The sequence below is a fragment of the Amycolatopsis deserti genome (assembly GCF_014653945.1).
In the GTDB taxonomy this organism is placed as follows: domain Bacteria; phylum Actinomycetota; class Actinomycetes; order Mycobacteriales; family Pseudonocardiaceae; genus Amycolatopsis_E; species Amycolatopsis_E deserti.
Map to the genome: position 1 here is coordinate 733928 of NZ_BNAU01000001.1, position 908646 is coordinate 1642573.

896 protein-coding genes, 7 tRNA genes, 15 pseudogenes and 2 riboswitches (2 of these 920 only partly in view) are annotated in these 908646 nt (G+C 71.7%); of the genes and pseudogenes, 383 read left to right on the forward strand and 535 right to left on the reverse strand.

Annotated features, from left to right (window positions below):
- The 4 genes in view from accD to IE290_RS03505 are tightly spaced (at most 40 nt apart) and all read left to right on the forward strand, a layout consistent with a single transcriptional unit that may run on beyond the window.
- Positions 1-88 carry the end of an acetyl-CoA carboxylase, carboxyltransferase subunit beta gene (gene accD, locus IE290_RS03490; RefSeq protein ID WP_373300412.1) on the forward strand. The gene continues 1607 nt to the left of window position 1, outside the view, so only the last 88 of its 1695 coding nucleotides appear in the window; its start codon lies beyond the left edge, outside the window; its stop codon occupies positions 86-88.
- Positions 85-558 carry an acetyl-CoA carboxylase biotin carboxyl carrier protein gene (locus IE290_RS03495; protein ID WP_191243023.1) on the forward strand — a complete coding sequence of 158 codons (474 nt, stop codon included), beginning with the start codon at positions 85-87 and terminating at the stop codon, positions 556-558. The genes accD and IE290_RS03495 overlap by 4 nt, the downstream gene beginning before the upstream one ends.
- On the forward strand, positions 555-1919 hold the full coding sequence (locus IE290_RS03500) for an acetyl-CoA carboxylase biotin carboxylase subunit (RefSeq protein ID WP_191243024.1): 1365 nt from the start codon (positions 555-557) through the stop codon (positions 1917-1919). Before IE290_RS03495 ends, IE290_RS03500 begins: the two co-directional genes overlap by 4 nt.
- A gap of 40 nt (positions 1920-1959) precedes the next feature.
- Positions 1960-3516, forward strand: coding sequence for a phosphodiester glycosidase family protein (locus IE290_RS03505; protein WP_191243025.1), 1557 nt, complete (start codon positions 1960-1962; stop codon positions 3514-3516).
- Between the two features lie 54 nt (positions 3517-3570).
- On the opposite strand, the gene IE290_RS03510 is transcribed toward IE290_RS03505, so the two are convergent.
- The 4 genes from IE290_RS03510 to IE290_RS03525 are packed head-to-tail and all read right to left on the reverse strand — an operon-like array spanning position 3571 to position 7826.
- Positions 3571-4380 carry a carbohydrate ABC transporter permease gene (locus tag IE290_RS03510; protein ID WP_191243026.1) on the reverse strand — a complete coding sequence of 270 codons (810 nt, stop codon included), beginning with the start codon at positions 4378-4380 and terminating at the stop codon, positions 3571-3573.
- A 10-nt stretch (positions 4381-4390) separates the two neighbouring features.
- On the reverse strand, positions 4391-5329 hold the full coding sequence (locus IE290_RS03515) for a carbohydrate ABC transporter permease (RefSeq protein WP_191243027.1): 939 nt from the start codon (positions 5327-5329) through the stop codon (positions 4391-4393).
- 8 nt (positions 5330-5337) lie between these two features.
- Positions 5338-6705 carry an ABC transporter substrate-binding protein gene (locus IE290_RS03520; protein WP_191243028.1) on the reverse strand — a complete coding sequence of 456 codons (1368 nt, stop codon included), beginning with the start codon at positions 6703-6705 and terminating at the stop codon, positions 5338-5340.
- Positions 6706-6722: 17 nt separating this feature from the next.
- Positions 6723-7826 carry an ABC transporter ATP-binding protein gene (locus IE290_RS03525; RefSeq protein WP_229874100.1) on the reverse strand — a complete coding sequence of 368 codons (1104 nt, stop codon included), beginning with the start codon at positions 7824-7826 and terminating at the stop codon, positions 6723-6725.
- A 255-nt stretch (positions 7827-8081) separates the two neighbouring features.
- Between IE290_RS03525 and IE290_RS03530 the strand changes: the two genes are divergently transcribed.
- Complete coding sequence (locus IE290_RS03530) at positions 8082-9437, forward strand: MFS transporter (protein WP_191243030.1); 1356 nt, start codon at positions 8082-8084, stop codon at positions 9435-9437.
- A gap of 437 nt (positions 9438-9874) precedes the next feature.
- Here the strand turns inward: IE290_RS03530 and IE290_RS03535 are convergent, their stop codons facing one another.
- From IE290_RS03535 to IE290_RS03540, 3 genes are read right to left on the reverse strand one after another with little or no spacing between them, the layout of a single operon-like run.
- Positions 9875-10759: an alpha/beta hydrolase family protein gene (locus IE290_RS03535; protein WP_229874102.1), complete on the reverse strand. Its 885-nt coding sequence runs from the start codon at positions 10757-10759 to the stop codon at positions 9875-9877.
- On the reverse strand, positions 10746-11273 hold the full coding sequence (locus IE290_RS37640; protein ID WP_229874104.1) for a PaaI family thioesterase: 528 nt from the start codon (positions 11271-11273) through the stop codon (positions 10746-10748). The genes IE290_RS03535 and IE290_RS37640 overlap by 14 nt, the downstream gene beginning before the upstream one ends.
- Before the next feature lie 14 nt (positions 11274-11287).
- Positions 11288-12454, reverse strand: a complete 1167-nt coding sequence (locus IE290_RS03540; RefSeq protein ID WP_191243032.1) for an acyl-CoA dehydrogenase family protein — start codon at positions 12452-12454, stop codon at positions 11288-11290.
- Between the two features lie 118 nt (positions 12455-12572).
- On the opposite strand from IE290_RS03540, the gene IE290_RS03545 reads away from it, so the two are divergent.
- Positions 12573-13478: a PDR/VanB family oxidoreductase gene (locus IE290_RS03545; RefSeq protein WP_191243033.1), complete on the forward strand. Its 906-nt coding sequence runs from the start codon at positions 12573-12575 to the stop codon at positions 13476-13478.
- 151 nt (positions 13479-13629) lie between these two features.
- Positions 13630-14424: an MBL fold metallo-hydrolase gene (locus IE290_RS03550; RefSeq protein WP_191243034.1), complete on the forward strand. Its 795-nt coding sequence runs from the start codon at positions 13630-13632 to the stop codon at positions 14422-14424.
- Positions 14425-14475: 51 nt separating this feature from the next.
- Here the strand turns inward: IE290_RS03550 and IE290_RS03555 are convergent.
- Positions 14476-14627 (reverse strand): annotated as a pseudogene (locus IE290_RS03555) (DUF1330 domain-containing protein); the annotation flags it as partial.
- A 155-nt stretch (positions 14628-14782) separates the two neighbouring features.
- Here IE290_RS03555 and IE290_RS03560 point away from each other — a divergent pair.
- Positions 14783-15409, forward strand: coding sequence for an FMN-binding negative transcriptional regulator (locus IE290_RS03560; protein ID WP_191243035.1), 627 nt, complete (start codon positions 14783-14785; stop codon positions 15407-15409).
- A 112-nt stretch (positions 15410-15521) separates the two neighbouring features.
- On the opposite strand, the gene IE290_RS03565 is transcribed toward IE290_RS03560, so the two are convergent.
- Together IE290_RS03565 and IE290_RS03570 are read right to left on the reverse strand one after the other, a co-directional pair.
- Complete coding sequence (locus tag IE290_RS03565) at positions 15522-16442, reverse strand: alpha/beta hydrolase (RefSeq protein WP_191243036.1); 921 nt, start codon at positions 16440-16442, stop codon at positions 15522-15524.
- Between the two features lie 13 nt (positions 16443-16455).
- The gene (locus tag IE290_RS03570; protein WP_229874106.1) at positions 16456-18090 is read right to left on the reverse strand and encodes a flavin-containing monooxygenase; all 1635 of its coding nucleotides are present in this window, start codon (positions 18088-18090) and stop codon (positions 16456-16458) included.
- A gap of 179 nt (positions 18091-18269) precedes the next feature.
- On the opposite strand from IE290_RS03570, the gene IE290_RS03575 reads away from it, so the two are divergent.
- A complete protein-coding gene (locus IE290_RS03575; protein WP_229874109.1) occupies positions 18270-20741 on the forward strand; it encodes an ATP-binding protein in 2472 nt (823 codons plus the stop codon).
- On the opposite strand, the gene IE290_RS03580 is transcribed toward IE290_RS03575, so the two are convergent.
- The 3 genes from IE290_RS03580 to IE290_RS03590 all read right to left on the reverse strand — a co-directional run bounded on the left by IE290_RS03580 (position 20627) and on the right by IE290_RS03590 (position 23623).
- A complete protein-coding gene (locus IE290_RS03580; protein ID WP_191243038.1) occupies positions 20627-21373 on the reverse strand; it encodes a cytidyltransferase in 747 nt (248 codons plus the stop codon). The two genes, IE290_RS03575 and IE290_RS03580, sit on opposite strands and share 115 nt — an antisense overlap.
- Before the next feature lie 118 nt (positions 21374-21491).
- Positions 21492-22979 (reverse strand): 4-hydroxyphenylacetate 3-hydroxylase family protein, encoded by a 1488-nt coding sequence (locus IE290_RS03585; RefSeq protein WP_229874321.1) that lies wholly within the window; start codon positions 22977-22979, stop codon positions 21492-21494.
- A gap of 101 nt (positions 22980-23080) precedes the next feature.
- Positions 23081-23623, reverse strand: a complete 543-nt coding sequence (locus IE290_RS03590; protein ID WP_191243040.1) for a flavin reductase family protein — start codon at positions 23621-23623, stop codon at positions 23081-23083.
- 112 nt (positions 23624-23735) lie between these two features.
- Between IE290_RS03590 and IE290_RS03595 the strand changes: the two genes are divergently transcribed.
- A complete protein-coding gene (locus tag IE290_RS03595; RefSeq protein ID WP_373300383.1) occupies positions 23736-24557 on the forward strand; it encodes an IclR family transcriptional regulator domain-containing protein in 822 nt (273 codons plus the stop codon).
- 87 nt (positions 24558-24644) lie between these two features.
- Here IE290_RS03595 and IE290_RS03600 read toward each other — a convergent pair whose 3' ends face one another.
- The 3 genes from IE290_RS03600 to IE290_RS03610 are packed head-to-tail and all read right to left on the reverse strand — an operon-like array spanning position 24645 to position 27414.
- Positions 24645-25565, reverse strand: a complete 921-nt coding sequence (locus tag IE290_RS03600) for an alpha/beta hydrolase (RefSeq protein ID WP_191243042.1) — start codon at positions 25563-25565, stop codon at positions 24645-24647.
- A 33-nt stretch (positions 25566-25598) separates the two neighbouring features.
- Complete coding sequence (locus IE290_RS03605; protein ID WP_191243043.1) at positions 25599-26573, reverse strand: helix-turn-helix domain-containing protein; 975 nt, start codon at positions 26571-26573, stop codon at positions 25599-25601.
- Positions 26566-27414, reverse strand: coding sequence for a mycofactocin-coupled SDR family oxidoreductase (locus IE290_RS03610; RefSeq protein WP_191243044.1), 849 nt, complete (start codon positions 27412-27414; stop codon positions 26566-26568). Before IE290_RS03610 ends, IE290_RS03605 begins: the two co-directional genes overlap by 8 nt.
- Positions 27415-27530: 116 nt before the next feature.
- On the opposite strand from IE290_RS03610, the gene IE290_RS03615 reads away from it, so the two are divergent.
- Positions 27531-28733, forward strand: a complete 1203-nt coding sequence (locus IE290_RS03615) for a PucR family transcriptional regulator (protein ID WP_191243045.1) — start codon at positions 27531-27533, stop codon at positions 28731-28733.
- Here IE290_RS03615 and IE290_RS03620 read toward each other — a convergent pair.
- Complete coding sequence (locus IE290_RS03620) at positions 28726-29682, reverse strand: aldo/keto reductase (RefSeq protein WP_191243046.1); 957 nt, start codon at positions 29680-29682, stop codon at positions 28726-28728. The genes IE290_RS03615 and IE290_RS03620 overlap by 8 nt on opposite strands.
- Before the next feature lie 95 nt (positions 29683-29777).
- On the opposite strand from IE290_RS03620, the gene IE290_RS03625 reads away from it, so the two are divergent.
- Entirely contained in the window at positions 29778-30341 is a 564-nt protein-coding gene (locus IE290_RS03625) for a TetR/AcrR family transcriptional regulator (protein ID WP_191243047.1), read from the forward strand.
- Between the two features lie 21 nt (positions 30342-30362).
- Here the strand turns inward: IE290_RS03625 and IE290_RS03630 are convergent, their stop codons facing one another.
- Positions 30363-31079: an SDR family NAD(P)-dependent oxidoreductase gene (locus tag IE290_RS03630; RefSeq protein WP_191243048.1), complete on the reverse strand. Its 717-nt coding sequence runs from the start codon at positions 31077-31079 to the stop codon at positions 30363-30365.
- 108 nt (positions 31080-31187) lie between these two features.
- On the opposite strand from IE290_RS03630, the gene IE290_RS03635 reads away from it, so the two are divergent.
- The 3 genes from IE290_RS03635 to IE290_RS03645 are packed head-to-tail and all read left to right on the forward strand — an operon-like array spanning position 31188 to position 34148.
- Complete coding sequence (locus tag IE290_RS03635) at positions 31188-31982, forward strand: alpha/beta fold hydrolase (RefSeq protein ID WP_191243049.1); 795 nt, start codon at positions 31188-31190, stop codon at positions 31980-31982.
- Between the two features lie 28 nt (positions 31983-32010).
- Positions 32011-33363 carry an MFS transporter gene (locus tag IE290_RS03640; protein ID WP_191243050.1) on the forward strand — a complete coding sequence of 451 codons (1353 nt, stop codon included), beginning with the start codon at positions 32011-32013 and terminating at the stop codon, positions 33361-33363.
- A complete protein-coding gene (locus IE290_RS03645; protein WP_191243051.1) occupies positions 33360-34148 on the forward strand; it encodes a class II aldolase/adducin family protein in 789 nt (262 codons plus the stop codon). The genes IE290_RS03640 and IE290_RS03645 overlap by 4 nt, the downstream gene beginning before the upstream one ends.
- 45 nt (positions 34149-34193) lie before the next feature.
- Here the strand turns inward: IE290_RS03645 and IE290_RS03650 are convergent, their stop codons facing one another.
- Both IE290_RS03650 and IE290_RS03655 read right to left on the reverse strand, forming a co-directional pair.
- Positions 34194-35264, reverse strand: a complete 1071-nt coding sequence (locus IE290_RS03650; protein WP_191243052.1) for an iron-containing alcohol dehydrogenase family protein — start codon at positions 35262-35264, stop codon at positions 34194-34196.
- Positions 35265-35268: 4 nt separating this feature from the next.
- Positions 35269-35766: a MarR family winged helix-turn-helix transcriptional regulator gene (locus IE290_RS03655; protein ID WP_191243053.1), complete on the reverse strand. Its 498-nt coding sequence runs from the start codon at positions 35764-35766 to the stop codon at positions 35269-35271.
- A gap of 225 nt (positions 35767-35991) precedes the next feature.
- Between IE290_RS03655 and IE290_RS03660 the strand changes: the two genes are divergently transcribed.
- The 16 genes from IE290_RS03660 (at position 35992) to IE290_RS03735 (ending at position 51609) form a co-directional block, all read left to right on the forward strand.
- Complete coding sequence (locus tag IE290_RS03660; RefSeq protein WP_191243054.1) at positions 35992-37530, forward strand: class I adenylate-forming enzyme family protein; 1539 nt, start codon at positions 35992-35994, stop codon at positions 37528-37530.
- 2 nt (positions 37531-37532) lie between these two features.
- On the forward strand, positions 37533-38315 hold the full coding sequence (locus IE290_RS03665) for an enoyl-CoA hydratase/isomerase family protein (protein ID WP_229874110.1): 783 nt from the start codon (positions 37533-37535) through the stop codon (positions 38313-38315).
- On the forward strand, positions 38312-39046 hold the full coding sequence (locus IE290_RS03670) for an SDR family NAD(P)-dependent oxidoreductase (protein WP_191243055.1): 735 nt from the start codon (positions 38312-38314) through the stop codon (positions 39044-39046). Before IE290_RS03665 ends, IE290_RS03670 begins: the two co-directional genes overlap by 4 nt.
- A 17-nt stretch (positions 39047-39063) precedes the next feature.
- On the forward strand, positions 39064-40236 hold the full coding sequence (locus tag IE290_RS03675; RefSeq protein WP_191243056.1) for an acyl-CoA dehydrogenase family protein: 1173 nt from the start codon (positions 39064-39066) through the stop codon (positions 40234-40236).
- A gap of 8 nt (positions 40237-40244) precedes the next feature.
- Entirely contained in the window at positions 40245-41033 is a 789-nt protein-coding gene (locus tag IE290_RS03680; protein ID WP_191243057.1) for an SDR family NAD(P)-dependent oxidoreductase, read from the forward strand.
- Positions 41030-41359 (forward strand): OB-fold domain-containing protein, encoded by a 330-nt coding sequence (locus IE290_RS03685; protein ID WP_191243058.1) that lies wholly within the window; start codon positions 41030-41032, stop codon positions 41357-41359. The genes IE290_RS03680 and IE290_RS03685 overlap by 4 nt, the downstream gene beginning before the upstream one ends.
- Positions 41356-42498 (forward strand): thiolase family protein, encoded by a 1143-nt coding sequence (locus tag IE290_RS03690; protein WP_191243059.1) that lies wholly within the window; start codon positions 41356-41358, stop codon positions 42496-42498. Before IE290_RS03685 ends, IE290_RS03690 begins: the two co-directional genes overlap by 4 nt.
- Before the next feature lie 13 nt (positions 42499-42511).
- Positions 42512-44038 (forward strand): class I adenylate-forming enzyme family protein, encoded by a 1527-nt coding sequence (locus tag IE290_RS03695; RefSeq protein ID WP_191243060.1) that lies wholly within the window; start codon positions 42512-42514, stop codon positions 44036-44038.
- Positions 44035-45135 carry a CaiB/BaiF CoA transferase family protein gene (locus IE290_RS03700; RefSeq protein ID WP_191243061.1) on the forward strand — a complete coding sequence of 367 codons (1101 nt, stop codon included), beginning with the start codon at positions 44035-44037 and terminating at the stop codon, positions 45133-45135. The genes IE290_RS03695 and IE290_RS03700 overlap by 4 nt, the downstream gene beginning before the upstream one ends.
- Positions 45132-45998 (forward strand): 2-dehydropantoate 2-reductase, encoded by an 867-nt coding sequence (locus IE290_RS03705; RefSeq protein WP_191243062.1) that lies wholly within the window; start codon positions 45132-45134, stop codon positions 45996-45998. The genes IE290_RS03700 and IE290_RS03705 overlap by 4 nt, the downstream gene beginning before the upstream one ends.
- The gene (locus IE290_RS03710; protein WP_191243063.1) at positions 45998-46963 is read left to right on the forward strand and encodes an NADPH:quinone oxidoreductase family protein; all 966 of its coding nucleotides are present in this window, start codon (positions 45998-46000) and stop codon (positions 46961-46963) included. The genes IE290_RS03705 and IE290_RS03710 overlap by 1 nt, the downstream gene beginning before the upstream one ends.
- 256 nt (positions 46964-47219) lie before the next feature.
- A complete protein-coding gene (locus tag IE290_RS03715; RefSeq protein WP_229874113.1) occupies positions 47220-48146 on the forward strand; it encodes an NADP-dependent oxidoreductase in 927 nt (308 codons plus the stop codon).
- A 20-nt stretch (positions 48147-48166) separates the two neighbouring features.
- A complete protein-coding gene (locus tag IE290_RS03720; RefSeq protein ID WP_191243064.1) occupies positions 48167-49564 on the forward strand; it encodes a fatty acid desaturase in 1398 nt (465 codons plus the stop codon).
- Positions 49564-49755 carry a ferredoxin gene (locus IE290_RS03725; protein WP_191243933.1) on the forward strand — a complete coding sequence of 64 codons (192 nt, stop codon included), beginning with the start codon at positions 49564-49566 and terminating at the stop codon, positions 49753-49755. Before IE290_RS03720 ends, IE290_RS03725 begins: the two co-directional genes overlap by 1 nt.
- A gap of 2 nt (positions 49756-49757) precedes the next feature.
- Positions 49758-50972 carry an NAD(P)/FAD-dependent oxidoreductase gene (locus IE290_RS03730; RefSeq protein WP_191243065.1) on the forward strand — a complete coding sequence of 405 codons (1215 nt, stop codon included), beginning with the start codon at positions 49758-49760 and terminating at the stop codon, positions 50970-50972.
- A 1-nt stretch (position 50973) separates the two neighbouring features.
- On the forward strand, positions 50974-51609 hold the full coding sequence (locus tag IE290_RS03735) for a TetR/AcrR family transcriptional regulator (protein WP_191243066.1): 636 nt from the start codon (positions 50974-50976) through the stop codon (positions 51607-51609).
- A 286-nt stretch (positions 51610-51895) separates the two neighbouring features.
- Here the strand turns inward: IE290_RS03735 and IE290_RS03740 are convergent, their stop codons facing one another.
- A complete protein-coding gene (locus tag IE290_RS03740; RefSeq protein ID WP_191243067.1) occupies positions 51896-52258 on the reverse strand; it encodes an AbrB/MazE/SpoVT family DNA-binding domain-containing protein in 363 nt (120 codons plus the stop codon).
- A gap of 683 nt (positions 52259-52941) precedes the next feature.
- Between IE290_RS03740 and IE290_RS03745 the strand changes: the two genes are divergently transcribed.
- The 5 genes from IE290_RS03745 (at position 52942) to IE290_RS03765 (ending at position 59272) form a co-directional block, all read left to right on the forward strand.
- Positions 52942-53862 carry a hypothetical protein gene (locus IE290_RS03745; protein WP_191243068.1) on the forward strand — a complete coding sequence of 307 codons (921 nt, stop codon included), beginning with the start codon at positions 52942-52944 and terminating at the stop codon, positions 53860-53862.
- 508 nt (positions 53863-54370) lie between these two features.
- Positions 54371-55441: an ATP-binding protein gene (locus IE290_RS03750; RefSeq protein WP_191243069.1), complete on the forward strand. Its 1071-nt coding sequence runs from the start codon at positions 54371-54373 to the stop codon at positions 55439-55441.
- A 104-nt stretch (positions 55442-55545) separates the two neighbouring features.
- On the forward strand, positions 55546-56739 hold the full coding sequence (locus IE290_RS03755; protein WP_191243070.1) for a DUF5677 domain-containing protein: 1194 nt from the start codon (positions 55546-55548) through the stop codon (positions 56737-56739).
- Positions 56740-57094: 355 nt separating this feature from the next.
- Positions 57095-57487 (forward strand): winged helix-turn-helix domain-containing protein, encoded by a 393-nt coding sequence (locus tag IE290_RS38375; protein ID WP_191243934.1) that lies wholly within the window; start codon positions 57095-57097, stop codon positions 57485-57487.
- Positions 57488-57712: 225 nt separating this feature from the next.
- Complete coding sequence (locus IE290_RS03765) at positions 57713-59272, forward strand: transcriptional regulator (RefSeq protein WP_191243071.1); 1560 nt, start codon at positions 57713-57715, stop codon at positions 59270-59272.
- On the opposite strand, the gene IE290_RS03770 is transcribed toward IE290_RS03765, so the two are convergent.
- The 3 genes from IE290_RS03770 to IE290_RS03780 form a co-directional block, all read right to left on the reverse strand.
- Entirely contained in the window at positions 59261-59611 is a 351-nt protein-coding gene (locus tag IE290_RS03770) for a signal peptidase I (RefSeq protein WP_191243072.1), read from the reverse strand. The genes IE290_RS03765 and IE290_RS03770 overlap by 12 nt on opposite strands.
- On the reverse strand, positions 59611-61161 hold the full coding sequence (locus IE290_RS03775; RefSeq protein WP_191243073.1) for a transcriptional regulator: 1551 nt from the start codon (positions 61159-61161) through the stop codon (positions 59611-59613). Before IE290_RS03775 ends, IE290_RS03770 begins: the two co-directional genes overlap by 1 nt.
- Positions 61162-61305: 144 nt before the next feature.
- On the reverse strand, positions 61306-61689 hold the full coding sequence (locus IE290_RS03780) for an XRE family transcriptional regulator (RefSeq protein WP_191243074.1): 384 nt from the start codon (positions 61687-61689) through the stop codon (positions 61306-61308).
- Positions 61690-61853: 164 nt separating this feature from the next.
- Between IE290_RS03780 and IE290_RS37650 the strand changes: the two genes are divergently transcribed.
- From IE290_RS37650 to IE290_RS03810, 9 genes and pseudogenes are all read left to right on the forward strand, one after another.
- Complete coding sequence (locus IE290_RS37650; RefSeq protein ID WP_268246305.1) at positions 61854-62057, forward strand: helix-turn-helix domain-containing protein; 204 nt, start codon at positions 61854-61856, stop codon at positions 62055-62057.
- Positions 62054-62401, forward strand: coding sequence for a WhiB family transcriptional regulator (locus IE290_RS03785; protein WP_191243075.1), 348 nt, complete (start codon positions 62054-62056; stop codon positions 62399-62401). The genes IE290_RS37650 and IE290_RS03785 overlap by 4 nt, the downstream gene beginning before the upstream one ends.
- On the forward strand, positions 62401-62733 hold the full coding sequence (locus tag IE290_RS03790) for a hypothetical protein (protein WP_191243076.1): 333 nt from the start codon (positions 62401-62403) through the stop codon (positions 62731-62733). Before IE290_RS03785 ends, IE290_RS03790 begins: the two co-directional genes overlap by 1 nt.
- Positions 62730-63344, forward strand: coding sequence for a hypothetical protein (locus tag IE290_RS03795; RefSeq protein ID WP_229874115.1), 615 nt, complete (start codon positions 62730-62732; stop codon positions 63342-63344). The genes IE290_RS03790 and IE290_RS03795 overlap by 4 nt, the downstream gene beginning before the upstream one ends.
- The gene (locus IE290_RS03800; protein ID WP_191243936.1) at positions 63337-65418 is read left to right on the forward strand and encodes an FtsK/SpoIIIE domain-containing protein; all 2082 of its coding nucleotides are present in this window, start codon (positions 63337-63339) and stop codon (positions 65416-65418) included. The genes IE290_RS03795 and IE290_RS03800 overlap by 8 nt, the downstream gene beginning before the upstream one ends.
- Before the next feature lie 146 nt (positions 65419-65564).
- Entirely contained in the window at positions 65565-66431 is an 867-nt protein-coding gene (locus IE290_RS37655; RefSeq protein WP_229874117.1) for a recombinase family protein, read from the forward strand.
- A 135-nt stretch (positions 66432-66566) separates the two neighbouring features.
- Positions 66567-66842 (forward strand): annotated as a pseudogene (locus tag IE290_RS38165) (recombinase zinc ribbon domain-containing protein); the annotation flags it as partial.
- Entirely contained in the window at positions 66843-67325 is a 483-nt protein-coding gene (locus IE290_RS37665) for a hypothetical protein (RefSeq protein WP_229874338.1), read from the forward strand.
- Positions 67326-67684: 359 nt separating this feature from the next.
- On the forward strand, positions 67685-68857 hold the full coding sequence (locus IE290_RS03810) for a hypothetical protein (protein WP_229874119.1): 1173 nt from the start codon (positions 67685-67687) through the stop codon (positions 68855-68857).
- 164 nt (positions 68858-69021) lie between these two features.
- Here the strand turns inward: IE290_RS03810 and IE290_RS03815 are convergent, their stop codons facing one another.
- The 8 genes from IE290_RS03815 to IE290_RS03840 form a co-directional block, all read right to left on the reverse strand.
- Positions 69022-69288, reverse strand: coding sequence for a hypothetical protein (locus IE290_RS03815; protein WP_229874121.1), 267 nt, complete (start codon positions 69286-69288; stop codon positions 69022-69024).
- A gap of 154 nt (positions 69289-69442) precedes the next feature.
- A complete protein-coding gene (locus IE290_RS03820; RefSeq protein WP_308431321.1) occupies positions 69443-70672 on the reverse strand; it encodes a thiolase family protein in 1230 nt (409 codons plus the stop codon).
- A gap of 161 nt (positions 70673-70833) precedes the next feature.
- Positions 70834-71451, reverse strand: a complete 618-nt coding sequence (locus IE290_RS37670; protein ID WP_229874123.1) for a nuclear transport factor 2 family protein — start codon at positions 71449-71451, stop codon at positions 70834-70836.
- A gap of 25 nt (positions 71452-71476) precedes the next feature.
- On the reverse strand, positions 71477-72427 hold the full coding sequence (locus tag IE290_RS03825) for a fumarylacetoacetate hydrolase family protein (RefSeq protein WP_191243078.1): 951 nt from the start codon (positions 72425-72427) through the stop codon (positions 71477-71479).
- 36 nt (positions 72428-72463) lie between these two features.
- Positions 72464-73996 (reverse strand): carboxylesterase/lipase family protein, encoded by a 1533-nt coding sequence (locus IE290_RS03830; RefSeq protein WP_191243079.1) that lies wholly within the window; start codon positions 73994-73996, stop codon positions 72464-72466.
- Positions 73993-75522: a class I adenylate-forming enzyme family protein gene (locus tag IE290_RS03835; protein WP_191243080.1), complete on the reverse strand. Its 1530-nt coding sequence runs from the start codon at positions 75520-75522 to the stop codon at positions 73993-73995. Before IE290_RS03835 ends, IE290_RS03830 begins: the two co-directional genes overlap by 4 nt.
- Before the next feature lie 9 nt (positions 75523-75531).
- Complete coding sequence (locus IE290_RS38170) at positions 75532-75654, reverse strand: hypothetical protein (protein WP_268246307.1); 123 nt, start codon at positions 75652-75654, stop codon at positions 75532-75534.
- 37 nt (positions 75655-75691) lie between these two features.
- The gene (locus IE290_RS03840) at positions 75692-76954 is read right to left on the reverse strand and encodes an MFS transporter (protein WP_191243081.1); all 1263 of its coding nucleotides are present in this window, start codon (positions 76952-76954) and stop codon (positions 75692-75694) included.
- Positions 76955-77314: 360 nt separating this feature from the next.
- On the opposite strand from IE290_RS03840, the gene IE290_RS03845 reads away from it, so the two are divergent.
- The 3 genes from IE290_RS03845 (at position 77315) to IE290_RS03855 (ending at position 79143) form a co-directional block, all read left to right on the forward strand.
- Positions 77315-78490 carry a PucR family transcriptional regulator gene (locus tag IE290_RS03845; RefSeq protein ID WP_191243082.1) on the forward strand — a complete coding sequence of 392 codons (1176 nt, stop codon included), beginning with the start codon at positions 77315-77317 and terminating at the stop codon, positions 78488-78490.
- A gap of 218 nt (positions 78491-78708) precedes the next feature.
- The gene (locus IE290_RS38380) at positions 78709-78894 is read left to right on the forward strand and encodes a hypothetical protein (RefSeq protein WP_308431322.1); all 186 of its coding nucleotides are present in this window, start codon (positions 78709-78711) and stop codon (positions 78892-78894) included.
- A gap of 54 nt (positions 78895-78948) precedes the next feature.
- Positions 78949-79143: a hypothetical protein gene (locus IE290_RS03855; RefSeq protein WP_191243084.1), complete on the forward strand. Its 195-nt coding sequence runs from the start codon at positions 78949-78951 to the stop codon at positions 79141-79143.
- Positions 79144-79297: 154 nt separating this feature from the next.
- Here the strand turns inward: IE290_RS03855 and IE290_RS03860 are convergent, their stop codons facing one another.
- The 4 genes from IE290_RS03860 to IE290_RS03875 all read right to left on the reverse strand — a co-directional run bounded on the left by IE290_RS03860 (position 79298) and on the right by IE290_RS03875 (position 83067).
- Entirely contained in the window at positions 79298-80038 is a 741-nt protein-coding gene (locus tag IE290_RS03860; protein ID WP_191243085.1) for an SDR family NAD(P)-dependent oxidoreductase, read from the reverse strand.
- Positions 80039-80242: 204 nt separating this feature from the next.
- Complete coding sequence (ligM, locus tag IE290_RS03865) at positions 80243-81646, reverse strand: vanillate/3-O-methylgallate O-demethylase (RefSeq protein ID WP_191243086.1); 1404 nt, start codon at positions 81644-81646, stop codon at positions 80243-80245.
- A 15-nt stretch (positions 81647-81661) separates the two neighbouring features.
- Entirely contained in the window at positions 81662-82348 is a 687-nt protein-coding gene (locus IE290_RS03870) for a 4-carboxy-4-hydroxy-2-oxoadipate aldolase/oxaloacetate decarboxylase (RefSeq protein ID WP_191243087.1), read from the reverse strand.
- A complete protein-coding gene (locus IE290_RS03875) occupies positions 82345-83067 on the reverse strand; it encodes a PIG-L deacetylase family protein (RefSeq protein ID WP_191243088.1) in 723 nt (240 codons plus the stop codon). Before IE290_RS03875 ends, IE290_RS03870 begins: the two co-directional genes overlap by 4 nt.
- Positions 83068-83253: 186 nt before the next feature.
- Here IE290_RS03875 and IE290_RS03880 point away from each other — a divergent pair, with 186 nt between their 5' ends.
- The 11 genes from IE290_RS03880 (at position 83254) to IE290_RS03930 (ending at position 93447) form a co-directional block, all read left to right on the forward strand.
- Complete coding sequence (locus IE290_RS03880; RefSeq protein WP_191243089.1) at positions 83254-84549, forward strand: bifunctional folylpolyglutamate synthase/dihydrofolate synthase; 1296 nt, start codon at positions 83254-83256, stop codon at positions 84547-84549.
- 5 nt (positions 84550-84554) lie between these two features.
- Positions 84555-85778, forward strand: a complete 1224-nt coding sequence (gene pabB / locus IE290_RS03885) for an aminodeoxychorismate synthase component I (protein WP_229874130.1) — start codon at positions 84555-84557, stop codon at positions 85776-85778.
- Between the two features lie 102 nt (positions 85779-85880).
- The gene (locus IE290_RS03890; protein ID WP_191243090.1) at positions 85881-87236 is read left to right on the forward strand and encodes an aminomethyl transferase family protein; all 1356 of its coding nucleotides are present in this window, start codon (positions 85881-85883) and stop codon (positions 87234-87236) included.
- 36 nt (positions 87237-87272) lie between these two features.
- Entirely contained in the window at positions 87273-88154 is an 882-nt protein-coding gene (locus IE290_RS03895; RefSeq protein ID WP_373300413.1) for a methylenetetrahydrofolate reductase, read from the forward strand.
- Entirely contained in the window at positions 88151-89023 is an 873-nt protein-coding gene (purU, locus tag IE290_RS03900) for a formyltetrahydrofolate deformylase (RefSeq protein WP_191243091.1), read from the forward strand. The genes IE290_RS03895 and purU (IE290_RS03900) overlap by 4 nt, the downstream gene beginning before the upstream one ends.
- Positions 89024-89033: 10 nt before the next feature.
- A complete protein-coding gene (locus tag IE290_RS03905) occupies positions 89034-89882 on the forward strand; it encodes a bifunctional 5,10-methylenetetrahydrofolate dehydrogenase/5,10-methenyltetrahydrofolate cyclohydrolase (protein WP_191243092.1) in 849 nt (282 codons plus the stop codon).
- Positions 89879-90223, forward strand: coding sequence for a protocatechuate 3,4-dioxygenase (locus IE290_RS03910; protein ID WP_191243093.1), 345 nt, complete (start codon positions 89879-89881; stop codon positions 90221-90223). Before IE290_RS03905 ends, IE290_RS03910 begins: the two co-directional genes overlap by 4 nt.
- A 1-nt stretch (position 90224) precedes the next feature.
- Entirely contained in the window at positions 90225-91064 is an 840-nt protein-coding gene (locus IE290_RS03915; RefSeq protein WP_505606742.1) for a class III extradiol dioxygenase subunit beta, read from the forward strand.
- Entirely contained in the window at positions 91061-91765 is a 705-nt protein-coding gene (locus IE290_RS03920; protein ID WP_191243095.1) for an alpha/beta fold hydrolase, read from the forward strand. The genes IE290_RS03915 and IE290_RS03920 overlap by 4 nt, the downstream gene beginning before the upstream one ends.
- 10 nt (positions 91766-91775) lie before the next feature.
- Positions 91776-92054, forward strand: coding sequence for a muconolactone Delta-isomerase family protein (locus IE290_RS03925; protein WP_191243096.1), 279 nt, complete (start codon positions 91776-91778; stop codon positions 92052-92054).
- Between the two features lie 37 nt (positions 92055-92091).
- Entirely contained in the window at positions 92092-93447 is a 1356-nt protein-coding gene (locus IE290_RS03930) for an MFS transporter (RefSeq protein WP_191243097.1), read from the forward strand.
- Between the two features lie 65 nt (positions 93448-93512).
- Here the strand turns inward: IE290_RS03930 and IE290_RS03935 are convergent, their stop codons facing one another.
- From IE290_RS03935 to IE290_RS03945, 3 genes are all read right to left on the reverse strand, one after another.
- On the reverse strand, positions 93513-94220 hold the full coding sequence (locus IE290_RS03935) for a response regulator (RefSeq protein WP_191243098.1): 708 nt from the start codon (positions 94218-94220) through the stop codon (positions 93513-93515).
- The gene (locus IE290_RS03940) at positions 94181-95791 is read right to left on the reverse strand and encodes a sensor histidine kinase (protein WP_191243099.1); all 1611 of its coding nucleotides are present in this window, start codon (positions 95789-95791) and stop codon (positions 94181-94183) included. The genes IE290_RS03935 and IE290_RS03940 overlap by 40 nt, the downstream gene beginning before the upstream one ends.
- Before the next feature lie 182 nt (positions 95792-95973).
- A complete protein-coding gene (locus IE290_RS03945; RefSeq protein WP_191243100.1) occupies positions 95974-98292 on the reverse strand; it encodes a LuxR C-terminal-related transcriptional regulator in 2319 nt (772 codons plus the stop codon).
- Between the two features lie 232 nt (positions 98293-98524).
- On the opposite strand from IE290_RS03945, the gene IE290_RS03950 reads away from it, so the two are divergent.
- From IE290_RS03950 to IE290_RS03985, 8 genes are all read left to right on the forward strand, one after another.
- Positions 98525-99493 carry a PDR/VanB family oxidoreductase gene (locus IE290_RS03950; protein ID WP_191243101.1) on the forward strand — a complete coding sequence of 323 codons (969 nt, stop codon included), beginning with the start codon at positions 98525-98527 and terminating at the stop codon, positions 99491-99493.
- Between the two features lie 173 nt (positions 99494-99666).
- Positions 99667-101106: an aldehyde dehydrogenase family protein gene (locus tag IE290_RS03955; RefSeq protein ID WP_229874134.1), complete on the forward strand. Its 1440-nt coding sequence runs from the start codon at positions 99667-99669 to the stop codon at positions 101104-101106.
- Positions 101107-101117: 11 nt separating this feature from the next.
- Complete coding sequence (locus IE290_RS03960; RefSeq protein ID WP_191243103.1) at positions 101118-101306, forward strand: ferredoxin; 189 nt, start codon at positions 101118-101120, stop codon at positions 101304-101306.
- 33 nt (positions 101307-101339) lie between these two features.
- Positions 101340-102527 (forward strand): cytochrome P450, encoded by a 1188-nt coding sequence (locus IE290_RS03965; protein ID WP_229874135.1) that lies wholly within the window; start codon positions 101340-101342, stop codon positions 102525-102527.
- Between the two features lie 91 nt (positions 102528-102618).
- The gene (locus IE290_RS03970) at positions 102619-103737 is read left to right on the forward strand and encodes an NAD(P)-dependent alcohol dehydrogenase (RefSeq protein ID WP_191243105.1); all 1119 of its coding nucleotides are present in this window, start codon (positions 102619-102621) and stop codon (positions 103735-103737) included.
- 11 nt (positions 103738-103748) lie between these two features.
- Positions 103749-105923 carry a linalool dehydratase/isomerase domain-containing protein gene (locus IE290_RS03975; RefSeq protein WP_191243106.1) on the forward strand — a complete coding sequence of 725 codons (2175 nt, stop codon included), beginning with the start codon at positions 103749-103751 and terminating at the stop codon, positions 105921-105923.
- Positions 105916-106101 carry a hypothetical protein gene (locus tag IE290_RS03980; protein WP_191243107.1) on the forward strand — a complete coding sequence of 62 codons (186 nt, stop codon included), beginning with the start codon at positions 105916-105918 and terminating at the stop codon, positions 106099-106101. The genes IE290_RS03975 and IE290_RS03980 overlap by 8 nt, the downstream gene beginning before the upstream one ends.
- Positions 106101-106922 (forward strand): cytochrome c oxidase assembly protein, encoded by an 822-nt coding sequence (locus IE290_RS03985; RefSeq protein WP_191243108.1) that lies wholly within the window; start codon positions 106101-106103, stop codon positions 106920-106922. Before IE290_RS03980 ends, IE290_RS03985 begins: the two co-directional genes overlap by 1 nt.
- Before the next feature lie 120 nt (positions 106923-107042).
- Here IE290_RS03985 and IE290_RS03990 read toward each other — a convergent pair whose 3' ends face one another.
- From IE290_RS03990 to IE290_RS04000, 3 genes are all read right to left on the reverse strand, one after another.
- Positions 107043-107504: a MaoC family dehydratase gene (locus IE290_RS03990; protein ID WP_191243109.1), complete on the reverse strand. Its 462-nt coding sequence runs from the start codon at positions 107502-107504 to the stop codon at positions 107043-107045.
- A gap of 1 nt (position 107505) precedes the next feature.
- Positions 107506-108408, reverse strand: a complete 903-nt coding sequence (locus IE290_RS03995; protein WP_191243110.1) for an SDR family NAD(P)-dependent oxidoreductase — start codon at positions 108406-108408, stop codon at positions 107506-107508.
- A gap of 171 nt (positions 108409-108579) precedes the next feature.
- Positions 108580-108996: a response regulator gene (locus IE290_RS04000; RefSeq protein WP_191243111.1), complete on the reverse strand. Its 417-nt coding sequence runs from the start codon at positions 108994-108996 to the stop codon at positions 108580-108582.
- A gap of 237 nt (positions 108997-109233) precedes the next feature.
- Between IE290_RS04000 and IE290_RS04005 the strand changes: the two genes are divergently transcribed.
- The 5 genes from IE290_RS04005 to IE290_RS04025 all read left to right on the forward strand — a co-directional run bounded on the left by IE290_RS04005 (position 109234) and on the right by IE290_RS04025 (position 116497).
- A complete protein-coding gene (locus tag IE290_RS04005; protein WP_191243112.1) occupies positions 109234-110115 on the forward strand; it encodes an amidohydrolase family protein in 882 nt (293 codons plus the stop codon).
- Positions 110116-110119: 4 nt separating this feature from the next.
- Positions 110120-111754, forward strand: a complete 1635-nt coding sequence (locus IE290_RS04010; protein ID WP_191243113.1) for an AMP-binding protein — start codon at positions 110120-110122, stop codon at positions 111752-111754.
- A complete protein-coding gene (locus tag IE290_RS04015) occupies positions 111751-114048 on the forward strand; it encodes an FdhF/YdeP family oxidoreductase (RefSeq protein ID WP_191243114.1) in 2298 nt (765 codons plus the stop codon). The genes IE290_RS04010 and IE290_RS04015 overlap by 4 nt, the downstream gene beginning before the upstream one ends.
- Positions 114045-114893, forward strand: a complete 849-nt coding sequence (gene folP, locus IE290_RS04020) for a dihydropteroate synthase (protein WP_229874137.1) — start codon at positions 114045-114047, stop codon at positions 114891-114893. The genes IE290_RS04015 and folP (IE290_RS04020) overlap by 4 nt, the downstream gene beginning before the upstream one ends.
- Before the next feature lie 131 nt (positions 114894-115024).
- Positions 115025-116497: an FAD-dependent oxidoreductase gene (locus tag IE290_RS04025; RefSeq protein ID WP_191243115.1), complete on the forward strand. Its 1473-nt coding sequence runs from the start codon at positions 115025-115027 to the stop codon at positions 116495-116497.
- A gap of 67 nt (positions 116498-116564) precedes the next feature.
- Here IE290_RS04025 and IE290_RS04030 read toward each other — a convergent pair whose 3' ends face one another.
- The 4 genes from IE290_RS04030 to IE290_RS04045 form a co-directional block, all read right to left on the reverse strand.
- Entirely contained in the window at positions 116565-117239 is a 675-nt protein-coding gene (locus IE290_RS04030; protein ID WP_191243116.1) for a Crp/Fnr family transcriptional regulator, read from the reverse strand.
- A 31-nt stretch (positions 117240-117270) separates the two neighbouring features.
- Positions 117271-118614 (reverse strand): MFS transporter, encoded by a 1344-nt coding sequence (locus IE290_RS04035; protein WP_191243117.1) that lies wholly within the window; start codon positions 118612-118614, stop codon positions 117271-117273.
- Entirely contained in the window at positions 118601-119068 is a 468-nt protein-coding gene (locus IE290_RS04040) for a VOC family protein (RefSeq protein ID WP_191243118.1), read from the reverse strand. Before IE290_RS04040 ends, IE290_RS04035 begins: the two co-directional genes overlap by 14 nt.
- A gap of 90 nt (positions 119069-119158) precedes the next feature.
- On the reverse strand, positions 119159-119938 hold the full coding sequence (locus IE290_RS04045) for an SDR family NAD(P)-dependent oxidoreductase (protein ID WP_191243119.1): 780 nt from the start codon (positions 119936-119938) through the stop codon (positions 119159-119161).
- A gap of 212 nt (positions 119939-120150) precedes the next feature.
- Between IE290_RS04045 and IE290_RS04050 the strand changes: the two genes are divergently transcribed.
- The 5 genes and pseudogenes from IE290_RS04050 (at position 120151) to IE290_RS04070 (ending at position 124752) form a co-directional block, all read left to right on the forward strand.
- On the forward strand, positions 120151-121344 hold the full coding sequence (locus IE290_RS04050; protein WP_191243120.1) for a CapA family protein: 1194 nt from the start codon (positions 120151-120153) through the stop codon (positions 121342-121344).
- A gap of 53 nt (positions 121345-121397) precedes the next feature.
- Positions 121398-122510 (forward strand): FAD-dependent monooxygenase, encoded by a 1113-nt coding sequence (locus IE290_RS04055; RefSeq protein ID WP_191243121.1) that lies wholly within the window; start codon positions 121398-121400, stop codon positions 122508-122510.
- An 11-nt stretch (positions 122511-122521) separates the two neighbouring features.
- Complete coding sequence (locus IE290_RS04060) at positions 122522-122902, forward strand: nuclear transport factor 2 family protein (protein WP_191243122.1); 381 nt, start codon at positions 122522-122524, stop codon at positions 122900-122902.
- Positions 122899-123444: a nuclear transport factor 2 family protein gene (locus IE290_RS04065; RefSeq protein ID WP_191243123.1), complete on the forward strand. Its 546-nt coding sequence runs from the start codon at positions 122899-122901 to the stop codon at positions 123442-123444. The genes IE290_RS04060 and IE290_RS04065 overlap by 4 nt, the downstream gene beginning before the upstream one ends.
- Positions 123445-123479: 35 nt before the next feature.
- Positions 123480-124752: pseudogene (locus tag IE290_RS04070) on the forward strand (NtaA/DmoA family FMN-dependent monooxygenase).
- Positions 124753-124801: 49 nt separating this feature from the next.
- Here IE290_RS04070 and IE290_RS04075 read toward each other — a convergent pair.
- The 4 genes from IE290_RS04075 to IE290_RS04090 form a co-directional block, all read right to left on the reverse strand.
- On the reverse strand, positions 124802-126055 hold the full coding sequence (locus IE290_RS04075) for an ATP-grasp domain-containing protein (RefSeq protein ID WP_191243124.1): 1254 nt from the start codon (positions 126053-126055) through the stop codon (positions 124802-124804).
- Positions 126056-126091: 36 nt separating this feature from the next.
- Positions 126092-127441 carry an MFS transporter gene (locus tag IE290_RS04080; protein WP_191243125.1) on the reverse strand — a complete coding sequence of 450 codons (1350 nt, stop codon included), beginning with the start codon at positions 127439-127441 and terminating at the stop codon, positions 126092-126094.
- Positions 127442-127535: 94 nt separating this feature from the next.
- On the reverse strand, positions 127536-128825 hold the full coding sequence (locus tag IE290_RS04085) for a hypothetical protein (protein WP_229874138.1): 1290 nt from the start codon (positions 128823-128825) through the stop codon (positions 127536-127538).
- Positions 128826-128837: 12 nt separating this feature from the next.
- Positions 128838-130313: a M29 family metallopeptidase gene (locus tag IE290_RS04090; RefSeq protein WP_191243126.1), complete on the reverse strand. Its 1476-nt coding sequence runs from the start codon at positions 130311-130313 to the stop codon at positions 128838-128840.
- Between the two features lie 207 nt (positions 130314-130520).
- Here IE290_RS04090 and IE290_RS04095 point away from each other — a divergent pair, with 207 nt between their 5' ends.
- From IE290_RS04095 to IE290_RS04130, 8 genes are all read left to right on the forward strand, one after another.
- Positions 130521-131216 carry a dioxygenase family protein gene (locus IE290_RS04095; RefSeq protein WP_191243127.1) on the forward strand — a complete coding sequence of 232 codons (696 nt, stop codon included), beginning with the start codon at positions 130521-130523 and terminating at the stop codon, positions 131214-131216.
- A 2-nt stretch (positions 131217-131218) separates the two neighbouring features.
- On the forward strand, positions 131219-131824 hold the full coding sequence (locus IE290_RS04100; protein ID WP_191243128.1) for a peptidase associated/transthyretin-like domain-containing protein: 606 nt from the start codon (positions 131219-131221) through the stop codon (positions 131822-131824).
- A 203-nt stretch (positions 131825-132027) separates the two neighbouring features.
- A complete protein-coding gene (locus IE290_RS04105; RefSeq protein WP_191243129.1) occupies positions 132028-132603 on the forward strand; it encodes an FAD-dependent oxidoreductase in 576 nt (191 codons plus the stop codon).
- Positions 132604-133020: 417 nt separating this feature from the next.
- On the forward strand, positions 133021-134655 hold the full coding sequence (locus IE290_RS04110) for an AMP-binding protein (protein WP_191243130.1): 1635 nt from the start codon (positions 133021-133023) through the stop codon (positions 134653-134655).
- A gap of 24 nt (positions 134656-134679) precedes the next feature.
- A complete protein-coding gene (locus IE290_RS04115) occupies positions 134680-135927 on the forward strand; it encodes a thiolase C-terminal domain-containing protein (protein WP_191243131.1) in 1248 nt (415 codons plus the stop codon).
- A gap of 1 nt (position 135928) precedes the next feature.
- The gene (locus IE290_RS04120; RefSeq protein ID WP_191243132.1) at positions 135929-136402 is read left to right on the forward strand and encodes a Zn-ribbon domain-containing OB-fold protein; all 474 of its coding nucleotides are present in this window, start codon (positions 135929-135931) and stop codon (positions 136400-136402) included.
- Positions 136403-136412: 10 nt separating this feature from the next.
- Complete coding sequence (locus IE290_RS04125; protein ID WP_191243133.1) at positions 136413-136619, forward strand: VOC family protein; 207 nt, start codon at positions 136413-136415, stop codon at positions 136617-136619.
- Positions 136604-136819: a VOC family protein gene (locus tag IE290_RS04130; RefSeq protein WP_191243134.1), complete on the forward strand. Its 216-nt coding sequence runs from the start codon at positions 136604-136606 to the stop codon at positions 136817-136819. Before IE290_RS04125 ends, IE290_RS04130 begins: the two co-directional genes overlap by 16 nt.
- 1 nt (position 136820) lies before the next feature.
- Here the strand turns inward: IE290_RS04130 and IE290_RS04135 are convergent, their stop codons facing one another.
- Positions 136821-137537, reverse strand: coding sequence for a Crp/Fnr family transcriptional regulator (locus IE290_RS04135; protein ID WP_191243135.1), 717 nt, complete (start codon positions 137535-137537; stop codon positions 136821-136823).
- Positions 137538-137897: 360 nt separating this feature from the next.
- Here IE290_RS04135 and IE290_RS04140 point away from each other — a divergent pair, with 360 nt between their 5' ends.
- Positions 137898-138887, forward strand: a complete 990-nt coding sequence (locus IE290_RS04140) for a phosphotriesterase family protein (protein ID WP_191243136.1) — start codon at positions 137898-137900, stop codon at positions 138885-138887.
- 99 nt (positions 138888-138986) lie between these two features.
- On the opposite strand, the gene IE290_RS04145 is transcribed toward IE290_RS04140, so the two are convergent.
- Complete coding sequence (locus IE290_RS04145) at positions 138987-139967, reverse strand: PDR/VanB family oxidoreductase (RefSeq protein ID WP_229874141.1); 981 nt, start codon at positions 139965-139967, stop codon at positions 138987-138989.
- 18 nt (positions 139968-139985) lie between these two features.
- Complete coding sequence (locus IE290_RS04150; RefSeq protein ID WP_191243137.1) at positions 139986-140753, reverse strand: SDR family NAD(P)-dependent oxidoreductase; 768 nt, start codon at positions 140751-140753, stop codon at positions 139986-139988.
- A gap of 185 nt (positions 140754-140938) precedes the next feature.
- Here IE290_RS04150 and IE290_RS04155 point away from each other — a divergent pair, with 185 nt between their 5' ends.
- Both IE290_RS04155 and IE290_RS04160 read left to right on the forward strand, forming a co-directional pair.
- Positions 140939-142231 carry a cytochrome P450 gene (locus IE290_RS04155; RefSeq protein WP_191243138.1) on the forward strand — a complete coding sequence of 431 codons (1293 nt, stop codon included), beginning with the start codon at positions 140939-140941 and terminating at the stop codon, positions 142229-142231.
- 127 nt (positions 142232-142358) lie between these two features.
- The gene (locus tag IE290_RS04160; protein WP_191243139.1) at positions 142359-143192 is read left to right on the forward strand and encodes an N-acyl homoserine lactonase family protein; all 834 of its coding nucleotides are present in this window, start codon (positions 142359-142361) and stop codon (positions 143190-143192) included.
- 8 nt (positions 143193-143200) lie between these two features.
- Here the strand turns inward: IE290_RS04160 and IE290_RS04165 are convergent, their stop codons facing one another.
- The 7 genes from IE290_RS04165 to IE290_RS04195 are packed head-to-tail and all read right to left on the reverse strand — an operon-like array spanning position 143201 to position 150705.
- Entirely contained in the window at positions 143201-144241 is a 1041-nt protein-coding gene (locus tag IE290_RS04165) for a maleylacetate reductase (RefSeq protein ID WP_191243140.1), read from the reverse strand.
- Positions 144238-145119: a dioxygenase family protein gene (locus tag IE290_RS04170; protein ID WP_191243141.1), complete on the reverse strand. Its 882-nt coding sequence runs from the start codon at positions 145117-145119 to the stop codon at positions 144238-144240. Before IE290_RS04170 ends, IE290_RS04165 begins: the two co-directional genes overlap by 4 nt.
- Positions 145116-145985: a bifunctional 5,10-methylenetetrahydrofolate dehydrogenase/5,10-methenyltetrahydrofolate cyclohydrolase gene (locus IE290_RS04175; protein WP_191243142.1), complete on the reverse strand. Its 870-nt coding sequence runs from the start codon at positions 145983-145985 to the stop codon at positions 145116-145118. The genes IE290_RS04170 and IE290_RS04175 overlap by 4 nt, the downstream gene beginning before the upstream one ends.
- On the reverse strand, positions 145982-146998 hold the full coding sequence (locus IE290_RS04180; protein WP_229874143.1) for an alpha/beta fold hydrolase: 1017 nt from the start codon (positions 146996-146998) through the stop codon (positions 145982-145984). Before IE290_RS04180 ends, IE290_RS04175 begins: the two co-directional genes overlap by 4 nt.
- Positions 146995-148197: an FAD-dependent oxidoreductase gene (locus IE290_RS04185; RefSeq protein ID WP_191243143.1), complete on the reverse strand. Its 1203-nt coding sequence runs from the start codon at positions 148195-148197 to the stop codon at positions 146995-146997. Before IE290_RS04185 ends, IE290_RS04180 begins: the two co-directional genes overlap by 4 nt.
- Positions 148198-148210: 13 nt before the next feature.
- Complete coding sequence (gene purU / locus IE290_RS04190; protein WP_191243144.1) at positions 148211-149143, reverse strand: formyltetrahydrofolate deformylase; 933 nt, start codon at positions 149141-149143, stop codon at positions 148211-148213.
- Positions 149144-149166: 23 nt separating this feature from the next.
- On the reverse strand, positions 149167-150705 hold the full coding sequence (locus IE290_RS04195) for an FAD-binding oxidoreductase (RefSeq protein ID WP_229874145.1): 1539 nt from the start codon (positions 150703-150705) through the stop codon (positions 149167-149169).
- Positions 150706-150952: 247 nt separating this feature from the next.
- Between IE290_RS04195 and IE290_RS38385 the strand changes: the two genes are divergently transcribed.
- The 3 genes from IE290_RS38385 (at position 150953) to IE290_RS04210 (ending at position 155612) form a co-directional block, all read left to right on the forward strand.
- Entirely contained in the window at positions 150953-153220 is a 2268-nt protein-coding gene (locus tag IE290_RS38385; protein WP_191243145.1) for an ATP-binding protein, read from the forward strand.
- A 120-nt stretch (positions 153221-153340) separates the two neighbouring features.
- The gene (locus tag IE290_RS04205; protein ID WP_191243146.1) at positions 153341-154177 is read left to right on the forward strand and encodes an SDR family NAD(P)-dependent oxidoreductase; all 837 of its coding nucleotides are present in this window, start codon (positions 153341-153343) and stop codon (positions 154175-154177) included.
- Positions 154178-154220: 43 nt separating this feature from the next.
- The gene (locus tag IE290_RS04210; protein ID WP_229874147.1) at positions 154221-155612 is read left to right on the forward strand and encodes an aminomethyltransferase family protein; all 1392 of its coding nucleotides are present in this window, start codon (positions 154221-154223) and stop codon (positions 155610-155612) included.
- Between the two features lie 58 nt (positions 155613-155670).
- Here IE290_RS04210 and IE290_RS04215 read toward each other — a convergent pair whose 3' ends face one another.
- The 9 genes from IE290_RS04215 to IE290_RS04255 form a co-directional block, all read right to left on the reverse strand.
- On the reverse strand, positions 155671-156681 hold the full coding sequence (locus IE290_RS04215; protein ID WP_191243148.1) for an MDR family NADP-dependent oxidoreductase: 1011 nt from the start codon (positions 156679-156681) through the stop codon (positions 155671-155673).
- A gap of 38 nt (positions 156682-156719) precedes the next feature.
- Complete coding sequence (locus tag IE290_RS04220; protein ID WP_229874149.1) at positions 156720-157517, reverse strand: SDR family NAD(P)-dependent oxidoreductase; 798 nt, start codon at positions 157515-157517, stop codon at positions 156720-156722.
- Positions 157518-157545: 28 nt separating this feature from the next.
- Positions 157546-158292 carry an SDR family NAD(P)-dependent oxidoreductase gene (locus IE290_RS04225; RefSeq protein ID WP_191243149.1) on the reverse strand — a complete coding sequence of 249 codons (747 nt, stop codon included), beginning with the start codon at positions 158290-158292 and terminating at the stop codon, positions 157546-157548.
- 14 nt (positions 158293-158306) lie between these two features.
- Positions 158307-159488 (reverse strand): cytochrome P450, encoded by a 1182-nt coding sequence (locus IE290_RS04230; RefSeq protein WP_191243150.1) that lies wholly within the window; start codon positions 159486-159488, stop codon positions 158307-158309.
- Positions 159489-159500: 12 nt separating this feature from the next.
- Positions 159501-160652, reverse strand: a complete 1152-nt coding sequence (locus IE290_RS04235; RefSeq protein WP_191243151.1) for a serine hydrolase domain-containing protein — start codon at positions 160650-160652, stop codon at positions 159501-159503.
- Positions 160653-160670: 18 nt separating this feature from the next.
- Positions 160671-161636: a PDR/VanB family oxidoreductase gene (locus IE290_RS04240; protein WP_191243152.1), complete on the reverse strand. Its 966-nt coding sequence runs from the start codon at positions 161634-161636 to the stop codon at positions 160671-160673.
- A 101-nt stretch (positions 161637-161737) separates the two neighbouring features.
- Positions 161738-163090 carry an MFS transporter gene (locus tag IE290_RS04245; protein WP_191243153.1) on the reverse strand — a complete coding sequence of 451 codons (1353 nt, stop codon included), beginning with the start codon at positions 163088-163090 and terminating at the stop codon, positions 161738-161740.
- Between the two features lie 218 nt (positions 163091-163308).
- The gene (locus tag IE290_RS04250; protein ID WP_191243154.1) at positions 163309-163983 is read right to left on the reverse strand and encodes a GntR family transcriptional regulator; all 675 of its coding nucleotides are present in this window, start codon (positions 163981-163983) and stop codon (positions 163309-163311) included.
- 54 nt (positions 163984-164037) lie between these two features.
- Complete coding sequence (locus tag IE290_RS04255; protein ID WP_268246323.1) at positions 164038-165351, reverse strand: hypothetical protein; 1314 nt, start codon at positions 165349-165351, stop codon at positions 164038-164040.
- A gap of 108 nt (positions 165352-165459) precedes the next feature.
- Here IE290_RS04255 and IE290_RS04260 point away from each other — a divergent pair, with 108 nt between their 5' ends.
- Both IE290_RS04260 and IE290_RS04265 read left to right on the forward strand, forming a co-directional pair.
- Entirely contained in the window at positions 165460-165894 is a 435-nt protein-coding gene (locus IE290_RS04260) for a carboxymuconolactone decarboxylase family protein (protein ID WP_229874155.1), read from the forward strand.
- Complete coding sequence (locus IE290_RS04265) at positions 165887-166807, forward strand: NAD(P)-dependent oxidoreductase (RefSeq protein ID WP_191243156.1); 921 nt, start codon at positions 165887-165889, stop codon at positions 166805-166807. Before IE290_RS04260 ends, IE290_RS04265 begins: the two co-directional genes overlap by 8 nt.
- A 1326-nt stretch (positions 166808-168133) precedes the next feature.
- Here the strand turns inward: IE290_RS04265 and IE290_RS04270 are convergent.
- The 3 genes from IE290_RS04270 to IE290_RS04280 form a co-directional block, all read right to left on the reverse strand.
- Positions 168134-170290, reverse strand: a complete 2157-nt coding sequence (locus tag IE290_RS04270) for a hypothetical protein (RefSeq protein ID WP_191243157.1) — start codon at positions 170288-170290, stop codon at positions 168134-168136.
- Between the two features lie 496 nt (positions 170291-170786).
- Entirely contained in the window at positions 170787-171803 is a 1017-nt protein-coding gene (locus tag IE290_RS04275; protein WP_229874156.1) for a TRM11 family SAM-dependent methyltransferase, read from the reverse strand.
- A gap of 51 nt (positions 171804-171854) precedes the next feature.
- Entirely contained in the window at positions 171855-172667 is an 813-nt protein-coding gene (locus IE290_RS04280; RefSeq protein WP_229874157.1) for a hypothetical protein, read from the reverse strand.
- Positions 172668-173331: 664 nt separating this feature from the next.
- On the opposite strand from IE290_RS04280, the gene IE290_RS04285 reads away from it, so the two are divergent.
- The 8 genes from IE290_RS04285 (at position 173332) to IE290_RS04320 (ending at position 184459) form a co-directional block, all read left to right on the forward strand.
- A complete protein-coding gene (locus tag IE290_RS04285; RefSeq protein WP_229874158.1) occupies positions 173332-174342 on the forward strand; it encodes a disks large-associated family protein in 1011 nt (336 codons plus the stop codon).
- Positions 174333-174695: a pilin gene (locus IE290_RS04290; protein WP_229874160.1), complete on the forward strand. Its 363-nt coding sequence runs from the start codon at positions 174333-174335 to the stop codon at positions 174693-174695. The genes IE290_RS04285 and IE290_RS04290 overlap by 10 nt, the downstream gene beginning before the upstream one ends.
- Before the next feature lie 97 nt (positions 174696-174792).
- A complete protein-coding gene (locus tag IE290_RS04295; protein WP_229874167.1) occupies positions 174793-176823 on the forward strand; it encodes a TrbL/VirB6 family protein in 2031 nt (676 codons plus the stop codon).
- Positions 176820-177986: a PrgI family protein gene (locus IE290_RS04300; RefSeq protein ID WP_191243159.1), complete on the forward strand. Its 1167-nt coding sequence runs from the start codon at positions 176820-176822 to the stop codon at positions 177984-177986. The genes IE290_RS04295 and IE290_RS04300 overlap by 4 nt, the downstream gene beginning before the upstream one ends.
- Positions 177986-179848 carry a VirB4 family type IV secretion system protein gene (locus IE290_RS04305; RefSeq protein ID WP_191243160.1) on the forward strand — a complete coding sequence of 621 codons (1863 nt, stop codon included), beginning with the start codon at positions 177986-177988 and terminating at the stop codon, positions 179846-179848. Before IE290_RS04300 ends, IE290_RS04305 begins: the two co-directional genes overlap by 1 nt.
- 19 nt (positions 179849-179867) lie before the next feature.
- The gene (locus IE290_RS04310; RefSeq protein ID WP_191243161.1) at positions 179868-182378 is read left to right on the forward strand and encodes a type IV secretory system conjugative DNA transfer family protein; all 2511 of its coding nucleotides are present in this window, start codon (positions 179868-179870) and stop codon (positions 182376-182378) included.
- Between the two features lie 48 nt (positions 182379-182426).
- Positions 182427-183467: a replication-relaxation family protein gene (locus IE290_RS04315; protein ID WP_191243162.1), complete on the forward strand. Its 1041-nt coding sequence runs from the start codon at positions 182427-182429 to the stop codon at positions 183465-183467.
- Positions 183464-184459, forward strand: a complete 996-nt coding sequence (locus IE290_RS04320; protein ID WP_191243163.1) for a VldE C-terminal domain-containing protein — start codon at positions 183464-183466, stop codon at positions 184457-184459. Before IE290_RS04315 ends, IE290_RS04320 begins: the two co-directional genes overlap by 4 nt.
- A gap of 49 nt (positions 184460-184508) precedes the next feature.
- On the opposite strand, the gene IE290_RS04325 is transcribed toward IE290_RS04320, so the two are convergent.
- The 6 genes from IE290_RS04325 to IE290_RS04350 form a co-directional block, all read right to left on the reverse strand.
- The gene (locus IE290_RS04325) at positions 184509-185207 is read right to left on the reverse strand and encodes a MarR family transcriptional regulator (protein ID WP_191243164.1); all 699 of its coding nucleotides are present in this window, start codon (positions 185205-185207) and stop codon (positions 184509-184511) included.
- A 183-nt stretch (positions 185208-185390) separates the two neighbouring features.
- The gene (locus tag IE290_RS04330) at positions 185391-186188 is read right to left on the reverse strand and encodes a hypothetical protein (protein ID WP_191243165.1); all 798 of its coding nucleotides are present in this window, start codon (positions 186186-186188) and stop codon (positions 185391-185393) included.
- Positions 186185-186742: a hypothetical protein gene (locus IE290_RS37680; RefSeq protein ID WP_229874168.1), complete on the reverse strand. Its 558-nt coding sequence runs from the start codon at positions 186740-186742 to the stop codon at positions 186185-186187. The genes IE290_RS04330 and IE290_RS37680 overlap by 4 nt, the downstream gene beginning before the upstream one ends.
- A 20-nt stretch (positions 186743-186762) precedes the next feature.
- The gene (locus tag IE290_RS04340; protein WP_191243166.1) at positions 186763-188511 is read right to left on the reverse strand and encodes a vWA domain-containing protein; all 1749 of its coding nucleotides are present in this window, start codon (positions 188509-188511) and stop codon (positions 186763-186765) included.
- Positions 188512-188541: 30 nt separating this feature from the next.
- The gene (locus tag IE290_RS04345; protein WP_191243167.1) at positions 188542-189777 is read right to left on the reverse strand and encodes an AAA family ATPase; all 1236 of its coding nucleotides are present in this window, start codon (positions 189775-189777) and stop codon (positions 188542-188544) included.
- 32 nt (positions 189778-189809) lie between these two features.
- Entirely contained in the window at positions 189810-189962 is a 153-nt protein-coding gene (locus tag IE290_RS04350) for a hypothetical protein (RefSeq protein ID WP_177229011.1), read from the reverse strand.
- Positions 189963-190720: 758 nt separating this feature from the next.
- Between IE290_RS04350 and IE290_RS04355 the strand changes: the two genes are divergently transcribed.
- A complete protein-coding gene (locus IE290_RS04355; RefSeq protein ID WP_191243168.1) occupies positions 190721-191176 on the forward strand; it encodes a winged helix-turn-helix transcriptional regulator in 456 nt (151 codons plus the stop codon).
- Positions 191177-191208: 32 nt separating this feature from the next.
- Here the strand turns inward: IE290_RS04355 and IE290_RS04360 are convergent, their stop codons facing one another.
- The 13 genes from IE290_RS04360 to IE290_RS04420 all read right to left on the reverse strand — a co-directional run bounded on the left by IE290_RS04360 (position 191209) and on the right by IE290_RS04420 (position 202274).
- On the reverse strand, positions 191209-193875 hold the full coding sequence (locus IE290_RS04360) for a BTAD domain-containing putative transcriptional regulator (protein ID WP_229874173.1): 2667 nt from the start codon (positions 193873-193875) through the stop codon (positions 191209-191211).
- Positions 193876-193882: 7 nt separating this feature from the next.
- Positions 193883-194278: a hypothetical protein gene (locus tag IE290_RS04365; protein WP_191243169.1), complete on the reverse strand. Its 396-nt coding sequence runs from the start codon at positions 194276-194278 to the stop codon at positions 193883-193885.
- A 17-nt stretch (positions 194279-194295) separates the two neighbouring features.
- Positions 194296-194778: a hypothetical protein gene (locus IE290_RS04370; RefSeq protein ID WP_308431323.1), complete on the reverse strand. Its 483-nt coding sequence runs from the start codon at positions 194776-194778 to the stop codon at positions 194296-194298.
- Positions 194742-195227, reverse strand: a complete 486-nt coding sequence (locus IE290_RS04375; RefSeq protein WP_191243170.1) for a TadE/TadG family type IV pilus assembly protein — start codon at positions 195225-195227, stop codon at positions 194742-194744. The genes IE290_RS04370 and IE290_RS04375 overlap by 37 nt, the downstream gene beginning before the upstream one ends.
- Before the next feature lie 5 nt (positions 195228-195232).
- Positions 195233-195676 (reverse strand): TadE/TadG family type IV pilus assembly protein, encoded by a 444-nt coding sequence (locus tag IE290_RS04380; RefSeq protein WP_191243171.1) that lies wholly within the window; start codon positions 195674-195676, stop codon positions 195233-195235.
- A 4-nt stretch (positions 195677-195680) separates the two neighbouring features.
- Positions 195681-195869, reverse strand: a complete 189-nt coding sequence (locus IE290_RS04385; protein ID WP_167096519.1) for a hypothetical protein — start codon at positions 195867-195869, stop codon at positions 195681-195683.
- 24 nt (positions 195870-195893) lie between these two features.
- Positions 195894-196787: a type II secretion system F family protein gene (locus IE290_RS04390; RefSeq protein ID WP_229874325.1), complete on the reverse strand. Its 894-nt coding sequence runs from the start codon at positions 196785-196787 to the stop codon at positions 195894-195896.
- Between the two features lie 5 nt (positions 196788-196792).
- On the reverse strand, positions 196793-197683 hold the full coding sequence (locus IE290_RS04395) for a type II secretion system F family protein (RefSeq protein WP_191243173.1): 891 nt from the start codon (positions 197681-197683) through the stop codon (positions 196793-196795).
- Complete coding sequence (locus tag IE290_RS04400; protein WP_191243953.1) at positions 197680-199008, reverse strand: TadA family conjugal transfer-associated ATPase; 1329 nt, start codon at positions 199006-199008, stop codon at positions 197680-197682. Before IE290_RS04400 ends, IE290_RS04395 begins: the two co-directional genes overlap by 4 nt.
- A 92-nt stretch (positions 199009-199100) precedes the next feature.
- Positions 199101-199955 (reverse strand): CpaE/TadZ family protein, encoded by an 855-nt coding sequence (locus tag IE290_RS04405; RefSeq protein WP_191243174.1) that lies wholly within the window; start codon positions 199953-199955, stop codon positions 199101-199103.
- The gene (locus tag IE290_RS04410) at positions 199955-200641 is read right to left on the reverse strand and encodes an SAF domain-containing protein (protein ID WP_191243175.1); all 687 of its coding nucleotides are present in this window, start codon (positions 200639-200641) and stop codon (positions 199955-199957) included. Before IE290_RS04410 ends, IE290_RS04405 begins: the two co-directional genes overlap by 1 nt.
- Before the next feature lie 83 nt (positions 200642-200724).
- Positions 200725-201180 carry a hypothetical protein gene (locus tag IE290_RS37685; RefSeq protein WP_229874175.1) on the reverse strand — a complete coding sequence of 152 codons (456 nt, stop codon included), beginning with the start codon at positions 201178-201180 and terminating at the stop codon, positions 200725-200727.
- Positions 201181-201734: 554 nt separating this feature from the next.
- Positions 201735-202274 carry a hypothetical protein gene (locus IE290_RS04420; protein ID WP_229874177.1) on the reverse strand — a complete coding sequence of 180 codons (540 nt, stop codon included), beginning with the start codon at positions 202272-202274 and terminating at the stop codon, positions 201735-201737.
- Between the two features lie 263 nt (positions 202275-202537).
- Here IE290_RS04420 and IE290_RS04425 point away from each other — a divergent pair, with 263 nt between their 5' ends.
- Entirely contained in the window at positions 202538-203191 is a 654-nt protein-coding gene (locus IE290_RS04425; RefSeq protein ID WP_229874179.1) for a prepilin peptidase, read from the forward strand.
- Positions 203192-203291: 100 nt separating this feature from the next.
- On the opposite strand, the gene IE290_RS04430 is transcribed toward IE290_RS04425, so the two are convergent.
- Both IE290_RS04430 and IE290_RS04435 read right to left on the reverse strand, forming a co-directional pair.
- Complete coding sequence (locus IE290_RS04430) at positions 203292-203831, reverse strand: HD domain-containing protein (RefSeq protein ID WP_191243956.1); 540 nt, start codon at positions 203829-203831, stop codon at positions 203292-203294.
- 29 nt (positions 203832-203860) lie between these two features.
- Positions 203861-204052 (reverse strand): hypothetical protein, encoded by a 192-nt coding sequence (locus tag IE290_RS04435; protein ID WP_191243177.1) that lies wholly within the window; start codon positions 204050-204052, stop codon positions 203861-203863.
- 484 nt (positions 204053-204536) lie between these two features.
- On the opposite strand from IE290_RS04435, the gene IE290_RS04440 reads away from it, so the two are divergent.
- Positions 204537-204848 (forward strand): hypothetical protein, encoded by a 312-nt coding sequence (locus tag IE290_RS04440; protein ID WP_191243178.1) that lies wholly within the window; start codon positions 204537-204539, stop codon positions 204846-204848.
- A gap of 12 nt (positions 204849-204860) precedes the next feature.
- On the opposite strand, the gene IE290_RS04445 is transcribed toward IE290_RS04440, so the two are convergent.
- A complete protein-coding gene (locus tag IE290_RS04445) occupies positions 204861-205574 on the reverse strand; it encodes a DUF5753 domain-containing protein (RefSeq protein WP_191243179.1) in 714 nt (237 codons plus the stop codon).
- A 407-nt stretch (positions 205575-205981) separates the two neighbouring features.
- Here IE290_RS04445 and IE290_RS04450 point away from each other — a divergent pair, with 407 nt between their 5' ends.
- Positions 205982-206251: a winged helix-turn-helix domain-containing protein gene (locus IE290_RS04450; protein ID WP_191243180.1), complete on the forward strand. Its 270-nt coding sequence runs from the start codon at positions 205982-205984 to the stop codon at positions 206249-206251.
- Positions 206252-206743: 492 nt separating this feature from the next.
- On the opposite strand, the gene IE290_RS04455 is transcribed toward IE290_RS04450, so the two are convergent.
- The 6 genes from IE290_RS04455 to IE290_RS04480 are packed head-to-tail and all read right to left on the reverse strand — an operon-like array spanning position 206744 to position 210709.
- Positions 206744-207211, reverse strand: a complete 468-nt coding sequence (locus IE290_RS04455) for an NUDIX hydrolase (protein ID WP_191243181.1) — start codon at positions 207209-207211, stop codon at positions 206744-206746.
- Between the two features lie 9 nt (positions 207212-207220).
- On the reverse strand, positions 207221-207859 hold the full coding sequence (tmk, locus tag IE290_RS04460; RefSeq protein ID WP_191243182.1) for a dTMP kinase: 639 nt from the start codon (positions 207857-207859) through the stop codon (positions 207221-207223).
- Entirely contained in the window at positions 207856-209322 is a 1467-nt protein-coding gene (locus IE290_RS04465) for a B12-binding domain-containing radical SAM protein (protein WP_191243183.1), read from the reverse strand. Before IE290_RS04465 ends, tmk begins: the two co-directional genes overlap by 4 nt.
- Entirely contained in the window at positions 209291-210109 is an 819-nt protein-coding gene (locus tag IE290_RS04470) for a DNA glycosylase family protein (RefSeq protein ID WP_229874181.1), read from the reverse strand. Before IE290_RS04470 ends, IE290_RS04465 begins: the two co-directional genes overlap by 32 nt.
- Positions 210110-210155: 46 nt before the next feature.
- Positions 210156-210377, reverse strand: a complete 222-nt coding sequence (locus IE290_RS04475; protein ID WP_191243184.1) for a hypothetical protein — start codon at positions 210375-210377, stop codon at positions 210156-210158.
- Positions 210377-210709 (reverse strand): hypothetical protein, encoded by a 333-nt coding sequence (locus IE290_RS04480; RefSeq protein WP_191243185.1) that lies wholly within the window; start codon positions 210707-210709, stop codon positions 210377-210379. The genes IE290_RS04475 and IE290_RS04480 overlap by 1 nt, the downstream gene beginning before the upstream one ends.
- 184 nt (positions 210710-210893) lie before the next feature.
- Here IE290_RS04480 and IE290_RS04485 point away from each other — a divergent pair, with 184 nt between their 5' ends.
- Positions 210894-212129 (forward strand): NsdA family TPR-like regulatory protein, encoded by a 1236-nt coding sequence (locus tag IE290_RS04485; RefSeq protein WP_191243186.1) that lies wholly within the window; start codon positions 210894-210896, stop codon positions 212127-212129.
- Positions 212130-212133: 4 nt separating this feature from the next.
- Positions 212134-213030: an aminoglycoside phosphotransferase family protein gene (locus tag IE290_RS04490; protein ID WP_373300387.1), complete on the forward strand. Its 897-nt coding sequence runs from the start codon at positions 212134-212136 to the stop codon at positions 213028-213030.
- A gap of 165 nt (positions 213031-213195) precedes the next feature.
- Here IE290_RS04490 and IE290_RS04495 read toward each other — a convergent pair.
- A pseudogene (locus tag IE290_RS04495) lies at positions 213196-213649 on the reverse strand (MFS transporter); the annotation flags it as partial.
- A 31-nt stretch (positions 213650-213680) separates the two neighbouring features.
- Positions 213681-215021 carry an NAD(P)-binding domain-containing protein gene (locus IE290_RS04500; protein ID WP_191243187.1) on the reverse strand — a complete coding sequence of 447 codons (1341 nt, stop codon included), beginning with the start codon at positions 215019-215021 and terminating at the stop codon, positions 213681-213683.
- A gap of 106 nt (positions 215022-215127) precedes the next feature.
- Between IE290_RS04500 and IE290_RS04505 the strand changes: the two genes are divergently transcribed.
- From IE290_RS04505 to IE290_RS38470, 3 genes are all read left to right on the forward strand, one after another.
- Positions 215128-215970, forward strand: coding sequence for a helix-turn-helix domain-containing GNAT family N-acetyltransferase (locus IE290_RS04505; protein ID WP_191243188.1), 843 nt, complete (start codon positions 215128-215130; stop codon positions 215968-215970).
- 121 nt (positions 215971-216091) lie between these two features.
- Positions 216092-216898 (forward strand): hypothetical protein, encoded by an 807-nt coding sequence (locus IE290_RS04510; protein WP_191243189.1) that lies wholly within the window; start codon positions 216092-216094, stop codon positions 216896-216898.
- A 739-nt stretch (positions 216899-217637) separates the two neighbouring features.
- Positions 217638-219293 carry a recombinase family protein gene (locus IE290_RS38470; protein ID WP_373300414.1) on the forward strand — a complete coding sequence of 552 codons (1656 nt, stop codon included), beginning with the start codon at positions 217638-217640 and terminating at the stop codon, positions 219291-219293.
- On the opposite strand, the gene IE290_RS04520 is transcribed toward IE290_RS38470, so the two are convergent.
- Positions 219249-219332, reverse strand: a tRNA-Leu gene (locus IE290_RS04520). The two genes, IE290_RS38470 and IE290_RS04520, sit on opposite strands and share 45 nt — an antisense overlap.
- A 156-nt stretch (positions 219333-219488) precedes the next feature.
- On the opposite strand from IE290_RS04520, the gene IE290_RS04525 reads away from it, so the two are divergent.
- From IE290_RS04525 to IE290_RS04540, 4 genes are read left to right on the forward strand one after another with little or no spacing between them, the layout of a single operon-like run.
- Positions 219489-219914 (forward strand): YkvA family protein, encoded by a 426-nt coding sequence (locus IE290_RS04525; RefSeq protein WP_191243190.1) that lies wholly within the window; start codon positions 219489-219491, stop codon positions 219912-219914.
- A 22-nt stretch (positions 219915-219936) separates the two neighbouring features.
- Complete coding sequence (locus IE290_RS04530; RefSeq protein ID WP_191243960.1) at positions 219937-220815, forward strand: DMT family transporter; 879 nt, start codon at positions 219937-219939, stop codon at positions 220813-220815.
- A gap of 40 nt (positions 220816-220855) precedes the next feature.
- Positions 220856-221299 carry a hypothetical protein gene (locus IE290_RS04535; RefSeq protein WP_191243191.1) on the forward strand — a complete coding sequence of 148 codons (444 nt, stop codon included), beginning with the start codon at positions 220856-220858 and terminating at the stop codon, positions 221297-221299.
- Between the two features lies 1 nt (position 221300).
- The gene (locus IE290_RS04540) at positions 221301-221783 is read left to right on the forward strand and encodes an MSMEG_6728 family protein (protein WP_191243192.1); all 483 of its coding nucleotides are present in this window, start codon (positions 221301-221303) and stop codon (positions 221781-221783) included.
- On the opposite strand, the gene IE290_RS04545 is transcribed toward IE290_RS04540, so the two are convergent.
- From IE290_RS04545 to crtI, 7 genes are read right to left on the reverse strand one after another with little or no spacing between them, the layout of a single operon-like run.
- Positions 221735-222760, reverse strand: coding sequence for a Rieske (2Fe-2S) protein (locus tag IE290_RS04545; protein ID WP_191243193.1), 1026 nt, complete (start codon positions 222758-222760; stop codon positions 221735-221737). The genes IE290_RS04540 and IE290_RS04545 overlap by 49 nt on opposite strands.
- Positions 222761-222762: 2 nt before the next feature.
- Positions 222763-224256, reverse strand: a complete 1494-nt coding sequence (locus IE290_RS04550; RefSeq protein ID WP_191243194.1) for an FAD-dependent oxidoreductase — start codon at positions 224254-224256, stop codon at positions 222763-222765.
- Positions 224253-224987 carry a class I SAM-dependent methyltransferase gene (locus IE290_RS04555; RefSeq protein WP_191243195.1) on the reverse strand — a complete coding sequence of 245 codons (735 nt, stop codon included), beginning with the start codon at positions 224985-224987 and terminating at the stop codon, positions 224253-224255. The genes IE290_RS04550 and IE290_RS04555 overlap by 4 nt, the downstream gene beginning before the upstream one ends.
- Positions 224984-225304 carry a lycopene cyclase domain-containing protein gene (locus IE290_RS04560; protein ID WP_191243196.1) on the reverse strand — a complete coding sequence of 107 codons (321 nt, stop codon included), beginning with the start codon at positions 225302-225304 and terminating at the stop codon, positions 224984-224986. Before IE290_RS04560 ends, IE290_RS04555 begins: the two co-directional genes overlap by 4 nt.
- On the reverse strand, positions 225301-225636 hold the full coding sequence (locus IE290_RS04565; RefSeq protein ID WP_191243197.1) for a lycopene cyclase domain-containing protein: 336 nt from the start codon (positions 225634-225636) through the stop codon (positions 225301-225303). The genes IE290_RS04560 and IE290_RS04565 overlap by 4 nt, the downstream gene beginning before the upstream one ends.
- Positions 225637-226599 (reverse strand): phytoene/squalene synthase family protein, encoded by a 963-nt coding sequence (locus IE290_RS04570; protein WP_191243198.1) that lies wholly within the window; start codon positions 226597-226599, stop codon positions 225637-225639. It abuts the gene before it with no gap.
- Positions 226596-228095 carry a phytoene desaturase family protein gene (gene crtI, locus IE290_RS04575; protein WP_191243199.1) on the reverse strand — a complete coding sequence of 500 codons (1500 nt, stop codon included), beginning with the start codon at positions 228093-228095 and terminating at the stop codon, positions 226596-226598. The genes IE290_RS04570 and crtI overlap by 4 nt, the downstream gene beginning before the upstream one ends.
- A gap of 136 nt (positions 228096-228231) precedes the next feature.
- Here crtI and IE290_RS04580 point away from each other — a divergent pair, with 136 nt between their 5' ends.
- Positions 228232-229134 (forward strand): isocitrate lyase/PEP mutase family protein, encoded by a 903-nt coding sequence (locus tag IE290_RS04580; RefSeq protein ID WP_191243200.1) that lies wholly within the window; start codon positions 228232-228234, stop codon positions 229132-229134.
- Here IE290_RS04580 and IE290_RS04585 read toward each other — a convergent pair.
- Positions 229131-230051, reverse strand: coding sequence for a glycoside hydrolase family 43 protein (locus tag IE290_RS04585; protein ID WP_229874187.1), 921 nt, complete (start codon positions 230049-230051; stop codon positions 229131-229133). The two genes, IE290_RS04580 and IE290_RS04585, sit on opposite strands and share 4 nt — an antisense overlap.
- A gap of 157 nt (positions 230052-230208) precedes the next feature.
- Here IE290_RS04585 and IE290_RS04590 point away from each other — a divergent pair, with 157 nt between their 5' ends.
- Positions 230209-231120, forward strand: coding sequence for an NAD(+)/NADH kinase (locus IE290_RS04590; protein ID WP_191243961.1), 912 nt, complete (start codon positions 230209-230211; stop codon positions 231118-231120).
- A 203-nt stretch (positions 231121-231323) separates the two neighbouring features.
- The gene (locus IE290_RS04595) at positions 231324-231920 is read left to right on the forward strand and encodes an HdeD family acid-resistance protein (RefSeq protein WP_191243202.1); all 597 of its coding nucleotides are present in this window, start codon (positions 231324-231326) and stop codon (positions 231918-231920) included.
- A gap of 1 nt (position 231921) precedes the next feature.
- On the opposite strand, the gene IE290_RS04600 is transcribed toward IE290_RS04595, so the two are convergent.
- A complete protein-coding gene (locus IE290_RS04600; RefSeq protein WP_191243203.1) occupies positions 231922-232317 on the reverse strand; it encodes a DUF5313 family protein in 396 nt (131 codons plus the stop codon).
- A 61-nt stretch (positions 232318-232378) separates the two neighbouring features.
- On the opposite strand from IE290_RS04600, the gene IE290_RS04605 reads away from it, so the two are divergent.
- Positions 232379-232831, forward strand: coding sequence for a MarR family winged helix-turn-helix transcriptional regulator (locus IE290_RS04605; RefSeq protein WP_191243204.1), 453 nt, complete (start codon positions 232379-232381; stop codon positions 232829-232831).
- A gap of 27 nt (positions 232832-232858) precedes the next feature.
- Here IE290_RS04605 and IE290_RS04610 read toward each other — a convergent pair whose 3' ends face one another.
- The 4 genes from IE290_RS04610 to IE290_RS04625 are packed head-to-tail and all read right to left on the reverse strand — an operon-like array spanning position 232859 to position 238641.
- Positions 232859-234562 carry an L-lactate permease gene (locus IE290_RS04610; protein WP_191243205.1) on the reverse strand — a complete coding sequence of 568 codons (1704 nt, stop codon included), beginning with the start codon at positions 234560-234562 and terminating at the stop codon, positions 232859-232861.
- 8 nt (positions 234563-234570) lie between these two features.
- Positions 234571-235896: a (Fe-S)-binding protein gene (locus IE290_RS04615; protein WP_191243206.1), complete on the reverse strand. Its 1326-nt coding sequence runs from the start codon at positions 235894-235896 to the stop codon at positions 234571-234573.
- 1 nt (position 235897) lies between these two features.
- On the reverse strand, positions 235898-237154 hold the full coding sequence (locus IE290_RS04620) for an FAD-binding oxidoreductase (RefSeq protein WP_191243207.1): 1257 nt from the start codon (positions 237152-237154) through the stop codon (positions 235898-235900).
- A complete protein-coding gene (locus IE290_RS04625) occupies positions 237154-238641 on the reverse strand; it encodes an FAD-linked oxidase C-terminal domain-containing protein (RefSeq protein ID WP_191243208.1) in 1488 nt (495 codons plus the stop codon). Before IE290_RS04625 ends, IE290_RS04620 begins: the two co-directional genes overlap by 1 nt.
- 180 nt (positions 238642-238821) lie before the next feature.
- Between IE290_RS04625 and IE290_RS04630 the strand changes: the two genes are divergently transcribed.
- Positions 238822-240306 (forward strand): N,N-dimethylformamidase beta subunit family domain-containing protein, encoded by a 1485-nt coding sequence (locus IE290_RS04630; protein ID WP_191243209.1) that lies wholly within the window; start codon positions 238822-238824, stop codon positions 240304-240306.
- A 59-nt stretch (positions 240307-240365) separates the two neighbouring features.
- On the opposite strand, the pseudogene IE290_RS38640 reads toward IE290_RS04630, so the two are convergent.
- The 3 genes and pseudogenes from IE290_RS38640 to IE290_RS04645 form a co-directional block, all read right to left on the reverse strand.
- A pseudogene (locus tag IE290_RS38640) lies at positions 240366-241034 on the reverse strand (transposase).
- A 47-nt stretch (positions 241035-241081) separates the two neighbouring features.
- Positions 241082-241552: a Dps family protein gene (locus IE290_RS04640; protein WP_191243210.1), complete on the reverse strand. Its 471-nt coding sequence runs from the start codon at positions 241550-241552 to the stop codon at positions 241082-241084.
- Positions 241553-241568: 16 nt separating this feature from the next.
- Complete coding sequence (locus IE290_RS04645) at positions 241569-242531, reverse strand: alpha/beta hydrolase (protein WP_191243211.1); 963 nt, start codon at positions 242529-242531, stop codon at positions 241569-241571.
- Between the two features lie 161 nt (positions 242532-242692).
- Here IE290_RS04645 and IE290_RS04650 point away from each other — a divergent pair, with 161 nt between their 5' ends.
- Together IE290_RS04650 and IE290_RS04655 are read left to right on the forward strand one after the other, a co-directional pair.
- Positions 242693-243151 carry a MarR family winged helix-turn-helix transcriptional regulator gene (locus IE290_RS04650; RefSeq protein ID WP_191243212.1) on the forward strand — a complete coding sequence of 153 codons (459 nt, stop codon included), beginning with the start codon at positions 242693-242695 and terminating at the stop codon, positions 243149-243151.
- A 90-nt stretch (positions 243152-243241) separates the two neighbouring features.
- Positions 243242-244894: an amidohydrolase gene (locus tag IE290_RS04655; protein ID WP_191243213.1), complete on the forward strand. Its 1653-nt coding sequence runs from the start codon at positions 243242-243244 to the stop codon at positions 244892-244894.
- Position 244895: 1 nt separating this feature from the next.
- Here IE290_RS04655 and IE290_RS04660 read toward each other — a convergent pair whose 3' ends face one another.
- The 3 genes from IE290_RS04660 to IE290_RS04670 form a co-directional block, all read right to left on the reverse strand.
- A complete protein-coding gene (locus IE290_RS04660) occupies positions 244896-246008 on the reverse strand; it encodes a DUF1015 family protein (RefSeq protein WP_191243214.1) in 1113 nt (370 codons plus the stop codon).
- Between the two features lie 22 nt (positions 246009-246030).
- On the reverse strand, positions 246031-246831 hold the full coding sequence (locus IE290_RS04665; RefSeq protein ID WP_191243215.1) for an alpha/beta fold hydrolase: 801 nt from the start codon (positions 246829-246831) through the stop codon (positions 246031-246033).
- A gap of 97 nt (positions 246832-246928) precedes the next feature.
- Entirely contained in the window at positions 246929-247969 is a 1041-nt protein-coding gene (locus IE290_RS04670; protein WP_191243216.1) for an AraC family transcriptional regulator, read from the reverse strand.
- 140 nt (positions 247970-248109) lie between these two features.
- Between IE290_RS04670 and IE290_RS04675 the strand changes: the two genes are divergently transcribed.
- The 5 genes from IE290_RS04675 to IE290_RS04700 all read left to right on the forward strand — a co-directional run bounded on the left by IE290_RS04675 (position 248110) and on the right by IE290_RS04700 (position 253995).
- Positions 248110-249597, forward strand: a complete 1488-nt coding sequence (locus tag IE290_RS04675; RefSeq protein WP_191243217.1) for a flavin-containing monooxygenase — start codon at positions 248110-248112, stop codon at positions 249595-249597.
- The gene (locus IE290_RS04680) at positions 249594-251291 is read left to right on the forward strand and encodes an FAD-dependent oxidoreductase (RefSeq protein ID WP_191243218.1); all 1698 of its coding nucleotides are present in this window, start codon (positions 249594-249596) and stop codon (positions 251289-251291) included. Before IE290_RS04675 ends, IE290_RS04680 begins: the two co-directional genes overlap by 4 nt.
- Before the next feature lie 139 nt (positions 251292-251430).
- Positions 251431-252438, forward strand: coding sequence for an acetoacetate decarboxylase family protein (locus IE290_RS38175; protein WP_268246309.1), 1008 nt, complete (start codon positions 251431-251433; stop codon positions 252436-252438).
- 342 nt (positions 252439-252780) lie between these two features.
- Positions 252781-253086, forward strand: a complete 306-nt coding sequence (locus tag IE290_RS04695) for a hypothetical protein (RefSeq protein ID WP_191243219.1) — start codon at positions 252781-252783, stop codon at positions 253084-253086.
- Between the two features lie 600 nt (positions 253087-253686).
- Entirely contained in the window at positions 253687-253995 is a 309-nt protein-coding gene (locus IE290_RS04700; RefSeq protein ID WP_191243962.1) for a hypothetical protein, read from the forward strand.
- 246 nt (positions 253996-254241) lie between these two features.
- Here IE290_RS04700 and IE290_RS04705 read toward each other — a convergent pair whose 3' ends face one another.
- Together IE290_RS04705 and IE290_RS04710 are read right to left on the reverse strand one after the other, a co-directional pair.
- A complete protein-coding gene (locus tag IE290_RS04705; protein ID WP_191243220.1) occupies positions 254242-257025 on the reverse strand; it encodes a hypothetical protein in 2784 nt (927 codons plus the stop codon).
- A gap of 120 nt (positions 257026-257145) precedes the next feature.
- The gene (locus tag IE290_RS04710) at positions 257146-257721 is read right to left on the reverse strand and encodes a TlpA family protein disulfide reductase (protein WP_191243221.1); all 576 of its coding nucleotides are present in this window, start codon (positions 257719-257721) and stop codon (positions 257146-257148) included.
- A 116-nt stretch (positions 257722-257837) separates the two neighbouring features.
- Between IE290_RS04710 and IE290_RS04715 the strand changes: the two genes are divergently transcribed.
- Entirely contained in the window at positions 257838-260981 is a 3144-nt protein-coding gene (locus IE290_RS04715; protein ID WP_191243222.1) for an ATP-binding protein, read from the forward strand.
- A 6-nt stretch (positions 260982-260987) separates the two neighbouring features.
- Here the strand turns inward: IE290_RS04715 and IE290_RS04720 are convergent, their stop codons facing one another.
- From IE290_RS04720 to IE290_RS04735, 4 genes are read right to left on the reverse strand one after another with little or no spacing between them, the layout of a single operon-like run.
- Entirely contained in the window at positions 260988-261833 is an 846-nt protein-coding gene (locus IE290_RS04720; RefSeq protein WP_191243223.1) for an ABC transporter permease, read from the reverse strand.
- Positions 261830-262807, reverse strand: coding sequence for an ATP-binding cassette domain-containing protein (locus tag IE290_RS04725; RefSeq protein ID WP_191243224.1), 978 nt, complete (start codon positions 262805-262807; stop codon positions 261830-261832). Before IE290_RS04725 ends, IE290_RS04720 begins: the two co-directional genes overlap by 4 nt.
- Positions 262808-262824: 17 nt before the next feature.
- Entirely contained in the window at positions 262825-263385 is a 561-nt protein-coding gene (locus tag IE290_RS04730) for an NADPH-dependent FMN reductase (protein ID WP_191243225.1), read from the reverse strand.
- Positions 263386-263440: 55 nt separating this feature from the next.
- Positions 263441-263965 (reverse strand): 2'-5' RNA ligase family protein, encoded by a 525-nt coding sequence (locus IE290_RS04735; RefSeq protein WP_191243226.1) that lies wholly within the window; start codon positions 263963-263965, stop codon positions 263441-263443.
- 65 nt (positions 263966-264030) lie between these two features.
- On the opposite strand from IE290_RS04735, the gene IE290_RS04740 reads away from it, so the two are divergent.
- Positions 264031-265584, forward strand: a complete 1554-nt coding sequence (locus IE290_RS04740) for an AMP-binding protein (RefSeq protein WP_191243227.1) — start codon at positions 264031-264033, stop codon at positions 265582-265584.
- Between the two features lie 207 nt (positions 265585-265791).
- Positions 265792-266439, forward strand: coding sequence for a response regulator (locus tag IE290_RS04745; RefSeq protein WP_191243228.1), 648 nt, complete (start codon positions 265792-265794; stop codon positions 266437-266439).
- Between the two features lie 19 nt (positions 266440-266458).
- Here IE290_RS04745 and IE290_RS04750 read toward each other — a convergent pair whose 3' ends face one another.
- A complete protein-coding gene (locus IE290_RS04750) occupies positions 266459-267292 on the reverse strand; it encodes an aldo/keto reductase (protein WP_191243229.1) in 834 nt (277 codons plus the stop codon).
- Positions 267293-267312: 20 nt separating this feature from the next.
- Positions 267313-268497, reverse strand: a complete 1185-nt coding sequence (locus tag IE290_RS04755; RefSeq protein WP_191243230.1) for an MFS transporter — start codon at positions 268495-268497, stop codon at positions 267313-267315.
- 158 nt (positions 268498-268655) lie between these two features.
- Between IE290_RS04755 and IE290_RS04760 the strand changes: the two genes are divergently transcribed.
- Positions 268656-269120 carry a MarR family winged helix-turn-helix transcriptional regulator gene (locus tag IE290_RS04760; protein ID WP_191243231.1) on the forward strand — a complete coding sequence of 155 codons (465 nt, stop codon included), beginning with the start codon at positions 268656-268658 and terminating at the stop codon, positions 269118-269120.
- A gap of 22 nt (positions 269121-269142) precedes the next feature.
- On the opposite strand, the gene IE290_RS04765 is transcribed toward IE290_RS04760, so the two are convergent.
- Positions 269143-269712, reverse strand: coding sequence for a TetR/AcrR family transcriptional regulator (locus IE290_RS04765; protein WP_191243232.1), 570 nt, complete (start codon positions 269710-269712; stop codon positions 269143-269145).
- Positions 269713-269807: 95 nt separating this feature from the next.
- Here IE290_RS04765 and IE290_RS04770 point away from each other — a divergent pair, with 95 nt between their 5' ends.
- From IE290_RS04770 to IE290_RS04780, 3 genes and pseudogenes are all read left to right on the forward strand, one after another.
- Entirely contained in the window at positions 269808-270821 is a 1014-nt protein-coding gene (locus IE290_RS04770) for an aldo/keto reductase (RefSeq protein WP_191243233.1), read from the forward strand.
- Between the two features lies 1 nt (position 270822).
- Positions 270823-271683, forward strand: a pseudogene (locus IE290_RS04775) (LLM class flavin-dependent oxidoreductase).
- Positions 271684-271756: 73 nt separating this feature from the next.
- Positions 271757-272164, forward strand: coding sequence for a VOC family protein (locus IE290_RS04780; protein WP_191243234.1), 408 nt, complete (start codon positions 271757-271759; stop codon positions 272162-272164).
- A gap of 47 nt (positions 272165-272211) precedes the next feature.
- Here IE290_RS04780 and IE290_RS04785 read toward each other — a convergent pair whose 3' ends face one another.
- Positions 272212-272793, reverse strand: coding sequence for a helix-turn-helix domain-containing protein (locus IE290_RS04785; RefSeq protein ID WP_191243235.1), 582 nt, complete (start codon positions 272791-272793; stop codon positions 272212-272214).
- A 125-nt stretch (positions 272794-272918) separates the two neighbouring features.
- Here IE290_RS04785 and glmS point away from each other — a divergent pair, with 125 nt between their 5' ends.
- The 5 genes from glmS to IE290_RS04810 all read left to right on the forward strand — a co-directional run bounded on the left by glmS (position 272919) and on the right by IE290_RS04810 (position 278419).
- On the forward strand, positions 272919-274727 hold the full coding sequence (gene glmS, locus IE290_RS04790) for a glutamine--fructose-6-phosphate transaminase (isomerizing) (protein ID WP_191243236.1): 1809 nt from the start codon (positions 272919-272921) through the stop codon (positions 274725-274727).
- A 24-nt stretch (positions 274728-274751) separates the two neighbouring features.
- Complete coding sequence (locus IE290_RS04795) at positions 274752-275294, forward strand: PadR family transcriptional regulator (protein WP_229874192.1); 543 nt, start codon at positions 274752-274754, stop codon at positions 275292-275294.
- A gap of 2 nt (positions 275295-275296) precedes the next feature.
- Entirely contained in the window at positions 275297-275914 is a 618-nt protein-coding gene (locus tag IE290_RS04800) for a GyrI-like domain-containing protein (protein WP_191243237.1), read from the forward strand.
- A 113-nt stretch (positions 275915-276027) separates the two neighbouring features.
- Positions 276028-276915 carry a universal stress protein gene (locus IE290_RS04805; RefSeq protein WP_191243238.1) on the forward strand — a complete coding sequence of 296 codons (888 nt, stop codon included), beginning with the start codon at positions 276028-276030 and terminating at the stop codon, positions 276913-276915.
- 79 nt (positions 276916-276994) lie between these two features.
- Complete coding sequence (locus IE290_RS04810; RefSeq protein WP_191243239.1) at positions 276995-278419, forward strand: aldehyde dehydrogenase family protein; 1425 nt, start codon at positions 276995-276997, stop codon at positions 278417-278419.
- Positions 278420-278475: 56 nt separating this feature from the next.
- Here the strand turns inward: IE290_RS04810 and IE290_RS04815 are convergent, their stop codons facing one another.
- On the reverse strand, positions 278476-280131 hold the full coding sequence (locus IE290_RS04815) for a DUF885 domain-containing protein (protein ID WP_191243240.1): 1656 nt from the start codon (positions 280129-280131) through the stop codon (positions 278476-278478).
- A 59-nt stretch (positions 280132-280190) separates the two neighbouring features.
- Between IE290_RS04815 and IE290_RS04820 the strand changes: the two genes are divergently transcribed.
- Positions 280191-282254: an NAD(+) synthase gene (locus tag IE290_RS04820; RefSeq protein WP_191243241.1), complete on the forward strand. Its 2064-nt coding sequence runs from the start codon at positions 280191-280193 to the stop codon at positions 282252-282254.
- Here IE290_RS04820 and IE290_RS04825 read toward each other — a convergent pair.
- Together IE290_RS04825 and IE290_RS04830 are read right to left on the reverse strand one after the other, a co-directional pair.
- A complete protein-coding gene (locus tag IE290_RS04825) occupies positions 282251-282520 on the reverse strand; it encodes a dsRBD fold-containing protein (protein ID WP_191243242.1) in 270 nt (89 codons plus the stop codon). The two genes, IE290_RS04820 and IE290_RS04825, sit on opposite strands and share 4 nt — an antisense overlap.
- Before the next feature lie 68 nt (positions 282521-282588).
- Positions 282589-283305, reverse strand: a complete 717-nt coding sequence (locus IE290_RS04830) for a CPBP family intramembrane glutamic endopeptidase (protein WP_191243243.1) — start codon at positions 283303-283305, stop codon at positions 282589-282591.
- Positions 283306-283788: 483 nt separating this feature from the next.
- Between IE290_RS04830 and IE290_RS04835 the strand changes: the two genes are divergently transcribed.
- Both IE290_RS04835 and IE290_RS04840 read left to right on the forward strand, forming a co-directional pair.
- The gene (locus tag IE290_RS04835) at positions 283789-284376 is read left to right on the forward strand and encodes an Rv1733c family protein (protein ID WP_229874195.1); all 588 of its coding nucleotides are present in this window, start codon (positions 283789-283791) and stop codon (positions 284374-284376) included.
- Positions 284373-284549 carry a hypothetical protein gene (locus tag IE290_RS04840; RefSeq protein ID WP_191243245.1) on the forward strand — a complete coding sequence of 59 codons (177 nt, stop codon included), beginning with the start codon at positions 284373-284375 and terminating at the stop codon, positions 284547-284549. The genes IE290_RS04835 and IE290_RS04840 overlap by 4 nt, the downstream gene beginning before the upstream one ends.
- Before the next feature lie 88 nt (positions 284550-284637).
- Here IE290_RS04840 and IE290_RS04845 read toward each other — a convergent pair whose 3' ends face one another.
- Positions 284638-285636, reverse strand: a complete 999-nt coding sequence (locus IE290_RS04845; protein ID WP_191243246.1) for a zinc-binding alcohol dehydrogenase family protein — start codon at positions 285634-285636, stop codon at positions 284638-284640.
- A gap of 72 nt (positions 285637-285708) precedes the next feature.
- A complete protein-coding gene (locus IE290_RS04850) occupies positions 285709-287433 on the reverse strand; it encodes a GAF domain-containing sensor histidine kinase (RefSeq protein ID WP_191243247.1) in 1725 nt (574 codons plus the stop codon).
- 177 nt (positions 287434-287610) lie between these two features.
- On the opposite strand from IE290_RS04850, the gene IE290_RS38180 reads away from it, so the two are divergent.
- Genes IE290_RS38180 through nrfD form a run of 5 tightly spaced genes read left to right on the forward strand, consistent with a single transcriptional unit; the run spans position 287611 to position 294114 of the window.
- Positions 287611-288525, forward strand: coding sequence for a nitroreductase family protein (locus IE290_RS38180; protein ID WP_191244010.1), 915 nt, complete (start codon positions 287611-287613; stop codon positions 288523-288525).
- Positions 288526-288554: 29 nt separating this feature from the next.
- Positions 288555-288983 carry a DUF6098 family protein gene (locus IE290_RS04860; RefSeq protein WP_191243248.1) on the forward strand — a complete coding sequence of 143 codons (429 nt, stop codon included), beginning with the start codon at positions 288555-288557 and terminating at the stop codon, positions 288981-288983.
- 33 nt (positions 288984-289016) lie between these two features.
- The gene (fdh, locus tag IE290_RS04870) at positions 289017-292271 is read left to right on the forward strand and encodes a formate dehydrogenase (protein ID WP_229874198.1); all 3255 of its coding nucleotides are present in this window, start codon (positions 289017-289019) and stop codon (positions 292269-292271) included.
- Positions 292271-293161 (forward strand): 4Fe-4S dicluster domain-containing protein, encoded by an 891-nt coding sequence (locus IE290_RS04875; protein WP_229874199.1) that lies wholly within the window; start codon positions 292271-292273, stop codon positions 293159-293161. The genes fdh and IE290_RS04875 overlap by 1 nt, the downstream gene beginning before the upstream one ends.
- Positions 293162-293172: 11 nt before the next feature.
- Positions 293173-294114, forward strand: coding sequence for an NrfD/PsrC family molybdoenzyme membrane anchor subunit (gene nrfD / locus IE290_RS04880; RefSeq protein ID WP_229874202.1), 942 nt, complete (start codon positions 293173-293175; stop codon positions 294112-294114).
- Here the strand turns inward: nrfD and IE290_RS04885 are convergent.
- Positions 294092-294913, reverse strand: coding sequence for an MBL fold metallo-hydrolase (locus IE290_RS04885; RefSeq protein WP_191243252.1), 822 nt, complete (start codon positions 294911-294913; stop codon positions 294092-294094). The two genes, nrfD and IE290_RS04885, sit on opposite strands and share 23 nt — an antisense overlap.
- Positions 294914-294997: 84 nt before the next feature.
- Here IE290_RS04885 and IE290_RS04890 point away from each other — a divergent pair, with 84 nt between their 5' ends.
- Positions 294998-295609: a hypothetical protein gene (locus IE290_RS04890; RefSeq protein ID WP_191243253.1), complete on the forward strand. Its 612-nt coding sequence runs from the start codon at positions 294998-295000 to the stop codon at positions 295607-295609.
- A 178-nt stretch (positions 295610-295787) separates the two neighbouring features.
- Complete coding sequence (locus IE290_RS04895; protein ID WP_191243254.1) at positions 295788-296318, forward strand: hypothetical protein; 531 nt, start codon at positions 295788-295790, stop codon at positions 296316-296318.
- On the opposite strand, the gene IE290_RS04900 is transcribed toward IE290_RS04895, so the two are convergent.
- Positions 296309-297409, reverse strand: coding sequence for a CaiB/BaiF CoA transferase family protein (locus IE290_RS04900; protein WP_191243255.1), 1101 nt, complete (start codon positions 297407-297409; stop codon positions 296309-296311). The two genes, IE290_RS04895 and IE290_RS04900, sit on opposite strands and share 10 nt — an antisense overlap.
- Before the next feature lie 164 nt (positions 297410-297573).
- Between IE290_RS04900 and IE290_RS04905 the strand changes: the two genes are divergently transcribed.
- Positions 297574-298251, forward strand: a complete 678-nt coding sequence (locus IE290_RS04905) for a hypothetical protein (protein WP_191243256.1) — start codon at positions 297574-297576, stop codon at positions 298249-298251.
- Between the two features lie 31 nt (positions 298252-298282).
- Here IE290_RS04905 and IE290_RS04910 read toward each other — a convergent pair whose 3' ends face one another.
- From IE290_RS04910 to IE290_RS04920, 3 genes are read right to left on the reverse strand one after another with little or no spacing between them, the layout of a single operon-like run.
- A complete protein-coding gene (locus IE290_RS04910; RefSeq protein WP_191243257.1) occupies positions 298283-299209 on the reverse strand; it encodes a fumarylacetoacetate hydrolase family protein in 927 nt (308 codons plus the stop codon).
- The gene (locus IE290_RS04915; protein ID WP_191243258.1) at positions 299206-299988 is read right to left on the reverse strand and encodes a cyclase family protein; all 783 of its coding nucleotides are present in this window, start codon (positions 299986-299988) and stop codon (positions 299206-299208) included. The genes IE290_RS04910 and IE290_RS04915 overlap by 4 nt, the downstream gene beginning before the upstream one ends.
- A 30-nt stretch (positions 299989-300018) precedes the next feature.
- On the reverse strand, positions 300019-301530 hold the full coding sequence (locus IE290_RS04920) for a CocE/NonD family hydrolase (RefSeq protein WP_191243259.1): 1512 nt from the start codon (positions 301528-301530) through the stop codon (positions 300019-300021).
- A gap of 124 nt (positions 301531-301654) precedes the next feature.
- Between IE290_RS04920 and IE290_RS04925 the strand changes: the two genes are divergently transcribed.
- Positions 301655-302275, forward strand: a complete 621-nt coding sequence (locus IE290_RS04925; RefSeq protein ID WP_191243260.1) for a TetR/AcrR family transcriptional regulator — start codon at positions 301655-301657, stop codon at positions 302273-302275.
- Between the two features lie 61 nt (positions 302276-302336).
- On the opposite strand, the gene IE290_RS04930 is transcribed toward IE290_RS04925, so the two are convergent.
- From IE290_RS04930 to IE290_RS04940, 3 genes are read right to left on the reverse strand one after another with little or no spacing between them, the layout of a single operon-like run.
- Entirely contained in the window at positions 302337-302735 is a 399-nt protein-coding gene (locus tag IE290_RS04930) for a ChaB family protein (protein ID WP_191243261.1), read from the reverse strand.
- Positions 302736-302792: 57 nt separating this feature from the next.
- Positions 302793-303065 (reverse strand): hypothetical protein, encoded by a 273-nt coding sequence (locus IE290_RS04935; RefSeq protein ID WP_191243262.1) that lies wholly within the window; start codon positions 303063-303065, stop codon positions 302793-302795.
- A 9-nt stretch (positions 303066-303074) separates the two neighbouring features.
- The gene (locus IE290_RS04940; protein ID WP_191243263.1) at positions 303075-303920 is read right to left on the reverse strand and encodes an SDR family oxidoreductase; all 846 of its coding nucleotides are present in this window, start codon (positions 303918-303920) and stop codon (positions 303075-303077) included.
- 97 nt (positions 303921-304017) lie between these two features.
- On the opposite strand from IE290_RS04940, the gene IE290_RS04945 reads away from it, so the two are divergent.
- The 3 genes from IE290_RS04945 to IE290_RS04955 are packed head-to-tail and all read left to right on the forward strand — an operon-like array spanning position 304018 to position 306954.
- The gene (locus IE290_RS04945) at positions 304018-305088 is read left to right on the forward strand and encodes an NAD-dependent epimerase/dehydratase family protein (protein WP_191243264.1); all 1071 of its coding nucleotides are present in this window, start codon (positions 304018-304020) and stop codon (positions 305086-305088) included.
- Positions 305089-305140: 52 nt separating this feature from the next.
- On the forward strand, positions 305141-306451 hold the full coding sequence (locus IE290_RS04950) for a M20/M25/M40 family metallo-hydrolase (RefSeq protein WP_191243265.1): 1311 nt from the start codon (positions 305141-305143) through the stop codon (positions 306449-306451).
- Entirely contained in the window at positions 306448-306954 is a 507-nt protein-coding gene (locus tag IE290_RS04955; protein WP_191243266.1) for a helix-hairpin-helix domain-containing protein, read from the forward strand. The genes IE290_RS04950 and IE290_RS04955 overlap by 4 nt, the downstream gene beginning before the upstream one ends.
- Here the strand turns inward: IE290_RS04955 and IE290_RS04960 are convergent.
- From IE290_RS04960 to IE290_RS04975, 4 genes are all read right to left on the reverse strand, one after another.
- Positions 306940-307248 carry a superinfection immunity protein gene (locus IE290_RS04960; RefSeq protein ID WP_191243267.1) on the reverse strand — a complete coding sequence of 103 codons (309 nt, stop codon included), beginning with the start codon at positions 307246-307248 and terminating at the stop codon, positions 306940-306942. The two genes, IE290_RS04955 and IE290_RS04960, sit on opposite strands and share 15 nt — an antisense overlap.
- A gap of 72 nt (positions 307249-307320) precedes the next feature.
- Positions 307321-307542 carry a DUF5703 family protein gene (locus tag IE290_RS04965; protein ID WP_017982338.1) on the reverse strand — a complete coding sequence of 74 codons (222 nt, stop codon included), beginning with the start codon at positions 307540-307542 and terminating at the stop codon, positions 307321-307323.
- Positions 307539-308549, reverse strand: coding sequence for a YncE family protein (locus IE290_RS04970; protein WP_191243268.1), 1011 nt, complete (start codon positions 308547-308549; stop codon positions 307539-307541). Before IE290_RS04970 ends, IE290_RS04965 begins: the two co-directional genes overlap by 4 nt.
- A gap of 80 nt (positions 308550-308629) precedes the next feature.
- Entirely contained in the window at positions 308630-309592 is a 963-nt protein-coding gene (locus IE290_RS04975; protein WP_191243269.1) for an aldo/keto reductase, read from the reverse strand.
- A 122-nt stretch (positions 309593-309714) separates the two neighbouring features.
- Between IE290_RS04975 and IE290_RS04980 the strand changes: the two genes are divergently transcribed.
- The 4 genes from IE290_RS04980 to IE290_RS04995 all read left to right on the forward strand — a co-directional run bounded on the left by IE290_RS04980 (position 309715) and on the right by IE290_RS04995 (position 314040).
- Positions 309715-310551, forward strand: a complete 837-nt coding sequence (locus IE290_RS04980) for an undecaprenyl-diphosphate phosphatase (protein ID WP_191243965.1) — start codon at positions 309715-309717, stop codon at positions 310549-310551.
- A gap of 9 nt (positions 310552-310560) precedes the next feature.
- Positions 310561-311277: a histidine phosphatase family protein gene (locus IE290_RS04985; protein WP_191243270.1), complete on the forward strand. Its 717-nt coding sequence runs from the start codon at positions 310561-310563 to the stop codon at positions 311275-311277.
- Positions 311274-313319 (forward strand): M3 family metallopeptidase, encoded by a 2046-nt coding sequence (locus tag IE290_RS04990; protein WP_191243271.1) that lies wholly within the window; start codon positions 311274-311276, stop codon positions 313317-313319. The genes IE290_RS04985 and IE290_RS04990 overlap by 4 nt, the downstream gene beginning before the upstream one ends.
- A 202-nt stretch (positions 313320-313521) precedes the next feature.
- Positions 313522-314040, forward strand: coding sequence for a GNAT family N-acetyltransferase (locus IE290_RS04995; RefSeq protein ID WP_229874204.1), 519 nt, complete (start codon positions 313522-313524; stop codon positions 314038-314040).
- A gap of 72 nt (positions 314041-314112) precedes the next feature.
- Here the strand turns inward: IE290_RS04995 and IE290_RS05000 are convergent, their stop codons facing one another.
- On the reverse strand, positions 314113-314478 hold the full coding sequence (locus IE290_RS05000) for a winged helix-turn-helix transcriptional regulator (RefSeq protein ID WP_191243273.1): 366 nt from the start codon (positions 314476-314478) through the stop codon (positions 314113-314115).
- Positions 314479-314570: 92 nt separating this feature from the next.
- On the opposite strand from IE290_RS05000, the gene IE290_RS05005 reads away from it, so the two are divergent.
- Positions 314571-315236 carry an NADPH-dependent F420 reductase gene (locus tag IE290_RS05005; RefSeq protein WP_191243274.1) on the forward strand — a complete coding sequence of 222 codons (666 nt, stop codon included), beginning with the start codon at positions 314571-314573 and terminating at the stop codon, positions 315234-315236.
- Between the two features lie 50 nt (positions 315237-315286).
- On the opposite strand, the gene IE290_RS05010 is transcribed toward IE290_RS05005, so the two are convergent.
- Positions 315287-316240, reverse strand: coding sequence for an alcohol dehydrogenase catalytic domain-containing protein (locus IE290_RS05010; protein WP_191243275.1), 954 nt, complete (start codon positions 316238-316240; stop codon positions 315287-315289).
- A 144-nt stretch (positions 316241-316384) separates the two neighbouring features.
- Here IE290_RS05010 and IE290_RS05015 point away from each other — a divergent pair, with 144 nt between their 5' ends.
- A complete protein-coding gene (locus IE290_RS05015) occupies positions 316385-316825 on the forward strand; it encodes a YybH family protein (RefSeq protein WP_191243276.1) in 441 nt (146 codons plus the stop codon).
- Here the strand turns inward: IE290_RS05015 and IE290_RS05020 are convergent, their stop codons facing one another.
- Both IE290_RS05020 and IE290_RS05025 read right to left on the reverse strand, forming a co-directional pair.
- Positions 316826-317941, reverse strand: coding sequence for a YbfB/YjiJ family MFS transporter (locus IE290_RS05020; protein ID WP_191243277.1), 1116 nt, complete (start codon positions 317939-317941; stop codon positions 316826-316828).
- A gap of 410 nt (positions 317942-318351) precedes the next feature.
- Positions 318352-318678: a YciI family protein gene (locus tag IE290_RS05025; protein ID WP_191243278.1), complete on the reverse strand. Its 327-nt coding sequence runs from the start codon at positions 318676-318678 to the stop codon at positions 318352-318354.
- Between the two features lie 103 nt (positions 318679-318781).
- Here IE290_RS05025 and IE290_RS05030 point away from each other — a divergent pair, with 103 nt between their 5' ends.
- The 3 genes from IE290_RS05030 to IE290_RS05040 are packed head-to-tail and all read left to right on the forward strand — an operon-like array spanning position 318782 to position 321198.
- Positions 318782-319252 carry a MarR family winged helix-turn-helix transcriptional regulator gene (locus IE290_RS05030; RefSeq protein ID WP_191243279.1) on the forward strand — a complete coding sequence of 157 codons (471 nt, stop codon included), beginning with the start codon at positions 318782-318784 and terminating at the stop codon, positions 319250-319252.
- 39 nt (positions 319253-319291) lie between these two features.
- The gene (locus tag IE290_RS05035; protein ID WP_191243280.1) at positions 319292-320266 is read left to right on the forward strand and encodes a zinc-binding dehydrogenase; all 975 of its coding nucleotides are present in this window, start codon (positions 319292-319294) and stop codon (positions 320264-320266) included.
- Between the two features lie 32 nt (positions 320267-320298).
- Positions 320299-321198 (forward strand): NmrA family NAD(P)-binding protein, encoded by a 900-nt coding sequence (locus IE290_RS05040; RefSeq protein ID WP_191243281.1) that lies wholly within the window; start codon positions 320299-320301, stop codon positions 321196-321198.
- A 6-nt stretch (positions 321199-321204) separates the two neighbouring features.
- Here IE290_RS05040 and IE290_RS05045 read toward each other — a convergent pair whose 3' ends face one another.
- Entirely contained in the window at positions 321205-321789 is a 585-nt protein-coding gene (locus IE290_RS05045; protein ID WP_191243282.1) for a TetR/AcrR family transcriptional regulator, read from the reverse strand.
- A 99-nt stretch (positions 321790-321888) separates the two neighbouring features.
- On the opposite strand from IE290_RS05045, the gene IE290_RS05050 reads away from it, so the two are divergent.
- Positions 321889-323067 carry an MFS transporter gene (locus IE290_RS05050; protein WP_191243283.1) on the forward strand — a complete coding sequence of 393 codons (1179 nt, stop codon included), beginning with the start codon at positions 321889-321891 and terminating at the stop codon, positions 323065-323067.
- 61 nt (positions 323068-323128) lie between these two features.
- On the opposite strand, the gene IE290_RS05055 is transcribed toward IE290_RS05050, so the two are convergent.
- The 6 genes from IE290_RS05055 to IE290_RS05080 all read right to left on the reverse strand — a co-directional run bounded on the left by IE290_RS05055 (position 323129) and on the right by IE290_RS05080 (position 335936).
- On the reverse strand, positions 323129-324118 hold the full coding sequence (locus IE290_RS05055) for a malate dehydrogenase (RefSeq protein WP_094003029.1): 990 nt from the start codon (positions 324116-324118) through the stop codon (positions 323129-323131).
- On the reverse strand, positions 324115-326277 hold the full coding sequence (locus IE290_RS05060) for an FUSC family protein (RefSeq protein WP_191243284.1): 2163 nt from the start codon (positions 326275-326277) through the stop codon (positions 324115-324117). Before IE290_RS05060 ends, IE290_RS05055 begins: the two co-directional genes overlap by 4 nt.
- Positions 326274-329369 carry a GH92 family glycosyl hydrolase gene (locus IE290_RS05065; RefSeq protein WP_191243285.1) on the reverse strand — a complete coding sequence of 1032 codons (3096 nt, stop codon included), beginning with the start codon at positions 329367-329369 and terminating at the stop codon, positions 326274-326276. The genes IE290_RS05060 and IE290_RS05065 overlap by 4 nt, the downstream gene beginning before the upstream one ends.
- Positions 329370-329827: 458 nt before the next feature.
- A complete protein-coding gene (locus tag IE290_RS05070; RefSeq protein WP_191243286.1) occupies positions 329828-333643 on the reverse strand; it encodes a GH92 family glycosyl hydrolase in 3816 nt (1271 codons plus the stop codon).
- Between the two features lie 183 nt (positions 333644-333826).
- The gene (locus IE290_RS05075; protein WP_191243287.1) at positions 333827-335116 is read right to left on the reverse strand and encodes a M20/M25/M40 family metallo-hydrolase; all 1290 of its coding nucleotides are present in this window, start codon (positions 335114-335116) and stop codon (positions 333827-333829) included.
- Positions 335109-335936: a M55 family metallopeptidase gene (locus tag IE290_RS05080; protein ID WP_191243288.1), complete on the reverse strand. Its 828-nt coding sequence runs from the start codon at positions 335934-335936 to the stop codon at positions 335109-335111. The genes IE290_RS05075 and IE290_RS05080 overlap by 8 nt, the downstream gene beginning before the upstream one ends.
- A 140-nt stretch (positions 335937-336076) precedes the next feature.
- Between IE290_RS05080 and IE290_RS05085 the strand changes: the two genes are divergently transcribed.
- The 5 genes from IE290_RS05085 to mptB all read left to right on the forward strand — a co-directional run bounded on the left by IE290_RS05085 (position 336077) and on the right by mptB (position 343014).
- Positions 336077-337858: an ABC transporter substrate-binding protein gene (locus IE290_RS05085; protein ID WP_191243289.1), complete on the forward strand. Its 1782-nt coding sequence runs from the start codon at positions 336077-336079 to the stop codon at positions 337856-337858.
- Between the two features lie 2 nt (positions 337859-337860).
- Positions 337861-338877: an ABC transporter permease gene (locus IE290_RS05090; protein ID WP_191243290.1), complete on the forward strand. Its 1017-nt coding sequence runs from the start codon at positions 337861-337863 to the stop codon at positions 338875-338877.
- Entirely contained in the window at positions 338874-339770 is an 897-nt protein-coding gene (locus tag IE290_RS05095) for an ABC transporter permease (RefSeq protein WP_191243291.1), read from the forward strand. The genes IE290_RS05090 and IE290_RS05095 overlap by 4 nt, the downstream gene beginning before the upstream one ends.
- A complete protein-coding gene (locus IE290_RS05100) occupies positions 339767-341386 on the forward strand; it encodes a dipeptide ABC transporter ATP-binding protein (protein ID WP_191243292.1) in 1620 nt (539 codons plus the stop codon). The genes IE290_RS05095 and IE290_RS05100 overlap by 4 nt, the downstream gene beginning before the upstream one ends.
- Positions 341387-341460: 74 nt before the next feature.
- On the forward strand, positions 341461-343014 hold the full coding sequence (mptB, locus tag IE290_RS05105; RefSeq protein WP_191243293.1) for a polyprenol phosphomannose-dependent alpha 1,6 mannosyltransferase MptB: 1554 nt from the start codon (positions 341461-341463) through the stop codon (positions 343012-343014).
- 15 nt (positions 343015-343029) lie between these two features.
- Here the strand turns inward: mptB and IE290_RS05110 are convergent, their stop codons facing one another.
- The 3 genes from IE290_RS05110 to IE290_RS05120 are packed head-to-tail and all read right to left on the reverse strand — an operon-like array spanning position 343030 to position 346206.
- Complete coding sequence (locus tag IE290_RS05110; protein WP_191243294.1) at positions 343030-343440, reverse strand: TIGR03668 family PPOX class F420-dependent oxidoreductase; 411 nt, start codon at positions 343438-343440, stop codon at positions 343030-343032.
- Entirely contained in the window at positions 343430-344287 is an 858-nt protein-coding gene (locus IE290_RS05115; RefSeq protein ID WP_191243295.1) for a S66 peptidase family protein, read from the reverse strand. Before IE290_RS05115 ends, IE290_RS05110 begins: the two co-directional genes overlap by 11 nt.
- Positions 344284-346206, reverse strand: coding sequence for a S9 family peptidase (locus IE290_RS05120; RefSeq protein ID WP_191243296.1), 1923 nt, complete (start codon positions 346204-346206; stop codon positions 344284-344286). The genes IE290_RS05115 and IE290_RS05120 overlap by 4 nt, the downstream gene beginning before the upstream one ends.
- A 76-nt stretch (positions 346207-346282) precedes the next feature.
- Between IE290_RS05120 and IE290_RS05125 the strand changes: the two genes are divergently transcribed.
- The 11 genes from IE290_RS05125 (at position 346283) to IE290_RS05175 (ending at position 351732) form a co-directional block, all read left to right on the forward strand.
- Positions 346283-346861 carry a DUF3090 domain-containing protein gene (locus IE290_RS05125; protein WP_191243297.1) on the forward strand — a complete coding sequence of 193 codons (579 nt, stop codon included), beginning with the start codon at positions 346283-346285 and terminating at the stop codon, positions 346859-346861.
- 2 nt (positions 346862-346863) lie between these two features.
- On the forward strand, positions 346864-347667 hold the full coding sequence (locus tag IE290_RS05130) for an SCO1664 family protein (RefSeq protein WP_373300389.1): 804 nt from the start codon (positions 346864-346866) through the stop codon (positions 347665-347667).
- Between the two features lie 135 nt (positions 347668-347802).
- The gene (locus IE290_RS05135) at positions 347803-348366 is read left to right on the forward strand and encodes an RNA polymerase sigma factor (RefSeq protein WP_191243967.1); all 564 of its coding nucleotides are present in this window, start codon (positions 347803-347805) and stop codon (positions 348364-348366) included.
- Positions 348357-348911, forward strand: a complete 555-nt coding sequence (locus tag IE290_RS05140) for an Asp23/Gls24 family envelope stress response protein (protein WP_191243298.1) — start codon at positions 348357-348359, stop codon at positions 348909-348911. Before IE290_RS05135 ends, IE290_RS05140 begins: the two co-directional genes overlap by 10 nt.
- Before the next feature lie 12 nt (positions 348912-348923).
- Positions 348924-349277 carry an Asp23/Gls24 family envelope stress response protein gene (locus IE290_RS05145; protein ID WP_191243299.1) on the forward strand — a complete coding sequence of 118 codons (354 nt, stop codon included), beginning with the start codon at positions 348924-348926 and terminating at the stop codon, positions 349275-349277.
- The gene (locus IE290_RS05150) at positions 349274-349570 is read left to right on the forward strand and encodes a hypothetical protein (protein ID WP_191243300.1); all 297 of its coding nucleotides are present in this window, start codon (positions 349274-349276) and stop codon (positions 349568-349570) included. The genes IE290_RS05145 and IE290_RS05150 overlap by 4 nt, the downstream gene beginning before the upstream one ends.
- A gap of 59 nt (positions 349571-349629) precedes the next feature.
- On the forward strand, positions 349630-350082 hold the full coding sequence (locus IE290_RS05155; protein ID WP_191243301.1) for an Asp23/Gls24 family envelope stress response protein: 453 nt from the start codon (positions 349630-349632) through the stop codon (positions 350080-350082).
- A 1-nt stretch (position 350083) separates the two neighbouring features.
- On the forward strand, positions 350084-350260 hold the full coding sequence (locus IE290_RS05160) for a hypothetical protein (protein ID WP_191243302.1): 177 nt from the start codon (positions 350084-350086) through the stop codon (positions 350258-350260).
- Positions 350261-350264: 4 nt separating this feature from the next.
- Positions 350265-350636 carry an Asp23/Gls24 family envelope stress response protein gene (locus tag IE290_RS05165; protein WP_191243303.1) on the forward strand — a complete coding sequence of 124 codons (372 nt, stop codon included), beginning with the start codon at positions 350265-350267 and terminating at the stop codon, positions 350634-350636.
- Positions 350633-351163, forward strand: coding sequence for a DUF6286 domain-containing protein (locus IE290_RS05170; protein ID WP_191243304.1), 531 nt, complete (start codon positions 350633-350635; stop codon positions 351161-351163). Before IE290_RS05165 ends, IE290_RS05170 begins: the two co-directional genes overlap by 4 nt.
- Complete coding sequence (locus IE290_RS05175) at positions 351160-351732, forward strand: alkaline shock response membrane anchor protein AmaP (RefSeq protein ID WP_191243305.1); 573 nt, start codon at positions 351160-351162, stop codon at positions 351730-351732. Before IE290_RS05170 ends, IE290_RS05175 begins: the two co-directional genes overlap by 4 nt.
- Here the strand turns inward: IE290_RS05175 and IE290_RS05180 are convergent.
- Positions 351729-352109, reverse strand: a complete 381-nt coding sequence (locus IE290_RS05180; protein ID WP_191243306.1) for a winged helix-turn-helix transcriptional regulator — start codon at positions 352107-352109, stop codon at positions 351729-351731. The genes IE290_RS05175 and IE290_RS05180 overlap by 4 nt on opposite strands.
- A gap of 199 nt (positions 352110-352308) precedes the next feature.
- Here IE290_RS05180 and IE290_RS05185 point away from each other — a divergent pair, with 199 nt between their 5' ends.
- From IE290_RS05185 to IE290_RS05200, 4 genes are all read left to right on the forward strand, one after another.
- Positions 352309-353772: a DHA2 family efflux MFS transporter permease subunit gene (locus tag IE290_RS05185; protein WP_191243307.1), complete on the forward strand. Its 1464-nt coding sequence runs from the start codon at positions 352309-352311 to the stop codon at positions 353770-353772.
- Complete coding sequence (locus IE290_RS05190; protein ID WP_191243308.1) at positions 353753-354562, forward strand: DUF3097 domain-containing protein; 810 nt, start codon at positions 353753-353755, stop codon at positions 354560-354562. Before IE290_RS05185 ends, IE290_RS05190 begins: the two co-directional genes overlap by 20 nt.
- A gap of 75 nt (positions 354563-354637) precedes the next feature.
- The gene (locus IE290_RS05195) at positions 354638-355069 is read left to right on the forward strand and encodes an NfeD family protein (protein WP_191243309.1); all 432 of its coding nucleotides are present in this window, start codon (positions 354638-354640) and stop codon (positions 355067-355069) included.
- 28 nt (positions 355070-355097) lie between these two features.
- Entirely contained in the window at positions 355098-356480 is a 1383-nt protein-coding gene (locus tag IE290_RS05200; RefSeq protein ID WP_191243310.1) for an SPFH domain-containing protein, read from the forward strand.
- 171 nt (positions 356481-356651) lie between these two features.
- Here the strand turns inward: IE290_RS05200 and IE290_RS05205 are convergent, their stop codons facing one another.
- Positions 356652-357203, reverse strand: coding sequence for an NAD(P)-dependent oxidoreductase (locus tag IE290_RS05205; protein WP_229874206.1), 552 nt, complete (start codon positions 357201-357203; stop codon positions 356652-356654).
- Between the two features lie 27 nt (positions 357204-357230).
- Here IE290_RS05205 and IE290_RS05210 point away from each other — a divergent pair, with 27 nt between their 5' ends.
- Together IE290_RS05210 and IE290_RS05215 are read left to right on the forward strand one after the other, a co-directional pair.
- Entirely contained in the window at positions 357231-357713 is a 483-nt protein-coding gene (locus IE290_RS05210) for a TetR-like C-terminal domain-containing protein (RefSeq protein WP_229874210.1), read from the forward strand.
- A 50-nt stretch (positions 357714-357763) separates the two neighbouring features.
- On the forward strand, positions 357764-357976 hold the full coding sequence (locus IE290_RS05215; RefSeq protein ID WP_191243313.1) for a hypothetical protein: 213 nt from the start codon (positions 357764-357766) through the stop codon (positions 357974-357976).
- On the opposite strand, the gene IE290_RS05220 is transcribed toward IE290_RS05215, so the two are convergent.
- The 6 genes from IE290_RS05220 to IE290_RS05245 form a co-directional block, all read right to left on the reverse strand.
- The gene (locus IE290_RS05220) at positions 357948-359291 is read right to left on the reverse strand and encodes an MFS transporter (protein ID WP_191243314.1); all 1344 of its coding nucleotides are present in this window, start codon (positions 359289-359291) and stop codon (positions 357948-357950) included. The genes IE290_RS05215 and IE290_RS05220 overlap by 29 nt on opposite strands.
- A 124-nt stretch (positions 359292-359415) precedes the next feature.
- Complete coding sequence (locus IE290_RS05225; RefSeq protein ID WP_191243315.1) at positions 359416-360174, reverse strand: SGNH/GDSL hydrolase family protein; 759 nt, start codon at positions 360172-360174, stop codon at positions 359416-359418.
- 10 nt (positions 360175-360184) lie between these two features.
- Entirely contained in the window at positions 360185-361081 is an 897-nt protein-coding gene (locus tag IE290_RS05230; protein WP_191243316.1) for an RNA polymerase sigma-70 factor, read from the reverse strand.
- Complete coding sequence (locus tag IE290_RS05235; protein ID WP_191243317.1) at positions 361078-362244, reverse strand: NAD(P)/FAD-dependent oxidoreductase; 1167 nt, start codon at positions 362242-362244, stop codon at positions 361078-361080. Before IE290_RS05235 ends, IE290_RS05230 begins: the two co-directional genes overlap by 4 nt.
- A 97-nt stretch (positions 362245-362341) precedes the next feature.
- The gene (locus tag IE290_RS05240; RefSeq protein WP_191243318.1) at positions 362342-363793 is read right to left on the reverse strand and encodes an amidase; all 1452 of its coding nucleotides are present in this window, start codon (positions 363791-363793) and stop codon (positions 362342-362344) included.
- A gap of 59 nt (positions 363794-363852) precedes the next feature.
- Positions 363853-364368 carry a CGNR zinc finger domain-containing protein gene (locus tag IE290_RS05245; RefSeq protein WP_191243319.1) on the reverse strand — a complete coding sequence of 172 codons (516 nt, stop codon included), beginning with the start codon at positions 364366-364368 and terminating at the stop codon, positions 363853-363855.
- A gap of 25 nt (positions 364369-364393) precedes the next feature.
- Here IE290_RS05245 and IE290_RS05250 point away from each other — a divergent pair, with 25 nt between their 5' ends.
- Positions 364394-364573, forward strand: a complete 180-nt coding sequence (locus IE290_RS05250) for a hypothetical protein (RefSeq protein WP_191243320.1) — start codon at positions 364394-364396, stop codon at positions 364571-364573.
- Complete coding sequence (locus tag IE290_RS05255) at positions 364570-365418, forward strand: patatin-like phospholipase family protein (RefSeq protein ID WP_191243321.1); 849 nt, start codon at positions 364570-364572, stop codon at positions 365416-365418. Before IE290_RS05250 ends, IE290_RS05255 begins: the two co-directional genes overlap by 4 nt.
- A gap of 197 nt (positions 365419-365615) precedes the next feature.
- Here the strand turns inward: IE290_RS05255 and IE290_RS05260 are convergent, their stop codons facing one another.
- Complete coding sequence (locus tag IE290_RS05260; protein WP_191243322.1) at positions 365616-366500, reverse strand: SMP-30/gluconolactonase/LRE family protein; 885 nt, start codon at positions 366498-366500, stop codon at positions 365616-365618.
- A 79-nt stretch (positions 366501-366579) separates the two neighbouring features.
- Between IE290_RS05260 and IE290_RS05265 the strand changes: the two genes are divergently transcribed.
- Complete coding sequence (locus IE290_RS05265) at positions 366580-367764, forward strand: MFS transporter (RefSeq protein WP_191243323.1); 1185 nt, start codon at positions 366580-366582, stop codon at positions 367762-367764.
- Here the strand turns inward: IE290_RS05265 and IE290_RS05270 are convergent.
- Both IE290_RS05270 and IE290_RS05275 read right to left on the reverse strand, forming a co-directional pair.
- Positions 367741-368847, reverse strand: coding sequence for a tyrosine-type recombinase/integrase (locus IE290_RS05270; RefSeq protein WP_191243324.1), 1107 nt, complete (start codon positions 368845-368847; stop codon positions 367741-367743). The two genes, IE290_RS05265 and IE290_RS05270, sit on opposite strands and share 24 nt — an antisense overlap.
- A 14-nt stretch (positions 368848-368861) precedes the next feature.
- Positions 368862-370271 carry an FAD-binding oxidoreductase gene (locus IE290_RS05275; RefSeq protein WP_191243325.1) on the reverse strand — a complete coding sequence of 470 codons (1410 nt, stop codon included), beginning with the start codon at positions 370269-370271 and terminating at the stop codon, positions 368862-368864.
- A 330-nt stretch (positions 370272-370601) separates the two neighbouring features.
- Here IE290_RS05275 and IE290_RS05280 point away from each other — a divergent pair, with 330 nt between their 5' ends.
- Positions 370602-371702 (forward strand): coiled-coil domain-containing protein, encoded by a 1101-nt coding sequence (locus tag IE290_RS05280; RefSeq protein WP_191243326.1) that lies wholly within the window; start codon positions 370602-370604, stop codon positions 371700-371702.
- Positions 371703-371776: 74 nt separating this feature from the next.
- On the opposite strand, the gene IE290_RS05285 is transcribed toward IE290_RS05280, so the two are convergent.
- The 4 genes from IE290_RS05285 to IE290_RS05300 all read right to left on the reverse strand — a co-directional run bounded on the left by IE290_RS05285 (position 371777) and on the right by IE290_RS05300 (position 375558).
- Positions 371777-372688: an MBL fold metallo-hydrolase gene (locus IE290_RS05285; protein WP_191243327.1), complete on the reverse strand. Its 912-nt coding sequence runs from the start codon at positions 372686-372688 to the stop codon at positions 371777-371779.
- A 247-nt stretch (positions 372689-372935) separates the two neighbouring features.
- Entirely contained in the window at positions 372936-373763 is an 828-nt protein-coding gene (locus tag IE290_RS05290; protein ID WP_191243328.1) for an NAD(P)H-binding protein, read from the reverse strand.
- 101 nt (positions 373764-373864) lie between these two features.
- Positions 373865-374674: a crotonase/enoyl-CoA hydratase family protein gene (locus tag IE290_RS05295; protein WP_191243329.1), complete on the reverse strand. Its 810-nt coding sequence runs from the start codon at positions 374672-374674 to the stop codon at positions 373865-373867.
- Between the two features lie 35 nt (positions 374675-374709).
- Positions 374710-375558, reverse strand: a complete 849-nt coding sequence (locus tag IE290_RS05300; protein ID WP_191243330.1) for an MBL fold metallo-hydrolase — start codon at positions 375556-375558, stop codon at positions 374710-374712.
- Between the two features lie 76 nt (positions 375559-375634).
- Here IE290_RS05300 and IE290_RS05305 point away from each other — a divergent pair, with 76 nt between their 5' ends.
- Positions 375635-375985, forward strand: a complete 351-nt coding sequence (locus IE290_RS05305; RefSeq protein WP_191243331.1) for a winged helix-turn-helix transcriptional regulator — start codon at positions 375635-375637, stop codon at positions 375983-375985.
- A gap of 226 nt (positions 375986-376211) precedes the next feature.
- On the opposite strand, the gene IE290_RS37705 is transcribed toward IE290_RS05305, so the two are convergent.
- The 3 genes and pseudogenes from IE290_RS37705 to IE290_RS37715 all read right to left on the reverse strand — a co-directional run bounded on the left by IE290_RS37705 (position 376212) and on the right by IE290_RS37715 (position 377684).
- Entirely contained in the window at positions 376212-376655 is a 444-nt protein-coding gene (locus IE290_RS37705; protein WP_268246324.1) for a phosphotriesterase family protein, read from the reverse strand.
- A gap of 43 nt (positions 376656-376698) precedes the next feature.
- Positions 376699-377217, reverse strand: a pseudogene (locus IE290_RS38475) (phosphotriesterase family protein); the annotation flags it as partial.
- A complete protein-coding gene (locus IE290_RS37715) occupies positions 377157-377684 on the reverse strand; it encodes a helix-turn-helix domain-containing protein (protein ID WP_229874221.1) in 528 nt (175 codons plus the stop codon). The gene IE290_RS37715 and the pseudogene IE290_RS38475, both read right to left, overlap by 61 nt.
- A 52-nt stretch (positions 377685-377736) precedes the next feature.
- Between IE290_RS37715 and IE290_RS05320 the strand changes: the two genes are divergently transcribed.
- From IE290_RS05320 to IE290_RS05335, 4 genes are all read left to right on the forward strand, one after another.
- A complete protein-coding gene (locus IE290_RS05320; protein ID WP_191243332.1) occupies positions 377737-378447 on the forward strand; it encodes an NUDIX hydrolase in 711 nt (236 codons plus the stop codon).
- Complete coding sequence (locus tag IE290_RS05325) at positions 378444-379442, forward strand: ADP-ribosylglycohydrolase family protein (RefSeq protein WP_191243333.1); 999 nt, start codon at positions 378444-378446, stop codon at positions 379440-379442. Before IE290_RS05320 ends, IE290_RS05325 begins: the two co-directional genes overlap by 4 nt.
- Before the next feature lie 62 nt (positions 379443-379504).
- The gene (locus IE290_RS05330) at positions 379505-379735 is read left to right on the forward strand and encodes a hypothetical protein (RefSeq protein ID WP_094002980.1); all 231 of its coding nucleotides are present in this window, start codon (positions 379505-379507) and stop codon (positions 379733-379735) included.
- A 32-nt stretch (positions 379736-379767) separates the two neighbouring features.
- Positions 379768-380484 carry a trimeric intracellular cation channel family protein gene (locus IE290_RS05335; protein WP_191243334.1) on the forward strand — a complete coding sequence of 239 codons (717 nt, stop codon included), beginning with the start codon at positions 379768-379770 and terminating at the stop codon, positions 380482-380484.
- A 333-nt stretch (positions 380485-380817) separates the two neighbouring features.
- Here IE290_RS05335 and IE290_RS05340 read toward each other — a convergent pair whose 3' ends face one another.
- Positions 380818-381696, reverse strand: a complete 879-nt coding sequence (locus tag IE290_RS05340) for a LysR family transcriptional regulator (protein WP_191243335.1) — start codon at positions 381694-381696, stop codon at positions 380818-380820.
- A gap of 89 nt (positions 381697-381785) precedes the next feature.
- On the opposite strand from IE290_RS05340, the gene IE290_RS05345 reads away from it, so the two are divergent.
- Positions 381786-382142 carry a YybH family protein gene (locus IE290_RS05345; protein WP_191243336.1) on the forward strand — a complete coding sequence of 119 codons (357 nt, stop codon included), beginning with the start codon at positions 381786-381788 and terminating at the stop codon, positions 382140-382142.
- On the opposite strand, the gene IE290_RS05350 is transcribed toward IE290_RS05345, so the two are convergent.
- Positions 382108-382560 carry a MarR family winged helix-turn-helix transcriptional regulator gene (locus IE290_RS05350; protein WP_191243337.1) on the reverse strand — a complete coding sequence of 151 codons (453 nt, stop codon included), beginning with the start codon at positions 382558-382560 and terminating at the stop codon, positions 382108-382110. The two genes, IE290_RS05345 and IE290_RS05350, sit on opposite strands and share 35 nt — an antisense overlap.
- A 49-nt stretch (positions 382561-382609) precedes the next feature.
- Here IE290_RS05350 and IE290_RS05355 point away from each other — a divergent pair, with 49 nt between their 5' ends.
- From IE290_RS05355 to IE290_RS05370, 4 genes are all read left to right on the forward strand, one after another.
- Positions 382610-382936, forward strand: coding sequence for an antibiotic biosynthesis monooxygenase family protein (locus IE290_RS05355; protein WP_191243338.1), 327 nt, complete (start codon positions 382610-382612; stop codon positions 382934-382936).
- A gap of 128 nt (positions 382937-383064) precedes the next feature.
- Positions 383065-383832: a putative protein N(5)-glutamine methyltransferase gene (locus tag IE290_RS05360; RefSeq protein WP_191243339.1), complete on the forward strand. Its 768-nt coding sequence runs from the start codon at positions 383065-383067 to the stop codon at positions 383830-383832.
- A complete protein-coding gene (locus IE290_RS05365) occupies positions 383825-384610 on the forward strand; it encodes an AraC family transcriptional regulator (protein WP_191243340.1) in 786 nt (261 codons plus the stop codon). Before IE290_RS05360 ends, IE290_RS05365 begins: the two co-directional genes overlap by 8 nt.
- An 11-nt stretch (positions 384611-384621) precedes the next feature.
- Positions 384622-385227 (forward strand): cysteine hydrolase family protein, encoded by a 606-nt coding sequence (locus IE290_RS05370; protein WP_191243341.1) that lies wholly within the window; start codon positions 384622-384624, stop codon positions 385225-385227.
- On the opposite strand, the gene IE290_RS05375 is transcribed toward IE290_RS05370, so the two are convergent.
- Entirely contained in the window at positions 385213-385893 is a 681-nt protein-coding gene (locus tag IE290_RS05375; RefSeq protein WP_191243342.1) for a FadR/GntR family transcriptional regulator, read from the reverse strand. The genes IE290_RS05370 and IE290_RS05375 overlap by 15 nt on opposite strands.
- A gap of 33 nt (positions 385894-385926) precedes the next feature.
- Positions 385927-386436, reverse strand: coding sequence for a DUF1990 domain-containing protein (locus tag IE290_RS05380; RefSeq protein ID WP_191243343.1), 510 nt, complete (start codon positions 386434-386436; stop codon positions 385927-385929).
- A 91-nt stretch (positions 386437-386527) separates the two neighbouring features.
- Between IE290_RS05380 and IE290_RS05385 the strand changes: the two are divergent.
- A pseudogene (locus tag IE290_RS05385) lies at positions 386528-386827 on the forward strand (BTAD domain-containing putative transcriptional regulator); the annotation flags it as partial.
- 27 nt (positions 386828-386854) lie between these two features.
- Here the strand turns inward: IE290_RS05385 and IE290_RS38480 are convergent.
- Positions 386855-387115, reverse strand: a pseudogene (locus IE290_RS38480) (DUF1963 domain-containing protein); the annotation flags it as partial.
- A gap of 80 nt (positions 387116-387195) precedes the next feature.
- Positions 387196-387528 carry a hypothetical protein gene (locus IE290_RS05395; protein WP_191243344.1) on the reverse strand — a complete coding sequence of 111 codons (333 nt, stop codon included), beginning with the start codon at positions 387526-387528 and terminating at the stop codon, positions 387196-387198.
- A 182-nt stretch (positions 387529-387710) separates the two neighbouring features.
- On the opposite strand from IE290_RS05395, the gene IE290_RS05400 reads away from it, so the two are divergent.
- Positions 387711-388097 carry a VOC family protein gene (locus IE290_RS05400; protein ID WP_191243345.1) on the forward strand — a complete coding sequence of 129 codons (387 nt, stop codon included), beginning with the start codon at positions 387711-387713 and terminating at the stop codon, positions 388095-388097.
- On the opposite strand, the gene IE290_RS05405 is transcribed toward IE290_RS05400, so the two are convergent.
- Positions 388066-388635: an AAA family ATPase gene (locus IE290_RS05405; protein ID WP_229874223.1), complete on the reverse strand. Its 570-nt coding sequence runs from the start codon at positions 388633-388635 to the stop codon at positions 388066-388068. The genes IE290_RS05400 and IE290_RS05405 overlap by 32 nt on opposite strands.
- A 17-nt stretch (positions 388636-388652) precedes the next feature.
- Entirely contained in the window at positions 388653-389165 is a 513-nt protein-coding gene (locus IE290_RS05410; RefSeq protein WP_191243346.1) for a CGNR zinc finger domain-containing protein, read from the reverse strand.
- A 64-nt stretch (positions 389166-389229) separates the two neighbouring features.
- Here IE290_RS05410 and IE290_RS05415 point away from each other — a divergent pair, with 64 nt between their 5' ends.
- Positions 389230-390000 carry a DUF6196 family protein gene (locus IE290_RS05415; protein WP_191243347.1) on the forward strand — a complete coding sequence of 257 codons (771 nt, stop codon included), beginning with the start codon at positions 389230-389232 and terminating at the stop codon, positions 389998-390000.
- On the opposite strand, the gene IE290_RS05420 is transcribed toward IE290_RS05415, so the two are convergent.
- The 3 genes from IE290_RS05420 to IE290_RS05430 form a co-directional block, all read right to left on the reverse strand.
- Positions 390001-390345 carry a transcriptional regulator gene (locus IE290_RS05420; RefSeq protein WP_229874226.1) on the reverse strand — a complete coding sequence of 115 codons (345 nt, stop codon included), beginning with the start codon at positions 390343-390345 and terminating at the stop codon, positions 390001-390003.
- A complete protein-coding gene (locus IE290_RS05425; RefSeq protein ID WP_191243349.1) occupies positions 390342-391175 on the reverse strand; it encodes a hypothetical protein in 834 nt (277 codons plus the stop codon). Before IE290_RS05425 ends, IE290_RS05420 begins: the two co-directional genes overlap by 4 nt.
- A gap of 219 nt (positions 391176-391394) precedes the next feature.
- The gene (locus IE290_RS05430) at positions 391395-391970 is read right to left on the reverse strand and encodes a CGNR zinc finger domain-containing protein (RefSeq protein WP_191243350.1); all 576 of its coding nucleotides are present in this window, start codon (positions 391968-391970) and stop codon (positions 391395-391397) included.
- Positions 391971-392051: 81 nt separating this feature from the next.
- Here IE290_RS05430 and IE290_RS05435 point away from each other — a divergent pair, with 81 nt between their 5' ends.
- Together IE290_RS05435 and IE290_RS05440 are read left to right on the forward strand one after the other, a co-directional pair.
- Positions 392052-393200 (forward strand): epoxide hydrolase family protein, encoded by a 1149-nt coding sequence (locus IE290_RS05435; protein ID WP_229874228.1) that lies wholly within the window; start codon positions 392052-392054, stop codon positions 393198-393200.
- Between the two features lie 110 nt (positions 393201-393310).
- A complete protein-coding gene (locus IE290_RS05440) occupies positions 393311-393589 on the forward strand; it encodes a hypothetical protein (protein ID WP_191243352.1) in 279 nt (92 codons plus the stop codon).
- A gap of 7 nt (positions 393590-393596) precedes the next feature.
- Here the strand turns inward: IE290_RS05440 and IE290_RS05445 are convergent, their stop codons facing one another.
- A complete protein-coding gene (locus IE290_RS05445) occupies positions 393597-394097 on the reverse strand; it encodes a MarR family winged helix-turn-helix transcriptional regulator (RefSeq protein WP_229874230.1) in 501 nt (166 codons plus the stop codon).
- Between IE290_RS05445 and IE290_RS05450 the strand changes: the two genes are divergently transcribed.
- Complete coding sequence (locus tag IE290_RS05450; RefSeq protein WP_191243353.1) at positions 394084-394833, forward strand: SDR family oxidoreductase; 750 nt, start codon at positions 394084-394086, stop codon at positions 394831-394833. The two genes, IE290_RS05445 and IE290_RS05450, sit on opposite strands and share 14 nt — an antisense overlap.
- Positions 394834-394845: 12 nt before the next feature.
- Here IE290_RS05450 and IE290_RS05455 read toward each other — a convergent pair whose 3' ends face one another.
- The 4 genes from IE290_RS05455 to IE290_RS05470 all read right to left on the reverse strand — a co-directional run bounded on the left by IE290_RS05455 (position 394846) and on the right by IE290_RS05470 (position 398577).
- A complete protein-coding gene (locus tag IE290_RS05455; protein WP_191243354.1) occupies positions 394846-397236 on the reverse strand; it encodes an ATP-binding cassette domain-containing protein in 2391 nt (796 codons plus the stop codon).
- 57 nt (positions 397237-397293) lie between these two features.
- Positions 397294-397701: a VOC family protein gene (locus IE290_RS05460; protein WP_191243355.1), complete on the reverse strand. Its 408-nt coding sequence runs from the start codon at positions 397699-397701 to the stop codon at positions 397294-397296.
- Positions 397702-397711: 10 nt separating this feature from the next.
- Positions 397712-398110, reverse strand: coding sequence for a helix-turn-helix transcriptional regulator (locus tag IE290_RS05465; protein WP_191243970.1), 399 nt, complete (start codon positions 398108-398110; stop codon positions 397712-397714).
- Positions 398111-398205: 95 nt separating this feature from the next.
- Positions 398206-398577 carry a hypothetical protein gene (locus IE290_RS05470; protein ID WP_373300392.1) on the reverse strand — a complete coding sequence of 124 codons (372 nt, stop codon included), beginning with the start codon at positions 398575-398577 and terminating at the stop codon, positions 398206-398208.
- 48 nt (positions 398578-398625) lie between these two features.
- Between IE290_RS05470 and IE290_RS05475 the strand changes: the two genes are divergently transcribed.
- Together IE290_RS05475 and IE290_RS38485 are read left to right on the forward strand one after the other, a co-directional pair.
- Positions 398626-399429 carry a glycerophosphodiester phosphodiesterase family protein gene (locus IE290_RS05475; RefSeq protein WP_373300393.1) on the forward strand — a complete coding sequence of 268 codons (804 nt, stop codon included), beginning with the start codon at positions 398626-398628 and terminating at the stop codon, positions 399427-399429.
- Between the two features lie 113 nt (positions 399430-399542).
- Positions 399543-399746 carry a helix-turn-helix domain-containing protein gene (locus IE290_RS38485; protein WP_373300415.1) on the forward strand — a complete coding sequence of 68 codons (204 nt, stop codon included), beginning with the start codon at positions 399543-399545 and terminating at the stop codon, positions 399744-399746.
- A gap of 106 nt (positions 399747-399852) precedes the next feature.
- Here the strand turns inward: IE290_RS38485 and IE290_RS05485 are convergent, their stop codons facing one another.
- Positions 399853-400524 (reverse strand): transglycosylase family protein, encoded by a 672-nt coding sequence (locus IE290_RS05485; RefSeq protein WP_191243358.1) that lies wholly within the window; start codon positions 400522-400524, stop codon positions 399853-399855.
- Between the two features lie 239 nt (positions 400525-400763).
- Here IE290_RS05485 and IE290_RS05490 point away from each other — a divergent pair, with 239 nt between their 5' ends.
- Positions 400764-401519, forward strand: a complete 756-nt coding sequence (locus IE290_RS05490) for a thymidine kinase (protein WP_191243359.1) — start codon at positions 400764-400766, stop codon at positions 401517-401519.
- Positions 401520-401747: 228 nt separating this feature from the next.
- A complete protein-coding gene (locus tag IE290_RS05495) occupies positions 401748-402095 on the forward strand; it encodes an RNA polymerase-binding protein RbpA (protein WP_017982421.1) in 348 nt (115 codons plus the stop codon).
- Positions 402096-402173: 78 nt separating this feature from the next.
- Here the strand turns inward: IE290_RS05495 and IE290_RS05500 are convergent, their stop codons facing one another.
- The 4 genes from IE290_RS05500 to IE290_RS05515 all read right to left on the reverse strand — a co-directional run bounded on the left by IE290_RS05500 (position 402174) and on the right by IE290_RS05515 (position 407256).
- Positions 402174-402938 carry a DUF2382 domain-containing protein gene (locus tag IE290_RS05500; protein WP_191243360.1) on the reverse strand — a complete coding sequence of 255 codons (765 nt, stop codon included), beginning with the start codon at positions 402936-402938 and terminating at the stop codon, positions 402174-402176.
- A gap of 315 nt (positions 402939-403253) precedes the next feature.
- Positions 403254-404021, reverse strand: a complete 768-nt coding sequence (locus tag IE290_RS05505) for a polyprenol monophosphomannose synthase (protein ID WP_191243361.1) — start codon at positions 404019-404021, stop codon at positions 403254-403256.
- A gap of 27 nt (positions 404022-404048) precedes the next feature.
- A complete protein-coding gene (gene lnt / locus IE290_RS05510; RefSeq protein ID WP_191243972.1) occupies positions 404049-405623 on the reverse strand; it encodes an apolipoprotein N-acyltransferase in 1575 nt (524 codons plus the stop codon).
- A gap of 22 nt (positions 405624-405645) precedes the next feature.
- A complete protein-coding gene (locus tag IE290_RS05515) occupies positions 405646-407256 on the reverse strand; it encodes an amidohydrolase (RefSeq protein WP_191243362.1) in 1611 nt (536 codons plus the stop codon).
- Between the two features lie 98 nt (positions 407257-407354).
- Here IE290_RS05515 and IE290_RS05520 point away from each other — a divergent pair, with 98 nt between their 5' ends.
- On the forward strand, positions 407355-408734 hold the full coding sequence (locus tag IE290_RS05520) for a KamA family radical SAM protein (RefSeq protein ID WP_191243363.1): 1380 nt from the start codon (positions 407355-407357) through the stop codon (positions 408732-408734).
- Positions 408735-409090: 356 nt separating this feature from the next.
- On the opposite strand, the gene IE290_RS05525 is transcribed toward IE290_RS05520, so the two are convergent.
- Together IE290_RS05525 and IE290_RS05530 are read right to left on the reverse strand one after the other, a co-directional pair.
- Complete coding sequence (locus IE290_RS05525) at positions 409091-409423, reverse strand: hypothetical protein (protein WP_191243364.1); 333 nt, start codon at positions 409421-409423, stop codon at positions 409091-409093.
- 35 nt (positions 409424-409458) lie between these two features.
- A complete protein-coding gene (locus IE290_RS05530) occupies positions 409459-409692 on the reverse strand; it encodes a biotin/lipoyl-containing protein (protein ID WP_191243365.1) in 234 nt (77 codons plus the stop codon).
- A 216-nt stretch (positions 409693-409908) separates the two neighbouring features.
- Here IE290_RS05530 and IE290_RS05535 point away from each other — a divergent pair, with 216 nt between their 5' ends.
- Positions 409909-410985 (forward strand): GDSL-type esterase/lipase family protein, encoded by a 1077-nt coding sequence (locus IE290_RS05535; RefSeq protein ID WP_191243366.1) that lies wholly within the window; start codon positions 409909-409911, stop codon positions 410983-410985.
- Between the two features lies 1 nt (position 410986).
- Here IE290_RS05535 and IE290_RS05540 read toward each other — a convergent pair whose 3' ends face one another.
- From IE290_RS05540 to IE290_RS05555, 4 genes are read right to left on the reverse strand one after another with little or no spacing between them, the layout of a single operon-like run.
- Positions 410987-411286, reverse strand: a complete 300-nt coding sequence (locus IE290_RS05540; protein WP_191243367.1) for a hypothetical protein — start codon at positions 411284-411286, stop codon at positions 410987-410989.
- On the reverse strand, positions 411279-411503 hold the full coding sequence (locus IE290_RS05545) for a hypothetical protein (RefSeq protein WP_027929834.1): 225 nt from the start codon (positions 411501-411503) through the stop codon (positions 411279-411281). The genes IE290_RS05540 and IE290_RS05545 overlap by 8 nt, the downstream gene beginning before the upstream one ends.
- 31 nt (positions 411504-411534) lie before the next feature.
- Positions 411535-411987: an Lrp/AsnC family transcriptional regulator gene (locus IE290_RS05550; RefSeq protein ID WP_017982434.1), complete on the reverse strand. Its 453-nt coding sequence runs from the start codon at positions 411985-411987 to the stop codon at positions 411535-411537.
- A complete protein-coding gene (locus tag IE290_RS05555) occupies positions 411984-413126 on the reverse strand; it encodes a M24 family metallopeptidase (protein ID WP_191243368.1) in 1143 nt (380 codons plus the stop codon). The genes IE290_RS05550 and IE290_RS05555 overlap by 4 nt, the downstream gene beginning before the upstream one ends.
- Here IE290_RS05555 and IE290_RS05560 point away from each other — a divergent pair.
- The gene (locus tag IE290_RS05560; protein WP_191243369.1) at positions 413125-414114 is read left to right on the forward strand and encodes a 5'-3' exonuclease; all 990 of its coding nucleotides are present in this window, start codon (positions 413125-413127) and stop codon (positions 414112-414114) included. The genes IE290_RS05555 and IE290_RS05560 overlap by 2 nt on opposite strands.
- A gap of 34 nt (positions 414115-414148) precedes the next feature.
- Here the strand turns inward: IE290_RS05560 and IE290_RS05565 are convergent, their stop codons facing one another.
- From IE290_RS05565 to IE290_RS05575, 3 genes are read right to left on the reverse strand one after another with little or no spacing between them, the layout of a single operon-like run.
- Positions 414149-414784, reverse strand: coding sequence for a GOLPH3/VPS74 family protein (locus IE290_RS05565; RefSeq protein WP_191243370.1), 636 nt, complete (start codon positions 414782-414784; stop codon positions 414149-414151).
- The gene (locus tag IE290_RS05570; RefSeq protein ID WP_020417847.1) at positions 414771-414986 is read right to left on the reverse strand and encodes a type II toxin-antitoxin system antitoxin; all 216 of its coding nucleotides are present in this window, start codon (positions 414984-414986) and stop codon (positions 414771-414773) included. The genes IE290_RS05565 and IE290_RS05570 overlap by 14 nt, the downstream gene beginning before the upstream one ends.
- Positions 414987-415880: an SPFH domain-containing protein gene (locus tag IE290_RS05575; protein ID WP_191243371.1), complete on the reverse strand. Its 894-nt coding sequence runs from the start codon at positions 415878-415880 to the stop codon at positions 414987-414989.
- 86 nt (positions 415881-415966) lie between these two features.
- Here IE290_RS05575 and IE290_RS05580 point away from each other — a divergent pair, with 86 nt between their 5' ends.
- From IE290_RS05580 to IE290_RS05590, 3 genes and pseudogenes are all read left to right on the forward strand, one after another.
- Positions 415967-416881 (forward strand): ABC transporter ATP-binding protein, encoded by a 915-nt coding sequence (locus IE290_RS05580; RefSeq protein ID WP_191243372.1) that lies wholly within the window; start codon positions 415967-415969, stop codon positions 416879-416881.
- A complete protein-coding gene (locus tag IE290_RS05585; protein ID WP_191243373.1) occupies positions 416878-418071 on the forward strand; it encodes an ABC transporter permease in 1194 nt (397 codons plus the stop codon). The genes IE290_RS05580 and IE290_RS05585 overlap by 4 nt, the downstream gene beginning before the upstream one ends.
- Before the next feature lie 102 nt (positions 418072-418173).
- Positions 418174-418713: pseudogene (locus tag IE290_RS05590) on the forward strand (DUF899 family protein).
- Here the strand turns inward: IE290_RS05590 and IE290_RS05595 are convergent.
- Together IE290_RS05595 and IE290_RS05600 are read right to left on the reverse strand one after the other, a co-directional pair.
- Positions 418710-419495, reverse strand: a complete 786-nt coding sequence (locus tag IE290_RS05595; protein WP_191243374.1) for an ABC transporter permease — start codon at positions 419493-419495, stop codon at positions 418710-418712. The pseudogene IE290_RS05590 and the gene IE290_RS05595 sit on opposite strands and share 4 nt — an antisense overlap.
- On the reverse strand, positions 419492-420442 hold the full coding sequence (locus IE290_RS05600) for an ATP-binding cassette domain-containing protein (protein ID WP_191243375.1): 951 nt from the start codon (positions 420440-420442) through the stop codon (positions 419492-419494). Before IE290_RS05600 ends, IE290_RS05595 begins: the two co-directional genes overlap by 4 nt.
- An 82-nt stretch (positions 420443-420524) precedes the next feature.
- Here IE290_RS05600 and IE290_RS05605 point away from each other — a divergent pair, with 82 nt between their 5' ends.
- A complete protein-coding gene (locus IE290_RS05605; RefSeq protein WP_191243376.1) occupies positions 420525-421280 on the forward strand; it encodes a TetR/AcrR family transcriptional regulator C-terminal domain-containing protein in 756 nt (251 codons plus the stop codon).
- A gap of 3 nt (positions 421281-421283) precedes the next feature.
- Here IE290_RS05605 and IE290_RS05610 read toward each other — a convergent pair whose 3' ends face one another.
- The 11 genes from IE290_RS05610 to IE290_RS05660 all read right to left on the reverse strand — a co-directional run bounded on the left by IE290_RS05610 (position 421284) and on the right by IE290_RS05660 (position 432479).
- Positions 421284-422510 (reverse strand): GNAT family N-acetyltransferase, encoded by a 1227-nt coding sequence (locus tag IE290_RS05610; protein ID WP_191243377.1) that lies wholly within the window; start codon positions 422508-422510, stop codon positions 421284-421286.
- 8 nt (positions 422511-422518) lie between these two features.
- Positions 422519-423718 (reverse strand): GNAT family N-acetyltransferase, encoded by a 1200-nt coding sequence (locus IE290_RS05615; RefSeq protein WP_191243378.1) that lies wholly within the window; start codon positions 423716-423718, stop codon positions 422519-422521.
- A 40-nt stretch (positions 423719-423758) separates the two neighbouring features.
- A complete protein-coding gene (locus IE290_RS05620) occupies positions 423759-424346 on the reverse strand; it encodes a DUF4333 domain-containing protein (RefSeq protein ID WP_191243379.1) in 588 nt (195 codons plus the stop codon).
- A gap of 65 nt (positions 424347-424411) precedes the next feature.
- Positions 424412-427162, reverse strand: a complete 2751-nt coding sequence (locus IE290_RS05625; protein WP_191243380.1) for a DEAD/DEAH box helicase — start codon at positions 427160-427162, stop codon at positions 424412-424414.
- 46 nt (positions 427163-427208) lie between these two features.
- Positions 427209-428066: a diacylglycerol/lipid kinase family protein gene (locus IE290_RS05630; RefSeq protein ID WP_191243381.1), complete on the reverse strand. Its 858-nt coding sequence runs from the start codon at positions 428064-428066 to the stop codon at positions 427209-427211.
- A gap of 15 nt (positions 428067-428081) precedes the next feature.
- The gene (gene tatC / locus IE290_RS05635; RefSeq protein ID WP_191243382.1) at positions 428082-429026 is read right to left on the reverse strand and encodes a twin-arginine translocase subunit TatC; all 945 of its coding nucleotides are present in this window, start codon (positions 429024-429026) and stop codon (positions 428082-428084) included.
- Between the two features lie 19 nt (positions 429027-429045).
- Complete coding sequence (tatA, locus tag IE290_RS05640) at positions 429046-429366, reverse strand: Sec-independent protein translocase subunit TatA (protein ID WP_191243383.1); 321 nt, start codon at positions 429364-429366, stop codon at positions 429046-429048.
- Entirely contained in the window at positions 429366-429611 is a 246-nt protein-coding gene (locus IE290_RS05645) for a bacteriophage holin (RefSeq protein ID WP_191243384.1), read from the reverse strand. Before IE290_RS05645 ends, tatA begins: the two co-directional genes overlap by 1 nt.
- Positions 429612-429620: 9 nt before the next feature.
- Entirely contained in the window at positions 429621-430601 is a 981-nt protein-coding gene (locus IE290_RS05650; RefSeq protein ID WP_191243385.1) for a helix-turn-helix transcriptional regulator, read from the reverse strand.
- Entirely contained in the window at positions 430598-431614 is a 1017-nt protein-coding gene (locus tag IE290_RS05655) for a helix-turn-helix transcriptional regulator (RefSeq protein WP_191243386.1), read from the reverse strand. Before IE290_RS05655 ends, IE290_RS05650 begins: the two co-directional genes overlap by 4 nt.
- A 184-nt stretch (positions 431615-431798) precedes the next feature.
- The gene (locus IE290_RS05660; protein ID WP_191243387.1) at positions 431799-432479 is read right to left on the reverse strand and encodes a TetR/AcrR family transcriptional regulator; all 681 of its coding nucleotides are present in this window, start codon (positions 432477-432479) and stop codon (positions 431799-431801) included.
- A gap of 81 nt (positions 432480-432560) precedes the next feature.
- On the opposite strand from IE290_RS05660, the gene IE290_RS05665 reads away from it, so the two are divergent.
- The gene (locus IE290_RS05665) at positions 432561-434735 is read left to right on the forward strand and encodes an MMPL family transporter (RefSeq protein WP_191243388.1); all 2175 of its coding nucleotides are present in this window, start codon (positions 432561-432563) and stop codon (positions 434733-434735) included.
- On the opposite strand, the gene IE290_RS05670 is transcribed toward IE290_RS05665, so the two are convergent.
- Together IE290_RS05670 and pafA are read right to left on the reverse strand one after the other, a co-directional pair.
- Positions 434732-435502, reverse strand: coding sequence for a DUF1684 domain-containing protein (locus IE290_RS05670; protein WP_191243389.1), 771 nt, complete (start codon positions 435500-435502; stop codon positions 434732-434734). The genes IE290_RS05665 and IE290_RS05670 overlap by 4 nt on opposite strands.
- Positions 435499-436857 (reverse strand): Pup--protein ligase, encoded by a 1359-nt coding sequence (pafA, locus tag IE290_RS05675; RefSeq protein ID WP_094002928.1) that lies wholly within the window; start codon positions 436855-436857, stop codon positions 435499-435501. The genes IE290_RS05670 and pafA overlap by 4 nt, the downstream gene beginning before the upstream one ends.
- A gap of 181 nt (positions 436858-437038) precedes the next feature.
- Here pafA and IE290_RS05680 point away from each other — a divergent pair, with 181 nt between their 5' ends.
- Positions 437039-437833: a pentapeptide repeat-containing protein gene (locus IE290_RS05680; protein WP_191243390.1), complete on the forward strand. Its 795-nt coding sequence runs from the start codon at positions 437039-437041 to the stop codon at positions 437831-437833.
- Between the two features lie 391 nt (positions 437834-438224).
- Here IE290_RS05680 and prcA read toward each other — a convergent pair whose 3' ends face one another.
- From prcA to dop, 4 genes are all read right to left on the reverse strand, one after another.
- Entirely contained in the window at positions 438225-438977 is a 753-nt protein-coding gene (gene prcA / locus IE290_RS05685; RefSeq protein ID WP_191243391.1) for a proteasome subunit alpha, read from the reverse strand.
- A 54-nt stretch (positions 438978-439031) separates the two neighbouring features.
- Positions 439032-439886 (reverse strand): proteasome subunit beta, encoded by an 855-nt coding sequence (gene prcB, locus IE290_RS05690; RefSeq protein ID WP_191243392.1) that lies wholly within the window; start codon positions 439884-439886, stop codon positions 439032-439034.
- A 121-nt stretch (positions 439887-440007) separates the two neighbouring features.
- Positions 440008-440202 carry a ubiquitin-like protein Pup gene (locus IE290_RS05695; protein ID WP_017982463.1) on the reverse strand — a complete coding sequence of 65 codons (195 nt, stop codon included), beginning with the start codon at positions 440200-440202 and terminating at the stop codon, positions 440008-440010.
- Between the two features lie 70 nt (positions 440203-440272).
- Positions 440273-441775: a depupylase/deamidase Dop gene (dop, locus tag IE290_RS05700; protein ID WP_191243393.1), complete on the reverse strand. Its 1503-nt coding sequence runs from the start codon at positions 441773-441775 to the stop codon at positions 440273-440275.
- A 90-nt stretch (positions 441776-441865) separates the two neighbouring features.
- Between dop and IE290_RS05705 the strand changes: the two genes are divergently transcribed.
- Positions 441866-442381 carry an NUDIX hydrolase gene (locus IE290_RS05705; protein WP_373300394.1) on the forward strand — a complete coding sequence of 172 codons (516 nt, stop codon included), beginning with the start codon at positions 441866-441868 and terminating at the stop codon, positions 442379-442381.
- A gap of 18 nt (positions 442382-442399) precedes the next feature.
- On the opposite strand, the gene IE290_RS05710 is transcribed toward IE290_RS05705, so the two are convergent.
- The 3 genes from IE290_RS05710 to IE290_RS05720 form a co-directional block, all read right to left on the reverse strand.
- Positions 442400-442999 (reverse strand): hypothetical protein, encoded by a 600-nt coding sequence (locus IE290_RS05710; RefSeq protein WP_191243394.1) that lies wholly within the window; start codon positions 442997-442999, stop codon positions 442400-442402.
- 66 nt (positions 443000-443065) lie between these two features.
- Positions 443066-444025, reverse strand: a complete 960-nt coding sequence (locus tag IE290_RS05715; protein WP_191243974.1) for an aldo/keto reductase — start codon at positions 444023-444025, stop codon at positions 443066-443068.
- 57 nt (positions 444026-444082) lie between these two features.
- Complete coding sequence (locus IE290_RS05720) at positions 444083-444424, reverse strand: hypothetical protein (RefSeq protein ID WP_191243395.1); 342 nt, start codon at positions 444422-444424, stop codon at positions 444083-444085.
- A gap of 81 nt (positions 444425-444505) precedes the next feature.
- Between IE290_RS05720 and IE290_RS05725 the strand changes: the two genes are divergently transcribed.
- Entirely contained in the window at positions 444506-444808 is a 303-nt protein-coding gene (locus IE290_RS05725) for a hypothetical protein (protein WP_191243396.1), read from the forward strand.
- Positions 444809-444864: 56 nt separating this feature from the next.
- Here the strand turns inward: IE290_RS05725 and arc are convergent, their stop codons facing one another.
- On the reverse strand, positions 444865-446670 hold the full coding sequence (arc, locus tag IE290_RS05730) for a proteasome ATPase (RefSeq protein ID WP_191243397.1): 1806 nt from the start codon (positions 446668-446670) through the stop codon (positions 444865-444867).
- Positions 446671-447146: 476 nt separating this feature from the next.
- Here arc and IE290_RS05735 point away from each other — a divergent pair, with 476 nt between their 5' ends.
- Both IE290_RS05735 and IE290_RS05740 read left to right on the forward strand, forming a co-directional pair.
- Entirely contained in the window at positions 447147-447905 is a 759-nt protein-coding gene (locus IE290_RS05735) for a hypothetical protein (RefSeq protein WP_191243398.1), read from the forward strand.
- Positions 447906-447936: 31 nt separating this feature from the next.
- Positions 447937-448722, forward strand: coding sequence for a hypothetical protein (locus IE290_RS05740; protein WP_191243399.1), 786 nt, complete (start codon positions 447937-447939; stop codon positions 448720-448722).
- A 10-nt stretch (positions 448723-448732) separates the two neighbouring features.
- On the opposite strand, the gene IE290_RS05745 is transcribed toward IE290_RS05740, so the two are convergent.
- Both IE290_RS05745 and IE290_RS05750 read right to left on the reverse strand, forming a co-directional pair.
- Entirely contained in the window at positions 448733-449557 is an 825-nt protein-coding gene (locus IE290_RS05745) for a tRNA (adenine-N1)-methyltransferase (RefSeq protein ID WP_191243400.1), read from the reverse strand.
- A 55-nt stretch (positions 449558-449612) separates the two neighbouring features.
- Positions 449613-450770: a site-2 protease family protein gene (locus IE290_RS05750; protein ID WP_191243401.1), complete on the reverse strand. Its 1158-nt coding sequence runs from the start codon at positions 450768-450770 to the stop codon at positions 449613-449615.
- A gap of 96 nt (positions 450771-450866) precedes the next feature.
- Between IE290_RS05750 and IE290_RS05755 the strand changes: the two genes are divergently transcribed.
- From IE290_RS05755 to IE290_RS05770, 4 genes are all read left to right on the forward strand, one after another.
- Complete coding sequence (locus IE290_RS05755; RefSeq protein WP_191243402.1) at positions 450867-451733, forward strand: RecB family exonuclease; 867 nt, start codon at positions 450867-450869, stop codon at positions 451731-451733.
- 18 nt (positions 451734-451751) lie between these two features.
- A complete protein-coding gene (locus tag IE290_RS05760; RefSeq protein ID WP_191243403.1) occupies positions 451752-452531 on the forward strand; it encodes a thioesterase family protein in 780 nt (259 codons plus the stop codon).
- Between the two features lie 77 nt (positions 452532-452608).
- Entirely contained in the window at positions 452609-453538 is a 930-nt protein-coding gene (locus tag IE290_RS05765) for a ParA family protein (RefSeq protein WP_191243404.1), read from the forward strand.
- Between the two features lie 147 nt (positions 453539-453685).
- Entirely contained in the window at positions 453686-454456 is a 771-nt protein-coding gene (locus IE290_RS05770; protein ID WP_191243405.1) for an MFS transporter, read from the forward strand.
- Positions 454457-454460: 4 nt separating this feature from the next.
- Here the strand turns inward: IE290_RS05770 and IE290_RS05775 are convergent, their stop codons facing one another.
- Positions 454461-455672 carry an RNA polymerase sigma factor gene (locus IE290_RS05775; protein WP_191243406.1) on the reverse strand — a complete coding sequence of 404 codons (1212 nt, stop codon included), beginning with the start codon at positions 455670-455672 and terminating at the stop codon, positions 454461-454463.
- Positions 455669-456040, reverse strand: a complete 372-nt coding sequence (locus IE290_RS05780) for a YciI family protein (RefSeq protein WP_191243407.1) — start codon at positions 456038-456040, stop codon at positions 455669-455671. Before IE290_RS05780 ends, IE290_RS05775 begins: the two co-directional genes overlap by 4 nt.
- A gap of 95 nt (positions 456041-456135) precedes the next feature.
- Here IE290_RS05780 and IE290_RS05785 point away from each other — a divergent pair, with 95 nt between their 5' ends.
- Positions 456136-456570: a YybH family protein gene (locus IE290_RS05785; protein ID WP_191243408.1), complete on the forward strand. Its 435-nt coding sequence runs from the start codon at positions 456136-456138 to the stop codon at positions 456568-456570.
- A 13-nt stretch (positions 456571-456583) separates the two neighbouring features.
- Here IE290_RS05785 and IE290_RS05790 read toward each other — a convergent pair whose 3' ends face one another.
- The 5 genes from IE290_RS05790 to metH (IE290_RS05810) all read right to left on the reverse strand — a co-directional run bounded on the left by IE290_RS05790 (position 456584) and on the right by metH (IE290_RS05810) (position 462947).
- Positions 456584-457522 (reverse strand): AEC family transporter, encoded by a 939-nt coding sequence (locus tag IE290_RS05790; protein WP_191243409.1) that lies wholly within the window; start codon positions 457520-457522, stop codon positions 456584-456586.
- Positions 457519-458364 carry an ATP phosphoribosyltransferase gene (hisG, locus tag IE290_RS05795; RefSeq protein WP_191243410.1) on the reverse strand — a complete coding sequence of 282 codons (846 nt, stop codon included), beginning with the start codon at positions 458362-458364 and terminating at the stop codon, positions 457519-457521. Before hisG ends, IE290_RS05790 begins: the two co-directional genes overlap by 4 nt.
- Positions 458365-458395: 31 nt before the next feature.
- Complete coding sequence (locus tag IE290_RS05800) at positions 458396-458659, reverse strand: phosphoribosyl-ATP diphosphatase (protein WP_017982484.1); 264 nt, start codon at positions 458657-458659, stop codon at positions 458396-458398.
- Between the two features lie 66 nt (positions 458660-458725).
- Positions 458726-459388, reverse strand: coding sequence for an HAD family hydrolase (locus IE290_RS05805; protein ID WP_268246312.1), 663 nt, complete (start codon positions 459386-459388; stop codon positions 458726-458728).
- Positions 459389-459404: 16 nt separating this feature from the next.
- Entirely contained in the window at positions 459405-462947 is a 3543-nt protein-coding gene (gene metH, locus IE290_RS05810; protein ID WP_191243411.1) for a methionine synthase, read from the reverse strand.
- A 50-nt stretch (positions 462948-462997) separates the two neighbouring features.
- On the opposite strand from metH (IE290_RS05810), the gene IE290_RS05815 reads away from it, so the two are divergent.
- Positions 462998-463912, forward strand: a complete 915-nt coding sequence (locus tag IE290_RS05815; RefSeq protein WP_191243412.1) for a PAC2 family protein — start codon at positions 462998-463000, stop codon at positions 463910-463912.
- Positions 463909-465036, forward strand: a complete 1128-nt coding sequence (locus IE290_RS05820; protein WP_191243413.1) for an MFS transporter — start codon at positions 463909-463911, stop codon at positions 465034-465036. The genes IE290_RS05815 and IE290_RS05820 overlap by 4 nt, the downstream gene beginning before the upstream one ends.
- Here IE290_RS05820 and IE290_RS05825 read toward each other — a convergent pair.
- The 3 genes from IE290_RS05825 to IE290_RS05835 all read right to left on the reverse strand — a co-directional run bounded on the left by IE290_RS05825 (position 465019) and on the right by IE290_RS05835 (position 467798).
- Positions 465019-465843, reverse strand: a complete 825-nt coding sequence (locus IE290_RS05825) for a metallophosphoesterase family protein (protein WP_191243414.1) — start codon at positions 465841-465843, stop codon at positions 465019-465021. The two genes, IE290_RS05820 and IE290_RS05825, sit on opposite strands and share 18 nt — an antisense overlap.
- Positions 465783-467036, reverse strand: coding sequence for an MFS transporter (locus IE290_RS05830; protein WP_191243415.1), 1254 nt, complete (start codon positions 467034-467036; stop codon positions 465783-465785). The genes IE290_RS05825 and IE290_RS05830 overlap by 61 nt, the downstream gene beginning before the upstream one ends.
- Positions 467037-467210: 174 nt before the next feature.
- Entirely contained in the window at positions 467211-467798 is a 588-nt protein-coding gene (locus IE290_RS05835) for an ArsR/SmtB family transcription factor (protein WP_191243416.1), read from the reverse strand.
- Between the two features lie 179 nt (positions 467799-467977).
- Here IE290_RS05835 and IE290_RS05840 point away from each other — a divergent pair, with 179 nt between their 5' ends.
- Positions 467978-469564, forward strand: a complete 1587-nt coding sequence (locus IE290_RS05840) for an ABC-F family ATP-binding cassette domain-containing protein (RefSeq protein WP_191243417.1) — start codon at positions 467978-467980, stop codon at positions 469562-469564.
- Positions 469565-469579: 15 nt separating this feature from the next.
- On the opposite strand, the gene mshC is transcribed toward IE290_RS05840, so the two are convergent.
- The 3 genes from mshC to IE290_RS05855 are packed head-to-tail and all read right to left on the reverse strand — an operon-like array spanning position 469580 to position 472237.
- Positions 469580-470818 carry a cysteine--1-D-myo-inosityl 2-amino-2-deoxy-alpha-D-glucopyranoside ligase gene (gene mshC / locus IE290_RS05845; RefSeq protein ID WP_191243418.1) on the reverse strand — a complete coding sequence of 413 codons (1239 nt, stop codon included), beginning with the start codon at positions 470816-470818 and terminating at the stop codon, positions 469580-469582.
- Positions 470819-470875: 57 nt separating this feature from the next.
- Complete coding sequence (locus tag IE290_RS05850; protein WP_229874232.1) at positions 470876-471589, reverse strand: GH25 family lysozyme; 714 nt, start codon at positions 471587-471589, stop codon at positions 470876-470878.
- A gap of 60 nt (positions 471590-471649) precedes the next feature.
- Complete coding sequence (locus tag IE290_RS05855; RefSeq protein WP_191243419.1) at positions 471650-472237, reverse strand: TetR/AcrR family transcriptional regulator; 588 nt, start codon at positions 472235-472237, stop codon at positions 471650-471652.
- Positions 472238-472311: 74 nt separating this feature from the next.
- Between IE290_RS05855 and IE290_RS05860 the strand changes: the two genes are divergently transcribed.
- Positions 472312-473634, forward strand: a complete 1323-nt coding sequence (locus IE290_RS05860; protein ID WP_191243420.1) for a cytochrome P450 — start codon at positions 472312-472314, stop codon at positions 473632-473634.
- 51 nt (positions 473635-473685) lie between these two features.
- Entirely contained in the window at positions 473686-474045 is a 360-nt protein-coding gene (locus IE290_RS05865) for a hypothetical protein (protein WP_191243421.1), read from the forward strand.
- 497 nt (positions 474046-474542) lie between these two features.
- On the opposite strand, the gene IE290_RS05870 is transcribed toward IE290_RS05865, so the two are convergent.
- Together IE290_RS05870 and IE290_RS05875 are read right to left on the reverse strand one after the other, a co-directional pair.
- The gene (locus tag IE290_RS05870) at positions 474543-476501 is read right to left on the reverse strand and encodes a VWA domain-containing protein (RefSeq protein ID WP_191243422.1); all 1959 of its coding nucleotides are present in this window, start codon (positions 476499-476501) and stop codon (positions 474543-474545) included.
- Positions 476498-477895 (reverse strand): ATP-binding protein, encoded by a 1398-nt coding sequence (locus IE290_RS05875; protein ID WP_191243423.1) that lies wholly within the window; start codon positions 477893-477895, stop codon positions 476498-476500. Before IE290_RS05875 ends, IE290_RS05870 begins: the two co-directional genes overlap by 4 nt.
- 79 nt (positions 477896-477974) lie before the next feature.
- Here IE290_RS05875 and IE290_RS05880 point away from each other — a divergent pair, with 79 nt between their 5' ends.
- The 3 genes from IE290_RS05880 (at position 477975) to IE290_RS05890 (ending at position 479783) form a co-directional block, all read left to right on the forward strand.
- Positions 477975-478772, forward strand: coding sequence for an Rv1486c family protein (locus IE290_RS05880; RefSeq protein WP_191243424.1), 798 nt, complete (start codon positions 477975-477977; stop codon positions 478770-478772).
- A gap of 244 nt (positions 478773-479016) precedes the next feature.
- Positions 479017-479442 carry a hypothetical protein gene (locus IE290_RS05885; protein WP_229874234.1) on the forward strand — a complete coding sequence of 142 codons (426 nt, stop codon included), beginning with the start codon at positions 479017-479019 and terminating at the stop codon, positions 479440-479442.
- 17 nt (positions 479443-479459) lie between these two features.
- Complete coding sequence (locus IE290_RS05890) at positions 479460-479783, forward strand: hypothetical protein (protein ID WP_191243425.1); 324 nt, start codon at positions 479460-479462, stop codon at positions 479781-479783.
- A gap of 3 nt (positions 479784-479786) precedes the next feature.
- Here IE290_RS05890 and IE290_RS05895 read toward each other — a convergent pair whose 3' ends face one another.
- From IE290_RS05895 to fabG, 3 genes are read right to left on the reverse strand one after another with little or no spacing between them, the layout of a single operon-like run.
- The gene (locus tag IE290_RS05895; protein ID WP_191243426.1) at positions 479787-480818 is read right to left on the reverse strand and encodes a ferrochelatase; all 1032 of its coding nucleotides are present in this window, start codon (positions 480816-480818) and stop codon (positions 479787-479789) included.
- A gap of 45 nt (positions 480819-480863) precedes the next feature.
- Positions 480864-481631 carry an enoyl-ACP reductase FabI gene (gene fabI / locus IE290_RS05900; protein WP_020418437.1) on the reverse strand — a complete coding sequence of 256 codons (768 nt, stop codon included), beginning with the start codon at positions 481629-481631 and terminating at the stop codon, positions 480864-480866.
- Between the two features lie 33 nt (positions 481632-481664).
- Complete coding sequence (gene fabG, locus IE290_RS05905) at positions 481665-482369, reverse strand: beta-ketoacyl-ACP reductase (RefSeq protein ID WP_191243427.1); 705 nt, start codon at positions 482367-482369, stop codon at positions 481665-481667.
- 219 nt (positions 482370-482588) lie between these two features.
- Between fabG and IE290_RS05910 the strand changes: the two genes are divergently transcribed.
- From IE290_RS05910 to IE290_RS05935, 6 genes are all read left to right on the forward strand, one after another.
- On the forward strand, positions 482589-483899 hold the full coding sequence (locus IE290_RS05910; RefSeq protein WP_191243428.1) for an MFS transporter: 1311 nt from the start codon (positions 482589-482591) through the stop codon (positions 483897-483899).
- Between the two features lie 10 nt (positions 483900-483909).
- Positions 483910-484566: a response regulator transcription factor gene (locus IE290_RS05915; RefSeq protein WP_094003123.1), complete on the forward strand. Its 657-nt coding sequence runs from the start codon at positions 483910-483912 to the stop codon at positions 484564-484566.
- Positions 484567-485955: a sensor histidine kinase gene (locus IE290_RS05920; protein ID WP_191243429.1), complete on the forward strand. Its 1389-nt coding sequence runs from the start codon at positions 484567-484569 to the stop codon at positions 485953-485955. It begins immediately after the preceding gene.
- 652 nt (positions 485956-486607) lie between these two features.
- The gene (locus IE290_RS05925; RefSeq protein ID WP_191243430.1) at positions 486608-487552 is read left to right on the forward strand and encodes a TAXI family TRAP transporter solute-binding subunit; all 945 of its coding nucleotides are present in this window, start codon (positions 486608-486610) and stop codon (positions 487550-487552) included.
- 18 nt (positions 487553-487570) lie between these two features.
- A complete protein-coding gene (locus tag IE290_RS05930) occupies positions 487571-487987 on the forward strand; it encodes an acyl-CoA thioesterase (RefSeq protein WP_191243431.1) in 417 nt (138 codons plus the stop codon).
- Positions 487984-488637: a class I SAM-dependent DNA methyltransferase gene (locus IE290_RS05935; RefSeq protein ID WP_191243432.1), complete on the forward strand. Its 654-nt coding sequence runs from the start codon at positions 487984-487986 to the stop codon at positions 488635-488637. The genes IE290_RS05930 and IE290_RS05935 overlap by 4 nt, the downstream gene beginning before the upstream one ends.
- Here the strand turns inward: IE290_RS05935 and IE290_RS05940 are convergent.
- Complete coding sequence (locus tag IE290_RS05940; RefSeq protein ID WP_191243977.1) at positions 488625-490220, reverse strand: alkaline phosphatase D family protein; 1596 nt, start codon at positions 490218-490220, stop codon at positions 488625-488627. The two genes, IE290_RS05935 and IE290_RS05940, sit on opposite strands and share 13 nt — an antisense overlap.
- A gap of 109 nt (positions 490221-490329) precedes the next feature.
- Here IE290_RS05940 and IE290_RS05945 point away from each other — a divergent pair, with 109 nt between their 5' ends.
- The gene (locus tag IE290_RS05945; protein ID WP_191243433.1) at positions 490330-490794 is read left to right on the forward strand and encodes a tRNA (cytidine(34)-2'-O)-methyltransferase; all 465 of its coding nucleotides are present in this window, start codon (positions 490330-490332) and stop codon (positions 490792-490794) included.
- On the opposite strand, the gene IE290_RS05950 is transcribed toward IE290_RS05945, so the two are convergent.
- The 7 genes from IE290_RS05950 to mobA all read right to left on the reverse strand — a co-directional run bounded on the left by IE290_RS05950 (position 490791) and on the right by mobA (position 497748).
- Positions 490791-491192, reverse strand: a complete 402-nt coding sequence (locus IE290_RS05950; RefSeq protein ID WP_191243434.1) for a DUF2267 domain-containing protein — start codon at positions 491190-491192, stop codon at positions 490791-490793. The genes IE290_RS05945 and IE290_RS05950 overlap by 4 nt on opposite strands.
- 46 nt (positions 491193-491238) lie before the next feature.
- Complete coding sequence (locus IE290_RS37725) at positions 491239-492414, reverse strand: hypothetical protein (protein ID WP_229874235.1); 1176 nt, start codon at positions 492412-492414, stop codon at positions 491239-491241.
- Entirely contained in the window at positions 492306-494003 is a 1698-nt protein-coding gene (locus IE290_RS37730) for a hypothetical protein (RefSeq protein ID WP_229874236.1), read from the reverse strand. The genes IE290_RS37725 and IE290_RS37730 overlap by 109 nt, the downstream gene beginning before the upstream one ends.
- A 51-nt stretch (positions 494004-494054) precedes the next feature.
- On the reverse strand, positions 494055-495035 hold the full coding sequence (locus tag IE290_RS05960) for a VWA domain-containing protein (RefSeq protein ID WP_191243435.1): 981 nt from the start codon (positions 495033-495035) through the stop codon (positions 494055-494057).
- Positions 495032-495985 carry a DUF58 domain-containing protein gene (locus IE290_RS05965; RefSeq protein ID WP_191243436.1) on the reverse strand — a complete coding sequence of 318 codons (954 nt, stop codon included), beginning with the start codon at positions 495983-495985 and terminating at the stop codon, positions 495032-495034. Before IE290_RS05965 ends, IE290_RS05960 begins: the two co-directional genes overlap by 4 nt.
- On the reverse strand, positions 495985-497055 hold the full coding sequence (locus IE290_RS05970; RefSeq protein ID WP_191243437.1) for an AAA family ATPase: 1071 nt from the start codon (positions 497053-497055) through the stop codon (positions 495985-495987). Before IE290_RS05970 ends, IE290_RS05965 begins: the two co-directional genes overlap by 1 nt.
- Before the next feature lie 144 nt (positions 497056-497199).
- Positions 497200-497748, reverse strand: coding sequence for a molybdenum cofactor guanylyltransferase (mobA, locus tag IE290_RS05975; protein ID WP_191243438.1), 549 nt, complete (start codon positions 497746-497748; stop codon positions 497200-497202).
- Positions 497749-497984: 236 nt separating this feature from the next.
- Between mobA and IE290_RS05980 the strand changes: the two genes are divergently transcribed.
- Entirely contained in the window at positions 497985-498854 is an 870-nt protein-coding gene (locus tag IE290_RS05980; protein WP_191243439.1) for an alpha/beta fold hydrolase, read from the forward strand.
- Here the strand turns inward: IE290_RS05980 and IE290_RS05985 are convergent.
- The gene (locus tag IE290_RS05985; protein ID WP_191243978.1) at positions 498823-500148 is read right to left on the reverse strand and encodes an NlpC/P60 family protein; all 1326 of its coding nucleotides are present in this window, start codon (positions 500146-500148) and stop codon (positions 498823-498825) included. The genes IE290_RS05980 and IE290_RS05985 overlap by 32 nt on opposite strands.
- Positions 500149-500330: 182 nt before the next feature.
- Here IE290_RS05985 and IE290_RS05990 point away from each other — a divergent pair, with 182 nt between their 5' ends.
- The 3 genes from IE290_RS05990 to IE290_RS06000 all read left to right on the forward strand — a co-directional run bounded on the left by IE290_RS05990 (position 500331) and on the right by IE290_RS06000 (position 505148).
- Positions 500331-500771 (forward strand): hypothetical protein, encoded by a 441-nt coding sequence (locus IE290_RS05990; protein ID WP_191243440.1) that lies wholly within the window; start codon positions 500331-500333, stop codon positions 500769-500771.
- Between the two features lie 2 nt (positions 500772-500773).
- Positions 500774-502150, forward strand: a complete 1377-nt coding sequence (locus tag IE290_RS05995) for a flagellar basal body protein FliL (protein WP_229874329.1) — start codon at positions 500774-500776, stop codon at positions 502148-502150.
- A gap of 184 nt (positions 502151-502334) precedes the next feature.
- A complete protein-coding gene (locus tag IE290_RS06000) occupies positions 502335-505148 on the forward strand; it encodes an aconitate hydratase (RefSeq protein ID WP_191243442.1) in 2814 nt (937 codons plus the stop codon).
- A gap of 102 nt (positions 505149-505250) precedes the next feature.
- Here IE290_RS06000 and IE290_RS06005 read toward each other — a convergent pair whose 3' ends face one another.
- From IE290_RS06005 to IE290_RS06025, 5 genes are all read right to left on the reverse strand, one after another.
- Positions 505251-505721, reverse strand: a complete 471-nt coding sequence (locus IE290_RS06005) for a nitroreductase family deazaflavin-dependent oxidoreductase (RefSeq protein ID WP_191243443.1) — start codon at positions 505719-505721, stop codon at positions 505251-505253.
- A gap of 143 nt (positions 505722-505864) precedes the next feature.
- On the reverse strand, positions 505865-506839 hold the full coding sequence (gene egtD, locus IE290_RS06010) for an L-histidine N(alpha)-methyltransferase (protein ID WP_191243444.1): 975 nt from the start codon (positions 506837-506839) through the stop codon (positions 505865-505867).
- The gene (gene egtC / locus IE290_RS06015) at positions 506839-507597 is read right to left on the reverse strand and encodes an ergothioneine biosynthesis protein EgtC (RefSeq protein ID WP_191243445.1); all 759 of its coding nucleotides are present in this window, start codon (positions 507595-507597) and stop codon (positions 506839-506841) included. Before egtC ends, egtD begins: the two co-directional genes overlap by 1 nt.
- Position 507598: 1 nt before the next feature.
- The gene (egtB, locus tag IE290_RS06020; RefSeq protein WP_191243446.1) at positions 507599-508960 is read right to left on the reverse strand and encodes an ergothioneine biosynthesis protein EgtB; all 1362 of its coding nucleotides are present in this window, start codon (positions 508958-508960) and stop codon (positions 507599-507601) included.
- A gap of 1 nt (position 508961) precedes the next feature.
- Positions 508962-510209 (reverse strand): glutamate-cysteine ligase family protein, encoded by a 1248-nt coding sequence (locus tag IE290_RS06025; protein ID WP_191243447.1) that lies wholly within the window; start codon positions 510207-510209, stop codon positions 508962-508964.
- A 166-nt stretch (positions 510210-510375) separates the two neighbouring features.
- Between IE290_RS06025 and IE290_RS06030 the strand changes: the two genes are divergently transcribed.
- The 5 genes from IE290_RS06030 (at position 510376) to IE290_RS06050 (ending at position 515885) form a co-directional block, all read left to right on the forward strand.
- Positions 510376-510969: a TetR/AcrR family transcriptional regulator gene (locus IE290_RS06030; protein WP_191243448.1), complete on the forward strand. Its 594-nt coding sequence runs from the start codon at positions 510376-510378 to the stop codon at positions 510967-510969.
- 202 nt (positions 510970-511171) lie between these two features.
- Entirely contained in the window at positions 511172-512506 is a 1335-nt protein-coding gene (locus IE290_RS06035) for a hemolysin family protein (protein WP_191243449.1), read from the forward strand.
- Entirely contained in the window at positions 512503-513546 is a 1044-nt protein-coding gene (locus tag IE290_RS06040) for a hemolysin family protein (protein WP_191243450.1), read from the forward strand. Before IE290_RS06035 ends, IE290_RS06040 begins: the two co-directional genes overlap by 4 nt.
- Positions 513546-514406 carry a 3-methyladenine DNA glycosylase gene (locus IE290_RS06045; RefSeq protein ID WP_191243979.1) on the forward strand — a complete coding sequence of 287 codons (861 nt, stop codon included), beginning with the start codon at positions 513546-513548 and terminating at the stop codon, positions 514404-514406. The genes IE290_RS06040 and IE290_RS06045 overlap by 1 nt, the downstream gene beginning before the upstream one ends.
- A 738-nt stretch (positions 514407-515144) precedes the next feature.
- Positions 515145-515885: a substrate-binding domain-containing protein gene (locus tag IE290_RS06050; RefSeq protein ID WP_229874237.1), complete on the forward strand. Its 741-nt coding sequence runs from the start codon at positions 515145-515147 to the stop codon at positions 515883-515885.
- 168 nt (positions 515886-516053) lie between these two features.
- On the opposite strand, the gene IE290_RS06055 is transcribed toward IE290_RS06050, so the two are convergent.
- Positions 516054-516818, reverse strand: coding sequence for a helix-turn-helix transcriptional regulator (locus IE290_RS06055; protein ID WP_191243981.1), 765 nt, complete (start codon positions 516816-516818; stop codon positions 516054-516056).
- 124 nt (positions 516819-516942) lie between these two features.
- Here IE290_RS06055 and IE290_RS06060 point away from each other — a divergent pair, with 124 nt between their 5' ends.
- Entirely contained in the window at positions 516943-517305 is a 363-nt protein-coding gene (locus IE290_RS06060) for a nuclear transport factor 2 family protein (RefSeq protein ID WP_191243451.1), read from the forward strand.
- Positions 517306-517465: 160 nt separating this feature from the next.
- A riboswitch (glycine riboswitch) is annotated at positions 517466-517566 on the reverse strand.
- Between the two features lie 42 nt (positions 517567-517608).
- Here IE290_RS06060 and IE290_RS06065 read toward each other — a convergent pair.
- From IE290_RS06065 to IE290_RS06095, 7 genes are all read right to left on the reverse strand, one after another.
- The gene (locus tag IE290_RS06065; RefSeq protein ID WP_191243452.1) at positions 517609-518175 is read right to left on the reverse strand and encodes a MerR family transcriptional regulator; all 567 of its coding nucleotides are present in this window, start codon (positions 518173-518175) and stop codon (positions 517609-517611) included.
- 366 nt (positions 518176-518541) lie between these two features.
- Positions 518542-519015, reverse strand: a complete 474-nt coding sequence (locus tag IE290_RS06070; protein ID WP_179776442.1) for a bifunctional nuclease family protein — start codon at positions 519013-519015, stop codon at positions 518542-518544.
- A 247-nt stretch (positions 519016-519262) separates the two neighbouring features.
- Positions 519263-520012, reverse strand: a complete 750-nt coding sequence (gene ftsR / locus IE290_RS06075; RefSeq protein ID WP_191243453.1) for a transcriptional regulator FtsR — start codon at positions 520010-520012, stop codon at positions 519263-519265.
- Positions 520009-520473: a glycogen accumulation regulator GarA gene (garA, locus tag IE290_RS06080; RefSeq protein ID WP_017988089.1), complete on the reverse strand. Its 465-nt coding sequence runs from the start codon at positions 520471-520473 to the stop codon at positions 520009-520011. The genes ftsR and garA overlap by 4 nt, the downstream gene beginning before the upstream one ends.
- Before the next feature lie 104 nt (positions 520474-520577).
- Positions 520578-520961 carry a glycine cleavage system protein GcvH gene (gene gcvH, locus IE290_RS06085; RefSeq protein WP_191243454.1) on the reverse strand — a complete coding sequence of 128 codons (384 nt, stop codon included), beginning with the start codon at positions 520959-520961 and terminating at the stop codon, positions 520578-520580.
- A gap of 57 nt (positions 520962-521018) precedes the next feature.
- Positions 521019-521630, reverse strand: a complete 612-nt coding sequence (gene clsA, locus IE290_RS06090) for a cardiolipin synthase ClsA (protein ID WP_191243455.1) — start codon at positions 521628-521630, stop codon at positions 521019-521021.
- A gap of 370 nt (positions 521631-522000) precedes the next feature.
- Positions 522001-522204, reverse strand: coding sequence for a hypothetical protein (locus IE290_RS06095; protein WP_191243456.1), 204 nt, complete (start codon positions 522202-522204; stop codon positions 522001-522003).
- 156 nt (positions 522205-522360) lie between these two features.
- Here IE290_RS06095 and IE290_RS37735 point away from each other — a divergent pair, with 156 nt between their 5' ends.
- Positions 522361-522798, forward strand: coding sequence for a hypothetical protein (locus IE290_RS37735; RefSeq protein WP_229874238.1), 438 nt, complete (start codon positions 522361-522363; stop codon positions 522796-522798).
- A gap of 32 nt (positions 522799-522830) precedes the next feature.
- Here the strand turns inward: IE290_RS37735 and IE290_RS06105 are convergent, their stop codons facing one another.
- Both IE290_RS06105 and IE290_RS06110 read right to left on the reverse strand, forming a co-directional pair.
- Positions 522831-524534, reverse strand: a complete 1704-nt coding sequence (locus tag IE290_RS06105) for an AMP-binding protein (RefSeq protein ID WP_191243457.1) — start codon at positions 524532-524534, stop codon at positions 522831-522833.
- 11 nt (positions 524535-524545) lie between these two features.
- Positions 524546-525388, reverse strand: a complete 843-nt coding sequence (locus tag IE290_RS06110; RefSeq protein WP_191243458.1) for a crotonase/enoyl-CoA hydratase family protein — start codon at positions 525386-525388, stop codon at positions 524546-524548.
- Positions 525389-525446: 58 nt separating this feature from the next.
- Here IE290_RS06110 and IE290_RS06115 point away from each other — a divergent pair, with 58 nt between their 5' ends.
- Positions 525447-526295 (forward strand): alpha/beta fold hydrolase, encoded by an 849-nt coding sequence (locus tag IE290_RS06115; protein WP_191243459.1) that lies wholly within the window; start codon positions 525447-525449, stop codon positions 526293-526295.
- Here the strand turns inward: IE290_RS06115 and cobA are convergent.
- The 5 genes from cobA to rpmB form a co-directional block, all read right to left on the reverse strand.
- Complete coding sequence (gene cobA, locus IE290_RS06120; RefSeq protein WP_191243460.1) at positions 526283-527512, reverse strand: uroporphyrinogen-III C-methyltransferase; 1230 nt, start codon at positions 527510-527512, stop codon at positions 526283-526285. The genes IE290_RS06115 and cobA overlap by 13 nt on opposite strands.
- Before the next feature lie 376 nt (positions 527513-527888).
- Positions 527889-528137 carry a 30S ribosomal protein S18 gene (gene rpsR, locus IE290_RS06125; RefSeq protein WP_191243461.1) on the reverse strand — a complete coding sequence of 83 codons (249 nt, stop codon included), beginning with the start codon at positions 528135-528137 and terminating at the stop codon, positions 527889-527891.
- A complete protein-coding gene (gene rpsN / locus IE290_RS06130; protein WP_191243462.1) occupies positions 528134-528439 on the reverse strand; it encodes a 30S ribosomal protein S14 in 306 nt (101 codons plus the stop codon). Before rpsN ends, rpsR begins: the two co-directional genes overlap by 4 nt.
- Positions 528439-528603: a 50S ribosomal protein L33 gene (rpmG, locus tag IE290_RS06135; protein ID WP_017988077.1), complete on the reverse strand. Its 165-nt coding sequence runs from the start codon at positions 528601-528603 to the stop codon at positions 528439-528441. Before rpmG ends, rpsN begins: the two co-directional genes overlap by 1 nt.
- The gene (gene rpmB / locus IE290_RS06140) at positions 528603-528839 is read right to left on the reverse strand and encodes a 50S ribosomal protein L28 (protein WP_191243463.1); all 237 of its coding nucleotides are present in this window, start codon (positions 528837-528839) and stop codon (positions 528603-528605) included. The genes rpmG and rpmB overlap by 1 nt, the downstream gene beginning before the upstream one ends.
- A 50-nt stretch (positions 528840-528889) precedes the next feature.
- Here rpmB and mrf point away from each other — a divergent pair, with 50 nt between their 5' ends.
- From mrf to IE290_RS06160, 4 genes are read left to right on the forward strand one after another with little or no spacing between them, the layout of a single operon-like run.
- Complete coding sequence (mrf, locus tag IE290_RS06145) at positions 528890-530116, forward strand: ribosome hibernation factor-recruiting GTPase MRF (protein WP_191243464.1); 1227 nt, start codon at positions 528890-528892, stop codon at positions 530114-530116.
- Positions 530113-530361: a type B 50S ribosomal protein L31 gene (locus IE290_RS06150; RefSeq protein ID WP_191243465.1), complete on the forward strand. Its 249-nt coding sequence runs from the start codon at positions 530113-530115 to the stop codon at positions 530359-530361. The genes mrf and IE290_RS06150 overlap by 4 nt, the downstream gene beginning before the upstream one ends.
- On the forward strand, positions 530361-530519 hold the full coding sequence (gene rpmF / locus IE290_RS06155; protein WP_191243466.1) for a 50S ribosomal protein L32: 159 nt from the start codon (positions 530361-530363) through the stop codon (positions 530517-530519). Before IE290_RS06150 ends, rpmF begins: the two co-directional genes overlap by 1 nt.
- On the forward strand, positions 530516-531565 hold the full coding sequence (locus IE290_RS06160) for a GTP-binding protein (RefSeq protein ID WP_191243467.1): 1050 nt from the start codon (positions 530516-530518) through the stop codon (positions 531563-531565). Before rpmF ends, IE290_RS06160 begins: the two co-directional genes overlap by 4 nt.
- Here IE290_RS06160 and IE290_RS06165 read toward each other — a convergent pair.
- The 5 genes from IE290_RS06165 to IE290_RS06185 form a co-directional block, all read right to left on the reverse strand.
- Positions 531562-532983, reverse strand: coding sequence for a pyridoxal phosphate-dependent decarboxylase family protein (locus tag IE290_RS06165; RefSeq protein WP_191243468.1), 1422 nt, complete (start codon positions 532981-532983; stop codon positions 531562-531564). The two genes, IE290_RS06160 and IE290_RS06165, sit on opposite strands and share 4 nt — an antisense overlap.
- The gene (locus tag IE290_RS06170) at positions 532980-534281 is read right to left on the reverse strand and encodes an MFS transporter (protein ID WP_191243469.1); all 1302 of its coding nucleotides are present in this window, start codon (positions 534279-534281) and stop codon (positions 532980-532982) included. The genes IE290_RS06165 and IE290_RS06170 overlap by 4 nt, the downstream gene beginning before the upstream one ends.
- Before the next feature lie 79 nt (positions 534282-534360).
- Positions 534361-536373, reverse strand: coding sequence for a neutral/alkaline ceramidase (locus IE290_RS06175; RefSeq protein WP_191243470.1), 2013 nt, complete (start codon positions 536371-536373; stop codon positions 534361-534363).
- Positions 536374-536472: 99 nt separating this feature from the next.
- Positions 536473-537498 carry an LLM class F420-dependent oxidoreductase gene (locus IE290_RS06180; protein ID WP_191243471.1) on the reverse strand — a complete coding sequence of 342 codons (1026 nt, stop codon included), beginning with the start codon at positions 537496-537498 and terminating at the stop codon, positions 536473-536475.
- Complete coding sequence (locus tag IE290_RS06185) at positions 537495-538418, reverse strand: oxygenase MpaB family protein (RefSeq protein WP_191243472.1); 924 nt, start codon at positions 538416-538418, stop codon at positions 537495-537497. Before IE290_RS06185 ends, IE290_RS06180 begins: the two co-directional genes overlap by 4 nt.
- 48 nt (positions 538419-538466) lie before the next feature.
- Between IE290_RS06185 and IE290_RS06190 the strand changes: the two genes are divergently transcribed.
- Positions 538467-539057: a TetR/AcrR family transcriptional regulator gene (locus tag IE290_RS06190; protein WP_191243473.1), complete on the forward strand. Its 591-nt coding sequence runs from the start codon at positions 538467-538469 to the stop codon at positions 539055-539057.
- On the opposite strand, the gene dmpG is transcribed toward IE290_RS06190, so the two are convergent.
- The gene (dmpG, locus tag IE290_RS06195; RefSeq protein WP_191243474.1) at positions 539054-540076 is read right to left on the reverse strand and encodes a 4-hydroxy-2-oxovalerate aldolase; all 1023 of its coding nucleotides are present in this window, start codon (positions 540074-540076) and stop codon (positions 539054-539056) included. The two genes, IE290_RS06190 and dmpG, sit on opposite strands and share 4 nt — an antisense overlap.
- Complete coding sequence (locus IE290_RS06200) at positions 540073-540984, reverse strand: acetaldehyde dehydrogenase (acetylating) (protein ID WP_191243475.1); 912 nt, start codon at positions 540982-540984, stop codon at positions 540073-540075. Before IE290_RS06200 ends, dmpG begins: the two co-directional genes overlap by 4 nt.
- Positions 540985-541042: 58 nt before the next feature.
- Between IE290_RS06200 and IE290_RS06205 the strand changes: the two genes are divergently transcribed.
- Both IE290_RS06205 and IE290_RS06210 read left to right on the forward strand, forming a co-directional pair.
- On the forward strand, positions 541043-541789 hold the full coding sequence (locus IE290_RS06205; RefSeq protein ID WP_229874239.1) for an IclR family transcriptional regulator: 747 nt from the start codon (positions 541043-541045) through the stop codon (positions 541787-541789).
- A gap of 81 nt (positions 541790-541870) precedes the next feature.
- Complete coding sequence (locus IE290_RS06210; protein WP_191243476.1) at positions 541871-542374, forward strand: hypothetical protein; 504 nt, start codon at positions 541871-541873, stop codon at positions 542372-542374.
- Between the two features lie 62 nt (positions 542375-542436).
- Here the strand turns inward: IE290_RS06210 and folP (IE290_RS06215) are convergent, their stop codons facing one another.
- Positions 542437-543249, reverse strand: a complete 813-nt coding sequence (folP, locus tag IE290_RS06215; protein WP_191243984.1) for a dihydropteroate synthase — start codon at positions 543247-543249, stop codon at positions 542437-542439.
- Between the two features lie 142 nt (positions 543250-543391).
- Between folP (IE290_RS06215) and IE290_RS06220 the strand changes: the two genes are divergently transcribed.
- Positions 543392-544027, forward strand: coding sequence for a TetR/AcrR family transcriptional regulator (locus tag IE290_RS06220; RefSeq protein WP_191243477.1), 636 nt, complete (start codon positions 543392-543394; stop codon positions 544025-544027).
- 166 nt (positions 544028-544193) lie between these two features.
- Here the strand turns inward: IE290_RS06220 and rpsA are convergent, their stop codons facing one another.
- The gene (rpsA, locus tag IE290_RS06225; protein WP_191243478.1) at positions 544194-545690 is read right to left on the reverse strand and encodes a 30S ribosomal protein S1; all 1497 of its coding nucleotides are present in this window, start codon (positions 545688-545690) and stop codon (positions 544194-544196) included.
- A 318-nt stretch (positions 545691-546008) separates the two neighbouring features.
- Here rpsA and IE290_RS06230 point away from each other — a divergent pair, with 318 nt between their 5' ends.
- The 5 genes from IE290_RS06230 (at position 546009) to IE290_RS06250 (ending at position 550965) form a co-directional block, all read left to right on the forward strand.
- Positions 546009-546860, forward strand: coding sequence for a class I SAM-dependent methyltransferase (locus IE290_RS06230; RefSeq protein WP_191243985.1), 852 nt, complete (start codon positions 546009-546011; stop codon positions 546858-546860).
- Positions 546857-547774: a GNAT family N-acetyltransferase gene (locus tag IE290_RS06235; RefSeq protein WP_191243479.1), complete on the forward strand. Its 918-nt coding sequence runs from the start codon at positions 546857-546859 to the stop codon at positions 547772-547774. Before IE290_RS06230 ends, IE290_RS06235 begins: the two co-directional genes overlap by 4 nt.
- 73 nt (positions 547775-547847) lie before the next feature.
- Positions 547848-548501: an ATP-binding cassette domain-containing protein gene (locus IE290_RS06240; protein WP_191243480.1), complete on the forward strand. Its 654-nt coding sequence runs from the start codon at positions 547848-547850 to the stop codon at positions 548499-548501.
- The gene (locus IE290_RS06245; protein ID WP_191243481.1) at positions 548498-550378 is read left to right on the forward strand and encodes a YhgE/Pip family protein; all 1881 of its coding nucleotides are present in this window, start codon (positions 548498-548500) and stop codon (positions 550376-550378) included. The genes IE290_RS06240 and IE290_RS06245 overlap by 4 nt, the downstream gene beginning before the upstream one ends.
- Positions 550375-550965, forward strand: coding sequence for a TetR/AcrR family transcriptional regulator (locus tag IE290_RS06250; protein WP_191243482.1), 591 nt, complete (start codon positions 550375-550377; stop codon positions 550963-550965). The genes IE290_RS06245 and IE290_RS06250 overlap by 4 nt, the downstream gene beginning before the upstream one ends.
- A gap of 2 nt (positions 550966-550967) precedes the next feature.
- Here IE290_RS06250 and IE290_RS06255 read toward each other — a convergent pair whose 3' ends face one another.
- On the reverse strand, positions 550968-551834 hold the full coding sequence (locus IE290_RS06255) for a helix-turn-helix transcriptional regulator (protein ID WP_191243483.1): 867 nt from the start codon (positions 551832-551834) through the stop codon (positions 550968-550970).
- Between the two features lie 170 nt (positions 551835-552004).
- Here IE290_RS06255 and IE290_RS06260 point away from each other — a divergent pair, with 170 nt between their 5' ends.
- Positions 552005-552772, forward strand: coding sequence for an SDR family oxidoreductase (locus IE290_RS06260; protein WP_191243484.1), 768 nt, complete (start codon positions 552005-552007; stop codon positions 552770-552772).
- 95 nt (positions 552773-552867) lie between these two features.
- Here IE290_RS06260 and IE290_RS06265 read toward each other — a convergent pair whose 3' ends face one another.
- The 4 genes from IE290_RS06265 to polA form a co-directional block, all read right to left on the reverse strand.
- Entirely contained in the window at positions 552868-553485 is a 618-nt protein-coding gene (locus IE290_RS06265; protein ID WP_229874241.1) for a Rossmann-fold NAD(P)-binding domain-containing protein, read from the reverse strand.
- A 367-nt stretch (positions 553486-553852) separates the two neighbouring features.
- Positions 553853-554284, reverse strand: a complete 432-nt coding sequence (locus IE290_RS06270; RefSeq protein ID WP_191243485.1) for a VOC family protein — start codon at positions 554282-554284, stop codon at positions 553853-553855.
- Positions 554285-554315: 31 nt separating this feature from the next.
- Positions 554316-554756 carry a helix-turn-helix domain-containing protein gene (locus IE290_RS06275; RefSeq protein ID WP_191243486.1) on the reverse strand — a complete coding sequence of 147 codons (441 nt, stop codon included), beginning with the start codon at positions 554754-554756 and terminating at the stop codon, positions 554316-554318.
- A gap of 4 nt (positions 554757-554760) precedes the next feature.
- Positions 554761-557496 carry a DNA polymerase I gene (gene polA, locus IE290_RS06280; protein WP_229874243.1) on the reverse strand — a complete coding sequence of 912 codons (2736 nt, stop codon included), beginning with the start codon at positions 557494-557496 and terminating at the stop codon, positions 554761-554763.
- A gap of 85 nt (positions 557497-557581) precedes the next feature.
- Between polA and IE290_RS06285 the strand changes: the two genes are divergently transcribed.
- The gene (locus tag IE290_RS06285; protein ID WP_191243488.1) at positions 557582-558025 is read left to right on the forward strand and encodes a hotdog fold thioesterase; all 444 of its coding nucleotides are present in this window, start codon (positions 557582-557584) and stop codon (positions 558023-558025) included.
- A gap of 61 nt (positions 558026-558086) precedes the next feature.
- On the opposite strand, the gene IE290_RS06290 is transcribed toward IE290_RS06285, so the two are convergent.
- The 6 genes from IE290_RS06290 to IE290_RS06315 form a co-directional block, all read right to left on the reverse strand.
- On the reverse strand, positions 558087-558800 hold the full coding sequence (locus tag IE290_RS06290; protein ID WP_191243489.1) for an ABC transporter ATP-binding protein: 714 nt from the start codon (positions 558798-558800) through the stop codon (positions 558087-558089).
- The gene (locus tag IE290_RS06295; protein WP_191243490.1) at positions 558787-559704 is read right to left on the reverse strand and encodes an ABC transporter ATP-binding protein; all 918 of its coding nucleotides are present in this window, start codon (positions 559702-559704) and stop codon (positions 558787-558789) included. Before IE290_RS06295 ends, IE290_RS06290 begins: the two co-directional genes overlap by 14 nt.
- Complete coding sequence (locus tag IE290_RS06300) at positions 559701-560813, reverse strand: branched-chain amino acid ABC transporter permease (RefSeq protein ID WP_191243491.1); 1113 nt, start codon at positions 560811-560813, stop codon at positions 559701-559703. Before IE290_RS06300 ends, IE290_RS06295 begins: the two co-directional genes overlap by 4 nt.
- Complete coding sequence (locus tag IE290_RS06305; protein ID WP_191243987.1) at positions 560810-561805, reverse strand: branched-chain amino acid ABC transporter permease; 996 nt, start codon at positions 561803-561805, stop codon at positions 560810-560812. The genes IE290_RS06300 and IE290_RS06305 overlap by 4 nt, the downstream gene beginning before the upstream one ends.
- 88 nt (positions 561806-561893) lie before the next feature.
- Positions 561894-563066 (reverse strand): branched-chain amino acid ABC transporter substrate-binding protein, encoded by a 1173-nt coding sequence (locus IE290_RS06310; RefSeq protein WP_191243988.1) that lies wholly within the window; start codon positions 563064-563066, stop codon positions 561894-561896.
- A 316-nt stretch (positions 563067-563382) separates the two neighbouring features.
- Positions 563383-564000: an ANTAR domain-containing response regulator gene (locus tag IE290_RS06315; RefSeq protein ID WP_017988040.1), complete on the reverse strand. Its 618-nt coding sequence runs from the start codon at positions 563998-564000 to the stop codon at positions 563383-563385.
- Positions 564001-564226: 226 nt separating this feature from the next.
- Between IE290_RS06315 and IE290_RS06320 the strand changes: the two genes are divergently transcribed.
- Positions 564227-564300 (forward strand) — tRNA-Leu (locus tag IE290_RS06320).
- 130 nt (positions 564301-564430) lie between these two features.
- On the opposite strand, the gene IE290_RS06325 is transcribed toward IE290_RS06320, so the two are convergent.
- From IE290_RS06325 to IE290_RS06395, 17 genes and pseudogenes are all read right to left on the reverse strand, one after another.
- A complete protein-coding gene (locus IE290_RS06325; RefSeq protein WP_191243492.1) occupies positions 564431-565840 on the reverse strand; it encodes a tyrosine-type recombinase/integrase in 1410 nt (469 codons plus the stop codon).
- Positions 565840-566028, reverse strand: a complete 189-nt coding sequence (locus tag IE290_RS06330) for a helix-turn-helix transcriptional regulator (protein ID WP_191243493.1) — start codon at positions 566026-566028, stop codon at positions 565840-565842. The genes IE290_RS06325 and IE290_RS06330 overlap by 1 nt, the downstream gene beginning before the upstream one ends.
- 147 nt (positions 566029-566175) lie before the next feature.
- Positions 566176-567419: pseudogene (locus tag IE290_RS06335) on the reverse strand (DUF3631 domain-containing protein); the annotation flags it as partial.
- A 15-nt stretch (positions 567420-567434) separates the two neighbouring features.
- A complete protein-coding gene (locus IE290_RS06340; protein ID WP_191243495.1) occupies positions 567435-567902 on the reverse strand; it encodes a WhiB family transcriptional regulator in 468 nt (155 codons plus the stop codon).
- Between the two features lie 103 nt (positions 567903-568005).
- Positions 568006-568692 carry a DNA cytosine methyltransferase gene (locus IE290_RS06345; protein ID WP_229874245.1) on the reverse strand — a complete coding sequence of 229 codons (687 nt, stop codon included), beginning with the start codon at positions 568690-568692 and terminating at the stop codon, positions 568006-568008.
- The gene (locus IE290_RS06350; protein WP_191243496.1) at positions 568692-569198 is read right to left on the reverse strand and encodes a hypothetical protein; all 507 of its coding nucleotides are present in this window, start codon (positions 569196-569198) and stop codon (positions 568692-568694) included. Before IE290_RS06350 ends, IE290_RS06345 begins: the two co-directional genes overlap by 1 nt.
- Before the next feature lie 23 nt (positions 569199-569221).
- The gene (locus IE290_RS06355; RefSeq protein WP_191243497.1) at positions 569222-569854 is read right to left on the reverse strand and encodes an HNH endonuclease family protein; all 633 of its coding nucleotides are present in this window, start codon (positions 569852-569854) and stop codon (positions 569222-569224) included.
- A 231-nt stretch (positions 569855-570085) separates the two neighbouring features.
- Complete coding sequence (locus tag IE290_RS06360; protein ID WP_191243498.1) at positions 570086-572383, reverse strand: FtsK/SpoIIIE domain-containing protein; 2298 nt, start codon at positions 572381-572383, stop codon at positions 570086-570088.
- Positions 572383-573252 (reverse strand): hypothetical protein, encoded by an 870-nt coding sequence (locus IE290_RS06365; protein WP_191243499.1) that lies wholly within the window; start codon positions 573250-573252, stop codon positions 572383-572385. Before IE290_RS06365 ends, IE290_RS06360 begins: the two co-directional genes overlap by 1 nt.
- Positions 573249-573563, reverse strand: a complete 315-nt coding sequence (locus tag IE290_RS06370; protein WP_191243500.1) for a hypothetical protein — start codon at positions 573561-573563, stop codon at positions 573249-573251. Before IE290_RS06370 ends, IE290_RS06365 begins: the two co-directional genes overlap by 4 nt.
- Positions 573563-573793 carry a hypothetical protein gene (locus tag IE290_RS06375; RefSeq protein ID WP_191243501.1) on the reverse strand — a complete coding sequence of 77 codons (231 nt, stop codon included), beginning with the start codon at positions 573791-573793 and terminating at the stop codon, positions 573563-573565. Before IE290_RS06375 ends, IE290_RS06370 begins: the two co-directional genes overlap by 1 nt.
- Positions 573790-574173 (reverse strand): SsgA family sporulation/cell division regulator, encoded by a 384-nt coding sequence (locus tag IE290_RS06380; protein WP_191243502.1) that lies wholly within the window; start codon positions 574171-574173, stop codon positions 573790-573792. The genes IE290_RS06375 and IE290_RS06380 overlap by 4 nt, the downstream gene beginning before the upstream one ends.
- A 1-nt stretch (position 574174) precedes the next feature.
- On the reverse strand, positions 574175-575245 hold the full coding sequence (locus IE290_RS37740; RefSeq protein WP_229874246.1) for an XRE family transcriptional regulator: 1071 nt from the start codon (positions 575243-575245) through the stop codon (positions 574175-574177).
- Positions 575246-575289: 44 nt separating this feature from the next.
- Positions 575290-575601 (reverse strand): annotated as a pseudogene (locus IE290_RS38490) (hypothetical protein); the annotation flags it as partial.
- Positions 575519-575707, reverse strand: a complete 189-nt coding sequence (locus IE290_RS06390; protein WP_191243504.1) for a hypothetical protein — start codon at positions 575705-575707, stop codon at positions 575519-575521. The pseudogene IE290_RS38490 and the gene IE290_RS06390, both read right to left, overlap by 83 nt.
- Complete coding sequence (locus IE290_RS38495) at positions 575704-576453, reverse strand: DUF6338 family protein (protein WP_373300397.1); 750 nt, start codon at positions 576451-576453, stop codon at positions 575704-575706. The genes IE290_RS06390 and IE290_RS38495 overlap by 4 nt, the downstream gene beginning before the upstream one ends.
- A complete protein-coding gene (locus IE290_RS06395; RefSeq protein ID WP_191243505.1) occupies positions 576450-577919 on the reverse strand; it encodes a HEPN domain-containing protein in 1470 nt (489 codons plus the stop codon). Before IE290_RS06395 ends, IE290_RS38495 begins: the two co-directional genes overlap by 4 nt.
- Positions 577920-578071: 152 nt before the next feature.
- On the opposite strand from IE290_RS06395, the gene IE290_RS06400 reads away from it, so the two are divergent.
- Positions 578072-578147: transfer RNA gene (locus IE290_RS06400), tRNA-Leu, on the forward strand.
- Between the two features lie 113 nt (positions 578148-578260).
- On the opposite strand, the gene IE290_RS06405 is transcribed toward IE290_RS06400, so the two are convergent.
- From IE290_RS06405 to IE290_RS06415, 3 genes are all read right to left on the reverse strand, one after another.
- On the reverse strand, positions 578261-579670 hold the full coding sequence (locus tag IE290_RS06405) for a tyrosine-type recombinase/integrase (protein WP_191243506.1): 1410 nt from the start codon (positions 579668-579670) through the stop codon (positions 578261-578263).
- Positions 579670-579867 (reverse strand): helix-turn-helix transcriptional regulator, encoded by a 198-nt coding sequence (locus IE290_RS06410; RefSeq protein WP_020418520.1) that lies wholly within the window; start codon positions 579865-579867, stop codon positions 579670-579672. The genes IE290_RS06405 and IE290_RS06410 overlap by 1 nt, the downstream gene beginning before the upstream one ends.
- Positions 579868-580280: 413 nt before the next feature.
- Positions 580281-580667 carry a hypothetical protein gene (locus tag IE290_RS06415; protein ID WP_191243507.1) on the reverse strand — a complete coding sequence of 129 codons (387 nt, stop codon included), beginning with the start codon at positions 580665-580667 and terminating at the stop codon, positions 580281-580283.
- A 461-nt stretch (positions 580668-581128) separates the two neighbouring features.
- Here IE290_RS06415 and IE290_RS06420 point away from each other — a divergent pair, with 461 nt between their 5' ends.
- Positions 581129-581542, forward strand: a complete 414-nt coding sequence (locus IE290_RS06420; protein ID WP_191243508.1) for a GNAT family N-acetyltransferase — start codon at positions 581129-581131, stop codon at positions 581540-581542.
- Positions 581539-582378 carry a phosphotransferase gene (locus IE290_RS06425; RefSeq protein WP_191243509.1) on the forward strand — a complete coding sequence of 280 codons (840 nt, stop codon included), beginning with the start codon at positions 581539-581541 and terminating at the stop codon, positions 582376-582378. Before IE290_RS06420 ends, IE290_RS06425 begins: the two co-directional genes overlap by 4 nt.
- Positions 582379-582484: 106 nt before the next feature.
- On the opposite strand, the gene IE290_RS06430 is transcribed toward IE290_RS06425, so the two are convergent.
- A complete protein-coding gene (locus IE290_RS06430; protein WP_191243510.1) occupies positions 582485-582715 on the reverse strand; it encodes a DUF2188 domain-containing protein in 231 nt (76 codons plus the stop codon).
- 260 nt (positions 582716-582975) lie between these two features.
- A complete protein-coding gene (locus IE290_RS06435) occupies positions 582976-585795 on the reverse strand; it encodes an NACHT domain-containing protein (protein WP_191243511.1) in 2820 nt (939 codons plus the stop codon).
- Between the two features lie 287 nt (positions 585796-586082).
- Between IE290_RS06435 and IE290_RS06440 the strand changes: the two genes are divergently transcribed.
- The 3 genes from IE290_RS06440 (at position 586083) to IE290_RS06450 (ending at position 589147) form a co-directional block, all read left to right on the forward strand.
- The gene (locus IE290_RS06440; RefSeq protein ID WP_191243512.1) at positions 586083-586739 is read left to right on the forward strand and encodes a hypothetical protein; all 657 of its coding nucleotides are present in this window, start codon (positions 586083-586085) and stop codon (positions 586737-586739) included.
- A gap of 19 nt (positions 586740-586758) precedes the next feature.
- Positions 586759-587790 carry an XRE family transcriptional regulator gene (locus tag IE290_RS06445; protein WP_191243513.1) on the forward strand — a complete coding sequence of 344 codons (1032 nt, stop codon included), beginning with the start codon at positions 586759-586761 and terminating at the stop codon, positions 587788-587790.
- 808 nt (positions 587791-588598) lie between these two features.
- Positions 588599-589147: a hypothetical protein gene (locus tag IE290_RS06450; RefSeq protein ID WP_191243514.1), complete on the forward strand. Its 549-nt coding sequence runs from the start codon at positions 588599-588601 to the stop codon at positions 589145-589147.
- Between the two features lie 394 nt (positions 589148-589541).
- Here the strand turns inward: IE290_RS06450 and IE290_RS06455 are convergent, their stop codons facing one another.
- The gene (locus tag IE290_RS06455) at positions 589542-589907 is read right to left on the reverse strand and encodes a hypothetical protein (protein ID WP_191243515.1); all 366 of its coding nucleotides are present in this window, start codon (positions 589905-589907) and stop codon (positions 589542-589544) included.
- Between the two features lie 33 nt (positions 589908-589940).
- On the opposite strand from IE290_RS06455, the gene IE290_RS06460 reads away from it, so the two are divergent.
- Complete coding sequence (locus tag IE290_RS06460) at positions 589941-590480, forward strand: manganese efflux pump MntP (protein ID WP_191243516.1); 540 nt, start codon at positions 589941-589943, stop codon at positions 590478-590480.
- A 12-nt stretch (positions 590481-590492) separates the two neighbouring features.
- Here the strand turns inward: IE290_RS06460 and pqqE are convergent, their stop codons facing one another.
- The 11 genes from pqqE to IE290_RS37750 all read right to left on the reverse strand — a co-directional run bounded on the left by pqqE (position 590493) and on the right by IE290_RS37750 (position 601641).
- Positions 590493-591590, reverse strand: coding sequence for a pyrroloquinoline quinone biosynthesis protein PqqE (pqqE, locus tag IE290_RS06465; protein WP_191243517.1), 1098 nt, complete (start codon positions 591588-591590; stop codon positions 590493-590495).
- On the reverse strand, positions 591583-591876 hold the full coding sequence (gene pqqD, locus IE290_RS06470) for a pyrroloquinoline quinone biosynthesis peptide chaperone PqqD (RefSeq protein ID WP_191243518.1): 294 nt from the start codon (positions 591874-591876) through the stop codon (positions 591583-591585). The genes pqqE and pqqD overlap by 8 nt, the downstream gene beginning before the upstream one ends.
- Positions 591877-591881: 5 nt before the next feature.
- A complete protein-coding gene (pqqC, locus tag IE290_RS06475) occupies positions 591882-592586 on the reverse strand; it encodes a pyrroloquinoline-quinone synthase PqqC (RefSeq protein ID WP_191243519.1) in 705 nt (234 codons plus the stop codon).
- A 3-nt stretch (positions 592587-592589) separates the two neighbouring features.
- The gene (gene pqqB, locus IE290_RS06480) at positions 592590-593549 is read right to left on the reverse strand and encodes a pyrroloquinoline quinone biosynthesis protein PqqB (protein ID WP_229874247.1); all 960 of its coding nucleotides are present in this window, start codon (positions 593547-593549) and stop codon (positions 592590-592592) included.
- A 6-nt stretch (positions 593550-593555) separates the two neighbouring features.
- The gene (gene pqqA / locus IE290_RS06485) at positions 593556-593651 is read right to left on the reverse strand and encodes a pyrroloquinoline quinone precursor peptide PqqA (RefSeq protein WP_027935205.1); all 96 of its coding nucleotides are present in this window, start codon (positions 593649-593651) and stop codon (positions 593556-593558) included.
- Positions 593652-593697: 46 nt separating this feature from the next.
- Complete coding sequence (locus IE290_RS06490; RefSeq protein ID WP_027935204.1) at positions 593698-595398, reverse strand: PQQ-dependent dehydrogenase, methanol/ethanol family; 1701 nt, start codon at positions 595396-595398, stop codon at positions 593698-593700.
- 15 nt (positions 595399-595413) lie between these two features.
- A complete protein-coding gene (locus IE290_RS06495) occupies positions 595414-595875 on the reverse strand; it encodes an MSMEG_3727 family PQQ-associated protein (RefSeq protein WP_191243520.1) in 462 nt (153 codons plus the stop codon).
- 215 nt (positions 595876-596090) lie between these two features.
- On the reverse strand, positions 596091-598322 hold the full coding sequence (katG, locus tag IE290_RS06500; protein WP_191243521.1) for a catalase/peroxidase HPI: 2232 nt from the start codon (positions 598320-598322) through the stop codon (positions 596091-596093).
- Positions 598323-598346: 24 nt separating this feature from the next.
- Positions 598347-599741, reverse strand: coding sequence for a DNA-binding protein (locus IE290_RS06505; RefSeq protein ID WP_191243522.1), 1395 nt, complete (start codon positions 599739-599741; stop codon positions 598347-598349).
- 530 nt (positions 599742-600271) lie between these two features.
- A complete protein-coding gene (locus tag IE290_RS37745) occupies positions 600272-600838 on the reverse strand; it encodes an MFS transporter (protein ID WP_229874248.1) in 567 nt (188 codons plus the stop codon).
- Positions 600835-601641, reverse strand: a complete 807-nt coding sequence (locus IE290_RS37750; RefSeq protein WP_373300398.1) for a sigma-70 family RNA polymerase sigma factor — start codon at positions 601639-601641, stop codon at positions 600835-600837. The genes IE290_RS37745 and IE290_RS37750 overlap by 4 nt, the downstream gene beginning before the upstream one ends.
- A 150-nt stretch (positions 601642-601791) precedes the next feature.
- Between IE290_RS37750 and IE290_RS06525 the strand changes: the two genes are divergently transcribed.
- On the forward strand, positions 601792-603192 hold the full coding sequence (locus tag IE290_RS06525) for a selenium-binding protein SBP56-related protein (RefSeq protein ID WP_191243523.1): 1401 nt from the start codon (positions 601792-601794) through the stop codon (positions 603190-603192).
- A gap of 12 nt (positions 603193-603204) precedes the next feature.
- Here the strand turns inward: IE290_RS06525 and IE290_RS06530 are convergent, their stop codons facing one another.
- The 3 genes from IE290_RS06530 to IE290_RS06540 all read right to left on the reverse strand — a co-directional run bounded on the left by IE290_RS06530 (position 603205) and on the right by IE290_RS06540 (position 605661).
- Positions 603205-603570: a DsrE family protein gene (locus IE290_RS06530; RefSeq protein WP_191243524.1), complete on the reverse strand. Its 366-nt coding sequence runs from the start codon at positions 603568-603570 to the stop codon at positions 603205-603207.
- Positions 603571-603638: 68 nt separating this feature from the next.
- Complete coding sequence (locus IE290_RS06535; RefSeq protein ID WP_191243525.1) at positions 603639-605207, reverse strand: HD domain-containing phosphohydrolase; 1569 nt, start codon at positions 605205-605207, stop codon at positions 603639-603641.
- Between the two features lie 157 nt (positions 605208-605364).
- Complete coding sequence (locus IE290_RS06540; protein WP_191243526.1) at positions 605365-605661, reverse strand: hypothetical protein; 297 nt, start codon at positions 605659-605661, stop codon at positions 605365-605367.
- Positions 605662-605781: 120 nt separating this feature from the next.
- On the opposite strand from IE290_RS06540, the gene IE290_RS06545 reads away from it, so the two are divergent.
- The gene (locus IE290_RS06545) at positions 605782-606054 is read left to right on the forward strand and encodes a hypothetical protein (protein ID WP_191243527.1); all 273 of its coding nucleotides are present in this window, start codon (positions 605782-605784) and stop codon (positions 606052-606054) included.
- A gap of 433 nt (positions 606055-606487) precedes the next feature.
- On the opposite strand, the gene IE290_RS06550 is transcribed toward IE290_RS06545, so the two are convergent.
- Entirely contained in the window at positions 606488-607087 is a 600-nt protein-coding gene (locus IE290_RS06550) for a hypothetical protein (protein WP_191243528.1), read from the reverse strand.
- 223 nt (positions 607088-607310) lie between these two features.
- Between IE290_RS06550 and IE290_RS06555 the strand changes: the two genes are divergently transcribed.
- Positions 607311-607583, forward strand: a complete 273-nt coding sequence (locus IE290_RS06555) for a hypothetical protein (protein ID WP_191243529.1) — start codon at positions 607311-607313, stop codon at positions 607581-607583.
- 1986 nt (positions 607584-609569) lie between these two features.
- Here IE290_RS06555 and IE290_RS06560 read toward each other — a convergent pair.
- The 12 genes from IE290_RS06560 to IE290_RS06610 form a co-directional block, all read right to left on the reverse strand.
- Positions 609570-610994: an aldehyde dehydrogenase gene (locus IE290_RS06560; RefSeq protein WP_191243530.1), complete on the reverse strand. Its 1425-nt coding sequence runs from the start codon at positions 610992-610994 to the stop codon at positions 609570-609572.
- Position 610995: 1 nt separating this feature from the next.
- A complete protein-coding gene (locus tag IE290_RS06565; protein ID WP_191243531.1) occupies positions 610996-611172 on the reverse strand; it encodes a hypothetical protein in 177 nt (58 codons plus the stop codon).
- Between the two features lie 25 nt (positions 611173-611197).
- Positions 611198-612316, reverse strand: coding sequence for an NDMA-dependent alcohol dehydrogenase (locus tag IE290_RS06570; RefSeq protein ID WP_191243532.1), 1119 nt, complete (start codon positions 612314-612316; stop codon positions 611198-611200).
- 141 nt (positions 612317-612457) lie between these two features.
- Complete coding sequence (locus IE290_RS06575; RefSeq protein WP_191243533.1) at positions 612458-613384, reverse strand: LysR family transcriptional regulator; 927 nt, start codon at positions 613382-613384, stop codon at positions 612458-612460.
- Between the two features lie 49 nt (positions 613385-613433).
- On the reverse strand, positions 613434-613568 hold the full coding sequence (locus IE290_RS38185; RefSeq protein WP_268246316.1) for a hypothetical protein: 135 nt from the start codon (positions 613566-613568) through the stop codon (positions 613434-613436).
- A 20-nt stretch (positions 613569-613588) separates the two neighbouring features.
- On the reverse strand, positions 613589-614737 hold the full coding sequence (locus tag IE290_RS06580) for a CaiB/BaiF CoA transferase family protein (RefSeq protein ID WP_191243534.1): 1149 nt from the start codon (positions 614735-614737) through the stop codon (positions 613589-613591).
- Positions 614727-615935 (reverse strand): CaiB/BaiF CoA transferase family protein, encoded by a 1209-nt coding sequence (locus IE290_RS06585; RefSeq protein ID WP_191243535.1) that lies wholly within the window; start codon positions 615933-615935, stop codon positions 614727-614729. Before IE290_RS06585 ends, IE290_RS06580 begins: the two co-directional genes overlap by 11 nt.
- A gap of 1 nt (position 615936) precedes the next feature.
- Positions 615937-616344 (reverse strand): Zn-ribbon domain-containing OB-fold protein, encoded by a 408-nt coding sequence (locus tag IE290_RS06590; protein ID WP_191243536.1) that lies wholly within the window; start codon positions 616342-616344, stop codon positions 615937-615939.
- Positions 616344-617561, reverse strand: a complete 1218-nt coding sequence (locus tag IE290_RS06595) for a thiolase family protein (RefSeq protein ID WP_191243537.1) — start codon at positions 617559-617561, stop codon at positions 616344-616346. The genes IE290_RS06590 and IE290_RS06595 overlap by 1 nt, the downstream gene beginning before the upstream one ends.
- Positions 617558-618052, reverse strand: a complete 495-nt coding sequence (locus IE290_RS06600) for a MaoC family dehydratase (RefSeq protein WP_191243538.1) — start codon at positions 618050-618052, stop codon at positions 617558-617560. Before IE290_RS06600 ends, IE290_RS06595 begins: the two co-directional genes overlap by 4 nt.
- A gap of 30 nt (positions 618053-618082) precedes the next feature.
- Positions 618083-619234 carry an acyl-CoA dehydrogenase family protein gene (locus IE290_RS06605; RefSeq protein WP_191243539.1) on the reverse strand — a complete coding sequence of 384 codons (1152 nt, stop codon included), beginning with the start codon at positions 619232-619234 and terminating at the stop codon, positions 618083-618085.
- Between the two features lie 31 nt (positions 619235-619265).
- Positions 619266-620513: a CaiB/BaiF CoA transferase family protein gene (locus IE290_RS06610; protein WP_191243540.1), complete on the reverse strand. Its 1248-nt coding sequence runs from the start codon at positions 620511-620513 to the stop codon at positions 619266-619268.
- A 218-nt stretch (positions 620514-620731) separates the two neighbouring features.
- Between IE290_RS06610 and IE290_RS06615 the strand changes: the two genes are divergently transcribed.
- The gene (locus tag IE290_RS06615) at positions 620732-621646 is read left to right on the forward strand and encodes an alpha/beta hydrolase (protein ID WP_191243541.1); all 915 of its coding nucleotides are present in this window, start codon (positions 620732-620734) and stop codon (positions 621644-621646) included.
- A gap of 49 nt (positions 621647-621695) precedes the next feature.
- Here IE290_RS06615 and IE290_RS06620 read toward each other — a convergent pair whose 3' ends face one another.
- The 8 genes from IE290_RS06620 to IE290_RS06655 are packed head-to-tail and all read right to left on the reverse strand — an operon-like array spanning position 621696 to position 632324.
- Positions 621696-623624 carry a hydantoinase B/oxoprolinase family protein gene (locus IE290_RS06620; RefSeq protein ID WP_191243542.1) on the reverse strand — a complete coding sequence of 643 codons (1929 nt, stop codon included), beginning with the start codon at positions 623622-623624 and terminating at the stop codon, positions 621696-621698.
- Positions 623621-625681 (reverse strand): hydantoinase/oxoprolinase family protein, encoded by a 2061-nt coding sequence (locus tag IE290_RS06625; protein WP_229874251.1) that lies wholly within the window; start codon positions 625679-625681, stop codon positions 623621-623623. Before IE290_RS06625 ends, IE290_RS06620 begins: the two co-directional genes overlap by 4 nt.
- Positions 625674-625916 carry a hypothetical protein gene (locus tag IE290_RS06630; RefSeq protein ID WP_191243543.1) on the reverse strand — a complete coding sequence of 81 codons (243 nt, stop codon included), beginning with the start codon at positions 625914-625916 and terminating at the stop codon, positions 625674-625676. The genes IE290_RS06625 and IE290_RS06630 overlap by 8 nt, the downstream gene beginning before the upstream one ends.
- A gap of 30 nt (positions 625917-625946) precedes the next feature.
- On the reverse strand, positions 625947-627695 hold the full coding sequence (locus IE290_RS06635; RefSeq protein ID WP_191243544.1) for an AMP-binding protein: 1749 nt from the start codon (positions 627693-627695) through the stop codon (positions 625947-625949).
- On the reverse strand, positions 627692-628558 hold the full coding sequence (locus IE290_RS06640; RefSeq protein ID WP_191243545.1) for an SDR family NAD(P)-dependent oxidoreductase: 867 nt from the start codon (positions 628556-628558) through the stop codon (positions 627692-627694). The genes IE290_RS06635 and IE290_RS06640 overlap by 4 nt, the downstream gene beginning before the upstream one ends.
- Positions 628559-628579: 21 nt before the next feature.
- On the reverse strand, positions 628580-630061 hold the full coding sequence (locus IE290_RS06645) for an aldehyde dehydrogenase family protein (protein WP_191243546.1): 1482 nt from the start codon (positions 630059-630061) through the stop codon (positions 628580-628582).
- Positions 630058-631239 carry a CaiB/BaiF CoA transferase family protein gene (locus IE290_RS06650; protein WP_191243547.1) on the reverse strand — a complete coding sequence of 394 codons (1182 nt, stop codon included), beginning with the start codon at positions 631237-631239 and terminating at the stop codon, positions 630058-630060. Before IE290_RS06650 ends, IE290_RS06645 begins: the two co-directional genes overlap by 4 nt.
- Complete coding sequence (locus tag IE290_RS06655) at positions 631239-632324, reverse strand: NAD(P)H-dependent flavin oxidoreductase (RefSeq protein WP_229874253.1); 1086 nt, start codon at positions 632322-632324, stop codon at positions 631239-631241. The genes IE290_RS06650 and IE290_RS06655 overlap by 1 nt, the downstream gene beginning before the upstream one ends.
- A 197-nt stretch (positions 632325-632521) precedes the next feature.
- On the opposite strand from IE290_RS06655, the gene IE290_RS06660 reads away from it, so the two are divergent.
- Positions 632522-633205, forward strand: a complete 684-nt coding sequence (locus IE290_RS06660) for a TetR/AcrR family transcriptional regulator (protein WP_191243548.1) — start codon at positions 632522-632524, stop codon at positions 633203-633205.
- A 31-nt stretch (positions 633206-633236) separates the two neighbouring features.
- On the opposite strand, the gene IE290_RS06665 is transcribed toward IE290_RS06660, so the two are convergent.
- A complete protein-coding gene (locus tag IE290_RS06665) occupies positions 633237-634277 on the reverse strand; it encodes an epoxide hydrolase family protein (RefSeq protein ID WP_229874255.1) in 1041 nt (346 codons plus the stop codon).
- Between the two features lie 41 nt (positions 634278-634318).
- Between IE290_RS06665 and IE290_RS06670 the strand changes: the two genes are divergently transcribed.
- Positions 634319-634858 carry a TetR/AcrR family transcriptional regulator gene (locus IE290_RS06670; protein WP_268246325.1) on the forward strand — a complete coding sequence of 180 codons (540 nt, stop codon included), beginning with the start codon at positions 634319-634321 and terminating at the stop codon, positions 634856-634858.
- Positions 634859-634930: 72 nt separating this feature from the next.
- On the opposite strand, the gene IE290_RS06675 is transcribed toward IE290_RS06670, so the two are convergent.
- The 3 genes from IE290_RS06675 to IE290_RS06685 form a co-directional block, all read right to left on the reverse strand.
- Positions 634931-635512 (reverse strand): aldehyde dehydrogenase family protein, encoded by a 582-nt coding sequence (locus IE290_RS06675; protein ID WP_229874259.1) that lies wholly within the window; start codon positions 635510-635512, stop codon positions 634931-634933.
- A 21-nt stretch (positions 635513-635533) separates the two neighbouring features.
- The gene (locus IE290_RS06680; protein ID WP_229874260.1) at positions 635534-636115 is read right to left on the reverse strand and encodes an alpha/beta hydrolase; all 582 of its coding nucleotides are present in this window, start codon (positions 636113-636115) and stop codon (positions 635534-635536) included.
- 153 nt (positions 636116-636268) lie between these two features.
- Positions 636269-636430 (reverse strand): type 1 glutamine amidotransferase family protein, encoded by a 162-nt coding sequence (locus IE290_RS06685; protein WP_191243549.1) that lies wholly within the window; start codon positions 636428-636430, stop codon positions 636269-636271.
- Positions 636431-636455: 25 nt separating this feature from the next.
- Here IE290_RS06685 and IE290_RS06690 point away from each other — a divergent pair, with 25 nt between their 5' ends.
- From IE290_RS06690 to IE290_RS06710, 5 genes are all read left to right on the forward strand, one after another.
- Complete coding sequence (locus IE290_RS06690) at positions 636456-636668, forward strand: hypothetical protein (RefSeq protein WP_229874261.1); 213 nt, start codon at positions 636456-636458, stop codon at positions 636666-636668.
- 444 nt (positions 636669-637112) lie between these two features.
- Positions 637113-637529, forward strand: coding sequence for a hypothetical protein (locus tag IE290_RS06695; protein ID WP_191243550.1), 417 nt, complete (start codon positions 637113-637115; stop codon positions 637527-637529).
- 47 nt (positions 637530-637576) lie between these two features.
- Positions 637577-638653: a sensor histidine kinase gene (locus IE290_RS06700; RefSeq protein WP_191243551.1), complete on the forward strand. Its 1077-nt coding sequence runs from the start codon at positions 637577-637579 to the stop codon at positions 638651-638653.
- On the forward strand, positions 638650-639258 hold the full coding sequence (locus IE290_RS06705) for a response regulator transcription factor (protein WP_191243552.1): 609 nt from the start codon (positions 638650-638652) through the stop codon (positions 639256-639258). Before IE290_RS06700 ends, IE290_RS06705 begins: the two co-directional genes overlap by 4 nt.
- 146 nt (positions 639259-639404) lie before the next feature.
- The gene (locus IE290_RS06710; protein WP_191243553.1) at positions 639405-639611 is read left to right on the forward strand and encodes an RNA-binding S4 domain-containing protein; all 207 of its coding nucleotides are present in this window, start codon (positions 639405-639407) and stop codon (positions 639609-639611) included.
- Between the two features lie 265 nt (positions 639612-639876).
- On the opposite strand, the gene IE290_RS06715 is transcribed toward IE290_RS06710, so the two are convergent.
- The 3 genes from IE290_RS06715 to IE290_RS06725 all read right to left on the reverse strand — a co-directional run bounded on the left by IE290_RS06715 (position 639877) and on the right by IE290_RS06725 (position 642015).
- Positions 639877-640119, reverse strand: coding sequence for a hypothetical protein (locus IE290_RS06715; protein ID WP_229874262.1), 243 nt, complete (start codon positions 640117-640119; stop codon positions 639877-639879).
- A 163-nt stretch (positions 640120-640282) separates the two neighbouring features.
- The gene (locus IE290_RS06720; protein WP_191243554.1) at positions 640283-641206 is read right to left on the reverse strand and encodes an NADP-dependent oxidoreductase; all 924 of its coding nucleotides are present in this window, start codon (positions 641204-641206) and stop codon (positions 640283-640285) included.
- The gene (locus IE290_RS06725) at positions 641203-642015 is read right to left on the reverse strand and encodes an SDR family NAD(P)-dependent oxidoreductase (protein WP_191243555.1); all 813 of its coding nucleotides are present in this window, start codon (positions 642013-642015) and stop codon (positions 641203-641205) included. Before IE290_RS06725 ends, IE290_RS06720 begins: the two co-directional genes overlap by 4 nt.
- Positions 642016-642127: 112 nt before the next feature.
- Here IE290_RS06725 and IE290_RS06730 point away from each other — a divergent pair, with 112 nt between their 5' ends.
- Positions 642128-642736, forward strand: coding sequence for a TetR/AcrR family transcriptional regulator (locus IE290_RS06730; RefSeq protein ID WP_191243556.1), 609 nt, complete (start codon positions 642128-642130; stop codon positions 642734-642736).
- Positions 642737-642846: 110 nt separating this feature from the next.
- Here the strand turns inward: IE290_RS06730 and IE290_RS06735 are convergent.
- A pseudogene (locus IE290_RS06735) lies at positions 642847-643221 on the reverse strand (leucine zipper domain-containing protein); the annotation flags it as partial.
- 105 nt (positions 643222-643326) lie between these two features.
- A complete protein-coding gene (locus IE290_RS06740; protein ID WP_191243558.1) occupies positions 643327-644178 on the reverse strand; it encodes a LysR family transcriptional regulator in 852 nt (283 codons plus the stop codon).
- An 89-nt stretch (positions 644179-644267) separates the two neighbouring features.
- Between IE290_RS06740 and IE290_RS06745 the strand changes: the two genes are divergently transcribed.
- Positions 644268-645107, forward strand: a complete 840-nt coding sequence (locus tag IE290_RS06745) for a TIGR03620 family F420-dependent LLM class oxidoreductase (protein ID WP_191243559.1) — start codon at positions 644268-644270, stop codon at positions 645105-645107.
- Positions 645108-645184: 77 nt separating this feature from the next.
- Here the strand turns inward: IE290_RS06745 and IE290_RS06750 are convergent, their stop codons facing one another.
- Positions 645185-645646 (reverse strand): aromatic-ring hydroxylase C-terminal domain-containing protein, encoded by a 462-nt coding sequence (locus IE290_RS06750; RefSeq protein ID WP_191243560.1) that lies wholly within the window; start codon positions 645644-645646, stop codon positions 645185-645187.
- Positions 645647-645768: 122 nt separating this feature from the next.
- Here IE290_RS06750 and IE290_RS06755 point away from each other — a divergent pair, with 122 nt between their 5' ends.
- The 7 genes from IE290_RS06755 (at position 645769) to IE290_RS06785 (ending at position 653349) form a co-directional block, all read left to right on the forward strand.
- The gene (locus IE290_RS06755) at positions 645769-646083 is read left to right on the forward strand and encodes a TetR/AcrR family transcriptional regulator C-terminal domain-containing protein (RefSeq protein ID WP_191243561.1); all 315 of its coding nucleotides are present in this window, start codon (positions 645769-645771) and stop codon (positions 646081-646083) included.
- Positions 646084-646450: 367 nt separating this feature from the next.
- Positions 646451-646999 carry a Chromate resistance protein ChrB gene (locus IE290_RS06760; RefSeq protein ID WP_191243562.1) on the forward strand — a complete coding sequence of 183 codons (549 nt, stop codon included), beginning with the start codon at positions 646451-646453 and terminating at the stop codon, positions 646997-646999.
- A 10-nt stretch (positions 647000-647009) separates the two neighbouring features.
- The gene (locus IE290_RS06765) at positions 647010-647588 is read left to right on the forward strand and encodes a phosphatase PAP2 family protein (RefSeq protein ID WP_191243563.1); all 579 of its coding nucleotides are present in this window, start codon (positions 647010-647012) and stop codon (positions 647586-647588) included.
- Entirely contained in the window at positions 647585-648772 is a 1188-nt protein-coding gene (locus tag IE290_RS06770; RefSeq protein ID WP_191243564.1) for an MFS transporter, read from the forward strand. Before IE290_RS06765 ends, IE290_RS06770 begins: the two co-directional genes overlap by 4 nt.
- A gap of 99 nt (positions 648773-648871) precedes the next feature.
- Entirely contained in the window at positions 648872-649381 is a 510-nt protein-coding gene (locus tag IE290_RS38705; protein WP_505606741.1) for a hypothetical protein, read from the forward strand.
- Positions 649382-651748 carry a lysylphosphatidylglycerol synthase domain-containing protein gene (locus IE290_RS06780; RefSeq protein WP_191243566.1) on the forward strand — a complete coding sequence of 789 codons (2367 nt, stop codon included), beginning with the start codon at positions 649382-649384 and terminating at the stop codon, positions 651746-651748.
- A gap of 110 nt (positions 651749-651858) precedes the next feature.
- Complete coding sequence (locus IE290_RS06785) at positions 651859-653349, forward strand: DHA2 family efflux MFS transporter permease subunit (protein WP_191243567.1); 1491 nt, start codon at positions 651859-651861, stop codon at positions 653347-653349.
- 100 nt (positions 653350-653449) lie between these two features.
- On the opposite strand, the gene IE290_RS06790 is transcribed toward IE290_RS06785, so the two are convergent.
- Positions 653450-654568 (reverse strand): NAD(P)/FAD-dependent oxidoreductase, encoded by a 1119-nt coding sequence (locus tag IE290_RS06790; RefSeq protein ID WP_191243568.1) that lies wholly within the window; start codon positions 654566-654568, stop codon positions 653450-653452.
- A gap of 338 nt (positions 654569-654906) precedes the next feature.
- Here IE290_RS06790 and IE290_RS06795 point away from each other — a divergent pair, with 338 nt between their 5' ends.
- The 3 genes and pseudogenes from IE290_RS06795 to IE290_RS06800 all read left to right on the forward strand — a co-directional run bounded on the left by IE290_RS06795 (position 654907) and on the right by IE290_RS06800 (position 658075).
- A complete protein-coding gene (locus IE290_RS06795; RefSeq protein WP_191243569.1) occupies positions 654907-657264 on the forward strand; it encodes a poly(ethylene terephthalate) hydrolase family protein in 2358 nt (785 codons plus the stop codon).
- Positions 657265-657358: 94 nt separating this feature from the next.
- Positions 657359-657538, forward strand: a pseudogene (locus tag IE290_RS38500) (hypothetical protein); the annotation flags it as partial.
- Positions 657539-657676: 138 nt separating this feature from the next.
- Positions 657677-658075, forward strand: a complete 399-nt coding sequence (locus IE290_RS06800; RefSeq protein ID WP_191243570.1) for a nitroreductase family deazaflavin-dependent oxidoreductase — start codon at positions 657677-657679, stop codon at positions 658073-658075.
- A 108-nt stretch (positions 658076-658183) separates the two neighbouring features.
- Here IE290_RS06800 and IE290_RS06805 read toward each other — a convergent pair whose 3' ends face one another.
- The gene (locus tag IE290_RS06805; protein ID WP_191243571.1) at positions 658184-658726 is read right to left on the reverse strand and encodes a copper resistance CopC family protein; all 543 of its coding nucleotides are present in this window, start codon (positions 658724-658726) and stop codon (positions 658184-658186) included.
- Between the two features lie 413 nt (positions 658727-659139).
- Here IE290_RS06805 and IE290_RS06810 point away from each other — a divergent pair, with 413 nt between their 5' ends.
- The 5 genes from IE290_RS06810 (at position 659140) to IE290_RS06830 (ending at position 662926) form a co-directional block, all read left to right on the forward strand.
- On the forward strand, positions 659140-659784 hold the full coding sequence (locus IE290_RS06810) for a hypothetical protein (RefSeq protein WP_191243572.1): 645 nt from the start codon (positions 659140-659142) through the stop codon (positions 659782-659784).
- Between the two features lies 1 nt (position 659785).
- Complete coding sequence (locus IE290_RS06815) at positions 659786-660694, forward strand: CopD family protein (RefSeq protein WP_229874267.1); 909 nt, start codon at positions 659786-659788, stop codon at positions 660692-660694.
- A 62-nt stretch (positions 660695-660756) separates the two neighbouring features.
- Entirely contained in the window at positions 660757-661695 is a 939-nt protein-coding gene (locus IE290_RS06820; RefSeq protein ID WP_191243573.1) for a cupredoxin domain-containing protein, read from the forward strand.
- 86 nt (positions 661696-661781) lie between these two features.
- Positions 661782-662303 carry a YceI family protein gene (locus tag IE290_RS06825; protein ID WP_191243574.1) on the forward strand — a complete coding sequence of 174 codons (522 nt, stop codon included), beginning with the start codon at positions 661782-661784 and terminating at the stop codon, positions 662301-662303.
- Positions 662300-662926, forward strand: coding sequence for a cupredoxin domain-containing protein (locus IE290_RS06830; protein ID WP_191243575.1), 627 nt, complete (start codon positions 662300-662302; stop codon positions 662924-662926). The genes IE290_RS06825 and IE290_RS06830 overlap by 4 nt, the downstream gene beginning before the upstream one ends.
- Positions 662927-662957: 31 nt before the next feature.
- On the opposite strand, the gene IE290_RS06835 is transcribed toward IE290_RS06830, so the two are convergent.
- A complete protein-coding gene (locus tag IE290_RS06835; RefSeq protein ID WP_191243576.1) occupies positions 662958-663563 on the reverse strand; it encodes a 3,4-dihydroxy-2-butanone-4-phosphate synthase in 606 nt (201 codons plus the stop codon).
- Entirely contained in the window at positions 663560-664075 is a 516-nt protein-coding gene (locus IE290_RS06840; RefSeq protein ID WP_191243577.1) for a flavin reductase family protein, read from the reverse strand. Before IE290_RS06840 ends, IE290_RS06835 begins: the two co-directional genes overlap by 4 nt.
- Before the next feature lie 189 nt (positions 664076-664264).
- Here IE290_RS06840 and IE290_RS06845 point away from each other — a divergent pair, with 189 nt between their 5' ends.
- From IE290_RS06845 to IE290_RS06870, 6 genes are read left to right on the forward strand one after another with little or no spacing between them, the layout of a single operon-like run.
- Positions 664265-665188 (forward strand): alpha/beta fold hydrolase, encoded by a 924-nt coding sequence (locus IE290_RS06845; protein WP_191243578.1) that lies wholly within the window; start codon positions 664265-664267, stop codon positions 665186-665188.
- Positions 665185-665901, forward strand: a complete 717-nt coding sequence (locus IE290_RS06850) for a Crp/Fnr family transcriptional regulator (RefSeq protein WP_191243579.1) — start codon at positions 665185-665187, stop codon at positions 665899-665901. The genes IE290_RS06845 and IE290_RS06850 overlap by 4 nt, the downstream gene beginning before the upstream one ends.
- Positions 665898-666863, forward strand: coding sequence for an alpha/beta hydrolase (locus IE290_RS06855; protein WP_229874269.1), 966 nt, complete (start codon positions 665898-665900; stop codon positions 666861-666863). The genes IE290_RS06850 and IE290_RS06855 overlap by 4 nt, the downstream gene beginning before the upstream one ends.
- A complete protein-coding gene (locus tag IE290_RS06860; protein WP_191243580.1) occupies positions 666856-668103 on the forward strand; it encodes a CaiB/BaiF CoA transferase family protein in 1248 nt (415 codons plus the stop codon). The genes IE290_RS06855 and IE290_RS06860 overlap by 8 nt, the downstream gene beginning before the upstream one ends.
- A gap of 14 nt (positions 668104-668117) precedes the next feature.
- Positions 668118-668759 (forward strand): enoyl-CoA hydratase/isomerase family protein, encoded by a 642-nt coding sequence (locus tag IE290_RS06865; protein WP_191243581.1) that lies wholly within the window; start codon positions 668118-668120, stop codon positions 668757-668759.
- A gap of 11 nt (positions 668760-668770) precedes the next feature.
- Positions 668771-669574, forward strand: coding sequence for an SDR family NAD(P)-dependent oxidoreductase (locus IE290_RS06870; protein WP_191243582.1), 804 nt, complete (start codon positions 668771-668773; stop codon positions 669572-669574).
- Between the two features lie 40 nt (positions 669575-669614).
- On the opposite strand, the gene IE290_RS06875 is transcribed toward IE290_RS06870, so the two are convergent.
- From IE290_RS06875 to IE290_RS06940, 14 genes are all read right to left on the reverse strand, one after another.
- Entirely contained in the window at positions 669615-670409 is a 795-nt protein-coding gene (locus IE290_RS06875; protein WP_191243583.1) for an MBL fold metallo-hydrolase, read from the reverse strand.
- Between the two features lie 22 nt (positions 670410-670431).
- The gene (locus IE290_RS06880) at positions 670432-672048 is read right to left on the reverse strand and encodes a long-chain-fatty-acid--CoA ligase (protein ID WP_191243584.1); all 1617 of its coding nucleotides are present in this window, start codon (positions 672046-672048) and stop codon (positions 670432-670434) included.
- Between the two features lie 14 nt (positions 672049-672062).
- Positions 672063-673040 carry an NADPH:quinone reductase gene (locus IE290_RS06885; protein ID WP_191243585.1) on the reverse strand — a complete coding sequence of 326 codons (978 nt, stop codon included), beginning with the start codon at positions 673038-673040 and terminating at the stop codon, positions 672063-672065.
- A gap of 19 nt (positions 673041-673059) precedes the next feature.
- Positions 673060-674022, reverse strand: a complete 963-nt coding sequence (locus IE290_RS06890; RefSeq protein ID WP_191243586.1) for an NAD-dependent epimerase/dehydratase family protein — start codon at positions 674020-674022, stop codon at positions 673060-673062.
- 10 nt (positions 674023-674032) lie between these two features.
- Entirely contained in the window at positions 674033-674845 is an 813-nt protein-coding gene (locus tag IE290_RS06895) for an SDR family NAD(P)-dependent oxidoreductase (RefSeq protein ID WP_191243587.1), read from the reverse strand.
- 3 nt (positions 674846-674848) lie between these two features.
- Entirely contained in the window at positions 674849-676177 is a 1329-nt protein-coding gene (locus IE290_RS06900) for an MFS transporter (protein WP_229874271.1), read from the reverse strand.
- Between the two features lie 35 nt (positions 676178-676212).
- The gene (locus IE290_RS06905; RefSeq protein ID WP_191243588.1) at positions 676213-677394 is read right to left on the reverse strand and encodes an LLM class flavin-dependent oxidoreductase; all 1182 of its coding nucleotides are present in this window, start codon (positions 677392-677394) and stop codon (positions 676213-676215) included.
- Positions 677395-677423: 29 nt separating this feature from the next.
- Positions 677424-678218 (reverse strand): alpha/beta fold hydrolase, encoded by a 795-nt coding sequence (locus IE290_RS06910; RefSeq protein WP_191243589.1) that lies wholly within the window; start codon positions 678216-678218, stop codon positions 677424-677426.
- A gap of 98 nt (positions 678219-678316) precedes the next feature.
- The gene (locus IE290_RS06915; protein ID WP_191243590.1) at positions 678317-679549 is read right to left on the reverse strand and encodes an acyl-CoA dehydrogenase family protein; all 1233 of its coding nucleotides are present in this window, start codon (positions 679547-679549) and stop codon (positions 678317-678319) included.
- On the reverse strand, positions 679549-680553 hold the full coding sequence (locus tag IE290_RS06920; RefSeq protein ID WP_191243591.1) for a phosphotransferase family protein: 1005 nt from the start codon (positions 680551-680553) through the stop codon (positions 679549-679551). The genes IE290_RS06915 and IE290_RS06920 overlap by 1 nt, the downstream gene beginning before the upstream one ends.
- Positions 680550-681323, reverse strand: coding sequence for an SDR family NAD(P)-dependent oxidoreductase (locus IE290_RS06925; protein ID WP_191243592.1), 774 nt, complete (start codon positions 681321-681323; stop codon positions 680550-680552). Before IE290_RS06925 ends, IE290_RS06920 begins: the two co-directional genes overlap by 4 nt.
- On the reverse strand, positions 681320-682084 hold the full coding sequence (locus IE290_RS06930; protein ID WP_373300401.1) for an SDR family oxidoreductase: 765 nt from the start codon (positions 682082-682084) through the stop codon (positions 681320-681322). The genes IE290_RS06925 and IE290_RS06930 overlap by 4 nt, the downstream gene beginning before the upstream one ends.
- The gene (locus IE290_RS06935; RefSeq protein ID WP_191243593.1) at positions 682081-682398 is read right to left on the reverse strand and encodes a hypothetical protein; all 318 of its coding nucleotides are present in this window, start codon (positions 682396-682398) and stop codon (positions 682081-682083) included. Before IE290_RS06935 ends, IE290_RS06930 begins: the two co-directional genes overlap by 4 nt.
- A 208-nt stretch (positions 682399-682606) precedes the next feature.
- Entirely contained in the window at positions 682607-683800 is a 1194-nt protein-coding gene (locus IE290_RS06940) for a fumarylacetoacetate hydrolase family protein (RefSeq protein WP_191243594.1), read from the reverse strand.
- 81 nt (positions 683801-683881) lie between these two features.
- Between IE290_RS06940 and IE290_RS06945 the strand changes: the two genes are divergently transcribed.
- Positions 683882-684601, forward strand: a complete 720-nt coding sequence (locus IE290_RS06945; protein ID WP_191243595.1) for a FadR/GntR family transcriptional regulator — start codon at positions 683882-683884, stop codon at positions 684599-684601.
- 128 nt (positions 684602-684729) lie between these two features.
- Here the strand turns inward: IE290_RS06945 and IE290_RS06950 are convergent, their stop codons facing one another.
- From IE290_RS06950 to IE290_RS07000, 11 genes are all read right to left on the reverse strand, one after another.
- On the reverse strand, positions 684730-685737 hold the full coding sequence (locus IE290_RS06950) for an LLM class flavin-dependent oxidoreductase (protein ID WP_191243596.1): 1008 nt from the start codon (positions 685735-685737) through the stop codon (positions 684730-684732).
- Complete coding sequence (locus IE290_RS06955) at positions 685734-687050, reverse strand: MFS transporter (protein WP_191243597.1); 1317 nt, start codon at positions 687048-687050, stop codon at positions 685734-685736. Before IE290_RS06955 ends, IE290_RS06950 begins: the two co-directional genes overlap by 4 nt.
- Before the next feature lie 55 nt (positions 687051-687105).
- Positions 687106-688383, reverse strand: coding sequence for a metal-dependent hydrolase family protein (locus tag IE290_RS06960; protein WP_191243598.1), 1278 nt, complete (start codon positions 688381-688383; stop codon positions 687106-687108).
- Positions 688380-689639 (reverse strand): amidohydrolase, encoded by a 1260-nt coding sequence (locus IE290_RS06965; RefSeq protein ID WP_191243599.1) that lies wholly within the window; start codon positions 689637-689639, stop codon positions 688380-688382. Before IE290_RS06965 ends, IE290_RS06960 begins: the two co-directional genes overlap by 4 nt.
- Before the next feature lie 125 nt (positions 689640-689764).
- Entirely contained in the window at positions 689765-690778 is a 1014-nt protein-coding gene (locus IE290_RS06970; protein ID WP_191243600.1) for an Lrp/AsnC family transcriptional regulator, read from the reverse strand.
- 3 nt (positions 690779-690781) lie between these two features.
- Entirely contained in the window at positions 690782-691630 is an 849-nt protein-coding gene (locus IE290_RS06975) for an ABC transporter ATP-binding protein (RefSeq protein ID WP_191243601.1), read from the reverse strand.
- Positions 691614-693287 (reverse strand): dipeptide/oligopeptide/nickel ABC transporter permease/ATP-binding protein, encoded by a 1674-nt coding sequence (locus IE290_RS06980; protein WP_191243602.1) that lies wholly within the window; start codon positions 693285-693287, stop codon positions 691614-691616. The genes IE290_RS06975 and IE290_RS06980 overlap by 17 nt, the downstream gene beginning before the upstream one ends.
- Positions 693274-694293: an ABC transporter permease gene (locus IE290_RS06985; protein WP_191243603.1), complete on the reverse strand. Its 1020-nt coding sequence runs from the start codon at positions 694291-694293 to the stop codon at positions 693274-693276. The genes IE290_RS06980 and IE290_RS06985 overlap by 14 nt, the downstream gene beginning before the upstream one ends.
- 18 nt (positions 694294-694311) lie before the next feature.
- Positions 694312-695847: an ABC transporter substrate-binding protein gene (locus IE290_RS06990; RefSeq protein WP_191243604.1), complete on the reverse strand. Its 1536-nt coding sequence runs from the start codon at positions 695845-695847 to the stop codon at positions 694312-694314.
- Positions 695848-696703: 856 nt separating this feature from the next.
- The gene (locus IE290_RS06995; RefSeq protein ID WP_191243605.1) at positions 696704-697513 is read right to left on the reverse strand and encodes an alpha/beta fold hydrolase; all 810 of its coding nucleotides are present in this window, start codon (positions 697511-697513) and stop codon (positions 696704-696706) included.
- Positions 697510-698838 carry an MFS transporter gene (locus IE290_RS07000; RefSeq protein ID WP_191243606.1) on the reverse strand — a complete coding sequence of 443 codons (1329 nt, stop codon included), beginning with the start codon at positions 698836-698838 and terminating at the stop codon, positions 697510-697512. Before IE290_RS07000 ends, IE290_RS06995 begins: the two co-directional genes overlap by 4 nt.
- Before the next feature lie 224 nt (positions 698839-699062).
- On the opposite strand from IE290_RS07000, the gene IE290_RS07005 reads away from it, so the two are divergent.
- The 4 genes from IE290_RS07005 to IE290_RS07020 all read left to right on the forward strand — a co-directional run bounded on the left by IE290_RS07005 (position 699063) and on the right by IE290_RS07020 (position 704558).
- Positions 699063-699896 carry an IclR family transcriptional regulator gene (locus IE290_RS07005; RefSeq protein ID WP_191243607.1) on the forward strand — a complete coding sequence of 278 codons (834 nt, stop codon included), beginning with the start codon at positions 699063-699065 and terminating at the stop codon, positions 699894-699896.
- 60 nt (positions 699897-699956) lie between these two features.
- The gene (locus tag IE290_RS07010) at positions 699957-701489 is read left to right on the forward strand and encodes an AMP-binding protein (protein ID WP_191243608.1); all 1533 of its coding nucleotides are present in this window, start codon (positions 699957-699959) and stop codon (positions 701487-701489) included.
- Positions 701490-701565: 76 nt separating this feature from the next.
- On the forward strand, positions 701566-703779 hold the full coding sequence (locus IE290_RS07015) for a CaiB/BaiF CoA-transferase family protein (RefSeq protein ID WP_229874273.1): 2214 nt from the start codon (positions 701566-701568) through the stop codon (positions 703777-703779).
- Between the two features lie 11 nt (positions 703780-703790).
- Positions 703791-704558 (forward strand): enoyl-CoA hydratase/isomerase family protein, encoded by a 768-nt coding sequence (locus tag IE290_RS07020; protein WP_229874275.1) that lies wholly within the window; start codon positions 703791-703793, stop codon positions 704556-704558.
- A 45-nt stretch (positions 704559-704603) separates the two neighbouring features.
- On the opposite strand, the gene IE290_RS07025 is transcribed toward IE290_RS07020, so the two are convergent.
- Together IE290_RS07025 and IE290_RS07030 are read right to left on the reverse strand one after the other, a co-directional pair.
- Complete coding sequence (locus IE290_RS07025) at positions 704604-704939, reverse strand: ferredoxin family protein (RefSeq protein ID WP_191243611.1); 336 nt, start codon at positions 704937-704939, stop codon at positions 704604-704606.
- 18 nt (positions 704940-704957) lie between these two features.
- The gene (locus IE290_RS07030) at positions 704958-705941 is read right to left on the reverse strand and encodes an NAD(P)/FAD-dependent oxidoreductase (RefSeq protein ID WP_191243612.1); all 984 of its coding nucleotides are present in this window, start codon (positions 705939-705941) and stop codon (positions 704958-704960) included.
- Between the two features lie 203 nt (positions 705942-706144).
- Between IE290_RS07030 and IE290_RS07035 the strand changes: the two genes are divergently transcribed.
- The 8 genes from IE290_RS07035 (at position 706145) to IE290_RS07070 (ending at position 714876) form a co-directional block, all read left to right on the forward strand.
- The gene (locus tag IE290_RS07035; RefSeq protein ID WP_191243613.1) at positions 706145-707371 is read left to right on the forward strand and encodes an aromatic ring-hydroxylating oxygenase subunit alpha; all 1227 of its coding nucleotides are present in this window, start codon (positions 706145-706147) and stop codon (positions 707369-707371) included.
- Positions 707371-708303, forward strand: coding sequence for a DODA-type extradiol aromatic ring-opening family dioxygenase (locus tag IE290_RS07040; RefSeq protein ID WP_191243614.1), 933 nt, complete (start codon positions 707371-707373; stop codon positions 708301-708303). Before IE290_RS07035 ends, IE290_RS07040 begins: the two co-directional genes overlap by 1 nt.
- The gene (locus IE290_RS07045) at positions 708300-709571 is read left to right on the forward strand and encodes a M20 family metallopeptidase (RefSeq protein ID WP_229874277.1); all 1272 of its coding nucleotides are present in this window, start codon (positions 708300-708302) and stop codon (positions 709569-709571) included. Before IE290_RS07040 ends, IE290_RS07045 begins: the two co-directional genes overlap by 4 nt.
- A complete protein-coding gene (locus IE290_RS07050; protein WP_191243616.1) occupies positions 709568-710434 on the forward strand; it encodes an alpha/beta fold hydrolase in 867 nt (288 codons plus the stop codon). Before IE290_RS07045 ends, IE290_RS07050 begins: the two co-directional genes overlap by 4 nt.
- Before the next feature lie 106 nt (positions 710435-710540).
- Positions 710541-711395 (forward strand): alpha/beta fold hydrolase, encoded by an 855-nt coding sequence (locus tag IE290_RS07055; protein WP_191243617.1) that lies wholly within the window; start codon positions 710541-710543, stop codon positions 711393-711395.
- Positions 711392-712342: a quinone oxidoreductase family protein gene (locus tag IE290_RS07060; RefSeq protein ID WP_191243618.1), complete on the forward strand. Its 951-nt coding sequence runs from the start codon at positions 711392-711394 to the stop codon at positions 712340-712342. The genes IE290_RS07055 and IE290_RS07060 overlap by 4 nt, the downstream gene beginning before the upstream one ends.
- A 77-nt stretch (positions 712343-712419) precedes the next feature.
- Positions 712420-713172, forward strand: a complete 753-nt coding sequence (locus tag IE290_RS07065; RefSeq protein ID WP_229874279.1) for an IclR family transcriptional regulator — start codon at positions 712420-712422, stop codon at positions 713170-713172.
- 72 nt (positions 713173-713244) lie between these two features.
- Positions 713245-714876, forward strand: a complete 1632-nt coding sequence (locus tag IE290_RS07070) for a carboxylesterase/lipase family protein (RefSeq protein WP_191243620.1) — start codon at positions 713245-713247, stop codon at positions 714874-714876.
- A 109-nt stretch (positions 714877-714985) separates the two neighbouring features.
- Here the strand turns inward: IE290_RS07070 and IE290_RS38645 are convergent.
- Positions 714986-715090, reverse strand: a pseudogene (locus tag IE290_RS38645) (IS982 family transposase); the annotation flags it as partial.
- Between the two features lie 84 nt (positions 715091-715174).
- Positions 715175-716134, reverse strand: a complete 960-nt coding sequence (locus IE290_RS07075) for an SDR family oxidoreductase (RefSeq protein WP_191243621.1) — start codon at positions 716132-716134, stop codon at positions 715175-715177.
- Between the two features lie 107 nt (positions 716135-716241).
- Here IE290_RS07075 and IE290_RS07080 point away from each other — a divergent pair, with 107 nt between their 5' ends.
- Positions 716242-716811, forward strand: coding sequence for a TetR family transcriptional regulator (locus IE290_RS07080; protein ID WP_191243622.1), 570 nt, complete (start codon positions 716242-716244; stop codon positions 716809-716811).
- 53 nt (positions 716812-716864) lie between these two features.
- Here the strand turns inward: IE290_RS07080 and IE290_RS07085 are convergent, their stop codons facing one another.
- Entirely contained in the window at positions 716865-717914 is a 1050-nt protein-coding gene (locus IE290_RS07085) for an NAD(P)-dependent alcohol dehydrogenase (protein WP_191243623.1), read from the reverse strand.
- A gap of 105 nt (positions 717915-718019) precedes the next feature.
- Between IE290_RS07085 and IE290_RS07090 the strand changes: the two genes are divergently transcribed.
- On the forward strand, positions 718020-718637 hold the full coding sequence (locus tag IE290_RS07090) for a TetR/AcrR family transcriptional regulator (protein WP_229874281.1): 618 nt from the start codon (positions 718020-718022) through the stop codon (positions 718635-718637).
- Between the two features lie 134 nt (positions 718638-718771).
- The gene (locus tag IE290_RS07095) at positions 718772-720379 is read left to right on the forward strand and encodes a cation:proton antiporter (RefSeq protein WP_191243625.1); all 1608 of its coding nucleotides are present in this window, start codon (positions 718772-718774) and stop codon (positions 720377-720379) included.
- On the opposite strand, the gene IE290_RS07100 is transcribed toward IE290_RS07095, so the two are convergent.
- Both IE290_RS07100 and IE290_RS07105 read right to left on the reverse strand, forming a co-directional pair.
- Positions 720376-720606 (reverse strand): hypothetical protein, encoded by a 231-nt coding sequence (locus IE290_RS07100; RefSeq protein ID WP_191243997.1) that lies wholly within the window; start codon positions 720604-720606, stop codon positions 720376-720378. The two genes, IE290_RS07095 and IE290_RS07100, sit on opposite strands and share 4 nt — an antisense overlap.
- Before the next feature lie 25 nt (positions 720607-720631).
- Positions 720632-721063, reverse strand: a complete 432-nt coding sequence (locus tag IE290_RS07105) for a winged helix-turn-helix transcriptional regulator (protein WP_191243998.1) — start codon at positions 721061-721063, stop codon at positions 720632-720634.
- Positions 721064-721135: 72 nt separating this feature from the next.
- Here IE290_RS07105 and IE290_RS07110 point away from each other — a divergent pair, with 72 nt between their 5' ends.
- Positions 721136-722320 (forward strand): MFS transporter, encoded by a 1185-nt coding sequence (locus IE290_RS07110; RefSeq protein ID WP_191243626.1) that lies wholly within the window; start codon positions 721136-721138, stop codon positions 722318-722320.
- On the opposite strand, the gene IE290_RS07115 is transcribed toward IE290_RS07110, so the two are convergent.
- Positions 722277-722852 carry a helix-turn-helix domain-containing protein gene (locus tag IE290_RS07115; RefSeq protein ID WP_191243627.1) on the reverse strand — a complete coding sequence of 192 codons (576 nt, stop codon included), beginning with the start codon at positions 722850-722852 and terminating at the stop codon, positions 722277-722279. The two genes, IE290_RS07110 and IE290_RS07115, sit on opposite strands and share 44 nt — an antisense overlap.
- Before the next feature lie 66 nt (positions 722853-722918).
- Between IE290_RS07115 and IE290_RS07120 the strand changes: the two genes are divergently transcribed.
- Positions 722919-723479, forward strand: a complete 561-nt coding sequence (locus IE290_RS07120; protein WP_191243628.1) for a class I SAM-dependent methyltransferase — start codon at positions 722919-722921, stop codon at positions 723477-723479.
- A gap of 13 nt (positions 723480-723492) precedes the next feature.
- Here IE290_RS07120 and IE290_RS07125 read toward each other — a convergent pair whose 3' ends face one another.
- A complete protein-coding gene (locus IE290_RS07125; protein WP_191243629.1) occupies positions 723493-723864 on the reverse strand; it encodes a VOC family protein in 372 nt (123 codons plus the stop codon).
- Between the two features lie 11 nt (positions 723865-723875).
- Positions 723876-724565: a metalloregulator ArsR/SmtB family transcription factor gene (locus IE290_RS07130; protein ID WP_191243630.1), complete on the reverse strand. Its 690-nt coding sequence runs from the start codon at positions 724563-724565 to the stop codon at positions 723876-723878.
- A gap of 218 nt (positions 724566-724783) precedes the next feature.
- Between IE290_RS07130 and IE290_RS07135 the strand changes: the two genes are divergently transcribed.
- Together IE290_RS07135 and IE290_RS07140 are read left to right on the forward strand one after the other, a co-directional pair.
- A complete protein-coding gene (locus IE290_RS07135; RefSeq protein ID WP_191243631.1) occupies positions 724784-725167 on the forward strand; it encodes an ArsR/SmtB family transcription factor in 384 nt (127 codons plus the stop codon).
- Positions 725127-725750: an SRPBCC family protein gene (locus IE290_RS07140; protein WP_191243632.1), complete on the forward strand. Its 624-nt coding sequence runs from the start codon at positions 725127-725129 to the stop codon at positions 725748-725750. Before IE290_RS07135 ends, IE290_RS07140 begins: the two co-directional genes overlap by 41 nt.
- 92 nt (positions 725751-725842) lie before the next feature.
- Here IE290_RS07140 and IE290_RS07145 read toward each other — a convergent pair whose 3' ends face one another.
- Positions 725843-726484: a gamma carbonic anhydrase family protein gene (locus tag IE290_RS07145; RefSeq protein ID WP_191243633.1), complete on the reverse strand. Its 642-nt coding sequence runs from the start codon at positions 726482-726484 to the stop codon at positions 725843-725845.
- A 175-nt stretch (positions 726485-726659) separates the two neighbouring features.
- Between IE290_RS07145 and IE290_RS07150 the strand changes: the two genes are divergently transcribed.
- Both IE290_RS07150 and IE290_RS07155 read left to right on the forward strand, forming a co-directional pair.
- Positions 726660-727208, forward strand: coding sequence for a L,D-transpeptidase (locus IE290_RS07150; RefSeq protein WP_191243634.1), 549 nt, complete (start codon positions 726660-726662; stop codon positions 727206-727208).
- Between the two features lie 51 nt (positions 727209-727259).
- Positions 727260-727625 carry an STAS domain-containing protein gene (locus IE290_RS07155; protein WP_229874283.1) on the forward strand — a complete coding sequence of 122 codons (366 nt, stop codon included), beginning with the start codon at positions 727260-727262 and terminating at the stop codon, positions 727623-727625.
- Between the two features lie 4 nt (positions 727626-727629).
- Here the strand turns inward: IE290_RS07155 and corA are convergent, their stop codons facing one another.
- A complete protein-coding gene (gene corA / locus IE290_RS07160; RefSeq protein WP_191243636.1) occupies positions 727630-728601 on the reverse strand; it encodes a magnesium/cobalt transporter CorA in 972 nt (323 codons plus the stop codon).
- A 60-nt stretch (positions 728602-728661) separates the two neighbouring features.
- On the opposite strand from corA, the gene IE290_RS07165 reads away from it, so the two are divergent.
- The 3 genes from IE290_RS07165 (at position 728662) to IE290_RS07175 (ending at position 731271) form a co-directional block, all read left to right on the forward strand.
- Positions 728662-729663: a Gfo/Idh/MocA family protein gene (locus tag IE290_RS07165; RefSeq protein WP_191243637.1), complete on the forward strand. Its 1002-nt coding sequence runs from the start codon at positions 728662-728664 to the stop codon at positions 729661-729663.
- Between the two features lie 16 nt (positions 729664-729679).
- Complete coding sequence (locus IE290_RS07170) at positions 729680-730357, forward strand: GNAT family N-acetyltransferase (protein WP_191243638.1); 678 nt, start codon at positions 729680-729682, stop codon at positions 730355-730357.
- Positions 730358-730857: 500 nt separating this feature from the next.
- On the forward strand, positions 730858-731271 hold the full coding sequence (locus tag IE290_RS07175) for an STAS domain-containing protein (RefSeq protein ID WP_191243639.1): 414 nt from the start codon (positions 730858-730860) through the stop codon (positions 731269-731271).
- Here IE290_RS07175 and IE290_RS07180 read toward each other — a convergent pair.
- Complete coding sequence (locus IE290_RS07180) at positions 731258-731626, reverse strand: hypothetical protein (protein ID WP_229874288.1); 369 nt, start codon at positions 731624-731626, stop codon at positions 731258-731260. The two genes, IE290_RS07175 and IE290_RS07180, sit on opposite strands and share 14 nt — an antisense overlap.
- Before the next feature lie 166 nt (positions 731627-731792).
- Positions 731793-733796, reverse strand: a complete 2004-nt coding sequence (locus IE290_RS07185) for an acyltransferase family protein (RefSeq protein WP_191243641.1) — start codon at positions 733794-733796, stop codon at positions 731793-731795.
- A gap of 80 nt (positions 733797-733876) precedes the next feature.
- Here IE290_RS07185 and IE290_RS07190 point away from each other — a divergent pair, with 80 nt between their 5' ends.
- Positions 733877-734452 (forward strand): NUDIX hydrolase, encoded by a 576-nt coding sequence (locus IE290_RS07190; protein ID WP_191243642.1) that lies wholly within the window; start codon positions 733877-733879, stop codon positions 734450-734452.
- A gap of 309 nt (positions 734453-734761) precedes the next feature.
- Here the strand turns inward: IE290_RS07190 and IE290_RS07195 are convergent, their stop codons facing one another.
- Positions 734762-734935 carry a hypothetical protein gene (locus IE290_RS07195; protein WP_191243643.1) on the reverse strand — a complete coding sequence of 58 codons (174 nt, stop codon included), beginning with the start codon at positions 734933-734935 and terminating at the stop codon, positions 734762-734764.
- Positions 734936-735082: 147 nt separating this feature from the next.
- Positions 735083-736075, reverse strand: a complete 993-nt coding sequence (locus IE290_RS07200) for an acyl-CoA dehydrogenase family protein (protein ID WP_191243644.1) — start codon at positions 736073-736075, stop codon at positions 735083-735085.
- Between the two features lie 104 nt (positions 736076-736179).
- On the opposite strand from IE290_RS07200, the gene IE290_RS07205 reads away from it, so the two are divergent.
- Positions 736180-737172 carry an SDR family oxidoreductase gene (locus IE290_RS07205; RefSeq protein WP_191243645.1) on the forward strand — a complete coding sequence of 331 codons (993 nt, stop codon included), beginning with the start codon at positions 736180-736182 and terminating at the stop codon, positions 737170-737172.
- Between the two features lie 520 nt (positions 737173-737692).
- Here IE290_RS07205 and IE290_RS07210 read toward each other — a convergent pair.
- The 5 genes from IE290_RS07210 to IE290_RS07230 all read right to left on the reverse strand — a co-directional run bounded on the left by IE290_RS07210 (position 737693) and on the right by IE290_RS07230 (position 743462).
- The gene (locus tag IE290_RS07210) at positions 737693-738985 is read right to left on the reverse strand and encodes a phosphoribosyltransferase family protein (RefSeq protein WP_191243646.1); all 1293 of its coding nucleotides are present in this window, start codon (positions 738983-738985) and stop codon (positions 737693-737695) included.
- A 120-nt stretch (positions 738986-739105) separates the two neighbouring features.
- Positions 739106-740428, reverse strand: coding sequence for a homogentisate 1,2-dioxygenase (hmgA, locus tag IE290_RS07215; protein ID WP_191243647.1), 1323 nt, complete (start codon positions 740426-740428; stop codon positions 739106-739108).
- Between the two features lie 93 nt (positions 740429-740521).
- On the reverse strand, positions 740522-741853 hold the full coding sequence (locus tag IE290_RS07220) for a carboxylesterase/lipase family protein (RefSeq protein ID WP_191243648.1): 1332 nt from the start codon (positions 741851-741853) through the stop codon (positions 740522-740524).
- Between the two features lie 61 nt (positions 741854-741914).
- Entirely contained in the window at positions 741915-742517 is a 603-nt protein-coding gene (locus tag IE290_RS07225; RefSeq protein WP_191243649.1) for an HNH endonuclease, read from the reverse strand.
- A gap of 36 nt (positions 742518-742553) precedes the next feature.
- Entirely contained in the window at positions 742554-743462 is a 909-nt protein-coding gene (locus IE290_RS07230) for a proteasome assembly chaperone family protein (protein ID WP_191243650.1), read from the reverse strand.
- 214 nt (positions 743463-743676) lie between these two features.
- Here IE290_RS07230 and IE290_RS07235 point away from each other — a divergent pair, with 214 nt between their 5' ends.
- From IE290_RS07235 to IE290_RS07245, 3 genes are read left to right on the forward strand one after another with little or no spacing between them, the layout of a single operon-like run.
- A complete protein-coding gene (locus IE290_RS07235; RefSeq protein ID WP_191243651.1) occupies positions 743677-745209 on the forward strand; it encodes a prenyltransferase/squalene oxidase repeat-containing protein in 1533 nt (510 codons plus the stop codon).
- Positions 745210-746442, forward strand: a complete 1233-nt coding sequence (locus IE290_RS07240) for a cytochrome P450 (RefSeq protein ID WP_191243652.1) — start codon at positions 745210-745212, stop codon at positions 746440-746442.
- Positions 746430-747317 carry a UbiA family prenyltransferase gene (locus tag IE290_RS07245; RefSeq protein WP_191243653.1) on the forward strand — a complete coding sequence of 296 codons (888 nt, stop codon included), beginning with the start codon at positions 746430-746432 and terminating at the stop codon, positions 747315-747317. The genes IE290_RS07240 and IE290_RS07245 overlap by 13 nt, the downstream gene beginning before the upstream one ends.
- Here IE290_RS07245 and mmuM read toward each other — a convergent pair.
- Entirely contained in the window at positions 747286-748164 is an 879-nt protein-coding gene (mmuM, locus tag IE290_RS07250) for a homocysteine S-methyltransferase (RefSeq protein WP_191243654.1), read from the reverse strand. The genes IE290_RS07245 and mmuM overlap by 32 nt on opposite strands.
- Positions 748161-748784: a TetR/AcrR family transcriptional regulator gene (locus IE290_RS07255; RefSeq protein WP_191243655.1), complete on the reverse strand. Its 624-nt coding sequence runs from the start codon at positions 748782-748784 to the stop codon at positions 748161-748163. The genes mmuM and IE290_RS07255 overlap by 4 nt, the downstream gene beginning before the upstream one ends.
- 246 nt (positions 748785-749030) lie before the next feature.
- Here IE290_RS07255 and IE290_RS07260 point away from each other — a divergent pair, with 246 nt between their 5' ends.
- From IE290_RS07260 to IE290_RS07290, 7 genes are all read left to right on the forward strand, one after another.
- A complete protein-coding gene (locus IE290_RS07260; protein WP_191243656.1) occupies positions 749031-750122 on the forward strand; it encodes a helix-turn-helix domain-containing protein in 1092 nt (363 codons plus the stop codon).
- Positions 750123-750129: 7 nt separating this feature from the next.
- Positions 750130-750783: a YdcF family protein gene (locus IE290_RS07265; RefSeq protein ID WP_191243657.1), complete on the forward strand. Its 654-nt coding sequence runs from the start codon at positions 750130-750132 to the stop codon at positions 750781-750783.
- Between the two features lie 13 nt (positions 750784-750796).
- Positions 750797-751513: a WbqC family protein gene (locus IE290_RS07270; RefSeq protein ID WP_191243658.1), complete on the forward strand. Its 717-nt coding sequence runs from the start codon at positions 750797-750799 to the stop codon at positions 751511-751513.
- A gap of 80 nt (positions 751514-751593) precedes the next feature.
- Positions 751594-753699, forward strand: a complete 2106-nt coding sequence (locus IE290_RS07275) for a transglycosylase domain-containing protein (RefSeq protein WP_191243659.1) — start codon at positions 751594-751596, stop codon at positions 753697-753699.
- 247 nt (positions 753700-753946) lie between these two features.
- On the forward strand, positions 753947-755773 hold the full coding sequence (locus tag IE290_RS07280; RefSeq protein WP_191243660.1) for a serine/threonine protein kinase: 1827 nt from the start codon (positions 753947-753949) through the stop codon (positions 755771-755773).
- 5 nt (positions 755774-755778) lie between these two features.
- A complete protein-coding gene (locus IE290_RS07285; RefSeq protein ID WP_191243661.1) occupies positions 755779-756876 on the forward strand; it encodes a GlnX family signal transduction membrane protein in 1098 nt (365 codons plus the stop codon).
- A complete protein-coding gene (locus tag IE290_RS07290; RefSeq protein ID WP_191243662.1) occupies positions 756873-758132 on the forward strand; it encodes an ABC transporter substrate-binding protein in 1260 nt (419 codons plus the stop codon). The genes IE290_RS07285 and IE290_RS07290 overlap by 4 nt, the downstream gene beginning before the upstream one ends.
- 163 nt (positions 758133-758295) lie before the next feature.
- On the opposite strand, the gene IE290_RS07295 is transcribed toward IE290_RS07290, so the two are convergent.
- Genes IE290_RS07295 through IE290_RS07305 form a run of 3 tightly spaced genes read right to left on the reverse strand, consistent with a single transcriptional unit; the run spans position 758296 to position 761278 of the window.
- The gene (locus IE290_RS07295; RefSeq protein ID WP_229874289.1) at positions 758296-759060 is read right to left on the reverse strand and encodes an SDR family NAD(P)-dependent oxidoreductase; all 765 of its coding nucleotides are present in this window, start codon (positions 759058-759060) and stop codon (positions 758296-758298) included.
- Between the two features lie 2 nt (positions 759061-759062).
- Entirely contained in the window at positions 759063-760091 is a 1029-nt protein-coding gene (locus IE290_RS07300) for a phosphotransferase family protein (protein WP_191243664.1), read from the reverse strand.
- Positions 760088-761278: an acyl-CoA dehydrogenase family protein gene (locus IE290_RS07305; RefSeq protein ID WP_191243665.1), complete on the reverse strand. Its 1191-nt coding sequence runs from the start codon at positions 761276-761278 to the stop codon at positions 760088-760090. Before IE290_RS07305 ends, IE290_RS07300 begins: the two co-directional genes overlap by 4 nt.
- Positions 761279-761387: 109 nt before the next feature.
- Here IE290_RS07305 and IE290_RS07310 point away from each other — a divergent pair, with 109 nt between their 5' ends.
- A complete protein-coding gene (locus IE290_RS07310) occupies positions 761388-761963 on the forward strand; it encodes a TetR/AcrR family transcriptional regulator (RefSeq protein WP_191243666.1) in 576 nt (191 codons plus the stop codon).
- Between the two features lie 30 nt (positions 761964-761993).
- Here the strand turns inward: IE290_RS07310 and IE290_RS07315 are convergent, their stop codons facing one another.
- The 8 genes from IE290_RS07315 to IE290_RS07350 all read right to left on the reverse strand — a co-directional run bounded on the left by IE290_RS07315 (position 761994) and on the right by IE290_RS07350 (position 768733).
- The gene (locus tag IE290_RS07315) at positions 761994-762332 is read right to left on the reverse strand and encodes a DUF4286 family protein (RefSeq protein WP_191243667.1); all 339 of its coding nucleotides are present in this window, start codon (positions 762330-762332) and stop codon (positions 761994-761996) included.
- Between the two features lie 26 nt (positions 762333-762358).
- Positions 762359-763417 (reverse strand): zinc-dependent alcohol dehydrogenase, encoded by a 1059-nt coding sequence (locus IE290_RS07320; protein ID WP_191243668.1) that lies wholly within the window; start codon positions 763415-763417, stop codon positions 762359-762361.
- A 23-nt stretch (positions 763418-763440) separates the two neighbouring features.
- Positions 763441-764220, reverse strand: coding sequence for an SDR family NAD(P)-dependent oxidoreductase (locus tag IE290_RS07325; protein WP_191243669.1), 780 nt, complete (start codon positions 764218-764220; stop codon positions 763441-763443).
- Between the two features lie 51 nt (positions 764221-764271).
- Positions 764272-765258, reverse strand: a complete 987-nt coding sequence (locus IE290_RS07330; RefSeq protein WP_191243670.1) for an alpha-ketoacid dehydrogenase subunit beta — start codon at positions 765256-765258, stop codon at positions 764272-764274.
- 29 nt (positions 765259-765287) lie between these two features.
- Entirely contained in the window at positions 765288-766247 is a 960-nt protein-coding gene (locus tag IE290_RS07335; protein ID WP_191243671.1) for a thiamine pyrophosphate-dependent dehydrogenase E1 component subunit alpha, read from the reverse strand.
- Positions 766248-766308: 61 nt separating this feature from the next.
- Positions 766309-767583 carry a dihydrolipoamide acetyltransferase family protein gene (locus IE290_RS07340; protein ID WP_191243672.1) on the reverse strand — a complete coding sequence of 425 codons (1275 nt, stop codon included), beginning with the start codon at positions 767581-767583 and terminating at the stop codon, positions 766309-766311.
- Positions 767544-768374 carry an alpha/beta fold hydrolase gene (locus IE290_RS07345; protein ID WP_191243673.1) on the reverse strand — a complete coding sequence of 277 codons (831 nt, stop codon included), beginning with the start codon at positions 768372-768374 and terminating at the stop codon, positions 767544-767546. The genes IE290_RS07340 and IE290_RS07345 overlap by 40 nt, the downstream gene beginning before the upstream one ends.
- Positions 768375-768379: 5 nt before the next feature.
- The gene (locus tag IE290_RS07350) at positions 768380-768733 is read right to left on the reverse strand and encodes a carboxymuconolactone decarboxylase family protein (protein WP_191243674.1); all 354 of its coding nucleotides are present in this window, start codon (positions 768731-768733) and stop codon (positions 768380-768382) included.
- A 304-nt stretch (positions 768734-769037) separates the two neighbouring features.
- Between IE290_RS07350 and IE290_RS07355 the strand changes: the two genes are divergently transcribed.
- The gene (locus tag IE290_RS07355; protein ID WP_191243675.1) at positions 769038-769832 is read left to right on the forward strand and encodes a helix-turn-helix transcriptional regulator; all 795 of its coding nucleotides are present in this window, start codon (positions 769038-769040) and stop codon (positions 769830-769832) included.
- 219 nt (positions 769833-770051) lie between these two features.
- Here IE290_RS07355 and IE290_RS07360 read toward each other — a convergent pair whose 3' ends face one another.
- The 9 genes from IE290_RS07360 to IE290_RS07400 form a co-directional block, all read right to left on the reverse strand.
- Positions 770052-770396: a hypothetical protein gene (locus IE290_RS07360; protein WP_191243676.1), complete on the reverse strand. Its 345-nt coding sequence runs from the start codon at positions 770394-770396 to the stop codon at positions 770052-770054.
- Entirely contained in the window at positions 770393-771694 is a 1302-nt protein-coding gene (locus IE290_RS07365) for an MFS transporter (protein WP_191243677.1), read from the reverse strand. Before IE290_RS07365 ends, IE290_RS07360 begins: the two co-directional genes overlap by 4 nt.
- A gap of 143 nt (positions 771695-771837) precedes the next feature.
- Positions 771838-773085 (reverse strand): alpha/beta hydrolase, encoded by a 1248-nt coding sequence (locus IE290_RS07370; RefSeq protein WP_191243678.1) that lies wholly within the window; start codon positions 773083-773085, stop codon positions 771838-771840.
- On the reverse strand, positions 773082-773330 hold the full coding sequence (locus IE290_RS07375; RefSeq protein ID WP_191243679.1) for a hypothetical protein: 249 nt from the start codon (positions 773328-773330) through the stop codon (positions 773082-773084). The genes IE290_RS07370 and IE290_RS07375 overlap by 4 nt, the downstream gene beginning before the upstream one ends.
- Complete coding sequence (locus IE290_RS07380; protein ID WP_191243680.1) at positions 773327-773968, reverse strand: VOC family protein; 642 nt, start codon at positions 773966-773968, stop codon at positions 773327-773329. Before IE290_RS07380 ends, IE290_RS07375 begins: the two co-directional genes overlap by 4 nt.
- 218 nt (positions 773969-774186) lie before the next feature.
- On the reverse strand, positions 774187-774963 hold the full coding sequence (locus tag IE290_RS07385; protein ID WP_308431329.1) for a TetR/AcrR family transcriptional regulator: 777 nt from the start codon (positions 774961-774963) through the stop codon (positions 774187-774189).
- Positions 774964-775000: 37 nt separating this feature from the next.
- On the reverse strand, positions 775001-775753 hold the full coding sequence (locus IE290_RS07390) for a maleate cis-trans isomerase family protein (protein WP_191243682.1): 753 nt from the start codon (positions 775751-775753) through the stop codon (positions 775001-775003).
- Positions 775750-777468, reverse strand: coding sequence for a (2,3-dihydroxybenzoyl)adenylate synthase (locus tag IE290_RS07395; protein WP_191243683.1), 1719 nt, complete (start codon positions 777466-777468; stop codon positions 775750-775752). Before IE290_RS07395 ends, IE290_RS07390 begins: the two co-directional genes overlap by 4 nt.
- On the reverse strand, positions 777465-779003 hold the full coding sequence (locus tag IE290_RS07400) for an FAD-dependent monooxygenase (protein ID WP_191243684.1): 1539 nt from the start codon (positions 779001-779003) through the stop codon (positions 777465-777467). Before IE290_RS07400 ends, IE290_RS07395 begins: the two co-directional genes overlap by 4 nt.
- Positions 779004-779209: 206 nt before the next feature.
- On the opposite strand from IE290_RS07400, the gene IE290_RS07405 reads away from it, so the two are divergent.
- The gene (locus IE290_RS07405) at positions 779210-781330 is read left to right on the forward strand and encodes a hydantoinase/oxoprolinase family protein (RefSeq protein ID WP_191243685.1); all 2121 of its coding nucleotides are present in this window, start codon (positions 779210-779212) and stop codon (positions 781328-781330) included.
- A complete protein-coding gene (locus IE290_RS07410; protein WP_191243686.1) occupies positions 781327-783651 on the forward strand; it encodes a hydantoinase B/oxoprolinase family protein in 2325 nt (774 codons plus the stop codon). The genes IE290_RS07405 and IE290_RS07410 overlap by 4 nt, the downstream gene beginning before the upstream one ends.
- 315 nt (positions 783652-783966) lie before the next feature.
- Here IE290_RS07410 and IE290_RS07415 read toward each other — a convergent pair whose 3' ends face one another.
- On the reverse strand, positions 783967-784371 hold the full coding sequence (locus IE290_RS07415; RefSeq protein ID WP_191243687.1) for an SsgA family sporulation/cell division regulator: 405 nt from the start codon (positions 784369-784371) through the stop codon (positions 783967-783969).
- Between the two features lie 129 nt (positions 784372-784500).
- On the opposite strand from IE290_RS07415, the gene IE290_RS07420 reads away from it, so the two are divergent.
- Together IE290_RS07420 and IE290_RS07425 are read left to right on the forward strand one after the other, a co-directional pair.
- Positions 784501-786330: a YibE/F family protein gene (locus IE290_RS07420; RefSeq protein WP_229874290.1), complete on the forward strand. Its 1830-nt coding sequence runs from the start codon at positions 784501-784503 to the stop codon at positions 786328-786330.
- A gap of 87 nt (positions 786331-786417) precedes the next feature.
- Entirely contained in the window at positions 786418-786678 is a 261-nt protein-coding gene (locus IE290_RS07425) for a hypothetical protein (protein WP_191243688.1), read from the forward strand.
- On the opposite strand, the gene IE290_RS07430 is transcribed toward IE290_RS07425, so the two are convergent.
- The gene (locus tag IE290_RS07430) at positions 786635-787288 is read right to left on the reverse strand and encodes a hypothetical protein (RefSeq protein ID WP_191243689.1); all 654 of its coding nucleotides are present in this window, start codon (positions 787286-787288) and stop codon (positions 786635-786637) included. The two genes, IE290_RS07425 and IE290_RS07430, sit on opposite strands and share 44 nt — an antisense overlap.
- A gap of 11 nt (positions 787289-787299) precedes the next feature.
- Positions 787300-787908: an MBL fold metallo-hydrolase gene (locus IE290_RS07435; protein WP_191243690.1), complete on the reverse strand. Its 609-nt coding sequence runs from the start codon at positions 787906-787908 to the stop codon at positions 787300-787302.
- Between the two features lie 145 nt (positions 787909-788053).
- Here IE290_RS07435 and IE290_RS07440 point away from each other — a divergent pair, with 145 nt between their 5' ends.
- Positions 788054-788902 carry a peptidylprolyl isomerase gene (locus tag IE290_RS07440; RefSeq protein ID WP_191243691.1) on the forward strand — a complete coding sequence of 283 codons (849 nt, stop codon included), beginning with the start codon at positions 788054-788056 and terminating at the stop codon, positions 788900-788902.
- A gap of 57 nt (positions 788903-788959) precedes the next feature.
- Here the strand turns inward: IE290_RS07440 and IE290_RS07445 are convergent, their stop codons facing one another.
- Positions 788960-789733, reverse strand: a complete 774-nt coding sequence (locus IE290_RS07445; RefSeq protein WP_191243692.1) for an enoyl-CoA hydratase/isomerase family protein — start codon at positions 789731-789733, stop codon at positions 788960-788962.
- A 236-nt stretch (positions 789734-789969) separates the two neighbouring features.
- On the opposite strand from IE290_RS07445, the gene IE290_RS07450 reads away from it, so the two are divergent.
- Complete coding sequence (locus IE290_RS07450; protein ID WP_191243693.1) at positions 789970-790392, forward strand: hypothetical protein; 423 nt, start codon at positions 789970-789972, stop codon at positions 790390-790392.
- Here the strand turns inward: IE290_RS07450 and IE290_RS07455 are convergent, their stop codons facing one another.
- From IE290_RS07455 to pdxS, 12 genes are all read right to left on the reverse strand, one after another.
- Complete coding sequence (locus IE290_RS07455) at positions 790393-792723, reverse strand: RelA/SpoT family protein (protein WP_191243694.1); 2331 nt, start codon at positions 792721-792723, stop codon at positions 790393-790395. It lies immediately after the preceding gene.
- A gap of 106 nt (positions 792724-792829) precedes the next feature.
- Complete coding sequence (locus IE290_RS07460) at positions 792830-793348, reverse strand: adenine phosphoribosyltransferase (RefSeq protein ID WP_191243695.1); 519 nt, start codon at positions 793346-793348, stop codon at positions 792830-792832.
- Position 793349: 1 nt separating this feature from the next.
- Positions 793350-794579 carry a protein translocase subunit SecF gene (gene secF, locus IE290_RS07465; RefSeq protein ID WP_191243696.1) on the reverse strand — a complete coding sequence of 410 codons (1230 nt, stop codon included), beginning with the start codon at positions 794577-794579 and terminating at the stop codon, positions 793350-793352.
- 1 nt (position 794580) lies between these two features.
- Positions 794581-796155, reverse strand: a complete 1575-nt coding sequence (gene secD / locus IE290_RS07470) for a protein translocase subunit SecD (protein WP_191243697.1) — start codon at positions 796153-796155, stop codon at positions 794581-794583.
- 142 nt (positions 796156-796297) lie between these two features.
- Entirely contained in the window at positions 796298-796708 is a 411-nt protein-coding gene (yajC, locus tag IE290_RS07475) for a preprotein translocase subunit YajC (RefSeq protein ID WP_191243698.1), read from the reverse strand.
- Between the two features lie 99 nt (positions 796709-796807).
- A complete protein-coding gene (ruvB, locus tag IE290_RS07480) occupies positions 796808-797791 on the reverse strand; it encodes a Holliday junction branch migration DNA helicase RuvB (protein ID WP_229874333.1) in 984 nt (327 codons plus the stop codon).
- A gap of 87 nt (positions 797792-797878) precedes the next feature.
- Positions 797879-798472 (reverse strand): Holliday junction branch migration protein RuvA, encoded by a 594-nt coding sequence (gene ruvA / locus IE290_RS07485; protein ID WP_191243699.1) that lies wholly within the window; start codon positions 798470-798472, stop codon positions 797879-797881.
- Positions 798469-799098 (reverse strand): crossover junction endodeoxyribonuclease RuvC, encoded by a 630-nt coding sequence (gene ruvC, locus IE290_RS07490; RefSeq protein ID WP_191243700.1) that lies wholly within the window; start codon positions 799096-799098, stop codon positions 798469-798471. Before ruvC ends, ruvA begins: the two co-directional genes overlap by 4 nt.
- Positions 799099-799194: 96 nt before the next feature.
- Positions 799195-799713, reverse strand: coding sequence for a DUF4262 domain-containing protein (locus IE290_RS07495; protein WP_191243701.1), 519 nt, complete (start codon positions 799711-799713; stop codon positions 799195-799197).
- 109 nt (positions 799714-799822) lie between these two features.
- Complete coding sequence (locus tag IE290_RS07500; protein ID WP_094008396.1) at positions 799823-800575, reverse strand: YebC/PmpR family DNA-binding transcriptional regulator; 753 nt, start codon at positions 800573-800575, stop codon at positions 799823-799825.
- Entirely contained in the window at positions 800572-801207 is a 636-nt protein-coding gene (gene pdxT / locus IE290_RS07505) for a pyridoxal 5'-phosphate synthase glutaminase subunit PdxT (protein WP_191243702.1), read from the reverse strand. Before pdxT ends, IE290_RS07500 begins: the two co-directional genes overlap by 4 nt.
- A gap of 283 nt (positions 801208-801490) precedes the next feature.
- Positions 801491-802405 (reverse strand): pyridoxal 5'-phosphate synthase lyase subunit PdxS, encoded by a 915-nt coding sequence (gene pdxS, locus IE290_RS07510; RefSeq protein ID WP_191243703.1) that lies wholly within the window; start codon positions 802403-802405, stop codon positions 801491-801493.
- A gap of 208 nt (positions 802406-802613) precedes the next feature.
- On the opposite strand from pdxS, the gene IE290_RS07515 reads away from it, so the two are divergent.
- Entirely contained in the window at positions 802614-804737 is a 2124-nt protein-coding gene (locus tag IE290_RS07515) for an elongation factor G-like protein EF-G2 (protein ID WP_191243704.1), read from the forward strand.
- A 43-nt stretch (positions 804738-804780) separates the two neighbouring features.
- Positions 804781-805095: a hypothetical protein gene (locus IE290_RS07520; RefSeq protein WP_191243705.1), complete on the forward strand. Its 315-nt coding sequence runs from the start codon at positions 804781-804783 to the stop codon at positions 805093-805095.
- Between the two features lie 116 nt (positions 805096-805211).
- Here IE290_RS07520 and IE290_RS07525 read toward each other — a convergent pair whose 3' ends face one another.
- From IE290_RS07525 to IE290_RS07550, 6 genes are all read right to left on the reverse strand, one after another.
- Positions 805212-805712: an XdhC family protein gene (locus tag IE290_RS07525; protein ID WP_191243706.1), complete on the reverse strand. Its 501-nt coding sequence runs from the start codon at positions 805710-805712 to the stop codon at positions 805212-805214.
- 9 nt (positions 805713-805721) lie between these two features.
- Positions 805722-806216: an NUDIX hydrolase gene (locus tag IE290_RS07530; RefSeq protein ID WP_191243707.1), complete on the reverse strand. Its 495-nt coding sequence runs from the start codon at positions 806214-806216 to the stop codon at positions 805722-805724.
- Positions 806213-807352, reverse strand: a complete 1140-nt coding sequence (locus IE290_RS07535) for a glycosyltransferase family 4 protein (RefSeq protein WP_191243708.1) — start codon at positions 807350-807352, stop codon at positions 806213-806215. The genes IE290_RS07530 and IE290_RS07535 overlap by 4 nt, the downstream gene beginning before the upstream one ends.
- On the reverse strand, positions 807349-808266 hold the full coding sequence (locus IE290_RS07540; RefSeq protein WP_191243709.1) for a phosphatidylinositol mannoside acyltransferase: 918 nt from the start codon (positions 808264-808266) through the stop codon (positions 807349-807351). The genes IE290_RS07535 and IE290_RS07540 overlap by 4 nt, the downstream gene beginning before the upstream one ends.
- A complete protein-coding gene (pgsA, locus tag IE290_RS07545) occupies positions 808266-808874 on the reverse strand; it encodes a phosphatidylinositol phosphate synthase (RefSeq protein ID WP_191243710.1) in 609 nt (202 codons plus the stop codon). Before pgsA ends, IE290_RS07540 begins: the two co-directional genes overlap by 1 nt.
- Positions 808875-809018: 144 nt before the next feature.
- A complete protein-coding gene (locus tag IE290_RS07550) occupies positions 809019-809525 on the reverse strand; it encodes a MarR family winged helix-turn-helix transcriptional regulator (protein ID WP_191243711.1) in 507 nt (168 codons plus the stop codon).
- A gap of 94 nt (positions 809526-809619) precedes the next feature.
- On the opposite strand from IE290_RS07550, the gene IE290_RS07555 reads away from it, so the two are divergent.
- Entirely contained in the window at positions 809620-810168 is a 549-nt protein-coding gene (locus IE290_RS07555; protein ID WP_191243712.1) for a YceI family protein, read from the forward strand.
- Between the two features lie 53 nt (positions 810169-810221).
- Here the strand turns inward: IE290_RS07555 and IE290_RS07560 are convergent, their stop codons facing one another.
- The 5 genes from IE290_RS07560 to IE290_RS07580 form a co-directional block, all read right to left on the reverse strand.
- Positions 810222-810773: an HIT family protein gene (locus tag IE290_RS07560; protein ID WP_191243713.1), complete on the reverse strand. Its 552-nt coding sequence runs from the start codon at positions 810771-810773 to the stop codon at positions 810222-810224.
- Positions 810770-812797, reverse strand: coding sequence for a threonine--tRNA ligase (gene thrS / locus IE290_RS07565; RefSeq protein ID WP_191243714.1), 2028 nt, complete (start codon positions 812795-812797; stop codon positions 810770-810772). Before thrS ends, IE290_RS07560 begins: the two co-directional genes overlap by 4 nt.
- A gap of 74 nt (positions 812798-812871) precedes the next feature.
- The gene (locus IE290_RS07570; RefSeq protein ID WP_191243715.1) at positions 812872-813486 is read right to left on the reverse strand and encodes a malonic semialdehyde reductase; all 615 of its coding nucleotides are present in this window, start codon (positions 813484-813486) and stop codon (positions 812872-812874) included.
- An 81-nt stretch (positions 813487-813567) separates the two neighbouring features.
- On the reverse strand, positions 813568-814374 hold the full coding sequence (locus tag IE290_RS07575) for a glycoside hydrolase family 16 protein (RefSeq protein WP_191243716.1): 807 nt from the start codon (positions 814372-814374) through the stop codon (positions 813568-813570).
- A gap of 36 nt (positions 814375-814410) precedes the next feature.
- Entirely contained in the window at positions 814411-815247 is an 837-nt protein-coding gene (locus IE290_RS07580) for a glycosyltransferase family 2 protein (protein WP_191243717.1), read from the reverse strand.
- A 68-nt stretch (positions 815248-815315) separates the two neighbouring features.
- On the opposite strand from IE290_RS07580, the gene IE290_RS07585 reads away from it, so the two are divergent.
- The gene (locus IE290_RS07585; RefSeq protein ID WP_229874291.1) at positions 815316-816647 is read left to right on the forward strand and encodes a glycoside hydrolase family protein; all 1332 of its coding nucleotides are present in this window, start codon (positions 815316-815318) and stop codon (positions 816645-816647) included.
- A 5-nt stretch (positions 816648-816652) separates the two neighbouring features.
- Here IE290_RS07585 and IE290_RS07590 read toward each other — a convergent pair whose 3' ends face one another.
- From IE290_RS07590 to IE290_RS07660, 15 genes are all read right to left on the reverse strand, one after another.
- Positions 816653-816883: a hypothetical protein gene (locus tag IE290_RS07590; protein WP_191243719.1), complete on the reverse strand. Its 231-nt coding sequence runs from the start codon at positions 816881-816883 to the stop codon at positions 816653-816655.
- Positions 816880-817443 carry an acyltransferase gene (locus IE290_RS07595; RefSeq protein WP_191243720.1) on the reverse strand — a complete coding sequence of 188 codons (564 nt, stop codon included), beginning with the start codon at positions 817441-817443 and terminating at the stop codon, positions 816880-816882. Before IE290_RS07595 ends, IE290_RS07590 begins: the two co-directional genes overlap by 4 nt.
- Positions 817440-819446: a DUF2339 domain-containing protein gene (locus IE290_RS07600; RefSeq protein WP_191243721.1), complete on the reverse strand. Its 2007-nt coding sequence runs from the start codon at positions 819444-819446 to the stop codon at positions 817440-817442. Before IE290_RS07600 ends, IE290_RS07595 begins: the two co-directional genes overlap by 4 nt.
- A complete protein-coding gene (locus IE290_RS07605) occupies positions 819443-820684 on the reverse strand; it encodes a lipopolysaccharide biosynthesis protein (RefSeq protein ID WP_191243722.1) in 1242 nt (413 codons plus the stop codon). Before IE290_RS07605 ends, IE290_RS07600 begins: the two co-directional genes overlap by 4 nt.
- Positions 820681-821058 carry a hypothetical protein gene (locus IE290_RS07610; protein ID WP_191243723.1) on the reverse strand — a complete coding sequence of 126 codons (378 nt, stop codon included), beginning with the start codon at positions 821056-821058 and terminating at the stop codon, positions 820681-820683. The genes IE290_RS07605 and IE290_RS07610 overlap by 4 nt, the downstream gene beginning before the upstream one ends.
- Positions 821059-821089: 31 nt before the next feature.
- The gene (locus IE290_RS07615) at positions 821090-823246 is read right to left on the reverse strand and encodes a glycosyltransferase family 2 protein (protein ID WP_191243724.1); all 2157 of its coding nucleotides are present in this window, start codon (positions 823244-823246) and stop codon (positions 821090-821092) included.
- Positions 823243-824169, reverse strand: a complete 927-nt coding sequence (locus IE290_RS07620; RefSeq protein WP_191243725.1) for a glycosyltransferase family 2 protein — start codon at positions 824167-824169, stop codon at positions 823243-823245. Before IE290_RS07620 ends, IE290_RS07615 begins: the two co-directional genes overlap by 4 nt.
- A 70-nt stretch (positions 824170-824239) precedes the next feature.
- Positions 824240-825265 (reverse strand): NAD-dependent epimerase/dehydratase family protein, encoded by a 1026-nt coding sequence (locus tag IE290_RS07625; protein WP_191243726.1) that lies wholly within the window; start codon positions 825263-825265, stop codon positions 824240-824242.
- Positions 825265-826068, reverse strand: coding sequence for a glycosyltransferase family protein (locus IE290_RS07630; RefSeq protein WP_191243727.1), 804 nt, complete (start codon positions 826066-826068; stop codon positions 825265-825267). Before IE290_RS07630 ends, IE290_RS07625 begins: the two co-directional genes overlap by 1 nt.
- Positions 826069-827343 (reverse strand): class I SAM-dependent methyltransferase, encoded by a 1275-nt coding sequence (locus IE290_RS07635; RefSeq protein ID WP_191243728.1) that lies wholly within the window; start codon positions 827341-827343, stop codon positions 826069-826071. It abuts the gene before it with no gap.
- Positions 827344-827558: 215 nt separating this feature from the next.
- A complete protein-coding gene (locus tag IE290_RS07640) occupies positions 827559-828632 on the reverse strand; it encodes a class I SAM-dependent methyltransferase (protein WP_191243729.1) in 1074 nt (357 codons plus the stop codon).
- Positions 828629-829285 carry a PIG-L deacetylase family protein gene (locus IE290_RS07645; RefSeq protein ID WP_191243730.1) on the reverse strand — a complete coding sequence of 219 codons (657 nt, stop codon included), beginning with the start codon at positions 829283-829285 and terminating at the stop codon, positions 828629-828631. Before IE290_RS07645 ends, IE290_RS07640 begins: the two co-directional genes overlap by 4 nt.
- Positions 829286-829311: 26 nt before the next feature.
- Entirely contained in the window at positions 829312-830835 is a 1524-nt protein-coding gene (locus IE290_RS07650) for a sugar transferase (protein ID WP_191243731.1), read from the reverse strand.
- Positions 830836-831407: 572 nt separating this feature from the next.
- Positions 831408-832214 (reverse strand): IclR family transcriptional regulator, encoded by an 807-nt coding sequence (locus IE290_RS07655; protein ID WP_191243732.1) that lies wholly within the window; start codon positions 832212-832214, stop codon positions 831408-831410.
- Positions 832215-832414: 200 nt separating this feature from the next.
- Positions 832415-832489, reverse strand: a tRNA-Val gene (locus tag IE290_RS07660).
- A 382-nt stretch (positions 832490-832871) separates the two neighbouring features.
- Here IE290_RS07660 and IE290_RS07665 point away from each other — a divergent pair.
- From IE290_RS07665 to IE290_RS07685, 5 genes are all read left to right on the forward strand, one after another.
- Positions 832872-833297 carry an SsgA family sporulation/cell division regulator gene (locus IE290_RS07665; protein ID WP_094007105.1) on the forward strand — a complete coding sequence of 142 codons (426 nt, stop codon included), beginning with the start codon at positions 832872-832874 and terminating at the stop codon, positions 833295-833297.
- A gap of 117 nt (positions 833298-833414) precedes the next feature.
- Positions 833415-833487 (forward strand) — tRNA-Gly (locus IE290_RS07670).
- A gap of 24 nt (positions 833488-833511) precedes the next feature.
- Positions 833512-833582, forward strand: a tRNA-Cys gene (locus IE290_RS07675).
- Between the two features lies 1 nt (position 833583).
- Positions 833584-833655 (forward strand) — tRNA-Val (locus IE290_RS07680).
- A gap of 448 nt (positions 833656-834103) precedes the next feature.
- On the forward strand, positions 834104-834622 hold the full coding sequence (locus IE290_RS07685; RefSeq protein WP_191243733.1) for a hypothetical protein: 519 nt from the start codon (positions 834104-834106) through the stop codon (positions 834620-834622).
- Between the two features lie 215 nt (positions 834623-834837).
- On the opposite strand, the gene IE290_RS07690 is transcribed toward IE290_RS07685, so the two are convergent.
- Positions 834838-835713 (reverse strand): LysR family transcriptional regulator, encoded by an 876-nt coding sequence (locus tag IE290_RS07690; RefSeq protein WP_229874293.1) that lies wholly within the window; start codon positions 835711-835713, stop codon positions 834838-834840.
- Between the two features lie 70 nt (positions 835714-835783).
- Here IE290_RS07690 and gabT point away from each other — a divergent pair, with 70 nt between their 5' ends.
- Positions 835784-837124 (forward strand): 4-aminobutyrate--2-oxoglutarate transaminase, encoded by a 1341-nt coding sequence (gene gabT, locus IE290_RS07695; RefSeq protein WP_191243734.1) that lies wholly within the window; start codon positions 835784-835786, stop codon positions 837122-837124.
- Between the two features lie 10 nt (positions 837125-837134).
- On the opposite strand, the gene IE290_RS07700 is transcribed toward gabT, so the two are convergent.
- Both IE290_RS07700 and IE290_RS07705 read right to left on the reverse strand, forming a co-directional pair.
- Entirely contained in the window at positions 837135-838751 is a 1617-nt protein-coding gene (locus IE290_RS07700) for an SLC13 family permease (RefSeq protein ID WP_191243735.1), read from the reverse strand.
- Between the two features lie 69 nt (positions 838752-838820).
- A complete protein-coding gene (locus tag IE290_RS07705; RefSeq protein ID WP_191243736.1) occupies positions 838821-839411 on the reverse strand; it encodes a TetR/AcrR family transcriptional regulator in 591 nt (196 codons plus the stop codon).
- 75 nt (positions 839412-839486) lie between these two features.
- Here IE290_RS07705 and IE290_RS07710 point away from each other — a divergent pair, with 75 nt between their 5' ends.
- The gene (locus tag IE290_RS07710) at positions 839487-840818 is read left to right on the forward strand and encodes a cytochrome P450 (RefSeq protein ID WP_191243737.1); all 1332 of its coding nucleotides are present in this window, start codon (positions 839487-839489) and stop codon (positions 840816-840818) included.
- A gap of 1 nt (position 840819) precedes the next feature.
- Here the strand turns inward: IE290_RS07710 and IE290_RS07715 are convergent, their stop codons facing one another.
- Both IE290_RS07715 and IE290_RS07720 read right to left on the reverse strand, forming a co-directional pair.
- Positions 840820-841437 carry a class I SAM-dependent methyltransferase gene (locus IE290_RS07715; RefSeq protein WP_191243738.1) on the reverse strand — a complete coding sequence of 206 codons (618 nt, stop codon included), beginning with the start codon at positions 841435-841437 and terminating at the stop codon, positions 840820-840822.
- A gap of 81 nt (positions 841438-841518) precedes the next feature.
- Positions 841519-841842 (reverse strand): sigma-70 family RNA polymerase sigma factor family protein, encoded by a 324-nt coding sequence (locus tag IE290_RS07720; protein WP_191243739.1) that lies wholly within the window; start codon positions 841840-841842, stop codon positions 841519-841521.
- A gap of 195 nt (positions 841843-842037) precedes the next feature.
- Here IE290_RS07720 and IE290_RS07725 point away from each other — a divergent pair, with 195 nt between their 5' ends.
- Entirely contained in the window at positions 842038-842406 is a 369-nt protein-coding gene (locus tag IE290_RS07725) for a nitroreductase family protein (RefSeq protein WP_373300405.1), read from the forward strand.
- 1 nt (position 842407) lies between these two features.
- Here the strand turns inward: IE290_RS07725 and IE290_RS07730 are convergent, their stop codons facing one another.
- From IE290_RS07730 to IE290_RS07745, 4 genes are all read right to left on the reverse strand, one after another.
- Positions 842408-843559: a hypothetical protein gene (locus IE290_RS07730; RefSeq protein WP_191243740.1), complete on the reverse strand. Its 1152-nt coding sequence runs from the start codon at positions 843557-843559 to the stop codon at positions 842408-842410.
- Entirely contained in the window at positions 843556-844137 is a 582-nt protein-coding gene (locus IE290_RS07735; protein ID WP_229874296.1) for an RNA polymerase sigma factor, read from the reverse strand. Before IE290_RS07735 ends, IE290_RS07730 begins: the two co-directional genes overlap by 4 nt.
- A gap of 99 nt (positions 844138-844236) precedes the next feature.
- Complete coding sequence (locus tag IE290_RS07740) at positions 844237-844503, reverse strand: DUF1876 domain-containing protein (RefSeq protein ID WP_191243741.1); 267 nt, start codon at positions 844501-844503, stop codon at positions 844237-844239.
- A 77-nt stretch (positions 844504-844580) separates the two neighbouring features.
- The gene (locus IE290_RS07745) at positions 844581-845312 is read right to left on the reverse strand and encodes a Type 1 glutamine amidotransferase-like domain-containing protein (RefSeq protein ID WP_191243742.1); all 732 of its coding nucleotides are present in this window, start codon (positions 845310-845312) and stop codon (positions 844581-844583) included.
- A gap of 53 nt (positions 845313-845365) precedes the next feature.
- Between IE290_RS07745 and IE290_RS07750 the strand changes: the two genes are divergently transcribed.
- Positions 845366-846001: a GntR family transcriptional regulator gene (locus IE290_RS07750; RefSeq protein ID WP_191243743.1), complete on the forward strand. Its 636-nt coding sequence runs from the start codon at positions 845366-845368 to the stop codon at positions 845999-846001.
- Positions 845998-846459 carry an OsmC family protein gene (locus IE290_RS07755; RefSeq protein WP_191243744.1) on the forward strand — a complete coding sequence of 154 codons (462 nt, stop codon included), beginning with the start codon at positions 845998-846000 and terminating at the stop codon, positions 846457-846459. The genes IE290_RS07750 and IE290_RS07755 overlap by 4 nt, the downstream gene beginning before the upstream one ends.
- Here IE290_RS07755 and IE290_RS07760 read toward each other — a convergent pair whose 3' ends face one another.
- From IE290_RS07760 to manD, 7 genes are read right to left on the reverse strand one after another with little or no spacing between them, the layout of a single operon-like run.
- Positions 846460-847158, reverse strand: a complete 699-nt coding sequence (locus IE290_RS07760; RefSeq protein ID WP_191243745.1) for an alpha/beta fold hydrolase — start codon at positions 847156-847158, stop codon at positions 846460-846462.
- A gap of 54 nt (positions 847159-847212) precedes the next feature.
- Entirely contained in the window at positions 847213-847818 is a 606-nt protein-coding gene (locus tag IE290_RS07765) for a bifunctional 4-hydroxy-2-oxoglutarate aldolase/2-dehydro-3-deoxy-phosphogluconate aldolase (RefSeq protein WP_191243746.1), read from the reverse strand.
- Positions 847815-848774, reverse strand: a complete 960-nt coding sequence (locus IE290_RS07770) for a sugar kinase (RefSeq protein ID WP_191243747.1) — start codon at positions 848772-848774, stop codon at positions 847815-847817. Before IE290_RS07770 ends, IE290_RS07765 begins: the two co-directional genes overlap by 4 nt.
- Positions 848771-849796: an L-idonate 5-dehydrogenase gene (locus IE290_RS07775; RefSeq protein ID WP_191243748.1), complete on the reverse strand. Its 1026-nt coding sequence runs from the start codon at positions 849794-849796 to the stop codon at positions 848771-848773. Before IE290_RS07775 ends, IE290_RS07770 begins: the two co-directional genes overlap by 4 nt.
- On the reverse strand, positions 849793-851163 hold the full coding sequence (locus IE290_RS07780) for an MFS transporter (RefSeq protein WP_191243749.1): 1371 nt from the start codon (positions 851161-851163) through the stop codon (positions 849793-849795). Before IE290_RS07780 ends, IE290_RS07775 begins: the two co-directional genes overlap by 4 nt.
- Positions 851164-851197: 34 nt before the next feature.
- The gene (locus IE290_RS07785; RefSeq protein WP_191243750.1) at positions 851198-852598 is read right to left on the reverse strand and encodes a mannitol dehydrogenase family protein; all 1401 of its coding nucleotides are present in this window, start codon (positions 852596-852598) and stop codon (positions 851198-851200) included.
- Positions 852595-853803, reverse strand: coding sequence for a D-mannonate dehydratase ManD (gene manD / locus IE290_RS07790; RefSeq protein ID WP_191243751.1), 1209 nt, complete (start codon positions 853801-853803; stop codon positions 852595-852597). The genes IE290_RS07785 and manD overlap by 4 nt, the downstream gene beginning before the upstream one ends.
- Positions 853804-853896: 93 nt before the next feature.
- Here manD and IE290_RS07795 point away from each other — a divergent pair, with 93 nt between their 5' ends.
- Positions 853897-854604, forward strand: coding sequence for a GntR family transcriptional regulator (locus IE290_RS07795; protein ID WP_229874298.1), 708 nt, complete (start codon positions 853897-853899; stop codon positions 854602-854604).
- A 286-nt stretch (positions 854605-854890) separates the two neighbouring features.
- Here IE290_RS07795 and IE290_RS07800 read toward each other — a convergent pair whose 3' ends face one another.
- The gene (locus IE290_RS07800; protein WP_191243753.1) at positions 854891-856033 is read right to left on the reverse strand and encodes an ROK family transcriptional regulator; all 1143 of its coding nucleotides are present in this window, start codon (positions 856031-856033) and stop codon (positions 854891-854893) included.
- A gap of 106 nt (positions 856034-856139) precedes the next feature.
- Here IE290_RS07800 and IE290_RS07805 point away from each other — a divergent pair, with 106 nt between their 5' ends.
- From IE290_RS07805 to IE290_RS07815, 3 genes are all read left to right on the forward strand, one after another.
- Positions 856140-857246 (forward strand): ABC transporter ATP-binding protein, encoded by a 1107-nt coding sequence (locus IE290_RS07805; protein WP_191243754.1) that lies wholly within the window; start codon positions 856140-856142, stop codon positions 857244-857246.
- 107 nt (positions 857247-857353) lie between these two features.
- On the forward strand, positions 857354-858532 hold the full coding sequence (gene xylA / locus IE290_RS07810) for a xylose isomerase (RefSeq protein WP_191243755.1): 1179 nt from the start codon (positions 857354-857356) through the stop codon (positions 858530-858532).
- Positions 858533-858581: 49 nt separating this feature from the next.
- Positions 858582-859781: an ROK family protein gene (locus tag IE290_RS07815; protein WP_191243756.1), complete on the forward strand. Its 1200-nt coding sequence runs from the start codon at positions 858582-858584 to the stop codon at positions 859779-859781.
- A 307-nt stretch (positions 859782-860088) separates the two neighbouring features.
- Here IE290_RS07815 and IE290_RS07820 read toward each other — a convergent pair whose 3' ends face one another.
- The 5 genes from IE290_RS07820 to metH (IE290_RS07840) form a co-directional block, all read right to left on the reverse strand.
- Entirely contained in the window at positions 860089-861306 is a 1218-nt protein-coding gene (locus tag IE290_RS07820; protein WP_191243757.1) for a sigma-70 family RNA polymerase sigma factor, read from the reverse strand.
- Between the two features lie 106 nt (positions 861307-861412).
- Entirely contained in the window at positions 861413-862591 is a 1179-nt protein-coding gene (locus IE290_RS07825) for a 4-hydroxybenzoate 3-monooxygenase (RefSeq protein ID WP_191243758.1), read from the reverse strand.
- A 260-nt stretch (positions 862592-862851) separates the two neighbouring features.
- Positions 862852-863319: a DUF6292 family protein gene (locus IE290_RS07830; protein ID WP_191243759.1), complete on the reverse strand. Its 468-nt coding sequence runs from the start codon at positions 863317-863319 to the stop codon at positions 862852-862854.
- 68 nt (positions 863320-863387) lie between these two features.
- Positions 863388-864242 carry a hypothetical protein gene (locus IE290_RS07835; protein WP_191243760.1) on the reverse strand — a complete coding sequence of 285 codons (855 nt, stop codon included), beginning with the start codon at positions 864240-864242 and terminating at the stop codon, positions 863388-863390.
- On the reverse strand, positions 864239-867847 hold the full coding sequence (gene metH / locus IE290_RS07840; RefSeq protein ID WP_191243761.1) for a methionine synthase: 3609 nt from the start codon (positions 867845-867847) through the stop codon (positions 864239-864241). The genes IE290_RS07835 and metH (IE290_RS07840) overlap by 4 nt, the downstream gene beginning before the upstream one ends.
- Before the next feature lie 15 nt (positions 867848-867862).
- Positions 867863-867940: riboswitch (S-adenosyl-L-homocysteine riboswitch) on the reverse strand.
- Positions 867941-868282: 342 nt separating this feature from the next.
- On the opposite strand from metH (IE290_RS07840), the gene IE290_RS07845 reads away from it, so the two are divergent.
- The gene (locus IE290_RS07845) at positions 868283-869290 is read left to right on the forward strand and encodes a zinc-dependent alcohol dehydrogenase (protein ID WP_191243762.1); all 1008 of its coding nucleotides are present in this window, start codon (positions 868283-868285) and stop codon (positions 869288-869290) included.
- Position 869291: 1 nt separating this feature from the next.
- On the opposite strand, the gene IE290_RS07850 is transcribed toward IE290_RS07845, so the two are convergent.
- The 7 genes from IE290_RS07850 to IE290_RS38190 all read right to left on the reverse strand — a co-directional run bounded on the left by IE290_RS07850 (position 869292) and on the right by IE290_RS38190 (position 874072).
- Positions 869292-870425, reverse strand: a complete 1134-nt coding sequence (locus tag IE290_RS07850) for a winged helix DNA-binding domain-containing protein (protein WP_191243763.1) — start codon at positions 870423-870425, stop codon at positions 869292-869294.
- 26 nt (positions 870426-870451) lie between these two features.
- Entirely contained in the window at positions 870452-871486 is a 1035-nt protein-coding gene (locus IE290_RS07855) for an enoyl-CoA hydratase/isomerase family protein (protein WP_191243764.1), read from the reverse strand.
- Positions 871483-872133 (reverse strand): TetR/AcrR family transcriptional regulator, encoded by a 651-nt coding sequence (locus IE290_RS07860; RefSeq protein WP_191243765.1) that lies wholly within the window; start codon positions 872131-872133, stop codon positions 871483-871485. The genes IE290_RS07855 and IE290_RS07860 overlap by 4 nt, the downstream gene beginning before the upstream one ends.
- Positions 872134-872213: 80 nt before the next feature.
- Positions 872214-872975: a 3-hydroxyacyl-CoA dehydrogenase gene (locus IE290_RS07865; protein ID WP_191243766.1), complete on the reverse strand. Its 762-nt coding sequence runs from the start codon at positions 872973-872975 to the stop codon at positions 872214-872216.
- A gap of 109 nt (positions 872976-873084) precedes the next feature.
- Positions 873085-873603 carry an NUDIX domain-containing protein gene (locus IE290_RS07870; protein ID WP_191243767.1) on the reverse strand — a complete coding sequence of 173 codons (519 nt, stop codon included), beginning with the start codon at positions 873601-873603 and terminating at the stop codon, positions 873085-873087.
- A gap of 59 nt (positions 873604-873662) precedes the next feature.
- Complete coding sequence (locus IE290_RS07875) at positions 873663-873872, reverse strand: hypothetical protein (protein ID WP_094007025.1); 210 nt, start codon at positions 873870-873872, stop codon at positions 873663-873665.
- A gap of 74 nt (positions 873873-873946) precedes the next feature.
- Positions 873947-874072 carry a hypothetical protein gene (locus IE290_RS38190; RefSeq protein ID WP_268246320.1) on the reverse strand — a complete coding sequence of 42 codons (126 nt, stop codon included), beginning with the start codon at positions 874070-874072 and terminating at the stop codon, positions 873947-873949.
- Between the two features lie 215 nt (positions 874073-874287).
- Between IE290_RS38190 and IE290_RS07880 the strand changes: the two genes are divergently transcribed.
- Positions 874288-875730 (forward strand): aminotransferase class I/II-fold pyridoxal phosphate-dependent enzyme, encoded by a 1443-nt coding sequence (locus IE290_RS07880; RefSeq protein ID WP_229874300.1) that lies wholly within the window; start codon positions 874288-874290, stop codon positions 875728-875730.
- Between the two features lie 367 nt (positions 875731-876097).
- Here the strand turns inward: IE290_RS07880 and IE290_RS07885 are convergent, their stop codons facing one another.
- The 7 genes from IE290_RS07885 to IE290_RS07915 all read right to left on the reverse strand — a co-directional run bounded on the left by IE290_RS07885 (position 876098) and on the right by IE290_RS07915 (position 882531).
- Positions 876098-876874, reverse strand: coding sequence for an adenylate/guanylate cyclase domain-containing protein (locus tag IE290_RS07885; protein WP_191243769.1), 777 nt, complete (start codon positions 876872-876874; stop codon positions 876098-876100).
- Positions 876875-876914: 40 nt separating this feature from the next.
- Positions 876915-877514, reverse strand: a complete 600-nt coding sequence (locus tag IE290_RS07890) for an energy-coupling factor transporter transmembrane component T family protein (protein WP_191243770.1) — start codon at positions 877512-877514, stop codon at positions 876915-876917.
- 223 nt (positions 877515-877737) lie between these two features.
- Positions 877738-878412, reverse strand: coding sequence for an energy-coupling factor ABC transporter ATP-binding protein (locus IE290_RS07895; protein WP_191243771.1), 675 nt, complete (start codon positions 878410-878412; stop codon positions 877738-877740).
- Entirely contained in the window at positions 878409-879515 is a 1107-nt protein-coding gene (locus IE290_RS07900) for a thiolase family protein (protein WP_191243772.1), read from the reverse strand. Before IE290_RS07900 ends, IE290_RS07895 begins: the two co-directional genes overlap by 4 nt.
- Positions 879512-880741 carry an AMP-binding protein gene (locus IE290_RS07905; RefSeq protein WP_191243773.1) on the reverse strand — a complete coding sequence of 410 codons (1230 nt, stop codon included), beginning with the start codon at positions 880739-880741 and terminating at the stop codon, positions 879512-879514. The genes IE290_RS07900 and IE290_RS07905 overlap by 4 nt, the downstream gene beginning before the upstream one ends.
- Positions 880741-881310: a biotin transporter BioY gene (locus IE290_RS07910; protein WP_191243774.1), complete on the reverse strand. Its 570-nt coding sequence runs from the start codon at positions 881308-881310 to the stop codon at positions 880741-880743. The genes IE290_RS07905 and IE290_RS07910 overlap by 1 nt, the downstream gene beginning before the upstream one ends.
- Positions 881311-881361: 51 nt before the next feature.
- Positions 881362-882531, reverse strand: coding sequence for an AI-2E family transporter (locus IE290_RS07915; RefSeq protein ID WP_191243775.1), 1170 nt, complete (start codon positions 882529-882531; stop codon positions 881362-881364).
- Positions 882532-882616: 85 nt separating this feature from the next.
- On the opposite strand from IE290_RS07915, the gene IE290_RS07920 reads away from it, so the two are divergent.
- Positions 882617-883240 (forward strand): GntR family transcriptional regulator, encoded by a 624-nt coding sequence (locus tag IE290_RS07920; RefSeq protein WP_229874337.1) that lies wholly within the window; start codon positions 882617-882619, stop codon positions 883238-883240.
- A 339-nt stretch (positions 883241-883579) separates the two neighbouring features.
- A complete protein-coding gene (locus IE290_RS07925; protein ID WP_191243777.1) occupies positions 883580-884584 on the forward strand; it encodes a 1-aminocyclopropane-1-carboxylate deaminase in 1005 nt (334 codons plus the stop codon).
- 39 nt (positions 884585-884623) lie between these two features.
- On the opposite strand, the gene IE290_RS07930 is transcribed toward IE290_RS07925, so the two are convergent.
- The 13 genes from IE290_RS07930 to IE290_RS07990 form a co-directional block, all read right to left on the reverse strand.
- Positions 884624-885628 (reverse strand): sugar phosphate isomerase/epimerase family protein, encoded by a 1005-nt coding sequence (locus IE290_RS07930; protein WP_191243778.1) that lies wholly within the window; start codon positions 885626-885628, stop codon positions 884624-884626.
- Entirely contained in the window at positions 885625-887019 is a 1395-nt protein-coding gene (locus tag IE290_RS07935; RefSeq protein ID WP_191243779.1) for an alkaline phosphatase family protein, read from the reverse strand. The genes IE290_RS07930 and IE290_RS07935 overlap by 4 nt, the downstream gene beginning before the upstream one ends.
- Positions 887016-888101: a metabolite traffic protein EboE gene (eboE, locus tag IE290_RS07940; RefSeq protein WP_191243780.1), complete on the reverse strand. Its 1086-nt coding sequence runs from the start codon at positions 888099-888101 to the stop codon at positions 887016-887018. The genes IE290_RS07935 and eboE overlap by 4 nt, the downstream gene beginning before the upstream one ends.
- Positions 888098-888973, reverse strand: coding sequence for a TatD family hydrolase (locus tag IE290_RS07945; RefSeq protein WP_191243781.1), 876 nt, complete (start codon positions 888971-888973; stop codon positions 888098-888100). The genes eboE and IE290_RS07945 overlap by 4 nt, the downstream gene beginning before the upstream one ends.
- On the reverse strand, positions 888973-890385 hold the full coding sequence (locus IE290_RS07950) for an EboA domain-containing protein (protein ID WP_191243782.1): 1413 nt from the start codon (positions 890383-890385) through the stop codon (positions 888973-888975). The genes IE290_RS07945 and IE290_RS07950 overlap by 1 nt, the downstream gene beginning before the upstream one ends.
- The gene (locus tag IE290_RS07955; protein WP_191244002.1) at positions 890382-891236 is read right to left on the reverse strand and encodes an SCO3242 family prenyltransferase; all 855 of its coding nucleotides are present in this window, start codon (positions 891234-891236) and stop codon (positions 890382-890384) included. The genes IE290_RS07950 and IE290_RS07955 overlap by 4 nt, the downstream gene beginning before the upstream one ends.
- Positions 891237-891256: 20 nt before the next feature.
- Positions 891257-892408 (reverse strand): inositol-3-phosphate synthase, encoded by a 1152-nt coding sequence (locus tag IE290_RS07960; RefSeq protein ID WP_191243783.1) that lies wholly within the window; start codon positions 892406-892408, stop codon positions 891257-891259.
- Positions 892401-893549, reverse strand: coding sequence for a Gfo/Idh/MocA family protein (locus IE290_RS07965; RefSeq protein WP_373300417.1), 1149 nt, complete (start codon positions 893547-893549; stop codon positions 892401-892403). Before IE290_RS07965 ends, IE290_RS07960 begins: the two co-directional genes overlap by 8 nt.
- A 37-nt stretch (positions 893550-893586) precedes the next feature.
- Positions 893587-894642, reverse strand: a complete 1056-nt coding sequence (locus tag IE290_RS07970) for a substrate-binding domain-containing protein (protein WP_191243785.1) — start codon at positions 894640-894642, stop codon at positions 893587-893589.
- 42 nt (positions 894643-894684) lie between these two features.
- Positions 894685-895716 carry an ABC transporter permease gene (locus tag IE290_RS07975; protein ID WP_191243786.1) on the reverse strand — a complete coding sequence of 344 codons (1032 nt, stop codon included), beginning with the start codon at positions 895714-895716 and terminating at the stop codon, positions 894685-894687.
- A complete protein-coding gene (locus IE290_RS07980) occupies positions 895713-897221 on the reverse strand; it encodes a sugar ABC transporter ATP-binding protein (RefSeq protein ID WP_191243787.1) in 1509 nt (502 codons plus the stop codon). Before IE290_RS07980 ends, IE290_RS07975 begins: the two co-directional genes overlap by 4 nt.
- Positions 897221-898444 (reverse strand): ROK family protein, encoded by a 1224-nt coding sequence (locus IE290_RS07985; protein ID WP_191243788.1) that lies wholly within the window; start codon positions 898442-898444, stop codon positions 897221-897223. The genes IE290_RS07980 and IE290_RS07985 overlap by 1 nt, the downstream gene beginning before the upstream one ends.
- Positions 898445-898718: 274 nt before the next feature.
- Positions 898719-899915 (reverse strand): ROK family transcriptional regulator, encoded by a 1197-nt coding sequence (locus tag IE290_RS07990; RefSeq protein ID WP_191243789.1) that lies wholly within the window; start codon positions 899913-899915, stop codon positions 898719-898721.
- 187 nt (positions 899916-900102) lie between these two features.
- Here IE290_RS07990 and IE290_RS07995 point away from each other — a divergent pair, with 187 nt between their 5' ends.
- The 3 genes from IE290_RS07995 (at position 900103) to IE290_RS08005 (ending at position 905566) form a co-directional block, all read left to right on the forward strand.
- Complete coding sequence (locus IE290_RS07995) at positions 900103-901062, forward strand: sugar phosphate isomerase/epimerase family protein (RefSeq protein ID WP_191243790.1); 960 nt, start codon at positions 900103-900105, stop codon at positions 901060-901062.
- Between the two features lie 42 nt (positions 901063-901104).
- On the forward strand, positions 901105-904383 hold the full coding sequence (locus tag IE290_RS08000; protein WP_229874302.1) for a PQQ-dependent sugar dehydrogenase: 3279 nt from the start codon (positions 901105-901107) through the stop codon (positions 904381-904383).
- 70 nt (positions 904384-904453) lie between these two features.
- Positions 904454-905566 (forward strand): CapA family protein, encoded by a 1113-nt coding sequence (locus tag IE290_RS08005; RefSeq protein WP_191243791.1) that lies wholly within the window; start codon positions 904454-904456, stop codon positions 905564-905566.
- Positions 905567-905606: 40 nt separating this feature from the next.
- On the opposite strand, the gene IE290_RS08010 is transcribed toward IE290_RS08005, so the two are convergent.
- Positions 905607-906671 (reverse strand): T6SS phospholipase effector Tle1-like catalytic domain-containing protein, encoded by a 1065-nt coding sequence (locus IE290_RS08010; protein ID WP_191243792.1) that lies wholly within the window; start codon positions 906669-906671, stop codon positions 905607-905609.
- 157 nt (positions 906672-906828) lie between these two features.
- Here IE290_RS08010 and IE290_RS08015 point away from each other — a divergent pair, with 157 nt between their 5' ends.
- Both IE290_RS08015 and IE290_RS08020 read left to right on the forward strand, forming a co-directional pair.
- Positions 906829-907983, forward strand: a complete 1155-nt coding sequence (locus IE290_RS08015; RefSeq protein WP_191243793.1) for a helix-turn-helix domain-containing protein — start codon at positions 906829-906831, stop codon at positions 907981-907983.
- Positions 907984-908189: 206 nt separating this feature from the next.
- On the forward strand, positions 908190-908646 hold the 5' end (the start) of the coding sequence (locus IE290_RS08020) for a PucR family transcriptional regulator (RefSeq protein WP_229874304.1). It continues 803 nt past the right edge of the window; 457 of the gene's 1260 nt are visible here — the first part of the coding sequence; its start codon is at positions 908190-908192; its stop codon lies off the right edge, out of view.

Below are 908646 nucleotides of genomic sequence, written 5' to 3' on the forward strand. Positions count from 1 at the left end.
CCTCGTCACCGCCCGGCGGGCCCGGTTCCGCCGGTTCGGCACCGAATCCGCGGTGCTGCTCGACGCAGAGAAGGAGAACGCCCGATGAGCGCCAACGGGTCCCACGACGTCGACCGCGTGGTCACGGTGCTGCGGGAACAGGTCCTCGCGCTGTGCGCGCAGGCCTCCCGCGCGCCGGTGTCGGTGCGGGTGAGCGCCCACGACGTCGCCGTCGAGGTGGCGTGGGCCGAGAACGGCACGCCCGTCGCGGCGCCCGCGCCCGCTGAGCCCGCCGTGGCGCCCGTCGCGGTCGTCGAGCCCGCCCCGGCGGGGAACACCTTCACCCTCGACGCCGGGACCGTCGGCGTGTTCTACCGCGCGCCCGAACCCGGCGCGAAGCCGTTCACCGACATCGGCGAGACCGTCAAACCGGGCCAGCAGGTCGCGATCCTCGAGGCGATGAAGCTGATGATCCCGGTCGAGGCCGCGCGCGGCGGGCGGGTCGTCGAGGTGCTGGTCGAGGACGGCACCCCGGTCGAGCACGGCCAGCCGCTGTTCGTCCTGGAGCCGGACGCGTGATCGGCACGGTGCTGGTCGCCAACCGGGGCGAGATCGCGGTGCGGGTCGTGCGGACCTGCTGGGAGCTGGGCATCCGGTCGGTTGTGGCCCACTCCAGTGCGGACCGGGAGTCGGCCGCGGTGCGGCTGGCCGACGAGGCGATCCAGATCGGACCCGGTCCGGCGAAGGAGAGCTACCTCAACATCCCCGCGGTGATCGAGGCCGCCCGCGCCAAGGGGGCCGACGCCATCCACCCCGGCTACGGCTTCCTGTCGGAGAACCCGGACTTCGCCGAGGTGTGCGAGGCCGAGGGCATCACGTTCATCGGCCCGCCCGCCGGGGTCATGGCGCGGCTGGGGGACAAGTCCACCGCCCGCGCGATGATGGCCGAGGCCGGCCTGCCGTTGCTGCCGGGCAGCCGCGAACCCCTTTCCGGGGTGGCGGAGGCGGCCGCGCTCGCGGACGAGATCGGGTACCCGGTGATCATCAAGGCGGTCGCCGGCGGCGGTGGGCGCGGCATGGCGGTGGTCCGCTCGGCCGGCGAGTTCGCCGAGGCGTGGGCGCGCACCCGCGCGAGCGCCCAGGCGGTGTTCGGCGACGGGCGGCTCTACGTGGAGCGCTACCTCGACAGCGCGCGGCACGTGGAAATCCAGGTGCTCGCCGACACCCACGGCGGCGTGGTGCACCTGGGTGCGCGGGACTGCTCGCTGCAGCGACGGCACCAGAAGCTCGTCGAGGAGTCCCCGGCGCCGCGGCTGTCCCCGGACGTCGTGGTGGCGATGGGCGAGGCGGCGGTGCAGGGCGCCCGGGCCGCCGGGTACGTCGGCGCGGGCACCTTCGAGTTCCTGGTCGACACCGACGAGCGGTTCTACTTCATGGAGGTCAACTGCCGCCTGCAGGTCGAGCACCCCGTGACGGAGCTGGTCACCGGCCTGGACCTGGTGCGCGAGCAGATCCGGGTCGCCGCGGGCGAACCGCTCGGCTACACCCGGGTCGAGCAGCGTGGCGCGGCGATCGAATGCCGGATCAACGCCGAGGACCCGTCGCGGGACTTCGCGCCCGCACCGGGGCTGCTGGCCGAATGCGAGCTGCCCGCCGGGCCGTTCACCCGCGTCGACACGCACGCCTTCCGCGGCTACCGGGTCCCGCCGCTGTACGACTCGCTGCTGGCGAAGCTCATCGTGTGGGCCCCCGACCGGGACGCCGCGATCGCCCGCATGCGCCGCGCGCTGGCCGAGGTGCGGCTGTCCGGGCCCGGCGTGGCGACGACGACGGAATTCCTCTCCGGCGTGCTCGACCACCCCCGGTTCCGGTCGGCCACCCACGACACGCGGTTCATTGAATCGGTCGTTCCGGAGACGTTCACCCGCGCTACGGCCTGAGGACCGCTGCCCGTCGCGTGGCGCGGCTGGACTGCCTGGCGTGCTCGCGTTGAAGATCAAGGCCGTCGCCGGCCTGGCGCTCGTCGCCGCGACCCTGCCCGCCCCGGCTTCGGCCGCTTCCGAACCCGGCTGGGGCGGTGACGGTCTGCGGTGGACGACCACCGTGGTCGCGCCCGGCGTGGAGGTGCGGTCGGGTGTCCTCGAGCGGCCGACCGCGCCGTACTGGACCGTGACCGTCGCCGCGCCCGCGACCAACGTGCTCACCGGCGCGGCCACGGTCGCCGACCTCGGCACCGCCGAGTGGGCGGCGTCGACCGCGGAGCGGCTCGCGGCGGCGGGATACCCGGCGCGGCAGGAGGTCGTGCGCTGGCCGTCCTATGCGGACACGCCCGGCGGGGTCGAGGGTGTCCGGGTGCGGACGGGTCGTTACGGGACGCAGGCCGAGGCGGCGGCTGTGGTGTCGGCGTTGCGGGCCGCCGGTTTCCCGACCGCGACGGCCGCGTGGACCGGTTACGACGTGGACCAGGCGCCGGACGCCGAGCGCGTGCACGTCGCCGTCATCGACCCGCGCGCGTTCCGCGGCACGGTCGAGGCTTCACACGGCGAGACGATCGCGGCACGAGAGAAGACCTCGGCACTGGCGTCGAAACTGGGTGCGCTGGTGGCGGTCAACGGCGGGTTCTTCATCACCTCCGACAACGACGGCTACCAGGGCGCACCGGCCGGGCTGGCGGCCTACGACGGGCGGCTGGAGTCGCTGTCGGCCGGGAGCCGGGCGGCGCTGGTGCTGGGCCCGGGGCCGGCGCACATCGCGAACCTGACCTCGACGGTGACGGTTCGCGCCGGGTCCGCGGCGCACGCGGTGGAGGGGATCAACCGCAAGCCCGGGGTGCTGCGCAACTGCGGTCGTCCGAACGCCGTGCCGACCACCGCGCCGCGCCAGGACTTCACCTGCACCAGCAGTGACGAGCTGGTGCTGTTCACCGACGCGTTCGGCGCCGCGCTGCCCACGGGGCCGGGCACCCAGGTCGTGCTGGACGCCAACGGCGCGGTGGTGTCGGCGGGCCCGCGCGGTGGGGTGCTGCAGCCCGGCCAGACGGCGGTGCAGGGAATCGGGGCGGCGGCTTCCTGGCTCGCGGCACACGCCGGTTCGCGGCTCGTGGTGGATTCGCGGGTGCGGGAGGCGTCGGGCTCCCCGACGGTGACCCCGCGCTCGGTGGTGAGCGCAGCACCGTTGTTGCTGCGCGACGGCCGGCTGGCGGTCGACGCGGCGACCGAGGGTGTGGTGGACCCGCGGGACCTGTCGTTCGGTTACGCGTGGTCCCAGCAGCGCCAGCCGAGGACCATGGCGGGGATCGACGCGCGCGGCCGACTGCTGCTGGTCACGGTCGACGGCCGGCAGCCCGGCGTGAGCGAGGGCCTGACACTCGTGGAAGGCGCCCGCCTGATGCGCGCACTCGGCGCGGTCGAGGCGATGAACCTCGACGGAGGCGGCTCCAGCGCGATGGTCGTCTCCGGCGCGGTGGTGAACAAGCCCTCGGACGCAACGGGGGAACGCGCCGTGGGCGACGTGGTGGCGGTACTGCCCCGGCGGTGAGCCGGTCCAGCGGAACCCGGCCGTTCGATGCGGGCCGCACCGTTCCGACGGCACCTACTTCAACCCGCTGCGGACGAAGGCGTTCACGATGTGCCGCTGCAGTACCAGGTAGATCGCGAACACCGGCAGGCACGCCAGCCCCGCGACGGCCATCAGCGGGCCCCAGTCGTTGCCCTCCGTGCCCATGAAACTGCGCAACCCCAGCTGCACCATCGCGTTGTTGCGCTGCAGCACCATCGCCGGCCAGAAGTACTCGTTCCAGGCGTTGACGAACAGCAGGATCGTCAGCGCGGCCAGCGCGGGCCGCAGGTTCGGCACCACCACCGTCCACAGTGTCGTCCACGACGAGCGGCCGTCCATGCGCGCCGCCTCGAGCAGTTCCTTCGGGAAGCCGTCCAGGTGCTGCCGCAGCATCAGCACGCCCAGCGCCGAGCACAGGTTCGGCACCACCACCCCGGCCAGGGTGTTGAGCAGCCCGAGCTGGAACAGCAGCACGTAGTTGGGCAGCATCGTCACCTGGAACGGCACCAGCCACGTCCCGACGAACGCCAGGTACAGCAGCCGCTGGAACCGGAACCGCCACGCGGCGAACGCGTACGCGGCCAGCAGCCCGGTCAGCAGCTGCCCCAGTGCGGTCAGCAGCGCCACCACCGTGGTGTTCGCCAGCAGCCGCACGACGTCGACCTTGCTCGCCGCGTCCGCGTAGTTCTCCAGCGACAACGGCCACGGCAGCAGCGACAACGACAGCACGTCGTCGGGCTGCCGCAGCGACGTCGCGTACAGCCAGTAGATCGGGAACACGCACAGCACGCCGAGGACCACCAGGACGGCGTGCCCCCGGATCGTGCGCCAGCGGGAGTCCACAGTGCACTCCTCAGTCGTCGTGGAAGGTCAGGCGTTCGGACAGCCACACGAGCCCGGCCGCCACCAGGCCGAACCCGATGAACAACAACATCCCGGCCGCCGCGCCCAGCCCCGCGTCGTAGCTGTGGAAGCTGTAGTCCCACAGCAGGTAGTAGACGTTCGTGGTGGCGTCCGCCGGGCCGCCCTGGGTGAGCGTGTCGATCAGCGGGAACGTCCACTGCGCCGACAGCAGCACCGTCATCAGCGTCAGGAACACCAGCGTCGGCGACAGCAGCGGCAGCGTGATCCACCGCGTCACCTGCCCGCGGGTCGCGCCGTCCAGCTGGGCGGCGTCGGAGTAGTCGGAGTTGATCCCGGCCAGGCCGGCGGTCACCACGAGCACCGCGAACCCGAGCAGGTGCCACCCGGTGATCCCGATGACCGCCAGCTGCGCCGACCCGCTCTCGTGCAGCCAGTTGAGGTCCGTGCCCAGCACCCGGTTCACCGCCCCGGCGCCCGGGTCGAGCATCCACTGCCACACCGCGGCGCTGGCCACCGGCGCGACCAGCATCGGCGCGAACACCAGCGCCTGGTACACCACCCGGGCGCGGCCCCGCACCCGCCGGGTCAGCAGCGCCGCCACCACCGGGACCACCACGGTGAACGGCAGCAGCCCGGCGATCACCACCAGCGTGCGCAGCACCGCCTGGCCCAGCTCAGGCAGGTCGATCAGCCGTTCGTAGTTGGCCAGGCCCACCGGCACCATCGGCTGGGTCGGCAGCAGGTTCCACGAGAAGAACGACAGCTGCGCGGTCTGCACCAGCGGCCGGTAGGTCCAGATCACCAGCAGGGCCAGCGCCGGCGCGAGGTAGAGGTACGGCGGGGCCGCGCGCAGCACCCGCCGTACCAGCGCCGGCCGCTCGGCTACCGGCACCGCGATCGGCGCCGGAAGGGCGACTTCGACGAACATCGCGCGGACTACCGGCCCGCCGGCATCAGCGGCTTGGCCGCGTCCCGCGCCGCGGTCAGCGCGGCCTGCGGGTCGGCGCCCTGGTAGACGGCCTTCTCGACGGCGTCCATCATGCCGTCGCGGATCTGCAGGTAGGAATTGCCCGGGAAGGACACCCACGGCTCCAGGTGCGCGAGCTGCTCCACGTTCGGCTTGATCAGCGGGTTCTTCGCCGCCCACGCCTGCAGGCCGTCCGGGTCCTCCAGCAGGCCGGTGCGCAGCGGCAGGTAGCCGATCTTGGACGCGATCGTGGTGTAGGCCTCCTCGCTGGTGAGGAAGCGGATCAGCTCCCACGCCGCGCGCTGCTTGGCCGGGTCCTGGGAGAACACGAACAGCGACGCGCCGGAGTTGGTCGCCACCGTGGGCTTGCCACCGAACGACGGCATCGTGGTGGCCCGCAGGTCCCACTTGTCCTTGGCGCCCTTGATGAACGTGGCCTGGATCGCGCTGGTCTCCAGGATCATCCCGATGTCGCCGCGGGCGAAGGCCTCGTAGCCCTGCTGCTGCGTCAGCTTCGGCGTGCTGCCGGTGTTCACCATGTTCTGCGCCATCTTCACGACCTCGACCGCGGGCGCGTCGGCGAAGGCCAGCGACGAGCGGTCCTCGGAGATGACCCGGCCGCCGTTGCTGCGCACCAGCGACTGGAAGCACCAGTCCTTCGCGGTCTTGGTGAGGCAGTCGATGTAGGTGCCGTCCTTGCCGGTGCGCTGCTTGATCGCCTGCGACGCCTGCTGCACCTCGTCCCAGGTCTTCGGCGGGTTCGCCGGGTCGAGACCGGCCTGGCCGAAGAGGGTGGCGTTGTAGTAGAGCACCGGGGTGGAGAAGACGAACGGCACGCCGTAGGTCTTGCCGTCCCAGTCGGCCAGGGTGCGGGCGGTCGGGGCGAACGGGTACTTGGCGCCGTCGAAGTTGGCCTGCACCTCCTCCTTGCCGACCAGGTCGTCCAGGGGCTTGGCGCCGAGACCGTGGATGGTGAAGTCCAGGTCGGAGAAGCCCAGCTGGGCCACGTCCGGCGGGCTGCCCGCGGCCATCTGCGCCTGGATGCTCGGCACCGTGTCGGTGGCCGGGTTGGGGCTGTTGCCCTGCGGCTTCTGCGCGGTGACCTTGATGTTCGGGTGGGCCTGCTGGAACTTGCCGATCAGCTCGTTGAACGTGTCCGTCCACGCGCCGGCCTGACCGAAGTTGTAGCTTTCGAACACGATCGAGACCTGCTGGTCCGGCCGCAGCTCGGGGGCGCGCGCCACCGTGGTGGGTTCCTGGGAGGCGGTGCTGCCCAGGCCGCAGGCCGAGGTGCCCAGCACCACGGTCAGCGCGAGGGTGATCGGGGTTTTCCTCATCGGTAGTGCTCCTTGTTTCACTGGGGGAGAGCGGAGAGTTCGTCGAGGGCGGGCACGGGTTCCCACCGCAGCCGCCGCCCGGTGCCGCGGTCGAACAGGTGCAGCCGCCCGGGCGCGGCGGTCAGCTCGACCGCGTCACCGGCCGCCAGCCCGAGCGGGCGGGGACCGCGCACGCACACCCGGGCTTCGCCGACGGTGCAGTGCGCGACCTCCTCGCTGCCGAGGTTCTCCACGAGCCGCACCACGGCCCGCAGGCCCGGTCCGCGCGTGAGGTGCTCGGGCCGGATGCCCAGCACCACCTCGGCCGGAGGCAGGTCGGAGGTGATGCCCAGCGGCAGGCCGAAGTCCTCGCCGACGACGTGCAGGGCGCCGCCGCGGCTGACGACCGTGGCGGGCAGCAGGTTCATCGGCGGGGCGCCGAGGAACCCGGCCACGAACACCGACGCCGGCTCGTCGTACACCTCGGTCGGAGTGCCGACCTGCTCGAGCCCGCCCTGGTTCAGCAGCGCGATGCGGGTGGCCATGGTCATCGCCTCCACCTGGTCGTGGGTGACGTAGACGAACGTGGAGCCGAGCCGCCGGTGCAGTTCGGTCAGTTCGGACCGGGTCGCGGTCCGCAGCTTGGCGTCCAGGTTGGACAGTGGCTCGTCCATCAGGAACGCGCCGGGGTCCCGCACCAGGGCCCGGCCCAGGGCGACCCGCTGCCGCTGCCCGCCGGAGAGTTCCTTGGGGCGGCGGTCGAGGAGGCCGTCGAGGTCGAGCACCTGAGCCACCTCGGTCACCCGCTGCCGGATCTCGGTCCGGGGGCGGCGGCGCGCCCGCAGCGGGAAGCCGATGTTGCGCTCGACGGTCAGGTGCGGGTAGAGCGCGTAGCTCTGGAACACCATCGCCAGGTTGCGGTCACGCGGCGGGGTGTGCGTGATGTCGCGGTCGCCGAGGAGGATGCGGCCCGCCGACAGCGGCGCCAGCCCGGCGATCGCGCGCAGCAGCGTGGACTTGCCGCAGCCGCTGGGGCCGAGCAGGACGAGGAACTCGCCGTCGCCGACGTCCAGCGTGACCTCGTCGACCGCGGTGACCGCGCCGAACCGTTTGGTCGCCGCTTGGATCTGGATCCGGCTCACCAGTTTTTCCTCCCGGTCCTCGGGGAATCGCGGAATGCGTGTTTCGCGGCGCATCACAGCAGCCGCCGGTGTAGCGCAGGTGAACGGGTGGACACGGTTGCGGCGCGCGAAAGCCCAGTTCAGGGGCTTGTGCTGGGAGGATCGGAAGGAGTGGCGGATCGATCGGCGGGACGAATCGATAGGTTGTTCCGATCGGGCGAAAGGAATGCCCACGCCGCGCTTTTCCGGGTGCCGGGAACGGTTAGCGTGAGGCGGGTGTCCGCTCGCCCCCGGCTCGTGCTCGCGCTGATCTGCGTCGCCTCGTTCCTGGTCTACCTCGACACCAGCATCACCCCGGTCGCGGTGCCCGCCATCCGGGCCGATTTCGGCGCCGGCGCCAGTGTCGCCCAGTGGCTGCTCGACGCCTACACGCTCGCGTTCGCCTGCCTGCTGCTCACCGCCGGCTCGCTCGGTGACCGCCTGGGCCGCAAGTCCGTGCTGCTCGCCGGGATCGCGGGGTTCACGCTCGCGTCGGTGGCGTGCGCGGCGGCGCCGGGCAGCGGGGCGCTGATCGCGGCGCGAGCCGCGCAGGGCGTGTTCGCGGCCGCGGTGGTGCCGGTGTCGCTGGCCGCGACCGCCGGGTTGTTCACCGGCGCGCGGGCGCGGGCGAGGGCGATCGGCGTGTGGGGCGGGACCAGCGGGGTCGCCCTCGCGCTCGGGCCACTGCTCGGCGGGGCGCTGGTCGAAGGCGCCGGGTGGCGCAGCATGTTCTGGATCAACCTGCCGATCGGTCTGGTCGCGTTCTTCGGTCTGCTGTGGACGATGCCGCGCGTGGCGCCCGCGGGCGGCCGCCGGATCGACGTGGCCGGCCAGGCGCTGTTCGTGGCCGGCGCGGCGGCGGTGACCTACGTGCTCATCGAGGGCCACGTGCTGGGCTGGGACTCGCCGGTGGTGCTCGGCGTCCTGGCCGGCGGGCTGGCCGCGCTCGGGGCGTTCGTGGCCTGGCAGCTGCGCGCCGGTGAGCCGATGCTGCCGCCGCGCCTACTGCGGATCCGCGAGGTGGCGCTGGCGTGCGCGGTGAACTTCCTGGGCCTGTTCGGGCTGTACGCGGTGCTGTACCTGGTGACCGTGCACCTGCAGGAGGTACTCGGCCTGTCCCCGATAGCGACTGGGATGCGGTTCCTGGCGTTGTTCGGATGCCTCGGCGTCGCGGCGGTGCTGGCGTCCGCGGTGGCGTCGCGGCTGGGCACGCGGGTCACGATGGCGCTCGGGCTGGGCTGTATCACCGCAGGCCTGCTCGGCCTGACGCTGCTCGAGACCGGCGCCGGGTACTGGGCGTACGGATGGGCGCTGGTGCTGCTCGGGGTGGGGGTCCCGCTGTCCAGCGGGGTGGTCGCGATCCAGGCCATGATGGGTGCCGTGCCACCCGCGCTGAGCGGGACGGCATCGGGGAGCATGAACACGTTCCGCCAGTTCGGAGCCGTGTTCGGGGTCGCGCTGGCCGGTCTGCTGTCCCCGGGCCCGGGGACGCTGTGGGTGACGTTCGTGGTCGCCGCGGCAGGGGCATTCCTGGCCGGGGTGCTGGTGCTGGCCCAGCGTCCGGCGCCGGTGCGGGTGCCGGAGCCGGTCTAGCTGGCGGGTTGTACAGTGTTCTGCCGTGGACTGATCGCGGAGCGGCGCTCGGAAGCTGCCCGGGAAGCCGGCGAATGACCGCGGGGGAGATCCTTCTCGACACGTCAGCGGTGCTCGCGAGGCTGCGGAAGGAGCCGGGCGCCGAGGTCGTCGACCCGGTGTCGGCTGGTTCGGCGATGTCCGCGGTCGACCGGGCCGAGCCGGCGACGAAACTGGCGCATTACGGGCTGCCGGCGAACGCACGCTCACTCGCCCGCAGGCGCTCTCGCCACCGCCTCGATCCGGGAGCACCCGGTGACCGTGTTCACCGCCGACAGCGCCTGGGCGGACCTCGACGGGGTGGACGTCCCGGTCAAGCTGATCCGTTGACCATCCGGGAATGACAACGGCCCGCCCGGCGGCCTCGAAGGCGCACCGAGCGGGCCGGGAGCCCATCCTCAGCCGGGCAGCTGCCCCTGCGTCACCCAGGCCGCGATCGCCGGGCCGAGCACCGCGCTGTCCTTGATCCACGCGAAGTGGTCCAGGTGTTCCACACCCGCGCCGCGCTCGATGTGCCACCGCTGCGACGGCACGCGCGTGGCGAGGAAGTCGACGTTCGACTTCGGGCCCAGGGTGTCCTCGGCGAGCGAGATCAGCAGCACCGGCGCCCGCACCTCGCGCAGCAGCCGGTCGTAGTCGTGGCTTCCGCCGCGCGGGCGGTAGCGGCTGGTGCGCGAGTGCCGCGCCCAGTCGGTCATGACGCCGCCCGCCATCGCGCCCGGGATCAGCACCCCGCCGGGCCACCACCCGCGCACCTTCGCGACCAGCCCGATCCACTGGATCTTCCACAGCGCCTCGGCCCACCGCCGTGGCCCGAAGGCGCGCCAGAACACCGTCCCGGTGCCGATCGTGACCACCCCGGCCACCTCGTCCGGATGCGCCGCCGTGAACAGCAGCGCGATCTGCCCGCCCAGGCTGTGCCCGAACAGGTGCAGCGGCGCGCCGGGGAACCGCGACCGCAGCGCCGCGGTCACCGCGGGCAGGTCGGCCTCGATCAGCTCCCGGTACCCGAAGTCCGGGCCCTCCCGCAGCGCCGGCTTCGCCTCGCCCTGGCCGCGCAGGTCCACCGTCGCCACCGACAGGCCCGCCGCGTGCAGCGCCTTCGCCAGCGGCAGGTAGAACTTCGCCTTCATCGCCATCGCCGGCAGCACCAGCACCACCGGCGCCGCCGGGTCGGCCGCGGGCAGCAGCCGCACGGTGAACGTCGCGCCCTCGGACGCCACGGTCAGCGACTCCAGCGACGAGAACTCCGACGGGCGCCGGCCCGCCTCACTCACCGACACGGCCGGACTCCTTGAGGTTGCCCACGTACTCGAACGTGAACTTGGCGACCAGCACCTCGTCGTCGTTGTAGCACAGCGCCTTGCCGTCCAGGTCGAACCGGGTCGCGGCCGGGTCGCCCAGCACGCGGCGGATCTCGCGCTCGTCGACCGTGGCGATGGCGCGGATCCGGCCCGTGGCGGGCTTGCGGAACGAGCACCGCGCGTCGCGCAGCACCAGGAACTCCACATCGGACAGGCGGGGCGCGATGGCGCCGACGAACGCCGAAGCCCCGGCGATGTCCGCGGCGAGGAACAGCGCCCCGGCGTGCACGGTGCCGAGGTGGTTGAGCTGGTGGTCCGCGCCCGCCACTTCGGCGACCGCGCGGTCCGGGCCGACCTCGGTGATCGCGACGCCGGCGTGGTTGCCGAACGGCACCAAGGCGTCGGCGACCTCACGGATCTTGGCGTAGTCGGGCGTGCCGCCGCCGGCGCCGGCGAAGGCGTCGGCGAACCCGCCCAGTTCTGCGGTGACCATTCCAGTTCTCCTTGTCAGCGGTAGGGGCGCAGGACGCGGCGGGCGATCGACCACCGCAGCACTTCGGACGGTCCCTCGTAGATGCGGAAGGCGCGGGCCTCGACCAGGAACCGGGCGACGAGGTGGTCCTCGCACACGCCCAGCCCGCCGTGCAGCTGCACGGCCCGGTCCAGCACCCGCCACACCGCTTCGGACACGAACGTCTTGGTCACCGACGCGTGGTGCCGGGCCGCGCTGCTCGCCGGGCCTTCGGCGTCGATCACCTCCGCGCAGCGGGCGATCAGCGCGCGGGAGGCTTCGATGTCGATTTCGTTGTCGGCCAGGTGCCCCTGCGCCAGCCCGTGTTCGGCGATCCGCGCGCCGAACGCCTCGCGCCGCGAGATGTGCCGCGCCGCCAGCTCCTGGGCACGCGTGGCCAGGCCGAGCCAGCTCATGCAGAACGACAGCCGCGACGGCGCCAGCCGCACTTGCGCGTACTCCATGCCCAGCCCGACCTCCCCGAGCACCGCCGTGTCCGGCACGAAACAGCCGCTGAACTCGACCTCGCAGTGCCCGCCGGGCGCGCTGGTGTGGTCCAGGGTCGGCATCCGGCGCAGCACGCGCATGCCCGGGTTGTCGGCGTCGACCAGGAACATCGTCGGGCCGTCGTCGGTCCGGGCCACGCAGATGACGAACGCGGCACCGTCCGCGCCGGTGGTCAGGTGCTTGGCGCCGTTGATCACCCACCCGCCCGGCGCTTCTTCGGCGGTGGTGCGCAGCATGCCCGGATCGGCCCCGGCGCCCGGCGCCGGCTCGGTCATCGCGATCGCCGACCGCACCTCACCGGAGGCCAGCGGCGCCAGGTAGCGCTGCGCCTGTTCGGGGTTCGCGGCGTGGGCGAGCAGGTGGATGTTGCCGTCGTCGGGCGCCCAGCAGTTGAGCGCGAGCGGGCCGATCAGGCTGGTGCCCGCGGCCTCCAGGACGACGGCCTGGTCACGGGTGTCCAGGCCGAGCCCGCCGTGCTCGACGGGGGACAGCGGGCCGAACACGCCCGCCTCCTTGGCCGCTTTCTGCAGCTCCAGCCGCAGCGCGTCGTCCATCGGGCGGCCGTCGACGACGATCTCCCGCTCGACGGGCAGGACCTGTTCGGAAATGAAGCGACGGGTTCGCGCGGCGAGTTCCAGCGCGCTCGTGCTGACCATGCGGCCAGTCTGCGGCGGGCGCGGGACCGCTCCGGCGGGCATTGCCAGATCCAATCGCCCGAATCGAATCCGGTCCGCACCCGTGGCCTGGGACTGACGGGTCGTGACGCTGGAGTTCATGCGCACGCTGCACGTGGAGTCCAAGACCACCGAGGCCGACGGGGTCGTGTCGTTCGTCCTGGCCGGGGACGACCTGCCCGGCTGGGAGCCCGGCGCGCACGTCGACGTCGAGATCCGGCCCGGCCTGCTGCGCCAGTACTCGCTGTGCGGGGACCCTGCCGACCGCACCCGCTGGCGCATCGCCGTGCTGCGGGAGGAGGCGGGCCGCGGTGGCTCGGCCTACCTGCACGACGCGGTGCCGCAGGGCGCGACGTTGCGGGTCGGCGACCCGCGCAACAACTTCCCGCTCGTGCCCGCCCCGTGCTACCGGTTCGTGGCCGGCGGCATCGGGATCACCCCGCTGCTGCCGATGCTGCGCGCGGCCGAGAACGCCGGCGCCGAGTGGGAGCTGTACTACGGCGGCCGCCGCCGCTCCCGGATGGCGTTCACCGGCGAGTTGAGCGAGTACGGCTCCCGCGTGCGGATCCTGCCCGAGGACGAGCACGGGCTGCTGCCGCTGGCCGACATCGTGTCCGGCGACGCCCTGGTGTACTGCTGCGGGCCGGGGCCGCTGCTGGACGCCGTGGAACGGCTGTGCCCGGCCGACCGGCTGCGCGTGGAGCGCTTCCAGCCCCGCGAGATCGCCGACACGCCGGCGCGGGGTTTCGAGGTGGTCGCGTCCGCCTCCGGACGCACCGTGCGGGTCGCGCCCGGCCAGTCGGTGCTGGACGCGCTCAGCCGGTCCGGTGTCGCGATGCCGTCGTCGTGCCGGGAGGGGACCTGCGGCAGCTGCGAGACGACCGTGCTGGTCGGCGAGGTCGAGCACCGCGACTCGGTGCTGTCCGAGCAGGAACGCGCCGCGGGCAAGACGATGATGGTGTGCGTGTCGCGCGCGGTGTCGGACCGGCTCGTGCTCGACGTGTGAGCCGGCGATAGGCGTCCCCGATCGGCCGTTCGGGTTTGCTCGCGCGCGCGTGCGGGAGTGGTCTGGTCCAGGTCATGCTGGCGGGGCCAGCGCGGGCACCGGTCTGGAGCGCGTGCCTGGCGTATCACGCTCTCGGCAGATCGGATGAACCATGCAGCTCACTGTTCTCGGCTGCCGGTCGGGGATGCCCGCCGGCGGATCGCCCAGCTCCGGATACCTCGTGGACACCGGGCGGACCCGCCTGCTGCTCGACTGCGGACCCGGGATCGCCACCGCGCTGTCCGCGGTGGACGGCCCGCTGGACGGTGTGGTGATCACCCATCTGCACATCGACCACTGCTACGACCTGCTGCCCCTGGGCAAGGCGCTGCTCAAGCCGATGCTGCGCTTCCCCGGGGCGCCCGAGTTCGGCGGCGAATGCGCTCCGGTGCCGCTGCTCGTGCCGGCGGGAGCCAAGGAGCTGTTCGCGCGGTGGTCGCAGCTGTTCCCGATCGCGTCGATGCCGGTGCTCAACCGCGCGTTCGAGGTGGCCTACGACGTGCGCGAGTACGCGCCGGGTGAGCTGTTCGAGTTCGGTGACTGCGCGGTGGAGCTGCACGAGCTGGTGCACTCCGCCCCCAACTGCGGGATCCGCGTGACCGATGGCGAGCGGACCCTGGCCTACACCGGCGACACCGGCATGACCGACGCCCTGGTCAAGCTCGCCGCCCACGCCGACGTGTTCCTGTGCGAGGCGACGCTGCGCGCCACCGACACCACCGGCCACGGCCACCTCAGCGCCGCCGAGGCGGGCCGGGTCGCGGCGGAGGCGGCGGTGGGGGAGCTGGTGCTGACCCACTTCGCCTCCACCGAGCCCGACTGGCTGCACGGCCTGCTCACCGACGCCGGATCGGAGTTCGACGGCCCGATCCGGCTGGCCGAGGCGGGCAAGACGCTGACGTGCTGATCACCCCCGGCCCTTCTGAGGTCAGCCGATCCAAGTAGCGGGATCGCCCGGTCAGTCGATGCCTTCGACGATGCGGAAGTCGCGCTCGACGCCGTCGGAGAGGGCGGCCAGCGCCTCCTGGTAGGCCGCACTCTCGCGCGCCGCGACGGCCTGCTCGAAGCTGTCGAACTCGACGAGCTGCGCGTGCGGTCCTGGACGCCCGCCTGGTACTCCCGGAGGTCAGGACTACGAGCGGTTCCGGCACCCAGAGTGGCCTTCCAAACATGATCGGAATTGGACCTGTCCAAAGGCCACTTGCGTGTGGAAACCTCGACGCTGGTTGTTCGAAAGCAAGGTCGAACCTGGTGAGGTCTACCCGATGTACGTTCCCGCCCACTTCGCCCCCGACGAGGACGCGGTCCACTCGCTACTGGAGCATCACGGCGCCGCCGACCTGGTCACGTCCACTCCGGACGGCCTGGTGGCCACGACGCTGCCGTTCGTCTACGACCGTGCGCGGGGAAGGCTTCTGGGGCATCTCGCCCGCAACAACGACCACTGGCGCCGGACCGCGCTCGGTGACTCGCTGGTCATCGTGCGCGGTCCGGACTCCTACGTCACGCCCTCCTGGTATGCCTCGAAGGCCGAGCACGGGCGCGTCGTGCCCACCTGGAACTACGTCACCGCCCACGTGTACGGCACCCTGTCCGTCCACGACGATCCCGACTGGGTCGCCGACGTGGTACGCCGGCTCACCGATCACCACGAGGCCGGCCGGGCTGAGCCCTGGTCGGTCGACGACGCGCCCGAAAAGTTCATCCACGGCCAGCTGCGAGCCATCGTCGGGGTGGAGGTGACCATCACCCGCATCGAGGCGAAGTTCAAACTCAGCCAGAACCGCCCGCCCGCCGACATCGAGGGCGTGATCGAGGGTCTTCGCGCAGAGGGAGACGAGGCCGGCGCGGCCGCGGTCGCCGCCCACCGGCCCCGCAAGGGCGGTTCGTGACACACCAGAGCCGGAACGGCCACCCGGGACCGCCGAATCGCACCACTCGCGCTGCGTTGTCCCGCCGGCCGGCGGAGGCCCCGGTCCGGAGGACCTCCGCCAGCCGCGCCGGCTACAGCACCGACCGCAGGTGCTCCACCGCCGCCTGGTGGATTTCCGCGCTGCGCGGGATCGCCGCGGTGGCCCAGTAGGTGGCGTGCGCCAGGCCCGCCATGCGTTCGGCTCGAGCGTCCACCCCGGCCGACCGCAACGCGGCCGCGAAGGCCTCGCCCTCGTCGCGGAGCGTGTCGTACTCCGTGGTGATCACCAGGGTCGGCGGGAGGCCGCTCAGCTCGTTGCGGTCCAGCGCCAGCCGCGGGTCCACGGCGTCCTCCGGGCCACCGCAGTACTGCGCGCCGAACCACCGCAACGCGTCCAGGTGCAGCAGGTACCCCTCGGCGTACTCGCGCCGCGACGCGGTGTCGGCCAACGGGTCCACCAGCGGGTAGACCAGCACCTGCCCTCGCACGGCCGGCTCGCCCTCGTCCCGGGCCCGGATGACCGCCGACGCGGCCAGGTTCCCGCCCGCGCTGTCACCCATGACCGCGATCCGCCCGGGATCGCCGCCGTGCGCGGAGATCTCCTTGGCCGTCCACCGCAGCGCGGCGAACACGTCGTCGTGGGCGGCGGGGAACTTCGCCTCGGGGGCGAGCCGGTAGGTGACCGACACGACGATCGCTTCGGCGTCGAGCGCGAGGGCCCGCACGGGCTCGTCGACGACGTCGAGACCGCCCGCGACGAACCCTCCACCGTGGACGTACAGCACGACCGGGAACGGCCCGTCGCCCGGCGGCACGTAGATCCGCGCGCGGTGGGCCGGGTCCGGCCCGTAGGACACCTCGCTGGTCCGGGAGAAGCCGCGCTTGGGCTTCTGCAACCCGGTGAACGACGCGATCGTCTCGCGGGTCGCCTCGAGGCCGATCTTCTCGAACGACTGGAAACCCTGCTGCGCCAGGCCGTCGAGCAGAGCGGCGACGGCGGGATCGAGTGGCATGACGGTTCCTCTTTCAGGCGAAGACGCGGGAGGCGGACGACAGGGTGAAGCCCGCGTAGCCGGCGGCGACGACCTCGTCGCACTTGGCGCGGTAGGCCGGGGCGCCGCCGAGGTAGACCAGGACGCGGCGCGGTTTGCCGGGGATGTTGTTGCCCATGTACCAGGACGTGGGGGAGTCGGGCAGCAGCGTCGCCTCGGCCAGCTCGTTGGTGTGCGCGACCCACGCCCGCTCCGCTTCCGGCTCCGGCTCGATGACGTCCAGTCCGTTCTCGCGCAGGTGGTCCAGTGCGGCGACGGTGAAGTCGACGTGGTCCTCGATGGCCAGCGGCATGTTGTACAGCACCGACGGGCTCTGCGGGCCGGTGATCATGAACAGGTTGGGGAACCCGGCGGCCATCAGCCCGAGGTAGGTCTGGGGCCCGTCGGCCCAGTGGTCGGCGAGCCGGAGGCCGCCGCGGCCGGTGATGTTCATCGCCAGCAGCGGGCCGGTGCACGCGTCGAAGCCGGTGGCGAGGATCAGCATGTCGAAGTCGTGCTCGGTGCCGTCGGCGAGGCGTACCCCGGTGGGGGTCACCGCGGCGATCGGGTTGTCCTTGACGTCGACGAGGTCGACGTTGGGCCGGTTGTAGGCCTCGTAGTAGTCGGTCTCCAGCGGCGGCCGCTTGGTGCCGTACGGGTAGCCCTCCGGCGCGAGCAGCTCGGCCTTGGCCGGGTCGTGCACCCGTTCCCGGATCCGGTCCCGGATGTAGGCGGCGATCGTGTCGTTGGCGGCCTTGTCGAACAGGATGTCGCCGAAGGAGTCGATGAACAGCCGGAACCCGCCGCGGTTCCAGCGGTCGTCGAACACCTGCCGCCGCTCCTCCGGCGACACGGCCAGCGCCGAGGGCTGCACGTCGGAGTAGGGCACGCCGAGGAAGTGGTTGCGCGAGGCGTCCCGGATGGCGCGGTAGTCCGCCTTCTCGGCGGCCTCCTCCTTGGGCCGGGTCGGGTAGTTGCCGATCGGGGTGGCGTAGTTGGGGGTGCGCTGCAGGACCGTGAGGTGCCCGGCGGTCTTGGCGATCTCGCTGATCGCCTGGAGCCCCGACGAGCCGACGCCGATGATGCCGACCCGCTTGCCCGCGAACGACACCTCGTGGTGCGGCCAGTTGCCGGTCATCAGGACCTCGCCGGCGAAGTCCTCGACGCCGGGGAACTCCGGCTTCTTCGGCACCGAGAGGGTGCCGGCGCCGGAGATGACGAACCGCGCGCGGTGCGTCTGGCCGGTGCTCGTGGTGGCCGTCCACAGCGACTCGGCGTCGTCCCAGGTCAGGGATGTGATCCGGGTGTTGAAGCGGAAGCTGCGGCGCAGGTCGTAGCGGTCGGCGACGTGTTCGAGGTAGGACAGGATCTCCGCCTGCGCGGGGAACCGTTCGGTCCAGTGCCACTCCTGCTGCAGCTCGTCGTCGAACGAGTAGGAGTAGTGCACGCTCTCGATGTCGACGCGGGCGCCCGGGTAGCGGTTCCAGTACCAGGTCCCGCCGACGTCCCCGGCCGCGTCGAAGCCGATGACCCGCAGGTTCCGCTGGTTGCGCAGGACGTGCACAGCGTACAGCCCGGCGAAACCGGCGCCGATGACGATGGCGTCCTGGGTGGGCGGTTCGGGTGACACCACTGATCCAGCCTCCTCGATGGTTCGGGTGTGATCGCCGCTACAGCCTGCGGTGGCGCGCGGCGGGCCGGACAGGGTGAGATCACCCCATCGGCCACCCCATCGCGGTCCGGGACACCCCCGCGTGTCCTACGGTGGGAGCCGCGGTGTCCAGCGGCGGGCGCGTGATGGGAGGCGTCATGGGTGACGGTGCCGGAGGGGGGCTGCGGCATCCCGCCGTGGCGCTGACCAGCTTTGTCGGCCGTCGTCAGACCTTGGCGCAGCTGGACGCCGAGCTGCGCGCCCACCGGCTGGTGACCGTCACCGGTCCGGGCGGGGTGGGCAAGACTCGCACCGCGATCACCGCCGCCGACCGGACCAGCCTGCCCGGCGGGGTGCGGGTGGTGGAGCTGGCCAGCGTCACGCACGACAGCCAGGTCGCGCCCACCGTCGCGACCGCGATCGGCGTCTCCGACCAGTCCAACCGGGACGCCGTCGACCGGGTCGTGGACCACCTCTCCGGCACCAGCACGCTGCTGGTCCTGGACAACTGCGAGCACGTGCTGGACGCCAGCGCGCGGCTGGTGCTGCGGCTGCTGGAGGCGCTGCCCGGCCTGCGTGTCCTGGCCACCAGCCGGGAGCCGTTGGGCATCGGCGGGGAACGCGTGCACCTGCTCGCGCCGCTGGCCGTGCCGGAGGAGAGCGACGCGGCGGGCACCGGCGCCCTCGACCACGTCCCGGCGGTCCAGCTGCTGGTCGACCGTGCGCGCGCGGTGCTGCCGGACTTCACGGTGACCCCGGAGAACCGGGCGGCGGTGGTGGCGCTGTGCCGCCGCCTCGACGGGCTGCCGCTGGCGATCGAGCTGGCCGCGGTGCGGTTGCGGTCGTTGTCGGTGTCGGAGGTGGTGCGGCGCCTGGACCGGCGGTTCCACCTGCTCGCCGGGACGGACCCGGCGGCGGATGCGCGGCAACGGTCGCTGCGGGCCCTGATCGACTGGAGCCACGACCTGTGCACCCCGGACGAACGCCTGCTGTGGGCGCGGATGGCGGTCTTTCCCGCCTCGGTCGACCTGGAGACGCTGGAGCGGGTGTGCGGGTTCGGCGACCTGGCCGGGGACCGGCTGTTCGACGCGCTCGACGGACTGGTCGGCAAGTCCGTCGTGGTCGCCGACCGCAACGGCGAGCAGGTCCGCTACCGCCAGTTCGTGACGCTGCGCGAGTACGGCGCGGAACTGCTGGCAGCCTCCGGTGAAGCGGATTCACTGCGGCGACGGCACCGCGACCACTTCATCGACCGCGCGGCGGAGTGTGTCGGCCGGTGGTGTGGCCCGCACCAGGCCGGCGACCTGGCGCGGTTGCGGGAGGACCACCCGAACCTGCTGGCCGCGCTGGCTTGGTCGGCCGAAACCCCGGGCGAGGCCCCGGCCGGGGCGCGGCTGGCGTCGCTGCTGCGCTACCACTGGATCGCCGGCGGGTTCCTCAGCAACGGGCGCCGGTGGCTGGAACGCTTGCTCCCTCAACTCGAGCCCGGCAGCCCGGAACGTGGCGAGGCGCTGTGGGCGGCGGCGTGGGTCGCGCTGATCCAGGGCGACCGCATGGTGGCGAGGGGGTATCTGAAGGAGTGCGCGGTGATCGCCGACGCGCTCGGGGATCCGGGGCTGCGCGGGCACGTGCGGTTGTGGCGGGCGCTGCTGAACCTGTTCGAGGGCGATCTGCAGGCCGCGATCGGACTGTACCGCCAGGCGATCGCGATCCACCGGGCCGGCGGCGACACCGGGCTGGCGCTGACCGCGTCCTTCCAGCTGGCGATGGCGCAGGCCTACGCGGGCCGTCCACGGGAGGCGCTGGAGACGTGCTCGGCGGTGATCGAGGAGGCCTCAGCCGTCGGGGAACGGTGGAACCGGGCCTACGCGCACTGGGCGGCGGCCATCAGCCACCTGCACCTGGGGGAGGTGGCCGCGGCGCGGACGGCGATCGCCGCGGCGATGCGGATCGAGCAGGACTTCCGCGACGGCGTGTGCACCGCGCTGTGCACCGAGGTGTGCTCGTGGGTGGCCGCCTCGTCGGGCCACGCGGCCGATGCCGCGGCGCTGGAGGGCATGGCGGCCTCGGTGTGGCACCGGATCGGCACGTCGCTGCAGGCCTTCGGACCCCATGCAGCCCGGGAGGGACGACGGCACTCCACGGCAGTGGACGAACAACTCGGAGCGGCCACCGCCCGCGCCATCCGCAAGGACCACGCCGACGTCACGCTGCCGGACGCCGTGCGGCTCGGGCTCGATCTCGTGGTGCGCCAGAGCGGACGTGGCCGCCCGATGCCGCCGCGCGAACCCCGCGTGCCGGAGTCGCCGTTGACCGGGCGGGAGCGGGAGATCGCCGTGCTGATCGCGCGGGGCCTGAGCAACAAGGCGATCGCGGAGCGGCTGACGACTCACCGCGCACTGTGGACGGTCACGTGGAACGGATGCTGCGCAAGCTGGACTTCACCTCCCGCACGCAGATCGCCTCGTGGGTGGCGGCGAGCAGCGCGGCTCGCTGACGCACATGACCGGCGGCGTCAGCCGCTGAGGAAGTCCACGCCGGCCGGCCCGCTGCGCGAGGTGCGTACCGCCACGCCGTTCGCGTCCACCTCGACCACGACCTCCTCGCCGCACGTCAGCCGTCCCCGGTAGACGCCGGGCGCGGGCAGCGCGGTCCCCGGTTCCACGCGCAGCCGGCCGTTGGTGAGCACGCCTTCGACGCGGTGCGGCCGTCCCAGCGCCCGCGCGGCTCCGGCCACGTCACCGGCCCGCAGGCACGACCGGACGTGCGTGGACGACACTAGCGGCAACAGGTCCACCGGGTGGGTGGTGAAGCCGTAGTTGCGTCCGAGCCGCCGCAGCGTGTCCGGAGTGCCCTCGCCGCGGTGGCCGAACGTGAAGTTGCTGCCCACCACCACGGCCGCGGCCCGCAGGCGCCCGGCCAGGATCCGGGCGACGAAGTCCAGGGGTGACATCCCCGCCAGCTCCCGGGTGAAGGACAGGACGCACACCGCGTCGACACCGAGTTCCCCGGCCAGCTCCGCGCGCCGCTGGACAGTGCTGAGCGCGTCGGTGCACCGCGGCGGCCCGACGACCCGCGCCGGGTGCGGGTCGAAGGTGACGAGCACCGTCGGCAGGCCGCGGGCCCGGCCGATGCCGACGGCCTCGCCGATGAGCCGCGCGTGCCCTCGGTGCACCCCGTCGAACACGCCGAGGGTCACCACGCACGGCCCGAGATCGGCGGGCCCGGTGTCGCGCCACACCGGGCACAGCGTCGCGGTCATCGCGGCTCCTCGCTGGTGTCGCCGGGTGCGGCGCCCCGGGGGAGGAGGCGCCGCACCCGGCGGTGGTGGCCCGGCGACGTCGTTGTCCACCCGGGCCCCGCCGTGCGGTCGGCCGCCGTCAGCGGCGGCGTTCCGGGTTGAACAGGTCCGGCACGGTCCAGCCGTCGAGGTCGTACTCGGCCATGCACTGCTCGGCGAAGCCCTTCATGCCGTCGGCCTGACCCGACTGCTGCGCGGCGAACAGCAGTTCGGCGCGCACGCCCTCGTGGTTGCCCGAGTAGTTGCGCTCGTACAGCTCGTGCCTGCCGCCGAACTCGCTGCCGATCGAGTCCCAGATCAGCTTCATCAGCTTGACGCGCTCGATCGCGTCGATGCCGTTGGAGCCGCGCACGTACTGGTCGAGGTAGGGGCGGATCTCCGGCGAGGCGAAGTCGTCGGCGTGCGAGGGCAGGTAGATCAGCCCGGATCCGAGGTCCTGCATGATGATCTCGCGCACGCGGGGGTAGCCGACGGTCATGAACCAGCGGTAGGCCAGGCCGTAGTCCAGGTGCGGCAGGACCGCGCCGTCGATCCACTCGTCGGGCCGCGCGGCCATCGCGTCGGACAGCGCCCAGAACAGGTTGCGCCACCCGACGACCTCGCCGACGCGGGTCTGGATGCCGCGGAAGTCCTTGGTGCCGGTGACTTCCACGCCCTTCATCAGCAGGCCGGCGATGAAGTCGAGCTTGACCGCCAGCCGGGTGACGCCGTGGAAGGTGAAGCGGTGCAGGAAGCCGGAACCGGGGAAGAACGTGCTGGCCTTCTCGGCGTCGCCGTAGATGAAGACGTTCTCCCACGGGATCTTCACCTTGTCCAGGATGAAGATCGTGTCGTTCTCGTCGAACCGGGACGACAGCGGGTAGTCGAACGCGCTGGTCGCGCTCTGGGCGTAGGACTGGCGGCAGATCAGCTTCATGCCCGGCGCGCCCATCGGCACGGTGCACACCAGCGCGAACTCCCGCTTCTTGATGGGCAGGCCGTAGTGGGCGATGAAGTTGTAGTTCGTGATCGCCGAACCGGTCGCGACCACCTTGGCGCCGGAGACGATCAGGCCGTCGTCCTTCTCCTCCTCGACGTGGATGAAGATGTCCTTCACCTCGTCGGGGTTGCGGTCCCGGTCGACCGGCGGGTTGATGATCGCGTGGTTCCAGTAGAGGACCTTCTCCTGCGACTCGGTGTACCAGCGGCGGGCGTTGTCGGCGAAGGGGGTGTAGAAGTCGGAGTTCGCGCCCAGGGTGCCGAGGAAGGCGGCCTTGTAGTCGGGGCTGCGGCCCATCCAGCCGTAGGTCATGCGGGCCCATTCCGCGATCGCGTCCCGGTCGGCGAAGAGGTCTTCCCGGCTGCGCGGGGTGCGGAAGAACGGGTGCGTGAAGCCGCCGCTGCCGGTGTCCGTCGGCGCGGTGAGCACGCCCTGCTTGTCCGGGTCGTGCAGGGCGTCGTAGAGGCGCGCGGTCATGCGCGCCGAGTTGCGGAACGCCGGGTGGGTGGTGACGTCGTCGACCTTTTCGCCGTAGATGAAGATCTCGCGACCGTCCCGGATGCTTTCCAGGTACTCCTCGCCGGTCATCGGGCGGGTGGTCCGGGTGGGGGTCACGGCTTCGTCGGGCTGGTGGATCGCCACGGGATTGGTCCCTTCGTCGTTGAACGGGATCGTTGTGGTGGGGGGAATCAGACGGCCGCGGGAGCGGCCGGGAACCAGCCGATCTCGGGGCAGTCGAGGGAGACGGCCCAGTGCGAGCCGTCGTCGGCGGGGCCGAGTTCGCGGAAGCGGCCCGAGTGGAACAGCAGCGGCTCGGCGTCGGTGATCTCGAGGTCGACGACCTCGCCGAGCACGATGAGGTGGTCGCCGCCGTCGTAGGTGCGCCACGGCAGGCACGAGATCGTCGCGGCGTTGCCGAGCAGCACCGGCGCCGTCGGGCCGGTGCCCCAGCGGGGCCCCGGGTGCTGCGGGCGGCCGGCGAAGTGCATCGCCGTGTCCAGCTGGTTCGCGGCGAGGATGTTCACCGCGAAGGGGGACCCGGCCAGGTATCCGCACGCCTTGGAGGTGCGCGTCAGCGTGACCTGGCAGAGCGCGGGCTCGAGCGAGACCGCGGTGAACGCGTTCACGGTCGCGCCGTGGGGTTCCCCGGCGCTGTTCCGGCAGGTCACCACCGTGACACCGGTGGCGAACCGGCCGAAGCCGGCGCGCAGCTGCCGCTGATCGAGCGTCATCGTCGACACCTCCTGTACGCTATGCGTACTAGCTGTCCGCTTTGCGTACACGAGAAGGGTGCCCGCTGGTGGGTGAGCGAGTCAATACCTCGCATGCGGGAAGATGGCGGCCATGACCACCGAGGGGAATCCGCGCGACCTCATCCAGAGCCTCGAGCGGGGCTTCGCGGTGCTGCTCGCGTTCGACGCGGAACGGCCCAACCCCACGCTCGCCGAACTGGCGGCCGCGACGAACCTGTCACGCCCGGCGGTGCGGCGGATCCTGCTGACCCTGCAGCACCTCGGCTACGTGCACGGCGAGGGCGGGCGCTGGACGCTGACGCCGCGGGTGCTGAGCATCGGGCAGCACTACTCCGCTTCGCACGGGATGATCGAGATCGCGCAGCCGCACCTGCTCCGGCTCGCCGAGCAGACCGGCGAGTCGGCGTCGCTGGCCGCGCTCGACGGCACCGAGGTCGTCTACGTCGCCCGCGTGCCGGTGCGGCGGATCATGAGCATCAACATCTCGATCGGGACGCGCGTGCCCGCGCACTCGACGTCGATGGGCCGCGTGCTGCTCGCGTGGGCGCCGGACGAGGTGGTCGACCACGTCATCGCCGCGGGACTGGAGGCCCACACCGAGCACACGGTCACCGACCCGGACGAGTTCCGGCGCCGGCTGCGCGACGTCCGGTCGCTGGGCTACTCGGTGGTCGCGGAGGAGCTGGAGAAGGGCCTGCTCTCGGCCGCCGCACCGGTGCGGGACTCCTCGGGGGCCGTGGTGGCCGCCCTGGCCTCCTCGACGTCCAGCGGACGCTCCACTGTGGAGCAGCTGCGCGCCGACGTGGTGCCGCTCCTGGTCAAGACGGCGGAACGCATCAGCGCCGACTTCGGCCACCGGCAGGGCGTGACGTCCGGACCGCTCGTCCGGAAAGGACACGAAGGCTTCTTCTGACGGTCGCCGGCATCCCGAGCGGCCGGAGCCGGCGGACCGGGTGGATCGCGCGCTCCGGACCCGGCGGGCGCGCGATCCCCGGTCGTCTCACACGCGCTTCGCCAGCAGGTGTTCGACGAACCAGTCCCGGGCCGGCGGCGCCGAGCACTCGAACCCGGGCCCGTGGTAGGCGTCGAAGTGGCCGCCCGGGATCAGGACGAGCTTCTTCGGGTGCAGGGCCTCCTCGTAGACCTGCGTGGCCAGCTGCCCGTCGGCCAGCCGGTCGAGCGGGGCGACGATCATGAGCAGCGGCGTCGGCGCGATGAGCCGCGCCCAGCGGCCCGGCTCGTACCCGCGCAGGAACTCCATCGACAGCAGCGTGACCTCGTTGCGCCACGCCGGCGCCCGCTGCTCGGCGGTGGTCGTGCACCACTCGTAGGCGTCCGGCGTCGGCAGCGCGGCCGCACCGGCCGGATCGGTCGTCACCACCGGCAGCATCGACGGCTCCGCGCCGGCCAGCCGGGCCCGGCGCTCGGCCGCGAACACCGCGTCCAGCTCGGCCCAGCGATCGATCCGGATCAGCTCCTTGAACGCCATCGACCCCGACACCGGCGGCACCTGGCTCACCACCGCCTTCACCCGGCGGTCGATGCCGGCCACGACGAGGGCGTGCCCGCCGGCGTAGCTGGAACCCCACAGGCCGATCCGCTCGGCGTCCACCTCCGGCCGCGACTGCGCGTAGGTGATGGCGTGCTGCACGAACCGGACCTGCTGCCACGGGTCGATCTCCAGCCGCGGGCACCCCGGCACGGCGTCACTGGCGCCGAACCCGGGGTGGTCGTACACCAGGCACGCCAGCCCGGCCGCCTGGAACAGCTCCGCGTAGCTGTCCAGGTACATCTCCTTGACGCCGGAGAACCCGTGCTGCAGCACCACACACGGGGCCTCGCCGGTCGCTCCCTCCGCCGGGTAGAACCAGCCGCGCAGCGTCGTGCCCTGCGCGGTGAACTCGATGTCCTCACGTGCCACGAAATCCTCCTCGATCCACAGCGGCTTCGCCGGTCAGCCTGACTCGGGCGCGGCGCCGACCGCCTGCACTTGCCTGCCAGCGACTGGTCCGGCCGTGCCAGCACCGGCCCGGTGGTCGCGCGGGGTGCACCCGTAGCGCGCGCGGAAGGCACGCGTGAAGTGGCTGGCGTCGGCGAAACCCCAGCGCAGGGCGATGTCGGCGATCGGGTCGTCGCCGGTGGCGAGGTCACGGCGCGCGCGGGCGAGGCGGCGGTCGCGGACGAACGCCGCCACTGTCGTCCCGGCCCCGGCGAACACGCGGTACACGCTGCGCACCGACATGCCGTGCGCGGCGGCGATGGCCGCCGGGGTGACCTCGCCCGAGGCCAGGTGCCGTTCGATCCACGTCTCCATCAACGCCAGCGGCGCCGGTGCGGTGTCGTGCCGGGCCGCCGCCGCGAACAGGTCGAGCGCCGCGGACCGCGCGGTGGCCACTTCCGCCGGGCCCAGGCGGTCGAGCGTGCGGGACAAGATGTCGAGGTAGCCGGTGAACAGCCGGACCGCGGGCGCGGACCCGTCGAGCACGACTGTCCGGAACAGACGGTGCCCGCCGGGCACGTCGGCGAGCGCGGCGACCGGGACGATGAGCGTCTGCTTCCGCTGCGGCGCGTGCACCTCGAACCGGGCCGGGCGGTCGCTGCGCCACACCACCACGTCGCCCGGCCGCAGCTCAGCGGTGGCCTCGCCGAGCGCCACCGTTTCCCGCCCCCGCCGGACGACCATCACCCCCAGGTACGGGCGTCCGGTGCGGGCGGCGCGACGCGGCCCCCGGCGGCCGCTGCACGGGTCGCACGCGGTGTCCACGAGGACGACGTCGTCGATGCGCCGCCGCCGGATCGAGGCCCGGAACGACTCGGCCGGCCTGCCGAGCCGCACCGCCATGTCCACGTGCGTCTCGGCGACCAGTTCCTCGAGCCGGGCCTCGCGCTGGGCGGCGGGCACCGCGGTCAGATCGTGGAAGTCAGCCATGCGGGATCTTGAACGGCTGGGTGGCGCCGGCGTCGAGCACCATGGTCGTGCCGGTGACGTGGCGGGACTCGTCGGAGGCCAGGTACAGGACGGCGTTGCTGATGTCGTCCACATCGAGCCACGGGATCGGCAGCGCGTTGAGCGTCTTCATCCCGACGGCGGCCTGCTCCCGGGTCGCGCCCTCGATTCCGCCGAGGAACAGCTTCCAGGAGGCTTCGTTGGCCACCATGGGGGTGTCCACAGTGGCCGGGTGGATGGAGTTGACGCGGATGTGGTGCGGCGCCAGCTCGATCGCGAGCACCCGCATCAGCCCGGTGACGCCGTGCTTGGCCGCGGTGTAGTGAGCCAGGTGGGGGAAGCCGATCAGGCCGGCGATCGAGCTGGTCAGGATGATCGAGCCGCCGCGGCCGCGCTCCACCATGGACGGCGCCGCGGCCCGGACCGTCTTCCACACGCCGGTGAGGTTGATGTCGAGGACGTCGTGCCACATCCGCTCGGTGAGCTCCAAGGCGGACCCGAAGCTCGCGATGCCGGCGTTGGCGCAGACGACGTCGATGCCGCCGAAGCGGGCCAGGCCCTCTTCGACGACCCGTTCCAGGGCGGCGAGATCCCGGACGTCGGCCTGCCGCGCCAGCACCCGCCCGCCGAGTTCCTCGACGCGCTTGGCGGTTTCGGCCAGGTCGGCGTCGGTCGCCCCGTCGTAGGGCGTGGTGCCGACGCTCTGGCACAGGTCGACGGCGATGATGTCCGCGCCCTCGGCGGCCAGGCGCAGCGCGTGCGCGCGTCCCTGGCCGCGGGCGGCTCCGGTGATGAAGGCGACTTTGCCTTCGGCTCGCTTCATGGGTGTCCTCCACGGATCGGGTGAGCGTCAGCGTGCCCGCGGCGCCGCGAGCTGTCTTCGGTCAACCGGTCAACCGCGGGGCGCCCGGTTGACCATCTGGCGGATACGCTGACGCCATGTCCACGGCGCCCGATGACGCGATCCGCGCGGCCACCAGGCACGTGGCGGCGGCGATGCTGCCCGAGCTGACCGCGATCGCCGACGGCACGGTCGCTCACATCGCGGCGGGCATGCCCGAGCTGGCCGAGCGCGACGCACTGGATCTGGCTCGCGCGACCGCCTTCGCCAACAGCGAGGCGCTGCTGCACGCCCTCGTCCGCGGCGACCAGCCGAAGGACGTGACCACCTCGCCCGAGGTGATGCGCTCCACGCGCTCGATGGTGCAGCACGGGCTCAGCCACGACGGGGTGATGCGCGGCTACCGGCTCGGCATCACCTACTGGTGCACGCGGTGGGGGCGGGCGGTCGAGGAGCACTGTCCCGACGCGGCGCTGGCGGTGCCGGTGGTCAACCACGGCACGACGTTCCTGTTGTCCTGGCTGGAACTGGTCAGCGACCGGCTCAGCGCCGAGTACCGCGACGAGGCCGAGCGGCTGGCCCGGGAGGGTTCGCTGGAACGCGCCGAGTTCGTGCGCCGCGTGCTGGCCGGGGAGACCGACGTCGCGGAGGTCCGGCTACGGCTGGGGTACGACCTCACCGGCAGCCACGTCGCGCTGGTCTTGAAGAACCCGCGGGAGGGCCAGCGGCAGCCGCTGGAATCGACGGCGCGGGCGCTGGCGGCCTCCCTGACCGCCGCTGCGCCGCTGGTGGTGCGGGTGGATGTGGACACCACGTGGTGCTGGGTCCCGACGCGCGACGCCGCCCGGTTGTCGTCGGCGGGCGCGCCGGTGCTGGCCGGGCAGGGGGCGCCCGCGGCCGGGCCGGAGGGGTTCCGGCGCAGCCACCGGCAGGCCCGGGAAGCGCTGCGAGTCGCGCAGCTCGCGAGCCGTCCGGCGGGAACCGTCACCCACTTCGCGGACATCGACGTGACGGCGCTGTGCAGCACCGATCCCGGCGCCTGCCGCACGTTCGTGGCCGAGACGCTGGGGCCGCTGGCCGCCGGCACCGAGGACGCCCGCCGCCTGCGCACCACACTCGCGGCGTTCTTCGACGCGGGCGGCAACTTCCGGGCCGCGGCAGCCCGGCTCGGCGTGCACCACAACACCGTCCGGTACCGGGTCGACCAGGCGGGCGCCCTGCTCGGTCATCCGCCGGGGGAGCACCGCCTCCGCCTCGAACTGGCGCTGCACCTGGCCGACCGCCTCGGGCTGGTCACGTGAGGGCGGCCGCGAACGAGTCGGAGGCCGTGGTGAGCCGCTCGTCCTGCGCCGGGGTCAGTTCGAGCGACGCCGAGGCCAGGAGCGCGTCGAGCTGGTCAACGGCGCTGACGCTGGCGATCGGTGCGACGACGGTCGGACGGCTGCGCAACCAGGCCAGCGCGACGGTGGCCGGCTCGGCCTCCAGTTCGGACGCGACCGCCTCGAGTTCCCGGACCACGGCGAACCCGGCGCCGGTGAGGTAGTCGCCGAGCAGTGCGCCGCGCGCGGTCCCCGCGGCATCGGCCGCCGAGCGGTACTTGCCGGTGAGGAAACCGGAGGCCAGCCCGGAGTAGGGGAGCACGCCCAGGTCGTTGCGCTCGGCCACCGGACGCAGGTCGCGCTCGAAACCGGTGCGAGCGAGCAGGTTGTAGTGCGGTTGCAGGGAAACCGGCGGTGCCGCGCCCAGGTCGTGCGCGACGTCCACCCACTCCTGGACGCGGTCGGCGGTGTAGTTCGACAGCGCCACGTGACGCACGAGTCCACGCTGGACGAGGCGGTCGAACGCGGCGACCGTCTCCTCCAGCGGTGTCGCCGGGTCGTCGACGTGGGCGTAGTAGACGTCCAGGTGGTCGGTGCGCAGCCGCTTCAGCGACCGTTCGGCGCCCGCCGTGATGTTGTCGGCGGTCAGTCCGGGAAAGGCGGGGTGGCCGGACACCTTCGTCGCGATGATCACCCGTTCGCGGTTGCCGCGTGACGCCAGCCACTCGCCGATCACGCTCTCCGACTCCCCGCCGCTGTTCCCGGGCGCCCAGACCGAGTACACGTCCGCCGTGTCGAGGAAGTTTCCGCCGCGCTCGACGAACGCGTCCAGGATGCGGTGCGACTCCGCGGTGCTCGCGGTCCACCGGAAGGTGTTCGTCCCCAGTGCGAGTGGGAAGACGTCGAGGCCGGATGATCCCAGAACGGGCATGGTGTGCTCCTTGTAGGATGAGCGAAACGGGGAACTCCCCGTTTCTCCGACAGTAAGCGGGGAGTTCCCCGTTTCGCAACCGGTGAGGGGTGAAGGTGGCCGCGAACACACCGAAGCGGCGTGCCGACGCACGCGAGAACCGCGACGCCATCCTGGCGGTCGCGCGGCGGGCCCTCGCCGAATCGCCTGAGATTTCCTTGAACGCGATAGCCAAGCTCGCCGGTGTGGGCAACGCGACCTTGTACCGGCACTTCCCGACGCGGGAGTCCCTGGTGCTGGCGGTGTACGGCCGGGATGTCGAGGAAATCCGCGAGGTGGCCGGCCGTCTGCTCGCCGAGCGCTCACCGTCGGAGGCGCTGCGGGAGTGGATGCGCGAGTTCGCCCGGTGCGTGCTGACCCGGCGCGGTCTGGCCGGCGCCCTGCGACTGGCGACGGGTGCGGACCGGGCGCAGTTCGCGGGCACCTACCAGGCGATGGCCGACGCTCTGGGGGAGTTGCTCGCGGCCAACGAGAGGGCCGGGACGGTGCGCCCGGGCCTGGATCCGGAGATCGTCCTGCTGGCCCTGGGCAGCCTCTGGCAGCTCGATCCGGACGGGGACTGGCGGAAGCAGGCCGACGGGATCATCGACCTGCTGATGGCCGGGCTCGCCGGGCGATGACCGGCGCCCTGATCTTCCGCCTCATGCGCAGCGGCCACCGTCGATCAGGTAGGTCTGGCCGGTGATGTAGGAGGCCGCGGCGGACAGCAGGAACGTCACCAGTGACGCCACCTCGCCGGGTGTGCCGAGCCGGCCCAGCGGGGTCCGTGCCGCCGTCTCGGCCCGCATCTCGGGGGTCAGGTCCCCGGCGAGCGGGGTGTCGATCAGGCCGGGCGCCACCGCGTTGACGCGAATCCCGTCCCCGGCGTACTCCAGCGCGGCCTGGCGGGTCAGCATGGCCACCGCCGCCTTGGACGCGGTGTAGGCGGCGAAACCCGGACGTGCCCGCACCGCTCCGACCGAGGCTGTGTTGACCACCGCGCCGCCGCCGGCGAGCATCAGCGGCAGTGCGGCCCGCAGCACCAGGAAGGCGCCCCGCAGGTTGACGGCCTGCACCCGGTCCCACTCCGCCGGCTCGTACTCGTGCAGCCGGCGGCCCGGTGCGCCACTGATTCCAGCGTTGTTGAACAGCAGGTCGACCCGGCCGAACCGCTCGCGACACACCTCGAACAGTCCTCGCACATCGCTTTCGTCGCTGACATCGCACACCACCGGGACGAGCCCGGGTGCGGTGATTTCCCTCCGGTCGGCCGCCACCACCGTGGCGCCCCCCTCGTGGAGTTTCCGCGCGACCGCCTCACCCAAGCCGCTCGCCGCCCCCGTGACCACCGCGACCCTGCCGTCGAACCTCTCGTCCATGCCGCTCCTTCATCATAGATCAAATGATGTGATCCTTGACAATCTCAGGTCACACTTCCTACCGTTCAGCAGGTCGCTGGTCAACGTCGACCTGGCTGGAGGTCAGAGATGACGCGCTTCGCCCCCGTCGCCACGGGACCCCGGATTGCCTACCGGGACACCGGGCAGGGGATCCCGCTCGTGCTCGGGCACGGGTTCATGCTGGATTCCGACCTGTTCGACGAGGTGGCCGCCCTGCTGTCCGGCCGGTGCCGCGTCATCACCTGGGACGCCCGCGGCCACGGACGCACCTCCTACGACGGCGAACCCTTCACCCTGTGGGACAGCGCCCGCGATCTGATCGCCCTCCTCGACGCGCTCGGCATCGGCAGGGCCGTCGTCGGCGGGCACAGCCAGGGCGGTTTCGTCGCGCTCTCGGCCGCCCTGCTGGCCCCCGAGCGCGTCGCCGGCCTCGTGCTCATCGACACGACGCCCGCCGGCCAGGACGGCAGCGCCCTGGGCGAGCTGACCGCGTTCGCCGAGGACTGGCAGGCCGGCGGACCCACCCCGGAGTTGTGCCAGGTCCTGGGCGCGATGGTCTTCGGCGACGGCGACGTCGAACCCTGGATCGAGAAGTGGATGAAGCAGCACCCCGCGGAGTTCGCCACCCCGTTCCGCGCGGTGATGGAGCGAGACGACCTGTCGCCCCGCCTGCCCGAGATCACCGCACCGGCACTGGTGGTGCACGGCGGTGCGGACTCGGCCATCACGGTGGCCGAGGCGCGGCAGTGGGCCTCGCTCCTGCCGCACGCGGATCCGGTCGTCGAGATCGACGGCGCGCCGCACGCCGCCCCGGCCACCCATCCCCGTGAAGTGGCGGCCGCCGTCGGCCGGTTCCTGTCCGAGCGCGCGCCCGCGTTCTGACCCCTGCTCCCGCGAACGGAAGACAACCATGACCGAGATCGGCTCGGCGCCCGACCGCACGAAACTGTGGCGCAAGGTCGCCCTCCGCACGTTCCCCCTGCTCGGCGCGGCCTACGTGCTGGGCTACATCGACCGGGTCAACATCGGCTTCGTCGCCGCGCCGATGTCCCGCGACCTGGGCCTGACCAACGTCCAGATCGGACTGACCTCGACGCTGTTCTTCATCGGCTACATCATCGCGACCGTCCCGAGCAATCTGGCGCTGCGGCGCTTCGGCGCACCGACTTGGATCGGTTGCACACTGCTCGCCTGGGGCACGGTCACCGCGGTGATGGCGGCCGTCGACTCGGCCGGGGCGCTGTACGTCCTGCGCGTCCTGCTCGGACTCGCCGAAGCCGGCCTGGCTCCCGGCGTGCTGCTCTACATCACCTACTGGTTCCCGGCGAAACAGCGCGCCTGGGCCTACCCGGTGTTCGTGTCGGTGATCGCCGTGTCCGGCATCGTGGGCGCGCCGCTGTCCGCCGGGCTGCTCGAGTGGGGGCAGCACCTGACGGGGATGGCCGGCTGGCGCTCGGTCTTCCTCGTCGAGGGCGTGATCACGGTCGTCGTCGGGATCCTGCTGATGGCCCGCCTGGCGAAGAGCCCGGCCACCGCGAAATGGCTGTCCACTTCGGAGCGCCAGTACATCCAGGACCAGCTGGACGCCGAGGCGGCGCTCAAACGGAACAGCGCGGTGCCGGCCCGCATCACCGACGCGCTCAAGAGCGGTCGCGTGTGGGCGCTGGCGTTCGCGTTCTTCGCGCTCACCTTCGGCATCTACGCGTTCAGCTATTTCCTGCCGCAGATGCTGCAGCTGCTCACCAACAAGCGCGGCGCGTCCCCGACCGACGTCACCAGCGTGCTGCTGTCGGCCATCCCATCGGCCTTCGCGTTGCTGGTCATGCTGGTGTGGCCGAAGGTGTTCGCCCGGCGCAGCGCCGTCTTCTCCACCGTGCTCCCGCTCTCGGTGGGGACGGCCGGTGTGGTGCTGGCGGCGTTGACGAGCAACCCCGTCGCGTTCCTCGTCGGCACCTGCCTGAGCTTCGCCGGCATCTACACGTCGTTGTCGCAGTTCTGGCGCATCCCGGTGCTCGGCCTGACCGGCGCCGCCGCGGCGGCCGGGATCGCCGTGATCAACTCGTCCGGCAACCTCACCGGCATCGTCAGCCCGCTGCTGACCGGCAGCATCCAGCAGGCCACCGGCAGCTTCCGCTACGCCCTGCTGCTCATCGCGTTCGTCATGGTCCTGGGTGTGGTGACCGTGCTGGTCGTCGGGCCCCGGATCGAGCGGATGGACACCGGTTCCCCAGCGCAGTCGCAGGAGAGAAAGGAAACAGTATGAGCACGGCCCTGCCGACGTTCGACGACCCCGCCTACCGGGTCCCGGCGCCGCCCGTGGCGGACTCGCCCGAGGAGGAACGCCTGCGCCGCAAGCGCGAGCTGGCCGCGACCTTCCGGCTGTTCGGGAAGTTCGGTTTCGGCGAGGGGGTGGGCGGGCACGTCACCGCCCGCGACCCGATCCACCCGACCTGCTTCTGGGTGAACCCGTTCGGTGTGCCGTTCGAGCACATCCGCGTCTCCGACCTCCTGCTGGTCGACGAGAACGGGCGGCTGGTGCAGGGCGAGGGGCTGGTCAACCTGGCCGGCTTCTACATCCACTCGCGCGTGCACGCCGCCCGGCCGGACGTGCAGGCCGTCGCGCACGCGCATTCCCTGCACGGCAAGACGTTCTCGGCCTTCGGACGGCCGCTCGACCCGATCACCCAGGACTCGCTCGCGTTCTACGACGACCACAGCGTCTACGACGGGTTCGGCGGCCTGGTGTTCGACCCGGAGGAGGGCAACCGCATCGCCAAGGCCCTCGGCGACCACAAGGCCGTGATCCTGCAGAACCACGGTCTGCTGACGGTCGGGCGGACGGTGGCCGAGACCGCGTGGTGGTTCATCTCGATGGAGCGGTCGTGCCAGTCGCAGCTGCTCGCGATGGCCGCCGGTGACCCGATCCTGATCGACGAGGCGGAGGCGCGTCAGGTGTCGAGCGTGACCGGCACGCCGGGGTTCGGGTGGTTCAACTTCCAGCCGCTGCAGCAGAAGATCCTCCGGCTGGAGCCGGATCTCCTGGACTGACGGGGGTGGCGGGCCGGGTGCGTGCGCGCGCCCGGCCCGCTCGCGTCACCACGTCCGCGGTAGCTCGCCGCTCCAGGCGTGGTCGAGGATGCGCATCAGCTCGTCCCGGCCGCCGATCGACCGGGGGTTGCCGGGCAGACCGGACTCCACGAGCGCGTCCGCGACCAGGGGCAGCTGTTCGCGGCCCGCCCCGGCGGAGCGCAGGCCGCGCGGCACGCCGAGGCGGTCCAGCAGCGCTGTCACGCCGTCGAGGGCGGCCGGAGCGTGCAGCGCGTCGGCGATCAGGGCGTGCCGGTCCGGCACCGCCGGGGCGGTGTAGCTCATCACGGTGCGGCACAGCACCCCGTGCGCCACGGCGTGCGCAACCCCGAGGACCGGGGCGAGCACGTGCACGATGGCGTGCGCCGCCGCCATCCGCACGCGGGGGAGGGCGGCGAGCACCGAGGCGTTCTGGAACGCGCTGAGCGCCTCGTGCGGATCGTCCAGCCGGTCCACCCCGTCGCGGATCAGCGCCAGGGAGCGCAGGTAGAACGCGTCGGTCAGCGGCGAGCGGCCGGTGCCGGCCAGACCCTCGACGCAGTGCGCCAGCGCGTTGGCGACGGAGACGTGCGCGAGCCGGGACGGCAGCGCCGCGGGCACCCGCGGGTCGAGCACGACGACGTCCGGCACGATCCGTTCGTCGCTGAGGCCGACCTTGTGGCCCTCGTCGGTCACCCCGGCGCGCGGGGTGACCTCCGCGCCGCCGAACATCGCGGGGATCGCGACCGACCGGCGGCGCGTGGTGCCGAGATCCAGCCACACGGCCGCCTTCACGGTGTCGATCACGCTGGACCCGCCGACGGCCACGTAACCGTCCGCTCCGGTCGCGACGGCGAGATCGCGCAGCTTCCGCACGTCCATCATCGGTGAATGGGGTGTGACCGTGGCGTGCACGACGTGGTCCCCGGCCCGCTCGCGCGCCGTCGCGAACACCGGGCTGCGGGACATGGACGGGCTGGTCACCAGCACGACCCGGGTCAGGTCCAGTTCGGACAGCAGGCCGGGCAGCGAGTCCAGCGCGGACGGACCCGAGACGATCCGCCCGGGCGCGGGCGGCGACCAGTCGTAGGCGTCCACGGCGCTATCCGGCGTGGTGCTCGACGACGCGGCGCAGGAGGTCGGCCAGCGTGCGGCGCTCGGCAGGCGACAGCCCGCTCGTCCACTCCCGTTCGCGGTCGTGGTGGCCGCCGAAGGTCTCCAGCACGGTTTCCAGGCCGCGCTTGGTCAGCTCCACGGTCACGATGCGGCGGTCGGTGGAGTCCCGCCGCCGTTCGACGAGCCCGGCGTCCTCCAGGGTGTTGAGCACGCTGGACACGCTCGACCTGGTGACCGCGGCGAGCTGGGCGAGCTGCCGCGGCTCGCTCTCGCCCACGACCCACAACGCGAACAGCACGCGGAAGCCCGCGTAGCTCACGCCGCGTGCCCGGTAGACGTTCTGCTCCAGGTCGGCGACGAGCTTGTTCGCCGCGCGCACGAGGTTGAACGTCACGGCGAGCACGTCGAGGTCGACCTCGACGCCGGAGCGCTCGGCCCGCTCGACCATGAGCTCCTCGTACTCCTTGGCGTGGATGTGGTTCACGGACACCCCTGTCGTCGCTTCGGCGCACCGGTCGAGATCTGACCATCAGCGCCCACTTCATCCGAGTCCTCGCCATCGTACGGGATCAGCCAAAACGAGATCATCAGAATTGAGATGATTTGATCCTTGACGACTTTGGGGTCGATGGGGGACCGTAGAGGAGTCCGGGCCGCGGCCCGGGCACCGACCACGTGCAACGGTGCCGGGAAGGAAGTGAATGCTGGCGTGCGCACACTGACCGATGTCACGCGCCGGGGAGCGAGGCGGTTCGCGGACCGGACGGCGGTGTCGACGGGCGGGGCCGCCCTGACCTACGCCGAACTCGACCGCGACGCCGACCGGCTCTCGGCGGCGTTCCGGGGGCTGGGCGTCCGGCGCGGTGACCGCGTCGCGATCCTGGCGGAGAACTGCGTCGAGCTCGTCGTGGTGGCGTTCGCCGCGATGAAGGCGGGCGCCTGGTTCGTCCCGCTCAACTTCCGGTACGGGCCGGAGGAGCTGTCCTACGTCCTGGCCGACACCACGCCCCGCGTGGTGGTCGCCGGCCAGGGGTACGCCGGCGCCCTGGAGGCCGCGCTGCCGGACGAGCGTCCGGCGCTCGTGGTGATCGACGACCGGGAGACCGCTTCCGGGCGGCTGTCCTACCGCGACCTCCTGGCCGCGCACACCGGCGCCGCGCCGGAGGACCTCAGCGAGCCGCAGGACATCGCCACCGTGCTCTACACCAGCGGCACCACGGGATTCCCCAAGGGCGTGCTCGCCACGCACGACGCGACCGTGCGGCTGCTGCCGGTCTACGCGATCGAAGGCGACCTGCGCGCCGGTGACGTCATGCTGATCTCGATGCCGCTGTTCCACGGCGGCGGGCTGGTGATCCAGCTCCTGCCGGCGCTCGCGCTCGGCGCGACGGTCGTGCTCACCGGCCGCGGGTTCTCCGCCGACGGCGTGCTCGAACTCGTCGAGCGCGAACGGGTGACCGTGACGTTGTGGTCGCCGACGATGCTCGCGATGATCCTGCGCGACGCCGACCTGACCGCCCACGACACCGGATCGCTCACCAAGATCTGGTACGGCTCCTCGTCGATCGCCACGACCACCCTGGAGCGGGCGCGCGAAGCCTTCCCGCAGGCCGGGTTCTACCAGTGGTACGGCACCACCGAGGCCACCACGATCGCGGTCCTGCGGCCCGAGGACCACCGCGACCGCGCCGACCAGACCGGCCGCGAGGTCTACGGGGTCGACGCCCGCATCGTCGATCCGTCGGGGGCCGAAGTGGCGGTGGGACAGACCGGTGAGGTGGTCGTCAGCGCCGCCGGCACGTGCATGGTCGGCTACCACCACAAGCCCGAGGCGACCGCCGAGGCGATCCGCGACGGCTGGCTGCACACCGGCGACCTCGCCGTGCGCGGCACGGACGGGTACTTCACCATCGTCGACCGCATCAACGACGTCATCATCTCCGGCGGGGAGAACATCTACCCGCGCGAGGTGGAGGAGGCGCTGCACAGCCACCCCGCGATCGCCGAGGCGTCGGTGTTCGGCGTGCCCGACGAGGTGTACGGCGAGTCCGTGGCCGCGGCCGTCGTCCTGGTCCCGGGAGCGGAGGCGACCGCCGAGGAGCTCGGCGCGCACGTCGCACAACGGATCGCCCGCTACAAGCGGCCGACGCGGTGGCACCTGGTGGACCAATTGCCACGCAACGCCTCCGGCAAGGTGCTCAAACGCGCGCTCCGCGATCAGGTGGCCGCGCGGGCCGAGGCGGTGTGACCGTGCCCGACTTGCAAACCCTCCTCGTCACCGACCGCGACCAGGTCCGCTGGATCACGCTGAACCGGCCGGAGCGGCGCAACGCGATCTCCCCGCTGATGCTCGACGAACTGGAAGCCGTCCTCGAGGACACGGCCGAAGACGGCGGAGTCCGGGCGCTGGTGGTCACCGGGGCCGGGAGCGCCTTCTGCGCCGGCGCCGACCTCACCGTCGACCCGGACGACCCGGACGCGCTGCCCGACGTCGACCTCGCCCGCAGCGACGCGGTGTTCGACGTGCTGGAACGCCAGCCGCAGCCGGTGATCGCCGCGGTCAACGGCACGGCCGCGGCGGGCGGACTCGAACTCCTGCTCTGCTGCGACATCGTGCTCGCCGCCGCGGGCACACGCATCGGCGACCTGCACGCCAACGCCGGGCTCCTGCCCGGCGCCGGCGGGACCTACCGGCTGCCCCGGCGAGTCGGCGTGAACCCCGCGTTGTGGCTGCTGTTCACCGGTGACACCGCACCGGTCGAGGACTTCCAGCGCTGGGGCCTGGTCCACCGCGTGGTGCCGGGGGAGGAGCTGCTCGCCGAGGCCGGGCGGCTGGCGGCCGGACTGACCCGGAAGAGCCCGCTCGGCCTGCGCCGGATGAAGGAACTGGTCCGCGACGGGCTCGAGCAGGACCGGCGGACCGGCCTGGCCCACGCGCTGGAGGTCGCCCAGGCGCACCAGAAGTCGGCCGACTACGCCGAAGGGGTGCGGGCCTTCGCCGCCCGCCGCGCACCGAGGTTCACCGGGCGATGACGAACCTGGACGGCAAGGTCGCCCTGGTCACCGGCGCCTCCTCCGGACTGGGCGCGCACACCGCCCGCATCCTCGCCGAGCACGGCGCCACCGTGATCGGCGCCGCGCGGCGGCCGGAGCGCGTCCCCCGGCACGACCGGATCGTGCCACTGGAACTGGACATCACCGACCGCGCGGCCGTTCGGGAGGCGGTCCCGCGGATCGCCGGGACGACCGGCTGGCCGGACATCGTGGTGAACAACGCCGGTGGTGGCGCCGTCAAACCCGCCCTGGACCACACCGACGCCGACTGGGACCACGCGCTGGCGGTCAACCTGACCGGGGCCTGGACGGTGTCCACAGTGGTCGCCGAGGGGCTGCGCCGACTCGGGCGGCCCGGCTCGATCGTCAACGTCGCCTCCGCGGCCGGGCTGAACCCGGTGGCGGACACCGCGGCCTACGGCACGAGCAAGGCGGCGTTGATCCACCTGACCCGGCAGCTCGCCCTGGAATGGGCGCCGCTGGGGATCCGGGTCAACGCGATCTGCCCGGGCCACTTCCCGACCGAGCTCAACGCGGAGTTCCTCGCCGACGAGCGCTTCCGGGAGCGGATCACGCGGCGGATCCCGCTCGGCAGGCTGGGCCGGCTCGACGACCTCACCGGGCTGGTGCTGCTGCTGGCCTCCGACGCCTCGGCCTACCTCACCGGGGGCGTCATCCCGCTCGACGGCGGACAGAGTTTGCGTTCCTGACAACGACAAGGACGGACATGGACGACACCGACCACCAGAAACTACGGCAGGCCATCGCGCGGGCGATGACCGATCTGATCCCGCCGATGGAGGACCGGATCGAGGACACCGACTGGATCCCGAAGGACGTCCTCGTGCCCGCGCTGCGCGAGGTCAACGCGTTCGGGCTGCTGTTGCCCGAGCGGTACGGCGGATCCGGCCTCACCGTCTCGCAGTACCTGCCGATCCTCGCCGACCTCTCCCGCATCCACGGTGGCCTGCGCGGGTTCGTGCACGCGCACAACTCCTCCGCGCACGTCTTCGAGATGCTCGCCAGTGACGAGCAGAAGGACGCCCTGCTGCCGCTCGTGGCCACCGGGCACGCGTCCTTCGGCATGGGCATCACCGAACCCGACCACGGCACCGGTGCCGACATCGGCACGCAGTGCTTGCGCGACGGGGACAACTACCGGATCACCGGGCAGAAGTGGCTGACCACCAACTCCGACTGGGTGAGCCACTTCATCGTCTTCGCCAAGACCGACCCCGCCGCCGGGGCCCGCGGGGTGAGCGCCGTCCTCGTCGAGCGGGACCGGCCGGGCCTGACGATCGCGCCGTTGCCCGGCACCCTGGGCACCCGCGGGCTGCAGCACGGCCACCTCACCTTCGACGACGTGGTCGTGCCGGTGACCAACCGGCTCGGCGAGGAGGGGCAGGGACTCGGCCTGATCGAGCACGGCATGGAGGTCAGCCGCGTCTTCGTCGCCGCGTCCTCCCTGGGCACCGCCGAAGAGGCACTCGCGCTGAGTGTCGCCCGCGCGAACGAGCGGGTCACCTTCGGCAAGCCCATCGGCACCCGGCAGGCCGTCCAGCGCTACCTCGCCGAGATGGCCACCGACGTCTACGCCCTGCGCACCATGCTGGAGGACGCCGCCGCCAAGCTCGACGCCGGGCTGCGCATCCCCATCGAGGCCTCGGCCTGCAAGCTGTTCGGCTCCGAAGCCGTCTGCCGCGTCACTGACCGGGCCCTGCTCGTGTTCGGCGGGATCGGGTTCACCCGCAAGTTCCCGATCGAGCGCATGCTGCGCGACGCGCGCGCGAACGTCGTCGAGGAGGGCCCGCCCACCATCCAGCAGTTCGTGATCGCCCGCAACCTCCTGGACGGCGCCACCCTGCGCGGTCCGTCCATCTTCGAACCCACGCACCTGTGAGGCACCTGATGAACCAGAACGTGTTGTCCATGCACGGCCGGGTCGGCCTGGTGACCGGGGCCGGCCAAGGCGTCGGCCGGGCGGTCGCCCTGCACTTCGCCACGCACGGCGCCCGCGCCGTGGTGGTCAACGACTTCTACTCCGATCGCGCCGAGAAGGTCGCCGAGGAGGTCCGCGGCCAGGGCGTGGAAGCCCTCCCGCTGGCGTTCGACGTCACCGACTACGCCCAGGTCGCCGACGCGTTCTCCCGCGTGCAGAAGGAATACGGCGAGCTGCACGCGCTGGTGAACAACGCGGGCAACGCCGGGCCCGGCGGCCGCGCCGGGTTCTCCGACTTCTGGTCCGAGGAGCCGTCGGACTGGGACCGCTGGCTGGGCACCAACCTCTACGGCGTGCTCAACTGCGTCCGGCACGGGGTGCCGCTGATGCGCGAGCACGGGACCGGCCGGGTGGTCACCGTGATCTCGGACGCGGGCCGCCAGGGCGAACCGGGCCTGGAGGTGTACTCGGCCGCCAAGGCGGGCGCGGCCGGGTTCACCCGGGCCGTCGCGCGCAGCACGGGCCGGTTCGGCATCACCGCGAACGCCGTGTCGATCGGCGCCACCCGCACACCCTTCGTCGAGGACATCCTCAACGACGAGGCGGCGGCCAAGGCGCAGCTCAAGCGCTACATCATCCGCCGCTTCGGCGAACCCGAGGACATCGCGAACATGATCCTGTTCCTCAGCTCCAACGCGAGCTCGTGGGTGACCGGGCAGACGATCCCGGTCAACGGCGGCTACTCGGTGACGCTGTGAGCGCGCCCGGTTTGCCCGCCCGCCGCTGTGCGCGTTGCGAAGCGGCATTCCCGTCGGTCGAAAGCCCCGAGCGCTGCCCCTACTGCGGCAACACCTGGCTGTCCGACACCACGCTGTCGTCCACCGGGACGGTCGTGACCAGCACCGTGGTCCGCGTCGCGCCACCCGGCACCGAGGTGCCGTACACGCTGGCCTACGCCGACTTCGCGCCCGGCGCGCGGTTGTTCGGGCGGGTGCGCGGCAGCGCGCCGATCGGCGCGACCGTCCGGCTGGTGCCCGCGCCGGAACCCGACCACTACGTCTTCGAGCCGGAGGAGAAGCCATGACGAACAGGCGCGTCGCCGTGATCGGCACCGGTCTGGTGCCCTTCGGCAAGCACGAAGACACCGCACTGGAGGACCTCGGTATCGCCGCGGCCGAGGGCGCGCTCGCCGAGGCCGGGGTCGAACCCGGCCGGATCGGCGCGGTCTTCTCGTCGAACGTCCTCGGCGGCGGGGGCGCCGGCCAGCGGATCCTGGCCGGTGTGGGCGTGTTCGACGTGCCCGTGGTCAACGTCGAGAACGCCTGCGCGAGCGGGACGACCGCCGTGCACCTGGCCCGCCTGGCGATCGAAGCCGGGCAGCACGACGTGGTCCTCGTGGTCGGCGCGGAGAAGATGACCGGGAAGTTCCAGGGCGGCATCACCCTGGACCGGACCGACCGCCCCACCCTGCTGGGCCTGACCATGCCCGCCATCTACGCGCTCAACGCCCAGCGCTACGCCCACGACACCGGCGCCGGCCTGGACGACTTCGCAGAGGTCAGTGTGAAGAACCGCGCCGCGGGGGCGCGCAACCCGCACGCGATGTTCCGGCAACCGGTGACTCGGGAGGAGGTGCTGGGCTCCCGTCCCGTCGCCGATCCGCTGACCCTGCTGCAGTGCTGCGCCAACGCCGACGGCGCGGCGGCGCTGGTCCTGGCCGCCGAGCACGTGGTGGAGTCCCGGCACGATCCGGTGTGGCTGCTCGGTTCCGGGCTGGCCTCGGGCACCACGACGGGCCCGAAGACGGAGTTCGGCACCTCGCGTCCCTCGGCGCTCGCGGCCCGGCAGGCGTACGCGGCGGCGGGACTGACCCCCGCCGACATCGATTTCGCGGAGGTGCACGACGCCTTCACGATCGGCGAGATCACCTCGGTCGAGGCGCTCGGGCTCGCGAGCCCGGGCAAGGCGCTGGCCGCGGTGGCCGGCGGCGAGCTCAGCCTCGGCGGCCGCGTGCCGGTCAACGCCAGCGGTGGCCTGCTCGCCAAGGGGCATCCGGTCGGCGCGACCGGCGTCGGGCAGGTCGTCGAGCTGACCACCCAGCTGCGCGGGGGCGCGGGGGAGCGGCAGGTGGCCGGCGCCCGGATCGGCCTGTCCCACACGGTCGGCGGCGGGGTTGCGACGCTCGACGCGATCGCCAGCGGCGTCGTCATCGCCGGCGCGTGAAGCGGGGCCCGCGATGACTGTCACGCCGACCCTCGCCGGCCTGCTCAGCAGCGCTCACGATCGGTACGCCGACCTGGTCGCCCTGCGCGAGGGAACCACCGCCCTGACCTACGGTGAGCTGGGCTCGTTGGTGCGCCGCGCCATCGCCGGACTGACCGAGCGGGGACTGCGGCCGGGTGACCGGGTGGTCACGATCGCCGCGAACTCCCTCGCGTACGCCGTCCTCGACCAGGCCTGCTTCCTCGGCGGGTTCGTGCGGGTCGGCATCAACCGCCGCCTGAACCCGCACGAACTCCCGTCGATCCTGGCCACCGCCAAACCCGCGCTGCTCTGCGCCGACGCGGACTGGGCCGCCCGGCTCGACGCCGATCCGTCCGTGCGGGGCGGGGTGCCGCTGCTCGACCTGGAGTCGGATTTCCCCGCGCTGACCGGCCGGGCGGACCCCGGGCCCGCTCCGCTGCCCTCACCCGACGCCCCGGCGGCCCTGCTGTTCACCTCCGGTACCACCGGAGAGCCGAAAGCCGTGGTCGCGACGCAGCGGGCCATGGCGTCGATGGTCCGCAACGTGCTGGTCGCCTTCCCGGTTCAGCCCGGCGACCGGGTGCTGCAGGCGATCCCCCTGAGCCACGCCGCGGGACACCTCGTGCCTGCCTTCGCCTGCCACGGCGCGGACCAGGAGGTGCTGCCCGCCTTCGTGGTGGACGACGTGCTGCGGCGCATCGTCGCCGACCGGGTCGCCGTCGTCTCCGCGGTGCCCACCGTCGTCGGGCCGCTCGCCAGGGCGGCGCTGGCGAGCGGGCACGACGTGTCCGCGCTGTCGGCGATCGTCTACGGCGGCTCGCCCATCGGCGCGGACGACCTCGCGACCGCGGTCGAGGCGTTCCCGCACGCCCTGTACCAGGTTTACGCGCAGAGCGAGAGCCTGCTGCCGGTCACCGTGCTCACGCCCGCCGACCACCGTGCTGCGGCCGGACCCAGACCGGAACTGGCCGGTTCGGCAGGGCGGGCGGTGCCGTTCCTGGACCTGCGCATCGCCGACGCCACCGGGAAACCCTGCCCCGTAGGCGAACCGGGCGAGGTGCAGTTGCGAGGTGACACCGTGATGACCGGGTACTTCGAGAACCCGGAGGCGACGGCGAAAGCGCTGGAGCCCGACGGCTGGCTGCACACCGGCGACGTCGGCTACCTGGACGCCTCCGGCTACCTCCACCTGGTCGACCGCCTCAGCGACGTGATCATCACCGGTGGGTTCAACGTCATGCCGTCCGAAGTGGAGCGGGTGCTGGCCGAGATGCCCGGCGTGCGGGGCGCCGCGGTGTTCGGCGTGCCGGATCCGCGGTGGGGCGAGACGATCTGCGCGGCGCTCGCGGTGGACGGCCCCGCCCCGGCGCTGGAGGAGGTGCAGGAGTTCTGCCGGGCTCGGCTGGCCCGGTTCAAGGTCCCGCGGCGGCTGTTCGTGCTCGACGAGCTGCCCTACAACGCGACGGGCAAACTCGACCGGCGCGGCCTGCGGGCCCGGTTCCGGACGGTGCCGGCGTGACCGCGGGCCCGCTCGACGGGGTGCGGGTGGTCAACCTCAGCGAAACCGTGCCCGGCCCGCTCGCCGCGCTGCTGCTGGCCGACCTGGGCGCCGACGTGATCACCGTCGAGCGGCCGCCGCCCGGGGACCCGGCCCGGCGGTTCCCCGCGGTGTTCGCCGCGCTGTCGCGCAACCAGCGTTCGGTCTCGCTGGACATCGCGCACCCTCGTGGACGGGAGTTGTTCTACCGCCTCGCCGGCGCCGCCGACCTCGTCATCGCCGGCCAGCGCCCGGGGACGGCGCGCAAGCTCGGCGTCCACCCGGATCAGCTGCGCGCCCGTTTCCCGGGCACTTCCGTGGTGAGCGTGTCCTCGTTCGGGCTGACCGGTCCCGGCGCGTCCCGGCCCGGCCACGACCTGGTCTTCCAGGCCATCGCCGGGCTGCTCGACGGGCCGCCGGGGGCGGTGCCGGTGGTCGACATGGTGTCCGGGTTCCTCACCGCGCTCGGCGCCCTCGCCGCCATCGCCGGCCGTGTCCGGGACGGGCGGGCACGCACGATCGAGACCGCGATGTTCGACGGCGCGCTGGCCCTGAACACCTTCGCCCTGACCCGCGAGCTCGCCGGCTTGCCCGCGGACGCCACCCCGGTCCCGCCCGCGGGGTACGGGGTCTACGGGCTCGGCGACGGGGCGCGGGTGTGCCTGGCCGTCTCCTACGAAGCGCACCACTGGCGCTCGCTGTGTGAGGCCGTCTCGTTGCCGGAGCTGGCTTTCCTGTCGTTCGACGAACGCGTGACGCGCCGCGACGAGGTCGACGGGAGGCTCGCCGAGCGGTTGCGGGAGCTGCCCGCCGAGGAGGTCCGGAAACAGCTGGCCGCCGCTGGCGTGCCCGCGGAACCGGTCCTCGGCCCCGCGGAGGTCGTGCGCACGGCCGAGTTCGCGGAGCGGATCGTCGGTGGGCGCCACCTCGCCGCGCCGTTCCGGATCGACGGGCAGCGCGCGGGCGTGGCGCGGGGCGTGCCGAGGATCGGCCGGGACACCGCGACGGTGTTCGGCGAGCTGGGACTCGGCCCGGCTAACCTCGCCCGGCTCGCGGACGAGGGAGTGATCACCCGATGACGTCCGTGGCCGTCGTCGGGGCCGGCGGCATCGGCACCGTCCTGGCCGCGGCGCTCGCCGACGCCGGGCACGACGTCGTCGTCTGCGCGCGTTCCGCGGTGGGGCCGCTGATCCTGGAACGCGGCGGGACCTCGGCGAAGCTCGACGTGCGGCTGCTCACCGAACCGGATGAACTGTCGCGTGTGGACTGGGTGCTGTTGTGCACGAAGGCCCACGACACGCGAGCCGCGGCTTCGTGGCTGGCGCGCTCGTGCGGTCCGGGCACGACGGTGGTGGTGTGCCAGAACGGGATCGGCCACGCCGACCGGGTCGCCGGGCTGACCGGGCCCGCGCAGGTGCTGCCCGCCCTGGTCTACATCGCGGCCGAACGGGTGGCGCCCGGACGGGTGCGCCACCACCGCGGCGCGCGGCTCGTGGTGCCGGCGGGGGAGGCCGCCGCCCGGCTGGCCGGGCTGGCCCCGGGCCTCGACATCACCGCCGAACCCGACTTCCGGACCGCGTCCTGGCGCAAGCTGCTGACCAACGTGGCCGCGAACGCGGTGACGGCGCTGACGTCGCGGCGGATGGACGTGCTCGGCGAGCCGGAGATCCGGGAGCTGGTCACGGCCCTGCTCACCGAGGCCGTCGCGGTGGGGCGCGCGGTGGGCGCGGACCTCGGCCCGGCGGACGTGACCGGAACGCTCGGCTTCTACGACCAGCTGGGCCCGGAGGACGGGACCTCGATGCTCTACGACCGCCTCGCCGGGCGGCCCACCGAATACGAGCTGTTCAACGGCGCCGTGACCCACCTCGGCCGCCGGCACGGTGTCCCGACACCGGCCAACCAGGCGGTCTACGCCCTGCTGCGGGCGAGCGAACCGTGATGCGTGCCGTGCAGGCGACCGCGCTGACCGGCCCGGACGGGCTTCGGCTCGTCGAGGCGCCGGAACCGGACGGCCGGGACCGCGTCCTCGTGGACGTGCTGTATGCCGGCGTTTCGTTCCCCGACCTGCTGCGCACCCGCGGCCGGTACCAGGTGCGGCAGCAGCTGCCCTTCGTGCCCGGCGCCGAGGCCGCGGGCATCGTCCGGTCTGCCCCGCAGGCGAGCGGCTTCCAGCCCGGCGAGCGGGTGGCGGTGATCGCGGAGGGCACGTGGCAGGAGGTCGTGGCCGTGGACCCGGCGCTGGTGTTCCCTGTGCCCGGTCCGGTACCGCTGTCCACCGCGGCGGGCATCCCGCTCAACTACTTCACCGCCCACTGCGCGCTCGTCCGGCGAGCCCGGGCCGAGCCAGGCGAGACGGTGCTCGTCCACGGCGCCGCGGGCGGAGTGGGCAGCGCCGTCCTGGGCCTGTGCCGTGCCCTGGGCTTGCGCGCGATCGCCGTGGTCAGCAACGGCGCGAAGGGCGAGTTCGCCCACGCGGCTGGCGCATCCGATGTGGTCCACGGCGAGGACTGGGCCGACGAGGTGCGCGCGCTCACCGCGGGCCGGGGAGTGGACGTGGTCGTGGACCCGGTCGGCGGCGACCGGTTCACCGACTGCCTGCGTGTCCTCGCACCGGAGGGCCGCGTCGTCGTGCTCGGCTTCGCCGCGGGCCGAATCCCGGCGGTCCAGGTGAACCGCCTGCTGCTGCGCAACGCAACTGTCATGGGCGCCGGCTGGGGCGAGATCGTCCCTCGCGAACCCGCTTACCCGGGTGCACAGTGGACCGAGCTGTCCGCACTACTGGCCGACGGTCGCCTCGTCGTGCCGAAGCCGGAGGTCCTGCCACTGCCCGAAGCACCCGAAGCACTCCATCGGCTCGAAACCCGCACCGCGATGGGGAAGACCGTGCTGGACGCGACGCGTTAGGCACGATCTGATGTGAAGCTTGACGATTTCAGTCAGACATTTTTGCTGTGCCTCACACCGGCGATTTCCGGCGGAGGCCAACCAGCCCGCCGACCGCACCGATCCCACTGGTTGGTGTCCGAGGGGGAATCGGACACGCTTCCGTGCATCCATGGACAGAATGCGGTTCATGTGACAGAACAAAGCTCGGCAACGCACAGCCGGGATCACCCTCGCTCAGCGGCCCGAGCCGACAGCCGCGATCAACGACGTGGTCGTGGAAGTCCACGCGTCGGGCTTCGTGCCCGCGGAGTGGGAGTGGCCTTCGACCTGGGGCGATCGCTCGCGTCACGATCGGACGCCCGCGATCATCGGCCACGAGTTCGCCAGAGTGGTCACCGCCCTCGGCTATGGCACGACGGGACTCTCGCTGGGGCAGCGGGTTTTCGGCATCACGGACTGGCACCGCGATGGAACCCTGGCCGAGTACGCGGCCGTGGAGGCGCGCAACCTCGCGCCGTTGCCGGGGGACGTCGACTTCACGGTGGGTGCGAGCCTGCCGATTTCCGGGTTGACGGCGTGGCAGGGTCTGTTCCAGCACGGTCGTCTCCGGGCGGGGCAGAGCGTCCTCGCGCACGGCGCGGCCGGTGCAGTCGGTGCGATGGTGACGCAGCTGGCACGGGAGTTCGGTGGCTATGTCATCGGTACCGGGCGGGCGGCGGACCGCCAGGCGGCGCTCGTGTTCGGCGCGAACGACTTCCTCGACCTCGAGCACGACGATCTCGGCGACGTCGGCGGGGTCGACCTGGTCTTCGACGTCATCGGCGGCGACGTTCAGCGGCGCTCGGCGAGCCTCCTCCGTCCGGGCGGGACCCTGGTGTCGGTGGTCGGGCCCGTCGAGGCTCGCCCGGTCGACCGCCTCACGATCGACTTCGTCGTCGAGTCCGTTCCCGGCCGGCTGATGGAGATCGTCGGCCGGGTGCGGGACGGACGCCTCCGCACGCACATCGGCACGGTCGTGTCCCCTCGACGACGCCCTCCCTGCGCTCACCCCGACCGAGCGGCGCAGGGCAAGACCGTCATCCGCGTGCGACCCCGAAATGTCGGGGCGGCTTCACTCCAAGCCCGATCCGGCGACGCGCGCCGAGATTTACAAACACCGAGCACTTGTACACCTAGTGCTACATCCTCTAAGGTTTTGTAAACCTCGCAGAGGAGGATGCGATGAGCGACGAAAAGGCAACGGTGCCCGACGGCTCGACCGAGCAGTGGACCGATCGCAAGCGCTACCTGTGGCTGATCGGTCTGGTCGTGCCGTCGTTGGTGTTCCTGGCGATCGGGTTGCACGCGGCGACTGGCTGGGGTGTGTGGTTCTGGATCGGGCCGATCGTGATCCTGGTCGTGGTGCCCCTGATCGATCTGGTCGCCGGGCTGGACCGCAGCAACCCGCCGGACGACGTCATCGAACGCCTCGAGAACGACCGGTACTACCGGTGGATCACCTACGCGTTCCTGCCCATCCAGTACGCCGGGTTCGCGGTCGCGCTGTGGCTGATCGCCCGCGGCGAACTGTCCATCGTGGACAAGGTGGGCCTGGCGATCACCGTCGGGTGCGTCGGCGGGATCGGCATCAACACCGCGCACGAGCTGGGGCACAAGAAGGAGAGCCACGAGCGGTGGCTGTCGAAGATCGCGCTCGCCCAGAGCTTCTACGGTCACTTCTACATCGAGCACAACCGCGGGCATCACGTGCGGGTCGCGACCCCGGAGGATCCGGCCAGCAGCCGGGTCGGGGAGAGCTTCTACCGGTTCTGGCCGCGGACCGTCATCGGCTCGCTGCGCTCGGCCTGGCGCCTGGAACGCAACCGCTACGCCCGGCGGAACCAGCACCCGTTCCGCATCGGCAACGACGTGCTCAACGCGTGGCTGATGTCGGCCGTGCTGTGGGCGGCGGTGATCGCCTGGCTGGGCGCGGGTGTCCTGCCCTACCTGCTGATCCAGGCCGTGGTCGGGTTCTCGCTCCTGGAGATCGTCAACTACATGGAGCACTACGGCATGCGGCGGCGGCAGGTGGGCACGCCCGAGCGGCGCCGGTACGAGCGCGTCGATCCCAGCCACAGCTGGAACTCCAACAACATCGCCACCAACGTCCTGCTCTATCACCTGCAGCGGCACAGCGATCACCACGCCAACCCGACCCGCCGGTACCAGACGCTGCGCGACTTCGCGGAATCGCCGGTCCTGCCCACCGGGTACGCCGGGATGATCGTGCTCGCCCTGATCCCGCCGCTGTGGCGCCGCGTGATGGACCCGCGCGTGCTCGCCCACTTCGACGGCGACATGAGCCGCGCCAACATCCATCCCGGCAAGCGGGCGAAGGTGCTCGCGCGGTATGGGCGCACCGAGTCCCCGGAACCCGTCGCCGCCGACACCCGTGGTGATGCGACGGACGGCGGGATGTGTCCCGGCTGCGGCTACGTCTACGACGAGAAGATCGGCGACCCCAGGGAGGGCTTCCCGGCCGGCACCCCGTGGTCGGCGATCCCGGATTCCTGGTGCTGCCCCGACTGCGGGGTCCGGGAGAAGGTCGACTTCGTCGCCCCGGGGAGGGTGAGCGCGTGATGCGGATCGAGGCGGACCGGGCCAAGTGCGACGGCCTGGGGATGTGCGAGGCGATGGCGCCGGACTTCTTCGAGGTCGGCGCGGACGGGACGGTGGCGGTGCTCGACGAGCACTCCGGTGAGGAACACCGCCAGGACGTCACCGCGGCGGTCGACGCCTGCCCCGTCCTGGCGCTGAAGGTGAGGGACTGACCGTGACACTGGTGGTCGCCGGCGCGTCATTGGCCGGCCTGCGCGCGGTGGAATCGGCGCGGCGCCACGGGTACCGGGGCCGGATCGTGCTGATCGGCGCCGAGGAGCACCCGCCCTACGACCGGCCACCGCTGTCCAAGTCCTTCCTCGCCCCGCACACCCCGGCGCGGGTGGTGCCGTTCCGGTCCGCGGCGGAGCTGCGGGAGGACCTGGGGGTCGACCTGCTCTTGGGCACCCCGGCGACCGGCCTGGACACCGGGGCCCGCACCGTTCGGGTGGGGGAGCGGACGATCCGCTACGACGCGCTCGTGATCGCCACCGGGGCCACGCCACGTCGGCTCCGCGGCGCCGACCGGCTCGCCGGGGTGCACACCCTGCGCACCGCCGAGGACGCGCTGGCCGTCCGCGCCGCGCTGGACCGCGGCGCGCGCACGGTCGTCATCGGCGCTGGGTTCATCGGCTCGGAGGTCGCCTCGGCAGCCCGCGCCCGCGGGCTGCCGGTGACCATCGTGGAAGCGCTCGACCTGCCCCTCACCCGCTCGATCGGCCCGCAGGCCGGCACCGTCTGCGCGGATCTGCACCGCGCGGCCGGCACCGGCCTGCGGTTGTCCACGGCCGTCGAGGGGCTGGAGTCGGCAGGCGGAGCCGTGACCGGCGTCCGGCTCGCCACGGGCGAGGTCCTGCCCGCCGATCTGGTGGTCGCCGGGATCGGGGTCACCCCGGCCACGGGCTGGCTGGAAGGCAGCGGCGTCACCCTGCACGAACGCGACCGCGGCGTGGTCTGCGACGCCACGCTCGCCACCGGTGCGCCCGGCGTGTACGCGGCGGGCGACGTCGCTCACGTGGCGAACCCGCTGTTCGGCGGGGAGCTGATGCGCCTGGAGCACTGGACCGGCGCAGCCGAACAGGGCGCGGCCGCCGCCCGCCACGCGCTCGACCCGGCGGCGGCGCGCCCGCTGGCCCCGGTGCCCTACTTCTGGTCGGACTGGTACGGCCACCGCATCCAGTTCGTCGGCACACCGCACGCGGACGAGGTGCTGGTCGCGGTGCCCGCCGAGGCCGGGTTCACCGCGCTCTACCGGCGCGGTGACCGGATCACCGGCGCGCTCACCGTCGACCGCCCGCGGGAGATCATGAAGTACCGGCGGCTGATCGCCGCCGCGGCGCCCTGGCCGGACGCCGTCGCCTTCGCCGCCACCACCAGGGCCGCCGCCTAGAATGGCGATCATGGGCGACACTCTCCCGGCCAGGTCGGGCGCCGGGGGCCAGCACCGGCAGCCGATCATCGTCGCGGCGATCGAGATGACCGCACGGGAGGGCTGGTCGGCGGTCACCATGGCCCGGCTGGCCGAGACCACCGGGGTCAGCCGCCAGACCGTGTACAACGAGGTCGGCTCGAAGGCCGCGCTGGCCGAAGCCATGGTCGTCCACGAGCTCGACCGGTTCCTCGCCCTCGTCCGCGACGCGTTCGACCGCCACCCCGACGACCTCGTGGAGGCCATCTACGACGCCGTCCGCAACGTCCTCGAACTCGCCACCGACAACGTCCTGCTGCGCGCCGTCGTCACGGCCACCCACGGCGCGGACACCGAACTGCTGCCCCTGCTGACCACCCGGGCGGACACCCTGATCACCGAGGCCAAGGCGATCCTCCTGCGGCGGGTGGAGTCCTACCGGCCCGAGCTGACCGCCGACCAGATCGACGTGGTGGTCGACGTGCTCGTCCGCGCCGTCCTCAGCCACGTCATGCAGCCCTCGGACACACCGGCCCGCACCGCCGACGGACTGGCCTGGCTGGCGGCCCGCGTGCTCGACGACCGCGCGCGGACGCCCCTGCGCTACATCGGGCGCTGACCGGGGTCGGACCCGCTGCGCGCCACCGATCCCGCTCCCACCTCGGCCACCGGCAGCCCGGGGAACTCCGCGGGCGGGCCGGTGGGTGACGATCACCGCCGGGCGGCAGCCCACCAGGCGCGGCGAGGTCGGCGGCCGTCGCGCCGTCCGGGTGCGCCATCGGCTCGTCGACGGCAGCACGGGGGCGCGCGCCACGCCGAGCGGCTGACGCTCCCCGCCGGACCGCGTCGTGCCGTGCGCGCCCAGCGGGGTGTCCAGCGCGCGGCGTCCAGGTCCGCTGAGGACGTCATGTGGGATCACCGTCCAGCACTTGGGTGTGGCGCTGGACGAGCGAGTCGTCGAGCGCTGCGGGCGGGTGGACGATGAGCAGGTCCCGCTGCGGGTGAGTGGCTAGGAGGACGCGGTCGCCGGGGAGCAGGCAGCAGCGGTGCCGGACGGTGGCGGGTAGGCGGAGGTGGCCCTTCTTGGTCACGCTGAACACGCCGTGGTCGTCGTGGCGGATGAGGAGGAGTCCGTGCGCTTCGCGGATATCCAGCCGGGTGTCCGGCGTCCAAGAGAGCGCGGTCAGCACCGCCCGGTCGGCCACGCGGCCCCGGCAGTCGACGGCCGCCATCCCGTACACGACGCTGCTCGTACGAGGCGCCGGCATGGTGGGAAGTGGCAGCGTTCGGCGGGTGGCGGTGTGACCATCGCGCCGCGGAGGAGCCGCTGGGAAAGTGATCGGCTTGATCACGGCACCGGTCACGAGGACCACGCCAGGAGGAACACAGACGCGGCCTACAAGCCGCAGTCAGGTGTTGATGTGCACTCAAGCGCTGGTACGCCAGATGTGGCAGACCTGCCACGAAACTGTGTCCGAGGGGGGAGTTGCACACTACCCACACGGCTCTTGCTGCCTAACGGGTTGTACAGGCGGGAGCTCGAAGATGGGTCGCTCACCAAGTAGTGTTGACTAATTCCGTCAAAGGAGCCTGCACCTTCCGGAGGGTCGCCGGCCTCCGAGTGGGACCACCGCTGCGCGGTTGCCTGCAACACTCGTGTCCGTTCCACGGGGCAAGATTGCGTGACAATACGATCACAGAACGTCCGTCGATGTGGCCGTAGAGTAACAGTAGATGTTGGCGACGCGACAAGGCAGTTGCTCACTGACATGAGGAAGGCGGTTATGTCTGCAACCACTACCGTTGGTGTCTGTGCTCTTTCATTCTTGCGGCAGGACAGGCCAAGTCGTGGACTTCCTAAGCAAATTGCCCGACATGAATGAGTGACACAGGTTTACGTCGATAGCAAGCCAACACTGGCTTGCCCCAACAAGGGGGTGATGCGGCACTGATGAGCAAGCGAATATCTACAGCGGCCTATCAAGCCTTGCGAAACGCTCTGCCGGTCATTGTATGGTACAAAAGAAGCTTCAAGCAGTACCTTCACACGGCGCTACGTGATCACCTGGAACTGCTCCACGGTATCAACTTCGACGCGAGTAAGCGCGAAGTATCCGATGAACTCGTCGAGCGTTTGATTCGTAACGAGAATGCATACCAGGATGTCACTTTGCGACTCATGCTTGAGATCGCTAACCTGAACAAGTTTCCTGAGCTCGAGCGCCATGAAGACAGCGATCAATTGATTCAGAAAGCCCGCGCCGCAGTGGACGAACTGCGAGAACAGACGGCTGGGCATGAGCAGCTCATCGTCGAGCGCGAACGTATTGCGGCGGAGCGCGCCGCATACACGCAGCAAGCCGAACTGCAACGTCGGTTTGCCGACGAGCTCGATGAGTTGAAGCGAGACTTCTATCGGTTGACTGCCATGAACGACCAGCGGCAGCAACGTGGCCGGGAATTTGAGGAGTTCCTCCATCGGTTGTTCAATATTTTCGATCTAGAGCCGCGCCTGTCCTACGTTGTCCGTTGGGAGCAGATTGACGGTGCTTTCAGCTTCGACACTGACGATTATATTTTGGAGGCAAAATGGACAAGCTCGCCGATCGAGGTCAAGGAGGCTACACACTTCGCTGATAAGGTTCGAGAGAAGGGTAAAAATGCACTCGGATTGCTTATCAGTATGGGTGGCTTCTCGGCGGGCACCATCGAAAAGTATAGTCGGAGAACCCCGTTTATGACGATCGACGCGGCCGACATTATATGTGTACTAGATCAGCGAGCTCGCCTCGATGACCTGCTTCGAAGAAAGAAGCGCCATGCTAACGAGACTGGAGAATGCTACTTTCCAGCCGGTAAACTTTTTGAGTGATATCTCACCGTCCGGACCGCGAAGGCGGAACTTCGTCAGTTCTGCAGGACCTTGTTCGGGCTCCACCGGAGGCCGTCGCCCTGGGATTGCTGTCTGACTTCTGCGAACGTTAGCTGACGCCAACCGCTGGCAGGTCGGCGGGACGGGTTGGCCCCGTCCTGCCCGTCCCATGAGTAGCACGAGGTGCGGCCAAGGGGGACCGGCGAGACGCAAGGTCGCGTCCCGTCCCGCGCTCGGGCGTGGCTGGCGATGCAGCAGCAGCTTGCGCTTTGGCTTCGCGAATACCTCTAGGCGACGCGTGCAACGCTCGTAATATAAACTGCATAGAACGACAGCCAGGCACTTATTTGGGGGACTTGTGACGCAAGATCGAAAGCCGGAAGACATTTTCACACCTAGAACGATTGTATCGCGTGAAATGTTTGCGCGTCGTAATGAACCGGACTTGCACGGAAATCCTGGGCTCCAGGACAACCTCTGCGATGCTCTACGCGATCGAGGTGGTCAAGTGTTGGTTTATGGCGACACCGGCGTTGGCAAGTCATCGCTTGTCAAGTATGCTGCGGAGGACGAATCGCTCGCGTCTTTGACCATTGAGTGTCTCTCATCGAAATCTTATTCTGAATTGATCGAAGATGGAATGGTAGAAGTTCGCGAGATAAAGAAGACGACAAGTCTGTCGGCCGGCGCTGAAGTTGAAGCATCGGGTAAGGTCCCTTTCTTGCTGACACTGAAGGGGAAGCTTCAAGGTAAAGTCGGCCGGGAAAGCGAATTTGAAGTTATCAACAAGCCTCCTCTAGACGTGCTACTTGAGGCGATGCAAATAGCTAATAAGAAGCTTATAATATTCGACAACTTTCAGAACATCACTAGCGAGTCGGATCGCTTGCTGATTGCGCAGACGCTAGAATTCCTGGCTGACCGGTCGGCATCGACAGGTGACATTAAGGCTGTTGTGATTGGTATAGCCGAAGATGCGAGTTCGTTACTGGGCGGCTCGGGATCGTTTCAGCGCAGAACGACAGAGGTCGGCGTTCCGCGTATGCCTGACGACGAGATCGCAGAAATCTTGAACAGGGGCTTCAGTAAGTTGGGGATCGGTGTTTCCCCTGCGATTATCAATAAGCTTGTTTTCTATAGTGATGGTTTTCCTTATTTTGGCCATCTCCTCGGCCTGCAAGTCGCGAGAGCGGTTAGGCGAGAAGGTTCTATCTTCGCGGCGGAGACCATGGTTGAGACTGCATTGGCGAGAGCTGTTCGGGATGTGGATAAATCGTATAACGATCGGACTAGGAGAGCGTTTGAAGCTGGCGGTGAGGTTCAGCCTAGGAGGCGCATACTCGAGATCTTGTCGATGTCTGATAAACGCGAATGGCGAAGCGCTGATGTTATATCTGCCTATGAAGACCGCTTTGAAAAGCGTGCCGATTATGCGTTTCTTCATACGTCATTAGCTCAGCTCACCGATGTTAAGCACGGTGCAGTTCTAAGTCGCTCAGGAACGCGGAATTCATACATTTACAGGTTCAGTGATCCTCAGATGCGCCCTTACCTACGGTTGACGGCTTTCGGAAAGTAGGCCAAGTGCTTTCAGTAGGTAGTTCGAATTGATTTCGGTGTCGGGGATAGAGGCTGGTGATTGATCTGAAATTCGATGCCTCGTCGTAAATGGGGAAAGTTAGAATGAACGAATATCTCGAAAGTTGGCGTGAGCACGGAGATACCTCGGAGGCGTCCTATGTGCGATTTGGTGGCCTCGAGGAGATTCTAGGAACGGCTCTTTCTAACACGATTCATCCGAAGTTCGATGCTGTTCAGAAGGAACTTCTTCCGGTCATTAGATGGTTCTTCGGCAGTAACCTTCGTCCGGAGGGGTACGCGATAGGTAACCACGCCTTTAATGATTTCGCGGAGTTGCTCACCCTACTATCGACGGGGCTTGGTCGAAGTGCTGCGCGGGCAGCCAGGGCACTATTTGAGCACGGAGTCCATTTCTGCGAAGTTTACAGTGATCTCGAAGCCGGCATGCGATATGAGCGACACGTGAGCGTGTCTGCGCAGCGTCAGGCCAAGATCAGGACAGGTCTCGATATTCTCTCCGGCAGGGACCATCAGGTTGAAGCTCGACGGTTGTCTAATCTAGGTCGGGACAGCCTGAAGGACTATCGAGATGCGTTAGCCGATTATGGCCACTCGTTCGAAAAGGGGTGGTCGGCAACCAGTCTGTATGACATGAGCGAACGACATGGTAAGAGTCACTTGTATGAGGTGTATCGATTTCTGTCTGAAGTGACCCACGGTAGCGCTGGCGGAGTCCTTGGTACCTACAGAAAGATGCAAGGATCAGGTGTTCATCGGACTGGCTTGTCTTTAGAGCTGTCCGTCCTTGCGTACTACCATGGAGTGTTCTTTTTTCGGGAGTTTATCCGTGACGTGATGCGTATCGTCGAAGGCGTTGAATGTGGACGGCTCCTTGGTCGCTTAGACGATTTGCTGGCGTGTTGGCCAGACTACAGGAAGATCCTTCTCGCAGTGGATCAAAGTTTGTGGCCAAGCCAGCCTCCGGCGTCCGCGATTGCGTTAGTGAAGGCCTATGAAACAGGTGTTTGCAGATGGTACCTCTACGAGCCAGATCTTGAGTTTGCGTTCGCGGCCGACGCCCCGATGGATGCCGGTGACCTCGAGGCTGAAGCAATTATGAAAGCTCGGAGTACCGCTGGCCCGGCATCGCCTTCGGAAGGTAGCCATTTCGTCGTCGCTACGGTCCCAAACATCACGGTCACTCTAAAGTCGGGAGCGAGACCGGTGCCGATCCGGGCGCTGCTGGGAATTCCGGATGGAGCAGAGCTGCCGGCGAGTGTGGTTGACCAGATCTAAGAGTTGTGCGTTGACGATGATGTTGTGAGCTTTCATCAGTTTCAGTCCCTCAGTTCGGTAAGGCGCAGCCGCTGAAGGTTCGTGTCGTCCAGCGTTGGCATCGCTGGACGACACCGGTATGTGTCCCCGCTGTGGCCCCGGAGAGGCCTCGTGGTCGTGCCGCAACGCGATCAAGCTCTCCTGTATGCGCTACGAAGAATACGACGGCGTGACGGAGTCAAGGCCTACAGTTCTTTCGCGCCCCGGAACCCGTCGCGAACGGGTAGGCGGTAACGAGGCGCTGGCGCGACCTGATCATTCACCGGTCGGAGCATTCGATCCAGGTGCTGGAGGTGCGCCATACCTGTACGAGGCGATGGCTGATCACTTGGCTGCACGTGTCGCCGCCGGGGAGTTGGCGGACGGGACGCGGCTGCCGTCGGAGGTGCGGCTTGCTCGCGAGTACGGCGTGTCTCTCGGGACGGCGCGTCACGCGACCGAGATCCTGCGCGAGCGTGGGCTCGCGCGGACTGTGCGGGCCAAGGGGACCTTCATCGTTCGGCGAGAGCGGGTGGTCGGGGGTGGCGAGGAGGGATATCTCGTCCTGGAGGGGACGGCGGGAGCTGGCAGTCCTGTCCCGATCCTGGTTGGGCGGGCGGAACCCGTGATCCAGGTCGGAGTCAGCGGTCCGAGAGCGAGGTTGTCGAGCGAAGCGGCGGCTGCCCTTCGCGAGGCGATCAGTGGTGCGTGGGCCGGTGAGGGCTCGTGATCGTTCTCGCGCGGCCGGTGCGTGGCACGGTTGCGGAATCTCAATGCGTCGCTCACCTGGTCTGGGTGCCTCGGGCAGGCCGGCCGGAGGTGCTCGCTGCGTTCTGTGGTGCGGAATTTGGGCCGGGTGAGCTCGAGCTGCTGACTGGTATCGCGGGTGCGCCGTGTGAGGGCTGCTTGCTTCGGATTGCGTGTATTCGGCGGACGGTTCAGCGTGCTCAGGCCGATGATCGTCGCCAGGTTGGCGCGCGCGTGTCAGACTGAAATCATGGTTGAATCGGCTCTGCGTCAGCTCCGTGTGCCTCGCTACCGGACTGTGCTTGAGCAGAAGATCCGTGAACGGCGGATGACCCTCGAGGAGTTCGCTGAGTACGCCGAGACGTTCGCGCGGGAGCGGGGCGAGCCGGGGACGCTCAGCGTTCGTCACTTGAAGCGGTTGATGGCGGGAAAGGGGCCGAACGGCCGACCGCTCGGTCCGCTGCGGCCGGCGACCGCGCGGCTGCTGGAGCGGATCTTCGAGGTCAGCGCGGACGAGTTGCTCGGTAAGCCCGGCGATCAACCGGCTGGAGGCGACCGAGGGCGAGGGGACGCCGACGACGTCGAGCGGTCGTGTGCTGAGTACAGCTTCGGCGTGACCGGCATAGCGGATCGGCAGGTGCGCCGAAGCCGCGTGGGGCGTTCGCGTATTGCGGATGCGCTCGCCGAGTACTACCGGGCCGACGACGAGCTCTATGAGGTTCGGAGCGCAGGGAGCGTTGTACGGACCAGTATCTGCACGCGAGCGGATTGGCTCGAACTGTTGTGCCCCATCCCGGCGGGTGTGCAGCTCCAGCTCGCACACGATGCGGGCGAGCTGGAGCCGTCAGACGCGGAGGCTGCTGCCGAACGGCTGGCCGAAGCCAAGGCTCTTTACGTTCGGCTCGTGGACGCGCCGCTGTACCGGCTGCTCGACGTCGAGGTGAACCGCGGCTCGGTGTCAGGTGTGGTCGGTCTGACGTCGTTCATGAACTATGCCCTGTCTGCCGACTTACTCGAGGCCGAGCTTGCCGATCTTGTGGCGGGTGACGGACCTATCAAGCGGGGCTCGCTGCCGCTGCGGGACCGGCACCTGCCGGACCTCAGGGCTGTTCATGAACTCAGCACGCGTTTGTGCGCGGGAGGTGTGCTCGCCCTGTGTGCCATCGCGCGGCCGGCTGACCCGTACCGGGGTCCGGCCGACTACGCCCTGCTTGTCCAGGAACGATCCGACCAAGTTGTGAACGCCGCGCGTCGGCTCTCGGTCATTCCGAAGGGCTTCCACCAGCCGCTGGTCGACGCCAGCGGCGAGACCTCGATCGGTGCGACGTTGCTTCGCGAGATGGAGGAGGAGCTGTTCGGGCGGGGCGATGTCGATGGCACCGCCGGCCCGCATCGAGCCGCAGCACCAATGCACCTGTCGCGGTTGTCTGGGCCGATGCGCTGGCTGACCGAGAGGCCGGATCGGTTGCGGATGGAGTGCACGGGCTTCGGCTTCAACCTTGTGAGCGGCAACTACGAGTTCGCCAGCCTGATCGTGATCGAGGACGAGGAGTTCTGGACTCGCTACGGCGGCCAGGTCGAGGCCAACTGGGAGACCGGCGGTATGCGGATCTACTCGAGCCGGGACCAGGAGCTGATCACGCAGTTGATCAGCGACGAGTCGTGGTGCAACGAGGGTCTGTTCGCGTTCCTGCAGGGCGTGCGGCGGTTGCGCGAGATCGGCGGAAAGCGCGTCGACCTGCCCGCGGTCGAGGTCCTAGGTGGCTGAGGGCCAGCGGACGGTGACCACCACGGCGTCACTAAGGGCTTCCCAGGAGTGATCGATGCCCGGACCCCAGACGACGTAGTCGCCCTGGCGCTGCATGGTCGTGCTGCCCTCGGTGAGGTCGATCCGGAATGTGCCCTGCACCAACAGGAGCAGCGTGGTCCGCTGATCGTCCTTGGTCCACTCGGCGCGCTTGTCGCCGGCGGGGTGGACACCCCATTTGACCTCGACGTCCTTGCTCGAGCGGACGTCGTCAGCGGGTTCGATGAAGTGGCCGAGCAGCCAGCCGCGGTTGGCGTCGCCGTCGTCATTGGCGTTGCCTCGGTACCAGTTGCTGCCCACTAGACCTCCCACTCGATCTCCGGCAGGTTCACCCGCTCCCCGCCGATCTGCGCGAGCCGACGCAGGCCCTGGAGCAGGGCGAACAGCCCTTCGTTGCTCCACGCTACATCGCTGATCAGGTCGGTCAGCAGCCGACGGTCGAGGCTCGAGTACTGCCGCAGCGCGGAGGACTCCCAGTTGGCTTCGACCTGCCCGCCGAAGCGCCTCCAGAACTCCTCGTCCTCGATCACGATCAGGCCGGCGAACTCGAAGTTTCCGCTGATCAAGTTGAGGCCGAAGCCCGTGCACTCCATCCGGAGCCGGTCCGGCTTCTCCGTCAGCCAGCGCATCGGCTTTGACAAGCGGCTCGGGTGCATCGGGTCGGCGGCGCGTTGCTGGCCGAGCGTGTTGTCGATGTCGTCGCGGCCGAACAGCTCCTCTTCCATCTCGCGCCGCAGCGTCGCGCCGATTCGGGTGTCCGCCCGGTAGTCCGTCATCGGCTGGTGGAAGCCCTTGGGAATCACGGCCAGCTGACGTGCGGCGTTGACGACTCGGCCGGAGCGCTCCTGCACGAGCAGCAGGTAGTCAGCCGGACCGCGGAACGGGTCGGCTGGGCGTGCGACGGCGGTGAGCGCGAGGGTTCCGCCCGCACAGAGCCGGTTGGAGAGGTCGAGAACGGACCCGGCGTCAGGCAGGTAGCGGTGCCGGAGGGGAGACGTCTGCGGGGTGACCTCCGTGCCCGCGGCGAGCGTGTCGATGAGTTCGCCTTCGAGCAGGTCCATCGTCAGCGCGTAGCGGACGAACTCGGTGATGGCTGCTGAGCCCCCGAGGGTGCCTTTCCGGACGTCGGCCGAGATGAGCCGGTAGAGCGGCATGTCCACGAGGCGGATGCCGAGCGCGAGCGTCTCGGCGAGTCGCTGTGCGGCGTGGCCGGCGGCTTCCTCGTCGAGACTCTCATCCTGTGCGCCGGTGTCGGCGAGCTGAACCTGATCATTGTGCGGGGTGAGGGCGCAGTCGAGGTCCAGCCAGGCCGCGGACGTGAGGACGGTCGTCGCCGAATCGCCCCCGTCGTGACGTGCGGAGTAGCAGCCGTAGCCCTGCGGGAGATCGCGGTAGTAGTTGGCAAGGGCGCGAGCGACGTCGCGTTGACGCACCCTGCCCCGGCGGTTCCCGCGGTCTTCGAGTTCGTGGACGTCCACGCTGGCGAGCCGGTCAGCCACGTCGCGGCGACTCGTGCCCGGCGCTCGTCGGGCGTGGCGGTCCAGCCAGTCGAGCGCGGCACCGATGTGCGGATCGGCGCCCAAGCGCTGCTCAGCCTCGGATGTCGGCCGTGAAGATCCGGAGTTGGTCAAGGCCGCGAAACGCTCCTGCGCGGGCTGCGACGCTTGCTCCAGCGCAGTGTCAAGGAGCTGCTGCATTTCCGATTTCGGGCGCAGCGTCGGCTTTTGGTGCCAGGAAGCAACGGTGCGTACACCGATCCCGAGGTGTTCGGCGAATGCCTCGTTGCTGAGTCGCAGCGCCGATTGAAGCGCGCACGCCGTGGCGCCGGTCCAGCCGTCGAGCAGGCTCATCGTGCTCCTGAACTCGTCTTGTGCAGTGAACCTGCACTGGTCGTGCACTCGGGTGGCACTGGATGTGCATGGGGTGCGAGGTCGATTTCCAGTGCAATTACAGGCATGGAAAACAACGGCTTCCGGAAACGGAAAACCATCGGGCTACCGCTTCGGGCGGACGTGCTTGAGCACGGTCGCGACGTCGGTCTGCAAGGCGTCGAGACGGTCGACGATCTCGCTCATCTGACGTTCGAGTTGCTCCAGGCGCGTCCACAGCGTGTCGCCGCGATCCGTGACCGGCTCATGGAGTTCGGGCGGTCGGCGTCCGTGCAGCACTGCGTCCAGGTGCTGGGGGTGCCAGCCAAGAGCGACCGAGAGGGACTCCAAGGTTCGAGGGCTCCTGCGTCGCTCCACGACGTGATGTTGGATCTCCCGCACGACCGCTTGCGACACGTTCGAGCGCTTGGCGAGTTCGCGCTGAAGCCACCCGAGTTCGTTGACCCGGTCGTTGATGGCCTTGGCGACTGCCGCCCAGTCCTCCGACACCGATTCCTCTTCCTTCGCGCTCCGCCTCGGCGACGAGGCTAGCGGTTCCGCTCCATACCGCGGTGTAACGCGGCGCTTGTTCGGCGGCGCGCGGGAAAAGTGCGCCCACTGTCTATTGAAATCAGCTGTCTATTGCTGAAATCAACGACTCGAAGGACTTCTCAATGCGTATCGCTACTCGCGCCGGCCGTCCGGCGTACTACACGATTTCTCAGACCGCTTCGATGCTGGGAGTCAGTGAGCCGCGTATTCACCGCGCGATCCGGCTCGGCACGTTGCGCGCGGAGAGGCGCAATGGCCGCCTCGTGATCCCCGCCCCGGCGTTGATCAAGCTCCTCGGCCACCCGACGGTCGGAGGCGCCGGATGACTGATCTCCTCTTGATCGAGTTGGCGTGGCAGCTGGACCGGCTGCGTTGGGTCCTCACGCCCACGCTCGACCGCATCGTGAGGCGTGACGGGCTCTGCTTCTGGCGCTCCGGGGAGGCCGAGCCGCCAGAACCGTCCGGAAAGGAGCTGCCTGACCGCGAGCTGGCATCGGCTTTCTGCGCCGGGTGCCCCGTACTCGATGAGTGCTTGGAACTCGAGCTGCGCTGCGGCGGGGAGCAGACGCTGGGCATCTGGGGCGGGATGTGCGAGGACGACCGCCGGGAGTTGCACCGGTTCTGGTTGCAGCGTGGTGACCGCGCCGGCCGGCGGGGAGGCGAGGCTTGATGGGGAACGTCAGCCTGACGCCTGTTCAGATCTTGGCCGGCGTGGGAGTTCTCTGCGTGCTGCTGTTCGTGTGGCGGTCGGCGGCGCGGCGAGCGCGAGCGGCGGCGGACGCGGCCCGAACTGGCGCACGGTTCGCGTCGTTGGCTGGCCGGGTCTTGTTCAACGCGGCCCTGATCGTCGCGGTGCAGTGGGTGGCGATCACCTACGGACGCGGAATCGGGCTCCTGCTCGTGGTGCTCGGCGTGCCCGCCCTGTTCGCGTCGTACGCGATCACTCGCGCGCTCACGGTCACGATGGAGGACACTCCGCGGCGGCGGGGAGGTCGCCGGTGACGGAGCCGCTCGAGCGAGTCGCCCAGCAGGTCGACCGTTTGTGCTGGGCCGGAATCCTGCTGGGGCTCGCGTTCACGATGACCAACGTTCAGCAATTCGCGGCGGCCGGTGCGCCCGCATGGTCGCTTCGGTGGTGCGGTGCGTGGCTGCTCGACCCGATGGTCTCCCTGGTGTTACTGGCCGTGCTGCGCGCGGAGCAGGTGACGGCCCGACATGGCATCCGGACCGGTGGCTGGGCACGTGGCGCCAAGTGGTTCACGCTCGGCGCGACCTATGTCATGAACACCTGGGAGGCGTTCGTGAACCGGTCGCCGGCGCAGGTCGTGCTGCACTCGGTGCCTCCGTTGGTGGTGTTCGTGGCGGCCGAGGCCGTCACGGATCTGCGGGACAAGCTGGGGGCCGCGATGTCTTCGGAGTCCTCGGTTGCCGAGGAGGCGGCTCGCCCGCGCGGCGTGTGGACGTCGTCCGCGGAGTACCTCGCGATGGCGCGGGCTGCCAGGACGCCGGAGACGGTGGTGACACCGGCTTGGGTCCGCGAGGTGACCGGGTGTTCGCGCGGTCTGTCTTCTCGCCTTGCGGCCGAGTTGCGGGCGGAGGGTGCGCATGGCTGAGGAGCAAAACGCCGGGCACGAGGTCGAGCGGGCCGCGCCGGTGTTCGACGCGGAGTTGGTCGATGAGGAATCACCGGTCAGCGTTGGTGCCGGCTCCCGCTGGCGTCGCCCGGCTTGGCTGACCTCTCGACAGGAGTTCAAGCGCGCGGTCCGTGCCGTGATCGCGCTGCTGATCCGGCTGCCCTTCCGGTTCGCTTCCGCGGTTGGTCGGGGTGCTGTGTTGATGTTCCGGGTGTGGCGGAAGTGGGTCCGTGTCCACGACTACCGGGAGGCGGCTGAGCAGTCCGAGAAGCTGGCGGACAAGTTCGTGGAGATCCGGGCGCTCACGCTCTTCCGGTGGAAGGTGAGTGGAGCGGTGGCGGCCGCTGTCGGCTCGGGGTTGCTCGTCGCCTACCTGCTCTACGGTTCGGTGGCCTTGTGGGGCGCGGGCACGGTGGCAGCTGTGATGCTGGCGGTAGCCGGGCGCCGGAAGGAGGGAGCACCCGGGCGTAAGAACGTCCTGCCCGGCCCGCGGGCGCTGGCGTGGACGATGGATCCGCAGGTGCTGGTCGACGCCTTCCGGGACGCCAAGCTGATCGGCAAGGACGAGACGCTCCGGCTGGTCGAGCGGGCGCGGCGTGTCGGCGACGGCTGGGCGATCACGGTTGACCTTCCGGCGACGCGGAAGGCCGCGGACGTGATCAAGCACCGGGATGCGCTCGCGTCCGCGCTGGCTGTCGACGAGGTCCAGTTGATCGTCGAGCGGGTCCGCGGCCGGGGTGGTCACGCTGGGCGAGTGTTCCTCTGGGTTGCTGATGAGGACCCGTATTCCGGCCCGCCGAGGAGGACTCCGCTGGTCGAGGCCGAGTGGTGGGATGCGTGGCAGCCGATTCCGTTCGGTGTGGACGCGCGCCGGCGTCGGATCGACCTGCCGCTGGTCTGGACGTCGCTCCTGGTCGGGGCGATTCCGCGACAGGGCAAGACGATGGCTGCGCGCCTGGCTGCGGCGGGCCTGATTCTCGACCCGCACACCCGGATCTACGTGTTCGACGGGAAAGGCGGTAAGGACTGGAAGGCGGCTGAGCAGGTGGCGCACCGGTTCGTGTGCGGGGACGGCCTGCCGGATGTCCAGGCTGTGCGGGACCACCTGCTTGAGCTGGTGGTCGAGGTGCAGGCGCGATACCAGCGAATGGCCGCCCTGGACGATGAGGTATGCCCGGAGTCCAAGATCACTCCTGGAATCTCCCGTGATCCCGGCTTGAACATGCCGATCACCGCGGTGATCATCGACGAGGTCCAGGTGTTCCTCGAGAACCCCGCCAAGATCGAGGTCGGGGCGAAGAAGATCGCGATCGGCGAGCACATCGCCGATCTGCTGGCCTACCTCGCGCGGAAGGGGCCGGCGGCCGGAATCGTCGTCGTGCTCGCGACGCAACGGCCGGATTCGCAGACGATTCCCTCACGGCTGCGGTCGGTGCTCGGCTCGCGGTTCGCCCTGCGAGTGATGGACTGGCGGGACTCGAACATCGTGCTGGGCGAGCAGATGAACACCCGCGGGTACGACGCGTCGGCGCTCCTGCCGAGCCACAAGGGGGTGGGCATTCTTCGGCCGGACGGCGACATGGATGCCGGGAGCGAGTCGCTCGCGATGACGGTGTGGACGTACTACATGGGCAACCAGGACTGGCAGTCGATCTGTGCCCGTGGTCGAGCTCTGCGGGAGGCGGCCGGCACCCTGACGGGGCACGCGGCGGGGGATGACTCTCGCCGGTCGATCGACTCGACGGCGGTTGTGATGGCGCTCGGCGCGGGTGCGGGTCGATCCGAGCTGCCCGAACCGCTCGCGTCCGTCGTCGAGTACCTCGGTGACGAGCTTGAGGAACGGGAGTTCGTGCCGACCGCGGAGCTCGTGGAGGCGCTGGAGGTCGAAGCGACAGGCTTCGGACGGCAAATGGGCGAGCTGGGGTGCAGGCCGACCAGGCATTACGTGCCCTCGGAGGACGGTGAGCCGCGGCGAGTCCGCGGGTACCGCACTGCGGATCTGCGGGCCGCAGTTGATGAAATCAAGAGCAGCGCCGAACCGGACGTGAGTTGAGATGGCCGCGCCCGATGACCACGTGATCGTCCGCGTTCCCGACCAACTCCCTAGCCTGAACAGGAAAGCTAGCGCCATACTTCTTGCCATACTGATCGAGCTGGCTGAGGTCGAGGCCCTGGACGGGCCCGGCGAGAGGGGGATCGATGACTGCTGAAATCAACCACGACCCGTGGGCGACGCTCGATGACCTGCTGGGAGTCGAGGTCGCCGAGCCGGTGGACGAGAGCATCGGCCCGGTGGCCTTCTACGGCCGGTGCTCGACGGAGGACAACCAGGACCCGGAGACCTCGCACGGCTGGCAGTTGAGCAACGCGCGGAAGTTCGTCGAGCCGCTCGGCGGGAGCGTGGTGGCGGAGTTCTTCGATGTCGGGCAGTCGCGGTCGGTGCCGTGGGAGCGGCGGGAGGCGGCGAGCCGGCTGCTGAAGGCGCTGAAGGACCCCGGCCGACGATGGCAAGCGGTTGTAGTGGGGGAGGGGACGCGGTGCTGGTTCGGGAACCAGTTCTCCTTGGTAGCCCCGAAGTTCGCGGCCTACGGGGTCGATCTGTGGGTGCCGGAGCTGGGCGGGAAGTTCGATGCGCGGAACCCGTCACACAAGATGCTGATGAGCGTGCTCGGCGGGATGAGCGAGTCCGAGCGGCAGCATGTTCAGGCGCGGGTCCGGGCGGCGATGGATGCGCAGGTGATCAACGAGGGGCGGCACCAGGGCGGTCGGGCGCCGTATGGCTACAAGGTGGTGGACGGTGGGCCGCACCCGAACCCGCGGAAGGCGGCGGAGGGGTACCGGCTGCGGGTGCTCGCCATTGATGAGGCGTCGGCCGAAGCCGTGCGACGGATTTTCGCGGAGTACATCAGCGGCAAGGGTGATCGTGCGATCGCCAACGGCCTCAATCGTGATCGGATCCCGTGTCCGTCTGCTCGCCGACCGGATCAGAACCGGCACCGGCTGGCGGACGGGTGGCAGGGAAGTACGGTGCGGTCAATCCTGGAGAACCCGCGGTACACGGGCTAAGCGTTCTTCGGGCGCTGGACGAAGCACGAGACGTTGCTGGACCCGGACGACGTGGCCGCTGGGCACGTCACGCGGTTTCGGAGGTCGGCACCCGATCGCGTCGTTCGGTCCCGGCTTCCGGCGCACCCGGCGATCGTGTCGGTCGAGGACTTCACCCAAGCCCAGTTGCTGAGGAGGTCGAAGGGGTCAGGCGGGTTGCGGACTGCTCGCAAGGCTGAGCGGAGTGACCGACCCACGCGGAGGGCGTATCTGTTCCGTGGTCGAATCCGGTGCGCGTACTGCCAGCGGAAGATGGAAGCGAGCCCGCGCAAGCACGGCATGTACTACCGGTGTCCAGCACGGACTCTCGCGCCCGGCTCGCCGGCGCTGGCGGAACACCCGCCTTCGGTCTATCTGCGGGAGGAGCCGCTGATGGACGCCGTCAACACGTGGCTGGGCGGCCTGTTCGCCCGCGACAACGTTGACCGAACCGTCGCGGCGTTGGTCGCATCCCAGAGTGGCGAGGGAGCGACGTCCGGACGCGAGGTCGCCCGGCAGCGGCTCGCCAGTGCGGAGGCGAGGCTGGAGCGGTTCCGGGCGGCCATCGGTGCAGGTGTGGATCCCGCGGCCTTGGTCGACGCGATCAACGAGGCGCAGGCGCAACGAGCAGCGGCTAGGGCTGAACTCGAGGACGCGCCTGCACCCGACCTGGTGACCGACGCCGAGGTCTACGCGATGATCGACTCACTCGGAGACGTCGGGAGGAAGCTCGCGAAAGCAAGAACGGACAGCTTGGCGGGCCTCTACGAGGCGCTCAACCTAGCTGTCCGCTACGAACACGACTCTCAGGCCGCTCAGGTCACCATCCAACCCGTGATGCGGGTGAATAGTGTGCGTGTCCGAGGGGGGAACTGACCCAAGTCCCCAGCCTGGTGTATGCGACTGACCTGCAGCTTCCTTGACGGTGTGCGTTCGAGTCCCCGGGCGGCTCCACCCAGATGCACACCGGTTTCTACCCTGCTGACGTGCGTGGCACCGTCGGATCGCGGTCCGCGGCGCGGGGGAGCGGCCGCTCGTCCTCGAGGCGCGGGTGCCGCTGGTGATGGAGCGTCGGAAGCGTCCGCAGGAGGCGGCAAGGTCAGAGTAGTGACTTCGGCCCTTGTTCTGATCGGACCCGCGTTCGAGCGGTCCTCCCCGGGCGAGACCTCGTGCTCAGTGCTGACCCTGGCGAGTCGAAACGGGGTTACCGGCCTGCGCCTTTATCCTCTGTGACCATGACCGTCTACCCGAGTCGAAACCGTCGTGATTCGTCGCCCAAACGGGCGGCGGAGTCGCAGGCTGAGTTTTTCGATCGGGTGGCCGGGGCGTACTGGGATCAGGTTCGCGACGTGATCAACGAGTGGTGGTCTCACCTTCCGGATCAGGCGCGGTCTGGTGTCCGTAGTCGGTTGGTGGATCGGAACTCCGACTCGAACGTGTCTTCCGCGTTGTGGGAGTTGTATCTGCACGAGATGCTGCTCGGTTCTGGCTGCACCGTGGAGGTCGAGCAGGCGGTTGGCACCCGGGGCAAGTACCCGGACTTCCTGGTGACTCGCGATGGTGAGCAGTTCGTCCTCGAGGCGATCTGGACATCACAGCGTATTGGGGACCCTACGCAGGACGCGATGTCGGGCCGACTGCTCGATGCCATCAACGGTGTGCCGAGCCCCAACTTCTTCCTGTCGGTCTCGATCATCCGAGTCGGGTCTGTAGAGCCGCCGCAGAGGCGGCTGAAGGCGGAGCTGGTGCAGTGGCTGGGCGGTCTAGACCCCGATCGGGTCCAGGCCGACTACGAGCAGCGCCAGGTCCCGTTGCCGACCCACATCTGGCAGGAGGCCGGATGGTCGCTCTCGTTCACGGCGATGCCACGTAGTCCCGGCGTACGCGGGCGATTCTCCAGGGGGATCGGGATCTATCCGATGATCTGGATGCGCGACAGGTCGGACCACGTGCTTGGCGCGGTCAAAAAGAAGGGCGGGAAGTACGGCGACCTCGCGCTGCCGTTCATCGTCGCGGTGGGTCAGGCGGCACTGTTCCCCGAGGAAGAGGACATCGCGACCTCGCTTTACGGGAGTTCGGTCGAGTACGCCCACACCGGAATTGCGTCCACATTCGGTCGGCTTTCAGATGGCTATTGGTCCCCTTCTCGCGACAACGGTCACCGCCGGGTGAGCGGGGTGCTCGTCGTCGACAACCCGGCGCCCTGGACCTGGGCGAAGAACACTCCCGTCCTGTGGCGCAGCTCCGACCCGAGGTCGATCCCGGCTCCGATTCTTCCGACGTGGGCGAGCGCGCGGCTCGCCGGGGACGAGGTCGAACGAAAGCCGGCTGCCGCCCCTGCGTACAGCGCTGTCGGCCTTGACCAGGACTGGCCGGCCGGGGAAGCATTCCCACGACACGCAGCCTGAAGTCGGGTGTGGCGAAGTCGGAGCGCATCGGGCTTGCGCGCTGCTCAACTCCGCATCTTGCGCAACGGAGTCAATGCCGGAACCGCGGTGGCACCGGCCTCGACAAAGGCGGCGACTCCCAACCTGTCGTCCCGCCTAACTTGCGGGGAAGGACGGCTCGGCGCCTACCTTGGCCAAGGCGTGTCATTCCGGGTTTCGTGTAGTTCGATCCGGCCCCCTGTGTGGCGGGTGATGTTCGTGGCGTGCTGATGCGCCCGCGCGATGCTGGAGTAGACCGAGACCGACCAGTCGATCAGCCCCGCCGCGTCCGCGAAGGCCTGGAGCCGCTGCAGCACCACATCCCAGGTGCCTTCCCGGGCCAGCTGACGGTGCCAGCTCCAGATCGTCTGCCACGGCCCGAACACCGCCGGCACATCCCGCCACGCGCTCATCCGAGAGCAACTCAAACCGCCACACGACCAGCAGCATCCCAGCCACCAACCGCGACCTTGTCAGATACGCCAGGGGGAATCACATGTCGTTGACCGCGCTGCCCGTGCAGCACACCATGCGGGTGCCGATCCCGACCGGCCGGTCATCTCGCTATCACCTTCCCAGGATGACGATCGATGTCACCGCTTCCTCACCGCGGTGGAATCCACCACCGTTCTCCGCCAAAGCCAATCGCGCTCCGTCGACCTGTCGGGCACCGGATTCGCCGCGAAGTTGCTCGGTGAGTTCGAACACCTGGGCCAGCCCGGTGGCGCCGATCGGATGCCCCTTCGACTCCAGCCCTCCCGAGGGATTGACCGGGATCCGTCCTCCCAGGGTGGTGTCTCCCCGTTCCGCTGCCACGCCACCTTCCCCTGGAGGTACGAGGCCCAACATCTCGGTCTGCAGGACCTCGGCGAACGCTGTCGCGTCGTGGACCTCGGCAACGTCGATCTCACTTGGTGAGACCCCGGCTCGCTCATAGGCTTCGGCCGAGACCAGTTGGCTGATGTGCCCGTCGAATCGGGTGATGTCGCGGTCGGTGCCTGTGCCGACGACCGAGGCCAGAACCTCGACGGGCCGTTCGCTGCGCAACCTGCGAAGGCCTTCGGCGCTGCACAGGACCACGGCGGCAGCACCGTCGGTGACCGGCGCGCACATTGGCACCGTCAGGGGGTGTGACAGCCTTCGCGCCGCGAGCACGTCCTCGACCGACATCGGTTTGCGGTAGTGTGCGCGCTCATTGTCGACCGCGTGCAGGTGGTTCTTCGACGCCACTGCCGCGATCTGCGCCGCTGTCGTTCCGTACAGCCGCATGTGCTGACGCGCCATTGCCGCGTAGATGTCCATGAAGATGGATCGAGTTCCGACATCGGCGTTCTCGACTTCTCCGCCGAGCTGGCGGAGCGTCTCGTCGAGAAGCTGAGGGTTCGATTTGTCGTAACCGGAGTCGAACAAAGCCATCGTCCGCGGAGAGTCGTCGATGTGCATCTTCTCGGTGCCCACCGCGAGTGCCACGTCGGCGTCGCCAGCCCGGATGAACGTCGCGGCCATATTCAACGCCGATGCTCCTGTTGCACAGGCATTTTCGACGTTGTGTATGGGCACTCGCTGGATGCCGATCTCGCGCAGCGCGATCTCCCCGGAGATCATGCCCTGATCGTGCAGGATGCCGTTCGTGGTCGAGGCGAAGAACGCCACGTCGATGACCTGGGCGCCGGCGCCTGGGCCTGCATCGGCCAGTGCATCGCTGACAGCCCACCGGGCCAGGTCGTAATTGGTTTTGTCACGGTGGATGCCGAACGGTGTCATGCCCACGCCCGCAACCCATACACGTTGTGCCACGCAATAGCCTTTCCATTTGTTGCGACGACGAGCTCGATAGGCGCGGGCCACACACGCAAGTCCGCAATACTGCCGGGCGCTGATCGCGCACCCCGTGTGTGCCCGCACCACAGCGACATCGGCGATCGGTCGCCTCGACCAGAGACCGTGCCCGTCCTCGCTCAGTCGGACGATCCGGCAAGCCAGGGCTCGAAGAAGTTGATTCTCACGTCGTCGGGCCGCCGGGAGAGGAGGTCGAAACCGGTGTAGACGGGGTCGCTCTTGTCGCGTCGGCCGCTGGCCTCGGGCACGCTGATCGGGTCGTCGGCGGGCACCCGGAAGTTCTGCAGGTTGTCTCGGACGACGTGCCGGTAGAAGATTTTCCATTCGCCGTCGCGCTTCTCGAACAGATCGAGATAGCGGCACTCGGTGAGCTGGTGGATGACCTCCTTCTCAGGCTCGACGCCGGGCTCGACGATCTCGTGGAGCACGTGCACGTGGCTCTCGACGAAGGCTCGCGAGCCCTTCAGCTCGATGATCGGGTTCGAGATGGAGTGCACGGTGGTGCGGGCATGCGGCAGGACTTCGGTGATGACCCAGTCGCTGAAGGGGTGGGCCGGGCCGTTGGCGAACCAGTGGGTGTCGTAGGCGTCCTCGTGGTAGCAGGATTTCATGATCTCGGTGTCGAGTCGGTCCACGCCCCGGCAGTAGCGGTGCAGTACGTCTCGAATCGACTCGCGGTCGCGGAGCTCGGTGACCTCTGCCTCGAGTGTGGCGAGGCGTCCCTCGATGTCGGTCATGTGCTGTGTCTCCTTTCGGTGTGGGTCAGGCTCGGGGGCGCGGGGCGAGTGGCCAGGGATCGGCGCCTGCGACGACCCGCTGTCTGGTGGTCCCGATCCCCTCGGCGGTCAGTTCGACGACGTCACCGGGGGCGAGCCAGCCAGGAAACGTGGGCGCGTCGGGTTCGAGCGCGTTGAAGTGTTCGAGCAAGGTGCAGGTCGGGATCGTGCCGGTCGCGATCACGTCGCCCGGCTCGAGGGGGATGCCGCGGGAGGCGTAGGACAGCACCTCGCCGTAGGTCCAGTCCATCTTTCCGGTGGTGCCGCTGCCGACCAGTACGCCGTTGACCGAGGCCTTCACCTCGATGTCGAAAGGCGAATCGAAGGCGTGGTCGGGCAGCTCGTCCGGGGTCACCAGAAAGGGGCCGAGGGTGGTGCCCGCGTCCTTGCCCTTGGCCTGTCCGATGCCGAGCCCGCGGTCGAGTGCCTGCAGGTCACGGGCGCTCCAGTCGCAGTAGAGCGTGTACCCGGCGATCAGCTCCTGGGCCTGGTGGGGTGCGAGGTCGCGGCCGGTGCCGCCGATCACGGCGGCGATCTCCAGCTCGAAGTCGAACCAGGTGCTCCCCGGGGCGATGGTCACGTCGTCGTAGGGGCCGACGACGCTGGCGGGTCCGGCGAAGTAGAAGGCGGGGATGTCGTACCAGATGTCGGGTAGGTCCTCGGTGACGCCGCGTGCCGCCATGGCGTTGCGCATGTGCTGCAGGTAGCACAGGGAGTCCCGCATCGACGGAGGGCGAGGGATCGGGGCGAGGAGCCGCACGTCATTCAGCGCGACGGTGTCGGTGCTTCGGCCTGCGGCCTCGTCCAGAGTGGCGGGCAGTGTCCCCTTTCGCAGATGGTCGAGCAGGGTCTCGCCGGGCGGCAGGGCGTGGATTGTGCCGCCGTCGACGGCGCCGACTCGTTCTCCGGTCTCTGTCGCGAATGTGGCCCAGCGCATGTGTACCTCCGGTCGTGGGAATCGGGTGCGGCCCGGTCAGGCCGCGCCGAGCCAGAGCCCGGCGAGTGGCTCCGGCGGTTCGGTCACAGGTGAGAAGCCGCTGGTGGATATGGCCAGCGTCTGGGGCTGTCGGGCACTGTGGCGCGGCCACTCGCCCTGGGGTGGCCGGGGGCGTCCGTTCGTGGCGAATGCGGCCCATGCCGCCCGCATCTGCTCGGCGAGGGCGACGTCGACCTCGCCGGCCAGGTGCTGGCCCGCCTCTGTGTCGCCGGTGTCGAACAGGTACGGCAGCTCGGCTCCGTGCACCGCGCCGATCGGCTGGCCGTCGCGGATCGTGGGCTGGTCGAAGCGGTAGCAGAAGACGGGGGAATGGTCCGCGGCCGCGCGGGCAAGCGCGAAGGCCGGGTAGCGCAGCGCGGCATCGCCCAGGACGGCGGCGGCGAGTCGTTCGTTCGGCGCCTGCGGGTAAAGCCGACGGTAGGTCGACTCGATGGCGGGGCCGAGCGGCCCGAAGCGCTCCAGAACGCCAGCGAGCAACCCTTGGGCCAGGGCGGGATCGTGTGCAGCCGCTGCGATGGCCGTCTCGAGGTGCAGAACGGCTTCGTCGCGTGTGTTGCCCACGAGCAGCGGTATGTCCGCGGCGGCGCCCCGGGCGAGCGCGCTGAGCGGATCTTCCGGGAGGACGTCGCCGTCGACGACCGGGTTGAAAGCCATGGACGCTCCGTCGAAGAACTCTCGCATGGAGCCCGCGAAGGCCTCGTCGCTGAGCTGGGTCTGCGCGTCCAGCAGGCTGCTCAGGGGGGCGGCGCGAAGCGCCTCGAGCGAGTCGCGGGGAATCCCGAGCCCGTCGGCCATCCGACGGGTCACCTCCACCGCGGAGTCCCACGACACCGCGTAGGGCGCACCCGGGGAGCCGATGACCGCCCTGTGCACCAGGCCGCGCGCATGCGGCGAGGCGAGCAGGCACGCCACGATCATCGCTCCCGCCGAGTGACCGGCCAGGGTGACGTTGTCGGGGTCTCCGCCGAAGGCGGTGATCTCCTCACGCACCCAACGCAGGGATGCGATGATATCGAGCAGAGCGGCGTTGGCCGAGCCTGCTGCGGAGGGCTCGGCCACTGCGGCGAATCCGAGCGCCCCGAGCCGGTAGTTGACGTTGACCTCGACCAGGCCGTGCCGGCTCAGCCCGCCACCGCGGTAGAGGGGGTCGCCGCCGGACCCGAGGGCGAACCCGCCACCGTGGATCCACACGAACACCGGCAGCCCGGACCGGCCGGGGGAGGGGGTCCGCACGGACAGGGTGAGACAGTCCTCGCTTTGCGGCAGCCTGGAGCGGTAGACCTCGCCGACGACCGCGAACGTCTGCCGCTGGGGCGCCGCCGGCCCCGGTCCTGAGACCGGCCGGACGCCGGACCAGGGCAGTGGGGGCGCGGGCGGCGCGAACCTCAGCTTGCCGACCGGTGGGGCGGCGTACGGTATCGCGTCGAACAGATGGCTTCCGTCCGGTTCGAGGAGTCCCGTCAGCTTCCCGGAACCGGTCGTGAGGACGCTCGCGCCGAGGGCCGTCATGGTTGCGGCTCCGTCAGGACATTGGCGCGGAGCAGGCCCTTGCGGACCTTCCCGACCGACGTGCGGGGCAGCGCGTCGACGAACTCCACGACCGAGGGCACCTTGAACGACGCGAGATGTGTTCGGCAGTGCTCGAGCAGCTCGGCCTCGGTGACCGCGTGTCCCGGTCGTAAGGCTACGACCACCTTGAACGCTTCGTCGAGCATGTCGTCCGGAATGCCGACGGCCGCGGACTCGGCGACGGCGGGATGTGTCTCGACCACCCGTTCCACCTCGGCGGCGGCGACGACCTCCCCGCCACGCTTGATCACGTCTCGCGCGCGGTCGTGGAACCGGAGGAACCCGTCCTGTTCCACACGCACGATGTCGCCGGTGTGCAGCCAGCCGTCGCGGATCATCGCGTTCGTGGCCTCGGGGTTGTCGTGGTAGCCCGCCATCAGCGTGATTCCCGGCTCGCCGCCGACGAGCAACTCGCCCACCTCGCCCACAGCGGCGTCGACACCGTCTTCGGTCACCACGCGCAGGCGGCTCCCGCTCAGCGGCGTGCCTATCGTCGCGTTGTCCCTGCGCCGGTCGAGCGGATTCATTGTCGGGGGCGCGATGGTCTCGGTCATCCCGTACATCTGCAGCAGCCCGGTCGCGTAGCGCTCCTCGAACTCCTTGAGCTCGTCGGGAGTGAGGTTCTGCGCGAAACACACCTCGCGCAGATCGTTGTCCGCGTCGGCCGGGTCCCGGGGCTGAGAGAGGATCATGCGCATGGGTGCGGCGAAGAGGCTGCCCAGGGTCGCTTTGTGGCGGCGCGCCTGCGCCGCCCAGCGAGACGCCGAGAACCTTTCCATCACCGCGGCTGAGGCTCCGGTGACCAGGCTCGACATCACCGAGTAGTACTGGGCGTTGGCGTGGAAGACGGGCAGCACCACGAGCCATCGGTCCGCGGGCCGCATCCGCAGGTTTTCGGCGATCACCGTGCCGGCGTGCAGGTAGTTGGCGTGAGTGACGACCACTCCCTTCGGGCGGCTGGTGCTCCCGGACGTGTACATGATGGACAGTGGGTTCCGCGGGTCGACAGGCTCAGCGGTGACCTCGTCGCCGGAGCGTCCGTCGAAGTCGGCTCCGGTGCGGATGATCGGGACACCCGCGAGAGTCGCGGTCTCCGCGAGATCGTCGGCGTCCTGTTCCAGGACGACCATCCGGCAGTCCGCATGTCCGACGACGAAGTCCAGCTCGTCGGCGGTGCTACCCGGATTCACCGGAACGATGACCGAACCGCTCAACGCAGCCCCGAACCAGCAGGCGAAGAACTCGGGGCGGTTGCGGGTGGCGATCGCGAAGCGTTCGCCACTCCGGACGCCGGCCCCGGCGAGCACGGACTGCCCCCGGCGGGCGAGCGCGACCGTCTCGGCGTAGGTGTAGGTCGTTGTGGAGCCGTCGCTCTCGAACAGCAGGAAAGGGGCGTCGGGAGTTCGTTCGGCCTGGTCGAGCAGGATGGCGCCGAGCCCGCGGTCGCCGAAGGGCAGTATCGTCACGGCGCGCTCCTACCGGTTCCGGTTGCGCTCGCGGGCAGCGACCCGGCCGGCGAACTCGTGCGCGTTGCCGTTGGAGGACCAGTGGCAGTCAGTCGCGTCGGGGTGGCAGCAGGTGGAATCAGTGGTGGTCATCGAGGGCCTCCTTCTGGATCAGGGGGATTCGCGTGGGTCAGGCGTCGGCGAGAGGCTTGCGATAGGTCTCTCGCAGCGCCAGGGCCGACAGCAGGGAGATGACGCCCGCGCCCACGATGAAGTAACCCGGCACGATCGGGTTGCGGGTGGCGGCGGTCAGCCACGTCATCAACAACGGGGTGCCGCCGCCGAAGACCATGTTGGCGAAGGTGTAGATGATCGAGACGCCGCCGTAGCGCACGACGGTCGGAAACATTTCGGAGGAGAACACGGCCAGCTGGGAGTTCAGCGGTGCCGCGGCCACGGCGAACAGCACGAACGCGGTCAGTGCCAGCCCGAAGCTGTGCTGGTTGAGCAACCAGAAGCATGGGTAGCCGACGACGATCTGGGCGGCCGCACCGCCGATGAGCATCGGCCTGCGTCCGACGGAGTCGGACAGCCTGCCCATGATCGGCAGCAACGCCACATAGACCAGCAGGCTGATCACGGTGAGCGTCAGAGCCTCGCGCAGTGTGGTGGTCTTGGTGACCGCGAGGTAGGACGGCACGTAGACGTAGAAGATGTAGGTGGGCAGGGACGACGCGACCAGGACGCCGAGCCCGACGACGATCTCCCTCGGATACGTGCGGATCACGAACAGGATCGGGGTCCGCACGTCCTTCCGCTCGGACTTCACCGCCTCGAAGTGGGGCGTCTCCTCCAGCCGGAGGCGCAGGTAGAGCCCGATGAAACCGAGGGGCAGCGCCACCAGGAATGGGATCCGCCAGCCCCAGCTCGACATCTGCTCCGGGCTCAAGATCGACGAGACCGTGGCCCCGACGATCGCTCCGAAGGCCAGGCCGGCGCCGAAGCCCACGGTGATCCAGGATCCGTAGAGGCCACGCCGGTTCGGTGGCGCGTACTCGACGACGAATGAGGCGGCCCCACCGAATTCACCGCCGGCGGAGAAGCCCTGGATGAGGCGAAGCGCGACCAGCAGGACCGCGGCGAGGGGTCCGGCAGCGGCGTAGGTCGGCAGCAGTCCGATCAGGAACGAGGCCCCCGACATCACCAGGATCACCGCGGACAGCGTGGTCCGGCGGCCGATGCGGTCGCCGAGGTTGCCGAACACCAGCGCGCCGATCGGCCGGGCGACGAACGCGGCGCCGTAGACGGCGAAGGCCGTGAGCAGCGAGGTCGTAGGATCCGCGGCGGGGAAGAAGAGCGGTCCGATCACCGCGGCGAGTGAGCCGTAGACGAAGAAGTCGTACCACTCGACGAAGTTGCCGACGACTGCACCGACGGTCGCCCGTCGCTGCACCGCCCGGTTGTGAGTCGCCGTGCTGACAACGGCTGGCGGGGTCGATGGCGAAGAAGCGTCCACGACGATGCCTCCTGTCCACCACGATGTGGGCGGTTCGACTGGTGTGCCGCCGGCTCCCGGACTGCTCCGGGGTACGGCGCGATGACCGTCACTCTGCTCTCGGCAGGGGGGCGACGACAACGTCCCGTCGGCCAAACAGTCAGCCCGCCGAATTGTCCGCGCGTACAAACATCGAACGATGAACCGCGCTGTTGAGTGCTAGAATTCGTTCTCGATTGGGCGTCGCGACCAAGTCGTATCCACAGTCGCCCCCTGAGGCTGCCCTCGGCACACGACCGACAGGAGAGGCGCATCGAAGTGCAGGACCCAGACAACAAGGCCTTGCTGAACCCCGTCTTGGAGCGGGTGCTGCAGACGATGTCCGACCACGCCGCGGCTATCGCGGCGGAAACAGCGGACGCTGTCCATCGCAGGATCGCGGACTACCGGCTGGTCCCCCACGAGTCACTCGTGCAGTCGGCTCTGCGCAACCACGCGCGCGTCGCCAGGGCTCTGCGTGAGGGCAGGGGACCGGGCGAGGACGACATGATCGAGGAGGCCTGGATCGTCCGCGAGCGTGTCCGCTCGGGAGTGCCGATCGAGAACGCGCTGCACGCCTACCGACTGTCCATCAGCATCTTGCGCACCTACTTCACCCGGTGGGCCGTGGAGTTCGGGTTGGACAGCGCCGAGACTCTGCGTGGTGTGAATGCACTGTGGGAAGTGACGGATGTCGTGACGTTGCGGCTGGCCGCGGAGCATCGCGACGAGGAACTCAACCTCGCCCGCCATGATGAGCGGCAGCGGTTCAACTTCCTCCACGCCCTGCTCACCGGTGCCACCGGGCCGAATCACCACGCCCTGTGCGCTACATACGGACTTCCGGTCGGCATCTCCTACGTCACCTTGCGCGCCAGGGCCACCGCGGAGCAGGGGCTGCGCACCATGACCGAACTCGTGGCCAGGACGACTCGCCGTGCGCCCTCCTTGATCGGCATCTTCGAGGGGGACGTCGCCGGTGTCGTCGCGACTCCGCCCGTGATTCCCGAGCGGCTGGCGGTGGCTGTCGGTCCGGCCGTCGAACTGGCCGACCTCCCGATCTCCTTCCGGCGCGCCAGCCAGGTCCTCGACGTGGGGCTGGCGTTCGGCATGTCGGGCTTGCTGACAGCGGAGAGGCTGTCTCTACGGCTGGCCGTGGCATCAGCCGACGACGTCGGTGCGTTGCTGGTGGAGCGCTACATAGCGCCCACGGAGTCCGAAACAGACGGAGGCAAGCAGCTGCGGGAATCGGTCACGGCCTATCTCGCGGCGAACCGCAACGTGCGCGACGCCGCGACGCGACTCTGCGTCCACCCGAACACGCTGCGCTACCGGCTTCACAAGTTCGAGACGATGACTGGGCGCGACCTCAGCCTCGACGCGGTCGCGTTCGAAGCGTGGTGGGCTCTGCAACGGTCGTCGTGGGAAGCCGGGTCGAAAGATCCTCGAGGGTGACGCGTCCTGGACCTTCGATCGCGACTTCGGCGACGCCGTCCCCGGCGAATCTCCCGAACTGCGTCAGATCGCCAAGGCCAACCGGGTGTTCCTGCACCGCATGGTCCGGTATCGCATCGGGAAGGGCATCGCCCCAGTTCATCGACATCGGATCGGGCTATGCCAACGATGCGGCACGCACACGAGGTCGCCGACGAAGTCAAGCCTGGGGTGCCCGGTTGGTCTACGCCGAGTACGACCCGATCGCGGTCGTGCACTCCGACGACTTGCTCGAAGAACACGGAGACACCCGCCGCCACGCGGCGATCGACCTGCAGGCCGTCGCCGATCAGTGCTGGGCCGGAGTCGTTGACCAAGCACGCACCAGAGCAGTCAAGTTGCCCGCCGAGACAAGCGCCGAGTAGGCGGATGGCGGCCCGCCATATCCTCCCTACGCCGACCCCCCGGGATCAAAGAGCGTGGCCGACACCCTCGCAGCCCAGCGCACCCAGGAGCAGCGCTGGGCTGCGATTTACCACGACGTCAAGAGCATGTCGAGCGCCGCCCACCACGACGACAGCACCACCGAGGGCTTCTCCTGGAGTCGTGCCGACGCAGAGCCATCTTGGCAGTTACGGCCCGGTTTGCTGGGTAGATACACCGGTGGGAAGTGAACGTTCACGTGGCCGACTGTGGGTTACTGCAACACCATCCAGGCGGCAGAGGCGTCAGGTGCGCGCTTGGTCGCGTCTGTGTCAGGGGTGGACTTGAGTTCATGGACAGGTCGAGAGGCGTCGCGTGGGTCGGTCTCTCGTCGTGTGGGGTGGGTCAGTGCAGGAGGCCGCCGCCGTCGTGGACGAGGCATTGGCCGGTCATCAGGGCGGCGTCGGGGGAGGCGAGGAACGCGACGAGGCCGGCGAAGTCGTCGGGCGTGACGTATTCCTGAATGGCTTGCTGCGCCATGGTGCGCGCGAAGACCGCGTCATCGGAGTGAGCACGTGTACCAGGGGTCGCGACCTGCGCCGGCATGACCGCGTTGACGGTGATGCGGTGTTCGCCGAGCTCGCGCGCCATCACGCGGGTCATGCCGATCAACGCGCCCTTGCTGGCGACGTAGGCGAGCTGGCCGGGGCCGCCGGTGAAAAAGGTGCGCGAGGCGACGTTGATGATCCGTCCGCGGTGGTCGCTGTCGCGGAGGTGGGGGAAGCAGGCCTGCACCATGAGCAGGGTGCCGACGGCGTTGACGTCGAAGTAGCGGTGGAGTTCGTCCGGCGTCGCTTGGAGCAAGCTCGTTCGGCCGGAGAGCAACCCGGCGTTGTTGACGAGGATGTCGATCCCGCCCGTGCGCGCCGCGACCTCGGCTGCGGTGTCGGCGACGGCGGTCGGATCGGTGACGTCGCAGATCCACGGCGTGACCCGTGGCGGGAGCAAGTCGTCCGCCCGTTCCAGATCGAGAGCGGCTACCGCGGCCCCTTCGGACGCCAGCCGGTGGGCGATGGCCCTGCCCAGTCCGCCTGCCGCGCCGGTGACGATCGCGGTCCTGCCCGCCAGCCGGAGCTCAGCCGTCATTGATCCTCCTACCGTGATGTGCGGGCCGTTGTCGCGGAGTGGGCGCCGCCGAAGAGTTCATACCCAGGCCGAGGGGACGCCGTGGGTTCGATACCGAGGCCGACGGCGCGGAAGGGTGCCGGCCGGGTGACGATGAGGGCGCTTGCGGATGTCACCCGGCCGGCAGGGCCGCCGCCACCACGCGGCGGCCCGCGGTCTGAACTGTCAGACCGTGACCGCGGTGCGCCATCCGGCCTGGTAGGTCTCGCGAGCCATGACCGAGTACGGGGCCGGGCTCACGATCGCCCGGACGGCGAACTGCTCGTGCGGCTGGACGGTGGTCTTGCGGCTGCCACCGTCCGGCTCGCCCCAGACGACGCGAACCTCGGCGCCCAGTGGGACGTCCGGGTTGATGGTGGCCAGCGACAGGGCGGTGCGTTCGTTGGCGCTGTAGCCGGTGAACAGCGACAGCCCGACCACGTTTCCGTCCGCGTCGATGATCGAGTCGAAGTTGGAGGACCCGTAGTTGGCGTTGGGCAGGTCGAAGAACTGGTAGACCGGGCCGTCCTTGTCGACCGGGTTGGCCAGCAGCTTCCCGATGTCCTCGACGTTCCAGGCGAGGGTGACCTTGCGGCGCTGGGTGTCCGGGTCGATGGCGGCGAGGGCGTCGCGGCCGATGAAGTCGTGGTCGAACTTCACGAACGACCCGTAGCCGAGCTCCCAGGGGTTGAGGTAGTAGTCGCGGATGTCGTCGGAGACGAAGCTGCCGGCGAGCGCGTTGGTGGCTTCGTAGCTGTCGGCGGGCAGCCACTCGCGGTACGGCCGCAGCTCCTCACTCGTGTACACGGCCGGCAGCGGCGACGGAATCCAGCCGGACTCCAAGGTGTTGCACGAGTACGCGCGGGCACCGGCGGGTTCCAGGCCGAACTCGCGGCCGGCTTCCAGGATCGCGTCGCGAATGCGGTCGTAGGACTCGTAGGGTCCCCAGATCTCCAGCCCGGGAGCGCCGGCCATGCCGTGGCGCAGGGTACGGACCTGCTCGCCGGCGATGTTCATGTAGCCCATGCGGAAGAACTTGACCTGCTCGACCGGGCCGCCGTTGACCTTCTCGATGACCTCCCACGCGTGCGGGCCCTGGATCTGGAACCGCCACAGGTCCCGGGTCACCTGCTTGCCGTACGGACGGGACGGGGAGCGCTGGTCCAGGCGCAAGTCCACGTTGTAGCCGCGGGTGGCCTGGTAGGTGAGCCAGTTGGCGACCGGCGCGCGGCCGACGAAGGTGAACTCCTCCTCGGCCTCACGGAACAGGATGCCGTCGCCGATCACGCCGCCTTCGGGGGAGACGGGCACGAACTGCTTGGCGGTGTTGACCTCGAACTTGGCGACGCTGTTGATGCCGGTGTCGGAGATGAGCTTGAGCGCGTCCGGGCCGGAGATGAACAGGTTGACCATGTGGTGGCTCTGGTCGAACAGCACCGCGGTCTCGCGCCAGGCGGTGACCTCACGGCGGAAGTTGGTGAACTCGCTCGGCACGACGGGGTAGATGTAGGCGCCCAGCTGGGAGTTGCGCAGCAGGTCGACGGTGCTCGGCGCGGCGTCGAGGACTTCCTGCAGGTTTTTGGGGGACATGAGATTTCCGTTCTGCTAGTGATCGGCGGCGACGTAGGTGACGCCGAGTTCCTTCAGCTTTTCGCGGAGGCCGTAGCGGTCCAGGCCAAGTTCGCCTTCGCGAAACGCGCGACGGGCCGCCTCTTCCTTCTCAGTACGGGCCTGTGACTTGACCCGCGCCTCGTCGATGTCCTCGCGGGGGACGACCATGGCGCCGTCGTCGTCGGCGAGGATCGCGTCGCCGGGGTGGATCAGCTGTCCGCCGACGACGACGGGCACGTTGACCGCACCCGCGGTGGCCTTGACGGTGCCCTGCGCGGACACGGCGGCAGACCACACCGGGAAGTCCATGGCGCGCAGGTCGGCCACGTCGCGGACGCCGGTGGTGGTGACCAGCCCGCGCACGCCCCGGTAGGCCAGCGCGGTGGCGAACAGCTCGCCGAACAGGCCGTCGTGGCACGTAGAGGTCGTGGTGACGACGAGGAGGTCGCCGGGCCGGCACTGTTCGACAGCGGCGTGGATCATCAGGTTGTCGCCTGGCCAGCACAACACCGTGACGGCGGTGCCGCCGACCCGGGCGCCGTCCTGGATCGGCCGCAGCTCCGGGCCGAGCAAACCGGTGCGCCCCAGCGCTTCATGCACGGTGGCAACGCCGTACTCGGCGAGTTTGTCGACCTGTTCAGTTGAGGCGCGGGGTGGGTCGGTGACGATGACCGTCCTCATGCGAGTTCCCCGGTGACCTGCGGGTAGAGGCGCATGTAGGCCTCGCCCATGGTGTTGTGCGGCAGGCCGAGGTTCGGCCCGGCGTTGCGCTTGAGCTGCACGCCGCGGCGTTTGGCGAGATCGGTGTAGTAGTCCCACATGTGCTGCTGGGCGGGAAGGCACTCCATCGCCTTGCGCTTGGTGTCGAACACCTCGGTGATGTCCAGCAGCACGTTCGGTTTGAAGTCGCACTGCTCGGGCTGGTGCGGCTCGAAGAAGAACACCGGCGGCGCGCCCAGCGGCTCACCGGGGGCGTCGTAGCCGATGGCCTGCGCCAGCACCCGCGCCTGCAACGCCATCCGGGCGGCCGCGGGGTGGTCGCCGTTGTAGGGGTCGGCCAGCGGATGGGTCAGCACCACCGACGGGTTGACCTCCCGGTAGACGCGCACCATGCGGTCGACCAGCTCGGGGGTTTCCTGCAGCGGGTAGTCGCCGGCGTCGAGGAACTCGATCTCCGCGCCCAGCACACCGGCGGCGTTTTCGGCTTCTCCACGGCGGATCTTCTTGATCTCGTCCAGCGTTTTGCCTTCGCGCCAGGCCTTCGCGGACTCGCCGCGCTCGCCGAAGCTCAGGCACAGCACCTTGGCCCGCTGACCCCGGCTGGTGGCCAGGGCGATCGCACCCGCCGCGCGCCAGACGAAATCTCCCGCGTGCGCACTGACCACCAGTAACGAACTCATTGCGGTATCTCCTCGGATCGTCATTGACTCTCACCGTGGACACTAGGAGGCGTGTGCGGGTCGTCGTGAGGTCCCGTAGGCCGGTCTGTCCTACGTCATTTGACTCGCCGCTCCTGGCGGATTGACGTCGCGACGGCCGACATCGGTCCGTTTTGGCTGTTCGAAGCGGGTTCTAGCGTGATTCGGATGAGAACCGCGACGGTCGACGAGGTGGAACAGTACCTTCTGTCGGAACTTCCTCCCGTGGCCAGGAACGCGATGACCGCGGGAACCGGGAGGCTGAGGGCGGCACGTCTGCTCGCCCGGCTGGGCAACCCTCAGGACACTCTTCGCGTCGTGCACATCGCTGGCACCGCAGGCAAGGGGTCGGTCGCCGCATTCGTCTCGGCGATCCTGCACGCGCACGGGTTCCGCGTGGGAACCTTCCTGTCGCCGCACGTCCATTCGGTACTCGAGCGTTTCCAGCTCGACGGCCGCCCGGCTGACGCCGCGGCGGTCACTCCAGCGGTGCGCGCGGTTCGCGAGTACGAACGTGACGTCAGCGGAGAGCCAACGGGGCAGGTCACGATGTTCGAGGCCGCTACCGCCGTCGCGTTCCAGCTCTTCCGGCAGCAGAACGTGGACTACGCGGTCGTGGAAACCGGGATCGGTGGTCTGCACGACGCCACGAACACGGTGACGCGCAGGGACAAGCTGGCGGTGCTCACGGCCGTGGGTCTCGATCACACCGCCGTTCTGGGTGAAACCGTGCCGGAGATCGCCGCTCAGAAGGCAGGGATCATGGCGCAGGGCGGGATGGCGGTGGCTGTACGCGGTGCTGCCGCAGATGCCGTTTTCGCCGGCGAAGCAGCGCGTCGCCGTTGCTCGTTGAACCTCGTGTCGGAACAGGACGCCCTCGCCGAGCTTCCGGCCGGTGTCGTCCCCGGACTCGGCGGTCCACATCAGAGGGTCAATGCCGGTTTGGCTGTGCGGGCTGTCCAGCACCTGGCTCGGCGCGATGGCTGGGCGTTGGACCCCGGCCACGTGGCTGATGGACTGCGGCGCGTGCGGCTGCCGGGGCGTTTCGAGCGGCGCTGCTGGAGCGGCCGCCCCGTTGTTCTCGACGGCGCGCACAATCCCGTGAAGCTGGCAGCCTTGGTGGCGGCGCTGCGAAGCGAATGGCCGGGGCGGAAACCGGTGTGGGTTCTGACTGCGAAGCCCGATAAGGACATCGCGGAAGCGCTGAGGGTGATCGCACCCTGCGCGTCCGCTGTGGTGGCGACCCAGTTCGACACCGTGGGTGTGAACTCCGCACGAGGACCTGTCGTCACCGCCTCGGAAATCGCTGCCGCCGCGCGCCAGTGCGGCATCGAATCCGTCCACGTAAAGCCGCGAATGCGCGCCGCCGTGCGGTGCGCGGTCGGCCTGTCCGCACCGGACACCCCCGTGGTCGTCACCGGATCGTTCTTCGCCGTCGCCGACGCAGGGGAGCTGATGTCATGAGGACGTTGTCCGCCTGGGCGCGGTTCGACGATCTCCGCACTGGCGTGTCCTGCCGGTTTCCCGAGATCGCCTACGACCTCGTGGCCACCCGCCCCGCCGAGGTGACGGAAGTGCTCGCCGAGGTCGAACACGCCACGCGGAAAGGACTGTGGGCCTTCGGCTTCGTCGCATACGAAGCAGCTGCGGGTCTGGATCCCTCGTTGCCCGTGCACGAACCCGCGGATGGGTTGCCCCTGGCGTGGTTCGGAGTCGCCGCCGCACCGGAGGGAGTCCCTCCCGTTCATCCGCCGCTGCACCGCGCGTACCGGGTGGGGGAGTGGCGCTACGAATGGGATGCGAGCCGGCACCGGGAGAAGGTCGAGGCGGTGCGGGCGCAGATCGCGGCAGGCGAGACCTACCAGTGCAACCTCACCACCCGCCTGAGGGCCGAAGTGGGCGGAGACCTGCCGCACCTGTACTCGGACCTCGCGCTCGCGCAGGGAGGCGCGTACAACGCGTACCTGGACACCGGCCGGTTCGTGATCGCGAGTGCCAGTCCCGAGCTCTTTTTCGAGATCCGTGGTGACCAGCTCCTGATGCGGCCGATGAAGGGAACGGCCAAGCGCGGGCGGACGGACGCCGAGGACCGCGAGATCGTCGCGCGCCTTCGAGCGAGCGAAAAGGAACGCGCGGAGAACGTCATGATCGTCGATCTTGTCCGCAACGACGTCGCGCAGCTCGCGGTCACCGGCGGAGTTTCGGTCACCGCGTTGTGCCGCCCCGAGATGTACGAAACGGTGCACCAGCTGACCTCCGACGTGACCGCGCGGCTGAGGCCCGACGTCAGCCTCACCAACGTGTTCCGCGCGCTGTTCCCGTGTGGGTCGGTGACCGGCGCGCCCAAACCGCGGACCATGCGGATCATCAAGGATCTCGAACCCTCGCCCCGGGGTGTCTACTGTGGCGCGATCGGTGTGGTCGCACCGCGCGACGTTCCGGTCCGGAGTCGGTTCAACGTCGCGATCCGGACACTGGTCGCCGATCGTGACCGGGGGATCGCCACGTACGGCACGGGAGGTGGCATCACCTGGGATTCCCGGCCCGATGCCGAATACGAGGAGCTGCGGGCTAAGGCCGCGGTGCTGACGGCGCACCGGGAGTTCGAGCAGTTCCGGCAGGTACGGCAAGCCGCCCGTCAGGCTCGGTCATTTGTCGCGGTCAAGTCTGCCTCGATGCCGGACGAAACGTGATGGTCGCTCGGCTTGACTGGACAGCAGGCAGGGTCGCCGACGCCCGCCACTTCGAGCATCGAGGCTTGGACCACGGGTCCGGCCGCAGGAGGTAACCACGTCATGGGTGTTGAAAGTCTTGAGGCCGCGATCCAGCGCGTCGGGTCCCCGGTCGAGCTGCTGCGCAACTCGCACGTCCGTCCCATCACGTTCCCCGTTGCGCCCGAGTTCACGAACTGGCGCTCGGAGCAGCAGGCATGGCGCACCTCGTGCGCGCTGCTGGACCAGTCGCACCACATGACCGACCTCTACCTCAGCGGCACCGACGCGCTGCGTCTGCTCAGTGACTTCGGTGTCAACACCTTCAAGAACTTCACCCCGGGCAAGGCGAAGCAGTACGTCGCAGTCAACGCCGACGGCTACTTCATCGGCGACGCGATCCTGTTCCACCTGGAGGAGGAGCTGTTCGACGTCGTGGGGCACCCGACGGTCATCAACTGGCTGCAGTACAACGCCGAGACCGGTGACTACGACGTCACGATCGAGCGCGACGAGAACTCCTACGACCGTCCCGCCGGCCCGCCGAAGATCTACCGCTACGAGCTGCAGGGCCCGACGGCGAAACCGTTGATGGAGAAGCTGACCGGCGAGCCGCTGCCGGACGTGAAGTTCTTCAACATGGCCGACTTCACAATCGCCGGCCACCGCGTCCGCGCGCTCCGCCACGGCATGGCCGGACAGCCCGGCTTCGAACTCTTCGGACCGTGGTCGGAGGGCGAGGACGTCCTGGCGGCCATCCTCGAAGCGGGCAAGGAATTCGACCTGGTGCGGGCCGGTGCGAAGGCCTACTCGACGGCGAACCTGGAGTCCGGCTGGATCCCGACCGCGGTCCCCGCGATCTTCGGCCCGGAGATGCGCGGCTACCGGGAGTGGCTCGGCGCCACCTCGCTCGGCTCCCTTGGCGGCAGCATGGACTCCGCCGACATCACCGACTACTACGTCACCCCCTACGACATCGGCTACGGCCGCACGGTCAAGTTCGACCACGACTTCCACGGCCGGGAGGCGCTGGAGCGCATCGCGGGCAACCCGGCGCGGACGAAGGTCACCCTGGTGTGGAACCCCGAGGACGTCGCCGCGGCGGTGCGGTCGCTGTACGAGCCCGGCGTCCCGGCCAAATACCTCGAAATGCCGAAGGCCCGCTACGCGTTCTTCCAGGTGGACAAGGTCCTGCACGATGGCAAGCCGATCGGGCTGTCGCTGGACCTCGGCTACATCGTCAACGAGCAGGACTTCGTGTCCCTGGCCACCGTGGACAGCGAGTTCGCCACGCCCGGCACCGAGGTGACCGTGCTGTGGGGCGAGGAGCCCAACTCCGCCAAGCCCGCCGTCGAGCGGCACCGCCAGGTGGAGATCCGCGCCACAGTCGCGCCCGCGCCCTACGTCCAGGAAGTCCGCGACTCCTACCGCAAGTCCTGACCCCGCCTGTCCCGCACTCCGGATCGAGGAACCATGGTGAACATCCGCCCGGAGACCGCCGGCCGACGCCGGCGCTCCCATGCCGCCGACCTCGTGCGCAACATGAGCTACGAGGTGATGCCGTTCAAGAACACCGAGCGCGACGTCGTTGAGCACGTCCCGGTTACGATTCCGCTCACGGTCACCGTGACCGAGGCCAAGGGCATCGACCACACCCTGAACCTGACGGAGAAGCTCCTCGGACACGGGTACCGGGTCTCACCGCACCTGCCGGCCCGTCAGTTCACCGACGACCAGCACGTCGCCGACGTCGTCGCGCGGCTCAGTGACGCGGGGGTCAAGTCGGTGTTCGTGGTCGGCGGAGACGCACCGGAGCCGGCTGGAAAGTTCGTCGACGCGTTCTCATTGCTGCGCTCGATGGAAGCGGCAGGACACCCCTTCCAGCAGGTGGGCATCGGTGGGTATCCGGAGGGCCACGGGTCGATCCCGCAGGACGCGATCGATCTCGCGCTCAAGCAGAAGGCGCCGATGGCGACCCGGATCCTCACCCAGATCTGCTTCGACGCAGGCACCACGAGCCGCTGGGCGGCCGCCGTGGCGGCTTCGGGGATCGACCTGCCGATCTTCGTCGGCATGCCGGGCCCGGTGAACCGGCAGAAGCTGATGCGGATTTCCGCCGGAATCGGCCTGGGGCAGTCGGCTCGCTTCCTCCAGAAGCAGCAGAGCCTGTTCTGGCGGTTCCTGCTGCCCGGCGGGTACAACCCGACCAAGCTGGTGAAGCGGCTCGGCGCCGAGGCGCCCCGGACAGCGAACAACATCGGCGGCCTGCACATCTTCACGTTCAACGAACTCCGCAAGACCGAGATCTGGCGGCAGGAACTGCTGAACTCGTTCGCCGAAGAGGAGGCACGGTCATGACCGGGAGCATCTTCGCCGAGGACTACGGGCGTCTCATCGTTCAGGGCGCCGACCAGCCCGGCATCGTGTCGCGCGTGTCTTCCGTGCTCGCCGAGCACGGCGCGAACGTCGTCGCACTCGACCAGTCCACCAGCGACCCCGCCGGCGGTCGCTTCTTCCAGCGCACCGTGTTCCACCTGCCCGACCTGTCGGGCAAGCTCGACGAGCTGAACCAGGCGCTCGAGGCGAAGCTGGTCGACGACCTCGGGCTGACCTACCGGCTGGTCGAGGCCAAGCGCCGCAAACGAGTCGCCATCATGGTGTCCAAGACCGACCACTGCATGCTCGACCTGCTGTGGCGGCAGCGCCGCGGCGAGCTGCACATGACCATCCCGATGGTGATCTCCAACCACCCGGACCTGGGCGACGACGTGCGCCAGTTCGGCATCCCCTTCTTCCACGTCCCGGTCGAGAAGGACGACAAGGCTGCCGCCGAGAAGGAACACCTCAACCTGCTCAAGGGCAACGTCGACCTCGTCGTGCTCGCCCGGTACATGCAGATCATCTCCGGCGAGTTCCTCGACGAGGTCGGCGTGCCGGTGATCAACATCCACCACTCGTTCCTGCCCGCGTTCATGGGGGCCGGCCCGTACCAGCGGGCCAAGGAACGGGGGGTGAAGCTCGTCGGCGCGACCGCGCACTACGTGACCGAGGACCTCGACGAGGGGCCGATCATCGAGCAGGACGTCATCCGCGTGTCCCACCGGGAGTCGACGCGGGACCTGCAGCGCAAGGGTGCCGACGTGGAGCGGCTCGTGCTGTCCCGTGCGGTGTCGTGGCACTGCGACGACCGGGTCATCCGCGACGGCAACACCACCGTCGTCTTCTAGGGGAGTGCCAGTGACCGCGAAGATTCTCGACGGGCGCGCCATCTCGGCGACGATCCTGGACCGCGTAACCAAGGAGGTCGACGAGTTCGTCCGCGAGCACGGCCGGGTTCCGGTGCTCGCGACCGTGCTCGTCGGGGACGACCCCGCCTCGCACACCTACGTCCGCATGAAGGCCAATCGGTGCGCCAAGGTCGGCATGCAGTCACGGCGCATCGAACTCGACGCGACCATCAGCACCGAGACGCTGGTCGCCCAGATCCGGCAGCTTTCCGCCGATCCCGAGGTCGACGGCATCCTGTTGCAGCACCCGGTGCCGGAGCACATCGACGAACGCGCGGCGTTCGAGGCCATCGCGCCGTCCAAGGACGTCGACGGCGTGACCCGGACCTCGTTCGCCACGATGGCGTTCGACGAAGGGGGCTTCCACTCGGCCACCCCCGGCGGCATCATGGCGCTGCTCGACGCCTACGACATCCCGCTGGCCGGCAAGCACGCGGTGGTCGTCGGTCGCAGCCCGATCCTGGGTAAGCCGGTCGGGATGCTGCTGCTGGCGCGCGACGCCACGGTGACCTACTGCCACTCCCGCACCGTCGCGCTGGCCGACCACATCGCCCAGGCCGATGTCGTCGTCGCCGCCGTCGGCAGGCCGGAGCTGATCCGCGGTGACTGGATCAAGCCGGGCGCCGTGGTCGTCGACGCGGGGTACGCCGACAACAGCGGCGACGTCGAGTACGACGCCGCGGCGGAACGCGCGTCCTGGATCACCCCGGTTCCGGGCGGTGTGGGACCGATGACGATCGCGACCTTGATCGCGCAGACCATCCGGGCCGCATACGAGCACGAACGGGAGAAGGCATGACCAAGGCGCAGGACGATTACGTCCTCGATCTGCCCGCAAGCCGCCGGGGTTACGCTCTGAACCGAATGTGCGGGTCGTTCAAGCACGCCGAGAACCGGGCACGGTTCAGCGCGGACGAAGCCGCCTACTGCGACGAGTACGGGCTGACCCCGGAGCAGAAGAAGGCGATCCTCGAGCGCGACTGGATCGCGATGCTCGACTTGGGAGCGTCCATTTTCTACACGTTCAAGCTCGCGATGATGGATCAGAAGTCGATGCAGTACCTCGGTGGCGTGTTCACCGGAATGACCGCGGAGGAGTTCGCGGCGGAGCTGCGTTCGGGAGGGCGGAAGTTTGGCTGAGGTGATCTGGGGTCTGGCGACCTCGCACGTGCCCTCGATCGGGGCGGCCATGGACAACGGCAAGACCGGCGACGAGTACTGGAAGCCGTTGTTCGACGGCTACGCCCCGGCCCGGGAGTGGATGGCCGAGCACACGCCGGACGTGGCGATCGTGGTGTACAACGACCACGCCAACGCGGTCGACCTGGACCTGGTGCCCACCTTCGGCATCGGCACCGCCGAGTCCTACCAGGTGGCCGACGAGGGCTGGGGCCCGCGCCCGGTGCCCGTGGTCCAGGGCGCACCGGCGCTGAGCGAGCACCTGGTCCGCGAACTGGTGGACGACTCGTTCGACATCGCCACCTTCCACCAGCTCGACGTGGACCACGGGCTGACCGTGCCGCTGTCGGTGTACTGCCCCGAGCCCGGTGACGCCTGGCCATGTGCCGTGGTGCCGGTGCTGGTGAACGTGATCCAGTACCCGCAGCCCACCGCCGCGCGGTGCTACGCCCTCGGGCAGGCCCTCGGACGCGCGATCCGCTCGTTCCCGCACGAGGCGAAGGTGGCCGTGTTCGGCACCGGCGGGATGTCCCACCAGCTCGCCGGTGCGCGGGCGGGATTGATCAACGAAGAGTTCGACCGCATGTTCCTGCAGGCCATCGAGACCGAGCCGGAGAAGCTGGCCGCGCTGACCCGGGAGGACTACATCCGCGAGGCCGGCACCGAGGGCATCGAGCTGATCATGTGGCTGGTGATGCGCGGCGCGCTGAGCGACAACATTCGGCGAGTGCACGACACCTACCACGTGCCGGCGTCCAACACCGCCGCCGCGCTGGCCCTGTTCGAGGAGTTGGGCGCATGAGCACCTTTGTCCTCCTGCACGGGGCCTGGCACGGCGGGTGGGTGTGGCAGCGCGTGGCACCGCTGCTGCGCGACGCGGGGCACGAGGTGCACGCGCCGACGCTCACCGGCCTGTCCGACCGGGCCCACACCCTGCACCCCGCTGTCGGGCTGAGCACCCACATCCAGGACGTCGCGGCCCTGATCGAGGCGCACGACGCCCGCGACGTCGTGCTGGTCGGGCACAGCTACGCCGGCCAGGTCGTCACCGGCGTCGCCGACCGCGTCCCCGAGCAGATCGCGCGACGGATCTACCTGGACGCCTTCGTCGGCGACGACGGCGACGCCGCCATCGACCTCCAGCCCGAGAAAATCGCCGGGCACTACCGGGAGTCGGTGGCCGGACCGGGCTTCGGCTGGCTGATCCCGGTGCGCTCACTGCAGGTCCTCGGCGTCACCGAGCAGTCCGACGTGGACTGGCTGAGCGCCCGGCTCACCCCGCACCCCTGGCTCACCTATACCGAACCGCTCCGGCTGACCGGAGCCGTCGACGAGGTGCCGGCCGCGTTCATCGAGTGCACGGACTGGATGCGGGTGTTCCGGACCCACGCCGAACGCGCCGCCGCCCGCGGCTGGCCAGTGCACACCATCCCCACCGGGCACGAGGCCATGGTCACCGCACCAAAGGAACTGGCCGAGTTGTTGCTGGCCGTCGCCGGCTGAGGAGGACGCCGTGGAATTCCTGGTGCGCACCGAAAACCTGCTGCCGAACGACACGCCGGACGACGTGCGTGAGCAGTTGCGCAAGGGGGAGCGGGAACGCGCGATGCAGCTGCGCGAGGCGGGCATCCTCAAGCGGCTGTGGCGGGTCCCCGGCCGCAACGCCACCGTCGGGCTCTACGAGGCCGACGACCCCGCCGCGCTGCACGACGCCCTGACCTCGCTGCCCATGTGGAAGTGGATGGACGTCACCGTCGAACCGCTCGCCACACACCCGCAGGAACGTTCCTGATCCCATCCGGTTCACCGCTCAACGAGGAGCTCGAAGCATGTCCCTCCCCGGTACCCCACCCGCGCACAAGGCCAGGACGGTCGCGCTCGCCAGCTACATCGGCACCACCATCGAGTGGTACGACTTCTTCATCTACGGCGTCGCGGCGACCTTGGTGTTCCGCACGCAGTTCTTCCCCGCTTTCTCCGAACTCGGCGGAACGCTGGCCGCGCTCGGCACGTTCGCCGTCGGGTTCATCGCCCGCCCCATCGGTGGTGTGGTGATGGGTCACTTCGGTGATCGCGTGGGGCGCAAGTCCATGCTTGTGGTCTCGCTGCTCACCATGGGCATCGCCACGACACTGATCGGGCTGATCCCGACCTACGAGACGATCGGGATCTGGGCGCCGATCCTGCTCGTCGTCCTGCGGCTCGCCCAGGGCGCCGGTGTCGGCGGTGAGTGGGCCGGCGCCGTGTTGATGGCGGTCGAGAACGCGCCACCGAAGCGGAAGTCACTCTACGGCTGCTTCCCGCAGCTCGGCCTGCCGTCCGGGATCCTGCTGTCACAGCTTGTGTTCCTGGTGCTCACCGGAATCCTGCCCACCGGCGCGTTCGCGGCGTGGGGCTGGCGGATCGCCTTCCTCGTCAGCGCCGCGCTGATCATCGTGGGCCTGATCATCCGGCTCCGGATCGAGGAGAGCGCCGACTTCGAGCGGATCCGCGAGGCCGGTCAGGTCGAAAAGCTCCCGATCGTCGAGGTGTTCCGGCGCTCACCGCTGCAGCTGCTGATCGGCAGCCTCGCCTCGATCGCCGCACCGGCACTCGGCTACCTCGTGTCGGTCTACATGGTCTCCTACGGCACCACCACGTTGAAGCTGCCGACCGCCACGATGCTGTGGATCATCGTCGCGGTGAGTGCCCTGTGGATCGTGATGATGCTCGGCGCCGGGATGGCCGGGGACCGGGTGGGCCGCAAGGCGACGTTCGTCGCGGGGGCCGTCCTCGCGGTGCTGTGGGCGTTCCCGATGTTCCTCCTGGTCGACACCGGTGTGGTAGCCCTGATCGTCGTCGCGCTGGTGGTCATCACCGCGGCCAACGCCATCATGGCGGGTCCGCAGCCCGCGCTGATCACCGAGATGTTCCCGATCCGGCTGCGCTACAGCGGCGCGTCGTTGTGCTACACCGTCGGCTCGATCCTCGGCGGCGGCATCACACCACTCCTGGCCACTGCGTTGTTCGCCGAGTTCGGCAGCAGCCTCGCGGTGTCCGGTCTGATCGTGGTGGCCTCACTGATCAGCCTCCTGGCCATCCTCCCCGCGGGACGCCGCATTCTCCGGCCCGGTGAACCGGTGCCACCCCGCTCCGGCGAGCTCCCGCCGGTGGATCAGGCCGCGGCGCAACCCCTTTCCGACTAGCGCCGCGTCCTCATCCGGAGCCGGCCGTCCTCGTGGCGGCCGGCTCCTCCGCTTTCAGCTCCCGTTCAGGTCTGGGGAGGAACCAGGCCTTCGCGCACGGCGACCAGGGCCGCCTGGGTCCGGGAGGTCAGCTGGAGCTTGCGCAACACGTTGCTGACGTGTGTGCGGGCGGTCCGCTCGCTGATCACCAGCTCGTCGGCGATCGCCTTGTTCGACTTGCCCGTCGCGACGAGCGCGAGCACCGCTCGCTCCCGTTCGGTCAGAGCGCTCAGCCCGGTGGGCGGGGAGACCATCTCTTGCGTCAGCCGGCGCGCCACCGCCGGGTCGAGGAACACGTCGTCGCGTGCCGCGGCCTGGATGGCGGCCGCCACCTCGGCCGGTCCCGCGCTCTTGAGCAGGTACCCGGACGCGCCGTTGGCCAGCGCGGCGTGCACGCGCTCCATCTCACCGAAACTGGTGAGCACCACGACCCGGACACCGGGGTAGGTCTTCGTGATCTTCGCGGTGGCCGCGGAACCGTCCACCTTCGGCATGAGCAGGTCGAGCAGGACGACGTCGGGCAATTCCCGGTGCGCCGCCATCGTCTCCAGCTTGTCCAGGGCGTCCTGCCCGTCGCCGGCCTCCGCGACGACCTCCATGTCGTCCAGCACCTCGAGGTAGGCGCGGATGCCCCGGCGAACGACGGCGTGGTCGTCGACGATCAGCACCCGTACCCGCCTGGTCTTGTGCTCGGTCACGATGCCCGGCCCTGCTTCCCGGCCGGGTGCGTCCATTCCGGAGTGATCTCCACCGGTGCTCCACGGCCGGCCAACGGGACGCCCACCGCGAGCGGCACCACGAGCCGGACGATGGTGCCGGAGTTCCTGCGTGGCTTCACCGTGACTGTTCCACCCCATCGTTGTGCCCTTTCCTGCATCGTTTTGAGTCCGTACCCGGAGTCCGGCCCGGGGGAGTCCTCCCGGGCCTTCGTCACGCCCCGGCCGTCGTCGGCGACGCTGCCGCGCAACTCGTCGTCGCGGACGGCCAGCCGGATGACGACCTTGCCCGCCTCCGCGTGTTTGACCACGTTGTGGATCGCTTCGGCCACAATCCGGTAGACGTCCTCGGCGAGGTCGCCGTGGAGCGCGTCGAGGCCCTGTCCGAGGACGAGGCTGAAGCGCAGGCCCGTCCGGTTCGTGGTGCTGTCCACCAGCGCGCGGACCGCCTCCTCCAGGCCACCGAGTTCGGTGGTCGAGGCGGGCCGCAGCTCGTGCACCATCGCCCTCAGGTCGGTCAGGACGGTCTGCGACAGCAGCCCGACCTCGTCGGCGATGCGCCGCACGGATTCGGGGGGCAGCGGTTTCCCGCGTTGCGCCAGCACCTCCATGGACTTGGCCTGCATGGAGATGGAGAAAACCTGCTGCACGATCGAGTCGTGCAGATCGCGGGCCAGCCGTTGCCGTTCCTGCCGGCGTACGACGTCCCGCTCGCGTTGCATGAGCGCGGCGTAGTCCACCGCGATCGAAGCCTGCTCGGCCATCGCCGCCAGGAATTCCAGCGTCCGTTCTCCGATGACCTGCCCGGGCGCGAAGAACGCGTTGAGCACTCCCGCCGCGCGTCCGCGGATGATCAGGGGCACGCTCGCGAAGGAGTCCCAGCGCAGCTCGCTCAGGTATTCGTGCAGTGGTTCCCACGCCGGATCGGACCGGATCGTGTCCCAGCGGTGGGCGACCACCACCGGTTCGCTCTCCTGCAGTGCATCGAGCATCTTGAGCGCCGCGCCGCGCTCCCGGCATTCGATCAGCCGGTCGAAGAAGTCGGGCCAGTGCCGGAATCCGGCCGACCCCATGATCCGCAGGCCGCGTCCGCTGTCGTCGACGGTGAGGATTTGCACGCCCGCCAGTGCGTCCGTTTGGAGCACCTCACGGGCGAGCGCGTCCAGCGTGGCCGGCAGCGAGCCCTGCGACGCGAGGTTGGCGGCGGTCCGGGCGACGGCGGCGACCCGGCGCTGGCGGTGCCGCTCCTCGGTGACGTCCCGGAAGGCCACCACAGTCCAGGCGGGATCGCTGGTCGTGCGCTGGACCCGGTAGGCGAACTCGCGGCGCGTGCCGGAGGGCTGCGTCCAGGTGGTCACCTGCTCCCGGGAGACGTCGTCGAACAGGCCGGCCGGCTCGGCGGCCACGGTCTGGGCCAGCGGGAACGGTGCGGTGGTCCCGGCGAGGTCCTCCCCGGGCTCGCCGCACAGGCGAGAGCCGGCCTTGTTGACGCTGACGAAGCGACCCGCGCTGTCGACCACGGCGAGGCCGTCCGGCGCGTCGAGGGCCATTGCGGCCCAAAACTCGCCGGTGTCGAAGTCGCCGGACATGGCAGACCTCCTCAGCGTCGGCTGTGATGTGAGCATCGAACAGCGCTCGGAACGGTGTGACCTCAGGATGCACGTCCGGTGGTCCGAAAGCACGCTCGGTGTGCGACATCCGCCGGGATCGGACCGGATCTACGTCATCTGACGTAGACCGGCATCGGCCGGACCGTCGGGGCTCCGTGCCCTCATGACTCGGGGTCATGCTGGGCCATCCACACCGCGACCTGTGCGCGCGTGGTCACGCCTATTTTGTCGAACACACGCTCGACATGCCCTTCCACGGTGCGTGGCGACAGCACGAGTTCGGTGGCGATGGCTTTGTTCGTCAGGCCCTTGGTGATCAGGCGTGCGACCTGGCGCTCCCGGCGCGTCAGCTTCGGTGTGTCCGTTCCAGCGCCGCCGGCCGCCACGGCGACCTCCGTGCGCAGGCCGAGCGCGTCACGCGGGTCGCGCTTGCCCTCCTCGAACATGCTGCGGAAGCGCGCATCACCCAGGTGGGCGATGGCCTCTTCGCGGGCCCTGGAGGAGTAGCGCGAGAAGATCGGGCCGAATGCGTCGATCGTGCTCCCGAGGGACTGCCACACGCCCGATGCGGCACCCAGCAGACGAGCTGCGGTGTCGTGGTTCGACCGGGAACCGGCTATCCACGCGAGCAGCTCGATGCCCAGGACCGTGCTCACGTAGTTCGCGTTCGGGGTCAGCGTGAGCGCCTCGCGGACCAGGTCAGGGGCTGCACCGCCCTTGTCACCCGCGACCCACTGGTCGAACCCACAGGCCCACATCGCCTCTGAACGCGCCCACGTCTCGCCCCGCTCCTCGGCCAGGCGGATCGCCTCGGCGCAAGCGGCCTGCGCGCGGGCGCTGTCCTCGCAATGCGAGACAGCCACGCTGTACTGGAACAGACCCCACAGCAGTGCCGGCGTATCCCCCTGCTGCCGCATCAGGTCGAGGCCGGGCTCGAAGTGGCGGGCCGCCTCCCCGGGATCGCCGGCGAACAGCGCAGCCGTTCCCGACAGGATCAGGACGTAGGCGCGCAAGTGGTCGTCGTCATGACGTTCCGCGATCTGCGAACACTCGTCCAGCCACTTCACGGCCGCGTCGCGGTCGCCCTGGAGCAGCGCGATCCAGGCGGCGACCCACAGGGCGTGCCCGCGTACCGGGGCCGGCTCGCGTGAGGCCGCCAGGACCTGGTCGAAAAGCCGCCTCCCGGTCGCAAGGAACCCCCCGAGCGTCCAGTGGTAGCGCAGCGCCGACATCAGCGCCAGCGCGGCGGTCGGTTCCCCTGGCTCGGCCAGGGACCAGTCGAGTGCCGCCAGGAGGTTGTCCCGCTCGACGCGGAGGAGGGTGAGGGTCTCGGCCTGCCCAGGGCCGCACCACGTGTCGCAGCTGTGCTGGGCGAGGCGGAGGTAGTAGTCGCGGTGCCGTCGCCGGAGGGCGGGCTCCTGCCCGTCGCGTGCCAGCAGCTCCCGCCCGTACTGCCGGATCGTCTCCAGCAGCCGGTAGCGGGCTCGGGGACTGTCGGGCCGGGCCGCGACGACGGACTTGGCGACGAGGTCGTCGAGCAGGTCGAGAACGGCGGGCGCATCGATCCCCGACCCCGAGCAGATGCCCTCCACGGCGGCGAGATCGAACTCGCCGGGGAACACCGAGAGCCGGGCCCACAAGGTGCGCTCCGGTTCGGTGCACAAGTCGTAGCTCCAGTCCATCAGCGCACGCAGGGTCTGCTGACGGGACAGGGCAGCCGGGTTACCGCGGGCCAGCAGATGGAACCGGTCGTCCAGCCGGTCGGCGACCTGCTCCACCGACAACGACCGCAGCCGGGTCGCGGCGAGCTCGATCGCAAGCGGAAGCCCGTCGAGGCGGGCACACAGGCGAGCGACCGCGCCGCTGTTCGCCTCGGTCAGCTCGAACTCCGGCCGTACCGCGGATGCCCGGTCGACCAGCAGGGCCACCGCCTCGTACCGGGCCAGCAGATCGGTGGGCGGCAGCGTGCCGGGGGCGGGCACCGGCAGGGGATCGACCACCAGGATCTGCTCGCCCGGGATGCCCAGTGGTTGCCGGCTGGTCGCCAGAACCCGGAGCCCGGGAGCGCGGCGCAGCAGGCAGTCGACGAGTCCGGCGCACGCGACGACCAGGTGCTCGCAGTTGTCGAGGATCATCAGCAGGTGCCGGTCGGCGAGGTGGCCGGCGAGCTGCTCCTTGGCAAGCCGGGTGGACTGCTCCTTGACGCCCAGCGCGGCGGCGACGGCGTCCGCGAGCCGCGCCGGGTCCTCAAGCGCGGCCAGGTCGACCAGCCACACCCCGTCGGGAAACGCACGCCGGGCGAGTATTCCGGCCTGGACGGACAGGCGGGTCTTGCCCACGCCGCCGGGCCCGGTCAGCGTGAGCAGGCGGGAAGCCTCCATCCGCCGCTTGACCTCGGCCAGTTCCCGCTGCCTGCCCACGAAGCTGCTCGCCAGGCTGGGCAGGTTGCCGGTGGGCCGCGATGCCCTCTGCTCGTCCATGAGAGTGCTAGCTTGACATCCTGCGGCGCGATGTTCGAGTCCCGCAGCCCGGTGGCGGGTGCTTCGCCGCCCATTCGGGACGAATGACGTATCCCCTTCTACGGCCTCCTGCCGGGCACGTCCGGTCATTGCGCGCTTATCCCGGGCCACCCGCGCTCCTTACCGTCGACAGAGGGTCGCCACCGTCGCGCCATCTGGTCCCGGTGGCGCTGGCACAGACAGTGGCGAGGAGATGATCGAAGTGACGCGGCCAGAAGCGCCTTTCGACGGGCAGGTCGTCGTACTGACCCGGCGGGTGGAGTCCGAGGGAGTCGTGTCCCTCGAGCTGGGGTTGCCCACCGGTGAGGAACTGCCGGCCTGGGAGCCGGGAGCGCACATCGACCTCGTGCTGCCGAACGGGCTCACCCGCCAGTACTCGCTGTGCGGGCAGGTCGAGAATCGCAAGAGTTGGCGTGTCGGCATCCTTCGTGAGCCGGAGAGCCGCGGCGGCTCGCGGTACATCCACGACGAACTGGCGGAGGGCAGTGAACTCCGTGTTCGCGGACCACGCAACAACTTCCCCCTGCTCGACGCGCCGCGGTATGTGTTCATCGGCGGCGGGATCGGCATCACCCCGCTGATCCCGATGATCACGCGGGTGCAGGCCGCTGGTGCCGACTGGACCCTGCACTACGGCGGGCGCACCCGGGCGACCATGGCATTCCTGGACGAGCTCGAGGCGCACGGGGACCGGGTGCGGGTGTACCCGCAGGACGAACGGGGCCTGCCCGACCTGGACGCGATCCTCGGGTCTCCGGCCGAGTCCACACTGGTCTACTGCTGTGGCCCGACCGGGCTGATCGACGCGGTGGAGGCCCGCTGCCAGGCATGGCCCGCGGGCTCGCTGCAGGTCGAGCGGTTCGCCGCCGTCGCTCCGTCCGGTGACGTGGACGACCAGCCGATCGAGGTCGAGTTGCGCGCCTCCGGGATGACCATCACCGTGCCCCCCGAACTGTCCGTGCTCGAAGCCGTCGAGAACGTGGGCATCTCCGTCATCAAGTCCTGCGAGGAAGGCATCTGCGGATCGTGCGAGACGGCCGTCCTCGACGGCGAGGTCGACCACCGCGACTCCCTGCTCACCGAGGACGAGCGCGCCGCCATGGACACCATGATGATCTGCGTGTCCCGGGCCAAGCGCGGCCGGCTGGTGCTGGATCTGTAACCCGTCCGGGGGTGAACCGGGTAGTGCACCCGGGTAGTTCACCCCTACACCCGGGGGTGTCCCGCTGGGAGGGTCCGCAGTGACGCGTACCACGACCAAGAGGGACAACGATGACCTCAACAGCCAACCCCCCGATCACCAGCCCGGCAGGTGGGAGCCGGTCCGGAGTCACCGTGACCCCCGGCCGGTTGTTCCTCGGCGGCGAGTGGGTCGACGGCGGCGACCGGCGCCGCCCCGTGATCGACCCGGCCACCGGCGCGGAGGTCACTACGGTGGCCGAGGCCGGCGCCGAGGACGTGGACCGTGCCGTCGCGGCCGCCCGGCGGGCGTTCGACTCCGGAGTCTGGTCCCGGCTGCCGGCCCGCGAGCGGGGCCGGGTCCTCATCCGCGCGGCGAACCTGCTGCGCGAGCGCAGCGAGGAGTTCGCCCGGCTGGAATCCCTGGACACCGGGAAGCCGCTGGTGTTCAGCCGGGTGATCGACGTCAGCACCGCGGCCGAGATGCTCGAGTACTACGGGTCGCTCGCCGGTTCGGTCGAGGGCTCGGTGCGCTCCACCGGCGCACCGATGATGGCCTACACGCGGCGCGAGCCGCTCGGCGTCGTCGCCGCGATCACGCCGTTCAACTTCCCCCTCGTGCTCTCGGTGTCCAAGATCGCCCCGGCGCTGGCCGCGGGTAACGCCCTGGTGCACAAGCCGTCCGAGGAGACTCCACTGACCGCGCTGCGGATGGCGGACGTGCTGGCCGAGGCCGGTGTCCCGGCCGGGATCTTCAGCGTTCTGACCGGCGGCAGCGAGGCCGGTCAGGCGCTCGCCGCCGGCCGCCGGGTCGACAAGATCGCCTTCACCGGCTCGACCGCGGTGGGACGCAAGATCGCGGCGGCGGCCGGGGAGAACCTGCAGCACGCCACGGTTGAGCTCGGCGGCAAGAGCGCGAACCTGATCTTCGCCGACGCCGACATCGAAGCGGCCGTCGGCACCGCGATCAACGGGTTCGTCTACAACACCGGCCAGTTCTGCATGGCCGGCAGCCGGGTGCTCGTCGAACGACCCGTCTACGACCAGGTCGTCGAAGCGATCGCCGCCGCCTCCGCGCACGTACCCGTCGGCGACCCGTTCGACGAAGGCACCGTGATCGGCCCGATGACCGGGCCCCGGCACCTGGAGAAGGTGCGTTCGTTCCTGCGGCGCGCGCAGGAAGGCGGGGCGCGGGTGCTCGGCGCCGGCGCGGCCGAACCGGAAGCCGTCACGGCCGGCGGGTACTTCACCCGTCCGACTGTTTTGGCTGACGTCGCGCAGGACTCGCCGTTCGTCCAGGAGGAGATCTTCGGGCCGGTGCTGACTGTGCAGCCGTTCGACAGCGAGGACGAAGCCATCCGCCTCGCCAACGACACCCCCTACGGGCTCGCGGCGGGACTGCAGACCCGCGACGTCACGCGGGCCCACCGGGTCGCCGCGGCACTGCAGGCCGGCTTGGTGTGGGTCAACGGCTGGGGCGTCCTGGACGTGGCGATGCCCATCGGTGGCTACAAGGCCTCCGGCTACGGCCGGGAATGCGGGCCCGAGGGACTCGACGAGTACCTGCAGACCAAGTCCGTCCTGATCAGCCTGTGAGGAACTCCGCCATGCACATCGACATCGACCGCGAACTGTGCGAGGGCTACGGCGTGTGCGTGCAGTCCGCGCCCGAGGTCTTCGCGCTCGACGACGAGGGCGACTCCGTCGTCCTGAGGCCCGAAGTGGACGGCGATCTCGAACAGGGCGTCGTCCTGGCCGAGAAGTCCTGCCCCATGCAAGCAGTCCGGCTCAGCTGAGCACCCGACCCACCTCCGTTGAAAGGATCAATGGTGACCACCACGGAATCGACCGCGTACGAGACCGATCTCGACCTGTTCTCCGACGAGGTCCTTCTCGAGCCGTTCGAGCACTACCGGGAGCTCCGGGACATGGGCCCGGTCGTCTACCTGAAGAAGTACGACCTGTACGGGCTGTTCCGCTACGACCAGGTGCGCAACGCGCTCAACAACTGGGAGGTCTTCAGCTCGGCGCAGGGGGTCGCGCTGAACCCCATCGCGAACGAGGCCTGGAAGAACTCGATCCTGTGCATGGACCCGCCGGAGCACCGCAAGATCCGCAAGGTCTTCGACGACGCGCTGCGGCCGAAGTTCATCCGCAAGGTCGCGGGTGACATCGAGCAGCAGGCCGAGACGCTGGTGGACGAACTGGTGCAGCGCGGCGAGTTCGACGGCGTCACCGACTTCGCACACAAGCTGCCGGTGAGCATCGTGATGGACCTCGTGGGCTTCCCCCGCGACGAGGGCCGGGACAAGATCCTGGGCTGGGCCGTCAACAGTTTCAACTTCGCCGGCCCGCCCGGGGAACGCCAGACGGCCTCGCTGCCGCTGGCCCAGGCGCAGCTGGAGTACCTGATCAACAACGCCAAGCCGGAGAACCTGCTTCCGGACAGCTTCGGCAAGGTCGTTTACGCCGCGGCCGACCGCGGTGAGATCACGCACGAGGAAGCCGTCACGATGATGCTCGGCTACGCGAACGCGGGGCTGGACACCACCATCAATGCGGTGGGCAGCACGCTGTGGCTGCTGGCCCGTAAACCGGACCAGTGGGACGCGATCCGCCAGGATCCGAAGCTGGTGCCGAGCGCTTTCCTGGAGGGGATCCGGCTGGAGTCCCCGGCGCAGTTCTTCTCACGGGTCACCACCGAAGACGCCGATGTGGACGGCGTGACCATCCCGCGCGGCTCGCGCGTGCTGCACTCCTACGCCTCGGCCAACCGCGACGAGCGCCACTACCCGAACCCGGACACCTTCGACGCGCGCCGCAACCCGGTCGACATCCTGGCCTTCGACTCGGGCATCCACACCTGCCCGGGCCGGACCCTGGCCTCGATGGAAGGGCACGCGCTGTTCACCGCTCTGGCCAAGCGCGTCTCGAAGATCGAGCTGACCGGCGAGCCGACGCGCACCCCCAACAGCATCACCCGCGGGCTGGACACCCTGCCCATCCGCGTCTCCTGACGCGAGCCCCCGAAAGGAGTGGCTCTGCCGGGCAGACGGGGCCCGGCAGAGCCACTCCGATCCCCACCACCCCCACGTGACAAGGACAACGATGCCCATCACGACCACCGCCGCCGTCGTCGACGCACCCGGCGAGCCCTTCACCCTCCAGCAGGTCGAGCTGGACGATCTCCGGCCGGACGAGGTGCTCGTCCGGATGGTCGCCGCCGGCCTGTGCCACACCGACCTCAGCGTGCACGCCGGCTACATCCCCTTCGCCCTGCCCGGGGTTCTCGGCCACGAGGGCGCGGGTGTCGTCGAGGCCGTCGGCAGCGGGGTCACCCGTGTCGCCCCCGGCGATTCGGTGGCCCTGTCGTTCACCTCGTGCGGGCAGTGCCGGCACTGCCGCAGCGGCCATCCCGCCTACTGCGCCACCTGGGTTCCGGCGAACATGTTCAACGGCGGCGTCCGCGCCGACGGCAGCGCCACGATCCGGCGTGGCGAGGAGAACCTGGGCGGGCGGTTCTTCGGGCAGTCGTCCTTCAGCGCCAAGGCCGTGGTCGACGAGCGCAGCGTGGTGAAGGTCGACGCCGACCTGCCCCTCGAACTGGTCGCGCCCCTGGGCTGCGGGATCCAGACCGGGGCGGGCACCGTCCTCAACATCCTCCGGCCGGGAGCGGGCAGCACGCTGGCCGTGTTCGGCACCGGCGCGGTCGGGCTCGCGGCGATCGCCGCCGCCGCGCTGAACCCGCTGGCCGCGGTAGTCGCCGTCGACCGGGTCGAGGCCCGCCTCGACCTCGCCCTGGAACTGGGCGCGACCCACCGCGTCAACGCCGAGACCGAGGACGTCGCGAAGGTGCTCGGCGACATCACCAACGGTGCCGGCCTGGACTATGTCATCGACACCACGGCCAACATGGGCGTGCTGCGGACCGCGGTCGAGGCGCTGGGCACCTTCGGCTCGGCCGCCGCGATCGGCGCCGCCCCCATCGGCACCGAGATTTCCCTCGACTACACGGGCCTGCTCGTGGGGAGGTCGATCGTCGGCGTGACCGAGGGCGACTCCGACCCGGAGACGTTCATTCCGGTGCTCGCCGACCTGCACCGCCAGGGCCGCCTGCCGCTGGACAAGATCGTGAAGACCTACCCGTTCGCCGAGATCAACCAGGCCGCGGCCGACGCACGGGACGGCTCCACCATCAAGCCCGTCCTGCTGTTCGACGCGGCGTAAGGACGACGAACATGACGAAACCAGCGACCACCCGCCGCCGTCGTCGCGGTGACCCCCTCGTCGACCTCGCCCACGCCGCGGCCGACGCCGTCCGTGAGCACGGCTGGGACACCATCACCCGTGCCGTGTCCGCCGAGCTGAAGACCCCCGCGGCCCGTCCCCCGGCCGAACTGCGCGGGGTCTACGCGGTGGTCACCCGGCTCACCCAGAGCGCGTGCACACCGATCGTGGTGCCGCTGCTCACCGCGCTGGCGACCAGCGTCAAGCACCCGGAAGTGGACAAACGCGGATGGGCCACCGGCATGCTGGACCGGTCGCTCGAGGTGCCGATCGCGTCGCACCCGACGGGACCCATGACCCGGGCCAGGCAGCGCCGCCTGCTGGCCGTGCTGGGAAGTACCCAGGTCGTGGGTCTGGCGACCGCTCTCAGCAAGGCACCGGCCGCGAAGCAGGCGCTCGCCGCAGGCATGATGGCCCCGGGCGGCGGCTTCCTCTATACCCGTGACCCGGCTCGTTTCGCCGCGTCCATGGTGGCGTTCGCGTTCAGCCTGCTGTTGTGGTTCGGCGCGGGAAGCATGATCGCCCCGCCACTGGTGTGGGCGGCTGCCGCGGCCCTCGCGGCAAGGCGAGCCGGGCGCGGGGGCCGGACCTGGCGCGGCGCCGGGTTCGCGATCGCCGCGGCGCTCGCCGTCACCGCCGCCGAACAGTACCGCCTGCGGCGCAAGACCTTCGCCGCGCAGCTCGAGCAGGCCACCGCCGCCAACCGGCTGCTCGCCCAGGCGAGCCCGCCCCTGCGGGGCGACGCCCGGCCGGCGGTCCACGCCGGTGACGAGCTGGGCGACGAGGAGCTGGCGCTGACCCGGCGGTTCGTCGACATGGCGCTGCAGGATCCCGCCGACTGGTCGAACTGGACGGTCATCGACCAGTTCCAGCCGGCCGCGCTGCGGTACCAGGTTGACGCGATGATCAACGCGCTCGCCCTGCAGCGATACGCCCGCAACCCGGCGGCCACCACCTACCTGGACGAGGCGCAGCGCCGGCTCATCGAGCGCTATCAGCAGAAGAAGGTGTGGGGATACTGGGCGCTGGAGAACCTATGGGGCAACCTCGAATGGGATCCCGATCCGGGTAAGAAGCAGAACATCATGATGACGGGGTACTTCGCCCTGTCGATCGGCCTCTACCAGACGGTCAGCGGCGATTTCTCCCACAGCGAGCCGGGCGCGATCACGTTCGCGTGGAACCGCCGTCGCAAGTTCCGCTACAGCCTGGGCGAGTTGTGCTCCGCCCTCACCGCGGACTACGTCCGCTCGCCGTGGGGGCTCGTGGTGTGTGAGCCGAACTGGATCTTCTCCCTGTGCAACCTCCGGGGTGGCACGGCGCTGCGGGTGCACGATCGGCTCCACGGCACGAACTTCTGGGAGCAGGTCAAGGACGGCTACGTCCGGGGGTTCGAGCAGGAGATCGTGCGTCCCGACGGCATGGTCAACGCCTACCGCTCCAGCCGCGCCGGCATCGGGCAGCTCGGGGTGGTTTCGGCCACCGATCTGCGGCCGCTGCTGCCCCACGTCGCTGACCGCGGGTACACGCTGCTGCAGGCGGCGTGCAAGCAGCCGGACGGTGCCGTGCGAACCCCGTTCCTCGGGGACGACAAGCTGCTCGACCCCGGGAACTACTCGTTCCACCCGCTGACCGCGTACGCCGCGGTCATGGAGGAAGGGCGCGAGGCGGGCGACATGGACCTCTACCGCGGGGCGTACGCCGAGCTGAGGGACCGTGTGGCACCCAGGATCGACGAGCGGGGTTGGTTGACCGTCGATGGTGCGTCGACATTGGCCTACACCCTGCTCGGCCGGGCCCTGTTCGGCCGCACCGGTGGCTGGCTCGACCTGGTGGAGCGGGGCATGCCGGAACACTGGCTCAACGGGCCGGTGGTCGACGAGGTGCCCTACCCCGATGTGCTGGTCGCTCGTGCGGTCAGCGACGGCGACGGCCTTGACGCCGTACTGCGGGCCACCAACGGCGGCGGCCGGTTCGAGATCGGACTCGCGCGTCTGCGGCCGCGGCGGAAGTACGCAGTGGAGGGAGCGACCGATAAGACGGTGGTCGCCGACGACGAAGGACGCGCGCGAGTGACCGTCGACGTCCACGGCCGACAGGAGGTACGGGTGATTCCCCATGCCTGACAACGCCGTCGCCCACGTCCGGAGCTTCCTGGCCGCCCGGCGGGACGCGGTGGCCGCGCGGGTCGCCGCCCAGCCGGGGGAGTGGATGAGCATCCCCGCCTGGTCACGGTGGTTCCGGGTCGCCTACCGGTTGCTTCGCCGTGACCTCACCGAACCGGCGCCGCCACGGGAACGCTGATGGCCGAGCACTCGCTCGGCAGCGGGCACGACGCGGTCGGGCTGCTCCCGACTGCGGGCGTCGCACTCGCCGTGATCGCGGGTGTGCTCTACCTGTGGGCCGTCGGCCGCCCGTCGTCGAACGGGCGCCGGCGGCCCGGAGGGCGCACCGCCGCCTACCTGGGCGGGGTCGCATTGCTGGTGCTGGCCCTCTTCACCAGTGCCGGGGACAACGATGACGAACTATCCGTCCACATTGGACGGCACATGGTGCTGATGATGGCGGTGGCGCCGTTGCTCGTGGCCGGTGAGCCGTTGCGGCTGCTGTTGGGAGCATTGCAGCGTGAACGCCATCTGGCGCTGGTGGAGGTGATGTGCGATCCGGTGGTGCGTGCGTTGACCGCCGGGCGCTGGACCGGTGTCCTGCTGGCGGCCGACTACTACGGCTCGATGGCGGTCTACCTGCACACCCCGCTGCTGCGCTGGTCGTCGGAGCACATGTGGATCCACGTGGTCAGCAACATCTACTTCCTGCTGTGCGGGTGGTTGTTCTGGTCGGCGCTGCTCGGCCGGGACCCGGCGGGCTGGCAGCCGTCGCGGCGCGCGAAGCTCGTGATGGCCGCGGTCGGAGTGCCGTTCAACGCACTGCTCGGGTGGAGCCTTTCCTGGCGGATGCCGGACCTGGGTGGCCACGGCGCCGCAGAGGTCGGCACCGCGGCCTGGGTGACCGGCATCGTCGGCGGACTGCTGAGCCTGGCCGGTGTGCTCGTCGTCGCCAGGCGGCCGTTCCGCGGCCGCCGCAAGCCTGTTCACCGGGAGGAACGATGGCCTGTTGTGTCCTGATCGCCATGGCGATCGCGTCGTTGCGCCGCAAGCTGGCCCGGCGGACGAAGAAGTGAAATGGGAAACGGCGCCGGTACCTGGCTCAGGTCGAGGTACCGGCGCCGTCGGTCTGGTGCCCGCTCAAACGAGCTGGCGGACCAGGATCGTGGCGACGCAAGCCGGCTTGGGCGCGTCCTCCACGGCGATGGTCATCGTGATGGCGAGCTGGACGCCGCCCTTGACGTCGGTCACCTCGTCCAGCGTGGCGGTGGCGCGCAACTTGCTCCCGACCGGAACCGGAGACGGGAAGCGAACCTTTTCACACCCGTAGTTGACCGTGAGGCCGAAACCAGTGAACTCGATGATCTCCGGCAGCAGCCGCGGCACGAGCGACAGCGTGAGGTACCCGTGCGCAATCGGGCCGCCGAAGGGGCCGTTCTTGGCGCGTTCGACGTCGACGTGGATCCACTGGTGGTCCCCGGTCGCCTCGGCGAACTGGTTGACGGCTTCCTGGGTGACTTCGAACAGCTCGCTCTGTCCGAGCGGCTCGCCGACCGGCAGCGCGCGGACCCCCTCGATGCCGTTCACGATCCTGGCGGGCATGTCAGGCCTCCTCGATGACGAGCGGAGCGGGCTTGAAGTCCTGCAGTTGACCGGCGTAGTCGCCGGCGAACAGGTCGGCGACGCCCTTGGCGGTCCAACCGTCGGCGTGGAACTTCTCGGCCACCTCATCCGGATGTGTCCACAACGCGATCCGATCCCCGCCGGCCGCGATCGCCTGCCCGGTGACGCCGTCGGACTCCTTCGACGCGAGGTAGACGATCACCGGCGCCACGTCGTCCGGGCTGCCCAGGCCCTTGCGGCGCGCGGCCTCGGGAATCGGCTCGCCCGCTTCCGCCTTGGCGACCAGCTCGCCAAGACCGGGGATGGTCGCGACCATCCGAGTGAGCGCGGTGGGCACGATCGCGTTGACCGTCACGCCCATCTTCGCGTGCTCGACGGCCCAGGTGCGCATCATCGCGACGATCGCGCCCTTCGACGCCGAGTAGGCGGTCTGACCGAAGCTCGCCCGCTGTCCGGCGGGGGACCCGACCAGGATCAGGCGGCCGCCTTCACCCTGCTCCCGGAACTGCCTGACTGCGGCGCGACCGCAGGTGAAGGTTCCGCGCAGGTGGCTGTTGACCACCAGGTCGAAGTCCTCGTCGGTGGTGTTGCGGAGAGTCTTGTCGCGCAACGCGCCGGCGTTGGTCACCATCACGTCGAGGCGGCCGAACTCCTCGACCGCGCGCCGAACGAGGCGATCGGCCATCTCGCTGCCGCCGACGGCGCCCACTTCGGCGACCGCGCGGCCGCCGGAGCCAGTGATCGTCTTGACCGTGTCCTCGGCGACGTCGGCGTCCAGGTCGTTGACCACGACCGCGGCGCCGGCCGCGGCGAGTGCACGGGCGTAGGACCGGCCCAGGCCGCGGGCCGATCCGGTGACCACGGCAACCCTGCCGTCGAGCATGTGTCCTCCTTGAGACGACGCGGTGTGCGCCGGTTCGCGTTCTGTGCGATCAGTCTTGACGGTAGGAGCTGGGCGCGCCCGGCGGATGCCGCCGATGACTGCTTCCACGCCAGCTTCTGTCCTGCCGCGTCTACGTCGCATGTCGTAGGGACCGCGACTCCGAAGAGGCCGTCATGGTCGGTTGTGGACGGTTTGCTGCGTCCGGTGCAGAGCCGCGACGAGTTCGGCCGGTTCGACGTCCTTGTGCAGGAAACCCGCGGCACCGCGGGACAGCGCGGCGTCGATCCGTTCCTGGCTGCCGAAACTGGTGAGGATGAACACCCGGACGTCCGGGTACCGGCGCCGGATTCGGCCCGTCGCGGTCACGCCGTCCATGTTGGGCATGACCAGGTCGAGCAAAACGACATCGGGCAGGTCATTCCGTGCGGCCATGAGGTCCAACTGGTTCAGGGCCTGCCTGCCGTCGGCGGCCTCGCCCGCGACCGTGATGCCCAGGACTTCGAGGTAGGCCCTGATGGCACGCCGGACTCCCGCGTGGTCGTCGACGACGAGAACGCGAAGCGATGCCGGCCTTGCGTCACGGGTCATGGTCGAACCTCCGGTGGGTGGCGCGAGCTGCGTGCCTCCACCAGCATGCACAACCACCGACCCGGCGTCACCAGGAAACCACGCAGTTCGGGCCCGCCGGGCCGAATCTACGTCATTTGTCACGGTAGCGCTGGGGTTCACAGCCGGGTCGGCTCGGTCAATGAACAGTGTCTCCGGGCCACCGTGCCTCCCTACGATCGAACACGGATTCAGAACGACTCGACGAGGAGCGCCGAAATGGATACCAGCCGGTTGACCGCGATCGACGTGCACACTCACGTCCTCGCCTCGGTCACGGAAAAGGAGCGCACCGGAACGGCGTCCGACTCGCTGGCCAAGGTGTTCGGATCGATTCCCGAGCTGACCGTCCCGGAACTGGCGGAGTACTACCGGGAACGGAACATGGCGGCCGTGGTGTTCACCGTCGACTCGATCACGCGGACCGGCAACGAGTCCCGGGTGTCTAATGAGGAGATCGCGGAGCAGTCGGCCGAGTACCCGGACACCCTGATCCCCTTCGCCAGCGTCGATCCGGGACGTGGCGCGGCCGCCGTCCGGATCGCCCGGCGCCTGATCGAGGACCACGGGGTGCGGGGATTCAAGTTTCATCCCAGCGATCAGGGTTTCTTCCCGAACGACCCGGCGGCGTACCCGCTCTACGAGGTCATCGCGGAAGCCGGGCTGCCCGCGCTGTTCCACAGCGGACAGACCGGTGTCGGCGCGGGTCAGCGTGGCGGTGGTGGCATCCGGTTGAAGTACTCGAACCCGATGCACCTCGACGACGTCGCGGTCGACTTCCCGGACATGCCGATCATCATCGCGCACCCGTCCGTTCCGTGGCAGGACGAGGCGCTGGCGGTGGCGGGACACAAGCCGCAGGTCTACATCGACCTGTCCGGGTGGTCCCCGAAGTACTTCCCGCCGCAGCTGGTTGCTCAGGCGAACTCGCTGCTGAAGACCAAGGTCCTGTTCGGATCCGACTTCCCGGCGCTCACGCCCGACAGGTGGCTCTCCGACTTCGCGAAGCTGGACCTCAAGGACGAGGTCCGCCCGTTGATCCTCAAGGAGAACGCCCTCCGGCTGTTCGGTCTGGTTGAGCCGAAGACCGAGGAGAGCTGATCCGATGGACGTCTCCTTCGGCACGATCTGGGAGGCCGTGGCCCGCGGCCTGCCTGAGGCCGTCGCCATTTCCGAACCGGGTCGCGATTACACCTACGCCGAGTTCGACGACCGGTCCGCGCGACTGGCCGCCGCGCTGGAGGCCGCCGGAGTGGGCGCGGACGACAAAGTGGCTTGCTACCTGTACAACGGCGCTGCCTACCTCGAGACCGTCTTCGCGGCGCTCAAGATCGGCGCCGTGCCCATCAACGCGAACTACCGGTACACCGAGGGCGAACTGTCCTCGCTGCTCACCGACGCCGACGCCGCCGCGATCGTCTTCAGCGGTGAGCTGGCGGGCAACGTCACGCATGCGTCGCGCAACGTGGCGACCCTGCGTCTGCTGGTGCGGGTCGGGCCCGCACCCGAGGACCGGCCGGGGCCGGACGTGGCCGAACTCGAGGAGCTGCTTGCGGCGAGCGAGCCCCGGCCTGCCGAGCACCGGTTCGGGTCGGACCAGATCTTCATGTACACCGGTGGTACCACGGGCAAACCGAAGGGCGTGATCTGGCGGCAGTCCGACCTGCTGCATTCGCTCGCCATCCCGGTCTTCCGCCCGCTGGGCGTCTCGACCCTGCCGGCGACCTTGTCCGAAGCGGTCGACATCGCGATCGAGGCGCACGCCGAGGGCCGCGCTCCGGCGACGATGCCCGTCGTCCCCCTCATGCACGCTACCGGGCTGTTCAACTCGATGGGCGCGCTCCTCGTCGGCGGACGGGTCATCACCGCCCGTCGAGGAGGGCTGGATCCCCGGCACGTGTGGGAGACGGTCGCCGCTCAGCGCGTGGGAACCGTCATCGTCGCGGGCAACGCCGTCTGCCAGCCGCTGGTCGACGAACTGGTGGCGGCGGAGCAGGCGGGTACGCCGTACGACCTGAGCTCGCTGAGGTCTGTGCTCAGCTCGGGCACCAAACTGAGTGACCGCCTCAAGCGCGCCCTGCACGAACGAGCAGACGTGACGATCACCGACGCCATCGCCTCCAGCGAGGGCGGCCCGTTCGCCTTCGCGATCACCTCGTCCGTCGACGACCTGCCTGCGCGGTTCTTCCCGGTCCCCGCGACGAAGGTCATCGGCAAGGAGGACCGGGAGGTCGTGCCGGGCAGCGGCGAGACCGGTGTGCTCGCCTACAGCGGACCGATGCCGCTGGGCTACTACAAGGACAGCGCCAAGACGTCCACGACGTTCCGGACGATCGACGGGGTCCGCTACGCGATCCCCGGCGACCTGGCCGAACTGGAAGCCGACGGCGCCATCCGCTTCCTCGGCCGGGGCTCGGGGGTCATCAACACCGGCGGCGAGAAGGTGCACCCGCAGGAGGTCGAGGACGCTCTGCTGTCCCACCCCGACGTCACCGACAGCGTGGTCGTTGGAGTTCCTGACGACACCTGGGGCGAGCGGGTGGCCGCCGTGGTGGCCACCTCGAACGAGACGCTCACTGAACAGGATCTTCAGGCGTGGGTTCGCCGGACGCTCGCCGGCTACAAGGTGCCCCGGAGCGTGGTTCTGCTGCCGAAGCTGCCCCGCACGCCGACCGGGAAGCTGGAGGTGCCGTGGGCCAAGGACACCATCCAGAACGCGGCGGGATCGGACGCGCGATGAGGGGGCCCGACGGGGAAATCGACGAGGCCGAACTCCGGGTCGGTGAAGTTCACGACCACGCGGCGGGAATGACCGCGGTCGGGGTGTCGCTCAAGCGCGCTTACGAGCAGATGGGCGTGGCCCGGACCGTGATGACGTTGCCGTTGCTGAACCAGCGGCACGGGTTCGACTGCCCGGGGTGCGCGTGGCCGGAGTCGCAGGGACGGCGTAAGCCGGCGGAGTTCTGCGAGAACGGCGCCAAAGCCGTGGCGGAGGAGGCCACCACCCGCCGGGTGACGCGGGAGTTCTTCGCCGCGCACCCGATCGCGGAGCTGGCGACGAAGACGGACTACTGGCTGGGGCAGCAGGGGCGGCTGACCGAGCCGATGGTCCTCCGGCCGGGTGGCACGCACTACGAGCCGATCTCGTGGGAAGCGGCCTTCGCGCTGATGGCCGGTGAGCTCAACGCGATGACATCGCCGGACGAAGCCCTGTTCTACACCTCGGGCCGCACGAGCAACGAGGCCGCGTTCCTGTATCAGTTGTTCGGGCGCAGCCTGGGCACGAACAACCTGCCGGACTGCTCGAACATGTGCCACGAGTCCTCCGGGGCCGCGCTCACCGAGACCATCGGTATCGGCAAGGGCTCGGTGAGCCTGGCCGACCTGCACGGGGCGGACCTGATCCTGGTCGTGGGCCAGAACCCGGGCACGAACCACCCGCGGATGCTGTCGGCACTGGAAGAGGCCAAACGGGGTGGTGCGTCGATCATCTCGGTGAACCCGCTGCCCGAGGCCGGCCTGATGCGGTTCAAGGACCCGCAGGGCGTCCGCGGTGTGCTCGGCGGGGGGACGGCGCTGACGGACGTGTTCTGCCAGATCCGCCTGGGCGGCGACCTCGCGTTCTTCAAGGCGATCGCGGCCCGGTTGTTCGCGCTGGAGGAGCAGGCACCGGGCACGGTGCTGGACCGGGAGTTCCTGGACCGGCACACGCACGGGTTCGACCCTTATCGCGTCCAGGCTCGCGACGTCGACGAGAAGGAGTTGCTGGCGGCCACCGGGCTGACTTCGGAGTTGCTGGACGAGGTCGCCGTGCGATTCGCGCGGGCCGAGCGGATCGTGTTGTGCTGGGCGATGGGCCTGACGCAGCACAAGCACTCGGTGCCCACGATCCGCAAGGCCGTGAACCTGCTGTTGCTGCGCGGCATGATCGGCAAACCCGGCGCCGGGGTGTGCCCGGTGCGCGGCCACTCCAACGTCCAGGGCGACCGCACCATGGGCATCTGCGAGAAGATGCCGGAGTCCTTCCTCGCCGCGCTGGACGCCGAGTTCGGCATCACCTCGCCGCGCAAACACGGCTACGACACCGTCGACGGCATCCGCGCCATGGCGCGAGGCGAGATCCGGGTCTTCATGGGCATGGGCGGCAACTTCGCCCGCGCGACGCCCGACACCCAGGTCACCGAGGCCGCGCTGCGCCGGTGCCTGCTCACCGTCCAGGTGTCCACCAAGCTGAACCGCTCGCACCTCGCCACCGGGGACACCGCGCTGATCCTGCCCACCCTCGGCCGCACCGAACGGGACCCGTCCGGGTTCGTCACCGTCGAGGACTCGATGTCGGTGGTGCACCGCTCCCGTGGCCGCCTGCGCCCGGCGAGCGGGCACCTGCTGTCCGAGCCCGTCATCGTGTGCCGGCTGGCCCGCGCCACTCTCGGCGCCGGTCATCCGGGGCCCTGGGAGGAGTTCGAAACCGGCTACGACCGCGTTCGCGAAGCGATCGCGCGCGTCGTGCCCGGGTGCGAGGACTACAACACCCGTGTCCGTGGACGAAACGGCTTCGTGCTGCCACACCCGCCCCGGGACTCCCGGGAATTCCCCACCACCACCGGCAAGGCGCACCTGACGGTCAACGAGCTGACCTACCCCCGGGTACCCGAAGGGCGGCTGCTCCTGCAGACCCTGCGCAGCCACGACCAGTACAACACCACCATCTACGGGTTGTCCGACCGCTACCGGGGCATCGAGAACGCCCGGCGCGTGGTCATGGTCCACCCCGGCGACCTCGGACAGCTCGGCCTGCGCGACGGGCAGACGGTGGACCTCGTCAGCGAATGGACAGACGGCACCGAACGCCGGGTCACGGCCTTCCGTGTGGTCGCCTATCCCACGGCACGAGGCTGCGCGGCCGCCTACTACCCCGAAACCAACCCCCTCGTCCCACTGGACTCCGTCGCCGACACCTCCAACACCCCGGCCTCCAAGTCGGTGGTCGTGCGTCTGGAACCAGCGGCCGGACCGTTCCGGGAGAACCCATGACCCTCCACTCGTCGCTGCCGCGGCTGCTGACCGACGGCAGCCGGCCGACTCCGGTGCGGTCCGATCCCCGCCCGCTGAAGGTCATGGGCATCCTCAACGCCACGCCCGACTCCTTCTGGCAGGGCAGTCGTTACCCGGCGGTCGGACGGGCGATCGAGGCGGGGGAGGAGATGTTCGCTCTCGGTGCCTGGGCGGTCGACATCGGCGGCGAGTCGACCCGCCCCGGTGCGGCGCCGGTGTCCCCGGCCGAGGAGCTGGAGCGGATCGCGCCGATCGTGGCGGCGCTGGCCGGCCGTGGCCGGGTCTCCGTGGACACGCGGCACGCCGAGGTCGCCGAGGAGGCCGTCCGGCTGGGCGCCTCGATCATCAACGACGTGTCGGGCTCCCTGTGCCCGGTGGCGGCGCGGACGGGCGCCGGATACGTTGGCATGCACTCCCACACCGTTCCGGTGTCAGTCGACGGGAACCCGGTCTACGACGACGTCCACGCGGAGGTCGCCGCCCACCTCTCGGCGATCGCCGCCGAGGCACGGCAGGAGGGCGTCGGGGACTTGTGGATCGATCCCGGCATCGGGTTCGGCAAGTCCGTCGAGGACAACCTGGAACTACTGCGCCGGCTTCGCGAATTGTCGTCCCTCGGTGTCCCGGTGCTGGTCGGTGTCAGCCGGAAGTCCTTCATCGGCAGGATCACCGGCCGCGACGTCGGCGACCGCCTCGCGGGTTCACTCGCCCTGATCGCGCCGGCCTGGACGGCCGGCGTCGACGTCATCCGCGTCCACGACGTCGAGGCGACGCTGGACACGATCGCGATGCTGGACGCCGTCTGGGGGCGCCCGCGGACCTGAATCCGCCGGTCGTCCGGGCCTGGGACGAAAGTTCCTCCCGCCGGAGCGGATCCGGGAGGACCATTTTCGACCGGGCCACCCGACGGGGCCGCCATCCGGATCGCTGACACACAAGACAAAGGGATACAACGATGTATCAAAACGGGAACTGCCCGCAGGACCGGTTCGACGTCGTCGTCGTGGGAGGTGGCGCCGCGGGTCTGCTCGCGGCCCTGGCGGTAGCCGACAGTGGTGCGACGGTTGTGCTGCTGGAGAAGAACTCCGAGGTCGGTGGGAAGACCGTGTGGTCGGCAGGGCTGGTGACCGCGGGCGGGACGGTGGTCCAGGCCGAGCGCCGTGTCGAGGACTCCGTCGACGCGCACCGCCGGGAGATCCTCGCCCACGCCGAACGGACCGGGGTCCTGGGCATTCCCGGCGTGTCCGAAAAGCTCGGTCTGCTGATCGACAACGTCGCCGACGCGGTCGACCGGCTGGCGGCGTGCGGCGTCCGGTTCGGCGGCCCTCACCCGGAGGAAATGCACAGCGTCGCGCGCGGTCACCAGTTCGTTCCGGGAGCCCGGGCCGCGATCGCCGCGCTCGCCCAGAAAACCGCGGAAGCCGGAGTGCGCATCCGCCGGGACACCCCGGTCGACGAACTGATCACCGGTCCCACCGGATCGATCCTCGGAGTGCGGGCGGGCGGGCGCGAGATCCGCGCGAACGCGGTCATCCTGAGCGCGGGCGACTTCTCCGCGGCAGGTCCTGGGCGTCCGGCGCCCCAATTCGCCGAACACGCCTACAAGTCCTGGGCGACGGGCGACGGCCAGCACCTGGCGGCGGAAGCCGGGGGTGACCTCGTCGGTGTGGACTCGATGGTGTTCGCCGCGCTGATCACGGTCGACGAGCCGCTCTTCTTCGCCCACCCGCACGTCCTGGCGGCCGGTGCCATCGTGGTCGACGGCACCGGGAGGCGGATCGCCAACGAAACGGTGACCTTCGGGCACGGCTACGCCGAGCGGACTCCGCACGATCTGTACCTGGTCGTCGGCGGGGACCAGCTCGCGGGCGTCGCCACGTCCGCCGACGACGGGCCGGTCGGGCGCGACGGGTGGCTGCGCACGGGCAAGAGCCATCTCGGCAACTTCGGCGGCGTGGGGTACGCCTACGTCGACGATCTCCTCGATGCGGGTCACGCGGTCCGCGGGGAATCGCTCGACCACCTCGCGGCGACGCTCGGCATGGACGCGGCCACCCTTCGCCGTGAGGCCGCCGAGATCGCGAAGGCCGTGGGCGCCGAAGACCGGCTGGGCAGGTCCTGGAGCACGGACCCGTTCGCGAACGGCCCGTTCCTCGCCGTGGGGCCGATGCGCGGCGCCGTCGCCCTGGGGGCCGGCGGGATCCGGTGCGACGAGCGGATGCGTGCGCTCGACAGCTCCGGAGAGCCGATCGACGGCCTTTACGTCGCGGGGGACTGCGCCGACTCCGCAGGGGCCGGGTTCATCACCGGGGGCCATGGTTACGGCCTGGGCTGGGCCTTCGCCAGCGGGCTGATCGCGGGCCGGGACGCGGCTGCGTCCACGGGCGCCTCCGCCGGCCGGCCGGCGGAGGCGGCGAACGCGGGCTGAGGTGCCCGCCCGGGTCGGCCGTCCGGAGGAGGGCGGCCGACCCGGCGCCCGGGGAGCCGGATTGGGGTCAGCTGGTGCCGGCACCTCGCGCGACGCGGTGGAGGCGCGCGAGGTCGTGGAGCACCAGCATCCCGCCGGACCGGCCGATGAGTCCCTCTGCCCGCAGGTCCTTGAGCAGCCGGGTGACCACCTCGCGGACGGTGCCGATGGCGTGGGCGAGATCCTGTACCGACGACCGCACCACGATGGCGTCGCCCTGGCGGACGGCGAGATCGAGCAGGTGGTGCGCGAGCCGTTGCCGCAGCGGCGCCAGGACGTTCTCCGCCAGCAACGACACGCTCGCGTAGTGCGCCTCGCGAAGCCCGTTGATGACGGCCCGGGACATCGTGGGGTCCGTCTCCAGCAGCGCGCCGACCTCGTCCCGGCGAAAGACCAGGACGCGGGAGTCGAGGACGGCCTGCGCTCCGGCCGCGACGCTCGTCGCGCCGTCCTGCGGCCCCAGGTGCGGAACACCGAACGCCGCGCCGGATTCCGCGTACCGCACGGTCACCTGCCGGTGCCCGGAGGTCACGTAGACCCGCAGCATGCCGTCGATCACCAGTCCGGCCTGGCTCTCGCCCGGCGAGGCCGGCAGAGGGCGCCCGGCGAGGAGAGTCACCTCCTCCGCGGTGCGGAGCAACCGAGCGCGCCCGTCGGTGGACAGGCAGGCGAAGTCGCTGCCTGTCCACACCTGTTCGATCACGCCCGGTCCTCCTCCCGCGGTGCCGGCGCCATCAGCGGGAAGTCCCGGTTGGGGTGGCCTGGCTCGCGGGCTCGGCCACCACGGGATCGTCCACCCGGCGCACCAGCCTGCCGGCCAGGAGGAAGGCGAGCAGGCTGATCAGCGGCACGGCGACGAACAGCAGCGAGACCGACACCGTCGTGCCGGTCCCGGTGAGCAACGCGGTCGACAGCAGGGGCGTCAGGCCTCCGCCCAGGATCGAGCCCAGGGTGTAGCACAACGACGAGCCGCTGTAACGGACGCTCGTCGGGAACATCTCCGTCAACAGGGACGGCAGGGTCCCGCCCATCAGCGAATTCGCCAGCACCGGCACGGCCAGCGCGAGCAGGATCAAGGGGATCGCGCGCGAGTCCATCAGCAGGAACATCGGGAAGGCCCAGGCGATCGCCAGGACCGCGCCCGCGGCGAACGTCCTGCGCCTGCCGACGACGTCTCCGCCCAGCCCGCCCAGCAGGGTCGTGCCGATCCAGAGGACGCTCACACCGGACAGGCACCACAGCATCGTGGTGGTGCTCAACCCCAGGGTGGTGACCCCGTACTGCACCAGGAACAGGGAGACGAGGTAGCCCAGGGCGCCTACCGCGATCGACCCGAAACCGCCGACGAGCACCTGCCGCCACGAGGTGCGGAACACCTCGAGGACCGGCAGCTTCTTCACCTCGTCCGCTGCCTTGACCCGCGCGAACTGCGGGCTCTCCGCGAACCGCAGCCGGATGACCAGCCCCACCACGATGAGGACCGCGCTCGTGAGGAACGCGATGCGCCAGCCCCAGGACACGAACGCCTGCCGGGACATCGACGAACTGAGGACCAGGAACACCAGTTGCGAGAGCAGGATCCCGGTGGGGAGGCCGATCTGGGGGAACGAGGCGTACAGCGCGCGGCGGCGTGGCGGGGCGTTCTCCAGGGCCATCAGGACCGCACCGGACCACTCGCCCCCGACGCCGACCCCCTGCACGAGCCGGAGAACGACCAGCAGGATCGGCGCCCAGATCCCGATCTGCGAGTAGGTGGGCAGCACGCCGATCAGGGTCGTCGCGATGCCCATGGTGAGAAGCGCGAACACGAGCATGGACTTGCGGCCCACCCGGTCGCCGAAGTGCCCCATGACGATTCCGCCCACGGGGCGTGCGATGAAACCGACGGCGAACGTGCCCAGCGCGGCGAGCGTTCCGCTGGCCTCCGAGAACTGCGGGAAGAATTCGGTCCGGAAGACGAGGGTCGCGGCGAGGCCGTAGATGAAGAAGTCGTAGTACTCGATGGTGGTGCCGATGTAGCTGGCGAGGGCGATTCGACCCGCACTGGGCGGGGCGACCGGTTCGTCATGCCCGGGCATCGTTGATCTCCTTCCGCGGCGCGCTGGGGGCCGGCTGCCGGAACTGGTACCTGACGCCGTCACAGCTCTCGGGCGTCGTGAAGAAGGTCGTGCAGTCCGGGCGGACCTTGACCGGCCCGTCCAGCCGGACACCGTGGGCCTCGAGCTTCCCCCTGGTCCGCTCGGCGTCGTCGACGTCGAAGGCGATGTGCTCGATGCGTGCGGCATCGGATCCGAGCCGGGATTCCCGTCGCACCGGGTCGGAGTAGTCGATGAGTTCGAGATGGACCGGGCCGCAGTCGACCATCGCGACCCTCCCGGCCCCCGGACCGAGGTCCACGATTTCGCGGACCCGCAGGTCCAGAACGTCGCGCATGAACCGAGCGGCCTCGTCGATGTCGTCCACCACGATCCCGACGTGGTGAACGCGGAGATCACCACCGCGGTCCGCCGTGGTGTCTGCGGGGGTACTCATGGATTTCGACTCCATTCGTGCGTCGTGCCTGACGGAGCGATGATCGGCACGCGGCGGGACCGCGGACAGAGACTTTCGTTCCGGCCCGGCCTAACGCGCGGTGTAGCCGCCGTCGATGACGATGTTCGTACCGGTGATGAACGAGGCGGCATCGGAGACGAGGTAGAGGGCGGCCTCGACGATGTCCTCGGGGCGGCCGAGGCGCTTGACGATCTGCGGCTCGAGCAGCTGCCTGCGGATCGCCGGGTCGGCGAAGAAGGCGGCCGTCGACTCCGACTCGACGGATCCCGGACTGATGCAGACCGCCCGGATGCCGTGCGGTCCGCCTTCGTCGGCCAGGTCCCGCGTCATCCCGATGACGGCGGCCTTGGCGGCGCTGTGCGCGATCCCGCTGCCACCGTTCAGACTGATCAGGCCGGCCGTCGAGCCGACGTTGAGCACGACTCCGCCGCCGCGGGCGACGAGGTGTGGCCATGCCGCATGGGTCACCGTGAAGACCTGGTTGAGTTCACGGTCGATGCTCCAGCGCCACTGCCCGGGGGTCAGGGTGGCGATGCCGCCCAGCGCGAAGGCGCCCGCGTTGTTGTAGACGATGTCGATGCCGCCGTGCCGGTCGGCGGCATCGTCCACCCAGGTCCGGACGGCGGCATCGTCGGTCAGGTCGAGCGAACCGTTGCCGGTCATGGTCCCGCCGGCGACCTCGACCTGCCGCTGCGTCGCCGCGAAGCCCTCGGTCTTGATGTCCGCGCCGACTACGACCGCGCCCTCCTCGGCGAACCGCCGTGCCGCCACCCGCCCCTGCCCGCCGCCGACGCCGGTGATCAGCGCTACCCGCCCGGCCAGCCTGCCCTGGTTCTGTGTCGACGTCATGTTCCAGTCCTTCGTCATCACATGGGGTGCCGGACGGAGCAGCCGATCTGCCCGCGGTGGCCCCGGGCGCGCACCCTATGCGGGCCGCGGCACCTGAGTGGACGGACATTTGTTCCTTGTTCGCACGGCCCGCTTCCTCGGACGATGTCCCCATCCGCCGCCCCGGAACTCCTCGGGTAACCGGCGTTGTCCGTCGACGCAAGAGGTGATCCGTGAGCCAGCCCGGCCCCGCCGTCGTTCTCGCCACCGGGGATGTCTTTCCCGATCTGGAGGACAATGAGGCGGCGTTCCAGCCCCTGGTACCGCTCTTCGAGGAGGGCATCGTCTTCGGCAACTGCGAGGGGGTCTACACCGATCGGCCTGAGCTGGCGCCGTCGCGCGTGGCGTACGGCGGCACGGCCCGCGCACGTGGCGAGATGTTCGGCCGGGTCGGCTTCGACGTGATGACGCTGGCCAACAACCACATGATCGACGGCGGCTACACCGGCCTGACCGACACCATGGAGCTCCTGCACGGTCAGGGCGTGCTCACCACCGGCGCCGGCCGCGATCTGGCCGAGGCGACGACCGCGGCGATCGTGGAGCGCGACGGCCGGAAGGTCGCGTTCCTGGGCTTCTGCGCGGAGTTCCCGATGGGATACGAGGCCCGCGAGGCCCGTCCCGGGATCGCTCCACTGCGCATCGAGACGGTCTACCGCAATCCGCTGCCGGGATTCTGGCAGCCGGGACTGGATCCAGAGGTGCTGACGATCCCGCTGGAGTCGGACGTCGAGCGGATCCACGCCGCCGTCGACCGGGCGCGCGAGCAGGCCGACCACGTGGTCGTCGCGTTTCACTGGGGCTCGAACACCGAGGCCCGCGAGGTGTTCGTCCCGGAGTCCAGGACGCACACCAAGGTCTACCGCGACGCCGTCCAGTCCTACGAGCTGGACATCGCCCGGGCGACCGTCGACCGCGGCGCCGACGCCGTGGTCTGCCACCACCAGGCCAGCCTGCGGGGCATGGAGGTGCACCGGGGCAAGCCGATCTTCTACGGGCTCGGTGTGCTCATGCACCACTTCCACCGCACCGGCGGGCAGACCCGCAGCGACCACAAGATCATCACTTCCTGGGACGAGGAGACCTACCCCTACTGGCCGTTCCGCAAGCCGGAGGCGCTGCTGTCCGGGGTCGCCGTCCTGCGTTTCTCCGCCGACGGAGTCACCACAGGCTTCGTTCCCGCGCTGATCAGACCGGATGGCAGCACAACGCCACTGGCCGCCGACGATCCCCGCGCCGAAGACGTCGCCCGCCACCTCGATCGGCTGAACGAGTTCGAAGGCTTCGACACCGTGTTGTCGCGGGACCGGTGGCGCGACTGGCGCCTGCTGACGGTCAAGACGTCCGCCGCCGGCCCGGGCGCCTGACACCGCGACGGTCGGCATCATCCTTCCCGCTCGGCTCGACAGGAGAGGTCACCATGGGCGTTGGTTCGGTTCTCATCGTGGGTGGTGGTATCGCGGGGCTCACCGCCGCCGCGGCGCTCGGCAGGACAGGCGTCCGCTGTGAGGTCGTCGACCTGACCGGAGGCGCGGAGGGCAGCGGCCTCGGCGTCCAGAACCGGGGCATCGATGCGCTCCATGCGATCGGCGCGCTCGACGAGGTGGTGGCGATCGGCGCGGCCTACGATCAGGCCCCGCTGCGGTTCTTCGATGCCGCGGGTGATCTCGTCTCGGCCCCGCCGGTCCCGCCGCGCCCGGACGGCAAGCCCTCGTACCTGATCGTCTACCGCCCCCGGCTGGCGGAGATCCTCCGCCGGTGCGCGGAGCGGGCCGGCGCGACCGTCCGGATCGGGGTGAGCATCGACCGTCTCGACCAGCACGCAGACCGTGTCGACGTCGGGTTCACCGACGGCACCCGGGGAAGCTACGACCTCGTGGTGGGTGCGGACGGGCTGCGGTCCACCGTGCGGCGAATGGTCTTCGGCGACGAGGTCCGGCCGCTGTCGACGGGCACGGTCAGCCTCCGCTGGCTGCCGGTGGGCGCGCCACGCGGCGAGGCCGGTTTCTACTACGGCCAGGACACCGAGATGGTCGTGGTGCCGATGCACGACGACATGACCTACGTGAGTGTCCAGCACCCCGACGACAGCCTGCTCAGCGATGCCGAGGGGCGCGCGCTGCTGCGCAAGAAGTTCGAGCAGTTCAGCTCCCCCTACCTCACCGCGCTGGCCCGGGGGCTCACCGACGACCAGTCCGTGCTCGTGCGGAGGTACGAGTGGCTGATGGTGGACGGGCCGTGGCACCGGGGCCGCGTCGTCCTCATCGGCGACGCCGCACACGCGACGACCGCCCACCTCGGTTCGGGTGGGGTGATGGCCTTGGAGGACGCCGTGGTCCTGGCGGAGGAGATCGCCTCCGGCGAGCCCTTGGAGGTCCTGCTCGACAGGTTCCATTCCCGGCGTTTTCCCCGGTGCCACACCGTGGTGGAGACGAGCGTCCGGCTGTCCGGGATGCAGCGCGACGGCGCGTCCGCCGACGAAATGGGCGCCGTGCGCTGGCCGGCGTTGCAGCTGCTCAGCCGGCCCTACTGAGAGGAGACGCCATGCAGACGTCCACCGAGGTGGCCGTGGAGTACCTGCGGCGGTTCGCGTCGCGGGACTTCGCCGGTGCGCTCGCGCTCACCGCCGACGACGCGACCTACCGGTCGGCCGACGGAGCCGAGCATGGCAAGGAAGCGACGGCCCAGCTCTACGGCATGCTCGCGACCCTGTTCACCGACCTGCGGGTCGACGTGCTCGGCACGACGGCCGAAGGCGCTCGGGTCGCCGTCGAGGCCGTGGTCGAGGGCTCGCTGACGAACGGCGGTCACTACCGCAACAGCGTCCACTACTTGTTCGTCGTCGACGGCGGGCGCATCACCAGCACCCGCGAGTACTGCGACACCAAGCCCGCCGAGGCGTTCTTCCAGGCGGCGCAGGGATGACCGTCGACACCGCCGCGCTGGAGCGCCTCCTCGCCGAGGCGGAGATCCGGGCGGTGTCGAACCGGTTCGCGCGCGGATGCGACCGGCTGGACTTCGATCTCGTCCGGTCGTGCTTCTTCGCGGACGCGCTCGACGACCACGGCGTGTACGTGGGCGATGTCGACGGCCTGATCGAGATGCTCCGCCAGGTGCTTCCGCCGGAGATCGCCACCACCCACTTCCTCGGCCAGCAGGAGTACGAGTTCGTCTCCCCGGACGTCGCCTACGTGGAGACACTCGTGCTCGCCCGCCACCGGCAGCCGCCCCGGCACGGGCACGGTCTCCGCGACGCGGTGGCCTTCGGTCAGTACAGCGACCGGTTCGAACGGCGGAACGGCGAGTGGCGGATCGCGCACCGGGTGACGATGTTCCTGCCCAGCCGGATCGACACGGTCGTCGAGGACTTCCCAGCTCCGCCGGACGCCGCGGCTCCGCCCCGCGGCACGAGTGACGCCGGCCGGCTCGTCCGGCCGGAGTCCGTCAACCGGGTGCGGGTGCCGTGATGGGCGAGCACGACACGATCCTGATGCTGTGCCACATGAGTCTCGGCGGCGGCCACCTCGCGGCCTGGCGGGATCCCGCCGCGCCGGAGGACCCGGGTCTCAACCTGCCCGCGCTCGTCCGCTCGGCGCGCAAGGCCGAGGAAGCCGCGCTGCACGGCGTGTTCATCGCGGATTCCCTGGCGCTGTGGGGTCGATCCGCGGAGGCCCACGCCCGGTCAGCCACCAACTCGCATTTCGAGCCGATGACGCTCTGCGCGGCGCTGTCCCAGGCCACCGAGCGGATCGGGTTCGTGATCACCGGCAACACCACCTACAACACGCCCTACAGCCTGGCCCGCGCGTTCGCCTCGCTCGATCACCTGTCGGGTGGGCGCGTGGGGTGGAACGTGGTGACCTCGGGCAACCCCGCCGAGGCCGGGAACTTCGGTGGGTCCCCCGTCGGTCCGCCGGACCGGTACGAGCGTGCGGCGGAATTCGTCGACGTCGCACGGGGGCTGTGGGACAGCTGGGAGGACGACGCGTTCGTCCGGGACCGGCAGGAAGGGGTGTTCCACCGGCCCGGGGCGCTGCACCCGCTCGAGCACGAGGGCAAGCACTTCTCGGTGCGCGGGCCGCTGTCGATCGCGTCCTCCGCAGGGGCACCCGGTGCTCGCCCAGGCGGGCTCGTCGCCGACGGGTCGGGCGTTCGCCGCGACGTACGGCGATCTCGTCCTGTCCATGCAGCCGACCGTCGCGGCCGCACGCCGGTTCTCCGGAGAGAGCAAGGACCTGGCGGCGGACAACGGGCGCCGGCCGGCGCCCGTCAAGATTCTGTCGAACACCGCGCTGGTCCTCGGCCGGAGCCAGGACGAGGCGGACGAGCGGCTGGCGCTGCTGGACAGTCTCGTCGACCCGGTCCCCGGGCTGGAGAGCCTGTCGGTGCTGCTGTTCCACGACGTCACCGGCTATCCGCTCGACGAGCCGCTGCCCGGCATCCCGGTGACCGAGTCCGGGAGCACGGGGGTCCAGCAGCACTTCCTGGCGCTCGTCCGCGAGCAGGGGCTGACGTTGCGCCAGGCGATGCAGGTGTCGGCCCGCGCGGGGGCGAGGGCCTTCTCGGCGCGGGCCTTCGCCGACCACGTCGAGAAGTACGTGACGACGGGCGCGGCCGACGGCTTCAACCTGGTCTTCGCCGATCTCGGTCCGTCGCTCGACGTGCTGGCCGCCGAGGTCGTCCCCGAACTGCGCCGGCGTGGCCTGTTCCGATCCGGCTACCGGGGCGCGACCCTGCGCGAGAACCTCGGACTCCCGCGGCCGAGCAGCCCCTGAGACCCGGTGGTCGTGCGGCCGGCCGGCGCGCCGGCTTCGGTACCCGCCCCTACAGCCCGACGGCGGCGAGCTGGTCCTTGACCTTGTCCAGCGTGGACCGGAGCTCGGCCGGTCCGGCGACGTCCATCCAGACCGCGAGCGGGGCGGTCGTGACCGACGTCCCGGTGTCGCCGGCGAGCCCGTCGGTGTGCAGCACCCGGACGTCGAACACGGCGGGCAACGTCTCCAGCTCCACGACGGTGTCCAGGACCGCCCGGATGTCCACCGGGGCGGCCGGAGCGGGAGGCAGGTACTGGCAGACGACACGGCTGCCGTAGTCGAAGGACGGGACTGCGGGGCGGTGCCCGAGGACGACGTCGAACCAGGTCCGGATCGGGTTCGTGCCGTACAGGCGCACGCACGCGTCGTGGATCGTGGACGTCATGCGGCCGTTGACCTCGAGGACCTGCGGACCCGAGTCGCCGAGTTTGAGCTCGGTGTGGCACCAGCCGTTCCGGACGCCGAGCGCGGCCACCGCGGCCAGCGCGACCTGTTCGCATTCCCGCCGCAGTTCCGCCGGGAGGATGGAGGGGACCACGTCTCCGGTCGGCTTGAACGGCGGCGCCGTCGGCGGTTTGTCCATGACTCCCAGCAGGTGCGTCACGCCGTCGACCGACATGGTCTGGACGGACAAGCAGTCCGACAGCCAGTCGCCCAGTGGGTGGCCGCCGCCGGTGATCTCCGCCTCCAGCAGCCAGGTGCCGCTGCCCGGCCGGACCACGGCGCGGGCCTGGTCGAGGCCGGTCACCCGAACCACTCCGCTGCTTCCCCAGCCGCGGCTCGGCTTCGCGACCATCGGACGGGCGCTCAGGGCCGAGGGCACCTTGAGCCACCAGTCGCGGTCGCCGGAGTCGACCTCGATCCAGCCGGGCTGGGGGACACCGTGGTCGGCGAACGCGCGACGCTGCCGGACCTTCTCGCTGATCGTGTCCGCGACCGCCGTCGAGTGGTAATGCGGCAGCCCGAGGGCCTCGGCGATCCGCGCTGTCTCGCGCAGCGTGGTGTCACCGACGCTGGTGATGCCCGCACAATGCGCGAGCCTCGACGGATCCCGCATGACGTCGTCGAGCGAGTCGACGGCGTACCCGCGCGCGCGGAGATCCCGTGCGGTCCGCGCATCCCACCGGGTGCGCATGCTGAAGACGAAGTGGTACTCGAAGTCGCCGTGGGCCAGGCCGGTGAGCATCTCGATCGGGCCCATGAAGGGAATGTAGTCGACGAGCACGAGAACCGGCCGGTCAGTGGTGGCTGAGTGCGGGGACATCGCACGACCTCCGGTCAGTGGGGTGGCGGAGCCGGGTCAGGGGAGGGTGAAACCAGCCGGTGCGGCCCGTGGTCCCGCTGCGTCCCGCAGGAACACCAGGGCGAGCAGCCCGATCGCGGACGCCGCGGCGATGTAGACGCCGAGTCCCCAGGACGATCCTCCGCCCACGACGGCGAGCGACCCCGCGATCGAGGGCGCCAGCCCGCCACCGAGGATCACCGCGGTCTGGTAGCCGAGCGAGAACCCGCTGACCCGCACCTGCGGCGGGAACAGTTCGGCGAAGTGGGTCACCATCGGCCCGCCGACCAGCCCGGCACCCGCCGCCAGCAGCGTGACGGCCACGAGGATGAGGGCAACGGTCCTGGTGTCGAGCAGCAGGAAGAACGGGAACGCCACGGCGATGCACAGCGCGAACCCGGCGGCCATCGTGCGACGGCGGCCGAAGGAATCCGCGAGCCGGCCACCGACGACGTAGGACACGAAGAGCGCCACGTTGACGATGACCGAGATCCCGAGGCTGAACGCCTGTGACATCTTGAGGAACGTCGCCAGATACCCGAGTGTGAAGGTGAACAGCAGGGACGCGACGCCGGACTGCGCGGCCGTCACGGCGATGACCAGCAGCACGGTCACCCGGTGCTTGCGCAGCACCGCGAGCACCGGCGTCTTCTCCACCGCTTTCTCGTGGACCATCTTGGTGTACGCGGGTGACTCCTGCATCCGTGCGCGGATGTAGAGGCCCACCACGAGCACGATCACGCTCAGCAGGAACGGCATCCGCCAGCCCCACGCGAGGAACGTCTCGCGGGTGAAGACGAGCGACGTGGTGAGGAACGCCGCGGACGCCAGCACCGCGCCGAGCACTCCGCCGCCGACGAGCAGCGCACCACGGGTGGCCCGCCGGTCCTCCGGAGTGTGTTCCAGGACGATCGCGACGGCGCCCCCGAGCTCACCTCCGGCCGCGACGCCCTGCACCAGCCGCAACAGCACGAGCAGCACGGGTGCGGCGATGCCGATCTGCGCGTAGCCCGGCACGAGTCCGATGAGGACGGTCCCGCCACCCATCATCAGCACGGTCGTCTGGAGGACCCGCTTGCGGCCGAACTTGTCGCCGACGTGGGCGAACACGACCCCGCCCAGCGGGCGGGCGATGAACCCGGCCGAGAAGGTCGCGAAGGCCGCCAAGGTCCCCGCCACGGGGGAGACCGTCGGGAAGAACACCGTTCCGAAGACGACGGCCGCCGCCGTTCCGTACAACACCCAGTCGAAGAGTTCCAGGCCGGTTCCGAGCATCCCGGCGATGAGCGCTCGCCGCTGCACCCCTGGTTCAGGAGTCACCGCCGGTGGTGACGAGATGTTCCGGACCTGCTCGCTGCGTTCGCTCATTGCCTCTCCTCCAGTTCGGCGACCTCACGGACGGGCGGCTCGCACCGAGGCCGAGAGCCTGGACCAGGGCTGCTGATCTCCGTGCTGTCCACCGCTATCGCGCGACGGCGCGCAGGTCGGCGGCGTTCTTGTTCGGCTTGTACGGCGCGGCGGCGACGGTGGCCCGGATGCGTTTCTCGGGATCGCCGGGGTTGCCCCAGACCACGGTGACGTCGGTGCCCAGGCCGGCGTGCGCGACGTCGATCGGGCACAGCGAGAGCATCTGCCGGAACCAGTACGAGTAGCCGCGCGAGGTGCTGACCCCGACGAGCTTCCCGTCGGCCTCCACGCGGTCGGCCCACATGAAGCCCTTCTGATCCCGTGGCATGTCCATGAAGGTGTGGTTTCGCTCGCCTGGCCGCAGCAGCGAGGCGTACACGTCGGTGACGTCGTCGGCGTTCCACACCAGGGTGCGCAGGACCCGGGACGGGTCGGCCTTCTCGGCCAGCAGGGCTTCGGCGCCGAGGAAGCCGGAACCGAGGACGACCTTCGACCACCCCAGCTCGACCGGGCTGCGGTAGTACTCGCTGATCTCCTTGCCCGGGTAGCTGCCGGCGATGTAGGCCGGCTTGGCGTTCGGCGGCATGCTGCTCAGGAAGAAGTCCAGGTACTCGGCCGTGTCCGGCTCGAAGATCGCGGGGATGTAGTCCGTCGCGATCGTGGGGTAGCTGGCCTGGAGGTGGTTGATGAGCGAGATGCGGCCACCCATGCGCCGGATGCCGAACTCCTGCCCGGCCTCGAACACCGCGTCGTAGATCTTCTGCCTGATCTCCGCCGGCCCCTGCAACTCGAACCCGACCTCCCCGGACATGCCCTGACGCAGGGCGTGTACCTGGTGGCCGGCGATCGTGATCGGCGCGACCCACATGTACTTGGTGTCGAGGTACCCCTCGGAGGGGTCGAGCTTCTGCAGCACCTTGATCGCGTTCGGGCCGGAGACCTGGAGGATGAACCAGTCGTCCTGCTCGACGCTGACCAGCAGCCCGGCGCGCTCGGCCTGGAACCTCATCCAGAACCCGCCGCGGCCGTGCAGCATGAACTCCTCGTCGCCGAAGCGCGTGAGGATGCCTTCGTGGATGACCTTGCCGTCGGCGTTGGTGTGGATGACGTGTTTGGACTGGCCGATCGCGAAGCGCGAGTAGTCGTTGACCGAAAAGCGGGAGAACAACTCCAGCACGTCCGGGCCACGGAACCAGTGCTGCCACAGGAAGGACCAGTCGCCGATCGAACAGGTCTCCTGCCACGACAGGTTCTCGTCGAGGAACGTCGTGTACTCCTGCTGGCCGAACCTGCTCCAGGCGTAGACCTCCGGAGGCGTCCGCATCTCGTCGACGGAGAACTTCATCGCTGTCTCCTCTCAGTGCCCGCAGGCGTGGCCCTCGCCGCCGCCCGCGCTCGGGCGTGGTTTCCCGTGCTCGGCGCCGACCATGCGCATGAACATCGGGTGCTGCGTCCGGCAGATCTGGAGTTCGGCTTTCGTCCACGCGGTCGGGTCCGCGGCGTACTCCTCGTAGCTGCCCTCGCAGTTCAGCCCGGGAACCGCCGGGATCCAGGCCTCGTCGAGCCAGTAGTCGGCGTCCTCGCCGCTGATCTCCTGTGCGATCGCGCGGACACCGGGGTCGTCCAGAGCCTTGAGCCTGCCCTGGTCGATGAGCACGATTTCCTCGCCCTCGCGGGTCCGCACGGTGACCGTGGGGAAGTTCAGATGGGTGTGCCAGTGACCGACCGGGTAACCCAGATTCGCGGCCTCGACCTCGCGTGCCGACGTGACGACGGTGCCGTAGCCGAGGTGGATGATGCCGCTGCGCGTGCGCTCGATGATGCCGCACACCCAGCCCGAGAGGTAGCCGTCGCGCGGGCGGTGAACCTTCGGGTTGGTGCCGATCGAGACTTCGAACAGCCAGAGCAGGCCCGGGCCGGGGAAGCCGGGGTACTGGATGTCCTTGGTGCGCTCTTCCAGCTCACGCAGCTTGTCGCCGAACTTCCCGCCGCCCTCGATCGCGGTGATCCGGCCGTCAACCACGGTCATCCGCAGGTGCGGGTACGGTCCGATGTGGTTCATCGTGCCGGCGATGACCCCGTTGATGCCGTCGACACCCGGTTGCGGGGACATCCACAATGGACGAGCCGTGATGTGGCCCGGCATGTACCCGGCGATCAGATCCGGGCTTTGCGGCCACCAGTCAAGCGCCGTGTCCATGTTCCAGGTCGACCGGTCCGGCGAGAAGTAGTGGTCCGGGAGCTGGTAGGTGAGGTCGGTGCCTTCGGGATCCGTGACGCGGACCGAGACACCGCGCTTGATCGTCTTGTCGGTCCACTCGTCGACGGCGGCGATGATCTCGCCGGGAACGAGGTTGCCCGGGTTGGCGACGAGTTCGCGGGAGACGAACGGCATCCGCGCGATCTTCATGTTCGCCTCGCCGAGCACGGGTCCGCCGAATCCCCACAGGACCTTGTCGTAGGTGGCGTTGCGGTCCATTTCCGCCCACCGCTCCATGTCGGCGGTCACCTCGGCGGTCAGGTTCAGCATGATGTCGATTTCGTCATGGCCGTCGAGATCGGGTCGCGGCCCGCGGTCCAGCGTCTCGATCTCGTAGTCGCAGCCGTACTCCTCGAGCACCTGCGCGCAGGCCTCGACGACGAGCGGATCGTGCCAGTTGTCCGTCCGCAGCAGGATTTTCTCGCCCTTCCGCAGGTCCCAGGTGGCGTGGAGCGCACCGGCGTGGTACGGCCGGTCCGCCACCGACCGGAGGTAGGGCAGCAGGTCGTCCACCGAATTGATCTGGACGTACTCCGGGCACCTCGGGCGCCGGGAAACTGGGAGTTCGGACATCGTGTGCTCTCTCCTCGTCGTCGAGAAACGCCCCGCGTTCGGGTCGTCCTCGGCGAGGGTATCCACGGGGCGAGGACCTGTCGTGGTACTTGAGTTCCACCCCGGCCGCCCCGCGGTGTGCTCGTGCCGGGACATTGGTTTCTTGCCCGGATCGATCGCGCGCCGGGAACATGTGGCTCTCATCGTGAAGGAATCGAGGATCCCGAGATGACCGAAACGGACTCCAGGGTGGAGATGATCTCTCCGCTGATGCACCCGGCCTTCGGGCCGCGAATCCCCACCAAGGAGCTCTACGAGCTCCCGCCGGACTGGTTCCACGTCGGGAGCGGTCCGGTGTACGGACGGGTGGACGTCGACCCCGACGACAACAACCTGCTGAACAAGGGCGACGGTCCGCCCCTGGGGGTGCGGATCAAGCTGCACGGCAGGGTGATCGACAGCGACGGCGAGCCAGTGCCCGGCACGCTCATCGAGATCTGGCAGGCCAACGCGGGTGGTCTGTACCTCGACGAGTACTGCGACCGGCCCTGGCTGCCCACCGATCCCAACTTCTTCGGCACCGGGCGGACGCTGACCGACGAGAACGGCGACTACGTCTTCCACACGATCAAGCCGTCCGGTTACGCCGGGCCGGCGGGGAGCGGCATGTGGCGGGCACCGCACGTGCACTTCTCGTTCTTCGGGCCGAACCTGTCGAACCGTCTCATCACCGCCTGCTACTTCGAGAACGACCCGCTCAACGAGACGGACTTCGTCTACGCGCAGCAGAAGTACGAGCACGACCGGGACAAGATGATCGCCCGCGTGGAGGACGTCGGCCTCGACGGCACCTACCTGCAGCTCGTGTACCGCTGGGACGTCGTGCTGCGCGGCCCCGGCGCGACGCCGATGGATGTGGAGTGATTATGAGCCAGGACACCGACCCGACCACGGACCCCCGGTACCGGGTGCTCACCCCGTCGCAGGGGCCCGGACCGTACGCCAGCATGACCCTGATGTACGACGGCGCGGAGAACGGCGTGGCCCCGGGCACGCCGGGAGCCGTCCGGGTCACCGGCCGGGTCGTCGACGGAGCGGAACGGCCGATCACCGCGCCCGACGTGCTGATCGAGGTGCTGCAGGGGGATCAGTTCGTCCGGACGCTGACCGATGACGCCGGCGAGTTCGCGTTCACGGTGCGCAAGCCCGAACCGACCCGCTTGGCGGACGGCCGGCTCCAGGCGCCGTTCTTCCACGTGATCCTGCACGTCTTTCCGCTGCCCGAGCTGCACCGCACCCGCCTCTACTTCGCGGACGAGACCGAGGCCAACAGTGCCGACCCGCTGCTGTCCTACCTCGACGACGAGGACGGCCGGACCCTCCTGGCGGCCCCCGACGACGGGGGTTACCGCTGGGAGATCCGGCTTTCCGGCGAGCGGCAGACCGCCTTCCTCGTCTCGCTGGGTGAGCCGTCGTTGCTCGATGGCGGCGAGACACCGTCCCGTCCCTTCCGGGAGCAGTTGAGCGTCTGATTCGCAACAGGGAACCGACGACAGAGGAACGACTCGACGATGGCACGAACCTGTCCCAACGGACACGACACGATCCGGAACGTGATCATCCCGCTCGGCGAAGGCCGGTTCCGGTGCCCGACGTGCGGGTGGTCCGACGCGCAGGTGGATCGCGCACCCGCTTCGGACGAGCAGGCACCCGCGCCGCGGTCGCCGGACGACCGATGACGGACACCGGCGTTTCTGACGGAAGGGAAGTCCCGCGGGGCGCGAGACAGCCACCGGTGCGTTCCGCGCTCGTGGTCGGGTGCGGCCTGGCCGCCGCTGCCGGGCTGAGCCGGCTCGGGGTGCGCACCGACGCCGTCGACCTCAGAGCGGGGGTGGAGGGCGCCGGGATCGGCCTGCAGAACCAGGCGATCGACGCGCTCGCAGCGCTCGGTGCTCGGGACGGCGTGATCGACGCGGGCGCCAGCTACCGGAGGCCGCCGCTGCGCCAGTTCGACTCCGCGGGGAACGTCGTGGCCGCGCCGGGCGTGCCCGGACCGCCGGGCGGCAAGCCCGCCTACCTCATCGTCCACCGCCGACACCTGGCCACCGTGCTGCGGACCACGGCGGAGACGGCCGGCGCGACTCCGTGTCGGAGTCACCGTGAAAGCCCTCGTCCAGCATCCGGGCGACTCCGTGTCGGAGTCACCGTGAAAGCCCTCGTCCAGCATCCGGACCGGGTCGACATCGTCTTCGACGGCGGAATCCGGCCGGCGTCGAGACCGGACGTACGTCAGCGTGCAGCAGGCCGATGACAAGCTCCTCGGTGAGGCGGCTACTGCGCGGAAAGCTCGGCCAGTTCACCGCGCCCTTCCTCGGGAAGATCCGCGACCGGTTGACCGGCGACGAGTTCGTGCTGGCACGACGCTACGAGTGGCTCCTCGTCGACGGACCCGTGGCACCGGGGCCGCGTCGTGTTGATCTGCGACGCCGCGCACGCCGCCACGGCACACCTCGCCGCCTGGCGGTGTGATGGCGATCGAGGACGCGGTCGCCCTCGTGGAGGAGATCGGCCTCGGCGGCGTCCGGCTGTCCGAGATGCAGAAGAACGGTGCGGGGAACTGAGCGCCGTCCGGTGGCCCGCGTTGCAGTCCTCGCCCGGCCGTACTGAGCCGGGCGCACCCGATCCCGGCAAGTCCCGGGACCCGAAGACCGCAAGGAGACGGATAGCGATGACCTTGGACATCGACGGCACTGTCTATGAGTTGTACACCGGCACGATCACCGCCCGCCTGGACGCCGCTGCCGCGAGATGGGGCGACCGGACCGGCTGGGTCTTCGCCGACCGCGAGGTGACCTTCGCCGAAGCGAAGGAGTACGCGGACAAGGTGGCCGCCGGGCTCCTCGATCTCGGGGTCCGGCGCGGGGACAAGGTGGCCCTGTGGACGCCGAACCTGTTCGAGTGGTGGGCCACCGCGCTGGGGGCGATGCGGATCGGGGCCCTGGTCGTCCCCATGAACACGCGATTCAAGGAGTTCGAGGCCGCGCACGTGCTGGGGCACAGCGACGCGTCGGTGCTGATCTACCAGCCCGGCTTCCTGGACATCGACTTCGACGGGCTCCTCCAGCAGGTCGCCCCGGGCATCGAGATCGCCGACGGTGGGCACGTCTCGAGCGAGGTGCTCCCGCGGCTGCGCCGTGTCATCACGATCGGCGAGAGCCGGCACCCGACGCTTGACTGGGCGGCCCTGCTCGACGCGCCGGCCGTGGATGTCGAGGCCCTCGAGCAGCAGCTGGACCCGTCGGACCCCGTCTACATCCAGTTCACCTCGGGCACGACCTCGGCGCCGAAAGGCGCGCTGCTGACGCACGTGCACGTGGCGAACTTCGCCGTCGAGCTGTACCTCCGGCTCGGTGTCCGGCCGGGGGAGGCGATCTTCAACACGCAGCCCTTCTACCACTCCGGAGGGGCTGCGACCCTGCCCGTGCCGCTCGCCATCGGCTGCAACCTGGTCGTGCCGCACTACTACACCCCGGAGAGCACGATGCGGGCGATCGAGAAGCACCGGTGCGTCACCCGCGGCGGGATCCTCACCATGTTCGTGATGGAGATGGAGCACCCGGACTTCCACAAGTACGACCGCTCTTCGCTGCGCTGCGCCTGGACCGGCGGAGCACCGGACCTCATGGACCGGGTCCGCGAGGTGTTCGGGATCGAACTCATCCAGCTCTACGGCGCCACCGAGGGCAACGGCTGTCTCGGCGACCTGGACATGCCCTGGGAGATCCGCCGGCTCCCGTGCGCGGGCAGGCCGATGACGGGTGCCGAAGTGAAGATCGTGCACCCCGAGACCCACGAGGAGCTGCCGGTGGGGGAGATCGGTGATGTCTGGATGCGTGGCCCGATGACGATGCTCGGGTACTACAAGGACCCGGAGCGCACCGCCGAGGCGATGGTCGACGGCTGGGTCCGGGTCGGTGACCTCGGGAGCTTCGACGAGAACGGCTACTTCACGTTCGCGGGACGGCTGAAGGACATGATCCGCGTCGGCGGCGAGAACACCTCGGCCGAGGAGGTCGAGCTCGTGGTCATGCAGCACCCCGCCGTCCAGCAGGCCCAGGTCATCGGCGTGCCCGATCGCAGGCTGGGCGAGGTTCCACTCGCCTTCGTCGAGCTGCGCCCGGGTGCCGAGGCGAGCGCGGAGGACATCATCGCGCACTGCAAGGCGCGGGCCGCGAACTTCCGCGTGCCGCGTCACGTGCGGTTCGTGACCGAGTGGCCCTACACCGGCAGCGGCAAGCTGGCCAAGGGTGAGCTGCGGGAGAGCGTCGCCGAAGAGTTCGGGCTGCTCGGTGCGGTGAGCTGATGGGGCCGCGTGTGGCGAGGAGGGGTGTTCGATGAGGAATGCGCGGGGGAGCAGGCGATGAGCGGGTTCCGGGACAAGCTGGCGATCGTCGGGGTGGGCATCTCGCCCACCACCCGCACCGGCGGTGGCGGTCTCAGCGCCCACATGATGGAGGCCCAGGCTCTCAAACTCGCGATCGAAGACGCGGGACTCGAGCCGGCGGACATCCACGGTTCGATCTACGCGGGTGCCCAGCAGGGAGCCGACTCGGGAGCGCGGATGGCCGGCCTCGCTCCGCACTTCTGGTTGCCGTTCGGGCGTATGGCCAACGCCCACAACAGCCTGCTGTACGCGGCGGGTGCGATCGACTCGGGCAACTGCGACTACGTCTCGGTCTCACTGGGAATCTCATGGCTGACCGATGCGCAGAACACGGCCAGGGCAGCGGCGGAGGGCCGGACGTTCGTGGTCGACAAGAAGTTCTCCATCGCGCGGGACGGCGGTGGTGTGGTGCAGCAGGGCTGGACCGCCACCCCGGGCGCCGCGGCGGTCCACGCCTTCTACGCATCGCGGCACATGCACGAGTTCGGCACCACGGAGGAGCAGTTCGGTGCGGTGGCCATCGCCCACCGGAAGTGGGCGAACCTCAACCCGGAGGCGCGCTTCCACGACCGCGAGCTGACGATGGAGGACTACCTCGCCTCACGATGGGTCGTGCACCCGTACCGTCTTTACGACAACTGTGTCGTGTCGGATGTGGCCTGTGCCTTCATCGTCACCTCGGCCGAGCGAGCCAAGGACCTGCGTCAGAAGCCGGTATTCGTCAAGGGCGTGGGCCTGGGCGACGGCGGCCGCGAGGCGTGGTGGGACAAAACCAACTTCTCCCGCACCGACGCCGCGTTCGCGCGGGACAAGGCGTTCGCCACCGCCGGGATCGGGATCGACGACATCGACCTCGCCGAGATCTACGACTGCTTCACCGGCGACGTCATCATGACCGTCGAGGACTACGGGTTCTGTGAGAAGGGCGAGGGCGGCCCGTTCATGGAGTCCGGAGCTACCGCGCCGGGCGGGTCGATCCCGATGAACACCCACGGCGGCCTGCTGTCCGCCTTCCACTGTGGAGACATGGGGAACATGATCGAGGCGGTCCGGCAACTGCGCGGGAACTGCGGTGAGCGGCAGGTGCCGGGCGCCGAGATCGCCCTGGTCGACGGGCACGGCGCGGAGCTCGTCCTGCCTTACATGTGCCCGATCACCGGGTGCACGATCCTGGGCAACGAGGAGGGCTGAGATGGGAGACGGGCTGAGCGTGCAGGCCGAGTACGGGCTGGGCGACTGGATCCACGAGCCCCTCGAGGACCTCGATCCCGACCAGATCGTGTTCTGGGACGGCCTCAAGGACCATGTTTTCAAGCTCTGCCGGTGCACCGCGTGCGGCACCTGGTACTGGCCGCTCACGCTCTGCCGCAACCACGGCGGCGTTCCCGAGCCCGGCCAGATGGAGTGGGCGCCGAGCAGCGGCCGGGGGACGATCTTCGCGCGGGTGATCGTCCACCAGGTCACGGATCCGCAGTTCGCGGGCGAGGTGCCCTACGGTCTCATCGTCGTCGAGCTCGAAGAGGGGCCGCTCTTCGTCTGCCGGATGATCACCAAGGGTGACCCTTACGACGCGCGGATCGGCGACGAGGTCGAGGTCGTGTACTGCGATTCGGACCAGGCGGGCCACACCCTGCCGCTGTTCGCCCCGGTTCGAGAGTGGAACTAGGGAACCGCCCGTGGACCGGCAGGACACCGTCACGAACACGACCGCCTTCCCGTCACCCGGGGAGTTGCGAATGCACCACGTCGGCATCGTCGTCGACGACCTCGACGAGGCCATCGCCTTCGTCGGCGGCGTGCTCGGGCTGACCGTCGGCGATGTCGTGGACCTGGCCCCGCGACGGGCCGCGGGGCCACCGTTGGAGCGGTGCAGATCGAGCTGATCGAATACGCGAACCCCGTCCGGCCGGAGTCGCGGCTGGGCGGTGAGCGGGCACGGATCGAGCACGTCGCTTTCGACGTCGAGGACGCCCAGCGCGCCCACGCGGCGCTCACGGCCAGGGGCGCCGAAGCGGACGGTGGGCTCCGCGTGCGGGCGGACTGCACGACGTTCTTCACCACCCCGGCACGTGCGATGGAGTGATCTACTTGGAGACGTTGTCCTCGTCGCCCCGGGCGATCCGGTGCAGCCGGCGGAGGTCGTGCAGCACCAGGGCGCTGCCCCGCCTGCTGACCAGCCCGTCCGTCCGGAGGTCCTTCAGCAGGCGGGTCACAACCTCACGCACCGTACCCGTGGCGTTGGCCAGGTCCTGCACCGTCGCGTGCACCATGACGGCGCCGTTCTCCCGGAGCGCGAGGTCCAGTAGGTGGCGGGCCACCCGCCGGCGCAACGGCGAAAGCACGTTTTCGGCCAGCAGGGACACGCTCGACACGTGTGCCACCAGCAGCCCGTCGATCACCGCGCGGGAGACGGTCGGATCCGTGCGCAGCAAGACGGCCAGCTCGTCACGGTTCAGCATGAGCAAATGCGAGTCGACAACCGCCTGACCTCCCGCCGAGAGTCCTGCTCCGCTGCTCGATGGCCGGAGGTCCGGAACGCCGAACGCGTCGCCCTCGGCCGCGTACTGGAGCGTGACCTGGCGTACCCCGGAGCCCGCGTAGACCCGGAACAAGCCATCGATCACCAGGCCGGCCTGACTCGACCGGGGTGTGACCGGCAGGTGCCGGCCCGCCGCCAGGTGGACCTCCTCGGCCGAGGCCAGCAGACGTTGACGGGCGTTGTCCGACAGACAGCGGTAGTGGCTCCTCGACCAGGCGGTCGCGATCGCGCACGAAAACTCCGTCGCTATGGCCATTGACATCCGGCGCCCCCTCGACGTTGAGGTCGCGTACCCGCGGGCCGGACTGGCTCCGGTCCCCGGGCGACACGAATGATGGGACCTGTGTTCAAGTGACAGTAATCCGTGCGGCGGCGCTGACAAAGCGTCCGACCGCCGCTCCTCGCTCCGTCGCATCGCCGACCGGACCTACGTCATTCGACTCGGCCCAGTCAGCGCGCCTGGCACAAATGTTCCTGGGGGCTCGGCGAAGCGAGCTGTACCGTGGGCGAACCTGATACAGCGTCGCGAGAGGGCGTCCGAGGGCACGCAGTCCTCGCCTCTCGCCCGCCTACGTGCGAGCACACCGCCCCGGGTGGGCGGGTGGAAGTCAAAGGTGCGCCCATGGGATCCATCAGCGTCGACATCCCCACCGCCCGCGGCGATGTCGTCTCCTCCGACCGGCTGGGGCCGACGCTCATGCACGAGCACGTGTTCCTCTGCGACCACGAGGTGAACATCAGCTGGCCCGACACCTTCGGCAACGTCGACCACCACGTGGCGAACGCGGTGGAGCAGTTGAACGCCCTTGCCGCCGCCGGGATCCGCACGATCACCGACGTGACGGCCATCGGGCACGGGCGGGACGTCGCTCGCGTGGCCCGCGTCGCCCGGGAAACCGAGGTGAACATCCTCGTGGCGACCGGCATCTACGTGCTCGCCGAGTTGCCTTCCTACTTCCGCCTGTTCGGGCCGGGATCGTTCATCGAAGCCCCGGAGACCATGACCGACTACTTCGTCAGGGACATCGAGGAGGGCATCGGCGAGACTGGGGTGCGCGCGTCGATCCTCAAGGTGGCGACCGGCCACGCGGGACTGACCAACGACGTGCTCCGTTGCCTGCGCTCGGTCGCCGCCGCTCACCGGCGCACCGGAGTGCCGATCACCACGCACACGAGCGTCAAGCAGAACGGCCGTGATCAGCAGCGGATCTTCGAGGAGGAGGGGGTCGACCTCAGCCGGGTCGTGATCGGGCACGTCGACAGCACAGCCGACGGCGATCTCGGTTACGTCGAGGAACTGCTGGACAAGGGTTCCTTCGTCGGCTTCGACTCGTTCGCGCTGCCGCTCGCCGACCTGGACACCAAAGTGGAGCTGATGGCGAAGCTGATCGCGCGTGGCCACGGGAATCGCATCGTCGTGTCCCACGATCACGCCTGTTTCGTCGACTTCATGCCCAAGGAGTATCAGGGCGACTTCTACCGCAAGACGTATTTCACCGACGTGGTCGAGCCCCGGCTCCTGGCGGCCGGGGTGTCCGAGGCCCAGGTCCGCGCCCTCACGGTGGACAATCCCCGCGCGGTGTTCGAGACGACGGCGCGCGGAGCGTACTGAGGAAGCCGTGGAACCCGCCCGGATCGACGCCGGTCGGGTTCCACCTTCGCTGTTCTGGTCACGGAAGACGCGGTGCGCCACGCCCGGGGTGGCGGGGGATCAGAGGTCGAGGACGATGCGCTCGCCGCGAGCCCGCGACACGCAAATCATCATCGTGTCGTGGGCCGCCTGCTCCTCTTCGGTGAGGATCGAGTCCTTGTGGTCGACCTCGCCATCGAGCACGGCTGTCTCGCAGGTCCCGCAAACGCCCTCGCCGCACGACGACAGCAACCGCAGGCCCGCGGCTCGCAGCGCGTCGAGGACGGAGGTGCCCGCCGGTACGGTGACCGTGACCCCCGATGCCCGGCACTCGACGTCGAACGAGCCGTCCTGCCCAGGCACGGCGCCGGCCGCCGTGAACCGTTCGACGTGCAGGGCCCGGCCGTCCTGCTGGGCGCACCGGGCCTCGACCGCTTCGATCAGGCCGGCCGGACCGCAGCAGTACACCGGGGTGTCCGCCGTCGACGCGGGCAGCGCGGATTCCAGGTCCATCAGCCCGACCTCGTCCTGCGGCCACAGGGTGACCCGGTCACCGTGGTCCGCCAGGGAGCCCAGGAACGCCATGGTGGAGCGGGAGCGGCCGCCGTAGTGCAGGTGCCAGTCGGCGCCGGCCGCCTGCGCGGCGGCGATCATCGGCAGGATCGGGGTGATCCCGATCCCGCCCGCCAGGAAGACGTAACGGGGCAAGGGCAGCAGCGGAAAGTGGTTGCGCGGCCCGCGTACCCGGACGCGCTCGCCCTCGCGCAGGTGGTCGTGGATCCACGACGACCCCCCGCGGCCCGCGGGCTCGCGCAGCACGGCGATCCGCCATTCGTCCGAGTTCCCGGGCGAACCGCACAGCGAGTATTGACGCACCCTGTCGCCGGGGAGGATAAGGTCGACGTGAGCGCCGGGCGTCCACGGATCGAGCGGCGCGGAATCGCCGGGGCGCAGGCGCAATTCCACCACACCCGCGCTGACCGGCCTGCGCGCGGCCACGATGAGGGTGCGGGTCCTGTCGGTCATGCTGGCTGAACCGCCTTCCAGCGCTGCGATGGTCATGGCGACTCCTTTCGGGCGTCAGCCGGTGAAGGTGTCGCCGCCACCGATGTACAGGACCTGCCCGGTGTAGAAACCCGCACCGGGGCTGCACGCGTACGCGACGCCCTCGGCGATGTCCTCGGGCAGGCCAGGGCGGGGCACGCACTGCAGGCTCGTCAGCGGGGCCATCGCTTCTTCGACGGTCTGCCCCGCCGGAATGATGTTCTTGATCTGGGGGGTGGCGATCGGTCCCGGCATGATCGTGTTGACCGTGATGCCGTCGGGCCCGCCTTCGCGAGCCAGGAAGCGGGTTAGCCCGACGACACCCGCCTTCGCCGAGATGTACGCGGCGGAGGAGAACATGCCGGTCTTGACTACGCCCGACGACGCGTTCCCGATGCGCCCGTAGCCGTTCCGGCGCATCCGGGGAAGCACGTCGTGGCAGGTCACGAAGACCGCGTCGAGGTTCACGGCGGTGATCGACCGCCAGGACTCGAGTGTCATGTCCGCGAACGGGACGGACGGGAAGATGCCGGCCATGTTGACCAGCACCTCGATGCTGCCGTGGTCGGATTCGAACGCGTCGAAAACGGCGGACACCTGCGCCGGGTCGGTGACGTCGGCGGGACAGGCGCGCACGTCCAGCCCCTTGTCGCTGAGGCGGCGGGCGGCATCACCGGCGGCCTCGGCGTTGATGTCGACGATCCCGACCGAGGCGCCCTCTTCGGCGAGCCTCGTCGCGCAGGCGAACCCTATGCCGTTGGCTCCACCGGTGACGAGCGCGTGCTGACCCTCGAAACGTCGCATGGAACAACCCTTTGTCCGAAGTGGATGCCTGCCTGATCCCGTGCTGACTATGGCATCCCACGCCGGTACGAGGCTCGGGACAATTGTTCCTTGGTGATCCGGCTCGGGTGTCCCGATGGTGGGGACGGCCGCCGCGGGCGGTCCCACTACGTGCCTTGGCGCACGCCTCGGAAGGAGCACGAACCGTGACCTCGACACCCCCTTCACTGACGCAGCCGGAGGTCGAGAGTTTCAACATCCTCTCACCCGGCTACCTCGCGGACCCCCTCGCCTACCTCGGGGCGGTGCGGGAGCGCGCCCCGATCGTCCATCTGCCCGAGCTGGGAGTCTGGGTTCCGACGCGCTATCGCGACATCGACCGGATCCTGCACGACCACGAGACCTTCTCGTCCGCGGTGCTGCAGATCCCCCCGCTCACCCCTGCCCTGAGGGAGCTCGTGCCCACTGAGGACGAGGAGATCGTCCGGACGCTGTTCGCGAACCAGCTGGTCTTCACCGACCCGCCGGCGCACGACGTTCAGCGCCGGTCGGCGCAGCGCACCTTCACCAAGCGCCAGGTCGACCGGACGACGGGGCGGATCGAGGAGATCTGCGACGAGCTGATCGACTCCTTCGCGGGGCTCGGCGAGGCCGACCTGATGGACCGGTTCGCCCGGCGGTTCTCGTTGCGCGTCGTCGGCACGATGATCGGTCTGGACGTCGATGACCTGGAGCGGTTCCACGGAATGGTCACCGACTTCTCGATGCTCCTCGGCCCGTCGTCGGCGGACGCGGGTTTCCTCGGTTTCACCGACGAGCAGGTGGCGGCGCGGTTCGCCGGGGTCGTGGAGGGTTACCGGTACTTCGCCGGCCTGGTCGAGGAGCGGCGGGCGGAGCCGCGCCAAGATCTCGTGACCGCCATGCTCACGCTCGCCGATGACGAGGGCAGGCCGGTGATGACCACTGAGGAGATCCTCGCGCACCTGGTCGGGATCGTCGCGGCCGGCACGGACACGACGTCGAACCTGGTCTGTTCGCTGGTCCTGCGGCTGACCCGGGAGCCAGCCGTGCGCGACGCCGCGATCGCGGACCCGGGCCTGTGGCCCGCCGTGGTCGAGGAGGGCCTGCGCCGCGAGAGCCCGGGCGACAAGGCCGTCCGGGTGGTCACGCGGGACACCGAGCTGGCCGGGCGGACACTGCGCGCCGGCGACAAGATCATGGTGCTCTTCGCGGCCGCCAACGGCGACCCCGACCGGTTCGCCGATCCGCTGGCCTTCGACATCGAACGGCCGGGCATTTCCGGCAGCAGGCATTTCGGCACTGGACGGCACTTCTGCCTCGGCGCGCCGCTCGTCCGCCCGGAAGCCCGGATCGCGATGGAAAAGCTGTACTCGCGGCTGCCTGGCCTCGAGGCGCGGCTGGACGTGGCCCCGGACTTCGCCCCCACCCTCATGCGGCTGCGGAACACCCTTCCCGTCCGCTGGACGGTGCGTGGGTGACCCGTGATCATCGGTGCCGCGTGACTGGCCCTGCCCGGCACGTAGTGCGGTAGGTGAAATCACGCCTGGTCTGCCCGTCCGGTTCGTGGCACGGTGCTGAAGTCGCTGTCGCCTGTCGAGGAGTGTCATGCATTCAGGACAGCAGTCGCCGGACGTGGCGGATGACCGTTACGAGATCCTTGTGGTCCGCCACGGCGAGCTAAACACCCGGCGCAGCCACGTGTTCCTCAACTATGAGGACTACGGCGAACCGGACGGGCCGTTCACGCTCGGGTACTACTTCTGGGTTGTCCGCAACCAGTCCCGGACGGTGGTGTTCGACACCGGGTTCTCCCGCGAAGCGGCCATCCGCCGGGGCCGGACCGTCCTGCTGGAACCGCCGGAGGCGCTGCGGCAACTGGGTGTGGAGCCGGCCGCCGACGTGACGGTGGTGCTGTCCCACGGGCACTACGACCACGCCGGGAACCTGGACTACTTCGAGAACGCGCCGGTGTTGATGGCGCGGGCGGAGTTCGAGTTCTGGCGCGGGCCGGGCGCTCGCCACCACCACTTCGCCTCCTTGGCGGAGCCCGCCGAACTCGGGCACCTCGATGTGCTCGAGAAGTCGGGGCGGCTGCGGCTCACCGACGGCGAGGTGGTGGTGGCGCCGGGCATCACGCTCGCTGAGCTGCCCGGGCACACGCCGGGACAGGTGGTGCTCTTGGTCGACACTCCCGCGGGGCGGGTTCTGCTGGCCTCGGATGCCGTGCACTTCGACGAGGAGCTCGACCGGGACATGCCCTTCCGGCACATGTGCGACCTCGTGGACGCCTACGGCAGCCTGGACCGTCTGCGCGACCTGCGTGACTCGGGAGAGGTGTGCGCGGTGATCGCCGGGCACGAGACGAGAGTGATGGAGCGGTACCCACCGCTCCCCGGCACCCTCGGCGAGCACGTCGTGGTCATCGGGGCCGGGGAGTGAGCGGGGGGTCAGGCCGGCGGCTCCCCGCGAAGGGCCCGCTCCAGGAGCGCACGGACCCCGTACTCGGTCACGGGCACCGGATTCGCGTAGGGGGCGGCGAGGACGTGCCGCACGACGATGTCGACATCGGATGCCGTCATACCGAGTTGGCTCAACGCGGTGGGCGCACCGGTGCTGTACGCCAGCGCGGACATGGTTGCTGCTGGAGCCCGCCCGCCAGGAAGAGCGGTCCGCAGGATCCGGACGGCGTCCGGGATGGCTGCGGCGTTGTAGGCCAGGGCGTGCGGCAGCACGACTGTGTGCGTCTCCGCGTGGGGGAGTCCGAGCGTCCCGCCCAGGACGTGACACAGCTTGTGGTGCAAGCCCATCGTCGTGCTGTCCAGACACACTCCGGCCAGCCACGCGCCGCGTAGGGCGGTGTCCGCACCGGAACCGGTGGACAGCCCGGGCAGGGCTTCGGCGATCAGCCGCACTGCTTCGGCGGCGAGGAGATCGGTGACCGGGGTGCGGTCCGGCGCGTAGAGGGCTTCGACGGCGTGCGCGACGGCGTTGAACGCGCTCGGCACTGCCAGCTTCGGTGGCAGGGTGGCGACCAGGTCCGGATCGTAGACCACCGACCGGGGCGCGACGACCGGGTCGCGGCCCGTCCGTTTGACGCCGTTCTCGGTGATTCCCCAGACGCGGGTCATTTCGGAGCCGGCGTAGGTGGTCGGCACAGCGAGCACGGGCACGTGGGTCTGGAGGGCGAGCGCCTTCGCCAGGCCGATGGCCGACCCGCCGCCCACGGCGACAGCGGCGTCGGCCCCCGCGGCCCTCGCCTGTTCCCGGACTGACTCGGCGTCGGCCCTCGGCACGTGCATCGGCGGGTCGGTGATGGTGGCGACGACCCGGTTACCGAGCAGCGAGCGGGCGCGATCGTGGTAGCGGCTGCTGGTGATGAGCACGACCCGGTGCGCGCCGGTCCGGTCAGCCTCCTCGGCGAGGCGCTCGATCGCGCCGCTGCCGAAGACTACGCGCGCCGCGCGTTGCTGGTGGACGAAGGCGGTCATCCCGCCGCCCGCAGCCGGAGTTCCACGTGGGCGTGGTGGAAGGGCACCGGGAGCCCATGGGCCGCGGCGAGTTCTTCGTCGTCGGTGAGCGGGAAGTCGATCACCAGGCTGTCCTTGACCCCGAACACCGCGTCCGACTCCAGGTAGGGGGAACCCGCCACGAAGACGTGGGTGGTCAGTGGCGCGTGGCCCTCGGCGCCGGCGATGAAGTGGATGTGCGCGGGCCGGTACGGGTGGCGGCCCGTGGCGGCCAGCAGAGCACCGACCGGCCCGTCGTGGGGGATCGGGTAGGGCGCGGGCAGGATCGTGCGAAAGGCGAACCGGCCGTGCTGGTCACAGGTGAACAGGCCGCGCAGGTTGCGCTCCGGCACCTCACCGGGAACCTGGACGTCGTAGAAGCCCTTCTCGTCGGCCTGCCAGACGTCGACGAGCGCGCCCCCGAGTGTCGCGCCGTCGGCGGACAGGACCTGCCCCGTCACCAGCGTCGGTTCGCCACCGGGAGCCAGCGAGATCGTGTCGCCGAGCTGCCGAGGCGGTGAATCGACCATGTGGAACGGGCCGAGCACGGTGGATTCGGTCGCCCCGGCCGGGGCCCGGTTGGCGATCGAGTCCACCAGCATCGACAGGCCGAGCACGTCGGAGAGCAGGATGAACTCCTGCCGGACCTCGTCGCACTTCTGCCCGGTGCGGGTGAGGAACTCGATGCCGGCGTCCAGCTCGGCCAGGGTCAGTTCGACCTCCTTGGCGAAGGCGTGCAGGTGCCGGACCAAGGCGGTCACGATCTGCCGCAGGCGTGGGTCGGGGGTGCCGGCGAAGGCGGCCTCGACCACCTCCGCGGACCGTGCTTCGGAGAACAGTTCGGTCTTGTTCGCTGTCATGGGAGTAGTCCTGCCTGGATGCGGGCCGCCCGCAGGGTGTTGGCGAGCAGCATGGCGATGGTCATCGGGCCGACGCCGCCCGGAACCGGGGTGATCCGGCCGGCGACCCCGGCCACCCGGTCGTAGTCGACGTCGCCGCGCAGCCCGTGCTCGGTGCGGTGGATCCCGACGTCCACCACGGTGGCTCCGGGACGGACCGCGTCCGGGCCGATCAGGCCCGGGACCCCGGCGGCGACCACGAGGACCTCGGCTCGCCGGCAGACCTGGTCCAGGTCCCTGGTGCGGGAATGGCAGAGGGTCACGGTCGCGTCCTGCTCGGTCAGCAGCTGCACCATCGGCCTACCCACGAGGACGGACCGCCCGACCACGGTCACCTCGGTGCCCGCGAGGGCTACCTGGTGGTCCTGGAGGAGCCGGATCACCCCGGCCGGGGTGCAGGGCCGCAGGCCCGGTCGTCCCTGGGCCAGGGCGCCGGCGCTCGCCGGGGTGAGGCCGTCGACGTCCTTCGCGGCCGGGATGCGCGCGAGCAGCGCCTCGGCGTCGAGGTGCGCGGGGACGGGAAGCTGGAGCAGGATCCCCGACACGTCGGGATTCGCGGCCAGTTCGTCGAGGACGGCCGCCACCTCGTCCTGGCCGATGTCGCCGGGCAGGTGGCGGTGCAGGTCGCGCATGCCGGCCGCGCTGCAGGCGCGCCGCTTGTTCCGGACGTAGACCTCCGAGGCCGGGTCGTCGCCGATGAGCACCGTGGCCAGCCCCGGCGCGGGATGTCCGTCTTGTGTCATGGTCGCCACCGCTGTGGCGACCTCGGAGCGCACCCGCCGGGCGGACACCGTGCCGTCCATGATCCGTGCCGTCTGTGCCGTCATCGCTGGTCGTCACCTGCCAGTGCGGTGTCCAGCCAGCCGGTCACGACATCGAGGACCTCGCGGTTGTTCAGCTCCACCATCATGCCGTGACCGTTGCCGTGGACGCCGTGCTCGGCGAGCCGCAGGTGCTGCGCGGCGACCCCGGCCCCGTTAAGGTGCTCCGCAACCGGTCGGCACGCCGCGGCCAGCGGCGACGCGTCGGCCTCGACGACCGCGACCGGCAAGTTCGCGAGCCGCGGCAGCGCCCTCGGGCGCCGCGGGTCGAGGTCGCCGGCCGACGTGGCAGGGGGATCGTAGGTGAGTGGTGCGGCCGTCAAGCCCCAGTCCAGCGAGAGCCCGGCTTCGGGGATGCGGACGAACGGCGGTCCCACGGGTTCGATCGCGACGATGGCTTTCACCAGGTCGGGCCGGGCATCGGCGGCGAGCCACCCGGCCGGCGCGCCCGCGGAGTGCGTGATCAGCACGGCCGGCCCGGTCTGGGCCAGCAACTCGGCGAGCCGGGCGCCTTCGAGCGCCTGCGCCGCGGCCAGGTCACGCGGCAGCCCGGTGAAACCGGCGGCCAGCTGCGCCACCGCGGGATCCCCGGCACCCCCAGGGCCGGGCCACTGCGTGTGGACCTCGTCGGTTCCCGGAGCGAAGATCGCCGCGGCACCTTCGAGCGGCGGCACGGGAGCCGTCGCCGCGTCGGGACGGGGTGACCGCCCGTGTCCCGGGCGGTCGACCACGAACACGGTCCAGCGGTCCTGCACCAGATAGCCGGCCCAGCCGGGGCGGCCGTCCGGTGTCGCGAGCCAGTCGGTGCCCTGGCCCCCGCCGCCGTGCACCAGCACGACCGGGACCGGCCGGGCGTTGACCGGTGATTCCCACTCGACATACATCGGCGAGTCCAGCCGGGAACCGTCGGGACCGGCGACGCGGTCGCCGGTGACCCAGAAGAACCCGCGCCGCGAGGTGACCGGCGCCTGCGTGAACGTCCAGGGCGCGTGCATCGCGCTCTCGCCGGTCCTGGTCATGGTGTCACCGGGACGAGCTGGGGCGTGCGGAGCCGCGCGAGCGCCAGCTGCGACTCGCGGCGTTTGGCGGCGTCCGCGGCCACCGCGCGGAGGCCGGCCAGGTCGCTCTCCAGCCGGTCCGGGTCGGTCGAGTGGTAGACCAGGCGCTTGAGCTCGGAAGCCTGCGGCGAGGCGATCTCGAGGAACGCTCGGCGTCGGTCGTCGCTGTACCGGTCGAGCACCGGCTCGGGCGCCTCGCCCCGGATCACCGCCGCCAGCGCGGGGTAGAGCACGTCGGCATCGAGCAGGCCGCTGGTCAGGCCGAGCCCGCCGGTGGGGTTCGTCGCGTGCGCGGCGTCTCCGGCGAGCAGGACGCGGCCGGCCCGGAACGTCTCGGCGGCACGCTGGTGCATGCGGTACGGCGAGTGGTGCACCAGTTCGTACTCCTGGGAACCGGGCAGGGTTTTCGCGAAGTAGGCCGGCATGCGGTCCAGTACGGACTCGACCGGCAGGTCCAGGTCCTCGGCGTAGGTGACGCGCCAGAGCCCGGTGTCGTCGATCTTCGCCACGACGGCGCCGAGCGCCGGGTCGATGACGAGGTTGGTCAGCGCGTAACCGTAGGCCTCGAAGTCGTAGCGGACGTTGGTGGCGACGAAGCGTTCCGGCCAGGTCGTGCCCGCGTAGCCGAGCCCGAGCGCCTGGCGGATCGCACTGCTCGCGCCGTCGGCTCCGACCACCCAGCGCGAGCGGTACTCGTGTGGCCCGTCCGGGCCCTCCGCGGTGAGCCGCACCTCGTCGTCGTCCTGGGTGAGGCCGGTGACCCGGGTGTTCCAGTGCACCGAGGCGCCGGGCCGCGCCAGCAGGTGTTCGAGGACGATGGCGCCGAACCGGTCCTGACCGAGCTCGATCACGTAGGGCCGGGGCGTGAGGTCCTCGAGCACGTCGAAGCTCAGCGTGATCTGTTCGCCGGTCCGCAGCACCCGCAGTGTCATCCCCGTGGTGCTGCGCAGTCCGGCGTTGTCGACGTCGGACATGATCCCGAGCCGGTCGAGGAGGTCGAAGACGAACCACAGGTAGCTGATCGCCCTCGGCGAGTCGTTCAGCGCGGGTTCGGCCTCCACCACGGTCACGTCCAGCCCGGCCTGGCTCAGCCCCAGAGCGGTCAGCAGTCCCACCGGCCCGGCGCCGACGACGATCACGTCGGCGGGTTCCTTCGTCACGTTCGTTGCCCTTCTAGAAGACGATGGTTTCGTTGCCGTGCCGCACCACGCGGTCTTCGCAGTGCCACCGCACCGCGCGTGACAGGACGGCCCGTTCGACATCGGCGCCGAGCCGGACCAAGTCGTCGACGCTGTGCCCGTGGTGCACGCGCACCACGTCCTGCTCGATGATGGGGCCCTCGTCGAGGTCCTCGGTCACGTAGTGCGCGGTCGCGCCGACCAGCTTCACGCCCCGTTCCCGCGCTCGCTTGTACGGCGCCGCGCCGATGAACGCAGGCAGGAACGAGTGGTGGATGTTGATCAGCGGGCAGCCCACCTCGGCGAGGAAGTGCGGCGTGATGATCTGCATGTAGCGGGCCAGTACCACGAGATCGACGTTGCCGCGCAACAGTTCGAGCTGGCGCTGTTCGGCCTCGGCCCGGCTGTCGCGGGTGGCGGGGATGTGGATGAACGGCACGCCGAAGGACCGCACGTCGTCGGCGAGGTCCGGGTGGTTGGCGATCACCATGACCACGGACATGTCCAGCTCACCGCGCCGGTTGCGCCACAGCAGGTCCAGCAGGCAATGGTCGGTTTTGGAGGCCATGATCGCCACCCGCTTGGGTTTGGCCGCCTCGGTGAGCCGGAACTCGATGTCGAACTCGCCGGCGACGGTTCGCGCGAACTCGCGTTCCACCGCTTCCCGTTCGGCCGCGAGCCCCGGCAGGTGGAAGATGGTCCGCTGCATGAACGTGCCGTTCTCCGGCGCCGTCGTGTGCTGGTCGAGCGAGATGATGTTCGCGCCCGCCCTGGTGAGGAACGTGCTGACCGCCGACACCAGCCCGGGACGGTCCGGGCAGTGCAGCAGCAGGCGGCCGAGGTCCTGGTCGCGGACACCGGCGGGTAGCCGCCGCGGAGCGGTGGCGGCGGCCGGGGTGGTGTCCCGGGTGGCTGCGGGAGCCGGCATCGTGGTACTCCTTCGCTGGGCTGTCACTGCTCGGAATCCCGGTCCCGACCGGGCCGCAGAGTAGCCGGCCAGATGCCCGATTTGCCGGGAGCGAGGATGCCGCGGGGGTCGAGTGCGTCCTTGAGTTTCTCGGCGAACCGCAGCTGGGCGTGGTCGCCGAAGCCGAACTGGTCGGCGACCAGGTCCATGTGGGCGAGATTGGTGCGGTACGGGGCGTAGCCGGTCTTCGCCAGCTCGTGGACCAGTTCGCTGTAGTTCGCGTAGACCGCCTCGGTCTCCTGCTCGTCACGCGGGTCGAAGAACGTGGTGCTGATGTGCAGGGCGCTGCGCGGGGTGAGGAAGATTCCGTTGACGTAGGCGCGTCCTTGGCGGGCGTAGATCGACCGCACCAGCTGCTCGGTGCGGACGACGGCGTCGCCGGTGGCTGGGCCGACCGGCGAGAAGTCCAGGTGGCCGGTGTCCGCGCCGTACGGCAGCATCTGCGGGTCCAGCAGGTCCATGTCGGGGATTCCGCGCTGGACCCGCTCGTCGTGGTTGGCCGGGCCGGTCAGGTCGGTGCCGCTGAAGACCCGCTTCGCGAGTTCGACCCCGGGGAGCCGGCCGAGCGTCGCCTCGATCGTGCGGTACTGGGCGTCCACGACCGGTTGGCGCCCGTAGAGAGCGAACCGCACGACCCAGCCGTCGCCGTCCGGGTTCAGGTGACCGACACCGTTCTCGTCGACCTCGTAGCCGCGCGTGAACATCGGGTGGTTCTCGATGGTGCGGTCGAGCAGCAGCCCGCGCAGGCCGTCGACCACCGCGCCCAGCGCCTCGTAGCCGTGGAACCGCGCCCAGCCGGCCAGATAGGTCTCGGGACGGCGCATCAACCACCAGCCCGTGCTGGTCACGATCCCGAGGTTCGACTGCTGGAACAGCCCGGCGACCGACGGGCCGTAGCTGTGCGGGTAGGTGTGCCGGGCCGGGTTGCCGTCCATCGCGCCCATCCCGGTGCGGAGCAGCGAACCGTCCGGGAGTACGACCTCGAGGCCGCAGATGTTGCGCGCGTGGTCGCCGTAGGGCGTGTAGCCGATCCCGTACTCCAGGGAATTGCCGATCACGCTGCCCCAGCCGAGATCCGGAATCGAGGCCCACAGTTCGCCGCCCTCGCGTTCGAGCGCCTCGTGCAGGTCGAACCAGCGCACCCCCGGCTCGACGACGGCGTAGGCCAGATCGGTGTCGATCTCGAGAATCCGGTTCATCTTCCGCAGGTTCACCAGAACCGACCCGCGCAGCCGCGGTGCGGGGCCGCCGTAGGTGTTGTTGCGTCCCTGGCTGAAGGTCCACAGCGGAACGCCGTACTCCCCGGCGATGCGCGTGATGGCCTGGACCTGCTCGGTGGTGGTGGGCAGCACCATCGCCGAGGCGTCGAACTCGTCCGACTCCCGGTAGGCGTAGGGATCGCGGAACTCGAGCAGGTCCTCCCGCGCGGTGACGACCGACTCGGCGCCGAGTTCGGCGGTGAGCTTCTCGATCGCCTTGTCCACGGCGACCGGACTGATCCCATCAGGAACGACGCTGGTCATCTGGGGCTTCCTTCGTTGGTGGGTCCTTGATCCGATGATCTGGTCCGTCACGGGGAGGGCCAAGCGCGGAACTACGTGTTCGGCTACGTGACCGGCCGCGTACCGCCACGGGCCCCGCTGCGTCCGTCGGACCCTCCCATGTGGACTTCGCTTTCGCTCACCGCTGGCGACCGTTGTCGACAGCGCCGGGCACGCCACCTAGGCTGCGGGTGTGACAAGGGTGCGAAGGGGCAACCTGCCGGTAGAGGTGACCAGCTTCGTAGGGCGCCGCGCGGAGGCCGCGCAGCTGAGGCGTGCGCTGGAAAGTCACCGCGCGGTGACGCTGACCGGAACGGGCGGGGTCGGCAAGACCAGGCTCGCGCTCCGGGTCGCGGCCGAAACGCGCCGAGCCTTCGACGACGGGGTGTGGTTCGTCGAGCTGGACGACGTTTCCGACGGTGCTCTGCTGGCGTCGACGGTTCTGGGCGGGCTGGGCCTGCGTGACGACGGCGGTCGCACGGCGCAGGCGCAGCTGCTCGATCACTTCCGCGGCTCACGTGCCCTGCTCCTGCTCGACGGATGCGACCGGGTGGTGGACGCGTGCGCAGGGCTGGTGGCGACTCTGCTGCAGGCCGCTCCGGACCTGCGCGTGCTCGGCACCAGCCGTCGTCCACTGCACATCGCCGGCGAAGCAGTGCTGCCCGTCGGTCCGCTTCCGGTGCCCGCCGAGTCCGACTCGACCGCGTCGGCGCTCGCGCGGTGCGACGCCGTCGCGCTCTTCGCGGACCGGGTGGCGGCGATCCGGCCCGGCTTCGCGCTGACCGACGCCAACGCACCGGCCGTGGCCCGTATCTGCAGGCAGCTGGACGGCCTGCCGATGGCGATCGAATTCGCGGCCGACCGGCTGGACGTCCTGGCCCTGGACCACCTCGCCGAGCGGCTCGACGACGCGTACCGGCTGCTGGTCACGGGCAAACGCACCGCCCCGGAACGGCAGCGCACGCTGCGCGCGCTGGTCGAGTCGAGCTACACCCTGTGCACCGCGGACGAGCAGGTGCTGTGGAGCAGGCTCGCGGCGTTCACCGGGCGCTTCGAGCTCGACGCGATCGAGGAGGTCTGTGTCGGCGGTGCGATCACCGAGGAGTCCGTGCTGGGCCTGGTCACCGGACTGGTCGACAAGTCGGTGCTCAACCGGGACGAGCACCGGTCCGGATCCTGGTACCGGCTGCCCCGGCTGCTGCGTGAGTACGCCCGCGGCGAGCTCCTCGCGGAGCCGGACTGGACCGAGCTGCGCGAGCGGCACGCGCACTGGTGCCTGCGGCTCGCCGAGCGCTCGGCCGACGGCCTGCTCAGTCCGAAGGCCGACTACTGGGTGGGGCGCGTCCGCGGCAACCACGCCAACATCCGCGCCGCGCTGGAGTTCTGCCTCGAGGACGCCTCGCGTCAGACCTGTGCGCTGCGCCTGGCTTCGGCCCTGTGGCACTACTGGATCATGGCGGGCCGGGTGGAGGAGGGCCGCGCCTGGCTGGAACGTGCGCTCCGGACGGGCGGCCACGAAACCGTGGAGCGGGCGATGGCGCTCGCCGCGGCGGCGTACCTGGCGGTCATCGACGGCGATGACCGGGCCGGCGCGTTGCTCGAGGAGGGGCTGGCTATCGAGCGGCGGCTCGCCGACCCGGCGCTCAGCGGCAACCTGTACTTCGTGGCCGGCTTGGCCGAGGTGCAGCGCGACGATCTCGCCGCCGCCCGCGCTCACCTCGAGGACGCCCTGGCGCAGTGGCGCCGGACCGACGACGTGATGGGCGTGTCACGGACACTGGCGCTGCTCGCTCTGGTGTGCGTGCTCGGCGAGGACACCGCGAAAGCCGTCGCCTACGCCGAGGAGTTCGTGCGGGACGCGGACGGCCCCGGGGACAACTGGGGACTGGCCTACATCCACGGGATCTTCGCCCTCGCCGCGCTCGGCGACGGCGACCTCGCGCGGGCGCTCGACGAGCAGCGCCGGGCAGCCGCGCTCGCCCAGCGTTACGAGGACGAGTTCGGCATGGTGTGGTGTGTGCAGAGCGGTGCGCTCATCCTGGCCGCCGCAGGCAGGCCCGAGGAGGCCGCCCAGCTGCTCGGCACAGCGGAGGACCACCGCGGCTTCACCGTCGTGCCCATGAGTGAGCTGCGCCGGGCGTGTGCGAAAGCCGTGCGTTCCGAGATCGGCGACCGCCGGTTCGCCGAACTGGAACGGCAGGGCCGGGGGATGACCCTCGCGCAGGCGGTGAACCTCGTCCTGGACCGTCCCGCCCAGGAGACTGGCGACCGGGAAACCCCCGACGACACCGGCCTGTCCAAACGCGAGTGGGAGGTAGCCGCGCTGATCGCCGAGGGGCGCAGCAACAAGGAGATAGCCGCGGCGCTGGTCATCTCCACGCGCACCGCCGAGGGGCACGTCCGCGGCATCCTCGCCAAGCTGGGACTGGTGTCCCGCGCGCAGGTCGCGGCCTGGATGACGGAGCGGCGCGCCCTCGCCCGCCCGGACTCGCGCTGACCCCGCCCACGACCACGTAGCCGAACACGTAGTTCCGCGCTGGGAACGCCTCCTCCGCTCCCCGCATCATCGACCGGTCGCCTGAACGACCAGGTGAGCGACTCGAAGACGAGGAGCGCGATGAAGGATCTGCGGAACAAGGTTGCCGTCGTGACCGGCGCCGCGAGCGGGGTCGGGCTTGGGCTCGCTCTCCGGTTCGCGCGGGAGGGCATGAAGGTGGTGCTCGCTGACGTCGAGGACGGGGCACTGCGGAATGCCGTGGAGAGTGTGCGGGCCGAGGGAGCGGAAGCGATCGGGGTGCGGACCGATGTCCGGTCCGCCGAGGCGGTTCAGAACCTCGCGGACGTGACCGTGGAGACGTTCGGCGGCGTGCACGTGTTGTGCAACAACGCCGGAGTGGAGACCGGGGGCCTGTTCACCGACATCCCGCCGGAAAGCTGGAAATGGGTCCTGGACGTCAACCTGTACGGGGTCCTGCACGGGTGCCGCACCTTCGTGCCGCTGATGCGGAAGCAGGGCGAGGGGCACATCGTCAACACCGGGTCCGGAGCGTCGTTTTTCGCGGGCTTGCCGACCTTCGCGCCCTACATCACGTCCAAGTTCGCGGTCCTGGGACTCACTGAGAGCCTCGACATGGAGCTGCGTGCCGCCGGTGACAACGTGCGGATGTCCTTCCTCGCCCCCATTGCACGGACCAGGATGCCCGACGCCGAGCGCAACCGGCCCGAGGACGTTCCCGAGGTCGCCGCCGATCCCACGCGACAGCGGGTCATGGACGCCATCCGCGCGAACAACGAGCTGGGTCTGGATCCCTCGGAAATCGCGGAACTGGTCGTGCGGGCCATCCACGACGAGCGCTTCTTCGTGATCGTGCAGCCGGAGACGACGATCCAGGCGCTGGAACAGCGCATCGCCTGGATCCGAGATGGCAAGCCCGTGGAGCAGCTCGAACTCTGACCCCCGCGGGGCGCAGCGCCGCGCAGAAACGAAAGGTAATCCCGTGGTCGAAGACACCAGCTCTCCGAAGCAGTTCCCCCATTCCCCGTTCGTCCCGTACGATCCCGCGGTCCAGCTCTACGAGGTGCCTGCCTGGTCCCTCGGGGGATACGCCGATGCGTGGGAGTACACCGGATGGCGGGACGAGACGATGTCCTGGAAGACCACCGCGTCCATCCACGGTCATCTCAACCCCTCGCCGACGGTGCGGCTGTCCGGGCCCGACGCGCTGCGGTTCCTGTCCAGCGTGTGCGTCAACGGGTTCCGGAAGTTCCCGGTCGGCACGTCCCGGCACGCGATCATGACCGATGACTCCGGGAACGTCGCGACGCACGGCATGCTGTTGCGGCTCGGTGAAGAGGAGTTCATCACCTACTGGCTGGCGCCGTACCTGAACTACCGGCTGGCGCAGCAGCCGGATCTCGACGTCGTCGCCGAGGACCTCACCGGCCAGGTCTTCCTGTTCCAGATCGCGGGTCCGCGGTCCCTGGAGATCCTCGAAGCGGCCGCGGAGGAGAACCTCCACGACATCAGGTTCCTTGGGCACCGCAAGACCACGGTGGCCGGCGCCGAGCTGACCATCGCGCGCGTGGGCATGGCCGGCTCGCTGGCCTACGAGCTGCACGGCCCGGTCGAGCACGCGGTCCGGGTGTACGACGCGATTCTGGCGGCGGGCAAGGAGTACGGCATCCGGCAGCTCGGGATCAAGGCCTACATGTGCAACCACACCGAGGGCGGGTTCCCTCAGGGGTACTACCACTTCCCGTACCCCTGGGGAGAGGACGAGCAACTCCAGGAGTTCCTCGCGTCCATCGGGTTCCCGCCCATCGGCCGCGACCTGGTTCTCCGGGGCAGTGTCGGGCCCGATCTCAAGCGCCGGTACCGGACTCCGTTCCAGCTGGGCTGGGGCCACGTGGTCCGGTTCGACCACGAGTTCCCCGGCCGCGCGGCGCTGGAGCGCGAGGCGGCCGCGGACGAGAGCCGGATGGTGACGCTGGTGTGGAACCCGGAGGACATCGCCGAGGTCTTCCTGTCGCAGTTCCGGCCCGGTGAGGAGCACCCCGACATGGAGCTGCCGAACCACTTCATGTACGGGACAGGGGACCCGCAGCACCGGCAGGTGCTCTGGGCCGACCGCGTCCTCGCGAACGGCAGGGACATCGGGACGTCTTCGGGCAGGTGCTACACCTACTACTCCCGGGAGATGCTGTCCCTGGCCACCGTGGAGACCGCGTTCGCCGAGGAAGGCACCGAGGTCGTCGTGCTCTGGGGTGACCCGGGCACGAACCAGAAGGAGATCCGCGCGACCGTGGCGCGGTTCCCGTACCTGACCGACCCGGTGCGCAACGAGAAGGCGGACGTCAGCACCATCCCGAGCCGCTACCCGGCGAGGTGATCACAAGACCTCGCGGCAACGCCTCCCGGGCCGACCGGCCCGGGAGGCGTTGCCCGCATCAGGCGGATGTCCTCACCATCAACTTGCCGGAGTTGCTTCCGTCGAACAACATCGACACGGCGTCGGCGGCGTTCTCGATGCCCTCGACGACGTGGGAGCGCTGACGGAGCCGCCCGGTGGCGAACAGATCGTGCAGCACCGCGTCGAACTCCGGGATGCGGTCGGCGAACCTCGGGACCACGAACCCTTCGATCCGCGCGTTCTTGAACAGCAGGAGCGGCAGGTTCCGAACTCCGTACGCGTCGGCCGCGCCGGCCAGGTCGTACTGGGAGATGGCGCCGCAGGCGACGATCCGGCATCCGTTCGCCATGTTCTCCAGCACCGCGTCCAGAACGGCGCCGCCGACGTTGTCGAAGAAGAGGTCGACCCCGTCCGGGCACAGGGCGGCCAGCCGTTTGCCGAGATCCTCGGATTTGTAGTCGATGACCGCGTCGGCTCCGATCTCGGTGACGTAAGCGCACTTCTCGGGACCGCCGGCGATGCCGATCACGCGGCAGCCCCGCGCCTTCGCGATCTGCACGGCAATGCCACCGGTCGCGCCGGCGGCGCCGGAGACCACGACGAGGTCGGACGGCGCCAGCGCGCCGACTTCCAGGATCCCGATCGCGGCGGCACGACCGATGTGTGAGAACACGGAGACGTACGCTTCCTCGGGAACACCATCCCGCGGCGTCTGCTTTTCCAGCAGCGCCGGGTCAGCGACCGCGTACTCCTGCCAGGTCCACAAACCGCTCACCAGGTCGCCGGTCCTGAACCGCTCGGTATCGGATTCCACCACTTCCCCCACACCGACCCCGACCATGGGGTCGCCGACCGCGAGGGGCAGGAAGGTCATGTCCGGGTCCAGCTTGAGCCAGTTCCGCGTCGTCGGATCAACGGACAGGAGACGGGTCTTGACGAGGACACGGCCGGGCTCGAGTGCCGGTATGTCCCGGTCCTCCAGCCGGAGGCATTTCGGGTCGTACCTGCCACGGGACGGGGCTCGGATGATCCAGGTGCGGTTTCGCATGTCTGCTCCATTGCAGGGAACGGGTTGTCCGTGGGGATTCAGAACAGATCGTCGAAGTAGGTCGTGGTGCCGCCCAGCGAGGTGCCGCCGTCGACCGGCAGTGCGTGCCCCTGCATGTAGGAGGCGGCGTCGGAGCAGAGCCAGAGCACCGCTTGCGCCATCTCGTCCGGCTGCGCCATCCGGCGCATCGGAATGCCGTTGATGAGGCGGTCGACCGCCGGGGCGGGGAGGTTGGCGAGGAAGGGCGTGTCGACGAGACCCGGGCACAGCGCGTTGATGCGGATGCCCTGGTCCGCGTAGTCCATCGACGCGGCGCGGGTCAGGCCGACCACACCGTGCTTGGTCGCGGTGTAGCAGGCGAGGGTGTAGCCGCCGATCAGTCCCGAGATCGACGCCGTGTTGACTATCGCGCCCCCGCCCTGCGCGAGCATCGCGGGGATCTCGGCCTTGAGGCAGTAGAACACCGACGAGAGGTTGATGTCGACGACCCTGCGCCACTCCTGTGAGTCCAGGTCGGCGAGGCGGACCGTCGTGGCTTCCACGCCGGCGTTGTTGTGGGCGACGTCGAGCCGTCCGTGGTCGGCGACGATGCCCTCGATGAGGGACCGCACACTGTCCTCGTCGGCCACGTCGCCGTGGCGGAACTCGGCGATGCCGCCCGCTTGCGTGATCGAGTCCACCGCTGCTTTTCCGCCGTCCTCGGAGATGTCGGCGACGATCACGGTGGCGCCGGCGCGGCCGAACGCGGTCGCGCTCGCCCGCCCGATTCCCGAGCCGCTCCCCGTAACCAGGACGACCGCTCCCGTGTAGTCCGCTTTCATAGTGTTTCTCGGCATTTCGGCCATCCCTTTCGTGTTATCCGAGTCAGGTGACCAGGAATCCGCCGTCGACGGCCAGCACGTGCCCGTTGACGAACCCGGCGTCCGGGGAAACCAAGAAGGACACCGCGGCGGCGATGTCCTCCGGTGTGCCGAGCCGGCCCACCGGGGTGCGTGCCTTGCGAAGTTCGTACCCGGCGTCGTCGACGACCGAGCGCGCTCCGGGTGTCGGCACCGCACCGGGCAGCACGGCGTTGACCCGGATGCCCTCACCGCCCAGCTCGCCCGCCGCCTGCAGCGTGAGGCTGGTGACCGCGCCCTTCACCGCCGAGTACAGCGCCCCACCGGGCACGCTGCGGACGGCAGCGGGGGAGGAGAGGTTCACTATCGCGCCGCCGCTGCCGGCGCGCATGATCGGGACCGCTGCCTGCATGGTCCAGATCGCCGCTTTCACACCGACCCCGAACATGCCCTCCACGGTGTCCTCGTCGAAGCCCGTGATCGGCGCGTAGCGGATCCACATCGCGTTGTTGACCACGGCGTCGAGGCGGCCGTGCCGCTGCCGGATCCCGGCGAACGCCGCGAGTACCGCCGCCCGGTCCGACACGTCGAGAGCGAGGCTTTCGGCCTGACCGCCGGAATCGCGGACGGTGGCGGCCGACTCGTCGGCCGAGCTGCCGTCACGATCGGCGGTGATGACGAAAAAGCCGTCCTTGGCGAGCCGGGAGGCCACGGCGCGGCCGATACCGCGCCCTGCCCCGGTGACCACCGCGACCTTGCTGGGGGTGACCATTTCTCTGTTCGTCCTCACTGTGCTAGGGCTACGGGCAGGGTCTCGACTTCGGTCACCGCGTTGCTCTCCCGCGTGGGCCAGGGGCCGGTGAGCCGCGTCCGCGGGAATCGTTGCGCCACCGCGAGAACCGCCTCGTTGATCTCCAGGCGGGCGAGGTGCTGGCCGAGGCAGTTGTAGGGCCCCGCGCCGAACATCATCGGGCGGACGGCCGGCCGGTCGACCCGCCAGGTGCCCGCGTCCTCGAACACCGCGGGGTCCCGCTGGGACGCGCGGACGGAGACGTACACCCACGAGCCCTTCTCGATCGGGTACCCGTCGAGCTCGGTGTCCTCGGCCGCGAGGCGGAAGATCGTGTTGAACCGCGGGCGCAGCCTGATGGCCTCCTCGGTGGCCGCCGGGATCTTCGCCGGGTCGGCGACCACGGCCTGCCAGCGCGCGGGCTCCTCGAGCAGCATCCCGAACACGATGGCGGTCTGGTGCACGGTGTTGTCGATGCTCGCCTGCAGGATGGACAGCGCCTCGGCGTGCAGTTCCTCCTCGGTCAGGGCCCCGGCCATCTCCTGTCGGATCATCATCGACGTGAAGTCGTCGCCCAGGTTCTGCCTGCGGGCGTCGATGTGCTCACGCACGAACTCGAGCCCCTCCCAGAACGCGTCGATGAACTCCTGCTTGCGGTTCTGGTCGTTGTTGAGCAGCGGGCCGAGCACGCTGTCCGACAGGCGCGCCACGGTGGGGGCGAATTCCAGCGGCGCGGAGACCAGGTGGCAGTACATGCGTGGCGGGAGCTTCCACGCCAGGTCGCGCAGGATGTCGACGCTGCCGGGGTCCTCGATCTCGTCGAGGATGCCGTGCACGATCTGCCGCACGGTTCCGGCGAGTTTCCCGATCTGGACCGGGCGAAGCAGTTTCGCGAGCGGTACCCGCATCCGCGTGCGTTGCTCGCCCTCGGTGACCGTCACAACCTGGTCCCAGCGTCGCCGGATCTCACCGTCGACGATGCCGAAGTCGTCCAGTCGTTTGTGGAACGACGGGCCCTTGAGCAGCGCCGGGTGCTCCAGCGCGTGCAGGCCGGCCTGGTAGCCCAGAACCTCGTAACCCCGGCTGCTTCGCGCGATCCAGCTCCTGTCCCTGGCCTCCTCGAGTTCACGCAGGTCCGTGGTGCCGGCGGTGATCCACGGCAGATCCATTGTCGTCATCGCTACTCCTGATCACAGAGCCGCGCCGACGACGATGTCGGCGAGACGTTCGAACCGTTCGATGTTCCGCGCCTGGCTGAGCAGGCCCGCGGTCATGCCGACGAACGTGATGTCCAGTTCCGGGTCGACCCAGAAGACCATGCTCCCCGCGCCGTAGTTCCCGAACGCTTCCGCGGTGGTCAGCGTGCCGAACTGGTGGTTCACGATCCGCGGCCCGCGCACGCTGAAGCCGAGGCCGATGTAGGCGGGTGGTGGCGCATACCCGGCGCGCAGTGCGACTGCCTGGTAGAGCTCGTTGGGCATGTCGCCGGTCCACACCTGGCGGGCGATCCGGACGGTGCGGGGGGACAGGATGCGCACGTCGCCAAGACGTCCCTCGCCCCGCAGCATCTCGGCGAAGCGGAACAGGTCCGCGGACGTGGACGACGCACCGGCCCAGGTGCACTCGTTGTACTCGGCGGTGAAAAGCCCGTAGTCGTCGTCGTTGTCGCGGGAGCGCACCTTGATCGGCACCGTGCCGCGCATATCCGGCACGACGTGACGGTGCCTCGTTTCGGGCCGGATGCCGAGGTGGGTGTCCCGCATGCCGAGGGGGTCGAACAGGTCCTGGCGGAGGATCTCGTGGATGGACCGGCCCGCCGGGTCCGTGCGGCGCAGCGCCTCGGCGAGCAGGGCGTGGTTGGCCATGGGCGAGTAGTCGCAGCGCGTGCCGGGCTCACTCGTGCCGTGGATGTTCGCGCACACCGCGGCCACCGCCTCGTCGAGGCGGTCCTGCAGGGCGCCCGGCGCCGCTTCCCAGACACCGGGCATTCCGGTGGTGTGGGTGAGGAAGTGCATGATCGTCGCGCGGTCGCGCGGGGCGCCCGCGAATTCCGGAACGAGGTCGGCCATCTTCGTGGTGAGCCCGAAGATGCCGAGTTCCACGGCCCGCAGCACCAGAACGTTGATGAAAGCCTTGGTCACGGAGAAGATCGAGAAGATCGAGTCTGTCCGCACCGGGATCGTGCGATCGGAGTCACCGTAGCCGATCGCCACGTCGAGAGCGGTCTCGCCGCCACGGGCGATGCGGAAGGCTCCGCCGTAGTAGAGGCCGGAGGCGACATCGCGCTCGACCACCTCCTGGAACCGGTCCAGGCGGTCTTTCGCGAATCCCGTCGAGCTCATGGAGTTCCTGCTTCCTGTCTAGAGGTCGATGACGAGTTCCGGGGTCAGCGAACGCGACACGCAGATCATCATCGTTTCCCCGGCGTCCTGTTCCTCGGGTGAGAGCACCGAGTCCCGGTGGTCGGCCCGGCCGCGGACGATCGCGACCTCACATGTGCCACAGGTCCCCTCGCGACACGAGTAGTCGGGCTGCAAGCCGTGCTGTTCGGCGACGTCCAGAATGGATTCGCCAGGTTTGACGTCGGCGGTGATCCCGGATTGCTCGAAGGTCACGGTGAACGACGGTCCCTGCTCGCCGAGCAGGCCGGGATCCTTGGGCGCGAAGCGTTCAACGTGCAGAGTCACGGCCGGAAGGCTTTCCGCGACACGCTCCACCTCGCGGAGCAGGCCCTCCGGTCCGCAGGCGTAGATCAGTGTTTCGCGGTCCGGAGTGCCCACGAGGCCGCCGATGTCGGCGATGCCCGATTCGTCGTCGCAGTGGATCCGCACCCGGTCGCCGAAGGGCCGCAGTTCGTCCAGGAAAGCCATGGTGTCCCTGGACCGGCCGAGGTACACCAGCCGCCACTCCGCCTGCCGGGACTCGCACTCACGCAGCATGGGCAGGATCGGCGTGACACCGACTCCGCCGGCCAGGAAGAGGTAACGGGGGCCCTCGGTCAGGCGGAAGTGGTTGCGCGGGCCGGTGACCGGCAGCGGGTCGCCCTCTCGCAGGGAGTCGTGGATCCATGCCGAGCCGCCACGGCCGGCCGGCTCGCGCAGCACGCCGATCCGGTAGCTGGAGCGGTCGGCCGGGTCGCCGCACAACGAGTACTGGCGAGTTCGCTCACCGGGCAGGTGGACGTCGATGTGCGCTCCCGGCTCCCAAGGCGGCAGATCGGCGCCCTCGGGGTGCTCGAGTTCGAACGCGGCTACCGAGGCCGAGGCCTCGGATCGTGTCCGCACGCGGAGCGTCATCGCCTTCGCCGGCCCGCCGTTGGTGCTCATGTGTTCTTTTCCGATCATCGTTGTCCGGGGTCCTCGCTCAGCCTTTCCTGCGGTCCGCGTTTCCGGCGAGCGTGAAATCACCTGTTGGATACGTGTCGAGGTCAGGTCGCCGCGATGTTGGGCTCCGACGCTGCCTCGACGGGCTGCGAAGTGCGCCGCAGGCCGAGCCACAACGCCCCGGCCGCGGCGATGGCGGCGGGTACTGCCATCAGCGAAATGATCGTCACCGCGCTGAGGCCGAGGGAGAGGAACAACCCGCCGAGCGTGGGCCCGAGGATGGAGCCGACCCGCCCGACCCCGAACGCCCACCCCACGCCGGTAGCGCGCACCGTTGTCGGGTACACCGCGCTGGCGAGCGCGCTGAGCGAGGACTGCGCACCCACCACGCAGAAGCCGGCGGCGCAGATGGCGAGAAACATGCCCGTCACGGACGAGTTGAGCAACGGGACGGCGGCGATGACGAGGACCGCGCCGCAGTACGTCGCGGCGAGGAGGACGTACGGCCGGCGGACACGATCCGCGGACAGGCCCACCAGCACGCCGCCGACGACTCCGCCGAGGTTGTAGATCGACGTCCCGATCAGGGCCGTCGACGCACCGAACCCGGCCTGGCCGAGCAGGGTGGGCAGCCAGCTGAGCATGAAGTAGAGCATCAGCAGGTTCATGGCGAAGATGACCCAGAGCAGCAGCGTCGGGGTGGCGCGGTGGTTCTGGAAGAGCGCGGTCACCGACGCCCGCGAGGTGTTCTCCTCGGCCAGGGTGAGGTGGCTGCCGGCGCTGATCGACGCGTCGAGCCGGCTGAGGAGCGCCCGTGCGGCCTGCTCGCGGCCGGAGAGGGTCAGGAAGCGGATCGACTCGGGGACACCGAAGAAGGCGACGACACCGGCCAGCAGGCCGACCACGCCGCCGGCGATGAACAGCCCGTGCCAGTTGAACAGGGGGACCAGCCAGGCGGCGCAGATCCCGCCGAGGACACCGCCCACGCCGATCCCGGTGACGACGACGGTCACGCACAGCAGGCGCCGCCGGCGCGGGGTGTACTCGGACACCAGTGCGATGAGGTTGGGGAGCAGTCCGCCGATCCCGAGCGAGGTGACGAAGCGCAGCACCACGAGCGGGCCCATCGAGGACAAAGCGGCGGTGGCGAGAGTGCCCAAGGAGAAGATCGCGATGCTGGCGAGCATCACGCGGCGCCGTCCGAGCCGGTCACCCGCGGCGCCGGCGATGATGCTCCCGACGATGGTCCCGACGAGCCCGAGCGTGGCTGCCAGCGTGAAGGATGCCGGCGCGAGACCCCAGTCCTTCGCGAGCGCGGGGACGGCGAAGCCCAGGGTCTGGGTGTCGAAGCCGTCGATGACCGCGATTGCGGTGCAGATGGCGATGATCCGGAACTGGAACCGGGACAGGGGCGATCGGTCGACAACCTCAGTGACGTCTACCTGGTTGGTGGGCACGCGGGTTCCTTTCGACAGCACTGGGAAAGGCCTCAAAGCCCCGGCGCGGCCACCGGTTCGAAATCTCGACCCCGGAGGCGGAAGGGGCGGACGAATCGTAGCTGCTTTCAGCCAACTAGGGAACTGCTAGCAGCTGTCAGACAGGTTGAGCGAAAGAGAGTCGCCTGGCGGGCGCGCTTGGCTCGCCCTGGAGGGAGGCCTCGGGCGATGCCCCTTGCTCAGTCCTGGGATGGGGTCTCGGCGATGCTGAGCATGGCCTCGGCGGCGCGCTCGACGTGAGTGGCCGCGGCGAGCTCCGCGGCCTGGCCGTCGCGGGCGTCGACAGCCTTCGCGATGGCCCGGACCTCCTCGGCGCTCTTGGCGGCGCGCCCCTGCTGTCCCAGTGTCAGGGCGCGCAGGCGGGTGACCCGGTGCTGCAGGGTGGCGACGGTCTGGTGCAGGACCGGGTTGCCGCATCCGCGGAAGAGCACCTCGTACGCCCTCGACTTCGCCTTCAGCAGGGTGGCGGCGTCGGCGCCGTTGTCGGTCTCCCGGCTCAGTTCTTCGACGGCTTCGCGGAAGGCTGCGCGGTCCTCCTCGGTCGCGTTCTCGGCGAACAGCCGGGCCGCGAGTCCTTCCAGGGAAGCGCGTACCTGGTAGACCTGGCTGGCTACCTCGGTCGAGATGGCCGTGACGAAAGTGCCCTTGCCGTTCTGTGACTCGATCAGGCCCTCGGCTTGCAGTTGGCGGAGTGCTTCCCGCACCGAGGGGCGGCTGGCTCCGGTCATCGCGCACAGCTCGCGCTCGACGAGGAGCTGACCAGGCGTCAGCCGCTGCTCCACGATCGCATCTCGCAGGATGTTGGCGACCTGCTCGCGGATGGGTGCGTGCCGCTGAACCTGCATGCCGGTCATGAGGCCAGCATAGCGGCACCTCTCGGCTAGCTGACAGGTTCACGCGGTGGCAGCTCATGCGGAGTGCAGATCGATGCGACTGCGGTCCGGTTTGTAGGGGGCGGGCGCGACGGTGGCGCGGATTTCCTTCGTCGGGCCGTCCGGGTTGCCCCAGTGCACCGTCACGGAGTTGCCGACCTCGGCGTCGGCCACGTCGATGGTGGCGAGTGACAGCATCTTGCGGAAGTAGTAGCTGTACCCGCGAGACGTGGCGACTCCCACGAGCCGGCCATCGCGGGTGACCTTGTCCGCCCACATGAACCCGCGCTGGTCGCGCGGCATGTCCATGAAGGGGTAGTTCTCGCCAGGGCGGAAGAGTGAAGCGTAGACGTCCTGGACGTCCTCGGAGTTCCATTCCAGGGTGCGGATCGTGCGCCTGGGGTTGGTCTTCTCTTCTTCGAGGGCTGCTCGGCCGGGGAACTCGTGATCGAACTTGATGTTGCGGGCCCAGCCGAGCTCGACGGGGCTGCGGTAGTACTCGGAGATCAGTTTGCCGTCGTAGCTGCCGGCGATGTAGGCGGGCTGGGCGTAGGCCGGCATGGACGAGCGGAAGATGTCCAGGTATTCGGCCATGTCCTCGTCGAAGATCGCCGGGATGTAGTCGGTGGCGATCGTGGGGAAGCACGCCTCCAGGTGATTGATCATCGTCACACGCGCGCCGAGGCGGCGGATGCCGAACTCCTGGCCGGCGTCCATGACCGCGGCGTGGACTGCTTCGCCGTGTTCGCGGGGCCCCTGTAGTTCGAAGCCGATCTCGCCGGCCATGCCCTGCCGCAGTGCCCAGATGTCGTGCCCGGCTATCCGCAGCGGGGTGACGTGCATGTACTTGGTGTCTCGAAGCTGGTTGTCGCCGGCGAGCTTGTCCAGCGCGCGGACGGCGTTGGGGCCGGACACCTGGAAGATGAACCAGTCGTCCTGGACGATCTTCGCGTCGTAGGAGCCGCGGGTGAGCTGGTAGTTCACCCAGAACCCCCCGCGTCCGTGCATGACGTAGTCGTCGTTCCCGAACTTGGTGACGATTCCTTCGTGGATGACCTTGCCGTCGCGGTTGGTGTGAATGGCGTGCTTGGACTGGCCCTGCCGGAAGTTCTCGAAGCTGTTCACGGAGGTGTCGGACAGCAACTTGATCGCGTCCGGCCCGCTGATGCGGTGCTGCCACAGGAACGACCAGTCGCCGATGTAGCACGTGTTCTTCCAGGACATCGACTCGTCGAGCCAATCCGTGTACTCAGGAGCACCGAACCGGCTCCAGGCGTAGGTCGCCGGTGGAGTTCGCATTCCCGCGACGGTGAAGTGCATGGTGTCCGCCCTTCGATGAGCATCCGAGATCGATCGGGGAGGATCCTATCCTGTCAGATAGCTCATAGCTGCTCTCAGTCCGCAAGTTAGGTATGGTGCTGAGGACCACCAACTCCCCAGCAGGAAGAAGGACTCGACGTGAGTGGCCCCAGCAAACTGTCGGACGAGCTCGCCGCGCGGGCGCCGTCCCGCGGTCAGGCCGACCAGCTCGCCGCCGGCGACGCGATGCGCCGCCAGGTGCTCGGCGATGAGCACGTCGACCGCTCCCGGGCGAACGCCACCTCGTTCAGCCGTCCGTTGCAGGACCTGGTCACGGAGTACTGCTGGGGCGCCATCTGGACCCGTCCCGGTCTCGAGCCCGCGGTGCGCAGCCTGCTCAACCTCGGGATGCTGACCGCACTCGGGAAGACCGCCGAACTCAAGTTGCACGTCCGGGGCGCTCTCAACAACGGCTGCACGGTCGAGCAGATCCAGGAGGTCCTACTGCAGGCCGCGGTGTACTGCGGTGTGCCGGCGGCGCTCGAAGCCTCCCGTGCGGCGCAAGAGGTCGTGGCGGAGGTCGCCGGTGAGTGACGTGGACGGGCACAGGCGCGTGGGATTCATCGGGCTCGGCCAGATGGGCAGGCCGATGGCCCGGCGGCTGGTTGCTGCCGGGTTCGACGTCCACGGCTTCGACGCGATCGAACAGGTGCGAACGGCGGCGGCAGACGACGGCGTGCGCGTCGCGGGCACCGTCGAACAGGTCGCGCGCACGTGCCCGGTGACCATCCTCATGCTGCCCAACAGCGACGTCGTCGACGCGGTGGCCGGCCGGATCGCCGCCGTCGATCGCCCCGCGGATGGTTGTCGCACGTTGATCGACATGAGTTCGTCGGAGCCGGCGCGTACCCGGCTGCTCTCGGATCGCCTGGAACCATCGGGGATCAAGTTGATCGATGCCCCTGTTTCCGGTGGCGTGTCGGCAGCCCAGGCCGGGACGCTGACCGTCATGGTCGGCGGCAGCGCGGAGCAGTTCCGTGCCGTCGCCGCCTGGCTCGCTCCGATCGGGAAGTCCGTGGTCCAGGTCGGGCCGGTGGGCGCCGGACATGCGCTGAAGGCGCTGAACAACCTCATGTCGGCGTGCAGCATGCTCATCACTGCCGAGGCCATGACGATCGCGACGAAGTTCGGGATCGAACCGTCGACCGCGCTGGAGGTGGTCAACTCCGCGAGCGGACGGAGCGGATCGACGGAGGCCAAGTTCCCCAGGTTCGTCCTGCCGGGCACGTTCGACTCGGGGTTCACCGCGGCGCTCATGGACAAGGACGTGGCGATCGCGACGGGTCTGGGCCGGGCGCTATCCGTCGACACCCCGCTCGCGGAGGCGGTCGCGGCCCGATGGCACGAACTGACCGGTCAGCTGCGGCCCGGCGCCGACCACACCGAGGTGGTGCGCCCGTTGGAAGCCAAGCACGGGCTCGAAATCCGATCGCACGCGAATGGCTGACGGACACCGCCCGGGCGTGGCGGCAAACCGGTGCTACGTTCGCGGGTTCTTCGACACCCGAGCGGTGATCGCGTCCAGCGCCAGGTTCACCGCGAACTCGTACTCTTCCCGTCCATCGAACCCGGGCGAGGTGACGCGCGGCTTCGGCGACGGCGGGAAAGCCTGACCGTTCCAGGTCAGCGTGTCGTTCGGCGATGTGGGCCGGGTCGGTGCTGCCGAAGGTCGGACCGGCGTTGCTGTTCCATGAGAGCTGTGGACGGCGCATGCAGGGCAACTGGATCCGCGAGCGGGCCCATTACCGCTGGGCGGCGAATTCGGTGGGAGTCGCCATCACTGTGCGCCAACCGTGGCGAGGTCGCCGACATAGTGATTCGGTGGTAGCACGCCCATCAGCAGGACGCGACCCGGTCGCATCTCGTCGGAGCCGCCCCGGGCGTTCACGCAGGATGCACGAGCGCACGGCGATGACCGCGCCAGCCCTACGGTAGCTCAAGTTGTTTCCGCTGGTAGAGCCCGCGGTGGCCCCGCCGTTGTGACCCTGGAACCGCGCAACCATCAAGGCCGCACCCCGCCCTGCCGGAAGCACTGATCGACGCCGGCGTCGCGCGCTGCGTGATCGCGGTCATCGCCCCTGCCGCGAAGAAGGCGGTGCAGCGCGGATGCGCGCCGGCCTGGCATCGCCGTCGAAGTCGGCATCCTCGCGGATGAAGCCACGCTCGTGCTTGGCCCTTGGTTGCACGCGCTCCAACACCAACGCCCGTTTGTGACCTGGGCTTCGGTCTCGCACCCCGACGGCCGCCGCACAGCACTACCCGAGCACCTTCTCACCGACCATCGAGCGGCGGCCGACGCCGTGCTGACGCCGGAGATGAAGATCGAAGAAGGGGTGCCCAACGGCCACGGACCCGGAATGGTCCCGCTCCACGATGTCCACGGCGCCCAGGCACCGGAGACGCTGCCTGGCCGCGCTGCACCAGGCCGGCGCCCGAACGGTGCTGCTCAGCCACGGACGTAGCAGGCTGTCCCGTCTCTCGAGCATGACCTCGTCGACCAGGTGGTCGTCTACCTCGCAACACACTCGGCGGGCGAAGGCCGCTCACCAAGGCGGACGGGTTCGTCGTGTTCAAGGCGACCCGCATCTGAGCAACGGAGCCGAGATCCTGCGCTGCGCGGGTTGCCGCTGGAAGAGCCGCCCCGGCGCAACTTGGTCAAGTATTCCAAGTGAGCGCGGGAATCTGGCCAGGAACGTGCATGGCATGTGGCGACGACGTGGGCAGCAGCGTTGCCACAACTCCCGGACTGCAAGCAGCGCTGCCTCTCCGCTCCTCACGTACCGTCTTGCGGGTGCCGAAGGCGGTGTGGAGGCGATATGGGGATAGCCAGGACGTCAGGACGGGGCTCTTGGAGAGCGCGAGCATTGTTGTCGTCGACAAGGCAGACGGTGAGGTTGTCTGTTACGCCAAGGCCCGTCGATGCCCGCCGGACGCGCTTGCGTCCCTTTCGCGACTGTCTCGCTGCTCGTGCGGTCTCGAGCGCCTTCACCAACGGCGACCAACGAGCCGGCGGCACGGACAAAGCCTCGACAGTGAGAGAGTGCCAATCACCTGGACGTTGTTCCATCACGTTGGCGAGCGCCTTCAGTACTTCGGTCGGAACACCACTGGTCGGCCTTGACGAAGGTTGCTCAGGATCATCGCGGTCGCGGGTGTAGTAGTCGTTCATGAGCTGAGAGGTGACGGCCAGAGTCATCACCTCGCCCTCCCCGGGGCGGACAGCTGGGATGCGTTTTTCGCACCAGAGTCCGAGCGCTTCTGTTTCGACGAGGATCGTCGGGCCACCCAGCTTGTTGATCCGGGCGCGCAGTTCCGCGTACGCGTAGAACTCGGCGGGGTGTCGCAGAATGTCGGCAACCATCAAGAGGTCGGCAAGGTTCACCAACCACGTGCCGTCGGCAGGGATGTGTCCCCGCTTGCCCCCGTCTGGCAGGTGAGTGGCGAAGGGGTCCACACGGTCCAGCATGACGATCACCGAGGTGATGTGCGGCGCGTTCGGGATAGTCAGCGGACGCTTGTCTTTGTCGCGGAGGTCTTCCGCACCCTGCTGGAAGTGGCGAATTGTGCGCGCGTTCTGGTCGAGGGCCTTGTCTATGAATTCTCGCGACTTCTTCCTGACCCGCTCGGGAGCGCCCCGACGGGCTGGATCGGTGAAACGCCCGGCTTTTGCCTCGACGACGATAGAGCAACCAGGAGTGGCCACCAAGACGTCGACGTCCGGCCGTTGCCCGTTAGCGGGGTAGGTTGCACTGCGATGGACGTGTTCCGCGCCGAATACCTCGAGAAGTGCTTGATATGCGAGCTCTTCGCATGCATCCTGCCGCCGTTTGTCGAAGGCACGGAGCAGCGCGGGATTCTGGCTGCAGACGTCGGCCGCCCAGTCGAGTGCGAGGTGCATGAAGTCTCCAGGTGAGGCCCAGAGTTTCCGCCCGTCCGGTAGTCCGATGATCGGTCGGCGGCGCAGGATGTTGGTCTCGAACAGGTTGGCGAAAGTTGGTTGGCTACCCAGCTGCGTGGTCATCGCGTCGAGTAGTCGGGAGAGTTGGTCACGAGGGATGCCCGTGCGTTGGGTCAGTAGCTCGACGAGGTCCTCGACCGGTGCTGACGCGAAGGTTGCGATGCCGGCCATGTGACGGCCGAGGTGCTCTACAAGTTCATCTCGTGGCGTCTTCCGCGGAATCTGGTTGAGCAGCGGCTGAAGGCGTTCCGCGACACTGTGCTCACGCTCGACGAGGACTTCGCCGTAGGCGTCGGCGACGATGAGCGCGTCTTTCAACGCAAAGCCGAGTGCGCTTTGTGACCGATCGGAGAGGCGGTCGGTGATGGAGGTGTAGATCACTCGGAGCTGGGCCGGGTATCCCAGCATCCGGTCGAACTGGTTCTCAAACTCGAGCAGATGCCGGGCACGATCAAGCTGGTCGCTAGCCCCCTCCTGCACGAGCTTCCGTTCGCCGATTCGCATCTGGGCGATGGCGTACTCGCGAAGCAGGGCGTCGAGCGTCCAGAGCGACTGGAGATCGGGCTCTGCGCCAAGCCGTGCGAGAACCTGCTCTACAGGCATCGCCGTTACCAACCCACCGAAAAACTCCGCCATCGCATCGGCCCCGAAGCCAATATGGCCGGGCGCGGTGCGTCGCATCCGCTGGAGGAGCGTCACACTGCTGTACAGGCGTAGAGCGTCTCCGGCATGCGCGACGGCGCGTATCTTGTCCACCAGGCGGGGGAGTCGCCGCTCTGCCTCAGCGGCCTGTCTGAGCGCGGCTTGCTGGAACCTGGCGAGCGCTTCACCGCGTGGCCGCCGCGCGGTGCGCACCCCACGGGCGTCAACGCGGCTGAAGTCGATGGCTGTCGAACCCAGGTACGGTTCCGGATCTAGGACCCCGGTTTGAGGCCTCTTTCGCGTTGAAGGTCGCTTCTTCGTCGAGCCCACGTAGGTCCTTCTTGGTTTCGTCTCCCCGTGGAAAGGATAGATCACCAAAGCGAGGGGCAGCGCCAGTGGCCATGCGCCCGCCGCGCCGTGACTCCGACTTCTCCGCGACCCTCCACGTGCGCGGCCGCCAAGTGTTCTCCAAAGGGGATCGCCGACGCAATAGGTAAGCGCGGACTGATGCAGGGACACGGGGTGGAGATCAACCAGTGCTTGCCCTCGGCGCTCGCCAGCGGCTGCGCTGGCACATGAAGGTTCGACGGGTGGCTGATGACCAAGTTCGATCGGGTGGTCGGAGACCACGCCGACGTGGCTCCAGGGTCGCCCGACCGCCCGGTCGTAGCCAGCACGGTCGGAGTTCCGGGTCAGGCGTTGGCGACGTCGAACCGGGGGATGGCGCCTTTGCAGCCGACCAAGAGCACGGTCGTGCTCGGGACCCCTGTGCCGAGGGACGGCGGTTGTAAGGCTTGTGGCGGGGCGGCGAGAGCTGGACGGCTGGTCATGCCGCCCGCCCCATGTTGCGGGACCGACCACGGAGCGAATGTAGCTCGGCCACGGTTGCCGAGAACGGTGTGACCTTGCTGTGGAGCGCGGTGCGAAAGACGACGACGTCTTCGTGGGCGATGAGGTGCAGGGGGAGTCCGGCTTCGCGTTGCTTGCTGATGAAGTCGCGTTGGAAGAAGCTGCCGCGGGCGACCAGGTCGGTCTCGGCGGCCCGGGCGAGCAGCGCGACGTTGCGTTCGGCGGGGATGAGCCCGGCGGCGCGGCCGCAGGCGAGGATCTGTGCGGGCAGGTCGATGAGCTCGGAGTGCTCACGCCAGGGGCGGATGGTGACGACGATGTGCCCGCCGGGCCGGAGGAAGGTGCGGAGGCCGGCGAGGATCCGGGTGAACCCAGCCAGCAGCCGGTGGTGACCGATGTTGGCGAGGTTGCCGCGGTCGAGGGCGCTGCCGTAGCGGTGCCAGTACTTCTGGATGCCTTCGCTGGGCGCGACGGCCACACGTCCGTGGGTCGATGGCCCGTAGGGCGGGGAGGTCACGACCAGCGCGGCCTGGCCCACGTACTCCTGCGGCAGCAGCGTGACGAGCTGGCGTGCGTCGCCCTGGATGACATGCGCGTCGTGGTCGATGTCCTGTTCGCGGGCCAGCTCGAGATTCGATCGGGCGACCGCCACCCAGTGGGGTTCGTATTCGACGCCGACGGCGCGCCGAGCGAGGTGGACGGCTTCGACGAGCGTGGTGCCGATGCCGCACATCGGGTCGAGCACCAGCTCGCCCGGCTTGGTGTAGTGCTCGATGGCGTGGCGGGCGACGTCGGGCAGCATCTTGGCCGGGTGCGCGGTCGACTCGGGCGTGTACTTGCCTCGGCGCTGGGTTGCGGGGGAGACCTGCGCGGTGGTCCACACCGAAAGTCCGGCCTGGTCTTCGTCGGCGTCGTCGAGCGTGTCGATGAGCGCGCGGGGGATGGGTTGCGTCGGCTCGTCGGCGGAGGCAGGTGTGCGGCGTTTGTCTGTCACGGGGCATGCCTTCCTGGTGTTGAGGATCGAGGGCGGGTTCCGGCGTGCACGTCAGGTGTGGTCGGTCGGCGGCTGCTGGTCGTGGGGCTGGGTGAAGACGAGGACGTCGGAGTGGATGCGTCGATGCGGGAGCGGCAGTCCGCGCACCCTCGCCCGGTGCCGGCCGCGAGCGCTGTCGCCGGCGGTGTCCGAGTGCTCGTCGGGGAGGTGGAATCGACCGTCACGGATGGGCGTGTGGACCGCGACGATGTGCTGGAGGTAGAGCAGGTCGGCGTTCTGTCCGGCCGCGACGACGACACCGGTCGGGTCGGTGAGCTGGCCGGACGTCCAGTCACAGTGCGTGAGCACCACAAGGACACCGCCGACGCGGAGCCGGCGGGCCGCGAACAGTGCGACAAGGTCGGCGGAGTGGTCGCCGGAGAGTTCGGGACGCAGGCTGGAGATGATCAGATCTTCGCCGCCGCTGCGCTTCGTCTCCTCGCCCGTCACGGCGTCGTTCACAGCGACTACAGAGGTCGTCGGTGCCGGGCCGGTGCCTTCGATCAGGTCCGCCCAGAAGGGTGCTGAGGCAGGGGTGTCGCTCGCTGTCCGGTGCGGAACTCGGGCGATTCGGACGGTGCGGCCAAGGCGTTCGACGGCGTGCAGGGCGTTGGTGAGTTCGGGGTCCGGATCTGTGTCGGGAGCGCGATCGACGACGCCGTCCGGACCGATGGGCGTGAGCGTCCGACGCGGGCCCGGTGGTGACGGCCAGGGGAGTAGCACGACCCGCGCGCCGGGTGCGCTGAACGCGGTGACGACCCGGTCGATGAGGGCCGCCGGCCAGGCCGCGTGGAGGTCGATCGGGGATGCGCCGGCAGGCCACACGGTGGACGGTGTCGGTGCCGAGGTGAGGCCGTTCGACCGCGATCGACGGGCGGTGCTGGCGGGCTTGCCGGGGCTGGGCCGGGTGGTGGTCGGTGCGGTCGGCCACGGCCTGCGGTCACCGCTGCGGCGCCCGCGTGTGCGGGGTGAGGGCGGGCGAGTTGAGCCGGGTCGCTTACGAGGTGTGCGGCGTCCGGGACGGTCGGGCGTGGTCACGAGTATCCCCTCTGAGAAGGCGAGCGCGTCCGCCTGTGCGTGGCGCTGATGACACCCCTGAACTCCGACGTACACGCGCTTCGGGGACACGTGCCCTGCGCCTTTTCGGTGACCGGATGCATCCTTCGCGAAGTCTTTCGCCTCGGGGTTCTCCGTCCGCATTTGGAGGTCGTTGAACCAACGGTCGAGCGGCGCCTCAGCGGGGTCTGACCGAACTGGTACCGACCTGGTACCGCAGCGACAAAGGTGCAGCTAGACCGGTATTACCAGGTCGGTGCCGTCGATCTTGAGAATGCTCCGCGCGACCGCGGAAGTCGATCTTGAATTGGTCGGCGTGCGATCGTCGGTTTGGCTTCGGTACTAGTTCGGTGCCGGTTAGGTCAGTGGTTGGTAATGCCTGGTGTGGCGTCCTGGGGGAGTCATTGTTCCGACTCGTTTCGGGAGTCATCTCATGAATTCGCGTGATGCCGTTCCGCGCTCGGGTTTCGGGCGCGCCGCGATGCCGTTGGATGCCGCCCGGGCGTCCTTCGAGTGGCTGGTCGCCGGGGAGCATCCGGTGACGGTTGATGGCCGGTTGTTCGCCGGTTTGCCGCGGCGGCGAGTGCCGCTGAACGAGCTGCGTGACCGGCTGCTCCGGCGCCGGTGTCCGCAGACTTTGCGGGATGCGGTGTGGGCGCATCTGGTGTTGCTGGCTCGGACCGAAGGTGGCACGTGGACGGTTGCCGCGGTCGGCGTCGCGCTGCCCGCACTGACCTCGATCGCCGCCACCCTGTCCGCGAAGTTTGCGGGCGATCCGAGCGACATTCACGCGGCGGTGCTCGCCGGTTTCGTCGCCGAGCTGGGGACGATCGACCTGCGCAAGCCGCGCATCATGCTCCGGCTTCGATGGGCGGCCTACCGGGCCGGCCACGCGTGCGTCCGGGAGGCGCTGGACGCTCCCGTGCCGTCCGGTCATGGCTTCCGTTCGACGCTGCCACCGCCGCCGTGGGGACACCCCGACTTCGTTCTCGCCCGCGCTGTCGCGGACGGTGCGATCACCGCAACCGAGGCCGAGCTGATCGGCGCCACCCGCCTGGAGGGTGTGCCGTTGGCGGACGCCGCAGCCGAGCGCGACGTGTCGTATCAAGCCGCGAAGAAGGCCCGGCAGCGGGCTGAGCGACGTCTCGTTGCATACCTCCTCGAGGACATGCGCCGTGACGCCGACGCCGGTCAGAGCGCGTCCGATGTGGCGACTCAGGTGGCCGACACGATTGCCATCGTCCAGCCCAGATCATCACGGAGCGTAACCGATCTGAGTAGTCGTGCGGGCAAGAATTCGAGCGCCCGTGTGTCCCCGAAGGCGGCGTCTTCCGGAGTTCAGGGGTGCGGGACGAAACCAGCCTCCCGCGCGTACACCACCCCTTCGCCCGAGCAGCCGCACCGGCGGCCGGGCTCGACTCCGGGAGAGCCGCGATGCGCCTGACCCGAACTCCTCGCCCGCGCTATCGCCGTCGGCGGACGCTACTGCTGGCCGAACTCGTCGTGCTCACCCTCCTGACGTCCAGGGTGAACGCGCACGCCGACACGGTGGTGCTCGCGCTCGCGGCCAGCGTCGAGGAAGTCCTCAACAACATCCGCAACTGGCTGATGGGAATCCTCGCCGGGCTGGCGACGGTGTTCCTCACCATCGGCGGTGTCCGGCGCGTGTTCGGCGGCGGCGACCCGGGGGAACAGGAGAAGGCGAAGGAGGCGTTCAAGGCCGCCGGCATCGGCTACGTTCTGGCCGCGCTCGCTCCGCTGGTTGTCGAGGTGCTCAAAGGCATCGTGGGGGCGTGAGGCGATGCGCACCTCGAGCACAACCGGTGCCCCACCATCACGCCGGAAGGCGCGGTTACCCAAGCTGACTCGTGGCCGCGCGCTGGTGGGGCTGGCGGTGAGCCTCGTCGTACTGTTCGGCGGCACGGTCGCCGTCGCAGCGCTCAACCCCGGTTCGTCGATGGCGCCGCCGGCCGCCGCGCAACCACTGCCGCTCCCGACCGTCGAGCCATGCGAACCCGGCTCTCCGCTGTGCTCCCTACCCGCGCCGCCCACTGCACCGTCGTTGCCCGAGGTACCGCTGCCACTGCCGACAGAGGCGCCGACCTCGGTCACCTGCTTGCCGGGTTCGCTGCAAGACGGGTGCGTTCCGTCCTCGTCGACCTCGCCCGCTCCGCCGTGCACCGGCGAGGGCTGCATCCCGCAACCCGGCACGACCACACCGCCCACCGCGCCAAGCGGTGAGCAGCCCGACCCGAGCGAGGAGACCGGTGACGACTGCGGCCTCACCAACATAGGCGCCTGCATCACCGAGGTCATCGACGGGTTCTTCCGCGGAATCGTCGAGAGTGCGCTCAACCCGCTGCTGGAGCTGCTGTCCAAGACCCTGCTGACCACTCCGACGCCGGACTCGCTGCCGCGCGTGGGCGAGCTGTGGGACAACTCCTGGCAGATCCTGCTCGTCTCCTACGGCCTGCTGGTTCTCATCGCGGGCATGATCGTGATGAGCTACCAGACCATCCAGACCCGGCACTCGGCGTTGGAGATCGCGCCCCGCCTCGCAGTGGGATTCCTGGCCGGCGCCCTGAGCCTGTGGGTCGCCACCAAGGGCATCCAGATCGCCAACGCCCTCGTCGCCGCCATCATGGGCGGCGGGCTCGACGCGAGTGCCGCCGGCGCGGCCCTGCGCGACCTCGTCATGGGTTCGATCAAGGGCGGCATGTGGATCGTCTTCATCGGACTCGTCCTGGCCGGTTTGCTCGTCGCGCTGCTGGTGACCTATGTCGTGCGGGTCGCCTTGACGATCATCCTCATCGTCGCCGCGCCGCTGGCGCTGATGTTCCACGCCCTGCCCCAGACCGAGGGCATCGCCTACTGGTGGTGGAAGGCCTACGGCGGCTGCCTCGCGATCCAGCTCGGACAGAGCCTGACGCTGATCACCGCGCTGAAGGTGTTCTTCACCCCCGGCGGATTCACGCTGTTCGGGCCGACCGCCTCCGGGCTGATCAACCTGCTGGTCGCCCTCGCGCTGATGTACATCCTGCTCAAAATCCCGTTCTGGATCCTGGGCTCGATCCGCGGCGGAGGTGGCCGCAGCCTCATCGGCTCGCTCGTCCGGGGCTTCCTCGCCTACAAGACGTTCGGGCTTCTCGGCGGTGGCGGCGGAAAGCCCCGGACGCCCCGAGCTACCGGTGGCAGCAGCCGTGGCGGCTCATCCACGCGCTCAGCCGAGCCGCGTTCCACCGCGGGCGGGCAGTACGTGCTGCCGCTGCCCGGCCTCCGGCGGACCCGCCCCAAGCCGAAGCCGGGGCCCGCACCCGAGCCGAAATCGTCGCGCAAATCGGGTCGTCAACTGGCGCTGCCGCTGGGCGATGACTGGCCCGAGAACAAGCCGGTGCTCGGACCAGGCGGGCAGCACCGTCTGCCCTTCGACGTTCCGCGCGCGGCGCCACCTGCCGCCTCAACGGGCGCCGCGGGAACGAGCGGTCGACGGACGCCTCGCGCGCCCACCGGGAAACAACTCGAGCTGCCGTTCGATCCCTACCAGGGCAACCGGCCGCTCCGGTCTGGCCAGTACCCGCTGCCGCTGGAGGGCCTGCGCAAGGTGGCTCGGCCGGCGAACCCACCACCGCCTCCGGCTCGTCGCGGAACCGGCCGACGCGTGGTCCAACCGCCGCTGCCCTTCGACCCCTACCAGGGCACCCGACCGACCCGCTCCGGTCAGTACCCGCTGCCCCTCGACGGGCTGAACCGCGTGCCGCCCAAGCCCGCACCGCCACCACCGCCGAACCCACGTGCCCCGCAGCCCGGACGGCAGCTGCGACTCCCGCTGGACCTGCCCAAGCCCGCCAAGACGCCGCGCCCGCGCGTGACCCCGCCACCGCCCACTGCCACGCGACGTCGCAAGCCAGGAGGTAGCACGTCATGACCGAACCCGTCCGCATCCCCGCCGACGTCGATATGCACGACCGCGTGCTCGGCCCGCTCACCGCGCGCCAGCTGGGCATCCTCGCCGCGGCAGGAGCGGCGCTGTACCTGGTGTGGCTCGTGACGCGCGCGTTCCTGCCGATCCCGGTTTTCGCCGCCTTTGCGGTTCCGGTCGGCGCGGCGTCGGTGATGCTCGCCTTGGGCAAGCGCGACGGTGTCCCGCTGGACAAGCTGCTGATCGCGGCGATCCGCCAGCGACTCGCTCCGCGTCACCGCGTCGCCGCGCCGGAAGGGGTACGTCCGGCGCCCGCGTGGCTCACCGCGAACGCGGACCAGGGAGCCGGCCGCCGCAGGCCGACATCCGAGGCCGAACCGGTCTCCCCGTCCGCGCTGCGCCTGCCTGCTGAGGCCGTCACGGAGACCGGCGTGGTGGACCTTGGCGCGGATGGGCTGGCGGTCGTGGCGGTCGCGAGCACGGTGAATTTCGCGCTCCGGACACCGGCCGAGCAGGAGACGCTGGTCGCCTCGTTCGGGCGGTACCTGCATTCGCTGACCGCTCCGGTGCAGGTCCTGGTGCGCACCGAGCGCCTGGACCTCTCGGCGCAGGTCGCCGAGCTGCGCGAGCGCGCGGGCGGGCTGCCGCACCCAGCGCTGGAAGCTGCAGCGGTCGAGCACGCCGACTACCTGGTCCAGCTCGGGCAGGAGACCGATTTGCTGCGGCGGCAGGTGCTGCTCGTGCTGCGCGAACCGCTCGCGGTAGCCGGTCCGCCGGACGGGCTTGGCGGACCCGGTCCGCTGGCTGCGCTGCGTACGCGCCGCGACCGAACCACCGGACAGGTGGATGCCGCCACACGGCGAGCGGCCGAGTCACGGCTGGTGCGCCGCCTCACCGAAGCGGTGGAGCTGCTGTCCCCGGCCGGGATCACGGTGACCCCGCTCGACGCGGGACAGGCCACCGCGGTGCTGGCCTCGGCGTGCAACCCCGACAGCCTGCTGCCCCCCTCAGCTGGACTGGCCGGCGCGGACGAGGTCATCACCACCGCCTCCGAGGTGGCCGATGACGACCCCGGCCGGTGGCGTGCGGATGCACGTGCAGAGGACGAGCCCGCGTGGGATGAGGACGACGACTGGGACTACGAAGACGAGCGAGGGGAACGGTTCTGATGAGCCATCGCAACCACCACCGGCCCCGCCAGCCGGCCTCTCCGGCAGCTGCCGCCTTCACACCGGACGCGCTGTCGGTCGGCGCACGGCACCTGGAGGTCGGCGGCGAATGGGTCGCCAGCTTCGCCGTCATCGGCTACCCACGCGAGGTGCACCCCGGTTGGCTGGCCCCGCTGCTGACCTACCCCGGCCGCGTAGACGTCTCCCTGCACGTCGAGCCGATCGACCCGGCCACCGCCGCCGCCCGGCTGAAGAAGCAGCTCGCCAAACTCGAGGCCGGCCGGCGCCACACGGCCGAGCACGGCCGGCTGTTCGACCCGCATGTCGAGGTCGCCACCGAGGACGCCTACGACCTGTCCTCCCGGGTCGCCCGTGGCGAGGGCAAGCTGTTCCGCGTCGGGCTGTACCTGACCATTCACGCCACCTCCCAGAGCGCTCTCGCCGAGGAAGTCGCGGCACTGCGGTCGCTGTGCGCCAGCCTGCTGCTGGACGCCAAGCACACCACCTACCGCAGCCTCCAGGGGTGGGTGTCGACCTTGCCGCTGGGGCTGGACCTGATCGGCATGCGCCGCACCTTCGACACCGCGGCGTTGTCGGCGGCGTTCCCGTTCACCAGCCCGGACTTGCCCGCGCCTGATCCGACCTCGGTCGCGGCACCGGCGGGGGTGCTCTACGGCTACAACATCGGCTCCCAGGGGCTGGTGCACTGGGACCGCTTCGGCGAGGGCATGCACAACCACAACTCGGTCATCCTCGGCCGCTCCGGCGCCGGCAAGTCCTATCTGGTCAAGCTGGAGCTGCTGCGCTCGCTGTACCGGGGCATCGAGGTCGCCGTCGTCGATCCAGAGGACGAGTACGCCCGGCTCGCCGCGGCCGTCGGCGGCGCCCACCTCCACCTCGGCACACCAGGAGTGCGGCTCAACCCGTTCGACCTGCCCATCCACACACGTCCCGACGGACGACGCAGCGCCCCCAACGACGCGCTCGTCCGGCGAAGCCTGTTCCTGCACACCGTGATCGAGGTTCTCCTCGGCGGCGAACCGTCGGCCGCCGAGCGCGCCGCGCTGGACCGCGCGATCGCGGCCACCTACCAGAGCGTGGGCATCACCGCCGACCCCCGAACCTGGACCCGCCCGTCGCCCGAGCTGCGCACTTTGCGAGATCAGCTCGCGAGCTCGGGGGACGGGGCCGGCCGCGAGCTCGCGGCGAGATTGCATCCATTCGTCGAGGGCGCGTTCAAGCAGCTCTTCGACGGGCCCAGTACCGTTCAACCCGAGGGACACCTTGTGGTGTTCAGCCTCCGTGATCTTCCCGACGAGCTGAAAGCGATCGGCACGCTGCTCACGCTCGACGTCATCTGGCGGCGAGTGTCGAACCCAGCGATCCGCCGACCGCGCATGGTCGCGGTGGACGAGGCATGGCTGCTGCTGCAGGATAAGGCAGGCGCCGAGTTCCTGTTCCGTTCGGCGAAAGCCTTCCGCAAGTACTGGGCCGGTTTGACGGTGGCGACCCAGGACGTCGACGACGTCCTCGGCACCGATCTCGGCAAAGCCGTCGTGGCCAACGCGGCCACCCAGATCCTGCTCCGGCAAGCCCCGCAGGCCATCGACGAGATCGCCCGCACCTTCACCCTTTCCGCCGGAGAACGCCAGTTCCTGCTCGCAGCCGACCGCGGCCAGGGACTGCTGTCCACCGGAACCCAGCGCGTCGCCTTTCAAAGCGTGGCCTCGCCAACCGAGCACTACCTCATCACCAGCAACCCGGCCGAACTCGCCGAGCAGGACGACGACCAGGCTGCGGCGTTCGTCGACCTGGGCCCTCAGCCCGTCGAAGGCGACGAGATCAGCCTCGACGCCGCTTGACTCTCCGAGGACCAGTCCCATGTGGATACCGGCTACGCACCTCGCCGCTACAGATTGGCCTGAGAACTACCTGCGCGACCCTGGCGGCGCGCTGGTCGCACTGCTGGACCAGCTTCGCGACTTCGCCGCGAATGAAGGCCCAATCGCCCTGCCGGTGCTTGCCGTCCTAACCACGGTAGTGCTGGCCGGGCGGCGGTGGTGGGTGCGACGGTGCCATGAGCGCCTCGTCGACAACGCGCGTCAGGTCACCGTCCTCGCGCCACCCAGTGTGGACCCCGCCGGCGGCGCCGCCCTGTGGTCCAACCTTGTGGGTCTGCTGCGGCCCGGCTGGCGACGAGCGCTCACCGGACAGCCGCACGTCGCCTGCGAGTACGTGTTCTCAGAGGCTGGCGTCGCTATCCGCCTGTGGGTGCCCGGCGTCATCCCACCCGGCCTCGTCGAGCGCGCCATCGAGGCCGCCTGGCCCGGCGCCCACACCCGGGTACGGCCTGCTGAGCCGCCGTTACCCGCTCCACGCGAGGGCGAGCGTAGGCTCGTGGTCGGCGGCGAGTTACGGCTCGCCCGGCCGGAGGCGCTGCCCATCCGCACGGCCTTCGAGGCCGACCCGATCCGCGCGTTGATCGGTGCGCCGGTCGGGCTCGGTCGCAACGAGCACGCCTGCGTGCAGATCATGGCCCGGCCGGTCACCGGGCGCCGGGTTCAATGTGCCCGCCGCGCCGCCCGGCAGGTCCACACCGGCGGCTCGGCGCGCCTGGTCGGCCGCCTGCTGGACACGATCACGCCAGGCGCCCCACGGACCCGGCGATCAGCCGCGACGCGGACGAAAACTCTGCACAGCGATCCGCAGACCTCGCTGGAGTACGGGGCGCAGAACCGGGCGATCGTCGCCAAGCAGCGCGGCAGCCAGTTCGAGACCGTCGTCCGCTACGCCGTCGCCACACTTCTCCCCGCCGATGTCGCCGCTGACGAGGTCCGCTCGGCTCGAGAGGTAGCTCGCGGCCGGGCCCACGCCCTCGCAGCCTCCTTCGCCTCCTACACCGAGCACAACTACTACACTCGGCGCCGGCTCCGCCATCCCGGGCACGTGATCGACTCCAGGCTCCTGACACGGGGCGACCTGCTCTCGGTGCCCGAGCTGGCCGCAATCGCCCACCTCCCAACCGACGAGGCTATCCCCGGGCTACAGCGCGCCGGAGCCCGTGCTATCGCGCCCCCGCCCGGCATCGCTGTCCCAGGTCCCGAAGCGAAACCCATCGGCGTCACCGACACCGGCCACGAGCGACCCGTCGCGTTGCGGGTCCCGGACGCCCGGCATCACCTGCACGTTCTGGGCGCGACCGGCTCCGGGAAGTCGACCTTGCTGGCCACCATGGTCCTGGCCGACGCCGAGGCCGGCCGCGGAACCGTCCTGATCGATCCCAAGGGCGATCTCGTCACCGACGTCCTGTCTCGGCTGCCTCGCTCTGCGGCCGACCGGGTCGTGCTCTTCGACGCCGACAGCAAGGCGCGCCCACCTTGCCTGAACCCGCTGGACGGCGGCGAAACGGACCTGATGGTGGACAACCTGGTGTCCGTCTTCCGCCGGGTCTACTCGGCGTTCTGGGGCCCGCGCACGGACGATGTGATGCGCGCGGCCTGCCTGACGCTCCGGATCCAGGAAGGCGTCGCCACCCTCGCGGACCTGCCCAAGCTCCTGGCTGATGAGGCCTTTCGCAGCCGTGTCACCGCTGGGATCGCTGATCCCGTCCTGCGCGGCTTCTGGTCCTGGTACGAGGAGCTGACCGACTCGGCCCGCTCGCAGGTCATCAGCCCGTTGATGAACAAGCTCCGGGCCTTCCTGCTGCGTCCCTTCGTCCGGGCTGCCATCGCGGGAGGACGCTCCACAGTAGACCTAAGGGAGGTGCTCGACGGCGGGATCTGCCTGGTGCGCATCCCGAAGGGCTCATTGGGGGAGGAGACGACCCGGTTGGTCGGGTCGCTGGTCGTCGCGCGCACCTGGCAAGCCATCACCGGGCGCGCCCGCATTCCACAGCGCCGTCGCCGGGACGCGAGCCTCGTAATCGATGAATGCCACAACTTCCTCAACCTGCCGTATCCGATCGAGGACATGCTCGCCGAGGCCCGCGGCTTCCGAACCTCGATGACGCTGGCACACCAGCACCTCGGTCAGCTTCCCCGCGAACTCCGCGAAGGAATCTCGACCAACGCGCGCAGCAAGATCTTCTTCAACGCCTCACCGGAAGACGCGCGCGAGCTGGCCCGCCACACCGCGCCACGACTGTCCGACCACGATCTTGCTCACCTCGGCGCCTACCACGCCGCCGCCCGGCTCGTCCTGAACGGCGAGGAGGCCCAGCCGTTCACCCTTCGGACACAACCACTCCCGCCGGCGGTTCCCGGCCGCGCCCGAGAGGTCCGCGCGGCGGCGCGCCGCAAGGCGAGCGCGCGAGCAATCGATCCAGCACCGACCGTCTCTCGCCATGACCGGGCGGCGGGTCCTCGGAGCGTGGACCCGCGCCGGAGTGAATGAGAACGCGGATTCACCGTCTTCCTTGATCAATCTGGAGGTTCTGCAGCCGTGATCACCAATGCCACCAGGCAGCGTTCCCTGCGCGGCCACAAGGCAAGCCGCCCGAGCCCGCGCGCGGCCAATACCGCCGAACACCAGGCCATGCTCGCGTGGCGGCTAACTCCTCGCGACAAGTGGATCATCCGGATGCTTTGGGAGCATCGGGTGCTCACGTCGCACCAGGTCACCGCGCTCGCGTTTCCCAGCTTTCGGTCCGGTCGAATGCGGCTGCGCGAGTTGTGGACCTGGGGCGTGGTCGACCGGTTCCAGCCCTTCGTCACCGTCGGCACGGCCCCCATGCACTACGTCCTCGCACCCGCTGGTGCTACCGTCCTCGCCGCCGAGGACGGCCGGGACGTCAAGGAGATGGGATACCGGCACGACCGGGCCTTCGCCGTTGCCCACAGCCTCCGGCTCGCCCACACCGTCGGAGTCAACGAGTGGTTCACCGCCCTGGTCGAGCGGGCCAGGTACCGGGAGCCCAGCGAGGACGTGGCGCTGACAGCGTGGTGGTCGGAGACCCGCTGCGCCCGTCACTTCGGGGACCTCGTCCGACCCGATGGCTATGGCCGCTGGCAGCACGGCGACCGGCAGATCGAATGGTTCCTCGAGTACGACTTCGGCACCGAAGCCCTGGCGAAGCTAGCCGGCAAACTCTCCGGCTACGCTGCGCTCGCCCAGGCGACCGGCATCACCACCCCCCTGCTGGTCTGGCTGCCCACCTCGAAACGCGAGGCCGCGGCCCGCCGCGTGCTCGCCCGGGCGTGGCGCGAGCTGGACGAGCCGCACCGTGTGCCGGTCGCGACGGCCGCGGCCGAGCTGCTGAATCCGGAGGCCCCGCACCCCAGCCCCGCCGACGAGGTCTGGCTACCCCTGGACCATGCCGCCGACGACGCTCGACGGCGAAAACTGTCCACCTTGCTGGACACCTGGCCCCATGTCGCACCGCCCAGCGACAACGGCGGGACGTCGAACGGGCCTACGTCACCGGTCTCGATGCCGCCGCCCTGCCCGATGCCGCCTGGCACGTCGAAGCCTTCCCGGAGATGACCTCGGCAGCGAAGGTTGCCGTCCTCGCTGCGGCGACCGTCCTGCTCGTTCCTGTCCTCGTCGCCGCTGCGGGGGCCGGCGTCGTGGCCGCCCTCATCGGCAGCGGCGGCACCGCTGACTGTGCTCCCGCTGGTTCTGGCCCCACGGTCGGCGTTGCCGGATACGGGCCCGAGCAGATGGCCAACGCGGCCACGATCGTCGCCGTTGGCAAACAAAAGCAGGTGCCCGAGTACGGGTGGGTCATCGCGGTCGCCGCGGCGATGCAGGAGTCCGGACTGAACAACCTGAATTACGGCGACCGCGACAGCCTCGGCCTGTTCCAGCAACGACCGTCCCAAGGCTGGGGTTTGCCGGAGCAGATTCTCAACCCCACCTACGCCGCCACCCAGTTCTACAACCACCTGCTCAAAGTGCCGAACTGGCAGCAGATGAACCTCGCCGCCGCCGCGCAAGCCGTCCAGCGTTCCGCCTACCCGGATGCCTATGCCAAACACGAGCGCGGCGCGCGCCAAATCGTCGGGGCGCTGCTCGGGGTGACCTGCACGCCTCCCAGCGGCGGCACGGGCGGGCCGCTGCGCACGGAATGGCCACCCGAACAGGCCACCGAGCCCGACCCCACCAGCAACGGCCGGATCACACCCCGCACCCTGGCACTCGTCCGAGCTCTCCAAGCGGGCGGCATGACCGGCGAAGGTCTCGGTTGCCACGAGGCACGACCCGCGAACCCCGACTCCGACCACCCGCAAGGGCGCGCCTGCGACGTCCTGTTCAACCCTGGTGACGCGCGATCGGTGGGCGACGGGTGGCGGGTGGTGAACTGGCTGATCACCAACCAGGCGGCCCTCGGCGTGCGATACCTGATCTGGCAGGGCCAGTACTGGTCAGCGGACAACCCGGCGTGGGAACCGTACCGCTCCAGCGCCTACGGCTGCCCGAACCCGGCGAACGTCACCGGCTGCCATTACGACCATATCCACGTCTCGATGTACTGAAAAGTGGTGCCCCAACGGAAAACCGTTGGGGCACCACGCTGTGAGCAGATCACTTCTTCGATACGTGGCCTTGCTCGGCCGGTGCGAGGGCGAATCGCCGCGGCTTGTCCTTCGTCCGGACGGCGGTGCCGTCGGCGACCAGCTTGTCGAGTGCGTTGCTCACCGCGCCGGAGGACTTTCCGCCCAGCGCCTTGGCGATCGCGGTCGGTCCGAACTCGTCGCCGGGGTGGTCGCGCAGGTAGTCCTCCACCATCCCGCGCAGCGCGCCGGGCGCCAGACGTTCGGCCTGCTTGCTGCCGTCACCATCACCCGCGCCTGCCGTCCCGGTTTCTGGTTCTTCCGGCGAGACAGGGTCGGTGGGCCTACCTTCGGCAAGTGGCGAAATCGCAACGCTGGCCTCGTCGCCGGCCTCGCGGCCCTGGACGTCCGGCTCGGTGGGCGCGCTGCCTGTCGTTGGGGTGTCAGCCGTGACGGGCGCGTCCGTGATCGCCCACGAGTCGGGGACGCGCCGGCCGCGTTCGCCGATGCCGGGGGTGCGGGTGACGCTGCCATCGGCCGCCCAACGGGCGAGGATCTTGCCCGCAGTGGACTTCCCGATCTTCGCCGCGGCGGCCAAGTCGGTGGCGGTGCTGTGGGGGTTCGCGTGCAGGGCGGCCCACAGCTTGTCCTCAGCGTCGGTGCGGCCCGCCGGTGGGTCGGGTTGCGTGATGGTGTCGCGGGTTGTGCGGTTGCGGGTCCTGCTGGACATGACTTCCCTCGATTCACTCGTGTGTGTGAGCAGTGCGGTGGGTCATGCCCCGGCCGGGGCGGTGTAGCCCCCGGTGCGCGGCCGGTGTGTCTGGGCTACACGACTATGGACGCTTCCTTCACCGGATGAAGTCAAGCGTGGTGTGGAAACTTCATGAAAGTCTCGTGTGGACGATCGCGGTGCTCAGCTGACCAGCGAGTCGTCCTCGGTCGGCGGCGGCGCATAGATGGGGCCGCCGAGGGCTGCGGTGATGCGGCAGCCTAGGGAATCGGGGCCGTGCACGTCCCAGAAGCCTCGGCAGATGGCTTGTGTACCGATGGGTTTCCCGGTTGCGGGCAAGGTCTCGTGGCAGACGATCCAGCTTCCCCGCGCCAGCGCCTCGCGGACCATCCCTTCGCGTTGACCGGGATCGAGGTGCATTGGGTTGCCCGGGCGGAAAATGCACGTGCTGCACCGGCTCGACAGCACGCGCGGCAGTCCCGTGCGGGCATCGCGGACGTCACCGGGCGAATCCTCGACGCGGACCTGCTGTGACTTGAGTAGCAGGTAGGTTCCGGTCACCGGGTGCACAGGCTCGCCGGGCCGGTCGCTCTGCCAGATCAGTGGGCAGGGAAGGTCCCGGTGCTGTGGCGCGTGCGGCTGCTCGAGGTTGTAGAACTGACGTGCCGTCCAGTCGATGTTGATCTCTTGCTGACTGGGGAGCACGATGCGTACCCACCAGTGGTCGCCGCCCGCGCTGTACCGGGTGGACTCGTCGCCGTAGATCAGGAACACCTCGCCGGCGACCTCGTTCTCCAGCAAGGTTATGGCGAAGGTTTGCGCTACGGACTCGGGGTCCCAGCCGGCCTCGAACGTCATCCTCAGCTCGCCCTGCGACACGCGTGGGTAGCCTCGCCAGATCCCGATCATTGGCAGCGCTTCGAACTTTTCGATGGCTGCGCGGATGCTGCGGGGTAGCCGCTGCCGCTCAACGGGTGTCATCGTGTCGTCCCTTCCGATCCGGCCGTGGTGAGCACGTACACGGCCTCCCCTTCGGAGCCGAGGCAAATCTGCTGATTGCCGGGAACCACGATGCGCCAGTCACGCTGCCAGACGCGGTCAGCGCAGTAGTAGCTGCCGACCAGCAGCCCGTCGCGCGTGACGGTGCCGTACAGGGTCTGTTGTGCGTCGGCGGGGTCGGCGATGACGGCGGTGATGATGCAGCCGTTCTCAGTGAAGGTGCGGACAACGATCTCGGTGTCGGGTGTCTGGGTCATGGCATTGATCTCCTCTCCTACGGTGAGCCGGTAGCTGGGGCAGCCGTCGCCCTGGGGGCGGCTCGGGGTGACGGTGGTGACGTGGCGGCCGGTGAAGCGTTCGACGGCGGTGGTCACGGCCCGGGGGTGGGTCATGTCGTCGGTGGCCGGGAAGGTGCATTCCGCCCAGTGGCCTGGTGCGGTGGCGATCGAGACCCGGTAGCGGTCGCCGACGATCTCGCTGAGCGCGCACCACGTCGCACGTTCAGGATCGGGGAACGGATCGGGTGCGGTCTCCATGGGGGCACCTCCTTGTGGTGTCAGTGGGCGACGCGCAGGGCGGCGGTGGCGGCGCGTCCGATGGCCTGGGCGGTCGTGGCGGGGTCGGTGAGCAGGTGCACGCGTGCCCCGTCGAGCGGCGTATCGCTCTTGCTGGTGGTCAGCCACAGCACCGCACACCCGGCGGCGCGTAGCCGGTTGAGCCGCTTCTGGCCTTCGGCCCGGGGCTGGTCCCGGAATTGGCCGTCGGACACGATGACCAGCAGCCGGGCCGCGCCGGGGCTGGACAGGCCGAGCGCGCCGTCGAGGGCGGCAATGGCGGTGGGGATGTCTTCCCAGTTGTCGTCGGACTTGAACTCGGTCACCACCGCCGGGGTTCGGCCTGGGTAAGTCAGGGGCCGCACGTGGTTGCCGAAGATCACGGTGGCGGTGTCGGCGGGCACGCGGGTGTGGCGGGCGGCGGTGGCGAGGATCCAGGCGGCGGAGGCGACGTGGTCGCGGGCCCAGCGCATGGTGCCGGACACGTCACACGCGATGCCGAGCCGCAGTGGCGGGGTGGGGGTGGCGGTGCGGGTGATGCGGGTGAACGGTTCGGCGGTCGGCAGTGCCCCGGCCGCGCGCTGGGCGTCGGCGGCCAGCGCGCCCCGCATCCGCAACCGCCCGGGTGGGACCACGGAGCTCGTCTTGACCGCGCTCCGCTCGCGCGCCCCGGCGGTGTCCAGCGCGCGGGCGAGCACGCGGGCGGCGGTGCGTTCGTCATGCGTCGGTGGGCGGGTACCGGCCAGGGCGGTGCGGCCGTCCCGGGGGCCGCCGGGACGGAACGTCTTCCGGGCGGCCCGTTCCGCCTCCTTTCGAGCCGCCTTCTCGCGCGCCTGCGCGGCGGCGGCACGCGCGGCCGGGTCTTCCGGCGGCGGCTGCCGGGCAACGTTCGCGGCCACGTTGTCCAGCACGGTGGCGATCGCCTCCGCCATCGGCGACGGCGTGCCCGGGGCGAGTGATCCGGTGCCGTTCGGCGTTCCCGACGTGCCGGGCGGGGTGGGCTGGTTGGGATCGGTGGCGAGAATCTCGCACCATTGGCGTCCGAGGTCGAGCATGGTCTCGCCGTCGTCATCGGCGGTGTGCAGCGCTGCCCGCCATACCGCCCGCAGCTTGTCCACGGTGTCCGGACCGAGCACGTCTTCGATGACCCGGGCGAGCGGGGCGACTTCGGACTCGGTCAGCACACCGCCGTCGGCGCGCCCGAGGAGCAGGGCGGCGGAGCGCGCGGCGTCGGCAGGGGTCATCTGCGGCGCGGTGGCCGGGTCTGCGAACAGGTGCAGGTCATCGGCGACGAGCTCCTTGACGCACGCGCGCAGCCAGTGACGGTCGTCGGGGCGGCGGCGGATGTGCGCGGCCTCCATGCGCGCCTCTTCCAGCAGCATCGCGGCATCCACCACCCCGGGCGGGGCGTCCTCGGGTGGATCCCACGCGGTGTGTTTGGCATGGCCGCACTCGTGGGTGAGCGCGCCCCAGGTCGCGGCGTAGCGGGTGCGGTCGCCGATGTTGGCCGCGTCGACGGTGGCGGGGTCGACCTTGAGGTGGTTGCCGTCGACCTCGATCAGCGCGGGTCCGGGGTAGAAGCAGGCGGCCGCGCCACCGCCCGCGCCGGGCGCGATGGTGACCAGCAGGTCGTCACGGTCTGCGATCACCGGGACCTCGTCGGCCAGGGCGGCGGACAGGGTGAGCCATTCCGGGCGGGTCGGGAACACGGCGGTACCGGTGGCGGCGGGGTCGGCGAGGTGATTGCTCATGACAGTCCCTTTCGGACAGGAGGGCATGGGTCAGATGCGCGTGCCGAGGGCGAGCGGGGCGAGGTCTTTGCCGAACACTTGGCGCACCACGGCGGCGACGGTGGCGCGGTCCTCTTCCGGGGCGGTACCGACCAGGTTCCCGGCGGCGGCCTCGGCGCCGAGTACGTCGGCGATCTTTTGGAAGGCCAGCAGTTCGCGGAGCTGGGGCGCCCAGCCGGTTTCACCGTTGGCCTGCCGGGTGGCGAGATTCCGCGCGATCTTCACTGCCCGCTTGTCGATCTTGAGTTGGGTGGCGAGGTCGTAGTCGGTCGACACGTGGATCTGGGCGGCGAATCGGGATGACAGGGCGTCGGTGAGCACTGCGCCATGCACGCCGGGGTTGTGCCCGGCCACCACGTAGAACCCGGGCGCGGCGTCGATGATCTCGCCCCCGTTGGCTTTGATGATGATCTGGCGGCGGCCATCCATCGCGGGGTAGACCACGGCGAGCACGGTCGGGGGGATCAGCGTGGCGTCGTCGATGAACAAGGTCCGGCCCTCACGCATCGCGCGGACCAGCGGGCCGTGGATGAACGTGTAGCGAACGGTCCCGTTCCCGTCCACGGTCTGGGCATATTCCCCGACCAGGTCGGCGACCGTGGTGTCCCCATCACCCTGCACGGTCAGCAGGTCCGGGAACGCGGCCTCGACCGCCGACGTCTTCCCGGTACCGGGCGGCCCGTACATCAGGGCGGGAATTCCAGCGTCCCGCAGTTTCCGCAACGCGACCACGTCCGGCATCCCCGACAACAACCGGGGGTGGTACGGGGTCCCGTTCGGACGCGTCACGGGGCCGGTGACCGGTGCAGGGGGCGGGGCGGGTGGGGTGGCTGCCGGGGCGGTTGCGGGGGCCGGTGCCGCGCTGGTCCTGTTCGGACGGGCCGCCCAGGTGGTCCCGGGCGGCCGTGGCGGCGTGGGGGTGATCGTGGCTGCGGCGACGGAGTCCGTGGTCGCGGTCGCGCCATAGGTCAGGGGTGCGGCGGACGCGGTGAACGCGTGCCCCTGGTCGGCCAGGGCTTTCAGCGCATTGCCGACCGCGCCCGATGACCGGCCGCCGAGTTTCGCCGCGATCGCGCGCGGCGTCAACGGCGTGCCGTGGTTGTCGGCCAGCACCCGCGCGACCATCGCGCGCAATTCGCCGTTGCGCAGCCTGGCCGCCGCGCCCGTGGTTGGGGCGGCCGCGCCAGCGGTTGCCGGTGCTGGTGTGGGTGCGGGCGGCGTGGTCATCGCGGGTCAGTCCTTTCGTTGATCAGGGCCGGTCAGGCAGCGGCGTAGTCGTCGGCGTCGTCGTTCTGGTGGTATTCGGCGGCGGCGTCGGCCGATTCCTGGGTGTCGTGGACGGCCGACCAGCCGCAGTAGCAAAACGCGGTCACGGTGCCGTTGTCGTTGGTCGTGGTGTCGGCGTAGTGCATGATGGGCCCCCATTCTGGGAATATGGCTCACGCCGGGCATCGTATTGGTTGTGATTTCCGGTTCCCCGGCGACAAATCAATTATGACTCGACATGCGCCCGATGTGCAATAGGTTTGACCGCGTATTTTCAAGACTCTTTTCCTGGTTTTGTCGGGTTGGTGATTCCTGGGGCTCATTCCCGTGTTTGCCCAGGTCAAAGACCTGTGAGGTGTGCCCGATGGATGAATTGAGTAATGCCGAGAAGAAGAGGAAAACAATCGAATTGCATTTAATCCATGAATATCCGGAACGAGAAGCTGAAGGGTGAAGGCTGGCTGTGTTGGCGACCGAGTGGCCTGTCGTCACGTCGCCGCCGGCCCGCCGCCCCGATGTGTTCACCGCCTTGGGGCGGGTCGAGTCTGGGATAGCACCGGATCCCTCTGCGGGTGCCCTGGCCAGGCGGTTCCGTGCCGCGGTACGGTGGCGCTCTAATCGGCGCCCCGATATGAACCCCATGTTGATCCCCCAGGTGATCCCCGTTTGGTCCGCCCCGTCGGCCCGCGTGGATCAGCTTGGCTATCGGATGCGGGCGTGCGGGTGAGACGCGGGTTGAGTAGTTCTACGGTTGGGCGCGTTGCTCCGTTTGGCGTAATGTGGGCTTGTCGAGGTGTCCTCGTCGATGGGCGCGGGTGAGGGCTAGTCCACGCTTGCGAACAGGTATAACGCCCTTGAGGAGGGTCATCTCGGCGGTCCGGGTCGGCACACGTGGGGAGGCGTGGTGACGGAGCGAGACGACAGGCTTCTGAGGGGCCTGTACGACCTGAGAAACCTGTTCGGGGACAAGTGGGTGCCGGCGATCGTGGTGGCACTCCGGGCTGGCCCGTTGCGGCGGATAGAGATTCTTTCCACGGTCAACTCTTATTTCATCGACGAGAACTGGACGGATAAACAACGCGTCCTGCACGATAGCATTCTGGCGCGTTCGTTGAAAAAGATGCGTATGCAGGGGTTGGTCTTCCGGGAGCGCAGTACGAAGTCTTTTCCGCCGGAAGTCGAATACGCGTTGAATCCGGCGGTCGCCGACGCGCTGGAGGCTGCGGAGCCGCTCATCGCCTGGACTCGGGCACACCCTGACTTGCTTGCGCAGGCTCAGGAATACAGCCGCAAGCATGGCCCGCATGGCGGGTCGTCGGCGGACGAGGGTGATGACGATTTTCCGCCGCGGCCGGCCTGAACCGCGACGACCGTGTCGTGCTCCAAGGACGGTCACCCGGCTTTGCTGTAACCATGGCCGGCAGCGTCTGTCTGTAGGTCGTGACGGCGTTGCAGCCGCTCGGCCAGGCTGACGGTTTGCGGGCTCGGTTGGTCGTCGACCTCGGCGAGCCGTGTGGTGAGCAGGGTGAGGGTTCGTGGGATGGCGTCGAGCTGCCCGAGGCGTTCCTGCAGGCGCATGATGTCGCGGTAGATCAGTTCGTTGTGCGGATCGAAGGCGCGGGCGATCTCAAGGAGATCGAGGGTCTGCTGCGGGTCCTCGTCGACCAGTGCTCGCGCGAGCGCGGCGACGGCGTCGATGGCATCGCGGCGGATGGATTCCCGGGCGGTTTCAATCCATTCCGTACTCATGCCGTCGGCCAGGGGACCGGCGTAGCTCTCGACCGCGCGGCGGTTGGCGTCGATCCGGTCCTGCTGGTTCGTAGCCGCGCGCCGCGCTGCTACGGCAGCGGCGAAGCGGTGGTAATCGACCTCGACCAAGCCCGGATCGAGGCGGTAGCGACCCTCGCCGGTCACCACCACGTCGGAGAGCGCACCGTCGGTTGCGGCACCGATTGCGCGGCGGAGACGGCTGAGGCTGGTGTTCAGCGCGTTGGTCGTCTTCTCGGGAGGGCCCGCCGGCCACAGGGCCGCGATGAGCGCCTCGCGGCTGACGCCGTCCGGATGCAGGCTCAAGAACACCAGCAGTTCGCGCACCCGGGGTTGGAATGCCGACGTGACCTCGTTCTCGACACTCTCAGCCGCCTGAGCAGGCCGGGGCCGCCACCACACGCGCACCGGGCCCAGGACCGTGGCCCGCAGCGGCGCGAGCGCGTCCTGCTGGTTCCCGGTTGGGCTCGGCCGCTGCTGAGATGGAATCGGGACGAGCGGATCAGCGAGGTCGGCAGTGCCCCTGAGAATCTCCAGCCCGGCGTCGGACTGATCGCGGGCGCTCTGTCCGGCCCGGAGTTCGAGGCCGGGTTCCAGCTCGTCGGGGGTGTTGTGCCGGTCGCTCTCGTCCGGCGTTTCGGTCTGGCGTAGCAGGGCGAGCAGATCGGCGAGGTGGTCGTCACCGAGGCGGAACATCCGCATGCCGCGCAGGCGTTCGCCCGGGCCGGGATTGGTCGCGGACACGGTGCCCTCGGCTCGGACGTAGGCGGTGACGCCGGCGGGCCACTGGCCCAGCAGCAGCCCGGTGACACCGAAGCACGACCCGTTGTCCAGGACAGCCTGCAGCCGCTGCCGATGCCGTTCCGGTGCGCGCGCCACCAGCAGGACGGGAGGCCACGGCTCGGCTTGCGCGTTCGGCGTCTGTCGTGCGCGTGCCAGCGTCTCGGCTTCGAGCGCGTCCAGTGCCCCCTCGACGTTGGCGACCAGTTGCACACCTGCCGGTAGCTTCGATTGGTCCGTCCTGTGCCCCAGCAGCGCGTCCGCGTCTTCGACGGGACATATCACCCCTGCCCCGGAGTGCGTGGCCGCGGCGGCGACCAGTAGTGCTCGTGCCGCGGCTGGCGCACCCTCGCCGATGAGGCCGAGTCCATGGACTGAGGCGAGGTCCAACGCAACCTCCCGGCCGTCGCGCACACCGACGGGCAGTGTGCTGTCCTGCGCGAGCGGCGGTTCGGAGGCCGTTGGTGGCTCGCCGTAGGTGGTGTTGGGCTCGTCCTCGGTGGCTCGCAGGTGGGCCAGTCGTAGCTGGTACACCACTGGCGCGACGGGCAGGTCTGTGCGGTCGCCGCTGCCAGGACGGTAGCGACGACGGTGCCGGCGCCGCGCGATGAGCAAGGCCGCGCTGACCGCGGAGGCGAGTCCGAGCCCAACGAACAGCTCCTCGCCCCAGCGAAACCCAGCCTCTCCGGAAGCGCCAGGACGCGGCGGTGACGTGTCCTCGGCCGGCGGTGGTTCGGGTGTGGGGGGCGTCGGCTGTTCGGCGGGAGCCGCCGTGGTCGGCGGTGTGATCTCCGGGGGTGCGGTTGCGTCTGCCGGCAACCTGAACTCCTCGCCGGGGAAGATCAAGCTGGGCCGGTCGAACACGCCTCCGTTGGGCTGCCGTTTGCCCCTGTTGAGGTCGAAGATTTCCGGCCACCGATTGCCGTCGCCGAGCGTGCGCTGGGCGATGCGCCACAGCGAGTCGTGCACGCCGGTTACCGGGTCCGGCGCCATCGCCACCACCGACCTCGCCGCGACGATCCCGTCGGCGCTGCCGTGCTCGTGGTCTACGAGCCTCACAACGGACGTGGTGACGACTTCGGTGCTCGAGCTCGTCCCGGCGGTGAGGCCGTGGCCGACGCGGTGACCCACGATCGCGATCAGGATCGCGCCGATGAGAGCCCCCGTGACGTGGCGGAGAGGGCCGGCGGCTATCACGCCGGGGACGCGCATGTCGCGCGCAACCTCGATGGCGCAGCGGGCCACGTCGACCGTGAACAGCGCCCAGACCACCCAGCTGAGGCAGGCGAGGAAGTCCAGCAGGAAGTTTGTGGTCATCGGGCCGAGCAGCACGCCCTCGATATCCGCCAAGGTCGGCAGGTGGTCGGGCAGGGGCCACCCGATGAACCGGATGAGCGCCCAGGGCAGGCCGCCGAGCAGCGCAACAAGGATCACCGCGGCGAGCAACCCGCGAAGCAGCCTGGCCGCGACGACGACACCATGGCCGGCCCTACGCATCGAACGTCCAGTCATCGGACGCTCACGTGAGCTGAGCGACCTGGAGATCACGTGCGGGCGGCGCGGGCGCAGGATCACCCGATCGGCCGTTCGTCTGGGACGAACTGCGGGAACGAGTACCGAGCTTGCTCCCGGCCGGCTTCTTCCGCTTGGTTCGCGTGGTCTTGCGGCCGCTGACCCACTGCGTGAGGTCCGAGGCCTTCAGGTCGGTGAACCGCGCGAGTTCCTCGATGCTGATGACGTCCTCGGCATCGGCGACGATCTCGCCGAGTTGCCCCTCGACGTCCTCCAGCTGCGCGACGATCGCGGCACGGCGCTGGGCCAGCTGATTCACCCGCTGGGCGGCGGCTTTGCGCCTCGCCGTACGCGGGGCGTCAACGTCTTCGATGCGGTGTTCGACCTCTTCGTCGGTGGGCATGATCTCTTCTCCTTTCGTCATGGCTCGACGGTCGTGATTCCGCGTTGCGGGTGCGCACTTCCCTGTCCGTGTACGGACAGCGAGCTGATTCCGATCAGCCCGAGTAGCTGGGTGGGCTGGGAGCCCGTGACGGTCACCGTGACGGTGTCACCGGAAATCACGACCGCGCCCACGGCGCCCTCAGCGGTCAGATGGGCTTGGGCCCTGGCGATGGCTTGCGCGGGCACCAAGCGAAGGGTCCCGCTGTTGCGGTACGCGGCCAGGTCGATGGCTTGTGCGCCGGCGCGAGCGGCGGCTTCGGCTTGCCCGTTCGCCCGGACCTTGGCGGCCAGAGCGAGGCCGCCGTCGAGCGTCAGGCCGGCCAGGGCCAGGATGGCGGTGACCAGCACGACGACGAAGGCGGACACGCGGCCCTCGTCGGCCCGCCACCAGACGATCGCGCGCTCGATGGTGCTCCGGTGCTTCACGACGATGTCCCGGTGTTCGCCGTCGATCGCCACACGTCGACCGGCTCGGCAGCCGTGGCTGTCAACCGTTTCCCACCGGGCACGCCGAGGATGAGGGCGTCGCCGAAGTCGACATCGCAGGCGATGGTGACCGTCACGGTGCCGCCGGGGCGCAGGCCTCCGGTCGAGGTGGTCGCGGATAACGACCGGCAGGCCACACCCGCGTCGGCCAGGGCTGCGGCGGCCGTGGACTGGGCGGCACTGATCGCGGCAGTAGCGGTGCGCTCCATGCTCGCGGCGCGGGCGGCTTGATGGGCGGCGTCGTCGATGCGGATCCGAGCTTCCACCCCGCGGTGGATCACGACGCCGACGAACACCAGGAGCATGATCAGCAACGGGGCGACGAGCGTGATCTCGGAGGCGACCGACCCCTCGTCGGCACGCCACCAGACGATCCGCGCCTCCTGGCCGCGGAGTCCGCACCGGGGTGAGGTTCTGGTCATCGAGGTCATCCACTCGTCTCCGGAACGAAGCGTTCGACAGGACCGGCGGCCTCGGCATGTACGGGCAGCGTCAGGAACGGAACCACTGACGTGGCCGTCCCGGAGATCCGGACTGCGGCTGCAGCTGGGCCCCGGTCGGTCGACACGGCGGCGCCGCGCAGCGGACCACCTGCGAGCTGGCCGAGGAGTTGTTGCGCGCTGGCCGTGCCCGCCGCGGCGGTCCCGTTCTGCGAACGCGCGGCCACCAGGCCCTGCGAGGCGGCGGCCTGGGCGATGTGCGTGGCGTGCGACCACAGCGCGAACTGCACGATGGCCAGCAGCACCAGCAACAGCAGGGGAGTGGCGATCACCAGCTCCGCGCTCACCGAGCCGTGGTCGCCCATCAACGACTTGCGGAGCCGGACTCGCCACGAGGCGGGTCTCGCGCAGAGGATCTGCCTGCGGTTCATAGCTTCACATGTCGATGCTGTTGGCCTTGGACGTGACCTTGGCGACGATGATCGCGAGCACCGCGATGGCCGCGACGACCAGCAGCGCTGTCACGAGCACCGTTTCGGTCGAGTACCCGGCCTCGGGTTCACGCCGTAGCATGTCCACCCGAGCTCGGATGATGGTCCACAACGTGTCCCATTGTGAGGGCATCAGATTCTCCTCTCGTACGCCGGTTCAGAGTCCATTGAGGACCTGGACTAGAGCGGGGTAGGCGATGAAGGCGAGGAATCCGAGGAACAACGCCATCACCGGTAGCGACATCCGTTCGGTTGCCGCTTGGGTATCGCCCTCGGCTTCGGTCATCTGGTGGGTGCGCAGGGCCTGTGCCTTAGCGGCGAGGGATGTGCGGACCTTGGCGCCCTCGGTGCCGGCGAGGCTGACCGAGGCGGCGAGCTCGGCGAGTTCGGTCACGTCGAGTTCTTCGCCGAGCCGGCGCAGTGTCGCCCATGGGGTCGTGCGGGTCAGGCGGGCGGTGTCCAGCGCGCGGCGGATCTGTGCAAAGGCCCATCCGCGGCCGATGGCGACGGAGTCGCCGAGCGCACTGTCGACCCCGGCACCACCGGCCAGCGTGATCCATACCAGGTCCAGGTAGGCCGACAGCGCGTGCCGGAACCCGGAGCGGAGTTTCGCTGCTTCGGTGCGGACCTGCAGGTCTGGGAGGACGAACCCCGCCGCGGCGAGCACCAGACCGGCGATGATCGGAAACTCGACACCAAGGCCGAATCCGGCGATCGTGAGGAGAGCGCTCAACAGTGCCGGCAGGACGAGGCCGGCGACGGCGAGGGTGGCCTTTTCCGCCAGGTGGGTCGAGCTCGAGCGGCCGATCACCGCGAGGTCGCGCGCCAGACGGGGGCCGGGCAGGCCGAGGGCGCGCAGAGGCGCGACGGCCGGCCGACCGAGTCGTGCGGCCCAGCCGGCGTCCCCAGTGGTCAGGATCGGCTCGGGACTGGGTGGCGCGGTGGCGCGGGTCAGGACGACGCCCAGTGCGGGACGCGGCGGGAACAGGTAGACCGCCAGCGCCCACAGCCCGATGCCGACGCCCGTGCCGAGTGTGAGGGAGATGATCAGGGGGCTCATTCCTGCCTCCCAATGGCTAGTCGTGCGTCGCCGGCTGTGGCGAGGAACCGATCGGGCAGCGGGATACGGGCAATGCGGCTCAGCCAGGCGAACCCGGCCGCGAACAGACCGCCGATCCCCAGCAGCACGATCTGGCCGGCGGCGCTGTCATAAGCGCCCATGTAGCTGCGGTTGAGCAGCACCACGGCCACCGCGAAGGCCAGGGTGGTGCCCACGATGACCCGGACCGACGTGCGGGTGCGGGCTCGCCCGGCCTCAACACGCATCCGCATTGACGCCTGGCCGCGGGCCGCCTCGGCCAGCGACCCGAGGAGGTCGGCCAGCTGCCGGGTCTGGTGCTCGGCGGCCAGCAGCAAGGCGGCGATCACCAGGTCTCCGACCGGATCGTCCAACCGCTCGCCAAGTCGTCGCAACGCCGGAGCCAGACGCTCGCCGTTTTCGATTCCGGCCGCCAGGTCACCCACCTTGGCCCGGATGGCCGGTGGGGCCAGGGGCGCGGTGGCGAGGACGGCTTGTTCGAGCCCTGCGGCGGCCGACAGCGTGTCGCGCAGCATCTCCGTCCAGGTCGCGATCGCTTCGATGCGGGCGATTCGACGGGTGTGCTCCGGGTCCCCGCCCAGGACGCGGGGCAACCCCCAGCAGGCGAGCCCGGTGAGGACGCCGCCAACCAGCCAGCCAGTCAGCAGACCGGCTGCCAGCCCGGCAGCGATCGCGATACCAAGCCGGAGCGAGCGACGCGGGTCGGCTGGATACTCGGGACGGCGGATGCGGCGGGGGAGGTGAGTGCCGGTTCCCCGAAAGCCGAGGACGACCAGCAACAACCCGAGCCCGGCGCCGGCGCCGAGCAGCGCGGCGATGCCAGTGGTCGCGGTGAGAGCGACGGTCATGGCGCCCACCAGCCCTCGGGGTTTTCGAGCACACCGGGGTCGAATCCGGCGTCGACCAGGTCGTCGAGCGTGTCACCGCGCAGGGCGCCGGCAACGGGGCACGCGCGGCGATCCGGACCGGGCCGGTAGACCTCGTTGGAGATGATCTGCGGTCCGTCGGCGCCGACTACTTCGCGGATCGAGGACACCACGCGGGTTCGTCGGTCGTCGGCGCGCGCCAAGTGCACGACGAAGTGCACCGCCGAGGCCACGAGCAGGTTCGTTGCCTCCAGCGGTAGCCGTTCCGCGCCCTGAGCGGCATAGGAGGCGAGTCGGGTGAAAGCGATCCGCGAGCTGGACGCGTGCAGGGTCGCCATCGACCCGTCGTTGCCCTGCGACATCGCGTTGCACATCGGGATGACCTCCGGCCCGCGGATCTCCCCGACGATGACCCGATCCGGGCTCATCCGCAGACCCCAGCGGACGAGTTCGGCCTGGGAGATGGCTCCCTCGCCTTCGACGTTGGGCTCGCGCGCTTGGAAGGCGGTCACGTCGGCGTGGATGTCGGGGTCGTGGTCCAGGCCGAGTTCGAAGGCGTCCTCGATGGTGACGATCCGTTCCATCGGATCCATTTCGGAGGCCAGCGCCCGCAGCAGCGTGGTCTTGCCCGCACCTGTGCCGCCAGTGATCAGGATGTTCTTGCGTGCCTTGACCAGCGCGCGCAGGAACTGCTCAAGGCCGGGATCGAGACTGCCGCGCAGCCGGAGGTCCCGCAGGGTGACGGTGAGGTAGCCGTGGCGTCTGATCGACAGAGCGGTCACGCCGCCGGCAGTCAGCCCCATCACCGCGAACAACCGCTCCCCGCCCGGCAGCTGGAGGTTGACTGCTGGGGAGCCCTGGTCGAACCGTCGTTCCTGACTGCTCGCCCGCGCGGCTAGCAGCCGCACGAGATCGGTCAGCTCCTCATTGGACGACGCGATCGGGCCCACCCGGGCGCGACGGCCGTCGTTGTACTGCACGAAAACCCGGTCGTAGCGGTTGGCGTTGATGGTCTCCACCGCCGGGTCGTCCAGCAGCGGCTGCAACCCCGCCATGCCGAACAGCTCGTTGACGACCTCGGTCACCACCCGCTGCTCGACCTCGCGCGGAAGCAACTGCCGGCCCGCGGCCAGTTCGTCCTCCGTATGCCTGCGCAGGGCGTCGTCGATGATTCCGCGGGCCAGCTCACGGCGCGCCTCGCGCGTGGCGGTCGTCCCGGTGCGGTCCTGCTGGTCGGCGACTCGCTGAGGCAAATCGGCGTTCAGCCGCTCACGGAGATACTGACGTAACCGGCTCACTGCGTCCAACGGCTCGGCCGGGCGGCCATCGGTAGGCCAACTTGTCGGCGACCTCCTTGGGGCTGCGCCATTGACCGGCTGTTGGTTCGCGGTTGACGGCGTCACGATGACTGCCCTCCGACGGAGGGTGCTGGGCGGACACCGGTGGGCGAGACAGCGGCGGGCGGGACACCGGGGACCGCGTGCAAAGCCGGGACGGGCGTGTGCATTGGGGGCGGTTCGGGTGTGGCCGGGTGTCCACGGCTGGCGAGTTCGCCGGCAACCTTCTCTGCGAAACGCCCGAGCGCCGAACGGGAAGGTCCCCATCGCGATGTTGCCGGCCGGCCGCAGAGCACGGCGGCACCACGTGGATCGTGAGGTACCCGCCCCAGCGGCGGCACCCCGAGTTCGCGGGCGACCTCTGCTTCGGAATAGCCCGGGCCGACCAGCAACAAGACGGGGTTCGGGCTCCATCGGGCCACGGTGGGCAGTCGTCGTGGAAGGTGCGCGAGGTCGTCGGCGTGAGCACGTGACAGGAGAACGATCGCGTTGGAGGAGCGCGCGATCGGCAGGCCGGGCGAGCCAGGATCCACGCGGCCGCAGTCTGCGATCACCACGACGTCGGGCTGGGCGGCGACCTGGCGCAGCAGATCGAGACCGCTGGTTTGATGCTGTGCCAACGCGGACAGTGCCGCACGGGCCTGCTCGGCGTCCGGGGGAGCGGCGATCACGCGCAGCCCACCAGGGAGGCCTTGGGTGTGCTGCCACACCAGGTCGGCATCGCCACCGCGGCGTGCTGCGGCTGCCAAGCTGACGAGACCGGGCGTCGACGCCAGAGAGAACCGCAGGGCGAGATCACCCCCCGAGGGGTCGGCCTCCACCACCAAGGCTCGGGCAGAGGGCCAGCGGGCGGCCAGGGCCACGGCGAACGTCGTCGCGCCCGGAGAACCTTTCAACGACAGGACCGAAACCAGCATCAGCGTCCTCCCGCAGCGAGCATCACGACTGACAGCTGCCCGGCCGGAATCGCGGCGACCTGACGCGCGGCGGTTTCGGGCAGCTGCACCGAGACCACCGTCGTCTGGTCGTTCGGCGTGCCGGCCACATTGGTGACCACCGCGGGCCAGACCATTCCGCCGTCAACGGGTGGACTGGCCGCGGTCCCGGCTGGTGCAGACACGAACACCACGGCGACACGGGCGCCGGCGGTGACCTCCGGCGGGAACTGGCCGGGCTTGAGCGCAAGAGCGGCGATCGCCTGACCGGCGCCCGGGACCGCGGCATCGCCGACCGAGCGCGGGGTCAGCAACGCCCCGGCCGTCAAGCTCGTCGCCATCGGCCTGCCGACCACCGTGGCTGCTTGATCCACTCCGACCACGGCCACCGCGGGGTCGAGTGCGAGGTTGACCTGCCGCAGGTCCTGCGGGGTCAGGACGTGGCCCACCGGTACATCGCGGGCGAGCGCGAGCACTGCCCGCCGGTCGCCCGAATCGAGGGAGAACAGCACGAAGCCGCCCGCGCACGCCAGTACCAGGAGGAGGCCCAGGAGCAGGTGCGGGAGACTCCGGCGTCGGCCGGTCCCGCGGAAGCGCCGGGCGTTCTTGCGGTCGCTGACCCACGGGCCCGGCGCTGTATCCGGGCGGGTCGTGGTGTTGGTGCTCACGCCGATACCTCCCAGAGGCAAGGGGGTAGTGCGCCGCGTCGCCGAAGGGAATCAGCGAGCGGATCGGGTCGGGTATTGGGCGGTCAGCCGCCTCCGTTGTTCAACGCCTGTGACTCCGCGACGCGGAAGCTCGCGGTGCTTGTCGTGGTCATGTCCGGGAACGTTCCGCCTTGACCGCCGCCGGACCAGGTGACCGTCCAATGCACGGTCGCGGTCACCCCGAAAGCGTGTCCCGGCTGTCCTGCCGAGGAGCGGTGGTAGACGTAGCCGCAGTCCGGCGAGGGTGCCGCCGGGTCGACACCTGCCGTATACGGGGTGCCGGCGCCGTTGCAGGCGACGGTCGAGCCGTCGCCCATCGACCAGGTGACGGAGCCGGGCGTCGCTGTCGCCGTCACCGAAACACCGGGCACGGCGGCGGTCGCCGACACCGGACCCCAGCCACTCGACAGCCACATCCAGGTGGGCAGGTTCACCAGCTGGTCGCCCACCGGGTTCGCGGAGATCGTCGGCGAGGGCAGCCGCAGCTGGCGGCGCGCCATCTGCGCCAGCTCTGCGGGTGATGGCAGCTGCGCTGCTCCGGGCTGTTCCCCGTCCGGGATCCACACGGGAGGCCGGTACAACGTGTCGGCCGAGCCTTCTCCCGAGCACTTCCACACGTACCAGGCGCCCGGTCCCTGTGCGGGTTGCCCGGCTTGGGCGGGAGCAGGGCGCGGCAATGCCACCGGCACGACGCCTCCACTGCTTGGTCGAGGCTTGTGCGTCACGGGGAACGCGCCGCCGCTGGGCGGCTGGTAGTCGCTCTTCACATACGAGCAGCTCGCCATGTCGGCATCGCCGCCCGTGATCGTGTCGCCGGGATTCGTGGGTTTTCCGTTGCCTGGCTTGGTTCCGCCGCCAGGACGCCCGGAGTTGGGGGCCCCGGCTCCTGGAGCCTTCCCCGGGGTGCCGTTGGTGCCCGCGCCGAGTTCACACGCGGGCGTGGGCGTTTGGCTGCAGGTCGTGCTTCCCCAGCCGCCGCCGGCGACGGCAGGAGCCGCGAGGCCGAGCACGGCCACGGCGAAGACTCCGGCGACGACGGCGGTCCGGCGCATGGTCAGCACGTCCCCGCGTCGTGAACGCCGTAGTCGGTGACCTTCCACGAGCCATCGGCCTGCTTCTCGACGATCGCGTTGATCGCATGCCGGCCCCCAGGCTCGTCGTCCGCGAGCTGACCGTTGTCAGCCCGGTACTTGAGCCAGTTCGTGGAGTCGCCGCAGTCGGACACGATGATCTTCACGGGGTCGCCTGCCGGTTCGACCGAGGACACCGTCGGGTTCAGGATCGGCTGTCCCTTGGTCACCAGGCCGTTGTAGTGGTCTGCGTAGAGACCGCGGGACAAGTTGGTCAGCGCGAGGCCGGTCGCATGATCCCCAAGCTTCGGAGACTGCCAGTCCGATGTGATCCCGGCCTGGACGAAGTCCGCCCACATCGCCCGGTATGCCGCCAGCGCCTCCTGCTTCGCCTTGTCCTCGCCCGTCGGGGAAGGACTGGTGCTCACGGCAGCTGAGGGAGCCGGGGCGGCGGTCGACGGTCCGGACGCGAGGTCCGTCGGATCGTCGGGAGTGCATGCCGCGAACAAGACGAGACTGGTCACCCCCGTGACCGCCCATCCGCTCAAGGAGTGACGTGGTCTCCCCTGCACCGTGGTACCCCCCACCACTACCGCTTGATCACTGTTCACCAGATCAAACTTTCTACACCACGGTCCCCCTGTGGCCGCAATGGTCACGTCGCACTGACTTTGAAGTCGGCATGGCTTCAACTAAGAAAGGTTCACCCTTTCGGACGCGTGGTGTGAACGTTCGAGGCTTGCGTCCGGTATTCATGGCGGCTAGGAATCGCGACAGTTTCGCGCGCATGATCACCGGGGTTTCGATGAATCCGCTTGCCTTGACCGGCTGGGTTGCCGTCGGTACCTGCGTTGGTGCGGCGATCGCGATGTGCTCGCGAGCGTTGGTGCGGACGAGGGTGCTGAGCGTGGGGGAGCGCGCGGTGTCAGCCGGCGCGACGGCCGTGGCGTTCGCAGCCGCGGCCTGGCGTTTCGGCTGGGGGATCGACCTGGTGGCCTACAGCTCGTTCGCGGCGGTGTCAGTGGTCTTGGCGTTGATCGACATCATCGAGCAACGCCTGCCCGGTGTGCTGATCCTCGTGGGCGTCCTCGCGGTGGGGGCGAGTTTCGTCCTTGGGTCGGTGCTTGTGGCGGGTTACGCCGACTTGTTCCGGGCGGTGGCCGGGATGTGTGTTCTGGGCGCTTGCTATCTCGTGCTCGCTCTCGCCCTCGGGGGACTTGGTGCCGGGGACGTCAAGCTCGCCGGGCTCCTTGGGCTCGCGCTGGGTTGGCAGAGCTGGGGCGTCGTCCTGGCCGGCACCGTACTGGGGTGGCTGCTCGCTGGAATTGCACGCGCGGTCTTACGTGCCACGGGGCAGGTACCTCGTGGCGCCCCAATGCCTATGGGGCCCTATCTTGTGCTGGGTGCGTGGTTGGCAATCCTGTGCGACCTCGCGCCCTAGACAATTTGGAATAATCTGCTAACGGCTTTTTTGGAGAACCTGCGGAACTATTCCAACAAGCTCGCCAGTGTCGATTCGCGATTAACGCGGTTGGCCGGGCTCAGCGGTCGCGCCAGGCGAGGGGTGACAGGGAGACGGCTGCTTCGGCGACGCGTTGGGCGGTTTGGGCGGTGAGGCCCTTGAGGGCGCTGTCGATCCAGCCCTGGACACGCTGGACGCCAATCTCGCGGTACTCGACGGCTTGGAGGAGCATCTCCAGCTTGTCCGCGTCGCGGGCGCAGCGGGCTTCCGCGCTCTCGGCTGTCTCGTACTCGTCGACGGCGTCCCGGACGGAGGCGCCCGCGGCCTCGGGCAGCCCGGCGGTCTGGTCGGCGGTGATGTGCCTGGGGTCCGGTTTGGTGAGGTAGGGCTTGACGGTGTGGGGGAGGTCGCCGGTGCGGGTTTCCTGGGTGTCGTGCCAGAGGGCGAGGTAAGCGGCGCGGGCGGGGTCATCGCCTTCCTCAGCGGCCAGCAGTCCGGCGAGCTGGGCGACACGCAGAGAGTGCTCGGCCACGGATTCGGGGTCGCGGACGCCGGCGTGCCACCAGCCCGAGCGTCGGATCCGCTTGAGGATGCCGAGCTCGTAGCCGAAGCTGGCCATGGCGGTGGCGTCTGACACGCGCGGTTCTCCTAACGGTCGGCGATGCGGCGGGCGTAGTGCAGGCCTGCGAACTGGTCCCGCTCGGTGCGGGTGAGTTCGTCGGTGGACAGGCCCACCTCGACGGCCTCCTCGAGCGGCGGGCGCAGGTGAGGCCAGTCGGTCAGCAGTGACGGGCGTGAGGCTATCAACGTGTACAGGGTGTGCTGGCTCAGCACGTGCACGCCGCCCCAGGATCGGGGTCGGTCGAGCTCTGTGATCAGGCCGCGCAGCAATGACGCGACCTGGGATTCGTCCCGCCAGCCCGCGCCTGGTCGGCACACCATCTCGAAGCGGGAGCGTCATCGAACACAAGTTCGATGACGTGTTAGCCTCGGGGTATGAGCGTGGAAGGCCCCGGCGGTGACCAGTACGACGGCCTCGCCTACTACCGCGTCGATGCAAACGGTGAGCGGCTCATCGTCCTGCCGGCGACGTGCAGGGCAGGCCGGCACTCTCTCGCTGCGTCGGGGTATCGGGCTGTTGTCGGCAGTGCCGAGATCGCTGTCGAGTGCCAGGCGTGCCGGGCCGAAGGCGCTTCTCCGGCTGCATGGCGTCTCGGCACTTCTGGGTCGGTGGCCGCGCGGGCCGAGCTCGATGACCAGCCGTACCTAGGCCGCCGGAGGTGGTCGGAAGCGGCGCCGACGGGGCGGAAGTAGGAGGCTGCAGATGCTGCACACCCCCTACACGCGCTTCACCGGCGACGCCGACCACGGGCGGATCCCGGTCATCACCCCGGTCTGGGTTCGGCTGGACGCCATCTATGCGCGCGTCCCAGGAGCGCCCGCGCACACCGTCGTCACCGGACTGGACATGACCAGCGAGGTACCCGGTCGCCTCACGGGCTGGTTCTCCACCGCGAAGGGGGACTGGCTCGGTGTCGTCGACTTCGACATCCCCTATGCCGACCCGCGGCGGAACAAGCTCGAGGTCGTCGACCAACTCGTCCCGGCCTACGCACTACGCCGCCGCGGCGACTGACCGCGGTCGGCCTCACGCGGTGCTCAACTCCCGCAGAAGAGCATCGAGGCGCTGGCGAGTCTCCTCGGCTGTCAGTGCCAATTGCTCCAGCTCGGCCTGAACCCGTCGATAGCGCCTGACCAGCTCGCGATCGGTGAGGACGGTTGCGGCTCCGAGATGCTGGATGAGGACCGCGCCATCGTCATCCTCACGGTCATAAAGCACAAACCCGCCGAGACGGCCGTCATGCCAGTCGGAACCGTCGGGCACGAGGCGCACCACGGCTGATTGGCGGTCGAGGGTGTCGATTAGCCGCTCGACCTGTTGCGTCATAACGTTCGCTCCGCCTACCCGCCAGGTAAGAGCTGGTAGACCGAGGAAAACTTCATACTTCTTCCGCGTGTCCTCGAACAAGGCTTTCTGGCGTTCGGCTTTGGAGGTCACGCCGCTCGTCTCATCTGTGACGCGGCGAGCGTAAGCATCGGTTTGCAACAGATCGGGGATGCGGAGTGGTGACCATTCCACAATCGCGGTCGCTCGGTGCTCGACCTTGAGTGCGTCGGCGGCCCGATCAGAGATGCCGAAAAGACCGCGAGTTCCACGGTTCGGGTTCACCCACTCGGCGACCTGAAGCAGATCCGCGCGTGCTTGGCCCGTGATGCCCAGGGAGTCAGCGAGCGCTTTGGTCTGATCGACGGTGGGGAGGAGCGTCCCGTCGAGCCAGCGACTGACAGTCGCGTGGGACACGCCGACCTCATGGCCGATCTTTCGAGTGGTGGGACGTGGCGCGCGAGACAACCAGTGCGAGCGCAGGAGACTCGCGAGCGGTTGGTCGTGGAGCGACGTCGCCGCTCTGGGGCGTCTCGGCATGAAGTCAAGAGTACCGAGAGAGAGCTCGGGGTCATAACGACCCGTATGGGCTATTGCCCCTTCTCGTTCAGGCAATGCACCGTCGTTTGGTACGTAACAACGCGACAAACTTGAGTTGTGAAGGGAAGAATCATGTGGCGGCGGTTTTTGCGTATTCGCAACGCGTTGACTCATCACGGCAGAGGCTCTCGGTCGCAGCATTGTCGCCGCCACGCGAAGCCCAAGCGTGTCAAGGTTGCACTCAACGAGGAGAACGGTTGGGGACGCGTTCGCGGGAGTTGGCGATGACGGAGCGGCAGCGATCCCCGGAATACCTCTACCGGGTCGCTTTCGAGAAGCTCAAGGCTTGCATAGAATCCGGCGAGCTCCCGCCGAACACACCCCTTCCGGCTGAAAAGCGTCTGGCGGCGGAGTTGGGCTTCTCGCTGGGGACGGTGCGCCGTGCGACTCAGCTCCTCCGAGACGAGGGCCTTGTTGTCACGGTGCCATCGAAGGGGACGTTCGTCTGCGAGTCTCGAGCGCGGCCGTGCGAGGAGCCGGACTCGCGAGAGTGAGTCTGCCTGGGGTGGCTTCGGACGTGTCTCAGTCCTGTGTGGATTCCGTCCGCCCAGTGATCCAGAGTGCCCCTGCCGCCCTGATCACCCCTCGCGGCGCGGGCCTTCAGCCGAGAGCGGTCCACCGCCATGTAGGCGAGCTCCTGCGCCACGAAATACCCCGTCGCCCGCGGTGAGTAGGAGGGTACCCAGCACCCCGAACACGATATTCACCACCGTCACCACGGCCGGCCCCACCACCCCGCCGCTGGGTCGTGCTCAGGCCGTATCAGCGGGTCTGCGTCATCCAGGGCGGCGTCGCCCGTATTTCGAGACGGGTCCATGATCCTCTCGCAAGAGTTGCTATCGCACTCGTGGTGGTCGTGCTGCTCGCCGCCTTCGCCTGGGGTCTGGACAACCTGTAGCGCCGCTCGGACGTTGCGGGCGGGCTCGCAGGTGATGCCTGTTCGCGGCTCGGCGTGTTCCGGCGACGGCAAGTGGCTATGGGTGATGTCAGCCGAGCACGGTGGCAGGAGTTCTGCTCGTGGGCCAGCCGTGGATGGCGAAGGGTTGGCCGGTGAGGTAGGCATGGATGCCGGCGGCGGGGTAGTCGATCAGGTTGGTGGGGAGGTTGTCGAGGGGGAACCAGTCGATGGCGGAGCACTTGTCGGGTTCGCGATTGACTGGCGTTCCGGTCCAGTGGGTGGCGAGGAAGAACAGGCCGAGGCGGGGCTCGACGCCGGATCCGTTGACGTGGAGGGTGTGGACGTGGTGCAGGTCGTCGGGGTTGATGAGGACGCCGACTTCTTCTTGGGCTTCTCGTGCTGCGGCGTGGAGGACGGATTCGCCAGCGTCGAGTTTGCCGGAGGGTAGGTGCCATCGCCCGTTGAAGGTGGCGTTGGGGTCGCGGCGGCGGGCGAGCAGGAGGTTGCCGTCGTCGACGAGGAGTACGTGTACGTCGATGAGATGTCGGTCGGCCACGCGGTGAGGCTACGCGGTGGCTTGTTCCGGTCGGGGGAGGCGGGCCAGTGGGGTCAGCTTTCGGGTGATGATCTGGACGAGTTGGTCGGTCGACGTGTGGGTGGTGTCGAGCGCGAGCAGGGCTTGGCCCTGCGTCTTCAGGTAGGTGGCGGCGTCGCGGTACAGGGCGGCTTCGGTGCGGCTTGAGATGATGTCGGTGTGGAAGCGGCTGTGCGCGCCGCGGCGGCGGACGCGCGCGGCGGCGACGGCGGGATCGGCGGCCAGGATGATCGTGAGGTCGGGTGGATCGGCCGCGTCGTTGAGGTGGTGGATGAAGGCGGGTGGCACGTCGTCCATGGATTGCAGCACGTAGGAGGAGGCGACGTAGCGGTCGCAGAGCACGATGCGTCCGGCGGCGCGGTGGGGCTGGATCTCGGTGCGGAGCTGGTGGTAGCGGTCGGCGGCGACGAGGCAGGCGAGCTCGTAGCCGCGGTAGGTGTCGGTTCCGTGCCGGGCGATTTCCCCGAGCTGGGCGCGGGAGGGTTGGGTGGTGGAGTGCACGGCGTAGCCATCACAGGTGAGGCGCTCGGCGAGGGCGCGGGTGACGGTGGTTTTGCCGGTTCCGGCAGGTCCGTCGACGGCGACGAACAGGCCCCGGTGGCGGGTCATGCGGCTTTCCGAGCGTGTTGTTCGCGGGCGAGCGTGACGAGGTGGGCGCGGATGTAGTCGATGGGGGCCTCGGCCAGGGGCAGGTTGACGGAGAAGTTGAACTCGTCGCGGTCGCGGAGGGTGTCGTCCAGGCCCGCGTCGGTGAGGTCGACGTGGCTGTAGTTGAGCAGCTGGCCGGGGGTGTAGCGGCCGGTGGCGAGCAGGTGGTGCCAGTCCGGGGTGCCGGGATACGGGCGGTATTCGAAGGTGGAGGCGCGGAAGGTGCCGGGCAGGGTGTCGGTGAGGTCCCACAGGTCGTGGACGAGGCGGACGGTGGTGTCGATCTCGTCGCGGGTCTCGGTGGGCAAGCCGAGGATGAAATAGCCCTTGACGTTGATGCCGCGTTCGGTGAGCCGGCGGCACACGGTGCGGGCCATGGTGGGGTCGATGCGCTTGTCGATGCGGTCGAGCATCCGCTGACTGCCCGATTCGATGCCCAGGGCGACTTCGCGTAAGCCGTTGCGCGCCAATAGGTCGAGGGTGGTGTCGCTGGCTCGGTGCAGGACGTTGATCCGGCCGGTGGCGTCCCAGACGGCCCAGTCCCCGACCCGGTCGGCGCGGAAGGCGGTCATCATCTGGTCGATGACGCGGCGGGCGCCGAGGAAGAGGTCGTCGACGAACCGGAACGCGCTCACACCATCGCCGCGGAGGTGCTGCATTTCGGCGAGGATGTTGTGCGGGTCGCGGGTGCGGATGGTGACGTCGGGGTTGGCGGAGACGGCGGCGCCGCAGAAGGAGCAGTTGTAAGGACAGCCGCGCGCGCCGACCATGTTCGCCTCCCGGCGTCCGTGGTCGTGGTGGGGGTCTTGGGTGAGGTAGCGGCGGTCGACGAAAGGCAGGGCGTCGATGTCCGGCGCCAGATGATGACTGCTGTCCTGGCCGGTACCTCGAGCGACGGTGCCGGTGGTCGGGTCGAGCCAGAGGACGCCGGGAAGGTGAGCGCGGCGCTGGTGGTCGTCGAGGAGTTCGGCGACGCGGGTTTCGGCTTCGCCGAGGACCAGCGCGGTGCAGCGGGCCATGCGCGGGTCGGTGAGGATCTCGGTGGGCATGGCTTTGGCGTGGTGGCCGCCGAGCAGGATCTTGATGCCGGGGTGCAGGCCGGCGGCGATGCGGGCGCTGAGCTGGTAGGTCGGGGCGAGCAGGTTGAACCCGACCCAGCGGGGCGCGAGGTCGTTGACGAGCCGGGTGGTGGTGTCGATGCCGAGGCCGTGGGCTTCGGCATCGAGCAGGCCGACGTTGAAGCCGCGGGAGGCGGCGTAGGTGGCGAGGTAGCCCATGCCCAGCACGGGCAGGGTGAAATCGTTGACCCGGGGGCGTTCCGTGTAGTCGCGCAGGGGCGCGTTGACAAACACCGCGTCCAGGGTGCGGGTGAGGTCGGCGCCGGCGATCAGGTCAGAAAGCGGCGGCTCCGGCGGTGTTGGCATGGCGAACTCCCCAGGCAAGTGTGAGTAGCGTCCAGCTGGACAGCTGGACGCCCGCCAGCTCCCGCCACACAGCTGCGAACTCCGGTTCGGAGTCGGGCCAGGCCCGTTCGGGGGCGAGCCGGCGGGCCCAGGTGCGGACGGCGAGGTCGGCGAAGGGATAGAGGGCGTAGTCGTTGGTCAGGTCGGCGACCGTGGCGCCGGCCGTCCACGGCCCGATCCGCGGCACGGTCTGAACCTCATCCCGCAGCAGCAGGGGGTCGAGGCGGGCCAATTTGTCGCCGTGCTCGAGGTAGGCCGCGGCCGCGGCTTGCAGGGGGCGGCGTTTGAACGCCATCCCCAGCCGGGCGAACTCGGCCTCCGGCAGCTCCAGCACGGTCTCGGCGGTCGGGAACAGCCACAGCGGGCCGTGTTCGGTGTGGACGAGCTGGCCGTGGGTCTGGCTGAACAGGCGGTAGAGCTTGCGTGCCTGCCCAGCCCGGATCACCTGCCGCACGATCGAGGTGGCCAGCGCGTCCCACAGATCCGGGTTGCGCCAGCGCCCAACGCGGCCCGCTTCGCGCAGGGGCAAGACAAGCTCGTCGGGCCCGGCCAGCGCGCTCGGATCGACGACCTCGAGGACGGGACGTTCTCCGGACCCGGTCAGCGGCTGCGCGTCGGTGGCGTACCCGCTCGGGTTCCGCCGGCAGGTCAGCAGCCACACGACGTCGCCCTGTCGCACCACGCGCAGGAAACCCTCCGCGGCTGGCATCCAGGCGGGGTGATCGGTCATGACCGCATCGACGAGCACGGCGGCGTCCCTTCTGCTACGCGGTTTCGGGCGAGCGTCGGTTGGTTTACAGCCGGCGGAGCCCGTGGAGGACCCGGCTGGCCGTGCACGCGCGGCACCACGGACGGATCGAGGCGACGGGCACCGGGACGCAGGCGACACCACACTCGGCGAGCCCGAACGAGCGCCCGCGCACGGTGAGCCTGGTGGTGTTGCCCGCCAGCACGACGTGACGGTAGCGGTTCCACACCCCCAGCCACGCCACCGCCTCGCCGCCCGGGCTGCTCATCACCGGTCGGTGTCATCGTCGCTCCAGTCGATGACCCGGCGCAGCAGCCGGTCGGCGCTGCCGATATCGGAGCGCCACGCCGTGCCGCCGTCCGAGCCCGGCGGAGGTGCGAAGTCGGCGCGGAAGCGGGCCGCGCACGACCACGGCACCTGGCCAGGACCGAGGTGGACGTAATCGACGAACCTGCCGACGCGGCGTCGCGCCAGCAGCATCCCCGTCGCGTGACTCGCCGAGAACCGGAACCCCGCCGCCTCAGCGGCCGCACGCACCGCGGGGGACAGGTACTCATCAATCTCGGGACGCTCGGCGGCTACGGTCTGTGTTCGGGACATGTCACCAGCGTGGCGCCCGGGTGCTGCCGTGATAAGGGCATTCTGCGGGGCATCCCGGGGCAAACAGGGACATCCGCGCTGGTCTGCGAGCTACAGTGGGATGGGATCGGGAGGGGATCATGGACGAGCCGAACGACAAGCTGCGCGCCGCGCAACCCCCTCCCGGCGCGCGCCGGGTGAACCCATGAGTCCGGGCGAGCTGGCTGACGAGGTGAACCGCTACCTCTGGGACACCACCGGGCAGCGCTACCAGCTCGACGGGCACGCCATCGCCCGCTACGAACGCGGGAAGGTCCGCTGGCCCAGCGCCCCCTACCGAGCCGGACTCCGCGCGGTCCTCGGCGCCGGCAGCGACGCCGACCTCGGCTTCCGCCCAACCAGACGCGGCACCACCGCCGATACGCCGCCCACTCCCTCGCACGCAGGTGAGCTCGGCGCCGTCACCCTCGGGCATTCCCCTGCTGAGTTCCTGGCGGCCACGACGGTGGAAACGCCGGTCCCGTCCAGCGTCGGCCGGACCGACGTCGAGCAGGTCCGCACCACCACGCGGGCGGTCGCGCTCGCCGAGAACCTCTTCGGCGGCGGCCTGTCCGCCGAAGCCGCCCTTGGCCAGCTGCGCTGGGCGGGCAACCTCCTCGACGCCCGCGCCAAGACCGACGTGCGACGCGACCTGCACGAAGCCGTCGGCAACCTGGCCGGCGTCGTCGCATTCGCCGCCTTCGACATCGCCGACTACCGCGCCGCCGACCGCTGCTTCGCCTTCGCGCTCTGGGCGGCCGAGCAGGCCGGATCCTGGGCACTCCGCGCGAACACGCTGGCCGACATGTCCCGCAAAGCCGCCTACCTCAACGACCTCGACGACGCGCTCTCCCTGATCGAGTTCGCCCAGGTCCGCGCCGACCGGCTCACTCCCACCGCCCGCTCCATGCTGTGGACCCTGCACGCCCGCGTCCTCGCCCTCACCGGACGGCACCGCGAAGCCGAAGACGACATCCACCGCGCCGACGAACACTTCGCCCACCGTGATCCAGATGCCGACCCACCCTGGCTGGTCTACTACGACGACGCCGAACACCAAGGCAGCACCGGCAAAGCCCTCATCCCCCTCGCCCGCCACCGCAAGCAGCCCGAACTCGCCGCCGGTCGACTGCAAGCCGCCATCGACCGGCAAGGCGACTCCTACCCCCGCTCCCGCGCGTTCTCCCGCACCCGGCTGGCCGCCCTGATGATGGCCGTCGGCGACATCGACGAAGCCGTCACCATCGGCCGCCAGGCCGTCGACGCCGCGGTCACCTTGCGATCACGGCGGGTCGCCGACGAACTCCGTGGCCTGGCACTGGCCTCCCGGAAACACGCGCAGGTCAGCGATGTTCGAGAACTGCAGCGCGGGATCGCGGCCGTGACCAACACCTTCGCCTGAGACCATGCACGGCGTGACGACCGACTCGAAACCCGCGTGGGACGTACTCGGAGCCGCGGCTGCCGAAGCCGGAATCGAGATCGAGGGTGCGCAACTCATCCGCGACGGCTCCAACGTGATGTACCGGCTTTCTGGGGGCATCGTCGCCAGGATCGGCCGCCCCGGCACCGCCGACACGGCCCGCCGAGAAGTCGAGACAGCCACCTGGCTGGCCAGCCACGGCATCCCCGCAGTCAAGGTCGTCGAGGACCTTCCGCAGCTCGTGGTCGCCGCCGAGCGACCCGTCACCTGGTGGCACCTGCTCCCGCCCCACCGCCCGGCCACCCCAGGCGAACTCGCCACGGTGCTCAAGGCCGTCCACAGCTTGAATGTCCCAACCCGCCCAGAACTCCCGCTGCACAACCCGTTTACCGACATCGCACCTCGCATCCGCGCAGCGACCAGCATCAACGCCGACGACCGCGACTGGCTCCTGCAACGGCTCGACCAGCTCCAAGCCGACTACCGCCAACTCGAAACGACCCAAGACCGGTACGTCCTCCACGGAGACGCTTGGCAAGGCAACGTCGCCGTCCCCGACGACGGCCGACCGATCCTGCTCGACCTCGAAGCGTTTGCGATCGGCCCCAAACAATGGGACCTCGTGCAAATCGCCGTCGACTACACCGACTTCGCCCGCCTCACCGACGCCGACTACAAGGCCTTCCTGACGGCCTACGGCGACAACGACATCACCGAAACCCCCGAGTTCCGCACCTTCGCCGACATCCAAGAACTCCGCTGGGTCGCCTTCGCAGCAAGCAAGGCCGCCAGCAACCCCGACGCCGCCCGCGAGGCTCAGCATCGAATCGCGTGCCTACAAGGGGAAGAGTCACGACCCTGGACATGGTCGGCACTCTGACAGGACGAGCGGTCTAACGCCCGAACTTATCAGTCGTGCGCTTGGACTCCCACCGGTCGAGTTGATGCAAGTCGACATTGTCGTAGCCAAGCGCAGCCATTGCCTTCCTGATGAGCTCCAGGCCAAGGCCGGCCTCGTGGAATGGCACCTCAGGTGGAGGTCGGTCAGCGGGGCGAACACCGTCGACGCCAGGCCCGCCACCAGGGTCACTACGGTCAACGCGCCTACCCGGCGGGGCCCCGTACCAGCGGGTCAGCGCGGCGAACGCCGGCGGGTACAGCGTCGCGCTCATCGCCATCCCGCCCAGCAGCCAGGCCGCGACGAACCAGGCGAGGTTCTGCGCGGCCGCGATTGCCACCACCGGGGGCACCGCGAGGATCGAACCGCCGGTCATCAGCTACCGCGGACCGTGCCGGTCTAGCCACCGGCCCACCGGAATGCCGGTGAGCGCGGCGACCAGCTGCCCGGCTGAGGAGCCCGCGGTGATCCAGGTCGGCGACCACCCGGTCGCCTTGGCGATGTCGGTGGCCAGCACGGGAAAGGCGTAGTAGAGCACGCCCCAGCTGGTGATCTCGGTGACGGTCAAGGTCGCCAGGACCCGGCGCAGCCGGCCTTCGATAGGGAACCGGGCTGCGCGGCGGCATCGACCGTCACCGGTCCGTCGAGGGGGCGGACAGCGAAATGAGCTCCGGCTCGGCCGGGGCGCCGCAGCATCCGCCGGCCGGGGTGTCAGCTGCGGGCTCGTCGAACAGACCCGCCCCGCCGCACACCCCGGTTTCGGCCAGCACCAGCTCCACCCGCCCGGCCGCCTCGTGGTCACCAGCCAGTGCCGCCGCGATCGAGCGGACCTGCTCGTAGCCGGTCATCGCGAGAAATGTCGGGGCGCGGCCGTAGCTCTTCATCCCGGCCAGGTACACGTTCGGTTCGGGATGCGCGAGTTCCTTCGCGCCGTGGGGGTAGACGGTGCCGCAGGAGTGCACGTTGGGGTCGATCAGCGGCGCGAGCGCGACCGGCGCCTGCAGGGTGGTGTCCAGCTCCAGCCGCAGCTCCGACAGCCACGACAGGTCCGGCCGGAACCCGGTCACCACCACGACCTCGTCAACCGGATCGATCGTGCGCCCGTCCGGCGCGCGCAACACCAGCAGCCCCTGCTCGTCACGCTCCACCGCCTCGGTGCGGAACCCCGCAACCACCTGAACCAGCCCGGCGTCCACGGCCTCCTTCGCGCGAAGACCCAGCGCACCGCGGGCGGGCAGCTGGTCGGCCTCACCGCCACCGAACGTGTTGCCCACCGAGCCGCGGCGCAGGATCCAGCTGATCCGCGTGCCCTCGTCGCGGGCCAGGTCGGTCAGGGCAACCAGCGCCGTGAGGGCGGAGTGCCCGCTGCCTGCGACCGCCACGTGCTTGCCCGCGAACCGCTCCCGGAGCACCGGGTCGTGCAAGTTAGGCACCTGGTAGGTGATGCGGTCGGCGGCGGCCCGCTCGCCGAGCGCCGGAAGTCCGTCGCCGCCTAGCGGGTTCGGGTTGGTCCACGTTCCCGAGGCGTCCACCACCGCCCGCGCGGTGATCAGCTCCTCCCGGCCGTCGCGGTGGCGGACGTGCACCGTGAGCGGCTCGGTGTCGCGACCGTGGTCGACCATGCGGTCCCGGCCACGTCGGGCCACCCCCACCACCTCGGCACCGAACCGCACCCGCTCGCCCAGCGCGGCGGCCAACGGGGCCAGGTAGCGCGCGACCCACTCCTGCCCCGTCGGGTAGCCCCCGGCGGCGGGGCGCTCCCATCCGGTCGCCTCCAACAGGCGGCCGGCCGCCGGGGCCACCAGCTCCGACCACTGCGAGAACAAGCGCACATGGTTCCACTGCGCCACCGACGCGCCGGCCTGCGATCCGCGTTCGAGCACCAGCGGCTCCAGACCGCGCTCCAGCACCTCGGCAGCAGCCGCCAGCCCGATCGGCCCGGCCCCCACCACCACGACGGGCAGCTCGCTCATCCCGACCCCTTTCATCGATCCAGCTCGATTGAGCACCGTTCCGCCAGACTCTATCGACCGGTGTCGATTGAAGCAACCATCGATTCGGGTCGATACACTCGTGGGCATGACCACGACTGTCGCGCCCCAGGCCCAGGTCCTGCCGGACGGGGAAGCCGCCACCTACGCCGACTGGTTCGCCTGCCTGGCCGAACCCACCCGGGTGCGACTCCTGCACGCCGTCGCCACCGCGCCCCGCGGCATCACCGTCGGCGCCCTGACCGACCTGCTCGGGATCAGCCAGTCCACCTGCTCCCACCACGTGCGCAAACTCGCCGACGTCGGGTTCGTGCAGGTGCGCAAGGAGGGCACCGCCACCATCGTCACCGTCAACGCGGCCTGCTGCGCCGGCCTTCCGCACGCCGCCGACGCGGTCATGGGGCTGCTCGCGCCGCGCCCGTGCTGCCCGGAAGACGTCCCCGCCGACGTCACCGTCCGGGCCCTGCGCGACGACGACTGGCCCGCGGTCCGCCGCATCTACGGCGAAGGCGTGGACACCGGCGTCGCCACGTTCGAGACCACCGTCCCCAGCCGCGCCACCCTCGACGCGAAGTGGATCGACGGACAGCGGTGGGTCGCCGAGATCGACGGCACCGTGGTCGGGTGGGCCGCCGCCACCCCGGTCTCAACCCGCGAGTGCTACTCCGGCGTCGCCGAAACCTCGATCTACGTCGCGGACGGCCACCGCGGCCGGGGTATCGGCAAGGCCCTCATCCGCCGGCAAGTCATCGCCCTCGACGAGGCCGGCTACTGGACCCTGCAAACCTCCATCTTCACCGAAAACCGCGCCAGCCTCGCCCTGCACCACTCAGCCGGCTACCGCACCATCGGCATCCGCGAACGCATCGCCCAACGCGACGGCACCTGGCACGACACCGTCCTCCTCGAACGCCGCAACAACATCAGCTAACAGCCGGCCGCCGGGGACGAGCAACGCGTTCGACTACGCGACAGCGCGCGGCACGATGCGGGTGCTGCAGTTGGCGCACGACCGGTGGCGGGAGATCGGGCATGATCAGCCACAATGAGTCATGCCCCAGAAGGAGCGGCCGAACGAGCGCATGGCTCGGGAGATCGTCGCTGACACGTTGCGCGTCCCCGTGACCTGTCACGACGACAACACGCAAGGCTCGATGGTGGACGCGCTGATCCACTACCCGGACGGCAGCCTGGGTGCGATGGAGATCGTCGCCGATCATGACGACCGCTTCAACAAGATGTGGGACGCTTTGGAGAAGGCGGGCCACTCGCTTCCGGTCGGCGGTCTGCGCAGGAGCTGGAACGTAGTGCTCGGCCACGCCGCCGATCTTCGCCGTGTGAGGGCTGAACTGCCGGACCTCCTCCGCGGCATGGAGGATCTCGAGCATTCCGACCTCCGCCGGGTGGGCCGGAAGCGGAACCCCGAGGTGACCGATCGAGCGGCTGCGCTCGGAGTGCGGATGGCCTACGTCGTCGACCACACGCCTCCAGGAACAGTGCATCTTCGCGCCGAAGGGTGGTCAGGGTTCATCGAAACGGTCTCGCTCGCCAACTGGGTGCGCGATGTCCTGGCAAGGCACCCGGGCAAGCAGAACAAGCTCCTTGCGCATGACGGGGCCCGCGAACGGCACATCTTCATCTGGGCGACCATGGGCAGCAACTTTTCGATCCAGGACCTGCTGATGCGGCGCGAGCAGGCAGCGATCGCAGAGCAGGCGGCTCCGAACCTTCCTGAGGGAATCAGCCACGTGTGGGTCGCCGGTTCGATGTCCTCTCAGGGGGTCGCGGGCTGGTCGGCTGATCGTGGGTGGTGGTGGACGCCCTGGCGGTTCCCTCGGCGCGTTGACGACGCTGAGTGACGCCGCGTCCTTCACTGCCTGATGATCATCGTTGTTGGAGGTGCTGCCGGGCACCCTCGGGGAGCAGGTCGGGAGCAGCACGGTGAGTTGGGACGGCCCCAACCGTCGAGCAGGGGCGCGAAGGTGGGGCCGCGGATATTCCGCTTGGGCCGCTGCGCCGAGCATGCACGTTCTGCGAGTGTCATGATTGGCCATTGGTGTGAGTTGGCCGGGTGAAGTTCCGGGCTAGATGTCCCCTCAGCGCCTTGAATCCGGAGTTCCAGGGTGTCGCGATTCTGTCTACACTCCGGAGGTCTTCGGATGTCTTCGTCTCTTCCTGGTTCGCTGTACCACCGCTTGACTATTGCGCATTTTGGAGCGTGGATACATGCGTGCGGAATGTGGTCAGATGTTCAGTCGTGTTCTGGATCGGGCCGGCCGGTGGCGGGATTCGAGCGCCGTCGTCTGGTATCCACGGTTGGCCTTTCCGGCTGTGGAAAAGTTGGCAGCTTCGGCCGGCAGTCGCGGGTTTCGCATTGAGTGGCCACGAGCGGGAGCGCCTGCACGTCGATGTGGATGTGCGTTTGCCATCCGATTGTCCAGAGCTGACGCACGGCGCTGCGCGGGGGATGTTGCGTCTGCTGTGCAAGGCTGCTGACGTCAGTACGGACGACCAATCGGATGGCGCAGAGTCCGGGCGAGGAGAAATTGGGCAGTTCGGGAGGGCGGCGTAGTGGTCAGGTTTGCCTTCTACGGGCGGGTGTCGACTGAGGATCAGCAGGATCCGGAGGCTTCTCGGAACTGGCAGCGGGCTCGTGCACAGGCGTTGATCGACCGGCACGGAAAGCTGGTGGCGGAGTTCTTCGATATCGGGCAGTCGCGGTCGATTCCGTGGAAGCGTCGCCCGGAGGCGGCGCGCCTGCTGGAGGCTATGCGTGATCCGGACCGGGGTTTCGATGCTGTGGTGATCGGCGAGCCGCAGCGTGCGTTCTATGGCAACCAGTACGGACTGACGTTCCCGGTGTTCGTTCACTACGGGGTCGAGCTCTGGGTGCCGGAGGTTGGCGGGGCGGTCGATCCCGAGTCCGAGGCGCATGATCTTGTGATGTCGGTGTTCGGTGGGATGAGCAAGGGGGAGCGCAATCGCATCAAGATCCGGGTGCGGTCGGCGATGGCGGCGCAGGCGAGCGTGGAGGGCCGTTTCCTGGGGGGACGCCCGCCGTACGGGTACCGGTTGGCGGATGCCGGTCCGCACCCTAATCCGGCGAAGGCCGCTGAGGGTAAGCGGCTGCGCCGGTTGGAGCCGGATCCGGTTACGGCTCCGGTGGTGCAGCGGATCTATCGCGAGTACCTGGGTGGGCGGGGGATGTTTGCGATCGCGGAGGGCTTGACGCGTGACGATGTGCCTTCGCCGTCAGCCCACGATCGAGCACGCAATCGGCATCGGTCGGGCATCGCGTGGTCGAAGGGTGCGGTGCGGGTGATCCTGTCGAACCCGCGCTATACCGGTCGTCAGGTGTGGAACAAGCAGCGCAAGGACGAGGTCCTGATCGACGTCGAGGACGTCGCGTTGGGTCACGAGACGCGGATGCGGTGGAACGCGAGGGACAAATGGATCTTGTCGGATGACCTTGTGCATGAGGCGCTGATCGATGCGGAGACGTTCGAGCGGGCGCAGCAGGTTCTTGGGGCCAGGGGAGCGGGCCGCACGACGCGGGAGCGGCAGCGCACGCGCCACCGGTACGTCCTGCGCGGGTTGGTGCGGTGCGGATTGTGCGGTCGGCGCATGCAGGGGCAGCAGAGCCGGGAAGTGTTGTTCTACCGGTGCCGGTTTCCCGCTGAGTACGGTTTGGCGAACAAGGTGGAGCATCCGCGCAACGTCTATCTCGCCGAGCGTGACCTGCTCGGACCGCTCGATGCGTGGCTCGCGAAGTCCTTCGCGCCGCATCGGCTCAAAGACACGGTCGACACGCTGTATGAAGCCCAGGCCGCGGACGATGACGAACACGCAGCTTTGGCGGCTATGCGGGTCGTCGAGGAGTGCGACCAGGCGCTCCGGCGTCACCGAGCCGCGCTGGAAGCGGGGGCCGACCCCCAACTGGTCACTCGGTGGATGGCCGAGACTCAAGCACGCCGCGCCGAAACACTCGCCAAGGCGCGGCCGGCTGCTCGGCCGCAGCGGCTGAGCAAGGACGAGATCCAGGGCCTGATCGACAGTCTGGGCGACCTCCGGCGCACCCTGATCCACGCCGCGCCCGAAGACAAGGCAGCCGTCTACCAGCAGCTCGGCCTGCAGATGATCTACCACCCCGGTAAACGAACTGTGCGGGTCGAGACGAATCTCGACCCGCACAGTTGGGGTTATGGAACGTGTCCGAGGGGGGACTTGAACCCCCACGCCCTTTACGGGCACTAGCACCTCAAGCTAGCGCGTCTGCCATTCCGCCACTCGGACTTGCTCTTCTCTTGTGCGCACAAGAGTAGCCCATCCACGGAGGCTCGGTGACGGGGGGTGGGTCACCGCGGGTGATCAACAGTGCGCTATAAGCCCGGGCGGTCACACAGGGTGAGCCAGTAGGCTGCCCGGTGGGACTCGAGAAGGAGCAGGTCGGTGCCGGGGTGGCTCACGGGTGTGCTCATCGCCGCCGGGGTGGTTCTCGCCTCCTGGGTGCTTCTCATCCTGCTCGCCCGGCTGCTGCCGCCGGGGCTGGCCCGCGATCTCGCCCGCTTCCTGCCGGACTGTGTGATCACCGTCAAACGGCTCCGCACGGATCCCCGCGTGCCGCGCGGCGCCAAGCTCGCCGTCGTCTTCGCGGGGTTGTGGGTGCTCTCGCCGGTCGACCTGATCCCCGAGTTCCTGCCGGTCATCGGGCCGCTCGACGACGTCGTGGTCGTGGCGCTGGCCCTGCGGTACGCCGCGCGGCGGGTGCCGCCCGACGTGCTCCACGACGCCTGGCCCGGCAACCCCGGCCTGCTGGACCGGCTCATCGGGCGTCGTGGCGAAAAATCGCCGGACACCGATACGTCGGGCGCATAACGTCCGGGGCGTGGATCTCAGCATGGACCGCCGCGCGATGGTCGCGGCCCTGACCACCGTCGTCCTCTGGGCGTCGGCTTTCGTGGCCATCCGGGCGGCGGGGGAGTACTTCGCGCCGGGCGCGCTCGCCCTGGGCAGGCTCGCCGCCGGCACCCTCACCCTCCTCGTCTTCCTGCTCATCCGCCGCGAGGGCCTGCCCAAGCGCGAGGCGTGGCCGGGCATCGCCGGCGCGGGGGTGCTCTGGTTCGGCGCCTACATGGTCGTCCTGAACTGGGGTGAACAGCTCGTCGACGCGGGCACGGCGGCGATGCTGGTCAACGTCGGCCCGATCCTGATCGCCCTGCTCGGCGGCTGGCTGCTGCGCGAGGGCTTCCCCGGCCGGCTGCTCGCGGGCCTGGCCGTGTCGTTCGCCGGCGCCGTCGTCGTGGGGCTGTCGATGTCCGGCCGCGGGCACGCCCCGGTGCTCGGCGTGGTGCTGTGCCTGCTCGCCGCCATCACCTACGCGGGTGGCGTGGTGAGCCAGAAGCCGGCCCTCAAGCACGCCTCGGCGCTGCAGGTGACCACGTTCGGCTGCCTCATCGGCACCGTCGCCTGCCTGCCGTTCACCGGGCAGCTCCTCGACGGCCTCGCGACCGCCCCCGCCGGGGCCACCCTGAGCATGCTCTACCTCGGCGTCTTCCCGACCGCTCTGGCGTTCACCACCTGGGCGTACGCGCTGGCCCGCACCACCGCCGGGAAGATGGGGTCGACCACCTACGCCGTCCCCGCGGTCGTGGTGCTGATGGCCTGGGCCGTGCTCGGCGAGGTGCCGGGCTGGCTGTCGCTGGCGGGTGGCGTGCTGTGCCTGGCCGGGGTGGCGGTGTCGCGCACGCGCCGGAAACGCGAACCAGTGCTCACTTAGCAACGGTTGTGAAACGGTTTGTTCTGGGTATCCGTGCCCCATGACCGACGCCCGTCTCGACGACGACCACCCCGAGGCCGACCGGTACGACCGCGCGACCGTCGAGGCGGTCGGCAAGCTCACCGAGGCCCTGGAGACCCTGGAGGTCGCCCGCGGGCACCTCTACCAGTTCCACCGCATGACCGGCACCACCGACTTCGCCGTCGGCGAGGCCGTGGAGCTGCTGCGCAAGGCCGGCCACGACGAGCTGGCCGACCGCATCGCCCGCGAGCTGGTGGGCCGCAACGTGCTGCCGGGGCGGTGGACGTTCCAGGTGGTCGAGGACTTCGACGACACCTACTACCAGCCGTTCCGCGCGTTCGAGCGGCAGGCGCGGGAGCTGACCGGCGGTCGGCGGCACCTGTTCGAGGCCGAGCTGAAGCGGGAACGGCGCACGCGCGGGGTGGCCGGGCACGAAGCGACCCCGGACGAGCGGGTGGGGTGACGTGCAGACGTTCCTGCCCTTCCCCGGGTTCGCCGACACCGCGCGGGTGCTCGACGCGCGCCGCCTGGGCAAGCAGCGCGTCGAGACGCTGCAGGTGCTGCGGGCGCTGACGGTGCCGAACTACGGGTGGCGGCACCACCCGGCGGCGAAGATGTGGACCGGCTACGAGGAGGTGCTCACCCGCTACGGCCTGGAGGTGTGCCGGGTGTGGTGCGCGGCCGGGCGCACCGACACGTGCGCGACCAAACTGACCGACGACCTGGCCCGCGCGATCGGCGTCACCGAGCCCCGCGACGAGCAGGCGCTGCGGGAGGCGGGGGAGATGCCGCCCTGGCTCGGCGACCCGGAGTTCCACCGCAGCCACCAGTCGGCGCTGCTGCACAAGGATCCGGAGCACTACCGGCGGTTCTTCGACGGCGTCCCGGACGATCTGCCCTACGTGTGGCCGGCCTCGGACCGGCCCTCGCGGCTGGTCCACTCCTGACCGCGGAGCCGGTAGCGGCGCTCGGCGTAGGCGAGGTCGTCCTTCCACAACCGGGCGGCCGCGCGGCGCATCAGGGGCCGCAGCGCGGGGGCGGCGGCCCGCGCGACCCGGAAGCCCGGGCGCTCCGAGGCGGCCACCACGGCTTCGATGACCGCGGTCCGCGGACGGCCGTCACGACCGGGACCCAGTGGCGTGGCGTGGGTTTCCACCACGCTGCCGACGCCCTCCCCGTCGGTGATGCGCATGACGATCGTCCGCGGCCCGGGGCAGGTGAACTCCGCCTCGACCGGCACCCCCAGCGTCGGCGTGACGCGGAAGGTCACCGACACCACGAACCGGTCGTCGGACTCGGCCACGTCGACCTCGGCCGGCGCCGACAGGACCTTCAGGCGCGTGAACGAGTAGGGGTGGAACCACGAGCCGTGCCACGGGTCGAGCCGGTTGGCGATGATGTCCCGCGGCTCGCACACCCCCTCCAGGCGCGCCACCGAGTCCACGCCCCCGGCCGGCCGGGCCGGGACGATGGGTGACGGCAACGGCTCCTCGCCGCCGACGTGGTCCAGCCGCACCCACGCCAGCACCCCGTCGTCGAAGGCGGGGCGGCACGAACGCTCGTCCAGACGCAGGCCGTGCCACCGGCAGCGCAGGCCGCCGTCGTCGACCCGGCCGAGCGCCATCGGGGCGCCCAGGTGCGGGCACGCCCCGGGCCCGACCAGCAGTTTCCCGGCCCGGTCCCGCCACGCGACCAGCTCGATCTCGGCCACCGAGAACCCGTACGGCCGGTCCCCGCGCACATCCCGGCTGGCGGCGAACACGTACCAGTTCCCCGACGGCCGCGCCTCGGCCCGTTTGAGCGCGGCCTCGATCAGCGACGGCTTCGCCTCCCGGTAGGTGGGCTCCTGACGCGCCCACGGCGTGCGCGGGATCGGTTGCAGCGGCCACTCCCGGGGCCACTTCCGGGACCAACGCGGTGCCATCCTCACCCTCCCAGCGCGGCCAGGGCCCGCAGCGGCGCGAACCGCCCGCGGACCGGCACGGTGGTCAGTTCGTGCCCGGCCAGCCCCCACCGCGCGAGCAGGCAGTTCGCGGCGTGCCAGCCGGTCGCGGCCGCGCGCTCCATCAGCGCGACCGGAAGATCGATGCGGATCCCGTCGCCGGCCAGCACGACCCCGTCGAACGGGGTGCGCACACGGGGGCGGCGGGCGAAGTCGCCGACGCCGAACAGCGGGCAGTCGCGCCGCCACTGGACCAGCTCGCCGACGACCCGCGCGCCCGCGGTCTCCGGGTAGAGCTGGTGCAGCCGGTCCACCAGCTGGTTGCGCAGCACCGTGACCTCGTCGGCACAGGCGTAGGCGTGCAGTTCGACGACGGAACCGCCGTGCCGCGCCGCCCACGACGCGGCCTCGCGTTCGTAGCGGTTCAGGACGCTGATGTTGTCCAGCGGATCGAGCCCGCCGGTGGCGAGGAACGCGGGCCGGTCCGGGGCGACCGGGCGGTCCAGCCACAGCCGGTGCACCAGGAACGGCGGCGCGATCCGCAGCCTGAGCACCCGCGAGCGCCACTCGTCGTCGGCCAGATCGGGCGAGGCCGACACGATCGACTGCAGCCCGGCGACGTCGGCGGCGAGCACGACCCCGTCGGCCGCGACACCGTCGACCGCCCACCGCGAACCGTCCCGCTCCAGGCCGCCCACCTCGGTGCCGGTGCGGAACCGCACGCCCAGCCCCGCCAGGTACGCCCGCAGCGGCTCCCACAGCGCCGTGTCGTAGGCCGAGTCCGGCACGTCGAACACCAGGCCCTCGGACGATCCGAGGAAGTACAGGTGGAACATCGTCGCCAGCTCGGCGGCCGACATCCGCGACGGCGGCGCGAAGAAGCTCCGGGAGAACACCTCGAACGCCAGGTGCCGGGCGGCCGGCGGGAAGTTGATGTGCTCCAGGAACGTCGCCGCGTCCACGTCGTCGAGCCGCTCGTAGGTGCCGGGCACCGACACCGCGGCCAGCGGCGCCGCGGCGCGCGCGTTGAGCCGGAACAGATCCGCGAGCCGAAAGGTGGGGCTGCGCAGCGCGAAGGCGAGCGCGTTCCACGGCGGTGTGCGGGGCAGGCCGCGGAAGGTGTCCCGGCGGCCCTCGGCGTCGACGAGCGGGTAGTCGTCGACCGGCCGCAGCCGCGCCAGGTCCGGGTCGGTGCGCCGCAGCAGGGCCCGCAGGTTGTAGTACTGCCGGAAGAACGCGTGAAAACCCCGGCTCATCGACACGGTGCTGCCGTCGGCGAGCCGGTCGGTCCAGGCGGACACGCGTCCACCCAGCTCGTTCTCCCGCTCGACGACGGTGACCGCGACGCCGCGCTCGGCCAGCCCGGTGGCCGCGGTGAGCCCGGCGATCCCGCCGCCCACCACGACGACCGAACGGGGAACCCCGGGGGACAGCGCGCCGGCGGGGGCGCGGTGCCGGACGGCGCGGCGGTCGGTCACGCGGTCTCCTCGGGGTTGGTGGCCAGGAAGGTGTGCACGACGCCGCGCTGCCAGCCGGTCATCGTCTCGCTGTGCACCGCGGTGAACCCGGCCTCGGCCAGCCGCTGCCGGAACCGCGCGGCACCGTCGAAGGACAGGACACTGCGCCACAGGTGCCGGTAGAGCGTCGCGTCGCCGGTCGCCAGCCGTCCGGCGGGGATGATGATGCTCCAGCACACCGCGTGCCACACGGCGCGCGCCACCGGCGAATCCCGCACGGAGTACTCGTGGGCGGCGAAGGTGCCGCCCGGCTTCAGCAACGCCCGCAACGCACGCAGCTGCCCGTCCGGGTCGGCGAGGTTGCGGATCAGGTACGCCGCGAAGATCGCGTCGAACGGCCCGGCGATCCCGGAGGAGGCCAGGTCTTCGACGTGGCTGTGGACGAAGTGGACGGTCGGGGGCCAGGACTTCCGCCGCGCCTGGGCGAGCATCTCCGCGGAGGCGTCGAAGGCGACGATCTCGGCGCGCGGCGCGGCGGCCAGCAGCGCGGCGGTGGAGGCGCCGGTGCCGCAGCCCGCGTCGAGCAGCCTCAGGCCGCGGCCCCCGCCGGGCAGGCGCATCCGGCGCGCCGACAGCCGCAGGTGCTCGTGGTACCCGGGGTTCGCGCCGACCAGCCGGTCGTAGGCGGCGGCGCCGGTGTCGAACGCGCCGGGCACCTCGTGCCGGGCCAGGCCGGTGCGGTCCGGGCTCATGCGTCCTCCTGCCTGGCCGTGCGCCGTTCCCACAGCAGCAGCACGGCGGTGACCAGCGCGAACCCGAACAGGAAGTCCTCGACCGGGATGTCCCACGGGAAGCGCAGGCCGCTGGTGTGCTCGGGCGCGTAGAGCACGATCGGCGCGCTCAGCTTGGTGAGCCAGCCGTCGACCGGGATCTGGAACCCGACCACGATCGCCATCGAGATCCAGTACGCGGGCTTGCCGAACAACCCGGTGCGCAGGTATGCCAGCTCCCACCCGCACACGGCGAGCACCGCGAGCACGGCGGGCAGCGTGTACCCCAGCCCGGTCACCGGCGCACCTTCCGCAGCGTGCGCAGCCGGCCGAGCATCGCCTGCACACATCCGTAGGTCAGCACCCCGCACACCGGGATGACCAGGAAGAACATCAGCTCCTCGAGCGGGATCGCGAACGGCAGCCGCACCCCGGTGACGTAGGCGGGGTTGTACCACCACACGCCGCCGGCGATCGCGATCGCGTCCCAGACCAGGAACACCAGCGCCACCGGCAGCACCGCGCGCGCCAGGGCCACCGGGCGCCGGTAGACGCGGGCGCCCAGGAACTCCAGGGGCAGGGTGATCGCCAGGCACCCGGCCAGGACGAGCAGGTACTGGTAACGGTCCATTCACGCCCACCTTTCCGTCGCGGCCCCGGTCAGATCCGCCGCACGCCGGCCCCGCCGCGCCCACATCGCCCGCGCCAGCCCGGTGACCGCCAGCCGCGCCCGGCGGCCGCGGCCGACCCGGGCCCGGTGGGCGAACACCGCGAACCCGGCCGCCTCGATCCGGTCCAGGATCTCCGAGTACAGCACCAGCGCGGTCGCGATGCACGGCCGGGACACCGGGTGCAGCCGGTCGATCCCGGCGCGGGCGTAGGCGTAGATCTCCCGGGTGGCGGCGTGCTGGGCGGCCAGCGCCGCGCGCACCTTCGGGTCGGTGCGCCCGTGGCGGCGGCACCACAGCAGCAGGTCGCGGTCGACGCCGAACGCGGCGAGCTCGTCGGCGGGCAGGTAAACCCGGCCGCGGTCGAGGTCCTCGGCGACGTCGCGCAGGAAGTTGGTCAGCTGGAACGCCTTGCCCAGCGCCGCCGCGTACGGCGCGGCTTCCCCGGGTTCGCCGACGGTGCCCAGCACGGGCAGCATCTGCAGCCCGATCACCTCGGCGGATCCGTACACGTACCGGTCCAGGGCGGCGCGGTCGGCGTAACCGGTGACGGTGAGGTCCATCCGCATCGAGTCGAGGAACGCGGCGAACAGATCGCGCCGGATGCCGTAGCGCGCGGCGGTGTCCACCACCGCGGCCAGGATCGGGTCGTCGCTGTGGCCGCGTTCCAGTCCGGCGAACAGGTCGGCGGAAAGCGCTTCCAGCCGCGTGGCCGGGTCGGTGCCCGGGGCGGCGGTGTCGACGATGTCGTCGGCGAAGCGGGCGAACCCGTAGAGCGCGTGCACGGCCGGGCGCTGCGCCTTGGTGAGCAGGCGGGTGGCCAGGTAGTAGGTGCGGCCGTGTTCGGCGTTGAGGCGGCGGCAGCGGACGTAGGCCGCGCGCAGGCGCGGTTCGGTGATCCCGGCGGCGTCCAGGGCCCCGGTCATGGCGCCGCCACCAGCGGACGGGTCACGCGGGCGCCGGTGATCCGGTCGGCGGCCAGCCGCCCGGACACCAGCGCGGTCGGCACCCCCACCCCGGGCGCGGTGCTGCCGCCGGCCAGCACCACGTTCTCGGTGCCGCGCACCAGGTTGCGCGGGCGGAACGGGCCGGTCTGCGCGACGGTGTGCGCCAGCGCGAACGGGGTGCCGGCCAGCATGCCCTGCCGGGCCCAGTCGGCCGGGGTGACGACGTGCCGGGCCTCGATGCTGCCGTCCAGTCCGGGCAGCAGCCGCTCGGCGACGTGCCCGAGGATCTCGTCGGCGTAGGCGTCGCCGACGCGGTCCCAGTCCACCGGCCCGCGCCGCAGGTTGGGCGCGGGCGCGAGCACGTAGAGCAGGTCGCGCCCGTCCGGGGCGAGCGCGGGGTCGGTGGCCGTCGGCCGGGTCACCAGCAGGGAGGGGTCGCTCATCAGCCGTCCTTGCGAGATCAGCTCGTGGAACGTCCGCCGCCACGCCGCGCCGAACAGGATGGTGTGGTGCGCGGTGTCGCACCGCTGCCGCGTGCCGACGTGCACGACGACCGCGGACGGGGCCGGCCGCAGCGGCACCGGCCGGCGCGGGGTCCGGCCGAGCAGCGCGTAGGCGGCCGGCAGTTCGGTGGTGAGCACGACGGCGTCGGCGGGCAGGCTGCCGCCGGTGGTCTCGACCGCGGTCACCCGCGCGCCGGACCGCGCCAGCGCGGTGACCTCGGTGCCGTAGCGGAACTCCACCCCGGCGTCCGCGGCGGCCGCGGCCAGGGCGTCGGGCAGGGCACGCAGCCCGCCGCGCGGGAAGAACACCCCGGCGACGGTGTCCATGTAGGCGATCACCGCGTACACGGCCAGCGCGTGCTGGGGCGACTGCCCGGCGTAGAGCGACTGGAAGGAGAACACCCGGCGCAGCCGCTCGTCGCGCAGGAACCGGCCGATCTTGCGGTCCAGCGGGCCGAACGCGCCCATCGCGACCAGGCGGGCCAGGTGCGGCGTGACCAGCGCCAGCGGCGAGTCGAAGTTGGCGGCGATGAACCGGTCGAACTCGGTGCGGTACAGGCGGGTGAGCCATTCGCGCAGGCGCCGGTAGCCGTCCGCTTCGGACGGTCCGGCGAAGGAGCGCACCGCCTCGGCCATCGCCTCGGGGTCGCTGTGCACGTCGAGGCTGCTGCCGTCGGCGAAGCGGGCGCGGTAGGCGGGTGTGACCGGGACGAGGTCCAGGCGGTCGGCCAGGCTGTCGCCGACAGCGGCGAGCGTCTCGTCGACGAGATCGGGCATGGTCAGCACCGTGGGGCCGGTGTCGATCCGGTAGCCGTCCAGGTCCAGGCGCCCGGTCCGGCCGCCGGGCACCGGCTCGCGCTCCACGACGGTGACCTGCCGTCCGCGCCCGGCCAGGTGCAGCGCGGCCGCCAGCCCGGACAGCCCCGCCCCCACCACGACGATCCGCTCCGCCGGGCCCGTCACGGTCCGCATCCGCCCACCCCTCACTCGGCCACTCGCGGGCCAACCGTTGCACGAACGTTGCGCTGTTGTCCACTCGGTGAGCCCGCCACGCTGCGGACTAGCGTAGGTGACGCACGGGGAGACGACCGGATGCGAGGAGGACGCGGTGGGAGACCTGCTGGGCCACGGGTCGGCACCGAGGAAGCGGCTGCGGGAGCTGCTGGCCGCGCCCGGACCGCTGGTGGCGCCCGGCGCCTACGACGCGCTGACCGCCCGCCTGATCGAGCAGGCCGGGTTCGACGTGGTCTACATGACCGGGTTCGGCACCACCGCGTCGCTGATCGGACGGCCCGACGTCGGCCTGCTGACCGGCACGGAGATGGTGGACAACGCCCGGCGGATCGTCGCCGCGGTGGACGTGCCGGTGATCGCCGACGCCGATACCGGCTACGGCAACGCCCTCAACGTGGTGCGCACCGTGCAGGCCTACGAGCAGGCCGGGGTCGCGGGCATCCACCTGGAGGACCAGGTCAGCCCCAAGAAGTGCGGGCACCTGTCCGGCAAGGCCGTCATCCCGCGCGAGGAGATGGTGGGCAAGCTGCGGGCGGCGGTGGCGGCCCGGCGGGACCCGGACTTCGTGCTGATCGCCCGCACCGACGCCGCGGCCGTGCACGGGCTCGCCGACGCGATCGACCGGGCCCGCGCCTACGCCGAGGCCGGGGCGGACCTGCTGTTCGTGGAGGCGCCGACCAGCGAGGCCGACCTCGCCACCGTCGCGCGGGAGCTGTCCGGGGTGGCCCCGCTGGTCTTCAACTGGGCCGAGGGCGGCCGCACCCCGCCGCTGTCCCTGCAGCGGATCCGCGAGCTGGGCTTCTCGCTCGTGCTCTACCCGATCGGCACGCTGCTGGCCGCGACCGCGGGCGTGCGCGCGCTGCTGGACACCGTGCGCCGCGACGGGACGCCCGCGGCCGCGCTGCCCGGGCTGCCCTTGTTCGGCGAGTTCACCGACCTCATCGGGCTGCCCGAGGTGTCCGATCTGGAGGCGCGGTTCGCCGGGGAGTCCGGTTAGGACACCTGCGGCACGCCCTTGACGAACTCCAGGTTCATGCCGAACAGGCCGCGCGCGACGCGCTGGCCGCCCAGCCAGCCGTGGAAGTAGATCCGCCCACCGACGATGTCCGCCCCGCCCGGTCCTTCGGCGGCGTGGCCGATCGAGTCCGTGGTCAGCAGCGGCTGGTCGGCCTTGGTGTAGGGGCCGGTCAGCGCGGGCGCCGTGGCGTAGCGGGTCTGGTAGCCGGCGTTGCGGAAGTCGTCGGCGGAGTAGAACAGCACGTACTGGCCGCCGCGCTGGGTGATCACCGGCGCCTCGACGATGCCCTTCTCCTCCGGACGGTCCGCGCGCAGGATCTCGGTGCGCGGGCCGGCGGGCGCGGTGCCGTCCTGGGTCATCTTCTGCACGAAGATCGCCGAGGCGCCGCCGCCCGGGTGCTCGCCCTTGTAGAGCAGGTAGCGGGTGCCGTCGCGGGTCTGGAAGGTCTGCGGATCGATGTCGCCCCGGTCGCCGGGGTCGCAGATCAGCGGCGCGTCGCCGGTGGGCTGGTAGGGGCCGGCCACCGAGTTTCCCACGGCGGCGCCGATGCAGCGGTGCCCGTCCGCTTTGGACACCGCCGAGTAGTACATCAGGAACGTGCCGTCGGCGCGGCGGGTGACGTCCGGCGCCCAGTAGCCGCCCTTCGGGTCCACCCAGGACGGATCCGCGGCGAGCGCGTCGCCGGTGACCTGCCACGGCCCGTCGGCGTCCTTGGCGACGGCGACGGGGATCCGGCCGGACGGGCCGGTGGTGGCGAAGGCGTGGTAGTCGGTGCCGATCTTGAGCACGTCGGGGTCCGGGAAGTCCTGGTCGAGCAGCACGCGCGGGGCGGGCGCGGCTTGCGCCACGGCGCCCGGCAGCAGTGCCGAGGAGAGCAGGATTCCCAGGCAAGTCAACGCTCTCAGGGTCTTCGGGCGCCGTCGCGGGCGGGGCGGGTCGTCGGGTTCGCGGGCTCGGGTGATCTTGCCTGCCGTAGTCACGGCGCAGGAGTTACCCGTGGCGCGGCGGGACTAATCTCCTCCCTTCGGGCCGCGTATCGTGCCCGGTGTGGTGATGACGGGGGAGTCGCGGACACTGGGCCTGGTGATCCACCCGACCAGGTCGGTGGAGTCGTCGGTGCGGACGGTCACCGAGCACGCGTGGACGCGCGGCGTCGAGGTGATCGTGCGCGAGGCGGACGCCGCGCGCGTGCCCGGCGTGGCGGCGGTGTCCGAAGCGGACTTCGTGGCGCGGGTGGGCGCGGTGCTCAGCCTCGGTGGCGACGGGACGATGCTCGGCGCGATGCGGCTGGTGATGGCGCGGCCGGTGCCGGTGCTCGGCGTCAACCACGGGCACCTGGGTTTTCTGGTGGAGATCGCGCCGGAGCAGCTGCCGGACGCGCTGGACCGGCTGGTGCGCGGCGAGTACACGATCGAACCGCACAGCTGCCTGGTGGCGTCGGCAGGCGAGGCGGTGCTGGCCGGGTTCAACGACGTGGTGCTGGCACGGGCCGGGCGGGCCGGCGCGGTGTCGGTGGATCTGGTGGTCAACGGCCGCCAGTACGGCTACTACAAGTGCGACGCGCTGATCCTGGCCACCCCGACCGGGTCGACGGCCTACAACTACGCGGCGGGCGGGCCGGTGCTGTCGCCCTCGGCCGAGGCGATCGCCGTGACCCCGGTGGCGCCGATGGCCGGCATCAGCCGCCCGATCGTGCTCGGCCCGCAGGACGAGATCCGGCTGCACGTCGCGCCGGACAGCGCCCCGGTGGCGGTGGAGGTCGACGGCACCGCGGCGGGAGCGCTGGGGCCGGACGCGGTGCTGACGACGGTCCTGCGCCCGGAGGCCGCGCAGGTGGTCCGCCTGGCGGCCGGCGAGCACGCGAGCCGCAGCCGGGTGAAGCTGAGCCTGCTCGACCTGCCGCTGCGGCCGGACCAGCTGCTGGAGCTGATCCCGGAACACCTGCGCCGCCGCCTGGACCCCTGACCCCGCGCCCCACACTCCCGCGCGCGTTCCACGCTGGGGGCGGTGAGTTCCGCGTTCGCGGCTGCGGCCGGGCGGCGGGCTGTCCGGTGGACGGCGTGCGAACGCAGGACTCGCGGGTGTCGGTGTGGGGGTCGCGCTGGGGTGGCGGTGGGCGGCGGACCCGCCTACCGTGGCTTGCCGGGGCCGCGGAAAGGGGAACCGGTATGGCCGTGCACCAGCCCTCGGGGGCGTTCCGGGTCAGTTTCGGCGAGGGCATGGCCCGCGAGCTGCGGCGGGTGACCGGCCGGTGGTGGATGGTCGCGCTTCTCGGCGTCGCCACCCTGGTGCTCGGGGTGCTCCTGCTGGCCAACCTCGCGACCGCGGTCGGCACGCTCGCCGTCCTCGTCGCGCTTGCGCTGCTGTTCGAGGGGTTCGACGAGATCCTCACCGCCGAGCGGCACCGCACCCGCTGGCCGTCCTACCTGCTGGGGCTCGTGTGGATCGCCGTCGGGGTGATCGCCCTGGCCTGGCCCGGCATCACGCTGCTGACGCTGGCCGTGGTGGTCGGGGCGGGGTTCGTCCTCGCCGGGGTCGGCCAGATCGCGGCGTCGGTGGCGTGGCGGGCTCGGCTGCCGATGTGGGGGCTGTGGCTCGGCCTGGGTGTCGTGACCCTGCTGATCGGGCTGGTCGCCCTCGTGTGGCCGGACCTGACGATCCTCACGCTGGCCATCTGGCTCGGCCTCGCCCTGGTGATGCGCGGCCTGGGCGCCCTGTGGTTCGGGCTGCAGCTGCGCCGCGCGCACCGCGCGGTCGAAGCCTGACTCACTCCACCTGGCGGTACCGCGCGATGTAGCGCTCCCGCACGTCCTGCTCGGCCTTGTCCTTCGCCGCGCGCCGCATCGCGCGGCCGGTGCCGTACGGGTAGCCGTGCTTGCGGAGGCGGTTCTCGCAGCTCTCCTCGGAGTAGACCAGCGAGTAGAAGAACCCGACGAGCCCGGCCATCAGCACCAGGCTCAGCCGCAGCGTCAGCGGGCCGGGCAGCAGCAGCCACACCAGCATCAGGGGCAGCAGCAGCACCGCGGCGCGGGCCGCGTGCCGCCAGATCCAGGTCTTCGCGGTCACGTCGTGCAGGACCCACTCCCGGTGCTCCTCCGGCAGGCGGCCGCCGAGGGCGTACCAGAGCCACTGGATCGGGTTGGGGCGTCGGCGCTCGGTCACCGGTCCACAGTACCCTAATGATTAGTGCGTTAAATATCAGCGCGAGGAGTAGTCTCACCCCATGACCGCGATCGACCTCGGCGAGGACCCGCTGGCCCTGGACCGGCAGGTGTGCTTCGCCCTGTCCGTGGCCTCCCGCAGCGTCATCGGGATCTACCGCCCGCTGCTCAAGCCCTACGGGCTCACCCACCCGCAGTACCTCGTGCTGCTCGCGCTGTGGGACCGCGCGCCCCGGTCGGTGAAGGACCTCTCCGAGACGTTGCGCGCGGAGCCCGCCACGCTGTCGCCGCTGCTCAAGCGGCTGGAGGCGCTCGGGTACCTGACCCGCGAGCGCAACCGGTCGGACGAGCGGGCGCTGATGGTCGACCTCACCGAGTCCGGCCGCGCCCTGCGCGCCGAGGCCGAGAAGATCCCGTACCGGGTCGTGGAGACACTCGGTATGGAGGTCGCCGAGCTCGAACAGCTGCACGCCGCGCTCGCGCGCGTGATCGCGGCGACCGACCGGCTCGGCTGAACCGGCGCACCTCGGCCGCGAGTCGTCTCAGGGCACCATCCAGCCGAGCACCGCCGTGGACTGCAGGTACACGAGCAAACACATCACCGCGACGAACACCAGGCTCCAGACCAGCACCCGGCGGAACAGGTCGCCCTCGCGGCCGGCCATCCCGACCGCCGCGGCCGCGATCGCGAGGTTCTGCGGGCTGATCATCTTGCCGAGCACCCCGCCGGAGGAGTTCGCGGCGGCCAGCAGCGTGGCCGACAGCCCGGCCTTGTTGGCCGCGACCACCTGCAACGCTCCGAACAGCGAGTTCGACGAGGTGTCCGAACCGGTCACGGCGACACCCAGCCAGCCGAGGACCGGCGAGATCAGCGCGAAGACCCCGCCCGCGCCGGCCATCCAGGTGCCCAGGGTCGCGGTCTGGCCGCTCGCGTTCATCACGTAGGCCAGGGCGAGCACGGCCATCACGGTGACGATCGCCGTCGCCAGCTGCCGGTAGGTGGACAGGTACGCGCGCAGTGCGCGGGCCGGCCGGATGCCGATCACCGGGATGGTGAGCAACCCGGCGATGATCAGCAGCGTGCCGGCGGCGTCCAGCCAGTCGAACTTGAACTGCGACAGCGTCGAGGTCTTCCCACTGGAGGACTGGATGTGCAGGCCGGGCCAGTTGAACGTCTTCGTCACGCTCGTCAGGGCGTCCTTGATCGCCGGGATCTGCGCGAGCGCGAACACCGCGATGATGATCAGGTACGGCGCGTAGGCGCGGAAGACCTCGACCCCGCGGTCCCGCTCACCGCCGTTCCCGGCTCCGCCGGCGGGCGGCCGCGGTGGGCGCTCCATGGTGGTGGTGGACCCGCCGGCCCGCTCGGTGCCCGCCGCCGCGGCCGCGCCGGCGGTGGTCGTCCGGACCCCGCTGCCTTCCACATAGGACTCGGCCGGGTGCCACACGCGCAGGAACGCCACCACCGCGCCGGCGGACAGCAGCGAGGCGACGATGTCGGTCAGCGGTGCGCTGACGTAGTTGGAGGTGGCGAACTGGGCGAGTGCGAACACCACGCCGCACACCAGCGCGGCCGGCCAGGTCTGGCGCAGGCCGCGCCTGCCGTCGATGATGAACACCAGCGCGAGCGGCACGAACACGCCGAGCAGCGGGGTCTGGCGCCCGACCATCGAGGACAGGTCGTGCAGCGGCAGGCCGGTCACGGTCGCCAGCGTGGTGATCGGCACGGCCAGCGCCCCGAAGGCCACCGGCGCGGTGTTGGCGACCAGGGCGACGGCGGCGGCCTTGATCGGCCGGAAACCCAGCGCGATCAGCATGACGCTGGTGATCGCCACCGGGGTGCCGAACCCGGCGAGCGCCTCCAGCAGCGCGCCGAAGGAGAACGCGATGATGACACCCTGGATCCGCTGGTCGTCGCTGACGCGGGCGAACGAGCGCCGCAGCACGTCGAAGTGCCCGGTCGCCACCGTCATGTTGTAGATCCAGATCGCGTTGATCACGATCCACAGGATCGGGAAGAACCCGAACGCCGCGCCCTCGGACGCGGCGAGGAACGCGGGCCCGGCGGGCATCGGGTAGACCACGATCGCGACCACCACGGCGACCGCCAGCGAGATCAGCGCGGCCAGCCACGCGGTCATGCGCAGGATGCCGAGCAGCACGAACAGCGTGAGCAGCGGGATCGCCGCGACGAGCGACGACCACGCGAGCGACCCGGCGACCGGGTCGAGAACCTGCCGGTACATCGATCACCTCACGGATGTGGAGCGTGCCGGCGCGAACGCGCCCACCCGACCCCGTCGGCCGGGAGTCCCCGGATCGAGGCGTCGAGCACCTCGATCGTGTGGGCGAGCCGCACGGGCTCGCCGAGAGCGTCGAGCGCGGCGGCCACCTGCATCAGGCACCCCGGGTTGGCGGTGACCAGCAGCGGCGCGCCGGTGGCGAGCACGTTGCGCGCCTTGCGTTCGCCGAGTTCACCCCCGGCTCCCGGGTTGAGGACGTTGTAGATCCCCGCGGAGCCGCAGCAGATCTCGGGTTCGGGGATCTCGCGCAACGTCAGGCCGGGGATGTCGCGCAGCAACCGGCGTGGCTGCGCGCGGATCCCCTGGGCGTGCGCGAGGTGGCAGGCGTCGTGGTAGGCGATGGTGACCGGGAGGGGGTGCCGCCGCGCCACCGGTCCCTGCTCGGCGAGCAGTTCGGACACGTCCCGGACGCGGGCGGTGAACTCACGCGCTCGCTGCGCGTAGGCGGGGTCGTCGGCGAGCAGGTCGCCGTACTCCTTCATCGCCGAACCGCACCCGGCGGCGTTGACCGCGATCCAGTCGGCGCCGGAGCCGTCGAAGGCGTCGATCAGCTTGCGGGCGAAGGACTGCGCCTCGTCCTCGCGTCCGTTGTGGACACTGAGCGCGCCGCAGCACCCCTGGACGGCAGGCGCGACGACGTCGAAACCCTCGGCGGCGAGCACGCGCGCGGTGGCCGCGTTGACGCCGGGGAAGAACTCGCGCTGCACGCACCCGAGCACCATGCCCACGGTGCCCCGCCGCGTGCCGCGGGCGGGGATCCGTTCCGGGACGCGCTGGAACGGCCCCAGCGGAGGGGCGAGCGATTCCAGCGCGGCCAGTCGGGGCAGGGCGCGGCCCAGCACGCGGCGGACCGGGCCGCCGAGGCCGCTGGCCTGGTAGGCCCGCAACGGCCCGCGCAGGGCGTGCAGCCGCCGCGGGTAGGGGAAGACGCTGAAGATCGCGCGGCGCAGCAGGCGGTCGCGCCGCGAGCGCGGGTGACGGCGCTCGACCTGGGCGCGGGTCGCTTCGATCAGCTTGTCGTACTGGACGCCGGAGGGGCAGGCGGTCACGCACGCCATGCAGCCGAGGCAGGCGTCGAAGTGCTGCACCATCTCCGGTGTCATCGGCTCGCCCTCGACGCCGAGGCCCATCAGGTAGATCCGGCCGCGCGGCGAGTCCATCTCCTCGCCCCACAGCTGGTAGGTCGGGCAGGTGGGCAGGCAGAACCCGCAGTGCACGCAGTCGTCCAAGAGGTCCGCCGAGGGCGGGTGGTGGTCGTCGAACGCGGGCCCGGTCATCTCAGATCCCTCCTGCGAACCGTCCGGGTGCCATCCGGTGAGCCGGGTCGAACTGGTCCTTGACGCGGCGCATCAGCGTGAGCCCGCGGACCGGTCCCCACACGTCGAGCGTGGCCTTGACCCGCGGTGGCGCGTCCAGCACGACGACGTCCCCGCTCCACGACGGCGAAAGCTCGCGCAGCCGGGTGACGAACGCGGGAACCGCATCGGGGGCCCCGGTGACCCCGGCGTGCAGGACCCCGACACCGGCCGAGCCGCGCACGGCCGCACTCAGGCCGCACCGCCGTGCCGTGTCGTCGACGGCGTCGAGCAGCCGCGGCAGCCCGGCGATCTCGTGGGTGAGCCGCAGGGCCACGCCGTCCACCGCCCACGGTGCGCGGCACCACCACGCGGGTGGCTCGCCGGCGACCTCGGCATCCCCGCCGAGCAGGTCGAGCAGGGTGTGCACGCGGCCGTCGACGCCCTCGGGGATGCCTTCGACGAGCACCGCCAGCGCGGCGGGCTCGACGGTGGGGCGGTCGAGTTCGACCGCGCTCGCCACCACCTGCGAGTGCACCACGCGCTGGACCTTGTCGTGCGCGTCAGCCGCGGACGCGACGGGGACGACGACCCACCGCGCCGCCTGCGGCAGCGGGTGCAGGCGGAACACGGCCTCGGTCACCAGCCCGAGCGTTCCCCACGAGCCGGTGAGCAGCTTGCCGAGGTCGTAACCGGCGACGTTCTTGACGACCTTCCCGCCCGCCTTGGCGACCGTCCCGTCGGCGCGCACGAGCGTGATGCCGATGAGCAGGTCGCGCACCGCGCCGTGGGACAGCCGCAGCGGGCCGGTCGCGGCGGTCGCGATCACCCCGCCCGCGGTGCCCGGCCCGGCGCCCGGCGGCAGTACCGGCGAGATGCCCAGCCGCTGACCCGCCGGGGCGAGGCGCTCCTGCACGACGTCGAGCCGCACCCCGGCCTGGACGTGCACGACGAGGTCGCCCGCGCGGTGCTCGACGATCCGGTCCATCCGGCTGGTGTCGAGGACGAGGTCGGCGCGTTCGGGTGGGTGGCCCCAGCTCAGCTTCGTCCCGGAGCCGCGCGGCACGATCGCGAGCCCGTGCTCGGCGGCGATCCGCATCACGGTCGCGGCCTCGTCCGTCGTGGACGGTGCGGCGACCAGGCGCGCGGGCACCCCGTCGACGTGGTCGGCCTCCCCGGCGCGCCACGCGGCGGCCGTCGTGGACAGTTCACCGAGCACCAGGTCCCCGGCCGCGCGCATCAGAACACCTCGGCGATTCCCGCGTCCTGCAACGGGTGCGCGCCCTTGTGCCGTCCGGGTACCTCACCGCACAGCCGTGGGGTGGGGAAGATCTTGCCGGGATTGGCCAGTCCCTCCGGGTCGAACGCGCACCGCAGCAGCTGCATCGTGTCGAGGTCGGCCTCGGTGAACATGCGGGGCATGAACTTCGCCTTGTCCGAGCCGACGCCGTGCTCGCCGGTGATCGAGCCGCCGTGCTCGATGCACAGGTCCAGGATCGCGCCGGAGACCTCCTCGGCGCGCTCGGCCTCGCCGGGCACCGCGTCGTCGAAGAGCACCAGCGGGTGCAGGTTGCCGTCGCCGGCGTGGAAGACGTTGGCGACCCGGATGCCGGCGTCCCGGGACAGTTTCGCGATGCGGTGCAGGACCTCGGCCAGCACGGTCCGCGGGATGACGCCGTCCTGGACGATGTAGTCCGGGCTGATCCGCCCGACCGCCGCGAACGCCGACTTGCGGCCCCGCCAGAAGCTCGCGCGCTCGGCGTCGTCGGCGGCGATGCGGATCTCGAACGCGCCGTGCGTGCGGCAGTGCCGTTCGACCTCGGCGAACTGCGCGTCCACCTCCGCCGCGGGCCCGTCCAGCTCCACGATCAGGACCGCGCCCGCCCCGGCCGGATACCCGCAGCGCACCGCGGCCTCGGCGGCCTCGATCGCGAGCGCGTCCATCATCTCCATCGCGGCGGGCACCACCCCGGCCCCGATGATGGCCGAGGTCGCGGCGCCGGCGTCGTCGGTGCCCGGGAAGCCGGCCAGCAGCGTCCGCACGGCCTCGGGCAGCCGGACCAGCCGCACGGTCACCTCGGTGACCACGCCGAGCGTCCCCTCCGAGCCGACGATAGCGCCGAGCAGGTCGTACCCCGTCGCGTCGGGCGCCTTGCCCCCGAGCCGCACGACCTCGCCGTCCGGGGCGACGAACTCCGCGCCGGTCACGTGGTTGGTGGTGAACCCGTACTTCAGGCAGTGCGCGCCACCGGAGTTCTCGGCGAGGTTGCCGCCGATGGAACAGATCTGCTGGCTGGAGGGATCGGGCGCGTAGTAGTAGCCGTCGGCCGCGGCCGCCTTGGTGATGTCGAGGTTGATGACTCCCGGTTCGGCGACGGCGCGCTGGTTGGCCGGATCGATCTCGAGGATGCGCCGCAGGCGGGAGGTGACGATCAGGACGCCGTCGGCGTGCGGGAGGGCGCCGCCGGACAGCCCGGTGCCCGACCCGCGCGCGACGAACGGGACGCCGGCTTCGGCGCAGGCCCGCACGGTCGTCGCGACACCGGCGGCGTCGGCGGGCAGGACCACGAGGGCGGGGGTGACCTTGTAGTGGGCGAGCCCGTCGCATTCGTAGGTGCGGAGACGCTGGTGATCGTCGATCACCGCGTCCGGGCCGAGGGCCGTGCGCAACCGCCTGGCCAGCCCGGTGATCGCGGACCGGCGGGCCGGTGCCTCGTCGATTGTCATGCGCGCCCTCCGTGCCTGCCTGCTACGGCTGTGGACGGGCCGATCGACTCGCGGGGACGTCGATGTCCTGGTGAAACCGTAGGATCCGGTTCCGGCCGCGTCAAACTGTCCGTGACAACGGTTTACCTCACCACCGGTAACTCATGCGGTGGTCGCCCCGGCCCCGGCAGAATCACCGTCATGAGGCACAACGCCCTCGCCACCGCGGTCGCCGCGTTCGGGCTGCTGGTGGCCGCCTGTACCACGCAGCCGGTCGCGCCCCCGCCTGCTCCGCCGGCTCCGGCCCCGCGGGTGGAGCAGGGCACGCCGGGCTGGGAGATCACCCATCCCGGTCCGGAGCACGCGATCGAGGGCTACGCGGATCGCACGAGCGCGCTGCCGGGGGAGACCGTGCGGTTGTTCGTGAGCACCACGGCCGCGCGGTTCACGGTGACCGCGTTCCGCATGGGTGCCTACGCCGGCTCAGCCGCGCTCCGCACGTGGCAGTCCGCGCCGGTGCCGGGCCGTGTGCAGGCTCCGGCGGTGGTGCAGGCGCCGACGAGCACGGTCGTGGCGCCGTGGCAGCCCTCGCTGGAGGTGCCGACGCAGGGCTGGGCCCCGGGGGACTACCTGCTGCGCCTGGACGGTGACAACCAGGCGCAGCAGTACGTGCCGCTCACCGTGCGCACTCCGTCCAACGCCGGCCGGATCGTCCTGGTCAACGCCGTCACGACCTGGCAGGCCTACAACCGCTGGGGCGGCTACAGCCTCTACGACTCCCCGAGCGGGAAGAAGGCGCAGCGGTCCCGCGCCGTCTCGTTCGACCGCCCCTACCAGGCGCGGGACATGCGGGGTGCGGGCGATTTCCTGTTCTTCGAGCTGCCGATGGTGCGGTTCGCCGAGAGCCTGGGGCTGCCGCTCGGCTTCGCGACCGACGTCGACCTGCACGCCGATCCGCACCTGCTCGACGGCGCCCGCGCCGTGGTCACCCTCGGCCACGACGAGTACTGGTCGAGCGCGATGCGCGCGAACGTCACCGCGGCCCGCGACCGCGGCGTGAACCTGGCGTTCCTGGGCGGCAACGAGATCTACCGGCACATCCGGTTCGCACCGTCGGCCACCGGCCCGGACCGGGTAGAGATCGGCTACAAGTCGTTCGGCGAGGATCCGGCCCGCCTGACCGATCCGCTGGAGGCCACTCCCGAGTGGCGCTCGCCGCCGTACCCGAGGCCGGAAAGCGTGCTGCTCGGCAACTTCTACCAGTGCAACCCGGTGCACGCCGACCTGGTGGCCGCCGGCGAGCGGAACTGGCTCCTGACCGGGATCGTCCACAACGGACAGCACCTGCGCGGTCTGGTGGGCGACGAGTACGAGCGGGTGGACCTCGCCGTGCCGACGCCGCGCCCGATCGAGGTCCTGTTCCATTCCCCCGTGACGTGCGGCGGAAAACCGGACTTCGCGGACGCGACGTACTACACGACCCCCTCCGGCGCGGCGGTGTTCTCCGCGGGCACCCAGTACTGGATCTGCGGCCTCGACCCGGGCTGCCCGCACTCCGGCGGCGACCCGGTCGCGGGCGCGGCCATCACCGCGATCACCGAACGGCTGCTGCGGGCCTATGCCGCCGGTCCCGCGGGAGCCGCGCACCCGGCGGCCGACAACCTGGCCGCCCTCGGCATCCACTAGCGACTGTTCCGCTGGTCCCGCACCGGCGCGCGCATCTGGACGAGTGGTGCGTAAGTCGGTCAGTGGTCGTAGGCGGTCAGGGATCGCGTGATGGGGTGGCCCGTGGCGCGGTGGTGCCAGATGGCGGTGGTGGGGCCAGGAGGCGTTGGGCGATGCGGACGTCGACGCCTTCGATGGTGCGTCCGCGGTGTTGTTCGAGGTTCGGTTGGCCGTTGAGGGTGTCGTTGACTGACTCGATGAGGTGGCGGTTGGACTTGAGCAGCGGTTCGCCGGAGTGGGGCCGGTGGTTTCGGTGGGACGGCCGGATCAGCCGGACCCCGCGCTCGGTCAGGACGTGGTCGAGTTCGCGGGAGACGTAGCCTTTGTCGGCGATGATCAGCAGGCCGGGTCGTTCGGTGCGCAGGCGGGGTTCGTGGTCGCAGATGGCCATGAGCACCTGCCGCTCGCCAGCCAGCGCATCACGTGCTTGACCAGGGGCAACGCGGCACGCAGACGACGGTTGTAGCCGGATCGGCCGGGGAGCTAGCCGAAAGCGCCGCGCATCCGGGCGGGCAGGAACCGCAGCCAGCGGGCCTCGGAGGTGAACCCCGGCGGTGCCTGGGCCACGGCCAGGGTGACCAACTCGGCGTCGGTCAGCCTCGGCGGTCTGCCCGTTCGGCGCCGGCGCGCGAGGTGGTCGTCGATCTTGACCTAGAGTGCGGCGAGAAGGTGTTCAGGTCGGTCGTCACACACTGATCTTGAACACCCTTCGCCTCACTCCGGGCATCACCCCAACTCAGGCACTACTCGTCTGGCGCGTCTGGGCTGCGAACATCCAGTGCTGCTTCTCCAGGTCGGCGGTGATGCCGATCAGGAGGTCCTGGCTCACCGGGTCCGGCCCGCCGGTGGCGTCGATCCCGGCGCGCAGCCCGCTGATCGTGGCGGCGAGCAGGCCGGTGACCGCCTCGACGGCGGCCGTGTCGGCCAGCGGTCCGGCGGGCAGTCCGGGCAGCGTGGACTCGGTGGCGATGGTGCTCGCGCGGCCGTCGGGGGAGACGCCGAGCGCGGCGAGGCGCTCGGCGACGCTGTCGCCGTGCTCGCGGGTGGCGCCGGCCAGTTCGTCCAGGTGCAGGTGGACGGTGCGGAAGTGCGGACCGGTCACGTTCCAGTGCGCCTGCTTGGCGAGCAGGCCCAGATCGATCAGGTCGGTGAGCGCCCGCTGGAGTGCGGTGGCGACGGTCTTGGTGGCCACCTCGTCGAGAATCATGCGGATTCCTCTCAGTTCAGTCCTGCAGGGCCTTCTTCAGCACCGCGACCGCCTGGTTGATCGCGGCTTCCGCGGCGTTGGTCTCGCGCAGCGCGTTGAGCATCACGAAGTCGTGGATGACTCCCTGGTAGCGCACGGCGGTGAGCGGGACGCCGGCCCGGCGCAGCTTGTTCGCGTACGCCTCGCCCTCGTCGCGGAGCACGTCGGCCTCCGCGGTGATCACCAGCGCCGGCGGCAGGCCGGCCAGCTCGTCCAGGCTCGCCCGCAGCGGCGACGCGGTGATCTCCGCGCGCTGCGCCGGGTCGGCGGTGTACTGGTCCCAGAACCACTTCATGCCCTCGAGGGCCAGGAAGTAGCCGGTGGCGAACTCCCGGTACGAGCCGGTGTCGAAACCGGCGTCGGTGACCGGGTAGAACAGCACCTGCTGCCGGAAGGTCACATCGCCGCGCTGCTTGGCGAGGATCGTCACCGCCGCGGTCATGTTCCCGCCGACCGAGTCACCGGCGATCGCCAGCCGGCTCGCGTCCAGGTCGTGCTCCGCGCCGTGCGCCACGATCCACTGCGCCGCGGCGTAGTTCTGCTCGAGCGCGACCGGGTAGCGCGCCTCGGGGGAGCGGTCGTAGTCCGGGAAGACGACGGCCGCGCCGGTGCCGGCGGCGATCTCGCGGATCAGCCGGTCGTGGGTGTGGGCGTTGCCGAACACCCAGCCCGCGCCGTGGATGTAGAGCACGACGGGCAGCGCGCCGGTGGCCCCGGCCGGGCGGACGATGCGCAGCCGCACCTGACCGGTCGGCCCGCCCTCGATGGTCAGGTCCTCGATGTCGGCGTCCGGCTTCGCGATCTCGGACGACTGCACCTCGTCGACGGCCTTGCGGCCCTCCTCGGGCGGCAGCTGGTACAGGTACGGCGGGTTGTCCGTGGCCTCGGCGAAGGCCTGCGCGGCGGGTTCCAGGGCCAGGTTGTGCGGGTTCGCGGTCATCGCGCTCTCCTGGGGCTTCGGGGCGACCGGGCGGTTCCCGGTCGATCTGTTGGATCAAACCATATTGCGCACAACTTAATTGCCTACTATGGGATGTGTCACCCCTGGATGGCGCGCCACTGGCCGATGGGGGAAGATCGAGTGTTGACCAAGGAGGAGTCATGGCCGAACCGGCCGCACCGCGGCTCGACGATCAGGTCTGCTTCGCGCTCTACGCCGCCTCGCGCGCGGTGACGTCGCTGTACCGCCCACTGCTCGACGAGCTGGGGCTGACCTATCCGCAGTACCTGGTGATGCTGGCGCTGTGGGAGCACGGCGAGCTGTCGGTCAAGGACCTCGGGCAGGCGCTGTCGCTGGACTCGGGCACGCTGTCGCCGCTGCTGAAGCGGTTGGAGAAGCTGGAGTTCGTGCGCCGCGAGCGCCGCGCCGACGACGAGCGCTCGGTGTGCATCCGGCTCACGGACAAGGGCGACGGGCTGCGGTCGAAGGCCGTTCCGCTGCCCGGGGTGATCGGCGACGCGATGGGCCTGCCGCCGGCGGATCTCGAGGAGTTGCGGGCGACGCTGCGCGAGCTGACCCGCTCCGTCAACGCCTACCGCGAGGCCCGAACCGGCGTATAACGACCTATACGGCGCGGCGTTGACGCGTGCGGTCCGGCGGCCCGGACCCCTAGTCTGCGGGAAAGGGCCGCCGAACCGAGAGGATTACCCGTGCTCGACCTGCTGGTGCGCAACGTCCGTGCGCTGACCGTGTCCGACGAGCGTCCCCGCGCGCATACCGTGGGTGTGCTGCACGGGCGGATCGTGGGGGTCGACGAGCAGGTGGACGGGCTGCCGGCGCGCACCGTGGTCGACGGTGACGGCGCGGTGCTCACGCCGGGGTTCGCCGACGCGCACAACCACATGGTCTGGTACGGCCTGTCGCTGGCCGAGATCGACCTGTCCGTGTGCCGGACGCTGGACGAGCTGTACGACACGGTGGCCGCGCGGGCCGCCGAGCTGCCCGCCGACGCGTGGGTGATCGGCTCGAAGTACGACGACTTCGTGCTCGGCGGCCACCCGGGCCGCTCCGCGCTGGACCGTGCCGGCGGCGGGCGGCCGGTGTGGCTCAAGCACCGGTCGGCGCACATGTGCACGGTGAGTTCGGCGATTCTGGCCCAGGCCGGGGTGCTGGACGGGTCGGCGCGCGTGCCCGAGGGCGGCGTGGTGGCCCGAGACGAGCACGGCGCACCCACCGGGCTGCTCGCCGAGCAGGCCCAGCAGCTGGTGGACGCCCTGGTCAAGCCGTATCCGGTGGAGGAGCTGGCGGCGGCGATCGAGCGCGCCGCGAAGGTGTACGTCAGCGAGGGCCTGACCGCGGTGACCGAGGCGGGGATCGGTGGCGGCTGGATCGGGCACAGCCCGGCCGAGGCGTCGGCCTACCACCTGGCGCGGGAGCGTCGGGCGCTGCCGCTGCGGGTCGAGCTGATGCCGGCCAGCGAGGTGCTGCACCCGCTCGGCGGCAACCCCGCCGACACCGGCTCGGTCGGCGTGGACCTGGGGTTGCGCAGCGGGTTCGGCGACGAGTTCCTCCGCCTGGGGCCGATGAAGATCTTCACCGACGGCGCGCTGAGCAGCCGGACCGCGGCCCTGACCGAGCCGTTCTGCTCGCACGGCGGCCTCGGGGTGCTGCAGGACGATCCGAAGGTGCTGCGGGACACCATCGTCGCCGCGCACCGCAGCGGCTGGCGGGTGGCCGCGCACGCGATCGGCGACCGGGCGATCGACCTGACGCTGGACGCGTTCGAGGAGGCGCAGCGGGTACTGCCGCGCCCGGATGTGCGGCACCGCATCGAGCACGCCGCGATGGTGCGCCCCGACCAGCTGCCGCGGCTGGTCGCGCTCGGCGTGGTCCCGGTGCCGCAGGCGCGGTTCCTGTACGAGATCGGGGACACGATGGCCGAGGCGCTCGGGCAGGCGCGGGTGCCCTGGCTGTACCGGCAAAAGTCCTTTGTGGACGCCGGGTTGCGCGTGCCGGGCAGCTCCGACCGGCCGTGCGTCGGGGTGGGTGCGCCGCTGGCCGGCCTGCGGTCGATGGTCGAGCGGACCACCAGCGCCGGGGTCGTGCTCAGCCCGGACGAGCGGGTGGACGCGGAGGAGGCGCTGCGTTCCTACACCGCGCACCCGGCGTGGGCGTCGCACCAGGAACACGAACGCGGCCGGCTCGCCGCGGGGCTGCGGGCGGACATGGTGCTGCTCGACGACGACCCGACGACGGTGCCCAGCGCAGGGATCAGCGAGATCGGCGTGCTGGCGACCTTCGTGGGTGGCCGGTGCGTCCACGGCGCCGACTCGCTGCGCGCGGACGGTCCGGTGCCGGCCTGACTCACCCCTCCAGCGAGGCCAGCAGCAAACCGCTGCGGGGTTTCGGGGTGAAATACGTGCTCTTGCGCGGCATCCGGCGGCCCTCGGCGTGCGCGGCCAGCACTTCGGACAGCGGGACGGGCGCCAGGCGCAGCACGGCGTCCGTCCCCGGCCCGGGAGCGTGCCCGTCGGGCAGCGCGTGCACGTGCGGGCCCTCCGGGTCGAGGCCGAGTGCCTGTCCCAGCAGCAGGTTCTCCACCACGGCGTGGTCGGAACCGCCGGGCAGCTGCACCACCAGCGCGCCATCCCGAGCAGTGACCGCCACCGTGCCCGGGGCGGGAGCATCCACTTCGGACACTTCCCGGACCGCCAAGCCCGCGTGCCGCCAGGCGGCGGCCAGCTCGTGCACAGCCAGGCCGGTGCCGCTGATGGTGCGGTGGATCGCGCCGATGCGCAGGTCCGGCCCCGCGGTCACCAGCGCCAGCAGTGGCGTGCCCGCCTCGGCCGCCGCGGCGACCCGGTGGTTGCCGTCGGCCACCAGCAGGGGAGCGGAGCGCACCGCGGCGAGCAACCGGTCCTGCTCGGCGCCGGGACCCGTCAGCCACAACCGGTGCGAGCGGCCGCCCCCGTCGGTCAGGTCCACCGCCGGCGCACCGGCCATCGCGTCGGCCACCAGGGTCGTGAGGCCCTCGCCGGAGACCGGCACCAGCATGGCTGCGCTGGTCGCGCAGCCCAGTGCCCGCAGGGCGGTGGCGCGCTCGGCGACCACACCGGCGTAGACCTCTTCGCTGTGCCGGATCCGCGCCCCGACGGCCGACGGATCGACCAGGCACAGCACGCCGGCCGCGGTGCCGTCGCGCCCGGCGATCCGGTAGGGCGCCACCACGTCGTGCACCCGCCGGTAGTCCCGCTCCCGCAACCGGTCCAGCATCGCCCGCGCCCCGGGCAGCGCTTCCCGCAGCGAGCCGCCGCCCGGCCTGCGGTGCGGGTGCTGCACCGCGAGCAGCGAATCACCCGGCGCCGCCGCCAGTGCCGCCGCGATCTCGCCGGGGTCGGCGAACTCGTCCACCTCCGGACCCGTCACCGGCCCGTCCAGGACCCACCCGGTTCCGATCGCGCGCGCCCATTCCGTCATGCCCCGATCCTGCCGGACCGGTTCAGCTCGCCTGCGACAGCTCCCCGCTCGTTTCGCGGGTCCGCGCCCAGCGCGCCAGCCGCGGCGCGGCGGCGACGTAGAAGTCCGGGTCCAGGCCCATGCCGGTGTGCGTACTGCGGACCTCGACGCACTCGGCGTAGGGGTCCTGGCACAGCTGCCACGGCGCGATCGTGTCCGCGCGCGAGTACACCGCCAGCGCGGGCACCTCCGGCGGCAGGGGAGCGGCCAGCGACTTGATGTTCTCGTCGTAGCACGGCCCGGTGAAGCAGTCCGGGTCCATCAGGCCGGGAACGCCCAAAGTGGACAGCCGGGCGAGGAGGCGGGCCACGCGAACCACCTTGGGGTGCGCGCCGAGCGGGTCGAGCACCGGGCTGCCCAGCATCACCAGCCCGCACACCAGGTCCGGCCGGCGGATCGCGGCCAGCCGCGCCAGCCAGCCGCCGCGGCTCTGCCCGATGAGGACGACGCGGCCGCCGGTGTCCTCGGCGTGCCGCTCCAGCCGCGCCTCGATGCGGTCGACCAGTTCGGTGGTGCACCCGACGTTGAGGCCGATCCGTGACCCGGAAGGCCGGTAGCCGCGCGCTTTCAGCCACGCGCTGGCCAGGGTCAGGCTCCGGTCGCCGAAACCGAAACCGGGCACCAGCACCACACCCAGCCCGGCGCCCTCCTCCGGGTCCTCCGGCCGCCAGATCGGATGCCGCAGTAGTCGCGGGATGTCCAGCAGCGCCAGCAACAGGTGCTCGCGGGTCGCCGTGCGGATCGTTTCGCCCGCTTCGCGCGCGGGCTGGAGCAGCGTCAACATGTGCGGCCTCCTCGCAGCTGAAGAGACCCTTGATCTACCCCGAAATCACGCGGTTGACACCTGGAGCCGTTCCCCACCGTCGAAACCGGACGCGAAGTCAGTCCCGTTTCCCGGCCCGCAGGTACCGAGCCGGGGTGGTGCCGGTCCAGCGGCGGAACGCGTAGATGAAACTCGACGCCTCGGCGTATCCCAGCCGCAGCGCCACATCCTCCACCGACAGCGCCCCGGTCGCGAGCATCTCCTCGGCCAGCGCCTGCCGCACCTCGTCGAGCAGGCCGCGGAAACTGGTGCCCGCGTCCTCCAGCCGCCGCCGCAGCGTCCGGGTGCTGACGTTCAGCTCCCGTGCCACGTCCTCCATCGCGAGCGTGCCACCGACGCGGATCAGCTTGTCCCGCACCTGCTGCGCGATACCGGAGCGGGCCCGGCGGCGGCTGACCAGCTCACGGCACTGCGCCTCGCACAGCGCGACGGTGTGCTCACTGGCCTGCGGCAGCGGTCGTTCCAGCGACGCGGCGTCGATGGCGACGTGGTGCGCGGGCGCGCCGAACGCCGGCCGGAACCCGAACACCTCCTCGTACCGGGCCGGATTCGGCGGTTCCGGGAAGCGGAACCGCAGGCGCCGGACGTTCAGACCACCGGGCAACAGGTCGTGCAGCACCGTGTGGATGGCGCTGATGTCGCGCTCCAGCAGGAACCGGCGCACGTCGTGCGGCAGGCCGTCGTCCCGCAGCTCGAACCGCAGCTCGTCGTCGGCCAGTTCGACCACCGGGAGGCAGAAGATGAAGCTGAGGTCGAGGTAGCGCAGGGCGAAGGTGATCGCGTCGCGCAGGGTCGGGCTGCTGATGCAGGCGAACCCGAACACGCCGAACGTGGCGACCCGGTAGCGCACCCCCGCGTCCAGGCCGAGGCCCGGCGGGTCGCCGAGCTCCCGGACGAGGTTGCGCGCGACCGCCAGCTCCTGGTGCGCGTCGACCTGCGCCGCCGGGTCGTCCAGGCGCGACGGCGGCAGCCCGGTGCCGCGCAGCAGGGCGTCCCGGGGCACCCCGCGCTCGGCCCCGAACCGCACGAGCAGCGCGACACTGGCGACGCCGCGCGGGAAGTCCCAGTCACGGACGGCGACCGGCAGGAGCTGAGCCATGGCCGGAAGTATGGATTCTGCCGGTCGGCGGCGCGCGGGCGGGGTGGCCGAAAATCTCGGTTTCCTGGCCGGTGGTCTCTGTGGGGAAGTGACCCGGAGCACCTACTGTGGAGTAGCCCCACTCACCGCCGAGGAGCAGCATGGCACGCAGCACCGCCCCCCGACCGCCGTCCGTCGTGATCATCGGCGCCGGTTTCGGTGGCCTGGCCATCGCGACCGAACTGGTCCGCGCCGGTTTCGCGAACTTCACGATCCTGGAGAGAGCGGACGAGATCGGCGGGGTGTGGCGGGAGAACACCTACCCCGGCGCCGGTTGCGACATCCCGTCGCCGCTGTACTCGTTCTCCCACCGGCCCAACCCCGACTGGCCGATGCGGTTCTCCCTGCAGGCCGACATCAAGACCTACCTCGAGGAGGTCGCCCGCGAGTACGGGGTGACCGGCCGGATCCGCTTCGGCACCGGTGCGGCCTCCGCCGAGTTCGACGAGCGCAGCGGCCGGTGGCGCGTGCGCACCGAGGCCGGCGAGGTGATCGAGGCCGACGTCCTGGTGCCCGCGGTGGGGCAGCTGTCCCAGCCGGCGCTGCCGGACATCGCCGGCCGCGAGTCCTTTCGCGGACCCGCTTTCCACTCCGCGGCGTGGGACCACGACGCCGATCTGGCCGGCAAGCGGATCGCGGTGATCGGCACCGGCGCCAGCGCCATCCAGTTCGTGCCCAAGCTGCAGCGGATCGCCGGGCACGTCACGGTGTTCCAGCGCTCGGCGCCGTGGATCGTGCCGAAGAACGACGTGGCTTACAAACGGTGGCACCGCGCGCTGTTCCGCCGCCTGCCGGTCACCCAGAAGATCGAGCGGTTCCGCATCTGGCTGATCTGCGAGTTCCTCTCGCTCGGGCTCGTCGACCTCCCGCCCGTGCGCCGGTACCTGGAACGGCTGGCGAGCAGGCACCTGGAGAGCCAGGTGCCGGATCCGGAGCTGCGCGCCAAGCTCACCCCGGACTACGAGCCCGGGTGCAAGCGCGCGTTGTTCTCCAACGACTACTACCCGGCCCTGACCCAGCCGAACGTCTCGGTGGAGACCGAGAAGATCGTGGAGATCGTGCCCGAGGGCGTGCGCACCGCCGACGGCGTGCTGCACGAGGCGGACGTCCTGGTCTACGGCACCGGGTTCCGCGCCACCGACTTCCTGGTGCCGATGACGGTGCGCGGCCGCGGCGGAGCCGAGCTGGCGGAGACCTGGCGCGACGGCGCGTGGGCCTACCTCGGCATGACGGTGCCGGGGTTTCCGAACCTGTTCCTGGTCTACGGCCCGAACACCAACTTGGGCGGCAACTCGATCGTGTACATGCTCGAATCGCAGGCCCGCTACATCGTGCAGGCGGTGCGCGCGCTGGCGGGCAGGCCGGGGGTGGCGCTCGACGTCAAGCCCGAGGTCGCCGCGCGCTTCGACACCGTGCTGCAGCGCAAGCTCGGCCGCTCGGTGTGGACCCGCTGTTCCAGCTGGTACCGGAACGAGGCGGGCCGCATCGTGAACAACTGGCCCGGCACGGTCACCCAGTACCGGCTGAAGACCCGGGCCCTGGATCTGCACGACTACCGCGCGGTCACGGCGGGAGGGGACGGCGCATGAGCGGCGAGCTGGACTACGACGTGGTGGTCATCGGCTCGGGTTTCGGGGGCAGTGTGAGCGCGCTGCGCCTGACGGAGAAGGGCTACCGGGTGGGGGTGCTCGAGGCGGGCCGCCGGTTCGCCGACGACGAGTTCGCCAAGACCTCGTGGCGCCTGCGGAAGTACCTGTGGGCGCCGATGCTGGGCTGCTTCGGCATCCAGCGGCTGACGTTGCTGCGTGACACGTTCGTCCTGAGCGGCAGCGGGGTCGGCGGCGGGTCGCTGGTCTACGCCAACACGCTGTACGAGCCGCCGCGGGCGTTCTACGAGGACAAGCAGTGGGCGCACATCACCGACTGGCGTGCCGAACTGGCGCCCTACTACGACCAGGCCAAACGGATGCTCGGGGTCACCGAGTACCCGGGCACCACGCGTGCCGACCGGGTGCTGCGTGAGGTGGCCGAGGACATGGGCATCGCGCACACGGTCCGGCCGACGCCGGTCGGGGTGCTGTTCGCGACCGGCGACCAGAGGCCGGGGCAGGAGGTGCCGGACCCGTTCTTCGGCGGCGCCGGCCCGGCGCGCCGCACCTGCACGCACTGCGGGTCGTGCATGACCGGGTGCCGGCATGGCGCGAAGAACACGCTGGTCAAGAACTACCTGCACCTGGCGGAGCGGGCGGGTGCGCGGGTGCACCCGCTGACGACGGTGGTGGACGTGCGCCCGCGGCCCGGTGGCGGGTACGTGGTGGCGACGGTCCGTACCGGTTCGCGCGGGCGGCGCCGGACGTTCACCTGCGAGCAGGTCGTGTTCGCCGCGTCGGCGCTGGGCACGCAGCGGCTGCTGCACCGGCTGCGCGACCGTGGTTCGCTGCCGAAGGTGTCGCGGCGGCTGGGGTACCTGTCGCGCACGAACTCGGAGGCGATCCTGGCGGTGCGCTCGCGGGACAGGAGGGCCGACTACACCGACGGGGTGGCGATCACGTCGTCGATGCACCCGGACGAGGTCACGCACGTCGAGCCGGTCCGGTATGGCAAGGGCAGCAACCTGATGAGCCTGCTGGCGACTGTGCTGGTGGACGGCGGGGACGGGCACCGGCGGTGGGTGCTGGGGTTGCGGGAGCTCGTCCGGCACTGGCGGGAGCTGCCGCGCCTGCTGAACCCGCGGCGGTGGTCGGAGCAGATGGTCGGGCTGCTGGTGATGCAGGGCCTGGACAATTCGGTCACCACCTACACGCGGCGGGGCGTGTTCGGCCGCCGGATGACGACGCGCCAGGGCGACGGCGCGCCGAACCCGACGTGGATCCCGGCCGGGCACGAGGTCGCGCGCCGGGTGGCGGCCAAGATCGACGGCGTGCCACAGGGCGCCTGGACCGACTTCGCGAACATCCCGCTGACCGGGCACTTCATCGGCGGCTGCGCGATCGGCGACTCCCCTGAGACCGGGGTGGTGGACGCCTACCAGCGGCTGTACGGCCATCCCGGCCTGCACGTGGTGGACGGTTCGGCGATCTCGGCGAACCTGGGGGTGAACCCGTCGCTGACGATCACCGCCCAGGCCGAACGGGCGCTCGCGCTGTGGCCGAACAAGGGCGAGCCCGACCAGCGGCCGCCGCTGGGCGCGCCGTACGCCCGGGTGGCTCCGGTGGCGCCGAAGAACCCGGTGGTGCCCGAGGCCGCGCCGGGCGCGCTGCGGCTGCCGGTGACGCCGGTGTGAGCCGCGGCGGCCGGGGTGGCTCGGATCCTGCGGGTCACGCGGCTCTGGGCCTTGGTGCCGGCTGGCTCCTAGAGAACCGTGCCCTGCCGCCCGTCTCTGAGCTGTACTTGTTGTGTCATCCCGATTCGAGGTCCGCCTGATGTCCGATTACCCGCCCGAGCCGTGGCACCTGCGCGGCGACATGCACGTCTCCGCCTGGGTTGTCCCCGTCGGGGAGCTGCCCGAGCTGCCGCCCGGCGTGCGGCCGCTGACGGTGGCCGGGCGGGCGTTGGTGCTCGCCGCGTGGGTCGACTACCAGCCGCCCGGGGTGCTGTCCTACCGCGAGCTGATGGTGACGGTGGTGGTCCGGGGCGGGCTCACCGTGACGATCCCGCACATCTGGGTGGACAGCCCGGCCTCGCTCGCCGGAGGCCGCGCGCTGTGGCACATCCCGAAGGACCTGGCCGAGTTCACGCTCACCGAGGGGCGGGACAGCAGTGCGGAAGACCGCGCCGGAGGGGAGCGGGTGCCGGGCGGGGCGGCTCGCGCCGGTGGAGACTCGCCGGCTGGGCTGGAGTCCAGCCGGCAGGCCGGTGCTGGTGGCGACCAGCTGGCTGGGCGGGAGCCCGGCGAGAAGGCCCGCGCTGGTGGAGACCCGGTGATCGGGCCGGGCGGAGGCCAGGAGACCTGGCCGGGGTTCATCGCGGGAGCTGGTGCTGGTTGGGACTACCTGGCAGGGCGCGAGCCCGGCGGGAAGGCCCTCAGCGGTGGAAACCCGCTGGATCGGCCGAATCTCGGCGCGGAGGCGGGTGCCGGTGTGGAGTCGGTCGCCGGGACGGAGCCCGGCGGGGAGGCCCGAGCCGGTGTGGAACCGATAGCCGGGGCGGTGTTCAGCGCCGAGGCCCGCGCCGGTGGGGAACTGCTCGCCCGGGCGGAGTTTCGGCGGCGGCACGTGCTGCCCCTGCGGGTGCCGCTGGCCTTCTCCGTCCTGCAGCGGGGGCCCAAGCGCAGCCCGGTGCGGGTGGCGGCTCGGCTCGGGGTGGCTCGATCGGCGTGGCGGGTCGGCGCGGGTGGGCCGCTCGCGTTCCTGGCGGGGCGCCGTCCGCTGCTCAGCCTGGTCGCCCGGGACTTCCGGATGCGCTTCGGCGGTGGCCCGGACAGCGAATGACACGCCTGTAAGTCACCCTGGTGGTCTAATCTGCCACGCGAATCTGATCACCGACCGTCGCCACGACTCCACCGCATCGGGGGGTTTAACGGCGGCGCGGCCGATTCTCGCCCGACCTGATCACGTCCGGTGACGGCTTTTCGCTCGCGTTGTCGCAGCGCATGAACTTGCGGCTACTTCACGGCACTTCGGCACCGTCTCAAACGTCGTTCGTCCGGGTGAGCCCGGCGCGGGCCGCGCAATTGCCCTCCACCAGCACAAGCGGCTGCTAGCGTCTGCCGTGCTCGCGACCGGGGTCACCCGCAGCGAGCGGAACTGTACCCGAGCGATCGGATTGAAAGAGTGCTGAAGAAGACCGCAATTGTTGCCGCCGCCGCGGCTGGTTTCCTGATGATCGGCTCCCCGGCCTTCGCCACGCAGGGCTCGTGGGAGGAGGGCGGCGACACCGGCCAGCTGGGCCTGCTCAACGTCGACGACGTCGCCAACGACAACAACGTCGGTGTCTGCGACAACCAGGTCAACGTCCTGGGCGTCCAGGTGGCCGACGCGCTGAACGGCGTCGGCGCGACCGTGCCGATCCTGTCCGGTGTTTCGGGCGCCCACTCCGGCGAAGCCCCGGACACCTGCGTCGCCGAGGCCGACAACTGAGGTTGCCGCCGCGGGCACAATCCTGAACCGGCGCGGCCGGTCCGGGTACCACCCACGGGTGCGGACGGGAATCACTGGTACTGATTCCCGTCCGCACCCGCTTTTGTCCGGGTAGCGGAAAACACGAACACCCGCATTCGCATTCGAGTGCGGGTGTTTTTTCATGCCCCGGAACGGTGCCGGCGCACCGTGGCGGGCCCAGCCCGGCACCCAGTCGGGGCCCTCTCAGAGCGCTCCAGTAGCCGAATGACATGCCGGTAAGTCACACGGCCGGGCTAATTGCCCGATCTCTTCACCTCACGCAGAGTGCTCACGTTTCTACCTGATCGAGGGGTTTAGACGCTGTGCAACCTGGGGCACGCGGGCTTGATCACGCGCCGTGAATACTTTTGCGAGTGAAACAAGCGGATAATCGCAGCGCATCGCGCATGGGGGTGCGGAACACCGGTTCGGGGGGAGCGAAACGTCGTTCGTCCGGGTGATGGCGGCGCGCTCGTGCATTTGCTTTCGAGGTGCCGTGCCGACTGATAATGTCTGCCGTGCTCGCGACGGAAGTCTCGTCGCGGCGGAACTGTAGTCGAGTTGATGGGGAATAAAAAGGTGCTCAAGAAGTCCGCAATTGTTGCCGCTGCTGCGGCCGGTTTCATGATGATCGGTTCCCCGGCCTTCGCCACCCAGGGCGGAGGATGGGACGACGGCGGCGACACGGGTCAGCTGGGTCTGATCAACGTCGACGACGTTCTCAACGACAACAACGTCGGTGTCTGCGACAACAACGTCAACGTGCTCGGCGTCCAGGTCGCCGACGCCCTGAACGGCGTGGGCCTGACCGTGCCGATCCTGACCGGCGCCTCCGAGGCCGAGTCGGGTTCCGCTCCGGACACCTGCATCGCCGAGGCCGACAACTGACACCGGACCCCGACGGGGCCCCGGGTCGACCGACCCTGATCCGGCCGAGAAGTCCCGGTGCGGTCTGACTGCACTCCGGATGGCCCGGGACGGTTTTCTGGGTGAGAGCCGGCCGGTCACGGAAAAAACGGGTGCGGACGGGAATTACTGGTACTAATTCCCGTCCGCACCCGGTGTTCTTCGGGTAGAACAACGACGAGCACCCGTATTCGAGGCGAATGCGGGTGTTTCGTCGTGCCCGCGATTCTAGCTTCCGGCCGGTTGTGGCGCGACTCCGTCGGGCACGCCGGTACCCTCCGTTACCTCCGGCAGGTCCGCCGCCGCGGGCAGCTCGCGGGTGACCACGTACTTGCCGAGCTGACGGCCCAGTTCGATGTAGGCGCCGAACTTGCTGTCGTCGAAGAACTGGTCGCTCGTGCCGTCGCGGGGGAACTCCGGGTGGTGCGCGGCGTAGGACAGCAGCTCGTACGGCAGGTCCCGCCACAGCAGCGCCTTCGCCACGATCAGCAGGCCCACGCCGGCCTGCCCGCTCTCCGCTGGGTAGTGGATCGTCCCGGTGATCACCGGGCTCTCCGACAACCTGCTGTTCAGAGCGCTCAGCGGGTGCTCCGGTTCGAGCGGTTCGCCGCCGCCGGGCTCGGCCCGCCACGGGTCGTCCAGCGTCACCCGCACGCCGAGCTCCTGCGTGGCCAGGGCGAGCGCGGAGGCCAGCCCGCTCGCCGACGGCGGGGAGTCCGCCCCGGCGTCGATGCAGTAGATCGTCGTGCAGCGGCGGCGGAACAGCTCGACCAGCCCGAGGTTGTCGTAGTGCCCGCCGTCGGTCACGTGCAGCAGCCGGTCGGCGTGCGAGTGGATGCCCAGCACCTCGCGCAGCAGGTAAGGCAGCCGACGGGCGTGCGGCAGCGGCGGATAGGCCCAGGCGGCGCGGTCGGTGCGCGGCGGGCAGCGCAGCAGCACGTCCGGATTGGGCAGCCAGGTGCCCAGCCGCGCCCCGGAGAGCGCGAGCAGGATCTGGTACCAGCGCGAGGCGCGGCCCATCGACGACGCGAACGCCGCGCCGCTGATCGCGACCGCGCCCTGCACGGTGAGGTCCCGCTGGAACCGGCCCGGCACCGATTCCTGCAGGCGCGCGGTCTCGATCCACCCGACGTCCGGGCCGCCGACCCAGCCGCTGCTCATCGTGTAGGAGACGGCGTCGAGACCGGGGGAGGTGCGGCCCTCGCCGGTCAGGTTCGCCGCGGCCGCGAACACCACGCGTGGGAAACCCGCGGCGTGGCCGTAGGTGGCGAGCGAACTGCGTTCGGTGCTGGGGTAGGGCGCGGCGACGACCTGCCCGTCCGGACGGCGGATCCGGCGCACGGCGAAGGTGCAGGCCAGCCGTTCCCGGTAGAACGGGTGCAGGCTCAGCGACGTCTCGTCGATCAGCCCGCCGAGCACGACCAGCACGACGACCAGGCCCAGCGCGGCCCAGAGCAGGTCCGGCTCGCCGAGCGGCGTGATCACCGACGCGAACAGCAGCAGCCAGGCCAGGGCCAGGACCGTGATCGTGACGATCACCAGCAGCCGCTGGGTGAGGCTGGTCGGCAGCGCCGCGGTGACCGCGTCGAGCGAGTCGCGGGCCTTGGTCACGACCTTGCGGTTGCGCCACCCGATGGCCGCCAGGGTGGACACGTAGGTCAGCAGCAGCGCGGCGAACGGGCTGCCCAGGGCGACCGTGGGCGGGGTCAGGGTGAGCAGGCGGTCGGCCAGCCACGCCAGCGCGGGCAGGCCGAGCGTGAGCAGCGCGATGAGGGCCGCCAGCAACGCCAGCCGGCTGGACAGGCGCCGCGCGACCTGGCGCAGCAGCAGCCTGGCCGGCGGGATCCAGCGGGCCACCAGGGAGACCACCGCGGCGACCACCAGGGTCAGGCCGAGCGAAAGCAGCGCGCCGGGCCGGGGCGCCGGGTAGCCGCCGTCGGCGGGGAAGACGGTGAGCGGCACCTGCCGGTACAGCCAGCCGGTGACCACGCCCAGCACCACCGCCGGCGCGAACACGAGGAACAGCGACAGCAGCAGACCGCGGGCCAGCACGCCGAGGGCGGTGAGCAGCTCGGCCGGGGTGTTGGCCAGGTAGCTGACGTGCCGCCGGACGTGGTCCTCCTCGACGCTGCCCGGGCCGAACGCGGTCTCCGGGGTGGCGACCGGTTCGCCGGGCGGGGCCTGCTTCGGGTCGGCGGCCGTGGTGAGGGCCTGGACGAGGGCGCCCGCGGTGTAGCCGCCGCCGGACACCGACACCAGGTACTGGGCGCCGAGCAGCCGTTGCCGCAGCGGTTGCAGCGCGCCGAGCGCGACGCTGGCCGAGCGGATCCCACCGCCGGACAGGCAGAACCCGGTACCGCCGGTGGGTTCGCCCGGGGGCAGGCGGTAGCCGTTGCGCCAGCGGGTGCTCGCGGTGGCCTCGCCTTCGTCGCAGGCGCCGTCGGGGTCGTCGGGTTTCAGCGCGGCCGAGCACACGCCGGCGGGCACGTCGCGCTTCGCCGGCCGGACGCACCGGATCAGGGTGAGCGCGATGCCGTAGAGGGCGAGCAGGAGTGCCGGGAGCAGGCCGGCGAACTTGGTGACCGCGGCCGCGGTGGCGAACTCCAGCAGGACCGGGTCCGGGTTGCGGGTGGCGACCAGCAGGAGCACGTTCTCCAGCACGTCGGAGATGACGGCGACCAGCCCGGCGATGCGGGCGAAGCGGGCGACTTCGTGCGTTCTGGTGTGCGGCTGGGTGACCCACAGCGCGGCGGTGGTGCCGAGCAGGATGGCGAGCCCGTAACCGGCGATCAGGGCGAAGTCCCACCACAGGGTGGCCGCGGTGCCGGGCGGGAACGGCAGCGGCTGCGCTCGCCCGCCGAGCTCGCGCCCCACGATGCCGGCGTCCTCGGCGAAGGCCAGGTAGACCCCGGCCCCGGCAGCGGCGAGCACCAGGGCGGCGACGGCGGTCAGTCCCGCTCCGCCCCGCCCCGGGACCTCGCCCGCCCTGGGCAGCAGCTCACGCCAGCGCATCCTCGCCTCCCCAGCGGATCCGCAAGTACTGCGTGGAGTGTGGTGGCGGTGGCCCCCGGGTGTAAAGGCGGCGCGGATGAACAGCCCGGAACCGTTATCCGCGGACCGGCGGGCGCCGGGTCAGTGTTCGGCCAGGACTTCCCGCAGGGCGGGGTGGAGGTCGGTGTCGAGCACCGCCCCGAGGAAGACCGAAGCCACCCGCTGGCGCTTGTCCACGACGAGAGTCACGGGCACCGCCGACAGCGGGATACCGCGGAGGTTCAGCAGAATCCGCCCGGATTCGTCGAACAGCGACGGGTAGTTCACGTCGAAGGCACGCATGAAGTCGGCGGCCGCGTCCCGGTCGTCGCGCACGTTCACCCCCAGGACCGCGACGTCGGGATACGTCTCGGACAGCCGCTTCAGGGCGGGGGTTTCCGTCCGGCACGGCGGGCACCACGACCCCCACACGTTGAGCACCACCACTCGGCCGGAGTAGCTGTCGAGGGACAGTGCCGACTCCGGCTCAGTGACGCTCGGGCCGGTCAGGTTGGCGATGCGCTGCCGCTCGTCCGGTTGGTAGAAGATCCGGGTCTGCCCGCCGGGGGAGACGAAGTGGAACGTGCCGGCATTCGTCTCCGCGGAGCAACCGGACACAGCGATGGCCAACGATGCGGCCAGCAGCGCTCCCGCCGCCCGGAGCCGTCCCCAGTTCATGCCGTGAGGCTATTCGGACCCCGCGAGCCTGAAAACCGCTACCCGCCGGGGACACGGCTCGCGGGAACCGTTAACCGGCGGACAATACGGACATCGGCGCGCTAGCGTCAGGGGCGATGGACACCCACCTCGAACCCGCGCTGATCGGCCGCGCTCATCCGGTGAGCCTGCTGCGCGCCGAGCTCGGGCGGGCCGTGGACAGCCACGGCGGGCTGGTGCTCGTCACCGGCGAGCCCGGGATCGGCAAGACCACCCTGGTCACCGGTGCGGCGGACGAGGCGCGCCGCCTCGGGGCGCTCGTCCTCGGCGGCGCCTGCTGGGACTCCGGCAGCGCGCCCGGCTACTGGCCGTGGGTCCAGGTGCTGCGCGGGCTGCGCCGCGCCGCGACCGCCGACGAGTGGGCCGCCATCGAGCGGGACGCCGGCGGCGGGCTGGCCGTGCTGCTCGGCGAGGCGGACCCGCGGGAGACGCCGGACGGGTTCCGCCTCTACGACGCCGTCACCAGCGCCCTGGTCACCGCCTCGCACAGCCGCCCGGTCGTGGTCGCCCTCGACGATCTGCACTGGGCCGACACCGCGTCCCTCAAGCTGCTCGAGTTCGCCGCCGGCCACACCTGGTTCGAGCGGCTGCTGCTGCTCGGCACCTACCGCGACGCCGAGGTCGAGGTCGCCGACCACCCGCTGCGCCCGCTGCTGTCCTCCCTGGTCGCCAAGGCCCGCACGATCACGCTCACCGGCCTGGAACCGGACGAGGTCGGCCGGCTGATCGCGCGGACCGTGGGCGAGACCCCGGGCGAGGACGTCGTCGCCGAGGTCCACCGCCGCACCGGCGGCAACCCGTTCTTCGTCGAGCAGGCCGCGCGCCTGTGGCACAGCGGCGGATCGGTCACCGCGATCGCGCCGGGCGTGCGGGACGCGGTGCGCCGCCGCCTGTCGCTGCTGCCGGACCCCGTCGTCGGCCTGCTGACCACCGCCGCGGTGCTCGGCCAGCAGTTCCACCGCCAGGTGCTGGCCGCGGTGGCCGCGATCCCCGCCGCGCCCGCCGACCGGCTTCTCGACCAGGCCGTCGCCGCGCGGCTGGTCACCGTGCGCGGCGGCGGCCGGTTCGCCTTCGCCCACGACCTGGTGCGCGAGACGCTCTACGACGCGCTCGGCGAGGACGAGGCCCGCGAACGCCACGCCGCGGTGGTCACCGCGCTGGCGGGCAACCCGGCGCTGGAAGAGCGGATCCTCCCGGCCGAGGCCGCCCGGCACGCCTACCTCGCCGTCCCGCTGGTGCCGCCGTCGCGGGCGGTCGGCCTGCTCGTCGCCGCCGGGCGGGCCGCCTCCGGCCGGATGGCGTTCGAGGAGGCCATCGGGCACTTCCGCCGCGCGGCCGAGATCGCCGACGAGCCGCGGCGGCGCGTGCTCGTGCTGCTGGAGCTGGGCGGCGAGCTGCACCACTCCGACGAGACCGCCGAGGGCTGGGCGGTGTTCGAGGAGGCGACCGCCCAGGCCAGGGCGCTGGGTGAGGCGGAGCTGCTGGCCCGCGTCGCCCTGACCGCCTACCGCTGGGGCGACGACGCCGAGCGCGCCGACCTGAAAGCCGGGCTGATCGCCGAGGCGCACCACGCGCTGATCGGGCCGGGCGAGGCCGAGCGCCCGCTGGAGGACCGGGCGCGCGAGGTGATCGTCCAGCTGGGCATGCTGGCCCGCGAGGACGGCGACGACGAGGCGCTCGGCTTCAGCCTGTCCACCCTGCACGACTCGATCTGGGGCCTGGGCACCGCCGCGGAGCGCGAGGCGCTGATGGCGGAGCTGGCCGAGGTCGCCCACCGCAGTGGGGACACCGAGACCGAGCAGTACGCCACCTCGCTGCGCTGGGTCGCGCTGCTGGAGATGGGCGACCCGCGCTACTTCGACCAGATGCGGGCCTTCGTCGCGCTCGCCGAGCAGGGCGACTCGCGCCGGATGCAGTTCGGCGCGCAGATCGACCAGAGCATCCTGGCCGGGTTCCAGGGCCGGTTCGCCGACGCCGAGGCCCTGTTCGACGGCGTCGTGACGACGCAGGAACAGGTGCACCACAGCCACTTCCTGCCGATGCTCCGGCAGCACCGCTGGTCCTTGCTGCTGCAGCAGGGCCGGTTCGACGAGCTGGCGGAGTTCCACGCCGCGCTCGGCCCCGGCGACCACCCGTACCCGGGCCTGCTGGAGGCCACCACCGCGGCGCAGCGCGGGGACGCGGCCGCCGCGGCCGAGTACCTGGCCGGCCTGGGGGAGCGGCCGCCGTTCCCGCGCTCGTACCTGCCGATGTTCCTGCGGCTGCAGGCGCAGACCGCGGCCGCGACCGGAGACTCCCGGATGGCGCAGCGGGCCCGGGAGGCGTTGCTGCCCTACGACGGGCAGTGGCTGGTGTCGGTGTTCGGGTTCGAGATCAGCGGGCCGGTCACGCTGTGGCTGGGCAGGCTGGCCGCTGCCGAACAGCGGTGGGACGAGGCGCTGGAGCGCTACCACGCGGCCGAGCGGTCCGCCGAGGCGATGCGGGCCCGGCCGTGGGTGGTCGAAGCCCGTCTCGCGCGGGCCGCCGCGTTGCTGGACCGAGCCGCGCCGGGCGACGACGCCGAGGCCGCCGCCCTGCTGGACGCGATCGCCGCGGAGGCAGCCGAGCTGGGCCTACGGCACGTGCCCGAACGGGTGCGCCGCCTGCGCGCCCGCGGCGACCGGCCCGCCGCGACCGGCGAGTTCCGCTTCACCGACACGACGTGGACCCTCGCGCTGGCGGGTCGCACGCTGCACCTGCCGGACGCGAAAGGACTGCGGGACCTGCACTTCCTGCTCAGCCACCCGGGCACCGACGTGCCGGCGGTGCGGCTGCTCGACCCGGCCGGCGGCGAGGTGGTGGTGGCCGCGCGCCGACTGGGCGGGGACGAGGTCCTCGACGACACCGCCAAGGCGGCCTACCGGCGGCGTCTGGCCGTCCTGGACGACGAGATCGACGCGGCGGCCGCCCGCGGCGACGACGACGAGGCCGCCCGGCTCGACACCGAGCGGGCGGCTCTGCTGGCGGAACTGCGGGCCGCCGCCGGTCTCGGCGGGCGCACCCGGCGCCTTGGGGACGAGGCCGAGCGCGCCCGCAAGACCGTGACCGCCCGGATCCGCGACACGCTGCGCCGGCTGGACGGTCGCCACCCCCAGCTCGCCGAGCATCTGCGGGCGACCGTCTCCACCGGCGCGAGCTGCCGCTACGACCCGGGCGAGCCCGGCATCACCTGGCGGCTGTAGACCGGCTCACTTGCGGTTGTAGCGCCGCATCGTGAGCGTGCCGAACACCGCGAGCAGCGCGCCGCTGACGATGAACGTCCAGGTGATGGCGCTGCCGTCCGGGGCGCCCGCCATCAGGCTGCGGACCGCGTCGGACAGGATCGTCACCGGGTTGACGTCGACGAACGCCTGCAGCCAGCCGGGCATGGTGGCCGGGTCGACGAACACGCTGGACAGGAACGTCAGCGGGAACAGCACCATCATGCTCACGCTCATCACCGACTTCTCGGTGCGCAGCATCAGCCCGAACATCGTCCAGATCCAGGAGAACGCGAACGAGAACACGATCAGCAGCCCCACCCCGGCGAGCACGCCGCCGACGCCGCCGGCCGGGCGGAACCCCAGGACCAGCCCGACGGCGAGGATGACCGCCGAGGCCATGCTGTAGCGGGCCATGTCCCCGAGCAGCGCGCCCACCAGCGCCGCGGGCCGCCAGATCGGCAGCGTCCGGAACCGGTCGAACACGCCCTTCTCGATGTCGATGTTCACGCCCAGCCCGGTGTACATCGTGATCATCACGACGCTCATCACCAGGATCCCGGGCAGCAGGAACTGCAGGTACTGGGTGGTCGACCCGGCCAGCGCGCCACCGAACAGGTAGGTGAACATCAGCGTCATCATGATCGGGAAGGCGGTGACGTCGAACAGCTGCTCGGGCACGTGCTTGATCTTGAGCATCGCCCGCCAGCCGAACGTCAGCGACGCCGACAACGCGCTGGGCCGTTGCGGTTGCTCGCCCGCGTCGAGCACGGCGTGCAGGCTCTCGGCGGCCGGGGTGTAGGCCGGGGTCGTGTCGGTCGTGGTGGCGGTCATGCCGCTGCCTCCTGTTCCGCGGGGTGGTCGGTCAGCGCCAGGAACACCTCGTCGAGGCTGGGCTGGCCGAGGGAGAAGTCGTCGACGGTGATGCCGGCCTGCGTCAGATCGGACAGCGCGCGGGCGGCGTGCTCGGCCGCGCCCAGATCCGACTCGCCGCCGCCGATCCGCGCGGTCAGCGACACCGGGTCGCCGCCCAGTTCCACAGTGGACCCCAGCGCGCGGGCCATGACCCGCTGGGCCTCGGCGCGCTGGGCGCCGTCGCGCAGGCGGACGTGGATCGAGCCCGCGCCCACGGAGGCCTTCAGCTCGCCGGGGGTGCCCTCGGCGATGACCTTGCCGTGGTCGATGACCGCGATGCGGTTGGCGAGGTGGTCGGCCTCGTCGAGGTACTGGGTGGTGAGCAGGACGGTGGTGCCCTGCGCGACGATGATCCGCACGATGTCCCACACCTGGTTGCGGCTGCGCGGGTCCAGGCCGGTGGTCGGCTCGTCCAGGAACAGCACGTCCGGGGTGCGCAGGATGCTCGCGGCGATGTCGATGCGCCGCCGCATGCCGCCGGAGTAGTTCTTCACCTGCTTGCCGCCGGCGTCGGTCAGCCCGAACGCCTCCAGCAGCTGGTCGGCGCGGCGGCGCGCGGCCGGTTTGCGGTGGCCGAGCAGGCGGCCCAGCAGCACCAGGTTCTCCACGCCGGTCAGGTCCTCGTCGATGGAGGCGTACTGGCCGGTGAGGCTCACCCGCTGCCGCACCGCGTCGGCTTCGCGCAGCACGTCGTGGCCGAACACGCGGGCCTGCCCGCCGTCCGGCCGCAGCAGGGTGGCCAGCATCCGCACCGCGGTGGTCTTGCCCGCGCCGTTGGGCCCGAGCACGCCGTACACGGTGCCGGCGGGCACGGCCAGATCGACGCCGTCCACGGCGCGGGTCTTGCCGAACACCTTGACCAGCCCGGACGTTTCGATCGCCAGGTCGCTCATGGTCCCTTCCTTCCTTGTCACGCCACGTAGGGGCGGGCCCGGCGGGCGGCGCGCAGCGCGTGGCCCCACCAGACGAGCTGGTCGAGCATCGGGCCGACCGCGTGGCGGACGGCCTCGTCACGCGGGCCGCCGTCGGGCCCGGTGTCGAAGAGGTTGAAGCTGACGGTGTTGCGCAGGGTCACGGTGTGCAGCTCGGTGAAGACCACGCGCAGCTGCTCGACCGCGTACAGCCCGGCGCAGCGGCACCCGTAGGACACGAACGCCACCGGTTTGGCGTGCCACTCGTCGTAGGCGTAGTCGATCGCCTGCTTCAGCGAGGCCGGGAAGCTGCGGTTGTACTCCGGGGTGATGACGACGAACGCGTCGGCGCGGTCGATCTCGGTGGTGAACGCCGTCATCGCCGGGGTCGCGCGGGCCGGGTAACGGGCGGGGAAGTCGAACTCCGCCAGGTCCACCACCGCCAGGTCGAGGTCGCCGCGCTCGCCGGCCTGGCGGGCGAACCACCGCCCGATCCGCTGACCGGCGCGGCCCTCCCGGGTGCTCCCGATCAGGGCCAGGACCCTCAGGACGTCCTCCATGGCGGCCTCCTCCCGTTCTCGACCGGGAGGCGCGAGATCGCCCGCTGGATCCGATCTAGCGGGCGGGGTCGCGGAACCGGAACCGGCCTCGCGGCTGCCAGGTCCCGTCGAAGACGGCGAGCCACGCCTCGGTGAGCCGGGCGGCCATCGGCAGCGCGGCGTCGACCGACCGCACCAGCGCGGCGGCCTCTCGCGGGCTCACGCCGATCGCGATGGTCAGGTGCGGGCCGACGTCGTCACCGAACCGGCCGTCGTAGGGCGGGACGCCGGGCCACTGCCGGCGCAGGGCCGCGATCAGCGCGATGAGCGGCTGCGGCGGCTCGGGCCGCAGGTACACGAACCCGCCGTGGTGGTGGCAGCGATCGAACCGGACCTGGAGTTCGGGTTGCGGCTCGAGCAGCCCGGTCAGCGTGGCGACGGCGGTCTCGTCCAGCTCGGCGGCCGGCAGGAACGGGTACAGCAGCGAGATGTGCGCGGGCAGGCCCCGGCGCGCGCCCGGCGACTGCTCGGCCGCGCGAGCCAGCAGCGGGTCGGCGGCCGGCACCGGGATCGCCAGCACGCTGCGTCCCCGCTCGGTCATGGACCGGTTCTACCGCGGATTGCGAAGGCAGCGGAAACGATCTCGCGGGGGATACGCTCGATCGCGTGACGGAGCTGTCCTTCGAGCCACTGTCGCCGGTGTCCTTCCTGGACCGGGCGGAGGCGGCGCACGGTGACCGGGTCGGGGTGGTCGACGGGGAGCGGCGCTTCACCTACGCCGAGCTGGCCGACCGGTGCCGGCGGCTGGCCGGGGTCCTCGCGCCGCTCGCCCAGGGACGGCCGGTCGCCGTGCTCGCCCCGAACACGCACGTGCTGCTGGAGGCCAACTTCGGCGTGCCGTGGGCCGGGGTGCCGCTGGTCGCGCTCAACACGCGCCTGTCCGCCGGGGAGATCGCCTGGATCCTCGAGCACTGCGAGGCCGCGGTGCTGGTGCACGACCCGGTGTTCGACCAGCTCGCCGCCGACGTGCTCGCCCGCCTGGCCCACCCCGTCGAGGTCGTCCGCGCGGGGGAGGACTACGAGCGGCGGCTCGCCGGCGCCACCCCGCGGGCCGAGGCGCCGCGCGACGAACGCGGCCTGTTGTCGATCAACTACACATCGGGCACGACCGGTCGCCCGAAAGGCGTGATGTACCACCACCGCGGCGCCTACCTGCAGGCCCTGGCGATGGTCGGGCACACCGGGCTCACGCCCTCGGCGGTGCACCTGTGGACGCTGCCGATGTTCCACTGCAACGGCTGGTGCTTCCCGTGGGCGGTGACCGCGGCCGCGGCGACGCACGTGTGCCTGCCGAAGGTCGAGCCCGCGCGGGTGTGGCGGCTGATCCGCGACGAGGGCGTCACGCACCTCAACGGCGCCCCGACCGTGCTGTCCATGCTCGCCTACGCGCCGGAGGCGGCGCCGGTCGCGCACCCCGTCCGCGTCGCCACCGGGGGTGCCCCGCCGAGCCCGGCGATCCTGCGCCGCATGGGCGAACTCGGCTTCGACGTCACGCACCTCTACGGCCTGACCGAGACCTTCGGGCCGATCATGATCTGCGACTGGCGCCCGGAGTGGAACACGCTCGACACGGCGGCGCAGGCCCGGCTCAAGGCGCGTCAGGGCGTGGGCAACCTGGTGTCCTGCCGGGCCCGGGTCGTCGCCGAGGACGGTTCGGACGTGCCCGCCGACGGCGTCACCACCGGCGAAATCGCGGTGCGGGGCAACAACGTCATGCTCGGCTACTTCCGCGATCCGGAGGCGACCCGGCAGGCCGCGCCGGACGGCTGGTTCCGCACCGGCGACCTGGGCGTGATGCACCCGGATGGCTACGTCGAGCTCCGGGACCGCGGCAAGGACGTGATCATCTCCGGCGGCGAGAACATCGCCAGCGTCGAGGTCGAGCAGGTGATCGCCGACCACCCGGCCGTGCTGGAGGTCGCCGTGATCGCCGCGCCGGACGAGCACTGGGGCGAGGTGCCGGTGGCCTACGTCACGCTGCAGGACGGCGCGGAGGCGACCGCGGAGGAGATCGTCGAGTTCGTGCGCGGGAGGATCGCCCGGTTCAAGGCACCGAGGCGGGTGGTGTTCGGCCCGCTGCCCAAGACCTCCACCGGCAAGATCCGCAAGTACGTGCTGCGTGAGCAGGTGTGGGCGGGTCACGAACGACATATCCGATGAGTAACGGCCCGGGTTAGCGGTCCACCCGCCGGGGTAGCCGATGGGCAACGAACACTAGGCAGGGGTGGGGCACGAATGTTGTGGCTGATGTTGCTGATACCGATCGTGATGCTGGTCTTCACCGTGAGCCTGCAGAAGTTCGAGGCCGTGATGCTGGAGACCGATCCGCTGCGGGACCGCCGCCGCTACCGATGAGGACGTGAGGCGATGACCACGGTCTTCCTGGTGGACGACCACGAGGTGGTGCGGCGCGGTGTCGCCGACCTCGTGGACGCCGACCCGGACCTGACCGTGGTGGGCGAGGCCTCGACGGTGGCCGAGGCGCTCGCCCGGATCCCGGCGGTACGGCCGGACGTGGCGGTGCTCGATCTGCGGCTGCCCGACGGCAGCGGCATCGAGCTGTGCCGGGAGCTGCGGTCCCGGATGCCCGGGCTGCACTGCCTGATCCTCACGTCCTACACCGACGAGCAGGCCATGCTGGACGCGATCCTCGCCGGTGCCGGCGGGTACGTCGTGAAGGACGTGCGGGGCATGGAACTGGTGTCCGCGGTGCGGCAGGTCGGGGCCGGGAAGTCGTTGCTGGACAACCGGGCCGCCTCGGCGCTGATGTCCCGCATCCGGGACGAGGCCGCTCCGGCGGGCGCGGTGGCCCGGCTGTCCGAGCAGGAACGCAAGCTGCTCGACCTGATCGGCGAGGGCCTGACCAACCGCGAGATCGCCGAGCGGATGTTCCTGGCGGAGAAGACCGTGAAGAACTACGTGTCGCGGCTGCTGCACAAGCTCGGGATGCAGCGCCGCACCCAGGCGGCCGTGCTGGCCACGAGCCTGCGCCGGGACCTGCCGGGCCGCCGGTAGCGGCGGCCCGGCACGCGCGTCAGCGCACGTTGAAGGTGTCCGGGTCCGGCCCGGTGCGCAGGCCCTTGTCCAGCTTCGCCAGCTCCGCGAGGTCGCTGTCGTCCAGCTCGAAGCCGAACACGTCGAGGTTCTCCGTGATCCGCGACGGCGTCACCGACTTCGGGATCACCACGTTGCCCAGCTGCAGGTGCCAGCGCAGCACGATCTGCGCCGGGGTGCGGCCGTGCTTGCCGGCCAGCGCGGTCACCGCCGGCTCGGCCAGCAGCTCGCCGCCCTTGGCCAGCGGGCTCCACGCCTCGGTCACGATGCCGTGCCGGGCGTGGTAGTCGCGCAGCTCCGCCTGCTGCAGGTAGGGGTGCAGCTCGATCTGGTTGACCGCGGGCACGATCTGGCTCTCCTGCGCCAGCCGGTCCAGGTGGTGCGGCTGGAAGTTGGACACGCCGATCGCGCGGATGCGGCTGTCGGAGTAGAGCGCCTCGAACGCGCGCCAGGTGTCGGCGTAGCGGTCGGCTTCGGGGACCGGCCAGTGGATCAGGTACAGGTCCAGGTACTCCAGGCCCAGCTCGGCCATGCTCTTGTCGAACGCGCGCAGCGTCTCGTCGTAGCCCTGGTCGGCGTTCCACAGCTTGGTGGTGACGAACAGCTCGTCGCGGGCGATGCCGGACTGGGCCAGCGCCTTGCCGACCGCGGCCTCGTTGGCGTAGGCGGTGGCGGTGTCGATGCTGCGGTAGCCGGCCTCCAGCGCCGCGGTGACCGCCTGGGTGGTCTCGTCCGCGGGGACCTGGAAGACCCCGTAGCCCACCCGCGGCATGTGGACGCCGTTGTTGAGTTCGACGGTGGGAATGGCGGTCATGTGTTTCCTTTCGCGGTCGTTCAACGGTGGACGGCCGGGATCTCCGGCTGCGTCCGGGGTGCCGGGCGCCGGTCGAGCGCGCCGGAGACCAGCGCGACGCCGAGCCCGGCGGCGGCCAGCGCCGCGCCGATCCAGTTCGGCGCGGTGTAGCCGAGGCCGTGGCCGATCGCGAGCCCGCCGAGCCAGGCGCCGCCCGCGTTGCCGAGGTTGAAGGCCGCGATGTTCGCGGCCGACGCCAGCGCCGGGGCGTCCCCGGCCTTGGCCATCACGCGGGCCTGCAGCGGCGGCACGGTCGCGAACCCGGCGGCGCCGAACAGCGCGATCGTGACGGCGGCCGGCAGCTGTTCGTGCGCGGTGAAGACGAACACGACGAGCACCACGGCCAGCGCGGCCAGGATGACGTACAGGCTCGGCATCAGCGCGCGGTCGGCGGCCTTGCCCCCGACCAGGTTGCCCACCACCAGGCCCCCGCCAAACAGCACGAGCAGCCAGGTCACCGCGCCGGGGGAGAAGCCGGCCACGTCGGTCATCATCGGGGCGACGTAGGTGAAGGAGGCGAACACCCCGCCGAAGCCGAGCGCGGTCATCGCCAGCGCGAGCCACACCTGGGGGCGGCGGAACACGGCCAGCTCGCTGCGCAGGCTCTGGTCCTCGGCGACGGGCTGGCGGGGGACCAGCGCGACGACGCCGAGCAGGGCGATCACGCCGAGGCCGGCCACCGCCCAGAACGTCGAGCGCCAGCCGAACTGCTGGCCCAGCGCGGTGCCGCCGGGCACGCCGAGCACGTTGGCGACGGTCAGCCCGGTGAACATGATCGCGATCGCGCTCGCCTGGCGCGCGGTGGGCACCAGCGAGGCGGCGACGACCGAGCCGACGCCGAAGAACGCGCCGTGCGAGAGGGCGGCGACCACGCGGCCGGTCATGAGCAGACCGTATCCGGGCGCGATGGCCGACACGACGTTGCCCGCGATGAACAACACCATCAGGCCGGTCAGGACGGTCTTGCGCGGCACTTTCGAGCCCAGCGCGGTGAGCAGGGGCGCGCCGACCACGACGCCGAGGGCGTATCCGGAGATCAGGAGCCCGGCCGTGGGTACCGAGACGCCGAGGTCGGTGGCGACCTCGGGCAGCAGGCCCATGATCACGAACTCCGTCGTGCCGATGCCGAAGGCGGCGATGGCCAGCGCGATGAGGGCGACAGGCATGTGATTCCTCGAGTCTTGGAGAGCTTTCGTCAACTACCCGCGCTGTGTTGTTACCGGCCTTGGCAATAGTTGCACACGCGGGTTATTGCCAACGGGGGCTACACTAGCAGGCAAGGACTCAGCGGGTAGGCTGAGAGGCCTGGCGGAAGAGGTGAAACGTGTCACTGCCCGACGACGCGGTCGAAGCCCGCGCACACGGCTGGCGGACCCTGGCCGCGCTGCACGCGCGGATCGAGGACCGGCTGGAGCGCGCGCTGCAGCGGGAGCACGAGCTGTCCGTGAGCGAGTACACGGTGCTGGAGGTGCTGTCCCGGCAGGACGGCTTCCACCTGCGCATGAACCAGCTCTCCAGTGCGGTGGTGCTGAGCCAGTCCGCGACGACGCGGCTGGTGAGCCGGCTGGAGGACCGCGGGCTGCTGCAGCGGTACCTGTGCCCGACTGACCGGCGCGGGATCTACACCGAGGTGACCGCCGCGGGCCGGGAGCTGCTGGACGCCGCGCGGCCCACACACGACCGCGCGCTGACGGAGGCACTCGCGGCGGCGGAGGAGCTGCCGGAGCTGGCGCCGCTGGTGACCGCGTTGCAGGGGCTGGAGGTTCCCGCGCCCGCGGGGCGTGCCTGACGGCGCGTGCGGCGGGGACCGGTCAGGTGCGGCGCAGGCCGGCGATCAGCAGGTCCACCAGGCGGCGCGCGTCGTAGCGGGGGTCGGATTCCGCGCCGATGCACAGGTTTCCCACGCCGCGCATCAGGGCGTACGCCTCGATTCCCGGGCGGATCTCGCTCGCGGCCGCGTCGAGCAGCTGGGTGCACACCGGGACGAGCCGGTCGAGGAAGTACGCGTGCAGCGACTGGAAGCCGGCCTCGTCGGACTGCAGCATCCCCGCCAGGCCGTGCTTGGTGACCAGGAAGTCCACGAACAACTCGATCCACTTCCGCAGAGCCTGGTACGGGCTCGCGCTGTTCGCGAGCAGTCCCGGGCCGGCCACGGCGCACGCTTCGACCTGGTGCCGGTACACGGCGATGATCAGATCCGCCCGGGTGGGGAAGTGGCGGTAGATCGTGCCCACGCCGACCCCGGCCTCGGCGGCGATGTCCCGCACCGGCGCGTCCACGCCCGCCCGCACGAACACCGCGGCCGCCGCGTCGAGCAGCGCCTTCTCGTTCCGCCGGGCGTCGGCCCGCTTGGTCCGGGTGGATTTCTCCTCGTCGGCCACGCACGTCTCCTCTGCACCTTGCTAAGCGGAACGAGGTTCCGTATGGTCGGTAGCGGAGCAACGTTCCGGTTGCCCATCCTAGAGGAGACACCGCCATGCAGTACCGCACATTGGGCCGGACGGGCGTACGGGTCAGCGCCCTCGCGCTCGGCGCGATGAACTTCGGCGCGATCGGCCGCACCACCCAGGACGAGGCGAACGCCATCGTCGACGCCGCACTCGAGGCCGGCGTCACCCTGATCGACACCGCCGACTTCTACCCCGGCTCGGAGGAGATCGTCGGCCGCGCCATCGCGGGCCGCCGCGACGACGTCGTGCTCGCCACCAAGGCGGGCCTGCCGGTCGACGACGATCCCGGTCACCGCGGCGCCTCGCGCCGCTGGCTGGTCGCCGAGCTGGACCACAGCCTGCGCCGTCTCGGGACCGACCACGTCGACCTCTACCAGATCCACCGCTGGGACCCGGCCACCAGCGACGAGGAGACCCTGTCGGCCCTGACCGACCTGCAGCGCGCCGGCAAGATCCGCTACTTCGGGTCCTCGACCTACCCCGCCTACCGCATCGTGCAGGCCCAGTGGGCCGCCCGTGAGCACCGCCTGGGCCGGTACGTCACCGAGCAGCCCGGCTACTCGATCCTGCAGCGCGCCGTCGAGGCCGACGTCCTGCCGGTCACCGAGCAGTACGGGCTGGGCGTGCTGGTGTGGAGTCCGCTCGCGTCGGGCTGGCTCTCCGGCGCCATCCGGGCGGACCGCGAGTTCCGCACCAACCGCTCGGCGAAGATGCCGGAGCGCTTCGACACCACCCTGCCGGTCAACCGGGCCAAGCTCGAAGCCGTCGAGCAGCTGGCGAAGGTCGCCGAGGAGGCCGGCCTGACCCTGATCCAGCTCGCGCTCGGTTTCGTGCTCGCGCATCCGGCCGTGACCAGCGCCCTGATCGGCCCGCGCACGCTGGAGCACCTGCACTCGCAGCTCGCCGCCGCCGACACCGTGCTGTCCGCGGACGTGCTCGACGCCATCGACTCGATCGTCGCGCCCGGGGTCGACCTCGCCCCCGAGGAGAAGGTCGACACCCGCCCGGCGCTGGCCGACCCGTCGCTGCGCCGCCGCTGAGATGCCCAGTTTCGGCATCATGACCGCGCCCGTGCACGCCGGCTACGACGACATCCGGCGTGTGTGGCGGGAGGCGGACGCCATCCCGGAGATCGAGCACGCCTGGCTGTTCGACCACCTGCTGCCGATCGCGGGCGATCCGGGCGGGCCGGTCTTCGAAGGGTGAACCCTGCTCTCGGCGCTGGCCGCCCAGACGGCCCGTCTGCGGCTGGGGCTCCTGGTCACCAGCAACCGGTTCCGGCCGCCCGCCGTGCTGGCCAAGATCGCCACCACCGTCGACATCGTCTCGAACGGGCGGCTCGACTTCGGCATCGGCGTCGGCTCGCGGCCCAGCCACCCGCTGGCCCGCCGCGAGTACGACGCGCACGGCCTGCCCTTCCACGGCTCCGAGCACGCGGTGGCGGGTCTCGCCGAAGCGTGCGTGGTGATCCGCCGGCTGTGGACGGAGGAGGAGCCGTTCGACTTCGACGGCGCCGCCGTCCGGCTCCGCGGCGCGTCCGGCAACCCCAAACCGGTCCAGCGCCCGCACCCGCCGATCGTGATCGGCGGCCGCGCGAAGGCGACGTTGCGCGTGGTGGCCGAGCACGCCGACGTGTGGAACATCCCGGGCGGCGACCTCGACGATGCCGTGGCACGCAGCGCGCTGCTGGACCGCTACTGCACCGAGATCGGCCGCGACCCGGCGACGATCACCCGGTCGATCCACCTGCCCGTCTCCTACGACGAGCCGGGCATGACCCGGAAGGCGATCGCGGAAGCCACCGGCGCCGGTTTCACCCACGTGGTTCTCGGGCTGGCGTCGCCGTATCCCACAGGCGTCGCGCGATGGGTCGCCGAGGAGCTGATCCGCGGCACGGCCTGAGCGTGCGGGGGAGCGGGAGATGAGCGCAAGATCGGAGAAGCGTGCCGCGGTGATCCGGTCATAGGGTGCGGTCATGACGAAACAGATGATCTTCGTGAACCTGCCTGTCGCCGACCTGGACCGCGCCAAGAAGTTCTGGGCCGGCCTGGGCTACGAGTTCAACCCGCGGTTCACCGACGAGAACGCGGCCTGCCTGGTGTTCAGCGACACGATCTTCGCGATGCTGCTGAGAAACGAGTTCTTCAGCACCTTCACCGACAAGGAGATCACCGACAGCGCCAAGTCCACCGAGGTGCTGCTCGCCCTGTCGGCGGAGAGCCGGGAGGCCGTCGATGCGCTGGTGGACAAGGCGGTCGCGTCCGGGGGCCGGGAGGTCCGCGACCCGACGGATCTCGGGCAGATGTACCAGCGCGTCTTCGAGGACCTGGACGGGCACACCTGGGAGATCGCGTGGATGGACCCGGCGGTCGTGCAGAGCTGACACCGAGGTGTATAACGACCTATACGGCGCGGCTTTAACAGGCGAGCTCAGGACTCGCCCTTCGTCCTGGCCCGGACGTGCACCCGCTCGCCCTGGGGGCCGAACAGGCTGAGGATCTCGGCCGGTTCCGGGCCGGGGTTGCCGAACCAGTGCGGCGTCCGCGTGTCGAACTCCGCGGCCTCCCCGGGTGTCAGGATCACGTCGTGCGTGCCGAGCACCAGCCGCAGCCGGCCGGAGAGCACGTACAGCCACTCGTAGCCCTCGTGCACCTTCTGGTCCGGTTCGCGCGAGGGCTTGCCGGGCGGGTAGATCATCTTGAACGCCTGCAGCCCGCCCGGCCGCCGGGTCAGCGGCAGGATCGTCACCCCGAACCGCACCACCGGCTTGGCGTGCACCCGCGGATCCCCGGTCTCCGGCGCGCCCACCAGCTCGTCGAGGGTCACCTGGTGCACCCGCGCCAGCGGCAGCAGCAGCTCCAGCGTCGGCCGCCGCCCCCCGGACTCCAGCCGGGACAGCGTGCTCACCGAGATCCCGGTCGCCTCCGCCAGCTGGGCCAGCGTGACCCGTCGCTGCCTGCGCAGCGCCCGCAGCCGCGGCCCGACCGCGTCGAAGACCTCCCCGTCGTTCATCCCGCCATCCTGCCGCAGCGGAAAACGGACCCGGTCACGACGCGCCAGCGCCGGGAACCCCGGTAACGGTGGTCGCCGCACCGGCGACTTCGACAGCATCGCCGCCGCGGAAGGGAAGGCGTGCCATGTGTGGAATCGTGGGGTACCTGGGCCGGCGGCCCGCGTTGCCGATCCTGCTGGAAGGTCTGCGGCGGCTGGAATACCGCGGCTACGACTCGGCCGGCGTGGCGCTCGCCCGCGACGGCCGGCTGCTGGTGCGCAAGGCCGCGGTGCGTGTGGCGGAACTGACCCGGCTCACCGCCAACCTGGCCGGCAGCACGACCGGCATCGCCCACACCCGGTGGGCCACCCACGGCCCGGCGACGGCCACCAACGCCCACCCGCACACCGACACCGGACGCCGGATCGCCGTGGTGCACAACGGGATCATCGAGAACGCCACCGAACTGCGCGCCACGCTGAGCGCGTCCGGGGTGCGGCTGGTGTCCGACACCGACAGCGAGGTCCTCGCCCACCTGATCGCCGCCGCGGCCGCGCGCGGCGGCACGCTCACCGAGGCCGTGCGCACCGCGCTGGCCGACGTCGAGGGCACCTACGGCCTGCTGGTGCTCGACGCCGAACGGCCCGACGTCCTGGTCGCCGCGCGCCACGGCAGCCCGCTCGTGCTCGGCCTGGGCGACCGCGAGATGTTCGTCGCCTCCGACCTGGCGGCGCTCGTCCGGCACACCCAGCAGGTCATCTACCTCGAGGACGGCGAGCTGGCCACCATCCGCGCCGACGGCTACGAGACCCGCGGCGCCGACCGGCCGCCCACGGTGGTGGAGGACGTGCCCGGGGACTACGAGCTGGGCGGGCACCCGGACTTCATGGCCAAGGAGATCGCCGAACAGCCCGAGGCCGCCCAGCGGGTGCTGCGCGGGCGGCTCGACGAGCGGCTGGGCACCGCGCGCCTGGACGGGCTGCGGCTCACCGCGCGGGAGCTGCGCGGCATCCGCCGGGTCAAGTTCCTCGGCTGCGGATCGGCCTACTACGCCGGGCAGGTCGGCGCCGGGCTCGTCGAGGAACTGGCCCGCGTGCCCGCCGACGCCGAACCGGCCGCCGAGTTCCGCTACCGCAACCCGGTGGTCGACCCGGACTGCCTCTACATCGCGGTCAGCCAGTCCGGCGAGACCGCCGACACGCTCGCAACGGTGGAGGAGCTGCAGCGCAAGGGCGGGCGCGTGGCCGGCGCGGTCAACGTCGTCGGGTCGGCGATCGCGCGCGAGTGCGACAGCGGGGTGTTCCTGCACGCCGGGCCGGAGATCTCGGTGGCCTCGACGAAGGCGTTCACGAACATGACGCTGGCGTTCGCGTTGCTCGCGCTGACGCTGGGCCGGGTCCGGGACCTGTCGTTGGGCGAGGGCAGGCGGATCGCGCGCGCCCTGGCGGAGCTGCCGGAGCGGATCGGGCAGGTGCTCGCGGAGGAGGACCGGATCGCCTCGCTGGCCGGCCGGTTCGCCGACGCCCAGCACGTGTTCTACCTCGGCCGGGTGCGCGGCTGGCCGGTCGCCCGCGAGGGCGCCCAGAAACTCAAGGAGATCTCCTACGTGCACGCCGAGGCCTACCAGTCCTCGGAGCTCAAGCACGGCCCGCTCGCGCTGGTCGATGCCGCGATGCCCAGCGTCGTGCTGATCCCGGACGACGAGCTGGCCGTCAAGAACCTCGGCACGATCGAGCAGATCCGGGCGCGCGGTGGCCCGGTCGTCGCGGTCACCACCACCGGCCTGGCGGTGCCCGGCGCCGAGGAGGTGGTCCGGGTCCCCACCGCCGGCCCGGAGCTCGACCCCGTCCTGCTCACGATCCCGCTGCAGCTGCTGGCCTACCACACCGCGCGCAAGCTCGGCCGCGACATCGACAAGCCCCGCAACCTCGCCAAGAGTGTCACGGTCGAGTAATTGATCTAGTGCTAGAATAGCCGGGTGACTCCCGCCCTGACCCCGGCCGAGCTGACCCTGCTCGGCCTCCTCGTGGAGAAACCCCGGCACGGCTACGAGCTGGACGAGGTCATCACCGCCCGCGGCATGCGCGAGTGGACCGAGATCGGGTTCAGCTCGATCTACTACCTGCTGGGCCGGCTCCGCGACCGCGGGCTGATCACCGAGGTCGCGACCGGCGGGACCGGGCGAGCCAAGGCGCGCAAGGTGTTCGCGGCGACCGAGCAGGGGCGGCGGGTGTGCGCGGCGGAAGCGGAAGCGGCCATCGCGCAGCCGCGGCCGGTGTTCCCGCCGGTCCTGGTCGGCCTGGCCAGCCAGCCCGTCATCCCGCCGGACCGCCTGCGCGAAGCCCTGGCCGCCCGCGCGGCCGCGCTCGACGAACGCGTCGAAGCCGTCCGTCGCGCCGCCGACGCCCAGCCGGACGCACCCGCGTTCGTGCGGGCGATCTTCGACTTCTCGCTGCACCAGCTCACCGCCGAACAGCGGTGGCTGAGCGGCTACCGCGCCACCCTGGAAGGGAACCGCTGACCATGCCCGGCTACGACCCCAAACGCGCGCTGAAAGCGCTCTACGCGCCGAAGAACACCGACTGGGCCCTCGTCGACGTGCCCGCGCAGCGGTTCCTCGCCATCGACGGCAGCGGCGACCCCAACACCTCCGCGGAGTACGCCCAGGCCGTCCAGGCGCTCTACGCGGTCGCCTACACGATCAAGTTCGCCGTCCGCCGCGCCGGTGGCGAGGACTTCGTCGTCGGGCCCTTGGAAGGACTGTGGTGGGCCGACGACTACGGCGTCTTCACCCGGCGCGAGAAGGAGTCCTGGCACTGGACGATGCTGATCAGCCAGCCGCCGTGGGTGGACGAGCAGCTGGTCGAGCAGGCGCGGCAGGCCGCGCTGGAGAAGAAGAAGCTGCCCGCGATCGCCGGGGTCCGCCACCACACGCTGCACGAGGGACGCTGCGCCCAGGTGCTGCACGTCGGCTCCTACGACGACGAAGGCCCGGTCCTGGCGCGGCTGCCCGGCTACCTGGCCGCGCACGGGCTGCGGCATTCCGGTCTGCACCACGAGATCTACCTCGGCGACCCGCGCCGGGCCGCCCCGGACAAGCTCCGCACGGTCCTGCGACAGCCCGTCGCGCCCCTCGGCTGAGGGAACGGGGCCTTCGGCCTCGCCGACCGGGGACCAAGTGCTCTTCGCCCCGCGGCGCCCGGCCGCGAAGCTGGATGCACGGCGTTCAGGCTGTCGGCCGCGAGGAGCACACCATGGACTGCGCAGGCACCGGCACCAGCGTCGTGGTGGGCGTCGACGGCTCACCCGGTTCGCAGGGGGCCGTCGGGTGGGGCGCGCGGGAGGCGTCCCGGATGGGCCTGCAGCTGGTCCTGGTGCACGGGTTCGGCATCCCGGACGCCTTCGCCGGTGAGCCGGTGCCGCGCGGGAACTGGCTGTCGGCGCACGAGATGCACGCGGAACGGATGCTGGCCGACGCGCGGCGGCTGGCCTGGCGGATCGACCCCGGCCTGCTCGTGAGCGTCGAGTCGAGCCTGGACGAGCCGATCCCGGTGCTGGTCAAGAAGTCCGTCACCGCGCGGATGCTGGTGCTCGGGCCGGCCGGGGGCAGCCCCTTGCGCGACCTGCTGGTCGGGCCGACCGCGCTGGCGCTGGCCGTGCACGGGCACTCGCCGATCACCGTGGTCCGCGGCCGCGAGCCGGGTGAGGACGCGCCGGTGGTGGTCGGCGTCGACGGGTACGCGCCCGCCGAGCCGGCGATCGGACTGGCCTTCGAGGAGGCCGCCGCGCGGGAGGTGGAGCTGGTGGCGGTGCACGTGTGGCACGACTTCGACCTGGCCGAGGCGTTCGGACCCGGGCGCGACCCGTTCGGCACCGCGTCCCGCGAGGACGCCGAGCACGCGGTGCTGGAGCGGTCCTTGGCGGCCTGGCGGGCCGTCTACCCCGAGGTGCGCGTGCGGGCGGTGACCGAGCGCGACCAGCCCCGCGCGCGGCTGCTCGGCTGGAGCGCCCGGGCGCAGCTGATCGTGGCCGGCATCCGGGGCCGCGGCGGATTCCGCGGCACGCTGCTCGGCTCCACGACGCAAGCCCTGATCCACCACGCCGAATGCCCCGTGCTGATCGCCCGTTCGCCACTCGATTGAGGACTTTCGCCCCCTTTACCCGGCGTCGGCCACCGCGTTCTCTGAGTGGGACCGTCGTGCACGGTGAGGAGTTTCGGAAATGAGATATTCGCCTCCCGGGACGCCGGGTAGTTCGGTTTCCGTACTGCCGCGTTATGACAATTTCATCGGGGGCGAATGGCTGGCGCCGACGGAGGGCCGGTACCGGGCGGTGGTGGCCCCGGCGACCGCGGGCACGATCTGCGAGACCGCCGACTCCTCCGCCGCGGACCTGGAGCTGGCGCTGGACGCCGCGCACGTCGCGCTCGACGTCTGGCGGGAGTGCTCGCGGGCCCGGCGGGCGGAGGTGCTGACCGCCGTGGCCGACGCGATCGAGGACAACGCCGAACTGCTGGCGGTATCCGAAAGCTGGGAGACCGGGCGGCCGATCCGGGAGGCGCTCGGCGTCGACATCCCGCTCGCGGCCGACCATTTCCGCAATTTCGCCGCGGTCGTGCGCGGTGCGGAGTGGACCGTCTCGGGAATCGACGAGGATGTGCTCTCCTGTCAGTTCCGGGAACCGCTGGGTGTCGTCGCGCAGTTTCTTCCCGTGCATTTTCCCGTGCTCGTCGCGGCGTGGAACCTGGCGCCCGCGCTGGCCGTGGGCAACTGCTCGGTGGTGAAGCCCGCGTCGGACGCGTCGTGGTCGGTGCTGAAGCTGGCCGAGGTGATCGGCGAGGTGCTCCCGCCGGGCGTGGTCAACATCGTCACCGGGCGCGGGGACGGCGTCGGCCGCGACCTGGACGTCGGGGCCCGTTCGCCGAGCGTGTTCTTCGCCGATGTGCTGGCCGAGGAGGACGGGTTCCTGGACCGCGCGGTGGAGGCGATGGTGCTGTCGGCCGCCGGCGAGGGGCTGGTGTGCACGTGCCCGTCGCGGGCGCTGGTGCACGAGCCGGCGTACGACGAGTTCGTCGGGCGGGCGCTGGAGCGGATCGCGGAGCTGGTGGTCGACGATCCGCTGGACACCGCCACCCGCGTGGGCCCGCGGGGCGGCGCGGAGCAGCTGGCGCGGCTGGAGTCCGGTGTGGACAGCGCCCGGGACGGGGGGGCGAGGGTGCTGATCGGCGGGCACCGGGTGGACGTGGGTGACGAGTTCAGCGACGGCTATTTCTACGCGCCGACGGTGCTGCGCGGCCACCACCGGATGCGGGTGTTCCGGGAGGAGGTGTCCGGGCCGGTGCTGGCGGTGACGACGTTCGCCGACGAGGAAGACGCGATCGCGATCGCCAACGACTCGCGCGACGGGCCCGGCGCGGGCGTGTGGACCCGCGACGGCGAGCGCGCCTACCGGGTCGGGCGCGCGGTGAAGGCCGGCCGCGTCTGGACGGACTGCTACCACCAGTACGCGGCGTCGGCGAGGTACGCGTGCACCCCGGCGACCGGCGCGGGCCGCGAGGGGCACCGGCTGGTGCTGGACCAGTACAGCCGGCTGAAGAGCCTGGTGGTGAGCCACGGGCGCCGGCACTCCGGCCCCCTGGCGAGCTGAGCCGGCCGCTGCGGGGGACGCCGGTCAGGGGAGGAGGGGCCGCCGGGCGGCGCCGGTCAGAGCGCCGCCAGCTCCGGCTCCAGATCATCCAGCCCGAGGGTGCCCACCGAGAGTGCCGCCATGTGCCAGGTCTTCAGCTCGAACGCCGGGTTGCGGGCCCGGGCCGCCGCGCGGCCGGCCAGCCACGCGCGCTCCCCGAGCTTGTAGCTGATCGCCTGGCCCGGGACGCCCAGGTAGCGCACGATCTCGCTGTCCAGGAACGCCGACTCGCGCGTGGTGTGGGCTCCGAAGAACGCCCGGCCGGTCTCGGCGGTCCACCGCAGGCCGGCGCCGAGCCCGGCCTCCTCCGGCACCGGCAGGCCGAGGTGCATGCCGATATCCACGATCACCCGGATCACCCGCATCATCTGCGAATCCAGGTAACCCAGCCGGGCGGCCGGGTCGTCGAGGTAGCCCAGCTCGTCCATCAGCCGTTCCGCGTAGAGCGCCCAGCCCTCGGTGGTCGCGCTCACCGAACCGGCGCTGGTCTGGAACAGCGACAGCCGCCCGGACAGCGTGGTCCAGTGCCCGAACTGCAGGTGGTGGCCCGGCACGGACTCGTGGTACCAGGTGCTGATCAGCGTCCACAATGGAAACCGCGTCTGCCCGAGCGTCGGCAGCCAGGTGCGGCCGGGCCGGGAGAAGTCCCGCGCGGGACGCGTGTAGTAGGGCGCCGCCGCGCTCCCGGGCGGCGCCAGGCGCGTCTCGAGCACGCGCACCGGCGGCGCCAGGTCGAAGTGCGTGCCGTCGAGATCGTCCATCGCCCGCTCGGTCAGCTCCGCCAGCCAGCCACGGACCTCCTCCGCGCCCTCCACGACCGGGCCCTCGCGGTCCAGGAACGCCATGGCCTCCAGCACTGGGGCGCCGGGCAGCACCCGGGCGGCCTCCTCGCGCACCTGCTGGGCCAGCGCGCGGTACTCCGCCCACGCCCACTCGGTGGTCTCGGCGAGGTCGAGGTGCGCGCCGGTCCACTGGCGCGCGTGCAGCAGGTAACGGTCCTCGCCGACCCCGTCCGGTGTCCCGGCGGCGCGCGGCAGGTACTCGCCGGCGAGGAAGCTGCGCAGCCCGGTCAGCGCCTCCTGCGCGGTGGCGCTCGCCCGGTCGAGGTCGGCCCGCAGCGCGGACGGCACGTCGGCCGCGGCGGTGAAGACGGCGAACCAGCCGTCCCACGCGTCGAGCTGGGCGATCGCGGTTTCGACCTGGCGGGGCGCGGCGAACAGGCCCCGCCGCACGCCCTCGCGCAGCGACGAGACGTACCCGGCCAGGGCCCAGGGCACCCGTGACAGGCGGCGGGCGATCACCGCCCAGTCCTCGGCGGTGCCCGTGGGCATCATCAGGAACGTGTTCCGCAGGCTCTGCAGGGGCCCGAGGATGTTGCGGACCATCCGCAGGTGCTCACCGGCGGCGCTGAGTGCCAGCCCGGTCTCCAGCCGCTCGCGCAGCAGCCGCGCGCACCGGCGCTCGTCGTCGCCCGCCGGCTCCAGGTCCCGCAGGCGGACCAGCGTCGCGGCCGCCAGCTCGTCCCGCTCCCGCTGGCCGTCGGGGGAGAGGTCGGTGAGCCGGTCCTCCCCGGGCGCGACGCCGAGCATCGTGCCCAGCTGGGGGTCGGCGGCACACCACCGGTCGACGTGGGAGTCCGCGAGATCACGTACAGCGGTGGTGGGGTCGGGCATCGTCGGAGTCTAGATCTAGGCTCGAAGGTGCACGGCACGCACGCGGAAACGGGGACAGTGTGACATCAGCGCAGGCCCACGACTTCACCTCGCTCTACCGGCACGGGTTCGTGCGGGTGGCCTCCGCGGTCCCGGAGGTCCGGGTCGCGGATCCGGAGTTCAACTGCGACGCCACGCTGGCGCTCGCCCGCCGGGCGGCCGCGGACGGCGTCGCCCTCACGGTGTTCCCCGAGCTGGGCTTTTCCGCCTACACGGCGGACGACCTGTTCCACCAGAACGCCCTGCAGGGCGCGGTGGACGACGCCGTGGCGCGGTTCGTGCAGGAGTCGGCGGACCTGCCGGGCGTGTTCGCGATCGGCGCGCCGCAGCGGTTCGACGGGCGGCTGTTCAACTGCGGCATAGTGGTGCACCGCGGCCGGGTGCTGGGCGTGGTGCCCAAGAGCTACCTGCCGAGCTACCGCGAGTTCTACGAGAAGCGCCAGTTCGTGGCGGGCCGGGACGCGGTGTCGGAGCGGGTGCGGGTGGCCGGCCAGGACGCGCCGTTCGGCAGCGACCTGCTGTTCGCCGCGCCGAACGTGCCGGGCCTGGTGTTCCACGTCGAGGTGTGCGAGGACGGCTGGGTGCCGGTGACGCCGAGCGGGTTCGCCGCGCTGGCCGGGGCCACCGTGCTGCTGAACCTGTCGGCGAGCAACATCGTGATCGGCAAGGCCGGCTACCGGCGCAACCTGTGCACCAACCACTCGGCCCGCTACATCGCCGCGTACCTGTACTCGGCGGCCGGGCCGGGGGAGTCCACCACGGACCTGGCGTGGGACGGGCAGGCGGTGATCGCGGAGAACGGGTCGCTGCTGGCCGAGGGCGAGCGGTTCGAGTCGGACCAGCTGGTGACCGCCGACGTCGACCTGGAGCGGCTGGCCGCCGACCGGCTGCGGATGACCAGCTTCACCGACAACGCCCACGACCACCGGGAGCGGCTCAAGTCCTTCCGCCGGGTGGACTTCGAGCTGGAGCTGCCGCCCGGGCCGGTGCGGCTGCGGCGGGAGATCCAGCGGTTCCCCTACGTCCCGGCGAACACCGCGGACCGCAACGAGCGCTGCCGCGAGGTGCACCACATCCAGGTGCAGGGGCTGACGCAGCGGCTCGCGGCGACCGGCATCGAGAAGGTCGTCATCGGCGTGTCCGGCGGGCTCGACTCGACCCAGGCGCTGATCATCGCCGCGCAGAGCATGGACAAGCTCGGGCTGCCGCGGGAGAACGTGCTGGCCTACACGATGCCTGGGTTCGCCACCAGCGATCACACGCTGACCAACGCGCACAAGCTGATGAAGGCGCTGGGCACCTCCGCGCACGAGATCGACATCCGGCCCTCGGCGAAGCAGATGCTGGCCGACATCGGGCACCCGGCCGCCGACGGCTCGCCGGTGTACGACGTGACGTTCGAGAACGTGCAGGCGGGGGAGCGGACCTCGCACCTGTTCCGGCTGGCCAACCACCACAACGCGCTGGTGGTCGGCACGGGTGACCTGAGCGAGCAGGCGCTGGGCTGGGCGACCTACGGCGTGGGCGACCAGATGTCGCACTACAACGTCAACGCCTCGGTGCCCAAGACGCTGATCCGGTACTTGATCGCGTGGGAGGTGGAGACGGAGCGGCTGGGCGAGGGCGCCGACGAGGTGCTGCGGTCGATCCTGGCGACGGAGATCTCGCCCGAGCTGGTGCCGGGGGAGGGCCCGGACGCCGGCCCGGCGCAGAGCTCGGAGGCGAAGGTCGGGCCGTACGAGCTGCAGGACTTCCACCTGTACTACCTGCTGCGGTTCGGCTACCGGCCCAGCCGCATCGCCTACCTGGCGCAGCACGCGTGGGGTGACGTGCACGCCGGGCGGTGGCCGGACCTGGTGCCGGAGTCCGAGCGCAACAGCTACGACCTGCCGACGATCAAGAAGTGGCTGCGCGAGTTCCTGTGGCGGTTCATCCAGACCAGCCAGTTCAAGCGCTCGGCGATGCCCAACGCGCCGAAGGTCGGGTCGGGCGGTTCGCTGTCCCCGCGCGGCGACTGGCGCGCCCCGAGCGACGCGAGCGCGCGGGCGTGGCTGGACGAGCTGGAGGCGAACGTTCCCGGCTAGTGGACCCGTGGGCCCGGGAAGGTGAACTGGGTGTCGATGTCGGAGGCGGCCGCTTCGAGCAGTTCCTCGGTGAGGTCGCTCAGGGCGCGGGCGAGGGCCAGTTCGGCCGCGATGTCGGGCCGGTACACGCCGCGGGGGCCGGTCTCAACCAGGCCGATGCCGGTGAAGCGGGTGCCGTCGGTGCCCCCGAGGCGGACTTCGGCGCGCGTCACACCCCCGATCTCGTCCAGCCCGATGTCCATCTTCCACTGGCAGGGTTGCCGCATGAACGCTCCTCGTCCGACTGGCCTCACTGTCCCCGTTTCCGCGGCCACGGTCCAAGAGTCGGAAGTCCCTAACCGGCGCGCCCTGCGAACCACGCCAGCACGAGCCCGCCGGAGTTGAGCGCCAGGTGCACCAGGGCCGGGGCCAGCACGCCACGGCCGGTGTAGCGGAGCGCGCAGAGGGCGACGCCGGCGACCGCGGCGCCGAGCATCGCCAGCGCGGACAGCAGCGGCAGGGGCAGCGCGCCCACGGCCGCGTCGACGCCGGCGTTGCGCCGCAGGGCCAGTGACGGCAGCAGGTGCCACAGCCCGAACAACGCGGACGCGCCCAGGATGGGCCGCCAGCGCCAGCGTTCGCCGCCGCCGAGCAGCGCGGGTAGCACGCCGCGGAAGGCGACCTCTTCGACGAGGACGGTGCCCAGCGGGATGCGCACCAGCGCGAGCCACACCAGCTGGGCGGGCGGGTGCTGGCCGACGCGGCCGTCCTGGAACAGCGGCCGCAGGGCGGGCACGGCGAGCGAGAGGCCGAACCCCGCCGCGACGACCAGGCAACCGAGACCCCCGGCGATCGCCGGGCGGCGCCAGTGCCGCAGGCCCATCTCGGCGAAGGTGCGGCCGGTCAGGCGCGCGAGTCCGATGAGGACACCCGCCGTCACCGCCCCGCACAGCGGGTAGGCCCAGCCGGGCAGCACGCGGTTCGCCAGCGTGGTGGCCGCGGCGAGGACCGCGACGGCGCCGAGAACGGCGGCCCGGTCGGACAGTCGGGGGGCGGTGCCGATCTCGCGCATCCACCCCAGTGTGCTGGAGTGCCGGGCCCGCGGCCAGTGGGTGCGTGTGCCGGTGTCAGGCGGCCGCTGGGTGCCCGGTGGCGCCGCCCGGCCAAGTATGAGGGCGGCACGCCACCGGCGCGGACGGCGGTGGTGGGCACGGCGGGCGTGGCCGGGGTGGGCTGGGGAGCGTGCCTGGAGCGGAACTGCGCTTCAGGGCGGCCACGCGCCGAGTGGCCGCGCACGGCGGCGGCTGGTCCGAGCGGCCCGGGTAGCCCGCCGGGCCTCGCCGCCCGTGTGCCGAGCCCGGACCGTTCAGGGTCCGCTGTTCCGCAGCCGTGCCGCTCCGCGCCCGCCGCCCGGCGTATCCGGCCCCGCGCCGAGGACCAATGCCCCCTTTACCTGCGGCCGTTCGGCGGTCACCCTTGACCTGGGTGGTGGAAGGACTCGGGTGATGTGTGGCTCAGCCGGGGTGGTGTGGTCAGGCCGGGAGGCGGGCCGGTGATGTCCGCTCCCGAGTCGTGGCCCGTCCGGTTCTGGCGTCTGCTCCACCCGGGCGGCCCGCTGGTGCGCCCGTGGGACCGCTGGGAGGCCCGCCTCACCGTCGTGGCGATCCTGCTCGCGGTGGTCGCCGTGCCGGTGGCCGGGGTGCTCGTGTCCGGCGTCTACGCCCGCCAGGCCGATCTCGCCCGGGCGCAGCAGGCCGACCGGACCCAGGTGACCGCGCTGGTGCTGGAGGACGCCGGCTCGTTCGTCGCCGGCGGGCCCGCCGTGCAGGTCGTGCAGGTCCCGGCCCTGTGGCGGCTGCCGGACGGCACCGACCGCACCGGCCCGGTCACCGTCCCGGCCGGCACCGACCAGGGGGCCCGGGTGCCGATCTGGGTGGACGGGGCGGGGGAGCCGGTGCCGCCGCCGCTGTCGACGTTCAACGCGATGAGCATCGCGCTCAGCATCGGCCTGCTGGTGTGGCTCGGCGTGGTGCTGGTGCTGACGCTCGTCGTGCTCGCGGTGCATTTCGCGCTCGACCGGGTCCGCGCGGCCGCGTGGGAGCGAGAATGGGAAGCGCTCGGCCAGGGAAGGAGTGGACGATGAACGACCTGGAGAGCCGTCGGGCCGCCCGGGAGGCGCGGGTGACGGCGGCGTCCCGCACGGGCCGGCACACGACCGAGGAGATGGCGGAGGCGGCGATGCGGCGCTACTTCGCCGAGAAGGCCTTCCAGGAGCGCGTCGAGCGGGAACGACGGCAGCACCAGAAGACTGTATAACGACCTATACGGCGCGGCATTTGGCGAAACGATTCGCCGCAACTCACCCACCTAGCCTCCCGCAGTTCCACAGCACGGACGACAGAGGTCACGGAACCAGAACCGCGGCGCCGGTGACGCGGCCGGCCGCCAGGTCGGCGAGCGCCTGGTCGGCCTGGTCGAGGGCGTAGGCGGTGGTGACGATCCGGAGGTGGTGCTCGCCGGCGAAGTCCAGGAACTCCCGCGCGTCGCGGCGCGTGTTGGCGGTGACGCTGCGCAGGGTGCGTTCCTGGAACAGGTGGTCCTGGTAGGTCAGCGGCGGGATCCCGGTCAGGTGGATGCCGGCGACGGCGAGGGTGCCGCCGCGGTCCAGCGCCGCCAGCGCGGCCGGGACGAGTTCGCCGGCGGGGGCGAACAGGATGGCCGCGTCGAGGGGTTCCGGCGGCGGCTCGTCGGCGGCGCCGGCCGAAGTCGCGCCGAGGTCGAGGGCCAGCTGCCGGGCCTGGGCGCTGCGGGTCATGACGTGCACGGTGGCCCCTTCGGCGAGGGCGACCTGGGTGGCGAGGTGGGCGCTGGCGCCGAACCCGTAGACGCCGAGGCGGCCGCCGCGGGGCAGGTCGGCGCGGCGCAGGGCGCGGTAGCCGATGATGCCGGCGCACAGCAGCGGGGCGAGTTCGGTGACCGAATAGCCGCCGGGGAGCCGGTGAGCGTAGGCGGCGGGGACGGTGGTGAAACGGGCGTAGCCGCCGTCGGCGTCCCAGCCGGTGTAGCGGGAATGCGGGCAAAGGTTCTCGGCGCCGCGGCGGCAGTAGGCGCACTCGCCGCAGGTGCCGCGCAGCCAGGCGGCGCCGACGCGGTCGCCGGCCGCGAAGCCGGTGACGTGCGTGCCGAGGGCCGCGACCTCGCCGACGACCTCGTGCCCGGGCACCACCCCGGCGCGGTGCACCGGCAGATCCCCCTCGACGACGTGCAGGTCGGTGCGGCACACCCCGCACGCGAGCACGCGCAGCAACAGTTCGCCGTCGCCGACGTCGGGGATCGCCTCGTTGTGGAGCTGGAACTCGCGGGTGCCCGGAGGGCCGGGGCGGAACACTCGCCAGGCGTGCATGATCCCAGCCTCGCCGAGCCCACGACGGCCGGTAAGGGCCGAAGGGCCCTGCGGCTCTCGCCGTCCGCGCTCCTACGTGACCGGGGCCGACCAGGTCAGCCGGGTGCCGCCGCCGTCCAGGGCGGTCACCAGGCATCTCCCGCCGGCCTGGGTGGCGCGTTCGGCGAGGTTGTGCAGCCCGCTGCGGGCCACCTTGCCCGGGATGCCGGTGCCGTTGTCGACGACGTCGATGACGAGGTCGTCGTCGACCGAGACGGTGATCGTCAGCGTGGTCGCGCGGGCGTGGCGCACCGCGTTGGACAGGGCCTCCCGCAGCGCCGCCTCGGCGTGTTCGGCCAGTTCGCTGCCGACCACCCCGATCGGGCCGGACATGCGGACCGTGGTGCGCAGGCCGGTGTCGCCGGTGACCTCGGCGATGATTTCGTTGAGCCGCTTGCGCAGCTGGGTGGTGCCGTGCAGCCCGCCGTGCAGGTCGAAGATCGCCGTGCGGATCTCGGCGACGATGTTCTGCACGTCGTCGATCATGTCGGCCAGCCGGCGCTGGATCTCCGGGTTGCGTGAGCGCATGTGGGTGCTCTGCAGCGCCAGCCCGTGGGCGAACAGCCGCTGGATGACGTGGTCGTGCAGGTCGCGGGCGATGCGGTCGCGGTCGGAGACGACCTTGAGCTCGTTGAGCGAGCGCTGGTCCTCGGCCAGCTGGAGGGCGAGCGCGGCCTGGTCGGCGAACGCGGCGGCCAGCGGCAGCTGGGTGCTGTCGAACGGGTCCTGCCCGGCCTTGCGCAGGGTGACGAGCACGCCGGAGACGTAGTCGCGGGAGGCGCGCAGCGGCAGGACCAGCGCGGGCCCGAATTCGTGGCTCAGGTCGTAGACGAGGTTCTCCACGCGGCGGGGCTGGGCGTCGGTGTAGGCGGCGCCGCAGCTGGAACCGTGGATGGGGATCTCGCGGCCGATCAGGGAATCGGAATCCAGCCCCGCCGACACGGTGACCGTCAGGTGGGTGACGTCGGCGGGTGGCAGGTCGGGGTCGTCGGGCTGGGCGATGAACGCGAAGTCCGCGCCGGCGAGGGCGAGCGCGCGGTTGGCGATCAGGTAGAGCACGTCGGTGGGGTCGGCGGCGGCGAGCAGTTCGGCGCGGATCTCGCTGGTGGCTTCCTGCCAGCGTTGCCGCAGCTGGGCTTCTTCGTAGAGGCGGGCGTTCTCCACCGCGATTCCGGCCGCGGCGGCCAGTGCCAGCACGACGACTTCGTCGTCCTCGGTGAACGGCTGGCCGTTGTTCTTTTCGGTGAGGTACAGATTTCCGAAAACCTCGCTGCGGACCCGGACCGGAACGCCGAGGAATGTGCGCATCGGCGGGTGGTGCGGCGGAAAACCGTAGGAGGCGGCGTGCTGGGAAAGATCGTCGAGGCGGATCGGTTTCGGTTGCTGGATGAGCAGGCCGAGCAGGCCGTGCCCGGTGGGCAGGTCGCCGATCTCGCGGCGGGTGTTCTCGTCGATGCCTTCGTAGACGAACTCGGCGAGTCCCTCGCGGTCCTGGTTGAGCACACCCAGTGCGCCGTAACGGCAATCGACCAGGTTGATGGCGGCGTGCACGATCCGCCGCAGCGTCGCGTCCAGCTCGAGACTGCCGGCGACCGCGAGCATCGCCTCGAGCAGCCCGTCCATCTGGTCCCGGGACTGCACCAGTTGCTCGATGCGGTCCTGGACTTCCCGGAGCAGTTCGCGCAATCGCAGCTGGGACAGCGTTTCGCGTAACCCGGCGACGGGTTGGGCCTCGTCGAAATCGTCGGTCCCGGGCATACCAGCCAGACTCGCATGTCACCTTGGCGAACACCAGTCAAAACCTGCCGCGTGGGGCGAATTCCGCCGCGGGACAGGGCACAAAGGCCTCCGCGGTGGGGACACCGGGCTCTCGCGGGGAGCCGGGCCGCCGTGGACAGTGGACCGATCCTGGACCCTTCCCGGCAGGGAGGCCAGATGTCGTTCGACGGCCAGGACCCGGTGCGGGCCGCGCTCGAGGCCGCGATCCGGGCGCCCTCGCCGCACAACAGCCAGCCGTGGCGGTTCGAGGTGGACGGTCACCGGATCGGCGTGTTCCTGGACCCGGCCCGGATTCTGCGGGTGGCCGACCCCGACTGGCGGGAGGCGCGGCTGGCGTGCGGAGCGGCGATCCTGAACGTGCGGCTGGCGTTGCGGGCGGCGGGCCGGAACCCGGTGGTGCACCTGTTGCCGCGGTGGGACGTGTCGGATCACCTGGCGACGGTGTGGGTGCGGGGCCCGGTGACGCCGGCGCCGGACGATGTGGCGCTGGCGCGGGCGATCGGGTACCGGCGGAGCAACCGGCGGGCGTTCACCGCGCGGGAGGTGCCGGTGTGGGTGCGGGAGGCGCTGGTGCGGGCGGCGGCCGAGGAGGGCGCGCACCTGGCGGTGGCTCGGCGGGCCGGTGAGCTGGACGAGCTGGTGCGGGAGGCCGAACGGGTGCAGCGGGACGATCTGGCGTTCCGGGACGAGCTGCGGCGGTGGACGGCGACCGACGGCTCGCGGGACGACGGGGTGCCCGCGGCGGCGGCCGGACCGGGCCCGGCGTGGCCGTTCGACCGCAAGCCGCTGGTGGCGGTGCTGTCGTCCTACACGGACACGCGGCCGCGGCTGGCGCAGGTGCGCGCGGGGCAGGCGTTGCAGCGGGTGCTGCTGCGGGCGACGACGGCGGGGGTGAGCGTGTCGCTGCTGTCGCAGCCGGTGGAGATCCCGGCGTTGCGGGCGGCGGTGGGCCGGGTGGGGGCCGCACCCGGGAATCCGCAGGTGGTGCTGCGGTTCGGGTACGGGTTCGCGGCGCCGGCGACGCGGCGGCGCCCGGCCGCGGCGGTGACCCGCCACCCCGGGGACGATTAACCGGGGCCGTGGCGGGGCATGTGTGCGGCATGGCGGTTGAAGACTCCTTGCCCACGCTGCGCCGGCTGGCGGACCTGGCCGAGCTGCTGATCCCCGGGACGGTCGTGTACGTGCGGTACTCGCCGGGCCCGGAGGCCGACGCGGAGCACCCGAGCACCGATCACGAGAGCGGGCTGGAGATGCCCGGGGTGTCGGTGAACCCGCTGAACGCGCCGGGCTGGTGGTCGTTGCCGGTGGAGGACTGGCTGGCGCGGCGGATCGTGCAGTACGCGCACCAGCAGGCGGAGGGCGCGCGGCCGTGGGTGCTGACGGGCAAGGAGATCGACTTCGGGCCGGACAACGAGCCGCTGCTGGTCGACGTCGAGCCGATCGCGTGGATTTCGGACGATCTGGTGCGGGAGGCGCACGAGCGGTACCACTCCCGGTTGGACGCGGGGCGCGCGACGCACGAAGATTGAACGCGGCCCCGTGGAGAAGCCGGGAGGTGAGCGATGGGCGTGGGTGACTGGGTGCGGTCGTGGCCCGTCTACCGGCAGCTGACCGGCGCCGACCGGCTGGGGCGGGGCAGCGCGGCGCAGTCCGCGCGGTCGCGCTCCCTGCTGCCCCGCACGGCGTCGGCGGACCGGGTGGTCAACTCGGTGTGCCCGTACTGCGCGGTGGGGTGCGCGCAGAAGGTGTACGTCTCCGATGAGCGGGTCGTGCAGATCGAGGGCGATCCGGACTCGCCGATCTCGCGTGGCCGGTTGTGCCCGAAGGGGTCGGCCAGCAAGCAGCTGGTGACCGGCCCGCAGCGGCTGGACAAGGTGCTCTACCGCGCGCCGTACGCCACGCAGTGGCGGGAGCTGGACCTGCCGACCGCGATGGACATGGTGGCCGAGCGGGTGCTGGACGCGCGGCGGCGGGGCTGGCAGGACCACGACGAGCACGGCCGCCCGCTGCGCCGCACGATGGGGCTGGCGAGCCTGGGCGGCGCGACGCTGGACAACGAAGAGAACTTCCTGATCAAGAAGCTGTTCACGGCGCTGGGCGCGATCCAGATCGAGAACCAGGCCCGTATTTGACACTCCGCCACGGTTCCCGGTCTGGGAGCCTCCTTCGGTCGCGGTGGCGCGACGGACTACCAGCAGGATCTCGTCAACTCCGACTGCGTGATCATCATGGGCTCGAACATGGCCGAGGCCCATCCGGTCGGGTTCCAGTGGGTGGTGGAGGCCAAGGCGCGTGGCGCGAAGGTGTTCCACATCGATCCGCGGTTCACGCGGACGAGCGCGCTGGCGGACCGGCACGTGCCGTTGCGGGCGGGGTCGGACATCGCGTTCCTGGGCGGGGTGATCAACCACATCCTGTCCAACGGGCTGGAGTTCCGGGAGTACGTGCGGGCGTACACGAACGCGTCGTTCCTGCTGCGGGAAGATTTCCGGGACACCGAGGACCTGGACGGGTTGTTCAGCGGGTACGACCCGGCGACCGGGTCCTACGATCCGGCGAGCTGGCACTACGAGAGCGCGCGGCCGCGGGAGGACCGGGGTGCGCGGGCGAAGGAGCAGTCGGCGCCGGAGCAGCACGGGTCGGGTGGGCCGCCGCTGGAGGGCGGGGCGGACGAGATCGCCGCGGATCCGTCGCTGGAGCACCCGCGGTGCGTGTTCCAGGTGCTCAAGCGGCATTTCGCGCGGTACACGCCGGAGATGGTGGAGCGGACCTGCGGGGTGCCTGCCGAGGTGTTCGGTGAGGTGTGCCGGGCGTGGACGGAGAACTCGGGCCGGGAGCGGACGGCGGCGCTGGTGTACAGCGTGGGCTGGACGCAGCATTCGATGGGCGCGCAGTACATCCGGGCGGGGTCGATCATCCAGCTGCTGCTGGGCAACATCGGCCGCCCCGGTGGCGGGGTGTTCGCGCTGCGCGGGCACGCCTCGATCCAGGGGTCGACGGACATCCCGACGCTGTTCAACCTGCTGCCCGGCTACCTGCCGATGCCCGACACCTCGCACGAGAGCATCGGCGAGTACCTGCACCTGGTGCGGGGTGACCGGCAGAAGGGGTTCTGGCGCAACGCCGACGCCTACCTGGTGTCGCTGCTGAAGGAGTACTGGGGCGAGCACGCCACGGCCGGAAACGACTGGTGCTTCGACTACCTGCCGCGGATCAACGGCGACCACGGCACCTACCGCACGGTCATGGACATGATCGACGGGAAGGTGTTCGGGTACTTCCTGCTGGGGCAGAACCCGGCGGTGGGATCGGCGCACGGGCGGTTGCAGCGGCTGGGCATGGCGAACCTGGACTGGCTGGTGGTGCGGGACCTGGCGATGATCGAGAGCGCCACGTTCTGGAAGGACTCGCCGGAGGTGGAGACCGGGGAGATCGTGCCGGAGCGGTGCCGCACGGAGGTGTTCTTCTTCCCGGCGGCCTCGCACGTGGAGAAGTCGGGCACGTTCACCCAGACCCAGCGGATGCTGCAGTGGCGGGACAAGGCCGTCGAGCCGAGTGGTGACCAGCGCAGTGAGCTGTGGTTCTTCTACCACCTGGGCCGGATCCTGAAGGAGAAGCTGGCCGGGTCCACCGACGAGCGGGACCGGCCGCTGCTGGACCTGTGGTGGGACTACCGGATGGAGCACGGCGACGAGCCCTCCGCGGAGGACGTGCTGCGCCGCATCAACGGGGTGAACCTGCAGACCGGGCGCGCGCTGGACGGCTACCTGGAGCTGAAGGCCGACGGCAGCACGGCGTGCGGCTGCTGGATCTACAGCGGGGTGTACGCCGACGAGGTGAACCAGGCGGCGCGGCGGAAACCGCACGACGAGCAGGGGCCGTACGAGTCGGAGTGGGGCTGGACGTGGCCGCTGAACCGGCGCGTGCTCTACAACCGGGCCTCAGCCGATCCGCAGGGCCGTCCGTGGAGCGAGCGCAAGAAGCTCGTGTGGTGGGACGCGGAGCGGGGCGAGTGGACCGGGCACGACGTGCCGGACTTCGAAAAGACCAAGCCGCCGGACTACCGGCCGGAGCCGGGCGCGTCCGGCCCGGAGGCGTTGCACGGGGACGACCCGTTCATCATGCAGGCCGACGGCAAGGCGTGGTTGTTCGCGCCGAACGGGGTGCTGGACGGGCCGCTGCCCACGCACTACGAGCCACACGAGTCGCCGGTGCGCAACCCCCTGTACGGGCAGCAGGGCAATCCGGCGCGCAAGGTGTACGCGCGGGTGGACAACCCGTCCAACCCGTCGCCGCCGGAGCCGCACGGTGAGGTGTTCCCGTACGTGTTCACCGCCGCGCGGCTGACCGAGCACCACACGGCGGGCGGGATGAGCCGTCAGCTGCCCTACCTGGCCGAGCTGCAGCCGGCGTTGTTCGTCGAGGTGTCGCCGGAGCTGGCCGCCGAGCGCGGGCTGGCGCACCTGGACTGGGCGCACGTGGTCACCAGCAGGGCGGCGGTGGACGCGCGGGTGTTCGTGACCGAGCGGATGCGGCCGTTGCGGATCGAGGACCGGGTGGTGCACCAGATCTGGATGCCCTACCACTGGGGGCAGGCCGGCCTGGTGGACGGGGACGTGGTCAACGACCTGCTGGGCGTGGTGCTGGATCCGAACGTGTTCATCCAGGAGAGCAAGGTCGCCACCTGCGACATCCGGCCGGGTCGCCGCCCGCGGGGCCGCGATCTGCTGGCCTACCTGGAGGAGTACCGCACGCGGGCGGGGATCACCGTGGAGACCGGCACGCACCTGGACACCACGAGGGGATCGGAGGGGTGATGGCGAACAGCTTCTACGGCCCGCTCGACGATCCGGCGGGCGACGCGGGCCACCTCGAGCACCCGCCGCGGATGGGGTTCTTCACCGACACCTCGGTGTGCATCGGGTGCAAGGCGTGCGAGGTGGCGTGCAAGGAGTGGAACGGGGTGCCCGACGACGGGTTCGACCTGCTCGGCATGTCGTTCGACAACACCGGGATGCTCGGTGCGAACTCGTGGCGGCACGTGGCCTTCGTCGAGCAGCCGAAGGCGCCGTCGGTCGATCTCGGGATGCCCTCGTTCGACCTGCCCGGCGCGGGCAGCGGCGCGGAGAGCCGGACCGACTTCCGGTGGCTGATGAGCTCGGACGTGTGCAAGCACTGCACGCACGCCGGGTGCCTGGACGTGTGCCCGACCGGGGCGTTGTTCCGCACCGAGTTCGGGTCGGTGGTGGTGCAGCCGGACATCTGCAACGGGTGCGGCTACTGCGTGTCCGGCTGCCCGTACGGGGTGATCGACCGGCGCGAGGACGACGGCCGGGCCTGGAAGTGCACGCTGTGCTACGACCGGCTGCGGGACGGGATGGAACCGGCGTGCGCGAAGGCGTGCCCGACCGATTCGATCCAGTTCGGGGAGCTGGACGAGCTGCGGGAGCGGGCCGCGCGCCGGGTGGACGCGCTGCACGAGGCCGGGGTGTCGCAGGCGCGGCTGTACGGGGAGAGCCCGGCCGACGGCGTGGGCGGCGACGGCGCGTTCTTCCTGCTGCTGGACGAGCCGGAGGTGTACGGGTTGCCGCCGGATCCGGTCGTGCCGACCAAGGACGCGGGGTCGATGTGGAAGTTCGCGGGCATGGCCGCCTCAGCGTTCGTGGCCGCCGCGGTGTCGGTCTTCTTCGGACGGGGCAGGCGATGACGGGGCGGGGGATGGCGGAGCAGGTGGCGGTGCCCAGGGCCGAGTTCCGGTCCTACTACGGGCGGCCGGTGCTCAAGCCGCCGGTGTGGGAGTGGAAGATCCCGGCCTACCTGTTCACCGGCGGATTGTCGGCGGGGTCGGCGATGCTCGGCGCGGGCGCCGACCTGACCGGGAGGCCGGTGCTGCGGAAGGCGAGCCGCGCCGGGGCGCTGGGGGCGCTCGTGGCGTCGATGTACCTGCTGGTGGCCGACCTGGGGCGGCCGGAGCGGTTCCTGCACATGCTGCGGGTGGCCAAGCCCAGTTCGCCGATGAGCGTGGGCACCTGGATCCTCGTCGCCTACGGGCCGGGCGCGGGGCTGGCCGGGATGGCCGAGCTGGTGCCCAAGCGGTGGCAGCGCACGCTGCCCGGGCGGTTGGTGCGGTGGGCGGCGCGGCCGGCGGGGTGGTCGGCCGCGGCGATCGCGCCCGGGGTGGCCTCCTACACGGCGGTGCTGTTGTCGCAGACCGCGGTGCCGGCCTGGCACGAGGCCCACCGGCAGTTGCCGTTCGTGTTCACCGGATCGGCGGCGGCCAGCGGCGGTGGGCTGGGCATGGTGTGCGCGCCGGTGTCCGAGGCCGGTCCGGCGCGGCGGCTGGCGGTGCTCGGCGCGGCGGCGGAGCTGGTGGCGTCGAAGGTGATCGACCAGCGGCTCGGGCTGGTTTCGCAGGCCTACACCACCGGGAAGGCGCACCGGCTGCGGAAGTGGTCGGAGTACCTGACCCTGGGCGGCGCGGTGGGCGCGGTGGCGGGCCGACGCAGCCGGGCCGTGCAGGTGGTGTCGGGGCTGGCTTTGCTGGCGGGCAGCGCGTTGCAGCGGTTCGGGGTGTTCGAGGCCGGGGTGGAGTCCACGAAGGACCCGAAGTACGTGGTGGTGCCGCAGCGGGCGCGGGTCAGCCGGGCGATCGGGCGCTGAGCAGGGTCGCCAGCGAGAAGCTCTCGCCGCGGGCGAGCAGGCGCACGTCGGTGGCCGGGTGGCGGCGGGCGGCCTCGGTGAGGAAGTTCGACACCGGCGAGGTGAACTTGCCGTAGTCGTCGAAGTGCACCGGCACCACGTGGGTGGGGTTCATCAGCTCCAGCATCCGCCCGCCCTGCCGGTCGTCCAGGGTGACCAGGACGCCGAGCACGCGGGTGCCGCCCAGGTGCAGCACGGCCAGGTCGATGTCGGGGTAGCGGCGGCGGATCCCGGTCAGCTCGTCGTGGATGATCGTGTCGCCGCTGACGTAGAGGCGCAGCGTGGCGGCGCCGGGACGCGGGGTGTACTCCCAGATGCTGCCCATGACCGGCGGCAGGATCCGGTCGAGCGGGCCGCGGGCGTGCCGGGCGGGCACGGCGGTGACGGTGAGCTGGGCGTCGCCGTCGCGGAAGGTGTCGTGGTGCCAGGTGGGCAGGGCGACGGTGGACTGGAAGCCGCGTCTGGCCAGCCGCCGGGCGGCGTGCTCGGTGGTCAGGATGGGCACGTCGGGGGGCAGGTCCCGGCGGGCGATCCGGTCGAAGTGGTCGCCGTGCAGGTGGGACAGCACGACCCCGTCCAGCGGCGGCAGGTCGGCCACCTGCGCGGCCGGTTCGGTGCGGCGCCGGGAGACCAGGCCCTGCCCGAAGTAGGACCACTGGCCGCGGTGCAGGAAGTTCGGGTCGGTCAGCACGGTGAACGGCCCCAGCCGGATGAGGGTGGTGGCGGTGCCGATGAAGGTGAGCGAGTCGGCCGGGAACATGCGTCGGCCCCTTCCGGTCGGTGTCCGGCTACGGCTACCCATCGGGGGACGGATGATTCGGCCGCGGCTGGGTAGCCGCCCGGTATGGCACCTCCCGTCGTGCGACCCGTGTTCGGCGCGCTGGCCCGGTGGCGGCGGGCGCGCGTGTTCCATCCGCGCGGAATCCTGCTGCGGGGCACGCTCGAGACGCTGGCACCGGGCGAGCTGCCACTGCCGCCCGGTGGCCCGGTCGTGGCGCGGCTGTCCAAAGGGGCCGGTCTGCCCGGCCGGATGCCCGACATCCTGGGCGTGGCGCTGCGCATCCCGACCGACGAGGGCCCGTGGGACCTCACCCTGGCCAGCGCGAGCGCGCGGGTGCTGCTGCGCCCGGCGCGCGGCTGGCGGCGGGCGCGGTTCAGCAGCATCGTGCCCTACCGGGTAGCGCGCGGGCTGCGGTGGATCCTCGCCTCGGTGGACGGCCCGGAAAGCGCGTCGCTGGACGACGTCGGGTCCGTGACGGTCACCTGCAGCGTCGCCAAGCTGACCGGCCCGGCCACCCCGGTCGCGCGGATCGTGCTGGACACACCCCTGGGCGACGGCGAGCGCCCCAGCTTCGACCCGATGCTGCACAGCCCACCCGGAGCGCGCCTCTACCCGGACTGGCTGTCGCGCCTGCGGGAGCCCGCGTACCAGGGCAGCCGCGCCGGGCGCCGCTGAGTCCGCGCACATCCGGCGGACACGTCGTGACGGCGAGGAGACCGGCTTCGGCGGGTTCCTCCTGCTCGGCGCGGTGGCGCGGCGGGCTCGCTCTGGCAAGGGCCGGCCCCGGCCGGCGGCTACTTCGCGACGCTGTGCCGTGGGCGAAACCACGATCTTCGCCGGTAGGTTGGACGGCATGGCAAGGCCGAACAGCACCGTCGTCGTGCTCGCCGGCTCCGGCAGCGCGCAGATCCTCGCCGGGCTCGACGGGCTGGCCAACGTCCGCGTCGCGTCCTCGGGGGAGCCGGCCGCGCTCGTGGGGCAGACCCACGCGGCGTACGTGGTGCACGACCGGGACCCACTGGCCGGGGTCGCGGACGCCTGGGCCGGGTTCTTCGACCGGCAGGCACCGCCGGGCACGCTGGAGGTCGCGATCGAGGCCGCGGTGGCCGACCTGCGCCGGGGCGCCACGCTGCTGCCCGACTACTACCTCGTCCTCGACCCGGAATCCCTGCCCGCGACGGGGAAGCACTGGTGGCTGGGCGTGCTCGCCGGCGCCGCGCCCAGCCGGGTCGTGCCGGCCGCGCCGACGGTGTCCGCCGTGCGGGAGGCGCTCTCCCGGCTGCCCGCAGGCCGCTGGTGGCCCGACGACGTCGAGACCTGGCTGCGTGACCTGGTCCGCGTGGTGCCGGACCAGGTCGGGCTGCCGCGGCCGGCTCAGGCCTGAACGCCCCAGTCGCGGATGACCTCCGCGGTATCCGCGCCCGGTGTGGCCGGGGGCGCCGGCTCCGCGTTGGCGGTGCGGGAGAAGCGCGGGGCGGGCGCGGCCTGCGTCGCGCCGTTGATCTCGCGCACCGAACCACGCGTGGCCAGGTGCTCGTTCTGCGCCGCCTCGGCGAAGGACAGCACCGGCGTCACACAGGCGTCCGTGCCGTCGAACACCGCCGCCCACTCGTCGCGGGTGCGGGAGGCGATGACCTCGGTGAACCGCTCCCGCAGCTTCGGCCAGCCGTCGCGGTCGCCCTGCGCGGGCAGGTCCTCACCGTCCAGGCCCAGCCCCTTGAGCAGCTCGGCGTAGAACTGGGACTCCAGCGCCCCCACCGCGATGTACCGGCCGTCGGCGCACCGGTAGGTGTCGTAGAACGGGCAGCCGGTGTCGAGCAGGTTCGTGCCCGGCTCGTCGGCCCAGGCGCCCTGCGCCCGCAGCGCCCACACCATCTGCAGCAGCACGCTCGCCCCGTCGACCATCGCCGCGTCCACCACCTGGCCGCGGCCGGAACCCGCCCGCTCGACCAGCGCCGCGAGGACCCCGGTGACCAGGAACATCGAGCCGCCGCCGAAGTCGCCCACCAGGTTCAGCGGCGGGATCGGCTTGCCCGCGGTGTCGCGCACCGCGTGCAGGGCGCCGGTGAGGGAGATGTAGTTGATGTCGTGACCGGCCCGCGGCGCCATCGGGCCGTCCTGGCCCCAGCCGGTCATGCGGCCGTAGACCAGGCGCGGGTTGCGGGCCAGGCATTCCTCCGGCCCGACGCCGAGCCGCTCGGCCACGCCCGGCCGGAAGCCCTCCAGCAGCACGTCGGCCTTCTCGACGAGCTGCTGGACCAGCTGTTTGCCCTCTGCGGTCTTGAGGTCGGCCGCGATCGAGCGGCGGCCGCGCAGCACGTGGTCCCGCGCCTGTGGCGGCAGCACCTGCAGGCCACCCGAGGGCCGCTCCACGCGCACCACGTCCGCGCCGAGGTCGGCGAGGATCATCGCCGCGTGCGGTCCCGGGCCGATGCCCGCCAGTTCCAGCACCTTGATCCCGGCCAGCGGCCCCATCGGCGCTCCCCACTCGTCGTCGTGCAGTGCCCCGGATTGTGCCAGGCGTGGCGGCCGCCCGGGTGTGGCGTATTCCACCGCGATACCGGGACCACTCAGGAAACCAGGCGCATCATGGAGGCAGGGCGCTCGCGCCGGGCGCCGCCGTGGTGAGGGAGCAGCCGATGCCCTACCAAGACCTGGGAGCGTTCATCTGGCCCATCATGGTGCTGATCTGGGTGCTGGCCGCGTCCTACTCCCGCGCGGCGATGCACCAGCGCTGGCAGGCCCGCGCGCACCCCGCACCGGCCCGGCCACCCGGGCGGCCCGTCGACGCCCCCGACGCCGCCGAATCCCTGCGCGCCCTGTGGGAGACCGCGCGTGAGCGCTACGCCCGGATCGCGGGGGAGTACGGCGACTACGAGTCCGACCCCAAGCAGGTCCTGCGGCGGCCCGCGCTCGCCGATCCGGCGGTGCCCTCGACCAGCCGGTTCATCGACGCCTTCCACGAGGCCATGGCGCTGCACACCGACACCTACCCGCCCACCGACCTGGCCCGCAAGTACGTCGCGGCCACGGAGAACGCGGAAAAGGCCTGGCGGGCGGCCTGCGAGGCGGCCGACAGGCTGCGCGCGTCCCGGTTCACCACCGACGAGCGGGCGCTGATCAACCAGGGCATCAAGCTGCTCGAACTCGCCGAGGGCGCCACGACCCCACCCGAGCAGGAAGCCGCCTTCGCCGCGGCCCGCCAGGTGCTCGCCAAGCTCGAACGCAGCGCCGGCACCCGCCTCGACTGGCGCGTGCCCCGCCCGGCCCGCCAGACGATCGACCGGCTCGGGCGCCCGCCACTGCCCCCGGCGTGACGAAGGCCGCGCGGTCACGGCGGGTTCTCCGTCAGCGTGAGCGGCGAGCAGGTGGCACGTGGTGCAGCGGCGGGCCGGCGATCACGGTGTTGTGGATGGTGCCGATCCCTTGCACGGTCATGCGCACGGTGTCGCCGACGCGCAGTGGCGGTGGTTGCCGCTCGCCGCGCCATCCCCACAGTTCGGCGAGGCAACCACCGCCGCACGTACCGGAGCCCAGCACGTCACCGGGGCGCACCCAGGTGCCGCGGCTGGCGTAGGCGATCAGCTCGGCGAAGGTCCAGGCCATGTTCGCGAGCGTGTCGCCGCCGATGCGGGTGTCGTTGACGAAGACCTCCATGGCGAGGTCGTACCGGCCGTCGCTTTCGTGGCCGGCGAGTTCGTCCGGGGTGACCAGCACGGGGCCGAGGGTGGTGGCGGTGTCCTTGCCCTTGGCCGGTCCCAGGCCGACGCGCATTTCCCGGCTCTGCAGATCGCGGGCCGACCAGTCGTTGAGGATGGTGAACCCGGCGATGTGGTTCACGGCCTCGGCTGTGGACAGGTTGAAGCCCGCTTTACCGATCACGACCGCGACTTCGAGTTCGAAGTCCAGCACTTCGCACCCGGGCGGCATCGGGACCGGTGTGCCGGAGCCGATCGCCGCATGCGGGTTGGTGAAGTAGAAGGCGGGTGCTTCGTACCAGGCGTCCGGGACCTCGCTGCTACCGGTGATCGCGCGGAGCGAGCCGGCCGTGTGCTGTTCGAAGGTGATGAAGTCGCGGATGCTGGCGATCGGCACCGGGACCGCGATCGGCCCGGTTTCGTCCCAGTCCAGCCTCCGGCCGGCCGCCGCGGGCGCGGCGTCCCCGGTCGCCAGCACCTCGAAGACGTCGGCGGTCTCGGCGAGCGGATCGATGCGATCACCGTCGATGACGCCGTAACGCCGTACCCCATCGACGAGCAGGGAACCGATTCTCATGCCACGTCCTCGTCGAAGATCGCCACCGCGCGGGTCCAGCCGGCGGAGGCTCGATGGATCTTCACCGGGAAGCAGGCGACCTGGAAGCCGTGTGCCGGGAGGTTTTCCAGGTTGTGCAGCTTCTCGAGGTGGCAGTAGCCGATCTCGCGTCCGGCGCGGTGACCCTCCCAGATGAGGGAGGCGTCGTGGTCCCGGGCGTAGCGTTCGGCGGTGAACACGAACGGGGCGTCCCAGCTCCAGGCGTCGGTGCCGGTCACCCGCACCCCCTGTTCGAGCAGGTGCAGGGTGGCGGCGCGGCCGACCCCGCACCCGGAGGTGACGTAGTCGTCCTGGCCGTAGCGGGTGCCGGCGCGGGTGTTGACCAGCACGATGTCCAGCGGGCGCAGCTGGTGGCCGATGCGGTCGAGCTCGGTGTCGATGTCGGCGGGGGTGACGACGTGGCCGTCGGGGAGGTGGCGGAAGTCCAGCTTGACCCCGGGCTGGAAGCACCAGTGCAGGGGAACCTCGTCGATCGTGATGGCCCGGCGTCCTCCGTCCATGGTGGACGCGTAGTGGTAGGGGGCGTCGAGGTGGGTGCCGGTGTGGGTGGTGGCCTCGATCCGCTCGATCGCCCAGCCCTCCCCGTCGGGCAGGTCCGCGGCCGTGGCGCCCGGGAAGAAGCGGAGCATGTCCGGGACTGACTGCTGGTGGTCGATGTAGGTGATCGAGGGCCGGTGGCCGGGTGGGTCGGAGGCGATCCCGCTCCGCAGCGGGACCGAGATGTCCACGAATTTTCGCATGGCGAATCCTTCCGGGCGGCGTGGCCGGCCTCAGCGCGGGATGACGGGAACGAGCAGGTGGGAGGCGTGGTCACCGCCGAGGTGGACGGTGGCGGTGGTCGCCGGGCGGCGGAGACCGGGGTGGTCGTGGGTCATGAAGCCGAGGTCGCTGTCGCCGGTGACCAGTTCGAGGCGCAGCCGCTCGCCCGGGGCGAGTGTGATGCTGGTGGGCCAGATCTCGACCTCGAGCAGGGTCGGCTCGCCGTGCACGAGGGGGATCTCGCGGGTGTGGGTGTGCCACGGCCGGTACGGCAGTGACCGCTCCGGGTCGGTCTCGCGGTGTGACGCCTTGAGCCAGCCCATGGTCATCGGGACCGGGCCGCCCTGGGGGCCGATCGCCGGGATCGGCTCCCCGTCGACTCCGATGTGCTGCACCCGCGCGAAGACGTCGAGGTCGTCCTGCTCGGCGCTGAGCCACAGGCGCAGCGCGATGGGGCCGGTCAGCTCGAGCGGCTCGGACACCGGGGCGGTGTCGAAGCTGGCGGGGTAGGCCACCGTCGTGGCATCCGCGGGCGGGTCCCAGTCGAGGACGCCGTCGCCGAGGTGGAGTTCGCGCCACTGGGTCTGCGGGAGGGGGAAGTCCGTGGCGTCTCGCCACTCGACCTCGCGCCCGTGCCGGATCGCCAGTCGCACCGGGGCCACGCCGTCCATGCGGCCGGGCTGGTCTTTGAGGAAGCGGTCGAGGAAGCGCAACTGCAGATCCAGTGCCCACTCGGCGTAGTAGGGATCGATGTGGGTGCCGGTGTGCACCACGAGCCACTTGTCCCGCGACGCCGCGCGGGTCCAGCCTTCGATGTTGCCGCGCAGGTGCACGTGCAGCGCGCCCCAGTTGCCGGCCGACAGCACCGGAACGGTGACCCGGTCCAGATCGACGATGCGCGGCTGGTGGTATTCGTCGAGCACGCGATGCCGTGGGAGCACCTCCCGCCAGTCGTCGCCCTCAGTGCCGTTGCGCTGCGGGGTGATCTGGCGGTTCCACCAGAACTCGACGAACCCGTGGGCGTACAGGCCGCCCTGGTAGATGAAGTCGCGGTAGAAGTCGGTCGCGCCTTCCCAGGCCACGATCGCCGCGAGGTGCGGCGGCTGCAGCTCGGCCACCCTCCAGCCCATGATCGCGAGCCACGAGATGCCGCTGGAGGCCACCTTGCCGTTGGACCACGTCTGCTCGGCAGCCCACTCGACGACGTCGTAGAAGTCCTCGGAATCACCCGGGCTCATCAGGTCCATCCGGCCGGGTGACTTCCCGGTGCCCCGGGTGTCGGCGCGCAGTACCGCGTAGCCGCGGGCCGTCCACCACTCGGGATCCGGGGTTTCCCACACCATGTGCTCGTTCTGCGGAACGAGTTCGTAGAGCGGGTAGCGGTCCGGCCAGTGCACGTCCTTGCCGTACGGACTGATCGACGCCAACACCGGAAAGGCGCCGTCGTCGTCGGGCAGGAACACGTCGGCCAGGATCGGCGAGCCGGTGCGGGTGGGGACCTCGATGTCCCGTTCGATGCGCATCTCAGTACTCCTGTGAGTGGGGCAGGCGGGCCGGGCCGGGCGCCCTAAAAGCCAGTCGACTTGCATCAGGAGTATGTCGGGTCGCTCCCACTAAAGCAAGAGGACTTGTATTAGGGTGGGTTCTGTGACTGATGCCGACGTCCGGCGACGGCCTGGTGGACGGTCGGCGCGCGTACGCGCCGCTGTCATCGAGGCCACCAACCAGCTCCTGCGGGAGCAGGGCCTGATGGGCCTGACGGTGTCCGAGGTGGCCCGGAGCGCGCAGGTGAACGAGACGTCGATCTACCGGCGGTGGGGCACCCGCGAGAACCTCATCATCGACGCCCTGCTCGCCGATGCCGCCGAACAGCTCCCGGTGCCCGACAGCGGGACGTTGCGGGGCGATCTGATCGCCTACGCCACCGCGCTCGCGAGATACCTGACCTCGCCCGCCGGCAACGCCCTCGATCGAGCGCTGGCCTCGGCCGGCGATGACCCCGCCATCCGGCGGCTGCGCGACCAGTACTGGGACGCCCGCTACGCCCAGTCCAGCCAGATCGCCGCGCGGGCGATCGAGCGCGGAGAGCTGCCCGACACCACCGACCCCCGCTTCGTGCTCGAGATGCTCGTCGCGCCGCTGCACTTCAGGATCGTGCTCACCCGCGAGCCGCTCGACCCGGACCTGCCCACCCGCATCGTCGACGCCCTCCTCCACGGGTTCGTCCGGGCCGCCGACCCGGCGCAACCGGAACGGCGATTCTCCTGAGAAATCCAGGGCATGACGAAGGGCCCGGCCGGAGCCGGGCCCTCCACCAACCAGTACCTGCCTACCGGCGAGCCTTCGCGGTTTCCCGGTTGTTCGCCTTCTCGATCGCCTTGACCAGTTCGTTCTTGGTCATCGACGAGCGGCCCTTGATGTCGAGCTTCTTGGCCACGTCGTACAAGTGCTGCTTGCTGGCCGAGGCGTCCACCCCGCCGGCGGTCTTCGTCGGCTTGCGGCCGGCGCCGCGCGCGGCCTGCTTGTCCGACGGGCCCTTGCGGCCCTTCTCTTCCCAGTGGTCGCCGACCTTCTCGAACGAGTGCTTCAGCGACGCGTACGCCGTCTGGTGCGCGCGCCGGCCCTCGCCGTAGGTCTCGACCGCCGAATCGTGGGTCTTCACCCACGTGTCCTGCGCCTTCTTCGACGACCGCTTCACCGTGCTGGGCAGGGCCTCACGTCCAGGCATCGGAGCACCTCCTGTCGCCTCTCGTGCCTGCCCACGGTTTCCCGGGACGCCCGTACGTCAAACTTCGGAGTCCTCGACCCGCAGCGCCTGCTGCTCGGCGCCCCCGGCGGGCCGCTGCCGGCCCTGGTCCTCGCCGATCTCGGCGCCCTCGGCGTCGACCAGCTCGTTGGACCGGTCCGGTGCCGACACCTGCTCGGCCGCGGCTTCCGAATCCGGTTCGACCGCCCGGTCCGGATCGGTCACCCGCCAGCTCACCGGGTCCTCCAGCGGCTTCGGCTCGGCGTCCAGCTCCAGGTTCTCCTGCTGCTCCGACGCTGGCTCCTGCGGCATGTTCCCTCCTCAGCCCGGCAGCGTCTCGCCGCCGAGCGCGGCGAGCACCTCACCGGTGTAGTACGACGACAACTGGTTGGACGCGAAGAACACGAACGACGGCGCCAGCTCGTCCGGCTGCGCCGCCCGCCCCATCGGCACCTGCTGCCCGAACTTCTCCACGTGCTCGCTCGACATCGTCGCCGGGATCAGCGGTGTCCACACCGGACCCGGCGCGACCGCGTTGATCCGCACGCCCCGGTCGGCCAGCGCCTGCGCCATCGCGTAGGTCCACGCGATCACCGCGCCCTTGGTGGCCGAGTAGTCGATCAGGGACTTGTTGCCGCGCAACCCGTTCACCGACGCGGTGTTGATGATCGACGAGCCCTCGCCCAGGTGCGGCAGCGCCGCGTGCGTCACCCGGAAGTAGCTGTGGATGTTCACGTCGAAGGTGCGCATCCACTGCTCGTCGGTCAGGTCCTCGGGCGAATCCAGCTCCTGCTGCGTGGCGACGTTGTTGACCAGCACGTCCAGCCCGCCGAGCTCGCGCACGGTTTCGTCCACGATCTTGCGGCACTGCTCCCGCGCCCCGAGGTCACCGGGCAGGAGCAGGCAGCGGCGGCCTTCCTTGCGCACCAGCTCCGCGGTCTCCTCGGCGTCGGAATGCTCCTCCAGGTAGGCGATCGCCACATCGGCGCCCTCCTTGGCGAACGCGATCGCCACCGCCCGCCCGATCCCGGAGTCCCCGCCGGTCACCAGCGCACGCTTGTCGCGCAGCAACCCGCGCCCGGCGTAGTCCTCCATCCGGTCCCGCGGCCCGGGCTCCATCTCGTGGGTGACGCCCGGCGGTTCCTGCTGATGGGGTGGCTGTCCCATGCGCACACTCCTTCCTCACCTGCCCCGAGGTGTCCCCGCTCCAGGCCGCACCAAACGCGACGGTTGGCGCCCCGGCGGGCCGGGTAACCGCGTGCGCATGAACTCGCCAGTGAGCAAGGGCCTGCGCGTCGTGGTCACCGGCGCCAGCGGCAACGTGGGCACCAGCACCGTCCAGGCCCTCAGCCGCGACCCCGGCGTGGCCTCGATCCTCGGCGTGGTCCGCCGCGAACCCGAGTGGAGCGTGCCGAAGCTGCGGTGGCGCACCGCCGACCTGGCCGAGGACCAGATCGCCCACCTGGTGCGCGACGCCGACGTGGTCATCCACCTGGCGTGGCTGTTCCAGCCCACCCACGACCCGGCCATCACCTGGCGCTCCAACGTGCTCGGCGCGATCCGCGTGTTCGAGGCCGTCGCCCGGGAGCACGTGCCCGCCCTGGTGTACTCCTCGTCGGTCGGCGCCTACTCGCCCGGCCCGAAGGACAGCCCGGTCACCGAGACCTGGCCCACCCACGGCTGGCCCGCGGCCGCCTACCCCCGCGAGAAGGCCTACCTGGAGCGCTACCTCGACGGGTTCGAGAAGGCCAACCCCGGCGTGCGGGTCGTGCGGCCGCGCCCGGCGTTCGTCTTCAAGCGCGAGGCCGCCTCCGAGCAGCGGCGCCTGTTCGCCGGCCCGTTGCTGCCCGGCAGCCTGGCCCGGCCGTCGCTGATCCCGGTCATCCCGGACGTCCCCGGTCTGCGGGTGCAGGCCGTGCACTCCGCCGACATCGGCGAGGCGTTCCGGCTGGCCGCGCTGAACGACGTGCGCGGGGCGTTCAACATCGCCGCCGACCCCGTCATCGACGCCAAGGCACTGGCCCGGCTGCTCGGCGCCCGCACCGTCCCCGTGCCGACGTGGACGCTGCGGGCCGCGGTGTCCGCCGGCTGGTACGCCCACCTGCTGCCGGCCTCACCCGGCCTGCTCGACACCGTGCTGCGGCTGCCGATCATGGACACCACCCGCGCCCGCGACGAACTCGGCTGGATCCCACGGCACGACGGGCTCGAGGCGATCGGGGAGTTCCTGGCCGGCCTGCGCTCCGGCGCGGGCATGAACACCCCGCCGCTGGCACCGGACAGTGCCGCCGGACGGGCACAGGAGATGGGCACCGGGATCGGCTCGAAGCCCTGACTCAGTCGCGGAGGTGGACGCCGGGCCGCGCCGTGATGATAGGAATGGCGGGGTGAGCATCGAGATCGCGGCCGAAGAAGCCGTCACGCTGACCAGCGAACTGATCCGCATCGACACCACCAACACCGGCGACCCGGACACGCTGGTGGGGGAGAAGGCGGCAGCGGAGTTCGTCGCGGAGAAGCTCACCGAGGTCGGCTACGAGATCGAGTACGTCGAGTCCGGCGGCCGCGACCGCCACAACGTCATCACCCGCCTCGCCGGCGCCGACCCCAGCCGCGGGGCGCTGCTCGTGCACGGCCACCTCGACGTCGTCCCGGCCGACGCCTCCGAGTGGTCCGTGCACCCGTTCTCCGGCGCCATCCAGGACGGCTACGTGTGGGGCCGCGGCGCCGTCGACATGAAGGACATGCTCGGCATCATGCTGGCGCTGGCCCGCCACTACAAGCGCGAGAACATCGTCCCGCCGCGCGACATCATCTTCGCCTTCCTCGCCGACGAGGAGGCCGGCGGCAAGTTCGGCGCCCAGTGGCTGGTGGAGAACCGCCGCGACCTGTTCGAGGGCGCCACCGAGGCGATCAGCGAGGTCGGCGGCTTCTCCATCAGTCTCAAGGACGACGTGCGCACCTACGTGGTGGAGACCGCGGAGAAGGGCATCCGGTGGATGAAGCTGCGCGTGCGCGGCACCGCCGGCCACGGCTCGATGATCCACCGCGACAACGCCGTCACCAAGCTCTCCGCCGCCGTCGCGCGGCTCGGGCAGCACCGGTTCCCGCTCGTGCTCACCGACTCGGTGCGCGAGTTCCTCGCCGGCGTCACCGAGATCACCGGCTGGGACTTCCCCGAGGACGACATCGACGGCGCCGTCGCCAAGCTCGGCAACATCTCCCGCATGATCGGCGCCACCCTGCGCGACACCGCCAACCCGACCATGCTCACCGCCGGCTACAAGTCCAACGTCATCCCCTCGGTCGCCGAAGCCGCCGTGGACTGCCGCATCCTTCCCGGCCGGATGGAGGCCTTCGACCGCGAGCTGGACGAGATCCTCGGCCCGGACATCGAGAAGGAGTGGATGGAGCTGCCGCCGGTGGAGACCACGTTCGACGGTGCGCTGGTGGACGCCATGACTGCCTCGATCACCGCCGAGGACCCGGGCGCGAAGGTGCTGCCCTACATGCTCTCCGGCGGCACCGACGCCAAGTCGTTCCAGACGCTGGGCATCCGCAACTTCGGGTTCGTGCCCCTGCAGCTGCCCGCCGACCTGGACTTCTCCGGGCTGTTCCACGGCGTGGACGAGCGGGTGCCGGTCGACGCGCTCAAGTTCGGCACCCGCGTGCTGGACCGGTTCTTCCGCGCGTCGTGACCACCGCGGCGCAGCTGCGCAAGACCGCGCGGTCCCTCCCGGAGACGGCGGTCGACGGCGACGCCTTCACCGTGGGCGGCGCGGTGTTCGCCGCGCTGGAGGACGAGCAGGTGCGGCTGCGGCTCCCCGCCGCGGAGGTGGCCGAGGTGCTCGCGGCGCACCCCACGGCCACCCGTGTGCGCGGCGGGGTGCGGGTGCCGCTGGCCGACCTCAACGGGCAGCAGCTCAACCACTGGGTCCGGCGCGCCTGGCTCGCCCATGCGCCCGAGCCGCTGGCCGCGCGGGCGCGTGCCGCGGAAACCGCCGAGCCGGGTTCGGGGGACCTGCCGCGCGCCATCGGCCGCCCGGCGACCCGCGCGCTCGCCGGCGCCGGGATCACCACGCTCGACCAGCTCACCGCGCTGACGGAGGCGGAGCTACTCGCGCTGCACGGGATGGGCCCCAAGGCGGTGCGCGTACTCCGCGAGGCGCTCGCCGAGAGGGGCCGCTCACTCGCCGGCTGACGCGGCCACCGCGGGGCGCGAGTTCGCGGCCCAGATCAGCGCGGCGACCCAGCCGAAGAAGGTCCACCCGCACACGAGCGTGAACACCGCGAGCGGCCGGATGTCGGCCACACCCCGGCGGCGGGCGACGAGCACCGGCGCGAACCAGACGGGCACGCAAGTGACCAACCCGACGATGCCCAGCAGCACCAGCAGCGCCACCCCCATCCCGGCGAAGATCGCGAGCAAGACCAGCGCCGCCACGACCCCGGCACAGCCGGTGATCAACGACACGAACGAGGGGCGACGGGGCATGCTGCTCCTTTCCGGGGCAGCACTGAGGTCGCCGCGACAGCCCCGCCCGTTACCGGTGCAGGGCCGGGCCGGTCAGATCAGGACCTCGGGCAGCGCGGTGGCCGGCTGGCGCTTGCGGCGCAGCCACACGCGCCGGGTGCCGTCGGAGTAAAGCCGGACCGTCGACAGCTCCCACCCGCCGTACTCGGCGTTGATCGACAGCTGCGTGGCCGCGGCCCGCCGGGAGACGCCGGGTGGCAACTGCAACCGGCGGTACTCCCAGTCCTCGTCGACCACCGCCTCCTGGTGCTTCATGGCTGGATCACCTGGACCCCTTCTCCCGCCGCGGAGCCGACGACCACCCGCCCGCTCCGCTCCTCGACGGTAACCGAATTCGGCTGCCGGACCGTCGGGAAACGGTACTTCTCGACCGGTTCGCCGCCGCGCACGTCGAACCCGACGACCTCGTTGCGCTCGGTGAGCGTCACCCACGCCAGCGCGCGCTGCGCGTCATAGGCGAGACCGTACGCCCCGCCGGGCACCGGGTACCGCTGCCGCAGCAACAGCGGGCCGGTGGAGAAGGCCAGGAGAGCCCCGGCGCGGGTGTCCACCACCAGCACCCGGCCGAAGGAGTCCGCGACCGCGTGCGTGGCGCCGTCCCCGGCGCGCAGGCCCTCGGCCATGGTGCCGCCGTCGACGTCCACCGAGAACACCGCGGTGCGCAGCTCGTCCAGCACCACGGTGTTCCCGCCGGCCACCAGCACGTCGTCGGCGCTGTAGAGCTGGCCCTGGATGGTCTTGGTCGGCTGCCCGCCGGTGAACACCTCCACCGCCTTGCGGTCCCGCACCGCGACCAGCGTCCGGTCACCCTCGACGACGGCACCGGCCGGCTGACCCGCCACCGCCAGCGTGCTCACCTCGCCCCCTGGCAACGCGATCCGCGCGACCTGCCCGGCCGCGGGGAGCGTGGCCAGCAGGACCCCGCCGGACACGCGCAGCTGCTCGACCCGCCCGGCCACCGGCACCCGCACCGGCGCGGCGGCCAGGTCGGCGGACCGGTACAGCAGCACCGCGTCCGCAACGGCCACGGCGAGCGTCCCGGTCGCCGGATCCGCGGCCACCGCGGTGACCTCGCCGGGGACCGTGATCACCGTGCCCGCCGGGGCGGCGGTGGGCGGGGGCGACGCCGGCGCGGTCGCCGCGACCGGGTTGGCCACCACCTGCAGGGTGTCGGTGGAATCGGCGGACTTCGACGAGCACCCGCTCAGCACCAGAGCGCAGACCAGCACGACACCGGTCCCGACGGTGACGGAGGAGCGCACAAGACCTCCGGATCGCATTCCTCTGGTGCCTCCAGCATCCCCTGAAAACCTCGCCGCGTCACGTGCCGTCCACCGCACGGTCACTTCGTGCCCCGCTCCGGGTAACCGAACTCGACGGCGCTGACGTCGTCCAGCGCCGAGGAGATCGCGACCGGCAGGGCGATCTCCTCCGCCGCCAGCGATCCGGTGAGCTGCCCGGTGTCGCGCGCCCCCACCACCGGCGCCACCACACCCGGCCGGTCCCGCACCCAGGCCAGCGCCACCACCAGCGGAGACACCCCCAGCCCGTCGGCCGCGGTGGCGACCGCCTCCACGATCCGCGCCGCCCGCTCGGTGCGGTGCTGCTCGACGTACCCGGCGTACTCGGCCGACGCGCCCCGCGAATCGGCCGGTGTGCCGTGGCGGTACTTGCCGGTCAGCACCCCGCGGCCCAGCGGCGCCCACGGCAGCACGCCGAGGCCGTGGTAGCGGGCCGCCGGCACCAGCTCGCGCTCCACGCCGCGCTCCACCAGCGAGTATTCGGCCTGCGTGGCGACCAGCCCGGCCGGCCCGTTCGCGGCGGCCGAGGCCAGCTGCCAGCCGGCGTAGTTGCACACCCCGGTGTAGCGGACCTTGCCCGAGGTCACCGCGTGGTCCAGCGCCGAGAGGGTCTCCTCCAGCGGCACCGAGTCGTCCCACGCGTGCAGCTGCCACAGGTCCAGGTGGTCCACGCCCAGCCGCCGCAACGACCCCTCCAGCGCGGACAACAGCGCACCGCGGGACGCGCCGCCGCCGAACGGCCCGTCGGTGCGGCGGGCGACGGCCTTGGTCGCCACGACGATCTCGTCGCGCGGCACCAGGTCGCCCAGCAGCCCGCCGAGGATCCGCTCGCTCTCCCCGCCGGAGTAGATGTCGGCGGTGTCCACGAGAGTCCCGCCCGCCTCGACGAACGCGACGAGCTGGCTGGCCGCCTCGTCCGCGTCGGTCTCCGCACCCCAGGACATCGTGCCGAGCGCCATCCGGGAGACCCGCAACCCCGACCTGCCCAGCTGTCGCTTCTGCATGCACAGAGGGTAACTAAGGTATAGGAAAGGACTTGACGAAGGCGGCTCATCGGGTGATCCGCGCCGCCGATAGCCTCTCCCACCGTGCGAACGCGACTGATTTTCCCGAAGGCCCGGTGAGCATGGGCTGGTTCGAAGCACTCGTCCTCGGCCTGGTGCAGGGCCTGACCGAGTTCCTCCCCATCTCCTCCAGCGCCCACCTGCGCATCACCGCCGCGCTCGCCGGCTGGGACGACCCCGGCGCGGCCTTCACCGCGGTCACCCAGATCGGCACCGAGCTGGCGGTCATCCTCTACTTCTCGAAGAAGATCGGCCGCATCCTCGCCGCCTGGTGGCGCTCGCTCTACCAGCGCGAGGCGCGTCACGATCCGGACGCCCGGCTGGGCTGGCTGATCATCGTCGGGTCGCTGCCGATCGTGGTGCTGGGACTGCTGTTCCAGGACGCCATCGACAGCGCCTTCCGCGACCTGCGGCTCACCGCGACCACGCTGATCGTGTTCGGCATCCTGCTGCTCATCGCCGACCGCGTCGGCCGCCAGTACCGGACGCTGGACCACCTGACCGTCCCGCACGGCATCGGGTACGGCTTCGCCCAGGCGATGGCGCTCATTCCCGGCGTGTCCCGCTCCGGCGGCACCGTCACCGCCGGCCTGTTCCTCGGCTACACCCGCGCCGAGGCGGCCGAGTACGCGTTCCTGCTGGCCCTGCCCGCCGTGTTCGGCTCCGGCCTGTACAAGCTGACCGACATCGGCGGCGAGAACAGCCCCGAGTGGGGCCCCACCATCCTCGCCACCCTGGTCGCGTTCGGCGTCGGCTACCTGGTGATCGCGTGGCTGATGAACTACATCAAGACCAAGAGCTACGTGCCGTTCGTGATCTACCGGATCGCGCTCGGCGTGCTGCTCATCGTGCTGGTCGCCACCGGCGTCCTTGATCCCAACGCCGGTCCCGCCCTGTAGGTTGGCGGCGTGGCTACCGTGATCCTGCTCCGGCACGGCCGCTCGACCGCCAACGGGTCGGGCGTGCTGGCCGGGCGGACCCCCAAGGTCGGGCTCGACGACACCGGCCGCGCGCAGGCCAAGGCGCTGGTCGAGCGGCTGGCCGGCGTGCCGCTGGCCGAGGTGGTGTGCTCGCCGCTGCTGCGCTGCAAGAACACCGTGGCCCCGCTCGTCGCCGAGCGGGGCCTGGCCCGCACCGTCGACCCGCGGCTGTCCGAAGTGGACTACGGCGAGTGGACCGGCCGCGAGCTGAAGACCCTGGTCAAGGAACCGCTGTGGCGGGTCGTGCAGGCCCACCCCTCGGCCGCGGTGTTCCCCGGCGGCGAGGGGCTGGCCGGCATGCAGGCCCGCGCGGTCGCCGCGGTGCGCGAGCACGACGCGCGGATCAGCGCCGAGCACGGCGACCACGCCGTCTGGCTGCTGTGCAGCCACGGCGACGTGCTCAAGTCCATCCTGGCCGACGCGCTGGGGCAGCACCTGGACGCGTTCCAGCGGATCGTGGTCGACCCGGCGTCGATCTCCGTCGTCCGCTACACCGAGGTGCGCCCGTTCGTGATGCGCGTCAACGACCACAGCTCGGATCTGGCCGGGGTGGTGCCGCCCGCGCCGAAGCGCGTTAGGAAGAAGAAGACGTCCTCCGACGCGGAGGTCGGAGGGTCGACAGGACAGAAGGGCCGCGCTGGATGACACCGGACAACCCGTTCGCGCAGGCGAGTGACCTGCCCTACGGTCTGCCGCCGTTCGACCGGATCGCCGACGAGCACTTCGGCCCGGCGTTCGAGGCGGGACTGGCCGAGCACGCCGCCGAGATCGAGGCCATCGCCGGCAACCCGGAACCGGCGACGTTCGAGAACACGATCGTGGCGCTGGACACCTCCGGGCGCCTGCTGCAGCGCGTGTCGTCGGTGTTCTTCAACCTGACCTCCTCCGACACCAACCCGGCGCGGCAGGAGCTGCAGGCGCAGATCGCGCCGAAGCTGGCCGCGCACTCCGACGCCATCCACCTCAACCCGGCGCTGTTCGCCCGGGTCCGCGACCTCTACCAGCGGCGCGACCAGCTGGGCCTGGACGAGGAGTCGGCCTGGCTGCTGGAGCGCACCTACACCGACTTCCAGCGCGCCGGCGCCGGGCTCGACGAGAGCCAGCAGGCCAGGCTGCGGGTGCTCAACGAGGAACTGTCCACGTTGTCCACCCGGTTCCAGGAGAACCTGCTGCGCGACACCAACGACCTCGCCGTGCTGGTCGAGGACCCCGCGGAGCTGGCCGGGCTGTCCGAGGGCACGATCGCCGCCGCCCGTGAGGCCGCCGCCTCCCGCGGTGTCGAGGGGTACCTGCTCACCCTGAACCTGCCCACCTCGCAGCCGCTGTTGTCGTCGCTGGAGAACCGGGCGCTGCGGGAACGGCTGTTCACCGCGTCGATCTCGCGCGGCAACCGCGGCAACGACAACGACAACTCGGCCGTGCTGGCACGGATCGTGCAGCTGCGCGCCGAGAAGGCCGCGCTGCTCGGCCACCCCAACCACGCCGCGTACGTGATCTCCGACGAGACCGCCCGCACCGCCGAGGCCGCCGTCGGGCTGCTGGAGCGGCTCGCGCCGGTCGCGGTCGCCAACGCCCGCCGCGACGCCGAGGAGCTGCAGAGCTACCTCGAGCAGGACCACCCGGGCGCGACGCTGCAGCCGTGGGACTGGGCCTTCTACGCCGAACGCGTCCGCAAGGCCCGCTTCGACCTCGACGACGCCACGCTGCGGCCGTATTTCGAGCTGGACCGCGTGGTGCGCGACGGTGTCCTGTTCGCCGCGAGCAAGCTGTACGGGCTGAGCTTCACCGAGCGCCACGACCTGCCCGTCTACCACCCGGACGTGCGGGTGTTCGAGGTCTTCGACGCCGACGGCAGCCCGCTGGGCCTGTTCCTCGGCGACTACTACACGCGCGACTCCAAGCGCGGCGGCGCCTGGATGAACACCTTCGTCGACCAGTCGCACCTGCTGGGGGAGCGGCCGGTGGTGGTGAACAACCTCAACATCGCCAAGCCCCCGGCGGGCGAGCCGACGCTGCTGACCTTCGACGAGGTCACCACCCTGTTCCACGAGTTCGGCCACGCGCTGCACGCGCTGGTCTCCGACGTGCGCTACCCGAAGTTCTCCGGCACCAACGTGCCGCGGGACTTCGTGGAGTACCCGTCGCAGGTCAACGAGATGTGGATGCTGTGGCCGGAGGTGCTGGCCAACTACGCCAAGCACCACCGCACCGGCGAGCCGCTGCCGCGGCGGCTGGTCGAGCGGCTGGAGGAGTCGGCCCAGTACGGGCAGCCCTTCGCCACCACCGAGTACCTGGCCGCGTCGCTGTTGGACCAGGCCTGGCACGGGCTGGGCACGGAGGACGCGATCGGCGACGTCGCCGCGTTCGAGGCGGCGGCGCTGGAGAAGGCCGGGGTGGCGGTGCCGGCGATCCCGCCGCGCTACCGCAGCACCTACTTCGCGCACGTGTTCAGCGGCGGCTACTCGGCCGGGTACTACTCCTACATCTGGAGCGAGGTGCTCGACGCCGACACCGTGGAGTGGTTCAAGGAGAACGGCGGCCTCAAGCGCGAGAACGGCGACCACTTCCGCCGCACGCTGCTGTCGCGCGGCGGCGCCGGTGACCCGATGGGCTTCTTCCGCACCTTCCGCGGCCGCGACCCGGAGATCGCGCCGCTGCTGGCGCGGCGGGGCCTGACCGGGGCGTGACCGTCGGCCCGCAGCCGCGGTACGAGGCGTTCGCCGGCGAGTTCCTCGACCACGCCCAGGACGGGCCCACTTCGACCGGGTCGCAGCGCTCTGGCCCGGCAGGTTGTCCCGCATGATCGGCGAGGGCTAGCCTCCCGGGGGATGTTGCCGATCATGGAGGCCCGTGATGTTCTCGGTCCCGCTTGGCTCTGATGGCGCACGCTTGTGCCCGCTCGAACCCTGGCACGCCGAGGAGTTCCTGGCCCACCTCGATCGTGGCCGGGAGTTCATCGGGCAGTACATCGGCTTCGCCGACCGTGCCACGGATCTGGACTCCAGCCGGGCACTGCTGCGCGCGTACGCGGACAAGGCGGCCACCGACACCGGCCGGATCTACGGCATCTGGACTGGTGACACCCTCGTGGGCGGCGTGTTGTTCCGAAGGATGGACCTCACCCACGGAGTCGTCGAGGTGGGCTGCTGGCTCGAGCCGGCGGGCACCGGGAAGGGCCTGGCCACCCGGGCCGCCCGCGCGATCATCGACTGGGCGGTGCAGATCCGGGGCGCGCACCGCGTGGAGTGGCAGGTCAAGGCGGGCAATCTGGCGAGCATCGCGGTGGCCCGCCGACTGGGCATGACCCGCGACGGCGTGCTCCGTGAGGCCGTGGTGCACCGGGGAAAGCGCTTCGACCTCGAGGTCTGGTCGGTGCTCGCCCCGCAATGGCGCGCTCAGCACCTGTGACGGCCACACCCGGTCGCCGGTGCCGGATCATCTCAGCGTGGATCAGGCGACCAGTACTTGAGGACCGGGTGGTCATGGCGTTGCAGACGAGCCGGTGAGTTCGGCTTGGTTGTCGGCTGCCCACTGCGCGAGCTGTGCCAGGGGCCCGTTCGCGAGCGAGTCGCCGAGCGGGGTGAGCTGGTAGATCGCTCCGCTCGGCGGCGCCGGTTGCTCCGCGTTGAGGGCTTTGGTGACGAGCCCGCGCTCTTGGAGGCGTTGGAGAGCCTGGGTGAGGACTTTGTCGCTGACTCCTGCGATGCGGGTGAGTAGCTCGTTGCGTCGCGTCGGCCCCATGCGCAGGGCCGACAGGACAACCGAGTCCCAAGCGTGCCTGATGAGCTCGATCGCCGCGCGCACGTGGCAGTCGGAGACGAAGGTTTGGCAGGAGTCATCGATCACCAGTCCAGTCTCGCGCACGTCGCCCTACCGAACGGTAGGAACCTGGTTCGTAGCGTTCCCAAGGACACCACTTCCACCTGAAGGAGATCGTTGTGAACGTGGGCATCTTGGGCACCGGGAACTTGGCCGTGGCGCTTGGTCGCGCGTGGGCGTCGGCCGGCCATTCGCTGTTGATCACAGGGCGCGACCCGCGGCACGCCAGTGAGGCCGCCGCCCAGGTGGGCGATGCGGCGAGTGCCGTCGACCCCGCCGACTTCGCAGGCCGGGCCGACGTGGTCGTAGTCGCGGTCTCTTGGGCGGGGCTTGAGGCCGCCGTTTCGCTCGTCGGAGGTCCACAGGGGGCCTTGGCCGGCAAGACCGTGATCGACTGCACCAATCCGGTGGACTACGCGACCGGTGAACTGAAGCCCGCGTCCGGCTCGGCGGCAGAACTCGTGGCGTGCTCGGCGCCCGGCGCGTCTGTGGTCAAGGCGCTCCACCTGTTCGCGGGAGCTTCGTGGCCGTACGTGGGGTCGAAGGAGACGGCGCCGGTCGTGGCGATCTGCGGCGACACGCCCAGCGCCCTCGATCTCGCCGCGGCGCTGATCGGGGACCTCGGCGGGCAGACCGCGGTGGCCGGAGGGCTCGCCAGCGCACGGCAACTGGAGGAAGCCGCGGGATTCGTCATGCGGGTCGTGGCGGCGGGCCACAACCCGCGGCTCGCTGTGCCCGACGTGGACCCGGCGCTCCTCAGCGCTGCAGGCACCACGACCGACTGAGCCACCAGAACATCCAGCTTGCCGCGCACGTGCTCGACCACACGAGATCGTCAGGGCATCAGGACGATCTTGCCGAACTTGCCCGGGCCGGCCAGGCGGGCGTAGGCGTCAGCGAACTGGTCGAGCGGGAAGGCTGCATCGACGGGTACGCGCAACCGGCCCTGCGCCAGCAGCGGCACCACGGACGTCCGCACGGTGGCGGCGAGGAGCACCTTCTCGGCGTGTGAGCGCCCGCGGATGGTGGTGCCGATCAGCTGGGCACGCGCGAGCATGAGGTCGAACATCCGCAGAGGCGCCGTGGTGCCGGCCTGGACTCCGACGACGAGGACCTTGCCCCGGCTGCGGAGCAGAGCGACCCGCTGCAGGCAGTCCTGTCCGCCGACCAGTTCCACGATCACGTCGTACGGCGCGTGCCCGGCTTCCTGGTCGGGGGTCACGACGTCCACCCGGCCGTCCGGGGCGAGTGCCTTCACCCGGTCATGGAGTTCGGGCCGGCGCACGCTGGCCACGGTGTGCGCCCCGGAGACCGCGGCGACCTGGACCATGGCCGTGCCCACCCCGCCCGCCGCGCCGGTGACCAGCACCCGATCGCCGGCACGGACTCCAGCCTGGGTGACCAGGGCGTCCCAGGCGGTACTGAACGCTTCCGGGAACCCGGCTGCCTCCTCCCAGGGCAGGCCCTCCGGGACCGGCAGGAGAAGATCGGCGGGGACCGTGATCCGCTCGGCGTGGCCGCCGCCACCGACCAGTGCCATCACCCGGTCCCCGGGCGCAACCCCCGTGACCCCGGGTCCCACCTTCTCGACCTCGCCTGCTACCTCCAGGCCGGGCACGTCGGCCGGCCATCCCGGCGGCGCCGGGTAGTCCCCCCGTGCCTGCTGCAAGTCGGCGGCGTTGAGTCCAGCGGCCCGCACCCGGACGACCACGGCCCCCGGTCCCGCGACCGGATCTGGACGCTGCTCCAGCCGGAAGGTCCCTCCGGAATCGATCACGACGGTTCGCATGAGCGCAGCGTATTCCCGCGGCCGGCCCGCCAGCCGGTGTTGATCCACAGATCGCTCATGGTGTCGATCACGACCGCCTGACGTTTCGGGCGGCTGCGCCGTCGTAAAGACGGAACAGGCACACCGGATGGAAGGCGTCGGACCATGCCCACGCAATGCGAAGCGGACGAAAGCGCGATCAGGAACCAGATCGGCAAGCTGATCGACGGGCTGCGGGCCCGGGACCTGCCGGCGCTGAGCCGGCTCTACACCCCGGACGTGGTGTCCTTCGACGTCGAGCCGCCGCTGCAGCACGTCGGGATCGAGGCGAAGTCTCGGAACTGGGCGGCGGTGTTCGCGGCCTTCCGGGAGGTCGACTACGAGGTCCGCGACTTCGCCGTCACCGTCGGCGGGGACGTCGCGTTCGGACACGGGTTCGGCCGGCTCAGCGGCACGCTCGACGACGGCACGGCGACGAAGGGGATGTGGGTGCGGGCCACGTTCGGCTTCCGCAAGACCGGTGGCGGCTGGCTGATCGCGCACGACCAGGTGTCCGTGCCGTTCGACCTGACCAGCGGACGCGGGGTGACCGACCTCGAGCCCTGACTACCGGTCGCCGTGCCGTCCCGGGATCAGGGCGACCAGCGCCCCCGCGCCGCACAGCACGGCGGTCCACGCCACGGTCGCGGCCGGCCCGGTCCGGTCGGCCACCACACCGGCCAGCCAGGGCCCGGCGGTCTGCCCGGCGGCGAACACCGTGGTGAACGCGCCGAGCGTGGCGGTCCAGTCCGCGGGCGGGGTGTGGTCCCTGATGAGCGCGGTGATCGCGGCCGGGACACCGATGAACGTGGCCCCGTAGACGATCGCGGAGGTCAGCACGACCGGCAGGGCGGGGGAGACCAGCGCGAGCGCGGAGCCCGCGGCGAGCACCGCGAGCAGGGTCGCCAGCCCACGGCCGCCGCGCCACATCGCCGACGCCACCACGACCGCCAGGCCCAGCACCGTCCACACCAGACTCACCTGCCAGACCGCGGCGCCGTGCGCGGCGAGGACGGCGGACAGGAAGGTGATGTAGGTGATGTATCCCAGGGCGAACAGCAGGTAGGCCACCGCGGTGGGCCACAACGGCTTCATCCGGGCGCGGCCGGTGTTGGTGGCCGGGGCGTCCGCGTCCACCGCGGCCGCGGACCAGCTCACCAGCGCGGCGACCGCGGCGGCGGCGCCGAGCCCGAGCCAGGCCAGGCGCCAGTGCGGCCCCAGGGCGGGGATCGCCGCTCCACTGAGGACGATGCCGAGCCCGCTGCCGGCGAAGTAGACGGTGAGCGGTGTCCCGGAGGAAGCACGGACGGCGATGCGTGAGGCGAGCACACCCCCGACGATGAACACCACCGCACCCGTCAACCCGGCGACGGCGCGCACGACCAGCAGCACTCCGAAGTTCCCGCTGACCGCGGTGGCCGTGAGAGCCAGCGCGGTCAACACCATGCCCCAGCGGAAGGCGGCCGCGGAGCCCACCCGCCGGGCGACGGTCGCGGTGACCAGGGCGCCGAGCAGGTAGCCGAGCCCGTTGGCGGTGCTCATCACCCCGGCGTCGGCGAGGCTCCACCCGAGATCGCGCCCCATGGCCGGAACGACGAGCCCGTAGGCGAAGCGCGCGAACCCCAGGGCCGAGGCGGTGCCGAGCGACAGCCGCGCGGCCTGCCACACCGGATCGCCGGGCATCACACCACTATCCCCGAGGGGGAGCGGGTTTCGCAGCGGACACCCCGCGCGCGCCGGTCTTGGCGTGGGTGTCCGGCCCAGAGCGGGGCGGGCGGTTCGCCGGGGCCGCTCCGTCACGCCGCGACCCCGGCGGGTTCGGCCGCAGGGACCGCCCGGAGCGGGCTGTCGCGTTTGGGGTGGCCGTCACGGCCACGCGGTCTCGGCCCGCCGCAACTGCGGCCCCGGCCGGGGTGTCGCGCTCGGGGCGGCCGCACCAGTGACCCCGGCGGATTCCACCGGGCCCGCCCCGCGGGGGCGTCACGTCGCGGTGGCCGCACCTCAGCCATGCCTCCGCCCGGTAGGCCCCGCGGCCGCACCTCCGCCACGTCGCAGCCCCGCAGCTTCCACCGCACCGCCCCCCAACCGGGGCATCAGGTCTGCAGCGGCCAGACCTCCACCACGCCGTGGGCGACCGCGCACGGGGTGCCGGCCACCAGGCGCGCCGCCTCTTCCACCGAATCCGCCTCGATGATCGCGAAACCCGCCACCGGCAGGTCGGATCGCAGGTACGGGCCCGGCGTCACCTGCGCCCCGGCCGCGCCGTGGTTGCGCACCTGCACCGGGTCGCCCGCGATGCCCATCTCGGCCCCGGCCGCGCGCAGCCGGGCGTCGTGCTCGTGGGCGGCCGCTCGTACCGCCTCGTCCGTGCGCTCGTAGCCGGCGCTGTCGCCGTAGCCGATCGTGATGAACTTTCCCATCCGTCCGGTATAGACCCCTCCGCCCCGCCGGTATATGCGCTTGCATGGATCCACATCTCGTGGCATAGTTGGTTTTGCCCAACCAACCAATTGAGGAGTCGAGATGGCACACGCCGGCGAAGAGCGCCCGTCGCGGGAAGCCGTCGACGGCGTGGCGGCGGCGCTGGCCACGGTGGGCAACTGGATGTTCTCCCCGGCCACCCGGCGCAGGATCATGGCGTCCTCCGGCCTGGAGCTGTCGCTGGGGGACTACACCCTGCTGGCCCAGATCTCGGTGCACGCCCCGGTGCGCCTGTCGGTCCTGGCGGAGCTGATGGAGGTGGACAAGTCCACCCTGTCGCCCCCGGCCAAACGCCTCGAGCAACGCGGGTTCATCGAACGCCGTCCCGACCCGGCCGACGCCCGCGCCCAGCTGGTGAGCGTCACCCGGGCCGGCAAGCTCGCCATCGGCAAGCTCTGGAAGGCCCGCGCGGCCGCCGTCGCCGACCTGCTGGCCGACTGGGACCCCGCCGACGTCGAACAACTGGCGGCCGGCCTCGGCGCGTTGAGCGAAGCGATCAAGAACAGCCGCTGACGCCCATCCTCCAACTCCCGCACCACGAAGTGAGGTCACATGCGTGCCGTTGTGCTGCACGAATTCGGGCCACCGGCCAACCTGCGCGTCGCGGACGTGCCCACCCCGCGGCCCGCGGCGGGTGAGGTCGCGGTCCAGGTCGCCGCGGCCGGCATCCAGTTCCTGGAGACCCAGGTCCGCGCCGGGACGATGCCCGGCGCGCTCGGCGGGGCGCGCCTGCCGGTGATCCTCGGCAAGGAGATCGCCGGACTGGTCACCGAAGTCGGCCCCGGCGGCGACCCCGCCCTGATCGGCACGCGGGTCCTGGCCAGCACCGCCGGCCTGGGCGGCTACGCCGAGACCGCCGTCGTCCCCGCCGAAACGCTCGTCCCGGTCAGCGACGGCCTCGGCCTGCCCGAAGCCGTCGCCCTCTACCGGTACGGCGTCACGGCCCAGGGCCTCATCCGGGCGGCCCGCGTGACCGCCGGTGACCGGGTCCTGGTGCTGGCGGCCGCGGGTGCCGTGGGCACCGTCCTGGTCCAGTTGCTCAAGCGCGCCGGGGCGACCGTCGTCGCGGCCGCCGGTGGGCAGCGCAAGCTCGCCCTGCTCCGCGAGCTGGGCGCCGGCCACGTCGTGGACTACACGCAGCCCGGCTGGACGGACCAGGCCCGTGCCGGCGGCCCGGTGGACGTGGTCTTCGACCACGTCGGCGGCGCGCCCGGCCGCGACGCGTTCGAGCTGCTCACCCCGGGCGCCGGACGGCAGATCATCTTCGGCTTCTCCAGCGGCGCGCCGCTGGACGTCCGGCCCGCGGAACTGGTCGGCCGCGGCCTGACCCTGACCGGCTTCAGCGCGGGCTTCCTCTGGCGCCGGCCCGCCCTCGCCCGCGAGCTGGCGACCGAGGTCCTGGACCTGGCCGCGGCCGGCCAGCTGACCCCCGTGATCGGCCAGCGCTTCCCGCTGGACCGGGCCGCCGACGCGCACGCCGCCATCGAGGCGCGCGGAACCGTCGGCAAGACCCTGCTCATTCCCTGACACACAACCAAAAAAGAAGGAGTTCACACATCATGTCCGAAACCCCCAAGATCTTCGTCGCCGGCGCAACCGGCCTGCTCGGCGGCCAGATCGTCCGGGCGCTGCTCGACCAGGGCGCCCCCGTGCGGGCCCTGGTGCGGCCCGGCACCAGCGAAGACAAGAAGCGTGCCCTGACCACCGGGGACGTGGAGCTGGTCGAGGGTGACCTCACCGATCCGGCCGAGCGGCTCGCCGAAGCCGTCGGCGACGCCACCACCGTGATCTCCGCCGTCCAGGGCGGCCCCGAGGTCATCGTGGACGGCCAGGCCAACCTGCTGCGCGCCGCGGAGAAGGCCGGCGCCCGGCGGTTCATCCCGTCCGACTTCGCCGTCGACCTGACCAAGCTCGACGACGGCGACAACTTCATGATCGACTGGCGCCGGCAGGCCGCCGCCGCCCGCACCGGTACCAGCCTCGACGTGGTGTCCGTGCTCAACGGCGCCTTCTACGAGGTGATGACCGGCTTCATGGAGCTCGTCGACTGGGAGCAGGGCACCGTGTCCCACTGGGGCGACCCCGACCAGCCGCTCGACCTGACCTCGGTGGCCGACACCGCCGCCTACACCGCGGCCGTCGCCCTCGACCCGGCCGCCACCGGCACCCTGCGCTTCGCCGGTGAGGTCCTCTCGATGCGCCAGTTCCACGAGGCCGTCCAGCGCGGCTCCGGCCGCACCCTGCGGCTGCAGCACCTGGGCAGCGCCGACGAGCTGCGCGCGGAGATCGCCCGCCGGGCGGCGGCCACCGACAACCCGTTCGAGTACGTGGCGCTGCAGTACCAGTGGTGCATGGTCAGCGGCAAGGCCAAGTTCGACAACCTGGACAACGCCCGGTACCCGCAGGTCAAGCCGCAATCGCTGACCGACTTCGTGCGCGCCACCGCGCCCGCGCGCTGACGCCGGTCAGCCGGCGCCGAGGGCACCGATCGCGAAGTCGATCGTGCGAGCCAGCCGCTGCGGGTCGTGCCCGGCGCGTTCCCGGACCCGCAGTCCCAGCACGGTGGTGAACAGCAGTTCCACCGCGGCGTCGACATCGAGGTCGGCGGGCAGCTCACCGTCCCGGCAGCCGCGGCGCAGCACGGCCGCGATGGCCTCCCGGGTGACCTCGAACGCCGCCTCGGTGCGCTGCCGGACCTCCGGGTCGGCGGTGCCCAGCTCGGTCGTCGTGTTGACCACGAAACACCCGAGCCCGGCGTGCTCTCCGGCGCCGGTGGCCAGCCACATCAGCCAGGCCCGCAGCACCTCGCGGGCCGGGCCGGGCCGGTTCAGCCGGGCTTCGGCTTCCGCCGAGTCCGTCTCGCGGTAGTGGTCGAGCGCGCGCAGGAACAGCGCGTGCTTGTCGCCAAAGGTGCGGTAGAGGCTGCTGGAGGTCAGCTCCAGTTCGCCGTTCAGATCCCGGACCGAGGTGGCGTGGTAGCCCAGGCGCCGGAACAGCCCGGCGGCCCGCGCGACCACCTCCCGTTCGTCGAATTCCCGTGGCCGTGGCACGTCCCACAGCCTACCAGTATTGTGGAGCGATCGTTCCCGTACTAGCGTGCGCCGCTATACGGGAGCGATCGCTCCCAAATTGGAGGGAGATCGACTGTGGTGACAACGGAACCGCCACCGACCCGGGAACGCGGCCGGTGGCCGGCGGTCGCCGTGGTGGCGTTCGGGACGTTCCTGCTGGTGACCGCGGAGCAGCTGCCGGTCGGGCTGCTGACCCGGGTCGGCGCGGACCTCGCGGTCTCCGCCGGCACCGCGGGCCTGATGGTGACCGTGACCAGCATCGTCGCCGGCCTGGCCGCCCCGGTGGTCCCGGTCCTCGTGGGCCGGCTGGACCGGCGGTGGTTGCTGGCCGGGCTGATGGGCCTGATGACCCTGGCGAACGTGATCTCCGCGCTCGCACCGGGTTTCACGGTGCTCATCGCCTCGCGCGCGCTGACCGGGGTGGCGATCGGCGGGTTCTGGGCGGTGGCCGGCGGCCTGGCCGTCCGATTGGTGCCCGCCGAACGCGTACCGCGGGCCACGGCCGTGATCTTCGGCGGCGTCGGGGCCGCCAACGTGTTCGGCGTGCCGATCGGCACGGTCCTGGGCGACCTCGCCGGATGGCGCGCCGCGTTCGCCACGCTCGGGGCGCTCGCGCTGGCCGTCCTGATCGCCCTGTTCGCGCTGCTGCCGCCGCTGGCCGCGACCCAGCCGGTCAGTCCCCGGGACCTGGTCGCCCAGGTCCGTGACCGGGGCGTGCGCGTGGGCATCCTGGCGACCGCGCTGATCGTGACTGGGCACTTCGCCGCCTACACGTTCGTCGGCCCGGTCCTGCGGGACTTCTCCGGTATCGGCGACAGCCTCGTCGGGCCGCTGCTGTTCGGGTTCGGCCTGGCCGGCATCGCCGGGAACTTCCTCGCCGGTGCGGCGCTGGCCCGCCGCCTGCACCGGACCGTGCTGGTGATCACCGGCGCCCTCGCGGTGGCGGTGCTGCTGTTCCTCCTCGCCGGCCGGTCACCGGCGGGCGGCATCGCGCTGCTGGTCGCGTGGGGGCTGGCCTACGGTGGGGTGTCGGTGAGCCTGCAGACCTGGATGATCAAGGCCGCGCCGCGCGCGGTGGAAGCCGCCTCGGCGCTGTGGGTGGCGGTGTTCAACCTGGCGATCGGCCTCGGCGCGCTGATCGGCGGAGTGATCGTCGACGCGCTCACCCTCGACGGGGTGCTCGTGCTGGCCGGGGCCTGCTTCCTGCTGGCCGGGCTGGCGGTGTGGACGGTCCGCCGGGCCGCGCACCTGCGCTGAAACGAGCGGAGGGCCGGCTCCCCGCCCCGGGGAACCGGCACTCCGCCAACCACGGCGAAAATCAGATGAGGCCGAGCTTCTTCACGGCCTCGCGCTCCTCGGCCAGCTCCGCGACCGAGGCGTCGATCCGGGTGCGGGAGAACTCGTTGATCTCCAGGCCCTGCACGATCTCGTACTTGCCGTCCTTGCAGACGACCGGGAAGGAGGAGATCAGGCCCTCCGGCACACCGTAGGAACCGTCGGACGGCACGGCCATCGACGTCCAGTCACCCTCGCGGGTGCCGTTGACCCAGTTGTAGATGTGGTCGATGGCGGCATTGGCGGCCGACGCGGCCGAGGACGCGCCCCGCGCCTCGATGATCTCCGCGCCACGCTTGGCCACCCGCGGGATGAACTCCTCGGCCAGCCACTTCTCGTCGTTCACGGCCTCGGCCGCGTTCTTGCCGGCCACCTCGGCGTGGAAGATGTCCGGGTACTGGCTGGCGGAGTGGTTGCCCCAGATGGTGAGCTTGCGGATCTCGCTGACCGGCGCGTTCAGCTTCTTCGCCAGCTGGGCGACGGCGCGGTTGTGGTCCAGGCGGGTCATGGCGGTGAACCGCTCGGCCGGGACGTCGGGCGCGTGCGACTGCGCGATCAGGGCGTTGGTGTTGGCCGGGTTGCCGACCACCAGCACGCGGACGTCGTCGGCGGCGCCGGCGTTGATCGCCTCGCCCTGCGGCTTGAAGATGCCGCCGTTGGCCTCCAGCAGGTCGGCCCGCTCCATGCCCTTGGTGCGCGGCCGCGCACCCACCAGCAGGGCGATGTTGGTGCCCGCGAAGGCCTGCTTCGCGTCGTCGAAGATGTCCGTGCCCGCGAGCAGCGGGAACGCGCCGTCCTCCAGCTCGAGCGCCGTGCCCTCGGCCGCCTTGACCGCCTGCGGGATCTCCAGCAGCCGCAGCTTCACCGGCGTGTCCGGGCCGAGCAGCTGACCGGACGCGATGCGGAACAGCAGCGCGTAGCCGATCTGGCCGGCGGCGCCGGTGACGGTGACGTTCACGGGGGCTTGGGTCATTGCGTACTCCTGCGGACGGAATCTTGGCTTGTGCTGGTGACCCTATCGCCCTCTGCCTGCGCTGACGTGGTGCGTCGCCTCACGTTCTGCTGAACCGATCGAGTCGAATCCGCCACGGGCACTTCGAACGCCCTGCCCAGCGCGATGATGCCGGCCTCCATCCGGCCCAGGCTGGTGAGCACGGAGCGTGCCTGCGCGTTGTCCGTCTCCCGCGTCTCCGGGGTGGCGGTGTTGCGCACCAGCTTGCCCCGCTCGTCCCCGTCGAGCGCGTCGCGCAGCACGTCGATGTTGCGGCTGATCCGCTCGACCACCGCGCTCAGCCGGTCGTCGGCGGGCAGCAGGCCCGGCTCGGACCGGGCGGCGATCTGCCGGGCCCGGAACGCCAGCCGCTCCAAGGTGCTCATCACGTACCAGCCGTAGTCCCGGCGGCTGGCGAGGCTGATCGGGTGCGTGAGCGGCTCGATCGTGGTGCGCACCTTCTCCACCGAGCGGTCCAGCTCACGGGAGAGTTCGATCACGTTCACGTTCTCCCGGCCGGACAGCAGCGCCTCGGCACCGGCCAGGAACTCGCACAGGTCCACCAGTGCGGCGTCGATGTCGGACACCATCACCGTGCGGGTGCGCACCGGCACCACCAGGACCGCGGCGATCAGCCCGGCCGCGGCGCCGATCGCGGTCTCGGCCACCCGCACCCACAGCACCTCGATGCTGAACGTGCCGAGCAGGCTGTAGAGCAGGCCCAGCATGCAGGTGATGAAGAACGCCATCAGCAGCTGCGACACGCGCGCCACGTAGACCAGGCAGAACACGCACACCAGGATCAGCACGACCGTCGCGATCGTGTTGCCGGTGACCAGCAGTGCCAGCAGCATCCCGCCGAAGATCCCGCCCAGCGTGCCGGTGACCCGCCGGAACCCCTTCACGAACGTCGCACCCGCCGTCGAGGTGTTGAGGAAGACCACGAACACCGTCAGCACCGCCCAGTACCAGCGGGCGTCGGAGATCAGCTCCCCGCCCAGCACCGCCAGGCCGCCACCGACCACCGCCTGGATCGCGCTGCGGGTGCGGTTGTCGTAGGCGAAGACCTTCTTGGGCTCCTCCTCGGCCTCGTCCCCGGGCAGCTCGGTCTCGGCCGAGTAGTCCTTTTCGGCCACGCGCTGGGCGTTGACGTCGGCCAGCGCCAGCTCCGCGATCGCCCGCCGCACCTCGTCGCCGGGCTCGGTGCGCTCGGCGAGCCGGCTGCCGGCGACCAGCATCTTGCTGAACTCCTCGGTCTCGCTGATCACCGGCAGCTCGCGCGGGTCGCGCTCGATCAGCGAGTCCAGCCGCAGCAGGCTCGCGATCAGATCGTCGCGGACCTCCTCGGGGAGCCCGTCCTCCTCGGCGGTGCGCCGCACGGTGATCGCCAGCCACTGGCAGGCCAGCTCGACGGCCAGCAGACGGCGGCGCAACAGCTGCGTGCCGGTCTCGTCGAACAGGTCCCCGATGGTGTCCTCGATCATCAGGACGGCTTCGTGCAGGCGGGTGTCGGCCTTGCGAAGCTGGTTGATCCGCCACTCGCTGCCGCCGCTGGCCAGGCACGCGGCCGCGGCGCGCACCACCGCGCTGATCCGGGCGCGGAACGCGCGGCGGGCCCGCAGCAGCTCGCCCTCCGGCCGGCGCCGCAGCACCGCGAACCGCATCACCGCGTTCGCGGCCAGCCCGATCGCCAGGGCCAGGATGTACTCGGGCAGCTGGCGAGGGTGGATCGCGAGGAACATCGCGAAGAAGAACATGAAGAACGACAACGCGCCCATCGCGGTGCCACGCGGCGCGAACCGCTGCGCGTAGACCGCGAGGAAGATCAGCAGCACGAACAGCACGCTGTCCAGCGGGGGAGCGGTGGCGCCGAACGCGGCGACGGTGAGCGAGGCCGACCCGCACACCAGCACCAGTACCAGCGTGATCGCCTGGTCCTTCGGCGTCTTGTCGTTGACCGAGAACGCCGAGTTCATCGCCGCGATGCAGGCCACCATCATCGTCGGGATCGGACGGCCGAGCAGGAGCAGCACCAGGATCGACAGCACGATGCCGCCCACCGCGATCCCGGCCAGCCGCAACCGCACCAGCCCCGGATCGGCGGCCACCAGCCGGTCCTCGGCCACCTTCCACACCCTCATGCACGGCTCCCGAGCAGTTCCCATTCGGTCAGCGCGGTCCGCCGCCCGGTCGCCGCGGTGACCCGCAGCCGGTAGGCACGGTAGGTCCCCGGCTGGGCGATCGAGAACGGCCGGGTCTGCCGCCGCCACCGGAACCGCTCCCCGCGCCGCTCGTCCAGCCGCACCCACGACTCCCCGTCGGCGGTGCCCTCCAGCACCCAGTCACAGGGGTTGGCCCCGCGCGCGGCGGAGGTCAGGGTGTAGAGCTCCACGCGCGCTGGTTCGCGGACGGTGCACTCGATCACCGGGGTGCGGGAGCGGAACGTCACCTGCGTGGCCGTGGTGTCGGCGAACAGCTCGGTGACGTCGGTGCCGTCGTCGCAGGTGCCGGAGCCGGTCACGTCGGTCAGCGGCTTCTCGCCCAGCGACGGCGGCGGGTCGCCCCAGTCCGTGGGGGTGTCGGTGAGGTCGAACTCCAGGCGCTCGGCGCTGACGAGGTCGGCGTGGGACAGCCACGTCGAGTGGTGCGGCTTCCCGTCGATCGTCACGCCCCGCACGTGGGTCCCGCCGCCCGGGGCGCTGATCGTGAGCGTCCGTCCGGTCTCCAGGCGCAGGGTGGCCTGCTCGAACAGCGGCGCGGTCAGCACGTAACCCGGGTCGCCCGGCGCCAGCGGGTACAGGCCGAGCGCGGCCAGGACGTACCAGGCGGACATCTCGCCGTTGTCCTCGTCGCCGGGGTAGCCCTGCCCGATCTCGCTGCCCAGGTAGCAGCGGGTCAGCACCTCACGCACGATCGCCTGCGTCTTCGCCGCGGCCCCGGCGTGGGTGTACATCCACGGGATGTGGTGGCTGGGCTGGTTGGAGTGCCCGTACTGGCCGAGCCGGACGTCCCGCGCCTCGGTCATCTCGTGGATGATCCCGCCGTAGGACCCCGGCACGCGCCCGGTCTCCGGCGTGGCGAAGAACGTGTCCAGTTTGGACTCCAGCGCGGCGCGGCCGCCCAGCAGGTCCGCCAGCCCGGCGCCGTCGTGCGGCACCGAGAACGCCGTGTTCCAGCCGTCGGTCTCGGTGTAGTCGAAGCCCCAGCGGGCCGGGTCGTAGTGCTCCGGCGCCCAGCGCCACCGGCCGTCGCGGTGACGGCCCTGGAAGAACCCGGTGTGCGGGTCGAAGTGGTGCACGTACTGCGCGGCGCGCTGCCGGAAGTAGCGGGCGTCGTCGGCGTGCCCCAGCGCCCCGGCCAGGTTCGCCAGGCCGAAGTCGTTGAGGCAGCCCTCCAGCGCCCAGGACAGGCCTTCGTGGGTGGTCAGCGGCGTGAACCCGAGGAAGATCGACTCACCCAGGCCCTGCCGCCCGACGCTGCGGCCGGGCGGGGTGACGGTGGCGTTGCGCAGCGCGGCGTCGTAGGCCGCGTGCACGTCGAAGCCCCGCACCCCGCGCAGGTAGGCGTCGGCGAAGGCGACATCGGAGCTGGTGCCGGTCATCAGGTTGGCGTAGCCGGGGGAGGACCACCGCGAGATCCAGCCGCCCTCCCGGAACTGCTGCACGAACCCCTCGACCAGCTCCCCGCAGCGCCGCGGCGCGAGCAGCGCCAGCGCCGGCCACACGGTGCGGTAGGTGTCCCAGAAGCCGTGGTTGACCGACATCGGCCCGTCCACGACCTTCGCCCCGGTCCGGGTGCGGGTGCTCGGCCACCACCGGCGCCGCACCGGGCTGGCGTGCCGCACGCCGCGCGGGGTGCGCTCGTGCCCCGAGTTCGGGTACAGGAACAGCCGGTACAGGCCGGAGTAGAAGGTGGTCAGCTGGTCCGGGGTGGCGCCCTCGATCTCCACGCGGCCGAGCACGTCCTGCCACGCCGCCCGCGCCCGGTCCCGGACCTGGTCGAACGTGGTGCCGGGCGGGATCTCCTGCTCGAGGTTGCGTTGCGCCTGGTCGAGGCTGATCAGCGAGGTCGCGATCCGCAGCTCCACCCCGGGTGCGTCGAAGGACAGGTAACCGGTGTTGGGCCAGCGCAGCCGGCGGCCCCCAGTGGCGGGCCGGTCGAACGTGCCGTGGACGAACATCCGCCGCGCGCCCACCGACAGGCGGCTGCGCGCCCACGTGTGCCCGGTGACCACCCCGCGGGCCGGGTCGAGGCGCAGGCCGCCGCGGCGGTCGACGTTGTCGAACAGCACCCATCCACTCTCGCCGGGGAAGGTGAACCGGACCAGGGCGGCGTGGTCGGTGGGCGCGAGGTCGACGGTGATGCCGTTGTCGAAGCGCACCCCGTAGTGGTAGGGCCGGTCGGTCTCGTGGTCGTGCGAGAACGCCAGCGCCCGCGCCTTCCGGTCCGCGGTCACCGGACCGATTCCCGGCAGGAATTGAAACGGGTGCCGGTCGCCCATCCACGGGCTCGGCTCGTGGCTGACCGCGAAAGCCTGCAGCTCAGGGCGGTTGTCGGCGTTGTTGCGCCGGTGGTACTCGTACAGCCACGCCGTGGACGAGGCGTCGGTGACGGGGGTCCAGAAGTTGAAACCGTGCGGCACCGCCGCGGCCGGGAAGGTGTTGCCGCGCGAGAACTCGTTGCTGGAGTGGGTGCCGCGTGTGGTGCGCACCCAGTCCACCGGGTCCCGCGGTTCCCTGAGGGGAGCGTCGGCGATGCGGACGTCGTCGATCCAGCCGGACACCGGCTCGCCCGGCGGGGGTTCGACGGTCAGCAGGATCGCCCTGGCCCGGCGGCCCGCGCCGTCGCCCAGGTCGTGGCGCACGAGGTTCCACTGGTCGAGGTAGAGGGTCTTGGATTCACCGGCCGCGCGGGCCGACCCGCCGATCACCGTGCCGTCGTCGAGTTCGACGGCCAGCGCCACGAAGGTGCTGCGCCAGGACGGCCCGGCGTCGGAGCCGGGGAACACCACATAGGACAGTCGCGTGTCCGGGCCGATCTCGGCGTCCACTTCGAACAGCACCTGACGTGCCGGTGCGGCGGCGGTGTAGCGGGCGGCGCGGAGCCCGGTGAACCCGGCGCCGGCCTTGGCTGCGGGCGCGCGATCCGGCCCGGCGCCGACGCTGACGAGCGCGCCCGCGCGGGGCGGCGGATCCCCGGCCTCGAACGACGAGAAGAAGTGGGTCCGGCTCACCTGGCCTACCGTAACCGCCCGCGGCGATCACTTCCCACCGAGCGGCGCCGCCTCCGACCACGGGCGGCGCTCGGGTGGTGGTGGCAGCCGCGGCGATCACTTCCCGCCGAGGGGCGCTGCCTCCGCCAGCGGGGCGCGCGGCCCGGCGGCCAGCCGGGCACCCGGCCGCTGGCTGTGGTCCGCCGTGCTGCCGGGCGGGCCGATCACTTCTCGCCGGTGCGTGGCAGCCGGGTGGTCCGGGTAAGGCGCAGCCGCCGGCTCTCTTCCCGCCAACCGGGCGGGCCCCGCCGCCGCTGGCGGTGCTCACCGCGGTGCCGGGCGCGGCGAGCACTTCCCGCCGGGCGCCGCCGGCGCGCCGGAGCCAGTAGTCCGGGCGGGCGACAACCGCCGCCTCTCTTCCCGCCGACCAGGCGGGCCCTCACCGCCGCCGGGAGGCGGGCCCGCTGCTCGCCGCCGCGTCACTTCGCGCCGAGTAGTTCCACCTCCGCCAACCCCGCGGGGCCGCCGCTGCTGCCGGTGATCCGCAGCCGGTAATGCGCGTACGCACCGGGCGTGGCGATCTTGAACGCCCGCGTCTGCTGCCGCCACGTGAACGTCTCCCCGGACCGGGTGTCCAACGGCGTCCAGCTCCGCCCGTCCGCCGAGCCCTCCAGCACCCAGCCGCTCGGGTCGCCGCCGTCCTTGGCCGACGTCAATGTGTAGAACGTGGCGGTCACCGCGCCGGGCACCGGGCAGTCCACCGTCTCCAGCGGCCGCGCCTGCGTGGCGGAGGTGTTGTCGAACAGCGGCCCGCCCGGCGTGGTCAGGTCCGCGGGCGGCCGGGGCACCTCCCCGCCCTCCGTGAGCGACGGAGGCACGTCGTCGGCACCCCATCGCGACGGGCTCGGCCCCATCGCGAAGTCCAGTGTGCCGCCACCGGCCAGCACATCATGGGGCAGCGCCGTCGAGTTCCACGTCCGCCCGTTGACCCGCAGGCCCTGCACGTAGACGTTGCGGGCGTTGTTCTTCGGCGCGTTGATCACCAGGTCCCGGCCGCCGGCCAGGTGCACGGTCGCCTTGGTGAACAGCGGCGACCCGACCGCGTAGGACGGGCTGCCCATCCGCAGCGGGTAGAACCCGAGCGCGCTGAACACGTACCAGGCCGACATCTCGCCGTTGTCCTCGTCGCCGGGGTAGCCCTGCCCGATCTCACTGCCCAGGTACAACCGGGACAGCGCTTCCCGCACCCGGGCCTGCGTCTGCCACGGCTGCCCGGCGAAGTCGTACATGTAGGCGATGTGGTGGGAGGGCTGGTTGGAGTGGCCGTACTGGCCCATCCGCACGTCCCGCGCCTCCCGCATCTCGTGGATCTGCCCGGGGTAGGACCCGGGGAACCGCGCGGTCTCCGGGGTGCCGAAGAACTCGTCCAGCTTCTTCGCCAGCGCCTCGCGCCCGCCGTAGAGGTTGGCCAGGCCCTGCCCGTCCTGCGGCACCGTGAAGGCCATGTTCCAGCCGTTGGTCTCGGTGTAGTCGTAGCCCCACACCCGCGGGTCGTACTGGCCGGGCGGGACGCGGAACGTGCCGTCGGCGGCACGGCCCTGGAAGAACCCGACCGCCGGGTCGAACATGTGCACGTAGTTCTGCGCCCGGCCGCGGAAGTACTCGGCGTTCTCGGCGTACTCGCGGCGGCGCGGATCGTCCGGCGCGGCCTCCTCGGCCAGCTTCTGCGCCATCATCGCGATGCCGAAGTCGTTGAGGTAGCCCTCGAGGGCCCACGACATGCCCTCGCCGGTCGAGGTCGGCGTGTACCCGAGGAAGATCGACTGCTCCAGGCCCTTGCGGCCGACGTTCTCGTTCGGCGGCGCGACCGTGGCGTTCTTGATCGCCGCGTCGTAGGCGGCCTGGACGTCGAAACCGCGCACGCCCTTGAGGTAGGCGTCGGCGAAGGCCACGTCCGAACTGGTGCCGGTCATCAGGTTCGCGTAGCCGGGGGAGGACCACCGGGCGATCCATCCGGCGTCGCGGTACTGCTGGACGAACCCGTCGATCATCTTCCCGGCCGTGTCCGGGGACAGCAGCGCGTAGGCGGGCCAGGTGGTGCGGTAGGTGTCCCAGAACCCGTTGTTGACGTAGATCTCGCCGTCGACCACCGCCGCCCCGGTCTGCGTCGGCGTGTCCGGCCCGGCCTTCGGCGCGACCGGGCTCGCGTAGGCGTGGCGCGGGGCGCGCGTGGTGCCGACGTTCTCGAACCCGGAGTTCGGGTAGAGGAACAGCCGGTACAGGTTCGAATAGAGAGTGGTCAGCTGGTCGCGGGTGGCGCCTTCGACCTCGATGACGCCCAGCTCGCGGTCCCACGCGGCCTGCGCGGCGGAGCGGACCGTGTCGAACGCCGTGCCCGCCGGGATCTCCTGCTCCAGGTTGCGTTTGGCCTGGTCGAGGCTGATCAGCGAGGTCGCGATCCGCATCCCCACCACACCGCCGCGGCCCGGGGCGAACTTCAGATAGCCGCGGACGTTGTCGCGGCCCTCGCCGGGCAGCATCGACCCGCTGGTGACCGGCCGGTCGAAGACCGCGTACACGAACATGCGGCCGGCCCCGGCGGAGTTGCCGCTGCGCGTGTCGGTGAACCCGGACAGCGTGCCGGTCGCCGGGTCCAGGGTCAGGCCGCCCGCGTCGCTGAAGTTGTCGAAGATCAGGTTCGCGTCCGCACCCGGGAAGGTGAACCGGAACATCGCCGCGTGGTCGGCCGGCGCGATCTCGGCCTTCACACTGTTGTCGAACGTGACGCCGTAGTAGTGCGGTTTGGCCGTCTCGTTGGCGTGGTCGAACGACAGCGCCCGCGCGGCCCGGTTGCCGTCCGGGGTCCCGGCGGCGGCCGAGGGCATCACCTGGAAGGTCTGCCGGTCACCCATCCACGGGCTCGGCTCGTGCGACAGCGACAGCGCCTGCAGGGCCGGCCGGTTCTGTGCGTTGTTGCCTTCCTGGTAGCGGTAGAGCCAGTTCAGCGACCCGGCGTCGGTGACCGGGGTCCAGAAGTTGAAACCGTGCGGCACCGCGGTGGCCGGGAAGTTGTTGCCGCGCGAGAACGTGCCGTTGGCGTTTGTGCCGCGGGTGGTGAGCACGTGGTCGGACAGGCGGGTGACGCGGGCCTGCGGCGCGGCCGGGCCGATCGTGATGTCGTCGAACCAGCCGTTGAACGAGCCGGGACCGTCCGGGTTGTCGTAGGCGATCAGGATGCGCGCGACGGTCTTGCCGCGGGCGACCGTGCCGATCGCCGAGCGCACCAGGTTCCACTGGTTGGCGTAGAGCGACTTGGCCGCGCCCTGCCCGCGCGGGCTCAGCGGGAACCCGTACTGGTCCACCGCGCCCAGACCGGACAGGTAGGTGCCGTCGGTGAAGGCCAGGTCGACCGCGACGTGCGTGCTCGGGTACTTCAGGTCGTCCCCGGTCAGCTCGGGGAACACCGTGTACGACAGCTCGGTGTCGGCGCGCACCGGGATGCGCACGTCGAAGACCTTGTTGTAGGAGTAGCCGTGCGGCGCGGTCTGGGTGCCGCCGTAGTGCAAGGCCCGCAGCCCGGTGAACCCGGCACGCTGTTTGCTGGTGTAGCCGCCGGGCGGGCCACTGTCCGGATAGGACCGCATGGTGGGCAGCGGCGGCGGGGCCGGCTGGTCGTCGGCCAGCAGCAGCTCGGCCAGCTGCACGATGTCCGCACCGTGGTTCGCGGTGATGTCCAGCCGGTAGTAGCGGTGGGTCGCGGCCGCGGCGAGGCGGAACTCCCTGGCCTCGAACCGCTCGCCGAAGGACTGGCCGCTCTGGCTGTCCACAGTGGTCCAGGTGACACCGTCGTCGGAGCCCTGCAACGTCCAGTCGCGCGGGTCGCGTTCCGGGGCGTCGTTGGCGGAGGTCAGGCCGTAGCGGGTGATGGTGACCGGTTCGGCGAACTCGACCTGCACCCACCCGGTGGGGGCGAAGGCGAGCCACTTCGACTCCGGCCTGCCGTCGAGCACGTTCACCGCGACCTCACCGGCGCCGGTGTTCTCCGCGCTCGCGGTCGCGCCGGTGGCCTTGCCGCGCACGTCACCGGGGATGGCCGAACCGTTCGCGCCGTTGACCCCGGCGGCCAGCGGCCGCCCGTCCCGGCCGGTCTCGACGGTGTCCACCCAGTCCGGCCCGGGCTGCCCGGCTTCGAACGACGAGGAGAACCGCACCGGTGCCTCCGCTCCCGCGGGCGGCGCGGCGACCAGACCGGTGATCAGCAGGGCGACGGCCAGCACGCGCGTGGTTCGGACCATGTCTGGCAGCGAAACGCGCAGGTCGGGGGCGCGTCAAGCGGGCGCGCCAAACCTGGCCCAAACCGGACAGGGTCGGGTGAATCCCCTCCCGCGATCAGCGGCGCGAGGTTTAGGACGTGATCACCCCGGGTGGGTCGGCGCTGCGGCCACGGACGCAGGCGCGGGACGGGCGCAGCCGCTGGGTCAGCAGTGCGTCAGGAAGTGCTCCAGCACCCGCTTGCCGAAGTGCAGCCCCTCCAGCGGCACGCGCTCGTCCACTCCGTGGGCCATCGCCCGGTACGGGAAGCCCTCGGGCAGCCACAGCGGCGCGAAGCCGTAGCAGGCGATGCCCAGTGGGCTGAACGCCTTGGCGTCCGTGCCGCCGCCCATGCAGTACGGCACCACCACCGCCTCCGGGTCCTGCGACCGCAGCGCGTCGGCCATCGCGGTGAACCACGGCGAGTCCACCGGCGCCTGCACGGCCGGCTGGTGCGCCACGAACTCGCGCGTGATGTCCGGCCCGAGCAGCTCGTCGATCTCCTCCAGCAGCTGCTTCTCGGTGCCCGGCAGGGTGCGGGTGTCGATCTGGGCCTGCGCCAGGCTCGGGATCACGTTCACCTTGTAGCCGGCGTCGAGCATCGTCGGCGTGGTGCTGTTGCGGATGGTCGGCTCCACCAGCTTCGCCGCCGGGCCCAGCCGCGCCATCGTGCCCTCCACATCGGACAGATCGACCTCGACGCCCAGCGCCTCGCCGGTGCGGACCAGGAACGCCTCCACCGTCGGGGTCAGCGTGACCGGCCACTCGTGCGCCGCGATCCGCTGCAGCGCGCCGACCAGCCGGACCACCGCGTTCTCGTGGTTGGGCCGCGAGGCGTGCCCGGCCCGGCCCCGCGCGGTCAGCCGCATGTGCGCGGTGCCGCGCTCGGCCGTGCCCACCGGGTAGAGCCGCACGTCCCGGCCGTCGGCCGCGGGCACGTGGTAGGTGTAGCCGCCGGACTCGCTGATCGCCGCGACGCACCCGTCGAACAGCTCGCGGTGCTCGGCCGCCAGCCAATGCGCCCCGTACTCGCCGCGGTCCTCCTCGTCGGCCACGAACGCCAGCACCAGGTCCCGCCGCGGCCGCAGCCCGTCGGCCACCGCGGTGAGCACCGTCGCGATGAAGTCCTTCATATCCACCGCGCCCCGGCCCCACAGGAACCCGTCCCGGACCTCCCCGGCGAACGGCGGCACCGTCCAGTCCGCGGCGTCGGCCGGCACCACGTCCAGGTGCCCCTGCACGAGCAGCGCCGGCAGCGACGGGTCGGCACCCGGGAGGCGGGCAACCACGTTGGTGCGCCGCGGCGCGGACTCCAGCACCACCGGTTCCAGCCCCGCCCCGGCGAGCACACCCGCGACGAACTCCGCCGCGTCCCGCTCGCCCTCGGCGTCGCCGTGGCCGCGGTTGGTGGTGTCGAACCGCAGCAGCTGCGCGCACAGACTCTCGACGTTAGCCATACTTCCCCTGCACCGCGCCCGCGGCGATCGCCGTGACCACCTTGAACGCCTTCATCGCCTCGGTCATCGTGGCCGCGTCGAAGCCGACCCGGCGCACGCCGGTCTGCTCGACGGTCGGCACCACCGCGGCGGCCTGCGCCAGGTGGCTCGCGTCGAACTCGACCTCGATGCGGTGCGCGGCGGCCGTGCCCGGTGTCCGCACCGCACGGTCCATGCTCGCCCGTGCGGCCGCGCTCAGCATCTCGGCGGTCCGCGACGGGGGAAGGCAGATCGCCGCGTAACGGCTCACGCACTCCTTGACGGCGACCAGCTCGGCGCCCGGCGCGTAGCCGGCGGCGTCCTCGCACGTCTTGTCGTCGCCGGACACCAGCAGCACCGGCACCCCGTGCTCGGCGGCGAGCGCGGCGTTGAGGCGGCCCTCGCTCGCCGGGACGCCGTCCAGCCACACCCCGGTGATCTGGTTCTCCAGGTAGGTGTGCGACAGCACCCCGTCCGCGCCGGCCCCGGCGTGGTAGCCGAGGAACACCACGCCGTCCACGCCGGAGTCGATGCCCTGCATCATCGACAGCGGCTTGTGCCTGCCGGTGAGCATGCGGGCGCGCTCGTCCAGGTCCTCCAGCAGCAGGTTCCGCTGCGACGAATGCGCCTCGTTGACCAGCACGTCGCTCGCGCCGCCGTCGCACAGGCCGCGGATCACCGCGTTCACGTCCCCGGTGAACAGCCGCCGGAACCGCTGCCACTGCTCGGTGCCCGGGACGACGTCGTCGGTCCAGGTGACGCCGGTGGCGCCCTCCATGTCCGCCGAGATCATGATCCGCATGGTCCAGACCTTACGTCACGGCTCGGCAACACCACCCGTGAGTCGTTGACTCCGCGTGCTTGGAAGTGGTTACTTTCCGGTTTCGGATTCAGCCAGAGAGGTGGGGACCTGTGGGGATGCGTTTCCCGAGACGAACGCGCGTGGGTGCGGCGGTGGCCGCCGCGGCGCTGGTGACCGGCGCGTTCACGCCGGCCGCCCAGGCGCAGCAGCAGGGCGGCACGGTGCTGCGCGTGGCGCTGGTGCAGGAGATCGACCACCTGAACCCGTTCCTCGCCTCGTTCGCCTCCAGCACCATGGTCGGCCGCATGACGTGGGAGTTCCTCACGCTGCCCTCGGCCGAGGACAACACCCCCGCGCCGGGCCTGGCCGAGTCCTGGTCCACCTCGCCGGACAAGCTGACCTGGACCTACCGGATCCGCCACGGCGTCAAGTGGTCCGACGGGCAGCCGGTCACCGCGAAGGACGCGGCCTACACCTTCACCCGGATCATGACCGACGAGAACGCGCAGGAGGCCAACGGCACCTACGTCGAGAACTTCGAGTCGGTCACCGCCACCGACGACCACACCCTGGTCATCAAGACCAAGACCCCGCAGGCCAGCATGACCGCGCTGGACGTGCCGATCGTGCCCGAGCACATCTGGGCGAACCAGCCGAACATGACCGACCCGGCCACCGACTCGGTGCCCGTCGTCGGCGTCGGCGACGGCCCGTTCCTGATCACCGAGTACCGGCCGAACGAGCTGGTCCGGCTCAAGGCCAACCCGGACTACTGGCGCGGCAAGGCCAAGATCGACGAGCTGCAGTTCATCAGCTACAAGAACTCCGAGGCCGCGGTCAACGCGCTGCGCAACGACGAGGTCGACTTCGTCAACCGGCTCACCTCGACCCAGTTCGACACGCTCAAGAACGCCGACGGCGTCACCACCAACAAGGCCACCGGCCGCCGCTACCGCGAGCTGATCATCAACCACGGCGCCCAGCTGCTGTCCCGCCAGCCGATCGGCGACGGCAACCCCGTGCTCAAGGACGTCCGCGTGCGGCAGGCGATCGCCCGGGCGCTGGACCCGCAGACCCTGGTGGACAAGGTGCTCGGCGGCTACGGCCAGACCGGCGGCGGCATCGTGCCCGCCTCCTTCCCGGCCTACCACTGGGAGCCCTCGGCGAGCGAGCGGTACGCCTTCGACCCGGCTGCCGCCAACGCCCAGCTCGACCAGGCCGGCTACCCGCGCGGCGCCGACGGCGTGCGCATCGGCCCGGACGGCAAGCCCATCGAGCTGCGGCTGCTCGGCCGCGCCAGCGAGGACTTCGCCCAGCGCGCCTCCGACTACGTGGTCAGCTGGCTGGGCGCGGTCGGCATCAAGGTGACCAAGCAGCTGGTGTCGGACAACGAGGTCGACGACCGCACCAACGACGGCAACTACGACCTGGCCTTCTCCGGCTGGGGCACCAGCCCGGACCCGGACTACATCCTGTCCAAGCAGACCTGCTCCGCGCTGCCCGCCGTGGCCGGCAGCAGCAGTAGCACCGCGTTCTTCTGCGACCCCGAGTTCGACCGCCTCTACGCCGCCGAGAGCACCGAGTTCGACCCGGCCAGGCGCGCCGACCTGGTCAAGCAGGCCCAGGCCCGCTATTACACCCAGGTGCCCAGCGTCGTGCTGGACTACGACAACGTGCTCGAGGCCTACCGGTCGGACAACTTCGCGAGCTTCACCAAGCAGCCCGCGAGCACCGGCCAGATCATGGAGCAGAGCGGCTACTGGGGCTTCTACGGCGCCACCCCGGCCGAGGGCGGCTCGTCCGCCGGCGGCGGCCTGTCCGGCGGCGCCTGGATCGCCATCGGCGCCGGTGTGGTGATCGTGGTGGCGATCGCGGGCACGGCCGCCGGGCGGCGCCGCAAGTCCGCCGACGACCAGGAGTAGGCGTGACGAACGCGGTCTCCACCGCCGCGGCGGAGCTCGACGAGCCCCGCCGCGGCACCGGCACGGCCCGGTTCCTGCTCGGCAAGCTCGGCGGCGCGATCGGCAGCCTGCTGCTCGTGGTCGCCCTGGGCTTCCTGCTGTTCCGGATGATCCCCGGCGACCCGGTCACCACCCTGACCCGGGACCGGCCGACCAGCCCGGACCAGCTGGCGCAGCTGCGCGCCCGGCTCGGCGTGGACCAGCCGCTGTACCAGCAGTTCCTGGACCACCTGGGCGGGCTGCTGCGCGGCGACCTGGGCACCTCCTACGGCTACAACCGGCCGGTGAGCGCGCTGATCGGGGAGCGGATCGGCCCGACGCTGCTGCTCGTCGGCACCGCCACCGTGCTGGCCGTCGCACTCGGCCTGTGGCTCGGTGTGCGGGCGGCGTGGCGGCGCGGCAGCCGGTTCGACCGCACCCACACCGGGATCGCGCTGACCCTGTGGTCGATGCCCCAGTTCTGGCTGGGCCTGCTGCTGCTCATCGCCACCCAGGGTGTGTTCCCCAGCGGCGGCATGCGCTCCCCGGACACCCCGCCGGAGTTCTTCCCGCAGCTGCTCGACATCGCCCACCACCTCGCGCTGCCGTGCGTCACACTGCTCGCGGTGATCTACGCCCAGTACATGCTGGTGATGCGCTCGTCGCTGCTGGGCGAGATGAACGCCGAGTACCTCACCACCGCGCGCGCCAAGGGCCTGCGCGAGGACCTGGTGCGCCGCCGCCACGCGGTGCCCAACGCGCTGCTGCCCACGGTGACGCTGGTGTTCCTGCAGTTCGGCCTGGTGGTGTCCGGCACCGTCACGGTCGAGACCGTGTTCTCCTGGCCCGGGCTGGGACTGCTCACCTACGAGGCGCTGCGGGTGCCGGACCTGCCGCTGCTGCAAGGAGTCTTCGTGGTCATGGCCGGCTCGGTCATCGTGATGAACCTGATCGCCGAGGTGCTCTACCGCGTGCTCGACCCCCGGGTGCGTGCCCAGTGACCGCCCCTGCCGCGATCGCCTGGCAGCGCCGCCGCGCCGCGGCCGCCGCCGTGTGGCGCGAGTTCGCCGCCGACCGCGGCGGACTGGCCGGGCTCGGCGTCCTGGTGCTGGTGGTGCTGCTGGCCGTGCTGGCGCCGGTGATCACCGACCCGGCCGGGCTGGACGTGGTCAACGCCGCCGGAAAGCCCTTGCAGCCGCCCAGCGGGGAGTTTCCGCTGGGCACCGACATCGACGGCCGCTCGGTCCTGCTGCTCACGCTGTGGGGCGCGCGGGTGTCGCTGCTGGTCGGGTTCGCCGCGACGATCCTGTCGGTGCTGATCGGCACGATCGTGGGCATCGCCGCCGCGCACTTCGGCGGCTGGATCTCCGGCGTGCTGATGCGGTTCACCGACTTCTTCCTGGTGCTGCCCTCGCTGGTGCTGGCGATCGCGCTGTCCACGGTGCTGCCGCACGGCGTGCCGACGATCATCGTCGCGGTCGGCGTCACCTCCTGGCCCACCACGGCCCGGCTGGTGCGGGCGCAGACGCTGACCATCGAGTCCCGGCCCTACATCGAGCGGGCCCGCGCCCTGGGCGGCGGGCACCTGCACGTGATCGGCAAGCACGTGCTGCCCGGGGTGATGCCGCTGGTGCTGGCCAACACCACGCTCGTGGTGGGCAACTCGATCATCGCCGAGTCCACGCTGTCCTTCCTCGGCCTCGGCGACCCGACCGCCCCGTCGTGGGGCCAGATGCTGCAGCGCGCCCTGTCCTCGGGCGCGGTCACCGGGGGAGCGTGGTGGTACCTGATCCCGCCCGGGTTGGCGATCGTGGTGATCGTGCTGTCGTTCACCCTCGCCGGCCGCGCGCTGGAGACGGTGCTCAACCCGCGGCTGAAGGGGGAACACGCGTGAGCCCGCTACTGGAGATCAAGGACCTTCGCGTCTCCTACGCCGAGGTGGAGGCGGTGCGCGGCGTGGACCTGACGCTGGCGCCGGGGGAGACGCTGGGGGTCGCGGGGGAGTCCGGGTCGGGCAAGTCCACGGTCGCGATGAGCGTGCTGCGGCTGCTGCCCAAGTCCGCGCGGGTGACCGGCGAGATCCTGCTGGACGGCGAGGACGTCACCACCATGCGCTGGGGACACCTGCGCGCGGTGCGGTGGGCCAAGGCGTCGGTGGTGTTCCAGGGCGCCATGCACGCGCTCAACCCGGTGCGCACCATCGGCGACCAGATCGCCGAACCGATCCGGCTGCACGACCCGTCGGCCACCGACGTGGACGCGCGGGTCGCGGAACTCCTGGAATCGGTGGACCTGCCGCCGTCCCGGGCCGGGGCGTACCCGCACGAGCTGTCCGGCGGGCAGAAGCAGCGCGTGATGATCGCGATGGCCCTGGCCTGCCGCCCGCGGTTGATCATCGCCGACGAGCCGACCACCGCGCTCGACGTGATCGTGCAGGCCCAGGTGCTCGACCTGCTCAGCCGCCTGGTCGCCGAGCACGGCCTCGGGCTGGTCATGATCAGCCACGACCTGTCCGTGCTCGCCGCGACCTGCTCGCGCATCGCCGTGATGTACCGCGGGGAGATCGTCGAAGAGGGCCCCTCCGACGAGGTGATGCGCACGCCGAAGCACGAGCACACCCGCGCGCTGGCCGCCGCGTTCCCCACCGTCGGCGACCCGGCCGCGCGGTTCGCGCCCGCGACCACCACACCGCTGCCGCCGGAACCGGACACCCCGCCCCCGCCGGACGTGCTGCTGGCCGCGGAGAACCTGCGGGTCAGCTTCCGCGACCGCCGAGGCGCCCGCATCGACGCCGTCGCCGGGGTGGACCTGCAGGTGCGGCGCAACGAGATCGTCGCGCTGGTCGGCCAGTCCGGCTCCGGCAAGACGACCCTGGCCCGCACGCTGCTCGGCCTGCAGAAGCCCACCTCGGGCGTGGTCCGCTACGACGGGCAGCCGGTGCCCGCCTCCGGCGCGGCGCTCAAGGCCTACCGGCGGCACGTCCAGCTCGTCCTGCAGGACCCGGCCAGCGCGCTCAACCCGCGCCACACCGTCTACGAGGCGGTCGCCGAAGGGCCGCGCATCCACCGGCTGCCCGGCGACGAGCGGCAGATCGTGACCGAGGCGCTGGAGGCCGCGGAACTGCGCCCGGCCACGCACTTCCTGCACCGGCTGCCGCACGAGCTCTCCGGCGGGCAGCGACAGCGCGTGGTGATCGCCGGCGCGCTCGCGCTGCGGCCCGGCGTGCTGGTCGCCGACGAGCCGGTCGCCTCCCTGGACGCCTCGGTGCGCGGCGAGATCCTCGGGCTGCTGCTGCGGCTGCGCCGCGAACTCGGCCTGGCCGGGCTGGTCATCACCCACGACCTCGGGCTGGCGTGGAACATCGCCGACCGCGTGGCCGTGATGTACCGGGGCGAGCTGGTCGAGGTCGGCACCGTCGAGGAGGTCCTGCTCGACCCGAAGCACGACTACACGCGCTCCCTGCTCGCGGCGTTGCCCGGGGGGACGACCCGCAGTGCACTACCGTCCTGAATGCCCGCGAGTCAAGGAAATGACGTTCCCGGCGCGAACCCGCACGGGAACGGTGTGTAATCTCCGTGGACGAAATGGCGACCACCACTGACCCCGCTCCCGGTGCGCCCGCGCAGGCGCACCCGGCCGCGCGCGTGCGCGTGCCCTCGCGGTTCCCGTACCGCACGATCGCGATGGGCACCCTCGGCAGTCTCCTGCTCCTCATCGGCGCGCTCGGGGCCGGCGGGATCCTGATCCGCGACCCGGTGCTCGGGCACGGCCCGCTGTCCTGGGTCCGCTACGGGCACGGGCAGATGCTCGCCAACGCGGTGCTCTACGGCGGGTTCGCGCTGGTGGTGTGGGCGTGGGTCCGGCTGGGCCGCTACATGCTCGCCGGGCGCGTCGGCAGCAGGCCGATCCTCGTCGCCGCCGCGTGCTGGATGGCGCCGCTGCTGATCTCGCCGCCGCTGTTCACCCGCGACGTGTTCTCCTACCTCGGGCAGGGCGCCCAGCTGCTGCACGGGCTCGACCCGTACGCGCACGGCCCGGCCGAGCTCGACGTTCTGCGCGACGTCGTGCAGAACGTGCACCCGGTGTGGCAGACCACCCCGGCGCCCTACGGCCCGCTGTTCCTGCTGATCGCCAAGGGTGTCGTGGCGCTGACCGGCGACAACGTGATCGCCGGGGTCATCGTGACGCGCCTGGTGCTGCTGGTCGGCCTGGCGATGATGCTGTGGGCGCTGCCGCGGCTGGTGCGTCACCTCGGCGGCAAGCTGCCGATCACCGTGTGGCTCGCGGTCGCCAGCCCGATGACCGTGATCCACCTCGTCGGCGGCCCGCACAACGACCTGCTGATGCTCGGTTTCCTCACGCTCGGTGTGCTCGCCGCGCTGGAACGCAAGCACGCGGTCGCGATCGTGCTGGTCACCATCGGCATGCTGATCAAGCCGACCGCGGCGGTCGCGCTGCCGTTCCTGGTGTGGGTGTGGGCCAACCACCTGCCGCACCCCAGCCGGATCCGCAACTTCCTCCAGGCCGGCGCGATCTCGGTCGGCCTGTTCGGGATCGTGTTCGTGGTCGGCACCTGGGTGTCGCTCGGCTCGTTCAACCTCGGCTGGGTCACCGGCCTGCAGGCGCCGACGCTGGTGACGAACTGGCTGAACTTCCCGACCGGGCTGGGGCAGCTGGCGCACACGCTGGTGAACCTGGTGATCACCGTGCCGGAGTCGCCGTTCGTGACGGTGGCCCGCGCCCTGGCGATGCTGACGCTGGCGGCGTTCATGGTGCGGCAATGGTGGAAGGCCCGGAACGGCGGCAACGAAGCGATCTTCCGGATGGCGATGGCGCTGCTGGCCACCGCGATCCTCGCCCCGCCGACCCTGCCGTGGTACCTGACCTGGGGCTTCGTGATCGCCTCGGCGTTCCCGTGGCGGCGCAGGCACCTGGCGATCGTGGTCGCCGTGGCGTCCTTCCTGGTGCTGGCCTACTACCCGACGGGCGAACAGGCCCTCTACGACTGGTGGTTCGTCGCGCTGGTGCTGGCGCTGTCGGTCTACGCGGCGGCGTCCCTGCTGCGCCCCGACCCGCTCGGCCTGGTCGGCGCGTGGCGGCGGCAGCCCGAGGTGCCGGACTTCGTCGGCAAGGACTAGCGAGCCACGCCGGCGTCAGGCCGATCCGGCCCACCCGCTCCACCGCGTCACGCGCGTGCGGACCACTGGCCCTTGGGGCGGGCGACGGGCGTACTGCGGGTACTTCGCCCGCAACCACTCGACCGCGCCGGGGTCGTGGTCCTCGACGGTCGCGGTGCCGTCGGCCCGGGACCACCACAACCGGGTCCAGTCCTCGTCGTAGGCGTCGGCCAGGAAGCTCACCGCCGGGTTCGCCGCGATGTTCGCCAGCCGCCGCAACGCGGTCGTCGTCTTGGGTTTGTGGTCCACGGCGAACACGATCTCCTCGCCGGACACCGCGAACGTCACCGGCACCAGGTGCGGCTGTCCGTCCGCCGACACCGTTGCCAGCCGCGCCACCCGCGCGGCGGCGAACCGCTCCCGCGCCTCCCGCGGATCAAGCCGCATCGGTGATCACGCTCAGCGCGTCCGTGTCCAGCACCGCCCCGACCCCCAGCGGCACCGTCAGCGACCCCTCGACGTGCCCGAACGGCACCCCCGCCAGCACCGGCACCCCCAGCGGCGCCAGCCGCTCCAGCATCAGCGCCCGCACCTCCGCCGGATCCCCACACCGCGTCCAGGTGCCGAGCACGACCCCGGCCACCCCGGCGAACCAGCCGGACCGCAGCAGCTGCGTGAGCATCCGGTCCAGCCGGTACACCGGCTCGCTCACGTCCTCCAGCACCACGATCGCCTCCCGCGCGCTGCCCTGCTCGGGTGCGCCCACACTCGCGGCGAGCAGGCTCAGGTTCCCACCGGTCAACCGGCCACGCGCGGTGCCGGGCACCAGCGCCTCGGTCCCGGGCAGCGTCACCGGCCCGGGCGTCAGCAACGCCCGCCGCAGATGCTCCCCGCCCGTCTCGTCCCAGTAGTCCCCGGCGGGCATCGGCGAGAACAGCGTCGGCAGGCCCAGCTGCTCGTGGATCGCCGCGTGCAGCGCGGTCACATCGCTCGACCCGGCGAACACCTTCGCCCCGGCGCCCCGCAGCGCGCGCCAGTCGAGCAGGTCCAGCATCCGCTGCGTGCCGTACCCGCCGCGCGCGGCGAGCACCACGTCCACCTCGGGGTCCAGCCACGCCTCGGTGAACAACTTCGCCCGCGCCGCGTCGGTGTCGGCCAGGTACCGAACCGGCCGCGAGCCCGGCGTGACCAGGTTGTGCACCCGCAGCCCCCAGGAGGCGAGCACGCCCAGCGCCCGCTCCAGCCGCTCGGGTGCGACGGGGCCGGCGGGCGCGACCAGCGCGACGGTCGTCACGAGCGCAGCTCCAGTTCCGGCACCCCGGGCGTGGCGAAGCCGAACACCTGCCCGTAGAAGGACAGCTCGGCCTCCAGCGCGGCGATCATGGTCTCCGCCTTGCGGAACCCGTGCTGCTCGCCCTCGAAGGTCAAGTACCCGTGCGGGATGCCGCTGCCGGCCAGCGCGGCCACGAACCGGTCGGCCTGCTCGGGCGGGCAGATCTGGTCCTCCAGCCCCTGCAGGAGCAGGACCGGCCCGGCCAGCCGGTCGGCGTGCCGCAGCGGTGACCGCTCCACGTAGCGCTCGCGCGCCTCGGGCAGCGGCCCGACCAGCCCGAGCACGTAGCGGGACTCGAAGTCGTGGGTCTCGCCGCCGTCGCCGGTCCACTCGGCCAGGTCGAGGATCGGGTACTTGATCGTCGCCGCGCGGTAGGTGGTCACGCTCGTCATCGACGCCGCCGAGGTGTAGCCGCCCGCGCTGCCGCCACGCACCGCGAGCCGCGCCGGGTCGGCGGTGCCCTCGGCGGCGAGAGCTTCCGCGACGGCGGCGCAGTCCCGCACATCGACCACGCCCCACTGTTCGCGCAGCCGTTCCCGGTAGGCGCGGCCGTAGCCGACCGAGCCGCCGTAGTTGACCGCGACGATCCCGATGCCGCGGCTGGTGAAGTAGGCGAAGTCCAGGTCGAGATCGCCGGACACGCGCCCGGTGGGGCCGCCGTGGACGTGCACCAGGTAGGGCGGGCGCTCGCCCTCGGGACCGGTGAAGCCGGGATTGGCCGGCGGGTAGACGTAGGCCGGGATCGGCACGCCGTCCGGGCCGGGGAACGTCCGTTCCTGGGGCACCGGCAGGTACTCCGCGGGCGGCAGCGGGTGTGCGGGCGGGGTCAGCTCGGTCACCGCGCCGCTGCCGAGGTCGACGTGCACGACGGCGCTCTCGTGGCGCGGCCCGGCGGCGATGCCCGCGACCCCATCGCCGTGGCGGGCCAGGGTCGCCGCCCAGCTGGTCAGGTGCTCCGCGACCGGCGTGACCGACCCGGTGTTCTCGTCGAGCACGGCCAGCCGCCCGGAGTCGAGCACGGCGTGGCGGCCGCCGCCCAGCGGCACGAACCAGTTCGACCCGATCTTCCACAGCGGCCCGCCCAGCTCCCGCTCGCCCGGGACGAGAGCCACCGCCGTGCCGTCGAGCCCGATCCGGTGCAGGTTCCACCAGCCGTCCGGATCCACCAGCGCGAGCAGCGTGCCCGCGTCCTCCCACTCCACCTGGCACACCGATACGCCCGGCCCGCCGGCGAGCACCCGGTGCGGGCCGAAGCCCTCGGGCCGCACCTCGGCCACGCACAGCTCGGTGGCGTCCCACGGCATGTCCGGGTGGTCCCAGCCCAGCCAGGCCGCGTGCCGCCCGTCCGGCGACAGCCGCGGCGCGGTGAGGAAGTGGTGACTGGCCGCCAGCGGCACCACCTCGCCGCCGGACAGGGACACCAGATCGCGCCGGATGTCGGTGCGCCGCGGCCCGGTGCTCGTCTCCCGCACCGCCCACACCGCGCCGTCGGGACCGGGACGCAGGTCGCCGAACCGGACACCCTGCGGCACGTGCGGCTCGGGTGTGACCGGAACCACCTCGCCGCTGTCCAGGTCGCGTGCGTAGACCCGCTGATCGTCCCAGTGGGTGAAGAACAGGGTCCGGCCGATCACCAGCCACGGCCGCCCGCCGTACTCGTGCACCCGGTTCCGCGCGTTCCACGGCGACGGCAGCATCTCCTCCGCGCCGTCCTGACCAGCGCGGACCAGTGTCAGCCTGCCGCCTTCGGCCGGCCGCGCCTCGGCCCACCAGACGGTGCCGCCGACGACGTCGAGCCACTGCGCGCCACCGCCCGCGGCGGCGACGTCGGCGGCGGAGATCGGGGAGGTCCAGGTGCCGTACGGCGCGGTTTCAGCCACCGCCGCACTCTAACTAAGATGCAAGCGGGGGCGGCGGATGCCGATCATGAAACGGTGGCATAGGGTCGGGGGTGCCATGGCTCGTGTAATCCACGTCTTCCGCCAGCCCGACCGGTTCGTCGCAGGGACCGTCGGGGAACCCGGCGACCGCACTTTCTACCTGCAGGCCACCGAGGACGTCCGCACGGTGAGCGTGACGATCGAGAAGCAGCAGGTGCAGGTGCTCGCCGAACGCCTGTCCTCGCTGCTGGAGGAGATCGTCGCGCGCTTCGGCGCCGACGTGCCCGAGACCGTGCCCGACGACCTCGTCGACGTCGACCCGCTCGAGGTGCCGGTCGAGGAGGAGTTCCGGGTCGGCACGATGGGCCTGGGCTGGGACGCCGAATCCAGCGCGGTCGTCATCGAGCTGCTCGCGATGACCGAGGGCGAGGTCGACGAGACCGTCGTGCTCGACGACACCGAGGAGGGCCCGGACGCGGTGCGCGTGTTCCTCAGCCCGGCCGCGGCGCGGGCGTTCGCCGAGCGCGCGGACCGGGTGGTGCGCGCCGGCCGCAAGCCGTGCCCGCTGTGCGGCGAGCCGCTGGACCCGGAGGGCCACATCTGCCCGCGGCAGAACGGCTACCGGCGCAACACCGACCTGGCCGACGAGAGCTAGACGTGGCCCCACCGGTCGGCCCCGCCGATCCCCACGCCAGGGAGTTGCTGACCCGCGGCCGCCTGACCGTCGAAGGCCGCCTGGTCGACGCCTCCAACGTCACCCTGTTCTGCTCGATCGAGCTGGACGGGTTGTCCGCGCAGGCGGTGTACAAGCCGGTGTCCGGGGAGCGGCCGCTGTGGGACTTCCCGGACGGCACGCTGGCCGGCCGCGAGGTCGCCACCGCCCTGCTGTCCGAGGCGGCCGGGCTGGGCAAGGTGCCGCCGACGGTGCTGCGGGACGGCCCGTTCGGCGAGGGCATGGTGCAGCTGTGGGTGGAAACCGGCGACGAGGAGCTGATCGACGTCCGGTCGCCGAAGGACGTGCCGGACGACTGGCGCATCGTGCTGCACGCCCACGACCGCGCGGGCGAGCCCGCGGTGCTCGCGCACGCCGACCACCCCGGCATGCGGGACCTGGCGGTGCTGGACATCATCGCCAACAACACCGACCGCAAGGGCGGGCACGTCCTGGTCGGCACCGACGGCACGGTGTACGGCGTCGACCACGGCATCTGCCTGCACGCCGAGCCGAAGCTGCGCACGGTGCTGTGGGGCTGGGTGGGCGACCCGCTGCCCGGCGAGACCCTGGACAAGCTGCGCGCCCTGCCCGGCAAGATCCGCGGCGAGCTGGGCGAGCAGCTCGTGCCGCACCTGACGAAGCTGGAGATCAGCGCGATCGCCGAACGCGCCGAGATGCTCGTGGCGACCGGCGTGTTCCCCGAACCCGGCGACGACTGGCGCGCCATCCCCTGGCCGCTGTTCTGACCTGACCTTCCACCAATCCGGTGGCCGCCCTCACCCGAACTCGTGACGGGCCGGTGCGTGAGCTTTCGCCGTGCCCGGTGTCTGGCCTACTGAAGCGAGTGTGAATCCGGGGAGGCTGTGCATGGGCGGGACGCGGTGACGGCCGGGGCCCACCTCGGCGAGGTCCTGGACGACGCGACGCTGGTCGCGCGGGCGCGTGACGGTGACGTGCGCGCCTACGAGGAGCTGGTGCGCCGCTACCAGGGCCGCATGTACCGGCTCGCGCTGCGGATGCTGGGCAGCGCCGGCGACGCCGAGGACGTGGTGCAGGAGGTGTTCCTCACCGTGTGGCGGCGGCTGGAGCAGCTCGCCGACGACCGGGCCTTCGTCGGCTGGCTGTACCGGTCGGTCACCAACCGCTGCCTCAACGTCATCCGCGCCCGCCGCCCGGTCACCGACGTCGACCCGGACGACACCGAGACCCGCCGCGGCGACGCCCGGCCCGAGCGCGCCGCCGAGGTGAGCGCCCAGATGGCCGCCCTGACCGCGGCACTGGCCGGGCTGACGCCGGAGCAGCGGGCCTGCTGGCTGCTGCGCGAGGTGCACGGCCGGTCCTACGAGGAGATCGCGGAGGCCGTGTCGACCTCGCCGGGCGCGGTCCGCGGGCGCATCGCGCGAGCCCGTGCGCAACTGGCGGAGGTGATGCAGCCATGGCGCTAGACCAGACCACCCACGACCTGCCCTGCGGCCGGTCGCTGGAGGACGTGTGGGACCGCCTCGACGCGGTCACCGAGCACGACCTGACCTGCCCGCACTGCTCGACCGCCCGCGGCAGCCTGCTCGCCCTGCGGGACGCGACCCGCGAGCTGGCGGCGGAGCAGACCGAGCCGTCGCGGGACCTGACCGAGCGGATCATGTCCGCGGTCCGCGCCGACGTGCGGCGCTACCGCGGCATGGTGCGGCTGTCCGCGCCGGAGCCCGGCACGCTCGAGGTGAGCGAGCAGGCGGTCGCGGCCGTGCTGCGGTTCGCCGCCGACGAGATGGACGGCGTCCGCGCCCGCCGCTGCCGGGTCACCACCGCCGGGCTGGACGCCGACGGGCGGACGCTGATCGAGGCCGAGCTGACCATCGCCACCGCCTACCGCGACGACCTCGCCGACGTGCTGGCGCGGCTGCGGGACCGGGTCGGCGCCGCGTGCTCGTCCGGGATCGGCGTCCGGCTGGTGCGGCTGGATCTGCGGGTCGACGACTTCTACGACCGGTGAGAGGGGGAACTGGTGCACGTCGAGTGGATCGTCGAGGACGCCGTGGTGGCGTCGGTGGCCGCGCACGCCGCCCGGTCGGTGCCGGGCGTGGCCCGGCTGGAGCCGGGCGTGGCGGGGCTGGTGCGCGGCTGGGGCCGGGCGCGGTGGCAGCAGGTCAAGGGCCTCACTCCGGCACCCGCGGACGGGGTGAGCGTCCGCCGCGCCGGGGACGACGTCGAGGTGTGGGTGGGCATCGCCACCCGCGCCGGGGCGCAGGTGGCCGCGGTCGCCAGGGCGGTGCAGCGCGAGGTGCGCGCCCGGCTGCACCGGGACACCGGGGTGCGGCCCGGTCAGGTGTCGGTGACCGTGCTGGACATCGAACGATGACCCCGCGCGCCGAGCACGTCGAGGCGATCCTGACCGCATTGTCCGAAGTGGACGGCCTGCGCCCGGCGGCACCCGCGGTGCGGCCGGTGGCGTCGTGGAACCCGGCCGCGCTGGCGGTCGACCTGACGCCGGAGGTCGTGCGCGTGCGCCTGGTCGCCACCGCGCTGCCGCTGCCGCCGCGGCTGCGGCTGGCCGGGGACGCGGTCGCGAAGGCACTGGTGGGAAGTGCTTACGCGGACGCGGAAATCCGGCTCGTGGTGACCGATGTGGACGGAACCGCGTTCGGCGCGTGACGTTTCCGCGGCGGCGGTGTCGGAAGAAGTGGGAACACCAACCGGAAAGGGGAGAGAAGATGAGCAGTGCGACCGAGGAGAAGGCCGCCGCGGTGAGCAAGCTGGCGGCGAGCTCACTGGTGACCAGCCAGGGCACCACCACGATCGCGAGCACGGTGGTGCAGAAGATCGCCGGGCTGGCGGCGCGGGAGATCCCGGGCGTGTACGACCTGGGCGGCGGCGCGGCGCGGGCGTTCAACGCGCTGCGCGAGCGCATCCCGGGCGCCAGCGGCAGCGTCGGCCAGGGCGTGTCGGTCGAGGTCGGGGAGAAGCAGGCCGCGGTGGACCTGCAGATCGTGGTCGAGTACGGGGTGTCCATCGCCGATCTGGCGCAGGCGGTGCGGGCCAACGCGATCGGCGCGATCGAGCAGATGACCGGGCTGGAGGTCGTCGAGGTCAACATCACCGTCAACGACGTGCACCTGCCCGACGACGACGAGCCGCAGGGCGGCGCGCCCGCCCGGGTGCAGTGACGTGAGCGCCACGATCGCCGGTCTGCTGACCGGGCTCGTCCTCGGCCTGGCCGCCGCGTTCGGCGGGTTCGGCGCGTTCCTGATCGTCGCCGTGCTGGGCGGGCTGGGCCTGCTGGTGGGCCGGGTGCTGGACGGCAAGCTCGACTTGTCCCGGTTCACCGACCGGGAGCGGAGGTGAGCCGGTGACCGTCGAAGCGCCGGAGCGGCGCGGCACCACGGTCGTGGCCGACCGGGCGGTGCAGCGCATCGCCGAACAGGTGATCACCGGGCTGGACGGCGTGGGCGGGGCCGCGCGCCGCGTGCTCGGGGTCGCCGTGAGCAGTGGTGATCCGGAGCAGCCGGCCAACGTCACCGCGCGGGTGCGGGACGGCCGGGTCAGCCTGGCCGTGGAACTGTCGGTCGGCTACCCGGCCCCGGTCGCGCGCACCACGCGCGCGGCGCGGGAACGGCTGATCCGGCGGGTCGGCGAACTGACCGGGCTGGTCGTGGAACGGGTGGACATCACGGTGACCGCCCTGCACAGCGACCGGTCGCGGGAGAGGAACGTGACATGACCCGCCGGTCCCGGCGCAGCCTCGCGGCCACCCTGGTGGCCCTGATCGGGGTGATCGGGTGCGTGCTGGTGGCGACCAGCGCGGTGCAGCTCCTGCTGGGCGAGCGGCCGGTGCTGGACTACGACGCCGTCGCCGCCTGGCTGCACGCCACTCGCTGGGAAGCGCTTCCCGTCGCGATCGGCGGGGGATTGCTGGCCGCGGTGGGCCTGGTGGTGCTGCTGGCGGCGGTGCTGCCCGGCCGCGCGCTCGTACTGCCCTTGTCGGGGGGAAGCAGCAGGGTCGTCAAGGCCGGCGCGAGCCGCCGCAGCATCACCGGGAGCCTGCGCTCGGCGGCCGAATCGGCCGACGGGGTGGAGTCGGCGAAGGTGCGGCTGCGGCGGGGCAGCGTGACCGCGAAGGTGCGCGGCGGCCGGCTGGCCGCCGACGACGTGGCCACGCAGGTGCGGCAGGCGATGGAGGACCAGCTGGACCGCATCGCCCCGGCCCGGCGGCCGCGGGTGAAGGTGCGCGTGAGGAGCACGGCATGACCCGCCTGAACCGTCCCGCCCGGCTCAACCGGACCCTGCTCGCGCTGATCGGGCTCGTCCTGCTGGCCGGGGGCGGGTTCGCCCTGGCCACCTCGGTCGGCTGGCTGCGCGTGCTCGACCGCTCGCGGCCGCTCGTCCCCGGCGACGACCGGCCGCCGGCGTGGGTGCTGTACGTGACGGTGGTCGTCGCGGTGGTGCTGGGGCTGCTGTTCCTGCGGTGGCTGGCCGCGCAGGCGATGCGCCGCCCGAAGACGCAGACCTGGCGCCTGGAGGACGATCCGGCCCGCGGGGTCACGAAGCTGGCTGCGGACGCGGCGGTCGCGCCGTTCGAGTCGGAGATCGCGGCGTACCCGCAGGTGCGCTCGGCGGACGCGACGCTGTCCGGCACGCAGGACCGGCCCACGCTGCTGGTGACGGTGACCGCCGAGCCGGGCACCGACCTGACGGCACTGCGGGAGCACATCGTGACCGACGGCGTGGCGCGGTTGACGCAGGCGCTGGACCTGACGGAGCTGCCGTCGGTGATCGAGTTCCGCATCGCCGCGGAAGCGGCCGCGCGGGTGATCTAGACCGGCACCGCGGTTCGCTGGGCGTCGTAGGCCTGGCGGGCCGCGGCGATCTCGCCGCGGTACTTCTCCGCCCAGGAGGTCAGCCCGACCAGCGTCTGGTGCAGCTCGCGGGCCATGTCGGTGAGCGAGTACTCCACCCGCGGCGGCACGGTCGGGTACACGGTGCGCACCAGCAGCCCGTCGCGCTCCAGCTTGCGCAGCGTCAGCGTCAGCATGCGGCGGCTGATGCCCTCCACCTCCCGCTCCAGCTGGGTGAAGCGGACCGGCCCGCGCGCGGCGGTGACCAGGATGCCGATCGCCCACTTGCCGGCGACGTGGTCGAGGACCTCGACGATCGGGCACGCCTCGGTGACGGGGGAAGCGGTGTCAGCAGCCATACCTCGATGGTTCCATGTCCGCCCCTCAGTTACCAGCCGTCTCCCATGGCGATCGTGGCGTGCATCACAGCCTCACCGGTGGGACCAGGAGTGGTACATCGGTGTTCCTCTGGCACAGAGAACTGCCTTCTTCCGGACACGATCACGGGCTCACATGATGGCCCCAGTTACAAATCGTGCCCCTTTGGAGGTCAAGGCCATGTCCCTCGATCAGCCGGCCGGACGATCGCGGTGGCTCGCGCTCGCCGTGCTGTCCGCGCAGACGCTGATGATCGTGCTCGACCAGACGATCGTGAACGTCGCCCTGCCGGCCATCCGCGACGACCTCGGCTTCACGCCGTCGAACCTGTCCTGGGTCGTCAACGCCTACCTGATCCCCTTCGGCGGGCTGCTGCTGCTCGCCGGCCGCCTCGGGGACCTGGCCGGCCGCCGCCGCGTCTTCCTCGCCGGGATGGCCGTGTTCACGCTGGCCTCGCTGCTCGCCGGGCTCGCCTGGAACCCGGAAACCCTGATGGCCGCGCGGTTCCTGCAGGGCGCGGGCGGCGCCGCCTCGACCGCGGTCGCGCTGGGCATGGTCGTCCGGCTGTTCCCGGAGCCGGCTGAACGCGCCAAGGCGCTGGGCGCGTTCAGCTTCGTGCAGGCCGCGGGCGGCTCGATCGGCAGCATCGCCGGCGGTGTGCTCACCCAGGCGCTGAGCTGGCACTGGATCTTCCTGATCAACCTGCCGATCGGCCTGGCCGCCGGCGCGGTCGCGGTGCGGGTGCTGGAGAACGACCGCGGCCTCGGGCTGCGTGCCGGCGCGGACTGGCTGGGCGCCGCGCTGGTGACCGCCGCGCTGATGCTCGGCGTCTACACGATCGTCGAGGTGGAGTCCCACGGCTGGGCCTCGGCGCACACGCTCGGCTTCGGCGCCCTGTCGCTGGCGCTGCTGGCCGCGTTCGGCATCCGCCAGGCCCGCACCCGCGACCCGCTGCTGCCGCCGCGGATCTTCGCCTCGCGCGGCCTGTCCGGGGCGAACCTGACGATGGCGCTGCTGGTGTCGGCGATGTTCGGGTTCCAGTTCCTGGTCGTGCTGTACCTGCGGCAGGTGCTGGGCCTGAGCGCCCAGGCCACCGGGCTGGCGATGGTGCCGATCGCCGGGACGATCGCGCTGGTGTCGCTGGCGGTCTCGCCGCGGCTGTCCACCCGCTTCGGCGACTACCGGGTGCTGCTGGCGGGGCTGGTGCTGATCGGCGGCGGGCTCGCCTGGCTGGCCCGGGTGCCCGCCGACGGCGGCTACGCGACCGACGTGCTCGGTCCGACGCTGGCGATGGGCGCCGGGTTCGGCCTGGCCATGCCCGCGCTGATGGGACTGGGCATGCGGGACGCCGCCGCCGACGACACCGGTCTGGCCTCCGGGCTGTTCAACACGACGCAGCAGGTCGCGGGCGCGCTGGGGCTGTCGGTGCTGGCGGTGCTCGCCGCGACGCGCACCGAGTCGCTGACCGGGGTGCGGCCGGAGGAGGCGCTCACCTCCGGCTACCACCTCGCCTTCTGGGTCGGGACCGGGCTCGTCGCGGCCGCCTTCGTCGTGGCCGCGGTGATGCTGCGCCCCGGCGTGGCGGCGCGACGAACGGGGGAACCCGGCGCTACCGTCGCGGATCGTGCGCTCCCACAGCTATGACGACATCCTCGCCGGCCCGCGCAGACGCAAGATCCCCGAGGTCGTGGCGGAGCGCGGGCTGGTGGTCGAAGAACCGGGAAGCGGTTTCTGCGGCGCGGTGGTCCGGTTCGAGCACGGGAACGTGGTGCTGGAGGACCGCCACGGCCGCCACCGCGTGTTCCCCCTGGCACCCGCCGGGTTCCTGCTCGAGGGCAAGCCGGTGACGCTGGTGCGGCCGAAGGCCGCGCCGCCGTCACCGGCTTCGGCGCGTTCGGCGTCGGGATCGGTCAAGGTGCAGGGGCTGCGGGCCCGCACCGCGCGTGACTCGCGCATCTGGGTCGAGGGCAAGCACGACGCCGAACTGGTGGAACGCGTGTGGGGGCACGACCTGCGCGTCGAAGGCGTCGTGGTGGAGCCGCTGGACGGGGTCGACGTGCTGGCCGAGGCGATCGCGGAGTTCGGCACCGGTCCGGGGCGGCGGCTGGGTGTCCTGGTCGACCACCTGGTGGCGGGCAGCAAGGAGTCCCGCCTGGTGGACGCGATCCGTGACGAGCACGTGCTGGTCACCGGCCACCCCTACGTCGACGTGTGGCAGGCGGTGAAACCGTCCGCGGTCGGCATCCGCCAGTGGCCCACGGTGCCGCGCGGCACGCCCTGGAAGGAAGGCGTGTGCGCGGCGCTGGGCTGGGGCGAGACCTACGAGGGCTGGCAGCGCGTGCTGGCCGCGGTGAGCAGCTACCGCGACCTGGAGACGCCGCTGATCGGCGCCGTCGAGCGGCTGATCGACTTCGTGACCGACCCGGAAGGCTGAATCCGGCAGGTCACACCGAGATCACTTCGGGTCGTCCGCTGGTCGCGACCGGTCACTATCTGCCACGATGGACGCATGACACCGGCGCTCGTCTGGCTGATCGTCGCCATCGTCCTGATGGCCGCCGAGGTGCTGTCCGGCGACTTCTTCCTGCTGATGCTCGGCCTCGGCGCGCTGTTCGGGGCCGGTGCGGCCCTGATCACCGGCAACATCGTCGTCGACGCGGTCGTGTTCGCGATCGCGTCCGGAGCGCTGATCTTCCTGGCCCGGCCCGCGCTCAAGCGCCGGTTCCTGACCGGGACGGGTCACCGCACCAACACCGAGGCCCTGATCGGCGCCAGGGCCGTGGTCGTGTCCGTTGTGGACGGCCACTCCGGGCGTGTCAAGCTGGCCGGCGACGTGTGGTCCGCACGGGCCATCGCCGACGGTCAGCGAATCGAACCCGGCACGACCGTGACCGTGGTAGAGATAGCGGGCGCCACGGCCGTGGTGGCGCCCGAGCCGTAACCACAACCCTCATACCGGGAGAGCGATCTTGGGAACCGCAGCGATCATTGTTGTCGCGGTCATCGCCCTGTTCGTGATCGTGACGATCGCGAAGGCGATCATGGTGGTCCCGCAGGCCCAGGCCGCGGTGATCGAGCGGCTGGGCAGATTCAAGTCGGTCGCCTCGCCCGGCCTGAACTTCCTGGTGCCGTTCCTGGACAAGGTGCGGGCCCGGATCGACCTGCGCGAGCAGGTCGTGTCGTTCCCGCCGCAGCCGGTGATCACCGAGGACAACCTGACGGTGTCCATCGACACCGTCGTCTACTTCCAGGTGACCGATGCGCGCGCCGCGGTGTACGAGATCTCCAACTACATCGTCGGTGTCGAGCAGCTGACCACCACGACGCTGCGCAACGTGGTCGGCGGCATGACGCTGGAGCAGGCGCTGACCTCGCGCGACCAGATCAACAACCAGCTGCGCGGCGTGCTCGACGACGCCACCGGCCGGTGGGGCATCCGCGTGGCGCGGGTCGAGCTGAAGGCGATCGACCCGCCGCCGTCCATCCAGGATTCGATGGAGAAGCAGATGCGCGCCGACCGGGAGAAGCGCGCGATGATCCTCAACGCCGAAGGTCAGCGGGAAGCGCAGATCAAGACGGCGGAGGGGCAGAAGCAGTCGCAGATCCTCGCCGCGGAGGGCGCCAAGCAGGCCACCATCATGGCGGCCGAGGCGGAGCGGCAGTCGCGGATCCTGCGGGCGCAGGGTGAACGCGCGGCCCGCTACCTGCAGGCGCAGGGCCAGGCCAAGGCGATCGAGAAGGTGTTCGCCGCGGTGAAGGCCGGCAAGCCGACGCCGGAGGTGCTGGCCTACCAGTACCTGCAGACGCTGCCGCAGATGGCGCAGGGCGACGCGAACAAGGTGTGGCTGGTGCCCAGCGACTACGGCAACGCGCTGCAGCAGTTCGCCCGCGCGTTCGCCAAGCAGGACGCCGACGGCGTGTTCCGGTACGAGCCGGCCGACACCGACGGCGCCGAGCCGCCCACCCTGGACGACGAAGAGGTCGCCAGCTGGTTCGACACCTCCACCGACCCGCGGATCGCCGAGGCGGTGCGCGAGGCGGAGGCGGTGGCGCGCCAGGAGGTGCCCGGGCCGCTGGCGCACCAGCCGCAGCCGCCGGCCCCGCAGGCGACCAGCGCGCTGCGCGGCAACCCGGTGACCGAGGAGGCGCAGGAGGCGCCCGCGGCCGAGCCGCCCGTCCAGCCGGAGCCGCCGGCGTTGTCGCCGCCGACCACGCCGCAGTTCCCCGCGGCCGGCGGACAGCAGGGCCAGCTGCCGACCCGCAACCCGGGCCAGCACTACGGCACCCCGCCGCGGCCCCCGTACCCGCCGCAGCAGCCGCCGCCCGCGCCGCCCGCGGGGCCGCAGCAGTAGGCGCTTTCCCGAAGGGGCCGCACCGGGTTTCGGTGCGGCCCCTTTCGCTGCTCGCTCGTGGCCTGGCCGTGCGGCAGTCGCATCCCCACGCGGACGGCGCTTTCCCGATGGCCCCACACCGGATTCGGTGCGACCCCTGACCTTTGTCTGCTGCGGCGGCCGTCGGGGTCTTCAGTAGCCGATCGTGAAGCGGCGTTGGACGAAGCGCGGTAGTTCCGCCTCGTCGATCAGTGCCACGGCCGCGTCTTCGGCGGAGATGCGGCTGCGACCCTCGGCATCCAGGACCGGCTGGTCGCCGCCGATCCGGAAGCGGCCCGTGCGTTCGCCCGGGGCGATGTCCTCCGCGGGGCTGAAGTACGTCCAGAGCCGGTTGGACGTGCGCAGGACGTTCAACGCATCCCGGTGGCCGCGTACCGCCAGCGCGTAGTCCCTGGGAAGCCCGATCTGGTCGAGCGTCTCGTGGAGGAGCTCATCCGAGTCGGCCCGCACGATCCCGGGTTCGACCTCGAGGCTCCCGGCACCGCCGATGACGATGAGGCGGGTCCTGGGGTGGCTCGCCAAAGCGGTCAGCAGTGCTCTGGCCGCCCGGGCGTAGACGGTGGGGTCGGCGATGGAGCGAGCCACGGTGTCCGCGAAGTCCTTGCCGGCGTTGCCGGGCTGGAACCCGCTGATCAGGACGTCCAGGCCGGGGAGCGGGATGAGCTGGTCACCACGCTGGTCCACGACGTCTACACCGCCCTGGCCGACGCGGTGGACGCCGCAGGGGAAGCCGTCTCCACGCCGGATCCGGCCGACCGCATCCGCGCCTGGGCCACCGCCTTCCGGAACTGGTCGCTGGCCAACCCGCAGGGCTTCCGGCTCGTCTACGGCGACCCGGTTCCCGGCTATCAGCCACCCGAAGGCGGGCCTGCTCCGGAGGCCGCGCGCCGCGTCTGCACGGGGCTCGCCGGCCTCGCCGCGGCCGCCTGGCCGCACACCCAGCACCTCTACGAAGGCAGCGAGTTCCAGTGGTCCGACTTCGACCCCGGACTCCTCGACAAGGTGCGCCCGGCCCATCCGGAACTGCCGCCCGCCGGCGTCGCTCTCGCCCTGCGCATCTGGGGACACCTGCACGGCCTGGTGTCACTGGAGGTCTACGGCCACCTGCGCACCCAGACCCTCAGTCCGGACAAGCTCTTCCACGCGGAACTGACGCAGCTGACCCGCGCATTGGGGCTCGTGCCCCGGGGATGATGCGCCGACCACTCGGCGAGGCGGTGACCGCGGGATGCCACCCTGGAGCCATGAGCGAAGAGCCCGTGCCGGGCGCGCAGCGGCGCCGTCTGTTGTGGGGGTCCGTGCTGGCGACCGTGGTGGCGCTGGCGATCCTCGTGCCCGGTCTGGTCGGCGCGCTGGGCGCGCGGTCGAACTGGCTGCCCTACGGGATCGCCCTCGCGGTGCTCGCCGCGCTCGGTTGGTACCAGTGGTTCAGCGGCGGTAGACCGCGTCGTCGGTGATGTCGGCTCGCGAGCGGTCCTTCAGCAGCGCCACGCAGATGATCGTGACGACCGCGGAGAGCACGACGTAGGCCGAGATCGAGTACGGCGTGCCGGTGGTGTGCAGCAGCCAGGTCGCCAGCAGCGGCGCCGGCCCGCCCGCGAACACCGACGCCAGCTGGTAGCCCAGCCCGGCCCCGCCGTAGCGCAGGTGCGTCGGGAAGCTCTCGCCGATCAGCGCGGCCTGCGGCCCGTACTGCATGGCGTGCGGGATCATCGACACCACGATCGCCACGAAGATCAGCACTTCGCCGCCGTTCTTGAGCACCGCGAAGTACGGGAACGCCAGCAACCCGGTCAGCACCGCGCCGGTCAGGTACACCCGTTTGCGGCCAATCCGGTCCGACAGCTGCGAGAACCACAGGATCAGCACCAGCTCCATGGCCGCGCCGAGCAGGACGGCGTTGAGCACGAACGTCTTCGAGTAGCCGTGCTCGGCGACCACGTACACCAGGACGTAGCTGGTGTAGAGGTAGAACGGCATCTGCTCGGAGAACCGCAGCCCGGCCGAGAGCAGGATCTCCCGCCAGTGGTGCTTGACCGCGTCGGCCACCGGGCTGCGTGAGGTCCGCCGCCGCGCCACCACCTGGGCGAACATCGGGGTCTCCAGGATGCGCAGCCGGATCAGCAGCCCGACGGCGACGAGCAGCAGGCTGGCCAGGAACGGCAGCCGCCAGCCCCACGAGTCGAACGCCTCGTCCGACAGCACCGCCGAGAGCAGGGTCATGCCGCCGGTGCCGAGGACGAGCCCGACCGGCACGCCGATCTGCGCGAAACTGCCCAGCAGCCCGCGTTTGCGCTGATCGCCCCATTCCATGGCGAGCAGCACCGAGCCGCTCCACTCGCCGCCGATCGCGATGCCCTGGATCAGCCGCAGCGTCACCAGGATCAGCGGCGCCGCGATCCCGATGGTCGCCGCGCCGGGCAGCACGCCGACCACCCCCGAGGCGATGCCCATCATCAGCAGCGTCACCACGAGGGTGGTCTTGCGGCCGATCCGGTCGCCCCAGTACCCGAAGATCGCCGCGCCGACCGGCCGGGCCGCGAAGCCGACCGCGTAGGTGGCGAAGGACTGCATCGCCCCGGCGTAGCTCGACGAGGCGGGGAAGAACAGCTGCGGGAAGATCAGCGCCGCGGCTGTGTTGTAGAGGAAGAAGTCGTACCACTCGATGGTGGTGCCGATCGCGCTGGCGAAGGCCGCGCGCCGCACCTGGGTGGACTTGTGACGGGTCTGCGCCTGGAGAACGGTGTCCGCTTCGTCGCGTCCGAGAGCCATGCCGCCGAGCCTCCTGTGATCGGCTTCACTTCCCGGAGAAACGATCCCTCACCAGAGTGACGATGTCCAGATCCGGAGGGCGAATCACCACCCGCTGTCCGGTTCCGGCACTCGTCCCCGCGGCTCAGTCCATCGGCAGCAGCACCGGCCGTTTCGGGGTCAGGGTGTCGCCGGAGGACTCGCCGCGCAGGCGGCGCCCGATCCACGGCAGGACGTGCTCGCGGCCCCACCGCAGGTTCTCCGCGCGCTGCCGTCGCCGGTCGACCAGCTCACGCGGCCCGAGCGCGGCGGGGGAGAGCCCGTGCGGGCGGCCGAGCACGTCGAGCACGGCGATCGCGACCTCGGCGTGGCCGAGCGCGTTGAGGTGCAGCCGGTCGGCCGACCACAGCCGCCGGTCCCGCAGTTGCCGCATGCCCCACATGTCGACCACGTGCGCGCCGTGCCGGGCGGCGATCACCCGGGTGTGCTCGTTGTAGATCGCGGTGCGGCCGCGCAGCTTGCGGAACACCGGATCCTCGGCACCGTCCACCCCGGTGAACAGCAGCACCGTCGCGCCGGTCTTGGCGAGCTGCTCGACGGCGTTGTCGAACCGCGCGGCCAGCGCGTCGATGTCGGCCTTGGGGCGCAGCAGGTCGTTGCCGCCGGCGTAGATCGAGACCAGGTCGGGCCGCAGCGCGAGGGCCGGTTCGAGCTGCTCGGCGAGCACCTGGTCGAGCAGCCGTCCCCGGATCGCGAGGTTGGCGTAGCGGAACTCGGGATCGGCGGCCGCCAGCTGCTCGGCCACCCGGTCGGCCCAGCCCCGCACGCCGTTCGGGCGGGCGGGGTCGTCGTCGCCGACGCCCTCGGTGAAGGAGTCGCCGAGGGCCACGAAACGCTGGTACATGCTCAGCACCTTAGGCGACCGGTCCGGAGGCCCCGAGACCACGCGCGACGGCGCCGAGTTTGTCCGGGTTGGCCACGTTGTGCAGGGTGGTGATGCGGCCGTCGGCGTCGAAGTCGAAGGTGACCGTGGCGATCACCCGGTCCGGGCCGCGGAAGACCAGTCCCGGGCCGCCGTTGATCTCGGTCAGCTCCGCGACCATGTCCGCGGGCGCGACGCCCTGGTAGGTGACGGTGCCGATCGCGGCGAACCAGGCGGCCACCGTCTCGGCGCCGCTCACCGGGCGCAGGGCCTGGCGGACCTTGCCGCCGCCGTCCGTCCACAGTGTCACGTCCGGGGACAGCAGGTCCATCAGGGTGTTCACGTCACCCCCGGTCGCGGCGGCGAGGAACCGCTCGGTGACCTCACGCTGCTTCGCGCGATCGGCCGGGAACCTCGGCCGCCGCGCCTGCACGTGCTCGCGTGCCCGGTGCGCGGCCTGCCGCACGGCCGCTTCCGAGCGGTCCACGGCCTCGGCGATCTCGGCGTGGCTGAACCCGAAGACGTCCTTGAGCACGAACACCGCGCGCTCCAGCGGGCTCAGCGTCTCCAGCACCACCAGCATCGCCATGGACACCGATTCCGCGCCGGTGACGGCGTCGGCGCTGTCACCGGTGGTCAGGATCGGTTCCGGCAGCCACGGCCCGACGTAGGTCTCCCGCTGGTGCCGGGCCGAGCGCAGCCGTTCCAGCGCCAGGTTGGACACGATCCGCGCCAGGTAGGCCTTCGGGTCGGCCACCTGGGAGCGGTCGGCGGCGGACCACTTCAGCCACGCGTCCTGCACCACGTCCTCGGCGTCGGCGGCGCTGCCGAGGATCCGGTAGGCCACCGCGAACAACAGCTTGCGGTGCTGGTGGAACACCTCGGTCACCGCACACCCCGGGTGAAGCGGCCGCCACGCGGCCAGAACGCGCCCGAGACGGGCATCTTCTTCATGCGCAGGTAGGTCGGCCAGGGCGAAGCGGTCACCGTCTCTTTGTACCGGGCGGCCAGGCGGCCGGTCAGGCTGATCCGCCGCGGGCTGTCGTCGGGGTGGGTGAACTGCACCACCGCGTCGTGACGGCCCAGGCTGACCGGCGTGTGGTAGTAGCCGAAGCGGAACGGCTTGGGCTCCTCGCCCCGCAGCGCGCGGATGATCGACACCGCGGCGTGCACACCGGTGGGCATGCCGCTCTGGCAGGTGCCGTGCAGGACGCCGTAGCCCTGCCGGATCGCGGCCGCGTCACCCACCGCGTAGACGTCCGGGTGCGAGACCGACCGCAGCGCGGCGTCGGTGGCGACGCGGCCGCGGTCATCGACGGTCAGCCCGGCGGCTGCCGCGAGCGGTGCGGCGCGGGTGCCGCCGGTCCACAGGACCACGTCGGCCGAAACGGTCTCGCCGCCGGCCAGTTCGATCGCGTCCGGCAGCACCTTGATCACCTCGGCGCCGCTGCGCACCTCGACGCCCAGCCGCTCGAGCGCCGCCTGCAGGTAGGTCCTGGCGCGGGTGTTCATCGTCGCGCCCGGCTCACCCCGGCCCAGCAGCACGACCCGCAGCTCCGGGTACCGCTCGGCGATCTCCGCGGCCGACTCGACGCCGGTGAGCCCGGTGCCGGCGACCACCACCGTGCCGCGGCCCAGCCCGGCCAGCCGGCGCCCGAGCACCTCGGCGTCCTCCGGGGTGTTGAGGGTGTGCGCGTGCTCCTCGGCGCCCGGCACGGTGCCGGCCACGCCGCCCAGCCCGTACACCAGGGTGTCGTAGTGCAGGACCCGGTCGTCGTCGACGCGCACCGTCCTGGTGTCCGGGTCGAGCGCGGTGACCCAGCCCCGCACGAACCGCGCGCCGGTGCCCGCCAGCAGGTCCGGGATGCTCAGCTCGGCGACCGGCTGGCCGGTCGCGGTCAGGTGCAGCCGCAGCCGCTCGGTGAACCGGTCGTGCGCGTTCACCAGGGTCACCTCGACGTCCGCACGCCCCTTGACCCGCGCGGCGAGCTGGATCGCCGCCGCCATGCCCGCGTACCCCGCGCCCAGGACGAGAACCTTGTGTGTGGTCATCGTTTTCGCCTCCTCGATCGGCTGTTGACGACCACGTGATGGGTTCGGCGATCTCGTGCGTGACATGGCGCGGTTGTGACGGGGCACACAACGTGCCCTACCTCAGTGGCCGGAAGCCGCCGATCCGCTGCTCGAGCAGTTCGGCCAGCCGCAGCGGGGTGCGGTCCTCGAACATCGGACCGATGAGCTGCACGCCGACCGGCAGGCCCTCGGGCGACCGGCCCGCGGGCACGGCGGTGGCCGGCAGGCCCGGCATGGTGGCCAGGCCGGCCCAGACGAGCTGGTCGAAGTACGGGTACTCGACGCCGTCGACGTCGATGCGCCGGGCCATCGGATTCGGGCTGTGGTCGTGCGGGAAGGCGGGCGTCGGCGTGATCGGGCACACCACGGCGTCGAACTCGGCGAACAGCCGCCGCCAGGCGTGGCGGTGGAGTTCGCGGAGGTGGTGCGCGTCGAGCCAGTCGCGGTGGCTGAACAGCATGGCGCGCAACCGCACGGTGTCCAGGCTCCGGTCGTCCGCGCTCAGTCCGGCGACGCGGTTCCGCAGCTGCTCGAGCGATTCGACGGGAAACCGCGCCACGGCGCCGGAAATCAGCAACTGCATGTAGATCGTCGCCGCTTCGGCCAGATCGGGCAGCAGCGGACTGTGCCGTTCGACGCGGGCGCCGCCGTCGGCGAGCGCGTCGGCCACCCGGTTCACGCCCGCCCGCACGGCTGCCCCGGTCGGAATGCACGGATGGTCGTCGAGGACCAGGACGCGGAAATCGCTCAGCCGCTCGTGGCGGGCGGGCGGCAGGGCCAAGCGGTACGCCACGCCGAGCGTGAGCGGGTCCGGTCCGGCCATGACGTCGAGCAGGAGCATGAGGTCGCGCGCGGTACGCGCCATCGGGCCGACGACGGCGAGGTCGAGCTCGGCCGGCAACGCCGGCTCGGACGGCGCGACCATGCCGCGGTTCGCCACCAGCCCGAGCGTCGGCTTGTGCGCGTAGACACCGCAGAAATGCGCGGGCGTGCGCAGCGAGCCGGCGATGTCGGAGCCGAGGGACAGCGCGCCGAACCCGGATGCCAGGGCCGCCGCCGACCCGCCCGAGGATCCGCCCGGCGTGCGCTCGGGATCCCACGGGTTGGTGGTGGTGCCGTAGATGTCGTTGAAGCTCTGGATGTCCTGCAGCCCCAGCGGCACGTTGGTCTTGCCGAGCACCACCGGGCCCGCGGCCTTGACGCGCGAGACCTGGACCGCGTCCTCGGCGGGCAGGTGGTTCCGGTGCGGCGGCATGCCCCAGGTCGTGGGCAGGCCGGCGATGTCGTAGGACTCCTTGACCGTCACCGGAACACCGAGCAGCGGCCGGTCCTCGCCGCGGGCACGCGCCTGGTCGGCGTGGCGCGCGGCGGACCGCGCGCGGTCGAAGTCCGGCACGCAGATCGCGTTGATCACCTCGTCGTCGCGCTCGATCCGCGCGATCGCCTCGTCGGTCAGCTCCGCCGAGGTCACTTCACCGGCGCGCATGGCGGCCACGAGGTCTTCGGCCGACGCGAAGTTCCATTCCATGAATCCGACCGTATCCGCGCCTGGAACGGGACATAAAACGCCGATTCGCACAACGGGTTTCAGGCGTCCGCGCGGGCCCGGTGCTCGGCCACGTGCACCCGCGTCGCGCAGCGGGTCGAGCAGAACCGGCGGCGACCGTTGCGGGAGGTGTCGACGAAGACGGTTTCGCACCCATGGCGGGCACAGGTGCCCAAGCGGCCGGGGTCTTCGCACAGCAGGTGGGCCAGGCCGCCCGCGGTGAAGGCCCGGATCCGGCGGGGCAGGGTGTCGTCCTCGCCGGCGTAGTGCAGGTGCGCGGGCAGGCCGTCGTGGCGGGAGATGAACGGGCGGCACGCGGTTTCCGCGAGCAGCTCGTTGACCAGGTCGATCCGCCGGTCCGGGTCCGGCTCGGCGAACACCGCGCGGAGCCGGCGGCCCCACGCTTGCGCTTCGGCGGCTTCGGCGGCGGTGAGCCTGGTCAGCGACATGCCCGCGTCACGCATCATCCGCAGCAGCTCGGCGGCAGGCGCACCGGGCATGTTGACCAGGCCGGCGGCGACCTGCGCGGCCGGCCCGCCGTAAGGGTTGAAGTGCATAAAGCCATTACAGCACGCTGGGGACATGACCGACGAACGTTGTCCCCGCTGCCAGTGGCCGCTGTCCGAGCTCCTGCGGGGCGGGTCGAGCCATCCCGTCGCGGACGGCCGCCTCGACTACCGCCGCTGCGTGTGCGGGACCTGGCTGCTGCTCGTCAACGGCGCGCTCGCCGCCGCCACGCGGAGGCCTAGGATCGAGGCATGACACGTGCACTTGTACTCGGTGGTGGCGGCATTGCCGGAATCGCATGGGAAACCGGGCTGTTGCACGGTTTGTCGGAGTCCGGAGTGGACATTCTGGACGCGGACCGGTTCATCGGCACTTCCGCGGGTTCGACGGTGGGGGCCCAGATCACCAGCGGCACCGCCCTGGCGGAGCTGTTCCGGCGGCAGGTGGATCCGGCGCTGCAGACGCCGGAGATCGCGGCGAACATCGACGCCGAGGAGATCGCGGAGATGTTCGGCGCGGCGGTGAGCGCCGCGACCGACGCCCGGGACGCGCGGCGGCGGATCGGCGAGATGGCCCTGGCGGCGCAGACGGTGCCGGAGGCCGAGCGGCTGAAGGTGATCGAGGCGCGCCTGCCCGTGCACGACTGGCCCGCGGCGCCGTTGCAGATCGTCGCGGTGGACGCCGCGACGGGCGACGACCGGGTGTTCACCGCGGAGTCCGGGGTGTCGCTCGTGGACGCGGTGGCGGCCAGCTGCGCCGTGCCGGGCACCTGGCCGCCGGTGACGATCGGGGACCGCCGCTACGTCGACGGCGGGGTGCGCTCGATGGAGAACGCCGACCTGGCCGCGGGCTGCGACCGGGTGCTGGTGCTGCGGGTGACCGAGGTGCCCGGCATCACCGACCTCGACGACCAGGTGGCAGCCCTGCGCCAGGACGGCGCCGAGGTGCTGGTGATCGCCCCCGACGAGAGCGCCATCGAGGCGATCGGCCCGAACGTGCTGGACCCGACAGTCCGCGAGGCGGCCGCCCGCGCCGGATACGACCAGGCCCTCCGCGCGGCGGCCGAGGTCAAGGCCCTCTGGGGCGAGCGGCGCGCCTAGCCGGGGCGGTGGGTCAGCGGCGTGCCGGGCCAGATCAGCATGCGCCGGAACACCATCCCTGCCTAGCCACCCGGCCGCCGTGGTCGCCAGCCCCGGCAGGGGCGGCGACCGCGGCACGCCCTACCGGGCCCCAGTGGCCTTGTGCAGTCGTGCGGCTGCCAAGGTCACGCCCCTGCCGGGTCGGCGACCGGCCGCGCTCAGGGGCGCCCGGCGCGTGGCACGCTGACCCGGAAGGCGAGCAGGCTCGCCTCGCGGGCGTCCCTCCTCGCGTGCTCGTTGAAGTCCGGCGCCGCACACGCGAACAGGGTCCGGCCGTCGGCGCCACCCAGCATGCACGCGAACACCCCGGTGCCCGGCTGGATCTCGTCGGTGATCTCGCCGCCCTCGCGGACTCGCAGCAGCCGGCCGCCGACGCCGTCGGCCACCCACAGGGCGCCTTCGGCGTCCAGGCAGCAGCCGTCCGGCGCGACGGCGATTTCGGGAAGCGCTTTCTCCAGCTCACGCTCGGTGAGCGGCTCGCCGAACTTCGCCCAGACGCGGCGGTTGGTGAGCGACCCGTCGTCGGCGATGTCGAACGCCGTGACCCGGTTGCCGAACGTCTCGTCGACCAGCAGCACACCGTCGTCGGTGATGACGCTGCCGTTGGGGAACCACAGGTCCTCCGCCACGACCGTCACGGTGCCGTCGGGGTCGACGCGCAGCAGGTTCGCCGGCGCGACGGGGGCGCCGTTCATCAGGTCGAACCCGAAGTTGCCGACGTAGGCGCGGCCCTGGGCGTCGACGACCATGTCGTTGGGGTGCCCGGTCACGTACCCGGCCAGGTCGGCGTGGGTGACGAGGCCGCCGTCGGCCTCGCGGCGCAGCAGGCGCGCGTCCCGCATCGAAACCACGAGCAGCCGGCCGTCGGGCAGCCAGCCGAGCCCGGAGGGTTGCTGCGGCACCTCGGCCTCGACCCGCAGGTCGCTGCCGTCCTCGAGGCTGGAGTACACGCGGTGGGTGTAGAAGTCGGCGAACCAGATGCGGCCCTCGTGCCAGCGCGGGCATTCGAGGTAGGAGAAGCCGTCCAGAACTTCGTTGGTCACAGTGGACAGTCAGGCACGTCACGCCGGACGGTGTCAAGACTTGACCCTGACACCGGTGTGAGCGCTTAGCGTCCGCCGCATGAGAAGGAGTCACCCGACGCTGGCCGTGCTGTGCCTGAGCGTCTTCGTCGTCGGCACGTCGGAATACCTGATCTCCGGGCTGCTGCCGCAGACCGCCGCGGACCTGGACGTGTCCGTCGGCACGGCCGGGCAGGCGGTCACGGCCTACGCCCTCGGCGTGGTGATCGGCGGTCCGGTGGTGGCCGCGCTGACGATCCGGGTACCGCGCAAGGGGCTGGCGCTGGGCCTGATGCTGCTGTTCGCGGCGGGCAGCGCGGTCAGCGCCGCGGCGCCCACCTTCGCGTGGCTGCTGGCCGGGCGGGTGGTGTCGTCGTTGAGCCACGCGGCGTTCCTCGCGCTGGCGCTGGTGATGGCGACGAGCGTAGCGCCGCCCGGGCGCGCCGGCACGGCGATTTCGACTGTGGCGTCCGGGTTCACCGTCGCCACGCTGCTGGGCGTGCCGCTGGGCGCACTGCTCGGGGAGCGCGCGGGCTGGCGGGCCCCGTTCGTGGTCCTGACCGCCCTGGCCCTGGCGGGTGCGGCGCTCCTCGCGGTCGTCCTGCCCCGGCAGGACCCGCCCGCCGCCTGGCTGCGCGAGGAAATCGCGGTCGTGCTGCGCCGCCCGGTGCTGCTGGCTATCGCCACCACCGCGGTCGGGTTCTCCGGGGTCGCGGTGGTCTTCACCTACCTCGCGCCGCTGCTGACCGGGGTGTCCGGGTTCTCCGCCGCGGCGGTGTCCGGTCTGCTGCTCGCGTACGGGGCGGGCAGTTTCCTCGGCAACCTGCTCGCCGGGCGGCTCACCGACCGGTCGATGAGCGCCACCGTGCGCGGGGTGTTCGGCGGCCTGGCCGGGGTGCTGGTGGTGTTCCCGTTCGCGGTCGGGTGGCAGCCGGCCGCGGTGGCCGCGGTGCTGGTGCTCGGGTTGCTGTCCACGGCCACCATCGCGCCTCTGCAGGGGCTGATCCTGCGTCACGCCGGGGATGCCCCGACGCTGGCGGTCGCGGCGAACGTGGGCGCCTTCAACCTGGGCGCCGCCGCCGGCGCCGTGCTCGGCGGGGTGATCACGGCAGCCGGGGCGCTGCGCTGGTCGGGCCTGGCCGGTGCAGTGCTCAGCCTCACCGGGCTGGCCCTGACCTTCCTCGTCCTGCCCCGCGCCCGGCGGGTCGCGGAGCCCCGGCTGTCAGGCGTCGCCGACCAGGCGTAGGTGGCGCGGTTCCTCCCGGGCCTCGTCCCGGATCTCAGCGCCGCTGGTGAGGTCGGCGAGCATCTGGGTGGTCTGGCGGCGCCGGCTGCGGCGGACGTAGATCAGGGTGGTGGCGACGCTTTCGTGGCCGGCGAGGTCGGCCAGGTCCTCCACCGAGACGCCCTGTTCGTAGCCGAGGGTCAGGACGGTGTGCCGCAGCGAGTGCGGGACGACGTCGTCGGGGTGGTCCAGGCCGGCGCCCCGGGCCGCGTCGCGCAGGAGGTTGCCGAGGTCGCGCGAGGTCAGGGGCGTGCCGGTGCGGGTGGCGAACAGCCAGCCGGACAACTCGGCGACGGATTTGCCTTCGCGGGCGGCGCGGGCGGCGAGGTAGTTGCCGAGGGCGACGTCGGCCAGGCCGAGGATGTCGGCGGTCTTGCGGTGGCCGCCCTTGTTGACGTAGCGCAGGATCCGGTGGCCGTGGTCGACGCCGAGGTCGCCGTCCGGGCCGCAGCGGGCGTGCAGGATGGCGCCGGACCGCACGGCGGTGGTGGCCATGATCTCCAGGATGGCGAGGTTGCGCAGCGCGGCTTCGGTGCCCGCGGTTTCGGCGCGGCCGCGAGCGTAACCGAGCAGGGCCAGGAGTTCGGCGTAGGTGAGAGCGCGGGTCTGGGACTCCTGGTCGCGCTTGTGGCGCGGGACCAGGCGCGCCGGGTTGTCGTCGTGGACGCGGTTGTTGATCAGCTCGGTGTACCAGGAGCTGACGGCGGCCAGGCGGGCGTTGTAGGTGACCGGGCTGCCCGGGTCGAGCAGGGCGATCCAGTCCTTGACGTCGGCCAGGCGCGCGGCCAGCGGGTCGACGCGGTGCCAGTCGCAATAGGACAGCCACAGACCCAGGCCGCGCCAGTAGGAGCGGCGGGTCTGGTGGCTTTTCATCTCCAGCAGCCAGGAGCGGGTGACCCCGCGCGGGCCCCGGCCGCCGGCGGGGTCGGCCGGCAGGGCCGGGAGCTCGGCCACCGCGTCCTCGACCAGGCGCCGCAGGGCGGTCTTGTCGGGGGCGTGGGCCGGCATCGGCCGGGGCTCGTACGGGGCGAGGTCGAGGGTCATCGCCCCCGATCATGTCACGACGACGCGCTCCCGGCCGGTGGGATGTTGATGTTGCGGTGGAAGACGTTGCGCGGGTCGTACCGCTGCTTGATCTCCCGGAGCCGCTGGTACTTCGCCGGTCCGTAGGCCGCCTGGACCCGGTCCTGCCCGGCGTCGTCCATGGCGTTGACGTAGGTGCCGGTGCGCGGGGCGAAGGGGCGCAGCGCGTCCGTGCACGACCGCACCCAGGCCGTCTCGGCCGCCAACGTCTCCAGGGTCTGCGTCGCCGCGATCATGAAGGCGCAGTACCGGGGTGAGCGGCCGCCGCTGAAGGCCGTGGCGTCGTCGGGCACCGCCGAGTAGGCCCCGTCGAGCCGGTAGAACAGCACGATCGACATCGGCGAGGTGCGCTGTGGCACCTGCTCGACGACCGCCTGGATCACCTCGTCGGTCAGTTCTTCCAGGTACACGCTCTTGTCGTAGTAGTACAGGCCCCAGGCGTTGGCCTCGTCGATCAGCTGCTGCAGTTCCACGTACGGCATCGGGGTGACGAACTCGAACGCGGGCGGCAGAGCCTGCCGGATCCGGTCCAGCGCGTCGGCGTGGGTGCCGGCGTCGCCGAACCCGGTCACGAGCAGCGCGTAGCCGGGGGCGAAGTGGTACGGCTCGGGGACGAACGGCGCGGGCGGTGCGTTGAGGGCGCCGATCACCACGCTGATGTCGAGCGGCAACGCGGGCACGAGTTCGCGGGCCAGTCGCAGCATTTCCGGGCCTTGGTCGAGTTCCCAGAACAGGAGCGCGAACTGGACCAGGGGACCGGCCTCGTGCAGCCGGAACTCGAACTCGGTGACCACGCCGAAGTTCCCGCCGCCACCGCGGATGGCCCAGAACAGGTCCGGGTGTTCGGTTTCCGAGGCGCGCCGGATGCGGCCGTCGGCCGTGACGATCTCGGCGGAGACCAGGTTGTCGATGCTGAGTCCACCCTTGCGGGTGAACCAGCCCATCCCGCCGCCGAGGGTCAGGCCGCCGACGCCGGTGTGGCTGACCATGCCGGCGGGCACCGCGAGCCCGTGTGCCTGGGTGGCCGCGTCGAGGTCGCCCAGCAGGGCGCCGCCACCGGCGCGGGCGAGCTTCGCGTCCGGGTCGACGGTGATGTGGTTGAGGGCGCTCAGGTCGATGACCACGCCGTTGTCGACCGTCGAGTTGCCGGACGGGCTGTGCGCGCCGCCGCGGACCGCGATCTCCAGGCCGTGTTCCCCGGCGAACCGGACCGTCGCGGCGACGTCGGCCGCAGAGGCGCACCGGGCGATCATCGCTGGTCTGCGGTCGTTGGCGGCGTTCCACACCTTCCGGGCTTCGTCGTACCCGGAGTCCTCCGGGCCGAACACCGGGCCGCTCAGCACCGCCCGCAGATCCGCCACTCCGCCGCCGACCGTCTGGGTCATGGTCATCACCTTCGTTCGGAACCCTTTTGGTGGGGTCGCAGTCGATCTGCGCGGGGTTACACCGGCTGGGTGAGGTCCGGTGGGGCGCTTCGGCGGGGTCCCCGGGGTACTGGGGCGTTTCGTCACAGTGACGACCCCCCCAGTTCTCGCTGCCTGAATGAGCCGGATCGGTAGCCCGCGATAACCGTGATTATCACGGTGCGTCTTTGGCTGTAGTTTACTAACTCTAACCCGGGGTTCTAGTTAATAAACTAGAACTGATAAGCTGCGGTTATGGAGGAAACAGCCCCACCGCCGCCGCGCAGGGACGCGTCGGGGAGTCGTGAGCCCGTGTCCGACCCGGCGCTGTGCCGGTACTGCCGTCGGCATCCGCGGAAGCAGCCGGGCCCGCGCGGCGGGCGGCCGGGGGAGTACTGCACGACGGTGTGGGCGGTCGACGAGCGCGGCCGCGAAGTCACGTGCGCGCGGCTGGACGAGGCGGACCAGATCGCGTTCGCCGCCTACGGGCCGGCGATGCCCGGGCTGGACGTGGCGGCGGTGGGCCGGGACGTGAGCCGGGCGCTGGCGGAGATCACGCCGTTGCAGCGGACCCTGGCCGCCCTGGACGAGCGGCTCGACGCGGAGGTGACGGAGGCTCGCGAGCGGGTCGCGGAAGCCGAGGCTCGCGCGGCGGACGCGGAGGCGCGTGCGTCAGCGGCGGAGGCCGGAGCGGCGGCGGCCGGGGTGGAAGCCGCGGAGGCCGCCGAGCGGGCCGACGCCGCGGAGACCCGGGCGCGGGAGGCGGAGGAGCGCGCCGCGAGCGAGCGGACCCAGGCCCAGCGTGCGATCGCCGACCGGCTCACCGCGGAGGGTGAGATCCGGCAACTGCGCGAACGCCTGGAACAAGTGGAGACGGAGCAACGGCAGGCCGCCGAGACCGCCGCCGCGCGCATCGAGGAACTCGCTGCCGCGGCCGCCGCCCGCGCCAGCGAGGCCGAGGCCGCGCACGCGCGGGCCCGCCAGCTGGAGACCGACTTGCGCGACCTGGCGACTCAGCACCACGAGGACCTCGAGCAGCTGCGCGCCCGCCATGACCAGGCGCTGGCCGAGGAGCGCGAGAAGCTCCGTCAGGCCCGGGAGCACTGGCGGGCCGAGCACGACCAGCGGATCGCCGCACTGCGCGAGCAGCACGAGCAGGAACTCGCCGCCGCCCGCGACCGAGTCACCGAGCTGCTCACCACCGCCGCGCGGGCCGAGGCCGCCGCCACCGAGGCGCGGACAGCCGCCGCCGCAGCGGGCCGCGCCTCGGACGCCGCCACGGCGCGGCTCGGCATACTGCGGGAGGGGGTGCTCACCGCCCTGGCCGAGCCGGCGGCCGAGCTTCCTGCCCGGCTCCGCGCACTGCTCGCCGACACCGCGCCGCCCGTGGCGGGCGGGGGCCACCAGGAGTGACCGGCGCCCGCTCGACGCGGCGGCCCAGCGCGAGCCGGGCGTCCGAGCCCGCGGGTGCCTGAAGACCTAACGGGTCAGCGCGACTCCGTGACCACCGGTTGCCACGTGCGCCCGCCGTCCTCGTCCTGGCGCACTCGGCCGAACGCGACGTCGGCGAAGTGGATCCCGAAACCGTACGTTCCGGGCCGCGCCAGGCGCTCGACCAGGGCGCGCCGGTGGTGGACGCTCGCCTCGTCGTCCACGTCCGGCTGGGACGACCAGTCCGGGTGTCCCATCTGCACCGGCGAGTGGAACAGATCCCCGAACGCGATCACCGTCTCCTCGCCGGCCGTGATCTCGTAGGCGGCGTGCCCCGCCGTGTGGCCGGGCGTGGCGAGGAGCCGGACGCCGGGGAACACCTCGTCACCGTCGTCGGCCAGGTCCAGCCGTGGTTCCAGCGCCGCGACCGTCGCCGGGAACGGCGCGTCCCGCAGGGAGCGGCCGTGGTCCCATTCGGCCTTCGTCAGCACTGCGCGTGCGTGCGCGAACGGCGGCTGGCCGGTGTCCGGTGCCGGTGCGGTGAGCCAGCCGATGTGGTCCCGGTGCAGGTGCGTGATCGCCACGGTGTCGACGTCGGCCGGGGTGCGGCCGAGCGCGGCGAGACTGTCGAGCATCCGGCCACCGGAAGCTGCGCCCGCTCGCGGCTGGGCCGGGTCGGCGGCGACCTCGCGGGGCCCGAAACCGGTGTCGATCAGCAGGGCGCGGCCGTCGCGTTCGACGAGCAGGCCGCCCGCGCCCACCCGCAGGTAGCCCTCGTCGTCGAGGTATTCCCGGTGGCGGTCCCAGAAGTCCGGGCCGCTGTCGGCGAACCACTCCCGCGGGTTGAGCTGGATCCACGCGTCGGCGACGTAGCTGAGCCTGACTTCCCCGAGCACGACGGTCCGCACACGCGACGGCGTGCGCAGCCGGACGGGGTCGAGGTCGACGACATCACCGAGAGAAGTCATGTGCACTTCCACAGAAGATCATGCGGCCGCGAAGGCGTCCAGCAGCGCCGAAACCGAAGAGGTCGTGCTGCTGTCGGCCGGTGACGAGATTCCGGTAGTTCCCGCCCAGTGGGCGACAAGGTAGCGACCCGGCGAACCGCTGATTTGCGTTTCGCCGGGCCGGCGGGGCTGGAGAGACGTCGGCCTCGCCGAGGTGGGTGCGACGTGCTCGTTTCGCTTCATGACAAGCTGTTCGGCCGCACGCCGCTCACTTGAACGCGGCGGCGTTGCGTGCCGCCCAGTCCGCGAACGAACGCGGCGCGCGGCCCAGCACCTCTTCGATGTCGGGGCTCACCTGCTGGATCACGGCGGGTGGCGTGCCAAGGAGGTCCAGGGTGTTCTCCACGACCGGCTCGGGCATGAATCGCACCATCGCGGACTTGGCCTCGGCGCGGGTCAGTTCCACGAACTCCACCGGTTCGCCCACTGCGTCGCCGATCGCCGCGGCTTGCTCACGGGGTGAGATCGGGGCAGGCCCGGTCAGGTCGTAAATCTTGCCGACGTGGCCGGGTTTCCGCAGCACCACGCCGGCGACATCGGCGATGTCGAGCGGGTCGACGGCCGGCAGTGCAACGTCCCCGAACGGGGCCGCGACAATTCGTTGCGTCCGCACTGAATCCGCCCACTGGAAGGCGTTGGAGCTGAAGTTGCCGGGGCGCAGCATCGTCCACTCCAGGCCCGACGCGGTCACGGCGTCCTCCAGTTCGGCGGAATGGTTGCCGCTGCTGACGCCTTGCGAGGACAGCAGAACAACGCGGCGGACGCCGGCGGCCCGCACGACGTCCATGACCTCGCGGAGGTTGCCGCCGGAGCCCACGAAATCGCCTGAGGTCAGCAGGAACACCGCGTCGGCGCCGTCGAACGCGCCCTTCAGGTTCGCCGGTTCGGCCAGATCTCCTTGCCGGACACGGACTCCGGCTGGCGCGTCTGTCGCGGAGATGCGCCGCGACACCGCCGTCACTACTTCTCCCGCGGCCGCCAGTGTCTGCACCAGCGGTCGTCCGACATTTCCGGTTGCTCCCGTAATCACGATCATGCGGACGACGCTAGCGACCGTGGGCTAGTAGGTACCTAGAGGAAAGTATTGGACCGGAGGGCAATCGTGACCGACACCACGGCCGCCACCCAAAGCGTTGCCTACTGTCCGGAAACTGCCGGACGGCCGGTGAAGACGGCTTGGCGCCGCTCGAGGAACGACCGGATGCCTTCCTGACCGTCGGCGGTGGCGAACAGCCGGGCGACGGTGGGGGTGAGCTCGTCGATGGCGGCCCGGTCGCCGTGGTCGCGGGCGCGGTGTGCCGACTCGAGCACCGCGCGGACGCCCAGGGGTGCGGCGGTGTCGGCGATGCTGCGGGCGATCGCGACGGCGTGTGCCACCGGGTCGGTGTCGGCGACTTCCTGGACCAGACCGATGCGGTGGGCCTCGGCGGCGTCGAACTCGTCGCCGGTGAGCATCCAGCGCATGGCGTTGCCCCAGCCGGTTTCGCGGGGGAAGCGCAGGGTCGCGCCGCCGAACGGGTAGATGCCGCGGCGGACCTCGAGCTGGGAGAAGCGGGCGTCCCGGCTGGCGACGCGGATGTCGGCGGCGAGGAGCAGTTCGATGCCGAGCGTGAGCACCCGGCCCTGTGCGGCGGCGACGACCGGGGTGGTCCAGTCGCCGTCCAGGCGCCACGGATCCCGGCCGTCGGCGGGGTAGAAACCGGTGCCCGCCTGGATCGCGGGGGCGACGTCGGCCAGGTCCAGCCCGGCGGTGAAGTGCTCGCCGTGCGCGAACAGCACTCCGCAGCGCAGGTCGTCGTCCGATTCGAGCAGGGCGTAGGCGCGGGAGAGGTCGTGCAGCATCGCCAGGTTGAACGCGTTGCGCTTGTCCGGGCGGTTGAGGCCGATCAGCAGGACGTGCCCGTCGCGTTCGAGCGTGATCGTGCCGTGCTCGGAGGTGAGGTTCATGTGGTCGCTCCGTTGGTCTCGGGACGGTTTCCGCATCACGCCAGCCTCTGCGCGTTCAGCCAGACGGTGCCCGGGTTGACCCGGTCCGGGTAGCGCCGGACCATCTCGTCGAAGAACTCGCGTGGCGCGGGTTTCCCGGCCAGCACCCGCTGGGCGGTGCGCAGGTAGTCGGCGGTCTCGTCGAGGATGGCGGGATCGTCAGCGCGGGCCGGGTCCTTGTGGCCGGCGACCACGGCCGTGGGCGCCAGGTCCCGCACCTTGTCGAGGGCGCGCAGCCAGGAGTCGATGCCGCCGTCGAGCCCGCCGTCGGCGAGGTACTGGTGCACGTTGTTGTAGGCGACGTCGCCCGCGACGACCAGTCCGAGGTCGGGCACGTGCAGCACGGTGGAGTCGTCGCAGTCGCTGTGACCGACCTCGACCGGGACCAGCGGATGCCCGTCCAGCACCAGGGCTTCGGCCGCCAGCGGCCGCGCGGTCACCCGGGGTTCGGGGATCTGCCCGGGAAAGAGCTTGTCCCAGAACGCTTTCCGCCGTCCGGACGCGGAGGCGTGCATGAGGGCGACGGTGCCTTCGGTGGCGTGCACCGTCACGCCGGGGAAGCGCTCGGTGAGCGCCGCCGCACCGAACCAGTGATCGCCATGGGCGTGCGTGACGTAGATGTGCGTCAGGCGTTTGCCGGAGCGCTCGACCCAGTCACCGACCCGCCGGGTCTGCTCGACCGTGAACGGCGGGTCGACCAGCACCGCGTCGGTCGCGCCCGAGATGAGCGTCGTCGACAGCGGCGACCACAGCTGCGGCTGCCCGGTGGGGAGCGTGCCGGTGGTGGGGATGGGCTCGGACACGAAGACGTCGAACGACAGCGCGGCGGGACGGGGCTCGGGCATATTCTGCTCCTCGATCAAGCTAGTAGCTATCATTAAGATAGGTACTTTCCTCATGTGGATCGCCGAGGAGTGAGCCATGACACATCGGGAGCTGGACGCCGAGTCGATCCGGCCGTACTGCCCGTACTTCGCGTCGGCGATGGACATGCTGGGCCGTCGCTGGGCCGCGACCGTGTTGCGCGCGCTCCTGGCCGGGGCCACCCGGTTCAGCGACATCTCCAGCGCGGTTCCGGGCATGACCGACAAGCTGCTGTCGCAGCGCCTGAAGGACCTGGAAGCCGACGGACTGGTCGAGCGCACCGTGCACGCGAGCACCCCGGTGCGGATCGACTACCGGTTGACCGAGAAGGGCGCGGCCCTCGGCAAGGTGCTGCTGGAACTCAACCAGTGGGCACTGGAGTGGATCGAACTCCCGGCGAGCCGTTGACCGGGGGTCGCCGTCGTATCCGGGACATTTCGGGCGGATGTACACGAATGAGGAGTTGAAGGGGCTCTCGCGCGACGAGCGGTGCGTGAAGGTGTTCGAGGAGAAAACCCCGGGCAACGCATCCGGGGAAGCTGGGCCGGCGGCATTTCGAGGGGACGTGCTCGAGCGGCTGCTCTCACGCCACCACGCCCGGTATCGAGCCCCAGATCTGCAAGCGGTTGGCGGCCTACCCGCGCCATGCGAACGCGCGGCCTGGATTGACCGCCAAGATCGTGTGCATGGCATCCTCGCCGACGCGGCGGGTCAGCGCGGCGGCTGTGTCGTTGAGCAGGGCCGCTGGGCCGGGGCTGCCGTTGGGGTCGAGGCGGTCGGCGGTGGGGGTGTCGGCGCCGAGCAGGATCCGGTCGGCGTGTCCGGCCTCGAGCATCGCGTGGATCAGGTTGCCGAGCATCCAGTCGGTGGCGTGAGTATCGCGGCGAGGGCCGTCGTAGGCGAGGTAGGCGCCGGAGGCGGCCAGCTCGGCGTGCAGATGGTAGTCCGGGTTGCGGGCGAGATGACCCAGTACCACGTTCCCGGGCGGCACGCCGGCGGCGTCCAGTGCGGCGAGCACCGCCAGGCCGTGGGTGCCCAGTTCGAGATGGACGCAGACCGGTGCGCCCGGTGGCCTGATGAGCGGCTCCGGCTGCGGCCAGCGCCTGGCGTTCGTGCTCGTCCGTGCCGTGGTAACCGGCCGCCACCTTGATCACGCCCGCGCACGGCGCACCGGCCGGGTCCGGCACGCCGTCGTCGCCGCGCATGCCGATGGTGAGTTCCTCGGTGAACAGTTCGGCAAGCTCGGCCGCGCCGAGAGTGGCGGGCCAGCGCGGCGGGCCTCCGCCGGTGGTGTAGTGGCGTGCCTGGTGCACGCCGGTGGCGGCGATGATGTGGACGCCTGTCTGCTCGGAGATGCCGGGCAGCCAGGCGGCGTGGCGGCCCATTCCCGGCGGGGTCCACTGCACGAGGGCCTGGCCGCCGGTCGCCGTGAAGTCCTGTGCCATGGCCGATGCGGCGGACCGCCGGCTGAGCGGCCTGCCGGGGATCACAGGGGACTCGAGCAGCAGGTGGTCATGGGCGTCGGTCACCCCCAGCTCGCCGAGTGGTAGGTCACCTCGCACGGTGCGGACCAGGCCCCTCACGCGGCCGCCTCTCCGCCGCCCCGAAGGAGCCTTTCGATCGCAGTGACGGTCAGGCACCCGGCCGCGACCCGGGTCATCTCCGGCCGGGCCGACTCGCCGAAACCCGATGTCGCGTCCTCGGCGATCACCAGGCGGGCGCCGGAGGCGATAAGCGACCGGCGGCAGATGTCGGCGTTGCTGCCATCGGGCAGGTAGAGCCGGACCATGTGCGCGACGGGCCGTCGTGCGTCCCGGAACGCGCGTGTCAGCCTGGCCACAGCCGGGACGATCTGTCCGGTGCCGGGCACCGGGTCCTGGGAAGAAGCTTTCTTGGTCACCCGGCGCACGTTACGGCTCGCCGACGGGGCTGCCTTGTACGTCGTTGCGTGCCCGTCTGGCACAGGCGAACTGCCCGGAGTTGTGGCGAACGTCCGGCGGAAATGGCGGTGCAGGTGAGCCTGGTCGTAGAAGCCGCTGTCGGCCGCCCGGGCGACGCTGTCGCGGGCGGCGGCATCCCGGCCAGTTCGGTGGGTTCGGCGTGTCACGAGTGCCGATCGTGGGCATCGTTTATAGTCATACTGACCAATAAGGGGGCGGATGTACGACAAGCACGCCTACGAGCCGTTCGCGGTCACGGTCGACCTCGCGGTGTTCACCGTGACCGCGGGCCGGCTGCGGATCCTGCTCGTGGAGCGGGGCGGGGAGCCGTTCGCGGGGTGGTGGGCGCTGCCGGGCGGGTTCCTCCGGCCGGAGGAGTCCGCGGAGGCCGCGGCCCGGCGGGAGCTGGCCGAGGAGACCGGGCTCGCCGAGGTCGCGGGTCTGCACCTGGAGCAGGTGCGCACCTACAGCGAGCCGGACCGGGACCCGCGGATGCGGGTCGTGTCGGTCGCCTTCGCCGCGCTGGTGCCCGACGCGCCCGAGCCCGCCGGCGGCGGCGACGCGGCCCGTGCCGCGTGGCTGCCGTGCGGGGAGCACGGGCCGCTCGCCTTCGACCACGACCGCATCCTGGCCGACGCCCGCGACCGGATCGGCGGGAAGCTGGAGCGCACCGCCCTGGCCACGGCCTTCTGCCCGCCCGAGTTCACCCTCGGCGAGCTGCGGCGGGTCTACGAGGCGGTGTGGGGCACCGGTCTCGACCCCGCGAACTTCCGGCGCAAAGTGCTCGCCACCCGGGGGTTCGTCACGCCGGTGGCGGGCGCCTCCCGGCTCACCGGCGGGCGCGGCAAACCCGCCGCGCTGTACCGGGCCGGTGGCGCCGCCGTCCTGCACCCGCCGCTGCTCCGACCGACGGAAGGACCACGTTCATGACCAGGACACCGGCCACCGGCTCGCTGCTGGGCCTCGCCCTGGGCGACGCGCTCGGCGCGCCGACGGAGTTCCAGCAGGTGCCCTCGATCCTCGCCACGCACGGTCCGTGGCGCGAGATGGACCTGCTCGCGCCCGTCGCGTGGATCACCGACGACACCCAGATGGCGCTGGCCGTCGCGCGCGCCGCCGTGCAGGGGGAGCTGGAGCCGGAGCGGTTCGAGCCGCCGCTGCGGGCGGCGTTCGTCGCCTGGCTGCGCTCGCCGGACAACAACCGCGCTCCCGGCGCCACCTGCCTGCGGGCCTGCCGCCTCCTGGAAGCCGGCCACCCCTGGGCGGAGGCCAGTCAGATCACCTCGAAGGGGTGCGGCGCGAACATGCGGGTCACGCCGCTGGGCCTGCTGCCCGGGATCGGCGAGGAGCAGCGCGCGGGCGCGGCCCAGTTGCAGGCGGCCCTCACCCACGGGCACCCCACCGGCCTGGCTGCTGCCGATCTCACCGCGCACGCCGTGCACCTGCTGGCCCAGGGCGCCGAACCGGCCGGTCTGCTCGACGCGTTGCGCGACTACGCCTCCCGGCATCGCGAGACGTACCACGAGCGGTGGCTGGGTGAGCTGTGGACGCGTGCCGGGGACGCCTCGTCGAGGGAGTTCATCGCCCGCGGCTGGGACGAGTGCCTGGCCGCCCTGGACCGGGTGGACGCGGCGGTGCGTACCGCGGACCCGGAGGCCGACCCGTGCCTGGCCACGGGTGAAGGCTGGGTCGCCGAGGAAGCGCTGGCCACCGCCCTGCTGTGTTTCCTGCTCTTCCCCGGCGAACCGGTGATGGCGCTGCGGCGCGCCGCCTGCACCTGCGGGGACTCGGACTCGATCGCCGCGCTGGCCGGCGCGTTCGCCGGGGCCCACCACGGCGGCGAGGCCTGGCCGGATGCGTGGGTTGAGCGGCTGGAGCACCGCGACGAGCTGCTCGCGCTCGGCGCGAAGTGGGACCCGGCCTAGGAGGTTTCGTCGTACCCGGCGGGTACCGTCCACGCAGGAGCACGACGCGTGGAGGAGCCACGGTGAAGGCGAAGGACCAGCTCAGCCTGTTCGAGGCGCTGCCGTGGTTCGTGCCGGACGTGCCGGCTCCGTTCGCCGACGAGCGGCGCGCGCACCTGTTCGCCGACGAGCAGCCCTACCTGGGGTACCGGATCGCGCGGTGCGGTGAGCGGCGGCGCATCTGGACGGCGATCGAGCACGTGCCCGGCGGAGAGCGGGTGCCGCGCTGCGCGGAGTGCCTCGCCGTGTCCTGATCGTCCGTCCACTGCGGACTAGGGTGCCCGGTATGGCGGGTGGAACGGCGGTCGAGGCGATCAACCAGATCACGCGTTACCTCGACCTGGCGGGCGTGTTCGCGTGCGCGATCCTCGGCGGCGCGATCGCGCGGAGCGAGCGGCTGGACCTGTTCGGGTTCCTGGTGGTGGGCAGCGTGTCCGGGCTGGGCGGCGGGGTCATCCGGGACACGCTGCTGCAGCACGGCACGCCGGTCGCGCTGACCGACTACGCCTACCTGCCGACCGCGCTGGCCGGTGCGCTGCTGTCGTTCGTGATCTCGATCAGCGAGAGCGCGTGGGACAAGCTGTTCACGGCGCTGGACGCGGCGGTGATCGGGTTCTGGGCGGTCACCGGGGCGCAGAAGACGCTGGCCACCGGGCTGGGCTGGCTGCCGGCGATCCTGCTGGGCACGACGACGGCGGTCGGTGGCGGCGCGCTGCGGGACATCATGCTGCGGCGAGTGCCGGCGGTGTTCGGCGGCAACGCGCTGTACGGCACGGTCGCGGCGGCCGTGGCGGCCACCATGGTGGTGTGCCACTACCTGGGCGCCCCGCTGGTGGGTGTCGTGGCCGGGGTGGTGGGGGCGTTGCTGTTCCGGCTGGCGGCGGTGAAGTTCGGCTGGAACCTGCCCAACGGGCTGGAGTGGCAGCCGCATTCCCGGCTGGCGAGCGCGTGGCGCAGCCGCCGGGTGCGGCGCAACCCGCCGGAGGGTCAGGAGGGCCGGTAGCGCGCCCGGAGGTGGAAGCGCTCGCCCTGCGGGCCGAGGAACTCGCCCGGGGCGGTGTCGGCGTTGCCGAACCAGTACGGCAGGTGGGTGTCGAACTCGGCGACCTGGGTAGCCGCGCGAGTCGCCCGTGGCGGGGCGCCGACGAGGCGGCTTGCTGGTCGCCAGCCACGACCCCGGGGAGCTGACGCCCCGTGAAGGTTTCGACCCGGCCGACGTCGCGGCACTCCTCTGCGGGCGCGACGGGCTCCAGGTTGAGGTCCCGCAGCGTGTCGATCACCTCGCGGCGCGCCGGGCCATCGAGTTCACGCTGCGGGCGGGGCAGGAAAGCCGACCTCATCGCAGCGTGGCGCGGGCGCGGTCGAGGAACACCCGCGCCGCCGGGCTCACCGGGCCCGCCGCCCGCCAGGCGAGGGCCAGGCAGCCCCGCAGCGGCGGATCGGTGATCGTGATCGCGTGCAGGTCGGGCCGGGTCGTGGACACCGACTCGGGCAGGATCGCCACGCCCAGCCCGCGGGCGGCGAGGTCGGCCAGCACCGTGGGGTGCCCGGCCTCGAACCCGATCCGCGGCGTCAGCCCCTGCGCGGCGCACGCCTCGTCCAGCCGCGCCCGCAACCCGGTGCCTTCGGGCAGGCTGATCAGCGGGCGCTCGCGCAGCTGCGCCAGCGGGACTTCGGCGCGCCCGGCCCACTCGTCATCCAGGCCGACCGCGGCGGTGATGGCCTGGTTGGTGAGGACCAGGACGTCCAGGCCGGGGGGTCGTTCGTCGGTGGCGAGGCTGACGATCGCCGCGTCCAGGCGTCCGCCGCGGATGTCCTCGGTCAGCTGCTCGGAGCGCCCTTCGACGAGCGTGATCTCCACGCCCGGGTGCTCGTCGTGGAAGGCCGCGAGCAGCGCGGGCACGTCGAAGCTGTGCGAGGTGACCATGCCGAACGCGACCTTGCCCCGGACGAGCCCGCGGAACTCGTCGGCGACCAGCCGCGCCCCGGCGACCGCGGCCAGCGCCGCCCGCGCGTAGGGCAGGACGGCGGCGCCGACCTCGGTGAGCCGGACCGTCCGCCCGGAACGGTCCAGCAGCTCGTGCCCGAGCTCCCGTTCCAGGCGCCGGACCTGCGCCGAGACGCCCGGCTGCGCCACGTGCACGCGCTCGGCGGCGCGGGTGAAGTTGCCCTCTTCGGCGACCGTCACGAAGTACTCGAGCTGACGCAGTTCCATAACCGTTGATTCTAGTAGCGAGACTTGCCAGCTCTTGGACTTCTGGGTGTGGACGAGCCACGCTGGAGTCAGTCGAAAGGAGCGAGAAAGTGATCGACAAGGCCACCACCCCCGAAGACCTGGCCGTGATGTTCGTGGAGCGCGCCAACGCCCGGGACGCGAAGGCGCTGTCCGAGCTGTACGCCGAGGACGCGGTGCTGGCGTTCCCACCCGGCTCGCAGACCGTGGGCCGCGACGCGATCCGCGAGGTGCTGGAGCGCCTGGTGGAGCACGGCGGCGAGTTCCAGGTCGAGGAGCCGATGCCGACGATCTACTACGGCGACCTGGCGCTGTGCTCGACCAAGCCGGCCGACGGCACCGGGGGACGGGTGCAGGTCGCGCGGCGGCAGCCGGACGGCACCTGGCTGCGGATCATCGACCGTCCGGAGATCCGCCGCCCGGAGTGAGGTTGTCCGCGCAGCGGGCGAGAAGCTCGGCCAGGCGCCGCCGGTCGCCGTCGCCGAGCCCGGCGAGCATCCGGTCCTCGACGTCGGCGACCGCCGCCTCGGCCTCGGCCAGCCGGGCGCGCCCGGTGTCGCTCAGGCGCACCGGGCGCACCCGGCCGGAGGCGCCTTCGCTGACGGTGACCAGGCCGGCGCGGCGCAGCCCGGCGAGCACCTCGCCGAGGGATTGCCGGGTGACGAAGCACAGCCGGGCGAGCTCGGCGGAGGAGACCTCCGGGTGGTCGGCCAGCTGGCGGAGCACCGCGTACTGGGCCATCGAGAGCCCGGCCGCGCGCAGGCGCTCGTCGCCGGCCTGGCGGAACAGCTGCTGGACCCGCTTGACGAGGTAACCGGGCCGGCCGGTGACGCCCCCTTGACTCATGTCAGGTACCTTACACATGATGTAAGGGTCCTGACATGAGGAGGAAGCCATGCCCGTCTCCACCATCGACGCCACCGCCGGGATCACCACGCTGATCAACCAGTTCACGGTGGCGCCCGAGCGCCAGCAGGAGCTCATCGACGTGCTCGACCAGGCGACCGAGCAGGTCATGCGGCACCAACCTGGGTTCATCGCGGCCAACATCCACGCCAGCCTCGACGGCACCCACGTCGCCAACTACGCGCAGTGGGAGAGCGAGGAGGCGTTCCAGGCGATGCTCGCCAACCCGGAATGCCAGGAGCACATGCGCGCGGCCGCGCGGATCGGCTCCTTCGAGCCGGTGCTGTACCGCGTCGCCTCCGTGCACTGCCGCTGAGGCGACGCGGTACGGTGATCACACGACCGACCGAGGAGGTGAGACCCGTTTCCGTTCCGGCAACCCGGGTGCTCCCCTCCGGCGACGAGTGAGTCGCGGGCGCCCGTTTCCCTGAAAGGCGCTTTGTCGTGTCCGTCGATGTCGAAACCGTTCTCGTGAGCCGTCTGCGGGCGGCCGGCTGTGTGTTCGCCGAGGATGAGGCCCGTCTGCTGCTGGAGGCCGCGTCCGGCCCGGCCGAGCTGGACGGCCTGGCCGCCCGGCGGGTCGCCGGTGAACCGCTCGAACAGGTCCTCGGCTGGGCCGGGTTCCGCGGCCTGCGCATCCACGTCGAGCCGGGCGTGTTCGTGCCCCGGCGCCGCACCGAGCTGCTGGTCGAGGAGGCGGTGCGGGTGGCCCCGCCACGCCCGGTGGCGGTGGACCTGTGCTGCGGTTCCGGCGCGCTGGGCGCGGCGCTGGCCGCCGAACTCGACCTCGTCGAGCTGTACGCCGCGGACCTCGACCCCGCGGCGGTGCGGTGCGCGCGCCGCAACGTCCCGGGCGAGGTCCACGAAGGCGACCTGTACTCCGCGCTGCCGGATGGGCTGCGCGGGCGCGTGGACCTGCTGGTCGTGAACGTGCCGTACGTGCCCACCGGCGCGGTCGCGCTGATGCCACCGGAAGCGCGCCTGCACGAACCGCAGCTCGCACTCGACGGCGGCGCCGATGGCCTGGACATCGCCCGCCGAGTCGTCGCCGGCGCCCCGGCCTGGCTCGCGCTGGGTGGGCACCTCCTGATCGAGACCAGCGAACGCCAGGCGCCGGCACTCGTCCGCGCCGCCAGCGGCGCCGGGCTGGTCCCGCGCGTGGTGACCTCGGACGAACTGGACGCGACCGCGCTCGTGGCCCGTCGTGACTGACCGGGTCGAGCACCGGTACGGGCCGGCGGGGATCCGGCTGGTCACCGCGTCGTTCCGCAGCCACCACTTCGTGCCGCACGCCCACGGCGAGTACGCGATCGCGGCCGTGGAACGCGGTGTCGAGGCGGTGCGCTACCGCGGCGGCACCGAGCACGTGCCCGCGGGCAGCCTGCTGCTCATCGACGCCGAGACCATTCACGCCGGACGCCCGGCGACCGACGAGGGCTGGGACTACCGCGTCTTCTACGTCCCGGCCGCGCTCCTGACGGAACTGGCCGGGCACCGGCCGCGGTTCACCGCGGTCACCCCGCACGACTCCGGCCTCGCCCGGCGGCTGGTCCGCCTGCACCGCGCCGGATCACCGTTGGCGGCCACGGAGGAAGCGCTTTCCGACGTGCTGGCGCGGTATGCCGGGGTCTCGGTGCCGGAGCCGGAGGAACCCGCGGTGGTCCGCCGTGTGCGGCGCGCGCTGGCCGCCGATCTCCAGCACACCCCGAGCCTCGACGAACTCGCGGCGCTGGCGGGAATGCCGCGGTTCCGGCTCCTGCGCGCGTTCCGGCGCGCCACTGGCGTGACCCCGCACGGCTATCTGCTGCAACTGCGCCTGCGGCACGCGCAGCAGCTGCTCGCCGCGGGACACCCGGTCGCGCGGGCCGCGGCGGAGAGCGGATTCCACGACCAGTCCCACCTGCACCGGCACTTCCGCCGCGCGTTCGCCGCCACCCCAGGCAGTTTCGCGCGCAACGACGTACAAGCCGGGCGGCGCCGCGGCTCCTAACCTCGCCTGACATGGACGACTACACCCGGCCGGAGTTCTCGCGCAGCGCGCTGCTGACGATCGACCTGCAGCACGATTTCCTGGACATCCCCGGCACCCGGGCGGTGCTCCCCGCCGTGCGACGGCTGACCGGGGCGTTCCGGGCCGCGGGACGCCCGGTCGTGCACGTCGTGCGCCTGTACTTGGCCGACGGCAGCAACGCCGACCTGAGCCGGCGCGCCTCCCGGTCCCGCGGCGTGGTGCCGGGGTCGGCGGGCTCGCAGCTCGCGGACGGTCTCGGCGGCGAACTCGACCACGAGCGGCTCCTGGCGGGCGAGTTCCAGGAGTTCGAGCCGGGGGAACATGCGATGTACAAGCCGCGGTGGAGGGCGTTCTTCGGCACGCGGCTACGGGAGCACCTGCGGGCGGCGGCGGTGACGACCGTGGTGGTGGCGGGCTGCAACTACCCGAACTGCCCGCGCTCGACGCTGGTCGACGCGACCGAACGGGACTTCCGCACGGTCGCGGTGCGCGACGCGATCTCCGGATGGGCGGAGGCCGCCGACCGCGAGCTGGCGGGGATGGGCATCGCCTGCCTGACGACCGCCGAGGTTCTGGCCGGACTAGGGGAGAGCTGAGCGGAGGCCGCGGAGCACGGGTTCCAGGTTGGCGACCGTGGCGGCCACAGCCGCGTCGGCGTCGTTGCGTTCGAGGGCGTCCAGGAGGTCGGCGTGGGCGGCGGAGGAGTCCGGCAGCTGGGTCTCGTGGCGGACCAGGTCGGTCAGGGTGTCGCGCAGCACCGGCTCGGCGGCCGTGAACAGGCTGAGCAGCAGCGCGTTGCCGGACAACTCCACGACCGCCCGGTGGAAGGCCAGGTCGGCCTCGACGAACACCGCCGGGTCCGCGCCGCGCTCGTCCTGTCGTTTCCGCAGGCCGACGCGCAGGCGCTCGACGTCCTCCGGTCGCACCCGCCGCGCCGCGAGCCGTGCCGCCTCGACCTCCAGCGCGCGGCGGACCTCGTACACCTCGAGCACCCGCGCGCGCCGCACCAGCCGCCGCACGTCGCCGGTGTCGGCCGTCCCGGCGGCGACGAACGTGCCCGAGCCGTGCCGGACGTCCAGGAGCCCGTCCTGGACCAGCAGCCGGACCGCTTCCCGCACCGACGACCGCCCGACACCGAACTCGGCGGCGAGCTGGACCTCGTTGGGCAGCCGGTCGCCGGGCCGCCAGTCGCCGCGCTGGAGCCGCTGCCTCAGCAGGTTCGCCACCTGGGGCACGACCGGTCCACGGCGCAGCTCCGTCATGGGCGCACGGTAGCACCGCAGACGTCTGAGGACTCAGGCGCGGAGCGCGCGGAGGTACCGCCCGGTCATCCAGTACTGGACCGCGCGCCCCACCGGCCCGGCGAGCCGCGCGAGCAGGGACGCCGGCCGGGAGAACGCCGTGATCGTGAACGTGACGGTCTCGTCGGGCCCCAGTTCCACGACGAAGGCTTCCTCGCCGGCCACGGGATGGCCCGGCAACGTGCCGTAGGCGAATCCCCGCCGCTCGCGCTCGTCCACCACGTACACCACCCGAACCGGGGCGGTGATCCGCACCGGCGCGAGCCCCGCGCGGAGAAGCGCGAGAGCACCTTCGGACACGACCTCCCCGGAGGGGTGAACCCGCAGCCCCGCCCCGCGCTGCACACCCCAGCCGAGGAGGATCCGAGCCGCTTCCTCGAACCGGTCCCGGCCCCGGCCGACCACCGCACGGCGCCGCAGGTGGCGGTAGCCCGGGGGCAGCTCGCCCCGGGTGCGCCCCACCTCGGCGTAGGAGAAGGGGGCTCCCCGCAGTCCGTCCAGCACCACCTGAACCTAGCCGCGCCTCTCCCGGATAAACCGTTCCCGACGTAGTTCGCTGTGATGACGCCCCGAACCAGCGCGGCGGCCGAATCCGGTGGGACCACCTCACCAGGATCGGGGCGGCCGACGCCCTGGTCATCCGCCACTCCGGATACGGCCTGCTCGCCGATCCCGAACAGCTCGTCGGGCTCCGGCGGGAGGCGCTCGGCCTCGGGCAGCCACGCTGCTGCGGCAGGCGCTCGCGCTGTGGCGGGGACCGGTGCTCGAAGACCTCCACGCACCGCTGTTCGCCGAGGCCGAGACCGCCCACCTGGACGAGCTCCGCCTGGCCGCCACCGAAAGCCGCGTCGAGGCCGACCTCGCCCTGGGCCGCCACGCCGAGCTGGTGCCCGAACTGGATCGCCTCGCACCGGTCCCACGCCCGGGCCACGAGGTCGTCGTGCTTGATCCAGAAGAACAACCGGCCGCAGTCGCCCCACAGCATGTTCGCGTTGTCCTCAGTGTCGACCTGCGGATCGGGGTGCCCGGGCAGCCGGTCGATGGTGGGCTCGTCATCGCCGGGCTCAAGGGTTTCTCGAAGGTCATCCCGAGCGAATCTACGGTGGCGGACTCCCAGGGCACGAAGGTCCGTCCGCCTGCGGGACAGCGGAAAAGCGTCCTTCCGCGGGCAGGCCGGGGTCATCGCCCAGGCGGGTGCGCCGCGCTCCTCCAGACGGGACCGGACGCCGAGACAGGGCGTCGGCGTGCCAGGCCTGCCTCGTCTCAGGGACGCGGGAGATGCGTGCTGTGCGCGTCGAACGCGCAGCGCAGCTGCTGCTCGGTCAGCAGGAACAGGAACGGGCGCCCGGCGCAGCGCGGGCACACCGTCGCGCAGGCGACGTCGTAGCCGTCGGGGCGGCTGAACACCGACGTGGCCACCCGCAGGTCCTCCGTCGCGCCGCAGCCGTCGCAGCAGGGGGCGATCGGGCAGTCGCTGTGGTCTTTCAGCGACTCGCGGGGCGGGTCGAACGCGAGGTTGTCCAGGTCGTCCGCGTCCTCCCAGGCCGGCCGCGGCTCGAGGAGGCGCCGCCAGCGGCTCTGCAGCTTGGTCGCCATCGCACGTCCTTTCGCGTCGTCGCTCCCATGCTCGGTCGCGGGGCGGCCCACGGCGTGCCGGACACACGACCGGGGCACCAGAACGACCTGACCGGGTGACGGCGGGACCAAATCCTCTGGCCGCGCCCCGGCGCCCGGGCCTAGCGTCGGTGGCCCCAATCGAGCCACGGCAGGAGACGGCGATGAGCGGCAAGATCGTCCACTTCGAAATCCCGTTCGACGACGGCGAACGCGCGCGCGGCTTCTACCGCGAGGCGTTCGGCTGGAACGTCACGGAGATGCCCGACATGAACTACACGGTGGTGGCCACGGGCCCGACCTCCGAGCAGGGCATGCCGAGCGAGCCCGGGTTCATCAACGGCGGCATGTTCGCGCGCGCGGAATCGGCGCCGAAGAACCCGGTGATCACCATCGACGTGGCGAGCATCGACGAGACGCTGCAGAAGGTCGAGCAGCTCGGCGGGTCGAAGCTGGTCGGGCGCACCGAGATCCCGGACATGGGGTTCTACGCGTACTTCACCGACACCGAGGGCAACGTCATCGGGCTGTGGGAGAACGTGCGGAGCTGACGCGCGCTTCGGTCCAGGCGCGGGCGAGGATCTCGTCGACCGTGTCGGCGGGGGACTGGTCCGTGGTGTCGAGCCAGAGCCCGAGACGGGGCGTGTCCCGTCGGAGCACCGTGTCGAGCTGGGTGATCGCCCAGCCGTCGTAGGCGGTCTTGCCGCGCCCCTTCTCGCGCGCGGCGATGGCTTCCGGCTGCGGCGCGAGCACGACCACCAGCAGCGGCCGCCGCCGGATCAGCCCGGCCATTTCACCAAGGTGCCCGGCGAGCACGACGTCCTGCGCGACCACCGTGAACCCGGCGTCGAAGTAGGCGTCGCACGTGGACGCGGTGAGGCGGTGACGCAGGCGCAGCTGCCGGACCGCTTCGGCGGAAGGGTGCGGGCTCATGTCGGCGCGCCCGTTGACGATCATCCGGCGGAACCCGTCCCCGCGCACGTGCACCGAGCGGGGCAGCCGCTCGGCGAGCATCTGCGCGACGGTGGACTTGCCCGCCGCCTGGATGCCGGTGAGCAGGACGATCGCCTGCTCGGACGGTGCGGACACGACAACCTCCCGGCAGGTCAGCGGCTGCGTCGTGCGTGGGCGGCGACGCGGGCGCGGTTGCCGCAGACCCGGCTGTCGCACCACCGGCGGTCGGCCCGGGCGGAGACGAAGACCTTGTGACAGCCGCCGCCCTCACACCGCCGCAGGTCGGTGAGCTGCTGGCCGAGCAGGAAGTCGACGACCGCCCGGCTGAGCAGCTGCCGGACGGCCTCCGGGCCGGCGTCGTCCACCGCGACACCACCGGCCGCGGGCCGCACGCGGAACTCCGCGCGGGCGAGGCCGGGCCAGGTGGCGAACTCCAATTCCGCCGCCGGAGGGGACTCGCCGGCCGCGATCCGGTGCAGGACCGTCTGCGTGGCGTCCCGTAGCGCGAGGACGTCCGGCAGCTCGCCCGCCGGCATCCTCGGCACGCACGCGGCCAGGGCGGGCCAGGGCCGGGCCCACGCCCGCAAGCGGTCGACGGTCGCGATGCGGTCCCGCCCGGCGGAAGAGCGAGTGTTGGCGAAGGCGACGGCCAGTGGTTCGGTCATCGACGGCCACCCTACCAAACTAATGCGTTGACTCATTAGTTCTGCTTGTGCGAGCCTGCTCGCCATGGTGTCGATCTCCCGGGAAACGGGTGCCCAGACCGAAGCCCGGTTGCGCCGGGTGTTCCGCGCGAGCGCTATCGAGTGGCTGCCCGGATCCTGGTCCTTCGTCGAAGGCCCGGACGCCGCGTACCGCGAGGACGCCATCGCGCTCATCCGCGACGACGGCCGGGCGAGCGCGCTGTGCCCGGCCGGCCCCGGGGAGCGGTTCGCCGTGTTCCGCGTCGTGCTGCCGCGGGGCGCCGACGACAGCGGGTTCGTGGGCTGGCTGTCCACTCGCGTGAAGGCGTCGACCGGGAGCGGGTTGTTCGTGATCTGCGGGCAGAACAGCGAGCGCGGCGGGATCTTCGACTTCTACGGGGTTCCCGAGGCCGCGGCGGGGGAGGTCCGGGAACTGCTCGAGCGCCTGTCCCGCACGGAGCACCTCGACGGCGTCGTGCTGCACACCGTGGCGACGGGGGAGAGCTCGGCCCTCGGCCCGGGGACGGTGTTCTGCTTCGACCAGACCGGCGACGCGATCACCGCACGCTACGGCGGCGGCGGTATCGCGGAGGGCTGGCTGGCCGGCACGCTCGACGGCTCCCGAGTCCGGTTCCAGTACCTGCAGGTCCAGGCGGACGGCACCGTCGACAGCGGCCACTCCGAGGGCGAGGTGACCCGGCTACCCGACGGCCGGTGGAGCCTCACCGAGCACTACACCTGGGCGACCCGGCAGGGGAGTGGGACCACCCGGCTCGAGGAGGCCGCTCCACCTGGCGACGGCCGGTTCCCCAGCTGATCAGGCCGGCGGACCGCCCGTCCGCGGCCGGACCGCGGCCGCGCGCTCGGCGGCCGCCACCAAGGCCCGCAGCGCGGCCACCTCCGCGGCGAGGGCCTTGCGTCCCGCCGGGCTGATCGTGATCCAGGTGCGCGGGCGCTTGCCCTCGTAGCCCTTCTCCACGTCGATCAGCCCGGCCTCCTCCAGGATCGTGAGGTGCCGCGACAGGTTCCCGGCCGTCATGTCGAGCGTCCGGCGCAGGTACCCGAAGTCCACCAGCCCGGCCTCGGCGGCGATCGTGAGGATGCCGAGACGGTGCCGCTGGTGCACGGTCTCGTCCAAGCCCGCCGCGGGGTGCTCGCTCACGGGCGCGTCCGCCGTTCGTGCCACGCCGCGGCCGCGCCGCCCGCGAGCAGGACCAGTCCCGGCAGGAGCGTGTTCGTGAACGCCATCGTCTCCGGACCTTCATAGCGGGCGAACACGCCGAGGTGGAAGAACGCGTGTTGCATGTTGTAGAGGTTCGCCAGCAGCGCGCTGGCCGCGAAGATGCCGCTGATCACGCCGAGCACGGGGCTGCGCTCCAACCACGCCAGGCCGATCAGGCCGAGCGCGATCGCCAGTAGTGGCGCGTAGGGCCGCGCCGGTGCGAAGTGCAGGTCCAGCATCCCCAGCGCGCCGCAGCCGAAGATCACCGCGGCAGCGGAGGCGACACCGCGCGCGGTCCGGCCGCCGAGCCTCGATCGGAGCCACAGAACTCCACCGAGCGCGAGGACAGCGCCGGCTCCCACGGGGATCGTGAAAGACGGCTGGGTGTACGGGACAAGCCCGGGGCGGGAATGAAACGACGCCACTGCCGCCATGCCCAACGACATCGTCAGGACCCCGGCCAGGCCGATCGCGAGGTAGCCGCCGATCCGCGTGCGCACCCCGCTCCGGCTGCCGCGGTGGAGATACCAGGCCGCGGTCGCCAGGAACCCGCCGACGACCGCGACCAGCCAGTACAGCTGCAGGGGCGCACCGAACCACACGCCCGCGACGGCGAACTTCGGCGGCCCGCCATCCGACCACAGCGGCGCCAGCAGCACGAGCACGCCGAACAGGACCAGTGGCGGGACGTACGCGTGCCGGTCCGCCCGCGCCCTCGCGCGCAACCGCGCCATCTCGTCGAGCAGGTCGGCCGGTGGGATGTCAGTCATCGAGCCCCCAACTGGTTTGTTTCGCAAACTAGATCTGCGAGCAGACGATAGCGCACGGAGGACCGTGGGTGGGACCGGGTGGCGGCACGAGCCTCAGCTGAGACCTCGCGGCGAGCGCGGACCGCCACAGGTGAGACGCGCGGGTAGGACGGGCTCGCGCGGGTGCGTCGACAGATGGCTCGCAGATGTCGCCGGCGTGGGCCTATCCGAAGGCGACGATCACTGTGCCGATCGGGCGGTTTCGCGGCGGTTGGCGTAGTAGCGCGCCTTCTTCTCCCGGTTGCCGCACGTGTTCATGTCGCACCACCTGCGGGTGCGGCTCTGGCTGGTGTCGAAGAAGGCGGCTTGGCAGGTGGGCGAGGCGCACAGGGCCAGCCGTCCGTCGCGTTCGCCCGCGATGATGCTGATCGCGTCCGCGGCGATCACCCCCAGGGCGTCTTCCACGCTGGACGCCGAGCTGAGCTGCCATCGTCGCTTGCCCTCGGGCGTCAGGACAGCCGCCGCCCGACCCTGCGCGCTGCGGTCGTTGATGACCTGGACAGCGGACGGGGGGAGTGGTTCGTGTTTCGCGGCGGCTGTCGCGGCGGCGTGGATCGCTTCCCGGAGCTCCCAGGCGAGCTCGAGCTGGGCGGGGGTGCAGGAGTCCACGGCGAGCCCGCTCACGGCCAGCCAATCGACGAGCCGCTGCGGCACCGGGATGCGCTCCACCGGATTGCCGTGCCGCTCCGACAGGGTCCCGGTGAAGCTGGTCGCCAGCACGTTGCCGAGGCGGAAGTCGGGGAACGCGGCCGGCATGGAACCACCTTAGCAGGTTGCCGCCACCCGGTAGCCATGTTAGAACCGTCTTAGATGGTTCCACGAGTTCAGGAGGGTCCGATGCCCGACGTGCAAGCATTCGAAGCCCACGCACCCGATGCCGATCTCGACGATCTGCGCGCACGACTGGCCGCCGCGCGGCTGCCGGAGGCCGAGACGGTCCACCGCGCCCGCCGGTGGGACCAGGGTGTTCCGCTCGCCGACCTCGCCGAGGTCGTGGATTACTGGCGCACCGGCTACGACTGGCGGTCCTTCGAAGAGCGCCTCAACGAGATCGGCCAGTTCCGCACGACGATCGACGATGTGGGGATCCACTTCCTGCACCGCCGATCCACGCGCGCGGACGCCACTCCGCTGGTCCTGACGCACGGCTGGCCAGGCAGCATCGCCGAGTTCGTCGACGTGGTGGACGAGCTGGCCGATCCGGAAGACCCGGACGCGCCGGCGTTCCACGTCGTGGTTCCGTCGTTGCCCGGCTTCGGGTACAGCGACAAGCCGGCCACCACCGGGTGGGGGACCGAAAAGATCGCGGCCGCGTGGGTGGAGCTGATGGGACGGCTCGGCTACGACGAGTTCGTCGCCCAAGGCGGCGACTGGGGAGGCGTGATCACCACGATCCTCGGCGGCAGGTTCCCGGATCACGTTCTCGGCATCCACGCCACGACCGCGCAGGCACCGCCGGGGCTGGCGACGGACGGGCTGACGGCGGCCGAGCGCGAGTGGGCCGAGGACACCGACCATTTCTGGCACCACCGCGCGGCGTACGCCAAGCAGCAGGCGACCCGGCCGCAGACCATCGGCTACTCGCTCGTCGACTCACCGGTCGGGTTGCTGGCCTGGATCCTGGACAAGTTCGCCGAGTGGTCGGACACCGAGGACAGCCCGTTCGAGACGATTTCCCGGGACCGCGTTCTCGACAACGTCACGCTGTACTGGCTGACGCGGTCCGGCGCGTCAGCGGCCCGCATCTACTACGAAAGCCACAACTCGCTGGACCCCGAACTCCGGGTGGACGTCCCGTCGGCGATCACCGTGTACCCGCGCGACATCGAGAAGCACCCGCGTCCCTGGGTGCGGGAGCGGTTCCGGCAGATCGTCCGGTGGAGGGCGCCGGAACGCGGGGGACATTTCCCGTCGCTGGAGGTGCCCGGGTACTTCGTCCAGGACGTGCGAGAGGGGCTCGCGGCAGTGCTGGCCGCCCGCCGGTGATCGCCACTACTTGACATAATGTGCATTATCGGCGCGCCGCTGAGCGGGCGTAACGAAGTGTCCGGGCGCAGCGACGAATGATCGATTTCCCCTGACACCGGGGTGAGCTCATGACACCGCGCACCACCGTCGCAGTGATCAGCGTCGTGGCGATGGCCGTCGGTGCGTTCGTCGGGTTCCAGAGCCTCATGAGCCTCATGGCGGAACCCGCGTTCGTCACGGCGACCGGCGCGGCGTGCGACCCCTCGGAGCAGCTGCGGCGCTACGTGCTCGAAGACTGCTTTCCCGCCAAGCTCGAAGCCCACCCGGTGGGCGTCGCCTTGTCCGGGTTCGGTCTCCTCGGGTTGATCTACGCGCGCCTGCTCATGCCGCACCCCGGACACCACTGAACGGGCCTCACAGCGGCGGCGGTGGCAACATGCCGCGCGCCAGCAGCGTCGAGTACACGCCCTCCATCGCTTCGGTCAGAGCCGGCACGAGGTCCTGGCGCAGGCCGGCGAAGAAAAGGTCCTTCACCAGCTTCACGTGGCCCGGCGCGGCGTCCTCCAGCAGGGCTTTCCCCTCGTCGCTCAGGCTGACCTCGATGGCGCGGCGGTCCACGGTGGACTGTCGCAGCCGGAGCAGTCCGCGGGCCTCCATGCGGCGCGCGTGGTGCGAGGTCCGCGTGCGTTCCCAGCCGATGTGGTTGGCCAGCGCCGTCATCTGCAGGCGCCCCTCCGGCGCGACGCTCAGCGCGGTCAGCACGTCGTAGTCGGCGAGAGAGATGTCACTGTCGGCCTGCAGCTGCCGGTTCATCTCGTAGCGGAGCCGCAGCTGGACGCGGATGTAGGCGAGCCAGGCGCGCTGCTGCTCCTGCCCGCCCGGTTCGACAGGAACGAGGGAAATGACAGTTCTCACCGGCAAAACCGCGGTCATCACCGGAGCCAACAGCGGCATCGGCCTCGCCGGGGCACGGCGCTTCGCCGCCGAGGGCGCCCACGTGTTCATCACCGGCCGCCGCGAAGACGCGCTCAAGGAAGCGGTCGCCACGATCGACGGCTCGGTCACCGCCGTGCGCGTCGACAGTTCCGATCTCGCCGACCTCGACCGGCTCTACGACACCATCCGCGAGCAGGACCTGCGCATCGACGTGCTGTGGGCCAACGCGGGCGGCGGCTCGTTCGCCACCCTGGACCAGGTGACCGAGCAGCACTTCGACGACCTCTTCGGCACCAACGTGCGCGGCACGCTCTTCACCGTCCAAAAAGCACTCCCCCTGCTCAACGACGGCGCGTCGGTCATCCTCACCGGATCGACCGCGGCGACCGTGGGCACCGAGGCGTTCGGCGTCTACGGCGCCTCCAAGGCCGCGATCCGCTCGTTCGCCCGGACCTGGGCGAACGAGCTCAAGGGCCGCGGGATCCGGGTGAACACCCTCAGCCCGGGGCCGGTCGACACACCCGGTGTCACCGGGCTGGCCGCCGGCGACGAGCAAGCCGCCGAGTTGAAGCGGATGCTCACCGGCACCGTCCCGCTGGGACGGATGGGGCGGCCCGAGGAGGTCGCCGATGTCGCGCTGTTCCTCGCCTCCGGCCAGAGCACCTTCGTCACGGGCATCGAGATGTTCGTCGACGGCGGCGCGAACCAGGTGTGACGCCGGGGGCGGTCAGGAGCCCACGTATTCGGCCAGGTGCTCACCGGTCAACGTGGGCCGCTTGGCCACCAGCTCCCCCGGCGTGCCCTCGAACACGATCTGCCCGCCGTCGTGGCCGGCGCCGGGTCCCAGGTCGATGATCCAGTCCGCGTGGGCCATCACCGCCTGGTGGTGTTCGATCACGATGACCGACTTGCCGGCGTCCACGAGCCGGTCCAGCAGGGCCAGCAGCTGCTCGACGTCGGCCAGGTGCAGGCCGGTCGTGGGCTCGTCGAGGACGTACACGCCGCCCTTCTCCCCCATGTGCGTGGCCAGCTTGAGCCGCTGGCGCTCGCCGCCGGACAGCGTCGTCAGCGGCTGCCCCAGCGTCAGGTAGCCGAGGCCGACGTCGGCTAGGTGGGTGAGGATCTTGTGGGCGGCGGGCACCTTCGACTCGCCGTCGGCGAAGAACGGCAGTGCCTCGGACACCGGCATCGCGAGCACCTCGCTGATGTCGCGCCCGCCGAGCTTGTACTCCAGCACCTCGGCCTGGAACCGCTTGCCCTCGCACTCCTCACAGGTGGTGGCGACGCCGGCCATCATGGCGAGGTCGGTGTAGATCACGCCGGCGCCGTTGCAGGCCGGGCAGGCGCCCTCGGAGTTCGCGCTGAACAATGCGGGCTTGACGCCGTTGGCCTTGGCGAACGCCTTGCGGATCGGTTCGAGCAGCCCGGTGTAGGTGGCCGGGTTGCTGCGCCGCGACCCCTTGATCGCGCCCTGGTCGACGGTCACGACCCCGTCACGGCCGGACACCGAGCCGTGGATCAGCGAGCTCTTGCCCGATCCGGCCACGCCGGTGACGACGACCAGCACGCCGAGCGGGATGTCCACGTCCACGTCGCGCAGGTTGTGCTTGTTCGCGCCGCGGACCTCCAGCTTGCCGGACGGTTCCCGCACCGACGGCTTGAGCGCGGCCCGGTCGTCCAGGTGCCGCCCGGTGAGCGTGCCGCTGGCGCGCAGCCCCTCGACGGTGCCTTCGAACACCACTTCCCCGCCCTCGGTGCCCGCACCCGGGCCGAGGTCGACGACGTGGTCGGCGATCGCGATCGCCTCCGGCTTGTGCTCGACCACCAGCACCGTGTTGCCCTTGTCGCGCAGCTGCAGCAGCAGGTTGTTCATGCGCTGGATGTCGTGCGGGTGCAGCCCGATCGTGGGCTCGTCGAAGACGTAGGTGACGTCGGTGAGCGAGGACCCGAGGTGGCGGATCATCTTGGTGCGCTGCGCCTCGCCGCCGGAGAGGGTGCCGGAGGGCCGGTCCAGGCTGAGGTAGCCGAGCCCGATCTCGACGAACGAGTCCAGGGTGTGGCGCAGGGATTCCAGCAGCGGCGCGACGGACGGCTCGTCCAGGCCCTTGACCCACTCGGCGAGGTCGCTGATCTGCATGGCGCACGCGTCGGCGATGCTGATGCCGTTGATCTTCGACGACCGGGCCTCGGCGGACAGCCGGGTGCCGTCGCACTCCGGGCAGGTGGCGAAGGTGACGGCGCGCTCGACGAAGGCGCGGATGTGCGGCTGCAGAGCCTCCTTGTCCTTGGACAGCATCGACTTCTGGATCTTCGGGATCAGGCCCTCGTAGGTGAGGTTGATGCCGTCGACCTTGATCTTCGTCGGCTCCTTGTACAGCAGGTCGTTGAGCTCGCGCTTGGTGTACTTGCGGATCGGCTTGTCCGGGTCGAAGAAGCCGCAGCCGGTGAAGATGCGGCCGTACCAGCCGTCCATGCTGTAGCCGGGGATGGTCAGCGCGCCCTCGTTGAGGGACTTGGTCTCGTCGTAGAGCTGGGCGAGGTCGATGTCGGAGACCCGGCCCATGCCCTCGCAGCGCAGGCACATGCCGCCGGTGATGTTGAAGCTGCGGCGTTCCTTCACGGTCCGCCCGCCGCGTTCCATCGTGACCGCGCCCGCGCCGCTGATGGAGGCGACGTTGAAGGAGAACGCCTGGGGTGAGCCGATGTGCGGCTCGCCGAGGCGGCTGAACAGGATGCGCAGCATCGCGTTGGCGTCGGTGGCGGTGCCCACGGTGGAGCGCGGGTTGGCGCCCATCCGCTCCTGGTCGACGATGATCGCGGTGGTGAGCCCGTCCAGCACGTCGACCTCGGGTCTGGACAGCGTCGGCATGAAGCCCTGCACGAAGGCGCTGTAGGTCTCGTTGATCAGCCGCTGCGACTCGGCGGCGATGGTGCCGAACACCAGGGAGCTCTTGCCGGAGCCGGACACGCCGGTGAACACGGTCAGCCGGCGCTTGGGCAGCTCGACGCTGACGTCCTTGAGGTTGTTCTCGCGCGCGCCGTGCACCCGGATGCGGTCGTGGCTGTCGGCGGCGTGCGTGGCAGGCCCCTGCGTGTTCTTCCGGGCGGCCTTGGTCATCGGGTCTCCTGAAAGGGGTTCGGGGCGTGGCCGGCGGTCGCCGGCCACGCGGTGGGGTCAGCTCAGCTGCTGGATGCGGATCATGTTGCCCGCGGGGTCGCGGAAGGCGCAGTCGCGCACGCCGTAGGGCTGGTCGACCGGCTCCTGGACCACCTCGGCGTCGCGGGCCTGCAGGCGTTCGAAGACGCCCTCGAGGTCCTTGGTGGCCAGGTTGATGCTGGCGAAGGTGCCCTTGGCCATCATCTCGGAGATGGCGCCGCGCTCCTCGTCGGTGATGCCGGGGGTGGCCTCCGGCGGGTACAGCACGATGGAGACGTCCTGCCCGGGCGGGCCGACGGTGATCCAGTGCATGCCGTTGAAGCCGACGTCGTTGCGGACCTCGAACCCGAGGACGTCGCGGTAGAAGGCGATCGCGGCGTCGTGGTCGTTGTGCGGGAGGTAGGTGGCGTGAATGCTGATGTCCATGGCGGCCACACTATTTCCGGGCCGCGGGCGGCGCTTCTCGATTCCTGACCGGTCTGGTGACCTGTTTGGCGACGCACGGGGGCATGCCCAGGGTCGCGTCGGCGGCCTGGGCGCGGTAGGCGCTGGGTGGCATGCCGACCAGTTCGGTGAAGCGGGTGCTGAAGGTGCCCAGTGACGAGCAGCCCACGGCGAAGCAGACCTCGGTGACGCTCAGGTCACCCCGGCGCAGCAGCGCCATCGCGCGTTCGATGCGCCGGGTCATGAGGTAGGAGTAGGGCGATTCGCCGTAGGCGCGCTTGAACTCCCGGCTGAGGTGCCCGGCGGAGACGTTCACGCCGCGGGCGAGCGCCTCGACGTCCAGCGGCTGCGCGTACTCCCGGTCGATCCGGTCCTTGACGCGGCGCAGCATCGCGAGGTCGCGCAGGCGCTGGGCCTCGCTGGAACTCCTGGTCACCGCGAAATCGTGCCATACCGGGCGGTGGCCCGGCAGGCGATTCAGCCGACTCAGCGCAGGCGTTCCAGGTCGCGGGCCGTTTCGGCGAGTTCGCGGGCCATGCGGCGCAGCTCGGCGGCGTCGGCGCCGTCGTCGGCGGCCGTGACGACGTCCTCGGCGGCGCAGCGCAGCTGGAACAGGCGGTCCTGCAGGGCGGTCAGCTCGGTGTCGGAGAGCACGACGGCGTCGTCGGGCAGGCCGGTGCGCTGGACGGCGACCCGGCGTTCGTAGGCGCGCTGGCGGCAGGACTGCCCGCAGTACCGCCGGCGGCGGCCGGTGCTCCCCTGCTCGATCGGCCTGCCGCACCACCCGCAGTGCAGGACGGCGCCCTCCCGCCGCCGGCGCGGGGCCACCGCCTCGATCTGGTCCACCTGTCCGCTCACGCAGCAGACCCTAACCGGCTACTCCGAACTCATGCCTCGGCCACGCCGATGCCGCACACTGGTCGGGTGCAGATCAACCACCCGTACCTGAGCGGCACCCTGCCCCGTGCGTTCGCCCATCGCGGGTGGCACCTGGACGAGCTGGACGGGCTGGAGAACTCGCTGCCCGCCTTCCAGCGCGCGGCCGCCGAGGGCTTCGCCTACGTCGAGACCGACGTGCACGCCACGGCCGACGGTGTGGTCGTGGTGCACCACGACGCGCTGCTGGACCGCACGACCGACGGGCACGGCCCGATCGCGAAGCAGACGTGGTCGGCGGTGCGGCGGGCCAAGATCGGCGGCCGCACGCCGGTGCCGCGGCTGGAGGACGTGCTGGAGGAACTCCCCCAGACCCGGTTCAACATCGACGTCAAGACCAGCCGGGCGGTCGTGCCGTTCGTCAAGACGCTCGAGCGGATGGGCGCGTTCGACCGGGTCGCGGCGGCCGCGTTCTCCGACACCAGGCTGGCCGCGATCCGGAAGCTGGCGGGGCCGAAGCTGATCACGTCGATGGGCCCGCGGTCGGCGGCCGTGCTGTGGGCCAGCGGGTGGCTGCCGTGGGCGCGGCTGGGGTTCCTGCGCCGGGGCGAACTGGCGCAGGTGCCTTCCCGGCAGGGCGCGATGACGGTGATCGACCGCGGGTTCGTGCGCAGCGCCGAGCGGGCCGGCGTCGAGGTGCACGCCTGGACGATCAACGACCGGGCCCACATGGAGCGGCTGCTGGAGCTGGGGGTGCACGGCATCGTCACCGACCGGCCGGACGTGCTGCGTGAGGTGCTCACCGAGCGCGGCGCCTGGCCGCCGGCGGCCTAGCTGTCGTGACTTGTGAGGTTGTGGACGGCGTGTCGGGTTGATCGTGGGGAGGACCCTCCGGGCGGCGTGGGTGTCGCGACACAGCTCACCGGCATCGGAGGTCCTCGATGATGATGGCGCGGTATGAGGCGGGGTGGCCGCCGGCGCGGATCGCCGAACAGCTCGGGGTGGCGCACTCCCCGGTGTGCAAGTGGGTGACCCGGCACCGGGAGGAGGGCGAGGCCGGATTGGCCGACCGCGCCTGCGCCCGCACCACAGCTCGACCCGCATGCCCGCGGAAACCGAAGCCGCGATCTTGGCACTGCTGGGCCTGGTAGCCACCACCGTCGGTCGTGTCCTGCGCCGTCACCACGTCCCACCGCTGTCAGCGATCGACCCGATCACCCGGATGCCCGACACCCCCAACCTGCCAGGTCACGACACCTAGCGCGGCGCTGTGCCCTCCCAGGCCGCGTTCCAGGTCTTCGGGCCTAGGCGGCCGGAGTCGGTGATGCCGTTGGCGCGTTGCAGGTCCAGCACGGCGTCGCGGGTCTTGTCGTAGTAGCAGCCGGTGCCGGTGAAGCCGTAGCCGAAGGCGTTCATCCGCAGCTGGAAGGTCTTGAGGGCCTCGGCACAGTCGCCGTAGGCGTAGACGACGCCGGGCCAGGCGGGTTTGGTCACCGGCGCCGGGGCGGGGACGTGGCCGCCGCCGATGTAGGCGCTCTCGGCGTAGGTGGGGACGCGCTTGCTGCGGGCGTCCTTGTCGTTGCGCAGGCCGAGCATGCCGGCGCACTCCCAGGGCTGCCAGCCGCGCATGCGGTAGAGGTAGAGCGCCCGGTAGTCCTGCTCGGCGGGGGTGGCGAGGTCGGGGCGGCCCTTGCCGCCGACGCTGCGCCAGGTGGGCAGGTCGAACTGGTAGGCGCCGTAGTAGCCGTTGCCGGTGTTGACCGAGTAGCGGTTGCTGGACTCGCACATGCGCAGCTTCAGCCAGGTCGCCGCGCTCGGGTCGGCCGCCGCGGACGGGGCGGTGACCACCTGGACCCCGAGTGCCAGCAGCACCGTGAGCACGAGCCCGGCGCTCGCGCGGGCCGAGGGTCTCCACCGGGGCTTTCTCATGCGGCCACCGTAAGTTCGGACATCAGGAACCACAACTGTCACACCAAGCCCATCGGCATCACAGGCACCACCAGGGCGCTGGTTCCCGACACGCGCACCCACCTGCGAACACCCCGGAAAACCGGACAAAACACTCCCCTTGGCCCCCACTCCCCTGTCATCGGCGTCCGGAGGCGGCGGCTCGGCTGTTTTCACCCGATCAAGGGAGGCGGGGGCGGTGCTGGATAGGGTCGTCGGTCGTGACCACCCTTGGCGACTCCGATCCGGACCCGACCGACGCGCTGTCCCCGCTGCCCTCGCGCAACGGCTCGGGCGCGCCGGCGCGGGGCAGGCTGCGGTTCTGCTACGGACCGATGGACTGCGGCAAGTCCACGCTGGCGCTGCAGATCGACCACAACCACGCGCGGCAGGGCCGGCGCGGGATGCTGTTGGTGCGGCACGACCGGTCGGGCGAGCCGCGGATCAGCAGCCGGATCGGGATCACCCGCGGGGCGACCGAGGTGGGCGCGGACACCGACCTGCGGCAGCTGGCCCGCCGCGAGTGGGTCGCCGGCCGTCACCTGGACTACCTGATCGTGGACGAGGCGCAGTTCCTGTCCCCCGTACAGGTCGAGCAGCTGGCCGAGCTGGCCGACGAGGTGTCCCTGGACGTGTACTGCTTCGGCATCGCCACCGACTTCCGCGGCCGGCTCTTCCCCGGCGCGCGGCGGCTGTTCGAACTGGCCGACGAGCTGCAGCCGGTTCAGGTCGAGGTGCTGTGCTGGTGCGGCGCGCCGGGCCGGTTCAACGCCCGCGTGGCTGACGGGGAGGTCCTCCGGGAGGGGGACACGGTGGTGGTCGCCGACACCGTTCCGGGGGTAGTTGAAAACACAAGTTCACCACACTGGGAGACGGAAGTGGCTACGTTGCGTTATCAAGTACTATGCCGCCGCCACTTCCGGCTCGGGGACCTCGGGCCCGCGGCACCACAGCACGGTCAGCTGAGACTGACCTGAACGGATCAGCCGCTCCCCCGCACGGGGGAATATGCCGAGAAGAGCACCACATCCGCGTCACGTCGCGCACCGAATCGGCTCTCAACAGAGGAAGCTGTTGCCGAGGGGTGACGCAGCTCATCGTGAGTAACGACATGGTGCGGTGGGAATTCCCAGTTGCCAGTAGCCGTTGCATAGGGTGAGCATCACCCTGGCTCTAGACCCGGAGCCGACTGAAAGGACGTCATCATGGCCGACCGTGTTCTCCGTGGAAGCCGGCTGGGAGCGGTCAGCTACGAGACCGACCGCAATCACGATCTGGCCCCGCGCCGGACGGTGCGTTACGCGTGTCCGAAGAACCACGAGTTCGAGGTGCCCTTCTCCGACGACGCCGAGATCCCCTCGGTGTGGGAGTGCCGCCTGCACGGCAGCGAGTCCGAGATCGTCGATGGCGCGCAGCCCGAGCAGAAGAAGGTCAAGCCGCCGCGCACGCACTGGGACATGCTGCTCGAGCGGCGGAGCATTCCCGAGCTCGAGGAACTGCTGAACGAGCGTCTCGCTGAGCTGAAGGGACGGCGTACGTCCAAGTCGGCGTAGCGCTCCTGCCTCTCCCACCACGCCGAAGGCCCCCGTGTCCTCCCGCCACGGGGGCCTTCGCTTGTCTTCGGGCTCCGCTCAGCCGCGCGGGCCGCGCTCGGTCCCGTCGGATTCGATGCGCTCCTTGCGGACCTCACCGGCCACGGTCTCGGTGTCCTGGACCTGTTCCTTGGCCAGCCGGACCCGTTCCACCGGCACGGCTTCGGTGTCCACCACCGGACGCTCCTCCCGGAGGACGACTTCGTGTTCCTCCTCCGAGATCACCGGGCCGTCCATGGCCTGGTGCCGGTTGGCGTCGGTGATCGGCTCGCGTTCCAGGCGCACTTCCTCCCGGGACACCGGGACCTCGACCTGCTCGGTTTCGGTGACGACGTACTTGCGCAGCCGGGCGCGGCCGCGTTCGCGCTGCTCGGTGCCGACCCGCAGGCGTTCCTCCGAGCGCGTCATCGCGTCGTCGGTCGTCGGGCCGGACACGTCCCGGCCGGTCGTCTCCTCCTGCCGCGCCATCTGTGGTGGCACCTGGTAGTGCCGGTAGAGGCGCTCCTCCTCGCTCTCGTCGATGTGGCGGCCCTCGGCGGTGGGGTTGGGCTCGACGTGGGGCGCGTCCTTGATCAGGTCCTTCGAGTAGGCCGTTTCGAGGTCACCGTCGTCGCGGGGCCGCACGCCCAGGACGGGCACCAGGGAGTCCCGGCCGCCGAACAGGCTGCGCACCGTGAGCCACGTGGGGCGGCCCTGGTCGTCGTCGGTCCACAGCTCCTCGACGCGGCCGATCTTCTCCCCGCTGGTGTGGTAGAGCGTGTGCCCGGCCCAGTCGGCGAAATAGCGCGTGTCGACTTCGGTCATGGTGGTTCCTTAGGGAAGGCGCCGGCGGACAGGCCGGCGGATGAACGGGGAACCCGACGCCGACGAGGACGGCATTCTGCTCAGTCGGGTCCTTCGGTGCCGCCGCGCGGGACCGCGCGGCTCGACCTCCAGTTACCCTGCGCGTTGATCGGTTATCGAGGCAGCCCGAATCTCACCCGAATCGCGTAGCCGACCTGCTGGTTGTGCGACCGGCAGTAGAAAATCGCCGGGTTAGCGTGCGCTCACCGGGGCCTGCCCGGGTGGCCGGGTACGGACGGTAGAGTCCGGTTCTGCCACGAATCGCGGGCTGCCGGCTCAGCGGCGGCGCAGCAGCGTCCGCACCTGCTCGGCCCGGTGGCGAGCACCCCACAGGCCGACGCGCAGCAGGGCTTCGCGGATGATGGCGCCGCTCATCTTGGACTGGCCGATCTCGCGCTCGGTGAAGGTGATCGGCACCTCGACCACGTCGAACCCGGTGCGGACGGTGCGCCAGGCGAGGTCGATCTGGAAGCAGTAGCCGCGCGAGGCGATCTCCTCCAGCGGCAGCTTCTCCAGCACCTCCCGCCGGTAGGCGCGGAACCCGGCGGTCACGTCCTTGATCCGCACGCCGAGCGCCAGCCGCGAGTAGAGGTTGGCCGCGCGGGAGAGCAGTTCGCGGTGCTTGGGCCAGTTCACCAGGCTGCCGCCGGGCACGTAGCGGGAGCCGAGCACCAGGTCGGTGTCGTCGAGGGCCTCGAGCATCCGGGGCAGGTCCTCGGGCGCGTGCGAGCCGTCGGCGTCCATCTCGACGATCGTGCGGTAGTCGCGCTCCAGGCCCCACCGGAACCCGGCCACGTAGGCGGCGCCGAGGCCGGCCTTCTCGGTGCGGTGCAGCACGTGGACGCGGTCGTCACCGGCGGCGATCTTGTCCGCGAGCTCGCCGGTGCCGTCCGGGCTGCCGTCGTCGACGACCAGCGCGTGCACGGCGGGCAGCGCCCGGTGCAGCCGGTCCAGGACGAGCGGCAGGTTGTCCCGCTCGTTGTAGGTCGGGATCACCACCAGCACCGGATCGATCGGTCGGCTCGCCCGTGGCGCGTGCGCCATCCCCTTGTTCCTCCCCCGCGGAGAACCTCACTCCGCCCTGGTCGCCGTCGTGCTCGTGCCCCGGGTGCGGAAGCGGAGCACGAGCCCGGCCAGGATGGCGGCGATCGCCGCTCCGACCAGCCCGTACTCCGTGGACGCCCCGAGTCGATCCGACAGCGTAGCCTGTGTGCGCAGCGGCACCTCCCCGACCAGGGAGGCGGCGGTGAACTGGCTGGTCGACTGGGTCACGGTGCCGTCCGGCTCGACCAGGGCGCTGACCCCGCTGGTGGCCGACACCACGACCGCGCGGCCGTGCTCGACGGCCCGCAGCCGCGCCATCGCCAGCTGCTGGTAGGTCATCTCGCTGTGCCCGTACCAGGCGTTGTTGGTGGGCAGGACGATCAGCTGGGCGCCGTCGTTGACCGCGTCGCGGGAGACGTAGTCGTAGGCGATCTCGTAGCAGATGGGCACGGCCAGCCGGGTGCCGGCGGCGTCGAGCACCGCCGGGGCGGTCCCGGCGCGCATGTCGCCGGTGTCGTCGACGAACGGGGTGAACCAGCGCGCGATCGAGCGCGCGGGGACGAATTCGGCGAAGGGCACCAGTTCCTGCTTGGTGTAGCTCGCGCCGCGGCCGGTGACCGGGTTCCACACGAACTCGGTGTTCTGGGTGCGCTGCCCGGGCTCGCGGTAGCGGGCGCCGATCAGGGTGGGGATGCCCAGGTCGCGCACCGCCTGGTCGATCACCGGGTCGGTGGTGGTGAGGTCGGTGGCGGTCTCCGGCCAGACGATCAGGTCCGGCACAGGCACCGCGCCGGAGCGGATCCGTGCGGCCAGGTCCTCGCTCTGGGCGAGGTGGTTGGCGCGCAGGGTGGGTGATTCGTTGATCAGGTCGAGGCCGACGTCGGGCGCGTTGCCCTGCACGGTGGCGACGGTGCGGGTGCCGGCCTGGGCGCCGGTGCCGATCGTGGGCCACAGCGCCAGCCCGGCGATCACCGGGACCACCGTGGCGATCACCGGGAAGCGCGCGGCGCGCCAGTCGCGGCGGGCGGCGTGCGCGAGTAGCGCGGCCAGGCCGAACCCGGTGACCACGACGGCGAACCCGGTCAGCGGCGCGCCGCCGATCGCGGCGAGCGGGGTGAAGGCGCCCTCGGGCTGGCTGAACGCGACCCGGCCCCACGGGAACCCGCCGAAGGGCCACCAGCTGCGCGGGGTCTCGCTGGCGATGATCACCATCGCCATCCACACCGGCGCGCCGGGCAGCCGGGCGACGACGGTGCAGAACGCGGCCGCCAGCCCGAGGTAGGCGGCCAGGGCGGCGGACAGCCCGGCCCACGGCGCGGGGCCGAAGCCGCGGCCGAGGAAGTCCTGCAGCCAGAACAGCAGCGGCAGGTACAGGCCGAGCCCGAACGCGAAGCCGTAGCCCAGGCCGCCCCAGAACCGCCGTCCGCGCAGCACCACGCCGAGTCCGGCGAAGCCGAGCGGGGCGAGCCACCACAGGTCGCGCGGCGCGAAGGCGAGGTAGAACACGAACCCGGACGCCGCGGCGAGCGCCAGGCGCAGCAGCCACGGCCGCCAGGCCCGCTTCTTCCGGGGAGGTGCCGACGGTCCGGCGGTTTCGGCCACGGGTGCTGCCACGGGGTGAACTCTAGGCCGCGGCGGTGAACGCGTCGTAGAGCACCTCGCCCGCGCGGACGGTGCGCAGGCAGACCGGCAGCGGCGCGTCCGGGTCGAGCGGCGGCAGCGCGGGCACGCGGGAGCGCGGGTCGGTGGACCAGCGCTGCACGCGGGAGTCGGGTGCGGCGACGACGAGGTCGGCGGCGTCCCAGACGGCGTAGTGCGCGGGCGCGCCGGGGACGAGGCTGCCGGTGAGGCCGTCGTTGACGCCCGCCGCGCGGTGGCCGCCGCGGGTGTGGGCGGTGAAAGCGGCGCGGGCGGACAGGCCGGAGCCGGCTGTGCGGTGGTGAACGGCCGCGCGCACGCTGTCCCACGGCTGAACCGGGGTGACCGGGCAGTCGGAGCCGAAGGCGAGCAGGACCCCTTCGGCGGCGAGCATCGCGAACGGGTTCATGCCCGCGGCCCGCTCGGCGCCCAGCCGCTGGGCGTACATGCCCTCCGGACCGCCCCACAGCGCGTCGAACTGGGGCTGCATGGAGCCGGTGACACCCCAGCCGGCCAGTGCCCTGGCCTGATCGGTGTCGATCATCTCCAGGTGTTCCAGCCGGTGGCGGCCGCCGGCCAGCGCGCGTTGCCCGACGGTCTTCTCGGCGAGCTGGAAACCGCGGACCACCTCGGCCACCCCGGCGTCGCCGATGACGTGGAACCCGGCCTGCAACCCGGCTTCGGTGCACGCGATCAGGTGTCCGGCGATGGCGTCGGCGTCGAGGTAGCGGGCGCCGGTGGAGCCGGGTTCGTCGAGGTAGGGCTCGTGCAGCGCGGCGGTGCGGGAGCCCAGGGCACCGTCGACGAACAGGTCGCCGGCCAGGCCGCGCACACCCAGGCGGCGGGCGGTGCCGACGGCTTCGAGTTCGCCCCAGTAGCCGACGACCTCGGGGTGGCCGGGTTCGGCGGCCAGGGCGAGCAGGTCGGCGAGGTCGTCCTCGCCGGAGATGTCCGGGCCGGCGCACTCGTGGACGCTGACGATGCCGCGGGCCGCGGCCAGCCGGAGGAAGGCCTCCTGGGCGCGGCGGCGCTGCTCGCCGGTGAGGGCGGCGCGCACGGCGCGGCGGACGTGGTGGTGCGCGTCGCGGGTCAGGGGTCCCTCGGCGGACCAGCCGGCGGCGTCGCGGGCGGCGGGAGCGAGTTCGACCAGCGCGGTCGACACCAGCGCGGAGTGGACGTCGACGCGGCTGAGGTAGACGGGCACGCCGCCGGCGGCCTCGTCGATCTCGGCGCGGCTGGGCAGCCGGGGCGTGGTCCAGGTGGTCTCGTCCCAGCCGTGGGCGAGGAGGACCTCGCCGGGGCGGGCGGCGGCGCGGATCGCGGCCAGCAGCCCGGCGGCGTCGGTGATCCCGCCGAGGTCCACGCCGGCCAGGTGGAGGCCGGTGGCGGTGGCGTGCACGTGGGCGTCGACGAAGCCGGGGGCGACGAACGCGCCGTCGAGGTCTTCCACGCGGGCGTCCGGGTGGAGGGCGCGGCCGGGGCCGTCCTGGCCGATCCAGACGATCGTGCCGTCCTTGACCGCCATCGCGGTGGCGTCGGGGTTGCTGGGCGAATGGATCCGCCCGCCCAGCAGGAGCGTGGTGCTGTCGTCGGTCACGGTGTCGAGTGTGCACGATGGGTCGCGACGAAAGCATTTACGTCGTATTGTCACTTTCACCGTAAGTTTTGACGCCACAGCGCCGACGAGGAGCAGAGATGACTGCGACCCAGGAATTCTCCCCCGCCGACACCACCGACACCACGGAGGTCGCCGATCAGCCCTACGCCTACCGCCGCACCGAGTTGACCGAACCGGACTGGCGCCGGTTCCCCGGGTGGCGCGAGGTGACCGAAGCGCAGTGGCGGGACGCGCAGTGGCAGCGGGTGCACTGCGTGCGCAACATCAAGCAGCTGCGCGCGGTGCTGGGCGACCTCGTCGCGGAGCGGTTCTACGACGACCTGGCCGCCGACCAGCGCGAGCTGGCGACGATGTCGATGCTGGTGCCGCCGCAGATGCTCAACACCATGTCGGTGGACTCGACCGAGGCGTTCTACGCCGATCCGGTCCGCCGCTACATGCTGCCGGTGCGCAGCGACCGGGACCCGGAGTGGCCCAGCCACCCGCACTCGGCGCGGGATTCGCTGCACGAGGCCGAGATGTGGGTGGTGGAGGGCCTGACCCACCGCTACCCCACCAAGGTGCTGGCCGAGCTGATCTCCACCTGCCCCCAGTACTGCGGCCACTGCACCCGGATGGACCTGGTGGGCAACTCGACCGAGCAGGTGGTCAAGCACAAGCTGGACCTCAAGCCGGTGGACCGCCAGGACGCGATGATCGGCTACCTGCGCCGCACGCCGGGGGTGCGGGACGTGGTGGTGTCCGGCGGGGACGTGGCGAACGTGCCGTGGCACCAGCTGGAGTCGTTCCTGATGCGGCTGCTGGACATCGAGACGGTGCGGGACATCCGGCTGGCGACCAAGGCGCTGGCCGGGCTGCCGCAGCACTGGCTGCAGCCCAAGATCGTGGAGGGCCTGGAGCGGCTGGCCGGCACCGCGCGGCGGCGGGGAGTGAACCTGGCGATCCACACGCACGTCAACCACGTCCAGTCGGTGACGCCGCTGGTGGCCGAGGCGGCGCGGACCGCGCTGGAGGTCGGGGTGCGGGACGTGCGCAACCAGGGGGTGCTGATGCGCGGGGTGAACGCGACCCCGGCGGCGCTGCTGGACCTGTGTTTCGCGCTGCAGGGCGAGGCGAACATCCTGCCGTACTACTTCTACCTGTGCGACATGATCCCCAACGCCGAGCACTGGCGGCTGGCGGTGTGGGAGGCGCAGGAGCTGCAGCACGCGATCATGGGCTACCTCCCGGGCTACGCGACGCCCCGCATCGTGTGCGACGTGCCCTACGTCGGGAAGCGGTGGGTGCACCAGGTCGCCGAGTACGACCGGGAGCGCGGTATTTCCTACTGGACGAAGAACTACCGCACCGGAATCGAACACGCCGACCCCGACGCGCTGCGGCGCCGGTACCCGTTCTACGACCCGATCCCCACCCTGCCCGAAGAGGGCCGCACCTGGTGGGCGGCGCAAGGCTGAGCGGGGCGGGCCGGGGCGATGATCGCGATCGCCGGCAGCGAGCCGCCCGGCAGCAGGCCCGCGGCGGCGCGCAGCAGGCGGTCGGCGATCGTGATCACCAGGTCGGCGACGAACGCGGCGTGCAAGATCCCCCGCGGCAGGGCGGGTGGCGGCCAGTGCGCCCGAGCGCGGCGTCAGCACCCGCAACCTCTAGCTCGAGCCCGCCGCCGTGCCGTGGTTGCCCGCGCCACCCCCAGCTTCGCGCCCTGTGCCGGGAGTTCCAGCGGCGCCCCTGTTGGGCTGGGCGGCCCGGGCTGCACCGGTCCGAGTTCACGGTCATGTTCCGCCGCGAGACCGGGTCGGGCCGAGCGCGGCCCTCACACGTGCCGCAGCGCCTGGTTGAGCAGGTTGCCGCTGTGGTCGAGGCAGTCGTCGCAGATCACGGCGCCTGTTTGGGCGCACCGCATGCGCCGCAGGCCGCGGGTGAAGCCGAAGAAGCTGCGCCGGTCGGTGCGGTCGCAGAACTCGCACGGCGCTCCCCCGGCCCGGATCCGGTCCAGCTCGGTGCCGCCGCGGCTGGTGCGCGGGCGGCCGTCGCGGACGAGGCCGAGCCCGGTTTCCACGCAGCGCGCGCAGATCGGCCCGGCCGGCCCGGGGACGCGCGCCTCGCCGGCCGCGGGCGGGGTGTCGCAGAACCTGCACCGCATCATCCGGTCTTCCCCGTCGGGTGACACCGGAAACCCGCTCACTCCACGCGGGCGATCAGGGCGCCCTGCACGAGCGCGTCGCCCTCCTTGGCCAGCAGCCGCACGATCCCGGCGGCCGGCGAGGAGATCTCCACGTCGGCCTTGTCCAGGGCGACCTCGGCGAGCAGATCCCCTTCGGCGACGCGTTCACCGTCGTGGACGAACCACGTCGCCACCACGCCCTCGGCGTCGGGATCCTTCTCCGACAGCAGCGGGAACAGCACGTCGGTCACGGCGCGACCACCTCCTGCCCGGACATCCAGGATGTGCCGCTCCACACGGTTCTGGCAAGCGCGCGAGCCGGACCTTGAACACCCCGCACCTGGGTGAGCTATGTGTCTTGAACTCCGGGATGGCCAGGCGCCGCGATCACCAAGGACGTGTCGATGCATGATCATCGGGCACCGGGCTCACAAGAGCTTTGGCAGGGCTTCTCTAAACTGCCCCCGGTGCGACGGTTTCGGTGGTGGATCGGCGGGGGCGTTCTGCTCTTCGTCCTGGTGCTGGTGGGGATCTTCGTGTTCACCGGGCCGAGCACACCACCCGGGCCGATCGACCGGCCCGGCCCGCCCGGCACCGGGCCGCTGACGATCGTGTCGATGGGCGACAGCACCCTGTCCGGGGAGGGCGCCGGCGACTACACCGCGGACACCAACGGCGCGAACGGCGACTGGTGCCACCGCTCCCCCAACGCGACGGTGGAACAGACCGACATCCCGGGGATCGTGGAGAAGATCAACCTCGCCTGTTCCGGCGCGCCCGCCGCGCAGGTCGGGCTGGGCGACACCAAGCAGTGGACCGAGCCGTCGCAGGCCGGGCGGCTGGCGGAGCTGGTGAAGACCCACCGGGTCGCGGCGGTCGTGGTGGCCGTGGGCGCCAACGACGACCCGCACTTCTCGCAGCTGATCTCGCAGTGCTTCCAGGCGTGGTTCGTCTCCGGCAACGCCCCCTGCCGCACCGCGATAGCCCCGACCTGGCAGCAGCGGGTCGACGCGATGGTGCCGAAGGTCGTCACGGCGCTCAACGACATCAAGACGGTGCTCGCCCGCGCCGGGTACCAGCCCGGGGACTCCCAGCTGGTGCTGCAGTCCTACGCGGCGCCGATCGGCCCGGGGATCCCGGCGAACCTGCAGAACCTCAACGGGTGCCCGTTCCGCACCGAGGACCTGCGGTGGGTGGTCGATGAGGGCGTGCCGGTGCTCTCGCGCGGCCTGGCGTCGGCGGCGGCGCAGGCCGGGTTGCGGTTCCTGGACCTGTCCCGCGCCGGGCTCGGCCACGAGGCGTGCAGCGGCGGCGCCGACCCGTCGACGGAGTGGTTCAGCCGGCTGACGCTGCAGCTCAACGACCTGGCCGACGCCGACAGGGCGGGCCATGCCATCCAGGAATCGTTTCACCCCAACGCGAACGGGCACGCGCAGTTCGGCCGCTGCCTGAGCGAGTTCCTGGCGACGGACGCGCCGGCCGCGGCGTGCCTCAAGGGCCAGGACGGGAACCTCCACCCGGCGGCGACGGTCACCGCCGGGTAGCTCAGAGGTCGAGCGCGGCGCGCAGGGCGATGTCGACCTGCTCCTGCGTCTGCTGGTCGATCTCGGCGATGCGTTCGACGAGCCAGCCGCGGTAGAGGCGGGTCAGGAACAACGTCGAGATCCAGAACCGGCTGTCCAGCGCGACGCCGAGGATGTCCTGCGGGTCCTCCTCCAGCAGTTCAGTCCCGATCAGCCACGGGCGCTCGGATTCGTTGACGCCGTCGGAGGACAGCAGCAGCACCGTGCGTTCCCGGGCGGGCTGGGTGGGCGGCTTGTACGCCCAGATCTCGCCTTTACGCACCCAGGTCCTTCTCCGCCGCGGCCAGTTCCGCCTCGTCGGCCGCCGCCAGCGCCTCCGCGTCGTGCCGGGCCGGGGCGCGGTAGCCGGTGCGGACCGCCTCCCGGCGGGCGGCGCGGGACAACCACGCCGACAGCGAGATCCCGTGCGCCTTCGCCGCGCGCTCGGCGTACTCGATCGCCGCCGTGTCCAGCGAGAGCGTGACCTTACGAGTTGCCATACCTTTTATCGTACCCTTCGCCCGGCGGTTGTCACACCGTCGGCGGACGGCCTTCGAACGGCGTGGACAGCACCACCGTCGTCCGCGTGGACACCTTCGCCGCCTCGCGGATCCGGCGCAGCAGGTCCTCCAGGTCCCGCGGCGAGGCCACCCGCACCAGCAGGATGTAGGACTCGTCGCCGGCCACCGAGTAGCACGACTCGATCTCGCGGATGTGCTCGATGCGCTGCGGGTAGTCGTCCGGCGCCGCCGGGTCGTTGGGGGTCAGCGAGATCAGCGCGGTCAGCGGCAGCCCGATCTGCTCGCTGTCCAGTCGCGCCACGTACCCCTGGATCACGCCGCGCTGCTCCAGCCGCCGCACGCGCTGGTGCACCGCCGACACCGACAGCCCCACCCGCTCGGCCAGGTCGGTGAAGGAGCAGCGGCCGTCGCCGGCCAGCTCCCGCGCGATCGCCTGGTCCAGCGGCTCCAGCGGCCCGCTCACGAGTCGAGCACGACGAGCTCGTGCGGGCGGTGGTTGAGTGCTTCGACCCCGTCGGCGGTGACCACCACGATGTCCTCGATGCGGGCGCCCCACCGGCCCGGCTGGTAGATGCCCGGTTCGACGCTGAACGCCATGCCCGGCTCCAAGGCCAGGTCGTTGCCCTCGACAATGTAGGGCTCCTCGTGCACGTCGAGCCCGATGCCGTGCCCGGTGCGGTGGATGAAGAACTCCCCGTACCCGGCGTCGGCGATGATCCGGCGCGCGGCGGCGTCGACCGACTGCGCGGTCACCCCGGGCCGCACCGCCTCGACCGCCGCCCGCTGCGCGCGCTGCAGCACCGCATACGTCTCGGCCACGTCGGCGTCGCGCGGCTCGCCGATCGCGTAGGTGCGGGTGGAGTCGGAGTTGTAGCCCTCGGGGAGCGGCCCGCCGATGTCGACCACCACCACGTCGCCGCGCTCGATGACCCGGCCGGACACGTCGTGGTGCGGGCTGGCGCCGTTCGGGCCGGAGCCGACGATCACGAAGTCGGCGTGCAGGTGGCCCTCCTCGACGATCGCGGCGGCGATGTCGGCGCCCACCTCGGCCTCGGTGCGGCCGGGACGCAGCCACTCGGCGACGCGGGCGTGCACGCGGTCGATCGCGGCGCCGGCGCGGCGCAGCGCGTCGATCTCGGCGGCGTCCTTGCGCATCCGCAGCTCGCGGATCACCGGCCCGGCCAGCGTCTGCTCCGCGGAGCCGAGCGCGGCGCGGAAGGCGAGCACGTGCAGCGCGATCAGCCCGTCGCTGACCGCGACCCGGCCGGGCTTGCCGAGCCGGTCGGCGACCATCCGGTAGGGGTCCTCACCGTCGACCCAGGTGACCACCTCGACGCCGAGTTCCTCGGTGGGCACCGCCGCGTAGCCGGGGGCCTCCAGCTTCGGCACGACCAGCGCCGGGGTGCCCTCGGCGGGCACCACGAGGGTGGTCAGCCGCTCGAACGAACCGCCGGCCTCGCCGATCAGGTACCGCAGGTCCGAGCCCGGCGCGATGAGCAGGGCGTCGGTGCCGGCGTCGGCGGTGGCCGCGCGGGCCCGCTCGAGCCGGGCGCGCAGGGTTTCCGGGGCCAGTGCTGGGGTCTCGGGTGAACGGGAGGACATGCACGCAGCGTATCTGGCCCGGGCCCGGACCGCGTCTGGCAGGCTGTGCTCCGTGACACTTGCCCTGCTGGACTCCGCGAGCCTGTACTTCCGCTCGTTCTACGCGCTGCCCGAGTCGATGACCGCGCCGGACGGCACCCCGGTCAACGCGGTGCGCGGGTTCACCGACACGCTGGCCCGGATCGTCACCGACCGGCGGCCCACCCGGCTGGTGGCGTGCCTGGACGCGGACTGGCGCCCGAAGTTCCGCACCGACCTGCTGCCCAGCTACAAGGCGCACCGGGTGGCCGACGCCGTGGCCAACGAGGAGGAGGTGCCGGACACGCTGACCCCGCAGGTGCCGATCATCCTCGAGTTGCTGGAGGCGTTCGGGTTCGCCACCGCGGAGGCGGCCGGGTACGAGGCCGACGACGTGATCGGCGCCCTGACCGCGCACGAGAAGGACGACCCGGTCGAGGTGATCACCGGTGACCGGGACCTGTTCCAGCTGGTGCGCACCGAGCCGACCCCGGCGTCGGTGATCTACGTGGGCAAGGGCTGGGCCAAGGCCGAGGTGCTGGGCCCGGCCGAGATCGCCGAGCGCTACGGCGTGCCGGTGGCGGGCGCCGGCGTCGCCTACGCCGAGATGGCCGTGCTGCGCGGCGACCCGTCCGACGGGCTGCCGGGTGTCGCCGGGATCGGCGAGAAGACCGCGGCCAAGCTGATCACCCAGTTCGGCTCGCTCGACGGGCTGATCGCCGCGGCCGCCGCGGGCAGCAAGGACGTGCCGCCGAAGACGCGGGTGCGGCTCGCCGAGGCCGAGGAGTACCTGCGCGTGGCGCCGACGGTGGTCAGGGTCGCCGCGGACGCGCCGGTGTCGGTGTCCGGCTCCGACGCGGTGCCGGCGTCGCCGGCCGATCCGGACCGCGTGCTGGAGCTGGCGGAGCGGTGGAACCTGGGCAGCTCGGCGACCCGCCTGGTCAAGGCCCTCACCGCGAACGCCCGCTGATCCGGCGGCCGCACCCGGCCGGCGCCGCTCGTGGTCAGCCGCCGGCGGAGGACGCTCGCTGGGACTGGATCGCCTTGCGCAGGGCCTTCACCACCGGTTCCACCGGGCGCCCCAGTTCGCTCAGCCGGGCCTGGTACTGGCGCCGTTCCGCGCGGCTGAGCACCGTGCGCAGCTCCGCGGTGCCGGCCAGGGCGCACAGCGCGCCCAGCCGCGGGTCCACCCGGGAGGCCGGTTGCCCGCCGCGCACCGTGCGCCGCACCTCCTCCGCCATCCGCTTGGTCTCGTGTGGCCGGGGCAGCGTGATCCGGTGCACCGGGAACAGCCCGAGTACCCGCCGCGAGTCGACCTTGATCACGCTCTCCGCGGCCAGGTGTTCGCGCACCAGGGGCACGATCCGGCTGGCGCTGCGGGACACCCAGCGCCGCCACGAGCGGGGCGGGCTGTCGGTGATCTCCCGCAGCACCAGTTCCAGCACCGGGTCCAGCCCGGGCGCGGGACCGGCTGGGGCGGCCTTGCCGCCGTGGTCGGCGAGGTAGCCGCCGAGCACCAGGTCGGCCAGCGCCGCGGCCCGCAGGGCGATGCCCAGTTCGGACCGCGACACCAGGCGCTTTTTCTCCGTGTCGTAGGCCAGCAGGAAGAGCCGCGCGGCCAGCGAGTCAGGCCTGTCCATCCTCGTCCCCCTTCTTCGGGCGTCCCCGCGGGCGCATCCGGCCCACCTCGCGGGGCAGCCGCCCGGCGTCGGCGAGGGCCTTGCGCAGCAGGAACTCGATCTGCGCGTTGGTGCTGCGCAGCTCGTCGGCCGCCCAGCGGGCCAGCGCGTCGTGCACGGCCGGGTCGAGCCGCAGCAGGATCTTCTTCCGTTCGGCCGGCATCTACTGGTACAGGGTCCCGGTGTTGACTACCGGCTGCGCGTCGCGGTCGCCGACGAGCACCACCAGCAGGTTGCTCACCATCGTGGCCTTGCGTTCCTCGTCCAGCTCGACCACGTCGTGCCGCGCCAGCCGGTCCAGCGCCATCTCCACCATGCCGACCGCGCCTTCCACGATGCGCTGGCGCGCGGCGACCACCGCCCCGGCCTGCTGGCGCCGCAGCATCGCCTGGGCGATCTCCGGGGCGTAGGCCAGGTGGGTGATGCGGGATTCGATGATCTTCACCCCGGCGGAGGCGACGCGCGTGGCGATCTCCGCCGACAGCTTCTCGGTGATCTCGTCGCCGTTGTCCCGCAGCGACAACCGGGTGGTGTCGGCGTTGTCGTAGGGGTAGGCGTTGGCGATGTGCCGGACCGCGGTCTCACTCTGGATGGCGACGAACTCGACGAAGTCGTCCACTTCGAACACCGCCTGCGCGGTGTCTTCGACCTGCCACACCACGACGGCCGCGATCTCGATCGGGTTGCCGTCGGCCTCGTTGACCTTGGCGACGCCGGTCTCGTGGTTGCGGATGCGGGTGGAGACCTTGCGCCGCTGGGTGAACGGGTTGACCCACTGCAGCCCGGTGGTGCGCAGCGTGCCGACGTAGCGGCCGAGCAGCTGCACCACGCGCGCCTCCCCCGGCGCGACCGGGGTCAGCCCGCCGGCCAGCACGAGCCCGGCGAGCGCGGCGACCACCCCGGCGCCGATCATCGCCCCCGACCCGCCGCTGGTGGCCAGCAGCGCGACACCGCCGGCCACCAGCACCACCGCGACGCCCAGCATCACGAACCCGTTGACCGCACGCACCAGGCGTTCCCGCGTCCGCGGCGCCGGCATGTCCACGACCGTCTCCATGGGGGCTCCCCTCAGTTCCTTGCTCCGATGGCTCGAATGTAGCATAGTGATATCACTTTTTCAGCGCTGGACGGAAGGGGGACGACGTGGCGGACAGGCGGCTGGAGATCGACGGCCTGACGAAGCGGTACGGGCAACGACAGGCGTTGTCGGACATGACGTTCGACGTGCGCGCCGGTGAGCTGTTCGGGTTCGTGGGCAGCAACGGCGCGGGCAAGACCACGACGATGCGGATCGTGCTGGGGGTTCTGGCGGCCGACGCGGGCCAGGTGCGCTGGGACGGCGCGCCGGTGAGCTTGGAGACGCGGCGGCACATCGGTTACATGCCCGAGGAACGCGGCCTCTACCCGAAGATGAAGGTCGGTGAGCAGCTGGTCTACCTGGCGCGGCTGCACGGGATGCCGGCCGCGGCGGCGCGCCGGTCGGTGGAGACCTGGACCGAGCGGCTGGGGGTGGCCGCGCGCCGCGACGACGAGGTGCAAAAGCTCAGCCTGGGCAACCAGCAGCGTGTCCAGCTGGCCGCGGCGCTGGTGCACGACCCGGCGATCCTGGTGCTCGACGAGCCGTTCTCCGGGCTGGACCCGGTCGCGGTCGACGTGATGAGCCAGGTGCTGCGGGAGAAGGCCGCCGAGGGCGTGCCGGTGGTGTTCTCCAGCCACCAGCTGGACCTGGTCGAGCGGTTGTGCGACCGGATCGGCATCGTGCGGGACGGCCGGATGGTCGCCTGCGGCAGGGTGGCCGAGCTGCAGGCCGGTTCGGTGGTGCGACTGCTGGTCGAGGCGCCCGCCGCGCCGCCCGGCTGGGCCGACGGGCTGCCCGGGGTGACGGTGCTGGGCCAGGCGGACGGCCGCACCGAGCTGGAGCTGGCCGACGGCGCCGACGACCAGGCCGTGCTGCGTGCGGCGCTGGCGAGCGGGCCGGTGCACGAGTTCGCGCGGCGGCGGCAGTCGCTGACCGAGCTGTTCCGGCACGTCGTCACGACCGAGGAGGTGGCGGCGTGAACCAGGGTGGCTGGGCGGGTGTCTCGCTCATCGCGTCGCGGGAGATCGGCATCCGGTTGCGGTCGAAGGCCTACCGGCTGAGCACGCTGGCGCTGCTGGTGGTGATCGTCGGGTTCACCGTGGTGATGAAGCTGATCGGCGGTGGCGGCGCGGACGCCACGGTCGGCGTGACCGGGCCGACCGCGTCGCTGGCCGCGCCGCTGCAGGCCGCCGGGCAGGCGGTCGGCGAGTCCGTCGAGGTGCGCACGGTGCCCGACGAGACCGCGGGCCGCACCCAGGTCGGCGACGGCGACCTGGACGCGCTGCTGGTCGGCGACGGCTCGCGCGTGCAGGTCGTGGTGAAGAAGGACCTCGATGGCAACCTGCGCACCGCGTTGAACGTGCTGGCCGGGCAGCTGGCGCTCAACCAGCAGATCACCAGCCTGGGCGGCGATCCGGCGCGGGTGAACGCGGCGGTCGCCGGCGCCGGGGTGGACGTGCGGCCGATGGAACAGCCCTACCCCTACAACGGGCAGCAACTGGTGCTGGGGATCGTCGCCGGGGTGCTCATTTACCTGTCGCTGCTGCTCAACGGGCAGTCGGTGGCGCAGGGCGTGGTCGAGGAGAAGACCAGCCGGGTCGTCGAACTGCTGCTGGCGACGGTGCGGCCGTGGCAGCTGATGACCGGCAAGGTGCTGGGCATCGGCGCGGTCGGGCTGATCCAGATGGTCGTGATCGGCGTGGTGGGGATCGTGGCGGGGCTGGCGACCGGGGTGCTGACGATCTCGGTGTCGGCCGCGGCGGGCACCGTGGTGTGGCTGATCGTGTGGTACCTGCTCGGGTTCCTGATGTACTCGATCGTGTTCGCCGGGCTGGGCGCGCTGGTGTCGCGGCAGGAGGACGTGGGCGGCGCGATCACGCCGGCGCTGTTCTTCGTCATCGCCGGGTACGTCGTGGGGATCTCGGTGCTGCCCGGCGATCCGGGCAGCGGGCTGGTCGCGGCGCTGTCGGTGATCCCGGTGTTCGCGCCGACGCTGATGCCGATGCGCCTGGCGATGGGCGGGGTGGCGCCGTGGGAGGCGATCCTGTCGGTCGGGCTGGTCGTGGCGCTGATCCCGGCGCTGGTGTGGCTGTCGGCGCGGATCTACCGCAACGCGGTGCTGCGCACCGGCGCGAAGGTCGGTTTCCGGGAGGCGCTGCGCGCGGCGTAGGAGCGCAAGAACGGAGAAGACCGGCGGGCCGCGGGGTTCTAGGGTCGGAAGTCAGCCGGCCCCGCCTGGGGGCGGGGCCGGCCTTCCACCGAGCTGCCGGTGGTGGAGAAGGAACTCACGCGGCGGCGTGAGCTGGCGATGGTGGAGATCACCGAGCCCTCCACCTTCCAGGGGCCGGACGGGCCGGCGAGCCTGCTCGACGTGTTCGAGGGCCGTCCGCAGCTGGCGATCGGGCAGTTCATGTTCGCCCCGGAGTGGGACGAAGATCGAGGGTACTAGGCGAAGAAGGGCTGGCGCTGTCCCTGGTACTCCTCCTACGGCAACGATTTCAACCACGACTTCGGCGTCACGCTGGACGAGTCCTCGACCTACAACTACCGCACGAAGGACGAGCACGAGCGCGCCGGCACCGGCTACTACTTCGACGGCGAACCGCCGCTGGAGGCGCCGGGCACGAGTTTCTTCCTGCGGGTCGGTGACCGGGTGTTCCACACCTACTCCACCTACGGGCGGGGCGCGGAGCAGCTCGGCGGCTCCTACTACGACCTGGATCTGACCGCCCTGGTGCGACACGAGCAGTGGGAGGAGCCGACCGGCCGCGCCGCCGCGGTGCGCACGGCGCGGCCCGACTTCTCCACCTAGCGGCTCAGCCGCTGGTAGCGGCGCACCGACAGCGGCAGGAACACCGCGATCAGCGCCACCGGCCACAGCACCGCCAGCAGCAGGGCGTGCTCGGCGAACCAGCCGCCGCTGTCCCACCCCGGGTTGCCGAACAGCTCCCGCACCGCGGCCGCCGTCGCCGAGAGCGGGTTGGCGTTGGCGACCGCGCCGAGCCAGCCGGGCATCGTGCCGGGTGAGACGAACACGTTGGACAGGAAACCCAGCGGCCACACCAGGATCTGCAGCGCGACCACGCTCTCCGGGCCCTTCGCGACCAGCCCGAGGTAGAGCCCCAGCCACAGGATCCCGAACCGCAGCAGCACCAGCAGCCCGAACGCGGCCAGCGCCGCCCCGAGGCCCTCGTGCCAGCGCCACCCGGTCAGCCACCCGAACCCGGCGAGCACCACCAGCCCGGCCACCGAGCTGAGCAGGTCGGCCACCGCGCGCCCGGCCACCGGCGCCGACGCCGCCATCGGCAGCGAGCGGAACCGGTCGGTGGAGCCGCGCGCCACGTCGGTGGCGATCGCGGTGTAGGTGGACTCGATGCCGAACACCATCGCCAGCGCGAACATGCCGGGCACCAGGAACTCGCGGTAGTCCCCCGGCGCGGCCATCGCGCCGCCGAACAGGTAGCCGAACATCACCAGGGTCAGGACGGGGAACAGCAGCCCGACGATCACCGGCGCGGGCTGGCGCGCCCAGTGCGCCAGCTCCCGCCGGGTCATGGTCCAGCCGTCGGCGATCGTCCACCGCAGGGTGGTCATGCCGGCACCTCCTCGCGTGCGGTCAGCTTCAGGAACACCTCGTCCAGCGTGGGGCGGCGCAGGGTGAGGTCGGCGATGCCGATCCCGGCCTCGTCGTAGGCGGCGGCCAGCCCGGTCAGGTCCCGCACCCGGTCGGCCACCGGCACGCTCAGACCGCCCTCGCCCAGGTCGGCCTGGTTCCCGGTGACCCGGACCGCCAGCGCGGCCGCGGCGGGCAGGTCGGCGGCGTCGCGCAGCACCACCTCGACCCGGTCACCGCCCAGCCGGGACTTCAGCTCCGCCGGGGTGCCCTCGTCGGCGATCCGGCCGCGGTCGAGCACGGCGATGCGCCCGGCGAGCTGGTCGGCCTCGTCCAGGTACTGCGTGGTGAGCAGGACCGTGGTGCCGTCGGCGACCAGTTCGCGCACCGCGGCCCACACCTCGCTGCGCCCGCGCGGGTCCAGGCCCGTGGTGGGCTCGTCGAGGAACAGCACCGCGGGCGAGCGCAGCAGCCCGGCGGCGAGGTCGAGCCGTCGCCGCATGCCGCCGGAGTACTGCTTCACCGGCTTCTCCCCCGCCTCGGCCAGGCCCATCCGGGTCAGCAGCTCGTCGGCCCGCTGCCGCGCCCGGCGCCCGCCGAGGTGGTAGAGCCGGCCGAACATCTCCAGGTTCTGCCGCCCGGACAGCACCTCGTCCACCGCGGCGTGCTGCCCGACCAGCCCGATCCGGTAGCGGACCTGCGCGGCCTGCCGGCGGGCGTCGAACCCGGCGACCAGGACCTTCCCGGCGTCCGGCCGCAGCAGCGTGGCCAGGATGCGCACGCACGTGGTCTTGCCTGCGCCATTGGGGCCGAGCAGGCCGAACACGGTCCCGGCCGGCACGGTCAGGTCCAGGTCGGCGAGCACGGTCTGGTCGCCGTAGCGTTTGCGCAGCCCCTTCGCCACGACGGCGTTTTCGGTGGTCAACACCCGTCTCCTTCAACTCCGTATGCTGTACGGACAAACTATCGTACACGGTACGGAGTTCGTTACCGGCAGAATGGGCCGCGAGATGACCGAGTTCAGCGCGAGCGGCGATCCGAAACGCACCCTCGAGCTCCTGTGGGGTCTGCAGGAGCCGTCGTCGCGGGGACCGAAGGCCCGGTTCACCGTCGAGGACGTCACCCGGGTCGCGATCAAGCTCGCCGACGCCGCGGGCCTGGCGGCGCTGTCGATGCGCAAGGTCGCCGAGGAACTGGGCGCCGGCACCATGTCGCTCTACACCTACGTGCCGGGCAAGGCCGAGCTGCTGGACCTGATGGTCGACGCGGTCGTGGCCGAGACCGCCCGCCCGGACGACGTGCCCGGCGGCTGGCGGGGCCGGCTGGAGCAGATCGCGCGCGAGAACGCGGCGGTGTACCGGCGGCACCCGTGGCTGCTGCAGGTCGCCACGGGCCGTCCGCCGATGGGCCCGAACGTGATCGCCAAGTACGACTACGAGTTGCGCGCACTGGAGGGCACCGGGCTCACCGACGTCGAGATGGACCAGGTGCTGGCGCTGGTGCTGGGGTTCGTGCACAGCGCGATGCGCGGGGTGATCGAGGCCGAGCAGGCGGCGCGGCGCAGCGGCCAGAACGACGTGCAGTGGTGGGAGTCCTACGCGCCACTGCTGGAGAGGATCTTCGACCCCGAGCGGTTCCCCGTGGCCGCCCGGGTCGGCTCCGCCGCCGGCGAGGCCTACCAGGCGCCGACCGATCCACACGCGTTCGAGTTCGGCCTGGCACGCATCCTGGACGGCGTCGAGGCGCTCATCACCTCGCGGCGGTGAGCCTCAGAACGGGGTGCCGCACCACGGGGTGACCCGGGTGGCGAACAGGGTGTCGGCGTGCGGCAGCGCCGCCGGGTTGAGCACCTCGAGCCGTCCGGCGGCGGCGAGCGCGCTGGGCGGGCGGTCGCCGAGGTAGAGCATCGCCAGCGTCTCCGGGCCGGTGCGCAGGTCCGCGGCGCCGGTGGTGGCCTCGGCCCCGCCGGGGGTGATGCGGTAGCGGCCGGAGTTGGCGGGCAACTGCGGATCGGCCACCTCGACCACGACCGGCTCACCGGGCCCCCACTCGCGGGCGGCGAGCGCGGCCGGGACGTCGACCAGGCGCAGCCAGCTCTCGTCGTCCAGGCCGGTCACCGCGCAGGCGCGGGGGTCGGTGAGCATCGCCGCGAGCGGGTCGTCCAGCGGCCGCCCCGGGGCACGCACCTCGGAGACGAGGTCGACCCGCAGCAGGAACCGCCACAACCCGGCCACCGCCGCGGTGTCCGCGGCGTGCAAGTCGCCGACGGTGAGCGCCGCGCCGAGGTTCGGCTGGTCGAAGGTGCGCAGGTCTTCGGTGCGGTAGAGCACGAAGCCGTCGTCCCCGCGCGGTCCACTGTGGACGGCGACCTGGTGTTCGCCGATCAGGCGCTCCCGCGCGTAGGACCACCACACCTCGCGCCGCTCGATCATCCCCGCCCGGGACAGGCCCATCTCCGCGTACAGCCGGGGAACGAGCTCCTGCGCCTCGGCCGTGCCGAGCAGCCGCACCTCACCGCCGGACGGGGCGTCGGCGCGGAAGCTCGCCCCGGCGACGCGCAGGCTCTGGCCGCGGCTGGCGATCCCGTAGCCGAAACGGCCGTAGATGGTGGCCTCGCTGGCGTGCAGGACCGCCAGCACGTCGCCACGGCGGGCGCAGTCGGCCAGCTGGGCGGCCATCAGCGCGGTGAGGACGCCTCGGCGCGTGTGGTCGGCCCGCACGGCGACCCCGTCCACGGCCGCTGCGGGAAGCGCTTTCCCGCCCGGCACGGCGAGCCGCGTGGCGAACGAGCCCGTGACGCCGACCGGTTCCCCGCTGGCGAACGCGCCGAACCGGCGTTCGGCCGGGAAGGACCCCTCCCGGCGGGCCCAGTACTCGTCGGTCACGGTCCGGTGCAGGGCGCGGCCGAGCACCTCGAACGCCGCCCGCTCCTCCCCCGGCTCCAGGGGCCGGATCCGGTAGTCGCCGGAGGAGCCCCGCACCGTGATCGTCACCATCTCCTGTGTCAGAAGTGAGTACCACACCACGCCGGGACGGGCGTGGCGAACAACCGGTCCGCCCGCTCCACCGCGCCCGGGTCGGCCGGCTGGATGCGCCCGGCCGCGGCCAGCAGCGACGGCCGCCACGCGCCGAGGTAGACCATGGCCAGCGCGTCCACCCCGAGCCGCACGTCGGCCGTGGCGTCGGTGCGGCGGACACCCTCCGGCGACACCTCGTAGCGCCCGGAGTTGTCCTCCAGCACCGGGTCCACCACCTCCAGCACGACCGGCTCACCGGAGTACTCGCGCGCGCCGAGCGCGGTGGGCACGTCCACCAGTCGCAGCCACAGCTCGTCCCCGCCGCCGGTGTCCTTCACGGCGCGGAGGTCGGTGAACAGCAGCTCCACCGGCTCGTCCACCGGGCGCTCATCGGCGCGCAGCGTGTCGACGAGGTCGACGCCGAGCAGGTAGCGCCACAGCCCGTTGAACGCCTCGTCGGTCCCGGTCTGCAGGCTGAGGACCTCCAGCACGGCGGGGTCGTTCCAGTGCTTGCGTTCGACGGTGTAGATGGCGTAGCCGTCCGGGCCGTTCGTGCCGTGGTGCACGGCCGTCACGATCGGGCTGGTCGCTTCGCGGGCGTGCCGTTCCCAGCCGGGCCACCAGTACGGCGGGCGGGTCATCATGCCGGGCCGGGTGTGCGGCAGGGACGCGTACAGCTCGGGCAGGCGCTCCAGCGCGGTGTCCAGCGACCACAGCTCGACCTGCCCGCCGCTGGGGACATCGGGGCGCAGCACGGCGCGGCGCCGGTCGATCCGGTAGCTGCGGCTGCGCGTGGTGACGCCGTAGCCGAAGCGGTTGTAGATGACGCCTTCGCTGGCGCGCAGCGCGGCGAAGGGCAGTCCGCGGCCGGCGATGTCGGTGAGCTGGGCGCGCATGAGCTCGGTGAGGATCCCGCGGCGGGTCCGGTCGGGCCGGACGCCGACGCCGGTGACCGCGGCGACCCCGGCGCGGGCGCCGCCGGGCAGGGTGATCTCGGCGTCGAACGAGCGGGCGGTGCCGATCAGCTCGGTGTCGAACGCGCCCAGGGTGCGGCCCGGCTGCAGCGCGCGTTCGGTGATCGGCCACGTCTCGTCGGTGGTGGGGACGGCGTGGAGGGTGGAGCGGAACAGGTCGGCGGCGGCGCGGTGCTCGTCGGGTCGCAACGTGCGCACGGTGTAGTCACTCACGACGCGATCGTTCCCGACGGTGCGGCCGCGCGCCAGCCAATTACCGGGGGTAGGCCACCTCGTAGTTGGCGGCGTCGTCCTTGATGGTCACGGTGACGGTCTTACCCTGGCCGTTGACCGTCGCGGCGCAGTCGAACGTGGCCCCGGACTTGACCTCCTGGTCGGCCGGGCACTGCACGTCGCCGACGTCGGTGAGCTGGTAGTTGCCGGTGAGGACCTGCTTGACGCCCTCCTGCACCGCGGTCTGGCTGAGCACGGTGGTCTTGAGGAACCCGGGCGCCAGGAACGCGGTGACGCAGAACGCGGCCACCACCACGACCAGCGCGCCGAGCCCGATCAGCAGGCCCTTGCCGCCCTTCTTCGTCGGCGGCTGCTTCCCGTAGGCGCCCTGCGCCGGGTACTGCTGGGTGTACTGCGGCGGCGCCTGGCCCGGGAACTGCTGCCCGTACTGAGGCTGACCCGGCTGCGGGTAGCCGGGCGCCTGCCCGTACTGGGGTTGCTGCCCGTACGGAGGCTGACCGGGTTGGGGCTGACCGGGTTGGGGCTGACCGTATTGGGGCTGCTGGCCGTAGCCGGGCTGCTGGCTCCACTGCTGCTGGGGGTCGGTGCCGCCGTAGGGCGTGCTCATGCTGCGTGCCTCCGCTGATCGTCCCTCGCTCAGCGCGATCCAACCACAACGCTGGGTGGGGCGCGCTACTCGGCGCCCGCGGCCACGACCCCGCGCCGTAGCGCCTTGACCGCCTGCGCGGCCGCGTCGCCGACCGGGTCGGCCCGCCCGAGCACCGTCTTGATCTGGTCGAGCAGGTCGACGACCTGGCGGGACCAGCGCACGAAGTCGCCGGCGGACAGTTCCTGCCCGTTGGCGTCGGCGGCGGTGAGCACCTTTTCCAGCGACTCGCCGCGCGCCCACCGGTACACCGGCCAGGCGAACCCGGCGTCGGGTTCGCGGGTGCGGTCCAGGCGGTGGCGGCGCTCGTCCTCGGCGAGGTCGGTCCAGATCTTGGCGGTCTCCTGCCACGCCTTGGGCACGCCGCCGGCGGGCAGCCGCGGCTCGCCGGGCGAGTCGCGGCGGGCCTCGAACACCAGCGTGGACACGACCGCGGCCAGCTCGGGCGGCGTGAGGCCCTCCCACACGCCGTGGCGGATGCACTCGGCGGCGAGCAGGTCGGACTCGCTGTAGAGGCGGGCCAGGCGGGCGCCGTGCTCGGTGACGCGGTCCTCGCCCTCGGCGAGGTAGCCGCGTTCGGCCAGCAGCGCGCGGATCCGGTCGAACGCCCGCGCCAGCGAGTGGGTGGTGGCGGCGACGCGGCGTTCCAGCTGCTCGGTCTCCGCGGCGAGCCGGTGGTAGCGCTCGACCCACCGGATGTTGGCCTCGCGTTCGGCCAGCCCGTGGCACGGGTGGGCGCGCAGGGCGCGCCGCAGCGCGGCCAGCTCACCGTCCTCATTGGCCCCGGACCGCCGTTTCTGCCGCCCCGGCAGGGAGATCCCGGAGTCGCGCAGGTGCGAGGCGATGTCCCGGCGGGTCTTGGGTGAGCGCAGCTCGACGTGCCGGGGCAGCTTGATCCGGCCGAGCGGTTCGACGGGTGCGGAGAAGTCGGCCAGCGACAGCGGTCCGGACCACCGGTCCTCGGTCACCACGACCGGGCGCGGCTCGCGCACCGGGTCCAGACCGGGGTCGATCACCACGGCGAGCCCGGCGCGGCGCCCGGCGGGGACGGCGATGACGTCGCCCTTGCGCAGCTTCTCCAGCGAGACCGCGGTGTCGGCGCGACGGGCGGCGGTGTTCTGCCGCGCCAGCGCCTTCTCCCGGTCGGAGATCTTCTTGCGCAGCGCCACGTAGTCGAGCATCGCGTCGAAGTCGCCGCTGACGGCCTCGGCGTAGCCCTTGAGCGCCTCGCGGTTCTTCTCGATGCGCCGGGACAGGCCGACGACGGAACGGTCGGCCTGGAACTGGGCGAAGGACTGCTCCAGCAGCTCACGGGCCTGTTCGTGGCCGAGCTGGGCGACCAGGTTGATCGCCATGTTGTAGCCGGGCCGGAACGACGACCGCAACGGGTAGGTGCGGGTGGAGGCCAGGCCGGCGACGGCCTTGGGGTCCACGCCCGGCTGCCACACCACGACCGCGTGGCCCTCGACGTCGATGCCGCGGCGCCCGGCGCGGCCGGTGAGCTGGGTGTACTCGCCGGGGGTGAGGTCGACGTGGGCCTCGCCGTTGTACTTGACCAGCCGTTCGAGCACGACGGTGCGGGCGGGCATGTTGATGCCCAGCGCCAGGGTCTCGGTGGCGAACACGACCTTGACCAGGCCGCGCACGAACAGTTCCTCGACGGTTTCCTTGAACGCGGGCAGCAGGCCGGCGTGGTGCCCGGCGATGCCGTTCTCCAGCGCCTCGCGCCACTCCCAGTAGCCGAGCACGCCGAGGTCACCCTCGGGCAGGTCCTTGGTGCGGGTGTCGACGATGCGGCGCACCTCGGCGGCCTCTTCCGGGGTGTTGAGCCGCAGCCCGGCGCGGGTCACCTGGCCCACGGCGGCGTCGCAGCCGGCGCGGGAGAAGATGAACACGATCGCCGGGAGCAGACCGGCGGCGTCCAGGCGGGTGATCATGTCCACCCGCGACGGCGGCCGGAACCGGGGGCCGCGCGAGTAGGTGCGCCCGCCCCGGCCCCGCCGCAGCGCCGCGGGGGCGTGCAGGCGGCCGACCTCCTCGACGCGCCGCAGCAGGCCCGGGTTCATCCGCAGCTCGCCGGCGGAGCCGTCGTCGGCGAACAGGTCGAGCAGCCGGTTGCCGACCATCATGTGCTGCCACAGCGGCACCGGCCGGTGCTCGTCGACCACCACGGTGGTGTCGCCGCGGACGGTGACCAGCCATTCGCCGAACTCCTCGGCGTTGCTGACGGTGGCGGACAGGCCGACGACCCGCACGTACTCGGGCAGGTGCAGGATGACCTCTTCCCACACCGCGCCGCGGAACCGGTCGGCGAGGTAGTGGATCTCGTCCATCACGACGTAGCCGAGGTCGTTGATGGCCGAGGAGCCCGCGTAGAGCATGTTGCGCAGGACCTCGGTGGTCATCACGACGATCTGGGCGTTGCCGTTGATCGAGGTGTCGCCGGTGAGCAGGCCGACGGTGTCGGCGCCGTAGCGCTGCACGAGGTCGCCGTACTTCTGGTTGGACAGCGCCTTGATCGGGGTCGTGTAGAAGCATTTGCGGCCCTCGGCGAGCGCGAGGTGCACGGCGAATTCGCCGACCACGGTCTTGCCGGCGCCGGTGGGCGCGCACACGAGCACGCCGTGGCCGTCCTCCAGGGCGCGGCAGCCGCGGATCTGGAAGTCGTCGAAGCCGAAGTCCGCCTCGTCGGCGAAGCGGGTCAGCTGGGGGTACTGGGCGCGGCGCTTGGAAGCCTGGTAGGCCTCGGCCGGCGACACGGAAGGGCGAGGGGCCACCTTGCCAGGGTGTCACATGCGGTGTCCGGGACGCATGCGGTGGGTGTCAGCCCAGGATGGTGAGCGCGCCGCGGTGGCAACGGGCGGTGACCGCGCCGCCGGGAAGCATCTCGCCGTCGGCGCAGAGGGGCCAGCCGGTGGCCTCGATGCGCACCTCGCGGGCGCGCAGGGTGCGCACGGCGGGGTGGCGCAGGTGCCGTCCGTGGCGCAGGCCGGGCAGGATCCGCAGCAGGTCGGCGCGGGTGGCGCGGCCGACGACGGTGATGTCGAACAACCCGTCGGCGGGGTCGGCGCGCGGGCAGATCCGCATGCCGGCGCCGTAGAAGGGGGTGTTGCCGATGGCGACGAGGGTGGCGTCGAGGTCGAGGCGCCCGGTGTCGGTGGTCAGGGTGACCGGGCGGGCCCGGAACGCGGCGACTTCGGCAAGTACGGCCAGGTCGTAGCGGTGTGGTCCGGGCGGCCAGCGCAGGCGCGCGGCGCGGGCGTTGACGGCGGCGTCGAACCCGGTGCACAGGACAGTGGCGAACCAGGTGCCGCCGGCGTGGCCGAGGTCGACGGCGCGGTGGCGCCGCTCCCGCAGCGCGGCCACGACGGCGTCGGCCGCCTGGAGCGGGTCGAGGGGGACGCCGAGCCCACGGGCGAGGTCGTTGCCGGTGCCGGCCGGGACGAGCCCGAGCGGGGTGCCGGTGGCGGCGCAGTACTGGACGGCGTGGTGCACGGCGCCGTCGCCGCCGAGGACGACCAGCGCGTCGAGCCCGTCCGGCAGGTCGTCCGGGGAGGCGGTGCCGAGCAGGTCCAGGCGGTCCACCCCGGCCCGCAGCCGGGCGGCCACGGTGCCGGCGATCCTGGCCGCCGCACCGCGGCCGGTGTCGGGGTGGACGGCCAGGGCCGCACGGATACCCATGGTGAGGCGGACCGGCTAGGTCACGTCCTCGGTCTTCGGCTTGCCGGGCACGTCGTCGTCGATGCTGCTCGGGGTGTAGTCGAACGGCGCGGCCTCGTCGTCGGCCAGGCCCGCCCACTCCTCGCTCTCGCTGCCCCGGTACTTGCGCAGGTCGTGCACGCGCGCGATCTGGATCGCCAGCTCGGCGAGCACACTGAGCGCACCGGCCAGCGCCAGCATCGAGAACGGGTCCGACCCGGGCGTGGCGAACGCGGCGAAGACGAACACCAGGAAGATGATCCCGCGGCGCCACTTCTTCAGCTGGGCGTACTTGAGCACGCCCACGAAGTTCAGCATCACCAGCAGCAGCGGCAGCTCGAAGCTGACCCCGAAGATGATCAGCAGGGACAGCACGAACGAGATGTACTTGTCGCCGGTGAGGCCTGTGATGAAGAAGTCGCTGCCGAAGCCCATCAGCAGTTGCAGGGCGTGCGGGATGAGCAGGTAGGCCAGGACGGCGCCACCGGCGAACAGCACGCTCGCGAAGCCGACGAAGGTGAGCGCGTACTTGCGCTCCTTGGTGTACAGGCCGGGGGCGATGAACGCCCACAGCTGGTACAGCCACAGCGGCGAGGTCAGCACCGCGCCCCCCGCGAGACCGACCTTCAGCTGGATCATGAAGGCCTCGAACGGCACCGTCTGCAGCAGGTAGCAGCCCTCGGTGCTGCCCAGGCGACGCTCGGGCGGGATGGCGCAGTACGGGTCGTTGATGATCGACCCGAGTGACGGGACGGGCCCCATCCTGGTGTTGAACCAGATGAAGCCGAAGATCCCGCCGGCGAGCACGGCGAGCAGGGCCCAGCCCAGGCGGCGCCGGAACTCGTAGATGTGCTCGATGAGCGTCATCGTGCCGTCGGGGTTGAGCCGGCGGCTGCGCTTGCGCCGCCGGTCCCTCCGGCTCTTGGGGGCGGAGTCCGCCACGACAGGCTCCGTCCTCGCCTCAGCTGGCGTGCTTGTGAGCCTGGTCGGCCTTCTCCGCCGCCTGCTGCCGCTTCAGCTCGTCGAGCTGCCTCTGCAGCTGCGCGACCTGGTCGTCGGCCGGCGAGGCCGCGGTGGTGGCGGTGGTGTCGGAGGCCGTGATCTGCTTCTTCTCGGGCTCCTCGGCCTTGCCGTCCTCACGGAGGTCCTTGGTCTCGGCCTTGAAGATCTTCATGGACTTGCCGATGGACCGCGCGGCATCCGGCAGGCGCTTCGCGCCGAACAGCAAGACCACGACGAGCACCAGAATGATCAAGTGCCACGGCTGCAACCCGTTCAGCATCAGTGGCCTCCTTCCTTGCTTGTGACCAACTCTACTTGCTCAAGGGCGGGACGCCGCCGTTGTTCGAGCGCGACGCGCAGGCCGGCCGACCGGGCCTTCAACAGTCCGGTGCGGTCGGTGACACTCGCCGTAACCATGCTCGATGCCTTCCGGAACCGGCGCAAGACCCGGGATGTCCGGATCAGGACAACAATCAGCGCCAGGAGGCCCACGGCGGCGAGCACAACGCTCGGCAGGTACGACACGCCGTCACCCTACTGGCCCAAGGTGGCCGGGAGGTGACGTGCCCTTTCCAGTGCGGCGGCGGCCCGGCTACGGACCGCGTCCGCCAGCTCGGGCGGGTTTTCCACGCGCGCGTCGCCGCCCAGGCCGAGCACCAGCCGCACCATCCAGGACTCGTCGCCGTAACGCATCCGCACCCGCAGCCTGCCGCCGTCGAGTTCGGCCAGCTCCTCGCACGGGTAGTACTCGGCGACCCAGCGCGCGTCCGGTTCGAGCACCAGCTCCGCCTCGGCCTGGCCGGGCCGGGCGCGGAACACGCCGTCGGAGATGTCGGTGGGCTGCGCGGTCGGCGGCGGCGCGGCGCGCTCGTCGAGGACCTCGAGCTCGTCGATGCGGTCCAGCCGGAACAGCCGCACCCCCTCGGCGCGGCGGCACCAGGCCTCCAGGTAGCCGACCGCCTGCACGATCAGCAGCCGCATCGGGTCGACCGTGCGCTCGGTGATCTGGTCGCGGGAGGCGGTGTAGTAGCGGATGCGCAGCGCCCGCCCGGCGCGCAGGGCGTTCTGCACGACGCGGCGGGTGGCGGCGGTCTTCTCGCCCTCCCGCACGGCGAGCCCGACCACGACGCCGGAGGGCTGGGCCTGCCCGGCGGCGGCCTCGATCTTGGCGATGGCGCGGTGCACCGCGTCGGTGTCGACCACGCCGGGGGTCTCGGCGACCGCGCGCAGCGCGACCAACAGCGCGGTGGCCTCCCCGCCGGTCAGGCGCAGCGGCCGGTTCATGCCGGCGTCGAAGGTGACCGTGACCGTGTCGCCCTCGAAGGACAGGTCGATCAGGTCGCCCGGGCCGTAGCCGGGCAGCCCGCACATCCACAGCAGCTCCAGGTCGCGGCGCAGCTGCTTGGCGGTGACGCCGAAGTCTCGGGCGGCGTCCTCGATGCGGATGCCGGGGCGCGCGAGCAGGTAGGGCACGAGCGCGAGCAGCCGGGGCATCCGGTTCGTGGATCCGGTCATCGCCGCACCCCGTGGTGGAGGTCGCGGTGGAAGTCGCCGTGCAGGTCCGGGTGCAGCACCGACTCCAGGCGGCCGCGGACGGCCTTGGCCAGCACGTCCGGCTCGAGGACCAGCACGTCGGGCCCGTGCCCGGCGATCCAGTCGGCGGCGCTTTCCGGGAAGTACAGGTCGATCTCGGCGAGGTCGCCCTCGATGCCGTCGAGGGTGAGCCGCCCGGTGAGGCGGGCGCGGCGGCGCACCCCGGCCGCGCGCCGGTCGGCGATCCACAGCTTGGCGGTGGTGACGGGCGAGGGGTCGGGGTCGGTGGTGCCGGCGATCAGCTCCAGCAGGTTGACGTTGTCCGGCCGCTGCACCTCCCCCGGGCGCCCAACCGTGCGGACGTCGCCGACGATGCGGGAGAGGCGGAAGCAGCGCGGCGCGCCGCGGTCGCGGTCGTGGCCCACGACGTACCAGCGGGCGCGCCAGGACACCACGCCCCAGGGTTCCAGGGTGCGGGTCAACCGCTCCGCCGAGCCCGAACGGCGGTAGGAGAACTGGACCACCTGGCGGGCCTGCACGGCGGCGACCAGCGGGGTGAAGGCCGGTTCGGCGCGCACGCGGGACTCCACGACCGGCGGCTCGGTGTGGTCGAGGTCGACCCCGGCGGCGCGCAGTTTCACGAGCGCGCCCTGGGCCTGGCCGGTCATCTCGGGCGAGTCCCAGAGCCGGACGGCGAGCCCGACGGCGGCGGCCTCGTCCGGGGCCAGCTCGATCTCGCCCAGCTCGTAGTCGCGGCGGGCGATGCGGTAGCCCTCGGCCGGGTCGAAGGCCGAGTTGCGGCCGGTCTCCAGCGGGATCCCCAGTTCACGCAGCTCGGTCTTGTCCCGTTCGAACATGCGGGAGAACGCCTCGTCGCTCGCGGCGTCGGCGTATCCGGGCACGATCCCGCGAATCCGGTCAGCGGTGAGGTACTGCCGGGTCGACAGCAGAGCGAGCACCAGGTTGACCAGGCGCTCGGCGCGGGCGGTGGACACCCGACCACAGTAGCTCGCACTGGTGATCGAGTCGCCGAGGTCCGCCCCGGCGCGCCCCGGAAGTCCACGAGATACCCACCCACACCCCCGCGAGCCGCGGTTTTCAGCCCGCCGGACCGCTCTGACGGTTCAGCGCGGAGGGAGTTGCGGGACCGATCGCGCGAACAAGTTCCGGCACGCGGTGTCAGCCGCGGGCGACGTGGCGTAGCACCTCGCGCATCCGGGGCGCCAGCGCGACCCCGCCCAGGCCCTCCGCGATGATTTCGATCGTCCGCTCCAGCGCCAGCTCCCGGGCCTCGCGCGGGGCGGACGACAGCGGGCCGTCCAGGTGGAGCATCGCCAGTCCGTGCACCGACGCCCACGCCGCGAACTCGGCCATCGGGCGGCGCTCCGCCGGCAGGTAGCCCGCCGCGGCCAGGTCGTCGATCGCCTCGACCAGCCGGCCGAACGGGTTGGACGCCTCGACCTCGGACAACGACGGCATCGGCGACAGGCCGCCGGCGAACGCGGTCCGGAACAGCCCCGGCTCGGCCAGGGCGAACGCGAAGTACCCCTGCCCGATCGCGGCCAGCCGGCTCAGGCCCCGTTCCGCCGGGTCCTCGATCCGGTCCAGCCGGTCCAGCGCCGCGTTCATCGACGCGGTCAGCAGCTCCGTCGCCCGCTCCTTGACCGCCTCCAGCAGCTCCTCGTGCCCGGCGAAGTGCCGGTAGGCGGCGGTCGGCGTGACCCCGACCGCCCGTGCGGCCGCCCGGATCGTCACCGACGCCGGGCCACCGGCCTGGGCGAGTTCCGCGGCGGAGCGGATCAGGGCGTTGCGGAGATCGCCGTGGTGGTAGCCGGTTCGCACGGGCGCTGAGGAGTTCACAGCTCGATGTTGACACCCGTACACATCGGTGGCAAGTTGACAGGCGACAAGTTTACAGCCGTCAACATTCGAGGTGGTCCCATGTTCGCTCGGCTCGGGCGGTTCGCCGCCGACCACGCACGGCTCGTCCTCGTCGTCGCCGGCGTGCTCCTCGCGGGCGCGGCCGTCCTCGGCATGACGGCCTTCGGCAAGCTCGAGTCCCAGGGGTTCGACGACCCGGGCTCGGACTCCAGCCGCGCCCACGCCCTCGCCGAACAGCACTTCGGCGGCGAGGACAACCTCCTGTTCCTCGTCGAGGCCCGCGACGGCACGGTCGACGACCCGGCCACCCGCGCCGCCGCGACCGCCCTGACCGAACGCCTCACCGCCGACCCCGCCCTGGAATCGGTCACCTCCTACTGGGCCACCGGCGCCCCACCCCTGCGCGCCGACGACGGCCGGTCCGCGCTGATCGTCACCCAGCCCGCCGACACCTCCAGCGACGCGGTCGAGGCCCTGGTGGACCGCTATCAGGGCGCGGACGGCCCGATCACGGTCACCGCGGGCGGCGGCGCGGTCGTCGGGCTCGACATCAACGGCCAGGTCAGCCGCGACCTCCTGGTCGCCGAGATGATCGCCGTCCCGATCATCCTCGTCCTGCTCTTCCTCGTCTTCGGCAGCGCCGTGGCCGCCCTGCTGCCGCTGGTGGTCGGCGGGATCGCGGTGCTGGGCACGTTCGCCGAGCTGTCGGTGTTCGGATCGCTGACCGACGTGTCGGTGTTCGCGATCAACCTGACCACCGCGCTCGGCCTCGGCCTGGGCATCGACTACGCGCTGCTCATGGTCAGCCGCTTCCGGGAGGAACTGTCCGGTGGGGCGGACACCCGCACCGCGGTGATCCGCACCGTGGCCAGCGCGGGCCGCACGATCAGCTTCAGCGCCGCCACCGTCGCCGTCGCCCTCGCCGCGCTGCTGCTGTTCCCCCAGTACTTCCTGCGGTCCTTCGCCTACGCCGGCATCGGCGTCATCGTGATCGCCATGCTCGCCGCCGTGGTCGTGCTGCCGGCACTGCTGACCGTCCTCGGGCCGCGGGTCAACGCCGGCCGCCTGCCCTGGGCGCGTGGCCGCACACCCAGCACCGTCTCGGCGTTCTGGGGACGGGTCGCGGCGTTCGCGTCGAAGCGGCCCGCGCTCGCCGCGGTGCCGGTGCTCGTGGTGCTGGTCGCGGCCGCCACTCCCCTGCTCGGCGTCCAGTTCGGCACCCCCGACGAGCGAGTGCTGCCGGACACCGCGCCCAGCCGCGTCGTCGGCGACGAGCTGCGCGCCGACTTCCCGGCCAACGACAGCCGGGCCATCGAGGTCATCGCCCTCGGCTCACCCGACCAGCCCACGATCGCCGGCTACGCCAGCCGCCTCTCACAGCTGGAGGGCGTCGCGCAGGTGTCCTCCAGCGCGGGCGGTTTCACCCACGGCCGCGCCGACCGGCCGGCCAACCCGGCGCTCGCGGCGCCCGGCGCGCAGAAACTGTCGGTCGTGACCACCGCCGACTCGCGGTCGGCCGAGGCCGAAGCCGTCGTCGCGCAGGTGCGGGCGCTGCCGGCGCCGGCCGGACTGGACGTCGTGGTCGGTGGGGACGCGGCCGCGCTGGTGGACAGCAAGGACGCCATCGGCAGCCGGCTCCCCCTCGCGGCCGGCCTGATCGCCGTCACCACGTTCATCCTGCTGTTCCTGTTCACCGGCAGCGTGCTGCAACCGCTGCGGGCGCTGCTGTTCAACCTGCTCAGCCTGTCCGCCACGATGGGCGTGATGGTGCTGGTCTTCCAGGACGGCCTCGCCTCCGGGTTCCTCGGCTTCACGCCGCTGCCGCTGGACACCAGCATGCTGATGCTGCTGTTCTGCATCGCGTTCGGACTGTCCATGGACTACGAGGTGTTCGTGGTCAGCCGCATCAAGGAGGCCCACGACCACGGCCTCGGCCCGCGCGAGGCGGTGGTGCACGGGCTGTCCCGCACCGGGCGGATCGTCTCGGCCGCGGCGCTGCTGCTCGCGGTCAGCGTGTTCGCCTTCGGCACCAGCGGCGTGAGCTTCATCCAGATGTTCGGACTCGGCACCGGCCTGGCGATCCTCATCGACGCGACCCTGGTGCGCGGTGTGCTGCTGCCCGCGGGCATGCGCCTGCTCGGCCGCTACGCCTGGTGGGCGCCGAAACCGCTACGCCGCCTGCACGACCACGTCGGCGTCAGCGAAACCGAGCAGCAACCCGCCGCGGTGCGTTAGCGGCGCTCCCACGGGATCTGCTCGCCCGCCTCCACCGGGAACGGCAACCGGTTCTCCGGTGGGGGCAGCGGGCACGTGGCGAGGTCGATGAACGCACACGGCAGGTTCACCGCCCGGTTGAAGTCCAGCTCCACCCGGCCCTCGGCGTCCGGCGCGCCGACCGACAGACTCCGGTTCGCCGCGTACGTCGTCACTCCCGAGGTCGCGTCGGTGAACAGCACCGAGAACGCCGCGCCGCCCTTGCCGTTGAACGCGGTCAGCGCGAACTCCTCGCCCCGGTAGGCGAACCGCAGCACGCCCGGGGAGGAGTACACATGCGACAGTCCTTCCACGACCGCCCCGACCGTCACCGCGCGCGGCTCGTCGAACGGCTCGAACCGGCCGGGCAGCACCCACGCCGGATCCGGCTCGTAGGCGGGCACCCCGCGGAACGCCGCCCGCACCGGCGCCGCCGGGTCCCGCAACCGCAGCAGGTACCCGCTGCGCCGCGCCACCTCCACGACCCGGTCACCGGCCTTCACCATCTCGCCCGGCCCGCTGTTGACCAGCTCGAACCGCGTCGTGCCGGACACGCCGAACTCCTCGTCCGGCTCGACCACCACGACCGCGGCGTCGGCCTCTTCGTGCCAGGTGCCGGGGATGCCGTCGAACCGCTGCGGCTCCGGCGTCAGCCAGTGCCGCGCCGTGATGCTCAACCACCCGTGCGGCTCCGCCAGCACCCGCTCCCGCTCGGCGTGCCAGGCCCGCCACTGCTCCGCGAACGTCATAGCGAGCTGATCAGCCGGTCGACGCGCTCGTCCACCGCGCGGAACGGGTCCTTGCACAGCACGGTCCGCTGCGCCTGGTCGTTGAGCTTGAGGTGCACCCAGTCGACCGTGAAGTCCCGCCCGGCGGCCTGCGCGGCGGCGATGAAATCACCCCGCAGCTTCGCCCGCGTGGTCTGCGGCGGCGTGTCCTTGGCCAGCTCGATCTCCCCGTCGTCGGTGATCCGCCGCACCAGCCCCTTGCGCTGCAGCAGGTCGAACAGGCCCCGGCCGCGCCGGATGTCGTGGTAGGCCAGGTCCAGCTGCGCCACCCGCGGGCTGGACAGGTCCAGGTTGTGCTTGGCCCGGTACCGCTCCACCAGCCGGTGCTTGATCGCCCAGTCGATCTCGGTGTCGATCTTGCCGAAGTCCTGCTGCTCCACCGCGTCCAGCGCGCGGCCCCACAGCTCCACCACCCGCTGCGCGGTCGGGCCCGAGTCGTTGGCCTGCACGTGCTGCACCGCCCGGCCGTAGTACTCGCGCTGGATGTCCAGCGCCGAGGCCTCCCGCCCGCCGGCCAGCCGCACCGGGCGCCGCCCGGTCAGGTCGTGGCTGATCTCGCGGATCGCCCGGATCGGGTTGTCCAGCGTGAAGTCCCGGAACTGCACGCCCTGCTCGATCATCTCGAGCACCAGGTTCGCCGTGCCGATCTTCAGCAGCGTCGTCGGCTCGGCCATGTTCGAATCGCCCACGATGACGTGCAGCCGCCGGTACCGCTCGGCGTCGGCGTGCGGCTCGTCGCGGGTGTTGATGATCGGCCGCGACCGGGTCGTGGCGCTGGAGACGCCCTCCCAGATGTGCTCGGCCCGCTGCGACAGGCAGTACACCGCGCCCCGCGGCGTCTGCAGCACCTTGCCCGCGCCGCAGATCAGCTGACGGGTCACCAGGAACGGCAGCAGCACGTCCGCGATCCGGGAGAACTCGCCCGCGCGCGTCACCAGGTAGTTCTCGTGACAGCCGTAGGAGTTGCCCGCCGAGTCGGTGTTGTTCTTGAACAGGAAGATGTCACCGCCGATGCCCTCGTCGGCCAGCCGCCGCTCCGCGTCGACCAGCAGGTCCTCGAGGATCCGCTCGCCGGCCTTGTCGTGCGTGACGAGCTGCACCAGGTCGTCGCACTCGGCCGTGGCGTACTCCGGGTGCGAGCCCACGTCCAGGTAGAGCCGGGAGCCGTTGGACAGGAAGACGTTGGACGAGCGCCCCCACGACACGACCCGCCGGAACAGGTAGCGCGCCACCTCATCGGGCGAGAGCCGGCGCTGCCCGTGGAACGTGCAGGTGACGCCGAACTCGGTCTCGATGCCAAAAATCCGCCGCTGCATCTCTCAATGCTAGGCGCTTTTGGCCCTGTCGCGGTGCGCCGTTCGGGCGGCGACACGCCGGGTGATCGTCGCACCACGTGCCGGACCACCGCGGACAGGGCCGTCACCAGGGGTTTCCCACCTTGTGGTCGAGGCCACCCGATAGAGTCGAACCGGACTGCGACAGGGGTGATCCGAAACCGTGACCGGCCACGCGCTGCGAGCCGACTGCGCCAACTGCTTCGGCCTGTGCTGCGTGGCCCTGCCCTTCGCCGCCTCCGCGGACTTCGCGATGGACAAGGACGCCGGCACACCGTGCCACAACCTGCTCGACGACTTCCGCTGCGGCATCCACTCCCAGCTGCGGGAGAAGGGCTTCACCGGCTGCACCGCCTTCGACTGCTTCGGCGCCGGGCAGCGCGTCTCCCAGGAAACCTTCGGCGGCCGCGACTGGCGCACCGCGCCCGAGACCCGGCAGCCGATGTTCGCCGCGTTCCCGGTGATGCGGCAGCTGCACGAGCTGCTGTTCTACCTCACCGAGGCGCTCGGGCTGCCCGCCGCGCGCCCGGCGCACGACGAGCTGCGGGCGGCGCTGGCGGAGACTGAGCGGATGGCCGCCGGCGGCCCCGGCGAGCTGGTGCGGCTCGACGTGGCCGGCCACCGGGAGAAGGTGAGCGGCCTGCTGCTGCGGGCGAGCGAACTGGTCCGCGGCAAACGGGGCAAGAACCGCCGCGGAGCCGACCTGATGGGCGCGAAGCTGCGCGGAGCCGACCTGAGGGCCGCCAACCTGCGCGGCGCGTACCTCATCGGCGCCGACCTGCGCCGCGCCGACCTGCGCCAGGCCGATCTCATCGGAGCGGACTTCCGCGGGGCGGATCTGGCGGGCGCGGACCTGACCGGCAGCCTGTTCCTCACGCAGGCCCAGGTCAACGCCGCCCGCGGAGACACGACGACGCGCCTGCCGGATGGGCTCACGCGACCGTCGCACTGGACCTGACCACGGCACCGTGCCCAGCTGAACGCCGCGCGGGGACGACTCTCCCGGCCAGCCGGACCACGGCCCACTGGGCGAGGGCTCCCGGTGCCCGCGGGCGCCGCCGCGCGGAGCCGGTGAGGTGCCGAGCAGGCGGCTCCGGGCCGCGCCCAGACCAGCCACGCGAAATCGGCACTCCGCCCACGCGCCCTGCCCGATCGGCGAGGACTCGCGGTACCCGCGGGCGCCACAGCGCGGAGCCGATCAGGCACCCGACCAGGCGCTGCGGGCCCTGCCCAGACCGGCCGCGCAAATCGCCACCCCAACCTCGCGCCCTGCCGATCGGCGAGGCCGCCGCGCCCCGGGCATGCGAAAGGGCCCCCGGACCGAAGTCCGAGGGCCCCGCACCAGAAACTCAGCTCGCCGGCGGGGTCTCGCCGTCCTCCGGGGCCTCCGGCGTCGCCTCGGGGGACTCGGCCGGCTGCTCCGGCAGCAGCGCGTCCAGCGCCGCGCCCTGGATCCGCCGGAACTTGCGGCCCGGCCGCTCCCGGTCCAGCACCGCGACCTCCAGCTTCAGCGGCGCACTGTCTCCGTTGTTGCTGACCGCCCGCAGCGCGTCCAGCGCCACCTTCAGCGCGTCCCGCAGCTCCAGGCCGTCCTCGTAGATCTCCTTCAGCTTGTTCGCCACCGGCTCCGTCTGACCACCGGTCACCACGTACCGCGGCTCGTCGAAGATCGAGCCGTCGTAGGTCAGCCGGAACAGCTGGTCCTCCTCCGGCGCCGACCCCACCTCGGCCACGCACAGCTCCACCTCGTACGGCTTGAGCTGCTCGGTGAAGATGCTGCCCAGCGTCGCCGCATAGGCGTTGGCCAGCGCCCGCGCCGTCACGTCCCGGCGGTCGTACTGGTAGCCCTTCAGATCCGCGTGCCGGATCCCGGCCACCCGCAGGTTCTCGTACTCGCTGTACCGGCCGACCGCGGCGAACCCGATCCGGTCGTAGATCTCGGAGATCTTGTGCAGCGTCGTCGACGGGTTCTCGGCCACGAACAACACACCGCTGCGGTACTTCAGCACGACCACACTCCGGCCGCGCGCGATGCCCTTGCGCGCGAGCTCCGAGCGCTCGCGCATCAACTGCTCAGGAGAGGCGTACAGCGGCAGCGTCACGGTCAGGCTCCAAGGATGCTCGAAGGAAGGGGAAGTTCAGCTACGGGCACGGCGTCACGTGCGGCCGCGGGTGGCCTGCTCGGCCCGCCCCGCGACGACCGCCTCCGCCACCGCGGCGGCCTGCTCGTCCGGCAGCCGCACCGCGCCGCGCTCGGCGGTGATCGTCACCAGCGTCGGGAAGATCCGGCGCACCAGGTCCGGCCCGCCGGTCGCGCTGTCGTCGTCGGCCGCGTCGTACAGCGACTCCACCGCCGTGCGCACCGCGGTCTCCTCGTCGGCGTCCGGGTCGTACAGCTTCTTCAGCGCCGACTTCGCGAACAGCGACCCCGACCCGATCGCGTGGTAGCCCGCGCGCTCCTCGTACCGGCCACCGGTCACGTCGTAGGACACGATCCGCCCGGCGCGCTTCGGGTCGTCGGCCTCGATGTCGTAGCCGACGAACAGCGGCAGCGCCGCCAGCCCCGCCATCGCCACGTCCAGGTTGCCCTTGACCATGGTGGCGAGCTTGTTCGTCTTGCCGTCCAGCGACAGCGGAACGCCCTCGATCTTCTCGTAGTGCGCCAGCTCGACCGCGTACAGCCGCACCAGTTCCAGCGCGATCCCGGCGCTGCCCGCGATGCCCACCGCGGAATAGGCGTCGGTGACGTGCACCTTCTCCATGTCCCGCGACGCGATCAGGTTGCCCGAGGTCGCCCGGCGGTCACCGGCGACCAGCACGCCACCGGCGAACGTCACGGCCACGATCGTGGTGCCGTGCGGCGCGTCCACCGGACCGGCGTTCGGCAGCTGCCGGCGACCCGGCAGCAGGTCAGGCGCCTGCATGCGGAGGAACTCGGCGAACGACGACGTCGTGCTCGAGAAGAAGGCAGCGGGCAGCGCGGAGCCCGTGGGGCCCGAGGTGTGTTCCATACGTGCTCGTGGTTCCCATCGACGAAGTGTGACGCTCCCGCGGACCCCGAGCCCGCGGAAGCGCGACAACCGGCACTACAAGCTACTCAGTGCGACCACCCTAATGGCCGCGGGTGAGCGGTTACTCGCCGCCCTTTTGCACGTAGGCGCGCACGAAGTCCTCGGCGTTCTCCTCGAGCACGTCGTCGATCTCGTCCAGGATCGTGTCGACGTCCTCACCCAGCTTCTCGCGGCGTTCCTGGCCGGCCGGGGCACCACCCTCGACCTCGTCGTCGGAGCCGCCGCCACCGTGCTTCTCGATCTTCTCCTGAGCCATCTCGCCTCCCGGTGAGTCCTGTCCCTAGCCTACCCAGAGACCACGACAATCGGTGGTTTTCCCGCTGCGGTCAGTCCGAACCCGTCAGCGCCTCGACCAGTTCCTCCGCCGTCTCCGACTCGTCCAACAGCCGTCCGACGTGCGCCTTCGTGCCCCGCAGCGGCTCCAGCGTCGGGATCCGGACCAGCGACTCCTTGCCCACATCGAAAATCACCGAGTCCCACGACGCGGCCGCGATCGACGTCGCGTACTTCTCCAGCGCCCGCCCGCGGAAGTAGGCCCGCGTGTCCTCCGGCGGGCTCGTGATCGCCGCCTGCACCTCCTCCTCGGTGACCAGCCGCTTCATCGAGCCCCGCGCCACCAGGCGGTTGTACAGGCCCTTCTGCAGCCGCACGTCGGAGTACTGCAGGTCCACCAGGTGCAGCCGCGGCGCCGCCCACCCCAGGTTGTCCCGCTGCCGGTAGCCCTCCAGCAGCCGCAGCTTCGCCGGCCAGTCCAGCCGGTCCGCGCACTCCGCCGGGTCCCTGGCCAGCGCGTCCAGGATCTCGCCCCAGACCCGCAGCACCTCCTTGGACACCTGGTCGCCACCGGTGCGCTCCAGGTGCGCCGCGGCCAGCTCGTGGTAGGCGAACTGCAGGTCGAGCCCGGTGTACTTGCGGCCGTTGGCCAGCGACACCTTCGTCTTCAGCGTCGGATCGTGGCTGATCTGGTGCACCGCGCGCACCGGCTCGTCCAGCTTCAGGTCGTCGAACCGCTGACCGGCCTCGATCATGTCCAGCACCAGCGCCGTGGTGCCCAGCTTCAGGTAGGTCGAGTACTCGGCCATGTTCGCGTCGCCGATGATGACGTGCAGCCGCCGGTACTTGTCCGCGTCGGCGTGCGGCTCGTCGCGGGTGTTGATGATCCCCCGCTTCAGCGTCGTCTCCAGGCCGACCTCGACCTCGATGTAGTCCGAGCGCTGCGACAGCTGGAAACCCGCCTCCTCGCCCTGCGGGCCGATGCCCACCCGGCCCGAGCCGGTGACCACCTGCCGCGACACGAAGAACGGCGTCAGCCCCGAGATCACCGAGGTGAACGGCGTCGACCGGGCCATCAGGTAGTTCTCGTGGGTGCCGTAGCTGGCGCCCTTGCCGTCCACGTTGTTCTTGTACAGCTGCAACTGCGGCTGCCCGGGCACGGTGGCCGCCCGCATCGCGGCCTCCTCCATCACCCGCTCCCCCGCCTTGTCCCAGATGACCCCGTCCCGCGGGTTGGTCACCTCGGGTGCCGAGTACTCCGGGTGCGCGTGGTCGACGTAGAGCCGGGCGCCGTTGGTCAGGATGACGTTGGCCGCGCCGAGGTCCTCCACGTCCGGGTCGTGCCCTGGACCGCCCGGGCCCGCCAGGTCGAAGCCCCGGGCGTCGCGCAGCGGCGACTCGACCTCGTAGTCCCACCGCGCGCGCCGCGCCCGCGGGATGTCCGCGGCCGCCGCGTAGGCCAGCACGACCTGCGTCGATGTCAGTACCGGATTGGCCGTCGCGTCGCCCGGCACGGCGATGCCGTACTCGACTTCGGTTCCCATGATCCGCCGCATGTCCCAAGCCTACGGGTCGCGGGCGGCGACGGTGAGCGGGCCACCGGTTGCGACCAGGTAAAGCACCCGGATCTGCGATGCTGGTTTCCGATGGTGAACAGCGCGGAGGAGATGGTCGCCCACTACGACGCCGCGGGCGCGGTCGTGGGCCGGGTGCGGCGCGCCGACATGCGAAAACACGGCCTCTGGCACGCCGCGACGCTGGTCCTGGTCCGCTCCGGCGACGGCACCCGGGTCTACGTGCACCGGCGATCACCGGACAAGGACGTGTTCCCGGACCTGCACGACTGCTGGGCGGGCGGCGTGGTCGCCGCGGACGAGACACCCGCCGAGGGCGCGGAACGGGAGCTGGCCGAGGAACTGGGCGTGCGCGGCGCGCCCCTGCGGCCGCTGTTCACGTTCACGTTCGAGCAGCCACCGCTGCGCTGCCACTACTTCGCCTACGAGGTGCGCTGGGACGGCCCGGTCGTGCACCAGCCGGAGGAAATCGTCTCGGGTGCCTGGATGTCCCTGGACGAGCTGCGGGCCTGGGCGCAGGACCCGGAAAGCCCTTTCGTGCCCGACGGCAGGCACGCGATCCGCGAGTGGTTCCGCCGCCGGGGGTAGCGCTTTCCGGGACGGAACTCAGCTGGACGGCAGCTTCTCCGCGGCCAGCGCGGCCAGGCCCTTCACCGCGTCCGCCGCCCGGGTCTGCGTGCTCGCCGTGACCTGGAGCCCGGACAGCACGTGCCCGCCGGCCAGCAGCACCGTGCAGGTCGTGCCGTCGCACCAGGCGCGCGCGGCCTCGGCGCCGGCCGGACGGGCGATCGTCAGCTGCTGGCCGTCGCAGGCGACCTGCGCCAGCACCTCGGCCGCCGTGCGGTCCAGGTAGCCGGTGACCTGCTGCGTCAGCGAGGAACCACTGGTGTAGAGCCAGGTCGAGCCACGCGGGTCCCCCGCGGGCACGGCGTCGAAGCAGGATCCGTTGGCGGCGCGGGCGGCGGCCTCCCGCACGCCCTCGCTCGCCAGGTCGCTCTTGGTGAGCACCGCCGCCGCCACGTCCTCGGCGATGTGGTTCACCGGGTTCGCCGCCGCCTGCTCGACCGAGACGCTGGACGAGGTCGCCGGCGTCGTCGCGGACGGCGTCGCCGCGCCCGCCGGCTTGTCGTAGTAGGTCTCCAGGTCGTTCGGGCGATCCGCGCACCCGGTCAGCCCGGTCAGCACGACCGCGGCCAGGACCACCATCCCTCCATGACGCACGGTGACGTTCCCTTCAGTCTGCGTTGTGGGCGCTGAGATTAGTGCAAGCCTTCACTGCCACTGCAGCGAGGATCGCCGATCCCAGTACCGTTCCGGCGGCTCGGCCAGCGCCCGCAGTCCGGCGAGTTCGCCCGGTGGCAGCTCGACGCCGGTCGCGGCCAGGTTCGCGGTCAGCTGCTGCGGGCTGGCGGGACCGACGAGGACGGTGTCCGCCCACGGCTGGGCCAGCACCGCCGCGACGGCGATGGCGTCCGCGCCGACTCCGGAGCGTTGCGCCAGACGGGTGATCGCGGGCGGCGGGTTCACCACCAGCCTGCCGTTGGCGAGGGTTTCCTTGACCAGCACCAGGTTCCCGGCTGCGTGCGCCTCGGCGAGCGCCGGTCCCGCGGACGGTTCGAGCAGGTTCCAGGTGGACTGCACCGCGGAGAACACCGGCCGCCCGGCCACTTCCAGCTCGAACGCCCGCCGGATCACCTCGGCCTGTTTCGGCCCGGAGGTGGAGAACCCGACGCGCACGCCGTCGTCGCTGAGCGCCGCCAGCGCCCGCTGCAGAGCCTCGTCGGTGAACAGCGGACTGTCCACGGTGAGCGAGTGCACCTGGTAGAGGTTGATGGCGTTGCCCAGCAGGGAGCGGCTTTCGGTCCACTGGCGGGAGAACACACCGGCCGAGTGCTCTTTCACCTCGTGCATCGTGGCGTCCATGCGCCAGCCGCCGACGTAGGTGTACCCCCACTTGCTGGAGACCGTGAGATCGCGGTGGCCGCGCTCGTCCAGCCAGCCGGCGAGGAACTCCTCGGCGCGGCCGTAGGAGCGCGCGACGTCGACCCAGCGGACACCGGCCGCGTACGCCGCGTCGAGCACCGCGAAGGTGGCCTCCCGCATCGCCCGCACGTCCCGCCGGACCGGGAGCTCGCTGCTTCTGCCCAGGTTGATGTAGGCGGGCCGCCCGAGGGCCGCCAGGCCGAGTCCGATGCGCAGGGGACTGTCCTTTCCGTGCGGGTTTTCCAGCATGAGCGGGGTGCCGGCCACTGGCGAGTCGCGTCGCCGAAAGCGGCGCTGTATAGGGCGTTATACGCCGGATGCTCGTTGACGGAGGATGTCCAGCCACTGCTCGGAGTTCAGCGCCTGCCGGTGCAGCTTCTCCAGCCGCGCCGCCGGCGCCCGCACGTAACCCTTGCCGAAGACCGGCGCGATCTGCCGCAGGCTCGCCCCCTCCTCCCGGGCCGCCAGCAGCACCCAGTCCGAGGCGTCGGCACAGGCCGCCGACGCGCGCCGCAACTCCCCCAGCAGCCGGATCAGCTCCCCGGGCGGGACGGCGTGCGCGCGGACCGCCTGCGCGGTCTCCTCGAGCCAGGCCAGGACGTCGGCTTCGGTGATCGGGGCGCGGATCTCGGCCGCGGGCTCGGTCATGGCGGGCAGTATAGGTCGTTATACGGCCGCCGGATCGCGACACGCCGGGCAACCGGAACGGCCGGGAAACGTCTTCACCACGTGTCCGACAAGATCGTCCGCGGGGTCCGTGGCGTGGTGGCCGCGCTGGCGGTGACGCTGGCCCTGTCTCCGGTGCACGGCGGCGCCCTCCTGATGCTGATGTTCGCGGCGGGGCGGTACGACTCCAGCGGGCAGGGCGGGCCGTTCCGCAGCTGCACGGCCGATTCGGTGTCGTGCGAGGGGCCCAACGTCGTGGCGATCATCGTCTGCGGGCTGGTCGTGCTCGGCGGGCTGCTGCTCGCGGCCTGGGCGGGGCGCCGCGCGGCGCGGCCCCGAAACCGCGGATACAGCGGAAGCCGCTGACACGGCGGAGGCCGCCGACCCGGATGGATCGGCGGCCTCCCCTGGCCTGCCTGCGGTTACAGGTACTGGCCGGTGTTCGTGGCCGTGTCGATGACGCGGCCGGACTCCTGGTTCTTGCCGGTGACGAGCGTGCGGATGTAGACGATCCGCTCGCCCTTCTTGCCCGAGATCCGGGCCCAGTCGTCCGGGTTGGTGGTGTTGGGCAGGTCCTCGTTCTCCGCGAACTCGTCGACGATCGCGTCGAGCAGGTGCTGCACCCGCAGACCGGGCTGCTTGGTCTCCAGCACCGACTTGATCGCCGCCTTCTTCGCCCGGTCCACGATGTTCTGGATCATCGCGCCCGAGTTGAAGTCGCGGAAGTACAGGACCTCCTTGTCCCCGTTGGCGTAGGTGACCTCGAGGAACCGGTTCTCGTCGGTCTCCTCGTACATGCGCTCGACGGTGTTCTGGATCATCGCGTCGATCGTGGCCTGCGCGTCCCCGCCGAACTCGGCGAGGTCGTCGGCGTGGATCGGCAGCCCCGGCGTCAGGTACTTGGAGAAGATGTCCTTCGCACCCTCGGCGTCCGGCCGCTCGATCTTGATCTTCACGTCCAGCCGTCCCGGCCGCAGGATCGCCGGGTCGATCATGTCCTCGCGGTTGGAGGCGCCGATGACGATGACGTTCTCCAGCCCCTCGACACCGTCGATCTCGGCCAGCAGCTGCGGCACGATCGTGGTCTCCACGTCCGAGGAGACACCACTGCCGCGGGTGCGGAAGATCGACTCCATCTCGTCGAAGAACACGATCACGGGCGTGCCGTCGGAGGCCTTCTCGCGAGCCCGCTGGAAGATCAGGCGGATGCTCCGCTCGGTCTCCCCGACGAACTTGTTGAGCAGCTCCGGGCCCTTGATGTTGAGGAAGTACGACTTGGCGTCCTTCGAATCGCCGTCGCCGCGGGCCTCGGCCACCTTCTTGGCCAGCGAGTTGGCGACCGCCTTCGCGATCAGCGTCTTACCGCAACCGGGCGGGCCGTAGAGCAGGACGCCCTTGGGCGGCCGCAGCTCGTACTCCCGGTAGAGGTCGGCGTGCAGGAACGGCAGCTCCACGGCGTCGCGGATCTGCTCGATCTGCCTGCCCAGGCCACCGATGTCCTCGTAGCGGACGTCCGGGACCTCCTCCAGCACGAGGTCCTCGACCTCGGCCTTGGGCACCCGCTCGTAGGCGTAGCCCGCCTTCGAATCCACCAGCAGCGAGTCGCCCGGCTTGAGCGTCTGCGCGGCCAGCGGGTCGGAGAGCCAGACCACCCGCTCCTCGTCGGCGTGACCGACGACGAGCGCGCGGGCGCTGCCGCCCTCCGTGGCCGGCGTCAGGACCTCACGCAGCGAGCAGACCTCGCCGGTGAGCTCGAAGTCGCCCGCCTCGACGACGGTCAGGGCCTCGTTCAGCCGAAGGGCCTGACCGCGCTGGAGGGAGTCCACCTCCACCGCCGGGGACACCGACACCCGCATCTTGCGGCCCGCGGTGAACACGTCGACGGTGTTGTCCTCGTACGCGGTGACGAACACGCCGTACCCGCTGGGGGGCTGGGCGAGCCGGTCGACCTCCTCGCGCAGCGCGAGGAGCTGTCCCCGCGCCTCGCGGAGGGTCTCCACGAGCTTGTTGTTCCGCTCCGTGAGCTGGGCGACTCGTTCCGACGCCTCGGCGAGGCGCTGTTCCAGCACGCGGTTCTGACGGGGGGATTCGGTTAGTTTGCGCCGCAGCAGGGCTACTTCCTCTTCCAGGAAGCGGACCTGCCGCGCCTGCTCGTCCGGCGTCGTAGCTCCACTGATCTCTGAAGGGTCGGCGTCCTCGTGCCGACCTCCGGGAAGGTCGTGTTGCATGTCGGCACCTCCTCGGAGTGCTTTTAACCCACGGTACCGGCGATCACCGACATGAAAAGCCCTATCCGCATCACAGGATCGGCGCGTCGCATCACGAAGCCGGACGGAACCGTTACACGGGCGTCCCGCTCGGCGGTCGGCGAACCGCTCGGAAAACTACGGACAGTAGCCACCCGGCCGCCACCAGCGGCCATCCGGGCGGTGAGCGATTCACTCATGTCACGACCACCCAACCAAGGCTTTACAGGACATTCACCGGGCGTCTTCCCCTTCTCCTCCTCCTTCAAACCCGGGTGATTTTCGCGTCGCCGCACCGGATCGCGGTCCGCGCACGGGATGGCCAAGATCGAGTTGTCCGATATCGGCGCTACGATCGCTCGCGTTACAGCCCCGGATCCGTCCCGGGGGAAACCGGATGCCGCTTCGGCGCGTCGAAGGCAGGCAGACACCCGACGTGAACGAGGAGACGTCCGTCCATGACCTACCCGCCGCACGGCCCGGGGCAGCCGGGTCCCTCCGGGCAGCAGGGCCCGCACGGCCCCTACGGGCAGCCCGGGCCGTACGGGCCGCAGTCCGGACAGCCCCAGGGCGGGCCGCCGCCCGGCTACCCGCAGGGCGCGCCGCGGACGCCGCCGCCGGGGTTCCCGGGCGCGACGCAGCAGTTCGCCGCACCCGGCGGGTTCGCCGGGCCGGGCGGTGAACCGCCGAAGAAGAAGACCGGCCTGATCGTCGGCATCGCGGCGGCCGCGGTCGTGGTGATCGCGGTGGCCGTCACCCTGGTCTTCACCCTCGGCAGCGACGACGAGCAGAACACCGGCACCACCGCCGCCGCGGCCGGCACCTCCTCCAGCGCGAGCCCCACGGCGCGCGCGAACTCCTCCACCGCGACCGCACCGTCGTCACGGCGCTCGTCCTCGTCCGCGCCCACCGGCGCCGGTGGTGGCGCCGCGGGCGGCCCGGACAGCGTGGCCCAGCAGGTCGTGGACGCCATGAACGCCCGCAGCGCCAGCCGCTACGCCGCGCTGACCTGCAACGGCGCCACCGACAGCGAGATCTCCTCGCTGCAGGCCCAGTGGGACTCCGCCAGCGAGCTCCAGGCCAGCATCTCCGGCCCGGCCGAGGTCACCGGCGACACCGCGAAAGTGCCGGTCAATCTCCGTTACAACGGTGACCGGCAGGATGCGAAGATGCCGCTGAAACGGCAGGGTTCGAACTGGTGCGTCGACGAGTCCTGAGCCAACCGATCCACGAAGGGGTAACCCGATCATGACCTACCCGCCGCAACAGCCCGGGCCCTACGGGCAGCAAGGCCCCTACGGCCAGCAGCCGGGCCGGCCGGGCCCCTACGGGCAGCAGCCGGGCGGCGGCTACCCCCAGCAGCAGCCCGGATATCCGCAGGGCGGGCCGCAGCAGCCTCCTCACCCGCAGGGGCAGCCGGGCTACCCGCAGACCCCGCCGCCCGGGTTCCCCGGCGCGGCGCAGCAGTTCGGCCAGGACCCCTACGCCGACCCGTACGCGGGGCAGCAGTACCCGGGCGGGCCGGGCGGTGAGCCGCCGAAGAAGAAGACCGGCCTGATCGTCGGCATCGCGATCGCCGCGGTGATCGTGGTCGCCGGTGCCGCGTTCCTGATCTGGTTCCTCACCAAGGACGACGGTGGTGACAACGCGGCCGCCCCGAGCACGAGCGCCGCGCCGCCGGCGTCCTCGAGCAAGGAGGCGCCCAGCAGCTCGGAAACGCCAACGTCCACCCCGGAGGGCACCGCCGCGCCGGGCGGGAAGTCCACGCCGGAGGAGACCGCCCAGGCGATCGCCACCGCGTACAGCACCGGGGACAAGGAGACCATCCAGTCGATGGTCTGCGCGAGCAGGCCGCAGTCGGTGCCGGACATCCCGTCCGGCATCACCGTCACCGTCACCGGCAGCCCCGACGTGGTCGGCGACACCGCCTACGTGCCGGTCCACGCGGTCGGCCCCGGCGGCACCAACGACTTCGAGCTCGGCCTCGCCAACGAGGGCGGCGTCTGGTGCTACCTGGGCGACCGCACGAACTGACCGGCGGACCTCAGCCGCGGCTCGGCCTGCGCTGCGGCCGCGGCGGGGTCACCCCGTCGGCCAGCCGGCGCGTGGTGAGCAGGAAGGCGGTGTGCCCGACCATCCGGTGTTCCGGGCGCACCGCCAGGCCCACCACGTGCCAGGGCCGCACCAGGCTCTCCCACGACTCGGGCTCGGTCCAGCCCTGCATCTCCCGCAGCGCCTCGGTGACCCGGGACAGCTGGGTCACCGTCGCCACGTAGACGACCAGCACCCCGCCCGGCACCAGGCTGCGGTGCACGGTCTCCAGCACCTCCCACGGCGCCAGCATGTCCAGGATCACCCGGTCGACCTCGCCGGTGTGGTTGGCCAGATCGTCGACCTTCAGCGTCCAGTTCGCCGGCCGCTCGTGGAAGAACCGCTCCACGTTCTTGACCGCGTGCTCGGCGTGGTCCTCGCGCACCTCGTAGGACAGCACGCTGCCCTCCGGGCCCACCGCCCGCAGCAGCGAGCAGGTCAGCGCGCCGGACCCGGCGCCGGCCTCCAGCACCCGCGCGCCCGGGAAGATGTCGCCCCACATCACGATCTGCGCCGCGTCCTTGGGGTAGATCACCTGCGCGCCGCGCGGCATGGACAGCACGTAGTCGGCCAGCCGCGGCCGCAGCGCCAGGTAGGCGGTGCCGCCGACGGAGGTGATCACCGAACCTTCCGGCTTGCCGATCAGGTCGTCGTGCCGCAGCGCGCCGCGGTGGGTGTGGTACTCCTCCCCCTCGGCGAGCACCAGCGTGTAGTTGCGCCCCTTCGGATCGGTCAGACGCACCCTGTCACCCGGGCGGAACGGCCCGCTCACCTGCACCTTGGAACTCCTCGAAACTCGCGAACGCAGCGCTCGATCTTCCCAGACCGGCTCGTCAGCGGACGCGGCGGGCCGACAGGGCCGAGCGCAGGTCCTCGCGGCGCAGCACCCCGGCCGGGCGGCCCTCGTCGTCGACCACGAGGAACTGCCAGGCGGCGGTCTCCCGGACCCGCTCGGCGATCTCCTCCCCCGGCTCCGAGGCGAGCAGCACGGTCTCGGCGCGGATCGGCTCGGCGGCCAGCTCCGCCGGGGCCTGCGGCGAGGTTTCCGCGAGCCGCTCCGCGGCGGCCTCGTCGAGCAGGCCGGCCGCGACGCCGTCCGCGCGCACCAGCACCACTCCCCGGCCCGCCGCGGCCGCCAGCGCGTCCGACACCGGGCTCTCCGCGGGCAGCTGCAGCACCGGCCGGGTCAGCTCGGTCACCGCGAGGCCCTCCGGCCAGCCGCGGTTGGCCTCGGCGCTCAGCTCCGATCCGGCGCCCACCGCGACGAACCACGCGGTGACCACGCACACGCCCAGCCGCAGCCAGCGGTCCTCGCTGCCGGAGACTATGCCGAGCATCGCCCACACCAGCAGCCCGGCCGCGACGATCCCGCCACCCACGACGGCCGCGCGGGTGCCGCTGGCGCGGCGTCCGGTGACCGCCCACACCCCGGCGCGAAGCAGCCGGCCGCCGTCCAGCGGGAGCCCGGGCAGCAGGTTGAACACACCCACCGCGAGGTTGGCCACCGAGCACTCGGCGACCAGCAGCCACACCGCGCCCTCCGGCGGGACCGCGAACAGCAGCAGTCCGCAGAACCCGGCGAGCAGGACCGACACGACCGGCCCGGCCGCCGCGATCAGCCCCTCCTGACCGGGTTCGCGCGGCGTGCGGGCCACTTCGGACAGTCCGCCGAGCAGGAACAGCCGCAGCCGCCGCACCGGGATCCCCATCCGCAGCGCCACCACGCAGTGCCCCAGCTCGTGGGCCAGCACGGACAGCCCGAGCAGCACCGCGAACGCCGCGGCCAGCGCCCAGGACGTGCCCGCGGTGGCGCCGGGCAGGAGCCGGTCCACGAGCGGCTGGTAGAGCACGATCACCACGAGCGAGCCGATCCACCAGGACGGCGCGAGCAGCACCGGCACGTCCTGGACCCGGAACAGCAGCAGGCCGCCGTCGGCGGTGGTCAGCACCCGCCTCGGCTGGTTCCCTCGGTGCTCGCCGGTCGCGGCCATGCCCGTCAGGGTAGAGCGTGAGGTGTCAGGCGGCCGTGACCCGCGGGTGCGCGCGGCGTCGCGATCTTGTCGGACCCCTCGTTTAGGGTGCGGGGTATGGCTCAGACGGCGACCACGGAACCCCAGCTCGGCGTGCGCCGCCCCGCGCTATCCCCTTCGCGGGCCAGCGACTTCAAACAGTGCCCGCTGCTCTACCGCTTCCGGGCGGTCGACCGGCTGCCGGAGGTGCCGACGAAGGCGCAGCTGCGCGGCACGCTCGTGCACTCGGTGCTGGAGCGGCTGTTCGCGCTGCCCAAGACCGACCGCGAACCGGATCGCGCCCGAGAGCTGCTCGAGCCCACCTGGAGCGAGCTGTCGGCCGACAACCCCGAGTGGGCCGAGCTGTTCGACGGCGAGGACGAGCGGGGCTGGCTGGAGTCGGCCACGAAGCTGCTGGACAGCTACTTCAAGCTGGAGGACCCGCGCCGGTTCGACCCGGAGGCGTGCGAGCTGCACGTCGAGCTGGAGCTGGAGTCCGGCGTCCGGCTGCGCGGGTACGTCGACCGGCTGGACGTCGCGCCCACCGGCGAGATCCGCGTGGTGGACTACAAGACCGGCGCCGCGCCCCGCGAGATCGGCGAGGCCAAGGCGATGTTCCAGATGAAGTTCTACGCCGTGGTGCTGTGGCGGCTGCGCGGCGTCGTGCCGCGCCAGCTCAAGCTGATGTACCTGACCGACGGGCAGTCGCTGGCCTACGCGCCGGACGAGGCCGAGCTGCGCCGGTTCGAGCGCACGCTGGAGGCGATCTGGCGGGCGATCCTCAAGGCGGGCAAGACCGGCGACTTCCGGCCCAGCCCGAGCCGGCTGTGCGACTGGTGCGCGCACCAGTCCCTGTGCCCTTCGTTCGGTGGGACGCCACCGGAGTACCCGGGGTGGCCGGAGCCGGACCCGGGCGTGGAAACGGCCCTGGATCGCGCGGACTGAGGACTGAACGGACCGAAGATGACGGAGAACGCTTTCTACCTGCCGCTGGGCGGCGACCGCTACCAGCCGACCGAGCACACGGCCGGCCCGTGGACCCCGGAGGCGCAGCACTTCGGGCCGCCCTCGGCGCTGCTCGCCCGCGCGCTGGAGGGCCTGGCCGCCGACCGGCCGGGGCTGCTGGCGCGGGTGACCGTGGAGATCCTCGGCCCGGCGCCGCTGACCGAGCTGTCGCTGCGGTCCTGGGTGGAGCGGCCGGGGCGCTCGGTCGAGCTGCTCGGGGCCGAGCTGCACGACGGCACCCGGGCGGTGGCCCGCGCGTCGGCGTGGCGGATCAGCGAGGCCGACACGACGGAGGTGGCCACCGAGGAGCCGGCGCCGCCGTCGCCGGAGGACTGCCGCCCGGCGACCTGGCCGGACAGCTGGGGCCGCGGCGGGTACCTGGGCGCGATGGAGTGGCGGGTCATCGCGGGCTCGCCCGCCGAGCCGGGCCCGGCGTGGGTGTGGGGCAGGCAGCGGGTCGAGCTGGTCGCCGGGGAGAAGCCGACGCCGTTGCAGCGGCTGTTCGCGGTCGCCGACACCGGCAACGGCGCGTCGAACTTCCTCGACCCGGCGAAGTGGTGGTTCATCAACAGCGAGCTGACCGTGCACCTGAGGCGCGCGCCGGTGGGCGAGTGGATGGCGCTGGACGCCCGCACGCTGGTGGGCCCGACCGGGGTGGGCACGGCCACCAGCACGCTGTCCGACGTCCGGGGCCAGGTGGGTCAGGGCGCGCAGGCGCTGATGGTGCGGACACGCTGACGGGCGTGACCGTCCCCCTCCCGCCGCACGAGATCCACTACTCTGCGGCCAGGACCGACTGACCTGGGAGCGCTCGAGTGCAGATCACCTCGGTGGTCAACCAGAAGGGCGGCGTCGGCAAGACGGCGCTGAGCGTCGGGGCGGCCGCGGCGCTGGCCGAACGCGGCCGCCGGGTGCTGCTCATCGACCTCGACCCGCAGGGTCACGCGACCACGGAGATGCTGGGCCTGGACGAGGTGCCCGCGCAGGCGCCGAGCCTGGCCAAGGCGCTGACCAAGATGTGGAAGGGGCCGGTCGAGGAGCTGATCGTGCCCCACCGGCGCAGCAACATCGGCCCGGGCGGCGCGTTCGACGTCATCCCGACCTCGCCGGGCATGTTCGACCTGGTGCGCAGGCTCGACCAGTTCCGGGTGCCGGGCTGGCAGCTGGCGCGGGTCGTGCAGTTCGCCAACTACGACCACGTCATCATCGACTGCCCGCCTGCGCTGGACGTGCTCACCAACAACGCCCTCGCGGCGACGCACGGCATCCTGGTGCCGGTGCAGCCGGACCGCACCAGCATCCGGGCGCTGCGCCTGCTCAACGACCAGCTGTACTACGTGCAGACCGCGCTGAACCGGCCGCCCATCCCCTACTTCGGGGTGGTGCCCGGCCTGTACCGGCGGCCGATGTCCGGGTACGCGGTGGCGGCGCTGGAGGAGCTCAAGCAGTTCGGCTACCCGCTGCTGGCGCACGTGCCGCTCGGGGTGGTGATGAACGAGGCCGCCGCGCACGGCATGCCGGTCACCACGTTCGCCCCGGAAACCACGCAGGCGGTGGCGTTCCGGGAGATCGCGGCGGTGCTGGACGGGCACCTGGCGCGGCAGCAGCCCTCGGCCCCGATCCCCGCCGAGGACGACTTCGTGTTCGAGGACTTCATCACCCAAGTCGCGCACGCCCGCAACGAAAACGACAACGGCGTGCGGAAGCGGCTGTACGACCTGATGCCCAAGCGGCCCCGCGAGTAGCGCCTCCAGACAGCGCTTTCACCACGGCGCCGGGTCCTTTCCGGACACCGCACCTGCCGGCCCTGACCGCGCCCGCACCGCGAGGCCGGCCCGATCTACGGCAATGGCCCGCACATGCCGTCAGCACTCCGGAAACGCGACCGGGCGATGCCCCTCGCGGTCTTCGTCCTCGGTCTCGCGATCTTCTGCCTCAACACGACGGAGGTGATGGTGGCCGGGCTGCTCCCGTCGCTGTCGGACGGCCTCGGCGTCTCGATCACCGCGGCGGGCAACCTGGTCACCGTCTTCGCGCTGGGCATGGTCTTCGGCGGCCCGGTGCTGACGCTCGCGCTCATGAAGGCGCCCCGCAGGCCGGCGATGATCCTGATGCTGGTGCTGTTCCTCGTGGGACAGACCCTCGGCGCACTCGCCGGCGCCTACTGGGTCATGGTGCTCGCCCGCGTCCTCCTGGGCCGTGGACGTCCTGGTCGCCCTGTGCCTCGTCCTGGTCGTGTTCACCGTCCACAGTGGCGCTCCCCCGGACGGGCCGGACGTCCGCGCGGAACTGTCGCTCTTCCGCTGCTCGGCGGGGTGTTCCCCACCTTCGCCTACCTCTCCCCCGTGCTGACCGAAGTGGCTGGCTTCGGCCCGGGCGTCGTCCCGCTGCTGTTCCTGCTGGGTTTCACCGGGCTGCCGCTCAACCCGGCGATGGCCGCGCGCGTCATGCGCCTGTCCAACAGCGGCGCGCCGGTCAACACCGTGAACACCGCGACGATCTGGGGAGAGCGGCCGCGACCAGAGCGTCGCCGCCCTGACCCACCACGTGCTGAGCAGCTATTACGGACTCCGGGTGCTCGCCAGGGTGCAGCCCGACCGCGCCGCTCTCCTGGACGTGGTGGACACCATGCTGGCGAAGCTCTGAAAGGCCGCGCCGTATAGGTCGTTATACAGTTCGGGTGGCGCAGGCACGAGCCCGCGCCTCCAGGTACCGCCGCTCCGGGACGCTCAACGTGCGCCGCGCCGCGCGCCGGTACGCCTCCTCCGCCGAGGCGAGATCGCCCGCGCGCTCCAGCAGGTGCGCGCGCACCGCGTCCACCCGGTGGTGCCCGGCCAGCGCCGGGTCCTCCGCCGCCGCGGCCAGCTCCCGCAACCCGGCCTCCGGACCGTCCACTTCGGCCACCGCCACCACCCGGTTCAGCGTGACCATCGGCCCGGGCGCCACCGCCGCGAGCAGCTCGTACAACCCGGCGATCTCCCGCCAGTCGGTGTCCTCGGCCCGCTCGGCCTGCCCGTGCACCGCGGCGATGGCGGCCTGCAGCTGGTACGGCCCGACCGGCGCGGTGGTCAGCGCGCGGGTGACGAGATCGATGCCCTCGCGGATCATCGCCCGGTCCCACCGCGACCGGTCCTGCTCGGCGAGCGGCACCAGCGCGCCGTCCGGCCCGGTGCGGGCGGCGCGGCGCGCGTCGGTCAGGAGCATCAGCGCGAGCAGGCCGGTCACCTCGCCCTCGGCGGGCAGCCGGGCGTGCAGCTGCCGCGCCAGGCGGATCGCCTCCGCCGTCAGGTCCACGCGCTGCAGCGACTCCCCCGAACTCGCCGTGTGGCCCTCGGTGAAGATCAGGTACAGCACGTTCAGCACCGCCGCCAGCCGTGGCCCGTACTCCTCCCGCGCCGGCGGCCGGAACCGGGCGCCGCCGGCTTTGATGCGTTGCTTGGCGCGGCTGATGCGTTGCGCGATGGTGGATTCCGGCACCAGGTAGGCGCGCGCGATTTCGGCGGTGGTGAGCCCGCCGACCGCGCGCAGCGCGAGCGCCACCTGCGACGCCGGGGTCAGCGACGGGTGGCAGCACAGCATGAGCAGCGTGAGCGTGTCGTCCACCGCGGACACGGGCACCGGATCTGGTGGCGTCGTCATCGCCACCTGCTCCTCGCGACGGCGGCGGGCCGTCTCCGCGCGCCACAGCTCGATCCGCCGCCGGGACGCGGTGGTGATCAGCCACCCCTTCGGGTTCGCCGGCATCCCCTGCGCCGGCCACTGCGTCGCCGCCGCGAGCAGCGCCTCCTGCACCGCGTCCTCGCAGAGGTCGAAGTCGCCGTAGCGGCGCACCAGCGCGGCCAGCACCTGCGGCGCCAGCTCGCGCAGCAGCTCGTTCACGGCAGGAAGACGCTCAGGTCCTGCGTCGGGCGCACCTCGACCAGGCCCAGCCCCGCCTCCGGGATCCGCGCCGCCCACTCCACGGCCCGGTCGACATCGGCGCAGTCCAGCACGTAGAACCCCGCCAGCTGCTCCTTGACCTCGGCGAACGGCCCGTCACCGGCGATCACCTGGCCGTCGCGGACCAGGACCCGCTTGCCGGTCTCCGGTGGCGCCAGCGACGCCGCGGTCACCATCTCCCCCGACTCCGCCAGGTCCCGGTTGAGCGCCTCGTACGCCTTGAGGCCCTGCCGTTTCTCGTCGTCGGCCATGCGCTCCCAGACCTCCTGCGAGGCCGGGTTGCGGTAGATCAGCACCAGGAACTTCATCGGCCCTCCCGAATCTCCTCACCCGGGATGTCGAGACCGGCGCGGCGGCTTCGACGTCCGGGGTGGAAGTCCACACCCTAACCGGAGGAGCGACGATGACCAGCACGAACGAAATCCGCCAGGTGATCGAGCAGCAGGCCGCCGCACTGCGGGCCGGGGACGCCGACGGCGCCGTCGCCCCGTACGCGCCGGAGATCGTGGCGTTCACCCTCGCCCCGCCGCTGGCGCACGGCCCGGCCGAAATGCGCGACCCGGCCACGGTGCGCGCCTGGCTCGCCGGGTTCACCGGCACGGTCGACTACGAGGTCCGCGACCTGAGCGTCGCCGTGGGCGGGGACCTGGCGTACGCGCACAGCTTCAACCGGATGTCCGCGGTCCCCGCCGGCCACGACGAGCCGTTCACGCTGTGGTTCCGCTCGACGGTCTGCCTCCGCCGCGACGGCGGCCGCTGGCTGATCGCGCACCAGCACCAGTCGACACCGTTCCACATGGACGGCACCTTCGCCGCGGCCCTGGACCTGCAGCCCTAGAGCACCCGCAGCCCTAGAGGAACTCGCCGGCCAGCCAGGACACCAAGGACAGCGACCCCATCGACACCAGGGTCGACACGAGCACGCAGTCGCGGACGAACCTGCTGTCCAGGGCGTACTGGCTGGTCGCGATGAAGATGTTCTGCGCCGTGGGCAGCCCGGCGCACACCGTCACGATCATCAGCACCGGGTGCGGCAGGCCGAGCAGCAGGCCGATGCCGAGGGTGATCGCGGGCTGGGCGAACAGCTTCAGCCCGACCACGGTCGCCATCTCGGCCCGCCGCGTCCCCACCGGCTCGCGTGGCCCGCCGGAGGTCAGCGACATGCCCAGCACCAGCAGCGCGGTGCCGACCCCGGCCGAGGCGATCAGGTGCAGCGGCTGCGCCACCAGGTGCGGCAGCCGCAGCCCGCTCGCCCGGAACAGGATCCCGGTCAGCGACGCGGCGATCACCGGGGTGCGCACCGGCAGCATCAGCAGCGTCCGCCACCGCGAGCGGCCCGGCTCCCGCGCGTCGGTCTCCAGCAGCGCCAGCAGCGCGGGCATCAGCACCAGCGTCTGCAGCAGGATCACCACGATGATGAACGCCGAATCCCCGAACAGCTGCAGCAGCACCGGGATGCCGAGGTTGCCGGCGTTGGCGTAGCAGGAGGCCATCCCGCTGACCGCCCACTCCGACAGCTTGCGCCGGAACACCCACTTGCCGAGCGCGAACCCGATCGCGCCCACCACGACGGTGCCGAGCAGGAACGCGATCACGCCCGGGTTGAGCAGGGCGGTCAGCGGCGTGTCCTGCATCGTGGTGAACAGGACCGCGGGCATCGCCACCACGAAGACGTACTTCGTCAGCGCCGCCTCGGCGCCCTCGCCCAGCACGCGGAACCGGCCGAGCAGGTACCCCAGTCCGGTCAGTGCCCAGATCGGCGCGAACGCCGGCAGGACACCGCCGGTCAAAGCCGGCAGGAGCGGATGTCGGAGGCGAGGACCGCCTTCGCGCCCACCTCGGCGAGCTCGTCCATGATCTGGTTGACCTTCTTGCGCGGCACCATGGCCCGCACCGCGACCCAGTCCGGGTCGGCCAGCGGCGCGACCGTCGGCGACTCCAGGCCCGGGGTGATCGCGACCGCCCGGTCCAGCAGCGTCCGCGGGCAGTCGTAGTCGAGCATCATGTACTGCTGCGCGAACACCACACCCTGCAGCCGCGCGGTGAGCTGCGCCTTCGCCTTCGCCGCGTCGCTGCCGGCGCGCTGCACCAGCACCGCCTCGGACACGCAGATCGGGTCGCCGAACGCGACCAGGTTGTGCTGCCGCAGGGTCCGGCCGGAGCCGACCACGTCGGCGATCGCGTCGGCCACGCCGAGCTGGATCGAGATCTCCACCGCGCCGTCGAGCCGGATCACCTCAGCCTCGACCCCCTGGCGGGCCAGGTCGTCGCGCACCAGCTTCGGGTAGGAGGTGGCCAGCCGCTTGCCGTGCAGGTCGGCCGGCTTCCAGTCCTGCCCGGCCGGGGCCGCGTAGCGGAAGGTGGAGCCGCCGAAGCCCAGCGCCAGCACCTCCTCGACCGGGGCGCCCGAGTCCAGGGCCAGGTCGCGGCCGGTGATGCCGAGGTCCAGCTCGCCCGAGCCGACGTAGATCGGGATGTCCTTGGGGCGCAGGAAGAAGAACTCGACCTCGTTGTTCGGGTCGAGCACGGTCAGGTCGCGCTGCTCATGCCGCTGGCGGTAACCGGCCTCGCCGAGCATCTCCGACGCCGGCCCGGCCAGCGCTCCCTTGTTCGGCACCGCAACCCGCAGCATGCCCTCACTCCTCGATCTTTTCTCGGCCCCGCTACAGGTAGCGGTACACGTCCTCGGTGGTCAGCCCGCGCCCGAGCATCAGCACCTGAACTCGGTACAGCAGCTGGGAGATCTCCTCGGCCAGCCGGTCGTCGGACTCGTGCTCGGCGGCGATCCAGACCTCACCGGCCTCCTCGAGCACCTTCTTGCCCTGGGCGTGCACGCCGGCGTCCAGCGCCTCGACCGTGCCCGACCCCTCGGGACGGTTGCGGGCCCGGTCGGTGAGCTCGGCGAACAGCTCGTCGAAGGTCTTCACGGTCTGTAGATCCTTCCATCCGGCCCGCACCGGAGGCGATCCGGGCCGCCGCTGATGACGGCGGCGTCACACCAGGGCGCGCAGCGTGTCCGCGTCGACGCCGGTGAGCGAGGTGCGGAACACCCGCCGCGGCCCCGGTTCGACGGTCACGTCGTTGGGCACGACCAGTACGAGGCACCCCGCGGCGGCGGCCGACGTGGTGCCCGGCGGGGAGTCCTCGACGGCCACGCAGCGCGCCGGGTCGGCCCCGAGCAGCCGCGCCGCGCGCAGGTACGGCTCGGGGTGCGGCTTGTTGAGACCGTCCACCTCGTCCCCGCAGACGGTGACGTCGAAGAACTCCCGCCCGATCGTGTCCAGCGCCAGCTCGGTCAGCGACCGCTCGGTGGAGGTGACCAGCGCCGACGGGATCCCGGCGCGCCGCACCGCGGTCAGCGCCTCGCGGGCGCCGGGCCGCCACGGCAGCTCGTCGGCGAACAGGTTCGCGGTCCGGTCGCGGATCCACGCCCCGGTGTCCGCGACCGCCGCCGCGGTCGGCTCGTGCCCGGTCACGGTCAGCAGGTAGCCCGCGGTGGCGTCCATGTTGGACCCGACGAGCGTGAGCCGCTGTTCGGTGGTGAGCGTGCCGCCCAGCCACTCCGCGCACTCGTACAGCGCCACGTCCCACAGCTTCTCCGAGTCGACGAGCGTGCCGTCCATGTCCCAGAGCACGGCAGCCAGGCCGTCCGTCAAGTGGTTCTCCCTCTTCTCAGGTGTTGAAGTACTTGGCCTCGGGGTGGTGGGCCACGATCGCGTCGGTGGACTGCTCGGGGTGCAGCTGGAACTCCTCGGACAGCTTCACGCCGATGCGCTCAGCGTCGAGCAGCTCGACGATCGTGGCGCGGTCCTCCAGGTTCGGGCAGGCGCCGTAGCCGAGGGAGAACCGGGCTCCGCGGTAGCCCAGCTTGAAGAACTCCTCCAGCTCGCGCGGGTCCTCGTCGGCGACCGCCCGCCCGCTGGTGAAGTGCAGCTCCTGCCGCACGCGGCGGTGCCAGTACTCGGCCAGCGCCTCGGTGAGCTGGACGCCCAGGCCGTGCACCTCCAGGTAGTCGCGGTAGGCGTCGTTCGCGAACAGCTCGTTGGCGTAGTCGGCGATCGGCTGGCCCATGGTGACCAGGGTCAGCGGCAGCACGTCCACCTCGCCGGCGGAGCGGGGCCGGAAGAAGTCGGCCAGGCACAGGTAGCGGTCGCGGGTCTGGCGCGGGAAGGTGAACCGGGCCCGTTCGGGCGCCTCGGCGTGCGCCTCGGTCAGCACCACCAGGTCGTTGCCTTCGGCGACGGCCGGGAAGTAGCCGTAGACCACGGCGGCGTGCTGCAGCACCCCGTCGGTCGCCAGCCGGTCCAGCCAGTAGCGCAGCCGCGGCCGGCCCTCGGTCTCCACCAGCTGCTCGTAGCTGGGCCCCTGTCCGCCGCGGGCGCCGCGCAGGCCCCACTGGCCGAGGAAGGTGGCCCGCTCGTCGAGCAGGGCGGCGTACTCGGCGACCGGGATGCCCTTCACCACGCGGGTGCCCCAGAACGGCGGCACGGGCACGGGAACGTCGGTCGCGACATCGGAACGGGCGGGAATCGGGGCCTCCGGCTCTCGGGCGGACTTGCGGGCTTCGGCGATGCGCAGGGACCGCTCGCGGCGGGCCTTGCGCTCCGCTCTCTTCGCTTCCTCCTCGGCGCTGATCTCCGGCGCCAGGCCCCGCTTGGCCGCCATGATCGTGTCCATCAGCCGCAGGCCCTCGAACGCGTCCCGCGCGTAGCGGACGTCGCCGTGGTAGAGCTCGGCGAGGTCGTTCTCCACGTAGGTGCGGGTCAGGGCGGCGCCGCCGAGCAGGACCGGCCAGCGCTGCGCGACCCCGCGGGAGTTCATCTCCTCCAGGTTCTCCTTCATGATCACCGTGGACTTCACCAGCAGCCCGGACATGCCGATCGCGTCCGCGCCGTGCTCGTCGGCCGCGTCCAGGATCGCGCTGACGGGCTGCTTGATACCCAAGTTGATCACGTCGTAACCGTTGTTCGACAGGATGATGTCGACCAGGTTCTTGCCGATGTCGTGCACGTCGCCCTTGACCGTGGCCAGGACGATCTTCCCCTTGCCCGAGGAGTCCGTTTTGTCCATGTGCGGCTCGAGGTAGGCCACGGCGGTCTTCATGACCTCCGCGGACTGCAGCACGAACGGCAGCTGCATCTGGCCGGACCCGAACAGCTCGCCCACCGTCTTCATGCCGGACAGCAGGGTGTCGTTGACGATGTCCAACGCCGGCTTCTCCGCCAGCGCCGCGTCCAGGTCGGCCTCCAGCCCGGTGCGCTCGCCGTCGACGATCCGCCGCTCCAGCCGCTCGAACAGCGGCAGCGCGGCCAGCTCCTCCGCCCGGGACGCGCGACTGGACGCGGCCGAGACGCCCTCGAACAGCGACATCAGCTTCTGCAGCGGGTCGTAGCCCTCCCGGCGCCGGTCGTAGACCAGGTCGAGCGCGACCTCGCGGTGGGCGTCCGGGATCCGCGCCATCGGCAGGATCTTCGACGCGTGCACGATCGCGGTGGTCAGCCCGGCCTCGACGCACTCGTGCAGGAACACCGAGTTGAGCACCTGTCGCGCGGCGGCGTTGAGTCCGAAGGAGACGTTGGAGATGCCCAGCGTCGTCTGCACCTCCGGGTAGCGGCGCTTGAGCTCGCGGATCGCCTCGATGGTCTCCAGCGCGTCGCGGCGGGTCTCCTCCTGCCCGGTGGTGATCGGGAAGGTCAGGCAGTCGACGATGATGTCGCAGACCCGCATGCCCCAGTTGGTGACCAGGTCCTCGATCGTGCGGGTGGCGACGCGGACCTTCCACTCGGCAGTGCGCGCCTGGCCCTCCTCGTCGATGCACATCACCACGACCGCGGCGCCGTGCTCGGACACCAGCCGCATGATCTTCTGGAAGCGCGAGTCCGGACCGTCGCCGTCCTCGTAGTTGACGCTGTTGACCACGCACCGGCCGCCGAGCCGCTCCAGCCCGGCCTGCAGCACCGCCGGCTCGGTGGAGTCGAGCATGATCGGCAGCGTGGACGCGGTCGCCAACCGCCCGGCCAGCTCGGCCATGTCGGCGGCGCCGTCCCGGCCGACGTAGTCCACGCACAGGTCGAGCAGGTGCGCGCCGTCGCGGGTCTGCTCGCGCGCGATCTCCACGCAGTCCTCGTAGCGGCCCTCGAGCATGGCTTCGCGGAACTTCTTGGAGCCGTTGGCGTTGGTGCGCTCCCCCACCATCAGCACCGACGCGTCCTGCTCGAACGGCACCGCCTGGTACAGCGAGGACACACCCGGCTCGTGCCGCGGCCGACGGGGTGCGCGCTCGGCGTCGCGCACCGCCTCGGCCAGCTGCCGGATGTGCTCACCGGTGGTGCCGCAGCAGCCGCCGACCAGGCCGACGCCGAACTCGCGCACGAACCCGGACAGCGCCTCGGCCAGCCCTTCCGGCGACAGCGGGTACACCGCGCCGTCCGGGCCCAGCTCGGGCAGGCCGGCGTTGGGCATCACCGACAGCGGCACCCGCGCCGACTTCGACAGCGTCCGCAGGTGCTCGCTCATCTCCGCCGGGCCGGTCGCGCAGTTCAGCCCGATCACGTCGATGCCCAGCGGCTCCAGCGCGGCCAGCGCGGCGGCGACCTCGGTGCCCAGCAGCATCGTCCCGGTCGTCTCCACCGTGATGGACGCGATCACCGGCACCTCACGGCCCGCGGCACGCATCGCCCGGCGCGCGCCCAGGACCGCGGCCTTGGTCTGCAGCAGGTCCTGCGACGTCTCGACCAGCACCGCGTCCACCCCGCCGTGCAGCAGGCCGGTGACCTGCTCGACGTAGGCGTCCCGCAGCCGGGCGTAGGGCGCGTGGCCCAGGGTGGGCAGCTTGGTGCCCGGGCCGACCGAGCCCAGCACGAACCGCGGCCGGTCCGGCGTGGCGTACTCGTCAGCGGTCTCCCGCGCCAGCCGCGCCCCGGCCTCGGCCAGCTCGGTGATCCGGTCGGCGATCCCGTACTCCCCCAGGTTCGCCAGGTTCGCGCCGAAGGTGTTCGTCTCCACCGCGTCCGCGCCGGCCTCGAGGTAGGTGCGGTGGATGCCGCGCACCACGTCCGGGCGCGTCACGTTCAGGATCTCGTTGCAGCCCTCCAGGCCGGCGAAGTCGTCCAGGGACATCTCGTGCGCCTGCAGCGCGGTGCCCATCGCGCCGTCCGCCACGACCACACGGGCGGCGAGGGCGTCCAGCAGCGGTGACGAGAAACGATCGGACATGACCCCAGGCTACGGTCTCGTCACCGCCCGGTGGGTCGTAGGCTGGGTGGGTGAGTGACCCAGCCGACGCGATCCCGCAGCCCGAGCAGTCCGTCCCCGAGGGCGCCACGTCCCGGGAACGGGTCATGGTCGTCGCCTTCGAAGGCTGGAACGACGCAGGTGACGCGGCCAGCACCGCCCTGGAGCACCTCCAGCTCAGCTGGGACGCCAAGCCGCTGGCCGAGCTGGAGCCGGACGACTACTACGACTTCCAGGTCAGCCGCCCGACGGTCCGGATGGTGGACGGTGTCACCCGGCGGGTGGAATGGCCGACCACGCGCCTGTCCATCTGCCACCCGCCCGGCTACGACCAGGACATCGTGCTCGTGACCGGCCCGGAGCCGAACATGCGGTGGCGCGCCTTCTGCCGCGAGCTGCTCGACCACATCGAGGAACTCGGCGTGTCCACCGTGGTGACGCTCGGCGCCCTGCTGGCCGACACCGCCCACACCCGTCCGGTGCCCGTCACCGGCACCGCCTACGACCCGGAGGCCGCGGCGCGGTTCGGTCTGGAGCGCAGCCGCTACCAGGGCCCGACCGGCATCGTCGGGATCCTGCAGGACGCGTGCGTGCAGGCGGGCATCCCGGCGATCTCCATCTGGGCCGCGGTGCCGCACTACGTGTCCCACCCGCCCTCGCCGAAGGCGACGCTGGCGCTGCTGCACAAGCTCGAGGACGTCCTGGACGTCGAGGTCCCGCTGGGCGCGCTGCCCGAGCAGGCCGAGGAGTGGCAGCAGACGGTCAGCGAGATGGCCGAGGAGGACGAGGAGATCGCCGAGTACGTCCGCACGCTCGAGGAGCGCGGCGACGCCGAAACGGCGATCACCCTGGAGGAGTCCAGCGGCGAGAAGATCGCCGCCGAGTTCGAGCGCTACCTGCGCCGGCGCCGCCCGGGTGCGGAGGGGCCGGGACCGGCAGGCCGGTGAGCGGGCGGGCCGCCCGCGCCGCGCTCTACGTCGGTGGCCTGCTCGGCCCGTTCGGGGGCGGGGTGGTGTCGTCGATGCTGCCCGAGCTGTCGGCGAGCTTCGGCGTGTCGCCCGCGACCGCGGCATCGTCGCTGACCGCCTACCTGCTGCCGTTCGCGTTGGTCATGCTGGTGTCCGGCACGTTCGGCGCGCGGTGGGGCCCGGTCCGCACGATCCGGATCGCCTACGCCGGGTACGTCCTGGCGGCGGCGCTGGCCGCGCTCGTGCCGTGGTTCTGGCTGTTCCAGGTCACCCGTGGGCTGCAAGGCGTCGCCAACGCGTTCACCACCCCGCTGCTGCTGACCAAGCTCGCGGCGATCACCCCGGCGGACCGGCTCGGCCGCGCGCTCGGCACGTTCGGGGCGATGCAGGCGCTCGGGCAGACCTCGGCGCCCCTGGTGGGCGGGCTGGCCGCGGAGGGCGACTGGCGGTGGGCCTTCGCCGGGATCGCGGTGGTCGCGCTGGTGCTCGCGGCGAGCCCGCTGCCGCCGGACCACTCGGCGGCCGAGCCGGGGTCGCGGCTGCGGGACGCGTGGCGGCCGGTCGTGCTGTGGGCCGGTGGCGTGGTGTTCCTGGCCTGGGCGTGCCTGGCCGGGCTGCCGTTCCTGGTGGCGTTCCGGATCGACGACCTGTTCGCCCTCCCCCCGGGTGTGCGCGGGCTGGTGCTGACCGCCTACGGGATCGCCGGGTTCGTCGCCGCGCGGCTGGTCGGCGCCGCGTCGGACCGGTTCGGGCCGCGGGCGGCGCTGGCCGCGGGACTGCTGCTCGGCGCGGCGGCGATGGCCTCGATCGGGCTGTTCCCGTCGCTGCCCGCGGTGACGATCGCGTGGGCCGTCGGCGGGGTGTGCGGGCAGCTGGTGCTGGTCGGGATCAACGCGACGGTGCTCGGCGGGAAGGGCAACGGCCGCGGCGGCGCGATCTCGGTGGTCACCGCGCTGCGGTTCCTCGGGATGTCCGCCTCCCCCGCGGTGTTCACCGGGCTTTACCACACCAGCCCGGCGTTGAGCTTCCTCGTCGCGGCCGGGGTGCTGGCGGCCGCGGTGCCGCTGCTGGCGCTGCGGCCGCGGTCAGAGGATGCGGCGTAGCGGGACCGGGCCGCGGGCGCGCTTGCGCCACTCGCGCGGGTAGCCGAGCGAGACCTCCTCGAAGCGGACGCCGTCGGCCCACGTGGTGCGCGGGATGTGCAGGTGCCCGAACACGGCCACCTCGGCGCGGTAGCGCAGGTGCCAGTCCTCGGTGCGGGTGGTGCCGCACCACAGCGCGAACTCCGGCCAGCGCAGCGGCGCGGTCGGGTGGCGGTGCAGCGGCCAGTGGGACATCAGCACGGTGCCGTGGTCGGCGGGGATGGCGTCCAGGCGCTGCTCGGTGACCTTGAGCCGGTGGGCGCACCAGTCCTGGCGGCTGGGGAACGGGTCGGGGTGCAGGTAGAACTCGTCGGTGCACACCACGTTCGCCTCGCGGGCCTGGTCCAGCGCCTCGGCCAGCGAGACGTCTTCGGCCTGTGGGGTGCGCCAGCTGTAGTCGTAGAGCAGGAACAGCGGCGCGATGGTGAGGGGCCGGCCGGCGTGCGGCCAGACCAGGTACTCGTCCTCGGGGGTGCGGACGCCGATCTCCCGGCAGCGCCGCACGAGGTGCTGGTAGCGGGCCTCGCCCCGCAGGTCGTTGCCGTCGCGCGGGACGGTCCACAGCTCGTGGTTGCCCGGGACCCACACCACCTCGGCGAAGCGCTGCTTGAGCGTGTCCAGGGTGGAGGTGATCGCGTCGATCTTCTCGGCCACGTCGCCCGCCACGAGCAGCCAGTCCTCCGGCGAGCCGGGCCGGATCTCGTCGATCAGCGGCGCGTTGCCGTTGTGGGTGACGTGGAGGTCGCTGGTGGCGTAGAGGTGGGGCACGGCTCCACCGTAGTCATCCGCCGTACCAGCCAGACGACCCCGAGCGCGCCGGCGACGAGGTTGAGGGCGGCCTGCAAGTTCAGCAGTGGGGTCAGGCCGAGCGGGCCGACGAGCGCTCCGGCGCCGAGCATGCCGGCGACCTGGGCGAGCGCCTGCACGGCGAAGCCGGTGCTGAGGACGCGCCCGGTGCTCTCCGGCGAGCTGATGGTCTGGACGACGGACAGCAGCCCGGTGTTGAGCACGACGGCGGGGACGCCGACGGCGATGAACAGTCCGATGTAGACGCCGAACGCGGTGGTCACGGCCGGGGCGTTCCAGATGAGCGCGGCGGTGACGCCGAACGCGACGGTGCCCCAGCCGAACAGGCGCGCGGGGGCGGCGTTGCGGGCGAGGGTGGCGAGGACGAGGCCCGCGGCGAGGCCGCCGATCGCCTGGACACCGCGCAGCAGCCCGGTTTCGGCTTCGCCCCGGCCGAGTGGGCCGTTGACGAAGAGGACGAACAGGACGACGAACATGCCCTGCCCGGCGGACATCAGGGCGGTCATCACGATGACCAGCTTCAGGCGGGTGTCCCGGCGGATGTCGGTGAGCCCGTCGAGCCAGGCTCTCAGTGCGGGGGCTCGGCGCGCGGGGCGGGGCTCGGCGAAGCGGGGCACCAGGACGGCGATCGCCACGACGAGAGCGCCGGCGTACGCGGCGACGACGGCGCCGAGGCCGGCGAACCCGAGCAGCACCCCGCCGAGCGCGCTGCCCGCCAGCCGGGCGACGCAGGTGCCGGCGCCCAGCGCCCCGTTGGCCGCGGTGGTCTCGCCGGGCGCCAGGACGGGGACGAGCGCGCTGCGGGCGGGTTCGAACACCGCGGCGAGGCCGGCCTGCAGCGCCATGACGAGGTAGATCAGGGGCAGGTTCGTGGCGGTGACGAGGAGCGGTACCGCGACGGCCGCCTGCCCGGCACACACGGCGGCGAGCAGGGTGCGCCGGTTCCGGCGATCGGCGAGCACCCCGGCGAGAGGACTGAGGGCGACGGCGGGCAGCACCCCGGCGACCATGGTGGCGGCGGTCGCCGCCGGCGAGCCGGTGAGGGCGTAGATGTGCAGCGGCAACGCGACCTGGAGCATCCACTCCGCGGTCTCGGCGAACATCCCGGCGGCCCACAGCCGCGCGAAGGCGGGGTTCCTCAGTGGAGTGGGCATTTCGGCGCCCCCAACTCAGCGGCGGCGGGAGTGGGCGGGGTCTTGGCCGCCGAGATCGACGGGCTCGCTGCGGGGGCGACCGGCGCCTGGCGCGCCGGCGGGAAGGCCCGCCACCTCCGATGCACCCGCGCACGCCGCCCGCCGGCCACCGCGGCGCGGTCTCTCCCTCCCCCGCTAGTCACTGGGCCGTCCGTTCGCCTCCACGCGTGGGAACGCCCGCCAGCTCGCGTGCACCGGCCGGGCCTCCTCCGGCGAGTCCGTCCGGATGGTCGTCACGTAGGGCCGCACCAGCGCGTCGATCGCCTCGGTCAGGGCCGCCAGTTCCGCCGGCGTCACCCGCAGGGCGTAGGTGTTGATCGCCGACGCCTCCTGCCACTCGCGGTCGAACTCGCCGACCGTGTCCAGGAACCGCTGCCCCAGCAGCCCGTCCTCGGCGATCCGCGCGCCCGCCGCGGCCAGCTGAGCGGTCCGCACCGCCGGGTCGGTCGCGAACTCGCCGAAGTCCAGCCCCACCGAGGTGGCCCGCCACGGCCGCTCCCGCCCGTCGGCCGCCTCGACGCGCTCGACCAGCCCCCACTGCGCCAGCTGCCGCAGGTGCCAGCTGCAGTTCGACGCGGACGAGCCCACCGCCTCCGCGCACTCGGTCGCCGTCCGCGGCCCCACGGCCATCAGGTAGCTCAGCAGCTCCGACCGCAGCGGATGCGCCAGCGCCCGCATCAGTTCCGCGTCCCGCACCCGCCGTCGCGGTGGCAGCTCGGTCATCTCAGCTCCATCGTGAAAGAATCCTTTCGAAAGAACTCTTTCACATCGGATCCGGAAAAACAAGTTGACCGCCCGCGCTAGCCTGGACGCGCCATGAAGAACTGACATCCCGTCCGACCCGCGTCCGCGGCCAGCCGGCCCGGCGGGTTCCGCCGTCACACCCCGGCCGGTGATGTCTCATGTCTTCGCGCGTTCACGAACTCTCCTTCTCCTACGGCGACCGGGTCGTCTTCGACCGCTTCGACTTCGCCGCCGCCCCGAGCCAGCGCGTCGGCCTGGTCGGCGAGAACGGCGCCGGCAAGTCCACGCTGCTGAAACTCCTGGCGGGCCTGGAACGCCCGCACGGCGGCACCGTCCACACCGGACCCGACGTGGGCTTCCTGCACCAGGAACTCCCCTACCCCGCCGGCACCCCGGTGTCCGCGGTCGTCGAGGACGCCCTCGCCGACATCCGCCGCGCGGCCCGGCGCCTGGAACAGCTCACCGAGGCCGTCGCCGACGACCCGTCCGAGGCGGCCCTCGCCGAGTACGGCGCGGCCCTGGAATGGGCCCAGGCGCACGACCTCTGGGACGCCGACCGGCGCGCCGCGATCGTCCTGGACGGCCTCGGACTGGGCGGGATCGAGCGGCCCGTGGGCGAACTGTCCGGCGGCCAACGGTCCCGGCTCGGTCTCGCCGCGCTGCTCATCCGGCAGCCCGCCACGCTGCTGCTCGACGAGCCGACCAACCACCTCGACGACCCGGCGATGGAGTTCCTGGAACGCCACCTCACCGGGCTGTCCGGCACCGTGGTGCTCGCGTCGCACGACCGGGTCTTCCTGGACGCGGTGTGCACGGCGATCGTCGACCTCGACCCGGCGCTGGGCGGGCCGGTGCGCTACGGCGGCGCCTACCGCGACTACCTGGCGCACAAGCGCATCGAACGCGCCCGCTGGGAGCAGCGCTACGCCGAGGAGCAGGCGGAGCTGAAACGGCTGACGGAGTCCGTCACGGTCACCGCGCGTGCCGTCGCCCACGACCGGCCGCCCCGGGACAACGCGAAGACGCTGTACGACTTCAAGACCGGCCGGGTGCAGAAGCAGATCTCCCGGCGGGTCCGCAACGCGCAGCAGCGGCTCGACGAGCTGACCGCCAACCAGGTGCGCAAACCCCCGCCGCCGCTGCGGTTCGCGGGCGCGCTCACCGCCCCGCCGGGGGAGGACGAGCTGATCCTGTCCGCCCGCGGGATCCGCGTGCCGGGACGGCTGGAGCTGGCCGAACTCGACGTCACGGCCTCCGCGCGGCTGCTGGTCACCGGCGGCAACGGCGCCGGCAAGTCCACGCTGCTCACCGTGCTCGCCGGTGGCCTGGTCCCGCCGCACGCCGTGCGGCGCCGGGACGGCCTGCGGACCGGGATGCTCGCGCAGGACGTCACCCTGCCCGACCCGGCGAAGACCCCACGGCGGCTCTACGCCGAGGCGGCCGGCCCGGACTCCCCCGAGCTGTCCGAGCTCGGCCTGCTCGCACCGTGGGACCTCGACCGCCCGGCCGGGGTGCTGTCGGTCGGGCAGCGGCGGCGGCTCGCGCTGGCGATCCTGATCGCCCGTCCCCCGGACCTGCTGCTGCTCGACGAGCCGACCAACCACATCTCGCTCACGCTCGCCGAGGAGCTGTTCGACGCGCTCGGGTCGGCGCCCGGCGCCGTCGTCCTCGCCAGCCACGACCGGTGGCTGCGCCGGGAGTGGGACGGTGCGACCCTGCGGCTGGAGCAGGGCCGCACCGTATAGGTCGTTATACGCCGATCAGAGTTCGACGCCCAGCAGCGCGTCGACGGCGACGCGGATCAGGCCGGGCGCGCCCGTGTCGCGCCCGCCCTGCCGCAGCGCCTCGTCGGCCCACGCGTCGACCGCGCGCATCGCGTTGATCGTGTCCAGGTCGTCGGCCAGGTGCTCGCGCAGGCGGGCGATCGTGTCGTCGGCCTCCGGCCCGGACGGCAGCGCCGCCGCCTCACGCCAGCGGGCCAGCCGCTGCTGGGCGGTGGTGAGCAGGTCGTCGGTCCACGACCGGTCGCTGCGGTAGTGGCCGGCGAACAGCGCCAGCCGGATCGCGTTCGGGTCGACGCCGTCGGCCCGCAGCCGGGACACGAACACGAGGTTGCCGCGCGACTTGGACATCTTCTCGCCGTTCAGGCCGATCATGCCGCCGTGCACGTAGTGCCGGGCGAACGGGTGCTCGCCGGACAGGGCCTCGGCGTGGGCGGCGCTGTACTCGTGGTGCGGGAAGATCAGGTCCGACCCGCCGCCCTGCACGTCGAAGCCCATGCCGAGCCGGTTGACCGCGATCGCGCTGCACTCGATGTGCCAGCCGGGGCGGCCCGGGCCCAGCTCGGACTCCCAGGACGGCTCGCCCGGCCGGGCGGCACGCCAGAGCAGCGCGTCGAGCGGGTCGCGCTTGCCGGGGCGGTCCGGGTCGCCACCGCGCTCGGCGAAGAACTTCGCCATGGTCTGGCCGTCGTAGTTCGACTCGTAGCCGAAGCGGCCGGTGGCGGAGCGGTCGAAGTAGATGTCCGGGTACTCCGGGTCGTCGGCCCGGTAGGCCGCGCCGTGCGCCAGCAGCTTCGAGATGACCTCGACGATCTCCGGGATGCTTTCCACCGCGCCGACGAACTGCTTCGGCGGCAGCACCCGCAGCGCCTCCATGTCCTCGCGGAACAGGGCGGTCTCCCGCAGACCGAGGACCACCCAGTCGTCCTGGTCCCGCTCGGCGCGCTCGAGCAGCGGGTCGTCGATGTCGGTCACGTTCTGCACGTAGTGCACCGTGTGACCGCTGTCCCGCCACACCCGGTTGACCAGGTCGAACGCGAGGTAGGTCGCCGCGTGACCGAGGTGGGTGGCGTCGTACGGGGTGATGCCGCAGACGTACATGCGCGCGGTCTTGCCCGGGGCGGTGGGGCGCACCTGCCCGGTGGCGGTGTCGTACAACCGGAGAGCGCGGGGCGTGCCCGGCACATAGGGCAGCGGCACCGAGGACCAAGTCTTCATACCCCAACCCTAGGTGGCGCCGCGGTGAACCGTCCCGCCCGGTGGGAACGTTTCGCGTCAGGAAGCGGTCAGTGACCGCAGTTCGCCCAGGGTGCCGAAGAACGTGTCCTGGTTGCCGGGCAGCGGGCCGGCCACCGCGGACTGCCAGAACTTCGCCGTCCAGCCGCCGGGCACCTCGCCCATCGTGGTGTTGTAGCGGGCCAGCCAGAGGACGTGGTCGGCGGCGAAGGCGGTGCTGTTCCCGGTGCACGCCTTCCACCAGCGGGTCGTCGTGTAGATGACCGGCGTGTGCCCGGTGCGCCGCGTCAGCTCGGTGCTGAAATCGCGGATCCAGGCGACCATGTCCGCGGGCGACTTCGCGTAGCAGGCCGGGGTGTTCGGCGTGTCCTCCAGGTCCAGGGTCGGCGGCAGGGTCATGCCGTCGGCGAACCACTTGCCGTCGTGGGTGTGCAGGTAGGCGGCCTGCTCGGCGCCGCCGGTCTTGTCCGGGCGCGCGTAGTGGTAGGCCGAGCGGTACAGCCCGGCGGCCTTGGCGCCGCGGAACTGCGCCAGGAAGTTCGGGTTGGCGTACCCGACGCCGGCGGTGTCCTTGACGAACACGAAGTGCGCGCCGGCCGCCTTGGCCGCGGCGAAGTCGGGCACGCCCTGCGAGGCGCTGATGTCGAACCCGGCGATGGGCGCCGCGGGTTGCGCGGACGCCACCGCGGGCGCGAACCCGGCCACCAGGGCCGCCACCACCGCCACCACCCGGAAGATCGTTTTCGCTGCCACGTCCCGGACCGTAGATCCACTTCCGGGTCATCGCGCGGTGCGTGACCGCATCGGGTGACCTCAGGCGCCCGGGAACGAGGCCGCCCACATCGCCTCCAGGCCGGCCGTGAGCTGCTCCGACGTGGGCGCTCCCGCGGGGTCGAGCAGCCACTGCACGGCGAGCCCGTCGCAGATGGCGATCACGAAGCTGGCCACCGCCTGGCAGCGCGGGTCGTCGGGCGCGGTGCCGTCGGCGAGGGACCGGGCGACCAGCTCGGCGACCTTGGCCCGGCAGCGGCGGTAGTGCGCGGCGAACTGCTCCCGCAGCGACTCCGTCCGCTCGGCCTGCGCCAGCGCCTCGACGTAGGACAGCAGCAGCGCCCGGCTGGCCGGCAGGCTGTCCAGCATCGCCGTCCACGCGCGCCGCCCGCGCTCGATCGGCGGGACCGCCGGCTCGGCCATCGCGATCGAGGCCAGCTTGTCGGTCCACTCCTCGAACACCTCGCTGATCGCGGTGTTGAGCAGCCCCGCCTTGGACCCGAAGTGGTACCCGATCGAGTGCAGGTTGGTGTCCGAGGCCGCGACCAGGTCCCGCGCCGTGATGTGCGCGTACCCCTTCTCCTCCAGCAGCCGCCGCGCGGCGGCGAGCAGCTCTTCCCGGTGTCCCACGCGGAGAACCCTAGCTGGACACCCGGATTACACGTGCGTATAAATGAGGCACCGGTCACGTCGAGGAGGTCGCGATGAGCGTCGAAACCCCGTCCCGCACGAGCGCGCTCCCGCTGCCGCCGGGGCCGAAGCTCCCGGCGGGCGTGCAGACGGTGCTCTTCGGCAACTTCCGGCACGTGCTGATGCCCCTGCTGCGCCGCCGCTACGGCGACGTCATCGCCCTCGACCTCTACCCCGAGCGCCACGTCGTGCAGCTGGCGAACCTCGACCACATCAAGGCGGTGTTCAGCGGGCCGGCCGACGTCTTCCACGCCGGGGAGGGCAACGTCATCCTCAAGCCGCTGATGGGCCCGCACTCGGTGCTGCTCACCGACGAGGACGTGCACCTGCGCGCCCGCAAGCTGCTGATGCCCGCCTTCCACGGCGCGGCGCTGCGCGGCTACCGGGACATGATCACCGAGCTGGCCGAGGCCGAGGTCGCGAGCTGGACGCCGGGCCGGGTGTTCCGGTCGCACGAGCGCATGCAGGCGCTGACGCTGGAGATCATCCTGCGCGTGGTGTTCGGCGTCGCCGAGGGGCCGCGGCTGGACGAGCTGCGCGAGCTGCTCACCCGGATCGTCGACATCGGTGTGCTGGAGCTGTTCGGGTGGCACAACGCGAAGCTGCGCCAGTTCGGGCCGTGGCGGCGGTACAGCCTGGCGCAGGACCGGGTGGACGAGCTGCTCTACGCCGAGATCGCCGACCGCCGCAAGGCCGAAGATCTCGACGGTCGCGGCGACGTGCTGTCCCGGCTGCTGACCGTGCCGGCCGAGGACGACCGGCTCTCCGACGCGGAGCTGCGCGACCAGCTGATCACCCTGCTGCTGGCCGGGCACGAGACCACCGCGACCGCCCTGGCCTGGTCGTTCCACGAGCTGGCGCGGGACCCGGTGCGGCAGCGGCGTGCGATCGAGGCGGCCGACGCCGGGGACGAGAAGTACCTGGAGGCGGTGGCGAAGGAGGCGATGCGGCAGCACCCGGTGATCTCCGAGGTCGCGCGGCGGCTGACGCGGGACATCGAGATCGGCGGCTACCGGATCCCCGCGGGCCACACGGTGATGCCCTCGATCGCGCTGGTCCAGGGGGATCCGGCGCACCACGAGGACCCGGCGGCGTTCCGGCCGGAGCGGTTCCTCGACGGTGGGCCGGCCAGCGGCACGTGGTTTCCCTTCGGCGGCGGCGTGCGGCGCTGCCTGGGCGCGGGGTTCTCGCTGCTGGAGGCGACGATCGTGCTGCGGGCGGTGCTGACCCGGTTCGCGCTGGAGCCGGACCGCCCGCGCGGCGAGCACGCCCGGCCGCGGCACATCACGATGGTGCCCGGGCGCGGCGCCCGGATCGCGGTCGTCCCCCGGCGCTGAGCCCGGCGTTACCCTGGGCGCGTCCGACTGTCTTCACCGAGCGGGGTTTCCTTGAGCACGACAGTCCCGAGCGAGACCGTCCCGGCGGACCTCCGGCGGATCGCCGCGGCGGGGGCGCCGGGCGTCCTGTGGCGGCTGCGCGAGGAGGGCCGCCAGCTGGATGCGAACCTCGTGCACCTGGTCGCGGGCGAGCGAATCGCCACCCACACCGAGCCCGACCTCGACGTGCTGCTGGTGGTGGTCACCGGCACCGGGACGGTGACCACCGGGGAGGACGCGGTGGAGGCCGGCCCCGGCTCGCTGGTGTGGCTGGCGCACGGCCAGGCCCGCGCCATCGAGGCGGGCCCGGAGGGCCTGTCGTACCTGACCGTGCACCGCCGCCGCCCGGGCATGCGGATCGGACTCCGCTGAGGCTGTGCGGCCGGCCCCGGCCGCGCCACGCCGCGCTGGTGATCAGGTCCGAGCGCCGGCGCCAGCGGGCGGACCAGCGGCGCACCCAGCCTCCGGCTGAGCCCGCGCCGATCACCGCCGCCCGCGGGCTTCCCGGCAGCGCCGCTACCGCTGCCGGCGCCGGCCGCCGAGGGGGCGCCGCCGGGCCACGAAGCCGCTGGTCACCGCCCGTCGACACCCGCGCTACGCGGGGCCGGGCCACGAGGCAGCGCCGCCGCGCAGGCCGCGCCAACCCACCCGCCGCACGCACACTGCGGCGACGGCGCCCACACCACCGGGCCCGCGAGTAGCCGCCGCCCCGCCGGGCGCGCGGGCAGCCGGCGATCACCGGCACGCGGCCCGCCGCTCGGCGGCCCCGCCAGGGACCGCAGGGGCCGGGCCGCGGGGCTGGCCTCGCCGCGCGGAGGTCGCGGCAACCCCCGCCGGGCGCGGCCCGCCGCTCGGCGCCGCCGCGGGGACTAGCGCCGTCGCGTGCGGAGGTAGTCGCTGATCACCGCGGCTCCCAGGCCGTCCACCTCGGGCGCCACCACCCGCCCACCCGACCGCCGCGCGATCAGGTCCACGAACGCCGCCAGCCGCGGGTCGTCGCCGAGGCGGAACACCGACACCGACGCCCCCATCTTCGCCAGGCGGTCCACTTCGGACAGCGTCTTCACCAGCGTCCGCGGCTGGGGCGGGTAGTCGAACTCCGCCGTGCCGTCCGGTTCCAGGTGCGCGGTCGGCTCACCGTCGGTCACCATCAGCACCACCGGCTGCGCGTCCGGGTGCCGCCGCAGGTGCCGTCCGGCCAGCAGCAGCGCGTGGTGCGCGTTGGTGCCCTGCTCCCACACACCCTCCAGCCCGACCAGCTCGGGCAGCTCCACCTTCGTCGCGTACCGACCGAACGTGATGAGCTGCAGCGCGTCGTTGCGGAAGCGCGTGGAGATCAGCTGGTGCAGCGCCAGCGCGGTGCGCTTCATCGGCAGCCAGCGCCCCTCAGACACCATCGACCACGACGTGTCCACGCACAACGCCACCGCCGCCCGCGACCGCAGCTCGGTCTCCACGACCTCCACATCGGACACATCCAGGCGCACGCGACCGCCGCCCGTGGACGCGGTCCGCAGCACGGCGTTGCGCACCGTGCGGGAGACCTCCCACGGTTCCCGGTCGCCGAACTGCCACGGCCGGCTGGCCCCGGTCGGCTCCCCCGCCGCCCCGGCCGACTCGGTCTGCCGCTCGCCGGTCTTGCCGCGCAGCGAGTGCACGATGTCCGACAGCGCGGTCTCCCCCAGGCGCCGCAACGCCTTCGGGGTCAGCCGCAGCGAACCGTCCGGCGCGCGTTCGAACAGCCCCTGCGACCGCAGCTCACGCTCCAGTTCGGACAGTCGCCGGGCGTCGACCCCGGCGTCCGGCCCGAGCTGGCGTTCCAGCGCCTCCAGGTCGATGTCCTCCAGCCGCGCGCCCGGGTAGGACTGGGCCAGCTGCTCGGCCAGCGCGTCCAGTTCGGCCAGGTCCTGCATCGCCTGCGCGCCCTCGCCCAGCCCGAGCGGGTCCTGGCCGCGGAACCGGGCCGAGGAGGTCCAGTCCTCCCCCGGGCGCATCGCCTGCAGCCGGGCGTCCAGGCCGGCCAGCTGCTGCCCGATGCGCGGGTCGCCGAAGGCCTGCTGCGCCAGCTCGGCCAGCTCCGCCCGCTGCTCGGCCGACATCGAGTTCAGCATCCGCTGCGCCGCGGCCGCCCGGGCCGCCAGCGCGTCGATCAGCTCGTCGACGTTGCGCGGGTTCTCCGGGAAGAACTCGCCGTGGCGGCGCATGAACTCCTCGAACCGCTCGTCGATGTCGTCCACACCGCGGGCGTGGGCGTCGAGCAGCGCGTTCAGGTCGGACAGCATCTGGTGGACGCGCTCGACGTCCTCCGGGCTGGTGCTCTGCAGCGCCTGCTTCATGCCCTCGAAGCGGGCGTCGAGCATCTCCCGGCCGAGCAGGTCGCGGATCTGGTCGTACTTCTCGCGGCCCTCCTCCGAGCGCCACGGGTACTCCGACAGCTCGCGCACCGCGGCCGCCGTGCCCGGCGGCAGCGCGTCGAGCTGGGCCTCGGCGAAGCGGGCGTCGTCGGACGGGTCCGGGAACAGCGCCCGCTTCTCGGCGTCCAGCGCCTCGTCGAGCAGGCGCCGCACCTCCTGCAGCGTGCCGTCGAGCCGGTGCCGCCGCTGGATCTCGGCGCGGCGCTGCCACACGCGCCGGGTCATGTCGTCCAGCCCGCGGGTGTTGCGGGTGCCGCGGCGCAGCAGCTCCTCCAGCGCCGACCGGGGCGAGGCGCCGTCCATGACCTCGCGGCCGATCTCGTCCAGCGCCTCACGCAGGTCGATGGGCGGGGCGAGCGGGTCGGGGCCCTCGTGCCACGGGCCGTAGGACCAGCCCTGCGGTGCGGTGCTCACGGCCCGTACACCGTGGTCGCGTCGTCGGAGTCCTTCGCCAGCTGCCGCGCCAGGTAGAGCGACTCCAGCGCCAGCTCCACGGCCGCGGCGATGCGCCCGGGCTCGTCGGTCGCGGACGCCCCGGCCCGCTCGGCGACCTCGTGCAGCACCGGCAGCTCGGGCAGCGCGGCGAGCAGGTCCGCGCCCGGCACGCGCTCACCGGTGGCGACCAGGTGCCCGTTGGACACGGCCTCGACCAGCGGGCGCAGGTTGAGCCCGCCGAAGCGCTCGCGGGCGGTCTCGGCGACCGCGCGGCGCAGCAGGTGCACCAGGTGCTCGGTCTCGCGGCCCTCCTCGCCCGGCTCGAACTCGATCTTGCCGCGCAGCACGGCCGGCACGGCCTCCAGGTCGACCGGACGGGCCACCGCCGGGTGCTCCCCGGTCAGCGCGGCGCGTCGCAGCGCCGCCGCCGCGACGGTTTCCGCCGCCGCCACGGCGAACCGGGCCGACACGCCGGAGCGCTGGTCGACCACGGTGGATTCGCGCAGGTTGCGCACGAACCGGGCCAGCACCTCCAGCAGCGGCTCGCCGACCTCGGCGACCAGGTTGGCCTCCTGGCGGACCACGTCCACCTCGGCGGCCACGGTCAGCGGGTAGTGCGTGCGGATCTCGGCGCCGAAGCGGTCCTTGAGCGGGGTGATGATCCGGCCCCGGTTGGTGTAGTCCTCCGGGTTGGCGGTGGCGACGAGCAGCACGTCCAGCGGCAGCCGCAGCGTGTAGCCGCGGATCTGGATGTCGCGCTCCTCCATCACGTTGAGCAGCGCGACCTGGATGCGCTCGGCGAGGTCGGGCAGCTCGTTGATCGCGACGATGCCGCGGTGCGCGCGCGGCACGAGTCCGAAGTGGATGGTCTCCGGATCACCCAGGCTGCGGCCCTCGGCCACCTTCACCGGGTCGACGTCGCCGATCAGGTCGCCGACCGAGGTGTCCGGGGTGGCGAGCTTTTCGGTGTAGCGCTGGTCGCGGTGCAGCCAGGTCACCGGCAGGTCGTCGCCCAGTTCGGCGGCGCGGCGCCGCGAGGCCGGGGTGATCGGCTCCAGCGGGTGCTCGGCCAGCTCGGAGCCCTCGATCACCGGGGTCCACTCGTCGAGCAGGCCGGCCAGGGTGCGCAGCAGGCGCGTCTTGCCCTGGCCGCGCTCGCCGAGCAGCACGACGTCGTGGCCGGCGAGCAGGGCGCGTTCGAACTGGGGCAGCACGGTCCGGTCGAACCCGACGATGCCCGGCCACGGGTTCCGGCCCTCGCGCAGCGCGGCGAGGAGGTTGTCGTGGATCTCGGTCTTGATGCCGCGCGGCAGGTACCCGGCGGCGCGCAGCTCCCCCGCGGTGCGCGGGAGGTTCTCGGGTGCGGGTGTCACGACTACGACGCTACGCACGTCCCGCGGTGTCGTCGACGTGGAGCAACTCCAGCGTCCGGGTGCCGTATTCTGGGTCGCCGTGTGCTGTCCCAGTGCGACCCTCACCGTGTGGGCCTCGGCGTGGCTGTCCGGAGCCGCCGCGTCCGACGACGTCCTCGACGCGCTCCTGACGTGGGGCGAGGCGCACGAGGTGGTGGCCGCCGACGCCGAAGCGGCGGTGACGCTCGACCTCCCGCTCACCGGTGACTTCCCCGGCACGCCCGTCCAGCTGCTCGCCGCGCTGCGCGCGCACGGCGCCGGTCCGGCCCGGCTGGTGCTGCCCGCGCCCGGCGACCCGCGTGGTCTCGGCGGGGGCGGCCCGTTCACCGAAGCCGCGATGCGCGCCGGGGAGGCCGTGCTGCTGCCGGACCTCGGGTTCGGCCTGGTGCCGGTGCCGATCGCGGAGGGGCTGGTGCGCTGGTCGGTCTTCCGGGTCGCGGTGCCGCTGAGCCCGGAGTACGTCGGCCTGAGCGAGGCCGAGCACGGCCTGACCGACGCGATCCGGGATTCGGCGGGGGCGCTGCAGGCGCTCGACGTGGCGCGGGACCGGCCGGGTGTGCGGGCCGAGCTGGCGGCGAAACTGCGGGCGCGGCCGCGGCTGGACTGGCCGGCCGGGACGCCGGGCCGGGCGCTGCGGGTGCTGCAACGGGCCGACGAGGTGGGCGCCATCGTGGCGATCGCGGAAATCGACGAACCGGGCGGCGCGCTGTCGTCGTCGGCGGCGGTGCGCCGCGCCGACGCCCTGCGCCCGCTGAGCACGGCCGTCCGCACAGCCCGCTACGCGGCGATCAACGAAGCCGTCCGGCAGCTCACCGAGCAGGGCGACAGGCAGCCCTGATCGGCGGCTTGACAAGCGCGGCGCGAGCGACGAGGCCGTCCGGCGCGCGGGGGACTCGCCGGGCACACCGTGTGGCAGACGCGGGCTGACCGGCAGCCGTGGTCGGCCGTTCGGCCCGAGCGGTGACCATCCCGTCGAGTCTCACGCGCGCTGGCCGTGGACCGCGCCCGCCGGGCAGGCCGAGGAACTCGAGGAAGAAGCCCGCCGCGTTCGCCGGCAGCAGGCGAACGGCGAGCTGCTGCCCGTGCTGCGCAGCGGATCGCTCGGTGGCAGCGACGTCGTGCGGGAGACGATGCCGTGGCTGCCGGTCGCCGGGCGCGATCTGTTCGCCACGTTCGCCTACACCGCCCTGACGCCGCACGGCACGGTCGGGATGCGGCACGTGCTGAACGGCCACCTCGACGGCGTGGACGGCTTCACCGAGGTCGTCACCACCGCGCTCGCCTCGGTGCAGGACGGCCTGATCCTGGAGGAGGCGGTCACCGGAACCGGGCGGCTGATCCGCATGCACCGCCCGGACGGCTTCGGCGCGGCCGGGCAGCAGGCGCCGGAGCTGCCCCTCGCTGCTGACCGTCACCGCGACGGCGATCGAGCTGGTCGCCGAAGGCGGGGTGTCCTGACGCGCGGGCCGGGGGTTCCGTGGTTTGATCTCCCGCGTCGTCCGTCCTGACCGCACGGGGGAAGTTCGTGGACTACGTGGACCCGGCCCGCAACCTGATCTCGTTCACCACCGGCACGGGCGCGGTCTTCGCCGAGTCCGCGCCCGCGCAGGCCGTCGACGCCTTCCGCCAGGCCTGGGAACGCGTCAGCGCGGACCACGGCGTCGATGCGGAGCAGGTGATCCGCATCGAGGCCTACTGGCAGCCCGCGCACTGGGACGAGCGCTACCTCGGCCGGACCTTCGGCGACGTCGAGCTGGAGTACGTCTTCCCCCGGCCCGACCCGGGCGGCTGGCACACCGCGCTGGACCGGGCCCGGGAAGTCCTCGACGAGGTGACCGCCGCCGACTGAGCGTCAGGCGCGCCGCTTCACCGGCTCGCAGCAGCCCACCGCGCACGGCACGCCGTTGACCGTGCACCCGGCGAGCGGGAAGTCCGACAGCTTCCGCACCGGCGCTCCCGCCACGTGCTCGCGCACCAGCTCCACCACCAGCTCCGCGAACCGCGGGTCGCCGTTGGGCGTGGCCGCGCGGGCGAAACCCATGCCGTGCTCGGCGGCGCGCTCGGCGGCCTCGTTGTCCAGGTCCCAGATCACCTCGAGGTGGTCGGAGACGAACCCGACCGGGCACACCACGACACCCGTGACCCCCTGGGCGTGCAATGCGTCCAGGTGGTCCACGATGTCCGGCTCCAGCCACGGCACCTGCGGCGGACCCGACCGCGACTGCCACACCACGTCGTACTCGGCGACACCGGCCTGCGCGGCGACCAGGCGTGCGGCCTCGTGGATCTGCCGCGAGTACCGCCGGCCGCCCTCCTCCGGCGGCCCGGCGGCCTGGTCCGCGCTCTCCGGCACCGAATGCGCGGTGAACACGACCCGCGCGCCGGGCACCTGCTCCAGCCCGGCGCGCACCGCGTCGGCGAACGCGCCGACGAACAACGGGTGGTCGAAGAAGTGCCGCAGCTTCACCAGTTCCGGCGCGCCCTCACCGACCGCGGCGCGCGCCCGCTCGATGTCCTCGTCGTACTGGCGGCAGGCCGAATAGCCGCCGTAGGCGCTGGTCGGGAACACCAGCGCGCGGCGCACCCCGTCGGCCTTCATGCGCGCGACGGTGTCCTCCACCATCGGCTCCCAGTTGCGGTTGCCGAAGTACACCGGCAGGTCCACGCCCTGCGCGGCCAGCTCCTTCTCCACCGCGGCGATCGCCTCGCGGTTGAGCCGGTTGATCGGCGACACGCCACCGAAGTGCTGGTAGTGCTCGGCCACCTCGAGGAGGCGTTCGCGCGGCACCCCCCGTCCCCGGGTCACGTTCTCCAGGAACGGCATGACGTCGTCCGGTCCCTCCGGACCGCCGAAGGACAGCCACAGCAGCGCGTCGTAACTCACGGTCGGTGATTCTGCCGCTGTGGCCGCCCCCACGCTGGATCGGCCCTACAGTCCGAGCGCGTGCACTCCGCCGTCGACCCAGATCATCGAGCCGGTCGTGGCCGGCAGCCAGTCCGACAGCACGGCGCAGATCGTCTTCGCGACCGGCGTCGGGTCCTCGGCGTCCCAGCCCAGCGGGGCGCGGTCGCCCCAGCCGCCCTCCAGCTCACCGAAACCCGGGATGGACTTGGCGGCCATGGTCTTGACCGGGCCGGCCGCCACCAGGTTCACCCGGATGCCCTGCGGGCCCAGGTCGCGCGCCAGGTACCGGTTCACCGACTCCAGCGCCGCCTTCGCCACGCCCATCCAGTTGTAGGCCGGCCACGCCACCCGCGCGTCGAAGTCCATGCCCACCACCGACGAGCCCCGCGACAGCAGCGGCAGCAGCGCCTTGGTCAGCGACATGAACGAGTACGCCGACACCTCCACCGCGACCGAGACGTCCTCCTTGGGGGCGTCCAGGAACGGCGCGCCCAGGCAGGACTGCGGCGCGAAGCCGATCGAGTGCAGCACCCCGTCCAGCCCGTCGACGTGCTCGCGCACGCGGTCGGCGAGCGTGTCCAGGTGCTCGGTGTTCTGCACGTCCAGCTCGATCACCGGCGCCTCCTCGGGCAGGCGCTTGGCGATGCGCTCCACCAGCGAGAGCCGGCCGAAACCGGTGAGCACGACCTTCGCGCCCTGCTCCTGCGCGGCCTTCGCCGCGTGGAACGCGATCGACCCGTCCGTGATCACGCCGGTGATCAGCAGTCGCTTACCTTCGAGAAGTCCGGCCACGCCTGTCCTTTCGGTGTGTGTTGGAAGAGGGAGTCAGTGCCCCATGCCGAGGCCGCCGTCGACCGGCAGCACGGCACCGTTGATGTAGCCCGCCTCGTCGGAGGCCAGGAAGCGCACCGCGGCGGCGATGTCGGCGGTCTCGCCGTAGCGCCCCGCCGGGATCTGGTTCAGCGCCGCGTTGCGCTGGTCGTCGGTGAGCGCGTTGGTCATGTCGGTGACGATGAACCCGGGCGCCACCACGTTCGCGGTGATGTTGCGCGAGCCCAGCTCGCGGGCCAGCGACCGGGCCATGCCGACCAGGCCGGCCTTGCTCGCCGCGTAGTTGACCTGCCCGGCGCCGCCGGAGAGCCCCACCACCGAGGAGATGAAGATGAACCGGCCCCACTTGCCGCGCAGCATGCCGCGCGAGGCGCGCTTGGCGACCCGGTAGGCGCCGGTGAGGTTCGCGTCGACGACCCGGGTGAACTGGTCCTCGCTCATCCGCATGAGCAGCGTGTCGTCGGTGATGCCGGCGTTGGAGACGACCACCTCGACCGGGCCCTGGTGCTCCTCGACCTGCTTGAACGCCGCGTCGATCTGCTCGCTGTCGGTGACGTCGGCCTGCACGCCGAACAGGCCCTCCGGCGCGCCGGACCCGCGGTGCGTCACCGCCACCCGGTGCCCGGCCTCGGCGAGGCCCCGGGCGATGGCCAGGCCGATGCCGCGGTTGCCGCCGGTGACCAGTACGGACCGTCCCACGTGACACTCCTCGTTCGATTTCCCGCAGTTGCCCGGTGAGGTTATCCGGCGGCCGGAGAGCGGGGCAGCACCGCCCGGCCGCCTACGCGGAAGTAACCCGGTGAGCCCGGTCACGGAGGCCTTCGTCCTAAGGGATTGTTAGCTCTGGCCGCGCTCCCTTGTCGACGGCGGCCTCCGCCACCGAACGTGGTCGCTGGTCATGAGACAAGGGAGTTTTCGATGACGTCAACCATCGACGCCGGCGAGAACCGGCGCGCCGGCCGCCGCGTGGTGAGCAACATCCTCCGCGGCTCGGTCGGCAACCTGATCGAGTGGTACGACTGGTACGCCTACACCGCGTTCAGCGTCTACTTCGCCGCCACGTTCTTCCCGAAGGGCGACTCGACCGCGCAGCTGCTCAACACCGCGGGCGTGTTCGCCGTCGGGTTCCTCATGCGGCCGCTCGGCGGGTGGCTGCTCGGGCGCTACGCCGACCGGTTCGGGCGGCGCTCGGCGCTGACCCTGTCGGTCAGCCTCATGGCCGCGGGCTCGCTGCTCATCGCGCTGACCCCGGGCTACGGCACGATCGGGATCGCCGCCCCGCTGCTGCTGGTGCTGGCGCGGCTGCTGCAGGGCATCTCGGTCGGCGGCGAGTACTCGACCTCGGCGACCTACATGTCGGAGGTCGCCACCCGCGGCAAGCGCGGCTACTACTCCAGCTACCAGTACGTCACGCTGATCGCCGGCCAGCTGGTGGCGCTGGCGGTGCAGATCGTGCTGCAGCAGGTGCTCACCACCGAGCAGCTGCACAGCTGGGGCTGGCGGATCGCCTTCGGCATCGGCGCGGTCGGCGCGGTGATCGTGTTCTGGCTGCGCCGCGGCATGGACGAGTCGGCCGACTTCGAGGCGTCCAAGGCGAAGCGGGACAGCGCCGCGCACGGCACGCTCAAGGCGCTGGCCAAGCACCCGAAGGAGGTCGCCCTCGTGGTCGGCCTGACCATGGGCGGCACGCTGTTCTTCTACACCTACACGACCTACCTGCAGAAGTTCATGGTCAACACCAGCGGCATCAGCAAGCCGAACGCGGCGTGGATCAACTTCCTGGCGCTGGTGGTGTTCGTGGTGCTGCAGCCGCTCTACGGCGCGCTGTCCGACCGGGTGGGCCGCCGCCCGCTGCTGATCGGGTTCGGCGTGCTGGGCACGCTGGTGACCGTGCCGTCGCTGACGCTGCTGGCGCACACGCGCAACCCGGTGTTCGCGTTCGTGCTGATGGTGGTGCCGCTGGCGATCAGCGCGCTCTACACCTCGATCAGCGCGGTGGTGAAGGCGGAGCTGTTCCCAACCAACATCCGGGCGCTGGGCGTCGGGCTGCCGTACTCGGTCGCGGTCGCGGTGTTCGGCGGTACCGCCGAGTACATCGCGCTGTGGTGCAAGCAGGCCGGGCACGAGTCGCTGTTCTTCTGGTACGTCACGGTGGTCGTGTTCATCTCGCTGGTCATCTACGTCCGGATGCGGGACACCAGCAAGGACTCGGCGATGGACGCCTCCTAGAGTGACAGCCGTGCGCGTGCTGCTGGTCGAGGACGACGACGGGGTCGCCGGCGCCCTCGTCGACTCCCTCGGCGCGCACGGCCACCAGCCCACCCGGGTGCGCCGCGGCGAGGACGCGCTGCTCGCCCACCGGGACGCCGACCTGGCGCTGCTCGACCTCGGCCTGCCGGACCTGGACGGCCTGGAGGTGCTGCGCAAGCTGCGGGCGGTGAGCGCGCTGCCGGTCATCGTGCTCACCGCCCGGGGCGACGAGCGGTCCGTGGTGCGCGGCCTGCGGCTCGGCGCGGACGACTACCTGGTCAAGCCGGTGCGGCTGAGCGAGCTGCTGGCCCGGATCGAGGCGGTGACCCGGCGGGCCGCGGCCGCCCGGCCGGAACCGCAGGTGGTCGTGGTCGGCGACATCGAGGTCGACCTCGGCGCGCGGCGCGTCGTGGTCGGCGGCGCCGAGGTCGAGCTGACCGCGAAGGAGTTCGCCGTGCTGGCGGCCCTGGCCCGGCGGGCGGGCACCGCGGTGAGCCGGCAGCAGCTGATGGACGAGGTGTGGGGCGACGCCTACGTGGCCGTGTCGCGGTCGCTGGACGTGCACCTGACGCAGCTGCGGGCGAAGCTGCGGCGGCCGGAGCTGCTGACCACGATCCGCGGGTTCGGCTACCGGCTGGGCGCGTAGGTGCGCACCCGGGTCCTGGCCGTTCTGCTGGCCTTCGTGGTGCTCGCGACCGCCGGGTTCGCGCTGCCGCTGCTGACCGTGACCGCGACCGAGCGGACCCAGCAGCTGCTGCTCGCCCGGACCGCGGACCTGGACCGGTTCGCCGCGCTGGCCGACCAGGCGGTGGCCGCGGGCGACTCCTCGGCGCTGCTGGCCGAGGTGACCCGCTACACCGAGCTGTACGGCGAGGGGATCGTCGTGGTCACCGCCCGGCGCGCCCCGGTGGCCGAGACCGGTGGCCTGACGGCGGCGGACCCGGCGGTCGCGGAGCTGATCGACGCGGCGCTGCGGAACCAGCCGAGCCAGCCCGCGGCGACCGTGCGGCCGTGGTCGCACGCGCCGGTGCTGCTGGCCCGCCCCGCCGGGACCGGCACGAAGGTCTCGGGAGCGGTGGTGCTGCGGGCGTCGGTGACGACGGCCGCGGACGACGTGCGGCGCAGCTGGTTCGCCGTGCTGGCCGGGGCGGCGCTGGTGACGCTGGCCGGCGCGGGGCTGGCGCTCGGGGCGACGCGGTGGGTGCTGGGCCCGATGCGGCGGCTGGACCGGGCGGTGGGCGACCTGACCGCCGGGTTGCGGCCGGTGCACGCGGACCTGGCCGGGCCACCCGAGCTGCGGCAGCTGACGGCGGGGTTCAACCGGATGTCGGACGCGGTCACGGCGGCGCTGGACCAGCAGCGGCGGCTGGTCGCCGACACCTCGCACCAGATGCGCAACCCGATGACGGCGCTGCGGTTGCGGGTCGACGCGCTCGGGCCGTCGTTGCCCGCGTTGGCCTCGCGCACCTACGAGGGCGCGGTCGGGGAGCTGGACCGCCTGGAGGCCCTGCTGGACGACCTGCTGACGCTGGCGGCGGCCGAGCACCGGGCGGGCGAGCTGGCCGTCTCCGGCGACAGCGCCTCCTGCGACGCGGCGGCCGTGGCGGAGGCGCAGGTGCACCTGTGGCAGCCGGCCGCGGAGCGCGCCGGGGTGACGTTGCGCTTCGCCGGGGAGGCGGCCCGCGCGGCCGCGACGGAGGCGGAGCTGGCGCAGGTGCTGGACGTGCTGCTGGACAACGCGCTGAAGTACGCGCCGGGTGCGGAGGTCGTCGTGTCGTGTGGCGTGGAAGGCGCGTGGGTGGTGGCGTCGGTGGCCGACGCCGGGCCCGGCCTGTCGGCGGAGGAGCTGGCGCAGGCGCAGGCGAGGTTCTGGCGCGCCGAACGGCACCGGGGCCTGCCGGGAACCGGCCTGGGCCTGGCGATCGCCGAACGCCTGGCCGCCGGCCGGGGCGGGCGGATCGAGCTGCGGGCGGCGGAGCCGCACGGCCTGGTGGTGCGGGTGCTGCTGCCCCGCACGGAGGCCCCCGGGACATGACGATCACCAATCCCCGCCGCGGCGCGCAGCCGCCCACCGCGCAGGGGGCGCTGCCCATCGTGGCCGCAACGCCCTACCGCCACCGCGGTGCGCTGACGCCCACCGCGCACGGAGCGCTGCCGCCCACCCTCTCCGCGACGCGCTCCCGCCACCGCCGCGGCGTGCTGGCGCCCACCGCGCAGAGGGCGCTGCCGCCCACCCTGGCCCTAACGCCCCGCCGCCGCCGCGGCGGCGCGGTCCCGCCCGCCCTCGTCGCAGAGTCCTGCGGCCACCGGCGCGGCGGGCAGCGCCCCACCCTGGCCGCAGAGCCCCACCGCCACCGCCGCACGCAGCCACCCACCCTCGCCGCCGAGCCCAACCGCCACCACCGCGGCGCGCCGGCGCCCACCGCGCACGGGGCGCTGCCGCCGACCGTGGCAGCAACGCCCTACCGCCACCGCGGCGGCGCGGTGCCACCCACCCTCGCCGCCAAGCCCCACCGCCACCGGCACGCGGTAGCGCTGTCCCTGGCGCCCTACCGCCAACACCGCACGCAGCGACCCACGCTCGCCGCAGAGCCGTACCGCCACCACCGCGCGCTACCACCCACCCTCGCCCCGGCGCCCCGCCGCCACCACCGCGCACAGCCACCCACCGCGCAGGGGGTGCTGCCATGACCAGCCGCCGCAGTCTGCTGCGTGCCGGGGTCGCCGTCGCGGTCGCCGGCGCCGCTCTCCGCTCCGGTGCGCCGCCCCGTGCGGGTGGGCCCGCGGGGCGCCTCCGGATCGCCACCGGCGAGGAAGCCGGCTTCTACCTCGCCTTCGGGCAGCTGCTCGCCGCCGAGGTGAACGCCGCCTACCCCCGCCTGCACACCGTCGCGCTGCCGACCGAAGCCACCGTCGCCAACCTGGAGATGCTCGACGCCGGCGCGGCCGAACTCGCCCTCAGCCTCGGCGACATCGCGGCCGCCGCCACCACCGGCAACCCCCCGTTCGGCCGCCGCCTCGAGCTGCGGGCGCTGGGCCGGGTCTACGAGAACTACCTGCAGCTCGCCGTCCGCGCCGACTCCCCCATCACCTCCGTGGCCGACCTCACCGGGCGCACCGTCTCCCTCGGCGCCACGCGCTCGGGCGGTGCCGTCGTGGGCCGCCGTCTCCTCGCCGCCGCCTCGGTCACCGCCCACGTCCGCCACCTGCCCATGCTCGACGCCCGCGACGCGCTGAAGGCGGGCGCGATCGACGCGATGCTCGTCTCCGGCGGGGTCCCGCTCCCCGTGCTGTCCACTCTGGACTCCGAAATCGGCATCCGCCTGCTGCCGCTGGCCCCGTACCTGCCGGCGTTGCGCGGCTTCGGCTACGAGGCGGTCCGCGTGCCCGCGGGCGCCTACCGCTCCCCGGAAGTCGACACCATCGGCGTGGCGAACCTGCTCGTCTGCCGCCCGGACCTGCCCGACGACATCGCCGCCGCGGTCACCCGCGTCCTGGTCCAGCGGGCGAGCCGGCTGGTGCCCGCGCAGACCGTGGCGACCCAGTTTCTCGATGTACGGTCGCTGATCGGAACCGGTACCGTGCCCCTGCACCCCGGAGCCGTGGCGACCTACCGCGCGCTGCACGGCTGAGCGAGGAAGGAGCCCCCGGTGACCCAGTCCCGCCCGCCGGTCGTGGCGATGCCGCTGCGCGTCCGCTTCCACGAGTGCGATCCGCAGGGCATCGTCTTCAACGCCCACTACCTGGCTTACTTCGACATGGCCTCGTTCGAGTTCTTCAAGGCGATCTTCGGCTCCTACGACGCGCTGCGCGAACGCCACGTGGACTGCGTGGTGGCCGAGTCGAACCTGCGTTACCGCGCGCCGAGCCGGTTCGACGACGAGCTGGTCGTCGAGGTCGCGATCGACCACCTCGGCACCACGTCGATGATCCTCGCGTTCACCGTCCGCCGCGGCGACGACCTCATCGCCACCGGCACCAACCGCTACGTGTTCGTCGACTCCCGCACGCTGGCCAAGGCCGCGCCGCCGGAGGACGTGCGCGCCAAGCTGCTGGCGCACACGTGACCGAGCCCGGCTACCTCAGCGAAACCCGCGCCGCCTACGACGCCATCGCGGGCGAGTTCGCCGAGTGGATCCGCGACGAGCTGGCGGCCAAACCGCTCGACCGGGCGGTGCTCGCCGCGTTCGCCGAGCTGGCCCGCGGGCCGGTGGCCGACGTCGGCTGCGGGTCCGGCCGCATCACCGCCCACCTGCGCGACCTGGGGGTGGACGCGTTCGGCGTCGACCTGTCCCCGGAGATGGTCGCGGTGGCCCGCCGGACCCACCCGGGCATCCGGTTCGAGGTGGGGTCGATGACCGCGCTCGACCTGCCGGAGGGCAGCCTCGGCGGGCTGGTCGCCTGGTACTCGATCATCCACGTCCCGCCGGCGGACCTGCCCGCGGTGCTGGCCGGGTTCCGCCGGGTCCTCGCCCCCGGCGGCTGGCTCCAGCTGGCCTTCGACATCGGCGACGAGCGCCTCCACCGCGACGAGATCGGCGGTCACCGGGTGAGCCTGGACTTCCACCAGTGCCGCGTGGACGGCGTCGCCGCGCTGCTCACCGAAGCCGGGTTCGAGGTGCGCGCCCGGCTCGAGCGCAGACCCGACGAAGAGGGGCCGTTCCCCGAAACGACCCCTCAGGCGTTCGTCCTGGCCCGGCGGCCTCAGGCTTCCTGAACGCCCGGCCTGCGGTCCTCCACCACGAAGCTCGCGCGCGTGCTGACCGGCGCGCCGGGCTTCGTCACGTACGGCACCACCCGGAAGTCGCTGCGCCAGCGCTGCCGGTTGACGTTCACCCGGACATAGCCGCGCTGGGCGTTGAAGAACTTCATGTGCGGGTTGGCCGCGAGGAAGTTCGTGCCGTCGGTGTTCATGTCCGCGCCGTCGCCGCCGCTGGTGATCGACGTGCCGACGAACTCGCTGCCCACGGTGGCCGAGCCCGGGTCGGCGTAGTCGCGCTTGAGGTCCCAGGCGTAGTTCTGGTGCCGGTCCCCGGTGATCACGACGAGGTTGCGCACGTCGCGGTCCTGCGCGGCGGCCAGGACCTTGTTGCGCTCGGCGACGTAGCCGTCCCACGGGTCCAGCCACACGTCCACCGGCGCACCCGGGTCGCGGTCGGTCTGGCCCATCGGCGCCTGGTTGCCCAGCACCTGCCAGCGCGCCTTCGACCGGGAGAACCCGTCGATGAGCCACTCCCGCTGCTGGGGGCCGAGCAGGGTGCGTTCCGGGTCGAGCCGCTCGGTGCAGGTCGCCGAGTTGCCGTCGCCGCAGGGCTGGTCGTCGCGGTACTGCCGGGTGTCCAGCATGGTGATCTCGGCCAGCTGCCCGTAGGACAGGCGCCGGTGCAGCCGCACGTTCGGGCCCGCGGGCATCTGCGTGTGCCGGTAGGGCAGGTTCTCGTAGTTGGCCTGGAACGCCTGTGCGCGCCGCTGCCGGAACACGGCCGGGTCCTGGTCGGGCTCGGTGTCGGCCTGGGAGATGTCGCCGGCCCAGTTGTTCTCCACCTCGTGGTCGTCGATCGTGTGGATCCACGGGAAGCGGGCGTGCGCGGCCTGCAGCGGCGCCTCCGCCTTGTAGAGCGCGTACTGCAGGCGGTAGCGGGCCAGGTCGAAGGTCTCGGTCTTGAACTTGTCCTCGACCGTCACGCCGCGCTTGTTGGTGCCCACCCCGGACTCGTACAGGTAGTCGCCCAGGTGCACCACGAAGTCCAGGTCCTCGGCGGCCATGTGCTCATACGCGGTGTAGTAGCCGTCCTGCCAGGCCTGGCACGAGGCGAAGGCGAAGTTCAGCTCACGCGGTGAGGACCACAGCGCCGGGGCGGTGCGGGTGCGGCCGACCATGGAGATCTCGCCGCCGACGCGGAACCGGTAGAAGTACTCGTGGTCGGGCGCCAGGCCGGAGATCTCCGGGTGCACCGAGTGGCCCAGCTCGGGCGTGGCGATCGCGCTGCCGCGCCGCACCACGGCGCGGAACCGTTCGTCGTGGGCGACCTCGTACTCCACGCGCACCGGGGTGGCGGGCATCCCGCCGGAGCCGTCGGCGGCGAACGGGTCCGGCGCGAGCCGCGTCCACAGCACGACCCCGTCGGGTGCCGGGTCGCCGGAGGCGACACCGAGGGTGAACGGATTGGTGCCCTTGACGGGGCTGGCGTAGGCACTCGCCGCCGTCCAGGCGCCGGTGCCGAGCAGCACCGCCGCGGCTCCCGCCCCGCTGAAGCCGAGGAAACGGCGGCGGGACAGGTGGTACGGGCGCACGACCATGTGGGGGTCCTCCTGTGGTGGGATGGGGAGCACCAGGATGCTCATGGCCGGACATGGCCGTCAGCGTCCGCACGGGCGAACCACAGGTGAACGGAAACGATCAATTCCGATGTTCCGGATTCTCTTCTACCAGCCGGAGATACCGCCCAACACGGGCAACGCGATCCGGCTCGCGGCCAACTCGGGCTGCCAGCTGCACCTCGTCGAGCCGCTGGGCTTCCGGTTCGAGGACAAGCACCTGCGCCGCGCCGGGCTGGACTACCACGACCTGGCCGACGTGCACGTGCACCCGGACCTGGGCAGCGCGTGGCGGGCGCTGCTGCCGGCGAAGGTGTACGCGTTCAGCGCCAGCGCCACCCGCTGGTACACCGACGTGGCGTACCAGCCGGGCGACGTGCTGCTGTTCGGGCCCGAATCGTCGGGGTTGCCGCCCGAGGTGCGGGACGCCCCGGAGGTCACCGACCGGGTGCGCGTGCCGATGAAGCCGGGGGTCCGCTCGCTCAACCTGGCCAACACCGCGGCGATCGCGGTGTTCGAGGCGTGGCGGCAGCAGGGTTTCGCCGGCGGCGTCTAGCGGTGCTCGTCCACCGGGGCGGTGGAGAGCAGGTCGTCGCGGTAGTCGGCGGGCAGCTGCTGGACGAGGTCGTCGAACTCGCCCTGGCTCACCCCGGATTTGAGCGCCGCGACGACGGCCCGGGCGTGCTCGCGAGCGCCGTCCTGCGTACAGCCGTGGCCTTCGGCGTCCATCACGCGCCGGTAGAACTCCTCCACCCCGAACGAGGCCCCTTCGCCGGTCTCGGGCAGCGCCTCCTTGATGCCGGCCGGCAGCTGCCCGGCCAGGTCGCCCGGCTCGCCGCCGGCCAGCCGCTGCCCCAGCACCGTCAGGGTGGCCCTGGTGGCGGCCGCGGCGTGCTCGGCGTCAGCCAGCCCCGCGATCCGGCGCACGGCGGCGACGATCTCGTGTTCCTTCATCACACCTCCCGGTGAACTCGTCCTCGGGAAGGCGCATACCCGGCCGTCACCGGGCTGACACGTCACCGGCCTCCGGCGGCGCGACCACGTCCAGTCCCCACGCCTCGCGGAACGCGCTGACCGTCAGCCACGCCAGCCGCGCGTTCACCGCGAACAGCTGCCGCACCGAGGTGAGCGTGTCGAACGACGCGTCGCCTTCGCTGTCCCGGCCGCGTGCCAGCTCGTCTTCGCCGAAGCCGTCGCCGAAGACCTCGCGCACCGTGCCCAGGTAGTAGAGGTAGCCCAGGGTCTCGAGCTGGACCCGCTGCAGCCCCGCGTCGTCGCCGGGCGGGATCGGCGGCCGCGCGGCCGCCGACAGCAGGACGTGCGCGTCCGGCACGGCGTGCGCCTCGACGTGCCGCACCAGATCGCTGGTCCGGACGTGGTCGTAGGCCTCGCGCGCGACGACCGTGCGGAGCCCGGCGAGCTTGCCCTTCAGGTCCTCCTCGACGACCCGGCGGCAGACCGCGTCGAGGGGGCCCGGCTCGGCGGTCACCAGCCGGGCGATGCGGATCAGCTCGCGCGGCAGGCCGCCGGCCAGGCAGTGGCACAGGCACACGAACGGATCGGGCAGGCCGAACACCCGCGCGCCGAGCACGGCCCGCGCGTCGGGCAGGCGCAGGTGGTCCAGACGGAAGATCATGTCGAAGGCGCTGTCGAACGCGTCGCGCACGGGCAGGCCGCGGCGTTCGAAGGAGGCCAGCGCGTCCTCCGATACCGACACCAGGAACAGGAACCCGGGCACGTCGAGGTTGAACAGGGCCTTGACCTCGTTGACGAACTCCTGCGCCTCCTCCGGCGACAGGATCTTGTCCAGCTCGTCGAGGACGATCACCACCGACGGCGTGGCGATGTCGGGCATCCGGGACACGCACGTGATCGTGGTGCGCAGGAACTCGCCGAACTCGTGCACGATCTGCGGGTAGCTGCGCGGCTGGCGGGTCAGCTCGCGCGAGTCGCTCAGCCCGGTCTCCGCGCCGAACAGCAGGCCGACCTTGCCCGACCAGCCGGAGGTGTGCTTCTGCTGGAACTCGATGCCGTCCAGCGTGTCCCGGGCCAGGTCGCGCAGGCCGGTCAGGGTCGTCGGCCTGCTGGTGAGCGCGGGCGCGGGGGCCGGTGCGAACCGGCGCCGTCGTCCGAGGACAGCACGGTCGCGCCGGCCAGTACGACCACCAGCGGCCACCACATCGCCGTCAGCCAGGCGCCGAAGTCGCGGCGCGGCCCGCCGACCGCGGCCGCGCCGACGAACCCGACCACGACCCACAGCGCGACCGCGGCCAGCAACGGGGCGGCCGGACGCAGCAGCGCGAGCCGTGAGGTCCACCGTTGGGGCCGCTCGGGGATCCGCTTGTCGCAGAACCGCAGCACCTCGGCGCAGGTCCGCGCGAAGAGGTGGAGGACGAACTCCCGGGCGTCGTAGCGCACCGGGACGCTTTCCAGGACGACGATGTGCTGGCGGCCCGCCTCCAGGAACTTGCCGGCCTGGTAGGCCTCGAGCAGCGTGGACTTCCCCGCTCCGCGCGGACCGGCCACGCCGATGGCCCCGCCGCTGATACCGCTGGTCAGCGTGCGCAGCCGGGTGAACGCGGTGGTGTCGACGATCCGGTCGCCGGCGCGCATCAGCCCGAGCCCGGCGCGGTTCAGCTCCGGCAGCGCGGTGCTGAACGGCGGGTTCACCGCCTCGTTGAGGTGGCGGGTGACGGCCGGGACCACCGCGCGCATCGCCGCCGCCCGCCACTCGCGCTCGGCCTCGGCGACGCGCGCCTGAAGGGCGTCCCGTGCCGCGACCCACTTCGCGCTGCCCCGCCGCGCCGGGTCCTGGGACAGCCGGGCGGGCACCAGGCCCGGGCTCAGCGACAGCGGGCCGCCCAGCACGAGGACCGCCAGCGTGACACCGTCGGCGAGCAGCCACACCGCCCAGTCCGGCCACGGCAGCGGCACCACCCGCGCCAGCAGCAGGAAGGCGGCGACCGCGGCCAGCGCGGCCACGAGCAGGGTGCGCGCGACCACCGGCGGCGGGATGCGGCGTCCCGGCTCCTCGTTCTTCTCCGGGCCGGCGGTCGCCAGGCACGCCGTGAGGAACAGGAAACCGGCGGCCAGCCCAGCCAGCACCCAGACCACGGTGGCCCAGAACGGTCCCATCGCGGCCTTCGACGACGGCCACAGCCGCCACAGCGTGAGCAGGTAGGTGGCCGCGATGGCGGTGGTGACCGGCCAGCCGGCGCCGGCCACCGCGCGTTTGCCGGTGAACCGCGTGCCGGCCGCGGCGATGAACCGGTAGGACCACCGCAGGGCGAAGCAGGCCACCACCGCCCAGCCCGCGAACGCCCAGAACCGCGCCCCGCCGGTGAGCCCGCCCTGGCCGAGCTGCCAGGCCACGAGCGGGAAGACCAGCCCCGGCCACACCGCGGCGCCGACCATCGCGTGCCCGGGCCGGTCGCGATCCGACGGCGGCCGGACGGCCGGGACGGCGTCCCGCCGCTCGTGCGCGGCGAGCGCCTCGCGGGCGAGCCGCAGCGCCGCGATCTCCGGGTTGGTGTACCGCAGGATGCTCAGGCCGCCGCGCAGCACGGCGGACCGCACGTGGGCGCGCACCCGCGGCCGGTCGGCCTCGGCGACGCGGCGGCCGAACTCGCCGGCCACGGTCAGGTCGTCCAGTGCCTCGTCGACGAACTCCGGCAGCCGGTCGCGCAACTCGGCGACGAGCTCGTCCGGGACGCGGTCCCCCGCCTCACGGGGCGGGCCCGCGGACGCCTCGGACAGTGCGGTCATGATCAGGCACTGTATCGGCGGGCGGAACCGCGCACGCGGCGATCCGGCGAACTAGGGCAGGCGCTGCCCCACGAACAGCGACGTCCCGGCCGCGGCGACCAGGGCCAGCGTGCCGAGCAGGACCCACGGGCGGCTGGCGTCGGCCTCCTTCATCTCGTAGCCGATCTGCTCGCCGAGGTCGGCGTAGACCTCCTTGAGCTGTTCGGCCGAGCCGGCCTGGTAGAACTGCCCGTCGGACAGGCGCGCGACCTCCTGCAGCGAGCCGTCGTCGACGTCCACCGGCACCTCGCGGCCGTCGATCTCGACCGTGCCGTGGCTGGTGCCGAACGAGATCGTGGAGATCGGCACCTGCTGCTTGCGCGCCTCCTGCGCGGCGGTGAACGCCCCGCGCGGCGCGTACAGGTCGTCCGGCACGGTCTGCTTGCCGTCGCTCATCAGCACGATCCGCGCGGGCGGCGGGCCGTCCGCGCCGCCGACCACCGCCGAGAACCCCTGGATCGACTGCAGCGCCGCGTAGATGCCCTCCCCGGTCGCGGTCGACTGGGCCAGCTTGAGGTTGTCGATCGCGGTGACCACGCTCTGCCGCTGCGTCGTCGGCGCCACCAGGACGGTCGCGGTGCCGGCGAAGGACACCAGCCCCAGGTTGATGCCGGGCGTGAGGCCCTGCGCGAACTGGGTCGCCGCGTCCTGGGCGGCCTTGATGCGCGACGGCTTGACGTCGGTGGCCTCCATCGACAGCGACACGTCCACGACCAGCATCACCGTGGCCCGGTTGCGTGGCACCTTCTGCTCGGCGGTCGGCCCGGCCAGCCCGACGGTGAGCAGCAGCAGCGACACGATGATCAGCGCCGCCGGCACGTGCCGCGGCCAGCCCTGCGAGCGCGGCGCGATGCGGTCGAGCAGCTCCAGGTTGGAAAACCGCATGGTGCGGCGCCGCCGGGCGCGCTGCGCGAGCACGTAGCCGACGGCGACCGCGGCGACCACGAACAGCAGCAGGAACCACCAGGGCGCGCTGAAACCGGACAGGCTCACGCGGCGCCTCCGCTCCACCGCCGCTTGCGGGCCACCACGAACCGCACGGTGTCGGCGATCCAGTCGGAGTCGGTGCGGAGCACCAGGTGCGCCGCGCCGGCCTGCCGCAACGCCCGCGCCACCTGGTCCCGGTGCGCCTGCGCGGCGGCGGCGAACTCGCGGCGCAGCAGCGCCGAGGCCCGCACCTCGCGTTGCTTGCCGGTCTCCGGGTCGGCCAGCACGATCGTGCCCACCTCGGGCAGGTCGACGTCGCGCGGGTCGAGGACCTCGATGCCGATGAGGTCGTGCCGCGCGGACAGCGCCCGCAGCGGCCGCTGCCACTGCGTGCCGCCGAGGAAGTCGGAGACCACGACGACGAGCCCGCGGCGGCGCGGCGGGCGGCGCAGCTGCTCGATCATCGCCGCCAGGTCGCCGCGGGTGCCCTCGGCCGCGCGCGGCATCTCGGCGATCTTGCGCAGCAGGTTCCGGGCGTGCGCGCGGCCGCCGCGGGCCGGGACCCGCTCGGTCACGTCGCCGTTGGAGAACACCGCGCCGAGCCGGTTGCCCCCGCCGCCGGTCAGGTGCGCGATCGCGGCGACCGCGCACACCACCAGGTCGCGCTTCTCGGACAGGGCGGTGCCGAAGTCCAGGCTCGCGGACAGGTCGGCGGCGACCCAGGTCTCCAGCTCGCGGTCGGCGACGGTTTCCCGGATGTGCGGCTCGGTGGTGCGGGCGGTGACGGCCCAGTCCATGCGGCGCACGTCGTCGCCGGGCTGGTAGGGCCGTGCCTCGCCCGGTTCGGAGCCGGGTCCGGGCACGAGGCCGAGGTGGTTGCCTTGCAGCAGGCCGTCCAGCCGCCGGCGCACCTCGAGTTCGAGCATGCGCAGGCCGGCGTCGAGTCGTTCGCCGCGGAGCACGGGCGGCGCCCACGCGGGCCGGGCGCTGCCGTCGCCGGTGTGTCCCCTGGCCACTACCGCCCCGGGGTCCCGTTCGGCAGCGGCTGGGCCGGGCCGCCCTGGGGCCGGGCGGAGACCTGCGGCAGCGGCACGGTCTGCAGCACGCGGGTGATGATGTGGTCCAGCGGCACGGCGTCGGCGAGGGCGTCGTAGGACAGCACCAGCCGGTGGCGCAGCACGTCCGGCACGACGTCGACGACGTCCTGGGGCAGCACGTAGTCGCGGCCGCGGACGAGCGCGAGCGCGCGGGCCGCGGCGATGATGCCGAGGCTGGCGCGCGGCGAGGCGCCGTAGGACACCCAGCCGGCGACGTCGGTGAGGCCGTGCTCGGCCGGGGTGCGGGTGGCCAGCACCAGGCGCACGACGTAGTCGACGAGCGAGTGGTGCACGAACACCTTCGCCGCGACCTCCTGCAGCCGGACCAGCTCGCCCGGGCTCAGGACCTCGTGCGGTTCCGGGGGCGTGACACCCATCCGGTAGATGATCTCGCGCTCCTCCTCGGCGGAGGGGTAGTCGACGATGATCTTGAACAGGAACCGGTCGCGCTGCGCTTCGGGCAGCGGGTAGACGCCCTCGTTCTCGATCGGGTTCTGCGTGGCGAGGACGAGGAACGGGTCCGGCATCGGGAAGGTCTTGCCGCCGATCGAGACGTGCCGCTCGGCCATCACCTCGAGCATCGCGGACTGCACCTTGGCCGGCGCGCGGTTGATCTCGTCGGCGAGGACGAAGTTGGCGACCACCGGTCCGAGCTCGACGTCGAACTTCTCGCTGCCCTGGCGGTAGATGCGGGTGCCGAGGATGTCGGCGGGCACCAGGTCGGGGGTGAACTGCACGCGGGAGAACGACCCGCCGACGACGCGGGCGAGGGTTTCCACCGCGAGGGTCTTGGCCACGCCCGGGACGCCCTCGAGGAGGAGGTGCCCCTTGGCCAGCAGGCCGACGAGGAGCCGCTCGACGAGCCGGTCCTGCCCGACGATCACCCGCTTGACCTCGAACACGGTGCGCTCCAGCAGTTGCGCGTCCCGCGCGGGGGTCGCGGACTGCTGCTGCCCGTTCGCGCCCTCCGGGTAGCGGGGCTCGGTCACGGTTCCCTCCTCGCTCACGTTCAACCTCTCGCGCTGCGACCGTACCAGCCGGCCGGGCACGGGAGGTCGCCACGGTAGCCAAGCAGCTCAGCGGTGTGACGGCTGTGAGCTTGCCCTCGGCGTGCTTCGGCGCCGCGGGCGTTGCTAGCCGTTGAGGCGGTCGAGGTCCTGCGGCGTGTCGACGTCGGCGCACTCCCCCGGCGCGGCGGGCACTTCGACGATCGTCAGGTGGCCGAGCACGCGGCGCAGCGCGGCCCCGTGTGGTTCGGCGGGCAGGGCGGAGCGCAGGCTCGCGGTGCGCCACACGCCGATGAGCCACTGCCGGCGCCCGGTTTCGTCGGTCAGGAGCGCGCCGTCGGCGTCCCCGAGGGCGGCGGTGAGCCGCTCCACTGTGGACGGCGTGACCCCGGCCAGATCCCCGGCCAGCAGCACCACCCGGCTCGCGATGACGTGCCGGAGCCCGGCAGCGAGCGCGGCGACCGGCCCACCCCCCGGCGGTTCTTCGCGCGCCCAGCGCACCCCGGTGACCCCGTCCCGCTCCGGCCCCACCACGACGACCGGATCAGCCCCGCCCACGGCTGCGAGCGCCCGGTGCAGCAAGGGCTTCCCGCCGACCGCCAGCATGGGCTTGTCCACACCGGACAGCCGGCGAGCAGCACCCCCCGCTAGCACGACGGCCGCCAGGTCGCTCATGACCCCAGGCTATCCCGGCGGCACCGAGTGACGCCGCGGGCCCGAAACGGTTTCACGCGCGGGCGGGCAGCAGGGTGGAGACGGCGCCGCCACGGCACCGGCGGGCAGCGTCGTGGGCAGTGCAGGGCCGAGGTGTTGTCCAGACCGCCGAGAAGCCGCCCTGCACGGTTCCCACGGGTTCGACACGCCTCATAATTACCTATCCGCACCTATCAAAGCGCTGTTAAGGTATGTATATGTCATCACAGACCATCTACAAAACCGACACCGGCAGACGGGAGATCCTCCGCCGCTACGAGGAGGCCCTCGCCGCCTGGCCCGTCCCCGCCGTGCACCGGCACGTCCCGACCCGCGAGGGCGACACCTTCGTCCTCACCTGCGGCCCCGAGGACGCCCCACCGCTCCTGCTGTTCCACGGCTCGGGCTCGAACGCGGCGATGTGGGCGGCCGACGTCCCGGTGTGGGCGAAGCACTTCCGTGTCCACGCCGTCGACCTGATCGGCGAACCGGGCCTCTCCGCGCCGTCCCGCCCGCCGCTGGGCTCCCCCGCCTACGCGGCCTGGCTCGACGACGTCCTGGACCACCTCGGCCTGGACCGCGCGGCCATCGCCGGGGCCTCGCTGGGCGGGTGGCTGGCCCTGGACTACGCGACGCGGCGGCCGGAGCGGGTCGAGCGGCTGGCGTTGCTGTGCCCGGGCGGCGTCGGGCGGCAGAAGGTGGGCTTCCTGGTCAAGGCGCTGTTCTACCAGCCGTTCGGCCAGTGGGGCAGGCGCCGGTCGATCAAGGCGGTCGCCGGCGTCGACCCGCGCGAGAGCCCCGAGGTCGCCGACTACCTCACGCTGATGTTCACGCACTTCCTGCCCCGCCGGGACCGGCTGCCGGTGTTCCCCGACGAGGCCCTGCACGCGCTGACCATGCCGGTGCTGGTGATCGTCGGCGGCCGCGACGCGATGTTCGACTCCCGCGACACCGCCCGGCGGATCGAACGCGCCGTGCCGCACGCGACCGTCACCCTGCTGCCCGAGGTCGCGCACTCGATCCTCGGCCAGACCGAGCCGGTGCTGGACTTCCTGACTAGCCGACCAGGCGGGTCGCGAACGGCATGATGTCGCCGTAGCGCACCCGGGCGACCCGCACGGTCAGCCCGGACTGCGGCGCCTCGATCATCATCCCGTTGCCCAGGTACAGGGCGACGTGGTGGATGCCGCCGCGGCCCCAGAACAGCATGTCCCCCCGCCGCATCTGCGCCAGCGGCACACGCCGCCCGGACGTGTACTGGTAGCCGCTGTAGTGCGGCAGCGACTTCACCCCGGCGAAGGCGTAGATCATCAGCCCGGAGCAGTCGAACCCGACCTTGCGGTAGTCGCCGTAGGCGTCGGCCACCCCGCCGTCCCGGATGCCGCGCGTGGGGCCGTAGGCGTTGCCGCCGCCCCACGCGTAGGGCACCCCGAGCTGCGACATGGCCCGCGCGATCACCCGCTCGATCGTCTGCGACGACGACCCGGACGCGGCCGGCGGCGGCGACGGACGGCCGCCCCCACCGGACGGGGACGACGACGAGGACGACGCAGCGGCGTTCGCCGCGGCCAGCGCCGCCTGCCGCGCCTGCTCCTCGTCCTCGCGCTGCTTCTGCGCGAGCCAGTCGTCGTAGCGCTGCCGCTGCCCCTGCAGCCCGCTGACCCGCTGCTGCGCCTGGTACAGCTGCTGCTCGACGGTCGTCTTCTGTGCGACCAGCTGCGCGTTCTGCGCGGCCTGGCTCTGCTGGGCCTGCACGGCCGCGGCCTGCGCGGAGTCGGCGGTGATCTTGGCCTGCGCGGCCTGGTCCTGCGCCTGCTGGGCCAGCTCCAGGGCCTGGCGCGCGGCGGCGTCCTTGTTGGACTTGTCGGTCTGCGCCTGCTGCATCATCTCCAGCGCGTTGAGCTGGCTGCCGCTGACGGCTTCCAGCAGCTGGGCGCGCGCGAGCAGGTCCTTCGGGCTGGTCGCACCCAGGTAGGCCGAGATCGACCCCATGGTGCTGCCCTGCTGGTAGCTGCTGGAGATGAACGCGTCGAGGTTGGCCCGCGCCGCGTCGATCTGGGCCTGGGCGGCGTCGGCTTCGCGCTTGGCCGCGTCGGCGTCGCGCTGTGCCTGATCGGCGGCCTCCTGCGCGGCCTGCAGGTCGACCAGCGCCTTGTTGGCCTCCTCCATGCGCAGCTCGACCGTGCTCTGCAGCTCGTCGAGCCGCGACTCGGCCTCGGCGAGCTGGTTGGTCAGCTGCCCGACCTCGCCGGCCTTGGCGTTGGCGTCGCGCTGGCTCGCGCTGATCTCGGAGTCGCTCGGGTTGGGCGGCGGTGGCGGCACCGCGGCGGCCGGCCCGGTCGCGACCGACACGACCACCAGCGCCAGCGCGCCGATCCCCATCCAGCGGCGCGCTCTCCGGCCCTGGTCACCCACGCCCTCGACTCCCTCCAGCACACACACGTCCCCACTGCACCCGAGACTGTGCCACCCGGGTCACTCGAAGACCAGGTGTCACACGCTGCACAGCTGCAACTTTCACCCCAACCGGGGATCCTCCGGACGTTCCGGTGCGTCCCAGGGGCGTGCAGAGATCACGGATCGGCCCCGCCGTCGCCGCGCTGGGCCTGGCCCTGGTGGTGGCGGGCACGTTCCTGCCCTGGTTCCGGTCGGGCTCGGTGAGCCGGAGCAGCTACGCGGCGGCCGGGCTGGCCGACCGGCTGGCGCTGCTCGACGACCCGCTCGCCGGCACGGCGCTGCGGGCGTGGGTGGCGGTTCCGGCGGTGGCGGCGGTGTGCCTGGTGCTGCTGGTCTGCGGTCTGGCACGCACGGGCGCAACGTTGACCGCGCTGCTGGCGATAACCGGGGGAACCGTCGCGCTGATCGCCACCGTCCAAGCGGGCGGAACCACGGGCGTGGTCTCCGTCTCCCTGGCCGGACCGGTGACCACGCTCTGCGGATCCGCCCTCGCGCTGGCCGGCGCGCTCGGCACCTTCATCACGGCGAGAGCAGGTAGGACACGGTGAGCATGCCTCCCCAGGACGGTCAATGGCCGTACCAGCAGAACCAGCACCCCCAGCAGCCGTACGGGCAGCAACCCCCGTACCCCGCGCAGCAGCAGTACCCGCAGCAGCCCTACGGGCAGCAGCCGTACACACAGCCGTTCCAGCAGCTGCCGCCGCAGCAGCCGCCGAAGAAGGGCCGCCGCGGGCTGATCATCGGGCTCGTGGTCGCGCTGGTCGTGCTGCTCGGCGGCGGCGGGACGTGGTTCGCGCTGTCGCAGCGCGATTCGGTCGCCGCCGGCGCGGCCACCCCGACCGACGCGGCGCGGAACCTCGCGACGGCGCTCAGCGGAAACGACGTGGTCGGCATGGTCGGCGCTCTCGCGCCGGCCGAGGCCAAGCTGCTCACCGAGCCGATCGGGCAGACCACCGACGAGCTCAAGCGCCTGGGCATCCTCAAGCCCGACGCGAACCCCGAGGCGCTGACCGGGATGCAGGTCAAGGCCGAGAACCTGACCTTCGACGAGGGCGGGGCCGAGCAGGTCAACGACCACCTGACGATCACCAAGCTCACCGGCGGCACGATCACGGTGACCGCGGACCCGTCGAAGCTGCCGCTGTCGGACCGGCTGATGGCGCAGATGCCCTCCGGCGAGGGCCCGCAGACCGAGACGATCGACATCGCCGAGGAGGTCGCCGACTCCGGTGAGCCGATCCGCATCGCGACGGTGAAGGTCGACGGCGAGTGGTACCCGAGCCTGCTCTACACGATGGCCGACTACGCGCTGCGCGACGAGAACGAGCCGTGGCCGTCGACCTCCATCCCGGCGCGCGGCGCCGGCAGCCCGAACGACGCCGTCAAGGAGCTCGTGCAGGCCGCGCTCGACGCCGACGTCACGCGCGTCATCGAGCTGCTGCCGCCGGACGAGATGGCCGTCCTGCACGACGCCGGCCCCGCGCTCGTCGCGGCCGCGGCGAAGGACGCCGAGCCCAGCGGCGCGAAGCTGCTCGACCTGCGGACCGAGACCTCCGCGGTACCCGGCGGCACCCGCGCCACCGTGACCCACGTGCAGATCCAGAGCCCGGACGGCGAGACCTACACCGTGACGAAGAAGGGCGACTGCTACGAGGCCACCGGCGAGGGCCGCACCGAAGAGCTGTGCGCCGACTTCCTGGTGGACAACATCGAGAACGAGATCGGCTCGTCGGTGCCCGAGGAGGTCACCCAGGTCCTGCAGCACCTGTCGAGCGGCATCCTCGGCCAGGGCCTCGGCGTGATCACCACCGAGGTGGCCGGGCAGCACTACGTCAGCCCGCTGCGCACGTTCAACGAGCTGGGCCTGACCGTGCTGCGCAGCCTGCAGCCGGAGGACATCACCGCGCTGCTGCGCCTGGCGGAGTAGCGCGAAGGAGATCACACCGCTGCCTGGGCGGGTCGCGTTGAAGTCAAAAAAGGACAAGCGTACTGTTTGCTTCGTGGGAGCCTGCGCCGTCCCCGCGTCTGCGGACGCGAGCCGCGTGCGCCAGACTCGCGACAGACAGACCCGAACCGAACTGACGGCGACGACCCTGCCCAGGGAGTTAGACGTGACCGCACCAGCCAGCAAGGACAGCTTCGGCGCCCGCGACACCTTGAAGGTCGGTGACGCCTCGTACGAGGTGTTCCGCCTGGACAAGGTGTCCGGGTCCGAAAAGCTGCCCTACAGCCTGAAGATCCTGCTCGAGAACCTCCTGCGCACCGAGGACGGCGCGAACATCACCGCCGACCACATCCGCGCGCTGGGCAACTGGGACCCGACCGCCGATCCGTCGATCGAGATCCAGTTCACCCCGGCCCGCGTGATCATGCAGGACTTCACCGGTGTCCCCTGCGTGGTCGACCTGGCCACCATGCGCGAGGCCGTCACCGACCTCGGCGGCGACCCGGACAAGGTGAACCCGCTCGCCCCGGCCGAGCTGGTCATCGACCACTCGGTGATCATCGACGTGTTCGGCCGCGCGGACGCCTTCGAGCGCAACGTGGAGATCGAGTACGAGCGCAACCGCGAGCGCTACCAGTTCCTGCGCTGGGGCCAGGGCGCCTTCGACGAGTTCAAGGTCGTCCCGCCGGGCACCGGCATCGTGCACCAGGTCAACATCGAGCACCTGGCCCGCACGGTGATGGCCCGCAACGGCCAGGCCTACCCCGACTCGTGCGTCGGCACCGACTCCCACACCACGATGGTCAACGGCCTGGGCGTGCTGGGCTGGGGCGTCGGCGGCATCGAGGCCGAGGCCGCGATGCTGGGCCAGCCGGTGTCGATGCTGATCCCGCGGGTGGTCGGCTTCAAGCTGACCGGTGAGATCCCGGCCGGCGTGACCGCGACCGACGTGGTGCTGACGATCACCGAGATGCTGCGCCGCCACGGCGTGGTCGGCAAGTTCGTCGAGTTCTACGGCGAGTCGGTCGCGCAGGTGCCGCTGGCCAACCGCGCCACCATCGGCAACATGAGCCCGGAGTTCGGCTCGACCGCGGCGATCTTCCCGATCGACGACGAGACGATCCGCTACCTGAAGCTGACCGGCCGCTCGGCCGAGCAGGTCGCGCTGGTCGAGGCCTACGCCAAGGAGCAGGGCCTGTGGCACGACCCGAGCCGCGAGGCGTCCTACTCCGAGTACCTGGAGCTGGACCTGTCGACGGTGGTGCCGTCGATCGCCGGCCCGAAGCGCCCGCAGGACCGCATCGAGCTGTCGGACGCGAAGTCGGCGTTCCGCAAGTCGGTGCACGACTACGTCGAGGAGCAGCACCCGACGCCGCACACCAAGGTCGACGAGAAGGTCGAGGAGTCCTTCCCGGCCAGTGACGCGCCGAGCCTGTCCTTCGCCGACGAGGACGCCGCGCCGGTCGTGGCCTCCGCCGCCAACGGCGCGTCGGGCCGCCCGTCCAAGCCGGTCACGGTGCGCTCGGAGGAGCGCGGCGAGTTCGTGCTGGACCACGGCGCCGTGGTGATCGCCTCGATCACCTCGTGCACCAACACCTCCAACCCGTCGGTCATGCTGGGCGCCGCCCTGCTGGCCCGCAACGCGGTGGAGAAGGGCCTGTCGGTCAAGCCGTGGGTCAAGACGTCGATGGCGCCGGGCTCGCAGGTCGTCACCGACTACTACGAGAAGGCCGGCCTGTGGCCGTACCTGGAGAAGCTGGGCTACCACCTGGTCGGCTACGGCTGCACCACCTGCATCGGCAACTCCGGCCCGCTGCCCGAGGAGATCTCGGCCGCGGTGCAGGAGAACGACCTGACGGTCGTGTCGGTGCTGTCCGGCAACCGGAACTTCGAGGGCCGGATCAACCCGGACGTCAAGATGAACTACCTGGCGTCCCCGCCGCTGGTCATCGCCTACGCGCTGGCCGGCACGATGGACTTCGACTTCGAGGAGCAGCCGCTCGGGCAGGACTCCGACGGCAACGACGTGTTCCTGCGCGACATCTGGCCGTCGCCGCAGGAGATCCAGCAGACCATCGACTCGGCGATCACGCAGGAGATGTTCTCCAAGGACTACGCCGACGTGTTCGACGGTGGTGAGCGCTGGAAGTCGCTGCCCACCCCGGAGGGCAAGACCTTCGCCTGGGACCCGGAGTCGACCTACGTGCGCAAGCCCCCGTACTTCGAGGGCATGCAGGCCGACCCGGAGCCGGTCACGGACATCAAGGGCGCCCGCGTGCTGGCGAAGCTGGGCGACTCGGTGACCACCGACCACATCTCCCCCGCCGGCGCCATCAAGGCGGACTCGCCGGCCGGGAAGTACCTGGCCGAGCACGGGGTGGACCGCAAGGACTTCAACTCCTACGGCTCCCGGCGCGGGAACCACGAGGTGATGATCCGCGGCACCTTCGCCAACATCCGGCTGCGCAACCAGCTGCTGGACGACGTGCAGGGCGGCTACACCCGCGACTTCACGCAGGAGGGCGCGCCGCAGGCGTTCATCTACGACGCGGCGCAGAACTACGCGAAGGCCGGCATCCCGCTGGTCGTGCTCGGCGGCAAGGAGTACGGCTCGGGTTCGTCGCGCGACTGGGCCGCCAAGGGCACCCGGCTGCTCGGCGTGCGCGCCGTGATCGCCGAGTCGTTCGAGCGGATCCACCGGTCCAACCTGATCGGCATGGGTGTCATCCCGCTGCAGTTCCCGGAGGGCGAGTCGGCCTCGTCGCTGGGGCTGGACGGCACCGAGACGTTCGACTTCGAGGGCATCACGAAGCTCAACGAGGGCGAGACGCCGCGGACGATCAAGGTGACCGCCACGAAGGCGGACGGCGCCAAGGTGGAGTTCGACGCCGTGGTGCGGATCGACACCCCGGGTGAGGCGGACTACTACCGCAACGGCGGCATCCTGCAGTACGTGCTGCGCAAGATGACCCGCGCCTGACGGTTTGTGGTGAGGAGCGCCCGCGAGCCCCGCTCGCGGGCGCTTCTTCGTCTCCGGGTCCCGCGCGCGGCCGGGAGCGGCGCGGTATAGGTCGTTATACGGCTACCGGCGGGTGAGGAGGAAGATCGGCAGCTCCCGGCCGGCGGCCAGGCGCTCCATCTCGTAGCCGGGCCAGAAGTCCAGCAGGCGCTGCCACAGGCGGTCGTAGTCCTCGCCCTTGACGGGCTTCGCCGTCACCGGGATCTCGCGTCCGCGGATGGCGACCGTGGCCTCGGCGTGCTCACGCAGGTTGTAGGTCCAGCCGGGGTCGCGGGGGCGGCCCCAGTTGGAGCCGACCAGCACGAAGCCGTCCTCGTGCGGGTAGTACAGCAGGTTGGTGCTGCGGGGCAGTCCGCTCTTGCGCCCCAGGGTGGTCAGCCGCAGTGACGGCAGGCCCGCGATGCCGACCAGGCTGACCCGCCCGCCGAACAGGCCGTGCAGCCGCTTGTCGGCCCAGATGATGACCTTCGCGAGCCGCATCAGCCACGGCCGGGTGCCCAGCCTGCGGGCCAGGAGCGGAAGCGGATTCTTCACAACGCCCATTGGACCACCCGCCCGCTTCCCGCACCGGCAACACCCGCTGCGGCGCCGGTCACGGTCCCGCAGCCCCCGCGGCCGAACGGGTGGCCGTGGCCGCGCCTTCGCGGCTCCCTTTCCTCCGCGGGCGAAGGGAGCCGCTAGCTCATCGCGCGGGCCAGGGACACCCCGAACCGTCCCACGGCGTCGGTCCACCAGTGCTCCACCGCGAAGCCCGCGTCGGCCAGTTCGGTGGTCACTCCCTCGCGGCGGAACTTCGCCGAGATCTCCGTCCGGATGTACTCCCCCGCCTCGAACGACACCTCCATGCCCGCGCCGGGGATCGACACGCGTACCGCCTTCGGGGTGCGCAGCCGCATCTCGATCCACTCGTTTTCGGCGTCCCAGTGGGCCACGTGCTCGAAGGAGTCCGGGTCGAAGTCCGCGCCCAGCACCTCGTTGACCACCCGCAGCACGTTGCGGTTGAACTCCGCCGTCACGCCCGCCGCGTCGTCGTAGGCGCGCACCAGCGTCCCGGCGTCCTTGACCAGGTCGGTGCCCAGCAGGAACCACTCGCCGCCGGCCAGCACGTCCCGCACCGACCGCAGGAACTTGCCCCGGTCGGCGGGCAGGAAGTTGCCGATCGTGCCGCCGAGGAACGCCACCAGCCGCGGCGGCTCACCGGGCAGCAGGCCCAGGTGCTCGGTGAAGTCGCCGACCACCCCGCGCACGTCCAGCCCCGGGTAGCCGGCCTGGATCGCCTCCACCGCCTCGGCCAGCGCCGACTCCGACACGTCCAGCGGCACGAACGTGCGCAGGCTGCCGTGGTCACGCAGCCCGTCCAACAGCAGCCGGGTCTTCTCGCTCGACCCCGAGCCGAGCTCGACCAGCGTGTGCGCGCCGGTGATCCGCGCGATCTCGCCGGCCTCCCGCGCCAGCACCTCGCGTTCGGACCGCGTCGGGTAGTACTCGGGCAGCGCGGTGATGTCCTCGAACAGCCTGCTGCCCGTCGCGTCGTAGAACCACTTGGACGGCAGCCACTTCTGCTCGGCCGACAGCCCCTCCCGCACGTCCGCGCGCAACGCCTCCGCGATGTCGCTCGCGCTGCGGTGGATGTCCAGTTCGGACTCGGTCATCAGGGAACACTCCGATCGGCGTTGAGGGGGATGACTTCGACGGCGCCGTGCTCGGCGCGGACCAGGTGCCGGTCCGGCACCGCCGACCAGCCGGGCGCGTCGTCGAGCGGTTCGGACGCGACGAGGACGGCCTCGCCCTCGACCCGCACCGACAGGGCGTGGGTCCAGGCCGTGGCCACCAGCACGGTGCCGTCGGTGAGCAGGAAGTTCAGCCGCGACCCCGGCGCGGCCCGCTCGACCTGGGCGATCAGGTCGGCGACCGCGCCGGCGGGGTCCTCCCCCGCCTCGAGCCGCTCGCGCAGCAACGCCCACAGCACGGCCGAGTCGGTGGGCGCCTCCAGGGTCATCAGGTCGGTGACCGGCAGCTTCCCGGCCAGCGCGGCGAGGCTGTCCGGCCAGCCGCGCACCATCCCGTTGTGGCTGAACAGCCACCGCCCGCCGGTAAAGGGCGCGCACGCGCCCTCCCCGGACGGCATGCCGGTGGTGCCGTTGCGCACCGCGGCGACGAACGCGCCACTGTGGACCGACCGCGCCAGCCGCGGCAGGTCGTGGTCGCTCCACAGTGGAACCGGCCGGCGGTAGCGCACCGGCTCCGGCCCGGCGTCGTACCAGCCCAGCCCGAACCCGTCGGCGTTGACCACCCCGCCGCCGCGCATGTCCCGCGGCGCGTAGGTCTGGCGCAGCAGGGAGTGCGGCGCGTCGAACACCGCGTCCACCGGCGAGCGGGGCGGGCCCAGGTAACCCACGTGGCGGCACATCTCAGGCCCGCTCGCCCGGCGGGACGTCCCGCGCGCACCGGAACCCGGAGAAGATCTGCCGCCGGATCGGGTAGTCCCAGTTGCGGAACGTGCCGCGGACGGCCGCGGCGTCGGTGCCGAACGAACCGCCGCGCAGCACCTTGTACTCCGGCCCGAAGAACACCTCCGAGTACTCCCGGTAGGGGAAGGCGCGGAAGCCCGGGTAGCCGGCGAAGTCGGTGCTCGTCCACTCCCACACGTCGCCGATCAGCTGGTGCACGCCGAACGCCGACGCGCCCTTCGGATACGCGCCTGCCGGCGCCGGCGACAGGTGCCGCTGGCCCAGGTTCGCGTGCTCGGGCGTGGGATCGTCGTTGCCCCACGGGTAGCGCCGGGACTCCCCGGTCGCCGGGTCGAACCGGGCGGCCTTCTCCCACTCCGCCTCGGTGGGCAGCCGCTTGCCGGCCCACTTCGCGTACGCCTCGGCCTCGTAGAACGACACGTGCACCACCGGCTGGCCGGCCGGCACCGGCTCGTGGACGCCGAACCGGACGCGCCACCAGCCGTCCGCTTCCCGCCGCCAGAACCGCGGCGCGGTGATGTCGTGCGCGCTGCGGTACTCCCAGCCCGCCGCGCTCCACCACTCGCGCTGCTGGTAGCCGCCCGCCTCGAGGAACTCCACGTAGGCGCCGTTGGTGACCGGCACCGTGTCCAGGTAGAAGGCGTCCACGTGCACCTCGTGCGCGGGGCGCTCGTTGTCCAGCGCCCACGGCTCCAGCGAGGTGCCCATCACGAACGGGCCGGCCGGCACGAGGACCTCCGCGGGCAGCGGCCCGGACCGGGACGGCGGCGGCTCGGGCGCGTGCAGCACCGGATCGCCCCGGCGCAGCTGGTGGGTGGCCAGCATGGTCTCGTCGTGCTGCTGCTCGTGCTGGGTGATCATGCCGAAGGCGAACCCGGCCTCGGTGAGCGGGCGGCCGGTCATCGGGGCGCGCTCCAGGACGTCGAACGCCTTGGCGCGCACCTCGGCGACGTAGGCGCGCGCCTCCGCCGGGCCCAGCAGCGGCAGCGACGGCCGGGTGGCGCGCGGGTGCTGGAAGGCGTCGTAGAGGTCGTCGATGTCGGGCCGCAGCGGCTCACGGCCGCCGACGTCCCGCACCAGCCACAGCTCCTCCTGGCTGCCGATGTGCGCGAGGTCCCAGACCAGCGGCGACATCAGCTTCGAGTGCTGGCGGACGAGGTCGTCGTCGTCCACCGCGTCGGTGAGCGCGGTGCTGCGGGCGCGCGCCCGCTCCAGGGCCGCGGCCGCGCGGGACCGCAGGGCCTCGGCGGGCAGGTCCCGCACCGGGTTCGGCGCTTCGGTCAGCGGCGACACGTCGGTCATCTCATCCCTCCCCGGCGTGCGCGAGCCGCTGCACGCCTTCGCTGATCCGGTTGACGGTCTCGTCGGTCAGGCCGGTGCGGGCCAGCTCGGCGCACCCGAGGTCGGCGACCTCGCGGGCCACCGCCGCGATCCGCGGGTCGGCCATCCCGGCGCGCGCGGCCCGTTCCCACTCCCCTTCGACGGGCGCGCACACCTCGCGCACCCGGTCCACTGTGGACGGCTGGTCGAGCAGGGCGGTCAGCAGCGCGACCGGGTGCAGCCAACGCTGCCGCGGCTGGGCGTCGAGGTAGCGGACCTCCAGGTAACCGTGCGGCCGCACCGGGGTGAACATCGTGGACAGGTGGTAGTCGAGGTCGGCCAGGGTGGGCCGGCGCAGGACCCGCCCGGCGCCGTGGCCGCCCGCCCAGTCGGCGAACGTCAGGCCCTCCGGCGCGTCCCACGGCCCGTCGCCGCGGCGCACCACCAGCAGCGGCGTGTCCAGGACACGGCGGGACCAGCTCGCCGCCGGGTCGGGGCCGCACGCGGCGGCCGACGTGCGGCACGGTTCGGTGTTCATCACCGCGAGCCAGCGGGCCGAGGCCGCGCCGGTGTCGCGGCCCGCGTGCCGCCGCGAGTTGGCGAACAGGGCCAGCAGTGGCGGCCCGAGCGCGTGGATCGCCGCCCACCGGGCGGGAAAGGCGTCGGCCTCCCCGGCGTCGACGCAGATCTGCAGGCCGGCGGTGCTGCACATCATCGTCACGCCGCCGGGGCCCATCGGGGTGAACCGGCGTTCCATCGCGGCGTAGCGCGGGGTGTCCAGCAGCCGGGCCGGTGCGCGGTGGGCGTCGATGCCCTCGTCGCGCAGGACGAACCCGTGGCGGGCCAGCAGTTCGGTGAGGTGTTCCAGGTCGGCGGTGACCACCGAGGCGAGCTCGCGGAGCGAGGCCTGGGGCAGGGCGGAGATCTCCACCTGGCCGCCGGGTTCGAGAGTCAGCGGGGAGCCGGCCGGCAACGGGCGGGCCGGGCTGTCGGGATCGAGGGTGCGCGGGGCGTGCGGGCCGAGCGCACGGGCGAGGTCTTGCGCGTCGAGTGGTCTTCGGGGGTCGCCGGCGTAGTGCACGGTGTACTCCAGCTCCACGCCGAGCAGGCGCGGTGGGCCGTGCTTGAAGCACACGGACGCCACGTACGCCTCACCCTCGGCGCGGTCGGAGACCACCTTCGCCGCCACCGCCCCGCCCGGGGCGGGGGAAACGGGCCGAGCCGCTGTCATGTCGTGTCCAATCTCTGCGGAGCACTCGTCTTCGGAAGCTACACGCGGGCACCGACAATTTCAGGCGTCGAACGGACCGGACCCGGGAACGGGCCGGAGATCCGGAAGAATTGCAGTAAGTACGTACGGTTTGCGAAAGCCCGGTATCCGGTGTCAGGATCTAGCCATGCCCCGGGTGAGCCAAGACCACCTCGAAGCGCGCAGGCGCCAGATCCTCGACGGTTCGCGCGTCTGTTTCGCCCGGTACGGCTACGAGGGTGCCACGGTGCGCAGGCTGGAGGAAGCGACCGGGCTGTCCCGCGGCGCGATCTTCCACCACTTCCGCGACAAGGAGTCGCTCTTCCTCGCCCTCGCGGAGGAGGACGCGGCCCGGATGGCCGACGTGGTGGCGCAGCAGGGCCTGGTGCAGGTGATGCGCGACCTGCTCGCGGAGGGCAGCGATCACCCGGCGGACTGGCTGGGCACCCGCCTGGAGGTCTCCCGCCGGCTGCGCACCGACCCGGAGTTCCGCGGCCGCTGGGCGGAGCGCTCGCAGCAGCTGACCGCCGCGACCCGGCAGCGCCTGCAGTGGCAGCGCCAGGCCGGCAACCTCCGCGACGACGTGGACGTCGACGTGCTCACTGCGTACCTGGAGCTGGTCCTGGAGGGCCTGGTGTCGCACCTGGCGATGGGCCTGCCCGCCGACGACCTCGGGCCGGTGCTCGACCTGGTCGAGGAAAGCGTGCGACGGCACCGGGTCCGCGCCGCCATCGAGTCCTGACCGCGTCCTGACACCCTCACCAGCGCCGATGCCACTCGTGTGCGCGCGGGTGCGGGTATCATGGCGGCACACTTTCAGCCAACTCCCAAGGAGTGACTTCTTTCGTGCGCGACGCGCAGTCACCTGGTGACAGTACGAAGCCGGGTGACCAACCCGGCGTTCCCGAGCACCTCCCCGGCCCGGTTCAGGACCGTGATGGCCGATGATGGAAGTGCTCCTCTCCGTTCTCGGAGTCGTTTTCTTCGTGTTGCTCACCGTCGGCACCGGTCTCGCGGTGGCCGCCGAGTTCTCCCTCACCGCGCTCGAGCGCAGCACCGTCGAGGCCCACGTCCGCCAGGTCGGTGACAAGCGGGCCCGCACGGTCCGCAAGGCGCACTCGACGTTGTCGTTCCAGCTCTCCGGCGCGCAGGTCGCGATCACGCTGACCACCCTGGTCACCGGGTACGTGGCGGAGCCGCTGATCGGCAACCTGGTCCGCCCGCTGCTCACCGGTGCCGGCCTGTCCGACGGGCTCGCCGCGGGCGCCTCCCTGGTCGTCGCGCTGCTGCTGGCGACGATCCTGTCGATGGTGCTGGGCGAGATGGCCCCGAAGAACCTGGCCGTGGCCAAGCCGCTGGAGACCGCGCGGGCCGTGATGGGCTACCACTCCCGGTTCTCGGCGCTGTTCCGCTGGCTGATCACGCTGATGAACAACAGCGCCAACTGGGTCGTGCGCAAGTTCGGCATCGAGCCCCAGGAGGAGCTGCGCTCGGCGCGGTCGCCGCAGGAGCTCGGCTCGATCGTGCGCACCAGCGCGGAAAGCGGCACGCTGGACACCTCGACCGCGCAGCTGCTGGACAAGTCGCTGCGCTTCGGCGACCGCACCGCCGAGGAGCTGATGACCCCGCGCGTGCAGGTCCAGTCGCTGACCGTCGGCGAGACGATCAACGACCTGGTCGAGCTGTCCCGGCGCACCGGGTTCTCGCGGTTCCCGGTCTACACCGAGGACCTGGACGACGTGCAGGGCGCGGTGCACGTGAAGCAGGCCTTCGCGGTGCCCGCCGCCGAGCGCGCCACCGTGCGGATCGGGTCGGTGATGCGCCCGGTGCCCACCGTGCCGGAATCGCTGCCGGGCGACGCGCTGCTGTCCCGCCTGCGTGACTCGCGCTTCCAGCTGGCCATGGTCGTCGACGAGTACGGCGGCACGGCCGGCCTGGTGACGCTGGAGGACGTGGTCGAGGAGATCATCGGCGACGTCCGCGACGAGCACGACACCGGCGAGGCGCCCTCCTCGCAGCGCGTCGGCACCGACACCTGGCTGGTGTCCGGGCAGCTGCGCGCCGACGAGGTCACCGAGATCACCGGGTTCCGGATGCCCGACGGGGACTACGAAACCATCGCGGGCCTGGTGCTGGAGCGGCTCGGCCGCATCCCCGAGCCGGGTGATTCCACCGAGGTCGACGGCTGGCGGCTGACGGTGTCGGCGATGGACCGGCTGCGGATCGCCGAGGTGAGCCTGCGGCCGCTGGCCGAGGCCCGGCCGGAGGTGGCGCGGTGAACGACTGGCTCGCCATCTTCCTGATCGTCGTCCTGCTGCTGCTCAACGCGTTCTTCGTGGGCGCGGAGTTCACCCTGATCTCCTCGCGCCGCGACCGCCTGGAGGCCCTGCTCGAGCAGGGCAAGACCCGGGCCCGGATCGTGATCAACGCCAGCAGGCACGTGTCGCAGATGCTCGCCGGCGCCCAGCTGGGCATCACGATCTGCTCCCTGCTGCTGGGCCGCCTCGGCGAACCCGCGGTGGCGCACCAGCTCGAAGGCCTGTTCGAGCTGATCGGGCTGCCGGAGGTGGTGCTGCACGCGGTGTCGTTCGCGATCGCGCTGGCGTTCATCACCGTCCTGCACGTGCTGATCGGCGAGATGGTGCCGAAGAACCTCGCGATCGCCGAGCCGGAGCGGCTGGCGCTGTGGCTGGTGCCGATCCACGTGGGCTGGGTCAAACTCACCAACCCGTTCGTCTGGCTGCTCAACACGATGGCCAACGTGCTGCTGCGGCTGGTCCGCGTGCAGCCCAAGGACGAGCTGGAGACCGCCTACACCTCCGACGAGCTGGCCGAGCTGCTGTCCGAATCGCGCCGGGAGGGCCTGCTGGAGCAGTCCGAGCACGAGCGGCTGAGCCAGACGTTGTCGTCGGTCGAGAAGACCGTCGCCGACGTCCTGGTGCCCACCGCCGAGCTGACCACGCTGCCGAGCGCGCCCACCGTGGGTGACGTGGAGGCGGCGGTCTCCTCGACCGGCTTCTCGCGCTACCCGCTGCGGTCGGCCGGCGGCGAGCTGATCGGGTACCTGCACGTCAAGGACGTGCTCGACCAGATCGGCGAGCCCGCGGGGAGCACGGTGCCCGCGGACAAGACGCGGCCGCTGACCGACCTGCCGGTGCACGCCCGCCTGGACGAGGCGCTGTCCGCGATGCGGCGCGAGGGTAGCCACCTGGCCCGCGCGCGGGACGCCGACGGCACGATCATCGGCGTGGTCGCGCTGGAGGACCTGGTCGAGGAGTACGTGGGCACGGTGCGCGACGGGACGCACGTGACGGCGTGATGCGGGTGCTGACCGAGGACGAGTGGCGGGCCCGGGAACGCGAGCACATCGCGCGGGTCCGCCGCTGGACCGTGCCCTACCAGGAGCGCCGGTCGCGCGGCGAGAAGCACCCGGTGCACGACTTCCTGTTCCAGTACTACCCGCACCGGCCCGCGCACCTGGAACGGTGGAGCCCGGGGCCGGGCGTGGTGCTCGCGGGCGGCCGGGAGTTCCTGGAGCGGCCGGGTTTCCGGGAGACCGGCGGCGGCGTGACGCTCGGCGAGTTGCCGGTGAAGCGGGTGGCGACGGTGCGGGCGCTGCTCGTGCTGCTGGAGGCGACGGCGTCCCGCGCGCCGCGGCTGAGCTGTTTCGGGCTGCACGAGTGGGCGATGGTGTACCGGCAGCCGCCCGGGCAGGTGCGGCACAGCCAGCTGCCGCTGCGGTTGGGCCCGGCCGGTACCGACACCGTGGTGGAGTCGCTGGAGCTGCGCTGCGGGCACTACGACGCGTTCCGGTTCTTCACCCCGCCGGCGCGGCCGCGCAACGCGTTGCAGCCGTCGCGGGAGCGGCAGGTGGAGCTGGAGCAGCCGGGGTGCCTGCACGCCAACATGGATCTGTACCGGGCGGCGTTCAAACTCGACCCGTTCGTGCCGTCGGAGCTGGTCGCGGACTGCTTCGAACTGGCGGTGGAGATCCGGGAACTGGACATGCGGGCGAGCCCGTACGATTTGTCCGGGCTCGGCTACTCCCCCGTGCGGATCGAGACCGCCTCCGGGCGTGCGGAGTACGCGCGGGCCCAGGCGGGGTTCGCCGCCCGGGCGGAGCCGCTGCGCGCTCGGCTGATCGAGCATTGCCGGACGCTGCTCGCAGCAGTGCAGTAACGCTCAGTCCTGCGATTTTCTTGGGTTCATCACGTTTCGCTAACGACGAACCCCTGTTAGGGTGAACGTCGTTTGTCGGAGCACACGGAGAGTTGAGGAAGAGCACGCATGGGGCGACACAGCAGGGGCGATGACCCCGCTCACGGCCGTCCTGAGACCCGGACCGCGGCGGCGCGGCCGGGCGAGGTCGTGGGGGCCTTCCCAGTGGATCCCGGCTCGGCGAGCGGGTACCGGCGTGCGCCGGGCGCTCCTGGTGGGACGACGGGCAGCCGCGTCCCGGGCGCCGGTGAGCCGACCGGGGGCGGCTATCCGCCGGCGGGCTCGGATTTCCGCGCGGCGGGTGGGGCTTCCGGCTACCGCGGCACTCCGGGCGAGGCGACGGGCAGCCGCCGCGCCGTGGACTCCGGCTACCGCAGTGCTCCCGGTAAGGCGACGGGTAGCCGCCGTGCCGTCGACTCCGGCTACCGTCCCGCCCCTGGTGAGGCGACCGGCAGCCGCCGCGCCGTGGACTCCGGGTACCGCCCCACCCCCGGTGAGGCGACCGGCAGCCGCCGGGCGGTCACGGCCGACACCACCGGCAGCCGCCGGGCCCTCGTAGGTGCCTCCGAAACCACCGGCAGCCGCTGGGCCGCCGCCGATGCCTCCGAGAGCGCTGGGAGCCGCGCGGGCGGCTCCGAGAGCACTGGCAGCCGCCGGGCCATCGCTGGCGCCTCCGAGTCCACCGGGAGCCGCCGGGCGGTGGGTGAGGCGTCCGGCTACCGGCCCGGCGAGACCACCCGCCGGATCCTCGCCGCGGATGGGCGTCCTCAGCTCGGCCGCAGGCGGGCCGCGCCGGGCGAGTCGACCGGCTCGCACCGTGTCGCGCCGCCCGGGGAGGCGACCGGCTCGCACCGCGTGATCGGCGAGACCAAGCGCGGCATCGCGAAGTGGCCGATCGTCGCCGCGAGCTTCGTCGTGCTGCTCGTCCTCGGGCTCCTCGGCTGGGGCTGGGCCGACAGCATCCTCAACAGCCGCGCCGAGGCCCAGGCCAGCGCGTGCGCCGAGGGCGACTCGAACCTCAACGTGATCGCCGCCCCCTCCGTGGCGCCCGCCGTGACGGCCGCCGCCGAGCGGTGGAACCAGGCGCGGACCGTCGTGCACGCGCACTGCGTCCACGTCCACGTTCAGGCCATCGACGACCAGCGCGTCCTGCTGGCCCTCACCGGCCGCGGCAACATCGACTCGATCGGCGGCCAGCCCGCCGTGTGGATCCCGGAAAACACGGCGACGATCACCGAGCTGACCGCCGCCAAGCCCACCCTGCTGACCTCCCCGTCCGAGTCGCTGGCGACCACCGCCACCGCCGACTACCCGTGCGCCGTGCTCACCGCCGACGACGTCGACGAGGTGCAGCAGCGCGCCTCCCAGGTGTTCCGCAACTACCTGCAGGAACCCGCGCAGAAGGCCGACTTCACCCGGGTGCTCACCCCCGGCGCCTGATTCACAGCCACCGCCGCCCGCACAGCCGGCGCGACTTCATGGGTGGCAGGGTGCGCGGTGGCGCGTGGTGCTGGTGGTGCTCGCGATCGTCGTCGTGGCAGACCAGGCGGCCAAGTGGTCGCCCCGGGCTCGCCTGCGCCCCCTGACCCGGCGCGGGCCGCGCCGTGATCACGTCGACCGGGTGAGCACCTCGCGGGTGATCGCGTCCGCCGGGTAGAACGACTCGATCACCAGCTCGGCCAGCGTGACGTCCAGCGCGGTGCCGAACGTCGCGACCACCGACAGCAGCGTCAGCTCGGTGTCGCCGTGGCGCAGCCGCACCGGCACGAACACCGACCCGGCCGGCGCCTCGTCCACCGGGTCGTCGCACGGGTACCCGCTCACCTCGGCCAGCAGGCCGGCCAGATCCGGGTCCCCGGTGATCTCCACCTGGCGCCGCAGCCGCCCCAGCAGCTCGGCCCGCCACTGCCCCAGGTTGACCACGTGCGGCGCGAGGCCGCGCGGGTGCAGCGCGATCCTCAGGACGTTGGCCGGCGGCTCCAGCAACTCCGGGTCGGCGAGATCGGTCAGCAGCGTGATCCCGCTGTTGCTCTCGACGAGGTCCCAGTTGCGGTCCACGACCACCGCTGGGTACGGCTCGTGCCCGGCGAGCAGGCGCCGGACGGCGTCGAGCGCGGCCCCCAGGTCGGGCAGCGGGGTCTCCGGGTAGACCGGGGCGTAGCCGGCGGCCAGCAGCAGCCGGTTGCGTTCCCGCAGCGGGACTTCGAGCCGCTCCCCCAGGCGCAGCACCATGTCGCGGCTGGGCTGGGACCGGCCGTTCTCCAGGAAGCTCAGGTGGCGCGTGGAGATCTCGGCGGACAGGGCGAGGTCGAGCTGGCTGAGCCGGCGGCGTTCCCGCCACTGCCGCAACTGCTCGCCCACCGGGCGCTGCATGGTCGTCACCCGTCCGAAGTTACGGGTCGCGCGCGCGGGGCCGCCATTACCTCCGGCGTAATCGACTCCCCGCCCGATCCGGGTGATCGTGATCAGGTCACACCGACCACATCAGGAGGATCCGATGACCGACTACACCGCCCTCGCCCAGGCCTACATCGACGTCTGGAACCAGACCGACGCCGACAAGCGCCGGGCGCTGGTGGCGGACCTGTTCACCCCCGAGGCCACCTACACCGACCCGGTGGGCTCGGTGCGCGGCACGGACGGCATCGACGGGTTCATCGCCGCCGCCCAGGAGCAGTTCGCCGGGCTCGAGTTCAGCCTCGGCGGCGCCGTGGACGGCCACCACGACCAGGCGCGGTTCACCTGGCACCTGGGCGCGCCCGGCGCCGCGGAGCCGCTCGCGATCGGCTTCGACGTGGTGACGATCGAGGACGGCCGCATCAACCAGGTGCTGGGCTTCCTGGACAAGGTGCCCGGCTGAGGCGATCGGCGGACCGGCCCGGAACCCCCAGTTCCGGGCCCTCCCCACTCTGTCGTGCCCCGTCAGGGCGCCTGAGAGGTTCACCCGAGAGTTGAGCCGGGTTTGCACCTTCGGCGGGGCCGGACGGAGTTGTGCCCGTCGGCCCGCTTTCCAGAGGCGTCTCGTCCGCGCGGTCCAGGGTGCCTGAGAGGTTCCGGGGAGGATTTGCTCCTTCGGCGCCGGACGCTCTGGTGGTGGCCCGGTCTCTCCCGCGCGGCTTCGGCGACCGCGATCAGTACCCTACTCCCCGGTTCGGTTCGACGATCACCCGGTCCGGCGGGCGTTGCGGCGCTGGGTGAGTTCGTCCGGGACGACCGATTCGACCTGACCGCCATCGGCGCGCTCGGCCGGGAACTCGTGGATCGTGCCGCTGATCTCCAGCATCGGGACCTTCACCGCGATGCCGAACACGCCCTGACCGCCCTGGAGCAGATCCACGATCTCCTCCGGCGACGTGCACTCGTAGACGGTGGTGCCGTCGGAGACCAGCGTGACCTTCGCCAGGTCGCGCGCCCCGCGTTTGCGCAGGTGCTCGACGGCCACGCGGATGTTCTGCAGCGAGACGCCCGTGTCGAGTAAACGCTTCACGATCTTGAGGGCGAGGATGTCCTTGAACGAATACAGCCGCTGCGAGCCCGAACCGTGGGCGGTGCGGATGCTCGGCGCGACCAGCCCGGTGCGCGCCCAGTAGTCCAGCTGCCGGTAGGTGATGCCGGCGATCTGACAGGCCGCGGGACCCCGGTATCCGACCAGCTCGTCAGGCAGGGACGAGTCCGGGAAGAGCTCACCCTGCTCCCCGGGCACGACCTGAACCGGCCCTTCGTCGACCACGCATGCCTCCCCTCGCCCGGCCGGTGCGGCCGGTCGAAACAAGCACCCGGGGCCCTGGACAGGACCCTCGGCGGTGGTAAACCGTCGCTGCGCTTGCTGACCGCGCTGTGCCCCAGTGACCGCGCCGCGGCCGAATCACACCGAAGCGATTTACCGCCATCGACGGTATGCGCGGGCGAGCGCCTGGTCAACGCGACGCGCGGCCCGTCTCGACGGTGTCTTGAGAGTTGACCGGTCAAGACTCCCCGACCACGGTTACCCGGCCGGGTAATTTTCCGCCTCACGAGCCCCGGAACGCGCCGAAGGGGCCCTCCCGGCCGGTGCTCGAGCCGGGAAGACCCCTTCGGCGCCGCCGGAGGCGGGCGGTCAGGTGTCCGCGCCGCGGAAGTCCTCCGGCGAGACGGATTCGAGAAATTCGCGGAACTTCTCGACCTCGTCCTCCTGCTCGTCCGGGATGATGAGCCCGGCCTCGTCGAGCACCGCGTCCACTGCGTGGATCGGCACCCCGACGCGCAGGGCCAGCGCCACCGAGTCGCTCGGCCGCGCGGACACCCGCACGTCACCGTCGAAGACCAGTTCGGCGAAGAACGTGCCTTCGCGCAGGTCGGTGATCACGACCTGCTCGAGCTCGCGGCCCAGCGCGCCGATGACCTCCTTGAGGAGGTCGTGGGTCAGCGGGCGGGCGGGGCGGACGCCCTGCTGCTCGAGCGCGATCGCGGTGGCTTCCACGGACCCGATCCAGATCGGGAGGTACCGCTCACCCTGCGCCTCCCGCAGCAACAAGATCGGCTGGTTCGCGGGCAACTCCACCCGCACGCCGACGACGCGCATTTCGCTCATCGGGCTTCGCCTCCCTCTCGTGTGCGCGGGCCGCAGCGCTGGTCCGAGGGCCCCGCATCGACATCTCCGACGCTACCCGCCATCCCGACGCCGTGCTCGCTTTCGGGAACCGTATGGCAGTCGCATGGACCGTTCCGGCAAATCCATCACCAACGGTACGGCATCGGCGGCCCGCTGCGGAGACCCGAAACCATGTCATTACCGTCGCGTCGCACGACCAGCGGTGATCCAGACCGGCCGGTCGCGCTCACCCGCCCGTCACGTCCCGGATGCCCGCTTTGACCAGCAGCGTGTGCAAGGTCACGGACAGCGCGGCGAGCTGGCGCGCCAGCTCGTCCGCCCGCGCCTTGGCGTCGGCGTCCCGGTGCCGGGACACCGGCGTCACGATCTGCTCGAGCAGCCCGACCTCGCGGTCGGCCGACGCGCGGAACGCGCGCAGGTGGCGCGGCTCGATGCCGAACTCCGTCATGGCGCGGACCGTGCGGGCCACCAGCACCGCGTCCGGGTCGTAGAACCCGGCGGCACCGGGGCGGATCAGCCCGTACTGCTCCAGCTCGGCGAGCAGGGCGCCGTCGACGCCGGCCTCGGCGAGCAGGTCCTCCCGGGTCAGCCGGACGTCGCGGCCCGGCGCGAAGTCGTCCGGCCGGGGCAGGCCGTCCCCCGCTCCTGGGGTCGCCGGGAGCGGGACCAGCTTGCGGGGCAGTTTCCCGAGGGGCTGGCCGTCGGTCAGGCCGCGGTCGGCCGCGTCGAGCTGTTCCTTGATGACCTTCAGCGGGAGGTAGTGGTCCCGCTGCGCGGCCAGCACGAACCGCAGACGCTCGACGTCCGCCGCGGAGAACTGCCGGTATCCGGACGCGGTCCGGCCCGGGCGGACCAGTCCCTCGGACTCGAGGAACCGGATCTTGGAGATGGTGACATCGGGGAAGTCCGGGCGCAGCTGCGCCAGTACCGCCCCGATGCTCAGTCCATCACGCTGTGGCCGCCCGGCAGCCGTCACCGCGCCCCCTGGCCCCCGTGCCCCGGGCCGGTCAGGAAGACCAGGCGGAACTTGCCGATCTGCACCTCGTCACCGCCCGCGAGCACCGCCTGGTCGACCGGCTCGCGGTTGACGTAGGTGCCGTTGAGGCTGCCCACGTCGATGACGACGAACTCACCGCCCTCGCGGCGGAACTCCGCGTGGCGGCGGGACACCGTGACGTCGTCGAGGAAGATGTCGCTGTCCGGGTGGCGCCCGGCGCTCGTGGTGTCCCGGTCGAGCAGGAAGCGCGAACCCGCGTTCGGGCCCCGCTTGACCACCAGCAACGCCGTGCCGGCCGGCAGTGCGTCGACACCGGCGACCGAAGGCTCCGGCGTCGGCGCCTCCTGACCCTCCACGTCCGCCAGGAAGTCGGCCCGGAAGACCGAGGTCCGCTCCGGAGACTGCTCCGGGGGAACGCCGGGCCCGTCGTTGGTGCTCACCTGAGCTCTCCTCACCACTGATGTGTCGCTGGCTGAAAACCTGTGGCTGCCAACGTACCGTGCCTGATCGATTCGGCCCCCGCGGCTCCCCCCAAAACGCGGTCCTAGCCTGCGGTCAGCCGGTTGTAGGCGTCGGCGTCGAGCAGCCCCGCCACGGCGTCGGCGTCGCTCACCTTGATCTCGACGAGCCAGCCCTCGCCGTAGGGGTCGCTGTTGATCAGCTCGGGCGAGTCGCTGACCGCGTCGTTGACGGCGACGACCTCGCCGTCCACCGGGGCGAACAGCTCGGACACGCTCTTGGTCGACTCGACCTCGCCGAACGGCTCGCCCGCGGTGACCGCCTTGCCGGCCTCGGGCAGGTCGACGAACACCACGTCACCCAGCTGGTCCTGCGCGTACTCGGTGATCCCCACGCGGACCACGTCGTCGGCACGGGTGGCCACCCACTCGTGCTCCTCGGTGTAGCGCAACTCTTCTGGCGCGGACACTCCACGTCCCCTTTCCTGCCCCGGCTCGCGGGTCTTTCGCGATGCTCGCGCGCAGTCTTACATCCGCGCGCCCGCCCTGGCACGCCGGACCGCCCAGAAGGTCTGCAGCAGGTACAGCGCGCCCGACCACACGTACAGCACGGTGCCCCACGCGGTGAAGGAGTAGGCGATGGGCCGGGCGATCGTGGCCGCGGTCGAGGCGCCCTGCGTGAGCAGCAGGAACGGGAAGGCGTACATCAGCACGAAGGTCGCGGCCTTGCCGATGTAGGTGACCTCGGGCGGGGCGTAGCCGTGGCGGCGCAGCACCAGCAGGGCCACACCGACGAGCACCTCGCGCCCGACGAGCACCGCGACGAGCCACCAGGGCACGATGCCGCGGACCAGGAAGGCGATCAGCGTGGCGACGATGTAGAGCCGGTCGGCGGCCGGATCGAGCAACTGCCCGAGGCGGCTCGTCTGGTCCAGCCAGCGCGCGAGCTTGCCGTCCAGCCAGTCGGACAGGCCGCTGAACACCAGCAGCGCCAGGGCCCAGCCGTCGGCCTTCGGGCCGAGCAGGAGCCAGAGGAACACCGGGACGCCCGCCAGCCGCAGCAGGGAGAGCAGGTTCGGCACGGTCCACGCCTGCCGCAACAGGCTGGGCTCGGCCGTCTCGGTGCGCGGTTCGATCACGGGGTGAGCCTAATCGGTGCGCCGGGGGGCGGTTCACCCCTTCGGGCCAGCGGGAGTGCGGGGTGGGCGGGCCCCGCAGGGCCGCGGGCGCCGACGACCGCGGTCCGGCCGGACGGATGCGGGACCGGCGAGTCTGGCGGGGCCGAGCGGCCCGCCTGCGGACGGGACGGCCCGCGGCCGCGGCGAGCCGGGTTCGGCCCCGCAGGGCCGAGTGCACCGCCGACCGCGGTCCGGCCGGACGGCCCCGGCTCCGCGGCGGGACCGCGGATGGGGCGCCCCGGCTTCCGGGCGCGGGCTCGGCCCGCAGGGCCGACGATGCCGCCCACAGCGGCCGGGCCGGACAGCTCCGGCTCAGAAAACCCGCGGGGCGTCAGCCCGCGCGGCGGTGCGTCCAGCCGCGGCGGCGGAGCTCCTCTCCGCTGAGGGTGAGCGGGCGGCCCCGGTGGTCGGTGCCCACCCAGCGCAGCGTCCCGGCGGCGGGCTCCAGCACGTAGGGGCGGCCCTGGCTCCACACGACGGAGCAGGGGGCGGTCGGGAGGGGGTCCGTCTCGGGCGCGGTTTCGGTGCTCAACACAACTGTGGTGTCGCGCGAGGGGACCGAAGTGTTAGCCGCCCGCCAACTATTCACCCGGCCGGTGGATCATCGTCCACAGTGGAGGTTCGCCGGGCGCGTCGGGCCAGCGATTTCGCCGTTGTCACGGTAGTTTCGGCGGCCAGGAGGCAACCACTGATGACCGCACCCCGCCGCGCCCTGGCGCTGCTGCTCCTGTCCGCCGGCACCCTCGCCGGCTGTACCGGTACACCGGACCCGGCGCCGAGCCCACCGCCGGCGACCACCAGCGCTCCGGCGAGCACCACGACGACCACCGCCGCCAGCAGCACCGCCGAGGCCCGCGCGGACGAGTGCGGCACCGTGCGCGCCGCCAGCGGGCTCACGCTCCAGGTCATGGACCCCACGGCGAGCGGCCTGAGCTGCGGTCAGGCCACCGACCTGGTGACCCGCTTCCAGCAGGCGATCACCGGGCGGCAGCCGGCCGGGTCGGGCCGCCCGGTCGGCGAGACCATCGACGGCTGGCTGTGCGTGTCCGGCCCGCCCGCCTCCCAGGGCGGCACGACGTGCAGCCGCGGCGACGACACCGTCTTCGCCCGCGTCACCCAGGCGGAGTAGCCGCCCCCGGGCGTACCGGGGGCGGCCCGCCCTCAGCCCTTGAGCCCCGGGAAGTCGTCCTCGCGGAACTCGCCCGCCGGCCGCGACTGCGCCGACTCCTGCTCCTTGCCACGCAGCTCGACGCGGCGGATCTTGCCCGAGATCGTCTTGGGCAGCTCGGCGAACTCCAGCCGCCGGATCCGCTTGTACGGCGCCAGGTGCTCCCGGCAGAACGCCAGGATGCTCTCAGCGGTGGACGCGTCCGGCGAGTACCCGGCCGCGAGCACGACGTAGGCCTTGGGCACCGCGAGCCGGATCGGGTCCGGCGCGGGCACCACCGCGGCCTCGGCGACGGCCTCGTGCTCGAGCAGCACGCTCTCCAGCTCGAACGGCGAGATGCGGTAGTCGGAGGCCTTGAACACGTCGTCGGTGCGCCCGACGTAGGTGATGTAGCCCTTCTCGTCGACCGAGCCGACGTCCCCGGTGTGGTAGTAGCCGCCGCGGAACGCCTCCGCCGTGCGGTCGGAGTCGTCGGCGTAGCCCACCATCAGGCCCACCGGCCGCTCGGCCAGGTCGAGGCAGATCTCGCCCTCCTCGGCCGGCTGCCCGCTCACCGGGTCGACCAGCACCACCTTGAACCCCGGCACCGGACGGCCCATCGACCCGGGCTTGACCTCCTGACCGGGCGTGTTGGCGATCTGCACGCTGGTCTCGGTCTGGCCGAACCCGTCCCGGATGGTCACGCCCCACGCCTTGCGGACCTGGTCGATCACCTCCGGGTTGAGCGGCTCACCCGCGCCGACCACCTTGACCGGCGGCGTCTCCAGCGCCGACAGGTCGGCCTGGATCAGCATCCGCCACACCGTCGGCGGCGCGCAGAAGCTGGTGATCCCGCAGCGCTGCATCTGCGCCATCAGCGCGCCGGCGTCGAAGCGCGTGTAGTTGAACAGGAACACCGTGGCCTCGGCGTTCCACGGCGCGAACACGTTGCTCCACGCGTGCTTGGCCCAGCCGGGTGAGGAGATGTTCAAGTGCACGTCGCCCGGTTCGAGGCCGATCCAGTACATCGTGGACAGGTGCCCGACCGGGTAGGACACGTGCGTGTGCTGCACCAGCTTCGGCTTGGCCGTGGTGCCCGAGGTGAAGTACAGCAGCAGCGGGTCGGTCGCGGCGGTCGGCCCGTCCGGCGTGAACGATTCCTCCGCGGAATAGGCGTCGGCGAAGGAGTGCCAGCCCTGCGCCCGCTCCCCCACGACGATGCGGGTGTAATCACCGGCGACGTCGGCGAACTTCTCGACGTCGGCCGACCGCACGACGACGTGCTTCGCGTTGCCGCGGTCCACCCGGTCGCGCAGGTCGGCCGCGCCGAGCAGGGTCGACGCGGGAATGATCACCGCGCCCAGCTTGATCGCGGCGAGGATCGTCTCCCACAGCTCGACCTGGTTGCCGAGCATCAGGATCAGCCGGTCGCCGCGGCGGACGCCCAGCCCGCGCAGCCAGTTGGCGACCTGGCTGGAGCGGCGGGACATCTCCGGGTAGGTCCAGCGGCCCTCGCCGCCGTCCTCCTCGACGATCCACAGCGCGTACTTCTCCGCGTTGGCCGGGTCGGCGGCGACGACGTCGAACCAGTCCAGGGCCCAGTTGAACTCGTCCAGCCGCGGCCAGGCGAACTCGCGGTAGGCGGTGTCGTAGTCCTCGCGGTGCGCGAGCAGGAAGTCGCGTGCCTCGCGGAACTGCTGGTGAGCGGCACTGCTCATGGCGTCTCTCCTCATTCGCCGGTGAACTCCGGCGCCCGGCGCTCCATGAACGCCCGCACCGCTTCCTGGATGTCCTTGCTGGGCAGGAACGCCGCGTTCCAGGTGGAGACGTAGCGCAGCCCGTCGCTGACCTGCCGCTCGGTGTTGAGCGAGAGCACCTCCTTGACGCCCTGGACGACCAGCGGCGGATTCGCGGCGATCTCGCGGGCCAGCTCCTCGGCCGCGGCCAGGACCGCGTCCTGGTCGGCGTACACGTCGTTGACCAGGCCGATCCGCTCCGCGCGGGCGGCGTCGATGTCCTTGCCGGTCAGGGCGAGCTCACGCAGGTGGCCTTCGCCGATGATGCCGGCCAGCCGCTGCAGGCTGCCCAGGTCCGCCACGATCGCGACCTTCGCCTCGCGCACGCTGAACTTCGCGTCCGCGCTGGCCAGCCGGACGTCGGCGGCCGCGATCACGTCGACGCCGCCGCCGATGCACCAGCCGGACACGGCGGCGATCACCGGGGTGCGGCACTGCGCGACCGCGGTGACGCTGTCCTGCAGGGTGCGGATCTCGCGGAGGAACTCGGTGCGCGGGCCGGCCAGGGCGTCACCGGCGAGCAGCGGCGCCCACCCGCCCATCATCGCGGGCAGGTCGAGGCCGTAGGAGAAGTTCTTCCCGCTGCCGGTCAGCACGATCGCCCGGACCGCGGGATCGGCGTCCAGGGTGCGGAACACGATCGGCAGCTCGCGCCAGAAGTCCGGGCCCATCGCGTTGCCCTTGCCCGGCCCGAGCAGGGTCACGCGGGCGACCGGGCCGGTGCGCTCGACGGCGAGCGAAACCAGGTCCGGAAGCTTGTCGGCGGTGTCAGTCATGCGGCCATCTTGACGCATCCGGACGCATTCGCGCGCACAAGCCTGCGCGGAGACGCTCATGGATGGTTTGCTGATCGTCATGCTGACCCGTCCCCTGGAGACCACCGGACTGGCTGCCGCGTTCACCTTCGAGGGCCACCGGCTCTGCTACACCGAGTTCGGCACCGGCGACCGCGTCGTGGTGCTGGCCCACGGCCTGATGTTCACCCGGCGGATGCACGCCCCGCTGGCGCGCCGGCTCGCGGCCGACGGGTTCCGGGTGATCACCCTGGACCTGCTCGGGCACGGCGACTCCGACCGGCCGCGCGAGTCGTGGCACTACTCGATCCCGGCGTTCGGCGACCAGGTGGTGGCGCTGCTGGACCACCTGGACGTCGGCCGCGCGGTGGTCGGCGGGACGTCGCTGGGCGCGAACGTGGCGCTGGAGGTGGCGGTCAAGGCGCCGGAGCGGCTGCGCGGGATCGTGGTCGAGATGCCGGTGCTGGACAACGCGATCGTCGCCGGGCTGCTGGCGTTCACACCGCTGCTGTTCGCGGCGCGGTTCGTGCCTTTTGGGGTGCAGGCGGTGGCGAAGGTGGCCGGGCTGGTGCCGCGGGGCAGCCAGTGGGTCGACGTCGTCACCGACACCCTCGACCAGCAGCCGGCGTCGATGGCGGCGCTGCTGCACGGCGTGTTCTTCGGCCGCATCGCGCCGCCGCGGTCGGTGCGCGGGCGGATCGAGGTGCCCGCGCTGGTGATCGGGCACCAGCGCGACCCGATTCACCCGTTCGGCGACGCGGACACCCTCGCCGGCGACCTGCCCAACGCGGAGTTCGTGCAGGCCCGCAGCCCGGTCGAGCTGCGCTTCGACCCGCAGCGGCTGACCGCGGCGATCCTGGACTTCGTGCGGCGCGCCTACCGGAGCTGATCCGGCAGCAGGCCGGCGACCGGGCCGATCACGATCACCGCGGGCGGGCGGACCCCGGCGGCCTTGGCGTCCTCGGCCGCGGTCGCCAGCGTGAAGCGGTGCACGCGCTGGGTGGGCATGGTGCCGTTCTCCACGATCGCGACCGGCGTGTCGCCGGGGCGGCCGCCGTCGAGCAGCGCGGCGGCGAACTGGCCGAGCCGTTCCACGCCCATCATCAGCACGATCGTGCCGCGCAGCTTCGCCAGCGCGGTCCAGTCGGTCAGGGAGCTCTCGTGGTCCGGCGCCACGTGCCCGGACACGACGACGACCTCGTGCGCGACGCCGCGGTGGGTGACCGGGACCCCGGCCGCCGCCGGCCCGGCGATCGAGCTGGTGATGCCCGGGACGACCGTCACCGGCACCCCGGCCTCGGCGCACGCGAGCAGCTCTTCGAAGCCGCGGCCGAACACGTACGGGTCGCCGCCCTTGAGGCGGACCACGAACTTGCCGGCCTTGGCGTGCTCGATCAGGGTGGCGTTAATGAACTCCTGGCTCGCGGCGCGGCCGTAGGGGATCTTGGCGGCGTCGACCACCTCGACGTCCGGGGACAGCTCGTCGAGCAGCTCACGCGGGGCCAGCCGGTCGGCGACCACGACGTCGGCGCGGGCGAGAAGGCGGCGGCCCTTGACGGTGATCAGCTCCGGATCGCCCGGGCCGCCGCCGACGAGCGCGACGCCGGGCAGCTCGGTGGCGTCCGGCGGGGTGAGGTCGTCGGCGATCGCGCCGGTGTGCAGGGCCTCGACGATGTTGTCGCGCACCGCGGCCGAGCGCAGCGGGTGGCCGCCGGACAGGACACCCACGACGAGGCCCTCGTGACGGCCGACCGCGGCGGTGACCGCGGTGCCCTCGATGCCGGCGTCGGCGCGGACGCAGAAGATGCGGCGCCGCTCGGCCTCCGCGCACACGGCGGCGTTGACCTCGGGGTCGTCGGTGCAGGCCAGCGCGTACCAGGCGCCGTCGAGGTCGCCGTCGGCGTAGCGGCGCTGGTGCCAGACCACCTCGCCGGCGTCGATCATGCCGCCGACGGCCGGGGTGGTGGACGGCGAGATCAGCTCGACCGCGGCGCCGGCGCTGATCAGCCGGGGCAGTCTGCGCTGGGCGACGGTCCCCCCGCCGACGAGCACCACGCGCCGCCCGGCGAGGTCGAGGCCGACGAGGTAGTGCTGGTCTTCAGGCATGCGGACAAGCATGCCTGCCGGAAGCGCCGAAGACACCCCAGGGTTGCCGGAGTGTGAGCAACTCCGTATTGCCCGCAGATGCGCGCGGTGTCCACGGCAGACGGGATGCCGGCCGCCGGGTCCGCTCCCCGGGCGAGCAGCGCCCTGACCACCTCCGGGTCGTTCTTGAACACCGCACCGGCGAAGGGCTCTGGCCCCGGTCGTTGAGGCTGTTCAAGCCGGCGCACGCCGTCGAGCTGGGCCTTGACCGTGACCGCGTGCCCGTGGTCGGCGGCGGGTATCACGGGCGTGTCGCCGCAATCGCTGGGGAGGTTGACGGCGACGGCGCCGCGCCCCGGGGCGGTGCGGGCCACCCGGCCGGGTGGCCCGCACCAGGTCAGCGCGCCGACGACGGGTAGGGCAGCAGCGCCATCTCGCGGGCGTTCTTGATCGCCTGGGCCACCTGCTTCTGCTCCGTCGGCGACAGGCCGGTCACCCGCCGGGCGCGGATCTTGCCCCGGTCGGAGATGAACTTGCGCAGCAGGTCCACGTCCTTCCAGTCCACAACGGACACGTTCTCCGCGGCCAGCAGGTTGCGGCGCCGACGACCGGACCGCTCCTTGGTGTACTTGGGCATCTCACTCACCAGCTCGACTTCGACACGCCGGGCAGCTCGCCGCGGTGGGCCATCTCGCGCAGCCGCACCCGGGACAGCCCGAACTTGCGGAAGTAGCCGCGCGGACGGCCGTCGGCGGTGTCGCGGTTGCGCAGCCGCGTCGGGCTGGCGTCCCGGGGCAGCTTCTGCAGCGCCGACACCGCGGCCGCGCGCTCGTCCGCAGTGGACCGCGGCGAGGACACGACCGCCTTCAGCTCGGCCCGCCGCTCGGCGTAGCGGGCCACGACCGCGCGCCGCTGCTCGTCGCGGGCGATCTTCGACTTCTTCGCCATCAGCGCTCCTCCCGGAACTCGACGTGGCGGCGCACCACCGGGTCGAACTTGCGCAGCACCATCCGGTCCGGGTCGTTGCGCCGGTTCTTCCTGGTCACGTACGTGTAACCGGTCCCCGCGGTCGAGCGGAGCTTGATGATCGGCCGGACGTCGTTGCGGGCCACTACAGCTTCACCCCCTTCGCGCGCAGCTCGGCGACGACCGCCTCGATGCCGCGCTTGTCGATCGTCTTGATGCCCTTCGCCGAGACCCGCAGCGTGACCCAGCGCCCCTCCGCGGGCAGCCAGTAGCGGCGCCGCTGGAGGTTCGGGTCCCACCGCCGCGACGTCCGCTTGTGCGAATGGGACACCTGCTTGCCGAAGCCCGGCTTACGGCCGGTGACCTGGCAGACCGCCGACATCCACCCTCCCTAGTTGATATCGATTTTCATTACCAACTACTCTACAACGCGTGGATCCCGAAACGACCGGCACCACCCGGGTGCCCCTCACCCTGATCAGCGGCCTCGTCCCGGCGGCCACCGGCGACCTCGCCGACCAGGTCCGCGCGGCCCGGCCCGGCACCGCGGTCGTCCACCACGACCTGCGCGAGATCCGCGGCGGCGTCGTGCGTCGGCGGCTGCGGCTGGGCGACCGCGACGAGACGACCGTGCTCGAACTGGCGCACGGCTGCGTGTCCTGCACGCTGCGGGAGGACCTGCTCCCCCAGCTGCGCCGCCTGGCCGGCACGCCCGGCGTGCGGCACATCGTGGTGCGGCTGGACGAGGCGATGGAGCCGGAACCGGTGTGCTGGGCGATCCGGCACGTCCTCGTCGGCGACCGGCCGGTGAGCGACTTCGTCTCGATCGACGGCGTGCACACGGTGCTCGACCGCGGCAGCTGGCTGGCCGACGCCACCGGCGACGACACCCTGGAGGAGCGCGGGCTGCAGGCCAGCCAGGACGACGAGCGGACGGTCGCGCAGGTCGCGTTGTCCCAGGCCGAGTTCGCCGACGTGCTCGTCCTGACCGGCACCGCCGACCCGTGGACCGACGCGAAGACCGCGGCCGTGCTCGACCGCGTCGCCCCGGCGGCGTTGCGCACCTCGCGCCTGGCCGAGGTGCCCCCGGGCGCGCGCCGCGGCGAGGTGACCGACATGCACGGCCCGCTGCTGCACGGCGAGCCGCCGCTGGGCTCCGACTGCGGCGTGGCGACGCTGCTGTTCACCGCGCAGCGCCCGTTCCACCCGGAGCGGCTGCACGACGCGCTGGACGTGCTGCTCGACGGCGTCGTGCGCACCCGCGGCCGAGTGTGGGTCGCCAGCCAGCCGGACATGGCGCTGTGGCTGGAATCGGCCGGCGGCGGCCTGGGCGTCGGGCACGCCGGGCCGTGGCTGGACGCGCCGGATGGTCCGGCGTGGACGGACGTGTCGCCGGAGCGGCGGACGGCGGCGTCGCTGCGCTGGCACCCGGTGTTCGGCGACCGGGCCTCGGAGATCTTCGTCGTCACCGACCAGGCCACGCCGGCCGAGATCGACGAGGCGCTGTCCGCCGCGCTGCTCACCGACGTGGAGCTGGCGGCCGGGCAGCGGGAGTGGCTGACCTACGACGACCCGTTCGGCGCCTGGCACGAGGAGCCGTGCGAGGAGACCGACGAAACGCAGGACGTGAACGTCACGTCCGGAACGGAGAAGCAGTGAAACCGGGCATCCATCCCGACTACCACCCGGTGGTGTTCCAGGACACCGCGACCGGCGACGCGTTCCTGACGCGCTCGACGATCACCTCGGACAAGACGATCGAGTGGAGCGACGGCCGCACCTACCCGCTCGTGCTGGTCGACGTCAGCGCGTGGTCGCACCCGTTCTGGACGGGCGCGCGCCGGATCATGGACACCGCGGGCCAGGTGGAGAAGTTCCACCGCCGCTACGGAAGGCGGAAGTGATGGCGGTTCCCAAGCGCAAGACCTCCCGCAGCAACACCCGTCACCGGCGCGCGCAGTGGAAGGCGGTCAAGCCGGACCTGGTGCCGGTGGTGATCGACGGCAAGCAGCAGCTGGTGCCGCGCAGGCTGCTCGGCCACTTCCACCGGCTGGCCCGGTGAAGGTCACCGTTCTGTCCGGGTTCCTCGGTGCGGGGAAGACGACGCTGCTCAACCACGTCCTGGGCAACACCGAGGGCCTGCGGGTCGCGGTGATCGTCAACGACATGAGCGAGGTCAACATCGACGCCGCGCTCGTGCGCACCGAAGAACGCCTGGTCGAAATGACCAACGGGTGCATCTGCTGCACCCTGCGCGACGACCTGCTGGAAGAGGTGGGCCGGCTGTGTGACGACGGCCGGTTCGACCACGTGCTGATCGAGTCCAGCGGGATCTCCGAGCCGATGCCGGTCGCGGCCACGTTCACGTTCCTGCCGCGGGCGCGCCTGGACACCATGGTCACCGTGGTGGACGCGGTGAACTTCGCCCGCGAGCTGGACGCCGGGGACGGCCTGGCCGAGCGGTCGCTGGACCAGTACGAGGGTGACGAGCGGACGGTCAGCGACCTGCTGATCGACCAGGTCGAGTTCGCCGACGTGCTGCTGCTGAACAAGACCGACCTGGTCGGCGCGGACGAGCTGGCCCGGTTGGAGGCGCTGCTGCGGCGGCTCAACCCGGCCGCGGAAGTGATCCGGGCCAGTTTCGGCCGCGTGCCGGTGCGGGAGGTGCTCGGGACCGGCCGCTACGACCTCGAACGGGCGCAGCAGGCGCCCGGCTGGGTGGCCGAGCTGAACGGCGACCACGTCCCGGAGACCGAGGAGTACGGCATCTCCAGCGTCGTGTTCCGGGCGGACCGGCCGTTCCACCCGGGCCGGCTGTGGTCGTTCGTGACCCGGGACCTGGACTCCGGCCGGTTCGGGAAGGTGCTGCGCGCCAAGGGGTTCTTCGCGCTGGCCTCCCGCCCGGGTGTGCTGGGCCTGTGGTCGCAGGCCGGGTCGGTGGCGCGGTTCGAACCGCAGGGCAGCGGGCCCGCGCGGCAGGAGCTGGTGTTCATCGGAACCGGCCTGGACCACGCGGCCCTGACCGCGGCGCTGACGGATTGCCTCGGCGAGGAGGCCGGCCCCGACCCGTTCCCGGCATGGGCGCTGCACGACCACGCGGCGCACTAGCCCGGCCGGTACAGCATCCCGAGGAACTCGCGCAGCAGGCGTTCCCGCAGGGCCGGGCCGGCGGTGCCGAGCAGGGCGTTGATCCCGGCCATCCGGTCCGGCAGCCCGGCCCCGCCGCCCAGGCCGGCCGCCGTGAGCAGCCCTTCGAACTGCTCGCCGGTCAGCGTGTCCGGGTCGAGCGCGGCGACGAACGCGGCCACGTTCTCGTCCACGGGGACCGGTCCGGCGTCGCGGGCGGCGGCGACCGCGGCGGCGAGGTCGGCCAGGAACCCGGCCTCGCCGCCCCGGTTCGCGGCGGTGACGGTGAGGTGCAGGTTCACCGGCGACGATTCGTGGGCGAACTGCGGCTGCACGTACCAGCCGCGCACGCGCATCTCGTCGGCGACGGTGAACAGGTCGAAGCTGTCGTCGTCGGCGGTGAGCGCGATCAGGGTCGAGTCCGGTTCGGCGAGCAGCCGCAGGCCGTCGATCGCGGTGATGCCCTCGGCGAGGGCCGTCACCGCGGCCAGGGTCTGCCGGGCGAGTTCGAGGTAGCCGTCGTCGCCGAGGTGCTCAAGCACGGCCCAGGCGGCGGCGAGCGGACCGCCGGAACGGGTGGACTGGATCGTGCTGTTGAGCATCGTGTAGCCGGGCCAGTCCGCGCTGGCGAAGTAGTGCCCGCGCCGCAGATCCGTGTCGGCGTGCAGCAGCACCGACACGCCCTTCGGGCAGTAGGCGTATTTGTGCAGGTCGACCGAGACGCTGGTGACGCCCTCGACGGCGAACCCGAACTCGGGCACCGGGCGGCCGAGCCGGCGGAAGTAGGGCAGGATCCAGCCGCCGATGCAGGCGTCCACGTGCATCCGCACGCCCCGCGCGGCGGCCGCGGCGGCGATCGGCGCGACCGGGTCGATCACGCCGTGCGCGTAGGACGGGGCACTGGCGACCACGAGCACGGTCGTGTCGTCGATCGCGGCGGCCATGGCCTCCGGATCGGCGCGGAAGGTGACCGGGTCCACCGGAACGACGACAGGGCGCACCCGGAACAGGTGCGCGGCCTTGTGGAACGCGGCGTGCGCGGTCGAGGGCAGCACCATGCTCGGCGCGGCGACGTCCGGGCGGCCCTCGCGCGCGGCGAGCACCGCGAGCAGGCACGATTCGGTGCCGCCGGAGGTCACCGCGCCGACCGTGGACGGCGTGCCCCCCACCACGCGCGCCGTCGCGGCGACCAGGTCGTTCTCCAGGCGCCGCAGGCTGGGGAACGCGGTCGGGTCGAGGCCGTTGGCCGAAGCGGCGAGCGCGTGCGCCTGCGCGGCCAGCTCGTCCACACCGGACAGGCCGCTGTCGTAGACGTAGGCCAGGGTGCGCCCGCCGTGGGTGGGCAGGTCACCGGTGCGCAGCTCACGCAGCCGGGTCAAGACCTCGCGGGCGGGTTTCATCGCGGCTCCAGGATCGACCGGCGCAGCAGCGGCAGGCCCGCCACCACGAGGATTCCGGGCAGCAGCGCGAACCCGAGCAGGATCGCGGTGACCGCACTGCCCGGTTGCGCCGCCGACGCGTCCACACTGGACACGTACCCGCCCGCGGACAACACCAGCCCGAACAGGCCCGGCCCCAGCGCCAGGCCGAGGGTCTCCGACGCGGTCCACACCCCGGCGGTGATGCCGGCGCGGGTGGCGCCGGTGCGCTCCTCCTCGGCGCTGATCAGGTCGGGCAGGATCGCCAGGGGGAACACCTGGATCCCGGCGTAACCGACCCCGGCCAGCGCCACGAACACGAACGACACGCCGACCGGCAACACCAATGCGGCGCACAGGCCCGCGCACGCCACGCCGAAGGCGATGCAGGCGAACCGGAAGCCCCACAGCTTGCCCCAGCGCGCGCCGATGCGCGGCCAGAGCGGCATGGTCACCAGCGCGGGCAGCACGAACCCGACGAACAGGTAGGTCTGCAGGTCCGCGTCGCCGAACACGTACCGGGACGCGTAGTTGACCCCGGCCAGCAACGTGGCCAGACCCAGCGACTGGACGAAGTAGACACCCAGCAGCCACCGGAACGCACGCCACTGGCGCATCGTCGCGAGCAGCTCGCGCCAGCCGGGGGTCGGCGGGCGCAGGTTGCCGACCGGCGCGGTCCGGGTGCCCACGTACACCGCGATGGTGCCGAGGATCATGATCACGCCCATCACGACGCCCATGACGCGGTAGCCGGTGATGCCGCCGACCTGGTTGGTGATCTCGGGTGCGCCGCCGCCGGAGACCAGGATCGCGATCGCGAGCAGGCCGATGCGCCAACTGGTCAGCCGGGTGCGCTCGTCGTAGTTCTCGGTCAGCTCGGCGGGCAGCGCGTTGTAGGGCACCTGGAAGAACGCGAACGCGGTGGCGCACAGGAAGAACGCGAGCACCACGTACCCGGCGTCCAGCGGGGTGCTGCCGAACCCGGGGTGGGCGAAGATCGCCGCGAACAGCACCGCGACGCCGAGCCCGCCGAACAGCAGGAACGGGCGCCTGCTCCCCCGCCGGTTCAGGCTCGCGTCGGACAGCCGCCCGGCGACCGGGTTGAACAGCACGTCCCACGCCTTGGGCACGAGCACGATGGCGCCGGCGATCGCGCCCGGCACCGCCATCGTGTCGGTGAGGTAGGGCAGCAGCAGCAGGCCGGGCACCGTGCCGAACGCGCCGGTGACGAACGACCCGGCGGAGTAGCCGAGCCTGGTCTTGGCCGGTAGGGCGACCATGGTCCTCCGATCGACACCCGATGATCGTCCGCATCGTGTCACCGATCACGCGCGGTCGTCCGCCGGGGGCGCGAATTCGTTATGAGACGACGAACGCGCGTGAGGTGCCGGTGAAGGGCGTGATCGTGCCGTCGAGGGCCTTCGCGTCGCCGAAGTGGGCCACGCGGTACTTGCCGACCGGGGTGTTCGCGGGGATGTCCCAGGTGATCGTCGCCGTCGACTCGGCCAGGAAGGTGCGCGTCCAGTGGTAGCGGGTGGCCCAGTCGCCGTCGTCGGCGTGCCGCACCCAGGCGCCGCCGTCCAGGCGCTGGATCTCCAGGAACGTGCCGTTGCGGTGCAGGTCGTTCTTGGGGTGGCCGGTGACGAACTCGACCACCACCCGCTCGCCCCGCCGGTAGCTGCCGCGCGCCTCGGTGAGCACGTCGCCGAACCGCTTGAGCAGCGGCGGCGAGTCCACCACCACGCCGGGCTGGAAGTTGAGCTGGTCGCCGGACAGGTCGCGCGGCACCGGGCCGCGCGGCACGCTCGCGCCGGTCCGCATCGCCGCGGCCAGACGCGCGAACTCCTGCTGGTAGGCGGGCAGCGTGTACCGGCCGAAGAGGGTGGAGGCGCCCTCGTACTGCTGCGAGTCGTACTCCTCGGGCGTGGTCACGTACTGGCTGTAGGCGTTGGCGTAGCCCTGCATGATCACGTTCTCCAGCGGCACGCCCAGCTCGGCGGCGACGGTGCGGCGGATGCGCAACCCGGCGACGATCGTGTACTCGGCCGGCCCGGCGACGAGGTGGAGCTGCCCGAGCCGCAGGATCTGCAGCGGCAGCACCTCCGGCGCCCACGGGTAGGGCTTCATCGCGCCGAAGGGCACCGCGATCACCTTGGGCGCGTGCTCGTCCGCGAGTGCCTGCGGGATCGGCGCGTCCATCCCGCCGAGCGCGTCGATGAACGGGTTGCGCACGCCCTCCGGCAGCGGGAGGCCGGGGCCGTCCTCAGTGCTGCCGGCGAGCATCGACACGCCGATCGCCGCGGTGGCGGTGGTGTGCGTGCGCCCGTCCGGCGTGTAGCGGCCGTCGACGGTCACCTTCGACATGTCCACGTAGCAGAAGCGGAAGTCCAGCGGCCCGGTGATGGGCGTGCTCGCGCCGTCGAAGGCGGTCTTGGCGGCGGTGAACTGGCGTTCGCCGATGATGCGGGTGTTTTCGAACTCGTCCTCGGTGGGCCCGGACCCGGGCTTGAGGTTGAGGTTCGGGGACATGTCGCCGGAGTTGGTCTGCGGGAAGCACGCGACGAACTCCGGCTCGCCGTCGAGGTAGCGGGTGCCCCGCCCGTGTTCCCAGGCGTAGGCGGCGTAGCCCTTGTTGTCGCCGCTGATCAGCTTGTTGGCGTTGGTCATCGAGGTGCCGTGCGTGGCGAACCAGGCGATGGCGCCGATGTCGCGGGCGCCCTGGCGGAACCGCAGCACGGTGACGGCGGGATCGATGGCGAGCGGGAAGTGGTCCTTGTCGGCTTGGGGGTTCAGCTCGAACGCGGTGCGGGAGCGGTTGACGCTGGCGTCGGTCAGCTCGGTGCGGCCGAGGGTGATCGTGCCGGGCGCGAGGTTGGCGTGGGCCTGCTCGATCGCTTCGACGATGCCGTCGACCTGCGCGTCGTAGGTCTGCCGCTGGAAGCCCAGGATCGACAGGTTGTAGGCGGCGTACCAGGACGATCCGCCGCAGCCCGCGTGCGTGTGGGTGGCGTTGAGCAGCACGTTCTGCTCGGTGTAGAGGTCGCCGTAGCGCTGCGCGAGCCGGGCGAGCACGCCCTGGTGCACGGACTGGAACAGCGCGCCCACGTCGGCGTTGACGAACACGATCCGCCGGCCGCCCGGCTCTCCGACGATGTAGGCCCGGGCGCGGGTGCGCTGGTGGATGCCGGCGGTCTGCTGCTGGGGCATCGAGTAGCCCATCATCCCGCACTCGGCCGCCGGCCCGGTGACGTCGGAAATGCCGACGCCGACGAGGTAGCCCTGCTCCGCGGCGTGCGCCGTGCTCGAAAGCAGCCCCGCGGCCAGCGGCGCGGCGGCCGCCCCGGCGAGGACACTCCTGCGGCTCACCGGCATCGGCGGCCTCCCTCCAGACGTGAAGCCTTTTCAGGTTTGCCGGAGCCTAAAGGACGTCACCCGGTGCTGCCAACCCTCGTCCGGGGGGTTCGGGAGGGCCTACCCGATCACTTCCGCGATCCGCCGCAACGTGCGCGCGTCCCCGCGCAGCAGCAGCGTCGTCACCACCGTGTCCTCCCACGCGGCCAGCTCGGCCCGGATCTTCTCCGGCGGCCCGATCAGCGAGGTGTCCTCCACCAGCGACGTGGGGATCGCCGCGGTGGCCTCCTCCTTCCGCCCGGCGAGGTAGAGCTCCTGCACCTTCTCCGCGACGTCGGCGTAGCCGAGCCGGGCGAACACGTCCTTGTGGAAGTTCACCTGCTTGGCCCCCATACCGCCGATGTAGAGCGCCAGCGACGGCTTGATGAACCCGGCCGCGGTCTCGACGTCGTCGTGCACGATGACCGGCACCGACGCGGCCACCTCGAAATCGGCCTGGGTGTGCCGGGAACCGGGGCGCGCGAAGCCGTCCGCGAGCGCCTCCCGGTAGAACGCGTCGCTCTTCGGGGAGAAGAACAGCGGCAGCCAGCCGTCGCAGATCTCGGCCGCCAGCGCCACGTTCTTCGGCCCCTCGGCGGCCAGGTAGATGGGGATCTCCGGGCGCAGCGGGTGCACTGTGGACTTCAGCGGCTTGCCCAGCCCGGTCCCGTCCTTGAGCGGCAGCTGGTACTGCTCGCCGTCGAAGGTCACCGGCTCGCGCCGCGCCACCACCCGGCGCACGATCTCCACGTACTCCCGCGTCCGGGCCAGCGGCCGCGGGTAGGGCTGCCCGTACCAGCCCTCCACCACCTGAGGGCCGGACGCGCCGAGACCGAGGACGAACCGGCCGCCGGAGAGGTGGTCCAGCGTCATCGCGGCCATCGCGGTCGCGGTCGGGGTGCGGGCCGACATCTGGACGATGTTGGTGCCCAGCTTGACCCGTGAGGTCGCCGCGCCCCACCAGGCCAGCGGGGTCAGCGCGTCCGAGCCGTACCCCTCGGCGGTCCACACCGAGTCGAACCCCAGCTCCTCCGCCGTGCGGATCGCCTCGAGCGCGCCTTCCGGCGGGCCCGCGGACCAGTAACCGATGTGATAGCCGAGCTTCACGACACCTCCCGGGGGACGTAGTGGATGGGACTGTCCCGTTCAGACAGCGGCGGCAGGTTCCGGGCGGGTGTCTCCACCAGCGGGGCGTCCGCCGGGACCTCCCCGCGCACCCGCCGCCACGCCGCCCTGGCGCGCGGGTGGTAGCGGCGGTCGTGCGGCACCAACCGGAACGCCAGCCCGATCGCGCGGCCGGCCAGCCGGTGCAGCACCTCGCTGCGGCGTGACCAGGAGTAGCCCAGCCGCTCCCGCACCGCCGGGTGGTACAGGCCGACGGTCCACCACACGAACGACTTCGCGATGCCGAGGCGCAGCACCCACCACACCGGCTCCGGCATCCAGGACACGAACGGCGGCTTGGCGATCCCGCGGAGGTCGAGCACGTCCCGCGTGGCCTTGTTGTCCTCCAGCACCTCGGTGCACATGCGGTCCCAGTAGGACTGGAACTCCTCCCACGTGGCGGGCACCGGCCGCATGCTCAGGCCGTAGAGCCGGTACCACTGGACGTGCTCGTCGAACAGCCGCCGCTTGTCCGCCTCGCTCAGCCCGCCCATCATCCGCTCCGCGGCGACCACGGTGAGCATGAAGAACGTCGAGTGCGCCCAGTAGAACGTGCCGGGGTTCAGCGCGTGGTAGCGGCGGCCGCGGGCGTCCACGCCCTGGATCGTCTCGTGGTAGCCGCGCACGGCTCGCGCGGTCTCCGCCGCGCGCGGGCCGTCGTAGACCACGCCGCCGATCGGGTACAGCGAGCGGAACAGCCGCTGCCAGCGTTCGGCGAAGAACCGCGAGTGCTCCTCGACCCCGGCGCCGAGTTCGGGGTGCATGTTCTGCATCGAGCCCGCCCACAGCGCCATGAGCACGGTCCGCCAGTCGCCGAAGTACTTCCACGTCAGGGACTCGGGGCCCAGGGGCTGCACTGCCATGATCCGAACGCTACAATTGACAACACGTGTAGTCAATTGTGAGGGCGGATGACGGAGAAGACCTGGGCGGGCACCACCCTGAGCGACCGCCGGGCGGCCCGGCGCGCCCAGCTGCTCGACGCCGGGCTCGACCTGCTCGGCACCGCGGGCAGCGCCGCGGTGACCGTGCGCGCGGTGTGCCGGCACGCCAAGCTCACCGAGCGCTACTTCTACGAGAACTTCGCCGACCGCGAGGAGCTGGTCGTCGCGGTCTACGAGCAGGTCGCCGCCGAGGCCCACCGCGCGCTGGCCGACGCGGTGCCGGACAGCCGCCGGGACCCGGCCGAACGCGCCGAGGCGGCGGTCACCGCCTTCGTCGAGCTGATGCTCGACGATCCGCGCAAGGGCCGGGTCATGCTGCTGGCTCCGATCACCGACCCGGCCCTGTCCGCCCGCGGGGTGGCGCTGCTGCCCGCCTTCGCCGGGCTGGTCCGCGAGCAGCTGCCCGAGCGCATGGACGCGCTGGAGAAGCAGCTGACCGCGATCGGCCTCGTCGGCGCGCTGACCCACCTGTTCACCGCCTACCTGTCCGGCACGCCGGAGATGTCCCGCGAGCGCCTCGTGGAGCACTGCGTGCGCCTGCTGGCGCGATCGTCCTAAGCGGACTCGCGTTCGGCCGCGAGTTCGAGGGCGATGTCGATGATCATGTCCTCCTGACCGCCGACGTAGCGTCGCTCCCCCACCCGGTACAGGATCTCGTGGGCGGGCACCTTGTACCGTTCCGCGGCGCGCTCGGCGTGCAGCAGGAAGCTGGAGTACACCCCGGCGAACCCCTGCACGATCGACGACCGGTCCATCACCGGCAGCCGCGTGATGAACGGCTTCACGACGTTCTCCGCGGCGTCCATCAGCACGTCCTTGTCCACCCCGGTCTCGACGCCGAGCCGCTCGAACACCGCGGCCAGCACCTCGGTCGGCGAGTTTCCGGCCCCGGCGCCGAGCGCGACGAGCGAGCCGTCGATCTGCTTGGCGCCGGCCCGGTGGGCGAGCACCGAGTTCGCCACGCCGAAGCTGAGGTTCTGGTGGCCGTGGTAGCCCACCTGCGCCGCGTCGCCGAACTCCGCGGCCAGCGCGGCCACCCGGTCGGCGGCCTCCTCCAGGATCAGCGCGCCGGCGGAGTCCACCACGTACACGCACTGGCACCCGGCGTCGACCATGATCCGGCCCTGCTTGGCCAGGGTCTCCGGCGTGGCCATGTGCGACAGCATCAGGAACCCGACGGTCTCCAGCCCGAGCTTGCGCGCCTCGGTGAAGTGCTGGATCGACACGTCCGCCTCGGTGCAGTGCGTGGCGATCCGCACCGCGCCCGCACCCAGATCGGCGGCGGCCTTCAGGTCGGTCACCGTGCCCAGGCCGGGCAGCAGCAGCACGGCGATGGTGGCCTGCTTGGCCTCCTCGACGGCCGCGGCGATCAGCTTGCGCTCGTCCACCAGCGAGAAGCCGTAGTTGAAAGTGGACCCGCCCAGGCCGTCGCCGTGGGTCACCTCGATCAGCGAGATCCCGGCCGCGTCGAGCGCGCGCACGGTGTCCCGGACGTTGGCCTCGGTGAACTGGTGGGCCATGGCGTGGCTGCCGTCGCGCAGGCTCGTGTCGACCAGGCGCACCTCCCGCTCGGTCATGCCGGCACCTCCTGCGTGCGGTTGGCGGCCAGCAGCTCGCCCACGCGGGCCGCGGCGGCGGTCATGATGTCCAGGTTCCCGGCATACGGCGGCAGGTAGTCGCCGTTGCCGGCGACCTCCAGGAACACCGCGACCCGGGCCCGGCCCCGCCAGTCCGGCCGCGGGTCGTCGAACTGCGGCGCGGCCTTGAGCGTGTAGCCGGGGACGTAGGTCTGCACGTCGGCGACCATCCGCTCGATCGAGGCGGTGATCGCGTCCCGGTCGGCGTCCGGCGAGATCGCGCAGAACACGGTGTCGCGCATGATGGGCGGCGGTTCGACCGGGTTGATGATGATGATCGCCTTGCCCTTCGCCGCACCCCCGACGATCTCCAGGCCGCGCGCGGTGGTCTCGGTGAACTCGTCGATGTTGGCGCGCGTGCCCGGCCCCGCCGACCTCGAGGACACCGACGCGACGATCTCGGCGTAGGGCACCTCGGTGACGCGGGAGACCGCGTGCACGATCGGGATGGTGGCCTGGCCGCCACAGGTGATCATGTTGAAGTTCGCGGCGCCCAGCTGGTCCGGCAGGTCCACCGCGGGGCAGGTGAACGGGCCGACCGCGGCCGGGGTCAGGTCGACGGCCTGGATGCCGGCCTCGGCGTAGCGCGGGGCGTTGGCCAGGTGGGCCTTGGCGGAGGTGGCCTCGAAGACGATGTCCGGCAGCTCGTCGCGGGACAGCAGCCAGTCCACGCCCTCGGCCGAAGTTTCCACGCCCAGCGCGGCCGCCCGCTTCAGGCCGTCGGAGGCCGGGTCCACCCCGACCATGTACGCGACCTCGATGTGCTCGCTGCGCCGCAGCTTGACGAGCAGATCGGTGCCGATGTTGCCGGGTCCGACGATCGCGGCCCGTGCTTTCCGGGTGCTCATGCGCCCTCCTTCCGGGGTCGGCTCCACGGTGCGCCCCGGACTGGGGCACACTCAACGCATGTGTGCCGCTGAGCGGGACGACGGGATGACCGCCGCACGGATCGCCGCGCTGCTCGGCGCGTTCCGGCCCGGGGATCAAGCGCTGGGGGCGTCCGAACTGGCCCGCCGCACCGGCGTGCCGAAGTCGTCGGTGCACCGGCTGACCGGGCACCTGGTCACCCACGGCCTGCTGGAGCGCGACGGCACCGCGGTGCGGCTCGGGCTGCGGCTGTTCGAAATCGGACAGCTGGCCGGGCGGGAGCGCGGGCTCGTCGACGCTGCCCGCCCCTACCTGGCCGATCTGCGGGAAGCCACGCGCAACACGGTGCACCTGGCCGTGCTGGAGGGCACCGAGGTGGTCTACCTGGACATCGTGCGCGGGCCGGACGCGCCCGCCCTGCCCTCGCGCATCGGCGGCCGGTTCCCCGCGCACGCCACGGCGGTGGGCAAGGCGATCCTGGCGCACTCGCCCGCCTCCGTGCTGGACACCGTGCTGGCGGCGGGGCTGACCAGGGTGGGCCCGCGCACCATCACCGCGCCCGGGCTGCTGCGGCGGCAGCTGACCAGGATCCGCGACGAGGGGGTCGCCTACGAGCGAGAGGAATCCGGGGTGGGCGTAACCTGTGCAGCCAGTCCAGTGCTCGACGCGACCGGTCGGGCACGGGCCGCGATTTCGATCTCGGGCTGGAGCAACCGGGTCCGGGTCGAGCGCGTCTCTCCAGCGGTGCGCACGGCGGCTCTCGCTTTGTCGCGGGCCTTGCCGTAGGGTCTCGCGCACCAGCGGGGAAGATCGACACGTAGGTCTCGTGGCGCTCGCCGGGCCACGGGGATGTTAGGGAGGATTGGCGTGACCACCGCGACCACCCAGGTAGACGACCTTCGGCTCGTGGCGGCGCCGACCGCCGTCAGCTGCGCCGAGATGTTCGTCCGTTTCGCCCTCCTGGAGTGGAAACTACGCCCGCTGGCCGACGACGCGGCGACCGTCATCCGGCACCTGGTGCGGTCCTCGGTGGACGGGGCGGACCGGCGATCGCCCCGCTTCCTGACCGTGCGGTTGCGCCTGCACCGCGACGTGGTGGTCGTCGAACTCGACGACGACCGCCCCGGCGAACCCCCCGAACTGCCCGGCTGGACCATCAACACGGTCGCCCTGCCCGGCGGGCACCGCACCGCGTGGTGCGAGCTGCCGCTGCCCGCCGGGGTGACCGGTGCCCTCCCGACGCGCTCCCCGCACCGCCTGCCCAGCCCGGCGACCGAGTACCCGGCCGGGGAGCCGTTGCCGGAGCCCGACTTCCTGGACTCGCAGATCCTGCAGCGGGTGCTGCACGGACTCAACGGCTCCGCGCGATAGCGCTTTCTGCCGCGACCGGCCACGCGGGGATTGCCCCGCGTGGCGTGCGGTCGGCTGCGCCCTCAGGCGAGTCCGCGTATCGCCTGCGCAGGTGGGCGTTCCCCGGCGATGGTCGCCACCATCTCCAGCACGCGGCGCGTCTGCTGGACCTCGTGGACGCGGAAGACCTGCGCCCCGTCCCGCGCGGCGAGCGCCGTCGCGGCCAGGGTGCCGTCCAGGCGCTCGGTGATCCCGGCCCCCAGGGTCTCGCCGACGAAGTCCTTGTTGGACAGTGCCATGAGGACCGGCCAGCCGGTCGCCGTCAGCTCGTTCGCGTGCCGCAGCAGCGCCAGGCTGTGCCAGGTGTTCTTGCCGAAGTCGTGCGTCGGGTCGATCAGGACGCCGCCGCGCGGCACGCCGAGCGCCACGACCTCCTCGGCGCGGCGGGTGAGCTCCTCGATCACCTGCGCCACCACGTCCTCGTAGCGCACGCGGAACGGGCGCGTCCGCGGCACCGCTCCCCCGGTGTGCGAGCACACGTACCCGGCGCCGAACTCGGCCGCGACCTCCGCCAGCCGCGGGTCGGCGCCGGCCCAGGTGTCGTTGAGCAGGTCCGCCCCGGCCTGGCAGGCCAGGCGTCCCACCTCGTGCCGCCAGGTGTCCACGCTGATCACCAGGTCCGGGTGCCGCCGCCGGATCTCGGCCGCGAAGGGCACCACCCGGCGGGTCTCCTCGGCCACGCCGACGTCGCTGCCCGGGCCGGCCTTGACCCCGCCGATGTCCACGATGTCGGCGCCCTCGGCGACGGCCCGGTCGACGGCCGCGAGGGCGTCCGGATCGGCGAAGGACGCGCCCCGGTCGTAGAACGAATCGGGCGTGCGGTTCACGATCGCCATCACGAGCGCGCGGTCGGAGACGATGCGCCGGCCGCGGAAGACCAAGTCGACTGCCACGAGTTCATCATGCCTGCCGTGCCGGGGGCGCGATAACGCGCGTTATGCCCTAAGTTGCTTCCAGAAGAGCGAAGGGGGTGCGCGGATGGCCACCCGGCACGGCCCGGCGGGCCCGGCGGACAGCCACAGCAGGGAACGGTTCCTGCAGGCCGCGCTGAAAGTTCTCCTCGAGCATGGCGTGTCCGGGCTGACCGTGCGCAGCGTCGCCGAGGCGGCCGGCACGTCGACGATCGGGGTGTACACGCGCTTCGGCGGCCGCAACGGTGTGCTGGACGCCTTGTACGAGCGCACTTTCGAGATGCTGCACGAGAAGTTCGCGGCCGTGCCCCGGGTTCCCGGCGATCCGGCCGCGGGGATCCTCGCGCTGGCGCGGGCCTACCGGCGGTTCGCGCTGGACAGCCCGGCGCGGTACTCGTTCATGTTCGAGCAGTCGGTGCCCGGGTTCGACCCGGACCCGGATCTGCGGGCTTTCGCGCAGCGCAGCACCTTCGACCTGCTCGTGGACCGCGTGACGCCGGCGACGCCGCCCGGCCGCGATCCGAACGTCACCGGCTACCTGATCTGGACCACGATGCACGGGCTGGTGAGCGTCGAGCTGACGCACCGCGCGCGCAACCCGCCGCCGAAGTGGTTCATCGCCACGACGGACACCGCCTATGACGACATCTTCGGCGCCGGCATCCGCGCGATGCTGAACGGTCTGGACCTGGAATTCGGCTGAGCCGGGAACCCCGCGGGCGGTCGGGCCTCCGGCCCCGGATCAGCCGGCTCACGACGGCTCACGCACGCCCGAGGGCCCGGGTAGCCACCGCCCCCGGACACGACCGTGGCCCCCGGTCCAGGAGAACCGGGGGCCACGAATCGATCAGTCAGCCTGAGCTAAACGCTCACGCACCGCCCGACAGCTTCTCGCGCAGGGCCGCGAGCTGCTCGTCACTGGCGAGGGTGCCGCCGCTGCGCTGCTCCGCGCCGCCACCGGTCGAGCTGTAGTTTTGCTCGCCGCCGCCGACCGGGCCGCCGGTGGCCTCCTCGGCCGCCGCCTGGGCGTTGGCCTCGGCCGCCTTGGCGATCTGCCGCATGTGGGCCTCGTAGCGGGCGTGCGCCTCGGCGTACTGGCGCTCCCACTCCTCACGCTGCTTGTCGTAGCCTTCCTGCCACTCCTGCGTGTCGGGGTCGAAGCCCTCGGGGTAGATGTAGTTGCCCTGGTCGTCGTACTCGGCGGCCATGCCGTACTGCGTCGGGTCGAACTCGGTGTCGGTGGTGAAGCCCTCGTTCGCCTGCTTCAGCGACAGCGAGATCCGGCGGCGCTCCAGGTCGATGTCGATGACCTTGACCATGACCTCGGTGCCGACCTGCACGACCTGCTCCGGGATCTCCACGTGGCGCTCGGCCAGCTCGGAGATGTGCACCAGGCCCTCGATGCCCTCCTCGACGCGGACGAACGCGCCGAACGGGACGAGCTTGGTGACCTTGCCCGGCACGATCTGGCCGATCGCGTGGGTGCGGGCGAACTGGCGCCACGGGTCTTCCTGGGTCGCCTTCAGCGACAGGGACACGCGCTCGCGGTCCATGTCGACGTCCAGCACCTCGACGGTGACCTCCTGGCCGACCTCGACAACCTCGGACGGGTGGTCGATGTGCTTCCAGGACAGCTCCGAGACGTGCACCAGACCGTCGACGCCGCCGAGGTCGACGAACGCGCCGAAGTTGACGATCGAGGACACGACGCCCTTGCGGACCTGGCCCTTGGCGAGCGCGTTGAGGAACTCGCTGCGGACCTCGGACTGGGTCTGCTCGAGGTAGGCGCGGCGGGACAGGACCACGTTGTTGCGGTTCTTGTCCAGCTCGATGATCTTGGCCTCGAGCTCGCGGCCGACGTAGGGCTGCAGGTCCCGCACGCGGCGCATCTCCACCAGGGAGGCGGGCAGGAAGCCGCGCAGGCCGATGTCGAGGATCAGGCCGCCCTTGACGACCTCGATGACGGTGCCCTTGACGGGCTCGTCCTTCTCCTTGAGCTCCTCGATCGTGCCCCAGGCGCGCTCGTACTGCGCGCGCTTCTTGGACAGGATCAGCCGGCCTTCCTTGTCCTCCTTCTGGAGGACGAGGGCCTCGACCTCGTCACCGACGCTGACGACCTCGCCGGGATCGACATCGTGCTTGATGGACAGCTCACGCGAGGGGATGACGCCCTCGGTCTTGTAACCGATGTCGAGCAGCACCTCGTCGCGGTCGACCTTGACGATGGTGCCCTCAACGATATCGCCGTCGTTGAAGTACTTGATCGTCTTGTCGATCGCGGCGAGGAAGTCTTCCTCCGACCCGATGTCGTTGACGGCGACCTGGGCGGCGCCGGACGTCGGGGCGGTGGTGGTGTCGGTCGTCATTAGGTGGGTTGCTCCGGTTGGTTTACGGCTCGAGTAGGTTTGCAGTTTGCGTGCGCGGTGAGCGTACGACGGCAACCATGAGCAAACGTTCACAACGGAACGGCCGCGGAGCATCACCGCCGACGGTGCGCGACCCGGAACCCGGCTCAGCTCGGCCGAGTGGAAGGTAGCGCGAACCCACTGCGCTAGAGATATCGTACGCGGCCGCCTGCGAACCACACAAACAGGGTCGCCCTCTCGGACGCGCGGCGGCCGGCCGGTGAGAATACCGGTGTGACGACGGCGGGTGACGACAGCGGCGAGGACCTTCACGCGGACCTGGACCCGGACTTGGACACCGACCGGCACGCGCGGGCCGAACAGCGGCTCGGCACGGTCGGCGTGGCGCACCGGGAGGTGGCCGCGCACGAGGCGACGGCGGCCAATCTGGCCTGGTGGGACGCCGACGCCGACGACTACCAGGCCACCCACGGCGACTTCCTCGGCGACGCGGACTTCGTGTGGTGCCCGGAGGGCGTGCGCGAGGCCGACGCCCGCCTGCTCGGCGACGTGCGCGGCCGACGGGTGGCCGAGATCGGTTGCGGCCAGGCGGCGTGCTCCCGCTGGCTCGCCACCGCCGGGGCGCACCCGGTCGGGCTCGACCTGTCCGCCGGGATGCTCCGGCACGCCCGCGCGGGCGCCGTGCGCACCGGCATCGACGTGCCGCTGATCCAGGCGACGGCCGAGCGGCTGCCGCTGGCGGAGGCGAGCATGGACGCGGCCTGCTCGGCGTTCGGCGCGCTGCCGTTCGTGGCCTCGCTCGAGACCGTGTTCGCCGAGGTGCGCCGGGTGCTGCGGCCGGGCGGCCCGTGGGTGTTCGCGGTGACTCACCCGATCCGGTGGATCTTTCCGGACGATCCCGGCCCGGCGGGGCTGACCGCGAGCCAGCCGTACTTCGACCGCACCCCCTACGTCGAGGTCGACGCCGACGGCAAGGCCACCTACGTCGAGTACCACCGCACGATCGGCGACTACGTGCGGGCGCTGGCGGCCACCGGGTTCGTGCTGGAGGACCTGCTGGAGCCGGAGTGGCCGGCCGGGCACACCCGCGTGTGGGGGCAGTGGAGCCCGTTGCGCGGCAAGCTCTTCCCGGGCACCGCGATCTTCCGGGCCCGCGCAGGGACCCGGTGAACGCCGCGCTGCTGTCCGCGCAGCGGGCCCGGTTCACCGCGCTGGACCCGCTGCTGCCGCCCGCCGCGCCGCCGCCGGAGGGTGAGGTGCTCGAGGCGGCCACGGCCGGCGGCACCCGGGTCGCCGGCGTGCTCCAGGTCCAGCGGCACGAGCCGGGCGCGTTCGACCTGCTGTGGTCCGCGGCGCGGGTGTGGCAGCTGTTCCCCTGCATCGGGGACACCGGGACCGAGGGCATGGACGCGCTGCTGCGCGCGTGGCGGCACCGGATGGACCGCGAGTCGCCCGGCCCCGATTCGTCGTGCACCGTGACCTGGCCGAGCCGGGACGCCGAGGCGGTGCGCGCGTTCCTCGACCACGGCCTGGTCCCGTTGTCGGTGCTCGCGGTGCGCACCGGCCCGCCGCAGGACCACGCGCCCCCACCGGGGGTGACGATCCGCCGCGCACGGCCGGAGGACTTGGAGGAGGTCGTGGCCCTGTCGCTGGCGACGTTCCGCTACTCCGGCCTGGTCGCCGGCCCGTGGCGGCCGGGCACCGCGGAGCTGATCACCCCGCGCCTGGAGCGCAACCTCGCCGCGGAAGCCCCGATCTGGCTCGCCGAACGGGACGGGGTCGCCGTGGCGCTGGCCGACTGCGGCTGGGTCGAGTCGGCGCCCGGGTCGTGGGCGGCCGAGTTGCTGCCCGCCGGCCAGTGGGGTTACGTCAACAACGTCGCCACCCGCGAGTACGCGCGTGGCGAGGGCATCGGCCGGGCGCTGATGGCCCGGGTGCACCGCGAGTTCGCCGACCGGGGCGCCCGCGCGACCTACCTCTACTACAACCCGGCCAACCCGCTGTCCTCGGTGTTCTGGCCGCGCCAGGGGTACCGGCCGCTGTGGTCGTACTGGGAGGTGCGGCCCGCCTCGGCGCTGCGGTGACCCCCGAGTTGCCGTCCCCGGCAAGGAGTCGTATCTTTTGAACTGACCAGTCAGTTCAAAAGAGGGGGATCCTGTGCGGGTGCACGCCGACCGGGTCACCGTCGAAGGTCCGCACGGCACGCTGCTGCCGCCGACCTCGCTCACCGCCACCGAGGGCGAACTCGTCTTCGTGCACGGCGAGCCGGGCGCCGGGGTCACCGCGTTCGGCCTCGCCCTGACCGGGCGGATGCGGCCGTCGACCGGGCTCGTGACGCTCGACGGCACGGCGGACGCGGCCAAGCTGCGTCGTATCGGCGCCGTGGTGGACGCGCCGGAGATCACCGCGCCGGAAGGCTCGCTGCCGGTGCGGATGGTGGTCGCCGAGGAGTTGTCGATCGGGAAGCTGCCCTCGGGCAAGGACGCCGTCGCGCGGTGGCTGTCCGAGCACGACCTCGCCGGGCGCGCGGGCGTCCGGTTCGAGCACCTGTCCCCCGCCGAGCGCACCCGGCTGCTCACCGCGCTGGCCGCCGCGCGGCCCGGCGTGCGGCTGCTCGTGCTCGACACCCCCGACCGGCACACCAGCGATGTCGCGAGCTGGGCGGACCTGGCCCGCGAGCACGCCGCGCGCGGGTTCGCCGTCGTCGTGCTGACCGCCACCACCCCACCCGAGGCGCTGCCCGCTCCCCCGGCCCGGCTCGGCCGGACCGAGCAGCCCGAACCCGAACTCGTGCAAGGAGATCCGCAGTGACCGGCCTCCGTCTCGCCGCCGGGGAACTGCGCCGCCTGACCTCCGGCAAGCTGCCCAAGCTCGCCGTGGCCGCCCTGGTGCTCGTCCCCCTGCTCTACGCGTCGTTCTACCTCTACGCCAACTTCGACCCCTACGGCCGCCTGGGCAACCTGCCCGCGGCGATCGTCAACGAGGACACCGGCAGCGCCGACCGCAACGTCGGCGACGAGGTCACCTCCTCGGTCGTCGGCTCCGGCACCTTCCAGTGGCACGAGGTGTCCGCCGCCGAGGCCGACGCAGGGGTGCGCGACGACCGCTACTCGTTCGCCATCACCATCCCGCGCGACTTCTCCGCGGCGCTGCTGTCCAGCGGGAACTTCAACCCCCAGCGGGCGACGATCCAGCTGACCACGAACGACGCGAACAACTACCTCTCGCACACCATCGCCAACCAGGTGGCCGAGCAGATCCGCGGCACGATCGCGGAGAAGGTGGGCAGCGAGGCGGCGAACCGGTTCCTGATGGGCTTTTCGACCATCTACGAGCAGACCCAGCAGGCCGCGACCGGCGCGACCCAGCTCGCCGACGGCGCGAACCGGCTGCTGACCGGCCAGCAGCAGCTCGCCGACGGGGCCCAGCAGCTGGCGACCGGCAGCGCCCAGCTGTCGTCCGGGCTGTCCACGCTGCGGTCGAGCACCGCGACCCTGCCGCAGAGCACCCGGCAGCTGGCCGACGGTGCGCAGCAGGTCGCCGACGGCAACAGCCAGGTCGCCGCGGCCGGGTCCACCGTCGCGAGCGGATCCGCCCAGCTCGTCACCAACCTCGACAACGTGAACGGCCAGCTCACCGACCGGCTGCGCGCCGCCGGGCTGTCGGAGACCGACATCCAGCGCGTGCAGGGCGTGCTGGGTGACCTGCGAGCCCCGGTCGACCAGGCCAACGCCCGGATCCAGCAGACCTCCGCCCAGCTGAACCAGCTCGCCGACGGGGCACGGCGGGTCGCGGCCGGCGCGGCCACCCTGGCGAACTCGGCGCCGGCGCTGTCCGGCGGGATCGCGCAGGCCGCCGACGGCGCGAGCACCCTGTCGGCCGGGGCCGCCCAGCTCAACGACGGCGAGAAGACCGCGCTGTCCGGCACCCAGCAGCTGGCGGCCGGCGCCGGACAGCTGCGGGACGGCCTGAACAACGGGCTGGGGCAGATCCCCAACCCCAGCGACCCGACCCGGACGGCGACGGCGGACACGATCGCCGACCCGGTGGCCGTCAACTCGGTCGGCGTCGCCTCGGCCGGCACCTACGGCGCCGGGCTGGCCCCGTTCTTCCTCGCCCTGGCCACCTGGATCGGCGCGTTCGTGCTGTTCTTGCTGATCCGGCCGCTGTCGTCGCGGGCGATCGCGGCCGGCACCGCGCCGCTGCGGGTCGCGCTCGGCGGGTGGCTGCCCTCGGCGCTGCTGGGCATCGCGCAGGTCGTCGTGCTGTTCGCCGCGGTGACGTGGTTCGTCGGCATCCACATCGCGCACCCGGTGGCCGCGCTGGCGTTCGCGATCCTGGCGTCGCTGACGTTCACCGCGATCGTGCACGCGCTCAACGCGTTCTTCGGCGCCGTCGGCAAGTTCCTCGGGCTGGTGCTGCTGGTGCTGCAGCTGGTCAGCGCGGGCGGCACGTTCCCGTGGCAGACCCTGCCGGACGCGCTGTACCCGCTTCACGTCGTGCTGCCCATGGGGTACGTGGTCGACGGGCTGCGGCACCTGATGTACACCGGGGCGTCGCTGCGGAACCTCCTGGACATCGGGGTGCTGGTCGCCTACCTGGTGGGCGCGCTCGCGGTGTCGGCGCTGGCCGCGCGCAAGCAGCGGCTGTGGACGGTGTCGAAGCTCCAGCCGGAGCTGTCGCTGTGAGTCCGCGCGGCGAGAACACCAAGCAGAAGCTGTTCGAGGCGACGCTGCGGCTGGCGACCGAGAAGGGGCTGGCCGGGCTGACGGTGGACGAGATCGCCGCGGCGGCCGGGGTCGCCAAGGGCACCGTGTACTACAACTTCGGCAGCAAGGACGGGCTGATCGACGCGCTGCTGCGCTACGGCGTCGGCCGGCTCGCCGAGCAGCTGCGGGCGCACATGGGTGAGGCGGACCCGGTGGCCGCGCTGGAGGCGATGGTGGACACCGGGCTGGAGTTCATCGCCGGCCACCGCGGGTTCTCGCAGATCCTGGTCAGCGAGCTGTGGCGGACGCCCGGCCAGTGGCACGAGACGCTGTCGCTGCTGCGCGAGGACATCGTCTCGATCGTCAAGGAGCAGCTGCAACGGGTGTCCGACGCCGGGCGGTTGCCGGCTGGGGTGCAGGTGCCCACCGCGGCGGCCGGGTTGTTCGGCACCCTGCTGGTGGTCGCGCTGGACTGGCAGGTGTTCCAGCCGCAGCGGTCCCGCGCCGAGGTGCGGGAGGGCATCATGGTGCTGGTCCGCGGCGTGGCCGGGGCGAACGGGGGCTGACCTCAGCCGACCGGCGTACCGGGGACGTCGGCGGTCCAGCCGGCCAGCAGCCGCAGCGCCGCCTCGGAGGCGGAGCCCGCTTCGGTGGTGTAGACGCACAGGGTCTGGTCGGGGTCACCGGGCAGCGTGAAGCACTCGTAGTTCACCACGAGGTCCCCGACCAGCGGGTGGCGGTAGCTCTTCGTGCCGTGGCTGCGGTCGCGGACGTTGTGGTCGGCCCACCAGCGCCGGAACTCAGGGCTGGCGACCGCGAGCTCCCCGACCAGCTCGGCCAGCAGCGGATCGTCGGGGTGGCGGCCGGCGTCCAGGCGGAGGAGCGCGACGTTGTCCCGGGCCACCGCCTCCCAGTCCAGGAAGAGCTCGCGCGCCGACTCGTCGAGGAACGTGTAGCGCAGCATGTTCCGGTCGCGTGGCGGCAGTGCCTCGAAGTCGGTCAGCAGCGCGCGGGCCAGCCGGTTGGCGGCGAGGACATCCATCCGCCGGCCGAACACGAACGCCGGGGAGACCTCGTCGAGGGTCTCCAGCATCCGGCGGACGCCCGGGCGCACGCGCTGCACGCGGGCGGCGGTCCGGCGCCGCGGGCGGCGCGAGCTGGTGCGCGCGATCTGCCACAGGTAGGAGCGCTCGGTGTCGTCCAGGCGCAGCGCGCCGGCGATGGCGTCCAGCACCTCGTCCGAGACGTGCGCGGCGCGGCCCTGTTCCAGCCGCGTGTAGTAGTCCACGCTGACGCCGGCGAGCCGGGCCACCTCCTCCCGGCGCAGCCCGGGCACGCGCCGGACCCCGCTCGTGCCGCCGAGTTCCACGTCGTCGACGCCGAGCCGCGCGCGGCGCGAGCGCAGGAACTGCTTCAGCTCCACGTTCTGATCCACCAGCTCATTCTGCCGGGCCGCGGGTACACCGAACCTGGTTCTGCCGGAACCAGGCTCGGTGTGCCCGGTCACCGCGGGGCCGGAAGAAGCCGCCCGAGGCCCGTCTCCCGCTGGTTGCATCAGTGGTGCGGCCGGACGGTCGCACTGGAGATCGAGGAGACACGCAAGCCATGACCGTGCACACTTCCCTGACCGGGCGGATCGCCGTGGTGACCGGCGCGTCGAGCGGCATCGGCCGGGCCGCGGCCGTGCGGCTCGCCGCCGCCGGCGCGAAGGTGGCCGTGCTGGCCCGCCGCGCCGACCGTCTCGCCGAGCTGACCGGGGAGATCGAGCGGGGCGGCGGTACCGCGCTGGCGCTGGCCGCCGACGTGACCGACGCGAGCGCACTGCGGTCCGCGGCCGACCGGGTGGCCGCCGAGCTGGGCACCGCGGACCTGCTGGTCAACAACGCCGGGGTGATGCTGCCCGCGCCGGTGGCGGAGCTGCCGACCGGGCAGTGGCAGCACCAGATCGACCTCAACGTCAGCGGGCTGATGAACACGATCGGCGCGTTCGTCCCGCAGCTGATCGCCTCCGCCGCGGACCGCGGCGTGGCCGATCTGGTGAACACGTCGTCGATCGCCGCGCAGAACATCTTCCCGAACTTCGCGGTGTACTCCGGCACGAAGGCGTTCGTGACGCACCTGTCGCGGACGCTGCGCGCCGAGCTGGGACCGAAGGACGTCCGGGTGTCGGCGGTCGAGCCGGGCATCGTGGGCACCGAGCTGCAAAGCCACGTCACCGACCCGGGCGCGCAGGATTGGCTGGAGGGCTCGAAGAAGGAAATGACGTGGCTGGCCCCCGAGGACGTCGCCGAGGCGATCGCGTTCCTGGCCGCCCAGCCCGCGCACGTGAACCTTCAGCAGGTCACCATCATGCCCACGCGGCAGGCTGCCTGACCGCCGCCACCGGCGGGGCCCGGCCGCGGCCGGGCCCTCCCGGGCAGCCGGGGGACGAAGCGGCCTCGCCCCCGCGGCCAGGCTGGCGAACTCGGCTAACGCACCAGCGGTCGCAGCTGCCCGATCTGGTGCGTCGAGGTCGCGTGGCCGTTCAACGCCCGCCGGACGGCGTCGAGCACTCCCTCGGCGATCTCCTCCTGCGCCAGGGAGCGGTGGGCGTCGTAGGCGGAGACCGTGCCCAGCTGCACCACCTGGGTCGGGTGGAGCGGGAGGAGCGGGTCGGGGGGTTCGACGGTTCCGGTGCCGCTCAGGCCGCCGCGCACCTCCACCACCGGCGCCTCGTCGGCGAGCAGCGACTCCACCGCCCCCATCACGGACCGCCGGTACTGCTCGTGGATCCACGCGACCAGCAGGTCCGCCGGCCCGCGCAGGGCCAGCTCCGCCTTCGCCGCGAGCTCCCGCGGCCGGTCCCAGTGCGCCTCGACCCAGATCGCCCTCCCGCCACCCCATGGGCGGATGGTGCCGGGCCGGTAGGGCCGGTGCCCGGGTGGGCGCATCGACCGCCGCGCCGCCGCGCCGGGCCGCAGTTCGCAGTCCAGGGGGTGGTACCGCCGGGACGGCAGCACCACGTGCCAGCCCTCCTGCGTCAGGACCTCCGCGACCCTCGCCAGCATGCCCGTACCGGCCAGGATCAGCGCTTTCCTGCCAGCCATGACCCCACGCTACCTGCCGCTCGCCGCCCCGGCAGCCTCCACTTGAGTCCTTTTCCGCCCCCGGAGCTCCGGACGTCCTGGTTGCCCGCTCGCCGGAACCCGGCCGGGGCCGGCCCCAGCCCGCGGCGGGGTCGGCACTGACGTGCCCGCCCGGCGCCTCCACCGGGAGGGCACGTCACCACCGGAACCCGGCCGGGGTCAGCCCCTATCCGCGCCCGGGCCGGTAGTGACCTGCCCGCCGCACCACGCCCGGCACCTCACCACCGCAGGGGGCACGTCATCACCACACACCCGCCGAGGCAGCCCCAGTCCGCGCCCGGGCCGGCACTGACGTGCCCGCACCTCCCCGCCGGGAACCGGGCGTGGGTCAGCCCCAGTCCTTGCCCGGGTCGAAGGCGTGCGGCTCGGTCAGGCTGAACCAGTTCCCCGAGTCGTCTCGGAACACGGCTTCGATTCCGTACGGGCGTTCGGCCGGCTCCTGCAGGAACGTGACCCCGCGGGCGGCCAGCTCCGCGTGCGTCTTCCGGCAGTCGTCGGTCCGCCAGACTCCCCCGCCCAGCGCGCCCTTCGCCACCAGTTCCCGGATCTGCTTCTCCGTCTCCGCGTCGTGCTGGGGCGGGCCCGGCTTCATCAGGATGAAATCCAGATCCGGCTGGTCGGCCGGCCCCACGGTGAGCCAGCGGAAGTCACCGATCCGCAGGTCCCGCCGCACCTCGAAGCCGAGCTTCTCGGTGTAGAACGCTTTCGCCGAGTCGTGGTCCAGCACGTAGACGCTGGAATGGGACAGTCCCCTGATCATCGCGAACCTCCTGTCGTCGATGACCGGAACGCTACGGGCCGGAACCACGCCCGGGCTTCTCCGAATGTGCGGTTTCCCCCGACGGCCGGGTCCACATCATCAGGTAGCACCCGGGCACCGGCGGCGGCCCGTCCGACCGCACCCGCGCCCGGTACTCGCTCGGCGAGGAGCCGGTGATCTCGGCGAACCGGCGGCTGAACGTGCCCAGGCTGGTGAACCCGACGGCCAGGCACACCTCGGTGACCGTCAGGTTCGCCGACCGCAGCAGGTCCTGCGCCCGCTCGATGCGCCGCCGCGTCAGGTACGCCTTCGGGCTCTCCCCGTACGCGGCGGCGAACGACCGCATGAAGTGGTACCGCGAACAGCAGGCGACGGCGGCGAGCGCGTCCACGTCGAGGGGCTCGGCGTAGTGCGCGTCCATCCAGTCCTTGGCGCGGCGCACCTGCGCCACCACCGCCGCCCGGTCGGTCATGACCTCAGTGCGCCGCCTCGTTCCAGGACCGGCCGAACCCGACCGACACCTCCAGCGGCACAGCCAGCTCGTAGGCGGCGCCCATCTCGCGGCGCACCAGCTCCTCGACCCGGTCCCGCTCGCCCTCGCAGACCTCGACGATCAGCTCGTCGTGCACCTGCAGCAGCACCCGCGACGACAGCCCGGCCTCCGCGATCGCGCGGTGCACGCCGATCATGGCGACCTTGATGATGTCCGCCGCGCTGCCCTGGATCGGCGCGTTGAGCGCCATCCGCTCGGCCATCTCGCGGCGCTGCCGGTTGTCGCTGTTGAGGTCGGGCAGGTAGCGGCGGCGACCGAAGATCGTCTCGGTGTAGCCGACCTTGCCGGCCTCGACCACGACGCTGTGCAGGTAGTCGCGCACCCCGCCGAACCGGGCGAAGTACTCGTCCATCAGCCCGCGGGCCTCCTCGGTGGAGATCCGCAGCTGCTGCGACAGACCGTAGGCCGACAACCCGTAGGCCAGGCCGTAGTTCATCGCCTTGATCTTCGCCCGCTGCGGCCCGGTGACCTCGGCCGGGTCGACGCCGAACACCCGCGCCGCGGTGGCGGCGTGGAAGTCGAACCCGGACTGGAACGCCTCGATCAGCGCCGCGTCCTCGGACAGGTGCGCCATGATCCGCATCTCGATCTGGCTGTAGTCCGCGGTGAGCAGCTCCGCGTAGCCCTCGCCGACCACGAAGGCGTCGCGGATGCGACGGCCCTCCTCCGTGCGGATGGGGATGTTCTGCAGGTTCGGGTCCACAGAGGACAGCCGGCCGGTGGCCGCGATCGTCTGGTGCAGCGTGGTGTGGATCCGGCCGTCGTCGGCGACCGACTTGAGCAGGCCCTCGACCGTGCTCTTGAGCCGGGTGGCGTCCCGGTGCTCCAGCAGGTGCTGCAGGAACGGGTGCTCGGTCTTCTCGAACAGCGTCTGCAGCGCCTCGGCGTCGGTGGTGTAGCCGGTCTTGGTGCGCTTGGTCTTGGGCATGCCCAGCTCGTCGAACAGCACGACCTGCAGCTGCTTGGGCGAGCCCAGGTTGACCTGCTTGCCGATCACGCCGTAGGCGGCCTCGGCGGCCTGCTTCACCCGCGCGCCGTAGTGCGCCTCCAGCGCGGTCAGCTGCTCGATGTCCACCGCCACACCCGCGGCCTCGACCTCGGCGATGACCTGCAGCAGCGGCAGCTCGATGTCGTTCAGCAGCCGGGTGCCGCTGATCTTCTCCAGCTCACCGGACAGGGCGCCGGCCAGCTCGGCGACCGCGCTGGCGCGGACCAGCTCGCCCTGCACCAGCTTCTGGTCGCCGTCGTCGCCGTCGAGCAGGGACAGCTGGCCGTCGCCGGAGTCGCTGTCGTTGCGCAGCTCGCGCTGCAGGTACCGCAGCACCAGGTCGTCCAGCTCGAACGACCGCTGCCCCGGCCGGACCAGGTAGGCGGCCAGCTCGGTGTCCATCGCCAGCCCGGCGAGCTTCCAGCCGCGCGCCCGCAGCGCGTGCAGCGGCACCTTCAGGGCGTGCCCCGCCTTGGGGATCGCCGGATCGGCCAGCCACGCCGCCAGCGCCTGCTCGTCGGCCTCGTCCAGCCTGGTGACGTCGACGTACCCGGCTTCGCCGCCCGCCGCGGCGAGGGCGATCGACTGGATGTCCGACCGCACCGACGAACCGGTGGTGCGGAAGGACACCCCGACGGTCTGGCCGGCCTTGGTGTGCTTGGACAGCCACGCGGCGAGACCGCCGGGCGGCACCGCCGCGCCCGCCACCTCGAACCCGGACTCGGCCTCCGGCTCGGCGCTGGACAGCGTCTGGAACAGCCGGTCGCGCAGCACCCGGAACTCCAGCTCGTCGAACAGCCGGTGCACCGCGTCCCGGTCCCACGGCTTGAGCGCGAGGTCGTCCGGCGTCGCGTCCAGCGGCACGTCCCGCACCAGTTCGGTGAGCTGCCGGTTGAGCATCACCGAGTCGAGGTGGGCGCGCAGCGCGTCGCCCACCTTGCCCTTGACCTCGTCGACGCGGTCGATGAGCGCGGCCAGCGACCCGAACTGCTGGATCCACTTGGTGGCCGTCTTCTCCCCCACCCCCGGGATGCCCGGCAGGTTGTCCGACGGGTCGCCACGCAGCGCCGCGAAGTCCGGGTACTGCGACGGGGTGAGCCCGTACTTCTCCGACACCCCGGCCGGGTCGTACCGGACCAGGTCGGACACGCCCTTGCGCGGGTACAGCACGGTCACCGCGTCGTCCACCAGCTGCAGCGCGTCCCGGTCGCCGGTGCAGATGAGCACCTGGTAACCCTGCGCCGTCGCCTGCGTGGTGAGCGTGGCGATGATGTCGTCGGCCTCGTAGTTCTCCTTGGTCAGCACCGGGATGCCGAGCACCCCGAGCACGTCCTTGACCAGGTCGACCTGCCCCTTGAACTCGTCCGGCGTGGACGTGCGCGTCGCCTTGTACTCGGCGAAGGTCTCCGAGCGGAACGTCTGCCGCGACACGTCGAACGCCACCGCGAGGTGCGTGGGCTGCTCGTCGCGCAGCAGGTTGATCAGCATCGAGGTGAACCCGAACACCGCGTTGGTGACCTGGCCGGTGGAGGTCTTGAACCGGTCGGCCGGGACCGCGAAGAACGCCCGGTAGGCCATCGAGTGGCCGTCGATCAGCAACAGCCGCGGCCGTCCTTCCGGCGGCAGCGTGGCTGTGGTGTTGGCTACTGGCTGGTTCTGGCTGGGGCTCACGGGTGCGAGTCTAGGGTGGGGCACCGACAGAACCGCGCGAGCGGTCGCCCTGCCCTGCCGTCGTCTCACCGAGGAGCATGCCGTAGTGACCGAGAACCTGTCCGAAGCCATCCGCGAGCAGCTCGCGGGCATCGACCCGCGCGTCGCGGAGCAGCAGCTCAACGACAAGGTCGGCATCGAGTTCGTCGAGCTCACGGCGGAGAGGGTGGTCGGCACGATGCCGGTCGAGGGCAACCTGCAGCCCTACGGCCTGCTGCACGGCGGCGCCAACGCGGTGCTGGCCGAGGCGCTCGGCTCGACGGTGGCCGCGCTCAACGCCGGCCCGGACAAGGCGACGCTCGGGTTCGAGCTGTCCTGCACGCACCACCGCGCGGTCCGGGAAGGCCTGGTCACCGGCGTGGCGACGCCCGTGCACGTGGGCCGGGGCACCATCACCGCCGAGATCGTGCTGACCGACGACCAGGGCCGCCGCACCTGCACCGCGCGCCTGTCCTGCCTGGTGCGCGACCGGGCGCCGGGCGCCCGCTGACGCACGCGAACGGGCCCCGGCGCGAGTGCGCCGGGGCCCATCGTCGTCGGAGTCCACCCGATCAGGCGACACCCAGGTAGGCCTCCTTGATCGCGGAGTCGGCCAGCAGCTCCCGGCCGGTCCCGGTCTTGGTGATCCGGCCGGTCTCCAGCACGTACGCGCGGTGGGCCCGGGTGAGCGCCTGCTGCGCGTTCTGCTCGACCAGCAGCACGGTCGTGCCCTGCTTGTTGATCTCCGTGACGATCCGGAAGATCTGCTGGATGAACTGCGGCGCCAGCCCCATCGACGGCTCGTCGAGCAGCAGCAGCCGGGGCTTGGCCATCAGGGCCCGCCCCATCGCCAGCATCTGCTGCTCACCGCCGGAGAGGGTGCCGCCAGCCTGGTTCCGCCGTTCCGCCAGGCGCGGGAACAGGTCGAACACGCGGTCCAGGTCGGGCTGCAGGTTCTTCCGGTCCTTGCGCGCGTAGGCGCCCATGTCCAGGTTCTCCGCGACCGTCATGCCGGGGAACACCCCGCGCCCCTCGGGCACCTGCGAGATGCCGCGCACGACCCGCAGGTCGGCGCGCAGCTTCGTGATGTCCTCACCGGCGAAGGTGATCCGGCCCGCCGACAGCGGGCGGATGCCGGAGATGGCGCGCATCGAGGTGCTCTTGCCGGCGCCGTTGGCGCCGATGAGGGCGACGACCTCGCCCTCCTCGACCTTCAGCGTCAGCTCCGAGACCGCCTGGATCCGTCCGTAGTGGACGGAGACCCCGTCAAGCTCAAGCAGCGTCATCGTCAGGCACTCCCAGGTAGGCGGCGATCACAGCGGGGTTCTCCCTGATCTCGGCCGGCAGTCCTTCGGCGATCTTCTTGCCGAACTCCAGAACGACGATCCGGTCGGTCACACCCATGACCAGCCTCATGTCGTGCTCGATCAGCAGGACGGTGTAGCCGTCGTCGCGGATCTTCCGGATCAGCCCCATGAGCTCTTCCTTCTCCGCCGGGTTGAACCCGGCGGCCGGCTCGTCGAGGCACAGCAGCTTCGGCTCGGTGGCCATCGCCCGCGCGATCTCCAGGCGGCGCTGGTAGCCGTACGGCAGGTTCTTGGCCTTGTCCGCGGCCCGGTCGGCGATGCCGACGAACTCCAGCAGCGCCATGGCCCGCTCGACCGCGGTCTTCTCCTCCTGGTGGTGCCGCGGCAGCCGCAGCAGCGCGCCGATGACGCTGGTCTTGTGGCGGGCGTCGGTGCCGACCACCACGTTCTCCAGCGCGGTCATCTCGCCGAAGAGGCGGATGTTCTGGAAGGTGCGGGCGATGCCGCGCTGGGTGATCTGGTGCCGGGTGGCCTTGCCCAGCGGCTTGTCCTCCAGCAGCACCTGCCCCGACGTGGGCCGGTAGACCCCGGTCATCGCGTTGAAGCAGGTGGTCTTGCCGGCGCCGTTGGGCCCGATCAGGCCCAGGATCTCGCCGCGGCGGATGCCGAAGGACACCGAGTCCAGCGCGGTCAGGCCGCCGAACTTCAGCGTCACGTCGCGCAGCTCCAGCAGGGTCTCGCCGACGTCGACCCGGATCTCCCGGTCGACGGCGACCGCCTCGGCGACCTCGGCCTCGTGCTCGGCGAGCTCCTCCGGGCTCATCCGGGCGACCTCGGCGACCAGGCCGCCCTCGACCGGGGCCTCCTCGCTGGGGTGGCTCATCGGGGACCTCCCGTCGTGTCGGCGGCCAGCGCGCTCTCCCCGCTGATCTGCTCGCCGCGGCCGAGCAGCCGCTGGTAGGCCTGGCGGCCCCGGGCCAGCAGCCGCTGCCGGGCGCCGAGCAGGCCCTGCGGGCGGAAGATCATCAGGATGATCAGCGCGATGCCGAAGATGAGGTAGTTGTACTCGGCCAGCTGCACGAACCGCAGCGGCAGGTAGGCCACCACGGCCGCGCCGAGCAGCACGCCCACCTTGTTGCCCGCGCCGCCGAGCACCACCGCGGCCAGGAACAGCATCGAGGTGATGACGTCGAACGACTGGTTGTTCACGAACCCGAGCTTGCCCGCGTAGAGCGCGCCCGAGAGGCCGCCGATGGCCGCGCCGATGACGAACGCCCAGATCTTGAACTTGAACACCGGGACGCCCATGATCTCGGCGACGTCCTCGTCCTCGCGGATGGACACCCAGGCGCGGCCGACGCGGCTGCGTTCCAGGTTCCCGACCAGCAGCAGGATCGCGATGATGATCGTGATCGTGAGCCAGTACCAGGCGGTGGCGTTGGCGAAGAACGGCGTGCCGTTCGCGTTGGTGCCGACGCGCTCGAAGCCGGACTGGCCGCGCAGCGGGTCGACGTTGTCCGCGACCAGGCGGATGATCTCGCCGAACCCGAGCGTGACGATCGCCAGGTAGTCACCGCGCAACCGCAGGGTCGGGGTGCCCAGGATGACCCCGAAGATCATCGTGACCACCATGGCCAGCGGCAGCGTCCACAGGTACGGCAGCTTGGACAGCGTGGAGTTCGGGCTGGTGAACAGCGCCGCCACGTAGGCGCCGACGGCGAAGAAGCCGACGTAGCCCAGGTCCAGCAGGCCGGCCTGGCCGACCACCACGTTGAGCCCGATGGCGACCAGCGCGTAGCGGGCCACGTCGAACATCGCCGTCGGGAAGTCGGTGCCCGTCGTCGCGATGAGCGGCGGGTTGAGCACCGGCAGGAAGTAGATCAGCACCACGACCGGGATGAGGATCGCCCACTGGGCCGGCCGGGACAGGTTGTTCCACTGCTCGCGGATCGAGCGGCGCTTCGGCGGCGCGCTCACGGTCTGGGTGGTCATACGCGTGCCTTCCCGAGGGACTCGCCGAGGATGCCGGTGGGACGGAACATCAGGACGACGATCAGCACGACGAAGGCCACGATGTCCTTCCACTCGCCGCCGAACAGCGACTGGCCGTAGTTCTCCACGAGGCCGAGCAGGAACCCGCCGAGCAGCGCGCCGCGCAGGTTGCCGATCCCGCCGAGCACGGCGGCGGTGAACGCCTTGATGCCGAGCAGGAAACCGCCGTTGTAGATGGCGCCCTGCGGGATCCGCATCATGTAGAACAGCGCGGCGGCGCCGGCGAGCAGCCCGCCGACGAGGAACGTGACGACGATGACCCGTTCCTTGTTGACGCCCATCAGCGTCGCGGTGTCCGGGTCCTGCGCCACGGCGCGGATGCCGCGGCCCAGTCGCGTCCGGTTCACGAAGTGGTCGGCCACGTACCACAGCAGCACGGCGGCCACGAACAGGATGACGTGGATGTTCGTCACCGGCGCCCCGAAGATCCGGAACAGCGGTTCCGGCTGCAGCAGCCGGATCTGGGGCTGCTGGTTGAGGCCGAAGATCAGCCGCAGGGTCTGCTGGATGGCGAACGAGGCGCCGATCGCGGTGATCAGGAAGACCAGGCGCGGGGCGTTGCGCTTGCGCAGCGGGCGGTAGGCCACGCGTTCCAGCAGCACCGCGGTGCCGCCGGAGACCGCCATCGCGGCGATGCAGGCGATCGCGAGGAAGAGGATGATCTCGAAGACCGACAGGACCGGCGTCGCGCCGGCGCGGAAACCGAGGCCGTAGAACGTCAGCCAGGTGGCGAACGCGCCGACGACGAAGACCTCGGAGTGCGCGAAGTTGATGAGCTTGAGCACGCCGTAGACGAGCGTGTAGCCCAGCGCCACCAAGGCGTAGATGCCGCCGAGCGCGAGGCCGTCGACGGTGTTGTTCCAGAACTGCTCGGCGAGGCCGGCCACGTCGAACTCGATCCATGGCTCGGACTGCGCGAGGAATGGGGTCATCGCGGGGTACAAGGGTTCACTCTATTCCCGGGTACGGATCGGGCATGCACGCGACGATCGGCCGCGTGCATGCCCGATAGGTCAGTCGTTAGCTGATCTGGCCGTTGTTGACGATCTTTCCGTTTTCGACGCGGTAGCTCCACACCGGGGTGTCCGAGAGCTCGCCCTTGTCGTTCCACTTGAACTTCTTCGTCAGGCCCTGACCGTCGTAGTTCTTGACGAAGTTGAGCATCCCAGCGCGGTCCTTGATGCCGCTGTCGATGCCCTTGAGCAGGATGGTCGTGACGTCGTAGCCCTCGGGCGAGTACGTGCCCGGGTCAGCGCCCTCGACCTGCTTGAACGCGGCCGTGAAGTCCTTGAAGTTGTCCTCCGGGACGCACGGGCAGGTGAAGTAGGCGTGGGTCGCGCCGCCGCCGGCGCCCTTGAGGAACTCGTTGTCCTTCACGCCGTCGGGCCCGACGAACTTGGCGGTGACGCCCTTGTCGTTGAGCTGCTGCGCGAACGGGCCGGCCTCGGGGTAGTAGCCCGAGTAGAAGATGGCGTCCGGGTTCTCGGTGGAGATCTTGTTGACCACCGCGGAGAAGTCGGTCTGGCCGGTCTTCACCTTGTCCGAGCAGGAGGCCTTGGAGCCCAGCGCCTGCTTCACGGCGTTGGCCAAGCCGATGCCGTACTCGGAGTCGTCCTCCACCACGCACACCTTGTTGGCCTTGAGCGTGTCGGTGAGGAACTTGGCCGCCGCCGGGCCCTGGACCGAGTCGTTGCCCATGCCGCGGAAGAAGGTCTTCCAGCCGTTCTCGGCCAGCGCCGGGTTGGTCGCCGACGGGCTGATGGTGACGAGGCCGGCCTGGTTGAACAGGTTGCCCGCGGCCTTGGACTCACCGGAGAACGGCAGGCCCACGACACCGATGATGTCGGACTCGTTGATGACCTGGGTGACGATGCCCGGGGCCTTGTCCGGCTTGCCTTCGGTGTCGAACTGCTTCAGCGTCACCTGGCAGTTCGGGTTCGCCTCGTTGTGCTGCTTCACCGCGAGGTCGGCGCCGCGCAGGATGTTCTGGCCCAGCGCCGCGCTGGCGCCGTTGATGGTGCCCGCGTACGCGATCGAGACTCCCGAGCACACCGCCTTGCCGTCGCCGCGCGGGTTGGCCGCATCAGCCGCCTGCGAAGGCGCCGCCGCCGAGCCGGTCGTGTTGCCCGACGTACCTCCCTCGTCACGCGCCGCGCACGCACCCAGCGCCAGCGTTGCCGCCGCTGCCAGCACGAGAACTCGCGTGAGTCGTGCTCCTGACACTCGTTCCTCCAATATCCAGCCGGCCGCGGACTTGCGGCCGTCCCGGGATGGGACCTATCGGGCGCTGAACGTAGCCGCCCGGTGAGGCCAAGCACAGCGGTATGCGCTGTCTTGTTTCCACATCGTGACGGGGGTCACTGTAGTTCATGCATGATTTACACCCGGTTGCTGCAATGCAACAACCGGGTGATAACCATCAGTGACTTTCTCGCTCAGATGAGCAGCGCCGTCACGACCTCGTTGGAGTGATGTCGGAGCGTTTGACCGCCCACGCGACTGCGTGGGGTTACTTCTGACCGATGCTCTCGACGACCGCCTGGGCGACGGCCTTCATGGTCGTGCGCCGGTCCATGGCGGTGCGCTGGATCCACCGGAACGCGTCCGGCTCGGTCAGGCCCTGGTGGGTCATCAGCAGGCCCTTGGCCCGGTCGATGACCTTGCGGGTCTCCAGCCGGTCGGAGAGGCTGGCGACCTCGGCTTCGAGCGCCTGCATCTCCGAGAACCGGCTGACGGCCAGTTCGATCGCGGGGACGAGGTCCCGCTTGTTGAACGGCTTGACCAGGTACGCCATGGTGCCCGCGTCGCGGGCGCGCTCGACCAGCTCGCGCTGGCTGAACGCGGTCAGGATGACCACGGGGGCGATGCGGTCGGTGGTGATCTGGGACGCCGCCTCGATGCCGTCCAGCTTGGGCATCTTGACGTCCAGGATCACCAGGTCGGGCTTGAGCTCGGCGGCCAGCTTGATGGCCTCTTCGCCGTCGCCCGCCTCGCCGACCACCTGGTATCCCTCTTCGCGCAACATCTCGACGAGGTCAAGCCGGATCAGTGCTTCGTCTTCGGCGACGAGCACCCGACGCTGCGGAGCGGTGGCCACACCGCTGGCCTCGGTAGCCTCTTCGGTCACCGGGGTCCTCCTGCGTGCTCGACGGAATGGGAATGCGGCGAACCGCAGGACGAGCCTACCCGGAACGATCCAGTTGGTGGATGGCGCAGACCACGTGGCGAGCATGGTGTTCACCACGTCGAGCGACGGCGTGTCGCGTTGATCGACTCCCCTGTGAGCGGTCGTCACACAGGGCTACCCCCGCTGCTCGCGGCGGTGGGCGGGGCGCGTAAAGTCTGGCTGCGCCGCCCCCGTAGCCCAACTGGCAGAGGCAACGGATTCAAAACCCGTCCAGTGTGAGTTCGAATCTCACCGGGGGCACTTCGCTTGACATGGCACGAACGGCCCCTCACCTGCGGAAACAGGGTGAGGGGCCGTTCTTGCATCGTCCGGCCGTGTCCGGCGGGATCCGGCCCTCACCGGCCGTCTGTGGACGCCCCGTGGACGCGCCTCACTCGTCTGGCAGCCGTAGAGCCCGCTCCATCCGCTCCCGCGCGCTCGCCTTCTGGCCGGCGAGGATCTTGGCGTAGATCCGCAGCAGGACGGCGACCGAGTGCCCGGCCCACTCCGCGACCTGCCGCGCCGGCACCCCGGCGGCGAGAGCCGTCGACACGAACGCGTGACGCAGGTCGTAGGGCCGCTTGGCGAGCACGGACGCGTACTCCTGCTCGGTCAGGGCGGCCTTTCGCGCCCGGTCCCAGACTCGCGAGATCGTCGATTCCGCCAACTCTCCCCCGGTGAGGCTGCGGAACAGCCGGCCATCGGCCGCGGTGCCGAACCGCTCCAGGTGCTCGTTGAGCAGAGCAGTGAGGGGTGGCGGGCAGGGGACAACGCGCACCTCCCCCACTCCCCTCTGTTTGAGCTGCCGTTGGTCTCGCCGTGAACCGCTATCGGTCCACGCGGCGCCCGCGATCGGAGCCGCCTTCGACAACAGCAGTTCGCCCCAGCCCTTCTCCGGAATCGCGAGATCTTCCTTTCCGAGGACAGCCGCTTCCTCCGGACGCAGACCCGCGTAGTACTGCACTCCGAAGTACGCCTTCAACCGCGGCCCCATCGACCGTCGCGGCTGTCCCTCGATCTTCTGGGCGTCAACCGCGGCGAGCAATCGCTCGGCCTGTGTCGGGTTGATCACGACCCGCTTGTCAATCGCGTAGTTCTTCTTCGGAGCCGTCCACTTCACTTCCGCGATGCGGTTCTTCTCCAGGAGCTTCCTCTCGACGGCGTGGTCCAGCGCGTTGTAGAGCACCGCTCGTTTCCGAGAGACCGTCTTGGCGGCAGCCGGTTTGCCGTCCATCTTGAGCGCGAGCGCGTCCAGTACGCCGCGCACCACAGAAAGATCGTCCAGCCGTGATACCGGCACCGTATTCGACGCCAACCACTTGAGCGCAGCCTGAACATCAGCGGGCTTAGCGGTATCGCGCCGCCCGGTGTTGTACGCCCAGCCGGTCAGCGCCTTCCTCAGCACCTTGTCGGCCGGCTTGCCACGGTCATTCGCGAGCAGAGCCAGAGTCGCGGTGGCCAGAGCATCGGCGTTGCCGGCGCGCGACTTCGCTGCCGCCCTGACCCACTTCGCGTCGACATACGACTGGGCGAACTCGAACCAGCTTTCCTCGTTGACTTCCCGCCCCATGGAGACCGGGAGCCCATCTGTCAGGCGGAAAGCTTCGCCGTACCTCAGCGCGGACAACAACTGGGACCGGAAGGATTCGGCAAGCGCCTTGGTCGGAAAGGTCTTGGACCAGGGCGTCCGGGCGACGCGCCACCGGACGTTGTACGACTTCTTACCGGACCTTCCTCCCTTCGACGACTTCGTGAGTCGCTCGCGGATCTCCCAAATCCGGACGTCAAAGGTCTTCCCCATCAGGCGGCCTCCTCGCAGGAGTCGAGCCACGCGTCGAGATCCACGCGGCGAATCCGGATCTCCCCGTTCGGGAGCTTGATGCAGCGGGGCGCGCGCCCCTTGGCGCGCCACTCGTAGAAGGTGGAGCGGGCTACCTCGAACTCCTCGCAGAACGCGGCGATCGTGAGGTGCTGTCGTGGGCTGGCCATGTGGTCGTGGTCCTTCCGGCGACACGGTGGTTGCGGGTCTCGGTGCACGGGTGCATGGCGCCTCCTTCTGGTGTTGGGCGGCTATGTCGCGTAACTGGCGTAACCGGCGTAACCGCCCTGGTCAGCGGGTTACGGATGCTTGGGCGGTTACGGATGCATCCGTAACCGGGCGTCCTGCCGTAACCGGCTGACCTGCGGGGTTACGTGAGTTACGCCAGTTACGCGGTAGAGCCGGGGTCGGTGGGCAGATACCGCTTCCAGGCGTCGGCGAGGCCGGTCTCGCCGTGGACGACGTAGCCCCGCATGGTCTTGCCGTCCTTGTACGGGGTGGGCTTGACTCCGTAGCGCTCCAGCTCTTTCGCCAGCCGCCGCGCGTCGAGCGGCTTGCCGTAGAGGTCGCCCCAGGGCGCTTCCTCGTTGGCGTAGAGGGCTTCCAGGATCGCCGCGGTTGGCAGCCGGTCGGCCTGCCGCTGGGTGAAGACCTCGCGGAGATCGGCCAGGAGCCGGATGCCGAGGCTGCCCTTGTGCGGGTCGTTGCTGGCGACGAAGTGCGCGCAGGCGGCTCGGGCGGTGTCGGGCCAGTGCCCGCCGGCGGCGTCGGCGAGGGCGATCAGCGGTTCCCAGATTTCGGCGGATCGGTCGGTGACGCCTTCGGGCATGTCGGGTTCGGCGTCGTCGAGGCTGTCGGCGACGCTGGCGACCCAGGCGGCGAGCTTGTCCCGCAGGGGTTCGGCCTCGGTCTCGATGCGGCGGGTCTTGAAGGGCTCTACGCGCTCGTTCGGGGCGCGGCGGCGCATGTGGATGGTGATGGCGCGGGTGGTGATGGTGTCGGGCATGTGCCCGGCGATCCCGGCCAGCGCGACGGGGGCGTAGACCTTGAAGCGCTGCACGTTCATGGCCTTGGCGTCGCCGACGCACCGGGCGATGGTGGCGGAGCGCTTGTAGCCGGCGTTGAGCATGGCGCGCAGGTCTTCGTAGTTGCCGCCGTTCTTCGGGTTGAAGATCGCGTCCACCTCGTCGAACAGGATGGTGATGGGGGCGGCGTTGACCATCCGGAACAGCGCGGCGGTGCTGGCGGAGATGGTCATCTCCGGGTCGTGCACGAGGTACTGGGCGACCTCCAGCACGCGGGTCTTGCCTGACCCGGGTTCTGCGCTGGACAGGATCAGCCGTGGGGTGACGTAGAAGTGTTCGGCGGCGTGGGTGTGGGCGTACCAGAGCACGAGCGTGGGCACGCAGTGCTCGTCGAGGAAGGCGTTGAAGCGGGACACGAAGGCTCCGATCTCATCGAGGACGGCGGCACCATCGGCGGGCGCCGGTCCGGGTGCGCGGGCGGCGGGCACGACCCGCAGCGGGCGGGCGGGATGGCTCATCCGGGCTTCCTTCCTCGGCTCAGGTCGCGGATGTCAGGCGGCGTCCTGGTCGGCCCGCAGACGGGCCCGGACGCGGACGACAGTGCGCGGGGTGGTGCGCAGGGTGCAGGCGATCTCGCGAGCGGTCTTGCCGGCGCGGGTCAGGCGGGCGACCTCCCGGTCCCGCGGGTCCTGCGGGCGGTGCTGGCGGTGCGGGCGTTCCCGCTCGGTCTGTCCGCCCCAGATGCCGAACTCCTCGTCGTGACTCCGAGCCCACTCCGCGCACGCCGCGCGGACGGGGCAGACGGCACAGACGCGCTTGGCCGCGGCGGTCAGCTCGGCGGCTCCGGGGCCGGGTTCGGGGAAGAAGGCGTCCGGGTGGGTGCCGCGGCAGGCGGCTTGGTCGTGCCAGGCAAGGTCGGCGGCGGTCACGCCGAGGACGGCCCACGTTGGCGGGGTGGCCGGGGCGCGGCCGGGGGTGGTGGTGCCGGTGATGCGGCGCGGTTGGCGAAACTGGGGCATCAGGCGGCCTCCGAGAGTGCGTCGGGTGTGTGGGTGGCGTGGTGGTGGGCGAGGATGAGCCGGCCGAGGTGTTCGGCAGCGGCAGGAACGACGGCGTTGCCGATCACTCGCAGGCGGTCCACCTGGTGGGGAATCCCATCAGCCAGTCGGTCCACTCGGGGTTACGAGCAAGCCAGGCACGCGCTGCCCGCCGTTGCTGAGGTGCTGGGAGGCCAGAAAGTCCTCCAGTTGCCAGCGGTGATCCCCCGCTTCCGCGCGACTCCAGCAGATCCCGTGGCTGCCCATCGACGCTCGCGGGGTGGGCCAGCAGGTAGAGCCGTTCACGCGGGGTCGGTGCGCCAAAGGCCGTCGCCGGTAGCACTGCCCATTCCGCATCGAACCCGCTTTCGGCCAGGTCGGCGAGGACGGTGCCGAAAGCGTCGGGATGTCCAAGCAGAGCTGGGACGTTCTCCACGAGGACGTAGCTGGGTCGTAGTGCGCGAATGACGGCTGCCATCGCGGGCCACATCCACCGCGGGTCAGCGGTGCCGAGTCCGAGCCCGGCGAGGGAGAAGGGTTGGCAGGGGAAACCGCCGGCGACGACATCAACGCGGGGACGGGCTTGGGACCGCCACCAGGCGACGGCGGTGCGGACGTCGTCATGCTTGGGAACCTCCGGGAAATGACGGGCGAGCACGGCACGGCAGTACGGATCGATCTCGACCTGGCCCACGGTGGTGAGCCCGGCCCGTTCCAGACCGAGGTCGATGCCGCCGATCCCGGCGAACAACGACACGACGGTGAGCGCCATCAGGCAGCCACCCCCAGCCGGGCCGGGACTGCGATCGCGGCCCGGTAACGGGTCCACAGTTCGTCGACGGCGGCGGTGTCGTCGGCCAGCTCTCGCAGCACCTCCGTGGGCGAGCCGGACACAGCCTGCTCGATGCGGCGGGCGTGCGCGAGCAGGGCGCGGCGCCACGCGGCCTCCAGCAGTACGGCCTTGAGCTGATCGGCCAGCGCGGGCGGCGGTGCGTCGCGGTAGGTGTCGGCCAGCCAGCCGGACAGCCACTCGCGGCGCTTCTCACCCGGCGCCTGCCCGGTGGCGACGGCGTGGGCGTAGAGGGCGACCGGGGCTGGCGTCTGCTCGGCGGCCACGACCTCGATCGCGAGTTGGAGGACGTGGGCGGCCATCCCGCTGGCGAAGTCTGCGGCGCGCATTCCGGCCAGCAGCCGCCGCGCCGGGCGGGCGGGAAGCTGCATCAGGCAGCCGAGGAACTGGCGTTCGGGGTCGGTCAGGGCATCGGTTGCGGTGGCCATGATGGTCCTTCCTGTGTGGAGGATCAGGCGCAGCGGGCCAGGACGGCGGCCAGGGCGTCGTGTTCGGGCTGGTCGGTCGACAGGCGGTAGCGGGTCTTGGTTTCGATCCAGCGGGCGGCGTAGCCGCACCGGTCCCGATCCGGGAGCCAGTGCGCGGGGTCCTGGTCCCCTTTGGACCGGTTCGCCCGCGCGGTCGCGACGACCAGGACGTCGGGGTCGTTGGCGTAGCGCTCCCGCTCGGCGCGGGACCAGGTGCGGGGGCCGACGCGGCGGCCACCCTCGATTCGCCCGGAGCGGGCGACCTCGGCCAGCGGCACGAGGTGGTCAATGTCCAGCTTGGACGCGTCGGTGACGGTCACCCCGTCGTAGGCGCTGACCCACGTTCCGGCGATCGGGCGGCACTCGTCGTCGGCGCGGACGCCCTGCCCCTGATCGAGCAGCGCTTGTTCGCGGGCGTTGCAGGTGCCGTGCACGGTCTTCCAGTGCGGCCAGTCGTCGCGGTCGTAGTGGAATCCGGTGTCCTCGGGGGCGATCGGCAGCGCGGCGAGCGCGGCGGCGGCCTCAGCAGGGGCGGCGGCCGTGTCGGTGACGGGCAGGCATCCGGCGGTCAGGGCGAGGGTGGCGAGCGCGGCAGCGGTGGTGGCGGCGGTCTTCATGACTTCCTCTCGATGACTACTCAACGTGTCGAAAGATGGGTGTGAAAGGCCAGGGCGACAGCCGGTCGGGGGTGTCGCCGAGGCGGGTTTCCCGCAGTTTCGCGGGTGTTTGCGCTGGTGGACGCTAGGAGCTAGCTCGCAGCTCAGGAAGGGTGTGGGGCGCTAGCGGGGATGCTAGATCTAGCATCGGGTGACGCTAGCGAGCTGGAACCCGCTAGCACCCCACGCCGATTACTCTCCGTTGTTCTTGCTGCGATGGCGGTCGGCCGCGGCGAGCACGGCGGCGCGTTCGACACCGCGCCGGTTGGCGGTCTTGCCGTCCTCGGTGCGGCCGTAGACCTGGAGGGTGTCCACGCCGAAGGGCTTGAGCGCTGAGGCGAGCTGGTTGGCCTTCGCCCGTCCGTCCAGCTCGGCCCAGGACCCGTAGACCTCCGGGCGCAGCTCGGCGAGCCGGTCGACCAGGGTTTCCGACCACACCTTTTGCTCCCCGGCGCGGATCACCGACGCGGTGTCGGCGATGACCGAATAGGACGGACGCGCGGCCTCGTCGGCGACGACTTCGCCGGCGGCGTGGCCGGTGATGGTGCCGTGCCCTTCGCGCAGGGCGCGGGCGCGATCGACGATCTTCTCGGCCGCGGGGCCGTCGATGTAGTAGCCGCGCACGATCTGCGGGTCGTCGCTGGCGCCGACCAGGTAGCCGATGCCCTTGTCCTTCGCCCCGAACGTTGTGGCCCGGACGCCGTTCTTGGACGACGAGGTGCCCAGCACCATGTCGTTCTCCAGCTGTCCCATGACCCGCAGGCAGAACCGCAGACCGGCGTTCGCCGACACACCGGGCGGCAGGGACTGGGCGTCGGGGCGCTGGGTGGCCAGCACGAGGATGATGCCCATTGCCGGGCCGCGCTTGATGATGCCCTCGGCCAGCTTGCGGGCCTCGTCCTTGTAGTCGCCGTGGGAAAACAGTTCCTGGCACTCGTCGATCGCGGCGAAGATCGGGTGCAGCCCGAGCTTGCGGTTGCGTGAGAGCTGCGGGGTGACCTTGTTTTCCGGGCACAGCGCACGGTTTTCCTTGGCGATGCGGGTGATGGTCTTCGACCGGCGCTCCAGCTCCTTGTACAGCCGGCGCAGGCTGTTCATCGCGCCTTCCAACGTCTCGTCGTCGGCGCCGGAGCCGTACTCGTGCGCGACCTTCTCGAACATCCCCAGGTCACCGGTGCCCTTGAGCTCCCACAACACCAGCTCCACCCACGGGTCCAGCGCCGCGGCCAGCACCAGCACCCGCAGGGAGAACGTCTTGCCCATGCGCGGCATGGCCCCGATGACCATGTTCGCGAACATCAGGTCCACACCGACCGGACGGCCGCGCTGGTCGGTGCCGAACGGGACGGACTTGAACAGGTCCGCCTCACCCGACTTCGCCAGCGGCCAGGCCGCGGGCTTGGCCTTGGACATGTCCTGGTCCCCGACCCAGATCACCAGGCGTCCGGCGTGCTCCTCGCTGACCGGTTCGGGCCACACGCAGCCCAGCGGGCGGCGCAGCCCGGAGGCCAGCTTGTCGCGGCGCTCCATCACGTCCGTCACGGTGACGCCGTGGGGAAGGTCGACCTCGGCGCGCCAGCCCGGCCCGTCCCGGGTGATCGGCGCGGGGAACGTGATGCCCTGCCCCTTGGCCACGGCCTGGTTGATCCCGGAGATGCCCAGTGCCGCGAGGGCGCGGACCACAACGTCGCTGGTCAGCCTCGGCGCCTTCGACGTCACGACGGCGCGACCGAGGACCGGCTTGTCCGCCGGCGTGCCGACCTTGCCCAGCACCCCGACCCCGGCGGCGGCCACCAGCCACACCAGGCCGGTGCTGTAGCTGGCCAGCACGTACACCCCGGCGGCGGCCACGAGCAGGGTCAGGAAGGCGAGCAGGCCGCGCTTGCGGATGCGCTCGGCGCGGACCTCGGCGAGCTTGAAGTACTTGTCGTACTCGTTCGCGCTCACCGCCGCCGCGCGCAGCGGCTTGCCCTCCGCGTCGTAGACCCACCGGTGCGTGGCCACGACCACCCGCCACAGCCCGCGGGGCGAGCGCAGCAGCAGGATTCCGGCATAGGCCGGGGTCCGCACCGCGTGGTAGGCGACCGTGTGGCCGGTGTAGAAGGCGACCCACTTCACGCGGTCCCGCAGCTCTGCCTTGGACCGCGCCCACGTGGGCAGCAGCGGCCGGATCTTGGCGTCCCGGGTGGTCTCCCACCACGACGCCTTGGCCGGCGTCGACGGGTCCACGAGCACCGGGTGCCGGACCTGCTCGGCGTTCTCCTCGTCCACGATCTCGGCGTCGATCACGTCCGACCCGGCGAGGTCGCGGCGTTCCTGAACGGGGATCTCGTCCGCGTTCGTGGCGCTGTCCGGGCGGGGCGTGAACGGCAGCACCTTGCCGTTCACGGTCTCGTGCTGGTCGGTGTTCACGGGCTCCTGGTCGGGGGTGTTCATGGGGTCCTCACGGTTGGAGTCGTCGCCGGGGCGCGGGTTGGTGGGGATGGACATCAGGCGGCCTCCTCGCGGCGCTCAGCAGCGGACGGGAACGGGGCGGGCTCGGCGGTCGCAGTGACCTCGGCGCGCAGGTCGTCAGCGACGTTCTTGCTGGTCCCCCGGGAGATGTCCGGGCAGACCGTCCGGACCCACGCCGGGGTGATCTCGATCCCCGGCGCCCACGCCGCGCGGACCTCGGCGAGGTAGTCGGCCCGCAGCTTGCGAGCTGGCTTGGCCGCCGCTTTCGGCTTCCGGGGCGCCCGCTTGACCGGCTCGCGAGCGGGCTCCTGAACGGGCTCCGGGGTGGCGTCCTGAACGGCCTCGTGAGGCTGTCCGGTGAACGCCGGGGCGGCGGCACGGGTGACCGCCTCGGTGAGCCGGTCGCGCAGCACCGGGGCGGTCTCGGCGGCCAGGAACACCAGCACCGGCGGCACCGAGTGCAGCACGACCCCGGCCACGTGCAGCTCGGTCCAGGACTTCCACGTGTTCATCACGTAGGTGGCCAGGAACGCAAACCACTTCGTGCGGTGCGGCCACTTCCCGGTTTCGACCTGGTACCTGGCGGTGATCTGCTCGGCGCGCAGCACCGCCACCAGCACCAGCGACACCATCGGGTCCAGCAGCCACGCGGCCAGCCACGGTAGCGACCACATGGCAGCGCCGGCAGCGGCGAAGGTCTGGACGTTGACCATCGTGAACGCCAGCCCGAGGAAGATGCCGACCCACACCAGCGTGTCGACGAAGCCACGAACCTTCTCCACCCGCAGCGCGATCACGTCCGGGTGGTTGGACAACGCCCGAACCTCGGCCGCGGTCTCCGCGTCCTGACGCAGCTTGTCCGCAGTGGACAGAGGCACGAGCTGCGCGTCATGCATTGCGGTCATCGCTGCCCCCTCGTGGTCGTGACGATCTCGGTCACCGCGAGCAGCCGCGCCACGGCCGCGCCGGCGAACAGCGACGGCACGATCAGCACGATCAGCAGCGCGGTCGTGTTGGACCACCAGGTGATGACGGCCCACTGGATGCCCACGATCACCGCGGCGGTGAACAACGTCCGGACGGCGTTGCCCGTCATCCGGGTCACCTCGCGAACGCCCTTGCGGGCCTTGAGCGCGGACTTCCGACCGGACCGCCAGGTCGCGAACAACCCGATCAGCGCCAGTCCGCCGAGCACGTAGAGCACGGTGTGGTTCATCAGGCCACCTCCTCGGCGAACAGGTCGATCTGGTCGGCTGGCTGCCACGCCCCATCGCGCCACACGGCGTCGAGAGCGATGCCTTCCTCAGCACGCAGGACGGGTTCGGTCTTGGACAGCCACGCCGCACGCTGGTTGGCGGTCAGGTCGCGCCACCGGCGCCCGGTGGTGGCCTCGTAGCGGCGGATAGCGAGGGTCTTGAGCTGGGCCGGTGTGGCGACGGTCCTCATGCCGCCTCGCCACCCAGCGCCGCGAACTCGCGGTCCCAGTCGATCCGGTCGGACTCGGTGCCGATCGGCACCAGGGCCTCGGTCTTGGCCAGCGCGTCGACCAGGCTGGCGCGTTTGAACGCGAAGTCGGCCACCCCGGTCGGAGAGGACAGGGTGATCCAGACCCGCCACGGCACGTCCAGGTCCCGGGCGACTGCCACGTCTCCCTCACCGACGCTGGTCTGTGTGCGCGGCGGCAGCGCCAGGCCCTCGGCGAGCAGGTCCCGGGCGATGTGCCAGCGCACCCACTGCTCGGCGCCGACCGCGAAGTCCAGCACCACCGCGAACGGGTCATCCGAGCGGTAGCGGAACTTCACCTTCACCGGCACAAGCTCGATCACCTCACCGGAGGGCGACGGTCAGCAGCTCCACCCACAGGGTGAGCGGTTCGAGCACGACGGCGCACGTGAAGACGCGGAAGTCGCCGGCCGCGCGCGCTGCGGCGAAGGACCGGAACGGCTCGTCGTGCTCGTAGTCGATGGGGTCAAGGGAGTTGCCGTCGTGCTCGGGGTTGCCGAGGAACTCTTCGGAGTACTCGCGCTGGATGTTGCGCCATAGGGAGAAGTCGTTGGCCTGGTGCGCGGGGGCGAGGGCTGCGGGCTGGAACACACCGGCGGGGATGACGTGGAACATGCCGCCGGCGACCGCGGTGGCCTTGGCGTCGCGGCGGTGCAGGTACATCCGGTGCCCGTCGATCGGGTCGCGGCGGATGGTCAGGGTGTTGATGCTGGGCAGCATCGGCCGGGCGAGCAGGTCGAACGGGTCCTCGATGTGCCGGCGCAGGGGCAGGTGGGCGAGGCTGGGTCGCTTCCGGCTGGCGCGGAGCCAGGCGTCGGCGAACTCGTGGGCTGCGGCCTCGCAGACGTCCAGGACGTCGAAGTAGGTGGTGTAGCTGAACCCGAGGCGGCCCTTGTCGCCGGTCCAGTCGACCTCGGCGAGCCGGTAGCTGACGCGGTTGTCCAGCAGCTTCGGCCGGGCGAGGTCCCGCAGCGCGCGGGAGTAGAGCCGGAAGCGGTCGCCGTCCGCGGCGAGCGGCCGGACGCTCTCGGTCTGTTCGATGCCGCCGGTGATGGCGGGCTTGGGCAGCGCCTCGGCGAGCCAGTACAGCTCGATGTCGGACAGCTCGACCGGCTCGGAGGGCAGCCAGCCCGGCTGGGTCAGGACGGTAGTGCCCGGGATGCAGTGGGCCTGCGGGTACAGCTCGGAGGCGAGGTCTCCGAGCCGTGCGCGGTTGGCGTTCAGCTCGCGCCGCACGAGCTTCCAGTACTCCTGGCTCTCGTGCGGGGCGCCGGCCGCGCTGACCTGCCCCGGCTTGGGGATGGCGTCAGCGGAGTGGTCCGGCAGGATGCCGAGCCGTTCCGGTGGGATGTGCAGCTTGGCCGCGATGGACCGCAGCTCGGCGAGGCCGGGCACGAGCTTGCCTTCTCGACCTTGGACACCCAGGACTGCGTGGTGTTGAGCAGGTCAGCGGCTTCCTGCTGGGTGAGGTTGTGGTGCTGCCGGTACCAGCGGATGACCTCACCGGCATCGGAGCCATCTGGGGGCGCGGCAACTGCCTGGGCCACGTGTAGCCACCTTTCAGGGTTCGCAGCGCCCGTCAAACACACCCTCCACAACTCGCAGCTGCATCGCACACGGCCATGCAGCCGTAGTGAACCACAGCGGTACCCCCGATCGGGAAGTCGATCACGAGTCGTCCGACGTCGGGTTCGACTGCGTGTTGGCACTTCCCGCGCCGCCGGGGCTCGTCGGACCCTGAGACGGCTCATCCGTGGATGAAGACGGGACGCGCCCGCGTTCCTCGCTGACGGGATGCCCGCCACCAGTAACCGCACGGGTCATTCGGCCCTTGTGCAGCATTTCCTCGTCGCTCATCCTTGCTCCTTCGGTTGCTCGCCAGACTTGTCGCCGACGGCTACGGCAGACACAGACCGCTGCTTTGGACGTCCTACCCATTCAACCACGGCACCATCCGGTATCGCTAGATAGAAGCCCAGCGTATCTTCAATCTTGTGCAAAAACACACCATCTTTATTTACAGCCCATTGCGAAGAAATAAATATGTCCCTCGATTCTGGATATCCACTAACGTACGACTCCGCGCCAACCCATCCTCCAATGTATTCGCCATCTGCAAGCCGAATCCTGACGAAACAGCCTCCCCTTACGCCAGCAATGTAATCCCAGGAAGTCGGAACAGTGCGATAAGTATTCTGAAACGCAGCCCATAGCCTAGCCCACGACTTCTTCTTTTGCGGATTCTCTCGTATAGTAGCCTGCAAGTGAACTACGTAAGCCGCGAGCGCCGGGATTACCCCAGCCAGGATCAATGTCCAGAAGGCAACTTCACGCGGACTTCTGGCAAAAGCGGACAGAATTCCATTTGCACTCCCAGGCGTAGGCTTCGCCAGGTCGACAATTAGCGGACCGAGAATGAGCGCATAGATTACGTCAAACCCGGCACCTACCGCAATCGCTCGAAGTATCTTCGTGCTAGCATCCTTGTCTTCAGGCGTTGGACCCCGGAGCCTCTGGAGGGTGGATCCGAATACAACCCCAGGAAGCAGCAGTGCAACTATTGTGAGCAGTTGGTATGACGTGTTGGCCACAGTGGGAATCATTCAGGCCCCTCCCTTGTCCCATAAATCTGCGGGGCCAGCGCCCGCGACTTTCTTTTGAAGAAGATGTAGTCTTGGCTGTTCTTTAGATTGTCGGCGATAGAGCCAGCGCTGACGCCGCTCTCAAGAAGAATCGCTGCACCGAGAATCCATCTTAGCGATTCCACAAGGACCAACTCGACTTCCCACTGAGTCTCGCCCCTTTCAAGCTGATGCGCATATCCGTTCCGCGCCTCCTTGACGCGCTTAATCCAAATATCCCAGTTGCCTGCCGCCTCCGGAACGGCTGAATGCGTAAGCTGCAACAGCCTGCGGAGCCGCTCGGCATAGGCTAGCGAATTGAAGTTCGCGAGCGCTCGACCAAGCCTTTCCGCCAACTCTTCACCAGCAGCCTCTTTTGCCGCCTGGATCGCTGCTCGGCGAGCACTCTTAGCCAGCACCCTATCGAACACGGCCTCTTCCCCGAACCGTCGGCGGTCGAACCCTTCCGCCGCGGCAGCCAACTCAAGAAGCTCACTTTCCAGCGTGCGCGCTCGGTCGTTACCAAACGTCGAGTAGATGATGTTCGGGATGGGATTAAAGTCGTCTGACTTGGCAATCCATTCCGCAACAACTCCAATGCCCACGTCTCGCAATCCCAAAGAGCGATTGCCAGGCTTTAATCCTTCGTCTTTCGCCGCACTATCAACGAGCGGATGAGATACTTCACAAGACAACTCGTCTTTACCCGTCAGGATCGACAGCTCTGTTAACACGCATTTTTTCCGCATCATTACCGACGCGAGCGTCAACGTCGGCGAAACGAGTCGGTGAAGAAGTTCTGCGAACGAGGGAAGGCTTACGTCCTTGAATTGAATCCATGCTTTATGGCGCACCTCCGCACCGTTGAATTCAATCCGCGGAGGGATCGTCGCAAACTGCGTGCCGACCGTACCGCCAATTGCAGGGATAGGCACGGCCTCAGGATGAGGTTCGACGTAGTCGAGATGAACATGATTATGCGGACTATAAATGACTTTTCCGGTAACTCCTGATTGGCCGATCCACTCGTCTAGATTGGTGAACCTAATGCGCGCCGAAAGGATCTCTTCGTTGTCGTCGAGATGCGCTCCGCGAGCAAGCCATGTGCCCTGTAGAACATGCACCCCATCCGAGTCGTCATTTACAGCCATCATGTCGTAGCGCCGCGATCGCGTGATGGCATCGAAAACTGTGACTGCGCGCCGCGCTCCCTCCGCAAGCAACCCGTGAATGGTTAACCCGCCGTCGGAGAACGTGTCGTCGGCAGGATGCCCATGCGCTCCGGCGCCATCTGGACTCGGAGTCCAGACGACGGCAGGCGTCAGCTGTCCATTCAGGGTGACCTTGGGGCGTGCGCCTGAAAGGTCGAGCCAGCCCGTGAGCTGGCGTTCGGGTTGGTCAGCCAACCAGAACTTGCCCAGCAAGTGATTTCCCTCGGCCTCGCCCACCGCCTGTGGCACCTCCAATCACACCGACGCTCAGCATCGGCGCTAGATCATCCCGCGAAGGTATCGGACAAGGCCCTGCTGTTGTTTCTGCTTCCAGGAGACCGGTGCGTGGGTAGTGGCCGTCCAGCGGCCCGATTAGCCGCAGCCATACCGTCCCCGCAGGTCAAGAGAGGTTTGCTGGCTCCGTTCAAAACCCGTCCAGTGTGAGTTCGAATCTCACCGGGGGCACTCCCCCAGACCTGTACTGATCGGCCCCTCACCTGCGGAAACACGGTGAGGGGCCGATCGCGTCTTCTCCGACTGGCTCCGGGTCGACCCGGCCGAACCCGGCCCCTTCCCCCCTATTCGCCCCCACGTTCCGGTGGGTGCGGCTCGACACCGAGCGCTTGCTCGATCCGTGCGTGCGCCGCCGACTCCAGCCCGGCGATCACCTTCGCGTAGATCTGGTGCAGCACCGCGACCGAGTGGCCGGCCCACTCCGCGCACTGGGTGGACGGGACGCCTGCGGCGAGCCAGGTGGACACGCACGCGTGTCTCAGGTCATAGGGGCGCTTGCCGAGAGGCGAGGCGTACTCGGCCTCGCTGAGAGCAGCCTTGCGGGCCCTGTCCCACACCCGCCCGATCGTGGATTCAGCGAGGTCTCCCCCGGTGAGGTTCCGGAACAGTCGGCCGTCGCCCGCGGTCCCGAACCTCACCAGGTGGTCGTGCAGGAGCGCCGTGAGCGGCGGCGGACAGGGCACAGTCCGAACCTCCCCCTGCCCTCGCTGCTTGAGCTGCCTCCTGTCCCGCCGTTCTCCGCTGTCGGTCCACGCTGCGCCGGTGACCGGCGCTGTCTCGGACAGCAGCAGCTCGCCCCACCCCTTCTCGGGCAATTGCAGATCCTGCTTCCGCAGCATCGCGACTTCCTCGGGCCGCAGCGCGGAGTAGTACATGCAGGCGAAGTAGGCGACGAGTGCCGGCCCAGCGGATCGGCGCGGCTGGCCGTCCACCTTCTGTGCGGCGACCGCCGCGAACAGCTTCTTCGCCTGGTCATGGTTGATGACCACTCGCTTGTCGATCGCCCGGGCAGTTTTCGGCATGGTCCACTTGACCTTCGAGAGACGGTTCGCGGTGAGCACCTTCAGTTCGACGGCGTAGTCGAGCGCGTTGTAGAGAACGGCCCGCTTTCGATTCACGGTCTTGGCTGCCGCCTGCTTTCCGTCCAGCTTCAGGGAGATCTGCTCCAGCACCTCCCGCAGAACGGCCTCATCATTGAGCCGCGAAACAGGCACCGTGTTGGCCTTGACCCACTTCAGCGCCCGCTCGATGTCCGCTGGTTTCGGCGTATCACGACGCTTCGTGTTGAACGCCCACCCGGTGAGGGCGCGGCGCAGAACCTGCGGTTCCGGAGCGCCGCGTTCTGTGCGCAAGAGGGCGGGCGTGGCGGAAGCCAACGCGTCGGCGTTGCCGGCCCGCGACTTCCCCGCCGCCCGAGGCCATTTCGCGTCGATGTACTTGCAGGCGAAGTCGAACCAGGACATCTCGACTTCCGCGCGGAGCATCGAAACGGGCAATCCCTGGCCCCGGTCGAACGCTTCACCGCGGCGCGACGCTTGAACCAGGTCCGAGCGGAAGCTGTCGGCGAGGGCCCAGGTGTCGAAGGTGCGGCGGAACCGCTCCTCCGCCACGACCCACACCACTCGGTACGTGGTCTTCCGTCGCCCCTGGCGGGTCTCGATCTTCCAGATCGTGACGTCGTACGTGGTTTCCATCAAGCGGCGACCCCGGCAAGCTCTCGGGCCTCGAGCCAGGCGTCCAGATCGGTGCGACGAATCCGGATCTGCCCGTTCGGCAGCTTGATGCAGCGAGGCGCGAGCCCCTTCGCGCGCCAGTCGTGGAACGTGGACTGCGCGACATCCAACTCCTCGCAGAACTGCTTTATCGTGAGGTAGCGGGTTGCGGTAGCCATCGTGATTCGGCGCTCCTTGCGGCTGTCTCCGGCGTGGGCAGGCGTTCGCGGCATAGGAATCCCTTCTCCCCAGATTGAGTACGGACTGTCACCTCCGCGCCTGCATGGCGGAGGCGGATACGGGGGTGGTCGGCGGAATGTCTGGGCGAGGTCGCGGAAGTGCGGTTTGAAACCCGCAAACCCCGCAAAGTGGCCCTGGAGCTGGGGATTTGCTTGCGGGGTTTGGTGAGGTCGGCGGGTTTGGCAAACCCCGCAAACCCCGCAGAGTCGCGGGGTTTGCGGGGTTTGACCGCCAGCAGCCGGGAGTGAAACCCCGCAGCCTGTGACCGACGTTTTACCTGCTCAGGGAGGGTTGTTCTGGTCGGCTGCGGGGTTTGCGGGGTTTCCGGGTTTGATTCCCAGGTGTGAGCTTGTCAGCCGGTGCGTTCGACCCAGTACATGCGCATCTTGGTGTGTTTATCGAGCACGCTGCGTAGCACGACGTCGCCGCGCCAGCGGTCGAGCTGCCCGGTGAGCCGCTTGGCGAGCGACTTGGTGTTCAGCGGCTTGCCGCCAAGGGTGGTGGGGAAGGTGCCCGCCCAGGGGTCGGGGCCGACGATGGTTTCGGCGCTCCCCCGTACCTGCTGGGCGGTGAGGGGCTGCTCGCCGTGCAGGTCGTGCCAGGCCAGCAGGAACGCTCGCCATTCGGCGGCGTCGTCATCGAGTTCGCGGGCGTGCTCGGCGTTGCCCAGGAAGTTCTCGATGCCGTGGTGGGCGAGGAACCCGCCGAGGTGCTGGGCCCAGCGGGTGAACTGCCGCATCTGCGGGCCGACTGGATGAGGCGAGTGCTCACCGTCCCGTACATCCCGGTCCTGGGAGCGACACACCCCGACCTGTGCACGACGGAGATGTTCGTCGAGGTGTTCGCTGAGGTGCTGACCGCCAGCCGAGCCGGCGTCGCCCTCCCGTTAGACAAGGACCGGCGCTGGTCACCGACGAAGGCGGACATCGTGCTGACCGACGAGATCGTTCACCGCCCGGACCACACGATCATCCCGGTCCTCAGCCAGCGCGGCGGCGGCACGGTAAGACCTACTTCTACGGCGACTCCCCCGACCTCGACGCGCTACAGGCGGCGACACGCCGCAGCTGCATCACCCACGCAGCCGCACACGGGCGCGTCATCTGGTTCAGCACCAGCCCCACCGGCCAAGCGAACCACACCCGCGTACTCCTCAAAGACTTCAACCACCCAACCCCCGAACCTTCAACAGGACCGGCGGTGACCGAACTGGACGACTGCGGCCCCGAGGTTGCCGCCACCTTCGCTGAGTTCGCCACGGCGATGGCTGACCACGGCTTCGGCTTCCTGCGCCAGCGGCGCGACGCCGGTTACCGGGATGGGCCGATCCTCGTCACCCAAGCTGGCCGGCGCGTCGTCGGCGCGATCGGGCCGCTGACGATCATGCCGGACCGGTCCGGCCGAGAGATGTCGCTGCCACAGTACTTCGGCGTCCTGCCCGAACATCGCGGCCACGGACACGGGCGCGCACTTTGGCGCGCTGTCGAGCGATGGAGCGTGCACCACCGCGCCCACTACCAACTGCTCCAAGCCCGCGCTGGAGGAGCATCCGACCGTCTATTCCAGTCCGAAGGACTCCGTCCGCTCGGCTACGTCAGCACCGTTTCCGCATGAGTCCCACACCGAACCCGTCCGCTGCCCACGCGATGACCCCAGCCACCCTGCGCACCCAGTGGCAGCAGCTGCCGGCGGCCCTCCGCGCCGCGATCGAGCAACACACCGGCCGGGTACACCGCGCCGAAACGATCAGCGCAGGCCTCAACGCCACCTTCACCGCCCGCCTGCACACCGAAACCGGCCTCATCTTCGCCAAAGGCACACCCAGCACCAGGGCTGCCGGACAACGCCGAGAAGCCTGTATCAACCCCTACGCCCAGCCCATCGCACCGCGCCTGCACTGGCACATCGACATAGCCGGGTGGCACATCCTCGGCTTCGAACACCTCGACGGCCACCCCGCCGAACTCTCCCCCGGCTCGGACGACCTCCCCGACGTCACCCGGATGCTCACTCAACTCACCGAACTGAAGGTCCCCACGACCGGATGCCGACGCATCGAAGACCGCTGGGCCGACGCCGCCAAACAGGCCGACACCGATCCAGCACTGCTCGCCGGCAACCACCTACTGCACACCGACCTCAACCCCCACAACATCCTCATCACGAAGCGAGGCGCGCGGCTCGTCGACTGGTCGTGGCCCACCCTCGGCGCTCCCTGGATCGACACCGCCTGCACCGCACTCTGGCTCATCGCCGAAGGCCACACGCCGGCGGACGCGGAGCGTTGGGCATCCGCCCACCCCGCCTGGTCGACAGCGCAGTCAGCGGCGATCGACACATTCACCGCGACCAGCGCCGCACTCTGGGGTCAGATCGCCTCCAATGAACCGCGCCCCTGGAAGCTCCGGGTACGCGACGCCGCAGCAACATGGGCACAGCACCGTGCGTGAGGCGAGGCCGACGTCATACCCTGCGCACCAAGCCCACCGGCGAGTAATGACGCGTGCAGGGCAGCGGAAATATGACGGAGGTAGCTTGTGGTAGCGAGGTCTTCAATCAGCCCTTCGGCGGGTGCTGGTCACGACTCCGCGGATAAGTGTTCTTCTCGCCGATGGTGCCGTCCTGCCGCTTGACCACGTGCTCGACAGCTCGTTCAACGGCCATTCGTCGACCTTCCGCCTGCGCCTCGGCCTTGGTGTTCGCAGTATTCGACGCCCGCTGGTTGCCCTGGATCTTGTTCTTCCACTGGCCATCTTCGTAGTACGTCTCAACGTCACCCTTGGCCACGGCTCACTCCTTCGCTCGCTTCACACCTCAGCGTCGACGCTGCCACCACTAAGAGCAAGAAGACACGCCAGAGAGCGGATCACCACTGCGGGCCTACCGGTCTTTCCGGTTCAAGTCCGACGCTCATCTCGCTCGGTCCTCTTGACTTCAGGCCGAGGCGCCCGAGACGGCGCAGCAGCTCTGACATCGGTAGGTCGCTCAACTGCTGCGTGAACGGGTGAAAGCCGCCGAACCGCCGCCCGCAACCTTGGGTGGGCCGGTTACCGGCCCTGGTTGTCCGCAGTGCCGAAGCTGATGAGGCCGTGCTGCCACTCACCGAGCTTGTCTGCCCAACGGGTGCGTAGACCTGCGTCGTTGCCGACGACGCGCGCGAGGCCGCCGAGTTGGACACGCGACATGCCGGCGAGCTCGGCTTCGTGACCGAGCTTGGTGATGACCGCCCGGAAGAGCGGCAGCCAATCCCGGCCCTGTTCGAAGGCCGCACAGCTGAAGGCGGCGAAGAGCGCGTACCAACCGGCACGCCGCGCCGCTGTGTCGTCGAGGTTCGTGGGACGTGCCTGCGCGAGGTCGGTCAGCACCGGCAGCGCCTGCTCGACCAAGGGGGACGGCAGCGGCAGGAGGCTGTCGGGATGGGAGGCGATCGTGTCCAAGAGCCAGTCAGCCGGCTCTCCGGCGCGCAGCAGGTCAAGGAGGAGAAACTCCGGCGCCCGGACCAGCGCGGGCCGGCCGGCCACCGCCAGGAATTCCTCCGCGTCGAGAACCTTCCCCCGATACAGCTCGTAAACCGTGCTTGGGTGCGAGCGGGCCAGGTGCCGCCACGGCGCCAGGACACGGGATCCGCGATGACCTGAGTAGAACGGCCGCAAACTCGTATCGGGGGGTAGTGGGATGTTGGCCGCGATGACGAATCCCACCGCTCCGCGGAACTGCGCGGCAGCGAAGTCTTCGGAGGCGGTGGCTTTGGCGAGCTCCCGTAAGGACAGGTCCTCGAGAACGGCCGAGAACCGGGATGGCAGCTGAGCCAGCTGAGTGGCCAGGTCGTCGTCGCGGTGGGCGGCGATGTGCTTGAGGGCCGCCAGTAGAATGGTCTCGACCGTGGACGCCGACGGCTGGACGTAGTGCAGGGTGTCCAGGACGAACGGATGCAGCGTTCCCGGCGCTTCTGAGCCGAGCTTGAGGAGACCGAGCATTGTGCGGTTCAGTCCGTTCGCCACGTTGATGTCGAACTGCTGGATCGCGATCTGGGGTACCACGTAGCTGGCGCCAGTCTGGATGAGCTGCCAGATCGTCGCAACGAATTCGTCGATGCTGTCGCTGTGCCGGGTGAGGTACTCGGCCGCGAAGTACTCCATGAACGTCCGGTGCGTGAAGTCGAAGAGCCGTTCCCCCTTCGCGGTACTGCCCACTCGGGTGAGCAGCCAGGCCCGGCCGGCGCAGAACTCCAGGAAGTCGGTGGCCTCGATCGAGGTGTCCGCTGTGACGTGATCCTGGAGCTCGCGCGCGAGGAATCTCTCGATGACTTGGTGCACGGCCCGTTCCGTCGGCGCAGTCGTCACATCCTTCGTGAAGAACCAGTAACCGAGTTCCTGAAAGAGGAACCAGATGTGTGTGGACCCCAGCGTGGTTTCCTTGGCGTTCACCCGCCGCGCCCGGTCCCAGCGCACGAACATCAGGTTCGCGCACTCCTTGTACACCTGCAGCCGGTTTTCCGGGATCCAGCCTTCGTATTCGTAGAGCAGGCAGAGAAGCGACAGCATCAGTGGGTTGGACCGGAGCTCGTGGATGTGCTCGCTGTCCCGAAGGAACGCGGTGGCACGTGCCGACGGGAGGATGGCATCCGGGCCGGCGACGAACCGGAACCAGCTGTCGACGTAGTTGCGGATCTGCGCGGGATTGAAGTCAGGAAGGATGTAGGCGGCGAAGAGGCTCGGATCAAGCTGGGCGCTGCCGTAGCCCTGACGCCTGCTGGTCACCACGACCTGGACGAGCGGATATCGCCTGCAGAAGCGCTCGATCGCCTCCACCGCCTCCCGGCGGTCGGTGAGGTCTCCCGCCTCGTCGAGAGCGTCAAACACCACCGTGGCACTGCCGAGGGTGAGAATGGTTCGAATGTGCTTCAGGTCGACCTCGGTCTGCAGCAGGAGCCGCAGGCGGCTGCCGATCATCTGCACCAGGTCGTCCCCGCCCTTGCCGAAGTTCTTCAACTCCACCAAGAACGGCGTCACCGGCTCCCGACCACTCTCGTCCGAGCTGAGCCAATGGGTCAGGTAGCGGATGTAGGTAGACTTCCCCGCACCAGGGTTGCCGAGCACGACCACCCGCCGTTCGTACTCGTGAACCTGGTGATCGGGGATCTCCGTCGAAAACCTGTCGGCGGCACCCGAACCGGCCCCGAGCATCTTCCGGTGGACGTACAGCCGGTGGACCGGAGGGCGAAAGTTCTCGCGCGAATGCGGCATCTGGATCGTCGAGTGCGAACGATGGGTCTCTTCCCGGACTTGCGCGGCGAGCGCCCTCGCGTGCGTCACGTCGGTGTAATGCGACGCGAGGGTCGACCGGCTCTCGACTGCCCGCTGGAGGGTGGTGTCGTCGGGAAACAGGTGCGCGGCGAGCAGCGATTGAACGTACATGTTGCTCTCGCGCCGGGAGCGACCGGACTTCCGTACCCGGTCGACCTCCAGACGAACCGAGTCGTGCGCGAGTGACCACAGGCTTTCGGTCACAGTGTGCAGCGTGTGGTCGTCCAAGGTCACCCGGCGCGCGATCTCGTCCGCGAAGGTCTCCCGCAGCTTCTTCCGCTCTTCGAGCCACCTGTCCGAGGTGTGGTATTCAAGGTAGGCGACGAGCTCAAGCAAGCCCTGGAACTCCCGACTCAAGACGAACTTGACAATCTTCTCTTCTTGAGCCTTGTCGATCTTGGCTTCCTGCCACGCGGTGAACCCGCGAAGGATCTTGGGGTCGAGGCGAACCTTCTTGAGGAGTTTGCGCAGCGCGGGGAGGGACGCGGTCGTCGCGCTGCCCGCGGCCGCCTTGACCGCTGCCTGTGCCACGATCAAGGCGAGGCTGGTCGGCTCGGTCACCTGCGCGCTCCGGATGGCCTGGACAACAGGACAACCGTCAGTATCGCCGAAGAGGTCCAGCTCGTTACGGACTGTGCTGGCCATTCACCCGAGAAACACACCGCTTGACACGAACTGCCCTAACCGGCAACCCGTCTGCTGACCACATCCTCTGACGGCACCTCCTCCTGCCGACCCTGCCCGGCACCGGGCGTGTCCGCCGGCGTTGCTGCCTCTATCCACGGCGTGTTGCGCGAAATCCGCCCACGATTGCGGTAGCGTCTCGCGCATCTTCTGGAAGGAGTGCCGTGACGACCTTGCTGCCCTCAGCTTCGTCCAGCCCGCACGCCGAGCGTCGGCTCAACGTGTTCGGCCTGTCGACGGAACTCGTTCACAGCGCCTTCAGGCCCGGCCTGTCCCGTGCCACCAACCGGACATCGAAAGCGCTGGGATCGACGCCGGGCACCGACCTCTACCACGACACGATGGAGAGCCTCCACTTGCAGCTGGCGGAGAGCGGTTGGCGGCTGGTCTACGTCGACCACCAACCCCGGCTCCTGCACCCGGAGGGTCTGCTGTCGTTCACTGTGGCCTCCGCGACCAACGTCGCCGATCCAGACCGGCGACGTCAACCGCGCACCCGCCGCAAGGGCAAAGCGACGCGAGACTCTCTGACGGCAGACCGAACCGGAACGAGCTCGTTGTTTGAAGGGCTTGAAACGAACCAGGACCAGGAACTGCTGGCGGCCGCCGAGGCCACTCCACTCTGGCTCCTGCTGCACGAGCGCACCGACCGCGGACTTCGGCTGGAACTTTCGCGGCCGTCGGACATGACAGAGGGAGGCATCGTCACCAAGTGGGAAGACCGCATCCTCATCGCGTTCCTCGACTTGGACGGCGACCTCTCCATCTTCGACAATCCAAACGACAGCGGCGATATCGATGTCCGCGTCGAACCCCGCTGACCATCACTCGCAAGGACGAATGTTCAACCCATCCCGTCTCCGCCTGGCGCGCCAGCGCCTCGCCCTGACGCTGACCAAGCTCGCCCAACTCAGTGGTGTATCCCTGCGCTCGCTCACCAATTACGAGACCGGAAAGCTCGCGCCCAACGAGGAGAATCTGCGCAAGCTCGCGCGAACTTTGGAGGTACCAACGGCGTTCTTCGAGCGAGACGCTGTCGACACGATCCCCGTCGAAGCCGCGAGCTTTCGCAAGCTCAGCAAGACCACCGCGACCAGGCGGGACGCCGTGCTTGCCGGAGCAAGCCTGGTGGTCGAGTTCTTCGGCGTGGTCGAGGCGAAGTTCAAGCTACCGGCGCCCGACATTCCCACGCTGGACAAGTTTCCGCCCGAGCAAGCCGCTGAACTTCTACGCCGCCGGTGGAATCTCGGCGACAAGCCGATCTCCAACGTGGTCCACCTCCTCGAATCACGTGGCGTCCGCGTCGCAGCACTACGCCACGAGTTCGACGACATCGACGCGTTCTGCTTCCTCCGCGACACGACTCCGTACGTCTTCCTGAACACCGCCAAGACCGGAGAGCGGCAACGTTTCGACGCCGCTCACGAACTCGCGCATCTCGTGCTGCACGGCGAGCAGGACATGGAACCCGGCACCTCAAAGGAACGGGAAAAAGAAGCCAACCGGTTCGCCGCAAGCTTCTTGATGCCGGCCAGCGCTGTCCTCGACCAGTCCATGCGCAACGCCAGCCTGGACCGCATCCTCGCCGCGAGGTCGTACTGGAAGGTCTCGGCCATGGCGATGACTCATCGCCTGCACGAGCTACACCTGCTGTCCGATTGGCAGTACCGCAGCACCTGTGCGGCCCTGTCAGAGCAGGGATACCGCACCACTGAACCAGGCGGCATTGTTCCCGAGACCTCTCAACTCCTGCGCAAGGTCATGTTCGGCACCATGGGCAGGGTCAGCGTGCACGACGCCGCTGCCCACCTCGACCTGAGCCAGGACGAGGTTCGCCAGTTCATTCGCAACCTCGTGCCGACGGTTGCATGATCGAGCATGCCGTCCCGGCGCTGCTTCCGCCCGAATCCAGCTGCCGAGGTGAAGCTGATCATCGAATTCGGCGCCGCAGCGAACCCGGGTCCTCGCCGACGACCGGCTGGCGCCGCAGTAGGTCGCGCCACCGTACTCCGCGTGCCCGCCGGCGCAGTCCCCATGAGCGAACGCGGGCCGCATTCGCTCACGGGCCAATCCGCCACACAAGAGACAGCACGCCGCCGGGCCCGACGGCCAGGTATATGGCCGTCGCCCTCCCTCGGCGTTTCACTGCAACGTTTCGTCGTAGAACGATCGGAAGGAACCTGCTCGCCGGGCAGGGCATCGAAATCCCGATGGCATGTGGAGGAGCGGAGGACCTCGCCGACGTGACTACGGGTCAATACGGTCACTTCGCGAACACGGCGCCACCGCCGTAGGGGAGCGCACAAACGCGAGGTCCGGTCCAGCAAAGCCCGACAACCAGGACCCGAGTCAATCCATTGACGGGATCTCCTCATCGAACTCTTCCGACGCTCAATCACCATCGGCACCCGCGCTTGAGAACAAGCGGCCGCTTTCCCAGGCCGCCGACCGCGATGCGGCAACGCCACGCGCGCCAGCAGAATAGAGTGGCCACGATCGACCCTGCCGACGCCCACCAGGTCCGCCGGCGCGCCTACAGCCCGTCCGGCGGCATGTGAACCCGCTACGTCTGGCACGCCGCTGGCGTCGACGAGGTCATGCAGAACCCGGGTGCGTATCCTGGAGTGAATGACGCTCCTCCACTCGTCCCTGATCCATCCGTCGAATAGGCCGACCGTCCATGATGATCGACTACGATGTGAGCGACGATTGGTCGGAGGACGCCCCTGACTGGCTGAAGTCTTTGGTGTCGTCTCTCGATCGGAACCACGGCGCCAGCACCGTCCTGCCTCTCACGGTCATCGTCGAGGAGATCGCCGAGTGGATCGAACTCGCCAGCGGCACCGACGCCTGGAAGAAGACAGCCAACCGGGACTCGCTCCAATGGGATCTCGATAAGTCGGTGGGTGCAATCAGTTCATCGCTCCGTGCGCACATCCCTGGACCGCTCGCCGCCTTCCAGACGGCCTTCGGGAACCTCATTAGTAGCTCTTCGGCGGTCCTCAGCCAGCCACCCGGAACTCGCGTCGACGCCGTCTGGACGGAAGCGCTCTCGACCGCCCGCAACTTGTTGAACGCTCTCGACTCGGACCAAGCCGTGCGCGCGAGCTGGGACGACCTGGTCGCGAAAGCCCAGGACCGAACCCTTGCCCGACGCGAGTACCACCCGATCGTCGAACTACTGTTCGAGCAGTTGCAGCGGCGAGGCCTCAGTGTTTCAACGAGTTGACCGGTGGTGTTGTGGTGCGGCTCCGGGGTTTTCGGCCTGTTGTTGATCAAATTGGTGAGGTCTCCGGTAGTTCGATCAACGTCCAAGCCGATCGAGAACACCGGAGACCTGGAGCCGCTGCTGCCCGTCGGCAAGAAGCCAGGCCGCCCACCGAAATGGACCGAACGGCAACTCATCGCCGGCGATTCCGTATTGGCTCGCCCTGGCATGATGCCCCGCCCGGCTACGGCTGGCGTCGCTGACGTGTTCGCGCCACTCGGTTTCGGGGCCCTCGGCCGGCCCCTCCCACATCGCGATGTGCGTCGGGAAGTGCTCAGGCGCGGCACCGTGCCAGTGCCATTCCCCCGGGCGGCGTGTAGACCGTGTCGCCCGGGCGCATGACGACCCGCGGTGGTCAGGCCGGGGCGAGAGGGTGCCGCTCGCCGGGCTGAACCCCATCCAAAATTCCGAGCTGCCCGGCACAAGAGAACGCCCGGGAAAAGCAGTTCGATGCCCGCAGGTGCGACACGGAACTGCGGAACCGCCGCCGGAGATGCGAAATCGAAAGAAAACCGCCGAGAATGGTTCCGGACAAGCGTCCGCAAACAACACCACGCCTGCGGCGTATGTCCAAGTCGGACACGCCGGACACCTTCAGATCATATCGGGCGACCAGCTCCGGGAAAACGCCGGAAAACAGCTCGACAGGTGTATTTCGCAGCCAGGCTGCGATATCATCTCCAACCATGGCGGATGCTCGCCGCGACAGCTTCTGCTCCATCGGTGATCGTCGTCATCGGGTGGTGGTGCCGCCGTGATCTGGGAAGTGCTCGTCCTCGGTTTCGTGCTCAGTCTCGACAATTTCCGGGTTTCGATCGCGCTCGGCACCGTCCCGTTCGGTCTGAAGCGCGCGGTGCAGGTGGCGCTGGTCTTCGGGCTCTGGGACACGGTCATGCCCCTGGTGGGGCTGTTGATCGGGCGGCGGATCGGGGACGCGTTCGGGGTCGTTGCCGACGTAGTGGGCGCCGCCGCCCTCGGCGGGTACGGTCTCTACCTCCTCGCGTCCGCCCTGCGCAATCCCGAGCCGGAGGAACTGGACCATCCGTGGGCGCTGTTCGGCATCCCGCTGGCGCTGAGCCTGGACAACCTGTTCGCCGGGGCGAGCCTGGGGATCCTCGGGCTCTCACCGTGGTTCTCGGCCGCGGTGTTCGGCGTCATGACGGCGGTGCTGTCGCTGGTCGGGCTCCAGCTCGGGCGGGCCGCGGCGCGCCTCATCCGTATCCGCTCGGACCTGCTGAGCGGGCTCACCCTGATCGTCGCCGCCGCGACGCTGCCGGTGCTGTTCGGCGGCTAGCGCTCAACCCGGCTAGCGCTCGACCCGGCGAACCCGGTGCGGGCGCGGAATCAGCGGACGATCGCCGCCGGGCGAGGCGGCGTTGGCGGCCTCCACCGCCCGGGCGACCAGGTGGTGGTCGGGCGAGAGGTGGCACACCGGGTCGGTGCGGGCGGCGTCTCCGGTGAGCAGGAAGGCCTGGCAGCGGCAGCCACCGAAATCCAGCTCCCGCCGGGCGCAGCTCCGGCACGGCTCCGGCATCCAGTCGGTCCCGCGGAACGCGGACATCACCGGCGACCCGGCCCAGATCCGCTCCAGCGACTCCTCCCGCACACTGGCCCGCGGCAACGGCAGGGACTGCGCGGCCGGGCAGGGCAGCACGTCGCCGTTCGGGGTCACGGTCAGCTGCCGGGACGCCCAGCCACCCATGCAGGGCTTCGGGTAGCGGCTGTAGTAGTCGGGCAGGACGTAGATGACGTCCATCCTGTCGCGCAACCGCTCGCGGGCCGCCCGCACGACGACCTCCGCCGCCGCGAGCTGGGCCCGGCTCGGCAGCAGCGCGTCCCGGTTCCGCCAGGCCCAGCCGTAGTACTGGGTGTTGGCCAGTTCCACCCGGTCGGCGCCCACCTCCTCGGCCAGCCCGAGCACTCCGGCGACGCGGTCGATGTTGTGCCGGTGCAGCACCACGTTCACGGTCAGCGGCCAGCCCAGCTCCTTGACCACGCCCATCGCCTCGATCTTCCGCCGGAAGGACGGGGTTCCGGCGATCCGGTCGGACACGGCCGGCTCGTCGGCCTGGACACTGATCTGCACGTGGTCCAGACCGGCGGCCCGCAGCTGCTCGGCCCTCGGCCGCGAGAGCCCGAAGGCGCTGGTCACCAGATTGGTGTAGAGGCCGAGGCCGTGGGCGTGCGCCACGAGGTCCACCAGATCGCGCCGCAGCAGCGGTTCCCCGCCGGACAGATGGCACTGCAGAACACCCAGGTCCCTGGCCTCGGCCAGCACCCGCCGCCACTCGTCGGTGGTCAGCTCGCCGGAGTAGCCGGCCAGGTTCACCGGGTTGGAGCAGTACGCGCACGCCAGCGGGCAGCGGTAGGTCAGCTCGGCGAGCAACCCGAAAGGACTATCCATCGCCGGCCTCCACCCAACGGCGGGCGACGAGCCGCGTCAGGAACCGCCGCACCTCGTCGCCCGGGACGCTCCGGTAGCGTGCGCCCAGCTCGGCGACGATCTCGGCCACCGTGTGCCGGCCGTCGCACAGCCCGAGGATGTCCGCACCGCTGCCGTTGAGCACCACCACCGTCTCGGGGAGCAGCAGGATCGGACGCTGCCTGGTCCGGCAGAAGGACAACCGGACGTGGCGGGCGAGCCTCGGCCGGTCCACTGCGGACAGATCGGGTCGGGTCGCCGGGTGCATGACGCTCACTCCGGGTAGGCCTGGTCGATGGCGTCCATCAGGCTCCACAGGACATCGCACTTGAACGACAACGCATCGACGGCACGCGCCCGGGATTCGGGTGACCGGCAGTACGCGGTGACCACCTCGAGAGCGTGCTCGCAGTCGCGGGGGGCCTCCTCCAGACGGGCCCGGAAATAGGCGAGGCCCGCCGGCTCGATCCAGGAGTACCACCGCTCGAACGCGGCCAGCCGCTCCGCCATCAGGTCCGGTGCGAACAGCTCAGTGAGCGAGGAGGCCACCGCCTCCACCCACGGGCGGGTCCGGGCGAAATCCACGTAGGCGTCGACAGCGAACCGCACGCCGGGGACCAGGTGCCGGTGGTCCTGGACCTCTTCGCGAGTCAGCCCGGCGGCCTCGGCGAGGCGCAGCCACGCCTCGACGCCGCCCTCCCCGGGGTGACGGCCGTCGTGGTTGACGACCCGCCGGATCCAGCGCCGCCGGACCTCGAGGTCGGGGCAGTTGGCGAGGATCGCCGCGTCCTTGCGCGGGATGTTCTCCTGGTAGTAGAAGCGGTTGGCCACCCAGCCCTGGATCTGCCGGCGGCTCAGGCGCCCGGCATTCATCCTGACGTGGAACGGGTGCCGGTCGTGGTAGCGCCGCGAATGGGCCCGCAACGCCTCGACGAAGCCGTCGGCATCGGTTCTCGTCGTCCCGCTCGTCGCCGTCACGGCCTACACCTCGACCTCGAGGCCGTCCCGGGCCACTTCCATGCCGCTGCCCTCCACGACGCGCCGCTCGGGCGAGTCCTCCAGCAGGATCGGATTGGTGTTGTTCATGTGCACGAAGATCGTGCGCCCCACACCGAGTGCGGGGAGCAGCGCCAGACTGCCGTCGGGCCCGTCGATCGGCAGGTGCCCCATCTCCCGGGACGTCTTGCCGGCCAGCCCGAGCCGCACCAGCTCGTCGTCACGCCAGCACGTCCCGTCGATCAGCAGGCATTGGCAGCCCTGCATTTCCGCGGCGAGCTCGCGCGTGAGCGCCTGCACTCCCGGCAGGTACACCAGCGTGCCCCCGCTGCGCTCGTCGGTCAGGCGGTAGCCCACGACGCGGCCGTGGTCCTCGCCCGGCCCGAACCGGCTCCGCTTGGTGGTGGGCACGTCGAACGCCCGGCAGGACAGCCCGCCGTCCAGGGACATGCCCACGCCGGGGACCACCGCCCGCCACTGTACCGGGCAGTAGCGCTCGAGTGCCGGCAACAGCCGCGAGCCGTCCCGCAATGTCTTGTGCACCGCAGGCGTGGTGTACAACGACAGGCCCGCGCGGGCTTCGCGCAACACCAGCAGGCCGAGCGTGTGGTCCAGCTCGGCATCGGTGAGCAACACCGCCTCGAGCGGCGTCGTCCGGTCCTCGCGCGGGTGCAGGGCGGGGAACGCCTCGATCTGTGTTCGCACATCGGGTGAGGCGTTGATCAGGAACCAGCGCCGGCGGTCGGCGCTGACCGCGACCGACGACTGGGTCCGCGCGGGGCCGGCCCCGGAGCGCACCGCGGTGCACACCGGGCACCCGCAGTTCCACTGCGGGGAGCCGCCCCCGGCAGCCGAGCCCAGCACCCGCAGCAACACCACGCCCTCCGTCTCCTCACCGGCCGGGCCGCCGGAGGGCGCCGGACCCGCGGTCCAGCGCCACTCCACGTCCCGTCAGTCCTCCATCTGCGCGACGTACATGGTCACTTCGGGCGCGACTCCGATCTCCTCGAACTCGGGCGTCTCCCACACAACGAGCTCGGACTCCATGGATCCACCTCCTCTCCGCCACACTCCGGCAGGCTGTCCCACGGCGCTACGACGTCTCCGGGAGAGCGAACACGATCAGCGCGCTTCCGTGACCGGCGCCGAGCATGCCGGGGAGGAATCCCTCCGACCAGGCGCCCCATCCGACCGGCACGGCGACGTACTGCCTGCCATCGACCATGTAGGTCGTCGGGTTGCTGTGGTGACCGCTCCCGCACTGGAACTGCCACAGCAGCTCCCCCGTGCGGGCGTCGAGGGCGTTGAACTCCCCGGAGGGTTCACCGGCGAACACCAGATCGCCACCGGTCACCAACACCGAGGCGCACATCGGGAGTTCGTTGCGCCAGCGCCACTTCTCCTCGCCGTTGGCGTCGAACGCGCTGATGCTGCCCGTCATGTCCTCGATGTCCACCTGAACACCGGCGCCCCAATAGGGAATGCTCTCCTTGAACTCCCGGCGCCGCCGGGTCGCGGTGGCACCGACGTCCTGCACCGGGACGTAGAACAGCTCAGTCCTGGGGCTGTAGGCCGCATGGGTCCATTCCTTGGCGCCGGCGGGCCCCGGGTAGAAGTGGACCGGCACCCCCTCCTCGTCGGGGTACACCTTGGCCGTCACCTTGCCGTCACGCGTGATCGCCCCCCACGTGATCCGGTCCACGAAGGGGGTGACCTGGACCAGCGCGCCGTCGGTGCGATCCAGGACGAAGAAGTAGCCGTTCTTGTCGAAGTGACCGAGCAGCTTGCGCCCCTCCGACTCGAACAGGATGCATTCACCGATGCTGTCGTAGTCCCACACGTCGTGCGGGGTGCACTGGTGGTGCCAGCGGATCTGTCCGGAGTCGACGTCGACGGCGATGATGCTGTCGGTGTAGAGGTTGTCGCCCTCGCGCACGCCTCCGTCGAAGTCGGGCGCCGGGTTGCCCGTGCCCACGTACAGCAGGTTGGTCTCCGGGTCGAAGGTGCTGGTGATCCAGCAGTTCGCGCCGCCACGCGCCCACGCCTCGCCGTCGGCGGGCCAGGTGTCGGAGCCGGGCTCCCCGGGCTTCGGAACCGTGTAGCAGCGCCATTGGTGCTCGCCGGTCTCGAGGTCGAACGCGTCCAGGTGGCCGCGCACGCCGAACTCCCCGCCGGAGCTGCCGACGATGACCTTGTTCTTCACGATCAGCGGCGCGACCGTGGCGCTCTCGCCGGCCCGCACGTCACCGTAGGTCTGGTCCCAGACCCGTTTGCCGGTGGTGGCGTCGAGCGCGAGCACGTGCGCGTTCGCCGTCACGAAGAACACCTTCCCGGCCGCGACGGCGACCCCGCGGTTGACGTTCCCGCAGCACAGCGACACGTCGAACGGGACCGCGTGCTTGTACCGCCAGATCTCGACACCCGTCTTCGCGTCGAGCGCCCAGACCCAGCCGTCCCAGCCGGCGAGGAACATGACCCCGTCGACGACGATCGGGGCGGCCTCGAACGAGTAGGTCGACGCGCCCGCGATGAGGCCGGTCGTGCCGGCCTGGAACACCCACGCGGGACCGAGCCGCTTGACGTTCTCGGTGTTGATCTGGTCCAGCGGGCTGTACCGCTGGCCGTTGTAGGCGCCGTAGTAGGTGAGCCAGTTCTGGGGCTCGGACCGGGCGTTCAGGATGCGCTCGTACCCGACGTCGCGGACCACCGGCGGCGCGACCTCTCCCCCGGCGACCTTGCCGCTCAGCCTTCCTTGGTCGATGGCCTCGCCCGCGTCCACGTACTCGACCGTCATCGTGTCTCCTCCAATCTAGGGCCGCGGCTGGTCGGGACGGTCGAGGCGAGCCTCCGGCGGAACGTCTCCCAGCACGACGATGGCGCCGGTCAGTCCCCGGCCCTCGTCGTTGCCCGTGGGCGAGCTGAACCAGTAGTAGCCAGGGCCGTCGAGGTTGAGTGTCGCTTTTCCTTTCGAATGGTTCACCAGCCAGATGAATTTCCGGTCGCCGTTGCTCGGCAGCAGCGCGCAATGCGTGTTCAGGTCGTCGTTGACGAGTTCGAGTTCGATATCACCCCCGTGCGGCATGACGAGAATGGAGGGGTCCCAGCTGATCTCGTCGGGCCGGATCCGGATGGTCGCCTCCATCCGGCCGTCCGCCCGCTCCGTCGCCTTCCCGATGCTCCCGGTCCCCAGCACCTGACCCAGTGCCGCTTTGTTCTGCGCGTCCAACCCGAGCTCGTTCAGCAGGTCGACCCGTTCCTGAGCGGTCGTCACCGGGCTTCACCTCCTCATCCAGAATCGCAAATCATTGGCACAAGAAGCACGCAGCCCGACATGGCGATTACTATTCACGAATTGCGAATCACCAACCGGGAAAAACTCTACGCGGCGGCAATCGCACCGACAAGGGCGCGCGCGAAGTCGGGCGCACCACGCCGTTCGTCCGCCACCGGCTACCGCTCGTACCCGATTCGCCGCCGCCGGCGGGTTCAGGCGAGGTCGTACCGGTCGAGGTTCATGACCTTGTCCCACGCGGCCACGAAGTCGCGCACGAACCTCTCCCCGGCGTCGTCGCTCGCGTAGATCTCGGCGAGAGCCCGCAACTCGGCGTTCGAGCCGAACACGAGGTCGACGCGGCTGCCGGTCCACCTGACCTCGCCCGTGGCGCGGTCACGGCCCACGAACGTCTCCGCGCCCGGAACGGACCCGGCCGCCGCCGTCCACTCGATGCCCGGGTCGAGCAGGTTGACGAAGAAGTCGTTCGTCAGCGTCCCCGGGGCCGAGGTGAACACGCCCAGCGGGGACTGCCCGGAGTTCGCGTCCAGCACGCGCAGGCCCCCCACCAGGGCGGTCATTTCGAGCGCGGTGAGGTTCAGCAGCTTCGCCCGGTCGACGAGCAGGTGCTCCGACGGCAGCCGGCTGCCCTTCCCACGGTAGTTGCGGAACCCGTCGGAGGCCGGTTCGAGCGCCGCGAAGGATTCCACGTCGGTCCACTCCTGCGAGGCGTCCATCCGCCCCGGGGTGAAGGGGACCTCGACGTCGAAGCCGGCGGCCTTGGCGGCCTGCTCGACCGCGGCGCATCCGCCGAGCACGATGAGATCGGCCAGCGAGATCCGCTTGCCTCTGGTTTCGGTGCTGTCGAAGGACTCCTGGATCCTCTCGTACCTGCGCAGCACCTGCGCCAGCGTGTCCGGGTCGTTGACCTGCCAGCCGCGCTGCGGCTCGAGGCGGATGCGCGCCCCGTTGGCCCCGCCACGCTTGTCGCTGACACGGAACGTCGAGGCCGACGCCCAAGCGGTGGACACCAGCCGGGCCACGGGCAGCCCGGAGCCGAGAATCGTTGCCTTGAGGGCGGCGACGTCGTCGGCGTCGACCAGCTCGTGGTCCACGGCGGGGATCGGGTCCTGCCACAGCAGCCGCTCCCGCGGCACCAGCGGGCCGAGGTAGCGCTGGATCGGGCCCATGTCCAGGTGCGTCAGCTTGAACCAGACCCGGGCGAAGGCATCCGCCAGCTGGTCCGGGTTGTCGAGGAAGCGCCGCGAAATCCGCTCGTAGACCGGGTCGAACCGCAGCGCGAGGTCCGTCGTCAGAACCGTCGGGGCGTGCCGTTTCGACGGGTCGTGGGCGTCCGGCACGGTGCCGGCCCCGCCGCCGTCCCCCGGAATCCACTGCCACAGACCGGCGGGGCTGAGCACCAGGTCCCACGCGTAGCCGAACAGCGTCTCGAAGAAGCTGTTGTCCCATCTCGTCGGCGTGGGTGTCCACGTGCCCTCGAGCCCGCTGGTGATGGTGTCGGCGCCCTTTCCGGTGCCGTAGCTGCTCTTCCACCCCAGGCCCTGCTCCTCGATCGGCGCGCCCTCGGGTTCGGGGCCGAGGTGGCGTTCCGGATCGGCCGCCCCGTGGGTCTTGCCGAAGGTGTGCCCTCCCGCGATCAGCGCGACGGTCTCCTCGTCGTTCATCCCCATGCGCCGAAACGTCTCGCGGATGTCCCGCGCCGAGGTGAGCGGGTCCGGGACGGTGTTCGGGCCCTCCGGGTTGACGTAGATGAGGCCCATCTGGTCGGCCGCCAGGGGGCGTTCCAGCTCCCGGACCCCGCGGTGGCGTCCATCGCCGAGCCAGACGGGCTCGGGACCCCAGTCGACGTCCTCGTCGGGCGCCCACACGTCCGCACGGCCGCCGGCGAAGCCGAACGTCGTGAAGCCCATCGTCTCCAGGGCGCGGTTGCCCGCGAAGATCATCAGGTCGGCCCAGGACACCTTGCGTCCGTACTTCTGCTTCACCGGCCACAGCAGCCGGCGCGCCTTGTCGAGGTTCCGGTTGTCCGGCCAGCTGTTCACCGGCGCGAAGCGCTGCAAGCCGGCCGCCGGGCCGCCCCGGCCGTCGTCGATCCGGTACGTCCCCGCGGCGTGCCACACCATCCGGATCACGAGCGGGCCGTAATGGCCGAAGTCGGCGGGCCACCACTCCTGCGAGGTCGTCAGCACCGCGTCGACGTCCCGCGCCAGGGCGTCGAGGTCGAGCGTCCGGAACTCCGCGGCGTAGTCGAAGTCCTCGGCCATGGAGTGGTTTCGCCGCAGGCCCGTCAGGTCGAGCCGGTCCGGCCACCAGTCGCGCAGGCGCGCGCCCGCGGCCCGGTGGGTGCGCGGCTCGGACGGGACGGAGAGGCCGAGGCCGCCGCCGGCAGTCGCGGGGGCGGCGGGGGCGTCCGCGCTCTCAGCCATGGGAATCCTTTCCGGGCACGGAGCTCAGATGTCCAGCGCGCGGCGCACGGCCGGCACGTTCCGCCGGGAAACCGGCACCATCGTGTTCCCCCCGTCGTCCATGATCAGGGACAGCTCGCCCTTGACGCCCCGCTCGACCTCGCGGACGCGGCTGAGGTTGACCACGTACCGGCGGTGCACCCGGAGGAAACCGGCGTCGGCCAGCTCGCCGTCGAACTTGTCCAGGCCCGCGGACGCGGCACGCAACCGCCCCTGGTCGGTGCACAGCCACACGTCGTTGCCTTCCGACTCGGCGAAGGACACCTCCGGCAGCCGCAACAGAACCATGCGGTTGTCGCGCGTCGCGACCACGCGGCGCGGCCGTGGTCGAGGCTGCGCGGCGCCGTCCGCCCGGGGCACCGGCGCCCCGTCGGGATCGCCGAAGGAGACCAGGTTCCCGATCAGGTGACCGGAGGTGAAGACAGGCCGGATGCTGATCGAGGTCGGCTCGTCGGCGAGGCGGGTGAAGATCTGCGTCGAGCCGACCCAGTCGGGATTGCGGGCCGCCTGCCTGCTGGCGTACCGCACGGCCCCGATCAGTTCCGGCAGCCCGGGCCGCCACCGCAGCGTGGGGTCGACCGCCGGAGTGGCGGCCGGGACGCCCATGAGCACGCCGGCCGTCTCGTCGGCGATCACCACCTTGCCGGCGTTGTCCAGCGCCGCGAGGCCCGCGGTCGAGCGGGCCCGGGCCTGGCTGAACGCCGCGACCAATTCCGCGCCGCTGTCCCGGGCGCGCCTGGTCAGCATGCGCTGGGTCCTGGTGACCGCGTTCGCCAGCCAGCTTCCCGCGGAGGCGGGCAGCTGGCTGCGCCAGCAGGAGATGTTCAGCACCGCGATCGGTTCCCTGGTCACCACGTCCCGCACGGCGACGCCCTCGCAGAACCAGTCGTGGAACGCCTGGCACCAGTGCTCCGCACCCCGGATCAGCACCGGGCCGTGCGCCTCGAGCGCCGTGCCCATGCCGTTGGTGCCGGCCGCGCACTCGGACCAGCAGAACCAGGGCGCCAGGTTGGCATCGGTGGCCCGGGCGAGCGTGGCCTGGTCGCCCCACTCGGCGAGGATCCGGCCGGTGGCGTCGGTGACGGTGACGACGCCACCGAGGTTGCCCACTTCATGTGCCACGGAGGCGGCGCGAAAACCCAGCTCCGCGAACACGACATCGTGCTCGGGCGCGGGGTCGGGCTTCGCGACGGCCACCGGGACCTCCCTGAGGTGGGGGTCGACCCGGTACTGGTCCCGGCAGCGATACCAGGAGATCGCCACCACGGGCCGGACACCGGGAACCTGATCCTCACCCCGCACGAACCGTTCCCACGCCGCGAGCACGGTGCCGCTGCCCGGGTTCCCGGCCACGGGCTCGTGCCGATGCGCATCCCTCATCGTGGAGAACCGCCCTTGGTCCCGCCCAACGCCCGGCGGCGTGCGCGCCGTCCCGCCACGGCTCGTCCGGGCCGCGCACCGCGTCGTGCGTCCTCCGCTTCACCACTCGTGTCAGGGCCGGTACCGGACCGGCACTGCCCAGGGTAGGCCCAAATTCCGGCAGAGCTACCCCCGATCTCGGCGCCGGTCAGCCAGAACGTGGAGCAACTCGCGAATCGTCATGCCCATGCCGCCCGGCTTGCTCGACATCCTTCACACCAAGCCGGGTGCGCGGTCCGCGGACGCCGGAGGTGGTCGCCAGCCAGCCGCCGAGGAACGCCCCGACGGCGGCGGCGCACATGGCCGGCATGCGGGAGGTTGACGCGCCCCTGCCCATGAGGCGGGCCGGGACGATCGCCTGCCGGAGGGAGGGCCCGAGCACCATCGTGGCGCCCATTCCGGCCCCGCAGACGGCGAGCGCCAGGCCACGTACGGGTTCGAGGCGGAGGCGAGGCTCAGGATGGCCAGTCCTTTGACCGCGGCCGTGCAGGTCAGTGCGGTGCCGGTGCCGAGCCTCCGGCCGAGCCGGGAGGCGATGCCCGCGGCGAGCAGGCTTCCGGTGGCCTCCGCGGTGAGCGAGCAGGCCGGAGCCGTAGCGGAACCGCCCGCCCGAGCGCGGGCAGCACACTGCCCGCGGGCCCGCGAAGCCGGACGTGGGTCTGGGCTCCGCGCAACCGAGCCTTGGCGCGCTCCAGGCGTGCGGGGTCGCGACCGAGCAGATCCGGCAGATAGGCCGTGGCGGAGGTGTCGAAGAAGAGTCCACCGAGGCCGGGCAGGAAGGCGACGACCGCGAGCAGCACCGCACGCGCCGCGTCCACGACCCACATCGTCCGCCGGCGGTCCCAGCGGTCCACCAGCGCACCGCCGAGCACGCCGAAGATGAGCCACGGCACCATCCCGGCGGCCGTGACGACGGCGAGCGCCATCGGATCCCGCGTCAACGTCAGCCCGAGCAGGGGCAGCGCGGCATGCGACACCCCGTCGCCCGGCGAGGACACCGTCCGCGCGGTCCACAGCCGCCCGAACCCGGCCGGCAACTTCCGAACGCCCGAGGTCACTGGGCATCCCCGTCGGCCCGCTCTCCCATTGCCGGGTGGAACAGGGCGAAGACGAGTGAGGCGTCCGGCAGCGACGGATCCGACAGTTCCCGGTACTCGTCCGCCAGCGCGTGCAGCCGCGCTCCCAGCACGGCGAACTGCTCGTCGGTGAGCCGCAGGTGAGCCATCCGCACGTGCCGTTCGCCGTCCACCGGCGACGCCTCCAGGTCCGCCACCGCGTGCCGCATCAGCACGCCCGGCCCGCCCGCGCCCGGATCCGACAGCACGATCGACCGCGCGGCAAGGGGTTTCCCGACTGTCCGGTTGTGCGCTGCCGGTCGCGCTACTCCGTGCCGTCCCCCGGCAGGCGCTCCGGCAGTCCCAGCCGCGGGAACTGGTCGTCGTGGAAGGTGATGATCTCCGTGATCGCTCCGGCGGTGATGCGCAGGACGTCGATCGTCAGCGGCAGCGCCGCCGGCGGGCAGCTCGTCGAGCAGCCGGTCCGGGTAGGGCTGCAGCCACGGCACCTCGCCGCCAGCCGCGGGCTCCGGGCCGCACTTGGCGAGCAGGTCCAGGCAGGCGTTGGTGGCGATCCGGTACAGCCAGGCCCGGAACGTCGACCGCCCCTCGAAGGTCTCCCGCCGCCGCCACGCGCGGAGGAACGTCTCCTGCACGGTGTCCTCGGCGTCCTCGAACGAGCCGAGCATCCGGTAACAGTGCACGTGCAGCTCCCGGCGGTGCCGCTCCGCCAGCCCCGAGAACGTCGCCTCGTCGACCTCGCCCATCCCGCTCACGCCCAGCGCCGTCCACGTGTCCGCACCCATCACGTCATCCTTCCGCCTCGTGGTCTGCCGTCGCAGGTGTGACGGCCGCGGGCCAGAAAACTCATCACCAGGTGCGAAAGCCTCTTCTGCGCGAGCGGGCGCGGTGGCAGCGTGGAGGGTCTTCCGCAACCGCCGGCCGTGGAGGACCCGATGACTCTGGACCCCACCTTTTACCGCAGCCCCGCGGATGCGATCGCCGCACCCGCCGAACGCCTGGCCTACATCGTCGCGTTCGACCGCAGTGCCCAGCGGCCGGACGCACTCACCGTGCTCGACACCGACCCCGGATCACCTGCCTACGGCACGATCGTGGGCTGGGCCGACCTGCCCACACGGGGCGACGAGCTGCATCACTTCGGGTGGAACGCCTGCAGTAGCGCGTACGCGCACGCCGGACACGACACCGGCGGACTTTCCCGGCGCTACCTGCTGCTGCCCGGGCTGCGTTCGTCCAACGTGCATGTCTACGACACCGAACCTGACCCGCGGCATCCGAGGCTGGTGCGGACCGTGGCGGCCGACGAGCTCGCGGCGAAGGCCGGCTACTCCCGGCCACACACTCTGCACTGCGGGCCGGACGGGGTGTACCTGTCCTGCCTGGGCGGGGCCGGGGAGGACGGCCCCGGCGGGATAGCGCTGCTCGACCATGACACGTTCGACGTCGTGCGCGCGTGGGAGACCGAGCGCGGACCCCAGTACCTGGCCTACGACGCGTGGTGGCACCTGAACCAGAACACGCTGGTCACGAGCGAGTGGGGCACCCCGTCGATGATCGAGGACGGGCTCAACCCGGAACTGCTGCTCGGCGGCGAGTACGGCCACGCGCTGCACTTCTGGGATTTCGATCAAGGCCGCCACCTGCAGCGCGTCGACCTCGGCGGGCAGTACCAGATGGTGCTGGAGCTGCGGCCGTCGCACGACCCCGAGGCGACCTGGGGGTTCGTCGGAGTCGTGGTGAGCACGGAGGATCTGTCGGCCTCGGTGTGGCGCTGGCACCGCGACGGCGGCACCTGGCAGGCCGACAAGGTGATCACCGTTCCGGCCGAACCCGCCGATCCCGCGACCCTTCCGCCCGCGCTGCAACCGTTCGGGGCGGTGCCGCCTCTCATCAGCGACATCGACCTGTCCGTGGACGACCGGTTCCTGTACGTGTCCTGCTGGGGAACCGGTGAGCTGAAGCAGTTCGACGTGACCGATCCGGCCCATCCGCGCGAGACCGGGTCCGTACGCCTCGGCGGGATCACCGGACGGGTCCCGCACCCCGCGGCTCCTGGCGAGCCCCTGTCCGGCGGACCGCAGATGGTGGAGGTGAGCCGGGATGGGACGCGGATCTACGTCACGAACTCGCTGTACGGTTCCTGGGACGACCAGTTCTACCCCGACGGAGTCGGGGCGTGGCTCGCGAAGTTCGACACCGACCCGGACACCGGGGGCGGCCTGACGATCGACACCCGGGTCTTCCCGCACGGCGACGACTTCCGGGGGCTGCGGGCGCACCAGGTGCGCCTCCAGGGCGGCGACGCGTCCTCGGACTCGTACTGCTACCGCTGAAACGTGCGCGGCTCAGTAGCTGAACGTGGTGGCCGGCTCGTCGCCGATCCAGTTCCACATCGGGACGGTGCCGTTGAGCTCCGCGCCGCCGATCAACGTCTCGGGGTCCAACTGCTTGGCGTTGAAGCAGATCGGGCAGACGAAGTACCGCCCGCCCGCGGTCTCGTACCGCTTGACCAGGTCGGCCAGCGGCGGGCAGCCGTCGCAGGCGACGCCCGTCGCGGTTCCCGGCAGGGCGAGCCGGACGGCCTCCTTGGTCAGGAACATGAGCGTCTCCCGGCCGGTTTCCGCGGCACCAACGGCGACCAGGAACGCGACGGTGACCTTCTCCGGATCTTCCAGTCCGGTGCTCAGGCTGATGACCGCTTTGCTGGGCATGGCCCCTCCTCAGGATCGGATGAGGGGACCGTAGGCGTGGGAAACCGCCGTGTCATCGGGTGTTCTCCCTACAGATCGAGCGGGTCGAGTAGCCCGTTGCGCAACGCGAACAGGGTCGCCGTGGCCCGCGAGGACGCGCCGGTCTTGGCGTAGATCCGCTCGATGTGGGTGCCCGCCGTCTTGCGGGAGATCCCCAGGCGCGCGGCCACGTCGCCGGTGGCGGCGCCCCGCGCGATCAGGACGAGCACCTCCACCTCGCGCGGCGTCAGGCCCGCGGGCCCGGGCCGGCGGGCCTGACGCCCTTCCACGCCCGCCGCGGTCAGCACGGCGTGGGCGGCGTCGGTGTCGAGACGCCCGGCCCGGACCTCGCCGTGCAGCGCGCCGGCAGCCGCCTTCGCGGTCAGGGCGGGACGGTGGGAACGCGGCTCGAGCATGGCCCGGTACGCACAGGACGCGGCCAGGATCCGCCCCGTCATCGGCACCGCGGCACCGCCGGTTCCGCGGTGGTACCCGCTGCCGTCCTGGCGCTCGTGCGCGAGCGCCGCGACCGCACCGATCCGGCCGAGCTTCGCGGGCCGGGCCAGCACCCGTTCCGTGTAGTACGCGCTGAGCCGGATGCGTTCCTGCTCGGTGACCGACAACGGCCCCGGCTTGTCGAGAATGGTCACGGGCACGCCGTGCAGACCGATGTCGTGGACGAGGCCGGCCCGGTGCAGGACCGTCCGGTCCTGGGGCGGCAGCCCCATCACGCCGGCCGCCCGGCCGGCCAGTTCGCCGACCCCGCGAGAATGCCCGGCCCGCCAGCCGCTGCGCAGATCGGTGAAGTCGGCCAGCCCCTCCAGCGCGGCGTCGAGTTCCCGCTCGGACAGCCGACGGCACAGCGCCGGCTCGGCCGCGAGCAGGCGCGGCACGTCCACGGTGTCGCCGAGTCCGCCCAGAAGATCGCCGGCGTGCGCGCAGAACGCGTCGACGACGGCCGGCGCGAACTGACCGCCCCGGCGCGCACGCGCCACGCCGACCGCGGCGTCCAGGCCGCCGTGCCGGTAGTGCACCTCGGCCACGTCGGCCACCTGGAACAGCTGCACCAACGGGGACACGTCGGCGGCACCCACACCGGCCGGAACGCCGCGACCGTCCCACCGGGTGAAGAACTGGCGCAGCGCCGTGCCGACCTCGGGCCCCAAGCCGAGCCGTTCCGCGAGCACGGCCGTCGTCAGGCAGTGGGATTGGATTCCCCGCGCCACACGCGTGCCGTTGGTGAGCACGAGCGTGGCCGCCGCCCGGACCCGGCGTGGCACGGCCTGGCCGGCCGCGGCGTGGCGGAGGAAGAACCCGGCGCCGGACAGCCCGGCCAGGTCTGCGTCGAAACTCCCGGCGCGGAAGGCGATGTCGTCACCGAAGGACGCCGCGACCTCCGGTGAGTCGGCGACGCAACCCACCCACGACAGCATCGCGACGTAGAACAGCTCGTCGCGCCGCTCCCCCGCGACGCCGAGCCGGTCGGCCAGGCCGATGGCGATGCGCCAGGCGCGCAGCAGATGCTCCATGGGCTGCCCCAGGCCCAGGTCGGTCGCGAGGGAGAACGCGGCCAGCAGTTCGGCCAGCGTGATCCCCGAATCGCGATCACCCTCCGCCATGTGTGCAGCATAAAGGCTGCCGGCCCCGTACCGGACCACCTCAACCGCACACTGCCAGGGCCACGAGGGGTTTTCGGCCGCGAACGGCGTCTTCGCGCGCGAGCGCGGCGGCGGCTTCCCGCACCCGCTGAATGCGAGGATCTTTCCAATCAAACGCTCACGCAAGCTTGCCGGCCTTGTCGGTCCAGCCGACACTGGCACGGACCGGGGTCGCCACCGTCGTGGCCGCCAGGAACTCAGCGGGGGAACGCCCGAGGGTGACCGCGCCAAGCTCGCCTGCGTGCGAGTGAAGGAGCGGCGTGGCGCCGTCGAGCTGGTAGCGCCGCCCGGTGGTGTCCCAGAGGTAGCGGTTCACCTCGTCGGCCAGCTCGCCCGGACTCATAGGTTCACCGGGCACGCGCCGGGAGGGGGTCGCGCGGCGCGCGGCGCGGAGCTTGTCGTTCGGCTCGTCCATGAGCCCCTCCCGATCCGCATCCCACTGTAGCTCGCAGACCAGCGCGGATGCCCCTGTTTGCCCCGCGATGCCCCGCAGAATGCTCTTATCACCGCAGCGCCCGAACGCCACGCTAGTGGCATGTCCCGATCACAGACCGTAGCCGCCGAACGTCCCGAGATTGATGAGTACCTGTCCCCCGCGGTGCGTGAGGCCGCCGAGGCGGCGGGGTTCCGGTTCTCGGCGAGTCATGCGACGGGGATGCTGCTGGCTCGGCGCCGCGTCGGCGGGTTCGTCGATTACGTCCACGTCGGCCCTGGCCAGGTGCCGTGGTCGTGCGCGGCCCGCTTCCGCGCCGACTTCACGCCCCCGCCGGGTCAGCGCGGTACTGCGAGAGCTCCGCGGCGACTGTGACCGAGGCGTAGGTCGGCGTGCAGGCGGCGGCCAGCGCGACCAGGACCACGACGCCGGCAGCGGCTCGGGTCCCGACGACGACCGTGGCGACGGCGAGCTGGACAGCGACAACGTGCGTGAAGCCCGCATGGCGTTCCGCGAGTACGTCGGTGACCGGCACTGGTTCGTCGACCCCACCGAGCGGGAGATCGCCAACGACCCGGCGCGGCGCTGATCACCAACCGCACCGCCTTGCTGTCGCCCGATGAGCCCGGCAAACCCAGATTTGAGCCGCCGGGCCGCGCGGGCGCTGCAGGGAACGATGGTCGAACCCGCCGACCGAGGGGTCATCGCAGACCTCGTCCACCGAGCCAGATACGCAGCTCAACGCCAAGCGTGGCTACGGTGGACGTTGCAGATGTGACCAAGGATGCGGCGGGCAGAACCGCAGTCGCTACTGCTGGGGCGGGCGGCGAAGACCCATGCGCCCCGAGTAGTTCACGCTTCCGGGACGACTCTGGGCAGGCTCTGAAGGCGAAACCGGCCACACCGGCGCAGCAGGAAGCTGCGGAGAGGCAGGAGGAGCCAGCGGCGCCTGGTGCTGCTGGGCTGCCGCAGCGAGAGCGAGCTGGTTGAACTTGATCTGGAACTGCTTCGCGGCGCCGAACTGCGGTCCCTTCACCGTCTGCAGAAGCGCGACACCATCACCACCGACAACGGTCAGATAGCCCTCGCGGTCGTCGATCTTCTTGTTGCGTCCCTTCTTCGCGGCGAGCGCGAACGGGCCAAGCAGCGCGAACCGCGTCATGGTGTACCGGCCCGAGTCGCGGCTGATGTCGCCTGACATATCGAAGGAGGCGTCGAGACCGGCCAATGGGTGCCGGACGCAGGTGTCGTTCTTAAGTCCGATGAGGAACTCGGTCGGAGTCACTCGCCACCGTCCGCAGGTGGCTACGACGCCTTCAGCCCGGTCAGCTTTCAGCTGGTCGGAGCCCTTCTTGATGGCCAACCCGGCGAGCGCGGCGATGATGAGCAGGACGAGGAAGATCTCCATGGGTGTGCTCCGGGGATTCAGCAGAGGAGACCAGTCGCCAAGGGGAGCGGGGCGATGGCCTACGCGTTGATGTTCGTCATCCTCAATTACGTCTTGATCATGGTCCTCATTACGCAGCGCACCCGGAAAATTGAATGTTCACCCATTCAGTGCAGCGGGTCGTCGTGTGGCAACTCGGGGCGCCTCTGGGCCTCGCAGGTGCGACCCGAGTTCGATGTGATCGATGATCGCGCCGTTCAGGCGGGCACCGCGCACGGGCACCGCGGCACCCACAACCAGCACCAGGTCGAAGGGCAGCACGAGCACCGGCACGGGCGATCAAGGCGATCACCTGGACCAGCTGCTCAATCAGGCCGGCGAGGGCCAGGACGACGGCGACGAGCACACCAACGACCAGAACCAGGGCGGCAACAGTGACGACCAGAATGACGACGACGGTGACGACGCCAGCGGCACCTCGGGCGAGGGGGTTCGGGCGACGGGCAGGAGACGCTGACCCTCGGCGCGCGGACGACGCGATCACCAACGCGAAGGCCGTAACCGGGGTCAACCTGCTGCTCCACGCCCGCCGAGGAGTGCGGTGGGGCACGTTCGGCTCGCACCCAGGGCTGATGGTTGTGTCGCGCGTGCCGGTCAGAACCGTTCGCGCAGACCCGCGACGAGTCCCACGGCGGGATGGCCTACGGCGCCGAGCTGGGTGATCTCGCGATGCTTACCACCGTGAACGCCCTACCCCGACGCGATCCGAACGAGGCAGCATGTCGCGCAGGAAACACCACTTCATCAGCAAGAAGCAATGGCGCTGGGCCAACCGGAAGAACCTGGGTCGCGGCGCTGGGCACACCGCACCTCCGGGCTGAAGAGGGTCCGCTATCGGCGGCTTCCGCCGCTGGCTCTCCTCCAGCCGGGCGAGCTGATTGGCTTGCGTCTCGTTCGTCTTCCACGCGGCGCACGCGGCGATCGCTGCGACGACGAGTGCCGCGATGCGGAGAGTGCGAACGCTCCCGCTGCCACCGAGCTGCGGACGTCCGTCCACTTCACACCTTCATCTATGACCTGACACGCTCGACGTCTGCCGGGCAGCGCGTGCGCCGGTACGAGTGCGTACCAGACGGCATGTGGCCACTCGATGGTGGCGGCGGTGTTCGACCTCGGCGGACCGCGGCTGGAAGGTGCCCTTGGCGGCCCGACCACGTCTTCCAGCTTGACGGGACCGGTCAACTCGACCGCTCGTGTCGCCGCAGCCTCAAAGGCCCGGGGAAGATGCGCGACTGCGCCCCGCTCGCCGGCGTACGGTGGCAGGTGACCATTGGACACTGATCCGCCGATCAGCAGCCGGCTGCGGACACCAGGCCGCGCCTGATCAAACACTCAGCCTGCGACTCCGCCGCCCGCTTGGGCGACGAATCGCTCCGGGTCCACTCGGGTAGACAATCATGGCCACAGAGAATAAAGGTGCAGCGTCGGGTAACCCCCGTCTCGACCCGCCAGGGTCAGCGCTGACCACGAGCGCTCACCCGGAGAGGACCGCTCGAACGCGGGTCCGCTCAGAACAAAGGCCGAAGTCAGTACTCTGACGTTGCCGTCTCCTGCGGACGCTTCCGACGCTCCATCACCATCGGCACCCGCGCCTCGAGAACGAGCGGCCGCTCCCCAAGCGCCGCGGACCGCGATCCGGCGGTGCCGCGCAGGACAGCAGCGCCGGAACCTGTGTGCATCTGGGTGAGCCGCCCCCGGGGGCACTCACCAGATGACGTCCGTCGCGTAGTGCACCTGGACGGTTCGTTGAGTCAGGTCTATTAGCTCGGCCGGCGCCCGGTGCGGGTTGACGGCCTGGCTGGCGTGCGGCCGGTCCGGCTGGTCGCGCTCGATCTCGTCCAGGCCGTCGAGCGTGGCGACGAGCGCTAGCCGTTCGGTCTCCAGGGTGGTGTAGCGCTGCCTGAGCCCCTACACGAACGGGTCGGTGGGGTCGGCAGACTTGCGACGCAGACCCTGGCGCTGCTCTTCGCGATCTCAGCTGGCGGTGTCGAGCGCGGCCAGGAACAGGTCTTCCCGCATGTACACGGTCGGCGGGTGGCCCTCGTGCTTGTCCCGGTCGGCCGCGGTTGGTGCCCGCCGGGCGGCAGCGGTAGTAGGCGGCCGCAGTCGCACATCACGCGGCGGCGGAAGCGGCAGGTCCGCTTCGCCTGCGGATCGTTCTTGAGGCCCGCCCGGTCACGCGACTGTTCACGCAAACCGGGCTTTTCGTTGATCGCGTCCCACATCCACTTCCGGATGAGCGGTTCGTGCACCGGCTCGGCCGACCACACCCACAACTCCGGCGAATTGTGCCGGTTGCGCCCGTCCCGGCTGCGCCGCGACCGGCGGTTGTAGACCTGGTACCCGCTAACGCGACCGTGTCCGTGCCCGGCTGTTCGTCGTCGCGCCACTTCGCCATCGAGGTAACCGTCTCACCGCGAACCCCCGTTCGGCTGACACCGGCTCAACCGCGGAAGATCGTTTTCAGCTCGAGGTACGGGTCCAGCGCGCCCGGGCCGAGCTCGCGGCCCAGTCCGCTGTTCTTCACACCGCCGAACGGGGCCTCCATCGGGAACGAAGCGCTGTTCACGCCGATCGTGCCCGTCGCGACGCGCCGTGCGAGGTCCGTCGCGCGGGAACGGTCCGGCGAGAACACTCCCCCGCCGAGTCCGTATTCGGAGTCGTTGGCGATGGCGACCGCCTCCGCCTCGTCCGCGTACGGGATCACCACCACGACCGGACCGAAGATCTCCTCGCGGGCGATCCGCATGTCGTTGGTGACGTCGCGGAAGACGGTCGGCTCGACGTAGTAGCCGCGCGGCAGCGACGCGGGCCGCCCGCCACCCACCACGACCTTCGCTCCTTCCTGCCGGCCCAGCTCCACGTAGGACTCGACGCGCTCGCGTTGCCGGGCGGAGACCAACGGCCCGAACAGGTTGGCCGGGTCGGTGGGATCGCCGAGCGGGATGTCGGTCATCGCCGAACTCACCGCGTCGACCACCTCGTCGTACCGCGCCCGCGGCGCCAGCACGCGCGTCAGCGACCGGCACACCTGGCCGGTGTTCGGCGAGCACGCCGTCGCCACGAACGGCTTGAAGGCGTCGAGGTCGACGTCCTCCAGCAGGATCGCGGCGGACTTGCCCCCCAGCTCCAGCGTCACGCGCTTGAGGTTCCGCCCGCAGCTCTCCGCGATCGCCCTCCCTGCCACGGTCGACCCGGTGAACGCGATCTTGCGCACCAACGGGTGCTCGACGAGCGCCGCGCCGGTCCCGCGGCCGCCGGCGACGACGTTCAGGACGCCCGCCGGGACACCGGCCTCCGACGCGATCTCGGCGAACAGGAACGCATCGAGCGTGGTCTCCGGTGCCGGCTTGACCACCGCCGTGCATCCCGCGGCGAGCGCGGGTCCGATCTTCCACGCCAGTAACGGCTGTGGCCCGTTCCACGGGGTGATCGCGCCCACCACTCCGACCGGCTCCCGCCGCACGAACGCGTCGCCGACGGACACGGCAACCGGTTCCTCCTCGACGAGCGCGTCGGCGAGCGACGCGAAGTAGCGGTAGTTGAGCGGGACCTGCTGCTGCATCGCCCGGGACACGCTGATCGGCGTGCCGTTCTGCCGCGTGACCAGCGCCGAGACCTCCTCGGCCCGCTTCTCGAACACGTCCGCGAGCCGACGCAGGACCATCGCGCGTTCGGCGGGAGGCGTGGCGGCCCAGTCGGCGCCGGCGGCCGCGGCGACCTGGACCGCATCATCCACAGCGGACGCGGAACCGTCGGCTATGGAGGCGAAGGCCTCTTCGGTGGCCGGGTTCACCACCTGGATCCGCTCCGGGGACCGAGCGGGGACGTAGGCGCCGCCGATGTGGTGGCCATGGTGTTCTGACAACTCAGGTACTCCCTACACGGCCGTCGGCGTCGAACAACTCGCGGTGCGCGTCCCACAGTTCGGGGGTGCCGGCCGGGAAGAGCGCGGTGGCCGAACAGCTCGCCTCCCCGTCCGGGAGGTAGGTGATCCGGATGTCCCCGACGGCGATCGTCTCGCGGGGAGCGGGTTGTGCGGACATCGTTGTCCTCTCGGGTCGCGGACAGTCAGGCGTGGACGATGACGCCGCGCAGGTTGCGCCCGGCCTTCAGGTCGTCGAAGCCGGTGGCGACCTGGTCGAGCGGGTAGCGGGTGGTGACCAGCTCGTCGAGCTTGAGCACGCCGCGCCGGTACATCTCCAGCTGCGCGGGGATGTCCGCGGTGGGCGCGCTGGCGCCGAACAGCGAGCCCTGCAGCCGCTTCTGGTAGAGCACGAGCTCGTGCAGGTCGATGTCGCCGTCCCGCACGTAGGTCTCGCCCAGCCCGACGGCCACGCAGGTACCGGCCTTCCGCACCGCAGACAGGGCCTGCCCGAGGTGCCGGCCGGTCAGCACACCGACTGTCACGATCGCCGAATCGGCGCCCTGCCCGTTGGTCATCGACCGGGCCAGCTCGGTGGCTTCCTCGATGCCCGCCACCGCGTGCGTGGCGCCCAGCTTCAGCGCGGACTCCCGCTTGAACGCCACCGGGTCGACCGCGATGACGGCCGCGGCCCCGGCGTGCGCGGCGCCCTGCACGGCGTTGATGCCGATGCCGCCGATCCCCATGACGATGACGATGTGCCCGGGCCGGACACCGGCCGAGTACACCGCCGCGCCCCAGCCGGTGCCCACGCCGCAGCCGGTCAGGCAGGCGACGTCGAGCGGGATGTCCGGGTCGATCTTGATCGCCGACGCGGTGGACACCGTGGTGTACTCGCAGAAGGTCGACAGGCCGGCCATCTGCCCGACCGGACGTCCGTCGAGCGACAGCCGGAACGACGTCGGGTCCTCGGGCCGGGCCCCGGTGCCCAGCGAGGCGCCGAGGTCGCAGAGGTTCTGCAGGCCGCGGGCGCACCAGCGGCACCGGCCGCAGACCGGGAGGAAGGAGAACACCACGTGGTCGCCCTCGGCGAAGCCACGTGTCCCGGGGCCGACAGCCTCGACGATCCCGGCGCCCTCGTGGCCGCCGGCCAGCGGCAGGATCGGGGCCGCCTGATCGCCGGTGGCGAAATGGTCGTCGGAATGGCACATGCCACTGGCGGCGACCTTCACCCGGATCTCGCCGGGCCGGGGATCCTCGACCTCCAGCTCGACCACTTCGTACCGGCCGGGCACTTCGCGGAGAACCGCACCCCGGGTCAGCACGCGACCACCGCGGCATTGCGTGAACTCATCGTCGAGTCTCCTTTCGCGGGAATGCCGAAATGTTAGGCAGGCCACGAAAAGGGAATCAATTCGGAATTCCCGAATCGACGATTCGGCAGCGGGAAAACGACCCGGCGGAGCTCAGCTCGGATCGTCGGCCGGGCGGTCCAGCAGCTGTTCCACCAGCGCGCGGCAGACCGGGCCCGGCCGCCGGCCCGCCGCCGTGGCGAGGTGGATCTTCCGTTCCGCCCAGGGTTCGGCCAGCTCGACGACCGCGACGCCGTCCAGGAATTCCTTGCCCACCAGGCTTTCCGGTTGGGCGGTGACGCCGAGCCCCGCCCGGACGAGGCTGAGCGCGACGCCGCCGGTGCGCACACTCTGGCCGGGCTCGAACTCGCGGCCCAGACGCCGCGCGGCCGCGCGGAACACGTTGACCATGGGTCCCACCGCGATGACGTTCTCCGGGAGCAGTTCTTCGAACGTCACGCTCAGCCGGTCGGCGAGCCGGTGGTCGCGGGGCAACGCCACCACGATCCGGTCCCGGCGGTACGGCGTGACATCGACGCCCGTGAGGTCGAGTTCGTGGGCAGCGGCGAACAGGCCGAGTTCCGCTTCCCCGCGCGCGACCTGCTGCACGATCTCCCGGTTTTCGATCTCGTGGACGATCAACCGCACCTTCGGATACTGACGGCCGAATTCACCGAGCTCGCGCGCGAGGAACGGCGCGATGATCGACTGCGCGGACGCGACGGTCAGCTCGCCCTGCATCCCTTCGGTGAACGCGGCGATCTCGGAGCGGATGTCCTCGAGGCTGCCGAAGATCTTGCGGACGTGCCGGGCCAGCACCGTGCCGGCGGGTGTCGGCACGACTCCACGGGGAGTGCGTTCCAGCAGCTCGAGCCCGGCGATGTGCTCCAGGTCGTGGATGCGCTTGGTGGCGGTCGAGGCGGACACGTTCTCCCGGATCGCGGCCAGGCCGATCTGCTTCTCCTCGACCGCGGAGAGGAACAACCGCAGCGTGAGCAGGTCGACCTGACGGATCAGGTGCACCCTGTTGAACGTGCCCACCGATCACCTCCTTCCCCGGATTCAACCTCCTCGGCCGGCGGCCGACAAGTCAGGCGGGCGCGCCCCGCTCGACCAGGTTCACCTTCACGTGGGCAGGGCGCTCGAGGGTGCCTCCGGGGACGAGGGTGACGGTGGTGACGGTGGTCTTGGTCGCCGGGCCGGAACGCGTTGGCGACCATGACACGTCTTCATTCTGCTCAAGGGTCAGGCGCGGGTCGGCAGGACCGAGCCGAGCAGGTCGTTGTCCGCGCCGATTTCGCGGACGGCGTGCAGCGGCGGCGGCCGCAAGCCGTCGAAGGACAGCGGGAGCCCGACGACCCCGATCTCGCCCGGTTCCGGGGCGCCGATGATGCCGAGTTCCCGGGTCTGCTCGTGCGCGACGAGTTCCGCCGTCGTCTGGACGGGGGCGCACGGGATCCCCGCGGCCTCCAGGCGGTGCCGCCACTGCGCCCGGGTGCCGGTGGCGAGGCGTTCCCCGATCAGCCGGTCGATCTCGGCCCGGTTCGCCAGCCGCGCGGCGTTGGTGGCGAAGCGGGGGTCGGCGGCCCACTCCGGGCGGTCGAGCGCGGTGCACAGCCGGGCGAACAGCGCGTCGTTGGCGCAGCTGACGACCAGCGCGCCGTCGGAGGTGGCGAACGCCCGGTGCGGCACGATGAACGCCACCCCGGAGCCGTGCCGCCCGCCGGGGTCGCCGTCGGCCTCGTAGCCGGCGATGCCGACGGACATCCACGCGATCGCCGTCTCCAGCAGGGAGGCGTCCACGTTCGCGCCGGTGTGCTTGACGTGCCTGCGGTGCAACGCGGCGAGCACGCCGATCACCGCCCACATCCCGGTCCCGAAGTCCACGATGGACACGCCAGCGCGCACGGGTTCGCCGTCCTCCTCGCCGGTGATGTCCATGATCCCGGAGAACGCCTGCATCAGCGGGTCGTACCCGGGCAGCTCGCGCAGCGGGCCCGCCTTGCCGAACGCGCCGATCTCGCAGTGGATCAGCTCCGGCTTGGTCACCCGCAGGCTTTCCGCGTCCAGGCCGTAGCGCGCCGCGCTGCCCGGCCGCAGGTTGTGCAGGAAGACATCGGCTCGCTCGGCGATCAGCCGGTGCAGCGTCGTGAGCTGCTCGCGGTCCTTGATGTCCAGGCTGAGGTACCGGCGTCCGCGGTTGAGCGCGTGGAACGCGGCCCCGTCGCCCTTCCACTGGCTCGGGCCCCAGCCCCGCGCGGAGTCACCGGTGGGCCGCTCCACCTTCCACACCTCGGCGCCGAGCTCGGCCAGGATCTTGCCGGCGAACGGCGCGGACGCGCTGTCGCTCAGCTCCACCACCACGATGCCCGTCAGGGGCAGCTCACGCGTCATCGCGCACTCCGTTCCCGGCCGCGCCCGAGGCGACCAGCTCGCCGATCTCGTCGTCCCCGAAGCCGAACTCCCGCAGCAGCTCCTCGGTGTGCTCGCCGAGCCGGGGCGCGGGGTACCTCAGCTCCGGCGTGCTCTCGCTCCAGCGCTGCGGGATACCGATGGTGCGCAGCTTGCCCTCCGAGGGGTGGTCCTCCTCGGCGAAGAACCCGACCTCGGTCAGGTGCGGGTCGGTGAGGAGGGTTTCCGGGGTGTGCATCCGGATCACCGGGATGTCGGCCTCACCGAGCAGTTCGAGCCACTCGGCGGTGGTCCGGGTGGCGAACTCCTCCGCCAGGAACGCGTACAGCTCACCGATGTGCTCGGTGCGGCCGTGGATGTCGGCGAACCGGGGGTCGGCGGCCAGGTCCGGCCGGCCGACCGCGGTGAAGAAGCGCTGCCAGTGCCGGTCGGTGTAGATGTTGACGCCGAGGTAACCGTCGAGCGTCCGGTAGGGCTTGCGGTCGGGGTTCATCATCCGCGCGTAACCCCAGTCCCCGATCGGCGGCACGAAGGTGTGCCCGTAGAGGTGGTCACCCATCGCGAAGTGCGCGAACGTCTCGAACATCGGGACCTGCACCTCCTGCCCGCGCCCGGTCCGTTCCCGGTGGTACAACGCCATCGCGATCGCTGACGAGGCGGCCATCCCGACCACGCGGTCCGCGATCGCGGTGGCCACGTACGCGGGTTCGCCCCGTCCGCGGCTCTGCAGCACCGGCATGCCGACGGCGGCCTGGATCAGGTCGTCGTAGGCGGGCTTGTCGGCGTACGGGCCGTTCTGGCCGAATCCGAAGCAACCGCAGTACACCAGCCGCGGGTTGATCTCCCGGACCTCGGGGTAGGACAGGCCCAGGCGGTTCATGGCCGCCGGCCGCAGGCTGTGCAGCAGCACGTCCGCCGACCGCAGCATGCGGATGAAAGCGCTCCGGCCGGCACGCTGCTTCAAGTCCAGCACCAGGCTGCGTTTGTTCCGGTTGAGGTGCAGGAAGATCGCGGACATCCCGGGATTGCGGCGCGGTCCGACGCCGCGCGTGGTGTCCCCCTCCCGCGACTCCACTTTGGCGACGTCGGCGCCCATGTCCGCCAGCAGGAGCGACGCGTACGGCCCCATGAAGTTCGAGGTCAGGTCGAGGATCCGCACGCCGTTGAGCGGTCCGGCCACGTCACCCTCCCGAGGTGGGAGCGAACACGGGGAGCGTCTGCGCCCCGCGGCGGACGAACCGGACCTCGACCGGCATGCCGATCTCGACGACGGCGGGGTCGGCCTCGATCTGGCCGAACAACCGGTAGCCCTCGGCCAGCTCGACGAACCCGACGGTGTAGGGCACGATGGCGGCCCAGACCGGCGTCGGTCCGCGCATGACGGTGCTGAACGACCACACCGTGCCGCGACCGCCGGACTCCTCCCAGCGCAAGCCGCGGGACGAACAGTGCGGGCAGTACGAATGCGCCGGCCACACGACCTCACCGCACGAACCGCAGCGCTGGAAGGTCAGTCGTTCCTCGCCGAGCGCGGCCCAGTAGGGCTCGGCGTCGAGCAGCCGGTAGGGCTGCGGCCAATCCTCGCTCATCACGGCCTCCCGGTGTCGTGGCCGGACAACAACATCACGCCAGCCGCGGCCAGCATCCCGCCCGCGCCCTGCACCAGTACCGTGCGCGGTTTCCGCGCCGGCGCCAGCCCCAGCGCGGTCCCGCGGAGCTGGCGGACGGCCTCGACGAGGCTGTCCATGTTGCAGGAGATCCCGGGCTGTCCGAAGGACAGCCAGCCGCCGTTGGTGTCGGCGGGCAGGTCGCCGTCCGGGCCGGTGCGGCCGTCGCGGTAGACGTCGATGCCGTGGCCCTTCTTCGCGAACCCGAGGTCCTCCAGGATGATCGGGCCCATGTGCGCGAAGTTCACCGACAGCTGCACCATGTCCACATCGGACGGGGTGAGCCCCGATCGCGCGTACGCCTGCCGGGCCGCTTCCACGGTCGCGGTGTGCGTGAGGTTCGGGAACTCGCCCAGCCCGGCGAACCGGCCGTCGCGCATGTTCACCCGGTCGGTCAGGTACTCGTGCGTGGTCGCCGAGCCGTAACCCAGCACCCACACCGGATCGCGGGCCTGGAGAGCGCGTTCCGGTGAGGTCACGACGAGCGCGCCGCCGGTGCCGCCACCCCATGTCGAGCACATCCACCGCCGCAGCGGGGTCGCCACGTACGGCGAGGCCAGCACCTTCTCCCGGTCGATCTCGCCGTGCTTGCGCTTGGCGGCGTGCGGGTGGTGCGCGCCCCAGCGCTGGTTGGCCACCACGACGTCGGCCAGGTCGGCTTCGGTCAGCCCGTACTCGTGGAAGTACCGGCAGGCGGCCTGGGCGTAGAGCGACGGGATCGTCGGCCCGTAGGGCACCTCGAACTGCGGGTCCGCGTCGGCCTCCGAGCCCATCGCGACCGCGTCCACGAACAGCTCGGTCGCGTCGCTCTGCACGCACAGCACGTATTCCGCGGCGCCCGCCGCGATCATCTGCGCGGCGACCGCGATCGTGGAGGTCAGGCCGGCGCCGTGCAGGGTGATCTCGCTGTTCAGCGTCACCGGCATCTGCAGGTGCGAGATGAAGATGTTGCTCCACTGGGACCGCTTGTCCGCCCACGGCGAGCGCCCGGTGAACACCGCGTCCACCTGGTGCTTGCCGATTCCGGCGTCGGCCAGTGCGGCCATCGTCGCTTCGGTGGCCAGCTGCAGCGGGTCCTTCCGGTCGGCCTTCGACGCGTAGGCGTCGCCCATGCCGACGATCGCGGCGACCGGGCTCATCGCTTCTCCGTGGGCAATGAGGCCGCCAGCAGCGCTTCGAGGTCCTCGCGGCGGCGCAGCATCAGCAGGCTCCACTCGCTGCGCTGCACCACGTAGCCGTCCTGGTTGAGAGCCTTCATCAGGAAGGTCGTGACGCCGTAGCGGTCGTCCTTCTCCTTCTTGGCGGTCACCTCAGCGGTCACGTAGATCGTGTCGCCGATCGCGACCGGCTTGAGGTAGCGCAGGTTGTCGATGCCGTAGTTCGCCTGGATCGACGGGCCGAACTGGATCAGCCCGGTCATGATCGAGTACGTCAGCGAGCCCTGCACCAGGCGCTTGCCGAAGCGGGTCTGCTCGGCGTAGTGTCGGTTCGAGTGGATCTCGATCCAGTTGCCGGTCAGCGCGCAGTAGTTGACGACGTCGGCCTCGGTCACCGTCCGCCCGCCCGAGCGGAACGTCTGCCCGACCTCCAGCTCGTCGTAGGGCATGTCGATGCGGTTGTTGATCTCCATTGACCTCGTTCTCCCCGGTATCGCGGCGGTTCAGGCGGGCAGGCGCATCGACTTGGCGATGATGGTGCGCTGGATCTGCGAGGTGCCGCCGCCGATCGTCGACTGGATGCTTTCGCGCAGGTAACGTTCCATGTCGCCCTCGGGCAGGTTCGCGTAACCGCCGAGGATCTGCATGCCGTCGAGCGCGCACTGCTTCAGGGTTTCCGAGCCGTACAGCTTGGCCATCGACGTCTCGCGGGCGGCGGGCAGGTTGTCCGCCTTCATCTGCGCGGCGCGGTAACACAGCAGCCGGGCGGCGTCGACCCGCGTCTGGTTCTCCGCCAGCATGTGCTTGAGCACCTGGAACTCGTAGATCGGCTTGCCGAACTGGATCCGCTGGTGGGCGTAGCGGTTGGCGTTGTTCACGGCTTCCTGGGCGTTGCCGACGTACGCGGCGGCCACCGCGCAGCGCTCCAGCTCCAGGTGTTCGGTGATGATCTGCCAGCCCTGGCCGACCTCGCCGAGCAGCGCGTCCGCCGGCACGCGCACGTCCTGGAGGAAGATCTCGGTGGTGCCGGTCGCGTGCCGCGACAGCGTCGGCAATTTGCGGATCTCCAGGCCCGGCGTGTCGTTCGGGATCAGCAGCACCGACAGGCCGTTGTGCTTGTCCTCCTTGCCCGTGCGCACCAGCATGGCGATGACCGTGTCCTTCGCCGCGGCGCCGCTGCACCACAGCTTCGAGCCGTTGACGACCCAGTCCCCGTTTTCCTCCTGCCGGGCGTGGGTCTTGGTGTTGGCCGCGTCCGAACCGGCGTCCGGCTCGGAGATCGACACGGAGAACCGGATCTGGCCGTCGATGAACGGCTTGACGTAGCGGGCTTTCTGCTCGGCGGTGCCGTACTTGATGATGTTCATCGCGGTGAACGTCGGCACGAGCACCGAGCAGGCGAAGTCGAAACCGAACTTGCCCAGACCCTCGGCCATCAGCGAGTAGTCGAAGATGTCCCCGCCGGAGCCGCCCTCGGACTCCGGGATCAGGATGCCGAGCCAGCCCTGCTTGGCGATCTTCTCGTAGGCCTCGTACGGGTACCGGCGCTCGAAATCGCATTTGCGCACGTACTCGACGGTGATCTCGTTGTCCATGAAGTCGTTCACGGTTTCCAGCCACGCGGCCTGCGACTCGTTGAGGAAATTCCTGGGCATTGTTCGTGCTCCCATCGCGGTTTCCCCCAAGCTAATCCGGCCGGACCGGTGAATCAATTGACGATTCTCGAATTCGCGGTTCGGCCGATTCGAACCGGTTTCCGCCGAGCGCGCCGGCGGCGCGCAGGGACGCGAGCTCCTCCGGCGAGAAGCCCCAGTCCCCGAGCACCTCGTCGCCCAGCACGTCGTCGCCGGGTGTGGTGGGCGGCCGCTGGATCGCTCCCGGAGTGCGGCTGAACCGCGGGGCGGGCGCGGGCTGCACGATGCCGTCCACCTCGACGAAGGTGCCGCGGGCCCGCAGGTGGGGATGCTCCGGCGCCTCCGCCATGGACAGCACCGGGGTCAGGCACACCTCCCGGCCCTGCGCGAGGGCGCACCACTCGTCGCGGGTCCGGGTGCGGAAGACCGCGGCGAAGCGTTCCTTCACCTCCGGCCAGCGGTCGCGGTCGTGCTGGTCCGGCAGCTCGTCCTCGGCGAAGCCGAGCAGCGCCACCGTCGCCCGCCAGAACCGCGCCTCGTTCGCGGCGATGCTGACCCAGCCGCCGTCCTTCGTCTCGTAGACCTGGTACCACGGCGCGCCGGAATCGAGCCGGTTCGTACCGCGTTCGTCGGTCCAGTAACCGGCCGCGCGGAAGCCGTACAGCGCGGTCATCAGGGATGCCGATCCGTCCACCATGGCCGCGTCCACGACCTGCCCGTGCCCGGACCGCCTGCTCTCCAGCACAGCGGACACCACACCCAGGGCGAGGTAGAGCGCGCCGCCACCGAAATCGCCGACCAGGTTCAGCGGGATGACCGGCGGCCCGCCGGCTTCGCCGATCGAGTGCACGACACCGGTCAGTGAGACGTAGTTGACGTCGTGGCCGGGCGCGCGGGCCAGCGGCCCGTCCTGCCCCCACCCCGTCATCCGGGCGTACACCAGCGCGGGGTTGACGGCCAGACACTCGTCCGGCCCGAGCCCGAGTTTCTCGGCCACTCCCGGCCGGAAGCCCTCCACCAGCACGTCGGCCCGCTCGGCCAGACGCAGCACCGCGCCGACCGCCGCCGGGTGCTTCAGGTCCATCGTCGCGCTCCGGCGGCTGCGGTTCATCAGGTCGTAGCGCGGGTCGATCGGAGCGCCGCCGTCGTACCCGGGCGGCCGCTCGACGCGCACGATGTCGGCGCCGAGGTCGGCCAGCAGCATGCAGCCGAACCGGGTCGGCCCGACGCCGCCGAGTTCGACGATCCGCACGCCGGTCAGCGGCCCGCTGGAATTGGGTGCATTCTTCGACGATCCCACCAGGCGGATGTTACGGGCGCCACCGCGGCAATCCTATTTCGCAAACCCGAAGCGGCGGTTCGAGAACTTCGAATCGAGTGCCCGTGCGGGGGACAATCCTGTCCCAGGTTCGATCTCGCCCATTGTGGGCGCCCGCGCCACGTGTGAGCCTCGATGGCGAGGCCGGGTGGCAGAACCCGGCCGAGGAAATTCGCCGTCGCGAAAGAAGAGCTGGAGCAATGAAGACGAACGTCACCTTCCCCAGTGCCGGGCTGGCCCTGGCCGGTCTGCTGTTCACGCCGGACGACCACACCGGCGAGCCGCTGCCGGCGGTCGTGGTGTCCCACCCCGGCGGCGGGGTGAAGGAGCAGACCGCGAGCATCTACGCCGAGCGCCTGGCTCGTGAGGGGTACGCGACGCTGGTGTTCGACGCCGCGTACCAGGGTGAAAGCGAAGGCGAGCCGCGCGGGCTGGAGAACCCGTTCCAGCGCTCGGAGGACGTCCGAGCCGCGGTCACCTACCTGACCACCCGCGACGACATCGACCCCACCCGGATCGGCGCGCTGGGCATCTGCGCGTCCGGCGGGTACGTCCCGTTCGCCGCGCAGACCGACCACCGGATCAAGGCGGTCGCCACGGTCAGCGCGGTCGACATCCGCAGCCTGCTGGTCGAAGGCCTCGGCCGCACGCAGGGCCCCGAAGTCCTGCAGGCGATGCTCGACCAGGCCGGTGCCCTGCGCACCGCCGAAGCGCGCGGTGCGGCCCCGGCCGTGCAGAACTGGGCGCCGGAGAGCCCCGAGGGCCTGGAGGAAGCCCCGACGCTGTACCGCGAGGCTCAGGACTACTACCGGACGCCGCGGGGCGGGCACGCCAACTCCACGAACGAGTGGCCGCTGCGCAGCATCGACCAGATCGCGCAGTTCGACCCGTACGCGATGATCGACCTGATCGCGCCGCGCCCGCTGCTGATGATCATCGGCTCGGAGTCCGACACCGGCTACTTCAGCCGTGAAGCCATCGAGAAGGCCGACGAGCCCAAGGAACTGTTCGTCATCGACGGCGCGACCCACATCGCCCTCTACGACCAGGACGAGTACGTCACGCCCGCGGTCGCCAAGCTCACCGGATTCTTCGGCGAGCACCTGACCGCCTGAGCAGCGAGCCGTGGTCCCCGGCACCCGCGGGTGCCGGGGACCCTGCCGCTCATCGCCGCGCGGCCCGCACCTTCTCCGTGGCGGCCTCGTCGAGCACGAGTCCCTCCGGATCGGCGTGCGGGTCGCCGGTGATCACGACCCCGAAGTCGCGCTCGGCGGCGGCGATCGTCAGGTACTCGTCGCGGACGTCACGCAGTACCCGCTGGGGGTCGCGCTCGAGCGGGTCGCCCCAGCCGCCGCCCCCGTTGGTCACGTACCGCCAGGTCGCACCGGCCTTGGTGGCCCAGCCCGGGTCCCGGCCGTAGTAGAAGAACTCGCCGTCCACCCGCGGGGCCCGCGTCACCGGATCCAGGGTGCCCGCGACCGCGACCGCCGCGGCGTAGCCGGAGGCGTCCGTGGGCAGCAGGGTCTCCGGCCCGCTCGTCGGAGCGCCGTCCCGGCCGAAGACCCAGACTCCGCCGAGCGCACCGTCACCTCCGCCGCGCACGCCGACGCCGCTCGCGTGGCGGAACCGCAGCGGGATGGTCTGGTGCTCCCCCGGCTGCGTGTAGAGGACGTCCTTCGCGACCGCCGCGCCGCCGCGGTGCGCGCCGGCCCCGGCGGTGTCGGGGAGGAACTCGCGCCGCATGATCCGCAGCGGGAAGTCGGCCTCCAGGGACTCGCTCGAGGGCGACATGAGGTTGAAGATGTAACTGCACGAGAACCCGTCGCCGTCACCCGCACTGGACCCGCCTCGCGGTCCGTGCTCGCCGCCGGCCATCGCGGAGCACATCCAGGGCGTACCGTCGGGGCCCACGCCGTAGGCGTTGTGCACGTAGGCCGCGCCGAAGTCGCCGCCGAGCGCGGCTTCGCCGAGGACCGAGCCCAACGCCCGGCACAGGACCGTGTTGATGAGCGCGGAAACCTCGTAGTAGCAGAAGACCGCCCCGTCCGGAGGCAGCGCGCTGACCATCGAGCCGGGCGGGATCACGAGGTCGATGTCGCGGAACGTGCCGGACGTGAACTCGCTTTCGGGCGACAGCAACATTTTCAGGCCCACGCCGACGGCGGTCTTGGCGTCGAGCGCGCCGGCGTTGATGCAGGTGCGAGCCTGCCGGGACGAGCCGCTGAAGTCGGCTTCCAGCCGCTCCCCCCGCTTGCGCAGCGTGAGGGCGACCGTGTACTCCTCGCTGTCGTCGACACCGTCGGCGTCCAGGGAACCGCTCGCAGAGTAGTCACCGTCGGGCATCGAGGCGAACGCCTGCCGCATGCTTTCGGCGGAGGCGTCGCAGGCGTAGCGGAGGCTGCCCAGGTACGCCTCGATGCCGTAGCGCTCGATGATCTCCTGGATGAGCTCTTCGCCGAGCGCGCAGCAGCTCTGCATCGTGTGGAAGTCCGGCAGCATCAGCTCGGCCATCCGCACGTTGTCGAAGATCAGCGAGAACGTCTCCCGCACCGGTTCGCCGGCGTGGTAGAGCAACCGCGGGCTGATCGAAATGCCGTCCTCGTAGATGTTGTGCTTGGCGGCGGAGAACCCGCCCGGGGCGATGCCGCCGACGTCGAGCTGGTGCGCCCGCAACGCGATGAAACCGGCGATCTTCCCGTCGTGGAACACCGGCCGGATGAAGCAGACGTCGTTGTAGTGGTTGCCCATCCGGTAGACGTCGTTGCAGATCAGCAGATCGCCGGGCACCAGGTTCTCGGGCCCGAACTCCTCGACGGCGACCCGCACGCCGGCGGACATGGTGCCGAGGAAGATGGACAACCCGTTGGTCACCGCGCTCATCGCGTAGTCCTGCTCGGGCGGCGCGCAGACGCAGGCCGCGAAGTCGTAGCACAGCGCGATGATCGGCGAGAAGGCGCGGTGCAGCAGGCCGGTGGTGACGTGCTGCGCCGAGTACCGGAGCCGGTTGGCCAGCACCGAAGCGGTGAACCGATCGCAGTCGTAGCGGTCGAGGAACTGCTCGTCGGTCAGGTCCCGCAGCAATGTCGTGCTCATTTTCCTGCTCCTTCGACGCGGGTGATGACGATCTCGCCGATCCGGCCGACGGTCGCGACCAGGCCCGGCGGCACGAACGTGGTCGACATCGGCTCCCGGATCACCGCCGGGCCCTCGATGACGTCGCCGCGCATCAGGCTGTCGCGCTCGTACTCGCCGGCTGTCAGGTCGGTCTCCTCCAGGTACCGGATGGTGATCGTCCCGGCCGGCCGGACGGACTCCCCGGCGGCCCGCGCCGGCGGCTCCGGGTACTCGACCTTCGGCGTGGGCACGACCGCGGTGAGCCGGTAGGTGACGCCCTGCACCGGCATGCCCTCGAAGCGGTTGCCGGAGCGCTGTTCGTAGCCGTCGTGGAAGTTGGCGATCATCGTCTCGACGGCTTCGGGGGTGATCTTGCCGTTCGGCACCTCGACGAACGGGGTCTCCCAGACCTGCCCCATGAGCTGGCCGTCGAACGAGCGGGTGAACGTGACGCGCTCGGCGTCCTCGCCCAGCGAGCGCCGCATCGCCTCCTCCATGCCCGCGTACACCGCGTCGATCTCGTCGGCGGCCTCCGGCGTGAGCACCGTGTACGCGGTGCGGCTGTCGGCGTACACCTGGTCGGCGCTGACCAGGCCCAGCGCCGAGAACAGCCCGGGGTGCGGCGGCACGATCACGCTCTTGACGTGCATCTGCTCCAGCAGTCCCGGCAGCATCATCGGCCCGGCCGCGCCGTAGGCGACCATCGCGTGGTCACGCGGGTCGACGCCGTTCTTGACCAGCACGTCGACGATGCCCTCGGCGACGTTGTTCAGCGCCATCCGGTAGGCGAACCGGACGCGTTCGGCCAGGGTCGCCTGCGTGTCGAGCTTCTCGAAGGCGGCCCGGGCGAGGTCCGGGTCGAGCCGTGACCGCCCGGCGGCGAACCGGTCCGGATCGAGGATCCCCAGCATCAGGAACGTGTCGGTGGTGGTGGGCTGCTCGCCGCCGCGGCCGTAGCAGGCCGGCCCGGGGTCGGCGCCCGCGCTCTCCGGGCCGACCTTCACCTCGCCGGTCGGGGTGATGCTGACGATGCTGCCGCCGCCGGCGCCCACGCTCACGATCTCGTTCGAGAGCGTGTTCACGATCAGATCGTGCTCCAGCTCGAACGTCGTGTTGACGAACGGCTTGCCGCCGGTGACGACGCTGATGTCGCTGGAGGTGCCGCCGATGTCGGTGCAGATCAGGTTCGGCTCGCCGATCAGCTCGCCCAGGTGCGCACACGCGACCGTCCCCGCGGCGGGGCCGGAGAAGACGATGCGGGACGGCCGCTCCATCGCGACGTCGACCGGGGCGAGCATGGCGGCGCAGTCGGCGAAGTTCAGGTCCCCGGTGAACCCGAGGCCGGTCAGCCCGGCGGACAGTTCCCGGGTGTAGGGGCCGTAGATGCGCTTCATCAGCACGTCGACGACGGTCGTCGAAGCCCGCGGGTATTCGCGGGCCAGCGGCGAGACCTCGCTGGAGATCGAGCACGCGACGTCGCCGATCTCCTCGGCGACCAGCTCCCGCAGGCGCCGCTCGTGGCTTCCATCCACATAGGAATTGAGCAGGCAGATCGCGACGCCCTCGACCCCGCAGCGGGCCAGGATCCGCAGCTCTTCGCGGGCCTGCCGCTCGTCGAGCGGGATCACCACCGATCCGTCGGCGCCGAGCCGCTCGCGGATGCCGCGGCGCAGGTAGCGCGGTACCACCGGGGCGGTCACGTCGCCGAAGCTGCGGCGCCAGCGGGGATCGGTGTTGGCCTCGGCCGGCCGCCACGCCCGCGCCATGTCCAGCATGTCGCGGTGGCCTTCGGTCGTCAGGAACGCGATCTTGGGCAGCCGCCGGGTGATGATCGCGTTGAGGCCGTGCGTGCTGGCGTGGTTGAACGCGGCCGCGGCGGCGACGTCCACTTCGGACGCTCCCTCCAGCACGGCCTTGTAGCTCTCGGTGACGTTGGTGGCCACCTTGACGGTCTCGATCCGGCCGTCGGCGATCGAGACGATGTCGGTGAACGTGCCGCCGACGTCGACGCCGATCATCCCCTTGCGCTCAGCCATGTCCGCCACCCCGGATCCGGTCCGCCAGCAGTTCGATCGGGCCCAGCTTCGGCCCGGGCGTGCGCCGCACGTCGGTCAGGCACTCCGCGCACTTGACGACGTCGAACCAGCCGGCCTCCGACAGCACCGGGTAGGCCTGCAGCTTGCGTGCGCCGCAGCCCGGGCACGTGCCCTCGACGCTCTCCCGGTTCACCGACAACGTCGGTTCGGCCGGGCGTGGATTGGTGATCGCCATTGATCTCTCCTCACTGGATCCGTTTCGGTACTAGGCCGGATCGGCCGGGCTCAGGGCCCGGACGGCCGACGCGTCCGCGCCGAGCAGACGCTGCGCCATCGGCACGAGCTTGAACTTCTGGACCTTCCCGGTCGGGGTCTGCGGCACGGCGCCGGTGTCGAGCACGAAGACGTGCCGGGGCACCTTGAACCGGGCCAGCGCCGACCGGCAGGCTTCGAGGAGCTGCCCCGGATCGGGCGTGGCGCCCGGCTCCGGGACGACGAACGCGCACCCGGCCTCGCCCCAGCGGTCGTCCGGCACGCCGACGACGAAGGCCTGGCTGACACCGGGCCGGGTGGTCAGGAAGTCCTCGACTTCCTTGGGCATCACGAGTTCGCCGCCGCTTTTGAACACGTCCTTCGACCGGCCGGTGATGACGAGGGAACCGTCGTCGAGGACCCGGCCGAGGTCGCCGGAGTACAGCCAGCCGTCCCGGAGCGTGGCCTCGGTCGCGTCGGGGCGGTTCCAGTACCCCAGCATGGTCGTCGGCCCGCGCGACACGAGCTCACCGGTTTCCCCGGGCCGGACGGGTTCGTGGGTGACCGGGTCCAGGATCCGGTACTCCGCGACCGTCCCGGCGGCCCCGGCGGCGGCCCCGCCCAGCTTGGGCCGGCCGACGGTGGACGCGGTCACTTCGAGGGGGTCGTCCGGCTGTGTCATCACCGTCGCCCCGGCGACCTCGGTCATCCCGTACGCGGTGGTGAGCTCGCGGACCCCGAGGTCGTCGCGGATCCGCTGCCACAGCCACGTCGGCGCGACCGCCGCGGCCGAGAGCATCCTGGTCAGCGAGGAGAGGTCGACGTTGGTGCGGTCGGGATGCTCGACGAGCGCGACGCTCATCGTCGGGACCGCGAGCACGTCGTTGACCCGGTGCCGCTCGATCGCGCGCAGGTACTCCCCCGCGTCGAAGCGGGGCTGCGGCAGCATCGCCCCGCCGACGAAGGTCGTCGCCTGGACCCCGTGCTCGTAGCCGAACATGTGGTAGCAGGGCAGGGCGAACACGACCCGGTTGCCATCGGGCAGGGCCCGGCAGAACGCCGAGCCGTATTCCTGGCGCAGCAGCGCGTCGTGGCTCAGCTGCACGCCCTTGGGCTCACCGGTCGTCCCGGAGGTGTACATGATATCCGACATCTGCTCCGGGCTTCGCCGGCCGCCCGGCGCCGCACCCGGATTCTGCTCACCGATCCGCGCCAGCTCCGGGACGTCGGCCACGCCCTCCCGGCCCTCGCCCCGCCCTTCGGCGTCGAAGGTGATGACGCGCTCCAGGTCGCCGAACCCGATCGACCCGGCCCGTGACCAGCCGGGCGCCAGCTCGTCCAGCATCGCCAGGTAGTCCAGGTCGCGGTAGGACGTCATCGTGATCAGCACGCGGGCGCAGGACTGGCGGAGCACGAACCCGAGCTCGTGGGTGCGGTAGAGGTAGTTCAGCGGCACGGCGACCGCCCCTGCCCGGGAGATCGCCAGCTTCAGCGGCGCGTACTCGGGGTAGTTCGCCATCAGCACGGCCACGTGGTCCCCGGGCCGCACCCCCAGCGCGGCCAGCCCGTCGGCGAACCGGTGGGCTTGACGCAGCACGTCGTCGTAGGTGAGCACGCGGTCGCCGGCGATGACGTACGGCCGCGGTCCGAAACGGGCCGCGGCGTGCTCGAAGTGCTCGTCGAGCGTCCGCGGGCGCCAGGGCGCGAACTCCCGCTCCAGATCCGCCCGCCGCTCGGCGATCGACGGCCCGTGCGCGGTCACCGGGTGCCGCCCGCGACATCCACCGTGCGGCGCACGGTCGACTTCACCCCGGTGCTGCCCCGGTTGACCCCGACCAGGCCACGCAGCGCGGGGTTGTTGTTGACCAGGTTCCCCAGCTGCGGCCCGGCGGCGATCATGCCGCCGTCGACCGTGACGATCTCGCCGGTGATGAACCGCGCGTCGTCGCTGGCCAGGAACGACACGACCGCGGCGACGTGGTCCGGCTCCCCCGCGTACGGCAGGGGTTGCACGGTGCCGAGCACCGGCTCGAGATCCTCGGCGGTCAGGCCGATCAGGGGTGTGGTGATGATGCCCGGGGCGACCGCGTTGACCCGGATCCGGTCCGGCGCGTATTCGAGCGCGGCGATCCGGGTGAGGTGCTGGACCCCGGCCTTGGCCACCGAGTAGGCCTGCACCCCGGCGCCGGCCGCGAAGGCGCCCACCGAACCGAAGTTGACGATCGCGCCGCCGGTGCCCTGGGCGCGCATGACCCGGCCGGCGTGCTTGATGCCGAGGAACACGCTGCGGAGCACGACGTCGAACGTGTAGTCCCAGTCATCGGCCTCGATCTCGGTCAGCGGGCCGAACGCCCCACCGACCCCGGCGGCGTTGACCAGCACGTCGAGCCGGCCGTAGGTCTCGACCGTCTCGCGGATCGCGGCCTCGAACCGCGCTTCGTCGCTGACGTCGGTGTGCACGAACCGGACCCGGTCGCCCGCGTCCAGCTCCGCGATCGTCCGCTCGGCGACCTCGCGGTTGAGGTCCGCGATCACCACGCTGAACCCGCGCCCGAGGAACCGGGCCACCGACGCCCGGCCCATGCCGCTCGCCCCACCGGTCACCAGTGCCACTTCGTTGCCCATGTCTCGTCCTTCCCGGTGCTGTCAGCCGAACAGCACTTGCTTGGTGCCGGTGAACTCGCGGAGGCCCTCGGGACCGCATTCGCGCCCCCAGCCGGAGCGCTTCACACCGCCGAACGGCGCGGCCATCGTGGGCCCGAAGGTGTTGAGCGCGACCGATCCGGCGCGGATCCGGCGGGCGACCGCCAGCGCACGCTCCCGGTCCGCCGAGAACACGCTCGCGGCCAAGCCGTACTCGCTGTCGTTCGCGATCCGGACGGCGTCGTCGACGTCGTGGTACGCCAGGACAGCGGTGACCGGGCCGAAGACCTCCTGCCGCGCGACGTCGTGGTCCTCGGCGACACCGGTCAGCAGCGTGGGTTCGTGGAACCAGCCGGTGCGCAACCCCTCGGGACGGCCCCCGCCGGTCACGACCGTCGCGCCCTGCTCGCGGGCCCGCTCCACGACGCGACGGGTCCGGTCGAGCGCGGCGCGGGTGGCGAGGGGACCGTGGTCGGTGTCCGCCGACCGCGGATCGCCGATCCGCAGCGCCCGGTAGGCCCCGGCGAGCGCCTCGACGATCTCGTCGTGCCGCGCCGCCGGGACGAGCACCCGCGACAGCGCCGCGCACACCTGACCGGCGCCGCTCATCGCCCCGGCCACCAGAGGCCGCAGTGCCCGGCCGAGGTCGACGTCCTCCAGCAGCACCGCCGGGGACTTGCCGCCGAGCTCGAACACCGTGCGCGGCAGCAGATCGGCGCTCTGCCGCAGGATCTCCGAGGCGGTCCGGGGGCCGCCGGTGAACGAGATCATCTCGAACCGCGGATCGGCGACCAGCCGCCGCGAGACCTCGACGCCGGCCGACAGGACGCTCAGCACCCCGGGCGGAAACCCCGCGGCGGCAGCGCAGTCGGCCACGATCCGCATCATCAGCGCCGACTCCGGCGCCGACTTGACCACCACCGGGGCGCCGGCCAGCAGCGCGGGGACGACCTTGCTGCCCACGGTCGTCAGCGGACCGTTGTACGGCATCACCGCCAGCACCGGCCCGACCGGGTCCCGGTCGATCCGCACCTCGCCGACCGGGGTCGTCCGGGTCTCGGGCGCCAGCGCCTCCTCGGCCACCTCGAGCGCGGTCCGCCAGGCGGTCTTCGCGGCGAAGCGGTGCAGCGTGCGGCTCCAGCGCACCGGGATCCCGGCCTCCACCGCCCACACCAGACCGATTTCGTCCGCACGCTTCTCCAGGAGGTCGCAGAACCGGCCGCAGACCTCGATCCGGCGGCTGACCGGCCACCGCGGCCACGGCCCGGCGAACGCTTCGGCCGCCGCCGTCACCGCGCCGTCCGCGTCTTCGGCCGACGGCGCCACGACCTCGGCGACGATCTCTTCGGTCGTCGGCGAGACGACCGTCGTGCGCTCGTGCCCGGCCGAGGGCCGCCACTCGCCGCCGATCAAGAGCGCGTCCGGCCGCGGTACGCGCAGGTCACCGTCCACCACGAGCTGCTCTCGGTTGTCCACCAGGCTCATCGGATCGCCCTCTCCTTCCGGACCTCGGCCTGAACGACGGTTTCCGCCGCGGCGAGCCCCGCGATCTCGGCGGGACTGAATCCCCAGTCCCGCAAGGCTTCTTCGGTGTGTTCACCGGGAACGGCGGCCGGCCCCGCCACCGCTCCCGGCGTGCGCCCGAACCGCGGGGCGGGTGTCGGCTGCAGCACCCCGTCGACCGGGACGAACGACGAGCGCGCGACGCTGTGCTCGTGGGAGCGTGCCTCGTCGAGGGTCAGCACCGGGGAGAAGCAGGTGTCCCGGTCCCGGAACGTCTCGACCCATTCGGCGCGGGTTCGGGTCAGGAACGTCTCCGCGAACCGGGCTCGCAGCTGCGGCCAGCGGCGTTCGTCGAACTGGTCCGGCAGGTTCTCGCCGGCCAGCTCGAGCGCGTCGAGCAGTTCCGCGTAGAACCGCGGCTCGTTCGCCGCGATCGCCACCCAGCGCCCGTCGGCGGTTTCGTAGGTGCCGTAGAACGGGGCGCCGCCGTCGAGCCGGTTCGACTCCCGGCGGTCCCGCCACTCGCCGACCTGCCGCAGCCCGTGGATCAGGGTGCCGAGCAGGCAGGAGCCGTCGAGCATCGCCGCGTCGACGACCTGGCCGCGGCCGGAGCGGGCGGCTTCGATCAGCCCGGCCGCGATCCCGAACGCCAGCAGCATCCCGCCGCCGCCGTAGTCGCCGACGAGGTTCAGCGGCGGGGTGGGGCGGCCGTCCGCCGGCCCGATGGCGTGCAGCAGACCGCTCAGTGCGAGGTAGTTCAGGTCGTGTCCGGGCAGGTGCGCCAGCGGTCCGTCCTGGCCCCACCCGGTCATCCGGCCGTACACCAGCCGGGGATTGCGGGCCAGGCACTCCTCCGGCCCGATGCCCAGCCGCTCGGCCACACCGGGCCGGCTGCCCTCGATGAGCGCGTCGGCCTGCTCGACCAGGCGCAGCACGACCTCCGCGCCGCCGGGGCGCTTGAGGTCGACACCGACCGACCGCCGGCCGCGCAGGGTCGCGAACTCGTAGGACCGCTCGCCGGGAAGGTGCTCGCGCACGTGCCCGGCGCGGTCGACGCGGAGCACGTCCGCGCCCATGTCCGAGAGCATCATGGCGCACCACGGCCCGGGCCCGATCGAGCCGATCTCGACCACCTTGACGCCTTCCAGCGGGCCCGGCATCAGCGGAACTCCACCGTCTTCTCCACCCGGCGCAACGCTTCGACGGTTTCCTCGACCAGCCGGTGGAGAACGTCGGCGGCCCCGGGGAGATCGGTGATCATGCCGGCACCCGCCCCGGAGGGCAGGCTCATGTGCGACTTCAGGTTGGCGCGCATGGCGGCGTACTTGAACGGCATGGTCAGCACGCGCTGGACCGGGTACGGCTGCAGTTCGTCCTCGTGACCCTCCCAGACCTCGGTGAAGCGGTTGCGCAACATGCGCACGTGCAGGCCGTCGAACAGCGGTGATCGCAGCGTCGAGTCGTATCCGGCTTCGAGGACCGCCTCCTTGAAGACGTCCTCGGAACCGGATTCCCGGGTGGCCAGGAACCGGGTACCGACCCACGCGCCCTGCGCGCCCGCGGTCAGGCACGCGGCGATCTGGGAGCCCTTGACCAGCCCGCCCGCGGCGACGACCGGCACCGTCGCGAACTCCAGCACCTCGGCGAGGAGGGTGATCAGCCCGACGTCGCCGGTGTGCCCGCCGCCCTCGGTGCCCTGGACGACGACGACGTCGGTGCCGTTGCGGATCGCGCTTCGCGCGTGTTTCGCCAGCCCGACGATGCTCATCACCTTCGCGCCCTTGGCGTGGCACGCCTCGACCACCCAGGTCGGGGTACCCAGGGCACACGCGATCACCTCGACCCCGTGGTCGAGGGCGATCTCGAGCTTCTTCTTGTTGTCGGCGAGGCTGATCGCCTGGTCGGTGGTCGGCACGACCTCGACGCCCCGCTCGTCCAGTTCCCGCTTCAGCTGCCGCAGCGGTCCGGGCAGTTCCGGCACCCGCACGTCGGACAGTCCTTGCGGGGCGTTCGCCGGGAAGCCGAGGTCGACGCACAGGGGGCCGTCGCTGAGCGAGCGGAACAGCCGGATCTCCTCGTCCACCTGCTCGGGCGTGATGTCGATGCCGCCGATCGAGCCGAGACCGCCCGCGTTCGAGACCGCGGCGGCCAGCCGTCCGTAGGCGACGTTGCCCATGCCGGCCTGCATGAGGGGTACGTCGATCCCCAGCAGGTCGCAGATGGGGGTCCGCAGGGTGGGCGGCATGGGTCCTCCTCGGGGTTGGCGTCCGGCCGGCGCTCGGTCGCCGCGGAACTGGCGGATTATGTGAAATACATTTCATATCCAAGACGCTGCTCATTTTCTAACACCTGCTCGAAAATCTGGCAAGACCCGGGGGATGTTGGCGGGTTCTTCGAACACCCTGTAGATTTTTGGGCAGCGACCCCGGGAGGGACGGTCAGGTGACGAAGGCAGACGGCGCGCAGCGGCGTGAACGCAAGTCCGACAAGACCCGGCGGCGCATCCTCGACGCCGCCGCGGACCTGTTGAACCGCAAGGGTTTCGACGGCACCCGGGTCTCGGAGATCGCGACGCTGGCCGAGCTGCGCGTCCCGGCCGTCTACTACTACTTCGACTCCCGGGAGGCCATCCTCGAAGAGGTGGTCAACATCGGCGACCGGCTGGCCCACGACAACGTCGTGCGGCGCCTGAACGAGCTCCCCCCGGACGCCTCGGCGCTGGACCGGATCTGCGCGGCCTTCGCCGCCCACCTCGAGATGGTGCTGACCGAGTCGGCCTACACCGCCGCCGCGATGCGCACGATGGGCCAGCTCCCGGCCGACATGCGGGCCCGGCAGCTCGAGCGCCAGCGCGCGAGCGGCCGCATGTGGCGCGAGCTCATCCAAGCCGGCGTCGAAGCCGGCGAGGTCGACCCGGAACTCGATCCGCGCGCCGCGAGGATGTTCCTCCTCGGCGCCGTCAACTGGGCGACGGAATGGTGGAACCCGGCCCGCGGCAGTCTCGAGGAGATCCTGGCGACCGCCCAGCGCCTCGTCCGCAACGCACTCGCCGGCCCGCTCGCACGATCGGCCACCGCGGCGACTCCACGTGCGGCGCTGTCCCCGGTCTTCATCCCCCCGCCCTGATCGGCGGACGAGCGCCTCTCAACGCGTGACGTCAGGAGCGAAGGACGCGCAGGCCGGTGCGGATTTCGCGGACCAGGATCCCCGGCTGTTCCAAGGCCGCGAAGTGCCCGCCCTGGTCGGCCTCGCCGTAGTGGATCAGATTGCTGTAGGTGTCTTCGATCCAGCTTCGCGGCAGGCGCGGGATGTCCTTCGGGAAGACGGTCACCGCGACCGGAAGGCTCAGCTTGGGGCCGGCGAAAGTGGCCGATCTGTTCTCCCAGTAGATGCGGCCGGACGACGCCGCGCTGTTGGTGAACCAGTACAGGGATATCGCGTCGAGCATGTCGTCCACGCTGAGGGCGTCCTCGGCGAGCCCGTGGTTGTCGGTTTTGGACTGGAACTTCTCGTAGATCCAGGCCGCCTGGCCGGCGGGAGAGTCCGCCAGGGCGAATCCGACGGTCTCCGGCTTCGTGCCCTGGAGGTGGTTCGACCCGCCGAGCTCGCCGGTGTAGACGGCGAGGGTGTCCACGGCGTAGCGCTGTTCGGGCGACAAGGTGTCGGGTATCCGCGAGGGAAAGGCGTACTGGGTGTTCAGGTGGATTCCGACAAGCCCTTCGGGTTCCATGGCCCCGAGGGCGGTGGTGACAACGGCACCCCAATCACCGCCCTGCGCGGCCCATCTGGTGTAGCCCAGACGCCTCATCAGCTCCACCCACGCGCTCGCGATGCGGGACACGGTCCACCCGGTCTCCGCAGGCTTCTGGGAGAACCCGAACCCGGGCAGCGACGGGACGACGACGTCGAAGGAATCGGCGGCGTCTCCGCCGAACGAAACCGGATCGGTCAGCGGGCCGATCAGCTTCCGGAACTCGGCGATCGAGCCCGGCCATCCGTGCGTGAGCAGCAGCGGCATCGCGCCGGGATTGCCGGACCTGACGTGGATGAAGTGGATGTCCAGACCGTCGATCTCGGTCAGGAACTGGGGGAAGCGGTTGAGCTCGGATCCGAAGCGCCGCCAGTCGTAGCCGTGCTCCCAGTAGCCGACCAGGGATCTGGCGTTCGCCAGGCGAACGCCTTGCGACCAGTCGTCCACCGTTTCCGGATCCGGCCATCGGGTGCGAGATACGCGATCGCATCCTCGACGTCGCCCTCGAGGTGCTGGGAGACAATCCCGACGCCGGAATGGGCGACATCGCCTCCGCCGCCGGCGTCGTCCGCCGCACGGTCTACGGCCATTTCCCCTCGCGCCTGGACCTGATCCGGACACTCACCGAACGGGCCGTCACCGAGATGACCGCCGTACTCACCGAGATCGACGCGGCGAACGCGGAAGCGGACGCGGCATGGGCCGAATTCGTCGCCCGCATCTGGCCGGTCGCGCACCGGTACCGAGTGCTGCTGGCGCTGCGCCGGGGCGAGTACGGCGAGGCGATCCACGGCCTGCTCGGGCCCGTTGACCAGCTCCTCGCCGACCTGGTGAAACGCGGCCAGGACAGGGAGGTGTTCGCACAGCACCTGCCGGCAGGGACCCTCAGCCAGCTCGCCTACGGCATCGTGTTCGCCATCGCGGACAGCGACCCGACGAACGGCGCCCGAGCAGCGACGATCGCGAGCCTGCTGACGCTGGGAGTTCCCCAGACGCGCGCGACCGCCCTCGCGGCCGAGCAGCCCTGAGCCGCGACACTAGTTTCAAGATCGGTGTTTCCGGCCGGACACGCTGAACGAGGAGATGACCGAGCAGGTGTCTCAGCGTGTGCGGGCTGCCTTGAGGATCCGTAGCACGCTGGCCCAGTGCCGGTGTGAAATGCCCTTCGGTGGGGTGAAATCCTTGGATGCGTTGCTGGGCAACGGTTTCCGCACGACGGCGTTGCCGGCCATGAGCGCCGGGATGGCGTCGCCGGCCGCCATGCTCAGCGGGTAGTTCCACGGCGAGACGACAACGACCACGCCCTTGGGGTGCCGCGGCTCGGTGGTGTGGTTCAGCACCGGGATCGCGCCGCGGCGGCGTTGGGGCGCGAAACGCAGCAAGATCTTCTCGCGGTCGCCGACGGACGTGGCGGCCCAGGCTGTCTGGGCGTCGCGAGCGCGGGCGAACGCCGCGTCGACGTCAGCCGGCGTCGCGACCGGCAGGTCGGCCAGTGGGTCGCCGGTGTGCGGGGCTGTGGTGGTGACGTGTTCGGCGTCGGGCGCCGCCGTGACCCGGGCAGCCAGTCGCCGGTGCCGGAAATGCTGACAGGTACGGCGATGGGTGTGCCGGTCGAGTGGCCGGCCGGAACTGGTGTTGACCCGGCCCGCGGGTGCCCGCCCGGTTTCGTTGCGGGCGGGCACCGGCGCGAACCGGGGTGGTTGCTACTGCAGCGCGGTCTTGAGGGCGTCGATCGCCAGGTGGCGGGCGACGTTGGCGGCGCGGGTGTCGCGCAGGCTGTCCAGGAGCATGGTGACCGGGTACAGCAGGACCTGGGCTTTGAGGTCGATGCCGCCGCGTTCCTTGTTCATCAGCGCGAACACCGCCGACATGCAGCCGCCGACCGATTCGCCGGTCACCGCGATGCGGCTGGTGTCCAGGCCGTGCTCGGCGCCGTGCCGCAGTACCCATTGGCCCACCGCGTAGTTCTGCTCGACCTGGGTGGGGTAGCGCTTCTCCGGCGCGCGGTCGTAGACCGGGAAGACACCGCGGCGCCGGCGCCGACGGCGAGTTCGCGGAAGAGCCGGTCTGGGTCTTGTCGTCGCCGAAGACCCAGCCAGCGCCGTGGATGTAGAACACCACCGGCAGCGGCCCGGTCGAGCCCTTGGGGCGGATGATGCGGGTACGGACCGTGCCCCACTGCCCGGCGTCCACGTCGACCCACTCCTCGTCGACGTCCGGGCGTGGCACGCCGTCGCCGCTTTGCAGGTCGAGCAGGATCTTGCGGCCCTGCTCCGGAGGAACATCGTAGATCCGCGGGTGCGGATCGGTCGGCTCGGCCAGTTCCGTCGCGGCCGGTTCGAGGTAGGGGGTGATGGGAGGCGGGAGCTGGGGCATCGTTGTCCCCTGTTCCTGCGTGGCGTTCGGTTTCGCCTCGCAGGTTCCGTGCGCTGCTGGGATCACTCCTTTCCCGAGAGGTCGTCGATGATGCGGCGCGCGAGCGCGGCCGAGGAGCCGGGGTTCTGTCCGGTGTAGACGTTGCGGTCGACGACGACCTTGGACTTCAGGGGCAGGCCCGCGGTGTAGTCCGCGCCGGCCTGCTTGAGGCGGTCTTCCAGCAACCACTTGGCTTTCCAGGCGAACGGGTTGAGCCGTCTGGCCGGTTCCCTCACGCCGATCATCGCCATCGCCCTCTACCGGCAGTTCGGCACCGGCTACGCGATCGGCGCCTACCTGGCGGTGATGGGTGCGATCTCGCTGGTGGCGACGTTGCTGGCGAAGGAAACCAAGTCGGTCGACCTCGCCGAGGTCGGCCAGACCGGCGAGCCCGCCGGCGCCGCGGAACCCGTGCGCCCGTAGCGGAGGCCGCGCGACGAGGCGGACGCCGGTCTACGCCACCTCGGCGAAGTGCGGGCGCCGCCTCGTCGTGCTCACCGTCGCGCGAGTCCGTGCGCGACCCTCTGCCGAGACTGCGGCAACGCGCGCGCCGGCCTGCGGCACGGGGCCAGAGCAGGGACTTCTCCGCCGGGGCCGCATCCCCCGCCGCCGCGGAACCTTCGGCCGTACCGTTCACCGCGCCTTCTGCACGATCCAGAACTCCTCCGGCGGGCGCTTCTACAAGGTGTTCAAAATGAGCCCGTCGAGTTCATCACTTTCTGCCCGTCACGACACGTTCCACAAGGAGCCGCACTCGCGGTCGGCCGCGCCCCAGGCCCGCGGATGTCTGGTTTCTGACGGATATCACGGCGAGGTGGTGGACGACATCGCTACCCGCCACAACGCGGGTTGATCAGCATTGACGGCATGACGAAGCAGACCACCCCGACCGACCCCGACGCCCGCGAGAAGCTGCACATCGCCCAGGTGCTGCTCGGCGGCTACGCGGCCGTGAGCGTGCTGACCCTGCTGGCGATCGTGGTCTTCAGCGGCAACCCCGGCATCGTCACCGATGCGGTGTGGGTCCGTGGCTCGATCCTCGCCGTCGCCTCGCTGATCACCTTCGCGCTCGGTGTGTCCATGGCCAAGGGTTCCCGGAGCAGCTACCGCAGGGTGCGGATCATCGCGCTGGCCCAGGTGGTGGCCATCGTCGTGATCGAGTGCGTTCCCGGCGCCTTCCCGGTCTGGTTCAAGATCGAGAACGGGGTGTGCGGAACGCTGCTGATCATCGTCGTCCTGCTGACCTTCGCCCGGACCGTGCGCACTACGTTCGCGGCCCGGTGACCACAGCATCCGCGAAAGCCGGCCCGGCTGTCGGTACGGTCGTCGACGTGGAGGAATCGCGTGGCAACGACGAGTGGCGCCGGCTGCTGCTCTCGCTGGGCATGCTCTGCTATCCGTTCCTGGCAGCCGCAGGCGTCGCCCAGTACACGCGCGGCGCCGGTCTCGTCGTCGGCTACCTGCTGCTGGTGGCCGTCTCCGCGTGCTACCTGGGCATCGTGGTGGCCTCGATGCGATCGGCGTGGCGGATCTACTGGTGGTTGCTGACAGGAATGACGGTGCTGGCGGTGCTGGTCGCGCCGCTGGCCCACGAGAACGTGCTGATCCTCGCCGCGGTGATCGTCCCGTCGGCAGCGGCGCGCGTCAACGGCCGAACGGCGGTGGCTCTCGTGGTTCTGGGCGCCGCGGCGTGCGTCGTGGTGCCGATGACGGTGCCCGGCTGGAGCACCGACCCCGCCGGGTACTACGCGGTGGCCGTCGTGTTCACCGCGCTGCTGGTCCACGCCTTCAGCCGCACCGCGACGGCCAACCAGCAGCTGCGCGAGGCGAGAGCGGAAGTGGCCAGGCTGGCCTCGGAGGCCGAGCGCAACCGGATCGCCCGGGACCTGCACGACCTGCTCGGCCACTCACTCACCGCCATCACCGTGAAGAGCGGTCTGGCCCGGCGCCTGGCCGCCGGCGCGCCCCCCGCGGCGCTGGCCGAGATGGAATCGGTGGAGCGGCTGGCCCGCCGGACGCTGGCCGACGTCCGGGCCGCGGTATCCGGATACCAGGACGTCACGCTCGCCGGCGAGCTCGCCCGCGGCCGGGAACTGCTGCGGGCGGCCGGGGTCACCGCCGACCTGCCCACCGCCTACGACGCGGTGCCGCCGGAGCGGCAGGAACTGTTCGGCTGGGTCCTGCGGGAAGGCGTGACGAACGTGGTGCGGCACGCGCGGGCCAACCGGTGCACCGTCGAGCTGACCGCGACCTCCGTCGAGGTGCGCGACGACGGGCTCGGCGGCCCGGCCGGCGCCGGGTCCGGGCTGACCGGCCTGCGCGCCAGAGTGGCCGCGGCCGGTGGAGTGCTGACCGCGGGCCCGACCCCGCCCCGCGGGTGGTCGCTGCGGGTGGAGGCACCGGCGTGACGATCCGGCTGCTGCTGGCCGACGACCAGGAACTGATCCGGCAGGCCCTGCGCGTCCTGCTCGACCTGGAGCCGGACTTCGAGGTCGTGGCATCGGTCGGCCGCGGCGACGAGGTGACGGCCACCGCTCTGGAGCACCGCCCCGACGTCGCGCTGCTGGACATCGACATGCCCGGGCTGGACGGGCTCGCGGCCGCCGCCGTGCTCACCGCGCAGGTGCCCGGCTGCCGCGTGATCATCCTGACCACCTTCGGCCGCACCGGCTACCTGCGCCGGGCCATGGAGGCGGGCGCGGCCGGGTTCGTGGTCAAGGACGCCCCGGCCGACACGCTCGCCGACGCCATCCGGCGGGTGGCGGCCGGGGAACGGGTGGTGGACCCGGCGCTGGCCGCGGCCACCCTGGCCGCAGGCGAGTCGCCACTGACCGCCCGCGAACGCGACGTGCTCATCGCCGCCCGTTCCGGCGCCACCGTGGCCGAGATCGCGGCCCGGCTGTACCTCGCCGAGGGCACCGTGCGGAACTACCTGTCCGGAGCCACGACCAAAACCGGTACCCGCAACCGGATGGAGGCCCTGCGGGTAGCCGACGAGCGCGGCTGGCTGTAGTCGCTGCCGCATCGGCGCCGAGCGACTCGGACATTGCGACTCGCCTGACGAGTGCCTGTCCACCGGTCTGCCACGACGCGTGACCGCGAAGACTCCAGCGCGGTCTGTGCCGCGCTGGGGGCGGAGCCATCGGGAACAATGGCGGCATGCGCGAGATCGTCATCAGTGATGGATCCATCCGGCTCGGTCAGTTCCTCAAGCTCGCCAACGTGGTCGAGTCCGGGGCCGGTGCCCGGTCGCTCCTGGAGAGCGGGGACGTCCAGGTCAACGGCGAGGTCGAGAACCGCCGGGGACGGCAGCTCCAGCGCGGCGACGTCGTGGCCGTCGGCGGCGCCGAGCTGCGCGTGGGATAGGTGGCGCACAGGGGCCGCCGGCCCTGCGTCGCGGAAGGATCGGAGCCGGGAGCTGGAACGCCCCGGTTGCGCACCAGCGAGCCGCCGAGGGCACCTTCGCGGCAGGATCGCCCTGACGACCGCATGAGCACGCAGGCCGCCCCGGACTGGGGCACCGCAGCCCGATCAGGTTCATCCCGGGCCGCCGGGCGGCCGTGTCACCCACCAGCACGACCCGGCTCCCGATGCCGGAGTCGCCGGCACCCGGCGGCGGTGGAAGCCGCTGTCACAGGGCTGATCCCGCCCGGCTCGCCGCGGCGGTATCGACATCCGCCGCGGGGCGGCTCCGGTTCTTCCGGCCCCGCAGGGCGACAGAGAAAGACAGCACCGCCATGACGGCCGCTCCCGCCCACATCGCGTGCTGCCATCCGGCCACAAAGGACTCGCGGGCGGCGTGGACGATCTGTGCCGCGTGCGAGCCGGCGCTGCCCGAGACCTCGACCGCGTTGGCGACGCCTTCCCTGGCCACGTCCGCCGTCTCCCGGGGGCACACCGGACAGCATGCCGTCGCTGGACCGAAGTTCACCGGCCGCGTCCGCGACGTACTGCTCCGGGCATTCCCACGCACGGAAACTGCCCACCGCGGGGCTCTTCGACCCACGACCGGTTGAGGGCCCGAGCGGCAGAGCCGGTCAGGGGATGACGACGATCTTCCCGTGAACGTGTCCGGCGGCCTGCAATGCGACGGCCTCGCGGATCCGGTCGAGACGGAACGACGCCCCGATCGGCACGGTGAGGCCCGCGGCGACCGCGTCGGTGATGCGCTGCAGCGCGCCCGGTCCGGCGGCGAAGGCGCCGGTCGCGTGCACACCGGGGAGGCGGCGTTCCGTGGCGACGGTCGAGATTCGGGCCGGCGGCACGCCCAGCGCGAGGGCGGCCTCGGCCGTCTCCGTGCCGTTCAGGTCGATCGCGGCGGTGATGCCGCCCGGGGCGAGCGCGCGGACCCGGTGCGCGAGACCGGAACCATAGGTGGCCGGTATCGCGCCGAGCCGCTCCAGGAAGTCGAAGGTTCCCGGTGACCCGGTCCCGATCACGGTCGCCCCGGCCAGCTGGGCGAGCTGCACGGTGAGGACGCCCACGCCGCCGGCAGCCCCGCCGACGAGGACGGTGTCGGCCGGCTCGAGGCGAACCGCGTCGAGGGCGGCGACCGCGGTGAGACCGGGCGTCGGCAACGCCGCGGCGGTGGCGTCGTCGATGCCATCGGGGATGCGTAGCAGCACGTTCGGTGGTGTCACCGGCACGCGGACCACGACGTAGTCGGCGACGGCCGCGGCGAGCACGCCGCCGTACACGCGGTCACCTTCGGCGAACTCGGTGACGCCGTACCCGACCTCGTCCACGACACCGGCCAGATCACAGCCGAACCCGGATGGCCCGGTGATCCCGAACCTGGCCGCGTGCCGGGCGGAACCGGCGATCTGCCAGTCCATCGGATTCAGCCCGGCCGCCCGGACGGCGACGCGGATCTCGCCGGGACCGGCATGGGGTTCGGGGACCTCGCGCACCCGAAGCACTTCCGGACCGCCGAACCCATCGCGGACAACGGTCCGGCTCATGCCGCGGTTTCCGATCCGGTGAGCGCCTGCTTGATGATCCGCCCGTACAGCCGCACCGATGCCGACCGGGGAAGCAGGTACTTCCCCGCCAGGTCGGCGAGGTTGTTGCTCAGACCGGGGATGACGTGAGCCCGTCGGCCGAGGTTCGCCAGCGCCGTGCTCGCGACCCGGGCGGGGTCCATCTTGCGCCCGCCGAGCTTGCGGAAGTCGATTCCGATCGCGTTGTCCAGACCCTCGGTCTGCGTCGGTCCCGGCGAGACGACCAGGACGTCGACGCCGTGCTCCTTCCACTCGTGGTTCAGCGCCTGCCCGAGCGACAGCACGTAGGCCTTCACCGCGGCGTAGTTGGCCTGGTAGGGCACCGGGCTGGTGGCGAGGCTCGACGACACCAGGATCAGGGCCCCGCGACCGCGGCGGACGAACTCCCGCCCGAACCGGTGCGCCAGCTGCAGGGGCAGCGCCCCGTCGAGGGCGAGGACGTCCAGCTCGTCGGACAGTTCGTTCGCCACGAACGGTCCGGCGTGGAAGATCCCGGCGTTCGCGACGACGATCCCGATGTCGAGGTCGCTGGTCTGTCGCGCCAGGTCTTGGACAGCGCCGTCGGCGAGGAGGTCGAGCGCGACAGCCTTGCTCTCGACGCCGTGCGCGCGCGAAAGCTCCGCGGCCAGCGCCTCGAGGCGGTCCTTCCGGCGCGCCACCAGGACGACGTTCACGCCCGCGGCGGCCAGCTGCCGCGCGAACTGCTCGCCGATCCCGGACGACGCTCCGGTGACGACCGCGTAGGCACCGTAGGTGCGCAGGTCCTTCATGGTGATTCCTGTCTGTTCGGGGGACGCCGCGATTTCCGTGCAAGCGTTCCAGAAGTCGTCCGCGACTCTAGGACTTCTTGAACGCAGAGTCAAGAAGTCCTAGACTGGCGGCATGGCGAGGACAGGGCGGCCGAGAGGATTCGACCCGGCGGAAGCGGTGGCGACAGCGCGGGACATCTTCTGGGCGTCCGGCTACGGCGGGACCTCGATCCAGGCGATCGTGGACGGCGTGGGTCTCGAGCGCGGGAGCCTGTACGCGGCGTTCGGCGACAAGCGCGCGCTGTACTTCGAAACGGTGAAGCTGTACTGGGCCGAGTACGAAAAGACGCTCCGGTCAGCGCTCACGCAGATCCCGCTGCTGCCCGCGTTGCGTGAGGTCCTGGTGATGCCCGCCCAACTCGGGACCGTGGCATCCGACCCGCACGCCCCGCACGGCTGCATGATGGGCAACACCGTCGCCGAGCTCGTCCCCCATGACGCCGAGGCCACCGCCCTCGTCACCGACGCGTTCGCCCAGTTCGTCGAGTTGCTGATCGAGCCGCTCCGGCAAGCCCAGCAGCGCGGGGAGGTCAGCACGGCTTCCACACCGGAGGCGCAGGCACGGCTCCTGCTCGTCCTGGCTCAAGGAACCTCGCTCCTGACGCGCGCCGGAACCGACCCGGCAGCCGCCACAGCGGCGATCGACGCCGCCTTCGCGGGCCTGCGCGCGGAGGCCGGCTAGGTGTACTTGGTCGTTAGGTTGGTGGGTGGGTGGCCGTCGAGTGCGTTGTGGCGGGGTTGAGTGTTGTAGTGCTCGAGCCAGGGGGTAAGTGCGGCGGCTCGTTCGGTGTTCACGTCCAGGTGCACTCGCTCGCCCGGGGTATCGCGCTCATACCGCACCGCAGTGGTCTTGCTGGCCCGGATGACCTGCCCGGTGAGTGGGTCCAGCGCCGACAGCCAGTCCGGACCCCGACGCTCCCGCCGCCGCAGCTCGACGATCTGCCGCTCAGTCCCGGCACTGGTCCGCCGCGGTGAGGAACGGGGACGCGAGGACCGGTCGTGCAAGCCGGCTTCGCCCTCGCCGGCGTGCCGGTCCAGCCAGGTCTTCACGCACTTGCGTGAAATGCCCATCGCCTTCGCGATATGCGCCTGTGGCCACTCCTCACGATGCCGCTGAATGATCAGCAACCTGCCCAAGAACGTCGTGCGGGCATGACGGTGTGACACGAGAGCCTCCGGCCTGGCGTGAGTCCTAGACAAGCCCCACCCCAACCGGAGGCTCTCCCCACGTCAACACCAACCAGCCCCTACCAACGTCCCGGCCAAGTACAGCTAGCCGGGTCCGAACGCCGCCCGGTGCGCCGCGACACAGGGCGACGGGAGGTCCTCCGGGACGACGACGCTGCCGGTGATCGTCGCCGGGGGCTCGAGCGGGATCGCTCGCACCCGGGTGGAGCGGATCTCGGCCACCTGATCGGCCGGCAGCACCGTCCAGCTGCGCGGATCGGAGCCGACCTCGACGATCGTGTCCCCCACCGTGCCCGCGCGGTGCCCCGGCGCCACCAGTGCCGCCGCCTCCCGCAGTGCGGCTTCCACCGACGGATCGTGGTCCTGGGAAGTCCGGAAGGGACCACCGGCCAGCTCGGCCACGCCGACGGCCGCACGACCGGCGGCGGGGTGCCGCGCGGACACGACCGCGAACAGGGACTCCGTCCACGTCGGCAGGACCCGCAGACCGGGCGCCGAACGCACTCCCCGCACCAGCGCCAGATCGATCTCCCCCTGCCGCAGGGCGTTCAGGCGCGCGGGCACCGGCAGATCGACGAGCACCACGTCGAACGCCGGGGCCTGCTCCCGCAGCACGTCGATCCCCCGCTCCAGGCGGGCGGTGAACTGGCCGGTGCCGGTGCCGATGCGCATCACTCCCCCACGGGGGCTCGCCGCGCCCCGGACCCGGTCGGCGGCCGCGAGCGCCTCCCGCGCCGCGTCGAGCACCCGGTGCCCGGCCTCGGTGAGCCGCACCCGCCGCGGCGACCGGTCGAACAACCGGACCCCCAGCTCACGTTCCAGCCGCGCGACCTGCCTGCTGACCGCGGGCTGGGCGATGTGCAGCCGCTCGGCGGCCCGGCCGAAGTGCAGCTCGTCGGCGACCGTGACGAAGTACCGCAACGCCCGTAACTCCACCGGCCCTCCCTGCGACGATGCCTCCAGGTTATCGCTGCGCGTCAGCCGTGGTGCTGGTTCCCCGCGGGCCGTCGTGCTGGAGTCGGGGCATGAGCATCGATCCCGGCCTCCTCGGCGCCCATCTGCGCGAGCACGAAGTGAACCCGGCAGCCGCGGCGCGAGTCGAACGAGCCGGCTACGGCACCCTCTGGCTCGACGCCTCACCGCCGGCCGACCTCGCCCTCGCGGAGGAGCTCCTCGACGCGACCACCCGGATGGTCGTCGGCACCAGCGTGGTGAACGTCTGGACCGCCGACGCGGACACCGTGGCCGCCTCCTACCACCGCATCGAAGCCCGCCACCCGGGCCGGTTCCTGCTCGGCGTGGGCGTCGGGCACCGCGAGGTCCACACCGAGTACGCCTCGCCGTACGACACACTGGCGTCCTATTTGGACCGGCTCGCCGCCGACGGCGTCCCGGCCGGACGGACAGTGGTGGCCGCGCTCGGGCCGAAGATGCTGCGCCTGGCCCGCGACCGCACCGCCGGCGCCGTCCCGGGCATGGTGACGCCCGAGCACACCCGCCAGGCTCGCGACATCCTGGGCACGGGGAAACTGCTGCTGCCCGGCCACTTCGCGCTCACCGAGCCGGACGCCGAGCGGGCACGCGCGATCGCCCGGTCCGCGCCACCCGGGACGGCGCTGGGCATCACCAACTACGCGAACAACCTCCGGCGTCTCGGCTACACCGACGACGATCTCGCCCACACCGGAAGCGACCGCCTCATCGACGCGCTCGTCGCCCACGGCGATCCAGCCACCGTCGCGACGAAGCTGCTGGCCCACCGGGACGCCGGCGCCGACCACGTCGGCGTCTACCCCCTCGGCGACGACCCGATCGCCACGCTGCTCGCGGTCGCCGAAGCGGTGCACGCCGTCAAGGCCGGGTGAGGCCGGCGGACTCGGTTGCGCACGGACCCGCGAGGCTCGAGCCGTCGGCGCGGCCGGCCGGGGTACCGCGCGTCGCCTCATGCGGCAACGGCCTGGCGGCTGGACAGCCGCTGGACGTGGTCGCGGACCTGGGCCGCCTCCCACAGCGGCACGCGCGCCGCGACGTAGCCGTCGGGGCGCACCAGGACCACCGTGTCGGGGCCGGCGCCGAACCGTGCGGCCGCCGTGCCCCGGGGGTCGAGGATCGCCCCGGTGCCGATCCGGTGGACGTGCACGTCGGCGGACAGTCCGGCGAACGACTCCGTGCTGTTCAGGTGATCGCTGAACACCAGCATCGTCCAGTGCGGCCCGCGGAACAGGTCGAACGTGCTGCCGGCAAATCCCGGGCCCCGAAGCCCCGCGACGTACGGAGCCCGGTCTGCCCGGCTGCCGTCGAGCGACACCGAACTGGCCGGGTAGCCGATGGCGAGGCCGGTCGTGACCTCGCCGCCCATGCCGGCGAGTCCCTTGTTCACGCCGTCGGCTCCGTCGGCGGCCATGGCCAAGAACGTGCGCATCCTGATGCGCGATCGGAGCGCACCTCGCTGACGACGCGGAGATCACCACGCGGGATCAGCTGGAAGAAGCGCTCATCGGGTTCGCCGTCGAACTCGGCACGACGATGATCGCCTCCGCCGAATACGCCGCCGCGTTCGCCCTCGTCGCGCAGCAGCGGTGGCGGTCACCCGGAACGGCGGACGAGGTTTCCACGCGTGCGCCGCAGGCAGCCCTGGCCGAACGCATCGCCCACTTCGCCGGAGAGGGCCTGCTCGAAGCGTCCGACGCCGGCATGGCGGCCGCCCACCTGGCCGCGCTCACCATCCTGCTGGCCTACGACGACCAGCCCGATCCCGCGAACGTCGAAACCGGCCGGATACGGCACATCATGACCGAAGGTGTCCGCACCTTCATGCGGGCCTACGCGAAACCGCGGTAGGCGCCCAGCCGGACGGGGCGGCCCTGGGCAGGGAAGTCGTGGAAATCCACCGGGATCGCCGCCTCAGCGATGACCGGCTCCGCCGGGACGAAGAACGCGCGCAGATCACCCGGAGCAGGCCGTTGCCGGCGAGCACTGCACCAGCCTGGTGTCGCGCGGCCGCAGCGAAATCAGTCACGAGGATCCCGAGAGCGCGGTCCGGCTGACCTTTCACCACCCTGTTCTCGACGCTCGTCCTCCGCACCGCCTAAGGACCGGCCCTTCGTCACGAACCCCTTGGCCGACGAGGACTTCCTGTCAAGACGGTGAACGGCGCACGGCGGTTGCTGATCCCGATCGCGCTGTAACAGGTGCTACATTCGTACATGTGACGGACTCGAAGCCGGTTCGCTGGCTGGTGCTGGTGGTGCGGATCCCGGCCTCGCCCTCGCGGCACCGCGTCGCGGTGTGGCGGGAGTTGCGGCGGGTCGGGGCGTTGTCGCTGGGCCAGGGGACGTGGGCGGTGCCCGACGTGCCGGGTTTCGCCGACGGGGTCTCACGCGTGCGCGAGCTCGCCCGGCGCGGCGACGGCGAGGTGGTCGTGTTGGACGCCGCGGGACGCGGTGAGCAGGACGGGGCCCGCCTGGCGGAGCTGTTCACCGCCGAGCGCCAGGAGGAGTGGGCGGAGTTCCTCGCCGACTGCGGCAAGTTCGAGGCCGAGATCGACAAGGAGGTCCGCACCCGCAAGTTCACGCTGGCCGAGCTCGAGGAGGAGGAGCAGAGCCTGGAGCGGCTGCGCCGGTGGCACCGCGACCTCAGGGCCCGCGACGTGTTCGGCGCCCCGCTCGCCGCCGAGGCCGACCAGCGGCTCGCCGGCTGCGCCGCCCGGCTGGCGGACTACACCGAAAAGGTCTTCGAGGCCCTGCACCAGATGTGAGAAGGCGGCCATGGACACCCGGCTCTTCCTGAGCATCGACGACTTCGCCCGCGCGACTCCGTGGTTGCACGGCGTCGTGACGGTCTACGCCACCTACGGGCTCGCGGTGTTCGCGGCGCTGATGCTGGCCGGCTGGTGGACGGCCCGGCGACGGGCGTCCGTGGCGACGATGGCGGCCGCGATCTGGACGCCGCTGGGCATGCTCGCCGCGCTCGGGGTGAACCAGCCGCTCGCCGGCCTGGTCGGCGAGCCCCGCCCCTACACCGCGATCCCGGGCATCCTGGTGCTGGCGCACCGCAGCACCGATCCCTCGTTCCCCAGCGACCACGCGGTGATGGCCGGCGCGGTGACCGCGGGGTTGTTCCTCGTGCACCGGCGCCTCGGCCTGCTCGCCGCCGCCGCGGCGATCGTGATGGCTTTCTCGCGGGTCTACATCGCCGCGCACTACCCCCGGGACGTCCTGGCCGGTCTGGTGCTGGGCGCCGTGGTGACGCTTCTCGGGTTCCTGCTCGTGCGCCGTCCGCTGGAGTGGCTGCTGCGCGCGGCCGAACGCTCGCCCCTGCGGCCGTTCGTGACGGCGGTCCGGTGACCGGCGGGCCGGGCACCGCGGTCGGGCGTGCGCCGTGGCCGCTCTACGCCGCCGGATTCGTCACCGCGTTCGGCGCGCACAGCATCGCGGCCGGCCTGGGCGCCTACACGCACGAGCAGCACGCGTCCCTGCTCACGCTCGGGATCGTGCTCGCCGTCTACGACGGAGCCGAGGTCGTGCTCAAACCGGTGTTCGGGTCGCTGGCCGACCGGATCGGCCCGCGTCCGGTGCTGCTGGGCGGACTGGTGGCGTTCGCGGTGGCCTCCGCCGCGTTCGTGGTGGCCGGGAATCCCGCGCTGGTCGCGTTGACGCGACTGGGGCAGGGCGCCGCCGCGGCGGCCTTCTCCCCCGCCGCCGGGGCGCTGGTCGCCCGGCTGTCCCCGGCGGCGCGGCAGGGCCGGGCGTTCGGCGGATACGGCGCCTGGAAGGGCCTGGGCTACACCCTCGGACCGGTGCTGGGTGGGGTGCTGATCACGGTCGGCGGGTTCGGGCTGCTGTTCGGGGTGCTCGCCGGGCTCGCCGTGCTGGCCGCGGTGTGGGCGGCGCTGGCCGTTCCGGCGGTGCCGCCGTTGCCGCGGGAGCGCCAGACGGTGGTCGACCTGGCGCGGCGGCTGGGCCGGGCCAGTTTCCTCGGCCCGACCGCGACGCTGGCCGCGGCGACCGGGGCGCTGGCCGTGGGTGTGGGTTTCCTGCCGGTGACCGGGGCGGCGGCCGGGCTCGGCCCGCTGGCGACCGGGGCGGCGGTGTCGGTGCTGGCGGTGTGTTCGGCGCTGGTGCAGCCCTGGGCCGGACGCGCCCGGGACGCCGGCCGCCTCCGCGACCGGACGGGCATGGCCCTCGGTCTCGGGGCGACGGCGGCGGGCCTGACCGTCGCGGCACTGGTGCCCGGCCTGGGCGGTGTGCTCGGCGCGGCGGTGGTCATCGGCACCGGCGTCGGGCTCGCCACCCCGCTCGGGTTCGCGCACCTGGCCGCCACCACCCCACCGGAACGACTCGGCCAGACCATGGGCGCCGCCGAGGTGGGCCGCGAACTCGGCGACGCGGGCGCCCCGCTCCTGGTCGGGGCCGTGGCCGTGGCGTCCTCGCTCGGCGGCGGACTGATCGCCCTGGCCGCGGTCGTGGCCCTCATGGGCGGCCTGGTGGGCGCGAACCGCCGCACCGCGCACGGGGAAGGCCGGTCATGAGCGTGAGATCGGCGGCCGGGGTCCTCGCCTACGCCGGGTCGCCGGCGCTGCGGACGTGGCAGCGAGTGGCGCTCGCCGCCGTACCAGCGGCCGGAGAGCGTGCTGCTGGGCGACTTCTACCGGGGCAACCCGGTGCACCCGGACCTCGTGGCCGCCGACGAACGGAACTGGCTCCTGGCCGGGATCGTCCACAACGGACAGCACCTGAGGGGGCTGCTGGGCGACGAGTACCACCGGGTCGACCCCGCGGCCGATCGAGATCCTGTTCCACTCCCCCGTCACCTGCGGGGGCGAACCGGATTCATCCTGCCCGGTTTGACGGGCCGGAGCCCGGATCTTACGTTTGAAGCGGGACACCGAAGTCCCCGAGCGTCGCGAGCAGGCGCGGAGGGCGCCATGACCATCGATGAGCGTCCACCCGGGCGCGGCGACCTCGGCACCGGCCGGAGGTACCGGCGTGGTGCGCGCCCCGCTCGTCCTCCGCTGGCAATCGCCGGCGGCATGATCGGCCCGCGGAACCCAGGAGACCTGGCGCGCCGCGCCGGACAGCAGCTCTTCGTCGCGCCGGGACACCGGCCGGCCTCCGCGCCGGGGCAGGCGGTGCCCTGATTGGACGATCCGCGCCCGGCCGCGCGGCCGCCGGAGGTGATGCCGCTGGGGCGGCATCCCCGGGACTTGGTCGTCCTGCTGACCGCCACGGCGGGCGTCGTGCTGTGCGCACTGGGCGCGCGGCGGCCGGCCAACCCGGTCGAGATCGCGATCTACCAGCAGTTCCAGAGCATCCCCGCCGGATCGACCGTGGTGTGGCGCGTGCTGGACTGGGCGGGTGGCTGGGCGGGCGCCGCCGTGGTCACCGCCGTCGCGCTCTACGTCAAGCGGGTCCGGCTCGCCCTCCAGTGCGCCGGGGCCGCCCTGCTGGCGTGGGGTCTCGAACTGGCCGTGCACTCGTGGTCCGGTTCTCGCGCTGTGCCGCCGGCGCTGGAGGCGGCACTGGGCTTGCGGTTGCCCGGGCCCGGCGGGTTCGTCTTCCCGGCTTCGCACGCCGCGGTGGCGGCGGCTGTGGTGTCCGTCGCGGCTCCCTACCTGAAGCGGCGGGGCCGGCCCGTGGCGTGGGCCGTGGTGGTGCTGGTCGCGGCCGCGGGGGTGTACCTCGGCCACATCCTGCCGCTCGGCGCGCTGGCCGGGGTGTTCCTCGGCTGGGGTACCGGCGCGCTGTTCCACCTCGCCTTCGGAGCGCCGGGCAGGCAGACCTCGGCGGCCGCCGTGGCCCTGGCGCTGGCCGAGGCCGGGCTCGCGGCGGTGGACGTCGTCCCGGTGCGGGGGCACGCGCTGGGCCCGCTCGAGTTCGTCGCGACGACGGCGGAGGGCGACCGGCTGCGGGTCGAGGTGGTGCGCCGCCTGCATCGGCGGGCCGGGCCGGGGTACCGGATCCGGCGCATGCTCGCCTCCCTCGAGACCGAGGACGAGCCGCGCCTGTCCGGCACCTACCACGAAGCCGAGCACGAAGCGCTCGTGACGTTGCTCGCGCAGCACAGCGGCGTGCCCGTGCCGCCGGTGGTACTGGCTTGCCAGGCCCCGGACGGCGCGTCGTTGCTGGTGCGGCACCAGATCGACGGCACGCGGCTCACCCGGCTCGCCCCGGGCGAGATCGACGACACGCTGCTCGAGGGCGTCTGGTCCGCCGTCGGCAAGCTCGGCGACAGCCGCATCGCCCACCACGACCTGCGCGCGAAGAACGTGCTCGTCGACGCGCGAAGGCGGTCGTGGCTGCTGAACCTCACCTTCGGCAAGGCCGGCGCCGCGGACAACCGGATCGCCCAGGACCTCGCCGAGGCTCTGGTCTCGATCACGTCGGTCGCCGGGATCGACCGGGCCGTGGACACGGCGGCACGCGTGCTCCCCGCCGCCCGGCTCGAAGCCGCGCTGGCGTATCTGCAGCCGCTCGCGCTGCCGCGCCGGATCCGCCGGCAGATCGGCAACGACCGCTACCTCCTGACCGACCTGCGGGAGACCCTCGCCGAGCGGATCGGCCGGCCGATCCCGACGTTCCGCTCGCCGCTGCGCCCCGGCACCCTGATCGGGCTGGTGCTGTTCGGGGCCGCCGTCTACACGCTGCTGCCGCAGCTGGCGAACCTGCGCGCGGTGGGCGAATCGCTGGGCCGGGCCGACTGGCTGTGGCTGGCCGTGACCGTGCTGACCGGGCTGCTCGCCATCGTGGCGGCCGCGGTGTCGATGCTCGGGGCGAGCTCGTCGCCGCTCCCGTTCTGGCGCGCCACCCTGGTGCAGCTGGGCGCCGCGTTCACGGGCCGGACGACACCGGGCGGGGTGGGGTTCTTCGGCATCAACATCGCCTTCATGGAGCGGCTGGGCATCCGGCGGTCCCAGGCGGTCGGGGTCGCGATGCTCAACATCGCCGCCACCGGGGTCCTCGGCGGGATCTGGTCGGTGGCCGGGGCGCTCGGTCTCGGCACCGCGGGGTTGCTGAGCGGTATCCGGGTCCCGCACGGGTGGCCGGTGGTGGCTGCCGCCGCCGGGCTGGTGGTGGTCGCGGGGGTCGTGCTGGGGTCGGGGTTCGGGCGGCGCAAGTTCGTCCGGCCCGCCCTGCGGGTCGCCAGGGACCTCGGCACCACCTTGCGGCAGCCCCGGCGAGCGGCGCAGCTGTGGGGCGGCGCCGCCGCCTACCTCGCCGTGTCCGGAGCCGGCCTCGCGACGAGCCTGGCCGCCTTCGGCGACACGGCGCCGCTCGCGGCGGTGCTCACGGTGTTCGTCATCGGGCACACCTTCGGGCACATCATCCCGACTCCGGGCGGTATCGGCGCCGTCGAGTCGCTGACGGTCACCGGTCTCACCGCGCTGGGCACCCCACCCACGACCGCGGTGCTGGCCGTCCTCACCTCCCGGGTGCTGACCTACTGGCTGCCGATCCTGCCCGGGATCGCCGCGTTCCGGTACCTCCAGCACCAGGGCACGATCTGAGGGCCGGCTCGCCCGTCAGCGGGTCCGCCGCCGGAACCGCTTCGCACGGGGGCCGTGCGGGCGTAGCTTGGGCTTCGTCGCGAACCTCTCGGACTCACTCGGGAGCCGGCATGGATCGCTCCACCACCGCGCGTGCGGGCGCGCTCGATCGCGAGGTAGTCGTCACCGGGCTCGTCGTCGTGTGCGGGCTCATCATGGTGGTGTTCGACACCACGATCGTCAACGTCGCGCTGGAGACCGTGAGCAGGCAACTCGGCGCCGGCCTGTCCACCGCCCAGTGGATGGTCACCGGATACCTGCTCGCGGTGGGCCTGGTCATCCCGCTCACCGGATGGGCCATGGACCGCTTCGGGACCAAGCCGGTGTGGATCCTGTCGGTGGTGCTGTTCGCGGCGGGTTCGGCGCTGTGCGCCGCCGCCTGGTCGATCGAGAGCCTGATCGCGTTCCGCGTGGTGCAGGGCCTCGGTGGCGGGATGCTGTTGCCGGGCGGGCAGACGATCATCACGCGGGCCGCGGGGCCGGAACGGCTGGGTCGCGCGATGGCGATCCTCGGGGTGCCGATGCTGCTCGGCCCGGTCTTCGGCCCGGTGCTCGGCGGCCTGCTGGTCGAGTACACCAGCTGGCACTGGATCTTCCTCGTCAACGTGCCGGTGGCGGTGTGCGCGGTCGGGCTGGCGGCGTGGAAGCTGCCCGGCGGTGGCGAGGTGGAGCACCCCGGCCGGATCGACGTGCGCGGTCTCGTCCTGTTGTCCGGGAGTCTCGTCGTGCTGCTCTACGGCCTGTCGCGGGCGAGCTCGCAGGGCGGTTTCGGGCACTGGAATGTGATCGCCTGGCTCATCGCCGGCGGCGCCGGTCTCGCGCTGTACACGTGGCACAGCCTGGGCCGGGGTCCCGCCGCATTGATCGACGTGCGACTGTTCGCCAACCGGTTCTTCACCGCCGGCGCGGTGACGATCTTCCTGGTGGCCGTGGCGCTGTTCGGGGGCCTGCTCCTGCTGCCCCTGTACTACCAGACCGTCCGTGGTGAAGGCGCCCTGACCGCGGGCCTGCTGCTCGCGCCGCAAGGACTCGGCGCGATGGTGGCGATGCCGCTCGCGGGGAAGCTGACCGACCGGGTCGGGGCGGGTTTCGTCGTGCCGGTGGGCATCGTGCTGGCGCTGCTGGGCACCGCGCCGCTGGCTCAGGTCGGCACCGCCACCTCGTACGCGTGGCTGAGCGCGGTCCTGTTCGTGCGCGGCCTCGGGCTGGGTTCGGTGATGATGCCGACCTTCGCCGCCGCCTACGCGAAACTCGACGCCAGGGCCGTGTCCCGGGCGGCGCCCACGCTGTCGGCCATCCAGCAGGTCGGGGCTTCGCTCGGCAGCGCGCTGCTGGTGACCGCGCTGACCCAGCATCTCACCGGCGGGCTCGCTGCCCGCGGCATCCCGGCCGCCGGCCCGGGCCCGATCACGTCGATGCCACCGGCGGCGAGGGCGACCGTGGGCCCGATCCTGGCCGAGTCGTTCGGTTTCGCGTTCTGGGTCGCGTTCGGCATGACCGCGGTCCTGATCTTCCCCGCGCTCCTGCTCCCCCGCCGCGCCAAACGGAGCTCCGCCGCCTGAACGAACCAGTCGCCGCTCGTGGACGGCGCCGCGCCCGCTCGCCCAGCAGGAGGGCGGCCGCGGCGCGAGCACGCCCTCCTGCGCTCGATCGGGACCGAGCTCAGAGGCGGAGTGCCTCCTTCGCCCCGGCGGTGGGACCGAATTGCTCGGTGAAGCGGCCGGTGAACAGGTCGGCGCCCTTGTACTGCCGGACGATGTCGGACGTGACGACCGACGGGCCCTCCGGTGAGGGCAGCTGGCCGACCCCGCCCCGCGAGCCGAGCGGGAGCAGGATCATCGGGAACGGCAGCGGCCGGTAGGTCTCGCTGGCCCGCTCGCCACGCAACTGTGCGGTGATGTTCTTCGCCACGACCTCGGCGTGCTGCATCGCGTACCCGGCCATTTTCGCTTCCGGCACGTCGGTGATGTCGCCGACGGCGTAGACGTGGTCGTACCCCGTCACGTTGAGGGTGTCGGTGACCCGGACCGCGCCCTCCGGGGTGCGGGTGGTCAGCTTGCCGTCGGCGAGGTAGTCGCTGTTGACGTTCGAGCCGAACGCGCGGAACCAGATGTCGGCGGTGATCCGGTCCCCGCCGGTGGTGGTGACGGTGAACGTCCCGGCCTCACCGGGCTGGTTCGCCGGCGGGGCGGCCAGTCCGGTGCCCAGCCGCACCTCGACGCCCAGTTCCGTGAGCTGGCGCCGCAGATCGGCACGCACCTCCGGCTGAAAACCGGGCAGGAGCTGCTCGGCCGGGGCGACGACGGTCACCTGCTTGTGCGGCCAGGCTTCCTTGATCTCCCCCGCCAGTTCCAGGCCGACCGGGCCGGCGCCCAGGATGAGCACCCGGTCGGAGCCGGCCAGCTCCTCGTGGGTCCGGCGGAAGTCGTGCAACGCCTCGCCGACGGAGTCCGCGGCGGGGTGGGCCGGGTAGGCGTAGCGGGAACCGGTGGCCAGAACCAGGTAGTCCGCCGCGACCCGGCGGCCCGAGGCCAGGGTGACGCCCTCGGGGTCGACCGAGACCGCGCGGTCCCGGATCACCGTGGCGCGGGTGAGCATCGTGTCGAAGGGGAAGAACATGTTGCCCGCCCAGTCGGGCTGAGCCACCGCCCGCAACGACCCGGCGACGTTGACGAACGCGTCCCGAGGCTCGACGAGGACGACGTCGGCCTCCCCTTCGAGCGCCTTGGCGACCGAGGCGCCCCCATACCCTCCACCGATGACCACGACGGTACGACTCATGCTTTCACATCCCTCAGCCGGTCTTTCAGTTCGCACTACGAACCATATTAGTTCGTGGTACGAACTGCAATGGTCGGCTCTGTGAGCTGGGCCATAGCGGGCTTGTCGGAGCTACAGGTCTGGACCACCGGAGGTGGCGCATCACAACGCTGAGCGTTCGCGGCTTCCTTCCGCCGTCGGCACCGCGGCGGGCAGTACCCCGCCTCGTCGTGCTCCCGTACCCGGCGGCTTGACCTGCGCGCTTCGACGATCTTCGTGACACCACCCCGCCAGCACCCGGGCCTAGATTGACACCGCTGTTTGTCCTTGGTCGCAACAAAAACCCCTGGAGGGTGTGGATGCGCAAGCATTGGAGACCGGCGATCACCGGCGCGATACTGGCTCTGGGACTGGCTTTGCTGCCGACGCCGCCCGCGTCGGCGGCTTCGGCCGATGGTTCCTGGTCGGTCACGCCGGTGGACGGCGGTTACCGGATCACGCTGACGCTCGACAAGCGGCTTCCGGCGCGGGACGCGTCGCCGGAGCTCGCGGTCGACGGCCGGTCGCTCGGTGAGGCACAGGAGTCCCGGGACGGCCGCACGCTCACCCTGGTGACCACCGATCCCGCCGCGGCGCACCCGTCGTCGGTGCGGGTGGCGTGGCAGGGCGTGGTGCCCGGCACGACCCCGCGCAGCGCCACCGCCCCCACCGCCGCGACCGACGTGCCCGCCGGGACGCCGATCACGTCCGCTCCCGAGGCCGCGGGACACTACGGCGTCACCCGCGCCGACTACGACTTCGGTGACACCGCGCTCCAGCTGTCCGGGTTGACCGGCGTGCCGGTCGAGGAGCGGGCAGCGGTGTGGGTGCCGGTCGGCGCGTCCGGCAAACGGCCGGTGGTGGTGTTCCTGCACGGCCGCGAGGACGCCTGCTACGACCCGGACTCCGGCACGCTCGACAACGCGAACTGGCCCTGCGTCAACGGCCTCGAGCCGATGCCCAGCTACCTCGGCTACGCCCGGTCGGCCGAAGTCCTGGCCAGCCAGGGTTACGTGGTGGTGTCGGTCAGCGCGAACGCGATCGGCGCCTTCGACCAGACCACGGCCTCGCCCGACCGCGGTGGCCTGGCCCGCGGCCAGCTGGTGATGGCACACCTCGACCTGCTCGCCAAGGCCGACGCCGGCACCGCTGCCGGAATGAGCCCCGTGCTCAAGGGCAAGCTCGATCTCGGCAACGTCGGCCTGATGGGCCACTCCCGCGGCGGCGACGGCGTGGTCCGCGCCGCACTGCTCAACGCCGCCCGCCCCACCCCGTACGGGATCCGGGGCGTGCTTCCGATCGCCCCGATCGACCGGACCCGCCCCGCACTGACCGACGTGCCGATGGCCGTGCTGCTGCCCTACTGCGACGGCGACGTCTCGAACCAGGAAGGCCAGCACTTCTTCGAGGACTCGCGGTACACGAGCGGCACGGACTCCGCACTGAAGGCGTCGTTGCTCATGATGGGCGCCAACCACAACTACTTCAACTCCGTGTGGACACAGGTGTACGGCGACGACTGGGACGTCTACGTCGACCCGGGCGACCCGGCCTGTGGCAGCAGCGTGGCGGGCAACACCCGGCTCACCGTGGACGAGCAGCGGGCGGCCGGCGTCGCCTACACCGCCGCCTTCTTCCGCATGACCCTCGGCCGGGAAAGCGCTTTCCTGCCGATGTTCCAGTCCGGCTCCGGCAGCGCGGTCCAGGTCGGCGCGGCGACGGTGCTGCAGGCGACGCAGTCCCCCGCCGCGCAACGGCTCGACGTCGCCCCGCTGCAGGCGGCAGCTGGGAACGTCGCGTTCTCCGGCAAGGTGCTCGGCCAGTACTGCGCGAGCATCGCCGGCGCCTCCCCGCAGAGCGGCCTGCCCTCGTGCAGCGACTCCACCGCCACCAGCCGCTTCCCGTCGTTCACCCCGGTGACCCACACCACGAACGTGCCCGCCACTCCGATGCTGCACCTGACCTGGGCCAACGGGGGCCAGATGACGGCCGCCCTGCCGTCCGGCCGCTACGACGTCAGCCGGTACGGCGCACTGACCCTGCGGGCGGCGCCGGACGCGGGCAACATCGCCGCGGATCTGCAGCTCACCGTCGTGGACGGCGCCGGCAGGACGCAGTCCACCACGGTCTCGGCCCTGAGCGACGCGCTCTCCCCGCTGCCGGCGGGGAACCAGGACCTGCTGCCGAAGACGTGGCTGCGCACCGTGCGCTGGCCGGTCGCCGCGATGACCTTGGTGGACACGACCGACATCCGGCAGATCCGGATCACGACGGCGACCGCCACCGGCGGGGTGCTCCTGTCCGACCTCGCGTTCACCACGCCGTCCGTCGGCACGGGCGCGCCGACCAAGCTGCCGCAACTGTCCGTCACCGACACGACGGCCGACGAGGACGCCGGCAACGCGACGGTCGCCGTGCGGCTGTCCAAGGCGAGCAGCCTGCCGGTGACCGTGCACCTCCAGGCCAGGACCGGTGCCGGCACCCACATCACCGCGGCGGCGCAGAAGGTCACGATTCCCGCCGGGCAGACCACCGCCACGGTGACCATCCCGATCCAGGACAACTCGACGGTGGACGCCAGCGCCGACACCCCGTACCAAGTCGTGCTCGGCTACCCCACCAACGCCGTAACCGGCAAGAACACCGCCTACGTCACCATCCACGACGACGAGGCATGATTTCCGGCGCCGGGGGTTTCACGCGCACGAGCGAAACCCCCGGCGCTGCCGGCTCGCCAGGTTCTGTTTCCGGCCAGGTCGAACCCGGTTCGCAATGAGGTCGCGGTCTGGACCTCGGCGTCGACGATGCGCGAGACCCGACCCGGCTGCCGCCGAGGTGACGCTGGACCCGATGCGGGCCCGGTCGCTCGCCGAACTGGCCGAGCCGGCCTCGGCGACGATGCTGGCCTCCCGGAAAGGATCTCGTCGCGGCGGGCGCGGCGAGTACCACCTCGGGCAGCCGGTGTGCCGGCACCTCGATGACCACGAACACGCCGCCCGCAGAACGTGTCGATCCCGGTGGCGTCGCCGTTCCTGAGAGCGGCCTCAGCCTTCATTTCAACGCCCGTGGAAATCTGGCACACTGAGCCTCATGACCACTCGGACTCGACGGCCACCGGCCTTCGCCCAAGCGTTCAACAAGATCGCGGCCCGGCTCGCGGGTCGCCGGCTGGTGCCGCTCTGGGCTCTGGTGCAGCACCGCGGACGCAAATCGGGCAGGGCGTACCGGACCCCGATCGCGATCGTCGGCTCCACGGCGGACTCGGTCTACATCGGACTGCCCTGGGGTCGCCACACCGACTGGGTCCGCAACCTCCACGCCGGCGGCGGCACGCTCGTCTGGAAGGGACGGACGTTCGCCGTCACCGAGCCCGCCTTCGCCGGCAAGGACGAGGTGCTGGCCGGCACCTCGGGCCTGCGCCGCCAACTCGCCCGACGGTGGCCGCTGCAGGACTACCTGCGCCTGACGGTGCGGCCGGCCGGGCGATGACCGCCCAGCGGCACGGCACCGGCGAGCCGGTTCGTCCGCTGTCCTGACGGTCCTGCCGTTCCATCGAGCCAGGTCCACGCTGGACGAGCTCACCGCCGCTACGCCGGTTCACCTGGCGATGCGCCTCGCGACGACGGCGCCGGCGAGCAGGAGCACGACCGCCCCGGCGATCCATGCCCACACCGGCACGGTGGCGCGGCCGTCGGGCACCGCGGCGGCGACTCCGGCCGGTGCGGCGTCGTGCGGGGCGGGCGTGCCGGGGCCCGCGGCGGCGAGGGTGAAGGGGTAGGAGCCCGACACGGGGTGGCCGTCCTGGGACACGATGCGGAACGAGACCGTGTAGGCCCCCGCCGGACCGAGTGGTCGCAGGGCCGTCGTGACCCGGCTTCCGGCCACAGTGGCCGGTCCGGCCGCCCACTGCGACACACCGTCCGGCCCGGTCACCGTGATCTCGTTGAACCCGTGGTCGACCGGTTCGTTGAACTCGAGCGTGACCGCCGAGGGCGCCGTGGTCAGCGTCGCGTTCGCGGCGGGGTCGCTGCGCACCAGCACGTTGTGGGCGTCGGCGGCGGGCGCGCCGCCGAGCAGCAGCAGGGTGACGACGAGAGCCAGGCCCGCGATCCGGGCGGACACATCGAAAATGCGTGTCATGCGTTTCCCATCCGGGAAGTGGAACGAATCCTGCCGAGGCTAGCGGCGCGCACCGCGTGACCGGCAACCCTCGCGTCGTAAACACGGTATTAATTGCTTCTCACCGCCGGTACCGGCCCGCCCCTCGCCACGACCGGCACCATCGGCGTTTCCCGGGTTCGCCGATCCAGTGTGGACAGCTGAATCGCGTACCTCACCGCTGCGGCGCGGCCGCCGCGGGAACCGTTTACCCCTGCTTCACACAGTGATCACCGGGTGAAACACGGCGCCTGGTCTGATCGTCCCCCATCGGACGGCATTGGCCCGAACGGACTACCACCGAGGCAAATTCCCGCCGTCGGCGTTGACGTCGGCACAGCGGCATCAGGCGTTACGGCGGTGCGGAAATCCGCCGGATTGAGGGGTAATCGCTCGTGGGAGCAGGTATCGACCTACGCCGCGACCAAGTGGTCGCGGCCATGCTGGTCACCGGCGTCGTCGTGGTCGTCGGGTACGCCTCGGGCCTGGGCCTGAGCACCAGCGCACCGGCCGCGAACAGCGCCGGGCCGGCCCAGACGCAGTCGCCGGCGCCGCATCCGCAGACACCGGTGACCGGGGATCTGCCGCAGGCGCAGGTCCCCGACCTCACCCTGCCGGGCACGGATCTCACCGCCCCGCCCGCGGATCCGGTGGCCGACGTCCCCGGCTCGGACAGCGTGGTTCCGGTCCTGCCGGTGGTCCCCGGAACGCCGGCGCCGGCGCCCGGCACACCGGTCGTCCCGCCCGCCACCCCCGGCGCTCCGGTGCCCGTCTGCCTGCCCGGACTGGCCCAGAACGTCGTGGACACGGCGAACACGGTGGTCACCGGGCTGCCGCTGGTCGGCGACCTCACCGGGACCGCCGGTCTCACCCAGAGTCCGGACGGGACGGACCCGGGGTTGCTGAACACGCTGCTCTACGGCGTCACCGGCTACTGCGCGCCGCCACCAGGCGAACCGGCCCCGACCACCTTGGGCGTGACCTCGGACGTGCTGCAAGGCGCGGTCGCGCCGCGGGTCACGTCCCTGCTGGGAGGCTGAGGTGGACCCCACCAAGGCGCTCTACGTCGCCGCCCGGGCGGTGGACTACCTGGGCATGACGCTGTTCCTCGGCGGGGCCCTGTTCCTGGCCGTCCTCTGGCCCGGCGGCGCCGACCAGGGACGCGCGCGTGGCGTGCTGACCACGGGGTGGGTGCTCGGCGTGCTGGGCACGGTGACCGCGATCGGCCTGGAGGGCGCGTGGATCGCCCAGCGCCCGCCCGGGGATCTCCTGGACTGGGATCTGATCACCCAGGTGCTCGACGTCCACTTCGGACAGGTCTGGTTCGCCAGGGCGATGCTGTGGCTGCTCGCCGGGGTCGTGCTCGCCCAGGTTCTGCAGCGCGGACGGTTCGCGGCCGGCTCCCTGGCCTGGCGGGCGGGCGCCGCGGCGGTCGGGTTCGGGCTCCTGCGCACCACCGGGATGACCGGCCACGCCCCGGAAAGCGCGCGCCCGGTCCTCGCGCAGTTCGCGGACTTCCTGCACGTGTTCGGCGTCTGCGCGTGGCTCGGCGGCCTGGCGATGCTGCTGTTCGGCGTGCTGTCGCGGCGGCGCCCGGAGGAGCTGGCGGTGGTCGTGCCGCGGTACTCGAAACTGGCGATGGCCTCGGTCCTGGTGATCACCGCCGCCGGGGTCGCGCTGGCCTGGCAGACGCTCGGCCACCCCGGGAAGCTGCTGACCACGAGCTACGGCCGCACCCTGCTGGTCAAGATCGTGGTGCTCGCCGCGGTCCTGCTGATCGCCCAGGGCAGCAAGAACTGGGTCCACCGCCGCCTCGACTTCGCCGTGGTGCTGCGCGGCGCCCCGTCGGCGGTGCGGCCGTTCGTCTATTCCGTCGCGGCGGAGACGGTCCTCGTGATCGTCGTGGTCGCCGCGGCGGCCCAGCTCGTCACGGCCAATCCGGGCCGTTGACGGTCTCCCGCGGACCGGCCGCCCCGGCCGGACGCTGAAATCAGGTGAAAGGGAACTCCACCATGGAACCTCAGGACGAATCCCCGCGCACCCGGCGACGGCCGGTGTGGCTCGTCGGCGTCGCCATCGTCGCGCTGGGCGGGGTGCTGTTCAGCCTCGCGTCCCTGCAGTCCGCGAAGTCGAGCCCGCCGGCCGCCGCGGGTGTGGACCAGGGCAACCCGGTCGCCGTCGCGCTGTACCAGAGCATGGCGCAGGCCGAGTCCACCCAGGCGCAGTCGAGCGGCGTGGAGATGATGAACTTCGCGTTCTCGCCGGCGTCGCTGACCGTTTCGGTCGGTGACACGGTCACGTGGACCAACCACGACAGCGCGCCGCACAACGTGGTCGTGACCGACGGTCCGGTGAAGTTCAGCTCGCCGCTGATCCAGCAGGGTGAGACCTACAGCTACACCTTCACCCAGGCCGGCGAGTACTCCTACTACTGCTCGGTGCACCCGGACATGAAGGCGACGATCACCGTCACCGGCGGCGGTTCCACCCCCACGACGGAGCCGACCTCCACGCCGACCTCGAAGCCGACCGCGTCCCCGTCGACCTCGAAGCCGAGCAGCTCGCACTCGATGCCGTCGTCGTCCGCGCCGGCCGGCTCGCCCGGCTGCGTCAGCACCAGTGTCCTGACCCCGATCATGGACCACATCAAGGCCGCGCACCTGGAGACCTCGCCCGGTCAGCAGGTCGCCGACATCCTCAACCTCGACCAGTACATCAAGACCCACACGGTGTGGCTGGAGCAGGTGCTCGCGCCGGTGCTCGACGGTGACGCCGACCAGGTCGTGAAGGACACGCTGCAGCCCATCGTCGACCACATCAAGGCGGCGCACCTGGAGACCTCGCTGAGCCAGCAGGTCACCGACGCGCTGAACCTGGACCAGTACCTCAAGACCCACACCGTCTGGCTGGAACAGGTCCTCACCCCGCTGCTCGGCCAGGTCACCTGCTGAGCGGCTCACGCTGACGGTGGCCCGGCCGAGGAACGGTCGGCCGGGCCACCGCCCCCATTGTCCCTGATTTCCCCAGGAGGTCACCGATGTCGCAGGACACGGTCGTACTGGAAGTGACGAGCGCGCTGCCGCTGCCCGGGCGGTACGAGGTCAACCCGGACCGGGTGGTCGTCGAACCGTCGAGGAGGTTGCTGCGCGGGCGGTTCGCGGTGCGCGGTGGCCATCTCGTGCTCGGTGTGGAGCCGGAACTCGAGCTGACGCTGGCAACCGGCTCGCTGCGGACCAACGTCGCCGGGCTCGCCCGCGCCCTCACCGGGGAAGGCGGGCTGTGCGCCGCGGAGAACCCGGTCCTGACGTTCCGCAGCACGTCGATGGTCGTGGCGGACGACCGGTCGGTCGACGTCGCGGGCAGGCTCGAGGTGGGCGGGTCGTCGCGGGAGGTGCGGCTGTCCGGCCAGATCACCTACGCCGACGAGCTGGCCGCCGTGCTGTGGCTCAAGGGTGCGGTGCTGCCACCGCGACGTCCGGTGAGGTCCGGCTCGCGGATCGCCCGGCGCCTGGCCGGGCGGCGCCTGAAGCTCGAGGTCGCCGTGGAGTTCGTGCGATGAGGGTGCTGCTGGTGGCCGTGCTCGCGCTGGCGTCGTGTTTGTTCGCCGCACCGCCCGCGGGGGCCGCGTCGCAGGCGGTGATGATGGAGGGCTACGCGTATTCGCCGTCGTCGTTGACCGTGCGCGTGGGCGACACCGTGACGTGGACCAACCACGACCAGGCCCCGCACGACGTGGTGACGACGAGCGCCCCGGTGGCGTTCAAGAGCGCGATGCTGTCGCAGGGCCAGAGCTGGAGCTACACCTTCACCACCCCGGGCACCTACTCCTACTACTGCTCCGTGCACCCGGACATGCGCGCCACGATCGTGGTGCAACCCGCCCCGGTCGCGGCGGCCCCGGCGAGCACCGCCCCCAGGACGAGCACACCCAAGGCCACGCGGTCCCCCAGCGCGGCGGCACCCGCGGCGCCGGCGCCGTCGATGTCGATGCCCCCGGCGGCGGAGTCGACAACCGAGGCAACTACGGCGCCCGACCCCGCCGTGGCCAACCCCGCCGTGGCGGCTCCCGTCACACCGGCGAGCACGACCACCACACTCGACCCGAAGCTCGTCGTGGCCGGTGTCGCCGCCGGGATCGCCGTGCTGTGCCTGCTCCTCCTGGTGTCGCGCAGGGAAACATAAGTGCCCCCAGCGGCCTCCCGGAGCTCGTGCCTCACATCGCCTGGCGCTGCAGTGGGCGAGCGGCACGAGGTTCGCCCACGTGCACGAGCACCAGGCCCGTGCGCGCGGCGAACTCGTGAGCTTCCCGGGGGCCGGCGAGGAGAACGGGATCGCTGGGGCTGACGAGCGCGCAGCTCGCGACCACGGGGCGCAGTCCGGCGCGCCCGGCCAGCGCGAGGGCCGCCGGCAGCACACCGGCCATCGTGTCCGCGGTGACCCGCACGGGGATCACGTGCCCCGGGCGGGTGAAGTCGCGGGGCGTGCTCGTCGGCGCTGCCAGCAGGCTGATCGTCCGGGCGCGGTCGGCCGCGGAAATGCCGGTCGTCGTTCCGTGAGCAGCGTCCACGGCGACGCAGTCGCGCTCGGGGGCGCCCCGGCTGCCGGGCGGGTGCATCACCGGCAGGTCGAGCCGGTCGGCGTCGTCGTCGCTCAGCGCCACCCGGAGGAAACCCGTGCCGTGACGAACCAGGAAGGCCACCGCGTGGGCGGAGGCGCGCTCGGCGGCCAGCACCAGCTCGGCCCGCGGTCCACCAGTGCTCACCACGACGATCGGACGGCCGAGCGCCAGCGCGCGGGTGGCGGCGAGGTCGGTGCTCATCGCGTCTCCAGTGCGCGCACCGCGCTCAGGTGGAAGATCAGCGGGTCGTGGCGGTCGTCGACGCGCGTGCCCAGCACCTCGAACAGGACGATGTCGTGGTCGCCGGCGGGCACGGTCCGGTGGACCCGGCAGTCCAGCCACAGCGGCGCCCCGGCCAGGAACACCGCCCCCTCGGGCGAGGCCTCCCAGGTGGCGCCTGCGAACCGGTCGACGCCGCGGGCCGCGAGTGCGGCGCTGAGCTCAGCGTGCTCGGCGCCGAGCACGCTGATGCCGACCCGCCCGGCGGCGGCGAGCCGCGGCCACGTGGTCGAGCCGTGGCCGATGCAGACCGACACCAGTGCCGGATCCAGCGACACCGAGGTGAACGAGCTCGCGGCCATGCCCACGGGGCCATCGGGCCCGCGGGCGCACAGCGCGGTGACGCCGCTCGGAAACCGGGCGAACGCCGACCGTAGCGTGAGTTTGCGTTCGGCCGGGTCCAGCGCCAACGGGTGAAGGACGAGTGTTTTCACACCACCAGGCTTCCCCCGCGTCACGGCCGTGTCTGTGACCTGCGTCCGGAGCCGGCGAACCGGACCGCGAGTTGACGGACGCAGGTCACAGACACGATCGTCCTTCCTGGCGAGGATCGCTGAGGTCACGGCCTGAGACACGGCAGGAGGAGCATCGATGTGGATGCGGCGGAGTTGGCGGGAGAGGCCATGAGCGCGGGGCTTTTCGCCGAGACCAGTGACGGTGTCCGGCTGCACGTGACCGACACCGGAAGTGGTGTCCCGGTGCTCTTCCTCCACGAGTACGCGGGCGACCACCGGAGCTGGTCGCGGCAGGTGGCCGACCTCCAGGACGACCACCGGTGCATCACCTACGCGGCGCGCGGCTACCCGCCCTCCGACGTCCCGGCGGACCCGTCGGCCTACTCCTGGCAGCGCGCGGTCGGCGACGCGCTCACCGTGCTCGACGCGCTGGAGGTGGACACCGCGCACGTGGTCGGGCTCTCGATGGGCGGGTACACCGCCCTCCAGCTGGGACTGCGCCACCCCGACCGGGTGCGCTCGATCATGGCGGTCAGCGTCGGGTCCGGTTCCGACCCGGCCACCCGGCCGGCCTACCTGGCGGAAACCCAGATCGTGGCCGACCAGCTCCGCACGCGGGGAGCGGGGTTCGTCGGCCGCAAGTTCGCCGAAGGCCCCAGCAGGGTGCAGCTGCAGTACCACAACGAGCCGGCGTGGCACGAGTTCGTCGAGCAGTTCGCCGAGCATTCCGCGGAAGGGCTGGCGCTGACCATCCTCGAAGTCCAGGGCCGCCGGCCGTCCCTGCACGACCTGGCCGACGAATTCCGGAAATTCCCGGTCCCCCTCCTCGTCGTCACCGGCGACGAGGACGAGGCCTGCCTGTCGACCGGACTGATGCTGAAGCGGACCGCACCCGCCTGCGGACTGCACGTGCTGCCCAACAGCGGGCACGTGCCGAACCTGGAAAACCCCCGGCAGTTCAACGACATCGTCCGCCGGTTCGTCCGGTCCGTCGAAACGGGCGCGTGGCCGGAACGGGACCCCAGGTCGCGGTTCACTTCGCAGTTCGGCCTCGACCAGCCCCGGTCCGGAGAGCCGGTGGCCGCGGAATGAACGGCGCGCAGATCCCGGCCGCCGCGCTCCAGGCGTGGTCGAAGAGCTTCCTGTCCGGACAGGATCCGGAGATCCGGGACGCGCTCCTGGCGGACAGCCACGTGGTGACCTACACCGCGGGCACCGTCATCTGCCGGGGGAACGAGGACTACCGGGTGACGCTCGTCCACAAGGGACGGATTCGCGCGAAGGTGACGTCCTGGGACGGCCGCGAGGTCACCACGCGGTACGCGACCACCGGGCACTTCACCGCCCTGCCCGCGATGCTCACCCACGGCGCGCCGTCGTCGCTGGAAGCGGTGACGCTGTGCGAGGTGTCGGTGCTGAACCCCAGCACCTTCCGCCGTCTCATGCGCACCCGTGCGGAGCTCGCCTACCAGGTCGCGGTGTACCTCGCGGAGTCCACCTACGAAACCGTGGCCTACCTGGAGGACAACCTGTTCAACTCCGTCCAGCAGAGGCTGAGCCGGCACCTGCTGGAGATGGCCACCCCCACCGTGAAGGGACTGCTGGTGCAGACCGACCAGACCGATCTCGCGCACACCATCGGATCCGTGCGCGAGGTCGTCGCGCGTGCCCTGAAGAAGCTGGACGACATCGGGGCGATCCGCCGCTACCGGCGGCAGATCTGGATCGAGGACCCGGCGCTGCTGAGGTCGTTCGCGTCGACGGATCTGCGGGGCCGTCGCCTGCCCGAAACGAGGGACAAGTGAGCCGGTACCCGATCGACGAGGAGCTGGGGCCGTCGATCGCCGCCCTGCCCCGCATCGACCGCACCGACGTCGCGCAAGCCCGCCGGATCGCATCGAGCCGGTACGGCCCGGCCGGTCCGGTGGAGGGCGTGACCGTAGAGGACCGCTCCTGCACCAGCACGGACGGGCACGGCGTCGAACTCCGCGTGTACCGGCCTCACCGCCGCACGAGCGGCGGGGCGGTCTACCACGTGCACAGCGGTGGGTTCATCCTGGGCGATCTGGACATGGGCCACCTCCGCAACGCCGAGATCGCGCGGGAAACCGGCGCGATCGTCGTCGCGGTGAACTACCGGCTGGCTCCGGAGTGGCCGTTCCCGGCACCGCTGGAGGATGTCTACAGCGGACTGGTCTGGCTGCACGACCACGCCGGCGAGCTGGGGATCGACCCCTCCCTCGTCGTCCTGCACGGGGTGAGCGCGGGCGGTGCGCTCGCGGCCGCGACCACCCTTCTCGCCCGAGACCGGAACGGGCCGGTGATCCGCTTCCAGTTCCTCAAATCGCCGGTGCTGGACGACCGGCTCAGGACGGCGAGCAGCAGAAGGTTCACCGACACTCCCGCGCTGAACCGCCGGGACGCGGAGATCTGCTGGTCCGCGTACCTCGGCGGAGCCACCAGCGCGGTGTCGCCCTACGCCGCCCCCGCCCGCGCTGCGGACCTGACGAACCTCCCGCCGGCATACGTCTCCATCGCCGAGTTCGATCCGCTGCGCGACGAGGGGATCGACTATGCGCGGGCACTGCTGGCGGCGGGGGTTCCCGTCGAACTGCACCTGTTCCCCGGCACCTACCACGGCTCCGGGGCGGTCCGGGAGGCGGCGGTGAGCCGGCGGGAGCTGTGCGAAGAGGTAGCGGTGCTGCGGAAGGTCCTGGAGCCGGCGGCGACACCACGAGACGACGAGGGGAACCGAGCACATGTCTGAGGCGAGCGTGACGACCGGGCCGCCGGCGCGGCAGCACTTCCTCAGCGGAGTGCGGGTCCTGGACATCACCGGCGCACTGGCCGGCCCCTACTGCACCACCATCCTGTCCGACCTCGGCGCCGAGGTCATCAAGGTGGAGCCGGTGGACGGGGACTCCCTCCGGCGGCGGTTGGTCGGGCCGGAACAGCGGCCGCTGCCGTTCGACCTGATCCACCGCAACAAGCGCAGCCTCGCGGTCGACATCAAGACCGAGCGGGGGCGGCACCTGGTCCGGGCGCTGGCGCGCCGGTCGGACGTGCTGGTGGAGAACTTCCGGGTCGGCGCGCTCGCCCGGCAGGGACTGTCCTACGAGGACCTCAAGGGCGACTGCCCGGACCTGGTGTACTGCTCGATTTCCGGCTTCGGCCAGTTCGGGCCGATGCGGGACGCGAAAGGCATCGACCTGGTCGCCCAGGCCTACGGTGGCCTCCTCAGCGTCACGGGCAGCACGAGCGGGGAGCTGGCGAAGGCCGGTTACCCCATCGGGGACCTCGGGACCGGCATGTGGGGCGCCATCGGGGTGCTGGCGGCGCTCCACCGGGCCCGGGCGGGACTCGGCGGCGCCCACATCGACGTGTCCCTGGCGGACACGATCGCCGGGTGGTCGCTGTGGGAGGTGGCCGATTTCGCCGGGACCGGCGAGCCACCGGGCCCACTGGGCACCGCGCACCGGCTCACGGCCCCGTACGAGGCGTTCACCTGTGGGGACGACGAGGTGCTCGTGATCGGCGTGACCGAGCGGTCCTGGCGGGCCTTCTGCGGCGTGCTCGACATCGACCTCTCCGGCGACGAGCGCTTCCGCGGCGAGTACGCCCGCTTCGTCCACCGCGAGCAGCTCGCCCGGCTGCTCCAGGCCCGGTTCCGGACGGCGCCGAGGGACATCTGGATCGAGCGGCTCCGTGAAGCGGGGGTGCCGTGCGGGCCGGTCAACACCGTTCCGCAGATGCTGGACGACTCCCAGTACGCCGCCCGCGAGATGTTCCCCAGCGACGTCGAGCGGTTCGGGCACCACCGCATGGTGAACACGCCGCTCATCGCGGACGGCGCACCCCGCGCACACCGGAAGGCACCCGAACTCGGGCAGGACACCGTCGCGCTCTTGGCGGAGCTGGGCATCGGCGACCACGAAATCCGGGCACTGGTGCGGGATCGGGTGGTCGGCGACGCCGCGGCGTCCACTCCGGACACGAAGGCCGGTTGAGGATGAACGATCCGATGCGTCTGGACATCGTGGACCGGGTCGCCCGGCTCACGATCGACCGGCCGGAGAAGCGGAACGCGATGTCGGGCGCCATGTGGCAGGCGCTCCTGCGGCACGTCGGCACGATCAGCAGGACGCCCGATGTCGCGGCGGTCGTGCTGCGGGGCACCGGAGGCAGCTTCTCGGCCGGCGGTGACCTGGCCGAGTTGACCGCGCCGGATCCGGACCACGTCGCCGGCTACCGGCGCCTGGCGGAGACGGCGGTCCTGGCGCTGACGGAACTCGCGCCACCCAAGCTGGCGGAGATCGACGGAGCGTGCTTCGGCGCGGGGTGCAGCCTCGCGCTCGCCTGCGACGTGCGGATCTGCTCGCCCTCGGCCCACTTCCGCATACCCGCGCTGGGTCACGGCCTGACGTACGAACCGGTTTTCGTGCGGCGGCTGGTGCAGGCCGTGGGCTCCGGTCCGGCGGGTCTGCTGCTCTACGGCGGGGAACACTGGACCGCCGCGGAAGCCACCGCCTACGGCCTGGTCGACAGGTGCGCCCCGGACGCGGCGGCCGCGGTCGAGCCGATCCTGGCCTGGCTGCGCGGCGCGGACGGCGAAGCCATCGCCTCGACAGCACTGTCCATCAGGGCCGTCTCACGGTCCCGGTAGGAAAGGTCACCATGGATCTGCAGTTGAAGGGCGCCCGGGCGGTCGTCACGGGAGGATCCCGCGGGCTCGGGCTCGCCATCGCGCGCGGTCTCCTCGCCGAGGGCGCCCGGGTGGCGCTCGTCGCCAGGGACGAGCAGCGTCTCGATGCCGCCGCGGACGGCCTCCGCTCCGGCGTCCCGGGCGCCGAGGTCCTGGCTGTCCCGGCGGACACCACCGACGACGCCTCGGTGCGGGCCATGGCCGAGCGGGTCGTGGCCGCCTGGGGCGGTGTCGACGTGCTGGTGAACGCCGCGGCCCAGCCCTCCTTCGCCTCCACTCCCCCGCCGCTGGCGGATCTCACCGACGACGAGGTGCGGGCGGACTTCGACACCAAAGTCCTCGGCTACCTCCGGTGCGCCCGCGCCCTCGCACCGCACATGGCCGGCCAGGGGTGGGGACGGATCGTGAACATCTCCGGTCTGAACGCCCGCCGCACCGGGTCCGTCTCCGGGACGATCCGCAACGTCGCCGTCGCCGCCCTCACCGCGAACCTCGCCGACGAACTCGGACCGCACGGGATCGGGGTCACCGTGGTGCACCCGGGCCTGGTGGAAACGGAACGCACGCCGCGCCTCGTCGCGGACCGGGCCGCGGCGAGCGGGCTGAGCGAGGAGCAGGTGCGCGACCAGCTGGCCGCGACGACGAGTCTGCGTCGTCTCGTCACCGCGGAGGAGGTCGCGAACGTGGTCGTCTTCCTGTGTTCCCCCCGAGCGGCCGCCGTAACGGGCGACGCAGTGTCGGTGGCGGGCGGCAACCGCGGCGCGGTGCACTACTAGCTGGTGGTGCCGTCCCCGGCCGGGGGCGGCACCACCAGCACTACGCCCAGTGGAACCGGCGCAGTCCGTCGGCCGTGATCAGGCGGCCGAAGGACAGCTCCGGGAAGTGGGCGGGGGCGAACGGGTCGCCCGAAGCGGCCAGCTCGTCGGCGATGCGTTCGCGCACGGCGTTGGCCGCGGCGCGATCCACGTCGAACATCCCTTCCCACTCCGGGTCGGTCAGCTCGCCCACCGTGTGCACCACGTCGCCGAGGAGCAGGGCGCGCTCTCCGGCGTCGCTCACCACGAAGACGGTGGAGCCCGGGGTGTGCCCCGGCGCCGGCCGCGCGAGCAGACCGGGCACCAGCTCGGTCTCCTCGTCGAACGTCTCCAGCCGTCCCTCGATCGGGGCGAGGGTTTCCTGCAGCACCGGATCGGCCGTGGGGCCGGTCATGAAGTAGGCCCAGTCCGCCGCGTGCACCCGGAACGTCGCGCGCGGGAAGGTCACCCTCCCGCGGACCGTGGACCAGCCGACGTGATCCGGGTGCAGGTGCGTGAAGACCACGTCGGTGACGTCGTCGAGCGCGACCCCGGCGCGGCGCAGGTTCGCCGGCAGCCAGCCCGTCACGAACCCTTCGTGCGCGAAGTCGTCACCCGCTCCGGCGTCGACCAGGATCGTCCGGTTCCCCAGGTGCACGAGGAACGCCCCGATGTCCATGTGGATCCGGCCGTGCTCGTCCAGCGGCTGGTGCTCGCAGGTCCAGCGGAACTCACGCCGGTGGGTCACGGTGTTCTCGATGGGCAACCGGGCGGTGCCGTCGAGGATCGGGACGATGTCGACGTTTCCTACCTTCATCAGTTCCTTCCCGCCGGTCCGGTCAACCGCGCACGCGCAGGGCCTCGCCGGACCATTCCTTCTCGCGCAGTTCGTACTTCTGCACCTTGCCGGTGGAGGTCTTGAGCAGTTCGGCGACGATCTCGACCTCGCGCGGCGCCTTGTAGCGGGCGATGCGCGACCGCACGTGCTCGATCAGCTCGCCCTCGGCAGGGTTGCGCCCCGGCCGCGGCACCACGAAGGCCTTGGGCCGCTCACCCCACCGCGGATCCGGGACACCGATCACGGCGACCTCGAGGACGTCGGGGTGCGCGGCGAGGGCGTGCTCGACCTCGATGGTCGAGATGTTCTCGCCCCCGGAGATGATCACGTCCTTGGCCCGGTCCCGCAGCTCGACGTAGCCGTCCGGGTGCATCACCCCGAGGTCGCCGGAGTGGAACCAGCCACCGGCGAACGCCTTGGCCGTGCCCTCCGGATCGTTGAAGTAGCCCCGCATCACGGTGTTGCCGCGCATGACGATCTCGCCCATGGTCCGCCCGTCCCGGGGAACGTCGCGGAAGTTCTCGTCCACGACACGGATCTGGTCCGCCTGCAGCATTCCCACGCCCTGCCGAGCCCGCAGCTCCGCCCGCTCCTCGGGCGCCAGGTCGTCCCACGCCCGCTGGTACTCGTTCACCGTGTACGGGCCGTAGGTTTCAGTCAGGCCGTAGACGTGCACGACCCGGAAGCCCATCCGTTCCATCCGCAGGATGGTGGTGGGGCTCGGCGGCGCGCCCGCGGTCGTGACGACCAGCTGGTGGTCGAGCTGGTGGGCGCGGTCGGCCCCCATGATGGTGGTGACGACCGTGGGCGCCCCGTTCAGGTGGGTGACCCGGTGCCGGTCGATGAGCTCCCACACCGCGTCCCCGCGCACCTCCCGCAGGCAGATCTGGGTCCCGCCGGCGGCGACGAGAGCCCACGTCGTGCACCAGCCGTTGCAGTGGAACATCGGCAGCGTCCACAGGTAGACGCTGTCCGCGTCGTGCCCGGAGTGGAAGATCTCGCCGAAGGAGTTCAGGTACGCGCCGCGGTGGGTGTAGACCACGCCCTTCGGGCGGCCGGTCGTGCCCGAGGTGTAGTTGATCGAGATCGGCGATCGCTCGTCGCCGACCGCCCACGCCAGCTCGTCCTCGTCGTCCGCCGCGCCGGCGAGGAGGTCGCCGAACGCGACCGCGCCGGGCACCTCGACGGTCGCCCCTGGCCCAAGCGGGTCGGCCGCGACGGCGATCGTGCGCACCGTTTCCAGCGACCCGGCGATCGGAGCGACCGTGGGTGCGTACTCGGCGTCGAGGACGAGCACGGTCGCGCCGGAGTGATCGAGGATGTAGCGGACCTCCTCGGGTGCCAGCCGGGTGTTGATCGCGACCAGCACCGCACCGGCCAGCGGCACGGCGAAGTGGGCGGCGAGCATCTCCGGCACGTTGGGCATGAGGTAGGCGACCCGGTCGCCCGGCCGCACCCCGGCGGCGCGCAGCATCCGCGCCCGCTGCTCCACTCGCGCGGCGAACTCGGCGTAGGTCCAGGTCTCGTCACCGTGCACGACGGCGACTTTGCCGGCGTGCACGGTCGCGGACCGTCTCAGGAACGACAGGGGTGTCAGTTCGGTGATCCAGGTGTCCATGCGTGGGTTCTCCTTCAGTGCGGGGCCATGCGCAGGACGACTTTCCCCGGCGGCCCCTGCTCCGCCGTCTCGTGCGCCCGCACCACGTCGTCCAGGCCGTGCGGCAGCACCGGCAGGGCGGACAGGGCGCCGTGCGCGAGCGCGTCGGAGGTCCACCGGACCGCGGCGGCCAGCCGTTCCGGGGACACCCCGTAGAGCAGCACGAACTCCAGCGTCGTGTTCGCCTTCATGAACTCCCCCACGGGCAGGGACAGTTCCCCCTCCGTGGCGTAGACGGCGATGGTGCCGGGGGCGCCGAGCACGGCCACGTCCAGGTCCAGGTTCGCCGCGAGCGCGACCTCGACGATCCGGTCGACCGGACCGGCGAAGTCGAGGATGCGCCGCGCCGCGTCCGGGTCGGTGTAGCGGACGACGAGGTCGGCTCCGGCCTTCTCCGCCAGGGCGCGTTTGTCGTCGGAACTCACCGTGGCCACCACCCGTGCCCCGGCGTGCTTCGCCAGCTCGATCGCGAAGTGGCCCACCGCGCCCGCTCCCCCGGCGACGAGGACCGTCCGCCCGGCCAGCTCCCCGGGGTTCCCGCCCAGGCAGTGCGCGGCGGTCAGGGCCGGGATCCCGAGACACGCGCCCAGATCGTCGGAAGCGCCGTCGGGCAACGGCACCGCCCGCTGGGCGGGGACGACCGCGTATTCGGCCGCGGTCCCGTACCGGTTGTGGAACGCCGCCAGGTAGAGCCACACCCGCTGCCCCACTCGCAGGCCGGTGACGCCGTCGCCGACCGCGTCGACGACACCGGCGCCGTCGTGGTGCGGCACCTGGAACCAGTCGGGGGTGCGCCCGGCGAATCCCGCCCGGGTCTTCCAGTCGGTGGGGTTGATGCCCGAGGTGGCGATCCGGACCCGGACCTGGCCCGGGCCGGGCTCGGGCACCTCGAGCTCGACGACTTCGAGCACCTCGGCCGCGGGACCGGGACGGCGGTAGAGCGCTGCTCTCATGGCCGCACCACCTGGTCGCTCACACCAGCCGGGTTCGCACGAGCTCGTAGTAGTGCCGGATCGCGCGGTCCGGGTCGTAGCGGGGACGCCATCCAAACTCCTCCTCCATCCGGGTTCCATCCAGCGCCATGTAGTAGCTGTCGGTCATCTGCATGGGGTTCAGTCCGGGCCCCACGTCGAGCGCCGCGCCGGGGATGATCCGGCGGATCGCGTCCGCGAAGTCGTGCATCGACACCGGGTGCCCCGCGGCCACGTTGTAGGCCTGGTGGCGCAGCGGCCGGGGTGCCAGCGCGACACACGCGATGGCGTCGGCGACATCGAGGACATAGACGATGTCGTCCCGCTCGTCCCCGCCCTGTTCGATCGTGAATCCGCGGCCCGACGCCGGCAGCTCGATCATCGAGCTGTAGGTGTTGATCGGGCCGGCGTGCCGTTGCAGCCTGCCCGGGCCGAAGATCGTGGCGAACCGCAGGCTGACGCACTCCACGTCGGAGTTGCGCCGGTACCACGCCACCACGTTCTCCGCGGCCGCCTTGGTGATGCCGTACATGCCGGTCGGCCGCAGCTCGTCGTCCTCGGCAACCGGCTCGTAGGTGGGGAACCCGCGCTTGCCCGTCGCGGGCGCGTACACCGCCTTCGAGCTGGTGTAGACCACGCGCCGCGCACCCGCCGCCACCGCGGCGGCGCACACCGCGGCGGTGCCGCCGACGTTGACCGCGATCGCGGTGTGCGGATCTCGCTCGCAGTCGACGAAGGCCGCGAGATGGATGACGCAGTCGGGCCGGAGCCGCCGGGCGGCGTCGGTGAAGCCTTCGGCGTCGCGGATGTCGCCGACGACGAGCTCGACCCGGTCCGCCACGTCCGCGATCAGCGACGTGTCGTCACGGCTTTCGAACACGGCCACCTCGTGGCCGCGGCCCAGGAGTTCCCGGACGACCCAGGCACCGTTGACGCCCAGCCCGCCCGTCACCAGAAAACGCATCTCGACTCCTTCACCGGCCGGCCAGGCGCCGGAACGAGGGGACCATGGGTGCGTAGGCGGACATGCCGCCGTCCACGACGAGCACCTGCCCGTTGATGAACGACGACTCGGGTGAGGCCAGGAACAGGGCGGCCATGGCGACGTCGTCCGGCCTGCCCAGCCGCGGCGTCGCGACGTGGTCCAGCAGCACCTCGGTCTGCGCCGCGGAGAACATCTTCTCGGTCGCGGGCGAGACGATGTGCCCCGGCGCGAGGACGTTGCACCGGATCCCCTGCTTGCCGTACTCGACGGCCAGCGACTTCGACAACCCGATCACCCCGGCCTTCGCGGTCGCGTAGGCCGGGCGGCCTTCCAGGGACAGCCAGGCGGCCAGGGACGAAGCGTTCGTGATGCTGCCACCGCCCGCCCGGATCATGTGCGGCAGGACGTGCTTGGCGGTCAGGACGCAGCCCAGCAGGTCCACGCGCAGCTGCCCCAGCCACACCGACAGGTCGGCCTCGGCGACGAAGACGTCCTCGGCCACCAGGCTCCGTTCGGAGGCGTAGTTCTGCAGCACGTCCACCCCGCCGAAGCGCTCGACCGCGAACTCGACGGCGTCGCCGACCTGAGCCTCGTCCGAGACGTCCGCGGCGAACGGCTCGGCGACCCCGCCGTCCTCGCGGATCCGCTCCGCCGTCGCCGACGCCTTGGACTTGTCCACGTCGACGACCACGACCTGCGCGCCTTCGCGGGCGAACACTTCCGCCGTCGCCGCTCCGATACCCGAACCCGCACCCGTCACCAGCGCTGACTTCCCCGTCAGCCGCCCCGCGGTAGACCCCATGCGTCAACTCCTCCCGCGCGCCCGGCGATCCACCGACGCGATCACGACGACCAAGGTGACGAGGCCGGCCGCGATCATGTACCAGGCCGGCGACGTCTTGTTCCCCGAAAGCTCGATCAGCAGGGTCGCCACGAACGGCGCGGTGCCGGCGAAGATCGCCGAACCGAAGCCGTAGGCGATCCCGAACCCGGACGCCCGGACCTTCGTCGGGAACAGCTCCGCGAACAGCGCCGGGATCGCGCCGCCGAACGCGGCGACGGGGATCCACAGGACGAGCTGTCCCAGCAGCGCCGGGCCGAACCCCTTCAGGCCGATGATGAGCAGACTCGGGTAAGGCAGGACCACCGCCAGGACGCACGCGAAGACCAGGACCGGCTTCCGGCCGTAGGTGTCCGACAGTCGCCCGAACACGAGCACCAGGAAGATCCCGGCCGTGGTGGCGATGATGACCGTGGTCAGCGCCTGCACCGCGGACAGGCCCACGACGCTGCGGATGTAGGTGAGCACGAACACCTGGACCGTGGACGCGGCGACGTTGAAGCCGACGCAGATCCCGATCACGATCAGGAACGCCCGCCAGTGCTGGGTGAACAGGGTGCGCAGCGGGCTGTGCGCCTGGGCGCCGCCGGCCTTGATCTGCTCGAATTCCGGCGACTCCGCGATGCGGTAACGCAGGTAGAGGCCGATGACCAGCAGCGGGAACCCGAGCAGGAACGGAATCCGCCAGCCCCAGCTGTCCAGGTCGCCCGCGGACACCGAAACCGTCAGGATCAGCACCACGAAGGCACCGAGCACGCTGCCGAGAGTCGAGGAGAAGAAGGCGTAGGACCCGTAGAGACCACGGCGGTGCGGGGGCGCGTGCTCGACGAGGAAGCTGGCCGACGTGCCGAACTCCCCGCCCACGGACAGCCCCTGGAGCAGCCGGGCGACGCACAGGAGCACGGGGGCGACGATCCCGGCCTGCGGATAGGTCGGCATGACGCCGATGAGCACGGTGGTCACGCCCATGATCAGCACCGCGATCGCCAGGGACACCTTGCGACCACGCCGGTCGGCGAGCCGCCCGAACAGGACGGCGCCCACCGGCCGCATGACGAAGCCGACCGCGAACAACGCCAGCGTCGACAGGATCGCGGCGAGCTGGTCGCCCGCCGGGAAGAAGAGCTTCGACACGACCGGCGTGAGGGAGGCGAAAATCGCGAAATCGTAGAACTCGAGGGCGTTTCCGGAGCCCGCGGCGATGATCGACCGGCGCGCGACCGAGGCGCGCCGCGGCGTTGGCGTGTCCGGGGAGATCCGGTCTTCCGAATCCAGCGGGGATGGTTGGGACATCGTTGTCCTCCGATCGGCAGGGGTTACCCGGGATGTCACTGGACGGTGAGCCCGCCCGTCACGCGGTCGACCAAGGGCGCGACGCCCTCGGCGAAGTTGGCGATCCCCCGGACGGTGTCCTCGTGCCCGAGGTGACCGGCCTGGCCCATGAGCAGCAGGTGCCCGAACCCACCCACGTGCTCGTAGAAGCGCTCGATCTGGCCGGCCACGGTCCTGGCGCTCCCCGCGAACAGGATTCCGTGGTCGATGAGGTCGGCCACCGACATCGACGTCAGGTCGGGTATCGGCGAGGACGCCGGGGAGCCGGGCACCGCCGCCAGCGGCCCCCGCAGGCCCGCGGCCCGGACCTGGTAGGGCAGGTATCCCGGCGGGTAGGCGAACTGCTTGGCCACCTTGTTGCTGTGCAGGTACCACAGCAGCTGGCGGGCTCCGTCGAAGCCCTCCTCGTCCGTCCGTCCGGTGTAGACCAGCGCCGCGTAGCCGAACATCTCGTCGCCCGGCGCCGGCTTGCCCGTCTCGGCACACCGGTCGCGGTAGGCCTGGAACACCGCCCTGGTCCCGTCGAATCCCGACAGGAAGGTTCCGACCCGGTAGCCGTGGTCGGCGATCCTCGGCACGCTGGCCGGGTTCACCGCGGTGACCCACACCGGCGGGGCGGGCTGCTGGTGCGGCCGGGGCCAGATGTTCACCTGGCGGTGGTGGAAGAACTCGCCCTCCCAGTTGAACGGGCCGTCGTGGGTCGACCAGGCGCGCGTGATGAGCTCGACCGCCTCCCACATGCGCTCGGACATCCGCACCGGCCGGGAATTGGTGGCGGCGACCTCGTACTGCACGCCTCGCACGAAGCCGACCTCGAGGCGGCCGTGGCTGAGCAGGTCCACCAGGGCCATCTCCTCGGCGATGCGAACGGGGTCGGCCCGGTTCGCGACGGGGTTTCCCAGGATCAGGATCCGCGCGTTGGTGGTGAGCCGCGCGAGCGCTCCGGCGATCACGGGCGCGGCCGAGTTCATGCACGTCGCGGTGGAATGGTGTTCGTTGACCATCACGTTCAGCCCGCATTCGTCGGCGATCTGCCACTCCCGGATGTAGCGGTCCCACAGGGCCGCCGCGCGAGCGGGGTCGATGACGCCGTTGGGCAGGGTGACCCGCACCGATTCGTAGGTCTCGGGGTCCGGCAGGTACGGGTAGGCCGCCTCGCTGAAATGCCAGTACTGCACGGGAACGCTCCCTTTCTGGTTGGTGGGGGTCAGGCGGCGGAGGAGATCAGCCCGGCGATCTCCGCCGGGCATTCCACCTGAGCACGGTGCCCGGCCCGGTCGAGGCGCTCGAAGCGGGCGCCCGGGATCCGCGCGGCCAGGCCGCGTCCGTAGCCGGGCGCGACGATGCCGTCCTGCCCGCCCCAGATCACCAGGGACGGCACCCGGACGCGCCACAACCAGTGGAGCAGCCGCGGATTGTGCAGGTACGGTTCCCACCCGTACAGCGCGAGCGCCTCCTCGTTGCGCACCACCTCGAGGACGTCCTCGTCCCGGGCGTGCGCGAGGTCGCCCAGCGCGAAGCTGGTGTCCGCGTACAGGAGCTTGTCCAGCTCGGTCCGCGGCGTCGCGAAGAGGTCGGCGATCTCCCGGTCGAGCGGCCCGCCGAGCTTGACGCCCACCGAGTCGACGAGCACGAGGCGGCCGATCCGCGCGCAGCTGCGAACCGCCATCTCCATCGCCACCCAGCCGCCGAACTGGAGGCCGACGACGGTGACGTCGGTCAGCCCGGACACCTCGAGCCAGTCGAGGTAGAGGTAGGCCAGGTCGTCGACGGAGGTGCACCAGTCCGGCCGGGGGGAACGGCCGAAACCCGGGTGGCTCGGCGCGACCACCGTGAAGTCGTTCGCGAGCGCCGCCACGAACGCGGCGTCCTCCTCGGCGCGCTCGGCGCCGGGCAGGACCAGGGCGACCCGGCTGCCGTTCCCCGCGCGGCGAACATCGAGGTGCACCCCGGCCGCGAACTCGACGCCGCTGTCGGCGCTGACCAGATCGAGCGTCTGCACTGTGCCTCCAAACAATGCCCCGTGGGGCCTGGTAGCTGAAGCCTGCCGCCTGGCGGCGGCGATGACTGTGACCTGGGTCCGGAACTTCGCCCGGGCTCCTACCGCTGCCCGCGCGCCGTCGCGGCTCCGCGCAGTTCCCGGCGGGCGAGGGCGTCCTTGTGGACCTCGTCCGGACCGTCGACGAACCGCAGCATGCGGGCGAGGGCGTAGCCGTAGGCGAGCGGGAAGTCCTGGGACAGCCCACCGCCTCCGTGCACCTGGATCGCCTTGTCGAGCACCCACTGGACGGTGACCGGGGTCGCGATCTTGATCGCCTGGATCTCGGTGTGCGCGGCCTTGTTGCCGCGCGTGTCCATCAGCCAGGCCGCCTTGAGGGTGAGCAGGCGCAGCTGCTCGATGCGCACGCGGGACTCGGCGATCCAGTCGCGGACGACTCCCTGGCCGGACAGCGGCTTGCCGAAGGCGACCCGCTCGTCCGCCCGGGCGCACATCAGTTCGAGTGCGCGTTCGGCCACCCCGATCGCCCGCATGCAGTGGTGGATGCGGCCCGGCCCGAGCCGGGCCTGTGCGATGGCGAAACCGTCCCCTTCGCCGCCGACGAGGTTCGTGACGGGCACCCGGACGTCGTCGAAACGCAGTTCGGCGTGCCCGCCGTGTTCGCGGTCGTCGTAGCCCAGGACACGCATCGCCCGGGTCACCCGCACGCCGGGCGTGTCCCGCGGGACGAGGATCATCGACTGCCGGCGGTGCCGCTCGGCGTGCGGGTCGGTCTTGCCCATGACGACGAAGATCGCGGCGTTCGGGTTCATCGCCCCGGTGATCCACCACTTGCGCCCGTTGATCACGTAGTGGTCGCCGTCGCGTTCGATGCGGGTGGCGATGTTGGTGGCGTCGGAGGAGGAGACCTCGGGTTCGGTCATCGCGAACGAGGAGCGGATCCGCCCGGACAGCAGGGGTTCCAGCCACTGGCGTTTCTGCGCGCCGGTGCCGAACCGCGACAGCAGTTCCATGTTGCCGGTGTCCGGAGCGGCGCAGTTGAGCGCGGCGGGCGCCAGATGCGGGCTCCGGCCGGTGATCTCCGCCAGCGGCGCGTACTGCTGGTTGGTGAGACCGGCCCCGTTCTCGCCGGGGAGGAACAGGTTCCACAGCCCCTGTTTCCGCGCCTGCGCGCGCAGTTCGGACAGCACGGGCGCCGAGTCCCACGCCCACGGGTCGTCCAGTTCGGACAGTTGCCGCTCGAACACCGGCTCGGCCGGGTGGACGTACGCGTCCATGAACTCCAGGAGCCGGCCGCGCAGGTCCTCGGTGCGGGAGTCGTAGGCGAAATCCATCAGCCGTCCTCCTTCAGGGCAGCCAGCCCGATCTCCAGCAGGGGTCCGGTCAGTGCGCCGATCCCGGGCAACCCGGCGCCCACGGTCTGCCCGCGCAGGTGCCGGTGGTGGATCCCCTCGACGATCGCCGCCAGCTTGTAGCAGGCGAGCCCGAGGTGGAAGCCGAAGTGCACCGGGTCGCGGCCACCCCGCGAGCGGTACCGGCTTCGCACTTCCTCCTCGGTGAGGTACCCCGGCGCCGACGCGGCGTCGGTGACGAGCTCCCCGCCCGGGAGCCGGCTCAGTTTCTGGTAGGCGATCAGCAGCGCGAGGTCCGTCAGGGGGTCGCCGATGGTGGCCATCTCCCAGTCGACGACCGCCGCGGGGCGGTCGGTGGAGTCGACGAGCACGTTGTCGAGGCGGTAGTCCCCGTGCACGATGCCGGGCGAGGACTGGGCCGGGACGTTCGACTCGAGCAGGGAGCGCAGTTCCTCGGCCGGCGGCAGGTCGCGACCGGGGGACGCGGCCAGTTGGGCGCTCCACCGCCGCACCTGCCTGGGCAGGAACCCGTCGGCGCGGCCGAAGTCCGCCAGCCCCACCGCGGCGGGGTCGATGTCGTGCAGCGCGACCAGCGTGTCGACGAGGCGGAGTGAGATCCGGCGGACCCGTTCCGGCCCGAGCGGCGCCAGCTGCGCCGCGCTCCGGAACGGGGTCCCGTCGACCTTCTCCATGAGGTAGAAGGGCGCCCCGATGACCGAGTCGTCCGTGCACAGCGCGTGCACGGCGGGCACCGGCACGGCGGTGCCCGCGAGGGCGGCCATCACCCGGTATTCGCGCGCCACGTCGTGAGCGGTGGCCGGCACGGGTCCGACCGGCGGCCTGCGCAGCACCCAGGCGCGCTCGCCGTCACTGATCTCGTAGGTCAGGTTCGACCGGCCGCCCGCGATCAGGCGCGCCGACAGCCTCCGCTCGGCGGCGAGCCACCCTGCCAGCCGTGTCAGGTCCAGGCCCGGGAGGTGGCTCACCGGCTCGCCTGTTCCAGGTGCCGCTGCAGTTTGTTCATCCCGCCGAGCCAGCGGTCGGTGTCGGTGGCCCGGTGCCGGTAATGGTCTCCCGCTTCCGGGTGCGGGAGGATCAGGAAGCGGTCGTCGCGCAGCGCCTGCCACGTCACCTCGGCGACGTCTTCGGGGGTCACCGCGCCGTCGGCCAGCACCGACCGCATCGGCCCGCTCGCCGCGAGCATGCCGGTCCGAACCCCCTGGGGACAGATCGCCTGGGCCACGATCCCGCGGTGCCGGTAGGTCGCGGAGAGCCATTCGGCGAAGGCGACCACGGCGTGTTTGCTCACCGAGTAGGTCGCGGTCCCGAGCGCGGTCAGCAGCCCGGCCGCCGACGCGGTCACCACGAACCGCCCGCGACCACGCTCCAGCCACTCCGGGACCAGCAGCCGGGCGGCGCGGACGTGGGCCATCGTGTTGACCTCCCAGCTCGCCGCCCACGCGGCCTCGCTGGCGTCCAGCCCGTAGCCGCGGACGATGCCGGCGTTGGCGAACCAGGCGTCGACGTGGCCGAGGTGATCGCGTGCGGCCGAGACGAGCGCCACCACCCCGGCCACGGACGCGGCGTCGCCCGGCACGGCGTGCGCACCGATCTCGGCGGCCGCCGTCTCCGTCGCGACGGGGTCCAGGTCGTTCACCACGACCCGCGCTCCCCCGGCGGCCAGCCGCGTGGCCAGCGCCTTGCCGATCCCGCGCGCCGCACCGGTGACGACGACGCCCTGCCCCGCGACCGTCATGCGGTCACCCCGGCCAGGGTCACGCCGCCGTCGACGACGAGCAGGTGGCCGGTGAGCAACGACGCGTCCTCCGACAGCAGGAACGCGACGGCGCCACCGATGTCGTCGGGCTCGCCCAGGCGCTTGAGCGGGTAGGCCGCGGCCAGCTGCTCCTCCCGGCCCTCGTACAGGGCCGCGGCGAACTTCGTCTTCACCACCGCGGGCGCGACCGCGTTCACCCGGATGTCCGGGCCCAGCTCGACGGCCAGCAACCTGGTCATCGCGACGAGCATGGCCTTGCTGGCGCCGTAGAAGCCGACGCCCGGCGCCGGGGAGATCGCCGAATGGGACGCGACGTTCACGATCGCGCCACCGTGCTCCCCCATCCACGCGCGGTGGGCGCGCTGCACCCACGACAACGCCGCGACGCAGTTGACCTCGACGACCTTGCGGGCCACCCCGAGATCGAGCTCGACCATCGGGCCGTACCACGGGTTGACGCCGGCGTTGTTCACCAGCATGTCGAGGCTGCCGAACCGCTCCACGGCCTGAGCGACCGCCTCCGCCTGGTGCCCGGTGTCGTCGGCCTTGCCCGCCACGGCGAGCGCCACCTCCGGGCCACCGAGGCGAGCGACGGCCTCCTCCAGCGCCTCCTCCTTGCGGGCGGTGATCACCACCCGCGCGCCTTCGGCGACCAGTCGTTCGGCGATGGCGAATCCGATGCCGCGGCTGGCCCCGGTGACGATCGCGGTCCGGCCTGCGAACCTCCCCGGCACGGTCACCGCCCCCACTCGACGTGCGCCCGGACCCGGCCACCGTCGGCGCTGAGCCAGCCCCGGCCCGCGGCGTGGGCGAGCATGCCGGTGAACCCGTCGTGCCAGTCCTGATCGCGATCACCCGCGGCGGAGCGCAGCCAGGCGATGTCGAGCCAGACGTGATCGCCCGCGACTTCACCCGCGCCGGCGGCTCCCAGTGCCCTCGACAGGAGCTCCCACCGCGGCGAGCCCGCCGCCGCCCGGACCGACAGCGCGCCCAGGTCCTCGGCCATGCACAGCTGTGGCACCCCTGGTCCGCCGTCGGGTACGTACACCACCATCTCCGCTCACCCTCGCCGTTCCGGTCTCGTTCCGTGAGCAGGAGTCTGGTCTCCCGGAGCGCCGGTGACTGTGACCTGGATCCGTGAGTTGGTGGTGGACGGCGGTCAACGCCGGAGGTCCCACCCCGCCCCGGAAGCACGACCCGACCGGGCTGCCGGGGCGAAGTTCACGAACGCCGAAGGGTGCGATCGGTGACGACCGCCCGGGCTACGAGCCCACCTCCGCCGCGCTCCGCAGCAGGCCCCGCTCGGCGAGGTTGGCCATCAGCGCCCTGATGCCGAAGGTCCAGTCCTCGGCCGCTTCCGCGGTGGTGACGACGTTGACCAGGGTGCCCAGTGCCGGCGAGCTGATCGCGACGACGTCGCCCTGCCGGTGGGTGAAGCCCTGCCCCGGCTCGCCGCGGTCCTCGGTCGGCGCGAACATCGTGCCGGTGAACAGGACGAACCCGTCGGGGTAGCTGTGGTGGGCGCCGTGCGCGTGCCGGACCAGGTCAGTGAGGTCCCGGCTGATCTCGCTCACCGGGTTCACGCCGTGCAGCGTGAACCCGTCGCTGCCGGTGACCTCCAGCGCGACCTCGGTGGCTCGCGCGTCGTCCAGCGTGAAGCCGTCGTCGAACAGCCGCAGGAACGGGCCGATCGCGCAGGAGGCGTTGTTGTCCTTCGCCTCGGTGAGCAACAGCGCGCTGCGCCCCTCGAAGTCACGCAGGTTCACGTCGTTGCCCAGGGTCGCGGCCACCGGCGTGCCGGACGAGCTGACCACGAGCACGAGCTCGGGCTCCGGGTTGTTCCAGGTCGAGCGGGCCAGCACGCCGATCTCGGCGCCGGTGCCGACGGCGGACAGGACGGGCGCCTTGGTGAAGATCTCCGGGTCTTCACCGATGCCGACCTCGAGGTACTGGGACCACAGGCCCTCCTCGACCAGCACCTCCTTGACGCGGGCCGCCTCCGGCGAGCCGGGGCGCAGCTGGGCGATCCGGCCGCGGACCACCTCGGCGATCCGGGACCTGATCTCCTCGGCCCGGCCCGGGTCGCCCTTCGCGCGCTCTTCGATCACGCGCTCGAGCATGCTGCGGACGAAGGTCACACCCGCCGCCTTGAGAACCTGCAGGTCGACCGGGGCCAGCAGGTGCGGGGCGGTCCGGTCGCGCCGCAGGGTGGCGTCGATCAGCGCGGGCAGCTCCCATTGACCACCGCCTTCGTGCCCGCGGACGATCGAGACCGCATCAGGCCGGTCCAGCAGTTCGGAGACCGTCGGGGCGACGTGGGTCAGGTCGACGGCTCGGTCGCCGCGGACCGCCGCCACGCACGGCCCGCCGACCGCGGGGTCGAACACGCGGGCCACCAGGGTGGCCCGTTCGGCGTCGGCGGGGAGCACGGCCGCGGCGTAGGCGTGCAGGTTCATGGATGGACAGCCCTCCTCGTGACGCGCCCGCGGGCGTCGATGTCCGATCATCGTACAAAGCTGCCGTCGTAGGATCGTCGAATGGCCGAAGCACTCCACAAGCGCCTGTCGGAAACCCTCGCGGACAAGCTGCAGGACGAGATCGTGCGACTGACGCCCGGCGAGCGTCTCCCGACGGAAGCCGAGCTCGCCCGCCGCTTCGACGTCTCGCGCACCGTGGTGCGGGAAACGGCCCGGCTGCTGATCCAGCGCGGACTGGTCACGGTGAAGCCCGGTCGCGGCATGACCGTCGCGGAGCTGGACGGACGGCTGATCGCCGAGCAGTACGGCCTGCTGATGCGCCGCAGCGAGGGCTCGTTCGCCCAGCTCCTCGAACTGCGCCTGGTGCTCGAGGTCGAGATGGCGCAGCTGGCCGCGGCCCGGCGGACCGAGCAGCACCTCGCCGACCTCGAGGACGCCAACCGGCGACTGGCGGGCGCGCTCGACCGGCCCGGGGCCCGCGACGAATTCCTGGACGCCGACCTGCGGTTCCACGAGATCGTCGCGCGGGCGAGCGGCAACCCGTTCTTCTCACTGGTGATCGGCCCGCTCAACGGGTTCCTGCGCGACACCTACCGCGGCAGCCCCGGGTATCCCGCCGAAGCGGCCCACACGGTGGAGGAGCACGTCCAGATCGCCGAGGCCATCGCCGCCGGCGACCCGTCCCGCGCGCGCTTCGCCACCGAGAACCACCTCCGCCGCATCATGCGGCACCGGGACCGCCTAGTGACGGAGAACGAGGCGATCCCGACCCGCACCTGACCCGCGCGAGCATCCTCCTGCGCGACATGCGGCTCGGTTCTGAGGTCTGATTATCATACAAATTTCGCGGTCAAATCCCAGGCACCGAGGCCGGGTGGCTCAGGCCGTGTCCGGCCCGCTCTGACAGCTCAACACTGTGCGCGCCGGCGGCCGAGCAGCGGGAGGACCCGCGTGGCGAAGTCGGCGACCAGTCTGCGCGGCAGGTCGTAGGAACCCACGTGCTGCAGCAGGACCGCCGACACCCCGCGCCGTCGCAGGCCGTCGAGCCGGGTGGCGATCTCCTCGGCGGTGCCGAACAGGCAGAACCGGCGGGCGAACGCCTCGGCCGCGTCATCGTCCACAAACGGCTCACAGGCCCGCACGGCGTCCGGCCACGACTCGGCGTGCAGCAGATCCGGCCGCACCTGGGGCAAGGCCGGCGGCACACGCACATCGACGCCCGCCGCCGCGAGGAACGACGCACCGCCGTTGGCCGCGATGCTCAGGCACACCGGTTTCAGTTCCCGGGCATCGCGCGCCACCGAGCCGGTGACGCGGCAGAACGCCGACACGGTGACCGGCACACTGGCCCGGCCGGCGGCACCGGCCGTCACCTCGGCGAGGGCGGCCGCCAGCGGTTCGTCGGCCACCCCCGACAGCAGGATCGCGCCATCGGCGATCTCCCCGGCCAGACGCAGGTTCCGCGGCCCGCTCGCCGCGAGGTGGACCGGCACGGGTAGCGGGTCGCGCAGCATGCCGATGCCGGGACCACCCTCCACACCGGACAGCAGGCGGCGGATCACGTCCACCCCGGACCGCAGCCCGGCCCGGGTCGCGGGAGCGAGCCCGGCCGGGACGACCGAGCTGTTGCCCACGCCGACGCCGAGCACGAACCGGCCGGGCGCGATCTCCGCCACGGTCCGCGCCGCCCCGGCCACCACCGACGGGTGCCGGGTCACCACGTTCGTGACGGCCGTGCCGAGGGTGATGCGCGAGGTGGCCAGGGCCGCCGCGGCGGCGGTCGCGAACACGTCCCGCCACAGCAGCTGCGAGTCGGGGAACCAGGCCTGGTCGAACCCGGCGCGCTCCACCTCCCGCACGAACCCGGCCAGCTCGGACAGCGGCGCACACGGCGGGATCCGGATCCCGATCCTCATGCCGCCGGTGTCCCGGACACCACGGCGTCCGCCGACGGCGCCTCGGCGGGTGCTTCCCGCAGCAGGAGGCCCGCGACGAGACTCACCGCCGACGCCCCCGCCATGTACGCGGCGACGCCCACCCAGCTGCCGGTGGATTCCAGCAGCGAGGCGCTGACCGCGGGGGCGAAGGCGTTGCCGGCGATCGTGCCGACGGTGAACCCGATCGCCATGCCGCTGAACCGCAGCGACACCGGGAAGGCCTGGGAGAAGAACACCGGGAACATCGCGAAGTTGCCCGAGTAGCCGGCGAACAGCAGCGCGAACCCGAGCAGCATCAGCCCGTAGCTGCCGGTGCCGACCAGCGGGAACCACACGAACGGGAGCACGATCATCGACGCGGCCGTCGCGGCGAACACCGTGCGCACCCCGACCCGGTCGGCGAGCCTGCCGTACAGCGGCGCGCCGATCACGACCACCACCAGCGCGGGGAGCAGCACACCGAGCATGGTGGAGGTCCCGATCCCCAGTGTGGACCTGGCGTAGGTGAGCACGTAGACCGACGCGACGGTGAACACGATCCCCGCCCCGACGGTCGCCAGCGTCACCAGCACCACCGTGCCGCCGCACCTGCGAAGCACGTCCACCAGCGGCAGCCTGGACACCGAGCCGGTGACCTTGACGCCGGCGAACTCCGGGCTCTCCCGGAGCTTGAGCCGGATGCCCAGCCCGACGACCACGAGCAGCACGCTGAGCAGGAACGGGATCCGCCAGCCCCACGCCATCAGGTCGTCCTCCGGCATCTGGGCGACCAGCAGGAACGCCGCGTTCGCCAGGATGGTGCCCACAGCGGTGCCGGTGTTGAGGATCCCGCCGAACAGGCCGCGCCGGTGTTTCTCGGCGTGCTCCACGGTGAGCAGCACCGCACCACTGGACTCGCCGCCGAGTGACACCCCCTGCACGATCCGGGCCACGACCAGCAGGACCGGCGCGGCGATGCCGATCTGCCCGTAGGACGGGAGCAGCCCGATCGCGGTGGTCGCGATGCCCATCATCATCAGCGTGGTGACCAGGATCGCCTTGCGGCCCAGCCGGTCGCCGAGGTGCCCGAACAGCAACGCGCCGAAGGGACGGGCGACGTACCCGACGCCGAAGCTGGACAGCGAGATCAGCGTCCCCACCACCGGATCGGCGGCCGGGAAGAAGATCTGCGGGAACAGCAGTGACGCCGCCAGACCGTAGATGGCGAAGTCGTAGTACTCGATGGCGGTGCCGAACCAGCCGGCGAGCGCTGCCCGGACCGGCTGCCTGTTCGGCGTGGTACGTGCTGGCATCGATCCCTCCTGACCCCGGCCGCGTGTGCCGGCCGGGTGGACGTACTCTGCGTCGTCACGCGGGTGATGGCCAACGCGCGGTCTGGTGAGCGGACCGGGCCGGCGAGCCCTTCTTCACGACACCGCCCTGGATGACGACGGAGATGTTGCCCGGGTCGCCCAGCACCCCGATGTCCGCCAGCGGGTCGCCCTCGCAGACCACGAGATCGGCGATCTTGCCCGCGGTGACGCTGCCGAGCCGGTCCGCCACGCCCAGCAGCGCGGCCGCCTGGATCGTCCCGGCGCGGATGGCGTCCAGCGGGGACATCCCGAGCTTCACCAGGTGGGCCAGTTCCCGGAGGTTGCGGCCGTGCGGGGCGATACCGGAGTCGGTGCCCAGCGCGATCTTCACCCCGCGGCGCACGGCCTCGCTCAGCCGCACCACGGCAGCGTCGGCCATGCGCTGCTTCTTCGCCCACGCCTGAGGTGTGTAGCCGCTCGGATCGAGGTCGAACGTGGACAGCGTGGGCACCAGGAACGCGTCCCGTTCCAGCATCAGGTCGATGCCCTCGTCGTCGATCAGGTAGCCGTGCTCGATGCTCGTCGCGCCGCCCCGCAGGGCATTCTTGATGCCCTGCGCGCCCTGGGCGTGCGCGGCGATCGGCAGGCCCCGGTGCCGACGGACCTCGTCGGCGATCAGCGCGATCTCGTCGGTGCGCAGGCCCTCGTCCTCGGGGTGGTCGCTGGGGCTGTTGACCCCGCCCGTCGCGCACACCTTGATCACGTCCGCGCCTTCCCGTATCAGGCGGCGCGTCGCGGCGCGCACCTCGTCGGGGCTGTCGACGATCTCGCTGAACGGGCCGAGCAGCGCCGACGGGTCGAACCCGCTCGGCAGGCGGAAGTCGGCGTGCCCGCCGGTGTGGCTCATCAGGCGCAGCGCGACGTGCAGCCGCGGGCCGTCGACGAGCCCGAGTTCGACCGCGTCCCGGTAACCGGCGTCGGTGCCGCCGAGATCGCGCGCGGTCGTGATACCGGCGTGCAACGTGTCGCGCATGCGCCGTACGCGCTGGAACACGTTGACCACGGGCCGGTTCTTCAGCATCGTGCCGGTGAAGTCGGCGTTGCTGTCCATCAGGAAGTGCACGTGGCAGTCGAAGAAGCCGGGCAGCACGGTCCGGCCGGCGAGGTCGAACACGGCTTCGTCCACACCGGACGGACGGGTCGCGGCCGGGCCGGCGTAGACGAACACGCCGCCCTCGATGACGACCGCCGCGTCCGGCACGACGGTGTCCGAGATGCCGTCGATGAGCCGGGCACCGGTGAGCACGGTCCTCGGCACGGTCTGGCTGGTCACGCGTGTCCTCCCCGGATCAGGTTCTCCAGCACGGCGATCCCGAGGGGGATCGCCTGCTCGTCGATGTCGAAGCGGGCGCTGTGGTGCGGCGCGGGACTGCTCGCGCCGACCATCAGGTAGGCGCCCTGCCCGCCGCGCCGCTGCACGTGGCGGATCAGCAGGTTCGCGTCGTCGCTGCCGGCCAGCGTCTCGGTGCGCACGATCTCCGTGACACCCGGGGTCGCCCCGGCGGCCGCGACGACGAGGTCGACGACCTCCTCGTCGGGCGCGAGCGTCGCGGACTGCCCGGTGACGGCTACCGACGCGTCGACCCCCTGGGTCAGGGCGGCGCCGTCGGCCACCGCCCGGATCCGGGCGACGAGGTCCTCGACCACGTCGTCGTCGGTCGCGCGCGCCTCGCAGGTCAGGACGGCCCAGGAGGGCACGATGTTCACCCCGTCCCCGGCCACGAGCGTGCCGACGTTGAGCCGGGTGTCGGCCGAGCTGAACCGCGGGAGCGCCATCACGCCGAGCGCGGTCACGGCCGCCGCGAGCAGCGCGTTGCGGCCCTCCTCCGGCGCTCCCGCGGCGTGCGAGGCCGTGCCGGTGAACCGGACTTCGAGTTTCCGGGTGGCCAGGCCGCCGGTGAAGCTGCCGACGACGGCGCCGGCCGGCTTGTCCCCGGCCACGTGCACGGCGAGCATGCGGTCGATGTCGTCGGCCACGCCCGCGTCGATCATCGTCTGCGCGCCCCGGACGCCTTCCTCGGCGGGCTGGAACAGCACCCGCAGCGAGCCGGGGAAGTTCGCGCCGGAGAGCCGGTGCAGCAGGCCCACGCCGATGGTGGCGTGCGCGTCGTGCCCGCACGCGTGCATCGCGCCCGTTCGCGAGACGAACCCCCTGGCCACCGGGACGTGGTCCGGGTCGCTGGATTCCCGCATCGGCAGCGCGTCGATGTCCACCCGCAGGCCCCACCGCGGCCCGGGCGCGTTTCCGTCCAGGTCGGCGACGAGCGCGGTTCCGTTGGTGCGGAAGAACTTCGCCCGTGCCGGGTCCACTCCGGACTCGACGGCGCGTCGTTCCCACTCGTCGAGCACCTCGGGCGCGGGGTAGGCCACCACACCGGACAGGTCGTGCGCGTCGGCGCCGGTCCGCAGCCGCAGCGGGAGCCCCGCGAGTGCGCGCTCGATCCGGGCGGCGGTCGCGACTTCGGCGAACGCGGGCTCCGGGTGCCGGTGTAGTTCGCGGCGCAACGCCGTCAGCTGTTCGTCGTCCACATGCGACCTTTCCTGATCGGACCAGTGTCCGGTCAGGCTAGGTTTCGTGCGGCGCGCGCGGATGATCCGGAGCGGAACGTGCACGGATCTGGCCGATCCGCGGTGGAACCCGCACGATCACGCCGTCAGTCCTCGAACACCACGCGCCCGCTGATCGGGACGTGGTCCAGCCACCTGCTGTCCAGGTCGAGGGTGTAGCCGGTGCGCTTGGCGATCCGCGGGACGATCCAGCGGTCCCGGATCCGCACCCGCGGGTAGGCCACGGCCAGCCGCGATTCGATCTCGTCGAGCTCCTGCAGATCGCGCAGCCACAGCCACACCGCGAGGTTCGCCGATCCGGTGACCGACCCGCACAGCCGGACGTTGTGCAGCGTCCGCAGCGACGCGACGACGCGGTCCAGCTCCGGGTGGGGCACGTCGAGCCACAGCATGGCGCCGGCCTGCCAGCCGAGCAGGGTGTGCGCGAAGTCCACCCGCCACCGCACCCAGCCCGCCGCCAGTACCGCGTCGATGTCCCGGGCGATCACCGACACCGACCGGCCGAGCTCCGCCTGGAGCTCGGCCGCGGTGCGGCGCACGTCGGTCGCCAGCGCCTCGATCAACGGCTGGTAGGCGGGTTTGCGCTGGGCGGGCGGGTCGGACGGCCGCATGGTCTCCAGCGCGGCGACCTGGCCGGCGTCGAGCGCCCGCAGCCGCCACTTCGACCCTTCGATGTAGATGGTGCGCAGGTAGTGGGTGCGGGTGCCGGTCACGCCCGGCACCACCGAGATGCGCTCGTCGACGTAGCGGTCCATGGACAGCAGGGTGTCGGTCGAGATCAGCAGGTACAGGTCGCGCGGGCCGGACGTGCAGGACACGCTGAAGACCGGGCCCTGCCGGACCAGCTCCGCGATCACCGCGCCCCGCTGCCCCGGCGCACACCGGACCTCGACGATCGCCGACACGAGCCCGGCGGGTACGCCGAGCACGTCGTCGCACTCGTAGCAACACGTCCACACCTGCCGGGACTCGGTCAGCGCCGACCAGCGGCGGGAGATCGTGGAGGGGTCCACCCGCAGGACCCGCCCGAGCTGAGCCCAGCTGACCCTCGGGTGGATCTGCACGGCGTTGATGATCTGGAGGTCGAGCGCGTCAGCCATGCCTCATCCTGCAACGCCCGCCGCGGCCGGGTTCTCCTCGCGGGGTTCGATGTCGAACCCGGGAGCGCCCGGGACCGAGTCCAGGAGCTTGCGGGTGTAGGGGTGCTCCGGCCGGGTGTAGAGCGTCTCCGCGGGGCCCTGCTCGACGATGTCGCCCCGGTAGAGGACCACCACCTCGTCGCTGACCTGCCGCACCACGGCGAGGTTGTGCGAGATGAACAGCATGGTCAGGCCGAGCTCGGCGCGCAGCCCGGCGATCAGCTCCAGGATCTCGGCCTGGATGGAGACGTCGAGGGCGCTGGTGATCTCGTCGGCGATCACCACCTCGGGCCGCAGCATCAGCCCGCGCGCGATCGCCACCCGCTGCCGTTGCCCACCGGAGCATTCGTGCGGGTACTTCGCCATCATGTCCGCCGGCAGCCGCACGGTCTCCAGCCAGTGCGCGATCTCGCCGGAGTGCTTGCGGACGTTCGCCCGGCGCGGGTCGAGCGCCTCGGCAAGCGCGGCGCCGATCGTGCGGCGCGGGTCCAGCGACGAGTACGGGTCCTGCGGGATGAGCTGCACCGCGCGGCGCAGCACCTTGCGCCGCGCACCCCGCACGGCGTGCACGTCGGTGCCGGCGATGCGCACGCTGCCCGCCGTCGGGCGCAGCGTGCCCACCACGGTCCGCGCCAGGGTGGACTTCCCCGATCCGGACTCGCCGACGACGCCGACCGTGTGGCCGCGCGCCACGGTGACGGACACGCCGTGCAGGATGCGGACCGCCGACCGGCCGGAGCCGTAGCTCACCTCCAGATCGCGGATCTCGACCGCGGGCTCGGTGTGCTCGGCAGGCTCAGTGGGCTCGGTCATGGGCGTGCTCCTTCACCGGGGCGTCGATCTCCGGGGTCGCTTCCAGCAGGGCCTTCGTGTAGGGGTGGCGGACTCCGGTCACGGTCAGGTCGTCCGCCGCGACCTCCTCGAGGATCTCGCCGTGGTACATCACCAGGACGCGGTCGCACAGCGCCCGGACCACCCCGATGTCGTGCGAGATGACCAGGATCGCCATGCCCTCATGGCGGTTCAGGCGGCGCAGTTCGCGCAGGATCTCCGCCTGCACGGTCACGTCGAGCGCGGTGGTGGGCTCGTCGGCGACGAGCAGCCGCGGCCCGGTCGCGAGCGAGGTCGCGATCATGGCCCGCTGGCGCATGCCGCCGGAGAGCTCGTGCGGGTGCTGCCGCATCCGGCGTTCCGGTTCGGTGATGTGAACCGCGCGCAGCGCGCCGACGATGCGCTCGCGGGCGGCCCGCGCGCCGGTGCGCCGGTGGACGCGCAGCACCTCGGTGAGCTGGGTGCCCATCCGCAGCGCGGGGTTGAACGTCGATCCGGGGTCCTGGTAGACGAGGCTCACCGTCTCGGCCATGCGGGCCGGGGCGACCGGCGCGGACAGGTCGAGCTCGCCCAGGGACAGGCGCGTGGCGCGCACCGTGAGGCCGTCGGGCAGCAGCTGGGCCAGCGCCATCGCGGTCAGGGTCTTGCCCGACCCGCTCTCCCCCACGATGCCGACCACCTCACCGTCGCCGACGCCGAAGGAAATGCCCTTGACCAGCTCCTTGTCCGCGGAGCTGATCCGCAGGTCGCGGACCTCGACCAGCCGGTCCCCGGATCGCGCGGCCTGCCCCGGTGCGCCGGAGCCGCGGACCGCTCGCGCGGCGGTCCGCGGATTGGCCCTGGCCGCGAGCCCGTCGCCGATCAGCACGGCCGCCAGTCCGGTCAGCACGATGAGCACGGCGGGCCCCACCATCTGGGCCGGACGGCCGGCGAGCAGGGACGGCAGCGCCTCGTTGAGCAGCTTTCCCCAGTCGTAGCCGGGCGCCTGCACGCCCAGTCCGACGAACGACAGCGCCGAGATGGCGGTCAGGGTCTGGGCGAAGGTCGACGCCGAGAGCACCAGCAACGGCTCCGCCATGTTGGGCAGCATGTGCCGCACGGCGACGCGCATCGGGCCGACGCCGAGCAGCCTGGCCGTGGAGACGTACTCCTGCTGCGAGATGCGGGCGGCGAGGTTGGCGGTCAGGCGCGCGAAGTACGGTATGCCGGCGACGCCGATCGCCACCACCGCCGAGCTCGCGCCCGCGCCGAGCACCGCGGCCACGACCAGCGCCAGCAGCAGGCCGGGGAAGGCGACCATCGCGTCGATCACGCGCAGGCTCACCTCGCGGGCGCGCGGCCGCATGAGCCAGACGGCGGTGCCCGCGAACACGCCGAGGACGACCGCGATGACGGTGGCGGCGACCGTCATCAGCAGGGTCAGCCGGGTGGCGACGAGGCTGCGCAGCAGCACGTCGTGTCCTGCCGCGTCGGTGCCCAGCAGGTGGTCGCCGGAGGGCGGGGCGAACCGGGGGCCGAGGACGTCGGCGGCGGCGCCGGACAGGACGGGCGCGGCGACGGCGATCACGACGACGGCGGCGAGCAGGACCAGGCCGATCACCAGCCCCGGCCCGGTGGCGCGGCGGTCACGCGCAGACATGCGATCCTCCGAGGGTGCGGCGGTCGATCAGCCCGAGCAGAACGTCGACCAGCAGGTTGACCAGCGCGGCGATCAGGCCGATGACGAGCACCATGCCCTGGATGACCGGGTAGTCGCGGTCGAGGATCGCCTTGATGACGCCACTGCCGAGGCCGGGCAGCGCGAACACGGATTCGATGATGATCGCGCCGCCGATCATGCCGGTCAGCACCAGGCCGCTGAGGGTGAGCGTGGTGGTCAGCAGGTTCGGCAGCGCCCAGCGCACGTGCCTGCGCATCGCAGGCAGGCGCCAGCCGCGTGCGGTGCGCATGTAGTCGGCCTCCAGGACGACGGCCGTTTCGCGGCGCACGACCCGCGCGACCGTGCAGATCGGGCCGATCACGATCGCCGCGACGGGCAGGATGAACGAGGCTGCGCCGTAGCGGGGTGTGTAGGCGGGCGGGAACAGTTCGACCAGCCCGATGCCGCGGGCGCACACCACGACCAGGAACGAGGCCATGATGTAGCCGGGGACGGAGTCGAGGAACCCGGTGGTGACGCCGAAGGTGGTGTCCAGGCCCTTGCGGCGGCCGCCGCGGGTGGCGACGCCCACGACCATGCCGAGCGGGATCGCCACGAGCAGGACCACGACGATCCCGGCGAGGGCGATGGTGGCGGTGAAGGGCAGGCGGTTGAACACGATCGTCTCGACCGGCTGCCGGTACATGAACGAGGTGCCGAGGTCGCCGTGCAGGATGTTGCCGACGTAGCCGGTGAACTGGTCCCACAGCGGCAGGTCCAGGCCCAGCTGGTGACGCACCTGGGCGATCTCGTCGGGGCCGGCGTCGGCGCCTGCGAGTGCCGTGGCCGGGTCGCCGGGGATGAGCTGCACGATCAGGAACGACACGACCAGCAGGGCGAGGAAGATCGCGGCGAGACCGGCCAGCCGCCGCGCGGCGAAACGCAGCCAGGCCGCGGCCGTGCCCGACCGGGCGGCGGGCTTCGGTGGTGCGGGTGTGGTGGACATGGCGGGGTGACCTTCCGGCTAGCGGACGATGCGGAGCGTGGCGGGGTCGAGGTAGTCGTCGAACTGGCGGATGCTGACGCCGTCGACGGCGAACGTCGTGGACGGGAGTGTCGCCAGCGGGATGGCGTCGATGCGGCGCAGGAAGGACTCCTGCGCCGCCTGCAGCCGGTCGCACTGCGCGGCGCGGTCGGTCTGGGCCATCGCCTGGGTGAGGTGGGCGTAGCCCTCGTCGTTGACGTCGCCGGTCTTGTTGCGGCCGCCCTGGTCGGTGGGCGGTCCCATGACGCGCAACAGCGACGAGGTGAGGGTGCCCATCAGGTTGTTGTCGCCCTGGATGTCGATGTCCCAGCCGGTGGCGGCGGCGGTCACGGTGCTCCAGGTGGCGTTGTCGAGCGAGGCGAGGGTGACGATCGCGCCGGCGTTGCGCAGCGCTTCGGCCACGTAGTCGTTGCCGCCCTGCAGCAGGTTCGTCCCGGCGATCCGGATCGGCAGTCCGCTCAGCTGACGGCGGGCGGCGGCGAGGTCGGGGGCGATCAGCAGGGACGGGTCGGTGTTGGCGCACAGCACCTTCGCCGAGCCGACGGACAGCGTGGTGCTGCCGCGCGCGCCGCTGATGATGTCGCTGAAGATCTGGGCGTCGACGGCCTGGCCGACGGCCCGGCGGAGGTCCTCCCGGCCCGCGAAGACCGAGCCCGGCCGCTCGTTGAAGGCGAGGTAGGTGGTGGTGTTGTCGGCGGTGGTCGAGGTGAACCGGGAGTTGCCGTCGAACCGCCGTACGCTCTCGTCGCCGATGGTGCCGACGTCGAGGCCGCCCGCCAGCAGCTGCGTGGCGATCGTGGAGTAGTCGCTGATGGGCGTGAAGTTGACGTGCCGGGCCGGCCTGCCCTCCAGCGGCGTCGCGAACGCCGGCCACGCGTCGTAGCCGGCGCGCAGCGTCAGGTCGTAGTTCACCGCGGGCTGGGAGGAGGCCAGCGTGTACGGGCCGGAGAACGCGCCGGACGCGGTGCCCTGGCCGAGTCCGGCGAGATCGGCCAGGCCCGCCGGGCACACGATCCCGGCCTGGGGCAGCGCGAGACCGGTGAGGAAGTCCGCCCACGGCTTGGTCAGCTCGGCGCGGACGGTGCCGGCGGCGTCGTCGGCGGTGAACGTCGCCTTCGCCGTGCCCAGCGCCAGGGTCCGGGCGACCGAACCGGTCTGCGGGGAGACGAACCGGTTCAGCGACGCGGCCACCACCGACGGCGTGATCGGGGTGCCGTCGGAACAGGTGAGACCACCGCGGAGGGTGAACGAGTAGTGCGCGGCGTCTTCGGCGGTCCAGCTCGCGGCGATGCCGGGTGCCAGGGTGTTGCCCTGGTCCTTGCGCACCAGCGTGTCGAACAGCATCCGCACGACGGTGTAGTCGTCGCCGCTTTTGGCCAGTGCCGGGTCGAAGGTCGCCGGATCGGTGTTCAAGGACATGTAGATCGTGTCCGGGGATCCCTCGCCCACGCCACACCCGGCGGCGGTCAGGCACATCAGGGCGGCGACCGCGGTCGCCCTCGTTCGACGGAACACGGATCCTCCATCAACACCGGCTGAACAAGTGGCGACGAGAGTAGGTCGCCCGCACCGCATCGCGACGTTCCGCATCGGACGACGCAGGAAAATGTCCGATGTCGCGCCGTTTCCGCATGATCCTGCGCCACGGCGGGAAAACCGGGATCGCGCACGCGTCGGGGCCGGGGGACCGCGGTTCCCCGGCCGTGACGCGTGGCTTTTCAGGGTGCGGCGGGATCACCCGCCGCACCCGCGCGCGGTCCGGTGGGCGGACCGCGCGCACGTGGATCAGCGCCGGTCGCGTGCCCACTCGCCGCACAGGCGGACAATGTCTTCGGGCGTGGCTGGTCGCCGCGGTCGGCCTCGGTGATCAGCCGGCCGTCGAAGTCCGCGGGCAGTGCGGCCAGCGTGGCGGACGTGTCCCGGTCCGGCCCACAGCCCGGCCAGGACGGTCTTGCGGCAATCCCAGCCCTCCGCCTTGCCCCGCTCGGCGACCGCGGCGCGGAAGTCCTTGACGTGCAAGGCGCGAACGCGGTCGCGGTAGTCGTGGATCAGGTTGAGGTAGCGATCCACGGCGGCGGGTCGATCGCGATGCGCGTGCGGGTTCCTCCCGCGGCGCCGAGCGAGCACAGTGGACACACGATGGCGGCTTTTTTTCGATCACCGGCGTTTTCCGGTCAGGACGCGGCAAGCAGCCGGGCGACGCCGCTCGTGCTGAACACCTGCCGGAAGGCGAGCACGGTGGCCCCGATGAGCGCGGCCCGCCCGCCCAGCCGGCTCGTGGTGATCACCAGCTTGCGCGTGGCCAGGCTCGGCGCCCTCCTGCACCGCGCCAGCGCACCGATCTCATCCGGGCACGTCAGGCGCGTCCCGCTCAGCGAACCACACCCCGCAGGAACGGCAGGACCGCCGCGGCGACGTCCTCGGCTTTGTCCTCCATGAGCGCGACCGTGCCGCCCTCGATGACGGCCCGGTGCACCGCCGCGGCGCCGGTGAGGTGGCGGGCCAACGGGTCCAGCGCGGGCAGCGCGAACGGGTCGCCGCCGCCGGCGAGCAGCAGGACCGGTGCGGTGACCTGCCCGATGCGCTGCTCCATCTGGTACCGCGCGCACGCGAGGTGGCCTTCGCGGGGATCGACGCCGGGAGCGAGCGCGTCCCGGACGAAGCGGTCCAGCAGGGCGGTCGCGCCGGGCGGGTAGTGGGGGCGACGCTGGTCCCACCAGGTGAGCAGGTGGCGGCCGCCGGGGTCGCGGGCCGCGTCGTCGACCCCGGCACCGGCGGCGTGCGAGGCGCGGTAGGCCGCGTCGGCCCACGGGGTGGACGACAGCACGAGCGCGGAGACCCGGCCGGGCGCCGCGGCGGCGATCTCGACCGCCACCGCGCCGCCGGTGTGGTGACCGAGCACGGCGGCCCGTGCCACGCCGAGTGCGTCCAGCGCGGCGAGCGTGCCCCGCGCGTAGTCCTCGATCCGCTGCGGCGCGGGCAGCGGTGTGCTGTTGCCGAAGCCCGGCATGTCGATGGCGATGGTGCGGTGGCCGGCGGCCAGAAGCGGTTGCAGCTCACGGAACTCGTCGAGCGAACGCGGGGTCTGGTGGAGCAGGAGGACGGCCGGCCCGTCCCCCTGCTCGGCGTAGTGCACCTGACCGCCCGGGACGGCGGCGTACCCGTAGCGGACGGTGTTCACGCCGCGCCCTCGCGGGCCGCGACCGGCGCCGGGTCGTCGGCACGCTCGGCGCGAGAGCGCGTTTCCGGCGCCAGCGCGACCGAAATCGCCGTCACCACACCCAGTCCCACGAGGAACAGCGCCACCGGCCAGGACGCGCCGCTCCAGGCGAGCAGCGCGGTGGCGATGATCGGGGAGAACCCACCGGCCACGGTGGACGCCAGCTCGTGCCCGAGCGCCATCCCGCTGTAGCGCACCTTCGCGTCGAACAGTTCGGTGAAGAACGCCGGCTGGGGGCCGATCATCGCGCCGTGGCAGACGACCACCGCGACGAACACCGCGAGGAACACCAGCACCGGACGGCCGGTGTCGATCAGGGCGAAGAACGGGTAGGCCCACAGCACCAGCGCGATCGCGCCGCCGAGGTACACCGGACGGCGCCCGATCCGGTCGGACAGCGCACCCCACAGCGGCATCGCGAACGACTCCACCAGCATGCCCACCACCACCGCGACGAGCGCGGTGTTCCGGTTCACCCCCGCGGTGGCGGCGTAGGACAGGGTGAAGGTCAGGAAGACGTAGGACGCGCCGTTCTCCGCCAGCCGGGCGCCGAAGGTCACCAAGACGGCTTTCGGGTGCTGCCGCAGCGCCTGCAGGGCGGGGATCCGCGGCGGCTTCCCGGTCTGCTCCACGCGCTGGAACGCCGGGGTCTCCATGATGCGCATGCGGATCGTCAGGCCCACCGCGGTGAGCACGATGCCGGCCAGGAACGGGATCCGCCAGCCCCAGGACAGAAAGGCCGCATCAGTCATCAGCCCCGACACCAGCGCGTACGCCGAGGCCGACAGCACGAATCCGAACCCGATCCCGGACTGGCTCCACGCCGAGTAGAAGCCCCGCCGGTGCGCGGGCGCGTGTTCGCTCACGATGAGCACGCCGCCGCCCCACTCGCCGCCGACCGCGATGCCCTGCACGACGCGCAGGACGATCAGCAGCACCGCGGCCCACACCCCGATGCTGGAGTACGTGGGCAGAACACCGATCAGGAACGTCGCCACGCCCATCACCACGAGGGTGATCACGAGCATCGACTTGCGGCCGAGCCGGTCGCCGAAGTGCCCGAACACCAGCCCGCCGAGCGGGCGCGCCAGGAATCCGACCGCGTTGGTGCCGAACGCGGCGATGGTGCCCACGAGCGGGTCGAACGCGGGGAAGAACAGCTTGTTGAACACCAGCGCCGCGGCGGTGCCGTAGAGGAAGAAGTCGTACCACTCCAGCGCGCTGCCCACGAGGCTGGCGACCGCGGCCTTGCGTACCTCTCCCCTGGTCGGGACTGTCTTCGTCACCCTGGACCTCCACTGTGCCGTGTCACCGGTTGGTGCACGGCAGTGTTCGCGGTCACGGCGCGGCGACCTACCCCGCTGGTCCGGCAGGCGGACCCGGCTACCCGATGGTTGCACGACCGGTGTTCCGGAAACGTTCGCGTAACCGCGGATGAACGCGCACTGGACTCGGCTCCGTCAGGCTGGTGATAATCACGCTCGATCCCGGCCCCGGTGAGGAGGCGCCCATGTCGTCGCAGGATGCCGCCCGCCCGAAGTCGGTGCTCGGCAAGGCCCAGCTGCTGCTCGGCGCGTTCGAATCGGGCGCCTACCAGCTGGGGCTGACCGAGCTGAGCCGCCGCTCCGGGGTGCCCAAGGCCTCGGCTTACCGGCTGGCCCAGGAGCTGGTCGAGTGGGGGCTGCTGGAGCGGCGTGGCGACTGCTACCAGCTCGGGTTGCGCGTGTTCGAGCTCGGGCAGCGCGTGCCGGCCTCCGCGGTGCTGCGCGCCGTCGCCCGGCCCGCGCTGGCCGACCTCTTCGCGGCCACCCGCGCCACCATCCACCTGGCCGTGCTCGACGGCGGGCACGTGCTGTTCCTGGAGAAGGTGGCCGGTGAGGCCAACATCCACTCGCACTCGCGCATCGGCGGGCGCCTGCCCGCGCCGAGCACGGCGACGGGCAAGGTGCTGCTGTCCACGGCGCCCGACCTCGACGAGCAGCTGGACCACTACGGCCGGGCCGGGCTGCCGCACCTGACCTCCCGGACCGTGTCGTCCGTGGACGAGTTGCACAAGCAGCTGGTGGCCGTCCGCGCCCAGGGGTTCGCCCTCGAGATCGAGGAGACGATGCCCGGCGTCGGCAGCCTGGCCGTCCCGGTGACCGGCGCCGACGGCACGGTGCACGCGGCGGTGTCCACCACCGCGCCGGTGTCGCGCCTGGTGCCGCGGCGGCTGCTGCCCGAGCTGCGCTCCGCCGCCGCCACCATCGCCCGTGCGCTGGACCGGGCGTTGCTGACCGCGTCCGAGGTGCGCAACGAGCCGTTCACGGTGGCGCCCGCCCCGGTGAAACGGGTGGCCGGCTGAGCGGTCCGCTGACCGATCCGGCTGCTTGGCCGCACCCGCGGCCCGCCCGACGATCACCGGGTGGATGACGAACGCACCCCGCTCGACGTGCTGGAACGCCGGTCACGGCAGGACCCGGACCGCGAGCTGGTCCGCTTCGAGGACGGCTCGCGCCTGCGGATCGGTGACCTCGGCGAAGGCTCACGGACGCTCGCCGCGCGGCTGCGGCTCCCGGCCGGCGCCCGGGTCCTGACGTGCCTGCGGCCGGGCCCCACCGCGGTGGAACTGATCTTCGCCCTCGCCCGGCTCGGCGCCGTGGAGGTGCCCCTGGCCCTCGACATCCCCCTCGCCGCCGCCGAGGCACTGCAGCGGAACACCGGCGCCACGCTCCTGATCGCAGGCACCTCCGCGCTCGCCGCGAACCCCGCCCTGGCCACGCTGCCGGCCCGGATCGTGCTGGTCGCCGAGGACGACCCCGGCCCGGCGGGACACCCGTTCCTCGACGAGCTGCCCACCGGTCCCCTCACCGAGCACCGCCCCCGGCCGGGTGACGCGCTCGCCGTGCTGTCCACTTCGGGCACCACCGGCCGCGCCAAGGCCGCCGAGCTGCCGCACTTCGCTGCATTGCGCCACGCGCGCCGGGTGGCCGCGACGATGCGGTACGGACCCGGCGACGTGCTGCTCAACGTCTTCCCGTGGCACCACGTCAACGTCCGGCACGCCGCGCTCCTCCCGGCGCTGCTGACCGGCTCCCGGCTGGTGGCGCACCGGCGGTTCTCGGCGTCGCGGTTCTGGGAAGTCTGCCGCGCCGAGGGCGTCACGGCGTTCAACTTCATGGGCGCGATGCTGGCGATCCTCGACCGACGGCCCGCCACCGTCCGCGACCGCGACCACGCCGTCCGGCTGGCGTACGGCGCACCCGCCCCCGCGGAGTTGGCCACGAGGTTCCACCAGCGGTTCGGGGTGCGGGCCCTGGAGGCGTACGCGAGCACCGAACTCGGCGACGTCGCGGCCAACACCCCGGACGACTGGCGGCCGGGCACGGCCGGGCGGGTGGTGCCCGAGTACGAGGTCGCGATCCTCGGCGAGGACGGGCGCCCGCTGCCGCCGGGGCACACCGGCCAGATCGCCGCCCGGCCCCGGCTGCCGGACATGACGTTCCGCGGCTACGCCGGTGATCCGGCGAGCACCGCCGCGGTGCTGCGGGACGGCTGGTTCCGCACCGGCGACCGGGGCAGCCTGGACGCCGACGGCTACCTCACCTTCGCCGGCAGGCGGGGTGACGTGGTGCGGCGGCGCGGCGAGAACATCGCGACCTGGGATGTCGAGCAGGTCGTGCGTGCCCTGCCCGGCGTGGTGGACGCCGCCGCGGTCGGGGTCGCCTCCGAGCTGACCGAGGAGGAGATCCTCGTCGTGCTCGCCACGTCCGACCACAGGCTCGACGGGCCGGCCGTGCGGGACTGGTGCCGCACCCGGCTGCCGCGGCACGCGCTGCCCCGGTTCGTGCGCATCGCCCGCGACCTCCCGCGCAACGGCAGCGGCAAGGTCGTGAAGGCTCTGCTGCCGACGGTGGACGAGTCCACATGGGACGCCGAGCGCCGGTCCGCCCAGTGAACCGGCTCCGGGCCGCCCCTCGCCGCCGCCGCTTACGGTCGACGGACATTTCCCCGTGTTCGCCTGGAGGGCACCCTTGCGCGTACTCGACCTCACCGACGAACTGGCCCGGCAGGGCGCGCGGCTGCTGGTCGGCCTCGGCGCCGACGTGGTCCGCGCCGACCCCGACGAGGACCTGGACGAGGCGGCGCGAATCCATTGGCACGCCGGGAAGAAGCTCGCTCGCGGCACCGCCCTGGACGCGCTGGCCCGGGACGCCGACGTCATCCTGGAAAGCGGCCCGGTCGCGAAACTGCGCGGCCTTCGTCCCGACGGGACTTCGCGGTGGCCGCACGCCGTGCACGTCGTGGTCACCCCGTTCGGGCTGACCGGTCCGCGCCGGGACTGGACCGGCGGTGACCTGGTGCTCGCCTCCGCGGGCGGCATGACCTGGCTGGGCGGGAAGCCCGGCGGGCAGCCGAAACCGCCGCCACGGGAGCAGGCCGTGCAGCTCGCCGGGGCGCACGGCGCGATCGCGGCCCTGCTGGGCGTGCTCTCCGGCACCGCGCAGCTGGTGGACGTCTCGGCGCAGGAAGCGGTCGCGGCCACGCTGGAGACCGGCGCGATCTCGTGGATCCACGCCGGACGGTTCCCGGTCCGCAACGGCGGCGTCTACGAGCACGTCGCGCACCGGATCTTCGCCGCCGCCGACGGGTACGTCGCGGGTGGCTACTCGGGCAGCGAGCGCATGTGGACCGACCTGCTGGCGTGGCTGGCCGAGGAGGGCGAAGCCGGCGACCTGCTCGACGAGCGGTTCGCCGACCCGGTGGTGCGGTGGGCGGAGCGCCCGCACGTCGACGAGGTGATCGCCCGGTTCGTCGCGAAACGCACCGCGCGGGAGGTGGCCGAGCAGGGCCGCACCCGTGCGCTGCCGTGGGCCGAGGTGACGCCGCCCGCCGAGTTGACCGGGAACCCGCAGCTGCGGGACCGGCGGTTCTTCGTCTCGGTGCACGGAACCGAGGACGCTGGGTTCCCGTGGGACGCGCCCGGCCTGCCCCGGCCGGTGAGCCTTTCCCCGCTCACCGAAGGCACCTGGACCGTCCCACGGCAACGACCCCGTACCGCGAAAGCCCGCGCCCTGGAGGGCGTGCAGGTGCTGGACCTGACCTGGGTGCTGGCCGGACCATACGCGACGAAGATCCTCGCCGAGCACGGCGCCGACGTGATCAAGGTCGAGTCGAAGCACCGGCACGACCCGACCCGGTTCTCGCCGTCGATGCGGCTGCGGCCGGACGCCGGCCCGGACGATTCGGGCTACTTCCTGAACTTCAACCGCGGCAAGCGCAGTGTCGCGCTCAACCTGCGCACCCCGGAGGGGCAGGCGATCCTGCGCGAGCTGGCCGCCCGGTGCGATGTCGTGGTCGAGAACTTCAGCCCGGGCGTGCTGGCCAAGTGGGGCCTGGACTACGAGTCGCTGCGTGCGCTGAACCCGCGGGCGGTCCTGGTGTCGATGTCCGGCGTCGGGCACACCGGGCCGTGGCGCACGGCCGTCACGTTCGCCGACACGCTCGCCGCGATGTCCGGGCTGTCGGCCGAGACCGCCGATCCCGGTGAGCCGCCGCAGGGCCTGGTGTTCGGGCTGGGCGACATGGTGGCCGCCAACGCGGCGGTGCTGGGCGCGCTCGACCTCCTCGTGCGCGGCGAGGGCGGCCACGTCGACCTGTCCCAGCTGGAGGCGATGGTCGCCACCATGGGCCCGGCGGTGCTCGACCGCGGCGAACCCGTAGCCACGGCCGAGCACCCGAACCGGTCGCGGCACGCGGTGCCGCACGGCGTCTACCCCGCCGCCGGGGACGACCGGTGGATCGCGATCACGGCCCAGGACGACGACCAGTGGGCGGCGCTGCGGGACCTGGCCGGCCTGCCCGGCGACGGTGACCTCGCCCAGCGCCGCGCGGCCGAGGACGAGATCGACGCCGCGCTGGCCGCGTGGACACGCGACCAGGACGCCGCCGGCCTCGCCGCGCGCCTGCAGGCCGCGGGGGTGGCCGCCGCGGTGGTCGCGACCGGCCGCGACCTCGTCGAGGGCGACGAGCACCTGGCGGCCCGGGGCTTCTACCAGCGGCTGGCCCACCCCCTGGCGGGAGAGGTGCTGCACGAGGGCATCGTCGCCCGGCTGGCGGCGACCCCGGGTGCGCTGACCTCGCCCGCTCCCCTGCTCGGCCAGCACACCGAGGAGGTCCTGCGTGAGCTGCTGGACCTCGACGACGACCGCCTGGCGGCGCTGCGTGCCGCCGGGCTCACCGAATGAGAGGAGCGCGGATGCCGGTCCTGACCATCACGCGGGACGCCGGGGTGGCGACGATCCGGATCGACCGGCCCCCGGCCAACGCCGTGGACCCGGCCATGATCACCGAGTTCGGGCAGGTCCTGCCGCCCCTGGTGGACGATCCGGACGTGCGGTGCCTGGTGATCACCGGAACCGGGCGGTTCTTCGTCGCCGGCGCCGACATCGCCGTGATGCGCGACCTGTCCGAGGCCAACCAGGCGAAGATGCGCGGCTGGATCGACGTGCAGCGGATGCTGGAACGTGCGCCGAAGCCGGTGATCGCGGCGATGAACGGGCACGCGCTGGGCGGCGGCGCGGAGCTGTCGCTGGCCTGTGACCTGCGGATCCTGTCGGCCTCGGCGAGTTTCGGCTTCCCGGAGATCGCGCTCGGCCTGTTCCCCGGCGCCGGCGGGAGCCAGCGGCTGCCCCGGCTGGTCGGGCCGCACGTGGCCAAGCGGCTGATGATCGAGGGGAACCGGCTGACCGCGCAGCGCGCCCTGGAACTCGGGCTGGTGGACCGGGTGGTCGACGCGGCGGATTTCCAGGCCGTGGTGGCCGAGGAAGCCCGGCGGCTGGCGGGGAAGGCGACGGCGGCGATCGGGCTGCTCAAACGCGTGGTCGACGAGGGCCACGGCCTGCCGATCGAGGAGGCGCTGCTCCGCGAGGAGAAGGGTGTGCTGGAGCTGACACGCACCGCCGACGCGGCCGAAGGGCTGCAGGCGTTCCTGGACAAACGGCCACCACGGTTCACGGGCCGCTGAAGAGGAGGGCGGTGCCGGGGTTGTCCCGGCACCGCCCTCTCTTTTTCAGTACCGCGCGACCAGGGGCGTGTCCACCCCGAGGTCGCCGACCTTGGCCGCACCGCCGGGGTCGCCCAGCGGCGCGTCCCGGCCGGGCAGCGGCTGCTCGAAGAACGCGATCGAGTCGGCGACGAACACCGCCTTGCTCTCGTCGCCGCGGGCCTTGCGGTCGACGAAGATCGCGTCCACCGGGCATTCCGGCTCGCACGCGCCGCATTCGATGCACTCGTTGGTGTTGATGTAGCTCTTGCGGTCGCCGACGTAGATGCAGTCGACGGGGCAGACGTCCAGGCAGGCGCGGTCGGTGACGTCGATGCAGTTGGCGCCGATGACGTAGGCCATGCGCGTTCCTTTCCGGGTTCAGGAGTTTTCGGTGGAGTGGCCGGGGAACAAGGACAGCTCGGGGTCGAGGGCGACCGCGGCGTTGTTCACCGCGGTGGCGACCTCGCCGAAGCCGACGGACATGAGGCGGACCTTGCCCTCGTACTCGGTCACGTCCCCCGCCGCGTACACGCCGTCCAGGCTGGTGCGCATCCGCGTGTCGACCAGGATCGAGCGGCCCCGCAGCGCCAGGCCCCAGTCGGCGAGCGGACCGAGGTTGCTGACGAACCCGAGCGCGGCGATCACACTGTCCACTTCGAACACCCGCGGCGCGTCCTCGCCGCGCACGCGGACGTGCGCCGACCGCAGGACATCGTCCCCGGTCAGCGCCTCGACCTCGGCGTCGGTCACCACGCACGTGCCGCCCTCGGTCACCGCGGTGACGTTCGCGGCGTGCGCGCGGAACGCCGACCGCCGGTGCACCAGGGTGACCGACTTGGCGATCGGGCCCAGCGCCAGCGCCCAGTCGACCGCGCTGTCCCCGCCGCCCACGACGAGCACGTTCTGCCCGGTGTGCGCCTGTGGGTCGGTGACGAAGTAGCTCAGGCCGCGGCCGAGGAACTCCTCCCCCGCCGGCAGCTTTCGCGGCGTGAACGTGCCGATCCCGGCGGTGAGGATCACCGCTCCCGCCTCGACGACCTGCCCGTCGGACAGCGTGACGCGGGGACGGCCGTCCGCGTACTCCAGCGACACCGCCTGCCTGCCCAGCAGGTACTCGGGGCCGTACCGGCCGGCCTGGTCCAGCAGCGCCGCCACGAAGTCGCGGCCGCGAACGCGCGGCAGTCCGGCGACGTCGAGGATCTCCTTTTCCGGGTACAGGGCGGAAATCTGTCCGCCGGGCTGCGGCAGCCCGTCGACGACGACGGTGCGCAGCCCGCGGAACCCGGCGCAGTAGGCGCCGTAGAGCCCGGTCGGGCCGGCACCGACCAGCAGGATGTCGGTGACGAGGGGGGTGGGTGGCATGTGCCGACCTCCGTCGGAGTCGCAAGTGGACGGACCACCGCACAGTAGGTGCGGCTCACGGCGGCGCCACGGATCGCGGACCGGTGAGCGGAACACGCCCCGGATTCCGGATCGGGGTCCGGTGAGCGGACCGGGAGCGTTGGAGCGCGGCCCCGCCGGTGGTGGACTCGCTCACGGCTTCGCACAACGGATTGGGAGCGGTCATGAGCGTGCAGAACGGGGAGAAGGCCACCACCACCCCGCCTCGTCGGAAGCAGCGGGCGGCGAGGCTGCCAGGCCGGCAGGACTGGTCGAGCTGGCCGCACTACCAGGCCGCCGCGGCCGGGTTCCGCGGCTACTGGTACCCGGTGGGCTACTCGTCCCGCTTCACCGGCAAGCCGCGGCAGATCACCCTGCTCGGCGAGAAGATCGTGGTCATCCGCGACCGCGGCACGGTGTACGCGCTGAAGGACCGGTGCCCGCACCGCGGGGTGCCGCTGTCGGAGGGCAACCAGCAGTTCCCCGGCACGATCTCCTGCCCGTACCACGGCTGGACGTTCGACCTGAAGACCGGCGACCTCGCGGCCGCGATCACCGACGGGCCGTCCTCGCCGATCTGCGGCAAGGTCACCCAGCCCACCTACCCGGTCGAGGAGCGGCTGGGCATGGTGTGGATCTTCGTCGGCGACGGGGAGCAGCCCCACCCGATCGACGAACAGCTGCCCGAGGAGCTGGTGGGCAACGCCGCGGTGGTGGGGTCCCGGATCCAGCCGCGCGAGGGCAACTGGCGCTTCGCGTGCGAGAACGGCTACGACGAGGGCCACGCCAAGTACCTGCACCGCACCGCGCTGTGGCGGCTGTTCAAGCCGATGCCGGTGTGGAACGAGACCCGCATCATCCAGCGCGGCCGGTGGATCTACCGGGTGCAGGACAAGCAGTACTGGACCGCGGACTTCCCCGGCCTGGGCCGCTGGGACAACCAGGCCTGGTTCAAGATGAAACCGCCGAAGCAGGTCGGCAACATCGGCAACACGATCAGCCACCGCGAGACGAACCCGGTGATCGCGGCCCAGGAGTTCCCCGGTTTCGCGTCGGTGAGCATGCCCGGCGTGCTGCGCATCGTGTACCCGACCTTCATCCACTACGAGTTCTACGTGCCGGTGGACGCCGACAACCACCTCTACGTCGGCGTCATGGCGGACTTCCGGCGCGGCTGGCGGGCGCTGCCCTTCTACGCCAAGTACCTGGGGTTCGTGCGCTGGCTGTTCCACGGCCAGTTCTCCGCGCAGGACAAGTGGATGGTCGAGGTGACCGACGCGCCGCCGGAGAAGCTCTACCGCCCCGACGACTCGCTGCTGAAGTGGCGCAAGCTCGCCGAGGACACCTGCGAGGACCGGGTGGAGCGGCTGGCCGGGCAGGGCATCACCGTCACCGTGCCGGAGGTGAGCTGATGGCGCGCGTGGTGCTGGGGGTGGGCGCGTCGCACTCGACGCTGATGAACACCCACTGGGACAAGGTCGTGCACACCGATCGGGCCGAGCGGTTCCGGGACGCGCTGGGCGAGGCCCGGGACGAGATCGCCGCGGCCGAGCCGGATCTGGCGATCATCGTGGGGTCCAACCACTTCCGCGGGTTCTGGCTGGACATGATCCCGCCGTTCACCCTCGGCGTCGGCGAGGTGATCGGCTCCGGCGAGGCGAAAACGCCATCCGGGCCGCAGAAGACCGCGCCCGCGTTCGCCCAGCGGCTCGCCGAAGACCTCGTCGAGCGCGGCACCGAGGTCGCGATCTCGGCGCGGCTGCAGATCGACCACGGCCAGACCCACGCCATCCAGTACCTGCTCGACGGCATCGACGTGCCCGTGGTGCCGTTGGTCGTCAACGTGTTCGCCGCGCCGCTGCCCCGTCCGGACCGCTGCGCCGAGCTGGGCCGCAACCTCACCGCCGCGATCGAAGCGCTGCCCGGGGACTTGCGGGTGGTCGTGATCGCCTCCGGCGGCCTGTCGCACCAGCTGCCCTGGCCCGACGACTGGCGCGCCCCGGACGGCGCGGACGAGGAGTTCCTCGTGGAGGCCTGGCTCAACGGCCGCGGTGACTGGGAACGCTACGACGGCCGCCGCCGCGAAATCATCACCGCGGCGCGCCCGGTGCTGTTCCCCGCATTCGACGAGGCGTTCCTGGCGGATCTGGAACGCGGCGAGCTCGCGAAGTACACCGCGATGACGACGCAGGAGATCGGCGCGGCGGCCGGCAACGGCGGGCAGGAGCTGCGCACCTGGCTCGTCATGGCCGCCGCGCTCGGCTTCGCCCCGGGCCGCGCGCTGGCCTACTCCCCCATGCCGGAGTGGCTGACCGGGATGGGGGTGGCGGTGATCCGGCCGTGAACGCCCTCGACCAGCTGCTGAGCTGGATCACCGAGGACCGGCTCCGCGAAGCGGCGCGGGCGGTCACGGCCGTACCGAGCCCGACCGGCCGGGAGGCGCCGCTGGCCCGGCTGCTCGCGTCCCGGCTGTCCGCCGCCGGGTTCGGCGCGCAGGTCCAGCACCTCGACGAGTTCCAGGCCAACGCCGTCGGCCGGCTGCGCGGCTCGGGTGGCGGCGAGGACCTGATGCTGTACGCGCCGATCGACACGCTCACCACCGGGCAGTCCGAACTGGACGTCCCGTGGATCGGGCCGGACCTGCGCCCCGACATGCGCGCCGAGCCCCGCGACGACGGCCCGTTCGTGTCCGGCCTGGGCGCGAGCAACCCGAAGGGGCACGCCGCGTGTCTCCTCGTGCTGGCCGAGGCGCTGGGCGCGGTCCGGCCCGCGCTGGCCGGCGACGTGGTGGTGGCCTTCGGCGCCGGCGGCATGCCCACCAACGCGATCGAGGCGCCCGGCTATCCGGCGCGGGCGAACACCGGGCACGGGGTGGGCTGTTCGTTCCTGCTGGAACGCGGCTGGCACACCGACCACGCGGTGATCGCCAAGCCAGGTGACTTCGTCGCCCACGAAGAAGTCGGGCTGTGCTGGTTCGAGATCACCGTGCCCGGCATCCACACCTACGCCGGCAGCCGTCACCGGCTGCCCTACCGCAACCCGATCGTCACCGCGGCGGACGTGGTGACGCGCCTGGAGAAGTGGCTGGCGGACTACCCGTCCCGCCACCGCACCAGCACCGCGCTGCCGCAGGGGGTCATCGGGTCGATCGCGGGCGGCTGGGAACGGATGCTCGCGGTGACCCCGGCCGCGTGCCGGATCCGTCTGGACGTGCGGATCGCGCCCGGCACCGCCCCCCTGTCGGTCAAACGGGAACTGGCCGCGTTCCTCGCGCGGCTGGACCCCGGGCTCGGGCTGGAGATGGTGCTGGCCATCCCCGGCACCCGCACCCCGCCGGACGCGCCGATCGTGCGCACCGCGATCGAGGCGTGGGAACAGACCGCGGGCCGCCCGCACGAGCCGGTGCCGGACAACAGCGGCGCCACCGACGCCAACATCCTGCGCGCCCGCGGCATCCCGACCGCCCGTGTCGGAATGCCCAAGGTCACCTCCGCGGAGTTCGACGTCGACTTCAGCCGCGGCATGAACACCGTCGACGTGCGCGCGATGCGCCGGCTGTGCGAGGTGCTGGCGCGCACCACCCTGTCCACCACCGGGAAGGAAGCAGCATGACCCCACCACCGGAAAGCCACTTCGCCGACGGCGGCGGCATCACCTACCACTACCACGACCTCGGGTCCGGTCCGGACACCGTGTTCCTGCACGGCGGCGGCCCCGGCTGCACCGCGTGGAGCGACTTCGGGCCGGTGGCGCCGCTGTTCGCGGAGACCCGGCGGTGCCTGCTGGTCGACATCCACCAGTACGGCCGTTCGTCGAAGACGCCGATCTCCGGTCCGATGTGGGACCACCACGCGGCCAAGACCGTCGCCCTGCTGGACACCCTGGGCGTGGAGCGCGCCGACTTCGTGTGCAACTCCTGGGGCGGCACGATCGCGCTCAACCTCGCCGCGAAGTACCCGGACCGGGTGCGCTCGCTCGTGGTCACCGGCAGCATGCCGGTGTTCTACGGCCCGCTCGCCCCGCTGCCCGAGGGCGGGCGCCGCGGCCGCAACGCGCGCGACGCCTACTACGGCGGGGAGGGCCCGACGCGGGAGAAGATGCGCCGGCTCATCACCACCCTGGAGTGGTACGACGGGAACAAGCTGCCCGAGGAGACCCTGGACCTGCGGTACCAGCAGAGCCTCGACCCCGGCGAGCGTGAACTGGCCGCGATGTCGGACTCGCCGCGCGGCGACTGGCAGGACCTGACGGACGAGCTGGGCCGGATCCAGGCGCCCACGCTGTTCATCTGGGGCATGCAGGACGCCTTCCTCACCCCCGACTACCCGCTGATGCTCGCGCGCATGGTCCCCAACGGCAACCTGCACGTCATGGACCACGTCTCGCACCACCTGCAGGAGGAACGCCCGCACGCCTACCACGCGGTGGTCGACGGGTTCTTCCGTTCCCTCGTCGGAGAAGGGGTTCCCGCATGAGAGTCCTGTTCGCCCTGTCGCTGACCGCCGTCGCGGTCGCGGCGCTGCGCAAACTCGCCGCCCACAGCAACACCCAGGTCCACCGCATCAACACCGAGGAGCACCCGTGAGCATCTGGACCGAACTGAGCCCGATCCCGTTCCGCGTCGAGTACGTCGACGCCGCCGGCGTCCCCACCCGCACCCTGCGGGCCGGGAACCCGGACGCCGACGCCGTGGTGTTCCTGCACGGCACCAGCGGGCACCTGGAGGCGTTCGCCCGCAACATCGTGGCGCACAGCGAGTTCGACGTGCACGCGATCGACATGCTCGGCCACGGCTACACCGGCAAGCCGGCGCACCCGTACGAGATCGCCGACTACGTCCAGCACCTGCTGGACTACTTCGACGCCGTGGGCGTTCGTGCCGCGCACATCGTCGGCGAGTCGCTGGGCGGCTGGGTCGGCGCGCGCGCCGCGATCGACGCCCCGGAACGGGTGCTGAGCCTGCAACTGCTGTGCGCGGGCGGGACCGTGGCCAACCCCGAGGTGATGGACCGGATCCGCACCAGCACCCGCAAGGCCGTGGAGACCGACGACGTCGAGCTGACCCGCAAGCGGCTGCGCCTGCTCATGGCCAGTGACGAGAACGCGACCGAGGAGCTGGTCGAGGTCCGGCACGCGATCTACCACACGCCGGAGTTCGTGGCCAATGTGGACAACCTGCTGTCGCTGCAGGACATGGAACGGCGCCAGCGCAACCTGCTGCGCCCGGAGCACCTGGCCCGGATCACGCAGCCCACGCTGATCGTGTGGGGGCGGCAGAACCCGTTCGGCGAGGTGCCGGAGGCCGCGGCGATGCACGAGAACATCCCCGGGTCGCGGCTGGAGCTGTTCGAGGAGTGCGGGCACTGGCCGCAGCACGAGCAGGCCGAGCGCTACAACCCGCTGAGCGTGGAGTTCCTGCGCAAGGCCGCCGCATGAGGGCGGTGCGGTTCCACACCTGGGACTCCGCGCCGGTGGTGGACGACGTGCCGGAGCCGGTGCGCGGCGCGGGTGAGGTGCTGGTCGAGGTCCAGGCGGCGGCGGTGGCGCACCTGGACACCACCGTGGCGAGCGGGACCTTCGACCTCAAGCCGCCGCTGCCCTACGCCGGCGGGGTCGAGGGCGCGGGCACGGTGCTGGAGTGCGAGGCGGACTCCGGTCTCGAACCGGGTGCTCAGGTGATGCTGCGCGGCGGCGGTCTCGGGCTGCTGCGCGACGGCACCTGGAGCGAACGGGTGAGCGTGCCGGCCAAGGCCGTCACGCGGCTGGCGTCCCCGCTGGCGCCGGAGGTCGCGGCGACGTTCTTCGTCCCGGCGACCACCGCGTTCGTCGTGCTGCACGACGTGGCGCGGCTCGAGGCGGACGAAGAGGTGATCGTGGTCGGCGCGGCCGGTGCGGTGGGGTCGATGGTGGCCCAGCAGGCGCTGCTCGCGGGCGCCCGGGTCACCGGGGTCGTCGGGCGCGCGGACCAGCTGGCCGACGTGCCGGACGGGGTGCACGGCGTGAGCCTGGATTCGGACGACGCGGCGCGGCTGGCCGCGGACCGCCCGGCATCCCTGCTGGTCGACACGCTCGGCGGCGAGGGGCTCGTGGCCCGCACCCGCTGGGTCCGGCCGGGCGGCCGCGCGGTGGTGATCGGCTACGTGACCGGCACCGAGGTGCGCGTCGACCTGCCGTCCTGGCTCCTGGACGACGTGGCCCTGATGCCGGTCAACATGATCCGTCGGGAGCGCCGGGCGCGTGAGATCGCCGGTGACCTGGTGAAGCGGCTGTCCGCGGGTGAGCTGCGGGTGGCTGTGCAGCGGTACGACCTGGCGGAGGCGGCCTCGGCGCTGGCGGACCTGCGCGCCGGGCGGGTCCGCGGCCGCGCGGTGCTGGTCCCGTAGCCCGGTCCGGTCAGCGGACCGGTCCGTGGGCCGGACCGGTTCCGCTGACCGAACCTGTTCCGATGGCAGGGAGCGACATGACTGGCGCGAACAGCGTGCTCGGCAAGGTGCAGCTCATCCTGGAGGCCTTCGGGCCGGACGACCAGCACCTGAGCCTCACCGAGCTGTCCCGGCGCTCGGGGGTCGCGAAGGCGTCGGTGCACCGGCTGGCGCAGGAGCTGCTGCGGTGGGGGGTGCTGGAACGGCGCGGCAGCGACTACTGGCTCGGCATCCGGCTGTTCGAGATCGGCCAGCGCGTACCCAGGCAGCGCATCCTGCGCGACGCCGCCCGCCCGTACATGGAGGACCTGTTCCAGGCCACCGGGGAGACCATCCACCTCGCCGTGCCCGACGGCCGCGAGGTGCTGTACCTGGAGAAGGTGTCCGGCCACAGCCAGGTCACCAAGCCGTCCCGGGTGGCCGGCCGCATGCCGATGCACTGCACGGCGACCGGGAAGGTGCTGCTCGCGTTCGGCCCGCGCGCCCTGGTCGAGGAGGTGACCGCCGCCCCGCTGGAACGCCTCACGCCGCACACGGTGAGCGCGCCCGGCCTCCTGCTGCACGAGCTGAACCGGGCGCGCGCGAACGGCTACGCGGTCGAGTACGAACAAACTCGCGTCGGGTACGTCAGCGTCGCCATCCCGCTGACCGGAGCGACCGGCCTCACGACCGGCGCCCTGTCCATCACCGCGCCGCTGTACCGGGCCGACGTGGACAAGTACGCCGGCCTGCTCGCCATGGTGGGCCACCGGATCACCAAAACCGTCAGCGCGATGCGGTCCGGTGGCTGAACCACGGCGCTCACCTGCGGAGTCCCGGCACCGCAAGCTGTACCGAAACCCACTCGGTTTCGGAGGAAAACAGTGCGGCACAGACTGAACTGGCTCGGGGTCGCGGTCGCCGTGGTGATGACCGTCGCGTTGGTCACCGCCGGCGCCCCAGGCGCGACGAACGCCGGGCGTCCGGCGGCTCACTCGCTCGTCGTGCGGACGGACGCGGGCACGGTGGAAGGGAAGACCACCGGCGCGGTGGATTCGTTCCTGGGCATCCCGTTCGCCGCGCCACCGGTCGGGGAACTCCGGTGGCAGCCGCCGCAGCCGGCTCCGGCGTGGCCGGGTGTCCGGCCCGCGACGAGCTACGGCCCGGCCTGTCCGCAGGCCTCCCGCGCGACGGTGAACGAGGACTGCCTCTACCTGAACGTCTACCGTCCGGCGCGGCCGGCCGGTGAGCGTCTCCCGGTGCTGCTGTGGATCCACGGCGGCGGGTTCTCCTCCGGCTCCGGCGACCAGTTCGACGGTTCCCTGCTGGCCGAGACGAACAACATCGTCGTCGTGACGATCAACTACCGGCTCGGTGTGTTCGGCTTCCTCGACCTGCCCGGCCTCAGTCCGGCCGGCGCCGGGAACTACGGCCTGCTGGACCAGGTCGCCGCGCTGAAGTGGGCCAACCACAACATCGACCGGTTCGGTGGCGACCCCGAGGGCGTGACCGTCGCCGGGCTGTCCGCGGGCGGCCACTCGGTGTGCTCCCTGCTCGCCTCCCCCCTGACGCACGGCTTGATCAACGGCGCCATCATCCACAGTGGCGGATGCCCGAGCCACACCGTCACCGAATCCCAGGCGGCCGGCGCCCGTTTCGCGAACGACGCCGGCTGCGGCGCCGCGGCCGACCCGGTGGGCTGCCTCCGCACGAAGCCCGCGGCGGAAATCCTCGGATCCAGTGCCGGCTTCCGCGGCGGAATCCTCTCCGGCCCGCTCCCGACCGCCGGCGTCCCTGAGCTGCCGCTGGCTCCCCTGACCGCGATGCGGACCGGCCGCTTCGAGAAGGTGCCGCTGCTGATCGGCAGCACCCGCGACGAGGTCCGGGCCTGGGCACTGCCGTTCCGCGACGCGACGCCCGCCCAGTACGAGAAGAGCCTGGAATACCTGTTCGGCGACCGGGCGGCGGACGTGGCGAAGCAGTACCCGCTGAGCAACTTCCCCGCGCAGGACACGGCGGCGTACGCGCTGGGTGCCGTGTGGACGGACTCCAGTGTCTTCTTCGGACTCGGCGGGTGCCAGTACGCCCAGCTGGCCCAGGACATCGCGAAGTACCAGCCGAAGACGTTCCTGTACCGCTTCGACGCACGGCCCCCGTCCGGGCCGGTGAATCCGGCCGCGTTCGATCCCGGCGCCACCCACGCCGCGGACCAGGCCTACCTCTGGCCCACCCCGGCCAGCGTCTACGATCGCGACCAGCTCCGGCTCTCGGTGGAGATGGTCCGGTACTGGGGCGCGTTCGTCCGCCAGGGCGCCCCGGACGCGGCCGGGCAAGCCGAGTGGCCGAGCGTCCCGCACGACCGGACGATGATCCTCCAGCCGGGCGGCAGCTCGACGGTGACCTCCGCCGCCTTCGCCGCCACCCACCACTGCGACCTGTGGAACAGCATCAGCTACCAGTGGCTGGACATCGACCCTGACCAGCTCGCCGACCGGATCGGGGTCGCGCGCCGCTAGACGCGTCATGCGTACCGATGGTGCGCCCATCATGCCGTGCAAGGTCCTGCTGGGCTTGGAGCGATGAGCTGGCGGGTGGACTCGGGCAGCGGCTTACCGGGGTGCCGGCCAGATGCGGGCGCAAGCCCCAGAACCAGCGCGAGTGCGAGCGGCAGGAGCCGTACTTGGCCCAGCCGGCCGGTTCCGGGCGCTTCACGGTGGGCGGCCGGCGTCCACCGCCTCGACTTACGCATCACTCGTCCAGCCCGGATGGCGCCGGCCGGTGGAGCTGCCTCCGCCGGCCGGCGCTCGAATCCGCTCAGCGCCGGCTGTGCTCGTGCCGCGGCAGCCAGATCTCCTCGGCGCGCAGGCTGGCCTGCGGGGTGAAGTAGTCGCCGGTGTCGAGGTCCTCCAGCAATGTCGCGTGCTCCGGTGCCCAGCCCAGGAGTGCCTGGGTGTGCTCGCTGGAGACGGGCACGTCCAGGGAGAAGAACCGGGCCAGGAACGGGTTGCCGAGATGCCCGGCGGCCTGTTCGAGGGTCAGCGCGGCGGTGGCGACGTCGAGATTCTCCGCGATTTTCTCCGCGATGCTCTTGATCGTGACCGCGCTTTCGCCGACGCCGTGCAGCACGCTGCCGGCGGGTGCTTTCTCCAGCGCCAGCCGGAACAGCCGCGCGGCGTCGGCGCGGTGGACGCCGGGCCAGCGATTGGTGCCGTCGCCGATGTAGGCCGACACACCCGCCCGGCGCGCGGCCGCGATGAGCGCGGGAATGAACCCGTGGTCGCCGGGGCCGTGCACGGTCGGCGCGAGCCGCACGACGCTGGCTCGGACTCCCTGACCGGCGAACGCCAGACAGGCCTGCTCCCCCGCGATGCGGAAGGCGGCGACCGAACCGGGATCCGGCGCGTCCTGCTCGGTGCTGATCCGGCCGGCCGTCATCACCAACGTGCCCGAGGTGCTGACCAACGGCTTGCCGGACCCGGCGAGCGCCTCGCCGAGCGCCCCGATCGCGGCGCGGTCGCGGCGGATGAGGGCGTCCGGATCGGCGTAGTCGCCGCCGTAGGCCATGTGCAGGACGCCGTCGGCGGCTTCCGCGCCGCTGCGCAGGCTGTCGAGGTCGTCGAGGGAGCCGCGGTGGGGTGTGGCGCCCAGCGACTCCAGCCGAGCGGCCGCATCCTCCGAGCGCGCCAGGCCGGTGACGGTGTGACCGGCCGCGAGCAGCTCGGCGACGACGGTGGGGCCGGTCTGGCCGGTACCGCCGGTGACGAAGACGTGCATGAGGACTCCCGTTGACGTCAGTGACTGACACTACGGACTGTACGCGTAGTGTCAGTCACTGGCGCAACGTGACGCCAGTCACTGACACAATGCGGTAGCCTCGGAGGGTGCCACGGAGCGGAGCAGAAGCACGTCGCCGCCTTCAGCAGGCGGCCCTGGAGCTGTACCAGGAACGGGGGTTCGACCAGACCACGGCGGCGGAGATCGCCGCACGGGCCGGGGTCAACGAGCGCACCTTCTTCCGGCACTTCCCGGACAAGCGTGAGGTGCTCTTCGACGGCGAAACCGACCTCCGCGCGGCGCTCATGCGCGCGGTGGCCGAAGCGCCCGAAGGGCTGGAGCCGTTCGAGGTGCTGCTGTACGCGTTCGGGAAATCCGCGCGGAACCTGGAGGACAACCGCCCGTTCTCCGAACCGCGGTGGAAAGTCATCGCGGTGACACCCGCGCTGCGCGAACGCGAGCTCGCCAAGCACGCGTGGCTCACCGACGCGGTGGCGGAGGCGCTCCGGCAGCGCGGCACCGGTGACACGGTGGCCGACCTGGCGGCCCGCACCGGCTGGGCCGCGTACCAGCACGCGGTCCAAGCCTGGATCGACGACCCGGGCGAGGGTTTGGACGCCCATTTGCGGCGCGCCTTCGACGAGCTGCGCGCCCTCTCCGCGGCCACCACCCGCTGACCCCGCCGGCCGGGGCTGCCGGTCCGCCTCGGCGAACCGGCAGCCCGCCTCGGTCAGGCGCCGATCGTGGCCGTGTCGATCACGAAGCGGTACCGCACGTCGCTGTTGTCGACGCGCTCGTAGGCCTCGTTGACCTGGTCGGCGGAGATCGTCTCGATCTCCGCGCCGATGCCGTGCTCGGCGCAGAAGTCGAGCATCTCCTGCGTCTCGGCGATCCCGCCGATCATCGAACCGGCCAGCACCCTGTTGCCGCCCAGCAGCGAGAACGCGTTGTAGGACAACGGCTCGCCGGGAGCGCCGACGTTGACCATCGCGCCGCCGACGCGCAGCAGGCCCAGGTAGGCATCCACCGGCAGCTTCGCCGACACGGTGTTGAGGATCAGGTCGAACCGGCCGCGCAGCGCCTCGAACGTGCCCTCGTCGCTGGTCGCGTAGTAGTCCGTCGCGCCCAGGCGCAGGCCGTCCTCCCGCTTCTTCAGGCTCTGGCTGAGCACGGTGACCTCCGCGCCCATCGCGGCCGCGATCTTGACCGCCATGTGGCCGAGCCCGCCGAGCCCGACCACGGCGACCTTCTTGCCCGGGCCGGCGCCCCACTGCCGCAGCGGCGAGTAGGTGGTGATGCCGGCGCACAGCAGCGGCGCCGCGACGTCGAGGCCGATGCCCTCGGGGATCCGGCACACGAAGGCTTCCTTGACGACGATCTGCCGGCTGTAGCCGCCGTAGGTCTTCTCGCCGTCGAAGCCGACGCCGTTGTAGGTCTGGACATTGCCCTTCACGCAGAACTGCTCGGTGCCGGCCCGGCAGTACTCGCACTCGCCGCACGAGTCGACCATGCAGCCGACGCCGACGCGGTCGCCGACCCGGTACTTGGTCACCTCGGGGCCGACGGCGGCGACGACACCGGCGATCTCGTGGCCGGGCACCATCGGGAAGATCGCCTCGCCCCAGTCCTCGCGAGCCTGGTGGATGTCGCTGTGGCAGATACCGGCGAAGGCGATGTCGATCAGCACGTCGTCCGGTCGCAGGTCCCGGCGCTCGATGGTGGTGGGCGCCAAGGGCGCGCCCGGCGACGGGACAGCGATAGCGTGCGTGGTCGTGGTCATGAATCCTCCGGGAAACGCCGATTCCGGGCATACTGTAAGAGCCCTCATACATCCACGACGTAAGAGGGCTCTTACATATTTCGGCCGGGGGATGTGATCCACGCCATGGGCGGCAAGTACCACCACGGCAACCTGCGTGACGAGCTCGTCCGGGTGTCCCTCGACCTGATCGCGGAGCGGGGCGTGGCCGCGTTCTCCGTCGCCGAGGTCGCGCGGCGCGCCAAGGTCAGCCCGGGCGCGCCGTACCGGCACTTCCCGGAGCGGGAGAGCCTGCTGGCCGCCGTCGCCGCCACCGTGGCCGGGCAGCTCACCGCCGAGGTGCGCGCCGCGATCGAGCGGGAGGACGACCCGGCCGACGCGCTGGCCGCGGCGGCGGGCGCCTACACCGCCTACCTGATCCGGCGGCGGGCCGGGATGAACCTGATCTACGCCGAGGGCCTGCACGGTCCCGGGTACACCGAGCTACACGAGAACACCCGCGCGCTGACCGACGAGTTCCTCATGCTGTGCCTGCGCCTGTGCGACGAGCCGCACGAGGCGCTCGAGCTGATGGAGCAGTTGTTCACCCAGGCGCACGGGTACGGCATGTTCTGGCTCGACGGGGTCTTCGTCAAACACGGCTACCCGCCGGAGCAGGTGGTGGCGAAGTCGGTGGCAGCGGCGCGCGTCATGATCGAGGGCCACCGCGCCACGGCGGCACGGGAGCTGCCGAGATCCGGCTGAGCCGCCCCCGGCGACTTCTCGAGCGCGACCGAGGGCAACCGCGCCGCCCCCGACCGGGAGCCGCCGCCTGAACAGGCGTACCCGGCGCCCGTGCCCCAGCATGGTCATCACCATCGCGCTGGAGGGAGGCCCGGGTGCTCGGCGATGTGACGGTCTTGGTGCTCGCGCTGCTGGTCATCGCCGCCGCGGCGGTGTTCGCGCCCAAGGTGGGCGTGGCGGCGCCGCTCGTGCTGGTGCTGGTCGGCATCGCCGTCAGCCTGGCGCCCGTGCTGCGCGACTTCGAGGTCGAGCCGGAGTGGATCCTCGAAGGTCTGCTGCCCCCGCTGCTCTACGCCGCCGCGGTGTCGGTGCCCGCGATGAACTTCCGCCGCGAGTTCGGCGCCATCAGCGGCCTCTCGGTGCTGCTGGTCGTGGCCTCCGCGCTCGTGCTGGGCGTGCTGCTGTCCTGGCTCATCCCGGGACTCGGGTTCGTCTGGGGCGTCGCGCTGGGCGCGATCCTCAGCCCGACCGACGCGGTGGCGACCTCGATCATCAAGCGGAGCCGCGTGCCGCGCCGCGTCGTGGTCATCCTCGAGGGCGAGAGCCTGCTCAACGACGCCACCGCGCTGGTGCTCCTGCGCACGGCGGTGGTGGCCACCGCGGCCGGGTTCTCCTTCTTCGGCACCGGGGGCACCTTCGCCTACGCCGTCGTGGTCGCGGTCGGCGTCGGCGCCGTGATCGGCTGGGCGAACCTGGAGGTGCGCCGCCGGGTGAGCGATCCGACGGTCAACACGATCCTGTCGTTCACCGTCCCGTTCCTGGCCGCGGTGCCGACCGAGTTCGCCGGCGGGTCCGGTCTCGTCGCCGCGGTCGTGGCGGGCCTGGTCACCGGCGTCCGCGCGCCGCGCCGGCTGCCGCCCCGGCACCGCCTGTCCGACGCGCAGAACTGGGCCAGCGCCGAACTCGTCCTGGAGGGACTGGTGTTCCTCATGATGGGCCTCGAGCTGTCGGCCGTGCTGGCCGAGGTCCACCATGAGCACACCGGGCTGGGCACCGCCGTCGCGATCGCGGCCGTGGCGCTCGCGACGACGCTGCTGGTGCGCGCCGCCTTCGTCACCCCGCTGCTGGCGGCGCTGCGGCGGCGGGCGCGGCGCAGCGAGGCGCTGCAACCCCGGCTCACCGCGATCCACGAGCGCCTGGAAGCCGGCGACATCCCGGCCCGGCGGCGCCGCCGCGAGTTCGACGTGCAGCGCGTCAGCACCCGGGTCCGCCGCGCGCTGGCCGACATCGACTACCTGCTGGGCCAGCCCCTCGGCGTGCGGGAGGGCGCGATCGTGGTGTGGGCCGGCATGCGCGGCGCCGTCACGGTCGCCGCCGCGCAGACCCTCCCGGACGACGCGCCGCACCGGCCGCTGCTGGTCTTCGTCGCCTTCGCGGTGGCCACGATGTCGCTGCTGGTGCAGGGCGGCACGACCGGGCCACTGGTCAACCGCCTGTTCCGGCGGGACGACACCGGCGCGCCGGAGGAGGACACCGACCGGCAGCAGATGCTCGTCCTGCTGCGCGAGGTCTCGCGGAACACGCCGCGCGCGGCGGGCGCCACGGAGAAGCAACACCGGCTCGCGGTGCTGACCGCCCAGCGCGAAGCGCTGCTCGACGCCCGCGACGAGGGCGCCTTCGACGCCGAAGCCCTCGCCGAGGCACTCCGCAACATCGACGCCACCCAGATCGCGCTGGAACTGCGCGGCGACCCCACCGGCTAGTCCGACGGGCCCCGCAGGGTCAGGACGACCCGGAGCACGTGCTCGACGGCCGCGGCGAACATCGTGCCGCGCAGTTCCCGCCGCTCGGCGAGGTTGCGTGAGGCGAACTCCAGCACCACGTCCGGGCCGGCCTTGCGCACCACGAGCTCGGCGATCTCCTCCAGGTCGAGGTCCGGGTGGTCCAGCCGCGTCAGGGCGACCTCCACCAGCAGTTCCTCGTCCGTCACGCCGACCCGCCGCACGGTTCGCACACTACTTGCGCACCGAGGTCGTGTCACTGCTCAGCGGCCGCCCGTCCGCGGCCACCGGGACGACCTCCGGCACGAGGGCACCCGACTCGTCGACGAGCACCGAATGCGACTCGCCCGGCTCGAAGGCGTGACGCTCACCCCACTGCCGCAGCGTGACGATCACCGGGAACAGGTCCTTGCCTGCCGCGGTGAGCGCGTACACCCGGCGCTTGCCCGACGGCGCCTCGACCTGGGTGATCAGGCCGTGCGCGGCGAGCTTGCGGAGCCGGTCGGCGAGGATGTTGCGGGCGATGCCGGTGCGCTGCTGGAAGTCGGTGAACGAGCGGGCCCCGTCCATCGCGTCCCGGATGATCAGCAGGCTCCACCGGTCCCCCACCACGTCCGCCGCCCGCGCGACCGGGCAGTTCGGATCCGTCCACACGCCAGCCTCCAGTCGAGTTGCATTTTGAAACCATTCTGCCCTACGCTCCGAAGAGTTGCAATGTGAAACCGATTGGAGACGCGGGTGGGACGGGGAACGAGACTGCTGCTGGCGGTGGTGTGCGGGGTGGCGGTCGCCGGGGTCTACGCCGGGCAGCCGGTGCTGGGGCCGATGGGGCGCGACCTGGGCCTCCCCCGCGATTCGGTGGGCTGGCTGGTGGCCGCCGGGCAGCTCGGCTACCTCGCCGGGCTGGTGCTGCTGGTGCCGCTGGGCGACCTGCTCGACCGCAGGCGCCTGATCGCCGCGCACCTGGGGCTGGTGGCGGCCGGCCTGGCGATCACCGCCGCCGCGCCGGCCGCGTGGGTGGCGTTCGGCGGCCTCGCCCTCGCGGGCGCGTTCGCGGTGGTGGTGCAGACCACCGTCGCCTACGCGGCCTCGATCTCCCCGCCCGGCGAGCGCGGGCGCAACCTCGGCGTCGTCACCTCCGGCGTGGTGGTCGGCATCCTCGGCGCCCGGGTGGTCACCGGAGGCGTGGCGGACGCGTGGGGCTGGCGCGGCAGCTACGGCACCTTGGCGGCCCTCGCCGCTGTCCTTTGTGTACTCACCCTTGTCGCGCTGCCACCGGACGCGCGCACCGGCGATGAACGGTACGGGCCGATCCTCCGGTCCCTGGCCGGCCTGTTCACCCACCCGGTGTTCCTCGGCCGCGGGCTGATCGCCTTCTTCCTCTTCGCCTCGTTCGGCACGTTGTGGAGCGGCCTGGCGCTGCCCCTGGCCGGTGCGCCGTGGCACTTCAGCGAGGCGCAGATCGGGTTGTTCGGCGTCGCCGGGCTCGCCGGGGCGCTGGGCGCCGCCCGGTCCGGCCACTGGGCCGACGCCGGGCACGCGGGCCGAGTCAGCGGCCTCGCGCTGGTCCTGCTGCTCGGTTCCTGGCTCGCGATCGGGCAGCTCGGCTGGTCGCTGCTCCTGCTGATCGCCGGGGTGGTCGTGCTCGACTTCGCCGTCCAGGCCGTGCACGTCAGCAACCAGCACGTCCTCACCAGCGCCTTCCCCGGCCGCGCCAGCAGCACGATCGGCGGCTACATGGTCTTCTACTCGCTCGGCTCCGCGCTGGGGGCCGCCGCGACGACCGCGCTGTTCGACGCCGCGGGCTGGACCGGTCCCACGCTGCTCGGCGCGACGTTCGCCCTCTGCGCCCTGGCCGTCTGGGCGCTCGCCGGCCGGGTCAGCGGACGCGAACGTGCGCGCGTTCACCCTGTCGCCCGATGAGGCTGAGGAACTCGACCGGGCCCGAACTGGTGGCGCCGAACCAGTGCGGGGTGCGGGTGTCGAACTCCGCGACCTCGCCGGGCCGCAGCAGCAGGTCGTGCTCGCCGAGGACCAGGCGCAGCGTGCCGTTGAGGACGTAGACCCAGTCGTGGCCCTCGTGGGTGCGCAGCTCCGGTTCGGCGTCGTCGGTTCCGGTGGGCAGGACGAACTTGTAGGCCTGGATGCCGCCGGGACGGCGGGTCAGCGGCAGGACCGTCGAGCCGTCGGACGCGGAGATGGGGCGCAGGTTGATGCGCGGGTCTCCGGTGGGCGGGGCGTCGACGAGCTCGTCGAGGGTGACGCCGTGCGCGCGGGCCAGCGGCAGGAGCTGCTCGAGCGTGGGCCGCCGCAGGCCGGCCTCCAGGCGGGACAGGGTGCTGGTCGAGATGCCGGTCTCCGCGGCGAGGTCGGCCAGCGTGATGTCGCGGCATTGCCGCAGGTGCTTCAGCCGCGGGCCGACGGCGTCGAGCGTGCGGTGCACGGTGTCGTCCATCTCGCGATTTTGCCATTCGGCAACAGGCTTTGCCGGATCGTCGCCGGGGTGGGCACCATCGCCGGTATGACGCACGAGTTCGACAAGGCGTACTGGGAGCAGCACTGGCGCGGCAGGGAGGGCGGGAGCCCGCCGAACCCGTACCTGGCCCGGGAGACCGCCGGGCTGACGCCGGGCACGGCGCTGGACGCGGGCTGCGGCACCGGCGCGGAGGCGATCTGGCTCGCCGAGCGGGGGTGGGAGGTGACCGCGGCGGACATCTCGTCCGCGGCGCTCGCCCGGGCCGCCGCGCGCGGGAGCGGCGTGCGGTGGATCGAGGCGGACCTGACGGCGTGGGAGCCGGACACCCGGTTCGACCTGGTCACGACGCACTACGCGCACCCGGCGATGCCGCAGCTGGACTTCTACTCGCGGATCGCCGGATGGGTGGCGCCGGGCGGGACGCTGCTGATCGTCGGCCACCTGCACGGGCACGACCAGCCCGACGAGGCATCGGCCACCGCCGCGGCGATCACCGCGCGCCTTTCCGAGGAGGACTGGAAGGTCGAGACGGCCGAGGAGAGCGAGCGGAGTTTCCACGGCCACGGCGTGCTGCACGACGTGGTCGTGCGCGCCACCCGCCGCTGAGCGCGCGGGCGCGTCACCGGGCGGCGGGCTGGAACAGCTCGACGAAGTTGCCCGCCGGGTCGGTGAGCAGGATCTGCCGTCCGCCGGGGCCGGAGACCACCTCGCCCGCGAAGGACAGGCCGGACTCGCGCAGCCGCGTGATCTCGGCGTCCAGGTCGGTGACCTCCAGGTGGATCCGGTTGCCCCCGCCGCCCAGCCCGGACGGCGTGGCCCGGGCGCCGGAGCTGGCCGGGCCGGACAGCAGCAGCCGCAGGGGGCCGCGCACCACGTCGGCGAAGGCGGGGGCCGCGCTCGTGTTCAGGGTGAAACCCAGGTGCCCGGTGTAGAAGCCGATCGCCGCCTGCACGTCGTCGACCAGGTAGCGGACCGAGGCGTGTTCGGTCATCGCGGTGCTCCTCAGGTCAGGGCCGGCAGCAGGTGCCGGACACGGACATCGATCTCCGCGGCCGTCGCGCGGAAACTCTCGTACCCCTCGGGTTCCGGGATGCTCCAGTGGGTGCGGCGCCCTCCGAGGTCCGGGCAGTCCTCCCGGGCCTTGTCGCACAAGGTGATGACGTGGTCGAACCGCCGCCGCGCCAGGGTGCGGACATCGCGCGGGTGCGGTGAACCGGGCGCCACGCCGAACTCCTCGCGCAGCACGCGCACGGTGGACGGGTGCAGCCGCTCCTTCGGGCGCACCCCGGCGCTCGCCGCCCGCACCCGGCCGCCGGCGTGGTGCCGCAGCAGGGCCTCGGCGATCGGGGACCGCGCGCTGTTCCCGGTGCACACGAACAGCACGGCGATGCCCTGCCGGACGCTGCCCGGCCGCGGGCCCAGCGACGGGTGCAGCGCCGCGCCCGCCGCGGCCAGTCCGTCTCCGCACCGGGTGAGATCGAGGTGGTAGTAGCTGTCCCGGCCGTCGCGCGTGCTGCGCGTGGCGGAGACCAGGCCGGCCTCGCGCAGCAGGCGCAGGTGGTAGGACACCAGGTTCTGCGGCTCCCCGGCCATCGCCACCAGCTCGCGGACGCGCAGGTCCCCCGCCGCGAGCAGGCTGAGCAACCGCCACCGCAGGGGGTGTGCGGCGAGTCGGACGAACTCCGGAACCATCGCTCCAGGATGCATCAAACACACTTGATACATCAAGCCCGTTTGATGGACTGAGGTCGCCGCGGTCGGTGAGTACCAGATCGGCGTCAGCAGGCACCCGCTCGCGGTGGACGACCTGCCGGAGCCGGAGGAGGTCGAGATGCCCAATCCCCGGCGACAGCCCGCGGAACCAATGTTAAGCCTTGACTTATATAAGCCGCCACTGAGACACTCGGTCCGTGCACGCGTTCGAGGTGCTGGGCGACCCGGTTCGCCGGCGGATCCTGGAGCTCCTGGCCGACGGCGAACGACCCTCCGGGGCCATCGCGGCGGTGATCCGGGAGGAGTTCGGCATCTCGCAACCCGGCGTCTCCCAGCACCTGCGCGTGCTGCGGGAAAGCGGTTTCACCACGGTGCGCACGGACGGGACGCGGCGGCTCTACGCGGTGAACTCCGAGCCGCTGCGCGAGGCCGGCGAGTGGCTGGAGCGGTTCCGCCACATCTGGGACCAGCCGCTCGACGCCCTCGCCACCGAACTGGCCCGCGGCAAGCGGGAACGACGACTCAGGCAGGAGACAGACCATGCTCGACATCGCGAACCACCTCAAGGCGATCCACCGTGAGGTCCGCCGCGGCACGACGTCCGGCGGCGAGACGGTCACCGTCCTGGTCCGGCGCCGCTACGACGCCAGCGTGGAAGACGTGTGGGACGCGGTGACCGACCCGGCCCGAGTGCGCCGCTGGTTCCTGCCGCTGACCGGCGACCTCCGCGAGGGCGGCTCGTTCCAGCTCGAGGGCAACGCGGGCGGCGACATCCTGACCTGCGACGCGCCGCGGCTGCTGAAGGTGACCTTCGGCGGGCCGTCCAGCATCGTCGAGGTGCGCCTGACCGGGAACGGCGAGGCCACCGACCTCGAGCTGGAGCACACGGTGCCGATCGAGATCGCGCAGAGCGGCGCGGGGGCGCTGTTCGTGGGCCCGGGCTGGGACGGCGCACTGATGGGCCTGGCGCTCTACGTCGCCGGGGAAGCGCCCGAAGACCCGGTCGCCGCCGCGAACTCCCCCGAGGTGCAGGAGTTCAACGCCGGATCGGTGCGCGCCTGGTCGACGGCCGTCGAGGAGTCCGGAACCGCCACCGCGGAGGAGATCGCGGCGCTGGCGCAGGTGTCGATGGCCCAGTTCGCCCCCGACGTGGCCACTCCCTAGCGGCCGCGCGGCGATGAAGAACAGCGCCACCAGCAGGATCGCGACGAACGACGTCACCCCGGCCAGGTGGTGCGGTCCCAGGTGCGGCGGCGCTAGCCGGGATTCAGAACCTCGTCGTCGGTGTGCGCGCCGAATTCGGCGACGCGCACCTCGGCGATGCGCTCGTACCGGCTGATCCGGTCGGTCCACTCCGCGTCGACCCCGAACGCCACCTGCGCGAAGCCGACCCGGGCGACGGCCTGGGCCAAGCCCGGATCGCCGGGGGGCAGCAGCCGCACCGGCGCGTCGAGTGCCACGGTGTGCGGCGGCACGAAGTACTCGTCCGGCACAACGGTGCGCGCGTGGACGAGCGCGCCGACCGCGACCACCGATCCGGCCCCGAGTCGCGCGCTCTGCAGGACCGTCGCCGCGGTCGCCACGTAGACGCACCGGCCGGCCTCGCAGCCCAGCAGCGTGGCCTGAGGCCCCACGAAGACGTGGTCGCCGACGAGCACCGGTTGATCGCCGGCGACCGCGGATCCGCGCAGCACCGCGTTCTCGCAGATCACCGCCGCCTCCCCGACCTCGATCCGGGACCCCTCGGCATCGAGCACCGCGCCGTACATCACCCGCGCCCTCGGCCCCACGCGGACATCGCCGACCAGCGTGGCCGTCGGCGCGACGTAGGCGGTGGGATGGATCTGCGGTTCACGCCCGCGATGCCGGATGCGGATCCCCCTCGGTTCAGCGGTCACGAGCGGATTCTCGCCCGGCCGGCCGCGAGCGCACTGGCGGGTTTCCGACGTCACGTTCGTCGAGAGCCGCGGCGGCAAACCCGCGCGGGGAAGCTTTCACCCGAACTCGTGGATATCGGGCCGAATCGGCCCGTTCGCGGGGTCCGGGACGACCCGTCCTCGCTAGGGTGCGGCCGTGGCACCGCTTCGCTCCCCCGCCCCGGGTCTGCCGCGCCAGGCCTGCTGGACCACGCTCGCCGCGCTCACCCTCGTCGCCGGGTGGGCCGTCCTGGAGGCCGCCCCGGCCGAGACCGCCGCCGCGCCCGCCGCCCGCCCGGTTCCGCCGCCGATGCCGCTGTCCAGCACCGCGCCGCCGGCCCCGCGCACCGAACTGTGCCCGGACACCGCCCGCGCCTGCGTCGACGAGGAGCGGCGCGTGGGCTGGCTCCAGCACGACGGCGAGGTCACCCACGGACCGGTCGCGATCATGCCCGGCACCGCCGACGCCCCGGACTCCGTCGCCACGCCGCGGGGCGTGTTCCGCGTCCAGTGGAAGGACGCCGAACACACCAGCGCCGAGTTCGGCGACCCGATGAACCACTCGGTGTTCTTCGCCCCCGGCGGGATCGCCTTCCACGAGGGCAGCCTGGACACCCCGTCGCACGGGTGCGTCCACCTGTCGGCGCACGACGCCGCCCTCTTCTACGACGCCCTGCCGGTGGGCGCCGAGGTCGCGGTGTTCTGACCGCGCGGTTCGGCATCGATTTCTGGGTCCGGCCGTGTCACCATGAAGGTGATGCGGTCCAGCGGCAGCCCCGAGCCCGGCCCCGGCGCTCCCTTCGCCGTCACGGTGCAGGAGCGGGAGGCCGCCGTCGTCGTGCAGGCCGCCGGCGAGCTCGACAGCTCGACCGTGCCGCGGCTGCGCGCCATCGTCCGCGCCGTCCTGACCGCGGCGCCCGGGGTGCTGGTGCTCGACCTGTCCGGCGTGACTTTCCTGGGCACGGCCGGGATGCACCTGCTGCTGGAGATCCAGGACCGCGCCGGCGACACCGAGGTGCGGTTCGTGGCGCACGCCCGCGGCACGGTCAAACCGTTGCGCATCACCAGGATCATCGACGCGCTCGACCTCTACCCGACCCTGGCGCAGGCGCTGCGGGCGTGACGGCTCACAACCAGTCGCGCCGCTTGAACATCGCGTACAGCGCGCCGGACAGCGCCACGATCACGGCGGTGGAGAGCCAGAACCCCCACGGCCGCTCGAACCCGGGATAGGGCACGTTCTGGCCGTAGAACCCGGTGATGGCCGTGGGCACCGCGATGATCGCCGCCCAGCTGGTGACCTTCTTCATGATCAGGTTGAGCCGGTTGCCCTGCAGGCTCAGCTGCGTCTCACGGATCGTGGTCACCAGGTCCCGCAGCGATTCCGTCCACTCCGACGCACGCAGCACGTGGTCGTAGACGTCCTGGTAGTACGGCGTCAGCGTCTCGTCGACGAGGTGGTGGTCGCGGCGCATCAGCGAGTTCACCACCTCGCGCATCGGCAGCACGACCCGCCGCAGCGACACCAGGCTCTTCCGCAGCCGCAGCGACCGGCGCTGCATGTCGGTGTGGTCGACGTGGTCGGCGAACACCCCGTCCTCGAGCGACTCGATCTGGTCGTCCATCGCCTGCACCGCTTCGAAGTGGGTGTCCACGATGTAGTCGAGCAGCCCGTGCACGAGGAAGCCGACGCCGCTCTTGGCGAGATCGGTGGAAGCGTCCCAGCGCTGGACGACCGCCTCGATGTCGAAGTGCTCGTCCTTGCGGACGGTCACCAGCGCGCGCTCGGTCAGGAAGGCCGCCAGCTCGCTGTCGGTCAGCACGCCGGTTCCGGTGTCCAGCCGCACGGCGTAGGCGGTGAGGAACGCGTGGCTTTCGTACCGGTCGAGCTTGGGCCGCTGGTGCTCGTGCACGGCGTCCTCGACGGCGAGCCGGTGCAGGCCGAGTTCTTCGCTGATGGTGGCGAGGTCGGCCTCGGTCGGGGTGACGAAGTCGAGCCACACCACCGTCGCCGGGTCCTGGAGGTACTCGGACATTTCGGCCGCCGGGAAGTTCTCGGCCTCGAGAACGCCGTGGCGGTACACGCGGGTGCGAGCCATGTCCCCACGCTAGGCTGTGCGCCGGACGACCGCGCACCGGAGGATCTGGGGGTTTGCCCGGTGGAACCACTCCGCATCGGCATCCTGGGCGCCGCGCGCATCGCCGGGACGGCGATCGCCGCACCGGCCCGCGAGACCGGGCACCGGCTGGTCGCCGTCGCCGCGCGGGATCGCGGCCGTGCCGAGGTGTTCGCCGCCGAGCACGGGGTGGAACGGGTGGCCGGCTCCTACACCGAACTGCTCGCCGACGACGAGATCGACGTGGTCTACAACCCGCTGCCCAACGGGTTGCACGGGCCGTGGACCCTCGCCGCGGTGCGGGCCGGAAAGCACGTGCTGGCCGAGAAACCCTTCGCCGCCAACGCCGAGGAGGCCCGCGAGGTGGCCGCGGCGGCGGACGCGGCCGGGGTGCGGGTCATGGAGGCGTTCCACTACCTCTACCACCCGGTTCTGCTGCGGCTGCACGAAATCCTGGACTCCGGCGAGCTGGGCGAGCTGCGCCGCGCCGAGGCCGAGTTGCTGATCCCCGCCCCCGCCGACGGCGACCCCCGGTGGTCGTTCGAGCTGGCGGGCGGTGCGCTGATGGACGTCGGCTGCTACGGGTTGCACGCGCTGCGCGGGCTCGCGCCGTGGGCGGGCGGGGCGCCGGTGCTGGAGTCGGCCAGCGGGACGGCGCGGCGGCCGGGGGTGGACCAGGCGATGGACGTGCGGCTGGCGTTCCCCGGCGGTGCGACCGGAACCGTGCGGTGCGACATGGCCGCCGAGGAGGTCAGGTTCGGCCTGCGGCTGACCGGCACGCGGGGCGAGGCGGCCGCGGTGAACTTCGTGCGCCCGGACACCGACGACCGGATCCTGGTGGGCGACCGGGTCGAGCACCTCGGGCGGCGCCCGTCGTATTCCTACCAGCTGGAGGCGTTCGCGGCGCACGTGCGGGAGGGGGCGCCGCTGCGCAACGACCTCGCGGACGCGGTCGCGACGATGACGCTGGTCGACCAGTGCTACCGCGCCGCCGGGTTCGGGGTGCGTCCCCGCTCACGTGTGGAGCCGGTGGCGGGTGCGTGACCGGTAACGTCGGGGTGTGAGTTCTCCCCTGGACAACCCGGCCTTCGCGTCGCTGACCGGTCCGCACGCCCGGTTCGCCGAGTCGCACGGGTCGGCGGTGCGGTACGACCCGGAAGTTTCGCCGTGGGCGGGCATGCCGGACGACGCGGACGAAACGGCGTGGAAGGACCTGGCCGAGCTGGCCGGGCCGGGTGGTGTGCTGTCCCTGCCCGGGCCGCGGCTGCCGGTGCCCGCGGACTGGGCGGTGGAGTTCGACGTGCCCGGGGTGCAGATGGTGGCCGGGCCGATGGCGACCGCGCCGGACCCGGAGGCGGTGCGGCTCACGGCGGCGGACGTGCCGGAGATGCTGGCGCTGGCCGAGCGGACGCGGCCGGGACCGTTCCTGCCGCGCACCGTCGAGATGGGCACCTACCTCGGTTTCCGCCGGGAGGGCCGGCTGATCGCGATGGCCGGGGAGCGCCTGCACCCGCCCGGGTACACCGAGATCAGCGCGGTCTGCACGGACGCGGAGTTCCGCGGGCAGGGCCTGGGCACGCGGCTGGTGCTCGCGGTGGCGCACGGAATCCGCGACCGCGGCGAAACGCCGTTCCTGCACGCGGCGGCGAACAACACCAACGCGATCCGCCTGTACGCGGCGCTGGGCTTCCAGCTGCGGCGGGAGATCGACTTCGTCGGGGTGCGGGTGCCGGCCTGAGAAGCGGGAGAGCGGTTCGCCTGGGCGTCCGGTTGCGTGCAGCCGAGCGAGCCGTGAGCCGCCGCGCGGGCACCACGCGGTGCTGATCACGCGGGTGCGGGCCAGCGCATCCGACCGCGGCAACGCCGCCCAGGTGATGAACACGGTCGTGGTACTGCCGCATCCAGTGCCAATCCGGGTGCGCGCGCCGGAGCTCCCGATCCGCCGCACCCGCCGGGCCTGGTCGAGCTCGAGGTCGGCCGCCGGCGGCATCCGCTCGAGCACCGCCGTGTGGTCCACTGTGGTCGATCCGCCGGTCCGCGGCAGGGCGAGCCGCTCGCCGGCCCCACGGGCTGGCCCCGGTGGGCCTGGCCCTGCTCGCCCTCGCGGCGGCCGCTCCGGTGCCCGGGACACGACATTTCGCCCAGCCGCGTGACCGTCTCTGAACTGGTGCTCGCCGTGCCAGGGTGATTACCCTACGAGAAGAGCCAGGCCAGCCAGGGCTGACGGGGAGGAGAGTCATGACCCACCCGGCGCGCAACTCCACCGGTGCCGTGAGCACGGCCGTCCGCCGCGGGACCCGCGTCCCCGCGCAACGGGCCGCGCCGGGAGCCCTGCGCCTGCAGGTGTTCTGGCCCGTGCCCGGGATCGCCGTGCTGAAAGTCGCCGGCGATGTCGACGTGGCCACCGCCGCACCGCTGAACCGCGCGCTCGAGGAGCTCACCGCGCACCGGCCGCGCGTCGCGGTGGTCGACCTCAGCGGAGTGGACTTCCTCGGCTCCGCGGGCCTGGCCGCGCTCGCCCAAGCGAGTGAACGTGCCGACGTCCGGGTGGTCGCCCCGACGCGGCAGACGTCGCGCCCGCTGTCGATCACTGGTCTGGACCAGCGCCTGCCGGTCTACGCCACCCGCGACGAAGCGCTCAGGGCCTGCTGAGCCGGGAGCGCAGCTCGCGTTCCGCCCACAGCACGCCGTCCGGCCCGGTGCCCCACCGGGTGCTGATCGCGTCGAGCACCCCGATGCCGATGCCCGGCTCCGGCGGCCCGCCCACCCCGTCGACCTCCACCCGCAGCACGTCCGCGGTCCGGCTCAACCGGACCTCGAACGGCGGGAACGCGGTGACGCACGCCGACGCGGCGAGTTCGTCGACCAGCAGGACCACGTCGATCACGACCGGCGCCGGGCAGTCGGCGAGCATCGCGCGCACCCGGCGGCGCAGCGGGGCGAGCCCCTCCGGGCCGTCGAGCCGCACGGCCGTGGCCGGTGTGCGCTCCTCCAGTGAGTCGGTCAAGGACCCGGACACCTCCGCTGTCTGGTCAACGGCCGCCGTCGCTACCCACGCGCGGATTCATCAAACCTTGGACCGAATGAAATCACGCGGAGGGGCCGTGCGCAGCACACGGACGGGCGCACTCGGCCACCCGGACGGCGGATCCCTGCTCTACCGGTGGTGCGGGTCAGGCCGGCGCGGGCGGCTCCGGGTCCGGCGGCCCGAGTGCGGCGTCGACGGCCTGCTCCACGATCGTGTCCATGGTGCCCAGGTAGGTCGCGCCGACGTGGTTGTCGTCGAGGTAGACCAGCACGTTGCCGATCACCGGCGGGCAGACGGCCTCGTCGCAGTAGTAGTCGCTGAAGTCCAGGAACGACACGTTCGGGGGAACGTCGTCGAGGAAGAGCCACGGCGGCTCGTCGGCGTAGAAGTCGGCGCGCGGCGGGTTGCACTCAGGGGCGTCCGCACCGCGCAGCTCCACGCACTCCGACGGCGCGTAGTCGAAGCGCGGGTTGTCCCGCACCGCGAGCACCGGGATCCCGGCCGCTTCGATCTTCCGCCACTGCGCGACGAACCCCGGCGGGGTCCGCTCGGTGAGCCCGGCCCGCACGTCGCGGGTGCCGGTGGTGAACACGGCGTCCGGCCGCAGGTCGAGGATCTCATCGGCGGCCGCGGCGTTCCAGTCACGGCAGGCCTGGTCCTCCGGGTCGATCTCGGACTCGGTGGAGAACGGGCACCCGCCTCGCGACATCACCACCAGTTGCCAGTTCCGCCGCTGCGCCACCGGTTCCAGGGCCGCGATGAACTGGGTGGGGTGCGAGTCGCCGACGATGACCAGCGTCCTCTCCGGTGGGCCCTCCGGCGTGGTGGTGCAGACCAGCAGCTCGCTGCCGCGCGGCGAGTCGGCGCAGTTGTCGATCCAGGCCCAGTCGTCCGGCAGCGCGAGCGGCGAGGGCACCGGCGCCACGTCGGCGGCGCCCTGGTAGACGAACCCGGGCGTGCGGGCCAGGGCGCCGGGGTGGTCGAGACCACCGGCCGCGGGCGCGCCGGAGCGGGCCAGGCCCGCGACCTGCCAGGCGCCCGCGGCGGCGAGCACCGGGATCATCGCCAGCACGGCGAACCGGTAGGCGCCGCGCACCGTCAGCTGTGACCGGCGCACCGGCGTCTCGACCAGGTGGTGGGTGGCCACCGCCAGGGCGAGGGAGACGCCGATGACGACCGCGCCGCCGAGGAGGCCGACCTCCGCGCGGCCGCGGTGGACCAGGTAGAGCACCAGCACCGGCCAGTGCCACAGGTAGAGGGGGAAGCTGAGCTTGCCGAGCCAGGTCAGCGGGCGGGCGGTGAGCAGCCGGTCGGCGCCGGCGGGGCTGCCGGTGGCGCCGGCGAGCAGCACGAGCGCGGCAGCGGTGACCGGCCACAGCGCGGCGATGCCGGGGAAGACGGTGCCGACCTGGAGCACGAGCCCGCAGGCGACGAGCCCGGCGACGCCGAGCCAGCCGAGCCCGATCCGCAGCGCCGCGGGCAGCGTGATCGCGTCGATGACCAGCGCGAGCAGCCCGCCGAGGGCGAACTCCCAGATCCGGGTGAGCGCGGAGAAGTAGGCCAGCGGCTGGTTCTCCGCGGTCAGCCACACCGAGTAGACCAGCGACGCGGTGGTCAGGACCACCAGGGTGGTGGTGAGGGCGGGGCGCAGGCGCGCCCGCGCGGCGGCGGCGAGGCCCGCCACGAGCAGCGGCCAGAGGAGGTAGAACTGGCCCTGGATGGACAGCGACCAGAAGTGCTGCACCACGCTGGCGTCGCTGTGCTGGGCGAAGTAGTCGGCGGAGTTCGCGGCGAGCTGCCAGTTCTCCAGGTAGAGCGCGGCGGCGAAGACCTCGCGGATGGTGGCGAACCAGCGGGCCTGCGGCAGCACGAGCGCGGCGGCCGCGATGACCACGAGCAGCACGGTGAGCGCGGCCGGGAACAGCCGGGTGATGGTGCGGGCCCACAGCGCGCGGACGTCGATGCGGCCGCGTTGCCCGGCGCGGAAGAGCTGGCCGGTGATCAGGAAGCCGGTGAGGAAGAAGAACACGTCGACGCCGCCGGAGATCCGGCCGAGCCACACGTGGTAGACGACCACGAGGACGCAGGCGAGCGCGCGCAGGCCGTCGATCTCGGGGCGGTACCGGGTACGGGGGTGGGGCGGGGTCATCGGCACCTTTCCTCACTCGGCGTTCCCGGCGAGATCGAGATTACCCACGGCCGTGGCGCGCTCCGGCTAGGGTCGGCGGGGTGCGGACCGACGTGATCGAGGCGTTCCCGCGGGTGGCCGTGCCGCTGGACGGGCGCCGCGCGGCAGCGGTCGCGATCGTGGTGGCCGGGGACGAGCCGGTGATCTGGGTGACCCGCCGGGCGAGCAGGATGAGGGCGCATCCCGGGCAGTTCGCGTTGCCGGGCGGCCGGGTCGACCCGGGTGAGGACGCGATCGGGGCGGCGCTGCGCGAGCTCGAGGAGGAGCTGGGGGTGGCCGCGGAGCGCGCGGACTGCGTCGGCGTGCTCGACGACTACCCGACGCGCTCGGGGTACGTGATCACGCCGGTGGTCGTGCGGTTGCCGGGCGCGGTGCGGCTGCGCCCGAACCCGGACGAGGTGGCGCGGGTGCATGTGGTGGGACTGCGGGAGCTGGCGGTGGAGCCGCGGTTCCTGACGATCCCGGAGTCGGACCGGCCGGTGATCCAGCTGCCGCTCGCGGGCCACCTGGTGCACGCCCCGACGGCGGCGGTGCTGTACCAGTTCCGGGAGGCCGCGCTGTACGGCCGCACCACGAGGGTCGCGCACCTGGAGCAGCCGGTGTTCGCGTGGCGGTGAGGCCGCCGTTCCGGCGGTGGAGCGCCGGGCGGCAGGCGCCCACGGCCACCGGCTGGTCCCGGCAATGACGTTGGATCGATCCCACCTTGAGGAAAAGGCCGGATGTCCACGGGCACGAACCCGCCTGAGGCGGGCCCAGCCGCGGCGCCCGGCGCCTCAGTCGGCAGAGCCGCATTCCGCGCCGCGGGCTGAGCGGGCGCCTACGCGCCGCCCGCGCGGGCTCAGCGCGGGCGCCCACTCCGCGATCGTGCCGATGCCTCAGCGCCCGGGAGAGCCGCGGCTCAGCACCCTGGGCGCCAACCCCCGGCGTCAGCCGTGCTGGGGGGCCTCCGCCGCCGGCGCGGTGGGCGGCTCCGCACCCGCTTCGCGGACCTGCCAGTTCTCCAGTCCGCCGCCGAGGCGGTCGGCGTAGTGCTCCGCCGCCGCCTGGGTCGGGAACCGGATCTCCTGCGCGCGCGACACGTGCGTGATCTTGTAGGCCATCACCACTCCCCTGCCCCTGTCGTTCTTTCGCGGCCCGTCACTCCCCGACCGGCCGCGTCGAACAGTAGAACACCTGTTCGACGACACGCAAGCCGACACGCCGGTCTCCGGCAGGGAATTTTTGATCGTCCACTCAGGACATTCACCTCAGCGGAATAGTGGCTGGCCAACGGCATCCCGGCCGATGATCTCCTCCAGCGACTCACCCGTGGGGGTCATCACCCTCGCGGTGAGCGCGTCCCGGAAGTGGCGCTCGACGCTCACGTCCTTGCGCGCCGCCGCGAAGCCGCACAGCCGGAGCAGCCGGTCGCCGACCTCGGTGGCCGTCTCCGCGGCGACCAGCCGCGCCTGCACCGCGCGCACCATCGCGTCGGGGCGGCCGGTGGTGACCGCGGCGACGGTGTCGTCGAAGAACGCGCGCAGCAGGTCGGTCCGCGTGCGCAGCGCGGTGAACTCCGGCCGTCCCGGAACGTGCCCGGCCGCGAGCATCGCCTCGATCAGGCCGAGTGTGAACGCGGTGCCGAGCACCAGGAAGCCCGGCAGCGCGACCGCCAGACCATCCGCGACCACGGAGCCGGCCGGGATCGCGACGTGGTCCGCGGTCACCGAGGTCGCGGCGCTGCCGCGCAGGCCGACCCCGTCGAACGGCGCGCCGATCCGCAGACCCGGCACGGCGCCGCCGACCAGCACGGCCCCGGAGTCACAGGTCCACACGTAGCTGTCCGCCTCGCCCGCGGCCACCACCCAGCTCTTGACCCCGTCCAGCTCGGCGGCCCGCACGGTGCACCGGTCGCTGGGAGCGCCGAGTGCGAGCGTGATCAGATGCTCCCCGCGGGCGATCGCGCCGCGCACTTCGGGCGGGCCGTGCGCCTCCACCAGCGCGGTGGCGGCGTAGTGGGTGAGGAGCACCATCGCGGTCGAGCCGCACACCCCGGCGACGCGTTCGACCACGCGCGCGGTCTCGGCGAGACCGGCGCCCCCGCCGCCCACCGCTGGCGCGCTGGCCAATCCCAGCAGCCCGACCTCACCGAGCGCGCTGATCCCCGACCGCGGGAAGCACCCGGCGCGGTCGACCTGGTCGGCCTGCGGGGCGATCGTCGACTCGATCACCGAATCGAGCAGAACGGTGTGGTCGAGCATCGGCCACCACCTAGCGTGCGGGGATGCGGACACTGCGTTACTACCCGGCGGCCGCCCCGGAAAACCACCGGATAGGGCCGCCCCCGCCCGGGTAGCCGGGAGGCATGGGAGTCGTGGTGGTGACGGGAGCCAGCGGCGGGGTCGGCCGGGCGACGGCGCGGGCGTTCGCCGAACGGGGTGACGACGTCGCGCTGCTCGCCCGCGGCGAGGCGGGGTTGCGGGCCGCCGCGCGGGAGGTCGAGGAGGCCGGGAGGCGGGCGCTGCCGATCCAGGTCGACGTGGCCGACTTCGCGGCCGTCGACCGCGCGGCGAGCCGGGCCGAGGCGGAGCTGGGGCCTGTCGACGTGTGGGTCAACGCGGCGTTCAGCGGGGTGTTCGCGCCGTTCACGGAGGTGGCGCCGGAGGAGTTCCGCCGGGTCACGGAGGTGACCTACCTGGGGTTCGTGCACGGCACGCGGGCGGCGCTGGACCGGATGCGGCCGCGGGACCGGGGCGTGATCGTGCAGGCCGGGTCGGCGCTGGCCTACCGCGGCATCCCGCTGCAGTCGGCCTACTGCGGGGCGAAGCACGCGATCCAGGGGTTCACCGAGTCGCTGCGGTGCGAGCTGCTGCACGAGCGGTCCGGGGTGCGGGTGACGATGGTGCAGCTGCCCGGGATGAACACGCCGCAGTTCGACTGGGTGCTCTCGCGGCTGCCGCGGCGGGCGCAGCCGGTCGCGCCGGTGTACCAGCCGGAGGTCGCGGCGCGGGCGATCGTGCACGCCGCCGAGCACCCCGGGCGGCGCGAGTACTGGGTCGGCGGCTCGACGGTGGCCACCCTGCTCGGCGACAAGTTCGCGCCCGGGCTGCTGGACCGCTACCTGGCCCGCACGGGCTACGGATCGCAGCAGGCGGAGCAGCGGCGCGACCCGCGGCAGCCGGCGAACCTGTGGACCCCGGCCGACGAGCGCCGCGACTTCGGCGCGCACGGCCGTTTCGACCGCCGCGCCGTGCGGCGGATGGTGCAGCCGTGGGCCTCCCGGCACCATGGCCTGCTGGGCGCGGCCGGGCTGCTGCTCGCCACCGTGGGTGGGGTGCTCGCTCGCGCGCGCCGCTGACCGCCGTGCTGGGGGGTGCGGCAGGTGCCTGATCGCTCGCGCCGCGGTGGGAGCCGCCTGGCGGCACCACAGGGGGCAGGACTGCTGCTCGCCACCTTGGGCGGTAGTCGCTCGCGCGCCGCTGACCGCGCCCACGCGGCGCCGCCCGCCGCAGGCGCCACCCGACGGCACCGCTGCCCCGACCGCCGCGCCGTGCGGCGGATGGTGCAGCCAGGGGCTTCCCGGCACCACGGCCCGCTCAGCGCGGCCGGACTGCTGCTCGCCACCCTGGGCGGCAGTCACTCGCGCGCCGCTGACCGCGCCCACGCCGCGCCGCCCGCCGCAGGCGCCACCCGGCGGCACCGCTGCCCGACCGCCGCGCCGTGCGGCGGATGGTGCAGCCAGGGGCTTCCCGGCACCACGGCCTGCTCGGCGCGGCCGGGCTGCTGCTCGCCACCCTGCGTGGGGTGCTCGCCCGCGCCCGCCGCTGACGCGAGTCCACCGCCTGCCGCAGCAGAGGGCCTCGCCCCGGACGCCCCAGTTAACCGCCCTCGATGGTCACCGGCGTCAAGTGCCTTCGGAACCAGTCGCGAGCCAGGCAGGCCGCCGCGTCGAGCGTGCCCGGCTCCTCGAACAGGTGCGTCGCCCCGGGGACGACCGCCAGGTGCGCCTCGCCGCGGAGCTGGGTGTGCGCGGTCCGGTGCAGCTCCACTTCGGCGGCGTCGCGGGCGCCCGCGATCAGCATCGTCGGCGTGCGGACCCATCCCAGGCGCTTCGCCGCCAGGTCGGGCCGTCCGCCGCGCGCCACCACCGCCGCCACCTCCACCCGGTAGTCCGTCGCCGCCAGCAGCGCCGCCGCGGCCCCGGTGCCCGTGCCGAAGTACCCGACCGGCAGGCCCGTCCGCGCGCGCACCCACCGCGTCACCTCCACCAGCCGGCTCGCCAGCAGTTCGACGGCGAACACCCGCGCCCGGTCGGCCTCCTCGCTCGGCGTCAGCAGGTCCACCAGCAGCGTCGCGATCCCCGCCCGGTGCAGCGGTTCCGCCGCCGACCGCGCCCGCGGGCTGTACCGGCCGGTGCCACTGCCGTGCGCGAACACCACGATCCCCGCCGCACACTCCGGCACCGTCAGCCGCCCGCCGAGGGGCACCGCCCCGACGAACACGGTGACCTCCTCGTCGCTCGTCGCCGGGTCCGGATCACCGGGCTCGCCCGCCAGCAGCCGCGCGACCTCCTCGTCCGGGGTCTGCGTGAAGTCGTCGTACCACTGCCCCACCGCGGTGAACGCCGCCGGGCACTCCAGGCACACCACGTCGTCGGCGTCCTCGCGCAGCGCCGCCACCGCCTGCCGCGCCGCGACCGGCACCGCGACCACGACCCGCCGCGCCCCCGCCGCCCGCGCGGCCGCCACCGCGACCCGCGCGCTGGCTCCGGTCGCCATCCCGTCGTCGACGACGATCGCGGTGCGTCCCGCCAGCGGCACCGGCGCCCGCCCGGCCCGGAACCGCGCGGCGCGACGGTCCAGTTCGGACCGTTCCGCCGCCTCCACCGCCGCCAGCTCCGCCGCGCTGATCCCGAACCGCCGCACCAGATCGGGGTCCACCAGGCGCAGCCCGCCCTCGCCGATCGCGCCCAGCGCGAGCTCCGGCTGGAACGGCAGGCCCAGCTTGCGCACCAGGACCACGTCCAGCGGCGCGCCGAGCACGCGGGCCACCTCGGCCGCGACCGGCACACCCCCACGGGGCAGCCCGAGCACCACCACGTCGCTGCCTCGCCACCGGTCCAGTCGCGCCGCGAGGCGGCGACCGGCGTCCCTCCGGTCGGTGAACGGCATCGGAGTACCTCCTCCGCGAAGTTCTCCGGCGACCGTATCGGCGCCGCCGGTCCGCGGCGAGAGTCCTAGGGCCCCACTGGGCCGAACGGCGGCACGGCAACCGCCGCGCACCGTCCGTGCTCAGCCGGTGAACTCACGCCGGATCCCGCGCCACACGGCGTCATAATCGGGTTGCCGGTGCGCGGCCGACGCGGCGAAGCCCGTCGTCACCACGGGCCAGCGCGTCTCGAACATGAACGCGAGCGTGTCGTCGATCTTCTGCGGCACCAGCTCCTGCGTGCTGGCCTTGGCGTAGGTGGCGGCGTCCGGGCCGTGCGCCGACCACATGTTGTGCAGGCTCGCCCCGCCCGGCACGAACCCTTCGGCCTTGGCGTCGTAGACGCCCTTGACCAGGCCCATGAACTCGCTCATCACGTTGCGGTGGTACCAGGGCGGCCGGAAGGTGTCCTCGCCGACGAGCCAGCGCGGCGCGAAGACCACGAAGTCCGCGTTGGCCTGCCCGGGCAGTTCCGACGGCGAGGTCAGCACCGTGTAGATCGACGGGTCGGGGTGGTCGTAGCTGACAGTGCCCATCACGTTGAACCGCGCAGTGTCGTACTTGTAGGCGGCGTGGTTGCCGTGCCAGGCCACGACGTCCAGCGGCGAGTGGTCGTACTCGGCCGCCCACAGCCGGCCGCCGAACTTCTGCACCACCTCGACGGTCGCCTCGCGGTCCTCGAACGCCGCGACCGGGTACTGGAAGTCGCGCGGGTTGGCCAGTCCGTTGGCGCCGATCGGCCCGAGCTCGGGCAGGGTGAACGGCTGGCCGTAGTTCTCGCACACGTAGCCGCGCGCGCGGTCGCCGAGCAGGTCGACGCGGAACCGGACGCCGCGGCCGATCACCGCGATCTCCCCCGGTTCGACGCGCAGCCTGCCGTATTCGGTGTGGACCATCAGTCCACCGAGTTCCGGCACCACCAGCAGTTCCCCGTCCGCGTCGACGAAGCAGCGGTCGGTCATGGAGCGGTTCGCGCGGTAGACGTGGATGCCGATGCCGGCGCGCTGCAGGACGTTGCCGGTGGCGCCGACGGTGTAGAGGCCGTCGACGAAATCGGCCGGCTCGTCCGGGAACGGCACCGGGTCCCAGCGCATCCGGTTCGGGTCGGGCACGCCGTCGATCACCGGCGCGCTGCGCAGCGTCGGATGCTCGATCGGGTGAAACGGCGGATGCGCGGCGGAGGGCCGGATGCGGTAGACCCAGCTGCGCCGGTTGTGCGCGCGCGGCTCGGTGAAGGCGGTGGCGCTGTGCTGTTCGGCGTAGAGCCCGAGCGGCGCGCGCTGCGGGGAGTTGCGGCCGACCGGCAGGGCGCCGGGGACCGCCTCGCTGTGGTGCTCGTTGCCGAAGCCCGTCAGGTACGCCAGCTCCGTGCCCGCCCGGACGCCCGGCTCGATCGTGCTCGTCATCGTGCACACCCCACCCTGGTCGGCTGCTGAGCTGACTACCAGCGTCGTCGGGTGGCGCACGCGGGTCAACTTCGGCGGCGCGCTTGCCGGTGGTCAGGGCAGCCGGTGCGGGGCGCGCTTCGGTGTGTGCCGCGGCCACCCCGGGGACGGGACGCCGGTGCGGGCGAAGGACAGCCACGCCGCCCGCAGCTCGCGGCCCAGCTCGCTCAGCGTCGTCCACTCCGCGCCCGCCAGCATCGGCGCCGCGCGCCACGCCGTCTCGTCGCCGAGCAGGAACGGCAGCTCCACGCAGTGCCCGGCGCCGTACGGCGAGTCCGGCGCGCCCCAGTCGAACACGTAGCTGTACACCCGCCCGCCCCGCGCGGCGAGCTGGTCGGCGAAGGCCCGCGAGGGCGCGCCGAACATCCACCGCGTGATGCCGGCCTTCACCGCCGCCACCCCGCGCGCGGTGACCGGGATCCGTTCCAGCCGGGCGAAACCCGGCTTGCCGGTGAGGAACGAGTTCATCTCGGCCGCCGTGGTGCCGATCAGCACGTCCACGTCCGGGGCGAACCGCGCCCGCTGCGACAGCCAGTGCGTCACGCTCGGCAGCGGTGGCGCGTCGGCGACCGGGCAGAACGGCGGCACCGAGTACAGCCCGCCCGGCCCGGCGGCCTTGACGATGGTCTCGTTCTGGGCCCGCAGGATCTCCGCCACCGGCGCCGTCCGCGGGTCCCCGCCCAGGGCGGTGGTGAACAACCGCGCCGTGCGCGCGGCGGTGCGGGCGCCGGCCAGCCGCAGGCCCAGCGGCGCGCTCTGCAGGATCGCCCGCCGGAACAGGCCGCGCGCCTCGGGCAGTGCCATCAGGCACGCGATCGAATGCGCCCCCGCCGACTGCCCGAACACGGTGACGTCGTCCGGGTCGCCGCCGAAGGCCGCCGCGTTCTCCCGCACCCAGCGCAGCGCGGCGAGCTGGTCCAGCAGGCCGAGGTTGCCCGGCGAAACCCCGGGCAGGCGCAGGTAGCCGAGCGCGCCGAGCCGGTAGTTGGGCGCCACGAACACCACGTCGCCCTCGGTGACCAGCCGGTGTCCACCGTAGAACCCGAACGAGTTGGCCCCGGTGACGTACGCGCCGCCGTGCAGCCACACCATGACCGGCCGCTTGCGGTCGTCGGGGGCGGGCGTGATCACGGTGAGGTTGAGGCAATCCTCGTCCTGGTCGGGCACCTCCGCCGGGACGCCCATGACGCCGTCCGGCCGCACCGGCGGCTGCGGGCTGACCGGGCCGTGGCGGGTCGCGTCGCGGACACCGGTCCACGGCTCGGCGGGCTCGGGCGGGGCGAACCGGGGCGCGCGGGCGAAGGGGATGCCGCGGAACTCGGCCAGGCCGTCGGCCGTGACGAATCCGCGAAGCTTGCCGCGCCCGGCGGCCACCACGGTGTCCACACCACCACTGTAACCGCGGGCAGCGGGCGATGATCGCGGTGCGGATTTCGCCGCGCGCCACTCAGGACGGGCGCGGGTAGAGCCGCCGGGTCGCCGCCATCCAGTGCGCTTCGTCCGCCCCCAGCGGCGGGCGGCCGAGGGCCTCCCACAGGTCGGCGTAGCGGTCGGCCAGGCCGTGCCAGCCGTCGTCCGCCGGGGCGCGCAGCGTCCAACCGAGCGCGTCCAGCGGCAGGTTTCCCTTCGCGCTGTTGCACACCCAGCAGGCGGTGACGATGTTGCCCGGATCGAGCGGGTCACCACCGCGCGTGACCGGGATGACGTGGTCGTGGGTGGCCGAGATCGTCTCGATCGCCGGGTGCACCTCACCGGCCTTCCAGTTCCGGTGGTACGGGAACTCCCGCGGGTACGCGGTCGACACGAGACGCATGACGGGCGTGAGGACGGTCGGGACGCCGCAGTAGCGGCACTGGTAGCGGTCGCGCTCGAAGATCCCGGCCCGCACGCGGATCGAGGGCGTCCGCCGGGGGACGGGCGGCCGGATGGGCTCGGCGATGGCTCCCATCCTCGCGTCCGCCGCGGCGCGGTCCTGCCGGATGAGCGCCCGGACCACGTCGTGCAGCACATCGGGGTAGCCGGCGGCGTTCCCGCCCGTCGTCCTCACCACGAACCCCTTCGTTCCTCCGCCCGGGCCCGGCGGGCGTCAGTCGCGGCGGTCCTGTTCGGCCAGGAAGCGTTCGAACTCCGCGCCGAGCTCCTCGGCGGTCGGCATCGAGCTTTCGTCGGCCAGCAGCGTCTTCTTCCCGTCCATCGCCTCGACGAACAGGTCGTACTGCCGCTCCAGCGCGTGCACCACGTCGGCCACCTCGTCGGATTCGGCCACCTGCCGCGCGATCTCGGCGTCGGTCCGGCGGGAGGCCGCCCGCAGCGCCTCGTCCGGCAGCGACAGGCCCGCCAGCCGCGTGATCGAGCCCAGCACGGTCAGCGCCGCCGCCGGGTAGCGGGACTGCGCCAGGTAGTGCGGCACGTGCGCGGCGAACCCGACGGCGTCGTGCCCGGCCTCGCCCAGCCGGAACTCGGTCAGGTTCAGCGCGCTGCCCGGCACCTCCAGCCGGTTGAGCACCGGCTCGTAGTCGCCGATCAGCTCGCGCCGCGTCGCGTGCGCGGTCACCCCGAGCGGGCGCGTGTGCGGCGCGCCCATCGGGATCCCGTGGAACGACACGGTCATCCGCACGTCCCACCGCTCCACGAGCGTCCGCACCGCGGCTGCGTAGCGCTCCCACATCGCGTCCGGCTCCGGCCCGCTCAGCAACAGGAACGGCGTGCCGGCCTCGTCGTGGAACAGCCGCACCGCCAGCTCGGGTGTGTCGTAGCTCTCCCAGTGGTCGGTGTCGAACGTCATCACCGGCCGCCGCGCGCGGTAGTCGATCAGCCGGTCCACATCGAACCGGGCCACCACCCGGTTGTCCCAGTTCGTCTTGAGGTGCTCGCTGACCAGCGTCCCCGCCTGGCCGGCGTCCATGAAGCCGTCGAGCTGGTGCAACAGCACCGCCCCGCTCAACTCCGGGAGCTCCGAGTCCACCTCGTAGAGATCCGTCGGATCGAACACCACAGCCTCCTGCCTGTTCCGGGCACCTCTCTCCTCGACACTCAACGTAGCGAGGGCGGAGATCCATTCCGTCGAAGGGCTTAGTTCCACCGGGTTACTGCGCCACTCGGGCGAAACTGGTTAAGAACAGTGTTCAGGGATGCTAGGTTGGATCTCTCCGTCACGGCCGGTACACCGAGCGTGATCAACGTCGCCGCTGGACCACGAGGGACCACCCATGACCGCCGACCTGGCCGAGCACGCGCACCACCTGCTGCGCGCCATGGTCACCGATCCGTACGGGGACTTCTCCCCGTCGGTGTACGAAACCGCGCGCCTCGTCTCGCTGCTGCCCGCGCTGGCCGGGCACGCCGACCGCGTCGCGTTCCTGCTGGGGCAGCAGGCGGCCGACGGCGGCTGGGGCGGGCCGGAGGGCTACGGCCTGCTCCCCACGCTGAGCGCCACCGAAGCTCTGCTGACCGAGTTCCGCCGCACCGGCGCCCCGGCGGCCGCGGCCGCCGCCGAACAGGGGCTGCGGGCGCTGTTCACGCGGTGGGGTCCGGACCTGCGGGTGCGCCTCCCGGACACGGTCGCGGTCGAGATCCTGGTGCCCTCCCTGGTGTCCGAGCTCAACGCGCACCTGGACGCGCTGACGGCCGACGACATCGTGCTCGCCGGCGGCCGCCGCCTGCCGCACCCCGAGGGCACGCACCCGGCGCTACTGGAGGAGCTGCGCCGGCTCGCCGAGGCCGGGCAGGCGCTGCCGGACAAGATCCTGCACTCGCTGGAGGCGCTGGGACCGGCCGCGCACGGGGCCGGTTTCGCCCGTCCCGGCGAGAACGGGCTGGGCTGCTCCCCCGCCGCCACCGCGGCGTGGCTCGGCGGCGACGTCGCCGCCGGCCGCCCCGGTGTGCGGTACCTGGAGAACGTCCAGGCGCGTCACGGCGGAGCGGTGCCGGTCGCCGCGCCGCTGACGGTGTTCGAACGATCCTGGGTGCTGTCCACGTTCGCCGACGCGGGCCTGGCGGTGACCGTCCCGGACGAGGTGCTGGACGGCCTGGCCGCGGAGATCGGCCCGCACGGTCTCGCCGGCGGCGCCGGCCTGCCGCCCGACGCCGACGACACCTCCACCGCCCTGTACGCCCTGGCCGCGCAGGGCCGGCCGCATCCGCTGGACTGCCTGCGCGAGTACCACGTGGACGGTCACTTCTGCACCTACCCGGACGAGCGCACGCCGTCGGTCACCACCAACGCCCACGTGCTGCAGGCGCTGTGCGCGAACGGACCGTCCGAAGTGGCCGGACGGGTCGCGTCGTGGATCGTGGACCAGCAGCACCCGGACGGCAGCTGGACCGACAAGTGGCACGCCTCCCCCTACTACGCGACCGCGCGGTGCTTCCTCGCGCTGGCCGGCAGCGGGCGCGGCGTGACGGCCCGCGAACGGGCGCTGCGGTGGATCGCGACGACGCAGCGCCCGGACGGCTCGTGGGGTCGCTGGCAGGGCACGTTCGAGGAAACCGCCTACGCGGTCCAGGTCCTGGCCCGCGCCGGGGAGCCGTGGGCGGACGAGGCCGCGGCGCGCGGCTGCGCGTTCCTGCTGTCCTGGCCGGAGGCCGCGCATCCCCCGCTGTGGCACGACAAGGACCTCTACACCCCGGGCCGGATCGTGCGCGCCGAGGGGATCGCCGCGCTGCACCTGGCCCGCCGCCGTCCGCGGATCGCGGCGCTGCTGACGCGGCTCGAGCCGGCGCCGGCCGAGCGGACGGCGTGAATGAACCGGGTGGAACTCGCGCTCGCCGCCACACCCCTGCGCTTCCTCGACGCGCACGCCGACGACCCGGCCGCGATGCTGGACGTGCGCACCGGAGAAGCGCCGAAGATCCTGGTGTGGCACCACGACGCGCTCACCTCGCTGTTCCGGCAGGACGCGCACCTGCGGCACCCGGGCAGCCGCTCGCTCGCCCCGCTGCTCGGCCCGAAGTCGATGCTGTGGGCCGACGGCACGCGCCACGCCGCGTACCGGAAGCTGCTCGGCGCGCCGCTGCGCGGACGGCGCCTGCGGGATTACCACGGCCTCATCGCGCAGGCGGCCGCGGCGGCGATCGACGCGCTCGACGCGGGCACGGTGTTCGGCCTGGCGGCGTGGACGCGGCGGCTGGCGCTGGACATCGTCGCCCGGATCATCCTGGGTGCGGCGGATCCGGTGCTGCTGCGCGATGTCACGGCGTGGCTGGACCACGCGCTGGGGTCGCGCCGCCGCACGCTCGCGCACCGGTTCCTGCGCGGCGGCCTGCCCGCCTCGGGCGCGGAGCTGGACGCCAGGCTGGTCGCCGCCGCGAAGTCGGATCGGCGGAACCTGGTGTCACCGCTGCTGACCGGAAACGGCCCGCTCGGCCCGGTGCCGGACGACGAGCTGCGCGACCAGGTGGTGTCGCTGCTGTTCGCCGGGCACGAGACGACCGCGTCGGCGACCGCGTGGACGCTGTACTGGCTCACGCGCCGGGCGGACCTGCGCGAGGCCGTGCTGTCCGAACTCGCCGCCACGACCGGCGACGGTTCCGATCCGGCGGAGGTCCCGGTGCTGCAGGCGGTGATCTCCGAGGCGCTGCGGCTGCACCCGCCGGTAGAGGTCGCCGGGAACCGGACGCTGCCGGAGCCGGTGGAGCTGCTCGGCCGGACACTGCCCGCCGGGACGGTGCTCACCCCCGCGATCTACCTGGCGCACCACCGGTCCGAGTACTTCCCGTCCCCGCACAGCTTCGATCCCGGCCGATTCCTGGGCCGCCGCGGCGTGCCCGAGGGCTACCTGCCCTTCGGCGGCGGCACCCGGTTCTGCCTGGGCAGCCAGCTCGGGCAGCTGGAGATCCGGATGGTCACCGCGGCCCTGCTGCGCCGTCGCGTGCTGCGGTGCGTCAACCCGCGCGCCGGGGTGGCGAAGCTGCGCGGGCACGCGATGGCGCCCTCGGCCCGGCTGCGCGTGGAAGTCGTGGCGTGCCGGGACTGACCTGGTGGCAGGACGTGGTTCTCGTGCACCGCCTGCACTTCCCGCTGCCGCTGAGCTATCTGGCCTACGCCTGCTGGGGCGCTGCGTTCGCGGATCCGCGGCACCTGCTCGGCGGACCGGTGCTGCTCAGCGTGGCGGCCACGCTGCTGGTGCTGCTGGCCGCGCTGGCGCTGAACACCGCGGCCGATCTGCGCACCGACGAGCAGGACCGTGACAAGACCGCCCTGGCGGGCGCGGCGCGGCGGATCGGCAGCGGGCGGATCTTCGCCTGGGCGGCGGCCGAGGCGGCAGCCGCGATCGCGCTGGGCGCGGCGGTGGCGGTGTGGCTGGGCCGCTGGGCGGCGCTGCTGGTGATCACGGCGGCGCTGGCCGCGCACCTGGCGTACAACCTGGAGCCGGTGCGGTTGAAGCGGCGCGGGTTCGCCGGGCCCGCGGTGTTCGGGGCCGGGTTCCTCGCGGTGCCGGGGCTGGCGTCGTACTTCGCGGTGCGGCCGGCGCTGGAGCGGTCGATGGTGCCGGTGCTGGCGGGGCTGTGCGTGCTCGCGTTCGGCCGCACGGCCTGGTTTTCCGCGCCGGACCACGCCGCCGACGCGCGCAGCGGCGTGCGCACCCCGGGCGCGCGGTACGGTCCACGGCGGACGCTGGTGATCTCCTGCGGGGTCGTGGTGGCCGGGCTGGCGGTGCTGGGCTGCGGGCTGTGGTGGCGGTACGGCCCGGGCTGGGCGGTCGCCGGGGTGGTCGCCGAAGGCGCTTTCCTCACCGGGATGGTCGCGCTGGCCGGCCCCCGCGGATCCTTCTCGCGCATGCGCAAGCTCGCCACGCCGGCCGTGCTGGCCGGTGACCTCACGCTGGTGGCGATCCCGCTCCTGGCGTAACCACCGCGGCCAGCGCGGCGATGTCGTCCGGGCTCACGCGGCAGCATCCGCCCACGTACTCGACCCCGGCGGCGAGCCAGTCGCGCACCGCCTCCGGCGAGAACCGCGCCTGCCCGGTCCAGCCGCGGGTCCGCGCGTCCCAGGTCTCCCCGCTGTTGGGATAGACGATCACCGGTTTCCCGCTCGCCTCCCGCGCGATCTCCGCGGCCACGGCGACATCCCGCGGATCGCAGCAGTTCACGCCCACAGCCACGATCTGGTCGTTGCCGCGCACGACCGAGAACGCCTCGGTCAGGGGCTGCCCGGCGCGCGTGCTCTCGCCCTCGATCGTGTAGGACAGCCACGCCGGGACGCCCAGCCCCTCGATGGCGAGCAGGATGGCTTCGGCTTCGTCCACATCGGGCACCGTCTCGCAGCCCAGCAGGTCCGGCCCGGCCGCGGCGAGGATTTCCGCGCGGGGCCGGTGGAACGCGGTCAGCTCCGCCACGGACAGCCCGTAGTGGCCGCGGTACTCCGACCCGTCGGCGAGCGTGGCGCCGTAGGGCCCGATCGACGCGGCGACCAGCTCGTCGCCGGTCAGGCGCGCCTCCCGGGCGAGTTCGACGCTCAGCTCCAGCAGACGCACCGACTCGTCGCGGTCCAGACCCAGTTCGGCGAAGCCGCCGAGGCTCGCCTGGTAGCTCGCGGTGGTCGCGATCCGCGCGCCGGCGCGGAAGAACGCGCGGTGCGCCGCGACGATCGCGCCCGGGTCGTCGGCGAGCAGCCGGGCCGACCACAGCTCGCCGGACAGGTCGTGCCCGCGCGCCTCCAGCTCGGTGGCCAGCCCACCGTCCAGCACGACAGTCACGGGCCGGTGCGCAGGAAGGTCAGCTCGCGCCACCACACGTCGGCGAGCACGTCCAGCACGAGCGCGCGGTCGTGGCCGACGCCGCGGATCAGCCAGTGGTAGCAGGCCTGTTCCAGCTGCAGCACCAGCAACAGCGCGCGGGTCAGCCCGGCCTGCTCGTGCTCGCCGGTCCACTGTGTCAGGTACGGCGCCAGCTCCCGCGCCGCGTCCACACCCCACTGGTAGTGCCGCGCCGCGACGCGCGGGTCGTCGGCGACCGCCTGCGTCAGCACGTCGATCTCCACCGCGTAGCGCGTCCAGAACGCCAGCACGTGCTCGTCCAGCCAGGTCCGCACGCGGTCGCGGGTCAGCTCCGGGAAGTGCGCGAGCATCCGGTAGAGCGCGGCGGTGTCCGGCAGGATCCGTTCGAACAGCGCTGCCGCGATGTCGGCCTTGTCGCGGAAGTGCGCGTAGAAGGTGGCCCGGCTGCCGTTGGCGGCCGCCACGATGTCGGCGACCGTGGCGGCGTGGTAGCCGAGACGGGCGAAGACCTCGCGGGCGCACTCGAGGTAACGGTCGTGCGCCTCCCGCCACTGCTGCTCGCGGAACGTGTTCCGGGCAGGCGTGGAAATGCCGGTCATCACCCCATCGTAGTGCGCCGTCCGGGGGACGACACCTCCGCGCGGGCGGTTTCCCCTGCCGCAGCGCGGGATCCGCGGCAGGGGAAGGTGGAGCGGCACCCGGCGCCGGGGATCGGCCCGGGACAAAGGAGTCAACCCGGCGACGAGTGCCTCGCTCTAGCCTGAACGAGCGAACTCGTGACGGAAACGAACCACCGTTGCACTTTCGGTGTACTTACCGGACCCCGATGTGGTTACCCTGATCGTGTGGCCGCCGGGACGAACCCTCCGGGAGCCGCGACCGCCCAGCAGTGGACGGGGCGGGAGGCGCGGCTGCTGCGGCACGCCCTCCGCCTGTCCGTGCGGGGGTTCGCGGCCTACCTCGGCGTCGCGGCGCGCACGGTCGCCAAGTGGGAAAGCGGCGGCACTTCGACGGTGCCGCGGCCGGACACCCAGGCCATCCTCGACACCGCGCTGGCCAGGGCCGACGCCGGCGCCCGCACCCGGTTCGAGGTGCTGGTGACCCAGGCGCAGGAGGCCGGCCGCGCGCCGGAACCGGCCCCGCGCTACGACTACGAGGCCTGGACCGACGACCTGGACCGCACGGTGGCGTGCCTGGGGCGCCAGGAGTTCCGGCTCGCGCGCACGCTGCTGGACCGCTGGCTGGCCCGGTTCGAGCCGAACAGCTCCGACCGGCAAGGCATGTACCTCTACGGCCGGTCGCTGCGGCTGCTCGGCGAGGTGCGGCAGGACCAGGGCGCGCTGCGCGGCCCGCTGTCCGCCGAGCACGTCTACCGGCAGGCGCTGCGCGTGTTCACCGAACTGGAGTCCCCGCGCCGCGTGGCCCAGCTGGAACTGCAGCTGGTCGTCATCGACGAGATGTCCGGGCAGCTGGACGCGGCCGCCGCGCGCTACGAAAGCCTCACCGCCGACGAGCGGCTCAGCCCGCACGACCGCACGCGCGCCCGGCTTTGGGTGGGCACCGCGCTGAGCAAACGCGGCCTGCACGAGACCGCCACACACCACATCGTGCCGGCCATCCGCGAGTTCGAAGCCCTGGAGGAGCCCGCGGACTGGTCGATCGCGCACCAGAAACTGGCGCTGGCCCACCGCGGCGCGGGCGATCTCACCGCGGCCGGCCGGGCCATCGACGTGGCACTGACCAACCGGGTCGACGACACCCCGCTGCAGCAGGTGCGGCTGGAGACCGCGCACGCGCACATCCTGCTCTCCGACACCGCCACCGCGGATTCCGGGCTCGCCATTCTGGACCGGACCGCCCGCATTTCCACCCGCTACGGGCTCATGCACCAATTGCGCAGCATCGACAGCATTCGCCGGCGTTTCGAGTCCCGGTAAGAAACCCATGCGGAAAGCACTACTCGACACGGTGTGGGCCGACGCCGAACTCGTCTGGGAGTTCCACCGGCTGCGCCACCGCCCGAAACCGTGCTCGGCGGCCGTGGCACTGGGCTGCAACGACCTCGGTGTCGCCGCGCACGCGGCCGAACTCTACCACCGCGGGCTGTTCCCGGTCGTGGTGTTCAGCGGCGGCAACAGCCGCGAGACCGCGCGCGCCTTCCCACGCGGCGAGGGCGTGCACTACCGGGAGCGCGCGCTGGAACTGGGGGTGCCCGACGAGGCCATCCTCGTCGAGCCGCACGCCACCAACACCGGTGAGAACATCACGCTGTCACGGGAGGTTCTCGCCGCCGCGGGCATCGAGGTGTCGTCGTTGATGCTGGTCTCGATGCCCTACATGGAGCGGCGGGCGTTCGCCACGACGCGCAAGGTGTGGCCCGAGGTCGAGCCGGTGTGCGCCTCGGCCCCGGTGTCGCTGACCGAGTACGCGCTGCGGACGCAGCACGGCACCGAACTGATCGACATGATCGTGGGCGATTTCCAGCGCCTCATCGAGTATCCCCGAAAGGGTTTCGCAATTCCGCAGAAAATTCCCCCGATCGTGTATTCGGCGTATCGGAGACTGGTGGTCGCCGGATTCCGCAGCCGCATGCTGTGATTCCATACGGCCCGTGCCCGAGACGCTTTCCTGCGCCGTCCATCAACCGAATCTCTTCCCCCGGCTGTCCACACTGGGCAAACTGGTCCGGGCCGACGTGTGGGTCGTGCTCGACGACGTCCAGTTCAACGCCCGCGACTACCAGCACCGCGCCCGGCTCGCCGCGCCGGCCGACCCGGAGGCCCAGCGCTGGCTGACCGTGCCGGTGCACCGCCCCCGCGGCCGGGACAGCCGGATCGGCGAACTGCTCCTGGCCGATCCGGCCGGCACCCACCGCACGGTGTCCCGCCTGGTGCGGCAGTACTACGGCCGCTGCGCACACTGGCCGGAGACCGGCGAACTGGTCGAGGAGGTGCTCGCCGCGCTGGCCCTGAACGAGCGGCCGGCGGTCGTGGCCGAGGTGTCGGTGCGCGCGATGCTGCACCGGCTCGGCTGGCGCGGCGCGGTGGTGCGCAGCAGCGACCTGCCCTCGCGGGAGGGCCGGTCGCAGCGGCTGGCCGACCTCACCGCCGCGGTCGGCGCCGGCACCTACCTGTGCGGGCCGGGCGGGGCGAAGTACCTGTCGGAGGGCCCGTTCCTGGAGCGCGGTCTCCAGGTGCGCTACCCGCCGCCACCCCCGCTGACCCGCGAGCGCGGGATGCGCACGGCCAGCGCATTGTGGGCGTTCGCGCAGCGCGGTGCGGCCGGTGTCCGCGACGCGCTCGCCGTGGACTGCGTGCCCGCGCGCTGACCCCCAAGAGCCGTTCTACACAAGGTAAAGACCATTCCGGCAACCGGGTCTTCACGGCGGCCCGGTTACCGTCGCCTCCCGTGCGTCTGTCTCGTGGTGTGCCCCGGTTCCTCGCCTTCTGCGCGGTCGCGGGGGTGCTCGTCGCCGGGGTGGCCGCGCCCGTCGCGCTCGGCGCGGGGGTGCTGTCGAACCAGGTCGCCGACGCCGTGGACGGGCTCTCCGCCACACTCGCCAACAGCGAGCAGCCGCTGGTGACCACCGTGACCGACCGGGACGGCACCCCGATCGCGACGCTGTTCGACCAGTACCGCCTGCCGGTCACCGCCGGGCAGATCGCGCCCGCGATGAAGGCCGCGATCGTGTCGATCGAGGACCGGCGCTTCTACGACGAGGGCGGCGTCGACGTGAAGGGCATGGTGCGCGCCGCGCTGCACGACTCCTCCGGCGGCAGCACGCAGGGCGGGTCGACGATCACCCAGCAGTACGTCAAGAACTACCTCATCAACGTCGTCGACCGCAACGACAGGGCGGCGCAGCTGGCCGACCAGGCCGACACGATCGCCCGCAAGCTGCGTGAGGCCAAGATCGCCGTCCAGCTCGGACAGACGGTGTCCAAGGAGGACATCCTCACCGGCTACCTCGACGTGGTGGAGTTCACCGGCAACATCTACGGCGTCGGCGCCGCCGCGCACGCGTACTTCGGCACCACGCCGGACAAGCTGACGGTGCCGCAGGCCGCGCTGCTGGCCGGGATGGTGAACAACCCCAACCTCTTCAACCCCTACACCCACCCGGACCAGGCCCTGCAGCGTCGCAACCTGGTGATCGACGCGATGGTCAGCACGAAGACGCTCACCGCGGCCGACGGGGCCACCGCGAAGGCCGCGCCGCTCGGCGTCCTGCCCGACGGGCCGGACGTCCCGTCCAGCACGTGCCTGGGCGCCGCGCCGGACGCCGGGTTCTTCTGCCAGTACGCGGAGAGCTACCTCATCCAGTCCGGGTTCACCGCCGACCAGCTGGAGACCGGCGGGTACGTCATCCGCACCACGCTGGACCCGCGGGTGAGCCGGATCGCGAAGGCCGCCGTGGACGCGAACGTGCCGACCACGCAGGACGGCGTGGCGAACACCTTCGCGGTGATCCGGCCGGGCCAGACCACCCACGAGGTGCTCGCGATGGTCGCCAACCGCGACTACGGCACCGACCCGGCGCGGGGCGAGACGTCGACCAACATCGTCGCGGGTGCGAGCAACGTGTTCGGCGCCGGATCGTCCTTCAAGATCTTCACCTCGGCCGCCGCGCTGGAAAGCGGCAAGGCGGGACTGGACACGCCGCTGCCCAACCAGGCCGGCCAGTGCTTCGCCCAGCCCGGTGCGAACAAGTACACGCCGCCGTACTGCGTGCAGAACGACGGCGTGAACTACCCGGACCCGATCTCGCTGCGGGACGGCCTGGCCACCTCGCCGAACGTCGCCTTCGTCAACCTGGAGCAACAGGTCGGGATGCCGGCCGTGCTGGACATGGCGCGGCGGCTGGGTCTGCGCAACACGCTGACCACGAACGACGCGGGCGCCAAGCCCGACCCGTCGTCGCCGAACCCGCAGTACAGCCAGCCGCAGTCGCAGTACTTCCAGGACAAGCTGTCGTTCACGCTGGGCAACAGCCCGGTGAGCCCACTGGAGATGGCGAACGTGTCGGCGACGCTGATGAGCGGCGGCACGTGGTGCCCGCCGGACCCGATCCTGTCGGTCACCGACCGGTACGGGCACGACGTGCCGGTGCGGCAGCAGGCGTGCGAGCAGGTGGTGCCGCCGGGGCTGGCGGATTCGCTGCTGAACGGGCTGAGCCAGGACACGGTGTCGGGCACGTCGGCGGCGGCGGCCGCGGCGGCGGGCTGGCACCACGCGGACTTCGGCAAGACCGGCACCACGCAGCAGAGCGAGTCGGTGGCGTTCGTCGGCGGGGTCGACGACTACGCCGTGTCGTCCATGGTCTTCGCCGACGGCCCCCACCCGGCCGAGATCTGCCCCGGCACGCCGGTGCACCTGGGCTCGTGCGGGCACGGCGCGTTCGGCGGCACGGTGGCCGCGCCGCCGTACTTCCACGCGATGAACCAGATCCTGGGCGGCCGCCCGGACACGCCGATCCCCGCGGCCGATCCGGCGTACCTGCGCGCCCGCGGGTAGATGTCGCTGGTCGCGCGCGCAGGCGATGGCGATCTCTCGCAGATGTGCCTCGCCATCCCCGCCCGCGCGGGTGGCTTCCCAGGAGTCAGTCGCTCAACGAGTTGACGTGGATCGGGGCGGCGTGTCGGCCTGCGCGGCCGGTACCGCCAATTCGGCGAAGGCGGCGGCACCGGACAACGCTACCTCGTGACCGACAGCCTGGTGACAACCTAGCCACGCAACGCCGTCGTGTCGTAACCTCCGGTGAGTGGGCCTCGAGGAGGAAGAGCCCCCGGAAGCCGCCGGGCTCGGTCCGGGTGAGCTGGTCGCCGGGCAGTACGAGGTCGACCGGTGCTTCGCCCGCGGCGCGTTCGGCTTCGTCTACCTCGCCCGCGACCGGAACCTGCAGGGCAAGCAGGTGGTGCTCAAGGGCCTGACCCGCCCGCACGACACGGCCGCGATCAAGCTGGCCGCGCACGAGAGCCGCGTGCTCACCGCGCTCGAGCACCCCAACATCGTCCGCATCGTCAACGTCGTCACCCACCGCGGCCTGCGCTACTTGGTGATGGACCACGTCGACGGGCCGTCGCTGCGGAGTGTGCGCGACGCGGGCGGCATGACGATCGCCGACGCGCTCGCGTGTGCCGTCGACGTGCTGGGCGCGCTGGCCTACCTGCACGGCAAGGGCCTGCTGTACTGCGACATGAAGCCGGACAACGTGATCCGCACGCGCCGGTCGGCCAAGCTGATCGACTTCGGCGCGATCCGCCGCACCGGCGACCGGGAGAGCCCGATCCTCGGCACCACGCCCTACCTGGTCGGCCACACCGAGATCCGCGAGCACGGGCTGACCGAGCGGGCCGACATCCACGCGGTCGGGGTCATGCTCGACGAGCTGGTCGAGTGCGGCGACGACGACCCGGGGGCCGAGTCGTTCCGCCGCTTGGTCGCCCGCGCGACCGCCGACTACGACCGGCGCTTCGCCGACGTGCCGGAGATGCTCAACCAGGTGCGCGGGGTGCTGCGCGAGGTGCGGTGCCTGACCGACGGCAAGTCGCGGCCGGCGCGGTCGGCGGTGTTCGCCGAATCCGCGGCGCTGCTGGACGACGGGCTCAGCCTGGCCCCGCCGCTGACCACCTGGACCGGCGGCGGCAGCACGACCCTGGCCGACGGGCGGCCGTCCCCGGCGGACGTGGCGACCGGCCTGCCCGTGCCGTTCCCCGATCCGGACGATCCGCGCACGCCGCTGCTGCACACCGTGCGCGCGCCGGACCCGCGGCGGTTGCTCACCAAGCTCGCGAGCATCCCCGGGTCGGTGGAGGTGGACTTCCACCGGGCTCGTGCGCACCTGGAGGCAGGCAACCTGACCGCGGCCGGGCACAGCCTGCGCTCGGCGGAGCGGCAGCTGGGCTGGCGGGCGCACCACGACTGGCGCACCAGCTGGCACCGCGGCCTGCTGGCGCTGGCCGAGGGCCGGGTGCGCGAGGCCGAGGAGCTGTTCGACGAGGTCTACCGGTCCACACCCGGTGAGCTCGCGCCCAAGCTGGCGCTCGGGTTCTGCGCCGAGTACCTGGCGCGGCCGGACACCGCGGCCCGCTTCTACCAGGCGGTGTGGGCGTGCGACCGGTCGCAGGCCAGTGCGGCGTTCGGGCTGGCGCGCATCCGGCTGCGTGCCGGGGAGCGCGGCGCGGCGGTGGCGGTCCTCGACGAGGTGCCGGAGATCTCGCTGCACCGGCACGGCGCCGCGGTGGCCGCGGTCCGCATCCTGGCCGGTCACCTGCCCGGCGGCGCGCACCCGTCGGCGGGCGACCTCGCCTCGGCCGCCGACCGGCTGCACACCCTGACCCTGGACAGCGAGGAATCGTGGCAGCGCCTGGCGACCGCGGTGCAGGAGAGCGCTTTCTCGTTCGTCCTCGAACACGGTGACGGGTCGCTGCCGCCGGGCCCGGTGCTCGGCAATCCGGTGTCGGAGAAGGGTTTGCGGGACCGGCTGGAACGGTCCTACCGCGAGCTGTCCCGGCAGGCGCGCACCGCGGACGAGCACGGGGTGCTGATCGACCGGGCCAACGGGGTGCGGGCGAGGTCGCTGTGGTGAATACGGTGAGCACGGTGACCTCGACGACGCGGCGCACGCTGGTCCGGCTGCGGCTGGCCCTGCTGGTGACCACCGTGGCGGTGCTGGTCAGCGGGTTCGCCACGGTGCGGGGCGTGCAGGTTGCGGCGGAGACCGTGCGGGACCGGACCGTGCAGGCGGTCATCGAGGTGTCGGCGGCCGAGTCGGCGCTGATCCGGGCGGACCGGGCGGCGGTGCGCAGCTTCACCTCCGGCGAAGTCCGCCTCGCCGGGGCCGGCACCGAGTACGCGACGCAAACCGCGCTGGCCAGCCAGAGCCTCACCCGCGTCGCCGAGCTGAACGAGGCCGGGGACACGGGCAGCCAGATCCTGCGCCTGGTCGAGGGACTGCTCGCCGCCTACCGGGCGGCGGTCGCTCAGGCCGACGCGCACTACCGGCAGGGCGGCGGCGAGGTCGTCGGCACGGCCGATCTGTGGGACGCCTCCTCGCAGCTGCTGCACTCCCCCGACGGTGTGCTGGAGCAGCTCGGCGAGCTGCGGTCGGTGCAGGAGCGGGCCCTGGCGCGGCAGCTGACCACCGGCTGGCTGCACCCGGCCACACCCGCGCTGTGGGCGGTGCCGGTCGCGGTGCTGCTCGCGCTGCTGTGCGTCACGCAGCTGTACCTGAAAAAGCGCTTCCAGCGGCTGGTGAACCCGCAGCTGCTGACGGCCACGCTGCTGCTGCTCGGGTTGTGCGCGAGCATGATGTTCACCCTCGTCGCGGCGCACCGGCTGGACACCGCGCGGGACCGGCTGACCGACGTGCTGGCCGGGTGGGACCGGCGGATGGCGCTGGCCGACGCCGACGGCCAGGACAAGCTGATCCGGCTGGTCACCGCGCACTGCCGGGCCGGGGACTGCGGCCTCACGGTGGGCGCGGCCGGCCAGGTGCCGGCGAGCGTGGCGGGGTCCATCCCGGACGAAGCGACCACCGCGGCGGGCACCCGGGACGTCAACGACCGGCTGGACGCGGCCGCGGCGAGCGGCCAGTTGCCGCTGGTGGTGCCCGCGGTGACGCTGGCGATCGCCGTGCTCGCCGGGTGGGGGCTGCACGCCCGGCTCGACGAATACCGGTTCCGCTCATGAGGGGCCTGGCCGGGGTGCTGCTCCTGCTCGCCGCGTGCCTGACCGGCTGCGGCGCCGGGGCGGGCACGCGCACGCTCACCGTGCTCGCGTCGTGGACCGGGGCGGAGGGCGCGGCGTTCGAGCAGGTGCTGGCCGGGTTCACCGCGGAGACCGGGATCCGGGTGCGCTACCAGGGCACGCGCGCGGTGTCGCAGGTGCTCGCCTCGGACGTGCAGAACGGCAACCCACCGGACATCGCGGTCGTGCCGAACCCGGGCGAGCTGGTCACCTACGTGCGCTCGCACAACCTGTACCCGCTGGACGACGTGCTCGGCGCGCCACCGGTGGAGATCTACGGTCCACAGTGGCTCCAGCTGCAGGTGGCCGGGCAGGCGCACCTGTACGGGATCGCGGTGAAGGTGGATCTGAAGAGCATCGTGTGGTTCAACCCGGCGCTGCACGGCCTGGCCCAGCCGGGCACGTGGGAGGAGTTCGCGGCGGCGACCGGTGCGATCCCGTGGTGCCTCGGGCTGAGCGCGCCGCCGGTGTCCGGGTGGCCGGGCACCGACTGGGTCGAGGACGTCCTGCTGCACCAGTCCGGACCGGACGTCTACCGGCAGTGGGCGGCCGGGCAGCTGGCGTGGACCGCGCCGGCGGTGCGGCGCGCGTGGCAGACGTGGGGCGCGATGATGGCCGGCACGGTCGGGGACAACCCGGGCCGGGTGCTGCTGACCAACTTCGCCGACGCCGGCAAGGGCATGCTGGTGTCGCCGCAGAGCTGCGCGTACGAGCACAACGGCTCGTTCATGCTCGCGCGCTACCCGGGTGCGGGGCGCGGGCTGGACTTCGTGGCCGTCCCGCCGGCCGGGCCCGACGTGGCGCCCGGGACCTACGAGGTGTCGGCCGACCTGGCGGGGATGTTCACCGACACGCCGGCGGCGCGGGCGCTGATCCGGTACCTCGCGACCCCGGCGGCGCAGGAGATCTGGCCGCGGGTCAGCGGGGGCAGCGCGTTCTCCGCGACGCGCTCGATGGACCTGCGCGCCTACGACGGCCACCCGGCGGCGCGCAAGATCGCCGAAACGCTCCGCTCCGGCGGCACCCTCTGCTTCGACGCCTCCGACCTGATGCCCGCGACGATGGCGAACGCCTTCTACCGCGCGACGCTGGAGTACCTCGACGACCCCGGGCGCCTGGAGACGCTGCTGGAGCAGCTCGACCGGATCCGGCTGGGCGTCAGCCCGCAGGAGTGGCTGAGCGTCCCCTGTGGACGGTGACATCGAGGTCGGGAATCAGGCCGAGGAGTGCCCACCCCGGTTTCGGCAGACCCGCGAACGTCGCCTGATCGTCCGGCGGTCGCCCCTCCGCCGGACGATCAGGTGACGCCCGCCTCGCCGGCTCTGGCTTGCGAGGCGGGCGTCTGTCCAGCCCCGTTGCCGGTCAATGCCCGGACATGCCACCGTCCACGGCGAGCGTGGTCCCGGTGATGTAGGACGAGGCGTCGCCGGCGAGGAACACCACGGCGGCGTCCAGCTCGTGTTGCCGGCCGAGCCGCCCGAGCGGGCTGTGCTGCCGGATGAACGGCATCAACGTCTCCTCCGGGATGTCGGCGGTCATCTCGCTGGCGAAGTAGCCGGGGGCGATCGCGTTGACGCGGATTCCCTTGCGGCCGGACCACTGCTGCGCCAGGTCACGGGTCAGGCCGATGACGCCGGCTTTGCTCGCGGCGTAGGCGGCCTGGGGCGCGTAGGACTTGATCAGCGCGAGCACGCTGCTGATGTTCACGATGCTGGAGCCTGGCCGCATCACGCGGCCGCACGCCTGCGCCGCCCAGTAGGCGCCGTTGAGGTTGACGTCGATCACGCGGCGGAAGTCCTCGGGTGACTCACGCGTGGCCGGGATCGCGGTGCCCACCCCGGCGTTGTTGACCAGCACGTCGACGGCACCGAACTCGGCGACCGCCCGGCTCACCAGCGATGCGCAACTGTCCGGATCGGACACATCGGCCGCCACCGCCAGGGCGCGCCTGCCCGCTCCACGGATGTCCGAGGCGACCTCGGCCAGCCGGTCGGTGCGCCGTGCGGCCAGGACGACGTCGGCGCCGGCCTCGGCCAGCGCCCGGGCGAACCCGGCGCCCAGACCCGAGCTCGCCCCGGTCACGACGGCGACCTTGCCGTCGAGGCGGAACAGGTCGAGAACTCCCACCACTACCTCCCTCCGATGCGGGCCGCGGCACGCAGTCCCGCCGCGGCCAAGGGGGCGACGGCGGCGCCGACGGAGTCGAACCCGGACCCGCGCGTGTGCCCCTGCTGGTGCCGGGCGTGGATGCCTTCGGCGATGACGGCGATCTTGAAGTACCCGAGCGCCAGGTAGAAGTCGAGCCGGCCCAGGTCGCGCCCGCTGGACAAAGCGTAGCGCTGCGCGAGATCGGCCACCGGCGGCAGCCGGTCACTGGTCGAGGCGGCCGCGCCGGCCAGCACGGGCGCGAACGCCGGGTCCGAGTAGACCAGGTGCAGGCCGAGGTCGGCGAGCGGATCGCCGAGGGTGGCCATCTCCCAGTCCACCACGGCGCGAGCCGCCGCCGGGTCGTCGGGGTCGAGGATGACGTTGTCGATGCGGTAGTCGCCGTGGACGATCGACGCGCCGCTCTCCCCGGGACAGGCGTCGGCGAGCTTGGCGTGCAACGCGTCGATGTCGGGTAGCGGGCGCGTGCGCACCCGCAGCCACTGGTCGTACCAGCGACTGACCTGGCGGGCCAGATAGCCCTCCGGGCGTCCGAAATCGCCGAGCCCGACGGCTTCCGGGTCGACGGCGTGCAGCCGGGCCAGCACGTCGACCAGCGCGAACGCGCAGCGCTCGATCTCGGCCTGCTCCAGTGCGTGCAGCTGCTCGGTGGTGCGGATGACCACCCCGTCCACGTGCTCGACCACCGAGAACGGCACCCCGAGCACATCCGCGTCGGCGAGCGCGACGGCGCGGGCCACCGGCACACCGGAGTCCCGCAGGGCGGCGACCACCCGGTACTCGCGGCCCATGTCGTGCGCCGAGGGCGTGAGCCCGCCCAGCGGCGGACGGCGCAGCACCCACCGCGTGCGCCCGTCGGTGAGCAGGTAGGTCAGGTTCGACCGGCCACCCTGGAGCATCTCGGCGGACAGGCTCCCGGCGAACCCGGGCACGGCGCGGGCGAAGAACCCTTCGAGGGCGGGCAGGTCGAGCCCATCGACCGTCGCGCTCATCGCGTGGCCTTCTCGTGACGGCGCAGCACCCGGCGCGCGATGGCCCACCGGTGGCTCTCCGACGGCCCGTCGTAGATCCGGAACGGCCGGACCTCACGCAGGAACCGGCCGAGCAGCACGTCACCGGACACCCCGAGCGAACCGCAGATCTGGACCGACCGGTCGACGACCCGCCAGATCGCCTCGGCGCAGAAGGCCTTGGCGATCGACGTCGACTGCGACGCGTGCTCACCCTGGTCCAGCTCCCAGCACGCGCGCAGGATGAGCCCCCGCGACGCCGCGATGTCGATCTCGTTGTCGGCGATCATCTGCTGCACCATGCCCAGGTCGCCGAGACGGGACCCGAACAGCCGCCGCTCGGCGGCCCGCGCCACCGCGATGTCCTGCGCCCGCCGGGCGATGCCGAGCCACCGCATGCAGTGCGTCATCCGCGCCGGGCCGAGCCGCACCTGGGCGTAGCGGAAGCCCTGGTCGACCTCGCCGAGCACGGCCTCGTCGGGCACCACGCAGTCGTCGAAGTCCAGCTCGATGTGGCCGCCGTAGAGGCTCTCGTCGAGGGTCTCGATGTGCCGGACGACCTTGAGGCCGGGGTTGTCCTCGTCGACCAGGAACATCGTCGCGCCGCCCGCGTCGCCGGGTTCACCGGAGGTGCGGGCCATGCAGATCGTGAACCCGGCGCCCTCGGCCCCGGTGATGAACCACTTGCGGCCGTTGATGCGCCAGCCGCCGTCCACCCGTTCGGCCCGGGTGGTCAGCGCCGCCGGATCGGATCCAGCGCCGGGCGCGGGCTCGGTCATCGCGAAACAGGACCGGACCTCCCCGCTCGCCAGGGGCCGCAGGTAGCGCTCCTTCTGCTCCGGGGTCGCGATCGCCTCGAGCATGTGCATGTTGCCCTCGTCGGGCGCGGCGATGTTCAGCGCGAGCGGCCCCAGCAGCGAGTACCCGGCCTCCTCGAACACCGCGGCCCGCCCCCGCATGTCCAGCCCGTGCCCGCCGAACTCGGCGCCCACGTGCGGCGCGAACACCCCGGCATCTTTCGCGGCGCGCTGCAACCGCGCCCGCACGTCGTCGGAATGCACGACGCCGCCGTGCTCCTCCTCGACGGGAACCACCACGTCGCGGATGAACTCCGCGGTCCGCCGCGCCAGCTCGGCGACGTCCGGTCCTGGCGCGAGGTCGACGGCCATGACACCTCCATTTGGCTAACGGTCATTAGCCGCCACTATATTCGCTCGATGAAGCGCCAGCGCGTGTGCTGAATCACTCAGCTATGATTCATTAGCCACTAGGTGGGAGGTGCCCGTGGACCGGCTCGGCGACATCCGGGAGGCCGCGCTCGAACTGTTCACCCGCAAGGGGTTCGAGGCGACCACGATGAGCGACATCGGCGAGGCCGTGGGCATGCGCGCCCCCAGCCTGTACAAGCACGTCGCCTCCAAGCAGGACCTGCTCGCCCGGATCATGGTCGAGACGATGGACAACCTGCTCACCGCGCATCGCACGGCCGTGGCGAACGTGTCCGACCCGGTCGAACGACTGCGACGCGCCACCGAAGCGCACGTCCGCTACCACGCCCGGCACCGGCTCGAAGCGTTCGTCGGCACCCGGGAGATCCGCGGCCTGACCGAACCGCACCGCACCCGGGTGCTCGACCTGCGCGCCGAATACGAAGCCTGCTTCCGCACCGTCATCCAAGCCGGAGCCGACGCAGGCGTCTTCCACGTCGGCTCCGTCCGGCTGGCCTCCTACGCGATCCTCGACCTCGGCATGGGCGTCGCGGTCTGGTACCGCGCGAATGGCGAGCACCCGGAGGACGCGGTGGTCTGGCAGTACAGCGAATTCGCCCTCCGCCTCGTCGGCGCGCGAACCTGATCGGCAGCCGACGCTTCCAGAATTCCTGAATCAGCGGACGGGCCGGTAAAAGCGCAGGATCGCGGCCTTCTCACCGCCGCCGAGGGCATCCGACATGTCGAGTGTGCCGTCGGTTGCCGCAGCCCCCAGCCGCCTCGCGGTGGAGGCGACGTCGTCGGTGTCGAGTTCGTAGATGGTCAGGTACTGGCGCACCGGCAGTTCCGCGGGGTCCACGAGTTCGGACGCGAGCCGGTACCGGCTTCCCCCGACCACGCCGGGAATCCGCGCCACGACCTGCGGAATGTGAACTTCGTCGTACCAGCGGTTGAACTCGGCTTCGGAGGCGTCGTCGGCGGGTGCGACGTATGCGATGAGCAGCGCTTTGGCCACGGGTATCTCCGTATGGGTAGAAGCGATCAGGATGACGACTGGGCGGCGACCAGAACCTTGACGGAGCTGTCCTTCGCGAGTTGCACCGAGAACGCTTCGTTGATGTCCTCCAGTGGAAAGGTGTGCGTGATGAGCGGCTCCGCGACGGCACGCCCTTCTTGGAGGATCTCCAGCACCTCAGGAAATTCGCGGTCATAGGCGAAGGAGCCGGATATGTCCATTTCCTTCTGCACCGTCTGGTTCATGTCGAGCGTTACCTCGCTCTCGTACAGGGCGGCGATACGCAGTCGTCCTCCTGCCCGGGTCATCCCGACGGCTTGAGACAGCAATGCGGGCACACCGGAGGCTTCGACAACGATGTCGGCCCGTGCGCCGACGCCGCCGACGCCGGCGCCGGTCAGGGCTTGCACCGCAGCGAGGGTGTCCTGTTCGCGGGCATTCACGATATGCGTGGCCCCCAGCCTCGCAGCGAGATCCAGGCGTGCGGGGGAAAGATCGATGCCGATCACCTGCCCGGCTCCGAGCGCTCGCAGCATCTGCACTGTGTTCAGACCGATGCTGCCCAGTCCGATGACGACGGCCGTGTCCGCGGACGTCGGCTTCGCCGACTTCGCCAGCCTCAGAGCCACTGCCATGGGCTCCACGCAGGCGGCAGCGGCCCTGCCCAGGCCTGCCGGAAGCGGGAACACGTTCTCGCCGGCCACCGCATTCGGTATGCGGACGCGCTCGGCGAACGCGCCGGGCAGCCCATAGGCCACACTCGAGGTCAGGGTGACTTCGCAGAGGTTACCCAGGCCTTCCAGGCAGCGGGGGCAGGTTCCGCAGTGCGACAGCGGCCTCGCCGTCACGGCGGTGCCTGTGCTGATACCGGTCACCGCGGCACCGACCACGCTCACGGTGCCGCTGAACTCGTGCCCCATGATCTGACCTGGCTCGACGAACGCGCCCTCGACATAGGAGTGGAGATCCGAGCCGCAGATGCCACAGTAGTCGACGTCGATGATGATGTCGTGGTCACCGCACACGGGGTCGGCAACCTCTGTGACAGCGATCCGGCCGGGAGCCTCGAAGACTGCTGCTTTCATGATTTCCTTCCCTCAGGCGGGTTCTACCGGGCGGTCCAGCCACCATCGACCGGCAGGATCACCCCGTTGACATAGGACGCGGCGTCGCTGGCGAGGAAGAGGGCGACGCTGGCGATTTCCTCGGGACGGCCAAGACGCTTCATGGGATTCTCATCGCGGAGCCCCTTCGCGTACTCCTCATCCTGCAGTACCTCGGCGATCATGGGAGTTTCGATTCCGCCAGGGCAGATGCAGTTGACGCGAACGCCCTTGGCGCCCCACTCCACGGCCAGCACCCGGGTCAGGGCTACCACGCCGCCCTTCGCCGCGGTGTAGGCGTCCGCGCCGAGAACCGCTGCGATGCCGTTGACCGAGGCGTTGTTCACGATCGCACCGCCACCCTGCTCCACCATCACGGGGATGGCGTACTTGCACCCCAGTGCCGCCCCCCTGAGGTTGATCGCCAGGATGCTGTCCCAGTCGTTGACGGGGGTGTCGACGACGCTGGCCATGGTGAACCGGTTGCGCGCGGAGAAACCCACGCCCGCGTTGTTGAACAGCACGTCCAGCCTGCCGTATTGGCTCGTCGCGACCTCGATCATGGCCCGCACGTCGTCCTCGGAGGACACGTCGGCACGCGCTGGAGTCGCCGTTCCGCCCTGTGCGAGGATCTCCTTGGCCACCGCGGCCGCGGCGTCCTCGTTCCAGTCGGCGACCACCACTTTCGCGCCTTCGGCTGCGAACTGGTGCACGGCGGCGCGGCCCTGGCCGCTGCCGCCTCCGGTGACGACGACCACCTTGTTCTCGAACTGTGTTCCCGCCATTGCGAACTCCTTCTCCTTTCGTGCGGCGAATGACAACGCGCGGATGCGGGTTCAGTAGGCCGCGATCTCCTTGATCGCCACGTGCAGTTCTTCCGCGGTGGGGATGAGGAACTGCTCCAGGTGAACGCTCTGCGGCACCGGCGTGTCGACACCGCACACCCGCCGGATCGGTGCTTCCAGGCTCGTGATGCAGTTCTCAGCGATGATCGCCGCGACCTCCGCACTGGCGCCGCCGGTCTGGCCCGCTTCGTGCGAGATGATGACGCGGCCGGTCTTCTCCACCGTTGTGACGATCGCGTCGACGTCGAGGGGGCGGAGCCCGCGCGGGTCGAGCACCTCGACGTCGATGCCGTCCCTCGCGGCGAGCTCGGCCGCCGCGAGTGCGTGGTGGACCAGACGGCCCCAGGCGATGATCGTGACATCGCTGCCGACGCGCTTGATGTCGGCCTGCCCCAGCGGAATCGTGTATTCCTCCTCGGGCACCTCCCCCTTGGTGGTGTACAACCCCTTGTGCTCGAAGAAGGCGACCGGGTTGTCGTCCCGGATCGCGGACTTCAGCAGCCCCTTCGCGTCGTAGGGAGTGGAGGGAACCACGATGTAGGTTCCGGTCGCGGACAGCAACGCGGCCTCCGGGCACGTCGAGTGCTCCGGGCCGGCACCCCCCACCGCCCCCTCGGGCAGGCGCAGCACCATCGGTACGTCGAAGAGACCCCCGTGCATGTAACGCCATTTCGACATCTTGCCGATGATCTCGTCGCCGGCGTTCCAGATGAAGTCGGCGAACTGCAGTTCGACGATCGGGCGCATGCCGGTGATGGCCGCACCGACCCCGCCGCCGACGAGGAACATCTCCGAGATCGGCGTGTCGATGACCCGTTCCGGCCCGAACTTGTCGTGCAGACCGGCGGTGACGCCGAAAACTCCGCCGAAGGCGCCGACGTCCTGTCCCATCAGGAAGACCCGTTCGTCCCGGGTCATTTCCTCGGCCATCGCTTCGTTGATGGCCTGCGAGTAGCTGATCACGCGCTTCGCGCTCATGGTGGCTCCTTCGTGTTGTGACGGCGGGTTCACGCGTATGCGCCCTCGGCGAGGCGCTCGCGGCCGGGCATCGTTCCGGTGAGGGCCTCGGCGGCGGCAGCGTCGACTTCGGCATTGACCTCCTCCTCCAAGGCGGTCAGTTGCTGCTCGTCGGCGGTCTTCTCGGCGATCAGCCGCGCCCGGGTGGTGATCACGGGGTCCTGGGCCTTGCCCTGCGCGAGTTCTTCCTCCGGGCGATAGGTGCCCGGGTCGCCCTCGAAGTGACCACGGAACCGGACGACCTTGCCCTCGATGAGCGTCGGCCCACCGCCGCGCCTCGCCTGCTCCACAGCGGAAACCGTCGCCTCGTACACCGCGAACGGATCCATCCCGTCGATCGAGACTCCCCGCATGCCATATCCTGCGGCGCGCTCGGCGAACGATTTCACGGCCGTGACCTTGTCGACCGGCGTGGAGATCGCCCAGCCGTTGTTCTGCACGATGTAGATGACGGGAAGCTTCCACGCTCCGGCGGCGTTCGCGCCTTCGTGGAAGGTGCCGCGGTTGGCGGCGCCGTCGCCGAAGAAGTTGACAACGACCTGGTCGGTTCCACGGAGCTTGATCGACAATCCCGCACCGGCAGCCAGGACGTGCCCGCCGCCCAGGGTTCCGGACTGCCCGAGCACCCCGCGATCCGGGTCGGCGATGTGCACGATGCCGGCACCGAGGCCCTTGGTGGATCCCTTGTCATTGGCGAGGAAGTCACCGTAGAGACTGACCATGTCCATGCCCTTGGCGATCATGTGACCGCAGCCGCGGTGGTCGTAGAGGAGGTAGTCGTCCTGACGCAGGGCGAGCATCGAAGCCACCTCGAGCGCCTCGTGGCCGCGGCCCGCGTGGTAGAAGCCGGAGACCAGACCGTCGTCCAGGAACTGCAGGAGCTTCTTCTCCCATTGCTGAACCTGGTACATCGTGCGGTAGATCAGAATCTTGAGTTCCGGTGTCAACATGAGGCAGTTTCCTTCGCTCGTGAGATCGTGTGAGTGGGCGGCCTGACGTGGTGCGTGTTCGTCACCCGCCGGCTTCCAGGCGGTTCTTGAGGGCCGAGGTGAACTTCGCTCCGGTCATCCCGTCGATGACGCGGTGGTCGTAGGCCACCGCGATGTTGAGCATCGGCCGCACCACGACCTGCCCGTCCTCGACGATCGCCCGGTCGGACAACGCGCCGACGAAGATGATCGCGCTCTGCGGAGCGTTGACGATCGGTGTCCCGGTCTCGACACCGAATGCGCCGAGATTGGACACGGTGATCGTCCCGTCGCTGATGTCGGTAGCCCTCAGCTTGCCCGCGCGCGCTCGTTCGGCGAGTTCCTTCGTGGTGGCGCCGATCCGGTCGATCGGAAGCCGGTTCGCCTGTCGCACCACGGGGACGAGCAGGCCCCGGTCCGCCGCGACAGCGAAGGAGACGTTGACGTCGGAATAGCGGATGATTTCCTCGTCGGTGAAGGTCGAGTTCACGGCCGGCACCTCGGACACCGCGGACGCGACCGCGGCGATCAGCAGATCGGTGTACGTGACCTGGACACCCTCGTAGCGAAGGCGCTTGAGCCGAGCACGCAGCGCCGTCGCGTCAAGGCTGATCTGCTGAACGAACTGTGGAATTTCCCGCCAGCTGCGCGTCATCGCGTCGGCCATCGCCTTCGCCACGCCCCTGACCGGAATCCGTTCGGCGACCCGCGGGGCACCCACGTACCCGGCTGTGCCGCTCGCCGACTCCACGTCGCTGACCCGGATCACTCCGTTTTGCCCGCTGCCCCGGACCGATTCCAGATCTACCCCGAGCTGGCGGGCAACCCGCCTCGCCTTCGGCACCGCGCGCACTGGCCCTTGGGCCAGCCCGGCGACAGCCATCTCACGGGCAGGCGCCTGGTCACCGGACGGGGGCTGCGAGGCCTGCTCGTCGGAGGCGGACTCCGTCGTGGCCGCTTCCGCGGGCTGGCCGGAGTGCTCGCCCAGCACAGCTTCGATGTCCGCGCCGGAAAACGTCTCGCCGACCTCGGCCGCGACGGCCAGAACGGTGCCGACCGGAACGTTGTCCCCGCTCGCGGTCACAATTCGCGCGAGAACACCGTCCTGTTTGGCCTCGACCTCCGTGTTCATCTTCTCGGTCTCGACGTCGTACAGCGGCTCACCGGCTGTGAACCGGTCGCCCTCGGCGAAATGCCACTGGGTGATGGTGCCGCTCTCCATCGTCTGCCCCAGGCGCGGCAGGCGGATCGTGTACATCGGGTTTCTCCGTATCTCGGCTAATTGTTGAGGAGCTGCCGCTCGCCGGGGCGCTGCCACACACCGGACAGGAATCGCACGATCGGCGGGACCACCTCGTTCGGCGACTCCAGGATGACCGCGTGCCCGCCCCGGGGCAGCACGACCAGGTCCGCGCTGGGTAGTCCGTTCGCCAGTTCGACCGCCGCGGACACCGGTGTGAGGACGTCCTCCGCACCGACGACGACCAAGGCCGGCTTGACGATCTCCGGTAGCCACGCGGTCGCGTCGAACTGGTCGAGGGCCGTCGCTTGCGCGCGCAGCCCGGCCGGGTCCACAACAGACCCTTTGGCGTTCCCGCGAACTATCGCCGCCCCCCGCTCCGCGTTCGAGAGCACAGCCGGCGTGAACATCCACGGCAGCAGCAACGTCTCGATCTGCTCGGGCCGCGCACCGGAGGCGAGCAGGGCGAGCCTGGCGGCCGTCCAGTTTCGTTGTAGTTCCGATCGGCGAGCCATGCTGCTGAGCAGCACGAGCGCTTGCACCAGGTCCGGGTCCCGGCGGGCGAGACACTGGGCGATGGCACCGCCCATGGACCATCCGAGAACTGCCGCAGGCTCACCGATGGCGCGGATGATCGAGGCGGCATCCTCGGCGAGCGTCTCGATGGTGAGCCCCGCGACGTCCTCGGGTCGTCCGCCGGCCCCCCGGTTGCTGAAGCAGTAGCAACGGAACCTCTGCGTGAAGCGCGGCAGAACCGCGTCCCAGACAGCACCGGACTGGCCGAAGCCGGCGATCATCAGCAACGGAGGGCCATCGCCGAGCACTGAGTAGCTCAGTCCGGTCGAGGTGACGAGCGTGCGTTCCGGCATCGGACTCAGGCGCCCGCGAGAGCTGACTCCAACGCCGCCGCAGCCTTGCTCCCGTAGTAGGTGGCGGGCCCGCCACCCATCATGACGGCCACTCCGATGGTCTCCAGCACCTGGTCACGCGTGGCCCCGGCCTTGATCGCGTTCGTCACGTGCCAGGCGATACAGCCATCGCATTGGGTCGCGATCGCGATTGCCAGGGCCAGCAGCTCTTTCGTGCTGGTCTCCAACGCCCCCGGCGCGACCGCAGCCTGGTGCATCGCGTGGAACGCCTTCATCACCGCACCAGTGGCCGATTCCTTGGCCAGACCACGGATGCCCTCGCTGAACGCCCGGACTGTTTCGGAAACCGACTCAGCCATTTCCGTACTCCTGTTCCGGGTCCCCGCTACCGGATCGACGGCACACTTGCCGTTCACCATGGCGAGGCTCCCGCGTCGTTCGGACCGTCCTCCACGACGGTTCCGCAAGACGATATGGATGACGGGTGGCGCTCGGGAGTCCACCACGGGGGACAACCAGTCGGCCGATCACTGTCCCCCGAAGGGGACTGGACGCCCCGGAGGAACGTGCCTAACCTCCAGCGGCGCAGGGGTGACAACGCGCGATGCGGCGGCGATACTGTCGCGAGCAGGTCACAGAGCAGGTCGAACGGGTGAGACAAGGATGTCACGTCACGCGGGTGCCACCAGCGACGACAAGCGGCACTACGAACGCGCGTTCCGGGTGCTGGAGGGCGTCGACGACGCTCCCGACCTGGAGACCTTCAAGAGCGCACTGGTTGACACCCTGGCCGAGGTCTACCACGTGCGGTCCACCACGTTCTTCGTCGGACGCACCGCACAGCTCGCCTGCGCAGACCCCGCGCCGACACTCATCGGATTCACCAGACACCTGCTGCCCGAATACCAGGAACGGTGGTTTTCGTCCGATATCTTCGGCTCAGCCGAGGCGTTTCGATCACTCAGCACCAGCAGGGTAGCCACGCTCGCCGAGATCAACGGAGAAAAACCCGAGAACCGTCAGTACATCACCAACTACCTGGGACGGCACGGCATGCATTCCGCCGCTGCGATCTGCCTCGATGTCCGTGGTGGCCGCAAGGCGCTGGTCGGGCTGTTCGATCACGACCCCGACCGCATCGGGCCAGGCGAAATGTTCTCATTGCGCCTCCTGGCTCGCCCGTTGAACCAGATCGCACGGCACCTGCCGGAAACGAGCCCGGAAACCCGCTCCGGTCACCTGCAGCTGAAAAAGCTCTCGCCACGGCAGGCGGAAGTCGCCCGCCTTGTCGGCGAAGGTTTTTCCAACGCCGCCATCGGGGACATCTTGCACCTACGCCCGGAAAGCGTGAAAAAGTACGTCACCCGAATCCTCGCGATCTGCGGCCTGTCCAATCGCACCGAGCTGGCCATCGCTGTTCGCGGTGTCGCACAGACCTCGAGCGGGACCTCCGCGTGATCGCAAGGAGTGGGATCGCTTCGCCTTCGGCTACTCGATGTGGGCGACCGCGAGCGAGGGTCTAGCCGGCGGTCGCCGAATGGGGCCGCTGTCGATCAACGACATGATCACTCACGGCACGCCCAGGCGGGCAGCACCACGAGCTTCCTGTCACCGAGCAAAGACCAGAGGCCCGGAACGGTCTTCGTCCTTGCTACGACACGATCCTCTGGTCGGTGGTCACCTGGACCGCCGCGGCCGATGATCGGAAACGGCATCAGTGCCAGACCGATCAGTACCCGCCGCGGGCTCCGGTCGATGAACCCTGCGACGAGCAGTTGCGCACAAACGGCGAGCACGGAGGCGATGCGGGAGTGCGATCAACACGGTCGTGCGCTTCGTCCCGCCGGTGTTGATACCTGAGTTGACGCCGTAGACCGAGGCGACGTAGCCCGTCGCGGCGGTGGTGAGCACCCCGATCACGCCCCGGACGATGCTGAGCGGGTGGTTGGTCAGGACGGCGACCAGGGGCACCTTGACCGGCTGCGGGCCGGTGACGAACGCGGCACCGGAGTTGTCGGTCATGATGCGCTCACCTCGGGCGAGTTCGGCTTGGCGATGTCGCTCGTGGTAGACGGGGCAGCAGGACGGGGGCGCGGCACGAGAGTCACGAGGACGGCTCCGAGCAGCGCAGGGGCAGCGAAGGCGTAGAAGAGAGCGGTCGTGGGCAGCTGTGCGGACAGGAGCACGCCGCCGTAGACCGGGCCGACGATCCCGCCGAGCCGGCCGACTGAAAGAGCCAGTCCAACGGCGCTGGCACGCACGCGAACCGGGTACCGGTTCGCAACGAACACGTTGATCAGGATTTGGGTCCCGACGGTTCCGACACCGGCGAGGACGACGGCGATGTAGAGCAGCGCGATCGGCAGCGGGTTGCTGAGCACCGCGATGCCCGCGACAGCGAGCAGGAACGAGCCGGCGATGGCGCGTTGGGATCCGATGCGGTCGGCGAGGCGCCCTACGAACAACGGCCCGATCGCGGTGCCGAGGTTGAGCACGATGAGGAACGTCAGCGCGGATCCGATTTCGTAGCCGGCGGAACGCATGAGCTGTGGGAGCCAGGTGTACAGCCCGAACAGGACCAGCAGCGACGCGAACGTGGTCAGGCAGAACAGCACGGTGGCGACGGCGTAGCGGCGGGAGAAGAGCACCGTCAGCCGCCCGGCACCGGTTTCAGTTGCGTACTCGGCTTTGGGCGGGGTCACGGCCTCTGGATCGAGTCGCAGACGGGCGCTCCAGCGGCGAAGCGCGTCGCCGCGGCCGGTGGCGTGCAGAAAGACAAGGGACTCGGGCAGGTAGCCCACGGCCAGGGGTAGGACGACGAGTGCGCCGAGGCCGCCGATCAGGTACTCGGCCCGAAATCCGGCCGTCGGGACGAGAACGACGGCGACGACCGCGGCGAGGGCACCGCCGATTCCGACGCCGGCGAAGGCCAATGCGGTGTTGAGGTTACGTCGCTGTGCCGGACAAAATTCGTAAACCAATGCGGCAACGGAGGGTAGAACTCCGCCAACGCCGAGTCCCACCAGGACCCTGCCGACCGCGAATACCGGAACAGCGGGCGCGAGAGCACACAGCAGCATGGCTGCGGAAAACAGTGTGACACTGGCGAGGACCAGCCTGCGGCGGCCGACGATGTCGGTCAGCAGACCGACGACGACCGCGCCGACGAGCATCCCGATCGGAGTGAGGCTGCCGAGCAGGCTCGCCCGCGCGACGGTGATCTGCCAGGCGTTGTCGGCGAGCATGGCGGGTAGGGCCGCGCCGTAGGCGACGACGTCGTAGCCTTCAAGGGTCATGCAGGCGAGGCACAGAAGCAGCACACTCCGCGGTGTACGGGCGATGCCATCTGGTGACGGGGACACGGGCAAGGACATGGCGACGTTGCCTTTCCTGGGGGCGATACGGATGGTGCCCGCCCTGACTGCCGCCACCGGGCGGCCGTCAGGGCATTGCCATGCGGGGTTCAGGGCCAAGGGGCCAGCGGGTATCGCTTGTTCAGCCAGGCCACGATCTCCGCGGCGGCCAGCTCGTTGCCGGTGGGTTCGCCGTCGCTGACAGGTCCTCCGAAGTGCAGACCTCGCACCGCGACGGTGCTGAGGTCGTCCGCGCCGAGCGCGTCGATCATCCGGCGGGAATCGCCGGGGAACGCCGCCTGGTCGCCGGTGAGCTCGACGAACAAGGTCGGGACGGTGACCCCGGGTGCGCAGCGGACGAAGTCGGCGTTGGAGCTGAGCCCGGACCAGGTGGACAGCCACGCTTCCGGGGTGGTGAGCCGCCCGAACCCGAGTTGACCGTAGTTGATGAGGTCGGGCCGCGCGCCGAACAACGATCCGTAGGGGCGCTCGCTCGGGTCCAGGGACAGATCGACGTTCCGGGGATCGGCGTCTGTCCGGTACACGGTGATGATTCGTGGTGCCAGGGAACGACGCCGGTGGACGGCCTCGCCGCTGTGCTTGAAGGCGGCACGAGCCTCAGCGGCGCGAGACAGGTGTTCGCGCGCGACGGCATCGATCCGTGCGACACGGTCGCGCTGCGCGGCACGATAGCGGGCCAGGAATTCGGGTGTGTAGGAGGAGCTCGAGGGAGGCTCGGCGAAACCGTTGGCCGGGTTGAACGGGTCGAGTTCGGGTACCACCGACATCGGGTCTCGCTCGTCGGCCACTGAGGGGTCGATGCACGCGAGCAGCAGCTTGCCCTGTCCCGGGTGCGGCGCGAGGAAGATGGAGCCGTCGGCGACGGGCATCTCGGCTTCGGCCAACGGGACGGGCCGGCCTCCGGGCGTGGTGGTGATGCGGTCGGCCGCGGGCAGCCCCGCCTGTTCGAGGTAATAGGCGTAGAGCGGGCCCCCGCCGGAGTGGCCGAGGGTGATGATGGACGTGAAACCTTGCTCTCGCAGGAATATCAGGCCGGCGGCGACGTCGAGCAATGCCTGCTCGTGCACCAGGGTGAGGTCGTTGTTCACCGACCGGGTGTGCTGCGTCCAGACCGCGGCACCTGCTTGGAGCAGCAGCGGGACGAGAGGGTGGTGAGTGACGTCCTGGCGCGGGTGCGTCAGGCAGACGACCGTGGTGGCACCGGGCATCGTGGTCAGCACCCCGGAGACAGTCGCACCATCCACAGTGGTCAGTTCATGGAGAGTCGAGGTGGAGTTCTCCGGGCGGCGGCCGGCCGGAAGGTACCGGCCGGCGCCCAGACGCGGCGACTTGGTCACGCTGGCTCCACACGCAGGGCGTCCTTGTCGTGCTGGGTGATGCGGCTGTCCCGGGCGACCCCGCCGACGGCCGAGTACCAGACCGCGTGGCGGCAGCCGGTGGCGCGGCGGTCGATCACGATGGGCCCATCCGCGCTGATCTCGAAGTACGGGCCGATCCGGCCGACGGTCACCGTGGCGTCCTCGCCGGCGACCTTCGCGACCGGCGTGTTCTCCGGGACGTCGAGGATGTAGAGCGTCGTCATCGGCCGCTCTCCTGCGCGAGTTCCCAGTCCGCGGCCCGCTCGACGATGAGCTCCGCCTTGCGCGCCAGCAGCTTGCCGAAGGTCGGCTCGGGCTCGCTCACCACGTCGATCAACGCGTCGATGGTGAGGTTCGCGTCCAGGTCCTCCTGCGGCGTCACCGGCCGCATGGCGCGGGTGATCTCGAACATGTAGCCGTTCGGGTCGTGGGTGTAGATCGACTCGATCGTCTCGTGCTGGATCTGCATCTCCACCGGCCAGTCGCTGGCGTCCAGGCGCCGCCGGTACTCCAGCAGGTCCTCCTCGTTGTCGACGTGGATCGCCAAGTGGCGGGACCGGACGAAGAACTCCGGCACGTCGGCGCCGAACCGGGCGTAGACATCACCCTTCGCGCCCGGCTCGCCGCCGATCTCGCGGCCGGTGCCGAAGTAGTAGAAGAACGCGATCCGGTCGTCGTTGCCGATGTCGAAGAAGAAGTGGATGAAGTCCGGGTGGTCTTCCGGGCCCCAGCCCGCCGCGCAGATGGAATGCACGACCGGGAAGCCCAGGACGTCCCGGTAGAACCGCACCGTCGCGGCCGGGTCGAACGTCGGGAACGCGACGTGGTCGACCCCCTGCACCCGGTGGTCCAACTCCGTCATGGCCGGCCTCCTGCCTGATTCGAATGCGCCCTGTGTCGAACGCGCCCTGTACGGCATCGACGTTACGCCTCGATTGACGAATGAGTCAACAGTTTGACTTGAGCGAAGAACGGCGGCGGGACGCGGACATGACGAAGCCGGCCGGACGAGCGTCCGGCCGGCTGACGGCATTGCGGGACGGAGCGACCGCGCCACGGCGGCGACGGCCGCGCGGGGGGTCAGCCCTTGAGGAGGCGTTCGAGGTGGTCGAGGTCCTGGCGGAGCATCTTCAGCGCGGCCTCGGGCCCCTCGCCGTCGAGGGTGTGGTGGTCGGGGCGCCGCAGCGCGGCGATCGCCATCTCGGCGAGCTGGCCGGTCACGGTCTCGACGTCGTCGCGGCCGCCGGGGTGGAACCACCAGGCCACCCAGTTGCACATGCCCAGCACGCCCAGCGCGGCGACGCGGGCGTCGACCGGCCGGAACTGCCCGGCCCGGATCCCGTCCTCGACGACCTCGGCGATCGTCTTCAGCACGGCGCGGCGGCTGTCGTCGTAGGCCGCGGTCAGTTCGTCCGGGAGCTCGGCCTCAGAGCGGATGAGCAACCGGAACCGCGCCGGTTGCGTCGCACGGCGGCGCACGATGATCTCGACCAGGGCGCGCAGCTGGCCGACCGGGTCGAGGTCGGTGTGCGCGACCAGTTCCTTCAGCTCGTTCAGGGGCCCGTCGGTGACTTCGGTGACCAGCTTGGCGAGCAGTTCGTCCTTGCTCTTGACGTAGTAGTAGAGGGCCGGACGGGTGATGCCGATCGCGTCCGCGATGTCCTGCAGGCTCGTTCCGGCGAACCCGCGCTCGGCGAAGAGCCGGGTGGCCTGCTCGTACATCTCGTTCTCGACGAGCTCGCGGCGGGCGGTGCTGGCGCGGGCCGGCTTGTCGCCGTCCGCCGCGCCGTCGCGCCGGGCCCGCGAGGACGACTCGGCCTTCCGCCGCGCGGGCGTTCGCCGCGAACCATTGGTCATGGCGGCCATTGTAGGGGAGGCGGGCCAGGCGCCGGGTTCATCGCGCCACCGCCTGCCCCGCCGCCAGGAGGCGGCCCGCGCCGGGCAGCGCGGTCGGCAAACCGAGGTGGCGCAACAGGGTGAACGCACCGGCCGTGGCCGCGGACAGGACGGGGATCCCGAACTCCGCCTCGGCGGGGCCGATCAGGTCCAGTGACGGCATCTGCACGCAGGCGGAGATGACGAGCGCGTCGGCACCGGACAGGTCCAAGCCGCGCGCGGCCGCCATCACCCGCTCGCCCGGGATGCAGCCGACCTCGGCGTTGTCCCCCACCTCGAGGGCGGCCCAGTCGAGCACCTCGAGACCCTCGGACTCCAGGTAGGACACGACCTGCTCGGCCAGCGGGCGCAGGTACGGGGTGACCAGGGCGATGCGGCGGGCGCCGAGGGCGGCGAGCGCTTCGACGAGTGCGCCGGCGCTGGACAGCACCGCCGGCCGCTGCCCGGCTTGCGCGAGCTGTTCGGTCACCGCGGCTTCGGTGCGCCGGTGCTCGCCAGGCCCTTGCGCCATGAGCGCGACGAGGCAGGCGTAGAGCACCGCGTCCACGCCGGCGTCGGACAGTTCGCCGATGCACCGTTCGCGTTGCGCGTTCATCGCCCGCAGCTCCTCCGGGGACACCTTGTGCATCCGCATCCGGCTGGAGTGGAAGGAGAACCGCGCGCCGGGGTGACGGCCGAGCAGGGCGGGCACCTCCGTTTCCACGGTGACGTTGGAGCTGGGCACGACGAGCCCGATGCGGTGGGTGGTCACGGATTTCCTCCTGAGGTGGTTGCGGTGGCCGTGCTGCGCGGCCGCGCGATCCCGGCGCGTTCGGCGGCGACCTTCCGGGCGATGTCGGCGTGCAAGCGTTTCTTGTCCATCTTCCCGACCAGGGTGCGCGGGATTTCGGCGATCAGCTCGATGCGTTCGGGCCATTTGAACTTCGCCACCTGCAGTGCGGCGAAATGGTCCTGGACGTCGCGCAGGGTGAGTGGTCCCCCCGCCACGACGAGGTAGGCGCACGTGCGCTCGCCCAGACGCGGATCCGGCATGGCGACCACGGCGGCGGCGGTGATCCGGGGGTGGCGGAGCAGCAACGACTCCACCTCCTCGGCGTTGATCTTCTCGCCGCCCCGGTTGATCAGGTCCTTGATCCGGCCTTCGATCGTGAGGTACCGCTCCCCGTCGATCTCCCGGATCGCGGCGAGATCCCCGGTTCGGTAGAAGCCATCCGAGGTGAACGCCGTCGCGTTGTGCTGGGGGGCGTCGAAGTAGCCTCGGAGGGTGTAGGGGCCGCGGCAGCAGAGTTCGCCGATCTCCCCGTCCGGGACTTCGTTCTCGGCGCCGGGTTCGAGGATCCGGACCTCGTCCATTGGGGACAGTGGGGTGCCGACGGTCTCCGCGCGGGCTTCGCGCGGAGCGCCCGGCCGCGTGGTGAGGAACAGCCCTTCGCCCATGCCGAACAGCTGCCCCGACCACAGGCCGCGGCGTTCCAGTTCGCCGAAGAGCGCGGGCGGCACCTTCGTGCCCGACAACACCACCTGGGTCACCGATTTCGTCGCCGCCGCGAACCCGGGCAGGCCGGCCGCCCTGAAGTGCCCGTGCCCGAGCAGGACGTGCGTGGCCCGCTCCTGGGCCATCAGCGGGAACGAGACCTCCGGGTCCGCGGTGCCGAGGACCAGGCACGCGCCGACGCTGTGCGGGCCGTGGACCGCGCACACGATGCCGGCGTTGTGGATGATCGGGATCAGGTGGGCCACCCGGGTGTCCGGTCCCCAGCCCCAGGAACGCGCGTAGGCCAAGGCGTTGTACCAGTATTCGGCGTGCAGCCGCGGGATCACCTTCGGCACCCCGGTGGTGCCGCCGGAGAGCTGGAAGACCGCGACGTCGTCGGGATCGATGCCCCGTTGGATCTGCTCGACCGTCGCGCGGGCGGCACGGGGATCGACGCCGGCGCCGAGCGACTCGACCGCGACGCCCGCGACGCCGGCGGAACCGCCCAGCACCAGCACGTGGCGCAGCGTGGGGTGGTCCCGCTGCTGCTCGACGGCGAAGCCGACCAGGTCGAACCCGCGGTTGTCCGCCTCGACCAGGTGGGCGACGGCGCCGACCCGCCTGCTGATCTCGCCGATCTCGTGGCCGCGGTGGGCGGCCAGGGTGCACACCGGGACCAGCCCGGCCTTGAGCACCCCGTACCAGGCGAGGATCGCCCCGAGCCGGTTCGAGACCTGGAACAGCACCGGATCACCGGGAGCCAGCCCCAGCCCGGCCAGGCCCGCCGCGAGGAGGTCGGTGCGCTCGTCCAGTTCCCGGAAGGTCACCCGCCCGTCGAGCGCGACGACCGCGTCGCGCTCCGGATGGGCCACCGCGACCGCGTGCAGCTCGTCCGCGATCGTGGCGGTGCCCCACAGACCCGCCTCCCGGTACCGGCGCGCCACGTCGCCGGGGTAGGTGACGAGCCGCTCGCCCCACCGGCTTGTCCTCATGCCGCCTCCTCGCTGAACGAGACCAGGTCGCACCGCCCGCTGACCAGGCCGGCCGCGAGATCGCCGCGCGAGCTCGGCGGACCGTCCACGATCACCAGCCCGCCCGCCTCGGTGCGGACCCGTTCGGCCAGGTCGAGCCGGGTCAGCACGGCCGGCCGGTCGCCGGGGCCGGTGAACCGGAAACCGTCGGCTCCCTCCCGTCGAGCTTGACGCGCCCGGGCGACGACGGCATCTCCGGCGTCATCCCAGGGGTCCGCCACGACATCGGCGAACGTGGTGAGCGCCAGACCGTCGGGAACGGCCGGGAGAACACGTCGCGGGAACTCGGCCCGCTCGTGTCGCAGCGGTTGTTCCAGCACCCACTCGACCAGGTCCCGTGCCGGGGGTTTCGAGTTCGCGTACTGCTCGGCCGCCGCGGCGACGACATCCGGGCTGGTGGCGGCGAAGCGGTCGAGGGGGACGTTGCCCGCCCTGGTCATGTAGGCGACCATCAGCCGCTCGACCGGGAAGTGCAGCCGCGACGGGAACGACTCCCACCACAGCTGGCTCCGCCGCGCCAGCTCCTGCATCCGCTCCACGTCCGGGCGGCGGGACGCCTCGTAGCGTGCGAACGCCGCCGGCGCGTCGGGTTCTCCGGCCAGCGCTTCGACCAGTCCGATCGCGTCCTCCATCGCGAGCTTGGTGCCCGAGCCGATGGAGAAGTGGGCGGTGTGCGCGGCGTCGCCGAGCAGCACGACCCGCCCGGACGACCAGCGCTTGCACCGCACGGTGCGGAACCGCGTCCAGCGGGTCCGGTTGCCGATCAGCGAGTGCCCGCGCAGCTGCGCGGCGAACACCTGCTCCAGGTAACGCAGCGAGGTGGTGTCCGACGCGTCGGGCGGTGTCGCGTCCGTGGAACGGTCGAACCCGGCACGCCGCCACGTCTCCTCGTCGGTTTCGATCAGGAACGTGCTGCGGCCGCCGGAGTAGGGATAGGCGTGGGTCACGAACACGCCGTGCTCCGTGCCCACCGGGGCGAACATCGCGTCCGGCAGCGCGAACTCCGCGCCGCACCACAGGTAGAGCCCGCGGCCGACCTCGATGTCCTCGCCGAATCCGCCGGTGCTCCGGGTGGCGCTGCTGACCCCGTCGGCGGCGATGACGATGTCCGCGTCGAGCTCGTCGGCCGCGCGCCGGGCGCCGTACTCGATGCGCACCCCCGCCTTCTCGGCGTGCCGCCGGAGCACGGCGAGCAGTTCGGTGCGGGCGATACCGATCAGGCGGTCGTTGCGCACCCGCACGCTCCGGTCCCCCACGGTCATCGTCATGTCGTGCCGGTGGCCGGCGGCCAGGATGTCCCGCAGCGTGTCCGCGTCGGCCGCCTCGAGCCTGCGTTGCGTGCCCGCCGCCAGTCCCACCCCGAAACCGAACGTCTTGTCGGGCTCGCCCTGCTCGTGCACGACCACGTCGCACGAGGGCTGGGCCAGTTTCAGCAGACGCGCGGCGTAGAGACCGCCCGGGCCCCCGCCGAGCACCGCGGCGCGGCGTACTTGCATCCCGACCTCCAGGTTGTGACGGCACTTCCGCCCGTTGACTTCGACGTCGAGTATTCGACGTATGCGACGACAAGTCAAGCGCCGGCGAGCTTGACTTCAAACGCTGGCGTTTAATAGTCTACGTTGCCGTAACCACTCGTGGAGCCTGGGCGTGCCCACCTCGTCGGTGCCCCCGCGGTCTCAATCCACGCAAAGGAGCGTGAGTCATGGCGTATGTCATCGGCGTGGACGTGGGCGGTACGTTCACCGACGCCGTTCTCGACGACGACGCGGGCACCGTCCTCGCCGCCAAGTCGCCGTCCACCCCGCCGGACTACTCCCGGGGTGTTCTCGACGTGCTGGAGCTGCTCGCCGAGCAGCTCGGCAAGCCGCTGAAGGAGATGCTCGCCGACACCCACCACATCGCGCACGGCACCACGTCGTCGCTCAACGCGCTGGTCATGGGGAACGTGCCACCGGTCGGCTTCCTCACCACCAAGGGGCACCGGGACTCGATCTTCATCATGAACGTCGAGGGCCGCTACCTCGGCCGGTCCCCGCACGAACTGCAGAACGTGCTGGCACAGGCCAAGAACCACACGCTGCTGCCGAAACGCCTCGCGCTCGAGGTGACCGAACGGATCGACCGCGACGGCAACGTCGTGGTCGGCCTCGACGAGGACGAGGCCCGCTCCGCGATCCGCACGCTTCTCGCCGACGGCGTGCGCGCGATCGCCGTGTCGCTGTTGTGGTCGTTCCGCAACCCGGTCCACGAGCGGCGGCTGCGGGAACTGGTCGCCGAGCAGGACCCCGGCGTCTTCGTCGCGCTGTCGAGCGAAGTCAGTCCCCGGATCCGGGAGTTCGCCCGCAACGCCACCACGATCATGAGCACCCAGATCGGCCCCGGGCTGCGGGACTACCTCACCACGCTGGAGGACACCCTCCGCGAGAACGACCTGGCCGGCCCGCTCCTGGTGATGCAGAGCAACGGCGGCGCGGTCGCGGCCAAAGAGGCCCCGGCCACCGCGATCAGCACCGTCGGCTCCGTGCTGACCGGCGGTGTCGTCGGCTCGGTGGCGCTCGGGCGCCAGCTCGGGCACCGCAACATCATCTCCACCGACGTGGGGGGCACGACCTTCCTCGCCGGGCTGGTCGTCGACGGCGAACCGGTGCGCGACACCACGACCGTGATCAACCACCACCCGATCAACGTGCCCACGCTGCGGGTGGACGCGATCGGTTCCGGCGGTGGCGCGATCGCCTGGCTCGACGCCGGCGGCAACCTCCGCATCGGGCCGCGCAGCGCGCAAGCCGTGCCCGGACCGGCCTGCTACGGCAACGGCGGCACCGAACCGACCAACACCGACGCCAACCTCGTGCTGGGCATCCTGCCCGAACGCGGCCTCCTCGGCGGGCGCAAACCGCTCTCGCTCGACCTGGCGCGCCAGGCCATCGACACCCAGATCGCCAAACCGCTCGGGCTCTCGGTCGAGGAGGCCGCGGCCGCGATCTACACCGTGCAGAACGCCCAGACCGGCGACCTGCTGCGCAAGACCGTCGTCGAGGCCGGTCACGACCCGCGCGAGTTCGTGCTGTACGCGTTCGGCGGCGCCGGCCCCGCGCACTGCGCCGGCTACGCCGCCGAAGTCGGGGTCGACGAAGTGGTCGTCCCACTCGGCCCGGTCGCCTCCGCGTTCTCCGCCTACGGCCTCGCGTCCTCGGACATCGCCCTGGCCGCCGAGCTGTCCGATCCCACCGTCGTGCCGTTCGACCCGGAACGGGCCGAACAGAACTTCCGGGACCTGGAAAAGCAGGTCCGCGAGGGGCTGGACCGGCAAGGGGTGCGGTTCGACACCGTCGAGGTCCACCGCGAGATCGACATGCGCTACTCCATGCAGCTCGCGGAGGTCACCACCCCGGTCGCGGGCGGGACGCTGGACATGGCCGCGATCGAGAAAGCCGCGGCCGCGTTCGAGGAGCGCTACGCCGCGCTCTACGGCAAGGACGCCGGGTTCCGGGAAGCCGGCATCCAGGCCATCACCTTCCGGGTCCGGGGGATCGGTGTGCTGCCGTTCTCGCCGGAGCTGCCCGCGATCCCCGCCGCCGCCTCGCCGGACCCGGCCGTGGCGCGGGTGGGGCACCGCCCGGTCTGCCTCGACGCCGCCACCGGCTACGTCGACACGCCGGTCTACGACTACCGCGAACTGCGAGCCGGGCACGAGCTCGCCGGCCCCGCCATCGTCGAGGTCCCGACGACCACGGTCGTCGTCCCGGCCGGCGCCACCGGCACGGTGGACTCGCTCGGCAACCTGACCATCCGCCGCACCTCCGCCAGGAGCGCCTCATGAGCATGCCCATCCCCGGTTCCGAGGTCTTCGCGAGCCGCCCGGTCGACCCCGGCGAACTGCAGCGCTCGCTGCCCTCCACCCTGCCGGCCCACACCGTCACCCAGGAGCAGATCGACGCGCTCGACCCGCTCACCTACGAGGTCGTGCGCCACCGGCTCTGGTCGGTCACCGACGAGATGGGCGAGGCGCTCAAGCGCATGTCCGGCTCGCCGATCGTCACCGACGCCAACGACTTCGACTTCGCCATCTCCGACGAACTCGGGCAGGAAGTCCAGGTCGGCCTGTACAACACGATGCTCGTCGGCGCCGTCGACCTGGCCATCTACTGGACGCTGCGCAACCGCGCCACCAACCCCGGCATCGCCGAGGGCGACATGTTCCTCACCAACGACCCGTGGGTCGGCGGCGGGCTGCACCAGAACGACGTGATGGTGTACCAGCCCGTTTTCCACGACGGCAAGCTGTTCGCCTGGACCAGCGCGATCTGCCACGAACCGGACCTCGGCGGCGTCGGGCTCGGCTCCTTCTCCCCCGCCGCGCAGGACGTGTTCTCCGAATCCCTGCCCACCCCGCCGGTCAAGGTGGTGCGCGACTTCCAGCTCCAGCGCGACGTCGCCGACCTGTGGGTCCGGCGCTCCCGGGTGCCCATGCTGGTCGCACTCGACCTGCGCGCCAAGATCGGCGCCAACAACGTCGGCCGCGAACGCCTGCACGCGCTGATCGAGCAGTACGGGGCCGACACCGTCAAGGCCGTCATGAAGCGCATGATGGCCGACGCCGAGACCCGGCTGCGCGGCAAGCTCGCCGCCCTCCCCGACGGTAGCTGGACCGCGACCGGCTACCAGGACCAGTCCCACGAGGGCGACCGCGGCCTGCACAAGATCACCGTCACCACCACCAAGACCGGCGACCACCTCACCTTCGACTTCACCGGCACCGACCCCCAGTCCGGCGTGGTCAACTGCACCTACGCCGGGATGCGCGGCGGCGTCATGCTCGCCCTGCTGCCCATCCTCGCCGGCGACATCCCGTGGTCGGCCGGCGGGCTCATGCGCTGCTTCGACCTGATCACCGAGGAAGGCACGCTCAACAACGCGACCTACCCCGCCGCCGTCGGACGGGGCCCGATCGGCCCGGCCTGGCTCACCGGCAACCTCGTCGCCGAATGCCTGGCCCAGATGCTCGACCGCGACCTCGAACTCGGCAAGAACGTCCAGGCGACGTGTTGCGGCACCTGGGACACCGCGGTCATCGCCGGGCTCGACGAGCGCGGCGAGCAACCCGCGCCGTTCCTCAACATCATCATGGAGCCGATGTCCGGCGGGTACGGCGCGCGGCCCCACGCCGACGGTATCGACACCGGCGGGCTGTTCTGCATCCCGATGGGCCGCATCCCCGACGTCGAGATGACCGAGTTCCTCTACCCGGTGCTGGCCCTGTGGCGGCGCGAGGTCCCGGACTCGGGCGGCCCGGGCAGGCACCGCGGCGGGGTCGGGGCGTCGATCGCCATCACCCCGCACGGAACCAGCATCCCCATGGGACTCGTCCTCGCCTCCAACGGCAAGGCGGTCTCCCAGAACGGCGGCCTCGCCGGCGGGCACCCCGGCAACACCGGACTCGACGTGCTGGCCCGGCACAGCCGCGTCACCGACCTCCTCGCCTCCGGACGGATGCCCAGCGAGCTGTCCGAGATCAGCGATCGCCTCGAACCGGCGCAGAACTACGCGTCCAGCCACCTGGCGCCGGGTGAGGTGTTCGTCATGACCTGGCAGGGCGGCGGAGGCTACGGCGACCCGCTGAACCGGGATCCCGAAGCGGTCGCCCGGGACCTCCGGGAACAGAAGATCACCGCCGGCGCCGCCCGGTCCGTGTACGGCGTCGTCGTCGTGAACGGCGCCGTGGACGAGGCGGCGACCGCGGCCGAACGGGACCGCCTGCGGGCGGCGCGACGGCAACGCTCGCGGGTCCTTCGCGTGCCCAGCGGCCGCAAGACCGACGCGACCTCGGTGAAACGGCTCGACGACAACCTCGTCGAGGTCACCGACGGGACGCGCGCCGCGGTGGCGTGCCGCCACTGCCACGAGATCCTCGGCGACGCCACCGGGAGCGACGATCTCGCCCTGGCAGTCTATGAAGGCCCCGTCACCGATGCCGGGCCCCAGATCATCGCCAACCCCACCGACTACGTCGATGCGCCCGTCGTCTTCCGCCAATACTGCTGCCCATCCTGCTGGACAGCGCTGTACTCGGCCGTCGTACCCGCCGACCACCTCGACACCCTGCGCACCCGCACAGAGGTGACCGCGGCAGCAACTGGCTGAACCAGGTCGGCGGCCGCAAACCCATGGCGACCGCCGACCTCCCCCACCTCGCGGGAGGAAGACAGTGCTCTCGGACGCGCGGCCGAGGGCGGCGGTGGTGCTGTCGGGCGGTCGCAGCCGGCATGCACGCCCAGCGGGGTGGACATCGTCAGGGTCCGGTAGGCGACCTGCGGGTGAGGCTGTCCGCGGCGGCCGGCGGGGCGGAGACGAGGAGGACCGGGAGGCGGCCACCGCCGCCGTGAGCGCGTGCGCCGGCTCATCCGCGCAGCTGATCACGACCGGGTGAAGGCCGTTCACCGTCGCGGCGAACGGGCTTCAGACCTTGGTGATCTCCGCGATGAACCCGTCCACGTCGACCAGGGGGCTCTCCGCGCCGAGCGGGACGAGCGTGTGCGTGGAGGCGATGAAGCGCGCCGCGCCCTCGCGGCTGAACTCGACGATCGCGTACCCGTCCGGCGATTCAAGCTCCATGAGCAGCTGGTCCGGGTCGGCGGACAGATCGGGCCGGATCCGCACGTCACCCTCGCCGGCCGGCTCGTTGAGCCCGGCGACGAGGAGGTCACGCGCGAAGCACCACTCGACCCAGCGGCCGCGGTCGGCCCGGAAGGAGAGGGTGACGGCGTAGGGATCGGCGGTGGTGTAGCTCCACCGCGAGAAGACCGGGATGTCGTAGCCGTCCAGGCTGACGAACTGGTGCTCCTCGACCGTTTCCGCGTGCACGATGGCCTCCTGTCCTCCCACGGCTCTTCGCCATTAGGACGGAGCCGGGGGGCCGTCGTTACGCGGTTTCGCGGAGGAATTTCACGACCCACCCGCCGGAGTGACAGCAGCGGGCGGGACGATGGACCGGTGCAGCACGACGACGACCCCACGGCGGAGACCGGCCCGATCCGCCGCATCCCCGGGGGCCCGGCTGCCGACCCCCGCCGCGCCCGTCGCGCGCGCGGCTACACGGAGAGCGGCTCCCCCGCCTGGCCCGCCGGGGCTTCCCACGAAGGACGCCCCGGCACGACGGGCGGCAGCAGCCGGCGATCGCGCGCAACTGGCTCAGAGCCCGCTGAAGCGGCCTCCGGTCGCTCGGGCCGCCGCAACCCTGCCGAACGCACCCCTCGCGCGCCCCGGAACCCGGCCGGGTCCGAGGACAGTCCGCGCGCAGCGCATCGTGCGAGCGGCTCCGGCCGCCCGCGACGCGAGCGCGCCGCGGGCGATTCCGAAGGCACCGGCAGCCACTCCACCGCCGAAGGCGCCCAGCCACTCCGTGCCACCGGCCGCAGCACCCGCCGTGCCAGCGCCGAGGGCACCGGCCCCCACCCCGTCGACTCCGGCGAGGAAGACGCGAGCCACCGCCCCCGCGCCACCGGCCGCACCACCCGGCTCGCCACCACCGGCGCCGAAGGCACCGGCGCCCACCCCACGGGCGCCGAACCCCGCCGCCGTCGTGCCGCCGCACCGCCCGCCACCCCACCCACCGGGCACGGCCACGGCCACTCCCCCGCTCCGCCGGCCTCCCGGCGCGTCAAGCTCCTCCTCATCTGGCTGCTGGCCCCCATCGCGGCCGCCACGGTCGCCGGCCTGCTGCTGCTCTACCCCTGGGGCCAGGACGAACCGGCCTCGGCGATCTCGCAGGGCACCCCGGTCCACGGCACCATCAGCACCGCCACCTCCGGTCCCTGCCTGGCCGCCGGTCAGGTGCAGGTCGGCGACCAGCCGGACGCCAAGCCGTGCCTCAGCGCGACCATCACCCTCACCGACGGGCCGGGCAGCGGCCGCAGCGTCGAGCTGACCGTGCCCATCGAGCCGAGCACCCCGCGCTTCAGCGCCGGGGACGACGTCGTGCTGGCCTACAACGGCGGGGACGCCGCCGATCCCGGCTCCTACCAGCTGGTCGACTTCCAGCGCGGCCTCCCGCTCGCGGTGCTCGCCGCGCTGTTCGCGATCGCCGTGGTCGTCCTCGGGCGCTGGCACGGCCTGGCCGCGCTCGGCGCGCTGGTGCTCAGCTTCGTCGTGCTGGTGGCGTTCGTGCTGCCCGCGATCCTGGCCGGGGAGAACCCGCTGCTCGTCGCGATCGTCGGCGCCGGGCTGATCATGTTCATCGCCCTGTACCTGACCCACGGCCTGTCCGCCCGCACCTCCGTCGCGGTTCTGGGCACGCTGGCGAGCCTTGCCCTGATCGGCGCGCTGTCGGCGATCTTCTCCGCGGCCGCGTCCCTGACCGGCCTGGACGACAGCACCTCGACGCTCATCGCCTCCCTCGGCCACGGCATCGACGCGCGTGGCCTGCTGCTCGCCGGCATCGTGATCGGCGCGCTCGGCGTGCTCGACGACGTCACCGTCACCCAGACCAGCGCCGTGTGGGAACTGCGCCGCGCCAACCCGTCGCTAACCTGGCGCGAGCTGTACTCCGCGGGGCTGCGGATCGGCCGCGACCACGTCGGCTCGGCGGTGAACACGCTGGTCATGGCCTACGCCGGCGCCGCGCTGCCGGTGATGCTGTACTCGTCGATCTCCGGCGTCGGACTGGGCGCGATCCTCGGCTCGCAGGACGTCGCGCAGGAGATCGTGCGCACCCTGGCCGGCAGCGTCGGCATCGTCGCGGCGGTGCCGGTGACCACCGTGCTGGCCGCGATGATCGCCAGCCGGGAACCCGTGAGTCACATCAGCCACAGCAGCGATCACTAGCCCCACGCCGGCACCCCGCCCAGGTCAGCGGCCCCGCGATGGGGTACGAAGGCCGGGCACACGGTTCCCGTCCGGCGGGGAGGGGTCTTGGTCGTTCACGCACTGACGAAAGCCGCCGTCCGCACGCTCACGAGCCTGCCGCGCATCGCGTCCGCGCTCACCGAACTGCGCGACGCGGCCGAGCACCTGGAACGGCTCGCGACCTTCGCCGCGGAGGAGCTGCCGGAGATCGTCTACCAGCTGGAGGGCATCCGCGAGCAGCTGGCCGTGATCGAGAACCGGCTCGGCGGCCGCGACGGCGAGATCACCCCAGCCGCGCGACGAACCGGCTCACGGCCTCCATCGTGAACCGCTGCGCGATCTTGCCCGACGGCGCCGCGGACGCCAGCTGGTAGAGCGGCCGGTCCGGCACGCCCGCGCCCCGCGCCTCCGCGCGCAGCTGCGCGACCAGCAGCTCGGAAAACACCAGCCCGTTGGCCTCGATGTTGTTCGCCACCGCGTCCGCCAGCCGCCGCAGCGTGAGGATGGGCAGCTCACGCCCGCCGGTCCCGGCGTAGACCGCGAGGTCGATCTTGACGACCTGGCCGCGCTGCCCGGAGTTGAACAGCAGGCTGACCGTGCGGGCGCCGCGCACGTCGGTGACCAGCAGGTCGATCCGCCGTGCCCGCGCCAGGTCCACCCGGCGGGTGCGCCAGGTGCGCACCAGCACCGCGGTGCCCTCCAGCCACAGCTTGCGCCGCACGTTCCACACCACCACGTACAGCAGCGGCAGGCCCACCACCGCCGCGGTGACCAGCCCGGGGACCTGGCCGCCGATCAGGCCCGCGATGCCGCCGAACGCCGCCGCCATGATCAGCACCCCGGCCAGGCCGGACAGCAGACGGCGGCGGGTCAGCCCCGGGTCCTCCTGGTGCAGCGGCAGCCGCTGCGGTTCCACCGGCTTCGTCGGCTCGGTCACTTCTTCCCCCATCACGGCATCGGGACGACGCTGCGCGCCCCGCTCAGGAACGGATTGCCGGCCCGCTCGCGGCCGATCGTCGTGGCCGGGCCGTGCCCGGGCAGCACCACCGTGTCGTCGGGCAGCGGCAGCAGCACATCCCGCAGGGACTCCCCCAGCCGCCGCTGGTCGCCGCGGCCGACCGAGCCGGCGAAGAGCGTGTCGCCGGTCAGGGCGAGGCGGCCGCCCTCGGGCGTGGTCACGCGGAACACCACCGAGCCGTCGGTGTGGCCGGGGACGAGGTCGACGTCGATCGCCAGGCCGGCCAGTTCCAGCGGCGCGCCGGTCAGGTCGCGGACGTCGGCGGCCTGCTCGCCGTCGTGCAGGCCGCGGTCGGCCGGGTGGAGCCACATCGGAACGTCGTGGGCCGCGGTGAGGGCCGCCGCGCCGGCCACGTGATCGGGGTGGCCGTGGGTGGCGAGCACCGCCGCCGGGGTGAGCCGGTGCTCGGCGAGCGCCTCGGCGACGCGGCCGGCCGAATCCTCGCCCGGATCGACGACCACGCACGCGGTGTCCGGGCCGGGCGCGAGCAGGTAGCAGTTGGCCCTCAGCGCGCCGGCCGGGAACCCGACGACGAGCACGAAAATCCACCTCCGCGTCCGCGCGTCCACCCGTGCCCGGGATGTCCGGCACCCACCCTAACCGGGGCTGTACAGGGTCCTCACAGGCTGTGCCCATAGACTGCCGCCACCCGATCGGTGACGTCGAGTGGATTCTGGAGGGCAGGTGGCGACCAACCAGCAGCGCCGTGAGGCCGCGAAGCGCAAGCTCGAGCGGCAGATGGCCCGCCGGGCGGAGCAGGCGAAACGCCGGAAGATCGTCGGCGTCGGCGCGACCGTCGGCGCGGTGGTGGTGGTCGCCGGGCTGGTGGTGTTCTTCGCGACCCGCGGCAGCGACAACGGTGACGCCGCGGCCTCCCCGACCACGGCGCCGTCCTCGGAGCTGAACATCCCGGCGCAGCGCGCCGCGGTGCCGCAGCGGCCGACGCCGCTGGCGAACCCGGTGCAGTGCCAGTACCCGGCCACGCCGAGCGAGCCCGCGGCCAAGCCGAACAACCCGCCGCAGGGCAAGGACATCCCGTCCACCGGGACGGTGAACGTCACCCTGAAGACCACCGCCGGGGACATCCCGCTGACGCTGGACCGCGCGCTCGCGCCGTGCACCGTGAACAGCTTCCTGAGCCTGGCGCAGCAGGGGTACTACACCGACACCTCCTGCGCGCGGCTGGGCACCGACACGAGCCTGATGATGCTGCAGTGCGGTGACCCGACCGGCACCGGCAGCGGCGGCCCGGGATACTCGTTCGCCGACGAGACCTTCCCCGAGCTGACCTACGGCCGCGGCCTGCTGGCGATGGCCAACGCGGGCCCGAACACCAACGGCAGCCAGTTCTTCATGGTGTACGGCCCGGCGGAGCTGAGCCCGGACTACACCGTGTTCGGCTCGATCTCCGACGCCGGACTGCAGGTGCTGGACAAGGTGGCCCGCGCCGGCCACGACGGCAGCTTCGACCCAAGCCCCGGCGGCGGCAAGCCGAACATGGAGGTCAAGTTCACCGCGGTGACGATCGGCTGAGTTCTGTCGCCGAAGCGGCCTGGGAGTCCGGTGTGGACTCCCAGGCCGCTTTCGCGTTCAGGAGGCGGTGAACTTCGGCGGGCGGCGGGCGAGGAAGGCCGCCACGCCCTCGGCGTAGTCCTCGCCGTGGACGGCGGCGGAGCGGATCTCCTCGACCTCGCTGTCGCTTTCGGACTGTCCGTCGAGGATCTTGCCGATGATCCGGTTCATGCCGCGGATCGAGGCCTGCGAACGGGAACACAGGGTGGCGACGAAGTCCGACACCCCGGCGTCGACGTCGGCGAAGGTGTCGTTGACGAGGCCGATCTCGCGGGCGCGGGCGGCGTCGATGAGCTGGCCGGACAGCAGGAAGTAGCGCGCGTGCGCGGGCCCGATCAGCGACACCAGCTGGTGCGTGGAGCGGAAGTCGTAGACGATGCCGAGTTTCGCCGGGGTGATCCCGAAGCGCGCGGTGGTGTCGGAGAAGCGGAAGTCGCAGGCGACGGAGACCTGGCAGCCGCCGCCGATGCAGTTGCCGCGGATCTTCGCCACGGTCGGCTTGGTCATGCCGGCGAGCGCGGTCACCGCGCCCTCGACGACCTTGTCGTAGGCGGCGGCGCCGTCGGCGGTGGAGCGCAGGCTGCCGAACTCGGAGATGTCCGCGCCCGCGGAGAAGTCGTCGCCCGCCCCGGTGAGCACGAGCACCTTGAGCGCCGCATCGCGCTCGACTTCGCTCACGACGTCCGGAATCGCCGCCCACATGTCGTGGGTGATCGCGTTCTTCTTCTCCGGCCGCGCGAACGTCAGCGTGGCCACTGCCCCCTCGCGCGCGAACTCCAGCCCTGGTGCCATGAACCGACCCTAGAGGTCGGGCAGGGCCGGGCGCCGTGAGGCAGGCCACCACGACCGGCCGTGGGTCTCACCCGGGTGGGGAGTCCCATGCGGGATGGCTAACAATGTTCAAGATCGACGCGACTGGGCTGACGAGTGCGTCCGCTGGGGGCGCCCCAGCCCGAGGATGCGCCGCTATGACCGCACAACCGGCCCTGCCATCCCCCGCCGTAGCGCCTCGAAGGGCGCCGAAGACGATGTGGATCGTCTCTGCCATCGCCGCGTTCCTCCTGATCGCGGGTGCCGTGACCCTGGCGTTGACCCTGGGAGCGGAGTCGGCCGGTGGGAAGACGTTCACGCTGAACGGCAGCATGGCCGTGTCGTGCACGTCCACGTACGGCTGCGTGGGGTACAGCGACATCCACAGTGGAGCGCAGGTCGAGGTCTACAACGAGAAGCGGGAAATTCTCGCCACCGGCTACCTCACCAAGGCATCGGAGCCGAGCGCGAGCCGCGGTGGCTACTCAACCTCCGTGGTCACGACCTACACGTTCACGATTCCGGACGTTCCGCGCGGAGCGAAGCAGTACGGCGTGCACGTGGGCAATGACAACCGGGGCATCATCTGGGCCACCGAGGACGATGCATCGACGCTCGGCTTCGTCCTCACGCTCGGCTGACTACGACGCGGACGTGACGCGGTACACGTCGTAGACGCCCTCCACGCCGCGCACCACCTTCAGCACGTGGCCCAGGTGCTTGGGGTCGCCCATCTCGAAGGTGAACCGGCTGACCGCCACCCGGTCCCGCGACGTCTGCACCGACGCGGACAGGATGTTCACCTTCTCGTCGGCCAGCACCTTCGTCACGTCGGACAGCAGGCGGTGCCGATCCAGCGCCTCGACCTGGATGGACACCAGGAACACCGAGTTCGCCGACGGCGCCCACTCCACCTCGACCAGCCGCTCCGGCTGGGCGCGCAGGTCCTCGGCGTTCGTGCAGTCCGTGCGGTGCACGCTGACGCCACCACCGCGGGTGACGAACCCGAGGATCTCGTCGCCGGGCACCGGGGTGCAGCAGCGCGCCAGCTTGGTCCACACGTCGGTGGCGTCCTTGACCACCACGCCGACGTCGTTGCCCGCCCGCCGCCTCGTCACCGTGGACGGCGTGGACCGGGCGGCCAGCTCGTCCTCGGCCTCCTCCACGCCACCGATCAGGGCCACCAGCCGCTGCACGACGTGCTTGGCGCTGACGTGGCCCTCGCCGACCGCGGCGTACAGCGAGCTGATGTCCGGGTGGTGCAGCTCGGCCGCCAGCGCGCCCATCGCCTCCGCCGACACCAGGCGCTGCAACGGGAGGCCGACCTTGCGGACCTCCTTGGTGATCGCGTCCTTGCCGGCGTCGATCGCCTCGTCGCGGCGTTCCTTGGCGAACCACTGGCGGATCTTGGCGCGCGCCTTGGGCGACTTGGCGAACGTCAGCCAGTCGCGGCTGGGCCCGGAGTTCTCCGCCTTCGAGGTGAAGATCTCGACGACGTCGCCGTTCTCCAGCTTGCGTTCCAGCGCCACGAGCCGGCCGTTGACGCGGGCGCCGATGCACCGGTGCCCGACCTCGGTGTGCACGGCGTAGGCGAAGTCCACCGGCGTGCCGCCGACCGGCAGCGTCACCACGTCGCCCTTGGGCGTGAACACGAAGATCTCGCGGGCGGCCAGTTCGTAGCGCAGCGAGTCGAGGAACTCCCCGGGGTCGGCGGCCTCCCGCTGCCAGTCGAGCAGCTGCCGCATCCACGCCATCTCGTCGATGTCGACGGCGGTGCCGTGATGGGTGCCCTTGGTTTCCTTGTACCGCCAGTGCGCGGCGATGCCGTACTCGGCCGTGTGGTGCATCTCGTAGGTGCGGATCTGCACCTCGAGGGGCTTGCCGTCCGGCCCGATCACCGTGGTGTGCAGCGACTGGTACACGCCGAACCGCGGCTGGGCGATGTAGTCCTTGAACCGGCCGGGCATCGGCTGCCACAGCGCGTGCACGACACCCATCGCGGCGTAGCAGTCGCGCACGTCCTCGACCAGGATCCGCACGCCGACCAGGTCGTGGATGTCGTCCAGGTCGCGGCCGCGGACGATCATCTTCTGGTGGATCGAGTAGTAGTGCTTGGGCCGTCCCTCGACCTTCGCGGTGATGCGCGAGCCGCCGAGGGCGCCGGTCAGCTCGTCGATCACCTTGCGCAGGTAGATGTCGCGCGACGGGGCGCGGTCGGCGACCAGGCGGACGATCTCGTCGTACTTCTTGGGCTGCAGGATCGCGAACGCGAGGTCCTCCAGCTCCCACTTGACCGTGGCCATGCCCAGCCGGTGCGCCAGCGGGGCCAGCACCTCGAGGGTCTCCTTGGCCTTGCGGACCTGCTTCTCCGGCGGCAGGAACCGCATGGTGCGCATGTTGTGCAGCCGGTCGGCGAGCTTGATGACCAGCACGCGCGGGTCGCGGGCCATCGCGATGACCATCTTGCGGATGGTCTCGGCCTCGGCCGCGGTGCCCAGCTTGACCTTGTCCAGCTTGGTGACGCCGTCGACGAGCTGCGCGACCTTCTCGCCGAAGTCGGCGGTCAGCTGCTCCACCGAGTAGCCGGTGTCCTCGACCGTGTCGTGCAGCAGCGCCGCGACCAGCGTGGTGGTGTCCATGCCCAGCTCGGCCAGGATGGTCGCCACCGCGAGCGGGTGCGTGATGTACGGGTCGCCGGACTTGCGCCGCTGGTGCCGGTGCAGCTCCTCGGCGACGTCGTAGGCGCGCTGCAGGAGGCTCAGGTCCGCGTTCGGGTGCAGGTCGCGGTGGATCGCGGCGAGCGGTTCCAGGACCTGTTTGACCGGGGCGGCGCGCTGGGCGGTGATCCGCCGCGCGAGCCGGGCGCGGACCCGCCGCGTGGCCGACGGTGCCCTGGTCACGCCCTGCGGCTGCGTGCCGCGGTTGTCGGCGGTCTCCCGGGCGGGCGCCGGGCTCTCGAGCTCCTGGCTCAAGCCCACCTCCTGCTGATCGCGCGGCCTGTAGACCACCAAGCGTAACCCCGGCGGGCCACCTCCTTGTTCCCAGCCGCGCCGACCGCCGCGCTCGCGCGCCGAACGGTCAGGTGACCAGGAGCGAGCTGACCTTCCGGCCGCTCAGCGCCGACCGCCCGTCGAGGGCGGCCAGCTCCATCACCACGGACACGCCGGTGACCGTCGCGCCCGCGTTTTCCAGCAGCTCACAGGCCGCGGCGACGGTGCCGCCGGTGGCGAGCACGTCGTCGACCACCACGGCCCGCTGCCCCGGCCGCACCACGCCCGAGGGCAGCTCCAGCGTCGCCGTGCCGTACTCCAGGGCGTAGTCCACCCGGCCCGCCACGCTGGGCAGCTTGCCGGGCTTGCGCACCAGCACCACGCCCATCGCGCGGGCGTAGCCGACGGCGGCGGCGAGCAGGAACCCGCGCGCCTCGACCGCGGCCAGCACGTCGGTGCCCGGGTCGACCGTGGCCGCCAGGGCGTCGATCACCGCCGCGAACCCGTCGGCGTCGGCGAACAGCGGCGACAGGTCCCGGAACAGCACTCCGGGCTCCGGGAAGTCCGGCACCTCGGCGATCAGGCCGAGCGCACGCTCCAGGTCCACGTCAGCGCTTCCGCTTGCCCGAGGGCCGCCCGCGCCGCGGCTGCGCCTTCGGGGTGCGGGCCGGGACGCTCGCGGCGGCCGCGTACGCCTTCTCCTTGCGCAGCTCGGCGCCCAGCGCCTCGTCGTCGCTCGCGTCGAAGTCCTCTTCGCGCTCGGCGGCCTTGCGCGCCTGGTTGGCGCGGCGCGCCCGGACCCGGTCGGCCTGCTGCCGGTACTTCGGGTCGCGCATCTTGAAGTCGACCAGCAGCGGGGTCGCCAGGAACAGCGACGACAGCACGCCGGCGAGCATGCCGCTCAGCTGCACCAGCGCGAGGTCCTGCAGCGTGCCGGAGCCGAGCAGGATGTAGCCGACGACCAGCAGGCCCAGCACCGGCAGCAGCGCGATGACCGAGGTGTTGATCGAGCGCATCAGCGTCTGGTTCAGCGCCAGGTTCGCGGTCTCGGCGTAGGTGCGGCGGGTCAGGCCGAGGATGCCGCGGGTGTTCTCCTTGACCTTGTCGAACACCACCACGGTGTCGTAGAGGGAGAACCCGAGGATGGTCAGCAGGCCGATCACGGTCGCCGGGGTGACCTCGAACCCGACAAGCGAGTAGATGCCCGCGGTGACGAGGATGTCGTGCACCAGCGCGATGAGCGCGGTGACCGCCATCCAGCGTTCGAAGTAGACCGCGAGGAACACGGTCACCAGGACCATGAACACGGCGAGCGCGATCAGCGCCTGCTTGGAGATCTCCTGGCCCCAGGACGCGCTCACCGCGCTGTCGCTGATGGCCTGCACGCTCGCCTGGCCGTTGCCGCCGATCGGCTTGAGCCGGTCGAACAGGGTCTGCTTGACCTTGGCGACCTGGTCGGCGTCCAGGGTGTCCGAGCGCAGCTCGACGGTGGCCGCGTCGCCGACGCCGACCGTCTGCGCCGAGTCGGCCTGCTGACCGAGCGCGTCGGCGAACGCCTGCTTGGCGGCGTCGGCGGTGATCGGGCCGTTCGCGCCGCGCGCCGGCATCTGGATCTGGGTGCCGCCCTCGAACTCGATGCCGAGGTTGAAGCCCTTGATGCCGATCGAGGCGATGCAGACCAGCACCAGGACGGCGAAGAAGATGTACCAGCGCTTGCGCTTGCCGACGATGTCGAAGGCGCCGGTGCCGACGTAGAGGCGGTGGAACACGCTCTCCTTGCCGGCCTTCGTCGTGGCCGGCGCGGCGTCGGTGCTCTGGGTGTTCGGCTCGTCTGCCACGTCAGGACTCCTTCGCGCCCGCGCCGGCGGGCACCTTGCGCGCGGACCGGCGCTGCGCGGCCAGCGTCTGCACGCCGCCGAGGCCGGTGAGCTTCGGCTGGGACAGGAACTTCGACTTCGACGCCAGCGCGACCAGCGGGTGCGTCACGAGGAACACCACGATCAGGTCGAGCACGGTCGACATGCCCAGGGTGAACGCGAAGCCCTGGACATCGCCGACCGCGATGGCGTAGAGCACCGCGGACGCGAGGAACATGACCGCGTCCGAGGCGAGGATCGTGCGCCGGGCGCGCACCCAGCCACGCGGCACCGCCGACCGGAAGCTGCGCCCACCCTCGCGGATCTCGTCCTTGAGCCGTTCGAAGAACACCACGAACGAGTCCGCGGTGACACCGATGGCGATGATGAACCCGGCGACCCCGGCCAGGTCCAGGGTGAAGTTGATCCAGCGCCCGAGCAGGACAAGGACCGCGTAGACGATCAGGCCGGACAGCGCCAGCGAGACGACCGTGAGCACCCCGAGCAGCCGGTAGTAGACCAGGCAGTAGACGAACACCAGGGCCAGGCCGATGCCGCCGGCGATCAGGCCCGCCTTGAGCGAGGCCAGGCCGAGCGTGGCCGACACGGTGGTGGCGTCGGAGGAGGTGAACGACAGCGGTAGCGAGCCGTACTTCAGGATGTCCGCGAGGTCCTTGGTCTGGGCCTGCGTGAAGTTGCCGCTGATCTGGGTGTTGCCGTCCAGGATCGCGCTCTGGATCGTCGGCGCGGACACGACCTGGGTGTCGAGCACGAACGCGGCGCGCTGGCCGATGTTCTTCGTGGTGAAGTCGGCCCATGTCTGGCGGCCGTCGGACTTGAACGACAGGTCGACCGTCCAGCCGGGCTTGTTCTGCGCCGGCGCCGAGGACATCGCGTTGTCGATCTCGGTGCCCTTCAGGAACACCGGGCCGAGCAGGTACTTCTCGGTGCCGGTCTGGTCGCAGGCGAGCAGCGGCAGGTTCGGGTCGTCGTTGCCGCGCAGCGGGTCCTGCGTGGAGCAGGTGAACGCGGCCAGCGCCTGCGCGGCCGTGGGGCCTGCGGCGAGCGTGTCGCCGCTGCCGGTCACCAGGTCGGCGGCCTGGCGGGCGGCCTTGGCCTGCTGGATCGCGGCCGGGTCGTCGGCCTGCCCGGCGGGCGGCGCGACCGGCGGGGTGGTCACCGTCTGCGCGTCGATCACCTTGCGGAAGCCGAGCTGGGCGGTCTGGCCGAGCTTCTTGGCCTGGTCGCCCTGCTCACCGGGCACGGTGATGACGATGTTGCTGCCGTCGAGGATCACCTCGGTGCCGCTGACGCCGATCCCGTTGACGCGGGTCTCGATGATCTGGCGGGCCTGGTTGAGGGACTCGCGCGAGGGGGCCGAGCCGTCCGGGGTGCGGGCGCTCAGCGTCACCCGGGTGCCGCCCTGCAGGTCGATGCCCAGCTTCGGGGTGGGCTTGCCGCCGCCGGTGAAGAACACCAGGGCGTAGAGCACGACCACGATCAGGACGAAGAAGCCGAGATAGCGTCCCGGGCGGATCCGCCCGGCCGGTGGTGCCACGGTGGTCGTTCTCCTCGACGGTCAGCTACGCGGGAACTCGTGCCGCCTACGCGGCGGTACGCAGACACTACTCGCCGCGTTGTGAACGCGGCGTTGACCCCGGCGTCACCGTCGGACGCCGGGGTGTTGCGCTGGCGACGGGCTACTTCTTCTCGCTCTCCAGCGAGGAAGCAGCGGTCTTCTCGTCGGCCTGGGCCTTGGGCGCCACCGTGGTGTCCGGGGTCTCGGTGACCTCGGCGGTCTCCACCACGGTCTCGTCGTCCTCGTCGGCCTCGACCTCGTCGACCACCTCGGGCGCGACCTTCTCGCGCACCGCCTGGCGCAGCCAGGTCGTCACGACACCGGGCGCGATCTCGATGTCGATCGTGGTGTCGTTGCTGGTGTCGGCCACCGTGCCGTAGAGGCCGGAGGTCGTCATCACCCGGTCGCCCTCGGACAGGCTGCTCTGCAGCTTCTGCTGCTCCTGCACGGCACGCTTCTGCTTCCGGGTGCCCATCACCAGCGGGATCGCCACGACGAGCATGAGCAGCAACGGCAGGAAAAGCTGTTCCATGATTCTCCATTCGGTGTCACGGCCCCCGGCCGCCACACCTATTTGTCCGGATGTGCTCTTTCGAGTGTGCCAGGCACCACTGACCAGGCCAGCACCCGGTTAGTCGAACAGGGTAGGCCCTGCCTGGTCCGGGCGGGGCGGTGGGCGCAGACCCAGGTGTTCCCAGGCACTCGGCGTCGCCACCCGGCCACGCGGGGTGCGCGCGAGCATACCCGCGCGCACCAGGTAGGGCTCGCAGACTTCCTCCACCGTCGCCGGTTCCTCACCCACGGCGACGGCGAGCGTGGAGACCCCGACCGGGCCGCCGCCGAAGGAGTGCACCAGCGCCTCCAGCACGGCCCGGTCCAGCCGGTCCAGGCCCAGCTCGTCGACGTCGTAGACAGCCAGCGCGGCGCGCGCGACGGCCAGGGTGACCCGGCCGTCCTCGCGCACCTCGGCGTAGTCGCGGACACGGCGCAGCAGCCGGTTGGCGATGCGGGGCGTGCCGCGCGAGCGGCGGGCGATCTCCGCGCTGCCCTCGGCGTCGATCTCGATGTCCAGGATCTTCGCCGAGCGGCGGATCACCTGGTCGAGCTCGTGATCGGCGTAGAACTCCATCTGGCCGGTGAAGCCGAACCGGTCGCGCAGCGGGCCGGTCAGGGCGCCGGAGCGGGTAGTGGCGCCGACCAGGGTGAACGGGGCGATCTCCAGCGGGATGCTGGTGGCGCCCGGCCCCTTGCCGACCACCACGTCGACCCGGAAGTCCTCCATCGCCAGGTACAGCATCTCCTCGGCGGGGCGGGCGATGCGGTGGATCTCGTCGATGAACAGCACGTCGCCCTCGGCGAGGTTGGACAGCATCGCGGCGAGGTCGCCGGCCCGTTCCAGGGCCGGGCCGGAGGTGATGCGGATGGACGCGTCCAGCTCCGCCGCGACGATCATCGCCAGGCTCGTCTTGCCCAGGCCGGGCGGGCCGGACAGCAGCACGTGGTCCGGCGGGACCCCGCGACGCCGGGCGCTTTCCAGCACCAGTTCCAGCTGCTCGCGCACGCGGGGCTGGCCGATGAACTCGCTCAGCCGGCTCGGGCGCAGCGTCGTCTCCATCTCACGCTCGCCCAGCTGGGGCAGCGCGGAGAGGGTCTCGTCCGCCGGGTGCTCGGTCACCTCGTCATCGTGCACGCGTCAGCTGCCTCACTTGCGCCCGAGGGTGCTCAGCGCGGCGCGGAGCACGGCCGGGGTGGTGTCGGCCTGGCCCGCGGCGAGCACCTTCTCCACGGCCTGCTCGGCCTGCTTGGCGGGGAACCCGAGGCCGGTGAGGGCCTCCACGACCTCGGCGCGCACCGCGCCGGCGGCCGGGGCCGCGGTGGTCTCGGCGCCGGCGCCGGCCGCGGTGACCTTGTCGCGCAGCTCGAGGGTGAGCCGCTCGGCGCCCTTGCGGCCGATGCCCGGCACCTGGGTGAGGACGGTGATGTTGCCTTCGGCCAGCGCGGTGCGCAGCTTGTCCGGATCGAGAACGGCCAGCGCGGCCAGCGCCAGGCGCGGGCCGATGCCGGAGACGGTCTGCAGCAGGCCGAACAGCTCGCGGGCCTCGGCGTCGGCGAAACCGAACAGGGTCAGCGAGTCCTCGCGCACCACCAGCGAGGTGTAGAGACGGACCTCTTCGCCGCGCCGCAACGTGGCCAGCGTGGACGGCGTGGCCTGCACCGCGAGTCCGACCCCGCCGACCTCCACCACGACGTGGTCGAGCCCGACCGAGAGCACTTCGCCCCGGACCGAGGAGATCATCCCCGCACTCCCTTCCCTGGTGTCCGCGTGTTCCTCCGGCGCGGAACCGCCGCCGACACGGTATTGGCCGCCTTCGCCGCGGCGGCGAGCCGGGCCTGGTGCGCGCGGGCGAGTTCGGCCGCGCGGGCCTCGGCCTCGGCGAGGCGGTCGCGCATCGGCTGACGCCACAGGTGGCAGATGGCCAGCGCGAGGGCGTCGGCCGCGTCGGCCGGGCGGGGCGCCTGCGCGAGCCCGAGCAGCCGGGTCACCATGCCGGTGACCTGCGCCTTGTCCGCGCGGCCGCTGCCGGTGACGGCGGCCTTGACCTCGCTCGGGGTGTGGAACACGACCGGCAGCCCGCGCCGGGCGGCGGCCAGCGCCACGACTCCCCCGGCCTGCGCGGTGCCCATCGCGGTGCGCACGTTGTGCTGGCTGAAAACACGCTCGACGGCGACCGCCTGCGGGCGGTAGGTGTCCAGCCAGTGCTCGACGGCGTCGGAGACCGCGAGCAGGCGCCGCTCCAGGGTGTCGTCGACCGGGGTGCGGACGACGTCCACGGCCACGCAGCTGACGGTGCGGCCGGTGCCCCCGTCCACCACGCCGAGCCCGCACCGGGTCAGCCCGGGGTCCACGCCGAGCACTCGCACCGATCGCCCTCCTGCCGCCGAACACGCGTTCGAGGTGAGGCTACCGCGCCGGGCCGCGCCGTCCCGGCACGACGCGCCGGGACGGATGATCGTCCACTAAGGACCGTCGACGCCCGGGGTCCAGCTCTCCGGCGCGCCGCTCTCGGTGAGCACCGGCTGCCAGTCGGCGAAACCCTCCGGCGCGCCCGCGCTCCACGGCCAGTGGCCGTCCGGCGTGGCGACGATGATCTGCACGGCCGGGAAGTCGCCGTCCGGGTAGACCAGGAACGCGCTGCCGAAGTACTCGAGGTAGTGCCCCTTGGCGACGCGCTCGAAGGTGACCGGCACGCCCTCGAAGAAGTCGTCGTAGACCTTGCCCGGCACGAACTCCTCGCCGTTGGCCGCGCGGTCGACGTAGGCGTCGAGCAGGACCGGGGCCATCTGCTCGGGCAGCCCGACGACGACGGCCTCGGGGACCTCGTGCAGCGCCCACACGCACGCCGTGAACGCGTACCCGGCCCCGGAATCGTCGCCCGCCACGGAGATCACCGCGTTGCCGCGGGTCTCGGCCTGGTTGACGATCCACTCGAGGAGGTCGGAGTCTTCGGGCGCGAGGGTCTCGGTCACGGGCGGCATTCTGCCGTACACGGGCCGAGCCCGGACAGCCCCCGTCGGTGGAAAATTTCCGTTGCACGCCAAGGCCCCCCGGTGCGGGTGCGCCGGGGGGCCTCGGTGGTCGCGGGTGTTAGGCGCCGACTTCTTCGAGCACCTCGTCGGACACGTCGAAGTTGGCGTAGACGTTCTGGACGTCGTCGCAGTCCTCGAGCGCGTCGATCAGCCGGAAGACCTTCTTGGCGCCCTCGGCGTCGAGCGGGACGCTCACCGACGGCAGGAACGTCGGGTCGGCCGACTCGTAGTCGTAGCCGGCGTCCTGCAGCGCCTTGCGGACGTTGACCAGGTCGGTGGCCTCGGAGACGATCTCGAAGTTGTCGCCGAGGTCGTTGACCTCTTCGGCGCCCGCGTCCAGGACGGCCATCAGCACGTCGTCCTCGGACAGGTCGTTCTTGGGCATGATCACCACGCCCTTGCGGTTGAACAGGTACGACACCGAGCCCGGGTCGGCGAGGGAGCCGCCGTTGCGGGTCAGCGCGGTGCGCACCTCGCCGGCCGCGCGGTTGCGGTTGTCGGTCAGGCACTCGATCAGCACGGCGACGCCGTTGGGGCCGTAGCCCTCGTAGTTGATCGTCTGCCAGTCCGCGCCGCCCGCTTCCTCACCGGCGCCGCGCTTGCGGGCGCGCTCGATGTTGTCCTGCGGGACCGAGTTCTTCTTCGCCTTCTGGATGGCGTCGTAGAGGGTCGGGTTGCCCTCGGGATCGCCCCCGCCGGTCCGCGCGGCGACCTCGATGTTCTTGATGAGTCTCGCGAACAGCTTGCCACGCTTGGCGTCGAGGGCGGCCTTCTTGTGCTTCGTGGTGGCCCACTTGGAGTGGCCGCTCATCTCTCCTCCGTCTCGCTCGTCGTCGCCGCGTCCCGCACCATCTCCACGAACAGGCGATGGACCCGATCGTCCCCGGTCAGCTCCGGGTGGAAGGCCGTGGCGAGCACCGGCCCCTGCCGGACCGCGACGATCCTAGCGCCGGTGGTCTCCGTCGCGGGCACCGTGGCCAGGACCTCGACCCCGTCGCCGGTTTTTTCCACCCAGGGGGCGCGGATGAAGACCGCGTGCAGGGGGCCGCCGGCCAGTCGCGCGAAGTCGAGGTCCTCCTCGAAGGAGTCCACCTGGCGGCCGAAGGCGTTGCGCCGGACGATGACGTCCAGCGCGCCGAGCTGGTGCTGGTCGGGGCGGCCGTCCAGGGCCTGCTTGGCGAGCAGGATCATGCCCGCGCACGACCCGAAGGCCGGCATGCCCCCGGCGAGCCGCTGCCGGAGTGGTTCGAGCAGCTCGAAGGTCTCCAGCAGGCGCGACATCGTGGTGGACTCGCCGCCGGGCAGGACGAGCCCGTCGACAGCGGCGAGCTCCGGCTCCCGGCGGACGGTGACGGCCCGCCCGCCGGCGCGCTCGACCATCGCGGCGTGCTCCCGCACGTCCCCTTGGAGCGCGAGCACGCCGATCACCGGTACCGCGGACACCTGACCTCCTGAAACGCGTGGTGATTACTGTATTCCGCCGCGGGCCTCGCCGGGTGCGTGAGGCCCGGGCGAGCACGCCTCGGGGCGATGCCCGGCGGGCGCGCCGTCGGAGCTCCCGGCCGCTGGGGCTCCCGCAGGCGGGTGAGCCGGCTCCTCCGGCACGACAGCACCGTTCCGCGGCACGGGAGGACCTCTCGCGCGCCACGAAAGGGCCACTCGCGCCTTCACGACTGGCCCCTTCGTGCGGACGAAACTCCGGCGGAGGGACGACCTCCGGCCGCGCCTACCAGCCGCGCTCGGCGAGCCGGTGCGGTTCCGGCACGTCGTCCACGTTGATGCCCACCATCGCCTCGCCGAGGCCGCGCGACACCTTCGCGATCACGTCCGGGTCGTCGTGGAACGTGGTCGCCTTGACGATCGCCTCGGCGCGCTTGGCCGGGTCGCCCGACTTGAAGATCCCCGATCCGACGAACACGCCCTCGGCGCCCAGCTGCATCATCATCGCCGCGTCGGCCGGCGTCGCGATCCCGCCGGCGGTGAACAGCACGACCGGCAGCTTGCCCTTCTCCGCGACCTCGCGCACCAGCTCGTACGGGGCCTGCATCTCCTTGGCCGCCACGTACAGCTCGTCCTCCGGCAGCGACGTCAGCCGCCGGATCTCGGCGCGGATCTTGCGCATGTGGGTGGTCGCGTTCGACACGTCGCCGGTGCCGGCCTCGCCCTTGGAGCGGATCATCGCGGCGCCCTCGTTGATGCGGCGCAGCGCCTCGCCCAGGTTCGTCGCCCCGCACACGAACGGCACGGTGAACGCCCACTTGTCGATGTGGTTGGCGTAGTCGGCCGGGGTGAGCACCTCGGACTCGTCGATGTAGTCCACCCCGAGCGACTGCAGCACCTGCGCCTCGACGAAGTGGCCGATGCGCGCCTTGGCCATCACCGGGATGGACACCGTGTTGATGATGCCCTCGATGAGGTCCGGGTCGCTCATGCGCGCGACCCCGCCCTGCGCGCGGATGTCGGCGGGCACCCGCTCCAGCGCCATCACGGCCACCGCACCGGCGTCCTCGGCGATCTTGGCCTGCTCGGGGGTGACGACGTCCATGATCACGCCGCCCTTGAGCATCTCGGCCATGCCGCGCTTGACGCGCGCGGTGCCCCGCTCGGGCGTGGCGGAACTGCTGGACTGAACTTCGGACACGACAGGACGCCTTTCACGAAAACACGAAGGGGTTCGGTGTCCAGTTTAGGTTCTGGTGGACCGCTCCCCCAGGCCAGTTCGCCGCGATCTCAGCAGTCCACTTTTCGCTCCGCAGGCGCAACCTGCCCCCGCGGGCTTGCCGGACCATGCTCGCCGGGTGTGTGATCGAGGACACACCTTTCGACAGCGTCGTCCCGGGGAGCCCGCCATGGCCGACAAACAAGCCCGCACCGTCGATGCCGGAGCCGCGGTCGCTGTGGACGACCCGGTCAAGGTCCGCAACGTGGTCCTGGTCGGTCCCTCCGGATCCGGCAAGACCACCCTCACCGAGGCCCTGCTCGCGGTGTCCGGCACCGTGACCAGGGCCGGTTCCGTTGTGGAGGGGACCACGGTCTGCGACCACGACCCGGCGGCCGTGCGCCAGCAGCGCTCGGTCGGGCTGTCCGTGGCGCCGGTGATGCACGACGGCCACAAGATCAACCTGATCGACACCCCCGGCTACGCCGACTTCGTGGGCGAGCTGCGCGCCGGGCTGCGCGCCGCCGACGCCGCCCTGTTCGTGGTCAGCGCGTTCGAGGGCGTGGACCCGGCGACGGTGGCCATCTGGGAGGAGTGCGCCGCGGTGGGCATGCCGCGCGCGGTGATCGTCTCGCGCCTGGACCACCACCGCGCGGACCCCGAAAACGAGATCGCCGCGTGCCAGGACGCGTTCGGCGCGGGCGTGCTGCCGCTGTACCTGCCGGCGAGCGGGCCGGAGCCGGGCCTGATCGGGCTGATCACCCGTCGCCGCTACGACTACTCGCAGGGCTTCCCGCCGCGGATGGCCGATCCCTCCGCCGAGGACCTGGAGCGGCTGACCGAGGCGCGCAACGAGCTGATCGAGGGCATCATCGCCGAGAGCGAGGACGAGACCCTCATGGACCGCTACCTGGCCGGCGAGGAGATCAGCGAGGACACCCTGATCGCGGACCTGGAGACGGCCGTGGCCCGCGGGTCGTTCCACCCGGTCATCCCGGTGTGCGCGACCACCGGCGTGGGCCTGGCGGAGGTGCTCGACGGCATCGTGCGCGCGTTCCCGTCGCCGCTGGAGCACAAGCTGCCCTCGGTCACCACCCCCGACGGCGCGCCGCACCCGGCGCTGAGCACCGACCCCGACGGGCCGCTGGCCGCCGAGGTGGTGCGCACCGCCGTGGACTCCTACGTCGGGCGCGTGTCGCTCGTCCGGGTGTTCTCCGGGACGCTGCGACCCGAGCGGCCGGTGCACGTGTCCGGGCACGGCCTGTCCGAGCGCGGCCACGAGGACCACGACACCGACGAACGCGTGGCGCACCTGTACTCGCCGCTGGGCGCGAACCTGCGCGAGGTGCCCTACTGCGTGGCCGGGGACCTGTGCGCGCTGACCAAGGTCGGCTCGGCCGAGACCGGGGACACCGTCTCCTCCCCCGACCACCCGCTGCTGATGCGCCCGTGGCCGATGCCCGAGCCGCTGCTGCCGGTGGCCGTGGTCGCCCGCAACCGCAGCGACGAGGACGCCTTGGCGCGTAACCTGTCCCGCCTCGTGGCCGGTGACCCGACACTGCGGCTGGAACGCAACGCCGAGACGTCGCAACTGGTCCTGTGGTGCATGGGCGAGGCGCACGCCGACGTGGTGCTGTCGCGGTTGCGGGCCGGCGGGGCCGAAGTGGACACCGAGCCGGTCAAGACGAGCCTGCGCGAGACGTTCGCCGGCCCGGCGAAGGGCCACGGGCGGCACGTGAAGCAGTCCGGCGGGCACGGCCAGTACGCGGTGTGCGACATCGAGGTCGAGCCGCTGCCGCGCGGCGCCGGGTTCGAGTTCGTGGACCGGATCGTCGGCGGGGCGATCCCGCACCAGTTCATCCCGAGCGTGGAGAAGGGGGTGCGGGCGCAGCTGCAACGCGGACTGGTGGCCGGCTACCCGGTGGTCGACGTGCGCGTCACGCTCGTCGACGGCAAGGCGCACAGCGTGGACTCCTCGGACGCGGCGTTCCAGACGGCCGGCGCGCTGGCGCTGAAGGAGGCCGCCGCGAACGGGCGGGTCGTGCTGCTCGAACCGCTCGACGAGGTCGACGTGCGGGTGCCCGACGAGTACCTGGGCGCGGTGCTGGGCGACCTGTCCTCGCGGCGGGGCCGGGTGCTGGGCACCGAGTCGGTGGGCGGCGGGCGCAGCGTCATCCGCGCCGAGGTCCCCGCGACCGAGCTGCTGCGCTACACCACGGAGCTGCGGTCGCTCAGCTCCGGCACGGCGACGTTCACCCGGCGGCACACGCGCTACGACCCGCTGCCGGAGAACCTGGCGGCCGCGCACGCCTGAAATTCACGAGCGCGGGCGGCGGTGTGTTGCCTATTCTCGCGGGATGACCGGACAGTACTCGCGCTACCGCCAGGACTCGGAGGTGCTGGCGGCGATCGGGACGGCGATCGGCGAGCACCGGATCACCGTCCGGCTGCCGCGCGCGCTCGCGGACGCCGCCGTGGCCGCGTGGCAGCGCGACGAGACCGAGCCGGTGGCGGTGGAGACGCCGGAGCAGTGGGCGCTGCGCGACCGCGCGGCGGACCTGGCGCTGATCGGGCTCGCGGTGTCCGAGCGGGGCCGCCCGGACGGGGAGTTCGTGACGGTGGATCTGGACCTGGGCACGGCCGGAGCCGCGGCGCGGGCGGCGCTGGACTGACCGGAGCGCGCAACTCGCGGCCACGAATGCGCGAGGGCGTTCGGCGCGCGAGTCCCACGCTCGGGCGGCCCAGCCTTGGTGGCACCGCCGTCGGCGGAAGCGCCAGCCGTGAAGGATCAGCGGGTGAAGAAGCCGCCGGGGCGGCCGTTGCGGTCCGCGATCAGTCCGGCCAGCGTCGCGATCGCGATTTCGGCCGGGCGGCGTGAGCCGATGTCCAGGCCGATCGGGCGGTGCACCCGGGCGATCTCGGCCTCCGGCACTCCCAGCGAGCGCAGCGCCTCGACGTGCGGGCCCTCGTGCCGCGGGTTGCCCATCACCCCGGCCCAGCGCACCGGCCGCGCCAGCACGTCCCGCAGCGCGGCACCCAGCTCGGGCCGGTGGTGGTCGGTCACCACCACGTCGGTGTCGGCGTCCAGGTCCGGCAGCACGGCCGTCGCGCCGGGGGCCGCGCGCGAGGAGTCCGGGTCGTACAGCACCGTCCGGTACCCGAGGTCCGCGCCGTAGCGCAGCAGGAACTCCGCGACCGGGGAGGCGAACACCGCGACCAGCGTCGGTGTCTCCACCGGCGAACCCTCCGCGCCGTGCGCCACCGCGCACGCCGAGTCTTCCGCAGCCATGCTCTGATCTTAGGCGCCGGGCACCGGCGGTTCGGCGATCTCGAAGTACTCCGGCTGCCGCGCCGTGCCGGCGAGCTTGAAGTACCGCACCTTCCGCCGCCGGCGCAGCGCGAGCGCGTCCCGCACCGCGTCGTTGTGCACGCGCCGCGCGATGACGACCCGGTGTTCGGCGTCGGCCAGCTCCTCGGCCAGCGAAGCGGGCAGCCGGGCCCGGTCGATCGACGCGAGCAGCCGGGTCAGCTCGTTCTCCGCGACCTCCCGCTCCGCCCGCGGGGCCTTCTCCGCGATGTCGGCCGCCTCCCGCAAGCCCGGCGCGGCCTCGTCGACGGCGGCCACCGCCCGCGCCACCACCGCCCGCCGCGCCAGCGCCGCGTCCAGCGCCGCCCACCCGGCGTCCAGCCGGACGTGCAGCCGGTCCAGCCGGTTGGCCGTGGCCACCAGGAACAACCCGCCGAGCACGACCACCGCCGCGACGATCGAAACGACCAGCACGAACCAGTTCACAGCGGCGCGTCCTCCGCACTGACCCGCCGCGGGTCGGCCGCGATCGCCGTCTCGTAGACCCGCAGCACCTGCGTCACCACCACCGGCCAGTCGTAGATCGCGACACGCTCCCCCGCCGCCGCGGCCAGCGACGTCCGCCGCGCCGGGTCGCCGAGCAGCTCACGCAGGCAGTTCGCCAGCGCCACGCTGTCGCCGGTGGTGAACAGCGCCCCGGCGCGCCCGTCGTCGAGCACGCGGCGGAACGAGTCCAGGTTGCTCGCCGCCACCGCGGTACCGGCGGCCATCGCCTCGGTGAGGATCATCCCGAAGCTCTCACCGCCGGTGTTGGGCGCGCAGTAGACGTCGACGCTGCGCAGCGCCCGAGCCTTGGTGGCGTCGTCGACCTGGCCGAGCAGCTCCAGGTGCGGCGCCAGCTCCGGGCCCGCCATCCGGCGCAGCACGTCGGCCTCGCCGCGTCCCACCACGAGCAGCCGCAGCTCCGGGAACTCCGGCAGCAGCCGGCGGGCCGCGGCGAGCAGGACCTCCATGCCCTTGCGCGGCTCGGTGAACCGGCCCACGAACCCGATCGTGCCCCCGGCCCGGGGGTAGCCGTCGAGGGGCTGGGCGCGGGAGAAGAACTCGACGTCGACCCCGTTGGGGATCTCCACCGCGTCCCCGCCGGCATGTTCGACCTGCACCCTCCGCGCCAGCGCGGACACCGCGATGCGCGCGGTGATCTTCTCCAGCAGCGGCCGCAGCACCGGCTGGAACGCCGACAGCGTCCGCGACCGCGGCGTGGAGGTGTGGAACGTGGCGACGATCGGCCCGTCGGCGACCTTCAGCGCCAGCAGCGACAGGCTCGGCGCGGCCGGCTCGTGCAGGTGCAGCACGTCGAAACCGCCGTCCCGCAGCCACCGCCGCACGCGCGCGTAGGACACCGGGCCGAACTGCAGCCGCGCGACCGACCCGTTGTACGGGATGCCCAACGCCTTGCCCGCCGGGTGCACGAAGTCCGGCAGGTCGGCGTCGTCGTCCGCCGGCGCCAGCACCGACACCTCGTGCCCGCGGTCCAGCAGCGCCCGCGCCAGGTCCGTGACGTGCCCCTGGACACCACCGGGGACGTCGAAGGAGTACGGGCAGACGATCCCGACCTTCACGCCGCTTCCTCCGTCGCGGAAAAGGTCCCCTCCTCGAAGTCGGCGGTCCACACCTTCTGCATCATGTGCCAGTCCGCCGGGTGCGCCGCGATGTCCCCGGCGAAGACGTCGGCCAGCGCCTGGGTCGCGGCGGGCACCTCGGTGCGGTGCGCCACGCGGATCCGCGGGTGGATGCGGATCCCCCAGCCGTCCTCGGTGAACCAGCTGCCCACCGGCAGCAGCGCGGCGCCGGTGCTGGCCGCCAGCCGCGCCGGGCCGGCCGGCATGCTGGTCTTCTCGCCGAAGAACGACACCGGCACGCCGCTGCCGGACAGGTCGCGGTCGGCGATCAGGCACACCACCCGGTTCTCCCGCAGCCGCTGCAGCAGCAACCGGAACGAGCCGGTGCCGCCGTCGGCGGAGAGGATCTCGAACCCGAGCGACTCGCGGTAGGCCACGAACCGCTGGAACAGCGACTCCGGCTTCAGCCGCTCGACGACCGTGGTGAACGGGCCGTACCGGCCGACCGCCCAGATTCCGGGTACGTCCCAGTTCCCGCTGTGCGGCAGGGCGACCACCGCGCCGTTGCCCTCGGCCAGCGCCGCGTCGAGGTTCTCCACGCCGCTGATGGTCGCGCCGACGCGGGCCCGGATGTCGTCGGCGTCCATGGTGGGCAGGCGGAACGCCTCGTGCCAGTAGCGCGCGTAGGAGCGCACGGCCTGCCGGGTGAGCTCGTCGAGTTCGGTCTCGTCCGCTTGCGGCACGACGCGGGCGAGGTTGCGGCGCAGCTGCCGCACGCCGGGGCCCTTGCGCTTCGCGGCGAAGTCCGCGGCCAGCCCGAAGCCGGCCTTGGCCAGCGGCACCGGCAGGCGGCGCACCACGTTCCAGCCGGCCGCGTAGCCGAGGTCGGCCATCCGCTCGCCGAACCGGCCCATCAGCCCGCCTCCCGGGCGGAGGCGGCGACCGCCAGCATGCGCTGGATCGTGGTGATGATCGAGCCGAGCGCGAGCAGCCACAGGGTGCCCTCGACGGCGAACGGCACGCCCAGCCCCTCCAGACCGGTCCCGACGAGCGCGATGATCAGCCGCTCGGCGCGCTCGATCAGCCCACCGTCGGCCTTGAGCCCCTCCGCCTCGGCACGGGCCTTGATGTAGGAGATCACCTGGGCCAGCACGAGGCAGATCAGGCAGGCCGCGGCGGCGCGCAGGTTGTGCTCGACCGCGAAGCACCACCACGCGATGCCGGCGAACAGGGCGCCGTCGGCGAGCCGGTCGCAGGTCGCGTCCAGGGTCGCGCCGAACGGGGTGCCGTACCCGCGGGCGCGGGCCATCGCGCCGTCGAGCAGGTCGAGCATCGCGAAGCCCCACACGGTGAACGTGCCGGCGAGCAGCATCCCGTTCGGGAAGAACACCAGGGCACAGGCGATCGCGCCGGCCGTGCCGATCATGGTCATCGCGTTCGGGGTGAGCCCGGCCCGCACCAGCGCGTGGCCGAGCGGGTCCAGGGCTCGCGAGACGGACGCTCGCGCGAAGATGTTCAGCATCAGATCGTCGGGGTGGCGGTATCGGCGGGCATGTCCATCGCTCTCGGCGTTCCACCTGGGGCTGCGGGGTCGGTTTGCTGACCGCAGCCTATCCACCCGCTACGACACTCCGGTGACGCGGCGCGCCCAAGGCGCCGCGCGTGCTCAGGCGAGCTGGTCCAGGTGCTCGTCCACGGCGGCCATCGCCTTGGCGCACTGGGGCGTGAGCTGATCGCGGATCGCCTCGGAGATCTCCCCCAGCGCCCGCACCTGGTCCGGGGTGAGCGCGTCGAACAGGGCCTCGCGCACGGCCTCGACGTGCCCGGGAGCTGCGGCTTCGAGCGCGGCGAAGCCCCGGTCGGTCAGCGTGGCGAACGAGCCGCGCTTGTCCGTGCCGCAGCTGTCGCGGCGCACCCAGCCGTTGGCCTCCAGGCGCGCCACCGCGTGCGAGAGCCGGCTGCGTGACGAATGGCACTTCTCGGCCAGCTCGCTCATCCGCAGCGTGCGGCCGGGCGCCTCGGACAGCACGACGAGGACCTCGTAGTAGGTGTGCGGCATGCCGGCGTCGCGCTGGAGCTGGGAATCCACGTGGCCGCGCAGCATGGTGACGGCGACCGAGAACGCGCGCCACACACGCTGTTCGTCTTCGCTGAGCCATCGCGGTTCGGACATGTGGTACATCGTACCCCTAGTTGAGAGCTCAACCAGTCTTCGCTACTGTGTGGTTGAGGGCTCAACCAAGCATACGTTCGCAAGGAGACACCTGATGACCGCTTCGACGACCGAGATCCCCGGTTACATCGCCGGCACCTGGACCATCGACTCCACCCACTCCGACGTCGACTTCGTCGTGCGCCACCTGGGCGTGTCGAAGGTCCGCGGCCGCTTCGCCGAGGTCGAGGGCGAAATCGTGACCGGCGCCGACCTCACGGACTCGAAGGTCACCGCCACCATCAAGGCCGACAGCATCGACACCAAGAACGCCGACCGCGACGCGCACGTCAAGAACGCGGACTTCCTGGACGTCGAGCAGTTCCCGACCCTGACCTTCGTCTCCACCGGTGTGCGCGCCGAGGACGGCGAGTACTTCATCGACGGTGAGCTGACCCTGCACGGCGTCACCAAGCCGGTCACGCTGGCCGCGGAGGTCGGCGGCTTCGCCGACGGCATGACCGAGGGCAGCAAGGTCTTCGGCATCTCCGCCACCACCGAGATCAAGCGCAGCGACTTCGGCGTGGGCGCCAGCGTCCCGAGCGCCGTGGTGAGCGACAAGGTGCGGATCGAGCTGAACATCGAGGCCGGCCTGCAGGCCTGAGAACCTCGTGGCGAAAAGGGTCCGGACGGGCGCTCCGTCCGGGCCCTTTCGCGCTACTGGACCCGTTTCCAGGCGTCCGAGAGCAGCTCGCGCGTTTCGCCCAGCAGCTGGGGCAGCACCTTCGTCTGGCCGATCACCGGCATGAAGTTCGCGTCGCCGCCCCAGCGCGGGACCAGGTGCTGGTGCAGGTGCGCCGCGATGCCGGCACCGGCGATCACGCCCTGGTTCATCCCGATGTTGAACCCGTGCGCCCCGGACACCGACCGCACCACCTTCATCGCGTGCTGGGTGAACTCCGCCAGCTCCCGCGTCTCCTCCGGGGTCAGGTCCGGGTAGTCCGCCACGTGCCGGTACGGCAGCACCATCAGGTGTCCCGGGTTGTACGGGTACAGGTTCAGCACCGCCCACACGTGCTCACCCCGCGCGAGGATCAGCGCGTCGGCGTCGTCCAGGCCGAGCAGTCGGCAGAACGGGCACCCCTCGGGCTCGTCGCCCTCCGGTTTGTCCTGCCCCTGCACGTAGGCCAGCCGGTGCGGGGTCCACAGCCGCTGCAACGCGTCCGGCACCCCGACCCCGTCCTGACCCACCAGCTCCGGCTCGGTCAAGGCAGGACCGCCTTGAGCGCCTCGGCCGTCGGCGAGCTGTTCTCCCTCCGCGCGATCCAGCCGGCGATCGCCTCCACCGCGTCGGCCACCGGCACCCCGTTGATCTGGCTGCCGTCGCGGAACCGGAACGACACCGCGCCCGCCTCGACGTCCTTGCCGCCGGCCAGCACCATGAACGGCACCTTCTGCGTGGTGTGGGTGCGGATCTTCTTCTGCATCCGGTCGTCGCTGGTGTCCACCTCGACGCGGATCCCCTTGGCGCGCAACGCCTTCTCCACCCCGCGCAGGTGCTCGGCGTGCTCGTCGGCGATCGGGATCCCGACCACCTGCACCGGCGCCAGCCACGCCGGGAACGCGCCCGCGTAGTGCTCGGTGAGCACCCCGAAGAACCGCTCGATCGACCCGAACAGCGCGCGGTGGATGACCACCGGCTGCTTGCGGCTGCCGTCGGCGGCGGTGTAGCTCAGCTCGAACCGCTTGGGGTGGTTGAAGTCCAGCTGGATGGTCGACATCTGCCAGGACCGGCCGATGGCGTCCTTGGCCTGCACCGAGATCTTCGGGCCGTAGTAGGCCGCGCCGCCCGGGTCCGGCACCAGCTCCAGCCCGGAGTCGATGGCGGCCTGCCGCAGCGTCTCGGTGGCCTCCTCCCACTCCTCGTCGGAGCCGATGAACTTGTCCGAGTCACCGCGGGTGGACAACTCGAGGTAGAAGTCCGAGAGACCGTAGTCGGCCAGCAGGTCCAGCACGAACCGCAGCAGCGACCGCAGCTCGCCCGGCATCTGCTCCTGCGTGCAGTAGATGTGCGAGTCGTCCATGGTCAGCCCGCGCACGCGGGTCAGGCCGTGCACCACACCGGACTTCTCGTACCGGTACACCGTGCCGAACTCGAACAGCCGCAGCGGCAGCTCCCGGTAGGACCGCCCGCGCGATTTGAAGATCAGGTGGTGCATCGGGCAGTTCATCGCCTTGAGGTAGTACTCCTCGCCCTCCAGGGGCAGCGGCGGGAACATCGTGTCGGCGTAGTAGGGCAGGTGGCCCGAGGTGTAGAACAGCCCGCTCTTGGTGATGTGCGGGGTGTTCACGAACTCGTAGCCGGACTCCTCGTGGCGGCGGCGCGAGTAGTTCTCCAGCTCGCGCCGGATGATGCCGCCCTTGGGGTGGAACACCGGCAGGCCCGAGCCGATCTCCTCGGGGAAGGAGAACAGGTCCAGCTCCGCACCCAGGCGGCGGTGGTCACGCCGCTCCGCCTCGGCCAGCCGCTCCAGGTAGGCGTCCTGCGCCTCGGCCGACTCCCACGCGGTGCCGTAGATCCGCTGCAGCTGCGGGTTCTTCTCACTGCCGCGCCAGTAGGCGGCGGCCACGCGGGTCAGCTTGAACGCCGGGATGAACTTCGTGGTGGGCACGTGCGGGCCGCGGCACAGGTCGCTCCACACGCGCTCCTTGGTGCGCGGGTCGAGGTTGTCGTAGATCGTCAGCTCGCCGCCACCGACCTCCATCACCTCGGAAGTATCCACATCGGACTTGAGGTCGATGAGTTCCAGCTTGAACGGCTCGTCGGCGAGCTCCTCGCGCGCCTGATCGACCGAGTCGAAGCGGCGGCGGGAGAACTGCTGCGCCCCCTTGATGATCTGCTTCATGCGCTTCTCCAGCGCCTGCAGGTCCTCCGGGGTGAACGGCTTGTCGACGAGGAAGTCGTAGTAGAAGCCGTCCTTGACGGGCGGGCCGATGCCGAGCTTGGCCTCCGGGAACTGCTGCTGGACGGCCTGGGCGAGCACGTGCGCCGCGGAGTGGCGGATGACGCTGCGGCCGTCCTCGGTGTCCGCCGCGACGGGCTCCACGGAGGCGTCCGCTTCGGGCGCCCACGCCAGGTCGCGCAGGCGCCCGTCGGCGTCGCGGACGACGACGATCGCGTCCGGCCCCTTGGTCGGCAGGCCCGCCTCGCGGATCGCGGCTCCGGCCGTGGTCCCGGCCGGCACCACCACGCTGACGGCGGGTGCGGCTGCGGCGGACGACGGCTGGTTCACGATGGGCTCCTTCGAACGAAGTGATGTCCCACCGATGCTATCCGCCGCCCGCCCGCGGCCTTCCGCGAGGGACTTCAGACGGTCTCGACGACCTCGTCGTAGTCCAGCCGCGGCAGCCGGTCGAACCACGGGTTCTCCCCCGGCTTGCCGACGTTGACCACGACCAGGGACTTCCACTTGCGGTCGGCGAAGAACTCCGCGTCGATCCCCGCGGCGTCGAAGCCGGTCATCGGGCCGGCGGCCAGCCCGGCGGCGCGCACGCCGATGATGAAGTAGCCGATCTGCAGCAGCGCGTTCAGCCGCGCGAAGCCCTCCCGGCCGGACTCGTCGGCGAACATGTCCTTGGCGTCCGGCTTGTGCGGGAACGTTTTGGGCAGGTTCTCGTGGAAGTCGATGTCGGCGGCCAGCACCACGGTCACCGGGGCGGCGGCGGTCTTGGCGCGGTTGCCCTCGGACATGTGCGGCAGCAGCCGCTGCTTGCCCTCCTCGGTGCGGATCACCAGCGCGCGCAGCGGCTGGGTGTTCATCGACGTCGGCGCCCACTTCACCAGGTCGTAGATCGCCTGGATCTGCTCCTCGCCCACCGGCTCATCGGAGAACGAGTTCGCCGTGCGCGCCTCGCGGAACAGCAGGTCCTGCACGTCCTGCGGCAGGTGGAGGCTGTCGGCGAGGCTGACGGTAGAGGTCATGGGTACTCCCGAGAGACGTGTCTGGTGCCTTCCCTCCCCACAACCTAGTTGAGCGCTTGACTATTTCCCGTGTGCGGCTCGTCACTCGTAGACGCGGACCCAGTCCACCTCGGCGGTGCTGCGCATCGGCGGCGTGGGCTTGTGCCGGTTGTGGTTCTGCTGGATGACCAGGTGCATCGGCTCGCTCGGGATGGTGCCCGGCCTGCCGTAGGTCGCCCAGGCCACGCCGTCGATGTAGCAGGTGATGTGGTCGGGCTGCCATTCCACGGCGTAGTTGTGCCACTGGGTGATGTCCAGGTCCTTGCGGGTGTGCCCGGCGTCGATGTTGCCCGGGCCGTGCAGCCAGCTCTCCACGTACTGACGCGCCGGGTCGTAGATCTCGGCGAAGTCGATCTCGCCGTCGAGGTTGGTGTCGCTTTCCGGCCACAGCAGCAGCACCGGGTTGAAGTCGGGGTCGGCCGGCGCCGGGAAGCGCGCCCGGACTTCCCACCGGCCGTAGGTGCGGTCCTCGTGCCAGGCGATGCCGCAGGTGGCGGCGGTGTCGTCGCCGTCGCCGACGAGGGTGAGGATGCCGCCGTGGACCACGCACTGGTCGGCGCTCAGCGTTTCCCCCGAGACCGGGTTGTGGCCCTGGTAGACCTCCCAGTCGGCGGTGTTCACCCGGCGGCCGTCGAAGTCGTCCTGGGCGATCAGCCGCCAGCCGTAGGTGACCGCGGCCTCGTCGGACGGCTCGGGGGTGATCACGGCGGTGCTCGGCGCCGCGGTGACCGCGGTCGGCGACGCCCCCTCGCCGCTGCCGTCGAACCGCTCCGACGTCACCCGCACGGCGAGAATCGCGACACCCGCCAGGACTACGCAGGCGATCAGGATGACTACGCGACGCACCACCGCGACAACTTATCGTCCCCCGGACGGGTGGCCGCTCTAGCCCCGCTCGCCCTGTCGCTTCGCCACCAGGAACAGCGCCTGGCGCCGCAGGCGTGCACCCGGCGCCATCGCCGCGCCGACGAGCCGGTCGACCGGCCGCACGCCCCACCCCGGGTCGCTGGCCAGCCCCTCGGACAGCGCCCGCTGCTCGGCGTACTCCGCGCGCTGCGCCCGCGCCGACAGCGAGCCGCGGCCGATCCGGAACGCCGCCAGGGACTCCGGCTGGCCGAAGAAGTCACCGTGGCCGAGCAGCCCGATCCACAGCGCGAGGTCCATCGGGAACGTCCAGCGCGCGTCCCAGCCGCCGACCGCGTCGAACTGCTCGCGGCGGAACAACGCGCCACCCGGCTCGCCCAGCGGGTTGCCACCGTGGCGGACGATCTTGCGGATCACCGCGCTCGCCTCGTGGCGGCCCACCAGCCCGCGCAGCCCCCGGTTGGCGGCCAGGACCTCGCCGGTCTCGCTGATCATGTCGCGGCGCGAGCACACCAGCGCGATGCCCGGATCGGTCGCCAGCACCTCGTACTGGCGGCGCACGCAGTCCGGGTGCAGCAGGTCGTCCGCGCACAGCACCTTCACGAACCGGCCGCTGGATTCGGCCACGACGCGGTTCCAGTTCTCCGCCAGCGGCAGCACCCGGTCGTTGCGGAGCACCTTCAGCCGCGGATCGGTGAAGCCCCGCAGGATCTCCGCGGTCGCGTCGGTCGAGGCGTTGTCGAGCACGACGAGCTCGAAGTCGTCGAAGGTCTGCGCGAGGACGCTGGAGACGGTGTCGGCGATGTACCGCCCGGCCTGGTAGGCCGGGACGCACACGGAGACCGCGGCCGCGCTCACGGCTTTTCCCCCTTCCGGGTGTAGCTCTGAACAGGCAAAACGATGATCGGTCGCGCATGCTGGCACGCGTGGGGATCTTCGCGATGGTCGCCCTGCTCGTGGCGGGGCTCTTCGGCTGGCCTCCGGTTGATCGGGACCAACCCCCGGCGCCGCCGGCCGTGACGCTGCTGCCCGGCACCGGGGATGGGCTCGTACTCGGCGTGACGCACGCACAGTACAGCCTCGACTCGTGGCTCACACCCGGACAGCGGAAGAGCGGAGAACAGATCCTCGGCGCCACCCCGCTGCTGCAGAACCAGCACATCATGGGCTTCGGCGTGGGCAACCCCGAGCCCGCGCCCGGCCGCTTCGACTGGTCCCGCCTGGACGAGCGGATGGACCTGATCGAGCGAACCGGCGGCACCCCGGTGATCACCCTGTGCTGCGCGCCCGACTGGATGAAGGGCGGCGCGGCGGGCACCACCGACTGGGACGACCTGGCGGCCGCCCCGCTGCCCGCCCACTTCGACGACTTCGCGCGCCTGTCCGCCGAAGTCGCCCAGCGCTACCCGCGGGTCAGGCACTTCCAGGTGTGGAACGAGCTCAAGGGGTTCTGGGACCCGAAGGCCGGCGCCTGGGACGCGAAGGGCTACACCGACCTGTACAACCAGGTCTACGACGCGGTGAAGGCGGTGCGGCCGGACGCGCTGATCGGCGGCCCGTACGTGGTCCTCAACAGCTGGTCCTCGGCGGCGGCCACGAACCACCCGTCCGAGTTGCGCGGCCCGTACGGCGTGGTGGACCAGCGGTCGCTGGACGTCGTCGAGTACTGGAACCAGCACAAGCACGGCGCCGACTTCGTCGCGCTGGACGCCTCCACCGGCACCCGCGACAAGGGCCTGATCACCACGCCGGACAAGGCCAGCCAGATCTACGCCGACGCGACCCGCTGGGCACGCAGCCTCACCGGGCTGCCGGTGTGGTGGTCGGAGTTCTACCCGGATACCGCTCCCCCACCCCAGCAGCCCACCGGGAGCGCGAAGAGCGCGCCCGCGGTGCCGGCCGACCAGGCCCGCGCGGTGGCCACTTTGGACGCCGTCGCCCGTGCGGCGGAGGCCGGCGCGGCGGCGATGCTGCTGTGGCAACCGGAAGCCAGCGACGACCTGCCGTACGCGGCGCTGTGGTCGGAGGCGCGGCCCGGCACCGACGTGCTGCGGCCGACGAGCCTGACCGCGGCGTGGACGTGGCTGGCGCCGCGGCTGCGCAAGGGGCTGGTCGACGTGCAGCGGCCCGCGGACGTGGTGCAGTTCAGCACCCCGGGCGGGCAGGTCGTGGTCAACCCGCGCCCGCAGACCGAGCTGATCCGGGCGGGCGGGCTCAGCGTGCGCTTGCCGCCGCTGACCATCCGGTTGCCGGGCTGAGCCCGTCACAACGTCAGTCCCACCACGATTCGCCAGATCGCGCCGACCGCGGTGAGCACGGTCAGCCCCACCGCCACCAGGTCGAGCGTGCGGATCCGCTGGGTGCGCGCCGACGCCGTGTCGGTCGAGCGGCGGCCGACGTTCATCTCCTTGAGCACGGTCCGCCACCCGAGCACCACCAGCAGCGCCACCCCGAACAGCGCCGTGACGAGGGTGAGGAAGTCGGCCTGGCTCACGCCGGCTCCGTCACCACGGACGTCTCGCGCACCAGGCGGGCGGGCACCCCGGCGTAGACCCCGGGCACCGGGCAGTCGCGCGCCACGACCGCGCCCGCCGCGATCACCGCGTCGTCGGCGATGCGCACCCCGGGCAGGATCTGCGCGCGCGCCCCGACCCACACCCGGTCGCCGATCACGACTGGGCGTGCCTCGGCGACGCGGGACACCGTGCCGTCGGGCAGCGTCGGGTGGTGCGAGGTGACGATCATGACCTGCGGCCCGAACTGGCAGGACGCGCCGATGGTGATCGGCCCGACCGACTCCAGGTAGCACTCGGCGTTGAGGAACGTGTGGCGCCCGATCTCGACGTTGCGCACGGCGCCCTGGATCCGCAGCCCGGGGAAGATGTTGCCGGAATGGATGCGCGCGCCGAACGCGCGGTAACCCAGCAGCCGCAGCGGTCGCGGCACCAACGCGCTGCCGAGCAGGCCGTTGACGATGGCGCCGACGGTCATCGACCACAGCTCGATGTGCACCTGCTCGCGCAGGCGCCGTCCCAGGGACCGGGTCTGGTTCACGTGTTCCCTCCGCCACTGCCCTGCACGAACTTGTCGGCGGGCGTCGTCCGGCCGAGCACCAGCGAACCCCGATCGTCGAACACCAGGCGGTACAGCCCGGTCGCCTCGAGCTCGCGCACGAGGTCGGCGCCGTAGGTGTCGGGCACCTGGTCGAAGATCTTCATGTAGGCCCACTGCGGCTCGGTGAGCACAAGATAATCGGGGCCCTTCAGGCGCAGGCAGGCGACCAGCGCGGGAACGTCGTCCATCACCTCTTCGCAGTAGCCGTCGACCTCGAACTGGGACACCTCGCCCACGCGCGCGAACGACAGCGGCACCGAGTTGACCAGCGAGTCCACCCGCTGCCCCGGCTGCGCCTGGTGCACCGCCCAGCTCGCGGCGGCGATGTCGCTTTCGTGGAAGCTGATGTAGGCGTCGTTGCCGCCGCGCGCGGTGACCGTCGAGGCGAGCAGGCCGGTGAGCACGACCCACGGCACCGCGGCGGCGAGCACCGTGCGGGCGGGCCGGTTGCGCCAGCGCAGCCGGCGGGCCGAGGTGACCGCCTTCTCCAGCGCGAGCGACGCGGGCAGGGCCATCACCGGCAGCGAGAACAGGAAGCAGCGCATGAAGACCTCGCCGCCGTAGGGCTGGGCCACGGCGAGCCCGAACGGCGCGACGCACAACGCGGGCAGCAGCCACGACTTCAGCGAGTCGCGGCGCATCTGCCAGATGCCGTAGGCGGCCATGCCGGCGACGAACAGCGTGATCCCGATGCGCACGGTCAGCACCACGAGACGGCCCGGGCTGCCGGCGAAGCGGGCCACGATGCCCTCGTCCACCGAGGACCCGACGTCGCCGAGCGGGCTGAGGATCATCTGGACCAGCTGCCCGCTCCAGAACTCCGCGGCGCCCAGCGAGAACCACACGACCGCGCCGCCGAGGATCACGAACGGCACCCACGCCGGCCACAGCCGCCCGAACACGAGCAACAGCAGCAGCAGGACGCCCAGCACGAACGGGGTCAGCTGGTGGGTGGGCGCGAGCGCGAGCCCGATCAGCACCACCGCGCCCTGCGCGACCAGCCGCGCCTTGGGGCTGGACCGGGGCGCGAGCCGGGCCCGCAGCCGCGCCTTGACCGGCTCGGTGAGGCGCGGCCGCACCAGGTGCCGGAAGGTCAGTGCCAGCGCGGCGAGCATCAGGATCATCGCCGTGCCCTGCGGCGAGAAGTAGTCCTGCTCGGTCCAGTTCGCCACGAGGTAGAGCCACGGCGCGATCCACGCCGCGCGCCGGTTGCCCAGCGCCGACACGGCCAGTGCGCGCACGCCGAGCACCGCGAGCCCGGACAGCACCACCGGCGCCCAGTTCAGGAACGGGATCGCGTCGGGCATCCCGGCCGCGCGGGTGATCATCGCGACCAGCGAGAAGAACCCGGCCCAGGAGAACCGTGCGTCGTAGTCGTGCAGGATGTCGCCGTGCGTGGCGATGTAGTCGGCGAACCCGGCGTGCAGCCACGCCACCGGCAGCCGCGCGACCTCCTCCACCGCGGGCTGCAGCCCGTACACGCCGAGCACGCCGACCAGCGTGTAGAGCGAGAGCAGCCAGGTGCGTGGCCGGTAGCGCAGCAGCTCCAGCACCACGGCGGCGACCAGCAGCGGATAGGACAGCAGCGTCGGCACCGACAGCTCGGCGACGAGCCCGAGCCCGCCGATCGCCTCGGGCGGGATCGGGTGCAGCCCGATGATCCACAGCACCACCGCGACCGCGGCGAGGCCGGGACCGAAGAACGGGTCGGCGAGGAAGGCGGGCCGTCCGGCGCCGGTGCCCAGCCGGGGCCGGGATTCGACCGCCCGCGAAGGCGGTTCCGGCTTCGGCTGCTGCGCGATGCGGCCGGACGCCGGGATGTAGCGCGTGGGTGTGCCGGGCGGCGGCTGCGGGAACCGCATCGGCTCGCGCGGCCGGGGCGAGGGGCGGGTGGTGCGGTTCGGGCGCACCGGGCGCAGGAACCGGGTGGGCGGCTCGGTCACGGACGCGCCCCGAACACCCGGCGCCTCAGGTCGGCCAGCACGGCGGCGGCGATCACCGCCTGCGCGACGAGCATGCCCACCCCGAAGCCGAACTCGGTCGGCACCACCAGCGCGAGCACCACGGCGGAGGCGGCGGTCACCGCCTGCAGCACCGCGACCCCGGCGCCACGCCCGGCGGCCAGGTGCACGGCCACGCCGAGCACCACGACCAGCCGCGGCACCTGCGCGGCGAGCAGGACCCGCAGCAGGTCGGCGCCCGCGGTGTACTCGGCGCCGAAGATCGCGAGCATCACCCAGGCCAGCGCGGCACCGACGGCGAGCAGCGGCACGAACACCAGCACCAGCCGCTTGCCCGCGCCCGCGACCAGCGACCGGGCGTGCCCGGGCTCGGCGGACAGGCGCACCACGAGCGGGTTCACGAACGCGGTCGCGGCGACGTCCAGCGCGTTGATCGCGGTCCAGACCACGAAGAAGACGGCGTTGGCCTCGGCGCCGAAGCGGTGCAGCACGATCAGCGGCACCAGGTTGTACAGCACGACCACGCACACCATGGCCGGGTAGGACGGCGCGAGCAGCCGCACGATCTCCCGGCGTCCGGGCAGCACCCCTGGCGCGAGGGCGGGCGAGGTGCGCCGCACCGAGCGCCAGATCAGGACCGTCACCACCACGACGCCGATCAGCGTGGGCACCGCCCAGGACAGCACTAGCCCGAGCGCGCCGGCCAGCGGCCCCAGCCCGGCCAGCAGTCCCAGCCGCGCCACGGAGAACGCGCTGTTCTCCACCGGCACCCAGCGGGCCAGGCCCAGCCCGGTGAGCACCTCGTCCTGGAACTGGAACAGGGTCCAGCCGATCCCGGCGACCAGGAACCAGGCGACCCCGGCCGGCACCCGGTGCACCACCTCGGCCCCGGCGGGCACGAGCACGAACACGACCGAGCCGATCACCCCACCGGCCAGGACTGCGAGGTAGGTGCGCAGCAGCAGCCGCGGCCGCCGCGCGCCGGCGCGGGGCAGCCAGCGCAGGACCGCCGGGCCCAGGCCGAGTTCGGCGATCCCGGCGACGAGCAGGAAACCGGACACGAACGCCGAGGTGTCGCCGACCGCGGCGGCGGGCAGCAGCCGCGCGGCCAGCACCCAGCCGATCATCCCGGCCAGCGCGGTGATCGCGGCGGAGGCCGACAGCGCGAGGCCGTCGGCCACCATGCCCTTGCCGGGAGCGGTCTCCTTGCCGACCGTCATCGGCCCTCGCCGGTACTGGGCAGGAGCGCGGGACGGCTGCGCAGCACGTGGTGCGCCAGCGGGAATGCGGTGACGAACGCGAGCACCACGACCGCCGCCTCCGGGTGCCAGAACCGGGTCAGCACCAGCACCTGCGCCACGATCAGGGTGATCGCCAGCGAGATGCCGACCGCGCTGACCCAGGTGACCGACAGGTGCCGCACGTTGACGTAGGAGATCAGGGCCCAGCCGGGCGCGGTGAGCACGAACACCAGCACCGCCAGCGGCCGCAGCACGAAGTCCACACCGGACCAGACGAGCACGATCGTGACAAGGCAGACAGCGAGCAGCCCGTAGGCGGTGTATCGCCGGATCCTCAGCTGCTGCTCGACCACACGTGCCCTTCCTGCCCGTCGCCGTCCATCATCACCGGCGGCCGGATCCGCCCTCACCCCGGGCCCGCATCAGCGCCGCCGCACCGCCGAGCAGGCCCAGCCGCTCGTCGCGGCGCAGCTGGCGCAGCCGCGAGCGGGCGGCGCGGTCGGACAGCGGCAGCTCCGGGGTGCGGGAGGCGAGACGGGCGGCCCCGCGCGGCACCCGGCGCAGGATCGAGAACGCGGTGACCGGGCGGCGCCGCACCGACAGCACCAGCATCGCCGCCAGGCCCACGCCGTAGCCGCGCATCCGCTCGCGCAGCTCGAGCCAGTCGGCACGGTGGATGTGCCGGGCCACCGCGTGCGGGGTGTGCACCACCGCGCCGCCGGCGTAGGCCAGCCGCACGAACAGGTCCAGGTCCTCCCCCGCCATCGTCGGCGTGCCCGCGCCGAGCAGCGGGTCGAAGCCGCCCAGGTCCTCGAACACCTCGCGCCGCCAGGTGGCGCAGCTGCCCGGGCCGTAGCGCGCCATGGACAGCGGGTAGAGCGGGTCCTCGCGCGCGGTGTCCCGGTCGATCCGCTGCCACCGCACGGAGTTGCTGTAGCCCTTGAGCCGTTCGAACAGGACCTCGGCGTCGGTCTCCAGGCTGGCCGGCAGCACCAGCGAGGTCACGCACCCGACCGCGGGATCGGCGGCGAACTCCTCGGTGACGGCGTCGAACCAGCCGGGCTCGACGGTGATGTTCTCGTCGACGAACGCGATCAGGCCGTGGCTGGCGACGCGGGCGCCGGTGTTGCGCGCGATGCTGACGCCCTTGCGCGGCTCGACGACGTAACGCGCGCCCAGCGCCTCCACCTCGCCACGCAGCCAGTCGTCGCCCTCGGGCAGCCGTGGCAGGTTGTCCACCACGATCACCTCGATGTGCGGGTACCCGGCCGCGAGCGCGGCGCGGGCGCTGGCCACCGCCTGCCGCTTGCGGTGGGCGGTCGGGATGACCACGCTCACCGGCGGCCGGGTGAACTCCGGGCGGCGGCGCGGGGCGGGCGCGGTGGCGAACTTCGGCAGCCGCACGACGCCGCGCTCCACCGGCAGCAGCAGCACGTCGAGCGTGCGGTCGCCGTCGCGGACGAGGACCTGCGCCGCGCGGTAGTGGCCCACCGGCCGGTGCGGCACCGGCAGCTCCTCGGGCGCGGTGCGCGCGTCCACGGTGGCGATGTGGATCGGGCCGTGCGCCAGCGCCGACGCCGGACGCGGCCGCGGCGGGCGGAGCTGCGCCTTGCCGCGCAGGTACCCGGCCGCGGTCGAGGACACCACGGTCACCAGCCCGAGCACGCCGGACGCGCCGGCCGTGCGGCCCAGTGCAAGCCGGCCGAACTCGCGCACCACGGCGGCCGGGATGGTGCGGCTGAGGTAGTCGCGCTCGGTGGACAACGCGGCCTCGCTGCCGACCAGACGTGAGACGTATGCCTTGGACAGCCCCTCGCCCCAGCCGCGGCGGCGCAGGTAGGCCCAGGTGATCCGCTCCGGGGTGACGCGGTGGCGCACCACCGCCTGCGGCCGGAACACGATCCGCGCGCCGGGCGAGGCCTGTCGCAGCCGGATGCACAGCTCGGTCTCCTCGCAGCCCAGCGGGGTGCGCCCGATGCGGCCGAGGTCCTCGGAGAACGGCCCGGCGAGCGTGAACGCCTCGCGGCGGAAGGACATGTTGCAGCCCATCAGGTTGCGCACCGGTTCCTCCGCTGTGGGCTGCCCGGTGTAGGTGCAGCCGACGACCCAGTCGAGCTCGCCGTGCACCGATCCGCGCCCGGCGGGGAGCTTGGCCGGCCGCCGCCCGCCGGGCCAGCGCGGGCGGGCCGAACCGCCGACGGCGAGCACATCCCGGTCGCGGTAGCCGGCCAGCAGCTGCTCCAGCCAGTCCGGCGCGGCCTCGGCGTCGTCGTCCAGGAACGCGATCACGTCACCCTTGGCGAGCCCGACCGCGGTGTTGCGGGCGCCGGACAGCCCGCGCCGCCCGGCGTTGGGCACCACCGTCACGCCGACGAACTCCGCGGCCGCCCGCCGCTCCAGCTCCGGGTTGTGGTCGACGACCACGATGATCTCGCGCGGCGGCGCCGACTGGTCCCGCACGGACGCCACCGCGGCGGTCAGGTCGTCCCAGCGGTCGGCCGTGTAGGCGCAGATCACCACGGTGGTGTCGAACGAGGTCATGCTTCGGGCGCTCCCGTGTCCAGCGCGAGCGGCGCCGGGGCGTCCGCCACGGGCTCGGGGGTGAACAGGCCGAACCGGCGGCTGCGGCGCTGACGGCCGACCCGCTGCCATTCCGCCACCAGCGTGCGCAGCACGCGGCCGCCGTCGGAGAAGGTGCGCAGGTTGGTCTCACCGTGCAGGCGGGCGCGCTCGACGCTGGGCACCTCGGTGATCCACAGGCCCAGCGCGGCCATCCGGCAGTTGATGACGGTCTCGATCTCGAAGCCGTCACCCCACAGCATCTCCTCGCCCGCGGGCGCGAACACCGGCGGCAGGTTCAGCAAGGCAACCAGATCGCGCCAGAACGCGTTGTAGCCGTAACAGAGATCGGTGAACCCGGCGCTGAAGAGCGTGTTGGACAGGCGGTTGAGCCCCGAGTTCCCCGCGGCGCGGAGGTGTGTGATGTCGTGGCTGCCGCCACCCGGGGCGAACCGGGTGCCCTTGGCGAAGTCGGCGCCGTCGGTGAGCGCGGCCACGAACCGCGGGATCTCCGCCGGATCGGCCGAGCCGTCGGCGTCGAACATCACGATCACGTCGCCGGAGGCGGCGAGGAACCCGCAGGCCAGCGCGTTGCCCTTGCCGCGGCGGGTCTGCTTGATGACCCGCGTTCCGGGGCGCACCTCGGCGACGACCTGCGGGGTGCCGTCCCCGGTGTCGGCGTCGACCACCAGCACCTCGTGCACCGGCGGCAGCTCGGGCAGGATCTCGCGCAGGTTCGCCGCTTCGTTCTTCGCCGGCACCACGACGGTCACGCGGGGGTCGGGCCCGCGGCGGGGCGGGTGCGCGGCGGCGAAGGCGAACGCGTCGCCCAGGTTCTCGTAGTCGGTGACGGGACTGGGGGAATCCATGATCGTCAACGCCGTGCTGTCCTTGCTGGCGGGCACACCGGTCGTCGGGGTGTGCGGGTCGGGGAAGGGCGGGGCTTGCTCGAACCGATGACGCGCGGCCCTGCGGTCAGGTTCGGTGTCTTCGCAGATCCGGCGCGAGGTCGCCGCGCGCCTGCGCGGACTTCAGCCAGGCCAGGCGGGTGAACCGCCCGCTGAAGCTCTCCATGGTCAGGCCGTGGCGGGTGTAGTGCGCGGCCAGTTCCCGGGCGCCGGCCGCCACCGTCCACGTCGCCTCGTACCCGGGAAGCGCTTCCCGGATGCGGGAGAAGTCCACCCGGTAGGAGCGGGGGTCGGGGCCCGCCTCACCGGTGATCAGCAGTTCCGAGCCCGGCACGGCGGTGACCACGGACTCGGCGATCTGGCGCACCGTGAGGTTGTTGGCCTCGGTGCCCACGTTGAACGCCCGGTCGTGCACGGCTTCGGCGGGCGCGGTCAGCGCCGCCGCGAAGGCCGTCGCGATGTCGTGCGCGTGCACCAGCGGCCGCCACGGCGTGCCGTCGGAGAGCACCCGCACCTGCCCGGTGAGCACGGCGTGGCCCACCAGGTTGTTCAGCACGATGTCGGCGCGCAGCCGCGGCGAGAACCCGAAGGCGGTCGCGTTGCGCAGGTACACCGGGCTGAACCCGGAGTCGGCGAGGTCGTGCAGGTCGTCCTCGACGCGCACCTTCGACTCCGCGTACGGCGTGACCGGGCGCAGCGGCGCGTCCTCGGTCACCAGGTCCTCCCCCGCCGCGCCGTAGACCGAGCACGTCGAGGCGTAGAGGAACCGGCGCACCCCGGCGTCCTTGGCGAGCTTGGCCAGCTGCACCGACGCGGTGTGGTTGATCTCGTAGGTCAGCTCCGGCGCGAGCGCGCCCAGCGGGTCGTTGGACAGCGCGGCCAGGTGGATCACCGCGTCCACACCGGACAGCCGGCCGGCCGTGACGTCCCGCAGGTCCACCGGATCGCCCGGCGGGTCGTCCGGCGCGGGCCCGAGCACGCACGCGGCGAACAGGCCGGAGTCCAGGCCGAGCACCTCGTGCCCGGCTTCGCGCAGCACCGGCGCCATCACCGATCCCAGGTAGCCCTGGTGCCCGGTCAGCAGGACCCGCATCACCGCACCCCCGCCGGGATCGAGGCCGGGCGCTCCCACAGCATCCACGGGCGGGCGCCGCTTTCGTAGGCCGCGTCGAGCGCGGCGCGCTCCTTGAACGTGTCCGCCGGCTGCCAGAACCCGCGGTAGGGGTAGGCGATCAGCCGGTCCTTTTCGGCCAGTGCCGCGCAGCCGTCCTCGACCAGGTCACCGTTTTCCGGGAGGTGGTCGAAGATCTCCTGCCGCAGCACGAAGTAGCCGGCGTTCTCCCACAGCGGCAGGCGGCTGGCCGAGCTGATGCCGGAGACCCGGTTGGAGTTCTCGCGGAACTCCACGCAGTGGAACGAGGACTGCGGCGGCACCACCATCATCGACGCCCCGGCGTCGGACGCCGCGAGGTTGTCCACCATGACGTCCAGCGGCGCGTCGGTGAGCACGTCGGCGTAGTTGGCGAGGAAGATCTCCTCACCGTCGACGTACTTGCGGACCCGGCGCAGCCGCTCCCCGATCGGCGACTCGATGCCGGTGTGCACGAACGTGATCGACCAGTCGCTGATGTCGGTGGACAGCAGCTCGACCTCACCGCCGCGCAGCACGAAGTCGTTGGACGCGGTCTCGGTGTAGGACAGGAAGAAGTCCGTGATGTGCCGGGCGCCGTAGCCCAGGCACAGGATGAACTCGGTGTGCCCGAAGTGCGCGTAGTAGCGCATCACGTGCCACAGCAGCGGCCGCGGGCCCACCATCTGCATCGGCTTGGGCACGTCGTCCGCGGGGCCGTTGCGCATGCGCATCCCGTAGCCCCCGCAGAAGAGCACCACCTTCATTCAGTTCACCTCGACAGCCTGCAGCACGGGATTTCTCGGGGAGACGATCTCCAGCTCCGGGATCGGGAACACGAGCCGGCCGCCCCAGTCCGCGACGTAGGCCAGCTGCTCGGTCAGCTCGGCGCGCAGGTTCCAGGGCAGCACGAGCACGTAGTCGGGCCGGTCGGCCGCGATCCGCTCCGGCGGGAAGACCGGGATGCGGGTGCCGGGGGTGAACCGGCCGTGTTTGTACGGGTTGCGGTCCACTGTGTACTCGAGCAGGTCCGGCCGGATCCCGCAGTGGTTGAGCAGGGTGTTGCCCTTGCCGGGCGCGCCGTAGCCGGCCACCCGTTCACCGCGGCGCTTGGCGCCGATCAGGAACTCCAGCAGCGACAGGCGGATCTCCTCGACGCGGCGGGCGAAGCCAGCGTAGCCGGACAGCTCGTGCAGCCCGGCGGCGCGCTCGCGCTCCAGCACCTCGGCGACCCGGGCAGAGGGCGCGCCGGCGGCTTCGGCGGGCCGCGCCCACACCCGGATCGAGCCGCCGTGGGTGTCCAGCAGCTCGACGTCGGCCACGGCCAGCCCGGCCGTCGCCAGCGCCCGCCGCGCGGAGGCGAGCGTGTAGTACTGGAAGTGCTCGTGGTAGATCGTGTCGTACTGGGTCAGCTCGACGAGGCTGAGCAGGTGCTGCACCTCGATCGAGACCCAGCCGTCGTCGGCGACGAGCGCGCGCAGGCCGCGGGTGAACCCGAGGATGTCCGGGATGTGCGCGTAGACGTTGTTGGCGACCACCAGGTCCGCGGGCCCGTGCTCGGCGCGCACCGCGGCGCCGGTCTCCGGGGTGAGGAACGCGGTCAGCGTGGGCACGCCGGCCTCGCGCGCGGCCGCGCCGACGTTGACCGACGGTTCGATGCCCAGGCAGCGCAGGCCGCGGGCGACGACGTTGCGCAGCAGGTAGCCGTCGTTGCTGGCGACCTCGACGACGAAGGAGTCCGGGCCGAGGCCGAGACGGCCGGCGGCGGAGTCGACGAAATCCTTCGCGTGCGCCAGCCAGGAGTGGGAAAACGACGAGAAGTAAGCGTATTCGGTGAAAGTCTCCACCGGATCGATCAGGGGTGGCAGCTGGGCCAGCAGGCACTCCGGGCAGATCCGCAGGTGCAGCGGGTAGGCCGGTTCCGGGGCGTCCAGGTCCTCCGCCGCGAGGAACGACTCGCACGGCGGGCTCGCGCCGAGGTCCACCACGCTGCGCAGACCCGGCGTGCCGCACAGGCGGCAGGACAGCGTCACGGCTGGCATGGTGTGCTCGTTCTCCCTGTGATCGCACTGCCCCGTCCTGTAATGGGGCCTATGTCAACGTGACTATAGGGATGGCCGTGGCTGGCGTTACGAGCAACTGGCTGATCAATTGACCCCGATCGGGTGATCGCTACCACTCGCTGTAGCAGGCCACTTCACGAGAAGTCACCGGCAAGAGATCATCTTCGCGTTTTGACCGGTTCACCCGGCCACGGTCACGCCACGATCCACTCGCAGTGGTCCCCGTCGAGCTGCGGGAAGGCCGCGCGCACCTCGGGCTCGAGATCCGGGACGAACAGCAGGACAGCGCGCGGGATCGGGTGGGTGAGGGCATCCGTTGATACCACGGGAATCCGGGTACCGGGCATCCGCCGACCGCGCTTGGCCGGGGAGATGTCCGCGATCGCCGGCAACAGATCGATATCGATTCTGGCGCGGCGCAGGAGCACCACCGCGCGGGACGCGGCGCCGTAGCCGACGACGCGCTCCCCCGCGTGCTCCCGCAGCCGCGCCCGCACGCGCGCACAGCCCGCTTCGACGGCCCGGCCCAGGCCGGCGACGACGGCGATCTCCTCCGCCCCCGCGGCGCGTTCGGCGGCTGCCAGGCCCGTGGTCTCGGCGGTCGGCGTGAGGTCGCGGCCCAGTTCGAGCAGCACGGTGCCGCCGTAGAGGTCGAAGGTCCAGCTGCGGCCGGGAGTCAGCCCGGCCGAGGCGGCCAGGGTGATCGCCGCCGGCGTGGAGTAGTACGCGAAGTGCCCGTGCCGCAGGGCGTTCCACTGCCCCTGCCGGACGATCGAGGCCAGCGAGTGGAACTGCATCAGCAGCGCACCGCCGGGCGCGAGCCGCGCCGCGCGACGCGCCATGGCCGCGCGCTGGTTCGGTTCGTGCATCAGCCCGAAGCAGTCGACGACGACGTCCGCCGGCTCGCCCTCGGCCGCCTCCCGCAGGCCCGCGGCGCGCAGCAGCGGCAGCCACGAACCACCGTGCGGGCTGCCGAACTCGGCCACCGTCGCGCCCGGGCGCACCAGCCCGGCGCTGGTGAGCCTGGCGACCGCGTCGGCGGCCTGGTCGGTCAGCGCCTTCGGCTCCACCCCGGCGGGTTCCTCGGCGGTGCCGGGGTCCTCGGCCAGCTGGGCCAGGGCGCAGCGGGCGCACATCCACATCCGCAGCGGCCACACCGGGTCCGGGCCGGGATCGGCCGCGGGCGGGAACAGGTCGCACGGCGGCTGCTCGCCCAGATCGAGCACGACCTCTCCGTCGGTGGCGCCGCACGCGCGGCAGCTGATCATGGTGTCTCCTTGGCGAGCGTCAGCGCGAGCTTGTCCACGTAGAAGGCTTCGGCGTAGCGGGTGTGCTGCTGCACCCCGCGCAGCCGCGCCAGGCCGAGGAACGCGTCGCGGGTGTACCAGTCCCGGGCGTGCTGCGACGGGTAGTGCTTGGCCAGCAGGTCGGCCTTGGCCTCGGCGACCTCGTCGGTCAGCGGCTGGTAGACCGAGGGCTGGCCGAGGTCGCCGTCCCACTTGAGGATCTCGTAGCCGAACACGAGCTGGTCGCGGAACACGGTGGGCACGATCTCGGCGAGCAGCCGGTGGTCCTGGTGGCGGTCACCGGGCTGCGGCGCGAACACCAGGTCCGGCGTGACGCGGCCGCGCAGCGCGGTGACGGCGTCCTTGACCGCGTTCCAGTGCGCCGGCATCCGCCCGTCGGGCAGGTCCAGCACGGTCAGCTCGACATGCGCCGGGGCGCAGAACTCGGTCAGCGCGGCCTGTTCCTCGGCGGCGCGTTCGGTGCCGCCGCCGGACAGGACGAGCGCGTGCACCTGGAGGTCGGGGCGGTCCGCGCACAGCGTGAGCAGCGCGCCGCCGGCGCCGATGGCGAGGTCGTCGCAGTGGGCGCCGAGCAGCGCGACCGAGCGGAGGCGGGGGAAGGTGAGGGCGTGCACGTCGGGCCAGGGTGCCAGAGGCGGCGTCAGTACGCGCCCCGGCCTCCGGTGACCGCGCGGAAGGTCTTCCACAGGATCGCCATGTCCAGCGCCAGCGACCAGTCCTCGACGTAGCGCAGGTCGAGCCGGACGCTTTCCTCCCAGGACAGGTCGCTGCGGCCGCTGACCTGCCACAACCCGGTCATGCCCGGTTTGACGAGCAGCTTGCGGCGGGCGGCACGCTCGTAGTTCTCGGTTTCGGCGGGCAGCGGCGGGCGCGGGCCGACGAGCGACATGGTGCCGCCCAGGACGTTGAACAGCTGCGGCAGCTCGTCGAGGGAGTAGCGGCGCAGCACCGCGCCGACCCGGGTGATGCGCGGGTCGCGGCGGAGCTTGAACAGCGGGCCGGCGCCCTCGTTGTCCCCGAGTAGGCCGTGCCGCAGCCGGTCGGCGTCCATGACCATGGTGCGGAACTTGATCATGGTGAAGGTGCGGCCGTCGCGGCCCACGCGGAGCTGGCGGTAGAACACCGGGCCGCGGTCGTTGAGCTTGATCAGCATCGCGATGCCCAGCAGCACGGGCGCGGCGAGCGCGAGCAGCGCGGCGGCGCCCAGGCGGTCCACGACGTCCTTCACGATCCGCCGCCCGCCGGTGAAGGTGGGCGCGGACACGCGCAGCAGCGGCATACCCAGCACGCCGGACACGTTGAGCCGCGGCCCGGCGACCTCCATCAGCACCGGCGCGACGACCAGTTCCGCGCCCGTGCCCTCCAGGTCCCACGCCAAGCGCTGCAGCCGTTCGGGTGTCCAATAGGGATCGGAGGTGATGGCCACGACCCGGTAGCCGCCGCGGCGGACCTGGTCGGCCAGTTCGTCGAGGCGCCCGGCGACGGCGATGCCGCCGATCTCGCCGGTGGCGCGCTCGCCCTGGCCGGTCGCGGTGCACACGGCCGCCACCTGCCACCCGACGTGGGATTCGGTGCGGGTGCGCTCGATCAGGTCCCGCAGCGTGTCCGGCGAGCCGGCCGCGATGACCGAGTGCATGCACTCGCCGGCGCGGCGCTTGCGGTGCAGCACCTGCCGCAGCCCGTACCGCGCCGGGAACGCGATCACCGCGACCGCCGGGACGGCGTAGAACACCCACGGCTGCACGTCGAGCGCGCCGAACAGCAGACCGGCGAGCGCCACGACGACGGCCGCCATCACCAGGCTGCGGCCCAGGCGGCGGAACTCCTCGGTGCCTTCGCCGAGCACGTGCTGGCTCCAGGCGCGGTTGACCGGCAGGGAGCACAGGATCGCGAACGCGGTGCCCGAGGCGTGCAGGAAGTAGGGCCGGCCGGTGATGTTCAGGATGACCACCGCGCCGGTGACGATGACCAGCAGGGTGGCGACCACGTCCGCGGTGATCACGTAGCCGCGGTACCGGGTCTCCCAGGGCTGGGCCGCCGCGCGCGGCGTTGCTTTGTCGCCCGGGCCGACGGCGTGCAGCCGGGCGTGGCCCGAGGGGTCTCGCGTCTCGGAACCCAGGACCGCCTCCCCCAGCGACATGGGCTTCCGCACCGGCTCTTCCATCCGACCTCCCGCGACGTCCGGCTGGTTGCCGGCGCGCCCCGATCACGCCGACGATTACCCGAAGTAACCGTGCTCTGTGTTCTGCCCCACCCTTCTGGGGCAGCGTCTGACCTGGAATCGGTGGCGTTCTGAGTGGTGTTACAAGCTACTTCAGGGAATTTGCCGGACGAGACGATCACGGTCGGATTACGGAGGGCGCTCGTTGCTCACCCGCAAACAACTACTGTTGGTAGCCGGTTAATTGACCACTTCTTCATGTGTTTCACCTAGTAAAACGTAGAAGCTGAAATTGCCCCGTTCGGGGCATTGCCGGACCACCGCCCCGCCGCGAGGATTGCTCCCGCCGCACGGTCGTTTCCTCACCGGGGCGGCAGCCAGCTGTCGTGCCACAGCCATTGACACCCCCGGCCACGGCTGGTCCAAGGGACCCTCGGTGCACTAGTTCTTTCCGCCCTCCCCGGTGCACCGGGGTTCCCTCCAGCGGAGCAAGGCACGCCGGTGGAAACGGCGCCCTGGCAACGAAAGCCGGCCGCCACGAGCGAGCAGTCCCGGTTTCGTCGAGGACGCCACTCCTACGCGACCTCTCCCGAGGGCCGGGTGGAAATCTGCTCCGCGATGCGCTGCAAAGCCTTCGCCGCCCCGGGAACGTCCCGCTGCGGGAATCGCGCCGCGGGCGCACTCAGCGAGATCGCGGCCGGCAGGTTGGTTCCCAGCAGCGGCACGGCCACGCACCGCCCGTCGGCCTCGTTCTCGCCGTCGTCCACCGCGAAGCCCTGTGCGCGGACCTTGTCCAGCTCGGTGAGGTAGTCCTCGACGGTGACGATGGTGCGCTCGGTGCGCGCCGGCATGCCGGACCGCTCGAGCAGCTCCCGCACGCGCGTCTCGGGCAGGTGGGCCGCGATCGCCTTGCCGAGTGCCGTGGAGTGCAGCGGGTCGCGGTCACCGCGGGAGGCGGCCAGACGCACACCGCGGCGGCTTTCGATGATGTCGATGTAGATGATGTGGTCGCTGTCCAGCAGCCCCAGGTTCGCCGTCTCGCCGAACTCGTCCCGCACGCTTTCCAGCCACGGCCGCACCCGCTCGCGCAGCAGCTCCAGGTGGCGGGACTGCATGCCGAGGAACCCCAGCCCCAGCCGGCACAGCCCGGTGACCTCGTCGCGCTCGACGTAGCGGTGGGCCTCCAGGGTCCACAGGTAGCGGTAGGCCGAGGACTTCGGCATCCCGGTGGCCTCGACCACCTCGTTGAGGGTGATCCCGTCCACGGACTCCTGCAGCAGGTTGAGGATGGCGCAGACCCGGTCGACGGCGCGCAGCGAGTAGTCGCGGTCTTCGGCGGGAGGAGGTTCGTCGGAGTTGCGGTGCGGCGACAGCGAACTCACCTCGTTTCATCAGCAGGAGTGAGCGTTTCATGTTACCGCGAGCACACCGCTTCACGCAGCCATCGCCGGGGGCGACCGCACGGGTGACGGCCGTCTCCCGCGCCCGAGTGACGTGGGAAACGTGCCGGAATGAAACAAAACGGCCCCAGGTTGGAAGCCTTGGGACTGAACTTCAGGGCTTCACCTGGGGCCGGTTTCGGTGGTGGGCGATACTGGGATCGAACCAGTGACCTCTTCGGTGTGAACGAAGCGCTCTCCCGCTGAGCTAATCGCCCCCGTCCGTACGAGAGGGAACTCTAGCGGATAGCCTGCCGGGCACTGCAAACGGGTGGTCTTTGGGCCACACGCTGCGGATACGACCCGACACGCTGCGGAGAAGCCCGAGGTGATCGAGGTCGCCCCCGGCCGCGGAGCGATCCAGGTCACGTGCCAGGCTGCGAAGCCGTGCTGTCCTGCCCGCGTCAAACCGAGCAGTATGTGGGTAGACGATCAGCGAGGCCGGTCCCGCAGGCCGGTACCGCGCGAGCGCGAGTGCGAGAGGTGCGCGAACCCGTCCGGGTGAAGCCCGGGGAGTTCGCGAAGCGAGACGGTGGGTTCGTGCGTCTCACACTCGAAGCTCGGCCGAGCGGGCCGTGAAGGGAGACGAAAGGTAAGACGATGCGCAACGACCACGTGACGCTCCGCTCCACAGCGGTGTTCGACCTCCTGGCGCCGCGCGCCCCGGCCGTTCCCGTGAAGGTGGAGCTGCGGTACGACACCCGCGACCCGTACGCGGTCGTGGCGGCGTTCCGGACCGGCCGCGCCGGCTGGGTGGAATGGGTGTACGCCCGCGACCTGCTCGCCGACGGGCTGCTGGCCGAGGCCGGCGACGGCGACGTCCGGATCCGCCCCTCGGTCGAGGACCCCGAGTCGGTGATGATCGAGCTGAACTCGCCGTCCGGGCACGCCGTGTTCGAGGCCTCCGCCCAGGAGCTCGCCGACTTCCTGGACCGCACCTACGACGTGGTGCTGCCGGGCAACGAGCACCTGTGGATCGACCTCGACGACGCGCTCACCCACCTGATCCCCAACGATCTTGGATAGCACCCGCGCCGGGGGCGCGGAACACCCACCCCCCTGTTTTCGCGGGTTCCGCGGTCGGATATTGTTCTCTCACACCACGACGACGGGGGCCTTCACCGGAACCCGGAGTCACGGTAGGCGGACGTAGCGCAGCTGGTAGCGCATCACCTTGCCAAGGTGAGGGTCGCGGGTTCGAATCCCGTCGTCCGCTCGGGGAGCCCACTCGGGCCCGCACGGTGGAGTGGCCGAGAGGCGAGGCAACGGCCTGCAAAGCCGTGTACACGGGTTCGAATCCCGTCTCCACCTCGCGCGATTAGCTCAGCGGGAGAGCGCTACCTTGACACGGTAGAGGTCACTGGTTCAATCCCAGTATCGCGCACTCTCCGGCCCAACGGCCCGTCGGTGATCACTCACCGGCGGGCCGTTGGTCGTTTCCAGGGTCGGCACGGCTTTCTGGGGTGACCGCCGCGGCGACCGCGGAACCCCAGCCCCCGGGCAGCCATCCCCGCTCGGCGCTCGGCCACCACCGCGCCCCGCCCACCCCTCGAACCCGCAGCGCCGCGACGACACACCCCTTCCAGGGTGCGGTCACCACCACGCCCCCACCACACCCGCCATCCCGGGTGCGGTCACCACCGCATCCCCGCCACACCCGCCATCCGGGATGCCGCCTCCGTGCGCCCCCGGCGACCTTTCCTGCCGCACCCCTCGCCGCGGTGTGATTGTCGTCCGGAGGGCTGTGACCTCGGGCAAAAGTGCGCCGGCCGGGGCGTGACGAGCTGTTAGCGTGCTTGAACCGCCCCCGTAGTCCCGGAAGGTGCCCGCAAGTGTCCGCCGACCTGTCGTCCGTCATCGCGGCCACCGCGCAGTGGCTGCTGCGCGCCTACCCGCCCGAGCGCGGCCCGCTGAGCGCCGCCCTCGCCGAGGCCCAGTGCCGCCAGGCCGCGACCGTCGCCGCGTGGCTGCGCTACCCCACCGCCCTCGACGCCGGGCTCCTGGACGTCGTCGGCCCCGGCGGGTCCGGTCGGCTGGACTGGGTCGCGGGCGTCGACGTCGTGCCCGGCGAGGACACCGCGTGGCGCACCTGGGTGGACGAGGTCGTCGCCAGCTGGGCGGCCTGCCTGCTCGCCGACCGCGAACTCGCCGTGGCCGCCGCCGCGACCGTCACCGGCTCCGTCCACGCCGCCGGCCTCGCCACCGACTTCCGCCGCCTCACCGACCCCGATCTCCGCGACCGGCAGGCGGCCGTGCTGCTGCGGCACCCCGACCTGCTGTCCCCGGTCGCCGACCTGCACCGGGCCGGCCTGCTCGACCGGCTGAGCGGCGGGACCGCGCGCGCCGCCTGACCTGGTCCACTGTGGACCTCGCCCGGAAACCGCGGGGTGGCGCGGCGGCAACGTTGGCGGATGACCATGGCGCAGGGGCCGGACTTCGTGATCGTCAGCCGCAACGCGCTGGCCTCCGGGCGCCGCGCCAGGATGGCGTGCGCGGCGGGCATCGGGGTGTTCTGCTGGGACGCTCACCCTGGTCCCCGCCCGCCCGGAGGTGCGGGCCGGCCGTCTCACCCGTAGCGCTCCGCCACGAAATCCCCCAGCCGGCGGGCGAAGGCCGCCAGCGTCGCGGCCGCCTCGTGGCGGGAGTCCCACGCCGCGGTCAGCTTGATCTCCAGCCGGCGCTCCCCCGTGCGCACCCGCAGCGGCACCAGCCCGAACCGCGGATCGTCCGACACCAGCGCCACTCCCCGCCCCGCCGCGGCGTGCGCCTGCGCCACCGTGCCGTTCGCGGCCTCGATGACCTGCGCGTACGTGGCGCCCAGCTCGAGCAGCGCCGCGTCCAGCGACTGCCGCGCGGTGAACGCCGGCGGCAGGATGATCACCTGTTCCTCCAGCACCTCCGCCAGCTCGACGCTCCCCCGGCCGCACCACGGGTGCCGCTCCGGCACGTACGCCCACACCGGCAGCACCGCCAGCCGCCGCGACCGGTAGGGCGCGCGGGGCGCAGCGGTGGCGATCGCCAGGTCGGCGCCGCGCGCCAGGGTCTCCACCGCGGACAGCCCGTCCGCCCCCAGCACGTCGATCGTCGGGTCCTCGGGCGCCAGGGTCGCGATGAACGGGGCCACCACGTCGGTCAGGGTCACCGTCGGGGCGCCGATCGTCAGCCGGTCGATGCGGCCGTGCGCGTGGAACGTCGCCGCCGTCTTCAGCGCCTCGGCCCGCTCCAGCACGTCCCGCGCGTTCGCCAGCAGCGCGCGGCCGACCCGGGACGGCGTCATCCGCCGCCCCGCCCGGTCGAACAGGTCCGCGCCCAGCTCCTCCTCCAGCTGCCGCAGCTGCCGCGACAGGCTCGGCTGGGTGATGTGCAGCAGCTCGGCCGCCCGGCTGACCGTGCCCGCCTCGCAGGTCACCACGAAGTACCGCAGGTGCCGCAGCTCCATCATGCCTCCCAGGCATCGAAATCCTGCCGATCAAGTATTGGACAGCATGACCGGCCGCTTCCGAAACTGGGGCATGACCACGAGCACGGACACAGGCATCCGCCAGCAGCGGCGGCTGGAGACGGCGATCCCGGGACCGCGGTCCTGCGAACTCATGGCGCGCAAGGGCGCCGCGGTCGCCGCGGGGGTGGGCGCCACGATGCCGGTCTTCGCGGCCGCGGCCGGCGGCGGGATCGTGGTGGACGTCGACGGCAACCACCTGATCGACCTCGGCTCGGGCATCGCGGTCACCACCGTCGGCGCGAGCAACCCGCGGGTCGTGGCGGCCGTGCGCGAGCAGGTGGCGGCGTTCACCCACACCTGTTTCATGGTCACGCCGTACGAGGGCTACGTGGCCGTCGCCGAATCACTCAACCGGCTGACTCCGGGTGATCACGACAAGCGCACGGCGTTGTTCAACTCGGGCGCGGAGGCGGTCGAGAACGCGGTCAAGATCGCGCGGGCGCACACCGGCCGGCACGCGGTGGTGGTGTTCGACCACGCCTACCACGGCCGCACCAACCTGACGATGGCGATGACCGCGAAGTCCATGCCGTACAAGCACGGGTTCGGGCCGTTCGCGCCGGAGGTCTACCGGGCGCCGCTGTCCTACCCGTTCCGCGACGGCGGCCTGGACGGCGCCGAGGCCGCGCGCCGGGCGCTGGACGTGGTCGAAAAGCAGGTCGGGGCGGCGAACCTGGCGGCGCTGGTGATCGAGCCGATCCAGGGCGAGGGCGGGTTCATCGAGCCCGCGCCGGGGTTCCTGCCCGCGCTGGCGGAGTGGTGCCGGGCGAACGGGGTGGTGTTCGTCGCCGACGAGGTCCAGACCGGGTTCGCCCGCACCGGCGACTGGTTCGCCTGCGACCACGAGGGCGTCGTGCCGGACCTGATCGTGACCGCGAAGGGCATCGCGGGCGGGCTGCCGCTGTCGGCGGTGACCGGGCGCGCGGAGATCATGGACGCCGCGCACGCCGGCGGGCTGGGCGGCACCTACGGCGGCAATCCGCTGGCGTGCGCCGCGGCGCTGGCCGCGATCGAGACCATCGAGCAGGACGCGCTGGTGGCGCGGGCGCGCGAGATCGGCTCGGTGCTCACGTCCCGGCTGCGCGCACTGGCCGATCCCCGGATCGGAGACGTGCGTGGCCGCGGCGCGATGATCGCGGTCGAGCTGGTGCGGCCGGGCACGAGCGAGCCCGACCCGGCGCTGGCGAAGCGCGTCGCGGCGGTGGCCCACGAGCGGGGCGTGATCGTGCTGACCTGCGGCACCCACGGCAACGTGCTGCGCTTCCTCCCGCCGCTGACGATCAGCGACGCGCTCCTCCACGACGCGATGGACGTCCTCGGCGAGGCGCTCGCCGCCGAAGTCACCGTCTGAGGGGGCCGGCTCACGTGAAGCCGACCGCCGCGACCATCACGGGGATCAGCAGCATGATCAGGATGGCCCCGGCGACGTCGAACGCCGCGCCGGAGCGGATCATCTTCGTGATCGGCACCGCGCCGGAGCCGTAGACGATCGCGTTCTGCGGGGTGGACACCGGCAGCATGAACCCGAACGACGCGGCGAACGTCGCGGCCAGCGCGGGCGTGAACGGGTCCACCCCGGCGGCCAGCGCGATCGGGATGACGATCGGCACCACCACGGCCGCCGAGGCGGTGTTCGACGTCGTCTCCGACACCAGGATCGCCAGCAGCACCGCGAACACCGTCAGCGCGATCCCGCTGCCGATCCCCAGCGCCCCGGCCAGTCCGTTGCCGACCCGCTCCGCGAGCCCGGTGCTGGACAGCAGCGACCCGAAGATGATGCCGCTGCCGAACAGCAGGACGGTGCCCCAGTCGATGCGGGCCGCCTCGGACCAGGTGAGCGTGAACCGGCGCTGCGCCCAGTTCGTCGGCAGCACGAACAGCAGCGCCGCGCCGGCCACGGCCACGATGCCCTCGTCGAGCCGGTCGCTGACCAGCTCGTAGGCGCGGGAGTCGTTGCCCGCCACCAGGGCCACGATGCCGGGCGTCACCCACGCCACGACGGTGATGGTGAAGGCGATCAGCGTGTTGCGCTCGGCCGGCGAGAACCCGCCCAGCTTCGCCCGCTCGCCGGCCACGTACTCCTCGACGCCGGTGAGCCTGCGGATCTCCGGGCGGTTGAGCAGGATCAGCAGGACCACCAGGATCACGAACATCGCCGCGCACGCGGGCAGCGCCATCGTGGTCCACTGCAGGAACGAGATCCGCTCGCCGGTGGCCTCCTCGATCAGGCCGCGCCCGATCAGGTTGGGCGGCGAGCCGATCGGGGTGAGCAGGCCGCCGACGCTGGCGCCGTAGGCGAGCACGAGCATCAACGCGATGCCCACGCGCAGCCGTAGCGGGTCGAACCGCTCCCCCTCCGGCGTCCGGCCGCGGATCAGCTCGGCGATGACGGTGAGCAGGCCGACGGCGGTCGGCAGCAGCATTGCGACGGTGGCGGTGTTGGAGATGAACGCCGACAGCACGCAGGTGACGAACCCGAGCGCGGTGATCACCCGCCAGGTGCTGCGCCCCACGCCCGGGATGGCGAGGATGAAGAAGGCGAACCGCCGCGCCAGCCCGTGCCGCAGCATGGCCTGCGCCAGGATGAACGCCCCGATGAAGACGAACACCGTGGACGAGCCGAACGGCTCCAGCACGTCGTCGGCGGGCAGCACGCCGAGCACCACGATGGCCGCGACCCCGATCAGGCCGCCGACCGGGATCGGCACCGGTTCGCACACCCACAGCACCACCACGCCCAGCAGCACCGCCGCCAGGGTCTGCTGGCTGGAGTCCAGCGCGGTGGGCACGAACAGGAAGACGAGGGTCACGAGCGGGGCGAGCACGAACCCGACGGTCCGCCGGGCCCGCTCGAACCGCTCCTCCGCCGGGGACAGCTTCTGCTCCGCGAGACCCCGGTAGGTGCCGCCGGTCAGCAGGGCCGAGGTCACGCTCTCCGTACGCTCACGCTCTCTGGTGCGTTCCTCACTGGTGGACATGAAAGGGACAATAGCGACAAAACGTGACCTGCGTCACTCTTCCGGGTTGACCGTCGGTGCACGAACCGGTCAGCGCGGCCGGGGTCCCAGGATCAGCATGACGACCTCGGTCGCCACGTCCACCGTGCCGGCCAGGTTCCCGCCCTCCTCCAGCGTGATCGCGATCAGCTCGCGCAACCCGCCGAACAGGGTGATCGCCAGCTCGCGCGACGGCGGGACCACGCCGGCCGCCCGCAGTTCGGGCGTGTCCGCCAGGGTGCGCATCAGCGCCACGAACGAGTCCATCGTCTCGCGGGACAGCGCGCGGCCCGCTTCGCCGAGCGAGGGCGCCGCCCGCATCCAGCTCAGGCACAGCGCCGGGTCGCTCTCCATCGACGCGATCAGCGCCTCGACCGCCTGGCGCGCCTGCGCCTGCCACGGCGCGTCCCGCTCCACCGCGGCCGCGATGTCCCGCACCATCCGCGCGTTGGTCTGCCGCAGCAGCTCCACGAAGCACTCCTGCTTGCTCGCGAACTGCTCGTAGAAGGTGCGCTTGGACGTGCGCGCGTGGTTGACCACGTCGGCGATCGTGACGTCGTGGTAGTCCCGTTCGCGCAGGGCGGCAGCCATGCCCTGCAGCAGCCGGTCGCGGAACCCGGTGCCCACGTCGACGTCCGTCACGCCGCCAACCTAACCCAGCCGCTTGACCGGGCGGCACGTCCGGCTCTACCGTGCGTGGTACCCGGCGGTACCACGGTGGAGGTGGATGTCGTGACGACGGCGCTGACCCGGCTGCAGGACGGCGTGAAACCGGTGGTGCGCTGGGGCATCGGGCACGCGCTGCCGCGCACCGTGCTGCGCGCCGCGGCCCGCCGGGGCGATCTGCAGGCGCGGCTGGTGGCCGAGGCCGCGGTGTCCCCCACCGCCGCGTTGACCGGCCTGTTCGACGAGATCCGCGGCCACGGCCCGCTGTACAAGGGCTCCTTCGCCTACGTCACGACCAGCCACGCGGCGGTGAAGGAAGTGCTGACCAGCAACGACTTCCGCGCCGGTGTGGGCGCCGCGCCGGACGGGGTGCTCGCGCGGCTGAGCGAGTGGTCGGCGACCGACGTCCTGCACCCGATCGCGCCGCCGTCGCTGCTGGCGACCGAGCCGCCGGACCACACGCGCTACCGCAAGCTCGTCACCCGCGTGTTCACCGTCCGCGCGGTGGAGAAGCTGCGGGTGCGCACCGAGGAGATCGCCCGTGAGCTGCTGGACGCGCTCGACCCGGACCGGCCGGTGGACCTCGTCGAGGCCTACTGCGCGCTGCTGCCGGTGACGGTGATCGCCGAGATCCTCGGAGTGCCGCCGGAGCAGCGGCAACGCGTGCTGGAGCTGGGCACCGCGGCCGCCCCGAGCCTGGACCTGGGGCTGCCGTGGCGGGAGTTCCGCGCGGTCGAGTCGGCGCTGGCCGATTTCGACGCCTGGCTCGGCGGCCACCTGGACCACCTGCGCGCCAATCCCGGCGACAACCTGCTCAGCCAGCTGGTCGCCGCCCGTGAGGACGGGGTCGGGCTGACCGATCTGGAGCTGCGCGCGACCGCCGGGCTGGTGCTCGCGGCCGGTTTCGAGACGACCGTGAACCTGCTCGGCAACGGGATCACCCTCCTGCACGACCACCCCGGGCAGCTCGCCGCGCTGCGCGCCGAGCCGTCGCTGTGGCCGAACGCGGTCGAGGAGATCCTGCGCGTGGACCCGCCGGTGCTGCTCACCGGGCGCACCTGCCTGCGCGACACCGAGGTCGGCGGGGTGCGGGTGCGCGGCGGCTCGGTGGTGACGACGATCCTGGCCGGCGCCAACCGCGACCCGGCGGTCTTCACCGACCCGGCCCGGTTCGACGTTCGCCGTGAGAACGCGCGCGAGCACATCTCGTTCTCGGCGGGCCGGCACTACTGCCTGGGCGCCGCGCTGGCCCGGATGGAGGGCGAGGTCGGGCTGCGGACGCTGTTCGACCGCTTCCCGGACCTGCGCCTCACCCCCGGCGCGGCCCGCCGGGGCACCCGGATCCTGCGCGGGTTCGAACACCTGCCGGCACGGTTGCGCTGACTCACGGCGAGACCGCGACGCCCAGGTAGTCCGCGGCGAGGAACTTCGGCGAACCCTTCTCGTAGAACCGGTCCACCTCGCGGATCTCGAAACCCGCCGCGGTGATCACGTCGGTGATCGGGCGGTCCAGGTGGCAGCCGCCGAAGAGCCGGCCCTGCAGGCGGTCCATGCGGTGCTGCCAGCGCTGCACCTTGTGCTCCGGCGCCAGGCCGTGGTCGAGGAAGTGGAGCGTGCCGCCCGGTTTCAGCACCCGCCGGACCTCGGTCAGCGCCGCCCCGACGTCCGGGATCGTGCACAGCGTGTAGGTCGACAGGGCGGTGTCGCAGCTGGCTTCGGGCAGCGGCAGCGACTGCCCGTCCAGGCCGGACCGCTCGACCGGCACCGGTGAGGCGGCCACCCGCTCGGCGGCCAGCTTCCAGGCCACGTCGGAGGGCTCGATCGCGTCCACGGCCGTGACCGCGGCCGGGTAGAACGGGACGTTGTGCCCCGAGCCGAACCCGATCTCCAGGACCCGCCCGTGCAGGCCGGCGCACACGCGGGCGCGGTAGGGGTTCGCGGTCTCCAGCCCGCACAGCACGTTGATCATCCGTGGCAGGACCTGCTGCTGGTAGATGCCCATGACACAGCCTGACCGGTGCGGGCGGTTTCCCGGTAGGGCCGGAAGACCCGGAATTCGCCGTCCGAAGTGGACGAACAGAGCTCAGCCCAGCGCGGGCGTGATCCGCCGCAGGCGCGCGGGGTCGGGGATCAGTTCGTAGCCGGCCATGCGGTCGCCGTCGATGGCGAAGCGGATCGCCAGGCGGAGACGGCCGTCCGGCGCGATCACCAGGCCCGGCTCGCCGTCGAGGAGGGTGAAGTCGGCGAACCGGGCGTTCCGGCCGAACAGGACGATCTCCTCCGCCACCCGGCGAGCGCCCCGCACCTCGGGGCGGCCGTCGGCGCGCCGCACCGCGTCCGGGTTCAGCACCGCGACGATCGCGTCGAGGTCGCCGGTCCGGGACGCCGCCAGGAACGCCTCGACCACCCGCCGGTGCGCGGCCGCACCGGGGTCCGGCGAGCAGCACTAACCGAGCGGCACGCGCACTTCATCGACCACGGCCTGGCGCGGGAGCACAAGGTGCCGCGCCTGCAGGCCTCTTCGGCGGCTGCCACCTGGACCGCTCGATCCCGGTGGTCGCGATGCGCTTCGAAATCCACCGGTCACCTTTCCCCGTCGCCGGTGAGGAGGAAGGACCACTGTGGACGCGACGACACCGCCGCCCGGCGGGCAACCGTCGCGCGGAACTGGGACTGCTTCGGCGCCCCGGCCGCGTTGTTCTGCTACCTGGACCGGACCATGGGCGCGGCCCAGTGGGCGGACGCCGGGATGCACCTGCAGACGGTCATGCTGCTGCTGCGCGCGGAGAGCCTGGACAGCTGCCCGCAGATGGCGTGGTCGGTCTACCGCACCACGGTGGCCGAGGTGGTGTCCCCGCCGGAGCGGCTGATCCTGTTCTGCGGCCTGTCCATCGGCTACGCCGACCCGGCCGCGAACCAGGAACGCATCGACCGAGCCCCACTGGCCGAGACGGTGACCTTCCTGGGGTAGGTCACCGCAGCATGACCGAGCCGTTGTAGAGCGTGGCGCCCCGCGCGTCCGTCACCCGCACCCACGCGTCCCCCGTGTCGGGGTCCACCGGCTTCGCGCCCTCGGGCAGCCATGCGCCGAACGTCCCGTTCGCGACCGGCACGGCGACCCGCTCACCGGTGCCGAAGTCGGCGTCCATGCTCGTGGCCGAGCGCGGCACGAGGCCAACGAACGGCACCTTCCCGCCCTGCGCCGGCACCGACAGCCGGCGCACCGGGATCGACCGGCCGATGAACGTGTCCCGGTGCAGCGTGGCCCCCGCAGGGCCGGTCACGCACGCCACGGTGTGCTCGGCGCTGCGCGCCAGCACCACCCGGTACGGCCCGTTGTCCAGCATCCCGCCGGGCTGGTAGCCATCGGCGCCGTCGAGCGGCTCGGGTAGCGCTGCCAGGCACTCGCCCAGCGCGCGGCCGGCCGGCGAGGACCGGTCGCCCGGCACGTCGACCACCGAGACCAGCGGCGCCGGGGCCGGCGGCAGCTCGGCGCGCGGACCGGGACGGGTGGTCTGGCCCTCGACCGACATCCCGGCCCACAACGGGGTCGCCGGGTCGGTCGCGGTGAACGCGGTGAACACCCCGGTCCGCGGCGTGACCGGCTCGACGGTGACGCCGAGGCCGTCGGCCAGGGACAGCTCGATCCGCGGCCACGACGGGTCCGCCACCCCGGCCACCAGGCCCGTCCCGGTGCGGAGCAGCAGCCCGGTGCGGCTGCCGGGCGCGGAGGCCGGCGCCGCGCCCGGATCGGACACGGTCACCGTGGTCGCGGTGGTCTCGCAGAACACCGGTTTCCCGCCGGCGAGGTAGGACGTGACCACGTCGTCGCCGAGCGCGCGGCTGCCGGTGGCCTGCCACTCGGCGCGCGGCGGGACCTGCCCGGTCCGGCCCGCAGACTCGATCGCCGCCCAGCACCGGTCGTCCACCCCGGCGCCGGCGACCGGCGCGGCCGGGCGGAGGAACTGGACGCCGATCAGCACGCCTCCGACCAGCAGGACCACGGCCGCGGCGGCCGCGAGGGCCCGCCCGGGGCGCGGAGTCATCCCGGCGCGCACGGTGGCGCGCATCCGCTCGCGGACCTCGGGCGGCAGCTCGCGGCGCGGGGGCAGGGCGTGGCTCATTTCTCCTCCAGCAGGGCGCGGAGCCGGGCGCGGGCGCGCGAGAGGTGCGCGCGCACGGTCACCTCGGCGACCTCGAGCAGGGCGGCGGCGTCACCGATCGGCAGCTCGCCGAGCAGGCACAGCTCGACGACCTGCCGTTGCGCGGCCGGCAGCGCGCGGACCGCGTCGATGATCCGCTGCAGGCGCGCCTCGCCGTCTAGACGGTCGGCTACGCCGTCGGCGTGGTCGGACACGTGCGGCGGGCCGGGGATCCGGCGCAGCAGCCGCGACCGCCGGGTGCGGCCCCGGTGCTCGTCACGGGCGAGGTTTCCGGCGACGGTGAACAGCCAGGGCAGCGCGCTGTCCCGCAGCAGGGTGACGTCGCCGCGCTTGCGCCAGGCGGTGAGGAAGGTGGCGGAGGTGAGGTCCTCGGCGCTGGCCCAGGACCCGGTCAGCCGGTAGGCGTGGTTCCACACGGCCTGCGCGTGGCGTTCGAAGAGCGCCGTGAAGGCTTCCCGGTCACCGCGTGCGGCGCGCGCCCACAGGTCGGCGTCGCGCGGCTCCACCGGCACCCCCAGCCCGGTCAGTTGGATGGTCACACCGGTCAGTGGCCGGCACCGGCCCCGATGTTGTCATAGCGACCGGAGCGCCACGCGGGACCGCACCCGCCGACGCGGCATCCGGGCGGGGAAGCGTGTTCAGTACCGCAGGTGGGCCGGCTGGTGCGTGACTTCCTCGATGTCCCCCGCGGCCGCGTCGAGCAGGCGGTGCGCCAGATCGCTGAGCGCCCGCGCCGTGGCCAGCTCGTCGCCGATCTCCGGCACGTTGGCGTCGGCCGGGTTGAGCCGGGCCGTCCCGATCCCGACCAGGCCGGTCCCGCGGTCGGTGTGCAGGCGCGCGGTGGCGCGGGTCCGCGTCTCGTGCTCGTCGATCACGATGTCGACACGCCAGTTCTTGTCCCGCATGGCAGCCTCCCGGACGTCTGCCACCACGCTGCCCCGCCCGGCGCCGGGCGGGAAAGGGCCGGAAGTCACCGCGTGGTTCAGTGGATCCGGCGCACGTCCAGCGGCGTTTCGACCGCGCCGCCGTCGCGCCCGCGGTCCACCCGGTAGGCCCCGGCGCGGTCCCGCTCGGCCAGCGCCTCGGCCAGCTCGCCGCCGCGGTAGAGCAGGCCGGCCCCGTCGTCGGTGGCGTAGCCGGGCGGCAGGGTGCCGTCCGCGATCAGCGACTGGAACAGCGGCCGCCGGGCGGGCTCGCTGTCGTGGTGCACGCCGTTGGACCACGGGAGCAGGCCCAGCCCGTTCGTCACCGGCCGCAGCTCCGGCCCGAACGAGTCGGTCGTGCCGCCGGCGTGCCAGCAGATCGAGCCGGCCGAGACGCCGGTCAGGACCACCCCGGCCTGCCACGCGTCACGCATCACCGCGTCGAGGCCGTGCAGCCGCCACAGCGCCAGCAGCCCGGCGACACTGCCGCCCCACACCCAGATCACGTCCTGGGACAGCAGGTGCCCGGCGAGGTCGGCGATGTTCGGCATCGGCAGCAACGCCACGTGGCTGCCGGCCCACCCCTCTCGCCACGCGTTCTCGTAGAAGGCGGCGATCAGGCGGCGGTCGTCGCCGCACGCGGTGGCCAGGAAGCACACGCGCGGCGCGCGCCCGGTGACGCCGGCGAGCTCCACGGCGTACCGGGTCAGCGGGCCGACCTCCCAGTCCAGGCGCGCGGAGGCGCGGATGCCGCCGGAGGTGGCGAGGATCGTCGGTTCGTCGGCAGGCACAGCCGGGATCCTACGACTGGCGCTGATTGCATTCATTGTATACAGTGCATCCCGTGACGACGACCTACGATCGCGTGCGGGAGCTGATCGTCGGCGGCGCCTTCCCGCCGGGTGGGCGCCTGACCGAACTCGACCTGTCCCAGCGGCTCGCCGTGAGCCGCACCCCGGTGCGGGAGGCGCTGCGCCGGCTGGAGAGCGACGGCCTGGTCGCCAGCGGGCAGCGCGGGGTCACGGTGGTCCGGCTGAGCGACGGGGAACTGCGCGAGGCATATCTCGTCCGCGCCAGCCTGGAAGCGCTTACCGCGGAGCTGGCCGCGCGGCGTCAGCAGGCGGGCGAGATCGCACCCGCCGCGCTGGCCCGGCTGACCGGCCACGCCGAGGACGCCGACCGCGCGACCCGGGACGGCGACCTGGCCACCGGCGTGCGGCACAACCGCGAGTTCCACCGGCACATCGCGGTGCTGTCCGGGAACTCCCTCGCGCTCGGCTTCCTGGACCGGGTGTGGGACCGGATCGTGGTCTCCACCCGCGACTCGCTGGCCGCGCCGAGCCGCACCGGCCAGGTCGACGACGAGCACCGCCGCCTCGTCGCGGCGATCACCGCGGGCGACGCGGCGACGGCCGCGGCACTCGCTCGCGACCACGTCCTGAGCACCCTGTCCGCACTCCCCGGAGGAACACCGCGATGAGCAAGGAACACGGCTACCAGGTCACCGTCACCTGGTCCGGCACCACCGCCGGCGGCTACCGCGCCTACGACCGCGGCCACGACGTCACCGCCGCGGGCAAACCACCCATCGCGGCGACCGCGGACCCGGCCTTCCTCGGCGACCCGGCGCGCTGGAACCCGGAGGAGCTGCTGGTGGCGGCGCTGTCGCAGTGCCACCTGCTGACCTACCTCGCGCTGTGCGCGCGGCACGGCATCACCGTCACCGGCTACCGCGACACCGCGACCGGCCGCATGGCCGAAACCCCGGGCGGCGGCGGGCACTTCACCGAGGTGACGCTGAACCCGGAGGTCACCATCGCCGAGGAGGCACTGGCGGACAAGGCCGCCGAGCTGCACCACCGGGCGCACGAGCTGTGCTTCATCGCCAACTCGGTGAACTTCCCGGTCCACCACGCGCCGACGGTCCACATCGGATAGTCAGGACCCCAGCGCCGCCACGATCCGCGCGCCCAGCTCCGCCGGCCGGCTGAACTGGGGCCAGTGCCCGGTCGGCAGGTCCACCAGCTCCACGTCCCGCATCGCCGCCAGTTCGCGCACGTACGGGTGGTCCGCGGCGATCAGCTCGCGCACCTGCGCGGACGGCATCGACGTGCAGATCACGGTGGCCGGGATGGCGCGGCGGCGCTCGTCGGACAGCTCGACCGGGTCGCGGGTCACCGCGACCGGCTCGGGCACGGCTTCGGCGCGCATCCGGTCGCGCAGTTCGCCGGTGAGCCCGGCCAGCTCGGCCTCCTCGAACGCCGTCCAGTCCGGCAGCGGCACGTCGGCGCCGTCCGCGGGCAGGGCCTCGTTGATGGACGCGCCGCTGGTCAGCGGTCCGGCGTCGACGAAGACGATCCGCACGACGCGATCGGGCCGGGCGTCGGCGGCCGCGTAGGCGAGCGGACCGCCACCGGAGTGCCCGACGAGCACCACCGGTTCGTCCTCGGCGTCGATCGCCGCGACGATGGCCTCGACGTGCTCGCGCACGCCGATCCCGGCGCGGTCGGTTCCGGCCGCGTCCAGGCCGGGCAGGGTCAGCGCGCGCACGGTGTGGCCGGCGGCGGTCAGCGCGGGTTCGACCTCGCGCCACGAGGACGCGCCGAACCAGAACCCGGGAACGAGGAGCACGATCATGCGCCGAGCCTAGAAGGTCGGGGTGTCCCGGGTGCGCGCGCGGGCGATAGGTCGTCACCGTCTGACGGCGGCTGCCGCCCGCGCGGTCACCTCGTCCCAGCGGCGCTCGCGCAGCAGGGCGGGCTCGGCCATCCAGCTGCCGCTCACCGCGGGCACCATCGGCAGCGCCAGGTACTCCCCCATGGTCTGCGCGGTCACCCCGCCCGACGGCATGAACGCCAGGTCGCGGAACGGCGCGGCCAGCGCGCGGATCGCGGCCGGCCCGCCGAGCAGACCGGCCGGGAAGAACTTCACCTCGTCCAGCCCGAGCGCGGTCACCGCCATCAGGTCGGTCGCCGTCGCCACCCCGGGCAGCGCCGGCACGCCCCGCTCGGCCGCGCGGCCGACCACGTCCGCCGACACGCCGGGGCTGACCACGAACCGCGCGCCCGCGTCGACCGCGGCGTCCACATGGGACGGAAGCAGCACCGATCCCGCCCCGACGAGCAGGTCCGGCAGGGCCGACAGGCGCCGGATGCCCGGCAGGCCGGCGGGCGTGCGCAGCGTGATCTCGACGACGTCGATGCCCCCGGCCAGCAACGCTTCCCCGAGCGGCAGAGCCTGTTCCGGCTCGTCCAGCACCACCACAGGCACGACCGGGCACCGCGACAGCAGGCTCACCGGACCACCTCCACCGGCTCCTCGGCCCGCAGTTCGTCGCGCGTGGGCAGGCCCTCCCAGTCGCCCGGCACCCGGCACACCGCGGCGCCCGCCGCGTTGCCGAGCCGCAGGCACTGCCGCACATCCGCACCCGACACCAGCCCGCTCAGGTACCCGGCCACGAACGCATCGCCCGCGCCGACCGGATCGACGACGGTCACCGGCACCGCCTCGGCCCGGTGCACCTCATCGCCGTGCAAGGCCACCGAACCCAGCGCGCCGAGCTTGACCACCACCGTGCCTGGCCCGGTCTTCGCGAGCTCCCGCGCCAGGTCCTCGCCCCGGCCGAACGACGGCTCGCGAACCGGCTCCCGGCCGAGCAGCAGCGCGGCCTCCTCCGGCCCGGCGAACACCACGTCCGCGGCGGCGGCCAGCCGCGCGAGCACCGGCCCGGCCTCCGCCGGCGGCCAGAGCGTCGCGCGGTAGTTGACGTCGAACGACACCCGCGTCCCGGCGGCCCGCGCCAGCCCGATCACGTGGTCCAGCGTCTCCCGCGGCCCCGGGCCCAGTGCCGCGGTGATCCCGGAGACGTGCAGCACGTCGGCCTCCGCGACGACCGAGGGCTCGATGTCCGAAGGGGACAGTCGCGACGCGGCGCTGCCCCGGCGGTAGTAGCGCACGCGCCACGGTTTCCCGCCGCGCATCTCCTTCACCATCAGCCCGGTCGGCGCCTCCGGATCCCGCTCGGCGAGCACCCGCACGCCCTCGGCGCGGACCTCCCGGGTCACCAGCGCGCCGAACGCGTCGTCGCCGACGCGACTGATCCACGTCGACGGCACGCCCAAGCGCGCCAGCCCGATGGCCACATTGGACTCCGCTCCCCCGATGCCCACCGGCAGCGCCGAGCCGCCGGTCACCCGGCCCCAGGCCGGAGTGGACAACAGGGCCATCGTCTCGCCCAGCGTCACGACCGTCATGAGTCACCCAATCGCAGGAGGACCTTGCAGCTGTCCCGGCCGGCCGCGACCGCCAGCGCCTCGCCGGCCTGGTCCAGGTCGAACGTGTGCGTGATCAGCGGCGACACGTCGAGCCCGTCGCCGAGGGCGCGCACCGCGTCGGTGATCTCGTCGACGAACCGGTACGAGCCGATCCAGGTGATCTCGCGGGTGACCAGATCGCCGAGAACCGCGGTGGCCGGTTCCCCGGGCAGGTTCCCGACCTGCACGAGCGTCCCGCCGCGCGCGGTCGCCCGCAGCGCGCCGCCCAGCGCTGCGGGCGCGCCGGAGGCTTCGAAGACCAGCTCCACGTCCTCGGGCAGGGCGTCCCCGGCGGCTAGGTCGACCACCTCATCGGCCCCGAGACGGCGTGCGATCGCCAGCGCCGAGGTCGTCACGTCCGCCGCGATCACGGTCGCCGCGCCGCGGTGCTTCGCGGCCGCGGCGACCAGGCACCCGATCGGTCCGGCGCCGTTGACCAGCACCGTGCGGCCGGTGACGTCGCCGGCCCGCTGGACCGCGTGCAGTGCCACGGCCAGCGGTTCGGCCAGCGCGCCCTGCCGGGTGCTCACGCCGTCCGGCAACGGCCGCAGCTGGTCCGCGCGCACCACCCGCAGCTCGCTGAACCCGCCGTCGGTGTGCGGGTGGAACGCGGCGGAGCCGAAGTACCGCACGCGCGGCAGCAGGTTGGTGCGCCCGGCGATCCGCGCGGGCAGCGTGGTGTCGCCGACGGGCTCGGCCGGGTGCACCGTCACCGGCTGCCCGGGCTCGACGCCGGTCACGCCGGGGCCGAGCCCGGCCACGCGTCCGGCGACCTCGTGCCCGAGCACGAGCGGGTGCTTGAGCACGGCCGTCCCGGAGGCGCCGTGCCGCCAGTAGGCGACGTCGGAGCCGCAGATGCCGCCCCACTCCATCGCGACCAGCACCTCGCCCGGGCCGGGCGCCGGGTCCGGCCGGGTGTCGATCCGGACGTCCCCGGGGCCGTGCACGACGGCGGCTCTCATGCGGCGTCCTCCAGACGGACCAAGTCACGCCCGCGGGTCTCCGGCGCGAGGTAGGCGGAGACGAACGTGATGAGCGAGTAGGCGACGAGCATCGCCGCGATGGGCCACCAGTGGCCGGTCAGCGCGGTCAGCGACGCGGCCAGCACCGGGCCGATCGCGGTGGCGAGGATGCCGCCGATCTCCTTGGCGACGGCGAGCTGGGTGAACCGGGTGCGCGAGCCGAACAACTCGGCCATGGTGACGCTCTCCAGCGAGAACAGGCCCAGCACGCCGACGTTGAGGCCGACGATCATCGCGACGGTCAGCGCGGCGGTGCCACCGTGCGCGATCGTCAGCATCATCGGCGCGGCGATCACCACCGTCAGCAGCGACAGTCCCAGGTAGACCGGGCGGCGGCCGAACCGGTCGCCCAGCAGGCCCACCACGGGGATGGTCACGAACCCGAGCAGCGAGCCGTAGACGATCGCGGCGGTCGGCACCGACTTGTTCACGGCCAGCTCGGTGGCGATGTAGCCGACCAGGAACGTCTGCACCAGCCCGGAGTTGCCGGCCTGGCCGAACCGCAGCCCCAGCGCCAGCAGGAACGACTTGCCCTTGCGCTGCTTGAGACCGGCCTCGATGGCGCTCTCGCCGGCCTCCTCGATCTCCTTGCGGGACAACGCGACGCCGTCGACCACGTCCGGCCGTTCCTCGAACACCGGGCTCTCCTTGAGGTTGGCCCGGATCCACACGCCGAGGATCAGCAGCGCGAAGCTCAGCAGGAACGGCAGGCGCCAGCCCCAGCTCAGCAGCTGCTCGTCGGAGAGCACCGCGAGCAGCACGGCCCACAGGCCGGACGCGGCCAGCGTGCCGGAGTTGGTGCCCAGCGACACCAGCGACGCGATCAGGCCGCGGCGCTTGGCCGGCGCGTACTCGGCGAGCATCACGGTCGCCCCAGCGATTTCCGCGCCCGCGCCGAAGCCCTGGACCAGCCGCAGCGCGACCAGCAGGATCGGGGCGGCGATGCCGATCGTGGCGTACGGCGGCAGCACTCCGATCAGCGTGGTGGACACCCCCATCAGCGCGATCGTGATGAACAGGACCTTCTTGCGGCCGATCCGGTCGCCCATCCGTCCGAAGTAGACCGCGCCGGCCAGGCGCGCGACGTAGCCGACACCGTAGGTCGCCATCGCCGCGATCAGGCCGATCGCCGGGCTGACGCCGGGGAAGAAGATCTTGTTGAACACGATCGCGGCGGCCAGCGAGTACAGCTGGAAGTCCATGAACTCCATCGCCGTGCCGAGCCAGCCGGACATGGCGGCCCGGCTGAGGTCCCGGGTGGTTCGGGTCACGGCCCCTCCCGGCGCCGTCTGGGTGCTGTCGGTCATCGTGCGCTCCTTTGCTTCACGGATGTGGGGCGGTCTACGGTTCGATCCGCCCGGCCTCGACCTCGGGCAGGCGCTGCGCGATCGAGGCCACCAGTGCCGGGTCGCCGGCCAGGTCGGCGCCGCCGACCGCGGTGAGCAGCCGGGCGACCGCCGTCGTCGCGTCCGGCGCCCCGTCCCAGCACGCGGCCAGGGTGCCGGCCGCCGGATCGGTGGTGCCGAAACCGGCGCGGGTCGCGTGAGCCCACCCCGCCAGTGCCAGGGCCAGCACCGGTCCGGCGCCACCCCGCTCCCGCAGCACGGGCAGCCAGCGTTCGGCGATCTTCAGCGAGCCGTCCGACCCGATCTGGCGCAACCGGTGGCCGATCGCGGGATCGGCGAACCGCTCGACCAGGGCGTCGACGTAGGCGGGCACGTCCAGGTCCGAGGCGGGCAGGGTCGGCGCGACCTCCGCCGTGAAGCCACGCACCACCCGCTCACCCCACCCGGTGGCGAGAACGTCGGCGACGGTCCGGCAACCCGCGGCCAGGCCGAGGTAGGCCAGCGCCGAGTGGGAGCCGTTGAGCAGCCGCAGCTTCATCAGCTGGTGGGGCTCGACATCGGGGACGAATCGCGCCCCGTCCAGCTCCCACGGCGGGCGCGGCGCGGCGAAGGTGTCCTCGAGCACCCACTGGCGGTAGGGCTCCGCGGCGACGGCCATCTCGTCGCGCACGCCGAGGGCGGCTTCCGCGGCGTCCTTGGCGGCCTGGGTGACCGCCGGGACGATGCGGTCGACCACGGTGGACGGGAAGGCGACCGCGGTGTGCAGCCAGTCCTGGACGGCGTCGCGGTCGGGCCAGTCGCTCGCCGCGACGAATCCGGTGACCACTTCGGCCAGCGCGCCGCCGTTGCCGGCCGCGTTGTCGCAGGACACCACGCTGATCGGGGCGCCGGTGCGGCGGAAGCGGTTCGCCAGCGACGTCGCCAGGCGGCCGATCACCGTGCGCGGCGGACGACCGGCGAGGTCGGCGGCCATTTCCGGGTGCGTGGTGTCGAGGCGGCCGGTGGCGGGGTCCCGGAAGTAGCCCTTCTCGGTGACGGTGAGGGTCACGACGGTCACTTCAGGCGAGGTGAGCAGCTGGTCGACCCGGCCGGCGTCGGGCACCATGTGCAGCGCCTCGACCACCGAGCCGACCACGCGGGTGCGCCGGTCGGTGACCGAGAACAGGCAGTCCTGGGCCCGCAGGTGCTCGACCGGCTCGGGCGACCGCGGGTTGACCACGGCGATCCCCCACGGCTGGCCGGAGGCGGCCGCGGCGGCTTCGGTGTAGACGGCCTGGTGCGCGCGGTGGAAGGCGCCGAGTCCGAAGTGGACGACCCGGGGCGCGAGGTCGCGCGGGTCGGCCTGGGGACGGCTCTCCGGCTTCAGCGCGTCCAGTGTGGACAGTTCGAGCCTCACCAGTCGTGCACCGAACCGTCGAGACGGCGCGCGACCGGCAGGTAACGCGGCTGGTAGGGGAACTTTTCGGCGGCCTTCTCGTCGTATTCGACGCCCAGGCCGGGCTCCTCGGAGGGGTGCAGCATGCCGTCGGCGAAGGTGACCCCGCTGCGGAAGACCTCGCCGGTCTCCTGGACGTGCGGCATGTACTCCTGGATGCCGAAATTCGGCACGGAGATGTCCACGTGCACGGCGGCGGCGAGCGTGACCGGCGAGAGGTCGGTGGCGCCGTGCGAGCCGGTGCGCACCTGGTAGAGCGCGGCGAGGTCGAAGATGCGGCGCAGGTGGGTGATGCCGCCGGCGTGCACGACGGTGGTGCGGACGTAGTCGATGAGCTGCCCGGTGATCAGGTGCTGGACGTCCCAGATGGACGAGAGGTTCTCCCCGACCGCGACCGGCGTGGTGGTGTGCTGCCGGATCAGCCGGAACGCCTCCTGGTTCTCCGCCGGGGTCGGGTCCTCCATCCAGAACAGGCGGCAGTCCTCGACGCGCTTGCCGAACCGGGCCGCCTCGATCGGGGTGAGGCGGTGGTGGACGTCGTGCAGCAGGTGGAAGCCGAAGCCGAACTTCTCGCGGACGGCCTCCAGGTAGGTGGGCGCGAAGTCCAGGTAGGCCTCGGTGGACCAGGGCTGCTCGTCCGGCAGCGAGGTGGCGGCGGGCTCGTAGACCACGCCCTTGCGCACGCCGTAGCTGCCGCCGATGCCGGGCACGGCGGCCTGGGCGCGGATGGCGTGGTAGCCCTGCTCGCGGAAGCGGGCGACGTCGTCGAGCAGCTCGGCGACGTCCGCGCCGCTGGCGTGGGAGTAGACCAGCACGCCGTCCCGGGAGCGGCCGCCCAGCAGCTGGTAGACCGGCAGGCCGGCGACCTTGCCCTTGATGTCCCACAGCGCGGTGTCCACGGCGGCGATCGCGGTCATGGTCACCGGGCCGCGGCGCCAGTACGCGCCCCGGTAGAGGTACTGCCACACGTCCTCGATGCGCGCCGGGTCGCGGCCGATGAGCAGCGGCACGACGTGGTCGCGCAGGTAGCTCGCGACGGCCAGCTCGCGGCCGTTGAGGGTCGCATCGCCCAGGCCGGTCACGCCGTCGGAGGTGGTCAGGCGGAGGGTGACGAAGTTGCGGCCCGGCGAGGCCACGAACACCTCGGCCCGCTCGATCGTGCTCACGTTCGCTCCTTCTGTGTGGCAGCACTGGTATACAAGCATCTGTCGCGCAGAGCGTCAACTAGTCGGGCAGGGTTGTCGGCTAGTGTCGGTGTGGTGACGGAGCGAGCGCGAACGAACCGGCGGGTCGTGTACGAGACGCTGCGGCGGAAGGTGCTGACGCTGGCGCTGGCGCCGGGGGCGGCGTTGTCGGAGAACGAGCTGGCCGCGGCGCTGGGGGTGAGCCGGACGCCGGTGCGGGAGAGCCTGATCCTGCTCGCCGAGGAGGGCCTGGTGCAGGTGTTCCCGCAGGTCGGTTCGTTCGTGTCGCGGGTGGACATGCAGCGGGTGGCGGACGCGCAGTTCCTGCGGGAGGCGGTCGAGCTGGCGGCGCTGGAGGACCTGCCGGAGACGCCGGACGCCGATGTGGTGGCCGCGCTGGAGGCGAACCTGGCGCGGCAGCGGGAGCCCGGCATCGACCTGGAGGAGTTCTTCGCGCTGGACGAGGAGTTCCACCGGGGACTGCTGGAGCTGAGCGGACACGACCGCGCCTGGCCGACGGTCGTCTCGGCGAAGGGACACCTCGACCGGGCCCGCCGCCTGGGCCTCTACGAGGCGAACACGCCGGAGGTCTTCGCCGGCCAACACGAGTCGATCCTCAGCGCCGTGGTGGCCCACGACGTGCCCCTCGCGCGCGCCACGATGCGCACCCACCTACGCGAAGTCTTCGCCGACATCGAACGCATCCGGGCCCGGAAGCCGGAGCTGTTCGCGTCGAACTCGGGATCCACACCGGTCCGGCGGAACGTGGTGGTCTGGGAGTAGCCGGGCACCCGCCGCCCCACCGAGCCGGCACACGGAACAGCTCGAGCGGGTCGACGGCGGACAGCCCCAGCCTCCGCCGCCCAGTCTGACAGCGTGCCGACCTGTCCACGCCGTGCTGGCCCCTCGTGCCGGGATTTCACCACCGTGGGCACAAGTCGCCGCCCCCGGCGCCGTGGTTTCCCTTCCCCGCGCCGTGTTCGCCCCTCCCAGCGCTGCACCGGGGGTAGCGCCTCGGTCGGCGTTCTCCCGGTCCCGGCGTCCCCAAGGCGAGTCCGCCCCCGGCCGCTCAGCCCTCGATCCAGGCGAGGGGGTCCGCGACCACCCGGGCGATCACGCTGCCCGCCGCGCCGCGCAATGCGGCGTCCGCGCCCAGTTTCGCGGGGCGCAGCGTCAGTCCGGGCGCCAGGTGCTCCACCACGCGCTGACGGAAGGGCTCTCCGAAGGCCGCGAGTCGTCCGCCCAGCACGATCGTCTCCGGGGCGAGCAGTGCGCGCACCCCCACCAGCGCATCGGCCAGGGCCTCGGCTGCCCGGTCCACCGCCCGCTCCGCCGCCGGGTCCCCCGCGCGCACCCGCGCGACCAGCGGTTCCTCCACCCCGAGCAACCGGGCCGCCCCCGCATCCGGCACGCCGGCCGACGCTGCCATCCCGGCCCGTCCCGCGTACAGCTCCAGGCAACCGCGCCCCCCGCACGGGCACGGCTCGCCCCGCCGCCGGACTGGCACGTGCCCCAGGTCGCCGGCCAGCTCCGCCGCTGGGTTCAGCGGGGCCAGCCCGATGACCTCCTCGCCGCCCAGGTACAGCCAGTCCCGCGCCGCCCCGGCCTGGTATTCCGCCAGCGCCGCGCATGCCACCTCGCCGGCCACCAGGACATCCAGCCCGTGCAGGTCCAGCGCCCGCAACTCGCCCGCCACCAGCGCCCGCACGTCGACCTCGCGCCAGCCCAGCGGCAACGCCGACACCAGCCCGCCCGAGACCAGGCCCCCGACCGCGACGCCGACCCCAGCCACGAGTCGCCCGGCCGTGGTCGCCTCGTCGAACAGCCGCCGCAGCACCGGTCGCGCCGCCCGCACCCCGTCTGCCGCACCCGCCCCGGCCACGTCGAACCGCCGCAGCTGCCGCGCGAGCGGCCGCCCGGACAGGTCCAGGATCATCCCCGCGATGTGGCCGGAGGCGAACTGCAGACCCAGCGCCACCGGCCCGTACGGGTCCAGCACCAGCCGCCCCGCCGGACGTCCCGGCACCCGCCCCGGCTCCGGCCCGAGGTCACGCACCAGCTCCGCCGCGGTCAGCTCCGCCACCAGGCTGGACACCGTCGCCTTGGTCAGCCCGGTCCGCTGTGCCAGCTCGACCCGCGAAACCGGCGCGTCCCGCGCGATCAGCTCCATGACCAGGGCGACGTTGTGCCGCCGCATCGCCTGTGCGCCCATCGCCTCCACAGTTCGTCAGTTTAGTGAATTGACGAACTCTGGCGGCCGCGCCCCGCGCCCGGATAGACAGGCGGGGACAACGACGTGACGCGAAAGGGCGGTCCCCATGGCTGAGGTCAGCTACCGGCAGGCGTCGCGGCTCTACCCCGGCAACCCGCCGGTCCGGGCCGTGGACAGCCTCGATCTCGACATCGCCGACGGCGAGTTCCTGGTGCTGGTGGGGCCGTCGGGCTCGGGCAAGTCGACCGCGCTGCGCATGCTCGCCGGCCTGGAGGACGTCGACGAGGGCGCCATCCACATCGACGGCAAGGACGTCACCGCCGTCCCGCCGAAGGACCGCGACATCGCGATGGTGTTCCAGTCCTACGCGCTCTACCCGCACATGACCGTCGCGGAGAACATGGGCTTCGCGCTCAAGCTCAAGCGCGTGTCCAAGGCCAAGATCGCCGAGCGGGTGCGCGAGGCCGCCGCCCTGCTCGACCTGACCCCGTACCTGGACCGCAAGCCGAAAGCGCTCTCCGGCGGTCAGCGCCAGCGCGTCGCGATGGGCCGCGCCATCGTGCGCGAGCCGGCCGTGTTCCTGATGGACGAGCCACTGTCCAACCTGGACGCCAAGCTGCGCGTGGAGACCCGCGCGAACATCGCCGCGCTGCAGAAGCGCCTGGGCACCACCACCATCTACGTGACCCACGACCAGGTCGAGGCCATGACCATGGGCCACCGGGTCGCGGTGCTCAAGGACGGCAAGCTCCAGCAGTGCGACACGCCGCGCAACCTCTACGAGCGCCCGCGCAACGCGTTCGTGGCCGGGTTCATCGGCTCGCCGGCGATGAACCTCAAGACCGTCGCCCTCACCGCGGACGGCGCGCAGGTCGACGGGCTGACCGTGCCGCTCCCCCGCGCGACGCTGGCCGCCGCGCGCTCGGCCGGCGTGGAGTCGGTGACGCTGGGCCTGCGGCCGGAGTCGCTGCGGCTGGCCGGCGCGGGCGAGCCGGCGGCGAAGCTGACCGTCGAGCTGGTGGAGGAACTGGGCGCGGACGCCTACATCCACGGTGGCGTGAAGATCGGCGACCGCGTCGAGCGGTTCGTGGTCCGCGCCGACGGGCGCCGCCCGCCGCAGCTGGGCGAGACCGTGCAGATCGCGGTCGGCGACGCCGAAGAGGTGCACGCCTTCCACCCGGAGACGGGTGAGCGGCTGCCCTCGGCCGACTGACACCGGAGACCACGAGGGGCCGGGTGGCGACTTCGCCGCCCGGCCCCTTGACTGTCCGCGCCAGCGCAAATAAGTTACTCCGGAAAACAAAACCCGGAGGAGCTGCGATGGTGCGCCAACCGACCCCTGAGGACAAGTTCTCGTTCGGCCTGTGGACCGTGGGCTGGACCGGCACGGACCCCTTCGGCGGCCCGAGCCGCCCGGCGCTGGACCCGTGGGAGTACTCCGACAAGCTCGCCGAGCTGGGCGCGTGGGGCATCACCTTCCACGACAACGACGTCTTCCCGTTCGACGCCGACCTGGCCACCAAGCGGCGCCTCACCGGCCGCCTCAAGGACGCCGCGGACAAGGCCGGCCTGGTGATCGAGATGGTCACCACCAACACCTTCAGCCACCCCGTGTTCAAGGACGGCGGCCTGACCTCCAACGACCGCGGCGTGCGCCGCTTCGGGCTGCGCAAGGTGCTGCAGGCGGTGGACATCGCCGCGGAGATGGGCGCGAGCACGTTCGTCATGTGGGGCGGCCGTGAGGGCGCCGAGTACGACGGTTCGAAGGACCTCTACGCGGCGTTCGAGCGCTACAAGGAGGGCCTGGACACCGTCGCCGGCTACATCAAGTCGCAGGGCTACGGCCTGCGGATCGGCCTGGAGCCCAAGCCGAACGAGCCGCGCGGCGACATCTTCCTGCCCACCGTCGGGCACGCGCTCGCGCTGATCGCCCAGCTGGAGCACGGCGACATCGTCGGCCTCAACCCGGAGACCGGGCACGAGCAGATGGCCAACCTCAACTACACGCACGCGCTGGGCCAGGCGCTGTGGAGCGGCAAGCTGTTCCACATCGACCTCAACGGCCAGCGCGGCCTGAAGTACGACCAGGACCTGGTGTTCGGCCACGGCGACCTGATCTCCGCGTTCTTCACCGTCGACCTGCTGGAGAACGGCTTCCCCGGCTCGCCGGACGCCCCCCGCTACACCGGCCCGCGGCACTTCGACTACAAGCCCTCGCGCACCGAGTACCTGGACGGGATCTGGGACTCGGCGCGGGCGTGCATGGCGACGTACCTGATGCTGGCGGAGAAGGCGAAGGCGTTCCGCGAGGACCCGCGCGTGCGCGAGGCGTGGGACCGGGCCGGGATCCTCGAGCTGGCCGAGCCGACGCTGGGCGCGGGCGAGTCGGTGGCGGACTTCCTGGCCACCGACGACGGTTTCGACCCGGAGAAGGCCGCCCAGCGCGACTACGGGTTCGTCCAGCTGCAGCAGCTCGCGCTCGAGCACCTCATCGGCTGAATTCGTCCATCGGCTGGACGAAAACAGTGCTCCGGTTAGGATCGCCGCCGTGACCGCTCTCGATCAGCAGACGAGCGCCCGCCAGTCCAGCCTCCGGGCGAGCAACCTGGCGCTGGTGGCCCGCACGGTGTGCGCGTCGGCGCGTCCGCTGTCCAGGGCGGACGTGGCGGCGGCGACCTCGATGACCCGCACCACCGCGACCCGGCTGGCCGACGAGCTGGTCGCGGGCGGGGTGCTCGGCGAGATCGAGCCGGACGGCGGCGGCAGGCGCGGCCGTCCGGCCACTCCGCTGGTGCCCGGTTCGCGGCTGGCCGCGGCCGGGCTGCAGGTCAACGCCGGGTTCCTCGCGGTGCGGGTGGTCGACCTGCGGGGCCGGGTGGTCGCCGAGTCGCTGGAGTACGCCGACCTGGTGGAAAGCGATCCGGCGGCGACGCTGGAGCGGCTGGGCGCGTTGTCGGCGCGGGTGCTGGGCGGGCTGCCCGAGGGGTTGCGGCTGGTCGGGGCCGGTTTGGCGCTGCCCGGGATCGTCGCGGCGGCGACCGGCACGCTGCTGCGTGCGCCGAACCTCGGCTGGTCCGACGTGCGCCCGGCCGAGCTGTTGGACCCGGCGGCGGTGGCCGGGTTGCCGCTGCGGGTGGGCAACGAGGCCAGCCTCGCGGCCCGCACGGTCGCCGAGGTCGCGCCCGGGAGACCCGGGCCGTTCCCCGACTTCGTGTACCTGTCGGGCGAGATCGGCATCGGCGGGGCGGCGGTCGTCGGCGGCGAGGTGATGGCCGGGCGGCACGGGTGGGCCGGCGAGATCGGGCACGTGTGCGTCGACCCGGCCGGCCCGGCCTGCCGGTGCGGGTCCACGGGGTGCCTGGAGACCTACGCGGGCCGGGACGCGCTGCTCGCCGCCGCCGGCCTGACACCCGCGTCGACCCCGGCGCACCTGGCGGAACTGGCCGCCTCCGGCGACGCGCGGGCGCGGGAGGCGGTGACGGCGGCGGCGCGGGCGCTGGGGGTGGCGCTGGCCGGGGTGATCAACGTGCTGGACATCCCGACGGTCGTGCTCGGCGGGCACCTGGCGCAGGTGGCGGACCTGCTGCGGCCGGAGCTGGAGTGCCGGCTGCGGGAGCGCGTGCTGTCCGCGCGGTGGACGCCACCGGCCATCCACGCGGCGAAGAACACCCCCGCCCCCGGCGCGACGGGCGCCGCGTACCGCGAGCTGGCGACGGTCCTGACCGACCCGGCGCGCTGGCTGCCTTGATCCCCGGGCGGCCGCCTGCGCGACTTGGCTCGCCGGCTGCTTGATCCTCGGCTCCGGCGCCTGCCCGGCTTGGCTCAGGTCCGACCGCCCGCCCACCGCCGCGTCCGGTCCTGCCAGCCCGGTCCGGCCCGTTGGCCGGCCGCCGGCATGACCGGACCACGGCCGTCGACGGTCCGCTGGACCACCCCGCCCTCGCCGGCGACCTGGACGACCAGAGCGGGGACGGCCTGGTGGCCGAACTGACCGCCCTGCTCACCCCCGGCCTGCGCGACGTGCGGCTCGGCTCCGGCTCGCGGCAGCGAAGCCGCTATCGCTTCGGTGGCGAGCCCTGCGCCTTCGCGGGATGGGGCTTCGCCTCGTGTGGCTTGGGTTTGCCGGCCTTGGGCTCATGAGGCTTGAAGTCAGGACGCCGCGGCTCGGGTGCCTTCGCCGGCTTCGCGGTGGCGGCCTTGGCCTGGCCTTGGGCGCTCTTCGCCGCGCCGGTGGGCTTCTCACCCTTGTCGCTCTTCGCCGTGCCCTTGTCCGGGCCGGCGGTGCCCTTCGCCGGGACACTGCCTGCGACCTCCGGCGTGGCACCGACCGGGACGGTCACCGCGGGGCCCTGCGTGGTCGGCTGCACCGGCGCCGCGGCCAGCACCTGCGGCGGAGCAGACCGCTCGGGAACGACCGCGGGCCCGGCGACCGCGACCGCGGCGAGCGTCACCGCCGCGGCCATCTTCGAGATCGCCGCCACCGCTCCCCCGGTGGCCACCGACGCCGCCGGCGCCCCGCCGCCGCCCAGCCACCGACCGAGCAGCGGCACCAGCGCCAGGGCGGGCAACCCGCCGTTGACGGTCTCCAGCACGGCGGCCACCCGGTGGCACTTCGGGCAGTCCGCCAGGTGCGCCGACACCGCCCGGCCCTGCCGCGCGGTCACCTTGCCGCGCGTCCACGCGCCCAGCCGCCGCCGCACGGTGCGGCAGTCCTCGACACCCGCCGCGGGCACGTGCGCCTGCAGGAACGCCTGACGCAACCCCTCACGGGCGCGCACCGCCAGCGCGGCCACCCCGTTGGCGGTCATGCCCAGCTCACCGGCGAGCGTCGCGGGCCGGGTGCCGAGCATCTCGGTGTGCCAGAGCACGTACCGCCACCGCGGGGGCAGGGTCTCGAACGCCGACCGCGCGACCTCCCCGGTCAGCCGGTCGATCACGATCTCCTCGACACCGGGCGCGCCCTCGTCCCGGGCGGCGGCCCACGGGTCGCACCGCTCGCGGCGGCGGCTCCAGTCCATCGCCAGGTTCCGCAGCGTCACCAGCAGGTAGGGGCGGAACCGCTCGGCCGGGCCGGCGCCGTCGCGGATCGCCACGAGCACGCGCAGGAAGGATTCGGCCACCAGGTCGTCGACCTCGGACCGGTCCCGCCACATCATCGACGCCACCCGCCGGGCGGCCGGCAGGTGGCGCTGGAAGAGGCGGTCGTAGGCGAGCAGGTCGCCCGCGCGGACCGCCTCGATCAGGTCGGCGTCGACGTCCGTGTCCCCCGCCATGGTCCTCCTCGTCGCCTCGGGCGCCTTTGCCCGGGGAGACTCCGCAGTCGCGAGTTTCGTTACGGCCGCAGCGTGCCATGCCGCGTGGCTCACGGTACAGCGATGGTCAGAAATCCGCGGCCTTGCCGATGTAGATCTCGGCGAACGAGGCCGCCGCGGCCGGCGAGGAGAGGAGACGGCGCAGGCGGGCCTGGGCCAGCCGGGCGCGGAACGGGTCGGCCGGCGGGTCGAGCGTCGAGCTGTGGAAGATGTCCGAGAGCCACTGCGAGAACTCCTGGTACTGCCACACCCGGGCCAGGCAGGTGTCCGAGTAGCGCTCCAGCGGGCCGTCGTCGCCGCCGTAGTGGGCCTCGATCGCCTCCGCCAGGTGGAACGCGTCGTGCAGGGCGAGGTTGAGGCCCTTCGCCGCGATCGGGGCGACCAGGTGCGCCGACTCGCCCGCCAGGAACAGCCGGCCGCGGGACATCGGCTCGATGACGTAGTTGTGCATGTCCAGGACGCGCTTCTCGATCAGCTCACCCTCGACGAGCGGTCCGTCCGGGACCCCCAACCGCTGGTGCAGCTCGGACCAGACGCGCCCGTGCGGCCAGTTGTCCGCCGAGTCGCCGGGTGGGCACTGCAGGTAGAGGCGGGTGACGGTGGCGGTGCGGGCCATGTGCGCGGCGAACCCGCGGGGGTGGATGCCGAACAGGACGCCGTCGGCGCTGGGCGCGGCTTCGGCGAGCAGCGCCAGCCAGCCGATGCCGTAGTCGTGGGTCAGCAAGCGGCCGTCGAGGTGACGGCGCGTGACGCCCTGGGCGCCGTCGCAGCCGGCGATGAAGTCGCAACCGAGGCGGCGGGCGGTGCCGCCGGCGTCGGTGAACGTGACCGAGGGGGTGGTCGAGTCGATGTCGTGCAGGACGACGTCGCGGACCCCGAATTCGATGTCACCGCCCCGGTCGGCGTACCGGGCGACGAGGTCGGTGACGAGGAACTGCTGCGGGTAGACGAAGTGCCGCTGCCCGGCCCACTGCTCGTAGGAGAACGGGTGGCGGCGGTTTTCGAACCGGAATTCGAAGCGGCCCTGGCTGGGTGCGGTGGACAGCAGCGTGTCGGCCAGGCCGCGGTCGTCGAGCGCGCGGACGGCCCACTCCTCGATGAACCCGGCGCGCGGGCGGGCCTCGATGAAGGCGCGGGTCTGCTCCTCCAGGACCACGCAGCCGATCCCCCGGTCACGCAGCACGTTGGCGACGGCGAGCCCCGCGGGCCCAGCCCCCACGACGACGACCCCGGTGCGCGCGACCACGATGCCTCCCCAGGTGGTGCGATTGCGGCAGTTTGCCCGAAATCGCCAGGCGCCGCAACGCTTCCTGTGGCAGGTGGGTGGGGCGCCGCGCGGTTGGAGAGCGGCGCCTGCGGGGCGGCAGCCCGCAGCGCGAACGGCGCGGCGCGCAGCCACACGCCTCCTACCCCCACCGTCGCACAACGACGATGTATGAACGTCAGTCGCTGCCCGGCCAACGGGTGCGCCGGACCGCGCGGCGGGCCACCGACCCCAGCGGGAGGTCAGTGCGCCGGGCGGCGACGGGCTTGCTCCACCGGCCGTCCCGGCCTCGGGGTGGCCCTTTCCTGGTACGGGATCGCGTAGGTCGCCAGGTGCTGGCGGACCTTGGCGCCGTCGGTGGTGCCCGCGGGCGCCGCGTCGGGGGCGCGTCCGGCGAAGACCTCGTCCACGAACCGGGCGACCTCGGGCGGCGGCGGGAGCAGCTCGGCGCCCAGGTAGCGCACCACGCTCAGCTCGTGCCCGGCCGTGGTCTCGATCGCCACGGCCCAGCCGTCGTGCTCGTTCCACACCAGGGCCGTGTCCTGGCCGGGGTGGTCGGACAGCCGGTCGTCCAGCGCGAGGTAGGCGTAGGCCGGCGGCGGGTCCAGGTGGGCGTAGTAGGCCTCGCCGCTGCAGCCCAGTTCCTCGGCGACCGCGCTGACGTAATGGCGCAGCCCGGAGGCCGCCGCGTGCTCGTATTCCAGATGCATCTCACGCCCCGTTGAGTGAGTAGTCCTGCTTGGGGCCGGGCTACCACCTGACCGGGTGACCAAACCCCTCAGCCGAACACACCGAGTCCGGTCGCCGCGTGAACCTCCAGCCGCACGAACTGCGCCTGCGGAACCGCCTCGACGGCGACGTAGTCCTCGCGATCGCTCTTCAGAGCTTCCGGTTCAAGCCAGGTGAAGTTCCGCAACGCCCGGGAAGCCGCCACCACGGTGTCGTAGGAACTCATCGACGTCCCGCCCACCGACGCGGCGACTTCGACGGTCCCGCTGGGCCGCCGCCTGGGCTCCCCCACCTCGACATCGCCCTCGGCGGGGAAGACCTGCTGGCGCAGGGTGCGCGCGATCCGCCGGACCTGCTCCCGGGCTGCGATCGCATCCGCTTCCGCGAGTTCGGCGACCACAAGGACCTGCACGGTGGTCGCGGCCTTGAGGGCGCCGAGGAATTCGCGGCCTTCCTCCTCGGTCAGCCCGAGGGGCTCGACATCGTCGAGGTCCGCACCCTCCGTGCCGAACGGGTCCCGCCCCCGCCCGACGTACACCGACAGGTCGGCCCCTGCCGGCACCTCGATCCGGGCGCTGGGCACGCACACGAGCGGCCGGCCCCGGGACTCGGTGATTTCGAGCAGTTCCGGGGACACCCCGATGACGGGCAACTGCGACCTGGCGACGCGCTGGATCGCGTCGAGCGTGCTTTCCTCGGCGTTCGTCCGCGTGCGAACCGCCACCCGCGCGTAGTAGCTGCCCGGCGGATCCCCGTCGACCGGACCGACCTCGATCCCCCGGGCCCCGAGGTCGGCGACCAGTCGCCGGCACCCGTCCATCGCGGCGGCGAGATCTCGCGCTCGGAACCACAGTTGCAGGTCCGTGACCACGTCGGTGTCCCGGAGCTCCTCGGAGATCATCACTCCGCGGGATCGTAGTCCAGGTTCGGGCGCAGCCACTTCTCGATTTCCGGCTGGGGCACTCCGCGGCGCCGGGCGTAGTCGGTGACCTGGTCGCGGCCCAGGCGGCCCACCGTGAAGTACCGGGACTCCGGGTGGGCGAAGATCAATCCGCTCACGCTCGCCGCTGGGGTCATCGCGTACGACTCCGTCAGCCCGAGGCCCAGGTCCTCGGCCCGCAGCAGCTCGAACAGCTCCCGCTTCTGGCTGTGGTCCGGGCTCGCCGGGTAGCCGAGCGCCGGGCGGATCCCGCGGAACCGCTCGGCGTGCAGGTCCGCCAGCGACGGCGCCGCGTCCGGCTCGAACCACTCCCGCCGGGCCTCCAGGTGGATGTACTCGGCGAACGCCTCGGCCAAGCGGTCGGCCAGCGCCTTGACCATGATCGCCCGGTAGTCGTCCTGCCGGGACTCGTAGTGGCGCGCCAGCTCCTCCGCCCCGTGCACCGTCACCGCGAACCCGCCGAGGTGGTCTCCCGCCGGGGCCACGTAGTCGGCCAGGCACCGGTTCGCGCGACCGTCCGGTTTGGACGTCTGCTGCCGCAGCATCGGGAACCGCACACCGTTGTCCAGCACGATGTCGTCGCCCTCGCTGTGCGCCGGCCAGAAGCCGTACGCGCCCCGCGCCCGCAGCGAACCGGCGGCGACGATCTCGTCCAGCAGCGCGTTCGCGTCGTCGAACAGCTCGCGCGCCACCGGCTGGTCCAGGATCGCCGGGTACTTGCCCTTCAGCTCCCACGCCAGGAACAGGAACTGCCAGTCGATCATCTCCCGCAGCGCCGGCAGCCCGGGCTCGACCACGCGCACGCCGGTGAACGACGGCACCGGCAGGTCGTCGAACGACACCCGCTCCGGGTTGGCCCGCGCCTGCTCCAGCGTGAGCATCGGGCGGCGCTGCTTGCTCGCGTGCTGCTCACGCAGCCGCTCCTGCTCCGCCCGGTTCGCCGAGTCCAGCGCTGCGGCACGGTCCGGGTCGAGCAGGTCCGACACCACCCCGACGACCCGCGACGCGTCCAGCACGTGCACCGTCGTCTGGTCGTAGGCCGGGGCGATCCGCACCGCCGTGTGCTGCCGCGACGTGGTCGCGCCGCCGATCAGCAGCGGGATCTTCAGCCCGCGCCGCTGCATCTCCGTCGCGACCGACACCATCTCGTCCAGCGACGGCGTGATCAGCCCGGACAGGCCGATCGCGTCGGCGTTCTCGGCGACCGCGGTGTCCAGGATCTTCGCCGCGGGCACCATCACGCCGAGGTCGATCACCTCGTAGTTGTTGCAGCCCAGCACGACGCCGACGATGTTCTTGCCGATGTCGTGCACGTCGCCCTTCACGGTCGCCAGCACGATCTTGCCGTTGCCGCGCTCGTGCTCCACGCGTCCGGCCAGCCGCGCCTCTTCCTTCTCCGCCTCCATGAACGGCTCGAGGTAGGCGACCGACCGCTTCATCACGCGCGCGCTCTTGACCACCTGCGGCAGGAACATCTTGCCCGAGCCGAACAGGTCGCCGACGGTCTTCATGCCGTCCATCAGCGGACCCTCGATGACCTCCAGGGGCCGTGCGAAGTTCTGCCGGGCCTCTTCGGTGTCCTCTTCGATGTAGTCGACGATGCCGTGCACCAGCGCGTGCCGCAGCCGCTCGGCCACCGGCGCCTCGCGCCAGGACAGGTCCACGACGCGCTTGCGGCCCTGGCCGCGGACGGTCTCGGCGAACTCGACCAGCCGGTCGGTGGCGTCCTCGCGGCGGTCGAACAGCACGTCCTCGACCAGTTCCAGCAGGTCGGCCGGGATGTCCTCGTACACGGCGAGCTGGCCGGCGTTGACGATGCCCATGTCCAGCCCCGCGCGCACCGCGTGGAACAGGAACGCCGAGTGCATCGCCTCGCGCACGACGTCGTTGCCGCGGAAGGAGAACGACAGGTTCGAGATGCCGCCGCTGGTGCGCGCGCCCGGGCAGCGCTGCTTGATCAGCGGCAGCGCCTCGATGAACGCCTTGGCGTAGCCGTTGTGCTCGGCGATGCCGGTGGCGACGGCGAGCACGTTGGGGTCGAAGACGATGTCCTCGGGCGGGAAGCCGGCCTGCTGGGTGAGCAGGTCGTAGGCGCGGCCGCAGATCTCCACCTTGCGGTCGCGGGTGTCGGCCTGGCCCTGCTCGTCGAAGGCCATCACGACGACCCCGGCGCCGTAGTCGCGGATGCGGCGGGCCTGGTGCAGGAACTGCTCCTCGCCCTCCTTGAGGCTGATCGAGTTGACCACGCCCTTGCCCTGCACGCACTTGAGCCCGGCCTCCAGCACGCTCCACCGCGAGCTGTCGATCATGATCGGGATCCGGGCCACCTCGGGCTCGGTGGCGATCAGGTTGAGGAACGTGGTCATCGCCCGCTCGGAGTCGAGCAGGTCGGCGTCCATGTTGACGTCGAGCAGGTTGGCGCCGCCGCGGACCTGGTCCAGGGCGACGTCGACGGCGGCCTGGTAGTCGCCGGATTCGATGAGCCGCCGGAACTTGGCCGACCCGGTGACGTTGGTGCGCTCGCCGATCATCACGAACCCGGTGTCGGCGCCGAGGTCGAACGGCTCCAGCCCGCTGAACCGGGTGTGCGTGCGCGGCGGCGGCACCACGCGCGGCGCCGCGCCGGCGACCGCCCGCGCGATCTCGGCGATGTGGTCCGGGCCGGTGCCGCAGCAGCCGCCGACGATGTTGACCATGCCGCTGCCGGCGAACTCGCCGAGCATCCGGGCGGTCTCCGCCGGCGTCTGGTCGTAGCCGCCGAACGCGTTGGGCAGCCCGGCGTTGGGGTGGCAGGCGACGTAGGTGCCGGCCAGCCGCGACAGCTGCTCGACGTGCGGGCGCATCTCCTCGGCGCCCAGCGAGCAGTTCACGCCGACGACCAGCGGGTGGGCGTGCTCGATCGCGCTCCAGAACGCCTCGACGGTCTGGCCGGACAGGGTGCGCCCGGACAGGTCGACGATCGTCACCGAGATCCACAGCGGCAGGTGCGGGGCGACTTCGCGGGCGGCGGCGATGGCGGCCTTCGCGTTGAGGGTGTCGAAGATCGTTTCGATGAGCAGCAGGTCCACGCCGCCCTCGGCGAGCGCGGCGATCTGCTCGGCGTAGGCGTCGCGGACCTGGTCGAAGGTGACCGCGCGGTAGGCGGGCTCGTCGACTTTCGGTGACAGGGACAGGGTCACGTTGAGCGGGCCGATCGACCCGGCGACGAACTTGCCGCCTGCTTCGTCGGCGGCCTGCCGCGCCAGCTGGGCGCCGCGCACGTTCATCTCGCGCACCAGGTGGCCCAGGCCGTAGTCGGCCTGGCCGATGCTGGTCGCGGTGAACGTGTTGGTCGTGGTGATGTCGGCGCCCGCGGCGAGGTAGCGCCGGTGCACGTCGAGGATCAGGTCGGGGCGCGTGAGGTTGAGCAGGTCCGGGTCGCCCGTGACGTCCTGCGGGTGGTCGCCGATCACGTCGCCGCGGTAGTCGGCGGGGGTGAGGCCCGCGCCCTGCAGCATGGTGCCCCAGGCGCCGTCGAGGACGGCCACCCGGTCGCTCAGGATCTCCCGCAGAGCCTTCGTCGTGTCCACCGGCGCCCTCCCAACTGTCGGGAGGCGCCCTTGTTGCGGTTCACGGGGGCCGAGCGTGGCGGACCAGGGTCCGTTGCAGCGCCTCTCGGCCTGGCGAACACAGTACTGGACGGCCCGCGGCGACACCAAAACCGTTCCCGCGATGTGGACGCACCGGTTCGAGGTCGGGTAGCAGAACGGCGGGCCGGCTTCCCCAAGCCGGCCCGCCGTCGGAGACCGCCTGCCCTACTGGCCCCGACCGGCCGGGCATCGACCTCCCGCGGGCGCCATCCCCCGACGGAACCCGCTTTCCCCGCCGTGCGGTGCCCCGAGCACCCGCACGTGCTCCACCAGTATGCGCCGCGAGGGGCCGTCCGGGGCAAGGCGGAAGTCCTCAAAGTGAGGACTTTGTGCCCATTGCCGTCCACAGTGGATCTTCGCGGCTACGCTGGCCCCATGCGGGCGTTCGTGGTGACCGGTCCCGGCGAGGGCGGCGTGACCGTGGTCGAGCCACCGGTCGCGGCGCCGGGCGAGGTGGTCGTCGCCGTGGAGCGGGCCGGGATCTGCGGCACCGACGCGGAGTTCTTCGACGGCAGCATGCCGTACCTGCACGACGGGCACGCCAGCTATCCGATGCGGTTGGGGCACGAGTGGTGCGGGACGGTCGTGGAGACCGGCGAGGGTGTCGACCCGCGCTGGGCGGGCCGCCGGGTCACCGGGGACACGATGCTGGGCTGCCGCGCGTGCCGCCGGTGCCGGAGCGGGCGCCAGCACCTGTGCGAAACCCGCACCGAGATCGGCATCCGCGGCGGACGCCCGGGCGCGCTGGCCGAACGGCTGGCCGTGCCGGTGACGGCGCTGCACCCGCTGCCGGACACCGTGGGGGCGGTCGCGGGCGCGATGGTCGAGCCGGGCGGCAACGCGCTGCGGGCGGTGCGCGGCGCTGACCCGCACCCGGGCGACCGCGTCCTCGTCCTCGGGCCGGGCACGATCGGGCTGCTGTGCGCGATGTTCGCCCGCGCCGCGGGCGCGAACGTGCACCTGGTCGGCACCACCGCCGCGTCGCTGGAGTTCGCCCGCTCCCTCGGGTTCCACCGCGCCTGGGCGCACGATGAGGTGCCGGCGGTGCCGTTCGACGCGGTGATCGACGCCTCCGGGGCGGCGGAGGCCCCGGCCCGGGCGGTGGACCTGGTCGAGCCGGGTGGCCGGGTCGTCTACATCGGCCTGGCCGGGCGCCCGAGCCTGCTCGACACGCGCCGCCTGGCGCTGAAGGACGTCACCGCGGTCGGCGTGCTGTCGGCCTCACCCGGTCTGGCCGGGACGATCGAGCAGTACGCCGGCGGCGCGGTCGATCCGGTGCCCCTGGTCGCCGCGACCGTCGGGCTCGACGAGGTGGCCGCGGTGCTCGCGGGGAACCGGCCGGCGGGCGGCGCGCCGAAGATCCACGTGGATCCCCGCCGCTGAGTCAGGCGTGCGCGCCGACGGTGACGGGGCCGACGGTCAGCCGCGGCGCGAGGCCGAGGATCTCCCCCAGCCGGGACACCTGGGCGTCCAGCTCGCGGCGGTGCGCGGCGCTCAGCGTCGTGAACGGTTCGACGGTGACTGCGACCGTGCGGCCGGAGCGGCGCTGGTGCCACACCCCGCCGGCCACGCCGTCGACGAGCAGCACTGGGAAGTTGCCCGCCTGCCCGCGGGCGAGGCAGCGCTGCGCGGCCACGCCGGGGAAGAGCAGTTCGCGCGGGAAACTGCCGACCACGTGGGCGTCGAACAGCGGCAGCAGCCGCACCAGCGGTGTTTTCCGCGCCCGGGGCAGGGTGTCCCCGGCGTTGAGCCACGTCCGCTCACCGTCGAGTTCGACGGGACGGAGGTCGGCGCGGGCGAACAGCGCCGACGCCCAGCCGGGCGGCGCGGCCAGCCAGCGGGCGAACTGCTGGGGTGTGGCCGGGCCGTAGGCGTGCAGGTAGCGGGTCAGCAGGCCGGTGAGCGCGGCCTCGCTCTCCTCCGGCCGGAATCCGGGCAGCCACCGGTGCGGGCTGGTGTAGGTGACCTGGCGTCCGCGGTCGCGGCCGAAGCACAGCGCGCCCCGGTGCGCGACCGTCGCCAGGGCCTGGCGCCAGCGCGGCCAGAACCCCTGGAACGCCGGCATGACGAGGTCGCCCGCCCACCGGCCGACGCGGGCGACGATCGCCTCGGTGAGTTCGTCGGCGGTCAGTTCGGCGTCGGCGAGCGCGTCCGCGACGGCGTCGACGATCCGGTCGGTCTGCTCACCGGTGAGCCGCACCGCGGGCGGCAGGGTCGAGCGGTTCGGAACCGCGGAGAGCGCCCCGGTCCACAGCGGCAGGTCGCGCGCGGGCAGCAGGTGGACGGTGCCGCGCGGGCCGAACGTCCGGATCAGCGTGTTTTCGTCCACCGCGCGGCGGACGTCGGCCGCGGTGCCGCCGGTGCGCAGCGCGACCGACACCTCCGCGGCGGTGCGAACCTGGGCGTGCGCCCCGCAGATGGCGCCGGTGACCTCGGCCGGGCCTGTCGTGCGGCCGGACAGGAAATGCCGGTCCAGGCGCCGGGCTTGCACGGCGGACCAACAGACGCGTTCGCTCATGACGGGAACGCTAAGCCGGCAAGCGGTCAGGAACCGTCCTCAATCGCGTCGACGAGGCCCCAGTCCAGTGCCGTGACCGCGCTCAGCGGCCGTCCGGACAGCGCCGGCCACAGCGTGCGCCACCGGCCGATCCGGCGCGGCACGCTCACCGTTCCGCCGGCTCCGGGGATCAGGCCCATCGTGACCTCGGGCAGCCGGAACACCGTGCCCGCCCGCGCCACCACCCGGCCGGCGAACGCCGCCAGTTCCAGCCCGGCTCCCACGCACGCCCCGTGCACGCGCACCTCCGCGCGCCCGGCGATCGCGTGCAGCGCCCGCGCGGCTCCGGCCCTGGTGCGGACGAAGTGCGCGGTGACCGGGTCCGGGGTGGTGCCGAACTCGTCGAGGTCGCCGCCGGAGCAGAAGGCCGGACCGGCGCCGTCGAGCACCACCCGGCACTCCTCCGCCGCGGCGACGGCCAGCGCGTCGACGAGCGCGTCGCGCATCTCACGGCCGTAGGCGTTGCGCCGCTCGGGCCGGTTGAGCGTCACGCGCACGACGTCGCCCTCGCGGGTCAGGAGCACCGGCGGTTCGGTGGCCGGTGGCGGCAGCGGTCGGTCCCCGCGGCCACGCAGCCACCGCACGAACTCCGGCCCGCCGAGCAGGGTCGAGTAGGCGAACGACTCGACATCCAGCGCCGCGGCGACGTCCAGGCGTCCGCTCGCCCGCAGCACCTGGACCAGCACCAGCGCGGCCCGCGGGTTCGCCTCGGCCGCCTGGCACAGCACGTCCGCGTCGCCCGCCGGGTCGTCGCTCGCCGCGAACTGGGGGCCGCGCGCGCAACCGTCGGCGGCGAAGGTCAGGTCGAGGGCGTCGGCCAGGGCCCAGCGCTCGTCGTCGATCGCGCGGGTGGCGACGCCGACCAGGATCCGCTCGCACGAGCGCGCCGTCCGCGTGGCGGCGTGGACGACGTCGGCGGGCACCGGCTCGTCCAGGTCGACCACGACCAGCGGGCGCCGGACCTGGCCGGCGTCGTCCAGGAGCGGGTCGTGCGCGGCGCCGCCGGCGAGCGCGGTGATCACGCCGAGCGGGCCCGGGTGCGGCGCGCCCGGGCCGCCGGCCGCTTGCGGACCCCGACCGTCATCAGGGCGATGTCGACGTACCGCTCGGCCAGCTCGTCGGGCGACAGCGGGCCGCCGTCGGGGTGGTACCAGCGGCCGATCGACTGGAGCATGCCCAGCAGCGCCCGCGCGGTCTCGGCCGGCCGCTTCGCGACGAACAGCCCCTCGGCCACGCCGTCGGAGACGATCCGCGTGACCAGGACCTCGATCTCCTTGCGCCGCGCCGCGTACCGCTTGCGGTTTTCCGGGGACAGGTGCCGCAGCTCGAAGTCCAGCGCGGCGAGCCGGGTCCGGTGGGCCATGTGCAGCACGATCGCCTCGACGACGTTGACCAGCCGCAGGTCCGGCCGGTCACCGGCCTCCTCGGCGGCCTGCCGCACCCGCCAGTCGAGGTCGCTCGTGGCCTCCTCGACCAGCGCGGTGAACACGCCCTCCTTGTTCTCGTGGTGGTAGTACAGCGCCGGCACGGTCTGGCCCACGCGCCGCGCGATGTCCCGCACCGGGGTGCCGTGGAAGCCCTGCTCGTAGAAGGCTTCCAGCGCGGCCGCCAGGATCGGGGTCAGCTCGAGCGGTCCGTACTCCCGCCACGCTCCCGCGGGTCGTGTCATGTCCTGCCCATCGAAGAGGTCACGGGAAAACGATAACCGGGCGCGGCAGCGGGCCGGGGCACCGCTGCCGCGCTGCCGGGTCAGCGGGGGGCCATGCGGATGGCGCCGTCGAGGCGGATGGTCTCGCCGTTGAGCATCGGGTTCTCCACGATGTGCCGGGCCAGCGCCGCGAACTCGGTGGGGTCGCCCAGCCGCGAGGGGTGCGGCACCTGCGCGCCCAGCGACGCGATGGCCTCCTCCGGCAGGGTCGCGAACAGCGGCGTGTGGAACAACCCCGGCGCGATCGTGACCACCCGGATCTTCAGGCTCGCCAGGTCACGGGCGATCGGCAGGGTCATGCCAACGATCCCGCCTTTGGACGCCGAGTACGCGGCCTGGCCGATCTGCCCGTCGAACGCCGCGACCGAGGCGGTGTTGATGATCACGCCGCGCTCCTCGCCGGCCGGCTCGGTCTTGGCGATGCGCTCGGCGGCCAGGCGGATCACGTTGAACGTGCCCACCAGGTTGACGTTGATGACCTTGGTGAACGCCTCCAGCGGGAAGGCGCCCTGCTTGCCGACGGTCTTGATCGCGTTGCCGATGCCGGCGCAGTTCACCGCCACCCGCAGCGTGCCCAGCTGTTCCGCCGCGTCCAGCGCCGCGGAAACCTGGGCCTCGTCGGTCACGTCGGCCGCGGCGAACACCACCCCGTCGCCCAGTTCCTTGGCCACCGCCTCGCCCTGCGACGAGGGCAGGTCCACGATGACGACCTTCGCGCCGCGCCCGTGCAGCTCCTTGACCGTCGCCAGCCCGAGCCCCGACGCGCCACCGGTCACCAGCGCGACCGCGTTGCCGACCTCCATGTCGCAACACCCCTTCCCGTTCGCCCGTCCCGGCCGCGACGGCCGGAACCTTGCTTAGCGCACGTTAAGGGAGATCGTCCGCGCGGGGAAGTCCCTCGGGGCCGATGTCTCAGTCGCGGGACTCCACCGCGAGCGCGATCAGGTCCGGCATCCAGTCCGTCTGCGCGCCGAGCAGCGCCTGCGCCTCGGCGACCTCGGCGAGCCGGACCTCGACCACCTGCTCGCCGTCGTCGGGGTTGGACGGGTCGCCGACGATCTCCACGTCGGCGGAGCACCAGAGCCAGGCCTTTTCCGGGTGCGGCTGGTGCGGGCGGTAGGGCGCGGGCCGGTCGCTGACGCAGTGGTGCGCGCCGATCCACCGCAGCTCGCCGGTCAGCCGGGCGCCGGCCTCCTCGGCCAGTTCGCGGGCGACGCACTCGCCGATGCTCTCCCCCGGCTCCCGGGTCCCGCCGGGCAGGAACCAGCCGTACCGCTCGTCGCGGCAGAGCACGATCCGCTGGCCGACGAAGCCGGCGAGGTGGATGTTGGTGACGAGCTCGTCGGCGGGCGCGGCGGTGGAGAACCGGGCGTCGAGACCGCCCCACTCCCAGCGTTGCGGCGCGTACAGCAGCGGACGGTCGATCTGCATGCGGTGGGATCGTAGCGGCGCCGCGGCGCGCGGTCAGGGGTGTTCAGCGGCGGCGACGGTCAGGCGAGTTCCTGCCCCGCCCACTGGGTGCGGATCCGGCGCCAGGCCAGCGCGTACGGCTCGGCCGGATCACCCGGCCGGATGACGCCGTTCGCGACGTCGGAGCGGGAGCGCGCGAGCTCCCGCTCGGCGAGCGAACGCGGTACGTGGAGCACTTCGACGATCTGCCAGAAGAGCTCGCCCGGCCCGGCTTCTGTCCCGTCCGCCATGCTCGCAGGATGGCGGCTCCCGCCTGGCTCCGCCACCGCAACGCCGGATTCCACGCGATCGGAACCCGGCCGGGTCACGAGACGGCCTCCTCCGCGACTCCCTCCGCGGCCGACGGGACCTCGTCACCACCCTGTAGCTCGGCCCAGTCGAGCCCGATCGTGGCGACCACGTCGTCGAAGATGGGCGTCCGGTCGCTCATCGGGCGCCCGGAACCGGCTTGGCACACATACGTTCCCCTCCAGCGTCGTGTACAGCCACGCGAGGTCGGAAATTAACACGCGACCAGCGGCAACCGCCATGCGGAGTCCCATGAACGGGGGACACCTTTCCGGGGGTGGGCACCCGCGTCCACTGAGGAGTTTGCCGCCCGCCCGCACGGGGAAGCCCTGCCCGGTGGACCATGCGCAGGCACCCGTGATCGAAGCCATCCGGCGCTACCGCGAGCGCGGTCACCTGGGGTTCGTCCCGCCCGGGCACAAACAGGGGCGCGGCATCGATCCGCGGCTGGCCGACGTCGTGGGCCGGGACGTGTTCGCCTCCGACATCATCCTGATGAACGGCCTCGACGACCGCCGCATGTCCCAGGGCGTGCTCGCCGAGGCCGAGGAACTGATGGCCGACGCGGTGGACGCCGAGGAGGCGTACTTCTCCACGTGCGGCAGCTCGTTGTCGGTGAAGAGCGCGATGCTCGCCGTCGCCGGGCCGGGCGAGGAGCTGCTGGTGTCCCGCAACGCGCACAAGTCCGTGGTGGCCGGGCTGATCCTCAGCGGCGTGCGGCCGGTGTGGGTGCACCCGCGCTGGGACGGGCGGTTCCACCTCGCGCACCCGCCGGGGCCGGAGGACGTGCGGGACGCGTTCGCGAAACACCCGGACGCCAAGGGGATGTTGCTGATCACGCCGACGGACTACGGGGCGTGCGCGGCGATCCGGGAAACCGCGCGGGTGTGCCACGACCACGACGTCCCGCTGATCGTGGACGAGGCGTGGGGCGCGCACTTCCCGTTCCACCCGGCGTTGCCGTCGTGGGCGATGGACGCGGGCGCGGACATCTGCGTCACCAGCGTGCACAAGATGGGTTGCGGCCTGGAGCAGGGCTCGGTGTTCCACCTGCGCGGCGAGCGGGTCGATCCGCAGGTATTGGCGTCGCGGGCCGACCTGCTGGGCACCACGAGTCCCAGCGCGCTGATCTTCGCCGGCCTGGACGGCTGGCGGCGGCAGATGGTGCAGCACGGCGAGGAGTTGCTGGGCCGGGCGCTCGCGCTGGCCGCGTCGGTGCGGGCGGAACTGGCCGCTATTCCCGGGATCCGGGTGCTGGAGCGGGACGATCTGGTCGGGCCGCGCCTGGCCGACGACCACGACCCGCTGAAGATCGTGCTGGATCTCGCGGAGCTGGACCGCTCCGGTTACGACGCGAGCGAATGGCTGCGCGAGCACCACCGGATCGACGTGGGACTGTCCGACCACCGCCGGATGGCCGCGCAGATCACGATCGCCGACGACGAGGAGACCACCGGACGGCTGCTCGCCGCGATCCGCGACCTGGTGCGCCGGATCGAGGAGATCCCCCCGGCCAAGCCGGTGGACCTGCCCGAGCCGGGCGAACTGGAGCTGGAGCAGGCGATGCTGCCGCGTGACGCGTTCTTCGGCCCGATCGAAGACGTTTCCCCGGAGGAGGCGATCGGGCGCGTGAGCGCGGAGACGATCAGCCCGTACCCGCCCGGCGTGCCCGCGGTGGCGCCGGGCGAGGTGATCACCCGTACCGTGGTGGACTACCTGCTGAGCGGGCTGGACGCCGGCATGTACCTGCCCGATCCGGCCGATCGGCAGCTGAAGACGTTCCGCGTCGTGAAGCGCTGACGGTGGTGAGCCCCGTCCAATTTGGACCGTAGGCGGATGAGGTGCGCTTTCACCGTCGCCACAGCCGTGGTCGCAGGACCACGGCTCACCCCGCCCGGCGCCGAGCGCCACCCCGAGCCCGCCGTAGGTGAGCCCGGCCTACAGCACGCTCAGGAACAGCATCCCGCCGGCGCGCGGATCGCAGGAGAAACCCATCACGATCGTCGCGTAGCCGGACACCACCGTCGCGACCAGCACCAGCCCGGTCAGCTTCGCCAGCAGCAGCGCCAGCCGCGCCCCCTGCCGGGCCAGCCGCGGTCCAGTGCGGGCCGCGGCGGGACGGTGGGCGCGGTGTGCCCCATCCCGCCGCCGCCCACCTCGGCGGGGCTCAGGCGGGCTCGACCGAGAAGATCTCCAGGTCCCGCGGCGTGCCCTTCGCGCGGAACCAGCGCTTGCGGCGCGCCGCGAAGCGTTCCGGGTCGAGCGCGTCGCGCACGGGGGCGGAGATCAGGACCTGCCCGCCGGCCGCGGCATCGGCCACCCGGGCCGCGACGTTGACGTCCACGCCCAGGTAGTCGTGCCCGAGCTTGCGCGGCGTTCCGGCGTGCAAGCCGGCCCGCAGGCTCGGCCGGTGCCCGGAGATCTCCAGCTCGGCGACCCGCGCGCACGCCTCCACCGCCGCCTCAACCCCGGCGCCCGGTTCCGCGAACACCGCCATCAGGCCGTCGCCGAGGCGTTTCACCACCCGGCCGCCGCGGCGGGTGATCTCGGGCTCGGTGACGCGCCCGACCTCCCGCAGCAGGCGCAGCGCCGCGTCGTCGCCGGCTTCCAGCGCCCACGTGGAGAAGCCGACCAGGTCGGTGAAGAGGATCGTGATCCCGGCGGTTTCGGTGGCGTTGCGGGAGCCGGTGACGGCCTGCCACACCTGGACCGCGGTCAGCCCCAGCTCGCGGAGCACGCTCGGCTCCGGGGTGTCGGCCAGGGCGCGGGCCAGCCGATGCGAGGGCAGGCGGCCGGCGGTGGACAGCGGGTCGCCCATCTCGCTGTCGCCGGGGGCGAGCCGCCGGACGAACCGCGCGGTGCGGAGCAGGCTTTCGCGCCGGTCGACCTCGCGCAACGCCTGGCCGAGCCTGATGCGGCGGCCGCCGGGGGCCTCGTCGGTCACCGGCCCAGGATAGTGGGCGGCGATCATCCGGCGCGACGCGTCAGCGGTCGCCCTCGCCGCGGGCGGCCAGTGCCTCGCCCAGCTCGTCGGCGTGGCGGAGGGTCCGCACCAGGAACGGCACGGTGAACGCGACCACCGACCGGTCCGCGCCGCGTGCCTTGGCCGCCTCCCGGACCTCGCCCGCGATGCCGGTCAGCGTCGCCACGGCCTGCAGCGTCAGGCCGACCAGCAGGCCGAGCCGCTCCGGCCGCACCCCGAACCGCCGCAGCGGCCCCAGGCCCCGCTCGACCGCGGCGACCAGGTCGTCCACCCGGGTGGTGAGGGTGACCAGGTTCGCGGCGGCGAGCGCGGCGACGATCCGCAGGCAGACCACGACGGCCGGTTCCAGGCCGAGCAGCCACCACTGGAGCGCGAACACGACGACGACCAGCAGCCCGAGCGACCGCAGCAGCGCCCAGCACCGCCGCCAGGACACCCGGGCGACCCCGTACCCGGCGACGGCCACCGCACACAGGACGCCGAGCCACAGCGGCGACCGCAGCACGAAGATCACCACGGCGAGCGCCAGCAGCGCGAGGAACTTGACCCCCGCGGGAGCCCGGTGCAGGAGGCTGGAACCCGGCTCGTACCACGCGTTCATGCGATCAGCTCCCGCCGCCGCACCACGGCCGCCCAGCAGCGGCCCACGCACGGGCGATGAAACGGGCGGTCATAGGACCGCCACCCGGCCGCCGCAGCGTGGCCGTCCGGCGGCAACCCGCGCCGCACGGCGACCGTCCGGGCGGCCGTACGACCGCCTCCCGACCGCCGCACCGCTGGGCCTCCAGCAGCCACCTCCGCCCCACGGGCCACGATCCCGGCCGTCATGCGATCAGCTTCCGGTAGTGCGCCAGCGCCGCCTCTGGGGTGTCGTCCGCCGCGACCCTGCCCTCGTCCAGCACCACCACCCGGTCGAAGCCGTCCAGCAGCTCCAGGTCGTGCGTCACCAGGACCACCTGCTGCGGCAGCCCGGCCAGCGTCTCGGTGAACCGGCGCTTGTTGCGCAGGTCCAGCAGCGTCGTCGGCTCGTCGCAGACCAGGATGTCCGGCTCCAGCACCAGCATCGCGCACAGCGCCAGCAGCTGCTTCTGCCCGCCGGAGAGCTGGTGCGCCGGATGATCGACGTAATCCCCGAGGCCGTAGCGCGCCAGCACCTCCGCCGCCCGCCGCGCACGCTCCGCTTTGGACAGTCCACTCCGGCGCAGCGAGAACGCCACGTCCTCACCGGCGGTGGGCATCACGATCTGGCTGTCCGGGTTGGTGAACAGGAACCCGACCCGCTTGCGCACCGCCCGGCCCTCGCGCACCGGGTCCAGCCCGTCGACCAGCACCCGGCCCGCCGTCGGCGCCACCAGCCCGTTGATCATCCGCGCCAGCGTGGACTTGCCGGACCCGTTGGCGCCGACGAACGCCACCCGCCGCTCCGGGATGCGCAGGTCCACTTCGGACAGCACCACCCGCGAGCCGTACTGGTGCCCGACGCCCTCGAACTCGATCATCCGGCCTCCCACCTCGTCGCCACGCCCACCCCGCCCCCGGCGGACAGCGCGGCCAGGCCACACCCGCCGCCGCGCTGCCGCACCAGTGTGCCGAACAACCGCACCACCAGCACGGCGCCCGACGCCCCCCACGGGTGGCCGAGCGCGATCGCCCCACCGTCCGGGCTCACGATCTCCTCATCGATGCCCACCGCGTCCAGGCACGCCAGCGCCTGCCCGGCGAACGCCTCGTTGAACTCGACCACGTCCGGCGTCCCGTCCAGCACGGTCCGCATCGCCGGCACCGCGCCCAGCCCGAGCCGGTTCGGGTCCACCGCCGACGTCGCCGACGCGGCCAGCCGCAGCCCCGGCACCCCGAGCCGCCGCCGCACCCGCTCGCTGACGATCAGCACCGCCGCCGCGCCATCGTTGATCCCGCACGAGTTCGCCGCCGTCGCGGTGCCGTCCGGGGTGAACGCCGGGCGGAACCGCGCCAGCCGGGCCTCGGTGAAGCCGTCCCGCGGACGCTCGTCCCGCACGACGCCGCGCACTGGCACGATTTCCGCGTCGAACCGGCCCGCCCGCTGCGCCGCGACCGCCCGCGCGTGGCTGCGGGCGGCGAACGCGTCCTGGCGCTCCCGCGAGATCCCGGCCTCCGCCGCGACCAGGTCCGCGGCCGGGCCCATGTCCGGGTCGCCGATCTCGGCGGGCGCGAACGGCGCGCGCGTGTAGAACTCGCCCGGCTCGCTGCTGCCGTCCACGCGCCACGCCCGGAACGGCGCGGTCGAGGCGCTTTCCACCCCGCCCGCGAGGAACACCTCCCCCTCCCCCGCGCGGATCATCGCCGCGGCCAGGGTGATCGCGGCCAGCCCGCTGGCGCACTGCCGGTCGACCGTCACCCCGGGCACCGCGAGCCCGGCGCGCAACGCCGCGACCCGCGCCGGATTCCCGCCGGGCCCGAACACGTTGCCCAGCACCACGTCATCCACTGTGGACAGACCGGCGTCGTCCAGGGCGGCGCGCAGCACCGGCGCGGCCAGCTCGTCCACCGGCACCCCGCGCAGGGCGCCGTAGGCGTTGCCGATCGCGGTGCGCCGCGCGGCGATCACGACGGGCGTGGTCACGTCAGCGGCTCCGCGGGCAGTGTCCCGTCGGCCAGCTGCGCGGCGACCAGCGCCCGGGCCGGCTTGCCGGACGCGGTGCGCGGCAGCTCCTTGACGGCCAGCCAGCGCCGCGGCCGGTTCGCGGGCGCGAGCCGGGCCCGGGCGAGCGCCCGCAGGTCCCGCAGCCGCGCCTCGCCCTCGACGACCGCCGTGACCAGCTCGCCCAGCCGGGGGTGCGGGGTGCCGCCGACCAGCACGTCCACCACTCCGGGCGCACTGCGCAGCACGGCCTCGACCTCCTCGGCGGGCACCAGCCGCCCGCCGCTGGACACCGTCGCCCCGGCGCGGCCCCGCACGATCAGCGCACCGGAGTCGTCGAACTCGACGAGGTCGCCCACGGTCGACCAGTCGCCGGCCGCTCGCAGGTCGCCGTCGCGGAGCTGCCCGGCGTAGGCCAGCGGGGACCGCACCCACAACACGCCGTCGCGCACGTCCAGCTCCACGCCGGGCACGGGCCGCAGTCCCCCGGCGCCGCGCCGGATGGCGATCAGCGAGTGCTCCGCCGAGCCGTAGTACTCGATCAGCTCCGCGTCCGGCAGCACCCGCGCGAACCGGGCGCGGACCTCGTCGCCGAGATGAGCCCCGCCGCACACCACGGTCCGCAGCGGGGACTGCCCGCCGCGCCGCTCCAGCACCGCCAGCAGGGCGGACAGCATCGCCGGCACCAGGTGCACGGTCGCGGCGTCGGCGCGGGCCGCGGCTTCGGCGTCCCAACGCGGCAAGGTGATCAGCGACCGGCCGCACCACAGCCCGTGCAGCGCGCCGAACAGGAACAGCGACGAGCTGAGCGGCCCGGGGATCAGCACCGGCCCGGGCAGCGGGCCGAGCGCGGCGAAACTGCGCAGCCACGAGTCGCGGGTGCGGACGAGGACCTTCGGGCTGCCACTGCTGCCCGACGTCGTGGGCAAGTAGAAGAACGTCCGCCCGTCACCGGCCGCCGGGAACGGTTCGGCCGGCGGCGGTGGCGGGGCGGTGACGACGAGGTCGGGGTCGGCGTCGGCGAGCACGGCGGCCCGCTCGGCCGGGGTCCAGGCCGGCTCGATCACCAGGGTCGCGGCGCCCAGCAGGTCCGCGCCGAGGAACCACGGCAGCACCTCAGGCACGTCGAGCGCGACGCGGGAGCCTTCACCGATGCCGCGGCCGGCGAGCCACCGGGCCGCGCCGTACGCGCGCCCGTCCGGGATCATCACTCGCTCCGCGACGCCGATCCCACCAGCTTGCCGGGCAGCGCGCGGTGCACGACCGCGCCGATCAGGGCGACCGCGACGACCTTGGCCGCGTCGCCGGGCAGGAACACCAGCGACTGCACGGCGGCGGTGCCCAGGTTGCCGGTGTAGACGCCGAGGTAGGTGACGCCGAACAGGTAGTCGACGACCAGGCCGGCCGCGGCGGCGAGCAGCAGCACCGGCAGGTTGGCCCGCTTCAGGCGCGCCACGATCAGGCCCACCACGAGCGCCGAGGGGATCCAGCCGATCAGGAACCCGCCGCTGGGGCCGAGGAACGGCGCGATCCCGCCGCGGCCGCCGGAGAGCAGGGGCAGGCCGATCGCGGTCAACGCGAGGAACAACACGACCGACGCGGTGCCGCGGCGGGCGCCCAGCACGCAGCCGGCCAGCAGCGGGCCGGCGTTCTGCAGCACGATGGGCACGCCGGAGCCGCCGACGTAGAGGCCCGGGAACAGCCCGAGCACGGCGATGAACGCGGCGAAGACGACGGTGCGGGCGAGATCACCGGCGGGAAGGGTGGGGCGGGACACGCCGGAACGGTAACCCGTGCCCGGCCGCGGCGAAAAAGACGCAGGTCACATTCAGCTGTGGTCCATGCGGTGGAACACGATTTCCCGCACGAAGAGCAGCACCGCGGCGGCCACCGGGATGGCCACGAGCGCGCCGACGATGCCCAGCAGCACCCCGCCGAGCACCACTGCGACGACGGTGACCAGCGCGGGCACGTCGACGAACCGGCCGATGATCTTCGGCGTCAGCAGGTAGTCCTCGACGAACCGGTAGACGATGAAGAACCCGACCGTGGCCAGGCACACCGGCCAGGACACCGTCAGCGCGGCCAGGCTCACGATGATGCCGGCGATGATCGCGCCGATCACCGGGATCAGGTCGAGCACCGCGAGCAGCAGCGCCAGCAGCACCGGGTACGGGATGCCGAAGATCGTGAACCAGATGAACCCGAGCACCCCGGCGATGACCGAGATGACGACGTTGCCCAGCACGTAGGAGCCGACCTTGGCGAAGATCTCGTCGCCGATGAGGATCGCGCGGGGGCGGCGGGTGTGCGGCACGAACCGGTAGATCGTGGCGCGCAGCCGCGGGAAGTCGGCGAGGAAGTAGATCGTCAGGACGAGCACGATCAGCGTGTCGGTGAGCGTGCCCAGCACCGCCCGGCCGCTGCCGAGCAACCCGTTGATCATCGCCGGGTTGGGATCCCGGAACGTGCTCTCGAGTCGTTGCTGCAGGTCGAACCGCGCGCTCACCTGGCCGAGCCACGAACTGCGGTCGCCCAGCCGCGCCAGGTACTCCGGCCCCTGGTCGATGAACCGGACGGCCTGGTCGACCAGCGGCGGGATCAGCGCGGCGAAGAACCCGGCGGCCAGGCCGAGCCCGCCGACCACGATGACCGTGACCGCCAGCGCCCGCGGCAAGCCGTGCCGGACGAGCCAGGACGCGACGGGTTCCAGGCCGATCGCCGCGAACAGCGCGACGCCGATGAGCACGAGCGTGCCGCTGGCGATGAACAGGAACCACACCGCGCCCGCGGTGACGGCCGCCCCGGCGGCCGCGGCCATGCCGATGAAGAACGGCGAGCGCAGGTTCATCGGTTTGCCGTGCGGGCCGAGCGGGCGCTCCTCGCTGCTGATGCGCTCGGCGACGGCTTCCGCGTCGGCGACCGGGCCGGTGATGGCGTCACGGGGCTGGCCGACCAGTTCGTCTGGCCCCTCCGCATCCGCAGGTGACGCCGCCACGGTCGGCGAGTAACCCGCGGAGGGGTGGGTGAAACCGGGCTGGCGTCCCCGGTCATTGACATCTAACATGTCAGTTGTGGAACGAGTGCGGCGGACGTTGCTGCGGGAGACCGCGCACCAGGTCATCCGGGACGCGATCGTGCGCGGCGATCTCGCCCCGGGCAGCGTGGTGCGCGACGCCGACCTGGCCGAGGAGCTGGGCCTGTCGCGGGCGCCGGTGCGCGACGCCCTGGCCCGGCTCGCCGACGAGGGGCTGATCGAGACCAAGCCGCAGAGCCACACGCGAGTCACTCCCCTGCTGTCGCGGGACGTCCGCGACGCGGCGGCCGTGGTGCGGGCGATGCACGAGCTGGCCGCGCGCACGGGGGTGCCGCGGCTGACCGACGCCGACTGCGACGCGATGGCGGCGGCGAACGACCGCTTCGCCGCCGCGGCGCGCGCCGGGGACGTCGACGGGGCCCTGCGCGCGGACGACGAACTGCACGACGTGCTGGTCCGGGCGTGCGGCAACCGCGCCGTGGCGGCGACGATCGACCGCTACACGCCGCTGATCCGCCGCCTGGAGCGGATCCGCTTCGGCGCGGGTGGCGGGCACCAGTCGGCGGAGCTGCACGAGCGGCTCATCGCGGCCTGCCGCGCCCGCGACACCGCCGCGGCGACCACGGTGACCACCGAGATCTGGCGGGAGCTGGAAGACCTCGCCGACTGACCAGGGGTTGGGCTGCGGCACGTGCCCGGCCTCGGCGGCCGACCACCCGCCCGGCACGACCGGCGACCTGCCACCAGCCCGGCGACACCGACCGACCTCACCACCCGCCGGCCCGAGCCCGGCAAGCCCGCCGCCGAACCGGCGGAACCAGCCCGACCACCCACCCCGACGGCACCCCCGCCGGCCGACCACCGCCCGACCGCCGAAACCGCCCGGCATGACCGCGCCGGCTGACCACCCACCCACCACCGAGCGCGGCCGCGCGCCGGCCGCACCACCCGGTCCCGACGAACCCCTCCACCCTGCCCCCACCACTGAACCCCCTGATTGGAGACCCCCATGTCCCTCGCCGACTTCGAGCGTTATCCCCTGCTCTTCGGGCCCTCGCCGGTGCACCGGCTGGACCGGCTCACCGCCCACCTCGGCGGCGCCGCGGTCTGGGCCAAGCGCGAGGACTGCAACTCCGGCATCGCGTTCGGCGGGAACAAGACCCGCAAGCTGGAATACCTCGTCGCGGACGCGATCGCCCAGGGGTGCGACACCCTGGTCTCCATCGGCGGCGTCCAGTCCAACCACACCCGCCAGGTCGCGGCCGTCGCCGCGCGTGCCGGGCTCAAGTGCGTCCTGGTGCAGGAGAGCTGGGTCGACTGGCCGGACGCCGTCTACGACAAGGTCGGCAACATCCTCCTCAGCCGCCTCGCCGGAGCCGAGGTGCGGCTGGTCAAGGCCGGCTTCGGCATCGGCTTCAAGGAGAGCTGGGAGCAGGCCCTGGAGGAGATCCGCGAGCGCGGCGGCAAGCCCTACGCGATCCCGGCCGGCGCGTCCGACCACCGCCTGGGCGGGCTCGGCTTCGCCCGGTGGGCCGCCGAGGTCGCCGAGCAGGAACGCGAGCTGGGCGTGCACTTCGACACGATCATCGTCTGCTCGGTCACCGGCTCCACCCAGGCCGGGATGATCGCCGGGTTCGCCGCCCTGGACGAGGACCGGCCGCGCCGCATCCTCGGCATCGACGGCTCCGCCAAGCCCGAGGAGACCCGCGACCAGATCGCCCGGATCGCGCGCAACACCGCCGACCTGCTCGGCGTCGAGCGCGAGCTGGAGGTGGAACTGGACGAGCGCTACCACGCCGGCGTCTACGGCATCCCGGACGAGCAGACCCTGGACGCGATGAAGCTCGCCGCCCGCACCGAGGGCATGATCACCGACCCGGTGTACGAGGGCAAGTCGATGGCCGGGCTCATCGACCTGGTGTCCCGCAAGGAGATCCCCGCGGACTCCACCGTGCTGTACGCGCACCTCGGCGGCCAGCCGGCCCTCAACGGCTACAGCGCACTCTTCAGCTGAGGACGAGGGCGCCCGGCACGCGACCGGGCGCCCCGCCCCTCACTTCTCGGTGCTGAAGGCGGAGTCGAAGGCCGCCGACGGCTTGTCCCACAGCAGGTTGCGGATGAAGCCGACCGCTTCCTCCGCCCCGCGCAGGCGGTCCATGCCGGCGTCCTCCCACTCGACCGAGATCGGGCCCGCGTAGCCGATCGAGTTGAGCGCGCGGAAGCACTCCTCCCACGGCACGTCGCCGTGGCCGGTGGACACGAAGTCCCACCCGCGCCGCGCGTCCGCCCACGGCAGGTGCGATCCGAGCCGTCCGTTGCGCCCGTCGAACCGCTTCTTGGTGTCCTTGCAGTCGACGTGGTAGATCCGGTCGGCGAAGTCCAGGATGAACCCGACCGGGTCCAGGTCCTGCCACACGAAGTGCGACGGGTCCCAGTTCAGCCCGAACGCCGGCCGGTTGCCCACCGCGTCCAGGGCCCGGCGCGTCGTCCAGTAGTCGTAGGCGATCTCCGACGGGTGCACCTCGTGCGCGAACCGCACCCCCACCTCGTCGAACACGTCCAGGATCGGGTTCCAGCGCGCGGCGAAGTCGGCGTAGCCGTCGTCGATCACCTCCTGCAACACCGGCGGGAACATCGCCACGTACTTCCAGATCTTCGACCCGGTGAAGCCGATGACGGTGTCCACCCCGAGCTTCGCCGCGGCCCGGGCGGTGTCGGCCATCTCGGCGGCGGCCCGCTGCCGCACGCCCTCCGGCTCACCGTCGCCCCAGACGCGCGCGGGCAGGATGTTGCGGTGCCGCTCGTCGATCGGGTCGTCGCACACCGCCTGCCCGACCAGGTGGTTCGAGATCGCCCACACCTTGAGCCCGTAAGACTCCAGGATCTTGTGGCGTCCCGCCACGTAGTCGTCCTCGGTGAGCGCGCGGTCGACCTCGAAGTGGTCGCCGCTGCAGGCGATCTCCAGCCCGTCGTAGCCCCACTGCGAGGCGAGCCGGCACACCTCCTCGAACGGCAGATCGGCCCACTGGCCCGTGAACAACGTGACCGGACGGCTCATCGCCGGCTCCCTTCGCTCGCCTTCAGTCCTTGCACGCTCAACAGCAGGTCCCGGACCTCGGTCGCGGCCAGCCGCGCCCGCTCCGGCACGTCGGCGTCGCCGCACAGCAGCACCGGCCCGTCGTCCGGCGAGTCCGGCAGCCGCCCGTGCGAGCCGCGCACCGGCGCCGGGTCCAGCGGCGTGGTCTTCATCGCGTACCGCAGGCCGGCCTTCTTGCGCACCAGGTTCAGCCCCGCCTTGGCCTTGACCAGCGGATCGGCCGGGTCGAAGAACAGCTCGGCCGGGTCGTACCCGGGCTTGCGGTGGATCTCCACGCCACGCGCGAAGTCCGGCGCGCGGTCGTCGTCGAGCCAGTAGTAGTAGGTGAACCACGCGTCCGGCTCCGCGGTCACCACGAACTCGCCGGCGCGCGGGTGGTCGATGCCGTAGCGGGACTGGGCCTGCCGGTCCAGCACTTCGTCCACACCGGACAGTTCGCCGAGCAGGCCGCGCACCCGGGGCAGGTCCGCCTCGTCGGCCACGTAGACGTGGGCGACCTGGTGGTCGGCGACGGCGAAGGCCCGCGACGTCCACGGGTCCAGGTACTCCATGCCGTCCTGCGTGTAGACCTCGAGCAAGCCCTCCCGGCGCAGCAGCCGGTTGATGTCCACCGGCCGGTGCGCGTTGGTGATGCCGTACTCCGACAGCGCCACCACCCCCACGCCGTCGGCACGGGCCTGGTCCAGCAGCGGCGCCACGGACGCGTCGACCGCGCGGGCGGCCGCGATGGCCTGCGGCGAGTCCGGGCCGAACCGCTGCAGGTCGTAGTCCAGGTGCGGCAGGTAGGCCAGGGTCAGGTCCGGCCGGTCGGCCCGCAGGATCGTCGAGGTCGCGCCGACGATCCAGTCGGTGGAGGCGATCGACGCGGTCGGGCCCCAGTACTGGAACAGCGGGAACTCGCCCAGCCGCGAGGTGAGCCGGTCGTGCAGCTCCGGCGGGCGCGTGTAGCAGTCCGGCGCCTTCTTCCCGTCGGCGTAGTAGATCGGCCGCGGCGTCACGGTGAAGTCCGTGGTGGCGCCCATCGCGTACCACCAGCACACGTTGGCCGCGCGGTAGCCGGGTCGCGCCGCCCGCGCGGTCTCCCACAGCTTCTCGCCCTCGACCAGCTTGTTGTGCTGGCGCCACAGGAAGACCTCGCCCATCTCGCGGAAGTACCAGCCGTTGCCGACGATGCCGTGCTCGCTGGGCATCCGCCCGGTCAGGAACGTGGACTGGACGCTGCAGGTCACCGCGGGCAGGACCGTGTCCAGCTGCGCCTGCCAGCCCTGTTGCCCCAGCCTCGCCACGTTCGGCATGTGCTTGAGCAGCCGCGGGGTCATCCCCACGATGTCGAGCACCAGGAGCGGTTTCACTTCTTCGCCACCAATCCCGCGGCGAAGGACAGCTCCGCCGCGATCCCGCCGATGAGGTCCTGGCGGTGCGCCTCCGGCAGCACCGTCCAGGTGTAGGTTTCCACTTCCAGGTGCGCCGGCTTCGGCGGCAGCGCGGCGAGGGCCTGTGCCAGCACCTCGGTGGTCGAGGACAGCGGCGCCGCCGGGGTCGCGTGCAGCGGCACGTGGAAGTGCACGCGCCACGGCCCCTCCCCCGGCAGGTCCGCGAACGCCTCGCCCAGGTCGTCGGCCTTGCGGACCTCGCCGCCGGCCGATTCCCGGGTCTGGTGCAGGTAGCGCGGCTCGTCGAACGCCGCCAGCGCCTCCCGCGCGGACGGGTCCCGCGGATCCGGCACGTGCAGCGCCGCCGACATCTGGACCTTGACCACGTCCAGCCCGGCGGCGGTGATCTCGGCGACCGCCCCGGCCGGGTCGGCGAAGGACACCGCGAGGTGGCAGGTGTCCAGGCACAGGCCGACGTGAGCCGGATCGACGCGCCCGGCCAGCCAGGACACGGCGTCGTGCACGGTGTCCAGGATGCAGCCGGGTTCCGGTTCGACGGCGAGCCGGATCGTCCGCTCCAGGGCGCCCAGCCCGGTGGTCACCTCGTCGAGCAGCCGCGCCGCGGCCGCGTCATCGGCGGGTGTCCACGGTTCGCGCCAGCCCAGCGGCAGGGTCGAGATGCTGCCGAACTCCGCGTCGTCGGGCAGCAGCCCGGACAGCACGGCCGCGCAGTTCAGCGTGTACTCCGCCCGGGCCGCGTCCGTCCATCGTGGGTGGTAGACCTTCTGCTTGACGACCGGGTCGTGGAAGCCGCCGTAGGGGAAGGCGTTGAGCGTCACCACTTCCAGGCCGCGGGTGTCCAGCTCGGCGCGCAGCCGCTTGCGCTCGGCCGGATCCGCGGCCAGCGCCGACGCCACGTCGGCGGCCAGCCACAGTCCCAGCCCGAGCCGGTCGGCTCCCAGCCGTTCCCGCACCGGCAGGGCGTAGGAGTCGAGCTGGCCGAGGACCCCGTTGAGGTCCTCGGCCGGATGGACGTTGGTGCAGTAGGACAGCGGCGTCACGCGACCGCCTCGTCCCGCCCGCCACGCAGCACCGAGTTGCCCGCGAAGGTCTCCTTCGCCGCCGAGAACCCGGGCAGCTCGTCGAGCACCAGCCGCCCGCTCTGACCGTAGAACGCGACCGGGTTGGCCCACAGCACGGTGTCCACATCGGAGGAGGTGAACCCGCCCTCGAGCATCGCCAGGCCGGTCTTGTGCACCTTGAGCGGGTCCGAGCGGCCCCAGTCGGCGGCGGAGTTGACCAGCATCTTCTCCGTGCCGTACTCGCGCAGGATCGCGACCATCCGCTGCTCGTCCATCTTGGTGTCCGGGTAGATGGAAAAGCCCATCCAGGCGCCGGATTCCTTCACCAGGCCGACGGTGACCTCGTTGAGGTGGTCGACCACGACCCGCTCCGGCGCGATACCGGACTCCGCCACCACGGCGAGCGTGCGCTTGGTGCCTTCCAGCTTGTCCCGGTGCGGGGTGTGCACCAGCACCGGCAGGTCGTGCTCCTTCGCCAGTTCCAGCTGGCGGGCGAAGGCGGCGTCCTCGGCCGGCGTCATCGAGTCGTAGCCGACCTCGCCGACCGCGACCACGCCGTCCTTGGCGAGGTAGCGCGGCAGCACGTCGAGCACCGGCGTGCAGCGCGGGTCGTTGGCCTCCTTGGGGTTGAGCGCGATCGTGCAGTGGTGGCGGATGCCGAACTGGGCGGCGCGGAAGCGTTCCCAGCCGATCAGGCCGTCGAAGTAGTCGGTGAACGACGACACGCCGGTGCGCGGCTGGCCGAGCCAGAACGCGGGCTCGACCAGGGCCCGGACGCCGGCGGCGTACATGGCCTCGTAGTCGTCGGTGGTGCGGGAGGTCATGTGGATGTGCGGATCGAACAGGCGCATCAGGGTGTCTCTTCCAGGAAGCGGAGGGCGTCGGCGGGAACGGCGCGGCCGGCGGCCCGGCGCTCCCCGGCGTAGTCGGTGATCATGCGGCGCAGCTCGTCGTCGGCCCGCCGGTCCAGCTCGGCGACCGCGGCGAGCGGGATGCCGGTGAACAGGCATTTGAGCACGCCGTGGCGCCAGCCGTGCTGGTCCAGGTGACGGGCGGCGAACGGGCCGAGCGCAGCGGCGACCAGGCCGGTGTCGTTGGTGCGCAGGGCGTCGCGGACCAGCTCGAGACCGGTGGCGACGGCCTTGTCGCCGACCGCCGACAGCGCCCGCAGCACGCCCCGCCGCTCGGCGCCGTCGCCGTAGCGGTAGAGGTCGGCCAGCTCCGCCGCGAACTCCGCGGCGGGCAGGGCGGCGGCCAGTGTCTGCAGCAGCCTCGTCCGGGCGAGGTCGTCGGCGGTGCCGTGGACCAGGCCGTCCGGATCGGTGTCCGGGTGCAGCGGCCCGCGCCCGACGTGCCGTCCGGCGGCCGGGAACAGGGTGGCGACCGCGGCCGGATCGGTCGCGACGCGCCGTTGCGCCTCGCCGAGCCACGACTGGTCCAGCCGCGCCGCCCGCAACGCGGTCAGCGCGGCACGGGCGACCTGCGGCGCGGCGTGGCTGTGCCGGGGCAGCTCGACCGCGGCGACACCGGTGTAGCCGATCTCGTCCAGCGCGGCGAGCGTGGCAGGCAGGTCGAGTTCGCCATCGCCGAACTCGAGGTGCTCGTGCACGCGCGGCCGCATGTCGTCCAGCTGCACGTTGACCAGCAGCCCCTTGGCCTGCCGGATGCAGTCGGCCGCGTCGGTGGGCTCGACGGCGACGCAGTGCCCGACGTCGAGGGTGATCCCGAGCGGTTCGGGATCACCCAGCTCGGTGCGCAGCCGCAGCGCGTTCGACAGGGTCTCCACGAGCATCCCGGGTTCCGGTTCCAGGCCGAGGCGGACACCGCTCCGGTCCGCCTCGGCCAGCACCACGGGCATCCGCGACCGCAGCCGCTCCCACGCCGTCGGCTCATCCACAGTGGACACCCCGGACCAGAACGACACGCAGTCGGCGCCCAGGCCTTCGGCGACCCGGATCGCCCGGGCCAGGAAGTCCAGCCGCTGGTCCGCGTTCTCGCTGACCAGGGTCGGTTCGTGCTTGTGCCACGGGTCGAGCAGGAACCGCGCGCCGGTCTCCACCACACACCGCAGGCCCAGCTCGCCCAGCCGGTGCGCGACCCGGTCCACCCGCGCGGCCAGGTCGTCCGCGAACGGATCGAGGTGCTGGTGGTCCAGGGTCAGCGCGACCGAGGTGTAGCCGAGATCGGCGATGATCGCGAGGGCGTCGTCCAGCCGGTGATTGGCGAACCCGTTGGTGCCGTAGCCGAGGTGGTAGCCGCTCATGTCGGGCTCACCTTCCGGCCGAGCCGCTTGGCCAGCGGCAGCGCCAGCGCGACCAGGCCCGCGCCCAGCACGCCGCCGCGCCGGGCCGCGAGCGCGGCCTGCAGCGGGACCATGCCGTGGATCCCGGCGGCCGTGGCCGTGCGGACCACCGCCGCGGAGGGCTTGCGCACCGCCGCGTACTGCTTGGACCCGACACTCACGCCGTACCCGGCGGCCGCGGCCAGCGCCGCCACCCGGTGACCGGGCGCACCGCCGCGTCCGGACACCGCCGCGGCGGCGGACGCCGAGGTCAGCGCGAGAGCACCGGCCGCCCGCGCCGGCGACCCGCCGTGCACCTCACCGGCCGACAACGCCGTCACGCCGAGCGTGTGCCCGCCCAGCACCGCGGCCGGGACCACCGCCTTCGCCGCACCCGAGCCGCCCGCGCCGAGCAGTACGTCCAGCGACCGGCACACCGCCATCGACACCGCCGCGAGCGGGGTCTTCTTCAGCACCGTGTCGTAGGCCCACACCGCCGCCGCCAACGGCGCGGCGACCTTGAGGGCATCACGGCCGCCCGCGAGCGCGGACAACCCGAGACCCGCGCCGGTCAGCCCGGCCGCGACCCCGAGCGCCCGCCGCGGGGTGATCCGGCCGGACGGGATCGGCCGCTCCGGGCGCTCGACCGCGTCCAGGTCCCGGTCGGCCCAGTCGTTGAGCGCCATGCCCGACCAGTAGAAGGCCACCGAGGCCAGCGGCAGCGCGAGCCGCCGTCCCCGCAACGGACGACCGGCCGCGGCGGCGCCCGCGACGGTGTCGCCGAGGACGCTCAGCGCGGCCGGAGCCCGGACCAGCTGCACGTAGGGATTCACGCGGGGGTTCACGCGGGGGCTCACTGCTGCCGTCCCAGCGACGCCGCCCACTCGGCGAGCACCCGGGCCTGCTCGGCGAACCGGTGCTCGTCGGTGCCCACCGGGTCCTTGAAGAAGAAGGCCAGCTGGCCCAGCGGCCCGGTCTCGCCCGCCCGGTAGGCGGCCGCGGTCAGCCGCGCCAGGTCCAGCACCAGCGGCGCGGCCAGCGCCGAGTCGTAGCCGGTCCAGGTGAACTGCAGCGTCATCCGGGCGCCCAGGAAGCCCTCGAACGACACGTGGTCCCACGCCGTCTTCTGCTCGCCCAGATCCGGCACGTGGTCGATGTGCAGCGGCGCGGTCACGTCGTCGCCGAGCAGCGCCGCCAGGCCGCGGGCCTTCGACTCCAGCTTCCCGGCCGCCTTCACCGGGTCGGCCAGCGTCGCGCCGTCCCCGCCGCCGAGCAGGTTGGTGCCCGACCACGAGCGCACCTTCAGCGCCCGCGCCGCGAACATCGGCGCCAGCACCGAGCGCAGCAGCGTCTCGCCGGTCTTGCCGTCCGATCCGGCGTAGGGCAGACCCTGCCGCCGGGCGAATTCGGTGAGCGCGGGCAACCGGATGCCCGTCGACGGCGTGAAGTCCACGAAGGGGCACCCCGCCGACACCGCCGCGTACGCCGCCAGGGAGCTGCCGGGCAGGACCTCCCGGCCCGGCTCGTCCAGCGCCGCCACCAGCGCGTCGAGGTCGTGGTGCTCCGGCGCGTCCACGGTTGGGGGTTCCGTGGACGAGACGTTGATCACCACGACGGCCGACAGGCCGTGCCGGGTGCGGAACTCACGCAGGTCGTCGGCCAGCCGCGCGGCGGTCTCGGCCTGTGTGCGCCCGGCGGGCACCGGGCGCAGGTCGGCTTCGACGGCGCGCAGGCCGTCGCGGATCGCCGGCAGCAGGCCGGCCGGGAGCAGCCCGCCCGCGGTGAGCTGCTCCGCCTTCTTCTCCAGCGGCGTGTCCACCAGGTCGTGCCCGCCGACGACGAGCTCGCCCCAGCCCGGAAGCACCCCGGGCGCCACCTCGAGCCGCTCGGTCACGCAGCCGTCCGGCCCGGTCAGGCCGGACCGCATCGCGAGCAGGCCGCTGATCGCCGTCGTGGCCACCGAGCCACGCGCGCCGACCAGCCATAGTCCAGTTCTCTCAGGCATCGATCACCCTTTCGGTCGACATTGATACGCCGACCCAGGACGTTCCGTTGCCCGCGCTCTCCTCCACCGCGTGCAGCACCCGCTGGACCTGCAGGCCGTCGGCGAACCCCGGCTCGGGGTCGCGCTGCTCGCCGATGGCGGTGAGGAAGTCGGCGATCTCGTGGGTGAAGGTGTGCTCGTAGCCCAGCAGGTGCCCGGGCGGCCACCACGCCCCGACGTAGGGGTGACCCGGCTCGGTCACCAGGATCCGCCGGAACCCCGCCTCGGCCGGGTCGTCGTCGCCGTCGTAGAAGGACAGCTCGTTCATCGACTCGAAGTCGAAGGCCAGGCTGCCCCGCGACCCGTTGATCTCCAGCCGCAGCGCGTTCTTGCGGCCCAGCGCGAACCGGGTGGCCTCGAACGTGGCGACCGCGCCGCCGGTGAACCGGGCCAGGAACACCGCGCAGTCGTCGACGTCGACCTCGCCCAGCGCGCTGCCCGGCTCCCCGGACAGCGGCCGCTCCCGCACGAACGTCTCGGTCATCGCCGACACCCCGGTGATCCGGTCGCCGAGGACGAACTGCGCGGTGTCCACGGCGTGCGCGGCGATGTCGCCCAGCGCGCCCGATCCGGCCTTGTCCTTGCGCAGCCGCCAGGTCATCGGCGTGGCCGGGTCGGCCAGCCAGTCCTGCAGGTAGGCGGCCCGCACCTGGCGGATCGTGCCCAGCCTGCCCTCGGCGACCATCTTGCGGGCCAGCGCGATCGCCGGCACCCGCCGGTAGTTGAACCCGACCATCGCGCGCTGCCCGTTGGCCGCCGCGCGCTCGGCGGCCGCGGCCATCTCCTCGGCCTCGGCGACCGAGTTGGCCAGGGGTTTTTCGCACAGCACGTGCTTGCCTGCGGCCAGCGCGGCCAGCGCGATCTCGGCGTGCGAATCCCCGGGAGTGCAGATGTCGACGATGCCGACGTCGTCGCGGGCGACCAGGGTGGCCCAGTCTGTCTCGGTGTCCGGCCAGCCCTGCTTGGCGGCGGCGGCCTTCGTGCGCTCCGGGTCGCGGCCGCCGAGCACGGCCAGCCGCGGCACCAGGGGCACGTCGAAGAACCGGTGGACCGAGCGCCAGGCGTGGGCGTGGACGGCACCCATGAAGGCGTGCCCGACCATGCCCACGCCGATGGAGGCGCCCGCGGGGGTCACGGGGTCAGGAGTCGAAGGCGACATCGGCATAGGAATCGACGTTCTCCTTGGTCACCACGGCCGAGTAGGTCGTGACGTTCGCGGGGATCTCGTGCTCGGCCAGGTCGCCGATGCCCTTGGCCTGGCCGAGCAGCCGGGCCAGGGCGATCGCCGAGGACGCCATCGACGGGCTGTAGAGGACCGTCGCCTTCATCACGCCGCTGTCGGCCTTGATCAGGTCCATCATGTTGCGCGACCCGGCGCCGCCGACCATGAAGAACTCGCTGCGCCGCGCGTTGTCGATGGCCGCGAGCACGCCGATGCCCTGGTCGTCGTCGTGGTTCCACAGCGCGTCGAGCTTGCTCGCCGACTGCAGCAGGTTCGATGTCATCTGCTCGCCGCTTTCCGGCGTGAACTGCGCGGACACCCGCGGGCCGACGGCGAACCCGTGCTTGGCGAGCGCGTCCTTGAAGCCCTGGCTGCGCTCCTGGGTCAGCGGCAGCGAGTCGATGCCGGCGACCTCGCCGATCACCGGGTTGCTCACGCCCTTCTTCTTCAGCTCCCCGGCGATGTAGTTGCCGGCGTTGACGCCCATCCGGTAGTTGTCGCCGCCGATCCAGGTGCGGTAGGCCAGCGGCGTGTCGAACACCCGGTCCACGTTGACCACCGGGATGCCGGCGTCCATGGCCTGCTGACCGGCCTGGGTGAGGGCCTTGCCGTCGAAGGGCAGGATCACCAGGACGTCGACCTTCTGGTTGATCAGCGTCTCGACCTGGGCGATCTGCTGGTTGACGTCGTTGGTGCCCTCGGTGGCGGTGAAGGTGACGTCGGAGAACTGGCCGGCCTGCGCGCGGGCGTTCTTGGTCATCGCCGCCATCCAGCCGTGGTCGGCGGCCGGGGCGGAGAAGCCGATCGTGACGTGCTTGCCGGGCTGGGCGTTCTGGCCCGCGCTGCCGGCGACGGCCTGCGGGGCCGACTGCGGCGACTCGTTGGAGGTGCAGGCGGCCAGCAGGGCGCCGGCGCCGACGGCCGCGCCACCGGTGAGGAAGCGGCGGCGGGCGAGAGAGGATGGTCCGGACATGGCGAGCTCCAGTGATCGTCGGGGTGTTCGGGGTCGGGGTTCCTAAGTGGACTTGCGACTGCGGTTGGTGCGGAACTGCAGCAGAACGGCGAGCACGATGATCGCGCCCTTGGCGATGTTCTGGATGTCGGTGTCGAGGTTGTTGAGCGTGAAGATGTTGCCCAGCACGGTGAAGATCAGGACACCGATGAGCGTGCCGATCAGGGTGCCGCGGCCGCCGGAGAGCAGCGTGCCGCCGATGACCACCGCGGCGATCGCGTCCAGCTCGTAGTACAGGCCGTTGGTCGAGGCGCCCGAGGTGGTGCGCGCGACGACCATGATCGCCGCGATGCCGCAGCACAGCCCGGCCACGGCGTAAACGAGCGCGGTGTGCCGCTTGACGTTGATGCCGGCCAGCCGCGCGGCCTCGGTGTTGCCGCCGACGGCGAACGTGCGGCGGCCGAACGTGGTGCGGTTGAGCAGGATCCAGCCGACCACGAACACCAGGGCGAACATCCAGATCAGCACCGGGATGCCGAGGAAGTCACCGCGGAACACGGACAGGAACCCGCTTTCCCGCACCACCTGGGTCTGCCGTCCGCTGATCCGCTCGGCCAGGCCGCGTGCCGAGGCGTACATCGCGAGCGTGGCGATGAACGGCACCACCCTGCCGTAGGAGACGAGCACGCCGTTGATCAGGCCGCAGCCGACGCCGACCGCCAGCGCGCAGACCACCATCACCACCGGGCCGAACGACTGCGTCGCCAGCGTCGTCGCCCACACGCTGGACAGCGCGACGATCGAGCCGACCGACAGGTCGATGCCGCCGCTGATGATCACGAACGTCATGCCGACGCTCACCACGCCGATCGCGGCCGCCAGCCGCAGCACGGTCGACAGGTTGCCCTCGGTGAAGAACGCGTCCGGCCGCGTCAGCCATCCCACCAGGCACAGCAGGACGAACACGCCGAACAGCCCGGCCAGCCGGACGTCCACCGGGAACCGCCCGCGCGCGGCCTTCGGGGCCGGCGGCGCGGCCCGGGGTGGCGGGGCCTGGGTGGCCTCCGGCAACACCGACGAGGAGTCCTTCGTCATGCCGCACTTCCCTCCATCACCAGATTCAGCACGTCTGCTTCGGTCAGCTCGCTCGCGGGGGCTTCGCGGACCACCTGGCCCTCCCGCAGCACGAGCACGCGGTCGGCGAGCCCGAGCACCTCGGGCATCTCGCTGGAGACCAGCACCAGCCCGACCCCGGCCGCGGCCAGCTCGCGGATCAGCCGGTACAGCTCGGCGCGCGCGCCGACGTCCACGCCGCGGGTCGGCTCGTCCAGCAGCAGGATCGAGCAGCCGCGCACCAGCCAGCGCGCGACGACCGCCTTCTGCTGGTTGCCGCCGGACAGCGTGCCCACCGGGCGGCGCGGATCCGCCGGGCGCAGGTCCAGCTGCCGCAGGCGCTCGGCCGAATCGCCGATCTCGCGGGCGCGGTCGGTGAAGCCGAGGCGGCTGTACTCGGGCAGGCTCGCCAGCGTCACGTTGTGCGCGACCGACATCTCCAGCAGCAGCGCCTGGCTCTTGCGTTCCTCCGGCGCCAGGCCGATCCCGGCCTTCACCGCGCTCGGGACGTCGCCGGGCTTGAGCCGCTTGCCCTCGACGAAGACCTGGCCGCCGTCCGGTTTGCGGGCGCCGAAGATGGTTTCCAGCAGCTCGCTGCGGCCCGCGCCGACCAGGCCGGCCAGGCCGAGGATCTCGCCGCGCCGCAGGGTGAAGCTGACGTTGGAGAACTCCCCCCGGCGGGTCAGGTTCTCCACGCGCAGCAGCTCGGTGGAGCTGTCCACAGTGGATTCCAGGCGCTCCGGGTACACGGTCTCCACGCGGCGGCCGGACATCAGCGACACGAGGTGGTCGGTGGTGACGTCGGCGACTTCGAGCCCGGCGGCGACGGTGGCGCCGTCCTTGAGCACGGTGACGCGGTTGCCGATCCGGCGGATCTCCTCCAGGCGGTGCGAGATGTAGACGACGGCCACGCCGTCCGCGGTCAGCTCGGCGACGATGCGGAACAGGTTGTCCACCTCGTCGGAGGCCAGCGCGGCGGTCGGCTCGTCCATCACGATCAGGCGTGCGTCGTGGACCAGGGCCCGTGCCATGGAGACCAGCTGCTGGCCGGCGGCGGAGAGGTCGCCGACCTCGCGGTCGGGGTGGATCTCCGGGTGGCCGAGCCGCGCGAGCAGCTCGGTGGCCTTCGCACGGGCCTGCCGGTCGCGGGTGAACCCGGCCTGGGCGGGCTCGTGGCCGAGGAAGATGTTGTCGGCCACCGACAGCGCCGGGATGAGGTCGAGCTCCTGGTACATGGTGGCGATGCCGCGGCGCAGGGCGGCCACCGGGGAGGACAGCGTGACCGGTTCGCCCTGCCAGCGGATCTCGCCCGCGTCCGGCTGGTGCGCCCCGGCGAGGACCTTGATCAGGGTCGATTTGCCGGCGCCGTTCTGGCCGAGCAGGCAGTGCACCTCCCCCGCCCGCACCGACAGCTCGACACCGTCCAGCGCCCGGACACCCGGGAACGTCTTGACGATGCCGCGCATGGACAGCAGGTCTTCGGTCATCACGCCTCCACGCTCACCGGGGCGCCGGCCGGGGCCAGCGTCGGATCGTCCAGCAGGGGCCGGATCGCGGCCTGCGCCGCGCCGGTGCCGACCGCGGTGAACCCGAGCCGGGACGCCACGATGCGGGGGCCGCCGGTCTCGGCGGTCACCGAGCGGGCGGCCAGTTCGGCGCGGATCGGCTCGGCGAGCCAGTCGCGCAGCGGCGCGAAGTAGCCGCCGAGGACGACGATCCGGGGGTCGAGCAGGTCGGCCAGGACCGCGATGCCGTGGCCGAGTCCGGCGCCGAGCTGGGTGAGCGCGTCCAGGACGCGGCGATCACCCTGCTGGGCGCGCTGGCGCACGATCGCGGTGCGCTGGGCCAGGTCGAGGGACGGGTCGTGGACCAGGTCGCGCGGGGTGGCCAGCGAGTGCAGGAACGCGTCGATCCCGACCGCGGTCTGCCAGCAGCCGCGGCGGCCGCAGACGCAGGGACGGCCGGTGGGTTCCAGCGACAGGTGCCCGACCTCGCCGGCGGCGCCGCCGATCAGCCTGCCGCCGGTGATCAGCCCCGCGCCGACGCCCAGGCCGCCGAGGAGGAACACGACGTCGGAGCAGCCGCGGGCGGCGCCGCTGTCGGCCTCGGCCAGCGCGGCGAGGTTGGCGTTGTTGCCGACGACGATGCGCTCCAGCGGGAAGCCGGTGCGGGCGGCGAGCCCGTCGGCGAGGGCGAGGTCGCGCCAGCGCAGGCCGGGCGCGAGGCGAACGGTGCCGGCGGGGTCGACCAGCCCGGGCACAGCCACCGCGATGCCCGCGACCTGGTCCACTTCGGACATCGCGCCGAGCACGAGCGCGGCCAGTTCGTCGAGGGTGCGCTCCGGCCCGAGGGCGCGGACGTCGCAGGTGGCGCGGCGGCGGGCGGTCGCGGTGCCGGCGAGGTCTCCGAGCGTGCTGCCGAGGTGGTCCTCGGCGACCTCCAGCCCGATGCCCCAGTTGCCGCGCGGCCGCAGCTCGACGAGCTGACCCGGCCGGCCCTGGCCGCCCTCGTGACGGCCGCCGGCCTGGACCAGCTCGCGGACCTCCAGCTCGGCGACCAGGCCGGAGACGGTGGCCTTGCTCAGGCCGCTCAGGGTCGCCAGTTGCGCGCGGGAGAGCCCCCCGTGGCGGCGGAGGAGCCGGACGAGCAGGGCGAGGTTGGCCCTGCGGACACCGGCGCGGTCCGTCGGCCGGTCGAAAGGTTGGGGCACCGGGGACGCTCCACTTCGTCGGGAAACTGGCCGGTCTCAGTGCTGGGTGTCAGTGCTGGGTCGCAGTGCTCTGCCGTACGCCGCCTACTCTGACTGGCGGATACTTCTGCCACAATCCGGCAAAAGGAGTAACAATCAGATCGTTACTTTTGAACCGGACTGTCGAAAGTGTGCTCAGCTCCGGACATGCCGGCGGTTCGCGAGCGGGCCCGGAGCAACCAGCGGTGGTGGTACGGCCGCTCCGGATACGCCCGCAGGGAGTTCTTCCGGACGGTCAGGCCGGGACGCTGAAGGCGTGGTCGGTGGCCAGCCAGGCGGCTCCGATCACCCCGGCCTGGTCGCCCAGCTCGGACAGCACGATCGGCAGGTTCCCGGTCGCCAGCGGCAGCGACCGCCGGTACACCGACGACCGCACCTCGGCCAGCAGGGTGTGCCCGAGCCGGGACACGCCGCCGCCGATCACGACCATGCCGGGGTTCAGGAAGCTCACCAGCGACGCGATCACCTGGCCCAGCCGCCGCCCGCCCTCGCGCACCAGCGTCACCGCCGCGAAGTCCCCGGCCTGCGCGGCCTCGGCCACGTCCCGCGCGGTCAGCGCCGGCCGGTCCTCCAGCAACGCCGCCAGGTAAGGGGACCGCCCGCTGCGCGCCAGCGTCAGCGCGTCCCGCGCCAGCGCCGCCCCGCCGAAGTACGCCTCGAGGCAGCCCACCTCACCGCAGGCGCACGCCGGCCCGTAGTCGTCCAGCTTGATGTGCCCGATGTCCCCCGCGGTGCCGGCCACCCCGCGGTAGACGCGGCCCGCGACGACGATCCCGCCGCCGATCCCGGTGCCGACCTTGACGAAGATCAGGTCGTCCAGCGACCGGGCCACCCCGGCGTGCCGCTCCCCCAGCGCCATCACGTTCACGTCGTTGTCGACCGTCACCGCGCAGCCCCAGTGCCCGGCCAGCCGGTCGCGCACCGGGAACCGGTCCCAGCCCGGCATGATCGGCGGCGCCACCGGCATCCCGTCCCGGAAGCTCACCGGCCCGGGCAGTCCGATCCCGGCGCCCGCGAGCCGTCCGGGGGCGTCCTGCAGCACCTTCGCGGCCAGCTGCTCCACCCGGTCCAGCACCGGCACCGGCCCGCGGCGCACGTCGCAGTCCTCCACCGCGTGCGCGAGCACCTCGCACCGTCCGTCGGTCACCGCCACGGCCACCGACGTCGCGCCGACGTCCACGCCGAGGAAGCGCACGTCGTCGGCCAGGCGCACCAGCGTCGACCGCCGCCCGCCGCGGCTCGCCGCCGGGCCACCGGATTCGACGAGCCCGCCTTCGGCCAGCCGGGTGATCTCCGCGGCCAGCCGGGCCCGCGGCACCCCGAGCCGTTCACCCAGTTCGACCCGCGCCATCGGGCCCTCGTCCCGCAGCAGGGCGAGCAGCCCGGCCTGCTCACGGGTCTCGGCCGACGGGGGAAAACCGCTGGTGGTCATGGGGGCACCAGCCTCCTCGCTGCTCGCGCGTGCTCCGACTGTAGCGCCGTCGCCGCCCCTTTTGAGCAGACGCGGCCGAACTTTGTTCCGGAAAATCCGAAACTCTGGACACTTTCAGCGGAAGTTGCCTACGTTACCGGCGCACGTGACAAGGGGGTCGGTTCACACTCGGCTGAAGGAGAAATCCGTGTCCCACTCGTCGTACAACCGCCGTGGTTTCCTGCGCACCGCGGCGGGAGCGACCGTCGCGGTCAGCGCCGCGGCGCTCGCCGGTTCGCTGCCCGCCGCCGCCAGCCAGGGCGGCGGCCGTCTCGTCCCGCAGAACCAGATCGGCATCCAGCTCTACAGCGTCCGCGACAAGGTCTCGCAGCTCGGCTTCCGCGCCGTGTTCGAGGAGCTGTCCCGCATCGGCTACCGCGAGATCGAGTTCGCCGGCTACACCCAGAGCACCTCGATCCTCGGGCGGCAGATCACCGTGCCCGAGATCGCCCAGCTGCTCAAGGACTTCGGGCTCAAGGCCGTCGGCAGCCACGTCGGGCTGAACAACTTCCGCACCAACCTGCAGGCCGAACTGGACAACGCCGAAATCCTCGGCCTCAAGCACATCGGCACCGCCAACGCCCCGACCAACGTCAACACCGTGGCCGGCTACCAGGCCGCCGCCGAGGAGTTCAACCGCATCGGCGCCGCGGCCGCCGAGCGCGGCCTGAAGTTCTACCAGCACAACCACGCCGGCGAGTTCGCCTTCGCCACCGACCGGCCGGACGTGCGGCTCTACGACGTCTTCTTCGACAACACCGATCCCGACCTGGTCTACCTCGAGATGGACGTGTACTGGGCCTACGTCGGCCAGTACCGCTTCCCCGGGTTCGAACCCGCCGACTACATCACCCGCGCCCCGCACCGCTACCCGTTGCTGCACCTCAAGGACGGCGACGAAAACCCGGCCAACCCCAACGGCTACGACATCGTCGAGTTCGGCGCCGGCGACCTGCCCTACGACCGGTTCCTCAAGCGGGTCAACGGCCGCGGCCGCTACCACGGCATCTGGGAGCAGGACACCGCGCCCGCCACGCTGCCCAACCCGCCCGGCTCGTTCGCCGCGGCGCTGCGCAGCTACCAGGCGCTGTCCGAACTGCGCGGCTGACCCCTCCCCTCCCCGTCGAAATCCCACCGGAGTGATCTCGCGATGCACCCTGCCCTGAGACGGCTGATCACCGCCGCCGCGGTGACGGCCCTGCCGGTGCTCGGCCTCGCCGTGCCCGCCGCGGCACAGGCCGCGGACCCGGCCCTGGACTGGAACAACTACGAGAAGATCACGCTCACCAAGAACGTGGGCGAACCCATCGACCTGGCCGTGCTGCCGGACAACCGCGTCCTGCACACCGCGCGCAGCGGTGAGGTGCGGCTGACCGATCCGAAGACCGGCGTCACCAAGGTCGTCAGCACGATCCCCGTCTACCAGAACTCGGAGATGGGCCTGCAGACGGTGACGCTCGACCCGGGCTTCGCCGAGAACCACTGGGTCTACCTCTACTACTCGCCGAAGCTGAACACCCCAGCCGGTTCGGCCCCGAACACGCTGCCCGCGGGCGCGGACGACTCGTACTGGAAGCAGTGGGAGGGCTACGACGTCCTGTCCCGGTTCAAGTGGACCGGCGAGTCGCTCGACCTGAGCACCGAGCAGGAGATCATCCGCATCCCCACCAACCGCGGCCAGTGCTGCCACGTGGCCGGGGACGTCGACTTCGACGCGCAGGGCAACCTGTACCTGTCCACCGGTGGCAACACCCCCGCCTCCGGCCCGAACGTCAACGGCTACACCCCGATCAACGACGCGCCCGGCTACAACCCCGGCCTCGACGAGCGCCGCGGCTCCGGGAACACCAACGACCTGCGCGGCAAGATCCTGCGCATCCACGTCAACGACGACGGCTCCTACACGATCCCCGACGGCAACCTGTTCGCCCCCGGCACGCCGCTGACGCGGCCGGAGATCTTCGTGATGGGCCTGCGCAACCCGTTCCGGATGACCGTCGACAAGGCGACCGGCGCGGTGATGTGGGGCGACTACGGCCCCGACGCCGGCACGGCCGACCCGAACCGCGGCCCGATGGGCTACGTCGAGTGGCAGATCACGACCAAGCCGATGAACTCGGGCTGGCCGTTCTGCACGGCCGACAACTCCCAGCCCTACCGGGACTTCGACTTCGCCACCCTCACCCCGGGACCGGCGTTCGACTGCGCCGCCCCGGTGAACGACTCGCGCTGGAACACCGGCCTGCGCACGCTGCCCCCGGCCACCCCGGCCACCCTGTGGTACGGCGACAAGGACAGCGACCAGCCGTGGCCCGAGCTGACCGCGTTCCGCTCCAGCACCGGCCAGGCCCCGATGGGCGGCCCGGTGTACCACTACGACGCGAACAACCCGTCGCCGACGAAGTTCCCGGCCTACTGGGACGGCAAGGCGTTCTTCGGCGAGTTCTCCCAGGACTACGTCGCCGCGTTCACCCTGGCCGGCCCGGACGGCCCGGTGACCAAGCTGGAGAACTTCCTGCCCAACCGGGACCTGTCCGCGCTGGGCCAGCCGATCTGGGACAACCCGATGGACCTGGAGTTCGGCCCGGACGGCTCGCTCTACGTCCTGGACTACGGTGACGGCTTCTTCCGGCAGAACCCGGACGCCGGGCTGTACCGGATCGACTTCGCGCAGGGCAACAAGACCCCGACCGCGCGGATGACGGCGACCCCGTCGTCCGGGCAGGCGCCGCTCACGGTTTCGTTCGACGGCAGCACCTCCAGCGACCCGGAGGGCGGTGCGCTGACCTACGAGTGGGACTTCGACGGCGACGGCACCTTCGACGCCACCGGGCCGCAGGCGACCCACACCTACACCGAGAACGGCCAGGTCGAGGCCCGGCTGCGGGTCACCGACCCGGCGGGACGGCACGGCCTGACCTCCGAGCAGGTCACCATCGGCAACACCGCGCCCACGGTGGGGCTGACCGCCCCGGCGCACGGCGGGTTCTTCGACTGGGGCGACGCGATCCCCTACGCGGTGACCGTCAACGACCCGGAGGACGGCACCAACCCGGTGTGCAGCCGGGTGGCGTGGGCGTTCGGCCTGGGCCACAACCAGCACGGGCACCCGGTCAACAGCGGCACCGGCTGCGCCGGCGCGGTGGCCACGCCGACCGACGCCGGCCACGGCGCGACGGAGAACGTGTTCGGTGTGCTCAACGTGACCTACACCGACAACGGCGCGGGCGGCGTGCCGCCGGCGACCGGTGAGGCGCAGGTCGTGCTGAACCCGAAGCTCATGCAGGGCGAGCACGCGGACGAGTCCAGCGGTGTCACCATCACCGACGACTCCACCGCGTCCGGGCTGCGCGCGGTCACCGGTTTCGACGCCGGTGACTGGCTGGCCTACGACCCGGTGAACTTCAGCGGCATCACCGGCGTGCAGACCAAGGCGCGTGGCGCCGGCCAGCTGCAGCTGCGGTGGAACGCCGCCGACGCGGCGCCGTTCGCGACGATCGACGTGCCCGCGGGTACCGGCTGGCAGACGGTGACCACGCCGCTGTCCGGGCTGCCCTCGGGTGCGGGCAAGCTGTTCGTCACCTCCAGTGGCGGGGTCGACGTCGACGCCTTCACGTTCCAGGGCGCCGGGGTCGCGGACAAGACGCCGCCCACGGTGTCGGCCGCGCTGACGCCGTCGGCGCCGACCGGGGCGAACGGCTGGTACACGGGCAACGTCACGCTGACCGTGTCCGCCACCGACAACGGCACGGTGTCCAGCCGGCAGTACTCGGTGGACAACGGCAAGACCTGGGTGAACGCGAACAACCCGGTGACGCTGTCGGCCGAGGGCACCACGACGGTGCTCTACCGGGCGACGGACAACGGCGGCAACGTGTCCGCGCCGGGCACGCTCACGGTCAAGATCGACAAGACCGCGCCCGCGGTGACGATCGGCGGGGTGACCGAGGGGCAGGCCTTCGGTGACGCCGCGGCCCTGACGCCGGTGGTCACCGCGACTGACGCCGCGTCCGGGGTGGGCACGGTGAAGGCCACTGTGGACGGTCAGCCGGTCACGCCGGGCAAGCCGCTGGAGCTGTGGCGGCTGCCGCTCGGGGCGCACCAGCTGTCGGTGACCGTGACCGACCAGGCCGGGCTCACCACGACCAGGGCCGTGAACTTCACGACCGGGACGTCGTTCGGTGACGTGCGGGCCCTGATCGAGAAGTTCCGCGACGCCGGCTGGGTCACCAGAACCGGGGCGATGCAGTTGCACAACGCCCTCGACACGGCCCAGAAGCACGCCGAGGCCGGGCGGATCAACGCCGCCCGGGACGCGCTGCAGAACTTCGCGGCGATCACCCGGGACCGTACGAAGGTCCCGGACCAGCTCGCCGCGGAGACTCTCCGTCGCGACGCCACCGCCCTGTCGGGAGCTCTGAAGCCCTGACCGGGTGAAGCGAGGGCCACTCTCGGTGCGGAGACGCACTGAGGGTGGCCCTCTGGCAGGATCGGGAGTCATGCGCATCCGTCTGGTTCTCGCGGGCTTCGCGGCGGGCGCACTGCTCGCCGCCTGCTTCGCACCGGACGACGACGCGCCCGTGCAACCGGACGTGCCGAGTGCGGTGGCCCCGCCGGCGGAGGCGGGGTTCACCGTCGCGGCGACCGGGGACGTGCTGATCCACCCCGCGCTGACCGACCAGGCCGTCGCCGACGGCGGCGGGCGGCGCGACTACCGTCCGCTGCTGGCCGGGATCCGCGAGGACATCAGTTCGGCGGATCTGGCGGTGTGCCACCTGGAGACACCGCTCGCGCCCGCGGAGGGCCCGTTCCAGGGCTACCCGGAGTTCAGCGCCCCGCCGGAGATCGCCGACGCGCTGGCCGACACCGGGTACGACGACTGCTCGACGGCGTCGAACCACACGATCGACAACGGGACCGAGGGCGTGAACCGGACGCTGGACGAGCTGGACGAGGCCGGGATCCGGCACACCGGCTCCGCGCGGACCGAGCGGGAGGCGCGCACGCCGCTGGTGCTGGACGTGCGCGGGGTCAAGGTCGGGCACGTGTCCTACACGTTCGGGTTCAACGGCAAGAAGCTGCCCGGCGGCAAGCAGTGGGTGTCGAACACGCTCGACGCGGACGCGGTGCTGGCCGAGGCCCGGGCCACGCGGGCGGCCGGGGCGCAGGTGGTGATCGCGAGCCTGCACTGGGGCACGGAGTACCAGCACGAGCCGACGGCGTCGCAGCGGCAGATCGCGCAGCGGGTGCTGTCGGACCCGGCGGTGGACCTGATCATCGGCCACCACGCGCACGTGGTGCAGCCGATGGAGAAGATCGGCGGCAAGTGGGTCGCCTACGGGCTGGGCAACTCGATCGCCCGGCATTCCGAACCGCGTGGCATGACCGAAGAGGGCCTGATCGGGCGGTTCCACTTCACCCGTTCCGGCGACAGGTGGACGGTGGACCGGGCCGAGTACGTCCCGACGGTGATCGACCTGGGCCCCCCGATCCGGTTACGCACCGCCGACGACCCCGCGCTGGACCACACACGCGCGGCCGAGGCACTCGCCCGCACCGACGAGGTGGTGCTCAGCCGCGGCGCCGCCGCACAGGGCCTGACCCGCGGCTGACTGCTCACACCCCGGAACGCAGGACTCACGCCCCCTGCGCTCAGGCGGGTTCCGGCTCCGGGCTCGCCAGCGGGAAGCGCTCTCCCTCGTCACTGCCGACCGGCAGCACCGCGCCGCCCTCCGTCAGATACTCGTCGAGGTTCGGGGCGTACCCGGCGACCATGGCCTGCCGCTCGACCGCGCTGGACGCCGCGTACTCGCGCGCGGACGTGCCCAGCTGCCGCACGTGCGGGCGCATCAGCTTGTAGAACCCGGTGCGCGATTCGTGCGCCGGCCCCAACGGGTCCGGCTCCGCGGCGTCGAACGCGCCCGGCTCGAAAGCCAGCCCGTGCGCCCGCGCCCGCTCCACCATCCACAACAGACTGATGTCGGCCAGCCCGCGGTCCGGGTAGCCGCCGCCGACGTCGGAGTGCACCCCGGCGAACCAGACCTGCTCGACCCGCGTCCGGCCGCTCGACCGCCACAGCGCGGGCCGGAACGGCGGGCGGCGCTCGTCGATCGCCAGCGCCTGGTACGCCGCGTCGACGCTCGAACTCAGCTCGGTGTCGTGGAACTGCCACCGCCGGTTCACCAGGTTGACCAGCCGCAGCCCGGACAGCGGGATGCCGAGCGCCCCGACGGTGTCCCACACGCCGAGGAACCGGATCCGCGTCTCGCGCGAGAACGACCGGCGGAACAGCTCGGCGGCCGCCGACCGCGGATGCGTCGCCGACCCGCGGGCCCGGTAGAGCGCGTACGCCTCGCCGATCCGGTCGTCGTGCTCGGGGCGCAGGATGCCGCAGTTGCGCACCAGCCCGGCGAGGCTGCGCGCGGTGTAGGCGCCGCGGCTGAAGCCGAACAGGAACAGCTCGTCGCCCGGCTCGAAGGTGCGGACCAGGAACCGGTAGGCCTCGCGCACGGTGCGGGACAACCCGAACCCGAACGCGCCACCCCACAAGCGCTCGCCGGGCCGCGTGCCGACGCCGGGGTGGTAGAACATCCGCTGCTCGCGCCCGTCCCCGTCGGCCGGCGCGACCGCCAGCGCGACCCGCGACACGTTGGTCGGCGCCGGCTGGTCCGGCGTGTTCCAGGTGCCGTCGCAGCAGATCACCAGCCGCTTGGTCATGTCCCGCTCCCCTCGACGCCCGGATTGTCGTCGATCGAGTGCCGAGGGTTACTGCCCGGTCTTGCTACCAGGCGGTAGCATCGTTCGTCCGACCGGCTGACCTGCATGAACGCGAGGCAGCTTCAGGTTTGGTCCCGGCGCGTCAAGGGGGTGGGAAGTGCCGGACTACCGCAGCGCGCAGGCCCTGGCGGCCGCGCCCCGACAGCTCGCGGCCGCCCTGGAGCCGCACACCCGGCCGCTCGCGGAGACGATCGTGCGGGAGGTGCGACGGGAGGTGCCGGAGTACGCCGGCGCGCCCGGCGGCCGGTTCGGCCGCGCGCTGGCCGAGGGCATCGAGGTCGCCGTGCGGCATTGCGTCCGCTGCATCGGCAACCCGCGCCCGGACCACAGCGAGTGGGTGCGGCAGTTCCGGCAGCGCGGGCGGCGCGAGTTCGCCGAGGGCCGCACGCTCGACGCCCTGCAGGCCGCGGTGCGCATCGGCGGCCGGGTCGCCTGGCAGTACCTGACCCCGGTGCTGCGCGACCTCGGCGCCGGCCCGCAGACCCTCACCACCGCCGCGGAGGCGATCTTCGCCTTCGTCGACGAGCTGTCCGCGACGGCGCTCGAAGGTTTCCAGGAAGCCCAGCACCCGCCCGGTTCCGCGCGCGAGGAGCTGCGCCGCCGGCTGACGGCCCTGGTCCTGGCCGAGCCGCAGCCGGATCTCACCGGCCCCGCCGCGGACGCGGGATGGCCGCTGCCCGGCGAGGTTTCCGTCATCGCGCTCGCGCACGCTGAGGGCCTGCCCGCGGGCCGCCTGGGCGACGACGTCCTCGCCGACGCGGATGGCGACCGCCCGTGCCTGATCACCCCGAGTCCGGGGCGGACACTCGAGATCCTGTCCGGCAACTGGGAAAAACCCGCGCGCGCCGCGGTGTCGCCACCGGTTCCGCTCGCGCTGGCCGCCGCCGCGCACCGGCTGGCCCGCCGCGGTCTGGCCCTGCCCGGGGACGTGGTGTGGTGCGCCGACCACCTCGGCACGCTCTGGTTGCGCTCGGAGGACTTCCTCGCCGCCCGGCTGAGGACGAAGTACCTGGCTCCGCTGGAGGCGGTCAGCGAGCGGCAACGCGCCCGGCTGGCCGAAACCCTGCTCGCCTGGCTGGAAATTCGTGGTGGCGCACCGGAGATCGCGCGCCGCCTGCACGTGCATCCGCAGACCGTGCGGGCCCGGCTGCACCAGTTGCGCGAGCTGTTCGGCGACCGGCTGGACGACGCCGACACCCGGTTCGGCCTGCACGTGGTGCTGCGGAGGCAGCTCGAGGAGGGGACTTTGTGAGGCGCGCGCGAACCTCGCCCCGTCCGGGTGTCACCCGCTTCGACACTCGTCACCCGAACGGGTGGCGGGGGAATTCGGAGTGTGTCAACGGTTCTTGCCAACGCGGGCCGGGTGATGCCATGTTGACTCGGCGGGTCCCGATCACCGGGCCGCTGGCGAAAATCTCCGTCCGCCGCAGCGCTGCGGGTTCCCGAGCAGGGGTTGACATGACGATCGATGCCGACGTCCGGCCCGGACGCACCGTGCCGCCGCACCCGCGCCGCCCGCCCGGGGAGGCTCCGGTGCTCGGCCGGGCAAGTGCGCTGTGGGCGTCGCTGCCGCGCGAGCTGGCCAGGGTGTTCCGCCCGCACGCCGACGCGCTCACCCGGGTCATCCTGGCCGAGATCCAGCGGGCGGTGCCGGAGTACGCCCGGCCGCTGGAGGGCCCGTTCGGCGAGGTCATCGTGCGCGGTGTGCGGGAGGCGGTCGGGCAGTGCCTGGACAACCTCGGCAACCCGGCGGTGAACCAGGAGAACTGGATCGGCGTGTTCCGGCACCTGGGCCGCATCGAGTACAGCGAGGGCCGCCCATTGGACCAGATCCAGACGGCCTACCGGGTCGGCGGGCTGGCGGCGTGGCGCTACATCGCCAAGGTCGGCAAGGCGCGCGGCCTGCCCTCGGACC

Excerpts from the sequence above, each read along its gene's own strand:
- IE290_RS03495 (WP_191243023.1), top strand. The coding sequence starts at position 85 with ATGAGCGCCAACGGGTCCCACGACGTCGACCGCGTGGTCACGGTGCTG.
- IE290_RS03515 (WP_191243027.1), bottom strand. The coding sequence starts at position 5,329 with ATGTTCGTCGAAGTCGCCCTTCCGGCGCCGATCGCGGTGCCGGTAGCC.
- IE290_RS03520 (WP_191243028.1), bottom strand. The coding sequence starts at position 6,705 with ATGAGGAAAACCCCGATCACCCTCGCGCTGACCGTGGTGCTGGGCACC.
- IE290_RS37640 (WP_229874104.1), bottom strand. The coding sequence starts at position 11,273 with ATGGTCACCGCAGAACTGGGCGGGTTCGCCGACGCCTTCGCCGGCGCC.
- IE290_RS03540 (WP_191243032.1), bottom strand. The coding sequence starts at position 12,454 with ATGGTCAGCACGAGCGCGCTGGAACTCGCCGCGCGAACCCGTCGCTTC.
- IE290_RS03545 (WP_191243033.1), top strand. The coding sequence starts at position 12,573 with ATGCGCACGCTGCACGTGGAGTCCAAGACCACCGAGGCCGACGGGGTC.
- IE290_RS03550 (WP_191243034.1), top strand. The coding sequence starts at position 13,630 with ATGCAGCTCACTGTTCTCGGCTGCCGGTCGGGGATGCCCGCCGGCGGA.
- IE290_RS03560 (WP_191243035.1), top strand. The coding sequence starts at position 14,783 with ATGTACGTTCCCGCCCACTTCGCCCCCGACGAGGACGCGGTCCACTCG.
- IE290_RS03565 (WP_191243036.1), bottom strand. The coding sequence starts at position 16,442 with ATGCCACTCGATCCCGCCGTCGCCGCTCTGCTCGACGGCCTGGCGCAG.
- IE290_RS03575 (WP_229874109.1), top strand. The coding sequence starts at position 18,270 with ATGGGTGACGGTGCCGGAGGGGGGCTGCGGCATCCCGCCGTGGCGCTG.
- IE290_RS03580 (WP_191243038.1), bottom strand. The coding sequence starts at position 21,373 with ATGACCGCGACGCTGTGCCCGGTGTGGCGCGACACCGGGCCCGCCGAT.
- IE290_RS03585 (WP_229874321.1), bottom strand. The coding sequence starts at position 22,979 with ATGACCGGCGAGGAGTACCTGGAAAGCATCCGGGACGGTCGCGAGATC.
- IE290_RS03590 (WP_191243040.1), bottom strand. The coding sequence starts at position 23,623 with ATGACGCTCGATCAGCGGCAGCTGCGCGCCGGCTTCGGCCGGTTCGCC.
- IE290_RS03595 (WP_373300383.1), top strand. The coding sequence starts at position 23,736 with ATGACCACCGAGGGGAATCCGCGCGACCTCATCCAGAGCCTCGAGCGG.
- IE290_RS03605 (WP_191243043.1), bottom strand. The coding sequence starts at position 26,573 with ATGGCTGACTTCCACGATCTGACCGCGGTGCCCGCCGCCCAGCGCGAG.
- IE290_RS03610 (WP_191243044.1), bottom strand. The coding sequence starts at position 27,414 with ATGAAGCGAGCCGAAGGCAAAGTCGCCTTCATCACCGGAGCCGCCCGC.
- IE290_RS03615 (WP_191243045.1), top strand. The coding sequence starts at position 27,531 with ATGTCCACGGCGCCCGATGACGCGATCCGCGCGGCCACCAGGCACGTG.
- IE290_RS03620 (WP_191243046.1), bottom strand. The coding sequence starts at position 29,682 with ATGCCCGTTCTGGGATCATCCGGCCTCGACGTCTTCCCACTCGCACTG.
- IE290_RS03630 (WP_191243048.1), bottom strand. The coding sequence starts at position 31,079 with ATGGACGAGAGGTTCGACGGCAGGGTCGCGGTGGTCACGGGGGCGGCG.
- IE290_RS03635 (WP_191243049.1), top strand. The coding sequence starts at position 31,188 with ATGACGCGCTTCGCCCCCGTCGCCACGGGACCCCGGATTGCCTACCGG.
- IE290_RS03640 (WP_191243050.1), top strand. The coding sequence starts at position 32,011 with ATGACCGAGATCGGCTCGGCGCCCGACCGCACGAAACTGTGGCGCAAG.
- IE290_RS03645 (WP_191243051.1), top strand. The coding sequence starts at position 33,360 with ATGAGCACGGCCCTGCCGACGTTCGACGACCCCGCCTACCGGGTCCCG.
- IE290_RS03670 (WP_191243055.1), top strand. The coding sequence starts at position 38,312 with ATGACGAACCTGGACGGCAAGGTCGCCCTGGTCACCGGCGCCTCCTCC.
- IE290_RS03675 (WP_191243056.1), top strand. The coding sequence starts at position 39,064 with ATGGACGACACCGACCACCAGAAACTACGGCAGGCCATCGCGCGGGCG.
- IE290_RS03680 (WP_191243057.1), top strand. The coding sequence starts at position 40,245 with ATGAACCAGAACGTGTTGTCCATGCACGGCCGGGTCGGCCTGGTGACC.
- IE290_RS03690 (WP_191243059.1), top strand. The coding sequence starts at position 41,356 with ATGACGAACAGGCGCGTCGCCGTGATCGGCACCGGTCTGGTGCCCTTC.
- IE290_RS03695 (WP_191243060.1), top strand. The coding sequence starts at position 42,512 with ATGACTGTCACGCCGACCCTCGCCGGCCTGCTCAGCAGCGCTCACGAT.
- IE290_RS03705 (WP_191243062.1), top strand. The coding sequence starts at position 45,132 with ATGACGTCCGTGGCCGTCGTCGGGGCCGGCGGCATCGGCACCGTCCTG.
- IE290_RS03710 (WP_191243063.1), top strand. The coding sequence starts at position 45,998 with ATGCGTGCCGTGCAGGCGACCGCGCTGACCGGCCCGGACGGGCTTCGG.
- IE290_RS03720 (WP_191243064.1), top strand. The coding sequence starts at position 48,167 with ATGAGCGACGAAAAGGCAACGGTGCCCGACGGCTCGACCGAGCAGTGG.
- IE290_RS03725 (WP_191243933.1), top strand. The coding sequence starts at position 49,564 with ATGCGGATCGAGGCGGACCGGGCCAAGTGCGACGGCCTGGGGATGTGC.
- IE290_RS03735 (WP_191243066.1), top strand. The coding sequence starts at position 50,974 with ATGGCGATCATGGGCGACACTCTCCCGGCCAGGTCGGGCGCCGGGGGC.
- IE290_RS03740 (WP_191243067.1), bottom strand. The coding sequence starts at position 52,258 with ATGCCGGCGCCTCGTACGAGCAGCGTCGTGTACGGGATGGCGGCCGTC.
- IE290_RS03745 (WP_191243068.1), top strand. The coding sequence starts at position 52,942 with ATGAGCAAGCGAATATCTACAGCGGCCTATCAAGCCTTGCGAAACGCT.
- IE290_RS03755 (WP_191243070.1), top strand. The coding sequence starts at position 55,546 with ATGAACGAATATCTCGAAAGTTGGCGTGAGCACGGAGATACCTCGGAG.
- IE290_RS38375 (WP_191243934.1), top strand. The coding sequence starts at position 57,095 with ATGGCTGATCACTTGGCTGCACGTGTCGCCGCCGGGGAGTTGGCGGAC.
- IE290_RS03765 (WP_191243071.1), top strand. The coding sequence starts at position 57,713 with ATGATCGTCGCCAGGTTGGCGCGCGCGTGTCAGACTGAAATCATGGTT.
- IE290_RS03775 (WP_191243073.1), bottom strand. The coding sequence starts at position 61,161 with ATGAGCCTGCTCGACGGCTGGACCGGCGCCACGGCGTGCGCGCTTCAA.
- IE290_RS37650 (WP_268246305.1), top strand. The coding sequence starts at position 61,854 with ATGCGTATCGCTACTCGCGCCGGCCGTCCGGCGTACTACACGATTTCT.
- IE290_RS03785 (WP_191243075.1), top strand. The coding sequence starts at position 62,054 with ATGACTGATCTCCTCTTGATCGAGTTGGCGTGGCAGCTGGACCGGCTG.
- IE290_RS03790 (WP_191243076.1), top strand. The coding sequence starts at position 62,401 with ATGGGGAACGTCAGCCTGACGCCTGTTCAGATCTTGGCCGGCGTGGGA.
- IE290_RS03800 (WP_191243936.1), top strand. The coding sequence starts at position 63,337 with ATGGCTGAGGAGCAAAACGCCGGGCACGAGGTCGAGCGGGCCGCGCCG.
- IE290_RS37655 (WP_229874117.1), top strand. The coding sequence starts at position 65,565 with ATGACTGCTGAAATCAACCACGACCCGTGGGCGACGCTCGATGACCTG.
- IE290_RS37665 (WP_229874338.1), top strand. The coding sequence starts at position 66,843 with ATGGACGCCGTCAACACGTGGCTGGGCGGCCTGTTCGCCCGCGACAAC.
- IE290_RS03810 (WP_229874119.1), top strand. The coding sequence starts at position 67,685 with ATGACCGTCTACCCGAGTCGAAACCGTCGTGATTCGTCGCCCAAACGG.
- IE290_RS03815 (WP_229874121.1), bottom strand. The coding sequence starts at position 69,288 with ATGAGCGCGTGGCGGGATGTGCCGGCGGTGTTCGGGCCGTGGCAGACG.
- IE290_RS37670 (WP_229874123.1), bottom strand. The coding sequence starts at position 71,451 with ATGACCGACATCGAGGGACGCCTCGCCACACTCGAGGCAGAGGTCACC.
- IE290_RS03825 (WP_191243078.1), bottom strand. The coding sequence starts at position 72,427 with ATGCGCTGGGCCACATTCGCGACAGAGACCGGAGAACGAGTCGGCGCC.
- IE290_RS03830 (WP_191243079.1), bottom strand. The coding sequence starts at position 73,996 with ATGACGGCCCTCGGCGCGAGCGTCCTCACGACCGGTTCCGGGAAGCTG.
- IE290_RS38170 (WP_268246307.1), bottom strand. The coding sequence starts at position 75,654 with ATGACCACCACTGATTCCACCTGCTGCCACCCCGACGCGACTGACTGC.
- IE290_RS03860 (WP_191243085.1), bottom strand. The coding sequence starts at position 80,038 with ATGACGGCTGAGCTCCGGCTGGCGGGCAGGACCGCGATCGTCACCGGC.
- ligM (WP_191243086.1), bottom strand. The coding sequence starts at position 81,646 with ATGTCCCCCAAAAACCTGCAGGAAGTCCTCGACGCCGCGCCGAGCACC.
- IE290_RS03870 (WP_191243087.1), bottom strand. The coding sequence starts at position 82,348 with ATGAGGACGGTCATCGTCACCGACCCACCCCGCGCCTCAACTGAACAG.
- IE290_RS03875 (WP_191243088.1), bottom strand. The coding sequence starts at position 83,067 with ATGAGTTCGTTACTGGTGGTCAGTGCGCACGCGGGAGATTTCGTCTGG.
- IE290_RS03880 (WP_191243089.1), top strand. The coding sequence starts at position 83,254 with ATGAGAACCGCGACGGTCGACGAGGTGGAACAGTACCTTCTGTCGGAA.
- IE290_RS03890 (WP_191243090.1), top strand. The coding sequence starts at position 85,881 with ATGGGTGTTGAAAGTCTTGAGGCCGCGATCCAGCGCGTCGGGTCCCCG.
- purU (WP_191243091.1), top strand. The coding sequence starts at position 88,151 with ATGACCGGGAGCATCTTCGCCGAGGACTACGGGCGTCTCATCGTTCAG.
- IE290_RS03910 (WP_191243093.1), top strand. The coding sequence starts at position 89,879 with ATGACCAAGGCGCAGGACGATTACGTCCTCGATCTGCCCGCAAGCCGC.
- IE290_RS03920 (WP_191243095.1), top strand. The coding sequence starts at position 91,061 with ATGAGCACCTTTGTCCTCCTGCACGGGGCCTGGCACGGCGGGTGGGTG.
- IE290_RS03930 (WP_191243097.1), top strand. The coding sequence starts at position 92,092 with ATGTCCCTCCCCGGTACCCCACCCGCGCACAAGGCCAGGACGGTCGCG.
- IE290_RS03935 (WP_191243098.1), bottom strand. The coding sequence starts at position 94,220 with ATGGACGCACCCGGCCGGGAAGCAGGGCCGGGCATCGTGACCGAGCAC.
- IE290_RS03940 (WP_191243099.1), bottom strand. The coding sequence starts at position 95,791 with ATGTCCGGCGACTTCGACACCGGCGAGTTTTGGGCCGCAATGGCCCTC.
- IE290_RS03945 (WP_191243100.1), bottom strand. The coding sequence starts at position 98,292 with ATGGACGAGCAGAGGGCATCGCGGCCCACCGGCAACCTGCCCAGCCTG.
- IE290_RS03950 (WP_191243101.1), top strand. The coding sequence starts at position 98,525 with ATGATCGAAGTGACGCGGCCAGAAGCGCCTTTCGACGGGCAGGTCGTC.
- IE290_RS03960 (WP_191243103.1), top strand. The coding sequence starts at position 101,118 with ATGCACATCGACATCGACCGCGAACTGTGCGAGGGCTACGGCGTGTGC.
- IE290_RS03970 (WP_191243105.1), top strand. The coding sequence starts at position 102,619 with ATGCCCATCACGACCACCGCCGCCGTCGTCGACGCACCCGGCGAGCCC.
- IE290_RS03975 (WP_191243106.1), top strand. The coding sequence starts at position 103,749 with ATGACGAAACCAGCGACCACCCGCCGCCGTCGTCGCGGTGACCCCCTC.
- IE290_RS03980 (WP_191243107.1), top strand. The coding sequence starts at position 105,916 with ATGCCTGACAACGCCGTCGCCCACGTCCGGAGCTTCCTGGCCGCCCGG.
- IE290_RS03985 (WP_191243108.1), top strand. The coding sequence starts at position 106,101 with ATGGCCGAGCACTCGCTCGGCAGCGGGCACGACGCGGTCGGGCTGCTC.
- IE290_RS03990 (WP_191243109.1), bottom strand. The coding sequence starts at position 107,504 with ATGCCCGCCAGGATCGTGAACGGCATCGAGGGGGTCCGCGCGCTGCCG.
- IE290_RS03995 (WP_191243110.1), bottom strand. The coding sequence starts at position 108,408 with ATGCTCGACGGCAGGGTTGCCGTGGTCACCGGATCGGCCCGCGGCCTG.
- IE290_RS04000 (WP_191243111.1), bottom strand. The coding sequence starts at position 108,996 with ATGACCCGTGACGCAAGGCCGGCATCGCTTCGCGTTCTCGTCGTCGAC.
- IE290_RS04005 (WP_191243112.1), top strand. The coding sequence starts at position 109,234 with ATGGATACCAGCCGGTTGACCGCGATCGACGTGCACACTCACGTCCTC.
- IE290_RS04010 (WP_191243113.1), top strand. The coding sequence starts at position 110,120 with ATGGACGTCTCCTTCGGCACGATCTGGGAGGCCGTGGCCCGCGGCCTG.
- IE290_RS04015 (WP_191243114.1), top strand. The coding sequence starts at position 111,751 with ATGAGGGGGCCCGACGGGGAAATCGACGAGGCCGAACTCCGGGTCGGT.
- folP (WP_229874137.1), top strand. The coding sequence starts at position 114,045 with ATGACCCTCCACTCGTCGCTGCCGCGGCTGCTGACCGACGGCAGCCGG.
- IE290_RS04025 (WP_191243115.1), top strand. The coding sequence starts at position 115,025 with ATGTATCAAAACGGGAACTGCCCGCAGGACCGGTTCGACGTCGTCGTC.
- IE290_RS04035 (WP_191243117.1), bottom strand. The coding sequence starts at position 118,614 with ATGCCCGGGCATGACGAACCGGTCGCCCCGCCCAGTGCGGGTCGAATC.
- IE290_RS04040 (WP_191243118.1), bottom strand. The coding sequence starts at position 119,068 with ATGAGTACCCCCGCAGACACCACGGCGGACCGCGGTGGTGATCTCCGC.
- IE290_RS04045 (WP_191243119.1), bottom strand. The coding sequence starts at position 119,938 with ATGACGTCGACACAGAACCAGGGCAGGCTGGCCGGGCGGGTAGCGCTG.
- IE290_RS04055 (WP_191243121.1), top strand. The coding sequence starts at position 121,398 with ATGGGCGTTGGTTCGGTTCTCATCGTGGGTGGTGGTATCGCGGGGCTC.
- IE290_RS04060 (WP_191243122.1), top strand. The coding sequence starts at position 122,522 with ATGCAGACGTCCACCGAGGTGGCCGTGGAGTACCTGCGGCGGTTCGCG.
- IE290_RS04065 (WP_191243123.1), top strand. The coding sequence starts at position 122,899 with ATGACCGTCGACACCGCCGCGCTGGAGCGCCTCCTCGCCGAGGCGGAG.
- IE290_RS04075 (WP_191243124.1), bottom strand. The coding sequence starts at position 126,055 with ATGTCCCCGCACTCAGCCACCACTGACCGGCCGGTTCTCGTGCTCGTC.
- IE290_RS04080 (WP_191243125.1), bottom strand. The coding sequence starts at position 127,441 with ATGAGCGAACGCAGCGAGCAGGTCCGGAACATCTCGTCACCACCGGCG.
- IE290_RS04085 (WP_229874138.1), bottom strand. The coding sequence starts at position 128,825 with ATGAAGTTCTCCGTCGACGAGATGCGGACGCCTCCGGAGGTCTACGCC.
- IE290_RS04090 (WP_191243126.1), bottom strand. The coding sequence starts at position 130,313 with ATGTCCGAACTCCCAGTTTCCCGGCGCCCGAGGTGCCCGGAGTACGTC.
- IE290_RS04095 (WP_191243127.1), top strand. The coding sequence starts at position 130,521 with ATGACCGAAACGGACTCCAGGGTGGAGATGATCTCTCCGCTGATGCAC.
- IE290_RS04100 (WP_191243128.1), top strand. The coding sequence starts at position 131,219 with ATGAGCCAGGACACCGACCCGACCACGGACCCCCGGTACCGGGTGCTC.
- IE290_RS04105 (WP_191243129.1), top strand. The coding sequence starts at position 132,028 with ATGACGGACACCGGCGTTTCTGACGGAAGGGAAGTCCCGCGGGGCGCG.
- IE290_RS04110 (WP_191243130.1), top strand. The coding sequence starts at position 133,021 with ATGACCTTGGACATCGACGGCACTGTCTATGAGTTGTACACCGGCACG.
- IE290_RS04120 (WP_191243132.1), top strand. The coding sequence starts at position 135,929 with ATGGGAGACGGGCTGAGCGTGCAGGCCGAGTACGGGCTGGGCGACTGG.
- IE290_RS04135 (WP_191243135.1), bottom strand. The coding sequence starts at position 137,537 with ATGTCAATGGCCATAGCGACGGAGTTTTCGTGCGCGATCGCGACCGCC.
- IE290_RS04140 (WP_191243136.1), top strand. The coding sequence starts at position 137,898 with ATGGGATCCATCAGCGTCGACATCCCCACCGCCCGCGGCGATGTCGTC.
- IE290_RS04145 (WP_229874141.1), bottom strand. The coding sequence starts at position 139,967 with ATGACCATCGCAGCGCTGGAAGGCGGTTCAGCCAGCATGACCGACAGG.
- IE290_RS04150 (WP_191243137.1), bottom strand. The coding sequence starts at position 140,753 with ATGCGACGTTTCGAGGGTCAGCACGCGCTCGTCACCGGTGGAGCCAAC.
- IE290_RS04160 (WP_191243139.1), top strand. The coding sequence starts at position 142,359 with ATGCATTCAGGACAGCAGTCGCCGGACGTGGCGGATGACCGTTACGAG.
- IE290_RS04165 (WP_191243140.1), bottom strand. The coding sequence starts at position 144,241 with ATGACCGCCTTCGTCCACCAGCAACGCGCGGCGCGCGTAGTCTTCGGC.
- IE290_RS04170 (WP_191243141.1), bottom strand. The coding sequence starts at position 145,119 with ATGACAGCGAACAAGACCGAACTGTTCTCCGAAGCACGGTCCGCGGAG.
- IE290_RS04175 (WP_191243142.1), bottom strand. The coding sequence starts at position 145,985 with ATGACGGCACAGACGGCACGGATCATGGACGGCACGGTGTCCGCCCGG.
- IE290_RS04180 (WP_229874143.1), bottom strand. The coding sequence starts at position 146,998 with ATGACCAGGACCGGCGAGAGCGCGATGCACGCGCCCTGGACGTTCACG.
- purU (WP_191243144.1), bottom strand. The coding sequence starts at position 149,143 with ATGCCGGCTCCCGCAGCCACCCGGGACACCACCCCGGCCGCCGCCACC.
- IE290_RS04195 (WP_229874145.1), bottom strand. The coding sequence starts at position 150,705 with ATGACCAGCGTCGTTCCTGATGGGATCAGTCCGGTCGCCGTGGACAAG.
- IE290_RS04205 (WP_191243146.1), top strand. The coding sequence starts at position 153,341 with ATGAAGGATCTGCGGAACAAGGTTGCCGTCGTGACCGGCGCCGCGAGC.
- IE290_RS04215 (WP_191243148.1), bottom strand. The coding sequence starts at position 156,681 with ATGCGAAACCGCACCTGGATCATCCGAGCCCCGTCCCGTGGCAGGTAC.
- IE290_RS04220 (WP_229874149.1), bottom strand. The coding sequence starts at position 157,517 with ATGCCGAGAAACACTATGAAAGCGGACTACACGGGAGCGGTCGTCCTG.
- IE290_RS04225 (WP_191243149.1), bottom strand. The coding sequence starts at position 158,292 with ATGGTCACCCCCAGCAAGGTCGCGGTGGTCACCGGGGCAGGGCGCGGT.
- IE290_RS04230 (WP_191243150.1), bottom strand. The coding sequence starts at position 159,488 with ATGACGACAATGGATCTGCCGTGGATCACCGCCGGCACCACGGACCTG.
- IE290_RS04235 (WP_191243151.1), bottom strand. The coding sequence starts at position 160,652 with ATGAGCTCGACGGGATTCGCGAAAGACCGCCTGGACCGGTTCCAGGAG.
- IE290_RS04240 (WP_191243152.1), bottom strand. The coding sequence starts at position 161,636 with ATGAGCACCAACGGCGGGCCGGCGAAGGCGATGACGCTCCGCGTGCGG.
- IE290_RS04250 (WP_191243154.1), bottom strand. The coding sequence starts at position 163,983 with ATGACCGGCATGCAGGTTCAGCGGCACGCACCCATCCGCGAGCAGGTC.
- IE290_RS04285 (WP_229874158.1), top strand. The coding sequence starts at position 173,332 with ATGAATTCGCGTGATGCCGTTCCGCGCTCGGGTTTCGGGCGCGCCGCG.
- IE290_RS04290 (WP_229874160.1), top strand. The coding sequence starts at position 174,333 with ATGCGCCTGACCCGAACTCCTCGCCCGCGCTATCGCCGTCGGCGGACG.
- IE290_RS04300 (WP_191243159.1), top strand. The coding sequence starts at position 176,820 with ATGACCGAACCCGTCCGCATCCCCGCCGACGTCGATATGCACGACCGC.
- IE290_RS04305 (WP_191243160.1), top strand. The coding sequence starts at position 177,986 with ATGAGCCATCGCAACCACCACCGGCCCCGCCAGCCGGCCTCTCCGGCA.
- IE290_RS04310 (WP_191243161.1), top strand. The coding sequence starts at position 179,868 with ATGTGGATACCGGCTACGCACCTCGCCGCTACAGATTGGCCTGAGAAC.
- IE290_RS04320 (WP_191243163.1), top strand. The coding sequence starts at position 183,464 with ATGACCTCGGCAGCGAAGGTTGCCGTCCTCGCTGCGGCGACCGTCCTG.
- IE290_RS04325 (WP_191243164.1), bottom strand. The coding sequence starts at position 185,207 with ATGTCCAGCAGGACCCGCAACCGCACAACCCGCGACACCATCACGCAA.
- IE290_RS04330 (WP_191243165.1), bottom strand. The coding sequence starts at position 186,188 with ATGACACCCGTTGAGCGGCAGCGGCTACCCCGCAGCATCCGCGCAGCC.
- IE290_RS37680 (WP_229874168.1), bottom strand. The coding sequence starts at position 186,742 with ATGGAGACCGCACCCGATCCGTTCCCCGATCCTGAACGTGCGACGTGG.
- IE290_RS04340 (WP_191243166.1), bottom strand. The coding sequence starts at position 188,511 with ATGAGCAATCACCTCGCCGACCCCGCCGCCACCGGTACCGCCGTGTTC.
- IE290_RS04345 (WP_191243167.1), bottom strand. The coding sequence starts at position 189,777 with ATGACCACGCCGCCCGCACCCACACCAGCACCGGCAACCGCTGGCGCG.
- IE290_RS04350 (WP_177229011.1), bottom strand. The coding sequence starts at position 189,962 with ATGCACTACGCCGACACCACGACCAACGACAACGGCACCGTGACCGCG.
- IE290_RS04360 (WP_229874173.1), bottom strand. The coding sequence starts at position 193,875 with ATGACTGGACGTTCGATGCGTAGGGCCGGCCATGGTGTCGTCGTCGCG.
- IE290_RS04365 (WP_191243169.1), bottom strand. The coding sequence starts at position 194,278 with ATGCCCACCGACGAAGAGGTCGAACACCGCATCGAAGACGTTGACGCC.
- IE290_RS04375 (WP_191243170.1), bottom strand. The coding sequence starts at position 195,227 with ATGACCAGAACCTCACCCCGGTGCGGACTCCGCGGCCAGGAGGCGCGG.
- IE290_RS04380 (WP_191243171.1), bottom strand. The coding sequence starts at position 195,676 with ATGAACCGCAGGCAGATCCTCTGCGCGAGACCCGCCTCGTGGCGAGTC.
- IE290_RS04385 (WP_167096519.1), bottom strand. The coding sequence starts at position 195,869 with ATGCCCTCACAATGGGACACGTTGTGGACCATCATCCGAGCTCGGGTG.
- IE290_RS04395 (WP_191243173.1), bottom strand. The coding sequence starts at position 197,683 with ATGACCGTCGCTCTCACCGCGACCACTGGCATCGCCGCGCTGCTCGGC.
- IE290_RS04405 (WP_191243174.1), bottom strand. The coding sequence starts at position 199,955 with ATGCTGGTTTCGGTCCTGTCGTTGAAAGGTTCTCCGGGCGCGACGACG.
- IE290_RS37685 (WP_229874175.1), bottom strand. The coding sequence starts at position 201,180 with ATGGCGCGCCGCCAGCTGCGGCTGCCCTCGCCGACGATCTCCGCGAAC.
- IE290_RS04425 (WP_229874179.1), top strand. The coding sequence starts at position 202,538 with ATGATCACCGGGGTTTCGATGAATCCGCTTGCCTTGACCGGCTGGGTT.
- IE290_RS04430 (WP_191243956.1), bottom strand. The coding sequence starts at position 203,831 with ATGGCCAGCTTCGGCTACGAGCTCGGCATCCTCAAGCGGATCCGACGC.
- IE290_RS04440 (WP_191243178.1), top strand. The coding sequence starts at position 204,537 with ATGCTGCACACCCCCTACACGCGCTTCACCGGCGACGCCGACCACGGG.
- IE290_RS04450 (WP_191243180.1), top strand. The coding sequence starts at position 205,982 with ATGACGGAGCGGCAGCGATCCCCGGAATACCTCTACCGGGTCGCTTTC.
- tmk (WP_191243182.1), bottom strand. The coding sequence starts at position 207,859 with ATGACCCGCCACCGGGGCCTGTTCGTCGCCGTCGACGGACCTGCCGGA.
- IE290_RS04465 (WP_191243183.1), bottom strand. The coding sequence starts at position 209,322 with ATGCCAACACCGCCGGAGCCGCCGCTTTCTGACCTGATCGCCGGCGCC.
- IE290_RS04475 (WP_191243184.1), bottom strand. The coding sequence starts at position 210,377 with ATGAGCAGCCCGGGCGGCGAGGCGGTGGCGTGGCTGGGGGTGTGGAAC.
- IE290_RS04480 (WP_191243185.1), bottom strand. The coding sequence starts at position 210,709 with ATGTCCCGAACACAGACCGTAGCCGCCGAGCGTCCCGAGATTGATGAG.
- IE290_RS04485 (WP_191243186.1), top strand. The coding sequence starts at position 210,894 with ATGAGTCCGGGCGAGCTGGCTGACGAGGTGAACCGCTACCTCTGGGAC.
- IE290_RS04490 (WP_373300387.1), top strand. The coding sequence starts at position 212,134 with ATGCACGGCGTGACGACCGACTCGAAACCCGCGTGGGACGTACTCGGA.
- IE290_RS04500 (WP_191243187.1), bottom strand. The coding sequence starts at position 215,021 with ATGAGCGAGCTGCCCGTCGTGGTGGTGGGGGCCGGGCCGATCGGGCTG.
- IE290_RS04505 (WP_191243188.1), top strand. The coding sequence starts at position 215,128 with ATGACCACGACTGTCGCGCCCCAGGCCCAGGTCCTGCCGGACGGGGAA.
- IE290_RS04510 (WP_191243189.1), top strand. The coding sequence starts at position 216,092 with ATGCCCCAGAAGGAGCGGCCGAACGAGCGCATGGCTCGGGAGATCGTC.
- IE290_RS04530 (WP_191243960.1), top strand. The coding sequence starts at position 219,937 with ATGGACCGCCGCGCGATGGTCGCGGCCCTGACCACCGTCGTCCTCTGG.
- IE290_RS04535 (WP_191243191.1), top strand. The coding sequence starts at position 220,856 with ATGACCGACGCCCGTCTCGACGACGACCACCCCGAGGCCGACCGGTAC.
- IE290_RS04545 (WP_191243193.1), bottom strand. The coding sequence starts at position 222,760 with ATGGCACCGCGTTGGTCCCGGAAGTGGCCCCGGGAGTGGCCGCTGCAA.
- IE290_RS04555 (WP_191243195.1), bottom strand. The coding sequence starts at position 224,987 with ATGAGCCCGGACCGCACCGGCCTGGCCCGGCACGAGGTGCCCGGCGCG.
- IE290_RS04565 (WP_191243197.1), bottom strand. The coding sequence starts at position 225,636 with ATGGACCGTTACCAGTACCTGCTCGTCCTGGCCGGGTGCCTGGCGATC.
- IE290_RS04570 (WP_191243198.1), bottom strand. The coding sequence starts at position 226,599 with ATGACCGGGGCCCTGGACGCCGCCGGGATCACCGAACCGCGCCTGCGC.
- crtI (WP_191243199.1), bottom strand. The coding sequence starts at position 228,095 with ATGCGGACCGTGACGGGCCCGGCGGAGCGGATCGTCGTGGTGGGGGCG.
- IE290_RS04590 (WP_191243961.1), top strand. The coding sequence starts at position 230,209 with ATGACGGGGGAGTCGCGGACACTGGGCCTGGTGATCCACCCGACCAGG.
- IE290_RS04595 (WP_191243202.1), top strand. The coding sequence starts at position 231,324 with ATGGCCGTGCACCAGCCCTCGGGGGCGTTCCGGGTCAGTTTCGGCGAG.
- IE290_RS04605 (WP_191243204.1), top strand. The coding sequence starts at position 232,379 with ATGACCGCGATCGACCTCGGCGAGGACCCGCTGGCCCTGGACCGGCAG.
- IE290_RS04610 (WP_191243205.1), bottom strand. The coding sequence starts at position 234,562 with ATGTACCGGCAGGTTCTCGACCCGGTCGCCGGGTCGCTCGCGTGGTCG.
- IE290_RS04615 (WP_191243206.1), bottom strand. The coding sequence starts at position 235,896 with ATGACCGGGCCCGCGTTCGACGACCACCACCCGCCCTCGGCGGACCTC.
- IE290_RS04620 (WP_191243207.1), bottom strand. The coding sequence starts at position 237,154 with ATGCGCGCGGCCGGGGACCTGGTGCTCGGTGAACTGTCCACGACGGCC.
- IE290_RS04625 (WP_191243208.1), bottom strand. The coding sequence starts at position 238,641 with ATGACAATCGACGAGGCACCGGCCCGCCGGTCCGCGATCACCGGGCTG.
- IE290_RS04630 (WP_191243209.1), top strand. The coding sequence starts at position 238,822 with ATGAGGCACAACGCCCTCGCCACCGCGGTCGCCGCGTTCGGGCTGCTG.
- IE290_RS04640 (WP_191243210.1), bottom strand. The coding sequence starts at position 241,552 with ATGATTCTCGACGAGGTGGCCACCAAGACCGTCGCCACCGCACTCCAG.
- IE290_RS04645 (WP_191243211.1), bottom strand. The coding sequence starts at position 242,531 with ATGACCGCGAACCCGCACAACCTGGCCCTGGAACCCGCCGCGCAGGCC.
- IE290_RS04650 (WP_191243212.1), top strand. The coding sequence starts at position 242,693 with ATGGCCGAACCGGCCGCACCGCGGCTCGACGATCAGGTCTGCTTCGCG.
- IE290_RS04660 (WP_191243214.1), bottom strand. The coding sequence starts at position 246,008 with ATGACGGAATGGGCGCGCGCGATCGGAACCGGGTGGGTCCTGGACGGG.
- IE290_RS04665 (WP_191243215.1), bottom strand. The coding sequence starts at position 246,831 with ATGTTGACGCTGCTCCAGCCCGCGCGCGAAGCGGGCGAAACGATCCGC.
- IE290_RS04670 (WP_191243216.1), bottom strand. The coding sequence starts at position 247,969 with ATGGCTCAGCTCCTGCCGGTCGCCGTCCGTGACTGGGACTTCCCGCGC.
- IE290_RS04675 (WP_191243217.1), top strand. The coding sequence starts at position 248,110 with ATGGCACGCAGCACCGCCCCCCGACCGCCGTCCGTCGTGATCATCGGC.
- IE290_RS04680 (WP_191243218.1), top strand. The coding sequence starts at position 249,594 with ATGAGCGGCGAGCTGGACTACGACGTGGTGGTCATCGGCTCGGGTTTC.
- IE290_RS38175 (WP_268246309.1), top strand. The coding sequence starts at position 251,431 with ATGTCCGATTACCCGCCCGAGCCGTGGCACCTGCGCGGCGACATGCAC.
- IE290_RS04705 (WP_191243220.1), bottom strand. The coding sequence starts at position 257,025 with ATGCGCTGGCGTGAGCTGCTGCCCAGGGCGGGCGAGGTCCCGGGGCGG.
- IE290_RS04710 (WP_191243221.1), bottom strand. The coding sequence starts at position 257,721 with ATGAACTGGGGACGGCTCCGGGCGGCGGGAGCGCTGCTGGCCGCATCG.
- IE290_RS04715 (WP_191243222.1), top strand. The coding sequence starts at position 257,838 with ATGGACACCCACCTCGAACCCGCGCTGATCGGCCGCGCTCATCCGGTG.
- IE290_RS04720 (WP_191243223.1), bottom strand. The coding sequence starts at position 261,833 with ATGACCGCCACCACGACCGACACGACCCCGGCCTACACCCCGGCCGCC.
- IE290_RS04725 (WP_191243224.1), bottom strand. The coding sequence starts at position 262,807 with ATGAGCGACCTGGCGATCGAAACGTCCGGGCTGGTCAAGGTGTTCGGC.
- IE290_RS04730 (WP_191243225.1), bottom strand. The coding sequence starts at position 263,385 with ATGGAGGACGTCCTGAGGGTCCTGGCCCTGATCGGGAGCACCCGGGAG.
- IE290_RS04735 (WP_191243226.1), bottom strand. The coding sequence starts at position 263,965 with ATGACCGAGCGGGGACGCAGCGTGCTGGCGATCCCGGTGCCGGCCGCC.
- IE290_RS04745 (WP_191243228.1), top strand. The coding sequence starts at position 265,792 with ATGACCACGGTCTTCCTGGTGGACGACCACGAGGTGGTGCGGCGCGGT.
- IE290_RS04750 (WP_191243229.1), bottom strand. The coding sequence starts at position 267,292 with ATGACCGCCATTCCCACCGTCGAACTCAACAACGGCGTCCACATGCCG.
- IE290_RS04755 (WP_191243230.1), bottom strand. The coding sequence starts at position 268,497 with ATGCCTGTCGCCCTCATCGCGCTGGCCATCGCCGCCTTCGGCATCGGC.
- IE290_RS04770 (WP_191243233.1), top strand. The coding sequence starts at position 269,808 with ATGCAGTACCGCACATTGGGCCGGACGGGCGTACGGGTCAGCGCCCTC.
- IE290_RS04780 (WP_191243234.1), top strand. The coding sequence starts at position 271,757 with ATGACGAAACAGATGATCTTCGTGAACCTGCCTGTCGCCGACCTGGAC.
- IE290_RS04785 (WP_191243235.1), bottom strand. The coding sequence starts at position 272,793 with ATGAACGACGGGGAGGTCTTCGACGCGGTCGGGCCGCGGCTGCGGGCG.
- glmS (WP_191243236.1), top strand. The coding sequence starts at position 272,919 with ATGTGTGGAATCGTGGGGTACCTGGGCCGGCGGCCCGCGTTGCCGATC.
- IE290_RS04800 (WP_191243237.1), top strand. The coding sequence starts at position 275,297 with ATGCCCGGCTACGACCCCAAACGCGCGCTGAAAGCGCTCTACGCGCCG.
- IE290_RS04805 (WP_191243238.1), top strand. The coding sequence starts at position 276,028 with ATGGACTGCGCAGGCACCGGCACCAGCGTCGTGGTGGGCGTCGACGGC.
- IE290_RS04810 (WP_191243239.1), top strand. The coding sequence starts at position 276,995 with ATGAGATATTCGCCTCCCGGGACGCCGGGTAGTTCGGTTTCCGTACTG.
- IE290_RS04815 (WP_191243240.1), bottom strand. The coding sequence starts at position 280,131 with ATGCCCGACCCCACCACCGCTGTACGTGATCTCGCGGACTCCCACGTC.
- IE290_RS04825 (WP_191243242.1), bottom strand. The coding sequence starts at position 282,520 with ATGCGGCAACCCTGCCAGTGGAAGATGGACATCGGGCTGGACGAGATC.
- IE290_RS04830 (WP_191243243.1), bottom strand. The coding sequence starts at position 283,305 with ATGCGCGAGATCGGCACCGCCCCCCGACTGTCCGACCGGGCCGCCGTT.
- IE290_RS04835 (WP_229874195.1), top strand. The coding sequence starts at position 283,789 with ATGTCCGCTCCCGAGTCGTGGCCCGTCCGGTTCTGGCGTCTGCTCCAC.
- IE290_RS04840 (WP_191243245.1), top strand. The coding sequence starts at position 284,373 with ATGAACGACCTGGAGAGCCGTCGGGCCGCCCGGGAGGCGCGGGTGACG.
- IE290_RS04845 (WP_191243246.1), bottom strand. The coding sequence starts at position 285,636 with ATGCACGCCTGGCGAGTGTTCCGCCCCGGCCCTCCGGGCACCCGCGAG.
- IE290_RS04850 (WP_191243247.1), bottom strand. The coding sequence starts at position 287,433 with ATGCCCGGGACCGACGATTTCGACGAGGCCCAACCCGTCGCCGGGTTA.
- IE290_RS38180 (WP_191244010.1), top strand. The coding sequence starts at position 287,611 with ATGTCGTTCGACGGCCAGGACCCGGTGCGGGCCGCGCTCGAGGCCGCG.
- IE290_RS04860 (WP_191243248.1), top strand. The coding sequence starts at position 288,555 with ATGGCGGTTGAAGACTCCTTGCCCACGCTGCGCCGGCTGGCGGACCTG.
- IE290_RS04875 (WP_229874199.1), top strand. The coding sequence starts at position 292,271 with ATGGCGAACAGCTTCTACGGCCCGCTCGACGATCCGGCGGGCGACGCG.
- nrfD (WP_229874202.1), top strand. The coding sequence starts at position 293,173 with ATGGCGGAGCAGGTGGCGGTGCCCAGGGCCGAGTTCCGGTCCTACTAC.
- IE290_RS04885 (WP_191243252.1), bottom strand. The coding sequence starts at position 294,913 with ATGTTCCCGGCCGACTCGCTCACCTTCATCGGCACCGCCACCACCCTC.
- IE290_RS04890 (WP_191243253.1), top strand. The coding sequence starts at position 294,998 with ATGGCACCTCCCGTCGTGCGACCCGTGTTCGGCGCGCTGGCCCGGTGG.
- IE290_RS04895 (WP_191243254.1), top strand. The coding sequence starts at position 295,788 with ATGGCAAGGCCGAACAGCACCGTCGTCGTGCTCGCCGGCTCCGGCAGC.
- IE290_RS04900 (WP_191243255.1), bottom strand. The coding sequence starts at position 297,409 with ATGGGGCCGCTGGCCGGGATCAAGGTGCTGGAACTGGCGGGCATCGGC.
- IE290_RS04905 (WP_191243256.1), top strand. The coding sequence starts at position 297,574 with ATGCCCTACCAAGACCTGGGAGCGTTCATCTGGCCCATCATGGTGCTG.
- IE290_RS04910 (WP_191243257.1), bottom strand. The coding sequence starts at position 299,209 with ATGAGAATCGGTTCCCTGCTCGTCGATGGGGTACGGCGTTACGGCGTC.
- IE290_RS04915 (WP_191243258.1), bottom strand. The coding sequence starts at position 299,988 with ATGCGAAAATTCGTGGACATCTCGGTCCCGCTGCGGAGCGGGATCGCC.
- IE290_RS04920 (WP_191243259.1), bottom strand. The coding sequence starts at position 301,530 with ATGCGCATCGAACGGGACATCGAGGTCCCCACCCGCACCGGCTCGCCG.
- IE290_RS04930 (WP_191243261.1), bottom strand. The coding sequence starts at position 302,735 with ATGCCTGGACGTGAGGCCCTGCCCAGCACGGTGAAGCGGTCGTCGAAG.
- IE290_RS04935 (WP_191243262.1), bottom strand. The coding sequence starts at position 303,065 with ATGCCGCAGGAGCCAGCGTCGGAGCAGCAGGAGAACCTGGAGCTGGAC.
- IE290_RS04940 (WP_191243263.1), bottom strand. The coding sequence starts at position 303,920 with ATGGGACAGCCACCCCATCAGCAGGAACCGCCGGGCGTCACCCACGAG.
- IE290_RS04945 (WP_191243264.1), top strand. The coding sequence starts at position 304,018 with ATGAACTCGCCAGTGAGCAAGGGCCTGCGCGTCGTGGTCACCGGCGCC.
- IE290_RS04960 (WP_191243267.1), bottom strand. The coding sequence starts at position 307,248 with ATGCCCCGTCGCCCCTCGTTCGTGTCGTTGATCACCGGCTGTGCCGGG.
- IE290_RS04965 (WP_017982338.1), bottom strand. The coding sequence starts at position 307,542 with ATGAAGCACCAGGAGGCGGTGGTCGACGAGGACTGGGAGTACCGCCGG.
- IE290_RS04975 (WP_191243269.1), bottom strand. The coding sequence starts at position 309,592 with ATGCAGAAGCGACAGCTGGGCAGGTCGGGGTTGCGGGTCTCCCGGATG.
- IE290_RS04980 (WP_191243965.1), top strand. The coding sequence starts at position 309,715 with ATGGGCTGGTTCGAAGCACTCGTCCTCGGCCTGGTGCAGGGCCTGACC.
- IE290_RS04990 (WP_191243271.1), top strand. The coding sequence starts at position 311,274 with ATGACACCGGACAACCCGTTCGCGCAGGCGAGTGACCTGCCCTACGGT.
- IE290_RS05010 (WP_191243275.1), bottom strand. The coding sequence starts at position 316,240 with ATGCGAACCGTCGTGATCGATTCCGGAGGGACCTTCCGGCTGGAGCAG.
- IE290_RS05015 (WP_191243276.1), top strand. The coding sequence starts at position 316,385 with ATGCCCACGCAATGCGAAGCGGACGAAAGCGCGATCAGGAACCAGATC.
- IE290_RS05020 (WP_191243277.1), bottom strand. The coding sequence starts at position 317,941 with ATGCCCGGCGATCCGGTGTGGCAGGCCGCGCGGCTGTCGCTCGGCACC.
- IE290_RS05025 (WP_191243278.1), bottom strand. The coding sequence starts at position 318,678 with ATGGGAAAGTTCATCACGATCGGCTACGGCGACAGCGCCGGCTACGAG.
- IE290_RS05030 (WP_191243279.1), top strand. The coding sequence starts at position 318,782 with ATGGCACACGCCGGCGAAGAGCGCCCGTCGCGGGAAGCCGTCGACGGC.
- IE290_RS05035 (WP_191243280.1), top strand. The coding sequence starts at position 319,292 with ATGCGTGCCGTTGTGCTGCACGAATTCGGGCCACCGGCCAACCTGCGC.
- IE290_RS05040 (WP_191243281.1), top strand. The coding sequence starts at position 320,299 with ATGTCCGAAACCCCCAAGATCTTCGTCGCCGGCGCAACCGGCCTGCTC.
- IE290_RS05055 (WP_094003029.1), bottom strand. The coding sequence starts at position 324,118 with ATGACCCAAGCCCCCGTGAACGTCACCGTCACCGGCGCCGCCGGCCAG.
- IE290_RS05060 (WP_191243284.1), bottom strand. The coding sequence starts at position 326,277 with ATGAGGGTGTGGAAGGTGGCCGAGGACCGGCTGGTGGCCGCCGATCCG.
- IE290_RS05070 (WP_191243286.1), bottom strand. The coding sequence starts at position 333,643 with ATGGTCCGAACCACGCGCGTGCTGGCCGTCGCCCTGCTGATCACCGGT.
- IE290_RS05075 (WP_191243287.1), bottom strand. The coding sequence starts at position 335,116 with ATGGCTAACGTCGAGAGTCTGTGCGCGCAGCTGCTGCGGTTCGACACC.
- IE290_RS05080 (WP_191243288.1), bottom strand. The coding sequence starts at position 335,936 with ATGCGGATCATGATCTCGGCGGACATGGAGGGCGCCACCGGCGTCACC.
- mptB (WP_191243293.1), top strand. The coding sequence starts at position 341,461 with ATGGCGACCACCACTGACCCCGCTCCCGGTGCGCCCGCGCAGGCGCAC.
- IE290_RS05110 (WP_191243294.1), bottom strand. The coding sequence starts at position 343,440 with ATGCGGCTTGATCCGCGGGAGGCGCGGGAGCGGTTCGCCGCCGCGCGG.
- IE290_RS05125 (WP_191243297.1), top strand. The coding sequence starts at position 346,283 with ATGGCTCGTGTAATCCACGTCTTCCGCCAGCCCGACCGGTTCGTCGCA.
- IE290_RS05140 (WP_191243298.1), top strand. The coding sequence starts at position 348,357 with ATGGCGCTAGACCAGACCACCCACGACCTGCCCTGCGGCCGGTCGCTG.
- IE290_RS05150 (WP_191243300.1), top strand. The coding sequence starts at position 349,274 with ATGACCCCGCGCGCCGAGCACGTCGAGGCGATCCTGACCGCATTGTCC.
- IE290_RS05155 (WP_191243301.1), top strand. The coding sequence starts at position 349,630 with ATGAGCAGTGCGACCGAGGAGAAGGCCGCCGCGGTGAGCAAGCTGGCG.
- IE290_RS05170 (WP_191243304.1), top strand. The coding sequence starts at position 350,633 with ATGACCCGCCGGTCCCGGCGCAGCCTCGCGGCCACCCTGGTGGCCCTG.
- IE290_RS05175 (WP_191243305.1), top strand. The coding sequence starts at position 351,160 with ATGACCCGCCTGAACCGTCCCGCCCGGCTCAACCGGACCCTGCTCGCG.
- IE290_RS05180 (WP_191243306.1), bottom strand. The coding sequence starts at position 352,109 with ATGGCTGCTGACACCGCTTCCCCCGTCACCGAGGCGTGCCCGATCGTC.
- IE290_RS05185 (WP_191243307.1), top strand. The coding sequence starts at position 352,309 with ATGTCCCTCGATCAGCCGGCCGGACGATCGCGGTGGCTCGCGCTCGCC.
- IE290_RS05195 (WP_191243309.1), top strand. The coding sequence starts at position 354,638 with ATGACACCGGCGCTCGTCTGGCTGATCGTCGCCATCGTCCTGATGGCC.
- IE290_RS05215 (WP_191243313.1), top strand. The coding sequence starts at position 357,764 with ATGAGCGAAGAGCCCGTGCCGGGCGCGCAGCGGCGCCGTCTGTTGTGG.
- IE290_RS05220 (WP_191243314.1), bottom strand. The coding sequence starts at position 359,291 with ATGGCTCTCGGACGCGACGAAGCGGACACCGTTCTCCAGGCGCAGACC.
- IE290_RS05225 (WP_191243315.1), bottom strand. The coding sequence starts at position 360,174 with ATGTACCAGCGTTTCGTGGCCCTCGGCGACTCCTTCACCGAGGGCGTC.
- IE290_RS05235 (WP_191243317.1), bottom strand. The coding sequence starts at position 362,244 with ATGACCACACACAAGGTTCTCGTCCTGGGCGCGGGGTACGCGGGCATG.
- IE290_RS05240 (WP_191243318.1), bottom strand. The coding sequence starts at position 363,793 with ATGGAATGGAACTTCGCGTCGGCCGAAGACCTCGTGGCCGCCATGCGC.
- IE290_RS05245 (WP_191243319.1), bottom strand. The coding sequence starts at position 364,368 with ATGCACTTCAACCCTTACGGCGGGCCGGCCGCGCAGGTCGCCGCCGGC.
- IE290_RS05250 (WP_191243320.1), top strand. The coding sequence starts at position 364,394 with ATGACCGACGAACGTTGTCCCCGCTGCCAGTGGCCGCTGTCCGAGCTC.
- IE290_RS05255 (WP_191243321.1), top strand. The coding sequence starts at position 364,570 with ATGACACGTGCACTTGTACTCGGTGGTGGCGGCATTGCCGGAATCGCA.
- IE290_RS05265 (WP_191243323.1), top strand. The coding sequence starts at position 366,580 with ATGAGAAGGAGTCACCCGACGCTGGCCGTGCTGTGCCTGAGCGTCTTC.
- IE290_RS05270 (WP_191243324.1), bottom strand. The coding sequence starts at position 368,847 with ATGACCCTCGACCTCGCCCCGTACGAGCCCCGGCCGATGCCGGCCCAC.
- IE290_RS05275 (WP_191243325.1), bottom strand. The coding sequence starts at position 370,271 with ATGACCCAGACGGTCGGCGGCGGAGTGGCGGATCTGCGGGCGGTGCTG.
- IE290_RS05285 (WP_191243327.1), bottom strand. The coding sequence starts at position 372,688 with ATGACTTCTCTCGGTGATGTCGTCGACCTCGACCCCGTCCGGCTGCGC.
- IE290_RS05290 (WP_191243328.1), bottom strand. The coding sequence starts at position 373,763 with ATGATCGTGATTACGGGAGCAACCGGAAATGTCGGACGACCGCTGGTG.
- IE290_RS05295 (WP_191243329.1), bottom strand. The coding sequence starts at position 374,674 with ATGAACCTCACCTCCGAGCACGGCACGATCACGCTCGAACGCGACGGG.
- IE290_RS05300 (WP_191243330.1), bottom strand. The coding sequence starts at position 375,558 with ATGCCCGAGCCCCGTCCCGCCGCGCTGTCGTTCGACGTCTTCGTGTCC.
- IE290_RS05305 (WP_191243331.1), top strand. The coding sequence starts at position 375,635 with ATGACACATCGGGAGCTGGACGCCGAGTCGATCCGGCCGTACTGCCCG.
- IE290_RS05320 (WP_191243332.1), top strand. The coding sequence starts at position 377,737 with ATGTACGACAAGCACGCCTACGAGCCGTTCGCGGTCACGGTCGACCTC.
- IE290_RS05325 (WP_191243333.1), top strand. The coding sequence starts at position 378,444 with ATGACCAGGACACCGGCCACCGGCTCGCTGCTGGGCCTCGCCCTGGGC.
- IE290_RS05335 (WP_191243334.1), top strand. The coding sequence starts at position 379,768 with ATGGCGGGTGGAACGGCGGTCGAGGCGATCAACCAGATCACGCGTTAC.
- IE290_RS05340 (WP_191243335.1), bottom strand. The coding sequence starts at position 381,696 with ATGGAACTGCGTCAGCTCGAGTACTTCGTGACGGTCGCCGAAGAGGGC.
- IE290_RS05350 (WP_191243337.1), bottom strand. The coding sequence starts at position 382,560 with ATGAGTCAAGGGGGCGTCACCGGCCGGCCCGGTTACCTCGTCAAGCGG.
- IE290_RS05355 (WP_191243338.1), top strand. The coding sequence starts at position 382,610 with ATGCCCGTCTCCACCATCGACGCCACCGCCGGGATCACCACGCTGATC.
- IE290_RS05370 (WP_191243341.1), top strand. The coding sequence starts at position 384,622 with ATGGACGACTACACCCGGCCGGAGTTCTCGCGCAGCGCGCTGCTGACG.
- IE290_RS05375 (WP_191243342.1), bottom strand. The coding sequence starts at position 385,893 with ATGACGGAGCTGCGCCGTGGACCGGTCGTGCCCCAGGTGGCGAACCTG.
- IE290_RS05395 (WP_191243344.1), bottom strand. The coding sequence starts at position 387,528 with ATGGCGACCAAGCTGCAGAGCCGCTGGCGGCGCCTCCTCGAGCCGCGG.
- IE290_RS05400 (WP_191243345.1), top strand. The coding sequence starts at position 387,711 with ATGAGCGGCAAGATCGTCCACTTCGAAATCCCGTTCGACGACGGCGAA.
- IE290_RS05410 (WP_191243346.1), bottom strand. The coding sequence starts at position 389,165 with ATGACCGAACCACTGGCCGTCGCCTTCGCCAACACTCGCTCTTCCGCC.
- IE290_RS05415 (WP_191243347.1), top strand. The coding sequence starts at position 389,230 with ATGGTGTCGATCTCCCGGGAAACGGGTGCCCAGACCGAAGCCCGGTTG.
- IE290_RS05425 (WP_191243349.1), bottom strand. The coding sequence starts at position 391,175 with ATGACTGACATCCCACCGGCCGACCTGCTCGACGAGATGGCGCGGTTG.
- IE290_RS05430 (WP_191243350.1), bottom strand. The coding sequence starts at position 391,970 with ATGCCGGCCGCGTTCCCCGACTTCCGCCTCGGCAACGTGCTGGCGACC.
- IE290_RS05435 (WP_229874228.1), top strand. The coding sequence starts at position 392,052 with ATGCCCGACGTGCAAGCATTCGAAGCCCACGCACCCGATGCCGATCTC.
- IE290_RS05440 (WP_191243352.1), top strand. The coding sequence starts at position 393,311 with ATGACACCGCGCACCACCGTCGCAGTGATCAGCGTCGTGGCGATGGCC.
- IE290_RS05450 (WP_191243353.1), top strand. The coding sequence starts at position 394,084 with ATGACAGTTCTCACCGGCAAAACCGCGGTCATCACCGGAGCCAACAGC.
- IE290_RS05455 (WP_191243354.1), bottom strand. The coding sequence starts at position 397,236 with ATGACCAAGGCCGCCCGGAAGAACACGCAGGGGCCTGCCACGCACGCC.
- IE290_RS05460 (WP_191243355.1), bottom strand. The coding sequence starts at position 397,701 with ATGGACATCAGCATTCACGCCACCTACCTCCCGCACAACGACCACGAC.
- IE290_RS05465 (WP_191243970.1), bottom strand. The coding sequence starts at position 398,110 with ATGCTGCGCCGCGTCAAGGACCGGATCGACCGGGAGTACGCGCAGCCG.
- IE290_RS05475 (WP_373300393.1), top strand. The coding sequence starts at position 398,626 with ATGCCGCACACTGGTCGGGTGCAGATCAACCACCCGTACCTGAGCGGC.
- IE290_RS38485 (WP_373300415.1), top strand. The coding sequence starts at position 399,543 with ATGGCGCGGTATGAGGCGGGGTGGCCGCCGGCGCGGATCGCCGAACAG.
- IE290_RS05485 (WP_191243358.1), bottom strand. The coding sequence starts at position 400,524 with ATGAGAAAGCCCCGGTGGAGACCCTCGGCCCGCGCGAGCGCCGGGCTC.
- IE290_RS05495 (WP_017982421.1), top strand. The coding sequence starts at position 401,748 with ATGGCCGACCGTGTTCTCCGTGGAAGCCGGCTGGGAGCGGTCAGCTAC.
- IE290_RS05500 (WP_191243360.1), bottom strand. The coding sequence starts at position 402,938 with ATGACCGAAGTCGACACGCGCTATTTCGCCGACTGGGCCGGGCACACG.
- IE290_RS05505 (WP_191243361.1), bottom strand. The coding sequence starts at position 404,021 with ATGGCGCACGCGCCACGGGCGAGCCGACCGATCGATCCGGTGCTGGTG.
- IE290_RS05520 (WP_191243363.1), top strand. The coding sequence starts at position 407,355 with ATGACTGCGACCCAGGAATTCTCCCCCGCCGACACCACCGACACCACG.
- IE290_RS05525 (WP_191243364.1), bottom strand. The coding sequence starts at position 409,423 with ATGATGCGGTGCAGGTTCTGCGACACCCCGCCCGCGGCCGGCGAGGCG.
- IE290_RS05545 (WP_027929834.1), bottom strand. The coding sequence starts at position 411,503 with ATGGCAACTCGTAAGGTCACGCTCTCGCTGGACACGGCGGCGATCGAG.
- IE290_RS05560 (WP_191243369.1), top strand. The coding sequence starts at position 413,125 with ATGCACGCAGCGTATCTGGCCCGGGCCCGGACCGCGTCTGGCAGGCTG.
- IE290_RS05555 (WP_191243368.1), bottom strand. The coding sequence starts at position 413,126 with ATGTCCTCCCGTTCACCCGAGACCCCAGCACTGGCCCCGGAAACCCTG.
- IE290_RS05565 (WP_191243370.1), bottom strand. The coding sequence starts at position 414,784 with ATGGACAGGCCTGACTCGCTGGCCGCGCGGCTCTTCCTGCTGGCCTAC.
- IE290_RS05570 (WP_020417847.1), bottom strand. The coding sequence starts at position 414,986 with ATGCCGGCCGAACGGAAGAAGATCCTGCTGCGGCTCGACCCGGCCGTG.
- IE290_RS05575 (WP_191243371.1), bottom strand. The coding sequence starts at position 415,880 with ATGGAGACGGTCGTGGACATGCCGGCGCCGCGGACGCGGGAACGCCTG.
- IE290_RS05595 (WP_191243374.1), bottom strand. The coding sequence starts at position 419,495 with ATGACCACCCTGCGGTGGACGATCGCCGACGGCTGGACCATGACCCGG.
- IE290_RS05605 (WP_191243376.1), top strand. The coding sequence starts at position 420,525 with ATGACCGAGTTCAGCGCGAGCGGCGATCCGAAACGCACCCTCGAGCTC.
- IE290_RS05610 (WP_191243377.1), bottom strand. The coding sequence starts at position 422,510 with ATGGTGACGATCACGGTGCGGGGCTCCTCCGGCGACTACCGGATCCGG.
- IE290_RS05620 (WP_191243379.1), bottom strand. The coding sequence starts at position 424,346 with ATGAGCACGCCCTACGGCGGCACCGACCCCCAGCAGCAGTGGAGCCAG.
- IE290_RS05630 (WP_191243381.1), bottom strand. The coding sequence starts at position 428,066 with ATGGGTATCCGTGCGGCCCTGGCCGTCCACCCCGACACCGGCCGCGGT.
- tatA (WP_191243383.1), bottom strand. The coding sequence starts at position 429,366 with ATGCTGAACGGGTTGCAGCCGTGGCACTTGATCATTCTGGTGCTCGTC.
- IE290_RS05650 (WP_191243385.1), bottom strand. The coding sequence starts at position 430,601 with ATGACCGGATCCACGAACCGGATGCCCCGGCTGCTCGCGCTCGTGCCC.
- IE290_RS05665 (WP_191243388.1), top strand. The coding sequence starts at position 432,561 with ATGTTCGCTCGGCTCGGGCGGTTCGCCGCCGACCACGCACGGCTCGTC.
- IE290_RS05670 (WP_191243389.1), bottom strand. The coding sequence starts at position 435,502 with ATGACGTTCGCGGAGCAGTGGCGGGCCTGGCACGCCGAGCGGGAGCGG.
- pafA (WP_094002928.1), bottom strand. The coding sequence starts at position 436,857 with ATGCAGCGGCGGATTTTTGGCATCGAGACCGAGTTCGGCGTCACCTGC.
- prcB (WP_191243392.1), bottom strand. The coding sequence starts at position 439,886 with ATGGAACACACCTCGGGCCCCACGGGCTCCGCGCTGCCCGCTGCCTTC.
- IE290_RS05695 (WP_017982463.1), bottom strand. The coding sequence starts at position 440,202 with ATGGCTCAGGAGAAGATCGAGAAGCACGGTGGCGGCGGCTCCGACGAC.
- dop (WP_191243393.1), bottom strand. The coding sequence starts at position 441,775 with ATGCGGCGGATCATGGGAACCGAAGTCGAGTACGGCATCGCCGTGCCG.
- IE290_RS05705 (WP_373300394.1), top strand. The coding sequence starts at position 441,866 with ATGGTGAACAGCGCGGAGGAGATGGTCGCCCACTACGACGCCGCGGGC.
- IE290_RS05710 (WP_191243394.1), bottom strand. The coding sequence starts at position 442,999 with ATGGTGGTCCTGGCCGCGGTCGTGCTGACCGGGCTGACCGGGTGCGCG.
- IE290_RS05715 (WP_191243974.1), bottom strand. The coding sequence starts at position 444,025 with ATGCTGGAAAACCCGCACGGAAAGGACAGTCCCCTGCGCATCGGACTC.
- IE290_RS05720 (WP_191243395.1), bottom strand. The coding sequence starts at position 444,424 with ATGACCGAGCCCGCGGCCGAGATCCGCGCCCCGATCACCGAAGCCGAC.
- arc (WP_191243397.1), bottom strand. The coding sequence starts at position 446,670 with ATGCAACACGACCTTCCCGGAGGTCGGCACGAGGACGCCGACCCTTCA.
- IE290_RS05735 (WP_191243398.1), top strand. The coding sequence starts at position 447,147 with ATGACCTACCCGCCGCACGGCCCGGGGCAGCCGGGTCCCTCCGGGCAG.
- IE290_RS05740 (WP_191243399.1), top strand. The coding sequence starts at position 447,937 with ATGACCTACCCGCCGCAACAGCCCGGGCCCTACGGGCAGCAAGGCCCC.
- IE290_RS05750 (WP_191243401.1), bottom strand. The coding sequence starts at position 450,770 with ATGGCCGCGACCGGCGAGCACCGAGGGAACCAGCCGAGGCGGGTGCTG.
- IE290_RS05755 (WP_191243402.1), top strand. The coding sequence starts at position 450,867 with ATGGCTCAGACGGCGACCACGGAACCCCAGCTCGGCGTGCGCCGCCCC.
- IE290_RS05760 (WP_191243403.1), top strand. The coding sequence starts at position 451,752 with ATGACGGAGAACGCTTTCTACCTGCCGCTGGGCGGCGACCGCTACCAG.
- IE290_RS05770 (WP_191243405.1), top strand. The coding sequence starts at position 453,686 with ATGCCCCTCGCGGTCTTCGTCCTCGGTCTCGCGATCTTCTGCCTCAAC.
- IE290_RS05780 (WP_191243407.1), bottom strand. The coding sequence starts at position 456,040 with ATGAAGTTCCTGGTGCTGATCTACCGCAACCCGGCCTCGCAGGAGGTC.
- IE290_RS05785 (WP_191243408.1), top strand. The coding sequence starts at position 456,136 with ATGACCAGCACGAACGAAATCCGCCAGGTGATCGAGCAGCAGGCCGCC.
- hisG (WP_191243410.1), bottom strand. The coding sequence starts at position 458,364 with ATGCTGCGGGTTGCGGTGCCGAACAAGGGAGCGCTGGCCGGGCCGGCG.
- metH (WP_191243411.1), bottom strand. The coding sequence starts at position 462,947 with ATGTCCGATCGTTTCTCGTCACCGCTGCTGGACGCCCTCGCCGCCCGT.
- IE290_RS05830 (WP_191243415.1), bottom strand. The coding sequence starts at position 467,036 with ATGCCCACTCCACTGAGGAACCCCGCCTTCGCGCGGCTGTGGGCCGCC.
- IE290_RS05835 (WP_191243416.1), bottom strand. The coding sequence starts at position 467,798 with ATGACCGAGCTGCCACCGCGACGGCGGGTGCGGGACGCGGAACTGATG.
- IE290_RS05840 (WP_191243417.1), top strand. The coding sequence starts at position 467,978 with ATGTCTTCGCGCGTTCACGAACTCTCCTTCTCCTACGGCGACCGGGTC.
- mshC (WP_191243418.1), bottom strand. The coding sequence starts at position 470,818 with ATGAAGACTTGGTCCTCGGTGCCGCTGCCCTATGTGCCGGGCACGCCC.
- IE290_RS05860 (WP_191243420.1), top strand. The coding sequence starts at position 472,312 with ATGAGCGTCGAAACCCCGTCCCGCACGAGCGCGCTCCCGCTGCCGCCG.
- IE290_RS05910 (WP_191243428.1), top strand. The coding sequence starts at position 482,589 with ATGACGTCAACCATCGACGCCGGCGAGAACCGGCGCGCCGGCCGCCGC.
- IE290_RS05925 (WP_191243430.1), top strand. The coding sequence starts at position 486,608 with ATGACCAGCCGCCGCAGTCTGCTGCGTGCCGGGGTCGCCGTCGCGGTC.
- IE290_RS05940 (WP_191243977.1), bottom strand. The coding sequence starts at position 490,220 with ATGGTCGTGCGCCCGTACCACCTGTCCCGCCGCCGTTTCCTCGGCTTC.
- IE290_RS05945 (WP_191243433.1), top strand. The coding sequence starts at position 490,330 with ATGTTCCGGATTCTCTTCTACCAGCCGGAGATACCGCCCAACACGGGC.
- IE290_RS05950 (WP_191243434.1), bottom strand. The coding sequence starts at position 491,192 with ATGAAGGAACACGAGATCGTCGCCGCCGTGCGCCGGATCGCGGGGCTG.
- IE290_RS37730 (WP_229874236.1), bottom strand. The coding sequence starts at position 494,003 with ATGACCGCACTGTCCGAGGCGTCCGCGGGCCCGCCCCGTGAGGCGGGG.
- mobA (WP_191243438.1), bottom strand. The coding sequence starts at position 497,748 with ATGAGCGACCTGGCGGCCGTCGTGCTAGCGGGGGGTGCTGCTCGCCGG.
- IE290_RS05980 (WP_191243439.1), top strand. The coding sequence starts at position 497,985 with ATGTCATCACAGACCATCTACAAAACCGACACCGGCAGACGGGAGATC.
- IE290_RS05985 (WP_191243978.1), bottom strand. The coding sequence starts at position 500,148 with ATGGGGATCGGCGCGCTGGCGCTGGTGGTCGTGTCGGTCGCGACCGGG.
- IE290_RS05995 (WP_229874329.1), top strand. The coding sequence starts at position 500,774 with ATGCCTCCCCAGGACGGTCAATGGCCGTACCAGCAGAACCAGCACCCC.
- egtD (WP_191243444.1), bottom strand. The coding sequence starts at position 506,839 with ATGACCGAGTCCGAACTGGACATCCACCGCAGCGCGAGCGACATCGCG.
- egtC (WP_191243445.1), bottom strand. The coding sequence starts at position 507,597 with ATGTGCCGCCACGTGGGTTACCTGGGCCCGCCCCGCTCGCCGGTGGAC.
- egtB (WP_191243446.1), bottom strand. The coding sequence starts at position 508,960 with ATGACCGACGTGTCGCCGCTGACCGAAGCGCCGAACCCGGTGCGGGAC.
- IE290_RS06025 (WP_191243447.1), bottom strand. The coding sequence starts at position 510,209 with ATGACAGCGGCTCGGCCCGTTTCCCCCGCCCCGGGCGGGGCGGTGGCG.
- IE290_RS06030 (WP_191243448.1), top strand. The coding sequence starts at position 510,376 with ATGCCCCGGGTGAGCCAAGACCACCTCGAAGCGCGCAGGCGCCAGATC.
- IE290_RS06035 (WP_191243449.1), top strand. The coding sequence starts at position 511,172 with ATGATGGAAGTGCTCCTCTCCGTTCTCGGAGTCGTTTTCTTCGTGTTG.
- IE290_RS06045 (WP_191243979.1), top strand. The coding sequence starts at position 513,546 with ATGCGGGTGCTGACCGAGGACGAGTGGCGGGCCCGGGAACGCGAGCAC.
- IE290_RS06055 (WP_191243981.1), bottom strand. The coding sequence starts at position 516,818 with ATGCAGCGCCCGGTGGGCGAGCAGTTGCGGCAGTGGCGGGAACGCCGC.
- IE290_RS06060 (WP_191243451.1), top strand. The coding sequence starts at position 516,943 with ATGACCGACTACACCGCCCTCGCCCAGGCCTACATCGACGTCTGGAAC.
- IE290_RS06070 (WP_179776442.1), bottom strand. The coding sequence starts at position 519,015 with ATGAGCGAAATGCGCGTCGTCGGCGTGCGGGTGGAGTTGCCCGCGAAC.
- IE290_RS37735 (WP_229874238.1), top strand. The coding sequence starts at position 522,361 with ATGACCGCACCCCGCCGCGCCCTGGCGCTGCTGCTCCTGTCCGCCGGC.
- IE290_RS06105 (WP_191243457.1), bottom strand. The coding sequence starts at position 524,534 with ATGAGCAGTGCCGCTCACCAGCAGTTCCGCGAGGCACGCGACTTCCTG.
- IE290_RS06110 (WP_191243458.1), bottom strand. The coding sequence starts at position 525,388 with ATGACTGACACCGCCGACAAGCTTCCGGACCTGGTTTCGCTCGCCGTC.
- IE290_RS06115 (WP_191243459.1), top strand. The coding sequence starts at position 525,447 with ATGGATGGTTTGCTGATCGTCATGCTGACCCGTCCCCTGGAGACCACC.
- cobA (WP_191243460.1), bottom strand. The coding sequence starts at position 527,512 with ATGCCTGAAGACCAGCACTACCTCGTCGGCCTCGACCTCGCCGGGCGG.
- rpsN (WP_191243462.1), bottom strand. The coding sequence starts at position 528,439 with ATGGCGAAGAAGTCGAAGATCGCCCGCGACGAGCAGCGGCGCGCGGTC.
- rpmB (WP_191243463.1), bottom strand. The coding sequence starts at position 528,839 with ATGTCGGCGGTCTGCCAGGTCACCGGCCGTAAGCCGGGCTTCGGCAAG.
- rpmF (WP_191243466.1), top strand. The coding sequence starts at position 530,361 with ATGGCGGTTCCCAAGCGCAAGACCTCCCGCAGCAACACCCGTCACCGG.
- IE290_RS06165 (WP_191243468.1), bottom strand. The coding sequence starts at position 532,983 with ATGAAACCCGCCCGCGAGGTCTTGACCCGGCTGCGTGAGCTGCGCACC.
- IE290_RS06170 (WP_191243469.1), bottom strand. The coding sequence starts at position 534,281 with ATGGTCGCCCTACCGGCCAAGACCAGGCTCGGCTACTCCGCCGGGTCG.
- IE290_RS06175 (WP_191243470.1), bottom strand. The coding sequence starts at position 536,373 with ATGCCGGTGAGCCGCAGGAGTGTCCTCGCCGGGGCGGCCGCCGCGCCG.
- IE290_RS06185 (WP_191243472.1), bottom strand. The coding sequence starts at position 538,418 with ATGGCAGTGCAGCCCCTGGGCCCCGAGTCCCTGACGTGGAAGTACTTC.
- IE290_RS06190 (WP_191243473.1), top strand. The coding sequence starts at position 538,467 with ATGACGGAGAAGACCTGGGCGGGCACCACCCTGAGCGACCGCCGGGCG.
- dmpG (WP_191243474.1), bottom strand. The coding sequence starts at position 540,076 with ATGACCGAGCGGGAGGTGCGCCTGGTCGACACGAGCCTGCGCGACGGC.
- IE290_RS06200 (WP_191243475.1), bottom strand. The coding sequence starts at position 540,984 with ATGAGCACCCGGAAAGCACGGGCCGCGATCGTCGGACCCGGCAACATC.
- IE290_RS06205 (WP_229874239.1), top strand. The coding sequence starts at position 541,043 with ATGTGTGCCGCTGAGCGGGACGACGGGATGACCGCCGCACGGATCGCC.
- folP (WP_191243984.1), bottom strand. The coding sequence starts at position 543,249 with ATGGCGATCGTGAACCGCACGCCCGATTCGTTCTACGACCGGGGCGCG.
- IE290_RS06220 (WP_191243477.1), top strand. The coding sequence starts at position 543,392 with ATGGCCACCCGGCACGGCCCGGCGGGCCCGGCGGACAGCCACAGCAGG.
- rpsA (WP_191243478.1), bottom strand. The coding sequence starts at position 545,690 with ATGACGACCGACACCACCACCGCCCCGACGTCCGGCGCCGCCCAGGTC.
- IE290_RS06260 (WP_191243484.1), top strand. The coding sequence starts at position 552,005 with ATGACCGTGCACACTTCCCTGACCGGGCGGATCGCCGTGGTGACCGGC.
- IE290_RS06265 (WP_229874241.1), bottom strand. The coding sequence starts at position 553,485 with ATGGCTGGCAGGAAAGCGCTGATCCTGGCCGGTACGGGCATGCTGGCG.
- IE290_RS06270 (WP_191243485.1), bottom strand. The coding sequence starts at position 554,284 with ATGATCAGGGGACTGTCCCATTCCAGCGTCTACGTGCTGGACCACGAC.
- IE290_RS06275 (WP_191243486.1), bottom strand. The coding sequence starts at position 554,756 with ATGACCGACCGGGCGGCGGTGGTGGCGCAGGTGCGCCGCGCCAAGGAC.
- IE290_RS06290 (WP_191243489.1), bottom strand. The coding sequence starts at position 558,800 with ATGACGCTGCTTGAGCTTGACGGGGTCTCCGTCCACTACGGACGGATC.
- IE290_RS06295 (WP_191243490.1), bottom strand. The coding sequence starts at position 559,704 with ATGAGCCACCCCAGCGAGGAGGCCCCGGTCGAGGGCGGCCTGGTCGCC.
- IE290_RS06300 (WP_191243491.1), bottom strand. The coding sequence starts at position 560,813 with ATGACCACCCAGACCGTGAGCGCGCCGCCGAAGCGCCGCTCGATCCGC.
- IE290_RS06305 (WP_191243987.1), bottom strand. The coding sequence starts at position 561,805 with ATGACCCCATTCCTCGCGCAGTCCGAGCCATGGATCGAGTTCGACGTG.
- IE290_RS06325 (WP_191243492.1), bottom strand. The coding sequence starts at position 565,840 with ATGGGGAAGACCTTTGACGTCCGGATTTGGGAGATCCGCGAGCGACTC.
- IE290_RS06330 (WP_191243493.1), bottom strand. The coding sequence starts at position 566,028 with ATGGCCAGCCCACGACAGCACCTCACGATCGCCGCGTTCTGCGAGGAG.
- IE290_RS06340 (WP_191243495.1), bottom strand. The coding sequence starts at position 567,902 with ATGCCCCAGTTTCGCCAACCGCGCCGCATCACCGGCACCACCACCCCC.
- IE290_RS06345 (WP_229874245.1), bottom strand. The coding sequence starts at position 568,692 with ATGGCGCTCACCGTCGTGTCGTTGTTCGCCGGGATCGGCGGCATCGAC.
- IE290_RS06350 (WP_191243496.1), bottom strand. The coding sequence starts at position 569,198 with ATGGCCACCGCAACCGATGCCCTGACCGACCCCGAACGCCAGTTCCTC.
- IE290_RS06355 (WP_191243497.1), bottom strand. The coding sequence starts at position 569,854 with ATGAAGACCGCCGCCACCACCGCTGCCGCGCTCGCCACCCTCGCCCTG.
- IE290_RS06360 (WP_191243498.1), bottom strand. The coding sequence starts at position 572,383 with ATGTCCATCCCCACCAACCCGCGCCCCGGCGACGACTCCAACCGTGAG.
- IE290_RS06365 (WP_191243499.1), bottom strand. The coding sequence starts at position 573,252 with ATGACCGCAATGCATGACGCGCAGCTCGTGCCTCTGTCCACTGCGGAC.
- IE290_RS06370 (WP_191243500.1), bottom strand. The coding sequence starts at position 573,563 with ATGAACCACACCGTGCTCTACGTGCTCGGCGGACTGGCGCTGATCGGG.
- IE290_RS06375 (WP_191243501.1), bottom strand. The coding sequence starts at position 573,793 with ATGAGGACCGTCGCCACACCGGCCCAGCTCAAGACCCTCGCTATCCGC.
- IE290_RS06390 (WP_191243504.1), bottom strand. The coding sequence starts at position 575,707 with ATGAGCGACGAGGAAATGCTGCACAAGGGCCGAATGACCCGTGCGGTT.
- IE290_RS38495 (WP_373300397.1), bottom strand. The coding sequence starts at position 576,453 with ATGATTCCCACTGTGGCCAACACGTCATACCAACTGCTCACAATAGTT.
- IE290_RS06405 (WP_191243506.1), bottom strand. The coding sequence starts at position 579,670 with ATGGAAACCACGTACGACGTCACGATCTGGAAGATCGAGACCCGCCAG.
- IE290_RS06410 (WP_020418520.1), bottom strand. The coding sequence starts at position 579,867 with ATGGCTACCGCAACCCGCTACCTCACGATAAAGCAGTTCTGCGAGGAG.
- IE290_RS06415 (WP_191243507.1), bottom strand. The coding sequence starts at position 580,667 with ATGCGGCAGTTCACCCGCTGGGCCCAGCACCTCGGCGGGTTCCTCGCC.
- IE290_RS06425 (WP_191243509.1), top strand. The coding sequence starts at position 581,539 with ATGAGTCCCACACCGAACCCGTCCGCTGCCCACGCGATGACCCCAGCC.
- IE290_RS06445 (WP_191243513.1), top strand. The coding sequence starts at position 586,759 with ATGTTCAACCCATCCCGTCTCCGCCTGGCGCGCCAGCGCCTCGCCCTG.
- IE290_RS06450 (WP_191243514.1), top strand. The coding sequence starts at position 588,599 with ATGATGATCGACTACGATGTGAGCGACGATTGGTCGGAGGACGCCCCT.
- IE290_RS06455 (WP_191243515.1), bottom strand. The coding sequence starts at position 589,907 with ATGGAGCAGAAGCTGTCGCGGCGAGCATCCGCCATGGTTGGAGATGAT.
- pqqE (WP_191243517.1), bottom strand. The coding sequence starts at position 591,590 with ATGGATAGTCCTTTCGGGTTGCTCGCCGAGCTGACCTACCGCTGCCCG.
- pqqD (WP_191243518.1), bottom strand. The coding sequence starts at position 591,876 with ATGCACCCGGCGACCCGACCCGATCTGTCCGCAGTGGACCGGCCGAGG.
- pqqA (WP_027935205.1), bottom strand. The coding sequence starts at position 593,651 with ATGGAGTCCGAGCTCGTTGTGTGGGAGACGCCCGAGTTCGAGGAGATC.
- IE290_RS06490 (WP_027935204.1), bottom strand. The coding sequence starts at position 595,398 with ATGACGGTCGAGTACGTGGACGCGGGCGAGGCCATCGACCAAGGAAGG.
- katG (WP_191243521.1), bottom strand. The coding sequence starts at position 598,322 with ATGGCTGAGAGCGCGGACGCCCCCGCCGCCCCCGCGACTGCCGGCGGC.
- IE290_RS06505 (WP_191243522.1), bottom strand. The coding sequence starts at position 599,741 with ATGAGGGATGCGCATCGGCACGAGCCCGTGGCCGGGAACCCGGGCAGC.
- IE290_RS37750 (WP_373300398.1), bottom strand. The coding sequence starts at position 601,641 with ATGGGTGCGGACACGTGGACGGCGCTGGGCGTGAGCGGGATGGGCGAG.
- IE290_RS06525 (WP_191243523.1), top strand. The coding sequence starts at position 601,792 with ATGACTCTGGACCCCACCTTTTACCGCAGCCCCGCGGATGCGATCGCC.
- IE290_RS06530 (WP_191243524.1), bottom strand. The coding sequence starts at position 603,570 with ATGCCCAGCAAAGCGGTCATCAGCCTGAGCACCGGACTGGAAGATCCG.
- IE290_RS06535 (WP_191243525.1), bottom strand. The coding sequence starts at position 605,207 with ATGGCGGAGGGTGATCGCGATTCGGGGATCACGCTGGCCGAACTGCTG.
- IE290_RS06540 (WP_191243526.1), bottom strand. The coding sequence starts at position 605,661 with ATGGACGAGCCGAACGACAAGCTCCGCGCCGCGCGCCGCGCGACCCCC.
- IE290_RS06545 (WP_191243527.1), top strand. The coding sequence starts at position 605,782 with ATGTCCCGATCACAGACCGTAGCCGCCGAACGTCCCGAGATTGATGAG.
- IE290_RS06550 (WP_191243528.1), bottom strand. The coding sequence starts at position 607,087 with ATGGAGATCTTCCTCGTCCTGCTCATCATCGCCGCGCTCGCCGGGTTG.
- IE290_RS06555 (WP_191243529.1), top strand. The coding sequence starts at position 607,311 with ATGATCGCGCCGTTCAGGCGGGCACCGCGCACGGGCACCGCGGCACCC.
- IE290_RS06565 (WP_191243531.1), bottom strand. The coding sequence starts at position 611,172 with ATGTCCGCACAACCCGCTCCCCGCGAGACGATCGCCGTCGGGGACATC.
- IE290_RS06580 (WP_191243534.1), bottom strand. The coding sequence starts at position 614,737 with ATGACGCGTGAGCTGCCCCTGACGGGCATCGTGGTGGTGGAGCTGAGC.
- IE290_RS06590 (WP_191243536.1), bottom strand. The coding sequence starts at position 616,344 with ATGAGCGAGGATTGGCCGCAGCCCTACCGGCTGCTCGACGCCGAGCCC.
- IE290_RS06595 (WP_191243537.1), bottom strand. The coding sequence starts at position 617,561 with ATGAGCCCGGTCGCCGCGATCGTCGGCATGGGCGACGCCTACGCGTCG.
- IE290_RS06600 (WP_191243538.1), bottom strand. The coding sequence starts at position 618,052 with ATGGAGATCAACAACCGCATCGACATGCCCTACGACGAGCTGGAGGTC.
- IE290_RS06605 (WP_191243539.1), bottom strand. The coding sequence starts at position 619,234 with ATGCCCAGGAATTTCCTCAACGAGTCGCAGGCCGCGTGGCTGGAAACC.
- IE290_RS06615 (WP_191243541.1), top strand. The coding sequence starts at position 620,732 with ATGAAGACGAACGTCACCTTCCCCAGTGCCGGGCTGGCCCTGGCCGGT.
- IE290_RS06620 (WP_191243542.1), bottom strand. The coding sequence starts at position 623,624 with ATGAGCACGACATTGCTGCGGGACCTGACCGACGAGCAGTTCCTCGAC.
- IE290_RS06625 (WP_229874251.1), bottom strand. The coding sequence starts at position 625,681 with ATGGCTGAGCGCAAGGGGATGATCGGCGTCGACGTCGGCGGCACGTTC.
- IE290_RS06630 (WP_191243543.1), bottom strand. The coding sequence starts at position 625,916 with ATGGCGATCACCAATCCACGCCCGGCCGAACCGACGTTGTCGGTGAAC.
- IE290_RS06640 (WP_191243545.1), bottom strand. The coding sequence starts at position 628,558 with ATGGGCAACGAAGTGGCACTGGTGACCGGTGGGGCGAGCGGCATGGGC.
- IE290_RS06645 (WP_191243546.1), bottom strand. The coding sequence starts at position 630,061 with ATGAGCCTGGTGGACAACCGAGAGCAGCTCGTGGTGGACGGTGACCTG.
- IE290_RS06650 (WP_191243547.1), bottom strand. The coding sequence starts at position 631,239 with ATGCCGGGCCCGCTGGAAGGCGTCAAGGTGGTCGAGATCGGCTCGATC.
- IE290_RS06655 (WP_229874253.1), bottom strand. The coding sequence starts at position 632,324 with ATGCCGCCCACCCTGCGGACCCCCATCTGCGACCTGCTGGGGATCGAC.
- IE290_RS06680 (WP_229874260.1), bottom strand. The coding sequence starts at position 636,115 with ATGTTCCTCCGGAGCAGGGCCGCAAGATCCTGCTCGACCTGCAAAGCG.
- IE290_RS06695 (WP_191243550.1), top strand. The coding sequence starts at position 637,113 with ATGACGAAGCAGACCACCCCGACCGACCCCGACGCCCGCGAGAAGCTG.
- IE290_RS06710 (WP_191243553.1), top strand. The coding sequence starts at position 639,405 with ATGCGCGAGATCGTCATCAGTGATGGATCCATCCGGCTCGGTCAGTTC.
- IE290_RS06720 (WP_191243554.1), bottom strand. The coding sequence starts at position 641,206 with ATGAGCCGGACCGTTGTCCGCGATGGGTTCGGCGGTCCGGAAGTGCTT.
- IE290_RS06725 (WP_191243555.1), bottom strand. The coding sequence starts at position 642,015 with ATGAAGGACCTGCGCACCTACGGTGCCTACGCGGTCGTCACCGGAGCG.
- IE290_RS06730 (WP_191243556.1), top strand. The coding sequence starts at position 642,128 with ATGGCGAGGACAGGGCGGCCGAGAGGATTCGACCCGGCGGAAGCGGTG.
- IE290_RS06745 (WP_191243559.1), top strand. The coding sequence starts at position 644,268 with ATGAGCATCGATCCCGGCCTCCTCGGCGCCCATCTGCGCGAGCACGAA.
- IE290_RS06750 (WP_191243560.1), bottom strand. The coding sequence starts at position 645,646 with ATGGCCGCCGACGGAGCCGACGGCGTGAACAAGGGACTCGCCGGCATG.
- IE290_RS06755 (WP_191243561.1), top strand. The coding sequence starts at position 645,769 with ATGATCGCCTCCGCCGAATACGCCGCCGCGTTCGCCCTCGTCGCGCAG.
- IE290_RS06765 (WP_191243563.1), top strand. The coding sequence starts at position 647,010 with ATGGACACCCGGCTCTTCCTGAGCATCGACGACTTCGCCCGCGCGACT.
- IE290_RS06785 (WP_191243567.1), top strand. The coding sequence starts at position 651,859 with ATGGATCGCTCCACCACCGCGCGTGCGGGCGCGCTCGATCGCGAGGTA.
- IE290_RS06790 (WP_191243568.1), bottom strand. The coding sequence starts at position 654,568 with ATGAGTCGTACCGTCGTGGTCATCGGTGGAGGGTATGGGGGCGCCTCG.
- IE290_RS06795 (WP_191243569.1), top strand. The coding sequence starts at position 654,907 with ATGCGCAAGCATTGGAGACCGGCGATCACCGGCGCGATACTGGCTCTG.
- IE290_RS06800 (WP_191243570.1), top strand. The coding sequence starts at position 657,677 with ATGACCACTCGGACTCGACGGCCACCGGCCTTCGCCCAAGCGTTCAAC.
- IE290_RS06805 (WP_191243571.1), bottom strand. The coding sequence starts at position 658,726 with ATGACACGCATTTTCGATGTGTCCGCCCGGATCGCGGGCCTGGCTCTC.
- IE290_RS06820 (WP_191243573.1), top strand. The coding sequence starts at position 660,757 with ATGGAACCTCAGGACGAATCCCCGCGCACCCGGCGACGGCCGGTGTGG.
- IE290_RS06825 (WP_191243574.1), top strand. The coding sequence starts at position 661,782 with ATGTCGCAGGACACGGTCGTACTGGAAGTGACGAGCGCGCTGCCGCTG.
- IE290_RS06830 (WP_191243575.1), top strand. The coding sequence starts at position 662,300 with ATGAGGGTGCTGCTGGTGGCCGTGCTCGCGCTGGCGTCGTGTTTGTTC.
- IE290_RS06835 (WP_191243576.1), bottom strand. The coding sequence starts at position 663,563 with ATGAGCACCGACCTCGCCGCCACCCGCGCGCTGGCGCTCGGCCGTCCG.
- IE290_RS06845 (WP_191243578.1), top strand. The coding sequence starts at position 664,265 with ATGAGCGCGGGGCTTTTCGCCGAGACCAGTGACGGTGTCCGGCTGCAC.
- IE290_RS06850 (WP_191243579.1), top strand. The coding sequence starts at position 665,185 with ATGAACGGCGCGCAGATCCCGGCCGCCGCGCTCCAGGCGTGGTCGAAG.
- IE290_RS06860 (WP_191243580.1), top strand. The coding sequence starts at position 666,856 with ATGTCTGAGGCGAGCGTGACGACCGGGCCGCCGGCGCGGCAGCACTTC.
- IE290_RS06865 (WP_191243581.1), top strand. The coding sequence starts at position 668,118 with ATGCGTCTGGACATCGTGGACCGGGTCGCCCGGCTCACGATCGACCGG.
- IE290_RS06870 (WP_191243582.1), top strand. The coding sequence starts at position 668,771 with ATGGATCTGCAGTTGAAGGGCGCCCGGGCGGTCGTCACGGGAGGATCC.
- IE290_RS06875 (WP_191243583.1), bottom strand. The coding sequence starts at position 670,409 with ATGAAGGTAGGAAACGTCGACATCGTCCCGATCCTCGACGGCACCGCC.
- IE290_RS06880 (WP_191243584.1), bottom strand. The coding sequence starts at position 672,048 with ATGGACACCTGGATCACCGAACTGACACCCCTGTCGTTCCTGAGACGG.
- IE290_RS06885 (WP_191243585.1), bottom strand. The coding sequence starts at position 673,040 with ATGAGAGCAGCGCTCTACCGCCGTCCCGGTCCCGCGGCCGAGGTGCTC.
- IE290_RS06890 (WP_191243586.1), bottom strand. The coding sequence starts at position 674,022 with ATGCGTTTTCTGGTGACGGGCGGGCTGGGCGTCAACGGTGCCTGGGTC.
- IE290_RS06895 (WP_191243587.1), bottom strand. The coding sequence starts at position 674,845 with ATGGGGTCTACCGCGGGGCGGCTGACGGGGAAGTCAGCGCTGGTGACG.
- IE290_RS06900 (WP_229874271.1), bottom strand. The coding sequence starts at position 676,177 with ATGTCCCAACCATCCCCGCTGGATTCGGAAGACCGGATCTCCCCGGAC.
- IE290_RS06915 (WP_191243590.1), bottom strand. The coding sequence starts at position 679,549 with ATGGATTTCGCCTACGACTCCCGCACCGAGGACCTGCGCGGCCGGCTC.
- IE290_RS06925 (WP_191243592.1), bottom strand. The coding sequence starts at position 681,323 with ATGACGGTCGCGGGGCAGGGCGTCGTCGTCACCGGTGCGGCGCGCGGG.
- IE290_RS06935 (WP_191243593.1), bottom strand. The coding sequence starts at position 682,398 with ATGGTGGTGTACGTACCCGACGGCGGACCAGGGGTGCCACAGCTGTGC.
- IE290_RS06940 (WP_191243594.1), bottom strand. The coding sequence starts at position 683,800 with ATGAACCTGCACGCCTACGCCGCGGCCGTGCTCCCCGCCGACGCCGAA.
- IE290_RS06945 (WP_191243595.1), top strand. The coding sequence starts at position 683,882 with ATGGCCGAAGCACTCCACAAGCGCCTGTCGGAAACCCTCGCGGACAAG.
- IE290_RS06950 (WP_191243596.1), bottom strand. The coding sequence starts at position 685,737 with ATGAGGATCGGGATCCGGATCCCGCCGTGTGCGCCGCTGTCCGAGCTG.
- IE290_RS06955 (WP_191243597.1), bottom strand. The coding sequence starts at position 687,050 with ATGCCAGCACGTACCACGCCGAACAGGCAGCCGGTCCGGGCAGCGCTC.
- IE290_RS06970 (WP_191243600.1), bottom strand. The coding sequence starts at position 690,778 with ATGGCTGACGCGCTCGACCTCCAGATCATCAACGCCGTGCAGATCCAC.
- IE290_RS06975 (WP_191243601.1), bottom strand. The coding sequence starts at position 691,630 with ATGACCGAGCCCACTGAGCCTGCCGAGCACACCGAGCCCGCGGTCGAG.
- IE290_RS06980 (WP_191243602.1), bottom strand. The coding sequence starts at position 693,287 with ATGTCTGCGCGTGACCGCCGCGCCACCGGGCCGGGGCTGGTGATCGGC.
- IE290_RS06985 (WP_191243603.1), bottom strand. The coding sequence starts at position 694,293 with ATGTCCACCACACCCGCACCACCGAAGCCCGCCGCCCGGTCGGGCACG.
- IE290_RS07005 (WP_191243607.1), top strand. The coding sequence starts at position 699,063 with ATGTCGTCGCAGGATGCCGCCCGCCCGAAGTCGGTGCTCGGCAAGGCC.
- IE290_RS07020 (WP_229874275.1), top strand. The coding sequence starts at position 703,791 with ATGCCGGTCCTGACCATCACGCGGGACGCCGGGGTGGCGACGATCCGG.
- IE290_RS07025 (WP_191243611.1), bottom strand. The coding sequence starts at position 704,939 with ATGGCCTACGTCATCGGCGCCAACTGCATCGACGTCACCGACCGCGCC.
- IE290_RS07030 (WP_191243612.1), bottom strand. The coding sequence starts at position 705,941 with ATGCCACCCACCCCCCTCGTCACCGACATCCTGCTGGTCGGTGCCGGC.
- IE290_RS07035 (WP_191243613.1), top strand. The coding sequence starts at position 706,145 with ATGAGCGTGCAGAACGGGGAGAAGGCCACCACCACCCCGCCTCGTCGG.
- IE290_RS07040 (WP_191243614.1), top strand. The coding sequence starts at position 707,371 with ATGGCGCGCGTGGTGCTGGGGGTGGGCGCGTCGCACTCGACGCTGATG.
- IE290_RS07050 (WP_191243616.1), top strand. The coding sequence starts at position 709,568 with ATGACCCCACCACCGGAAAGCCACTTCGCCGACGGCGGCGGCATCACC.
- IE290_RS07060 (WP_191243618.1), top strand. The coding sequence starts at position 711,392 with ATGAGGGCGGTGCGGTTCCACACCTGGGACTCCGCGCCGGTGGTGGAC.
- IE290_RS07065 (WP_229874279.1), top strand. The coding sequence starts at position 712,420 with ATGACTGGCGCGAACAGCGTGCTCGGCAAGGTGCAGCTCATCCTGGAG.
- IE290_RS07075 (WP_191243621.1), bottom strand. The coding sequence starts at position 716,134 with ATGCACGTCTTCGTCACCGGCGGTACCGGCCAGACCGGCCCCACCGTC.
- IE290_RS07085 (WP_191243623.1), bottom strand. The coding sequence starts at position 717,914 with ATGACCACGACCACGCACGCTATCGCTGTCCCGTCGCCGGGCGCGCCC.
- IE290_RS07090 (WP_229874281.1), top strand. The coding sequence starts at position 718,020 with ATGGGCGGCAAGTACCACCACGGCAACCTGCGTGACGAGCTCGTCCGG.
- IE290_RS07115 (WP_191243627.1), bottom strand. The coding sequence starts at position 722,852 with ATGGACGACACCGTGCACCGCACGCTCGACGCCGTCGGCCCGCGGCTG.
- IE290_RS07120 (WP_191243628.1), top strand. The coding sequence starts at position 722,919 with ATGACGCACGAGTTCGACAAGGCGTACTGGGAGCAGCACTGGCGCGGC.
- IE290_RS07125 (WP_191243629.1), bottom strand. The coding sequence starts at position 723,864 with ATGACCGAACACGCCTCGGTCCGCTACCTGGTCGACGACGTGCAGGCG.
- IE290_RS07130 (WP_191243630.1), bottom strand. The coding sequence starts at position 724,565 with ATGGTTCCGGAGTTCGTCCGACTCGCCGCACACCCCCTGCGGTGGCGG.
- IE290_RS07140 (WP_191243632.1), top strand. The coding sequence starts at position 725,127 with ATGCTCGACATCGCGAACCACCTCAAGGCGATCCACCGTGAGGTCCGC.
- IE290_RS07155 (WP_229874283.1), top strand. The coding sequence starts at position 727,260 with ATGCGGTCCAGCGGCAGCCCCGAGCCCGGCCCCGGCGCTCCCTTCGCC.
- corA (WP_191243636.1), bottom strand. The coding sequence starts at position 728,601 with ATGGCTCGCACCCGCGTGTACCGCCACGGCGTTCTCGAGGCCGAGAAC.
- IE290_RS07175 (WP_191243639.1), top strand. The coding sequence starts at position 730,858 with ATGACCCACCCGGCGCGCAACTCCACCGGTGCCGTGAGCACGGCCGTC.
- IE290_RS07185 (WP_191243641.1), bottom strand. The coding sequence starts at position 733,796 with ATGACCCCGCCCCACCCCCGTACCCGGTACCGCCCCGAGATCGACGGC.
- IE290_RS07195 (WP_191243643.1), bottom strand. The coding sequence starts at position 734,935 with ATGGCCTACAAGATCACGCACGTGTCGCGCGCGCAGGAGATCCGGTTC.
- IE290_RS07200 (WP_191243644.1), bottom strand. The coding sequence starts at position 736,075 with ATGCTCGACCACACCGTTCTGCTCGATTCGGTGATCGAGTCGACGATC.
- IE290_RS07205 (WP_191243645.1), top strand. The coding sequence starts at position 736,180 with ATGGGAGTCGTGGTGGTGACGGGAGCCAGCGGCGGGGTCGGCCGGGCG.
- IE290_RS07210 (WP_191243646.1), bottom strand. The coding sequence starts at position 738,985 with ATGCCGTTCACCGACCGGAGGGACGCCGGTCGCCGCCTCGCGGCGCGA.
- hmgA (WP_191243647.1), bottom strand. The coding sequence starts at position 740,428 with ATGACGAGCACGATCGAGCCGGGCGTCCGGGCGGGCACGGAGCTGGCG.
- IE290_RS07235 (WP_191243651.1), top strand. The coding sequence starts at position 743,677 with ATGACCGCCGACCTGGCCGAGCACGCGCACCACCTGCTGCGCGCCATG.
- IE290_RS07240 (WP_191243652.1), top strand. The coding sequence starts at position 745,210 with ATGAACCGGGTGGAACTCGCGCTCGCCGCCACACCCCTGCGCTTCCTC.
- IE290_RS07255 (WP_191243655.1), bottom strand. The coding sequence starts at position 748,784 with ATGACCGGCATTTCCACGCCTGCCCGGAACACGTTCCGCGAGCAGCAG.
- IE290_RS07265 (WP_191243657.1), top strand. The coding sequence starts at position 750,130 with ATGCGGAAAGCACTACTCGACACGGTGTGGGCCGACGCCGAACTCGTC.
- IE290_RS07290 (WP_191243662.1), top strand. The coding sequence starts at position 756,873 with ATGAGGGGCCTGGCCGGGGTGCTGCTCCTGCTCGCCGCGTGCCTGACC.
- IE290_RS07300 (WP_191243664.1), bottom strand. The coding sequence starts at position 760,091 with ATGAGCGCGACGGTCGATGGGCTCGACCTGCCCGCCCTCGAAGGGTTC.
- IE290_RS07305 (WP_191243665.1), bottom strand. The coding sequence starts at position 761,278 with ATGGCCGTCGACCTCGCGCCAGGACCGGACGTCGCCGAGCTGGCGCGG.
- IE290_RS07320 (WP_191243668.1), bottom strand. The coding sequence starts at position 763,417 with ATGAAAGCAGCAGTCTTCGAGGCTCCCGGCCGGATCGCTGTCACAGAG.
- IE290_RS07325 (WP_191243669.1), bottom strand. The coding sequence starts at position 764,220 with ATGGCGGGAACACAGTTCGAGAACAAGGTGGTCGTCGTCACCGGAGGC.
- IE290_RS07330 (WP_191243670.1), bottom strand. The coding sequence starts at position 765,258 with ATGAGCGCGAAGCGCGTGATCAGCTACTCGCAGGCCATCAACGAAGCG.
- IE290_RS07335 (WP_191243671.1), bottom strand. The coding sequence starts at position 766,247 with ATGTTGACACCGGAACTCAAGATTCTGATCTACCGCACGATGTACCAG.
- IE290_RS07345 (WP_191243673.1), bottom strand. The coding sequence starts at position 768,374 with ATGCCGGAACGCACGCTCGTCACCTCGACCGGACTGAGCTACTCAGTG.
- IE290_RS07350 (WP_191243674.1), bottom strand. The coding sequence starts at position 768,733 with ATGGCTGAGTCGGTTTCCGAAACAGTCCGGGCGTTCAGCGAGGGCATC.
- IE290_RS07355 (WP_191243675.1), top strand. The coding sequence starts at position 769,038 with ATGTCACGTCACGCGGGTGCCACCAGCGACGACAAGCGGCACTACGAA.
- IE290_RS07360 (WP_191243676.1), bottom strand. The coding sequence starts at position 770,396 with ATGACCGACAACTCCGGTGCCGCGTTCGTCACCGGCCCGCAGCCGGTC.
- IE290_RS07375 (WP_191243679.1), bottom strand. The coding sequence starts at position 773,330 with ATGACGACGCTCTACATCCTCGACGTCCCGGAGAACACGCCGGTCGCG.
- IE290_RS07380 (WP_191243680.1), bottom strand. The coding sequence starts at position 773,968 with ATGACGGAGTTGGACCACCGGGTGCAGGGGGTCGACCACGTCGCGTTC.
- IE290_RS07385 (WP_308431329.1), bottom strand. The coding sequence starts at position 774,963 with ATGACCAATGGTTCGCGGCGAACGCCCGCGCGGCGGAAGGCCGAGTCG.
- IE290_RS07395 (WP_191243683.1), bottom strand. The coding sequence starts at position 777,468 with ATGAGGACAAGCCGGTGGGGCGAGCGGCTCGTCACCTACCCCGGCGAC.
- IE290_RS07400 (WP_191243684.1), bottom strand. The coding sequence starts at position 779,003 with ATGCAAGTACGCCGCGCCGCGGTGCTCGGCGGGGGCCCGGGCGGTCTC.
- IE290_RS07405 (WP_191243685.1), top strand. The coding sequence starts at position 779,210 with ATGGCGTATGTCATCGGCGTGGACGTGGGCGGTACGTTCACCGACGCC.
- IE290_RS07410 (WP_191243686.1), top strand. The coding sequence starts at position 781,327 with ATGAGCATGCCCATCCCCGGTTCCGAGGTCTTCGCGAGCCGCCCGGTC.
- IE290_RS07445 (WP_191243692.1), bottom strand. The coding sequence starts at position 789,733 with ATGGCACCAGGGCTGGAGTTCGCGCGCGAGGGGGCAGTGGCCACGCTG.
- IE290_RS07450 (WP_191243693.1), top strand. The coding sequence starts at position 789,970 with ATGTGGATCGTCTCTGCCATCGCCGCGTTCCTCCTGATCGCGGGTGCC.
- yajC (WP_191243698.1), bottom strand. The coding sequence starts at position 796,708 with ATGGAACAGCTTTTCCTGCCGTTGCTGCTCATGCTCGTCGTGGCGATC.
- ruvB (WP_229874333.1), bottom strand. The coding sequence starts at position 797,791 with ATGGAGACGACGCTGCGCCCGAGCCGGCTGAGCGAGTTCATCGGCCAG.
- ruvA (WP_191243699.1), bottom strand. The coding sequence starts at position 798,472 with ATGATCTCCTCGGTCCGGGGCGAAGTGCTCTCGGTCGGGCTCGACCAC.
- IE290_RS07495 (WP_191243701.1), bottom strand. The coding sequence starts at position 799,713 with ATGCCGCCCGTGACCGAGACCCTCGCGCCCGAAGACTCCGACCTCCTC.
- IE290_RS07500 (WP_094008396.1), bottom strand. The coding sequence starts at position 800,575 with ATGAGCGGCCACTCCAAGTGGGCCACCACGAAGCACAAGAAGGCCGCC.
- IE290_RS07515 (WP_191243704.1), top strand. The coding sequence starts at position 802,614 with ATGGCCGACAAACAAGCCCGCACCGTCGATGCCGGAGCCGCGGTCGCT.
- IE290_RS07520 (WP_191243705.1), top strand. The coding sequence starts at position 804,781 with ATGACCGGACAGTACTCGCGCTACCGCCAGGACTCGGAGGTGCTGGCG.
- IE290_RS07525 (WP_191243706.1), bottom strand. The coding sequence starts at position 805,712 with ATGGCTGCGGAAGACTCGGCGTGCGCGGTGGCGCACGGCGCGGAGGGT.
- IE290_RS07540 (WP_191243709.1), bottom strand. The coding sequence starts at position 808,266 with ATGGGCCGGTTCGGCGAGCGGATGGCCGACCTCGGCTACGCGGCCGGC.
- pgsA (WP_191243710.1), bottom strand. The coding sequence starts at position 808,874 with ATGCTGAACATCTTCGCGCGAGCGTCCGTCTCGCGAGCCCTGGACCCG.
- IE290_RS07550 (WP_191243711.1), bottom strand. The coding sequence starts at position 809,525 with ATGTCCGAACCGCGATGGCTCAGCGAAGACGAACAGCGTGTGTGGCGC.
- IE290_RS07555 (WP_191243712.1), top strand. The coding sequence starts at position 809,620 with ATGACCGCTTCGACGACCGAGATCCCCGGTTACATCGCCGGCACCTGG.
- IE290_RS07570 (WP_191243715.1), bottom strand. The coding sequence starts at position 813,486 with ATGACCTCTACCGTCAGCCTCGCCGACAGCCTCCACCTGCCGCAGGAC.
- IE290_RS07605 (WP_191243722.1), bottom strand. The coding sequence starts at position 820,684 with ATGACGGTCGGCAAGGAGACCGCTCCCGGCAAGGGCATGGTGGCCGAC.
- IE290_RS07615 (WP_191243724.1), bottom strand. The coding sequence starts at position 823,246 with ATGACCTCGTTCGACACCACCGTGGTGATCTGCGCCTACACGGCCGAC.
- IE290_RS07625 (WP_191243726.1), bottom strand. The coding sequence starts at position 825,265 with ATGCGGGTCCTGCTGACCGGGCACCAGGGCTACCTGGGATCGGTGATG.
- IE290_RS07630 (WP_191243727.1), bottom strand. The coding sequence starts at position 826,068 with ATGAAGGTGGTGCTCTTCTGCGGGGGCTACGGGATGCGCATGCGCAAC.
- IE290_RS07635 (WP_191243728.1), bottom strand. The coding sequence starts at position 827,343 with ATGCCAGCCGTGACGCTGTCCTGCCGCCTGTGCGGCACGCCGGGTCTG.
- IE290_RS07640 (WP_191243729.1), bottom strand. The coding sequence starts at position 828,632 with ATGATCAGCTGCCGCGCGTGCGGCGCCACCGACGGAGAGGTCGTGCTC.
- IE290_RS07650 (WP_191243731.1), bottom strand. The coding sequence starts at position 830,835 with ATGGAAGAGCCGGTGCGGAAGCCCATGTCGCTGGGGGAGGCGGTCCTG.
- IE290_RS07665 (WP_094007105.1), top strand. The coding sequence starts at position 832,872 with ATGCGCAACGACCACGTGACGCTCCGCTCCACAGCGGTGTTCGACCTC.
- IE290_RS07690 (WP_229874293.1), bottom strand. The coding sequence starts at position 835,713 with ATGATGGAGCTGCGGCACCTGCGGTACTTCGTGGTGACCTGCGAGGCG.
- gabT (WP_191243734.1), top strand. The coding sequence starts at position 835,784 with ATGACCACGAGCACGGACACAGGCATCCGCCAGCAGCGGCGGCTGGAG.
- IE290_RS07700 (WP_191243735.1), bottom strand. The coding sequence starts at position 838,751 with ATGTCCACCAGTGAGGAACGCACCAGAGAGCGTGAGCGTACGGAGAGC.
- IE290_RS07715 (WP_191243738.1), bottom strand. The coding sequence starts at position 841,437 with ATGGGCATCTACCAGCAGCAGGTCCTGCCACGGATGATCAACGTGCTG.
- IE290_RS07730 (WP_191243740.1), bottom strand. The coding sequence starts at position 843,559 with ATGAGCCACGCCCTGCCCCCGCGCCGCGAGCTGCCGCCCGAGGTCCGC.
- IE290_RS07740 (WP_191243741.1), bottom strand. The coding sequence starts at position 844,503 with ATGCGGGACAAGAACTGGCGTGTCGACATCGTGATCGACGAGCACGAG.
- IE290_RS07755 (WP_191243744.1), top strand. The coding sequence starts at position 845,998 with ATGAGCAAGGAACACGGCTACCAGGTCACCGTCACCTGGTCCGGCACC.
- IE290_RS07760 (WP_191243745.1), bottom strand. The coding sequence starts at position 847,158 with ATGATCGTGCTCCTCGTTCCCGGGTTCTGGTTCGGCGCGTCCTCGTGG.
- IE290_RS07770 (WP_191243747.1), bottom strand. The coding sequence starts at position 848,774 with ATGACGGTCGTGACGCTGGGCGAGACGATGGCCCTGTTGTCCACTCCG.
- IE290_RS07775 (WP_191243748.1), bottom strand. The coding sequence starts at position 849,796 with ATGAGAGCCGCCGTCGTGCACGGCCCCGGGGACGTCCGGATCGACACC.
- IE290_RS07780 (WP_191243749.1), bottom strand. The coding sequence starts at position 851,163 with ATGACCGACAGCACCCAGACGGCGCCGGGAGGGGCCGTGACCCGAACC.
- IE290_RS07800 (WP_191243753.1), bottom strand. The coding sequence starts at position 856,033 with ATGGGCGCACAGGCGATGCGGCGGCACAACGTCGCCCTGGTCATGGAG.
- IE290_RS07805 (WP_191243754.1), top strand. The coding sequence starts at position 856,140 with ATGGCTGAGGTCAGCTACCGGCAGGCGTCGCGGCTCTACCCCGGCAAC.
- xylA (WP_191243755.1), top strand. The coding sequence starts at position 857,354 with ATGGTGCGCCAACCGACCCCTGAGGACAAGTTCTCGTTCGGCCTGTGG.
- IE290_RS07820 (WP_191243757.1), bottom strand. The coding sequence starts at position 861,306 with ATGGCGGGGGACACGGACGTCGACGCCGACCTGATCGAGGCGGTCCGC.
- IE290_RS07830 (WP_191243759.1), bottom strand. The coding sequence starts at position 863,319 with ATGCATCTGGAATACGAGCACGCGGCGGCCTCCGGGCTGCGCCATTAC.
- IE290_RS07845 (WP_191243762.1), top strand. The coding sequence starts at position 868,283 with ATGCGGGCGTTCGTGGTGACCGGTCCCGGCGAGGGCGGCGTGACCGTG.
- IE290_RS07850 (WP_191243763.1), bottom strand. The coding sequence starts at position 870,425 with ATGAGCGAACGCGTCTGTTGGTCCGCCGTGCAAGCCCGGCGCCTGGAC.
- IE290_RS07860 (WP_191243765.1), bottom strand. The coding sequence starts at position 872,133 with ATGACACGACCCGCGGGAGCGTGGCGGGAGTACGGACCGCTCGAGCTG.
- IE290_RS07865 (WP_191243766.1), bottom strand. The coding sequence starts at position 872,975 with ATGGAGGTCGGCAACGCGGTCGCGCTGGTGACCGGTGGCGCGTCGGGG.
- IE290_RS07870 (WP_191243767.1), bottom strand. The coding sequence starts at position 873,603 with ATGCAGATCGACCGTCCGCTGCTGTACGCGCCGCAACGCTGGGAGTGG.
- IE290_RS07875 (WP_094007025.1), bottom strand. The coding sequence starts at position 873,872 with ATGGCGGACGGGACAGAAGCCGGGCCGGGCGAGCTCTTCTGGCAGATC.
- IE290_RS38190 (WP_268246320.1), bottom strand. The coding sequence starts at position 874,072 with ATGAGCGACCGGACGCCCATCTTCGACGACGTGGTCGCCACGATCGGG.
- IE290_RS07890 (WP_191243770.1), bottom strand. The coding sequence starts at position 877,514 with ATGAACGCGTGGTACGAGCCGGGTTCCAGCCTCCTGCACCGGGCTCCC.
- IE290_RS07895 (WP_191243771.1), bottom strand. The coding sequence starts at position 878,412 with ATGATCGAGTTCGAGGGCGTCGGGCACCAGTACGGCTCGCGGGTGGTG.
- IE290_RS07905 (WP_191243773.1), bottom strand. The coding sequence starts at position 880,741 with ATGATCCCGGACGGGCGCGCGTACGGCGCGGCCCGGTGGCTCGCCGGC.
- IE290_RS07925 (WP_191243777.1), top strand. The coding sequence starts at position 883,580 with ATGTCCCTCGCCGACTTCGAGCGTTATCCCCTGCTCTTCGGGCCCTCG.
- IE290_RS07930 (WP_191243778.1), bottom strand. The coding sequence starts at position 885,628 with ATGAGCCGTCCGGTCACGTTGTTCACGGGCCAGTGGGCCGATCTGCCG.
- IE290_RS07945 (WP_191243781.1), bottom strand. The coding sequence starts at position 888,973 with ATGCGCCTGTTCGATCCGCACATCCACATGACCTCCCGCACCACCGAC.
- IE290_RS07950 (WP_191243782.1), bottom strand. The coding sequence starts at position 890,385 with ATGAGCGGCTACCACCTCGGCTACGGCACCAACGGGTTCGCCAATCAC.
- IE290_RS07960 (WP_191243783.1), bottom strand. The coding sequence starts at position 892,408 with ATGCCTGAGAGAACTGGACTATGGCTGGTCGGCGCGCGTGGCTCGGTG.
- IE290_RS07965 (WP_373300417.1), bottom strand. The coding sequence starts at position 893,549 with ATGGTCGGGCACGCCTTCATGGGTGCCGTCCACGCCCACGCCTGGCGC.
- IE290_RS07970 (WP_191243785.1), bottom strand. The coding sequence starts at position 894,642 with ATGTCCGGACCATCCTCTCTCGCCCGCCGCCGCTTCCTCACCGGTGGC.
- IE290_RS07975 (WP_191243786.1), bottom strand. The coding sequence starts at position 895,716 with ATGACGAAGGACTCCTCGTCGGTGTTGCCGGAGGCCACCCAGGCCCCG.
- IE290_RS07980 (WP_191243787.1), bottom strand. The coding sequence starts at position 897,221 with ATGACCGAAGACCTGCTGTCCATGCGCGGCATCGTCAAGACGTTCCCG.
- IE290_RS07990 (WP_191243789.1), bottom strand. The coding sequence starts at position 899,915 with ATGACCACCAGCGGTTTTCCCCCGTCGGCCGAGACCCGTGAGCAGGCC.
- IE290_RS08000 (WP_229874302.1), top strand. The coding sequence starts at position 901,105 with ATGCACCCTGCCCTGAGACGGCTGATCACCGCCGCCGCGGTGACGGCC.
- IE290_RS08005 (WP_191243791.1), top strand. The coding sequence starts at position 904,454 with ATGCGCATCCGTCTGGTTCTCGCGGGCTTCGCGGCGGGCGCACTGCTC.
- IE290_RS08010 (WP_191243792.1), bottom strand. The coding sequence starts at position 906,671 with ATGACCAAGCGGCTGGTGATCTGCTGCGACGGCACCTGGAACACGCCG.